This is a genomic window from Cellulophaga sp. L1A9 (assembly GCF_009797025.1).
In the GTDB taxonomy this organism is placed as follows: Bacteria; Bacteroidota; Bacteroidia; order Flavobacteriales; family Flavobacteriaceae; genus Cellulophaga.
In genome coordinates this window covers 519,042-1,441,787 of the sequence record NZ_CP047027.1, presented here as the reverse complement: position 1 = coordinate 1,441,787, position 922,746 = coordinate 519,042, and the positions used below count along the sequence as shown (strand labels likewise).

Sequence of the window (922,746 nt, the reverse complement as noted above, 5' to 3'; positions counted from 1 at the left end):
TCAAATATAGTAACGAAACTGGTATGAATAATCCTAAAAGTAGACCTGAGAAATAAAGTAACTTTTTATTTGGACTAATAGGGAATTTTCCAGCTTTAGGATAATCGACAATTCTTGTTGAGGAAACTGGAGCGGCTAAAGAAAGCACTTCTTCTTCTCTTTTTTGTAGTAAAAAAAGATAAAGTCCTTCTTTCGTGCTTTTGTCACGGCTAATGTCTAACAGTTTTTTTTCCATTCCCGGAACTTTAGCAATTTGATAATCATACCGATTTGCATTGGCAGATAAATTACCACGGGCGATGGAATAGCCATTTTTTACACTTCGCACATTTTGAATAATGGACTGTCTAAGGCTACTTAAATTTTCATCTAAATTAGCTACTAAGGGGTTAGAGCTAGAAGCAGATTGTGATAATTTTTGTTTTTCCGCTAAGGCTTGGTTGTATTGAGCGATTAAATTGTTAACAGATGGGTCATTAATTGCCGCACCCCCAATTGTAGTTTCGTTATTCCCATTTTGTAATGAAAATTCAACCCCTTCCAATACGTTAATTTGAGTTTGATATTCTGCTACTCTGTTTTTATAGTCATTAGACTGTTGCACATACGTATCGGCATTATTGGCAATATTTGTTACCGTATTTTCAGTTTTAAAATCTACCACTGTTTTTTCTACATCTTCAATTTCACCAGATAATAAGTTTAACCTATCATCGATCATTTTGATGGTATTTTCGGCTAACTCGTTTTCATATTTGATGGTTTTCTCAATATAAGTCTCAATAAGTTTAGAAAGAATCTCTTCACCTTTTATTTTATCATTAGAGATGAAATTGAGGTTTAATGAGCTCCCTGTTTTATTTGCAGGTACAACACTAAGCTTTTTAAGAAAACTAGATATTAAATCATCCTTATTTCCTATTTTAAAATATAAATTTTTTGATTCCTTTAGTTTAAGTGCTTCGCCTTTAGTGGCAATGGTAAATGTGCCGTAAGATGTTGTAACAACTTCACCAAAAGTATGTTGTGATTTTAGTTCCTTATCTTCAACAACGGTAATAAGTTCATAGGTGGCGGAATCAATAAATTTGATCGAAATGGGTACATCATAAATTAAATTATCAACAGTTTCATCTACAGTGATATTAATGGGTACTTTTTGGCCATAAACTTCAACATCACGGATACTTCCAGCAATATAGTAGGTGATGTTATAATTATTTTTTGATATCACTTCTTCCATGACTCCAATAGACGTTAAAATTCCTATCTCATCTTCTAAACTATGTGAGCTCTTAATTAGCCCCATGCTTGCAAAATCACCTAAATCACCAAAACCTTGTCCTGCTTCTACATTTTTTAGTAAGATGGCACTTTGTATTTCATACTCATTTTCAGCATAATATCTTATATAAAGTATGATGGCTGCAATTGCAATAACTAAGCTAACTGCGAATAATGGCCAAAATTTCAAATACTTACCTATGATAGTGCGAATATTATTTTGCTCAAACGAATTTAAATCTGGATTTGTTTCTGTCATTATCTTAAGAGTGAAAATATTATATTGAATGGTAGTTTGCTAATGGTTGTATACTATTAATAGGCTCTTTCTTCGCCCCGAATGGCGTTAGCCACGGTGTAATAAATTATAGATATGTCTAATTGAATAGACCATTTTTCCATATAAAAAATATCATAACGTACCCGGTTTACAATATCAGATTGCTCTAAAATTTCGCCACGATAGCCTTTTATTTGTGCTAAGCCGGTGATGCCTGGTTTTAAAAAGTGGCGCACTAAATATTTATCTACAGATTTTTCAAATTGCTCTGTATGTAATTGCATGTGTGGTCTTGGACCCACAACACTCATTTCGCCTTTTAGAACATTGATAAATTGTGGTAACTCATCTATACTGGTTTTTCTTAAGATTCTACCCAGTTTTGTAATCCGCATGTCATTTTTTGTGGCCATTTTAGTATCACTAGTATCACTCTTGGTCATAGATCTAAACTTGTAACAATCAAAAGAGTTTCTGTTTACCCCATGACGACTTTGTTTAAAGAATAATGGGCCTTTTGAATCTAGCTTCATTAAAATCCAAACTAATGGTGTTAACCATGAAAGTACAAATAGAATAACTAAACTAGAAAAAATTATATCGAAAACACGTTTCACGACATTAGCATACTCCAATTCTAAAGGAGACGCTCGTAAGTTTAATACAGGAACTTCGCCATATAATTCTATAGACATTGCTCTTGAAAAGAGTTCTTTGTTGTCAGGAACAATCTTAATTTTTTTTAAACTATTGTCTGCTATGCGCATGAGTTCTTTAATTTCATCTTTTGAAAGTCTTGAAGCCATACAGTAGACTTCTTCTACATTATTCTCGAAAATATAAGCATAAGCGTCTTGTATTTTACCTAAATAGGTTGGACTATCTGATTTAGTATTATCGAAATATCCCATGTATTTGTAGCCATAGCTTCCAGTATCAAAAATACGACGTAGTTTTTTTAAATTCTTATCGCGTCCTATAACCACTGCTCTAACACCTTTACTTAAACCCTTTGTCCGGTATAAATTTCTGGCCCAATAAAAAAGTAAACGAAATAGGGTGAGCATTAAACAAATTAGCAGATATACTAAAGTAAGGTATGCTGGTTTGTAATGGTGATCGCCTAGAAAAGTGAAGGAGGTAAAGAATACTAACCCATAAATAAGGAAAAGCATAAAGAAATTCCGAACATTTGTGGTAAAACCTTCTCTCCGTGCCGTAGGATAAAAATCTATAGCATAGGTTACTATAAGCCATGTAATGTTATAATAGAGAATACTAAATCCAGACCTATAGGTTTCAGGAATTAATAAATACAGAATAATATTAATAGTAATTATATGAAATATAAACGATAATGGTATAACGAAATATGACTTTTTCATTGATGACTTTTCTAATATTCTATGATTTGGGCTTTTGAAATTTTAAACTATCCATTCAAAAAAAATTACGGATGGGTATTTTTTTGGATATCATGACCAGTACGGTAGGTGGTCTTGTTTATTGTGAATTGCTGTAGGATATTCAAAAGTTTAGTCATAGTGGCTGTTTTAGTAGGATATTTCGGGGCTATGTGTATGCACACTTTATATACGTTGGTAGTGCAGCTATGGTTCTATTCTGTGTACCATTCGTACATTTTTCGTACGCCTTCTTGTAATTCTATCTTATGTTTCCATCCTAAGCCGTGAAGTTTAGAGGGGTCTGTTAATTTTTTCATGGTTCCATCAGGTTTATCCGCATTGAAATATAATTTCCCTTTAAACCCAATAGTCTCTTTAACTAATTTTGCTAAATCTTTGATAGAAATATCTACCCCTGTACCAATATTAATATGAGTATTTCTAATCTCTTTGGTTTTTGTATCGTAGCAATCTTTAAAATCGCGTTCTTCCATTAAGAACACACAAGCATCTGCCATATCTTCACTCCATAGAAATTCGCGCATAGGTTTACCAGAACCCCAAATTTCTAAATGTACAGTGTCTCCTTTTTTCTGAATGCCGTATTTATCTAGGATAGAGTAGATGTCTTCATCCATAGACGCCCCATTGATTCCTTCAATAGGAAGCTTGTTTAAATCTTTGCGTAGCGTATTCCAATCTTGATTTTCTAAAGCTTTACCCAAATGCATTTTACGAATTAATGCTGGTAATACATGCGATTTCTCTAAATCGAAATTGTCATTAGGACCGTATAAATTGGTAGGCATTACCGAAATAAAGTTACGGTCATACTGCAGGTTGTAACTCTCACACATTTTAATCCCTGCAATTTTAGCAATAGCATAGGGCTCATTAGTGTACTCTAGGGTATCTGTTAAGAGATAGTCCTCTTTCATGGGTTGCGGACAGTTTTTTGGGTAGATACACGTACTCCCTAAAAACATTAATTTTTTAACATCGTGCACATAACTTTGATGAATCACATTATTCTGTATCATTAAGTTGGCATAGATAAAATCTGCTCGGTAAGTATTATTGGCAACAATACCACCAACTTTAGCAGCAGCCAAAAACACATATTCTGGTTTTTCTGTAGCAAAAAATGTTTGTACCGCAGTGCTGTCTGTAAGGTCTAATTCTTTATGAGTGCGGGTAATAAAATTGGTATACCCTCTAGCTTCTAAGTTTTTTATAATGGCACTACCCACTAAACCTCTATGACCAGCTATGTATATTTTTGCGTCTTTCTCCATGTGTATTCGTTAAACTGAGATGAAACTTTATTATTTAGCACCAATACCTAAGTTGTGCTAAAGGCATTGGTGCTGTATTTTGAACTAAAAATTAGATTTATTCGAAATAGTTAAAGGTGTTGTAACCACCTTCTTTTAAGAACTGATCTTTCTGCATTAATTTCACATCGTTCTTCATCATATCTTTTACCAAATCTTGTAAATCATACTCAGGAATCCACCCTAATTTGGTATTTGCTTTTGTAGCATCACCAATTAATAAATCTACTTCTGTAGGTCTAAAGTATTTAGGATCTACGGCCAATACTTCTTTTCCTATTTCAATTTGGAATTCTGGATTGGTACATGCTTTTACATATCCTTTTTCATCAACGCCTTCACCTTTAAATTCTAATTCTACGCCAACTTCAGCAAAAGCCATACGTACAAATTCTCTAACAGGAGTTGTTTTTCCGGTAGCAATAACCCAGTCTTCAGCTTCTTCTGCTTGTAAGATCATCCACATCATACGCACATAATCTTTGGCATGACCCCAATCTCTTTTGGCATCTAAATTTCCTAAGTATATTTTGTCTTGTAAACCAAGAGCAATTCTAGAAGCAGCACGCGTAATTTTACGTGTTACAAAAGTTTCTCCTCTAATAGGCGATTCATGGTTAAACAAAATACCATTACAGGCATACATACCATACGCTTCTCTATAGTTTACGGTAATCCAATAGGCGTACATTTTAGCAACAGCATATGGGCTACGTGGGTAGAAAGGTGTAGTTTCTGATTGTGGCACTTCTTGTACTTTACCATATAATTCTGAAGTAGAGGCTTGGTAAATACGTGTTTTCTTTTCTAAACCTAATAAACGAACAGCATCTAAAATACGAAGTGTACCTAAACCATCTGCATTTCCTGTATATTCAGGAACTTCAAAAGACACTTGTACGTGGCTCATTGCTGCAAGGTTGTAGATTTCGTCTGGTTGAATTTCTTGAATTAAACGGATAAGGTTGGTACTATCGGTCATATCCCCATAATGCAAAATAAAATTACGATTTTCTATATGTGGGTCTTGATACAGATGATCTATTCTATCTGTATTAAACATTGACGCTCTTCTTTTAAGGCCATGTACTTGGTATCCTTTTTTCAATAAAAATTCACTCAAGTAAGCGCCATCTTGTCCCGTTACTCCTGTGATAAATGCTACTTTCATATGTTGATTATGTTAAAGGTTATTAGTTCGAAATACGTGAATAAACGATTGTCAGACTTCGAAAATTAAATTTTAATGAAATTTAGATGTAAAAAGCGGGGCTTTTAATAGCTATAAAGTAGCGCTCCGCGCCGTAAACCACATAATTAGGTCACGGTTGTAAATTGTTTTTAAAAGTTAGCTAAAGTAGATTAGCTATTTGGTTAATCTCTGTGGTTTTCCACAGAATGTAAAAACAATCAAGCAGCGAAATTAAGCAGGCAAATTTAATGGCACAAGATTTCCTTAAAAAGTGTGTTACGATTTATGAAGTCGATAATTAAAACGAGGTCTTTGTGAATATATTCGATTCACTTCCCTAACACTTTGAGATATGCTTAAACGATTTTAAGTATTCAGCATAAAATATTTTAGACGAAGGTTGTTTTTTGTCGGTGAAATACCTTTTTTAGGTGGAAGATGAGGTAATAATCAAGTATAATATTGTAATAACTCGACTTACGTTTCTGATAATAAGAAAATTTTTAAAGAGTTTATGTAGATGTATGGAAGTACGCTGACAGGGTAATAGTTTAAAGTACGTCTTTAATTTTAGCATTTATGATAATACTCAAACCAGGAATGGCCAAACGCATTCTTTTTTTTCCTACTTCTTGAATAATGGCCTTTTTGTCTTTTAGTGGGCCGTTTTTAATGAGAATTTCATCGCCAGGTAATAGTTTATTGAGGGTTATTTCTTCAATAGTATCATCTTCTAGCCATTTTTTAATAATAGCTATTTCTTCATCCCTGACGATAGCGGGCTGCCCAAGCCAGAATAAATAACGTACGACACCGGGAACATCATAAACGTTAGAGCGTTCTTTATCCTTAAGTCTAACAAAAACGTAGGATTTAAATAATGGACTTTCCACTGTTTTTTTGCGATCGCTCCACTGTTTAACTTCTTTAATAAGAGGGCAGTACACTTCTATCTGCATTTTTTGCAAGATTTCTGCGACCTTCTTTTCTTTTTTAGATTGTACATATATTACATACCAATTCATAGAAACTTCTCTTAATAAAAGGGGAATATATAGATAACCCCTAAATTCTCAAAATATAACTTTTGTAATTCGGGCATTTTTAAGCGACTTACTACAATCAATTTTATTTTTGATTTTATCACAGCACTAATGTTTTCCCTATTCAACAGCCTAGCTTCTAATCTTCAGATAATGAGTTGTCTATGGTGTGCTTGTTTATTTTGTAGGAAAATTCTTTAATTTTATTTGTTTTTTGTACGATTATTTAAAATGTTTCGTTAACTTTACAGAACCCAAATTAACCACTTATGTTTTCTACTTTATTTAAAAAGGAGTTTAAAGGCACTTCTAAGCGCGAATTGAAAATTTCGAAAAAGCAAACCACGAACAGTTTAGACCATATTCTGGCGGAGTTCGGTATTAATTTTTTTAAAGGTTCACCTAAAAAGCAAATTACGGAAACGGTTGAAGCCAAAAAGAAATCGAAACCATTATCGCAAGATTTACAGCAAATAGCAGCGAATCAATTGGCGTATTCAAAATTGATAGCGTCTAAAATGAAAAAAACTACGGCTTCAAAAGTGAAGCGTAATGTCGTTTTTGTTTTAGAGTAAATACAACGAACGGTTCTAATTCAATATTAATTGTGATTCACAAAGATCCCTCATTTTGAGAAATCTTTGTGAATCCTAATATGTTATTGTATCGTAAGCCACGCAGTTCTGTTTTTTAATATCTTTTTCGATGGTTTTTTATTTTGCTTTTCTAGGAGTTCAATACTATACTCCGGACTAGAAGCAAGCTTTACAGTTGTTTTTTGCGGGATATTATTTCTAAGAAAATCAATTTCTAATTCCGTTCCTATTTTGAATGTTTTAATATAGTCTTCAAAATTGGTTGTGCTCGGTAACGCTTGTCCGTTTACTTGGGTAATAAAATCACCTTTATCTAGGCCGCCTAAATAGGCAGGACTCCCTATCGTAGTATTTCGTTTTATTTCTCCTTGCATTTTTGTATTGATAGCCACGATAGCGCCAAAACTTGGAATCTGTGTCTCTTGTTTTAAGCGTACACCAACGGTTTCAAACAACGCAGTATAGTTTGGCATGTCACTCTTATAAATATAGTTATCAAAAAAGGCATCACCAAAAGCCTTCCCTGCATAGGTATTCAAGCTTTCGTTAAGGTTATTTATCGTATACGGAATCTCATTTTTGCCGTAGGTAGTCCATACCAATTTCATAAAATCGTCTAAATTCAAGCCTTTTTCTCTCAGGGATAAATCTAAAGCAAGGCCTAAAATACTTCCGTATGAATAATAAGATATAAACGTATTTTCTCGGTTTACAGGATCTACGGAGGTAGCTGCGTCTACAAAAGGAGCTTGGTAGCTCATTTCTATAGGATTAAAAAATGTTCTTGCAGGAGAATTCCACACATAATTAAAGGTGCCCGTTAAACCTTCAACATATTCTTGATTGGTAATCAGGTTGGTTCTACATAATATAAGATTCGTGTAATAGCTGGTAAACCCTTCTGCAAACCATAACGCACCACTCATATTAGCTTCTTCAAAATTAAAAGGCTCTAAGCTTTTTGGTCTGATGCGTTCTACATTCCAACTATGAAAAAATTCATGAGAAACGGTTCCTATATTTTTTTCCATTCCGCCATCTGCAAGACTTCGTGTATTGGTAAGGATGGTAGAATTTCTGTGTTCCATTCCGTCACCAGAAGCATTAGGAATATAACAAGCTAAAAAAGTATAGGTACCATAATCAAAATCTGCAAGCTCCCCGAAAACTTCTTTTTCAGCCAAAACAGTCTTTTTAATTTTCTCAAAATAGGTATCTAGTTCGGCTTCAGTTCCATTATGATGCAATACAAAGCGGATATTTTTCTTTTTCCCATTTGCTTCCGTAACCTCAAATTCGCGCATTCCAAAATTACTCAACTCCGTAGGGCTATCCATAAAATATTGAAGGTTGTCTGCGCTATAGGTGTTGTTAGCAACCAAAGGCAGTTGTGTAGCTATTTTCCAATTTAGATCTTCTCTAGGATTGAAATCTACTGTAATCTTGCGTTCGGAAAATTCAGGAGCATACATAAAGGTAGCTGGAATATTTAAATGTGCATGGGTTTCATCAATCTGAGAATAGGTGCCATCTGCACGATCTGCGAATAGTGTATAGCTAATGTTTACGGTGCCATCATGTCCAGAAATATCCCATTGATATGGGTTTGGGCGTTCAATAGTCAGAGTTTTTCCTTTGCTATCTGTTGCTCTAACAGCGTAGATGTTTTTAGCAAACTCATGCAAAGCATACCTTCCTGGAGATGTTCTACTCATGCGAACACTAAAAATTTCTGAAGTAACTTCTGGGAATATAGCAGTGATTTCTGCTTCGTGGTGCACGGCATTTTCAAAAGAAATGGTATAACTATTGGTTTGTGCAATGTTGCTAATTGAAAAAAGGAATGTAGCGAGTAAGAGTAGTGGTTTCATTTAAATACTATTTAGGTGGACTAAGATAGTATTTTCAATTAAGAGAAAAAGTGGGCTCACAGTATTTATTTCCGTAAGAAATGTATCTATTAGGAATTGTCCCTTTGAGGGGACAGCCGATAGGCAGGGGTGTTCTGCGCACAGTATTTTATGCTATTATGTTTCAACCTACTTTTTTTTCTTGAACCTTTTTACATCCCCCGCCATAGCTATAGCTCGCTCATAGCTCACGCTATGCCGCCCCTTCAAATGTGGGTTTTTTTAGGCAGGAAAAATGTTTCCACTAAGAATTGTCCCCTTGAGGGGACAGCCGATAGGCAGGGGTGTTCTACGCACAGTATGTCATTATAGTTTTTTAGATTTTTAATGTAAGTATACTATGTTATTTGATAATTATTTTTCTTAGGGATGTTCCATAAGGTGTTTCTAGAAGTACAGCATACACACCTGCTGGCATGATTGAAAGATCAAAAGGGATATCGTACGTAGCTTTTCCTTTTTCTTTGACAATAGTTATTTGATTGTTATTAGCAAAACTGAATACTTTAATACTAATAGCACCAACTTCACTCATTGTAATTTGAGCATTGAAAATCCCAGAGGTTGGATTAGGGTACAGGATAAAATCTTCTACAAGTTTTTGTCCGTTTTCAGTATCCACAGCACCCACCGTTGGATCATTATTGAGAACCAATACTTTTTTAGTTTGAATTTCAGTACACGATCCTCTTTGGGTAATGATCCCTATCTCGTATTCTCCGGGCGTATCAAAAGTAATTTCTGCTTCATCAGTAGTACTGGTAATTATTGTTGCATTGTCGGGAATGATCCATTCCATAGATTCAGGAAGTGGGTAGCTAATATCTACTAATATCAAGGATTCTCCCACGAATACTTGAGACGATGCTGCTAATTCTGCGCTAATTTCTTCAGTACTCACATCAATAGTAATCGTTCCTGTTACGGTACAACCGGTAGCCGTTGAAATACTTAGCGTGTAGCTACCTCGTTCAGATAATGTGACGATAGCTTCTGTACTAGAGAAGCCATTATCTGCTGTCCATAGGTAAGTAGCATCCGGATTTTCTACGCTAGCATCAAGGGTTAAAACTTGACCCTCGCAGAGTACCCTGTCATCTCCTAAATTCACTTGAATAGGTAATGGATCTTCAACCACGTACGTTCTAGAAATAGGAGCGTCAAAACCAGTAATCAATACCGTATATTCTCCTGCACTTAAATTATCAATATTGGCGGTAGTTGCTCCAGTATTCCAACTAAATGTAAAAGCACCATTGCCTTTATTTACGATAAGACTAATACTTCCATCCGTACCACCTGCACAAATAGGTGCGATTATGGTTTCTTCGATTATATCAGGTTGTTTAACAGTGAATACTTCTGTTAAGGAACAACCGTTAGTATCTGTCACGAGTACTTGATAGTCACCAGCAGTTAAATTATTTATACTATTTTCAGAACTGATAAAGGTATTGTCAGAAACTTTAGTCCATGCTATCGTATAAGCAGGAGCACCACCAGACAATTCAATAGAAATACTTCCATCTGTACCTTGATATTGAGAAGCATCTACAACCGTTTCTGTGCTGATGGATAACGGATTTAATGGAGCTTCAATAGTAATTTCTAGTTGGTCAGAACATCCATTGGCATCAATAACATCAAAATAATAGTCGCCCGCAGGTAGTGCATCAAGATTTTGTGTGCTTAATGTATTATTCCAATAGAAAGTATATGGAGCAGTACCACCAATTATTGCTACGTCAATACTTCCTGTAGCTTCTCCACTACATAGCACATCAACTTTATTAATTAGCGTAGCTAGTAATTCTTCTGGTTCGGTAATAATAACTGTTGATGAGGTTCTGGATATAGCATTCGCATCAGTAACCACCAAATAATAACTACCAGCTGGTAAATCGCCCAAAATAGGTGAGGTCTCACTTAGGGAGATATCATTTCCATTAATTATTTGGTGCCATTCATAGGTGTAGTTAAGAACACCTCCTTGTACATCGGCAGTAATTTCCCCCGTAGTTTCTGCATTACAGTTTAAGAAAATTGTTTGCTGCACATCAACAATTAGTTCGCCTGGTTCCGTAATGTTGAATAATTTATCAGTAGAACAATTATTGGCATCAGTAACTGTAAGCGTATAAAGACCTAATGTTAATCCGGTAATATCTTTAGTTGTCGCGGAATAACTGTCCGGTCCTGACCAAGAGTATGTATAAGGTAGATTCCCACCTGTTGTAGTGGTGTAAAGGGCGCCATCGGTTTCTCCAGCTTCAGAGATATTTAATACATGATCTGTAGCAATATTTATTTCTGTTGCTTGATTAACAAAAATATCAGCTAAGGTGTAGGTACATCCATTAGCATCTTGGACAATAATATTTGAAAAGGTTCCCGTAGCAAGATTTCCAAGAGTTGGATTATTTTGAAACCCTAAACCAGTATCGAAATTATATTGATATGGTGAAGTACCTCCAGTAGCTATAATCGTAATTTCCCCATCTGAACCATTAAAACATGTTACAGTATTTGTGGCAGAGGCAGCTGATAAAATTTCAGCAGGTTCCGTAAGTGTTACAGATTGCGTCACGGAAGGGTCTCCAGTGGCATCCGATAATACGAGATTATAAATTCCAAAGGATAAGCCAGAAATTGTCGGTTGATTAGGAGCCGTAAAACTAGGGTCTCCATCCTTACTCCACTCATAATTAAAAGGAGGGAGACCAGTTACTAAGGCGGTAATACTTCCAGAATCTTCGCCTTTACATAGCACATGGGTAGGGTCGAGGGAGGTGATGGCTAATGGACCTGGTTCGTTAATAAATATAGGTCCTAAATTTTGCGTACATAAATTGGCATCGGTTAGCGTAAGATAATAGTCGCCCGTAGTCAAGAAACTTAGGTTTTGGTTTGTTGAAGAATAGCCATTTGGTCCAGTCCAATTAAAGGTATAGGGTGCTACACCGCCAGTAACATCAATGAAGATAGCTCCATCGTTTCCTCCGTTAGTTGTAGCATCTTGCCTACTATTTGGAACTTCATTAACTTCTAAAAGGCTAGGTTCATCAATGAAAATAGAAGAGGAAGGTTGTGATTCGCACCCGTTCTCATTTCTAATAGTAACGATATAGCTTCCGGCACTTAAATTATTGATGGTATTGCTGCTCAAAGGCAGCCAATCTGTAGGTGTATTTCCGATAGCGTATTCATATGCTGTTCCTCCGGAAACGTCTAGAACAATAGACCCGTCAGTACTACCATTACAGTTTGTATTATTAGGGAGCGCACTATTAATAGTTACTAGTGCAGGGGTAGCAAGCGTAAAACTTACCTCGTTATAATTTGTTGCCATAGAAAAGGCTGCGTCAGAGAGTCTGCCAGAAGCTACGCGAAGTGTGTAGGTTCCTCCAGTATTCAAATTGGAAAGGGACTGTATTGGAGCGGACTCTGTTAAAATTGCTGAAGCACTACCATTACTGATCCATTGGTATTTATAATTGGTGTTAAATCCTGAAATTGCAGCACTTACACGACCATCAGCGCTATTAAAACAAGTGATTTCGGTAGTAGGATTATTGGTGATAAGTGGAATTGTTTCTTTGGTTACCACACTATTTTCTGAAGTTTGTGGACAGCCATCCGCATCGGTTACGGTAATGCTATAGGTACCAATATTAATTGCTAAGAAGTCTACTGTAGTAAACGAACTCGAAACGTTTTGAACGGGTACAAAAGTATTCGTAGCACTATTTAATTTACTGAGGATATAGGTAAAGCCAGGTGAGCCATTTTCAATTTCTATTCGAATGGAACCGTCAGTACTGTTATCCGTCGTAGGCGGAACAAATGTTGGATTAGAAGATATAGATAGTGATGGTGTGCTTGGGGCAATGGTATAGGATAATTCTGTGCCATAACAATCGGTACTCCCTACAACAACAGCGCTCACATAAACGGTTTGTTGGTTCGCAGTCGGCGTAATTAGTAAAGGGTTGGATGCTTGCTGCCAGTTTGTTCTATCATTTATACTGTATTGATATGTATAGCCACTAGGAGCGTTACCGTTAGGCGTACCACCACCCGAAGCAGCAAACGCAATTTCTGCAGGATTACCACAACTTGCTGCAGTAAAAGTACCAGTAGTAATTACTTGAGAGGGGCTAGCAATTGTGAATTGCGGTGTTATTTCTCCACTTTTTACAGAAACTGGAGTGGTTGAATAATCTACTTCTTGATAAACAATAAAATATGAACCTCGTTCTAATCCAGAATAGGTTCCCTGAAAATTAGTGTCAAGTGTAATGAAAGGATCTGCTAAAACTTGAATTCCTGTTAAAACGGGTTGATTAACATCTGTCAAACGATTTTCAGGGAAAATTGTCGGATCACCTTCGTATACGAAATATCGCATCGCATAGTTATTGGCTGTATCAACATCTCCATCAAAAGTAAGGGTTACGCTACCATCTTTAGCGTCAAAACAGGTCTCGTCAGTTTTACTGGTACTTTGGAGTTCTGGGGAGCAGGCTATTATATCTCCGACCCATTTTAAAAAATGCCTGCTCTCTTGAGAATTTTCATCAGCTACAAACCGTGCTGTTATAGTTATTGTTCCTAAATCATTTCCATTTATTGTTGTAACATCTGCTAAATCGAAGGTGAATCTAGAGGATTTTAGACTATAAGGTGATAGTTCTCCATCAGCTATTACATTGCCCAGTGTATTTGTTAATGAGTAATCTAAGGCATAGGATAGAGGTATATCTTCACATTCTGCAACCTGAATAGTGAATGGGTCACAATCATTGATGTTTATCGCTGATACTCGTAAAGTACTGGAAAGTTGCACTATTCGACTATAGTTATGAACGAGATCTACACAAGGACTCCAATCTTGTATTTCACTAGATAGTATATCTTGCCTACATCCTGTAGACAAATGGTTAACAGTTTTATTAAAGGGTTGCCAGTTGTTTTGAGGGCATTCAGTATCATAGAAGTAAGTTAGTGATGTTTCTGGGTTAGAGGTAGTAATTACATCATCAAATATAGTGGTCTTTCCAACTTGGCTATAAAGCTGTTGATTATATATAATTATATTGGAAGAAGCAAAGCGAATTGTTAATTCTGAAAAATCATCATCATCTGTATCATCACTTGGATAATCATACATATTATGTTCTATATTATATTCTATTTTGTAATTTGTAGTTTGACCCAAAAGTAAACATGTAAAAAAAAAGAAGAAAAAAAGAATTAATAAACTATTTATAATCTTCATCATAACCTAATATTTTAAATTAATTTCTTTGATAGGACTAGTCCTTCCTCCATTCAATATAGCTTGTAAGCCATACCAGTATTCCGTATTAATTTCTAGCTGTGTATCGTTGTAACTTTTAGAACTACCGTCAATGACTTTATATAATTTTAAATCGTCTTTAGTGGCTCCACGGTATAAACGATATTCAACAATAGATACATCTTTTAATTTCCAAGAAAGATTGATAAAACGTAACTCGCGATCTACAGTGCCAGAGAATTTTATATCCTCTTCTTGTATTCCCTTTCCATTCCAAAACAAGGTCAATGCCTCGGTAACTGAACTTTCCAAACCAACCTTGTCTTTAGCAATAATGGTGTATGAATAAGAACCTGTTGTTTGCAGAGATTTATCTGTATATGTGCTATCTAGGGTTGATTTTATTTCTGTAATTTGTTCCCATAGAGTCTCGGTTTTTTCATTATTTTTTCTGTAAATTATTTGAGAATTCACATCTTTACTGCTACTTGGTGTCCATTGAAGTGCAATCCCGTCAGTACTACTGGAATATCGTTTGAAAAAAGGAGGGGAAGGTGGACTTATATCTGGTTTGTCAACCATCAATACTTCTGAAAATTTTGATTGATTGTATCGGAAATCTTCGGCCTTAATTTTAAAATAGATTTTTTCATTTAAATTTTTTATTGGAATGGTATCTACAAATATTTCTGATACATGCGTTTTTGAAGTTATTTCATTGAATTCCACATCTGGATTATTAGCTGTGAATATTCGATATCCTTTTAAATCTTCTTCAGCATTTTTGTTCCAACTAAGGCGTAAAATACCTGTTGTGTCTAAAGCAGCACTTAATCCCATTGGAGGTAGTGGGGGAGTAGAATCTATCGGCTGAATCATAGTAGCAAAAGATTCGCTCCTGACTCCATTTTTTCCTAAAGCAACGACCGTAAAATAATTTACTCTCTTTAAACCATTAATCGTTGTTGTACGAGCTGTAGTAGAAATGTTCTTTTTTACGACTTCAAAAGGACCATCGTCAGAGTTCGCACGGTGCACTTCAAAACCAGTAATTAAATCATTTCCTTTTTGATCAAATTCCCAAAAGAGGGTTGCTGTAGAATCCGTCGGGATTTCTTTTCGGGTAATCCTTGGAGAAAAAGCTAAATTTTCTTGTGCTTTACCTGAAACTACATCGGAAGGTGGACTCGTTTCTCCGAAGGCTGTTTTTCCTTTTATGCGATAGTAAAATGTTTTATTGTTAGGAATAGAATCCGTGTAGGATAGCGAGGTGCCATTTGGACCATTTGATTCTTGTACGCTGAAAATAGGTGCGGCATTGAGCTGTTCAAATACAGAATTGTCTTCCGATCGTTCAATGCTGTAATTGGTATACAACTCTTGCAGTAAGTTAAAATTCCAGCTTAAATTAGCATGATTATCTTCAAAAAGACCAAAAAAGCCTATAGGTTTTGGAAGCGGCTCAAAATCATCTAGGCTACTATAAACTGTTCCTTTTTTTATAATTAAGGTACTTTCTACAGGTATAGCCACTGAAATGGTATAAACATACTGCTCTCCTTTTTTTGCAGTAGTATCTTCAAATGCCCAACCTGCTAATTTTGCGGCTTCATAATTCTGCTCCGCAGCCAATAAACCAAACGTAAAACGTTGTTCTAGTTCTTCATTTACAGCATAAATAGCACCAAGTCCTTCTCCAGGAGATGAGGTTTCAAAACGATCTCCGTAGAGAGCTTGAGCAAGAATAGCAGCATTTTGGTCTTGCGTAGCAAGTGCTTCCCATGCTGCTAAAGGCTGAGGTTTTAAAGGAGTATGAACTAATTTATTTTTCTCAATAGGAACAACAGCTTCGCCATTTCTAGAAATAGTACTTCGCTCAATTAAAAAGCCGAGTGTATTAGCTTCTTTCCATGCTTGTGGTTGGTCTACCGCCCATCGCAGTAACACCCGGTCTTGCTGGGTTCGCGAAATTACTTGCACGCTAGGGGTCTCTTGTGCCTGTAACATAGAGGAAACTATTCCGAATAGTATTAATAGATACTTCACTTTTTAATTTTTTATATTTTTGACTTCTTGTCTCAATGTGTATGCTTAAGGATGAACCATTATGGTTAATCGTTGGTATATTTAATTTGATATCCCTTTTTGTACAAACCTCCCGGAGTTCTATAAATCAATTGTGCTTTGTATTTTCCTAGAGGCAACGGCGGGAAGGATTTTTGGATAATATATTTGTAGGACTCATACTTGTCTTTGTCGCCTTCTGTATTGGCGTATCGATTAGCAATTTCATTTCTTAGGTATAGCATATCCATTTTATATTGGTATGGTAAATTATACACAAACGGAATTCTATTTTGTACCCAAGAAGAGCTAGGATTATTCTTAATATTGGCTAAATATTCATTTCCTATATAAAAGGCTCTAATAGGCGGAACACCTAGTAAATCCTCATCTCTATTTAAGTAAATAGTATCATCTAAAGGGTAATTTTCATAAATCAGCGGATAAATCTGACTCTTGTAATAAGCGTCATCTAATTTTGCTTGCGCATAAATTAATGGCTCGCCTTGGGTATATTGATTCCCAAGTATTTCTAAGCTGCTCAAATATTCATAGGTATCAACCTTTAAAGAAAGAGAATGAACATCAGCATAAATGAAATTTGTAAGATTGTCTACAACTTTCAAGGCGTAAATTTTATCTTTAAATGTAGCGTACTCACTAGTTTTAAAGTTATAAAGTAATATAGATTTAGGGGTGCCGTTAGATATAGTTACGTTTGCTGCTTTCTTATTGGAAACAATAACACTACTAGAGCTGTTGGTAACTTCTTTAGTTTGACTATTGCTGTTGACGTCAAACCAATTAGTATCTCCGCCTTCATTATGGCCTTCTAATACTTCTGTCTCTTCTACAATGATTTCAGTCTGAATATCGGCACCTGGAGGAAATGCCATTAAGCTTAAGCTGTAATTATTGTTTAGACTCATTTGTGGCAAGTCATAAAAAACAGTCGATTTTTCGCGATCATAAGACACATCAGTACGTATTCCTTGGCCTGTGTTTTTGCTTACAAATTCCGCACGCATTTCATATCCACTATCAAAAAGATAATTTTGCGGTGTAATCATTTTCACATATCCTTTATCATACACTTCAGGATAAAAACTTTTCTGATCAATTACAGGATATATATATGCTATATTTTCAAGAGGAATATGATCTGGAGCCTTGTCGGTAACAAATATAGACTCTAACTTTTCTACCGCCGGTGCTCCATTTTGGATAACCGTTTGATAAGAACCTCCTATTTTTTCATCAAAACTAACCTCTACAGTAACTTTTACTTCTTTCTCTGACGGTAGTGTTTCTTTAGGTTTAAAGGTTACGGCATCATTCGTATCATTCCACTCAAGCGTACCCTCTAATTCTTTCCCTTCAGATGTAACAGTGAAATTTTTCAACCGAAGTTTAAAGGTCTTTTTACCTTCATCTAAGTCCACCGAAAAATCTTCATTCGCTGCATAATTAAATATAGCTTGCGGTGCAGCAAAAACGGAAACATCATCACTTTTATCTCTAGGCGTAAGATCTGAAATCATCGGAACACCAATGGCATTGTTTATATTTTCAAGCTCACATTCTTCTCCCATTTCTACTTTTAAACGCATGCGTCCTTTTACTAATCCACCTAAAATATTGTAGTACATGCCTACATAACCTTCTATGTAAACAGGGTTTGGGAATTGCCCTCTAAGAAGTGCGGCAACACCAGCTTCTGCAATTTGAAACTTTCCTTTTATAAAAAAGAGATTAACCTTTACCCCAAATTCACCATAGAGGTATGCATATACTTGTCCGGTAGAATACCAGCCATCATTTCCAACAGGTCCGGTACGACCTACGCATTTGGCATTTGGATAGTAAGCATGCATCACATCAAAACCAGCACCAGCTTCCAATGCTGCATAAAAAACTAGAAACTCATAATTTTTTCTGTAGGTGAAATTCAAGCCAAAAGCAAAACCTTTACCAGCAGATAGTTGATTCTCTTTTCGGTTACCATTTAATAGATCGTTTCCTAATATTTCGATAACTCGTGGGTGAGGGTCTAATTGAGAGGGTAATTGGGTTCCTGTCATAAAGTAACCACCTACTTCTAATTCTTCGGATCCCATATCAAAAATAAGAGAAAGTCTTCTTTGTGGAGAACCTATATGTAAGTACCAATCATTGGGTCCCGTATGTATTTTTGCCCATCCTGCTAGATTGCCATCTCCTCCTCCTCGAATACCTTTGGTATCCATATACAATTCAAAATCCCCATCAAAAGTTCCGTTGACAAAGTCTTTTTCTATACCAATATAAATCCCTATTTTCCCTGAAGAGGCTACATCTCTTACCGGTATTGCTTCTTTAGCTAAGTTTAGATAATTGCCATATTTTGCTAATTGTTCTGCGATTTTTGGATTTTTTTCAGCAAATTCATTAATTTTTGTTTCAACTTCAGTAAGTTCTTCCAGTGTTTCTGAATCTCCTCCAGATGCTCCGGACATTACGGCTCCTTCGCCTATAAATCCTATTCTATTTAGTCCGCCATTTGGATTAAATTCCATATCCAAATAGGCTTTACCATTAAAAGAGTCCGTATTCTGAGTGCTTATTTTTACTCCGGCGCGGATGCCTAAACCATAGTCTATGTTAGGGCGGTATACTGCAGAAGAAGGAGAAAAACCATCACTATTGCCTCTAGATTTTTTCATCTTATAAGAAACACCCCCAGCAAATGCAGTGATGAGTAGTTTGTTATTCTGAGGGGTAGAATTATCTTCTGTCCAAATATCTACATTCCAATACCTAAAATCTTTGTTTCCAAAAATAGCTTTTCCTTTGGCTGTAAAATCCAGGTCTTTAATAGTGGCAGTTAAATCGCCTCTAAATCCATCACCATACCAACTATGGTCTTCCATGATTTCTAAACTCCCTTTAAGTGCTACGCCACTTTTTTCGTAATCAATTTCAATTCCGTCTACTTTTACACGGCTGAATTTCCATTCAAGTATGCTAGCTTCATCTTCCAATTTACCTAAAATATTTAGGCTAGTTGTAGCATGTGATCCTTGCGCATCAAGGTTGATGTTTAAATCAAAAGATAAGCCTACTTCATTATCAGGAGTTACTAATTCTAGTTTAGAGATAGAGGCAGGGAAGCCCATAAGATTCATTTCTCCTGTAAAACCAAATGATTTTGCACTAATTATTTTTTTACCTGGCTCGGTTTCTAATTTAAGTTCTTCAAAAACAATTCCTGGAAAATTGAAACCTTTACTATCACTGGCCACTTCTTCTTTACTAATTTTTTCATCCCCTTCTTTTTGGTTTACCTTGCCTATGATAGATAACTGACCTGTTAGATTGGCATGAGGGTATACATGTCCCTCTTTTACATCAATACCAACTTTTGAATTTTTTTCTAGTAGAATTTCACCCAAGAATACAGGAGCTAGAAAGTCACTCTTTCTATTTACCTCTAATCCCCAAGCATTAGAAGAAACATAGCCTTCATATTCCATGGCTTCTTTTAGTATGGGCACAGAAACATCTCCAGCCATTGATCCGCCAGTAACGGAGTTCATAGCTAATGTTAGGCTAACGTCTTCTATCGTAAATGCCCATTTACCGGCAGAACCTTCACCAATATTTAATACATTTTCTCCATAGAACGTTCCGGAAACCCCTTGGCTGTCTAAAATCAAATCTTTAGCGCCAAACTCTACTCGATCACTAGATTTCTTTGTTTTTTCAATTCCTTTAGGGAGCATAACACTAATCTCTTTAGCGTAGAATCCGCGCCATAATTTTTTTGTTGAGGTCGTGTATAACGAACTATATTCTTTAGGGAACTTAATACCTGAAGCATTTTTAGTATCACTTAAATCTAGAACAGCTCGTTTTATATTAAATCCCCATCCTTTGAGGCCAACGACTTCAAATTTAGGTAAGGTAACCTCTAGGAGAATATCATTCCACCCGTTTGCTTCGGCACTAAAGGAAGCACCTACGTAGCATTTATTGTTTACAACATCTTCTTTGTCTTTTAAGTATTGATTGTCGGGAGCAGTCCCACAGGTATAGTTGCCACCGCTAGTGATAGGAAGTAATACATTTCTTGAGATACGAATATCGCCTTCAAGACCTATTTTCTTTAATCCTGCACAATCAAATTCTATATAAGATTCTTCTCCGAAGGCACCCGTTTTTAGGTTGATGCCTCCTTTAAGTGTTAAAAGCCAATTGTCCCCTTGTATGGGAATAGCTTGGTTGCCTAAGAGTACTAGTTTCATATCACCCAAAAGGGCTCCATCATGCGATAGTTTGATGCCTTCCGCCCCAAAATATAGTTCGCGATCTGTTTCGCCATTAGGACCTTTTTCTGGAACAGTAAGTTTTGCCCAAGCTTTAAATTCTGCATATTGAGGCGTAAATTTTACTTGAACAATGGCTAGTTCTACAGCGTTACCAGAGGTGGAATCTACTTTTTTACGTAAGCCTACAGGCAATTCTAATAATTCTTTACCCGTAATAATATCTACAAAATTGCCGAGTTCTTTTAATGCATCAAAAGCTTTTTTTGCTTGTGCAACTAAGGTGTCTGCCTTTGGGTTGGCTTCAAAATTAGCACTGATATATTCAGGTGTAAACTCAGGAGAGCTGTTTGCTAACGCTATATTAAAGCTGTTGTTTTCTAAAAGTTTTTGGTTTAACGTAGGGAATGTCCTAAAAGCCACCTCCTCCGAAGGATTGTCCGTTTGGGACATCCCTCTTTGTATCCCTTGAAAGGGGGAATTGTTAGCGTTAACAAATGTTCCCTTGAGGGGACCGCCGATAGACTGGGGTGTTTTTGTTCGCAATGCACTTAATTGCTGTAAATATTTTAACTGACTAGCATTTGCTTTTTTAGTTTTTACAGAATCGCCTGGGTTTGTCCTCCCCCTAGCCCCCTCCGAAGGAGGGAGAACATTCGTACCTTTTATTGCACGACTTACTTCGGCTCCATTTGGGCTATACTCAGTGACCACGCTCAGCACAGTCAGCTCAGCACTAGCAAGGGCATTGTTTGCGCTTAGCAGAAAACTCCACAATAGTACTATTGTAAATATGTATTTTTTATTCATAATTGTTGGTTATGATTCGTGTTTTATTAGCTGCTCTACTTTACTTTCTAAAGCCAGTAAAACACTGAATAGTTCTTTTTTTACTGCGATATCTTCAAAACGTATACATTCAACTCCTTTGGTTTCTAAAATGTTTTGCCGCCTACAATCGTAATCGTATTTGGTATTGTGGCTACTGCCATCTATTTCAATGGCTAACTGTATTTTATGGCAATAAAAATCTACCATAAACTCGTAAACAGGGACTTGCCTATGAAACTCAACGCCCAAAGCTTTCCCTTTTATTTTTTGCCAAAGTAAAACCTCAGCCAAAGTGCTATTATTACGCAACTGCCGAGCATACTCCTTTAGCTTAGGGTTATAGGGTATTATGTTGTTGCGTTTTTTGCTCATAATTCAGTGTCCCCTTGAAGGAGGTATAGATGTGTTTTGCGTTGTATTTATTTTTTAGTACTTAATTTAACTGACTAGTTTGGTTTACCATTTTACATCCCCCGCCTTGCAGGCACCCCCTTCAAAGGGGGAATTGTTTGCGCAATAATTGTCCCCTCGAGGGTACTACGGATAGGCTGGGGTGTTTTACGCTCGGTTATTATTTTGCTGTTTTATTTTCATACTACATTAGCTTACTTTTGAGGGCACGCGCGTCACGCTCGTGCTAGCGAGGAGTAACTAAAAACGAACTTAAGCCATGTTGTCTTTTTCTATTATTTTTAAATATGAACCACTGTCCAATAAGTCAAGTAACATATTTAAGTTTTTAAAGTCATTTTTGTAACGTTCATAATCTATATCTACTCCTTTTTTATAAGCATTTAGTGCCCAATTTTTAAATGCATCATATTTTAGATTGTCACATAATTTCATAATTATTAATACTTTAAAATTCAACTCCCCAGGAAACCATTCAAAATAATCCTCCTCCGGCACTTTATTAATAATTTCTTGGTTAATGGTTTCCATAGTGGGGTATTTATTGAAAAATGGGAGGTCTATTTTTTTTATATGCTCCATTATAGCTGTGATATAATCTCCCGTTTTTTTTGTTTTCAAATGCTCATTTATCTTTTTAAAATCTTCTTGCTTCCCGCCGTTAATATGGTTTTTTAATGTTATTAGCTCATTGTTATCTGATAAATCTGGTATAAACTGTTTAAGTATTTTGTTCACAGGGTTGACTAATATAAATCCATAAACGTAACCTAAGGAAATACTTTTTGATAAGAGTTGGAAAGTTAAATTATATGTTAAGTCTCCAAACTTTTTTGTAGCATCTAACGAATAGAAATGAGGTTCATATACAAATTCAGTAAATCCTAATTTTTCTAGTTCAATTTGTACTAGACTAAATATTTTTTTATGCTGGTTTAAAATACTCATTATTCTAATTTGTTTTTAAAGCGGTTTTTAAGGTACCACCCTCGTTGAACAGTTTTATAAATTGCGTTTTTTTAGTTATCTTATTATTTTTAATTAAATTCAAATCTGTACCGTGTATTAATTTACCTTCTACAGCTTTTATCTTCCAACTTGTCATATTATCAGCTTCTATTTGGTTGGGGGTGAAATCGGTATAACGAGTTCGTTTGGCATCTACTATGATGGTTTCATATGTTACTTTTTTAGTTATAATATCCTGTTTTTTAGCAACTAACACAAAATCTGGTATCCAGTATTCTCCTTTATCTATACAGTTTTTTGTTAAACAAAGTTGCACTCCACTATAGATACTATAATCATCCATATTTAATGATGGTTTCATCCCTGCTAAACGCATTTTTAACTTATTGTAAGCATCGGAATTCTTTGCCAACGGTCCAGTAAGTTGTTCTGCCACTTCTTTACCAAATGCAATGCCTTCATCTGCATATTTTCGGAGAATTGCAATAACATCGGATCGGGTAAGCCAAAAACGGATATTATCGCTAATTTCATCCATACTATTTAATAAGTCTCCTATGTAGCTTAAATCGTCATCTGTTAAGGTTTCTGCAACTTTTGGATTATAAACCGCCATCCCTTTTGCAAGTCTAACATCTGCATTTAAGTCATGTGCCATTTTTGGATTGTCTTTTACTTCATCTAACAATTTGGCTAATGTAGTGGTAGGACCTTTATCTGTAAGTACACTTAAAATTTGTTGGTTTTCCAGATTTAATTTGTTGTACTGCTGTAACCTATTTATATCTGTAGCTATATATGATGCTTTATTATTGGCATTTAAAACTTTCCAACTAGCTATCATTCCATTAGCATTAAGCTTTACTAATGCGTCGGAATTTTCTGCAAAAGTTTCTAAAAACCGTAAAGCATCGCTTTCTAAATTAATGATTTTTTGTAGCAGAACTCCTTGGTCTGCGCCACTTAAACCTTTTATGGCTGTTTTTAAAGCATTTACTTTGTCTACATTTGTTAGTGTAGTTAATTTTTCAAATTTAACTAGATTGCCAACAGCATTATTATCTAAAATTTTACTTGCTGCATATAATTCTTCTAATACATCATCAGGTAGTTTTTTAGAAGATTTTGTAATAGCTAAAATTGCATCATCAGCACTGCGTTTAAGAGCTTGTTTCATGGCCAAGTTCAAAGTTCCACCGCCTGCCATAGCTCCTAATTCAATAAAAGTCAAGTATGTTCTTAATTCACTACAAAATTGTGCATTATCTTCATTATTGCAATCAGATAGATTTAACATGAGATTTGCAGAACCAGCAACAAACTCTGTAGAAGCAAACACTAGCCTAATACGTGCTAGTTGATTTAGATTTTTTAATCTTTGAAGATATAGTAATTTACTAAGCTTTGTTATACTGCCAACCCCTGAAGCAATAGTAACTACATCAAAAGTTAGTGCACCAGCACTCTCCCAGTTTGCCGTACGGTTTTTAACAGTAAGAGCTTTTAGTATAAAAATGGGAATAATAGCACTTGGTAATTGATACGCTGCATTAATATCATTATATTTTGAAAGAACTATAGTTTGATAAATATTGTAATTGCCAATTTGTTGTGTAGTACTAGTATTTACGTATACAGGTCCAGTATTGTAACCACTTGCATTTGTTTCTGTAATTGATATGTTTTTAAATTTATTGGTAAATCCAAAATTCATATTATCATAATAAAAACCAAGCATATAGTCTGATGAATATGGTAAGGCTATATAGTTTTCTGGATCAAAATAGCTAGTATTTTTCCATTGTGTAGTTAACGCGTTTATAAATTTTGTAAAGTTAGCCTCCCCTCCCCAATCATCTAAAGTTTCAAAAAGTTTTTCCATTAAAGGGGTTGTGTCTATGTAGTATTTTTCTGCTATTAAGCCATCAAGTAGTTCTTTGCCTTCTGCATTATATTTAATAAGTTTTACTATCGCATTTTCATAACCTGTAGCATAGCCATCTCCTTCTGTTGTACATTCCTCTTTAAGCAGTTTTATAATTAACTCTAGGATGGAATTTGTAGGTAAGGTTTTAATATCATTTTGGCTAGCTCCATTAATCGTTGTAGAAATTTGTTTGCATGTAGTACTATTAATGCCCTCTTGTGTATTGAATAATGCCAAATCATTATTTAGTACTGCTTGGTCATATTCTATAGAATTCAATAAATGATCATAAAATAAATACTGCCACTCTTTTATGGAGTTTGGAAAACCGGTAACCGTACTATCAAAAACATATTGAGCAAAACTTCCACCAGTATTCTGGTTTTTCACTTCATTACTTATACAGAATTTTGATTTTAGAGCACGTTCAAAACTGCCTGAGTATGCATTTGTTAAACAAATATTTTCTTCATTCCAAGCCCCGTAATTAGTTGTTATCTGATTAGTATATTCGGGGTATGCAGTTTTTAGCTCTAATAATTTATTACGTAGTAGTAATGTTTTGTCATCTTCGATATATTTTCCAGTATTAAAAACCCAGTCAGCTGCTGAAGAAGAAAATGAAAATTGATTATCATTGACTTTTATTTCTAGTTGCTTTCTACTAAAAACATTATCAAACTGGAAAGGGAAATCAATTGGTGATTTTAAAATAGTATTGTTAGCAAATGGATCAAATCCCGATGTATATGTCCATTGAATTAAATATTCGATTTTATCCTGAAATACTCCAAATGCGAATAAAATTGCTTTTTCAGAATTGGCAATTGAGGTGGATATGTTATAATTTTCGGCAGAATAATATTCAGAAGTATTTTTATTTGAGCGGTAGCCTTTTAAAATGTATTTATTATTTGATTTTTCTATTTGAGCTGTATAAACTATACTATCTATAGAAAAAGACTTCAATGTGCCAGGGACAACATTCAAAAATTCTTTAAATTTATCACTATCCTTAGTTAAACTCGTACCATAGTATCCATAAAAGTTTGTAACGTTACTCACATTTTTAGGCAAAACTATATGCTGCCCCGCTGGTGTTAAAAAAGTAAAAGTATCGTCTTCGTTTTTGCCAAAATCTAGATTTTTAAAAAGTTTTTTGACTACATAGTGCTGTCCATCCTCTTCATCTTGAAACACATAAAACTTCAATGCAGGATTATGCATTTGCGCCCAGTTCATGTGGTTTAAGCTAACGGCGCCATCCATATAGTCCATTAACCAATCCGTAGCTTTTTCTTCAGTTCCGTATTCTGTAAATGGATGTTGGAGTGCAAAAATACCATGGCCTAGCTCATGAGCTGTAACAGCAGTGAGATCGCCTTTAGACTCTTCTCCAGTGGATAAATCTCCGTTAAATACAAAGCCAAATTGGCGTTGTAGCGGCATAAATCCGGCAATAGATCTTGAAGTTTTAAAATCGTTATTAAAAATTAAGACATAATATTTATTCTTATCAAAATTTTCTATCTGAGATTTTATATGAGTTATAACACTATTTTGCTCCTCATTATAAGCATTAAGCCAAGCATTGTCGGCAATTTGTAATCTGTCATCATCGCCTAATAAATTTGTACCTATTAACGAAGCAGTGGTTGTTTCAAAATTAAAAGTGGATCCCCCTTTTTTGAAAATTCTAGCTATTTCGGCAGTATCAGGCAAGGGAGCTTTATCTATAGAAACCAAAACAATATTTACTACACGATCTGTTAGGTGCCATAGCGTAAAGGCGCCAGCAGTTAATTGTTTGGTGCTGTCTTGTGTATCAGGTACTACGGCATAAATAGTTTCATTTTCAAGGGTATAATGACCAGAAATCTCAAGCTCTATACTATTGTTATCTTCATTAATAGCTGAAATAGCAATTAGCTCACCAACCTTTGTTTTAAATTTTAAATCTTCTAGTTTGTATTCAGAATTTGAGGATAATTGAACCTTGGCTGTGACTACGATGGTTTGTTCTTTTTCTATAGCAATATGGGGTAGCGTATACTTACCTCCTTCAGCATCGGGAATAGTGGTATATTCTTTATTTAGTTTGTCATTATCAATGTTTGGCATTATGTCATAACCATAAATACCGTTAGATTCAAAAGTTACTTGGATGCCTTTTGCGGTTAAAGATTCTATTTCGCCCTTATTTGAAACTCCAGTAACATTTCCATTAGTTACCCCGCCACTTGGGTCTATTTTTTCGCCTTTGGTAATTTTACCGCCAGCATCAATATGGTAGGTTTGTCCAGATTTATCTACAATAACTTTATCATCTCCTAAAGGGCTAGTTTCTGTTGCTCCGTTTGCTGGGTTGGTAATGATTAAAATCCCATCTTCGATTTTAATGTCTTTATCGGGATCAATATCCCAGTTTACATGTATTTCATCTAGGTCATTATCTCCTTCAAAAAGTTCGCCCACCGCCTCGGCAACATTCCCAACGGTCTCAATAGCATCATCTACATCCAAGATGTTTTTAAGGCTTGGATCATATAGCGTAATGACGGTACCTTCCGCTAGTTGCTTATCGGTATTGATTAAAACATTGGTAAACTGTACCCCAACGCGAATGCTGTTTAAATAAGGAATAGTAACATACCCTTTACCGGTAAACCTGCCTTTGCTGCCACTTACTTCTAAAACGTGGATAGGAAAATCTCCTGCCGTAAATTTATCTCCTTTTTCTAAGGCATCTATAGGATCTGTATTGTTTAAACTAAAATCTGGGGTAATGCCACACTCATAAACGCTCTCCTCATTATCTGCAATATGGGTAGTAAATTGTTTGGCGATGCTCCATTCACTTTTGGTAACAGCACATTTTTTTTGTAATTGATACTCGTACGTAGTACCTGCTTTTAAATCCCAAAGAGAGGTTGTATTGCTGGTAGTTTTATTAAAAAACCACTCAGACCCTCCTGCTTGGGAGGAGTTGGAGGAGGATTTTTTACGGTAGCGCACAGTATATTCCGGAACTTCAGTTGAAAAATCATCCCAAAATATATTCGCATTTGTACTCCCTTTTATTTCATGGTTAATGCCTAATGGTAAATCACAAGCACTGGCATGGCTAAAAGAGAATATCTCGCTATAGCCTTGATTTTTAAATAGGCCAATCTCTTCGGTACCTTGCTTAGCTTTTGCTTGTATACGCCAAGCGTAATTTTTACCTGATAATAAGAGCGGGTCACTAGGGCCAAATACATAAGTAGTGGCAGAGGTGGTGGTTTGAAAAATAGGAGGGGAGCTTAAAAAAGCAGCTTGCGGATCTATTTGTGTGTCCCAAATTTCTACAAGGCTTAACTCATATTCCACATTGGTCACATTGATACTACGTGGCGTCCATTGAAAAACAATATTTTGCGGATTTGTTTCTGCAACATTGGTTTTGTTTCGTGGGGAAATTAAAAAAGGGGGTTCGTTTTGAAAAACAACGGTGGTTGCACAACTTTTAGAGGACAATCTATTGCCTGTGGCAAGATCGTAGACTTCAAAACAAATTTGATAGGTGCCTTCCGGGATTGCATTTCCGTATACATTTGGAGATATGCCGGTAATATTTTCAAACTTAAAATAGGGCGCAAGTTCCACATTTGTTAAAACTAGTGGTACACCACCTTCTAAAAAAAGTGAGGTGCTTCCTGTGACAAAATCGTTGCTTTGAAAAGATAATCCGCTCCCTTGAAAATAGGTTTTCAGTCGGACTTCTCTATTCTGGATATTTAAATCGTTTAAAATAATCTGTACGCGCAGCGGACTATTTAAAGTGCTGGCATCTGCATAATTTGATAGGTATATAGGTGGCGGTGGTGTTACCTGCGGAATTACTTGAACAGGAAATGTTCCGCCTTGCCCCCATAGGGAGGAAGTAAGAATTAGTAACGCTAAAAAGAATGCGTTTTTTAAATACAACTTAACGTGCAATTTCATATTCAAATTTTTATTTTCCATCAACCATCAACCATCAACCATCAACCATCAACCATCAACCATCAACCATCAACCATCAACCATCAACCATCAACCATCAACCATCAACCATCAACCATCAACCATCAACCAACTTAGTTCCCCCTTCGGGGGCTAGGGGGACAGGGTTAGGGGGACGGGACTAGTTCATATATTTCAATTCAAAACCGTCAGGGTTAACAATACCTAATGATTTTTTAAAATAGAAATCTATGATTTCATTCTCTAGATAGGTTTTAAGAACCTCTAAGTCCTCATTAGTATCATAAATTTTATAAGCCTCCAGCGTGTTTTCTTTTTTAAATTCTTTTAAAAATCCTACAGGTTCAACGACCACATCAATGGTGGTGAATGCTGCGAATTTTTCTTCCATCCATCTGTGTCCTACTAATTTTTCAAGTCGGTTTTTTTGTTCTTCTAGAAGTTCTTGGTATTCTGTTTCTAATTTTTGATCCTCAACAGTACCATCTGCCGTACTCTTATTATGCCGTGAATGTTGGTCTACTTCTAATTTTTTAGCAACAAACAGGCGCTCTAGAGCAATATCTATCTTACGCATGTCTATCTGTATTTTTCTAATTACCGTAAACAATGCTTTTTCATAGGTCTCTTTAAAATCCCCATACCCATATAGCTCTTTTAGAAACGTGATAGCATTCTCTTTATAGGCTTCCTCTTTTTCTTGTTTTTTAGTAATAGCCAGAAGTAAGCTTAGGTCGTCCTTTTTAAATTTTGGAATGTTTTCAAATTGAGCGCTTTCAAAAACAGTAGTTAATTGATTATTAATTTCAGTTGCTGTTCCGCTATAAGAAACATTCCGATATCTAAAACTCCAGAGATCTGTGGCTGTTTTTTCTAGTCTATGATTTATATTTCTTTCTCCTTTTTTTAATTGAAGCTTAAAATTATCAAAGGCATAACTGTAGCCAAATGTTAGTGTAAGATCGCGATTAGAGTTTAGTGTTGTGTTCCTGAAGAGCATCAAAAAATTCAGGCTTAAATTGTGTTTTTGCAACCAGAGATAATTAGAGCCTAATCTAAAATTGTAGATATTGGTTTGTTTTTCTCCATTGCTATAAGAGCTATTGTAGGAGCTAGATAGGTTGGTGCGGAGCTGCTTGTCAAAAAACTGCTTTCCAACAGCCAGTGTTGGTCCTAGTGTTAAGCTCTTGTCTATGCCTGTAATGTTGTACGAAGTGTTGCCAGCTAAGGAGAATGTTAAATTTTGTTGCGGATATCCTAAGGTATACGCCGCAGTACCATTGTAAAAAGTACTTAAACCCCCGTCAATAGTTTCTCCTTCTTGCTGATTGTTAGAATTTTGATATACCAAATTAAGATTTGTACTGTGTTGTTTGGTTTCCGTTTTCTTTAAAATATAATTAATGCCTAAGTTGGCATTTTGTGATATTTGACGATAATTTAGGGTGTCTATATTATCATAGGCATTTACTTGATTGATATAATCAAACTGATCACGGATATTGGTATAAGATTGAAAGTTAGAATAGGAACCATTTACCGTAAGTCTTTCAGATGCTGTAAAATTTGCATTTATGGCACTTACCACACGTTGTTGTTCCGATGTTTTTGCCTTGTTTAGGTTGTCTTGTTGTAAGCCAGCGTTAACACTTAAATTTAATCTATTATCAAAAATAGTTTGTGTAGCGTTTACGGTTATATTTTCTAAATCATTATTAAAATAATACGCACCTAGTGTTTTGTAATCTGGGTCAATACGTTCATAACCGAAACCTAGGCTTCCATTTCCTGCAGGATAATTAAAAGAAGCATTTAAAGCGTTATAATAATTAGTACTGATGTTTTCATCTAATAGAAAAGATAGCAACCCGTTGTTGGGTCTTTCATCTAGCAATCTAGAATCTTCTGTAACTCCAGAAATAGCATATTCAATATGAATATTAGCTTTATCTAAAACACGAAAATCAGATTCAAAAGAAAGTACCGCATTGTCTTTTGGAGTTAAACCTAATTCAATTGGTAAGGGGTTTTCTAAAGAGTTTTTAGTGTCAGTAGCTTTAAATAGGATAACACCCAGTTTCATAAACTCAAAATCATAAGCCGTTTTTACACCAAAACCGATCCGTTTATAAGCGGCAATGCCTCCTTGAGCAATGGAGTCATATTCCGTAGCTTTTAAAAACCGACCGTACATGGCACTAACTTGAAATTTTCCTTCCGGATTTAATTCAACACCAGCTCCTGTAAATTGATGTCCGCTTAAAGTATAAGGAGAAAAAGTCATAGTTACGTCTCCTAGATGTGCAGTGACCCATTTATAAGACGGATGAAAACTAAACCGATTAAAATTGAAGGGACTTGGGAAATTAAATTCTTGGTTTGAATACGTAAAGGATACAGGGATATTATATAGACCAGCAATATTAAAATTAAGATTTCCCGTTAAGTAATAGGTTAAATCTTGTCTATTGGCGGTACCATCATAGTAAACACCGTTTGCTGATATCCCACCATTATATCGCAACCATTTCTCTTTATCAAGTTGGTCGAAATTAATACTTTGAGAATAGCAATAGGTGCTGAACATAAAGAGTAGAAGTAATAATTTCGTCAATAGAAATACGGTTAGTTAGTTAAAATTACGTTAAATATACTAGATTTATATAATATTTTCGATGAATTGCATGAAAATATATTCTCATAATAGGATTATTTCATCATTCAAGAGTATTGTTTGCTCGTGTTTCCGTAGTAAATAGATTAAAAAATATAACACCTTTTCTAAATCGTCTACTATAGTTAATATTACCTTTGTGTTATGGCTAGCTTTCCAGAAAAATTAAGTAAAAAACTAGAAGACCGAAGAGGGGCTAATGCGCTCCGGTCTCTGCCGGTACAACAACATCTGATAGATTTTTCTTCCAATGATTATTTAGGTTTTGCAAAAAACACCGCAATTTTTGAGGGTGCTGTTACTTTATTAGCAGAAAAGAATCTGAAATTAAATGGTGCTACAGGTTCTCGATTAATTTCTGGAAATTATGATCTGTATATTGAAGTAGAGGATACGATAGCAAACTTCCATGCCACAGCTACTGCCTTAGTATTTAATTCTGGTTATAATGCTAATGTTGGTTTTTTTAGTGCCATCCCGCAACGCGGAGATTATATTTTTTATGATGAGTATATTCATGCGAGTATCCGTGATGGTATTGCACTTAGTACAGCTAAAGGATATAAGTTTAAGCATAATAATGTAAAAGATTTACAGCGTGTTATTAGTCGGGTTTTAGAATTAGAGAAACCTCAGGGTGCAGGAGTTGAGGTTTATGTGGTGACGGAGTCTGTTTTTTCTATGGATGGCGATTCACCAGATCTTATAGCATTCGCCAATTTTTGTGAAATGCATAAACTCCATTTTGTGGTAGATGAAGCGCATGCCTTAGGTGTTTTCGGAAAAGAAGGCCGAGGTCTAGTTTCCGAATTAAATATTGCCCAACAAGTATTTGCACAAATCGTTACTTTTGGAAAAGGGATGGGCTGCCACGGCGCAGCAATTTTAGGAAGTGTGCAGCTAAAAGAGTATTTAGTTAACTTTTCCCGTAGTTTTATTTATACCACGGGCCTACCTCCACATTCCTTGGCTACAATTTATCTGGCTTATCAAGAGCTTGCTACATCAGCATCAATTTCAAGGCTAAAAAATAATATTAAGTACTTTAAAAATCAATTAGAAAACTTAGAGCTTAAAGCGTTTTTTATTGAGAGTAATTCCGCTATTCAATGCTGTGTAATCTCAGGGAATGAAAAGGTAAAAAATTTGGCATCTGAACTGCAAAATAATAATTTTGGAGTAAAAGCAATTTTATCGCCTACAGTTGCTAAAGAGCAAGAGCGATTGCGCTTTTGTTTGCATAGCTATAATACGCAGCAAGAGATATCTGATGTGTTAAAGATTTTGAAAAAATTAATACATTAAATCATGGTAGATAAATGGGTGACGATAGCAACATTTGAATATTCCTCCGATTTGCAAGTTTTTAAGGCGAAATTAGAATCAGAAGGGATTACTGTTTTTGTAAAGGATGAGAATACGATAAATTCTGATCCTATGATTAGTAATGCCATTGGAGGAGCAAAAGTGCAAGTTTTTCAGGAGGATAAAGAGCGCGCTTTAGAGATATATGATAGTATTAGGGCGTACGCTATAGGAGATGATGGTTTGCCTATTACCTGTCCCAATTGTAAAGCTCAAAAATCTGAAACCTATTATGCCCGAAAAAGTATTTTTTACAAACTCTTCCCATTTTTTGAAAAAAGAAAATACAAATGTCTAAATTGTAAGATGATTACAAACCCTTATTTATGAAAAAACAATTATTTGTTACAGGTATCTCAACAGAAGTAGGTAAAACGATAGCATCTGCTATTCTAGTAGAAGCTCTTGAAGCCGATTATTGGAAACCAATACAAGCGGGAGAATTAGAGGATTCTGATAGTCACAAGATAGCAGCAATTATTTCTAATGCCAAGACTACAATTCATAAAAATAGCTATGCCTTAAAAACAGCTATGAGTCCACATGCAGCAGCAGCGATAGATGGGGTGGTTATTGATAGAGAAAAAATAGAAGAACCAGAAACAGAGAATCATTTAGTGATTGAAGGGGCAGGCGGATTATTGGTTCCTATAAATGATGAGGATACTATTTTAGATATTATCATGCCAAATTATAAGGTTGTTGTGGTATCTAGGCATTATTTAGGAAGTATAAACCATACATTATTAACCGTAGGATGGTTGCAAGAAAGAAAGTATGATGTGGTTATTTTATTTAGTGGAAACGAACAAAAAACCACTGAAGAAATTATACTGAAGAAAACAAAAGTTCCTTGTATTGGAAGAATTGATGAGGAGGCTGTTTTTGATAAAGCAACCATAAAAAAATATGCAGATCAGTTTAAATCGGCTTTAGAATTACTTTAAACGCTGGTAAAGAACGGCCTTACCAATTGTTTTAATGGGTGTGTACTTTTTTTCTAAATAGGCATTAACGTAAATATTTTCATCGATTAATCTTTTATCTAAAAGTTGACTCCCTTCTTTCTTTACGATAATTTGTGGTTGTTTAATTTCTAGGATATACTGGATCTCTTCAAAAACAGTTTTCCTAGGGTTTTCTGAATAAGGGAATAATTCTGATCTACATATATTACTAGGGTGTGTTGCTGCCTTAGTGGGTGGGTTTGCATTTAAAAACCAGTAACCAATATGGTATTCTGTAAATAATATGTTGTTAAAATCGATGTTATTTTCTTTTAAATAATTGGTAACTTCAATGCCTTCGCCATTATAAAAAGTGCCTTTTTCAATTTTGTTTTTTATAATTGCGAAATACTCCACATAACTTTCAATGGGTATTATAAGAAGAAGCAGTACTATGAACACTTTATGTATTTTCTTTACGACTACAGGAATTTTGCTAACGGCCATCCCTACCAGGATTAATAGTGTAGGGTATAGCTGTATTAAATAGTGACCATTTAAACGACCACCTTTTACAAAGGATAAATACACTGCTATAGTTACTAAGGATAATAATTGGATAGCTGTATTGCTAAAATCAAATATTTTTTTTCGTTGAGCCAAATATAAAAAGAGTAGGATTACAAGTAATAGTGGAGCAAAACTAAGAAGGGCGTTTCGTTTAGAATTTGCATACATCATTGGGGCTTCAATAACAGAGTTCCACCATAAAGTGATATTTCCATTTAAGTAATAGGGGAGCACCGTTAATGCAATGACCATGATAATTCCAAAACCGTATAAAAACGTATTTCTTATGCCTACTTTAAAATCTTTACTTTTCCAATACGTGTAGACGTAAAAGAGTCCAATTAAGGCAATAGGATAGGCCATATTTAATTTAACCATAGCCGTTAAGCCCATGAATATCCCAGAGGCTAATACCCAATACCATTCTTTGTGTTTTAGGATAAGATATAGTCCCGGTATAAAGAAGACAATTGAAATATGTTCAGACATTACACCTTGCATACTCCCAAATAAACTTTGAAAGAAAATACAGAAGATGGCACACCAAAAAGCAACTTTTTTTGTACTTACTTCAAGTGCTATTTTATAGGTGTAGAAAGAAGTTATTGCCACGATGATAGCACCGAAAAGGCGAATTAAAAATATACTTTTCCCGAAAGGATAAATGATGGCTGCAAAAAACAAAAAATTAAGCGGAGGCTTTAAATCCCAAAGCTCCATATAGGGTAAATGACCATTAACCCACGACTGTCCCATGATAATAAAGGTGCTCTCATCACGATCAATATAATCCCTGAAAAAAAATGGCAATCGGATTAAAAAGGATACTATGATTAGAATAAAGAATACACTTTTATTTTTAAGATTGTTATTTTCAGGACTTAAACGATTTAAGAGCTTTGTAAGCATGTAATGGTTGTGTTTATTGGCTATTAATTAGCATCTTTGCAAGATATAAAAAAGACGGTCTCTTAAATCTATTCACATTGGAAAAACTTTCAGACAGAGATAAAAAACACATTTGGCATCCATTAACCCAACATAAGTTGCATCCTACCATGTTGGCTATTGCAAAAGCAAAAGGATGTATTTTAACAGATGAAGATGGTAAGGAATATATTGATGGAATTTCATCTTGGTATACAAGTGCTTACGGTCATTGCAATGATTTTATCATAGAACGCGTATACGCGCAAATGCAACAACTAGATCAGGTAGTTTTTAGTGGTTTTACCCATGAGCCTGCAGTAAAACTATCTGAAGAGCTCATAAAAATATTACCTCCAAATCAAGAAAAAATATTTTTCTCAGACAACGGTTCTACAGCTACCGAAATTGGAATAAAAATGGCCTTGCAATATCACTTTAACAAGGGGGATAAGCGGACTGTTTTATTGGCTTTCGACAATGCTTTTCATGGAGATACCTTTGGGGCAATGTCTGTTTCTGGCCTGTCGGTTTATAACGGTCCTTTTGCAGATTTTTTTATTGCTGTAGAGCGTGTAGCAACGCCAACAAAAGAAAATATTGCGGAAGTTTTAGAGAAATTAGAAAAGCGCCTGCAAAAAAATGATATTGCAGGGTTTATCTACGAGCCACTAATACAGGGGGCAGCTGCAATGCAGATGCACGATCCAGAAGGTTTAGAAAAAATAATAACGCTATTGAAGAAGTATGGTGTGATTACCGTTGCCGATGAGGTGATGACGGGATTTGGAAAAACTGGAAAATATTTTGCTTCAGATCATCTAGCTGTAAAACCAGACGTAATCTGTATGTCTAAAGCATTAACCGCAGGTATGGTTCCTATGGCAGCGACAAGTTGTACGCAGCAAGTATATGATGCTTTTTATAGTGCAGATATGTCAAAAGGCTTGTTTCATGGGCATACATATACTGCAAATCCATTAGCATGTGCAGCAGCATTAGCGGGAATAGCATTGCTTACTTCTAATGAAATGCAAGAGAATATTCAGCGCGTAATCGCAGCACATAAAAATTTCGATTTAGAAATAAAAAGTCATCCTAAAGTAGCACGGACAAGGCAAACCGGAACTATTTATGCACTTGATTTGGCTATTGAGATGGAACGCTATGGGGATTTGCGTGATAAGTTGATGAATCATTTCATGAGTCAAGGTGTATTTTTACGTCCCTTAGGAAGTACTATTTATATTTCTGCACCTTATGTTATCACTGATGAGCAGCTGCGAAAAATTTACGATAGTATAAAAGCAGTTTTAGAATTAATTTAGAAAGAAAATAATTTGAATTCACCAATATCTATTACCGCAATAGCCTCGATTTCTCCATTAGGAATTTCGCAAAAAGAAGTTTGGGAGCAGTATCTAAGTGATGATACGGCGCTCTCTAAATTAAGTTTTGATGAGATTGATACTTGGGTTGGTACGCTTAGTGCACAGGCGAAGGATGAAATATTGACATTAAAAAAATCGGATAGTAAATATAAGAATTTAGATGATAGTGTATTGTTTGCTTTGTTTGCTTCCCGAGAAGCAATGAAAGCGGCAGGATGGTCAAAAGATGCTAATTTTGGGGTAAATATAGGTTCCTCAAGAGGTGCAACATCACTTTTTGAAAAATACCACGAGGAATATCTCAAAAACAAGACGTCTTCTACATTAGCGTCTCCTACAACAACCTTGGGGAATATTTCTTCTTGGATAGCACACGATTTGCAAACACAGGGTCCAGAAATATCACACTCTATAACTTGTTCCACAGCGCTGCATGCGTTATTAAATGGGTATGCTTGGATAAAAAGTGGTATGGTAGATAAGTTTATGGTAGGTGGTAGTGAAGCGCCATTAACCCCATTTACTATCGCTCAAATTAGAGCACTGAAAATTTATGCTAGAGATACCCCTGCTTCAGAGCAAAGTAAAAACGTGGCAGCTGAACCCGGGAAAAGCTACCCTTGCCAAGCTTTTAACTTAGAGAAAACGCAAAATACTATGGTTTTGGGTGAAGGTGCTTCTGTGGTTTGTTTAGAACAAGGAGTTCCTGAAAATGCTTTAGCAATTATAGAAGGTATTGGCTATGCAACAGAGGTCTTAGAACATAATATTTCTATTTCTACAGATGCTGTTTGTTTTCAACGTTCTATGAAAATGGCTTTAGGAGAATTAAATTCTGATGAGGTAGATGTGATTGTACTTCATGCGCCAGGAACTATTAAAGGTGATTCTTCAGAAATAAAAGCAATTGAGAAAATATTTTGTAACAAAGTTCCGTTCTTAACTACTAATAAGTGGAAGATAGGTCATACGTTCGGAGCTTCGGGCATGTTGAGTTTAGAATTAGCACTACTAATGATGCAACATCAAAAAGCAATTAAAGTTCCTTACGTAACGTATGATTCCGTTCCCAAAAAAATAGCAAGAGTAGTCGTAAATGCTGTTGGCTTTGGAGGGAATGCGGTGAGTATCTTACTTAAAAGAGTAGAATAATCAACTAAATTAGAAAGTATGGAACAATGGTTTGAAGCGCTCGATTTATTTGAAAAAATTTATTGGCTGGTAGCAGGTATTTCATCAACAATATTTCTAGTACTATTGATTTTAACTGTAGTAGGTGGGGACTCCGATGGTATTGGAGGAGATGTTGATACAGAAATAGATGGTGATACCGGAATAGACTTTCAGTTTTTATCTTTCAAAAACTTAATGGGATTCTTTACTATTTTCGGATGGTCTGGAATAGCAGCTTTGAGCGGAGATTTGCCAAGATTTATGGTCGTTCTTATTTCAATTGTATGCGGCCTATTGATGATGTTAGCAATGGCTTCCTTGTTTTATTACTTGGCAAAATTACAAAGTAGCGGTACTTTAAATCTTAATAATGCGATTAATCAAGTAGGGGAAGTGTATCTAACGGTTGGTGCAAATCGCTCTTTTATAGGTAAAGTCAGTATTAATGTTCAGGGCACATTACGTGAATTAGAAGCCTTAACGGAAGAACACTCAGATTTACATCAAGGCAATGTCGTGCGTGTAAAAACGATTACTGATAACGGAATATTAATTGTTGAACTTTTAAATAAATAACCAAATATGCTATTATTACCCTTACAATTAGGCGGAGGTTCCGCTACTTTGCTGACCATTGGTTTTGTAATTTTATTCTTTTTTATCATTATTATTTCCTTTATCAGGAGGTATAAACGTTGTCCTTCAGATCGTATCCTTGTAGTGTATGGTAAAGTGGGTGGTGGTAATTCTGCACGCTGTATTCATGGTGGAGCGGCTTTTATTTGGCCAGTAGTTCAAGACTATCAATTTTTAGATTTAACCCCTATTTCTATAGAGGTTAACTTGGTAAATGCGTTGAGTAAGCAGAACATTCGTGTAAATGTGCCTTCTAGATTTACAATAGGGGTATCAACAGAGCCGGGTGTAATGCAAAATGCAGCAGAACGTTTGCTTGGTTTAGGGCAAAACGAAATTCAGGAATTGGCACAAGAAATTATTTTTGGACAGTTGCGTTTGGTCGTAGCATCAATGGATATTGAAGAAATTAACTCGGATAGGGATAAATTTTTAACGAATATTTCTCAGAGTGTAGAATCAGAGCTAAAGAAAGTGGGGCTAAAGTTAATCAACGTAAACATTACAGATATTGTTGATGAATCTGGATATATTGAAGCTTTAGGTAAAGAGGCAGCGGCACATGCAATAAATGCGGCACGTAAATCGGTAGCAGAGAAAAACAGAGATGGTTCTATTGGAGAGGCTAATGCCGTACAGGATGAACGTACTCAGGTTGCGGCAGCAAATGCACAGGCGGTTGAAGGAGAAAACATTGCGAAAATTAATGTTGCAAATTCAGATTCATTACGTCGTCAAAGAGAGGCAGAAGCAGAGCGTACAGCAATCGCTTCAGAAAAAGTGCAAACGGCAAAAGCATTGGAAGAATCGTATGCGGCAGAACAATTAGCAGAATTGGCAAGGGCAGAACGTGTTCGTAGTTCTCAAATGGCAGATATTGTTGTTCCTGCAGAAATTGATAAGAAAAAAGTTGAGATTGATGCGGAAGCTAATGCAGAGCGTACAAGACGTATAGCAAAAGGGGAAGCAGATGCAATTTTATTTAAGGCACAAGCAGAAGCACAAGGTTTATTAGAAATTTTAACCAAGCAAGCGCAAGGTCTTGATCAGATAGTGAAAGCAGCGGGTAATAATCCAAAAGATGCTGTGTTGTTATTGGTTGCAGATAAACTTCCAGAATTAGTTAAAACGCAAGCAGAAGCTATTAAGAATATAAAAATTGATAAAATTACTGTTTGGGATTCTGGTGCAAAATCTGCGGATGGAAAAGGTTCTACAGCTAATTTTATCTCAGGAATGTACAAGTCAGTTCCGCCTTTACAAGAAATGTTTAACATGGCAGGAATGCAATTGCCAGAATATTTAAAAGGTAAAGATATGCCTGCAGAAGAAGTTAAAGAGGTAGCTAGCGATAGTTCAGCACCTAAAAAGGATGATTCTGAAGCATAAACACTAAAAATAAACCTTATAAAAAAGTCCTGCTGAAACTAATTTCAGTGGGACTTTTTTAATAAACATGAATTTCTTTATTGGGATTTGAATTACAAATAGGCTATTTTTGGCAATTGATAAAACGAGCTACATGAGCGAGAAAAGATACAACTGGACAAAAGAGGAAATACTTGAGATCTATAACAAACCAATGATGGAATTGTTGTATGATGCTGCTACAATACACAGAGAAAATCATGACCCAAATACGGTTCAAGTATCTACTTTGCTATCTATAAAAACAGGAGGTTGCCCAGAAGATTGTGGATACTGTCCGCAAGCGGCAAGATACCATACAGGTCTAGAAGGGAATGATTTAATGACTGTTCCTCATGTAAAAGCACAAGCGTTAAGAGCAAAAGCTTCAGGAAGTTCAAGAGTATGTATGGGAGCTGCATGGCGTAATGTAAAAGACGGACCAGAATTTGATCAAGTTTTAGAAATGGTGAGAACTATTAATAAGCTAGATATGGAGGTTTGTTGTACTTTGGGTATGATTACTGAAAACCAAGCAAAACGTTTAGCAGAAGCGGGCTTATATGCTTACAATCATAATTTAGATACTTCAGAAGATTATTATAAAGATGTTATTTCTACAAGAGCATTTGAAGATCGTTTAGATACGATTAGTAATGTGCGTAAAACGAATGTTACCGTTTGTAGTGGTGGTATCATCGGTATGGGTGAGAAGTTAGAGGATAGAGCAGGGATGTTAGTTGCTTTAGCATCACTTAATCCGCAACCAGAATCTACGCCTATCAATGCATTAGTTGCTGTAGAAGGTACGCCAATGGAAGATATAGAGCCAATAGCAATTTGGGATATGCTTAGAATGGTAGCGACAACAAGAATTGTTATGCCAGAAACACAAGTGCGTTTATCTGCAGGAAGAACAGAAATGAGCAGAGAAGGCCAAGCAATGTGTTTTTTCGCTGGAGCAAATTCAATTTTTGCTGGTGATAAATTATTGACGACTCCAAATCCTGATGTAAACGATGATATGGAAATGTTTAAACTTTTAGGTTTAAACCCTCAGAAACCATTTACTAAAGTTTCTCAGCCTAAAACAGTAGAAGCTCAAGATTCTGAGTTTCAAACCTTAGGTGAAAAACCAAAATGGACTAGACCTGGTCATACTATTGAACGTAACGAAACAGCTAAGGCTAAGGCAAAATTGTCTTAAGGCTTAGTATAACTAGATTTTTATAGCAATAAGGTGGCTTTAAATGGAAATTTATGAATGATTTATTCATAGGTTTCTAAATTTACAGCTATTTTAAAATTGATTATCATTGAATTTAATAGATATTCCAAGGGTAAGTCAAATTACAAAAGCTGATTTTGTAAAAAACTACTTTAATCCTCAAAAACCTGTCGTGATAGAAAGGTTTATTGAGGATTGGCCTGCGTATACAAAATGGAATTTAGAGTATATGAAAGCGGTTGCTGGAGATAAAACAGTGCCTCTTTATGATAATCGCCCCGTGAGCCATGAGGATGGTTTCAATGAGCCACACGCTAAAATGAAAATGGCAGATTATATTGATTTGCTTAAAAAGGAGCCTACTAAATTTAGAATCTTTTTGTGGAATATTCTAAAAGAAGTTCCTGAGCTTCAGAAGGATTATACCTTTCCTGATTTTGGTTTAAAATTATTAAAGGACTTGCCAATGTTATTCTTCGGAGGTAGGGATTCGTACACCTTCATGCATTATGATATTGATTTGGCAAACATTTTTCATTTTCATTTTGAAGGGCGAAAAGAAATTATACTTTTTGATCAATCTCAAAACAAACATTTATATAAAATACCACATTCTCTCATTACACACGAGAGTATAGACTTTTCTAATCCCGATTACGAGAAATGGCCAGCATTGAAAAATGCTACAGGATATAAAACCTATCTAGAACATGGGGAGGTATTGTATATGCCGGAAGGGTATTGGCACTACATGAAATATATTACTCCTGGTTTTTCTATGAGCTTACGTGCTATTGCACGAACCCCCAAGAACTTAGGGAAAGCAGCTTATAATATTCTTATTATGAGGTATTATGATAATATAATGCGAAAACTTTATGGTCAAAAATGGATTGATGGGAAAAACGAAAAGGCTATACGTCGAACAAATACGTATATGGATAGGGCAATCAAATAAGAATAGATATATTTGCCCTCTTAAAAAATAGTACACAAACAATTAAAAAATAATAAAATGAAAAAAGTATTAGTTGCTTTAACAATGATTTTAGGGGTTTCTTTTGCAAATGCTCAAGCCTATAGTGGTAAAGACGATGCAAAATTTCAAATAGGAGCTAATTTCCAGGATAATGGAACCGGGATAGGGGTAACTTATGACTACGGAATGGGAGAAAATTTCTCTATTGGAGCTACAGCAGGATATGTATTAGGTGTAGATGATGTTATCGATGCAGATTTTGGAGATAGATTTGACTTAAAAGCTAGATTTAATGCCAACCTTGGTAGTGTAATGCAATTGCCAGATAATATTGATATTTATCCTGGTTTAAATTTAGGATTAAAGAATTTTGGTGGCCATTTAGGAACGCGTTATTTCTTTAGTGATGGTTTTGGTTTATTTGCTGAAGCGTCAGTTCCTTTTGCAAAGTATAAAACAGATGATTTAAGTGCAGCAGAAGAATTAAACAATCAATTTGTATTTAGTTTTGGAGCTACATTTAATTTGTAAGAATATATTTTTAAATAAAAAAAAGGGCGATTGTGTATACAATCGCCCTTTTTTATTTGATTAATTCGGTAATCTTTTCGTAAACCAAATGGCTTTCCCAGCCACGATATAAAAGATAATCGGCTAATTTTTTTCTTCTTTTTTGAATATTCTTTTCAGAAATGGCATCCAATCTCTTTTGTGCTAATAGTTCCAGTGTCTCTAGGTAGTCATCTTCATCAATCTCTTTAAGAGCAGAGGTAATGTTGTATTTAGAGATATTGCGTTGTTTTAGTTCGCTTACAATGCGCCTTTTTCCCCATTTTTTAATCCTGAATTTACCCCGTGCAAAACTTTTAGAAAAGCGCTCTTCATTCAAAAAATTGTCTTGAATCAACGTATTGATAATTTGGTCTATGGCGCTAGGTATCATCCCCATGTCTCTAAGTTTTTGATTTACTTCTTTATGACAACGGTCCTGATATGCGCAATAGCTTTCTAGTTTTTTTCTAGCTTCATCAATGGTGTATGAAGGTTGGTAATTATTCAAATTGCATTTTTTTAAGGTACTAAATATACTAAAACGTACTTGGTATAAACAAAAAAAGCGACCCTTTGTTAAGGTCGCTTTTTTTAATATATGGTTTTACCGTCTTTGTTTTTAAAACGGTATTCTAGATACGTATACGCATCTCTAGGTTGTATTTTTACCCATTTTTTGTACTCTAAAAACCATTTAGAGCGAATAGATGGAAAACCTTTGGTGATATAGGCTGCGATAAATGGATGAATGTTTAAAGTAACAGCATTATCCTTTGCTGGGCCATTGAATAATTTTTCAAGGTCAGCATTAATTTTATCAATTAAAACAATGGGAGCTTCTACTTCTTGACCTTTTTGATTCGGGTCTTCTTCCGTTGTTTTAATATTCATTTCGGGCCTAACCCTTTGTCTTGTAATTTGTATAAGTCCAAATTTACTAGGAGGCAAAATCTTGTGTTTTGCACGATCGTCTTTCATTTCATCTCTTAGATGATCAAACAATTTTCTCCTATTTTCTCCTTTGGTCATGTCAATAAAGTCTACCACGATAATTCCGCCCATATCTCTAAGTCGTAATTGTCGGGCAATTTCAGAAGCTGCAAGTAAGTTTACTTCAAGGGCAGTTTCTTCTTGATTTTTTGCTTTATTTGATCGATTACCACTATTAACATCTACAACATGTAATGCTTCCGTATGTTCGATAATCAAATAGGCACCTTTGCTCATTGCGGCGGTGCGTCCAAAAGAGGTTTTAATTTGCCGTTCTATTCCAAATTTCTCGAAAATAGGCACGGTATTGTCACTATACAATTTAACAATAGATTCTTTTTCTGGGGCAATTTCTGCCACATAGTCTTTTACTTGCTCATAAAGTACCTCATCATCAACATGAATTCCTGTAAAGGAATCATTAAATACATCTCTTAAGATAGAAGATGCTCTGTTTAGTTCTACTAGAACTTTAGATGGGTGCGGAGCTTTGTATAATTTTTTACACATTACTGACCATTTTGCCAGTAAGTTTTGTAGATCTTTGTCGAGTTCTGCGACTTTTTTGCCTTCGGCAACTGTCCTTATAATAACACCAAATCCTTTAGGCTTAATACTCTTGACGAGTCTTTTTAACCTGTCTTTCTCTTCGCTACTTTCTATTTTTTGAGAAACGGAAATTCGTTCAGAAAAAGGAACCATTACTAAATAACGCCCAGCAATTGAAAGTTCTGAGCTTATTCTTGGTCCTTTTGTTGATATTGGTTCTTTAACAATTTGCACTAATAAAGATTGGTTGGCCTTTATTACATCAGTAATAACGCCATCTTTATTGATATCTTCTTCAAATGGAAAGTCTTTTAATGAAAAGTCTTTTAATTTTCCCGAGCTAACTTGTTTGATAAACTTCAACATGGTTGATAGCTGTGGGCCTAAATCATGGTAATGCAAAAAAGCATCCTTCTCATAACCTACGTTTACAAAAGCAGCATTTAAACCAGTAACGGGTTTTCTAACTTTGGCAATAAAAATATCACCAACAGAAAAATTGTTACTGTCTTCTACTTTTTGTAATTCAGTTAATTTTCCATCCTTTAATAAGGCAAAATCGACGGTTTCGGAACTAGATCTTACGATTAATTCTCTATTCACCTGAATCAATTTTTATTTACTTGTGAGCATGCGTAAAGCATGCTTAACAAATAAATGATTAAACAATATACGTAACAGGTTTATTAAACCTGATGAAATTCTCTAAAGAATTTCGATGTCAATGAACGTATTAAAATGAAAAAGTAGTTGTTAAACTACTTTTTCTTGTGACGGTTTGCTCTTCTACGCTTCTTGCGTTTGTGCGTAGCAACCTTATGTCTTTTTCTCTTCTTACCACTTGGCATAAAACTATACTTTTAAGATTAATATTTTGTTTTTACTTTACTTCTACGTTACTTTTAACACTCTCTACAAAAACCTTTGCTGGCTTAAAAGATGGAATGTTATGTGCTGGAATTTTGATAGTCGTATTTTTTGAAATATTTCTACCGGTTTTTTCAGCTCTTGTCTTGATGATAAAACTACCAAAACCTCTTAAATATACATTGTCACCATTTTCCAATGAATATTTAACCTCTTCCATAAAAGATTCTACAGTAGCCTGTACATCTCCTTTTTCAATCCCCAGTTTTTCTGAGATTCTCGTTACAATATCCGCTTTCGTCATTTTTTGAAATAGTTTTATCTATGTTTTTTTCGGGTTGCAAATATATAAATTAAAATTCAATCTCCATCTTAAAGAGTTTAATTTTAAGGATATAAACCATTACTTTTGATCCATAGTATTTTTTAAATGACTTTTTCAGCTAAAATTCTCCGTTGGTACGATGCAAATAAAAGGGATCTTCCTTGGAGAAACACCGTGAACCCTTACAATATATGGCTTTCTGAAATTATGCTTCAGCAGACACGCGTTGCTCAAGGTACGCCTTATTATTTGAAGTTTATTGAAAATTTTCCTACAGTAAAAGATTTAGCAGTGGCTAATGAAGAAGAAATTTTAAAACTTTGGCAAGGTTTAGGGTATTATTCTAGAGCTAGAAACCTGCATGCCGCCGCAAAAATGGTTGTAAATGACTTTCAGGGAGAATTTCCAAGCACTTATAAAGAACTATTACAACTTAAAGGGGTTGGAGATTATACAGCAAGTGCAATCGCATCTATAAGTTTTAACCTACCAGAACCTGTAGTGGACGGTAATGTATATCGAGTTTTGGCACGGTATTTTGGAATCTCTACGCCTATTAATAGTACCGAGGGTATAAAGTATTTTAAAAAAATTGCTCGTGAAGTAATGAATACAAAGAATATAAGAAACTATAATCAAGGGATTATGGAGTTTGGGGCTATTCAATGTGCTCCTCGTAATCCTAACTGTAGTAGTTGTCCGTTAAATGATAGCTGTGTAGCTTTAAGAGACAATAAGGTGCAAGTGCTGCCGGTAAAAATAAAAAAGGGAAGTGTTAAGCATAGATTTTTTAATTACCTAGTAGTAGTAGATACAAAGAGACAATCAATATTAAAGCAACGAACTGGAAAAGGGATTTGGCAAAACTTATATGAATTTCCTTTAATTGAGTCCGAAATAGATCCTGATGTACTGGTGATAGAAGAAGAATTAAAAAAATATGCTATTCTAAATCAGAAATTTGAATATTATAAGTTTAATGAAGATGTAATTGTACATAAATTATCACATCAGCACTTAAAAACTCATTTTTGGATTGTGACTTTAGAGGGTGAAATTCCGAATGGAGTTGCACATACCGAAATTGATAAATTTCCTGTACCTGTTTTGGTGGCAGATTTCATTAAAACGTTTAAATTTTAGTACTTTTGACCAAATATATTTGTTATGAGTGGTACATTAAATAAGGTAATGCTAATTGGGCATTTGGGTGATGAGGTAAAGATTCACTATTTTGAAGGAGGCAACTGCATTGCGCGTTTTCCTTTAGCTACGAATGAATCTTATACGAATAGACAAACAGGAGAGAAAGTAACAAATACGGACTGGCATAATATTGTTATCCGAAATAAGGCTGCTGAAGTATGTGAAAAATACTTGAGTAAAGGAGATAAGATTTATGTAGAAGGAAGGCTAAAAAATAGACAATGGCAAGGCGAAGACGGCCAGCCAAGATATACAACAGAAGTGCATGTTCAAGACTTCACCTTTTTGACAACGAAATCAAATTCTGGTGCCGCACAAAATAATCAGGCTACTCCAAACGTTCAGAATACTGTAAGTAAACCAGTAGATGCTCCAAAAGAAGCGAGTCCGACAAATAATGCCCCAGAACAAGAAGACGATTTACCATTTTAAATTAGAACTTAATTATTAAACTTTGGATCCAGACCCCTTTAGGCAATTTTTAGCTTTTGTTGCTTTTGATAGTGCCTTAGCGCTCAAAATAATAGTGCTTTTTGTTTTATTGCTTTGTTCTGCGTTAATTTCCGGGGCTGAAGTGGCTTTCTTTGGATTGTCAGCATCAGATATTAATGCAATAGATGAGGAGAAAAGTGCAAAAGGAGGTGTTGTCGTAAAATTGTTAGAAAAGCCTAAAAAGCTTTTAGCTACCATTCTGATTGCAAATAATGCCATCAATATTGCAATTGTATTGTTGTTTAGTATCATAGGCGATGCTATGTTTGGGGAGGTAACTTATATGTTATTCGGTTTTTTATCGGTACGGTTTCTTCTGGAAGTAGTGGTGGTTACTTTTTTAATTTTAATGTTTGGAGAAATTTTACCTAAAGTATATGCCAACAGAAATCAGAAAAGTTTTGCCCATACCATGTCTTACCCTTTAAAAGTACTTGATGTTGTTTTTACACCGTTGAGTTCACCTATGAGGTCCATCACCCTTTATTTGCATAAAAAATTAGGGAAACAAAAATCCAGTCTTAGTGTAGATCAATTGTCGCAGGCTTTAGAGCTTACTTCAGAAGGAGATACAACCAAAGAAGAACAGAAAATTTTGGAGGGTATAGTTTCCTTTGGAAATACAGATACCAAACAAGTAATGCGTCCTCGAATAGATATTTTTGCTTTAAATGTAGAAATGAAATTTTTAGAGGTTATTGAGGAAATAAAAAAAAGGGGCTATTCTAGAGTTCCGGTATTTGCAGAAAATGTAGATAATGTAAAGGGTGTATTGTACGTAAAGGATTTGCTGCCTTATATAGACAGAAAAACGTTTAATTGGATGAGTCTAATCCGTGAACCCTATTTTGTTCCTGAAAATAAAAAACTAGACGATTTGTTGCTTGAGTTTCAGGAAAAGAAAAACCATTTAGCAGTAGTTGTAGATGAATATGGAGGGACATCGGGAATTGTTACTTTAGAAGATATTATTGAGGAAATAGTTGGAGATATTAGTGATGAGTTTGATGACGAAGATCTTGTCTTTTCAAAAATAGATGATAATAAATATTTGTTTGATGGTAAGACTGCTTTGAAAGATTTTTACCGCGTTATTAGAATTGATGACGAAACAAATTTTGAAGAGCGCAAAGGAGAATCTGAGACCATAGCAGGTTTTATTCTTGAAATAGCGGGAAGCTTTCCTAAAAAGGGAGAGGTTGTGGCTTTTGACGGGTATACCTTTGTTATTGAGAGTTTAGATAAAAAAAGACTCAAACAAATAAAAGTTATATTGCCAAATGAAGAATAAATTAGCTGTTTTTGTACTATTGATTGTGTTTGCGGTAGTAGGCTGTAAGGATGAAAATGTAATGCCTAAGCCAAAGGCAATGCTTAGGTTAGATTATCCAATAGCTAAAGAGGCGCTTTTAGAAACAGATTATTTTTCATTTAATTATAATAATCGTGCTACGCCTATCATCAAAAATCAAAGTGCCATTGTTGTAGATTACCCCTCAATGAAGGGTTCTATATTTGTGACACATAAGAAAGTGAATGGAAACCTAAATAAGCTCATTGCGGATGCGGAAAAATTGTCTCTAGAGCATATGAAAAAGGCAGATAATATTGAACCAAGAACATTTATTAATGAGGAAAATAAAGTTTATGGCACTTACTTTCAGATAATCGGTGATGCAGCTTCGCAATCACAGTTTTATTTAACAGACAGTGTGCAGCACTTTATAACAGGTTCTGTTTATTTCTATTCTAAACCTAATTATGACTCTATTCTGCCTGCAGCAGATTATTTGCAAGGCGATATGCGTGCTATTATGGAAACCTTACGTTGGAAAAACTAACAAAAAAACGTCTTATTTTAAAAGTGCTTCTGCATTTTTTATGCTAGAATTCATTTGATCACGTAATGCTTTAACTTTTATTTCTTCTTCATCTAGAAATTGTTGTTTCTCTTTGCTTAATGCTTTTCCTTTCATAATTTCATCTGATTCAAAGCGATTCCCAAAGCCTTTCATCCATTCCATCATTGCTTTGTTGGCGGTTTTTAATTCCACTTGAGCGTTTAAAAGTGTCTCAGTAGAATCTGTTTCTTGCATTTTCTCATCAATTTTACTGATTAACCTACCTATGGTGCTCATTTTTGGCATTACTTCATCGTGAACAGCCATTACTTCTTGCATTTGTGTAGGGGCCTCTTTTTTATCTGAGTCTTTACAAGATGTAGTTAATGATATTGCTAGAATTGAGAGTATAAGAACTAAATTTTTCATATTTTTTATTGTTCAACAAAGATACTATTTCTTTCTTTTTTAAAAATTATAAAAGCTTCTGAGAATTTTTTTTGTTTAGTTAATAAAAAAACCCCTTCAAAACTAAATAATTAGCATTGAAAGGGTTGGGTATTCGTTTGAGTTTATTGCTTAATCAAAGTCTGCATCTGAAACTCCCTTATTAATGGTAGCAGAAATTAATTTGCTTTCCATTTTTTGGGCGCCTAATGAGGCTGATTTTATACCTGGGAATTTAATCCCATCAATTTCTTGGTAATCAGATAATCCAGCTTCTTGTGTTTGCGTCTGCCCATTCATGTTAGTTACAGAAACTTCTTTAACTTTTAGGCCAGTTTCAACATCATAGAAATAAGAGGCGGAAACAACTTCTCCAGGAACGTCAATTTTATACGCTTTGGCGCCGTTAACATCTTCAATGCCTGCAAGCTTAGCTTTTCCGCTAGCCATGAATGTTTGCTCTGGGAAAATTCCTAAGGCATTTTTCATATCTGCAACCATGTTTTCTGGTAATGGCATTTTATTGCCGCCTTGTTTCATGTATAATTCATCTCCTTTAGCGATAACGCCTTGCATAGGAGCGTCGTTCATGTACATGGTCATTGCATATTTATCAGCAGTTCTTTTCTCTTCAGATTTTATAGTAGAGCCCATTGCAGAGCCTTCGTATATTAAAACTAAAGAAGTAATTGCATTTACTTTATCTTTTCCGCCAATAGCTTCAAAATAGCTGTCTACGACGGTTTGGGCAGAAACACCATCTGGTAATGCCGCATTGTAGTCCGGTTTGTCTGTAGCGTTTATTTTTTTGTCGTAATATTTTACAGGAATTGTTTTTCCGTTAAAACTTATTTTTTCAAGATTTTCAAGAACTTCACTCCCTTTACCGGCAACTACGATTCTAGCATTTTCTGTAGTAAAATATTTTTTCGCAGCATTTTGCACATCTGAAATAGATACAGCATTAATGCGCTCCAAATAGGTTTTGTAATAATCTTTAGGTAATCCTTCTGTTTCTATGTTTAAGGCGTAACCAGCAATAGTTTCTGGGCGTTCTAGGGCCATGATGAAACGTCCTATGTATTTCGCTTTTGTATTTGCTAAATCTTTTTCACTAACCGGTTCAGTTTTAATTTTATCAATTTCTTTTAAAATTTCGACAATAGAACTATCGGTTACAGCATTTCTAACTTGAGCAGTTGCTCTAAATCTTGAAGGAGCGTATTTATCGTTTCCTAAACTAGAATATGATCCGTAGGTATAGCCTTTATCTTCTCTCAAATTTAAGAATAAACGACCTTCACCGCCACCACCAAGTATTTGGTTTGTAATTAAAGCTGGGAAGTAATCAGGATCGCTCATTTTTAATTCTACTAAACTTTCTACAGCAATTTCAGACTGAACTGCATTTGGTACATCTACAAAATTTATTTGTGTGTATTGTGCGTCAGAAGGTTTTGAAAACTGAAATGAAGGTGGAGTTGCTTTGGTCCAGGCTGTAAAGTTTTTCTTTACCAATTTCTCTACATCTTTTAGTTTAACATCGCCAATTACAATAAGGTATGCATTTGCGGGAACAAAATAGTTCGTGTAGAATTTTTCTACGTCTTTCAATGTTATGTTGTTAATGGTTTCTGGAGTACTAAACTCGCCGTAAGGATGGTTTTTACCATAAGCTAAAGCAGATTGTGCTTTGCTTGCTATTGCAGCCACATCATTCTCTTCAGCTTTTATGCCTGTTAGAATCTTTTCTTTTTCTTTATCAAACTCCTCTTGAGTGAAATTAGGGTGGATAGCAGCATCGGCCATCAATTCAATAATTCTAGGAAAATACTTAGATAAAGAACTAGCAAAAGCACTTTGTGACCCAAAATTGATGCTAGCTCCAAGGAAATCTACCTCTTCATTGAAATCATCTTTATTTATGGTTTGGGAGCCATTGCCTAATAAGCTAGAAACAAATGAGCTCACTCCGGCTTTGTCACCTTCTGTAATTGGCGGGTTGTCTATTCTTAATTGAATAGAAACTCTTGGTAGTTTATGATTTTCAACCACCAATACTTTAAGCCCGTTTTTAAGCTCAAAATGTTGTGGTTCTTTTAAATTAATTTCGGGAGCTGGTCCTGCCTTTGGCATAACGCTCCTGTCTATTTGTGCATTGGATGCAAAGGCAAATAATGCAAAAACTAATGTAATATATACTTTTTTCATGTGTGCTGAATTTATCTCAGTGGGCTATTTAGTTTGCAGGTTTTTCTTCTGGTAAATATTCTAAAACAACTCTTTGATTTGGGTTTAGGTATTTTTTAGCAACGTCTCTAATTTCTTCGCGAGTAATTGATCTGTAAATGTCAATTTCAGTGTTGATTAGATTAGTGTCGTCATAAAGCATATAGTTTCTTACTAATGAATTTGCGATACCTTCAACGCTAGCGTTGGCGTTCACGAAATTATTTTCAAAAATATTCTGAAGCTTCTGGAACTCATTTTCTGAAATCAATTCAGTTTGAATTTTTACAATTTCTTCATCTATTTCTTTCTGAATTGCCTCCAGAGAATTTTCTCCAACAGGAAGTCCACCTACGATATAGGTACCATAATCTTCTTGAGAGCCATTAAAAGCGAAAACTTGTAAAGCCATTTTCTTTTCATCTACAATTTTCTTATATAATCTAGAGCTCTTCCCGTCGCTTAAAACCGTAGAAACCATGTCAAGGACATAAGCTTCTCTGTTGGTCTGTTCAGGAGTACGGTAGCCTAACATGATTAAAGGTATTTGAATGTTAGGATCCCTAAATTCAGCTTTAATCGTTTCTGTGATAGGTTCCTCTTTAAATGTTGATCTATTAATTGCTGCGCCTTTAGGAATGGAGCCAAAATAATCTTGAATCATTTTTTTTGTAGCATCAATTTGAAAATCACCAGCAACAACCAAGGCTGCATTGTTAGGGATGTAGTACATCTGGTTGAATTTTTTAAAATCATCAAGTGTAGCGCTTGCTAAATGTTCTAAGGATCCAATCGTTTGCCAGCGATAAGGGTGATTTTTAAATAAATTTTTAGACATTACTTCTCTCCAACGACCATAAGGTGCGTTGTCATAGCTTCTTCTTTTTTCTTCTTGAACAACTTCTTTTTGTGTGTCTACTCCAATTTTATTGATGATAGGGTGTAGCATGCGCTCAGACTCTAACCATAATCCTAATTCAAGGTTATTAGAAGGGAAAACTTCATAATAATAGGTTCTATCTTGGGTTGTATTGGCATTGTTTTGACCTCCGTTAGAAGCTACGATTTCAAACCATTTACCACGCTCAATGTTTTCTGTTCCTTCAAAAAGTAAGTGCTCAAAAAAGTGAGCAAAACCTGTTTTTTCTGGATCTTCATCTTTTGCGCCCACATGGTACATTACGGCTGTTGTTACTAATGGCGCGTTATTATCTTGTTGCAAGATAACATGTAGGCCATTTTCTAAGTCGTACTCTTCAAAAGCCACTTCTTGGGCTTGCATCCCAAGAGCAACTAAGGAAAGTGATGCAGCTAGAATTAATTTTCTTCTCATTTTAATAGTGTTATATAGTGTTGTTTGGCGATAAATTTAGAAATTATCGACGGTAATTTGACTATTTGTGTGGGAAAATTATCATTTGTTACAGTGAAAAGGACTTTTTTCTATAATTATTTTTTAAATACTTGATTATTAATATGGTGTGTGATGGAGTGCTTCCTTTTTTTTCTTAAATTATACCAGGTAACTTAAAATACTACGATTATGAAAAAATTTACACTTCCAGTTAGATTTGGTATTGCTACAAGTGGATCGCTAATTGCATATTTCTTGATCCTTTCTTTGTTTAATCTGCATACCAATGTGTTCTACAGCCTTTTTAATGGAATCATTACTGGTTTCGGGATTTTTGAAGCAATACGATATACTAAAATTGAGAATGGCAAAAAGTTTAATTATAGAAAAGGATTCTCTGCGGGTATAGTCACGGGTTTTGTGGCTACCTTAGTTTTTACAATTTTCTTTGCGGTTTATGTGACTGAAGTAAACGTCAATTTTTTGCAACAACTTTCAACAGTCTGGTTTAAAAATTATCATACAGGAGAAGGGCTTGTTTTTTTCACGGTTGCCATTATGGGGTTTGCTACAACCGTGGTGCTTACCTTAACATTCATGCAGTTGTTCAAGTCTTCTGATAATTTTAAATAAATTTGCAGTTAATTTCTGTAAAAACACTTGTTCGTTAAGTATTTAGCAGTATATTTGCACCCGCCTATTGAAAATAGGTATTGAAATATTGATTAATAACAAACACCAAGCTATGTACGCAATTGTAGAGATAGCAGGGCAGCAATTTAAAGTTGCGAAAGACCAAAAAGTGTATGTTCACCGTTTACAGAACGAAGAAGGAAGTAAAGTTACTTTTAACAACGTTCTTTTATTAGAAGACGGTAGCAACATTACTATTGGCGCCCCAGCTATAGACGGAGCCGCTGTTGAGGCGAAAGTCATTAAGCACCTTAAAGGTGACAAAGTAATCGTTTTTAAGAAAAAAAGACGTAAAGGTTACAAAGTTAAAAACGGTCATAGACAGTATTTAACTGAATTAGTAATTGAAAGCATAGTTTCTTCAGGTGCTAAAAAAGCAGAGAAGAAAACTGAGCCTAAAAAAGAAGCTGTAAAAGCCGCTCCTAAAAAAGCAGCCGCTAAAGCTACTGACAAAGCTGACGACTTGAAAAAAGTTGAAGGTATTGGGCCAAAAATTGCTGAAACATTAGTTGCTGCAGGAATTTCAACTTTTGCTGAATTAGCAAAAACTGATGCTGCAAAAATTGGTGAAATCATCGCTGACGTTCGTGGAAATCACGTAACTGATACATGGCCTGCACAAGCTAAATTAGCTGCTGAAGGGAAATGGGATGAGTTGAAAAAATGGCAAGATGAATTAGATGGTGGGAAACCAGCATAACTTTAACAAAATAAAACCGTAACAAAATGGCACATAAGAAAGGTGTAGGTAGTTCTAAAAACGGTAGAGAATCAGAATCAAAACGTTTAGGTGTTAAGATTTTTGGTGGTCAAGCTGCTATTGCTGGTAACATACTTGTTAGACAGCGTGGAACAAGACACAATCCAGGTGATAATGTATACGCAGGAAAAGATCATACTTTACACGCTCGTGTAGATGGTATCGTAAAATTCCAAAAGAAAGCGGGAGGGAAATCTTTCGTATCAATTGAGCCTTTCGAAGCTTAAGAGATAATTCTTTATACAAAATAAATACCCTTTATTGCTTTAATTAGCGATAAAGGGTTTTTGCGTTACCTATAATTTACGGTAATTTAATATCTGCGTAAACTTTAAGACAAGTTTTTCTAGTACTTTTCTTGATTGTTTAAATCATCACGGTGCGCTATAAAATATTTCTTTCTATTGTCTTTCTCCTATCCTTAGTAGCTTCAGCTTGCGCGCAAACCATTGTGCATTTCAGTGATAAAACTACACTCTTAGATGAAGCCTTTGTTGTGTTAAATGAAAATCTGAATAATAGTTATACATCTAAAAACAACGATACTATTGCCGCTGCGCGATTAAAACTTGGAGTGTTCTGTCAAGAAAATGGTGTTTATACGGAGGCTATCAATCAATTTAATGAAGGATTAAGGCTGTTAGAGGCCAAGGAAAAAAATAGCTTATTCCTAAATTTAGTTAATAACCTTGGGCAGGTACATGTACTGCTTAAAAATTATAAAACTGCTCAAAGCTATTTTCAAAAAGGGATACTTGAAGCAACAAGGATTGAAGATAGTAAGGCGTTAGCATATGCTAAAAGTAGTTTGGGTACTTGTTTTGAAAAACAAGAAAAATATGATCAAGCACTTGAACAGCAACATGAAAGTCTTGCTTTATATATAGGTTTAAATGACGAAGAAGGGGTATCACTTGTAAATGAAAATATTGGGAGTATTTATGAGGATTTAGAAAAATATGATTTAGCACTAACGCATTTTCAAAAAGCCTTAAAGTATCATGGAGAACAGGATGATAGTCGAGAAGCTAACATATTGAATAATTTAGGAGATGTTTACCGAAAAACACAGGTATATGATTTAGGTATTCTTTATACTGAAAAAGCTTTGGAGGTAGCAGATTTAAGTGGAGATCAGCATGAAGTGGCTAGTAGTCATAAAGATCTAGCTGAAAATTATCATTTTTTGGGAGAACTTGATAAGGCTTTGCATCATTTAAACCAGTTTGTTAGTATTGATAAAGAAAATGAAAAATTGCATAGCGCAAATCAAGCAAGTGCGCTTCAAATAATTTATGATACTAAAGAAAAAGAATCTCAAATTCAGTTATTAGTTCAAAAGAGTAAGGTAGATCATGCTCAAAAAATAGTGCTAATCGTTTCAATAATAGGTGTCTTAATTTTTTTGTTTTTGGCGAATTTCTATGTTCGGAAGAAACGGAAACAAACGCAACAAGAGGCAAAATATAAACAACGTATCTATAAAGCTGAATTAGATAAAAAAAATCTCAAAGAAGAAAATTTAAAAAGAGAAGTTGAATTAAAGAATGCTTCTTTATCTAAGTACAGTTTGCATATTTCTCAGAAGAATAAAATACTTTCGGATTTATCACAAACACTTGCAAAATGTTTAGACCGTAATAATATTGATTTAAAAAGAAAATTAGCCGTTTTAATTAAGGAGATTGATACTAATTTATCCAAAGAGCAAGAATGGGAAGAATTTGTGATTCTATTTCAAGAAATTCATCCTAAATATATCCAACGAATCAATAGTATAGCTACGGATGCCTTATCGTCTGCTGAACTAAGATTAAGTATGTTATTGCGGCTAAATTTAAATTCAAAAGAGATTGCATCCATTTTAAGATTAACACCAGATAGTGTTAGGGTTTCTAGGTATCGCCTTAGAAAAAAATTACCTATAGATTCTAAAGAAGATCTGAGTCGGTTTTTGCACTCCATTTAAGGCATAATACTGCTCATTTAATCTAACTGTTATTCCAATGTAAATTTATTCTTATTGTTGCCTTGTTGTTTCCTTATTTTTTAATAATTGTTCTCTATTTCTTTTCATTAAGTAAACATGCTAAATGCCTGATATATATAATTTTGGATCGTGAATAATCAACGAAAACAAAAAATGAAAAATTATTTAAAAATTATTTTATCACTCCTATTTGTTGCTTGTGGTAGTGCTTCTATTCAAGCGCAGAATGGTAATTTAGAAGGGACAATCTCGGATGAAGATGGGTTGAGTGTTCCAGGTGCAACAGTCATAATCTCTTCTTTGAAAAAAGGAACTACATCAGATTTTGATGGTCATTTTTCGCTTGTAGAAATTCCAGTAGGCGCGTATAAAGTGTCTATTACTTATTTAGGATACGCTAATGTAGACCAAGATATTGTAATAACGGAAGGTAGAACTACTTCTATTGAGGTTTTTATTGAGCCAAAAAGGGTAGAGCTAGAAGGTGTAGAAGTGGTAAGTTATGGTGTAAGTAGTCAGGCTAAGGCATTGAATACTCAAAAAAATAACATGAACATTACCAATGTAGTTTCCACAGATCAGATAGGGAAATTTCCGGATGCTAATATTGGAGATGCGGTAAAGCGTATTCCGGGTATTACCATGCAAGTAGATCAAGGGGAGGCTCGGAATGTGATTATTCGTGGTTTATCTCCACAATTAAATTCAGTTACTTTAAATGGTAGTCGTGTTCCCTCTGCGGAAGGTGATAATAGAAATGTACAGATGGATTTAATTCCCTCAGATATGATTCAAACTATTGAAGTGAGTAAAGCTGTTACTCCCGATATGGATGCCGATGCCTTGGGAGGATCTATTAATTTGGTGACAAGAACTTCTCCTCAAGGTTTTAGATTATCTGCAACTGCGGGTTCTGGTATAAATGTTATTACCAATAAACCTATTATCAACGGTTCATTTTTACTTGGCGATAGAAGTAAAAACGGAAAATTTGGTTGGATGTTATCTGCATCTTATAATGATAATGACTTTGGTTCTGATAATGTTGAAGCAGAGTGGACGGATGAATTTGAATATTATACAGGAGTTGATGACAGTGATGGAGAGCCAATTTTAGAAGAAGTTGATGTTGATCCCTATACAAATGTATTTGAGCAAAGAGAGTACTTGGTGCAACGTATTAGACGTAGTTTTTCTGCCAATATGGATTATAAAATTGATGCAAATAATAAACTTTTCATAAAGACCATATATAATTGGAGGGATGATAGGGAAAATAGATTTGCATTACAAAGTGAAATGGTGGATGGTGAGGATATGGAGTTAGGAGATTTTACTATTACTGATGGTAAAGTTACGAGCTTTTTAGCAGAAGTTACGCGCGAAACAAAGGGAGGAATTGACTCTAAAAGAAACAAAAACAGACGCTTAGAAGATCAGCGTATGCAGAATTATAGTCTAGGGGGTAAACATTTAGTAGGTAATTTGAAGGTTGATTGGATGTCTTCATTTGCAAAAGCATCTGAAGAAAGATTGAATGAACGTTATATTGTTTATGCTTCAGAATATTCTGTATTGAATGATAATACAGATACTCGTTTTCCTATAATGACGGCTGAAAATGATACTGATGCTGCTTTAGATAATTTTGAATATGACGAGTTAACCGAAGAGAACCAATTTACAAAAGAGGAAGATTTTAATATTTTTGTAAATTTTGAATTGCCTTCAGATTTTTTTGGTCAAGGTGATGGTGCTATTAAATTTGGAGCTAGAACACGTTTAAAAACTAAGCTTCGCGATAATAATTTCTTCGAATTTGATTTTGAAGATGACTACCCAACTCTAGCGTCTACAGTAACAAGAGATTTATCTAACACCGATTTTCTTGCAGGTAGTAAGTATTTAATTGGTTCTTTTGCAGACCAAGAATGGTTGGGAAGCTTAAATCTTATAAATGGTGAATCTATTCCTGATGAATATTTAAGAGAGAATTACAACGTAAAAGAAAATGTATTTGCTGGGTATGTGATGACCAATCAAAAACTATCAGAAAAGTTAGATGTACTGTTTGGCGTGCGTTTAGAAAACACAAATATAACTGCCACAGGTAATGATATTTTAGATGAAGATACTTTAGCTGGAGAAATTACAAAAGAGAGTTCTTATACGAACATAATGCCAGGTTTGCATTTTAAATATTCTGCTTCTGACGCTACAATATTGCGTTTTGCGTGGACAAATACTTTGGCAAGACCTAATTATGCAGATTTGGTTCCCTCTGTTGATATTGTATCTGGTGATGATGAAATTGTTTTAGGTAATCCTGATTTGGAGGCTACAACTTCTATGAATTTTGATATCATGGCAGAACATTATTTTGAGAGTGTTGGTTTGCTTTCAGGAGGTGTTTTTTATAAGGATTTAGACAACTTTATTTACACTTTTGTAGGGGAAACTACGGATGATGTCTATGGTGAAGGAACAACGGGTTATGAGGTGTATCAGCCTTTAAACGGAGAGGGAGCAACTATATTAGGTGCGGAATTTGCTTTCCAACGTCAGTTAGATTTCTTACCAGGTTTTGCTAGAAATTTCAGTTTGTATTTAAATTATTCATTTATTACTTCTTCAGCAAGTGGAATTATAAATGAAGATGGTGATGAAAGAGAAGACGTAGATTTACCCAACACCACACCAAATACATTCAATGCTTCATTAGCGTACAATGATAGAAAATTCTCTGCAAGACTATCAGGTAACTTTACAGATTCTTATATCGATGAATTAGGGGGGAATGATTTTGAAGATAGGTATTATGATACACAGTTTTTCTTAGATTTTAATGCGAGTTACCAGATTAATGGAAGTCTTAGTTTGTATGCTGGTTTAAATAATATTACCAATCAGCCCTTACGCTATTTTCAAGGTGTAAAAGAACGCACGCAGCAGATGGAATATTACGGACAGCGTTTTACTATCGGTTTAAAATATGATGTATTTAAAAAATAAATAATCAATTCTCTCACCATTTTAAAGACCGCTCTATTCTTGAGTGGTCTTAATTTATAAAAATATTAAGATGAAAAAATTACTAGTATATAGTGTATTGCCTTTCTTGTTTTTAACTTCTTGCAAATCGGATAAGTTACCAGCGATCTCTCCAGATATTAAAACAGAAAAAACTTTGAATGATACGGATGACCCTGCAATCTGGGTAAATCCTGAAGATGCATCAAAAAGTATTGTTTTTGGTACGGATAAAGAAACGAATGGTGCTATTTATGCCTTTGATTTAGAAGGGAGAATTATAGAAAATAAGACTATAAGAAACATTCAAAGACCTAATAATGTTGATCTGGCATATGGTTTTAAAATATACGATTCTACAAAGACAGATGTTATTTTGTTTACGGAACGGGAGAAAAATCAAATTAGAATGTATTCTGTCCCAGATATGAAACCTTTGGATAATGGCGGATTTAAGGTGTTTGAAGATGAAGTGCATCCAGAATTTACATTTCCAATGGGGATTAGTTTATACGTTTCTCCGCAGGATAGTACGTTCTATGCTATAGTAGGGCGTAAATCTGGACCAGAAGTAGGTTATTTGTATCAGTATAAAATAAGCGCTGATACTACAGGAGTGGTTAAGTCAACTTTAATTAGAAAGTTTGGAAAATTTAGCGGTAAAAAAGAAATTGAGGCCATTGCAGTAGATTCAGAATTGGGTTTTGTGTACTATTCTGATGAGCAACATGGTGTGCGTAAGTATCATGCAGAACCCACTATGGGAAATGAAGAGATTAGTTGTTTTGGAGGTGAGCTTTTTCAGGAAGATATTGAAGGCATTGCAATTGCGCGTTATGAGGATGGAACAGGTTATATTATAGTGTCTGACCAGCAAAAAGGGCAGTTCAATATATTTTCTAGAAAAACAAACGAATTTATAAAAGCAATAAATTTAGCAACTCTAGAAACTGATGGTTGTGATGTAGTCACGGTCCCTTTAAATGCAACATTTAAAAACGGATTATTTGTAGCTATGAATGACGAGAAAGATTTTTTCTTCTATGATTTAGCCAAGCTAGGACTTGAGAAATAATAAAAAGTCAATAATCAAAAGCGGCTAGTTTTTAATAGTTAGCCGTTTTTGATTTACCATTTCTGGTTTCTAAATTTTTTATTTTTTGCAAAAGTTACCGTTTCCGATAAATAATCTTCAAGGTTGTATTCTGGGATAGGCAAGATGCTTTCTAAAAGTGTGGTATCCCATTCATTAGGTTTTGAAGTCATGTAGGGGTGTAAATGCACGCCAATAGTTTCATAATAGAACGCTTCTAATTTGGAAGCAAAACCAGTAGAGGTGTTAATGAGTTCATCTGTAAAGGAGAAATTGGTGTACTCAACGGCCTCTAATATTTTAGTAATCCCTTTCATCATATTGGTTTCTTTGGAGTGTACAATATTCAATTGTTCAATATCTGTAGAAATAACCTTGGCAATAACTTGCGCCGCATAGTCTGTAGGGATAATGTTTAATCCTGTAGTTGCTGTGGTGGTAATACGCACGGCGTCATCAGAAGTATTGTTATTGAAAAATTTGGCAAAAAGATAAAAAACCATATACTTAGAGATAAAGTAATTAGGGCTTTCTAAGATGTTGCCCCCAAGAACACTTGGTCTTAATATCTGAATTGGAATATTTTTTTCTTTCCCGGCTTCTATTAAAAATTTCTCTGAAGCATGTTTAGAAGCTTCATAATGGTTGCGGTAATTTTTACCCTCTAAAAGAGAATAATCATTTTTTAATAGTCCGCCTATATTGCCTGCTGCAAAAGCAGTGCTGATATAAACAAATTTGGTAATGTGCTTGTGATAAGCATAAAAGATATCTTTTGTGAACTGTAAGTTTTCTTTAAATATTTCTTGTTTTGCATTTGGGTCCGTAGATAAATTTACAAAGCCTGCAGAATGAATAAAGTAATCAATGTGATTTTTAGTACCTAGAAAAGAGGTTGGATTAAGTAATTCACTAGCATCAATAACGCTTACTTTATTGAGTATTTCAGCCTTATTCTTTTTAATGAATTCTGGGGCATATTCACTTGAAATTACATTTTTTATGCGATTTTCAGCAGATATAGTGGCTCTTTTTCGAACAGGAAGATAAATACGCTCAAGGGTGTCAAAGCGTTGTTCTATAAGTGAAAATAGCACCCTAGAACCTAAAGTTCCAGTTGCTCCAGTTAAAAGTATGTTCATTTGGTTGTTAGTATAAGCTTAAAAAATCAAAATCCTTATTTCATAAAAAAATAAGGATTTTGATTTCAGTAGTTCATTGTTTTTAGTATCTGTAGTACTCAGGTTTAAAAGGACCTTCTACTTTAACACCAATATAAGATGCTTGATCGGGCTTTAATTCTGTAAGTTCTACTCCTAAACGAGCAAGGTGTAATGCAGCTACTTTTTCATCTAAATGCTTAGGTAGCATGTATACATCGTTTTTGTATTTGTCATTGTAGTTCCAAAGTTCTATTTGAGCAAGTGTTTGGTTGGTGAATGAGTTACTCATTACAAAACTAGGATGCCCTGTTGCGCAACCTAAATTTACCAAACGTCCTTCTGCTAATAAAACAATATCAGTACCATCAATAGTATACTTGTCAACTTGTGGTTTAATTTCATCTTTTGTATGACCGTAGTTACCATTCAACCAAGCCATGTCAATTTCATTATCAAAATGGCCAATATTACAAACAATAACCTTGTCTTTCATTGCAAGGAAATGTTCAGAACGGATAATGTCTTTATTTCCTGTAGTTGTAATAACAATATCAGCATTGCCTACAACTGTTTCTAATTTTTTTACTTCAAAACCATCCATTGCAGCTTGTAGTGCACAGATTGGATCAATTTCAGTAACAGTAACTATAGAACCTGCACCTTTAAAAGAAGCAGCAGTACCTTTACCAACATCACCATAACCACAAACAACAACTCTTTTTCCAGCAAGCATAGTATCTGTTGCTCTTCTAATAGCATCAACAGCACTTTCACGACAACCGTATTTGTTATCAAATTTAGATTTGGTAACAGAATCGTTTACATTAATAGCAGGCATTGGAAGCGTACCATTTTTAACTCTTTCATAAAGTCTGTGAACACCAGTTGTAGTTTCTTCAGATAAACCTTTAATGTCTTTTGCAAGTTCAGGATATCTATCTAATACCATATTTGTTAAATCACCACCATCATCTAAAATCATGTTTAATGGCTTGCGGTCTTCTCCGAAAAATAAGGTTTGTTCAATACACCAATCAAATTCTTCTTCATTCATACCTTTCCAAGCATAAACAGGAACTCCTGCAGCAGCAATAGCAGCAGCAGCTTGATCTTGTGTTGAGAAAATATTGCAAGAACTCCAAGTTACTTCAGCACCAAGGGCTACTAAAGTTTCTATTAGAACTGCTGTTTGAATAGTCATATGCAAACAACCAGCAATACGAGCACCTTTTAAAGGTTGCTCATCCTTATATTCTTCTCTTAATGACATTAATCCTGGCATTTCAGCTTCTGCCAAGTTAATCTCTTTTCTACCCCAGTCTGCTAGCGTAATATCTTTTACCTTGTTAGGTATATAAGAAACAGTTTTAGTGCTCATATCCTTTTTTATTTTTACTTTCGTTAAATAGCAATTTTATCACTAAAAATTTAGTGATTGCAAAGGTACTAAAAGCAATGCCTCTTTACAAAACAATTACGGTAACACCTAGCATTACAGTTTTTATCTGGAAAGTAACAGAGTCTGAGGATGAACTTGCTAAAGGAATTGTGCTTACAGATGTCTGTGCAAATAGGTTTGAAGGCATGAAATCTGAGGCACATAGAAAAGGCTTTTTAAGTATTCGGCATTTATTAGCCAAAGCGGGTTATGTGGATCATGACCTATATTATGATGCAAATGGAAAACCACATCTTAAAGATGGCAACCATATTTCAATAACTCATTCGCATGATTTTACAGGAATTATCGTAGCACATACAGATGAGGTTGGTATTGATATTGAATTGCAGCGAGAGAAAATCATGAAAATTGCCCATAAGTTTACACAACCGGAAGAATACAGGACACTAGCAAATGACGAAGCAATTATCCGGAAATTAACTATTGTTTGGGGAGCAAAAGAAGCGCTATATAAAATCTATTCTGAAAAAGGATTAAGCTTTTTGCAGCATATTGATGTTAAAGAATTTACATTTCAGGAAGGAGAATCCATTGCTGAAATTACCTATCAAGGTAAAAACTCATCCTATTCCGTAGACTTTTTAGAATTTGAGGGGTACACCTGTGTGTATTCTGTAAAACTATAATATAAAATGAACATTTCCGTAGAACTTACATTATCACCTTTACAAGATACTTTTGAACCTATTATCATTCAATTTATACAAAAATTAAGAGCATCTGGTTTAACCGTATTAGAGAATCCCTTAAGCACTCAGGTGTATGGGGAGTATGATGTAGTAATGTCATTACTTCAGAATGAAATTAAAGAAGCTTTTGAGCTTATGGATAATGGCGTGTTGTTTATGAAAATCGTTAAATCTGACCGAAGCGATTATGAACCCCATTTTTAATTTTTTCTTTGAGCAATACGCGCGCTATGAAACACATCATATCGTTCTAGAGATTGTAGCCGTATTATTTGGGTTATTATCTGTATTGTTCTCAAAACAAAATAACATTTTAGTCTACCCAACAGGGATGATAAGTACTGCAATATTTGTATACTTATTAGTTATTTGGGGGCTATTAGGAGATATGATGATTAATGTTTATTATTTTATCATGAGTGTCTATGGTTGGTATGTTTGGACGCGAAAGGTAGATGAAGAGCATACAACGCCCATATCAAAAACAACGCGAAAAGAGCATAAAATATCTGCTGTAATCTTTTTTTCTACCATTGTTTTCGTTTTTGTTGTGTATCAAATTTTTGATAAATGGACGAGTTGGACGGCATATGTTGATACTGTAACTACAGCCATCTTTTTTGTTGGAATGTGGTTGATGGCAAAACGGAAAGTCGAAAATTGGTTATATTGGATCATCGGAGATATCATCTCGGTTCCCCTATATTTTTACAAGGGCTTTACATTCACAAGTCTACAGTACCTTATATTTACATTTATTGCAATTTTTGGATATGCTGCATGGAAAAAAACTTTAAACAAGAGCCTTCAGACCTAATAAAAATAGTTTTATTCGGACCTGAATCTACAGGTAAAACAACCTTGTCTGGGCAACTAGCGCGTTATTATAACTCGGTTTGGGTGCCAGAATATGCAAGAGAATATTTACAGGATAAATGGAACGAGGAAAAAAAAACATGTGAACCAAAAGATTTGTTGCCCATTGCAGAGGGGCAAATGAAATTGGAAAATAAACTTGCCAAAAAAGCTAATAAAGTTTTGATTTGCGATACTGATTTACTGGAAACCAAAGTATATTCGGAGGCTTATTATATTGGCCATTGTGATCCCGCTTTAGATAAATATGCGCTTGAAAATACATATGATTTGTATTTTTTGACTTATATTGATGTGCCGTGGGAAGGAGATGATTTAAGGGATAAGCCTTTTGAACGAGAGAAAATGTTTCAGTATTTTAAAGATACCCTTGATCGTTATCATCGCAAATATATTATACTGAAAGGAGATAAAGCAACAAGATTAAAAACAGCAATTGAACATATAAATACACTACTAGACCAATGATAGCATTTTCAGACCAAGATAAACAACAACTAGTTTCTAAAGGGATAACAGCCGAAAAGGTTTTAAAGCAAATAGAGACTTTTAAAGAAGGGATCCCATTTGTAAAGTTAGAAAAAGCTGCAGTGGTAGATGGGGGAATATTAAAGTTCTCAAATGAAGATGAAAATAAGCTTATTGAAATTTTTGAAGCAGCAAGAAATAGTAAATCACTATTGAAATTTGTTCCTGCATCAGGAGCAGCATCGCGTATGTTTAAAGCATTTTTTAATTTCTTGGATAAATACAATCCGCAAGAAGAAACATTGGACGCTTATATTACGAGAACGGGAGATAAGGATATACAGAAGTTTGCTGCTGAATTAATTCACCTTCCATTTTATGAGATTATTCAATTAAGGATAAAAGGAAAGCACAGCACTAAAGGCGAAGAGTTATTTCTTTTTGTGAATGAAATGCTTAGTGAGGATGGTTTAAATTATGGTTTTTATCCTAAAGGGTTATTGCCATTTCATAATTATGGTGATTATGCTGCCACGCCTTTTGAAGAGCATTTAAAAGAAGCGGCGTTATATGCTAGTGCAAATGGAGAGGCAAATTTGCATTTTACCATTTCTGAACAGCATGGAAAAATGTTTAACGCAGAGTTTGATGCAATTAAAGAACGTGTTTCTGCGGAAACAAATGCATCTTTTAATGTAACCTATTCTTTCCAAAAACCACAAACAGATACCATTGCGGTTACTATGGATAATGCTATTTTTCGAGAAAAAAATGGCGCTATGTTATTTAGACCTGGAGGGCATGGAGCGCTTATTGAGAACTTAAATGAACAAAATGCAGATATCATATTTATAAAGAATATTGATAATGTAGTGCCTTCAAGAAATATAGAGGAAGTAGCAGATAGTAAAAAAGTATTAGGCGGATTGTTAATTGAACTTCAGAAAAAAGCTTTTAGATATGCGAAAGAGCTTGAAAATACTTCTAGTTTAGATTTTGATTTAATGATGGAAATTAAATTATTTTTAGAGAAGGATTTGAATGCTAGGTTTTCTGATAATTTTGATAGCTATACCATCGCTGAGCAAATAGAAATCCTTATTGATAAAATTAATAGACCAATCCGAATTTGTGGAATGGTGAAAAATGAAGGGGAGCCAGGAGGAGGTCCATTTTGGATTAAAGGAGCAAAAGGGAATACTTCGCTTCAAATTATAGAGTCTGCTCAAATAGATGCTTCGAACACAAATCAAATGAATATCTTAAAAAATTCTACGCATTTTAATCCAGTAGATTTAGTTTGTGGAGTAAAGAACTTTAAAGGAGAAAAATTTAACTTAATCAACTTTGTAGATGTAAAGCAAGGTTTTATTACAGATAAAACAAAAGATGGTAAAGAATTAAAAGCATTAGAGCTTCCTGGTTTATGGAATGGAGCAATGGCTTTTTGGAATACTATTTTTGTAGAAGTACCCTTAGTGACATTTAATCCTGTAAAAACAGTGAACGATTTATTTAAGAAATCACATCAGGTTAAACTTTAGATTACATAAGAAAAGTGTGTATCTTTTATACATAAATATGGCAAAAGATACATAAATATACACAATGTATGTTTTTAATAATATAAAAACCCTTGTAAATCAGTGATTTACAAGGGTTTTTTATTTTTAGTGGCTTTGGCACTATTCTTTCTATATAGTAATCGAGTTTAAAAACGAATGTAGAATTTAATTACACGATATATGAAACAGTTAGTATTTGCCACAGCATTAGCTATAGGAAGTTTAGGAACAATAACAGCAACAGAAACTACTCCTATTTTTCATGATGGAATTATGGAAGGAATATTTGCTCAAGATTTTTCAGAAATAAAAATAGAAGCTTTGCCAGAGGAAATTACTGTGGCTTTAGCGAAAAATTATCCAGGTGCTACGATATCTAAAGCTTTTGTAAATGAAGAGTCAGAGTACAAATTAATAGTAGCTAGTGAGGCTGGAGAAAATATGGAATTATATGCCGATGCCGAAGGGAATTGGTTAGATATGTAAAATTTTATTAGTCAGTAAAGTTAGTTAGTTTGGTTTAAAAAAGGAGTTACGGGGGTAACTCCTTTTTTAGGGATTAAAAAATCACTCTAAGTCTCAGTGAAAGGCTCTGCTCTTAAATATTTTTAGGATTTCATCTAAAGAATAATCTAGGTTGCACGAGTATAAATTGCTTAGAGATGTAAAATTTTATTAGTCAATAATGTTAGTTAGTTTGTTTTAAAAAAAAGGAGTTGCGGGGGCAACTCCTTTTTTATTGGTTAAAAACTAGGCTAGGTCTCAGTACAGGTTTCTGCGTTTAATTGTTCTATGGTACAATCCTAATCGTTCACCTAAAAAATAAGTTAGGTTGTATGAGAATGAAATTTGTATAGAAATTACTCAGTGTATCCTATTATTACCCAGTAATACACATTTCACTTTCTTTAGAAATATATGTAAATATCTTATTATAAGTTAGTTACGTTAAAAACATACTGTTTTTATTTCTCGGCATTATATTTTCAATAGAAGTAATAAGTTTAATAATTAATAACACTTTAAAATATAGATATTATGAAAAAATTAATTTTAGCATCAGCATTTGCATTTGTAGGTTTAACAGCAATGGCACAACCTAGTGAGACTGCAGTAGAAGAAACAGTAATTATATCAGCAACACAAGATGGTTTTTCAGAAATTGAAATGTCAGAATTGCCAGAAGCAGTTGCAACAGCGGTAACTACAAACTACCCATCTGCAACAATTGATAAAGCACATGTAAATGATCAAAAACAATATAAATTAGAAGTTTCATTAGAAGACGGTACTTCAGGTACGCTTTATGCTGATGAAAACGGTAATTGGATTGAAATGTAGTCAAGCAATTGAGTTACATTAAGTTAGTCAGGGAAAAAGGGATTGTATTTTATACAGTCCCTTTTTTTTGTTTAAAGCAGGAATAGTTTTTCTTCCGGCAGTTTGAAATCTTTAATAGCTAAGATCTTGTAGTTGTGCCGAAATAGTTATGCCACTAGATAGCGTATTTTCTTGTATAGAAATTACTCAGTGTATCCTATTATTACCCAGTAATACACATTTTACTTTTTTCGTGTCAAACGTAAACACCTAATTATGAGTTAGTTATTTTAAAAATGTATTGTTTTCATCTTTCGGCATTATATTTTCAATAGGAGTAATAAGTTTAATAATTAATAACACTTTAAAATATAGATATTATGAAAAAATTAATTTTAGCATCAGCATTTGCATTTGTAGGTTTAACAGCAATGGCACAACCTAGTGAGACTGCAGTAGAAGAAACAGTAATTGTATCAGCAACACAAGACGGCTTTTCAGAAATTGAAATGTCAGAATTACCAGAAGCTGTTACAACAGCAGTAACTTCAAACTATCCATCTGCAACGATTGATAAAGCACATGTAAATGATCAAAAACAATATAAATTAGAAGTTTCATTAGAAGACGGTACTTCAGGTACGCTTTATGCTGATGAAAATGGGAATTGGATTGAAATGTAATCGAGCGATTGAGTTACATTAAGTTAGTCTGGTAAAAAGGGATTGTATTTTATACAGTCCCTTTTTTCTGTTTAAAATCGTAATGGATTTACTTTTGATCTGTTTATTTTTTTAGCTAAAACCCATAAGTACATTAACTAATTAAAAGGGCACAAATAAGCTATTGCCTTGTGTATAAATTACTCAGTATGCCTTCTTGTTACCCAGTAATACACATTTTACTTTTTTCCGTATCACACGTAAATACCTCATTATAAGTTAGTTGTTTTAAAAACGTACCGTTTTTATCTTTCGGCATTATATTTTCAATAGAAGTAATAAGTTTAATAATTAATAACACATTAAAATATAGATATTATGAAAAAATTAATTTTAGCATCAGCATTTGCATTCGTAGGTTTAACAGCAATGGCACAACCTAGTGAGACTGTAGTAGAAGAAACAGTAATTGTATCAGCAACACAAGATGGTTTTTCAGAAATTGAAATGTCAGAATTACCAGAAGCGGTTGCAACAGCAGTGGCTACTAATTATCCATCTGCAACGATTGATAAAGCTTATGTGAATGATCAGCAACAATATAAAATAGAAGTTTCATTAGAGGGCGGTACTTCAGGTACACTTTACGCTGATGAAAATGGCAATTGGATAGAAATGTAATCCAAGAATAGATTTGTATCAAGTTAGTTTGGTTGAAAGGGGCTGTGTTTTACACAGTCCCTTTCTTTTTTAAGATAATTTTAAAATAATTCATCAGTCTTAATAGGGTATATTTGACGTAAGTATATATGACTACAACATTTAATTTATGCCTAGAATTTTAATAATTGAAGATGATGCCGCTTTTTGTCAAATGTTACAACGCTTTCTAGAAAAGAAAGGCTATGATGCAGAAGCAAGTTTTACTGCAGAAGATGCCAAGAAAAAATTTAAAGCGGGAGATTTTGATATGGTGATTACAGATTTGCGCTTGCCTAATTATGATGGTATAGAGTTGCTGTCGGATATTAAAGCGATTAATTCTAAAATTCCTGTTCTTGTAATGACGAGCTATGCCGAAGTATCTACGGCAGTTAATGCTATGAAAAAAGGTGCTTTTGATTATATTTCTAAACCATTTACCCCAGAGGAAATGGTAATGCTTGTTGAAAATGCATTAAATCAAAAACCAAATCAGGTAGAAGCAGTAACAGAATCAACAACAAAACAAACTGAAGATAAAGCAGCAGTGACTACAAGTAATGGTATTAAAGGCATTAGTGATGCTTCTAAGAAATTGCATGAATATATAAAATTGGTGGCGCCAACCGATATGTCTATTCTTATTACGGGAGAAAGTGGTACAGGAAAGGAAGTAACCGCTAAATCTATTCACGATGCTAGTAAAAGAAGGGACTTTAATTTTGTAGCCGTAGATTGTGGTGCAATTCCTAAAGAAATAGCTACAAGTGAGTTTTTTGGGCATGTTAAAGGTAGCTTTACTGGTGCCATTGAAGATAAAATTGGTCATTTTCAGGCAGCAAATGGAGGGACACTTTTTTTAGATGAAATCGGGAATTTATCTTATGAAAATCAAATACAACTTTTAAGGGCACTTCAGGAACGTAAAATCAAGCGAGTTGGTAGTACAAAAGAAGTCTCTGTTGATGTGCGTGTGATAACGGCTACAAATGAAGATTTGGTCGAAGCGGTTGAGAAAGGAACCTTTAGGGAGGACTTATATCACAGGATTAATGAATTTTCTATTGAAACACCTTCGTTGCAAGAACGCTTTGAAGATTTGCCTTTGTTCGCAGATTTTTTCTTAGATAAAGCAAACAAGTCTCTTGATAAACGTGTATTGGGTTTTTCAGATGAGACTACCGCCGTATTTAAAGCATATCATTGGCCTGGAAATTTAAGAGAATTACAAAATATTATCAAACGCTCTGTATTGCTTACTACTGGAGATATTATACAGACAGCAGTGTTACCTAAGGAGCTTTTTGAAGCAAATAAAAAGGTGGAAACGGAAAATTTCTCTAAAGATGCTTATGAAAAAGATCAAATTATAAGAGCTTTAAAAGAAACTAATTTCAATAAATCCAAAGCAGCAAAATTATTGAAAGTAACGCGTAAGACATTGTATAATAAGATCAATCAGTATAATCTGGATTTATAGTTTTATTCGCTTTCAATGCTAAAGTTAGCGCTGTGATGTTATTTTTTAACTGTTGGTATTTGGCTTTAAGTTCTTTGTCGCTGAGATCGTCCGCTTTTAAATTCTCGAAGGTTTCAAGGATTGCAATAGAATCATTAACTTCTAACTGCCGGAACATAGCGAGCATTTTATGAGATGTGGCATTTAAGCTTGCACTATCTTTTGTAGCAACTGCTTTGCTCAAGATTTCCAGATTATCTACAGTGTCTCTTAAAAAGGTGTCAATTAAATCTTTTAAGCCATCATTAGAATCATCTAAAAAAGAGGTAATTGTTTTTAAGCTGAACAATGTTGAGTGGCTCTCAAAGCTAGCTGTATGCTGGGTGTCTTCCTGTGTGGTTATTTCAGGGAATAGATGAGCTAAACGTTCTAGAAACTGATCTTTAGCAAAAGGTTTCTGTAGGATTGTAGTAAATCCTGCAGCGATATATGCAGAAGTTTCTAAATCCGTTCTACCGGTCATGGCAAGAACAGGCTGATTGGTATAATGTTGATAAGCACCACTTTTAAGTTTCTTTAAAACTTCAAAGCCATTTATAGTAGGCATTTGTATGTCGGTAAGTACCGCATTATAGCTAATTTTTTCTTTTGTGCCAATGGCATTAAAGTCAGCATATGAAATGGTTTTAATATTGGAATTTTCGCAAACTTCTTGCAGTAGTTTACGCATGGCTATATCATCATCAATAATTAACAGCGTTATTTTATTTTCTTTAAAATTGATTTCTTTTTTTTCTGTTGCCGCAATTTGAGTATCTGATAGCTTTAAAGGAATCGTAAATGTAAAAGTACTTCCTTGATTTTTATCACTTTTTAAGTTGATTGTCCCTTGAAGAAGTTCTGTTAATTTTTTAGAAATAGTTAAGCCTAATCCGTAGCCGCCGTATTTTTTTTCTGTACTATCATCAGCCTGTGTAAATTCTTTAAAAATATGTTCTTGCTTTTCTTTTTCAATGCCAATACCGCTATCTATAACTTGGATTCTTGTTTTATACAGGGAAGTGTTTTCAATAGTTACTGTGGCAACAACTTTAATAAAGCCTTCCTGCGTAAATTTATAGGCATTGCTAATTAAATTGGTTAATATTTGGCGGATCCTAAAAGGGTCTCCAATTAATGTTTGGTGCAACTTTTTGTCAATAACAACTTGCAGCTCTATGGGTTTATTTTTATAAAGTTCCTCTAAATTTTGTGCGGTTTCCTGGATTAAATCAGGTAGTAAAAATGGGATATTTACTATCTTAAGTTTTCCCGCCTCTAGCTTAGAGAAATCTAATAAGTCATTTACTAGATTGTCCACATATTTGGCAGCGGATTTTACATTTTTCAAATAACCTACTTGCTTGCCGGATAAACCTGTGTTCTCCATTAATTCAGAATAACCAGTAATGGTATTTAAAGGGGTTCTTAAATCATGACTTACGGTAGAAATTAATTGCTCTCTACTTTTAAGAAGGGACTCAGAAAACTTCTTTTCTTCTTCTAAATTCTGACGATAGGTTTGTACCCGCCAATAATCTCTAGTGATTAAAAATGTAAAAATTCCAACGGTAAGAAAAGCAAGTATAGCGGCAACACTTGCTAAACGCGTGCTACGCTTTAAAATTTCTTGCTTTTTTGAGTTGTCAGTTCGGGTGGTGGCAATTATCTCTTGTTCAAAGGCACTAATAATACTCCTTAATTGTTGCGATAGATCTAAATCATTTTTGTTTATTTCCCGCTCTTTTTGGGCCAAAGCTCGTTGCGTTAAAGCATCTTTTTCTTTGGCTTCATTTAATAGACTTCTTGAAGCATTTATGATAGAGTCTATTTTTTCTGGACTATGATTTTCTTTTGGAGCATTATCATTTAAGATCACCGTAAGTTTTTCAATAACGCTTTTTGCCTTAGGAGATAGTTCATCAATATTCGGAGCGATACTCTTTGGGGTAATTTTCCCTAAAGAAAGTTCCATGGTATTAAACTTGGCTAGGGCTACATCTAGAGAACTATTGGCTTCGCTTTTAAGTTTAAGGCGCCTTAATTCTTCATTATTGTAGGTTTTTAACTTCAATAAATTCTGAACGCTATCTAAAAGTTTAACCTGATAATCATTGTTAATGACCTCTTTGAGTGAATCTATTTCTGCAGAAACTACATCAATTTTTTTGGCATAAGCGGTAAAATTTTCTTTGGTCTTGTTTTGTAATGCTAGTTTTGATAAGCTTTCAGCTTCGTATAGCTGTGTAAGTAATGAGCCTGTTTTTATCAGTTTCACATCATTTTCACCAGAGGTATCCGTTGCTAGGTAGCTTTTAATCTCTGAAAGAATAAAAATTCCAGAAATTACGGCTAAGCCTACTAAGATCAGATAACTGAGTACGATTCTGAAGGTGAATTTATTTTTAGATTTAGTTTTTTTCATCGCTGTAAATGGCCTACTGTAATTACGTGCTTTTTTAAAAAAATGATGGTCTTTGAGGTGTTAATTAATTACTAACAAATGTAAGGTTAGTTGTGGTTATTTCTCGAGGTGTCTTGTGCTTTCGTAGCAGGAGTCTATTATTTTTTGTGTTATTTAGAAGGTAATTAAGAAATACGACACTATCTTTGCCGTATCTCAAAGGGGTGCAAAATTCTAAAATCAATTTTTAGAACGTAGCTGAGATTATACCCAATGAACCTGGGCGGGTAATGCTGCCAAGGGAAGCGTAAATCGCCATTAGGACTATTTGCGGAATTTAATCATGCTTATAGCATGCATAAATTCCAAATAAATCAACTAACAAAAAGAGTAATTGCCCCTTTTATTCGTCACTTAAATAATACGAATGAAAATTATTTTCACAGTAGTCTCAATTTTATGTTTTGCAATCACAACAAATGCACAGCAGCAAGCAACAGATTCCTTAGAAGGGAATAAGGTGGTTTTAGATGAGGTTTTTGTATCTGCAATACGAGTAACGAAAGCAACTCCAGTTACCTTTTCAAACTTAACCAAAGAGCAAATAAAGCCAAGGAATTTAGGGCAAGATATTCCAATTTTAATGAACTTTTTACCTTCCGTAGTGACCACTTCAGATGCTGGTGCGGGTGTTGGGTATACTGGTATTCGCGTTCGTGGTAGTGATGCCACTCGCGTAAATGTCACTATTAACGGAATTCCTTACAACGATTCAGAGTCTCACGGTACTTTTTGGGTGAACATGCCAGATTTTGCATCTTCTACAGAGAGTTTACAATTACAACGTGGTGTCGGTTCTTCTACGAATGGGGCAGGAGCTTTTGGAGCAAGCTTAAATGTACTTACAGATGCTGTTTCTCAAGATGCGTATGCGCAAATCTCTTCTTCGATAGGGAGCTTTAAAACCCTGAGAAATACATTGAAATTTAGTACAGGTCTATTAAATGATCAGATAGAAATTTCAGGAAGACTGTCTCAGATTAATTCAGATGGATATATTGATAGAGCTACATCAGACCTAGAATCTTACTTTTTACAAGCGGCTTATAAAGATGATAATACCTTGATAAAAGCGATACTTTTTGGGGGTCATGAAGTTACATATCAATCATGGAATGGCATTGATGCCGCAACTCTTAGGGATGACCGTACATTTAATTTTTCTGGAATTTATACTGACGAAAATGGTGCTACTCAATTTTATGACAGAGAAGAGGATAATTATAAGCAGAATCATGCGCAGTTGTTATGGAATGAAACTTTAAATGAGAATTGGAAAACAAACCTTGCATTACACTATACCAAGGGGCGTGGTTATTTTGAGCAATTTAAGGAAGATGATGATTTTAATACCTATGGTTTTACGCCAATTAATGTAGACGAGGAAGAAGTAAATAGTACAGATGTAATTCGCAGACGCTGGCTAGATAATGATTTTTATGGGACTGTTTTTTCTGCTAACTACAGAAAAGAAAAAGTAGATTTAATTCTTGGTGGCGGCTGGAATAAATATAACGGAGATCATTTTGGAGAAGTTATTTGGGCAAGGTATGCAAGTACTAGCAACATCAGAGATCGGTATTATGATGATAATTCTACAAAGACCGACTTTAATATTTTTTCTAAACTAAATTATAACCTAAATGATCATTGGAGTCTTTTTGGAGATTTACAATATAGAACAGTAGGGTATCAAGCAAATGGTGATAAAACAGGAATAGTCGATGATACCTTTAATTTCTTCAATCCTAAAGCGGGGATTACTTTTGATTTGAATCTTAATAATAATTTTTATTTCTCCTATGCAGTAGCCAATAGGGAGCCTAATAGAAATGATTATGAGAGTGGGGATCCTAAGCCAGAAAAACTTAATGATTTTGAGTTGGGTTGGCGTTATGTTTCTAATACACTGCAATTGAATACCAATGTTTATTACATGGGGTATAAAGATCAATTGGTCTTGACAGGAGATATTGATGATGTAGGTGATTATTTAAGAGCAAATGTTCCTGAGAGCTATAGGATGGGATTAGAGTTAGATTTGGCAGTGAAAATAAATAATAAATTGACAGTACGTCCAAATATAGCTGTGAGTAGAAATAAAATAAATGATTTTATTTTGGATAGAGATAATTTAATAACAAATTTAGGGGATACAAATATTGCGTTTTCTCCTTCAGTCATTGCGGGAAATATACTGACATTTAAGCCTAAAGAGAATTTGCAATTTTCAATATTTTCTAAATATGTAGGAGAACAATATTTAAGTAATACAGATACGGAAGCTTCTAAATTGAATGATTATTTTACTAATGATCTAAATGCTATGTATGAAATTCAATTAAATTCCTTTTTTAAATCTATTGTTTTTTCTGCTTTAGTAAATAATATTTTTAATGAAAAATATGAGTCGAATGGCTATACCTATTTGAATTCTTGGGATGAAGTTTCGTCATTTGAAGTTCAAGGTTACTACCCACAAGCAGGAACAAATTTCTTAGTAGGGGCAACCTTAAATTTTTAAAGATTACATAATTGTAATGATATTAAGGGGGATTTCTTTTTTAGAAATCCCTTTTTTTATTTCTTATTTTAGACTAAAATTTTAAAATATGGAGCGCGTTCAGAAATTGCGATGGGGAATAATTGGTTGTGGAGCAGTAACCGAAGTAAAAAGCGGTCCGCCATATCAATCAACTTCTGGCTTTAGTTTAGATGCCGTAATGCGCAGAGACTTGCAAAAAGCAGAAGACTACGCAAAAAGACATGGGGTGCCTCATTTTTATAGTGAGGCAGATAACATCATCAATAATCCAGAAACAGATGCTATTTATATCGCAACACCACCGGATAGCCATAAATTATATGGGTTAATGGTGGCCAAAGCAGGTAAGCCTTGCTGTATAGAAAAACCTTTAGCGCCGAGTTATGAAGACGGGCTAGCAATAGTAAATGCATTTAAAGCGAAACATGTTCCACTATTTGTAGCGTACTACAGGCGCTCATTGCCTCGTTTTCTGCAAGTTGAAAAGTGGTTAAAAGAAGATAAAATAGGAGAAGTTCGTCATATAAACTGGAGTTTCTCTAAACCCGCAAATGCTATCGATTTAAGTCAAGACTATAATTGGCGCACCGATGCTAAAATTGCTCCTGGCGGTTATTTTGATGATTTGGCGAGTCATGGTTTAGACTTGTTCGCCTATTTGCTGGGTGACTTTAAAGAGGTTTTAGGAATGAGTCTTAATCAACAAGGCTTATATTCTGCTAAGGATGCAATCACTGCCACTTGGGTTCATGAAAATGGTATTACAGGTACTGGAAGTTGGAATTTTGGTGCTTTTGCAAGAGAAGATAGCGTAGAAATAATAGGTTCAAAAGGGAAAATAGGTTTTTCGATATTTAAAGAAGAGGCGGTTGTTTTAGAGAATGCTAAAGGTATTGATAAGCTATTTATAGAAAACCCGAAGCACATACAGCACTACCATGTTCAAAATCTAAAGTTAGATTTGATGGACGGTATCCCGCATCCATCAACAGGTGAAACCGCTTTGCACACCAGTTGGGTGATGAGTCAGGTATTAAAATAAGTTGTTATTATTAATTCGTAACCGATATAACGCCACTACCAACACTCACACGATATTCTAACATGTTGTAAAATTTTTGGTCTTCGCCTAGGTTGGTTAATAATTGACCGGTAAACAAGCTGTAGTTGTAGTCGTCACACTCGCATGTAACTGAATTTCTACTGGTATCTAAGGTCATCGTAGAGCAATTATTTGGCGTATGGTTAGGACAACTAGCTTCAAATGCTCTGTAGCCAGCAAAGGCAGATAAGGTTTTAATTACAAAAATACCTCTTGTTCCTGCTTGAGAATTACCAATATATATCGCGCTACCTTCATTCGTTAAATCGCTATATAATGGTAAATTAGTGTTAATGTCAAATCTAAATCCTATCTCTTGTAAATAGGGATTTCTATCGGAGGTATCCGTGTCACAAGCAAATAGTAATATCAATAAAAAAAATGCTAAAATTCTTTGCATAACATATTTGTATTTTAAGAATACAGAAACAAAGTTGAACAAAAAAAATGTATATTTGTCTTAAATCCTCTATAAAAAAGAGGATTTTCTTATTTTATAAAACGCTTAGTTATGAGTAACAAATCATATTATACACCAGAAGGATTAAAAAAGTTGAGAGACGAACTTAATCAGCTTAAAGATATAGAACGTCCGAAGGCATCAAGGGATATAGCAGAGGCTCGAGATAAAGGTGATTTATCTGAAAACGCGGAATATGATGCTGCAAAAGAGGCGCAAGGTTTGTTGGAACTTCGAATTTCGAAATTGGAAGAAATATATTCCAATGCACGTTTAATAGATGAGTCTCAATTAGACACCTCCAAGGTTCTTGTTTTATCAACGGTAAAGTTGAAAAACCAGAATAATGGTATGGAGATGAAGTATACTTTAGTTGCTGAAAGTGAAGCTGATTTAAAGACCGGTAAAATATCTGTAAATTCGCCAATTGGAAAAGGTTTATTGGGTAAAAAAGTAGGAGAATCTGCAGAGATTACAATTCCCAATGGTGTATTGAAACTTGAAATATTAGAAATTACTAGGTCTTAATTGGTGATTATTTAATATCTTGAAATGAATTTAGTTTTCAAAAACAGTGTAAATTAATATAAGTATTAGGAGTAATGTTTGAATTATCGTATAAATCTGTTGCAGGCTTAGAGCTATCAAAAGAGGATATCTTAGCAATACGCGATACCGCAATACGGACCAATGAAGAGCATGACATTACAGGCTGTTTAGTTTTTTACAACAACCATTTTATCCAAATTTTGGAAGGAAATGAAGTGCTTGTTAAGAAGGTATTTTCCAAAATAGCAGAAGACAATAGACATTCAAATATTCAAGTGCTTTATGAAGGTGAGAAAGACCAACGTTTTTTTCCAGATTGGAATATGGCATTCACAGATATAAGTGCAAATTCAGGACAAGACACTGAGGTTAAGAGCTACGCAAATAATCTTCTTTTACTTTCCGAGTTTATTGAAAAACCAACCACTACGTTAAAAATGTTTTGGAGGGGGATTAATAATCTAATAATTAACCCAACAATTATTTAAATCAGACAATACCGTGGCTAGTATATTTACAAAGATTATCAATGGAGAAATCCCTTCTTATAAAATAGCTGAAAATGATGAGTTTTTTGCTTTTTTAGATATCAACCCTAATGCAAAAGGGCATACCTTATGTATTCCTAAAAAAGAAGTAAACAAGATAATGGATTTAGATGATGCTACCTATATGGGGTTAATGGCTTTTTCTAAAAAAATTGGTCAGGCCCTCGAGCGTGCTATAGATTGTAAGCGGGTTGGGATGACCGTTATTGGTTTAGAAGTACCACATGTACACGTTCATTTAATCCCTTTAAATGAAATGAAGGATGCTACTTTTCAGCATAAAGTAAAATTTTCTGATGACGAGTTTAGAGCAATTGCCGAAAAAATAAAAGCAGAATTAGTTTAATTACTTACCTCAAAATTTCCCAAGTCAAAATCGCAATAATTTTTAAGAATGGATCTAGTTGAGCTGTCTTTTGCTTAAATAAGATTTTTCATAATACGAAATCATTGATAGAATCGTAATATGAATACCTGAAGAAGGGTAATAGTGTTGATTTGTATTTGTTTCTTTAAGTTCTAAAGTGAATTTTAGAATGTTCATGATCACCGTATTGCTTGACTCAACCAGTACTGTTGCTCCTTTCCTTAAATTGGCATTTTAATCAATTAAAAGATCAATTTCAAAAATGTTATTTTCAAATGGAGTACTGGCTATAGATTTTCATAACCCAGATGTGAATTCAACTCTGAATGTGCTTTATAAAACCGTTAATTGCTATTTAAAAGGATATATACCCCGATGCCTACAAGTGTAATAAGCACCAATATTAAAATATAAAACAACGTGGTAAACTTTAAAGACTTCTTTTGTGGTACCGCCATTTTTTGGTAGTATTCAAAAACACGTTCTATATCAGGAGTCCACCCAACTGGGTAAATTTTGGTTCCACACTTTTTACATTCCAGTTCAGAAGTAATTTCATTCGTCGTTTTATGAATTAATTTACCGTAAGAATGTTTTTGAAAAAAGGATAATTTTAAACCTTGGTTAAAGCATTCTGGACAATTATTGGTCAGATCAGCTTCTTTAATAACTTCTAATTTTATCTCTGCCATTGCTTACGAATTTAATTTAAAAGTAATTTTCATTATTGTTCCTTCTTTACTTGAGGTGAGTACTTTTATTTTTCCCTGGTGATATTCTTCCACGATACGTTTGACAAGTGATAAGCCTAAGCCCCAACCTCTTTTTTTAGAGGTGAATCCGGGATTGAATATGGTATTAAAATCTTTCTTTAAAATTCCGTGACCTGTATCAGAGACCAAAATTACGGCATTATTTCCTTCTTTTAAAATTTCAACACTAATGCTGCCTTTTCCTCGCATGGCATCAATCCCGTTTTTAACCAAATTTTCAATCGTCCATTGAAATAATGATTTATTTAAAAGTACGGGAAGATTTTCTGCTTTGCTGCTAAATGAAAAATGGATTAATTTAGAACTTCTTAATTTTAGATAATCAAATGCATTTTTGGTTTCTGTAACAATATCGTGTTCTGCTAAAATTGGCAAGGAGCCTATTTTAGAAAATCGCTCTGTAATAGTTTCTAGTCTAGAGATGTCTTTTTCAATCTCTTCCGTGATACTCGGATTTATGTTTTCTGCTTTTAAAAGTTCATTCCAGCCTAGGAGAGAGGTTAATGGCGTTCCTATTTGGTGCGCAGTTTCTTTAGCCATACCTGCCCAAAGTTTATTCTGTTCTGATGATTTATTCGTTTTAAAAAAGAAATAGATTACGGCACCAAAAAGAAAGATGATTAACAGCAAGGCAATGGGATAATATTTTAATTTATTTAATACATCTGAATTACCATAATATAAAGTTGCAAGTTCCTCACCTTTGTAGTCTATTTTTATTGGACTGTTTTCTCCTTCAAATTTTGCTATTTTTTTCTGAATCAATGCTGTGTCTGCCGCAATTTCTTTAGGCATATTGCTTACTTTAATGGCGCCATCCCTGTTCATTAAAATCATGGGAGTCGTGGTGTTGTTTTGAAATATTTTCAAGGGTAGATTTCCTGGATCTGCATCAGCAGGTAAGGATTGTAATTCTACTAAGGCGCTGGCCCAAATTTCTACCTTATTGCGTTCTTCCTCTTTAAATTTTTTGAAAAAACTATTCGTGTTCCAAAGTATAAGACTCACAATAACAAAAGAGGTTATTTGTAGAATTATAGTAATAGTTTTCTTTTCAGGGTTGAAGTTCATTCAAACAAATGCTTATAGTGCTTACAATATAACGTAAAATGTCAAAAGTTATTCTATCTATTTGATAAGTTGTTATTTTCATATTTGACCTTAATTTATGTATTTTTGCAGGACGATGCGAGAAATGATTTCCATACAACCAGATGAGGTAACAACGGCAAAATTACATGGCTATTTGTTGGGGGCTGTAGGTCCTAGGCCTATTGCTTTTGCAAGTACAATGGATGAAAATGGAAAGCCTAATCTAGCACCTTTCAGTTTTTTTAATGTATTTAGTGCAAATCCGCCAATTTTAATTTTTTCTCCTGCACGTAGGGTTCGTGATAATACCACAAAGCATACATTAGAAAACTGTTTGCAGACTAAAGAAGTGGTAATTAATGTTGTTAATTTTGATATTGTACAGCAAATGTCGCTTTCTAGTACGGAGTATCCAGCTGGAGAAAATGAATTTAAAAAAGCAGGATTGAGCATGCTACCTTCGGATATAATTAAACCCTTTAGGGTTGCCGAATCTCCTGTACAATTTGAGTGTAAAGTCATTAAAGTTGAGGCATTAGGTGAAAATGGTGGCGCAGGAAATTTAATCTTTTCCGAAGTAGTTAAAGTACATATAGACAAGGCAATTTTAGATGAAAATGGAGCTATAGATCAACGAAAAATAGATTTAGTTGCTAGAATGGGTGGTAATTGGTATAGCAGAGCTAACGAAGGTTTGTTTGAAGTGCCTAAACCATTATCTTCGCTAGGAATAGGTGTTGATGCAATACCTGTAGAAATACGTTCTAGTACTGTGTTAACAGGAAATGATTTGGGTAGGTTAGGGAACGTTGAAGAAATACCCACAGAAAAAGAAGTTCAAGAGTTTTTGGCATCAAACGTGGAACTACGAGTGATCATAAGTGCAGATGATAAAAAATTAATTCATAGTAAAGCACAGGAATATTTACATAAAAATGACGTACTTTCCGCTTGGAAAGTATTATTATCAAATTAAGAGAAAATGGAAGTAGAAGGAAAAGTGAAAATGGTTGGGGAAACTCAAACCTTTGGAAATAACGGATTTAGAAAAAGAGAGATTGTCGTTACTACAGAAGAGCAATATCCGCAACATATTATGGTAGAGTTTGTTCAAGATAAGTGTGACTTATTGAACAGCGTAAGTGTTGGACAACCTATAAAAATTGGAATTAATTTACGTGGTAGAGAATGGGTTAATCCACAAGGAGAAACTAAATACTTTAACTCTATTCAGGGTTGGAGAATTGAAAGTTCTCAACCAGCGGCATCAAATTCAAGTGCAGGAATTCCTCCAGCACCACCGATGGATTCTTTTCAGCCAGCAGATGATTTAAATGAAGAAGATCACGACGATTTACCTTTTTAAATTTATAAATAAAGAGTACGGAAGACCTGTTTAGTTTTTTACTAAATAGGTCTTTTGTTTTTATTTAGTTTGATGTATTTTAAGGTTAAAAAATAGTTGAATAAAAAATTAATTTATAAGCCCATGATTTTTCTTTCTGAGGAGTTAAACTTTCCCGATGTTTCAGAAGCTAATTATGAAGGTTTGCTTGCGGCTGGGGGAGACCTTTCTCCGGAACGCTTATTACTGGCTTATAAAAGTGGCATTTTCCCTTGGTTTAATGAGGATTCCTTAATTCTATGGTGGAGTCCTGATCCTAGAATGGTATTGTTCCCAGAGAAAGTTAAGGTGTCTAAAAGTATGCGTAAGGTGATTAGAGATAATCAGTTTACACTTACCAAAAATGTTGATTTTAAAACAGTTCTTGAGTATTGTTCTATGGTAAATAGAAAGGATCAAGACGGTACTTGGATTACCGAGAACATGAAAGAAGCCTATTTGGAACTTCACAAAAAAGGCATAGCGCAATCCTATGAAGTTTGGGAAAATGATACTTTAGTAGGGGGATTGTATGGTATAGATTTAGGCCATATTTTTTGTGGAGAAAGCATGTTTAGTCTAGTGAGTAACGCCTCTAAATTCGCCTTTATCAGTTTGGCAAAAGAGTTAGCACGTAAAGATTATAAGTTAATAGATTGCCAAGTGTACACGGAGCACCTTGAGAGTTTAGGTGCAGAAGAAATTGCTAGAGAAGATTTTATTAAGTTATTGTAACAGGTAAAATGTAACTTTTCTGTAGTATTTGATACCAATAAGGAAAAGCAAAACTATGTTTGGTGGTGGAAGTGGCGCGGGAATGGCTCAAATGCATCGTAATAATATCAAATTATTGCGTAAAACCAACAGGTTCTCCTCTAAACGAACATTTTCAAATACAAAAATTGAGTACTCTAGGGCTGCTGGGGGTTTTATCGCTCTAAAAAAACTAAGCCCTGAAGAACTTCGAAGCGTAAGGAAGCTTGTTCTCGAAAACCGTAATAAAGATAAAAGAAAAAATTTGCTTTTATCCCTTGCTATTTTGGTGCCATTGTTAACGCTTTTCGCCTATCTAATTTCCGCATTCTTAGCAAACGAAAATACGATCAAATCGAACAATTTAAAACTGAAGGCCGATGTAATGTCGCAACAGTATGATTTTTATAAGAGTGATGGCGATGTATGGTTCAATAAAAACAAATTCAATAATGCTATTTTTCAATATAGAAAAGCTCAAGAATTATTTCCGGAAAAGTATGAAGCCAATTATCAATTAACTAAAGCTTTAGTGCGTTCTTGTCAAATAGATTTTTTACACTGTGAGGAGGCAAAAGAAAAACTAGAAATACTCAAAGGCAACTATCCTGATAAGAAGGATATTTTAGTATTGCATTTTTAGTGAAATAAAATAGATTAGAATTTTATAGGGTGATCACAAATGCAGAATTTATAAAAAGTACGTGGGCTAAGGCTTTATTGTAATCTTCTATTCTGTATTCTAGACCTATTTGTAATTTTGTAAAAGTACTTAATTTGTAGCCAACCTGCGAGGAAAAGCGTTGATCGTAACTCGGTTTTTTTGTTTTCGCAATACTTAATAAACTTTCCGTAGAGAGAATAAAATAGGGCTCCCCGATATCAAGTTTTTCACCTTTCAAGGGCATGTCTGCAGCACATCTAAATCTAAACCTGTGTGTAGTTAATGACGGTGCGATTCGCTGTTCAATACGTGTTCTAAGGCCATACCTTATGGCACTTGGTTTAAATGTGTGATTGTATTGTTCTGTAATTCGTAATTCGTTTTCTTTTTCAGTTTCAAAAGGAGCCCTAAATCGGTATTGAATTCCTAAAGCAATACTCTGATTGCTGGATACTTTTAATTCTGAAAAATGAGCAAAATCTAACTGCCGTGTTTGTAGTTCAATCCCTTTCTCTTTATAGAAATAAGTTCTACTGCCTACAGAAAAATTAGTACCGTATATAGAAGAGAATTTATGATTCACAGCTATTTGAGGTTCAATATATCCTGTAAAGTTATTTTGAGCGAGAAGAGGTTTTAAAATAAAAAAAGCAATTAGAAAAAGGCTTAATTTAATATAAGACATGATCATAATTAGGAGGTAGAGATTTTCTAATGCTTAGATAGTTCCCTTCTGAGTTAAAGAGTATTTCAAATTGGTCGTAGTTCTTCTCTTTTTTAGCGTCAATGATTAATTCATAGTTTACAGAGGGCAACATCAAATTTTGGAATGCATTTTTAAAAGTTTTTTCTACAGGGTCTTCGGTAACATATTGTTGCTGTATTTTTTTTATTTTAAAAGAGGTAAAATTGGTGCCAAGGTAGTTCTGGATTCTTTCGTAAGTTTCATTAGGGACATCAATTTCTTTAATGGTAATTTCAATATCCTCTAAGGTGCCTTCTTCATTAAACTCAATACTGTACCAAAGTTTATCTTTCTTAAATTTGGCTTCGTAACTAATTTTTAAGCTGTCTATTTCTTTATAGAACTTCAGCTTTTTTGCATCAGAGACTTTGCTTTTTATTAAATCGTAGCTTTCCGTTGGAAAGTCTTTTTTCTTGATGCGAAATTCGCGTTCGTGTTTTACTTGGGCCATAAGCGTACTATAGCTGCAAAGTAAAATTAGGATTAAAATTTTATACTTCATTATATCTAAAACATGTTGTTTCGTGATCATTTACCATTCCTGTAGCTTGCATTTGAGCATATATTACCGTGCTACCCACAAATTTGAACCCTCTTTTTTTTAAGTCTTTGCTTATGGTATCTGATAAAGGGGTATTTGCCGGTGCTAATTTATAATTTTCTACAGTATTTTTAACAGGCTTGTGGTCAACAAATTTCCAGATGTACTTGCTAAAGCTTCCAAATTCTTCCTGAATTTTCATAAATGCAATGGCATTGGAAATCGTTGCATTGATTTTAAGCTTGTTTCGTATAATTCCGGCATTTTGTAATAACTCTTCAATTTTACCAGCATCATATTTAGCGATTTTTTTATAATCGAAAAAATCAAAAGCTTTCCTGAAATTTTCTCTTTTTCGCAATATTGTAATCCAACTTAGGCCGGCCTGAAAGGTTTCTAGAATTAAAAATTCAAAAAGTTGATGATCATCTTTCACAGGTACACCCCATTCTAAATCATGATAAGCTTCATATAAATCATCTCCTTTACACCATCCGCAGCGTTTTTTTTCCATCAAAAATTAATTTATATTAAAATTAAAACAATGCTTAAAGATAAAGGAGAAATTTGTTTAGCAATTGAAATGAAGCTTTTTTATTCTGAATATAGCTTTAGTTCTCCATTTTCTATTGCTTCCTCTAAGTCTGCGTTAACGGAGTTGAAGAACCTAAAAAAGGGCTTCCCATCTTGTCTAATTAAGGTGGTCACTTGTTTTTTGTTTTTAACTTCTTTAAAATCTTCAATGATTAATTTAAGTCCAACCAGGCTATTAAAATCTGCTATCGCGCCTCTTTTTATAATATGGTTTTTTCTAGGAAAATCTAGGTGTTTGTAATTTTCGCCTCTTGGGTTTAAGAGTACTAATACAGTACCTTTCTCAAGGTTTACTGCTTTTTCTTGACTATGTCCACCTATAGAATATATCGCAAGGAAAACAAAAACTAGGAGCTGTTTCATATGTTTTAAGGTTTAAATTGTAAAGTCAAATTTAAAAAATAAGTGTAGTATTAGTTAGTTATACTTTCGTTAAAAATTGTTAAACTATTGTATGTTGATAGTAATACTATTATATTCGCAAGTGTACTTAAATAATTAGAGATGGATAGGCTTTTACAATCGGTAAAAATTGCAATAAATAATAAAATCTATATTAAAGACCCTGAGTCATCTGGGTTGGGAAAGAAAATTATTGAGCATAGCATTTTAATGATTCATGAAATAGGTTTTGAGAAATTTACCTTTAAAAAATTAGGTGAAGTTATTGGGTCTAATGAAAGTTCTATTTATAGATATTTTGAAAACAAACATAAGTTGTTGTTGTATTTAGCTTCTTGGTATTGGGGTTGGCTAGAATATCAATTGGTTTTTTCTACGAATAGTATATCAGATTCATCAGATAAACTTAAAAAAGCCATAGAAGTACTAGCGAAGACCATTGAGCAAGATTCTCATTTTTCACATATTGATGAGGTTGTCTTAAGTAAGATTGTTATAAATGAGTATTCCAAATCGTATTTAACAAAAGAAGTCGATGGAGAAAATAAGGAAGGTTATTTTACAATTTACAAGCGGCTAATTATGCGTTTGTCTGATATGATCAAAGCCGTAAATCCGGCGTATGGGTATTCTTCTAGTCTTGCAAGTACCATACTAGAGGGCTCTTTACATCAGTTTTTTTTAAAAGATCATTTCCCGACGCTTACGGATTGTCATGATCCTAAATCTCCCACCAACTATTTTTTAGAATTAGTATTTAAAACCTTAGCACCAACCAAAAATGTCTAAAAATGCACTTACCGCTTGGCAACGTTTAATAGGATTATTAAAACTTGATAAGCGAGACATTCTACAAACATTCTATTACGCAATTTTTGCAGGTATCGTCAACTTAACACTTCCATTAGGGATTCAGGCTATTATCAATTTAATTCAAGGAGCACAGATAAGTACCTCTTGGATTGTTCTTGTAGTTTTGGTAACCGGGGGTGTTGCTTTTGGGGGCTTACTGCAATTAATGCAAATTAGGATTATAGAGAATGTACAGCAAAAAATATTTACGAGAGCTTCATTTGAGTTTGCGTATCGTTTTCCAAAAATTAAGATGAGTGAATTGAGGGATTATTATCCTCCAGAATTGGCCAATAGATTTTTTGATACTATAAACGTTCAGAAATCTTTAGCGAAGGTCTTGTTAGATTTTCCTGCGGCATTGCTGCAGATAATCTTCGGCCTTCTATTGCTCTCTTTTTATCACCCATTCTTTATATTGTATGGCTTATTGCTTTTAATCCTTATCTACGTTGTGTTTAAATTTACCGCTAGAAAAGGCCTAGAAACTAGCTTGGCAGAATCTAAATACAAGTATAAAGTGGCCCATTGGCTACAAGAGGTAGCACGTTCTTTAGTGAGTTTTAAACTTTCTGGAGAAACCAATCACGCCTTACGAAAGAATGATACCTTGGTGGGAGAATACCTAGATGCGCGCGAAAGTCACTTTAGGGTTTTGGTCATTCAGTTCATTCAAATGATTGGCTTTAAAGTTTTGGTAACCGCTGGTTTATTGCTTATAGGAGGGCTCTTAGTGCTAAACCAAGAGATGAATATTGGGCAATTTGTTGCGGCAGAGATCATTATTTTATTAGTCATTACCTCTGTAGAAAAATTAATAAAAGGTCTAGAAACGGTATATGATTTATTGACTTCTCTTGAAAAGTTAGGGCAAGTGGTAGATAAAGAATTAGAATCTCAAGATGGTGAAACCCCCTTAACGGTATCATCAGAATTGACCATAGAGATTTCGGAAGTAAGCTATATTCCTCAGGGTGCTACACATAAGGTAATAGACGACGTATCCTTAACATTTATTCCAAAAAGCACTACGCTGTTAATGGGGGCAAATGGATCTGGAAAAACAACATTGTTGCGATTAATCTCAGGATTAATTCATCCAACGGAAGGTGCTGTTTATGCAAATAATATTTCTTTAGATAATATTCTGCCAAATCACTATAGAAACTTTATAGGGCAATCGCTAACAGAGGAAAGTCCGTTTGAGGGTACTATTTTAGATAATATCACTTTTGGTGATGAAGCAATTTCTCAAAAAGATTTATATTGGGCTATTGAGAATACGGGACTTACCAAATTTGTAAAAGAACAGCCAAAAGGTATTCATACCATCTTATTCCCAGAAGGGCAGCAAATACCCCATAATGTGGCAAAGAAAATAGTGTTGGCAAGGGCTATTGTTAGAAAACCAAAATTATTAATTTTAAAAGAGCCTTTGGACCAATTGGATGAAATAGAAGCGCTTAAAATAATGGATTTTCTAACCGATAAAAGTAATCCTTGGTCTGTTGTTGTTGTTGTGAGTCATGATGTTAAATGGTTGAGCCGTGTAGATAGAATGATTACGCTTGAAAATGGAAAAATTGTTAGTACAAATTAAAGAGACTTATGCTTAATATATCTAATAACGTATTAAATAAAACGGTAGATCTTGGAATCTATAAGGCTACACGTCGCGTTTTTCATAAGAGACATTACAAGTATTTCAATAGATTTTTAATTGGGTCTGCCTTATTTGGAGTTATTGTGTTGTTTCTACCATGGACGCAGAATGTTCGTGGTAAAGGATTATTGACGACTTTAAGGCCAGATCAGCGCCCACAAACCATCCAATCTCCAATTCCTGGGCGTATAGAAAAATGGTATGTTCAAGAAGGCGATTTTGTAAATAAAGGAGATACTATTCTGTTCATTTCGGAAATAAAAAACGAATATTTTGATCCAAAATTAGTAGAGCGAACGGGAGATCAAATTAAGGCCAAGGAAATGTCTGTAGTTTCCTATGAAGGCAAAGTAAAAGCATTGAATAATCAAATTGGTGCATTGGTTACGGAGCGCGGTTTTAAATTGGAGCAAGCTAAAAATAAGTTGTTGCAGTCTAAATTAAAGGTGCAGAGTGATAGTATAGATTTACAGGCAGCAACTACCAATTTAGAAATTGCTGTACGGCAATATGAGCGTACCGCACAGTTACAAGAAGAGGGACTAAAAGCGGTTACCGATGTTGAAGAAAAAAGATTAAAGTTGCAGGAAACGCAGGCTAAATTAATTTCTCAAGAGAATAAATTGTTAGCGAGTAGGAATGAGATTCTAAATGCTTCTGTAGAGGTAAATAGTGTGCAAGCAGCGTATACTGATAAGATTTCTAAAGCGCAGAGTGATATGTATACGGCGCAATCGGGTCAATATGATTCACAGGCGCAAGTAACTAAACTAGAAAATCAATTTACCAATTATGAAATGCGTAATGATATGTACTATATAAAAGCACCACTAAGTGGGTACATAAATAAAGCAATTCAGGCAGGTATAGGTGAAACTTTTAAAGAAGGGGATAAGTTGGTAGGGATTATGCCTTCTGTTTATGATAAAGCTGTAGAGATGTTTGTGGCGCCTTTAGATCTGCCTCTAATTCATAAGGGCGAGAAAGTGCGTATTGAGTTTGATGGGTGGCCTTCTATTGTTTTTAGTGGTTGGCCCAATGCGTCTTATGGTACCTATGGAGGTATTGTGGTGGCTGTAGAGACATTTATTAGTCCCAATGGAAAATACCGCGTGCTCTTAGCACAAGACCCCGAAGATCAAGCGTGGCCAAAAGAGATTCGTGTGGGGTCTGGGGCAAGTACTATTGCCTTATTAGAAGACGTGCCAATTTGGTATGAGTTATGGCGACAATTGAATGGATTCCCGCCTAACTATTATCAGCCAAACGCAACAGCAACTAAGGATAAGAAATAATGAAAAAAATTCTTTTTTATAGTGTATTGCTCTTTAGCTATGGTTTAAGTGCGCAAGATATAGATGCTACTGTTCTTGATTTTAAAGAGTATTTAGGGTATGTGAAGAAGTATCATCCTATAGCAAAACAGGCGGCACTAACTTTAGATATGGGGCAAGCAAAGCTGTTAAAGGCTAGAGGAGGTTTTGATCCTAAAATTGAGGTAGATTACGGAGCCAAACAGTTTAAAGGTACAGAATATTACGAAAAATTAAATGCTGTATTTAAAATCCCTACCTGGTATGGTGTTAATTTTAAAGGGGCTTTTGAGCAGAATGAAGGGGTGTATTTGAATCCGGAAGCTACTGTTCCGGATGATGGTTTATACAGTGCAGGGGTAAGTATGTCTCTAGGTCAAGGACTTTGGATTAATGACCGAATGGCAACCTTGAAAAAAGCCAAGTATTTTAGAGAACAATCAAAAGCAGACCGAGATATTTTGGTGAATCAAGTGTTGTTTGACGCTGCACAAGCATATTTTGATTGGTTGCAGGCGTACAATGAAAATAAAATATTTGATAGTTTTTTATCCAATGCAGCTATTCGTTTAGATGGGGTGAAAAAAAGTGCATATTCTGGTCAGGTAGCAGCAATTGATACTGTGGAGGCAACGATTACATTACAGGATAGGGCCTTAAATTTAGAACAAGCAAAAGTAAGGTTGATGCAAAAATCATTAGAACTTTCTAGTTTTCTATGGTTAGACGATGTGCCTATCGAGCTTCAAGAAAATATTATTCCTGATGCTAATATTGCAGAAGACATTAATGAAGTCTTAGGGATTAATGGGGTTCCATTAGATAGCTTTACGATAGAAAATCATCCTAAATTAAAATCGCTGACCTATAAAATGGACGGTTTGCGAGTAGATAAAAACTTGAAAGCGAATAAGTTATTGCCAAAAATAGAAATTGAGTATAATTTTTTGACGGAGACACCGGAGTATTTAAATTCCCTTCAAACAGATTATTATAAAGGAGGAATACGTTTTCAATTGCCCTTATTTTTAAGAAAGGAACGTGGAGATTTAAAATTAGCAAAATTTAAATTACAAGATGCAAAATACGAATTGGACAATGCTGAAATTGTAATAAAAAATAAGGTAATAGCCATGTATCGAGAGTTAGCATCTTTTGAAAAGCAGAATTTGCTTATCGGGACTATGGTGCAAAATTATGAAATTTTATTAGCAGCAGAAGAGCGTAAATTCAGTTTTGGAGAAAGCTCTTTGTTTTTAATCAATTCGCGAGAAAATAAACTTATAGAATCTAGATTAAAACAAAATTCTGTTCAAAATAAATTCTTTGTAACGAAAGCCAAATTATTTAATAGCTTAGCATTAAATCCGAAAGATTTATAATGTTAATACATGCCGAATAGTAAAACAAAAGGGTATCGATTATTGGGGCATGCAGGTGCCTATCTAAAAAGATCAAGAAAACTTCGAGTGGGGTTTAGGGCTTTTTTAAAAGATATGCTCTTTATTTTAGTGGGTATTTTTTCGGCGGCCTTTGGGCTGGAAAGTTTTTTATTGCCAAATAAATTTATAGATGGTGGAGCAACGGGTATTTCATTACTGGCTTCAGAAGTTTTTACCTTGCCTTTACCTCTCTTAATTTTGGTAGTGAATATTCCTTTTTTAATTCTTGGATATAAGGTTATAGGCAAAACCTTTGCTGTAAAAGCTTCAATTGCTATTGTAGGATTGGCTTTAGTGTTATCTACTGTGCATTTTCCGGAAATTACACAAGACAAGCTATTGGTAGCTGTTTTTGGAGGTTTTTTTCTAGGAGCGGGGATAGGTTTATCTATTCGTGGTGGTGGCGTATTAGACGGCACCGAAGTACTTGCTATTTTTTTAAGTAGAAAGTTAGGGACTACCATTGGCGATATCATTATTCTAATCAATATTATCATTTTTTTAGCGGCAGCATATTTCTTATCTATTGAAACGGCTTTATATTCCATGTTAACTTATTTATCGGCCTCAAAAACTTTAGACTTTGTGGTTGATGGTATAGAGGAATATACAGGTGTTACTATTATTTATGGGAAGAGTGAAGAAATTAGAATTATGATTTCCGAGAAATTAGGTCGGGGTTTAACCATCTATAGTGCAAAAGGTGGTTTTAGCAATGAGGGTATTCAAAAGGAATATGATGTTATCTATACGGTAATCACAAGACTGGAAATTCGAAGATTGAATATAGAAGTATCAAAAATAGATGCTAGTGCGTTTGTTGTCATGAATAGTATAAATGATACCAGAGGCGGAATGATTAAAAAAAGGCATTTGTAAGTTTTCTCTCATTTTTTCTACAAACATGACGTAACTCAGTTTTTTAATGAAACTCAGTATCTAATTTTACCCCAAATAAACCCGTCATGAATATTTTAGAAACCAACAAAACATCCCAAGAAATTTCTCAGTTATTAAATAGTAGTTTATTAAAAGCTGTAAGCTATGAAGAATACCGAAATACTATTTCAGATTTAGTAGCCAACGAAAAGTCTACAGGTGTCGTTCAGAATGATGCGCTTGCCAATTATACCATGCTTAATGATAAGCGTATGAAACGTTTGGATAAGACGCTTAAATTTTCAGAGGATATCATTGAAAAAGTTGAGAAAGTTGAAAGAAAAGTAACTTGGTTGGTACTTACTGAAAGCTGGTGTGGCGATGCTGCGCAGACTATGCCAGTAATGAATAAATTGGCTAGTTTGAATCCAAATATATCTTTTAAAGTTATTTTGCGTGATGAAAATCTAGAACTGATGAATCAATTTTTGACCAACGGAACCTTGTCTATCCCTAAGTTGCTAATGATTGATGATGCTACGAACACTGTATTTTCAGATTGGGGTCCACGACCTACTAAAGCAACTCAATTGGTAAATGACTACAAAAATACACATGGTACATTAACGCCTGAGTTTAAGCAAGATTTGCAAATTTGGTATACCAAAGATAAAGGAGTAAATACTGCGGAAGATTTATTAACGGGCCTTCTCTTGGAATAAATAGGTGATGGTACCTTTCTGGCTAGCTTTTGTAGATTTGTTGAAAGATGCTTTATAGGCATATTCTAAAGCATTGTCTATTAAGCAGCCATTTTCTGTGCTGGAACTACTTTTATTGAAACTAGCATCAGTAACCATGCCTGCGCTATTTACGCTAATATTAATTACTATTTTACCACCTTCAATACAGGTATAAATTGGTACGGGTAAACTGTAGTGATTTCTGTCTATTAATGAATACGATATAGATGTCCTACGTTTTGCTAAATTATTGGTAGGCACATCTTTCTGAGCTTCGCGTTCCCCTAATAATTCTTTTGCTTCTTGACGCTTTTTTTTAAGTTCCTTTAAGCTTGCAGCATATTCGCCAGAGTCAGACGTTAAAAGCTCGTTAGGTTCATCGCTATCAGAACCGTTTTCTGCTTCTTCCATTAATTCTTCTAATGTTTTTAAGGGCTCTGGATTGCCAAAACTAGCTTTTGCTGTTTCGTTAAAAGCCATATGACTTTTGATAGCTTCTGCTTCTGCTTCTGCTTGATCTTGTAGTTCTTGCTCCTCTTCTTCTAAAAGTTCTTCGGGATCTTCTTCAAGTAAAGCTAACTCCACCACATATTCCTCTTTTTCCTTTGAGCCTAAATGGACGTTGTATAAACCCAACACCATGATAGCCATAGAGAAAATCGTGATTAGTAATGAAAGTTGACTTTTATTTAAATTCATATTCTTATTAACCACTTTTTTAGAATATTATTTTATCAAATCGTTAAACAGTTGTGAAAATGTTCTTTTTCTAAAGGTTTTCTTCAGAATCAGGATTTAATAGCTTGTTAAATGCCTCTGTGGTTATAGCATTATCTACGTTATAATCGCCTATTTTGGTTCTTCTGAGTGATGATAAATGTGCTCCAGAGTTTAGGGCAATTCCAAAATCATGAGCTAGAGATCTAATATAAGTACCTTTGCTACAAGCTACTCTAAAAGAAACTACATTCCCTTCAATAGCGGTTATCTCAAATTCATGAATGGTGATTAGCCGTTTTTTTATTTCTACTTCAATACCTTCTCTTGCATATTCATACAAGCGTTTTCCGTCTTTTTTTAAAGCAGAAAAAATTGGAGGTGCTTGTTCAATTTCGCCTAGGAACTGCTTAGTGGCTTCTTTTATTAAAGCTTCGGTAATGTGTGCTGTAGGGAACGTTTCGTTAATTTCAGACTCTAAATCGTAAGAAGGTGTGGTGCCTCCTAAGGTAATTGTTCCTGTATATTCTTTTGCTTGGCCTTGAAGTTCGTTAATTGTTTTGGTGAATTTTCCTGTGCAGATAAGTAACAATCCTGTAGCTAAAGGATCTAAAGTGCCTGCATGACCAACCTTAATTTTTTTGAGTTCAAATTTTCTTCGGATGCTCCACTTAATAGAGTTTACCGCTTGGAAAGAAGACCATCCTAGTGGTTTGTCAATCAAAAGTGTTTGTCCTTCTAAGAAATGTTCTTTAGTTTTCAATAGTTATTTTTAAATGCGTATTATCCAAAATATCCGTAAGCAATGGCGATAAGACCAACAATTAAGCAATAGATAGAAAAATAAGAAAGCTTACTTTTCTTCACGAGTTGAATCATCCAAGTACAAGCTCCTAATCCGGCAATAAATGCAGCAATAAAGCCAGCGCCCATGGCAACATTGTTATCTCCGTCAAAAGTTAGTTCTCCGCCTAATAGGTCTTTAAATATCTTACCGAAAATTAAAGGCACAACCATTAAAAAGGAAAAGCGTGCAGCTTTGGTTTTGTCAACGCCTAGCAATACAGAGGTAGAAATCGTTGCTCCACTTCTAGAGATGCCAGGTAGCATAGCAATGGCTTGAGAGATACCTACAAGAAAAGCATTTTTAAAACTCACTTTTTTATCGGTGTCTTTGGCTTTATCAGCGAAGTAAAGAAGCGCTGCAGTAACTAGCAACATGAAACCTACAAAGCGAACATTGCCGCCAAAGAAACTCTCTAATTGTTTTTCAAAAAATAAACCAACAAAAACAGCTGGTAGCATTGAAATAATAATTTTTATAGAGAATTGAGTTTCTTCGTTCCATTTAAATTGAAAAAGGCCGCGTAGTAATTCCCAAACATCTTTTCTGAAAACAACAAGTGTGCTTAATGCTGTAGCAAAATGGAGTACTACGGTGAATAAAAGGCTTTCTTCGGGGACAGAATGATCACCTAAAATAGCTTTTCCTAGTTCTAAATGTCCACTTGATGAAACAGGTAGAAACTCTGTTAAACCTTGGATTATACCAAGGATTATTGCGTCTATAACTTCCAATTAATCTTTTTTATGAGGGTTCAACAAAATAGCATAGATTTCTATACCTAGACCGATAAGCACAAGTGTTGGTGCTAAACGGATTCTCCTAAAGCTATATATCTCAGGATTAAAAACATTTGGGTCATCACTCCCGCCACCGCTCATTAATATAAAGCCTATTACTATAAAAGCAAGGCCAATAAACATAAAGGTATAGTTCTTACTTTGAAAGATAAATTCCTTTTTAGAATCTTGATTTGAATTGTCACTCTTGTTTGCCATGCTGCAAATTTAATAATATAATTCGTCTGTTCTTAGATTTAAGAAACGTTGTGTTGCAAAGTAGGTGCTAATAAGTGAAATTAACAAGCCTAAAATAAAAACACTAGAAAAAAGAATCACTAGAATAATAGGGTCATCCATTAGGCCTAACTCTGGGAAGTTTTCATTTACATAATATAAAACACCCGCTAAGGCAAGCATGGCTAAAATAGCACCTAGTACCCCTAGCTTAACATTTGTCCAAATAAATGGTTTGCGAATAAATACTTTAGTAGCACCTACCATTTGCATCGTTTTAATAATAAAACGCTTGGAATAAATAGATAGGCGTATAGAACTGTTGATTAATAAAACAGCAATAAAAGTAAAAATACTGCTGGCTACTAAAATCCAGAAGCTAATGCGTTTTACATTTTCATTAAGTAAGCCTATTAGTGGTTTGTCATAGCTTACTTCTTCTACATAATCTTTAGCAGTAATTTCCGTTGCTATTTCTTCCAGTTGTTCTGGTGTTACAAAATCTGCATTTAACTGAACATCAATGGAATTTTTTAAAGGGTTGTAGCCTAGAAAATCTTGGAAATTCTCACCAATATCCTCACTGTGCTGTTCTGCAGCTTCTTCTTTAGAAACGTAAGTTGCAGCTTTCGTATATTCTGCCATAACTAAGCTTTTCTGAAGCTGATCTACTTCAACCTGTTTGGCATTATCTTTTAAAAAGACAGAGATGGTAATTTGTTCTTTAAAATGATCGGCTAGTTTTTTAGTATTTAATACCAATAAGCCTAAAATTCCCAATAGAAAAAGCACAAGACCTATACTTAAGACTACAGAAAAATAGCTCGATATTAATTTACGTTGTTGATAGCGCTCAAAAGATTTACTCATAATGTGTGAAAACGATATGTAAAAATAGGAAAGTATATTTAATATGAAATCTCTGTTAACATTTTGTGCTAATAATATCTTAGTTTTTACAGTAAATGATGCTTTTAGAGCTTAAAAAGGTCATTTGAATTAAGGGTTATCATTAGTAGAAGTTAAATTATTACTTATATGAGGTTGTTTGAGCGTCTAAATTCTTTTTTCTTATGCGATTGTTAAAGGGAAGCGTCTATAATCTTTTCCCTTTCCTATAATAAACTTATTTTTGCTCCGCATTAAAACCATCAGGTTTACACAAACTTTATATAATGAACTACGATTTCACAGAAATTGAAGCCAAATGGCAAAAATATTGGGCAGAAAACCAAACGTTTAAAGCAGAAAACAATTCTGATAAAGAAAAGTTTTATGTGTTAGACATGTTTCCTTATCCTTCAGGGGCAGGACTGCATGTTGGGCATCCGTTAGGGTATATTGCTAGTGATATTTATGCACGTTATAAAAGGCATAAAGGGTTTAATGTATTGCATCCCATGGGATATGATTCTTTTGGCTTACCCGCAGAACAATATGCTATCCAAACAGGACAGCATCCTGCAATTACTACAGAAACAAATATTGCTAGATATAGAGACCAATTGGATAAAATTGGTTTTTCTTTTGATTGGAGCCGTGAAGTGCGTACCTCTACTCCGGAGTATTACAAATGGACCCAGTGGATTTTTATCCAGTTGTTCAACTCTTGGTATAATAATGATACGAATAAGGCAGAAGACATTGCTACGTTAACCGCGCTTTTTGAGAAAGAAGGAAATGCGACGGTAAATGCAGTTTCTGATGAAGATATTATAGCTTTTACAGCAGAAGAGTGGTATGCTTTTGATACAAAAGAGCAACAAGAAATACTGTTGCAATACCGACTTACCTATTTGGCAGATACTGAAGTAAACTGGTGTCCTGGATTAGGTACTGTATTGGCTAATGATGAGATTGTCAATGGCGTATCAGAACGCGGAGGTCACCCTGTTATTCGTAAAAAAATGACACAGTGGAGCATGCGTATTTCTGCTTATGCACAGCGTTTGTTAGATGATTTAACAACAGTAGATTGGCCACAACCGCTTAAAGATTCACAGACCAATTGGATTGGGAGAAGTCAAGGAGCATCAGCGGTCTTCAATGTTATTGCGAGCGAAGCGAAGCAATCTCATCGGATTGATGTTTTTACCACTCGCCCTGATACTATTTTTGGAGTTTCTTTTATGACTTTAGCGCCAGAGCATGAGTTGGTGGCTAAAATAACCACTCCTGAGCAAAAAGCGGAGGTTGAAGCGTATATAGAAGCCACTGCAAAACGTAGTGAACGTGAACGTATGGCAGATGTAAAAACTATTTCAGGGGCTTTTACAGGGTCTTATGCAGAACACCCTTTTACCCAAGAGCCAGTGCCAATTTGGATTGGGGATTACGTGTTAGCAGGTTACGGAACAGGAGCTGTTATGGCAGTACCTTGTGGTGATCAGCGTGATTATGATTTTGCTAAGAAATTCAACATAGCTATTCCTAATGTATTTGAAGGGGTAGATATTTCTGAAGAAGCGCATGCAGATAAAGATAAAACCGTAATTGCTAATTCTGATTTCTTAAACGGATTGCCGTATAAGAAAGCCATGAAATTGGCGATTTATGAATTGGAAAAAATAGGACAAGGAAAAGGGAAAATTAACTACCGCTTGCGCGATGCTGTTTTTAGCAGACAACGGTATTGGGGAGAACCTTTTCCAGTGTATTATGTAGATGGAATGCCGCAAATGTTAGATAGTAAATTTCTTCCATTGGCATTGCCAGAAGTAGATAAATACCTGCCTACAGAAACTGGTGAGCCACCTTTGGGGAATGCTAAAGAATGGTACTGGTTGCAGTATGGTGACGAAGGGAAAGTAGTTTCAGAAGAAGAATTTAATAGTTCCTCTCCTTCGGGGAGGCTAGGAGGGGAATTAGAATTAAATACCATGCCAGGCTGGGCGGGGAGTAGTTTTTATTTTAACCGCTATATGGATCCGAACAATACGGAGACTATATTTTCGGAGGATGCCATTAACTACTGGCAAGATGTAGATTTATATATTGGTGGTAGTGAGCACGCTACGGGGCATTTATTATATGCGCGTTTCTGGCAAAAATTCTTGTTTGATAAAGGCGTGGTTCCTAAAAACGAGTTTGCTAAAAAACTCATCAATCAAGGAATGATTACAGGGACAAGTGCTTTTGTTTATAGAATACATACATTAGACAAAAAGGCTATTTTTATTCCAAAAAAATTAATTCCAGGAAATTTTCCATTAGAAGATGAAATATCAAGTATATATGGTTATCAAATAAAAGATTTAATGAAAATTACTTTTCAGGATGATAAAACTGAAAGTAAATTACTTTATAAAATTCAAAAAATTCATGCAGACGTTTCATTAGTAAATGCTTCGGATGAATTGGATATCGAAGGATTTAAAAATTGGAGGTCAGAATACGCTGGTGCGGAATTTATCACTGAAGAAGATGGGGTTTTTAAAGTTTCTCGCGAAGTAGAAAAAATGTCCAAATCTAAATACAATGTGGTAAGTCCGGATAGTATTTGTGTAGATTACGGAGCAGACAGTTTACGTTTGTATGAGATGTTTTTAGGCCCATTAGAACAATCTAAGCCTTGGAATACGGCTGGTATTACAGGTACGCATGGTTTTCTTAAAAAATTATGGCGTTTGTATCATTCTGGAGAAAATGGAGCGTTTTACGTCACAAACTCCCTTCCTTCGGAGGGGTCGGGGGAGGACCTTAAGACCTTACATAAAACTATTAAGAAAGTAGAAGAAGATATCGAAAACTTCTCTTTCAATACTTCCGTATCTACCTTTATGATTGCAGTGAATGAACTGTCTGCTCAGAAATGTACAAGTAGAGAAGTTTTAGAAGCGTTAATTGTATTGGTATCGCCTTATGCACCACATATTGCTGAAGAGTTATGGAGTAAATTAGGACATACAGCATCTATTTCTACCGCTCCTTTTCCAAAATTTGAAGCATCGCACTTGGTAGAAAGTAGTAAAGAATATCCGGTTTCTTTTAACGGGAAAATGCGTTTCAAATTAGAGCTTCCTATGGATTTTACAAAGGATCAAATAGAAGAAGCAGTAATGGCGCATGAAAAAACAATACAACAATTAGCCGGAAGAGCCCCTAAAAAGGTGATCATCGTTCCTGGTAAAATTATAAATATAGTAGGGTAATTTTGGTTGAACACTAATCTACAGTAGTAAATGCAGTAGATTGGTGTTTATTCTTCCTAGTTTGTTTAAGGTTGATAATTATGTAACACTTTATTCCATAATCTGAATTTTAAGCATCATTTTTATTATTTTGACAAAACAATACAGGGCTTATTGTTAAAAGTTTGAATTTTAGTTAAACCATCACAATTTTAATGGTTTTTGTTTTTTTATTATAACTATTTGTGGCAAATTTGACGCGACTAATTATAATTAAAATTGACATTGGCGAATTAATTTGTTTGTTGAATAAACTTAAGATTTGCCTTTGTCTTTTTTAGTTTGTTTTTTTATAAATGTGATCTGCAGGAATCTGATAAACAAATTCATTTTTATGCAGATATTTTTCTTTTTAAACGAAAGTTCTAATAAATAAAGCAAATGAAAATAGGTATCCCTAAGGAAATTAAAAACAATGAGAGTCGTGTAGGTATGACTCCAGGTGGTGTTTTTGAACTAGTGAAAAACAACCATGAAGTATTCGTACAGTCAACGGCAGGAGATAATAGTGGTTTCATAGATGAAACTTATATTGAGGCTGGGGCTACAATTCTTGATACAATTGAAGAGGTATATGCTATCGCTGAAATGATTGTTAAAGTAAAAGAACCTATTGAGGAAGAATACAGTCTTATTAAAAAAGGACAAATTGTTTTCACTTATTTCCATTTTGCTTCAAGTGAACCATTAACTAAAGCAATGATTGCTAGTGGTGCTGTTTGTATTGCTTATGAAACAGTTGAAGATAGAGATGGTGGTTTGCCGTTATTAACACCTATGTCTGAAGTTGCAGGTAGAATGTCTATCCAACAAGGAGCAAAGTATTTAGAGAAGCCTGTAAAGGGTCGTGGCCTTTTACTTGGTGGTGTGCCAGGAGTACCCCCAGGAAAGGTTTTAATACTTGGTGCAGGTGTGGTAGGAATGCAAGCTGCTAAAATGGCATCTGGTTTAGGTGCTCAGGTTACCATCCTAGATGTTGACATGAAACGACTACGTTATGCAAATGATGTTTTGCCAAATAATTGTACTACCTTATTCTCTAATGAGTATAATATTAGAGAATTTGTACAAACACATGATTTAATTATTGGTGGTGTCTTACTAAAAGGAAAGAAAGCACCTAATTTAATTACTAGAGACATGCTTAAAACCATGAAATCTGGTGCTGTTATTGTTGATGTAGCGGTAGATCAAGGGGGTTGTGTAGAAACTACAAGACCTACAACTCACGAAGATCCTATTTATATTATCGATGAGATTGTACATTATTCTGTAGCAAATATGCCAGGAGCGGTACCTTACACATCTACTATAGCGCTTACGAATGTAACTACAGCTTACGCTATTAAGATTGCTAATTTGGGTTGGAAAAAAGCATTAGCTTCTGATCCAGGATTACAGAAAGGTTTAAATATTTCTGAAGGAGAAGTAGTTTACAAAGAAATTATAGAAGCATTTGATTGGGCATCATAAGTTAACCTAGCTCAAAGCATTAATTTAAAAATCCTGCCAAATTTTCCGCATTTACGTGTTGGAAAATTTTGGCGGGATTTTTGCGTTATTAGTATGTAGCAGAGAAACTTTGCTATATTTAAAGTATTAAAATAAAAAAATTATGTTCGGATATTATATATTAATAGGAGGGATTGCATTAATTAGTTGGTTAGTAAGCAGGAAGCTGAAGAGCAAATTTGAGCAATATTCAAAAGTTCATTTACGCAATGGGATGAGCGGTGCAGAAATTGCTGAAAAAATGCTAGCGGATAATGGTATTCGTGATGTAAAAGTAATTTCAACGCCAGGAATGTTAACAGACCATTACAACCCTGCTAACAAAACAGTAAATTTAAGTGAAGGTGTATATAATCAGCGTAATGCTTCTGCCGCAGCAGTGGCTGCTCACGAATGTGGTCATGCGGTACAACACGCACAAGCATATCGATGGTTGGGTTTAAGGTCTAATTTAGTTCCTATAGTAAATGTTACCTCTAGTATGTCTATGTGGGTTGTTTTTGGTGGACTAATGTTAGGTGCTGCTGCAGGATTTGGATTTGGGTATTATGTTGCAGTTGCAGGTTTGGTTATGATGAGTTTTGCTACAATATTTAGTTTGGTTACGTTGCCTGTAGAATATGATGCGAGTCATCGTGCCTTGGCATGGTTAAAGAAAACAAATATGCTAGCTCCACAAGAGTATGCAGGTGCAGAAGATGCTTTAAAATGGGCTGCTAGAACCTATTTAGTTGCAGCTATTGGTTCAGTTGCTACACTTGCGTATTGGGCTTTACAAGTTTTTGGAGGTAGAAGATAATCTTACTTTTTAGTAAATAATATAAAAGCTCCTTAAGTTAGGAGCTTTTTTTTGTTTACTTTTTTGCAGCTTGTTCGTACTTGTGCAAGCGAATAAAATACATAATGCTTCTTACAAGTTCTTCTTCATTGCTTTCTATGATTTTCACATCAAAAATGTTTTTCGAAGGATTTGAGAACTCATATTCAATACTACTTTCAGAGACAAATTCATCAAAATAGCTGTTGAATAATGGGTGCATTTGGGGGGCTATCTTCTTTAAAATTGCCGCTTTTGTTTTGTCATCATAGGTTATAGATAACCGTGCTTCGCAATGACAAGTTTCTGTAGCTGCATTCGGAAGTGTTTTTACAGTATGGATCTTCGTTTTTGTATTAAAAAGTTCTCGTAATATATTAGTGGGATTATCTATTTCGAATAACTTAAAAAAAGCTTTTTCTTTGGCATGTATCTTCGTGAGTTCTTTTCGAATCCCTAAATTAGCCATCAAACTATCGCATTTTAATTCCTCTTTACATGAAAAAAATAGGAATAATAAACAAAGGATACTGTAGTTAAGCTTTTTTATTTTCAAAATTGAAACCTTTAAATGGTTATTTGTCGCTCTATTTGTTGATCAAGAGAAATAAATGTTTCTGTTCTAGATACGCCATCTATTTGTTGAATATTGTTGTTTAAAACCTGCATTAAATGCTCATTGTCTCTACACAACACTTTAATTAAAATAGACCAGTTTCCAGTGGTGTAATGGCATTCAAGTATTTCAGGGATCTTCTCTAATTCTTTAACAGCAACAGGGTTACTCATAGCCTTGTCTAAATAGATACCAATATAAGCCATGGTAGAAAAGCCTAGAACTTTTGGATTGATTACAAATTTAGATCCTGCAATAAGGCCAGAGTTTTCTAATTTTCGGAGTCTTTGATGAATCGCAGCACCAGAAATACCAATATTCCTAGCTATTTCTAGTACAGGTTTACGGGCATCAGCCATTAAAAAACGTAATATTTTTTTGTCAATTCCGTCAATTTTCACACTTTCTTTAGCTGATTTCATCTGTAACTGTTTCAAATTAAAATGAAATATAGTTATTTAGTTTCAATTATTAACTAGCTACTGTATTTGGATTGTATCCTAAATAGGGAACTTCTTCTTCATTAAATATAATTCCGTAGGCTTCTAATTCTTTTAGAATAGGGGTGTATACCTCTTCATGCATTGGAATTTGAATACCTGGACGTGTAATCTTTTTATTTAAAATTAATAGTGTGGCAATGGCAACGGGTAAGCCTACTGTTTTAGCCATAGCGGTGTGGGTTCTGTTTTCTCCAATAACCACCATGTTCGCATCAATCTGTTTTTTAGTACCATTTAGTTCATAGCCAAACTTATGATACATTACAATCATATCTTTATCATCTTCCGCAAGGGTCCAGCTATCTTCAAGTATATTTTGTAATATTTGTGCAGGTGTTGCATTTTTAAGGGCTATTTTTTTGTCAGAATTAAATAAATTAAGCTCTTCTAATTTATCCCACATAATATCATCTTGATCTATTTTTAGATAATATCTAAGTTTCAATTCCACTGAATCTGTGGGAGAATAAGGTAAAAATAAATTAACAAATTCTCTATTGGTCATTCCTTCAGAGTTTTCAATGGTGTAACTGTCATCCGTTAGACCTAATTGAACAAACATATTCCATGCTTTAGAGAATCCGACACGTCTCATGGTACCTCTATATAGTGTAAGAATGTCATTAAGACCGTAAGCTTCGCGATATTTTAAGGAGTCTCTATTGGCATAGACTTCAAATTTGCCGTATCCCTTTATATTTACAAACTCGGTTCGTCTGAATAATTTATGATATGGAATGTATTTATACGTTCCTTCTTGTATAAACTGTGCGGTTCCTCCTTGTCCGGCAACAACAACGTTTCTAGGATTCCATGTAAATTTATAATTCCATAAATTGTTATCGCTTTCAGGGGCTACCAATCCTCCCGTAAAAGATTCAAACAGCAACATTTTACCACCTTTCTTTTTAATGCGATCGATGATTTGCATGGCGCTCATATGATCTATTCCTGGATCAAGGCCAACTTCATTCATAAATACAAGTCCTTTGTCTTTTGCTTCTTGGTCTAAAGTTTTTATTTCATCACTAACATAAGAAGCGGTTACTAAGTGTTTGCTGTAATTTATGCAGTCTTTGGCTATGTTGATGTGCATATGTGCTGGTAACATAGATACAACGATGTCTACTTCTTGTATTGCTTTTTGGCGTTCTTCTGTATTGAAGATGTCTAACTTTATAACACTGAAATTAGAGTGACTCTTAAATTTAGCAGGAATATTCTCAGGAAATAAATCTGCAATAATAACATGTAATCGTTCTTCAATTGCTTTTTCTAAAAAGTAATCTAATAAGTATGATGTGGACTTGCCAGCACCAATAATTAGAATTTTTCGCAGCATAGTTTTGTATCTTTATCGTGACATTTAAAAATCACATTTGTTATATATGTAAAAATAACAATCATTTTAGTTATGAACAAAACAATTTTTAGTACAGGAATTTTATTTGGTACCCTTGCAGTGGTATTTGGTGCTTTTGGGGCTCACGGTTTAAAAAATCTTATTTCTCCCGAGTCTATAGCTACATTTAATACAGGAGTTACCTATCAAATGTATCATGCCATAGTATTATTGGTGCTAGGTAGTGTAAATAAAATACCTGCTGCAAAGAAAAAAATAATCTACGGGTTGTTTACTGCGGGAATATTTCTGTTTTCTTTTTCTATTTATCTACTGGCAACCAACACTTTAACGGGATTTGATTTTAAAACCATAGGATTTGTGACTCCAATAGGTGGTTTGTGTCTAATTTTAGGTTGGGGCTATTTCGGAATTCGCTTTCTGAAGGACTAATGTTATATTTAATTGAAAAACTAAAGGGCTTTGTTATATTTTTAATAATTTTTTATCTAAAAATAAGGTGGTCTGTTATATTTTCAATAATTTTAACCCATAAAAATTATTAAATCTTCTTCAAAATGACTAAAGTCACGCAAACGATTTCGTTGAGCAAGTATGGCATTACAAGTGAAAATGTACATTATCAGTTATCACCAGATGATTTACACAGATTAACTTTAGAAAAGGGTATGGGTAAAGAGGCATCTTCTGGTGCTCTCGCTGTAAATACAGGTGAGTTTACCGGTAGGTCTCCTATGGATAGATTTATCGTTAAAGATGAAATTACAAATGATTTAGTCTGGTGGGGAAACGTTAATATACCGTTTGAGCCTTCCGCCTTTGATAAGTTGTATGATAAAGTCATAGACTATTTAAATGAAAGAGAAATTTATGTGCGCGATAGTTATGCTTGTGCAGATGAAGACTACAAATTAAATATTAGGGTAATTAATGAATACCCTTGGTCTAACTTGTTTGCTAGTAATATGTTTTTAAGGCCGACAGAAAAAGAGTTAGAAAACTTTGATCCAGAATGGACTGTAGTTAATGCGCCTGGTTTTATGGCAGATGCAGATGTTGATGGTACCCGTCAACATAATTTTGCAATCTTAAACTTTACAAAAAAGATTGCTTTAATTGGAGGTACTGGGTATACTGGAGAGATTAAAAAAGGAATCTTCTCTGCGCTTAATTTTATTTTGCCCGTGTATAAAAATACATTGCCAATGCACTGTTCTGCCAATGTGGGTAAAGATGGCGATACTGCAATTTTCTTTGGACTTTCGGGTACTGGGAAAACAACACTTTCTGCGGATCCCAATAGAAAACTTATTGGTGATGATGAACATGGTTGGACAAAAGAAAATACTGTTTTTAATTTTGAAGGAGGTTGTTATGCGAAAGTGATTAATCTTTCTGCAGAAAATGAGCCAGAAATTTTTGGGGCAATTAAGAAAGGAGCATTGCTTGAAAATGTTGTTATGGATTCTCAAGGTATTGTAGATTTTGAGGATATTTCTATCACTCAAAATACAAGGGTAAGTTATCCAATTGATCATATTGAAAATATTCAAGTACCCTCAATAGGTAAAAATCCTAAAAACATCTTTTTCTTAACGGCAGATGCATTTGGAGTTTTACCTCCAATTTCTAAACTAACTCCTAATCAGGCAGCATATCATTTTATATCCGGATATACAGCAAAAGTAGCAGGAACTGAAGCCGGTATCGTAGAACCTACTCCTAATTTTTCAGCATGTTTTGGTGCGCCATTTATGCCTTTGCACCCTACGAAATACGCAGAGATGCTAAGTAAGAAAATGAAAGAGGCTGGGGTTAATGTTTGGTTGGTAAATACAGGTTGGACAGGTGGTCCTTATGGTATTGGTACCCGTATGAAATTAAAATATACTCGTGCTATGATTACTGCTGCATTGAATGGGGACTTAGGTCTGTATTCTTATGATAAATACCATATACATTCTGTATTTGGTGTTGCACAGCCTAGAGAGTGTCCTGGTGTACCTACAGAGGTGTTAAGTCCTAGAACAACTTGGGATAATGATGAGAAGTATTATACCACGGCTTTTAAGCTGTCTAATGCGTTCCGTGAGAACTTTAAAAAGTTTGAAGAAGATGCAAATGAAGAAATAAGACGTGGCGGACCGCAACGTTATGGATTCTAAAAATAAAAAAGCCTCTGAAAAGAGGCTTTTTTTATGCTTGTAAATAAAAATATTAGTTCTTATTTTTTATTTAACCCTGCTATATATTTCTGCAACGCCATGGTCATAGAAGGTGTTTCGGGTGTTGGTGCTTTAATGTCTATTCTTAGACCAGCCTCAGTAGCTGCATTTACAGTAGAATTACCAAAAACAGCAATTCTAGTATCTTTTTGTTCAAAATCTGGAAAATTCTTTAATAAAGATTCAATTCCAGAAGGACTAAAGAATACTAAAATATCATAATACACATCCTTTAAATCAGAAAGGTCACTAACTACAGTTTTGTAGAATATACCTCTGGTCCAATTTAATCCTAAAGCATCAAGTGTTTCTGGAACAATTGGCTTTAGAGAATCGGAAGAAGGTAATAGGAATTTTTCATCTTTATACTTCTTGAAAAGTGTAGAGAGGTCTAAAAAATTCATTTTACCTACATAAATTTTACGCTTTCTGTATACCACGTATTTTTGTAAATAATAGGCAACAGCTTCTGACTGACAGAAATATTTCATTGAATCAGGCACTTTAAAGCGCATTTCTTCTGCAATTCTAAAAAAATGATCTACAGCGTTTCTGCTTGTTAAAATAATAGCAGTAAAATTGTTTAGATCAATTTTTTGTTGTCGTACAGTTTTGGCGTCAACGCCTTCAACATGTATAAAAGGCCTAAAATCTACCTTTACTTTTTCCTTGTCAATAAGTCGGGAATATGGAGAGTTTTCCATCTTAGGTTCTGGTTGTGAAACCAAAATCGTTTTTACTTTCATAAGCATCAGTCTTTAAAGTAATCTCCTAGAAGCACTAAGGGTGCTATTTCGAGTGCGCAAAGGTACAAAATAAAATAGAAAAAATTATTGGTAATTAATTTTTGATGATTTCGTATTGCTGTGACCCATCCAAGGATGTTTATTGCGGTAATTAAGAGTATACTTACATAAACTACAATTTTTGAATCTTTTAGGATGTAAGCAAGAAGGATATTCGCTACAAACATGACTAAACTACTGTAGTTAAAGTAAGATATTTTCTTGAATAAAAATTCGCTCACAGGTCCTTGTATGTTGAAAACAAATGCATTACCTAAGTGTAGGATTAGTTTAGAAAAAAAGAAAGCTATTAAAATCCCTAAGGTAATTATGTAAGTAAAAGGAGTGTTTGTATGATGCGAAAAATTAAAAATTGAATCTATAAAATAGAGGAATAAGGTGAAATTCAACAATTGAAAAATAGAAAGAAAAATTGTAAACCAATGTGATAATTTATCTTTCTTATTGTAGAGGAAGATGTATTTATTGTTGAAAGGTAAAATAATAAAGTTCGTAAATCTACCGTAAAAGAGTTTTTTAGCCAAGACCACAGTAGTAATGCTACAGCATAAAATTAATGTAATCCAGTCTATATTTTCGATTGTTCTTAGTAAGACCTCTTTCATTTAGTTTACTAATTTTATATTATCTCCATTCATCCCGGGTTGTAATCCGTTTTCACTAATGGCAACTTTAAAATACCCTGGATCATCCATGGTATGTGCTGGAAGTGTAAAGTTATAAAACACCGTGTCTTTTGCTTTTAATACTGTAGTATTGGCATCTTTTAAAACGGGCGTAATAGCTACAATTTCTTCAGGACGTTTGTATTGCGTATGAAAGGCAACCTTATATTTTAATTTACTTAATGGGATATCAAAATCATAAGGGTTGTAAATTTTTAAGCTAATATCATCATGGTTGTTAAGCGAAATCTCACTTTCATCAAGAATTGCCCTTAATTTTCTAAAAGATTCAAAATCATCCATGTATACGCCAAAACCTTTTTTCTGTTTTGGTAAATCAACAGCAATATCTCCTTTTTTTAAATATTGAGAAACGTATAGTATTCTTTTATGCTGCACCTTTGATTCTGTGTCATCTATAGAATATTGATTTCGGCGGTACATCACATTGTTTAATGAAAACGAAATGTTTCCCGAGTAAAATTCATACATAGGGGCGTTCCTATAAGAGTTTTCGAAAACTACAGGAGTATCACCAACCCTATCACTGATAGAGGCTGCCCATTCTTTATTTCCATGAGATTCATAATGTATGGGAGAAATCTCTTCAAACACCAATACAAAGCGAATAAATATCAGAAGAACAATATTTACCAATCCCATTCTGAAAATCCACTTCTTGGCATTCTCATTTTCTAACATATAATTAAAAGCAATTATAGCAAGTGATATAGAGATTACAATGATCCACTGTGTTTGTATGCGACGATTAAAACTAGAAATAAAGAAAAATATTAGGGTACCGTAGGTTAGAAATAATAATGCTTTATTAAATAAATTGGTTCCTTTTGTTTTCCACAATGCTTTATAAACCCAAAAGAAGGTAAGGCCAAACAATGCAAGTAAGTTTACGAAAAAACCAACAGTATAATCATTAAACTCATAAGCTCTGTTAGGGCGTTCAAACAAGTGATATTTTATGGAAACAAAATCATTTTCATAGAGCCATAAAAAATGTGGTAAATAACTTACTAGCGCTATAAATACAGCGAACCATGCGTATTTATTCAAGACTAGTTTTATGTTTGATAGGAGTACAAATACAATAACCAATACAGCATGGTACTTACTGTACATCAGGGCACTCATGATTAACCCTAAAATTATGGATAATGCTACAGATGGAGCTGCTATGAATTTCTTGTAAACATATAAAAAGGCAGCAGTAAAAAATAAAAGCGGGGTGTCGGGAAGGGTGAAAAAGCCATAAGCATTTAAAAGAGTCATAGAAAAAGTAAGCACAAAAAAGTGCAAGACAAACTCTTTCTTTTTCGGATTGTCTATAACCAGCCAAATAAATACAAGGGTGCCAATAGAAAGTAGGCAACTCATAAACCGAACGCCTAACTCGCCATTAAAGAAAAAGCTGCTTAATTTAATTAAGAAAGCAACCATTGGCGGGTGATCAAAATAACCCCAAGCCATATTCTGGGCATAATGCCAATAATATGCTTCATCAAAAATTAAATCGGTAAAATAACTTTGTATGAGGTTAATAACAAAAATAATTCCAAGGATATAAATAAATAATTTCGGCAGTTTCTGCATTTTTCAACAAGCTTATTTCGGCAAAACTACAAATTATAAGACATAGGCTTTTAATTAATTATTTTAAATAGCTTTTTTGACTAAAAAAATCATAAATAATTTATGCTAATTTCGTTACCATTATAAAAAAACTATTTTTGCAAGAATAGAATTTTTTAAATGATAGATAGTCTTGTAATTATTCCAACTTTTAACGAAATTGAAAACATTGAAGCTATAATTAAAGCTGTTTTTAATTTAGAGAAAGAGTTTCATGTGCTAATTGTTGATGATAATTCACCAGATGGGACAGCCAGTAAGGTTAGGGAACTACAAAAAACTTTTCCAGGAAAATTATTTTTAGAGGTTAGAAAAGAAAAGGCAGGTTTAGGTACCGCGTATATTCATGGCTTTAGATGGGCTATTGCTAAGCAATATGATTTCATTTTTGAAATGGATGCCGATTTTTCACATACCCCCAAGGATCTTATTAGACTTTATCAAGCTTGCGTAGATGGGGCAGATTTGGCAATAGGTTCTAGATATATAAAAGGAGTTAATGTTGTAAATTGGCCCTTGCATCGTGTCTTATTATCTTACGGTGCATCATTTTATGTAAAAATAATTACGGGCATGAGAGTTCATGACCCAACAGCGGGTTTTATTTGTTACAAAAGAAGCGTTTTAGAGAACATAGATTTGTCGGCCATTCATTTTGTTGGATATGCCTTTCAAATAGAAATGAAATTTAGAGCACATTTAAACAAATTTAAAATTGTTGAAGTGCCTATTATTTTTACGGATCGTGTATTAGGGAAATCAAAAATGAATTCGTCCATTGTTAGAGAAGCTATTTTTGGAGTAATCAAAATGAAATGGATGAGCTTTTTCAGAAAAAATAAATTTAAATCATGAGTAAGTTTTTAATAAAGAATGCTACTATCGTCAATGAAAATAAACTGCAAGTAGCAGATGTTCTTATTCAAGACGATATTATTCAAAAAATAGGTGCTACTATTTCTGACGCTACAGCTACGGTTATTGATGCTTCGGGAAAATATCTTTTACCGGGTATTATTGATGATCAAGTACATTTTAGAGAACCGGGGTTAACTCATAAAGGAAATATTGCTAGTGAAAGCAGGGCTGCTGTTGCAGGTGGGATTACCACTTTTATGGAACAGCCAAATACCAATCCACAAACAACAACCATAGAAAAATTGGAGGATAAATTTGCTTTGGGAGCAGCGAGCTCTTATGCTAATTATTCATTTTTGTTTGGAGGTACTAATGACAATTTAGAAGAACTTAAAAAACTTGATAAAAATGCCTGTTCTGGGGTAAAATTATTCTTAGGCTCTTCTACGGGAAATATGCTGGTAGATAACGAAGAGGTTATAGAAAAGATATTTAGAAATACCGAAATGGTGATCTCGGCACATTGTGAAGATGAGACCACTATAAAAAATAACTTAGCAAAGTACAAAGAGCAGTATGGTGATGATATTCCTATGGAGTACCACCCGTTAATACGAAGTGCAGAGGCTTGTTATTTATCATCCTCCAAGGCAATTGCCTTAGCGAAACAAACGGGAGCAAGGTTTCATGTATTCCATTTATCTACAGGAATAGAAACGGCTCTTTTTAGAAATGATATCCCTTTAAAGGAAAAGAAAATAACAGCAGAAGTTTGCTTGCATCATTTATGGTTTTCCGATGAAGATTATAAAACAAAAGGATCTTTAATTAAATGGAATCCAGCAGTAAAAACTGCGGAAGATAGAGATCAATTGTGGGATGCTTTTTTAGATGACCGAATTGATGTCTTAGCAACAGATCATGCACCACATACTTTAGAAGAAAAAGATAATGTATATACCAAGGCGCCCTCTGGAGGGCCATTAGTGCAGCATGCATTGCCAGCCATGTTGGAAAAGTACCATCAAGGTAAAATAAGTTTAGAAAAGATTGTGGAGAAGATGTGTCATAATCCCGCTATTTTATTTGAAATAGATAGAAGAGGCTATGTGCGCGAGGGGTATTATGCAGATTTGGTATTGGTAGATATAAACAATTCTTGGACCGTGTCTAAAGAAAATATCGTGTACAAATGTGGTTGGTCTCCTTTTGAAGGAACTGCTTTTCGGTCGAAAATATCACATACTTTTGTAAACGGACATTTGGCTTATGAAAACGGAATTATTTCCGATAAGCGAAATGCCAAACGTCTTACCTTCAATAGATAACTTATGTATAAAGTGCTTGTTTTATGTGTTTTGGCTTTGATGGTTTCTTGTAAGGAGGAATTAATTAAACCACCGGAAAATCTTATTGCAAAAGATAAGATGTCTGCAATTTTGTATGATTTGGCATTGGTGACTGCAGCAAAAAATACAAGTGTAGATGTGCTAAAAGAGAATAAGATAGAAGCGATGAAATATATCTATGCAAAACATGATATAGATAGTCTTCAGTTTGTAAAAAGTGACCTCTATTATGCTTCACAACCAGTTATTTACGGTGAGATTTACAAGAGCGTAGAAGGAAAGATAAAAGGAGATATAAAAGTTATAGATGATGCTAAAAAAGAGCAACGTAAACTAGATAGTATTGAGCGCATACGCAAGCCGAAGAAACTTGATAGTATAAAGGCGGAAAAAATTGAAAAGTCAGAGCTGAATTAAGAAGTTTCCTTTATAAATTGTTCTGTACAAAAATCTAACACCTTATCTATAGGTTCAAACTCATAGTTAAAAGTGGTTTTTATTTTTTGATGATCGTACTGTTTTTGCTCTTGAAGTGATTTGACGCTGTTTTTTGTTAATTTTCGTTCCTTTTTTGTCAAGAAACTGGCGAGCCAATCTAAGCGCCATAAGAGGCTCAACTGCCATTTTTTTAATTCTTTATTTGGGGGTTTTAGTTCAAGCTTTTCGCAGATATCGTGTAAAACATCTTTGTATGTTTTGTTTTCCGCAATAACAATAAATCGTTCTTTATTAATTTCAGAATTCATTCCTAAAATTAATAGTTTTACTACATCCATTACGCCAACAAAACCGGTGCCGCTAGGTGGGTAATAAGAGTAGCCCTTGGCTGCAGTTTTAAATATAGTACCACTTCCAGAATCCCAAAATCCGGGGCCTAGTATAACACCCGGATTTAATACTATGGTAGGTAAGCCCTCTTGAGAGCTACGCCAAACCTCCATTTCTGCATCGTATTTGGTGAGTGCATACACATTGGCATCTTTTGCATTCCAATCGGAGTCTTCATTGACAATAACAGAATTAATTTCTTGACCAATGGTAGCAATAGAGCTTATGTAAGCCAATTTTTTTACATTCTTAGCGAGGCTGGTATTCACGACATTTGCTGTGCCTTCGCAATTTATTTTAAATAGTTTATCGTAATCTCTGGGGTCAAAAGAAATTAGTGCCGCGCAATGATAAACATGTGTTACATTTTCAAAAGCAGTGTCTAAAGCAGAAATATCACTAAGGTCTGCAACAAACCATTCTATTCTATTGAATTGTTCTTGAAAATTTTCAGTGTAGTAAGAAAATATCTTTTCCACTTGTTTTAAGTCGCTTCGTTCTCTATGGATGGCGCGTATACTCGCATTTGTTTTTGTTAATTCAAACAAAAGGTGTGACCCAACTAAACCTGTACCGCCTGTGACTAAAATCATGGTTTAAAAATACGGAATTGTAATTTATTTATTCAAATTTAAACACCGCTAAAACACTACATTCTTTTATATTTGCAGCTACATTAAAAAATAGCACACGAATGAAAACCAATTTTGTAGCAGAATTAAAATGGAGAGGCATGTTACATGATGCCATGCCAGGAACAGAAGAGCATTTAATGAATGAAATGCAATCGGCTTATGTTGGTATAGATCCTACAGCAGATTCGTTACATATAGGGCATTTAGTGGGGGTAATGATGTTACGTCATTTTCAACTAGCAGGCCATAAACCGTATGCACTTATTGGTGGTGCTACGGGGATGATTGGAGATCCTTCAGGAAAATCTACAGAACGTAATCTTTTAGATGAAAAAACCTTGCGTCACAATCAAGATGCTTTAAAAGGACAGCTTTCTCGTTTTTTAGATTTTAGTAGTGATGCAAAGAATGCGGCTATTCTTGTCAATAATTATGATTGGATGAAAGATTTTTCATTCTTAGAATTTATCCGTGATGTGGGGAAACATATCACCGTAAATTATATGATGGCGAAAGATTCTGTTAAAAAACGTCTTTCTTCGGAAGCGAAAGAAGGAATGTCTTTTACAGAGTTTACCTACCAACTGGTTCAAGGGTATGACTTTTTACACCTTTTTAAAGAACACAATTGTACTTTACAAATGGGAGGTAGTGACCAGTGGGGAAATATAACAACGGGAACAGAACTTATAAGACGTATTGGTGGTGGTAAAGGCTACGCACTTACCTGTCCGCTAATTACAAAAGCAGATGGTACTAAGTTCGGTAAAACGGAAGGCGGTAATGTTTGGCTAGATGCAGAACGTACTTCACCTTACAAATTTTACCAATATTGGTTAAATACCTCTGATGAGGATGCTGAAAAATATATCAAAATATTCACCTTTATCGCTAAAGAGGAAATAGAAGCTTTGGTAGCGGAGCATAAGGAGGCACCGCATTTACGTGTGCTTCAAAAACGATTGGCGGATGAGATTACCGTGATGGTGCATTCACAAGAAGATCTTGATAACGCTGTGGAGGCAAGTGGAATTCTTTTTGGAAAATCTACAGCCGCAAGTTTAAAGAAATTGAATGAAAAAACATTCTTGGACATTTTTGAAGGTGTTCCTCAAGCAGAGGTAACTATGGCTGATGTTGAAGAAGGTTTAGATATGATTGGAGCTCTAGCGGCGAAGACTAACTTTTTAGGATCTAATGGGGAGGCGAGAAGGGAGCTGAAACAAAATTCCATCTCTGTAAATAAAGAAAAGGTCAAGGAAGACTACGTAATTACAAAAGAAGATTTAATCAATGATAAATTTGTTCTTTTGCAAAGAGGGAAGAAAAATTACTTTGTAATACTCGTAAAGTAAAAACGCAACCCTTAGAGAGAATTCACATCTAAAATAAAAGACCTTATGAGAATAGTAACTTTTGTTTTAGGTGTGTTTTTATTTTGTATCGCTTGTACGGATAATGACGATGATTTTACGCTTGATGAAAGCTTGTCTGGGGAATGGGTGTTAACCGATGTAAGTTGTTTTTGTGGCTTTCCCGAAGATGTGGATTTTAGCGTGCATACCTTAAATTTTCCAGAAGAGGATAATAGTGTTATAATAGAAAATGATGAGACTAATTATTATTTTCATATCGCAGGAACCTACAGCTATACTAATATAGAGGGTATTATAAGTTTACAGGATACGGATCAGGAGTATATGTACGTAGTCGAGGATGATGTATTAACATTGACTTATATTGATGAGCCTATGATTGCAGATGATGAGGTTACTTATAGGTATGCAAGAAAATAAATTTATAACACCAATAAATTACAGCCTCTAATATCTGAATGGTCAAAACGACCTAAAATTTCAAAAGTATTGTTGCTGTATTTTTTACCTAAATCTTGTGTAGCAATAAACGAGCAAGAGTTTATGTTGGCTAAATCTATAACATTTACGCCACCGGTTTTTCCTGTACTTTGGTAGCTAAGTGCATCTTCAGGATCTCTTATGAGAACATCCATCCAAGGTGGACTTTTAAAAATGCCATCACCTTTAGAATATGCTTGCGATAGCAGTTCTGTCATGCCATATTCAGAATGAATTTTTTGCACGCCAAAACCTTCTTTTAGCGTGTCGTGTAATTCTTCTCTGATCATTTCTTTTCGGCGGCCTTTCATACCGCCAGTTTCCATGATAATTACATTTTTTAGTTTAAGATTGTAGTTCTCCACAATATCTAAAAGAGCAAAAGAAACTCCGATTAGTAGAATTTTGGTATTGGATTGATCTAGTTCCTTTAGTTTCTGAACCAGAAGTTCTAGGGTGTCTAAATAAAATCCGCTTTCTGGATGCTTACTTTTTTTAATCAAATCATCGGCCATATAGATTAATGACGAACCTTGGCGTTCTAAGTAAGAAGGCAATAAAGCTAACACACAATACTCTGTTACGGCACCATAAAAATGAGTAAACGCTCTTTGATAGCTTTCTTCATAGATAGAAACATCTGTTACATAATGTGTACTCGTCATTGTTCCTGTAGTTCCGCTGCTGGTAAAGAGTATTTCGGGATTTTCAGTACTTGAAACAACCTTTTTCGATTTAAAAAATTCAATAGGTAAAAAAGGAATGGCAATGACTTCCGAAACGTTGTTGGGTGTTTTTTTTAGGTAGTTGCAAAATTCTTGGTAAACAAGATTATGGGTATACTGATGGCGATAGACCTGTAGCGCTACGGAATTAAAATCTGCCTGTGATTGAATAGTAAAAATAGAAGAAGCGTCCATAACCAAAATATACAAGTACAAAAGTAAACATACTCATTGGTCTATAAAACAAAAACTCTTTTTCAATATTAGAAAAAGAGTTTTTGGTAGTATAGCTTGGTTTGGTTTATTTCACGACTAACTTTCTTGAAGTTGTTTTGTTATTTTCTGTAACCTGAACAATGTAAACACCAGCATCTAGTTTAGAAATGTTTAATTCTTTATAGTGGCTGTATTCTTGCAGCACCAATTCTCCTAATAAATCATATACTTGAATGTTCTTACCTAGGTTGTCTTTTGTGGTGATGTAAACCACATCATTGAAAGTAGGGTTAGGATACAATTTAAAGCCAGCAATTTCGGTATTTTTCGTATGGTTTTCGACGGGCTCTTGTCCTGAAAGAGAGAATGTGAAAACCATAAGTAGGATAAAGTAGATTTTTGTCATGTGTGATTGATTGGGGTATCTGACGTAAATTTAACAAAAGGGTATATGGAGGAGTACTAAATGTTGTGAAATACATATTATTGTAGGTAAACTGACTTTTTTAACCTTTTAAAGGTTTTATTTATTGTAAATCAGTCTTTTAAATGTACGAATGCGTAGGCGTCCTAACTATAGTTGTAGGATAATTACTCAGGTATAATCATAAATAGGATGAAGTGTTCTATTTGACGATAAGTTTTCGGGTTACCATTTTATCTTTTTCGTAGACACGAATTACATAAATTCCAGCATCAATATCCGAAAGATTCAACTCTGTGCCGATAATAGTGGCTTCCATTACTTTATTCCCTAAAACATCAAAAATTAAAACTTTTTTTGGGGCATTTAAAGCGGTATTGATGAAGACTTTTCCGCTAGTAACAGGGTTAGGGTACAATTTAAACCCTTCAATATCACCTGTAGTAGGCTTGTCCTGACTATAGCCAAGAGTTGCAATACAGAAAAGAATGATAAAGTAAAGTTTTTTCATATGTTACTAATAACAAATAGTATACCACGAAGATACTAAAATTAATAGTACAGAAATATAATGTTAAATTTTAATCAAATATTTTCGATAAAAAGCACTAAATACTCACTATTTGTCTGTTATAATGTTGTTTGATCGGATTTTGTAGAATATAAGATGTAAAAAAGCCCCGCGATTGCGAGGCTTTTAGGTGTATATTTAATTGTTTAGTCTTATTTAGCCCAAGCAAATGTAGCAACATCTACAGTAGCAGCGTCATCATATGATAGACTAGGATCAGCATCAGCACCTTCAATTTGAACATTTGCAAATGCACCACCTTGAGGGAAATCTAATATAGTTGTATAACCAATCAATGAAAGACCAGTAATGATTCCTCCAGATTCTTTTTTAAATTGAAGGGCAGTTCCGCCTACAGTAGAAACAGCCGTGATATTTACAAACTTAGGATTGTTATTGTCTCCATCACCTTCCATTACAGTTGAAAAACCTTCTATAGTATGAGAAATGTAACCATTGGTTAAAGTACCATTCCAACCTTCTGTCCAGTCAATAGCATCATCTTCATTGTTTTCCATATACATATTAGTGGCAGAAACAGTTCCTCCGAAAAACTCAACGCCATCATCTGTACCGTTTAACATTGCAACGTTTGCAATTGTAGTTCCAGAACCAACAGCATATAACGTAAGACCATTGTATTGAGAATCAGCATTGATAGAAGCACCTGCATAATTAATGACTAGGTAGCTTATAGATCCTGAATCATCGGCATCGTTTGAACCACCATATTTAAAATCACCTACTTCAGCAGTAGCATCAACACCTTTTGTAGTAGTCGCGTCACCAAGAATAACTAAACCACCCCAATCGCCAGGCGTTTGATTTGCGGAAGTCATAACGACTGGATTAGCTTCTGTACCTTGAATATCAATCTTACCGCCTTTTTGAACTACAATATAAGTATTTGTTTCAGTACCAGCTTCAACCTTAGCTGTAATCATAGTTCCGGCCGGAATTGTTAATGTTACTCCTGATTCTACGCTTAAAGCATTTTCTAAGAAATAAGGAACATTAGCATCTAATGTCATATCGCTTGATACTGTTCCACTTAACACACTATTTTCAATAGCAATAGAAGAGTTAACCCATGCGAATAAAGCAACGTCTACTGTTGGAGAAGCGATATAAGTTAAAGAAGGATTTGCATCTGCTCCATCAATTTGAACATTGGATAATGAACCATCTTGAGGGAAATCTAAAGATGTATCGTAACCAGATAATGATAAGCCAGTAATTGTTCCTCCAGATTCTTTTTTAAACTGAAGTGCAGTACCACCTACTGTAGAAATAGCTGTGATGTTCACAAATTTAGGATTATTATTATCACCATCACCTTCCATAACTGTAGAAAAATCTTCTATAGTGTGAACAATATAACCATTAGTCAAAGTACCGTTCCATCCCTCAGTCCAATCGATTGAATCGTCTTCGTTGTTTTCCATATACATATTAGTCGCAGAAACAGTTCCTCCGAAGAATTCAACTCCATCATCAGTACCATTTAACATGGCTACATTCTCTACAGTTGTTCCAGAACCAACAGCATAAAGTGTAAGGCCATTGTATTGAGAATCAGCATTAATAGAGGCGCCAGCGTAGTTAATGATTAAGTACTGGATAGATCCTGAATTATCAGTATCGTTAGTTCCACCATATTTAAAGTCTCCTACTTCGGCAGTAGCATCAACACCTTTTGTAGTTGTAGCATCTCCTAAGATTACTAAACCACCCCAATCACCAGGTGTAGCATTAGTAGATGTCATGATAACTGGATTAGCTTCTGTACCCTGAACATCAATCTTACCACCTTTTTGAACTACGATGTAAGTATTAGTTTCGGTACCAGTTTGTACGTTTGCTGTAATTTTAGTTCCAGCAGGTATGGTTAAAGTAACACCTGAAGCAACGCTAAAGCTATTCGTTAATACATAATCTAAACTCGGGTCTAAAGTTCTGTCTTCAGTAAGTTCTCCTGTTAAATTTGTTGCGGCATCAGGACATGAGTTTGAACATGTACCACCACAATCAACACCTTCTTCACCGGCATCTAAAATACCATTGCTACATAAATCAGCAGGATTAGACACATCGTCATCGTTGCTGCAGCTAGTTAATGCTAAAGCAAAAACTGCTGAACAGATAAAAGACAATTTTAAAAAGTTCGTTTTCATAAGATTGATTTTTAAATATATTAGTGATTATTAATTAAATTAAAATTGAAAGCTTACGCCTATGCTTAAATTAATTCCAAGTTTATATGCCAATACGGTATTTTCCTGTTCCATTAATGGAATATTCATTGCTTGGCGCTCTTCTAGTGTAGTAGAACTACTTAATTGACTAAAATCTCTTACGTTAGTTAAAATATTTTGAGTTTGCTTGATGTTTGGGTTTAATAAGTTTCTTCCTACCAGTTTAACTTTCCAGTGCTCATTTATTTCTTTACTAACCACAGCATCAAGTGTTACGAAGCCTTTTTCAATAATAGCATCGTCGTAATCAAAATCGCTACTTGTAAGCGTGTTTGCGACACCAATTGCATAAATTTTATCTGATGCATAGTTGGCTGTAAGTGATGCAGCAAGAGGGTTTTTGCCAGCAGTATTAAAGTTTATACTTGAATTTAGTATCCAGTCTGATGCTCCTTGTAAATCAGTCTCTGTAATGTTTTTATATCTAAAACTTTCTCCAACAGTGCCATCTTCATTGATAATTTGTTTTAAGTCTTGGGTGTGCCACATGCGCGTTGCATTAAACACCAAACTTAATTCAGAACCAGATAAGTTTCCATCTTCATCATTTGTGGTAGCTTTGATCAAATCGAATTTAGTTTCAGCTTCTAAACCAAAAACCTCTGCCTTTTCACCTGAGTTGAAATAAGAGAATACACCTGAAGCACTCCTTTGTCTCAATCTATTAATTGGATCTTCAATTTTCTTATAAAAGGCTCCAAGAGAAATTAATTCACCTATAGACGGGTAGCTCTCCCATTTAATATCATAATTAAAGTTTGTAGATGCTCTCAAATCTGGATTACCAGCAGTAATTTGGTTGGTAGGAGATACGTATTGAAAAGGAGCAATTTCTTTAAATTCGGGCAATGTTAGAGTTTGACTTGCGGCAAATCTAAACGCATTGTTGTCGTTTACGCTATACTTAACATTTAAGCTTGGGTATACTCTATTGTAATCTTGTTCGCTAGTTCCTAATCTAGAGATTCCAAGGTTACCGATATCGTAATTTACACTCAAATCATCTTTTTGGAATCTCAGTCCAGCATTAAAGTTCCATTTTTTCAAACCAACATTAATATCTGCATATCCAGCATAAGATTCTAAATTACCTGTATAAATATCTTCACGAGTGCCATTTGCATTAACGCCCAATAACCTGTATCTTAAATTACCATCGTTAAAATTTGGTATGGTAAAAATACTTCCAAGGTCATCTAAAGAAGGAGGAGTTACTGTTCTACCAGATGCTTCAATCACACCCACAAATTCAGAGCTAAAGTCACGTTCCTTGTTTCTGTAATTTGCTCCTATTTCAATTTTAAAGTTTCTGTCCTCTTCGTCTATTATTTTTATGATGTCTTTTAAATATCCGTTGTATTCAATATCATTAATTTTTTGACTAGATTTTCTTTGTTGGAAATCGCCTCTTCTTGCTAATTCAATCTCAGTACCATCAAAATCAAAATTTATTTCATTTCTGATTCTGTTCGGTTCATCAGCATTTAAGAAGTTATAACCTCCGGCCCACTCAATAGTGTTTATTTCTCCTATTTTGTGCGATCCTATAAGCTGCGTCACAAAAAGTTGTGTTTGCTTTGAGTTTTGGTCTCTTATAAATTGAGATAAACCTTCAGCAGGTTCTGTTTCTTCAAATATTACTGTTTGACCATCTCTACCAGCTTCAAAAACTTGGTCGCTAAACTTATTTATAACGAAAGTGCTTGATTTAATTTTATTTTTCTCATTAGCATAAAAGACTACATCTAAAAGAGCTGTATTAATAATGTTAGTAGTGTAAGTTGTAGCATCATTAATAGAGTCTTCTATAAAGTTAGATCTGAATTGCTTAAAAGTGCCTTGTTGGTATTCGTTAGTTTTGGAATGTGATGCGGTTAAAAGTATAGCTAGTCTATTTTCAAAAAACTTTTTCCCTGCGGTTAAAGAAGCAGAATAATTGATAGGATTGTTTAGCTTCTCAGTATTCCAAGACTGTTGAATAATTTGAGTTTGTAATAATGGGTTTTCATTGTAGATACCTAAAGTTGTATTGCTGTAATTAGGACTTACTTTAAAATTATCGTAAACCCCGTTTTTAAGTACATTTGTATTACCCCCTGCAGATAGACTTACAGAAAACTCAGAGCTTCCAGATAATTCCCTTGATGCAATATTAACTGTACCCGAAGATTGATCGGCAGTATTTTGTACAGAGAAAGTTTTTCTTACGCTAACGTTTTGAAGAACACTAGTCGGGAAAAGTTCTAAAGCGATATTTTTACGGTCTACATTATCAGATGGAACTTGTAAGCCATTAAGAGTAGTGCTTAGATAACGATCACCTAAACCTCTTACAAAAATATCTCCTGAGGCCTGACTGCTGGTAACACCTGAAATTTTAGTGGTAGCAGTGGCTGCATCAGTAACACCAATTTTCCCTAACTCTTGAGCTCCAATAGCAACCGTAATATCAACAGATTTCTTTTGATCTAATAATAAAGCTGCTTCAGAATCTTTTCTGGCAGTTGTAGTTACTACAACTTCATCTAAAGACATTCCTTCACTCGCAGCCAAGGGAATATTTATCGTAGTTACTTTTCCTGCTTCTATAGCAACATTCGGTACTTCAACAGATTCATAGCCTAAATAACTAAATACAACTATATAGGTGCCTGGATCAACATTTGCAATTTCGTATAATCCATCAAAATCTGTAGTGGTACCTTTTGTTGTCCCTTTTATTAACACGTTAGCAAATGCCAAGGGTTCGTCACTTGCTTCTTTGTCAATTACTTTACCAACAACACTACCTTTGTCCTGTGCGTACGATAAAGTTGATACTATTAAAAATAGTGATACTAATAGATACTTCATTTTGTTTTTGTCTTTTTACGCGGCAAAGAACGTTCGGCAGGGTAAAAGTGATGTTACCCCTGTGTTAAAGATTTATTTTTTAAGTGTTAACTTAATGTTATGATATTAAATCAATGTTAAGTGCTTTAGTCGTAATTGTATTATCTTTACTTTTGAGCGATTAACCAACTAAGAAACTTTAGGGGTAATGATTGCAAGTTGTTGATATACAGCGACAAGAATGTGATTTATGCCATAGAAAGTTCCCGAATTTAATTCAAGTATCAAATGAAAAAGAAGGACATTAGAATATTATTGGTAGATGATGAACCAGATATTCTTGAGATTTTAAGTTACAACTTAAGCGCAGAAGGCTATGAAGTATTTACGGCTAAAAATGGAGCGGAAGGAGTAGCTAAGGCAAAAAAGAAACAGCCACATTTGATCATACTAGATGTCATGATGCCAGAAATGGATGGTATAGAAGCTTGTGAAATTATTAGAAATACGCCAGGTTTAGAAGAGACTATTATTACTTTTTTAACGGCACGTAGTGAAGATTATTCTCAAGTTGCTGGTTTTGATGCTGGTGCAGATGACTATATTACCAAACCTATAAAGCCAAAAGTATTTGTGAGTAAGGTAAAAGCTTTGTTAAGACGCTTAAAAGATGAAGAAGCTTCGGCTGATGATATTGTAAAAGTGGGTAACATCATCATTAATCGGGAAGAATATAAGATTGTCAATGACGGTCAAGAGCTTGTTCTGCCAAGAAAAGAATTTGAATTGTTGTCCTTGCTTACTTCCAAGCCTAATAAAGTATTTAAAAGAGAAGTTATCTTAGATAAAGTTTGGGGTAATGAAGTTGTTGTTGGTGGTAGAACTATTGATGTTCATATTAGAAAACTTCGTGAAAAAATTGGAGATGATCACTTTAAAACCGTAAAAGGAGTAGGGTATAAGTTTGTGTTATAATGGCAATATCCTTTAAAAAATCATACAAATTTGCATTTCGCTCAGCAACTTATATTACCGTAGCAATAACACTATTCTTATCCGCTTTTTTGTGGTTAAAGGGTGAATTAGATTGGTTGCTTCTAATTGTGTTTATGCTGGTTACATATACTATTTGTTTTTTTGTAATTCAACTTCGAGTAGAAAAATTTATATACAAGCGGATAAAAAGAATCTATGATGATGTCTCATTATTAGAATCTTCTAGCTTGGCTTCGCGTACCGTAACTACAGATATGGGTACGCTAACTTCTGAAATTGAAAAATTTGCTAAAGACAAAAAAATAGAAATAGATACCCTTAAAATTCGGGAAGAATACCGCCGTGATTTTATAGGGAATGTTTCTCATGAATTAAAAACACCTTTATTTACTGTGCAAGGCTATATACTTACCTTGCTAGATGGCGCTGCAGACGATAAAGCGCTGCGAAAAAAATATTTACAACGTGCAAGTAAAGGGGTAGACCGGTTAATTTATATCGTTAAAGATTTAGATTTAATTACCAAATTAGAAGTGGGTGATCTCAATGTAGAGCTAAGTGAGTTTAATATTGTAGAGTTAATTCAGAATGTGTTTGATCTTTTAGAAATGAAAGCAGCAAAGAAGCATATCTCTCTCACGTTCGATATGAAGTACAAAACACCAATTTTAGTAAATGCGGATAGGGAAAAAATTCAGCAAGTAGTAACAAACTTATTGGTAAACTCCATTAAATACGGTCATGAAAACGGAACCACAGAGGTGAGCGTTGAAAATCTTATTAAAAATAAGGTCATTGTTCGTGTAACAGATAATGGCGAAGGAATATCAAAACAAAACATCCCGCGACTTTTTGAACGTTTTTATCGTGTTGATAAAAGTGGAAGTAGAGAAGAAGGTGGTTCAGGATTGGGTTTATCTATTGTAAAGCACATTATCGAAGCGCATAATGAACGTATTTATGTAGAAAGTGTCTTAGGTGTTGGATCAGAATTTTCATTTACACTGGAAAAAGTAGCTCCAAAAGTAGAACAGGCAAAAGCATAAAAGTCCTTTTATTTAGATATTCTCAATATTGCATCATTCTTAATGCTAAGATTTTAGTAGTTTTGCCGATTAAATTAATATTTCAAAAGTGGGGAGTAAAAACAAGTTAAAAAGGTTTAGAGAGAACGATACGTTTGAAAATGTTCTTCAGCCTGATAGAGACGATGTTCAGAAGGGGTTGTGTGATTTGAAAGGGAAATGGAGTGAATTTTTCAAGAATGATAATCCTATTGTTTTAGAGTTAGGTTGCGGTAAAGGAGAATATACCATTGGATTAGCAAGGCAAGATAAAAACAAAAATTTTATTGGTGTAGACCTTAAAGGTGCGCGCTTCTGGCGTGGTGCTAAAACTGCAAAAGAAGAAGGGTTAACTAACGTGGCTTTTCTAAGAACGCAAATAGAATTAATTGATTTACTTTTTGCGGAAAATGAAGTTTTTGAAATTTGGATTACTTTCCCAGATCCTCAAATAAAATATAAGCGCACCAAACATAGACTTACCAATAAAATATTTTTAAATAAATACAATTACATTTTGGACGAGAATGGCGTTGTAAATTTAAAGACCGATAGTGAATTTATGCATGGGTATACCTTAGGGTTATTACATGGTTTAGGTCTTGAAGTTATTTATGCCAATCATGATGTGTATAAAAATGAAGGGAGTCCTAAAGAGGTCTTGACGATTCAAACTTTCTATGAGAATCAGTATCTTGAGAAAGGAAAGCCAATTACTTTTACTCAATTTAAAGTCCATTAATCGATGACGCATTTGCTTATTTTATTTTTTGCGACCTTTTCGGCTGCCTTTATGGCAACCGTGCCGCCAGGGTTGTTAAACATGAATGCAGCAAAAACTAGTGTAGAAAAAGGAAAGTTAAACGGAATCATTTTTAGTCTTGGTGTTTCTACCATGATTATGATTCAGGCATATATTGCAGTGCTTATTTCCAAATACTTGCACAACCATCCTGAGGTAGTCGCTGTTTTGTTAAAAATAGCATTGGTGGTGTTTGCTTTTTTCTGTGTATATTTTTTTGTGCTTGCAAAACGGAATAAACCTAAAAAACAGAAAACAATCAATGTCAGTAAGAAAAATAGCTTCTTTAAAGGGATTCTTTTAGCAGGATTAAACCTACTTACCATTCCCTATTACAGTGGTCTAAATGCCATGTGGAAAGCATCGGGTTGGATTAAGTTTGAGCTTACAGATATTGTGGTCTTTGTATTAGCGGCAGGAACGGGTACCTTTGCAGTGCTTTATTTTTATACCATTTATTTTTTTAAACTGGAAACAAAAAACAATACCTTCTCTAGAAATTCCAATTATATATTAAGCGGATTAATGGGGTTGCTTTTTGTTATTACAATATTCAGAATAATTAATCATTGAGGATGAAAGAAGAGAATCAAAATTTCTTTCAGAAAGTCTATGAAGTGGCCAAGTTAATCCCACATGGTCGTGTTACCTCGTATGGTGCAATTGCAAAATATTTGGGTGCTGCCAGAAGCGCACGTATGGTGGGTTGGGCAATGAATGCCTCTCATAATATGGAAGATATTCCTGCACACAGAGTAGTTAATAAAAAAGGGTTGTTAACAGGGAAGCATCATTTTGATGGAACTAACCTTATGCAACAACTTTTAGAAAACGAAGGTGTGGAAGTGGTAGAAAACCAAATACAAAATCTGGATGTGCTTTTTTGGGATCCATTTTTAGAGTTAAATACGGAGCTTTAAGCATAAGCTTAGAACACAAATAATAAGATAAAGTACCAAATAAACGAATCTTATCTAACAATGTTATATTTCAATTTCTAGTTTTCTTAATATACTTTCTAAACCGTATCTTTGTAGGATAAATTTTGATTTATTACATCATAATTTAATTGCGTAATTCTAGGACTCTTTTTTGAGTTTTTTTGAAATGAATTCATGAAAATTACGTCTTACAAATAAACAGCAGTAAAACACTCAGATGAAATTAGAAAAAAAAGATGTTCTTAAAGCTTTAGAGCAAATTACAGTACCAGGAGAAGGTAAAAACATGGTAGAAAGCGGTGCTGTAAAAAATATTCAAATTTTTGGTGATGAAGTAGAGATAGACGTTACCATAGCCAACCCAAGTCTTCAAGCAAGAAAAAAGACAGAAGTTGAAATTTTAAAGATCATCCATAAAGAGGTTTACGAAAAAGCGAAAATAAAAATTAACGTTAAGGTAGAAGCTCCTGCAGCTGCAGATAAGCCTAAGACTAACGAAATAAAAGGGAAGCCACTTCCTGGAATTAAAAATATTATAGCTATTGCCTCAGGGAAAGGTGGTGTAGGGAAATCTACAGTGACTGCAAATTTAGCGGTAACCTTAGCTAAAATGGGTTTTAAGGTTGGTTTATTAGATGCCGATATTTACGGGCCATCAATGCCAATCATGTTTGATGTTGCTATGGAGAAACCTTTAGCAGTAACGATAGAAGGTAAGTCTAAAATGAAACCCGTAGAAAGTTATGGTGTTAAGTTGCTTTCTATAGGCTTTTTTACCCAGCCTAATCAAGCAGTTATATGGAGAGGGCCAATGGCGTCTAAAGCATTAAATCAAATGATTTTTGATGCACATTGGGGAGAAATAGACTTTATGTTGATTGATTTACCTCCAGGAACAGGAGATATTCATTTGAGTATCATGCAAGCAATGCCAGTTACTGGTGCTGTAGTGGTAAGTACTCCGCAGGAGGTTGCTTTGGCAGATGCGCGTAAGGGTGTTGCCATGTTTCAACAAGACTCTATTAACGTTCCGGTGTTAGGTATCGTTGAAAATATGGCGTATTTTACACCAGAAGAGCTTCCGGATAATAAGTATTATATTTTTGGAAAAGAAGGTGCTAAGCATTTATCTGAGGATTTGAAGGTGCCATTTTTAGGAGAGATTCCTTTAGTGCAAAGCATACGAGAAGCAGGGGATGTTGGTAGGCCAGCGGCAATGCAAGAAGGAACGCCAATAGCGAATGCTTTTGAAGAAATTACTAAAAATGTGGTGCAAGAAGTAGTGAACAGAAATGAAGAGCTACCGCCTACAGAGGCAATTAAAATAACTACTATGGCAGGTTGTTCGCCGGTAAAAAAGAAATAATTATGACATCAGAAGAATTAAGATTAAATGTTGAAAAAGCGTTGGAAGAAATCCGACCTTTTTTACAAAGTGATGGTGGTGATATTTCATTAGTTTCTATTGATAATGATACTTCTGTTAAAGTTAAATTAGAAGGTGCTTGTATTGGGTGTTCTGTGAATCAGATGACCTTAAAGAGTGGTGTTGAAATGACCATAAAAAAGTATGCTCCTCAAATAGAAGAGGTCATAAATATAGGGTAGTTAGTTAGAAATAAAATAAAGTAGTATTCCCTTGGACTTAAAAAATCTACGGGAATTTTTAATATGAAGTAACCATGGCCGATATAAAAATAAAAATTATAGATCGAGAAGGGGTCGCACACGAAGTAGATGCGCCAACAGATATGAACATGAATGTTATGGAATTGGTTCGTGCTTACGAATTAGCTCCAGAAGGTACTATTGGTGTTTGTGGTGGGATGGCAATGTGCGCTTCTTGCCAATGTTATGTGTTAAATGATGTATCCTTACCAGAAAAATCTGATGATGAAGATGCTATGTTAGCAGAAGCTTTTAATGTTAAAGATAACAGCCGTTTAGGATGTCAAATTCACCTTACGGACGATTTAGAAGGCTTAGAAATAGAATTAGCTCCAGAGAGTTAGAAAATACCTATCCAGAATTTTAAAAGGCTAGTTTAAAACGATACTATCGTATTAAACTAGCCTTTTTTATGTTTTATATTCTCGCTTGATACGTAAACAAATTATAGTAACGCCCTTCTTTAGCGATTAAATCGTCATGCGTTCCTTGCTCTGCAATCCTACCATTTTCAATGACTAATATTTGATTAGCTTTACGAATGGTACTTAATCTGTGGGCAATGACAAACGTAGTTCTTCCTTCGGTTAACATGGCTAAACTTTTTTGAATTAAGGCTTCGCTTTCCGTATCTAAGTTAGACGTCGCTTCATCTAAAATTAATATTTTAGGATTTGCTAAAACAGCTCTAGCAATGGCAATTCTTTGACGCTGACCCCCAGATAATTTTACACCGCGTTCTCCAATCAATGTATCTAAACCTTTTTCAAAACGATCTGTAAATTCATTAACATAAGCAGCCTTAACAGCAGCTTGCAATTCTTCTTCAGTAGCATTGGGTCTTGGGAATAAAATATTTTGACGAATAGTACCTTCAAATAAAAATTCATCTTGTAATACTACACCAAGATTTTTTCGGTAGCTGTTAAGGTTCACCTTGGATACATCATTGCCATCAATAGTAATCATACCCGATTGCGGATTTAAAAAAGTAGCGGCTAAGCCTGCAATGGTAGATTTTCCGGAGCCAGAACTACCTACTAAGGCAACTACATCACCAGAATTAACTTCAAAATTTATATTATGGAGTACATCTTTATCTTCCTCGTAGGCAAACGAAACATCATCAAAAACGATCTTCCCTTTTATTTTTTCTAAAACAATCGTTCTATTCTCCTCATCAGATTCTGGAGTCATATTCATTAATTCTTCAGTACGGTCTAGGCCTGCTAAAGCTTCGGTCAACTGACTTCCAATATTACTCATTTGTACAATCGGGGCAATCATCAACCCTAATAAAAAAGTAAAGGTCAAAAACTCTCCAATGGTGAGTTCATCCATCATTATTTTATACCCGCCAATTCCCATAATTCCAGTAGTTGCTATACCCAATAGAAATGTGCTAGAACTGGTCATAAAAGCAGTGGCTGTTAAACTCTTTTTCACATTCTGAAATAGCTTATCAACACCTTCTTCAAATACTTTACTCTCTTGTTCTTCAGCATTGAATCCTTTAATTACTCGAACTCCGCCTAAGGTTTCCGTTAGCCTACCAGTTACTTCTGCATTTATTTTACCTCTATTTCTAAATATTGGACGAATTACTTTAAAGGCTTTTAATGCAATAATAGCAAATATAGCAAGTGGTACTAAGGTGAATAAAGTCATCGATACACTCGTCTGTAGTAATAAGATTAAGGCAACAATAGCTGTGATAGATCCCCCAACTAATTGTACCAATCCTGTACCTATTAAATTACGAACCCCTTCAACATCAGACATAATTCTAGAAACTAAGGCTCCGGATTTTGCATTGTCAAAAAACCGAATAGGTAGGGAAAGTACTTTTTTCTGTACCTGTGCTCGTAATTCTGAGATGAGGTATTGTGCTTGTACACTCAAAATTTTGGTTAATAAAAAAGAGGTGACAGACTGTACTAAAATAGCCAAAGCAACGGCGGCTACCAATAATTTTAATAGGTGTATGTTTTTATTAGGGATAATATCATCCATTAGATACTTAAGTGATAAGGGGGCAACGAAGCTTGCCGCTTTACTAATTACAATTAATAAAAGCCCTATAAATACAAGATTTCTTCTAGGCCAAATAATTGTTTTGAATGCGGTAAGAATGCTAACTTTTTTTTCTGCCATAGTTGAAAATTACAATAAATAAATAAAATGCAAAGTTACTTTAAAATGATTGAAATTGGGCTTTGTTATATTCAATCGGTTTTTTTTAGTGGAAAATTAGTATTTAATTGTCGAGTCCTTTAAATTCATGGCATCAACCTAAAATTAACCTTAATGAAAAATTGTCTTTTATTGGTTTTCGCAATCACTTTGATGAGCTGCCAATCAGTATCAAAAAATAGTAAACCAGCAAGCAAATTCTCGAAGTACGTTGAAAATGTAGAAATTATTAGAGATGATTTTGGAGTGCCCCATATTTATGGGAAGACCGATGCTGATGCTGTATTCGGACTTTTGTACGCACAATGTGAAGATGATTTTAATAGGGTAGAACAAAATTATATCTGGGCAACAGGTAGGTTGGCGGAGGTAGAAGGTGAAGATGCTTTGTATAGTGATTTGCGGGCTAAACTATTTATGACAGAAGACGAGGCGAAAGTAAATTATGAGAATAGCCCAGAATGGTTAAAGAAATTATGTGATGCATTTGCTGATGGTATTAATTATTACTTAGAAACACACCCAGAAGTGAAACCAAATTTGCTTACCCATTTTGAACCTTGGATGCCAATGTATTTTAGTGAAGGCTCTATTGGTGGCGATATTGAAAGGATATCCAGTAATAAGATAAAGGCTTTTTATGAAAGCGGAATGGAGTTACCAAAACTTAAACAACTAGAACTAAAAAAGGAAGAAGAAATGGCAGAACCACAGGGCTCTAACGGAATCGCCATTTCAGGTAAACTAACCCAATCAGGAAATCCGTTGTTGTTAATCAACCCACATACCTCATTTTTCTTTAGAGGTGAAGTGCATGTGGTAAGTGAAGAAGGCTTAAATGCCTATGGAGCGGTAACTTGGGGTCAGTTTTTTGTGTATCAAGGCTTCAATGAAAAAACAGGATGGATGCATACCTCCACGTATACTGATGTGATGGATGAGTTTAAAGAAACTATTCTGGAGGTTGACGATCAATTGGTGTATCAATATGGTGAAGAATTACGAACAGTAACGGTTGGAGAAGTCATTCTCAAATATAAAGTAGGAGATAGTATTAAAGAAAAGAAAGTGCCAACCTATAGAACACATCACGGGCCAATTACGCATATGGTAGATGGCCAGTGGACGGCTTCTGCTATGATGTGGGAACCAGTTAAAGCTTTAGAACAGTCGTACGTACGCACCAAACAAACGGGTTATAAGGGGTTTAGAGAAATGATGGATATAAGAACAAACTCATCAAACAATACGGTATATGCAGATGCGGAAGGAAATATTGCGTATTTCCATGGTAATTATGTTCCTAAACGAGATACTATTTATGATTATACGCAACCTGTTGATGGGAGTAACCCAAAAACCGACTGGCAAGGATTGCATACCGTCGATGAAAATATCCTTATTTTAAATCCTGAGAACGGATGGTTTCAAAATTGTAATTCCACTCCTTTTACAGCAGCCTTAGAATTTAGCCCTAAAAAGGAGGAGTATCCAAAATATATGTCTAGAGATCAAGAGAATTTTAGAGGAATTCATGCCATTAATTTATTGACTGATAGAAGTGGGTATACCATAGATAGTTTAATACAATTAGCACACGATCCTTATTTACCCGCTTTTGAAAAACTAATTCCAGGCTTGGTAGAGGCATATGATAAGGCAGATAAAACCAAAGAATTAGGAGCCCCTATTGAAGTACTGAGAACATGGGATTTAAAAACTTCTGAAACTTCTGTAGCGATGAATTTAGCTCATTATTATGGAACTATGTATAGTAAAATGGTTGAAGCGCCTAAAGGATTTAGCGATATGGAACGCTTAAATTATTTTGGGTCAGAATCTCCGTTAGAAGAACGTATACTCGTTTTCAAGGCGGTAGTAAAAAGGCTAGAAAATGATTTTGGCACATGGAATATGCCTTGGGGAGAAGTAAACAGGTATCAACGCTTAAACGGAGACATTCGTCAAGCTTTTAATGATAGTTTACCAAGTATTCCTATTGGGTTTGCTTCGGGTAGGTGGGGCGCATTGGCAGCCTATGGAGTAAGTTACACCAATGATACTAAAAAGATTTACGGGACTAGAGGCAATAGTTTTGTGGCTGTGGTAGAGTTTGGAGCTAAAGTGAAGGCAAAAAGTATGTTGGCTGGTGGACAAAGTGGAGATCCTAAATCACCTCATTTTGATGATCAAATAGCACGCTATGCTGCGATGCAATTTAAAGACGTCGCTTTTTATAAAGACGATGTTTTGAAAAGAGCTGAAGAAACCTATAAGCCGGGAGAACGAAAGTAATTTTAAGTACTAAATAGAATTGAAATGATAAAGAGTGTAGCCTCAAAGTCGGGAGACTTTGCGGAGCGGGGGGTACTTGCAGGATGTAAAATGCAGATGAAATGCAATACATATTAAATGAAGATATATAATAGTCTTGTTAAAATGTATTGCATTTCGATTGGCGTTCATCGAAAATAAATACTAAATGGGGTTGGTTTGCGTTCGCTTAGAAGCAACCAAACCCAATAAACCTTTAGTATGATAGTATTCGGACATAATAATTTCAAAATAAAAAGCTTTTCACCTAGAGAATTAGGGATTCCAGAAAACCCTGGAGAACAAAGGATAACTCTCGAGGTGCGCCAACGTTATTTTCATTTATTTTGGATTCCGTTTTTCCCCATAGGAAAAGCATATGTCATAAGAAAAGAAGGTGATAGTAATATGTATGAAATGCCGCTTGAATTACAACATGTACTATCAAACAGAGCAGATGTAAAAACACCTTGGTACTCTTATTCTCTGATGTTTTTAGCCTTGTTTATTGCGGTTTCTTATTTTGGAAATGAGAAGATGAAAGATATTAGGTGGGAAAATCAGTTTTATGCACAACAGGCAGATCAGAAAATGCGGGTAAAATACCCGACAACTGGAGATTATTATAAATTTAAGACCTTTGAATGCTCAGATACTAGTAGTCGCCCGGCAGAAATTATAGTAAAAGTTATAGCCTATGATGAGGATAGCATTGAATTTTCAAGTGCATATATAAATATTTTAGATAGTAATCAATATTCCTATTCGATACAATCAGAAATAGATAAAAACCTTGATTACCAGTATAATTCTTTTGAATTGAAAAAAGAAGATATTATGAATTCAATTCATAAAGAATACAGAGATTATAGTGAAGATGTGCCATTAAAGGACATGAATTGGTGTTATGTATTTAAAGGAATGGACAGAGAGGAACTTGAGGTTGCTCAAAATTAAATCTCAAAGGCGTATACTAAAAAAAATAGGGTTAAACTTTTATAAAAGTTTAACCCTATTTTTTTGTCCATTTTATAGAAAAAGAAGGCTTAGTAATTTATGACTTCAAAGTGTTTTTTGCATGCCGCTAATAAGGCTGTTCTTATATTTTTTCTATAGTCTTCACTTATTTTTTGAGAAGGACTTTCATTCATGTATCCGCCTTCACGGTATTCTATTTTATCGCTATTCGTTGCACTAACGTCAAATTTTAAAATAGGGTGATTTTTTTCAACATCTACTGCCGTTATGGTTGCGAAAAATAGACCAGAAGAGAAATTGTCAGCATCATCTAATTTCGGATCCATTATACTATAACCTTCTATGATGAACGCTAAACTAATATCTTTAAATTGCTCTAGTTCTGTCTCATTTAAACTAGTGCACGTAATATCTAAAGGAATATTGGTACAAGAATATAAATCTGACAAAACATCTTTAATGTTCTGCTTTGCAAATTTATTATTTTCTTTGGCAATAAATACGGCAGATTTGGAGGGCACGTTACTCTTCTGTTTTGCTCTAAATTCAAAACTAGAGGAGTTTACGCTCTTATCTTTATCGGTTACAATGTAACTGGGAAAATTAATAAAATTAATGGCAGCGCTTCGGTAAAATAGGGTAGAATCATTAGAGGCTTCATTGAAGGTATTCGTAGAATCTGCTAATTTATTAAGGCTGTTTATTTTAGCGATAATAGCGGTGCTATTTCCCTTGAAATACACGCCTTTATTTTTAGTAAGTGTTTCTTTTTTTTGTTCGTATTCTTTTTGAGCGGTCAAGTATTTTGTTTCATCAACTTCTGGACTTTTGTTCACACAAGAAAATAATAAACTACTTAATAATACGGTTGTTAATAGACTCTTCATTTGGCGGTTTTTGTTGGTGGTTGTTTCTTAGAAACGGCTCAAACTAAATATTATTTTAGAAATTTTGGGATATTCTTAGAATCAATTTTTGAGCTAAAACTCATAATACATTGAAAAAAGGCATTAATTTCTGAGGGTCTAAACAATAATTAACTGCGAGGAAGCGTCTTTATATGCATTGGTTATTTTTTAGTAGAACACCTATTCCCTATGCTTATTAGGTGGTTTGAAATTTATGTAACCCTTGCGGAATAAAGTTTTAATCTACTGCAGAATTTGTAAGTGTTAGGGATAGTAGAGGAAATCCATTAAAAGAGGTTTTTTAGCTTGTTTAATTAAAAGAGCAAGAGCTCCTTTAAATTAATAAGAAGCTCATAACGTCTGAAAATGATTGAAATGGACAGCCTGTTAAAACACCCAAAAGAAAATTAAGAAAGTCTTCAAAATTTTGCCCTGGGGAAAATCTCGAACTGAGAATTGAACATAAAAAGTAGATAAAAATTCATACTGCAGAAAAGCACAGGAACAGCTGCAACTTAAAATTGTAGAAGTCTATTTTTTTTGTGTAAAAATTATAAAAATAACACCACTTCATTTACGACTTTAAATAGGGGTGTTAACGCGTTGATTATAAGTCTGTTTAAAATTTTATTAAGGAATTGTTTATTAAATGTGGAAAAACAAAATACTGATATAGTGAAAAAGCACAAGATATTACAGACCTTTGTATAATGGTTACTAGATAACCAGGGGCGAGCGAGAATGATTGGTATATCAATTATTGGCTGCATGCTTTTAATGTTCAACAAATCATTAGGGTTTGTGTATTGAACAGATCACATTTCAGTATGCGAAGGGAACTGAAATGAAAAAAGCCAGAGGTCATAACTCTAGCTCTTTTGTGATTAATCCTTTTTCTTCACCCACTAGAGCTATGGAAACATGGATAATATTATTTTTAGTATTTACCAATCTTCTTAGTGAAATAAGAAGATTTAAGTAAAAAAATAAAAGTCTGCAATATACTGTAGGCTTTTTTTGTAAAAAATTATTGTACAACAAATGTACAATAAAAGTTTAAAATACAACATATAAAACATATGTTTAATATAATTATTCTGCAACAAAGGAAAGGTCTGGACTATATTTAGAAAGTGTATCTCCAGATACAAAAGCATCAATTGAAAGTAGTCGGTTTATGTTTTTTTAAAAATTTAATTACCACCCAAAAATAGGATAATGAATAAACGGAATATTTAAAATCCCAGCTTCGCAAAAGTATTCCAATTTAATGGAGCAAGGAAAATGAGCTGTGTTATAAAAGAATAATACAAAATTCATTTTATCTCGGAGAATGGGTTTTATTTAGATAGGGTATCTTCTCAAGTTCAGATTTGAAAATAGTATCGTAGGTACCATCTTTTTGCCTCAGATTTAACCATTGATTTATGTAGGCTTGGAATACAACATCTCTAGGTAATAAATACGCCATTTCAAAAAAATTGAATGGACTATCTGGGTTAATTGCTTTTAGTTCTGAGTGAATTCGTTCCTGTACAAGAGTTTCTATAGCGTCAGTAACCATTACATCTACTTCGCCATCAGCAATTTTTTGAAAAATGCTCAAATTGTCTTCATTCAAAATAAGTTGAGCTTTAGGGAAATTGTCTCTGGCAAAAGTTTCGTTTGTGCCTCCTGGATTAAAAATCACACGTACTTCTGGAGTATTAATAGCATCAATGGTAGTGTATTTTTCTTGGTCCTCAGTTCTTGCTATAGCTGCCTTGCCACTAGAGCGCATAGGGTAGCTGAAAAAAGCCTGTTGTTGTCGCTTTAAATTTATGGTAATACCGCTCATGCCAATATCATATGACCCATTTTCTAAATCAGCAAGTAATGTTGGCCAACTAGTTTTAACAATCAGAAGATTTACATTTAGTGATTTTGCTAGGTCTTTGGCAAGTTCAATATCTATGCCTTGGTAATTAGAAGTTTCAGGATTGGTATAAGTGAAAGGCAAAAAATCAGCCGTTGTCCCTACCTTGAGGGTATCTCTTTCTATTATTTTATCTAATAAAGAAGTTTCTTTTGTTATTTCCTGTAATGGAGCAATTTTAGGAGCACAGCCATAGCTACATAAAATTATACACCAAATAATAATTAGCTTAAAATTTAAATTAATCGACTTCATTAATCATGCCTATAGTTTATTCTAATAAAAATAAGAATAATTCCATGGATAAGAGCATTTTCTAATTGAGGCAACCAATTAAGATTATGAATTTAAATCAACGCAAGAAATAAAGAAAAAGGGAAGCCATGCGTTATTTTGGGTTTTCAATAAGGTATAAGCGATTATTATTTTGGTATTTGCTGGCTCAAACAATGCAACGTGCCAAAACCCCAAATAAAATCAATACAACTAATCCCAATCACTTTGCGGTCTGGAAAACAGTCTGCTAAAATAGTAAGTGCAATGTGGTCTTTTGCATCGTTAAAAGTTGGAACTAAAACCGTTTTGTTTATAATTAAGAAGTTAGCATAACTTGCAGGTAATTGCAAACCATCAAATATTATGGGGCTTGGCATGGGCAATTCAACCACATTCAATTTTGAACCATCCTCAAGTTTTGCGTCGTGCAAACGTTTTAAATTCTCTTGGAGTGGGTGATAGTTTTTGTCTTTTCGGTTGTCTTCTACGACGGTTACAACTGTATTTTTAGATACAAAGCGGCATAAATCATCAATATGACCATGTGTGTCATCACCAATAATACCATCTTTTAACCAAATGGTATTAGTCACGCCAAAATATTCTAGAAAAATAGCTTCGTAATCTTTTTTAGTAAAGCCAGCATTCCTAACTTGAATTTCCGGATCTAATAAACACTCTTCGGAAGTTATAAGGGTGCCAGAACCGTTCACCTCTAAAGCTCCGCCTTCTAAAACTACATTTTTTCCTTTATAAGTAACATTGTTCACTGGAATTTTTAAATGTGCCGCTACCGTATCCGGAACATGTTTGTCTAATTGCCAGTTTTTATATTTTGCCCAACCGTTAAAATTGAAATTAAGAGCTTCTCTTTTGCCGTTGTTTTCAACAATAATAGGTCCAGAGTCACGCATCCAACTGCGATTAGTTTTTTTTATAATAAATGAAATATTTTTAAGGTTTACCGTTGCCATTTCTAGCATTTCAGTCACCTTTATTTTTAAATTATCGGTAGCAACCACCAAAAAAACAGTTTCTTGTTCAGCTATTTTTTTAATGTACTCTACAAAAGCCCACTGAATGGCAGCATATTTTCCTGGCCAGTCATTTCCGTTATGTGGAAAACATAATAAAATACCTTCTTGTTTCTCCCATTCTGCGGGAAATCTTCTTGCAGCCATAGTATTAATCTAAAGCGCGTTTAGTAATATCTCCAAAAGCATCAATACGTCTGTCACGGAAAAATGGCCAATTTTGGCGAACATTCTCTTGTAGCTCTAAATCTACTTCAGCTAATAAAATTTCTTCTTTGTCGGAAGATGCTTGTGCTAAAATTTCGCCTTGTGGGCCGCAAATGAAAGAATTACCCCAGAATTGAATACCATCAGTACCTGGTAAATATTGTTCTAAACCAATGCGATTAGCAGCAGCAACGTAAATACCATTTGCTACGGCATGACCTTTCATAACATTCATCCAAGCGCCATATTGGTTTTCACCGTACTGTTCTTTTTCTGATGGGTGCCATCCAATTGCTGTTGGATAAAAAATTACATCTGCGCCTTTCAAAGCCGTAAGCCTTGCTGCTTCAGGGTACCACTGATCCCAACAAATTAATGTTCCTATATTTCCTTTTTTAGTAGGGGTTGATTTAAAACCTAAATCACCAGGGGTAAAATAGAATTTCTCATAAAAATGTGGATCGTCTGGAATATGCATTTTACGATACAATCCGGCTTGAGAACCATCTGTATCAATTATGTAAGCACTGTTATGATAGATGCCCGACATTCTTTTTTCGAAAAAAGGGATAATCAAAGCAACTTTAAGTTCCTTAGCCAACTCGCTGAAAGCTGTAAATGAAATAGCACCTAAAGGTTCTGCTAATTCAAAATTACTAACATCTTCACTCTGGCAGAAATAATGACTACTATATAATTCTGGAAGCGAAATAACTTCGGCTCCTTTTTCAGCAGCTTTACGAATCCAATCTAAGCATTTCTTTCTATTCTCTTCTGGAGTGTTGTTCAAATTTAATTGAAGAACAGCGATGGTGTATTTTTTATTAGCCATGAAAATTAGTATCTAATTTGAGACTGTAAATATATTAAATAATGAGATTAAAAATGAGGAGATAAAAGTTAGAAAAACCTAATCTTTAGTAACAATAAAAGTAGCAACGCTACCTGCAGATAAATTCCATTGATTGGCATAAAGTAGTTTGCCCTGATCATCGTAAACATTAATTTGCGCGGTATTTGGGCTGGAAGAACCTTCATTTAGCGCTTTAAATTCTATCCGGTTAAAACCTTGCTTAAGATCTACATTTACTCCTTTAAAAGCTCCTGTTAAAAATAACTTAGGATCTACAACTTCTCCGTTTACAGAAATACTAACCAAATCTCCATCTACATATTCATGGTCACGGCAGACAATTCCTATAAATTTTCCATTATTTTTAATATCGCCTAAATACATATTAGGGAAATGCTTACCCTGACTTTGACCTGAGTTTTCACCAAATTTTGGATTCAATTTTAAGTCTTTTCCAGCTTGTACCAATTCTTTGTTCGGGAGCATAGAAATATTAGCCTTTGAAGAATCCTTCATGTCGTAGTCTTCTGGCTTATCTAACAAGTTAGGCATATTTAAAGACAGGTTGGTTTTCTTCTCTGGAGTTAGTTTTAAATCACTTGGAGTTTTGCTTTCTATTTTCAAGGGCTGCGCCTTAGAAACTCCTTCTTGGGAGAAACCTACTTGAAAAAGTAAACCACAAAATAAAAAAATCAGAAACTGCCTCATAGCTCAATATAGTCTTTAGCTCATAGTAAATTTAGCAAATACCCTGCCAATGAATTTAAAATTGTTGTTAAATTAGATGAGTAGCCTCATCTTAAGTTCATTATTTGTCTTCTAATTCCGTAATTTTCTTTTCGTAAAGCTTTTTGCTTTCTACGACAGCCACGTTTAGCTCTTGCATGATACCGTCAACACGACCCTCAATACTTTTCATTTGATCATTGATATTATCAAAAGAATTTAAAGCAGCAGCAACTTCTAATGCCTTTACTACCTCAACGGCATCACCATGCAATAAGCGCAACTTCTCAATAGCTTTAGAAGTGTTCGCAAGTGTACCGTTGTATTTTGTTCTTGCTTTATTGATGGCTTTTAATAAAGTTTTCTTGCTAGTCTCATCACTTAAACTATTGGTTTGGGTATCCATAGCCGTGAAAAGATTAGACGCTTTGGTTTTTAAATCTTCGTATTCTTTATTGAGTTTTTCAACACGTTTGTTTACTTTTTCCCAATCACCATAAACTTTAGCAAATTCTTTATCTTCATTTTTAGTGTCTTCTAAAGCGCTCTTTAAAGCGTTAAGAGATGCTAATCCAGAAGTAACAATCTTATTAGCATTTTCTTTCTTATTTTCAAAAGAGGATACTTGTGATTTGAATTTTTCTTTTAATCGGATTAAATCTTCTGGACTTTTGTCTTTCCAACAAGACGTTAACGAGAAACAAATAACAATAAGCGTAATGGATTTTTTGAACATGGTTATGTTTTTAAATGGGTGCTAAATTAGTCAAAATCAGCGCCTATTTAAAACTTAAATGCATTTGCCTAAAAATCGAAGCCAAATTTAAACTGTACTATGTTGCCCTCAACAGAATTAAAATACCCCACATTTATAGTTAAAAAATTATAAGCACTTGCCCATACGCCTAAACCTTTGGAGGTGTGCCATAAGTTAGAATTTTCATCTTTGTTCCAAACACGACCGTAGTCAAATCCGCCATAGGCGCCAATAGTAACAGGGGCCACTGCGGTCATATATTTTTTAATTCGAAGACGAAGATCTGTAGTTTGGTAGAAATAAGTTTTACCGGAAAAACGTTCGTCTCTAAAACCTCTTAATCCGTTTCTACCTCCTATAGAAGGTAGGTTGTAAAAAAAGTAGGTATCCCCGAAAGTAGTATTTACTTCTGCTTTTGTGTTAAACACCAAATCTCCAGAGGAGATAAGTTTATGAGTAATACCTGCTTTAAATTTTAAATACCCAAATTGGTTATCAATTATTTGCAAGTTTGCTTTATATCCCGCATTTAGCCCAAACATAATAGATCTTGTTGGAAAATCTTTAGCATCATCATTATCATAATAAGCTTCGGTTTCTAGTCCTAAATATCTTTGGTTATCAAATAATTCTGGCGAAAAATTATTGGAATTAAAGAAACGGTTGTTTTGCTCAATGACTTCAAAAGATTCATAAACACCTTTAATCTTTAGCGTGTGATATGCTATACCTGCATCAATTCTTGTTTTTTCAATTCTGGCTCTGTTAAAATCTTTACCTAAATCATCATCTAAATTCGTAGTTTCATTTCCTACCCCAAAAAAGTTATTTGAAAACCGATCAGTGGAGTGGTAGGCGCTAATTTCTAGATTCCACTTAGGAAATATATTAGCAAACACACCATAATAGCCTAATTCAAGTGCTTTAAAGCCAAAATAATAATTAGCAACAACTGTGTGTTTTTGTCTAAAATCACCACGATTAAAGCCTTTGTTGGTATATACGTTTGTAGCACCTAGATAAAGTCCGTCATCTGTTCTAAATCCTAGATTAGGAATAAGCATGTTGGTGTTTTCTTCAAAATAGCGCCAATGGTACATGTTTGTATCATAAATACGCGTCATTTGTTTTTTAGGGTTCTCTCCTTCAAAAATGCTAGTTTCATGTTTCCAATCATAGACTTTTAAATTCTTTTTATTTTTGATATTAAAGGTATCATCTCCATAGCCACCTATAAATCGTATAAAAATAGATTTGCTATCCTCTCCGGTAACTTCAAAAACATCATCATCACCCAAGCCGTATATCCATAATTCTTTAGTGTCTTTTTTATTAAATGTGCGCTCGAATATTATAGGATTTTCCTCATCAGAAAGTATTCTTTTAATAACAACCTTTGTTTCGCCGTTTGGTAGCCTTGTAATTTCAAATTTATCATCTTTTTCAGTACCGTGTAATGAAACCATTTTATCTAAATACTTACTATAAGCTTTAGCATCTTGCTTTAGGGTCATTAGCCGCAATTTTAGGTTGTCTCTGATTTCTACGGCAGTAGAATCTTTAACTTCTTCCGGCAAATTGTTAAAAGCTGCATCAATCTTAGACGCAGTTAAGTTGTCTTGAATAAATTGGGCTTCTTCTTCCCAAATCTTAGCATCATATTTGGTTAAAATAGCCCTATCTAGGCTGTTTCCATTGTTGTTTAACCATTTCACGTCTTGAATATCAGCGTCATAAGATTGCCACATGCGACTCTGAGGTGCAAATAATTTTATAACCTTTAAAGCTTTGCCGTCAAATTTAGGAAATGCATTATCGCGATCTCTTGGAACGGCTTGAAATTCTTTATTTCCATCATTAGTCTCATATTCTACCCAACGCCACTGATCTTGGTGCCGGTCCCAATCTCCAATTAGCATATCAAAAATACGAGCTCTTATATAAGATTTTTGGTCTACCGTATACGATTCATCCTTTTTAATTTTTTCAAGCATATCCGTTGTGCTTTCAAAATCTTTTATCGCTCCCGATTCATTAATTTCTCTTCGGTACCCCTTATAATTTAATTGTTCGTCAGAAGGTCGCTCCTCTATAAAATAAAGTTCATTTCCAAACTCATTATTTAAATCTCCTAAAGTTTCTTGTTTTGGAATGTAAAACAATTCAGGACTTGCGTGGTTTACTGCAATAGCTTTAGCCAAAGGGTTAATCACTAATTGCATGTAGGGATGAGCGGTGGTAAAGAAATCTGAAATAGTTTCTTCCGTCAACGTGTTTTTATAATCATCTTCATTATACGCAACGCCTTTTATCTTAAATTTTAAATATTTTAAGGCATTTTTTCTTAAAGAACGCATATTGTATTCCTTGCCGTTACTATCAGCAAGTCTTAAAGAGAATGATTGATGTCCGCCTCCTTCTTTAAGAACTTTCAATCCGCCGTAAAGAGTATCTAGATATGCAATTTTTGCGGTAACTGGTGTCGTAAAATAAGAACGATACCGTTCTCCCCATAGAAAAGTATAAAACGCTGTTTTGTCTACAGCGTCTGGATTTTTTAGAATAGTAGTCTTTATAGTTTTTGCATTGTTTTTAAGGAATATTTCGGAAACAGTATCCTTTTGTATTTTAGGTAGTAATGCAATATTTTTTTCTTCGTTATCTTCAGTAGTGAACGTTACATCAGACGAGCCATCATCATAGTACACAAGTTTGGCGAATCCTCTTTTTCCATACGTAAATTTACCCTCAAAATCTAAAGTGCCTCCAATAGTACTTAAGTTATCTTCAGCTCGTTTTGTAGCTGATTTTTGACTCAATGACCCACTAATTATTTGATGAATTCCGCCACCTGCAAGGTATTGTAGACTCTCTTCGTGGCCAGAAACAACGGTTATTCTATCGGAGGCTTTTGCTAATGAGCTAACCAATATCCTTAAAAATTCATAAGGTCTTGCATTTAAACGATCTGATGAAAAAGCACCCAAATCTAAGACGGTATTTATTACGGTGCCAACAACAGGAACTGGCGTCATATGGGACTTAAAAGATTTTTTACCCGCAAATTCCCCATTGCTAAAAATAGGCTGATGCATGGCAATCACAATATTTTTACCCTGGCCATCATTAATGTAACCCTCTAATTCTTCAGCAAAACGCATACGCGTATTGATGTCAGTACATTTTTTATTTATATTTTCCAATCTAGACCAATTGCCTGTAAACCATTTAGAGTCAATTAAAATTAAATCTAAATCAGCATTAATAACTATTTGCTCAATAGGGCAAGCATTTTTAGGGAAGAATTTTAAAGCATCAGAATCTATAGCATCTAAATATTTTTCTACTTTTTCAACATCGCGAGTATTGTAGCTTTTCCATTCATTAACACCAGGCATAAAAATGGTTTTGCCTTTAAAATTTTCCGTTAATGCAATTTGTTCTTCTACCAATTCTTGATCGGTATTCCAATTATTTTTAGTTGCGGATATATTATCACCTGTAAAAAGAAGGGTAGAATTTTTATCAGCAGCATTCAGTTGCTTTTTTAAAAGTGTAGCTGCACTTTTGTTTTGATTGTTGGTGTAGTCTCCAAAACCACCTGCAAGATAAAAAGTGTGAATGGGCGTTTTAGCACTAGAGTTAGCAGCTTTAAGAGTTTTGCTTTCTTGCATTTTAAAGGTAGCGCATCCATTTAATAGGAGTATAAAAATTAGGTACGCTAGTAAGTGAGTAACACTCGAATAACGACAAGTGTTTTTTCTAAAAGATGCATGCATAGTGTAATGATTGGTTTTTAAGTTAAAAAACTTAAGGATTAGAGACGCCTCTCAATGGTATTGAACGTTTAAAATAGTTTTGGGGCAAAGATATAAGTCTACAGGTTATCTTTTTTAGTTCGATAGCTTTTGAGCTAGTATTCCTTTTTTTAAAGTTAAACCTTGGTTTTACTATTTAGTTTCTTCGCAGTAGAGAATATAAAAAAAAACCTATGAGAACCTGTTTATTTTTTTTGATATTATTTATTTCGGTAACGTATATGAGTTGTCAATACCAAGATGAGAAGGTGCCAAAAGCTGTAAAAGAAAATTTTAAGGCAAAATATCCCAACGAGAATGACCCTGATTGGGTAACCGATAAAAATGATAATTTTGAGGCTAGTTTTAAAAAAGAGGGCATTCATTACAGAGCTGATTTTAGTCCAAATGGGGATTGGATAGAAACAGAAAATAATATAGATAAGAACGACTTGCCGGAAGTTATCCAAGATATATTAGATACAACATACGAAGCCTATAAGATTGTTGAGATAGAGGAGGTATCTCATTATCAAAAAGGATTTTTCTATGATGTTGAAATAAGCAAGGACGGTGAGAAACAAGATGTGGAGTTTCTAAAAAGCGGCACAATTATTAATTAGATTTAATTCTTATAATCACTTAATTTCTGAGGTCCTTCCAGCAATACGCGCACAACTTTTAAGGTACCATCTTCTGTCGTGGAGATATGCCATTTTATCAAGGAAATCTTACCGTTTTCAATCTCTAATCCTGTAATACTTCGTGGGTGTACACAGCTACCATCGTTAAAAAATGGAATGTCTTTAGGTTCAGGAAACCGTGGTCTGTGAGTATGTCCTACGATCGTAACGAGCAGATTATTTTTTACAATCCATTTTTTTATACGGCGCTCAATTTTAATAAGCTCTGTATAATTCTTAGCTGGGCTCGTGGGATCTGCAATGCCCCAAACTTGTAACGGCTTCCATAATACACGGACCAAAAACCTGCCACAACGCCAAAAGGTATAATTCCACCAATCTGCTTGATGACCATGTGTTAAAAATACTTCTTGATTTGTATTTCTATGCTTTAAAACAATAGCTTCATTGTAAGTAATATCTTGAAAAAGTTCTTTTTCACAACCTTCAATAGGCTCAAAATAACTACTCAATTGTTGTTTTACATACGCATCACTCTTATAAACCATATCGTGATTACCCCAAATCATATGCAATCTGCCTCTAATATGAAATTCACGCAGTAGTTTAAAAACATTTTTGTGCGCATTAAAGATAGATTCAAAGTTAGTATTCTCCCATAACTCATCCCCGTCTCCTAGTTCAAAATATTCAAAATTTTCTTTAAAATAATACTGTAAAGCGTGGTAGTAGATGTTTCGGTTATTCGCAAAATCATCAGCAAAACTGTTATCTCCACGATGACAGTCACTAAACAATATAAATTTAGAGTCATCGTCAAACGGTACCAATTTGGCATTTTTGTAAGCTCTAGAAAGTCTGGTACTCGAAGACATATTTTAAATTTAAATGCATATCGAAAAAACTAAGGTATCTAAACAAATTGAATTCCTAAAATTCTAGATTTTCTTTTGTAATTTTGTGGTCTTGATAACGACCAATGAAGATATGATAGATAAGTTGCAATCACCACTTAGTCAGATGATTAGTTTTAATGAGATATTAAAGCAATATGATGTTATGGCCCAAAGTGAAGACACTTATCTCGCTAGTAAAGCTAAACATATATTAGCAGCGCAGGCACCTTATCCAGAACTACGAGAGGGTTTTACAGATATTTCGTTGTTAGAAAAACATAAAGATGTTATTAAGATTATTCTGCAAGACGCATTTTCTGAAGTTTTAACTGCCAATGAAATTAAAACGGCATCATTGCCTTTTGATAATATTGTTTTTAATTCATCAGAACGCTTTACCCAAATTCTTGAAGATGCAGGAGGAAAAGAATTTTTACCCCATATGCGCGATTTGCCAGATCATCATCTTTACGTGTTAATGTGTACTGTAATATTAAGTGCGCATTATGGGCAAACGATAGATTTTAAAAGACCTTTTTTCTACGATATTCCTGATAAAAACGGGGTAATGCGTCATTATCGTATTTTATATAATGCCGATTTTATGGAGATTCTTCCGACAACTATGTCGAAAGAATTAACCAATGAAGATATCGATGAGCTTTTAGAGAATTTTGATAATCTAGCATTATGGCAAGAGAAATTTCCACCACAAAGTTTTATTGGTAAGGGTTTTGTAATCTCTTCCATGTTTGATGTTACCAATGAACATGCAATTTCAGAAATAAAATCTAGCTTAATTGCTAATGATAAAAGAGGTAGTGAGAGTTTTATGCTCAACTTGCAAGAAACTTTTAGGTCGTTCTTTAGTATTTCTGATATACGCGCTGGTTTTGTAACCTACAATCCCAAAAAAGACCAATTTGAAAAAGTTTTTGGTATAGGAATGGAAAGTTTTATACTTCATGATAAGGATTTAGAAGCTTGTTCAGAAGCACTTTGTCAGTCTTCGTATAAAAAACTTTTAAATGAAAATGGGTATTTTTCAATTTCCGATGTCGATAAATATTTTGAACTCTCTGGTGGCATTATGCCATACAAAACGTTAAAAGCCCAAGGCATTAAAAGCGTGATTTTTGCTCCAATTGCTTCCAAAGGAAATTTATTGGGAGTTTTAGAATTGGTGTCTATGCAGAAAAACGGACTTAATAGTGTAAACGCTAATAAGTTAGAAGATATCATGCCTTTTATTGTTACAGGGGTATTGCGCTCTATGTCTGAGGAAGAAAATAGAATAGATGCTGTAATTCAAAATGAGTGTACCTCAGTACATTCTTCTGTTTATTGGAAATTTAAAGAGGAAGCTAAGCGTTTTATTATAGATGGGTTAGAAGACAGACAGCCTTCTTTCAAAGAAATTGTTTTTAAAGATGTATATCCACTTTACGGGCAAATAGATATAAAAGATTCTTCTTTAGCTAGAAATACAGCGATTCAACGCGATATTATGATACAGTTATCAGAAATCAACAAAGTGTTAGATGCTGCTTGGCAAATAAATAAGTTACCCATTTATGAAGAGTTAATGTTTAGGATTAACAATTACATTGATGAGGTAAAAGAGCTGTTAAATACAAATAGTGAACAAGCGGTTTTCAACTTCGTTCAGAATGAAATAGTACCCGTTTTTGAGCATTTAAAAAAGAAGGATACCGAGTTGCTTCATATGATTATCGCTTATGAGGCTAGTATAGATATGGGGACAAAATCATACTATGATCATCGTAGAAATTATGATGAAAGTGTCATGATGATTAATAAAAAGCTTTCGTCTGTTATTGATAAAAAACAGAAAGATGCACAAGCAATGTTTCCGCATTATTTTGAGCGCTATAAAACTGATGGTGTAGAGCATAATATGTATATAGGAGCTTCTATTGTTGGTGATCAAGAGTTTGATTCACTTTACTTAAGTAATCTAAGATTGTGGCAATTGCAAATCATGTGTGAAATGGAAAACAAGCACTATAACTTAAAGCCAGAACTTTCTGTGCCCCTTGATGTAGCGTCATTGATGTTGGTGTATAATACTTCATTGTCTATTCGCTTTAGAATGGATGAAAAACGATTTGATGTTGATGGCACCTATAATGCCAGATATGAAATTATTAAAAAACGAATTGATAAGTCATATATAAAAGGAACAAGCAAGCGTATAACAGAACCCGGTAAAATGGTTATAGTATACGCCCAAAAAAGTGATGAGTTAGAATATCTTCGGTATATAAAATTCTTAAAATCTAAAGGATATTTTAGCGGTAAGCTTGAAATAGTTGAGTTAGAAGGCCTTCAAGGTGTTGCAGGGTTAAAAGCGATTAGAGCAGATATCATGTATTCTGTTAAAGATGCCGTAGATGCAAACCAAGAAAAGATGTACACCTACGAAGATCTTATAGACGAACTCAAGATATAAGCTACTTACGTGACTTTGAACTTAAGTAAACTATCATAAATTTTAATTTTTAGAGCATTGCACAATTTCATGTGCTCCATATATGATGCTCTATTTTTTTCATGATTATTTAAATAATAAGCATCGCATTGCATATTGTCACATTCTTTAATTTTAGACATATTGCTTTCACAGCGGTACAAGATGCCTAATTTTAAAGTGTTGCCTCTTTTTAAAGTCTGAATCAATTGATTTATTGAATTTTCCTTTAGAATTTTTTGCTCAATTTCAGTGAAATATTCTAACTCTGAATTGATAAATTCTAAGTGTGCTATCCAATTTTCAATTTCTGCTTTATCTTTTTTTAGCAGGATTGTTGTGTCCGATTCTGTTAGGTTGAATGTTCTCATTACTTTTTTATAATAAAACATTAATATCAATTTGGCTATTCTTCTGTTCCACCTTAGAAACAGTTAACTGCTGTTCACCACTAGGAAATTCCCATAAGATGGTATCCCCTTCAGCATAACCAATAACAGCAGCTCCCATTGGAGTGAGAATAGAAACTTTATTATTTTTAAGGTCACTATCTTTTGGGGTTACTAACTGAAATTCTTTACTCCAACCATTACTTGCAGTTATTGTGATGACAGAATTAAAGCGAATAACATCCTTGGGCATGTCTTCATGGTCACAAACCTTCGCAAAACTAAGTTCCTCTGAAAGTTTTTTTATTGATTTTTTAAAAGTAATATCTCTGTGATAACCAGATAAGTGTAAGAACCGTTTTAGCATAACGTATTCTTTTTTCTCAATTGTTATAGTTCCGTATTTCATTTTGCCTCATTTTATTTTAATAGCACGCGCTATTAAGGAAAAATTCCTCTTTGTACATAAGCAAGCTCTAATCGTTCAATGGCAATAATAAAAGCTGCTGTCCTCATATCTACACCTCTCTTTTTTGATGTTTCAATTACTTTTCTAAAGGACTCTTCTAGTTTTTTCTCTAGTTTTTCTAAGACCTCGTTGAGGTGCCATATTTCTCCATTTCTGTTTTGAAGCCATTCAAAATAACTGCAAATAACTCCTCCAGAGTTGCATAGAATATCAGGGATAATATCAGTTCCTTTTTTTAATAATATTGTTTCGGCATTTACATCTGTTGGGCCATTTGCACCTTCCGCAATTAAATAAGCCTTTATTAAAGGAGCGTTTTCTTCAGTAATTTGATTTCCTAATGCTGCTGGTATGCAAATATCACAGTCGGTACTAAAGAAATCTTTATTTGCAATGGGCGTTGTGTTTGCGAATCCTAGAATACTCCCTTTATTTGCTTTGGTATATTCAAAAAGGTTTTCTACCGGAATTCCGTTCTCATTAGTAATACAGCCAAATTGGTCTTGAACAGCTACTAATTTAGCGCCTTCTTTTTCCAAAAAATGAGCAGTCCAATACCCTACGTTTCCAAAACCTTGAACAATAAATTTCTTGTCTTTTAAGCTTATTTTTTTATCTAATGCCCAAAATTTGATATTCAAGAACACTCCATATCCTGTGGCGCGATCTCTTCCCTCAGAACCACCAGCGCCCAAAGGTTTGCCTGTTACTACGTGCATGTTTTTTGAACGTTCGGAAGGAGATTTAGTAGACATGTACGTGTCTAGAATCCAAGCCATGGTTTGCGGATTAGTATTTACATCTGGTGCAGGAATGTCTAATTCGGGCCCTATATTATCGCCTAAAGCATACGTAAACCTTCTTGTTATTCGTTCCAATTCGGAAATGGAATATTTTGAAGGGTCTAGTTGTATACCTCCCTTTGCGCCACCGTAGGGTAATCCGGCAAGCGATGTTTTCCACGTCATCCACATAGCAAGAGCTCTAGCGGCATCAATATCCACAGTAGGATGATAACGTAACCCGCCTTTATAAGGACCTAAAGCGTTATTGTGTTGTACACGGTACCCTGTGAAAACTTCCACTTCTCCACTGTCCATTTTTACAGGAAAATGCACCACCAATTCATTATTTGTAATTTCTAGAATTTTTCTAATATTTGAGTTCAAATCTATAATGTCTGCGGCATTATTAAACTGGCGCATTACATTGTCTAACATGCCCTGTTTTGTAGCCTTTACTTCTTTTTCTTTTACAATCATTGTTTATTATTTTAGACTAATACCCTTGTGTTTGAATACGTTTAATAGCAGATTTATTAAAATTTAGACGTTCTGTAAAATGCTCATATTCATCACAAGAACTTATATTTTTATGATTAAGAGTAAGCACACAATATTTTTGATGTGTACAGGTAGAACAAATACTATTGCTATAATTTTCCATAAGCGATTACTATTTTTTTGTTTTAATAATCTACCTGACTTTCATTAGATATTACATCTAGGATATAGAAAGCCAAGTAGATATCATCAATCAACCACGATTATGATGGTGGTTTTAAACTTTTAGTTTAAAACCTAAAAATTCATAGTCTTATGTTAGCAACATTTTCAAATATGAATACAAAGACCAATAGGCAAGTTATATGCCAAGAAAAAATAGCAATTCAATTTAAAAAGTTAATTATTTTAGAATCAATTACTTAGGTGTAAAATTTGAAATTTAGCATGTACAAGGGATTGGGTAGAAAAGTATCACTTGGGTATTTTTGTATCGGAACTTATTTTAACTTTTCACGTAAAGTTTTACGGTCTATTTGAAGAATTTCCGCAGCCTTAGTTTTGTTGTTATTTGTAGCAAGCAATACTTTTTGAATGTATTCTTTTTCTATCTCAGCCAATGGTTTAAGCGAGGTTTTAGGGAATTTAATTTTAAATTTTAAATTTTCAGGAAGATGTTCAACATCAATTATGCGATCACTCATTATTACTGCATTTTGGATAACATTCTCAAGTTCTCTAATATTTCCTGGCCAAGAGTATCTTTCAAGAATTGCTAATGCTTCCTTCGATATATTTAAGAACTTGTCTTTATATTCAATACCATATTTGCGAATAAATTTATCAACCAATACTCCTATGTCCTCTTTTCTATCTCTAAGAGGCGGTACTACAATCTGGACTACGGTAAGTCGGTAATACAAATCTTCTCTGAATAGTTTTTGAGAGATCATTGCAGATAGGTTCTCATTGGTAGCAGCAATAATTCTTACATCTATTTTTTCTATTTTCTGAGAGCCTACTTTCGTTATTTCTTTTTCCTGTAAAGCTCTTAGCAATTTGGCTTGCACTGCTAATGAAGCGTTTCCTATTTCGTCTAAAAACAATGTACCTCCATTTGAAGCTTGAAAAAATCCATTTCTATTTTCATTAGCGCCAGTAAATGCTCCTTTTGTATACCCAAATAGTTCTGCTTCTAATAAGTTTTCGGGGATAGCAGCACAGTTTACGGCAATAAAGGGTTCGCGAGAAAATTTACCAGAATAATGAATGGCTCTAGAAACTAATTCTTTACCGGTACCACTTTCACCTTGAACCAATACAGTAGCCTTATTATCTTTAACTCTATTGATAATGTTGGTAATTTTTTTAAATGAGGGAGAATTCCCTATCATTTCAGAATTTAAATCTTCGGAGTGTTTCGTATTCCGAACAGGAATAACAGTAGTTTTATGTTCTAGACTCTTTTTTACAGCATGTTTAAGCTCGTCTTTAGTAAAAGGTTTCGTTAAATAATCTGTAGCTCCAGATTTAATAACATTCAACGCACCATCTACAGAAGGATAACCTGTTATGACTAATTTAGGGATTTTAGGATAATGTTCTGAGGTGTACTTTAGGAGTTCTAAGCCATCAACTTCTGGCATTTGTATGTCAGTTATCAATAAGTCTATTTCACTGTCTTTAAGTATATACAGCGCTTGACGTACAGATACTGCCTTGTAAACATGATAGTCCAATAATTGTAATTGACGTTGTAGCAATTCTAAAATATTAACATCATCATCAACTATTAAAACATTTTCTTTAAGTAACGCCATAACTATAATTTTGGAAAATGAACAACAAAAGTAGCTCCTTTTGGGGTGTTAGGAGTGTAAACAATCTGACCTTTATGGCTCTTTACAATGCCATGCACCACACTCAAACCTAAACCGGAACCTTCACCTACAGGTTTAGTGGTAAAGAAAGGTTGAAAGATTTTTTCTTCATTGATTTTTGAAATCCCCGAACCTTCATCTGAAATACTAATTTTTACGTCGTTGGTCAATTCTTTAACCTTAATGGTAATGGTAGCGTTTGGTGGTGAAAAGTAAAGGGCATTCATAATTAGATTAAATAGTACCTGTGTTAACTGAATACTATCTGCTTTTAATTGAATGGCATCATTATTAAACGAAAGGATATATTTTACTCTATTTTTTTTAAAGCTTGGGTCTAAGAGATTTAGTACATTTTTTATGATAGGGTTAATGGTTAACTCCGCCATTTGTTGCGGCATCTCACAAGTGAAAAACATTAGTTTTTTAACTACTTCTCTTGAGAAAATAGCGCTATCTACAATTTTATCTAAATCACGAATAGCATTTTCTTCCGTCATATTATTTCTCAAAAGCTCAGCAAAGCCTAAGATGTTGGCGAGGGGAGTGTTTAATTCATGTGCTATTCCTGCGGTAATTTCTCCTAATATATTTAACCTGTCTGCTCGTTCAACTTGCCTTTTTATAGCAAGTTCATTTTCTCGTATTTGTTTTTTTTCTAATAAATTTCCTATTGCGAGACTTACGTTTTTTAAAAGGGTAAGTTCTTCTTTTAAAAAATCTCTAGAGCTGTAGTTGTCTTTAGGGTATCCTACAATAATATGACCATCTACTTCATTAAAAACTTTAATAGAGGATTTTAAGGATACAAGTTCCGGAATATTCTGGTCTGAGCTAATATGGTATTGGTCACAGGATAGGGATACAAAAGCATATTGGTCATACCGCATGGCTTTTTTTAGGCAATCAACTATTGCTTCTAAAGACGTTTCTAATTGGTTGTAATCACAATTTACAATGATTGAAGTTACCTCATAAAGGCATGTGAGCTCTTTAATCCGTTCTTTGAGTTTTTCACCAGTGGTTGCCATTGAAAATTATATTTAATTCAACTAAAAACAGCGCAGAGCGATCTTTGCTAAAAATCGTCTACTAATTAAAATGGTGGTTGATTGTAAAACGTTCTCTGAAAAAGAATCCTACTAGGTTGGCAATTCTATAATACGCTCAGGACCGTAGAATTTGAGGGCTACGAAAAAAGCAATTACAGAGAGTACCATGCCTATCATGAAAATTGTATAGGTCCAACGTAAAAGTTTATATTTTTTATCCAATACTAGTCCTAGAAAATATAAATCCTTAGTCAAGGAAGAATATACGTATTCTTGGTCTTTTATTAATTCTTGAATGGCCCATTCGTATTCCTCTAATTTCATTTTGTGGAAATTACCAAAGAATAAAAGGTTTACTTTTTTGTTTTCTACATCTTCTTTAGAAAATTCGCCACTTGTTACATTTGGTCGGGTAGCCAATACAGACATGATCATAGAGGTTACACTGAAAATTACAAATATCGCAGCGGGTATTACCAAATAATCATTCGAGGGGTTGTCTAGCTTCGGAATCAAATTGGCTAATATCAGAGATATAATAATAGCATTTACGGATAGCAAAATGTTAGCTTTTGTATCTGCAATATCACTTAATTTTAAATGATTGCGCATGGTTACCCTAAACATGGTTTGAATGCCGCGTTCAGGGCTTTTATTCTTTAAACTAACTTTTAATTCCTCTTTTTTAACAAGCTTACTGTTTTTCTTTTTCTTCTTTAATAAGCGTGTTAAATTTTCGTCTTTTTTTGGTTGCCAATTTTCTTTGGCATATGCTGTATAATAGTGATGTTGTGTTCTAAATAATTCTATATTTTTATTACGCCATTCTTTTCTGGTAAAAGTAGCGATTTTCAATAGTGCTAATTCATCCCTTAAAAGTTCAGAAGTCTCTACGTAACTGCGTTGTGCAAAATGTGAACAATCTGCATCTTTTATTATTTCTTCGTGAATATTTTTAGGATCATGGCCCACTTTGGTTGCTAAAATTAACTCACAGACCGTTTCAATAAGTTGGGGGTCACAATTTAATTTCTCCAAAAATGCTTTGGCTAGTTTAGCCCCATGTTCTTCATGGTCTGTAGAACTTACTGTGTATCCAATATCATGAAGCCAAGCAGCAATAGTGATTGCGTTACTTTCTTCATCCTTCAGATTATAGAAGTTTAGTAATTCTTTAGTACTTTTAACGACTCTTTGAGTGTGTCTAAGGTTATGGTACAGAAACTTACTATCTAATTCTTTGGTTAGTAGTCCTGTAGCATACGCTTCGGTTTTGGATAATATGTCGTTCATATGAATGATAATTAAAAGTCCAAATTACAAATTTTATAACTCTTTACTTGCTGCTATGCGTAAACATTTTACTCTTATCGTAATTCTTTTGTTTTTTTCAGGATGTGCTACTTATCGTGCCAAATACAAAAACATAGTAGATAAACAGGATACACCTACAACAAAAGAGGTTTCGCATACTTTTTATTTAATAGGAGATGCAGGTTTATCACCTATTGGAGGCATGAACCCCGTATTAAAAGCATTTAAAGAGCGCTTAAATAAGGCAGATAAAAATAGCACGGCTATTTTTCTTGGAGATAATATTTATCCGGCAGGATTACCAGATCCTGTAGACTCTACTTTAGCCTATAAAACGGCCGCTAGTCATTTAAATGCGCAGATAGCAACCTTAGCTAATTTTAAAGGTAATAAATTTTTCATTCCCGGAAATCACGATTGGTATACAGAAGGTTTGGTAGGGCTAAAAAGAGAACAAGAATACATACAAGGGAAATTAGATAGTGAAGACGTTTTTTTTCCAGAGAATGGTTGTCCTATTAAAACGATAGACATTAATGATGATATCGTAGTGGTGGCAATAGATACAGAGTGGTACCTCACCAATTGGGATAAACGACCAAATATCAATGATAAATGTGATATTAAAAGTCGCGATAAATTTTTGCTAGAAGTAGAAGATGTAATTAAGCATAATCGGGAACGTACCACTATAATTGCGTTGCATCATCCTATGTTTTCTTACGGCTCTCACGGCGGACAATCTTCTTTGAAGCAACAATTATACCCCTCAAACAAAAATATTCCATTACCCGTTCTTGGTACGGTGGCTAATGTGCTTCGAAAAACAGCGGGGCCTTCTATTGAAGATAACAACAATAAAATGTACAGAGAGCTACGGAATAGAATTACCACCTTAGCTCAGTTTTCAGATAAAGTGATCTTTGCATCGGGTCATGAACATACTTTACAGTATATCGTTGAGAAAAATACACCACAGATTGTAAGTGGCTCCGGATCAAAAAAGGGGCATACGAAATTGTTGAATGGGAGTGTGTTCTCTACAGGACAAATGGGGTATTCCGTTTTAGAAGTCTATAAAGATGGGTCTTCAAAAGTTCGTTTTTATGGTTTGGATGATCAAGAGACTGAAAATTTTCTTTTTGGTACTGAGGTATTGAAAAGAGATCGTGTTTTAAACGAAGAGAAATATGATGATAATTTTCCTGCTACCGTAACGTCATCAATTTATACAGATGAAGAGGTTGATAAGACAACGTTGCATGAAAAAATATGGGGAGAAAAATACCGCAAATATTATGGTACTGAAATTTCTGCTCCAACGGTTAGGTTAGATACGTTGTTTGGCGGTTTAGAGCCCGTTAGAAAGGGTGGCGGACATCAATCTAAATCATTGCGGTTACGAGATAAGAGTGGCAAAGAATATGTGATGCGTGCTATTCGTAAAAGTGCCGAATTGTACCTTCAATCCATGGCATTTCAGGATCAGTATATTGTAGATGATTTGAAAGATACCTACACAGAAAAATTATTAGAAGATTTTTATACAGGAGCACATCCATTTGCCCCTTTTGCGGTAGCAACCTTATCTGATGCGGTAGATTTATACCACACAAATCCCGTACTTTATTATGTGCCAAAACAGTCTGCCTTAAAAGAATACAATGACACATTCGGAGATGAACTGTATATGATTGAAGAGCATGCAGGAGACGGACACGGAGATTTGAAGAGTTTTGGGTATAGCAATGAATTGAAAAGTACCGATTCTATGTTGGAAGATTTGCGAGATGACGAGAAATATAGTGTGGATACCAAGGTGTATATTAGAGCTCGTTTGTTTGACATGGCTATCGGAGATTGGGATAGGCATACCGATCAATGGCGTTGGGCGGAGTTTAAGGATAAAGACACTAAAAAAGTGGTTTATAAACCTGTTCCTAGAGATAGAGATCAAGTATTCTCTAAAATGGGAGATGGTATTTTAATGAATATTGCAACACGTATAATACCTGGGTTGCGATTAATGGAAGGCTTTAATGATGAAATTAGAAGCGTTAGAGGCTTTAATTCATCTCCTAAAACCTATGTTTTAGATATGGCTTTATTACCAGAAACTACGGAGAGTGATTGGATAGAACAAGCAAATTATCTTAAGAAGAATATTACTCCAGCAGTTATTGATGAAGCACTATTAGCCTTTCCAGAAGAAGTGAGAGATGAAAAAGTGGCAGAAATAAAAAGTACTTTGTTGGCACGTTTAGCTGCAATAACAGAGACCGCTGAAAAATACTTTTCGATCTTAAATAAATTTGCAGTAGTTACCGGTACTGATAAAGATGATTGGTTTGTGATCAATAGAATAAATGAAAATGAAACCGAAATTAAAGCCTATAGAAATATAGGAGACAAAAAGAAAAAGTTATTTTTCGAAAAAGTATTCAATAAAAAAAGCACTAAAGAAATCTGGGTATACGGTTTAGATGATGATGATTTATTTGAAGTAAAGGGGGTTAAGAATAATGCCATAAAAGTAAGATTGATTGGCGGGCAGAATAATGATATATACGATATAGAAACATCACGTAATATTAGTATTTACGATTATAAGAGTAAGAAAAATACTCTTAAAAATGTCAAAGGTGTTAAGGTAAAGTTGATGGATGATTATACGGTAAATACGTATCAGCCTTTAAAAATTAGAACAAGTACAAACCAGATTATACCCACTATTGGTTTTAATCCTGATGATGGTGTTAAGATGGGGTTCCAAAATACATATACGTACAACGGATTTAGACAAAACCCTTTTACTCAGAAACATGATATTGCAGCGTCATATTTTTTTGCAACGAGTGGTTATGATGTTGCCTATAACGGTGAATTTGCACATATTTTCGAAAACTGGAATTTAGAGGTTGCGGCACGATTTACGAGCCCTAATTTTGCGATTAACTTTTTTGGGTTTGGGAATGATACAGAAAATTTTGATGATGATTTTAGTTTAGATTATAATAGAGTACGTATAGAAACTATAAAATTTGCCCCATCTTTAGTTTGGAGGGGTAGGCTAGGGGCTAAGTTTAAAGCGGGGCTTAATATTGAGTCTATCGAGGTAGAAGAAACAGCGGATAGGTTTGTCAATGAATTCTACCAAGCCAATGGCGAAGAAACTAGAAATAGCTTTATTGGTACGGAGGCAGAATACACATATCAAAATAGAGACAACCAAGCGTTTCCTACCTTAGGGATGGGAACAGCGCTTAAAGTTGGTTATAAAACAGATTTAAATGATACAGACAATGGGTTTGCCTATGTAGTGCCAAGTTTATCTTTTGATTACAAATTAATACCCAATGGAAGGCTGGTTTTGGCTACCAAATGGAAAGGTCACTTTATTGTTGGTAATGATTATGAATTTTATCAAGGTGCTAGTATTGGAGGAGTAGATGGCCTTAGAGGTTTCAGAAATCAACGATTTACAGGAAAATCTTCCTACTATCAAAACACAGATCTTCGCTTTAGTTTAAAGAAAATGAGAACTAGTATTTTACCTACAGCAATGGGGCTCTATGCGGGTTTTGATTATGGTAAAGTTTGGATTCCTACCATAGAGTCAGATACCTGGCATACTTCTTACGGAGGTGGGTTTTTCTTGAACGCTGCAGATCTTATTTCAATAAATTTAGCTCTTTTTAATAGCAAAGATGGGCCAAGGTTTAGCTTTGGTTTAGGCTTTGGATTCTAAAATTTCTTTAAGGCATATCCCTTATTTTAAGGAATAGGAATAAAGATTTTGACCTGTTTTAGCACGTTCCTCATCAGAAATTAATAAGGTGTTGTCATCTTTAAAGCATACAGATTCTATTTGGGTAGTAGCACCTAAATCTATAGTTTTTAACGTACCCTTAATAAAGTCATCACCTTTAAAATCGGAATAAATCCATAAAAAGCCATATCCTAAAATCACTAATTTTTTCCCATCAGGAGAAATTGTTGCTGAGGTAACTTGGCAAACCCTAGCGGTATCACAAGGTGTAAATTCGCCTACTAATTCCGCAGCGTATTTTCCTGGGGTATCTGGAATTTTATAAATAAATGTTCTTCCGTTAAAACGGTTTAGTTCTATTTTTTGTGATGATGTAAAGTGAAGTGTTAAAATGAAACAAGGCTTCTGAATCATACACTAAATTGTTGTTTTCAGGAGGAAATGCTTTTTGTTCAGGATAATAAAATTCAATTTTTTGAGCGTCTATTTTATCACCAGGCTCTATTTCTGGATTTGGGACTTTGTAAATAACCAGATTTTTTCGATCATTATTATTGTTGCCTATGTCGCCAATGTAGAGATTTCCTTTTTTATCTTGAGTGAGTTAAATCTTCCCAATCATGATTTTTAGCATTTTTTACTCGGAGCTCTTTTAAAAGTTTACCCTTAAAATCAATTTGATATATAACATCATCATTCCCGTGATCTTCAATAAACCAAGCTTTTTCATTACTGTAATATGCAATGCCCGAATTTTCTTTAACGGCTTTAGGTAGCTTAGTAACAAAAGTTAATTGTCCATAATTTGAACAACCAATCAAAAAGATGGTAATATATAAGAAAGATAAAAGTTTCATTTTTTACGTATTAAAAAATTATATACCTAGATTATGCAAAGCAACGAAATAGCTTTTATAAAATGGTGAAAATCCTGTTAAATTGAATTTTTGACTTAAGAAAACGTTGTAGTTGTATCGAATTCGTAAATGGTTAATGAATTAAAAGATTTAGCCCTTACTAAATTCAATTATTTGTAATAATTCCAATATATTTATCAATTATAATCAAACTTAATAAAAATGTTGGGAATTATTTCATTTGTAGGGTTTACAGCACTTGTGGCTATCATATCTTACTTTGCTACGCGGAAGACAGATGAATCATCATCTGATGGTTATTTTTTGGGAGGAAGGAGTTTAACGGCAGGAGTAATTGCAGGGTCTTTATTACTAACTAATTTATCTACAGAACAGATTGTAGGATTAAATGGTAGTGCTTACAAAGACGGATTATCTGTTATGGCCTGGGAAACATTAGCTGCAATAGCCATTGTCATAACTGCAATTTTTTTATTGCCTAGATATTTAAAAGGGGGATTAACTACTATACCAGGGTTTTTAGCAAAACGATTTGATACCACAACAAAAACAATAACCTCAGGCTTATTTTTAACGGGTTACGTTGTAGTTCTATTACCCGTTATCCTTTATTCCGGTTCTGTAGCGATTAGTGGTATGTTTGATATACCTACGCTTTTAGGTGTTTCAGATAAAACAGCCCTTGTACTGTGTATTTGGGGGATAGGAATAATTGGTTCTGTTTATGCTGTTTTCGGCGGGTTAAAAGCAGTTGTAGTTTCAGATTCTATAAATGCGATTGGGTTATTGATAGGGGGAATGTTAATTCCTATTTTTGGATTAATGGCTATCGGTGACGGTAGTGTGTTAGGAGGATTAGATATTTTAATATCTTCAGATCCAGCACGTTTTGATTCTACAGGAAATGCTGGGCAAGAAGTTCCTTTTTCAACAATCTTCACAGGGATGATGTTGGTGCAATTATTTTATTGGGGAACCAATCAACAAATTATACAACGAGCGCTAGGTGCCAAAAATCTTGCGGAAGGTCAAAAAGGATTACTATTAGCCTCATTTTTAAAAATATTGGGTCCGTTAATTTTGGTCTTACCAGGTATGATAGCGTACCACTATTTTGATAATGGATTAGCGTCTAGTGATATGGCATATCCAGAATTAGTGCGAGCAGTACTACCAAAACCTTTAGTAGGTTTCTTTGCTGCTGTTTTGTTTGGAGCAATATTAAGTTCTTTTAATAGTGTTTTAAACAGTTCTGTGACACTTTTTGGAATTGATATTTACAAGCAACACATTAATCCAGATGCACCAGAAAATATTGTTGTAAAATATGGTAAAATATTTGGGATTTGTTTGGCATTAGCAGCAATGTTTATAGCGCCTTTAATTGCTAATGCCGATAGTTTATTTAATTATTTACAGAAAATAAACGGAATTTATAGTATTCCAATATTTACTATTATCGTTGTGGGTTATCTTACAAAAAGGGTGCCTGCAATTGCTGCAAAGATTGGTATTGTTTCTGGTTCAGTATTATACATTATTAGTGAATTTGTTGTTGGGCCAAGTATGGTAAAAGCAGCTCTAGATAAAGCGGAAGTAGCAGGAATTACGGATGTGGATGCACTTAGACTTATAGAAGCAGGAGCCTATCCTCATTTCTTGCATAATATGGCAATTTTGTTTGTGTTGAATATAATTATTATGCTGGTTATTGGATATTTCTATCCAAGAAAAGAACCATTTGTATTAGAATATACTAATCAGGTTTCTATTACACCTTATAAATATGTAAATCAAGTAGGATTGGCAATATGTGTTATTGTAATTGCTATTTATGTCTACTTTGCGAAGTAGGAAACAGATAAAGCTTTAAAAGCATTTTTTGGATATATTTTGCTCTTCAATACCTTCTTTTCTAAATGATTAGAGGGTTTTGAAGTAAAAAAGCATTAGTAGAGATAACAACCTGTAAATTAATTGAAATACTTTCCGGTGTCTATAATTTTAGTTTGTTATATTGCATAATATGCTATTTAAACACTTCGCATTCAGTTAGTTATTTTTTTTATTAATCGATTCGAAAAATGTTTGTACAGTTAATTTGAGATTTTGAACCTAATATCCTTATGAAATTTAAAACCTTAAGAAGAGCACCATTTCTACTCATTAGTTTTGTTTTTTTAATTTCTTGCAACGAAAAAGAAAAAGAGCAGCCTAAGGAAACTGAAGATATAGACACCTTGTTTTCAATGTTAGCGCCTAGTGAAACAGGAATAGATTTCATTAACAAAGTAGAAAATCAAAAAAATTTTAACATATTTAAATACCGTAATTTTTATAATGGCGGTGGTGTGGCTATTGGTGATGTAAATAATGATGGGCTTCCAGATATTTACTTAACAGCGAATATGGAGAAAAACAAGCTTTACATCAATAAAGGTGACTTTAAGTTTGAGGATATTTCAGAATCAGCAGGGGTAGAAGGAAATAAACCTTGGTCTACAGGCGTAGTAATGGCCGATATTAATAACGATGGTTTATTAGATATTTATGTTAGTAATGCGGGTAATATGGAAGGTAATAATCATGATAATGACCTCTATATTAATAATGGGGATTTAACTTTTACAGAACAAGCATCCATTTATAATTTAGCAAAAACAGGTTTTTCAACTCATGCTTCTTTTTTTGACTATGATAAAGATGGAGATTTAGATGCTTATATTTTAAATAATAGTAATATCCCTGTAAGTAGTTTAGGATATGCTGAGCAAAGAGATGTTAGAGCTCAAGATTGGGATGGTGTGCCTGATATCTTTAGGGGTGTAGGTGATATGTTATTGAGAAATGACGAAGGCAAATTTGTTGATGTCAGTGAGGAAGCTGGTATTTATGGAAGTTTAATTGGTTTTGGTCTCGGAGTTATGGTAAGTGATGTTAATAATGATTTATATCCGGATATATACGTTTCGAATGATTTTTACGAAAGAGACTACTTATACATTAATAATCAGGACGGTACCTTTACAGAAGATATTAAAAGCTGGACTGCCCACTTATGTTTGTCTGCTATGGGGGTTGATATCGCGGATATTAATAATGATGGTTTAAATGATATTTTTATTACAGATATGCTACCTGAAGGAGATGAGAGAGTAAAATCTGTAATGGAATTTGAAGGATATAATATTTTTAAATTAAAACAAAGTAAAGATTTTTATCAACAATATATTCAAAATACTTTACAATTGAACAATGGAAATGGTTCATTTTCAGAAGTTGCTTTTCATAGTGGGGTAGCTAAAACAGATTGGAGTTGGGCTGGGCTCTTATTTGATATGGATAATGATGGGTTACGAGATATTTACATTACCAATGGTGTAAATCATGATTTAACCGACTTAGATTTTGTTGATTTTTTAGCTAATGAAATTATTCAAAAAATGGCATTAACGGGTAAGAAGGAGTCTATTGACTCCATAATAAGCAAAATGCCAATAAAACCACAAAGTAATTATGCTTATAAAAATAATGGTGATATTACCTTCAGAAATGCATCAAAAGATTGGGGTTTAGAAATTCCAAGTCTTTCTAATGGAGCCGCTTATGGAGATTTAGATAACGATGGAGATTTAGATCTCGTTGTAAACAATGTAAACATGCAAGCATTTGTTTATAAAAATAAATCTAATGAACTTGCGGATAATAATTACATAAGAATACAGCTGATAGGAGCAGATAAAAATAAATTTGCTATCGGAGCTCGTGTTAAATTGTTTTATGAAGGGAACATAATTTTACAGGATGAAATGCCTTCACGGGGTTTTCAATCTTCCATGGATTATACAATGGCAATTGGTTTAGGAGCGACTAAAGTTATTGATTCATTGGAAGTACTTTGGCCAGATGATAAAATTGAAAAACTTACAAATATTTCATCAAATCAAACAATTACCTTAAAACATACAGATGCAATATTTACCTATAAAATTCCAGAGAAGAAATTAAAACACACTCTATTGCAAGAATTGAGTGAAAAGGAATTAGTCACTCACAAAGAAAATAATTATCAAGATTTTGATAACGAAGGGCTCATCGCTAAAATGCTGTCGCAGGAAGGCCCAGCAATGGCAGTAGGTGATGTTAATGGTGATGGCAATGAAGATATTTTTATTGGGGGAGCAAAAGATACTCCTGCCGTTTTATACGTTCATAGGGGTGATGGAGAATTAATGAAATCTGGTCAAAATGAATTTGAAGCAGATTCTAGGTTAGAAGATACTGCTGCGGCATTCTTTGATGCAGATAATGATGGAGATTTAGATTTGATGGTAGGAAATGGAGGTAATCAAATAACCGAAGAGAATACCTATAGACCTCGAATATATTTAAATGATGGCAAGGGAAAATTCACAAAATCAAATGAAAATCTCCCTTCAAGCTTTAAGAATATTTCTGTTATAGCACCATATGATTTTGATAATGATGGCGATGTAGATGTTTTTGTTGGTTCCAGAAGCGTTGTCGGGGTATATGGAATTAACCCTAATCATTTATTTTTAGAAAATTTAGGAAACGGAAAGTTTATAAATTCTACAGAGAAATTGGCATACGATCTTAAGAATGCAGGAATGATTACAGATGCTATTTGGATAGATGTAGATGGTGATTTAAAGAAAGATTTAGTGACGGTCTCAGAATGGGGAACACCAAATCTTTATAAAAACTCTGGACGAAGATTGTCAAAACTTGTGTCTAATCTTGATAATCTTAAAGGCTGGTGGGGCACTGTTGCTTCTGCTGATTTAGATAATGATGGAGATTTTGACCTTATTTTGGGTAATCAAGGGAGTAACGTTCCTTATAAGGCAACAGAATCAGCCCCAATGAAACTTTGGATTAATGATTTTGATAATAATGGAAGTATAGAACAAATAACGTCTCAAAGCTTTAACGGAAAGGATTATCCACTTCACCAGAAAAGAGAATTAACCGCCCAAATTGTGTCTTTAAAAAAGCAAAATCTAAAAGCATCCGATTATGCAAAAAGAACGGTAGAAGAAATTTTCCCTAAAGATGTATTTGACAATACTATTGTAAAAACGGCAAATACAATGGAATCGTTGATTGCCATAAACGAAGGAGGAGGTAAATTTACAATCAAAGTTTTACCTAGCAGAGTTCAATTATCATGTATATGCGGAATTAGTTGTATTGATGTAAATAATGATGGCAATCTTGATCTTGTTATGGGAGGCAATAATTTTGAATTTAAACCTCAGTATTCTAGATTAGATGCTAGTTATGGTAATGTATTACTAGGAGATGGTAAACTTAATTTTTCGTGGCAAGACTATGAGACTTCTGGTTTTTTTATAAAAGATGAGATTAAGCATTTGCAAAAATTTAAAAGTAGCGCTGGGAAATACTATTTAATAGCTGCCATAAATAATAATAAACCCAAGATTTATAAATTAAATGAATAATTATCTAGTACTATTAATTTGTTTTTTTTTCCTAATCAGTTGTGGTCGTGAGGGTAGAGAATTATTTGAAAATCCTACAGCTGAGGATACTGGTGTTTTATTTGAAAATATACTTTTAGAAAAGAATGATCAAAATATTTTAGACTATTTATATTTCTACAATGGAGGAGGAGTCGCTGTTGGTGATATCAATAATGATGAGTTGCCAGATATATTTTTCTCAGGAAATCAAGTTAAGAATCAACTTTACTTGAATAAAGGAGGTCTTAAATTTGAAAACATATCGGAGCAAGCAGGAGTTTCTGGCAATAGTACTTGGAATACTGGGTCAGTAATGGGAGATGTAAATGGAGATGGTTTATTAGATATTTATGTATGTGCAGTTGTAGGGATAAATGGTTTCAACGGTCACAATGAATTATACATAAATAATGGAGATAAAACATTTACAGAGCGCGCAGCGGAATATGGATTGGATTATGATTCATATAGTTCATCTGCAGCTTTTCTTGATTACGATCTAGATGGAGATCTGGATATGTATTTATTAAATCACGCCATTCATACTCAAGAATCATATGGGAAAGCAAATTTAAGATATAAAAGAAATTATCAAACCGGAGATAAATTACTTAGAAATGATAATGGTATATTTATAGATGTAAGCGAAGAGGCAGGGATTTTTGGTGGTCCTAATGGCTACGGTCTTGGGGTTTCTATAGCAGACTTTAATCAAGATGGCTATCCAGACATTTATATAGGTAATGATTTTCATGAAGATGATTACTATTATTTGAATAACGGTAATGGCACTTTTAGTGAAAGATTAAAAAAGTATTTCGGACATACCTCTAGGTTTTCTATGGGTAATGATGTTTCAGATATTAACCATGACGGTTGGCCAGATTTAATCTCTTTGGATATGCTTCCCGAAGATGAAAAAGTTTTAAAATCATCATTAGGAGATGATAATATTCAATCTCAAAATCTTCGTATTGAGCATTTAGGGTACCATTATCAATTTACTCGCAATATGCTTCAAGTAAATCAAAAAAATGGAGTGTTTGTAGAAGCGGCATTAATGAATGGTGTTGCTGCAACAGACTGGAGCTGGAGCGCTCTTTTTGCAGATTACAATCAAGATGGAGAACAGGACCTGTTTATTTCAAATGGGATACCTAAGAGGCCAAATGATTTAGATTATATAAATTTTGTTTCTGATGAGCAGATCAGAAAGAAAATCAGTGATACAAAGCTAGTAGATCAGCAAGCACTTGATATGATGCCTTCAGGGGCTATTCATAATTATATTTTTAAAGGCTCTAAAGAGAATGATTTTATAGATAAATCTGGAAAATGGATAGTAAATGATACTTTAAAGTCAGGTGCCACTGCCTTTGGAGATTTTGACAATGATGGTGATCTTGATATTGTTACAAATAATATTAACGACAAAGCAATGTTGTACATAAATAAAACGAATGATAACGCCAGCTATCTTAAAATAAAATTCCAATACGAGTCTAAGAATCATTTTGGTATTGGGACTAAGGTTTTTGCGTATGTTAATGGTGATTTACAATATAAAGAATTGTACACTGTTAGAGGTTTTCAAGCATCTTCTGAACCAATCGTACATTTTGGATTTGGTAATGGTAAGGTGGTAGATTCAATCAAAATTGTATGGCCAAATAAAACTTTTCAAGTATTAAAAAATATAGTAACGAACCAAACTTTGCTTATTAAACCTGAAAACAATAAGCCTTTTGACTATAAAAGTCTTCAGCCTAAAGCTGAAAAAATATTTGAATTAACCCATAATAATCTTGGAGTAGACTTTACTCATATAGAAGATAATTACATTGATTTTAATAGACAAAAGTTAATTCCATATCAGATTTCTGACCGTGGTCCTGCAGTTGCATTAGGAGATCTAAATAATGATGGAAAAGAAGATATCTTATTTGGTGGGTCAAAATATTTCCCACCTAAATTTTATATTCAAAACGATAGTAGCTATACAGAAATAAAATTACCTTCTTTAGCTAAAGATTCCATAAAAGAAGACGTTTCAGTGGTTATCGCAGATTTTAATACCGATGGAGACAATGATGTTGTATTTGGTTCAGGCGGGGCCGATTTTTATAATCAAATGAAACCTTTGTTAGATAGTTATTATATTAAATCTGACACATTTTTTAAGCCAATACCATTTCCAGAATATTTTGAAAATGCTTCAATTATAAGGGAAAATGATTTTGATAATGATGGTGATATAGACCTTTTTGTAGGTAATAATGCAACCTCTAATGATTTTGGAAAGATACCGCCATCTTATCTCTTAGAAAATAAGAATGGTGTCTTCAAAGTTATTCAAGACAATACATTTATTGATATTGGTATGGTAACCGATGCAATTTGGGAAGATTTTGATAGTGATGGTGTAAAAGATCTTTTAGTAGTTGGTGAGTGGATGTCTCCAAAATTTTTTAAAAATAATAATGGAACGTTAAAACAAGCGAAAATTGGTGTTGAAAATTTAAAAGGATTGTGGCAATGTATTATTCCTTTTGATATCGACCAAGATGGAGATACAGATTATCTTTTAGGTAATTGGGGTACTAATTCAAAATTCAAAGCATCAAATAAGTATCCTTTAAAGATGTATTATTCAGATTTTGATGCTGATGGTAGTACAGAAACAATCATTGCTATCGAAAAGAAAGGAAAATATTATCCAATAGATGATTTGGCGCAACTTTCTGGACAAATGGTTTCATTAAGAAAAAAATTCAGTGATTACAAATCATTTGCAGGTAAGACAATTGAAGAGGTTATTGAAGTGAAAACTTTAAATAAGGCAAAATTATTTGAGTTGAATGAATTACAATCTGGTTACCTAAAAAATAATAATGGTACATATGAGTTTGTTGCATTTCCTAAAACTTTGCAAGTTGCTCCATTGAAGTCGTTCTTATGTTTTGATTTTGATAATGATGGGAAGGAAGAAGTACTAGTTGGAGGAAATTATTTTGGAGTGAAACCATTTCATGGAAGATTTGACTCATTTTCAGGAGCTTTGATAAAAAGTGAGGATACTATTTTAATGGGTGAAGTTTTAGGTCTTCAATTTGGGTTAAAATCTGTAAGACATTTAAATATTATAAAATTAAAAAGTAAATCCTATCTGTTAGCAACAATGAATAATGGAAAGGCACAAGTTTATAAATTACCTAAGAAATAAGGAATTGACTATGAAAACAAAATTTATAAGTATTTTATTAGCTACGGTTGTGTTAGCTTCTTGTACAGAGGAGAAAATTATTGTAGTAAGTCCAAATGAATTGCATGAGTCAGTTGATAAAGTGACTGAGATTATGATTCATGATATTTTTTCACCTCCAGTGGCAAGTAGGATATTTGCTTATCCTAATATAGCGGCCTATGAAATTATAGCCCTACATAATGATAAATATAATTCTTTAGCAGGTCAAATAAATGATTTAAAAGAGATTCCTAGGCCAATAAGTGGGGTAGTTATCAATTACCAAATGGCTGCTCTTATTGCGCATATAGATTTAAGCAGGAGGCTTGTTTTTTCTGAAAATAAAATAAATGCCCATAGGGATAGTCTTTATAGCGATTGGGAAAATAGCAATAAAACAATTTTTGAAGACTCTAAAGATTACGGCTTGTTAGTTGCTGAACATATAGCTTTGTGGATGGATAATGATAATTATAAGCAAACCAGAACGATGCCTAAATTTACGGTTGATACTGATGACGCTACACGTTGGCAACCTACCCCACCAGCGTATATGGATGGTATTGAACCCCATTGGAGTAAAATTAGAGCTTTTGCACTTAATACGCCAGACCAATTTAAACCAGTGCCACCTCCGGCTTTTTCTTTAGAAGAAAATTCTGATTTTTATATGGAAGTTAAAGAAGTATATGATATTTCTTTAGAGATGGCAAAAAAGGGAGATGCTTCCAATGAAGTTGAAATTGCACAGTTTTGGGATTGTAATCCATATGTTTCTGTAACTAAAGGACATTTAATGTTTGCAACAAAAAAAATAACTCCTGGCGCACACTGGATTGGTATTACTAAAATTGCATCAAGAAAGATGAATTATGATTTTGACGATACTGTTTATGCTTACACAAAAACATCTATGGCAATTGCAGATGCTTTTATTAGTTGTTGGGATGAAAAATACAGAAGTAATCTTATTCGTCCGGAAACAGTAATCAATCAATATATAGATGAAAATTGGAAACCTGTACTTCAAACGCCTCCTTTTCCAGAATATACAAGTGGTCATTCAGTAGTTTCTGGGGCAGCGTCAACAGTTCTAACGGATATTTTCGGAGATAATTTTTCATTTGATGATGACACGGAGACTACTTTTGGATTACCAATAAGAACATTTTCATCTTTTAATATTGCTGCAGATGAAGCTGCAATAAGTAGAATGTATGGGGGTATTCATTATCGAGCAGCAGTTGAAGTAGGCGTAAAGCAGGGGAGAGATCTCGGGGCGTTTGTGGTGTCTAAATTGAAAATGAAGAATTCAATAGATTCTAAACCAGTAAAATGAAAAAATTTTTATTTGCCCTTTTAATAGTTGGCTTGTGTTTTTTAGGTTGGTATCTATTTTTAAAACCTTATGATTACTTAGCTAGCTTTAAGGTTAAAACTTATCCAGGAGTAGTCAATCAATCAATTAAAACTTGGTCCAATGCTATCGGCAATTCTAAGATTTTAGAAAGTAAGGGTATCAATAACATTATTCAAGAAATAGATTTTAAGGATATACGTTATAGATATGATTGGGACATACAACCTATAACGGACACTACATCGTCTGTGAAAGTATATGTAACAGATCTTAATAATAGTTTTAAAAATAGACTTCAAATTTTATTCTTAGATACCTTTTTTGAGAAGGATGTAAAAAATAGGCTTGTACATTTCAATGATAACTTAAAAGATCATTTAGCTAATTTTAAGGTGGTAGTTATAGGTCAGGAAAAATTAAAATCTAGTTATGTAGTTTATTTGCCTGTAGAGACAACACAATTAAAAAAGGCTAAAGGGATGATGGGGGTTTATCCTTATTTGGATAATTTAATGGCTAGTAGTGGTATTGAGAGTAATGGTTTTCCATTTCTAGAAATTACATATTGGAATCAAAAAAGCGATAGTATCCATTATAATTTTTGTTACCCAATCATAAAAAAAGATAATCTTCCAACTGATAATGATGTGAAGTATAAAGAATTTGAGGGAGGGAATATGATTAAGGCAATCTACAACGGTAATTACATCACTTCGGATAGGGCGTGGTATATACTTCTAGAGTATGCTACTAAAGAAAAAATTGAAGTCGTGAGTAAGCCTATTGAAATATTTTATAGTAATCCTAATTTTGGAGGGGAAGCATTGGAGTGGAAAGCAGAAGTTTTTCTGCCATTAAAGTAGTTGCGTATTATTTAATTTATGACTTGTGGTAAATTGTTTCTTAATTATCTAATTGGTTATGTAATTTTTTATGGTCAATAGCTTTGAATTGTAGCGATATTGAGAACATTAAGTAGTGTAGGGGTTTATTAATATATTTATATTTTTGGTTAATTACCAATAGAAAGCAAAAGCCTCTGATTTGATAATTTCAAATCAGAGGCTTTATTTATATAATTTATTTACTAATAATTATGATTATTAGTATCCAGGATTCTGTACTAAATTAGGATTAGAAAGTAATGCGGTTTGTGGAATAGGATATAAATTTACATTAGGGTCTCCAGAAACTTCTTTTAGTTGCCATGGAGCTGTAAATTTATCAAATCTTACCAGGTCATTTCTTCTCCAGTATTCAATGTATAATTCACGTCCTCTCTCAGCAAGAATATCATCTATTGATACAGCGGCTAATTCAGAAGTATTTTCTCTATTAACTCTTAATTCATTCACTAAAGTAGTAGCATCTCCACCCATTCTCATCATGGCTTCTGCTTTCATTAAATGTGCATCAGCATATCTGAATAGAATTTGATGACGTCTAAAGGAATTGACAAGGGGTGATTCTGTGTCTTCAGTATCAGTGGGATCGTAAGGATGGTATTTAATTAAACGTATACCTTCTACCTCGGTATTACCTACTAATGCAGGTATCTCTTTTGTAAAACTTAATGGCTGGCCTTGTCTGTTTTTAAGTGCTGTGCCATCTTCGTTGTATTGTTGTCCAATAAGAAAACCATATCCAATACCTAAGTTTAGATTATTAGCAGTTGTAGCATCAGGCACAAACCCTCTACGTTCTTCTTGGTTATCTCCAACATAATTTGAGTTTTCAGCGCCTTCGAAAGAATCGTAGAATTCAGAAAGGGTAGAAAACCCATTCCATCCACCTCCGTCGTTATCTGGAGAGTTTTGATTATAATGTAAAGTATTCCAAATTCTAGGCCCCACTTCACTACTTAAATGTAGAATAGTTTCGGTATCATCTGAGGGTTCAAAAATTTGAAAATAACCGTTTTGGTCAATACTAAAACCGCTAGCTGCTATGGCATCAACATTGTCAATAACTTTTTGCATAGTAGCATTTTCTGGCGTTCCAGTTCCATTGTATACAAAAGAATTTAAGTATAGTTTTGCTAAAAGAAAATTTACAGTTGCTTTTGTAGCTTTACCTGTATTTGCAGTTCCTGTACTTCCTTCTGGTAGATCGGCCAATGCATCAAGTAAATCAGTCTCTATGAAGTTATATGCTTCTACTCGGCTTAATACCTTAGGGTTAACATCAGGACCCTCCGTAACTTCTCTAAATGGAACAACTCCGAATAAGTCCATTACAAAGAACATGTTGAATGCTCTAAGAAATTTTGCTTCTGCAACTACTTGTGCGCTAGGACTACTTTCTAATATTTCTGTGGCCCTAAAAATACTTTGATTTAAATTATTCCAAGCATTTCTGATAAATATATGGTCAGATCTCCAGGTGTGTGTGTGCATTTGTCTCCAAACGCCATTATCACCCCAGTCGGTACCTCTAGTAGGAATCAAAAGTTCGTCAGAAGCTACTTCTGACATGGCATACATGGTTTCTTGACTTTGAAAATCTCCTCCTATCTTATTGTATAGGTCACTAAGTGATGATGATGGGTCTGACAATGGTGTAAATTCACTACTGCCACTATCTGCTGTAATAATAGAATCAGTTTCCTCAATTTCTAGGTCTGTACATGATAAAAACGTAGCTACTACCGTAGAGGCTAGTAGCAAGCTTTTAAGTATTATTTTAGTTTTCATAATTTTTTTTTAAAATGTTACGTTAAAGCCGAATGTATAAGTTCTTGGCCTTGGAAATGATGTATAGTCTATTCCCGCTATAGGTAAGCCATTCAAAAGATCTCCACCACCTGGTATTACACTAACTTCAGGATCTAATCCAGAATAATCTGTAATCACAAACAAATTTTGACCAGTAAGGCTTAAGCGCATTGATTTAAAAAAACCATCAGTAAGAGGAACATTGTAGCTAATGGATGCTGTTTGTAATCGTACAAAATCACCTTTTTCTAAAAAACGATCAGATACGGAGGCTTCAGCAAAACGACCCTCAACTCCTGCTAAATTAACAACATCTTGTGTCACATTATTACCGCTTCCAATTGCACCTCCTGTGAAAAATGCATTGGCAGTATTATTGTATATGTAGTTTCCAAATTGGCCATTAAAATATAGAGACGCTGACCAGTTTTTGTAATTAGCACTTGTAGATAAACCTCCTGTAAAATCAGGTAAAGCACTTTTACCTACAAACTGCTGATTATCGATACCTCCTTCGAAAATAGGATTGCCATTACTGTCAAAACCTTCAAATTTTCTCAGATAAAAAGAATAAAGAGGTTGACCGCTTTCCAGTCGTTGAGCAAATGCATTACTTAATCCAGCTCCACGAATGGTTCCAGCGGTAATAGCTCCTTCAAAATCTTGTATCTCATTACTGTTATATGCAACGTTGAAGCCTACGTTCCAATTGAAATTATCCCCTTGTAGCAGGTCGTAATTGATTGAAAATTCTGCCCCTTGGTTTAATACTACAGCATCCAAATTTTGGAAGAAAAATGGTTGAGGAGAAGGTTGAGCAGACTCAACGCTTAGTAATAAATCTCTAGTCTCTTTTCTGTAAATATCAAAACTACCGGTAAATCTATCGTCAGAAAAACCGAAATCAACACCTACATTATATTGTGTTGTTTCTTCCCATTTTAAATCAGGGTTAGCAAAATCAACAGTGTTAACACCAGGAACATTAATTGCACCTCCATCAGCTACTGAGCCACCAGAATATCTTTCTCTTCTTACAAATCTTCCATACCCTAAGCCGTCTTGATTACCTGTTATACCATAACTTAATCTAAGTTTTAAGGTAGAAATTGATTCGCCAATAAAATCTTCTTCGTTGATTTTCCATGCAAATGCTGCAGAAGGGAAAATACCGTATTGATTATTTGAACCAAAACGAGAAGAACCATCTGCTCTAACGGTTGCTGTAAATAAATATTTATTGGATAAGCTATAATTAATTCTTCCAAAGAATGATTGGATTTCATCTGTATTATCGAATGTATCTGCAAATACTGCTCTAACAGGTAATCCTTCAACGTCACCAAGGTAATCTGTTGCTATGGTTGGCAAAAGTCTGTTTACAAATAAGCCGTTGGGGTTGTTTGATACATCAAAAGAATAACCATATTGTTGGTATGCTCCTGTAATTAAAGATTCTAATGTATTAGCTGAGCTCGATAAATCTCGAGCCATTTGGTTTAAATCGGTTGTACTATAGCCCCAACCCTCTATATTTCTACCTCTAGAATTAAAATCCTGATAAGAAAATCCTCCAAGAATATCTAAATTTGAATTTTCAAATTCTTTCTTGTAATTTAAAGTAAATTCAAAAAGGCGGTTTTCGCTAGTCAGATCATTTAATCCTCCCCGTCCATTACCACCAGCACCTCTACCTACGTTAAGAGATTCAGAACTTAAAGACGCTTCTTTGGTTGATTCTGATTTATCATAACCAAAAGTTACTTTAGCATTTAACTCGTTAGTAACTGCGTAATCTGCGGATAAATTAGCTAGGAAACGATTTGTATCAGTTAGACTCTGCCAGCTATTTAATAAATTAATTGGATTAATACGATCTCCTGGATTAAAATTAGGATCAGATGGCCAAGTTGGATTAGCAGAATATGCTGCTCCTAATAAATCTCCTGTTGAGCCTGCACTACCACTAAGGGGCGGGGCTTCATCATTCACTTTTGAAATAGTACCTTGAAGGTCTAATTTTAATTTGTCATCAAATAATCGTTGTGAAACATTGATTCTTGCAGTAGCTCTTTCTTGAGATGATTTTTCAATAATACCAAATTGCTTACCGTAGTTTAAAGTTGCTCTTACATTACCAGAGCCATAATTTCTAGAATATGCAAAATTATTATTTGTTGAAGAAGAGTTTCTAGTTACAAAAGACTGCCAATCAGTATCATTTCCTAGATCAGTAGCTGTTCCTCCAAAAGCATCAACAGCACTTAAAAACTGGCTTCTGTTAAGTAAGTCATATTCATTTGCAGGAGATGAGAAACTAACATCTGATGAAAATTCAAAAATTCCTTTTTTACTGCCTGATTTTCCACTCTTAGTCGTAATTATTACCACTCCATTTGCACCTCTTGATCCGTAAATTGCGGTTGCAGATGCATCTTTCAAAATGCTCATACTTTCAATATCAGAAGGATTTAAGAAACTTAGCGGGTTTTTAGCAGCACTGGTACCAATGCCGACATTTGCACCTTCAGCAGAAGAATCACCAGAAGGTAAAGGAACTCCGTCAACTACAAACAAAGGGTTGTTATTAGAACGAACAGAAGAAGTACCGCGTATTCTTATCGCAACTCCTGCTCCTGGTTCTCCACTTCCTTGTGAAATCTGAACCCCGGCTGTTTTTCCTTGTATTAATTGTTCAGGTGATGATATGACACCTCCATTAAAGTCTTCAGATTTTACAGCTGTTACAGATCCTGTAGCGTCTTTTACAGTTGTACTACCATACCCTACAATAACAACTTCGTCTAATGCCTCTGCGTCTTCAGTAAGAGTTATGTTCACGGTTGTTTTCCCATTTACAGCAATTTCGGATGTTTTATATCCTATATAGCTAAACAATAAGGTAGCATCAGATGCTACGTTGCTTAATGAGAAATTTCCGTCAAAATCGGTTTGCGTACCGTTGGTTGTACCTTTTACTAGAACACTCGCTCCAGGTAGAGGTCCACTAGCATCAGAAACGGTTCCTGATACCTCCTGTGCTTGTATCATGCCAAAGCATAGAAATGCCCCAGCAATAAGCAAGCTTTTAAATAGCTTAATCTTCATAGATAATTAATTTAAGTTGAGTTAATTTAAATTCAATAGTTAAAAATATACAAAAAACTTGTTAAAGTTAGAGGGGGCAATTAATATGATATTACGAAAACGGTTTCGTGTTGATAACTTTATTTTATTACAATAATTTTAAAATAAACATCGATAGATTAGATATTTCTTAAAATTTCTTAGTTATTGTAAGAATTTGAAAATATAATACGAAGATACATATTTATTTTTTTCTTAAAATTATTGAAATAGTACAGCCAATTGTTAAAAAACTAATATTTGTTATGGGGTGCGTATTTATATGTTAATTTAACCTATTAATTGAACTAACTACTCAAAATTTAAACATGTTAAAGCGAAAAATAACACTAAAGCATATTGCAAGAGAATTGGAAGTTTCTATTTCTACAGTTTCTAAGGCACTTAAAAATAGTGAAGAAATTAGTAGAGATACTAAAGAGAAAATTCAAGCTTTTGCAAAGCTTTACAATTACAAACCGAATAATATTGCTATAAGTTTAAAGAATAAAAGCACTAAAAATATCGCGGTAATTATTCCAGATATTGTTCATCATTTTTTTACTACTGTTTTTCATGGTATAGAGAAGATAGCCAATGAAAAAGGATACAATGTTATCCTATGTGTCTCAGATGAATCTTTTGATAAGGAAGTAATTAACATGGAAATACTAGCCAATGGAAGTGTGGATGGTTTTATTATGTCTTTATCTTCTGAAACGCAACTTAAAAATGATTACAACCATCTAAAGGAGCTTACGGAACAAGGTATTCCTTTAGTGCTGTTTGATCGGGTTACGGACCAAGTGGCTTGTGATAAAGTTTTAATTAATGATAGAGACGGAGCTTACAGGTCTGTCAAGAAATTAATAGAAAATGGTAAGAAGAGGATTGCTCTAGTCGCTACAGAAGATTATTTGAGTGTAAGTAAAGAAAGGGCCGATGGTTACTTTCAAGCTTTAAAAGAGTTTAATATTGAGGTAGAGGAAAATCTGATTTTAAAGTTGCCTTCTATGAGTAGTGTAGAAGGTAATGCAATGGAGTCTTTTTTAAAGAATGAAAAAGTAGATGCCGTTCTGTGTGTAAACGAAATATATGCCATTCATGGCATGCGTATCGCTCAAAAATTAGGATTTAAGATTCCTCAAGATATTGAGTTTATAGGTTTTACAGATGGTATTTTATCTAAATTCTCAAACCCTACATTGACTGCAGTTGCGCAACATGGGGAAAAAATGGGAGAGATTGCTGCTGAAATGTTGATTGAAAAGATAGAAAGTGATAATGAGGTAGAAACGTATCGTACTGAAATCTTAGAACCTACCATAATGGAAAGAGAATCGACACTTAATGCTTAAAAAATAGTTGCACTAGAAATGAATAATATTAAAACAGGTTTTATTTTTGATTTAGACGGAGTCATCGTAGATACTGCAAAATATCATTATTTGGCATGGAGAAAACTAGCCCATGAGTTAGGTTTTGAGTTTACTCACGAGCAAAATGAACTTTTTAAAGGCGTAAGTAGAAAACGATGCTTGGAAATACTTTTAGATATCGGTGGAATTAAAGCTACGCAAGAACAATTTGATACTTGGATGATTGAAAAGAATGTAGACTACCTAGCCTACATTGAAAATATGAATGCTTCTGAGATTTTACCAGATGTGCCTAAAGTACTAGAATACCTAAAGAATAAAAACATTCCTATTGCCTTAGGTTCTGCAAGTAAAAATGCAAAGCCTATTTTAGAGAAAGTAAACTTATTGTCTTATTTTAATACCATAGTAGACGGTAATAATGTTACCAAAGCTAAGCCAGATCCTGAAGTGTTTTTAATTGCTGCAGAACAATTAGGGGTAGCCCCTAGTAATTGTATTGTTTTTGAAGATGCGGTTGCAGGAATAGAAGCTGCGAATGCAGCACATATGGTAAGTATAGGTATTGGGGATGCTAATACGCTCTCAGAGGCAAAGTATAATTTTAAAGATTTTACAGAAATAAGTCTAGCATTTTTAGATACACTTATTGTTCATTAGTAAGGTCCATTATCATTTTAGTTGCTTTTATCTCATATAAATATTATAATTTAAGAAAATGAATCAAGATTATATAAAACCAGATGTTTGGTCAATTATAGAAGAAGGTTTTGATAAAGAACGTGTAAAGTCTTCCGAAAGTTTATTTAGTATGGGTAACGGTGCTATGGGGCAACGTGCTAATTTTGAAGAGAAATATACAGGTCACACCTTTCAAGGAAGCTATATAGCGGGTGTTTATTATCCGGATAAAACACGTGTGGGGTGGTGGAAAAATGGGTATCCAGAATACTTTGCAAAAGTATTGAATGCACCTAACTGGATAGGAATTGATGTTGAGATTAATGGAGAATACTTAGATCTAAACACTTGTAAAGTTGTTTCAGGGTATACGCGAGAACTTAACATGAAAGAAGGTTGGTATCAACGTTCTTTTGAAGCCATTTTGCCTAATGATATTAAAATTAAGGTTAGGGCAACCCGATTTTTAAGTTTAGCTATTAATGAAATAGGAGCGATAGCGTATGAAGTAACTCCGCTTGAAGCGGATGTTGAAGTAATCTTTGAGCCTTATTTAGATAGTGGTATTACCAATGAGGATAGTAATTGGGATGATAAATTTTGGAATACCACTGCTATTGCTTCAGAAGGAAATCAAGCTTTTATTGAAGCACATACCATGAAAACTAATTTTGCGACCTGTACCTTTATGCAGTCGCAATTGATTTATAATGGCGAAGTAACTATTCAAACCCCTGTAGAATCTAAGACGGAATTTTTAGTTAAACATTCCTACACACAACACGTGAAAAAAGGAGAAACGGTTGCGCTTCATAAATTTGGGGGGTACACTGTAGATAGAAACCACAAGCCATCAGAATTAATAACAGCAGCAAAAACAACGTTAAAAAAGGCATTAAATCTAGGGTTTAATGCGCTTTTAGATACTCAAAAATTAGCTTGGGCAAAAATCTGGGAGATGAGTGATATTACAATCGCTGGCGATGTAAAAGCGCAACAGGGTATCCGATTTAATATTTTTCAATTGAACCAAACGTATTTAGGAACAGATTCTCGTTTGAATATTGGCCCTAAAGGATTTACGGGGGAAAAGTATGGAGGAAGCACCTATTGGGACACAGAAGCGTATTGTATTCCGTTTTATATGGCAACGAAAGAGCCAAAAGTGGCACGTAATCTTCTAGAATACCGATACAATCATTTAGAAAAAGCAATTGAAAATGCTCAGAAATTAGGCTTTTCTAATGGAGCAGCATTATATCCAATGGTTACCATGAATGGGGAAGAATGCCATAACGAATGGGAAATTACTTTTGAGGAAATCCATAGAAATGGTGCTATTGCTTTCGCTATATATAATTACTACCGTTATACGGGTGATTATACGTATATACCAGAAATGGGGTTAGAGGTGCTTATCGGTATTGCGCGTTTTTGGCATCAGAGAGCTACTTTTTCTACACAGAAAGATAAATATGTAATCTTAGGGGTTACGGGTCCTAATGAATATGAAAATAACATCAACAACAACTGGTACACTAATTATTTAGCAAAATGGTGTATTAATTACGCGCTAGAACAACTTCAGAAAGTAAAAGACGGCTATTCTGATGATTACTATAGAATTATTGGGGTTACTAAACTCAATGATAATGAAACAGAGAAATGGGCTGAGGTAGCTAAAAACATGTATTTTCCGTTTTCAAAAGAACATGATATTTTCCTTCAACAAGATGGGTTTTTAGATAAAGAATTAATAACAGTAGCCAATTTACCGAAATCTCAGCGTCCTATCAATCAAAAATGGAGCTGGGATCGTATTTTGCGTTCTCCATATATAAAGCAAGCAGATACCTTGCAGGGGTTTTATCTTTTCGAAGATCAATTTTCCTTAGAAGCCCTAGAAAAACATTTCGATTTTTATGAACCATTTACAGTACATGAATCATCATTGTCTCCTTGCGTACATAGTATACAAGCGTCTAAGTTAAATAGAATGCAACAGGCCTATAGGTTCTATTTACGGACTTCGCGTTTGGATCTGGATGATTACAATAAGGAAGTAGAAGAAGGTTTGCACATTACGTCAATGGCAGGTACTTGGATGAGTATTGTTGAGGGTTTTGGAGGTATGCGTGTGGTCGAAGATAAATTATCTTTCATTCCTAGAATCCCAGAACAATGGGAAGCATATTCGTTTAAAATAAACTTCAGGAATCGGATCCTAAAAGTTACCGTTTCGCAAAAAGAGACTAAATTTCAATTGGAAGGGGCGGAAGAAACATCAATACGTGTTCATGGAAAACGCGTGGTTATAGCATCCGAAAAAGAAACCGTAGTTTCTAACTAAGGTATTTTTAGATGAAAAAAGGGTGCGCTTTACTCGTTTTAGCTTTACTATTTGCCTGTAAGAATGATAAAAAAGAAGAAAAAATCATGAAACCTACAAGTTCAATTAAAAATAAGGAAGTGGTGTACCAAGTGTTCACGCGTCTTTTTGGAAATATAAATACCACCAATAAAACTTGGGGTACTATTGAAGAAAACGGAGTAGGTAAATTTTCTGATTTTACAGAAAAAGCGTTGACCGAAATTAAAGATTTAGGCATAACACATATTTGGTATACTGGTGTTCCTCATCATGATGTGATCAGAGATTACACAGCAATTGGTATTTCTAATGATGATCCAGATATTGTGAAAGGTAGAGCGGGTTCTCCATATGCGGTAAAAGATTATTACAATGTAAATCCAGATTTGGCAGATGATCCTAAAAAAAGATTAAAGGAGTTTCAGGCATTAATTAAGCGCACACATAAAGTGGGTTTAAAACTTATTATTGATATCGTTCCAAATCATGTAGCTCGCAATTATGAAGGGAAAACCACGCCGAAGGGAAAGGAACCTTTTGGCGCATCAGATGATACCTCGGTAGTCTATAAAAAAGATAATAATTTCTATTACATTCCCAATGCTGAATTTCAAGTCCCACAATGGCGAAATGGGTACCAACCATTAGGAGGTGAAAAAGAAGATTTAGCCGATGGAAAATATAAGGAAGTTCCTGCCAGATGGACGGGCAATGGGTCGCGTTTAGCGCAACCAGATATGAATGATTGGTATGAGACAGTAAAGGTTAATTATGGGGTTCGACCTGATGGTACTTATGATTTTGATTTGCTTCCCGACGGTTTTGATGCTAAAGATTATAAAGCACATTTTGAGTTTTGGAAAGATAAAGATGTGCCAGATTCTTGGATTAAATTTAAGGATATTGCACTGTATTGGTTAGAAATGGGGGTTGATGGTTTTCGTTTTGATATGGCTGAAATGGTTCCCGTTGAATTTTGGAGCTACATGAATTCTAGTATCAAAATGAAAAATCCAAATGCTTTTCTATTGGCTGAGGTCTATAACCCTGATTTGTATCGAACGTATATTCATAAAGGTAAAATGGACTATCTGTATGATAAGGTTGAGTTATATGATAGTCTTAAGCATATTATGGCTGGTCACGGGTGGACAGATCACATAGAGACCGTAGAACGTGGTATGAAAGATATTGAACACCATATGCTTCGTTTTTTAGAAAATCATGATGAGCAACGCATTGCGAGTCCTGAATTTACAGGCGATGCTAAAATAGCAAAACCGGCAATGGTGGTGTCTGCTACATTAAGTACTGCGCCCACCATGATTTATTTTGGACAAGAAGTGGGGGAGCCTGGTGCAGAAAAAGCAGGTTTTGGGAGCCCAAGTAGAACATCAATCTTTGATTATATTGGCGTGCCTACATTTCAACGCTGGGTAAATAATAAAAAGTTTGATGGAGGACAATCCACAGCAGAAGAAAAAAGCTTACGTGATTTCTATAAACGCTTATTAAATTTTACCATTCAAAGTAATGCTTTAATGGGCGAGTATCAAGAAATTCATTATTATAACAAGGATAATACTCCAGGTTATGATCATCGTATATTTACTTTTTGTAGATGGTCTGCTGATGAAAAACTAATAATAGTGACAAATTTTGATAAAGAAAAGGCGTATGATTTTACCTTAAAAGTGCCAGAGTTCATGATTGAAAAATGGGCGCTTGCTCCGGGAAAATACGCGATGGAAGATCAATTATATCAGACGATGAAGCCTAATTTGATTGTCAATGAAAATAAAACAGGTGAATTCTCAATACAGATAAAACCGTTGGAGTCATTTATTTTCAAATTAAAATAATAGAAAATGAAAATTATATATTCGTTCCTCATTTTACTTCTAGCTTGTTCGTGTATGGAAAATAAATCACCTTTGGTTATTGGGCATCGCGGTGCAATGGGCCACGAGACTGAAAATACAATTCCTTCAATCCAAAAGGCTTTGGAGTTAGGGGTAGATATGATAGAGATAGATGTCTTTAAAATTGCAAGCGGAGAAATCGTTGTTTTTCATGATGATGTTGTCGAACGTTTAACAGACGGGATAGGAAATATAGAAGAATATACTTGGGAGCAACTGCAGAAGATTACGGTTACAGGAAATCATAAGATACCTTTGCTTACGGATGTAATAGCGGTAATAGATAGGCAGGTTCCTTTAAATATTGAATTAAAAGGAGCAGGGACTGCCAAAGATGTTAATCGTATTATTGCAGGATACCTTCAAAAAGGATGGTCTTTAGATGATTTTTTAATTTCTAGCTTTAATTGGGAAGAACTTAAACTAATGCGAGCAGAAAATGCTACTATTTCAATAGCAGTGCTCATTGAAAATGATGACCCACTTGAGGCAATTCCCGTAGCAAAAGAATTAAAGGCAGTTGCGATTAACCCTGATTACGAAAAATTAAATTTGGAAATAGCTAATGAGATAAGAGCAGCAGGGTTTAAAATTTACCCTTGGACCGTAAACAAGCCTGAGGCAATTGATGAAATGAAACGAATAGGTGTAGATGGTATGTTTACCAACTTTCCAGAAAGAATAAAATAATTAATGTTTGATGTAATTATAGTGGGGGGTGGAGCGGCCGGTTATTATGCTGCGATTCATATCGCAGAGGCAAATCCAGCACTGAAAATTGCCATATTAGAGCGTGGTAAGGAAGTATTAACGAAAGTTAAAGTTTCTGGTGGCGGACGCTGCAATGTGACACACGCAGAATTTGATCCTAATGAATTGGTGAAAAACTATCCTAGAGGAGAAAAAGAATTGCGAGGCCCTTTTCATACGTATTGTAGTGGAGATACAATTGCTTTTTTTGATAAAAGAGGAATTACACTTAAGATAGAAGAAGATGGAAGAATGTTTCCAGAAAGTAATACGTCACAAACTATTATTGATTGTTTTACGAGTGAAACAGAACGCTTAGGAGTAAAATTGCTTAGAAACAGTTCTGTAGTGGCAATTGAGACTGTTCAGAAATCTGAAGCATCACCCTTAGGTGGTTGGATGATAGCATCTATTCAGAAAAAATATTACGCTAAAAAGCTTTTAGTAGCTACAGGGAGTAATCCAAAAATATGGAAGCTTTTAGAGAAATTAGGGCATACGATAGTGCCACCAGTCCCGTCATTATTTACATTTAATATTAAAGACGCTCGTATAGCGAGCATTCCTGGGGTAAGTACTCATGCCTCCGTAGAGGTTTTAGAAAAAAACTTACCTAGTAAAGTGAGTATCCATCTAAAAAGTAAAATAGCATCTAAGGCGTTATTGGTTTCAGATGGCCCTCTATTGATAACCCATTGGGGTATGAGCGGTCCAGCAATTTTAAAATTATCTGCATGGGGTGCGAGGATGCTAAATGATTGGAGTTATAAATTTAAAATTAGGGTAAACTGGTTGCCAGAATACGAAGAGGAAGGAATGTTGCAATTGTTACTTCAAGTAAAAGACGTAGAGGCTAAAAAGACTGTGTTGCGTACAAATGCGGTAGCTATTCCTAAAAGACTTTGGATTAATTTGGTAAAAGCTTCTGGCATTTCGGAAGAGGTGAAATGGGCAGATGTTACAAAGGTTCAGCTTCAACACTTGGCTAAAGAATTAACGGCAGGAGAATATCATGTAGATGGTAAAAGTACTTTCAAGGAAGAGTTTGTAACCGCTGGTGGTGTAGATTTAAAAGAAATCAATTTTAAAACCTATGAGAGTAAGGTAGTTGCTAATTTATTTTTTGCCGGAGAAGTTATTAATGTTGATGCAATAACGGGTGGTTTTAATTTTCAAAATGCCTGGACTAGCGGATATATTGCAGCTCAGGCAATTGCGGCTGAAAAATAATTTTCATGAAAACCTATATTTTACTTTTACGCGGCATAAATGTTTCTGGTCAGAAAAAGATGAAGATGGCAGACCTGAAGCAATCTTTAGAGAAGTTAGGTTTGCAAAACATTCAGACCTATATTCAAAGTGGGAATGTGGTTTTTAACTCAGTAGAAACCTCAAAATCAAGTTTAGAAGACAGTATAGGGATGTTAATTTTTGAAACCTATAAATTTGAAGTTCCTGTATTACTATTTGAGGCGAAAGAATTTGAGGAAATTATAGAAGATTCATCATATTTAGATCCAGAAATTATAGAAGCTAATCACAGTTATTTTGTGCTTCTGAAAACAAAGGCAGATGCTGCTTTAGTCCAAATGCTCAACTCAGAACTATTTCCGAATGAAGAATTTACAATTTCTTCAAAATGTATCTATTTAAATTGTAAAGTGGGGTACGGGAAAGCCAAATGTAATAACAATTTTTTTGAACGTAAATTAAAGGTTCAGGCGACAACAAGAAATTTTAAAACAATGTCTCAATTAGCGGCACTATCAAAAGCTGCTAATTAAGCTCCCATATTTTATAGTTCAGTACTGTAGCAAAGCAAACCCAAAGTAAATACGGAACAAGGAGATAGGCGGCTGTAGTATTTACGACTTTAAACCAGCGGATAGTTAGTATGATTAGCACCAAAAGGGTCAGAATTACAATTAACGCCCAAAAAGGTTCTTTCAATCCGAAAAAGACAATACTCCACAAAGCGTTGAAGAGTAATTGAAAAATAAAATGATACAAGGCTGTTTGTACCCAAATGTGATGAAAACCCTTAGCCCAAACTAATCCTGCGGCAATACCCATCATTACATATAAAACGCTCCAAACGGGAGCAAAAATAGCATTAGGCGGATTAAAGCTAGGCTTATTAAGTGCAGGGTACCAATCTAATATAGATGCCTTTGTGGCAAAACCAGATAGAAATCCTATCACCAAACAAATGGCAATAGCAATGCTGATATAATATATTTGTCTTTTCACAATACAAGTGGCTGTCTCACAACTAAAATAGTGATTTAATTCTATTGATAATAATGGAATAGTACTTAAAAACTATCTTTGTAACAAAATTGAAATTTCATGATTGAAAAAGACTTTATTCCTTCGGCATATAACCATACGATTAAGGAAGGTAAAGTAAGCTACAAATCACCTAGTAATATAGCTTTGGTTAAATATTGGGGGAAAAAAGAAAATCAATTACCACAAAATCCTTCTATTAGCTTTACGCTAGATGCTTGTGCAACAACAACTACGGTTTCTTTTAAAAAAGCAAAAAATTTAAATGATGATTATTCATTTGATTTGTTATTTGAAGGAAAATCAAAGGAAGATTTTAAACCGAAAATCAAAACTTTTTTTTCTAGAATAGCAGCTTATTTGCCATTTTTAAAAGAATATCATTTCACTATAGAAACATCAAATTCTTTTCCACACAGCAGTGGTATCGCTTCTTCCGCAAGCGGAATGTCTGCTTTAGCCTTGTGTTTGGTAGCTTTAGAGAAACAACTTAATCCTGAAATGAGCGATGATTATTTTATTAAGAAGGCATCCTTTTTAGCCAGATTAGGGTCGGGCAGTGCGTGCAGAAGTATAGAAGGTGATATTGTACAGTGGGGAAAACATGAAAAAACGGAAGGAAGTTCAGATTTATTCGGCATTAAATACCCTTATGAAGTTCATGATAATTTTAGACGTTTTCATGATACTATCTTATTAGTAGATAAAGGTCAGAAACAAGTAAGTAGTACCGTAGGGCATAATTTAATGCATAATCATCCATTCGCAACAAAGCGTTTTGAGCAAGCGCATGAAAATTTAGATAAGTTGATTACTGTTTTTAAAAGTGGAAATTTAAAAGAATTTATAGCCATCGTAGAGAGTGAAGCGTTAACCTTGCATGCCATGATGATGACGAGTATGCCTTATTTTATCTTAATGAAACCAAATACCTTGGAGATTATCAATAAGATTTGGGAATTCAGAGAGAAATCTGGTACTAATGTTTGCTTTACTTTAGATGCAGGAGCAAATGTTCATGTACTTTATCCTGAAAATGAGAAAGACACCGTTTTTCAATTTATTCAAGAAGAGTTAATTGCATATTGTGAAAACCAGCAGTATATTTGCGACAGAATTGGATTTGGTGCTAAACAATTAAAAATGAATGCATAACGAGTGTAATTAAAGGCAATTATTTGCGTTATTGAATGAGGCATGAAGTGATCGTAACAATTATAAGTTTGTTGAAGATCATTTAAATTGTAATAATTTGTTAATTTAGTACGAAGTCAAAACAATCAAAAGGTGAAGGGACCATTATTTTATTCAAAAATTTTACTTTTCGGAGAATATGGAATTATAAAAGATTCCAAGGGGCTTTCCATACCTTATAACTTCTTTAAAGGAGCTTTAAAATCTGATGATAACCTATCAGATGAAGCAAAAAAATCTAACAGTAGTTTAGACCGTTTTGCAGTATATCTTGAAGAATTATCGGTAAAAAATCCAGATTTAGTAGTTTTTGATATAGTACTTCTTAAAAAGGATGTGGCAGAAGGAATGTATTTTGATAGCTCTATCCCACAAGGGTACGGTGTAGGGAGTAGTGGTGCTTTAGTTGCTGCTATTTACGACAAATATGCCTTTGATAAAATTACAGTTCTAGAGAATCTTACTAGAGAAAAATTACTGACTTTAAAGACCGTATTCGGAAAAATGGAGTCATTTTTTCACGGAAAGTCTTCAGGTTTAGATCCTTTAAATAGTTACTTAAGCCTCCCAATTTTAATTAATTCTAAAGATAATATAGAATCTACCAGCATCCCTTCTCAAAATGCGGAAGGTAAAGGTGCAGTATTTTTGTTAGATAGTGGTATCGTTGGAGAAACGGCACCAATGGTTCAAATTTTTATGGAACAAATGAAAGAAAAAGGCTTCCGTAAGATGTTGAAAGAACAATTTATAAAACATACAGATGCTTGTGTTGAAGATTTTGTAAGTGGTAACATGAGTTCTCTTTTTGGAAATTTAAAGCAACTTTCTCACGTTGTTTTAGATAACTTTAAACCTATGATCCCCGTTGAGTTTCATAAACTTTGGAAACACGGAATTGATACTAACGAATATTACTTGAAACTTTGTGGTTCTGGTGGTGGTGGTTATATCTTAGGGTTTACGGAAGATTTTGAGAAGGCCAAAAAGTCTTTAAATGGTCATAAATTAGAAGTAGTATATAACTTCTAAAAAAATTCCGCATGCTTAATAGAAAAAACAAGCTCCTGCTTTTAAAGTTATTGAGTCTGTTTTCAGTAGTTAGAGGATACAATATTTTAATTATTGTAATCGCTCAATATTTAGCATCTATCTATATTTTATCACCTAATTTACCGCTGCGTAAAGTAGTTTTTGATTTCAATCTTTTCCTTATAGTGTTATCCTCTGCTATGGTCATTGCGGCAGGATATATTATCAATAATTTTTACGACGCTGAGAAAGATTTAATTAATAAACCACATAAAACAATGTTGGATAGGCTGGTAAGTCAGCGTTTTAAACTAAGCACTTATTTTGTTTTAAATTTTCTATCCGTTCTTGTAGCAAGCTATGTTTCTTTTAAAGCAGTTTTATTTTTTTCGTCTTATATATTCGGAATTTGGATTTATTCCCACAAGCTAAAAAGAATTCCGTTTATTGGAAATTTCATATCCGCAACGCTAGCAGTAGCACCTTTTTTCGTGGTTTTTGTATACTATAGGAATTTTGAACATGTAATATTTGTTCATGCCCTATTTTTGTTTTTAGTAATTCTAGCACGGGAATTAATTAAAGATTTAGAAAACATAGCGGGTGATATTGCTCAGAATTATAAAACGATTCCGATTCTTTACGGAGAAAATACATCAAAAACTATTATAGGCATCTTGTTTTTATTAACCTTAATCCCATCGCTGTTATTAATTTTAAAGTTTGATGTTGGCTACATGTATATCTATTTTATAGCCTGCGTTATCTTGTTATTGTTATGTCTTGTTTTGTTGTTGCGTTCCGATTCTAAAAAGCATTATATCTTACTGCATAATATTCTTAAATTTATAATTATAGCTGGGGTTTTTAGTATCTTGTTGATCAATGTAAACCTGGTATTAAATAGAATTTTATAAATGAATAATTTACTAAAAGTGGCATTGGCGCAAATTGCTCCAGTTTGGTTAGATAAAGAAGCAACCCTAAAGAAAATAGAAACTTCCATTGCAGAGGCGGCAGCCCAAAAAGCAGAATTAATAGTTTTTGGGGAAGCCTTATTACCAGGGTATCCTTTTTGGTTGGCATTAACTGACGGTGCTGCCTGGGATTTAAAAGTAAATAAAGAAATTCATGCACATTATGTTCGTAATGCTATACAGGTAGAAGCAGGAGAACTAGACTCGGTTTGTAATTTGGCAAAAGAGCATAGTATTGCCATTTATTTGGGGATTATGGAGCGTGCAAAAAATAGAGGTGGTCATAGTATTTACTGCTCTTTAGTTTATATTAATGAATTGGGTGAAATAAAATCTGTTCATCGTAAACTACAACCTACCTACGATGAGCGTTTAACTTGGGCTCCAGGAGATGGTAATGGGTTGCAAGTTCATCCCTTAAAGGAATTTACAGTGGGTGGATTAAATTGTTGGGAAAATTGGATGCCCTTACCCAGAACAGCACTTTATGGTTTAGGCGAAAACCTACATATAGCCGTGTGGCCTGGTAGTGATCATAACACGAAAGATATTACCCGTTTTATCGCACGTGAGTCGCGTAGTTTTGTAATTTCGGTATCTTCTTTAATGAAGAAAACAGATTTCCCTAAAGCTACTCCACATATAGAAGCAATCTTAGAAAAATCTTCTGAAGTTTTGGCAAATGGAGGGTCTTGCATAGCAGGACCGGATGGAGAATGGCTAGTGGAACCTGTTTTGGATACCGAAGGGCTTATCTATCATACTTTAGATTTCAATAGGGTGTATGAAGAGCGTCAGAATTTTGATGTAGTAGGTCATTACTCTAGACCAGATGTTACCAAGTTAACAGTGAATAGAGAGCGACAATCTACTGTAGCGTACAACGATTGACATTTATTTTTAAGTTTATCTAACCGAGACAGTTAAATCACGAGCTAGATTGCTTATACATCCGATTTCCTTTATTACCTTTGCGGAAATATTTTAGTTATGAGTAGGTCAGATTCCAATAATGATAATAAGTCATCAGGAAGACAGGGAGGTACATTTAGAAAGAAGAGCTATGCCAGAGGCAATGCTCCAATGAAAAAGAAGATTGAAACAAGAAAGCCTTCTAACCCTAATGTTTTAAGACTAAATAGATATGTAGCAAATTCAGGTGTTTGTTCTCGTAGAGAGGCTGATATCTATATTGCTGCTGGTAGTGTTACTGTTAATGGGAAACCTATTATTGAAATGGGATATAAAGTGCAGTTATCTGACGAAGTTCGTTTCGATGGTCGACTTTTAAATCCAATCAAAAAAGAATATGTAGTTCTTAATAAGCCTAAAGATTTTGCGACCTCTACAAGGGATGGTGCTGGTAACCGTACTGCAATGGGCTTAGTTTCAAATGCATCAAAAGCAAAATTACTTCCTGTAGGTAAGATGGATAAGGCTTCAACAGGCTTATTGTTGTTTACTAATGATGGAGATTTAACAGCTCGTTTAAATTCACCTAAAAATGGCTTGCGTAAAATATTTCACGTAGAGTTGACTAAACCTTTGAAAAGTACAGACCTTAAGCGTATAAAAGAAGGTATTGAGATAGAAGAGAGTATTGTAAGAATACAAGATATTAGTTATATCGAGAATGCTCCTAAAACGCAGGTAGGGATTGAAATATTCAGTACAAGAAATAATATTGTACGTAGACTATTTGAAAAATTAGACTACGATGTGGTTAAGCTAGACCTTGTGGTTTATGCGGGACTTACAAAGAAGGATTTACCACGTGGACATTGGAGGCCTTTAACAGAGCAAGAAATTATCAATTTAGGAATGATAAAATAATATTAGCTTAAATGTTAAAGAACAAGCCGCATTTCGTTTTATGGTTTATTGGAGCCTTGTTGGCAATAGGCTGTTGTATTTCGTATTTCTTTAAGATTGACACCAATTTTCTGCTGACTATTGGTGATACGTATTTAGTAGTGGCACATTCTCATATATTTTTATTAGGATCACTTTGGTTTTTACTATGTGGATTTGGCTATTTTATTTTGCATAAGTATAAAATAACACCGATCTATTCCCTTACTAAAATTCATTTAGGAGCAACCTTATTAAGTTTGCTAGGTATCGTTGTAGATCAGTTTACGAATAATGATGGCGTAGAAAGCGCAATCGCTTGGGGCTCTATTTTAATCTTTTTACTTGCACAAACTATCTACTTTGTAAATATAGCTATCGCGACTGTTTTAAAGGCGAGGGTTAAGTAGATTGATATGTAGAGCGCGGGTACTTATAGATAGAGTAAAACCTCATATTATATTTTGGACCTTCGGCTTTTTGCTGATGATTGAGTGTGTTTTTATTCATTACTTTGGAAGTGAAAGCACCCTCGATTTTTATATATACGATGCCTTCTATGTCATTTTAAAGAACCATATCTATTTAATATTAGGTTCTTGGCTTTTGTTCTGTGGCACTGGATATTACTCCATAATCTTTTTTAAAAAGAAATTATTTCCTTGGTTAAGTACTCTTCATTTAATTTTGAGTTTACTAGCCTTAGGGTTAATCTTATCACAGTATAGTAATGTAAATTTTTTAAATCCCACCAAAAGATTTTATGAGATTACAGTATATCCTGATGTATTAAATCTATTTGGGATCCTGTTTTTTATAATTGCTCAGGTACTATTTTTTGTAAATGTTGTAATAGGGGTCATTTTTAAAGAACGCCTAAAATAAAAGGGCTTATACATAAGAAATGCATAAGCGCTTAATTTATTTTGAACTTAGCGGTTACATGATATCTTCCATTTTTTTCCGAATTTCATTCAAGCATAAATTACCCAAACTACCTTCGTGTGTATGTTTTATATCGCGCTTTGGGGTAAATCTACCTTCGTAAATTTCAGTTCCCATTTGTTTGTAGGCATCACGAAAAGGAATGCCACCTAAAACCAATTCATTTAAGGTGTCTACACTAAATAAGTAATCATATTTAGGATCGTCAAGGATGTTCTCATTCACCTTAACTTCTTTTAAACTGAAAGTTAAGATTTCTATACAAGCTCTTAGGTCTTGAATTGCAGGAATAATAACTTCTTTTACCAACTGCAAATCTCTGTGGTAGCCACTCGGCAAATTGGTTAAGATTAAGGCTAATTGATTAGGTACCCCTTGCAGCCTGTTGCATTTACCACGTACCAACTCAAAAACATCAGGATTTTTCTTATGTGGCATAATGCTAGAACCTGTAGTAAGCTCGTCTGGGAAAGAAATAAAATTGAAATTCTGACTCATATATAAGCAGATATCCATGCCCATTTTAGAAAGGGTAGCAGCAATACTGCTGATGCCGAAAGCAGTAGCTTTTTCCACTTTTCCACGTCCCATTTGTGCGGCAACAACATTATATTTTAAGTTAGCAAAACCCATTTCTTTTGTGGTGAAAGTTCTATCAACTGGGAAAGAGCTACCATAACCAGCGGCGCTACCTAATGGATTTTGGTCTGCAATTTTGTATGCTGCATCAATAAAATACAAATCATCAATTAAACTTTCTGCATAGGCAGAAAACCACAAGCCAAAAGAAGATGGCATCGCAATTTGTAAATGGGTGTAACCAGGAATTAAAACCGACTTATATTTATCGGCTAAATTTAATAATAGATCAAAAAGTATTTTTGTCTCAGATTTTATTTCTGCTAACTCATTCTTTAAATACAAATGCATTGCTACTAAAACCTGATCGTTTCGAGAACGTGCTGTGTGAATTTTTTTACCAGTATCGCCTAGCTTTTCCGTTAGCACATACTCGATTTTAGAATGCATATCTTCAAAAGAATCTTCAATGATAAATTCTCCTTTTTCAATACTTTTACCAATATTGGCAAGTTCTTTTACAAGGCTTTCGGTTTCATCTTTCGTTAATAAACCAATCTTGCCTAACATTTTGGCATGTGCTGTAGATGCAATTACATCATATTTAGCTAATAATAAATCTAATTCACGATCATTACCTACCGTAAAATGGTCTATTTTTTTATCTGTGCTAAATCCTTTATCCCAAAGTTTCATAATCTTAAGTATTAAGTAGTTAGTATTAAGTACAAAGGTTAATATCAAGTGAAACTTAATACTTTGTACTTAGTACTCAATTCTGTTCAATAAATCCTTCTAAAATTTTAATATACAAATCTACGCCTTCTTCTATTTCATTCACAAAGATAAATTCGTCTGCTGAATGTGAACGCGTGCTATCTCCTGGTCCTAATTTTAATGATTGGCACGTAAGTGCTGCTTGGTCAGAAAGGGTAGGAGAGCCGTACGTTTCTCTTCCCAGAGCAATTCCTGACTGTACCAAAGCATGGTCTTTATTAATTTTGGACGAATTTAGTTTTAATCCGCGTTCTTGTAAAACACAAGGGGCTTCCGTTTTAAGCATCGTAGCGATTTCTAAATTAGTATAACAATCATTGACGCGGACGTCAACGACTAAATCTACTTGTGATGGTACGACGTTATGCTGACTCCCTGCTTTAATTTGGGTGACTGTCATTTTTACTTCTCCTAAGGCTTCTGAAGTTTTTTTAAAGCTGTAATTTTTAAACCATTCTAAAACAGCAATCGTATTATAAATGGCATTGTCATTATTAGGATGAGCGGCATGCGATGGAGTGCCTTTTACCACAGCATCAAAAACAACCAAACCTTTTTCAGCAATGGCTAAATTCATTAATGTAGGTTCGCCAACGATCGCTACATCTATATGTGGTAATGAAGGTAAAAGCCCTCTTAAGCTATTCACTCCAGCATTCTCTTCTTCAGCAGAAGCTACCATTAGTATGTTGTGATTTAGATTTTCTGAAGCATAAAAATGAGAGAAAGTAGCGAGTAGAGAAACCAAACAACCACCAGCATCATTACTGCCCAAACCATACAATTTTCCATCCTCAACATGTGGCAGAAATGGATCTTTCGTATAGGCTTGATTGGGTTTTACCGTGTCATGATGTGAATTTAAAAGCAATGTTGGTTTTGTATCATCCCAAAATTTATTTTTAGCATATACATTGTTGTTGTCTCTTGTAAATGGTATCTCAAAAAAAGTAAACCAATCTTGAATGGCCTCAGCGGTTTTGTCTTCTTCGGTTGAAAAAGATTGAATACTAATTAATTGTTTTAGTAAATCGATTGCTTTTTCGGTAAGTTGCTTTTGATTCATAATTATAAGGTTATTGTGGTAAACAATTGTGCATCTTCGTCTATCATTTCTAAATCACCCAAACACACTTTATGTACATTATGATGTAAGGCATGAAAGCAATTTTCCAATTTTGGAAGCATACCATCTGCGATAATTTTTTGATCCAGTAGTTCTTCATATTTTACGGTGTTAATATGTGTCACTACAGAATATTCATCTTTAATATCTAAGAGAACTCCCTTTTTCTCAAAACAATAGTATAAGGTTGTGGCGTATTTTTCTCCCATGCCTATAGCAATCTCAGAAGCAATGGTATCGGCATTGGTATTTAAAATCTGTCCATGACCATCATGCGATAAAGCGCAGAATACAGGAGTTAAACCTACTTTTAATAAGGAATCAATTAATTCTGCGTTAATTCCGTCAATATCACCAACAAAGCCGTAATCTATTTCTTTTACAGGTCGCTTATGTGCTTGAATAGCATTCCCATCTGCACCACTAAGTCCTATGGCATTACAACTATATGCTTGTAATTTGGCAACAATAGTTTTGTTTGTTAATCCGCCATATACCATAGTGATGATGTCAATACTTTCTCCATCGGTAATTCGTCTCCCATTTACGAGCTGAGATTCAATTCCTAGTTTATTAGCTAATTGTGTGGCTAATTTGCCACCACCGTGAACCAAAATTTTAGGGCCAACTATTTTAGAAAATAAAGCTAAGAACTTATCAAGTTCAATACTGTTTTCAATGACATTCCCACCTATTTTTACAACTGATAATGCCCTCTTTTTCTCCCCAAGGGGAAGACTTATATTTTCGGTTGAATTTGACTTCATTTTTCTAGATTAAGTTTGTTATTCCTTTCTCTTGCTAGTATTAGTTGAGGTTCTCAAGAATTTTTTTTAATACAATTTGGGCAGCGTACGTTCTGTTATTTGCTTGTTCTATTACAATACTTTGGTCTGAGTCTAATACGGCATCTTCCACAACTACATTTCTACGAACAGGCAGGCAGTGCATAAATTTAGCGGTACCTAATTTTTCTTTGGTCATCATCCAGCTTTTATCTTGGTTGATTACTTGACCGTACACTTTATAACTGCTCCAATTTTTTACGTACACAAAATCTGCATTTTCAAGAGCTTTCTTTTGGTCATATTCTATTGTTGCATCTTTAGTAATTTCAGGATTTAGTTCGTAGCCTTCGGGATGTGTAATCACAAAATCGGCCTCTTGTTTTAACATCATCTCTGTAAAAGAGTTTGCAACTGCATGTGGTAATGCTTTTGGGTGCGGTGCCCATGAAAGGACCACTTTTGGTTTTGCTTTAGTGTTTTGTTCACTTATAGTGATTGCATCTGCAAGTGCTTGCAATGGGTGTCCAACAGAACTCTCCATATTTACTACAGGGATACTCGTATATTTTTTAAACCCATTAAGGACTAGCTCGGCTTCGTCTTTTTCTTTATCGGTTAAAGAGGCAAAGGCACGAATAGCAACAACATCGCAAAATTGAGAAACTACCTGTGCTGCTTCTTTAATATGTTCCGATGTGCCTTGATCCATTACAGTACCATCGCCATATTCTAAAGCCCAGCCCTCACTTCCAAAGTTCATAACCATAACTTCTAAACCTAAATTCGTAGCTGCTTTTTGAGTACTCAAGCGGGTTCTAAGGCTGTTGTTAAAAAATAATAAGCAGATTGTTTTATCTGCTCCTAGGTTTTTAAATGCTTTAGGTGTTGCTTTTAATGCTCTTGCTTCTTTTACCCAATTTGGGAGCGAATCTATGTCTTGAATGCTAGTGTAATGCTTCATGATACTGTACTTTTTATAGCCTTAAGGCTTTACTTTATTTTTGTAAAATTACTTTTGCCGTTCATAGCATCAGTGATAAAATTATCTTTCAGTCCGTTGATAATCCATGTTTCAATATTAGACGCTTTAGCAATAGTTGCAGCTTCTATTTTAGACTGCATACCACCAGTGCCATGTGTAGATTTATGATCACCGACCTCATTAATCAATTCATTTAAATGGATGACCTCTTTAATAGTTTCTGGCATCGTTTCCGTTAGCGATTTTTTGGTATAAACACCATCGGTGTTGGTTGCTATAATCAATAAATCTACTTGTAATAAAGAAGCTGTTAGTGCGGCAAGTTTATCATTATCGCCAAATTGAATTTCATCGGTGGCGACGGTATCATTCTCGTTGATAATGGGGATAAAATTATTCGCAACTAATACGTCTATCGTATTTTTAATGTTCGATTTAGATTTCGGATTCTCAAAATCGGAATACGATAATAAACATTGCGAGGTAAACAATCCTAATTCACGAAAGTTCTCTTGAAAAATGCGCATTAAGTGAGGTTGACCAATAGAAGCTAGAGCTTGTTTTATATTAATGTCTTCCCCATTGTGCTCTAATTTCACAAATTGACGTGCTGCAGCAATGGCACCTGAGCTTACGATAATAAATTCATGTGTGTCTTTTAAACGCTCTATTTGACGCCCAATATCTTCCACTTTACCTCTAGAAATATGATTTGTTTCTTTAGTTAAAGTATTGGAACCCACTTTTAATAATACGCGAATCTTCTTCATTTGATCTTAACTTCTAACTTGTCCGTTCCCTAAAACATACCATTTATTAGTCACTAAATGCTGCAAACCAATAGGACCTCTTTGGTGTAATTTATCTGTGCTGATGGCCAATTCTCCTCCAAGTCCAAATTGAAAACCATCTGTAAATCGCGTAGACGCATTATGGTATACTGCGGCAGAATCTACAGACTCCATAAATAGCTGTGCTTTTTCTTCGTTTGAGGTAATAATTACAGCAGAATGACCTCCACCGTAGGTATTAATTTTAGCTACTGCTTCGTTTATGTCTGCAACCTGCCCAATAACAATCTTGTAATCTAAAAACTCTTCAAACCACACAGCTTCATTTTCAAAAGTGGAAGTTCCTTCTAAATCAGAAAGCGTTTGATCTGTTAAAATTTCTACATCGCGTTTCTTTAATTCTTGAATGAGATGTTGTAGAAATTCAAATTTCCGAGGCATATCAGCAGCAATTAACACTTTATCTAAGGCATTACATGCCGATATTTTGGTAGTTTTTGCATTGATGATTATATCAATTGCCATTTCTAAATCGGCATCTGTGGCAACGTACGCAAAATTATTGCCTCTCCCACTAATAATTACAGGACAGGTGGCGTGTTTTTTTACAAAGGCGATTAGCTTTTCTCCTCCACGAGGTACAATTAAGTCAATTTTTTGTGTCGGATTTTGTAAAAAGGCTTGTGTTTGTTCACGGCTAAATTGCAAATAGGTAACCCAATCAGTAGTGCATTCGTTATGCTCTAAAGCTTTATGCCAAAGCGCTACTAAGGCTAAATTACTTTGAATGGATTCTTTTCCGCCTTTTAATAAAATTTTGTTTCCAGATTTGAATGCAATTCCAGCAGCTTCAATAGTAACGTCTGGTCTTGATTCGTAAATTATGCAGATGGTTCCAAAAGGAGCTGTTTTATTACTCACTTTAATACCATTTTCATGAGTGAATCCAAAACGTTCCACACCTAAAGGGTCTTCTTGTTCTGCCAATTGTTGTAAAGAGGTAATCATGCCTTCAATTTTAGCATCATCTACCTTTAGACGGTCTCCCATAGCAAGATCATCACCTGTATAGGCATCTAAATCTTTTTTATTGGCTTCTAAGATAGCTTCTTTTTCTAAAGCTATAAATTCAGCCATGGTTTTTAAAACCTTATTTCGTTGTTCTATACTTAATAGTAAACTCACTATAATTCCTTTTTTAAAGCATCAAAGAAGATATCAATCTCTTTTTCTGAAATGTTAAGCGCAGGTAAAATACGCAGCAGTTTTTTATTACTTGCTCCACCGGTAAAAATGTGCTGATCATAAATAAGTTTTTTGCGTAATTCTGATACTTCAAAATCAAACTCTAAACCAAGCATTAATCCTCGTCCCTTAATTTTCTTTACTTGTGGAATTTCGGCAGCACGTTTTTTAAAATATTCGCCAATCTTAGCGGCATTTTCTATTAGATTTTCTTTTTCAATAACTTCTAAAACAGCTAGTGATGCAGCGCATGCCAAATGGTTGCCACCAAATGTAGTACCTAACATTCCATACTTAGCTTCAATACTTTCATGAATTAGAACACCACCTACAGGGAAACCATTCCCCATTCCTTTAGCGATACTAATAATATCTGGTTGGATATTGTGATGTTGAAATCCGAAGAATTTACCACTTCTTCCAAATCCGGACTGTACTTCATCAGCAATTAATATCACACCATGTTCTTTACAGCTTTTTGCAATATCTTGATAAAATTCAGTGGTAGGTTCATCTAATCCACCAACCCCTTGTATTGCTTCTAGAATTACGGCGCAAACATCACCTTTTTCAATTTCGGTCTTAAATTCATCAATAGCATTAAATGGCAAGAACGTTACTTTTTGCTGTTTGTTGATGGGGGCATTGATATTCTGATTATCGGTAGCAGCAACAGCAGCTGAAGTTCTTCCGTGAAAACCATTATTGAATGCAATAACTCTAGATTTTCCCGTAATAAAAGACGCCATTTTTAATGCATTTTCATTGGCTTCTGCCCCTGAACTACATAGAAATAAGTTATAATCCTCACAGCCTGACAGTGCTCCTAATTTAGTAGCGAGTTCTGTTTGTAATGGATTTTGAATAGCATTGCTGTAAAAACCAATTTTATGCAATTGATCTTCTAATCTTTTAACGTAATGTGGATGCCCATGTCCGATAGATATTACCGCATGACCACCGTAAAAATCCCAATAATCTTGTCCGTTTATATCGGTAACGATACTCCCCTTAGCACGAACAGGAGTTACATTATATAAAGGGTATACATCAAATAATTTCATTTTTTAAATTTTAATTTCAGAACGAATTAATTCTTACTTGTTGCCTTCTTTAATGCGACTAATTTTATCATAAGAAGCCACAATTCCTTGTATTAACGAAGAACTCAAACCTTGGTGTTCCATTTCATTTAACCCTTGGATAGTACAACCTTGAGGCGTTGTAACTCTGTCTATTTCTGCTTCTGGGTGACTGCCCGACTCAATAAGTAAGGCTGCTGCTCCATTACAGGTATGCATGGCTAGTTCTTGTGCTTCTTTAGCGTCAAAACCTAATTGTATAGCACCTTGTGTAGTTGCGCGAATCATACGCATCCAGAATGCAATTCCACTAGCGCAAATTACTGTAGCTGCTTGCATTTGAGATTCAGGGATTTCCATAGAATACCCCATTCTATTAAAAATGGCAAGCGCCAACTCAATTCTTTTCTTTCCTCTTTCATTTGCACAAATACAGGTCATAGATTTGCCAACAGAAATTGCCGTATTGGGCATGCTTCTAATAATGTTTTGGTCTTCTCCTACAATTGCTTCTATTTGAGCGATACTAAATCCGGTAATGGTTGAAATTAATACATGTTTATCTGTTAATAGGTCTTTTACTTCGTCTAAAATATTTACAAACTGATTGGGTTGTACCGCAAAGATTAGAATGTCAGAATTAGTTACAGCTTCTCTATTATCAGAGGTAACGGTTACATTGCCGTATTTTTCAAACTTTTCAATGCTCCCGGTTTTTCTTTTTGTAAGGTACATAGTGGTGGCACCATTTGTAGCTAGGATTCCTTTGGCAATAGCCAGACCTAAATTTCCTGCTCCTATAATTGCTATTTTCATTACTGTTCTTTTAGTTCGTTTTTAGTACTTATGCCTATACTCAGGCATCGGTTTATTTGCATTAGCTGAAACTAACTAGAACGCTGCCGCTTTTAATTTTAATCCGCTATTTTCTTCAAGACCAAACATAAGATTCATATTCTGTACAGCCTGCCCAGAAGCACCTTTTAATAGGTTGTCTATGGCAGAAGTAATCAGCAATCTATTATTGTGTTTGTGTAAATGAATATGACACTGATTGGTGTTTACCACTTGTTTTAAGTGTATTTCTTCCTCTGCAACTTGAGTAAATACGGCCTCTTTGTAAAAATCTTTATATAAAGCAATTGCGTCTTCTAATGCGCCATCAAATTTGGTATACGCCGTAGCTAAAATTCCTCTGGGGAAATTCCCTCTAGTGGGGAGAAATAATAATTCGCCAACCGGTGTTTTAAAAGACCCTAAGCTTTCGCCTATTTCTCCTAAATGCTGATGTGTAAATGGTTTGTACCAAGAGACATTGTTGTTTCTCCAACTAAAATGTGTTGTGTCTGAAGGACTAACGCCAGCACCAGTACTCCCTGTAACGGCATTAATATGTATTTCATTTGCAAGAAGTCCTGCTTTTGCTAAGGGCAATAATGCTAATTGAATGGCTGTTGCAAAACATCCAGGGTTTGCAATGTAATTGGCAGTTTTTATTTTTTCTCTATTGGTCTCAGGCAAACCGTAAATAAATTCCTTACCCTCTAGAATAGCATCAGCATGTAACCGGAAATCATTGCTTAAATCAATAATTTTAGTCTCCGAGGAAAATTTATTTTCTTTCAGAAATTTGGTGGAATTCCCATGCCCTAAACATAAAAAAACAACGGCTACGTTTAGATTTACAGTACCTGTAAATGCGATGTCCGTAAGCCCTAATAAATCAGGGTGGGCTGTAGTGATTTTTTTACCTGCTCTTGTGGTGCTGTATACAAAATCTATTTCTGCTTCAGGATGGTTTAAAAGTATACGAATAAGTTCTCCACCCGTATATCCAGAACCACCAATTATGCCTGCTTTAATCATCGTTTTTACTTTTCTCCGTTTACATGATTGTATATTCTACCTGGATTTGAAAGTATTTTTATAAAACCTTTCGCATCGGTAGCAGACCATCCTTTGTTTTCTTCACCGTAACTTCCAAAAGCATCCGTCATTAAATCATGTTGAGATGAAATTCCGTTTAATCTAAATTGGAACGGGTATAAGCTTAAGAAAACATCACCAGAAACATTCTTTTGAGTATCTGTTAAGAAAGCTTCAATGTTTCGCATCACTTCATCTAAATAATTACCTTCATGTAACAACATGCCGTAGAAATTACCTTGTTGTTCTTTTTGGTACTGTTGCCATTTCGTCAGGGTATGTTTTTCTAATAAATGATGCGCTTTAATGATAATTAATGCAGCCGCAGCTTCAAAGCCAACCCTACCTTTTGTGCCAATAATAGTATCGCCCACATGAATATCTCTACCAATAGCATATTTAGATGCCATAGCTTCTAGCTTTTCTATATTTGCAACAGGTTTATCTTTAACACCATTAACAGCCACTAATTCTCCTTTTTCAAAGCTTAGTTTAACATCTGCAGGTTCTTTTTCTTGTAATTGACTAGGATAAGCACTGTCTGGTAATGCTTTGTTAGAAGTTAATGTTTCCTCGCCACCAACAGATGTTCCCCAAAGTCCTCTATTGATAGAGTATTTTGCTTTCTCCCAAGGGTAATCAATTCCGTTTTCTTTTAGGTATGCAATTTCGGTTTCTCTAGATAATTTATTATCTCTAATAGGGGTGATAATTTCTATTTCTGGTGCGATAATCTGAAAAATCATATCAAAACGTACTTGATCATTTCCTGCGCCAGTACTTCCGTGAGCAATATAATTGGCTCCTACCTTTTTAGCGTAGTTTACAATTTCAATAGCTTGTACAATACGTTCTGCACTAACAGAAAGGGGATAAGTATTATTCTTTAATACGTTGCCAAAGATTAAGTACTTTACTACTTTATCATAAAATGTTTGTACCGCATCAATAGATTTGTATGAAGTAGCCCCTAATTCTAGCGCTTTTTTTTCGATCTGACTTATTTCTTCTTTTGAGAATCCACCAGTATTTACACTAACGGCATGAACTTCAAATCCTTCATCTTTTGATAAATGTTTTGCACAGTATGATGTGTCTAATCCGCCGCTATAGGCTAAAACCAATTTTTTCATTTTATTTCTTTTTTAGGAAAAGGGATTCTTTTATACTTTTTAATCGCTTAAAAGCTTTTGTATTTAATTTTTCATTCTCTTCTACAGCTTTCTTTTTGGACTGTACTTTAGGATCATAGAGCATCGCTGTGCATAAGCACATTTTACGTTCTGTACGTGTAAGAATATCAAAGTTTTTACAGGTTTGGCATCCTTTCCAAAACTCTGGATCATCTGTAAGTTCAGAGAATGTAGTCGGTTTATATCCTAACTCGTAATTGATTTTCATTACCGCTAATCCGGTAGTAATACCAAATATTTTAGCATCAGGAAATTTCTCACCAGAAAGTTTAAAAATTCTTTGTTTTATTTGCTTCGCTAAACCTCTATCTCTGTAATCAGGATGTACAATAAGCCCAGAATTAGCGACATATTTTCCATGCCCCCAAACTTCAATATAACAGAAGCCAGCGAATGTGGTTCCATCTAAAGCTATTACGGCATTTCCGTTTTCAAGTTTCTTACGAATATATTCTGGTGTGCGTTTAGCAATACCAGTTCCACGAGTTTTAGCAGAATCTGCGATAGTATCACAGATGATGTCTGCATACTTAAAATGTGATTCGTTAGCAATTAGTAATTCCATTGCCAATTAGGATTTAAGGGTAAAAATATTAATGAAATGTTGTTTTGAGACTTAGCGGAAATGGACTCACCTATTTCCATAGTTATAGTGCACCCTTACGGGCGACGACGTGTAGGCGTAAATGAACGGACAGGTGAAGATGACCTGTCTGTAGTAAATATGTAATTGTTGTTGTTCATTATAGTTCAAAAGTACAAATTAAATTGACTTTTCAACCGTAGTGTTCAATTTTTTACAAAAACCTTACAATTTGTTACGTTGTTTACTTAATTCGTAAATCATATAGCTAAATACGATAAGATATTCAACAGTAAGAATTCCTAAGTGTTCTATGTAGTTAGGGTCAGAATATGCCCAGTAACTTAAAATTACGGTTGCAGACCAAATTATGGCATACCGATAGTTGGTAAAACAACTAAGGACAACCAAAAAGATTATATACCAAGGGTGTACGGTTGGGGATATAAAGTAATAAATTGTTAATACCCACAGCATTGAAGTGATTAGCGTTTCTAGGTTTTGATTCTTTCTAAAAAAGGTAAAAGCCAGTACTGTTAATATGGTAATAATAGGGGTTAGTTTTCCATAAGATTTAATGAGTTCCCAAGGTTTTGCATCAAAATAATTTACCGCTATTGTTTTAACAGCATTGTAGATACTCGCATTAAACTCAAAATTAGAAAACCATAAGCCCACGGTCTTGAAATAATTTCCTAAGAATTCTGAAGAATAAAAGGGTAGGAGTAATGCTAAGGATGTAGCTCCAACAATACTATAAAAGGCAATACTTTTTTTAAGCTTAAAATGTTTTAAAAATAGTGGTAAAAATAACAAGGGCACTAATTTAATACTGATAGAACAGGCATAGAGTATTCCTGCGAGCTTCCAATTGTTTTGTGACAAAAGATATAATGACCACACAAAAAAGAAGAGCATAACTCCTTCAAAATGGAGATTTCCTGTTAATTCTATGATAACCAATGGATTTAAGAAGTACCAAAAAATTAAATGCGGTGATTTATTAAGTTTGCGCAATAGTTTTCTTCCGAAATATACAATGCCAATGTCTGCTAGAATTATAAAAATACGCATGATGACAACAGACCCTAAAATACTTTTGAAACCTAGAATAGCCGCAATTCCAAAAATTAGTTGATTTAAAGGTGGGTAATTACTATGGAATTTAGGACTTAATTCACCCATGCCAGTAAGAAGTTCTTTGGCATTGTCTATAACCAAATTTGGGTCTTGTATTAGATCATTGGGTATTCTTAAGTATGGATTGATAAAATTACTTACCAATTCTCCGTCCCAAATAAAACGATAGAAGTCTTGTGAAAGGTTTGGGATTGTAGCTATGAAGATGAGTCTAAAAAGTATTCCGGTAATAAGAATAAATTTTAGATTTAATTTTTTAAACTGTACTATTTTAAAACATAAAACTAGTAGCCCTGCGAAGAGGATTACTAGTTTTATGAATTCTGTTCTTTCAAAATGATACGCTAGTACATAATACAAGATGCTACTTAATAACATCATAAGTAATGAAACTCTATGCAGTTTCCAGTACGATTGCATTCTTATGCTCTTGCCGTAAGTGATTTAAAGAATACGAAACCGAATCCTAAAAATAACATAAAGTGAAAAGGGAACAATCCAAAATCATTAAGAGGTATTGCGCTATACATTCCAAATAAGAAGTATACCATTAATGCTGCTTCAATTATCATATTAGGAGATAATTTTGTAGCTAAATATTTATTTCCTTTCCAACTGTTTTTAATGTTGTCTAGATTAAATTTTGGAGTTCTTACAAATTCACTTCTTTTACCCATATGACCTTCTAATACAGCAATAGAATTGTGTAAAGAGAAGCCTAAAGCTATAGAGAAGAAAGTGAAAAATAATTTTATATAGTCTATGAAATTATCAAAACTACTACCTTGTATACTTTTATAGGTAAACCAATAACAGACAAATAAAATAATAGTACTTACGATAAAGAAGCTTGTTGCTTCAAAAATCCAACCTAAATGGCCATAACTATTTTTGATGTAAAGCATAGGAATACTTAATAGCGCTACTATGAATACACATAGAAACATAGAGCTGTTAAGCAAATGCATTACCCCGTGAAATTTAGTCTTAAAAGGAATGTTTTTAGAAGAAACAACACTTGTAACTGTTTTTCTAAAGTTTTCTGCACCACCTTTGTTCCATCTAAATTGTTGAGAACGTGCAGCACTAATAACAACAGGTAATTCTGCTGGAGTTTCTACATCTTCTAAATATTTAAACTTCCAGTTCTTTAATTGTGCTCTATAACTTAAATCTAAATCTTCAGTTAAGGTATCGCCTTCCCAGTTACCAGCATCAAGAATACATTCTTTACGCCAAATACCAGCAGTACCATTAAAGTTAATAAAGTGTCCTTTTGCATTTCTACCTACTTGTTCTAATGTAAAGTGAGCATCCAATGCAAATGCTTGAATTCTTGTTAAGGTAGAGTAGTCTCTGTTGATGTGACCCCAACGCGTTTGAACGACGCCAATTTCTCTATCCTTGAAATAGATAATGGTTTTTTTTAACCAATCTGCAGATGGTAAGAAATCTGCATCAAAGATTGCAATGAATTCACCTTTTGCAATGGTTAATCCTTCTTTAAGTGCGCCAGCTTTAAAACCAGATCTATTCTCACGTCTAATGTGTTGAATGTCTAAACCTGTTTCTTGTAATTTTTTAATATGTGCGGCAGTTTTTTCTACAGACTCATCTGTGGAGTCATCTAGGACTTGAATCTCTAATTTACTAGATGGGTATTCTAATTTTGCAATATTTTCTAATAGACGATCCATTACATACTCTTCATTGTAAACAGGAAGTTGGATAGTAACAAAAGGAATTTCTTTGGGGTCTAAAAGGTTGAATTTGGGAGCGGTTTCATTCCGTTTTTTATAACTTAAATAGTTGAATAACAGATTCAACTGAGCTAAACTATAAAAGAAAATTAAAACAAGAGCAATACTATAGATTGCAATGATAATGTAGGAAATTGTTAATGCCATTTTATTTTATACTATATTTAAAAATCCAACTTAGGATTTTTATGCCTGCAAATATACTACCTTTTACGGTACCTGATACTTTTGATATGCCAATTCTTTTTTTATAACGTACTGGTACTTCGATATATGTAAATTTCTTCTTTAAAGCCTTCAATTGCATTTCTACTGTCCAGCCATAGGTTTCGTCTTCCATGTTCAGGGCCAGTAATTTATCATATTTTATGGCTCTAAAAGGCCCTAAATCTGTAAATTTTGCATTGAAAAATAGTTTCATTAAAGAGGTAGCTAACCAATTACCAAATATTTGTTGTGGCGTCATAGAGCCATCTTCTCTTAATGCTTCAACACGAGCTCCAATAACCATATCTACATCGTCATTGATAATAGGAGCAACTATTTTAGTGAGTTCTTCAGGATAATCAGAATAGTCACCATCGATAAATACGATAATATTGGGTGTTTTAGATGTTTTAGTAATATAATCCAATCCGGCTAAACAGGCATATCCATATCCTTTTCTGGTTTCTGTTAGTACAGTAGCACCTGCAACTTGGGCATTTTCGGCAGTTTTATCTGTAGAATTATTATTAACAACAATAATTTCTGAAACATTATTCGGAATTTCTTTTATGACATGGGCGATTGAATCAGCCTCATTGTACGCGGGAATTATTACTATAATTTCTGTCATTATCTTAAGTCAGAAAGTTTATTCTCGCTTCTGAAGCTAGAAAAACTGAACCATTCTTTAATTTTTTCTCCATTTTTATATTTTTCTGCTGACGATAATTTTCTGTTGGTGTACTTTAAACAGTACCCATCTTTAACTCCTGCACTAAGCTGGCATTTATGATTAACATAGCCGTTCCCATCATAAAATATCCACCACTTAGACTTTTGACCGTTTCTATAGCTTCCTTCCTGCTTTAAAGCTCCTTTGTCATTGAAATAAATCCAATAATTCGTTTTATTATTTTGGCTATAATGGCCTTGTTCTGAAATGCGGCCATTGGCGTAGTAAAACTTCCAATAGCCACTTTTTTTTCCATTATCGACCCAACCTTCAGATTTTAATTTTCCAGTTTTATAATAATTTTTAGAATATGTTTTCGCAAAAGCTCCTGTATTTATTAGAACAAAGACGCAAACATAGAAAAAAGCTTTTAAATACATGCTCGATTATTTTTTGTTGACTAAATTCATTAAATCAACATCATTTCCTAAAAGTACTTCGGTAGAATTTATTCTTCCTTCTTCTGGTCCGTTTTCTAATTTAAGAACACCTCTAGGACAAACGGCAGAACAAACGCCACATCCTACACAGCTAGAGCGTACAATGTTTTCTCCTTTTTGTGCATAGGCTCTAACATCAATTCCTTGCTCACAATAGGTAGAACAGTTTCCGCAAGAGATACATTGCCCTCCGTTAGTGGTAATTCTAAAGCGTGATTTAAAACGTTGAACAAAGCCTAAATAAGCAGCTAATGGACAGCCAAACCTACACCAAACTCTATTTCCAAAAATTGGATAAAATCCTGTTCCAATAACTCCGGCGAAAATAGAACCAATTAATAAGCTGTATAAATTTTGAATGCTGGACGTTTTAATACCCAATACGGTTCCTGTTTCTGCAAAAAAGCTATATAAAGTTAGGGCTGTCATTACTAACGCGAATAATAATACGCCATGTATTAACCAACGTTCTACTTTCCATGAGAATAAAGATTTGCTAGAGTGTTGTCTGTAAGGATCTCCTAAAGTTTCGGCAAGACCACCACAACCACAAACCCATGAGCAATACCATCTTTTTCCAAAGAAGTACACCATAATAGGAACAAAAACAACGGTTAGTAGTATACCCCATACTAATATGAAGAGACCAATACCTCCGCTATTTAAGAGTTCTTTCAAATTCCATTGAAAAAAGAAATCATAGTCTAAAGGGAAGGCATTTTTAAAATCATAATACGGCATTTGAAGACGTACCATAATTTCAGGGATTAGAAATGCAAATACAATTTGAAAGAATAGCACTGATGTAGTCCGTACAATCTGGTACATGTTATGACGGTATTTAATATACATTCTAACAGCCATAACACTCATGACTACGCAATACATAAAACCATATACAAACCAGTGTCCAGCAGGATTTCCACTTAAGCTTTCGCTTATAGGGTCTACTAAAAAAGTCCAGTTGACGGCATATTCCGATGCGAAATACAAGACAAGGTAGAAAGAGACTAGGAAAATGAATACCATCCATGCTATCCAGCCTCTATTGGTGGCACTTTCGTGGTAAACTCCATCATTTTTTATTCCTTTTTTACCTAATAAAATAGCATTTGGTAAAATGTACATTAAGGCGCCAATAATGGCTAAACCAAAAGTTAAGAACCACATGATACCTTTATTATTAGCAATAAAACCAGTCCCTGATTTTTTACCAATAAGCGTAGCCATATCGCTAGAGCTTGTATATATTTTTTTATCGTACTCTTTATTTTTTATATGGGTTTCATTAGCATTGTCTAAGGCTTTAGCTACTAATGGTGATAAGCCTTGCATCCCAGAAAACTCTTTGCCTACAACGTTTTGGTTAATTTCTGCTACGAACACATCACTTTTTATATTCTTTTCAGCAACAAGGTTGTCAAATGTATTTTGGTCTAATTTAAATGTTCCTAATAATGGAACGGCGGTGAAGACAGCTAAGCCTACCAAAAAGATAATAAGGCCAATTTTTTGTATTATTTTCATGTTATTTTTTTTACCTTATTATGATTAAGCTTTACTAAAAATTCTTTTCCAACTCTTTTTCTTTAGGCTAATGTTGGTGTTGTAGGTCATATTGAATTTGCTTACAATTTCCTGCTCGTAAGCTTTGAAGAATTCAGGGTCAAAATTGGCATCTTTTAAATGCTCAACAACATATTCTATATTTTTATTTTCGGTGAGCCAGCGATCAAATATTTCGTGTCGCATTCTTATGCCGAAGGTGTTTATTCCTAAAAATTGTTTGGTGTCTTTGTGAATGGCAATGGTGAGGCAGATATTTTCCTTTGCATGTCGCCAATGAAAATGTTCTTCATGGTCTTGTTTACTTCTTTCACTAAATACCCAACCATAAGTTTGATATTCTATATCTAAAAACTTAGCAGAATTAAACCAATGTCCAGGTTTGTATTCGGTTGGATTGCCACATAGGGTTTGGGCAAGTGTTTCTCCCATCATTCTACCTGTATACCAAACAGCTTCAATGGGTCTTCTGCTGCCAATACCTTCGTGTTGTTCAGCGCAATCGCCAATCGCATAGATATCTTTTATGTTGGTTTCTAAAAGTCTATTTACTTTTACACCTCTTCCTAATTCAATACCAGAGTCTTTTAGAAAGTCAATATTTGGTGTCACCCCAGCTGTAAGTCCAACTACAGTGCATTCAATAATATCACCTTTATCCGTTTTTATTGCTTTGGCATGGCCATTTTCATCAGAAATAATTTCTTCCAGATTGGTTTCTAAGCGCAAGTCTATATGGTGCGCTAAAATATGCTCATTGATTAGTTGTGACTCTCCTTTTGGCAGTACGCCATTCCAAAAACTATTTTCTCTTACTAAAAAAGTAACAGGAATTTTTCTACTGCGGAGCATTTCTGCCATTTCAATACCTATTAATCCCCCACCAACAATTACAGCTCTTTTGCAGACGTCTTTGTTTGGAGCATTTTTTTCAAGTTGTTCTAAGTCTTGTTTAGAGTATAGCCCCTGTACACCTTTTAAATCTTGTCCTGGCCAACCAAACTTATTAGGTTTGGATCCAGTGGCAATTATTAACTTGTCGTAAGAAAGGAAAGATCCATCTCGTAAAACTAAGGTTTTATCTTCGTGGTCTACTTTTTCAACATAAGCGTTGATTAGATCAATTCTATTTTTTTTCCAAAACCAATTTTCATAGGGCTGTGTATGTTCAAATTTCATGTGTCCCATGTACACATACATTAATGCCGTTCTGGAGAAGAAGTATTCGCTTTCTGCAGAAATGATCGTAATCTTTTTATCAGATAATTTTCGAATGTGCCTAGCGGTGGTAACACCTGCTATTCCATTTCCAATAATGACAATGTTTTCCATATGTTTTGATTGGTTGTTGGGGTTGAGTCGTAACTAATTGTAAGAACTTAACAAGTTTTAAATATTTTATTTAAAAAATTTAATAAAATATTTCTGTTATAGAATTGTGATAGTCTTTGATTCTATTTGAACTATCTAAATTGAGAAGTGTTGTTATTGTTAGCATTTGAAAAATATCTCGACTTAGTTATAATTACTAATAAATTGTTTAAGATATGAAAAAGAGTGTATTTATAGTATTTTTTTTAATAGGAATTAATTTTGGGTTCTCACAGGCTACTACAGAATTTTTCTACAAAACGGATGTTTTTTTTAAAACTTATGTGGCCAATGGTAAAGTTAAGTATGAGGCTATAAAGAATAATAAGGAAGATTTATTAGCCTTAAAAAACATGATTTCAACGCTTGTTGTGTCTAAAGAAAATACCCTAGAATATCAAGCGTTCTGGATAAATGCTTACAATATATCCGTAATTGATGGGGTTGTAGCTCATTACCCTATTAAATCTCCTTTAGACGTTGCTGGTTTTTTTGATAAAATCACCTATAAAATAAGTGGAACAAGCATCACCCTTAATGATATAGAGAATAAGAAGTTAAGAGCAGAGTTCCCTAAAGAAGCGCGTTTTCACTTTGTATTGGTATGTGCAGGTTTGGGTTGCCCACCTATAATTAATAAAGCTTATCAGCCTTCTACATTAGAGAGTCAACTTACACAACAAACAAAAAAGGCAATCAATAATCCAAGCTTTATTAGGGTAGAAAATAATAAAGTAAACATCTCTCAATTATTTGAGTGGTATAAAAAAGATTTTTTGCAAAAAGATGCATCAGTGACAGCTTTTATAAATAGCTATAAATCCGATAAGCTTCCGGAAGACGCTAAGGTTGGCTATTACACCTATGACTGGCGCTTAAATGAAACTAAATAACTAAGTATTAAAAATATGAAAAACCAAAACTACGCAGTATTAGCAGTATTAATCTTAGCAACTTCATTTGGATTTGCACAAGATGAGGAGCAGAAAAGTAACATTCAACAATATACGCCGTCCAAATTAATAGGAAAAGGGCAGTATGATGTAAAGTGGTTTAACAACTTGTATACCCAAACCGAAAGTACTTTTTCTGATGGTAAAGAACCACGGCAAACATTCTTCACCTCTAGTTTAGAGGCCTACACAGGTGTTGGTGAAAATAAAAGATGGAATTTAGGGGTCATTTTAGAATTTAGATCTAATGTCATTAATGATAGAAATGCTTTAGATGTTTTTAAATTCGATGGAGAAGATGCTTCTGCCCGTTCGGGACTTACGTCAATTGCACCATCGGTAAAGTTTGTGCCTTTTGCAGCAGTAAGTAACTTTAGTATTCAGAGTTCATTTTTTATTCCTTTAGTTGATAATGAAACGGAGAATGGTGTATTCTTAGATCAAAAAGGGTATACATGGCAAAACCGTTTTTTCTACGATTATACTTTTCCAGGAGATAAATGGCAATTGTTTTCAGAATTAAATTCAGAGCTTCATTTTGGTGATAAAGAAGAAAGCTTTGCCAATAATAGTTTAAGCTTAACTCCAGGATTGTTTTTAAGTTATTTTCCAACATCTAAATTTACAGTATTGGCTTTGGCGCAACATTCGCAAAGATTAGATTTGGGTAATGATTTTTCACAAGATTTTACAGCAGTAGGTGGAGGAGCAAAATACCAATTAACGAATGCGTTAAATTTAGAGCTCCTGTATACCAATTTTGTTAGAGGTTCTAATACTGGGCTAGGAGAAACCTTTAACTTAGGATTACGAGGTATTTTTTAAAGCCTGTTTAATAAAAGCCTATTTTTGAATTATAAATTAAATTTATTTAATGAAGAAAATAGGTATTTTATTTCTTTTTTGTATTCAAATTTCATGCTCTAGTCAAGATAAAGTTAAAATTAACGGGTTGAGTTTTGTGTCGTCAAGGATAGAGGTGGCGCAAGAACATATTCAAGAGGTTGTTGATTTAAATGCGAATCATGCGGCAGTAATGCCTTTTGGTTTTATTCGTGATTTGAGTTCGCCGGAAGTAACGTTTAACACCGAGAGGCAATGGTTTGGCGAAACTAAAAGCGGGGCAAAGCAGTATATTGAAATGCTCCATAAAAATAATATAGCAGTGATGTTAAAGCCTCAAATCTGGATATGGCGCGGCGAGTTTACGGGGAGTTTGAAAATGAATAGCGAAGAGGAATGGCAAACCTTAGAGAATTCTTACAGTGATTTTATATTGACCTATGCGAAATTAGCGCAGGAAGCTCATGTAGAAATACTCTGTATTGGTACAGAATTAGAGCAATTTGTTGTGAATAGACCGGATTATTGGATGAAGCTTATCCTCCAAATAAAAGACGTGTATAAAGGCAAGCTAACTTATGCATCTAATTGGGATGAATATAAAAAAGTACCTTTTTGGAAGGCCTTAGATTATATAGGTGTAGATGCATATTTTCCTCTTTCTGAAGAGAAATCTCCTTCTGTAGCGATTCTCAAAGTTGGATGGCAAAAATGGAAAATGGGTTTAGCTGAAATAGCTAAAACTACAAATAGGCCTATTCTTTTTACGGAATATGGGTATAGAAGTATGGATTATACCGCAAAAAAGCCATGGTTGGTAGATAGGAACGATGAAAATGTAAACTTAGAAGCGCAAGTGAATGCTACCGAAGCTATTATTAAGGAGTTTTGGTCCGAAGACTGGTTTGCTGGAGGATATGTTTGGAAATGGTTTATAGATCACAAACAATCTGGTGGTGGTACAGATAATAGATTTACGCCTCAAAACAAACCTGCAGAAGAAACGTTGAGACAGCTCTATAAATTGAATAATTGATTAGCAATATTATCATGAAATTACGTGCTGTACTTATTTGCTTTCTTTTAATAATATACAGTAACGCATTAGGGCAGGAATTAACTATTAATGAAATTATTTTCACTGGTTTAAAAAGAACCAATTCTTCTTTTATATCAAAAATAATTACATCAAGAAAGGGTGATGTCTTAGATACCCTTGCTTTAGAAAATGATATTCTAACATTAAAAAGATTACCGCCTGTAGCAAATGCTACTTTTAAAATAAAGGAACTGAGTACTCATACCGTTCAGGTTATTTTTACCATTGAAGAAAACTTTACATTAATTCCGTTTGCAAACCTTTTTAGTTCTTCAAATGATGATTTTGCATTTCGGTTAGGCTTGCAAGAGTTTAATTTATTAGGTCGGAATATTACCTTAGGTGGATTTTACCAATACGATATCTTTAACTCTTATGGAATAAATGTAAGAGCACCATATTTATTTTCTAATAAATTTGGTTTGGCGCTTAGCTATAATGATTTTACAACCCAAGAACCAGTTTTTTTTAGTGAAGCTACAGCAGATTATAAGTATAATAATAAAGGAATAGAGGTTTTAGGGCTCTACCAGATAAACTTAAAAAATACGGTTGAGATTGGGTTTTCGTTTTTTTCTGAAGACTACCAATATATCAATGGGTTTACAAGTAATGAAGTGCCAACAGCCTTAAACGTAGATAAGCATTTATGGAAACTGTTGTATAATTTTGATGCTCTTAATTATCATTACCAATATATAAATGGTTTTAAAAGTGCTTTAAATCTGCAGTATGTACAAAGTACAAATAGTAATCTTCCAGATTTTGTTATTGGTTTCAATGATTTTTTATTCTATAAGCGCATTGGGCAAAAAGGAAATTTGGCCAATAGAGTGCGTTTGGGTTTGGCGACAAACTCAGATAGTCCTTTTGCTCCTTTTACCTTAGATAATAATTTAAATATTAGAGGAGTGGGAAATACAATAGATCGTGGTACTGGTGCTATTGTTTTTAACACAGAATATAGGCATACTTTAATAGACAAAGAATGGTTTGTATTGCAGAGTAATATTTTTATAGACGGTGGTTCTTGGAGAAATCCAGGAGGTAAGCTTAGTGATTTTAATCAAAATGAAAATATCAGAATTTATCCTGGTGTAGGTTTGCGATTTATGCATAAAAAGGTTTTTAATGCTATTTTCAGGATAGATTACGGATATGGCGTAACAAAAGACGCAACAAAGGGATTAGTATTTGGAATTGGACAATATTTTTAATAATATTTACTATAAATAACAATATCAATGAATTGCAAAAAAACAATCCCCCCTTTTTTGACACTGTTTGCTATAATTCAGTTTGGTTTTTCTCAGGGAATTCATCAAACATTTATTGCTCAAAAAGGTGACGGAATTGTTTCCATTTTATGGAGAGAAGGCTTAGATTTAAATCTTTATTATCAAGAATTTTTAAAACTAAATAGAGGTTTAATCGTGGATGGAAGTTACCTAGAACGAGGTAAAACCTATAAGATTCCGAATAGTGACACTTCTTTTAGGAATATGGGAAGACAGATAAACTTAGGTAATCAAGAAGATTATCCAATTTTCGATACCACTAAAATCGCCTTAAAGAAAAGGGATACATTACTCAAAAATACAGTCTATTATTTACTTGTTGATCATTTTGATGCTGAGAATTTAAAGCTAGAAAAAGTAAATTCTAAAAGTAATTATGAATTAGCAACGGCAATGGCCGCTAAACTATTAGAGCACGGTGCGCGGGTTTTTTTATTTGAAAATAATGAAGACACTGCTACAGGATTAGGCGATTATGTGGCAGCGATTAATAACCGATATTTAAAACATCAGGAAGAATATCAACGTTTATTGGTCGTAGATTTAGGGAACGGAAATCTGAGTACTTCTTCTTCAATTTTTATAGGTCATGACCAGAAAAGTAAAGAAGGAGAACATTTTGCAAATAGTATTACGAGAACTTTTAAAGCGAGAAAGTTTAGGTTGAAAACAAACCGAAATGAATCTGAATTTTTAGCAGATAAAACAAATGTCTATTTAATTAATAATGTGTTGCCTGCACTAACGTTTGTTACCGTAGAAAATCAAAGTAAAAAAGCACAATCCAATTCGGCAACTGAATCAAATAAAAGTAAATTTGTCAATGTAATCACTACTGGTATACAAATTGATTATTCAACAATAGTTATGGAAGATAAAAAGTAATTTTTCCAAAGACTTAAAATCTATAAAATTGAATTTTAAAATTAGACTCTTCAAGTTAGGCGTTAAAAACGTTTTATTCTTCTTAGTATTTCTTGCTATACTGCCACTTTGTGCGCAAAATTCTGCTAATTTAGTGATTGCAGAAAAAGGCGATGGTATTTATTCTTTGTTAAGGAAACAAGGCGTAAACCCCTATGAAACCTACGAAGAGTTTGTTTCTATAAATGCGCATAATTTACGGGACAGTATTCATTTGTATGAAGGTAGATCCTATCAAATTCCGAGTGTAGAACAGAATTTAAAGGTTGAAACAGAAACTAAATCTGTTGCGGGTGTTTCTTATGAAATATTTGGTAAAAAGTATGCAGAGGTAATTCCGCAAAGCACAAAATTAAAAAATAACGTGTATTATTTAGTGTCAGGTCATGGAGGGCCAGACCCCGGAGCGATGACTACTTACGTTGGAAAATCTATTTCAGAAGATGAATACGCGTACGATGTTACGTTAAGGTTGGCTAGAGAATTATTATCTCACGGTGCTATCGTATATATAATTATCCGTGATCCTGATGATGGAATACGTGATGAGCGTATTTTAGAAATTGATCATGATGAGGTTGCTTATCCTAATGAGGAAATACCATTAAATCAAGTAGCACGATTAAAACAAAGAGTGGAAATAGTAAATAAATTGTATAAAGAACATAAAGGTAAATACCAACGTTTAATTGTAACGCACGTAGATAGTAGGAGTAAAGGTCAGAATATAGATGTTTTCTTTTACCATCATGAAGATAGTAAAAATGGTAAAAAGCTAGCAGAGAGTATTCATAAAACTTTTGAGGCAAAATATAAACAATATCAGCCTAATAGAGTCTACTCTGGTACTTTTGAGGATAGAACAGCGCTTTATTTAGTAAGAAAAACACATCCTGCAATGACTTTTATTGAGATTGGAAATATTACCAATGAAAAAGATCAACGTAGAATTATAGATCCAGATAACCGCCAAGCACTTGCAAAGTGGATTAGTGAAGGGGTTATTCTAGATTATGAAAACTAAACAGCTATTTTACGCCTATAATAATCATATAATTTTTCAGGACCTGCGCCTAAATAATTTTTAAGGTGAATTACTCCAAAATGATATTGTAGGATTATTTTACCTTTTTCATCATATCTTCTTGTAGATGTTTTTACCTGAAATGGGAGTACAGTAAAGTTTGATAATTTATATACGCGTCGTATGAATTCATTATCCTCATAAATAATGTAATCCTCGTTGAAACCATCAGTTTGTAAAAACAGTTTTTTTGTAATGTACAGAGATTGATCGCCGCCTCTGCAAATACTTAAATTTAGACGGGTTAGCCAACCAAAGAAATTAAGAAAGGTGCTGTTCGTGTCAAACTTTAGTTGAAAGCAACCTACCTTATTTTCTTTTTGAACTTCTTTGATAATGAGTGTTTCAAAATTCTTTGGTGGGAAAGTATCTACATGTAAAAAATATAAGATAGCTCCTTTTGCAAACTTAGCTCCAGTATTTAGTTGTTTCGCTCTACCTTTTGATGAGTGTACTACTCTAGCACCATTCTCTAAAGCAATTTGAGTAGTTTTATCAGTGCTTCCGCCATCAATAATAAGAATCTCTTCAATATGCTCAGGACTACTATGTATAGTTAAGTAATTGAGAATTTTACCAATGCACTGCTCTTCATTCAGAACAGGGATAATAATGCTTATTTTAGGATTACTTGATTTCATTTAAGCTCCAGTTGTAATCAAGATATTTTACTTTAGCGTCTGTGTTTATGGCTATTTTGCTATACGGTTTTATATATTCTTGTAATGATACTTTTTTCGTAAAATCACTTTTGTACCATTTAAAAATATTAGAAAGTTGTAATTCGTTTTCTGATATAGTATTACGGGTGGTATCGTTTATAAAACTGAAAGTTGCTTTTTGTAATTGAGCTTCCATTGTTGCAGGTAGGTAAGCTGTATTTACTAATTTAGGACAGGAATAAGAAGCACAATTAATCGCAAAATGAATTCTTGGTTCATTCATTTTACGTAAAATTTTATGTTCAATATTTCCAAGTGAATACGTTTTATTTCCAATTTTAACCCATTCTTGGTCCCAAGGGCCTTTAATATCTTTGATGCTTTTTACGGGATAATTATCTAGAATTAATTTTACCGTAGCGGCGTTGTATAAGTTGATATAATAGGCTAGTTTTTCATCTTTAGACCATTGGTCTGTGGGAGCATTCTTAGCTAAGCCATCTAAATAAGTGCTTAAAGCTAAAGCATCTTCTTTAAAACCTTTATAGTTTACATTTCCTTTTTGGTCCACGTATTTTCCAAGGAGCGCATTCCATTCAGCATGGCTGGGTGTGGTATTTACATTTGGTACCGTGTTATTGGCACTCGTAAAGTTAAAAGAAAACAGGGTAAACAGTATTAAGGAAAAAACTTTCATAACTCACTTTTTTAGATTAGTTGAAATTTAAAAGATAACCTTACAAGATTTGTTTTATATGTTTGTATAATCGTTTAAACGTACTTTTTCCTTTAAAGTTGTTTGATTAGTTCTCTAAATAGCTGTACCATACTAGGTTCTGTTTTTTCAGCAATGGCTATAATATCATTTATATCGACAGGTTCTAAGTTTTCAGGGTTGCACTCATCGGTTATAACAGAAACTGCTATCACAGGTAGACTTAAGTGGTTTGCTACGATAACTTCTGGAACGGTACTCATGCCTACAGCATCTGCACCTAATATTTTTAACATTCTATATTCAGCTTTAGTTTCTAATTGTGGACCTACAACAGAAGCATAAACGCCTTCTTTTAAAATTATATTTTCTTTTTCTGCAATCAAAAGCAGCTTTTTACGCATCTCAACATCGTAAGGAGCGCTCATATCTGTAAACCTGCTGCCAAACTCGGCTACATTTTTAAAAGCAAGTGGAGAGCCTCCTTGAAGGTTTATGTGGTCTTCAATAAGCATCATATTGCCCTTTTTTAAATCGGTATTAATGGCACCAGAGGCATTAGATATAAAAAGTTTTTTAATGCCTAATTGATGCATCACTCGTATAGGATACGTGACATCAACCAAATCATAGCCTTCATACATATGAAAACGTCCTTGCATAACGACCACTTTTTTTCCTTCAAAAGTTCCGAATATTAGTTTCCCAGAATGAAATTCTACTGTGGCTAATGGAAAATAAGGAATATGGTTGTAGTGTGCTTCAATAGGATTTTCTAATTCATTAGCTAGTCTGCCTAGTCCTGTTCCTAGTACGATACCTATTTCTGGAGTATCAAAACCCTTGCCAATTAGGTAGTTAACAGATTCATCTAATTCTCTTTTATTCATTGCTATTATTTTTTTAGTAACGTTTGAAATGCTGGATGTTCTTTTATGTCTTCAAGAACATCAACATCGTTCCTTGTCTCTAATAAGTTTATTTTTTTAGGTTCCAGATTTTTTAGGGTATCTCTAAGTACGGTGGGGGTGCCCCAAGCTTTATCCGTAAAAACAGAATGTTCTAAAGTTTTCATTCCTAATAAGTAATAACCACCATCTTCTGCTGGACCCACAACGAAATCAGAAGAATCTAAACGATTGAATGCATTTTCTAGATCGGCTTGAGTTAAATCATACATATCACTGCCGATAACGATAATTTTTTTATATCCTTTTTTGAATCCTGCTTTAAAAGCATTTTCCATTCTTAATCCAAGGTCAATTCCTTCCTGTAGTTTCTTGTCGTAAGTTTCATTATTCCAAATATCTTTTTCCCAAATATCCTCTGAATAATATACGTATTTTTTGGCCTTTAAATTTTGCGTAATTTCTGCAGTATGGTGGAGTAGAAATTTATAGATTTCTAATGCTTTCTCATTACCCACACTAGCGGCTAATCTAGTTTTGCACTTACCAAGTTCAGGGTTTCTAGTAAAAATTAAAAGAAGGTTTTCTTTAGACACAAGCGTTTTTTTAGTTTATTATTTTATTGCCTTTGGTCAATAATTTACCCCAGTACTTACTAAAAACATGGACTTTGTCAGTTTTGTTTTCTTTAGCATCATATACTGGTAAATCTTCTTCTACCCATTTAAAAATTCCTCCATATAAATTTTGAACGTTTGAATAGCCCTTAGCGGCTAATTTTTCTCCAATATTTTCTGAACGCACCCCTATGGAGCAATACACTACTATTTTTTGCCTCTTATCTTGTATGCTTATTTGGTTAATATCAAAATGATTATACCCTACCCAAATGGCATTTTTTAAGTGACTAACATTATATTCTTTTAATTCTCTTGTATCTAGAATTATAAGGCTGTCTTGTTTTTGTAGCTCTGTTACCGTGATGTAAGGGATCGTTTCTTTATTTAGTTTTTCTAGCGTTTTTTCAATAGTTCTTTGTCCTACTAAAAAATTAGTAAAACTTAGAAGCGTTATTAGAAAGAAGAGTTGCTTTTGCACTATACATTATTTTCTAACAAAGATACCAATTAGAGAAGTTGATTTCAAAACAGATTTTTATGTTTCTCTACAGTGTAGCTAATTTTAATCTAAAAGAATAGGAAGAATTAAATCACTTCATCTTAAAATTATTTTTTACTTTTTTGAAAAACTTTTAGACTATCTCTATTTTGAGAGACTATGATATAAGGATTTTCTTCTTTGGCATGTTTTACTTTAATCATATGTTTTGCATCACCTGAAACTAAAAATCCACTTTCACTAGTGCTAATAGGTTTGAAATTTCCTTTTCCATCACCTTCCAGTAAACATCCATTTAATGCATCATAGCGGCCTATAAAAACTTCATTCCCAAAATCATTCCCAACTAATAAAAGATCTAAATTTCCGTCATTATTATAGTCTAGATTTAAGATGCTATTTATTGGAGCAACTTGTGCTTCCCAGGGTAATTGTGTGTATTTGAATTTGCCGTTGCCTAGATTTTCAAGATAAATACTTCGGTCGTAATTGCCCGTTAGTGTAGTAGCCCCTTCTAATTCTTTTTTAGATAAAATAGTTTTTTCGGTAGCAAGAGCATACTCCTTATAAGAGTTAAATTTTGATCTAAATAGCGTACTCTGGCTATAAAGATCTCCCCAAAAATTAACGGGGAAGGATTTAAAACTTGCATCGTCATAACTATTCTTGAAGTAAGCAAACATAATAGGGTCTATTGTTCCGTTTTTATCAAAATCTTTCGAAATCAATGTAATAGGCCTTTCTTTCGAGGGTTGGTATAAATTATTAGCACCCATGTTTCCAACAATAAAATCAATATCACCGTCTTTGTCAAAATCTGCCCCTGATATGCTTTCCCACCATCCAGTAAGACCGTCTAGCCCTGTATTCGTTATTTTTTTTAATGATTTAGTGTCATTTTTAAAAATAGTGATAGGCATAAACTCTCCAACTAAAACTAAATCTTTAGTACCATTTAGATCAATATCTTCCCAGGTAGCACTTGTAACCATGCCAATATTTCTTAGTTCTGGTGCATAACTATCCGTAATATCTTCTAATTTTCCGTTATTGTTTTTAAGTAAAAAACTTTTATCTGCAATTGGGTATTGAGCAAAAGGAGTTCTACCACCTACAAACAAATCAACATAACCGTCATTGTCAAAATCTGTTGCCGAAACTATGGAGCCACTAGCACTTATTTTGGGCATTTTATCAAGCGCTACAGTAAAGGCTCCTTTACCATCGTTTATAAGTAACCTATCTTCATAAAAGCTATCGTCTAGCATAAATTCATTGCTGCCAGATACTAAATAAATATCAAGGTCACCATCATTATCTAAATCAAAAAACGCGATACTTTCTTCCTCGAAATTTTTGTTTTTGTCATCATCAAATAAATTTTTCTGAATAAAATTGCCTTCCGCTTGTTGAAAAAATACTTGTGGAGAAAAACCAGAAGAACTTCCTATGATAAAATCTTCAAACCCATCACCATTTAGATCTCCCGAAGCAAGGCAAGGCCCGTTTTGTGTAAGTTTATGAGGTAAAATGCGTTGTGCATTAAAATCTATAATATCTAGTTCTTCATGTTTGTAATTGATACCAGCCTTTTTTGTAATGTCTGTCAATAGCGGCTTTGCGTTTTTTTGAATAAAAGGAACGCTTAGTTCTTCCTTCAAAGGTAGGTGCGCATTGCTATACTTGAATTGTATTTTTTGGTTGGCAGCTATATTTGATCGTTTTTCAAATTTGCCATCAGACCAAAGAATTTCTATGCTTTTTATCGTTTTTTCTTCTCCTAAACCAAAATGCAATTTACGGTCTACAGAAGACATATATCCTCTACTTAAATAATGTTCTTGATATTGAAATAATTCATTTTCAAATCTAATAACGACCTTGCTGCCAATACCTAATTTATTTGTTTTAGGACCAACTAAATCAACTTGAATGTAATTGTTTTTTTTAGTACTATTATTTTCAAAAAGGAAAGCTTCGTCATTAATATTATTCACTACGTAATCTAAATCTCCATCATTATCTAAATCGGCATAAGCAGCACCGTTAGAGAAAGAAGGAATATTAAGGCCCCATTCTTCTCCAACATCTATAAACCTGCCTTCTCCATCGTATTTATAGGCGTAATTTGGAGTCTTTATTTCTGGGATAGAATCTAATATTTGACTGTTGCTTAAATAGCGGCTTACATTAAATTTAAAGTCGCGAAAATCTAAATCTGTAATATCTCTAGGGAAACCATTGGTTATTAGTAAATCTTTAAAGCCGTCGTTATCCATATCGGCAAATAGGGGAGACCAACTCCAGTCTGTTTTAGAAACACCAGCCATAAGACCAATTTCGCTGTATGGTAAATTGGGGCCATTTCCTTTTTGCAGCATGTTGCGGCTGTATTGATATTCGTAATCAAATTTTTCGTTAAGGATGTAGCTCGTATATTTATTTTTATCAATGGTAGTTTTTAATCTTTGATTTGTTTCTCCCAACATGTCAAGCGTAATAATATCTAAATATCCATCATTGTTGAAGTCAGAGATATCTGATCCCATTGAGAATTTACTTTGATGCTTGATAAGGTCTTTTATTTGGTTTGAGAAGGTTCCGTCTTGATTATTGAAGTAGAGAATGTCATTGGTTAAATAATCATTACTCACATAAATATCTGGCCAGCCATCGTAATTTAAATCGGCTATTGCTAAGCCTAGACCATACCCTTCAATAGTGATACCGGCCTCGAGAGTTACATCTGTAAAAGTTCCATTACCATTGTTGTGGTATAATTTATCATTGCTCAAAGAAGAGCCGTCAATAATTTTTTTCCTATAATTGGAAGGGAGGATATGGATGTCGACATTATTAAGTACATATAAATCTAGTAGACCATCTTTATCGTAGTCGAAAAAAGTAGCATTCATACTATTTTCATTACCCGATATGCCGTATTCATTAGCTTTTTCTACGAAGGTTGGAATGCCATTTTCGTTTAGTCCTTGGTTTATAAAAAGCTTATTTGCTTTTTTATCTTTTGATAACATTGCAGAGCAAACGTAGATGTCTAAGAAACCATCATTATTAATGTCAACAAGGGCAACGCCTGTGTTCCAATTTTCTTTAGCTTCGGTTCCAGATTCATTTGAAATATCTATAAATTTTAAATCTCCTTTATTGAGATACAGTTTATTGGCTTGTTGGTTTCCTGTAAAATAAATATCAGGTAAGCTGTCATTATTAAAATCACCAACGGCAACACCTCCGCCGTTAAATATATACTCATTATTAATAATGTTAAAACTATCTGTTTCCACTATTTTGTTATTAAACGTAATGCCAGAGTGATTAGAATTAATTTTAGAAAATAGCTTATCGTCTTTCTTTCCGCAAGAACTGATTATTGAAAATATAATAATTGAAATAAAGATTAGATTTTTCATGGTATTAGGTGTGTTGTGGTATTTGATCAATTAGAATATTGTAGGGTAATTTGTTGGTCAAATTAAGAATTATTCGTGACACTCGCTATAAGACAAAGTATTACTTTATAAGTTTTTGGTTATTAATAATTTGTGCTAGAGTAACGGTATCAATTCAAGATACATTTCTTTTCAATCTACCTCAAATTTATTTTTGGATTATTGTAAAAATCAGTCCAATACTCATCTTTTTTTTAGTTTTAGTAAAGCTTGATGGCTCTAATTTATTTCAAAAAAAACCACCCAACAAAATTAATGCGGGGTGGTTTAGTATTTTTCGCGCTAGAAAAGTTTTAGCGCAAAACCATATTTGATTATTCTATTGCAGTAATAAAGTCAATAGCACTCTTAGGTAGTAGAACCTTGTCTATAATATGGGCTACACCGTTTCTAGCTAAGATGTCTGCAGTCATAATATTCGCATTGATATCATTGGTTTCATCGCCAATAACAAAATTTATACTACCAATAACACTAATGATTTCTATATCTCTTTCAGAAACAGTGGTTACTGTTCCTGCCTCTAAATCATCGCTTACTACTTTACTTGCTAATACGTGGTATAGAAGTATGTCACTCAGAAGTTCTATTTCTTCATCAGTATCAAAGTCAGCTATGCTAGTATAGTCAGCTCCTAATGCATCAAAAAGATCAGCAAAAGCAGCATCTGTAGGAGCAAAAACAGTCGCAGGTCTAAAATAGGTGAAATTAGTTGCGGTAGTATCTTGCACATTCATAGCATCCGTAAAAGCTCCAACCAAATCGGTTGCAATTAATGCTTCTTCTAGTACGCTTAATTGCGCAGCCCCACTTACTATAGTAGCTAAGTCATCAGAACCAAGAAGTGTTATGAAGTCTAATGCAGCTTGCGGTAAAAGAACTTTATCAATAATGTCTACAACACCATTTCTTGCATCTCTATCTGCGGTGATTGTACTTGCCGTAGTTGCAGTGGCATCACCAAATGCAAATCCGGTACCATCAGCAATTACGTCAACAGTGTTATCTGTTAAAAGCGTTGCTGCTGGTCCTACAACTAAGTCTGTAGAAGCATTTGCTGGTGGTAATACATGGTATAAAAGAATGTTACTTAGCAATGCAATTTCAACTTCATTGTCAAAATCATCAAGGCTACTATAATCGTCTCCTAATGCATCAAGAAGATCCTGGAATGCTTGGTCGTTTGGTGCTAACACTCTTGCGGTATCCAATCCTGCAATTGCATCTACCAAACCTGCTTTTTCTAAAGCACTCGCCAGAATGCTTAGGTCTTCAGTACCCGTTGCCCATTCTAAGATAGTCGGTCGCGTATCAAAATTTAACGCATCTATTGCTGCTTGTGGTAAAAGTACTTTATCTATTATATGAACGATACCATTATCTGCAAAGAAGTTCGCCTGAGTGACTGTAGATACTGGATTTGTCTGTGACAACTTTGTTGCGTCTAACAGTTGTACATCACCATCTGCTGTAACTATAACTGAAAGGTCATCTCCTAAAACGGTTGTTAGCGTAGCGCCATCTGAAAAAGAACTCGCTTCTATGTTACCAGGGACTACATGATAGGTTAATATCTGCGCAAGCAAACTTGCATCAGCATTTGCAAATAAAGCATCAGTTGCAGATATATCATCTGTAGCTTCAAAGCCGAGGGATTCTGCTAATTCAGTAAAAGCTGCGTCGTTAGGAGCAAAGACGGTAAAAGGGCCAGCACCTTCTAGAGTTGCTGGAAGATCACCTGTTGCAGCAATAAGAGCGGCTTCTAAAGATGTTAAATTCCCAATGGCACTAATTCTGGTAAAAACAGTACCTGGACCCACAATGGCTTCACCAGGTGAGTTTATATCATCATCTTCACATGAGCTTAACCCCAATAAGGCAAAAAATGCGAAGACAATACTAATAGTTTTAAATTTAGTCATATCTATGTTTTGTTAAAATTAAATTTTTTAAATGATGATTAATATCCAGGATTTTGAGATAAAATTCCTCCACTTAAATCTATCGCAGTTAAAGGAATAGGTAAAAGTTGATGTTTCTCTTCAAATGGATTTGCTTTAGTACCAAAGTTAGATATGGTACGGCTTTCATTTACGATATACTCATTGATAACACTAACACCGTTACCCCATCTTCTTAAATCGAATAAACGATGCCCTTCCATACTAAGCTCTAAACGACGTTCATGACGTACTGCTTTTATAGCGAAGTCTTGACTTGTAAAAGAGGTGTAAGGTTCAATTTGGTAATTGGCAGCATCATCATCTCCTTCAGCATTTTGAATATAAGTCATGTTTTTAGCTCTGTTACGAACTAAATTTACCCATGTAAGTGCAGAAGCTAAATCATTTGTTTCAGCAGCTGCTTCAGCGCCCATTAACAATACATCAGCAAAACGAATAATATGGTAGTTAATACCTGCGTGCTGTTGACCCCATGCGCCAGTACCTTGGTTATCGGTGTCTCCTGATTGGTAAACGTTTTTAGCTGGTAGGTATGGACCTGAAATATCTGAGAAAGTTGCACGAATCCATGAATGACCAGGGAAAGTGCCATAACCGTTATAATCAATACCTCTTCTACCTACTGTATAATCTAATCTTGGATCTAAAGGACCAGTGTGTGGTGTAAATGCAACTGCATCTTCAATACCATAGTCATTTTCTACATCAGTTTCATTAAAAGTATCCAATAAAGGTAGACCTGAACCATCTGTTTGAAAAGCATTCACTAAATCTTGAGATGGTTGGTAAAAACCACAGCATGATCCGAATGGTCCCGGGTTAGGAAAATTTAATACGCCCCCAATATTTCCATTATATGACACTGCGTCATCCGCAGTAAATTGAATGGCAAAAATAGCTTCAGAACTGTTTTCTCCAGTACTTTCCCAGTTTGCTACAAACTCAGGATTTAATGAATAAGGACCATCATTAATTACTTCTTCGAATAAATCGAAAGCAGGTGCCCATTCAGATTGTTGTAAGTGAACCTTACCTAAGTAAGCTTTAGCTGCCCAAGAGCTTGGTCTACCTGATTCCGCTTGTGTAGCAGGAAGGTTATCAATTGCAAACTGAAAATCAGCTTCTATTTGATCCCAAATAGGACCTGGATTTGGCTGATTGAATTCTGTGTTTGCATAGTTTTCTTCAGAAATATAAGGAACGTTTCCGTAGATTCTTTGCAATTCAAAATTAAAATGACCACGTAAAAAACGTGCTTCAGCAAGTTTCCCAGTTAAATCAGCAGTTTCAATTGTTGCAATTAATGCAATAACTGCATTTGCACGGTTAACACCTGCAAAAGTAGAAGACCATTTTCCAAGTACGTATGGGTTACCGGTTGTCCAATTATAGGTTTCCATTTCAAAAAGGTCAGCTTGATCCCCATCGGTACTACCCTTGTGGGCATCATCCGCCATAACATCAAACCACCAGTTGTCGCCACTAGCAGCAAATTCATTACCAGCTCTATTAAGACGTATTCCATCTAATGTAGAATAAGCACCTACAAGTAATAATTCTACTCCAGCCTCATTTTGTACCGCGGCATCACTTAATGCGCCAACAGCTGGCTGCTCTGTAAAATCGTCGCTACAAGCACTTATAGCAACAAATAATGTGAGTAAATAAATTAAATTCTTTTTCATTTTTTTACAATTTTAAATTAAATCCAAGTGTAAATATTCTAGATTGTGGAACGACTTGACTGTCAACACCTAATGTTAAGTTATTACCAGTTACTGAAGAAATGATTTCTGGATCAAAACCTTCGTAACCTGTAATAGTAAGGATGTTCGTACCTTGTATGTAAACTCTGAATGAGTCTAATCCAATTTTATCAGCTAATTTATCAGAGAAAGCATAACCTAATTGAATGTTTTTAAGACGTAAGTAAGAACCATCTTCTACAAAGTATGAATTTGGTTGTGTTTCACTATTCTGAATTGAATTGCTTAAAGCAGGCAATGTCGCATCAGTGTTTGTTGGTGTCCAAGAATCTAATACCCTTACACTGCGGTTTCCATCAACAAAAGTCGGGAAATCTGTAAATATTTTAGTGTAGTTGTAAATATCGTTTCCTTGAGATCCTTGTAAGAACAAAGACAAGTCAAAAGCCTTGTAGCCTAAGTTAAAGTTTAACCCGTAAGTGAAATCTGGGTGAGGAGAACCAATAAACGTTCTATCGCTGTCATCAATTACGCTATCACCATTTACGTCTTTATACTCGAACCTACCTGTATCAGAAAAACCAATAACCTCTCTACCGTAAAAAGCAGAAATTGGTTGGCCAACTTGGGTTCTAGAAACTGCTCCACCACGGAAGCTCTCATCACCTACCTGAAATTCACTAATTAAAGAGGTAACCTCATTTTTGTAGTGAGAAAAGTTGATGTCAAAACCATATTTAATACCAGATGTACTTTCGTCTTTGTAACGAAGATTTATATCAAAACCTGTATTTTTAACATTACCTAAGTTTACATAAGGTGCACCTGCATCAATAGCAGTTGTGCTAATTAAGCTGTTGTCTTGTGTAATTAAATCTTTAGTTTTGATGTTAAACCATTCAAAATCTAAATTTAATTTATCATTTAAGAAACCCAATTCAACACCTGCATTTATAGCTTCACTGGTTTCCCATTTTAAATTTGGGTTACCTACAGAAGATAATATTGCACCAGTAGATATTGAATTCCCATCAAGAGCGTAATTTCCAAGACTTTCGCTAAGGCTAGAAATGTTAAGAGTAGGGTTGTTAGCGGGTAGTGATTGGTTACCTAATTGACCCCAAGATCCTTTTAATTTAAACCAGCTTATGGCAGAACCAGAAGACATAAAATCTTCTTTGGTAACTACCCAACCTGCACTTAAAGAAGGGAATGTAGCGCTTTTGTTATCTCCTGCAAAACGAGAAGAGGTATCATTACGTAAAGTACCCGTTAAAAAATATTTGTCACCATAAGAGTACGTAGCTGAACCAAATAATGAGTAAAGAGACGTTGCAGAGTCGAAAGCATCATTTACTATTGGAACACCACTACCGTTATTTAATAAGTAAAAATCTGGCGTTTCAAATAAATAACCACTACGGCTAACTACTTTTCCTTTTATACCATCTTTTACAGATTCAATACCTGCTAAGGCATCAATTTTACTATTGTTGAACGTTTTTTTGTAGTTCAACGTATTCGTGAAAGTCCAAGAATAACCATCTTGGTTACGCTCACTAAGTGTATTTGTACCTAACGGTTCGCTAAATTCAGGATCTAGTGCTAAAAAACTACGTGTATTAAATGAGTTTAATGTTCCACCAAAAGTTGTTTTGAAGGTAAGGTTGTTGAAAATTTTAGCAGATAAGTATACATCACCTAAAATTCTAGTAGTCTTATTAAAATTATCACTTTGTCTCTTTAAGTTAGCTAATGGACTTCTAGCGTTACCAGTGCCTTGTGCACCAGTTCCAGCAAAGTTACCATTATCATCATATAAGGGTATTAATGGGCTACTTCTCACAGCTTCCTCATATTGGGCGCCAACACCACCTCTAGAATTAGAGTAGGCGGTACTAAAGTGTTCTCCAATACGAACTTTGTCACCAACTTTAAATTCAGAGTTTAAACGAATTTGTCCAATTTTATACTCTGTTTCTAAAAGGTTTCCTGGGTTATTTAAGAAGTTTGCAGAAAGTGCATATTTGCTATTTTCTTCTCCGTTTGCTACAGAGAAAGCCACACTTTGAATAATAGCTGTTCTCGTGATAGCATCAATCCAGTCTGTCCCATTTGGGTTAACCGTTGCAGATGCAGGACCTCTAGTGATAGGATCATATGAAACTACTCTAGTATAACCATTTAATGAGGAAGGTACAACAGCAGATGATCCATTCCCGTATTGTGGATGGTCAAATTTAGTACCATCATTTTGCGAACTTTGAAATAATACATCACCTAATTGCTGTGCATTTAAAAAATCTGGAGTATTCGCAATAGTAGATACACCTGTATACGTATCAAAAGACACAATTGGCTTATCCATATTATAACCACCGCCTTTAGTTGTTATAATAACTACACCATTAGATGCTCTTGCGCCATATATAGCAGCTGCACCATCCTTTAATACGTTCATTTGGTCAATGTCGCCAGGATTAATGCTATTTAAAACAAATGGGTCATCTGTTTGCAGGCCATCTATAATAAATAGAGGGTTGGTGTTGTTGCTTGTTCCAAAACCGCGAATGTTAATTTTTGGAGGGCTACCTGGTGTAGCATTTTGAACTACTGTTACACCACTTACACGACCCTGTAGTGCTGAAGCAGCATTTACAATTGGCGCTTTAGTAGCTTCAACTAAATCAACAGAAGCAACAGATCCTGTTAATTCACCTCTAGTTTGTGTAGAATACCCTAGCACTACAACCTCTTCAAGTGCAGCGGCATCTTCCTGTAAAACTACAATTATTGTAGACCTTCCATTTACAGCCATTTCTGTTTTTTTGTACCCTACATAACTAAAAACTAAAGTAGCATCTGCTTGAGCTTCAATAGTAAAGTTTCCGTCAAAGTCTGTTTGTGTTCCAATTGTTGTTCCTTTGACAACAATTGTTGCACCCGGTAACGGGCCAGTTTCATCTGACACCGTACCGGTAACCTGTTGCGCATTACTAAACCCGAAGCAAAGCAAAGCTCCAAGGAATAATGCACTTTTAAGTGATTTTAGATTCATAAATTTTGATTTTAGTTGAATTAATTTTGAGTTATTAGGATGAGCGAAATCATTTTTACTATTGAATGTTTATTACAGTTTTCATTGTTAAATATTTGATTTTATCATTAAAACAGGTTTTTGATTACGAATATTAATGATAAAAAGACCTGTAAATGCATATTTGGAATAAAAGTATTATGTTAAAACTTTATTAATTTGTCATTTTTGATATTTAATTTGTCATTTTTGATAGTTCGCAATAAACTATAACGTTGTAGTGTATTTATTTAACAATTTGATTAATAATTTTAGAAGTTTAGAGGGTGATTTTTTTTGTTTTACTTCTTAATTGTTAAAAAAATAGATAATTCGAAAATCTTAATTATGGAAAATTTTCAATGGAATTTTACTTCAAAGGGAACTGTAAACGAAAATGCAGTTACTATTCAAAACTTAGAATATTTTAGATATGTTCCTGAAAAGAAGAAATTAAATAAAAATTGGATCTCTGGAGTAAAATCTAAGTATCATAAAATTATCTATATTAAAAATGGAACTGGTTTTTTTGAGTCTGATCATATCACTAGGCAAGACATTTTTAAGGAAACATTATTGGTTATTTATCCTAATACTTGGTATAGATGTGTGCCAGATAAGAATGTTACATGGGAAGAATATTCGGTAAGTTTTAGGGGGAATTATATTGAATATTTAATTGAAAATGAATTATTCAATATGAATCAACAAGTATATCAAATTGGGTTTAATTATGAAATTGATTTACAATTTGAATCCTTAATGAATATATTGAAAAATAATACTTCTAGTCAAGATGTGGGGTTGCAATTTATTTTTATTGATATTTTAAGAGTATTGTATTCTAATTTTTTAACGAATAAAAATCAAATTTCTAGAAAAGGGAAAATGATCTTTGATGTTGAAAGATATATTCAAAGACACATAAGAGCCAAAATAAATTTTGAGGATGTTGCTCAGAATTTTAATGTTAGTTATTCTTTGTTGAGAAAATTGTTTAAAGAGAAAACGGATATGACCTTAAAACAATATCATTTAATGCATAGGCTTAGTAAAGCAAAAGGTATGGTAAAGGAAAGTGATTTAAGCTTTTCTGAAATAGCGTTTCAGTGTGGTTTTGAAAATGTTCAGTCGTTTTCAAAAACTTTTAGAGCTAAGGAGAATACAACGCCTAGTGATTTTAGAAAAAGGAACGCGCTTTAAGTTTGTCTATTATGTGTTATTTTTTGGGTAGCTATTAGTTCTTTGTAATCACCATGTTATGATGATTGAGTATTAAAATTCAGGAGTAATAATTACGGATTCAATGAAATTAAAATTCGGATTTGAATTAGGTTGAAATTCGAAATTACCGATATAGACTTCTATGTTATTATCTTTATTAGCATCTCCTAATCTCATTGTCATTGGAATCATTTCAGGAAGTTTAGGGTGGGAGATTTTAAATTTAAAACCACCTTCGTTTATAAAGTAAATTACTTGTTCCGTTTTTTTAAATTCAGGTTCAACAAAAAATGAAGAGGAAACCATATCCATTAAACCATCATCGTTCAAATCTACCTTTAAAAGATTCGTCGCTCCATAAGATGGAAAGAAGAAGACTTCTTTCCAAGTCTTCTTTTGGTGTTCAAAAACACGTATGCCATGAAAGCTTTTCTTTACTATGCTGTAATCAGCATTATCGCCATTAGCCATAATAATTTCTTCCTTGCCATCATTGTTAAAGTCCTCTAATTGAAAATAACTAGATCCGTGATGCGGCGGAAACTCCAGTATAATACGTTCTTTAAAATTGGCATTACCCTCATTTATAAATAAGCTTATGCGTTCTCTTGCTTGAGTTGTTAAAACATAAAAATCCATCTGGCCATCATTGTTGACGTCTCTTAGTACAAAGTTTCTAGCTCCAGGGTTTGTTCCAATAATTTTTCTTTCTTTTGATTTTCCGTCTATAAATGTTATCTGACCTGTGTGATTGCCAAATTCAGCAATTAAATAATCTTTGATTTTGTCATTATTTAAGTCGATGTACTCAAAATCTACAGGTCTATGTAATTTATCAATTAGTAATTTTTGAAGTTTGAAATCAGCATTAAATTGATGAAGACTTCCTAATTTTTCTTCAGTAGGGTTCATATTTCCTCCAATACAGAGCACTATATTGTTTTTGATTTCTACTATGGGACTTGGCAATTGTACACTATGTTTTTTTTTAGTTTGAAGGTCAGTAGCCTTAAGCTCGCCTAAAACATTAGCGGTTAGTAGATAGTTATTTTCAATTCCAAAATAAGTTGTTAGTCCTTGTTTTTGTTCTAAATTTTTTAGTATTTGAACAGAAGATGGTTGTAAAAAGTTGTGAGGTTTAGTAATTTGAGGAGAAGATACAGTGGGAGAATTATCTATGTAAAATTTTTCTATTAACATCCATTCTTCATTGGAGAGCATTGGACTGAGTGCGTAAACTCCTTTTTGAGACAAATCTATATATTCATCATACCCTATTTTTGAGACAAGAGACTTAAGGTTGCCTAGCCCCATTCTGTTTTTCATTTCAGGTAGTAATGTATTTTGCCAAATAGATTGGGGAAGCACATTTGGTTCTGGATACAAATGGCAACTTGCACAATACACCTTTGAAAGTTCTTGCCCTGTTCTTGCTTTTTGTTTTCTTTTAGGGATATCATAGTTCAAATAAATAAAACCAGTGATAAGGCAAAGAGAAATAAAAGCTAAAATAATTTTATTAGAGTTCTTCATGTTTTATTAAATGTAGGGTTTTAGTTTCAGTTTTTTAAACAAAAAAAAACCAAACATTTCTGTTGAGATTTTTGTTGTGGCGACTCCCGTATCGAAGTTTCGGAAGAACCAGGGATCAATTTTTTGCTCAGGATATCAACTAGGTATTGACGTTGCTTGAATCTTTAAGATAAATAGTTTGCTTTTCATTCTTTTGATTACTTTTTCTAAGTAAACAGCAGCATCTTTTGAGTTACATTATTTTCATAAGACAACAGTGCAGTATTCTGCTATTTTTGTAAACCCTTTAGGAAAGTAATGATTTTGATGTTGTTCTAATCTGTTTTTGAGATTTGGAGTCTCACCAATGTAATATTTATTGATGTACGATGAAGAAAATATAGAAAGTGCTTCAGTTTTAGTTTTTTAAACAAAAAAACCCAAACATTTCTGTTTGGGTTTTTGTTGTGGTGCCTCCAGGAATCGAACCAGGGACACATGGATTTTCAGTCCATTGCTCTACCAACTGAGCTAAGGCACCAATGCCGTTAAGCGGCTGCAAATATATATTCTATTTTGCGATATCCAAATAAAAAATGAAAAAAATGTCAAATGTTTTTTTATAATTTCAGAACTTTGAGGCATGAACCTAATAATAGACGCAGGTAACAGCTTAATTAAAATTTCTGTTTTTCGTGAAAAAACAGAAATTCATCACGAACAATTCGAGATTTCAGAATTTGTAGCACGTGTAAAACTGATTTTTGATAAATTTCCGAACATTACAGATGCTATTATTTCTTCTGTTGGCGCACTTGAGAGGACAGATATGGCTGTGGTTTCTTTGTTTTGTAAATTACATCAGTTGACAAGTAAGACAAAAACACCGATTAAGAATTCATACGCAACACCTGAAACCTTGGGTGTAGATCGTATCGCTTTGGCAACAGCTGCATTTTATCATAATCCAAAAGGCAATACGTTGGTCATTGATGCGGGGACTTGTATTACGTATGACATGGTAAATGATTATGGGGAGTATATTGGAGGTGCAATTTCACCGGGAATACATATGCGTTATAAAGCATTGCATGAACAAACGGCAAAATTACCTTTATTGGAAAAAGAAGAACTCACGGACTTTATTGGAAACTCAACAATTAATTGCATACATAGTGGTGTCGTAAATGGGGTAACAATTGAATTAAACGGAATAATTGAACAATATAATCAACGATTTAATAATTTAACAGTTATTTTAACAGGAGGTGATGCCCTATTCTTGTCAAAACGAACAAAAAATACCATATTTGCCAATCCAAAATTTCTCCTCGAAGGGTTAAATTGTTTATTGGAATACAATAAAAAGTAAATGATTAAGAAAATTTTTGTTGCAATAGTGCTCTTAACCTCAATAGGTTTAAGTGCTCAGAACGGAACGGTTTCTCCGTATTCGTATTTTGGTTTAGGAGAGACGCGAAATTCCGGAACGGTAGACAATCAAATGATGGGGGGCATTAGTATGGCAGGTGATAGTATCCATATTAATTTAAAAAACCCAGCGGCCTATAGCGGATTAATGCTTACAACCTATTCTGGTGGTATCTCATACAAGAACGTAGGGTTAAAAACTTCCGACGCTAGTCAAAGTACTTCAGTAACAAATCTAGATTATTTATCCATTGGTGTGCCTTTAGCAAAAGGTTTCGGGATGGGTTTTGGTTTAATGCCATATACTTCTGTTGGGTATGATTTGGAAGCTTCAACAACGGTTGATGATGTAACTGTTTTAAATAATTATGCTGGTGATGGTGGTTTAAATCGGGTTTATTTCTCATTAGGATATAAATTGATGGAAGATATCTCTATCGGTGCTACGGTAAATTATAATTTTGGAACAATCAATTCAACGCGTGTTCAGACATCATCTGATGCTCAATACGGTACATTAGATAAAAGAGAAACCCAGTTAGGTGGGTTTGATTTTAATTACTCTATTAATTATACACCTAAAATATCAGAAAAATATACCTTGTACACCTCTATTGGTGTGGATACGCAGGTGAATTTAAATGCTGAAAATTCTCAATCTATAGGTTCTTTCTCTAGAGTAACGGGTCAGGAGATAGAAGTAGTTGATTTGAACTTAGAGGCGGAAGGAAGAAAATTTGAAGCTGTGAGAATACCAACTAAGACAACCTTAGGATTAGGTATTGGGGAGAAATTGAAATGGTTTTTAGGTGCTGAATATACATTTCAGGAATTTAGTAAATATGAAAATAACTTCTTTGAACTAGATAATTTAGTATACAACGATGCAAGTGGTTTTGCATTAGGAGGATATTTTATTCCAGAGTATAATTCGTTTACAAACTACTTAAAGAGAGTAGTTTACAGGGCTGGTATACGTGTCTCTCAGACAGGAATGGAAATAAATAATGAAGATATTAATGATTTTGGCATAACTTTTGGAACTGGATTACCGCTGGGCAGAGATATCTCTAATCTTAATATCGGATTCGAAATCGGAAAAAGAGGATCTATCGATGCTGGTTTGATCAAAGAAAATTATTTTAAAGTAAACATTGGACTATCTTTAAACGATAGATGGTTCAGAAAAAGAAAAATTAATTAACCATTAAATACTAGAATATGAAAAAGAAGTTTTACATCGTAGCCCTTGCGGTTTTAGGCTTTGTAGGAACAATGTCGGCTCAGAACAATCCGGAATGTACAACAAACCTGTCTATATACTCAGAGCACGTAAAAGTTAAGAATTACGAAGCAGCATATACACCATGGAAAATGGTTTATGATAACTGCCCAGGTTTACACAAAGCAAATTTTGCTTATGGTGAGAGGATTTTGAAATACAAAATTGAAAAAGCAACTGGAGCAGAGAAAGAAGGTTTCTTTAAAGATTTAATGGGACTTTATGATGCTAGTTTGGTACAATTTCCAGCTAATTTTACATTAGCAGGTGTTGCAGCAGATAAAGGTATCGCTATGTATGACAACAAAATAGGTTCTGAACAAGAAATCTATGATGTGTTGCATAAAGGTTTTACTGAAGATAAAGCAAACTTTAGCAACCCTAAAGCATTGTATATCTATTTTACGGAATTGGTAGAATTGCACAATGCGGGAGCAAAAGATTTGCAAGAAGTTTTTGATACCTATGATAATGTAATGGAGCAGATAGGTGTTGAGAATAAAAAATTAACAGATCGTATTGAGCAATTATTACCTAAAGAAGATGCGGGTACAATTACTTCTAAAGAAAAGAGAATTTTAGCAGCTAGTACTCAGAACTCTGAGACTTATGGTAAGATAGAAGGAAGTATTGATTCTAAATTAGGAGCTTTAGCAGACTGTTCTAACTTAATACCTCTTTATGAGAAAAATTATGAAGAGAAGAAAAGTGATATTACTTGGGTAAAAAGAGCGGTAAACAGAATGTTCAACAAAGAATGTACTGACGATCCAATGTTCAAGAAGTTGTTAGATGCGCAATTAGCAATGGAGCCAACTGCAGATTTATATGTGTATTTAGGGTATTTAGAAATGAAAGCTAATAAAACGAGCTCTGCAGTTTCTTACTTTAATAAAGCTGTAGATTTAGAAACTGATAAGTATAAGAAATCAGATTTATTATATAAAATTGCAACTAGTTATTCTAGAAGCAGCAGATCTAATGCTAGAAGTTATGCTCAAAAAGCAATTGATGCTAATTCTTCTAATGGTAAAGCATATTTATTGATAGCAACATTATATGCTAACAGTGCTAATGATTGTGGTGCCACGGCTTTTGATAAAAGAGCAATGTATTGGAAAGCTGCAGAAGTAGCGAGACAAGCGGGTAGAGTAGATCCTTCTTTAAGTGGTAGATCTAATCAGGCAGTAACCAGTTACATGTCTAAAGCGCCATCAAAAGAAATGATATTTAGTTCAGGAATGGCAGGTAAAACTGTTACCTTTAACTGTTGGGTAGGTGGTAGCGTAAAAGTGCCTAATCTATAAGATGATAAATATTAAAGTATTTAATTTTAAAAGCATTGCTGTGGTTTACACCATAGCAATGCTTTTTTTTGCTTGTTCTGATGACTATGAAAGGGTTGGTGAAGAAGCAAAGAAAAACTTGTATCCTCAGGGAGTTGCAGAAAATTACAAGTTAGTATATACCGAAGCCAAAGAAGTCTTATCTAGCGAAGAGGTTTCTAAAAGTAAAAAGGTGGCTGTGCTAACAGGTGAAATTAGTGAGGATTTTGAAAATCTTTCTTTTCCTCATCGTACTTTTCCAAAAGGAATACGTGTTGAGTTTTTTGATAAAGACGGTAATAAAAGTGTAATTTTGTCAGATTATGCTATAATTTATTCTGGAACTGGCGTTATAGATTTACAAGGTAACGTGGTGATAGAAATGCAAGATGGCAAACGCTTAGAGACGACACAGTTGTACTACGACCAACATAATGAGTGGATTTTTACGCAAGAAAAGTTTAAGTATTCTGATGAAAAAGATGGCACACTGATTCATGGAATGGGAATGGATTTCAGTAGAGATTTTACGATTCTGAATGCTCATAAAACAGGAGACGGGTACAAAATAATTAAAGATAAAGAAATAGATGGTTAAGATTTTTAAGTTTACGGAGTACTTGTATTTAGTAGTGGCACTTTTTTCTGTATATCGTATTTATACAGATTGGAATGTAGACCGTAATTTCGCTTACCTTTTTATCTTTTTTGCTATTATTTCAATAGGGATGTTTTTCTTTAGAAGAAGCTATCGTAAAAAATTTGAAAAACATAAACAAAACCAAAATCATTAATTTTGGGAACTTCAATTGTTATAATAATTTTTTGTTTAATTCTTTCTGCCTTTTTCTCAGGTATGGAGATTGCTTTTATTTCAGCGAATAAAATTCATATTGAAATAGAAAAAAAACAAGATGGTTTTTTGGCCAAAGTACTTACGAGATTAACCAAGAAACCTTCTAAATTTATTGCAACCATGTTAATTGGTAACAACATAGCACTTGTTGTTTACGGTTTTTATATGGGCGATTTATTAATGTTGTGGTTTCAGAGTTTTGGCGATTTTGAAAATGTTATTTTAAAAACGCTATTTCATGATTTTAGTTTATTGACGCAAACCGTGATATCTACCTTGGTAATATTGCTTACTGCTGAATTTTTGCCTAAAGTACTTTTTCAAATATATTCAAATAGCCTTCTTAAAGTATTGGCTTTACCCGCCTACTTATTTTACCTTCTATTTTCATTAATCTCGGAGTTTGTAATCAAAATTTCCGATATCATATTAAAGGTGTTTTTTAAAACAGATGGCGATGAAGTGCAATTAGCATTTAGTAAAATTGAATTAGGAGACTATATCACGGAACAAATGGAGGCTGTTGAAAAAGAAGATGAAGTAGATTCTGAAATTCAAATTTTTCAAAAGGCTTTAGAGTTTTCTGCGGTAAAGGCTAGAGATGTTATGGTTCCAAGAACAGAGATTGAAGCGGTTGAGATTCATGAATCACCTAAAAATTTAACAAAACGATTTTCAGATACAGGGTATTCTAAAATCTTAATTTATAAGGATACCGTAGACAATATTATTGGTTATGTACATTCTTATGAGCTTTTTAGCAAGCCAAAGACGATAAAAAGTATTTTAATGCCTGTTGAATTTGTTCCTGAGACCATGTTAATTAGTGATATACTAAGTGGTCTTACTAAAAAACGTAAGAGTATTGCTGTGGTATTAGATGAGTATGGGGGTACCTCTGGTATCATGACTGTTGAAGATATTGTAGAGGAGCTTTTTGGTGAAATAGAAGATGAACATGATTCTACAGATCTTTTTGAAGAACAAGTATCGGATACTTTTTATAAATTCTCAGCGCGTTTAGATGTTGATTATATAAATGAGAATTACAGGTTAGAACTCCCTGAGAGTGATGAGTATGGGACACTCGGTGGTCTAATAGTAAATGAAACTGGTGAAATTCCCGATAAAGATTCGCAAATTAAAATTAATAATTTCTTGTTTACAGTGCTTGAAGTGTCGAGTACTAAGATCGATTTGGTTTCTTTAGAAATTGTAATGAAAGACTAACTTTTGTCTTTTAAATTTAATTATTATCACTTAAAAAGCATGTTATTCTAATCACTTGATAACACTAAGGTTAAGGCTAATTATTTTAATATTTTTTTGTCTTTAGTATTTCAAAGAAAAATGGTATTTTCGTCGCCTGATATAAATTAGTATAGTATATATGGCAATTTTAGATAAAATTAGAAGAAAAACTACCATCTTGATTTTAATCATTGGTTTGGCATTATTTGCATTTGTTGTTTCTGGAATATTCAGTACAAACGCTTTTTCAGGTGCAAAGGTAGGTTCTTCAGTAGCTGAAGTTAATGGCGAAGAGGTTTCAATTGATGGTTTTAGAGAGCAAGTAGAAATTGCTTCTAAAAGTTATGGAGCAAATGCTTCTTCAATGCAAGTTGTAAATAACGTTTACGAGCAAAATGTAAGAAACGCTGTTTTAGACCAACAATTTGAAAAATTAGGTATTGTTGTAGAGCAAGATCAAATAGTAAACTTCTTAAGAACAAACCCAACATATTCTCAATTACCACAGTTTTTAAATGAAAATGGTGTTTTTGATGAAAGTAAGTTCATCAATTTTATAGCAGATTTAAAATTGAACAACCCTGCAGGATACCAGCAATGGTTGCAGGAAGAGAAAAGTATTATTCGTGCTGCTAAAGAGCAAATCTATTTTAACTTAGTAAGAGCTGGTGTTGGTACAACCTTAAAAGAAGGAGAGCTAGATTACAAATTGGCAAATGATAAGTTTGATATTAGCTATGTAAGAGTTCCTTATGCTTCTATTGCAGATAGTACTATTGCGGTAAGTAAAAGTGAAATTGAAGCTTATGTAAAAGCACATGAAGAAGATTTTAAGCAAGATAATAGTAGAGACATACAATTTGTATACTTTGAGGAAAAAGCTTCGTTAGCTGATGAAAATAAAGTTAAAGATGAGATTACCGCACTATTGAATGATAATGAAATGTTCAATGCAGCAAAGGATACTACGGAAACAATAAAAGGTTTTAGAAATACTGCTGATAATATTGCTTTTTTAGATTTAAATTCAGATACTAAATTTGATACTATTTATAAGCCAAAATCTAGCTTACCTGCTCTTGTAGCAGATACTTTAGTGAAAATGAATATTGGGCAAATCTATGGTCCTTACCGCGATGGAAATACTTTTAAAGTTTCTAAGTTAACAGGTAAGCGCGCTGGTGGAAATGTGAAAGCTAGTCATGTACTTATTGCTTTTGAAGGAGCTAGTAGTGCAGGAGCTGATGTTACTAGAACAAAAGAAGAAGCAGAAACGAAAGCGAAAGAAATTTTAGCGGAAGCAAAAAAATCGGGTGCTGTATTTGCGGATTTAGCTAAAGAAAATTCAGATGGCCCTTCTGGCCCAAGAGGTGGAGATTTAGGTTTCTTTCAAAAAGGTGCTATGGTTAAGCCATTCAATGATTTTGTCTTCAATAATGGTACAGGTTCAATTGGTTTAGTAGAAACAGATTTTGGTTTTCATATTGTTAAGATAGAAGAAAAACAAGACCTTTATCAAGTTGCAAATCTAGTGCGTGAAATAGAGCCTTCTGATGAGACAATAGATTTACTTTTCCAAGATGCTACTAAATTTGAAATGTCTACTGTAGATGATAAGTCTAAATTTGAAGAGGTGGCAAAGAAAGATAACTATGTGGTTAGACCTGTAAATAAATTGAATCCTATGGATGAAAACTTACCAGGTTTAGGCGCACAACGCTCTATTGTTCAATGGGCATTTAATGCAGATTCTGAAATAGGAGATGTAAAGCGTTTTGATTTGAGTGATGGTTATGCAGTAGTTAGATTAACTGCTAAATATGCAAAAGGATTAATGACATCAGAAGATGCTTCTGCAGTAGTATTGCCAACGCTACGTAAACAGAAAAAAGCAGCTATGATTATGGATAAGAACAAAGGCAAGTCTTTTGATGCCTTTGCAAAAGATAATAATGTTTCTGCAGCTACGGCCTCAGCAATATCAGTTAAATCTCCTACGATTGCGGGTGCAGGTAGAGAGCCAGCTGTTGCAGGTACTGCGTATGTTTTAGCAGAAGGTAAAACTTCTGGTTTGATTGAAGGTGAAAGTGGTGTGTTTATGGTAACAGTTACTAAAAAGACACCTGCTACAAAATTAGATAACTATAGTACATTTGCGAACACTTTAAAAGCTTCTAATGCTACAAGAGTTAATACTTCAGTATATCAAGCTTTAAAAGCAGCGTCTGAAATTGAAGATAACAGATCAATGTTTTATTAATATAATAATATTAATTGATCATAAAAAAAGGCTTCCAATGGAAGCCTTTTTTTATGCGTTATTATTTATAATATCATGTCTTTATAAGCAACTACAGTTTTATAACCTTTCTCTTTAAAATAAGATGGTGTGGAGCGGTCTCCAGCAGCTAAAATAAAATCGCCGCCCCAAGCGCCCAAACTCTTAATTGCGCCCTCGTAATCAGGAAATAAAAGTGATTTTACAGGTTTTAGATTCAAGGTTTTTCCAATAAGTGTTTCGTGTTTGGAAATTACCCTTTTGAAGCGTTCTAAGTCTTTGCAATGAATTAGAGTGTTTGTAAGTATATTTATTTCGGAAATAAATTCCTGTGTATTAAAATTTGCTTTTCGGTAGTTTAAGATTCCTTCTCTACTATTTTGTTTTTTATTCAGGTGAATAAAATACAGCGCATCACTAAATTCTGGGCAAAAAACAACTTCCGTTACTGTGGGTTTTTTATGGACTAATTGGTATAAAATTGGTGTGTTGTGCTTTGCGCATGCAATATCATAACCACTTCCAGTAAATGAATTCCATAAAAGGGTGTATGGATTTATCGTTGCCCATTGTGCTATATTATTTAGTAGGGTAGAAGAAGAGCCTAAACCCCAATCTCTAGGGAAGTCTAATAGGGTTTGCGCTTTATATCCTGTTGGGTCAGATAGAAACAGCGGATTTAACTTTTTGGCTTCTAGGAGCATTTTTTGCAAAACTTCTGCAGTTTGTTGCTCATTAGTTGTGATGATCGTGAGTGTTTTTATTTCAAAAGTAACCTCAAACCACATATTTTTTAAATGATCAATACTTTGCCAATGCAATGTATTTGTAGAATTGGGTACTACGCTTAGCGATTGTCCTAATTTAGTAGGTAGCGCTAAACTTAGGCCCCCATCTAAAACACCATACTCTCCTGTGATTAATAATTTACCGTTGCTATAAAAGTTCTTAATCATCCTTTTTCTTGTAAACTGCTATATGCTGAAATTACCGCACTATGGGTAACTGTATTGTGTTTGAAATGATCAACTAAAGTCTTTTTTTCAGAATCAGAAGCACCCAATTGATTTAAAATATTCATCAAGTGCATTTTCATATGACCTTGTTGAATGCCAGTGGTTACTAAAGAGCGTACGGCGGCAAAATTTTGAGCTAAACCAGCTACTGCAACAATTTGCATCAGGTCTTTAGCAGAAGGATTTTGAAGAATTTCTAGAGCCAATTTAACTAAGGGGTGTAAACCTGTTAGTCCGCCTACGGTGCCTAAAACAAGTGGTATATCAATCCAAAATTTAAAAATACCATCATCAATGCTAGCGTTAGTTAGACTGCTGTATTTTCCATCTTTAGCGGCATAGGCATGAACTCCCGCTTCAATAGCTCTAAAGTCGTTCCCTGTAGCTAAAACAACAGCATCAACGCCATTCATAATTCCTTTGTTATGCGTTACTGCACGATAAGGTTCAACTTTAGCAATTTGTATTGCTCTTACAATTTTTTCTGCAAAATCTTGAGCAGATATATTCTTGTCTTCGTTTAGTTGTTCTATGGGGCAACTTACCTCCGCTCGCACTAAGCAATTGGGAACATAGTTGCTTAAAATACTCATGACAATTTCTAGTTGTTCACCATGTTCTTTGAATGTTGGTGCTTCTAGAAATTCTCTTTTGAGCGTTTGGGCAAATTGCTCTAAGCAGGAGTTGATAAAATTTGCCCCCATAGCGTCTAAAGTTTCAAAAGTGCAATGGAGCTGATAGTAATTTTTTAAATCGTCTGTTTTATTACGTAATGTTATAGCGGAAATACCACCGCCACGTTTTTCCATATTTTTGGTGATATCTTTAGCGTCTTCTCTTAGCATAGGAGCTATGGAATGGAAGAAAGATTCTAATTTCTCAAAGTCCCCAGTATACATGAAATGAACCTGGCCTACTTTTTCGGTATTGATAACAGTTGCTTTAAAACCTCCGCGCTTTAACCAAAATTTAGCCGCTTTACTTGCGGCAGCTACAACGGAACTTTCTTCAATAGCCATAGGAATGGCGTATAACTTGTCGTTAATTAAAAAATTAGGTGCAATACCAAAAGGTAAATAGTAATTGGTAATGGTGTTTTCAATGAATTCGTCATGAAGTTTTTGAAGAGTTTCGTCTGAGTTCCAATACCTTTTTAAAATAGAAATTGTTTCGTCTGAATTTGTGGTGTAGCTTTTTGCTAACCATGCGATCTTTTCTTCTTTTGTGAGCTTGGAAAATCCTTCAATAGGAGTGTTCATATTTTGTTTGGTTTCGAACACCAAAGATACTAATTACCGCTAAAAAAGATAAAGTAGAATAGTATCTTTGAAGGCATCCCTCAATTTGTGATATTTTTTGTTAAAAGTTTATTTTTACGTGAAATTATTACTAAACTTGGTCTTTTTAAACATATTTTGAGAATCGAAGAAATCTAGTAGGATAATGTAAGTGTTTTAGTATTAAAACAGGGCTAATTGACCTCCGGATTTCATAGTATCAATACTAACAAACAGGAACATAAATGAAAAAATTAACGCTTATTTTCTTTTTTATTTTAAGTGCGACTAGCCTTACGTTTGCACAAAAAAAAGCAATTACTCTTGAAGAAATTTGGGGTGGCGCATTTAGAACAGAAGGATTAGATGAAATTAGATCTTTAAATAACGGAACTCAGTACACCGTATTAAATTTTGATAGGACCGCCAGAACAACAAGTATTGATATCTATGATTATGCTAGTTTGGCTAAAGTTGGTACTGTAGTAAATTCAGCAAAATTAAAGAACATTCCTTATTTTACCTCGTATGAGTTTACAGCAGATGAAAGTAAAGTGTTGTTGGCAACTGAAGTAGAATCAATATTTAGAAGATCTTCATTAGGAATTTATTATATCTATGATGTAAAATCGGGTAAAACCATTAAAATTTCTGAAAATAAAATTCAAGAGCCTACATTATCACCAGATAATAGTAAAGTAGCTTATGTTTTTGAAAATAATATTTATACCTATGATATTTTAAAAAATACGACGACTAAGATTACTAAAGACGGTGTAAAGAATAAAATCATCAATGGGGTTACAGATTGGGTATATGAAGAAGAGTTTGCATTTGTAAGAGCTTTTGATTGGAACGCAGATGGAACTAAAATTGCTTTTTTAAGATTTGATGAAACCAATGTTCCAGAATTTTCAATGGATGTTTATGGAACGGAATTATACCAAACACAACAGGTTTTTAAATATCCAAAGGCAGGAGAAAATAATGCTATTGTAAGCTTACATATGTTAGATGTTAACTCGTCTGCAATTTCTAAAATAGCGTTACCATCGTCTTATTATATTCCACGAATTAAATGGATGAACAATGCAAATATGCTTAGTGTTCAAACCTTAAACAGACATCAGGATAATTTAACGCTTTACGCTGTAAATGCTAAGAACAATAAAGTGTCCGTTCTTTTAGAGGAGAAAGATGCGGCTTATGTCGATGTTACTGATAATTTAACTTTTTTAGCAGATGATAGTTTTATCTGGACGAGTGAGAAAGATGGTTTCAATCATATTTACTTATATAATGAAAATGGTAAATTAATGAATCAGATTACCAAAGGATCATGGGAAGTAACTAATTATTATGGTTATGATCAAGATGAAGATAGAGTCTATTACCAATCTACAGAAGATGGCTCCATTAATAGAGGTGTTTACAGTGTAGATAGCCGAGGGAAAGATAAACGGAAGCTTACAACTAAAAATGGTAAGAATAATGCAGACTTCAGTGCTGATTTTACCTATTTCATTAATAACTTTTCAGATGTGAATACCCCTTCAGAATACAGTTTACACGAAGCTTTAACCGGTAAACGTGTAAAAGAAATTTTGGATAATAAAGCATTGCTTTCAAAATTAGAAGGTTATGAAATTAGTCAGAAAGAATTTTCTTCACTTTCTATTAATGGGAATGAACTGAATATGTGGATGATAAAACCTGCAGATTTTGATGCTGCTAAGAAATATCCATTATTTATGTTTCAATACAGTGGACCAGGATCTCAATCCGTATCCAATTCTTGGATGGCTTCAAATGATTACTGGTACCAGCTTCTAGCATCGGAAGGATATATTGTTGTTTGTGTAGACGGTCGTGGAACAGGATTTAAAGGGAGAGACTTTAAGAAAGTTACACAGAAAGAATTAGGGAAATACGAAGTAGAAGATCAAATAGCTGCTGCTAAAAAGTTAAGTGAACTGCCTTATATCGATGCAGATAGAACCGGAATTTGGGGATGGAGCTATGGTGGTTTTATGTCTACTAATTGTATTTTAAAAGGGAATGATACCTTTGAAATGGCAATTGCGGTGGCACCAGTAACGTCTTGGGCATTTTATGATACGATATATACAGAGCGCTACATGCAAACACCACAAGAAAATCCAAGTGGTTATGATGATAATTCTCCATTTAATTATCCAGAACTTTTAGAAGGGAAATATTTGCTGGTTCACGGTACAGGTGATGACAATGTACATGTGCAAAATTCTATGCGTATGGTAGAAGCTTTGGTGCAAGCAAATAAACAATTTGATTGGGCTATTTATCCAGATAAAAATCACGGCATTTACGGAGGAAATACTAGGCTTCATTTGTATACGAAAATGACCAATTTTATTAAAGACAACTTATAATCTAATTACTCAAAAAAATCTAAATATAGTATATGGAAAATACGATTAAACCAATCGAAGACCCGCAGTTATTTGGGCATCCTAAAGGATTATTTTATTTATTCTTTGCGGAGCTTTGGGAACGCTTTAGTTTCTACGGGATGCGGGCGTTGCTTACCCTTTATATGGTTGATGTTATTTTTGCAGCACTAACCACTAGAGATTTTGCAGCAGCAGCAGTGTATGCTTCATATGGTTCATTAGTCTATGCATCAACGGTAATTGGTGGTCGTATTTCAGATAAGATATTAGGGATGCGAAATTCTATCTTTTTAGGTGGAATTTTAATGGCTATCGGTCACTTTGTCTTGGCAGTAGAAAGCAACTATGCATTTTTTATAGCCTTGGCGTTAATTGTTGTTGGGAATGGCTTTTTTAAACCAAATATTTCAACTTTTGTAGGGTCTCTTTATAAAGAGGATGATATCCGTAAAGATTCTGGTTTTGTTATCTTTTATATGGGTATTAATATCGGTGGTTTTGCTGCGCCATTACTTTGTGGGTGGCTAGGAAGAGAGTATGGATGGCATTATGGTTTTGGTCTTGCCGGTATCGGGATGTTAATAGGATTAATAACTTTCTGGAGCGGAATTAAAAAAAATATTTTTGGTGATAAAGGTTTACCTCCTACAGAAACTATTTTAGATAAACCAATTTTAGGGGTTAAGCAAGGTTTAATGATTCCTATACTGGCCGTGGCATCAGTTCCAGTAATCGCTTTTTTGCTTTCTTCTTATAAAGCTTTAGGAGAGAAAGGAAGTTTTCTTGAAAATGACAATATTGTAAACATAATTTTTTATGTGATTGCTATTGCGATAGGGGCATTTCTATTAAAAATATTGATTGAAGCAACGGCAGATGAACGTAAAAAACTTATTGTAGCAATCTTATTTACATTCTTTATTACTATATTTTGGGGTTTTCATGAACTTTCAGGAAGTATTATTACGTTGTTCGCAGCACGGAATGTTAATCTAACTTTTATTGATGCTTCTCAGACAAACGCATTAAATTCAATGTATATCATCATTTTGTCTATTCCAATTTCAATGTTGTTTACGTATCTAAAGAGGAAAAAATTAGATCCAAGAACGCCTTATAAATTTGGTTTAGGTCTTGCTTTCGCAGGGATTAGTTTTTTAATTCTTTCCATGAGTAGTGGTAGTGCCGATGAAAATGGGATGGTGCCGTTTTCGTATTTATTAGTTATGTATTTTTTAATTTCAGTAGGGGAGTTGTTTATGTCTCCAGTAGGCTTATCTAAAATCACCGATTTGTCACCGAAAAGAATTGTTGCTTTCATGATGGGAATTTGGTTTTTAGCATCAGCATTTGCCTTTCAAATTGTTGGTTTTATAGGGAAACAGTTGGCTATTGAAAGTACAGATAAAAATGTTGGGGGTTTTGAAACCTTAGGAGTATATACAGACGGGTTTGGCTTGGTTGCGAAATATGCCTTAGGAGCATCTGTGATTGTGTTAATTGCATCACCACTAATTAAAAAATTAATGGGTAAAGTACACTAGTTTTCCAAATTAAAATAATAAGCTCCCTTTTCGCCTGTGTAGTGAAAAGGGAGTTTTCTTTTTGCACAAGTTGCTTTCCAAAGGGCAATAGCACTCTTATAATTACTTCCGTCAGCTATAAGGGCTATGGGTTGCAAAGAATCTATTAAGCGATCTAAATTTATCTTTGGCGATTGCGTTAAAAGAATGGTGTTATTTTTTGATGTTGGATAAATGCTCAAACTATCAATCAACGTAATTTTTTTTAAACCTAAGTTATAACTGTTGCGCAAGGAATCGGTGTGAAACACTGTTATTCGTTCTGCAATTTGATAACTCTTAAGAGGGTATTCAAAATTTGGGGCATCATTACTCAAAAGGTGTAAAGTTGTTCCAGATTTTTCTATGATTCCAGTAGATCTTGACTGATGCCATACAATAACTTCATGGGTCTTAGAAGAGGTATATCGTGAAATAAAAGTATAGGATTGAAAGATGATAATAACAAGTAGAAAACTAATAAAGTTTTTAAATTTTGGCTTGCTTAAGGCGGTAATCATTAAAAAAATTAAGGTGCAAAGCAAAAGTAATTGAAGTGTATCGAATGATATGTTTTTAAAGATAAAGACTTCTTGATTAGCAATCCATTTTACAATGCTATTCATAGCGCTAATGATGTGGTTATAGCTATCTGTAATAAAAGAGGGAAGTATATCTGCTAGGGATAAGATAATGACAAGTATGCCAATACCTAGAATAATGCCTAAAAAAGGAAGTATTAAAAGATTGGCTACAAAAAAGAGTCCAGGGAATTGGTGAAAGTAAAATAAGCTAATGGGTAAAACTCCCAATTGGGCAGCAATACTTACACTTAATAACTGCCAAAAGTATTTTACGATTTTATTTTTAGGAAACCAGAATCGTTGTAACATTGGATAGATCCATAGAATAGCAAATACTGCAGCGTAACTCATTTGAAATCCTACTTGAAAAAGATAATTTGGTTGTATTAGTAGAATAAAGAAAAGGGATAGCGCAAGTATATTAAAGCTGTTTGTAGGCCGGTTTAAATACATAGCATAAGCTAGGAATGAAAACATGGTAACAGCTCTTACAATTGAAGCAGATAAGCCTGCCAAAAAAGCAAATCCCCATAGGAGAATTCCAATAATAATTAATTTAATTTTTTTCCCATGCATCAAACGTTCAATAGGATGTAATAAGAACTGAAGAATAAGGAGTAATACTCCAATGTGTAGCCCTGAAAGTGCTAGTATGTGAATGGCTCCTGCATCTTTGTAATTATCGTAGGTTTCTTCAGAAATATCGTTTCGCTGTCCTAATAATAAAGCCTGAATAACACTCAGGTTTTCTGGTGTAAAACCTTCTTTTTTAAGTTTAGTGAGTATGGTATTTCTCCAGTTAGCAGCAAGTCCGTATACTGTTCTGTTTGGTTTTTCTAAACTAATGTAGTCTGTGTTTTTTAAGTACACCTGATCCAAGACACCTAATCCTTCTAGGTATTTTTTATAATTAAACTGATGCGGGTTTAAAGGAGGTTTAATATTTTTTAATGAATTATAGGTGATCAGTTCATCATCAATCTTTAGGAGGGAAGTTGTGCTGTCTTTAGAAATGGTTACTACTATTTTTCCAGATGTTGTTCTCTTATCAATTTCTATAATATCAGCGTAATACCGATCTGAGAAGGTATTTGATTTTAGAACGTCCGTAATCTTAAGACGAAGTTCTTTTTGTATAATGTTATCGCTCTTAAGGTAATGACTCGGCTTATTTGTTGGGTAGGCTAATGTGATAGATAGGTACCCGATGAAAAATGTTAAGGATAGCGCAGTAAGCCCAAATAGAGGAGTATTTGTATGTTTTGTTTTTAAAAATAGAACTGCTAACGCGAAAAGGGTAATGCATGTTAGGGTAAAGGGGATAGCAATAGAACTTTCAAAAAAAGCACCAAATAGTATCCCTGCAACTAAAAAAAGTGTCAATTTTATTGGCACAAATTTTAGTAACTGCATAGCTATTTTGTTTTTATAATATTCGTGTAGCTTTTACAAAGGCATAGTTCCAATAGCCTTCTTTTAGTGAGGATACAATAACACCTCTAGAAGTTGTAGCGTGTATAAATTTTATTCCATCATTATCCACAGAAACCACTAGACCCACATGGTTTATTTTTTTTGATCTTTTACTAGTCTTAAAAAACAGTAAATCACCCTTATCAACATCTTTTATTCTAATGTCCTTTCCTTCTTCGGCAATAACGTAGGAGGTTCTAGGGATTGAAATATCCTGGTCGCCAAAAGCAACATACAATAAACCGGAGCAATCCATACCTTTTTTTGTTGTTCCTCCGTATTTATAACGTGTGCCTGTATATTCAAGAGCAGAACTTATCACGGATTCAGCAATATTATTGGTTCTAGGTTTTTCTGAATATACGGCAGGTAACGAATTTGCACCCTTAGGTTTAGCATCGTTTTTATTGGCAGCTACGCTAATTTTTCGTTCTTTGTTGTCTGTATTAGTTGTTCTTTTTTTTGCGCCACAGCTAGTAGCTATTGCAATTAAAAAAAGATAAAGAAATGTGCGATTCATGGTTAAAGAATATGGGACTTTAAATTCAAATTTAAAGAATAAATATGAATGATACTCTCATGTCTTAACGTTCTTTTAGTAAAAAAACAATTTCTATTTTCTTAAACTACTGATAATCAACGATGCGGTGGTATCACTTGCCCCTTGTCCGCCAAGCTTTCTCTCTAGTTCTTCGTAGTTTTTTAAGACTATTTTCCTGGTTTCAGGATTTAAAATCTTCTTAAGCGCTAGACTTAAATTTTTTGTAGTTAAATCATCTTGAATTAATTCTTTCACAACCTCCTTATTCATGATTAAATTAACCAGTGATATGTATTTTAGAGTTATTATTCGTTTTGCAATTTGATAAGAGATCCAGTTCCCTTTATAGCAAACTACTTGTGGTACTTTAAATAATGCAGTTTCTAGCGTCGCAGTGCCGCTAGTAACTAATGCCGCATGTGCTATTTGTAAAATACCATAGGTTTGATTCGGAATTAAACTGATGTTTGATTTTTTTAAAAAAGGCTGATAGAATTCTTGATCTAAACTTGGAGCACCAGCGATTACAAATTGATATTCCGTAAATTTTTCGGTAACAGAAAGCATAATCTCTAGCATTTTAGATACTTCTTGTTTTCTACTTCCTGGTAATAAGGCAATAATAGGTTTTTGTTGGTCCAGATTATATTTGTTCTTAAAGGCAATAGCATCAATTTTTGGCGAATTTGCAATGGCATCAATTAACGGATGCCCCACAAAATTTACAGGAAAATTGTGCTTTTTTTCATAGAACTCTTTTTCGAAAGGCAAGGTCACATACATTTCGTCAATAGTACTTTTAATTTTCTCAATTCGCCCTTCTCGCGAAGCCCAAATTTGAGGAGCAATATAATAGCTGGTTTTAAAACCTGCTTTTTTTGCCCATTTTGCAATCCGTAAATTAAAACCAGAATAATCTATAAATATAATGACATCCGGATGAAACGATGCAATATCTTCTTTGCAGAAACTAATGTTTTTAAAGATGGTATTGATGTTGGTAATAACTTCAATAAATCCCATAAAGGCAAGCTCCTTGTAATGTTTTGCTAAAGTGCCACCAGCTTTTTGCATTAAGTCTCCTCCCCAACATCTAATAGTAGCCTCTGAATCTTGTTCTTTCAGAGCTTTGATTAAATTAGAGCCATGTAAATCGCCTGAAGCCTCTCCTGCAATGATGTAGTATTTCATCTGTTTAGTAATTAAAAATAATAGCCAGATTTTGTTTCTGTAAAGTTAAAGAAATCAAGGAGTGGAGTACACTTAAAAAATCTTGTAATACATAATTAATAAAGCAGTTATTAGCGTCGCTATTAAAACACCTTTTGCTCTTAAGTCACGTTTTATTTTTAAAAAACCAAAAAAGGCTACTAAATTTAAAACTGCGCCAAGAGCTAATAAACTTCCTACATGACCCTCAGTTACGGCAGCTATATAGGTTTCTTTAATGCTTAATTTTGAAAATATAATGATATACAATAGTGTTCCGATAGTGTTTGCTATAATTCCTACAACAAAACCAATAAGTATTTCTTTTTTATTCATTAGTTTAATTTCCAGTTGTTTATGGTTTGGATGGCATGATGGGCGGTTAAGTCAAATTGCGTAGGTACTACAGAAACAAAACCATTGGCTAATGCCCATTCATCTGTATCCTCACCTTTGTCAAGCAATTCAAATTCACCGGTCAGCCAGTAATACTCTTTTCCAGAAGGACTGGTTCTTTTGTCAAATTTTTCTTTCCAATTAGCTCTGGCTTGCCTGCAGATTTTAATTCCTTTTAACTCTTTTGTTTCTAGTTTAGGGATATTTACGTTCAATACCACTTTAGGTGGAATTCCGTTTTCTATAGCTTGACGAACTATTTGTTGAATGTGTGTTTTTGCTTGTGTAAAATCTGCCTCCCATTTGTAATCACATAATGAAAAACCAATGGCAGGTATGCCTTCAATTCCTGCCTCAATGGCAGCGCTCATGGTGCCAGAATAGATTACATTGATAGAAGAATTAGAACCGTGGTTAATTCCGCTGACACATAAATCAGGTTTTCTATCTAAAAGTTCCTGCAATGCTAATTTAACACAATCGGCAGGAGTACCACTACAACTGTATTCTTCCGTGCTCTCGTCGTCATCTAAATCAAGAATCATTTTTTTAGAATATAGCAGATCATCAATAGTGATAGCGTGTCCCATGCCCGATTGTGGGCTATCAGGAGCTACAACCACAATATCACCTATTTCTTTCATAAAACCTACTAAGGCTCTCAATCCAGGTGCGGTAATTCCGTCATCATTTGTAATTAAAATCAAAGGTTTTTTCATTACACATAATTTATAGCGTAAAAATACGTTTTTCATTAAGATATGACCGACAAACTGTTTAACAAAAAATTTAGATTGCCAATATTATACTGGCACGGTTTTTTCAGTATCTTAGAGAATTCAATAGGTATTAGAGCAAGACAGTGATAATAATGCTTAGATTGACAAAAAAATAAGTAGATGAAGAATAAATTAGCCTACGCACTTTTAATGATGCTATTTGCGGTAGCATCGTGCAGTTTTACAAATAAATCATTCGAAAATGACGATAAGGATAAACTTTTATTAGACCTTATTACCTATGTTTTGGAAAAAGGGCATTATGACCCTAAAAATATAGACGATGATTTCTCAGTTGAAGTTTTTGAAGATTTTATCAATGGATTAGATCCTACTAAAAGATATTTTTTAGAAAGCGATGTAAAAGACTTTGAGCAGTATAAATTTCAGATTGATGATCAGATAAAAAATACGGATATTACTTTTTTCAATGCAGTTTACGAACGTTTAATGATTCGTATGAAAGATGCAAAAGGAATCTATAAAGAAGTCCTTGAAGATCCTTTTGATTATTCTGCAAAAGAGAATATTGATATGGATTACGAAAAGCAAACTTTTGTTGCTTCAAGAGCAGATCTAAAAGAACGCTGGAGAAAGCAACTTAAATATGCAACTTTGGGTAATTATGACTCAAAAATTAAGATCGCTGAAAAAGACAACAAGAAAAAAATAAATTTAAAAGAGGCAGAAAAAGAAGCGCGTGTCGATACGGAAGAAACATTGGATGAGTTTTTCGATTTTGTTTCAGATTTAGAACGTAAAGATTGGTTTGTACAATACATCAATACTATTGTAGAAGAATTTGATCCGCACACCTATTACTTTGCACCAGAAGAAAAAGAAAAGTTTGATACTAGAATGTCTGGTAAATTTGAGGGTATTGGTGCACGATTACAGAAAAAACAAGATGGTGTTAAAATCGTAGAAATTATTTCTGGTGGTCCAGTTTGGAGAGATCGTCAGATTGAAGTTGGCGATGAAATCATTAAAGTAGGTCAACATGGCGGTACTCCTGTTAATATTGTTGAAATGCGATTAGATGATGCCATAAAGTTAATAAAAGGTGCTAAAGGAACTGTCGTAGATTTAACAATGCGTAAAGTAGATGGTACAACGGAAGTTATTTCAATAACTAGAGACGTTGTGGAAATTGAAGAAACGTTTGCTAAGTCTGCTAACATTATAAAAGGAAATGAAAAATTCGGAATTATTAATTTACCGCAATTTTATGTGAGTTTTGATGATTATGAAGGAGAAAGAAATGCAGCATCTGATGTAGCTAAAGAAGTAGAGCGTTTAAAAGAAGAAGGTGCAGAAGGATTGATTTTAGACTTAAGAGATAACGGTGGAGGATCATTAAAAACTGTTGTTGAAATGGCTGGTTTGTTTATCAAAAACGGACCAATAGTTCAAGTGCGTTCTAATGATGATCAGAAAGAAGTTCACGATGATATTGATGATCGTATTCAATGGGATGGACCTTTGGTAATTTTAGTAAATGAATTATCTGCTTCTGCTTCTGAGATTTTAGCGGCTGCCATGCAGGATTATAAAAGAGCAGTTGTTATTGGGAGTAAACAGACCTTTGGTAAAGGAACAGTGCAGAATGTAATTCCTTTAGATCGTATTGTTCGTAGTAATGAGCATGGTGATTTAGGAGCTATTAAATTAACGACTCAAAAATTTTATAGAATAAATGGTGGTTCTACTCAACTAGAAGGTGTAAAATCTGATGTTGTGGTTCCAGACAAATACAGTTATATAGATTTAGGAGAACGTGATCAGCAAAATCCACTTGGTTGGGATAAAATATCACCTGCAGATTATACGCCTTGGGATGGTCATATAGATTATGAATCTACAATAGCAAACAGTAACAAACGTATGGCAAAAAATCCTCAAATAAAATTGATTGAGGAGAATGCAAAATGGTTAAAAGAACAGCAAAATGAGAATGTTGTCTCTTTAAATTATATAGATTATAAAGAAGATGAGGCTAAGAGTATAGAAAAGTCTAAATACTTTAAAACACTATCTGATTACGATTCTAAATTAACTTTTGAATCTTTGAAGTATGAAGAAAGTTTATTTACTAAAGATTCTGTCTTAAGACAAAAGCGTAAGCGTTGGCATGAAGATCTCGTAAAAGATGTTTATGTAGAAGAAGCAGTAAATGTTTTGGAAGATCTAAAAGGTAATTCTTTAAAAGCAGGTAAATTGGCAAGTGTTAAAGGATAATTATACTATAAGAAATAATAAAAAGGCCGTTCATTTTGAACGGCCTTTTTATTTTAAGAACTGCAGGATAACATAGAGCAGCCTACTTTATTACGAGCCCATTCCGGTCTTTTTACAAACCATTTTTCAAATTCGGGTTGTTCGTCATAAGGCTTTTTTAATAGCATGTAGAGTTCATCAACTAAGCTGTAATCTTTTTCATCAGCTTTATCAATGGCCATCTGTGCCATATAGTTTCGTAATACATATTTTGGATTGGTAGTATTCATCTTAACTACGCGTTCCGCATCGTTTAGATGTTCTTGCTGTAACCGCTTTAGGTATAGATTAAACCATGCTTTCCATTTTTCTAATGTGTCTTCTTTGAATTCCGCTATAGTGTAAAATGCAATTTCAATTTTAGATAATGCTTTTTCTGTACTATCGTTTTTAGAGATTAAGTTTAAGTTTCTAAAAAATAGCGTCATGTCTGTTTCAATGAGTTGTAAGTTTTCTTCCAAAGTACCTAGTAATTCAGCGTCATTTTCATCATTGCTATAAAGACCTATTTTCGCCTTCATCATTTCTAGATACTTTAAGGCATAGTCCTTTTTGTACTGCTCTAAGATTTCTTCAAACGGTTCGGCCTCTTCAATTAATGGATACAAGGCATTTGCTAACTGGTATAAATTCCATAAGCCAATATTTGGCTGATTTCCATATCTGTAGCGTTTATGTTGTCGGTCTGTTGTATTGGGAGTCCAATTATCATCATATCCTTCTAGCCAACCATAAGGTCCGTAATCAATGGTTAAGCCTAAGATAGACATGTTATCTGTATTCATTACGCCATGAACAAAACCTACACGTTGCCAATGAATGATCATTGCTAACGTACGTTGGGCTACGGTTTTGAATAACTGGATATAGCCTTCTTTGTTCGTGTTTTCTATCTCAGGAAATAATTCTTTTATAGTGTAGTCAACAAGAGTTGTAAGTGTTTTGTAATCTTGTCTGGAGCTAAATATCTCATAATTTCCAAAGCGTAAAAAACTAGGGGCTACTCTAGTGACAATAGCTCCTTTTTCGTAATCAGGATTGCCATTATAAAGCACATCACGTAAAACTTGATCTCCAGTTAAAGCAATAGAAAGTGCACGCGTAGTCGGGACACCTAAATGAAACATAGCTTCACTGCATAGGTATTCTCGAATAGAAGACCTTAATACGGCCAAACCATCTGCCGTACGGGAATACGGAGTTTCTCCAGCACCTTTTAATTGTAGTGTCCAGCGTTTATTATTCTGAACTTTCTCTCCTAGGTTGATAGCGCGGCCATCTCCTAACTGTCCGGCCCAGTTCCCAAATTGATGACCCCCGTAACACATGGCATACGGACGAGAATTTTCGCCAACCTTATTCCCTGTGAATACTTCTAGAAAAGAAGTGCTCTTTAGTTCTTCATCAGGTATACCTAACTCGGAAGCCATTTCTTTAGAGGTATGTATCAATTCTGGTTGAGCTGTTTTCTTAGGAGCTACTAAAGAAAAACATGCGCCACTAACTTGGCGCCTAGAATTTTCTAAAATAGGATCTTGAGGTAATGCCTTAGTAAATGTATCTTGAAGTTCAAATTTCATAAATGAGTATACTTAATAAGTTGATGTCTTAGTCGTATAAGAATATACAAAATTAAAGTAACTTGCCCGTCTGACTGATGATTATGAAAAATAAAACAATATATTCTCTATTAATGGTAGTATGCCTTGTTGGTTTTTGGTTGTTTGAAAACTTCTATACACCAGATACGTATACAGCTCCAGAAGGAGAAGAGCCCATAGTTGAAATTCCTTTTGATTTTCTTCCTAGTTCTACAACAGGAGAGATTGTTCAACATAATTATTTTACACTGTCCTATAGTGAAAAGCATGAGCAAGCGGAATGGGTTGCTTATCAATTAGACAGAAATCAACTCACTTATGATGATAGAACGCGTCCTTATTTTATAGAAGACCCAAAAGTAAGTACGAAGTCTGCTGATTATAAAAATTATAAACGTTCTGGGTATGATCGCGGACATCTTTGCCCTGCGGGCGATCGTAGATTTTCTGAGTATGCATATAATGAGACATTTTATACGAGTAATATTAGTCCGCAGAACCGTGAATTTAATGCGGGAATATGGAACGAGTTAGAAAATACGGTGCGCTATTGGACTAAAAAGTACGATGGGGTATATGTAATTACGGCGGGTGTTTTGAATAATGGTTTGGATGCTATTGGAGATGAAGATGTATCAGTTCCTGATTATTTTTATAAAATAGTAGCTAGGAAAGACGGACAAGAAATTAAAGCAATCGCATTCTTATTTAAAAATAAAGAAAGTAGCAGCGCGTTAAAAAGTCATGTTGTTACTATTGATGAAATAGAACAAAAGACAGGAATAGATTTTTTTGAAAAATTACCTGATACCACCGAAGATAAATTTGAAAGTACTGTAGTTCTAAAAGACTGGAAATTTTAGAATCCTTCTTTCAGACGGTTAGAATCCATTTTTAAAAAGATAAATAATAAAGCGGTAAACCCAAGTAAACCAGACCCTCCATAGCTAAAGAAAGGTAAAGGGATACCAATCGTTGGCAGCACGCCTATGACCATTCCTATATTTATAAAATAGTGGACTAAAAGTATTGAGATTACGCCATACCCATACATGCGGTTAAATGCATTTTTTTGTCTTTCAGAAAGGTATACTAGCCTTAGTAATAAAATTGAAAACAAAATAATAACAATGGTTGTCCCTAAGAAACCCCATTCTTCACCTACCGTACTGAAAATATAATCCGTGTGTTGTTCTGGCACAAAATCTCCTTTGGTACGTGTACCTTCAAGAAAACCTTTTCCGAAAAAGCCTCCTGATTCAATTGCTTTTTCAGATTGATAGGTGTTATATCCAATTGTTTTGCGTATTTCTTCTAGTTTTGAGGGGTCTTTTTCTAAACTCAGCCAAAGACTAAAACGATCTCTGTGGCGTTGTTCAAAAACGTTTTCAAAAACAAAATTCACGGATAATGAAAATAATAAGGTAATAATAAAAACACCGACTACAGGGATTACAGGTATTTTATACGATTGCTTTTTTAGTAATAAGAATATAGCTAATAGTAAACCTATGATAATGGCGATCCATATGGTACCAAACATAAGCGTGCACACAAATATTAAAATGGTGTATAAACCAATACCTAGATAAAATAGAGGAACACCTTCTCTGAAAAGTACAAATACGAGTGAAAAAAAGACCAAGGCACTCCCAGGATCTGGCTGTGGGATGACTAGTATAGCAGGTATTAAAAGTATTAAAAAAGAATAGAGTTGATCTTTTCTTCTGCGAATATCTGTTTGAATATCACTTAGGTATTTAGCAACGGCAAGTGCAGTGGCAACTTTAGCTAGCTCTGATGGTTGTAGGTTAAAAAACCCAAGATTATACCATGATGTAGCACCAGCAATGGTTGTTCCAAAAACAAAGAGCCCAAGTAAAAGTGCTAAAGAAATGACATAGATTACACTTGAAAAACGTTCGAAAAAATTACTCTCTAACGCTAAAATTATTACGATTAAAACTAAGTCTAAGGCTATGAAAATTAGTTGTTTCCCGTATATAGTTGAGAAGTCAAATATGTTATCTTGTCCTTCAGAATAGGTGCTAGAATATATATTTATCCAACCAATTGCTATTAGAAGTACAAATATTAAAATGGAAAGCCAGTCTACTCTTCTTAAAAGCCCTTTACCAAACACGCTCGTTAATTATAAATGGTTCACCACTAATTTCTTTAGCATATTCCTTTTCTAAGGTTTTGTCTAACATTCTTTTTTCTAAATCTGTTCTGGTAATTTTTCCTTTAATATATTTTTCTATTAAAAGTGATGCAATATGGCCAGCATATCGACCTCCGTAATACCCATTTTCAATATAAACAGCAACAGCAATTTTAGGATTATCAACAGGAGCAAAAGCAACAAACACGGAATGATCTGTAAGCTGTGTTCTTACGCCATCTATTCTTGTGTAATTTTCTACGGTTCCCGTTTTTCCTGCAATATCTATATCTGGTATTTGAACGCCTCTCCCAGTTCCATGTTTGTATACATTCGCCATACCTTGTACAACAGGCTCAAAATGTTTTTTGTCTATGGTAGTGTTAGGTTTTTCTAGGTATTTTTGATTTGTAATTTTTTCCCCTTCCACTTCTTTAAGAACATGAGGAATGATATAATATCCGCGATTGGCAATTGCGGCAGTCATATTCGCTAATTGTAGCGGTGTAACAAGGATTTCTCCTTGGCCAATAGCATTTGATATAAAATATGAAGAAGACCATCTATTATCGCCGTACATGCGGTCATAGGTCTCTTTAGTTGGGATAGATCCACTTCGGCCTGTAGGAATATCAGATCCTAGAAAACCTCCTAATCCGAAGCTTTTTACATGTTTGTCCCAAACATCCATACCTTCATCTGTTGTAGGGAATTTTTCAAATATTTTTCTAAACGTACCTGCGAAATAGGCATTACAAGACTTATAAATTCCTACGTCTAAATCTCTTAAACCCCCACCGCAGTGACAACCTCTTTTTTTGTTACCCACATAAAAACCGTTATAGCATTGTATTTTGGTTTCAGGGGTAATTACGTTTTCTTGTAATGCTATTAATGCATTTATTGTTTTAAAAGGAGATCCTGGTGAAGTTTGCGCAAGAACGGAGCGATCATAGGTTGGTTGTGCAATAGAATCATTATAAAGTTTCGTGTAATTTTTAGAACGTTCACGTCCAACCAATAAATTAGGGTCATAGGTAGGACCAGAAATCATGGCTAAAATTTCTCCCGTAGCGGGTTCAATAGCTACAACTCCTCCACGTTTTCCATTCATTAACAATTCTCCGTATTCTTGAAGTTGTTTGTCAATAGTAATTTTAATTTCTTTTCCTTGTTCAGGTAAAGTATCTAAAATACCATTTTTATAGGGGCCAATATCTCTGTTAAATCTATCTTTTTGAATGTATTTAACGCCTTTTCGGCCTCGTAGAATTGCTTCGTATTGTTTTTCTATTCCTGTTCGGCCTTTAAGTTCTCCAAGTTTGTAGTAGGGGTTTTCGTTTAATTCATAATCGTTAACTTCAGAAATAAAACCAAAAACATTGGCACCACTATGCGTGTCATAATAGCGTAATGATCTTTTCTGAATATAGAAACCTTTGTATTTACGCATCTTCTCTTGTAATCGTGCGTAATCTTTTTTAGATAATTGAGGCACTAATACCGATGGTAGTCTTGGAGAATAATTTTTTGCTTTTTTAAATTGTTTTAAAAAAGTAGCTTTTTCTATTCCTAGTAGTTTGCAAAATTCTAAAGTGTCTAACTTTTTAACTTCGCGCGGAATAATCATAACATCATATGCAGGCTGATTGGCAACCAATAAATCACCATTACGGTCGTAGATATATCCACGCTCTGGATAATCATAGATTGCTTTTATGGCAGTATCTTCTGTAACCTGCATAGAAGAATGTCTAAATACCTGCAGATACGACAATCTCCCAATAAAGGTTAAGCCGATGATAATAATGATTGATGATAGTAATATTTTTTTCATTTTTTGATGAAAATCAACAAATTATGGTTTAAAGTAATTTAAAAAATTGCCCCAAAATTAGATAGAATATTTGTTTAATTTTCTTTTTTAACACTGAAAAGAGAGCTTATTAAAATACACAAAAATAAAGAAGCAATACTCACTACAAGTATTTTCTTTAAAATTAGAAGAAAATTATCAAAATTAAAAACTTCTAGGGTAAAGAAAACCGTATGATGTATCACAATTAACAAAGCGAGGTAGGTTATTTGCTGAATTCGGGGTGCAGATGATAATCTAAAGCTTTGGAATTCAAAATTCACTCCAAAACAAAAACGCATTATTGTAGGTCTTAGGTATGCAATTGTTAATGTCGCGGCTGTATGTATCGCTAAAGTGTCAGAGAAAATATCTATAGTAAATCCTAGAAAAAATGAGATAACAAGAAATACTGCTCTATTTTGTTTTATAGGGTACCAATATAGAAACAAGATGTAAATCATGGGGTTTATATATCCCCAGAAGTTGATGTTATTGCAGATTAGAACTTGAGCTAAAACAAGCGCAATAAAGCGTACGATATTTATAAAGTAATATTTACTTGACATTTGTTGATTCTAATTCCTCTAGGGTAACACGATTGGTGTTGTTAATGATATATACATTTTTGAGGTTAGACATATCATTAAAAAGTGAAATGTTAATGGTATACGAACTTTTTGAAACATCTAAGCCAAAACTTTTAATGGTTCCGATAGGTATGTTTTCAGGAAAAATACTCGAGGCAGCTCCAGTCAATATCGTATCGCCAACTTTAATAGGTATACGTCTAGGAATGTCTATTAGTTGTACCGTATTAAAATCTTTAGTGTCCCAAATTAAGGATCCAAAATTATCGGTGTTCTTTAGCTTGGCATTTAAATTAGACTTTCTATTTAAAATGCTTTGAACTCTAGAGAATTTACCGCTTGTATTTTCAATGATACCGAGAATTCCGTTTGGGGTGATAACACCCATATCTTGTTGGATACCGTTTTTAGAGCCCTTATTTAGTGTAATATAGTTGTCTAGGTTGGAATAGCTGTTTTTAATAATTTTTGCAGAAATAATGGTGTAATCTATTAAAGTGCTGTCTAGCTTAAGACTGTCAACAGGTATTTCGGCATTGTATTCATTGTTGATGATGATACGTCTTAAACGCATATTTTCATCGACTAATTTCTGATTTTCTTTTTCTAAATTGAAATAAGAAGAAATTCCATTCGAGGTTTTGTATACGCCGCCTGTCAACCAATTTGCTGAATTAAAAAATTTTGATTGATGGTAGGAATGCGATTGAATGGTAAAAGCAAGTGATATAAATAATAGGAATAAATAAAGGAGCAGATTTTTATTCCGAAATATAAAATTAATAATCTGTTGCATTCACTTTAATTATTTTTGAGTGCGGCAAAACCATTAAAGCACTTTTGTAATATGATATTAGAAAAGTGCTCTAGGATTATGCTATTCGCTATTTGATCAAGATACTTTTGTAGCGTTCAAGATTCTTTAATGCGATTCCTGTTCCGCGTACAACTGCTCTTAATGGATCTTCTGCTATATATACGGGTAAATCTGTTTTTTGAGATAACCTACGGTCTAAACCTCTTAGCATAGAACCACCACCGGCTAAATAAATACCAGTATTATAGATATCTGCAGCAAGTTCTGGAGGAGTTTGTGATAAAGTTTCCATTACTGCATCTTCTACACGTAAGATAGATTTGTCTAAGGCTTTTGCAATTTCTCTATAAGAGATTTGTACTTGTTTTGGTTTTCCTGTCAATAAATCTCTACCCTGAACAGACATTTCATCTGGAGGTGTTTGTAAGTCTTCAGTAGCAGAACCAATAGTTATTTTAATGTTTTCTGCAGTACTCTCTCCAACATAAAGGTTGTGTTGTGTACGCATGTAATAAATAATATCATTGGTAAAGACATCACCTGCAATTTTCACAGATTTATCACAAACGATACCACCTAAGGCAATTACAGCAATCTCTGTAGTACCACCACCTATATCTACAATCATGTTTCCTTTTGGTTGCATAATATCTAAACCAATACCAATAGCAGCTGCCATTGGTTCATGAATTAAATAAACTTCTTTACCATTAACACGTTCTGCAGATTCTTTTACAGCACGCATTTCTACTTCAGTAATTCCAGAAGGAATACAAATGACCATACGCAACGCAGGAGGAAACCATTTTTTCTTTAATGCTGGTATGTTCTTAATGAACATATTTATCATCTTTTCAGAAGCATCAAAATCGGCAATTACACCATCTTTAAGAGGGCGTATTGTCTTAATGTTTTCATGGGTTTTTCCTTGCATCATGTTGGCTTCTTTGCCTACAGCAATTATTTTCCCACTAATTCTATCTCTGGCTACGATAGAAGGGCTATCAACAACAACTTTGTCGTTATGTATTATAAGAGTGTTAGCCGTACCTAAGTCAATAGCTATTTCCTCTGTCAAGAAATCAAAAAATCCCATTTCTATTTATTTGGTTGTGTACTAAAAGTAAGTTTTATCGACGAAAGTAACAAAATTAATGTTTAAAATGACGTGTACCTGTCATTACCATAGAAATTCCATTAGAATTACAGTATTCTACACTTAATTCGTCTTTAATTGATCCTCCAGGTTGAATGACACTTGAAATTCCGCTATTGCCTGCAATTTCTACACAGTCAGGGAAAGGGAAAAATGCATCACTCGCCATGACAGCACCTTTTAAATCGAAATTAAATGTGTTTGCTTTGTGTATCGCTTGGTTTAAGGCATCAACTCTAGATGTCTGTCCTGTACCACTAGCGTATAATTGTTTGTTTTTAGCCAGAACAATGGTGTTTGATTTTGTATGCTTACATAATTTTGAAGCAAATATTAAATCTTCAACCTCTTGGGTCGTAGGCGCTGTTTTCGTAGCTGTTTTTAAATCAGCCTTAGCATCGGTAATAAAATCTTTGTCTTGAACTAAAACACCATTAAGGCAGGTGCGAACAGAAGTTTGTGGCAATTCTACTTCGTTTTGAATAAGAATAATTCTGTTTTTCTTTCCTTTTAAAATTTCTAAAGCATCGGCAGCATAGCTAGGAGCAATAACCACTTCGCAGAATAATTTATGAATTTCTTCGGCTGTAGCCTTGTCAATTTCTTTGTTGCTAATTAAAACACCTCCAAATGCAGAAACAGGATCTCCTGCTAAAGCATCTACATAAGCTTGGTGTAGGCTGCTTCTTGATGCTAAACCACAAGCGTTGTTGTGTTTTAAGATAGCAAATGTAGGTTCGTCATTTTTAAACTCTCCCATTAAATTCACGGCAGCATCAACATCTAAAAGATTGTTGTATGATAATTCTTTTCCATGAAGCTTGTCAAACATCGCATCGAAATCACCAAAGAAAAAACCTTTTTGGTGTGGGTTTTCGCCGTAACGTAAAACTTGACCATTCGTTTCGCTAATTTTTAAAACTGTTTCTTGCTTATCTTTATTAAAATAATTGAAAATTGCAGTATCATAATGAGAAGAAACATTAAAAGATTTAGCAGCAAAACGCTTACGATCTTCAAGTGTTGTAGTGCCATTATTTGCAGAAATCAATTCTAAAACTTCAGTATAATCTTCCATAGAAGAAACACAAAGTACATCCTTAAAGTTTTTAGCAGCTGCACGAATTAAAGAAATACCACCAATATCAATTTTTTCTATAATATCTTGCTCTGATGCACCACTAGCTACTGTTTTTTCAAAAGGGTATAAATCAACAATAACAATATCTATTTGCGGAATTTCAAATTCAGCCAATTGTTTTTGGTCATTTTCATTGTCTTGACGATTCAAAATACCTCCGAATACTTTTGGGTGTAAGGTTTTTACACGGCCACCTAAAATAGAAGGATAACTTGTTACATCTTCAACAGGGACTACATCTATGCCTAAATCACGAACAAATTTTTCTGTACCACCAGTAGAATATATGGTAATACCTAGTTCTTGAAATTTTTTAACGATTGGCGCTAAGCCATCTTTATGAAATACTGAAATTAATGCTGATGTAGCTTTTTTGGTGGTGCTCATTTTTATGTGCTTATGATTAATATCTTAAGCACGCAAAAGTAATTTTTTTGAAGTTAAAAAAGCATCGATTTTATCAATAAAAAATATAAAATTTTAAAGAATTTTAGCTACTTCTGCATTTATGAACTCTAAAAAGTGCTCATCAGCCTTTGTAAAAGGATCTGGCGTGTTAGAATCAATATCTATTTGACCAACGTTTTCGCCGTTTACGAATAGCGGAATTACAATTTCAGCCTTTACGGTAATGCTACATGCAATGTAATTATCTTGAGCTTTTACATCAGGGACAATAAAGTTTTCATTGCTTACAGCAACTTGTCCACAGATACCCTTTCCAAAAGGAATAATAATATGGTCTGTGGGTGCACCTGCATAGGGGCCTAATTTTAATTCGTTCTTATCTCCATTTTTAAAATAGAAGCCTACCCAGTCATAGTGAGGTACACGCTCTTTAAGTAAGTCGCAAATTTGTTGTAATTGCAAATCAGTATTAGTTACAGAATTGCTAGTTATAGCTAGGATTTGTTCCTTTAAAGTGTCAAACATTTTTTATCTGTTGATATTTGCTCCAAAAGTCGAATATTTTATTTAAAAATTACAGAACAAATGCAATAAATATTCGTTAATCTTCATAACTATTCTAAGGTAGCGTATGAATATTTTGTAATTTTGCAGGAATGAAAAAAGGACTTTTCAATATTTTATCTGTAACCATGGCAATTTTGCTATTGGCTTCCACGATTTCGTGGAAGGTAGAAAAGCACTATTGTTTAGGGCATCTTATGGATATTGCATTGTTTACTTCTTCGCAAGATTGTGGTATGAATATGGTTTCGCAGTCTGATGGCAATGGCGAACATGTTGAAGATTCAAATTCTTGCTGCGATGATGAAATAATCATTACAGAAGGGCAAGATGATTTGGTATTCCATGATAATGATTTTGATCTAGCGCAGCAGTTCTTTGTAGTCGCTTATGCATATTCTTATTTTAACTTATTTGGCAATGGTTTTGAACTGGAACGTTCTTTTGACAACTATCCGCCAACAATTATCGTCAAAGATATACACGTATTAGACGAGGTTTATTTAATTTGATTTTTTATTTATAGTTGACAGCATGCCGTTGAATCTTGTTTTTTTAAACGTGATTTTCTGTATGCCATTTCGTGCTTTCCTGTTTTTGGTATGACACTGAATAACTCTTACTTAAATAATTTTTCAAATTTAAATTACAAATGAATACATATATAAAACTACTTATTGCAGTATTATTGCCTTTTGCAGCGCTTTCTCAAGATAAAATAGAAGGAGTAGTGGTTGATGGAGGTGCTATTAATGCTACTTTAGGCTTGCCGGGGGCTAATGTCTATTGGATGAATTCTCAAATAGGTGTGGTGACAGATTTTGATGGGAATTTCTCAATTCCTTATGATGCGCAATACCATAAGTTGATCATCAGTTATGTGGGTTTTGAATCTGATACCTTAACTGTAGATCAACCAAGAAAAATTAAACACACATTAAATCCATCAAACACTCTTAATGAAGTGGTGGTAAATCAAAAACGAGATGCGGTACAGAAAGCTTATTTCAGCTCACAGAATGTGGTAACTATTAATAGTGCGGAGTTATTGAAGGCGGCTTGCTGCAACTTATCTGAAAGTTTTGAGACCAATCCTGCAATAGATGTAAATTATTCTGACGCATTAACTGGTACAAAGCAAATACAAATGTTAGGGCTTACCAGTCCTTATTTATTAATTACTCAGGAGAATATTCCTATGGTTCGTGGTGCGTCTCAGGCCTACGGATTAACATTTACGCCAGGTACGTGGGTAGAAAGTATTCAAATAACAAAAGGAGCAGGGAGTGTTGTTAATGGCTATGAGAGTATTTCTGGGCAAATTAATACAGAACTTGTAAAACCACTTACGGATAACGCTGTTTTTGTAAATGGCTATGCCAACCAAAATGGACGTTACGAGTTAAACACGCATTTGAACAAGAAGTTAACCGAGAAATGGAGTACAGGACTATACATTCATGGTAATAAACGTACGCAAAAAGAGGACAATAATGGCGATGGCTTTTTAGACGCTCCATTGGCGGATCAGATTAATATAATGAATCGTTGGCAATACCAAGATCCGGAAAATGGATGGATAAGTTTCTTAAATGTTCGATTTTTAAATGATAATAAGCAATTAGGGCAAACAAATTTTGAGCCATCTCTAGATAAGTTTACAACAAATTCTTGGGGTAGTGAAGTGAAAACACGTCGTTTTGATGCTTCTATGAAGTTGGCTTATATTTTTCCAGATTTACCTTTTCAAAATATAAGTTTACAAACTTCGTATAGTGTTCATAAGCAAGATTCATATTTTGGATTTAACACCTATGATATTGACCATGAAAGCATCTACTCTAATTTAATGTTTAACTCTATTATTGGCGATACTCAGAATAAGTTTAAGACGGGATTGGCTTTTGCGTATGATGGGTATGATGAACTGGTGTTGGCGGATGATTTTTCAAGGGTAGACGCTTCTGTTGGGGCATTTTTTGAATATAATTATGATAATTTAAATAAGGTAAATTTAACGGCAGGCCTGCGTGTAGATACGCATAATAGGTTGGGTACTTTTGTAACACCAAGGTTTCATATTCGCTATACTCCTTGGGACAAAGGAAGTTTGAAAGGATCATTTGGTAGGGGTAAAAGAGCGGCAAATATTTTTGCTGAAAATCAGCAACTTTTTGGTTCTTCAAGAACAATAAATATATCAAATGCTGGGGGCGATATTTATGGTTTGGACCCAGAAGATGCTTGGAATTATGGCGTAAGTTTTTTGCAAGGCTTCACATTTTTAGATAGACCAGGAAATTTCAGTATAGATTTTTATAAAACCGATTTTAAAAACCAAATTGTAGTAGATTGGGAAAATCCTCGTGAAATTTCTTTTTATAACTTAGAAGGGAAGAGTAGTGCAAGTAGCTTTCAGGTAGAATTGGGGCATAGAATTTTACCAAATTTAGAAGTTAGAACTGCTTATAAGTATTATGATGTAAACACAGATTATCAAAGTGGTAATTTGCAAAAACCGCTGCAAGCGCAACACAGATATTTTGCTAACTTAGGGTATTCTAGTGTAGCGAAAGAAAATGGAACACAATGGCGCGCAGATTACACGGTGCATGCGTTAGGAAAACAGCGCTTGCCTAATACTTCAACAAATGAGCTAGCGAATCAATTAGGCGATTACGCAGCGGCTTATAGTTTAATGAATGCTCAAATAACTAGAGTATTTTCAAAATCTTTTGAAGTTTACGTCGGTGGAGAAAATTTAACAGACTATACGCAAGATAATCCAGTGCTAAGTGCAGATGATCCGTTTGGCTCAAATTTTGATACCAGTATTGTGTATGCACCGATCATGGGACGTATGTTTTATGCGGGATTTAGATTTAAACTTTAAAATAATATTATATACTAATACCTATTACTATGAAAAAAATAATTTTAACAGCAGTTGTGGTTTTGATGGCTACGATTAGTTATGCTCAAGACAAGAACAAAAAAATGACATTTGACGTAAATGGAAAATGTGGAATGTGCAAAGAGCGTATTGAGCAGGCTGCATTAAGTGTAAAAGGAGTAAAGTTTGCTGCTTGGGATATTCCATCGCATCAATTATCTTTAATTATTGATGAGCGTAAAACTGATGCTATGAAGATAAAAACAGCAATTATAGCTGTTGGCCATGATACTAAAGAATTGAAAGCAACGGATGAGGCTTACAATAGCGTACATCCTTGTTGTTTGTATCGCGAAGATAATTCTGATGATTCTGGTCATCATTAAATAAACTCCAAGAGTAATTTAGAAGCCATTTGAATTTTTTCAAATGGCTTCTTTGATTTTTAGAGTAATTTATTATAATTGATAAGGGGTGTTAAATTTCTATATTTACCCTAAAAATATATACTAAGTATCTTATGAAAAGATTTTTATTATTTTCAATGCTATTGAGTCAAATCGCTTTGAGTGCCCAATCAGAATCAAAACTTCAGGTAATAGAGAGTGTGCCATTTGTAGATAAGGTTGAAGCTACCGACGTAGTTGCTATGCATATTAATGATATTCAGGAAACTGGAGTAATTAGATTTAATAAAGGTCGAATTATCTTCGATGTTTTCAACAATTCATTAGAAAGAATAAATAACGAAATTATAAGTATTGAGCGTAAAGAGGAATTTAAAGCTTCACTTTATTTTGACAATGAAATTAAGGTGATTACGTTGTATTCCCCTAGAAAGAAAGAACGAATCGTATTTTGTTATACTTTTAATATTAAGGATAAGTCTTATTCAAAAAAGCAATTGTTTGAAAAGACATTAGAAGGTAATTCTGTTCTGTTTTCTGGCGAGAATAAGAGGCAAACGAATTTTGTACAGTCCACTAATGGAAAATATTTGGCAATGACATCTGATAATATTAAAAAGAAGAGTAATGCCTATAGTATTCATTTATTTGATGCAAATTCATTAGAACTAATTTTTGAAAAGTCTTACCAAGAGGATGTTGAAAAACACTTTGAGTTGAATGATTTAATGGTAGATGATAATGCTAATGTTTTTGTATTGGGTAAATTATTTTTTAAGGGCCGATCCAATAAGCGCAATGATAAAGCAAATTATGAGTTTGTAATAAATAGGGTAAATAGTGAGGGTATTCATGTGCAAAGTATTGGTTTAGATCAGGAGCAAATAAAATCTTTGAATATTAGTTTTAAAAAGGGAAAATTACATCTTCTAGGATTTTATTCTGAACAAAATGTTGATAGAATAAAGGGAGGTTGTGATTTTCAATTAGACCCAATTTCTTTGCTTGTTGAGGATAAGAAATTATCGCCGTTACCGCTTACTGTTTTTGAAGATTTATATGGAAATGAAAGAGCGGAAAATAAAAAAGACACAGAGCTTAGTAATTTTTATGTAGATTATGCCTTAGAAGATTCCTTAGGCAATACGTATATGTTGGCGGAGGAATTTTATGTAACAAGTAACTATGTTAATACGGGTCAATTTGGGGGATATATGACTACAACAACTCATTTTGATGATATTATTATATTAAAGTTTAATTCTTCTGGAATTTTGGAGTGGGGTAGAAGTATCTTCAAAAGGTCAACTTCACCTTCGTATAATGCCTTTTTAAAGGGCAACCAATTACATGTAATTTTAAATTCTGGTAAAAATTTAAAAGATAAAATTGATGGGCGGACTAAGGTTTCTAAAAGGCTTTTTGAGTCTACTGCGTTATATGATATTTCTTTCGCACAAAACGGAGAAGTAGAATACAATAAGATTCAAGATAATAAAGGAGTAAATTTTTATTTACCTTCAGGAGGCACAATTAAGAATGAAACATTTATAATGATGAATGCTAGAGGAACAGAAAAGAGTTTAATGTTATTGAAATAAATAAAATAACTTAAAACTAATTTCCTCAACGCTCTAGTTGATTTAATCTAACACAAAACTATTAAAAAGCAAAACGCTCCAATTTTCATTGGAGCGTTTTTTTATTTACTTGTAGTGGTTCATTACTACATCATTCCTGGCATACCGCCACCCATTGGTGGGCCTGCAGGAGCGTCTTCTTTAATATCAATTAAAGCACATTCGGTAGTTAAGATCATACCAGCAACAGAAGCAGCATTTTCTAATGCAACTCTAGTAACTTTCTTAGGATCTATAATACCAGCTTTCATCATGTCTGTGTATACTTCAGCTTTTGCATCGTAACCAAAGTCACCTTTGCCTTCTAATACTTTAGAAACAACAACAGATCCCTCGCCACCAGCGTTTTCAACAATTGTACGTAATGGAGCTTCAATTGCTCTAGCTACAATTTGCATTCCTGTTTCTTCATCAGGATTTTCAGCTTTCAATTTAGCAAGAACAGCTTTAGCACGTACAAGGGCAACGCCACCACCGGCAACTATACCTTCTTCTACAGCAGCTCTAGTTGCATGCAATGCATCATCAACTCTGTCTTTTTTCTCCTTCATTTCTACTTCAGAAGCAGCACCTACATAAAGAACAGCAACACCACCAGAAAGTTTAGCTAAACGTTCTTGTAGTTTTTCTTTGTCGTAATCAGAAGTTGTAGACTCTATTTGAGCTTTAATTTGATTTACTCTTCCTTTAATATCTTTAGCAACACCAGCACCGTTAACGATTGTTGTGTTGTCTTTATCAATAGATATTTTTTCACAAGTACCTAATAAATCTAATGAAGCGTTTTCAAGAGAGAAACCTCTTTCTTCAGAGATTACCGTACCACCAGTTAAGATAGCGATATCTTCAAGCATTGCTTTTCTTCTGTCTCCAAAACCTGGAGCTTTAACAGCAGCAATTTTTAAAGAACCTCTTAATTTGTTTACTACTAAAGTAGCTAATGCTTCACCATCAACATCTTCTGCAATAATTAAAAGAGGCTTTCCTGATTGAGCAACTGGCTCTAAAACAGGAAGAATATCTTTCATTGAAGAAATTTTCTTGTCAAAAAGTAAAATGTAAGGATTCTCTAATTCAGAAACCATTTTTTCTGAATCGGTAACGAAGTAAGGAGAAAGGTATCCTCTATCAAACTGCATACCTTCAACAACATCAACATACGTGTCTGTTCCTTTAGCTTCTTCAACAGTAATAACTCCTTCTTTGCCTACTTTTCCGAAAGCTTTAGCGATTAACTCACCAATAGTTTCATCATTGTTAGCAGAAATAGAAGCAACTTGTTTTATTTTGTCAGAAGAATCACCAACTTTCTTTGCTTGTTTTGCTAAGTCTTCTACGATAGCTTCAACAGCTTTGTCGATACCTCTTTTTAAATCCATTGGATTAGCACCGGCAGCAACGTTTTTTAATCCTTCTTTTACGATTGCTTGCGCTAAAACTGTTGCGGTAGTAGTACCATCACCAGCTAAATCATTGGTTTTAGAAGCAACTTCTTTAACCATTTGAGCACCCATATTTTCTAAAGGATCTGCTAATTCTATTTCTTTTGCCACGGTAACACCATCTTTAGTAACTACAGGAGCCCCAAAAGATTTACTGATGATTACGTTTCTACCTTTAGGTCCTAAAGTTACTTTTACTGCATTTGCAAGTGCATCAACGCCTCTTTTTAGTCCGTCACGTGCATCTATATCAAACTTTATATCTTTTGCCATTTTTGATTTTGTTTTAAGTCATTCTCAAAAGATTGAGAATTTGTTTAATTAATCGTATAATTTAATTTAGAAGATTTCCGAGGATTCGGAAATAAAAAAATAATTTATATAATTGCTAAAATGTCGCTTTCACGCATCATTAAAAAGTCAGTACCTTCTAATTTTAGCTCGGTACCTGCATACTTACCATAAAGAACAGTATCACCAACTTTAACGGTAACTAGCTCATCTTTGGTTCCAGGACCAACTGCTACTACTTTTCCTTTTTGAGGTTTTTCTTTTGCAGTATCTGGAATGTAAAGTCCAGAAGCAGTTTTTGTTTCAGCTGCCATTGGTTCAATAAGAACTCTATCTGCCAATGGTTTAATATTAACTTTAGCCATATGATTAAATTTTATTAAATTGATTTTAGTTTTGTTACGTTATGGATGGCAGAAATTATGCCATTGCTTAATAACTGACAGTTTGTAAAAAAAAATGCCAGCTTGTCATCCAAGCTGGCATTTTTAAAATATATAGTGTCGTATTGTTTATTCTGAATCAGGAGTCGTAATAGGATCTGGTAATGAATCAGGAACTGTATTTTCGATCTCATCGCCTTGTAAAAGCTTAGAATCTGCTTGTGCGTAATTGTCTTTCAAAGAAATATTCGATAAAAGAATTAGTACGATAAGTATGGTTGCAAGAGTCCAAGTACTTTTATCTAAAAAGTCACCTGTTTTTTTTACTCCACCAACTACTTGACTACCGCCACCACCTAAACTTGAAGATAGGCCTCCACCCTTTGGGTTTTGTACCATTATAACCAACATCAATAAAAGACTCACAATGATTATAAGGATTAAGAATATTGTAAACGTGCTCATTTATTTTCTTTTTGTATTTTTTGTACTAATTTTATTTGGCTTGCAAAGAAACTACTTTTTTCTGGATATTTCAAACTTAAAATTTTATAGGCTTGAATAGCTTTTTTATACTTTTTTTGTTCAAGGTATACTTTAGCTAAAGTAGCGGTCATTAACTCTGTTTTATCAATTTTCATTGGATCATCGATAGGTACTGGAACAGAATTTTTTTCTTTTGGAATTATTTTAGGTTTATTCTCTATAAATTGATCTATTAAATCGAATTTCTTTTTTCTTAAAACCTTTTTTGTAGTGGTTTTTAGGGGTTCTTTTTCTAGTGTTATTTCCTCTTTTTTGTCAAATGAGGCAATTTTTTCTCTTTCAATAGGTTTTTTAGATGCTAATTGCATCCATTCTGTGAAAGAATATTTTTCTTTTTTTGTAAAGGGAAGTGGCTCACCAATCGTTAGTTCCTCTTCTTTTTTTTTAGCTTCCGCGATCTCAATATCAATATTAGGATCTTTTGAAGCAAATAAAGCAGGGTCTAATATCTGATCTGCATCTTTAGCGCTCTGCGGAAGTGCTTTGTCTTCATCGTTTTCGTCAAGCAATGGTTTTTTAACTTCTTCAGAAGTAATGGTTTCAAACTCAATTTCTTTTTCTTCTAATGGTGCTTGTCTCCCTGAAATACGATCTGCAATTCCGTTTTGTAAAAATTCCTTAGATGTAATAAAATCAAATAAAACATCACGATCAGTGGTATAAGCCGCGGTTACTTTTAAAGCGCTATTGTATTTAAAGCTATTTAAATTTTTTAGCCCTTTTAATTGCAAGGCACGCGCAGCTTGAAAATATGGAAATTCATCAAGAATATCATCCAATTGGTTGGTTTGTACTGGTGAAACCAATTTTTCAGGATGTTGCAAAAGATATGTGAAGTCTGATACGTTCATAGGGTTACCAATCTGCTAATGATGCGTTGAAAATATCTTGTGTAATACGCTCAAAAATTGCATCTAGTGCTGTTGACTTTATAGAGCTATAGCTTGTCGTTGCTCCGTAATCATAAAAGAAAGAGAAGCGTTGATCAAAATCTACATCCTCTTTTTTATTATTAAAAAATCGCACGGTTACCGTCATGGTTAATCTGTTTTGTGCAGAAGTCTGATTGGCCGTAGCGGTCATAGGTGTAATTCTAAACTCTGTAATCTCTCCCTCATACACCAAATCGCCCCCAGAAGAAACTAAATCTAAGCTTGTTTGGTTTAAAATTAAATCTTGTAATTCTCTTGTGAAATCACGATCTAAGCCTGGTTCAAAAGTAGATCCGGGGCTTTGAGCGGCATAATTTTGAAATAAACGTACTTCATAAGTTTTTGCTTCTCCAACATCTCCACCTGTAAAATTGTATACGCCACATCCATTTAAGCTCAAGGCTGTGAAGATTAATGCAAGGAAATAGATTGTTTTTTTCAATGTATTTGATTTAAGTTTTAATTGACTCATTATAAATCGTACTGCTTTATTTTACGATACAAGGTGCGTTCAGAAATTCCTAATTCAGCAGCGGCGGCTTTTCTTTTACCTTTGTTTCGTTCTAAAGATTTTGTAATTAACTCTATCTCTTTTTCTTGTAAAGATAGCGTTTCCTCTACTTCAATTTCCTCAGCGAAGTGATATTTGTCTTCTGCATTAGGTTTTGAATAGGGATTTTCCGTTTGGGGTTCGGGAAGGTGAAGCATTTCATTCTCTTCTTCATTCTCATGAGAATAATCCTCTTCATGCTTGCCACCGTATATTTTACGAATAAGGTTTTCGTTATCTTTTTGGACTTCTTCGCTATCGTTATTTTTAAGTAATTCTAAGGTCAGTTTCTTAAGATCATTCAAATCGGCCTTCATATCAAACAATACTTTGTATAGTATTTCGCGTTCGTTACTAAAATCGCCATCTTTTTTCTGCTTATCTACTATAGCAGGGAGGTTAGAACCGCCAAAATTTGGCAAATAACCACTTAATGTTGCTGCCGATATATTTCTGTTTTCTTCAAGGACGGAAGTCTGTTCTGCAATATTTCGTAATTGACGGATGTTTCCAGGCCAACGGTATTTTAATAATACATCTACAGCATTATCTTCTAAACGAATGGTTGGCATCTTATACTTCTGACCAAAATCTGAAGCAAATTTTCTAAAAAGCAAATGAATATCTTCTTTTCGCTCTCTAAGTGGGGGCAATGCAATTTCAACCGTACTCAAACGATAATATAAATCTTCACGAAATTTTTCTTTTTTTATCGCCTCAAACATATTAACATTTGTTGCGGCTACAATTCTAACATTTGTTTTTTGTACTTGCGAGGATCCTACTTTTAAGAATTCGCCATTTTCTAGGACACGCAGTAAACGCACTTGGGTAGTTAAAGGAAGTTCGCCAACTTCATCTAAGAAAATAGTTCCGCCATCGGCAACTTCAAAATACCCACTACGGGCTGCTGTTGCACCGGTGAAAGCCCCTTTTTCATGACCAAAAAGTTCACTATCAATAGTTCCTTCAGGTATGGCACCACAGTTAACCGCAATATATTTTGCATGTTTCCTGTGTGATAATGAATGGATGATTTTTGGAATAGCTTCTTTACCAACACCACTTTCACCAGTTACCAATACTGAAATATCTGTTGGAGCCACTTGAATTGCCTTTTCTATGGCACGATTAAGTTTTAAATCGTTACCAATGATTTCAAATCGCTGTTTTGTTGCTTGTACTGATTCCATGTTAAAATCTTAATTATCTGCTAGTTCAATAGCCTCACCAAGTAAAGTTGCTGAGGTGCAATCTGTTATTTTTACGCGTACTAAATCGCCTATATTATAATTTTCTTTTGCGAAAATTACAACGGCATTCTGAGAATTTCTTCCCATCCAATCTTGATCCGATTTTTTTGAGGAACCTTCAATTAAAACTTCTTCAATCTTACCTAAATGTTCTCTAGTTTTAATATGCCCGTTTTCTCTTTGTACTGCTATTATTTCGGCAAGACGTCTCTTTTTTGTTTCCTCAGGAACATTATCTTCTAGTTTTCTTGCTGCCATAGTTCCTGGTCGCTCCGAGTAGGAATACATGTATCCAAAGTCGTATTGAACGCGTTTTAGGACATCAAGCGTAGCTTGGTGGTCTTCTTCTGTTTCTGTTGGGAAACCGGAAATCATATCTTGAGATATAGCACAATCGGGTAAAATTCTTCTGATATTGTCAATAAGGGTAATGTATTCTTCAATGGTATGTAATCGATTCATTTCTTTTAAAATGCGATTACTGCCACTTTGGACAGGCAGGTGTATATGATTGCAGATATTTTTATGCTTTGCTACCGTTTCAATAACATCAAGAGTCATATCTTGAGGGTTAGAGGTAGAAAAGCGAATTCTCATTTTAGGAAATTTCTTGGCAACGGTATCAAGTAACGATGAAAAATTTACCGCTGTTGCTTTTTGCATATCAGAAGCTTTTTCAAACTCTTTTTTTAAGCCACCACCATACCATAAATAGCTGTCTACGTTTTGTCCTAAAAGGGTAATTTCTTTAAAGTTGCTATCGTGAAGGTCTTGAATTTCTTTTAGAATAGATTGTGGTTCGCGGCTCCGTTCACGCCCGCGAGTAAAAGGTACCACACAAAAGGTACACATATTGTCGCAACCTCTGGTAATAGAAACAAATGCACTAACGCCATTACTTTGTAAACGAACAGGACTAATGTCTCCGTAAGTTTCTTCTTTAGATAAAATAACATTCACGGCATCTCTACCTTCGTCAATCTCTTGAATTAGATTAGGTAAATCTTTATAGGCATCTGGGCCTACAACCATATCTACTATTTTTTCTTCTTCAAGAAATTTGCTCTTTAAACGTTCGGCCATACAACCCAAAACACCAACCTTCATGTGAGGGCGAGTTTTTTTTACGGCATTGAATTTCTCCAAACGTTTACGCACGGTTAGTTCTGCTTTTTCTCGAATAGAACATGTGTTTACCAAAACAAGATCTGCTTCTTCTAAAATTTGTGTGGTATTAAATCCTTCTTTAGCAAGAATAGAAGCAACAACCTCACTATCCGAAAAATTCATGGCGCACCCGTAACTTTCAATATATAGTTTGCGGCCATTTCCAGAAATTTTATCAAGAGCAACAGGTTGACCTTGGTTTTCTTCATTAATAATTTTCTCCATGTACTATGATAATCAACAGAATGTTTTATTAGGACTGCAAAGATATGATTTTTAGAAGTGTTCTGTCAAATTGGCAGTTAAAAATTAGTGAAATTTGTAGTCTAGATTAAATTTATCAAATTTACTCCTTGAAAAGCAGTGTGTTCTAAAATGAAAAAAAGTAAAAATCAATCCCCGAAAAAACGGTGGGCAACTAAAGATGTGATGCATCAAATTTATGAGAATCATTTATGGGGAGGAGCTGAGTTTGATTTTTATTCAGGAGATGGTTCACATGTAGATGCCATTACTGAACCTTATATAAAGGAGGTGTCTGCTTTTTTAAAGTCTTTTGAAAGTCCGCTCGTTGTTTGTGATGTTGGTTGTGGCGATTTTAATATTGGAAATCAGTTAATAGGCTTTTCTGAGAAATATTTTGCGGTAGATATTGTCCCAGCCTTAATTGAAAGGAACAAAGCAAGATTTAAGAATGATAATTTAGAGTTTTTGTGCTTAGATATTTGTGAAGCAGACTTGCCAAAGGCAGATTGTATTTTTGTTCGGCAAGTATTACAGCATCTTTCAAATGCAGAGATTCAATCTTTTTTATCTCAACTTAAGAATTATCCCTATTGTATTGTAACAGAACATATACCTAATGGTGATTATGAGCCAAATATAGATATGGTTACTGGTATGGGGAATAGGGTAAAGAAAAAAAGTGGCGTGGCTATTATGGCGCACCCTTTTAATTTTAAACCTATTGCTTCTTATGAATTATTGAGAATTGTTTTAGATGATGAAAGCAGTATTCAGACTATGGTTTATCAGAATTTTTAGTTTTTTTCGCAACCAATTAGATCATTAAGCATCTGATAAATAATCAATTGAAAAACGAACAACTCATGAAATATTTTTTTATAGCCTTACTTTTTATCTCAACGATAGGATTTGTTTCTTGTGAAACCAAAAGATGATGATAAGTATGCAGATTACATAGTTGCGAAGCCTTTGATTATTTCAAAAGAAGATTTTAAAAACGGAGTAACAGTTTTACCTCCCTCAATTTATAGAGGAATCTGGGAAAATCTATGCGTATGAAAACTATATTTTTATAAATGACAAGCATCAGGGTGTTCATGTGATTGATAATAAAAACCCCGAGGCTCCTGAGAGAATAGCATATATAAAAATTCCTGGTAATGTTGATATTTCTGTCAAGGATAACTATTTGTTTGCGGATAGTTTGACGGACTTAGTGATCATTGATATTTCAAATCTTGATAATATTCAAGTGGTAAATAGATTAGAAGACGTTTTGAGAGGGAATGTTATTTGGCCTATGGCCGATTTTTATGACTATGATGGTGTAGATTCTGAAAATGAAATTATAATAGGATGGGAGACAGCATCGGAGCCAAGACTGATATCAGAATATGAAGAGCGTTTTGGTGGTGGTATTATGTTAGATGCGGTAACAAATAGCGCATCTGTAGGGCAAGGCGGTTCTTTAGCCCGCTTTAAAATTGTTAACGATTATTTGTATGCAGTAGACAGTCATAATATTAATGTTTTTGATATTTCAAATTTAGAAAACCCGAAAGATCTAGACGATGTTTACGCAGGTTTTGATATTGAGACCATTTTTAATCGCAATCAATATTTATTTTTAGGAAGCAAGAGTGGAATGTATATCTATGATATTTCTTCCCCTAGTACTCCGCAATTTGTTTCAGAATTTCAACATGGTACTGCTTGTGATCCTGTAGTGGTAGATGATAAATATGCTTATGTAACCCTTCGTGGAGGAAATTCTTGTGGGGCAACAGAAAGCGGATTGTTTGTTATCGATATTCAGGATATTAAAAATCCGACACTTTTAAAATCTTATGAGATGGAAGAACCTTATGGTTTAGGCTTAAAAGATAACCTGATTTTTGTGTGTGACGGGAAGGCAGGATTAAAGGTGTATGATAAAACAGATGTTGAAAATTTAGAAGCACTAAATCACTTTGAAAACATCATAACTTTTGATGTTATTCCGCTGAAAAATAGCCTTTTAATGGTTGGAGATGACGTGTTGTATCAGTATCAATATGAAGAGCGTTCTATAGCTTTGCTAAGCACACTTTCTTTGCAATAATAGGTAATAAAAACCTTCTTTTTTTTTATTAAATATAGGACGCCTAAAAAGAGTTTTTAGTTGCATTTATAATACTAAATATCACCTATATAGTAAGGATACAGCGTAAAATTAAAAAATTGGTATACTTTTGTAAGACCAAAAACTAGTCAATGGCAAAGAATTTAGTAATCGTAGAGTCTCCTGCAAAAGCAAAAACAATAGAGAAATTTTTAGGAAAGGACTTCAAGGTAGAATCCAGTTTTGGTCATATAGCCGACTTACCTTCTAAGGAATTAGGAGTAGATGTTGAAAATGATTTTGAAGCAAAATATATAGTAAGTAAAGACAAAGAAGCTTTAGTTAAAAAACTTAAAGATTTAGCGAAGAAAGCAGACACTATATGGTTAGCAAGTGATGAGGATCGAGAAGGGGAAGCTATTTCATGGCACCTAGAACAGGAACTAAAATTAGATAAAAGTAAAACCAAACGTATTGTTTTTAATAGTATTACAAAGTCTGCAATACAAAAAGCAATTGAAAACCCTAGAGAGATTAATTATGATCTTGTAAATGCACAACAGGCAAGAAGGGTTTTAGATAGACTAGTGGGATATGAACTATCTCCTGTCCTATGGAAAAAAATAAAACCAGGTCTTTCTGCGGGTAGAGTTCAATCTGTAGCAGTGCGTTTAATTGTAGAGCGTGAAAGAGATATTGAAGGGTTTACTCCAGAGGCATCTTTTAAGATTACAGCCCAATTTAAAACAAATGAAGGCAGTATATTTTCAGCGAAACTTAATAAAACTTTTGCAACGAAAGAAGAGGCAGAGGCTTTTTTAAAGGAGAATATGAATGGTAAATTTGCGGTAGCAAGTTTAGATAAAAAACCAGCAAAAAAATCTCCGGCAGCACCATTTACTACATCTACCTTACAACAAGAAGCATCACGTAAATTATATTTTTCAGTAGGAAGAACCATGCAAGTAGCACAACGTTTGTACGAAGCAGGTTTAATTACCTATATGAGAACGGATAGTGTAAACTTATCAAAAGAAGCACTAGATGCCGCGAAAGAAGCAATTGTAGAAAATTACGGAAAAGAATATAGCAATTCTCGTAATTTTAAAGGAAAAAGTAAAGGAGCTCAAGAGGCGCATGAGGCTATTAGACCTACGGATATGAAACTTCAAAACGTTTCATTAGAGCGCGATCAAGAAAAATTATATGAACTTATTTGGAAGCGTACACTTGCTTCTCAAATGAGTGATGCCCAATTAGAGCGAACTAATGTAAAAATTAGTTGTTCTGGTCATAATCAAGAGTTCACTGCAAACGGAGAGGTTATTAAATTTGATGGTTTCCTTAAAGTTTATATGGAAGATGTTGATGATGAAGATGCATCTGAAGAGCAAGAAGGAATGCTTCCTGCAATGAAAAAAGGGGAGGCATTGACTAATAATTATATTACTGCTACAGAACGTTTTAGCAGACCTCCATATCGTTTTACAGAAGCATCTTTAGTTAAGAAGTTAGAGGAATTAGGTATTGGTAGACCATCTACCTATGCGCCAACAATTTCTACAGTTCAAAATAGAGGCTATGTCGAAAAAGGAACTATCGAAGGTGTAGAGCGTAAGTATGTGCAGTTAGTTCTTGAAAACAACGCTGTAGCAACGAACAATCTAACAGAAAACGTAGGATCTGATAAAGGAAAATTAGTACCAACAGATATTGGTATGATTGTTACGGACTTTTTAGTAAGTCACTTTTCTGGAATTATGGAGTATAATTTCACCGCTAAAGTAGAAGAAGATTTTGATGAAATAGCGGAAGGGAAAGAGGATTGGAAAAAAGTGATGAAGAACTTTTATAAAGATTTTCACCCTAAAGTAATTGATGTAGAAGAGAATGCGGACAGGGCTAGTGGAGAACGTATTTTAGGTACAGATCCAAAATCTGGAAGACAAGTATTGGTGCGCTTAGGTCGCTTTGGTCCTATGGTTCAAATTGGATCATCTGAAGAAGAAGAAAAGCCAGTATTCGCTAGTTTATTGCCGGAACAATCTTTAAACACCATAACATTTGATGAAGCTATGGAACTTTTTACCCTACCTAGAACACTAGGAGAGTACAAAGGACAAGAAGTTTTAGCAAACGTGGGTAGATTTGGTCCTTATGTAAAATTCGGAGAGAAATTTATTTCATTAGATAAAGGAGAAAGTGCTTTTGATGTAGTTTTTGAAAGAGCAGTAGAACTTATTATAGCAAAAGAAAAAGCAGATGCTCCCGTAGCTCATTATGAAGATAAAGAGGTGACCAAAGGTACAGGTCGCTTTGGTCCCTTTATAAAGTGGGACGGAATGTTTATCAATGTCAATAAAAAATATGATTTTGATAATTTGTCTAATGATGATATTATTGAACTTATCGAAACAAAGAAACAGAAGGAGATTGATAAGGTTATACATGATTGGAAAGAAGAAGGCATTCGTGTAGAAAAAGCACGTTGGGGTAGGCATAATGTGCTTAAGGGGAAAATAAAAGTAGAATTATCAAAAGAAGTTGATGCTACTAAAATTACTCTTGAGCAAGCAAAAGCTATGATAGAAAAGAAAACGCCGAAGAAAAAGGCAAAAGCTGCACCAAAGAAAAAAGCTGCGCCAAAGAAAAAGGCAAAATAAATATACATTTATAATTTTTTACCAATACACCTTCTTGAAACGTACTTTTATTGCGCCAATTCAAGAAGGTGTATTATATTTGAGTCAATAAGTTTATAGTAATCCTCAAAACATTCAATTTTTAATGGCATTTGATTTTTTAGTTCCTGTTGATGATAAATTAGTAGCATCTTGTAAATTACTTCCGGCACAAGCATTAGGGAATAAAATTCATAAGCACACACAGCGAAATGGGTTGCCCGTGCTCGCTAATGCTTCCTTTGCAATTATTGGAGTCAATGAATCTAGAAATGCCTTTGAAAAGAAATCCGAAGACCTAGAGTTGTTTGAAGTTCGTCGTCAACTTTATAAATTGATGATTGGTAACTGGGATAGTACCATAGTAGATTTAGGAGATATTAACCAGGGAGAAGCCGTTGCAGATACCTATTTTGTTGTCAAAGAAATTGTAGCAGGGCTTCTTGAAGAAGATGTAATCGCCATAATCATTGGTGCAACACAAGATATTACCTATCCTGCATATAGAGCTTTTGATGGTTTACGGAGTATGGTAAACTTAGTGGCGGTAGATAGTCGTTTTGATTTTGGAGATGCTGATGAGCTTATTTCATCACACTCTTATATGAGTAAGATTATAACAGATAAGCCAAACAATCTATTTAATTTTTCTAATATAGGCTATCAAAGTTATTTTTGCGCGCAAGAAGAAATAGATTTAATGGAACATCTTTTCTTTGATGCTTATCGTTTAGGAGAAATCTCAGCTAACATTACATTAGCAGAGCCTATATTACGTAATGCCAATATTGTGAGCGTAGATTTACGCGCAATTAAAGCTAGTGAAATCTCTATGTCTGAGAATTTTTCACCCAATGGTTTTAATGGAAAAGAAATTTGTGCAATTGCTCGTTATGCAGGTATTAGTGATAAGGTAACTATTTTTGGAGTCTATGAAGGAGAAAATACACCACAGTCTTATCAGCTTACAGCACAAATTATTTGGTATTTTATTGAAGGTCATAATTATAGAGTGAAGGAATCTCCTTTTGTGAAAAGTGAGGACTTTACAAAGTTTATAGTGCCTACGGATGATGAAGATTTAATATTTCATAAAAGTAATCTTACGAATAGATGGTGGGTAGAGGTGCCAACAATTTTAACGGCACATAATAAATCAAATATACCAGCGTTATTATCTTGCATGGAGCAGGACTATTTTGATGCTTGCAATCAAATTATTCCTGAGCGATGGTTTAAAGCTTATAAAAAGGGCTTTAATTAAAATAAAAAAAAGTAAAGGATAATACACATTGACACAATATTTTAATTAAAACGTAGTTTTAGAGAATAATAAAAGTGTTTTTAATTTACAGTCTTAATCGAAATTTAACCTAAGTATGAAGAAGCTATTGTTATCATCTATAGCGTTTGTTGTTTTACTCAGCAGTTGTGGGTCTAAAACAAAAGGAGAACTAGTTGGAGTCCAAGGAAAAAAATGGTATCCAGAAAAGCCTCATGGTATGGAATTGATCCCTCAGGGATCCTATATTATGGGGAAGAGTGAAGAAGATCAGGCTAAAGTTCTCAACGCGCCAACCAAAACAGTTACTGTACGCTCTTTCTATATGGACGACACAGAAATTACGAACAGCGAATACCGACAATTTGTTGAGTGGGTACGAGACTCTATCGTAAGAACTAAACTGGCTATCCTAGCAGATGAATTAGGTTTAGGTCCAGATGATGGAGGCATTGGTGACTATGCATTTAAAGATGCAGATACCACTAAGTTATCATCTTATGACAAGTATATGCTTGATAATTACTCAGGAATGGGTGATACCGGATATGAAGGTAGAGGGTTAAACCTTGATCAAGATTTAGTTTGGGATACTTCGGAATACCCAGATGAATACTATGTTGAGGTAATGGACAAATTATATATTTCTGAAGAGGAAGCTTATAATGGAGAACGTACTATAGACGTTACACAATTGAAGTATAAATATTCTTGGATGGATATTGAAGCTGCTGCACGTGCAAAGGGTAAAGGCAGTAGAAAAGACTTCATTAAACAAGAAGAATTAGAAATATATCCTGATACAACAGTTTGGATTAGAGATTTTGAATACTCGTATAACGAACCAATGCATAACGATTACTTTTGGCATGATGCCTACAGTGAATACCCTGTAGTAGGAGTGAGTTGGAAGCAAGCTAAAGCGTTTTGTAACTGGAGAACTAAGCTTAAGAACGATGATCAAAAATCTAAAGGAGCTCAGTTTGTAAATCAATTTAGATTGCCAACAGAAGCAGAATGGGAATATGCTGCAAGAGGTGGTATTGAAAGTGGGACATACCCATGGGGTGGTCCATATGTTATAAGCGACACAGGTTGTTTTATGGCAAACTTTAAACCGCAGCGAGGAGATTATGCAGCAGATACAGCTTTGTATACAGTAGAAGCAAAATCTTTTGAGCCTAATGATTATAACTTATATAACATGGCGGGTAACGTATCTGAATGGACAGATTCTAGTTATGATCCTAACTCTTACGAGTATGTTTCAACAATGAACCCAAATGCTGGTTCATCACAAAATGCAAGAAAAGTTATCCGTGGAGGATCTTGGAAAGATGTTGCTTATTTCCTACAGGTAAGTACCAGAGATTACGAATACCAAGATTCAGCACGTAGTTATATCGGATTTAGAACAGTACAAGATTACATGGGCGTTGAAGAAAACAAACCCTTAAATAAGTAATACAAGTTTATACATAAAGTCGAATTAAATTAAACCAAATCGTTATTATTAACATTAACCTGAAATTAAATTAAAATTATGGCACAGTCAAAAGCAACAAAGAAATTATTTAACATGGCCTATGGGCTTGGAGCATCAATCGTTATTATAGGTGCATTATTCAAAATTTTACACTGGGAATTAGGACCATTGAATGGTGGTATTCTACTTGCAATCGGTCTTATTACAGAGGCGCTTATTTTTGCCATTAGTGCATTTGAGCCTTTAGATGACGAATATGATTGGGCATTAGTGTATCCTGAATTAGTAGGTGGTGAAGGTGTTGCAAAAGCAAATAGTGTTGCTGCTGAAGTACAAGAATCAGAAGCTTCTTTATCTAAAAAATTAGATGATTTATTAAAAGAAGCTGGTGTAGATGCAAGCTTAATGGAAAGCTTAGGAACTAGCATTAGAAATTTTGAAGGTGCTGCTAAAGGTATCGCTCCTACAGTAGATGCTATGGAATCTACTCGTAAGTATTCTGATGAAATGGTGCAAGCTGCTTCTCAAATGGAATCATTAAATAGTTTATATAAAGTACAGTTAGAAAGTGCTAGCAAACAAGCTTCAATCAATGAAGAAGTTGTTCAGAACTCTACTGCTTTAAAAGATCAAATGGCATCGTTATCTACAAACTTATCGTCTCTTAACGGAGTATACGGAGGTATGTTATCTGCAATGACAAGAAACTAATTAGTTTTAGTAATAATCAAACCCCAAAAATTAACTAAAATTTAATTAGAAAAAAACATGGCAGGAGGAAAACAGTCACCACGTCAGAAAATGGTTAACTTAATGTACTTAGTGTTCATTTGTATGTTAGCCCTGAATATGAGTAAAGAAGTTCTAGCGGCATTCGGTCTTATGAATGAGAAGATGGAAGTTTCTAACCAGAAAACATCAGATAATAATTTAGCATTCTTAGAAGGTCTTGAAACAAAGGCTTCGGAAGATGCAGCTAAATATGCTGAAGATTTCAAAAAAGCACAAACAGTACAAAAATTATCTCAAGAGTATTATGATTATTTAGAAGCTCTTAAAGAAGGTATGACTAAAGGTGTTGAAGATCCAAAAGATTACCAAGTAATGGATAAATCTGACTTTTTAGATCAAAAATTCTTCGCAGGAGATAATTTAGCAGCAGGCGGTAAAGAATTCATGAAAAAAATTGAAGACTACCGTACTAAAGTTTCTGTATTAGTGCCAGCGAAATTAAAATCATCGGTTATTGCTAGATTTGAAACTGGTGATGCTAATGGTAAAGTAGAAAAGAAAGATAAAACAAAGCAAGATTGGTTAAATTACCATTATGAAGGCTTTCCTTTAATTGCTTCTTTAACTAAAATCACAGCGTTACAAGCTGATATTAAGTCAACAGAAGAAGATGCTTTAAAATCTATGTTAGAAGGTAACTTAACAGATCAAGTTTCTTTAACAAACTTTAAAACTTCTCTTTTCGGATCTAAATCTGCTTTTTATGCTGGAGAAAAATATGATGGTAAAATTATCATTAGTAAAACAGATAACTCTTCTACACCTGTTAGAGCAGAATTAACTCTTGATGGTAAAAAGTTGACAGCGGATACAGATTACAAGCTTGAAGCTGGAGGCGTTAAAATGTTAATTAATACTGGTAATCCTGGAGATCACGTAGTTGCAGGTACAATTTTCTTTATGCAAGATGGTACGGAAGTTCCTGTAGAAGTAAATAATTCATTCGCAACAATTTCTAAGCCAAATGCGGCATTAATTGCAGCAGACAAAATGAATGTTGTGTATCGTGGTGTTGCTAACCCAATGACCATCTCTATACCAGGTATTCCTGATAACAAAGTTAATGCTTCTGCTCCTGGATTATCTAAGAGATCTGGTAGTCAATATGTGATGAATCCTAGTACTGGTAGAGAAGTAACTATTATGGCTTCTGGTGTGTTACCAGATGGTTCAAGAATAAATACACCAGCTAAATTCAGAATTAAAGATATTCCAAGACCTAATGGATCTATTAGAGGAGAAACTAACTCAGCTAAAATGCCTAGAACGAACTTAGAAATATCTACTGTTGGTGCATTATTAGAAGATTTCGATTTCGATTTAAATCTTGCTGTAAGTGGGTTCAAATTTAAAGTTCCAGGTCAGCCTACTGTAGTAGTTAGAGGTAACAAATTAAATGGTGCTGCTAAATCTGCTTTGAAAAGAGCTGGTCGTGGAGATGCTGTTCAGATATTTGATATTGAAGCTTATATAACAAATAACAAGTCTTACAGGTTGAAAAAAGTATCACCAGTAGTGGTTGAACTTACAAACTAGTAATAAAATTTATTGAAAAGCGTTATAAGTTTATAAGGACGTAGTTTTTAAACAACTTATAACGAATTTCAGTAAAGGTGTAAAAACAAATAAATTTTTAAAAATGAATTGGAAAAATGTTTTATTAATTGGTGCGGTAACTTTATTACCAATATCAATGGTGGCTCAGGCAAATATATTAAATGCCAAAAAACCCGAAGAGATAGGTAAGAAAACTGAAGCTCAAATAGAGATTGATAATGACGCTCCTCTGCAATATGGTTATGTTGATGATAGAGATATTCTATGGTCAAAAACAGTATGGGAAGTTATTGATTTAGATGAGAGAGTTAACTTTCCGTTATACTATCCAGTTGATACTGTAGATATTGGTTCTGATAGAAGATCTTTGTATGATGTTTTAATTAAAAACATTAAAAACGGTAAAATTAAAGATATCTACGCAGATTCTTATTTTACTGAAAAAAGAGAATTCTCAGACTTACAAGCTACCATGCAAAAAGTTGATACGACCGATTATGGTTACGAGCAATATAATGCAGGTGAGCAAGTGTCTCCAGAATACGTTAACAGAAGAGATTTAGCAGCAGCAGATTTAGAAGAGTATTTAATTAAAGGTATTTGGTATTTTGATAAACGTCAAGGTGAATTAAAATACAGACTTTTAGGTATTGCTCCAAGAGCTCCAGATGTTAACTTTATCGATGATGAATCTATGGATCAAGAAGAGAATAAGGTTGCGTTATTTTGGGTATGGTACCCAAGTGCAAGGCAAATTCTTCATGAAGCCAAAGTATTTAATCAAAGAAACTCTGCGCAACCTATATCTTTTGATATGTTGTTAAATGCAAGAAGATTTAATGCTACAATTTATAAAGAAGATAATGTATATGGTGATCGTGCCATTAAAGATTATATTTCTGATAACTCTTTATTCCAATTGCTAGAATCTAATCGTATTAAAGAAACAATTAGAGATAAGGAACAGGATATGTGGAGTTACTAATTTAAAAATTCCAATTCAATATAAAACAAGAAAGTCTTAGCCATTGGTTAAGGCTTTTTTTTATGCCAATTAGCTACCTTTGCGCTATGATAGATTATTTAATCGTAGGCCTTGGGCTGGCGGGTATTTCATTTTGCGAACAACTAGAAGAACATAAGCGTAGCTACCGGGTCATCGCAGATAAATCGCAAACATCGTCCGTTGTTGCAGGTGGTATGTATAACCCTGTAATTTTAAAACGTTTTACCTTGGCTTGGAATGCAAAAGAACAATTAGAAAAGGCATTGCCTTTCTATGATAAATTATCAGAAAAGCTTCAAGTTCAATTAGATTTTAAAGTTCCGGTATTGCGAAGATTTGCATCTATAGAGGAACAAAACATGTGGTTTGAGGCTTCAGATAAACCACAGCTTAATTATTTTTTATCTACTAAAATTCAAAAAAACGAAAATAAAAGTATTGATGCTCCTTTTGGTTATGGAGAAGTACTCCATACCGGAAGAATAGCAACTAAGGTATTATTGGTAAATTATGAAAAGTATCTTCTCAAGAATGAATTATTAACGCAAGAAACTTTTGATTACGCTTGTCTTGAACTAAAAGAAGATCATGTTGTGTATAAGGGTGTACCTGCTAGGAGAGTTATCTTCGCTACAGGTTTTGGCATGCAAGACAATCCATTTTTTAATTATCTACCATTAAATGGTACCAAAGGGGAGTTGCTCACCATAAAAGCTCCAGAACTAAAAGAAGAAAAAGTGATAAAATCTTCGGTTTTTGTTATTCCTATGGGTGCCGATCTGTATAGGGTGGGGGCAACGTATAAATGGAAGGATAAAACCAATTTGCCTACAGAAGAATCTAAGCTTGAGCTTTTAGAGAAACTAAATACTTTTTTAAACTGTGACTATGAGGTAGTAGACCATGTTGCGGGAATAAGGCCAACGGTTGCAGACCGAAGACCTTTAGTTGGGCAACACCCAACTGAGACAAAATTATTTATTTTAAATGGTTTTGGGTCTAGAGGGGTATTGATTGGCCCAACAGCAGCAGCATCTTTATATCAATTTATAGAGCACAATGAGGCTATAGATTCTGAGATGGATATCTCTCGTTTTACTAAAAAATATTACAAAAAAAAATAGTATAACTACGGGGATACCTTTTTAGTGTACTTTTCAACGGCCTTGGGATCATAACTAATAAACATATTGATCCAAATATTACGGGATAAACGCATAATAATAGGCATGAATACAATTAGAGTACCTGTAATCGCAAAAAAACTAGTTTTTAAACCAGTACCAATAAATAAAAATGTAATAACAAAAGCTGCTACAGCAAAAGCAATTCCAACCGCATAACTTACATACATTGCACCATAAAAAAAAGAAGGTTCTATTTTATATTTAGTACCACAATGGGAACAACGCTCGTGCATTTTGAAAATTTTGGTCAGATGAAACGGGTTTTTGTCCATATACATGCTTTCATTTTGGCATTTGGGACAAGTTCCTGTTAAAATACTGTAGAGTTTGTTTCCTTTTTTTAACATTTGCAAAAGTTTTAGCAAAAATAAGATTTTAGGGAGTCTTCTTATGTAACTAAAGTCACAAAAAACTAACAAAGAAAAATAAAAACTATAAATGCTTAATATTCATAATCTTTCTGTTTCATTCGCTGGCGAATATTTATTTGAGGAAATTTCATTTCGATTAAATACTGGTGATAGAGTTGGCCTAATTGGTAAAAACGGGGCAGGAAAATCTACCTTATTAAAACTGTTGTCTAAAGAAATGCAACCAGATACTGGTATTATCGCTTCAGATAAAGAAGTTCGTATTGGTTTTTTAAAGCAAGATTTAGATTTTGAACAAGGGAGAACAGTTTTAGAAGAAGCCTATCAAGCATTTGAAGAAATTATAGCCTTAGAAAAGCAATTGGAGTATACCAATCAGCAATTGGCAGAACGTACCGATTACGAAAGTGATGGGTATACCAAGCTTATTGAGGATTTGAGTGATATTACCCATCATTATGAGATTCTAGGGGGATATAACTACCAAGGCGAAACAGAAAAAATATTACAAGGCTTAGGTTTTAAGCGAGAAGATTTTAATAAACATACCGATACATTTTCTGGTGGATGGCGTATGCGTATCGAGTTGGCAAAATTATTACTTCAAAATAACGATGTTTTGCTTTTAGATGAGCCTACCAACCACTTAGATATTGAGTCTATTATTTGGCTAGAACAATTTTTAAGAGGTAGTTCAAGTGCCGTGGCCATTGTATCGCATGATAAAATGTTCTTAGATAATGTTACCAACAGAACTATAGAGATTTCTTTAGGAAGGATTTACGATTATAATAAGCCGTATTCAGAGTTTTTAGTGCTTCGTAAAGAAATACAAGAACAACAATTAAGTGCACAAAGAAATCAGGAAAAGCAAATACAACAGACGGAGAAGTTAATTGAGAAGTTTAGAGCTAAGGCCTCTAAAGCAACAATGGCACAATCTTTAATAAAAAAATTAGATAAGCTAGACCGTATTGAAGTAGATGAGGATGATAATAGTGTGATGAATTTAAAATTTCCAATCTCTGTTGTTCCAGGAAGGGTTGTGATAGAAATTGAAGATTTATCAAAGCACTATGGTGAAAAAGAAGTGCTTAATAATATCGATTTACTCATAGAGCGTGATATTAAAACAGCTTTCGTTGGGCAAAACGGACAAGGGAAATCAACTTTAGCTAAAATTATTGTTGGAGATCTTGAGCATCAAGGGCATCTTAAACTAGGGCATAATGTGCAAATAGGGTATTTCGCTCAAAATCAGGCAGAATATTTAGATGGGAACAAAACTATTCTAAATACTATGATTGATGCAGCTAATGAAACCAATAGGAGTAAGGTTCGTGATATCTTGGGTTCTTTTCTCTTTAGAGGTGATGAGGTTGATAAATATGTGAAAGTGTTATCAGGAGGTGAAAGAAACCGCTTAGCGCTTGCTAAAATGTTATTACAGCCTTTTAATGTGTTGGTGATGGATGAGCCGACCAACCACTTAGATATAAAATCTAAAAATGTTTTAAAGCAAGCCCTTCAGAGTTTTGAAGGAACTCTAATTCTAGTTTCGCACGATAGAGATTTTTTACAAGGACTTACGAGTAATGTGTATGAGTTTAAAGATGGTGCTATTAAAGAGTATTTAGGTGATATAGATTTTTACTTAGAACAGCGAAAGGTTGAAGATTTTAGAGAAATTGAAAAAAAGCAGGTCAAAGTTTCTAAAAAGGAAAAAAAGACCGTAAAAAAAGAAGTGAGCTATGAAGATCAAAAAAAGCTTAAATCACTTAACAATAAACTAAGTACTGTTGAAAGTAATATTTCGAAATTAGAAAAGGAAATAAAACAAATAGACAAAGACTTAGTAAACCACTATGATGCTACTATTGCAAAACCAGATTTCTTTAATTCTTACGAGAAAAAGAAGAAGACATTAAAAGAATTAATGGAGCAGTGGGAAGACATTACCATAAAATTAGAAGAATTTTCTTAAAGTATACATGCAGCTTAACTTCCATTTACTACACATTATCGTGTTTTCACAACGTAAATGGAAGATTTATATGTCGTTCATCGAATTCTTAGGCGGTGTATGACATAATATCCTAAATTTGTAGGAGTATTCTTATAGTTGTTACGAGAATACGTTTTTAAATCTAACGTATGACCATAAAAATTTGGAGATCCTTATTGGTAATTTTGTTTTTTACAACGGCAGCATTTGCCATTCCTAAAGCAGAAAAAAAAGCACTTATAGATTTATATGAAAGTACCAATGGTGAGCATTGGAAAGTTTCTTGGGATTTGTCTAAAAACGTATCCAAATGGTCTGGTGTACTTATAGAGAATAATCATGTAACTGCGATTACGTTATTTAATAACAATCTATCGGGAAGTCTTCCAGCGAGTATAGGAAATTTTCAAAACTTAAGAATACTAAATTTAGCTTTTAACAATGTAGAGGGGAGTTTGCCTGAAGGGTTGTTTCAACTCACTAATTTAGAAGTGTTGCGATTAGGTAAAAATAAGTTGCAAGGAACTATTTCTAATGAAATAGGAGCGCTGAAAAAATTAGTGCATTTAGATCTCTTCAATAATAACATGTCAGGGAATTTACCTGAAAATATAGGTTCTTTAGAAAATTTAAAAGTAGTATCACTTTCTAATAATCAATTAGAAGGAGAGCTTCCGGTATCTATTAGCAACTTATCAAAATTAGAGCGTTTAGAGCTTTCGGAAAATAAATTAAGGGGAGACATTCCTGAAAATATAAGTACTTTACAAGGCTTAAAAACATTGATAATTGCAGATAATTATTTTTCTAATAAATTTCCGTCCGAAATTTTAAAAATGCAAAACTTAGAAGTATTGCAAATCCAGAAAAATAACTTTGATATAAGGTTTTCTGAAGATATCGCTTCAGTAGAGACAAGCTTGGTGGTTTTTGATTTTGATGGAAATACAAATACATCGTATAATAAAAGAGATTTGAAAGACCTTTATTTAGACTCGAATACGCGTACTGTGAAAACGAAGTTTGAAGATGATGAAGAAAATTAATTAAGTTTAAATATCATAAATATGAAAAGGATGATAAAAACATTTTTGATGATTGCAGGGCTTATAAGCTTTAATTCCTATGCTGAAATTTCTACAGCGGAAAAAGAAGCCTTGATTGATTTGTATACCCAGACTGATGGGGAAGAGTGGAACAATTCATGGGATTTAAACACCCCTGTAAGTACTTGGTATGGGATTACTGTAAAGAATGATAGGGTTGTAAAGCTTAATTTATTTCATAACAATTTGAAAGGAGTTTTACCTTCGAGTATCGGTGAATTGAAAAATTTAATGGTACTAAATTTAGCCTTCAATCAATTGACAGGAGAACTGCCATCTGAAATTAGTGGTTTACAAAACCTCGTGATTTTAAAGCTGGAAATGAATAGATTGAAAGGTTCTTTACCCGAAAATTTAGGAAATATGACTGCTTTGCAAGAATTAACGGCTTTCAATAATTTTTTATCTGGTGAAATACCGAATAGTATTGGAGCATTGAAAATGCTAAAAACATTAAATTTATCTAGTAATAACTTTAAAGGAGCGATACCTTCTTCTTTAGGCAAGTTAGATCAACTAGAATCTCTTGGTTTATTTGAAAATGGTTTAGAGGGTGCGATGCCATCAGAATTAGGGAATTTGGTAAAATTAAAAGAATTAGTATTAGCCAATAATCATTTAAAAGGCGCAATACCTAAAGAAGTAGGGCAATTGGCTAGCTTAGAAATTTTTCAAATACAAAATAATGGATTCGATTCTTTTGAAGACATCAATACTTTTAAAGGAAATAGCCTATTGGTGTTTGATTTTGATGAAGAAAAAATTGAAACCACTATGGATTTCAAAGACATTAAAAAATATACAACAAGAATGGCAGATACCAAATTTGAAGATGATACCGATAATTAGGTTTAATACATTAAGTTATATAAAAGAGGTACTGTATAGTACCTCTTTTTTTATACATTTATCATAAATATATAGATTTTGCGTTATTAGTAGAACGTAACCTATTTTATAAACCATAAATGAAAGGAATTTTACAACCAACCTATCGTTTAAATGTATTGACCAAATCATGAGACCAATAAACAAACAGTTATTATTTGTTTTCTTGTGTTCGTATTGCTTCATCTTGAAAGCACAAATTCCTGAAGATGAAAAGAACGCATTATTATCATTGTTTACCACAACCAAAGGCACTCATTGGAACGTACCATGGAATCTTTCAGAACCAGTAGACTATTGGTATGGAGTAAAAATCAGAGACAATCATGTAGTGTCAATAGAGCTAGGAAGGAATAATTTGTCGGGTTGCCTACCTAAAGAAATTTCAGCATTAGAAAAGCTAGAAGTTTTAAATTTATCATTAAATAACTTGAGTGGTAATTTTCCAAAAGAGATTTTAAGTCTTCGAGAATTAAAGGAAATTAGTCTTGAAATGAATAATTTTAAAAATCAGATCCCTGCTGAATTTGGTTCCTTGCAAAATTTAGAAATTCTCTCTTTATACAATAACGCTTTTATAGGGCCAATTCCAGAGAGTCTTGGTACCATTAAGAGTCTTAAAGTGATAAATCTTTCAGGCAATTATCTAGAAGGCACTATTCCCTTATCATTTGAGGGTTTAAGTAATTTAGAGGTTTTAGGATTGTTTGGTAATAAATTAAGTGGTGTCATCGCGCTAAATTTTAACAAACTTCCCAACTTATATGAACTTACTTTAGCTTATAATAAATTTAATGGCCCTGTTCCTAACGGTTTAGAAGGTTTAGGAGATTTAAAATACTTACAGCTTCAAGGGAATAATTTTAATTCTTTTGAGGGTTTAAGAAATCTGAATAGAGCGCTGTTAATTACGTTAAATACAGATAGTATTGGGTTTCAGAAAGGTGCGGAACTATTAGAAGTAGAACTTGTACCTGTCGTAAATTCTAAAACACAGCTGTTGAAATTAGAATAAGATAAAAAAATAAAGAATTATTATGCGGGATGCTATTATAGCATCCTTTTTTTTTGATATCATTACAAAAGGCTTCTTGGCTGTTTTTTTAAGAAATGTTTAACTAAACATACTTAAACTATTGGATAGTTTTGTCGTCTTATACCATTCCAAGCCACTAATTTAATTATGAGAAAAATAGTATTATCTATTCTAGGCATTGTCCTAATTGCTCTTTCTGTTTTTGCTGCGATAGCATTAGTAAACAATAAAAACGAAAAAAAACCTAAACCTGAAAAAATAATAAAAACAGTTTTTGCTTCAAAAGTTGTTAATGGTACAGTTCCCATTGTAATTTCTGCACACGGTAATGTTGTCGCAAAGAGACGTGTAGAACTTTACGCCGAAGTACAAGGTGTTTTTAAAAGAGGGAGTAAACTTTTTAAAACAGGCGAGAGTTATAAAAGCGGAGAGACAATAATACGTATCGACGCTTCAGAATATAGCGCCACAGTGCAATCAGCAAAAAGTAACTTATATAATCTCTTAACGTCTATAATGCCTGATTTAAGGTTAGACTACCCTGAAATATACAGTAAATGGCAGGCTTATTTAAGTGCGTTTGATATGAACGCAACCGTAGCTGCTTTGCCAGAAATGACAACGGATAAAGAAAAATACTTTATTACAGGGCGGGGAATACTAACGAGCTATTATGATGTTAAAACTCTTGAACAACGTTTAGCTAAATATAGAATCTCAGCTCCTTTCAATGGTATTTTAACCGAGGCACTAGTTAATGAAGGGACGCTCGTGAGAACTGGACAAAAATTGGGAGAGTTTATTAACACGGATGTATATGAGTTAGAAGTTTCCATACCAAAAACGTATAGTGATTTATTAAGAATAGGCGAAACAGTACGTTTAATAAATCTAGATAAGACGGTTGAGTATAATGGAGTTGTAACAAGAATAAATGGAAACGTTGATCAGGCTTCTCAAACTATAAAGGCCTTTATAGAGATAAAAAATAAAGACTTAAAAGAAGGAATGTATTTAGAAGCAAAACTAAATGCGAAAAAGGAAGAAAATGCAATAGAAGTAGATCGAGGCTTACTTTTAGAAAATGATCAAATTTTTGTAATCCATGATAGTATATTAGATGTTATAGATGTAACTCCTATATATTTTTCAGATAGAACAGTTATTTTAAAAAATGTTCCTGAAGGAGAAACTATTGTTTCTAAACCTGTTGTAGGTGCTTACGCGGGAATGCTGGTTAAAAAAATAGATGATAACCAAGCAAAATCAGGGAACTAATGAAAAAAATTATAGCATATTTCATTAAGTACCATGTTGCTGTTTCGGTTTTTCTTTTAGCAATTACAGTATTTGGTATTGTAGGAGTAATGTCCTTAAAGTCGTCATACTTTCCATTAGTAGATTCTAAGATAATATCAATAGCTATTGCTTATCCAGGAGCATCACCTCAAGAAATTGAAGAAGGTATTGTTTTAAAAATTGAAGATAATTTAAAAGGACTCGAAGGAGTTGATAGAGTTACGTCTAAATCTAGTGAGAATAGTGGTTCTATAAGTGTTGAGATTCAAAAAGGTGAGAATATCGATTTTATGCTTTTGGAAGTTAAAAATGCGGTAGATAGAGTCCCATCTTTTCCCACAGGTATGGAACCTTTGGTTGTAGCTAAAAATGAAAATATTAGAGAGACTATTAGTTTTGCGATTAGCGGGGAAAATATTCCGTTAGTAACATTAAAGCAAATAGGAAGGCAAATTGAAAATGATATTAGGGCTATAGAAGGCATTTCTCAGATTGAAGTTTCTGGCTTCCCTGATGAGGAAATAGAAATAGCCGTAAATGAAAATAGTTTATTAGCCTATAGTATTTCATTTAGTGATGTTTCTGCAGCAGTTTCAAATGCAAACATTTTAGTAACGGGTGGAAATATTAAAACCGATACTGAAGAGTTTTTAATTAGAGCCAATAACCGATCATATTATGGTGATGAAATAACTAATTTGATAATTAAGGCGAGTCCTTCTGGCCAGATAATTAGACTAAAAGATGTCGCTATTATTAGAGATCGTTTTGAAGAATCGCCAAATGCATCTTATTATAACGGAAACTTATCGGTATCAGTAGCGATTACGAATACAAATTCTGAAGATTTAACTACGTCGGCAGAAAGGGTTAATGAATATATTGTAGATTTTAATCAGAAATATAATAATGTACACTTAGATGTTATTAGAGATCAATCAATAACTCTAAATCAACGTACGCAACTTCTAATTACCAATGCTTGGCAAGGAATGTTGTTAGTGCTTATTTTCTTGTCTTTATTTTTAAATACACGTTTAGCATTCTGGGTAGCTTTTGGTTTGCCTATATCTTTTTTAGGAATGTTTATTTTTGCAGGATATTTTGATGTCACTATAAATATTCTTTCGCTATTTGGGATGATTATTGTTATTGGTATTTTAGTTGATGACGGAATTGTAATCGCAGAAAATATATACCAACATTACGAAAAAGGGAAATCTCCAATACAAGCTGCTATTGATGGAACTTTGGAAGTAGTCCCGCCTATTGTATCCGCAATTATAACAACACTATTGGCTTTTTCCATGTTTTTGTTTTTAGATGGTAGGATTGGCGATGTCTTTAGTGAAGTCTCCGTGATTGTACTGTTAACATTAGTGGTCTCTTTAGTAGAGGCGTTAATCATTTTACCTGCCCATTTAGCCCATTCTAAAGCATTGCAAACTATTGAAGATAAACCGAAGTCTAAATTAGGTCAGGCTTTTGCAAAATTACGCGTCATTAATCAAGCGGGAGATCGTTTTATGAATTGGATGCGTGATGATTTTTATGCTCCAGTTTTAAAATTTATTTTAAAATATAAGATACTTAGTTTTTCATTCTTTGCTATTGCTTTATCGTTAACAATAGGTTCTGTAGGAGCAGGAATAATTAGAACTGCTTTTTTTCCGAATGTAGCTAGTGATCGTGTTTCAGTGAGTTTAGAAATGCCTAACGGAACTAATGAAGTTATTACAGATTCTATTATAAGCCTTATAGAAAGTAAGGCAAAAATTATAAATGAAGAATTCACAGAAAAGTATTTAAAAGGAACTGATAAGGTTTTGTTTGATAATTTGATTAAAAGAGTAGGTCCGGGAACATCAACTGCTTCATTGGCCATTAATCTTTTACCAGGTGAAGAAAGACCAGATGTGATAAGTTCAGAACTAGTTACCAATAGATTGCAAGAACTGGTAGGTCCCGTAATTGGTGTAGAGAGCTTAATTTATGGCTCAGGTGGTAATTTTGGAGGTGATCCTATCGCAGTTTCTTTATTAAGTAATAATATCGTTGAATTAAAACAGGCTAAAAAAGAATTAAAAGCAGCATTAGAAAATAATGCACTTTTAAAAGATGTTGCCGATAATGATCCAGCAGGTATTAAAGAAATAAAGCTAGAGTTAAAAGAAAATGCGTATTTGTTAGGCTTAGACTTACAAACGGTGATGACTCAGATTAGATCAGGATTCTTTGGTGTGCAAGCACAACGTTTTCAACGTGGAGAAGATGAGATAAGAGTATGGGTGCGTTACGACAGGGAAAACAGATCATCTATTACGGATTTAGATGAAATGAGAATTAATACTCCAGATGGTAGCAGAGTGCCTTTAAAAGAGATTGCTAGTTACATCATTGAACGTGGTGATGTGTCTATAAATCACTTAGAAGGACAAAGAGAAATACAGGTCACTGCAGATCTTAAAAATAGTAAAGAAACAAGTGCTACTGACGTAATGTTAGATATTCAGAATACTATTATGCCTGAGATTCAGTCTAAATACTCTTCTGTATCTGCTTCTTATGAAGGACAAAATAGGGAGGCAAAAAAGTTTTCAGATTCCTTGCGCTTAGTTGGGTTAACGGTATTGGCCTTAATATATATTACGATAGCATTTACGTTCCGTAGTTTTAGTCAGCCGCTAATGCTGTTGTTATTAATTCCGTTTTGTTTGCCAGCAGTTTCTTGGGGGCATTGGATCCATGGTTTTCCTGTAAACATACTTTCATTATTAGGGATTATCGCGTTGATTGGGATTATGGTGAACGATGGACTGGTTCTGATTGGGAAGTTTAATACCAACTTGAAAGAAGGAATGAAGTTTGATGATGCTATTTTTGAGGCGGGGAGGTCGCGTTTTAGAGCTATATTCCTAACATCAATAACAACCATTGCAGGTTTAGCGCCACTTCTTTTAGAAAAAAGTAGACAGGCTCAATTTTTAAAACCAATGGCTATTTCCATAGCTTACGGAATTGCTTTTGCAACAATATTAACATTGCTAATGCTGCCCTTATTTTTAGCCTTTAGCAATAAGCTTAAAGTAACCACAAAATGGTTAATCACGGGGCGTAATATTACTAAGGAAGAGGTAGAAAGAGCCATCAAAGAACAAGAAGAGGAAGAACATTTAAAATAGCGAACAAACTATAAGTAGTAATGAAGAAACTATATATTATATTATTTTTTGGCTTTTATGGTGGACTTTTTGCCCAAGAAAAGCTTTTAACTAGAGAGGAAGCTATGAAGGTGGCTCTTGAAAATAACTTTGGAATAAAAATCGCAGTGAATCAAGTGGCGATTGCAGAGAATAACCAAGGGATATTAAATTCTGGTTACCTACCAACACTTACAGGCACAGCAGATGCTAGTTATAACCGTGATGACTCTACTATTGAGTTTCCAGGGCAATTTAATGATGATAATTCTGTGCGTGAAGATGTGAATATAGATAAAGCGGAAGCGCAGCGTTACAGTTCTGCACTGAATCTAAATTATACTTTGTTCGATGGAATGGGGCGTTTATACAATTACAAGCGTCTTAAAGAACAGTATCAATTAAGTGAATTACAAGCTAGAGAGACTATTGAGAATACTATTCTGCAATTGTTTAGTGTTTATTTTGATGTGGCTAGATTAACAGAGAATAGTAATGTCTTAAAACAAGCTTTGAATATCTCTAAAGACCGAAGTACTAGGGCAGAATATTCTTTTGAATACGGTCAGAATACCAAATTAGATATTTTAAATGCTCAGGTAGATGTGACCAATGATAGTATTGCACTTTTAAATGTGGAACAACAGTTAATTAATGCGAAACGCGATTTGAATGTTGTTCTAAATCAGAAATTAGAAGAGAAATTTCAAGTAGATACTACCCTTATATTTATTCCTTCACTTAAGTTAGAAGCATATTTAGAGCAGTCCATAGAGAACAACGTTTCTTTATTGCAAACGGAAAGAAATCTAAAGATTAATGAATATGATATAAAGGTGAGTAAATCTGGCTATTTACCAACAGTAGGTCTTACGGGTTCTTACGGGTGGAATTTAAACCAGAGTGCAGCGTCAGCCTTCTTTCCAGGAACAAATAATACCACGTACAATTTAGGTCTGGGCGCGAGTTTATCATGGAATTTGTTTGATGGAGGTACAACTACAGTTGCAGTAAGAAATGCGAAGATTACCTATCAAAATCAAGAATTGGTAAAGCAGCAAGTAGCTTTAGAAGTAGAAAGAGATATCCAGAATGCACATACTGTATATAAAAATTTACTAAATATTTATAAAATTCAAGGGCAGGCTGTAATAACCAATGAAAATAATTTTGCGCGCTCCAAAGAACAGTTTCAGTTGGGAAGAATCACCTCGATAGAATTTAGACAGGCTCAAATTAACTTATTGAATGCGGAGACCAATAAAAATTTAGCAAAATACGATGCTAAATTAGCAGAGTTGCAGCTTTTACAATTGACGGGGCAGCTTTTAAATATAAGTTTCTAAGATGTTCGAGCATTTTTTTCAATGTCCGTATTGTTGGGAAGAAATCTCCATGTTATTAGATACATCGGTAAGGCAACAGACCTACATAGAAGATTGTGAAGTTTGTTGCAATCCAATAGAGCTCACGCCTGAATTTCAGGACCATGAGCTCGTAGGGTTTTCTGCAAATGATATTGAACAGTAGTGCTTATGCTACTGTATCTAAGGCTTGTCCAATTAAGGTTTCGCCTTCTAGTATTTCAAATGTTTTATTATTGGCCACGTCATCGTGTAAGGCACGAACTAGTGTTTGTGCTACATCATCTCTACTAATACTTCCTTCTTGAGATAAATGTTCCGAGAGCGCTATTTTGCCTATGCCTTTATTGTCTGTAAGGCTCCCTGGGCGTACAATCGCAAAATTTAAGCCGCTATCTTTTAGGTAGACATCAGCATTGTGTTTTGCTTTTAGGTAGTCTTTTAATTTTTCAGCTTTTTCTGGTTGATCAGCGCCCATAGAACTTAGCATCACAAACTTCTTTACGTTGCTTGCTTTTGAAGCGTCTACAAGTTTCTTAGCGCCCTCTTGATCTACTTCAACCACTTTTTTACCACCAGATCCAGCCGCAAATATTACTTTATCAATGTTTTGAGTGCTATTGCTTATATCTTGTTCTAAATCGCCTAATAACACTTCTATGTTTTTAGCTTTAAATTGTTGCATCTGAGATTCTTTGCGAACCATGGCAATAGGATTAAAGTATTGAGATTGTTGTAGTAAGTCAACTATTTTTTTTCCAGTGGTACCATTGGCTCCAGCTACTAATATATTTTCCATAACGTTATTTTAGAAGGTAAAATTACGGGATATATGGAAAGAAGACTGCCGTAAACAAATACTTGTTTAATGCATTTAAGAGAATATAATAGTTTAGAATTAAGCTAATTTGGCTTTGCTTGCTTTCGTAATAAAAGAAAGTTCTTTCTTAATCTTATGATTTTTATCTAAGTAAATACCTGCAGTTGAAGTTTTGTAAGTAGTGAATGTTACTACTGTTTTGGTAACCGTAGTTGCTTTAACATCTTTTATTTGACCGTCGTTAGCTTGAGCGCTTAATCCGATACATATAAATACTAAAGTTGTTAAAATAGATTTCATTTCATTCGATTTGGGATTACAAGAACGTGATTATGTATGCTTTAGGTAGTTATCCTTCGGTTAAAGGGTCATTTTTTCGGTCACTGACAAAATGATAGATGAAGCGTATAAAATGCTCGTTAACTGACATTTGGCTCAAAAACTCTTTATCGAGAGAATGCGTCGTTAATCGGGAGCTTTAGATTTCGTTTACTACTAAGAAATTTTTCTATTCTTTTTTAGAACTAAAAAAGCAACTATTACGTTTATCATGTATCTAGTAGAAAACTAAATAAAAGTAAGAAGTAGTACGATGAAGAATTTATTTAATTTATGTTTAGAAGTTATCGATGGTAATCCTATTGTATTTATAGTATTAAGTGCTATAGTGGCACTAGTGCTATTGTATATAGAAATTAAAAATAATTACGGGAAAAGAACAATCAATAAGGAATTATAAGTAAAACGTGTAATTACAATATGATATGCAGGTTCTAAACATTTTGTTTGGAACCTTTTTTTATGCCTTCACATTTTTTTGCTTTTGGTAATGCTTGAAGAGGTTGATCCAAATATTTCTAGATAAACGTAGTATTATAGGTAACATAAGAAACATGACAGCGCAAATGATAAAAAAGCTAGGTACTATAGCGATATTAAATACAAAGTAAGAGAGTACAAATGCAATTGTGGCAAAGCCTATACCTACAGGGTAACTCACATACATCGCTCCAAAGAAAAACGAGGGCTCCATTTTGTACTTTGTATGACAATGGCTGCAACGTTCATGCATTTTTAGGGTAGACATCACTTTAAATGGGTTCGCTTCTATATACATGCTTTCTTCTTGGCACACAGGGCAACTGCCCGTTAAGATGCTATATACTTTTGTTACTTTTAGAATCGTCATAGTAGTTATAATTTTTATGATAATAAAAAAGACATTTAAATTAATTACCGGTTAGTAACTTGTACCTCCTTATTACTTCGCAAAATTAGTATATTTATCTTCTCTTTGAGATTAGTAAAAGCGCATATATTAGCACAAAAAAGACATTGTAATGAAAACGTATCCTGTTTATGATATTCAGAATTTTAAGCGGAATTTAATTCATGAAGATCTTTACATCAATACCTTTAGCAATCATTTAATTAATAATAGCTTTATAGAGCGCTCACATGGGCATAATTTTTATCTGCTCGTACTTTTTACCAAAGGTTCCGGAATTCATAAAATAGATTTTAATACGTTTACCATTAATCCAGGATGTATATATCTTATCCAACCGGGTCAAGTGCATAGTTGGAAGTTGTCTAAGGACATAGAAGGCTATATCTTATTTTACACAAAGGATTTGTATAATCTGTATTTTGGAGCCAAGAGGGTAGAGGAGTATCCTTTTTATCAAGCCTCAAAAAATATTTCGGAGGTACGTTTAAACGAACCCGAACTGTTTTCTCTTGAAGTCTATTTTAAGCTTTTAATCAAGGAAAATCTAGCATCGAATACCCGGAAATTAGATAAGCTTTTAAATCTAATTGATATTATCCATATTGAAATTTCCCGAAAGCATTTACAGGAGAACAACGTAGATTTACATTCTTACAATCAGAAACTAGAACAATTTAATACGCTTTTAGATCAGTATTATAATACAGAAAAGGCGCCTTCTTTTTATGCTTCTAAAATGAATATAAGCCTAAAGCATTTAAATAGAATTTGTAAATATGTTTTAGATAAAACCGTGACTATTCTTATTGCTGAGAAAGTGGTTATAGAAAGCAAACGTATGTTAACTTTTAGTACCAAGTCTGTTGGAGAGATAGCCCAAGAGCTAGGCTTTGAAAATTATTCTTATTTCTCAAGACTATTTAAAAAATACACCCAAACCGTTCCTTCAAAATTTAGAGCACGCCTTAGATCAGAAAGCTAGTGGAATTATTTTGCTTCTATTGTTCACGGGGAATAATGCATATAGTAGCACTATACTCTATAACATGCTGATTTATAAATTGATTAATAAAGAGTGACGTATAAGTTTTAAAACCCAAAGTTGAAGTTACTTGGCTTAGTGCGGTAAATATAATAAGAAGCAATAGCAGTGAAGATGAGGTATTCTTGAATCTAAGTCAAAGGCAACAAAAATCATATAGATTGACCGATTTTTGCTATTTGCAACCTCGCTCCAGTACTTTTTAGAAGTACGATACGCATCATTTTTTAAGAATTGAGACACTTATCTAGCAACAAGATGAAGGGGTAGCAGACGGTAAAAGCACAATTTCAGTACTTATATAAGTCCCAAGCTAGACGCTACATACACTAAATGCGTGGTATTTGTCGCATTAAAATAGTCTTTTAATTTACTGATGTTGGCTTCAATAGAGCGCACACTATTTGGACTTATTCCTTGTTCTTTAAGTTGTGTGCTTATTTCATGCTGGGTATATCCTTTGGCTAAATATGCTAAGAGTTGCTGTTCGTAGGCATCTAAGGCTAAAACATTTTTTTGCTGTAGCACTGCAGTAGCTACAGGGCACGTGTATTGCTCATTGAGAATGATGGCCTCTATACTATTTTGAAGCTCACTAAGGCCATTTAAGCCCTTACATACATAGGCATCAATTTGTTGGTCGGAGAATAAGGTAGTGATGGTATGGTGATCGTCTTCCACAGAAAAAACAATCACTTTTAAAGTAGGCTGTATGACTTTTATCGCGGTAATGAGCTCTTGTCCGTTTTGGATGTTTTTCTTAGTCCTAGGGTTTTCAAAAGACAAATCGCTAATCAGAAGATCATAAGGAGTCCCATCTTTTAGTGCCTTTTTGAGTTTTAGAAGCGCATCATCACAATATTGAGAATGGCCAATTTGGGCATAGCCCATATTTTGGAGGGTCGTAGTAACCCCTAAGTTATTACTGTCTATATCTTCAGAAACAAAAATTCTATCCAATTGCATATCCTTTTATTAAATAGCAAACGTCAGGGTTACGGTAACCCCTTCCTTTGGTTTGGATTCGAAATTAATACTTCCTTTTATACTAGCTATGCGGTTTTCCACATTCTTGAGTCCATTTCCTGAAATTTTTTCATTTATATCAAATCCTACCCCATTATCTACATACTTTATTAATATCTCTTTGGCATTTTTTACACAGGTAATTGCTACAAAAGTAGCTTCACTATGTTTTTTCATATTTACGAGTAGTTCTTGCAATACTCTATAGAGTTCAATTTTTGTTTTAGGGGCTATATCATCCCAAAAACTCAGGGGTAATTCTTTGGTGATTAATTTTGTGCTGGCAGAACTGTAGGAATTTAGAAGTGCAAAAAATTCTTTTCCAAAATTTTTCCCGGTATCAATCGCTGTAAATTCTTTAGAAATATCTCTTACTCTTTGGTAAATACTATCTAATCCATTTAAAATGAGAGCATTTTTAGTATCGGTAGGAGCGGGTGTGTCTTGTTGTACCTGCGTCATTAAATAGAAAATATCATTTCCTAATTCATCATGTAATTTTTTAGATAGGCGTAGCTCCGTTTTGTATGACATTTCTAGCTGCTCTTTTTGTTTTTGATGGTTTTTGTAATAGATCACAAAACCAATAACACCTAAAAGAAATACGGCAGCAGCCAGCGCCAAAATTTTTTGTTTTTCTTTGATTGCTACTTGCGTTAGCAGCTTAAGATTTTCCTTCTCTAAGGCATCGTTATCATATTTGGTGGCCGCATAGATGGCGCGAATAGTTTGTCTAGATTTTTCTAGTTGATTTTGTAGTTGGGAATAGGTAATTGCTTCGTTAGAAATAGCTTGGCGCAAATCTCTTTTTAAAGGCAGAATTAGATCTAGAGCTTCTAGACTAGCTACCGGATTATTTAATTTTTCAGAGTACGTATAGGCTTGTTGCGCATACCGCAAAGCTTTAGCTTTTTTAGTATCAAAATAAAACTCGGCTAAATGAATGTAGCTAGAGAACAAGCCGCTAGCGGTATTCAAAGAAGTCCGGATTCTTAAAGATTCTAAAAGCAGCGTTTCACTTTCGGGGTTATTGGCATCTTCTAGCCATTTAAAATGGCCCATATTGCAAATAGCTCTAGAAAATTCAAAGAGGTTTTTACCCGTTGTTTCTTGGGCAATGCTATCTAAAATATGAATGCTTGCGCTGTATTCTTTTTTTTCGGCTAGGATATTAGCTCTGGTAATAGTAATGATATGAATACTAGAGGGTAAAATTTCTGCCTTTGGGTTATTTTTTAGGATGTTAAAAGCTTTTGTATTCCAACGGAGGGCCTCTTGGGGGTGTCCCAATTCTTTTTGAGCCACGGCAATGGTTTGGTAAAGTCCAATCGTAGATTCTAGCTCCTCAGTATTTTCTAAATATTTTAATCCGTCAATGGCTGTGATCATTGCACCCGTATAATCACCTAAGCTTTTTTGAATGTTTGCCATACCCAGTAGACGTTCTCCTGCAACGACGGTATCTTTTAAGGCTAAATTATACGTGTAAGACTTATCATAATAAAAATAGGAAGAATCTACCTGGTTTAATTTGTCAAAATAAAAGGCTTGGCGGAAATAGGCATTATCAATTGTGCTGGAGTCGGACTTTAGCTTCGCTTCGTGGAGCAATTTTTTAGAATAAATAATAGCGTTTGAATATTCTTTCTTTTTGACAAAAGCGCTTATTTTTTTTTTGATTTGCTTCAGGGAATCAATAGTATTCTCAATAGGAGGAGTAGTACTGTTTTTATTTTCAAATTTTAAAAAATCAATGGCAAAAACAGATGAATAGCAAGCGAGAAAGAGGGTAATAAAGGAAAGTAGTAGAAACTTGTTATTCATCCTTCGAAAATACAAAAAGAGTTTACACAAAAGGAGCCTATTTTAACTTGGAAATAAATAATTATCATTCTTAACTTTCTCAGCATTCTTAAGCGCTATCATTTTATCCTGTAGATTTTATACTAACTCGGTTTTGTTTTCGTTTTTTCTCTTCATGGCATGATTTAAATGTTCTCACGGAAGAAAAACGTGAGGAATAGGTATGCTACTATTTTTTTAACCAAAGAAAAATCAAAACAAACAAAACCAATTAAAACAATTATGAGAAAAACAAATTACATTTTAGGCCTTTTTTGCGGATCAATTTTAGCGGTTAGTTGTTCAAGTGATTCAGTAAGTGAAGAATTTGATGAAGCTAATGGCGACGTGGTACAAAAGTTAATTAAAACAGTTGCATTAACTTCAGGAGAAACTGGTGAAGATGAGGGTATGTTAGAATTTTCTTATACGGCAGACGGAGCGTTAAGTAGCGTGTCTAATGGCGAAGGTTCTAGTGACTTTCTTTACGATGGTGATGAATTGACGAATGTTACAGGTGATGAAGACACTAGCCTATCTATTGAAAAACTTTATGAATCTCCTTATGATGCTTTTGAAACAGGAAATGTATTAGAGTATGATGCAAATGGAAATCCTAAAATCATTGAATTTTTTGAAGAGGAATATGATTGGGAGACTGATTCGTACCTTTCTTATGTGTATACTGCTGAGGTAACCTACGATGAGGCTCAAAATCCTTTTTTCTATACCTTAGAAGCAGGCGGAATTATTGATGTTTTAGATGGTGTACAATTAAATTTTAGTATGAATCCTCAAGCTACTGAGATCATAAAAGCAAGAATGCTTTTTCCAGTAAATAACCTTTCTAAAATTGTGTACAAAAATGAAGAAGGAGAGATAGAATATACGATGACTGCAAATTATGTGTATGATGCAGATAACTATGCAACTTCAGGAGTTATTTCTTCTGCCGCAAATGGAGAGGTTGATGGTTCGTTTACGGTTCAATTTACCTATGTAGAATAATTTATACTAAAAAAATAATACTAGAAAAGAGCTGTGTGATTGTATCATGCAGCTCTTTTTTTATGAAAATATACAAGCAGGACGAAATACAATCGATTTCATCCTGCTTTCCTACTTAGTTTGTTACGTCCTAGTTAGGGATACCGGTTAATTATCACCATCCTCTTCTTCTGCATCCGGATCTTTTACAATAACCCCATCATCACCTTCTGTGGCGTTGAGGTTTTCATAGACCGTATCTTGGTCTGCAGTAGTTGTAGCATCACAAGAAATTAAAGATAGGTTGGCACTTAGTATTACGATTAATAAAGTTATTTTTTTCATGTTATGAGTTTTAAAAATTTGACATAAGGGTGGCTGTTCGGAGTATTCCGAATGTTATTTGCACCACATTGTAAAAGGTGTTGGGAGTACTCCTCTTTTATTGGTTGGGAAGTGAAAAACACCTGTCGAAACTTTTAGTTACTTCCCAATAAACTATTGGTTTGTTCTAGGTGTTTTCCTAATGATGATAGGGCGGTTATCATGAATACCTAATCAATCACAAGGCAAAGTAAGGGCTTAGGTTTTCTACGGAATGGAGAGATGATGGAAAGTGTATGGAAAAGAATTTCAAGCAGGTTTTTTCCATATAATTTCCAAAAATGTAGTAGTTTTAGGGTACAACCAGACCAACCAAAATGTCCAAAAAAATAATAGCATTAGTCTTCGCAAAAGCGGAGAAGGAAATAGGGCCTTCTAAGAAAACTCAAAGAGCACAGCATATCTCAGAGGTACTTTTGGAGGATTTTAAATTTCAGATAAACGAAAGAACACTTAGGGACTATTACAGTAAGTTGGTAGAGAAGAATGAGGAAAATCTTGAGCCTATCAAACCTCAAGTAATTGAATATTTGTGTAACTATTTGGGCTATAAAAATTATGCGGAATTTGTTACGTCTCATCCGTCAGAACTTGAAGAGTCAAAGGTTATAAAAGAACCAGTCGTAACAAAAGACCCAGCGCCAGAAGCATCCGATTCAGGAAGGAGTACTTCACTTGATTTCTTTAATCAGGGAAGCAACAAAATTATTATGCTTATATCGGTACTTGTTATAGGCGCATTAACCTATTTTGGTTTTGTAAAGGAAGAGCAGAATTGTATGGTATGGCAAGAAAACCATTATATAAAATCGGCATGTACTGGAGCGCCTCTTGAAGAACCGTATCAAGAACTGCTATTGCAAAATTTTAGGAAAATAGAAGATTTGCACGAAGTAAAAAGCAGACGGGAGCAACACCAAGAACTTTGGTATGTAAAAAAAGGTGGGGAGGTAGAGTTCTTTACCTATTATAATGTACATCCTATATATCATAAAGGCCTACATGAAGTTACAGACTATATGTATAAGACCTATGTCTTAGATAAGTTGGAGCAGTAAAAGTAGTTAGGCGTTAAACATAGACCTCATTCATAAAGCCAATAGGCTACGCCGCCATGGTGAGAGCAAGCGCCTCTGCCTGTAGCTTTAGAAGAAGTGCCATCATTACAAATAGCGCCCACTCTAACTGTTGTAGGTACAGCCTTTTTATGGGGTTTTGTTGTAACGGGTTGGGAGATTCCTAATTCCGTTTCTATACTTTTAAGGGAAGCCTTAGAGCGGTAGCTTGTTGGTGCTTCAGGAGACGTATACGTTTTGTTGGAATAAATTTCTGTAGGAGCTGTGCGCTGTTCCTCAACAGCATCTTGCTTTTGACTGTAGATGAGCAAGCCTAATAATGCTAGTGCAATACTAATCTTAGGGTATTTTCTAACAATACCAATCACAATGCCTAGAAAAACAAGTTTAAGAATCCATTCCATGTGTTGGTAGCGGTGTTAGAAAAGCTTGGTGCTTCAAAGTTCCTAACAAACATAAAATCATAAAACAAAATAACCTTGCGGTTTTCCGTAGGGCATAAAAATTAGGTGATTATATAGTGCTATTTAGTTAGAAAAAATATTGAAATTTTGTCTTGGGAATTAATAATTCAACGGATTGCCGCGCTACACTATGTTACGCTCGCAATGACAGTTGTGTTCGTCATTGCGAGGCACTTTCGCCGAAGAAATCTGTTACTTGTTTGATTAAGTCTTCCTAATCAGGATTTTCTTTTTCTATCAAGGCTATTTTTTTGACTCTACTTCCTGCTTTTAATTGTTTCTCTCTGGCAATAGCATCACCTATGTTTTGAAAGGCTTCATAATACACTAATTTGTTTGTGTTATACCGAGCAGAAAATGATTTTGGATAAAACTTTGTTTTATGCCGTTCCATACGCTGTAGCAAATTACTAGTCACCCCAACATAGAGTGTGGTATTGTTTTTATTAGCGAGAATGTATACAAAACCTAGTTTCATGGTGTTATTGCGAGGAGGGACGACACGGCAATTTGCGGAAGCAATCTGTCTAATTGATATTCTTAGGTAACAGATGGATTTATTCTATTGTATTGCGCTAGCTTTAATCCATTTTCTGAATATTCGTAACTCATGGACGTTGTAATTTTTTTAATCGGGTTTGGTAGGCTTGGCTGTAATTTCGTTTCGCTTTTTCATCTAAAAAAGAAGCTTCAATTAATTTTAATACGGCATCACTTTTAGCCATTAGAGATTTAAATACGTTATATATTTGTTTTTTTGAAATCCCTGCTTGTTCGCCTAACACATAAAACTGTTCTGTAAACTTACCTTGTTTTAAATTAGGTGGTAATAAACCATCTTCTAAAGCAAAATCTTTATCGTCTATATGTAATCTACTGTTTAGTAAATCGTAAGCCGGACTTAATTTAAAATCGCCTAAAGGTGTTTCTATTAGTGAGAAGTTTTTAAAATGCGCATCGCCATTAGAAAACAAATAATTAAAAAGAATAAGCTTAAATAGTTTAATCGATTCTACAGCATAGGCTGGAACATTCTTTTTTAAAATAGTAAACAGCTCTATATAATTACCTCTATATTTAAAATCTTCGCCATGTGTTTGTGGTGTTCGTAGTGCTAAAGATGCAAAATCTTCTTGTGCCCATTTATGACCATCTTCTTTTACATCAAACCGTTTTGTAATATATGCAGGATTACCATTTTTAAAGAAGATGAGTGCATTTTCGGCAGTTTCTATATTAAATACTTGTCTTGCTATTTGCATAGTTAGATGCTCGTTTGCTGGCATTTGATTGGCGTTTTTACCAACCTTAGGTATTGGTTTTAATATGTATTGTCCTTGTTCGTTTTCTTCTACTAAACGTAACTTGTTTTTTTCTAATAGGACCGAAAATTTTTCTTGCACACCAGAAATAGACATGCGTTTTCTGTTTTCTGTAAACAGCGCATCTGTAATGTCGTTGCTTGTTGGGGAATCGTAAGGTAAAAGAGGACTTACTTTTTTACCATTAAATACACGTCTTAAAGCAGTGTTACTATAAGAATCATTCTCTTTAGCAAGTGTACTTGGGCAAACTGTAATTTGTGGTATTGCCATTATTTGTCTAGTTTTTTAATAGTTACTGCACCAATAGTATCTTGTTTTGCTGTCGTTAACAAGATGCCAAAATGATCTTTGGTATCTATACGGTTTTGAAAACAAACCGTTTGCTTGTTAGAGCCTTCTGGTAACATATTATAAAAAAAAGAAAACAAATGTTTAGACGTATATTTTTGTTGTGTTTTAGGTAAGGTTAAACTAATTGCTGGTTTATTAATATCGTTAAACCAACTATCTTGATACGTAAATACAAAACTGGCATCGTCTAACTGTGTCAACATGCCTGCCTTTTCTTTTTTATATAGAACCTCAGCTTGTCTCATTATTTAAGTTCTTTAATCGTAAATGTTAATTCCATACCTAATGCATTACCCAATTTTTGTAACGTTTCTAGGGTTGGATTTCCTTTACCGCTTTCAAATTGTTTAAGCGTACGCAAACCTACACCAGAAAGGTCTGCAAGTAGTTCTTGTGTTACATCTAGATTGTCTCTACGTGTTTTTATAGCTTCTATTAAATCTTTTGAGTGCATTATATGGCTCTTTTTATATAAAAATATGCCTTTTTATAATTTAAACCTAGGGTAAGTGCTTTTTAAAGCACTATTTGTGGTTTTTTGAATTTTCAGAATACTTAATTTGTTAATAGTGCTTTTTATTGCACTATTATGTGTTTGAATATTTAAGAAATATTTTCTAAATGCTTAACAAACAATTCTATCATTTTTCTTCTATGCTGTCTACAATTACTCCAATTCCATTTATCATTATCAAAAATCTTTCACAAACGCTACCCTAATATCTTTATAAAGTTTAAGAATTTCAGTTAGTAGCGCCTCAAGTTCGGCTTCTGTTTTGTATTTTGGAAGATTAAAATTTTCTCGAAAGCCAGGATGTAACTTTTCTGAAATAAAATCAAATCTATTGTAAAGTATCCAATCCTCATTTCGGATTACATATAGACTAGGCTCAACAAGACCGTCATTTACAACTAATCCTAAATTTAGTTCAAATGCTTCATATTCATATTTTAAGGTAAAGAATTTATCTTTTGATACATATGAGAAATTTTCATCCAATGTTTTTAGAATAGCGAGATACCGCTTTGTATTCCTACCACGGAGTCTATTTTCATAATCATTATAATCCAGACAGATTTCTTTATATCTACTAACAAAGTTTATCTTATTTAAGATTAAATTTATATCCAATTTGCAAGGCTTTTCATTTATATGATCTGATACTACAATTTTCCGGAAGGCTATAGATGATAGCGCTAATTATATTACCCCGTCATACCTTCTATAAAAACTTGTACAAACTCTTTCATTTTAGATAAAATGCGTTCACCTATTTCACGTGCTTTTAAAATACTTGGTCTATTGTCTAAGCATTTAAAAACGTCATCTTTTATAGGTTCTTGTCCACTATAGATATACGTGTCAATTAAGGCTTTAAACTGTGCTTTATCTAAATTCTCTTCGTCACAAAGTTTACCCAGTGCTAGTACTTTTTGCTCTTGCCAATAGGTTTCAAATTCATCTTGAATAGTATCTGTGTCATCAATTTTTGGTAGATTTTCATCTATAAATTTTTCGATAAGTTCACGTTTGCTACGCAACATGGTATCGCCCCCCAAAAGATCTAGTATTGCTTTTTTCTGTGCCTTTGCTTCAGACGACTTTGCATTTTTAAGTTTCGCTAATAGCATAAAAATATAAGCTACATTTATAGTATCGCTGTGTATCAACTCTAACTCAAAATCTATATCTGCTAAGATTGATGTTTTTTGTTTTGCGTTAGCCCGCCTTACTTTATCATATAAATCTCTGTATTTTCCTTGGTAACCTGTAAATTCTTGCTCACTTATTGGTAAATCATCCCAATCAAAATCTGAGTAGGACTGTAATACATTCATGTTTCTTAAAAGTCTTCTGAATGTTTGTACAAAAGCAGCTTCATCATTTTCCGTAGCTAAGTCATTAACGCTTTGGTAAGTGGGTGTTATTTCTCGTAGGTTTTTTAGCGCTTCATCAAACTTTTCTGCAATTACCTCATAATCTGGCATGGTTACCACTTCAATAGCATCTTTGTTTGAAAATAAGGTAATGGCATCGTCAGTAGCCTTTTTTAGATTTCTAAAACACAAAATATTTCCTTGAGATTTTTGGTCTCCTAAAATTCTATTAGTTCTAGAGAAAGCTTGTATTAAGCCATGCTGCTTTAAATTTTTATCAACATACAATGTGTTTACCTTTTTAGCATCAAAACCGGTAAGCATCATGTTCACTACAATAACAATATCTAAACGGTCTTTTTCATCATTAAACGTTATTTTTTCACGTTCTTTTAAACGCTTGCTAATGTTTTTAAAATAGTTTTCAAATTGTTGTTGGTCTTTTGTAGTGTAGCTGGTGCTGTACATGGCATTGTAATCACCAATATACTTTTCTAGCTTATCTCTTGAATGGCTTCGTTTGTACGTTTCTTGGGGTTCTGCTGCCATAGAGAGCTCTGCATCATCAGGCAAGAAATCTTGAGCGTCAGTACTATCTTCATTGGTGCCATAGGTAAATATGGTAGCTATGCGCAAATTATGTTCGCCAGCTTCTTTTTTCTGCTGAAAAATATCATAATACTTGATAAGATTATCAATGCTACTTACAGCAAACAAAGCAGAATATGCCTTGCTGAAAGTTTTTTGATCGTGATGTGCTATAATGTAATCTGCAATTTTAGTTAATCGCTTTGGGGAATCTAGCACTTCTTTCTTATCAATATCTTCTACTTCTATATCTATAAAAGTCTTACTCTTGTTTTTGTATTTACCAATATACTCTATGGCAAAGCGCAATACATTTTCATCGCGGATAGCATCTGTTATCACATATTTATGAAGGCAATTGCCAAATAAATCTTTGGTGGTACGCTTCCCTAAGTCGTTTTTAGAAGCATTATCTGCAAAAATTGGGGTCCCTGTAAAACCAAATAATTGGCTGTTGCTAAAAAATTCTGTAATTCTTGCATGGGTGTCACCAAACTGACTACGGTGACATTCGTCAAAAATAAATACGAAACGTTCGTTTTTTAAAGGCGCTAATTTGGTTTTGTTATGCCCAGAAATAGCATTGTTTAATTTTTGAATGGTGGTAATGATTAAATCGGAATCTTTACGAACGCCTTTTTTATCTTTAAATTTCCCTAGAAATTGATGCACCAAACTCGTGGTGTTCTCTGTAGTATCTACACTGCCCTCTTTAAAAGCATTAAACTCTTTCATGGTTTGGTAATCTAGATCTTTACGATCTACCACAAAAACTACTTTGTACACCTCTGGCAAATCCATTAAAATTTGGCTTGCTTTAAATGAGGTTAATGTTTTTCCTGAACCTGTAGTGTGCCAAATATAGCCGTTTTCAGTAGTGTTCTTTACTTGATGAATGATAGCCTCAGTAGCGTAGTATTGATACGGGCGCAAGACCATCATGTTTTTGTAGGTTTCGTTAATGACCACGTATTGCGCAATCATTTTACCTAAATGATCAATATTTAAAAATGCATCTGCAAATTCAGGCAGCTCCGTAATACGTTTATTGTTTTTGTCTGCCCAAAAGAAGGTCTGTAAAACCGACTGTAACTCATTATTTGCCAAATATTTTGTGTTACCACCATTACTAATTACAAATAATTGAACATATTGAAACAAGCCATGAGTACTCCAGAAACTATGTAATTGGTACCTGTTTATTTGATTAAAAGCTTCTTTAATTTCAATACCTCTACGCTTTAATTCTAATTGCACCAAAGGCAAGCCATTTACTAACAGCGTTACATCATACCTGTTTTTATAAGAACCCTCTAAGCTTATTTGGTTGGTAACTTGAAACAAGTTGTTATTCGAATTTTCTGAATCAAAAAAGCGCACATAACACACCTCGCCATTTTCTCTGATAAAACTAAACCTATCCCGTAAGGTTTTGGCTTTTTCAAACACCTTACCTTTTTCTAAATGATTTAAGATCCCATCAAATTCCTTATTAGAATAGGAGGTTTTATTAAATGCCTCAAGCTGACTTTTTAAATTAGCAACAAGTGCAGTAGCATCTGGTACTTTTACAGCGGTGTAACCCAAACCAACCAATTGTTGGATTAGGTTGTTTTCTAGTATGGTTTCGGATTGATGGCTCATTTATGCTTCTAAAAAAATGCTATTATAATTCGTTTCGATTTCCTCAATTTCTTTCTCTTTTAACGCTGAAAATTCCTTTTTTAAAGCTCTTTTTGATAATACCCCATCATTTTGCTCTAAAAAACGAACCAGAATAGCAACCATTTTATCCGGCATTTCAAAATGGTTATCTATATATTTTTTAAAATCATCATAGTTTTGCAAATAGGTTACTTCTTCCGGAATAACACGTTTTAAAGTATCTTCCACACAATCATATAAAAATTCCGCTTGTTTAGTGGCATCAAAGTAACGGTAAAGATCTATAGTGTCATTTGTAACCTCTACATTATGATCTTCGGTTTCATTCCACTCAATATGGTCCAATAAGGGATGTGAATACGATTCTAAAACGTTTTTATAATCATCAATATGGTCCAGTATGGATGACGACACAGGAAAAATAATACCTTGTTGTGTAAAGGCCTTTTTTGCCAAAATATGATGAATAATATACCGATGTAAACGGCCATTCCCATCAACAAAGGGGTGAATAAAAACAAAGCCAAATGCTATGGTAGCTGCTGCTAACACGGCATCATAGGTATCGTCCTGCAATGCTTCATTGGTAGCAATTAATCCATTTAATAATTGTTCAATAGTATCTTCTTTGGCGGAAATATGGTCCGGAATAGGTTCGCCTGTTACGCGGTCATGTTCACCAACAAATCCTCCTTTTTTTCGTAGCCCCATAGCTATAAACCTACTGTTTTCTATTACTATTTGCTGTAAGCGAATTAATTCTTCAATGCTTAATGTTTTTTGACCTGCCTGACCAATGGCCTTTCCCCAACGCATTGCCCTATTATTTCCCGGATTTTCGCCTTCTATGGTAAATGAAGCTTTAGAATCTTTTAACAATAAAAAAGAAGATGCTCTTTGTAAGACATCTTTATGGATACTATTTAGCAATGCATTTTTTTTGCCAGATACATTAGCATTAATATGATTTTCTAATTTTTTGGTTTTAAATATTAATGGGCAAAAGTCTTTTGTTCCGGGAAGGTTGTTTATAATTTTTTGTCTTACGGATTCCTCTCCTTTTATTGCGTATTGTATTTTAGTATCTAATAGAGGAATGTATTTGCGTTTTTTTAAATCAACCGCTACATTAATTTCCTCTTGTTGCAGCCATTCATATAAAAACCAAATTTTTCGGCTGTATTGGCCCATTGGCTCTATATTTAAAATGGTCTCTATTTCATTTTTAGAAATGGTATTAAATAACGATTTAAACACTAAAAGGTTAATGCCCTCATATTTAATTGCAAATACTAGTTGTTTGTATAAGGTTTCTTCTGGTTGGTATGAAGCTGGAAAAACTTTCCAATAATCGGTATTGTATTTTTTACTTTTTTCAGTAATTAGAGATAATGTATTTGGAAATGGTATGGGTAACTTCAATTTTTCTATAATGGCACCATAACCCACTATTTTCCCGTTTTCAGGTGTGGTGTTACCTTGGAATACGGATGTTTTAATTGAAGGTATCTCTATTTCCATGGTTTAGTATTCTATACGTTATACTCAAATATAACTAAAAAAGCGTGCGCAAAATAAAAAAAACGTGCGCATTATTATTTTTTAAAAAAAAACGTGCGCAAAAATTTTAATTAAAAACGTGCGCTAGACTAAAAAAACGTGCGCAAAACAAAATATAATACAAAAAGCATGCGCAATAGTCTTTCATGTTTTCTAAACAAACATTCCCTGCAACAGCCCTTTTTTAAAGCTTTGGGTTTTGGTTATTTGGTTGTTTACGCTTTCTATTTTGGTATCGATATTAGATAAGTAAGTAGCGATTTTTTGTTGTTCTTCAATTTGTGGAACACCTATTTTTAATGTTTTGAGTTGGCTTGAATATAGATGCACAACAGAAACACCTTGTGATAAGCGAGCTATATCAAATTTCAAAGCACTATTTAAATAGTAAGCTAAGAAAATGCCATTATTTGCACTTCGTATTATATTTAAATCCCCTCCAAGTGCAATATTGGCATTTATAACACAGGAAGCCGTTGCGATATCAATTTGAGTTTCTCCAGACGCAGGAATAATAACATCACCCTTTTCACTCATTACTAATTCCTTTTCTGCGACATTCGTTTTAGAGAAAACCTTATCTATAGTTTCTCCGTAAACAGTATATAATTCGCCATATCTTATACACTTTAGCTTGCCATTCAATGAAAGGTCTGCTTTTGAGATTCCTTTTCCTTTTAAAAAGGAAGCTATTTCCCCCAATCGTTTCTCCTCCCAATCCGGATACGCCTTCCCATTTTCATCTTTAAACCTTAGTTTACCAGAAAACAATTGTTGCATGACCCCTTTTTTGTATTGCTCTAAAAGGGCTTTCTTTTTGGTGAGTTGTTGTATTTTTTCATCTACCGCACTTAAAAAAGAAGCTATTTTTTGTTGTTCGGGGAGGGAAGGAAGATTGATTTTTAATGTCTTTAAGTCAGAATTATATACATTACTAATACTTGAACCTTTAGCTAAAGTTGATATCTTTTTTCTTAATTTTTGATTAATATAATAAGAAGCGTAGATTTGAGAATAAATATTCTTGTTTAAAGGTCTTAAAACGTTTATTGTTCTTCCTATAGCAATATTTTCTAGAGTTAAGGCAGAAGCCGAACCAATATCTAATGGGTCTTCACCTGCTGAAGGAAGTAATATTTCATCACCTTTGCTAAACAGTAGTTCTGATTTATCAAGATTTGTTTTATTAATTACATCATTAATCACCTCATTATACATATGATATAATTCGCCATATCGGACACAGGGAGTTTCAAATTCAGGTGACGCTTCATTTTGTTTTATATTTTTTCCTGTAGAAAAAAGAAATATATCACTGAATAAGTATTTAACTATATCCCCATCAAACTCTTTGAAACGGAGTTTTGGTACAAGCGTGCGTGTAGCATCAACAGAGTGCTTCGCTTCACTGCGTTCCATGCGCAGTGACTGTTTGGTTTCAACAGATTGCTTCGTCGTTCCTCCTCGCAATGACGGCGTTGGTTTGTCTGTATGCGCTGCCATTAAAACGGAGTGTTTATGCCCAATTCTTTACAGAAACTGGCGATGGTGGCATCTGTGGCTTGGCTTTGCTCTGCAATTGCTTGCAGTTCTATGCTTACCGTTTCAAGATCAATAGGTTCTTCTTCTTCAAACGTATCTACATACCTTGGTATATTTAGGTTGTAATCGTTTTCAGCAATTTCAGATAGCTGTGCTACATGGCTGTACTTTTCTATATTAGCAGTATCAAACTGTCCGTTTGTATAGTCTTTATACGTGGTAAGTAATTTCGCTATATCTTCTTCACGCAATACATTTTGTGTTTTTACTTTTTCAAAATGTTGGCTGGCATCAATAAATAAGACTTCCTTTTTATTTGTTCTTTGCTTTTTCAACACCAAAATACACGTAGGGATACTGGTGCCATAAAATATGTTTGCCGGTAAGCCAATCACCGCATCTAAATAATTACAATCTTTAATTAAGTACTTACGTATATGCCCTTCTGCAGCACCACGGAATAAAACCCCGTGTGGTAATACCAATGCCATAGTACCATTATCTGCCAATTGGTGCACCATGTGTTGTACAAAAGCAAAATCGGCCTTACTACTCGGCGCTAGTTTTCCGTAGTTAGAAAAACGATCATCGGTCATAAACAGTGGGCTAGCGCTCCACTTTGCAGAAAAAGGTGGGTTGGCTACAATAGCTTCAAAACGCTCGTCTAAATGTTGAGGGCGTTCTAGGGTATCTTCGTTTTTAATATCAAACTTTTTGTAATGCACATCATGCATAATCATGTTCATTCTACACAAGTTATAGGTAGTAGGATTCATTTCTTGCCCATAAAAAGCACTAACCTCTTTTACTTGTTTGGCTACACGTAATAATAAAGAACCAGAACCACAGGTAGGGTCATAAACAGATTTAAGTTTGTCTTTCCCTACGGTTACCAGTTGTGCTAAAATGTTTGATACTTGTTGTGGGGTATAAAACTCGCCTGCTTTTTTACCTGCACCACTAGCAAATTGCCCAATAAGGTATTCATAGGCATCGCCCAAAACATCACTCTCCGTATTTTCTAGGTCAAAATCTATCTCATCTAAATGGGTCAATACTTTTACAATCAGCTCATTTTTATCATTCTCAGATTTCCCCAGTTTAGAGCTTGTTAAATCTAAATCTTCAAAAAGGTTACCAAAATCGTCTTCGCTTTCGGTACCCATAGTACTTTGCTCAATATGGCTCAATACCTTGGCAAGATCACCCAATATAAACTGACTTTTACCGCCAGCATTTCCTCTGCGAGCAAGCTCGCTAAACAATTCTGAGGGTTTTAAGAAGTACCCTAATTTATCTAAAGCCGCACTTTTTATTTCTTTGATAAGAATTTCTTCACTTTCATGACCTTCTATATCATCAAAAGTTAACTGATCTGGTTTTAAAATAATATTGGCATATAACTCCATTTTCTTACTCAGGTATTTGTAGAAAATGAAACCTAATATATAGTCTCTAAAATCATCGGCATCCATCTTGCCACGTAGGGTGTTGGCAATATTCCAGAGTTGCTGTTCTAGCTGTGCTTTTTGTGCTGTCATTAATTTGGTTTGTTGTACTTAAATTAGAGTTTAAAGATAGCAGTTTAGATTAAAAATTAGGGTAATTGTGAATGAAATACGATACTAATTAGTTATATTTTTTTCTCTCGTTTTTCTTCACTGTCCAGTGTCCAGTTAAACCAGAATTCATCAAACAGATCATGTCCTGTTCTTTTTTCTTCTAAACAGTCTGCTAATTGTTCTAGGTTGAAATAAACAAAGTTTGACTTTTTAAGAATTGGTTCATCTCGAACTTCAAAGGTGTGATCTGGTCGTATTAATGCATATTTAACATCCTTTGATCTCTCGACTCCATAGTGTTCTACGATTATTTCTTTATTTCGTTGTAATTGATTGTTATGAATATTAGAGTACATTTTATCTTCGATAATCAAAATTCTCTCTTTTTTATCAACCTTTAACTCAATCCATAGATCAATATTTTTTAACTGTTTTGAAACTTTAATATCTGTAAAGACTAAATTATTGGCATTATTGTAAGCTAAAAGTTGTGTGAGAATTTTTCGGGCAGATTCATGTACGTTAGCATTTACATCTTTATAAATTTCATCGGCACAGTGAATGGTCCATGACATAAAAAAATCTATGGTTTCTTCATATTTCATGGAGTCATAATCATCAATAAAAAAGCTTGGTAGTTTCATAGTCATTTGATTATTTAAATGGTTTGTGCTTGGTACAATACAAAAGAGGTTATTTTTTTGAATTTTTAGATGTAATAATATCTATGGTGTCATCTATTTTATTAAATAATTCAAATTCATTTGAAGTATGAGTGTCAAAAAAATCATCTTGGATTCGTTTCAAATATGAATCACTAATAATGTCTTGTTCTAGGTAATCTTCAAAGTCAGGATGTTTTTCAAGAATTGATTCATTGTCAATTTTTAATTTAGAACGGATAATTTTGAAAAACTTGATTTCGCTATATTCAATTATATCATCTGCTTTAATGGTCGCAATTGCAACTTCAATTAATTTTAATTCATTGGATTCTGATAGCTCAGATGATTTAAGTTCATTGAAGTAATTTTTTAGAAAATGTTGATTATCCTTATTTATAGCAAGTAATAAAGTATCAAATTCAGAGTTAATATCAATCTCACCAAAAATTTTATTTTCTTTATGTAATTGTTGAATCAATTTTACTTCACGCTTGTCAATAACTCCGTCACAGGCCATACATGAAAACGCCGTTTTAAGTAAAAGTTTGTTGAAATTTATTGTTTCCATATTAATTGTTTTTAAAACCAATTGTAGGTCGGTCGTTAGTGTTTTTCGCTAAACCTTCCATTTTAGTTTTAATAGCTACGTAGCTATTTAATTCTTTTAGTGGGATTGAAGGTCTATTGCTATTAATTGTTTCTAGTAGTATTTCTTTTGAAATTCTAGATTTAATTTTTAAAGCTTTTCTTGAAGCTTCATCACAAAGGAACTTTATGTCACTTGAGACATAGTTTTCTGTTGCTTTGGCTAAAACTGAATAATCTAATCCAACCTCTCTAGGTCGTTTTTCTAAATAGAGTTTGAACATTAATTCACGAGCTTCAAAATCTGGTGGTGGTAAATAAATTACTTTATCTAAACGACCTGCTCTTAAAATTGCTGGATCAATCGAATTAGGCCTGTTTGTCGCTCCAATAATAAAGACACCGTCATCACCGCAATTATTCATTTGTGCTAAAAATTCATTTACAGCACTCGTATTCATGTGATTTACGCTTGAATTATCACGATTAGGAACTAAAGCATCTAATTCGTCTATAAAAATGATGCTTGGTGCATTTTCACGAGCTTCATCAAAGAGATTCTTAATATTTTCTTGCGATTGATTTACAAATTTACTTTGTATATCAGAAGGTTTTATTTGATAAAAATTAAAACCAATTTCCTCTGCCATTCGTTCCGCAAAAAATGTTTTTCCACAACCTGGTGGCCCATAAAGTAACATTCCGTTAGGAATAGTTAACCCATATTCTGCATACTTTTCTTTATCATTTAACGCATCAATTACATCTAATTGTATGGTTTCTTTGAGTTCTTGCATTCCTGCAATGGCTTTGAACCCTTGACCGCTCTTTATATTTTTTAATTTTGGCATGATTGGCTCTTCTGAACTAGCAATTTGCTTAATTTCTAATTCTCCATTAATCGCTTGGATAAATTCTTTTATATTTTTAAAGCGATTTTCAGTATTTGGTTGTAATGCCTTACTTATGATATTTTGTATTTGTTCATCTATATTTTTTGCAAACTTTAAAGGTTTCTTACGCTCTTCTAAAACAGCATCTTCTAGTTTTATTTTATCTGATTTGTATTTTGAAATTTCCACAAACCAAGGTGGCAAACCAAAAAGTAAATGATAATATAAAACACCAACTGAAAACACATCACTTTGCACAGAAAATACTTTGTTGAAATTTTCGTTGGCTTGATAAAATGGGTTTAAACCATCTTTTAAAAAATCTTTGTTTGACTGGCTTAAATATCTCGCATAACCAAAATCAATGATCTTTGGAATTTCCACTTTACCAGATAAGTCAGTCATAATATTTAGGTTCGTAATATCATTATGAATTATTGGCTTCTCGAGATTATGCAAATAGTTTAAACCATTTAAGACGCCTGAAACTATATCTTTTGCACCATAAGGATTGAATGTTTGCTCTCGCTTCATTTTATCGGCTAGCGTTTCGCCACTAATAAAGTCGAGAATTACAAAAGCATATTTTTGCTTTTCTAAAAGCAATTCGCCTTTATCACAATACTTGACCAAATTAGGATGTTTAATTTGTTTTAAAATCTCAATTTCTAAAATGTCACCATTGTCATTAAATTGTGTTCTGTCTAATTTAGAATAAACAAACAGTTTTAATAATTTTGTTTTGCCACCTTGGTCTTTTACACGATAGGTTTCTGCGTAATTTCCTTTTTTTAAAAAAAAGGAGACTGTGTATTTATTTGCAATACGTTGCCCTTTGGATAATATGTAATTTGGTTTATTCATTTGTATTAACCTACTAAAACATTGTTATCTCCACTAGGCACTTCATCTTGTGGCAATAAATTAAATAATGAAATTAATATTTGTCTTAATTCTTCTGCATCAGGATTTGCAGATATTTTACTAAGTCCACTATTTATTAATTGTCTAGCTCTATTTGAATCTTTCCAATGGTAGCTTCCAAAATTATCATTGAAGCTTTGTAATAACCCAATAAGTTGATAAATATATGTGAGATCAAAGAAGAGACTATTAATTTCTTCCAAAAGAACGTTTCCAATTTTTACATCTTTAGCTTTAATAATTTCATCCAATTGTGATCGTAATTGAAGAACCAATTGAGTGGATTTATTATTTCCTAAATCAGTATTGGCTTCTTCTAACTTGTAAAAGTCTTCTTTCAATTGTTCTTCTAATTTTGGCCATTCAGTGGTTTCGTACAATTCATCAATTGTTTTTAGTGTCTTTCTTAAATTGGTTAAAATTTCTTGTTTGCCATCAACATCATTTTTGTTATTTTCAAACGATTTGTCAAGTTGCTCTAATTCAGATTCAATTTTTTGAAGTTTTATATCATTAGAATTACCATCTTGTTTTAATTCTGTAACACTTCCTTTAGCTTTTCTTATTTCATTGGCTAACCAAGAAGTTTCAATTGAAGTTTTTGTGCTATCCACCTCTATTTCTGCTGTATAGTCTAAGTAAGGGAAATATGCCGTAACCGTTATTTTTTCAGACCTATCAATATTTACGGTTAAATCAACATCTTGATTTTCTGGTAATAGTGTCGGTAAATCTGCTCCGCTAATCAAAATATCTGTTACGTGTTCATTATAAATAGCCCTTGTGCCTTCTGATGCATACTCACCTTCATAGACTGGGATTTTTATGAAATCGGAGTCCATTCCTGGACGAATTTGATTTTGTGTTTTCAATCCATTTAATGTTCCTACTGCGGGTATGGATTGATTTTTTTCTAAACCTTTAATAGTTTTGAATCTAACTTTTCCCGTTATCTTATCTTTCAATTCTATTCCAAAATTGTAAGGAAGCGTAGCGCTTCCAATTTTAGAGCCTTGTATTACACTAAAAGATGAAGGTTCACTTTCTAAAATATCTCCTTTGTCGTCATATAAAACAACATCAAAAATATTCGTTTTTCCTTCATTTAGCTGAATTTCGACAATTTCGCCAATAGTGTTTATTTCAATTTTTCCACTAGACCAAGCTTTATCTCCTCTAGTAACTTCTGCAAATACTTTTTCAGGGATTTCGCCTTCTGTTTTATCAGCCAAAATTTTGATTGGCACATACTCTTCTGTTTCTACTGTAGAAGATTCATTCGCTATATCTAACTGAATTTTAGTTTTATCTCTTGTTTGTTCTCTTACTTCTTCTGAAACGTCAACTGTTGAAGCATACAATGCTGCACCTTTTGAAACTACTGTCATTGGGTCTGCACTTGTATCAGGTTTACAAATTTGTGTTTCTAACATTTTTCGCAAAACAGGCGAAAAAGTTGGGCCACCAACAAGTATTAGCGAATCTAATGACGAGCCTTTTAAATTATTTCTTTCTAAAAGGTTTTTGCTAACATCAATTGCTTTTTGAAAAACAGGTGAAAGGGCATTTGATATGTCAGTTTGTGTAACAGTTATATCTAATTCAAATTCTTCTCCTTCATCATCTTCTCCGGGAATGTCTCCTAAATCTGAAAGTATATTGTGTGTATCATTGAATGAAAGTTTTATTTTGGTTTCTTCTGCATAAAATTTCATTGCATTTCTTAAAATTTGTTTTTTAGAATCATCTCCTAATATGGAATCAATTGCAAAATTTTCTTGTATGTATGGCAATATTATTTCATCAACAATAGCAAAATCTAAATTTTTACCTCCAAGATAATTATCTCCTTCGGTATCAATCACTTTCATAATACCTTCCTCAACTTTTAAAAGTGCTGCATCAAAAGTTCCCCCACCAAAATCAAAAACGAGCCAAAATCCATCCTTTTTATCGGAATCTAATCCATAGGCCATTGATGCTGCAACGGGTTCTTGTAATAACTCTATATGGTCAAAGCCAGCTAATTTAGCAGCTTCTCTTGTTGCTTCTTTTTGATTGTTTTTAAAAGCCGCTGGAACTGTAATGACGATAGAATTAACATTTTCATCTTTTACAAAAGATTTTAAAGTTTTTAAAACTTCTGCCGATAATTCTTCAGATGTTAAATCTCTTCCAAGATTTGAACTTGAATAGGATTTATCACTTCCCATTGTTCTTTTAAATTCTATATATGAATTGGAATCAGAATCATTCCAAGTTTTCATAGCTTTTAGCTTATCTCGTTTTAGAGCATTGTAAGCACTATCGCCAACTTGTATCGCTTTCTTTTTGTTTATGTAAACTGAAGAAGGCATGGTGTCTTTTAAGGTGTCAGTTTTTTTTATGGTTGCTTCTCCATTTTCCATTCTTGAAATTGCGGAATTAGTAGTTCCTAAATCAATTCCGTAGTCAATTTTTGTTCTTGCCATTTGATTTTTTTTATTCGCCTACGCTAACTTCTATTTGTGCAGCTTGTATCATTTCGCCTTTGAAGTTTACTTGTGGTTTTATTATTCTTGATATAATTTGTTTCCCTGTTTCTAAATCTTCGTTAGGTGTGAAGTTTGCAGTTACTTTCATCCCTTCATTATATTCTTTACCTAGCATTTCAACTAATTCATAACCGTTTGATGCAAAGTTGTCTTGAATGCGTTGAACAGAAGAACCTAATTGTTTTAATCCTTTTGTGCTCTCGTCCATTCGGCTTAAATTCTTTTGAATCCTTATAACTTCATCTGCTACTTTTAACGCTAGAGAATGGTCTGCTTTTTCGTTTGAAGTTGTAGGTTGTACTTTGGTTTCTTCTAGTTTTAATTTCAATTGTGTTTCTAAGACTTCTACCAATTTGTTGTCTAATTTCACGCTTTTTTCTTCTAAAGCGGTTTTGGTATTCTTTATTTGAGTTTCAACATCTGTTTTACTCGATTGAATACGTTTGCCTAATAGCCAATAAACCAAACCACCTAATAAAAGTGTTGTTAAAGTTGCAATTATCCAATACAATCGATTTTTGCCTAAACTACTATCTAATTCTGAAATTTTGGAATTTGCATTTTCGTCTGTTTGTTTAATTTTTGTTCCTAATTCTGTTGAATTGGTTACAATATTTTGACTGTTGTTTTTTATCAGTTGATTTAAACTGTCAATGATATATTCTTGTTTTTGGGATTTGAGATTTAATGTTTCCAAGCCCTTTTTATGTTGGTTAAAAAGGTATCGTTGGTTGTTCAGCTTTTTTGTCAAAGCATTTATTTCTTGTCTTTGTTGAAAGACATTGTTTTTTATTATTGGTATTTCTTTTACCAAAATAGAATCTTGTTGCTGTTGCGCAAAAAGATTAGATACTGCTACAAGAGCAATTATTAGTAGTGTTTTTTTCATAATTAATTTAATTACAAGCTTTAAGTAAAAGGATAAATAATATTATTCCACCAACCCATTTCAACCAATCTGGTATTCCTTCATTTTCTGTTGATTGTGGAGTAGATGCTGTTCTTGTAGATGATGTTCTAGTAGCAGTTGTTGCTATTCTTGTAGATTCCCAATATTGTAGATATTTAACTTTGATTTTGTGTGAATAACCCAATTTTCCGAGTATAAAGTCAACTAATTTTTTGTAATCGTTGATTTTAGAAGTATTTTGACTGTTCTTGATTTTTACGATATTCTCTTTTGGTATTACATCGATAATTAATTCTGTTGCTTTATCCCAATCAATAGAATTCATAATCATTTCTGTTACTTTAGACCAATTTATTGATTGACCATACCCCATAGAAGCCTCTTGTTTTTTTACTTGTGCCATTAATTGCACAGCATTGTTTTCATAAGCAGATTTTATAGATTCCAATACATCAATCGCTTGTGAAAGTTCCCTGTCTTTCATTTCTTCAAGTGTAGCTAGACTGTCTTGGGCTCTTTCTTTAGTTAACTTACCAACCGCTATGCTATCTGCAATTTTAGTTAACTTTTGCGCTGATTGGAGATAATTGTTACTTGCATTATCTTCTTTACTTTTATTGAAATAATCAATTCCACATTGCATTATTTCATTTGCTAACTGGTCCGCAACTGTTTTATATTTTAAGTCTGTCCTTCCTATTAAAGAGTGTAGAAGAATTAATTCAGCTTTACATTTATTAGCTAAATTTAATCCGTATTGATATGCATCACTTTTGTTTTTCTTTCTTTTGTTTTTTGTGCTTTCAATTAGGCTCTCAATATTGTGGATTGGTTCTTCTGTAAATTTTTTTGAAAGATATTTTTGTATTAAATCATTACAATTACTAAATAATTGTAATGTTTCCGTGCTTGAATATTGGTTTTTGAATTGCATTAGTAATTCATCAATCAATTTTTCTATTTGTTTTTCACTATCAATTGTAAAAGTTTCATCAGCAACGGTATGGACAAAGTTTTTAAAAAAATCTGATTCAATCAGTTTTACTTTAGCGTTAATACCGTCCTTTATATCATCTTGAGATTCGCTCAATAATTTATAAGTTCCTAAATTACTGAAGGCCGAGAAATTTTTAGAATTTACTTCTTTATTTTGGGTTACTTTTTTCCATATTTCATCTGCTTTTTCGTCATTACCATTCTTAAGATATTCAAATGCCGTATTATCAAAAGGACTTGCATTTAAAAACCAAAACAAGGAGAAGTTTACTTTATCTTGGTTTTGTTCCACATTTGAAAATGCCTTATCAATTAAATCTTCTGTTCTTGTTATATTTCCAAGAACATCAAAATCAAAATCAGATTTAATTTCTTTTCCAACCTTTGAGAATGCTCTAATTTTGGTTTTTTGCTTTTGTAATTCTCTTTCAGAAGCATTTGACAGAATACCAGCAATACGGTATGGGTTATTTTTTATTATTTCCATGTTTTTTAATTGATGCCAGAAAATTAAGATCAAAATTTTAATCTAGACTGCGGTTTTCCACAGTGACCCTCATTTTTTTTATTTAGGGCTATACTTTGATAGACTATCTTTATCTTTTTTTAACGGAAGAATACATGAATACTCGCAATATATTTTTTAAAATAATGAGAAGAATAGTAGTAAATACGGGTAGCTCGGTACTAAAAAGCATTATTTTAGTTTTAGTGCTTTTATCGTCCTTAGGATGTAAAAAAAATAACAATAAAAAAGACCATCAATTTGCTTCTTTTTTTAATGCAGTTCAAGATTCAACGGTAAAGGACACATTAAAACCCAAATATTTAGAAGCTAAAATCATAAGAATTTTAGATGGTGACACTGTTGAGGTATTATATGGAGAGCTGCCCATAAAATTACGATTAGCACATATAGATTGTCCAGAGAAAAGAGGAAAGCAGCCTTTTGGAAATAAGGCTAAAATAGCCTTGTCAGATTTATGCTTTGGACAAATGGTGCAAATCGATTCAGATAAAAAATTTGATCGTAATGGTAGGTTAATTGGAGTGATTTTTAATGCAGACGGGTTGAACGTAAATAAAGAAATGGTGCGGTTAGGAATGGCGTGGCACTATAAAAAATACTCCGATGATATGAGTTATGATCTTTTAGAAAAAGAAGCCAGAAAAAATAAGGTGGGCTTATGGATAGATCCAAACCCCATCGCTCCGTGGGCTTTTCGTTAGTAATACTATCTAAGCATCTATTTTCTAAAACAAAAAAGCCACTCCAACCGAGTGGCTTTTTTTATATAAACGCCTAACCGTTTTTAGACGGCTAAAACCCCAATCATAAATTGTTGCTAATAATCGGTCAACATGACTTATATCAGGCTTTAGGGCTATTTACCTTCCTACCTTTAACTATAATTTAGTTTAATTAAAATTCAAAAAGATGTCAACTAATACTATAAAAGCCTATTGTTTGGGTGGAGGATTGGGTTCATTAGCAGCCGCAGCATTTATGATAAGAGATGGAGGAATGTTAGGTTCTCAAATTACTATTTTTGAAAAGCTCCCTACTTTGGGAGGTTGCTTAGATGGGGCAAGACTTGAAGATGGGAGTTATTCGCTTCGTGGAGGTAGAATGCTTACCACAGATGCTTACGAATGTTTTTGGGGTTTATTTCAAGATATCCCTTCCATTCATAATAAAGGCATGTCTGTAAAAGAGGAAACTATAGCCTTTAATAAAAAACATATAGCGCATTCTCAAGCGCGTTTGGTAGATAAGAACCGTCATATTGTAGATACGGCTACCATGAATTTTACCATGCATGATAGGTTGGAGTTTCTTACCTTATTAGAAGCATCCGAAGAAAAACTAGGAACATCGAAAATTACGGATTGGTTGTCGCCAGAATTTTTCACCACTAACTTTTGGTACATGTGGCAAACAACATTTGCTTTTGAACCTTGGCATAGTGCAGTAGAGTTTAAGAGATATCTACATCGTTTTATGAATGAGTTTCCAAGAATTAATACTCTTGCAGGAGTAAAAAGAACGGAATACAATCAGTATGACTCTTTGGTACGCCCATTACAAGCATGGCTTCAAGAAAAAGGGGTTAATTTTGAATTAGCGACTACTGTTGATGACATAGCTGTTGAAGATATAGATGGAAAAGTAACGGTGACTTCGGTAAGCGTTATTGGGCCAAAAGGAGCGAAACAGGTGGCTGTTGCTCCAGATGATCTTGTTATTTTTCAAAATGGTTCTATGGTTGATGCTTCTAGTACAGGTTCTATGGAACATGCACCAGTGAAAAAAACAAAAGCAGATAGTAAGGGGTGGACGCTTTGGGAGAAATTAGCAAAAGGGAGACCAGATTTTGGAAATCCAGCACCTTTTAATTCAAGTATTCCAGAATCTTTCTGGGAATCATTTACTGTTACCTTCAAAAAATCTGACTTCTTTGATAAGTTAGAAAAAATGTCAGGCAACAAAGCAGGTACCGGTGGTTTGGTAACTTTTAAAGACTCTAATTGGTTAATGTCTATTGTACTTTACAATCAGCCGCACTTTATAGGGCAGCCAGATGATGTCTTTATCTTATGGGGGTATTCCTTATATGGAAACCGAGTAGGAGATTTTGTACCAAAAACCATGATTGAATGCAATGGGCAGGAAATACTAACAGAACTAGCAGGCCACTTTAATTTTGATGACAGTGTCTTTGAAGGTGCTATTTGTGTGCCTTGTAGAATGCCATACATTACGTCTATGTTTATGCCACGCGCAAATAGTGATAGACCAAAACCAGTACCAGCAAGTTCTAAAAATTTGGCTTTTGTAAGTCAGTTTGTAGAAATTCCGGATGATGTGGTCTTTACGGTAGAGTATTCGGTAAGAGCAGCACAAACGGCCGTATATCAATTATTAAATATTGATCGTGAAATTCCTAAAATCACGAAACATGATAAATCACCTAAAGTACTTTTAGATTCTGTGATCAAATCATTTGCATAATTGTAAAGTGAAAGAAGCTCACTATACTGTAAAAGCCACTTCGGAAGAAGTGGCTTTTTGTTTTATAATTCCTACAGTGCCAAAGCGTTGCTATTTCTAATAGGCTAAGCTAGGGCTACAAATTTGCTAAATAAATACCATGAAAAAAGCCTCTCAGTTTCCTGAAAGGCTTTTGTTTCTAGTAGCGGGAACTGGACTCGAACCAGTGACCTTCGGGTTATGAGCCCGACGAGCTACCTACTGCTCTATCCCGCGATATGGGTTTTTGAAACGATCTTCTTAGCTTTTAACTTTCAGTTCATAACTACTGACTGATATATTTCAGGCTGCAAAGATAGTTACTTTTTGCTATTCACCAAACTTTATTTGAAATAAATATTAAAAATTTTTGATAAGCACTTAAATTGGGGTATTTGTGAGCTCCTTACTTAAAATCTTACTATTTTGTACGGGTTTAAAAAACCACCCTATTACAAAACACTTATTTATGGAAAACTACGGCTTACTTTCAATTTTGCCACCTGTTATTGCGATTGTCTTAGCGCTTAAAACAAAACAAGTATATATAGCCTTGCTTTTCGGAATATGGTTTTCTTGGGTCATCATGAGTGATTGGAATGTGCTCACAGGAACATTAGCAACCATAGAGGGTATGGTAAATGTTTTTAAATCTGAAGGCAATACAAGAACAATAATGTTTAGTGCCCTTGTAGGGGCATTACTATTATTTATTCAATACTCCAAAGGGGTAGAAGGTTTTATAAATCAGCTAAATAAAGTAATTCTTTATTTTGAAAAAAAGCAAAAAGGCTATAGTAGAGTAGTGGTGCAGTTGTTAGCATTGATTACAGGCTTATTATTGTTTGTAGAAACAAGCATTAGCTCTTTAACGGTAGGAACCCTGTACAGACCAGTTTTTGATAAATTGAAAATACCAAGAGAGAAGTTGGCGTATATCGCCGATTCTAGTTCTGCCCCTTCCTCCATTTTAATTCCTTTTAATGCTTGGGGAGCTTTTATAATGGGCTTGTTAGTTACACAGGGTTTAGATAATCCTTTTGGCTTATTGCTATCTTCTATTCTGTATAATTTCTACCCTATATTGGCTATTGCCATTGTTTTTATAGTGATTTTGACTAAAAAAGATATTGGCCCGATGGCTAAGGCGGAGAAGAGAACTAGAGAAACAGGAAAGTTGTTAAATGATAATTCTAAACCCATGCTTTCTAGTGAGGTAACTTCTTTGGCTCCAAAAGAAGGTATAGAGGCAAGGGCGTATAATATGATCGTACCATTAGCAACAATGGTTTTTATGATGCCTATTAATTTAGTCTATACAGGGTGGAGTGCTGTGGAGAATGCTACTTCCTTTTCAGATCATGTTTTTCAAGCAATAGGGAAAGGCTCAGGATCATCATCTGTGTTGTATGCGGTACTTACCGCTATTCTGGTGGCTATGATCATGTATAGATCTCAAAAAATAATGAAGACCAAAGAAATGATCGATTTGGTTTTAAAAGGAATAAGTGAGTTAATGCCATTAGCATTATTAATGCTGTTAGCCTTTGCTATTGGTGATGCCTGTAATCAATTAGGAACGGGAGCTTTTGTTGCAGAATGGTCAAGAGATTGGTTGTCACCAGAATTTTTACCGGCAATTATTTTTATAATTAGTTCATTTATAGCTTTTTCTACAGGTACTTCATGGGGTACTTTTGCTATAATGATGGCTATTGCTGTACCCATGGCGGAAGTGCATGGTGCACCTTTAACGCTTGTCATAGCAGCAACTTTGGGGGGTGGTATTTTTGGAGACCACTGTTCTCCAATATCAGATACCTCAATTATTTCGTCTATGGCATCGGCAAGTGATCATATAGATCATGTAAATACACAGTTGCCTTATGCTTTAATTGGCGGAGGAATTACAGTAGTCCTGTACTTAATTTTAGGTTTTCTTATGAATTAAAGAAGTACAATAAGCTACCTTTGTACTTTTAAATGTTAAAATAGTAAAATGGCAGATCATAAAGCTGGTTTTGTAAATATTATTGGAAATCCTAATGTGGGGAAATCTACATTGATGAATGCCTTTGTGGGTGAGAAATTATCTATTATCACCTCCAAAGCACAAACCACAAGACACCGTATTTTAGGAATTGTTAATGGGGACGATTTTCAGATGATTTTATCGGATACTCCTGGAATTATCAAACCTGCTTACGAGCTACAGTCTTCTATGATGGATTTTGTGAAGTCGGCTTTCGAAGATGCAGATATCCTGATCTACATGGTAGAAATAGGCGAAAAAGCATTGAAAGATGAGCGTTTCTTTGAAAAACTAAAGAATAGCAAAATTCCGGTACTTTTATTATTAAATAAGATTGATGTCTCTGAGCAAGGTATTTTAGAAGAGCAAGTACAATACTGGCATGAGCAATTGCCAACAGCAGAAATACACCCGATAAGTGCATTACAGAATTTTAATGTAAAAGAAGTATTCCTTCGTATTTTAGAATTACTGCCTGTTTCTCCTGCGTTTTATCCTAAAGATCAATTAACAGATAAGCCAGAACGTTTCTTCGTAAATGAAACTATTAGAGAGAAAATATTACAGAACTACAAAAAAGAAATTCCTTATTCTGTAGAAATAGATACCGAGGAGTTTTTTGAGGATGATAAAATTATTAGAATGCGATCTGTGATTATGGTAGAGCGCGAATCTCAAAAAGGAATCATTATTGGTCATAAAGGTGCTGCTTTAAAAAGAGTAGGTGTAGAGTCAAGAAAAGATCTAGAAATCTTCTTTGATAAGCAAGTGCATTTAGAGCTGTATGTAAAAGTAAATAAGAACTGGAGAAGCAATGCTAATCAGTTAAAACGTTTTGGATACAATCAAGGCTAGGTTCTTAACCTTTGTTTATTCTTTAGTTTACGCCTAAGTTACACAAGAGCTGCATTTTTGGTTGTTATACATAAACAACCAAAACAATGAAAAAATTTACTTTAGTTGCTCTTTTTGGAGGGCTTTTACTAACTTCTTGTATTAAAGATCACGTAGGACATGGTGGTGATGCGGATATAGATGTATCTGCTTTACAATTTACAAAAATCGGAGGATTCTCAAATGGCTCTGGAGACGAAGGGTTTTCAGAGATCAGTGCTTTTGATCCTAGCACTAAAAAATTATTTGTTGTAAATCCTGTGCAATCAGAAGTATCCGTTTGGGATATATCGGTACCTTCTTCTGCGGTTAAATTAACATCAATTATCCTTACAGGTGTTCCAAATAGCGTTGCGGTTCATGATGGCGTGGTTGCGGTAGCGGTAGAAAATACCAATAAGCAATCCAATGGGACCATTCAAACCTATGATACTACTTCTCAAAACTTAATAACTTTATATACCGTTGGCGCGTTACCAGATATGGTAGCCTTTTCTCCTGATGGTACCTATTTAATTTCTGCTAATGAAGGAGAGCCTAATGATGATTATACAGTAGACCCAGAAGGTTCTGTCTCTATCATAAATATTGAAAGAAATGAAATTAACACCTTATTTTTCACCTCTTTTAGCGCATCTGCAATAGGGAATAATTTTAGAGTTTTCGGTCCTAATGCGAGTATCGCTCAAGATGTAGAGCCTGAGTATATTGCGGTCTCTGATGATAGCAAATACGCTTACATTACCTTACAAGAAAATAACGGAATTGCCGTTGTAAATTTAGCAGCAAAAACAATTACCGATGTATTTGGATTAGGGACAAAAGATTTTTCTCTTCCAGAAAATACTATGGATGCGAGTAATAAAGATGATGTTTTAGGGAATTTTAAAAACTGGCCGGTATTGAGCTTCTATATGCCAGATGCCATTGCATTTGCAACTATTGATGAAATGGAATATATCATTACCGCCAATGAAGGAGATTCTAGAGATTATGATGGCTATTCTGAAGAAGAACGTGTAAAGGATTTGACCTTAGACCCAACAGTTTTCCCTAATGCTGCAGAATTACAGTTAGATGAAAATTTAGGGCGATTAAAAATTACTACGGCCAATGGTGATCTTGATGGTGATGGCGATTTTGATAAAATTTATGGGTATGGCGCTAGGTCCTTTTCAATTTGGAATACATCAGGAACTTTGGTGTATGATAGTGCAGATGAAATAGGACGTACTACATTTGATATCAACCCATCATTCTTCAATGCAGATGAAGGAGAAGCTGATGGCAGAAGTGATGATAAAGGTGCTGAACCAGAATCAGTAACTACTTTAAAAATTGGAAACTCAACCTTATTATTTGTAGGTCTTGAAAGAGCAGGTGGCGTTATGGTTTATGATATTTCTAATCCTACGAGTCCGCAGTTTCTAGAATGGTTATTAGATACAAATGATGTAGCACCCGAAGGCTTGTTAACCATAGCAGCAAAAGATAGCCCTACGGGTGAAAATCTTGTGGTTGTTACAAATGAGGTTTCTAATACCGTAGCTATTTATGAGATTAAATAGAAGAAGATAAATTAGTTTTACAATCCCTAAGTTTTAAAAAGCTTAGGGATTATTTGTTTAGCGTCTGTTCCATAAGATCATACAGCTCTTGCATTTGTGGTCTTCCTTTTCTTTTTCCTATCCGGCCAAAAGCATAGAAGGCAAACCAAAGTACAATCATAAGAATCATGAGTCCTACTTGAAATCCGTAGGACTTATTTAGCGCAAAACTTGAATAGGCCCAAATAGATAATACAATAAATAAGGTGGCGATACCAAAATGCAGAAACATAAAAAAGGTCCATAGAGTTGGGTTAGGGCCAAAAACACCATAAAGTTTAGTGGTTTTTTTATCTTCACTTGTAATGATTTCTAAGTGTAATTGTGGCGACCAAAAGTGATGCTCCTTCGGTTTAAATTTTAAAAAAACGTGCTCATCCATACGTTTACAGATAATGGATTGAAAAGCTAAATTTTCAAAATTAGACAGTAATTTCTCAGCACTAGCATCTAACTCTAGTTGAAAGCGAGGTCTTAAAACGATAGTATTTGGAAGCGTTTTCACTGGTATCTTATAATTTTTAAACGAGTTTGGGACTAAATATATCTCAAATTTTCATAGATCGTTACATTTTTCTTTTCCCTAATTTCACAGTAACAGCTATTTAGGTAGAGAAGATATCATTTTTCTTCAATAAATAATAGTACTTTTGCAGCAAAATTACGAAGTATGAGTGCTATTGTAGCCATTGTAGGGAGACCTAACGTAGGTAAGTCAACTTTTTTTAACCGATTAATAAAGCGTAGAGAGGCTATTGTTGATGCGGTTAGTGGGGTTACGCGTGACCGTCATTACGGCAAAAGTGACTGGAATGGAAGAGAGTTTTCAGTAATTGATACTGGAGGATATGTTAAAGGGAGTGATGATGTTTTTGAAGCAGAAATAGATAAGCAAGTAGAATTGGCTATCGATGAAGCGGATGTTATTATTTTCATGGTTGACGTGGAAACCGGAATTACGGGAATGGATGAGGATGTTGCTAATTTACTTCGTAGAGTAAAAAAGCCGGTTTTATTAGCGGTAAATAAAGTAGATAACAACAAGCGTGCAGAAGACGCGGTAGAATTCTATTCCTTAGGTTTGGGTGATTATTTTACAATCGCGAGTACCAATGGATCGGGAACAGGAGATTTATTAGATGCTTTAGTAGAGGTTTTGCCAGAGAAAGAGCCTAATAGAGATGAAGAATTACCAAGATTTGCTGTAGTAGGGAGACCAAATGCAGGGAAGTCGTCTTTTATAAATGCCTTAATTGGTGAAGAAAGATATATTGTTACCGATGTAGCAGGTACCACTAGAGATAGTATCGATACGAAATATAATCGTTTTGGTTTTGAATTTAATCTAGTAGATACTGCGGGGATCCGTAGAAAGTCTAAGGTGCATGAAGATCTTGAGTTTTACTCAGTGATGCGTTCTGTTAGAGCTATTGAACATTCAGATGTGTGTATTATAATTTTAGATGCTACGCGTGGTTTTGATGGTCAGGTACAGAATATCTTTTGGCTAGCCCAACGTAACAACAAGGGAATTGTAATTCTTGTAAACAAGTGGGATTTAGTAGAAGACAAAGAGACCAATACTATTAAGCAATATACAGAGAAGATAAAAGAAGCTATGGCACCATTTATAGATGTGCCTATTGTGTTTATGTCTGTGTTAACGAAGCAACGTATTTTTAAAGCGATTGAAACGGCTGTTCAAGTATATGAAAACAGAAGCCGTAAAATTCAAACGCGTAAGTTTAATGATATTATGCTTCCGTTGATAGAGAATTATCCTCCACCAGCGTATAAGGGTAAATATGTAAAAATTAAGTTTTGTACACAATTACCAACGCCATATCCGCAGTTTGCATTTTTCTGTAACTTGCCACAATATGTAAGGGATCCGTATAAGCGTTTCTTAGAAAATAAGCTTAGAGAGAGTTTTGATTTCTCTGGAGTGCCTATTTCTATATTTATGCGTAAAAAGTAAGCGGTACTAAAAGCTGAAAACTTAAAAGAGGGCTAGATTCTATTATAGAATTTAGCCCTCTTTTTTATGGTTTACATTATGTTGCTAGAGAATGAAGACTGTAACTGTTTTATTTGCTATATCTATTTCACTCGTTGAGCCACTTACAGAAATGCTGTCTATTTCAGTATCAATCCCGCAACAGACACTACCTTCACCGGTTTTTTCTATAAACATATCCATCGTAAAAAAAGCATCAGTCTTTAAATTAACGGTATAGCTTTTTTCTTGACTTTCTAGGATGTCTATTGATAAGTATATGCCTGGAGTTTCTTCGGTAGCATTTACAGAAAAAGCTGCATTCATACTATCTTCGTCAAAAATGGTAATATTTGAAGCGGTATAGGTTCCGTTTTCTATTAAATTAGCACCGGAAGCTTCATCAATGATGATCATCTTAAAGTTATTGGATAAGCAGGTCTCTGCGCTACAGTCTGTTGTAGTAGATTCGGTACTGCTTTCGCATTGCACAAGAAAAAGGGATAATAAAAGTACTGTTATTGTTTTATACATAAGTAGGATTTTTTTAAAGATACAAATTATAAGGAAAGGTTGCTTTTTTTGAAGTTAAGATTACCAACCTCCAGAAGCACCGCCTCCGCCAAAGCCTCCACCTCCGAAGCCTCCGCCAAAACCACCGCCTCCGCCACTACCGAAGCCTCCTCCGGAACTATGGCCGCCACGTCCCATGTTACTCAATATGATAGCATCCCAAATACTGAAGCCTCCAGAATTATTGCCGCCATTTTTGCCGCCGCCATTTCTTTTGTTCTTATTAGATAAGATGATAATAATTACGATGAAAATAACAAATGGGAATAGATTTTGAAAAGGGAAAGAGGTATTGTTAAACGTTCTGTCTTCTTGAAATTCTCCGGTTAAAACACTGAAAATAGCATCTGCACCTTTGTTTAGTCCGCTGTAATAATCGCCAGTTTTAAATTCAGGAATGATAATTTGTTCTATGATCCGTTTAGACATGGCATCGGTAAGAGAACCTTCTACGCCATACCCTGTATTGATAGCAACTTTACGATCGTCTTTGGCAAGGATAACCAGGATTCCGTTATCCGTGTCACGCTGTCCTATGCCCCATTTCTGACCCCATTGTGCGCCCAGATAATTAATTTCTTCTCCTTTTGTAGTGGCAATAATAACCACCACTATTTGTGTTGAGGTACTGTCTGCGTAATTTTTTAACTTTTGTACTAAGTTGTTCTTTTGTGAAGTAGATAATAGCGCTATATAGTCATATACCCCTTCCTGTACGCTTGGTTTGTCTGGAATGGTAAACTGACCAAAGGCAAGTGTGGATAAGAATAGAAATAAAATGAATGCTTTATCCTTTAGAAACTTCATTGCTAAGTTCATTTGTGTCGTTATTTTGCCAAGGAAAATGACCGTGAAGTTCTTTTCCAGCTTTTAAAATACCATCAATGATACCTTGTTTGAAATTTCCTAGTTTAAATTGCTCTTGAATGGCATTCTTTGTAGTATCCCAAAAATCACTAGGGACCACCTTATCAATTCCTTTATCGCCACAAATAACAAATTTTTTATCATGTACAGCAACGTAGATTAATACGCCATTGGCATCTTTTGTATTGTCCATCTTTAAAACATGAAATACTTCTTCGGCACGTTTAAAAGGCTCCAGGTCTGTATGTGCTTCAATATGAACTCTAATCTCGCCAGAAGTATTTTTTTCGGCCTCAATAATTGCTTGAACAATCTCTTGTTCTTCTTTAGCTGATAAAAACTCTTCTACTTTAGACATACGATTCTAGTTGAAATCAAAATTTACATCAGGAGCATTTTCTGCACCTGCGTTAGATGAAAATAAGGACATAGGATCAAAATTAGCAAGTCCTGCAATAATGTTCGTTGGTATTTTTGCAATTTTAATATTGTAGTCTCCTGCTAAACCATTGAAACGATTTCGTTCTACATTAATTCTATTTTCAGTGCCTTCTAATTGCGACTGTAAGTCTAAGAAATTCTGGTTAGCTTTTAATTCTGGATAGCGTTCTACGACCACCATCAATTTGCTTAAAGCACCTGTTAAACCACCTTGAGCCTCTTGAAAGGCAGCCATTTTTTCAGGAGTTAAATTATTTGCATCAATATTAGTGGCAGTAGCTTTTGCTCGTGCTTCAATAACGTCTGTTAGCGTTCCTCTTTCAAAATCTGCAGCACCTTGAACCGTTTTAACTAAATTACCAATAAGATCACTACGTCTTTGGTAAGAGCTTTCTACGTTCGCCCATTGCTTAGTCGCTTCTCCTTTCATTTCTACAAGGGTATTGTTGGTGTTAACATACCACATTCCGAATAGGGCAATTATGGCTACAACAACAATAATCCCGATGAGTCCTTTTTTCATTTTAAATATTTTTGGTTCGTATTATAATTGATTTTTAATTTTTACAAGTTCGGCTTTTATACCTTCTAGTTTCGAAATAATATCAAATTTTGATAAAGTCTGACTTTTGTTTTCTTTTAAATGTGTTTTAGCACCCTCTAAGGTAAAGCCGCGTTCTTTTACCAAGTGATAAATGAGCTGCAGATTTTTTACGTCTTGCGGGGTAAATTTTCGGTTGCCTTTCGCATTTTTTTTAGGTTGAAGTACATCAAACTCTTTTTCCCAGAATCTAATTAACGAAGTGTTTACCTCAAATGCTTTCGCAATTTCACCAATACCGTAATATCTCTTTTCAGGAAGTTCTATATGCATTAGTCTAAGGATTGATTTTCTTGTGAGGCAGTTTTTAACATATTAGCAAATTCTTCTGCTGTTAAACTTCCGTAATAGAAATTAATAGGATTAATGCGTTGGTCGTCTTTAAAGACTTCATAATGAAGGTGAGGCCCTTCTGAACGTCCTGTACTTCCTACAAAGCCAATAAGTTCACCACGCTTTACCGTTTTTCCAGCAGTAACATTATACTTACTCATGTGCGCATATAAACTTACGTACCCAAAACCATGATCAATTCTTATATGATTACCATATCCTGAAGAATTACTATCTGCTCTGGTAACTTTACCATCACCTGTGGCATAGATAGGCGTTCCTTTTGGAGAGGAGAAATCCATTCCCCAGTGCATCTTTCTTGCTTTTGTAAATGGATCTGATCGCCAGCCGTACCCAGAAGCCATTCTTTTTAAATCTTCATTTCGGATAGGTTGTATGGCAGGGATTGCTGCTAATAATTTTTCTTTTTCTTCTGCTAGCTTAGTAATTTCATCTAATGATTTTGATTGAATGACCATTTGTTTTTGAATGATATCCATTCGTTTGGTAGAGGCGATAATCATTTCGGAGTTGTTAAATCCTTCTAATGATTTATATCGGTTAACACCACCAAAACCAGCACGTCTTTGTTCGTCAGGGATAGGGTTGGCTTCAAAATAAATACGGTAGATGTTGTTGTCGCGATCTTCTATATTCGTTAAAACTTGCTCTACTTGCTCCATTTTTTTATCTAACAATTCAAACTGCAAATCATAGTTTCGCAATTCGCGTTGTAAAGACAATTCTTTAGGCGTATTGATAAAATTTGTATTTAATAATACCGTTAGGCCTAGAAGACCAAATAGCAATGAGCCCAGTAAAAACAGGCTTATATTCCTGTATTTTCTAGATTTTTTTGCTTCTATTTTGCGATACGATAACGTATCTGGATCGTAATAATATTTTACTTTAGACATAAATGGATTTTATCCTATTTTTGTGCTTTCAATTTAACGTAACAAACAAATATAAAAATAGTTTTGTAGATTCCCTTAAATTTATCAAAAGCTTAAGTTTTTGTCATCATTTTCTTTTGTTTAATAGAAGAAAATAGGGGCAATCAATGTGCTAAATTTATAAGAATGTGCTAAAAGCATTAAACAATTACAGATGAAATCTCAAGAGATACGATCAAAATTTTTAGATTTTTTTAAGGACAAAGAACATAAGATTGTTGCTTCTGCGCCTATGGTTATTAAAGATGACCCTACCTTAATGTTTACAAATGCTGGTATGAACCAGTTTAAGGAATTCTTTTTAGGAAATACAGTTCCAAAATATACCCGTGTAACAGATACTCAAAAATGCTTGCGTGTAAGCGGTAAACATAATGATTTAGAGGAAGTAGGGAAAGATACCTATCACCACACCATGTTTGAAATGTTGGGGAACTGGAGTTTTGGCGATTATTTTAAAGAAGAAGCCATCACTTGGGCTTGGGAGTTTTTAACAGATGTCTGTAAGATTGATAAATCAAGTCTTTATGTGACCGTTTTTGAGGGGAGTAAAGATGCCGATAATTTAGATCAAGATACGGAGGCTTTAAACCTTTGGAAGAAAATAGTTCCAGAATCTCAAATACTCTTTGGAAATAAAAAAGATAATTTTTGGGAAATGGGCGATCAAGGTCCTTGTGGCCCTTGTTCTGAAATACATGTAGATATTAGAACTGCGGAAGAAAAAGCTAAAATTTCTGGAATGTCATTAGTGAATAATGACCATCCGCAAGTCGTAGAGATTTGGAATTTAGTTTTTATGCAATACAACCGTAGAGCAAATGGGCAATTAGAACCTTTACCGGCAAGACATGTGGATACAGGAATGGGCTTTGAACGTTTGTGTATGGTGATGCAAGGGGTGCAATCTAACTATGATACGGATGTTTTTACACCAATCATTAGAGAGATAGAAGCAATTACACATACTACCTATGGTAAAGAAGAGAAGCTAGATATTGCAATACGAGTAATCGCAGATCACATCCGTGCGGTATCTTTTTCAATATCTGATGGGCAATTGCCTAGTAATACAGGTGCTGGTTATGTGATTCGTAGAATCTTACGTAGAGCTATTCGGTATGGGTTTACGTTCTTAGATACGAAAGAACCTTTTATGTACCGTTTGGTAAATGTGCTTTGTGACAGTATGGGTACTGCGTTCCCTGAACTTAAAAGTCAGAAACAACTTATTGAAAATGTTATAAAAGAAGAAGAGCATTCATTTTTAAAAACCTTGGATCAAGGCTTGGTGCTTTTAGATACGATAATTTCAAATGCAGATACTAAAACTATTGATGGTAGAAAGGCTTTTGAATTGTATGACACTTATGGCTTTCCAATAGATTTAACTGCACTTATTTTAAGTGAAAGAGGGCTTATTTTAGATGAAAAAGGATTTGATGTTGCGATGCAAGAGCAAAAGAAACGCTCGCGTTCTGCGTCAGAAATTTCAAAAGAAGATTGGACGATACTTTCCTCAGATTTGGAACAGGAATTTATAGGGTATGAAGTATTGGAGTCTAATGTAAAATTGGTAAAATATAGAAAAGTTACCTCTAAAAAAGACGGAGAACAGTATCAATTTGTTTTTAACTTAACTCCTTTCTATGCAGAAGGTGGTGGTCAAGTAGGGGATAAAGGATATTTGGAGGCTGTTAATGGCGATGTAATTTATATCTTAGATACGAAGAAGGAGAATAATGAAATTATTCACTTTGCTAAGAATCTTCCAAAAGATGTCAAAGAAACGTTCAAAGCAGTAGTAGATCAGAAACAACGTCGTAGAACAGAAGCAAATCATACGGCAACCCATTTATTACACCAAGCCCTACGTGAAATTCTAGGAACACATGTTGAACAAAAAGGATCTGCAGTACATTCTAAATATTTACGATTTGATTTTTCTCATTTCTCAAAAATGACAGCAGATCAATTAACGGAAGTAGAGAATTTCGTAAATGCACGTATTGAAGGAAACTTACCTTTAGAGGAAGGTAGAAATATACCGATGCAAACCGCTATTGAGCAAGGTGCTATGGCCTTGTTCGGAGAAAAATATGGCGATGCTGTGAGAACCATTCGGTTTGGAAAATCTATTGAGCTTTGTGGAGGTACACATGTAAAAAACACAGGCGAGATTTGGCATTTTAAAATTAAGTCAGAAGGTGCTGTAGCATCGGGAATTCGAAGAATTGAAGCGATAACATCCGATGCTGTTAAAGATTTTTATTCAGATAATAATAGCATTCTTTCAGAAGTAAAGCATTTGCTAAATAATAGTAAAGATCCTGTAAAAGCTGTAGGTAGCTTACAGGAAGAAAATGCTAAATTAAAGAAAGAGATTGAAGGCCTATTGCGTGATAAAGCGAAGAATCTAAAAGGCGATTTACTTACTGAAATTCAAACCATAAACGGGATTGATTTTCTGGCAAAGAAAGTAGATTTAGATGCGGCAGGAATTAAAGATTTGTCTTTTGAGCTAGGAAGTAATAAAGATAATTTATTCTTGTTGTTAGCGGCTGAGAATGATGGTAAAGCCTTATTGTCTTGTTACATATCTAAAGAACTAGTAGAAAAGAAAGCGTTAAGTGCGGTAACCGTAGTACGTGAATTAGGGAAACTTATTCAAGGTGGTGGTGGCGGCCAAGCGTTCTTTGCAACAGCAGGGGGTAAAAACCCAGGAGGAATCATGGATGCTTTAGAGAAGGCAAAGGTGTATATAGAATAGATTTAAAGTCCATCTTAAATAGAATATATAAATTAAGACTTAGTAGTGTACCTTTGGGTATGTACTAAGTCTTTTTATTTTTTAACAATGAAATTGCAAACACAAATACCTTTAACGAAAGCCAAACATCAAATTGATTATAACAGTCAGTTGGTATTGTTAGGGTCTTGTTTTGTTGAAAATATTGGATCAAAATTATCGCACTTTAAATTTCAATCGGTTCAAAATCCATTCGGAATCTTATTCCATCCGCTAGCAATTGAAAATTTAGTATTTAGAGCAATACATGATGAGAAATATACAGAGGATGATGTTTTTTATTTGAATGAAAGGTGGCAGTGTTTTGATGCACATTCAGATCTATCAGCAAATACTAAAGAAGCGTTATTAGATAATTTAAACAAAGGATTAAAGGTTGCGTTACATCAACTTAAACAAGCGTCACACCTTATACTAACGTTAGGTACCGCTTGGGGGTATAAAAAGTTAAGCACAGAAAAAATAGTGGCCAATTGCCATAAATTTCCTCAGGCAGCGTTTCATAAAGAGTTACTTTCTGTTGGTGCTATTCAGGAAAGTTTAGCGCGAATTATTGCGCTTATTAGAACCGTTAATAGTACTGTGCAATGTATTTTAACAGTTTCACCGGTACGTCATATCAAGGACGGATTTATTGAAAATCAGCAAAGTAAAGCACATTTAATTACAGCGATACATGGAGTGATTAATTTCCCAGGAGAAGGAAAGGAATATTTTCCAAGTTATGAGATCATGATGGATGAACTTCGTGATTATCGTTTTTATGCAGAAGATATGGTACACCCCAACGCAGTGGCTATAAATTACATTTGGGAGAAATTTATAGAAGTTTGGGTCTCTGGAGAGGTTTTTGGTATGATGAAAGATATTGATGCTGTTCAAAGAGGATTAGCACATAAACCTTTTAATGCAGCGTCTGAGCAACATCAGAAGTTTTTAGCAAAGCTGAAGGATAAAATTGCTTATTTTGAGAAAGAATATCCATTTATGAAATTTAGTCTATGAAAAACATCATTATAGGAGCTGTGGTAGCTTTAGCATTCGTATTTATTTTTCGTTCTTGTTCCGATAGCTCAAAAGAGAAATCTATCTTGAAAGAGAACTCTATGTTAATCCAAGAGTCCATAAAAAATGTATCTAAACTAGTTGTAACCGAGGGCCATTTTGCTGAGGTATACAATTATAAAGATTCACAGCAGCTCTTTGGACCTTTAATAACTGCAGAGAAGAAGGCTTTGGTCGTGGTCAATGCAGATGTTACCGTTGCCTATGATTTGAGCAAAATAGATTTTGAAGTCAATGAAGAAACAAAAACGCTGCTCATAAAAAGTATCCCTGAACCAGAAATAAAATTGAATCCAGATTTCGAGTATTATGATGTTACTGCAGATTATTTAAATCAGTTTAACGCCAATGATTATAATAAGATCAAGAAGAATGTAAAAGCTTCATTAATGAAAAAAGTAGAAAATTCTGCCTTAAAAACAAATGCACAAAACAGATTGTTAAGTGAGCTTTCTAATTTTTACGTGCTAACCAACTCTTTAGGATGGACTTTAGTGTATAAAGGCGAAATCGTAAATAATAATTTACCAGATTTAATAAAAGGATAAGCTATACCACTAAACTTTGATGTACTAACAACAATCCATCGTCTATTAAACGCCCCACACTTGGGTTGTTCTGTTTTACTTCTTCTAAATGTGCTATAATTTCTGCTGCAAACGCTACATCGTTATTAGATTTTGCTAATTCATACAATTCAATAGCTAACAACCAGTCCGTTGGGAAATTATGTTTCACTTCTTGAAAAACTTTATTCCTAGAAATAGTAGTATTCTTCCCTTCTCTAAATTCTCTTATTTGTTGGTAGTACTGCTCTAGCAAGATGCTTTTATCGCTTTTAATAGGCTTTATGGTCGTGTTGGTTACCTTGTGGGTAATCAAATCAAAACTAGCCAAATCTGCAGGACCGTTAAATGCGGAAACAATATTTTCTCCAATCGCCATGTGGTATAACCCGAACTCTGGTTTAAATAATACAGTAGCGCCATTAGTTACTGTACAATGATCAAAGGTGATTAAAATAATTTCGCCCCGTAAATTACGTGTACCGGTTATAATTTCGCCCTGAACCTTTATGCCTCCTTCAAAATCGAGCGTAATGGTTTGTCCTTCAAAAATATTATATGCCTTTAAGTCTCTTGGACTCATGTCTTCAATTGCTAAATTGATGCCTTTAAGCTTTCCTATAGGTGAACCAAAACCTTTAGAATGGTGCTTGATGCTGTGTCCTACAAGTTCTTTTTCACGATAGGATAGCGCAGTTTTTCCGGTGGTTTGAAAATATACTGCTTTGTTTTCGAACTCGATAACATAATCAAAATTTCCTGATATTTGAATTCCTGTACTTAATTCTATAGTTCCTAGCTCTTTAGAATTAATCAATTTTTTAATTCCCGATAAGCCACCTTTTCGTAAGGCCATCGTATTGGCAAATTCTTCTAATACTTGACTTAAATAAGCAAAGTCAGGCGTAACAAAAAGTTGAGGTTGTGGTTTTGTAATATCAAAAGAAGTATGTGCGGCTTCTATAGCATATGGAATTTTCTTAACATCATCTGTCATACACCAAGCGCTTTCCCCGATAGAAGAAAGTAAACCTGCGCCGTAAATTTTAGGGTTTTCTACGGTACCAATCAAACCATATTCTACGGTCCACCAATGTAAATTTCGGATCAGTGCAATCTCACTAGGTTCTCCCATAGTTAATTGCAAATCTTCAATTAGTTTTTCAGCAGTATCAATTTCATTTTGTGGTGTGCCATGGGCTTCTTTAATAATTGACAAGTGCCGTACCGCTTCATACAATTCATAGTCCTTTGCACTAGAAATAGCTTTACAACCAATCTCCCCAAACCGTCTTAAATATTCTGCGTATTCAGGATTGGCAATGATTGGGGCATGCCCAGCACCTTCATGGATTATATCTGGTGCAGGAGTGTATTCAATATGTTCTAATTGGCGAATGTCTGAAGCAATGACAAGGACATTATACGCTTGAAATTCCATAAATGCTGAAGGAGGAATAAAACCATCAACCGCAACTGCAGCCCAACCAATCTCTTGTAGAATACGGTTCATTCCATACATGTTAGGAATATCATCAATTGAAATACCTGTTTTCTGGAGTCCCTCTAAATAGGATTTATGAGCGACTTTACTTAAATAATCTACGTTTTTACGCATCACATAACGCCAAACAGCCTGATTGATGGCAGTATAATCGCTATAATCCTGAGGTTTTATAAATTGCCTTAAATGTACGGGTAGTTTATCTAAAATAGGATTGCTTTCGTAAGACATAATTCTCATTTATTTCGACTTAAAGATACTCATTTTTAAAATTCTTTTAGTGGACTTGCTTTCAGAAAAAAAGCGATGATAAAGAAGAATATTCTTTTAACATCGCTTTTAAAATTTTGTATTACAACTAGTGTTTTATAGGACAGCCAATCGCTTTAGTGAAATCAGGATTTGGTTTCTCACCTTTTTCTAGAGCTGCTATCGCATTTTCTACATATTTGGTTTTTACACGTCCTGCATCTCTAGCATTATCATCAATAGCGCCAATATATTGTACGTTCATCTCTTTATCTAATAAATAGACATGAGGCGTTCTTACAGCTCCATATAGCGGAAGGATTTTCTGATCCGTATCAACTACATAAGGATAGGTAAAGCCTTTCTCTTTTGCTCTAGTTTGCATATCCTCATAAGACTCACCATCATGATCTTCAGGATTGTTTGAGTTTATAGCAATCACAGGGTAGCCTTTTGGAGCATATGTATTGTTTAAAGCAATAAGACGATCTTCATACATTTTTGCAAAAGGGCATTCATTGCACGTGAAAACCACAATATATCCCTTTGCACTGCTGAAGTCTTTTAGAGAAACCATTTCTCCATCAATATTCTTAAGAGAGAAATCGCTTGCTTTCTCTCCAATTTTGTACCCGCCTAGTTCTTCTAGTGTTTCTGTCTGAACAGGAGATCCACCACCACCTGGAGGTGGTCCTTTTCGATCACCTGGAGGAGGACCTTTTCTGTCTCCAGGAGGCGGTCCTTGCCTGCCATCAGGTCCTTCATTTAAAGTGTGATCAGAAGTAGGTGGGTTTTCTTTTTTGTCTTTGCAACTCTCGATGCTTGCAGCTGCTAAAAAGAGTATGAGCGCAGATAAAGCAAATTTACTTGCTTTTTTTAGTTGATTTTTCATCTTTAGAATTTATGTATTTAATGTAAATTGTTTTTAATGGCATTTTCCAATGCTTCAGTACTAGAAAAAGGTTTCTCAAAATAGGAAGCACTATTTTTATTGAATAGTATGGTAAAAGGTAATGCTCCGGACCAATGAGGGTCTATTTTGTCAATCCATGTATTTGCATCAGGATCGTCTAAAATAACGACTTCTTGTTGTATCTTCTTCTTTTTTATAAAAGGGAGTATTCTGGTTTCAATTTCTTTAGGGTCATCCATACTCACCATGATCATTTTCATTTTTTCATTTTTATGCTTTTCGTAATAGGCATTAAAATGGGGGAGTTCTTTAACGCAAGGTGCACACCAAGTTGCCCAAAAGTTAATAATGTATGTAGTATCTGATTGTGTTTGTAGAAGAGGTTCTAATTCATCATAATTATAAACCTTGATATTTTTTTTCGAAGTCGTGCTAACTGTAGTGGTAGCTGGCTCTTTGGTCTTTGTGTTCTTGCAAGCACTTATAAGCGTCAAACCAATTAGAAAAATTACGCTATGAATTTTAAACATCTTTTAAATAGATTTAGAATAAATGTATTTAAATAGCATTAAGAAGAAAATATAAAATAAGACATTTAGTTAATTTTTAACAAAAAAAAGTCCGCTAGATAGCGGACTTGATTATTTTATTTGGAAGCCATTGGCGGATAAGCTTTCAATATTTCTGATACGAATTTTTGAATTCGTTCTTCTTTCTTTTCTATATTTTTTGTTTGGTATAATGACCCTACACCTTTTCCTTGCCAAACGAGTTGTTTGTCTTTTGCATCAATTAAATCAATGTATAAAGAGCCTTCTGTGCGTGTGCTTACTTGGTTGCCATACATATTGCCACCTCCCCAGAAATATGGATTCCAGCCCCAACCATAACCACCACCCCAGTAATTGTTATAGATGTCTACTTGTTCTCTTTCTTTGGTGAAAATGCTAATTAAAACATCTGGGTTTTCAGATTTTGAAAAACCTCTAGCACTCATTTCTGCTTCAATAGCATAAAGAATTCTTTTTTTGTCTAAATCAGAAATTTGAGCTTTATCAATTCCTGTTTTGTAAAAAGCATAAGTGTTGTACGTATTGAAATCGGCTTTTTTATCATAATCTGCCATTACGCGAACGGAGCTACAGGAACTTAATACCAGCAACGCGAAAATAGGCAGCGCTAAAATTTTAAATGTTTTCATAACAAATTTTATTATAGGGTTATTAATATATTCTGACTAATGTAAACATCAAGAATCATGCCGAAACTCCTTGGTTTAATTGTACTTATTGGTTTTAGAATTGTAACCATAAGGGCAATGTCTGCAGCCACTTTCGCAACAGTAACCACGCTTTAAGTGATACTTTTCGGTAAAAACTTTATATCCTTGTTCCGAAAGGTAAAAATCACCTTCTTCTATGGGGATAATTTTTTTCATTGAAATACTTCTGATTAGTGTAAATTTAATTCTTCTTTGCCGAATATAGAATTTAAAATAATTTTTAACGTTAATTTAAATATCAAACTAAAAACGAGCATTCCTTCTGGCTATAAGTCATAAAAAAGAGTTGTGGCACGTTTTTAGCGTTACTAATATAGATTGTAATACCTGAGAATGATTTTAGTTTCTAGACTTTTTTTTGTGAAGAATTATGTGGGTTTAACACTTTGGCCTTTTATTATTGTAAAGGATGCTACATTAAAGAATGACACCGTTTTAATTAATCATGAAAAAATTCATTTGAAACAGCAATTAGAATTATTAGTGGTATTCTTTTATGTATTCTATTTAGTAGAATGGTGTGTTCGTTGTATTTGTTATGTAGATTCATATAAGGCGTATAAGAATATTAGTTTTGAACGTGAGGCTTATGCTAACGAAAGAAACTTAAATTATCCTAGTGCGCGCAGTGCATTCAGCTTTATTAAATATCTTTGATCATCCAAAAAAAAATGGACTAGTGGTAAGTAGTAATCAAAAGGTAGAACTTCCTATTTTAACAGAAAAAAAGATTACTCTTTACATAAAAAGAGAAGATCAACTCCACCCATTTATTTCAGGAAATAAATTCAGGAAACTTAAGTACAATATAAAAGAAGCGGAGAAATTAGGCATAAAAACCTTGCTTACCTATGGTGGTGCTTACAGCAATCATATCGCGGCAACTGCTTTTGCAGGAAAAGAATATGGTTTTAAAACCCTGGGCATCATTAGAGGGGAAGAGCTTAAAAATAAGTGGGACGATAATCCTACCTTACAATTTGCACATGCTAACGGTATGCGATTTAAGTTTGTGACCAGAGATTGGTATAGAGCTAAGGAAGAATTGGAGGCTATAGTACGTTTAAAAAAGGAATTTGGCGTTTTTTTTCGCATTCCAGAAGGAGGAACAAATCAGCTAGCTGTTCAGGGCTGTGAAGAAATATTAAGCCCTAAAGATTCAGATTTTGATGTGATTGCGACGTGCGTGGGTACAGGAGGTACAATTTCAGGAATTATAAATTCCTCTAAAGAACATCAGACAACTATGGGTTTTCCTGCGTTAAAAGGTGATTTTCTAAAAAAAGATATTTGTAAATTTGTAAAGAAATCTAATTGGGATCTAGAAACAAATTATAATTTTGGAGGATATGGGAAAATTTCAAAAGAGTTAATAGCATTTATTAACGATTTTAAAATAAAGACATCCATTCCGTTAGACCCCATTTATACAGGTAAAATGATGTTTGGTATTTTAGATTTGATTGCAAATAACCAATTTAAACCTGGAACAAAAATTTTAGCAATACACACGGGTGGCCTTCAGGGTATTGCAGGAATGAATAACGTATTAAAGAATAAAAATTTACCATTACTAGAATTATGATAAAAAAGGTAGCGTTTCTATTAGTTATTGTCTTTTTTGTGGGATGTAAATCCAGTAAAAAAACAGCTTCTAACTCAAAAAAACCAGGCAGCTATGTAAGTAAATCAGACACAAAACCTACGGAGGTTGCTGGAGCTGATAAAGATATTTACGTACTCCCCGAAGATTCCGGTAAATTTATAGATTTTCCTATAAATTCTGTTCAAGAATATATAAACACTTTTTCTGAAATTGCTCAGTTTGAAATGAAAGCTTACGGGATACCTGCGAGTATTACTTTGGCGCAAGGTATCTTAGAAAGTGGATATGGACGAAGCACTTTAGTGAAAAAAACCAATAATCATTTTGGAATAAAATGTCATACCGGTTGGGAAGGCGATTTTGATTATCATGATGATGATGAAAAAGGAGAGTGTTTTAGAAAGTACAATCATCCCATGTATTCTTTTAGGGATCATAGCATCTTTCTAACATCAAGAGCACGTTATGCTTTTCTTTTTGATTTAGATAATGATGATTATAGAGGCTGGGCACATGGTCTTAAGCAAGCGGGTTATGCTACAGATAGAAAGTACCCAAGTAAGATAATTTCGTTCATTGAGCAATACGATCTGCATAAGTATGATACTTTAGTACAGAATGAGGGTTATGTGACTAAAAGAGAACCAAAATCTTACGATTATAAAACGCATATCGTTCAGAAAGGAGATACTTTATATTCTATTTCAAGAAAGTATTTTGTTTCCGTAGAAGAATTAATGAAAATAAATAAGATGAACTCTAGTTCTTTAGCTATTGGGCAACAACTGGTAGTGAAATCAGTAAAAAAATAAAAAATAGCATGCTATATAAAAGAAGTAGTGAACTTTTTGATGAAGCCCAAGAATATATTCCTGGGGGTGTAAATTCACCAGTTAGAGCTTTTAAGGCTGTAGGCGGAACACCAATTTTTGTAAAAGAAGCTAAAGGAGCTTATTTTACAGATGAAGATGGTAATAAATTTATAGATTACATTGCATCATGGGGGCCGTTAATTTTAGGACATGCGTACGAACCTGTTATTAATGCAGTAATTGAAAAAGCTAAAAAAGGTACCTCTTTTGGGATGCCAACAGAAATAGAAACGGAATTAGCGAAGCTAGCAGTTTCTATGGTTCCTAATATTGATAAAATTAGATTTGTAAATAGTGGTACTGAAGCTTGTATGAGTGCAGTACGTCTGGCTAGAGGGTATACTGGAAAAGATAAAATCATCAAATTTTCGGGTTGTTACCATGGGCATTCAGATTCTTTTTTAATTCAAGCGGGTAGTGGGGCAGTTACTTTTGGGAGTCCCAATAGTCCTGGGGTAACTCAAGGTACAGCTAAAGATACTTTGTTAGCGAACTATAATGATCTAGAGAGCGTACAAGCGCTAGTAGATGCTAATAAGAGAGAAATTGCAGCAATAATTATAGAGCCCGTAGCAGGGAATATGGGATGTATAATTCCCCAAGAAGATTTCATGAAAGGCTTAAGAGCGCTTTGTACAAAAGAAGGAATTCTTTTAATTTTTGATGAAGTTATGACGGGTTTCCGCCTGGCAAAAGGAGGAGCCCAAGAGGTTTTAGGAATCAATGCAGATATCGTAACCTTTGGAAAGGTTATTGGAGGCGGACTTCCAGTAGGCGCTTTTGCCGCGCGTAATGAAATTATGGCAAAATTAGCACCAGATGGACCCGTTTATCAAGCAGGAACATTAAGTGGGAACCCATTGGCAATGAGCGCTGGGTTAGCCATGCTTACAGCCTTGAATTCAAATCCAAATATTTTCAGAAGTCTCGCAGATAAAACGGCGTACCTGCACAAAGGATTAGAAAAGGTATTAAAAGATAATGGGATTAAACATCAAATTAACCGTTTTGGTAGTATGATATCACTGCATTTTACGGATACACCTGTAGTAGATTTTGCATCATCAGCAGCGGGAAATAATGATACATTTAAAAAGTATTTTCACGGGATGCTAAGAAATGGTATCTATTTACCACCAAGTGCTTTTGAAAGTTATTTTCTAAATGATGCACTTTCATATGAGGATTTAGATGCAACTATTAAAGCTTTAGAAGCTATCGTAGATGAATTAAGATAATAGAACATCGTAGTACAACATAGAAAAAAAGAGAGGCAATTTTGCCTCTCTTTTTCGTTAACAATCAGATAACCTATTCTTAAACTCTTTTTGTAAAGAAGCTCCTTTCGTTTTATAATCTTTGAAAGTGTTATTTTTTTTAAGGAGGAGCATATAGATTTTAATTGAAATAAAATAGAGGTACAATTTTTTTATTCGTGCACTATCGTTAATTTGGTTGGGATCAATTAAATCCAAAAGGGAATGAAAGTATTGTATGCAATTCAAGGGACAGGGAACGGGCATTTAAGTAGAGCCCGTGATATTATTCCAATACTTTTAAAGAAAGATATTGAGCTTGATATTTTATTAAGCGGAACCCAAGGAGATCTTGATATTCCATATCCCGTAAAATATCAGTTTCAAGGCTTGAGTTTTATCTTTGGAAAAAAGGGCGGTGTAGATCTTTGGAAAACATACATTAGAGCAAATTCAAGAAGACTTCAGAAAGAAATAAAAAGCTTACCGATAGAGGATTATGACCTTATTATAAATGATTTTGAACCAGTTTCTGCTTGGGCGTGTAAATTAAAAAATAAGCCCTGTATTAGTGTTAGTCACCAATCGGCAGTTTTAATGAAAGGCAGCCCAAAACCTCGAAAGCCAGATCCATTGGGAGATCTTATTCTTAGGAAATATGCACCTACTACTAAGCAGTACGGATTTCATTTTAGCAATTTTAATCCTAGTATTTTTACTCCTGTAATACGCCAAGACATTCGCAATGCAAAAGTTGAAGTAAAAAACCATTATACGGTATACCTTCCATCGTATAGTGATGATAAAATATTAAAAATGCTATCGAAAGTGTCCAATGCTACTTGGGAGGTTTTTTCAAAGCACAATAAAAAAATAGTAGAAAGTGGTAATGTGACTATTAAACCTATAACGAACGAAGCGTTTATTGCAAGTATGGCTACAAGTTTAGGCGTTTTGTGTGGTGCTGGTTTTGAAACGCCGGCAGAAGCACTTTTCTTAAATAAAAAGCTGTTGGTAATCCCTATGAAGGGGCAATATGAACAACAGTGTAACGCTGCAGCCCTTAAAAAGTTAGGAGTCCCAGTGATGAGATCCCTTAAGAAAAAGCATTTAAAACGTATTAGAAAATGGATAACAGATGATACTAGGGTTCTTGTTGATTATCCAGATATCACCGAAGAAATCATCGATAAAGTATTGTTAGAAAATTTAAAGCCTCGTTAAGTATGTCCAAGAATAAAACTTCCAAAAAAACTAAATTTACGAGTAAAAAGTTCGGAGAAGATTTTGTTTGGGGAGTTTCTGTGGCCGCATATCAAATAGAGGGAGCTCATGATAAACATGATAAAAGTCCTTCTATCTGGGACAATTTCACAAGTAAATCTGGCGTAATTCATAAAAATGAAACAGGCAATACTGCATGCAATTTTTATCATAGTTACAAGGAAGATATTTTACTGATGAAAGCTATGAATATTCCTAATTTTAGGTTTTCTCTCTCTTGGTCTAGAATATTGCCTAAGGGCATAGGAGAAGTAAGTGATAAGGGAATACAGTTCTATAATGAAGTCATTGATTTTTGTTTGGAGCATAATATCATTCCTTGGATTACTTTATACCATTGGGATTTACCGCAGGTGTTGCAAGATAAAGGAGGCTGGACAAATAGAGAAATTGTGACTTGGTTTGAGGATTTTTCAAGAGTTTGTGCTACTAATTTTGGGGATCGTGTAAAGCATTGGATGGTGTTAAATGAACCGATGGTGTTTACAGGGGCAGGTCATTTTCTAGGAGTACATGCGCCAGGACTTAAGGGCTTAAATAATTTTTTACCTTCCATACACCATGCCGTTTTATGCCAAGCTGCAGGGGGAAAAATTTTAAGAGAATTAGTTTCAGAAGCAACTATCGGTACCACATTTAGTTGCTCTTATATTACCCCTATTGATAAGAAAAAGAAAAATGTTATCGCAGCAGAAAAAGCAGATGCTTTGCTGAATAGGTTATTTATAGAGCCCTCTTTAGGTTTAGGATACCCTGTTGACTCGGCGCCAGTGCTTAAAAAGTTGAAAAAATATATAGTACCAGGAGATCTTGAAGATGCTGTTTTTGAATTCGATTTTGTGGGTATTCAAAACTATACACGGGAAGTTGTCAAACATAGCTATTTTATACCTTATTTAGGTGCTAAAATTGTGGATGCAAAAAAACGTAATGTGCAAACTACCGTTATGAATTGGGAGGTATACCCTAAGAGTATTTATAAAATGATTAAAAAATTTAATGCCTACGAAGGGGTTAAAAAAATCATTATAACCGAAAATGGAGCTGCTTTTGAAGACAATGTTACCAATGGATTTGTAAACGATATTGAACGAAGAAACTTTTTTAAGCAGTATTTAAAACAAGTGTATAAAGCCAAGGAAAAAGGATTAAAGATCGATGGTTACTTTGTTTGGACCTTAATGGATAATTTTGAATGGGCAGAAGGGTATAAGCCAAGGTTTGGACTCGTACATGTGGATTTTGAGACCCAAAAAAGAATTATAAAATCTTCTGGGAAATGGTTTGCTAAATTCTTAAAGCCTTAAAATGTGAAAAGCCGATATTGCTATCGGCTTTTACAGTGAACTAAACGTACAAAAACGGCCTAATCATTATCTTGCTCCTTGTTTTTGTTGCCCTTTTTATCACCTTTTTTGTGCTTTCCTTTGTGGTGATCTCCTCTTCTATGATGAGGCATCTTTTCCCACTTTTCAAATTGTTCATTGGTTAAAACCGATTTCAGTTTCTTTTTTTGTTCAATTTTTTGGTCTAACATCTTAGATTGCATTTCATAACGTTGATCAGAAGTTAGATGCTTAGTTGACTTATCTTCTCTACCGTCTTTACGAGCCTTCATTTTTGCTTGGCGCTCCGTAGCATTCTCTAATTGTAATACATACACTTTTGCTTGCTGACTCTCTGTTAAATCTAAGGCCAATGTCATTTTTTTAGTAGACAATGTAGCCATTTGATCTGGAGTCATCTCATTCTTCATTTCTCTTTTCTGTGCAAAGGCATTTACTCCTATAAATAGCACAAGAACTCCTATTACTTTTTTCATGTTTAAAAATTTAAATTACTTTACCTTTTGACTGGCTCTTAGCTAAAAGGTTTAATAATTTACTTTTATTTAACACAAAAGCCAGTAATATAATTACTGGCTGTCGTTTTTAATGTCTAATGTTTAGTTTTTATAGTTCATTATTCTTCTAGCTCCAAATTATCGGCATCTTCCATGTCAGATAATTGCATGGTAGCAAAGTTCTCATTATTGGATAGTGAATCTTTTTTATCCTGTTCCTCAAGGGTGTAATACAACAGTGAGCAAAGAATAAAGGCTGATAAGAAAAGTAGGCTTTTAAGTTTTTGGGTCATAATATTTTCATTTACACATTGCAAATGTAAGAAAATACATACAATAATTTAATCATTGTTGTCAAAATCTAATTATTGTAGGCGTAACTATAGAATGTTGTAGCGAGCTGTCTTCAATATGTGAAATTAGGGATAAAAAAAGGTGTGAATTTTCATTCACACCTTTATAGTATATAGTAGGTTATTGTAGTATTCTAATTAATAATTGTTCAAGGAAATTGTATTCTTTTGAATGATTTCAGTTTTAGTATTAGAGAAATCACTATCAGTATGAGTAGCTTCGTCTGTAGCGGTGTACACTAGGCATGCAACAATCAGTACTGCGAAATAAACTATGCTCTGTATTCTTTTGGTCATAATCAGGGGGTTTAAAGCGATACTCAAAACTAAGAAATTGTTTCCTTTTTTTTCTTTCAATGTTGTCAAATGCAGATTTGTATAGGTCAAATCCGCATTTGAGTAGTTTAACTTTTTTATTTAGGATCTAAAACCTGATCAATACGCACAATAGCATCTTGTAAGTGATATTTGCTCATGCTATCAGATGTTCTTCCAATAGCAGCTTTGATAGCACGTTTTAAAATGTTCAACTCTGCTCTAGCTACAGAACGTACGTCTGACTGGCTTGTGTTAAGCGGTGTAGATTTTACATACGGACTAGATCTTCTGCTTTTCGTTTGCGATTCTGCAGTCATTAAATAGGCTAAACGATCAATATGAGCTTTTTGTAAATTTCTACGGTAGGTGTCAATTTTACTTCCTCTTGGCAATTCAGACCAGATTCCTGTTCTTAAATCTTTCATCATATCGGTTAAAGCATAAGCATCTTTACCGTTAATAGTTTCGTTTTCTATGATACGTGCTATTTTACCAAGACTTAAAATATTATCTAAAGTTCTCACTTGTATAGCTCTCAAGCGTTCAATAGAACCAGAGTATTCTATTTTATTAAAAATATTTTGATCCAATAGCCATTCAGGAGTTATAAATAATTCTTTCTGAACAAATGCTAAACTGTTTTTTTGACGTTCTTTAGCTACTGGTGTATATACAGCGCCTTCTTGGTCAAAAGTTTTATAATATTCATAAACCCCGCCAATGTTATTAGATACATGGCCCATATAACGGTTGTATTGCGATAATACCTGCTCGTAAAGCGTACCTAAATCATCATACTTTTTACCATCTTCCGCAATCCAAATTGCTAAATTTGGTACGATGCGTTTTAAATTTGCAATTCCATAGGTACTTGCTTTTACTGCATCGTCCCCTAAATCTTCAGTTTGAGAACTAGGATCTACCACATCACCTGCTTGTTGATGACCAAATCTGTATAAAGGATCTCCTGAATGCTTTAATATCCACTGGTCAAGAATTGATTTTTCATCTTCAGCATCTTTATCCATAATTGGTCGGTAACCCCAACTAATAGCATATTTATCATAAATCCCGATCTCTGGCATTAAGGCAACCCCTTCATCCCCTGGTTGTGCTACATAATTAAAACGAGCATAATCCATAATAGAAGGTGCGGTACCGTATTTTTTAGTAAATGCAGCAGAACGTAAAGAGTCTACGGGATACGCAACACTACTCCCCATGTTATGTGGTAATCCTAAAGTGTGTCCTACTTCATGAGAAGATACAAAACGAATTAATCTACCCATTACCTCATTTTTAAACTTAACGCCTCTAGCATCTTCGTTTATTGCAGCCGTTTGTACAAAGTACCAGTTGCGTAATAAGGTCATAACATTGTGATACCAGTTGATGTCTGATTCTAATATTTCGCCTGTTCTAGGGTCACTTACGTGAGGGCCATTGGCATTAGGAACGGGAGAAGCTAAATACCGAACAACTGAATACCGAACATCTTCGGGAGACCATTCAGGATCTTCTTCTGCAGTTGGTGGATCTTTTGCGATAATAGCATTTTTAAAACCAGCAGCTTCAAAAGCTACTTGCCAATCTTCAATACCTTGCTTGATAAAAGGCACCCATTCTTTTGGCGTAGCACGATCTATGTAATATACAATCTGTTTTTTAGGTGTTACAAGTTCTCCTTTATTAAATTTTTCAAGATCTTCGTCTTTCACTTCAAGTCTCCAGCGGTCTAGAAATGTAATGGTCTTACTTTCCTGAGCGTCTAAACCATAATCTACTTGACCACGAGCAAACCAACCTACACGTTCATCAAAATACCTTCTTTTCATAGGTTCGGCAGGAAGTAAAATCATTGAGTTATTAATCTCAATGGAAATAGAACCTAAATCACCATTAGAGGGTGCTGCACTTGCGATATAGGTTTTCACATGTCTCGCTTCAATATTTTGAGGGTAACTCTTAACAGATTCAATATAACTTCGGTCACTATCTAAACGAGAAACTTTAAATCTTTTTCGATAAGCATCTGGCATTCCTAAAGCATTCACATCTTTTTCAAACAAGTCACCAACTTCAATTACCGTTGCAGGGTGTACAGAATCTTTTTTAAGTGCTTTTATATCAAAAGAATACAATACGGGTTCAAAATTAGAATTCACAACAGCTTCATGTACGGGTAATGAATCTGAAGCAACTACATCATAGGAAACAACACGTAGAATTACTTTTTTGTCTTTCTTCTCCCACCGAAGTACTTGGGTGTTAATTTTCCCGCCACCAAAACCTAAGCCATTTGCTGTTTTGGAGATGCGGCTCACCATTAACATTTCTTTGTTAAATAAAGAATCTGGAATTTCATAAAAGAACTTGCTGTCAACTTCATGAACATCAAAAAGTCCTTTGTCTGTTTTTGCTTCTTTAGTGATTACTTTTTCGTAAGCTTCAATGCCCCCTTTTTTAGGTTTATTTTGATCACTTTTTTGTGCTGTTTTATTTTTTTTCTTTTTGAAAATTTGAGCTTCGGTTGTAGAAAAACAACCTACGATAGCGAAAACAAGAAGTGTCCGCTTCATGAGGGTTTTGAACATTTTATATGATAGTTTATTTAGTCTTTCCCAAATAACGAAAATAAAAATTAAATTTTCGTTAACGATTTCTTAATCTACCCTGTCTAAATATTAACTATAAAACATCTTATTGTCTGATTTTAAACTAATTAATTTAACTTGTTACTGTTATATTGTTAATAATAGTTGGATTATGCGATATTTTAAGAATTAAAGTGTCTCTTTGTTATATACAGTAATTATTACGAAAAATGAGTTTTTAAGTATGTTATTGGAATTAGTCGATTCAAAGCCCTTGATTTATCAAGGGCTTTGTTTCGTTTTAAACCTTAATGATAGTTTTTAAACATAAAAAAAGGAAAGAGCGTTTTACGTCCTTTCCTTTAATTATAAATTAAGGTGTTTTATTATTCTTTAAGCGTTGCAATTAAATCAGTTTCCGTTTTGGTAACTTTTAATACGCCCATTTTTCCTAGCGCTTTTATGCTTTTATCCCAAGCTTTATTACTTAAATCTGCTTCAGCTTTAAGATCAGCTAAGGACATTTCCTGTTTCTTTTTTAAGATTTCGAAAATGATCTTTTCATTATCAGAAAGTTCTAAAGCTTTTTTCTCTGGTCTCATTTGTGGAAAGAATAAAACTTCTTGTATTGAAGAATTATTAGTCATTAGCATTACCAAACGGTCAATACCAATACCAATACCAGCAGTAGGAGGCATACCATATTCCAGAGCACGAATAAAATCTTGATCTATAAACATCGCTTCATCATCACCTTTCGCTGATAATTTTAATTGCTCTTCAAAACGCTCTCTTTGATCTATAGCGTCGTTTAACTCCGAATAACAATTCGCTAATTCTTTTCCATTAACCATAAGCTCAAAACGCTCTGTAAGTGCAGGATTATCTCTGTGCTGTTTGGTAAGTGGACTCATCTCTTTTGGGTAGTCGGTGATAAATGTTGGCTGTATATAAAGATGCTCACATTTTTCACCAAATATCTCATCAATAAGCTTTCCAATGCCCATGGTTTCATCTACTTCTAAACCTAATTTTTTAGCAACACCTCTTAATTCAACCTCTTCCATACCAGCAACATCGTAACCAGTATGTTCTTTTATAGCGCCGAGAATGGGCACTCTTGGATAAGGTGCTTTGAATTCTATTTCATTTTTACCTACAGGTACTTTTGATGTTCCATTGGCATCTATAGCTACTTTTTCTAAAAGTTGCTCAGTCATGTCCATCATCCAGTTATAATCTTTGTAAGCAACGTAAAGCTCCATTACAGTGAATTCCGGATTGTGGGTACGATCCATTCCTTCATTTCTAAAATCTTTAGAAAATTCATAAACCCCATCAAAACCACCAACGATAAGTCTTTTTAAATAGAGTTCATTAGCAACACGTAAATATAATGGGATATTTAGTGCATTGTGATGTGTTAAGAACGGGCGCGCAGAAGCACCCCCTGGTATAGGCTGTAAAATAGGAGTTTCTACTTCTAAATATTCTCTATCGTTAAAAAACTGACGAATACTATTCGTAATTTTTGTTCTTTTAATAAAAGTTTGTTTTACCGATGGGTTAACAATTAAATCTACGTAACGTTGGCGATAACGTAATTCAGGATCGTTAAATTCATCATGTACTTTACCATCTGGATCAACTTTTGGTAAAGGTAAAGGACGTAATGCTTTACAAAGAATGGTAAAATCTTTTACCAAAACTGTTTTTTCTCCTACTTGAGTAGTAAAAAGCTCCCCTTCAACTCCGATGATATCTCCTAAGTCTGTTAGCTTTTTGAAGATTTCATTGTATTTCGAATGGTCATCTTCAGTACAAATTTCATCTCTATTAAAATACAATTGTACACGTCCTTCACTATCTTGTAATGCAGCAAAAGAAGCTTTTCCTTGTATTTTTTTTCGCATCAAACGCCCGGCAACAATAACCTTTTTACCTTCTTTATAGTCAGATTTAATACTTTTTGAAGTTGTATCCACTGGGTATAAAGCAGCTGGATAAGGGTCTATTCCTAGATCTCTTAATTTGGTTAATTTCTCTCTTCGGATTACCTCTTGTTCTGTGAGTTGCATTTTTCTACTTATTAAGGCTGCAAATATAAGTACAATGCTCCAATTCATCAATCTGAAAAAATGTAAATGTTGCTAAATATCATTTTTATGAAAATACTGTAACATATATTTAGCTTTATCGTCTAATCAGTACATTCATCAATCAAAATCAATCAAAATGAGTATTTGGAGAGTTCTTTTAGCCATTTTTTTTCCGCCCCTAGCTGTAATTGGTAAAGGTTGTGGTTCTATTGTTATTGTTTTTTTGCTAACCCTTTGCGGTTGGGTACCAGGTGTAATAGCAGCTTTAGTAATCTTAAATAACCCCGATAATTAGTTTTGTATAATTTAGGTCTTTGTATCTTTGCAGGCATGAATAAGCTTGTTATATATAAAGATCTAGGGTTAAAAGATTATAAGGAAACTTGGGATTACCAAGAAACACTTTTTAAATCTATCATAGATACTAAAATTAAAAACAGGAGGGAAGAATTAAATCTTGAGACTACAAATTATTTACTTTTTGTAGAGCATCCGCATGTCTATACTTTAGGTAAAAGTGGGGACATGGATAATCTTCTTATAGATGAAGCGCAATTAGCAATTAAAGGAGCTACATTTTATAAGATTAATAGAGGAGGAGATATTACCTATCATGGTCCGGGACAGATTGTTGGATATCCTATTTTAGATTTAGATAATTTTTTCACAGACATTCATAAATACCTTCGGTTCTTAGAAGAGGTGGTTATTTTAACACTACAAGAATATGGCCTTAAAGCAGAACGCTCTAAAGGAGAAACAGGAGTTTGGTTGGATGTTGGAACCCCTTTTGCACGTAAAATTTGTGCTATGGGTGTCCGGGCAAGCCGCTGGGTAACCATGCACGGCTTTGCTTTAAATGTAAATGCAGATTTAGGCTATTTTGATCTCATGATTCCATGTGGAATAAAAGGAAAAGCAGTGACTTCTTTAAATGTAGAATTAGGGCAAAAAGAAGTAGATATAGAAGAAGTGAAAAACAAACTTTTGAAGCACTTCTCTGTGCTTTTTGAAGCAGAATTTATACAAGAAGAAACCGAGGTTTAGACCTCGGTTTCTTTAGGAAGTGCTAAAAAAGCATCACTAGTTGTTAAATTTGGTTAGTGCTGTAGCGCTTATTAAATCTCCATTACTTTTATAACTTTCTTGTTTTACCATTCCTACACCTTCTGCGAGCCAAAGCCTAGATGGGAAGGTTTTTTTTATACCCATTACTTGTGATTCATTCTCGCTATAGATTACAAAGCATTCGTAAGAGCCAGAAGATGTTGTTACATTTTCTTTCTTTTCTACTTTACGGTTCATCATATTTACAATGGTCTTCATATTCATGCCCGCCATACTTATATTCATGGTAACATTGGCGTCGGTGAGTTCTTGTCCTATTGTTAAGTCATTTGGTAATTCTATGTCTGTGCCTGTTAGAGCTACATCAAGATCCATTTCTTGGTATTGTTTCAGCATATCACCTGGCATCAAAGACTGAAAATCAATTTTTATCCCTGTATCTGAACAAGAAATGTGGTAGCTAGATGACATAATTTCTTTTCCTTTGTGATCACTTAAGTTAATTGTCATTTCTGCAACCGTAGTTCCTGTTGTGTTGTCTACTTTTGAAATCTTGTAATCTGCGGTACTTTCAATTTTTCCTTTTTTATTTGTAGAAGTATATTGAAAGGTAGTCCCTTCCTCTAGCGGGTAATACCTGCTGCAGTTAATTTGACTAGAGACGTTTGAAGAGAATAAGAGGATTATTAGTAATGCGCTTATCAGGTTTTTCATAATCTTTTATTGTAGTGTTTCTGTAAACAATATAGAAAATGTAATACCTAGTTAGGTAATAACTTGTATGGATGGATGGCGAATTTGTATAACTAACTTATTTTATAAGATTAATTGATGCGATAAACAATTAGTGAATTCTCTAAATCTTTAGCAACAAGTTCTAATTTTTTGTCGTTATCTATATCCCCTAGGGCTATAGCGGAGTTTCCATACACAGGAAAATTCTGAATCGATTTTAAATTACTGTCAAATAAATATATTTTCTGGTTCTGTAAGTCTGTTACACTCACGTAAATTTTATCGTTGTTATAAAAAATTTGTGGTTTTGAATATAGCCCGAGTTCAAGATCTATTTTTTTATCTTTTACCGTTAATGTATTTTCATTCATAACCGCCAAAGTATTTTTGGTTGCGAAGATTCCGTGATCTTTGTTGAGCTTCAAATTACTTTTTTCAATAGTTCCCTTTTCGCTAATTTGATACAGCATTCCTTTATTGTCAGTAAGGGTAAATTTGTTTTTATAATTATAGACTTCGTTATCGGAGAAATCAATTTTTTCTTTTACGGTAACGCGATCCGTTCCCACACGGCTAATGATGCGTAGGGTTCCATCTTCTTCAGGAAAAACGATATAGTCCTTTCTGTCAAATCTAAAATGTTTTGGGGCTTTGGTAATCGTTTTGTTGTTACCCTTGAAATTAAAACCTTCAACAGCTTTTCCTGTGGCATCGAACATTCTTATTTTGGACTTCTCAGTGATTACAAAACGATAATTTCTAGTATTGTCATAATCAAATACAGAAAGGCTATTCAATTCAGCAGAATCAAAGCTCATATCAAAAGGTTTTACGATAACTCCGTTCCTATCTAAGATTAAAAACTGATTGTCTGTTGTAAAGGCCAATTGTAAACGTCCATTTTTGTATAAATCCACTTGGGAAATTTCCCCTTTAATTTTGCCGCCCAATTGTTTTTTCCATAATACTTTTCCTTCTGTTGAAATTAGGTAAAGAATATTGTTGACGTCCTGGACAATGATCTCTTTTTTCTTGGTTAAATGATTTTCTACAAATTGTGGTTGTGTCGCAATATTGTTGTCAAGTTGAATAGTGAATAACGGTGCGGTTAAATTACTTTCTGTTTTTTCAGTTATTTTTTTTAATACAATGCTTGAATGGAAAAAACCTTTATCAGAAACTAATTGACCCACAACTATCTGGTTCGTAAAATCTATGGCATCGATTTTTTTAACCATATCTTCTTTTATTTCATTTTGACGGTATTTATCTATTCCTTCTGGAGAAGAAATAAATAAAATATTTGAGGCATCTGCAATACTACTTTTCGCACTACTATAAACTTCAGATTTGTCAAAAGTTGCTTCATTTTTATAATTGCTAATCGTATTTTGAAGTGGTGCTAGATGCTCAGAAAAAACTAATACTTCTTCCAGTATTGTTACATAATTTGTTTTAAAGTCAGGAAGGATAGCTTTGAAAGCAGCTAAAAAAGTGTCATCAGTAAGTTTTAATATTTCGTTTCCTTGGTAATTAATCGTTTCATTAGAATTCAGATTAAGAATAGCAACGAGATGTTCAGCATCCAAAGTTTGCAATACCACTACTTTTTCATTTGATAGTCCTATAATTCCTAATTCTTGGACTGCCTGAAATGTGGTGTCTTTTTTAGGTAAGGCTTCTAGGTATTTTTGTTGATTCTTGTAGTAATTCTCAAAGTTCTTGAAGGTGTATGATGTAATATATTGAGCGTTTATTGGTGCGTAAAATTGCGTCTGGTTTACCATGGGACTAACATTAGAAAATAACGATGCAAATTTTGTAGGACTACCTTCGTTGCATAAGCTTATTCCAGTTAGCTTTAATTCGTTTTGTTTGATAATAGCATCTAAAGAAATCCAATCAGAAAATTCAGAAAGATCAAATTTGTTTGCTTCTTTGAGTGAAGCAGTGAGTTCTTTACAGTATTTGGTGTTAAAAAAGAAAGTTGCTGATTTATTTTTACTACTCGAGTCATAGAGCTTCCTTAATTTCGAATCAGTTTCAGGGAACTCTTGTGTTCTAATAAGGTTTTCAATCAATAATTGCGAAGAAGAGATAAAAGTATAATCACTGTCCTTGTATATATAGGTTATTTGATCTTCAATAGTAGCTTTGGTAAAGCTATAGCTTTCGTAAGTTAATTCTTCTATGGTCTTATTTTTAATACCGCTTAAATTCAGTAAAGCTGTCGAGGTTTTGGTTTTGAAAAAGTAATCTAATTTTCCTTTGCCTACTGCTATAAAACTGATGATGCTTTCTTCGCTAGGCTTCAAGTAGGATAATAATTTTAAGTATTCAAAAGATTCTTGGTAGTGGGGAGTTTTCTGATATTCTTTAAGAAAGCTATTGTTTTTTAAATCACTAGTAAAAAGGTCAAAATCATTGATCTTAATCAGTATTGCTGCATTTTGTGGAATATGTTTAAGAAGAGAAGGTGATGTGTTTGCTTCTTTTTTGCAACTTAGAAATACCATAATAATGAAAACACAGACTTTCAATTTCATAAACGTAGCTTTTTTACAAATTTAAAGCTAAAACAGTGATATAAAAAAAGCGAGGTTATATATTAATTTTAAGTTGTTCGGGGAGCTGTCTAAAGCTCTTTCTATGATATTTAGTGATGCCATATTTTCTAATTGCGGCTCTATGTTCTTTGGTAGGATACCCTTTGTTTTGTTTCCAATTATACATGGGGAATTCTTCGTGAAGAACATTCATAACTTCATCTCTATAGGTTTTCGCTAGGATGGATGCTGCTGCGATGCTCATATACTTCCCGTCTCCTTTAATAATGCAATCATAAGAGTAGTTTTCCATAGGTTTAAACCGATTGCCATCAACGATAATGTGCCTAGCAGTAGTATCTAGTTTTAAAACAGATTTTTGCATCGCTAGTATAGAAGCATTTAAAATATTAATGTCATCAATAACCAGTGGTTCAATGTGTGTAACGGCGAAGGATAATGCGAGTTCTTCAATAATTGGTTTTAAAGTAAACCGTTTAATTTCTGATAATTTCTTTGAGTCGTTTAATAAGATGTTTGTAAATTTCTCAGGAAGCACCACTGCAGCGGCAGTAACGGGTCCTGCAAGACAGCCGCGACCGGCCTCATCAGTGCCTATTTCATTTTTTGAGATGTGGAAATTTTTAAGCATTTTGTCCAGGTTCGTTATTAAGTCTAATAATGAGTAAAATTAATACACGGATAGCTATAATCAAAACTTTCACATTTTATTAAAACTTAAAAAATTACCTTTGTTTCGATAAGTGTTTTTCAATGAGATATATAATATTATTATTTATTGTGTTAAGTTCAAATTTTGTTTCAAGTCAGCAAGATTCAATTCCAAAATCCAAAGAGGCAAGACCGCTGCCAAAAGCTGATAAAAATTTAGATAAAAAAATAGATACTAGTAAGGTGGAGTATGAACCTGTTATTGGGGATTATAAGATTATCTCTTACTATAGGGATACTACTTATGTAGATACTACGCTATCCATAAAAAAAGATTATAAATATAATTATATTAGAAAAGACAATTTTGAATTATTGCCTTTTCCTAATATGGGGCAACCCTATAATAATTTAGCCTATAATTTTGAACCTAATTTTTTCTATCCGAAACTAGGGGCCATGGCTAAAAACTATAATTACCTGGAGATGGAGGATATTAATTATTACAATGTTCCTACTCCGATGACAGAAATCATGTTTAAAACTGTTTTTGAAGAAGGTCAATTTTTAGATATTCTTTTGACTTTTAATTTATCTAAACGTTTTAATTACGCTATTGCATATAAAGGGTTTAGGTCTTATGGAAAATATAATAATAGTGAAGCCGAGTCGGGTAATTTTAGAACAAGTGCTAATTACTTAAGTGAAAATAAAAGATATTCCTTTAGGGGGCATATTGCTGCGCAAGATTTGATCAATGAAGAGGATGGTGGTGTCGAGGATGTTGCAACTCAATTTGAATCTGGAGATTCAGATTTTACGGATAGGTCTAGGATTGATGTGAATTTTACAGATGCAGAAAGTAAAATTCTAGGGAAAAGATATTTTTTTGAAAATCAATATAAATTAATTAAAAAAGATAGTGATTCCAGTGCAATAGAAAAGACTTCTTTAGCTCTAGGGCATCAATTTAATTATGAAACCAAGTATTATCAGTTTTCTCAAGATGATCAAAATGATTATTTCGGTGATGCGTTCGTGGCTACAGATCTTTCAGATAGGGCGCGCTTGCGATCTTTCTATAATCAATTTAGTGCGGAGTTTTATAATACTACACTAGGGAGGTTAAAGGCAAACTTAAATATATTTAATTATAATTACTCCTTTAATAGTATACTTATTACAGATGAGCAGACCTTGAGGTCTCAGCTCAAAGGAGATGAAATTTCAATTGGCGCTAATTATCAGAAACGGATAAAAGGTTTTAATTTAAAAGGGGACTTCGCTTATAACCTTACGGGCGATTTAACAGGGTCTATTCTTAATGCGGAAGCAAGTTATACCATAGGTGAGAATATGTCTTTAAGTGCAAAGCTGCATTCCTCTTCTAGAATGCCAAATTTTAATTATCTATTATATCAAAGTGACTATAGTAATTACAACTGGGATAATTCAAATATTTTTGAAAAGACAAAGACAAATAGTTTACAGGTTGCTATTGATTCTAAGTTGCTTGGAGGTATATCCGCTAAATTCACGACTTTAGATAACTATTCTTATTTTGCTGTTGATCCATCCGTAACAATAGTAGATGATGAGAGTGAAAATCAATATATTAAACCTTTTCAAGAAGCCAGTAGTATCAATTATATAAAGGTGAAGTATGCTAAGGAGTTTAAACTAGGTAATTTTGCATTAGATAATACTGTGATGTATCAAACGGTGTCTCAAAGTAATGACATTCTTAATGTGCCACAGTTTACAACTAGAAACACCTTGTATTATTCAAAGGAAGTATTTAAGAAAGCAATGTTTTTGCAAACTGGGATTACCTTTAAGTATTTTACGTCCTATAATATGAATTCATATAATCCTTTACTGGGGGAGTTGTATATACAGAATAACCAAAGTTTAGGGGGTTTTCCGCTATTAGATTTTTTTATTAATGCTAAAGTGCAGCAAACCCGCATTTATTTAAAGGCAGAGCATTTCAATTCTTCCTTTAGTGATTATAATTACTTTTCTGCACCAGACTACCCATATCGTGATTTTATTGTGCGCTTTGGAGTGGTTTGGAACTTTTTTAGTTAAGATAGGTTTCTTTGAGTAGGTGGTGTTTTAATAAAGGATGCTATCTATTGCAATTGTTTTTAATTAAATCACATTTATTTTCAGGCGTAACGTATTGTTATAGTGGGTGATGAGAAAAGGTTTTAAATTTTATTAAAAAAACTTTATCAAAACGCTTGTAGGTTTCAAAAGAGGGTGTATATTTGCAGCCGCTTAGGGAAACAACGATACTGAGGTAAGCGGATAAGAATACGAAATAAAAGTTCATTGACATATTGTAAGACAGCGTTTAATTACTGGAAACGGTAATTAAATAAATTGAATTAAAGAATTAGCTTAAAGAATATTAAGGGCTAGGATTCGGATGATTTTATTGTTGGTTTAGGATGTTATATAATATTTACAAAACAACGATGAAGAGTTTGATCCTGGCTCAGGATGAACGCTAGCGGCAGGCCTAACACATGCAAGTCGAGGGGTAACAGGGAGCTTGCTCCGCTGACGACCGGCGCACGGGTGCGCAACGCGTATGCAATCTACCTCTTACTAAGGGATAGCCCAGAGAAATTTGGATTAATATCTTATGTGGTATATGAGTGGCATCACTTATATATTAAAGGTTACGGTAAGAGATGAGCATGCGTCCCATTAGTTAGTTGGTGTGGTAACGGCACACCAAGACTTCGATGGGTAGGGGTCCTGAGAGGGAGATCCCCCACACTGGTACTGAGACACGGACCAGACTCCTACGGGAGGCAGCAGTGAGGAATATTGGACAATGGACGGAAGTCTGATCCAGCCATGCCGCGTGTAGGAAGACTGCCCTATGGGTTGTAAACTACTTTTATACAGGAAGAATAAGATCTACGTGTAGATTGATGACGGTACTGTAAGAATAAGGACCGGCTAACTCCGTGCCAGCAGCCGCGGTAATACGGAGGGTCCGAGCGTTATCCGGAATTATTGGGTTTAAAGGGTCCGTAGGCGGGCTGTTAAGTCAGAGGTGAAATGCTGCGGCTCAACCGTATGCACTGCCTTTGATACTGGCGGTCTTGAGTTATAGTGAAGTGGCTAGAATAAGTAGTGTAGCGGTGAAATGCATAGATATTACTTAGAATACCGATTGCGAAGGCAGGTCACTAACTATACACTGACGCTGATGGACGAAAGCGTGGGTAGCGAACAGGATTAGATACCCTGGTAGTCCACGCCGTAAACGATGGATACTAGCTGTTCGGTTTTCGGACTGAGCGGCCAAGCGAAAGTGATAAGTATCCCACCTGGGGAGTACGTTCGCAAGAATGAAACTCAAAGGAATTGACGGGGGCCCGCACAAGCGGTGGAGCATGTGGTTTAATTCGATGATACGCGAGGAACCTTACCAGGGCTTAAATGTAGATTGACAGGTTTAGAGATAGACTTTTCTTCGGACAATTTACAAGGTGCTGCATGGTTGTCGTCAGCTCGTGCCGTGAGGTGTCAGGTTAAGTCCTATAACGAGCGCAACCCCTGTCGTTAGTTGCCAGCATGTAATGATGGGGACTCTAACGAGACTGCCGGTGCAAACCGTGAGGAAGGTGGGGATGACGTCAAATCATCACGGCCCTTACGTCCTGGGCCACACACGTGCTACAATGGCCGGTACAGAGAGCAGCCATCTGGCAACAGAGAGCGAATCTATAAAACCGGTCACAGTTCGGATCGGGGTCTGCAACTCGACCCCGTGAAGCTGGAATCGCTAGTAATCGGATATCAGCCATGATCCGGTGAATACGTTCCCGGGCCTTGTACACACCGCCCGTCAAGCCATGGAAGCCGGGAGTGCCTGAAGTCCGTCACCGTAAGGAGCGGCCTAGGGCAAGATCGGTAACTAGGGCTAAGTCGTAACAAGGTAGCCGTACCGGAAGGTGCGGCTGGAACACCTCCTTTCTAGAGAAAAACATCTCAATGATAAAATACGAAAGAGTTCTAGTCCTTGTATTTTTAAGTTATTAATTGTTCAAATTGCTGTCTTATAATTATGTTATTATAATATTGATAGAGTCTGTTAAAGGATTCGCTAAGTGAGAGTCTCATAGCTCAGCTGGTTAGAGCGCTACACTGATAATGTAGAGGTCGGCAGTTCGAGTCTGCCTGAGACTACAAGCTTAAAGTTTGGTTATTTATTTAATCAAGATACGTTCATTAAAATTGAGGATACTAATTTAAATTAGTATCACTTGAAAGGAAATTTTAGAGGTTGAGTATAGCCGTTATAAGTACTGTTAACTAATAACTGTTAACTGATCACTAAAAGACGGGGGATTAGCTCAGCTGGCTAGAGCGCCTGCCTTGCACGCAGGAGGTCATCGGTTCGACTCCGATATTCTCCACCAGGCAATGCCTGGAGATATTTATATCTTCAGTATTGAGGAGGAATCATTGATAATTTTATTGTCATGGTGAATCACCGAAAGTTCATTGACATATTGGGACAAAGTGAATTACAATTATCTTCAGGGATATTGTAATCACAAGAAAACACAAATTTAAAAATAGAGTAAAGTACGATAGAGGTACTGCTGTATTTATACAGTAGTAATTTATATAATAGAATAAAAAGGACTAGTGACAAGCTAGAAAAGGGCGTATGGGGGATGCCTAGGCTCTCAGAGGCGATGAAGGACGTGATAAGCTGCGAAAAGCTGCGGGGAGGTGCACACAACTTGTGATCCGCGGATATCCGAATGGGGCAACCTGTCTGGTTGAAGGCCAGTCGTGATCGTAAGATCAAGCAAACCCGGTGAACTGAAACATCTAAGTAGCCGGAGGAGGAGAAAACAAAAGTGATTCCGTTAGTAGTGGCGAGCGAACGCGGATTAGCCCAAACCAGTATTGTTTCGGCAATGCTGGGGTTGTAGGACCACGATATTTGATGCGCGATGAATTAGAACTATTTGGAAAGATAGGCCGAAGACGGTGATAGCCCGGTATAAGTAAAGGACGTTATTGATAGTGGTATCCTGAGTAGTGCGGGGCACGTGAAACCTTGTATGAATTTGCCGGGACCATCCGGTAAGGCTAAATACTCCTGAGAGACCGATAGTGAACCAGTACCGTGAGGGAAAGGTGAAAAGAACCGTGAATAACGGAGTGAAAAAGATCCTGAAACCATACGCTTACAAGCGGTCGGAGCCTTTAGGGGTGACGGCGTGCCTTTTGCATAATGAGCCTACGAGTTACTTTTACTAGCAAGGTTAAGATTTTAAGGATCGGAGCCGTAGCGAAAGCGAGTCTGAATAGGGCGCCATAGTTAGTAGTAGTAGACGCGAAACCGTGTGATCTACCCATGGGCAGGTTGAAGCTTTGTTAACCCAAAGTGGAGGACCGAACCCGTTGACGTTGAAAAGTCTTGGGATGACCTGTGGGTAGGGGTGAAAGGCCAATCAAACTCGGAAATAGCTCGTACTCCCCGAAATGCATTTAGGTGCAGCGTTGTGATAGTTTTATAGAGGTAGAGCTACTGATTGGATGCGGGGGCTTCACCGCCTACCAATTCCTGACAAACTCCGAATGCTATAAAATGTTTCACAGCAGTGAGGGCATGGGTGCTAAGGTCCATGTCCGAGAGGGAAAGAACCCGGACCATCAGCTAAGGTCCCCAAGTGTATACTAAGTTGATATAACGCGGTGGAATTGCATTGACAGCCAGGATGTTGGCTTGGAAGCAGCCATTCATTTAAAGAGTGCGTAACAGCTCACTGGTCGAGCGATTCCGCATGGATAATAATCGGGCATAAGTATACCACCGAAGCTATGGCTTCTGTACTCGGTACAGAGGGGTAGGGGAGCATTCTATGGGTGTTGAAGGTGATCTGTAAGGGTTGCTGGAACGCATAGAAACGAAAATGTAGGCATAAGTAACGATAATGCGGGCGAGAAACCCGCACGCCGAAAGACCAAGGTTTCCCCAGCTATGCTAATCAGCTGGGGGTCAGTCGGGACCTAACGCGAACCCGAAAGGGGTAGTGGATGGACAAGCAGTTAATATTCTGCTACCTGCTCACGCTAAAAGTGACGGGGATGTGGTGTTGGTGCGCGCTGACGGAATAGCGCGTTGAAGGGAGTGGTGACACCCCGATAGTACGATAAAGCTTCGGCTGCGTCGATAATCCAGCGTAACATCCTCCGAGAAAAACAAGTGAAGCAGCCCGTACCGTAAACCGACACAGGTGGTTGGGATGAGTATTCTAAGGCGCTCGAGAGATTCATGGCTAAGGAACTAGGCAAAATAGACCCGTAACTTCGGGAGAAGGGTCGCCCTCCTTTTAGGAGGGCCGCAGTGAAGAGGTCCAGGCGACTGTTTATCAAAAACACAGGGCTCTGCAAAATCGAAAGATGAAGTATAGGGCCTGACACCTGCCCGGTGCTGGAAGGTTAAGAGGAGATGTTAGTTTCGGCGAAGCATTGAATTGAAGCCCCAGAAACGGCGGCCGTAACTATAACGGTCCTAAGGTAGCGAAATTCCTTGTCGGGTAAGTTCCGACCTGCACGAATGGTGCAACGATCTGGACACTGTCTCGGCCATGAGCTCGGTGAAATTGTAGTATCGGTGAAGATGCCGGTTACCCGCAGTGGGACGAAAAGACCCCGTGCACCTTTACTATAGCTTCGTATTGGTTCTGGGTAAGTAATGTGTAGGATAGCTGGGAGACTTTGAAGCGGCGTCGCCAGGCGTTGTGGAGTCATTGTTGAAATACCAGCCTTTGCTTATCTAGGGCCTAACCCTAACACTAGGGAACAGTGCGTGGTGGGTAGTTTGACTGGGGTGGTCGCCTCCAAAAGAGTAACGGAGGCTTCTAAAGGTACCCTCAGTACGGTTGGTAATCGTACGTAGAGTGCAATGGCACAAGGGTGCTTGACTGAGAGGCATACAGGCCGAACAGGTTGGAAACAAGAGCATAGTGATCCGGTGGTTCCGCATGGAAGGGCCATCGCTCAAAGGATAAAAGGTACGCCGGGGATAACAGGCTGATCTCCCCCAAGAGCTCATATCGACGGGGGGGTTTGGCACCTCGATGTCGGCTCGTCACATCCTGGGGCTGGAGAAGGTCCCAAGGGTTGGGCTGTTCGCCCATTAAAGTGGCACGCGAGCTGGGTTCAGAACGTCGTGAGACAGTTCGGTCTCTATCTACTGCGGGCGTTAGAAATTTGCGTGGATCTGACTCTAGTACGAGAGGACCGAGTTGGACTGACCTCTGGTGCACCAGTTGTTCCGCCAGGAGCATTGCTGGGTAGCTATGTCGGGATTGGATAAGCGCTGAAAGCATATAAGCGCGAAACCAGCCACAAGATGAGATTTCTTTAAAGGGCCGTGGGAGATGACCACGTTGATAGGCTATAGGTAGAAGGGCAGTAATGTCTGTAGCCAAGTAGTACTAATAGCCCATAGGCTTGCACAACTTGCCCCCTTTAATTAGGGGGCGGACTTCCTTTTTACATTACATAAGCCGTAAATCGTAGCTTACTTTAATTATATACAAGTGTTTTATGTGAGTGGTTATACCACCCATTTTGTCCCTTTAATATGTTAACAATATTAGTTGCTATACCATAGGTGTAGTACAAAGATTTAAGGTGACCATGGCGATAGGGTCCACCCCTTACCATTCCGAACAGGGAAGTTAAGCCTATCAGCGCCGATGGTACTGCTATACCAAGTGGGAGAGTAGGTCGTCGCCTTTTTTTAATCAAGTCCTCAATAGAAATATTGAGGACTTTTTTTGTTTATAAAGGTTTGTGTAGTATTGTATCCTCTGCAAGGCACACGGGAGTATAGCGCTACCTAATATTAAATCATTACTCAAGTGCAAGTATGTTCTTAGGACTTGGAACAATCCTGTAGCGCATAATTCGTTTTTAATGTACTCTATTAATACTTAAACACCGCTCAAGACTTCCTTTTTCCTATTTTGTGTCAATTTTTAGTTGGTATCTAGAAGGGATAATGTAGGCTTCCCTAAAAATAGGACAGTTTATAATTCGAATTTACTAACTTTAAATTCAAACTGTCACAATGAAAAACAGCAAATTTAGCGAGAGCCAGATTATTAAAGCTCTTAAGGAAAATGAACAAGGAAGATCCGTAGGTGATTTATCTAGAGAATTAGGAATTGACAAAAGCACCTTCTACTATTGGAGAAAGAAGTACGGCGGTATGGAACAACAGCAGCTTAAACGTTTAAAAGAACTTGAAGAAGAGAACAATAAACTTAAACAGATGTATGCTGATGTGAGTCTTGATAATAAGATGCTTAAAGACGTATTGTCAAAAAAGTTCTAAAGCCTTCCGACAAGAGAGTTCGTGTAAAGTATCTCATCAAAAGGTTTGTAATTCCTATCATCCGTGCCTGTAATATTGTAGGACTGAGTAGATCGATGTGGTATTACCAAAGTAAGAAAGATGATAGTGAGGTTATTGATAAGCTAACAGCGTTAGCGGAATCATACCCAACTAGAGGTTTTGATGAATATTATTATAAGATCCGTCGTGAAGGCTTAAAATGGAACAGAAAACGAGTGTTACGTGTGTACCGTGAGATGAAACTCAGTCTGCGCCGTAAACATAAAAAACGTTTGGTTAAACGTATAAAACAACCTTTAGAAACACCTTTAACATTAAATGAGTGTTGGAGTATGGATTTTATGAGCGATGCCCTTACTGATGGTAGAAAGCTCAGAGTGTTTAATGTTATAGACGACTGTAATCGGGAAGCTCTAGCATAGACGCAGGACTTTCTTATCCAGCAAGAGCTGTTGTAGAAACTCTTGAATGCCTAAAAGAGGAAATAGGAATACCCAAATATGTAAGATGTGATAATGGCCCGGAGTTTATCTCTAAGACTTTTATGAACTGGTGTAAAAAGAACTTTATAGAAATTAAATATACCCAACCGGGAAAGCCAATGCAAAATGGATATATAGAACGATTTAACCGTTTCTTTAGGGAGGATATATTAGATGCCTATTATTTCAATGACATTTATCAACTTCAAAAAATAAGCGACAACTGGAGAGAAGACTATAATTTTAATCACCCGCATAAATCTTTAGGTAATATATCACCTAAAGAATTCATGCCCAGATTTGATGAAGAATTTAAATTCTTCATCAAATCTGGGCTAAATAATAATTATTTATCGAAATTAGAGGTGTCCTAAGAAGGGGAAGTCTACAATAAGACGTATATGTTGCTTGTTTTTAAATGCAGATGTCTGTAGTTTTAAAGCAAAAAAAACCACTTACATGAATGGTAAATGGTAGATTTTGGTGTGCTTTAAGTTTACAGTTTACTTCAATGAGAGAGCTATTAAATTTGCTCTTTAATTTTTCTTAGTGCTAAAGACATATGTGCTTCAACCGTCTTTATCGATATTTTTAAATTGTCGGCAACTTCCTTATATTTTAGGCCTTCAATTTTTATCATAATAAATACTTCTTTGCATTTATTAGGAAGTTTTTCAATGGCTTTTTTGATGGAAGTAATTTTAACTTCATTCGTAGTTTCAATAGTATCTTCAATAAAGAAATCCATCGCAGAAATTCTTATTTCAGCTAAATAATCAATCTTTTTTTGTTTCTTTTTATAAGTATCTATAAATTCATTATAGCATGCCTTAAATAAATAGGCATTTAATGAATTTGTAATTTCAATTTTTTTTCTATTTTTCCAGAGGTTAAAGAAAACATTTTGTACAATATCTTCAGATAGTATTTTATCTTTTGAAAGTCCGTAAGTATAAGCACATAACTTTTTATAATGTTGTTTATAAAGTAGTCTAAATACTTCGTCATCACCCTTTCTAAGGTTTTTAATACCTAATGATTGTTCTTCTTTTTTCAGTTTATTTTCTTTAATAGTGTAATGGTTTTTTAAATTTAACTCTTTTTTTGAAATTTCTTAACATAAAACTAAGGGTATTCTATAATTTTTGAGTCTTAGTGTAAAGAATCATCTTATAAATGAATAATAATCAGTTAAACAATATTGAAATTTCTAAATTTCTAACCAATACGTTATCACCTAGTGAGCTTATTATATTCAAAGATAAATTAGAGGTTTCTGAGAATGTGAATCTGTTAAAGAAATACATTGTAATTAATCATTTATTTGAAGTAGAAAGTCAAGAGTTTGATTCAGATGTGGCTTTTCAAAAATTCTTGGCGAAGAAAATTGAATATAATGCTACAATTAAAAAGCCTTTTTTTGAGTCAAATCTATCTTATTTATATGCAGCTGCGGGTATTTGTCTTTTAGTAGGGTTATCTATTTTAATGTACTTTAATTTTAATGATAGCAATCAATTAGAGGTTTCTAGTCAAATAGTTTTAAAACTTAGTTCTGGGGAAAAAAAATCTCTGGACGAATCCAAATCAAATAAAATATATAATAAAAAAGGTGAGGTTGTTGCCGTTCAAAAAGGGAACAGTATTCTTTATAATTATGCTGAAAACCACGGAGAGGTGGCCAACAATCAATTCAATGAAATTTATGTGCCCTATGGTAAGCGAATGGAGATCGTTCTTTCGGATGGCACTAGAGTACATTTGAATTCAGGATCATCTTTAAAATATCCTACCTTTTTTACGGAAGATAGCAAGCGCACGGTTGAATTAAAAGGAGAAGCTTATTTTGATGTAGCTAAAAAGAATGAGTACAATAGATTTGTTGTCAGTACTAGAAATTTTCAAACAACGGTTCTTGGTACCGAGTTTAATATTAGTTCTTATGAGAGTGATAGTGCAAATGATGTAGCACTCATTGAAGGTTCTGTACGGGTGAATTCAAATTCAGAACATGAATTTATTTTAGTGCCTGGCCAACAATTTAAATATGCAAACAATACTCCGGGAGAAGTTTCATTTGTGGATGTTCAAAGTCGTATCGCTTGGTTGGATGGCGTGTTGGTTTTTGAAAATGAAGAATTTGAAACTATTTTAAAGAAATTAGAGCGCTTTTATGATGTTTCCATAGAGAATCATTGTGATGCTTTGATAAATGAAAAATTTACAGGACAATTTGATCTAGAATCTATTGAAGATGTCCTAAACACTTTTAAGAATACAGTACCCTTTAGTTTTGAAATGAAAAACCAGAAAATAATAATCAACCCTTTAAATAGTTAATTGAAAATATGAAATAAAACAAGTCAATAAAAAAATCGAGAGATGTTTCAGCATCCCTCGATTCACATTTAAAATTTTAAAAACGCGAAATCTCTAAAATCATATTAAAAGTATGAAAAAACAATATAATAATTGCCATAAACTGGGCAATCTATTTAAATTCGATTTGAAAATGAAACTTACGGCTATAATGCTTATTCTATCTCTTTGTAGGATAAGTGCTAGTATTTATTCTCAGAATACAAAAATCACCTTAAATCTAAACGAAGTAACGTATCAAGAATTGTTCAAAGAGATAAAAAAGAAAACGGAATTTAAATTCTTTTTTAAAACCTCTGAAATAAATTCGAAAGCTATTGTTTCTATTGATGTGAATGATAAGTATGTTGAAGATATACTAGACATTGTCTTTAAAGGAAAAGATATATCGTATCAGATTTTAGGTAAACAAATTATTCTAAAACGTGAAAAACCTAAAATACCCAGTGCAATTATCTTGCAAGATAATTTTAATCTTGAAGGAAATGTTTTAGATGAAGATGGGATTCCACTTTTGGGAATTTCTATTTTAATAAAAAACACAACGAAAGGGACAATTACAGATTTTGATGGTAATTTTTCCATTACAGCATCTAAAGGAGATATCTTATTATTTAAAGGTTTAGGCTTTAAAAGTAAAGAGGTAACTATTAAAGATGAAAAACCAATATCTATATCTTTAGAGGAAGATGTTGCAGCATTACAGGAAGTAGTAGTGTCTGGTTATGATAAAACCTCAAAAAGGATATTTACAGGGGCTTCCAGTTCTATTGTGTCTCAAGACCTAAAAATTGACGGCTTAGTTGATGTCAGTCAGATGTTAGAAGGTAGAGCTGCGGGAGTGAATATACAGAATGTAACAGGAACCTTTGGTTCGGGCCCTAAGGTTACTATCCGTGGAGCTTCATCGGTTTTTGGCGATACAAGACCTCTATGGGTAATTGATGGCGTGATACAAGAAGATATTGTAAATACCGATTTCGATGCTTTAATATCTGGTGATGCATCAACTTTAATAAGCTCTTCCATATCAGGACTAAATGCAAATGATATTGATAAAATTGATATTCTAAAAGATGCTTCTGCAACTTCACTTTATGGTGCTCGCGCTTTAAATGGCGTTATAGTAATTACAACCAAAGGAGGAAAGAGAGGGGCTAAGTTAAAAGTTAATTATACGTTGGAGCAAACTGTTAGGGATATTCCAAGATATGGTAATTACGATATTTTAAATTCTAAAGAAACGGTTAGTATTTTTCAAGAGTTAGATGAAAAAGGTTTCTTAGATTTTCCAACGGTGGCACAAAATAGAAATGGTGGTATTTACACCATTCTTGCACAGCAATTAAATGAATACGATTCTAGTAGTGGTCAGTTTGGTGTAGAGAACACAATTGAAGGAAGAAATCAGTTTTTGCAACAATATGAACAAGCCAATACGGATTGGTTTAAGCAATTGTTTAGATCGTCTATGACGCAAAATCATACCCTAAGTTTTTCTGGAGGTGGGGAGAATAATAGTTTTTATACGTCTTTAAGTTTCTTTAATGACCCAGGTTGGACGATAGCAGATAAGGTTAATAGGCTTACGTATAAGGTTAAGAATACGTATTATTTGTCAGAGAAATTTAAGCTTACTTTGGGTTCAAATGGGGCAATTAGAAATCAAAATGCACCGGGTACATTTAATAGAGAAGAAGATAGTTTTAGAGGAAGTGTGTCAAGAGTATTCGATATAAATCCTTTTAATTATGCACTTTCAACAAATAGAACACTTAGGCCTAGAGATACGGATGGAAATCTTGAGTATTATAGGGCTAATTGGGCTCCTATTAATATTTTTAATGAATTAGAAAATAATGCTATAGAATTAAAAGTAAAGGATATTAGTTTTCAATTGGAAGGAAATTATAAAATAACTAAGAATTTGAATTATGATTTCTTGGGGTCTTTGCGTTATGTAGTATCAGATAGAGATCATAATATTACGGAAAATTCTAATGTGGCATCAGCTTATAGATCACAAGAGACCACTATAGTACGTAATACTAATGTTTTTTTATATACAGATCCAGACAATCCTACTGCGCCTCCAATATCTGTATTGCCAGAAGGTGGTATTTATAGAAATACGAGTAATGAGCTTACAAATTATTATGTTAGAAATAGTTTAAGCTATACAAATACATTTAATCAAAAGCATGAAGTTAGTGGTTTGTTAGGGCAAGAACTTCGGTATATTGATAGAGAAGAAGATTATTTTATAGGGTACGGACTTCAGTACGATAGGGGCTTAACTCCTTTTACAGATCCTGGTATATTTTCAAAAACCTTAGGAGAAGCAACTGACTATTTTGGTATTGAAAGTGAAAAGGAGCGAACTTTAGGTATTTTTTCAAAGTTAACCTATGCTTATGATAGTAGATATATAGTATCATTAACAGGCCGTTATGATGGATCTAATAGACAAGGCAGAAGTAAATCTTCGCGTTGGTTGCCCACAGGAACGGTTAGTGGGAAGTGGAATGTGAAAAATGAAAGCTTTTTAGAAAATGTAGATTTTTTAAATTCATTGAGTCTTCGTGGCTCTTATGGACTTACAGCTACAGCCGGGCCAGCAACTAATTCTTTAGCTATTTTCAGAAATGATGTTACGAATAGATTAAATTTTGATTCTCGCGAACGTTATTTAAATATTGAGGAATTACAAAATTCAGAATTAACATGGGAAAAGCAATATGAAACTAATCTGGGTTTAGATTTTGGAATGTACGATAATAAAATACTTTTTACCGCTGATGTATATCAACGTAAAGGATTTGATTTAATAGATTTTGTGCGATCATCAGGTATTGGTGGAGAGTTCATTAAACAAGGAAATAATTCTGATATGGAAACGAAAGGAATTGAAGTTTCTTTAACAGTTAAACCAATTAGTACGCCTAATTTTAGTTGGTCTTCTACACTTAATTTTTCAACATTAGAACAAAAGATTACAGCCTTAGAAAACAAACCTAATGTTTTAGATTTAGTAGATCAAACAGGAGGTAATGTGGTGGGTTATCCACGACAATCATTATTTTCTTTTGAATTTACAGGCTTAGACGATAGAGGTTTGCCTACCTATAATTTACCTGAAGATCCAGGAAATGAAGAGAATAGTGTTACGGGTGCAGATTTTCAAGATGTAGATGATATCACTTCCTATTTAAAATATGAAGGAAGTATAGAGCCTACTAAAACAGCTGGATTTTCTAATACATTTAGGTATAAGAATTTTTCTCTTAGTTTCTTAGTATCCGCTTCAGGAGGAAATAAAATTAGACTAGACCCTAAATTTGCACAATCTTATTCAGATTTGGACGTATTTACTTCGGAGTTTAAGAACAGATGGATTTCTCCAGGAGACGAAAATTTTACAAATGTTCCAGTTATCGCAAGCGGTCGGTTGTTAAATGAAATTCCAAATTTATTTAGGGCTTACAATGCGTATAATTTTTCGGATGTAAGAGTAGTCGATGGTGATTTTATAAGAATGAAAAACATAAGTCTTTCCTATAATTTTCCAGACCAATTAAAGCAAAATTTAGGGTTAAATACCTTCAGTCTAAAATTGTCAACTACAAATCCTTTTATGATTTATTCAGATTCTCGATTAAACGGTCAGGATCCAGAATTTTTTAGATCTGGTGGGGTTTCTCAGCCTATTACACGACAATTTACACTATCACTTAATCTAGGTTTTTAATATTAAAAAGAGATGAAGAAATTATATACAACAAAAGTTGGAATACTGATATTTCTAGCGCTTTTAGCTACTTCTTGCGAAGATTATTTATCAGAAATTCCAGATAACAGAACAGAAATTGATAGCCCAGAAAAAATCTCAGAGTTATTAGTCATAGCATACCCGGAAGCAAACTATATGGATTTTGCGGAGACTATGTCTGACAATGTATCTGATAAAAATAATGATTTGCCATCAGAATTAAATTTAGCAAATTACAGATGGGAAGATATAGATGTTGATAATTTGGATTATAGAGTTGGGTATTGGAATGCTTGCTACAAAGCGATAGCACAAGCCAACCAAGCTTTAGCGTCAATTGAAGAGTTAGGAGATTTAGAAAGCTTAGCGCCTCAGAAAGGAGAAGCTTTACTAGCAAGAGCTTATGGTCATTTCATGCTGGTTAATTTATGGGCTAAACACTATGATCCTGCAACAGCATCTACAGATAAGGGGATACCTTATATTTTAGAGCCTGAAGAGAATTTTATTGTTACTTATTCTAGAAATAGTGTTCAGGAAGTCTATGACTTTATTGAAAGTGATTTAATAGAGGGCTTAGGGTTAGTTACAAATGAATATGAAGAGCCTACTTTTCATTTTACCCCAGAAGCTGGTTATGCTTTTGCAACTAGATTTTATTTATTTAAGGGAGAATGGGACAAGGTTATTCAATTCAGTTCAATGGTAGTTACAAACCCTCAAGCACAATTAAGAGATTATTTGGGTACGTATGCTGCACTTGAATATTCTGAGAGAACCGCTTTATACGCTAGTAGTTCTGATCAAGCAAATTTATTGGTTGTTTCGGCAAACTCTTTATATGCTCGATTGTTTGCTAGCAATAATTTTGGGCTCGGCATTGATAAGGCGAACGAATTATTTTTTTCTGGGAATATTTTTGGAAAAAGATGGGCTTATGGTGTTTTTGGAACCGAAGCAGCGTATAATCTTCCAAAATTCGATGAATTTTTTAGAGTTACCAATATAAGTGCAGGAATAGGTAATCCGTATGTTGGACTGGTCTTGTTTTCTACAGATGAAGTTTTGTTAAATCGGGCGGAGGCTTATGCCATGCAAGGTAATTATGACGCTGCCTTGCAAGATATTAACACCTTCTATTCGTTACGGACAGAAGGGTATGATGCAAGTACAGATACTTTAGTTAAACAGGATGTTTTAGATATTTTCTCCACAGAATTAAATGAGTATACTCCTTTTTATCAACTTGATGGTGATCAATCTGCTTTTATTAAGGCAGTAGCAGAGTTAAAAAGAAGAGAGTTTTATCATGAAGGTCTAAGATGGTTTGATGTGAGAAGGTTTGATTTAGAGGTGACACATACGATTATCGGAGAAGGTGATTTGATTTTAGAAAAAGGTGATAATAGGCGTCAATTGCAGATTCCAAACTTTGCATTAGAAAGAGGTTTAGAACAAAATCCACGCTAACTAATAAAATTTAAGAAAATGAATACTAGTAATAAAAAAGATATGAAACTGGCAAATGCTTGTAGTTATCTAATAGCCGTAATAGCCATTATTATTTTGAGTTCTTGTTCGCAAGAAGATTCTTTTAAAGGCAGTGCTCTAGATACAAGTACGCCTAAGCTTTCGGTGTTAGATACCTATATACGAACAAATTATGTTTCTGCATATAATATTGATGTTCTCTACAAATGGAATGAAAATGTAGTAGATAATAATAGGTTTTTATTTCCGCCAGTTGAAACAAATGTGCAACCGGTCCTAGAAGTAGTAGAGAAAATATGGTTAGACTCTTATTCAGAAGTCGGAGGAACTGATTTTGTTAAGCTAGTGGCACCTAGGCAATTGTTGTTAGTAGGTGGGCGAAATTATAACCAATCTGGTACTATTCTTTTAGGTCTTGCGGAAGGCGGTAAACGTATTACATTATTTGAAACCGATTTGGTAGATGTATCTGATAAGGCAAATATTACGCGTTTTTTATCTACAATTCAACACGAATATTGTCATATTTTAAATCAAACAATTCCTTTTGATGAGGATGGGTACGGCGAGATTACACCGGCAGAATATACTGCGCAATGGTTTAATACGAGTATTGCAGATGCCAGAGAATTAGGGTTTATATCTGATTATGCTAGAAGTAATGTGATTGAAGATTTTGCGGAGATGGTAAATTTTATGTTGATTAATTCTAACGAAGAGTATAATGCATTAATTGATGCTATTGTTGATGTAGAAGCAAGAGAAAATATTAGAAAAAAAGAGGTTATAGTTGCAGATTACTTTGATAAACAATGGGATATTGATATTTATGAGTTACAAGAAGTAACTGCTAGGAATACGCAAGAAGTAATAAATAATTAGAGAGCGACATGAAAAATAATAAATATATAATTAATACTATTATAGTAGTACTGTTAAGCATGTTCTTGGTTAATTGTGCAGATGATGATAATGCAGAGGTGTTCGATGAAAGTCCCACTGAAAGAATAAATGCACAGAAGTTAGAATTAAGAACCGCACTGAAATCATCCGAGACAGGATGGAAGGCTGTTTATTTTACGAGTCCAGAGGAATTGGGAGGGTTTACATTCTTTTTTAATTTTCTGGATGATGAAACTGTAGAAATGACATCAGATTTTGATGACGACTTTACATTACTACAAAGTAAGTATGATATCGTTTTAGGAAGCACGATTAAGCTGTCATTCACGACGAAAAATGATATTCATAAATTGTCAGATTCCGCTAATCCTCCAGATGCAGATTTATTGGGTGAAGGTTATTTAGGAGATTTTGAATTTTTATATTACGGTATAGATGAAGTTACAGGAGATTTAATTTTTAGAACCAATAGAACTCAAGAAGAAGTTAGGTTTACAAAAGCCGCAACAAATGAAGTTCAGAATATTATTGATAGTAAGGCTATAGCTTTAGAATTAACGGACTCAGAAAAATCAGTATATCAAAATGTAATTGTAAACATTGATGGAGTCACTGAGGTTTTTGATTTTTCTTTAAATGTAAATAGAAGATTTGTTGATATTGCGAATGATGCAGATTCCTATTCATTTGGGATTGCTTATAATGAAACAGGCTTTACAGTGAGCCCACCACTTGAAATCAAGGGAGAAGAAGTTTCAGAATTTACGTATGATGCTGTTAATGATAAATTTATTGCAGATTTAGGCTCAGGAAATTCTGCAGAGATCGCATTCTTGGATGCTCCTTCTAATCCTACGGATGATAATTTAAGTGTAGTACAGCCGGATAATGTATACGGGTATATTGATGATTTCCTATTTGATGCAACTTCTACTTCCTTTACTTTCAGAGCGCTTAGAAATTCTGTGAATGAGGGTCTTGCTCCGTTTGATTTAAGTATTTCTAGAATACAATTTTATTTTGCGATTTCTGGGGATGAGACCTTTAATGTAATTCAATATCAATTATTAAGTGCTGTAGATGGTTCTATAATACGTCTTAATCACTTCGTGACTTTTGAGAATATTGACGGAAAATTAATACTTATAGATGATGGTTGGAGTGATCCTAGTTTAGCGCCTTTTGTTGAAGCAATAGATAACGTTTTAACAAATTCTGAAGGTTTGTATATAAAACAAGAAAATTTTACCGTAAGATTTCCGAATACAGTATTCACATTTACCAGTGCAGCAGATCCTAGTTTTAGAATGACAACCTATGCCTTTCAATAGGAAATAAGAGTTTTTTATTTATTTTGTTAGTTTTGTTGTATAAAAACACCCTTTAAGAAATACATCTTAAAGGGTGTTTTATAGTTTGTTATTATTGCAATTATACCCTTGGTAAATCGCCTTCACCTTTTAAAGGTAAAGCAGATTTTGTTCCCATTAAATAGGTGTCAATATGGTATGCTGCTTCTCTACCCTCAGAAATAGCCCAGACGATTAGGGATTGTCCTCTTCGTTGATCTCCTGCAACAAATACTCCAGGAATATTTGTCATATAATCTTTAGCAGTAGCTTTAATATTAGTTCTTGGGTCAGCTTGTAAGCCAAGTTGGTCGGCAATAGTCATTTCAGAGCCCGTAAATCCTAAGGCTAGTAAAACTAAATTACACTTCCATTCTTTTTCTGTGCCTTCAACTTCTTTTAAAATTGGTCGTTTTCCAGGCTGTTTAATCCATTCTACTTCAGAAGTAATCAACCCTTTTAAGTTACCATCTTTATCTCCCACAAATTTCTTTGTAGAAATGCTGAAATAACGTTCTGCACCTTCCTTATGAGAAGAGCTTGTGCGTAATCGCATAGGCCAAAATGGCCACGGCTGGTCTTCTGGTCTCTCAGGTGTTCCTTTAGACATAATTTCAAAGTTAGAAACAGAATTAGCCCCGTGTCTAATAGAAGTCCCAATACAATCTGAACCCGTATCACCACCACCAATAACCACAACATCTTTGCCTGTAGCTTTTATTTCTTCACCTAAGTCTGTAATTCCGTCTACACGTCTGTTATTTTGCCCTAAAAAGTCCATCGCTTGTACCACTCCTTTCAAATCAGAGCCTTCAATAGGAAGGTTTCTTCTAACAGTAGCGCCTCCGCATAGAACAAGTGCATCAAAATCATTTTTAAGAGCATCAGCCTTTATATCCACTCCAATATGTACCCCTGTTTTAAAAATGATTCCTTCATCTTCAAGAACTTTAATTCTTCTGTCAATAACATTTTTTTCCATTTTGAAATCTGGAATCCCATAACGCATTAATCCACCGACTTTTTCATCTCTTTCAAAAACGGTAACTAAATGACCTGCACGATTTAATTGCTGTGCTGCTGCGAGTCCAGAAGGACCAGAGCCAATTACCGCAACAGTTTTCCCTGTTCTTGTTTCAGGAGGAGTAGCTACAATCCATCCTTTTGAAAAAGCTGTTTCAACAATATTCTTTTCAATATTTTCTATCGTAACAGGATCTTCATTTATCCCTAACACACATGCTTCTTCGCAAGGTGCAGGACATAAACGACCTGTAAATTCTGGAAAATTATTTGTAGAGTGTAAAATTGTCGCTGCTTTTTCCCATTTGCCACGATATACTGCATCGTTAAAATCAGGAATTAAATTTCCTAATGGACAACCACTATGACAAAAAGGAACACCACAATCCATACATCTAGCTCCTTGATGATTCATTTCTTTTGCATCAAGAGGGATGGTAAATTCTTTATAATCTTTTATACGCTCCTCAACTGGTTCGTATTGTTCCACTTTTCTATCGAATTCTAAAAATCCTGTAATCTTACCCATAGTTTCGATTTATATAGTTTCTAATTTTTCGTTTTCTAAACGAATTAATGCTTGTTTGTATTCTTCAGGCAATATTTTGATAAACTTAGGAAGCATATCTTCCCATTTTTCTAATATTCGCTGTGCAAGTGGACTAAAAGTAGCGTTGTAATGATTTTCAATTAACGCTCTCAATTCCGCAATATCTTTATCTTCATCAACAGGCAATAAGTTTAAAGCCTCTTTGTTGCAATTTTTCTCGAAATTTTTCTTGTCATCAAAGATATACGCAACTCCACCACTCATACCTGCACCAAAATTACGACCTACTTCTCCTAATATTACAGAAACTCCTCCGGTCATATATTCACAACCATGATCTCCTATACCTTCTACAACAGCTTTAGCACCAGAGTTACGAACACAAAAACGTTCACCAGCTTTACCATTGATGTAAGCTTCTCCAGAAGTAGCTCCATAAAGAGTTACATTTCCTGTAATAACATTTTCCTCTGGTTTAAAGGTTGCTTTTCCAGGAACCTTAATAATTAATTTAGCTCCGGATAAACCTTTTCCTAAGTAATCATTAGTATTACCATTAACAATCATGGTAATTCCTTTTGTACTGAAAGCCCCAAAACTTTGACCGGCAGAACCTGTGAAGTTTAATTTCAAGGTATTTTCAGGTAAGCCTTCGGCACCATAAATTTTTGAAATTTCATTACTAATAATGGCTCCAACGGCTCTATCTGTATTTTTTATTGGATAATCGATGCTCATTTTTTCTTTTCTAAAAAGAGCAGGGTGTGCTTTAGCAATAATATCAAATTCAATAGAGTCTTCTATATGATGCTGTTGTTTTTGTGTGTTATAGAATTTGGTGCCGGCAGGAACATCAACTTTATATAAAATAGGAGTTAAATCTATCCCCGCAGCTTTATAATGATCTATGGCTTTGTTTCTGTCAAGTTTTTGTACTTGTCCTACCATTTCATTAATGGTTCTAAACCCTAATTGAGCCATAATCTCTCTTAATTCTTGAGCAACAAAATACATGTAGTTTACAACATGTTCGGGTTTACCTTTGAATTTTTTTCTTAATTCTGGGTTTTGTGTTGCGATACCTGCTGGGCAAGTATTCAAATGACATACACGCATCATAATACAACCTGAAGCAACTAAAGGAGCCGTTGCAAAACCAAATTCTTCGGCACCTAATAAACATGCTACAGCAACATCACGACCTGTTTTTAATTGGCCGTCACATTCTAGAACAATTCTATTTCTAAGATCGTTCATGACTAAGGTTTGTTGCGCTTCTGCTATTCCAAGTTCCCAAGGCAAACCACAATGTTTTAAAGAGGTTAAAGGAGATGCTCCTGTACCACCATCAAAACCAGAGATTAATATAACATCAGCTTTTGCTTTAGAAACACCCGCAGCAACCGTTCCTACACCAACTTCAGAAACTAATTTTACATTGATACGTGCTTCTCTATTAGCAGATTTTAAATCGAAAATTAATTGTGATAAATCTTCAATAGAATAGATATCATGGTGAGGTGGAGGTGAAATTAATCCAACATAAGGCGTAGAATTTCTAGTCTTGGCTATAGAAGGATTTACTTTAGCACCTGGCAATTGGCCTCCTTCACCAGGTTTGGCACCTTGTGCCATTTTTATTTGTATTTCTTTAGCATTTGCTAAGTAGTTAGAGGTTACTCCAAATCTACCTGATGCTACTTGTTTTATCGCACTGTTTTTCCAGTCTCCTGTAGAATTTTTGTAAAAACGTTCAGCATCTTCTCCGCCTTCTCCAGAGTTACTTTTTCCGCCAATTCTATTCATGGCAATTGCTAAGTTCTCATGGGCTTCTTTACTAATAGAGCCATAAGACATTGCACCTGTTTTAAAACGTTTTACAATTTCTGTCCAAGGTTCAACTTCATCTAAAGGAATAGGGTCGTAATTAGAAAATTCAAATAATCCTCTAATGGTCATTAGACTTTTAGATTGATCATTGACTAATTTAGCAAATTCCTTGTAAGATTCTGGTTCATTATTACGAACAGATTGTTGCAATTTAGCAATAGATAGCGGATTAAACATATGTTTCTCTCCGTCTCTTCTCCATCTATATTCCCCACCCATTTCTAGGTCTAAATTACCAGCAATATTCTTGGTGTTAAATGCTCTTTGGTGACGTTTAGCTATTTCTTTTTCAATTTCGTAAAGTCCAATTCCCTGAATTCTTGTTGCAGTATTCGGAAAATATTTCTCAACAATTTTTGTATTAATTCCGATACATTCAAATAATTGAGAGCCTCTATAGGAGTTCAATGTAGAGATTCCTATTTTGTTCATTACTTTCAAGATGCCTTTTCCAACAGCTTTATTGTAATTTTTAATAGCTTCTTCTTTCGTGAATTCCGTAATGTCGTGTTCTTCTATTTGTTCCGCAATAATTTCATTAACCAAGTAAGGGTTAATTGCACTGGCTCCAAAACCAAATAATAAAGCAAAGTGATGTACTTCTCTTGGTTCTGCAGATTCAATAATTACACTTAATTTAGAACGCTTTTTAAGTTTTTGTAAACCACTATTTACAAAAGAGCAGGCTAAAAGAGCAGGAATTGGGGCAAATTGCTCGCTAACATTTCTATCTGATAGTATAATAATATTTGTTCCTTCATCAATAGCTTTACTAGCTTGGTTAAGCATATCTTGAAGTGCATCTTCAAGACCGTTATTTCCTTTACTTACTTCGTATAGAATAGGAATTGAAGTTACTTTGTAATCAGGACTTGCATCGTAGTTTTTAATTTTATCTAAATCCTCTTTAGAGATAACGGGATTTTGAATTTTTAATTTACGACAATGAAGTTCGGTGAAGTCAAAAATGTTATGATCACTACCAAGCGTTAAACTTATGTCTGTAATTAACTCTTCCCGAATACCATCTAGGGGTGGGTTGGTCACTTGAGCAAACAATTGCTTAAAGTAGTTGTATATTAATTGTGGGCGTTCAGATAATATGGCAATAGGAGTATCACTACCCATAGAACCAAGAGGTTCTTTTGCCGTTTTTCCCATGGGAAGTATAATCGTATTGATATCTTCTATGGTATATCCAAAAGTTTCTTTTCTTTTCGTTAAGGAAGCTTCATTTAAAAATAAAGGACAATCATTATAAGGAATATCCTTAAGGTGGACTAAATTCTTGTCCAACCATTTTTTATAAGGATGTCTGTTGGCAATTTCTTCTTTTATCTCTTCGTCATTTACAATACGGCCTTCCTCCATATTAACTAAAAACATCTTACCTGGTTCTAAACGACCATGTAATTCAATGTTTTCTGGTTCAATATCTACAACACCAGTTTCAGAAGACATGATAACGTTACCATCTTTAGTTACTGTATATCGAGAAGGTCTAAGTCCGTTTCTATCTAAAACAGCTCCAATATAGTTTCCATCGGTAAACGGAATTGAAGCAGGACCATCCCATGGTTCAGATAAACAAGAATTGTATTCATAGAAGGCTCTTTTAGCTTCAGACATCTCAGGGTTTTTCTCCCAAGCTTCTGGAACTAAAATCATCATTACTTCCGGTAATGAGCGTCCTGTCATTAATAATAATTCAACAACCATATCCATAGTTGCAGAATCTGACTTTCCAGGAAGAATAATTGGGATAATGTTTTTTATTTCATCACCAAAGAAATCACTTTTCAGTAATTCTTCACGAGAACGCATGCGTGTAACGTTACCTCTTAGGGTATTTATCTCACCATTGTGACACATGTATCTAAAAGGTTGTGCTAAATCCCAGGTAGGGAATGTGTTTGTTGAAAAACGTTGGTGTACTAAGGCAAGCCTTGTTACTACTCGTGGATCCATCAAATCTTTGTAGTAAAGGCTGATGTCTTCAGGCATTAATAAGCCTTTAAATATGATGATTTTTGTTGATAAACTAGGTACATAGAAAAATTTGCTTTCTGATAACTTAGAGTCAATTATAGTGTGTTCTGTAGTTTTTCTGGCGATGTACAGTTTTAAATTAAAATCGAAAAAAGTTTGTTCTGGATTTTCTTTGGCTACAAATATTTGTTTTACAAACGGCTCTGTTTCCATAGCAATTCGTCCAGGAACAGATTTGTTTACAGGAACATCTCTCCAGCCTAAAAGTTTTAAGCCTTGTTTTTTTATATTTTCTTCAAAAACTGAAATACAAAAATCTCTTTGATTGTCTTTTTGGGGTAGAAAAATATTTCCGGTAGCATATTCTCCCGCAGCTGGTAGTTCAAAACTACAAACTTCTTGGAAAAAGTTATGTGGTATATCAATCAATATACCTGCACCATCACCTGTTTTTCCGTCAGAACTAACAGCACCACGGTGCTCTAGTTTTTCTAGGATTTCAAGTGCTTTATGGATAATATCATTAGACTTCTTTCCTTTAAGACTACATATAAATCCTGCACCACAGTTATCATGCTCAAATTCCGGTAGGTATAACCCTTGCTTTTTCAACGCCATAAATTATTGTATTTCTTCAAAAATATCAATTTTATTGAATTATTCACACCTCTTATTGTGTTATGTAACAAAAAAAACATCGTTTGGAATAAAACATTAAAATATGATCAATATCAACCTTAAGATAATGTTAATTTAAGATTATGATAATTTGACAAGTTGTGGAGTGGTGTACCCTTTGTTTTAAGGGGGTTAATACTTTAAAAGCATAAGTATTAGAAGGTGATTGCAATTTATTAAGGGGTAATAGCTGGTAATTATGGTTAAAAATAAAATCACCCCTATTTTTTTAGGGGTGATTTGTGTAAAAGTTGTTTTTTACTTACCAATAATGCTTCTAGAAATCACAATTTTTTGAATTTCTGATGTTCCTTCGTAGATTTGAGTGATTTTGGCATCTCTCATTAATCGCTCTACATGATAGTCTTTTACAAAGCCATTCCCTCCGTGAATTTGTACAGCTTCAACCGTGGTGTCCATGGCAACTTTTGATGCGTATAATTTAGCCATAGCACTAGAAAGATCATAGTTTCTGCCATTATCTTTATCTAATGCTGCTTTGTAGACTAATAAACGAGCAGCTTCTATTTCAGTGTGCATGTCGGCTAATTTGAAAGCAATAGCTTGGTGGTTGCATATTTCTGTACCGAATGATTTGCGTTCTTTTGAGTATTTAAGGGCAAGTTCATAAGCTCCTGCAGCAATACCTAATGCTTGTGCCGCAATACCGATCCTTCCGCCGCTTAAGGTTTTCATGGCAAATTTAAAGCCAAATCCATCTTCACCAATTCTATTTTCCTTAGGTACTTTTACGTCGTTAAACATTAAAGAGTGGGTGTCACTTCCTCTAATGCCTAATTTATTTTCTTTTGGACCAATTTCAAATCCTGGAGTGCCTTTTTCTACAATTAGTGCGTTGATACCTTTATGACCTTTTTCAACGTCTGTCTGTGCAATGACTAAATATACGCCAGCGGTACCACCGTTTGTAATCCAGTTTTTTGTTCCGTTTAATAGGTAATGATCTCCTTTGTCTATTGCGGTAGTTTTTTGTGAAGTTGCATCACTGCCCGCTTCAGGTTCAGAAAGGCAAAAAGCGCCAATCATTTCGCCAGAGGCTAATTTTGTTAAGTATTTTTGTTTTTGTTCTTCACTTGCAAACATCTCTAAACCCCAGCATACTAAGGAATTATTTACAGAAACTACAACAGAAGAAGAAGCATCGATTTTTGATAACTCTTCCATGGCAATAGCATATGATAAGGTGTCAAGTCCACTTCCTCCATATTTTGGATCAACCATCATTCCTAAAAACCCAAGCTCGCCTAGTTTTTTAATTTGTTCTTTTGGGAATTTTTGCTCTTCATCTCTTTCTATAACTCCAGGCAGTAATTCGTTTTGAGCAAAATCTCTAGCTGCTTGCTGAATCATTAATTGTTCTTCTGATAATGTAAAATCCATATAATTACGATATAATTAAAAAACTACTACAAATATAATTGATTATTGTTATATGATTAAGAAAAACCTTAGAAATCAAGGAATTTCATAACCAAGGGTTGAAGCCTTTGGGATACTCAAAAAATCGTGTTTTGTTTATGTTAAAAGCTTTTATTGCGTTTCATTATTTTTATATTTGCTACATCTATGGTATTGGTAGATTTTTTAATAAAAAAATTATGAGACAGCAGTAACCCCTTTTGGGGATATTAACTTAGTTTTTCGGAGAATGTTTTACAAGTAACTAATAAAAGTCACATTAATTTTTTTAAAAAGATCATACGCATGAAAGATTTGCTAGCTATATACGAGAATAAACAACCAGAAATTGTGTTCCATTGGAAAGATCCGGAAACAGAAGCAGAAGGTTGGACTGTTATTAATTCATTAAGAGGTGGTGCTGCCGGAGGTGGTACGCGAATGAGAGAAGGTCTTGATATTAATGAAGTTTTGTCTTTGGCAAAAACCATGGAAGTTAAATTTACGGTTTCTGGCCCTCCGATTGGTGGTGCTAAATCTGGGATAAATTTTAACCCTAATGACCCAAGAAAAAAAGGAGTCCTAGAACGATGGTATCATGCAGTAGCTCCATTATTAAAAAGCTATTACGGTACAGGAGGAGATTTAAATGTTGATGAAATACATGAGGTTATTCCTATAACTGAAGATGCAGGAGTATGGCATCCTCAGGAAGGAGTGTTTAATGGGCATTTTAAACCTACGGAAGCAGATAAGATTAATAGAATAGGGCAGTTAAGACTTGGGGTAATCAAAGTTTTAGAAGGTGATAATTATTCGCCTGACGTTTCTCGAAAATATACTGTTGCAGATATGATTACTGGTTTTGGTGTTGCTGAAGCGGTAAAACATTATTATGATATTTCTGGAGGTACTGTAAAAGATAAAAGAGCAATCGTGCAAGGTTTCGGTAATGTAGGAGCTGCTGCAGCATTTTACTTGGCAAAAATGGGCGCTAAAGTAGTGGGTATCATAGACAGGGTAGGTGGTGTTATAAATGAAGAAGGATTTACGTTTGAAGAAATTGTAACGCTGTATAAAAATAAAGACGGTAATACCCTTGTTTCTGATCATATGATTCCATTTGAAGAGATCAATGAGCGTATTTGGAATATAAAAGCTGAAATTTTTGCGCCATGTGCTGCATCAAGATTAGTTAAGAAAGATCAAATAAGTAAGATGATTGACACGGGATTGGAAGTAATTTCCTGCGGAGCCAACGTTCCTTTCGCAGATAAAGAAATTTTCTTTGGTCCGATTATGGAATTTACAGACGAAAGAGTAAGTTTGATACCTGATTTTATTTCTAACTGCGGAATGGCACGAGTTTTTGCTTTTTTTATGGAAGGAAGAGTGTCAATGGATGATGAATTAATATTTACTGATACCTCGACAACGATTAGAAACGCAATTTTAAATATATTTGATCAGAATTCAACAAAAACGAACATTAGTAAAACAGCTTTTGAAATCGCATTAAAACAATTAATTTAAACTAACTAATTTTATGGAAACCATTATTGTAATTGTATTTGTACTAGGTTATTTAGCCATTACTCTAGAGCATAACTTAAAAATAGACAAGCTAATTCCTGCGTTAGGGATGATGTCCATCTTGTGGGCTATTATAGCGTTAACAGGATTGCCTGTTTTTGAGGTAAATATGGATTTAAAAGAATTGGAGCAAGGGTCTATGGAAGGGATACTGCTGCACCATTTGGGTAAAACGGCAGAAATTTTAGTGTTCCTTTTGGGGGCAATGACCATTGTTGAAATTATAGATTATTTTGATGGTTTTGCCACGATAAAAAGTTTTATAAAAACAAAAAAGAAAAGTAAGCTTTTGTGGATCGTTTCTTCTTTGGCGTTTGTTTTATCTGCAATTATAGATAACCTTACAGCGACAATTGTATTGATTACAATTCTTCAAAAATTAATAAAAGAGCGCGATTTAAGACTGTGGTTTGCAGGTTTAATTATTATTGCAGCAAATGCTGGTGGTGCTTGGTCTCCGATTGGAGATGTTACTACAACCATGTTGTGGATAGCTAATAAGGTGACGGCTAGTGTGTTAGTAGAGCATGTTTTGATTCCATCAATCTTTTGTTTTGTAGTGCCTACATTTATAGCATCTCGTATGAGTGTGTTTAAAGGGAGTATTGAGGATGACGGTTCTGATAACGATATGCCAAAATCTAAATATGGCGGAATCATGTTTTATTTAGGTCTAGGAGCAATTATTTTTGTACCTATTTTTAAATCAGTAACGCATTTGCCTCCATATGTAGGGATGATGTTATCTTTAGCTTTCGTAGCAGCTTTTGCAGAAATCTATAGTAGTTCTAAATTTAATATTACAACAATAGATGGTGGAGAAGGAGAAGCTGCTGGTCATCATAGTCCTGTACATAGCTCATTATCTAAAATTGAATTACCAAGTATTTTATTCTTCTTAGGTATTTTATTAGCCGTTGCGGCATTAGAATCTTTAGGAATGTTATTTCACTTTGCAGAAGGTTTAAATGCGTCTGTACCAGGTTTAGGGACAGAATTACATTCAACGGCAGTATCAGATTTGGTTGTGTTAATCTTAGGAGTAGGATCTGCTGTGATTGATAACGTGCCTTTAGTTGCGGCAAGTATAGGGATGTTCCAAATAGGATTAGATGAGCCAGCTTGGCATTTCATTGCATACTCTGCAGGTACAGGAGGTAGTATGTTAATTATTGGTTCTGCGGCAGGTGTTGTTGCTATGGGAATGGAAAAAATAGATTTCTTCTGGTATTTCAAGAAAATATCTTGGTTGGCCATGATTGGATTTTTGTCTGGAGCGGTTGTTTTTGTCTTGATGAGAAATTTTATTTTAAACGTATAATTTTATCGCTATAATACCGTTATAACTGCAACTTAATAGAATATTTATATGTTATTGTTTCAAGACCTTATTGAAGAGGCTCAAATAGGAGAGGCTTTGCCTGAAGAAAAAACACTTTCGATAATCGATTTGATTGTTGGTGGTGGCGCAGGTAGTATCATTATTATCTCCGTGTTGTTTGTTATGCTTTTTGTTGCGTTATACATTTATTTCGAAAGAATATTTGCGATAAAGGCAGCATCAAAAATTGATAAAAATTTCATGAATCAAATCCGTGATCATGTTTCAAACGGAAAATTAGAAGCAGCTAAATTGCTTTGTGCTCAAACAGATTCTCCAGTTGCGAGATTAACTGAAAAGGGGATATCTCGAATCGGGAAGCCCTTAGAGGATATTAATAAAGCGATTGAAAATGCGGGTACATTAGAAGTGTATAAATTAGAAAAGAACGTTAGTATATTGGCGACTGTTGCTGGTGCTGCCCCAATGATTGGGTTTTTAGGTACGGTAATAGGTATGATATTAGCATTCCATGAAATGGCTTCAAGTGGAGGTCAGGCCGAAATGGGTTCATTGGCATCTGGTATTTACACGGCAATGACAACCACAGTTGCTGGTTTAATTGTAGGTATTATAGCTTATATTGGTTATAACCATTTGGTAAACAGAACAGATAAGGTTGTTCATAGTATGGAAGCAAATGCAGTTGATTTCTTAGACTTATTAAACGAACCTCTTTAATTTCTAGTTATGAAACTAAAAGGTAGAAATAAAGTTAGTCCAGACTTCAGTATGTCTTCAATGACAGATATTGTATTCTTGTTATTGGTGTTTTTTATGTTAACCTCTAACTCGCCAAATGCATTAGATCTATTATTGCCAAAAGCAAAAGGAAAATCTACAAGTACTCAGAATGTTTCTGTAAGTATTAATAAAGATTTAGAGTATTTCGTTAATAGCGAGAGAATTAACGGAGAGTATATTGAAATTGAACTAAAAAAAGCACTAGAAGGACAAGAGAACCCTACAATTATTCTAAGAGCAGAAGAAAGCGTCGCCATTAAAGAGGCGGTTTACGTTATGGATATTGCAAATAAGAATAAGTATAAGGTGATATTGGCGGTGCGACCAAAATAATGTCATTACTAGACACGAGACACAAGAAAAAATCTTTTACACTAACAACAGTACTTTTAAGTTTACTGTTGTTGGTGCTTTTTTATGTGGGACTAACTTATTTAGATCCTCCTGAAGAAAATGGAATTTCTGTAAATTTTGGAACGACAGATTTTGGTAGTGGAACTGTTCAGCCTAAAGAAAAGATTAAATCAGAACCTTTAGATAAGCCAATAGTGCCACCTTCTCAGCAAGAAAAAGTAGAGGAAGTAGTTCCGGAGGAAGCGTCATCTAGCGAGCAGCCTGCAGAAAAAGTGGTTACTCAAGATAGTGAGGAATCTTTGGTAATAAAACAGCAAAAAGAAGCTAAGCGAAAGGCTGATGCGGCAGAAAAAGCTGCAAAAACTCAAGCAGATCGTGTTGCGCGTGAAAAACAAGAGGCTAAAGAAAAAGCCCAACGTGAGCAAGATGCTAAAAAGAAAAAGCTTGATGAAATGATGGGAGGTCTGAATAAATCAGACGGATCGGCATCAGGTGGTGAAGGGAATGATACCAAGGCTGGTGACAAAGGAAATCCAAATGGAAACCCTTACGCTACAAGTTATTATGGATCTCCTGGTTCTGGAAGCGGCGGTGGTGGCTACGGATTAAACGGTAGATCATTAGCGGGCAGTAGTTCTGTAAAACAAGACTGTAATGAAGAAGGTAGGGTTGTCGTTAAAATTGTGGTGGATAGAAATGGTCGTGTGATTAGTGCTACTCCAGGAGTAAAAGGGACAACCAATACGAACCCTTGTTTAATGAAACCAGCAGAATTAACGGCAAAAGCACATACTTGGAAGCCAGATCCCAATGCGCCAAACCAACAAGTTGGTTTTGTGGTAGTGAATTTCAAATTGAGAGACTAAAGCATGACTTATCAAGAGGTGTTAGATTGGATGTTTGCGCAACTTCCAATGTATCAGCAAAAAGGGGTAAGTGCTCATTCAGGAAAATTAGAGGGAATTATAAATTTTTCTTCTCATTTAAATAATCCAGAAGATAAATTTAAAAGTATACATGTTGCTGGAACTAATGGTAAAGGTTCTAGTAGTCATATGCTTGCTTCAATATTACAGGAAGCGGGCTACAAGGTAGGATTGTATACTTCCCCTCATTTAAAAGATTTTAGGGAACGGATAAAAATTAATGGAACCTCTATTTCAGAAAAAGAGGTGGTTAATTTTATAGAAACTAATTTTGACTATTTAGAAGAGAACCGACTTTCATTTTTTGAAATGACGGTGGGTATGGCATTTGATTATTTTGTAAATCAGAATGTTGATATTGCTGTAATTGAAGTTGGGCTAGGAGGAAGGTTAGATTCTACAAATATTATTCATCCAGAAGTTTCTTTGATTACAAATATTGGTTTAGATCATGTAGATCTCCTTGGTGACACGCTCGCTAAAATTGCAGCGGAGAAAGCGGGGATTATAAAGAAAGATGTGCCTGTGGTAGTAAGTGAAACACAACTAGAAACCCAAGAAGTTTTTAAGGCCATTGCGAAATCTAAGGACGCTGAAATTACGTTTGCTGATCAAATCGTAGAGGATGTCTATCAGACTAGCTTATTAGGATCCTATCAAGAGAAAAACATGAAAGGTGTCCTTGAGGTTATCAATAAGCTTAAGGCGTTTAAGGTTTCAAGAGAAGCTATTAAAAAAGGCTTGTTAAATGTGGTTGTTAATACAGGTCTTTTAGGAAGGTGGCAAACACTATCAGAACATCCAAGAGTAGTTTGCGATACAGCACATAATACGGATGGTTTGAAAATAGTGATACAACAACTATTAAAACAAGAGTATGATCAGTTGCATGTAGTTTTAGGTTTTGTAAAAGATAAAGACTTGGCATTAATTTTACCACTTTTTCCAAAAGATGCTAGGTATTATTTTTGTGCTCCAAAAATAAATAGAGGTTTAGATGAAATTATTTTAAAAAATACTGCGGAAGCTCATAAATTGATCGGGGAATCTTATTCTTCTGTAAATAAGGCACTTGAAAGTGCTTTAACGGCGGCATCTAAGCGAGATTTTGTCTATGTGGGCGGTAGTACCTTTGTTGTGGCAGAAATTTTATAAAAAAAATCATTTTTTTCTTTTGAGAATTGAAAAACTATTATATATTTGCACTCGCTTAACGAAACAAGTTTAGCAAATCGGGCTCTTAGCTCAGTTGGTTTAGAGCACCTGCCTTACAAGCAGGGGGTCGTAGGTTCGAATCCTACAGGGCCCACAGTAATTAAAAACCCATCAAGAAATTGATGGGTTTTCTTTTTTTATATTCTTTCCTGTTCAGTGTTTAGTTGCATTTATATTTAATAACTTTAGTTCTGTTAATTGTATATCGAAAACCTCTTAATTAACTCTCTTCTGAGAGTGTGATCTCAGCAAATGAAAAAAGAAAATTTTACCTACTTAAAAAGAAACGAACTTGTTCAGAAGTTAAAGGAAGATACTTATGATTTAGTAGTTATTGGTGGAGGAATTACAGGAGCAGGTATTTTATTAGATGCGTCCTCTAGAGGTATGAAAGTTGCTTTGATAGAAAAAGGTGATTTTGCTTCAGGAACCAGTAGCAAGTCTTCTAAATTAATTCATGGAGGTCTTCGTTATTTAAAGCAATTTGAACTTATTCTTGTAAAAGAAGTAGGTACAGAACGCGCGATTGTTCATAAACTTGCTCCGCATTTAGTTATTCCTGAAAAAATGTTGTTACCGCTCATAGAAGATGGTTCTTATGGAGAGTGGATGACATCCTTCGGATTAAAGGTTTACGACATCCTAGCGGATGTAGAGGGTGAGGACAGGCGAAAAATGATGAATAAAGAAGAAACTTTAGCATTGGAGCCGTTATTGCCAGAAGGTATTTTGAAAGGTTCAGGGTATTATGCCGAGTATAGAACGGATGATGCTAGGTTGACTTTAGAGAATATTAAAACGGCATTAGATTATGGAGGAACAGCTATTAACTATATTAAGGTTAATGACTTTGTGTATGACGGCGATCAAATTTCAGGTGTTCAGGTATCTGATGAGCTCAGCGGAGAAACTTATCAAATTAATTCTAAATTCGTAATTAATGCCGCGGGCCCTTGGGTAGACGAATTAAGGGAGGTTAATCATTCTAAGCAAGGTAAGCAGTTGCACCTTACTAAAGGGGTACATTTGGTTTTTGAGAAAGAAAAATTACCCTTAAAACAGTCGGTGTATTTTGATATTCCTGATGGTCGCATGATGTTTGCTATTCCTAGAGGGAATGTTACTTATGCCGGTACAACAGATACTAATTATATACTATCTAAGGATAAGGTAGTCGCAACTACTGAAGATGCAGATTATTTATTAAACGCTATCAATAACATGTTTCCAAGCGTTCATTTAGAACGTAAGGATATTGTGTCTTCTTGGGCGGGTTTAAGGCCATTAATTCACGAAGAAGGAAAATCGCCTTCAGAATTATCTAGAAAAGATGAGATATTTAGTTCTGATTCTGGGTTATTGAGTATCGCAGGGGGTAAGTTAACTGGGTATCGAAAGATGGCAGAGAGAGTGGTAGATAAATTTCAAAAGAGACTTGAAAAGCAATCTAGTTTAGAATTTAGAGACTGTTACACGGATGAAATTCCTTTAAAAGGCGGTCCGTGGAAAAAATATAAGGAAGTAAAAAAATACATTAAGACAATTAGAGAAATCCTTAAAAAGGATAATTTTGAGAAAAACGAAGCTTGGTACTTGGTCACCACGTATGGGAAACAAACGGAAGCGATATTGAAAATTTATGCTTCAAATACAGGGACTGATCCTAAGGAGAATTTAATCATGGCCGAGTTAGATTTTTGTATGCACAATGAAATGGTGGTGACGCCATTAGACTTTTTTATACGAAGAACAGGAAGACTATATTTTAATATAGATAGTGTAAAAGAGTATAGGGAAAAAGTTTTTGCAGTTTTTAAGGAAACCTTTAATCTAAGTGAAGAAACAATGGCAACATATAATACGGAATTAGATGCTTTAATAAAATCACATTCAGTATTCTAATAGGCTTTTAAAAAAAAAGAAAATAAGATGAATACCTCCCTAAGGTGTTCATCTTATTTTTTATATTAAATCCAACATTCTTTCCAAAGCCATTCCTCTTGAGCCTTTAATTAAGATAGAGGCGTTTTCAAATGTATTTGTTTTTAAAAATGCAGCCAGTTCATCAAAAGATTTGAATGTTTTTAATTTTGAAGTCGTCTGATCAAAATTTTCTCCTATTAAAAAAGCTTCATCAAAATTAAGGGCAGAAGTTAATTCGGCAATATTTTGATGTTCTTCTGGGGCAGCACTCCCTAATTCGAACATATCTCCTAAAAAAACCATTTTTTTGGAAGCCTTTAATTTACTAAAATTCTCTAAGGCAGCTTTCATGCTACTTGGATTGGCATTGTAAGCGTCTAATATTATTTTATTGCTATTTTGTTCAAGTATTTGCGAACGATTATTAGCAGGGATGTAGCGCTCTATTCCCAGTTTTATTTGTTCAGAAGTAACCGTAAAGTATTTGCCTATTATTATGGCGGCACAACAATTTATAAAATTGTAAGTACCAATTAAATTGGAGTTTACTTCTTGGTCTTCAAAACGGATACAAACAAAAGGATCTACTTTTTTTAATTGGATAGTATAGTATTTTGAGTCTGTTTCGCTAAAACCAAATTTGTTGATATAAGGTATTAGTTTTGTAGATTGAATTTCATCATCTGCATTAAAGAAAATAGGCTTGTCATCTTTTTGAAGGTACTCGTAAAGCTCACTTTTTCCTTTGATAACCCCCTCAAACCCACCAAAACCTTCTAAGTGCGCTTTTCCAAAATTCGTGATATACCCAAAATCGGGTTCGGCTATGTTGCAAAGAAATTCAATTTCTTTTTGATGGTTAGCACCCATTTCAATAATCGCAATTTCTGTATCTTCTTTTATCGCGAGTAGCGTTAAAGGCACGCCTATATGATTGTTAAAATTCCCGACCGTGGCAATGGTTTTATACGTTGTACTTAAAACGGAATTTATAAGTTCCTTGGTGGTTGTTTTGCCATTACTCCCGGTAAGTGCGATGACCTTAGTTTTATAGAAATTTCTGTGAAAGTTAGCTAGCTCTTGTAGGCAGGTTAAAACATCTGGAACCAAAATAGTCGCATCATTGTCACCCTCCATAAACCTATCGTCATCTATTATGGCGTATTTGGCACCGCTTTCTAGTGCTTTCTTAGCGTAAGTATTACCGTCAAAATTCTCACCCTTTAATGCAAAGAAGATGCAATCTTTAGTGATTTTCCGAGTATCGGTACTTATCGTTGAGAACTTCAAAAAAAGTTCGTGTAGCTTTTCTATTTTCATAAAACTAATGTATAAAAAAAGTCCCGATGGTTTCATCGGGACTTTTACTATTTTTTATAAAAAATATTATTTCACTTTTTTACTTCTAACCGTTTTGTTCTTTGTTTTAGACTTAGAACCTACTCTAGACATAGCACATCTAAACCCGATGTAATCAGTAGCCATATATTGAGGTAAGAATCTTCGTTGTGCTGGATCTAACCAGTACGCTCTATCTCTCCAAGAACCACCTTTGTAAACTCTAACTTCATCATTTATCAATGTCGTTCTATAATTAGACTTGTCATAATTACGAGTTACATCTCCTAAAGAATCACGTTGTACTTTATGTTTAGGCGAGTTGTACATTTTCTTCTTTTCATCACCGTCTTCATCATCACTGAATCTGTCGTAGAATCTTGAAGATCCTGGTTCACCATCTCTATATCCTCTGTTATCACTAGAAGAGAAGTTTGTTCTTAAGTATGTTTCGTTTTCATCTACTGGAACCATTTTTAATTCACCAGGTAAATTAACAGCAACTACTTTTCCGTTTGGTAGCGTATCGTAAACAATAGAATCTCTAATTACATTTACTTTTCCATCTTCACCAATTGCCGTTTTCATATAGATATTTCCACGGTAGTAGTTAAAATCACTTACTTCATCATCAACGATAGGTCTGTAAACATCAGCAACCCATTCTGCAACGTTACCTGCCATTTCATATAATCCAAGATCATTTGGTTTGTATGATTTAACTTGAGCTGTAATATCAGCACCATCATCAGACCATCCAGCGATTCCACCGTAATCACCTTTACCTTGTTTAAAGTTGGCTAATTGATCACCACGACCAAGACGTTGTCCGTTTCTCGTGTAATCACCTTCCCAAGGATATTTTTTTCTACCTCTTTGGTTGTTGTATTCTCTTGATCCTACTTGAGCAGCAGCAGCATATTCCCACTCTGTTTCCGTAGGTAATCTGTATTCAGGTAAAATAATACCTGTACTTCTTGATGCGAAGTTAGATACAGAATCTTTTTTCATTTTTCCTTGTAAAGAATCTATTTGCCCATTATAAACAGACTCAGGTCTGTTTAAATAAGCCTCAGTACTAAAAGTACCTTCAATATCACCATTCACAACTTTATATTTTGCTTCTTCAGAAAGGTACCCTTCTCTTTCTAGCATAATTTCATTTACTCTATCTGTTCTCCATTCAGCAAATTGTACTGCTTGGACCCAATTTACACCTACTACAGGATATTCTGCATATGCTGGGTGACGTAAGTAGTTATTTGTCATGGTTTCATTAAAACCTAAACGGTTTCTCCATACTAAAGTATCCGGTAAAGCACCTGTGTAGATATTTACATATCTTGGATCTTCAGGAGGGTAAACACTCTTTAAATAATCTAAATACTCTAAGTACATAGAGTTGGTAACTTCCGTTTCATCCATGTAGAAAGACATTACGTGTTGTGATGTAGGAGTGTTATTCCAATCATGCATCACATCGTCTTGTACTTTACCTTTTGTAAAGGTACCGCCTTCAACAAAAACCAAACCAGGAGCAGTCTCTTGCTCTTTGTAATCTGTGTTGTGTTGAAAACCACCTTCCTTTGCATTTATTTTCCAACCTGTAGCTCTTGAAGTGTTTTTTGAAGAAGAAGAATTTTTACAACTACTAAAACCACCTGCAATAACGGCGCAAGAGAGTACAACTTTGATGAATTGTTTTTTCATAATTAGGACTTGAGTTCAATAAAATAACTACTTTATGTAGTTAGGTAAATCATTATATTTTGGTTTGCAATTACTGCTTTCGGCTTAAAGAACGGTGTTTTCTAAAGAATATTTTATTCAAATCTAAAATATTTATAGTTTTTTAATTTTGTAAGCCAAATAGTATTTACAGATTAATAACGCAGTAATAATCGTATTAGTATTTTCTTTTTTTCTTTTTTATGAAATAGGGATTTTTATTCGACATGATCTCTAAATTCTCTCACTATACTATATAGGACAGAAAAATTATTTTTGCTTTTTTTTCCTTTTGAATAAGTTTTTTTGAAATCTAACGTTACTGTTATGTTATCGATATAACTTTTTATTTAGAACACATAATAAGAACCTGTATACCAAGTAAATTTTAAGTATAGAAAACGAGAGATGAAAAAATTATTAGTAGTTGCCTTAATTATAGGTTTGTCTAAAGTATCCGCTCAAAACGAGCGTGTTATTACAACCGGAGTTCCTTTTTTAACAATTTCTGCAGATGCTCGTGCTTCTGGTATGGGAGATATTGGTATAGCAACATCAGTTGATGCTTATTCACAGCAATGGAACCCAGCGAAATTTGCTTTTGCAGAACAGAAAATGGGAATAGGAATAAGTTATACACCATATTTAGAGAGTATTATAACAGACATCGCATTACTAAATGCTAGTTTTTATAATAAAATTGACGACGGTAGCGCTTTTGCTGCGAGTATTCGCTATTTTACCTTAGGAGAAATTGAACTTAGACAATTTGCAAATGATCCGGGAACAACAACAAAACCAAATGAATTTGCTATTGATGGTTCCTATTCATTAAAGCTTAGCGAGACTTTTGCTATGGCTGTGGGAGCGCGTTTTATTAGCTCCAATTTAAAATTTCCTGATCAAGCAGGTTCAGCAGATACCCAGGCGGCTAGTGCTTTTGCAGTAGATATTGCTGGTTTTTACCGTTCAAGAGAAATCGCTTATGATAATTTTGATGGGCGCTGGAGATTAGGTTTTAACCTTTCAAACTTAGGAAATAAGATTTCTTATGACGAAGGCGGGCAAGAAAATTTCTTACCAACAAATTTAAAATTTGGAACTGGTTTTGATTTTATTTTCGATGCAGATAATAAGTTAGCCTTATCCACAGAATTTAATAAATTATTAGTACCAACCCCTCAAGATTTTGATGAGGATGGGGATATTGATAGTGTCGATAATACGGAATACCAAGAAATAGGGTTTTTAAGTGGTGTCTTTAAATCATTTAATGATGCTCCTGATGGTTTTTCGGAAGAACTGAAAGAATTTACATGGGCACTTGGTGCAGAGTATAGCTATCAGGATGCGTTTATGTTACGTACAGGGTACTTTAATGAAAGCGAAGAAAAAGGATCAAGAAAGTTTTTCTCACTAGGAGCAGGATTTAAATTTAAAGCGGCTCAAGTAGATTTATCGTATTTGTTTTCATCATCTAAAATACAAAACCCTTTAGAGAATACATTGCGTTTTTCTTTAACCTTTAATTTAGGAGAAGAGTTTATCAACGATTAAGTATACCATAGTCATAAAATAAAAATCCAAATTCGAAATTTAAGTTTCGAATTTGGATTTTTTTATTTTAGAATCAAATAATATCGAAAATTACTACCTTTCAAAAAAAAATAGCCTTGAAGAAACAAATAACAATAGAGTACGAAGTATACCCGTCAATAGATCAATTGGAAAAAGAAGATGTGCAGCTCATGAAGCAGGCAGTAGGAGCAAGAGCTAATGCTTATGCGCCTTATTCTAATTTTTATGTTGGCGCTGCTGTTTTGTTGGAAAACGGAGAAGTCGTAATTGGCAACAATCAGGAAAATGCCTCATACCCTTCAGGGTTATGTGCAGAGCGTGTGGCTATTTTTCAGGCTGGAGCAAAATTCCCTGGAGTCATTATCAAATCTGTAGCGATAACGGCAACTTCAAAAAATTACGCTGTAGAAGAACCAGCTGCACCCTGTGGAAACTGTAGGCAAGCGATGATTGAGTATGAGCAAAAACAAAAACAACCTATTAGTATTTTGTTAATGGGTGAAAAAGGAGAGGTTATAAAAATAAATTCGCTATCCGATATATTGCCCTTAGCTTTCAGTAGTTTCTTTTTAGAATAGAAGAATCTTACTAAGCTTTATTTTTTTTTACGAAATTCTCACTTTTAAAGAAGTATTCGTTTTATTTTTAGCAGACCATGCGCTTTTTCTATAAATTTTTTCCCCTATTGATTTATATGTGTATTTTTGCTTTTCAATTTTTACTTCTAAAGTGGATAGAAGTGAATAAGTTCTATAAATTCATATTTAAATGGAAAAAATCACAAAAGAGGTCTACCTTAAATGGTATGAAGACATGTTGTTCTGGAGAAAATTCGAGGATAAATTAGCAGCTGTTTATATTCAACAGAAAGTTAGAGGGTTTTTACACCTTTATAACGGACAAGAAGCTGTTTTGGCAGGAGCTCTTCATGCTATGGATCTTTCAAAAGATAAGATGATTACTGCATATAGAAATCACGTGCAGCCAATTGGTATGGGTGTTGATCCACGAAGGGTAATGGCTGAATTATTCGGTAAAGTTACTGGTACTTCGCAAGGTATGGGAGGTTCAATGCATATTTTCTCAAAAGAACACCGTTTTTATGGTGGGCATGGTATCGTTGGAGGTCAAATTCCATTAGGTGCTGGTTTGGCTTTTGCTGATAAATATAAAAAGAACAATGCTGTAACCTTATGTTATATGGGAGACGGTGCTGTAAGACAAGGTTCATTGCATGAGACTTTTAATTTAGCAATGCTTTGGCAATTGCCAGTAGTTTTTGTTTGTGAGAATAATGGGTACGCAATGGGAACATCGGTGGCTAGAACTTCTTATTCAACAGACATCTGGAAATTAGGTCTAGGTTATGAAATGCCATGCGGACCTGTAGATGGTATGGATCCTGTTACTGTTGCTAAAGAAATGAGTAAAGCCATTGAAAGAGCACGTTCTGGAGGAGGACCAACTTTCTTAGAAATGAAAACGTACAGATATAGAGGTCACTCTATGTCCGATGCTCAGCATTATAGAACAAAAGCTGAGGTTGAAGAGTATAAAAAAATAGATCCTATCACACAAGTTCTAGAGGTGATTAAGGATAAGAAATATGCAACTGACGACGAGATTAATGCTATAGGCAAAAAAATTAAAGGGTTAGTAGCAGAATGTGAGAAATTTGCTGAAGAGTCAGATTTCCCACCAATAAGCCAAATGTATGATATGGTTTACGAACAAGAAGATTATCCATTTTTACAACATAAATTATAGTTAGATGGCAATAGTAATAAATATGCCGAGACTTAGCGATACCATGGAAGAAGGTACTGTAGCTAAGTGGTTAAAAAAAGTAGGTGATAAAGTTGAAGAAGGTGATATTTTAGCAGAAATAGAAACTGACAAAGCAACTATGGAATTTGAATCTTTTAATGAAGGAACATTACTTCATATTGGAATTCAAGAAGGAGATAGTGCTCCAGTAGATACTTTACTAGCTATTATTGGTGATGAAGGAGAAGATGTTTCAGGTTTATTGAAAGGTGCTTCGGCTCCAGAAGTAAAAGCTGAAGAGAAAGAAGAAGCAACTGCAGAACTAGAAACTAGTGATGCTGCGGCAGAAGCTGTTGAAATTCCTGAAGGGGTTGAAGTCATAAACATGCCACGTTTAAGTGATACCATGGAAGAAGGTACTGTAGCTTCTTGGTTGAAAAAAGTGGGTGATAAGGTTGAAGAAGGAGATATTCTTGCAGAGATAGAAACAGACAAGGCTACAATGGAGTTTGAGTCTTTCTATTCTGGAACATTATTGTATATAGGAACTCAAGAAGGAGAATCTTCTCCTGTTGATGTTATTTTAGCAATAATAGGCCCAGAGGGTACTGATATAAATCCTATTTTGAATTCACAGCCTTCAGCAGCTAAAAGTAAAGCAGCAACAGCAACTCCAAAAGAAGTTGCTAAAACTGAAACGAAGGCGGCACCTAGTGCTCCTGCAGAAACTCAAGAAATTGTTGCTAAAGACGGACAAAGAATTTTTGTATCGCCACTTGCTAAGAAAATTGCTTCGGAAAAGGGTGTAAACTTAAATGAGGTTACGGGCTCTGGAGACAACGGAAGAATTGTAAAGAAAGATGTAGAGAATTTTGTTCCTGCTCAAAAAGCGGCAGCAACTCCAGCTTCATCAGGGGCGAAAGCTTCTAGTGCAAGTGCAGCATTCACGTTACCAGTAGGTGAAGAAAGTGTTGAAGATGTGAAGAACAACCAAATGCGTAAAGTTATCGCTAAACGTTTGGGAGAATCTAAGTTTACTGCACCACATTACTACCTTAATATAGAGGTAGATATGGACAATGCAAAAGCTTCAAGAGTTTACATCAATAGCCTACCAGAAACTAAAGTGTCATTTAACGATTTAGTTGTTAAGGCATGTGCTATGGCGCTTAGAAAGCATCCACAAGTAAATACTTCTTGGAATGGAGATACTACACGCTATAATAAACATATACATGTTGGTGTTGCAGTTGCTGTCGAAGATGGTTTAGTAGTTCCTGTATTGAAATTCACAGATCAAATGGGATTATCTCAAATTGGTGCTTCTGTAAAAGATTTAGCCGGAAAAGCTAGAAATAAGAAATTGACACCTGCCGAAATGGAAGGTAGTACTTTTACAGTTTCTAACTTAGGAATGTTTGGTGTTGAAAGTTTTACGTCAATAATCAACCAGCCTAATTCAGCGATCTTATCTGTAGGCGCAATTGTTGAAAAACCAGTTGTTAAAGACGGACAGATTGTTGTGGGTAATACTATGAAATTAACACTTGCTTGTGATCATAGAACGGTAGATGGCGCAACAGGAGCTCAGTTTTTACAAACGTTACGTTCATTTATTGAGAATCCAGTGACCATGTTAGCTTAATAAAAATAAAAGTATAATATAATTTAAAAGCATCCTAAGTAATTAGGATGCTTTTTTTATCTTTAAAATCTAAATAGTGCAATATGAAATCAATAGCTTGTTTTTCTTTAGTTTTATTATTAGTAGCATGTGGGGCTGTCAAAATGAAAGAAACAGATCCTGAAAATATAAAACCTATAGCCACAGAAGGTGGCCTTTTTGGAGGAAGTCAAACAACAACAGATGGTGTTGCTCCTGTTTCGTCTAGAACGGTTATCCCGTTTACTGATTTTAGCAGCTCTAAAGATGTAGGTGCTATTATTACTTTTTTGGCTTCTGATGAATTAAAAGGAAGAGAAGCGGGTAGTGAGGGAATTGAAAAAGCAGCAAACTATATTGAGAAGATATTTGAAGACAATGGGATAAAACCATTTTTTAATAGCTATAAAGACACCATATCAAATTTTAGTAAGCCGGCATATAATGTTGTAGGAGTGCTGGAAGGCAATGATCCTAATTTAAAAAATGAAGTAGTAGTTATTGGTGCACATTATGATCATATTGGTTTAATTTCTCCTAAAAACGGAGATGAAATAGCAAACGGGGCGAATGATAATGCATCTGGCACGACAACAGTGTTAGAGCTAGCACGTTATTTTGCGTCGAATAAGCTGAATAAGCGCACCGTTATTTTTGCTTTATTTACAGCAGAAGAAAAAGGGCTTTTAGGTTCTAAAGATTTAGCGAAACGCTTAAAGGAGAAAAATATAGATTTATATACCATGCTTAATTTTGAGATGGTTGGTGTAGCATTGCAGGACAAGGATTATTTTATGTATGTAACAGGGTATGAAAGTACTAATTTGGCAGAAATTGCTAATGATTATTCAGGAGAAAATCTTATTGGATTTTTGCCATCTGCACAGAAAATGAATTTGTTTAAGCGTTCAGATAATTATGCGTTTCATACCGAATTTAATGTTCCTTCTCAAACGTTTTGCACGTTTGACTTTACAAACTTTGATCATTATCATGGCGTTGATGACGAAGCTGAACTGATGGATTTTGATCACATGGCTCTTGTTGTTAATAAATCAATTCCAATGGTAACCGGTATTATTAATGCACCTACCAAAGAAATAAAATACAATTAAAGGATGGCAAATATTATAATAACGGGATCTAGTAGAGGTATTGGTTTTGAAATGGCTAAATTATTTGCAGATGATGGTCATCAAGTATTGGCGTTGTCTAGAAATGACAAACCAATTTTGGCGTTAAATCATCCAAATATTACTACGTTTCCTTTCGACCTATCTTCCTCTAAAGATTTAGAAATTCTGCATGATTTTATTAATTCCACTTGGGAGCAAGTTGATGTTCTTATTAATAATGCAGGAATGTTGTTAAATAAACCCTTTCTTGAAACGTCTCAAGAAGAATTTGAAGCGGTGTATCGCGTAAATGTTTTTGGCGTAGCAAGTATTACTCAGGCTGTTTTGCCCCGAATGCATAAGTCAGGTCATGTGGTAACCATAAGTTCTATGGGTGGCGTGCAAGGAAGTTTAAAATTTCCCGGTTTAGCTGCGTATAGTTCTAGTAAAGCAGCTGTAATTACGTTAACAGAGTTATGGGCCGAGGAGTTTAAAGAAAATGGGCCGTCATTTAATGTACTCGCTTTAGGAGCCGTACAAACAGAAATGTTAGAAGAGGCTTTTCCAGGCTATCAGGCACCAAATACAGCTTTAGAAATGGCATCTTATATCAAAGAATTTTCACTAACTGGAAATAAATTGTTTAACGGAAAACTTATTCAGGTGAGCAGCAGTACTCCTTAGTATTTGTGTTCTTATGCCTTTTTACTCAGAGCTACATCAGGATTACTTGTTCTTTTACCTTGCCAACGCGATTAAGGGGGTATTTCATTTCTAAAAATTTCAAAAGACTTTTTGTTTTATTGCTTTTTAAAGGGTAATCGTTACAGATACGTCAGAAAGATGTGGCTCACAACTATTTTTAATTATTTTCTATAGTCGTAGATTAAGATTGTATTATTTCTTCCATAAATTGCACGTACAAATACTTTTTTTTGATTTTTATCTTATTTTTGTTTGATGCGTAAAACACTAGAAAAATATATCCCTGAACGTGCTGTTGCGTTATGCATCACATTGATTAAGGATAATAGTGTAAATTTAAAAATTGTTAATCAACGTGTAACGCGTCATGGAGATTACCGTAAGTTAACAGATGGTTCTCATAAGATTACCGTCAATGCATCTTTAAATAAGTACCGCTTTTTAATAACATTAGTGCACGAAATTGCACACTTGGTGGCCTTTGAAAAGTTTGGTCGTCAAATAAAGCCTCATGGTTTAGAGTGGAAACGAACATTTCAAGGGCTCATGTTGCCATTTATTCACCCAGAGGTATTTCCTAATAAAGTATTGCCATTGATCGCTAATCATTTTAAAAATCCAAGTGCGAGCAGTGATACAGATGCGCGGTTGTCATTGGCGTTAAAACAATATGACGAACAATTAAAGGAAAATTCGTACGTTTTTGAAATACCTATTGGAAGTATTTTTAGAATACATAATGGGCGCATTTTTAAAAAAGGGAACAGAAAAGTAAAACGATATGAATGCATTGAAATGGCTACAGGTAAAATGTATTTATTTCAGCCAAATGCAGAAGTAGAACTAATAAAAGACTAATAAAATGAATAAAAATTATTACGCCGTTTTAATGGCAGGTGGAGTAGGATCAAGGTTTTGGCCAATAAGTACATCTGAAAACCCTAAGCAGTTCCATGATATGTTGGGTACTGGAGATACGTTAATTCAAAAGACTTTTAAACGATTAAATAAGTTTGTTCCTAAAGAGAATATTCTAATCTTGACCAATGAAAGGTATAATGATTTAGTATTGGAACAGTTGCCATTAGTAAAACAAGAACAGGTTGTTTTAGAGCCAGCAATGCGTAATACGGCTCCTTGTATTTTATATGCAGCCTTAAAAATTCAAAAACAGAATCCAGATGCCGTTATGATTGTGGCACCAAGTGATCATTGGATTGAAGATGAGTCGGCATTTGCAAAAGATGTAGAAGCTTGTTTTGATAAATGTGAAAAGGAAGATGTTCTTTGTACTCTAGGGATCAAACCTACATTTCCTAATACAGGATTTGGGTATATAGAATTTGAAAAAGGAAGTACCGAAGGATTAAAGAAAGTAAATCAGTTTAGAGAAAAACCTGATTATGATACGGCTAAGGAATTTTTAGCACAAGGTAATTTTCTTTGGAATGCTGGTATTTTTATGTGGAGTGTTAAAACAATTGTTAATGCTTTTAAAAACTATCAACCAACACAATATGCATTATTTGAAAAAGGCATGAGTGTTTATAATACGTCTACTGAGCAAGAATTTATTAATGAGAACTATCCTAAAGCCGAGAATATTTCTATTGATTATGCTATTTTGGAGCAATCGAAAAGTATCTATGTAAAACCTGCAACTTTTGATTGGAATGATTTAGGTACTTGGGGTTCTCTTTATGACAAGTTAGACAAAGACGAAGACAATAACGCGGTAGTCAATAGCCAAGTTTTAAGTCAGGATGCCAAAGGAAATATGATTAGATCTCCAAAAGGCAAAGTTGTTGTTGTTGATGGCTTAAATGATTATATTATCGTAGATAAGGAAGATGTTTTATTAATCTATCCGAAATCTAAAGAACAAGATATCAAACAAGTACTTACCAAGGTGAAAGATAAGTTTGGTAAGCAGTATACCTAATATATGCAAGACGATTTAAATAAAGACCATGTTGCGCCTAATAGTAATGAAGAAGCAAAAGGCGACGAGGTTAAAAAAGATTTTCAGGGTTTACTAGGGTCTACAAAAGAATTTTTATCTGAGTTATTAGATATTAGGAAAAATACAGACCAAGAAGCAACTAGAGATTCTATTGTAGCCGATATTCCTTTTAAGGGGCATACTTCATGGATTTTGATATGCTCTATATTTATCGCGTCTATTGGTTTGAATGCAAACTCTACAGCCGTAGTGATTGGAGCAATGTTAATTTCGCCGTTAATGGGTCCAATCTTAGGAATGGGGCTATCACTAGCGATTAATGATGTTGATACGTTACGCAGGTCTTTAAAGAATTTTGGAGTTATGGTCGTGTTGAGTATTCTCACCGCTTTTTTATTCTTTAAATTTTTTCCTTTACGGGATGAGTCTTCTGAGCTTTTGGCGCGAACTGCACCAGATATTCGAGATGTTTTAATTGCATTTTTTGGTGGTTTAGCACTAGTTATTGCACGGGCAAAAAAAGGAACCATTGCCAGTGTTATTTTTGGGGTTGCAATTGCAACTGCCTTAATGCCACCTTTATGTACGGTTGGTTTTGGGCTCGCAATAGGCAATTGGGATTATGCTAGTGGTGCCATGTATTTATTTACAATCAATACCATTTTTATTGGTTTGGCAACATTTATTGTCATCAAGATTTTAGGGTTTCCAATGGTGCGTTATGCCAATTCTCAACGCAGAAGAACAATCGCCAGATTAGCCTCATTAGTGGCTATTTTAGTGATGATTCCTGCTAGTTTTACTTTTTTCCAAGCATGGAAAGAATCAAAATTTAAAAGTGAAGCGCAAAAATTTATAGCTAATAATGTAGCAAAATATCAATTCTCTGGGAATGGAATGTTCTTAGGGAATTTTACCAATATTGAGTATCATGGTAGTGATAAAACTTTTTTTGATTTTCTTTTTGGAAGTAAAACGGAAAGTAAAAAATCTTCTATTGAGGTTATGTTTATGGGAGAAGAACTTGTTCCTGATAATATCATTGCAAGTTGGAGGTCTATTAAAAATGAAGATTACCGAGAACTTAAGGATACCGATCTAAAGATTATTCAAGGTTCTAAAAATGAAGCTATAGATCAGTTTAAATATGTAAACGAACTCTATGAGTCTAAAAAGGCAGAAGTGCTGACAAAAGACGAGCGAATTAAGATATTGGAGGAAGATTTAACTAAGTTAAATAAGCTTAAAAATTCTCAAATACCTTTTGAAGACATTAGTGCAGAAGCGAAAGTGAATTATAAAGAGTTAGAATCATTGAGTTATTCTTATACGATAGAAACAGATTTTAAAAAATTAGATACGATCCCTATTTTTGAAGTGCATTGGCAAAAAAATATTAAGAAAGCACAAGCTGAAGCTGAAACTCAAAAGATAACGGAATGGTTAAAACTTCGTTTAAAGAATGCTAAAATAGAAGTAAGAGAAAAAGTAGACTAATTACGTTCTTCAATATACATTTGACGTACTTTTTTAAATAACTCAGAAGAATATACAAAATCGGTAACGGCAGCGTTATCGGTTTTAAATATCTCTTTATTTGTGCCTTCCCATTCTTTCAATCCATTTTTTAGAAAAAGAATTTTTTGGCCTATTTCCATTACAGAATTCATATCATGTGTATTAATTACTGTAGTAATATCATACTCTTCTGTAATCTCTTGAATAAGGTTATCAATAAGAATGGCTGTTTTAGGATCTAATCCAGAATTGGGTTCATCACAAAACAAATATTTAGGGTTCATTACAATTGCCCTAGCAATAGCAACTCTTTTTTGCATCCCTCCAGAAATTTCTGAAGGATATTTATGGTGTGCATCAATGAGGTTCACTCGTTTTAAAACGGCATCAACTCTATCTTGCATTTCAGACTTAGATTGCTTGGTAAACATCTCTAGGGGGAAGGTTACATTTCCTTCTACAGTCATAGAATCAAATAAGGCACTTCCTTGGAAGACCATTCCCATTTCTTGACGTAAATCTCTTTTCTCGTTTCCTGACAGACTAGAATAGGTTCGTCCATCATAACAGATAGACCCCTCTTCAGGCTCAAAAAGTCCCAAAAGACATTTTAAAAAGACCGTTTTACCCGAGCCACTTTGGCCAATGATTAAATTGGTTTTACCCTTCTCAAATTGCGTAGTAACTCCTTTTAAGATTTCAGATTCTCCGAATGATTTGTGTATGTCATTTACTTCTATCATTATCCTAGTAATAATTGTGTTAATACATAATTTACAATAATGATCACAACACTCGTCCATACAAATGATGTTGTACTTGCTTTACCAACTTCTAAAGCTCCGCCTTTCATGTAATACCCATGAAAAGAAGGTATCGTTGCAATGATAAATGCAAAAATTATGGTTTTTATAAAGGAATACGTCACATGGAACGGAATAAAATCTAATTGAATACCTTCCACAAAATCAGCACTTGTACTAAATCCGCCAAATACACCAGCAATCCATCCGCCAAAAATACCCACATACATGGCTATAGCGATCGCAAAGGGATATAGGCATAGTGCGATAATTTTAGGGAATACCAAGTAATTTAAAGAGTTTACGCCCATAACTTCCAAAGCATCTATCTGTTCCGTTACGCGCATGGTACCAATGCTAGAAGTAATGTATGAGCCTACTTTACCCGCCATAATAATAGACGTAAATGTAGGTGCGAATTCTAAAATAACCGATTGTCTCGTAGCAAAGCCAATAAGGTTTCTCGGGATTAATGGGTTCGTCATATTTAAGGCGGTTTGTATGGCAACAACGCCACCAATAAAAAACGATATAAAAATGATGATTCCTAAAGAGCCATAAATAAGTTCATCTATCTCTTTAAGAATAAGCGATTTCATTATTCTCCACTTTGTAGGTTTTTTAAAAACCTCACGTATCATAATAAAATAACTGCCAATTGATGCTAGGTAGTTCATTAATTAATAGAATCTAGTTGATGTAAAAATAATAATATTAAATCGTTTGTAACTTGTTATTATAAGAAAAGAAAAAAGAACTGGTTTTGAACCTAATTTTAGTCGTTACCTCTAAAGTGGCTTTCTTAATTTCGATTTAACTTTTTATTCAAATATAGAATTATTTATTTCTTTACTTTTATCCCTTAAAATATTTCTGATGAATTATAAGAATTCTGCTGTAAGCTTATTTACTGCATTTATGTGCTTTACAAGTTTTACAGTGCTAGCGCAACGCAAATCTAAAAAAGACAAAGAAGAAAAAACAGTAATAGCGGCTCCTTTTGTGAGGCCTAAATTAGTTGTGGGAATTGTTGTTGATCAAATGCGTTACGATTATTTAACCCGTTTTTATGATCAATATGGCGATGGCGGTTTTAAGCGCTTAATGAATGATGGTTTTAATTGTAAAAATAACCACTTCAATTATGCGCCTACCTATACCGGTCCTGGTCATGCTTCAGTATATACAGGTACTACGCCTGCCATGCACGGAATTATTGGTAATAATTGGTATGATAAGGAACTAGATAAAGAAGTTTATTGTGTTTCTGATGCAAATTACACTTCCGTAGGGACTACTTCAGATGCTGGTCAAGTATCTCCTTTTCAAAATGTAGTGAGTACAGTAACCGATGAATTGCGGTTGCATACACAAATGCGAGGTAAGGTAATAGGAATAGCACTTAAAGATAGAGGTGCAGTTTTACCTGCAGGACATACTGCAAATGCCGCGTATTGGTTTCATGGTAAAGATGAAGGACGCTGGATTACAAGTAGTTTTTATAGAAGTGATTTACCAAAATGGGTTTTAGATTTTAATGCCTCAGGGAAAGCAGTTTCGTATAAAAAACCATGGAATACTTTTAAGAGTATAGACACGTACTTAGAAAGTGGTACAGATGATAATGCCTATGAAGGGAAATTTAAAGGAGAAATGAGTACTGCTTTTCCACATGATATTCCTGCCCTTTGGGAAGAAAATGGTCAGTTTGACATTCTTAAAGCGACGCCTTCTGGGAATAGTTTAACAGCAGATTTTGCCATTGCAGCTTTAGATGGCGAAAGTTTAGGAGCAGATGCGATTACCGACTTTTTAGCCGTAAGTTTTTCAAGTACAGATTATGTAGGACATATGTATGGTGTTAATTCTAAGGAAGTAGAAGATACTTATATCAATTTGGATGCCGATTTAGAACGACTATTAAATACTTTGGATAAAAAAGTTGGCGAAGGAGAATATACAGTATTCTTAACGGCAGATCATGCAGCAGTAGATGTACCTTCTTATTTAAAAGATCAAAAAATACCTGCAGGATATACAGATAATAATGCTTTGAAGGATAAGTTTACGCAGTTTTTAAAATATACGTATGGTACTGAAGATATTGTTAAGAACATATCTAACGGTCAAGTATTTTTAGATTACAAGATTGTAAAAAATTTAGATTTAGAACTAAGAGAGGTAGAAGAACAAATTGCGAATGAATTCATGACGTATGGTATCTATGAGCGCGTGTTTACTGCGGAGCAAATGTTAGAAAATAACTATACACATGGCATTCCTTATATTATCCAGAATGGATATAACCCATTAAGATCAGGAGATGTGATGCTGGTATTGAAACCAAATTACATTCAATATGGGAGTACAGGATCTACGCATGGCTCTCCATATAATTATGATACACATGTTCCTTTACTGTTTTTTGGGAAAGGAATAAAAAAGGGAGCAACAGTAGCTCCTACTGAAATTCCAGATATAGCACCTACAATTTCAGCAATGTTAGGCATTGCGTTCCCTAATGGAACTACAGGTAAACCAATTGCGGAGGTTTTAAAATAATTGTTTTTTAATTCCTTGCCATCGCAAATTACGAATAAACTTACCCTCTTCTGGTGCTACCAAGAAGGGGGTTTTTTGCTTTTTCGCATTTAGGTATCCCCTTATATTATCAAAAAAGGCATTTAGTTTTTGTTGTTTAAACGCCATTTTTAAGGAGGCAATACATGTAATTATAAAGCCATAATGCATCCTATACATAGCTTTCCCTTGAAGCTGTTTTGCTTTTTTATTATAGGCATTACCGGTAGGGCGTAAGTGTTTTACATTTAAACCTTCTAAGGTAATTATGTCAAAACCATGATACTGAGCTAGAAGTTCATCTACGGTATCCCATCCCATTGCGTTCTTAAGACCCCCAATGGCTTTAAAGCATGCCTTAGAATAGGCTTTAAATGCTCCACGCACATGTTTTTTGTGCATCGGGTGGTTAAGCTGCCATTCACCTAGTTTGTTTTTTTCATAAACAAACCCACCTACAACACCTGCAGTATTGTTTGTTTTAAATACTGTGGCTATTTCAGAAAAATAGTTTGAAGGGAGTATAAGGTCTGCATCTAATTTCACGATAAAGTCATAGTCATCATCTAATAGGTGTAAACCTTTAGTAAAGGCATTAATTACTTTACTCCCTGGCATATGTTCTGTAGACGAAAGGGTATTCAATTTTGTGATAAAAGGATATTCAGAACTAAAAGTATCGATAATCGCTTCTGTAGAATCTGTAGAATTATCATTGACAATAATCACTTTTTTAGGAAGGAGTTTTTGCGTTACAAGAGAGCGTAACGTTCCTTTTAAAAAGTCTTGTTCATTGTGAGCAGGAATAACTACGTAATACTTCATTGATTTAATTAATGCTTAGTGTAAATATCTAACTAAAATTCTGCTTTTTGAAGGAGATGATTTGGGTAAAATTGATTTTTTTTCACTAAAATTTCATTTTTTTAGTGGCAAATATCGGTTTAAAAACCTATTTTTTCGATGAAATGCATGTTTTTAATCAAAACCTATGATTTTTTGTTAGTTATTCTCTAGGAATAAATAGTGAATTTTGTCGAAGATATTAACCCCTTTATCGAATTAGTTATGAAAAATAATTTAACCTACAACGTGTTTTTTGCAACAATGATTGCATTTTCATGCTACAGTACTCAAGCACAAGATTCTGATAGAATGTCAAAATCTGAAAAAATAGAAAACACAAAACGAAATGAAAATTTTAAGACTTTAAAGAACTTAGGATATTCAGAAAAAGAAATATATGAAGATTTGGGTAATGCCAATTTTTTAAGTGAAAACTATGAGACCGCATTACACTGGTACACGAAACTTTTTAAGTTAAGTGATGGAGCTGGAGTACGTGATAGTTATGTAGAGCGTTACCAATATGCTATGCAAAAGACAGGTAATGAGAAAGCAACAAAATTTTCTAAGGATAGAAATTGGGTTGCTTCCGTAAAATCTGATTATAAAGCAGAATCAAAGGAAACCAAATTCAACGATTTTTATATTAATCCAACAGCGAGCAAAAAATCAATTGAAGAATTTGTTGCTAGAGAAACGAGACAAGCAATAACGTCAGAAAATCAAGTAAATTCTAGAAAAGAAGAATTGCAAATTGCAATTACACCAGATGGTACTGCAGCATACTTTACAAAAGCAATATATGTAAAACCTGAATACGGTGTCTTTTCAAAAAAAGAATTAGTACATAAAATATTTAAAGCAGAAAAAGTATCAGGACAATGGAAAACGGTTGAAGAAGTAGCCTTGGGTCCTAAGAATTCGTCTTCAATGCATCCAGCAATTTCAGAAGATGGGAAACGATTATTTTTTGCATCAGACATGCCAGGTACCTTTGGTAAGTTTGATATTTATGTAGCAGATTTAAAATCAAACGGCAAGTTCGGTGCTGTTAAAAATTTAGGAAAGAAAGTCAATACAGATGAGAATGATCTGTATCCAAATATTGTGGGAGGGACTTCGCTATTTTTCGCCTCAAACGGGCATAAAGGCTATGGGGGACTAGATGTTTTTATGGTGGAAGTAGCTAATAACAGGGTTGGCGCTTCAGTCAACCTTGGTAGTCCCATTAATAGTTCAAAAGATGAATTCTCATTAGATATTATGAATAAAAACGGAACTGGTTATGTATTAATCAACCGTGTTGAAGATAAAGGCGCTGTAGAACGTGTAGCATTCAGCTATTCTAAGTCAAGTAATAGTTTTACCCCAGAAACTAAAGACGACGGCATATTAGAAGCAATGAATACAGAGTCTAAAATTAATTATGCGACCTCAATATTTGAAGATAAGTAGCCCCAACTACTTATAAGATAATACATAATACTCCCCAAGTATTAGCGATTACAAAATAAACCCCACAAAAATCCCCAAAGATGAACAACGTAACTAACATATCGAACAAAATTACCTTGGTAATTGTATTCATTGTAATGATCAGTTTTCAAAGTGTACTAGGTCAAGAAGAAGCAATATCAAATTTTGGTACTAAAACTACATACCACAATCAATTGTTTTTTAATAGATTTTTAATCAATCCTACTTTTTCATTGGTAAGAGAGAACAAATCTTATGTTAACATTTTACACAGAAATCAATACAGCACTTTTGAAGACAATAATCAAAATTACTTTATAGGGTTTAGTAATAAAATTAATGATCATACGGCATTAGGTTTAGGGGTATACAGCCAATGGTCAGGGGTAGTTCAAGAATTTGGTTTCAATGCAAATTATGCAACGTCAGTGCAATTAGGGGAAAAAAGTAACTTGACGTTTGGGACCAATATTACTTATTTTAGTGATGGTTTAGATAGAAACCGTGTCATAGCAGATGAAAGTGATCCTGAATTAGCGCAAGCTAAGAAAGAAAGTAAAATAGCGATTCAGCCAGGGGTTACTTTATCTATAGGAAAATTTGATTTTAGCGTATATGCACAAGATTTATTTAAATACAACCAATCTACAAACGAGTTTTTAACCAACTTTAATGATAAAAGTATAAAGGCAGCGTTACAGTATACGCACACCATCGGCGCAACTAGGGGGTTGTTTGCAAATGGGAGGTTTACACCAATGATACAAGTTGCACGTAATAGCGATAATAGCTTTACGTATGTAGGATCAATGGTTTTAGAGCTGCCTAAGTATGGTTGGTTACAATCAACGTTTGATGCAGATTATGGGCTTTCTGCAGGGTTTGGTTTTAATTTAAGTGATAAAATGTCTTTGGGATATTTGATGGAGAAAGATGTGGCGAACACGGAAGCGGATTTGGGGTGGAATCATGAAGTTTCCGTAGCCTACACTTTTAAGAATAATAAAAAGACTTTAGCAGATTATGTAGATAATTCTCAGGATAGCAAAGTAGATGCTATTATTAGAAACTATGAAGAGCAGATCCTTAGATTAATGTCGGCTCAAGAAAAACAAACGAAAGAATCTGAAATAGAGAATGCTGTTGATGACGCTGAAAATACGGTTCCGGTAAAATCAAATAAAAAAGGGATTCCTAAGAAAAGTAGAAAAACAATTGAAAGAGGCGCTGGTTCAAGTGGAATGGCCGTAAATGATGCTATAGAAGATGTAAACTCTTTAGCTTACGAAAACAGCTTAATCTTAGATGAATTAATCTATCGCTTAGATTCATTAGAGTCTACAAGAAATCAAGAGTTTGAAAGAAGATTTGAAGATATCGTTAGAGTTTTAAAAAATGAAATTAAAACAGCAAGTACTTCAGGGACAACTAATGCAACCTACAATAATCCTAATGAACTAATTGCAGCTACTAAAGCTGAAATTAAAAAGACATATGCTATCAATAATGATCACGCTAAAAAAGATTACGAAAAATTATCGATCAAAGTTTTAAACGAAGCAGATATAGTAGGAGTAAAGACAGGATATTATGTAATTGCAAATGTGTATAAAACAGAGAAGTATTTAAACGCTTTCATGAAGAACCTTCAAAATAGAGGTTTAAATCCTAAGAAGTTTTTTAATAAAGAAAACGGATTATTCTATGTGTACTTAGCAGATTACGAAGTAAAACAAGAAGCAGAAACAGCTTATGTTTCTAATCTAAACGGAAAATACAATGATGAAAAATGGATCATGCAAGTAGATACTATGAATTCTACTGCTACTGCAGCAAACATGTATGAAGATTAAAGAATTAAAATTGCATATTTTAAATTAGTTAGATTTAGTTAGTAGTAATAAAACTATCGAAATGTCTAAGACTGTTACCTTCAGTCAAAGTCATTTCGATAGTTTTTTGCGTTTAAATAGCTATTATTTTCTTCCAATTTAAACTTTTCGACAAAATGCACACCTTTCTAAAAAAGGGTATTTTTCTGAAATACAGTAAGTTGCCGATGAAGTGCTATGTTGTTCATCGAAAGATATTTAAACGTAAGAAAAGTATTACTAATTTTTGCTAGGTTTGTAAAATAATTATATAAATTTAGATAAGATAATCTAGATTGTCAGGAGTTTTTAATCTTGAGTTGTTATAGTAGTAACAAGTATAATTTAGTAATGTTTAATTAAAAAAAAATAAAAGCTTATAAAATAGAATTTTACAATTCCCCAAAACCCCCAAACAAATGAAAACTAATAAAAACCTACAGTTTCCTCATAGAGGACAGTACACTCTTTTTTCAAAACTTAACGAAAGTCTTATTAATTTCTTAATAGAAATTAAACAGCCAAAAGCAGATAAACTTCAGTTCTATTGGCGCTAAGTTGTTATTTAATACATTATTAATTACTGATTTTAAGGTATTTAGCTGTAAGATATTAATCTTGAGATAGTCCCCCTTTTATTTAAGATTTAAAGTTTTATAGTTGCTATAAGGATAATTTCCCCTAATTATCTCCGGTAGTTTAATGTCTTTTTTTAGTAAAATATTTAAAACAAATTTTAATTGTTGATGTCTTTCGTTGCCCAAAAATGAAAGCTGTTGATCCCCAAAAACCCCCACAATATGCAATCAAATGTTCTAAAAATTATGATCATTGATAACGACAAACAATTTCATGAAGGTTATCGTTATTTCTTTGAAACCTATACAGATTATAGACTTGCAGGTATTTATACTTCGGTAAATAATGCCCTACAAGAATTTAATACTGTAATGCCCGATATTATTGTATCAGAAGTAGCAATTCCAGACTTAAATGGTATAGATGCGATACATTATTTTAGAAAATTAAAAGCAGATATAAAAGTTATTATGTTAAGTGCTGATAGTGATTTTGAACAAGTTAAAAAAGCATTTAAAAATCAAGCGAATGGCTATTTAACCAAACCCCTTACAAACGCAAGGCTACACCATGCTTTAGATTCTATAAAATTTGAAGGTGCAGCAATGAGCCATGATATTGCTTCAAAATTAATTTCTATGTTTCAAAGTAAAACATACGATTCATTTTCAAAAAGAGAAAATCAGATTATAGAATACTTATGTCAAGGGAGTACCTATAAAATGATTGCTGAAAAATTATTTATTACTGCTAGTGCGGTAAACTTCCATATCCAAAATATTTATGTGAAGCTTAATGTAAATTCTAAATCTGAAGCTTTAGTGAAGCTTAGAGAGCTAGAATTGAAAGAAGCTTGCTAATAAAAACAGTTTAATTTCAGAGTGCTTGCTTTTTTGGGAAACATGCCATTGTTTCCCAGAAAAGCATTTTTTTAAATGAGAGCACGCTTCAATTTGAAGCTATAGCTTATTTAGTATATGCACCAGAAGAGTAGGTTAATTCGTAGCTATGGGTGTAAATTTCAAATACAATCCCAAAAGGATCTTCTACATAGCACATTTTAAAAGGTTTGTCTTCAGGGTAATACTCACGGATAGGCATTCTTTGTTTTCCGCCATGTGCTATAACTTTATCAACTAGGCCTTCAATATCTGGGTCTTGAATACAGAAATGAAATAGACCAGTATTAAAGGGGTTAAATTCAGGAGCTTCTTTTATCCCATGAGGGAAAGAAAATAATTCTACTCCTATCCCATCTGATGTGGCCAAATGGGCAATTTCAAAGGTTTCCCAATCATCACCAAAAACATCTATACACATTTGTCCGATAGCTGTGTCTTTTTCTTTTTTAATGGTTGATGGTTCCATGATGATATACCAGCCCATTACTTCCGTATAAAAGGTTACAGCTTTTTTTATATCAGGAACAGTTATACCAATATGGGAAAATGATTTTGGATATTCTTTTTTAGTTGTCATAGTATTAATTTTGAGTCAAAATTAAATTATATTTGCCTTAATGGCAATAACTTACCAAAAAGGATGATAGTTACCTAAAGGAGTAATTTGCTGAATTTTAGTGACTTAATCAATGTTAAATGAATGCAAATTATTGCCCCTTAGAGTATACCATGAGTTTAATTGGTACAAAATGGAAACCAATTGTATTGTTTCATTTGCTAGAAGGAGCAGAACGATCGGGAATTTTGCAGAAGAAAATTCCTGGAATTTCTAACAAGATGTTTACGCAAACCGTTAGGGAATTGGAAAAAGACGGATTACTTTCAAGGAAAATATATCCTGTTGTACCGCCTAAGGTAGAATATGCTTTAACGGCTCGAGGAAAATCTTTAGAGCTTATTCTGAAAAGTTTAGATCAATGGGGTTTAGACGATAAAAAATAACAGAGCCGAAGCTAAAAAATAAATATAACGGTTTGGTTAGCTGCCTAACCGTTATATGTAAGTTGTAAAAGAACTGTGGTTTAATTGCTTATAGAAACAATGATTTCTTCTTTGACGATTCCCTTTCCGCCAGCCATCAGTCGTGTTATTTTCCCTTTTTCAATATTCAAATCGACAATAATTAAACTAGGCGAAGGAACTTCCATAAAATTCCCTTGTGCAATCCTAAATATTTTTTTGTCTATAGCCATAACATCATGCAAATAGCTCGCTAAAGGCCCAGCAGCCATTCCTGTAGCTGCCTCTTCTGAAATTCCATAGCTGGGTGCGAACATTCTAGTGCTTGCATCACTGTTTAGGTCTGATGCGGTAGGTGTAAACGCATAGTACCCTATAGCCTCTAGTTCTATACTAATTTTTTTAATGAGTCCTAAGTTGGGTTTTAAGTTTTTTAGAAGTTTTGTGGTTTTAATAGGGATAATTATAAATGAATTACCTGTGTTGACTAGCTGAATTGAAGAATTAGGCAATAGATCTGATCTAGTAAGACCTATTGATTTTAATATAGCGGCTTCGTGTTTTTCTAGTGAGCTATATTTTGGAGCTAGTTGTTCCATAAAAGCATTTTCTCCTATTATTTTTATTTTTCGGCTTCCATCAATGGTTTCTTTGGAGGATTGAGTCCCTTGTAGTAAGCCTAGCTGTTTTAGGTAAGAGAAGGTTGCAACGGTTGCATGTCCGCAATGGGCTATTTGTTTTGTGGGGGTAAAAAAGTCTAACTTAAAAGCCTCCGTTTTAGAACTTGATACAAATGCTGTTTCGGAGAGTCCCACTTTTTGAGCTATTTCTAACTTATTTTTTATAGAGAGATGGTCTGCATTTAAAACAACTCCCGCGGGGTTTCCTCCTTTGTTATTGGCCACAAAGGCATTAATGATTTGTACTGTAATTAATTTTGATGGGTCCATTCTTTTGTTTTTTAAGGATATATACTTAATGGACGTATGTAGTTTTAAAAAGACGTAGTTACTCTGAGTTTTTTTCAAAATCTAGCAACTTCCCAGAACTGTCGGCTTCAAGATTCGGGCAATCTAAAATAGTATTTTTAAGTATTTCCCTAGCTTTTTGGACTCTAGATTTTGTTCCTGAATACGATAGCTTCAAGTGTTCTGCTAGTTCTTTCTGACTGTAGTTTTGAAAAGCAGTTAAGAGAATCACTTCTTTGTGTGTCGTAGAAAGTGATGTTATTTTTTGATTGATACAAGCGCTTAGATTTGAATAATCAAAATTATCAAGGTCACTTTCAGGAATGTCAAAATTTTCTAAGCTGATGTTTTTTGATGTTGTTTTACGAAAATGATCAATAATAGTATTCCTGGCAATTTGATAGACCCAACTCGTAAGTTTAGAAGTGTGTTTTAATTGATGAATTTTTGTTTGGACTTTTATAAAAACTTCTTGATGTAGGTCTTTTGTAAGTTCTTCATCTTTTAATTGCGAGAGCATAAATGCAAATAGCTCCTCATTAAGGTCAGCCCAAATTATATGTATTTCATTTTTCAAAATTGCTAACTTATCTTAATGTTATTGGGAATTAAAACGTAGGTATTTTAATTTACTTCATCTAAAGATAGGTAATTGTTTTTGCCTAGTGTCATATAATACACAGGATATAAAAAAGCTAACAAAGAAAGCCCTAATAAAAACTTCAATTCAATATTAAGAAAAGCTTTGCAGGCAAGGAAGATTAATACAGACCCAATTATTAATGGCATTACTAGGCTACCGTATTTAAAACCTGCTAGTTTAAAAGTTTTGGTTTCGTCTTTAGTGAAATTGATTTGCACTTTTTGACTTCTTCGATTATTAATTTTAGCTACAATTTCGTGGGTTCCGGGTTCAAGTTCAAAGGCTAAAGTTTTGCCATTATCCAGAACTCCTTTTTGTACACCATCAATATAGAAGTCTATTTGTCGGGCTTTATTGTTCCATTCAGAAATTCGTTCTACTATTAATTTTGGCATGGTTGTTTTAAAATAAAGATAATATATGGTGGTAAGATAATAGAAAAATGAATAGGTATTGAACTCAAAAAGTATTTATATGCGTTCTGCGTAAACCATATAATATCTAGGAGTAAACTTACGAAGCAAAGGTCTGAAGCCTATTTTATTTACGGGATTCGTAAATTTAATACGGTCTACAATTTTCCAACCTGCTTTTTCCAAAAGCCAATCGAACTGCCAATCTTCAAATTCATGATAATGACGGTCCCATTTATCCGTTTTACTCTGGTAGGCGGGGGAGAACCATAATCGCATGGGAATACTAGCAACCAATTTATCGGCCTTTATCTCTCGTAATACATTGAATGGAGCTATAAGGTGCTCAAATATTTCAAAAGCGGTTACTACTTCTGCATCAGAAGAAACCACAGAGGAAAAGTCGAGATCCAAATCTTCGCCGCCTGTGTTTTTTACCTTAAAACCACGTGCTGTCATGATTTTCGAAAATGGGTTTTCTACACCTAAATCCAGAATAGGCTGCGAAGTGGTCACATGTTTTTTTAAGAAGTTTAAAGTATGCTCAAATCGCTTATTTGGAAACGTGTTTTCGTACATGTAAAAAAAGGCTGTTAGTGTCTGTAAACAATGGCGTTGATATTCATTCCTGCGCCAACACTTGCAAATATAACAACATCTCCTTTTTCAATCGACTGATTTTCTAATTTTCCATGCTTAACCATATCAAACAAGGTTGGAATTGTAGCTACAGAGCTATTTCCATTCTCTCTAATATTCATCGGCATAATACCTTCTGGCATTTGCATTCCGTACGATTTGTAAAAGCGTTTTACGATAGCTTCATCCATTTTTTCATTCGCTTGGTGAATGAATATTTTTTTAACATCGGTAATTGCTACTCCACTGCTATCCAAACAATCTTTCATGGCTTTTGGGACATTGGTTACTGCAAACTCATAGATTTTTCGGCCATGCATCTTTATATAATTTCTTCCAGATGTTTCTTTTTCTGAGTAGGAAGGACCGAAAAATAAATAATGCGATTCATCATATGCATAGGTGGCAGAAGAATGTGTTAAAATTTCCCCGTTTTTATCAGAAGCTTCAATAATTGTAGCTCCAGCGCCATCGGCATAAATCATAGAATCACGATCATAATCATCTACGATTCTAGAAAGCGTTTCTGCACCAATCACTAAGCATTTTTTAGCAATACCACTTTTAATAAATGCATTTGCTTGTATTACGCCTTCAATCCAACCTGGACATCCAAAAAGAAGGTCATACGCAACACATTTTGGGTTTTTTATTTTTAAATGATGCTTAACACGTGTCGCTAAACTTGGTAGGGTATCTCCTTGAGAGGTACCGTGTTTTACATCGCCAAAATTATGCGCGAATATGATATAATCTAAGGTTTCTTTATCTATTCCAGCATCGGCAATTGCCTTTTCTGCTGCTAAGAAAGCAATGTCAGAAGTATTCAAATCTTCTGTGACATAGCGCCGTTCTTCAATACCCGTAATGGCTTTGAATTTTTCTATTATTACTTCGTTGGAATGCGCAAAAGCGGTTCCATCAGTATTTAAAAATGTATGGTTGTTAAAGCTGCTATTAGCTGTTAAAACAGGAGGTATATATGATCCTGTTCCAGTAATTCCGATTTTCATTTTTTGGTATTCTTTAAATCTGCACGAAGTTACAAAAAATACCAAGGGTTGCTATGCATGCATAATAAAATTAATGATGTTCAAAGTAGTTTTTATTTTACGATACAGAAATAAAAAAAGCCTCTTCGTGATTTGGAAGAGGCTTAAGGTGTTGATTTTATTGGGGTTTCTAAGCTTCTATATAAGCTTCAATAGGAGCACAAGTGCAAATTAAATTACGATCTCCATATGCGTCATCAACCCGTCTAACCGTTGGCCAGAATTTGTTGTCAGATACAAACTCCAATGGGAAAGCTGCTTTCTCTCTACTGTATGGAAAATCCCATACATCTGCAGTAACCATTTTTAAAGTATGTGGTGCATTTTTAAGTACGTTATCTGTGTTACCTGCTGTAGCTTCATTGATTTCTTTTCTTATCGAAATCATGGCATTACAAAAACGATCTAATTCTGCTAAGCCTTCACTTTCTGTTGGTTCAATCATCACTGTTCCTGCAACAGGAAATGAAACCGTAGGGGCGTGAAAGCCATAATCCATTAAACGCTTTGCGATATCAGTTACTTCAATTCCATTTTCTTTAAAGGGTCTACAATCCAAAATCATTTCGTGTGCAGCTCTACCTTTTTCTCCAGTGTATAAAACTTCGTAATTTCCACTTAGGCTATGTTTGATATAGTTTGCATTTAAGATAGCAATTTCTGTAGCGTGTCTTAATCCTTGCTCTCCAAGCATTTTTATATAACCATAGGAGATTAAGCAAACCAAAGAACTACCCCAAGGAGCCGCAGAAATAGCACTAATAGCTTTTTCTCCGCCTGTTTTAATTACGGGGTTTCCTGGTAAAAAAGGAACCAATTGTTCTGCAACACAAATGGGGCCAACTCCTGGTCCGCCACCACCATGTGGAATTGCAAATGTTTTGTGTAAATTTAAATGGCAAACATCTGCACCGATTGTAGCAGGATTGGTTAATCCTACTTGGGCATTCATGTTGGCGCCATCCATATATACTTGTCCACCGTTGTCATGAATCAGTTTCGTAATGTGTTTTATTGATGATTCAAAAACACCATGTGTAGAAGGGTAAGTCACCATTAAGGCTGCAAGATTGTCAGCATGTTTTGCTACTTTTTCTTCTAAATCGGCAACATCAATATTTCCTTTTTCATCTGTTTTAGTAACGACTACTTTCATTCCGGCCATTACAGCAGAAGCAGGATTTGTACCGTGAGCAGAAGCAGGAATCAAACAAATATTTCTATGCGCTTCATTGCGTGATTTATGGTAGGCACGAATCACCATTAACCCAGCATATTCTCCTTGTGCACCAGAATTTGGTTGTAATGAAGTACCTGCAAAACCAGTGATCACATTCAAATCGGCTTCCAATGCTTTTAACATTGTTTGGTAGCCTTCTGCTTGTTCAATAGGAACAAATGGGTGTATATTTCCCCATTGTGATGAGCTTAGCGGAAGCATTTCAGAAGCAGCATTTAATTTCATGGTACAAGACCCTAATGAAATCATAGAATGATTTAAGGATAAATCTTTGCGCTCTAATTTTTTTATATAACGCATCATTTCAGTTTCTGAATGATACAAATTGAAAACTTCATTTTCTAGGAAAGGAGAAGTTCTTCGAGAAGCAGGAGCTATTGCGGAAACAGCTTTTAATGCATCAATTACAACAACATCTTTACCTAAAGCTTCTGCAAATATTGCAACAACCTTTTGAAGGTCTTCTAGGGAAGTAGCTTCATTTAAAGCAATAGAAATTGTTTGGTCATCGCTGTATAAAAAGTTGACTTCATTTTGCTCTGCAATTGGTTTCACCAAGCTTGCATCGGCCTTAACTGTAATGGTATCAAAATAGGAAGTATTCGTTTGGTATAGCCCTAACTGCTCCAAAGCATCGGCTAGTGTTGCAGCAGAAGCGTGTACTTGCTTTGCAATATACTTGATCCCTTTGGGACCATGATATACTGCGTACATTCCTGCCATAACCGCTAGTAAAACTTGTGCCGTACAAATATTAGAAGTCGCTTTATCGCGTTTAATATGCTGCTCTCTAGTTTGTAAGGCCATACGTAAGGCAGGGTTGCCATCCGTATCTTTGGTAAGACCAATAATACGACCAGGGATACTTCTTTTATAGGCATCTTTTGTGGCAAAGAATGCAGCATGCGGTCCGCCGTATCCTAATGGGATACCAAAGCGTTGTGTAGTACCTACAACAACATCAGCACCAAATTCTCCTGGAGGTGTTAACAATGCTAAGCTTAAAATATCTGCAGCAACGGCAACTTTTATGTCTTGTTCTTTTGCTTTAGCGATAAAGCTAGCATAATCATTTACTTGTCCATGTTTGCCAGGGTATTGTAAAATAGCACCATAGAAATCGGCACCAAATTCAAAGGTTTCATGGTTACCAACTACCAATTCTATATCCAAAGGAATAGCCCTTGTTTTTAAAAGGGATAGTGTTTGTGGTAATATTTCTTCGGAAACAAAGAACTTAACAACATTGCTTTTTTTCTGTTCTCTACTTCGTACTTCATACAACATGGTCATTGCTTCGGCAGCGGCAGTACTTTCGTCTAAAAGTGATGCGTTTGCGAGTTCCATTCCAGTCAAATCACAAATCATGGTCTGGAAATTTAGCAATGCCTCTAATCTACCTTGAGCAATTTCAGCTTGGTAAGGGGTGTATGCCGTATACCATCCTGGATTCTCAAGAATATTTCTTTTAATCACCGAAGGCGTTAAGCTTTCGTGATATCCTAATCCAATATAGGTGGTAAATACCTTGTTTTTTTCAGAGAGGTGTTGAATGTGCTCTAAAAACTTATGTTCACTCATTGGTGCTTCAAGAGCAAGTGGCGTTTTCAAACGAATATCATTCGGAATGGTCTCGTAAATTAATTGTTCTAGGTTCTCAACACCAACCGTTTTAAACATGTGTTGAAGGTCCTCTTCTCTTATGCCGATATGGCGCGATGCAAACACGTCTGTTTTCATTAATTATGCAGTTTTTCTTAGAATTAGTCACACAAAAATAACGATAAATTTGCTCAAAAGAGTTAATTTGGGAGCTAGCGTGATTAAAGTTTTTAACTAAAAAGGGAGGTTATAAACAGTTTGTTTATTTTTGTTCAATGAAGTTAGCAAAGCGACTTTTCGATTTTTACTTAGATGCTAGTATTCATGTTGCTTTTGCGGTGCTTGCTCTTATGGAAGTTACGGCTATATTGTTAAACATTACAATAGACGGCCACTTGAAATTTTTTGTTTTCTTTGGCACCTTAACGGCTTATAATTTTGTAAAGTATGGGGTAGAGGCAGATAAATATATTTTGGTCGCTAACCGATACCATAAAAACATTCAATTTGTCAGCTTAATTGCATTGGTAATAGCGAGCTATAGTGCTTTTTATTTAAATATAAATGAGTGGTATTTAATGCTGGGCTTACTTTTTTTAACAGGCCTGTATGCTGTTCCTTTCTTACCCCGTACAAAAAATTTAAGAAATTTAGCGGGACTCAAAATATTTATTGTCGCATTAGTTTGGGCAGGTATTACAGTCGTGTTGCCTAGTTTTGAAAAAACAACGGTTATTCCTTGGGATGTGGCCATTGAAACCATACAGCGTATTTTGCTGGTTTTGGTATTGCTTGTGCCTTTTGAAATTAGAGATTTAAAATACGATGATGCGACTCTAAAAACATTGCCACAACGCTTTGGAGTGCATAAAACCTTGGTGTTTGGTGGTTTTTCTGCTATAATTCTTTACGGCCTTACTTTCTTAAAAGAAGACCTGACTCCACTAGATGCCATTGCAAAAGGGATTCTTTTTTTAATATTAGGACACATTATGTTGTATACTAAAAAAGAGGAAAGCAAATATTATGCTTCTTTTTGGGTAGAAGCAATTCCTATTTTCTGGTGGATTTCTATCCTCTTAGTGGAAATAGGGATTTAAAGACTATTCTTTAAACTATTCCTCATTTTCTCTTTTTCTGATTCAGTTAAATTATTAAGCTTCGCTTTATCACATAAAGACGTAAGCTGTGCATTTTTTTTAGAGTGTACTGAACAGACTTTACAGATAAGAATATGAAATTTAAGCTTTACTTTTTCAGCAAAAGTAGCTTCTTCATATTGGGCTTTATCACAAATAAGTGCAGCTTTTTCGCAGGAAATCATATATTAAACCAATTTTGATTAAGGCAATCCATCAAGGCCGTTCTCGACCTATGTATCATTACCCAAAGATTTGACGGATTAATTTCTAATTCATTACAAATATCTTCAGTACTTATTCCTTGAATTGTTTTCATTTTAAAAACTAGACCCTGTTTTTTTGGTAGTTTGCTGATGCAGTCATGAATTGCAGAACCCAATTCTTCATTTTCAATACCGTCATTTTCTAAAATACTATACGGATCTGCCACTTGTTCTTCTAGCCAATCGCCATCACTATCAATACTAGAGTTATAGGTCATTCGTACTTCGGCTTTGCCTTTGTTCGAATTAATTTTTCTATAATGATCAATAACTTTTCGTTTAAGAATAGAGATGAGCCAAGTGCGCTCAGCAGCTTCTCCCTTAAAATTTTTAGCAGACTTTAATCCCGCTAAAAAAGTTTCTTGAACAATGTCTTTGGCTATTTCGGCGTCACTAACACGAATTACTGCATAGTTAAACAGGTAATCTGCGTATTGATCTATCCATGTATCTGGATGCAATGAATGTGAAGTCATATACTTTTTTAGAGTTATCAAAGTTACCTAAATTTTTTAAGAATAAATTATTGTATTTTTATCTTTAGAAATAAAAATTATGAAGTATTCCGTTTTTCTATTTTTTTTAGCGTTTATCAATTTCGGTTGTTCGCAAATAAAATCAAAATCTATCACAGAAGTTTCACAAAATGAACTTAAAAACATCACTTTATTAGATGTGAGAACGCCAGAAGAGTTTAATGCAGGTCATCTTGATGAAGCTCTAAATATTAATTGGTTTGATGCCGATTTTCAGCAACAAATAGAGCAGCATGTAGTTAAGGATAAAACTATTTATGTGTACTGTAAAATGGGTGGTCGTAGTGCCAAGGCAGCAGATAAATTAAGTGCCTTAGGATATACGGTTGTGAACCTAGAGGGAGGTTATGATACCTATAAACAATCTCAAAATTAATTAGATTAAATCTTTCAAGGCACTTTGTATAGTGCTAAATTGAAATGTAAACCCTGCATTTGTTAGTTTAGTAGGGATGACATTTCTACTTTTTAAAATAAGTTCGGTTTCTGTTTTAATAAGGCGTGCGCCAAATTCTAGCAGGAATTTAGGAAGCGGAATCCCAAAAGGAATTTTTAATTCTTTTCGGATGGTTTTCATTAAAAATGAATTGGTAATTGGTTCAGGAGCAGCACTATTGATAGGACCTTGGAGTCTTGTATTTTCCATAATAAAGTTGATGCTCTCTAGAAAATCGTTGATGTGAATCCAACTAAATTGCTGGTTTCCATCTCCTTGTTTTCCGCCAAAGCCCATTTTCGCTAGTTTTAGAATAGGCACTAAAGCCCCACCATTGTTGGCTAAAACAATAGAAGTACGCAGTGCTACTTTCCTTGTGTTTGGGGTAGTACTAGCATAAAATACTTCCTCCCAAGCTTTAGCAACAGCTACAGAAAATCCTGTGCCAATTTCTCCGGTGGCCTCTGTCATTTGTTGGTTTAGCGCGTGCCTATAGATGGTAGCCGTAGAAGCGTTGATCCACACTTTTGGTGCGTGTTTACTTTTAGAAATTACTTCACCCAATATTTTGGTTGCGTCTACACGAGAATCCATAATTAGTTTTTTATTTTCTGGGGTATACCTACAATCTACAGAGCGCCCTACCATATTGATGAGCACATCGCAAGATGTCAATTCTTCTTGCCAAGTACCAAGGGTTTTGCCATCCCAAGTTACATAGCGAAATCCATTTTTGGTTTCTGTAGCACCTCGTGTTAGTATGACAATATCAGTAAATTTTGAAGTAAAATAGGCGGCAATCGCTTTTCCTAGAAAACCAGAACCGCCAGCAATAATCAATTTTTTCATAAGAATAATTATTTGGTACAGGTGATGATATAATAGCCAAAACTGCGCATATGTAGCCCAGAAAGCATGGCGTAAAAAGAACCTTTTAGATTATGGAAGCTTTCTTTTTTTAAGCGATTATTCTGAAATAAGCTTTTTAATGTAAATCCAATAATAGCAAAAGGCACATGAAGTACAGAAGGGGCAACTCTAAAGGAAGCATCTTCTACTTCTACTTTAGAAAATCCTTGATTTTTTAATTCTTGTACAACGGTAGCTATTGTTCCCAGTCTTTCTAGACTCCAATGGTTGCAAAGTTTTTGGTAGGCATATTTACCTCCATGGCATAGCTCCTCTTCATTAATCTTTAAAAAGGCATCTGCAATTACAAGCTTTCCATTTGGTTTTAATATACGGTACGCTTCTTTAAAAGATTGGCTGCTGTGTCCAGAATGGCAGAAGCTTTCAATCGCGGTTGCAGCATTAAAATAATTAGACTGGAAAGAGGTTTGGTTGTAATTTTCTTTTAGAATAACTCCCTTTGCTTTTTTTAGTAAGCTGTTTCCTTTTTCGACCTGAAAATTGGATAGCGTAACACCAAAAGCAGTTAGTTTTGGGTGCCTTTTTAAGGCATACCGCATTGTACCACCCATACCACAACCTAAATCTGCAAGTGTGTTTTTTGAATTAGAAAGGTCTAATTTTTTAATGACCTGATTATTCATCTCATTGAGCATGGAATCTCTTTTAAAGGGGTTGGTTTTAAAAGGAACAAAATAGCCAAAATGCATGTTATAATCAGTACTCCAAAATTTATAATCAGCAGTTGCACCATTGTAAAAACGGATCATTTCCATGCTGTTTTGTGTAGTCTCAGGGGCTGTAATTTCTGTTATATTTAGTAGTGTAGTTTTCATAGATGTGCTTTTAAAGGTTAAAAAATTGAATACAGTTTATGACCAACAGCCACGTAAATACAACAGCAAAAAGTGTGAAGAGACTGTTCATAAAATACCCGCCAATTCTAAAGAGTGTTTTTTTAGGAATTTCATACATGGGGTAGTAGGCAATTTGTGTCGCTACTTTTCCAATCCAATAGGCGGCAATTAATCCCGTAATGGCAATAGCTAGTTTGCTTCCGTTTTGTAATTCTTTGGTTAATAAAATAGCAATTAACCCAAAAGAAAAATTAAGTCCTTGAATATACCTGCCATAGGTTTTAGCAATTTCTTGGTTTAACGGCTTTAATTGTTTTACATCCGTATACCAATCAAATACTTTATGGCGTATGTAAGGATAAATTAATGCTGTAAATATTTGACCTAAGCCTCCGATAATAATGAGCCAAGTTGGAACGTGATACTTCATAATTTATGTATTTAGAACTTTCAGAAAATATTGAAAGTATGGTTTAAATTTTTTTAGTTATGGTTTTTAATGCCTTCCTCGTTTTCAGGTTTGTTTAAAAGAAACATTTCATTTTTTAGCGTTTTTGTGATGTATACAAAGTAGCCAGCCAATGCCATAGGAATAACAGCTAAATAGATCCAAACTAAAAGTTCGTCAGGATTTAAATTGCTGTTGGAGAAGATAAGGAGTAGGATGAGGTAAGGAATTACATAAGACCAATAGGTGCGAATGGAGGTCTGAATTACACCGTTTTTATTCATTTGATAGGTTATGTACAAGGCTATAATTACCTGTATAATCCCTAAAATAAATTGAGCTATTAATCCTCCGAAGATGGTAATGTATAGTAGGACTGTTATGGTAAAACTCCACGTATTTATGGTATGTAATATTTTCATAAGCTATGCCTTTAGAATTTTCAGAAAATACTGAAAGTGTATTTTAAATTTTTTTTAAGTGAAGAATTTGAAAACGGATTTTGTCAACCAGTTTTGATTTTGATTCACTAATTTGTTCAACATACTATCTGCTGTATCAGCCAAATCATGTAATGCTTTGGTTTGTTTAATTAACTCTCTAGTTTTAGCTGTACCATCATCTTTAATAGTAGAAACTTCTTTAAGTGTTTTTATAACAGGTTGAATTTCTCTACGGCTCCGTTCTTTTGCAATTACACGCGCTAATTCTTGCACATCTTTCTCCGTAGAAAAATATTCTTTACGCTCCCCAGGAACTAATTCTTTAGTGACAATTCCCCAATCTATCAACTGGCGTACATTCATACTCGTATTGCCTCTAGAAATTTGAAGCTCTTCCATGATCTCTTCTGTAGATAATGGTTTTGTAGAAATAAAAAGCAAGGCTTGTATCTGCGCCATGGCCTTATTAATTCCCCAAAGCGTACCAAGGCTACCCCAAGTACTTATAAATTTATCCTTTGCTTCTTTATAGTCCATGAAGTAAAGGTAATTAATATTTTTAAACTTTCAATAATTTGTGAAAGTTTATTTTATACTCCGTTTTATTATAGTACTTTTAATTAAATTACATCGTTAGTTATGTAGCAAGCAATGATATCCCTAAAAACAGGATCTTTTATAAACAATGAAAGCAGTATGTTTGTTTCAAGGCAATTTTAGGAATTAGGCACTATGATAAACTATATATTACTTTCCATTTGTATGATAAGTACAGCAGTACCTACGCAAAAAGTATATGAGCCTGTAGCTAAGGAAATTTTAGAGGGTTGGCTTGCAGAAGCCCAAGAGGCTAATGAAATGGATGCTTCACAATTAAAAAAGTTAGAAGCAGAACATGAAGCTGTTTTGGCAACAGCCGAGAGTACCAATAGCGTTTTTGATTATGGCCATATTCATATGATTGTGTTACAACCTGGTTTGGCATCGGCAAGTGAAAAAGAACTTTCGGGTGCAGGTTAGAAAATCGTTGATGAAGCATAGAAAGCGTATAGAAATGCGATTTGTATTTGTGATTGCCACGGGCGCGCAAATATGGTGTTAGGTCTTTTATACAATGAAAAGGGTACGTATTACATCTCTGAACCTTATTTAGAAAAAGGCTTGGAATTAGAAGAAGATGCTGAAGATTGGATGAGTGCTGCAAATCAATAGGTGTTAGCAGGTGCTTATACTTATACTACCACAGAAGAAAAGCACTTAGAGGTGTATCCGCTATTTGAAAAATAGGCTAAAACGGTTGCGAAAGACGCGGATTATTATTAAAAAATGGCAGGTTTGTTTGTAAGCTATTATGAAAAACTAAAATAAAAAAAACTTAAGATGAATTTATTTAAGAAGACACTTTTTGTGTGTAGTATTTTTGCAGGAGTAACGTCATGTAATTTTAATAAATCGGTCCGTAAAGATTTTGTAACAGGAATTACCAGCCAAGGAGATGGCCTCTCTGCGGAACAAATCTATGTTTCGGTCAATAATGAGAAAGTGAGTGATAATGAATTCTATTACGGACAGAATATCTATACCAATTTTGAAAATATGGATGGATTTGTTGTGGAAAATAATACCTACCACCCGCAAATGGAAGTGGTATTAGTATCAAAAGCAGGGGATACCATTATGTATGAAGCTAATTTATTCCAACAAAATCCAGGTTTTGATGCATCTATGAAAACGCTAACAGGCAATATGATACTTGCCCGACCTATTTATTCTGGAGAAGATTATACTTTAAAGTATACGATTACAGATGAAAAAGGAGAAGGTACTTTTAGTTCTAGTCTAAAATTTGATATTATTCCTGATCCCGCTTTAAAAGTATCTAAAAAAGGCTTAGATTTTAAAGAAGGGTATGTACTCTCTTTAACTAAAAATGCTGTAATAACAGATGGGAAAATAGGTTTTGAAGAAGTTATCTTGATGGATTTTCAAGATGTTTCAGGGTACACCAAAGTTAACGGATTGGTGGAGCTAGGCTTAAAGATTAAAGTTACAGATGCGGATGGTACTATAATTCTTAATATGGAAGATGTGTATGGAGAAAAGTATACTAGTGAAGCCGAGATTAAAAGAGGTATAGGTGCGCAATTAGAATTGAATAATGGCGTACTGAAAAACCCTATTAATTTTCAGGTTACTATTTGGGATAAAAATAGTGATGCAAGTTTAGATGCAGAAATAAAACTGACTGTAGAGTAGGGCGGGTTTTATTGCAACTAACCGCTGAGGTCCTTGTCATAATGCTTGTCACTTCGAGTGAATTATTTTGGAACGTTAGCGGAGAAGTAATTAGTATCGAGAAGTTTTTTGTGCTTCAGAAAGTTCTCGATACAAGGCTTGCTCCGTTTCACTTCTCAATCGCCACTCGAACTGACATCGGTGTTGTTAATGAAAATGGATATCACTTCGAGTGAATTATTTCGGAGCGTTAGCGGAGAAGTAATTAGTATCGAGAAGTTTTTTGTGTTTTAAAAAGTTCTCGATACAACGCTTGCTCCGTTTCACTTCTCAATCGCCACTCGAACTGACATCGGTGTTGTTAATGAAAATGGATGTCACTTCGAGTGAATTATTTTGAAGCGTTGGCGGAAGAATAATTAGTATCGGGAAGTTTTCTGTGCTTCAAGAAGTTCTCGATACAACGCTTGTTCCGTTTCACTTCTCAATCGCCACTCTAACTGACATCGGTGTTGTCTATGAAAATGCTAGTCACTTCGAGTGAATTATTTCGGAGCGTTGGCGGAGAAGTAATTAGTATCGAGAAGTCTTCTGTGCTTCAAGAAGTTCTCGATACAACGCTTGTTCCGTTGCACTATTCAATCGCCACTCGAACTGACACTGCAGTGTTGTCTATGAAAATGCTAGTCACTTCGAGTGAATTATTTTGGAGCGTTAGCGGAGAAGTAATTAGTATCGAGAAGTCTTCTGTGTTTCAGAAAGTTCTCGATACAACGCTTGCTCCGTTTCACTTCTCAATCGCCACTCGAACTGACACTGCAGTGTTGTCTATGAAAATGCTTGTCACTTCGAGTGAATTATTTTGGAGCGTTAGTGGGAGAATAATTAGTATCAAGAAGTTTTCTGTGCTTCAAGAAGTTCTCGATAGAACGCTTGTTCCGTTTCTTCTCAATCGCCACTCGAACTGACATCGGTGTTGTTAATGAAAATGGATGTCACTTCGAGTGAATTATTTCGAAGCGTTGGCGGAGAAGTAATTAGTATCGAGAAGTCTTCTGTGTTTCAGAAAGTTCTCGATACAACGCTTGCTCCGTTTCACTACACAATCGCCACTCGAACTGACATCGGTGTTGTCTATGAAAATGCTAGTCACTTCGAGTGAATTATTTCGGAGCGTTAGCGGAGAAGTAATTAGTATCGAGAAGTTTTTTGTGCTTCAGAAAGTTCTCGATACAACGCTTGTTCCGTTTCACTTCTCAATCGCCACTCGAACTGACACTGCAGTGTTGTCTATGAAAATGCTAGTCACTTCGAGTGAATTATTTTGAAGCGTTAGCGGAGAAGTAATTAGTATCGAGAAGTTTTCTGTGCTTTAAAAAGTTCTCGCTACTCGAACGGACTATATCACTACAGCACACAATCCTTAAAAATAGTCTCTAATTCTTGCTCAGGATCTTCTGTTAAACCAGAGTGAGTAATAGAACTTTGGATGATGGTACTTCGGGAGGCAGTTAACCAACGGAACCGATCTGTGATATCCAATTTCCCAATAGCGCCACCAGTAGCTTCGCCTTTACACACCAAATCCCAGCCTTTTAAATACGCATTTAAAGCCTCAAAATCTTTTTCGCACACAAAACTGCCTAATTTTTTATGGTCTATATGGTATTTCATCTTTAAGAACTTTTTAGGCCTAGAGAATACAATGACGCCTACATTAAAAAATTCTTCGCGCTCTACTTTGGGCACGATGCGTATAATAGCATACTCATACTTCGCTCTATCTTGCATCTTCAGCTTCTTTAACTAGTGAATCTATAAGGGCAAGTTTAGCTTTAAAATATTCTAAATACGCCGCTCGCATTTCGGTAGGAGTAAGGTCATCACTCTCGCTTTCTAACCATTCTTCCGGAATTAGCGAAATAATCTCCTGTAGCTTTTCATCTGTAAAGGCTTTTGTTATGAGTACTGCCGCTTCTTTTAATTCCGTGGCACGGTCTAGCAGTACGTGGTCTTTTATGAGCGGAAATGTGCGTGTAAGATGATTTTTATAGGTATTCCAATTATGGTGAAAATAAAAACTAGCACCATTATCAATAACCCATAATTCATTATTCCAATCTAAAAGATTAGGGTTTTTTGCGGTACGGTCAATATTGCTCATCAGGCTATCTAGCAAAACTACTTTAGAAGCCGTTAATCCATCTACTTTAGAAACTAAAGGATCAAAAGTAATGGCGCTAGATAAAAAATGAAGCCCTAGATTAAGACCTACACTAAATTTTAAGAGGTCTTGAATCTCTTCATCCGGTTCGGTTTTACTAAAGGTATCGTCTAGATGCATAAATACCAATTCTGGCATTTTTAACCCAAGGGTACGGGCAAGTTCGCCGCCCATGAGTTCTGCAATTAAGGCTTTTTTACCTTGGCCAGCACCTCTAAATTTAAGTACATAGAGGAAACCATCGTCTGCTTTCACAATAGCAGGCATAGAGCCGCCTTCGCGTAGTGGCTTTATGTACTGCACCACATTTACCGTCCGAATATCAATCTTATTCATAGGAGCGAAGATAAAAAAAGTTCCTGCAGGTTATGAGGTTGTGTTTGTTTATTCTGGGACAATTTCAACAACTCCGGTAATGCTACACACTTCTTTAATCGTATTATAAATGGTGCCATGCTTTTCAATATTTTTTTTGAGCAAGCTTAGATTTAGATGTTCTTCGTTGCTGTGAATTTTTAACACATATTGAATCTCATCCATGCGAGGCGGTTTCTCTAATCGCGTAGCCTCAATGGTTATTTCTGCGGTTGTATAGGTAAACCCCATAAGTAATGAAAAACGTTCTACATTTTTTAGCATACAGGCAGATAGTGATCCTAAAAATAACTCGGCAGGATTGGGTAAGGTGGTTGCGGTAGCTGCTGTAATACCAAAAGCTACTGTAGACTGCTTAATTTTTATAGTGGCACCTTGTCTAGAAATAGAAGTGGCTGCGCTAGAATAGTTCATGATTATTTTTTAGTATGAATTTACGCATTTTTCAGAGTATTCTTCAGAATTTAGGATTGCTTATAGTTGTTTGGTATTTATTCCCAGTAGTATTTGAATTTTAACTCTTTATAATTGGGATGTTCTTTTTTAGAGATGACAATCATACCGTAAAAAGCAGTAGCTTCTCCAACCCGTGGACAAGGCTGTTTGGGTTTATCCCAATTTATTTCTACCAAGTTGTGTGTTAATTTAATAGCTATTTGGCTAGGTCTAGCGCCAAAACAACCACCTCCTACATTAAATAAAAAGACGGCATTATGGTTGTAAAATTGCTCTTCTTGCTTGTTTTCCTTACTTAAACCAATTTTTACGGCCTCTTTGTAGCTGTCAATCAGTTTACCTCTATATTCTCTTCCTATGGGATAATGAATTTCTTTAAAGGGCAAATTTATGGCACTTTCTTGTGCCTTCAATGAAGTGCTAGTTATGAATAGGAGCAATAAAATTAAATTTACGGGTATGTTTTTTTGAAAGAGATATAGCGTGTAATTCACTTGGTATTTTGTTAGTTAACGTTTGCCCAGATTGATAATTGTGGTGAAGAGATTTTTTTTTGATTCTAAGCTAAAACCAAAATCAGAAGTTTTTCTTTCTCATTAAATCAGATAGCGCGCTCCGTTTAGTGACTATATCAGCTACAATGATTGTTAGCACTCCTAATAGTAATCAATAACTATCTGCTGATATTTTAATGTTATCGAAGTTTTCATTTTTCAAATCATCTTCATGTATAAAAAAGTATATTCTTCCCCAATCGCCCCAACTCATTTCAAGATTGTTATCAGAATCAAATTGAAACAACAATTTCCATTTCAAAGCCTTTTGTATTTGTTCAAGGCTCAAATTATCAAGCTCTTTAACTTCAGTATCAATAAAATTCAATTCGTGAAATTCGTCTTGAATTCCGTTATAATTCCCTAATAAATGATGATTAGATGTTGTTTCAGATTCATCAGTATCATTCTCGAAAAAACCTTCTTCAAAAGCGTTAATAGGTGAAATATTTGTTTTTGCCTCTTTTTGAATTAATGCTACCTGAAGAGAATCCCAAGACGGGAAATTATACTCTTTATAAATGTTAACTTCACTTTCTTTTAGTATCCGTTTTTTTGGTTTCCCAGTTAGTAGCTTTTTTAAGAAAGACGTTTTCTGTTCTTTAAATTCATGGGGAGGAATAGCTCTTTCTAATTCTTTTACTTCTCTAGAAAAAATTACTTTACCATCATCACCTGAATCTAAATTGAAGAAAAAGTACAATAGTCCTTCTTTTGGTAGCGCATTTAATTCATCAAGTTCCTTAATTTCATTACAATTTATTTGACCTAGAAAAGAAAGAGGCGTATTAGAATATTTACTTCTGGGCCAGTTTTTGTTTTTTGGTAAATCGGGACTACCTCCTAATTTAGTTTTGCCTAAATCGCTACATAAATTCCCAGTTGTCTTCAACCGAATTGAAGCTTGAATTTCTTTTAATAATAATTCCTTATAGGGATAAACTACATACTTTTCAATTACCTCAATTAATTTTTTAGGGTCTTTCATTTTTTGTTGTGTATACTTTTTATACTAGATAGAAACAGAAAAACAGGAGCTAATAGAATCCATTCAATAGTGTAAATGATATTTAGTTTTTGATACGTATGATAATAATCAAATTCTGGTAGTATTAACTTTACTAGCAGCATACAAATTGCCAGTACAGTAAATCCAAGATATTTATTGGTATCGCTTTTAAAGGAAGGCCTCATCAGTATAGAAAAGCCAAGTAAGAAGCCAATGATGATGATACCACTAAAAACGGTCAGAATAATTTCCATTAATTTTTGTGTTATACGGATGGTAATTAGGTGTAGGATAAACCTTGTTATGAACCTTAAAAGTAAGCAAATTCAGGTTAGCACCAAGTTCATTTTACATATAGTGAACTGTTATAATCTATATATAAAGGCGATTATTCGTATAAATAATGCTATTATGTTCTATATTAGCACTTGTATTTGTTGCTTAAATACGATATTAGGAAGTGCTCATTGTTCCTCTAAGCCTATGCTTTTATACTTTCATAAAGAGAAAATATTGGGGGTACTATATTTTTTACACTTTCTAAACTATTGATAATCAGGATTCAAAAATTCTGATGAAAATAAATAAATAACAATTTTAAAATTAATTATGACGAACAATTTTAGTATTAAACAATCTACCCTTTTAAAAGGTATTATGCTATCGGTTATAATAACCATTACATCAAGTTGCGTAAAAGAAGAGGAACCTAGTACCGTTTCTACGGCAGATGTATCTATAGCAACACTTGTATCAAAAGTAAATTCTGAAACGTACAAGGCACATAATTTTAATGACGGACAGTTAGACCCTTTCACAGAGGATCAAGGATTTACAGGTGCCGATATTTATGGGGAAGGTATGAGTTTTCAAAAAGATTTTACTGGAGGAAAAAGGCTTAAACTCGTTTGGAAAGAATCTGAATATGACGGCAGTCGCAGGGAACGTGGCCATGAAATTAAATTAGGGGTAAATAATAATGACGAGATTTACACTGGATTTTATCTTTTTATTCCCTCTGGGCAAAACAATAATTTGCTTAACAAAAACACGATTATTTGGCAGTTGTATAATTGGAATACGGCTGGGTGTAGTAATTGGACAGCGCATCTTGAACTACAAGGTAACGCGCTATATCTTAGCTACCGTAATGCTTGTGTGAGCCCAACGGTAGTTAAAATTCTGGATACTATAGAAACGGATAAAGAATTGACATTTCAAATTAGAGCAGTACTTTCAGGAACTAATCACGGAACCCTTGCAGTGCTAATGGATGGCGAAATTATAGCAGATCTGAAAAATATTAATCTTGGTTTCGGCAGCTTTGATGCAAATGACAATGCAGAAACTTCTGTTGCTGGAGTAAAAATGGGTATGTATTGTTTTGATACGGCTAATTATTCACCAGATGAAACACGAATTTTATATCTTGATAATGTAAGTTCATCAGCCCGTAGTGGTTCTGTTGCAAACAGTTTAGATAAGGTAGACCCTAGAAAGTAGTAGGTAACAAATAGTTCTAGTTCATGATGATTAGCATATAGCATAGCGCTATTGTTCTTATGCAATAGCGCTATGCTTTTTTATTTCTAGGACTGCTTCTTAAAATATGCCAGAGCAAAATTCATATGCGAGTCTTTATGATCAAGATGATCGCTATAGCTTTGAGTTATTTTAATATCGGGTATAATACCATCACCAAATTTTTCACCAGGTAGTTGGGTTACATCTTGCTCCAAATTTATAATTGAAAAACTTAAACGGAGTTTACACTTGATGGTTGTCTCCAGCGCTTGTTTTGGCAACTATCTTATGTATGCAGCATGGTTTTGGTTTCAATTAAAATTCTGTAAAGTTTTCTGACTTAATTGAGTTCCAATCTTCTTTTACAATACTAAAATAAACATCATTCCTACTTTCTCCGTTGGGAGCGATGTAGTTATTTCTAAAAATACCCTCTTTTTGCGCTCCAAGTTTTAGAATTGCTCTTTGCGATCTTAAATTTTCTTCGTCTGCGCTAAATTGAATTCTTCTAAACCCAATGTTTTCAAATCCGAATTTCAATAATTCATATTTACACGCTTTGTTTAGTCCGGTTCCTTGAAATTCTGTTCCGTACCAAGTCCATCCAATTTCACACTTTTTACTCCCTTTGTTTATATATCCAAACCGGGTACTTCCTGCAACTCGGCCACTTTGCTTATCAATGATCAGGAAAGGGTAACAAATTCCGTTTGCTTTGTCCTTAGCCGTATCTGCTAAATAGCGGTCAAATTCCTCTTCATTTTTCATAGTCATTCCCATAAATTTCCAGATGTTCTCTTCGAATATTATTTCCTTTAACTCTTGGTTTCTTAGATCGTCCAGTGGGAGCAAGAGAACGCGGGCATTTTCTAGTTGAATCTTTGTATTTAATAGCTCAGTGTTCATTTACTTTTTGAATATTTTGCGATACCTAAAAATAAGGATTATGTTTTTAGGGGTGTAGCCGTTAGGGGTACTTTATGAGGTGGTTTTACCTCAGTTCTTTGTTCCAAGGCATTATTTATATTCACCATCTGTGTACTTTAGTACGTTATATTTTAATTCGCTATTTTTTTGATAGGTACATTCATTATTTTCATTAGTGTAATATGTTTCTGTACTAATTTTATTTTTAGCGAGTATGTCAAAGTAACCATTGCTTTGGCTAGTTTTCATAATTAAAATTATGTGTTTATCTACATAATCTGTTGAACAATTAAACTGCACATCTTCTGGATCCCATTGCCCATCGGTTTCTTCAACTATATAATTGCTTAATACCTTTTTTAAAGTATTAGGGTTTCTAACATATAATGATAATGTAGTTTTATATGGATTAGGTTTCATACTACCCACGTATTCAAGCCTGACACCAAATGCTCTGGTATTTTCGGTCAATAGATAAGGAGCTGTATCAATTTTTATTTTTTGAAGTTCTTCTGAGTCTATATGCCAACCATTCTCTTTGTAGTCTTCAAAATATTTTTGAATAATTTTTCCAGTTTTATTATTCACAATAATTATATAAGAATTTACAGTATAAGAGGATATACTAATTTCTTCTACCCGCTCTGCAATTACTATAATTGTTTCATCCTTATTCCTTGGATTTTCTTTAGCTTGAGTTAATTTAATCGTATGGGTATCTATTCCTAACTCTCTGATAGTTTTACCTATTAAACTATTATCTTCTTGTGAATAAAAACAATGTGAATTAATTAAAATAATTAAGAATATAATTTTTTTCATATTAGTATGCTTTGTGCCGGCTTATATAAGAAATGTAGGGCAGGAGCTAAGCACTGTCGTTCTTGTTTATTACTCAGCTAACAGTACATATTTTGCTTTTATGTTTAGTAGACTTAGTAAGTAAATATAAAAGCCCTATGTTTTTTACCTCAGTTCTTTGTTGTGCCTAGTTTTTTTAATTTTCAGTCAGTATGAAGTCTTTTAATTTTTCTAATTGGGTATCTGATTGCCAAAGAATTTGAGAAATGTCTCTTTCAATTTTTATGTCGGGCTCTGTTCCGTAACCGTCCAAAATTTGTCCATCTTTTTGAAAAGAAACCATCGTGCTAATTTTTCCAAATAATTTTGAATGAGGTAAATCAACCCACTCGCTGTTTCCACTTGAGCCGTCTGTGGTTACCCCTACAATTTTGATGTTCGGTAATCCCTTAAAAGCAGAAACAAAAACGGATGCTGCACTAAATGTCTTTTCGTTGGCTAAAATATAAACGGGCCTGTCATAGTAAAAAGTTGGTTTGGCTAACTTCTTTCCGTTCAATAATCCAAAATAATATTCACTGTATTTTTTTTCATCTAATTCATATACAGGTTCAAAATTCTCCAAAAAGGCAGTTGCTTTTTTCTGTTCTCTGCTATCCAATTTAGAAAAGGAAACTAAATACCGATTCTTCAAACTTTTTTTATACTCTTTTGGTAAAGGAAGTGGACCTCTTTGTCTAGTAGCATTCACAACATAGACAGAATCAGGATGCACCAAATATTTTGCAAACTCATACATTACATCACGGGTTCCACCACTATTACTTCTTACATCAATAATCATGGCTTTACTGCTGTTTTGAATGGATTGCATAAATAAGTTGAGTTTGTCAAAAAGAAAAGGAGCCTCATCGCTATCAACCATTTCAGGAAGCCTGATATAGGCAATATCGTCTTTTATACTAAAGAGTTTTTCAATAATTTCTGGTTTATTGAAATCTTCATCTTTTACACGAACATATGCTCTTTCAAATTTTTCGTCCCAAGGGCGCAATCTTTTTAATTTATCAATTATCGGCACTACTAAAATAGTATCATTTTGAAGCGTAGGGTCTGAAAGGGTTAATTTAACTTCTTTGGGCAATGGCTTATTAAGAAGTAAGTAATTTTTTTGAATGTCCCTAATATCTCTAACCGCCATTGTGAAATAAGTTTCCTTAGGTGCTTTTATATCTTCTGGACGTGTTTTTAAAAGGAAATCTTGAATGTCGATTCCGTCTATTTTTTTGAGATAAGGGAATTTTGGGATTAATATTTCAAATTCTTTATTTTGATCGAAATTTAAAACGACTACTTTTTCATTTTGCGGTGCGTACATAAAGGGTAAAAAAAGAGTCTCCTTTAAGTCAAAACCCCTTATGGTAGCCAAAGAAGAGTGTCTGTCGCCAATTTTAGCCAAAGTTTTGGTAATAAACAGGCCAAAATCTTCAAGCCGTGTAGTATCATTTATGGTAGTAAGGTAATTTTCAAAATCGCTATTGAAGTTATAGCCATTTAAGTAAACATAGGAAGATTTTTTATTTAATGTATTTGTCAGAAATTTAATGTCCTCAGTCACCTGTTTTTTAGTCAACCAATTATTCTGTGCTTTTAAAATGACCGCATTTAGACTGAATATAATTACAAGCAGGATTTTTAATTTCATTTAAGGTGGTTTTATTAATTACAGCAACGCCTGAGTTAAGGGTAGTGGGGCAGCGGGATGCAGTTCCCATTGCGCAACAGCCCTTAGCAAAAGCTTTTTTTGTTTAAAGCAAAATCCGAAAAATTTGTCGGACTTCATAAAAATACACAATAACCTTTGATTAATCACTAAGCACCAAGTTTGTAATGTATAGTGTTAGCTGTTGGGTTTTTAACATTATGTACTTTGCCATAAATAGCCGCTGATCCTGTCTTTATCGCACCAATAAACATAGCAAATGCCTCCACTACCAAACATTATTGTGTCTTTGTAAATTCGCCCATCTTGTAATTGCTCGGGTTCATTCACTGGTAAATCACTATTTAAATGCATTAAGAACATCATTTTTTCTTTACAGCAAGGACAATTCAAATATTTAGGCTCTTGCACCCAAGTTGGAACTCCTCCAATTTTGTTATTATTCCCATCTCCCCATCCTTGATCTGACCATTCAAGAGGAGTTTCTCCTAATTTCACTTTAGTTTCAATTATTGGTTTTTTGTCGTATTCATTTGATACAACAATATCTTTTGTAAATAAAGTCGGGTAACCTTCAGCGTCGTGTTGATAATATAGATACTTATCACATAACAAACTATTGAAAAATAATTCAAAGTCAATTGCAAGAGTAAGTTTTGACAGGTTAGAGATTTCAATTTCACTCGGAATTGGGGATAATGTTATTAAACGATTTAAATGTCTGTCAGATTCGTCATTTAAACTGCCTCCAAATAAATATTCCGTGTCCTTTTGATTGTCTATAGTACAGGTTGCGTGTTCCTTGTCAATATTCATTTTATCAAGATAATCCGAATTGAAAATTATATGGTATGACTTCATTAATTCTTTTATTTTTTTACCTGAGAGCTAACGTTAAAGCTATGAGTAGTGCGGAGGCAAGGAAACCTTTTTGTTTCCGTCTACGCATGTAGCAAAAGCTTTTTGTTTTGATTTATTTTTTCTTAGCCAGAGCAAAATCGGAAAGATTTTGCGAACAAATAAATATACACAAGCCATTGAATTAAACACCAAACTCCGCATTTCTTATAGGTATTGTTGTAACACGTTTTTATTTATTTATGACTTTATTTTTTTCATATTTTCGAATTAGCTTAGATAAACCATTCATAGAAATAGTTGACCCAGTATTTACATAATCCAAATTTCCGTCATCCGAGTTTTTTGTTAATTCTGCTTTTCCAATTACAGTTGATTCGGATATTAGGGTTAATTTGTTTAAATCATAGATTCTAATTGTAATTTGAGCTTGATTAGTTTTTTTTGTGCTACCAATATTTGGAGTATTTGGAAATGAACCCATTTTGTCCTTCTCAATAATTGATTTTATATTTATTAAATAATCACAGGCTGTACCTATTTTCAAATCCTTTAAGTCCGATTCCTTGGGTTCGAAGGGTATTTTAGAAGCAACTAATTTATCACTTCTGAGTTCTGTTAATTCAAAAAGTGAGTCCTTCAATATATCTTTAAATTCTCTTACTGCAATATGTTGAATTCTTCCATTTGTATTATTGGTATATGTTTCATTTAAAATCCACTTACCACTTGAGAAATCTATATTTTTTCCTTTTTCAAAAAGATAGGTGTATTTGGTATTACCACAGCTTAGAAAAGACAATAAGACTATAATAATTAGGAGGTTTTTTATCATTTTCAATATGTTTCGTTAAATGTGTTACAACAAGCGTATACACGCATGTTCCATATTATTTTTTTGTGGGGGGAGAAATACCGATTATAAAAATAACTTTTATTTCCTATAGTTGTCTTCGGTTTCCAAACTAGTGGTAACTATTTAGCTATTATTCTAAAAAGTATTTCATATAATCGGTAAATGGTACGTTTTAAATAGGTTTGAAACAGCATCACAACTTTGTAGTTATGTCGGTCTTACTCCAATAATACGTGAGTTGGAGAGCAGTGTAAGAGGTAGAGCGCGAATAAGTAAGGTCGGTAATAGAAAGCTTCGTAATCTATTGTTTCTATGTTCTTTCAATGCTTGTACGCATAACAAGGAATGCAGAGCATGAGCACATCGTGAACAAAGGGCAGCACAAGAAACTGGCATTGATAGCCGTTGCCAACAAACAGATTGAACAGTCCTTTGCGATTGCAAAATCTGGCAGACCCTATGATGAAAGGTACATTTCTGTATTGCCTAAATAAATAGAGGATAAATCGAATGAAAAAAGCTCAAAGAATCTGTTTGCTTTTTACCTCAGTTCTTTTTTGGCACACGTAATTTTTCAATCCCAGTTATTATTCCGTTTGCAACAAATGTCTTGTTTTTGCTTAAGTCAACAATTGTGTAAGTAATCTGTTCTTCTTTAACCTCATTAATTTTTACAACTTCTAATTCGCTTTTCAGATCTCTAACTTTAGTTCCTACTTTAAGTAGTATTACATCATTTATTTCATAGTCTCTTTCTGTCTTGTTGGGGTTCATCGAAGTCCAACTAAGGTTTTTCGCTAAAAAAGGATGGTCTTTTGTACAGGTTAATTGCATTCCATTGGAGAACTCGATATTGATAAGATCTTTATGAATTTGACTTGCTAATTCTTTTATGATAGAACTTTCATATTCACCAGTCTTTTTGTTATAAGACAGTATTTTGTCTCCTACTTTTAAATCTTCTATTTTTTTGAGTGTTTTATCACCCATAGTTATTAATGTTCCTTTTGCCAAGCAATGAACATCCAAACCATCAAAGTAAAGCTCTGAAATGGCGGTGTCATCATATTTGTCTCCTTTATAAACAGATAGAATTTCAAATTTTATATTCCAATTATCTTTCTCCTTTAATTTGTCAAAATCTTTCCTATCTAAATTTCCTAGAGGTTTTTCAAGCTCAATTATTTGTTTTGAATAAATATCTTTTAATTCAATTATAGCAAATGGTTCATTGTTAACAAGCATTTTTAATTTATGCACTCTTGAGTTGTCTTTCCAAGCCTTTTTACTTTTCACATAACCGTTAGCGAAGATTATTGTTGTTACTCTTGGATGCGTAGGAGCAAAACTAAAATTGATAGATTCTCCTATTCCGTAGCCTTTTTTCCCTTCTACCCAAGCAGTTTGGTAACTAAAATCAGTTAGGTTTTTCGCTTTATAATCTATTTTTCCGTTAGAAGATAATTCAGATGATGTTGTTACGCTATATTCTCCAGCCCCACAGTACCAACTGCATCCACCTCCTTCCACATCCCACATACTTCCATAGGTTTCGTCATATTTTTCAAAAAGCTCACTTTCTTCTTCTGTTAAATTATCCCAACTCTTTTTTTCATTGGCTAAATCTTCTAATAGTTGGTCTCTTTTTTTCCAATCATTTTGGACTTCAATTCCAAAGTCAAATGTTTCTCCTTCTATGGAAATTATCGTCTTTATCTCTTGACAAAATAAATTTGTCGTTAAAATCATTGTTATTAGAGTTATATATAATTTCATTTTATGATTTTCGCTTTATGTGTGCCAACGATGGAGCTATGAACAGTACGGGAGTAAACTAGCGTTTACTTTCCGCCACGCACATAGCAAAATCTTTTTGTTTTGTTTTTTCTTTTATTGTTTAAAGCAAAATCCAAAAGATTTTGCGGACATCATAAAAATACACAAACCATTCGATTAAGCCCGAAGCCCGTATTGTTTATAAGATGTGTTAGCTATAGTTTTATTTCCATAGTTTCTTTACATAGTCTTTTCGAATCAGATTTTATAAAGACGTATAGATTTTCTATCACTCCATTAGTTTCTATTACTACTATCTGTTCATTGTTGTAAGCATCAGCGTATGATAAATCATTCACGAAGCTTTTAATCGATTCATCTGTTAAGTTTTTGTTTTTTGAGAACTCATAAATTGTTTTTGGAACAGTTAACCTTGTTTTTTCAGAAAAGATTTCATCTGATTTATTTGTAGGGATTATTTCGACTTCCGATAGTTTAGAAGGCAATAATAAATAAGCACGATTTTTTTCTATTTTGATAAGTTCAATTTGGTCAATCTTGCCCAAGTTGAATTTTATATTTTTATCAACTTTTTTGAACTCTTTGAAAAATACTTCTCCAAATTCGTTTATGGAAATATCGATTGTTCCATTTACATTTTTATATTCTCGGTTTAAAGGAATAGTTATATTTAAAGAACGATTATTGAAGTTTGTCTTTATGTTTTTTTCATCTGCGCCTACGTCGACAACTGAATTTCCTGAAGAATCATTTATTTCAGTATCCAATATTTCAACAAAAATGTTCGGTAATAAATCTATGCTCGCAGAAGTTAATTCTTTTGATATAGAAGTGTTTAAGCTTGACAAGATGTCTAAATTCCATATCCCAGAATGATTTTTTTCAATTCTAACAATTTTATTGGAAGTTATTGAAGTGGCTATATTTTTAGCTTCTTGAATATCTAATTTATTGATTAACCAAGGTTTATTAAATAGTCCAGCTGTTTTCTCATTGATATTATCATTCGATTGCTCTTCATCTTGAATTCCTTTTATTACGTATGGAAGAAATTTCTTAAACCTTTTGAGTTCTAAAGAGTCTTTTTCTTGTCCAAAACAAATTTTAAAAACACAAATGCTTAATAATAGTAATAATGTAGTATTTTTTTTCATTTTTCAAATTGGTTACAACAAGCGCATACACGCCTGTTCCATATTATTTTTTTCTGGGGAGAAAAATACTGATTATAAAAATAACTATTATTTCCTATAGTTGTCGTCGGTTTCCAAACTAGTGGCAACTATTTAGCTATTATTCTAAAAAGTGTTTCATATAATCGGGGAATGGTACGTTTTAAACAAGTTTGAAATGGCATCACAGCTTTGTAGTTATGTCCGTATAACCCCAACGATACGAGAGTCAGGGAGTAGTGTAAGAGGTCGAGCGCGAATCAGTAAGGTGGGTAATAGAAAGCTTCGGAAGCTATTATTTCTATATTCTTTCAATGCTTGTAAGCATCACAAAGTATGTAGAGCATGAGCACATCGTGAACAAAGGGCAGCACAAGAAACTGGCATTGATAGCCGTTGCCAACAAACAGATTGAACAGTCCTTTGCGATTGCAAAATCTGGCAGACCCTATGATGAAAGGTACATTTCTGTATTGCCTAAATAAATAGAGGATAAATCGAATGAAAAAAGCTCAAAGAATCTGTTTTTTGAATTTATGAGCCTAGAATACTAGTGTCTTAGATTAAGGAAGAATTTACTTGTTTTTTACCTCAGTTCTTTGTTGTAAAATGTTTTATCGGCTCATTAATAAACTATTTAACTATCACTAAACCATTTTTACTAAGACTATATTTAGTGATTTCTCTGCGTATTTCTTTGGTGTCAAATTGGGTGTCTTCAGTTGGGTTATCTATACGCTTTCGATATATTTTGTATACTTCTAAATAATTCTCATCTAATTTAAAATCAACATCATAAAAACCGTCAATAATATTACCACCATCTTCATCATATAAAGACGAATCGTAAAGTTCTATAAAGTCAATAGATTTATCATCTTTTAGTACAGCAAGTTTTAAAAGTAAATTGTCACTATGACACACATAAAACATTAATTGATATTTAATATTAGTGAAACACGTAATATTCCAAGCATAACCTCCACCACACAAATTTCCATTAACTATTGGATTCATATCTGTATAGTTAACTTGAGCAGGTTTTAATTTATTAAATTTATCAGGATTTTTATCTACTTCTAAAAAGTCAGCACTTATTAAGGGTAACAAATTAATATTTTGTTTTCCTATACAATTAATACAGGAACAATTATTTTGTAAAAGACTTTTTTCTAAATTTTTAATCTGATTTATATATACTTTTTCCTTAGTTGAAAGTTGTATTTCTGAATTTGGGTCTGCTTTGTACCAAATTTGTTTTGAAAAATATTCTTGCAAATCTTTACTCTGAAAAACATAACCTTTTCTTGCAAAAACTTCATTTCGTATGATACGAAGTTCTTTTAATGTTTTTGTTTTCATTTCATTAATATTCAAGTATTTAAATATTCCACTTTCTTGTGCTTTACACAAAAAGGTTATTAAAACAAAAATTAAAAAAACTAGTTTTTTCATTTTATGATATGAATTCTCAATGTTTAGTTAATGTTTTACAACGCTAAATGTATGTTTTGTGCGGAGCGGAAATACAGGGGCTTTTCGATTAAGCACAAGGCAATACATTTTGTGATTTTTAAATTTAATGAAAAATTGTGTCAATATATATTGCCGTCAAACCAAAAAACAAATCCATTCGGTTAGCGATTGCCCCGCATTAAATATACATAGTGTTGTGTTGCGTTTATATCTTTTTTATTTCAGTATCATTTAGTCTTTTCTTGAGTTGTTTTCCATTACTTTCGATAAAGTAATAATATTTCTCGTCTTTATGATGCCAAATTATATCATTAATAGTTCCGCAATTTTTATTTTTTAAAAGTTCAATTTTATCGTTCCATATAAATAATGGTTTAGGTAATAATTTTAATATTCCTTCTTCTTTTACTCTTAGTTCAAAATTATTAGCTCTAATCTTTATGTAATTGTCTTCTTGACCTATACACAGAACTACTCCCAATCCATTAATCCTTGAATCTGTCAAATCATTATGATGGACAAGATGGTCTAGGTCATTATTAATAAGCCAAGGATAATAAATCCATTGATTTTTTAGTTTTGATAATTCCATTTTAAAGAATAATAGGTTTATAAGAAAGGCATTTATCAACAATACTTTCAACTGTTGGTTTATATTGACTCAAGTAGTCTTTACTTGCATTATAATTTTCAGGATAATAAAATAAATTTGCTCCGTCAGGATAAGGTATGTTTTTGTTGAATCTTTCGTACAATTCATCAAGCTCACTTTCTGTTCCTTGAGTTTTTACAATTTTTTCTCCTAATTTTATTAACTCTTCTCTTGTCATTTTTGCAATGCACTACAACATACGGATAAACGTATATTCAATTTAATTTTTTTCTGGGGAGAAAAATACTGATTATAAAAATAACTTTTATTTTTTATAGTTGTCTTCGGTTTCCACACTAGAGGTCACTATTTAGCTATTATTCTAAAAAGTGTTTCATATAATCGGGGAATGGTACGTTTTAAATAATTTTGAAATGGCATCACAACTTTGTAGTTATGTTGGTATAACCCCAACGCTACGAGAGTCGGGGAGCAGTATAAGAGGTCGAGCGAGAATAAGGAAGGTCGGCAATAGAAAGCTTCAGAAGCTATAGTTTTTATGTTCTTTCAATGCTTGTAAATACGACAAGTTTTGTAGAGCGGTATATGAGCGAATCGTGAACAAAGGGCAGCGCAAGAAACGGGCATTGATAGCTGTTGCCAACAAACTACGTAAACAGTCTTTTGCTAGTGCAAAATCTGGCAGACCCTATGATGAAAGGTTCGTTTCTGTATTGCCTAAATAAATAGGGAACAAACCGAATAAAAAAAGCTCAAAGAATCTGTTTTTTGAATTTATGAGCATAGAATAATAGTGTCTCAAATTAAAGAAGAATTTGCTTGTTTTTTACCTCAGTTCTTTGTTGGCAACTGGCTTTTCCGTTCTGTTTTTAATTCAATTGACGTATTTTTCTATTTTAACGTTTCTATCTTCGTTATTTGCACTTTCTATTCCTTTTAGGATTTCTTTGATTTGAGTTTTGTCGATTATATATTTATCAAAAAACACATATTCTATTGTTTTTGTATTTTTTATATTTTCCAATGGATTTTTTGATAAAAGTATTAAATCTGAATTATATCCAACTTTGATTTTTCCAGTGTTACTTTTCATCCAATTACTTGGTTCAACAGTTGCTGAATAGATTGCTTGTGAGTTGGTCATTCCCGATTTAGATAAAGATTCCAGTTCATTGTGAAGTGAAAAGCCTGGAACACTAGTTGGAACATTTGCATCTGTACCAGCCATTATCGGAACATTATTATCTACAAGTGCTTTGGTCATTAAATGAATAGCATCCACATAAGTTTTCCAATATGTAAAAGAAAGCTCTCTTGCTCCAACATTATCTTCTCCGTCATATTCATATCCATTTTGTTTAGGTAACCAACCTAATTTGTAAAGTTCAGTTCCTTCAATTATTTTTGGATTTACATATTTTAACTCTACATTTTTAAGTTCAGAATTTAAATCGAAGCGTTGTCTCGGAAAACTTTCTGCGAGTGAAATAGTTGACGTTACATAAATATTGTTCTCTTTTAATTTTTTTGCAATTTGGTCTGAATGTGTTTTTAAAAAATCCAGATATTCTTCAGGGTTATTTTTAATTGATTTGCCAAAATCTTCCATATTTTTTTTGGTCAGCTCTTCAATGTGAGCAACTTCTTTTTGACCAGATTGGTATAAAGTTTCCAGATTAACTTGAGGAACGTGACCAATAACAGGAATTTCATATTTCTTTGCAATTTCCAATGTTGCTTTGAACATTTCAGGATTCACAAAGCCATACATTTTAATTGCATCATAACCTTGTTCCTTAATTTCCTTAATTGCTTTTTCCGCATCTTCCTTATTTGAATAATTGATTGCTTGTCTTGTCCAAGCATAATAATAGCCTGTTAATCCCTTTTCGCTGTAAATTGGTGGTGATGTAATAAATATACGAGGTGCAATTTCGTTCTCTTGTAATGATTTTCTCCATTCTAAATTTAATGGTCTACCAGCCATTTCTCTAACATAAGTTATTCCATTTACAAGATATAGATACAAGTCGTTTTTACTTTCTTTTAAATGAACGTGAGAATCTATAAGTCCTGGAATCAAAAACTTGTTTGTACCATCAATAATTCTAAAAGTGATATCTACAAGCTGATTTTGGCTCAAAGAAATTATTTTGCCATTTTCAATTACTACATCTTGGTTTTCAATAAAATGACTACAATCTTCTGAAAGTACGCTTATGTTTTTTATATAGATTGATGAAGATGGTTTTATATTAGAAGAAATATTTATGACATCTGTGGATTTTCCATTAACCTTATTCAATTCTTTATTTGCCCAAATAAAAACTCCGATTGAAACGACTGAAATTATAAGTAAGCTATAAAATAATTTCCTAACGTTTTGTTTTTTCATTTTATGGTTTATTATTTTAGCTCCGAGTTTTTTAGCTTGTTGTCAACAAGCGCATATACGCCTGTTCCATAGTGTTTTTTTCTGGGGAGAAAAATACTGATTATAAAAATAACTTTTATTTTCTATAGTTGTCTTCGGTTTGCACATTAGAGGTCACTATTTAGCTATTGTTCTAAAAAGTGTTTAATGTAATCGGTGAATGGTGCGTTTTAAACAAGTTTATAACAGCATCACAACTTGGTAGTTATGTCGGTATAACTCCGACAATGCTTAAGCTAATAACAGTGAAATTTGCAAGAAATATCCAAGCTTTATCCATCTATTAATATTTCGGTCGCACTCAAATCGTTCATTGTCAAAGTAAACGTATGGTTTAAATCGTGTTCACTTTCAAATGCTATTTCCCAAACTTTTGGTTCTTTTTCACAACGAGGTAAAAATAAATAAACAGCTTTAAATTCCTTTTTAAAGTCAGTTATTTTGAAATCTTCCTTCCAGTTCCGAAATTCTTTTTCAATCATTGGTTTTATGAACGATATGATTTTTTCATAATCAGACTCGATTTTTCGAAAAAAGTCTTTTTGCACTTCAGTCGGGCCAGTTACGTCTCCCTCGATTCCGATTTCTATGATTTCGTCAGTCGATTTGAAATGTCTTCTACATTCAAAATAATTCTTTTCAGGATTTTTCTTGAATTCAGAGAATATCATCTTCCCAAAGAATTCGTCATCTATTTTAATAGTCTTTCCAAATATAAAGTCAAAAATTCCCATTCTGTTTTTCGTATTGTTGCTAGCGACTCGTCTAAGAAACATAGACTTTTTGATTAAGCTCAAAAACTGTATTAATTATAGCACAGGTTATTGCGCTTTTATTTTTCCAGTTTGTTTACTATATCAAGGAATTCTTGATAATTGTCTACTGGTGGATTTTCATAATGAATATATCCAAGATTTGTGTTAAAGTATTTTTTCATTTCAATCAAACATTGGTCTTCGTTTGCTGTATTCATATTTCCGCTCATATCAGCATTCCTAGAAATTCCAAAAATTGTAGTTCCGTCTTTCAAGTAAAAAATCATTCCGTGTTTATTGGGGTTTCTTTCGTCAGTATTTTTCCAATATATTCTGTTAGAATAATTTTTATTTATTTCTAAAAACGACATTAAATCGTTTGCATTATCAAATTCATAAGTCGGATTGTCAGAATATTCAGGAATCCAGTATTCTTCTCCGTTTTCTTTTCTATTTGGAAGAAAGTGATTCAAGAAATCAATTACTATTTTCTTAGACCTTGTCTTTTTAATTATATATATGTCTGCTAAATATCCCATTTTTTAAAATGTACTACAAGGTTAAGTATAAGAAATCGTATGGCAGGTGATAAGCACTTTCGTTTAGGTTAATTACTAAGCTAACTGTAGATATTTTGCTTTTATCTTTTCTATTTTAAACACCATATTTTAAGACCTCATAAAAATACACAAACCCCATGATTAAACCTGAAGCTTGTATTGTATATAGCTTGAGTTGGGCATAGTTTTTTACTCGTACATATTTTTTTCCTGAAGTAGTATTTCGGGTAGTTCGCCATATTTGTCGATATAAATTTCAAACATGGCTTTCATAGTAAACCCTCCTTTTATTTTTTCATCTGGGATAGTTACGGTCCAGTCCACAATATCATATAGGCTGTACTTTACATTTCTGGCCATTTTTCCATCATGAGTAATTGGTGGAGTAGTTAAAAAAATATCTAAATCACTATTCATTATTTTGGTGACATCTCCCCAAAGAAATTCAGTTTCACCTGAGTTTGTCAAAAATGGAACTTTAACATGTCCTTCTTTCGGGTATAGGTCTAATAATTTTTTAAACTGGTCTATACTATTTTTTGCATTTTTAATTGCGGCAATCATTGTCGGGTTATCTTTATTAATTTCCAAGGGCATGATTTTAGGTCTTGGAGAATGAAAGAAAAAAAACCAAACACTTAGCAAAATAAAAAGCCCAACTAGAATATATATCATTTTCTGAAATTATGCACAACGGCTCAGTGTATGAAACGTAGCGTGCAAAAAGGTACTACATTTTGGATTTAGCACAGAACCGAATTTTTATATTTTGTTTTTAACTTTTCTCTATTTAAAAGCCAAATATAAAAATTTGGCGGTTTTTGTAAATAAGCACAAACCTCTCGGTTTCGCACTTATTAGCTATGTCTTATACACCGTATTGTAATGCGTTTTTCATTTCCAATAATTCATTTTTTCTGGTATTAATTGCAAAAAATCATTTCTATTTTCTATGAAGCTCCCATCCCAATTTTCTGGTATTCTATCCTCCAAAGCTTGGTCATAGAAATTATTAATCAGCTTTTTTTTGTCAAAGTCAATAATTAATTGAGGCATTTTCCAATTAATCATTTTGTCAAATTCTTCAGTAGTCATATCATTTTTCAAGAACTTAATTGATAAATATATTTTATCGAAGGGAATTTCGTATTTATTTAGTTCATCAAAATAAGTTCCATTGATAATTTCAGATTCCCAATCATCAATTAAAAACATTGAGTTTTCAGAAAAATAGTATTTCAAAGTTTCATTACGCTTAACTAAAACGAATATTCCACCTTGTAGTTTTTTAAAATAATCATTCATTTTTTTGTCAATGCACTACAACATACGGATAAACGTATATTCAATTTAATTTTTTTCTGGGGAGAAAAATACTGATTATAAAAATAACTTTTATTTCCTATAGTTGTCGTCGGTTTCCAAGCTAGTGGTAACTATTTAGCTATTATTCAAAATAGTGTTTAATTTAATCGGTGAATGGTGCGTTTTAAACAAGTTTGAAACGGCATCACAGCCTTTTAGTTATGACTGTATAACTCCAACGATACGTGAGTCGGGGAGTAGTGTAAGAGGTCGAGCGAGAATAAGTAAGGTCGGCAATAGAAAGCTTCGGAAGCTATTGTTTCTATGTTCTTTCAATGCTTGTAAGCATAACAAGGCATGCAGAGAAATACATGAGCGAATCGTGAACAAAGGGAAGAGCAAGAAACTGGCACTGATAGCCGTTACTAACAAACTAGGTAAACAGTCCTTTGCTAGTGCAAAATCTGGCAGATCATATTACGAAACTTACGTGTCTGTATTGCTTAGATAAATAGAAGATAAATACAATAAAAAAAGCTCAAAGAATCTGTTTTTTGAATCTATGAGCCTAGAATACTAGTGTCTTAGATTAAAGAAGAATTTGTTTGTTTTTTACCTCAGTTCTTTGTTGTATGCCGCTTTTCTTTTTATTCTTCGTCACGTATTTTGTTTCTTGCTTCTCTAATTATGTCCTTGTAATCTGGTCTAAAAGGTTCTACTAATTTTTTTTCTAATTGTCCTTCTAAAATCCAAAGTATTTTCTGTTCGGATTGGTCTTCAAAAATGTCTTGATGTTTAGATTGGTTGAACCTTGCCAAAAATTCAAAAAGAACCAATGCTTCGTCTTTCGTAACTTTCAAGTTTATTTTTTGTTGGTCAGTCATTTTGATATGTTAGTAAGGAGTTGAAGTCCTGCACAAATGGTGGAATGCAAGTTTGGTCAGTCTGAAATTTGAATTTTAAAAAATGGTCTTCATTTGTGCCACCAACTTGTCCACTTACATTAAGACACTCGTTTGGTTCAATTTCAAATTCTACAAACCCGTTAGAGTCGTTGTCGTTAAGAACAGTTTTTCCTGATAATGTCGAGTGCATATTTGTCAAGTCGGCACACATTTTTTTTAATTGGTCACGTCTAACGCAAAAATGCGAAGTCCCGCTAAAACCGTCTGACAAAACCTTTAAGTCAAACGTGAAATTGATTTGAACCAAATATCTTGTCGCAAACGAAAGTCTCTCAGTTTCCTTGTTCGTTTTTAATTCAATTATGTCGTCAATTACTTTCATTCAGTAGTTGTCTCGGTGTCGGCCTAAAGTGGCATATAACATTTGTGTGTATGGTTAGTGGCTATTTTGAATAGCTAATCTAGCAAATACAAACCGAATAGTATTTTCATAAGTAAGCTTTAACTAGCCATTAATTATACACCGTGTTGCCTTCAGTATTTATTTTCTATATATAATATAAAAGTAGTACTCGGCTGTTAAGGCATCAGTTTTAATTGTTTGTTTTCCTAAAAGTTCATGTTTACTGTTTTCAACCAGTTCTTCAGCATTTTTAAGTTCATCTATTAAGGTGTTTTTCCAATTTATTTTGTCATCCTTTAACTGATATTGAGAAAGTGAATTGAGATTCCATTTTTTCTCTAAACTACTAAAATAACTCTTATTTGTTTCACAAACAATTTGAAGAAAAGCATCAACTTTTTGACCATTTTCATTATATATTCTATTTATGAAATCCTTATTTAAATTGCCTTTCGCACAGAATTTTAAAATATCTTTTGGGAAATTATATTTTAATTCCATTGTGAAATCAGTAATTTCATTTGTACAGATTGAGAAGTCTATTGTAGCTCTTTTTTTGGTTTCTTTATTCTTATATCTTGGATGTTCAGCAAAAGCTCTTTGATTAGTGTTTTTTTGCTTGTTGTAAAGTTCAACTAAAGTATTCCTTATATGACTTTCGTGTTTTTGATTTGGGAAATTCAAAAGGGTTATTTTTAATCTTTCATTAAATTCGGTTGATTCTATTGTTGTCTTTATATTACCTATAAATTCCTTGGTATTCATTTTTTTTATATTGTAGATAACAAGCGCATAAATGCATGTTCCATATTATTCTATTTCTGGGGAGAAAATTACTGATTATAAAAATAACTTTTATTTCCTATAGTTGTCTTCGGTTTCCATTCTAGTGGTTACTATTTAGCTATTATTTTAAAAAGTGTTTCATATAATCGGTGAATGGTGCGTTTTAAACAAGTTTGAAACGCCATCACAGCTTTGTAGTTATGTCAGTATAACCCTAACGATACGAGAGTCGGGGAGCAGTGTAAGAGGTCGAGCACGAATAAGGAAGGTCGGCAATAGAAAGCTTCGGAAGCTACTGCTTCTATGTTCTTTCAATGCTTGTAAGCACAACAAGGCATGTAGAGCGGTATATGAGCGAATCGTGAACAAAGGGCAACGTAAGAAACTGGCATTGATAGCCATTGCCAGCAAACTAGTTAAACAGTCCTTTGCTAGTGCAAAATCTGGCAGATCCTATGATGAAAGGTACGTTTTTATATTGCCTGGATAACTAGAGAATAAATACAATAAAAAAAGCTCAAAGAATCTGATTTTAGAATATTTGAGCCTAGAATACTAGTGTCTCAGGTAAAGGAAGCATTTACTTGTTTTTTTACCTCAGTTCTTTGTTGGTGGTAGTTTTTTATTCTTTTTCAATATCAACTTTAACACTTACATCCTTGAGGTATATTTTTTTCAATTCTGTAAATCCTTTCTTAAATAAAACAATATTATAATTTACTTTTCCTTTTTTTTCAGGATTGATTTTTTCGAACTCATAGAGATGTTGAAAATTGAATGTAGCTATTTCCCATAGAGCCTTTCTGTTATTATAATTTGGATGTGATTTGTCGTAATAGTTTTCATCCAATTTTAATGATTTTTTATTTTCTAAATCAATTGAATAAGCAAATGTATGCGTCGTGTTTGTATTACATAAGACCATACCGGTTCTAATTGAATTTTGGGTGGAATCCTCTTCTTCAATAACAAAAAACATTTCAACTTCTTTAAAGTCAATTTTTTCTAGATTTAGTATTTTTATGTAATAATCTAAATCATCATTTTTAGGCTTTTTAGATAAATAGCTAAAACTCACTAAAGTCGAAAATATTATAACATATAAAAGGCTTTTCTTCATAATTTAATCTAATTACAGCTAACGTTTAGTATAAGAAATCGTATGGCAGGTGATAAGCACTTTCGTTTCGATTTATTACTAAGCTAACTGTAGATATTTTGCTTTTATCTTTTCTATTTTAAACACCATATTTTAAGACTTCATAAATATACACAGACCTTGGCGTAAAAGCTGAACCTCACTCTAATTAGAGACCTTGTTGTAGCCAGTTATTGTTCGGTTAAGAATTCCTCTCTGATTATCGTTAATATCTCTCCCAATAAATTTTTTCCTTTCCAAGTTTCTCTTTTTTTAGACTGAATATTGTCTTTAGATAATCCAATTCCCCATATTCTGTCATTAGGTGCTGATTCAACTAAAGTTGTACTTGCTGTGTCTAATAAAGCCTGCTTCAATTCCTTGTTTTGAGAAAATTTAGCTTTATTTCCTTCATATACTATTTTACTTCTAAAATACTTCCAAGTTTCTAAATTAAAGTCTGATACTTGTCTACCGAGTTCTTTTATTATTTTAACATTATTAGTCAACATTATTTTTCTGGCAGTTTCTCTATCTAAGAATATCATAGCTTTATGATACATCATAAATTGTTCTGCGGAAGAATATTCTTGAACTTCAAAAGGAAAATCTCCTAAAATCTCTTGTCTTTTAACTTTGTAAATTTCATTTCCATAACTAATACCCTCTACTAAAAGTGTTGTGGCTTCAAAAGCTGATTTATACCATTGAGAAAAAGGTGATTTAGTCTCCCAAAAGAAAGTATAATCTTCATTGACTAAAATTCTCTCATTGTAGAGTTTGATTATTGGACTAATGTAATCTGAATGTTTATTCGGACTATTTTTAATTGCTATATCTATAATTTCTTCAAGATTAATACCCTCTATACCTCTGCGTCCAATATAAAATTCGTAACCAGAAAATATATCTTTCTTTTTATCACTCCAAGATAATTGTTTCCAGTTATCTAATTCAACAAGGCTTAACTTGTCATAATAGGCATACCTTTCAACTTTTGGTAGTTGTTTGATTTCTTTATCAGATAATTTTTTGAAATCCATTTTTTCTAATTGGCTATATATAGTGTTATAGCCTTTTTTTTAATTTCCCGCATACTCCTGTCCAAAACTAGAATCACAATCACCTAGTTCTGGTTCTCCAACTTTATACCCTAATATTTCAGAGGCTATTACTTTAAATTCTTTTTTCCATTTTTCCCATTCAGAACTTTTCATATATGCATTAAAATGAAGACCACTTGGTTCATCACAGCAACAAACATATTTTTCATTTCCATTTGTCGAATAACTGTACCAGAATCCACTATCAATACTATAACCTCCAGAGCCTAGCCATCCATCCATTTTAGAGAAAATTTGAGGTAATTTATCTAAATATTCGTCAGGTAAATAATACCATACATTTAAGTTCATTTCAAAATGTTCCATAATTATTTATGAGTATTGATTTTCAAAATCTATTATGAAATTTATGTCTTGAAAAAGTTCAGACACAAAAATCATAATAATCAATTTTTTATTATCAAAATTTGTTTTTCAATTGGCTACAACAAGCGCATATACGCCTGTTCCATAGTATTTTTTTCTGGGGAGAAAAATACTGATTATAAAAATAACTTTTATTTCTTATAGTTGACTTCGGTTTCCACACTAGAGGTCACTATTTAGCTATTATTCTAAAAAGCGTTTCATATAATCGGGGAATGGTACGTTTTAAACAATTTTGAAATGGCATCACAACTTTGTAGTTATGTTGGTATAACCCCAACGCTACGAGAGTCGGGGAGCAGCGTAAGAGGTCGAGCGAGAATAAGTAAGGGCGGCAATAGAAAGCTTCGGAGGCTATTGTTTCTATGTTCTTTCATTACTCGTGAACAAAGGGCAGCGCAAGAAACCGGCATTGATAGCCGTTGCCAACAAACTAGGTAAACAGTCCTTTGCTATTGCAAAATCTGGAAAACCCTATAATGAAAGGTACGTTTCTGTATTGCCTAGATAACTAGAGAATAAATGGAAGAAAAAAAGCTCAAAGAATCTTTTTTTAGAATCTATGAGCCTGGAATACTAATGTCTCAGATTAAGGAAGAATTTACTTGTTTCTTTATCTCAGTTCTTTGTTGGCACACGTTTTTTGTTTGAAATGTATTTTAGTCGTTTTCATTTTTATAAATATTTCCATCTTTCATTATAAATACAACGTTTTCTAATGTTGAGATGAAATCATTATATATCTCCTTTTACAGCAATAATATCTGCATTTGATTTAGGTTGTATGTAACCAATTTCATTTTCTCTTCCTAATTGAAAAGCCGAAATATATGTGCTGGACTGAAGTATGTCTAAAGGCTTCATTCCTGCTTCTAAATAGTACCTATACATGTCTTTAGATGATTTTCCGCTAGATGTTTTTATATCCGTATAATTATCAGAACCGGCTACTATAGGAACACCTATTTTAATTGCTCGATCAAGTCTTTTTTTCATTCTATCAATATAGTTGTCAATCCAATCTAACTCATTTTCTTTATAGTTAGCGAGTTTTGCATAAGTGTACATATATGATTTACTATTTTCTGTAGGTACAAGAAATATTTGCTTTTCTGCCATGTTAACTAAAGTGCTATCTGCTAAATTAAAACCATGTTCAATTCCATCTACACCAGCTTCAATTGCATTCCATGCGGACTGATTTGTTACGGAATGAGCTGTGACTTTCAAATTATATGAGTGAGCAGTCTTTACAATAGATTTTATTTCATCTATTGTTAAATATGTGTTATTTGGAATATTATCAGCACAAATTTTGATTAAGTCTACATTTTGATTAACATGTTCACGAACAGCATTTTTTGCATCTTCAGGATTCGTTATGATTCGATACTCTAAATCTATAATGTTTTGGTGTTTAGGTAGTACACCATAAACTTGTCCGCCATTTGCCGCTAAAATTGGACCAGATGCAAAAATACGAGGACCATCAATTGTACCTTCATTAATAGCGTCTCGAAGAGCTACATCAAGGTATAAACCAGAGTTCCCAAGGTCTTTAATGCTTGTTATTCCTTCTTCTAAATAACTTTTGGCTCTTTTAGCACCACGAAGTGCTCTTAAAGCATCACTTTCCATGGTCAGCGATTTAACGCTGTGTTCTGCAAAATCTTCATTGGCCTCTTGATAAAAAAGTACATGTGTATGTGCATCAATTAGTCCTGGAAGGACAGTATACTCTTTTAAATCAATGACTTGGATGTTTTCAGGTAAAGATTCAAATTCGCTAATAGAAATAATTTTTGTCCCTTGAATTTGTATAAGCTTGTTTTTTAGTAGCGTATTGCTTTTACTGTCATATAAAAATCCCGCTTTGATATAAGTGTTCTTTTGTTGTCCTATTAATTTTGCTGGTAAGGAAATAACAATTATGAATAAAAATATAAAGGTTTTGTGCATATCTCTATGTTTTGTTTAAATGGATGCCAACGTTTCTTGTATGGTGCGTTTGCATCCCGTAGGGTGCATATGCATTATACAAATTGTTATGTGTTTTATATTCTTCCTTCTATATTTTTCTTTGTTTCACTGTATCCAAATTTCGTTCCAAATTTGAAAAGCAATTCGTCAGACATAGAGGTTTCAACTTCAACAAATGTAACTTCATCATTTAGTACTTGTATCAGTTTTAAATCTGTGTTATTTACGTTGTTGAAATCAATCATTTCCTTTTCCAAATCTGAAGGATAATTAGTCATTATATTAAACTTATATTTCATTCCACTCTATTTTCCAAAGGTTTGTAATAGTTGCTTTTTCTTTTTCATCTCGAATAAAAATTAAAGTGCTCTTAATTATTATATATGCAAAATGTTCAAATTTCATTGCTTCTTTTGTTACTCTATAAACAGATTGTTCCGTATTAAGAGTTGGCATTTTTTCAATCAATTGTTTTTTTGAATTATTCGAGATAGAGTTAACTAGTTTCTTTGTCAAAAAAGAGTCGGCATCAAACATTAAAATGGGTTTAATTTCTATTTCATCATTCCATTCGGTTTTTAATTCTACACTTTGAGAATGATAAGCCTTTTCAAATACAACATCACATAATTGATGTTCAATTAACCTTAATTCGTTAGTTGCTCTAAACAGATTACCTCCATAAAAACTTGCTAAGGTCATTAAGTGCCATTTATCAAATTCTTTAGAGGCTGTGTGGATTTCGTTAAGGTCATTATTGTATTCAATATCGCTATTCACAAACTTTTTAAAACTCTCAAAGGCCTTGATGAATTCAGATTGATTAATGTTTGGAAGTTTTATTTTTTTCATTTTTGGTTATTACACATAACAAGCACACATGCGCATGTTCCATATTATTTAATTTGTACGGGGGGAATACTAATTATAAAAATAACTTTTATTTCCTATAGTTGTCTTCGGTTTCCAAACTAGTGTTAACAATTTAGCTATTATTCTAAAAAGAGTTTCATATAATCGGGGAATGGTACGTTTTTGAACAAGATTGAAACAGCATCACAGCTTTGTCGTTATGTCGGTATAACCCCAACGATACGAGAGTCGAGGAGCAGTGTAAGAGCTCGAGCGAGAATAAGTAAGGTCGGTAATAGAAAGCTTCGGAGGCTATTGTTTCTATGTTCTTTCAATGCTTGTACGCATAACTAGGCATGCAGAGCGGTATATGAGCGAATCGTGAACAAGGGGAAGAGCAAGAAACTGGCACTGATAGCAGTTGCCAACAAACTAGGTAAACAGTCCTTTGCTATCGCAAAATCTGGCAGACCCTATGATGAAACGTACGTTTCTATATTGCCCAATAAATAGCGGATAAATAGAATAAAAAAGCTCATAGATCCTAATTTTTGAATCTTTGAGCCTAGAATACTAGTGTCTCAGATTAAAGAAGAATTTACTTGTTTTTTACCTCAGTTTTTTGTTGGCATTTGGGTTTTATCCGATATTGAATGGATTATTCTTTAAAGTGTGATGTATTAAAGTATCCATATTATCAGCGAACCACTTTAGCGGTTTCGCTCTATATTTTTTGATTCTTGTAATTTTTGCGAAAGGGATCTCTAAAATGAATTCATCTTGTCCATTCAATTTCATAATCTTAAAAAACTCTTTTCTTGGGTAATAATCGTCATCTCGAACTGAAGAGATAAGAATATCATAAATGCCGTTTATATCAAATAAATTTTTAAAGTCTTTAATAATATCTTCTGTGTCTGTGGCTGAATTGATTATTACAGTAACCTCTTTTCCACTATTATCTTTTCCTTTCAAGACCACCAGAAAATCTTTGAAAGTTGCAGGAATTGAACCTGCGATAATTTTAAATCCTTTGGTGAGCAATGTGTTTGCAATTCTATAAATTGCTTGACTTTTTCCGGTATTTTGAGCTCCCCCGATTAATAGACTATTCATTGTTTTCTTTTTTTAACTGAATTAATTACTTTATCTTGATACTTACTTATTAAATAAGTTTCGATTTCTAAGCGCCCAAAATTTACTGGTAATAATGAAACAAAAAGATTTTCTGAAAAATAGTCATCTAAAAGGGTTTCAATATCGTCCGTGAACTTCTTTCTTGATTTAATTCCGTTGTATCTTAAATGCCCGAATTGCTTTCTAAACGAATGGTTAACAGTTCTATTTATCTCATTCATTCTATCCTTTAAATTTCCGCTTTCCCCAATATAAATTAAGTCATTGTCATTTTCGAAAATCGCATAAACTCCAGCTTCGCTCGGCACATTATCTTTCCGCCAATCTTTACACTTTTTGAATTTAATCCTTTTTGAGTTGAATAATTCGTCTTCTGCTTTTTCCAGCATTTCTTTGAGTTCTGATTGGCATAATTTGTAATTCATTCGCAATGTTTTTTAGTTTGTAGGCAACTTAGTTTATTCCGTTAGGTGTTTTTTACCATTGTAGCGTATTGTCTTAAAGCTGACTTATAATTTGAAATTGATTTTTCACTTCTCAATCCATTTAGTCTATCTGCTATTTCAATAACACAGTTTTCATTGTAAAGATTCTTTTCGGAAATATCTTCACCGATTAATTTTGAGACTGTATTTAAATAGGAAATGTATGATTTTGTTGAAGAAGCAACATAATCATTCTTACCAACTCCATTTCTTTCTATCCATTCTAAATATTTACCTTCGTTTTTTATCATCGTTAATAGAATTTTTAGTTTTTTTCAAACGCTATATTGCAATTCAATTTCAGGCATTTCATCGTATGTTCTCCCATTAAGAATTCTACTGTTTTTCTTTTTATTTTTTCCGCCTCATTGTTTAAAAAAGAATGTAATATTTGTTTTTTAGCTCAGTTCTTTGTTGGTCACTGCCTTTTTTAATCAATTTCATATATTATTCTTAATAAATTTTTGTTACAATCAATAAAATCTCTTGAATTTGAAATGTTTTCAATATATGAGTTGAATAATTCTGAGGATAAATCTTCACTTGTTTTTGATAGTAAATCTTTATCTATTGTATAGAAATGATTTTTAAAGTTCTTATAGAAATCAGATATTAAAGCTTTATTAAATAAATAATGAGATTTTCCGAGTTCCAATGCGTTTCCTAAAAAGTCATTAAAATCAACTGTGTTAAGTTCTGGCCTTGATTCTTTTTTCTGACCTTTAAATTTTATTTCAAAATCTTTATAATATTTTGACGTATGAACACCAAAGTCATTATTAATATTAGAAAAGAATTCTTCAATAAAGAAATGTACTCTTAGTTTAGATATTCCACTCCAATTAGATAAAAACTCACATAATTTTTCTAAATCTGAAAATATTGTAGACTCAATGCAATAACCATTGTGGGTATAAACATTTGAATTATTTCCTAATTTTCTTGAAATTTCAACATTAAAATCAGTGCAGGAATCTTCTGTAGAGAAATCTTTATCATAAATTACAGCATAACTCTTGTCTTTAAAAAGTTGACTCAAGAGTCTCTTATTATGATCTATTTTTTTTAACAAAAAATCTTTGCCTCTAAGATGGTAGAATACGACTTCTTTTTTTGGAAGATTTTCAGGTTCTATTTTCAGGTGTTTTTTTAATAGACGATTGATGTATTCTATATCGTCATCTCCTTCTACAAAACAAACTTTATGAGTGTAATTAAGTTTGTCTAGAGCTACAATTATACCTCCTAATTCTTTTTTTATTTTGTCAAAGTTTTTTAGGTCTAATTTTTTTATAGAACCCTCATTTTTACTTTCGTTGTTCAGATAAAATAATTCATCAGGATTTAGTTCGCTAACAAAAGTGTCGTTGTGAGATATTACAAATATTTGGGTGTTATTAATTAGTCTTAATTCTTGAAGAAGTTTTCTTTGTAATTTAGCGTGAATATGTGAGTCTGGTTCATCAATGAGTAATATATTCATTGCATTTTCAAGATAATCAATTGTTGAGAAAATCTCTGCTACTTGTAAAAAGCCACTTCCTTGTAAATGAATATCTAAACTTTTAATTCCATTAGAAACTTTTAAATCAATATATTCATCTTTTTGAAACCTCTTTTCATTATTACATTGGAAATTAATTTTTTGGTCTAAAACTTTTGATATTTGATTTTCTAAATTTGTGCGATTAACAGCTTTTTTTTTGATTATTTTGTTTCGTAAAACTTCACCAGATTTACCAATTGAAATCTTCTTTAGAACTTGACCAGAGTTCATAAAAGGTTCTTTATTTAATATGTTAGAAACAGGTTTGGTTTGATAAATAAAGATAGCTTCGTCAAGTTTAATTTGTTGCTGTTTTAAAAATAGTGCAAATTTTTCAAATTCTTTATGGTTTACTGTTTTAAACCTCAAATACGAATTACTAATTGATTTAGGTTTACTTAATTCGAAAGTTAATGCGAATACATTTTCCTTATCTTTTATATTTACTGTTATTCTTGCTTGGTTTGGTGCCTCAAAGAATAAATCGGTGTCGTTTATTAATCTAATAAATGTTAAATCTCCAAACGGGATATAAGTATTTCCACCATCTGCTTTATAAAAGTTTGTCTTTTTTGAATTTATTATTCGATTAAAACAACTTTCCCATATTAAGAGTGCTTCAAATATTGTACTTTTTCCTATATTATTCTCGCCAATTACAACATTGAAGTTTTGGTTACATTCAAAAGAAAGGTTTTTAAAGCCTTTAAAGTTTTTAATTTGGATTGATTTTAAATGCACTCTGTATTTTTTTAGGTTGTGGCTAACAGTCTTGTAAATGAAATATAGTGCTGAAAATAAGCACTTTCGTTTCGGATAAGCACAAGCTGAATTTTTAAATTTTGCTAATTATCTTTTTATTTTAAATCTATCAAATTTAAAAATTTGGTGACTTGGAAAATATGCCATAACTATGAATTAATTACCTAGCTATGAGAAGTGTGCGTTGTTGTGTGTAGTTTTTTACGCTCTTCCACTTCCTCCACATCTAGGACAAGTATCTCCAGAAGAAGCTAGCATATGTCGTTTTTCGGTTAGAGTTACAAGTCCTTCATTTATTTGCGTTGTCCAAATTCCTTTTTTTCCCTCATTTAGATTTTTTTGATAAAGCTCTATTGCTGTTATTGCTTCTTTGATCTTTAGATAAATTTCGTGTTCATTCATTTTATAAGTTTGTTTGAGATACAGTATTTAAATCAGCGTTTTTCATTCCTTCATACGCTTTTGTTATTTCATTTGTCATTAGACTTCTACAAGTTTTTTTATGTCCTGGAACTAATTCATTTATAATAATTAAGGTATCGTAAAGGTCTCGATATGAGTTCCAGTAAGTTTGGTATAGAATACTTTTTTCAATCACATCGTGATTCCATAGCGAAGCGGTTAAAGAAAGAGCATTGACTGCTTTAACTATATCAGGTCCAATCAATTTGTTTTTATCAATCTCATTTATCCCTTGCCAAGCCATATGTAAGTCAATTACACCTTGTCTTCTAAACATATTCTTGTTTGTATTATTAGCTTTACCAGAAAGAAACACAGCCAAAAGACTTATTCCAATGGAAATTGAAGCAATAACTATTGATGTTAATTCAAATTTTGTCATAGATTCATAAATTACGCACAACGATTAGTATATGGCAAGTAGGGCAGTAGAAAGCGATGAACTTTCAAGTTTGCACTGAGCCAAAGCGTTGTATTTTGTTTTTAATTTATTCATTCTTAAAAGCCAAATCAACGATTTGGCGGTGTTTGTAAATAGCACTTAACTTTCGGAAACCATCGAGCGCCTTATTTGCTATATACCGTGTTGGCATTTCGTTTTTTATTTCAGAGGAATTTTATTGCATCCAATCTATCATATATCTGTTCATGATTTCGAAAATCACAATACCCTTTAAATATTCTGTTTTTAATCACCTCTGATGAACCATCAACATAAATATTGATTTCTTTTCTAAAGCCCTTAAAAGTGGTGGTTGGTAATCGACTTAAATCAATTCCTGAAAAGTCTGGAATACAATTCAACTCAGCTTTCTCAAAAGGTCTTTTTGTTAGATTATCATAATGCTCAACATCTGATGAGGAAAACAAAAGGTTACTCTTAAATTGTGCTTTAGGAAAATCTGTTTTGATAGTTTCAAGAATCAATGAGTCTAAGTGATCATTTGGATAGTCCTCTTGTTTAGGATAAGTACTAAAGTGAAAAAAGTCTTTTTCATCCTTCTTTTTTTCTTCGAATGTATAAGTCTCTGAAAACTCACGCTCATAAAGGATAATACCTGCCGTAATATCAATTTTATTTCGGTTTTGAATGACGAGATTTACTTGCTTAATTATTTTCATCTCGTTTACAGATAGAACGCTTATTGTTGTTTTCATAATTATTTGTTTTATTTCATTCTGTAATAAATTTCTCCAGTCTGAGAGGCGTGTCGTCTTTTAATTAAAATCATGTCATTCAATGGAATTCTGCCTTCAAGTACTTGCATTAAATCCATTCCGTCCATTAAAATCATTGATTTAAGAACTGGACTTCCTGTTTCGGTGCATTCAGTTGAATAAGGTCCAAGTGATACGAATAAGCCTAGCGTATTCTTTAATTTACCTTGAATCTTACCGCCAAACGTGTACAAATCAGCTGCAATTATTGGCTTTTCTTGCCATTTAGCTTCTAGAAGATAGTCTGAGTTGTCAAAAGTAAAAGCTCCATCAATTTGCTCTCCAACTACTTTAAATGCTGATTTAGGGTCTAAGTCAAAAAAGTTAAATAGCTTATTTAAAAATTTTTCGAATTGAAATCCCTTTTGTTGTGAATTTGTGTTAGAAGCAATTTCATAAAACTGCATTTTCAATTCATCAAGCTTCTGTTGATATGCAATGCTATCATTTAATTTTTCTTTTGTAGATTCTCGTCTTTCTTCAGTTTTTTTAAGTTCATCGATTGTTTCAAAATAGCCTTTGGCTTGCTGCCTCAATTTGGCCACTGCAGCTTTAGCATTTTTGATTAATCCTTTATTTTCTTTGTCCCAATAATCTAAATGAGAGAAATCGTTCATGTTTCCAACTTCCTGCACTAGCTTTAAAAGGTCATTTTGATAAATGTCCTGTCTTTTAACCATGCGGTCAATTAATTGGGATACACTTTCATATTTTGTATTTTCTGTCCAATCAATCGTTGATATGATTGTAGTGTTCTCAATAGTTAATTCTATAAATTGTCGGAGGTCTTTTTTGCGATAGTAAATAGTTACTAGAGCATCCTTTAATGCCAATATTGAAGTCACTGATATTTTTTTGTTAATGCTCAACTTGTGTAGTTATTTAATTTTTGCCAACAAGCGCATATACGCATGTTCACTATTATTTTATTTGTGGGGGAAGTCTTACTTCGTATAAAAATAACTGCTATTTTCTATAGTTGCCTGCGGTTTTCCACACTAGGGGTCATTATTTAGTGATTATTCTATAAAATGTTTGATTTAATCGTTGAATGGTAGGGTTTTCAATGTATTTTTTATAAAAAAAGGAGGAAGAAGTTTAATAGCTCCGTTTTAGTGTACAATAAGTACCCAATTAAAATAGAATGAACATGAATTAAAGTTTTGTGTATGTAGGGTATTAACGTAATCTTAAAAATAAAACGATATTCCTGTCGTTACCTACTTGATATAAATAATGTACAATGATTTGGATATACAATAGAATAGTTAAGCATAAAAACCATATTCAATTTTCAAAGCAGAATATAGATGTGCAACTAAAAAAACGCTTTGAGGCTTTGCCCAATATTGCGGCAACGGCTAAAAAATTTATGGCGCATGAAAGTTCTGTGCATACAGAAATTGCACAATTACGAAGTGGTTATAGTGCTGCAAAAGGTTCAGAGAAAGTAGCTTTAGAAAGTGAGTTGTCAAAATTGTTAGGAAACCTATCTATTAGTTTTGAAAACTATCCAGAATTAAAATCTAACGAATCTATTATTCATTTGCAGCGTTCTATTAATGAATTTGCGGAGCAAATTTCTGCATCGCAACGCGCTTACAATAATTCTGTCCTTACCTATAATGATGCTGTTTCTACTTTTCCAAGTAATATTATAGCCTCTATTTTTGGTTTTAAAGAAGAAGTTTATTTAAATATTATTACGAAAGAGGAGCAACGTGAGAATCCAGATATGAATAGTTTATTGTAGATGTTAGTACAGTATTTTTAATACTGTACTTCAACATTAATCGAGGCAGCTCCATTTAGTTTTTCCCAGGTCCCTAAGCTGCTTTCTCTTCGATATCCTTTGCCTTTTGTTAAAATAGCACCTAAATCTACTATTGTTGGATTTTCGAAATTAGGTATAAATTCAATTCCGATAAAAAAGTCTTGTTCGATATAAATAGCGTCTTTATTTAAATCAATTCGGATCCAACCCGATTCTCTATCTGTAGGTAGCTCGTGCACTATGCTTTTTAATATTATTTTTTCACTAGGCTTATTGTCCCTATTAGTATAGAAATTTATTCTTACTATAACATCGGTAACTTCTGATGATTTAAAGACCTTAAAATTAACTGCTTTCACTTTAACTTCCTTGTCCGGAATATTGATGCGTTGGGCAACCTCTATTATATCGTTGTCTCTTGATGCAACACGCATGGATAAAAGTTTGCCGTAAGATTTAACGCCTATTTTTCTATTCTTTATTTTTCCTTTGGAAACAATTACCTCATGGAGTTCAGTAGTTTTAGGCTCCAAAAGAATTTTTTGATTAGAGAAGTTTGTTGCTAAGATTTTTATAGGATGGTAATTTATATGACTTATGGTAATACTATCATTCTTAAACTGTTTTGCGACTGTTAAGGAGAATTTACCTTGTGTGTTTGTAATGGTTCCTTGGTTTTTATTCAAGATTCCGATATTGGCATAGGCTATAGGTTCCTGGTTTTGTGCATCGAGTATCATTCCGTTCATTACAATTTCTTGGGCAACTAATGGTGCACTTAATAACGGAGTTAGGAGTAGCAGGTAAAAAAGTGATTTCATTTTTTATATTTTAATAACGGGTTCTTATTCTTTAATCAAAAGTTCTCGATACAGCGTTTGCTTCGTTACACTCCTCAATCGTCACTCGAACTGACATTTCGTTTCCTTTTAGTAATTTTATAGTATGAAAACCTATTACGTTTATATTTTGAAATGTTTTGATAAAACGTATTATACAGGTTTTACTTCAGATTTACATTCAAGATTAGCTGAACATGATTCAGGCAAGCATCATGATAGTTATACGTTTTCTAGAAGACCTGTGCATCTTGTTTTTTACTGTGAATTTACGGAATCATCTTTAGCTATTGATACGGAAAAGAAAATAAAGAAGTGGTCGAAAGCTAAAAAAGAAGCCTTAATTAATGGTGATTTTGAAGCACTTCCAAACCTAGCAAAAAAGAAATTCAATTAATTTTTATTCTATCAACGACTGTCACTTCGAGTGAATTATTTTGGAGCGTTAGTGGAAGAATAATTAGTATCGAGAAGTTTTCCATGTTCCTAAAAGTTCTCGATACACCGCTTGCTTCGTTGCACTTCCCAATCGCCACTCGAACTGACATCGGAGTGACTTATCAAAACGCTTGTCACTTCGAGTGAATTATTTTGGAGCGTTAGTGGAATAATAATTAGTATCGAGAAGTTTTCCGTGTTCCTAAAAGTTCTCGATAAAACGCTTGTTCCGTTGCACTTCTCAATCGCCACTCAAACTGACAGCAGAGTGGCTTATCAAAACGCTTGTCACTTCGAGTGAATTATTTTGGAGCGTTAGTGGAAGAATAATTAGTATCGAGAAGTTTTCCGTGTTCCTAAAAGTTCTCGATACAACGCTTGCTTCGTTGCACTGCATAAACGCCACTCCAACTGACATTAGGAGTGCTTACAAGAGAAATGTCACTTCGAGTGAATTATTTTGGAGCGTTAGTGGAAGAATAATAGTATCGAGAAGTTTTCCGTGTTCCTAAAAGTTCTCGATACAACGTTTGTTTCGTTGCACTCTTCAATCGCCACTCGAACTGACAGCTGAGGTACTTACAAGAGGGATAAGAGCACTTAAGACAGTTTTTTTAAGGCTTCAAGAATCTCCTCGGGTTCAGCACGTGTTCTATAATCCACATCAACATAACTCCATTGCACTAATCCGTTCGTTCCTACGACAAAGGTGGCTGGTATGGGCAGTATACTGCCATTGCCATTGTTTATTTTTTTTAAGTCCAGTTTACGATCTACTTCCATATGTTCTATTAAAAAAGCAGGAACTTCCCAAGCAACACCATAGTGAGAAGCTACTGTTGCATCTTGGTCTGTTAGCACACTAAATCCTAGTGAATTAATTTCATTGGTAGACATGGACTCATCTGGCACTTCTGGACTAATAGCTACTAATGTGGCTCCCAGTGTATGTATATCATCCAATCTAGCTTGCAAGGCCCTAAGTTGTAAGTTGCAATACGGACACCAACTACCTCGATAAAAAGTAACAACTACAGGACCTTTATCGAGTAAAGTAGCTAAGGAAATTGTTTTTCCCTCAGGATTAGGTAATTCAAAATTAGGTGCCTTTTCGCCAATTTTTAGGGCATTTTTACCTTGTTGAAATTCTTTTTCTTTCTTGATAATAGCATCAACACCCTTCATGAATTCGGGATTGTTTTTTCTTCCTGCTGCAATTTTAGCATCAGTTTGTTCTCTTAATTTTTTCAATGAATATCTTTTTAAGACGTTATTTGCATAGGGAATGGCTTATAGCTAATAATTCTATACGTTGTCCTTCATAAATATAGATAGATCATTTTAATTAAGACCGAACTTTATATTTTGTTTAAGTTTTACTAAAGCTAATTCTGGGCGTTCTGCATCTTCTCCAACCTGGAATTTTTACACCAGCTGAATAGGGAAGCTTATTAGGTTTATGGTAAATTAAAACCTGAAGTCTTTTGTAATTAATCGCTTTTTTTAATTCTAGAGCCTGTATAGACCACTCTAAATAATGAATTTCAACTTCGTTTTTAGTCCATCTTCTTTAGGTGTGTCAAGGCTATCGCAACGACTATTGCAGGAATAATTAGTGCCATGATATTCCATACCCCCATAACTAATAAAATAATTTGGTTGAGTACTACGAATGCGGTATAGGTATATGCTGCCCATTTTTTCATTTGCCATAGACCAATCATACAGGTGAAACCAAGGATGGCAGATAGCCCTAAATAGGGTGGATACCAACTCCCAATTTGTCTTGCAATGTCAGAAAACACTAATGGAATCGTAAATGCAGCCCCAATAAAACCAAGAATACAAATTACCGTTATGGCGCTGGGTCGTTTCTTTTCATGGAGTACTTTATTCTTTTGCGTTTCAATGTTTTCTTGTTCCATTTTTTATTTTTTTTGATTGGCCTATTCTTTTTTCACCTTAGGATTTAAATTGTTTCTTCTTTTTTAGCAATTTCTTTATTCAGGATCAATTGCCCGTAAAATAACCAAGGAATTACCGTCATGCCTATCGCGAACATAAACTTCTTTTGATATTTTTTGCTGAGCTCCTTATTCATATAATATTTTGGAATATAGCGCAGTACGGGAATTAACAATGGTAAAATCCACCATGTCGGTTTATGGGTAATCGCTAAGAGGGTTAAATTATTTTTAATGGGGATGATTGCTTCTATTCCTTTTCTATCAAATTTTTCGAATAGCACATACAGGCTGTAATAGAAAATTACAATGGTTGTCGAAATTATTTTCGAATAAAGGACATTAAAATAAAACATCTTAAAATTAAGTAGTGATATAGCATCCAATAGTGCATAAAAGGGATTTCTAAATAGACCGTCAATAATTGCAAATGTTGGCATACCAAATGTATTTGTCATCATTCCCATAAGATTTTCAAATCCCACTTTTTCTGACCGAATAGGAGCGTGTATCAGTTCATTTAAATAATGAAAAAGTACCGCATTTAAATAATCAAGAACATAGATGAAGACAATCATAGAGAAGGCTCTACCTAAAATTTCTTTAAATGAATAGCTATCTTTCTTTGTCATCCTATTCAGTAACCGCACGAGTAAAAGTATAAATAGGATACTATATACGAATGAATTAAATAAGAGCTGAGCAAAACCTGCCTCTAGATAATCTTGGATATTAAAAATTAAATAATACAAATTTTCTAAAAAGCTTGTGACTAGAATATAGAAGATACTAGATTTCAGGATGTCTTTAAAATTCATGAAGCACTGTTTTATGGCGTTATTTGCTATCTTTTTTGATCGTAAAAATGGCTGAACTAGCAGCGAATAGGTTATTTAAAACGGATACGCAACGACTAATTTTATCTATTTTAGTATAACGTCATATTCCTAGTACTTAGTGTTTTTGCTTCACGAAATAAACTGATATTTTAAGTTTTAACCGCATAGCGCAGTACAGAACTAGAACAGGGGAAGGGGCTCCCTAAAGCAATCTGAATTTAATAAAAAACTTGGGCTTGTGTAACCTATGTTACGGGTATACAGGTGAGATCTTACTAATTTTGAAGTATAATTATAAACAACAAGATTATGGAAACTTTAAAATTACAACTAGGATTAAATCAAGAGTATAAATTAGATGTAACAGGAAAACTTAACGGTCTTCTGGCTGATTTTCAAATCTATTATATGAACCTTAGAGGCTTACATTGGAATATAAAAGGGCGTAAATTTTTTATGTTACATGAAAAATTTGAAGAACTTTATACCGAGACGAATGAGGTGGTTGATGAGATTGCGGAACGTATTTTGTCTTTAGGCTTAAATCCCTTACATACCTTCGAAGATTATTTAGAAAACAAAACGATTAGAGTGACCAAAAATGTAGCTGATGGCGATGGTGCTATTAGTTCTATTTTGGACAACCTAAAAGAACTCTTAATTCAAGAACGCGATATTTTAGAAGTAGCTTCTGATGCTAATGATGAGGGTACAGCTTCCTTAATGAGCGATTTAATTTCCAGTCAAGAGAAATTAGTTTGGATGTTGAATTCTTATTTAAGTTAATATACGAAACGTAAAAAGCAGAAGTCTATTAGTGACCTCTGCTTTTTATTTTTTTAACCGTAGTCTCATGATTAAACTGCACATAAGAGACGCATAGCTATAGTTCTTCAGCGCTATTCACCGTAACCTATTCACAAAATGTTCAATTACATACTTACCGCTAATTACTTTTTACGCTAGCTTGCTCTTTCCATGCAGCCGTTACCACCCTTCCTTTTGAAACTTGGTTCCAAACTTCCTCTAAAGACACGGGGCATTCATATAAAATATATTGGCTCGAATTGTAATCATATTCTTTGGTTACAATTTTATTATCGGTAGCATTTACGCCTGCATCCCAAAAAATAGGGCAAACTAATTTACCATTAATACTTCTTCCTTTGTAAGCAATTAAAAGTCTAGGTTTATTTTTTCCTGTTACTTCTTTATCAATATTGGCCCCCATTTCATACATTTCGCAGCTACTTCCAAACGGTCCGTACTCATAAACTTCATAGTCCCCATTAATTTTTATGGAGGCATCGGAACTGCGAATAACTTTAAATTTTGAGGCATGGCCCTTTTCTGTGGTGGGCAGAAAATAACCTTCCACAATGATAAACCTTTCTGCATCATACCTATGTAGCCATTCCTTAAAAGGCGTAAATACAGGAGAGCAAACTGGGCGTTTGGGGGTTGCTCCAAGGCAACAAAATAGTATGAAGGCTAATACGGTAGTTTTCATAGTTTTTTAATTTATAGTATTCATTAAACTCGTTTTCGTTCAAAAGCTTTACTTCTTTCCGGTGATGCTTCGTACAGGTTTAAAAAGCGATTTGGGATATTTTCATGCTAATGTTTCATATTTTTTTTAGGCCTATCTCTAGTTATGACAAGGGTTGAATGGTGAAATGTATAGCATTGTTATTGGTGTTCATCATAACTTTCAACTTCCTGACCCCTTTTTTTTATCGTAGGTATTTCAATTAGAACGTTGCCTTTTTTATCTATAAAACGTCTACGACCATTTAATGAGACTCCTGCTAAACCTTCTGAAAACATTAGGACAATCATAGGTTCGCTTAATTACATCATTGTTTTTTTGACTAAAAGTTTCTAGAGGAAAACTCAATAAAATTAATACGGCAATCTTAATTATATTCGTTCTTTTAATACAAAATTGAATGTAATGTCAATCGCTCCAAGTATTGTTAATATGCCAATATTCTCATAGGAAGTTTTATTCAATAATTTATTGGATAGCATCTAAAAATGGTTTCATTTCTAGTAGTTCAATATCATCACGTTTACGTAATTCTCTTAAAAACCAACCTTTATGTCCGGCTCCATACGTAATGAGTACTCGTTTCCCTTGATAACGGTATTTTTCTAATACCTTTTCAATATTCCAATAATGTGCAATGTTTATATTTTCCCAGCCACCGAGGCCAAGTTCATCATTAAACAAGCTGTTATAAGTTTGTAGCCCTATATCTTGAATGCTGTCATATGTATCTGTATGAATAAAATAGGGGTCATTTACTTTGCCACTAGCTTGGTAAATGGAATCTGAAAGTTGATTTCCTTTTACATATTCAGTCCAATCAGCTATTCTAGAAGAATCTTGGCGAATAGCTCTTAACTTTTCCCCACGTTGATCTGCCATTGTTTTTGTCCATCCGGCGGTTGGAATAATCTCAAAAGCCATTTTCTTTGATAATGGAAAAACGACATCTACATATTCTGGAAAACGCATGGTACGAGGTTCGGAAATACTATCATCTCTTTTAAATCCTTCCATGGCTGCTTTAAAAAGATTTGGAGGAATCTCCGTTAAAATATAATCTGGTTTTATATTTATAATTAACTTTTTTAAATACTCGACAGTGTAAACACTATCGGTCAGGTGACCTCCGTGGATGGTTCCCAAGACTAAAACTTCATTTTTTGTTTTTTGTTCTGATCTGTCTTTTTTTTCAGATTGCTTGCAACTGGATATAGTGAATGCAGCGAGTAGTAAAATAAAAAAATAGCCTGTTATTTGCTTCATTAGATCTTTAGTTTTAAAAGAGCTATAAAGCTATGAAAATATAGGCTAATAGTTTTAGTAAGGTATTTGTAGTTTTTAAATATAAAATTTTAGGCCCTATTTGTAATTGTCATTTTTATCAAACGTTTTTTTCTAGCAACAATTCAGATTTTGTTTTTCTTCTATAAAGATCAAATCTTTTATGTAATGTATATGATTCATAGTCACCTATCTTCAAATTAATCCCGAAGCCCTTATTGCTTATAATGTAGACATGTTTTTAATTTTCGCGTTAAATCTTTTATGTGATACGCAGTATTTCCAATTCCTTGAAAATTGGCAATGATGTAATTCAAATCTGTTTGAGCCTTTTCACATTGGTCATTCCCAAGATAATTTAATGCCCTGTGCACATAAGCAGTAGATAAAATGTCTTTATCATCCGTGTTTTCAATAACGTAGTTGGTGATGCTAATTCCCTTATCAAATTCTTTTCGATAGAAGTACGTTAATCCCAAATTTATGGCAGCAATATGATAGGTAGAATCTGAAATTTGGTAGGATTCTCGGTAATACTTTACCGCATTATCATAGTCGTGCGCTAGATGACTATTTAACCCTAAATTGCTCAAGGTCGTTGGGTTGTCAGGTTCCAATTCTAGGGCTTTTAAAAAAAGTTCATTCCCTTTTTCATAATCTCCATTTTTACTGAATGCTATTCCTTGGTCGTTTAAATCTCCGGCACTATCATTTTCAAAATAATCTCCGGGAATGGATTTGTTCTGTTCCGCATTAATGGGCGAATTTTTAGCGTCCTTGCAACTATTTAGTGTGATGATCAATAGTGTAAAAAATAATAATTTATGGAGCATCATTCTGGTTGGGTTTTTTTTGAGCCTTGTTGCTTATAAAAATAGGAACTATTTTCTATAGTTGTCTGCTATTCTTTTATTTAATGCACTATTTTATCCTTAGAAAATAAATTTTATAGTGTATATCCTTTAAGGGTTCTAGGCGTAAAACACTTCCTTCGTACTTCACAACCACCGCAGGAATGGATGCTTTAGTCCCAATTACAAAAGCCAATAGGTTAGTAGATTATGATCCTTTTTGAGTTTTAAAATAACTTATAATTCCAAAATTTAGTAGCCCTAATAGTATGGAAACAGGGAAGAACATTATATTCCCCATCATCCCCATTAATAGCGCGGCGGGGATAGTCCTAAAGAATTCCTCTAAAGGCTCTTTGAGTAGCACGGTAAAGCAACATCCTAAAAATATAACGCAGATACAACTCAAAATAGAAAGAAGAATCAGTTTAAATTTTGAGTAGGTTTCATATGCTGAATAGTAAAAAAATAAGGAGTAAAAGAGGATGCATGCCATAGACATTCCTCCCATTAATGCGTAGTTTACTTCTTCTGTAAAGGAACTTTTACCGCCTATAAACAAGATTCCGTTTCCAAGGATAAGGTTGATTATAATAATAGCGAATGCTGTTTTTGTTCTAATACTTTTTAACATGTAGTGTCAACGGGTTCTATTTGGCCTCTCAGATGTTTAGGCATTATTTAATCTTAATTATCTGTCCAGTTACATATTTTTCAATAGTTTTTTCCTCAGAATAAGCGCTATACGAATACATAAAGGTATCCTCATTTACCCAGTAAAATTTATTGAAATTACAAACTTGTTGACCAAACGTTTCGGTACCCCAGCCAAAATCTATCAAATACGTGTAGTCGTTTCCTACGTGTTCTTGGAAAAAATAACTACTACATTCTTGTCCAGGGAACCAACCATTGAGTCTGAGTTTTTTATTTGGAGACGCTACAATATATTCAGGATTTCCTACGGTTTCAAGAGATTCTCCTGTTTTTAATGAAATAGAATAATCACTAGTATGGCCTCCTTCAAATAAAATAATTTCTTCGGTAGGGTAGTAGGCAACAAAACCATAATCATTATTCTTTTGGTTGATGCGGAGCACTTGCCCGTTCTCAAGGATTATTTCATCAATGCTGCGCCCTAAGTAGGGTACATTTTTCCAACGGACCTTTGAAGCTAACAACTTTTCGGCTTCCTGTGCTGAGGTGATGCGTTGGATATCTGCTGGGATTTGTTTTTTATACAGGCTATAAAATTTTAGACTATCTATTTCTTGGTGTATAATTGTCGCTTTATGAAGTTCTTCTAGGTAGGTGCTCAAAACGTAGCCTTCTTCTTGGTAATTATATGCTTCATTTTCAGAAACAATATATGGGAAATTATAAAATTTAATTTTCACCCATTCACCAGTAACAGGAGCTCCATCTTCTATAGTTTGATGTTTTAAGCCCGTCTTTTGTAATAAAGAAACGGTGCTCCCGTAGGGTAATTTTCCTATTCTATTAGCGGTACTATTTGGTTTTTCTCTAATAATTAAACCACTAGAAGCTATGCTGAAATGCGTCTCTTGGCTGTGCATTAGAAAGATAGCGAATAGCGATAGGCCTATAAAAATAATTTTCTTCATTCCTTCTTTTTTAACGGTGGCTCATGGGTACTAGAACATATGTTCGTAACATCTCTAGAATGGGCATCAGAATGTGTTTTGAAATCAGTCGCCCATTAATCGGCATCGCCTGTGGTATGATTAAGGCGCTCTATAAACTTCTCTACATTAAATTTAATGTCATCTTCGCCTATTTGATCAAAAGGGTTTTCTAGATGCTCTTGGATATTTTCTAAACTTACTAAGATCATAGTAAGTAATATGGGAATTACAAACTCTAAGCCCCAAGACATTTCTTCTGCTTTAAACGCAAAATAAGGGCCATAAATAATGGGGAGTATTTTTATGAATAAGGAGCTAAATGCTCTTAAGGTTCTAGGAGTTCTGTATTGGTAAATATGCTTGATAGCTTCAAAGGAAACCATCATCTTTTGTAAATATTGATTGGTTCTAGAGCATTCTCCAGAAGACAAGCCTTCTTCTCGCAATTCATGTTTTATATACAGCGAGAAATCAGAAAAATTATCATAAACCTTTTTTTCGTTCTCTATCAAATTTGATTTTGGATCGGTAAACATGACTCTAAAATTGCTAAAGAAATCAAAGATTAGCGTCGACATTTTTGTAACATTTTCTGGCTTTGGATCTTCAATCCAATCTCTAGAAACAAAATAAATAGCCCGTAAATAGCCTTTTATTGCCGCATATTCTCTAAGCGCAGCTTCTCTTCTGTTATAGGCGCCGCCAATAGAAAATACAATAGGAAAAATAATAGAAGTTGCTACTAATGTTAGGGGAAACTCTGCTTCGTATTTATAGTGAATGCAAATGGCCGTAGAAATTACAGTCAGTCCAGAAATTACAATGGTTTGCAGGTTTACGATAAGGAGAAATCTTTTTATGTGGAGTTTCATTGGTTGTGGTTAAATAAAAAGCAGCTAAGCTAAGAAAATTACGAGTACCTGAATCTAGCTTGTTCTGTATTAGTTGGTGGATTAAATTTTTTTATGATCTCTATTGGTAGTGATTCTAAAAACTGATGTCTTTTTACGAATGCGATCTAATTTTCCTTTTTAGTAAAGAAGTTTGCCGTACACTAATTTTTCGAACTCTTCGCCTTCTTCTCCCAGTCTGTCTATTCCATTTTGATCATCTCCCCAATGGGTTAACTCATGCAGTAACGTGATACCAACCAAGTATACACTCCCAGCTCTAGCCATACGTTTTCCTCTTCCTTTTTCAAAATCAGTCACTAATGAAGTATCTATTCTTATTTCATTTGATTGTTGATTTGGGGAGAATTCTCCATATGCATCTACGAGGTAGCTTACTTTAATTTGTGGACCTTTACCCCATATTAACGCATCTCTTAACTTCACGTCATTAAGATTAGCGATCTTTTTTAGGGCTTGAACAATTGCGGGAACATGTACTACTTGAGGTAAATTAACCTTAACATAGTAGGCTAGTTTTGGATATTTTCTAATATCAGTTTTTGACATTTTCATAGAAATAATTTTTAAATTATTGTTCGTTTAGTTTTGAGGTAACAACGGTCCATTCGTTATTCAATTTTGCAAACTCAATAGAAACATGAATCCCCTCTATGGGATAATTAAAAATGGTACTAGCCGTATTTTCAGAGATAACAATAGTAGAAAAAAGTAGGTGAGCTTGTTCCTTATTTTTCAATTCCGAAACATCTAGAATCTGTACTTTTTCGCCAAACTTTTCAAGCTCTAGGTTTGTTGGAATTTTGTTGTTGCTTACTATAATCAAAGGAGCGCGTTCTGGTAATTCTGCACTATGGAAGTATTGCTGCAATTCAGGTAAATCAATAGACTGTTGAATTATTTTTTGAAGGTCTTCGTTTTCTATAGTAACTTTTGTAGCAGGTGTTATTTTCGCTTCTTGTTCTGTAGTTTTTTCATCTGTAATAAGTGTTGTTTTTTGATTTGGGTTTTTGCAGGATAGGAGCATGCCGTAGCCTAGTAGTAGTGTTATTTTGAAGATTTTAAAGGTCATGTTTTTTAAATAATATAGTATTAGATTTTGAATACAAATGTTATCTAAATGTACTAAAAAAGAATTGCCAAATTTGTAATGTCTATTTCTGTATGATGAATAGTACTGTGACATCCTTAGCCTTTACATTTAGAATTTCCACCAAGGTTTTTTCTTTTCTATGGTCGGTGCTTCTTTGGTGTCTGATTTTAGGAACACTATATTTTCTATTTTCCCGATGAAGGCTGAGTTTCCTGTTGGCTCAATTCCAATTCCTTCTTTTTTAGGAAGATACCGTTGGCAGAATTCAAACCCTTCATCTTGAGTCTTATCAAAAGCTTTTACGAAAATGGCATCATACTTTTTTTCTTCCCAAGTAATGAATCCGTCAAAAGCAATTAGTGCAAAATCAGGATTTACGTTTAGTTCTTTTAATGCGTTCTCAGCAGCAGAAATACCGTCCTCATATTTTTCTGTTACAAATCGCTTTAGTTCTTTTTTGTCTCCAACTTGCGTCATTAAAAAAGGAACAAGAGGACCGCCTGCCTCACTAATAGAAGCTATCCCATGGTCTAGCCCGTGGAACATAAAGTCCATGAATTTAGGATCTTGGTTGTTAATTTCTGCCATTTTAGATGGTTTTATTTGTTTGATTATTCTTCCCTGAAAAATAGAAAACAATGATTTTTATCTAGCGGTGTCCAGTTTTTTCCTCGAAAGGTTTGATGGTCCCAATAGAAGGTAATAGCAATAGATTTTATTTTTTCTAAATCGCCCGTAAAGGTTGTCATGTTAATTTTGGTGCCATTGCTCATAATCCCCTGTACTTCCCAATTTCCATCTTCAGAATTGACGATTTTTATAAGCTTTAGAAGTGCTTTTTTTTCTGCAGCCGGTTTCGTACTCTCCAATAGCGTTTTCCATTGTTTTTCAATACTTGTTGCCGTTGAAGGTTTTAGGGTGAAAAACAATAAGCCAATGAAGGCTACTAGAATAAGAGGAAATAATACTTTTTTCAAGATGTTTTTATTGTTATTGGTGAAATTACATGAAATTATACCGAACAAAGATCATAATTTCTAAAGCAAAAGCGATAAATAAGAACACTTTGGCTTTTTGGTTGGGCATGAGTATAGCTGCTACAAGCGTAACAATAGGCACAATTAAGTTGGTGATGATTCTTATGGGCTGTATGGAATAGATATCTATGAATTCTAATATGTTAATGACAAAGTAAAATAAACTTACCACTAGGCCAGAGCCTATAATTAACATAAAGAGATTTACAATTTTATCTACATCCTCATTGTTTTGGTTTTTTTGAGGTATTAATTTAGCACCACACCTTTTGCAAAATAAGGCTGATGGTATATTTTCGGTACTACAGGCTACACATTTCATAGTTTAATTTTTTATTAGTTTTTAGGATCTCTCCCATATTCGTTTGTGCCTCTATCTCCTTCTTGAAAGAGTAAAAAGAGTCCGTAAAAAGGAATTAACTGGTACCAGCCGCTATTGCCTAAATCATGGCAACGTTTGGCTGCTTGTGCCCAAAGTATCCATATACATGGAATTAATAGAAGTAGAATAACGAGGCCTGCTCCGCCGCTTCGGGTGCTTTCTACAACGAGAACCAATAAAAAATAAAAGACCAGATACATCAGGATCGTAAGGCCATATTCTGTTCTGCGTATTCTTCCTTCAAAGGAGAACATACGTTGAAACATGCCACTATTATCTAGCGTACTATGAGGAACTCGATTAGAACGTTTCGGAATATATTTTACTTCTCCGCCATCAATAGGGCAAAAGGTAGTATCATCCTCATAACTCTTGAAGCATTTAACACATCTAGGGGTTTTGTCTTCTGGCGTAAGTAACCTTTCTCCGTCTTTTTCACAAAAAACGTATGCCTCGGAGTAGGTAGTTTGGCATAAGGGGCAGGTATTTATTTTGTCTGCTGTAGGCTCTTTTTCAGGGGTTACTGCAGCTGCTGTGCCACATACTTGGCAGAAACTAGCACCTTCTGTAATGAGCGTAGCACATTTTGTACAAATGTTTTTCATAGATTAATTTCTGGTTGGTCGGTAAGGGTATAACGGTAATTGTACTTATCTATTTTATAGCCTCCTATTTTAGGAGATATAATAGCCTGCTAGAAATATAAACATAAGGGCGAAGCCTATAGATAATGCTATTTTGGCTTTTTGATTGGGTGCTAATACCGCGGCAATTAATAGCGTTAGTGTAGGAATTAAAGTCATGAATGTGGATAGGTTAATCACATCATAAACAAACTCTAATTCAAAAGTACTGATCACAAAATAGCCTAGTTCTACAACCACAAAGGAGGCAATAACGGCGAGTAACAACCAAATGGTTTTGTTAGAACTAGCATCCGGAACTTGATTTGTGGAATGCAGCGGAGCACCACAATTTCTACAAAATTGAGCACTTTCTTTATTTTCGATCCTACAGGAGGTACATTTCATGGTTTTAGGTTTAAATTATTTACTTAGGACTACTTCCATATTGATTTTTGCCTGATACACCTTTTAAGAATAAAATTAAAACTCCGTAAAAAGGAATGAGCACATACCAACCGCTATTCCCAATATCATGACTACGTTTAGAGGCTTGGGCTAGAAGGATCCAGAACATGAGTAGATTAAAAACTAAAAACACAACTAGAGCTGTTTCAATGTTAGACATGGTGGTATTGGCTATTATTATAGCATTTATTACACTATAAATAAGCACTGTGAATAGGTATGAAGTTCGGTTGATTCTTCCTTTAAAAGAGACTATCTTTTGGAGACCATTTTTTTTTGGAATATCCGTTGGGGTACTATTATCTTTAAGTGATGGTGTCTTTTTTACTTTGGTGCCATAGCTAACTTGTGCACCATCTTTTGGGCAGATGGTAATTTCTTTAGGATAACGTGTGTTACATAAATTACAGCTAGGAAGTAGTGCTTCTGAAGGAAGTAGCATTTCGCCATCGTTCTCACAAAATTTAAATTCTAGTCCATAAATGGTATGGCAAACTGGACATATGTTGTTAAGCGCCGCTTGTGTTTCTACTTGTTTTCTTGCTGTTGGGGCACCACAGATTTTGCAAAACTCGCCATCATCTTTTATTTCTGTAGCACATTTGTAACAGATTTTTTTCATAGAGTATTGCGGTGTTGGCGGTTTTCTATGTACAACGATTACATAAGGAATGTATTTTATACGACTCAAAAATAATTACTTAGAATCCTAACCACTTAGTGCCTTTAATGCGGAAGTTTTTTACGAAAGCTGTAACTGTGTGTAATAATCCATTTCAGGAATTGCTATTGAGTTCTAGCGAATGTGGGGTTAGAACTACTTGTCTTTTTAGCCAATCTTTAGCACTGAATAATTAAAAAAAAATCAGTATAAGAATTATATCTTATACTGATTTTATGGGATTGTATATTATCGTTTATAATAAACCTGCGCGTTCTAAAAGCGGTTCAATCTTAGGTGCAGCCCCGCGGAATTTTTTGTACAATTCCATTGGGTTTTCTGTACCTCCTTTAGAAAGTACGTGTTCTTTAAATTTAGTAGCTACTTCTTTATTGAAAATTCCTTTTTCTTTAAAGTAGGCAAAGGCATCTGCATCTAATACTTCTGCCCATTTATAGCTATAGTACCCAGAAGAATATCCGCCTTGAAAAATATGAGCAAACGATGTACTCATACACGTCTCTGGAGTGGCAGGATATAAATCAGTCTCTTTAAAAACCTGATCTTCGTGTGCTTTTACATTGGTGATAGCCGTTGGGTCTGCTCCATGCCATGACATGTCTAATAAGCCAAAACTTAATTGACGTAAGGTTTGCATGCCTTCTTGGAAGGTAGCGGAAGCTTTTATTTTTTCTACCAATTCCATCGGAATTACTTCTCCGGTTTCGTAGTGGGTAGCAAAAAGTGCTAAGGCTTCTTTTTCATAACACCAGTTTTCTAAAACCTGACTTGGTAATTCTACAAAATCCCAATACACGGATGTTCCTGATAATCCAGGATAGATGGTATTGGCTAACATGCCGTGTAAACCGTGTCCAAATTCATGAAACAAGGTAGTTACCTCGTTAAACGTTAATAAAGAAGGCTTGCTAGCGGTAGGTTTTGTGAAATTACAAACGTTAGAAATATGCGGACGCACATTTTCTCCGTTTTCTACATATTGCGATTTAAAGGAGGTCATCCAGGCACCGCCACGCTTCCCCGCTCTAGGGTGAAAATCGGCATAAAAGATAGAAACGAGCTTGCGGTCTTCATCGTAAATACGGTATGTTTTTACATCTTCGTGGTATTTGTCAATATCAAAAACCTCTTCGAACTGTAAGTCATATAATTTTTCGGCTACTTTAAAAACACCAGCAATTACATTTTCTAATTTAAAGTATGGCTTTAGTTTTTCATCGTCTAGGTTAAAAAGCTTTTGCTTTAATTTTTCTGAATAGTAGGCGCCGTCCCATTTTTCTAATTGGTCAATGCCATCCAATTCCTTCGCAAAATCTTCTAGTTCTTTAAATTCTCTTTCGGCAGCAGGTTTTGCTTTCTCTAGCAATTCATTTAAAAACTCTTGTACTTTTTCTGGTGTTTGCGCCATGCGCTCCTCTAATACAAAATGTGCATGCGTTTTGTAGCCTAATAAATTAGCACGCTCATGACGAAGCTTGGCTATTTTGAGCACATTCTCTTGGTTGTCTAAAGCGTCATTATGAAAAGCTTTACTGCCAAATGCTGTGGAGAGTTTTTTACGAAGCGCTCTGTTTTTAGCATATTTCATAAACGGAATATAGCTAGGGTAGTCCAAAGTAATTAACCAACCTTCTAGATCTTTTGCCTTTGCCATTTGTGCGGCAGCTTCCTTTTCTCCTTCTGGTAGTCCGTCTACATCTGTTTCATTAGTCAGATGCATTTGAAACTTATTCGTTTCTGCCAATATATTTTCGCCGAAGTTTAATTTTAATTTAGAAGCTTCTGCGTCTATTTCTCTCAGGCGTTTCTTTTTGTCTTCTGATAAGTTGGCGCCATTGCGACTAAAACTCTTATATTTTTTATCTAAGAGCGTTTGCTCTTCGGTGCTTAGTGTTAAGCTTTCTTTTTGATCGTATACGGCTTTTACACGTTTAAATAAAGCTTCATTTAAGGTGATGTCGTTGCCAAATTCGGATAAGACAGGAGAGATTTCCTGCGCTATCTTTTGAATTTCTTCATTGGTTTCGGCGGAATTCAAATTAAAGAATACGCTAGAAACACGATCTAATTGTTTGCCTGAAAAATCTAAAGCAGCAATCGTATTTTCAAAGGTTGGTGCTTCTGTGTTATGTGTAATGGCATCTATTTCTGCACGTGCATCAGCTATGGCTTGCGTAAAAGCAGGCATAAAATGCTCGTTTTTAAGTTCAGAAAAAGGAGCAGTATCAAATGGGGATAAAAGTGGATTCATTGTATTGTTGTTATTTTATGGTCTATGGTTGTTGGTTGATGAAAAAGTAATGGCAGTAAAAAATGCCAACAAACATCAACAGACAACCGTCAACTATTTTTTATTTAAAGATTTAGCGCCTTCAATTACTTTTAGTTTTAATCCTTCTTTATAAAGAATAATTTTATCTAACACACATTTATCAGCGCTACCGATAATTTGAGCAGCAAGAATACCAGCATTCTTTGCACCGTTAAGAGCAACAGTAGCTACAGGAACACCACCGGGCATTTGCAGAATAGAAAGAATAGAGTCCCAACCATCTATAGAGTTACTACTTTTTACGGGAACACCAATAACAGGAAGTGGAGACATAGAGGCTACCATTCCAGGTAAATGTGCAGCACCACCAGCACCTGCTATGATTACAGTATACCCATTGAGGTGTGCGTTTTTACTAAAATCAAACAGTTTTTCAGGAGTACGGTGCGCAGAAACAATATCTACATCAACTTCTATATCAAAACCTTTTAAAATATCTATGGCATCTTGCATTACAGGCAGGTCACTTGTGCTCCCCATTACTACGGCTACTTTACTCATATTGTTTATTTTTTCGTGGTGATTTTATATTTGTCAGATCCCATTTCTAGTAAGATTTGATCTTCAAAATTATCAATTTCTTTAATAGGATAGGCCGACTTAAATTTTGTGATTTTATCGTTTAACCTAAACTCGTAATAATATAATTTATTAGAAGATACGCCCATTACAAAATGATTACTACCTTCTAAATGATAGGCTAAGGTAATTTCGTCTTCTAGTTCTAAATGCTTAGCGCCAAAATAGTCTGTTTCTTCTAAAGTAGCATTCGCTAAAGTACAATCTTTCATGGCGTACTTTTTACTTTTCAAAAACGATCCTTTAAAAAGTAACCCATCGTTTACGTAAATTTCTTTTGAAGGATATTTCAGAATCAATTCATAAGAGCCATACAATTCAATAGCGCAATCTAGTGAGTCTACAAATGTTGTTTGAATGGTTTTATTTCGAATTTCGTTGATGAATTTATCAACTGCAGCTTCGTCCAGTTTTTTTTGAGCGATTTCAGATGCGTAAGTTACGTTTAAACTTTTATCCGAGAGCTGTTCTAATGAAACAGTCTCAAGCTGTTTTTTGTCAAAAAAAGGCGCTTCGTAGGTAATAGCTTTTTCTGATTCATTATTGAATCCAAAAATATTTCCTTCACGATCTATAACAAACTCAAGGTGGTCTATGTCGATAGTTTTTAATTGCTCTTTACGCTGTTTATTATAGATGATGAGCTCCTTTTTTGGGGCGGAATTATCTGTTTTGAAGAAAACATATTTTTCGGTATCCCTATAATAATTAGGTTTATTCCCAACGTTTTTTATAGTAAAGTCTTTTTTTAAGGCTTCTTCGAAAAACAACATTTCAGGGTGCTTATCTTCTTCTGTTTTGCAAGAAAACGTTACCAATAGCAAAAAAATGATGCTTGTGTACTTCATATAAAAGTCGTGATCTAGTGCTTTGTTATTCACTAATCACTTTAATTGTTTCTTTTACTTCTTGTGCTATTCTTCTAGCAACGGTAATATCTTTATTTACAATGGTCACATGCCCCATTTTACGAAAAGGTCGTGTTTGCTTTTTACCGTATATATGTGGGGTAACCCCTTCAAGCTTTAGAATGGCTTCCATATTTTCGTAAACTACATTCCCTGTATATCCTTCGGCACCGACAAGATTTACCATAATGCCTGCAACTTTACTTTCCGTACTTCCTAATGGAAGGTCTAAAATAGCACGGATATGTTGTTCAAACTGGTTGGTATAGCTTGCTTCAATGCTGTAATGGCCACTATTGTGCGGACGCGGAGCAACCTCATTAATTAATAGTTCATCATCATGAGTTTGGAACATTTCTACCGCTAAAATACCAATATGTTGCATTTTTTCGGATACCTGAAGTGCAATTTCTGTTGCTTTTTGCGCCACTTTAGCATCTATTCGCGCAGGGCAAATAACATACTCTACTTGGTTAGCTTCTGGGTGAAATTCCATTTCTACTACCGGATAGGTAACTACGGCTCCTGAAGGATTGCGGACCACAATAACCGCTAATTCATTTTTAAAAGGAATCATTTTTTCAGCAATACACTCGCCTTTTGGTAAATTTTCTAGATCGCTAAAGTTACGCACTACTTTTACGCCTTGCCCATCATAACCAAACTGTGCCGCTTTCCAAACAAACGGAAATGCTAATCCGCCATTGTCAACGCTATCCTTAATCTCACTTGCGTAGGCAAATCGTGAAAATTCAGCCGTTGGTAAATTGTTATCTAAATAAAAAAGCTTTTGTCGGGCTTTGTTTTGTATGGTTCTCAATGTTTTTGAAGGAGGATATACTTTTACACCTTCCTCCTCTAGTTTTTCTAAAGCATCAAGATTAATATTTTCTATCTCAATAGTAAGAACATCAACCTGTTTGCCAAAATTATAAACAGCATCGAAGTCCATTAAATCACCCAGAATAAATTCATCACAAGCAATTTTGGAGGGCACATCTTCTGAAACTTCCAAAACTTTGGTATAGACATCAAATTTTCGGGTCTCATAAAGTAGCATTTTCCCAAGCTGTCCGCCACCTAAAATTCCCAATTTAAAGTCGGATGAAAAATAATTTTTTGAATCTTTGTTTGACATGGTCCTCTGTGAATTCTGAATGAAATACAAAAATACACCGATTTCTTAAAACCAACGCGCTTACAAGTAAAAAGAGAAATCAAAACGCTATATTTGTCAATTCAAAAAAAAAACCGTGATACAGCTCCACGATAAACGATTCAAACCATTTTTAAGTCAGGCTCAGCTTTTGGCTGCAGTAAAGAATGTTGCAGATAAAATTGCAGCAGATTACAAGGATGAGACACCACTATTTGTTGGGGTCTTAAATGGTTCTTTTATGTTTGTTGCAGATCTTTTAAAAGAATACCAGCACCCTTGTGAAGTGTCATTTGTGAAATTAAGCTCGTATAGTGGCTTAACTTCTACAGGGATTGTAGAAACACTTTTAGATCTTCCAGATAATATTAGTGGCAAGAGTGTTATCATTCTTGAAGATATTATAGATACAGGAAGAACCTTAAAAGAGCTTGTACATTTGTTTTCTCAAACAAATGTGAAAGAGTTTAAAATTGCTACGTTGTTTCATAAGCCATCGGTGTATAACGGAGAATACAAAATTGATTATGTAGGCATGGAAATACCCGACAAGTTTATTGTAGGGTATGGATTAGATTATAACGAGTTAGGAAGAAATTTAAAGGAAGTATACCAATTAAATCAAAATACTATGATTAATCTTGTGTTATTCGGAAAACCTGGTGCTGGCAAGGGCACGCAAGCTGAGTTTTTAAAATCAGAATACAATTTAAAGCATATTTCTACAGGAGATGTTTTTCGATATAACATCAAAAATGATACTGAATTAGGAGTTTTGGCGAAATCTTTTATGGATAAAGGAGATTTAGTTCCTGATGAGGTTACGATTAAAATGTTGCAAGATGAGGTAGAAAAAAATCCGGATGCAGAAGGATTTATCTTCGATGGTTTTCCTCGTACAACAGCGCAAGCAGAAGCTTTAGATGCTTTTTTAGATTCTAAAGACATGAAAATTAATGCAACTATTGCTTTAGAGGCAAATGATGAAGTGTTAATTCAGCGTTTGCTAGAACGTGGTAAGGTAAGTGGTAGACCAGACGATCAAGATGAAAATAAAATTCGCAATCGTTTTGAAGAGTACAATTTAAAAACAGCACCCTTAATTTCTTATTATAAGGGTAAAAATAAATTTTTCAGTGTAAACGGAATTGGAGAAATTTCTGAGATTACGGAAAGATTGAAAAAAGTGATAGATACGCTTTAGGTTGCAAAACAACCACATACACTATAGATAGAATAAAATGACGGAAGGGAATTTTGTAGATTACGTAAAAGTAAATTTAGAATCGGGTAAAGGCGGAAAAGGATCCGTGCATTTACACCGAGAAAAATTTATTACTAAAGGAGGTCCTGATGGTGGTGATGGTGGTCGTGGTGGTCATGTTATTGTAAGAGGTAGTAAAGATCTATGGACGCTTTTAAATTTTAAATTTAAGAGAAGTTTTAGAGCGGGTCATGGAGAACATGGTGCAAAAAGTAGAAGTACAGGAGCTGATGGCGTAGATGTATATTTAGATGTGCCTTTAGGGACAGTTATTAAAGATGCCGATACAGAAGAAGTGCTTCTTGAGATAACAGAAGAAGGAGAAGAAAAAATATTGGTTCCCGGTGGCTTAGGGGGCCGTGGAAATTGGCATTTTAGAACGTCTACAAATCAGACGCCTAGATATGCGCAACCAGGAATTCCTGGACAAGAATTGTCTGTAATTTTAGAATTAAAATTATTAGCAGATGTTGGTTTGGTTGGTTTCCCTAATGCGGGTAAATCTACCTTGTTGTCTGTATTAACAACGGCTAAACCTAAAATAGCAGATTACGAGTTTACCACATTAAAACCAAATTTAGGGATTGTAAAATACCGTGAATTTCAGAGTTTTGTGATGGCAGATATCCCGGGTATTATTGAAGGAGCTGCCGAAGGAAAAGGATTGGGGTATTATTTTTTAAGGCATATAGAACGTAATTCTACATTACTCTTTTTAATCCCTGCAGATAGTAAGGATGTAAAGAATGAATACGAAATTCTTTTAGATGAGCTTAGAAGGTACAACCCTGAAATGTTGGATAAAGAACGTTTGGTTGTAATTTCTAAGAGCGATATGCTCGATGAAGAATTACAATCAGAAATGAGAAGTGAGCTAGAAAAGCAAATAAAAGATGTGCCTTTTATGTTTATCTCATCGGTAGCACAATTGGGTCTTGTAGAGTTAAAAGATAAGCTCTGGAAGATGCTAAACGATTAATTTTTAGGGTGATTATTTTTTAGGTATTTTTGTGTAAATCATTACGTATGAAAAAGATAGGTTTTTTAATAGTCTTATTTCTTATTGTTTCTTGTAGCGCTGTACGCGTAAATTACGATTACGATACCAAAACAGATTTTACTTCGTATACAACCTATAATTATTATCCCGATTTAGTATCGGGATTAAGTGGTCTTGATGAAAAGAGAATTATAGTACTTATAGATTCTACAATGCAAGCTAAAGGCATTCAGCTTTCTGAAGAGCCAGATTTTTTAATCAATATACAAAGCAATCAATTTCAAGCTGCGCAAAACAATAATGTGGGCGTAGGGCTAGGCAGTACTGGCAGAAATGTTGGTGGAGGTATCTCAATAGGAATTCCTGTAGGGCAACCAAAGGTGGAGCGTGAGATACAAATTGATTTTGTAGACAGTCAGAAAGAATTTTTATTCTGGCAAGCAGTAAGTGCAAGCGGATTTAAAGAAAATACGACGCCAGATGCACGGGAACAAAAACTAAAGCAAATTGTTGACAAAGTGTTTAATAAGTATCCACCGAAAGCCAATTAAATACTTTTTTAGTACTAAAAGTTGCCAGTTCTTTGCAGCTGATTATTTTTTAAGTTTTTTTTAAGTTTTTTCCGAAGTCTTTTTTTAGATACCTAACGTATCTATGTAGTTATTTCCCCCCAACACCCCATTTCGGAGAAAAAAATAAACAATAATTTGTAGTAGCGGTAATATGTCGTTTTTTATGGTGAAGCGTGCGGAGTTTTATATTGAGAATAATAAAGTAGAAGTTTTTCATTCTTTATTAAAGCAGTTTGTACATTTAAATGGCAAACGTGTTTCTGAGAAATTTGGATTTTTACAATCAGAACATTATTTTAAGCTTAATGGTAGTAACTACGACCTTAGACTAACACCAAATTTTATTAAACCGGTTGCTAAAACCTTAAAGGTGCATAAAAACAGTGTGCCTGTAAATTTAGAAAATTCTATAGTACATAGTTCAAGAATCTTATTGATACTCGTAATTGCGGTAGGTATCTGGTTAGGTTTTATGATCGGAGTAAATCTTTATGCTGCTATTTGGGGGTAGTTCCTCTATTTTCCACTCACAACTTTAATTTTACCGTTCCCCATAATTGCATAAATTATAGTGGTTTTCGTATGTAGCTTTGTTTAGAGAAAAAATCAATTTTCTTTTTTTGTAACAAGTTAAGTAGTTGTGCTACAAATATTTAATGAGAAGCTAAAAAAGAATTAATCTTTAAATACACACACCAATGAAAAAAAGAAACCACAACATTAATCTAATGTTACTCATTGCATTTACAGCATTGAGTCTGCAATTTGCGGAAGCCCAAGACGCTACAGGGTCATGGAAAGGAACACTTTCTATTCAAGGCACAGAAATGCCATTGATTTTCAATATCTCTGAAGAGGAAGGAATATTAACGTCAACGATGGATAGTCCTTCTCAAGGCGCGACAGACATCCCTATGGATGAAACTACCTTAGTAGGGGAAGAGTTGAGTATTCATTTTAAACAAGCAGGTATTAAATATGTAGGATCTATTGATGAAGTTAAAATTACTGGTACATTTTACCAAGCAGGAATGGAATTTCCATTAGTTTTGGAGAAAACAGAAAAAATGATTCCAGGAAATACCGCTTTGCCAAGTTCTGATGAAGCGTTAACAGCATTAGCACAAGCCGATAGTGGCAATTTTAAATATACAGTTTCAGATTATTTCGCAAAGCCAAAAGCTTCATCGTTCAATTATGCTCCTAATGGCAAGTATATTTCATACATGGAGAAAGATGATGAAGGCAAACGTCACGTTTATGTAAAAGAAATTGCGACAGGAAAAATTACAAGAGCAATAGAAGAGAAAGAAGAACTAATTAGAGGGTATGGCTGGGTTAATAATAACCGATTGGTTTACCTAATGGATCAAGGTGGTGATGAAAACTACCATTTATATGCCGCAGATTTGGATGGTGCAAATCAAAAAGATTTAACGGCTTTTGAAAAAGTAAAAGCAAATTTCTTAGAATTACTGAAAGAAGATAAAGATCATATTATCATTTCTTTAAATAAGAATAATCCTCAGATTTTTGATCCTTATAAAGTAAATGTGGTAACCGGAGCCTTAGAGCAATTGTATAAGAACGAAGATGTAGCCAATCCAATTATGGGTTACAATTTTGATAAAGATGGAAACTTAAAAGCGTTTACAAAATTACGAGATGGTGTAGTGCAAGATTTGTACTATGCGAATACTGATGGGGAGTTTGAAATTGTTAAAAGCCTAAATTGGAAGGAAGCTTTTTCTATTTTAAGTTTTGATTATGCTTCGGAAAATAAAGACGATGCCTATGTAGTGTCTAACTTAACGAGTGATAAGTCAGAAATTATCTTGTTTGATTTTAAGCAAAACAAGGAACTAAAGAAAGTGTTTGCAAATGATATGTATGATGTGTCTAACCTTTCGCTATCCAGAAAAAGAAATTACGAATTAGATTATTTCCAGTACGAAGGTGAAAAATCTATCATTGTTCCTGTGAGCGACTATTACAAGAAGCTTCATAAAAAATTTGAAAAAGAATTTGATGGAAAACAATTTGGTATTGCCGATGCTACCGATGATGAAAATAACTACTTGTTATACGTAACGAGTGATAAATTAGCGGGTGTTTATTATTCTTATGATGTAAAGAAAGACGAATTTAAAATGGTGTACAATATCATGCCTCAATTAAAAGAGGAAGATATGGCAGAAGTACGTCCTATAACGTTCCAAAGTAGAGATGGACTTACATTACATGGGTATATCACCATGCCAAAAGCAGCTTTAGACGGATCGAAAGTTCCTGTAATTGTAAATCCACATGGAGGGCCACAAGGAGTTCGTGATTCTTGGGGATTTAATCCTGAAGCACAACTTTTCGCAAGTAGAGGCTATGCAACCTTACAGGTGAATTTTAGAATTTCCGGCGGATATGGTAAAAAGTTTTTGGAATCTGGTTTTAAACAAATCGGAAGAAAAGCGATGGATGATGTGGAAGACGGATTAGCGTATGTCATCGAGCAAGGTTGGGTGGCTAAAGATAAAGCGGCTATTTATGGAGGTAGTCACGGTGGTTATGCGGTATTAAGAGGCCTGACGAAAACACCAGATTTGTATGCATGTGGTGTAGATTATGTGGGAGTATCAAATATTTTTACATTTATGAATACAATGCCTCCTTACTGGAAGCCTTATGTGAAAATCATAAAAGAGATTTGGTATGATGAGGCGATTCCTGAAGAGAAAATCATCATGGAAGAAGTTTCTCCAGTGTATCATATTGATAAAATTAAAAAGCCATTATTCGTTGTACAAGGCGCTAATGATCCTCGTGTAAATATAGATGAGTCAGATCAGATTGTAAGTGCGTTACGAGCTAAAGGAGTAGATGTTCCTTATATGGTAAAGTATGATGAAGGGCATGGTTTTTCTAAAGAGGAAAACAGAATTGCGTTGTATGAAGCAATGTTGGGGTTCTATGCTAAACATTTAGGTGAGAAGTAAACAACTTAAAGACTAATACTTGAAAGGGAGCCATTTGGCTCCCTTTTTTTATGCCTGGTAATATAATTGAATAGTGTTATTTCAATTCAGTTTTAGGTATTCCCCGTTCGCTCTTGAAAAACTACCGTTGGTCATAAAGTAGTTTTAAATACTTGATAATCACTATATCTTTACATCATAATAGAAAACAAATCATCAATCAATAAAATAATCATCTTATGAAAAATTTAGTTTACACCTTCGGAATTATCGCTACAATGACCATGTCTAATGTTGCAAGTGCACATGTAAATCCAAATGATAAAAGTGCAAAAATAGAAACTACAAGCATTAAAAATGTAGCACCTTTAAGTATCGCTGTTGCAAAGAGTGATCTAAATACGGTTAAGAAATTTATAGAATTTGGCGCCGATATAGAAGTTAAAACAGAAGTGAACGGAATGACCCCATTAATGTATGCTGCTCGTTATAATAATGTATCGATGATAAAATTATTATTGGACAATGGCGCGGATAAAGATGCTGTTTCAAAAATGGGATTCACGGCTTTAAAATATGCAGAACTTTCTGGAGCAACTGCAGTTTCAGCACTATTAAAATAATACGAAACAAAACATCAATCAATCAATCAATCAATCAATCAATCAAAAATATCTAGAAAAAGGGAGCCAAATGGCTCCCTTTTTTTATGCCTGGTAATATAATTGAATAGTGTTATTTCAATTCAGTTTTAGGTATTCCCCGTTCGCTCTTGAAAAACTACCGTTGGTCATAAAGTAGTTTCAAATACTTGATAATCACTATATCTTTACATCATAATAGAAAACAAATCATCAATCAATCAAAAATATCTAGAAAAAGGGAGCCAAGTGGCTCCCTTTTTTTATGCCTGGTAATATAATTGAATGGTGTTATTTCAATTCGGTTTAGGTATTCCCCGTTCGCTCTTGAAAAACTACCGTTGGTCATAAAGTAGTTTTAAATACTTGATAATCACTATATCTTTACATCATAATAGAAAACAAATCATCAATCAATAAAATAATCATCTTATGAAAAATTTAGTTTACACCTTCGGAATTATCGCTACTATGACTTTATCAAATGTTGCAAGTGCACACGTAAATCCTAATGATAAAAGTGCAAAAGTAGAAACTACAAGTATCAAAAATGTAGCACCTTTAAGTATCGCTGTTGCAAAGAGTGATCTAAATACGGTTAAGAAATTTATAGAATTTGGAGCCGATATAGAAGTTAAAACAGAAGTGAACGGAATGACCCCATTAATGTATGCTGCTCGTTATAATAATGTATCGATGATAAAATTATTATTAGACAATGGCGCGGATAAAGATGCTGTTTCAAAAATGGGATTCACTGCTTTAAAATATGCAGAACTTTCTGGAGCAACCGCAGTTTCAGCACTATTAAAATAATACGGAACAAAACATCAATCAATCAATCAATCAATCAAAAATATCTAGAAAAAGGGAGCCAAATGGCTCCCTTTTTTTATGCCTGGTAATATAATTGAATGGTGTTATTTCAATTCGGTTTTAGGTATTCCCCGTTCGCTCTTGAAAAACTACCGTTGGTCATAAAGTAGTTTTAAATACTTGATAATCACTATATCTTTACATCATAATAGAAAACAAATCATCAATCAATAAAATAATCATCTTATGAAAAATTTAGTTTACACCTTCGGAATTATCGCTACTATGACTTTATCAAGTGTTGCAAATGCACATGTAAATCCTAATGATAAAAGTGCAAAAGTAGAAACTACGAGCATTAAAAATGTAGCGCCTTTAAGTATCGCTGTTGCACAGAGTGATCTAAGTACGGTTAAGAAATTTATAGAATTTGGAGCGGATATAGAAGTTAAAACAGAAGTGAACGGAATGACCCCATTAATGTATGCTGCTCGTTATAATAATGTATCGATGATAAAACTATTATTGGACAATGGAGCAGACAAGGACGCTGTTTCAAAAATGGGATTCACTGCTTTAAAATATGCAGAACTTTCTGGAGCAACCGCAGTTTCAGCACTATTAAAATAATACGAAACATCAATCAATCAATCAATCAATCAATCAAAAATATCTAGAAAAAGGGAGCCAATTGGCTCCCTTTTTTATGCCTGGTAATATAATTGAATGGTGTTATTTCAATTCGGTTTTAGGTATTCCCCGTTCGCTCTTGAAAAACTACCGTTGGTCATAAAGTAGTTTTAAATACTTGATAATCAATATATCTTTACATCATAATAGAAAACAAATCATCAATCAATAAAATAATTATCTTATGAAAAATTTAGTTTACACCTTCGGAATTATCGTTACAATGACCATGTCTAATGTTGCAAGTGCACACGTAAATCCTAATGATAAAAGTGCAAAAGTAGAAACTACAAGTATTAAAAATGTAGCTCCTTTAAGTATTGCTGTTGCACAGAGTGATTTAAATACGGTTAAGAAATTTATAGAATTTGGCGCCGATATAGAAGTTAAAACAGAAGTGAACGGAATGACCCCGTTAATGTATGCTGCTCGTTATAATAATGTATCGATGATAAAATTATTATTGGACAATGGCGCGAATAAAGATGCTGTTTCAAAAATGGGATTCACGGCTTTAAAATATGCAGAACTTTCTGGAGCAACCGCAGTTTCAGCACTATTAAAATAATACGAAACATCAATCAATCAATCAATCAATCAATCAAAAATATCTAGAAAAAGGGAGCCAATTGGCTCCCTTTTTTTATGCCTGGTAATATAATTGAATGGTGTTATTTCAATTCGGTTTTAGGTATTCCCCGTTCGCTCTTGAAAAACTACCGTTGGTCATAAAGTAGTTTCAAATACTTGATAATCAGTATATATTTACATCATAATAGAAAACAAATCATCAATCAATAAAATAATCATCTTATGAAAAATTTAGTTTACACCTTCGGAATTATCGCTACTATGACTTTATCAAATGTTGCAAGTGCACACGTAAATCCAAATGATAAAAGTGCAAAAGTAGAAACTACGAGCATTAAAAATGTAGCACCTTTAAGTATCGCTGTTGCACAGAGTGATCTAAATACGGTTAAGAAATTTATAGAATTTGGTGCGGATATAGAAGTTAAAACAGAAGTGAACGGAATGACCCCATTAATGTATGCTGCTCGTTATAATAATGTATCGATGATAAAATTATTATTGGACAATGGCGCAGATAAAGATGCTGTTTCAAAAATGGGATTCACTGCTTTAAAATATGCAGAACTTTCTGGAGCAACCGCAGTTTCAGCACTATTAAAATAATACGGAACAGAACATCAATCAATCAATCAATCAATCAAAAATATCTAGTAAAAGGGAGCCATTTGGCTCCCTTTTTTTATGCTTCCTATTGAAGCAGTACTATTGGTTTTTTATCATCTGATACTGCTTTCCGTTCCCTCTTCAAAATTTACCGTTAGTCATATAATCATTTCAAATGGTTGATTATCGACGTAAGTTGATGTTAAATAATAACAACAACCAATAAAGTATATCCTTATGAAAGTTTCCATTATGAGTACAAGTATCAAACAAAAAATAGTTACAGCATTAATTTTCACAATTATTATTGGCGGTTTTGCGCTCTATAAATTAGGATATCTGCTGGGGCAATTGATCTATAATTTAGACTATTAATTCATAATTTTAAATACCATAAAACCAAATGAAAAATTACAGTATTATAAAAATGTATTCAGCCTGGTCTACAGAACAGCTCAGAAAGGATGTAGAGCGATTAGTAAATCAAAAAGCAAGTGAAGGCTATGAGATAACAACAGTAGCCTTTGGTATAAACCTTTGGTGGATGCCCACCGCATTTATAACTATTTGTAAATAGCCTACCGTTCACTTATTCTAATTTACCGTTTGCCATAATTCACTTAGATAACCCTTTAAATAGATTTATTTTTAGGGTATAGAAATACAATAACCTTTAAAACCAATAGTATGATCTCTTTAGTAAAATACATTATAGAAATAGTTATTAATCTTATCTTGCTTTAATAATTACTATTTAAGAAAAAACAGTGTGTAAATTCACTTTACAATTTAGAATATATCAGTAATGAATAAAAAAATGCAAGCACAGAATAAAAATCTAAAATACGTAGTGTATACCTTAATTGGTATCGCTTTTTTTATTGCTGTGGTTGGTGTGGTAAGTTTCGTAACACATGAATCAGGACATAGGGAAATAGGAAATATAGATGCCTATAACGCCGGTAAAAGAGTGGGGGCTAGTTTAAGAGTATTCATTAATTTTATTCTAAAAAGCGGATTTTTAATGGGTAGTTTCATTGCTATAGCAGCATCATGGGAGAAAAACAAATCAATATCGAAAGCTATGCTACATGCCGTTCTAAGTTGGGGGTATGTCGTTTATTATGCAATAACCAGAAAAACAATTTTAAACAACTAGCCCTAGTCTAGTGATTTATAATTTCATATGCTAAGAAATAATTAATGATTAAATTTTTAACTAAAAATCCTTTTTGGATCGTACAAATTATAGGTTGGTTTGTCGCAGGCTTGTTTGTGGCTTCTGTGAATAAAGCAGGTTCCAATGTTCAGGCTTTAATTTTTTTATTTGGGAGTGTATTTGTTGTTGGAATTTTTAGCACTTCTCTTTTAAGAGCTTATTTTAAAAAGTTTGTTTCCATAAATAAGGTTGGATTCAAGCAAATAGCACTTATACTATTAGGAACATTCTTAGCGACTATTATTTGGTTTTTATTAAGTTATTGTTTTGGTTATCTCGTGGGTTTTTTGTTAGATTCTGTAGAACTGAAATTAACAAAATCGCTATTAAAAGCACCTAATATTGGCTTTTTGATTTTTATATTAAATTGGTTTTTAATTATAATTTGGACGGTTTTATATTATGGTATAAAAATGTTGATTGATTATAATAGATCACGTATTGATAGGTTACGGTTGCGAGATAAAATAAAACAAGAACAGCTTAATATTTTAAAGGGGCATATAAATCCTGAGTTCATGTTTACGTCCTTAAATAGCATTAAAGGCTTAATGTTAGAAGATGTTTCAGACTCTAGAAATAAACTTACACAGCTGGCAGAGTTGTTACGGTATTCTTTAACTAAAAACAATATCAATACCGTTTTACTGGAGGAAGAGATTGCGTATGTGCATAATTTTATAGATTTAGTTTTTATTGAAAATAAAACAGCATCCACTATTGAATGTACTATTGAAGAAGCAACAAAAAAAATAGATATTCCGCCAATGCTTTTACTTAACATGATAGAATTAGCCACGAAACACGGAGTGTTACTTCATACTATAAAAGGTGAGATTTTTATTCATTCCGAAAGAAAAGAAGATAGGCTTTTTTTAACGGTTACCCATAGCGGAGCGTCTAGTCCAAAATCACAAAGGAAAGTATTAGAGAAAAGTATCCATCAGCGGTTAAAATTGCTTTATAAAGAGGAGGCTCAATTCTCAAGAACTTTTAAAGAGGGGAATACGATACTAGAATTAGTGCTACCCATCATCGAAGAAAAAATCACAGAAGTATAATCCATGAAATTAACGAAGTCAAATAAAGAGCTGCTTTTTTGGATTTTACAAGTCCTAGGCTGGGTAGGAATGAGTTCGCTTATTCTTATTTTTCCTTTTGGTTTTAGTAAGACCTACATGCTGTATAGCTTTTTTGTAGGAAGTGCAATTGGCATTGTGAGTACCTCAATTTTTAGGCATTATTTAAATAATAATATCGACATTGAAGTATTTGGAAAAAGGAGTATTCTAAATTTAGTAGTATCCTTCTTTGCTTGTAGTTTACTTTATTATTTTTTACTATTTACGACTGAAGAAATTTATGAACTGTATGTAGGAAGAACTGCTACGGAAATAGAATGGATAAAAGAAAATATAGGCTTTCTATCTGCAGTATTTAATACCATGATTACTGTTTTTGGGTGGACTATAATTTATTTTGCTATTAAATTTATAATCAGTGCAAACAAAAATAGATTAGAAGGTTTGGAACTTAATGCCACACTGCGAGAAGCACAATTAAATACCTTAAAAGGACAAGTAAATCCGCATTTTATGTTCAATAGCCTTAATAATATTAGAGGTTTAATGTTAGAAGATGTGAATAAATCTCGTGAGATGATTACCAAGCTTTCCGAAATGCTTCAATATGCATTGTCTAAAAATACTGTAGATGCTATTGCTTTAAGTGAAGAAGTAGATATGGTTGATAATTATGTTGCACTCGCTAAAATACAAATGGAAGATAGGCTACACTATGAAAAAGAAATAGCTGCAGAAAGTTTAACTATTATGATTCCTCCAATGATTATACAATTACTGGTTGAAAATGCAGCAAAACATGGGATCTCTAACTTAAAAAATGGAGGTAAAATTCTTTTACAAACTATAGTTACGGCTTCTGAATTACAAATTATAGTAAAAAATACAGGAAAGCTAAGTATCAGTGAAAACTCTACTAAATTAGGATTAAAAAATATACGACAGCGTTTACGATTGCTCTATGGACCTAAAGGTCAGTTTACACTCGAAGAGATAGAAAACGAAGTTGTTGCCACTATAAAAATACCGACCCCATGAAAAAGATAAAAACTGTAATTGTAGAAGATTCTCGTTTGGCTCGTAATGAAATAAAAGAACTCTTAAAACAACATCCTGAATTGGAGCTTGTAGGAGAGGCTGAAAATGTAGATGATGGTTTTGAACTAATCAATGCAACTAAACCCGACTTACTTCTTTTAGATATTAATATGCCAGAGAAGGATGGATTTGAGTTATTAGAGATGTTAGACGATGTCCCTATAACGGTATTTACCACAGCATTTGATGAGTATGCCATTAAATCTTTTGAATACAACGCCTTAGATTATTTATTAAAGCCGATAAATGACAAACGTTTTTCTCAAGCAATAGATAAGGTGAAAATTAAAATAGAAGGAGTTAGTAGTGATGAAACACCTGCGAACACAGAACGCCTTACAGGAAGCAGTCAAATTTTTATTAAGGACGGCGAAAAATGCTGGTTGGTGAAAATAGGGGATATTTTATTGATAGAAATTGTGGGGAATTATTCTCGTGTTTATTTTCAAGACCAAAAGCCAATGCTGTATAAATCTTTAAATCAAGTAGAAGAAAAATTACCTGTAGAAAACTTTTTTAGGGTAAATAGGCAACAGATTATAAACATGAATCACATTAAAAATGTGGTGCCTTGGTTTAATGGTAAGCTTAAGCTAACGATGAATAATGGTGAAGAGGTGGAAGTGTCTAGAAGACAGTCCTATATCTTTAAAGACCGTATGAGCTTTTAGTCGTACTATATTTATATGTTGTAACCAATATTGACCAATTAAAAGACCGGAAATGAATTTAACGGAAAAAAACTTAGAAAAACTTAGGGGAGAATTAAAAGATTTGAAAGTTATAACAGGAGCATTAATAGGTGTTTTGGGAGTTCTCTTTCTATTTTGTGTATATGGCTTAATGACCAATGAAGACAATACCTTTTTTATTTCAATGATTGTTGTTCCAATAGCTTTGAGTGCAATTATTCCTTTGAATTATGGGAAAATGAAAAAAATAAAAATGGAACTGGAATCTTAATAATAAACAGATCTGAATTCAAAGTTGTAGGTTTAATTGCAAATGAGCTTTTAATAGTTTTATGCTTATATTTAGAAACAATAACCACGAACATTTAACTATGAAAAATAAAATACTATTATTTTCAGTACTACTGTTGAGTTTTCTTTCGAACGCTCAAAATAGTAAAGAAGTTTCTCAAGAATGGATTTCTATTAGTCAGTTTTTAGATGTTACGGTAGAAAAGGACACTAAATTTAAACTAATTGGATTTGCAAAGGCAGATTTGGTTGATGAAAAAGCAATGGCAGCTCTCTGGGCAAGGGTTGATAATCAAGGAGGGGAATTAGGTTTTTTTGATAATATGGGAGACCGGCCAATACGGTTAAATGAATGGAAATCTTACACGATTGAAGGTGTTTTAACTAAAGATGCTGAAACTTTAAATTTTGGAGGCTTATGTTATGGAAATGGAACTTATCTCTTTGATGAATTTCAACTGTTTATTGAGAATTCTGAAGGGGTATTGGCGCCAGTAGCTATTGATAATGCAAGTTTTGAAAGCGGAGTATCTAACAGTTTAATTCCTAAATGGAGCCAAGGAATAGGCCGGGGACAAGTTATTAAAGTAAAAGAATTTGAAATAAGCTCAAGCGATGATGCTGCAGTGGGTAAAAAATCTGTTAAATTAATAGGAGCGGGGATAGAACTTTCTGTTGCGACTATAGGCAATGTAGAAGGAGCGTCTCCTCAAATCGGTTCCATGATTTCTATGTTAGAGGATTTAAAATCTAGGGTAGAAAGTAGAGTTCAAAATATGTCTCAATATGAGCTTGATCATCTTCACGATGAAAAAGCAAATAGAATAGGGGCTTTGATTATGCATTTAGCAGCAGCAGAAAAGTATTATCAAGTATTTACTTTTGAAGGCCGTGGTTTTAATGAAGAAGAAAATGAAATTTGGTTGGATGCTTTAAATTTGGGAGCTGCCGCTCGAGATAAATACAAAGGGCATGAAGTGCAGTACTACCTAGATATATATAATGAAGTACGAGCAGAAACAATTGCAGAACTTAAAAAGAGAGATGATAAGTGGTTTGAAGAAATACAACCAAGTTCAGATATAAGTAATCACTATTGCTGGTTTCATGTGATGGAACACCAATCTAGTCATTTAGGGCAAATACTTTTTTTAGCGAAACGTATTCCACCAAAAGTAGAAATAAATATTCCTGAGCCAATCATAGATTAGTCTAATGAATTAAAAAGTATTGACTTCAAAAAAATACACATTCATTTAAAATTTCATAATAAGAATTATGCTAATTGGTTGGGCGGGTGCAGTACTTTTTATTTTGTCATACTTATTACTAAGTATAGGTAGACTATCATCCAAGTCTAAAGTGTATCATATTTTAAATATACTTGGCGCCATTTGTTTGGTCATAAACGGATTTATTCTACAAGATGTTCCAAATATTGTCGTCAATCTAATTTGGGGGTTAATAGGAGTATATGCTGTTATCAAAATTGTTAAGTGATATTTCCGCTAATCTATAAAATCAAGAATATTTAACGCATACTTAATGTAAACTTGCTCTTTTTTCTTGTAATCTTCCGTGTTTTCATTAAAAGTACCTAAATAATAATAAGCACCATCAATTAAAGCAAATATGATTTCTGTAATTTCATGAATATCTTTATTGCAAATTATACCGTTTTCTTTTGCTTCAGTAAGTTTTGTGTCTAAAACGGTATGTAGTGCTTGTAGATAGCTTTTAAAGCTGTCGTTGAAATCTTTTTTTCTATAAATTAAAGCGTAACAACTGTAAAAAACACCGTCATCAAAATATTTATTCCAATTTCTTGAAAAAAGAGAGGTTATTAGATTGTGAAGTTTTTGTCTGGTATCTATAATGCCATTTTCATCGTTTTGAACAATATTTAAATGCTGTTCTAATATAAACTCATTTAACCCAATTAGAAGTTCGTCCTTGGTTTTGAAATAGTGCATAATTAAGCCATTACTTATGCTTAAATCCTCGGCAACTTTAGCAATTGAGGTGTTTTCTAGGCCAATCTCTTTTGCTACTTTATAGAATGCTTTTATTATTTCTTTTCGTCTAGCTACAGATACACTTTTTCTTCCCATGTAAGATTTTTATTTAGACAAATGTAACATATTATGATAATTACGGCTTTGTGTAGTCCATTACAAATTAACATTTATTTAAAGTTTTATTAATTGAACGTTCATTCAATTAATAATTTATAAAAATACTTTTGACGCAGATTTTAGTGTAACCAATTAAACCTAAAAAATGCGACCACAAGTAAAATACATTTTATTTTTTTCATTTTTAATAACACAAGTACTAGTTGCGCAGCACCATAAAAATTCAGTAAAGGAAAAGAAAGTTGTTTTCGTAATTGTAGATGGTATAGCTACAGATATGCTCCAAAAAGCACCAACCCCTTTTTTAGATAGTATCTCAGCTGGTGGTAGTTATTCTAAAGCCTATGTAGGTGGTAAAAAAGATGCCTACTCAGAAACCCCAACAATTTCTGCAGTTGGCTATAATAGCTTGCTTACAGGGACTTGGGTAAATAAGCACAATGTGTACGGCAACAGTATTAAGGCGCCAAATTATAATTATCCAACAATTTTCCAGGTTTTTAAAGGGCAATACCCAAATAAAAAAACAGCAATTTTTTCTACGTGGTTAGACAATAGAACAAAATTGATTGAAGGTATTGGTTCAGATAAAAATGTAACCCTAGACTATGCTTTTGATGGGTTTGAACTAGATACAATTAAGTATCCCCATGATGCCTTACGTCAGTATATAAAAAACATTGATAAGCTTGTTGCAGAAGAAGCGGCAAGATACATTAAAACAGAGGCGCCAGATTTATCGTGGGTGTATTTGGAATATTCTGATGATGTTGGTCATGGATTAGGCGATAGTCCGCAATTAGATCTGGCTATTACGTATGAAGATAATTTAGTAGGTAAAATATGGAATGCTGTAAAAGAACGTGAAGCAAACTTTAATGAAGATTGGTTACTCGTTGTAACTACAGATCATGGCCGAAGCCCAAAAGATGGCCGTCATCATGGAGGGCAAACAGATCGAGAGCGTGCAACATGGGTTGTTACGAATGAAAAAAATACAAACGACTTTTTTAAAAATGAGCTTGTTGCAATTACAGATATCTATCCAACGATGTTGCGTTTTCTAAATATTGAGGTATCAAAAGAGGTACGCTATGAAATTGATGGAACACCATTAATTGGTCCTGTAGATGCTTTTGATTTAACTGCAAGTAAAGAGAATGATAACCTAGTCCTCCGTTGGAAGAACGCTACTAAAAATGGTGAAAAAGGAACCTTTTATACCTCGGACACCAATGAATTTAAAGAGGGTAAAAAAGATACTTATAAAAAAGTAGCTAGAGTGAGTTTGGCTAATGAAGAGACTACGCTATCGCTTAAAAAGCATAAAAGCAAGATGTTAAAAATAGTATTAGAAACTCCAAATAATGTACTTAATACATGGTACATCAATAATAACTAAAACCAATTTAACTTAACATTAAAAGAAAATGAATTTTAAAATTACGCTAGTTCTAGTACTGTTTGTATCCTGTTTTGGATATGGACAACAACCGATTAAAGGCACGGTTGTAGATGAAAATAGTACACCTCTAATGGGGGTAAGTATTGTAGTAGCCAATTCGGCAAACGGGACAACTACAGATTTTGATGGTAATTATACGATTAGTGCCACTAAAGGGGAAATACTTGTATTTTCTTCCATGGGTTTTAAAACCGAGCAAGTTACGGTTTCAGATGCAACTATTGTACGTGTTACCCTAGTTGAAGATGCTGCGGCATTAGAAGAAGTTGTCATAACAGCATTAGGAATAAAAAGAGAAAAAAAAGCACTAGGATATGCTGTACAAGAGGTAAAGGGGGCTTCTTTAGAAAAAGCAAAAGAACCTAATTTAATCAACTCTTTAACCGGTAAAGTTGCTGGTTTAAATATTAAAAACTCAACAGATTTATTTCAGAGTCCAGAAATTAGCTTAAGAGGCGCTAAACCTTTAGTGGTTATTGATGGTATTCCTGATAGATCTGCTGATATTTGGAAAATTAATTCTGATGATGTAGAAAGCATAAGTGTACTTAAAGGAGCTACAGCATCTGCACTCTATGGATCTGTTGGCAGAAATGGGGCAATCATGATTACCACAAAAAAAGGAGAAAAGGGTAGGCTAACAGTAACAATAAATAGTTCCGTACTTTTTCAGCCTTCTTTCACTAAAGTTCCAGATGTACAAACGGTTTATGGAAACGGAAATCAAGGGCAATATGCGTATAGTAATGGATTAGGTAGTGGTTCTGAAGGTGGCGGATGGATCTGGGGCCCCAAAGTAGATCAATTGGACCCATCTACACCTAGTGGTTTTTTTGAGACAACTCAGTATAACAGCCCAACAGACGCTGCAGGTAATTTAATTCCTATCCCGTTTACTTCAAGGGGAAAAAACAACATTAAGGACTTTTTTCAAACTGGGTCAATACAAACTAATAATGTAAGTGTAAACTGGGGTAATGATAAGGCTAGCTACAGAATGTCTGTTTCTAATGTCTATCAAAAAGGTATTGTGCCAAACACAGATTTAGGAAATACATCATTCACAGTAGGGGGCACTTTAAATCCTTCGGATAATTTTAAAGTTAGTTCTAGCTTAACTTATAACAAGCAATACACAGATAACTTTCCAGAAGTTGGTTACGGTCCTACTAATTATTTATATAACTTACTTTTATGGACAGGTGTAGATGTAGATGTAAAAGATTTACGAAATTATTGGCGAGAAGGTCAAGAAGGGTATCAGCAAAGGCATTTTAATGTATCTTACTATAACAATCCTTATTTTCAGGCGTATGAATATGAGCGCGGATATGATAAAGACAATGTCTTTGGGAATGTTGCTTTTGAGTTTAATATAACACCAGAGCTTAGTATTAAAAGTACAAGTGGTATCAATGTTTATAGTCTAAATAGAACGTACAAAGAACCAAAAAGTTATATTGGTTACGGGAATAAGTCATTAGGTAATTTTACAAATTCGGATAGTCGTTATTTTGATATTATATCTGATTTGGGTTTAAAGTACGAAAAGAGTTTTTCTGACAATTTTAGCTTAAAAAGTCAGGTAGCCTACTCTAATTATTTTCGTAAATCAACTATAGCAAGTACGCAAACAGATGGTTTAAATATTCCAGGCTTTTATAACTTGGCAAATAATGCAGGTGCAAGCTATATTGCTTCTAATAGAGAAGAAAAGGATGCCATAAAAAGTGTGTATGGCTTTGTGGATTTATCCTTTTACAATGCACTTTATGTATCTATTACAGGTAGAAATGATAAGGTCTCTACCTTACCAAAAGAAAATAATTCTTTCTTTTATCCCTCCGTTTCTGGTTCCTTAGTATTATCAAGTCTTTTTACAATGCCAAACGCTATTAGTTTTGCAAAGTTAAGAGGTTCTTGGTCTAGGGTATCTGAAGGGAAAATCGGAGAAGAAACAGATCCTTATGCCTACATTCAGGCTTACGATAAGGGGACCACTTGGAATGGCAACACTTCTGCAGCCTTTGGTACAAGTTTATTAGCGCCAGGTCTAGAACCAGAAACCTCAGACACTTGGGAAGTGGGAGCGAATATTAGGTGGTTTAACAATAGAGTAGGTTTAGATGTAGCGTATTTTGAAGCAACTGATTATAATAATTTAATTTATAGTCCGATTTCTGATGCTACGGGCTACGAAAGTATTTTACTAAATGGCGATGAATTTAAGCGTAAAGGCCTTGAATTTGTATTAGATGCGAAGCCAATTGAAACAGCAAACTTTAGCTGGAACATACTCGTTAATTTAAGTAAGTTTAGAAGATTTCAAGAAGAAATTTATGGAGATAGAGAACAGACCGAAGGTTTTATAAAAGTTGGTGATCGGACAGATAAAATTTATGCAGATGTGTATCAAACAAACACAGAAGGAGAAGTTATTTTCGAAAATGGTTTTCCTGTAAATGATCCTTATCAAAGATATATAGGGGAAGACGATCCAGATTGGACTTATGGAATTTCCAATTCCTTGAGCTATAAAAATCTTAATTTATCCTTCTTATTTGATGGTAGAATTGGGGGGTTAATTTACTCTACAACCAATCAAAAAATGTGGTGGGGAGGTAAACATAAAGGTACAGTGAATCAATTTAGAGACGATGCTAACAGTGGCGTAAGTTCTTATGTTGCACCGGGCGTTAAAGTAATTGGTGGTACTGTTTCTTATGATGTGAATGGTGCAATCACTAGTGATACTAGAACCTATGCGCCAAATGATGTGGCTGTTAATTACATCAATTTTATGCAAACCACTAGTAATGGTCATAATACAAATTACCATTATTACAAAGAGTCATTTGTAAAGTTAAGAGAAGTAACACTTACGTATAATTTTCCTAAAAAAGTATTAGATAATACCCCAATACATGAGTTTAGCTTGTCATTAATTGGTCGTAATCTTTGGTTGAATTCAAAGGTGCCAAACATAGATCCTGATTCAGGAGTAGATGCTTTACAAGCACCATCTACAAGAAATATAGGTTTAAACTTAAACGTAAAATTTTAAATAAAAAATAAAATGAAAAATTATAGTATATACATTTTATGTGCACTTTTCTTTACGGTAAGTTGTACCAAAATAGAAGATTTACAAGATGATCCTAATAGAGCAACTTCTGTTAGTCCAGATTTATTATTAACTAATATCGAAACAAAAGCATTTAATAATGTTAGTTTAAATAGCGCTTTGGCTAGTAGATATCTAACATTTACAGACGGTATTAATGAAAATCAATATTACAACTGGCAACAAGCTTCATTTGCTAATTATGACAACATTAAGCAAGTGCATAAAATGATTGAAGAAAGTGAAAAAGCAGAAACAGAAGTCTATTCAATTTTAGGAAAATTCTTTAATTCTTATTTTATAACGGAGCTAACTATGGTTTTCGGAGAAGTTCCTTATAGCGAGACTTTAGCTACAGGAGAAGAAAATTATACACCTGTTTATGATACACAAGAAGCTATTTTTCTGAAAGTTTTAAATGATTTGAATGATGCCTCTAATGCGCTAGCAACAAACGAAGAGCTTATATTAGGAGATGTTATTTATGATGGTGATAAAACAAAATGGCGTAAATTAATTAATACGTACTATTTAAGAGTATTATTAATGTTGTCCAACAAAACGGACGTAGCTTCTTTGAATGTTATAGGAAGATTCCAGGAAATTTTAGAGAACCCAACTAAATATCCTTTGTTTGATTCTAATGAGGACAATGGCGCATTGGTATATGTAAACATTCAAGATAACAGATATCCTCTGTTTAATAATAACGAGTTACAGACTGCATATTATTTAGAAGAGTCTTTTGTAGACAGGCTCAAAGATCTGGAAGATCCAAGGTTGTTTGTTTTTGCTGAAAAAACACCTGCAGCTATTGCTTTAGCAGATGATGATTTTAATGCTTATGATGGTTTATATGGAAGTGCTATTTTTAGTGATAATGCAGCTAAAGCGGTTGCAGGGAATGCCTCTAGAATAGCTCCTCGGTTTTACAATGATCCTATAAACGAGCCTAGTCTGTTAATTGGCTATTCAGAGTTACAATTTATTCTAGCAGAAGCGGTAGCAAGAACTTGGATTTCTGGTGATGCGGCATCATACTATAATGAAGGTATTAAAGCGTCAATGAACTTTTATGGTATTTCAGAGGTAACTGCCTACTTAGCGAAGTCCGAAGTTCAATTAACTAGTGCTAATGTAATAGAACGTATTGCAACACAAAAACATCTAGCCTTGTTTTTAAATACCGGATGGCAAATGTTTTATGAGCAACGAAGAACAGGATATCCTGAATTTAATGTAGATGGTGGTGGAACCTTAAATGAGGGTAGAATACCCAAAAGATGGTTGTATCCTGCCAATGAAGCCACAAATAATACGGCAAGTTTAAAAGCTGCTATAAATAGACAGTTTACCTCTGGGGATGATATTAACTCCTTAATGTGGCTTCTAAAATAGCCTTGTTCAAATAGTATGAAGCCTGAAAAACCCAGCACTTTAGCGTGCTGGGTTTTTTGTGCTTTACGTTTTAATAGATTATTTTCTTTTAGCCCGTACAATATAGGTGGCGATAATAGCACCATTGTATTTTAGGTGAACGTCGTATAAGCCTACTTTCGTAAACTTATTAGAAATGCTATATTCCGAATCTTGCTGGGAAAATTTAGTGTCTATGGTGTGCGTAGCATAACCATTTCCAATTGCTAGGACTAGATCTGCTAGATCTAATCTTTCAGCGCTGGAAAATCTAAATTGAACGCTTTCATTTTTGATAATTTCCGTTTCTAATTTTAGTGGAAATATAGGGTTAAGGGTATATTTAAATGCATTTTTATACACTATAGGACCAGAAATAAACTGTTCAAAGCTTGGCATTTCTTCCAATAAAGACCATTTTTTTTCTAAAGGATAATGGTTTCTGATAAACAAACTCGGTTCTGCCAAGAAATAACCATCGTGATATTCAAATTGAAATTCAGGATTCCCTTCATTAAAAACTATTTGTCCAGCAGACCAAGTGGCATCACATAAATACCATTTTCCATTCAATTGCACGCTATTCCAAGAGTGGTTAGGGAGGCTTTCTAGTGTTAATGGCAATGTTGGTGTACGACTATGACCATCAATAATCTCACAAGGTATCTCTGCTAAGCTAGCCATTTCACGAACCAAATACGCATAGCCCGTGCAAGCTGTTTTTTTGTTGCTAATTAACTGTTCAAATACCTTAGGAGCATAGTCATGATTCCATACTAAGAAAGCGGGGCGATCTTTTTCTATTTTACTTCTCTTGCTTTTTGTTTTTGCATAAGAATTGTAGTCGTTTTCAATATTGGTACTTATCCAAGTATATATCGCTCTAAATTTCTCTACGTCTGTGTGTAAATTTGTAGTTAGGTTATGAACAAGTATAGGAAGACTTTTTAAACTAGCTCCTTTGTATTGATAGGCAACACTATCTGCTTTAGAAAAATCTATGGCATTAAATGCTGAGCGTTGCCCATAGCTTATGCTTGCGAATAAAATAAAAATAAGAAAGGCATACCTCATTAGTTAAAAATAGAACCAATTTTCTGAGCAATGTTTCTTTTTGGCTGGTATACTCCTTCGATAGAAATATCTCCCATAAGTTCTATATCTGCCGAATCAAAAAGTATAGAAATTTCAATGGTATCTGTTTTACTTTTGGCGATGGTATAACGCTGAGTATCATACCCTACATAGCTAAAGACAAGAACATCACCTTCAGATAGGCGTCTGCTGAATTCAAAATTGCCATCAAAATCTGTAGACACTCCTTCATTCGTTCCTTTTAGAACAACAGAGACACCAGGTAGTGGTAAATTTTCTTGATCTACCACAAGACCTTTTACCTTGTATTTGTTGCTTTGGGTTGTATTGGTAGTAGTTTCTGGATTTGAAACTAACTCAGTTTGTACACTTGGTGTCAATGCCACATCTTGTGCGTTTATGCTAGATATAGCACATAATGATAATAATGAGAAGCTCATAGCGCCGATACTTTTAGTTAAAAAATTAAAAGAGGAAACGTTTGAGTCTGCCATTTGTAAATCGTTTAATTGTGAGGTTTTAAATCGGCCGCAAGTGCTGTTTGTTGCAGTACATAAATAGTTTAATATTTCGCTTTTAGACATGGTTGTAAAATCGATTACTTCCTTTTCACAAGAGGCGCAAAAACCGCCTTTATCTGTTGTACTAAAGGTACTAAATTTCTCTGAACATGGTTTCTTTACGGATACGCTAATTGAATTTTTCATAGGTTTTGGTTTTAATTAGATACCTCTAAGGTATAGGAAAACCAAAGCCTATAAAACCAACAATGAGGCTACACAGCTATTGAATGCGTAAACCCACCTTTTTGGTGAGTTTACATTTTCCTAAAGACTAGTTTGCATCAATTTTTACGCGTACGCCTTCACTATGACTGCTAAACTCAGGCGCGTACATACTTTGTATCGTTGTAATACCATTACTGAAATTTCCAGCATTGTTTACACGTAAATCATATTCAAAGACATAAACTCCTTTTGGTAAAAAATCAAAAAAGAAATTAGTGCTAGCATCTTTGGTACTTTCATAGTACCCTAAACCATCTTGCCATTTGTATTGAGAAAATACATTGATAGGTTCAAAGCCAGCGGCACGCATATCTTTCATATGAATAAATTCCATATCCCGGTCTGATCGTAATTCAATACGTACACGAACTAAATCGCCCACAGATAATTTGGTATTCGCTGTAATTTCAGAAATTTTCTCTCCTGTGACCGTATTCTTTTTTAAGAACAACTTCTTTTTTAATTTCAATGGAGTTTCTGCTGATGTAATTTTGTCAAGGTCTTCAAAATACTGCCAGTATAGCGCTCCCCAGGCAATTCCAGTTCCTTTTTTGGTAATTTGAACTTCGGCCATTTTCGGTCTAATTTCAGACTTACTCCATGAAGTTTTATAGTAGCCAGTACCTGCTTCTACTTTTACATCTTCTAATTTTTCAGGAGCTATTTTTTCTCCACCAACAAGTACTTCTACGGTATTGGTTACTGCTAGCCAATCACTACCTTGTAATAGTAAAGCATATACAGCTTCTGTAGTAGCCTTTGTAGTTTTCCACTGGTTGGTTTGTTTATTTTTTAGTAACCAGATTTTTAAATTATCTATTGTAGCTACATCATTCTGAATTTCAGAGAAAGCTTCAATTAATAAAGCCTGAGTTTCAATAGGCGCTTGGTACCAATACCAAGAATTGGTATTTTCTTTCCAGTACATCCCTAATTCGTCACTAGAAATACTATTCTCTTCTAGGTGGCGTATTATTTTATTTGCAATAGCTTTATCCTCCATTCGGTGCATAATTAATGCTAACATTCCTTTACTATACAAATTTCTGTTCTTCCAATAGTTCTGAATTTGTCCTTTGTAATAAGCGGTAACCTCATCAACTTTTTTAGAGGTTTTTATATCCTTAAAGATCGAGCGCATGTAGAGGTACTGTACTTGAGAATGACTTAGATGATCTTTGTTAATGTCCTTAGTATGATTTTTCATATACTCATATTCAGCAACAAAGGCATTATCTAAATAAGAAATTGCTTTTTTTATCATGGCGCTTTTTTCTTTCCCTGTTTCAGGAGAAATGATAAGCTTATCTAAGTGGCCAAGACCTGTAATGATATGTTGTGTGATGTATCTGTTTTCACGACCGCCAGCAAACCAAGACCAAGCGCCATTAGACATTTGGTTTTGCGCTAATTTGCTAAATGCGCTTTCTTGAGATGCTCTCATTTTATTTAGATCAAAAAGCAATGCAATACGTTTCTTTTGCTCTGTTTCTGATTGCGCATCACGTAACCAAGGCGTTTCTTGAATTAAGAGCGATTTTAATTCTTGATTCTTTTCTAAATTACTAAGCAAAGCATCAGCGTTTGCCCATTGATTAAATACCTCCTGAATTTTAGGATTGCTATTGGCAATGTAACTCGCTAAAGTGTTTGCATAATAACGGGCAAATGTTTGTTCATTACATTCATATGGGTATTCCATTAAGTACGGCAAAGCTTGCACCGCATACCAGGCTGGGTTTGAAGTAATCTCTAAAGTAAGTTTATGATTACGGAGTGTTTTTGAAGTATTGTTCTTTAATTTATCTAAGCTAAAAGTTTTTGTTTGGTTGCTTCTTACCCACATAGGTAAAGATTCTGTGACCAACATTCTATTAGAAAGTACAGGCCACATGTTTTGTTCTCCATCACTAAAATCTCCTGCTTTTGCTAGAATTTTATAAGACACGGCTTGCAATCCTTCAGGAACAGTTATGATCCAAGATACTTGTGTGTTTCCGGTGGCGTCTACTGAAAATTCTTGCTGTGCATCTTTTGTAATATCTGTAGTAATATCAGCATTTGATACGGCATCGATTAAGACAATTTTTGCTTGCCCTGTTAGATTTTTCTCTGTTAGATTAGAAATTTTAGAACTCACAACGATTTGATCACCTTCCCGTAAAAACCGTGGTGCATTTGGTAACACCATTAATTCTTTCTGCGTAACCGTAGTGAATTGTGCTGTGGCAGTTTCTAGATTCTTAGTATGTGCAAGCAGTTGTAATTTCCATTGTGTTAATGCTTCTGGTGTGGTAAAACTAAAAGACACGTTTCCTTCTTTATCCGTTTGCAATTGTGGGAAGAAAAAGGCGGTTTCTTGTAAATTTTTACGAATTTGAACTTCCCCAAATTCGGTGTCAGGCTGTTCTACGCTTGGATGACCAAGAACAGAATCTTTTTCTTTATTTTCTATTGGGGCAGCGTTTGATTCCATTGCCATTTCTGCAACTCCTGCGCTATCTTCCATCTCACTCATGATTTCCATGGTCGGAGCAGATTTACTCATCATTTTCCGAGATAAATAACCAGATGAACGGTTATTGTATCCTAGGTTTAAATCAAACCATTTGAAGGTATCGTAATACTGAGAAACAGAAACGTAATTGGTATCAAATTGCCAGTAAGACCTAAAAGATTTGATTCCAAAACTACGGTTAGCATTACTACGTTGGTAAGCATAATAATTATGCTTGTACAGTGGGTTAAAACCCCAAGAGTGTCCTTTAAATGCATCTAAAGAGGCATCATACATACTTGCTAAAAGTTCTGCGGCTACTTTATCTCCTTTAGGTCCTTTTATTTTAAACGACCACGTTTCATCAGTCCCAGGTTTTATCTTATCTCTAAACGTTACGGTTTCAATTTGTAAATCGGTTACAGGATAAGGTACAGGAACTATAACATTTCCTGATGCATAAGAATTAAATGCCGCATAGGAATAATTGATGGCAAAACCACCTAAATCTTCCGCATTGACAGGTATTGTAAAAGATTTTTTGTTTTCTGATAAATGAATGATTTTTGTATCAACTATCTTATACTCTTTTTCAATGGTAAGCGTCACATACAAATCTTTGGCGGCAGTTTTTAAAGTGATTTTTGCCTTATCGCCAATTTCATAATTTGGTTTGTCTGTAGCAATACTAAAAATTTGTTGATCTGCTAAGCTTTTATCATCAGTACTATATACTGTAGTTTGTACTTTTTCTTCTACTAGTTGACCAAATTTATCGGTAGTGGCTAATGCTATGCGGTACTTCCCAGATTGCCATTTTTTGAGGTTAGGCAAACTAATTTCGTTTGTTTTGCTCGTATTGAATTGAGTTTCCCACAGCAAGTCTGCATTTTCCCATGTATTCGCATCATACTCACTAGCATAGGCATCATGTGGGTATAATGACTTAAATTTTTCTTTTCCAAAATAATCATAGTCCGGCGCAGCCCATGGTCTAGGTCTTAATACGGCAGAAGGTGCTTGTAACTTGTATATTTTTAAGGTCCCTGAAGATGCAACCGTTTTGCCATTAAGATTAGTGGTATATAAGGCTAGCTTGTTTTCACTGGCATTTTTATCTAGTCTAGCAGCCACAGCAATAGTTGCGTTTAAAGCATGGTACCCCACATTTACAGTCGTAGTGGTACTATGTGTTTCACCATTAATATCTGTAATGTCTGCCGTTACTTCATAACTAAACGTAGGTAAGTTTTTTGCAATAGTACTGTGGTCTACAATAGCTTTAAAGTCTAATTCAAAATTACCAGAGGCATCCGTAGTGGTCTCACCAAAAGCTATTTCTTGTGGCGTATTGTTTTGGTAAGAACGGTACCAGTAATACCATCTAGGATAATATACAGCACGTTTTACACGGTAGGTAACTTTTGCATCTGAAATTGCACTTCCTGCATAGGCCATCGCTTTTCCATGTACTTTAATCATATCATTTACCCGATACGTTTCCGTAATAGGGTTAAAGTGTGCTTCAAATTTTGGACGTTTGTATTCTTCTACAGAAAAGTTAGTACTGCCATTTAATCCATATGTGCTATTACTGGTCTGCAGACTAAAATTTCCTGTTAAGCCATTAGAGGGTAAAATAAATTCTCCAGAAAATGAGCCATATTCATTGGTTTTAAAATTCTGGCTACTTACTTCTTGGTAATTAGCATCAAGCAATTTAACCGTAACGTCTGTAGCTGTGACAATAGATTTTTCTGAGTTTGAATCTGCTACAGCTATTCCTTTAAAAAATAAAGGTTGTCCTGGTCTGTAAATACTTCTATCGGTGAAAAGAAATGTATTATATGTGGTGTGCTTCTCATTATTTCTGGAATAATTATGGTTGATATAAAATCCGGTAAAATAAGCAAACTCTTTATTTGCCGTAACTCTTATGCTTACATCTGTCCAATAGTCCTCAGATTTTTCAAAGGTTATATTTCCGTTTTCATCAGAAGTGTATGTTTTATTTAGGTATTTATTATCGTAATTAATTCGGTACGTAAAGCGTACTTGTGCATTAGAAATAGGTGCGCCGTTGTTTCTGTTTATCACTTGAAAACTATTGTTTCCGTTGAGCTGATTTTCACTAAGCACAAGATCCGTCACGTTTAATGCGCTATACGCAAAAGAAGTTTGATCGAGTTTATTATCCTTTGCCACAAGTAAGTAATAGCCATTTGCTAAAGTCGGAATTTCTATTTCTATAGCATGATTTTGGTAGTCGTTTTCATTTTTAAGGCTGGCCTCCCAATTTTTAGCTGGCTTTAGTTTTTTTATGATCGCTGCTTTGTCTTCAATTTTATAAGCGTCTTCGAGTGCTTGAAACTGATCCCGATCTATTTTATAAGCCGTTACGGATAAGGCATCAATATTCTTATAATTAATTAATAGACGAGAGGTTTTATTTGTAGGAATATATTCTTCGTTGGTTAAATGTATACGCTTGCTAAGAATGGTTGTTTTAAGATTTTGACTTTTTAGAGCACCTAAGTTTTTTGGATGTTTTTTTATAATTACATCACACAATGATAATGCCTCTTTATTTTTCCAGCGGTGTTCATCATTGGTATTCGCATGGTACGTGTTCGCTAACTCAGCATAGTAGGCAGCAATTTCGAATTGATATAAACTCCAATTCTCATGGTCTTTAATATTTTCAGCAGAATTCTGTAAAATGTTCAGGTAGAAATCGCCAACATTTGAGAAAACAGCATTATTCTTTATGAAGTGTAGGCGTTCAATATCAATAGTAACATAGGCATCGGATGTTTTATCAGTGCTGTGAAACTGTAATAACTCTTGATAAAGTTGCAATGCTTTTGCTTGCAGTGAAGTTTTATCAGTAGTACTAATTTTATGATGTATAAATTGATAGCTTTCACATAAAACCTCAGAATCATCTATTTCAAATTTATCAGCAGGTCTTGTAATACTATTTTCATCGGTCTTATAAAAAGTTAAAGCAGTGTGTGCTAATAGATCGTATAAAGTAGGTCTAAGTTTTTCTGAACCATTTTGTGAGTTTAAGAGCACTTCAAATTCAGATACAGGAATTTTTTTGAGTGTTTCGCTATTTTCTAAGGAAGCGTCAAAATGAATCCCTATCTCATAAAATAGCGTATTTAAATCCCAAGTTCTAAAATCTGAAGTATCTACCTTCGTTTCGGTTTCTGTACGGTTGTAAAATTGATACCTGTTTTGTTGGTAATACTGCCAGTATAGGTTGGCTAAATAGCTTTCTAATACATTTTTAGTTGGCGTTTTTGCTTTTTCAATTTCAGACTTAAACTCCGAAATAATTTTTAGTTGTGCATCTTCTTCTAAGGTTAATGAGTATTTGCTTGAAAATAAAAGTGATTTAACAACTTGAGCGTTATTACCTTCTTTCTTGGCTTTTTTAGAAATAGCGTTAACTGAACTAAGAGCAGATTTTGTAAGTCCTTCTTGTTCTAATTGTGCTACCTTTTTCCAAAGCGTTTCAAAAGAATCTTTGCTCCCTTGTGCTTCTGCCATATGTGAGAATAAAATAATCAATACAAATACTGTTGCTTGTTTCATAATATGATTGTTGAATGGCAAATATGCCACTTGGTAAATTTAGGTACAATAAGCGTTGAGTGAAACCCTACTTTCAGTGAGTTAAGATTATTAAAACGTAAACAAGTAAAATTCCAATATGCGTTTTAACCTATAGTGATTTTAACAAACCGCCATCAATAGGAATGGAAGTTCCTGTAATATATGCCGCATTGTCTGATGCTAGAAAAGCAACCAAATAGCCATATTCTTCTGGTTTTCCAATTCGTTGTAGAGATACCTTTGCCTCCATTTGGTTGCGTACTTCTTCCTCTGAAATTTTTAATTGTTTTGCTTTTGTGGCATTCAGTTGTGCAATGCGGTTGGTGTCAAAATAACCAGTCAATATATTATTAACGGTAATTTGATAAGGACCAACATCTGTAGCTAAAGATTTCCCCCAGGTAACCACAGCGGCTCTAATGGTATTAGAAAGTGCCAAATAGGAGAGGGGTTCTTTTACTGAAACGGAAGCGATATTTATGACACGTCCCCATTTATTTTTTATCATACTTTTAAGAGCAAGCTCTGTGGTAAATACAGTGGTTTTAAACAGGAGATCAAAAGCAGCCTGATAATCTGTAATATTTTTTTCCAAGGTATTTCCTGCGTTAGGGCCTTGGGTATTATTCACCAGAATATCTATAGTATTGCTGTTAAAATAGCTTTCTAGTTGAAGTGCGTAGGCTTTAAAATCAGTATAATCTACAAGCAGGTATTGATGTGTTTGCCCTTCTGCTGTAGGAAGATTGGCAATGATGTTTTTTAATTTAGCTTCGCTTCTAGAAACCAAAGTTACACTGGCGCCACTCGCCGCAAGTTGTTTAGCAATTGCTTTACCAATACCATCACTGCTACCACCAATGAGGGCTTTTTTACCTTTTAGAGAAATATTCATGTACTACGGTTTTAGGGGTTTCTCCCTTTTTGGGAGTTCAGGAGTTTATTTGTACTCTTCTCTAGTGGGACTAAATACATCCATTAATTTGCAAGCGGTTAAAGCTTTGCCACTATGTGGAATATAAGCGCCAATTACGACTAATTCCCCGGGAGTATATACTTTAGTCTTGCCGTTGAGGGTAAACTCAAACTCGCCTTCTAAAACCTGCATTACTTGTTCATTTACATGAGAGTGTTCAGGAACTATAGCCCCTTTTTCTACCTCCCAAAAAGCCAAGCTCATATTTTTAGTATGGACCAATTTACCGTGATAACCGGGAATAATCTCTTTGGTAGGAATTTCAGCTAACTTTATATCCATTGCTTTAAAATTTACCTTAAAGATAAAAGAAACAATCGATTATAATTTCAAATAGAGCGCCTTTTTATTCCCATTTTACGATTACAAATTCACACCTTCTATTTAATTCATGCTCTTCCTCGGAACAAGCATCATCTGTAGCACATGCTATAATAGGTTGTGATTCTCCGTAGCCTTTTGCAATGATTCTTTCAGCTGCAATTCCTTTTTCTAGTAAATATGTTTTTACACTATTGGCTCTTTTTTGAGACAGTTCTTTATTATAATTGTTATTTCCACGGCGGTCTGTATGCGAACCAATCTCAAGGGTGATACTTGGATTATTTTTCATAGTAGCTACCACCGTTTCTAAACGATCTCTGGTTTCCCTGCGCAAGTACCACATGCTGTAATCAAAGTTTATAGCTTGCGTTTTAATAACGGTTCTATTTTTTTCTTTGACGATTGCCTTTTCTGTATTGATGGTTTTGATAATATTCTCAGCTTTCTCTTTCTCTGCCTTTTCTTTATGTTGTTTTTCTTGTACAGCTAAAGCTTCAGCGGCTTCTTTTTCTTCTTTTAATTTTTTCTCTTGTGCTGTTTTTGCTTTTTCTAGCGCTTGCTTCTCTTTTTCTTGAAGTGCAATACGTGCTACTTTTTCTTTTTCAACAGTAGCATATAAGGTTAGCGAAGCATCTATTTCTGCGTTCCGCTCTTTTGTGGTTCTTAGCACTTTAAAATTATCTTCGTACTGCTCTTTTTTAGCTTCAATGCGGTACTGCATCTCACATTCTACCGCAAATGAAAACGTGGCATCTTCCTTTGTAATTACTTGAGCTATTTCATGATGATCAATATCAAGAAGGCGTACGGTACTAAAAGGGAGTAGTTGTTTGGTAGTTCTGTCTGTCACGACTCCAGTAATAACTTGCGCACAAGCTTCAATTTTTAAAGGTTTTGTAATCGTAAAGGAATAGATATCATCGCTTCCTTTTCCTTCTGGTCTGTTGGAGGCAAAGAAGCCTTTGTCTTCATTTTGAAAATAGCTAAAGTCATCATAACTACTATTCACAGGATACCCAACATTGTCTGGTTTCTGAAATTGATTAGTGTCTTTTTTTGAAATAAAAATATCAAGTAGGCCAAATCCTGGATGTCCGTTTGAAGAAAAGTATAGGTTATCATTTTGATCGACAAAAGGAAACTGTTCTTTTTTATCCGTATTAATTAAACTTCCAAGGTTCTCTGGTTCCGTATAAACATCATTTTCTTGAATAGTTACTTTATAAATGTCAAAAGAGCCAAAACCACCACTTCTGTCTGAAGCAAAATACAAAGTTTTCTCATCACTACTAAGGCTTGGGTGTTCATTAGAAAAATCATCACTATTAAAGGCTAGCGTTGTAATATTGGTCCATACATTATCCATGCGTGTAGCACGGTATATTTTTAGGTTAGATACTTTTTTAGCATCTGTTTTCTTTTTCCCTTTAATAAAGTTATTACGTGTAAAATAAAGGGTGTTTCTGTCTTTTGTGATGGCAAAAGTGCCTTCATGCATTTTAGTATTTATGGCAGTAGAAAAACTTCTACTAATGCTATCGCCATACAGTAATTCACTTTCAGGATGTTGGTATAAGTCTAAATAGTTCTGATTATTCCATCGGTAAATTTTGTTCGCCTTTTTTTTCGATGCCGTATATATAATTTGGTCATCTACTTGTACAGCTCCAAATTCAGAGTTTGTAGTGTTTAATGCTAAATTTTCAATTGCAAATCGCGGTCCTATTGCTTGTATATTTTCTAAATAGTTAAAATCTGACTTTAATTTCGCTACTTGCTCCGCGTCTTTTTTTGCTTGGTAGTACTCCATTAGTACTTCAAAAGATTTATTTAGTTCTCCTGTAGCTTTTAAAGATTCGCTGTATTTAAAAAAATAGTTTTCGTCGAGTGTCTCGCCATAAATTGAAGTCAGATAGGCATACCACTTTGCTGCTTGTGGCATTTGATAGGTATTGTAATAGCTATCAGCAAGATTTTTTATTACTAGCGTGCTTTTATTTGTAGCTGCAATTTCTTCGTATAGCGGAATAGCTTCACTATAAAAAGCTCGGTCAAAATAGGTGTTAGCACGTTTCAATTGATCTTGAGCTGAAGCAGAAAATATATTGAAGAATACTATTAATACTAAAAGGAGTGTCGTTTTTTTCATAGCTTTTTAGTAAAATCTAGGGGATTTATCATAGCCTTTTTTCAAGCCTAATAGGTCCAAATTAAATAGAATGAAAATTTCATGAGATCCAGAACTAAATTCTCCTAGATTTGATAAGGTGTAATCATAAGCGTAACCAGCTCTAACGCCTGATAATATTTGAATGTTAAACATGGCACTAACAGCATCGTCTAAGCGATACGCTAGGCCAGCTTCCAACGTATCGTTAAATAGTGCATTTACAGAAAAATCTACAGAAAGTGGCGTATTATTTACGGCCTTTATTAAGGTTGAGGGTTTAATTTTAATAGAAGAGTTGAGTTCGTATACATACCCTGCGGTAATAAAAATATGAGCCTCTTCTGATCCGATAGTGCTAATGCCATCTTTGTTATCTATATGTTTAGAATGCAATAGATTGGGAATAGAAATACCCGAGTAAAATTTATCTTTATGGTAAAAAGCACCTATACCAATATTAGGAAATGTACTGTTTATATTGTCATTAAAGGCCGCATCGTCTTGTAGTTCAGGAAGTCTAAACCCATTAAAATTTGTGGCATAATTGGTCATTCCTGCTTTTAAACCTAGCGAAAGATCACTTTTTTCATTGAGTTTAAGGCTGTACGCAAAATCTGCATAGATATTATTTTCTTTGGCAGCACCATCGCCAATAACGTCAGAGATAAATGAGATACCTGTTTCTATTTTTTCTGATAAAGCAGCATGTGCAAAAAATGTGAGCGTTTTAGGGGCCCCGACAACAGAGTTCCATTGTGATCTGTATAGAGTTCCAAAATTAATTAAGCCTGTATCATTAGTAGTATAGGCAGGGTTAATAACACTCATGTTGTACATGTATTGGGTGTATTGTGGATCTTGCTGACTCATTCCCAGAAAGGGTATCAGTAAGAGTAAGAGTAGATATAAGGAGTATTTTTTCATGCTAATGGTTTTGAAGGTTATGATGGTATTTGGCATAGCTTATCGGTTGAGGTATAACCTCCCTTGTTTAGGCTCAAAACCTTCTTTGTTATAATGTATGATGTAAAAATATACTCCGTTTGGCGCGATACTATTCCCTTTGATGGAACCGTCCCATGCAGGGTTTTGAATGTTCCCCATGAAAAGAGTTCTGCCATACCTATTTTTTATTTCTAGCTGAAACTCCGGAAATATTTTTTCAATATTGGGTATAAAATAACGGTCGTTTCTAGCATCTCCATTAGGTGAGAATCCGTCAGGAATGAAGAAGTCATAATCTTCAGGATTACATGCAGATAAATTTATAGTGATTGGTGTTCTAATAGGAGCTATACATCTGGTATCTTCATTGTAATTTTCTGCATAGTACATAGCATTAGGTACTAGTAGCGTAGCTTCATTTATAGGCGAAGTGCTTTCCAAAGAGTCATACCATCTAATTTCATAATTTTCAAAAGCCGCTAAGTTGTTTAGATCTGAAATGGTAGGCTTGTCTAAGCCACAAATATCAAATTCAGTATTAGTCAAAGAAATTGGTGTAACCGTAAAAACGGTAGGGCTTAGTATAAGTCGTTCATTACTTCTACAGCCTTGGCTATTTTCTGATGCAGCAAAATAAGATATGCCATCTTCTAAAAGCGTAGTAGCTGGTAATAAATTTCCATTTACAGGGGCGTCATACCAAACAATTGCTATCTCATCAGTGTTAATATCTACAGATGCTAGGGTTGCAGCATCTCCTCCACAGAAAAATGGAGTAGCATTGGTGGTTGTAGGGGTAGTAGGTGCTGTAAGTGATACTAAAACACGCAGTCTTTGTGTACCTTCACAGTTATTTTCATTATTTATAGTGCTGATAAAATAAGCTACATTGTGAGCCAGTGGGGTGCTAATACTAAGAATATCAGTACTTGTTTCCGTGGCATAAAATAAAGGGTCACCAGAGGCGGTAAAAGCAAGGTCTTCTAGTGTAGGGCCGTTGGTATCGTATTCGCTTAGACAAAAAGTTTGATTGCTTTCTCCTATAGGGATATCTGGTATGCCTTTTATGGCAAAATTTTCTGTTTCTTCATGCTCAAAAATAGTCCTACATGGCGTAGTGTCATTTTGTATGCTTCGTACGCTTATGGTATAATTACCTTGCTCTAATGGGGCAACATCAACTTGATAATCTGCAGTTCCACCAGTAAAGGCAATCGTATTATTAATAACAACAGCACCTGTGTTTTGTTCAATTACATCATAAGTTACATTATAAATGCCATCAGGTAAAACAGGAGCAGCTACCAGCACATTTATTTCTGTGGCATTACAAGAATTATCTACCTGTAAGGTTAGTGTAATTGCATCTGGCGTGGCAATCACATTAAACAACGTTTGTAAATTACAGGTAACATCTAGGATATTATCAATAGTGACTATTACTTCATGTTCTCCATCCTCACCTGTATGTTCAGCAGCAATTTCAAAAGTAGCAGCTCCTTCAGAAAAAGGTAGGTTTTCTATGGTTTCTGTAGTTGTTCCGCCATCGGGAGCTGTAAGCGTATACGTGACGGTATGCGGACTGTTGGTTAAGTTCGCAGTAGTATCAAGAATATTTAAAATTTGCACAGGAATAGTGGTGTCTTGGCAGGCTTCTGCAATTTGTATTTGTGAATTAGAAACGAGAAAGGTGGTCTCCGAAACATCAATAGTAGTACAAACACTGCGCAAGGGTAAAAAGCCCATAATGGAGCTAATGCTTACGGTATTATATACATTGGTAGAAACAAGCGAAGGATTTACATCAAAGCTTCCGACGCCATTAGTTAGTGTGATAATTACTTCTTCGGCTCTTACGAGGGCATCAGCGGGGTCTACTAGATACCCCATTTGATATCTTCCATTGGGTAGAAGCGTACTATCATAAGTGATATCGATGGTATACGGGTTGCCCATACAATAGTTAAGGCTTTCTAAGCTACCAGATAAGGTGGGAAGGATGCTAATTGCTACTGTAGAAAATTGTTCATCACATACAGGGTGCGTAGGATAAACGGTGTAATCGAAATTATAGATGCCATATCCAAAATTATCTCTGATTTCCTCTACATTTATGGTATTATCAGAAAGATCTGTTAGTTGACCTGTTCCAGATTCAGACCAAGTTCCGTTAGCATCTTCTGCAGCTAGATAACTGTTTAAGTTTAAATTTCTATAGGCCGATAAATCATCAGTGACGCAAACAGCTAGTGCTAATCCTGTCCCTGGGTTAGGTGAAGGGTGTACTTCTAAGATAACGGTAGATTGCTCTGATGGACAAGTAGCTACAGCAGCTACGGTATATGTAAATTCATATACTCCCGGACCCGCTCCAAAAGCATTGAAAATATTTCGTTCTAAAAAGTTTACGGCCTCTGGAGTTACCGCTTCCCATAGTCCATTAAAATCTTGAATTTTATCGGCAACTTCACTCCCTAAGAAGCGATGCATATTTACTTCTATTTCATTGCTACATGCATTGGCGCTACCATCTATATTGTCTTCTCCGGAGTAGCCTCCTAAATTAATAGTAACACTGGCAGATTCACCACAAGCATCATTGGTATACGTAAACGTATGGGTGCCTGAATTCAAAATTTTCCAAAGGTTTACAATTCCTGTAGTTCTATCAAAAGCATAAAAATTTGCCGGATTTGAAGTAGACCAAATACCTCCAGTACTTGGTGTGTCATTAAGGGCATCAAATAAATCGAAATTTTGAAGCGATGGATTTTGATCTTTATTGCAAATTGTTAGTAAAGCATCAGATCCTGCACAGCCTGTTTGGGCCTGGGAAAAAGAATGTACTCCAAAAAAAATAATAAACAATAAAAAAAATGGAATACGATCCATTTTGTTTTGATTGGTCATAAACGGTGGTTAGGTTGTGAACATCAAAAATATCTGATACTTGTTAAAGAAAGGCCATTATTGTTGTGAAAATGTAAGAAATAGTCTACTAAATACCGTTTAAGTGACATTTAAACTAGAAAATTTTCAATTTAAACGGACATTTATATCCTAATCTTATATAGCAGCGGGTTTGAAAATAGCGATTGCTATTCCTATCTTTACCACATAATTTTACTTTCATGAATATACATTTTATTGCTATCGGCGGTAGCGCCATGCATAATCTTGCATTAGCATTAAACCATAAAGGATATATAGTAACCGGTAGTGATGATGTTATCTTTGAACCTTCTAAGACCCGTTTAGCATCAGAAGGGTTGTTGCCAGAAACCTTTGGTTGGTTTTCAGAGAAGATCACCTCAAACCTTGATGCTGTAATTTTAGGCATGCATGCCAAAGCAGATAATCCGGAGTTGCTAAAAGCGCAAGAATTAGGACTTGAAATCTTTTCATATCCTGAGTTTTTATACGAGCAGTCAAAAAATAAAACAAGAGTTGTTATTGGCGGTAGCCATGGAAAAACAACGATAACCTCTATGATTCTGCACGTGCTAAACTATCATAATCGTGATGTAGATTATATGGTAGGGGCACAACTAGACGGTTTTGATCGTATGGTGCACTTGACGGAAGAGAACGATTTTATCATTTTAGAGGGCGATGAATATTTGTCTTCTCCAATAGATAGACGTCCAAAATTTCATTTATACAAACCTAATATTGCGCTGTTAAGCGGAATTGCATGGGACCATATTAATGTGTTTCCTACGTTTGATACTTATGTTGAACAATTCCAGATTTTTGTAGATAGTATCGTAAAAGGAGGGAGTATTACGTATAATGAAGAGGACGAAAATGTAGTTAAAGTTGTAGAGGCTTCAGAAAATGCTATTCGTAAATTACCGTACCACACTCCAGAGTATAGTGTAGAAAACGGACAAACATTATTAGATACTCCAGAGGGCCCTATGCCTATTGAAGTTTTTGGAAAACACAATTTGAGTAATTTGGCAGGAGCTAAGTGGATTTGTCAAAATATGGGTATTGATGAAGATGATTTCTATGAGGCAATTGGAACCTTTAAAGGAGCTTCAAAAAGGTTAGAAAAAATAGCAGAGAGCGCTACGTGTATTGTTTATAAAGATTTTGCACATTCTCCTAGTAAGGTGGCGGCAACAACCAAAGCCGTAAAAGAACAATATCCTGATAAAAAATTAATTGCTTTTTTAGAACTACACACATATAGTAGTTTTAATCCTGAGTTTTTAAAAGAATATAAAGGGGCATTAGATCCTGCAGATACACCAGTAGTTTTTTACCTGCCGGAATCTGTAGCTATTAAAAAATTAAATCCTGTGACAGCAGATCAAATTTCTGAAGCTTTTCAGAGAGATGATTTAACGATTATGACAGATGCTTCTGCATTTAAAGAGTATGTCTATGCACAAGATTATTCTAATACTGTAGTCTTATTTATGAGTTCTGGTAATTACGGAGGCTTAGATTTGCAACAATTTAAAGCGTTTGTCGAAAATGCTTAGTTAAGTTTGGTCATGAAAGAATTTAATTAGACCTTACATTATCTAATCATAAATAAAAGTATATGAAATCAATTAAAGTTATTCTTGCAGCAGCTTTTCTTGCGGCTTTTGCGGCTTGTAAAGATACAGCGGCAGAGAAGGTAAAAGAAGAGCAAGTTATTGAAGCAAAAATTGATAGTCTAATTACTGTTGAAACAGATTTAGACGAATCTATTGATGAAGTCAATGAGAAGACAGAAGAAGTTGAAGATCTTTTGAAAGCGCTAGATAGTATTTAATTTAAAAATATAAGTGATGAAAATCAGAAAAAAAATAGTGTTACTAACTCTTTTAGGTGCAGCATTTAGTTTTAGTACTATTAATGCTCAAGGAAAACCTCAAGAAGAAAAGAGAGAGAAAAGTGCTCAGGTAAAAAAAGAAGGTCAAGAAAAGGCTGAAACATTAAAACAAGAGCAAAAAAATAAAACTCAGGAAGCTAGAGGTAATGCAGCGCAAACTAAAGATCAGGCTAAAGGGAAAGCAGGAGAAGTAAAGGAGAGAATAGAAAGTTCAAAAAAGCAAGCTAATGACAAGGTTTCTGAGATGCAAGTTAAAGGGCAAAATGTAAAAGACCAAGCTCAGGCTAGTAAAGATGATAAAAAAGCAGATGTAAATAAGGTTGTTGCCCAAAAAGAAAAAAGCGTACCATCCTATAATGACAGGGGCGAAATGTCAGCAAAGGAATTTGGACAATATAGAACGGAGAAAGTGAAAGAGAAGGTAAATACATCTTCTCAAAATTTTGAAGAAAGTCAAGCTGTACTTACTAAGGGAAGAGGAAAACTAGAATTAGCAAAAGCTAAGGTAGAAAAGGAAAAAGCGAATAAAACAATTTCTCCTGAAGAATTAGAGCGTAAGCAAGCGGCTATTAATAAAGCTGAAGCGAAATTAAACGAATTAGAAACTTCAATAAATAAAGGGAAAGAAAAGGTAAGCAACTACCGAAAAAATTAAAAGATATCTTATTACACTATAGATTGAAGCCTAGCAATTAGTAATTGTTAGGCTTTTTTTATACTCCAAATTGGGTTAGATGATGATCTAAATGCTTGTATTGCATTTGACCCCATTGTTCTTTGGTGAAACGACCAAAAAATGGATGTGCATTCCATTCTTCTCTACTTTTTAAGTGATGCGTATCGAGCATTAGTTGCTGCAATACTTTTACTTCGTCGGCAAAATTTTTAGGTTCTTTAGCTTTTAATTGTGGGGCCGTCGGTAAATTTTTTCGCCATGCTTTATCATTATACATTGATTTTTTGAAGAATAGCTGCACTAGCAGATTCCCTTTTTTAGAAGTAGGTTTATTTTCAATGGCGAGTTTTAATGGGTATTGGCAATGCCAAGCCATTTGTCCCACTGTCATTTTACCCCATTTGCGTTCAGAATTTTCGGTGAGTAGCGAAATACGTTCCGTAAGTTCATTTTTTATAGCTTCATCAAAAATAGATTTCATTGTACTATGTTTTATATTTAATTGAAATTTACGATAAAATAATTAGTTGCTTATCTTTAACGAATGCAAGAAAATTCTACTTCACTTTCCATAAAAGACTGGGCAGATGATGATAAGCCAAGAGAGAAATTAATTCAGAAAGGTAAGGCTGTACTTTCAGATGCAGAACTTATCGCAATATTAATAGGTTCTGGGAGCAGAAATGAAAGTGCAGTTGAGCTGTCAAAAAGAATTTTAGCATCCGTAAACAACAATATTAATGAGTTGGGGAAATTATCGGTTAAAAAGCTAATGCAGTTTAAAGGCATCGGTGAAGCGAAAGCCGTTAGTATTACTGCAGCACTAGAAATAGGAAGGCGCAGAAGGGGAGATGATGCGCTCAAAATCACTAAAATAACCAGTAGTAAAAGTGTGTTTGAACTGCTTCAACCTAAAATGGGTGATTTGCCACATGAAGAATTTTGGGTGGTATTTTTAAACAACTCGAATAAAGTATTACACAATTCTCAACAAAGTAAAGGCAGTATAACAGGTACTTTGGTAGATGTGCGTTTAATTATGAAAGAAGCTTTAGAACTAAGTGCTGTGGCTATAATTCTGGCGCATAACCATCCGTCAGGGACTTTAAAGCCTAGTTTGGCCGATAAACAAATTACTCAAAAAATAAAAAATGCTGCAGAAGGATTAGATATAAAAGTTTTAGACCATTTGATCATCACTCAATCAGAATATTTTAGCTTTGCAGATGAAAATATTCTTTAAAGACTATTTTAAAATTGACTAATCTTTTGACAAGATAATTTCTATGCTATTAATTTACACCCATAAGATTACACCGAGATTTAGTTTTGTAATGAGACAAATATTTGATCGAATTTTGGGTGTGGAAATTAGTTTTACGGCTAAAGTTGAAGATTTCATAAAGCATTCTGGACCTAAAATCACCTACACTAAATTACCCTTACAAAATGAATTTTTTATAAGGAGTAATGACCTTTTATTTGAACAGGGAATTAACGATTTAGAAATTAAAATCCAGGATTGGGAAGGTGTTCCTTGTTTTTTTGCGGCCGGAGAACGTAGTAATTTACCTTTCGATGTGTTTTCTGCGAGCTTTTACCTATTAAGTAGGTATGAAGAGTATTTGCCCCATGTTAAAGATGTGCATCAAAGATTTCCTCCCCAAGAAAGTTTAGCATACAAAAATAATTTTCTAGAATTACCAGTAGTAGATATTTGGGCGCAGAAAGTACTAGAAAAATTACAAGAGCGCTTTCCGGAACTAGAACCGAAGAAAAAGCACTATAAATTTACTTCAATTATAGATGTAACCTCTTCTCATTGCTATTCTCATAAAGGCATTGTTAGAAGCTTAGCGGGACTACTGTTAGATCTTTCTTCTTTGAAGTTTAGGCGTGTTGCTGAAAGAATTTCAGTTTGGTTTCGTCCAGAAAATGATCCTTATAATAACTATGATTGGCTTATTAAGCTTCATAAAAAATATAAGGTTTTTTGCATGTTCTTTTTCCAATTTGCAGAATATTCCACCTTTGATAAAAATATATCAATTGATAATAATAAGTTCAAGTTTTTAATAAAATCTATTTCAGATTATAGCATAGTATCTTTATGTGCATCTTATAGTTCCTTCAATGATACCGAATTACTTAAGCAAGAAAAGATAAACTTGTCTAATGTGATCAATAGGCCTATTAATTCCTCTCGTTTGCGGTACAATAGGGTAGATGTCCCTGCCACTTATAGAAGGTTGGTGGAGGCAGAGTTTACGGATGACTTTACCATGGGGTATGCCCATGAAATAGGTTTTAGGGCAAGTACCTGTACACCTTTTTATTTATATGATATTAATTTGGAGGCACAGCAGCCCATTAAAATACACCCTTTTGCAGTACATGATTATACTTTTTTAAAGTATACCTCTTTGGAGGACATTACACAAAAATTGGATACTGTTTATGCGCAAATTAAAAATGTAAATGGTGGGTTTATTTCTATTTTTTCTAACGAACTATTTGGTGAAAAAAATAAAGTTTCTTGGAAAGAATTGTATGAATTTGTAATAAAAAAATATAATGTATAAAGATATTATCACGGATGTTTTTTTTGATTTAGATCATACCCTTTGGGATTTTGAAAAAAATTCTGCACTCACTTTTGAAAAAATATTGGTGACGCATGATGTGCCTGTTTCATTAGAAGATTTTCTAGAAGTATATGTGCCTAATAATCTTGTTTTTTGGCGTTTGTTCCGGGAGGAGAAGATATCAAAGACAGCGCTGAGGTATCAGCGTTTGAAAACCACCTTTGACACCTTGGGTCTTGAGGTTAGTGATGCTGTAATAAATAGTTTGTCTGATGCTTATATTGATAACTTATCTGCCAATAATCATTTGTTTCCTAACGCTATTTCAATTTTAGACTACTTGAAACCTAATTATAATTTACACATCATCACTAACGGATTTGAAGAGGTGCAAAATAAAAAGATTAGAAATTCTAACATAGCATCTTATTTTAATCAAGTTATTAATTCAGAAATGGCTGGGGTTAAAAAGCCCAATCCTATCATTTTTAACTTAGCTTTAGAGAAGGCAAAGGTTCAAGCAGAAAAGGCACTTATGATAGGTGATAGTCTTGAGGCAGATATACTTGGCGCCCAGGCAGTAGGTTTAAATGCCCTGCATTTTAACGCACATAATGAACAAAAGCACGAATATTGTGATATGATTACCGATTTAAGTGAAATAAAATTGTACTTATGACGTTGCTAAGCTGTAGACACTAATTAATTCTAATCAGCACTTGCTGTTAGAATTAAAAAAATTGCAATGAAAAAAATCATAAACTATTTATTAATACCACTGTTGCTTTTGGTAGTGGTCACTGCTTGTTCAGATGAGCAAGATTTTGATCAAGCTAGAGATTTAGACGTGATCACAGATGCTACAGGACCAGTACTTTATCTTGAGTCTACAGAAGATTTGATTAATGCTTCTCCAGTAATATCACAGAATATAAATTTTGATGGCTTTAATTCAGAACTATTTTCTGATAGAGTTATATCAGGATCCCTAACATTTCAAATAGAAAATAGCACTAGCAAACAGCTAGATATTCGCGTAATATTTTTGAATGAAGCGGGCTCTCCTTTAGATGTTGTGAACTTTTCTACAGCAGAAGCGCCCCCAATAGATATTATTGATGAAGAAATATTTTACGGTACAGCGGCAGGAAAAAGCATAGATATCATAAAAAGTACATCAAGTTTACAAATTATTTTTACAAATAATAGCGGGAGTACAAGCGTATCATCTCTTCCTGATCCTAAACTAATTTTTAGATCTAGCGCTAGTTTTAAGTTGAGGGTTATAGAATGAGGTTGAAAAAAATATTTTTTGTAGTGTTATTATTTGGTTGTTTCTATGTGAACAGTCAAAATAAACAGTTGCTCTATGATTTTAATGAAGTGCCACAAGCACTATTGTTAAATCCTGGAATGAAAACTTCTTTTCAATGGTATGCAGGAGTGCCATTAATTTCTGGTGTTTCTTTTCAAGCGGGGAGTAGTGGGTTGAAATCCAATGATCTTTTTGCAAATGATGGCGTAGATTTTAATACCAAATTTAGAGAAAAGGTAATCTATGGTATGGAGTTTAGTGATGAGCTAAGTGGTACGTACCAAATAGAATTACTCAATATTGGGTATAGAAGCAAAAAGAATGAAGATGTTTTTTATTCCTTTGGAGCTTATAATGAAGGCGATGCCATTGGTTATTTCTTCAAAGATTATGCGCTATTGGCTTATGAAGGGAATACAAATAATCTAAACAAAAAATTCGATTTAAATCACCTTAAAACTCGAGGAGAAATTTTGAATGTTTATCATTTCGGAATTAATAAGAAAATTTCAAATGAACTTACCATGGGTTTCCGAGCTAAGGTGTATTCTAGCTTACTTAATTTTACGTCTACAAAAAATAAAGGGTATTTCGTAACCACCCAAGGAGATGATAATTTATTGGAGAGTACGCTTGATGCCGATATAGAAATAAAAACTTCGGGATTATTTGAGTTAAAGGATATTATAGATGACGACTCACAAGCAAATGGTGCTGCTATTTCTAGCGTTTTAGGAAAAAGAGCATTGCTGGGTGGTAATTTAGGCTTAGGCTTTGATTTAGGATTTACCTATAATATTGATGAAAGAACAGTATTTACGGGTAGTTTAATAGATGTAGGTTTTATTTATCACAGTAAGGATGTAAGAACATATTCTTTAAAAGGATTTGCTAGTACAGAAGGTTTAGAGGTACGCTTACCAGAAGACCTTAATTCTGCAGAAGATGAGTGGAGAACATTGGTAGACGATTTACAAGACTTAGTTCCTTATGTCGAAGGTGATGATAACTACATCACATTTAGACCAACAAAATTTTATACCTCTATTCGCCGTGATTTTGGAAAAGAAATTGAATCTAGAGAAGCTTGTTATTGCACGAGTACTTCAGGTGGTAATAATAGAGGGAGGGTGTATAAGAATAGTTATGGAGCACAATTATATGCTATAAATAGACCAAGAGGTCCGCAAGCAGCGCTAAGTGCATTTTACCAGCATCGATTGGGTAATGTTATGACTTTGAAAACTACGTACACTATAGATAAGTTTTCATATACAAATATTGGTTTAGGTGCTAGTCTTCAAGCGGGACCAGTAAATATGTATTTAATGGCAGATAACCTTATTGGATATTCAAATTTGGCAAATAGCCAATATGCATCCGTACAATTTGGATTAAATATTATATCTTGGGGCAAGAAATAAGAGACCTCATGAAAAAGATAGTACCCATTTTAATGTTAGCATTTTGTGCTAATTTCTACGGACAAGAAGTAATTAACGATTATAAATATGTAGTAGTTCCTACACAATTTGAATCGTTTAAAAGTCCCAACCAGTATAAATCTAGTACCCTTGTAAAATATTTACTTGCAGAAAGTGATGTGAATGTTGTTTATAGTAACGATTTACCATCAGAGTTGAATCTAAATAGGTGTGTGGCATTGTATGCTAAACTGATAGATGGTTCTAATATGTTTACAACCAAGATTACTTTTTTGTTAGAGGATTGTTCGGGTAAAGAAATCTATAAATCTATTGAAGGGACGAGTAAACAAAAGGAATATGACGCTTCATATTCTGAAGCAATCAGAGCTGCAATGAAATCATTATCTAGCTACACATATTCATATACTGGAACAACAACAGAACCGGTAAAGGTGTCGTATCAAAATGATGCAAAAAGCTTACCAGCGGTTAAACAAGCGCCTGCTGAGGCCACGACAACTGCTGTAGTAAAAACGCAAGAAGAAGTACAAAAAAAATCGGTAATAAAAGCAACTCCAGGAATGGAAGCAAAAAAAGTAGCAACTTCTAATGGAGGTTTATATGCTCAAGATATTTTAAATGGCTATCAATTGGTAGACAGTTCCCCAAAAATAGTAATGAAAATGTTCAAGACGTCTCAACCTAATATCTTTTTGGGTGAAGAGATTTCAGGAACCAAAGGTTTGGTGTACGCAAAAGACGGTGCTTGGTACTTTGAGTTTTATGAAGGTGATGTATTGAAAGTAAAATCCTTGAATATTAAATTTTAGATAGAATATTTGTCTTTCCACCTGTTTTTAAGAAACTCCTTTATAGCATTCTCACGCTGATTGTTATTTGGTTTGTAGAAAGAAGTTCCTGAGATATCATCAGGTAAAAATTCTGCTTCAACAAAATTATTTTGATAGTCGTGTGCATATTTATATTCAGCACCGTAACCAATGTCTTTCATTAATTTTGTTGGAGCATTTCTTAAAGCTAATGGCACCGATAAATCACCCGTATCTGTCACTGTTTTAAGCGCTCTATTGATGGCCATATAACTCCCATTACTTTTAGGAGAGGTCGCTAAGTAAATTGCACATTGACTTAAGATTATTCGTGCTTCAGGATATCCAATAGTGGTAACAGCTTGGAATGTCGTGTTAGCCATTACAAGCGCGGTAGGGTTAGCTAAACCAATATCTTCAGACGCTGCAATAAGCATTCTGCGTGCAATAAATTTTACATCTTCACCGCCTTCAATCATTCTTGCTAACCAATACACTGCTGCATTAGGATCACTACCTCTAATAGATTTTATAAAGGCCGAAATAATATCATAATGTTGCTCCCCAGTTTTATCATAACGAACGGTGTTTTTTTGCACCTTTTGTAGCACTAAATCATTCGTTACTTCTATAGTGTCTCCGCTTTCAGAATTGATAACGAGCTCAAATATATTTAAAAGCTTTCTCCCATCTCCACCTGATAATCGCAATAAGGCATCAGTTTCTTTTAGGTTGATGTTTTTAGATTTCAAATGCTTGTCTAAAGAGATAGCTCTTTTTAGAAGTGCGACTAAATCATCTTTTCCAAATTCATTTAATATGTATACTTGACATCTTGAGAGTAATGCAGGGATAACTTCAAAACTAGGGTTTTCAGTGGTAGCACCTATTAAGGTTACCCAGCCTTTTTCAACAGCAGCAAGTAATGAATCTTGTTGCGATTTGCTAAACCTGTGAATCTCATCAATAAACAAAATGGGGTTTTTGGTTGTGAATAAGCCGCCACTTTGTTTTGCTTTGTCTATAACCTCACGAATATCTTTTACACCACTATTAATTGCGCTTAAGGTGTAGAAGGGCCTACCGCTTTCCATAGCGATAATGTTGGCTAATGTAGTTTTACCTGTTCCTGGAGGTCCCCAAAGTATTAACGAAGGAATTATTCCTTTTTTAATTTGATGCGTAAGAGAGCCGTTGTCACCTACTAAATGAAGCTGACTGATGTAATCTTCTAATGTCTTTGGGCGTATCCGCTCTGCAAGAGGTTCATTCATAGTGCAAAAATACAAATTCTACTTATGACAATTTATCATGTTTGTAGTTTTTGGTTGCGTTTTTGATTTCCATTTTATAAATTACTTGTATGCAAGCATCCAAACAGTTCCAATTTACGAATACAGTGCTTATTGCGCCATTACTTTTGGTTTTGGCTATTTGGATCGTTTTTTTAGTGGAAATTAGACTAGGAATAAACTTTAATAAATTTGGAGTGCTACCTAGAACGCTAGTGGGTCTTAGAGGTATAATCTTTAGTCCTTTTATACATGGTTCTGCTCAGCATTTATATAATAACACGGTGCCATTGGCAGTTTTAACAGCGTCACTATTTTATTTTTATAAGAAAAATGCTTTTCAAGTTATTATTTTAGGGATACTTGTATCTGGGTTTTTAACGTGGCTAATAGGAAGAGAGTCTTATCATATTGGAGCTAGTGGCCTAATCTATGTATTGGCAAGTTTTATTTTCTTTAAAGGAATTTTTACTAACTATTACCGTTTGGTAGCATTGTCCCTAATGGTCGTTTTCGTTTATGGCAGTATGCTTTGGTATATCTTTCCTATTCAAGATGATATTTCTTGGGAAGGACACCTATCAGGATTTCTAGTAGGTTTCTTCTTTGCATACTATCTTAAAACACCAATTCCGGAAACCAAAAAATATGATTGGGAACGTGATGATTATAAGGAAGAAGAAGATGAATTCCTTCAGCACTTTGATGAAAATGGAAATTTTATAGAACGTACGCCAGAGCTAGAGATCGAATTAAAAGAGCAGCCAGAAGTAATTATACAATACCATTATAAAGAAAGCGAAAAACCAGAATAAGTAAACGAAATTTATAAACTACGTTGCCTAACGGTTTCATACAGAAAAACACCACAAGCTACAGACACGTTTAATGATCCTATTTCTCCTAATAAAGGGATTTTTGCTTTGTCATCTACTACTTTTAAAATAGAAGGGGAGATACCTAAATCTTCGGATCCCATAATGATGGCACATGGTTCTTTGAAGGAGATGTCATAAACAGAATTTTCTGTTTTTTCCGTAGCAGCAATTGTTCTGATCCCGGAAGCCTGTAAATAAAAAACAGCATCTTTAATATGATCTACCTTTGCAATGGGCACTTTAAAGGCAGCGCCAGCAGAAGTTTTGATAGTATCAGCTGTCACAGGTGCAGCACCTTTTTTCTGGATGATGATTCCGTCTACTCCAGTACATTCTGCAGTTCTAATAATAGCACCAAAGTTTCGAACATCAGATAGTTGGTCTAACAATAAAAATAGGGGAGTGGTCTCTTTTGCAGAAACGTTCTCTACTAACTCTTCAATCGTAAAAAATTTAATAGGTGATATGGTAGCAATAACCCCTTGGTGATTTCCTTTGGTTAACCTGTTTAATTTTTCTACAGGAACATAGGAGGAGTTAATCCCGTTTCTTCGAATAAGGGTTTCAAATTCTTTGAATAAATCGCCTTTAAGACCTTTTTGAATAAAGACTTTATCAATTGCCTTATCTGCATTTATTGCCTCAATAATTGCTCTTATACCGTAAATCTGAGTATTGTTTTCCATTGGGGCAAAGGTAGGGAAAAACTATAATTATATGTCTTCAAACTTCTCCATTAATTTTTGGATTCTACTCAACCAGTATACAAAGCGCTAATTTGGTTCAATTTTTTAAAGAATTTATAATGCAAAGATTTTTGAAAAAGCTTATTGATTAATTAGTTTATTTTTTTCTATTAAATCTGTAAAATTCGATTATAAAGTATTAATGTAATTAAAAATTGTGATTAAATTTTCCTCTTTATTTGTATTAAGAGAATTTTTTTCGATAAATTCTTCTATCACATTTTTATTTTTTTTATCAAATTGCTTTAAGAATTTCGCTTTCTTCAAAGGCAGGAAATCAATATGGTTTAATTCTACTTTTTGAAAGTAATATTCTTCAAAATGAGTAAATTTGCTAGGAATCGAGACAACCATCGAATTCGCAGCAGCTTTGCCTTCAGAAAATTTAACAGCTAATCTGTGATATAGCTTATAGTTTTTTCCATCAGCAATTAGAGATAAGTATCCATTTTTTGTTTTTTTCTTCTTATTTATGTAAGTTGTGAATCTTAGCTCCTTGTTTAGGTATTTGATGATGATTTTTTTATCTGCTAAAAGTTGTTGTGGTTTTTCTTCTGACTCTAGGGATTTTTTTAATTCAATACTACTATTTAAGGCATTGTATCGTACAAAGAATTCACCTTGCAAGTCATGATCATAATAAATCTTACTTTTTATAAATTTATCATTAGAGTATGGAGTTCCTAAAGTTTTATTGACTGCATTATTTGATTCATTATTCCTTAATTCCATCATCACCAAATTGAGCATTGGACTTCCTCCCTTAGCATTTGCAAGCATACCAGCCTCGCCATTGGGTGCTGGACTTAAATTTTGTGATAGAACTAAATTATATAAGAGTATAAATGGAATGGTAATTTTGTATTTCATAAGTGGTTGTTTTACGGTTTAACTTACTTGAAATTTAATAGTATATTTTTCAAAAAACATGTTAATATTTTTAGAAGATAAGTGTTAAGAAATATTTGGTTTTTTTGATTACAAATTTATCTAATTTGAATTTATTTTTTTGGTTATTATTCTTGCTAAACTTATGATTTCATGTGAGTGCACATGGATTTTTATGGTGGAGATTTTATTTTTTTAATAAGATTCGTAAAATGATTTATTTAAAAAAACACGAGCATAAAATTTATGTTATGAATTATTGGAGACATGGCTATGCGTGTTTGTAAGTTCGTTTTGTATTCTAATAATGTAATATTAAAAAGGCCGCTAATTAGCGGCCTTTTTTTTGAATTTATTTTTTGAGTCTATTCTTCTGGTTGACAAACTTTAATCGGAATAATACCTATGTTTGGTTCTGGACCATCTGAGAATGCTAAATTTCCATTAGGGTCAATAATTACATATTTATGTTCTTCTTCGTAAATACCGCTATTATAAGTTAGTACTAAAGTAGAAGTTCCTTCTGGTACTGTGAATTTAACTTCACTTGAACTACCAGTTTCTAATGTATAGTCTTGCGATGCTCCACCGATTTCAACGGTAATGAAAGCACCATCCCATCCGTCTCCATAGAGGTCTTCAAATTCAATAGTGTATTCTCCTGCTACTGGGGCATCTCTGTTTAATTGAATACATTCAGTTGTAGGTATTAAGTCAAAATATTCGGTTCCAGATTCATCTGTAGTGATTATTCTACCATCTTGTGTTATTAACTCGTAACGAATTTGGAATTCATCTCCAAGATCTAAAGCCTCAACAGATAAGTCAGGTCCTAATAATTCTAAAACAGATATTTCAAAATTTGTAGTTCTTGTTCCTGGGTCTTCTTCATCCTCAGGATCAATTTCTAAAGTCATTGTGCTAACTTCAATGGATGTATAAAGAGCTTCGTCTTCAGATAAATTTGTTCCATCTTCTCCAATAGTTAAATCTCGAAACCTTCTGTATATGTTGACGGTTTTTATTAAGTCACCACCTTCTTCATCAGCGATACTTAAATTTATCGAATACGGATCTATTACTTCACCAGGAACAAGATTTATTTCCTTTGTATACAATCCTTTTTTGCCAAAATTGACTCCGTCATCTATAATAAGTGAATAAGCAAAAGGAGAGCTAAAGAATGATCCGCCGGTTACTGTAACTGCTGCGTCTGCAGCACTAAAAGAACGTCCGTCAGTGAAAAATAGTTCAAGATTAATTGTAATTACATCGTCGGGTAATACATCTAGTATACTAATACCCATGGCTGTTAATGCCTCTTCCATGGTATAGGAAAAATCTGCTGTAGGGAGATTTCTAGAACCCGTAGTGAAACTACTAGCTGGGATAGTTCCAAAGGCTATTCCTAAAGTGGTATCATCACCGGTAGATCCTGTTTTGTTGTTATCAACGAAATCCACAGTGATATCTACACGATCGATTAAAGCACCTTCAGTTTCATCTTGTTCTTCAAGTGTCACGGCAAAGGTGTTTTCTGTTCTAAACAAATCAAAGGAACCTGAGGAATCTAATGTACGTAATATAGCTCCTGAAGTTTTGTTGTCAAGAACTTGCTCAACTGTTGCTGGGTCATTATCACATGAAATGGTCAAGGTCAAACAAGTGAGTGCTATTATATATTTATTTAATTTTTTCATTGTCATTTTTTTTAATTTTAGTTAGCAGCTGGGAATGATGGAAATGCTGGATTTGTATCCCAAAAGACTTGTTCTGCCACTCCTGATTTTTGTACAACAAATTGATTGTTACTGGATGCAGTAGCAGGGTAGAAAAATGATCTAATGAACGCCCCTGGATCTGGTTCTAAGTTTGGTTCGATATTATTAGGGTAACCAGTTCTTCTATAAAAGTTAAAACTATCATGGCCATTACCTTTTAAGGAAACGAAGAATTGCTCAGCTATAACATTCCATTTGTCAGTACCTTCTGCGTCATCAAATAATGTTCCAACAGTCAATATAAATGAATTGATATCTACCGTAGTTGGAGCCAATGAAAAGTCTGCCGCTGCATCTAATGCTCCGAAAGATTGAACCTTTGATATGGATTTTTGTATTCCCGCAATCATATAAGTTTTTGCTGTTGCAGGATCACTGTCAAGTAAAGTTTCAGCTCTCCAGAAATCTACAGATGAGGCTAAAAGCATTGGAGTTACGCCGGCACCGCCACCACCTGCTCCTAATGCTATTTCTGAAAATGAATCATCGTCAAATTTCCCTGCAGCTGGATAAGCGCCTGGAGCAGTTCTAAGTAAGCCATCTGGTGGAATACCTTCGTCGTTTCCGTGATTTCTACCCCAATATCCATCAGGTAGTGAGCAGTAAGCGTAACCTCCTGCAGTATAATGGGCAGGCGCAGATGTTACAGAGCATGCCAGAGTAACTTCATTAGGCGCAACTCCAGTAGAGCCAGGAGTTCTTTCATTTTGTCGATAAAAATAGTAACGACTTCTTGGATCTTCCGATGAATTCATTAAATTCATTAACCATATTGATTGGTAATCTACTGCTCCTGTGTTCGTGTAATTTGTACCATAGTACGGATGACGAGTATCTGGTTGTACTGAGTTTGAACCCCATCTAAACTGAAGATCTTCCGTAGTGTCTTGAATGTAATTTCCACTATTTATGATGGCATTAAATTCAGATAAATTACCCATATTTAAGTATAGTCTCAGCTTCAATGTATTGCAAGCTTTTATCCAGTTGCTGGCATCTCCGTCATAAAAGAAATCATTATCAGGTAAGGCAGAAGATGTTGCGTTGAAATTTACAATTGCCTCATCGAGTAAAGTTAGCGCATTAAGGTAAACTTCTTCACCGGAATCTAATTTTGGATTTAAGATTTCGGGAGCAGATGCTGCTTCCGAGTAAGGGATGTCGCCGAAATAATCAACGAGTATACTAATGGTATAAGCTTCCATGAATTTACCCATACCTATATGGTAATTAAGGTTACTTTCTTCAGCTAAAACATTCATATCTCGAATGTTTTTGATTACCTCCTGATAAGCTCTTTCCCAAGTCAAATCAAAAAAGGATGGAGAATAAGCATTTTGATAGTTTCTGGTACCCATGTTTTCAATTCTTGTAACTTGAGCTCCCGCTTCGCCTAGCGTTTCGACAACTCTCGCAAACCTCTCTTGAGCTCCATTTAAATAGAAATCTGGATTAGCTTGACTTGGTGTCAATGCATTCGGATCTTCAGTAATATTTAAAGTTGTTGTTTCACAGGAATTAAATGTAATCCCTACTATAAAAACAACAGCTATGTATTTAATGATATTTTTCATTGTCTTATTTTTTTTTATTAAAAGGATGCTTTAACGCTTAATCCATATCTTCTTGAGCTTGGTCCATTTAAATAATCAAAACCTGCTCCGTTACCTACACCTACACCAGCTACGTTTGGATCAAAATTTGTTCCTTTAGGTATGTTAATTGCTTCGTACCACAGGTTAAATCCTGATAAAGTAAATGTTAGTGAGCCAAATGGTGTTTTATCTAACCATTTGCTTGGCATTGAGTAACCCATAGATATTTCCTGTAGTCTTACAACCGAAGCATCCCAAATTCCCAGTTCATCTGGTCCAAATAGAATATTATTAAAGTAGTAAGTGGAATTATTTATTTGTTTAGTATTTTGTGTTCCGTCTTCAAGTACTCCAGGTAGGATAAATGTGTTTTCCCTATCTAAAACATCTGTTGTAAGGCCTCTTCCTAATAAGGTAGACACCGTTCTACTGTACATATCACCACCATGGGTATAGTTAACAAGGAAATTTAAGCTAAAGTTTTTGTAGTTGAAAGAGTTACTTATGTTAAGTGACCAATCTGCGTTTGGATTCCCAATTACAAAAGTACCTTCCTCTTCTATGTAATCTCCTGCTGAATTTACTAAGAATTCTCCTTCGTCATTTCTTTGGATTCTACTACCTACTATAACTCCTAATTGCTCTCCTACAATTGCAGCGTTACCTAGATTGCTGAAACCAGAATACACCACAATATCAGTATCAAGTCCTAAATCTGTTACTTCAGAATTGTTTTTAGTCCAGTTTGCATTGATATTCCAATTTAAACCATCTTTATCATCTGATCTTAAAATTGCTAAAGTTGCATCTGCTTCAAAACCATCTAATTTGACTTCACCAATATTGGTTTGCGTTGTAGTATAACCACTAGAAGGGTCTAAGGGACGGTCTATAATTAAATCCTTAGTTGTCCTGTTGTAGTATGACAAATCGAATGATAATCTATTATTAAAAAACCTAGATTCCAAGCCAACTTCAATTTCAGATAATAGTTCTGGTGTTAAATTTGGATTTCCTAAAGCATTAGCACTTGTGTTAGATACCACGTCATTTCCAGAATCATCCTGAAAATCCTGAGTGTCAAGTGTTAATGTAGAGGCTACTGGGTATCCTGTTGGGAAGTTGGCAGAAGTACCATAACCTGCACGTAACTTTAAGTAATTAATACCACCTTGAGTTTGAAGTCCTGAGATTAGTTTTGTAGGAATAATTGATAAGCTAGCACTAGGGTAGAAAATAGAATTATTTTCAGAGGCTAAATTAGAAACATAATCTTTACGACCAGAAAGCGTTAAGTAAAGCTTTCTATCATAGTCAAAATCAAGCTGTCCGTAAAGACCGGCAATATTTCTTTCCTGGAAAAATTGTATCTCATCTTGTAGTGCAAAATTAAAATGTCTAAGAACACCGTAAACCTGTTGGCCAGAACTAGAAACACCATTTTGGTCAAATACTTCTCTTCTGGTAGTTGCACCAGCATTGAAACTGAAACCAACTTTTTCGGAGAAATCATATTGTCCTGTTAATATAATATTGTGATCCATTATGGTATTTGTGTTGTTCCAAGTGCCCAAAACACCACTTTGTACTGCAACACTACCATTAACGCCTCCCTTGTTCTGTGAATTTGTGTTGTTTTCAGAATAAACATCAAGACCAAATCTATAAGTTAAATTTAAATTGTTGTTTATCTCGTAAGCTAAGGCTGTATTTCCGAAAACTCTATTTGTTACTTGGCGAGTTTGTGCATTTTTCACGGTCCATAAAGGATGCTGAATACTATTGTTTTGTCTGTAGTAAACACTAGAGTTGTCAAGTGGGTTTTCGAATGGTAATCCTATTAAGTCAACGCTGATTGGTGTAAAAAATAACTCTCCAAATATTGAAGAACCATCTCCAAATGCACCATTTCCAGTACTTGCTGCTACTGGAGGAGACTTGTAATCGGTATTTGAAAAATTCATTGTACCTGACACAGTAAATTTATTTGACAGAATAGCTCTTCCTCCGATACCCAGTGTGTATCTATTTAATTCGTTTCCTGGTGTAAAACCTTGATCATTTAAATGGCCAAAGTTCGCATTATAAGATATTTTTCCATCTTCAGAACTACTATTTATGTTAACTGAATTACTAGTAACTACTCCAGTTCTAAAAAAATCTTCGACACTGTTATATGGTTTCCAGTCATATCTAGCTCCTTGAAATTCTGGAAAAGCTGCTTGAATTGCTGAAGTTGAAGTTGAATAGGGGTGAGCTAGAGTACCTTGATCATCTATTGCATTTTGACTTCCCCATCCTGAAATTCCATCTTCTTCAAAGCTTGGCCCCCAGTTACTAAAGAACCAACCAAATGCTTGGTCAAATCCATTACCATATTGTTGTTGATAGTCTGGTAAAGAAGCTATTTCATTGAAAAATACAGAGCTGCTGACAGTTATTTCAGTTTTCTTTTTGCCATTAGAAGATGTAGTATTGTTTTTAGTTGTAATAAGGATAACACCATTTCGTCCAGCAGTACCGTAGAGTGTTGCTGCTGCTAGTCCTTTTAATACATTCACACTAGCAATATTGTTCGGGTCTAAATCCAAAAATCTACTAGATCCATTATTTCCATCTACGAAACTACTATCATCGCCGTTTTGTGACTGGCCATTTGTTCCGCTATCAAACGGGACACCATCTACAATAAATAATGGTTGATTACTTCCGCTAAAACTACTTAATCCACGAATTACAATACTAGTACCTGATCCAGAAAGTCCACTCTGTGCTGTAATATTTACACCTGATGCTTTACCAGTAAGTATCCTACCAACGTCGCCTTCAGCTCTTTGTTCAAGTTGCTCACTACTAACTTCTGCAACTGCATATCCTAGTGCTTGTTTGGATTTTTTAATTCCTTGCGCAGTAACAACAATTTCTTCTAGCGCTTGTGCATCTTCGGTCATTGCAACGTTAACGGTAGTTAAAGAGCCAACAGTCTTCTTAGAGTCTTTTTGTCCTACATAGGAAAAAAGTAAGACGTCTCCAGATTTACTTTGTATAGTGTAATTTCCGTCAAAGTCTGTTTGTGTCCCAGTGGATGATCCGACTACCACAATGTTAACTCCGGGTAGTGGAAGACCGTCTTGGTCTGTAACTGTACCCGAAATCGTCTTTTCTTGTGCAAATGTTAAATGCACAACAAACGCTAATAGAAGCGTAAGGATTCCATTTCCTTTTGTTTTCATTATTTTTTATTTTGAATTAGTTGCTGCAATAATCTAAATAATATGTTAATTATCCTAAATTATTTAATATTATTTTAAGAATTAGAGTCAAAAGTGTTAATGTCTTTATGAACGTTGAGTTATTTTGCTGTTTTGTAGATTTGCTTTGCTGGTTTTTTATAAATTGATAATACTTGAAAAGCATTTTGATTTTCGGGGTTTATATGTTAAGGAAAATAATTAAATCAAATAAAAGTGATTAACTATTTGAATTAATGGGATTTATTACTACATTTGCCGACCCTTAAAAAAGGGTAAGTTATATATATAGACACAATTATAGTATGCCAACAATTTCACAATTAGTACGAAAAGGAAGGGCCACGATTACTAAGAAGAGTAAATCGGCTGCTTTGGATTCTTGTCCTCAAAGAAGAGGGGTTTGTACTCGTGTTTACACTACTACACCTAAAAAACCAAATTCTGCAATGCGAAAAGTTGCAAGGGTAAGGTTAACAAATGGTAAAGAGGTAAATGCGTACATCCCTGGAGAAGGACATAATTTACAAGAGCACTCGATAGTATTAGTAAGGGGCGGAAGAGTTAAAGATTTACCAGGTGTTAGGTATCATATCGTTAGAGGGGCTTTGGATACAGCAGGTGTTGCTGGAAGAACTCAACGTAGATCTAAGTATGGTGCTAAAAGACCTAAGAAGTAATCAAGCTTTAAACAGAAACAATGAGAAAAAAACAAGCTAAAAAGAGACCTCTTTTACCAGATCCAAGATTTAATGATCAGTTAGTGACACGTTTTGTTAACATGATGATGTGGGATGGGAAGAAGTCTGTAGCGTACAAAGTATTTTACGATGCTATTGATATCGTAGATGAAAAGAAAACAGATGAAGAAAAAACGGCTCTAGAGATATGGAAAGATGCTCTTTCTAATGTTATGCCTCACGTAGAGGTTAGGAGTAGAAGAGTTGGGGGTGCTACATTCCAAATTCCTATGCAAATTAGACCGGATAGAAAAATATCAACAGCTATGAAATGGTTGATTAGTTTTGCTCGTAAAAGAAACGAGAAAGCTATGTCGCAGAAGTTAGCTGGAGAGATACTAGCAGCTGCTAAAGAAGAGGGTGCTGCCGTTAAGAAAAGAACAGATACTCACAAAATGGCAGAAGCTAACAAAGCTTTCTCTCACTTTAGATTTTAATTATCAGAAATGTCAAGAGATTTAAAATTTACTAGAAATATAGGTATTGCTGCTCATATTGATGCGGGTAAGACAACCACTACAGAACGTATATTGTTTTATACGGGTGTGAGTCATAAGATAGGTGAGGTTCATGATGGTGCTGCTACTATGGACTGGATGGAGCAAGAGCAAGAACGTGGTATTACTATTACTTCTGCTGCTACTACATGTACTTGGAATTTCCCGATGAAAAATGGGGAGAAGATAGAGGAAACTAAGCCTTATCATTTCAATATAATTGACACACCTGGTCACGTTGATTTTACGGTTGAAGTAAACCGTTCTTTACGTGTATTAGATGGGTTAGTTTTCTTATTTAGTGCTGTTGATGGTGTTGAGCCTCAATCAGAAACAAACTGGAGATTAGCTGATAATTATAAAGTTCCAAGAATGGGCTTTGTAAATAAAATGGATAGACAAGGTTCTAACTTTTTAATGGTTTGTAAGCAAATCAAAGAAATGTTAAAATCTAATGCTGTGCCAATCGTTTTGCCAATAGGTGACGAGGCTGACTTTAGAGGTGTTGTAGATTTAGTTAAGAATAGAGCTATTATCTGGCATGAAGATAACTTCGGGGCAACTTTTGATGTAGTTGACATTCCTGAGGAAATGAAAGCTGAAGTTAAAGAGTATAGAGCTAATCTTATTGAGGCGGTTGCTGAATATGATGATACTTTGATGGAGAAATTCTTCGAAGATGAGAATTCTATTACTGAAGATGAAGTTCATGCAGCTTTAAGAGCGGCGGTTATGGATATGAGTATCATTCCAATGATTTGTGGTTCTTCATTTAAAAATAAAGGTGTTCAGTTTCTTTTAGATGCTGTTTGTCGTTACTTGCCTTCTCCAATGGATAAGGATGCGATAACAGGTATGGACCCTGATACTGAATTACCTATTACTAGAAAACCGGATGTTAAGGAGCCTTTCGCTGCTTTAGCGTTTAAGATTGCAACAGATCCTTTTGTTGGTCGTTTAGCATTCTTTAGAGCGTATTCTGGTAGGTTAGATGCAGGTTCTTATGTATTGAATAATCGTTCTGGTAACAAAGAACGTATTTCTAGAATATACCAAATGCATGCTAATAAGCAAAATGCAATTGATTATATAGAAGCTGGGGATATAGGTGCAGCTGTTGGTTTTAAGGATATTAAAACTGGTGATACTTTATCTGCAGAAAAGCATCCAATTGTTTTGGAAAGTATGGACTTCCCTGATCCAGTTATTGGTATCGCGGTAGAGCCTAAAACTAAGGCAGATGTTGATAAATTAGGGATGGCTTTGGCTAAACTTTCTGAGGAAGATCCTACATTTACAGCAAGAACGGATGAATCTTCAGGTCAGACAATTATATCTGGTATGGGTGAGCTTCACTTAGATATTATTGTAGATCGTTTAAGACGTGAATTTAAAGTTGAAGTTAATCAAGGTCAGCCTCAGGTTGAATATAAAGAAGCTTTGACGAAAACTGCTGGTCATAGAGAAACTTATAAAAAGCAATCTGGTGGTCGTGGTAAGTTCGGTGATATCGTATTTGAGATGGGTCCTGCTGATGATGATTTCGAAGGAACTGGTTTACAGTTTGTTGATCAAATTAAAGGTGGACGTATACCAAAGGAATTTATTCCTTCAGTTCAAAAAGGATTTACTGCAGCAATGAAGGCTGGTCCTTTAGCTGGTTATGAGATGGATCGTATGAAAGTTGTTCTAACAGATGGATCTTTCCACCCTGTGGATTCTGATGCACTTTCTTTTGAATTAGCTGCTAAAATGGGGTACAAAGCTGCTGGTAAAGCTGCTGGTGCTGTTATTATGGAGCCTATTATGAAAATTGAAGCTTTAACACCTGAAGAAAACATGGGTGATATTGTTGGAGATTTAAATAGAAGAAGAGGTACTATTACTAACATGAGTGATAGAGCTGGTGCTAAGGTGATAAAAGGTGAAGTTCCATTATCGGAAATGTTTGGTTACGTTACGGCGTTAAGAACAATGTCTTCTGGTAGAGCGACATCAACAATGGAATTTTCACATTATGCGGAGACACCTTCAAATATTTCTGAAGAGGTAATCAAAGCAGCAAAAGGTTTAACCGCTTAATTTTACGAAAATGAGTCAAAAAATTAGAATAAAACTTAAATCATACGACTATAATTTAGTAGATAAATCTGCTGAAAAAATAGTTAAAACTGTAAAATCTACAGGAGCTGTTGTAACTGGACCAATTCCGTTACCAACACATAAGAAAATATTTACTGTATTGCGTTCTCCTCACGTTAATAAAAAGTCGAGAGAGCAATTTCAGTTAAGTTCTTATAAAAGACTTCTAGATATTTATAGTTCTTCTTCAAAAACAATTGATGCTTTAATGAAGTTAGAGTTGCCAAGTGGTGTCGAAGTAGAGATCAAAGTATAATTATACTTGTAAGCAATTTGTATTGCGAGTAACATGTCCTAAGCGTTTCGCAAGGGAAAAACGGAAAAATAAAATCAGGGTCGATTTATTTTGACCCTTTTTTTTATTCAAGAATTGAGAGTTAATAAAAGTTAATACTAATTAATTAAATTAAATATGTCTGGGTTAATAGGAAAGAAAGTAGGCATGACTAGTATTTTCGATGAAAATGGAAAAAACATTCCATGTACAGTAATCGAACTAGGTCCATGTGTAGTTACCCAAGTCAGAACCGAAGAGGTAGACGGGTATAGTGCCCTTCAATTAGGTTTCGATGACAAGGCAGAAAAACGTGCGAATAAGGCCGAATCAGGTCATTTCAAGAAAGCAGGTGTTTCTCCTAAGAAAAAAGTCGTTGAGTTCCGAGATTTTGAAGGTGATTACAAATTAGGAGACACTATTGGTGTTGATTTATTTGTTGAAGGTGAATTTGTTGATGCCATTGGTACATCAAAAGGAAAAGGTTTTCAGGGTGTTGTTAAAAGACACGGCTTTGCTGGTGTTGGTCAAGCAACTCACGGTCAACATAACAGACTTAGAGCTCCTGGTTCTGTAGGTGCTGCTTCTTATCCTGCGAGAGTATTCAAAGGGATGAAGATGGCCGGAAGAATGGGTACTGATAAGGTGACTGTTCAAAACCTTAAGGTTTTAAAAGTAGTTCCAGAAAAAAATCTTTTAGTTTTAAAAGGTTGTGTGCCTGGTCATAAGAACGCTTACGTAACTATTGAGAAGTAATGAAGGTAGCAGTTTTAGATATTAAAGGAAAAGAAACAGGCAGAAACATAGAGCTTTCTGATGCTGTTTACGGTATAGAGCCAAATAAGCATGCTGTTTATTTAGATGTAAAGCAATATTTAGCGCACCAAAGACAAGGTACGCATAAGTCTAAAGAAAGAGCTGAAATAGCTGGTAGTACAAGAAAAATAAAGAAACAAAAGGGAACAGGTACTGCTCGTGCGGGTAGTATTAAATCTCCAGTTTTTAGAGGTGGTGGTCGTATTTTTGGCCCAAGACCAAAAGATTATAAGCAAAAATTAAATAAGAATTTAAAACGTTTAGCTAGAAAATCTGCTTTAAGTATCAAGACAAGTGAAAAAGCGATTTTAGTAGTTGAAGATTTTAATTTTGATGCTCCAAAAACAAAAGATTTTAAGAATGTTTTGAAGTCTTTAGGCTTGGAAAATAAAAAATCTTTATTTGTGTTGGGTGATTCAAATAATAATGTATATTTGTCGTCACGCAATTTGAAAGGGTCTGAAGTTATAACTAACTCAGATTTAAGCACTTATAAAATTTTAAATGCTAATAACATTGTGCTTCTAGAAGGTTCTTTAGAAGGAATTGAGTCTAACTTAACTAAACAATAAGAACATGAGTGTGATAATAAAGCCAATTATAACAGAAAAAATGACTTCAGATAGTGAGTTGTATAACCGTTATGGCTTCATTGTAAACCCTAAGGCAAATAAGCTTCAGATTAAAGAAGCTGTTGAAACTGCTTACGGGGTTTCTGTTGAGAAAGTTAGAACTATGAATTACGGGCCTTCAAGAAAGACTCGTTATACGAAAACCGGAGTTCAACATGGTAAATCTAATGCTTATAAGAAAGCAATAGTTCAGGTTGCAGAAGGTGATATAATCGATTATTACAGTAATCTATAATAAAGACTAAAGACAAAAAATGTCAGTTAGAAAATTAAAACCAATCACTCCAGGACAGCGTTTTAGAGTAGTAAACGGATTCGACGCGATTACTACTGATAAGCCGGAGAAGAGCTTGCTTGCTCCGTTAAAAAAGTCCGGAGGTAGAAACAGTCAAGGTAAAATGACGATCCAACACAGAGGTGGAGGTCATAAGAGAAGGTATCGTTTGATAGATTTCAAAAGAGACAAGCAAGGAGTTGCTGGTGTCGTTGATTCTATTCAATATGATCCTAACAGAACAGCATTTGTAGCTTTAATTAACTATGCTGATGGGGAAAAAAGATATATAATAGCACAAAATGGATTGCAAGTCGGTCAGGAGATTACTTCTGGCGCAGACGCTACTCCTGAAATTGGTAATGCACTTCCTTTAAGTGTTATTCCTTTAGGTACTATTATTTCTTGTATAGAACTACGTCCAGGGCAAGGAGCTGTAATGGCAAGAAGTGCTGGTACATTTGCTCAATTAATGGCAAGAGATGGTAAGTTTGCTACGGTAAAACTTCCATCTGGTGAAACTAGATTAATTTTAGTTTTATGTTTGGCTACAATTGGGGCGGTATCTAATTCTGATCATCAATTACTTGTGTCTGGTAAAGCAGGTAGAAGTAGATGGTTAGGTAGAAGACCAAGAACAAGACCGGTTGCGATGAACCCTGTTGATCACCCAATGGGTGGTGGTGAAGGTAGAGCTTCAGGTGGTCACCCAAGATCTAAGAACGGTATACCTGCTAAAGGTTATAGAACACGTTCTAAGACTAAGGCTACAAATAGATATATATTAGAACGTAGAAAGAAATAAAAAGTAGAAAGAAATGGCACGTTCATTAAAAAAAGGACCTTACGTTCACTTTAGTTTAGAAAAGAAAGTTCATCAGAATATAGATTCTGGTAAAAAGACTGTGGTTAAGACTTGGTCAAGAGCTTCAATGATAACACCAGATTTTGTTGGTCAAACTATCGCTGTTCATAATGGTAGACAATTTGTTCCTGTATATGTTACAGAGAATATGGTTGGTCATAAATTAGGAGAATTTTCACCAACTAGATCTTTTAGAGGTCACGGAGGTTCGAAAAATAAAGGAAAAAAGTAAGCTATGGGAGTTCGTAAAAAACAAATGGCCGAAAGAATAAAGGCGGAGAAAAAGCAAATTGCTTTTGCGAAATTGAATAATTGTCCAACTTCACCAAGAAAGATGCGTTTAGTAGCTGATTTGGTAAGAGGGGTTCAAGTGGAGAAGGCACTTGCAATTTTAAAATTCAATTCTAAAGAAGCTTCTCGTAAATTGGAGAAATTACTTTTATCAGCTATTGCAAACTGGCAGGCTAAAAATGAGGATGCTAGTGTAGAAGATGCTGATCTCTTTATTAAAGAAATTAGAGTTGATGGTGGCGCTATGTTGAAAAGACTTAGGCCGGCACCTCAAGGTAGAGCACACAGAATTAGAAAACGTTCCAATCACGTAACACTAGTGTTGGATTCTAACAATAATGTACAAAGCTAGATATGGGACAGAAAACAAATCCAATCGGAATTCGTTTAGGCATCATTAGAGGATGGGAGTCTAACTGGTATGGTGGAAATGATTACGGTGATAAATTAGCCGAAGATAATAAAATCAGAAAATATGTTCATGCTCGTTTAGCGAAAGCTAGTGTATCAAGAGTTATTATTGAGCGTACTTTGAAACTTATTACTATTACCATTACAACTGCAAGACCTGGTATTATTATCGGTAAAGGTGGTCAGGAAGTAGATAAGTTGAAAGAGGAGCTTAAGAAAATTACTGATAAAGAGGTTCAGATCAATATTTTTGAAATTAAGAGACCTGAGTTAGATGCAAATCTTGTAGCTGCTAGTGTTGCGCGTCAAATAGAAAATAGAATTTCTTTTAGAAGAGCAATTAAAATGGCAATAGCTGCAGCGATGCGTATGAACTCTGAGGGAATTAAAATTCAAATTTCTGGACGTTTAAATGGAGCGGAAATGGCTCGTTCTGAAACTTATAAAGATGGAAGAATACCATTATCTACTTTTAGAGCAGATATCGACTATGCTTTACATGAAGCGCATACTACTTATGGAAGATTAGGTATTAAAGTGTGGATTATGAAGGGTGAGGTTTATGGTAAAAGAGATTTATCTCCTTTAGTTGGTATGGAAAAAAGCCAAGGTGCAAAAGGTGGTAAGCAAGATGGTAACAAGAAACCACGTCGTAGAAAGTAATTTTTAAAGAAGTAGAAAAATGTTACAACCTAAAAGAACCAAGTTTCGTAAGACACAAAAGGGTAGAATGAAAGGGATCTCAGGAAGAGGTCATCAGCTTTCAAATGGTATGTTCGGTATAAAATCTTTAGATACAAGTTTTATTACATCAAGACAGATAGAAGCGGCACGTATTGCTGCTACTAGATTCATGAAGAGAGAGGGTCAAATGTGGATTAAAATATTTCCAGATAAGCCAATAACCAAAAAACCTCTAGAGGTTCGTATGGGTAAAGGTAAAGGTGCTCCTGAATATTTTGTTGCCGTGGTTTTGCCAGGTAGGATTATGTTCGAAATTGCTGGTGTGTCTCAGGAGGTTGCAAAAGAGGCTTTACGTCTTGCAGCACAAAAATTACCTGTTAAAACAAAGTTTATTGTTGCTAGAGATTATTCAGCTTAATTTTTAATTGTAAGGAATTATGAAACAATCAGAAGTAAAGGAATTATCTGTTGAGGAGTTAGGCTCTAAATTAATAGAGGCTAAAAAGCAACATTCAGACCTGAAAATAGCGCATAGCGTTACTCCGTTGGAAAACCCGCTTCAAATAAGAAGAGCGAGAAGAACAGTGGCTAGAATAGCGACAGAATTAACTAAAAGGGATAACCAATAACTGGTTCTGCTTTATGGAAAAAAGAAACTTAAGAAAAGAGAGAGTAGGAGTTGTTACTAGCAACAAAATGGAGAAATCAATTGTGATTTCAGAAGTTAAGCGAGTAAAACATCCTATGTACGGAAAGTTCGTATTAAGAACTAAAAAATATGTTGCACACGATGAAGCAAATGATTGCAATATTGGTGATACAGTAAGGATAATGGAAACACGTCCTTTAAGTAAAACTAAATGTTGGAGATTGGTTGAAATCATTGAAAGAGCTAAATAATTATGTTACAGCAAGAATCAAGATTAAAGGTAGCTGACAATACTGGGGCAAAAGAAGTTTTGACCATTAGAGTGTTAGGTGGTACGAAGAGAAGATACGCTTCTGTAGGAGATAAAATAGTTGTAGCTGTTAAAGAAGCTACACCTAATGGTACTATTAAAAAAGGTGCTGTATCAACTGCAGTTGTAGTTAGAACTAAAAAGGAAGTAAGAAGACAAGATGGTTCTTACATTCGTTTTGATGATAATGCTTGTGTTCTTCTGAATCCAACTGGTGAAATGAGAGGTACACGTGTTTTTGGACCTGTAGCGAGAGAACTTCGTGATAAGCAATTCATGAAAATTGTATCATTAGCTCCAGAGGTGCTATAACATTTAGAATCAGATGAAAAAGCTAAAAATAAAAGTAGGAGATATCGTTAGAATCGTAGCTGGAGACCATAAAGGTGTTGAAGGTAAGATCATGAAGATTGATTTTGATAAAAACAAGGCAATTGTTGAAGGTGCTAATTTAGTATCTAAACATGAAAAGCCAAGTGCAAAAAATCCTCAAGGTGGTATCGTAAAGAAAGAGGCACTTTTACACATTTCTAATTTAGCATTGATAGATGCTAAATCTGGTAGCACTACGAGAGTAGGTTACGATGTTAGAGATGGGAAAAAAGTTAGAGTCTCTAAAAAATCTAATGAAGTAATATAGTTATGGCTTACGTTACAAGGTTAAAAACAGAATACAATGAGCGCATTATTGGCGCTCTTAAAGAAGAGTTTGGGTATAAGAACGTTATGCAAGTTCCTAAGCTAGAGAAGATAGTTGTTAGTAGAGGTGTTGGTGCAGCTGTAGCAGATAAGAAGTTAATTGACCATGCGGTTGAAGAATTAACTACGATTACTGGTCAGAGATCTGTAGCAACAATATCTAAGAAGGATGTTGCTTCTTTTAAGCTTAGAAAAGGTATGCCGATTGGATGTAAAGTTACCTTAAGAGGTGAAAGAATGTTCGAATTTCTTGATCGTTTAGTTACAAGTGCACTTCCTAGAGTTAGAGATTTCCAAGGTATTAAGGCTACTGGCTTTGATGGTCGTGGCAATTATAACTTGGGTGTTACGGAGCAAATTATTTTTCCTGAGATAAATATTGATAAAATCAATAGAATCAACGGAATGGATATTACCTTTGTAACTTCTGCACAAACAGATAAAGAGGCGAAATCATTACTAACTCAATTGGGACTTCCTTTTAAAAAGAATTAAGATGGCTAAAGAATCGATGAAAGCCCGTGAGGTTAAAAGAGAAAAAACTGTAGCAAAGTATGCTGAAAAGAGAAAGGCTTTAAAAGCAGCTGGTGACTATGAAGGCTTACAGAAACTACCTAGAAATGCTAATCCAGTACGTTTACATAATAGATGTAAGCTAACGGGTAGACCTAGAGGGTACATGAGAACATTTGGTGTTTCACGTGTAACTTTCAGAGAAATGGCAAACGAAGGGTTAATACCAGGAGTTAAAAAAGCTAGCTGGTAGTCAATACAAATATTAACTGGTATCAGGTTTAGTGTTAATACTAAAAACCAATACTGCAAATTAGTACATATGGTAACAGATCCAATTTCGGATTATTTAACAAGAATTAGAAATGCAAGTAGCGCTGGGCACAGAGTTGTCGAGATTCCTGCTTCTAATCTTAAAAAAGAAATGACTAAAATATTATTCGAACAAGGATATATTTTAAGTTATAAGTTTGAGCCAAATAAGGTTCAAGGCACGGTTAAAATAGCTTTGAAGTATGATAAGCTAACTAAAGAACCTGTGATAAAAAAAATTATGCGTATAAGTAAACCAGGATTACGTAAGTATGCTGGTTCTACTGATTTACCAAGAGTACTTAACGGATTGGGTATTGCAATCGTATCAACTTCTCACGGGGTAATGACGAGTAAGCAAGCTAAGCTAGAAAAAGTTGGTGGTGAAGTATTATGTTACGTTTATTAATACTATAAAGATTTAAGAAATGTCTAGAATAGGTAATAATCCAGTTGCGATACCTCAGGGAGTAACCGTTGAGATAAAAGATAATTTAATTACTGTAAAAGGTAAGTTGGGTGAGTTAACTCAAGAATATAGCGCTGTTGAAATAAAAGTTGAAGATGATCAAGTTTTTGTAACTAGATCTTCTGATGTAAAAGAGCATAAAGCTAAGCACGGTCTTTACAGATCGTTGATTAACAATATGGTTGATGGTGTATCTAAAGGGTGGACTAAAGAATTGGAACTTGTAGGTGTAGGTTATAGAGCAAGTAACCAAGGTCAGAGATTAGATTTGGCTTTAGGTTTTTCTCATAATATAGTTTTGGATTTAGCTCCTGAAGTTAAAATTGAAACGATATCTGAAAAAGGTAAAAATCCAATTATTAAGTTAACATCGTTCGATAAACAATTAGTAGGTCAAGTGGCTGCTAAAATTAGATCCTTCCGTAGGCCAGAGCCGTACAAAGGAAAAGGTGTGAAGTTTGTTGGAGAACAATTAAGAAGAAAAGCTGGTAAGTCAGCATAATAAGTAGAATTATGGGATTATCAAAGACTGAAAGAAGACAGCGGATTAAAAGAAGAATACGTAAAGTTTCTTTTGGAACTGCTGCAAGACCGAGATTATCGGTTTTTAGAAGTAACAAGGAAATTTATGTACAGGTTATAGATGATAACAGTGGAGTAACTTTAGTTGCCGCATCTTCAAAAGATAAGGAGATTGCTGATGTTAAAGGAACGAAGACTGAGATTGCTAACTTAGTAGGTAAAACTATTGCAGAGAAAGCAATTAAAGCTGGTGTTGAGACAGTAGCTTTTGATAGAGGTGGTTGTTTATATCACGGTAGAGTAAAATCATTAGCTGAAGGAGCTAGAGAAGCAGGACTTAAATTCTAAATATATATGTACCAGAAATACAAAAACGTAGAAGTTGTAAAACCAGGAGGTCTTGATTTAAAAGATCGTTTAGTTGGTGTACAAAGAGTTACTAAAGTAACAAAAGGTGGTAGAGCATTTGGTTTTTCTGCTATTGTTGTTGTTGGTGACGAGAATGGCGTAGTTGGTCAAGGTTTAGGTAAGTCTAAAGAAGTTGCTACAGCTATTTCTAAAGCAATTGATGACGCTAAGAAAAATTTGATTAGAATTCCTTTGAATAAAGGAACGATACCTCACGAGCAAAAAGGTAAGTTTGGTGGAGCTAGAGTTTATATTCAGCCTGCATCTCACGGTACTGGAGTAATTGCTGGTGGTGCTGTTAGATCGGTATTAGAGGCAGTTGGGGTTCATGATGTATTGTCAAAATCTCAAGGATCTTCTAATCCACATAATGTTGTTAAGGCTACCTTTGATGCTTTATTGCAGATTAGAGATGCTAAGACAGTTGCTTCACAAAGAGGAATTTCTCTTGAAAAAGTTTTTAAGGGATAAATTAAGGTATTATGGCAAAAGTTAAAGTAAAGCAGGTTAAGAGTGGTATTAAAAAACCTCTTAGACAGAAAAAGACTCTTGAGGCACTTGGTTTAAGAAAATTAGGTCAAGTTGTAGAACATGAGAATACTCCTAGTATTATGGGTATGATAGCTAAAGTTAACCACTTAGTTTCAATTGAGGAAGCTTAAAAAAATATAAAGATGAATTTAAATAGTTTAAAACCAGCTGAAGGCTCAATTCACCGTGCAGGTAAGATTGTAGGACGTGGACAGGGTACTGGAAAAGGTGGTACTGCCACTAGAGGTCATAAGGGTGCTAAATCTAGATCTGGATATTCTAAAAAGATTGGTTTTGAAGGTGGGCAAATGCCCCTTCAAAGACGTGTTCCTAAATTTGGTTTTACAAATATTAATAGAAAGGAATACGCTGGTATTAATTTAGATAAATTACAATTACTTGTAGATAATGGAATCGTTAAAGATGCTGTTAATTTAGAAGTATTAGTTCAAACTAGATTAGCCAGAAAATCTGACTTAGTAAAAATATTAGGTGGAGGTGAGTTAAAAACTTCTCTTAAAATATCAGCACATAAATTTACTGCTACTGCTAAAGCTGCTATTGAAGCTGCTGGTGGCGAAGCAATAAGTTTATAAGAAATACACTATGAAGAAATTTTTCGAGACATTATCTAATATTTGGAAGATTGAAGAGTTAAAGGGGAGAATTCTTGTTACTCTTGGTTTGTTGTTAGTTTATAGATTTGGGGCGCAAATTGCGCTTCCAGGGATAGATACTACACAACTAGGAGCTTTGACTTCTGGTACTGAAAACGGAATCTTTGGAATATTAAATGCTTTTACAGGGGGTGCTTTTGCAAAAGCCTCTGTTTTTGCGTTGGGTATTATGCCTTATATTTCTGCTTCTATTGTAGTGCAATTAATGGGTATCGCTATTCCTTATTTGCAAAAGCTTCAAAAAGAAGGTGAAAGTGGGAGAAAAACAATCAACCAGATTACAAGATGGTTAACTATTGGTATTTGTATCTTACAGGCTCCTACTTATTTATTAGGTTTAAGTCAGTTTGGTGTTCCGGATAGTGCTTTCGTTCTTGGTAAAGGTTTAGACTTCATGATTCCTGCAGTTATTATTTTGGTAACTGGTACCGTGTTTGCAATGTGGTTAGGAGAGAAAATTACTGATAGAGGTATCGGTAACGGTATTTCTTTATTGATTATGGTTGGTATTATTGCTACATTACCTCAAGCCTTTGCGCAAGAAGCTATTTCTAGGTGGGAAGGAACTGGAGGTCCAATGTTAGTTTTAATTGAAGTTATTATTTGGTTTGTGGTTATTTTACTAAGTGTTTTATTGGTAATGGCGACGCGACAAATACCAGTGCAATATGCTCGTAGATCTGCTTCTGGTGGCTATGAGAAAGATGCAATGGGAACTAGACAATACATTCCTTTAAAGTTGAATGCATCAGGTGTTATGCCAATTATCTTTGCACAGGCAATTATGTTTGCGCCGGGACTTATTGGAAAAACATTTAATGAAACAGCATGGGGTCAATGGATGGAAGTTCAATTTCAAGATATCTTCGGATTGGCATATAACTTATTATTTGCATTCTTGATTATTGTATTTACATATTTCTATACTGCAATTACCGTTCCTACGAATAAAATGGCTGATGACTTAAAAAGAAGTGGCGGTTTTATCCCTGGAATTAGGCCTGGAGCAGAAACTGGTGATTTTTTAGATAAGATTATGTCTTTAATTACGTTACCAGGATCTATTTTCTTAGCTTTGCTGGCTGTATTGCCTGCGTTAGTTGTTAAGTTGATGGATGTTCAACCAGGTTGGGCAATGTTTTATGGAGGTACATCACTTTTAATTATGGTGGGTGTGGCAATAGATACAGTACAACAAGTTAATTCGTATTTATTAAATCGTCATTATGACGGTCTAATGAAGACAGGTAAAAATAGAAAGGTAGCATAAGTTATGGCTAAGCAATCAGCAATAGAGCAAGACGGTAGCATCATAGAAGCATTGTCAAATGCAATGTTTCGTGTAGAGTTAGAAAATGGTCATGTTGTAACTGCCCATATCTCAGGAAAAATGCGTATGCATTATATAAAATTACTTCCAGGTGATAAGGTAAAATTAGAAATGAGCCCTTATGATTTGAGTAAAGCAAGAATTACATATAGATATTAAGATAATAGGATGAAAGTTAGAGCATCATTAAAGAAGAGAAGTGCCGACTGCAAAATTGTTCGCAGAAAAGGTAGATTGTACGTAATAAACAAAAAGAATCCTAGATTTAAACAAAGACAAGGGTAGTTATGGCAAGAATTGCAGGTGTTGATATACCAAAACAGAAAAGAGGGGTAATTGCTCTTACTTATATCTTCGGAGTAGGTAATAGCAGAGCTAAAGAAATTTTAGCGAATGCCCAAGTAAGTGAAGATACAAAGGTGTCTGATTGGAATGATGATGAAATTAGTCGCATTCGTGAGTCAGTTTCAGCTTTCACTATTGAAGGAGAACTTCGTTCTGAAACTCAATTAAACATTAAACGTTTAATGGATATTGGTTGTTATAGAGGAATTCGTCATAGATCTGGTCTTCCATTAAGAGGACAAAGAACTAAGAACAACTCTAGAACAAGAAAAGGGAAGAGAAAAACTGTTGCGAACAAGAAAAAAGCAACTAAATAATAATTAGACAGTCATTAGTATTTGGACGTTAGAAGAATCTGTTTGAAATCGAAAGGTTTAGGATTCCAATAACTCAGAACTAACACTAGAAACTTAAAAATATGGCAAAGTCAAATACAAAAGTTGCAAAGAAACGTAAGGTTATTGTAGAATCTGTTGGTGAAGCTCACGTAACAGCATCTTTCAATAACATTATTATTTCTTTGACAAACAAAAAAGGAGACGTTATTTCTTGGTCTTCTGCAGGTAAAATGGGATTTAGAGGTTCTAAAAAGAACACACCTTATGCTGCGCAGATAGCATCTGAAGATTGTGCTAAAGTAGCACATGAAGCGGGATTAAGAAAAGTAAAAGTTTACGTTAAAGGACCAGGAAATGGTAGAGAATCTGCAATCAGATCTTTACATAATGCAGGTATTGAAGTAACAGAGATTATCGATGTTACACCAATTCCTCATAATGGTTGTAGACCTCCTAAAAGAAGAAGAGTATAATTTTAATTACTAATAGTCCTTTTAAAATAGGATATTTCACAGAAAGTATTGATACGATTATCGAAGGATAAGCCTTAATTCATAATCATACTTTCAAACAATAAGAAGATGGCAAGATATATAGGACCAAAAACAAAAATTGCACGTAAATTTGGCGAGGCAATATTCGGAGATGATAAATCTTTTGAAAAAAGAAATTTCCCTCCAGGACAACACGGTAACGCTAGACGTCGTGGTAAGAAATCTGAATATGCTGTTCAGTTAATGGAAAAGCAGAAGGCTAAATATACTTACGGTATTTTAGAAAAACAATTTAGAAACATTTTCGCTACTGCAAAGAGAAAAGAAGGTGTTACTGGTGAAATTTTACTTCAATTATGTGAATGTCGTTTAGATAACGTTGTTTTCAGAATGGGAGTTTCAAAACTCTAGAAGTGGAGCAAGACAATTGGTTTCTCAAGACATATCACTGTAAATGGAGAGTTGGTAAATATTCCTTCATACTCATTAAAAGCAGGTGATGTAGTTGGTGTTAGAGAGAAATCTAAATCAATTTCAACAATACAAGATTCGTTAGCTTCTAGTAGCAGCGTATACGAATGGATGACTTGGAATACTGAAAAAATGGAAGGTACTTTTGTAGCTGTTCCTGAAAGACTTCAAATTCCAGAGAATATCAAAGAACAATTAATCGTCGAGTTATACTCTAAATAAATAACACTAATCCAATTATGGCATTATTTAATTTTCAAAAACCCGATAAAGTTATAATGATTGATTCGACAGATTTCGAAGGGAAGTTTGAATTCCGCCCTTTGGAACCTGGTTATGGATTGACTGTTGGAAATGCTTTAAGAAGAGTTTTATTATCTTCTTTAGAAGGTTTTGCAATTACATCTATTCGTGTAGATAAAGTAGAGCATGAGTTTTCTGTTATATCAGGAATCGTAGAAGACGTAACCGAGATTATTTTAAACCTAAAACAAGTTCGTTTTAAAAGACAAATAGAGGATGTAGATTCTGAAACTGTTTCTGTATCAGTAAGTGGTAAAAACCAACTTACTGCGGGAGATTTTCAGAAGTTTATTTCTGGTTTTCAAGTACTGAATCCTGATTTAGTAATCTGTAATATGGATGCTAAAGTTAACTTCAATATGGAGTTAGTTATTGAAAAAGGAAGAGGTTATGTTCCTGCAGAGGAAAATAAAAAGTCTGGAGCACCAATTGGGACGATAGCAATTGATTCTATCTTTACACCTATTAAGAATGTAAAATATAGTATTGAAAACTTTCGTGTAGAGCAAAAGACCGATTACGAGAAATTAGTTTTCGAAATTGAATCTGATGGTTCTATAGCACCAAAAGATGCTTTAACAGAAGGCGCTAAGGTTTTAATTCATCACTTTATGTTATTCTCTGATGAGCGTATCACTTTAGAGGCTGATGAAATAGCACAAACTGAAACGTATGACGAAGAGTCCCTACACATGCGTCAGTTATTAAAAACAAAATTAGTAGACATGGATCTTTCTGTTCGTGCACTAAACTGTTTGAAAGCTGCCGAAGTAGATACTTTAGGAGATTTAGTTTCTTTCAATAAAAATGATTTAATGAAGTTTAGAAACTTCGGTAAGAAGTCATTAACAGAGCTAGAAGAACTTGTAATCAATAAAGGTTTAAGTTTCGGAATGGATCTGTCAAAATATAAATTAGATAAAGATTAATTTTACTTCTGTTGGAAGAGAAAATCTCGGATAAGGAAGAAAATAGAACAAAGTAATGAGACACGGTAAAAAAGTTAACCACTTAGGTAGGAAAAAAGCTCATAGAGTTGCGATGCTTGCAAATATGGCTTGTTCTCTTATTGAACATAAAAGAATAAATACAACTGTTGCTAAGGCTAAAGCTTTAAAGCAGTTTGTTGAGCCATTAATCACTAAGGCAAAGGCTGAAAATAATCAGACGACAGAAAAAGGAACACATAATAGACGTGTTGTTTTTAAAAACCTTAGAGATAAATATGCGGTTACTGAATTATTCAGTAACGTAGCGGAAAAGATAGCTGACCGTCCAGGAGGTTATACTAGAATTATAAAACTAGGTACTCGTTTAGGAGATAACGCTGATATGGCGATGATCGAGTTGGTAGATTTTAATGAGCTATACAATGCTTCTAAAACTCCAGCTAAGAAAACAACTAGAAGAGGTAGAGCAAAGAAATCTGAAGCTCCGGCTGCAGATGCTTCACAAGAATCAACGCAACCAGAAAGTTCAGAAGAATAAAATGGTTGGTTTATAAGTTTTAATATTAGAAAAGGATAAGTTGAAAAGCTTATCCTTTTTTTTGTGTTATTTTGTAAAAATATTTAATATAATTCCTAAAAATGAAGTATCAAACTAGAAAAAAAGCTCTTATTTTATTGGCTGATGGAACTATTTTTTATGGTAAAGCAGTAGGTGATAAAGATGGAACAGCCTTCGGAGAAGTGTGTTTTAACACTGGAATGACAGGTTATCAAGAAATCTTTACCGATCCATCATATTTTGGTCAATTAATGGTAACTACTAATGCTCACATTGGTAATTACGGAACTAATTCTGAAGAAGTAGAATCAGATTCGGTTAAAATATCAGGTTTAATTTGCAAAAATTTTTCGTACACTTTTTCTAGAGCTATCGCAGATCAGAGTTTAGAAGATTTTTTAAATAAAAATAAATTGTTCGCGATCTCAGATGTGGATACGCGTGCTCTAGTGAGCTATATACGTGACAATGGGGCAATGAATGCTGTGATATCTACCGATGTTGATAATATTCAAGGCCTTAAAGAACAATTAAAAAACATCCCGAGTATGGATGGTTTAGAGTTGGCTTCTAAAGTATCTACGAAAGAGGCGTATTATTACGGAGACGAAAATGCCTCCGTTAAAATATCGGCTTTAGATATTGGTATTAAAAAAAATATACTTAGAAATTTATCAAAAAGAGGAGCATATATTAAGGTGTTCCCGTATAACACTTCTTTTGAAGAAATGCGAGCATTTAATCCAGATGGTTATTTTATTTCTAATGGACCAGGTGATCCTGAACCATTATTAGACGCTATAAAAACCGCAAAGGATATTATTGCAAGTGACGAAACTTTATTCGGTATCTGCTTAGGGCATCAGGTTATAGCCTTAGCAAATGATATATCAACTTATAAAATGCACAATGGTCATCGGGGTATTAATCATCCTGTGATGAACTTGGTCACTGGAAAAGGAGAAATTACTTCGCAAAATCATGGGTTTGCAATTAATAGAGAAGAGACAGAGGCCAATAAAGAGATTGAGATTACTCATGTACATCTTAATGATAAAACGGTAGCAGGTATTAAAATGAAGAATAAGAACGTTTTTTCTGTACAATACCACCCAGAAGCAAGTCCGGGGCCACATGATGCTGAATATTTATTTGATCAATTTTTTGAGATGATTAAAGTTAAGGTTAACTAAAACGTTATAGTTTAAATAAAGGTTATTTGTCACAGTTTTTAGGGCATTGAGAGGGTTTTCTAACACCTTACTTTTGTATCTTTGCTGTGTTTTCAACATAAATAAATAAAAATATATGAGTATCATAATTAGCGTTCATGCAAGACAGATTTTAGATTCAAGAGGAAACCCTACTATTGAGGTAGATGTATTCACTGAAAATGGTATAATGGGAAGAGCAGCAGTTCCTTCAGGAGCATCTACTGGTGAGCATGAGGCTGTAGAGCTGCGTGATGGTGGTAAAGCTTTTATGGGTAAAGGTGTTACAAAAGCTATTGCTAATGTTAATACTGATATTGCAGAAGAAATTATTGGAATGTCTGTTTTTGAACAAAATCTTATTGATCAAACAATGATTGATTTAGATGGTACTCCAAATAAATCTAAATTAGGAGCTAACGCAATTTTAGGTGTTTCTTTGGCTGTAGCGAAGGCTGCTGCAGAAGAATTAGGAATGCCTTTATATAGATATATTGGTGGTGTTAGTGCGAATACACTTCCTGTACCAATGATGAATATTATCAATGGTGGTTCGCATTCAGATGCTCCTATTGCTTTTCAAGAATTTATGGTAATGCCTGTAAAGGCTGAAAGTTTTTCTCATGCAATGCAAATGGGAACTGAAATTTTTCATAACCTTAAAAAAGTATTACATGACAGAGGTTTAAGTACAGCAGTTGGTGATGAAGGTGGTTTTGCACCGAATTTAGCAGGAGGTACTGAAGACGCATTAGATACAATTGCTTTGGCGGTAGATAAAGCTGGGTATAAATTAGGGGATGACGTAATGATCGCCTTAGATTGTGCTGCAGCAGAATTTTACGTTAATGGTAAATACGATTATACGAAATTTGAAGGTGATAAAGGTGTAATCAGAACATCTGAAGAGCAAGCGCAATACTTAGCAGATTTAGCTGCTAAATATCCTATTATTTCTATTGAAGATGGAATGGATGAAAACGATTGGGATGGTTGGAAATCTTTAACGGACAAAATTGGAGATAAGGTACAATTAGTTGGTGATGATTTATTTGTGACGAATGTTGAACGTCTTTCTAAAGGAATAGAAAACGGAATAGCGAATTCAATTTTAATTAAAGTAAACCAAATTGGAACTTTAACAGAAACGATTTCTGCTGTTAATATGGCTAAGAATGCAGGATATACTTCTGTAATGTCGCACCGTTCTGGGGAAACTGAAGATAATACTATTGCAGATTTAGCAGTAGCATTAAATACAGGTCAAATTAAAACAGGTTCTGCATCAAGATCTGACCGTATGGCTAAATACAATCAATTATTAAGAATCGAAGAGGAGTTAGGTAGTATAGCCTATTATCCAAAGGAGAAAGCTTTTAAGATAAAGCAATAATTTTACTGTTAATTAAAAGCCTTTCTAATTTAGAAAGGCTTTTTTTTTGAGAAAAATTTATTCTATCAATTATTTTAGGAATTAAATAATTATCTTGAACATAGATTAAAATGCAATATCCTCCTAAATGAATAACTTTCTTTTTGTTGCCGCAGAAAATGATGCTATACCTAAATGCAAAGCAGGGGGAATGGGTGATGTCGTCAGAGATGTCCCGCGCCAAATTTCACAGAGAGGTGATGCTGCGCATGTTATAGTTCCTGCGTATTCTAGGCTCCATAAGAATGGAGAATTTCTTATGAACCTACATTTTCAATTAAGAGGCCAAGACTATACGGCAGAACTTTATAAAGTGCAGCCAAAAAAGGAATTTGAGAATCTGTCTCATTATGTTATTCATCATCCGGAAATACAACCTGGTGATATTGCCCACATTTATCATAATGATCCAACGGAACCTTTTTATAACGATGCGGTAAAATATTTTATTTTTTGTACCGCTGTGGCAGAAGCCGTAAATCAGAATGCATTTGGTCATTTAGATATTGTTCATTTACACGATTGGCATTCAAGTTTACTCTTGTTTCTAAGAAAGTACCATCCTGCTTACGAAAAATTAAAGCAATTACGTTTTGTATATACCATTCATAATTTGGCTATTCAAGGTATTCGCCCTTTTGGAGGTAACTACTCATCGATTCATAATTTCTTTCCAGAGGTTTCTATTGATTATGATAACTTAAGAGATTACCGGTATCATGACTGTATTAATTTAATGGCTGTAGGCGTTCGCCTTGCAGATGCCGTTCACACCGTTTCTCCATCGTATAAGGAAGATATTTTGTTGCCTAGTAACCCGCCAGATTTTATCGGAGGAGAAAGCTTAGAAATAGACTTGCAAAATGCAGATAGGGAAGGAAGGTTGTTTGGTATACTAAATGGTTCTAACTATAATAACATTCGTTCTGCAGAAAAAGGCAAGTTGTATCGCAATATAATTAGAGCCTTATTTGGATGGTTGCAAGAGGAATCAAAACAATACAAATATGATTTTCTTGCGCATACAGGCGAAAAGATAATGGATTATGTAGAGAAAAAGCCAGCGTTTATTGTTTCAAGTGTCGCAAGGTTAACAGAACAGAAGTTTTATTACATCAAACATTCTCCTGAAGCTTTTATAGCGATATTAGAAAAACTAGAAAAAGTTGATGGTGTCTTTATGTTATTAGGTACTGGAGCGCCAGAATACGAGGAAATGTTTAGGGAGATAAGTTATAAACATAAAAATTTTATTTTTACGAATGGCCAGTCAGAAGATTTAATAGATAGTATTTATTTGGAGTCGGATTTATATTTTATGCCTAGCCTTTTTGAACCCTGTGGGATAAGTCAAATGTTGGCTATGAGAAACGGACATCCTTGTTTGGTTCATCATACAGGAGGTTTAAAAGATACAGTTAAACACCTACAAACTGGCTTCACTTTTGATGGGGAAACCACTGATGATAAAATAAAAAACATGGTAGATTCTTTTGATTTGGTTTTAGATATTTTTCTGAATGACAAACCACAATGGAATAAAATTAAATTAAATGCAAAAAAAGAACGCTTTACTTGGGAAAAAAGCGTGGATGAGTATTATAAATTCCTGTATGCTATAACGATATAGTAGACTTTTGTCGCTATTTGTTGAAAATAATCAAAAGAATTCTTTATTTGTTAATAATACAATAAATGATTTTTTTTGAATTGTTAATGGCACACCTTTTTCTTAAATTTACGGAGTACTAAAAGTTAAAAAAACACATGTCAGACAAAGCTATATTAGAATACCAAGGGAAAAAATTTGAATTCCCCGTAATTAAAGGTACAGAGAATGAATTAGCAATAGATATTAAAAGTTTAAGAGCATCAACTGGAATGATTACGATTGATCCAGGGTATAAAAATACTGGCTCTTGTGAAAGTGCTATAACATTCTTAGATGGTGAGAAAGGAATATTGCGTTACCGAGGATATTCAATTGAAGAATTAGCTGAAAAAGCAGACTTTTTAGAAGTTGCTTATTTATTAATATTCGGGGAACTTCCAAATAACGAACAGTTAGAGAAATTTCATTCAGATATAAAATCTGAATCTCATGTAGATGAGGAAATGAAAAAGATCTTAGATGGTTTTCCTAAGTCGGCACATCCAATGGGTGTATTGTCTTCTTTAACGAGTGCATTGATTGCCTTTAATCCAACTTCTGTGAACGTAAGTTCAGAGAAAGAAATGTATTGGGCAATTGTTCGTATCATGGCTAAGTTTCCAGTGCTAGTGGCATGGACTTTACGTAAGAAAAAAGGATTGCCATTAGATTACGGTGATGATTCTTTAGGATATGTTGAGAATATTCATAAAATGATGTTCAAGAAACCAAATCAAGAATATAAAAAAGACAAAACAATAATTGATGCATTAGATAAACTTCTAATATTACATGCAGATCACGAGCAAAATTGTTCAACATCTACAGTGCGTATAGTAGGTTCTTCTCATGCGGGATTATTCGCTTCTTTATCTGCTGGTATCTCTGCATTATGGGGTCCACTTCATGGTGGTGCTAATCAAGCAGTTTTAGAAATGTTAGAAGCGATTGAGGCTGATGGCGGTGATACTAAAAAGTACATGGCTAAAGCTAAAGATAAAGAAGATGCATTTAGATTAATGGGCTTTGGACATAGAGTATATAAAAACTTTGATCCACGCGCTAAAATCATTAAGAAATCTGCTGATGAAGTTTTAGGTGATTTAGGTATTGAAGATCCAATTTTATCTATTGCGCAAGGATTAGAAAAAGAAGCATTAGAAGATCAATATTTTGTGGATAGAAAACTCTATCCTAACGTAGATTTTTATTCAGGAATTATCTACAGAGCGCTGGGTATCCCAACTGAAATGTTTACAGTAATGTTTGCATTAGGTAGACTTCCTGGTTGGATCGCTCAATGGAGAGAAATGAGATTAAATGGTGAGCCAATTGGTCGTCCAAGACAAGTTTATGTTGGAGAAAATCTAAGGTCTTTTATTCCTGTAGAGAAAAGATAAACGTTCTAATAAATTATATTTTCATACTGCCTTTTTGTTTTTTACAAAAAGGCAGTTTTTTTATTAATAGATTCCTATTTTTGCGCTCAATATTTAATAATTATTCATTTTTATACATTTTTTTATGCTTGATTTGAACATTCAGGATGAAACGTCAAAACTTAAAGCAGTTATTTTAGGAACCGCTGAAAGTTGTGGACCGACTCCAAAACCAGAAGAAGCTTACGATCCAAAATCCTTAGAGCATATTATAGCAGGAACCTATCCTGTTGAAGCAGATATGATAGTAGAAATGGATGCTTTTGAAAAAGTATTAAAGAAGTATGATGTAAAGATATATAGGCCTAAAATTCTGAAAGATTGCAATCAAATATTTTCAAGAGATATTGCTTTTGTTATTGATGATTTCTTTTTTAAAGCTAATATCCTTCCGGATAGAGAAGAAGAGTATTTGGCTATTGGGGATGTTATTTCGCAAATAGCTCCAGATAAGGTAATTATTCTTCCTGAAGAGGCGCATATTGAGGGTGGCGATGTTATGCCTTGGAATGATTATATATTTATAGGTACGTATACTGCTGAAAATTATTCACATCACATTACTGCCAGAACAAATAAAATTGCGGTGGAATATATTAAAGATTTTTTTCCAAATAAAAAGGTCAAATCATTTGAGCTTAGAAAATCAACTAATGCACGTGAAAATGCATTGCACTTAGACTGTTGTTTTCAACCTATAGGAAAAGATAAGGCCATCTTACATAAAAATGGTTTTCTGATTGAAGAAGAGTACCAGTGGTTGGTAGATTATTTTGGAAAAGAAAACGTTTTTGAAATTACTAGTGATGAAATGTATACGATGTTTAGTAATGTATTTTCAATTTCTCAAGAGGTTATTGTTTCAGAAAAGAACTTTACTAGATTAAATACATGGTTAAGAGAAAAAGGCTTCACGGTAGAAGAAATAGCGTATGCTGAAATTTCTAAACAAGAAGGCCTGTTGCGTTGTAGTACAATGCCATTAATTAGAGCATAAATTTCATTATAGATTTATAGTTAATAGGCTCAAAAGTATAATTTTATAAAAAAAAATAAAGCAGTTTTATGCAAGTTACCAATACTATTTTAATGATAAGACCAGTTGCTTTTCGCATGAATGAGCAGACGGCTGTAAATAATTTTTTTCAAGAAGATCTTGATCTTAAAAACATAGAAATAAATAAAAAAGCACAGGTAGAATTTGATGCTTTTGTTGCAGTGTTAAGGGAAAAAGGAGTACATATAATAGTGGTGGATGATACGGTGAATCCTGACACTCCAGATTCTATTTTTCCAAACAATTGGGTTTCTTTTCATAAAGAAGGTATTGTTGGTTTGTATCCAATGTTTGCCGAAAATAGAAGAAATGAACGGCGTGAGGATATCTTAGATATTTTAGAGGAAGAAGGTTTTACTATAACTGATGTTGTTGATTATACTTCCGCAGAAGAAGATGATTTTTTTCTAGAAGGAACCGGTAGTATTTCCTTGGACAGAGCGAATAAAAGAGCCTATTGTGCATTGTCCGGCAGAGCAGATGAAGAGTTGTTTATAGAATTCTGTGAGGACTTTGATTATTTTCCAGTGATTTTTACAGCCAATCAATCTGTAGACGGGAAACGTATGCCAATTTACCATACCAATGTAATGATGGCAGTAGCAGAAACATTTGCTATCATTTGTGCAGATACTATTGATGATAAAAAAGAGCGCAAAAATGTTCTAGACCATTTACATAATGACGGTAAAGAAATTATTAGAATTACGGAACAGCAAATGCATCAATTTGCAGGGAATATGCTTCAAGTATTAGGAGCAGACGACAAGCGTTATTTAGTGATGAGTTCTGCTGCTTATACTAGTTTAACACCAGAACAACTAAAAGCCATTACTGCGCATTCTGAAATCATTCATAGTTCATTAAATACTATTGAAACTTGTGGGGGTGGTAGTGCACGTTGTATGATGGCAGAAGTATTTTTGCCTAAGAAGTAAATGCTACTTTTTTTTCAAGACATCTTTTAAAAACACCCATGCCATAAATATGCTAAAAAAAGCAAACGGTAAGGAGGTTATTATTAATAGTTTCTGAACAGCAGTAAGCACATCTATTTCAGGCTTTACATCGCCTAAAACTAATAAAGCAATAGTGGCAATCAGAATAATTACAGACCATAACATTCTGTGTTTTTTACTCGGGTTCTTTTTGCCACTGTCTGTAAACATGCTCAATACAAAAACCGCAGAATCTACAGAGGTAACTAAAAAGCTAGCCAATAAAAAGAGTGTTATTATGTTTAAAACAAAAGACAAAGGATAGTGCTCAAAGAACACGAAAATGGAAGAAAATACATTTCCGAATTCATTGTTATAACTTCCCCAAGCTTCTACGAGCTGGTAAGCAGAAGTTCCGAATACAGAGAACCAGAAAAATGTTCCTAAAGACGGGATGATTAAAACGCCTAATAGGAGTTGTCTAAGAGTTCTTCCTTTTGATATTCTTGCAATAAAAATTCCAGTAAATGGTGCCCATGCCAGCCAAAAAGCCCAATAATAAAAAGTCCAATCAGATAAGAAATTCATTCCAGGATTGTAGCTTCCTAAAGCTAGACTTAAAGGGATGAAATCTACAATGTAGTAATAGGTGGCTTTAAAAAAGTTAGTGGTAATTAACTGAACATCACTAAATATAAACGTAAATACGAGCAGACTTAAGGCAATTATTATATTTAGTTTCGATATAATTTTTATGCCTTTATTTACACCCCTCCATGCACTATAAGCTGCTACAATTACAATGACGGTGGTGAGTATGATTGTTAGACTTAAGTTGAAATCGCCTTTGAAAACATGATTAATACCGCCCTTTATTTGAGTGGTTCCTAAACCAATTGCAGCTATTAACCCAAATATAGTTGTGAGTATCGTAAGAATGTCAATCCCGTATAATAGGCGCTTATTAGGTATGGTATTAGAAACGGTTTCGCTAATTAAAGTTTTTTTATTTCGAACAAATAATGTGTGAGCAATAACCATGGCAAACAAACCATAAAAGGCCCACGCTGTAAAACCCCATTGGTAAAACGTAAATTCTAAGGCGAGAATTTCTGGTGCTAAACCTGAGGAAAAAGGCGGATTCTGTTGCATGTAAATTGGCTCTTGTACTGCTCTCAGTAATATACCGGCTCCCATTCCTGCACTATACAACATAGCAATCCAAGACCATAAAGAGTATTCCGGTTTTGCGTCCGTTTTACCCAGCTTTATTTTACCTAATGGAGAAAATGCTATTGCAAGTAAGAATAGTACGCAAGCTAGCCCTAAATACAAATAAAAGTAGCCAAAATAAGTGCGTACCCATAAGGACCAATCACTAATTATAGCATAGCTCGTTTCTGTAGCGAAAAATGCGATCAAAGATAAGATTAAGAGAATACCAACAGATACAGTCAGTAATGGATTCTTTAATAGTGCTTTTAGTTTCAAATTAGTTGCTATTTTTTTGTCGCAATTCCTCGAAGCATTCCACCGAAAATAAAAAAGTGAAAGGGTAAAATACTATACCAGTATAATCTACCTCTAAGTCCGCGAGGTCTAAAAGTCGCTGTTTGATGCAATACATTACTTTGGTCAATTTCAAATTCTAACCAAGCCTCACCTGGTAAGCGCATTTCGGCAAATAAGAGCAATCGTTTGTTCTTTTTATCGGCCAGCAGTACACGCCAAAAATCGAGCGCATCGCCAGTATAAATTTTGTCAGGATGTGTTCTTCCGCGTCGTAATCCTACACCGCCAGAAAGTTTGTCCATAAAGCCTCTTATTTTCCACAACCAATTGGCATAATACCAGCCTGTCTCTCCACCAATTTTCCAGATGTTTTGAAATGCTAATTCAGGATCATCAAGTTTCATTGATTTCTTGTCTGTAAGCACCCCATATTTAGGTACTTGAATATACTTTTCTAAATTCTTCCGAAAGCGCCCACTAACCATACTATCTTTCCAACTACTTACAACTAAATTTTGTTCAATTTTTTTGAACGCCATATCAATCGCCTCGCTGTAAGAGAAAGGGGTTATATGTAGGATATCTTGTAAACGTTGATCTTTCGCGACAACCTCCATTTTCATACTATCCACAAGGTTTATGGCAAGCTTATAGGACGTAGAAGTGACAAAATATAACCAATAAGAGGAGAGTTTAGGCGTCATGATCGGTACCGTTACAATCCAGTTCTTGAAGCCACGGGCTTTTGCATATTGATGTAGCATTTCTTTGTACGTTAATACATTGGGGCCAGCAATATCAAAAGAATCGTTATATGTTTTTTCGTTACCAATTACCCCTGTTAAATAAGAAATAACATCTCTAATGGCAATGGGTTGTGTTTTTGTAAGGACCCATTTTGGAGTAATCATAAAAGGTAATTTCTCACATAAATCCCGTATAATTTCAAAAGAAGAACTTCCCGAACCTACAATAATTCCGGCTCTTAGAACCGTAAGGTTAAAAGCGCCTTGGTAAAGAATGTCTTCAACATTTTTACGAGAACTCAAATGTTTAGAGAGCTCTTTGTCATTGACAATTCCGCTTAAGTAGATAACTTGTTGCACTTTTGTTTCTGCCATATAGGCGTTAAAGTTATGTGCAGTTATTGCTTCTTGTTTGTCAAAATCCTGAGTAGAAGAACTCATAGAGTGTATTAAAAAATAAGCAATATCAATATCTTGGGGAATCTTACCAGATGAAAAATTATTTAGTAAATCTAATTCTATAACTTCAATTTGAGCTCTAGTTTCTTTGTCTACGGATAGGCGACTTTCGTCTCTAACGGCACAAACAACTTCGTGACCTAACTCCAGAAGCTGTGGTAATAATCGCATACCAATATAGCCATTTGCACCTGTGAGTAGTATTTTCATAAAGATTGGGTTTAAAGGTCTGTTATGGAAGTAGGTGTATTTTCGATTTTATAATCTAGAATTTTTTTAAAATAATTTTGAATTGCTTTTGTGTCCGATTTGACTTTAATGAAATAGTGATCTTTAAAAATGGAATATACCGCAAAATCTCCTTTATAAATAGATAGTTTATAGTAGGGGATTACCAATGCGAAAGTTTCTAATAAAGATCGAAACCGAACGATTATTCCTTTTGGACGTAATTCTACATTACAAGAATCAGTATTGTTATCAAGTAGTAGTAAATTACGAATCTCAATACTGGTTTCGGTAATAAATAATTTAGGTGAGCCTATGCCTTTCATAGCCCACCGTTCTTTTAATGGAAAAGGTTTGCCTACTAAATCATCTACTTTTCGGGTTACCTCTTTGTTATTGTACGATACATTAACAAGCATAGGTTATAATTTTCTATTAACAGGTACTTTTTTACCGTCAACACGTTGTGCTAAATACTGTACTTTTTTACCAGAACCGTCTTTGTCATTACAAAATGATTGTACTAAATCATTAAAAAAAGAGGCTAATGATGTAGCTATTTTCCTTAAGCTAGGAGAATCAATCTGCGCAAATACTTTTTGAAAATCTATCATGATGTAATATTTCTTATAAAGTTAAGCTATTACGAGTGGTTTAAATCTTAATATACTATTAAAAGGACAAAAAATGTTTAGTTTTGCAAATTGATAAGTCAAATAATCATGAATATCCAGAACGTATTAGAAACCAAGGTTAAAGAAGCGGTTTCAACATTATTTAAAGCAGAATTACCATCGGTTGAATTTCAACCAACACGCAAAGATTTTGAAGGAGATATCACTATCGTTGTGTTTCCAATGCTACGTGTTGTAAAAGGCAATCCGGTACAAATTGGTAACGAAATTGGTGCTTATTTGGTAGAAGAGGTTGCTGAAGTTACTGGGTTTAATGTCATCAAAGGGTTCTTAAATCTTGTGATTAGTGATGCATATTACTTGGCAGATTTTAAAGCCATTGATGCAAATGTAACTTTTGGTCATGTAGCTCCGGATACAGCAAATGCTGTGATGGTAGAATATTCATCACCAAACACAAACAAGCCATTGCATTTAGGGCATATCAGAAATAATTTATTAGGTTATTCCGTTGCGGAAATATTAAAAGCCTCAGGTAAAAAAGTATACAAAACCCAAATTATTAATGACCGAGGGATCCATATTTGTAAAAGTATGTTGGCTTGGCAGAAGTTTGGAAAAGGGGAAACTCCTGAAAGTACTGGTTTAAAGGGGGATAAGTTGGTTGGTAATTACTATGTAGCTTTTGATAAAGCATACAAAGAAGAAATTGCCAATTTAATAGCGGGTGGTTTAGCTAAAGAAGCTGCAGAAAAACAAGCGCCAATATTATTAGAAGCACAACAAATGCTTTTAAAGTGGGAGGCAGGAGATGAAGAAGTGGTTACACTTTGGAAGACTATGAACCAATGGGTTTATGCTGGTTTTGAAGTTACTTATAAGAATTTAGGAGTAGATTTTGATACCTTATATTATGAGAGTGATACCTATTTATTAGGAAAAGATGTTGTTGCAGCTGGTTTAGAAAAAGGTGTTTTCTTTAAAAAAGACGATGGTAGCGTTTGGATAGATTTGACAGATGAAGGTCTAGATGAGAAGATTGTATTGCGTTCTGATGGTACTGCAGTGTATATGACTCAGGATATAGGTACTGCTATACAGCGTGTAAAAGATCATCCTGAGGTGAGTGGTATGGTGTATACCGTAGGGAATGAACAAGATTATCATTTTAAAGTATTGTTTTTAATCTTAAAGAAATTAGGTTTCTCTTGGTCAGAAAATTTATTCCATTTAAGTTATGGGATGGTAGATTTACCAAGCGGAAAAATGAAGAGTAGAGAAGGTACAGTTGTAGATGCAGATGATTTAATGCAAGATATGACGACTACTGCAGGTGAAATTTCTCAAGAATTAGGAAAGCTAGAAGATTATTCTGATGCTGAAAAGCAAAGTTTATATAAAATGATTGGCTTAGGTGCTTTAAAATATTACATTTTAAAAGTAGATCCTAAAAAACGAATCTTATTTAATCCTGAAGAATCTGTAGATTTTCAGGGAAATACGGGGCCGTTTATACAGTATACCTATGCAAGAATTCAATCTATTCTACGTAAAGCAGAAGAGTTAAGTTTGAATGGTTTTGATGGGTTAACAGCGCTTCATGAAAAGGAGAAAGAATTAATAAAACAACTACAGGGGTATCCTGAAGCTATTCAGTTAGCGGCCGCTAATTACAGTCCGGCTTTAATAGCGAATTATACGTATGACTTGGTAAAAGAGTTTAACTCATTCTACCAAAATGTATCTATCTTAGGAGAAGAAGATGAAAATAAGAAAGCATTCAGAGTGCAATTGTCTAAAAAAGTGAGTGAGGTTATTCAATCTTCATTTAAATTGTTAGGAATAGAAGTTCCTGAGCGTATGTAGTTTAAGCTAAGAAATATGTGGATTCCTGTTTTGTTTGTCATTGCATTTGCCACATATTTCTTATATCTCATTCGAGATACATATCAGCATAATTTTTCTAGATTAGCACCGCTTACCATTTCTGAAAAGAAAATTATTCTCAATAATTTTCCGGTTTACAAAAAACTATCCAATCAGCAAAAACAGAAATTTGAATATCGTCTGCTTCGGTTTCGAAGAGATAAGCAATTTATCTTTCATGGGATAACCCCAAGACAAGAAGATATGGCTTTGCTATTAAGCGCTACGGCCACAATTTTAACGCTAGGTTTTAAAAGGTATAAAATTCCTGCAATAGAGCGCTTAATTATTTATCCAAATCAATATTTTTCTAAACTAAACCGCCGGAACCATATAGGAGAATATAACCCGGGATTAAAAACTATTGTTTTTTCTGCAGCACACGTAAAACAAGGTTTTGAAATTCCTAACGACAATAAAAACTTAGGGGTTCATGAGTTTGCACATGCCTTAAGTTTTAATGCTATTTTAGAACGAAATTTTGAAAACAGAAATTTTCGTAAGCAGATGGATTTGTTAGCTGCTGTATATGATTCCGTGCTATTTCAACAGAAATTTGAAGAGAGCTCATATTTTAGAGCCTATAGCAAAGCAAATATTCAAGAATTTTTTGCTGTGGCCGTAGAAAATTATGTAGAAACACCTTTAGAATTTAGACAAGAATTTCCTGAAATTTATTTGATCTTAAGAAAGATGTTGAATTTTGATTTTCATAAGCCTTTTGAAGTGTAGTTAAAAGAACATTCGAAAGCTAAAGTTTGGGGTAATCCCTAACGAAACACTTTCGATGGTTTCTATTTCATCTTGGTCATTCAATCGGTAATATCTATTCAAAATATTTTTATGGTCTAACAAATTTAATAGCGATGTGCCAACCGATGCTTTTATATTTCGATTAATTTTAAAATCATAAATAGCAGATGCATCTACTCTTAGGTATTCTGGTAATCTACTGTTATTAGCGTCTTCGTAATTTATAGTACTCGGAAAAACAAAGGTGTTTATAGGGTTGCCGTCTTCTTGTGGCTTCGTATACGGCCTTCCTGTTCTGTAATTAAGACCAAGACCTAATTTTAGATTCTGATAGGTATAAGTGCTTGCAAAAGTGATAGTGTGTCTAATGTCTAAATTATTAGGAAATGTAGTGGGACTTAACAAATCAAATGTGTAATCATTTTTATTATACGTATAGGTCAACCAGTTACTAAGGTTTTTTGTTTTTTGGTTAATTAAAAATTCAAATCCCCTAGCGGCATATTCCCCAATTTCTCCATTAAATTGATCTTCATTCTGAAAACCTTGTGTGGTAGTGCTAATGCCATTTACATATTTATAAAACCCTTCTAAGCCAATATAGATTTTGTTTTTGTCATAATTTAAGCCCAAGGAAACTTGTTTACTTCGGGTAATAGGTAAATCTTCTTCATTAGATAAAACCCATCTTCTTTTTTCAATTCCTAGAAAATTTTGTTTCAAATCAATGATTTGGTTTGTGGTCTGATTCTTAAACTCACCTTGCAGCTCAACCTTAAAATTACGGGCTACTTTATAGTTTACGTTTAAACGTGGTTCTAGAATGAGTTTTTCAAAGGTTGCTAAATTTTCAATGTAGTTTGCACGTACACCCGCTCTAGCCCAAAGTTTTTCATTTTCAGAGGCGTAGGTAAGTTCTGAAAATAAAGCGTGCGTTCTAATAACCCCTTTTACATTACTTCGGAACGGGGGTTGCGTTACATTCGTTAAGTTTATAATGCCTACTTCTTTAAACTCGTATCCATTTTCCCAAGCTAATAGCTCAGAGAAATTGTAGTTAGACTCTAGCTGAACGGCAGTTTCTAAAACTTCGTTATTTTGAAGTAATTGTTGGTCGTTTTCAGAAGTAAAATTTTCTGAATCTAGATGATAAGAAGTGTAATAAGCATTTAATTGCGTGGAGAAATTAGAACTCCATGTGCTTTTTAGGTAACCGCCTATAGAAAAGTTAGTCTGCATTAATTTACTATTGGTCGTTTCTGTAGTATTGGTGTTTAATGCGGTGTATTCTAATAAGTTATTTATGGCGATAAAACTGACACGCGCTTTATGTTTCTGGGAAATGTCATATAATAATTTCCCCGTAAAATCATAAAAATAGAAGTCTTCATGTCTAACGATATTTTCCTGGTTAGGTTCATTGCCTCTAATTTCGGTGTCTTGAAAAGCTCTTTCGTAAAACTGGTTGTATGTAGGTGTATTTAAAAGATCTGTAATGGAGCGTCTCCCTGAAAACTGAAATGCTAGATTCTCTTTGAGGGGGATTTGTCCGTAAGCATCACCACTTAATAGGTTAATTCCTGCGCCACCATATAGTTCGTTGGTAATGGTGTTCTTTGTGCGCATATCTAAAATACTACTTACGCCATCTCCAAAAGCAGCACTTGAACCGTTTTTTATAAGTGTAACTTTATCTGTTAGGTACGGGTTAAAAGCAGATATCAAGCCAAAGAAATGCCCGGATTGATACATTTTTATACCTTCCCAAAGTATCAAATTTTGGTCGTTAGTACCGCCGCGAACATTAATATCAGAAACCGTTTCATCTATACTCTTTATTCCGGGTAGTGCTTGTATGGTTTGTAAAACATCTGGCTCTATTAGACCTGGGAGAATCCCGAAATCATCAGTGTTCAAAACAATACTCGCGTCATCTTGTTTTTCTAATCCAGTGGTTAAAAATTTATAGATAATAACTTCTTCTAATTGTTGAATATTTTGAGCCAACAAAAGGGTCTTGCAAACTTCGCGGTATTCTAGTTCTTCTGCCTTAATGAATAAGGGTTTGAAACCAACATGTCTAATTTCAATAATGGATGCCTTAGGAATGTTGTTTAAATAGAAATTTCCGCTGTCGTCAGTAATGGTAGAAATGCCTTGTTCTAAAACTTTAATGCTCGCATTACGCAAGGTGTTTTGCTCAAAATTATCTAAAACTTTAGCGCAAATAGAAAGCATACTTTTAGAAATAGTATAGTATCGGGCATCTATTTTTTTTAAATCTAAAGGTGTTTCTGTTTCAATGTACTGAATGGCAGCCTCCAGCTCATTAAATTCTTGAGAATGAATTAAAATGCTATTAATAGTGTTATCTGCAAATGAAAATTTTACAGAAAAGTTTTTTTCTATTTGATTTAAATAGCTTCTAAGTGAAATCTGTGTAGCCTTATCTTCTTGCCCTGAAATACTTAAGGAAGAGAAGAATACTACAGCAATTAAAAAGAGAGTTAAGGTACTATTCTGCGTTTTTAGCATGTAAAATCACTTTATTCCCTTCTAGTGCATATGTTATGTTATTTGGAACACAAATACTTTTTAATGCTGAGTCTATATTTTTATTAGTGAACGTTCCTGTGAATAAAGTATTCGTATCTATAGTATTTGATATAATGCTAATGTTGTATTGGCGTTCTAATTCTGCTAAAACAAAAGTTAATGGAATACTTGTAAAGGTACTTTCGTTGTCAATCCAAGAAGGTTTATTTGTTTTAGGTGCTTCTGTTGAAATAATCTGATCATTTAGAACTAGGAATGAAGTTCCTGCGGGTAATTTTATAGTTTCATTTTTATGAGTAACACTTACTAAACCTTCAAAACAAGTGACTTTAAAATAGTTAGGTCTGTTTGTAATGTTAAATTGTGTTCCTAATACTTGAATGGTTCCTGCAGAAGTTTCTACTGTAAATTTTTTCCCTTTGGCAACTTTAAAATAAGCTTCTCCGTTAAGGGTAAGATGCCTCTTTTTATCCCAATTCTTTATGCTGTATTCTATTTTTGAATCGGCATTTAAAACAACCTCTGAAGCATCAGGTAATGTAATAAGTTCTGTTTGTGCTAGGGCTGTTTCTATCTGCTCATTCGTATTTATAAAGAAATAGGCTCCAGCAATGAAAAGCACAATAGCTGCAGCAATACTTGTAAATTTCTTAAAAGGATTAAGCTTTATAACTTTCCCTTTAGAAGTAGTGCGTCCTAGTTTACTTTCTGCCAATGCTTTTTCAACATCAAATTCAGGAGCTTCTAGGGTACTAGATACACTTGCTATTTTTTTATACGCAGTATACTCGTCAGACTTTTCAAAGGCTTCGAGTTCCGTGTCCGATAATTCATTATTGAGCCATTTGGCTAAGTAATTCTCTTGCATAATTTATGCTTTATATTCTTATAACAGTTAGTGAGGTAAAAACCCTACTTATTTTTTTTATTTTCTATCAACTATCAACTATCAACTATCAACTATCAACCAAAATTATATTCCGTCAATTTTTTCTCGTAATGATTTTAGTGCTAGATGCATTCTTTTTTCAATGGCTTTTAAACTCACACCTTCCATTTCTGCAATTTCTTTGTATCTTTTTCCATCAATCCTATTCAATAAAAAGGTGCTGCGTTGGTTTTCTGGTAAATCTGATAAGGCGTGCTCAAGCTTTATTTTAAATTCTTTTTCTTCAAGGAGAAATTCAGGAGACTCGTGGGTAACTTCTAAAGTTTCTTTAGCATGTTTGAAGCGTACTTTTTCTGCTTTAATGACATTCAAATACAAATTATTGGCAACCGTATATACAAACGATTTTGCTTTTTCTGGAGCTACCTTTTTGCAATTTTCCCAAAGTTTTATAAAAGCTTCTTGTACAACGTCATAGGCTTTCTCTTCATTCCCATATTTATAATATATGTAGTTAAAGACCGTTTTAGAATTGGTTTTAAATAACTCATTATAAACTTGCTCCTCACAAACGTTTTGTTTTGGTGTATCCATCAATCAATTATCAAAAAGTATTTTTCAAAGGTATTTTAAAAATAATTAAAAGTTTTGGTAGGGTTTTTTAAACGTGAGTTGTTTTAATGGTATAATAACAGAAAACCAAATCATTATGAAAAAGGTATTTAAAAATTTTGCATTTATAGGCCTATTGGTAAGTGCATTATTTATTTCTTCTTGTCAAGAAGAATTTGAAGAGCTTCCAGATTCTGAAGAACAGTCAACAATTACAGCAAGTTCTAGCACTGCTAAGTTAATTACAGATACGTCTGCGAAAGATGGTTCGTATGATAATATTGTAGATGGCTCTAGTTGTTTAGCGGTTCAATTTCCATATAGCGTTATGGTAAATGGCTTAGAATTAACGATAGATTCTATCGAAGATTTAAAATTAATTGAAACTATTTTTGATCAATTAGAAGATGATAGTGACCTTCTTACTATTGTATTTCCTATAAAAATTACCTTATCAGATTATACCGAAATTGAAATTTCAAATGCAGATGCTTTGCGAGAATTAGCAAATGACTGTATTGAGAATGGTGCTGATGATGATATAGAATGTATTGATTTTGTATATCCATTAACCTTTTTTACCTATGATACGAATAGCCAGCAAACAGGAAGTGTTGCCGTAGAAAGTGATAAAGAGTTGAGGTTTTTCTTCAATGATTTAGGTGATAATGATGTGGTAAGTTTAAATTTCCCTGTTTCCCTAAAACTATATGATGAAACAATAATCACTGTAAATTCTAATGAAGAGTTAGCCTTAGCTTTAAGTAATGCTAAAGATTCTTGTGATGAAGATGATGATGACGATTATAATGATGATGATTTTAGTAAGGAAGAATTAGATGCTTATTTAGTAGACTGTGGCTTTTTAGTAAAAGAAGTAAAGAGATACAATCAATATCAAACAGAACAATATTTTGCGTATACCATGAATTTTACAGCAGATGGTACTGTAGAAGTATATAATAGTGTAGGGAACATTTTTGAAGGTACTTGGAGCACTAGTGCCAATGATGATGGAGTTTTCTTGAACTTAGAATTTTATGAGCTTGTAGATTTTTCTCTAGAATGGTCTGTGTATGAATTGGAAGCGGGTAGAATAAAGCTTTTTGAAAGTGATGGCGATAGAATTATCCTTAAAAAAGATTGTGAGTTACCTGATAACAACTCAAATGACGAGTTGGAAGTTTTATTAGAAGAATGTAAATGGAAGTTTGCTGTTCCTAGTAGTTCAAGTATTGGATTATATACAATCAAGTTTTTAGAAAACGGAGCTGTAAAGTTTGTAGACGAAAACGGAGATTTATTTGAGATAGATACCTATGCCACTTGGGCAATAGTTAATAATTCTATCGTGTTTTACAATGTAAATCAAGAGTTGATTGCTGAAAGATGGAAAGTTTTAGCGAGTTCTAACACACAATTAAGTATAGAAATTTACAACGAAACCGAGTTAATATACGAAAATGTGTTGCTAAGAGATTGTGAGGATCTCAGTACAGTTTGTGAAGAGGCATATATTTATGATGTCATACAATCTTGTAGATGGACAGTTTCAAATCTTGATGGTACTTTCTTTGATGCGCTAGATATTGATTTTTCTAATGAGAATATTCATGTGTATAATACCAGTGAAGTAGTGGTTGAAGAAGGGAATTGGGAGCTATCTGGTGCTGTCTTGAAATTTAATAACCTGACTATGGCCTTAGCTAATTATGAAGGCGAATGGACTGTAATAGAATGTGCAGATAATTTATTTAAAATAAAAAGAGGAGAAGAAACACTTCTTTTAACCAAAACATGTAACTAAGAATTTAGGTTTCAGATTTGAAAATGGGCAGCTGTAAAAAAGCTGCCTTTTTTTTGTGCATATATTTTTTCAATCTAACTTCAGACTTCCCATTGTTATTATTAAATTTGCAACACTTGATAATTAAGGTAATACTATGTTTGATAATTTAAGCGAAAAGTTAGATAAAGCACTTCATGTTCTAAAAGGGCATGGTCAAATCACAGAAATTAATGTTGCAGAAACTTTAAAAGAGGTTCGACGAGCTTTACTAGATGCTGATGTCAATTTTAAAATAGCGAAAGATTTTACCAATACGGTAAAGGAAAAAGCGCTAGGTCAAGACGTTTTAACAGCGTTGCAGCCAGGCCAGTTAATGGTAAAGTTGGTAAAGGATGAGCTTACTGAGTTAATGGGGGGTGATGTTGAAGGAATTAATTTATCTGGAGACCCTTCTGTAATATTAATGTCTGGTTTGCAGGGTTCTGGAAAAACTACTTTTTCTGGGAAACTTGCGAGTTATCTAAAAACTAAAAAAACTAAAAAGCCATTATTAGTAGCTTGTGATGTTTACCGCCCTGCGGCAGTTGATCAGTTGCTTGTAGTAGGAGACCAAATAGGTGTTGAGGTGTTTTCTGACCGAGGGAATACAGATCCTGTGGCAATTTCAAAAGCAGGTATCGCATATGCAAAAGCAAATGGTCATAATGTAGTGATCATTGATACTGCTGGTCGTTTAGCTGTAGATGAAGAAATGATGAATGAAATTGCTAACATTCACAAAGCAATTCAGCCTCAAGAAACCTTGTTTGTAGTAGATGCTATGACAGGGCAAGATGCAGTAAATACAGCAAAGGCCTTCAATGATATATTAAATTTTGATGGGGTTATCCTTACTAAATTAGATGGAGATACTCGTGGTGGTGCTGCTATTTCTATTAAGTCTGTTGTAAATAAACCAATTAAATTTATTGGTACGGGTGAGAAAATGGATGCTATTGATGTATTCTATCCTGCACGTATGGCAGAACGTATCTTGGGTATGGGTGATGTTGTATCACTGGTAGAAAGAGCGCAAGAGCAGTTTGATGAAGAAGAGAGTCGTAAAATTCAAAAGAAAATTGCTAAAAATCAGTTTGGTTTTGATGACTTTTTAAGTCAGATTCAGCAAATTAAGAAAATGGGTAGCATTAAAGACCTTATGGGGATGATTCCTGGTGCAGGAAAAGCATTAAAAGGTCTAGATATAGATGATGATGCTTTTAAGCATGTAGAAGCTATTATTCATTCTATGACGCCATTTGAAAGAGCAACGCCTGCAAAATTAGATGCGAGTAGAAAAAAACGTATTGCTAAAGGTAGTGGAAGATCTATTCAAGAAATAAACCAATTGTTAAAGCAGTTTGATCAGATGAGTAAAATGATGAAAATGATGCAAGGTGGTGGCGGTAAGAAGATGATGCAAATGATGGGTGCTATGAAAGGCATGCAATAACAATAGACAACTTAAGATAACTACTTAATAAACGAAGTAACCCATACCATGGAAATATTAGACGGGAAAAAAGTATCCAACGAAATAAAAGAAGAGATTGCAATTCAGGTTGCTAAAATGCGCGAAAAAGGGGAGAAGGTACCTCATTTAGCGGCGATATTAGTGGGTAGTGATGGTGCAAGTTTAACTTATGTTGGTAGTAAAGTTAGGTCTTGTGAAAAAGTTGGTTTTGAATCTACTTTGGTTAGAATGCCAAGTACAACATCAGAACTAGAGCTTTTAAATAAGATTGAAGAATTAAATAAAAACGAGGATATAGATGGGTTTATCGTACAATTGCCATTACCTCCACAAATAGATACTCAAAAGGTATTGTTGGCTGTAGATCCAGATAAAGACGTAGATGGTTTTCATCCTATGAATTTTGGTAAAATGGCTTTAGATATGAGTACGTTTATTCCGGCAACTCCTTTTGGAATATTAGAGCTTTTAGAACGTTATAATGTAGATACTAAAGGGAAGCATACCGTAGTTATTGGTAGGAGTCATATTGTAGGGAGACCTATGAGTATTTTAATGGGAAGAAAAGGGTGGCCAGGAAATTCAACGGTAACTTTAACACACAGCCATACGAAGAACATTACTCAAATTATTTCTCAAGCAGATATTGTAATTTCTGCATTAGGAGTTCCTAAATTCTTGAAAGCAGAAATGATTAAAGACGATGCGGTAATTATAGATGTGGGTATTACAAGGGTCGCAGATGATTCTTATGAAAAAGGATACTATATTACAGGAGATGTAGATTTTGAGAATGTAAGTAAAAAAGCGAGTTTCATTACTCCTGTTCCAGGTGGGGTGGGGCCTATGACGATTGCAATGCTTCTTAAAAATACGTTGTTGGCGCGCGATCGTCATAGAAGTAGAAAATAAATCAGAAGGTATTTTGTTAGCTATTGAGGTTTAATCTTAGGCCTCAATAGTTTTTACTAACGTATAAAAATTAATGCCATATAGCCTAGAGCCTTTTTTTGAAGTGTCACGTGATCTGCTTTGTATAGCGGGGTACGATGGGTATTTTAAGAAAATAAATCCGGCATTAATAAATCTCTTAGAGTATTCAAAAGAAGAATTACTTTCTAGGAAAATAAGTGATTTTATTTACGAGGAAGATCGGTTAAGGACAGCTTCAAATAGAAAAAATTTAAAAAAGAGCCTTCCGTTACTGAATTTCGAGAACAGGTATGTGAGCAAATCGGGCAACATCATTTGGTTGGATTGGACAGCAATACCGCTGCCAGATGAGCGCTTAATTTACGCCATAGCAAAAAATATCACCTACAAGAAAAAATTAGAATCAGAACGAGCAGTGCACTTACTCTCTTTAGATAAAAAGAATAAAAACCTTAAAAATCTAAACTTTAAAACCTCCCACGACTTAAGATCTCCCGTTAACAACCTACTTACCTTATGTAATATTTTAGATGTAAGTAAAATTACGGATCCAGAAACGCTTCAGGTTTTTGATCTGATAAGTAGATCAACAGAAGGTCTTAAAGACTCTTTAAATAATTATGTAGATTCATTGACAGAAACAGAGCAGCTAGAATCTTCTCGTGAATTAATTTCACTTTCAAAAATAGCACGCATAGTTCAGTCTTCAATTAGTGCATTGATTCATGACTCAAAAGCTAAAATAGTAACCAATTTTTCAGCTTTTGATGAGCTCTTGTTTAATAGAAATTTTATGGAGAGTATTTATCTGAATTTAATTACAAATTCCATTAAATATGCTAGGCCTGATGTTTTTCCTGTACTAAATATTGAATCTAGAATTGTAGCGGGTAAACAAACAGTAGTCTTTTCGGATAATGGACTAGGTTTTAATATGGATGAAGTAGAGGGTAAGATTTTTAATCTTAACCAACGCTTTCATTCAACAAAAGACAGTAAAGGAGTTGGTTTGTATTTGGTGCATAGCCATATTACGGAAATGGGAGGGGAAATAGCCGTGACCAGTGCTGTAAATGTAGGTACAACGTTTACAATTACTTTTAAGTAGGTCTTATTTAGCAAACAATTGTTTCATGTCTTTAAAGGCTTTAAACTCTAAAGCATTACCTGCAGGATCTAAGAAAAACATGGTTGCTTGTTCTCCAACCAAACCTTGAAATCTTATATAGGGTTCAATGATAAATTTCACTCCTTTTGTTCTTAATTCTTCAGAAAAACTTTGGAAGACCTCCCATGGTAAAACAACGCCATAGTGAGGAACAGGAACATCGTGGCCATCAACAGGATTGTGGTGCATTTCTTCCTTGGTAGTTTTTGGTTTGTAGTGGATCACTAATTGATGTCCGAATAAATTAAAATCTACCCATTGGTCACTGCTACGACCTTCTTCACAATTTAATACATCACGATAAAACGTTCTACATTCTGCTAGGTTATGCACGGGTATTGCAATGTGAAAAGGAGTAACTGCTGACATAATTTTTTATTTTAAAAATAGTATTTTATTCCGATTTAAGAAATGTAAGAATCTCATTATTTACTTCTTCTTGATGCAAAGAATGCCCTAAGCCTTGCGTTTTTATTAACCTGCTGTTTTTCCAATTTTTATGGATGCGTTCTGCGGCACTGTAAGGGGCTATTTTATCAAACTCATCATGTATAATTAATCCTTTTTTAGTAATGTTTCTAGAAAATTCAGCAATAGAAAACTCGTCAATTGTAAAATTAAAATTATGTTTAAAGTAATTGTTTAGACTATTCTTTACAACGGAGTTGAATTTTAATAAATTTTGGTAGTCATCTACAATTTCAGAAAGCTCGGAGGGCGAACCAAGAGAAATAAACTTTTGAATGGAGTTATCTGGGTGCTTATATTGATTATACATCATGGTCATTCCCCCCATGGAGTGGCCAATAATATATTTTGGATTATGAGTAGCGATAATTTTTTCCGTACAAAGTGTGTATAAAGGCACATTAAGAATGCTTCCAGATGAATAACCTTGCCCTGGTGCATCAAATGCGATAATATCATAATCTTCTTTTTGTAAAAAAGCAATTAAATTCCTCCAGCGATATACGTTACTTTCCCAACCATGAAGCAATAATACTGTTTCTTTAGAGCCCTTCCATTTGTAGGTTTGCAGATCAACCCCTTCAGTTGAAATGGTTTCGCTTTTTGCGTGGTCAAGAAATTCTTTCTGATGCTCTAAGACTCGTCCTTTTCGGGGGGAGCAAAATAGTTTGAATGCTTTTTTAGCGGCTTTCTCCTTTGATACTAAAGCAACAGAGTTAAAATAGCTACCGTAAAATAAAGGGATATATTTATTGAGTATTTTTTTCATTATAAATCTTCTCTATGAACTTTTGTGAAATCAAAAGCAGGTAGGCAGATGGCTAGATATTCACATTCTTGCTCAAACGGATTAGCATATTGAACACGTGTGTTCTTTTCTATTTTTATAGACTGTCCGGCTTCTAAAATAATAGTCTCGTTGTCAATACTGAATTGTTTTTTCCCTTTGATGATATACGTGTACTCATCAAATTCTGGTGTTTGAAAAGGTTCACTCCATCCTGGAGGAGCAATCATGTGTGCAACGCTCAACTGGTCGCCACCTTTGCTTGTTTTACCAAAATGTTCTTCTATTCTTTTACCGTCGGTAGTAGGTACTATAAAAGGCGATTTTTGAATGGTATATTTTTTCATCATCATAAATAATTTGATTTATTACTTTACCAAAACTTTCATTTTTAAAAGCCATTTTTTTTAAAAAAATCAGGGAATTAATAAACAAGTTCAAGCCCCATGATTTGTTGTAAGTATTTAGTTAAGTATCTCGAATTTAGATAAATCATCATTAGACTTTATATAATTTACTGGTTTTCCTGTTTTCAGTTTTTTTAAATTCAGTACTTTATTGGTAACGGAGACTATTTTAAATTCTGGTTCGCCATTGCTGTAAATAGTATCGTTAGAAAGTTTAAACCCAAATTTCATCCCCATACCTACCTTGTATTCTATATAGTTTGTTTCATTATCAAAAACTAAATAAAAGTCTTGAACTGTTGTAGCGGTTTTTGATTGTTTTAAGTCCGTTTCCGTATATATTGTTTCGCTAGAGGTTCCTTCTTGAATGTTCATTATATCATAATCATTTTTTTGCTCTCTAATTTCAGAATGCTTCCAGGTCCCATACAATAATTCAGAATTGGAAGGTTTACAAGAATTAGCAAGTAGTATAGCAAAGAAAAACGTAAGGATGATCTTCATTTTTTTTTTTTTTAATTGGTTGTGGCGGTTTAGCTATTGTAATGTTAATACACGAAAATTGTTTTAGTTTCCGTCTGAGTAAGCAGTAAATGCCTTATTTCCAAGGTTCTCAACTGCTTGTTTAAATTCTAAAGTTTCCTACTTTGGTATTTTAAATATTTTAGTATGTAAGTCATTTTTTAAATGCCACATAATTTATTTATAAAAGTAATTATAGCCTATCTATTTATTATTCCCAGGCAAGCATCATATATTTGATTTTTGCTGCATCAGGAATCTGTACTTCTTCAATATTTGCACTAGAATCATACCGAAGGCTAGAGGGTAATTCCTGTTTGTCTATGGTAAAATACAATCCAGAATCTTTAAGTAAAATTACCACATTATTCATGGACGTAATGATTTTTTTTATGCTGTATTTCTCTTTAATATCTTTAAAAGTACTCATGGTAGAAATACCTTTGTCTGTAACATAACGAGGATCGTAGATTCTAATATTTTCTATTTTAGGAATACTATCTCTTGTAGGAGTTAGCGATAAAAGTTGCTTACCACCTTTTTCATAGATGTCTATCTTATTGTAGATAAAATTAGATTTTATAGTGTTTGTGGTGTCAATAACATCATCATTTAATATCTCATTTTTTAACCCTAATTGTAATTTTATATTAGGAATACCATCTTCGGCCACAATTGAATCTTCCGCATAAATTGTTTCAAGATCGGTTATCTTGGTGTCTTTGGTAAGTTGACCAATAACTCCGGTGCCGATTTTAAATTTGGTATCAAGAGATTCGCAGTTTAAGAATAATAAAGAAGTTGCTGTGAAAGCAAGAGATAATATTTTTTTCATTCGTAAGATTGAATTATTTTTTTAAATGATTTTTGTTTTAACGCATTACTTTTTTTAGGACGCCTAAAACTCCTCGTATAAATGTAGCACTCGTGAGTACTTTTATTATGGGGTTTTGTCTCGTACTTGTTCTGCTTCTTGAAGTAGATCGTGTAGTTTTGGGCTTTTCTTTCTCTTCTTCTGCAAGGGCTTCTGCCTTTTCTATTTTCTCATTTAGAAGCTCATAAGCACTTTCGCGGTCAATAATATCTTCATATTTCTTTACCAATTTAGATTTTTTAACAAGCACATTCAATTCTTCGTCTGTTAAAATATCCATACGGCTCATAGGAGCTCTTAGCATAGTAGCAGCTAGAGGTGTAGGGCGTCCTTTTTCATCTAATGCAGAGATTAATGCTTCTCCTATTCCTAAAGAAGTTAATATTTCTTTGGTATCGTAATATTCAGATTCAGGATAATTTTCGGCAGTAAGTTTAATGGCTTTTCTATCTCTTGCTGTGAAGGCTCTTAAAGCATGCTGTACTTTTAGACCTAATTGAGCTAAAACATCATTGGGTACATCTGTAGGGTTTTGTGTGACAAAGTAAATTCCGATTCCTTTAGAACGGATAAGTTTTACAATATTTTCTATCTGGTTGATAAGTGCTTTTGATGCCTCGTCAAAAATTAAATGGGCTTCATCAATAAACAACACTAATTCAGGTTTGTCACTATCGCCTTGCTCAGGGAAAGTACTATATATTTCGGCCAATAAACTCAACATAAAAGTTGAAAATAATTTTGGTCGATCTTGGATATCTGTTAATCGTAAGATGTTAATATAGCCGTTTCCATTTTCGTCAATTCGGGTTAAATCATTAACGTCAAATGATTTTTCACCAAAGAAAAGCTCGGCACCTTGCTGTTCTAATTCTATAACTTTTCGGAGAATAGTACCTGTTGAGCTGGTGCTTATACGTCCGTAATTTTCTTTAAATTCTTCTTTACCGCCGTCGGTAGCATACTGAAGTACTTTTTTAAAATCTTTTAAATCTAAAAGAGGTAATTTGTTATCATCGCAATATTTAAAAATTACAGCAACAATACCTTCTTGTGTTTCAGAAAGGTCTAGAATTCTAGAAAGTAGAATTGGGCCAAATTCAGAAACAGTTGCTCGTAGTTTTACACCGTCTTGCTCAGAAAGCGATAAGATTTCAACAGGAAAACCTTTAGCTGTAAATGGGATACCAATTTTAGCATGGCGTTCATCAATTTTTGCATGCCCAGGACTTGGTTGTGCTAAGCCACTCAAATCTCCTTTTAAATCCATAAGCATAACAGGAATGCCTTTTTCTGAAAGATTTTCAGCGAGAACTTGAAGTGTTTTTGTCTTTCCAGTACCGGTTGCGCCTGCAATTAAACCATGTCTGTTTAAGGTTTTTAAAGGTATTTTAACAAAAGCATTGGTTACGGTTTCTCCTTCTAAAATAGCAGATCCCATAGTTATAAATTCCCCTTTTGTTTTGTAGCCTTCCTCTATGTAGGAGAGGAATTCGTCTTTGGTACTCATTGAAGTTAATTTTGTATAAAAATAAGGGTTTTTTCGGCAACTTTGAAAATGTAATCTTTCTTAGATCTCTGTAAGGACAAATTTGGCTGTTATGCGCTAATTTCAGAAGTAAAATGTATCTTTGCAGGATGGTAGATAATGATGTGTTGGCATTGGTCAATAAAGGCGAAATGTTGCCTTTAATGGAAGAGTTTTATACAATTCAGGGAGAAGGTTTTCATAAAGGCACCGCTGCTTATTTTATTCGTGTGGGTGGTTGTGATGTTGGCTGCCACTGGTGTGATGTAAAAGAAAGCTGGAATGCAGATACGCACCCGCCAACAGCTACGGAAACTATTATTTCTAATGCAGCAAAATATTCTGATACCATTGTTATAACAGGTGGAGAGCCACTAACTTGGGATATGGGACCTTTAACAAAGGGTCTAAAAGCAAGAAATCTTCAGACGCATATTGAAACTTCCGGTGCGTATCCGCTATCTGGGGAGTGGGATTGGATTTGCCTTTCTCCCAAGAAAAATAAATTGCCAGAAGGAAGAATATACGATGAAGCACATGAATTAAAAATGATCATTTTTAATAAGCATGACTTTATCTTCGCAGAAGAACAAGCTGCCAAAACGAATAAAGATTGTATTTTGTATTTACAACCAGAATGGAGTGTTCGTGACAAAATGGTGCCACTTATTGTAGATTATGTGATGAAAAATCCAAAGTGGAAAGTTTCTTTACAAACGCATAAGTATTTAAATATCCCTTAAAATAGCGTGAAGTTTAGCTATTAAAAAAAAAGTCCAAAAAATCTATTAAAACAGATCTTTTGGACTTTTTTTTATGTTAGACTATCTTCCGCCATTGGCCTTTAAATCTAATAAACATTCGGTGTCAAGTTCTGGAACTTGCCCGTTTTTTGCAGTAATCATTTTGCTCATTGCGGCTCCAAACTCTAGTTCAGCAAGCATTAAACAACCCTCTTGGTTACAGTGTTGACTTGGTGTTTCTATGCCATCTTCATTTGTAAAAGTACCTTCATGTGGGTTCACCATTTCGGTGCCAATATTTACCAAACCAAGTAAATGCCCAAGTTCATGATGTAAGGTTGCAGTTTCAACAGTAGCAATGTCTACACGAAATGATTTGTTTGCTAAATCTATGATTGTAGATTCATAAATAACTAAAGACGTATTTCTAAACGCAGCTCCTAAAGTTACCAAATCTTCTTCAGGTTCATCCTCATCAGAAGGGGCATCAGAAAAATAGATAAAAAGAGCTAAAGTGTCGTCTGTATTGTAGGCTGTTCTTTCTTCTTGGATAATATCATCTACTTCATTTATCGTTAGATTCTCTTTTCCAGAAGAGCTTAATTCTAAGTATTGAATCTCAACGCTTTCTTTAAAAGTAGTCTCTTTAATAAACTCAATGAAATCGTCAATAGCTGTTTCATCTGGTTTAAATCCAGTTACATAGCCTATTTCGATTAAAAGTTTATCAAAATTTGTGTTGGATAAAAAATCATTAGCAGAGTCTCCCGTGCTTTGTAAATTTGGGATTTTATTCACCGTTTCGTTTGGATCTGTGGATCCAGAATTTTCGGTGTCTGTACTTGTACTTTTAGAGCAATTAACAAAAATAAATAAGGCTAATAAAAGAACAACGGGGAAACTTTTTTTCATAACGTCATGTATCAAATTATATCATCGATCAACTAAAATAACGTATTTACAAAAAAACTATTGTTATTTTAAGGTAAGTTTAGCTAAATAATCAAAATGTTCGCCGTCTTTTATAAGCTCACATTTAAAATTATTAGCAACGGCAGCTCTTTGTAATGTGTTGTAATCTAGGTATAACCAGTTAAAAGAATCGCTTTTTTTAGATTTGTATTCCATTACAAACGATACTTCTCCATAATATTCAACATCTGGAATCCAATAGCCGCCATCTTCATCTTCGTCAAACATATATAAAAGATCGGTTGAGTCTAATAGGATTTGACCATTTGGATTTAGGAATGTTTTTAATTGCGTAAAAAATTTATTAACCTGATTTAACTTACCAGCTAAACCTATACCATTCATTAAAAGAAGGAGTGTGTCAAACTTTTTACCTTGATACTCAAAAAGATTAATACACAAAGTATTTTTAATGCCTCTTGCTTTGCAAACTTCTATGGCGCCATTAGAAGCGTCTAAAGCAGTTACATTTTTGCCATTTTCTTGCAGGTACAGACTATGGCTTCCTGCACCACAACCAATATCTAAAATAGCCCCTTTAGCAAGTTGTAATGCTTTTTTTTCTAAAGAAGGCATTTCTTTATAGGAGCGGAATAAATAGGGAATAGGGATTATATCTTCCTCATCCAATGATGAATAGGTTTTAATATCTGTAGTGTAGTTTCCATTTTGAAAATCTAAAACAGCTTCGCCTAAAATATCAGTTTGCATTTAATTTGTAATTTGCAGCAAAATTCAGCATTTTAACCCATTAACAAAAATAAAACACGACCAGATGAAACTAATAAAAAATATTTCAGCAATTTTTCTATTGATTACCTTATCAAGCTGCGGACAAGAAGCTACTTTTCAAGAAGATGTGTTGACGTATATTAAGAGTAATGGAACTGCAAAGCAGTACAATTATGCGTATGATGAATTATTGAAGATGTTAGGGAACCAGTTTCCGAAAACAGAAGAAAACGCAACAGGTTGGGATTATTTGGAAGCGAATAAAGAAAAGCATGTGAATGAAATACTGATGCAATTAGCTCCAGTATATGAGAAAAATTTTACACACGAGGAAATAAAAAAAATGAATTTATTTTATACTTCTGATGCAGGGAAACAGTTGGTAGCTGATGGAGCAAAATTAACGGAAGCACAAAAAAAAGAGGTAAATGATTTTTACGGAACAGAAACGGGTAAAACAATCATGGAAAAGCAACCCATTCTTGCAACTGAAATTGCTAAGGTTTCAGAGGGGTGGAGTAGAGACCTGTATGAAACAGCTTTAAGCATGTTAAAATAATGAAAGAATTTATTGCGCAACTCCCGAAGCTTGCAAAAGACAAGCAGAATGAGAATAAAAAATTCTTTGCTAAGCTAAAGAAGAAAACACCTAAAAATTTGGATTACCTCATGCAAGAGTTGCATGAAAACGAATTTGAACGTACAGATTGTTTGGAATGTGCCAACTGTTGTAAAACTACGGGTCCGTTATTTACAAATGCAGATGTTGAACGTATTTCAAAACATTTCAGGCAAAAACCACAGCAATTTATAGATCAATACTTGCGCATAGATGACGAGAATGATTATGTGTTACAACAGGTGCCGTGTACCTTTTTAGGGGCAGATAATTACTGTTCTATTTATGATGTACGGCCAAAAGCATGTAGGGAATTCCCACATACAGATCGTAAAAAGTTTCAGCAAATTAGTAATTTGACGATTAAAAATGTAGCTATATGCCCAGCAGCATATAATATCGTAGAGGAAATGAAGAAGCGTATTGGGTAAGTGTCTGTTAGCGCTCTTTTCGGTTTAATTTTATATATTTAAACAGATGGAAGCACTTATACATTACTTTGAAACGATACCTTCTTTGCACCGATCACTACTTTTAGTTGGTGGAATTTCATTTTTTTGGTTCTTAGAAGGCGCTATTCCTTTAGTATTTTTTAAGTATAAAAAGTGGAAACATGCCTTGCCAAACTTGTTCTTTACAGTAACAACAGTTCTCATAAATCTTGCATTAGCTTTTCTGTTATTAAAAACTAGTGACTGGACGGTAAAAGCCAATTTTGGCATTATTAATTGGCTTCCATTACCTTTCTGGGCCTATGTTGTTTTAGGGGTGTTGCTATTAGATTTTTTTGGTGCTTACTTAGCGCATTATACGGAGCATAAGGTAAAATTGTTATGGAGGATACATTTGGTGCATCACACAGATCACCATGTAGATGCCACTACAGCAAACAGGCATCATCCCTTTGAAAGTATTATTCGTTTTGTATTTACATTGTTTGGTGTTGTATTGGTTGGTGCACCAATTGGTGTTGTTATGTTATATCAATCAGTATCCTTAATAGCTACACAATTTACCCATGCAAATATAAAATTACCTAAAAAAGTAGATGAGATATTGAGTTGGGTATTGGTGTCACCAGATATGCATAAGGTACACCATCATTATATGTTGCCTTATACAGATGCTAACTACGGAAATATATTTTCTATTTGGGATCGCATTTTTGGCACTTTTATGACCTATGATCGGGATGCTATTGTGTACGGTGTAGATACATTTCCTGATGAAGAGGAAAACGGAACTATAAAATCACTCTTAAAGCAACCTTTTCATAGCTATAGAAAGCCAACTACTCTCGAAAGGTAATTTAATATTTTAAGAATAGTATGTGGTTAGGATTTGTACGGGTTTCCGAAATTTGATAATCATGAGATCCCACAATTTTAAATCCACTTTTTTTATAGAAGCGAATGGCTTTTTCATTTTCTGTCCATACATAAAGCCATAGACCTAATTGGTTTTCTTTTTTTGATAATTCAACGTTATGATTGAATAGTGCAGTTCCTAAATTTTGACCATGAAATTCTTGTAACAGATAGATTCGGTCCAATTTAGTGATGTGTTTTTCAGGAATATTTGGGTGCGTTTGGTTAAACGCAATTTTAGAGTACCCAGCCACAAAGTCATTACTATAGATTAAATAATAAATGTTGTCAGGATTATTTAGCTCATCAAAAAAAGCAGCTTCCGTATAATATTTAGCTGTAAAAGCAGCTATATCTTTTTCAGGGGCACTTTTACCATGGGTTTGTAAAAATGCTTCTTTTCCAATTTCCGATAGCAATTTGCTATCTTCAATAGTAGCTTTAATAATTTTCATTAACTGGCTCTTATTTTTTATTTATTAATTGACTGCCAAAATACAACATAGATAGATTAATTAGGATACATAAAAATAATCCTGATAAAAAACCAGTTACAAATCCTGCAATACTTAGTGTCGCGATAAAGTATAATAGATATCCAAGACCAAATTTTAATAAGCGCTCATTGGAACTCATATTCGGGGTGAAATTGACAATGAATAAAGGGATGAGTATACTGAGTAGTACCATGGCAAACCGGCTGTTAAAGTTAGCCTGTGAATCTATAGTCATGAAGCCTAATAATGCAACTAATAGCAGATTCGCAAGTGTAAAAAATAAAAAATCGATAAATTTAGTAGCTATGTTAGGGGATTGATTTTGGTTTCTAGCTAACATTCCTTCTAGATTTAACTCTAGTGTGTTGCATATTAAAGACAGTGTTTTTCCACGAGGATTATTCTCATTATTTTCAATACGCTGAAGTGTTCTTAAACTAATTTTAGATTGTTCAGCAAGTTCTTCTTGAGATAAACCTTTTATTTTTCTTGTTTCAATAATTTTATTTGCAATTGAATTCATAACTGGGTTTAATTTTTATTAAAAATAACCAATTAATTACACTGCATTACTGTCGTTCCAACGACATTTTTATGACTTTTAGATTTGACGGTAATTAATATTGTCAAATACTAAGACGTGTTCTTAAGTCTTCTAAGTGTTAAAAAATGTGATGTATAAATAAGAGGGACAATAAAGGCAGGCAAGAATACAAATGGAAATTTCGTGAGCGCTATATTCGGTTGTTTAAAAGCAAATAGTTGAAAAGGTAATGGTGCGGATAAAATGGCAATTAGCACGATGATAGATAGAAAAATAATACCGATAATATTCCAAAAATACAGAATTTTATTGCTATGGAATGGCTTCTTAGAATACATCGATAATAAGATAATTAAGGCAGATATCCCCATAAAAATATCAAAATTATACCCAAGAAAAGTCATGAGTTTGGGTATTTGATTTTTAAAATATAGTTGCAGTAAGCAAATTTCTATAGGTAGCCTTAAGCTGTGCAAGAGCAGAATCATTGTAGTATTGGCTTTCTTTGTCTTAAGTGTTTTCAATACGTATATGCTAAAAAAAATACTACCAATCAGAACAAAGAAAAATCGCGGCGGAGTTGTTGCTGTGTTTTCAAAATAACCATAAAAGGATAATATACCGATACTACTAAGCCAAAAGATGCTGATGATTAAAACCTTTTTGATTTTACCTGTACCTAAATAAAACAGTAGTAAAGATAAAAGGGTAATTGTAATAAAGACCATTTCAATCATTATACGTTTTCAAGAGATTTTTTGAGCAATTGTAAACCTTGTTCGTTGGTTTTTTCCATTTTAGATTTCACGCCAAAAAGCCACATAAAAAAAGCATCCATTAATCCAGATTCGAGCTGAAAATTTTGCGTTACCAATGTACCTTCGTTGGTTGTTTTAAATGAATAATCAAAAATAGGTTTTGCTACAAAAGGTTTCTGTATATCGCAAATCATTTTAATAGATTTATTTTCTGCGATGCTTACAATTTCTTGTAATCCAAGGTCCTTACCTTTGTTGCCTTCCCAATGGTATTTTGCGCCGATAGTTCCATCAATGCCAGTGATCTTATATTTCTGATTTGGATCTTGTGCCAGAAAAGGAGACCATTTGGGGAAATTATTCAAATATTGAACCATATCAAATACCTCTTCTTTTGATTTCTGTATGGTGATTGATTTTGTAATTTCAATGGATTTGAGCTGCTGTGCATTATAAAATCCGTAAATAACAAAAATGGTAAGAGCAATACTAATTAGTACAATAGTCATCTTTTTATTCATTTAGTGTATAGGTTAATAATGAAACAAAGATGTGTTTGATAAAAATAATAAATCTTGCCATAGGACAAGAAAAGCTATTCGCTCGAAATTTCTTTACGAATTCTACTAAGTGAGGTATCTGTAATGCCAAGATAAGTGGCAATATGTTTTAAAGAAACATTCTGGATGATAAGAGGGTTTTCTTTTAATAAATTCTCGTAACGCTCTTTTGCCTGATCTGCAATCATGGAGATATTATGACTTTTTAAATTAAAATAGCTTTTGACAAGAGTAGTTCGCCCTTGTTCTCTGAAACCTTCTATGCTATGAAAAAGTTGCTGAAAAGTTTCAAAATCTAATTGCCAGCAAACACAATCCGTAAGTGCTTGAATATTTTCTCGAGTAGGGTTTCTTAAAAAAAAGGATGGCCAATCAATAACAATATCACCAGCAGAATAGAAATTGGTAGTAATATCATTCCCTTTAATATCTAACACAAAAGAACGAATAAAACCACTTTCTACAAACCAATACTCATTGGCTGCTTTGCCTTGTTCTAGGAGAAATGAATTTTTTTTAAATGCTTTTTGTTTAAATTTTGGGAGTATAGCCTCTAATTCTTCTTTGTTAAAGTCATTAGAATTAAAGATGTTATTTAGAAAATGAGGGTTTGGTTTCTGATGCATAACTAAAAGCTACAAGGTTGGTGTATTTAAAATTATTATAAAACTTTATGACAGTACCTAAATCAAATCTAGGCTTCAATTATACATCAAATATTTCCCTCTAATTTTCTTAAAGTTTGCTATATCAGCTTGCCATGTTTCTCTAATTTCAGCGGCCTTCATCCCTGCTTCAATTTGTTTTTGCAACTTCTCAGTTCCGGCATGTTTGGTAAATCCGCTGGTTAAGAAAAATAGGCTTTTGTCCTTTGTGTGGGTATAGGCATCAATAATCCACTGAAGATCTACCATCTTTAAGTCTGAGGTGTCTATTGTTGTTAAATCAGTGCCAAAACAAACTTCTCCCTTGTGTTTTGGGTATTTAGCACCAAAATTGGCAACGGGAGTGTAAGAGAAGGAATAATGTGATTGGTCTAGAAAAGGAGCGCCGTAACGTTGAAACTGAAATTCTGTTCCTCGTCCTGCATTTACATCAGTGCCTTCAAAAAGTCCCAAACTAGGGTATAATTTTATAGATAGGTCATTGGGTAGATTAGGCGAAGGTCTAATAGGTAAGCTATAAAAGTATTCGTGAGAATAATGATCCATCGGTATCACTGTTAAGTCTGCTTTTACTTCATTTTTCAGCCAGCTTTCTTTATTAATCATTTGCGCATATTCACCAATGGTCATTCCGTATACCAATGGTATTTGGGTCATTCCTAAGAAGCTAGTATGTTTGGCTTCCATGGTAGGGCCATCAATATAATGAGCATTAGGGTTGGGCCTATCTAGAACGATAATAGGAATATTGTTTTCAGCGCAAGCTTCCATAACCAATTGTAAGGTCGCGATATACGTATAGAATCGCACGCCAACATCTTGAATATCAAATAACATTAAATCGATGTTTTCTAATTGCTCTTTCGATGGTTTCCGGTTTTTACCATATAAAGAAACAAGTGGTAAACCGGTCTTTTTATCCAAACCGTCTTTTACATGCTCCCCAGCATCTACTTCACCTCTAAATCCATGTTCAGGAGCAAATACTTTGGCAATAGATATATTTAAAGCGACTAAAGAATCTACAACATGAGTATGCCCCTTTTTATTAAAAATTACGCTGGTTTGGTTGGCAACTATAGCTATATTTTTTCCTTTCAATAGCGGTAAGTAAGTTTTTGTTTTATTGGCAGCAATTACTAAGGGCGTATCTATTGCTTTTTCAATTTTTATATTTACGGTTTCATTGGTATTAATTGTAGCCTTCTTTGTCTTTCCACAAGAAGAAAACACTAAAACCAATAATAAAAATGTATTTTTGAGACAAGGAAAAAGCATCATAAATTGAATTTAGAATATTTTATTGCAAAACGACTTTCGGCTGGTAAAGGGCATAAAAATAGTATTTCGGCTCCGATAATAAAAATAGCAATTGCTGCAATTACAATAAGTATTGTGATGATGCTAATTGCGATAGCTACAGGAGGTGGACTTAAAAAGAAAATAAGAGAGAAAATAGCAGCTTTTAATGGGCATATTCAAATCAGTAATTATGATAATAATAGGTCTGATGTCTCTGTAGTGCCCATTTCTTTGGAGCAAAATTTTTATCCAGAATTTAAAAATGTTACGGGAATCAACCATGTACAGGCTGTTGCTAGTAAGGGAGGTATTGTGCGTACAGAAGAAACGGTAGAAGGAATTTTAGCAAAAGGTGTAGGGAAAGATTATAACTGGAGTGTTTTTAAAGAATTTATAGTTGAGGGTAGCGTGCCTAATTTTTTAGGAGACCGTACCGATGAGGTTTTAATTTCTAAATTATTAGCAAATAAGCTTAAATTAAAATTAGGAGATACTTTCATGTCTGTTTTTTTGAGGGATAATGATCCTTCCAAAATGCCTAATCAGCAAAAATCTGAAATCGTAGGTATTTACGATAGTGGTTTTGAAGAATTTGATGCTACCTATGTTTTTATGGACATCCGCCATATTCAGCGTATGAATAAGTGGGAAGAGAATCAAGTGGGTAATTTTGAAATATTTATAGATGATTTTGATGCTATAGATGAAAAAAGTATAGAAATCAGTGAAAATATTTTTGCTCTGCTGCAAACGCGAACGATAAAAGATAAATTTAGTTTTATTTTTCAATGGTTGGATCTTTTTGATTTTAATACCGCATTAATAATTGGTATTATGATCATTGTTGGTGGTATTAATATGATTACTGCATTGTTGGTCTTAATTTTAGAGCGCACCACCATGATCGGAATCCTTAAAGCATTAGGGGCTGATGATTGGAGTGTTCGCAAAATATTCTTATACAATGCTGCTTATCTAATTAGTATTGGATTGTTCTTAGGAAATGTCATTGGATTAGGTATTATTTGGGCTCAAGACAAATATCGAATGTTTAAGTTTCCTAATCCTAAGGAATATTATATAGAATACATTCCTGTAGATATTAGTGTTACTACAATTGTTATGCTAAATGTAGGAGTGATGATTTTATGTTTGTTAATGCTGATTGTGCCATCTTATATCATTACAAAAATTACCCCAGTGAAAGCCATTAAGTTTGATTAAGCCTGATAAATTAAAGTAACACCATGAAAATAAAAAAATACATCTTCTTCTGCCTAATGACAATTTCATTAAACGGATTTTCTCAGAAATTATCTAAAATAGAAAAAAAGATTGTTTCAAGTGTTGAAAAAAATAATTCAGAAGCAAAACAGTTTCTAGAAAAAGTGGTGAATATAAACAGTGGAACCCTAAATCTTCAAGGTGTAAAAGAAGTAGGGCTTGTTTTTAAAGATGCTTTTGATGCTATAAACTTCCAGACAAATTGGATAGAAATGCCGGCAGAATTAAATAGAGCGGGACATTTATTTGCAGAAACTTCAGGTAAAAAAGGTAAAAAATTACTTTTAATAGGTCATTTAGATACTGTTTTTGAAGAGGGTAGTCCGTTTCAAAAATTTGAAATGGTTAATGATAGTATCGCCCACGCACCTGGCGGAAACGATATGAAAGGCGGAAATGTAATCATCTTATATGCATTAAAAGCTTTACAGGAAAACGGATTACTTAAAGATGCTCAAATAATTGCGGCTTTTACAGGTGATGAAGAAAGTACAGGTAAGCCATTAACTGTGAGTAGAAAAGATTTGGTAGCCGCTGCAAAAAAAAGTGATATAGCCTTGGGTTTTGAAACATCTACAGGATTTAATTATGCTACAGTTGCACGTCGTGGTTCTTCAGGTTGGGAAGTTGAGGTGACAGGCAAAAGAGCACATTCTTCCGGAATTTTTAATGAAGATACAGGTGCTGGTGCCATTTTTGAAATGTCAAGAATATTGAATAGTTTTTACGAAGAAGTAAAAGGAGAAGAGTATTTAACCTTTAATCCTGGTGTATTATTAGGAGGTACTTTTATAGACTATGATGCTAAAACCGGGAAAGGAGATGCTTTTGGGAAAACCAATGTAGTAGCACAAACAGCATTGGTAAAAGGGGGACTCCGATTTATGTCTGAGGCGCAAAAAGAAAACGCAAGAAATAAAATGCGAGAAATTGTTGCAAATAATTTACCGAATACTTCCGCTACCATACGCTTTGAAGACAGTTACCCTGCCATGGGGCCAACAGAAGGAAACTTAGAACTTCTAAAGCAATTAAATCAAGTTAGTTTAGATTTAAAACAAGGCGAGGTTATTGCGTATGATCCAGGAAAAAGAGGGGCAGCAGATACTTCATTTGTAGCAGCTTATGTAGCTGCTTTAGATGGCCTAGGAACAATGGGTACAGGAGCACATACCCCTGAAGAAACTGTAAACTTGAACACTATTGAAGCGTTAACCAAAAGAACGGCGATTTTAATTTATAGATTAATAAATCAATAAAATAATGACAACACTATCTTATAAAAATCAAACGGTAACCATAGATGCTGGAGAATTAGTAAGTTACCTTGTAGATGGACATGAATATATTCATCAGAAAGGAAGTCCGGGATGGCGTAATGCAGATACAGAGATGTTTCCAATTATAGGCCCCACAGCAGATGCTAACTTTAGAGTAAGCACGCCAAAAGGAGAAGCGATTCAGGATCAGCATGGTTTGCTTCGTGAAATGACGTATGAACGTATAGAAGCCACTAAGACAGAAGCTGTTTTTCAGAAAGCATACACCGCAGGAACAGCAATCAAAAATTCTAAATTCCCAGCGAAATCCACTGAAGAATTGTTACAATGGCCTTATGATTTTGTATTCAAGAAAATGTTTACACTTTCTGAAGCGGGTTTAGAGGTTTCTTTTGTGATTTCGGGAGTTGCGGGAATGCCGTATATGTTAGGCTATCATCCTGCTTTTAATTTAGTAACAGATGGTCCAACCATTACCGCAAATACCAAAGAGATAGCTCTTGCAGCTATTTTAGAAGTTGGCAATAGGGCATTACAAATAGCCGATTGTACTGAAATTAAATTAGAAGATAAAAACACGGTAACTATAAAGACAGAAGGTTTCGGGAACTTTATGTTATGGACAGAAGTAAAAAATATGGTCTGCATTGAACCCATTACTTTCTATCCGTATGCTGTAGCGCAAGAAAATCTATCTGAAGGTTTTTCAAAACTTGAGGCGAAAGATGCGGTGTATAAAATGTTGATTTCCGTTTCGCTTTAAAAGCAATCATACAATTCTTTCATGGGTAACTTAGGTTACTTACTGTGACAAAAAATAAGTATAAATTTGACGGATGCAAAAATACATTCCGATATTGAAATGGTTGCCGGCATATAACAAAGGCAATTTTTCTAAAGATTTAATAGCAGGGTTAACCGTGGGGATCATTTTGGTTCCACAAGGTATGGCCTACGCTATGGTTGCAGGCTTGCCTCCTGTATACGGTTTGTATGCAGCTCTTTTTCCAGTATTAATGTATATGATATTTGGTACTTCTAGACAAGTATCCGTGGGACCAGTAGCGATGGATTCGCTCTTGGTGGCAGCAGGTTTGGGGGCTTTGAGTATTATTGGATTAGAAAATTATATTGCCATGGCCATCTTATTGGCATTTATGGTTGGGGTAATTCAGTTTTTATTAGGGGTATTTAAAATGGGTTTCTTGGTAAATTTTTTATCACGACCTGTCATTAGTGGTTTTACTTCTGCCGCAGCCTTTGTGATAATTTTTAGTCAATTAAAACATTTACTAGGTGCACCAATAGAAAATAGTAAAATGTTTCATCAATTGGTGATGAATGTTTTTCAGAAAATAGGAGAAACAAATCTGTATGATTTTGCCATAGGTATATCTGGCATCATCATTATCCTAGTTTTTAAAAATATAAATAAAAAAATTCCGGCAATTTTAATTGTAGTTATTTTAGGAATTTTGGCTGTGTACCTTTTCAATTTAGAGCAGTACGGGGTTCACGTAGTAGGTGTAATTCCTACAGGATTACCTAGTTTTTCTCTGCCTTCCTTAGCATTAAATAATGTATTGAGTTTGTGGCCAATTGCTTTAACCTTAGCGCTGGTAGGATATTTAGAAACAATATCTATTGGAAAGGCATTAGAAGAAAAATCAGGAAAAGAAACAATTGTAGCCAACCAAGAATTGATTGCTTTGGGAATAGGGAATATGGTAGGATCCTTTTTTCAATCGTATTCTTCTACGGCTAGTTTTTCAAGATCTGCTATCAATGGTGAAGCAGGAGCAAAGACCAATTTATCAGCTTTATTTAGTGTAATCATGGTTATTGGTACCCTACTTTTTTTAACTCCAATCTTTTATTATTTGCCCAATGCAGCATTGGCGAGTATTATTATGGTTTCAGTCATTGGGCTAATTGATGTAGCCTATGCTAAGCAATTATGGCATAAGCGAAAAGATGAATTTATCATTTTACTGATCACTTTTTTTATTACGCTCTTTATAGGTATTCCGCAGGGAATATTGATAGGCGTAATGAGTTCTCTTTTACTCATGGTATACAGAACGTCTAATCCGCATTTTGCAGTTTTAGGAAATATTAAGGATACGGATTATTATAAAAACGTAACCCGTTTCGCAGATGAGGTTATCAATCGGGAAGATTTACTGATCCTTCGTTTTGATGCGCAACTATATTTTGGGAATATTGGGTTTTTTAAAAATCAATTGTTTCATGAAATTGATAAGAAAGGATTAAAATTAAAAGGTGTAATTCTTAATGCAGAAGCGATAAATTATATCGATTCTACAGGAGCTCAAGCCTTAACAAAGATCATTAGAGAAATTCATGATAGGAATATGCAATTTTATATCGCAGGCGCTATTGGTCCAACTCGCGATATTATATTTAATAGCGGAATTATAAATGAATTGCATAAAGAATTTTTATTTGTAAAAATAAAAGAAGCAGTAGCGTGTTTTGATGACCCAAGCTCGGTCTCCAGTTTAAAAGGAAGAGTAGCTTATCAAAATCAATTTAAAGTGTAACCATTGTTACTGACAGTGGTTATGATTTAATATATTTTTGTGATGGTAATTAGTGCTGAAAAAATAAAAAAATAAATAGATTGAATAGGCATCAGGAGATGTAGGTAACAATCAATTAAAATATAAAGCAATGAAAATAGAACAGATATATACAGGATGCTTAGCGCAAGGAGCTTATTATATTGAAAGCAATGGAGAAGTGGCTATTATAGATCCACTTAGAGAAGTTGGACCCTATATAAAAAGAGCGGAAGATGATAAGGCTAAGATAAAATACATTTTTGAAACTCATTTTCATGCCGATTTTGTAAGTGGACACGTGACATTATCTAAAGAAACAGGAGCTCCAATTATTTATGGACCTAATGCAAACCCTTCTTTTGAAGCAATTATTGCTAAAGACGGCCAAGAGTTTAAACTTGGTGCTATAACCATTCAAGTTTTACATACACCAGGACATACCATGGAGAGTTCTACATTTTTACTAAAAGATGAAAATGGAAAAGACCATGCGATTTTCTCAGGAGACACCTTGTTTTTAGGTGATGTAGGACGACCAGATCTTGCCCAAAAAGCAGCAGACATGACGCAAGAACAGTTAGCTGGGACTTTATTTGATAGTTTGAGAACCAAAATTATGCCTTTAGCAGATGATGTTATTGTTTACCCAGCTCATGGTGCAGGATCTGCTTGTGGTAAAAACATGATGAAAGAAACTGTAGACACTTTAGGGAATCAGAAAAAGATGAATTATGCACTCCGTGCAGATATGACGAGAGATGAATTTATTAAAGAAGTTACCGACGGACTTTTGCCTCCACCAAAATATTTTCCATTGAATGTGAAAATGAATAAAGAAGGATATGAAGATTTTGGTGAAGTTCTAGAACGTGGAACGACAGCCTTGTCTCCAGATGCTTTTGAAGTTGCAGCAAATGAAACAGGGGCCATAGTTCTAGATGTAAGACATCAGGACGCTTTTGTAAAAGGACATATTCCGCGCTCTATTTTTATTGGTTTAAATGGCGATTTTGCACCATGGGTAGGTGCTTTAATTGCAGATGTAGACCAACCTTTACTTTTAGTTACTCCAGAAGGAAAAGAAGAAGAAGCGATTACTCGTTTATCTCGTGTAGGTTTTGATGGTACTATAGGGTTTTTAAAAGGCGGATTTGAAGCTTGGAAGAAAGCATCGAAAGATTATGATACTATTACCTCTGTACCTGCAGAAGAAGCTGTGGCCGCAATCAAAACAAAACACACTCCGGTATTTGATGTTCGTAAAGAAACAGAATATTTATCAGAGCATGTAAAAAATGCAGAGAATACCCCATTGAGTTCTTTAAATGATTACTTGGCTGAATTTCCAGCAAAAGAAACCTTCTTTGTGCATTGTGCAGGAGGTTACCGTTCTGTAATTGCAGCTTCTATTTTAAAAAGTAGAGGGATTCATAATCTAATTGATATTGCAGGTGGTTTTGCCGCATTAAAAGCAGACGGTGCAGAAGTTACAGATTATGTTTGTCCAACAACACTATAAAAAATAAAATTACAATGTTAAGAATAGCGCCATCAGCAGTTTGTTGATGGCTTTTTTTATTCATTTTATGATTTTTATCATTTTTTAGGATTAACGATACTATTAATTTTACACTCTAAATAAACCGAACAAATTATGAATAAGCTAGCAATATCTTTAGTAAACTATAACAATGGGATTGTGATGATCGGAATCTTTGCTGCCGTATGTATTTCCTTAGTCTTAATTATTATTGCATTTATCAATAATGAAAAGAAAAAATGATCTAGGTTTATGTTGAGGCTAGATTATAAATTCTATCCTCATTTTTGATCATATAATTAGCAATCAGTCGTTCTGTTTCAAAAGTGTTTTTTTGAGCTGTGATAAACGGAGTGAGGTCATTAATATTTTCAATGGCTATTTCATTTTCTACAAACCCATATCCCATATAGGTATTGTCTTGAATAAGAATAACTCCAGACTCGTCCATATTTCTTCCTTTTTCACGAATTATATAGTTTTCGTTTTTAGATTGAATATCGATTATTGCTTGTTTCACTTTAGCATTATACGTTTCTATATCTTCTGTGCCCTGGCAAATACCTTCACATTCTAAAATATCATAATGGGAACATTGTGGTACATTCTCTTGCAAGTGGCAGAACTTAGGGCAAAGTTTATAGGTTTTACAAAGTTCCTGTAAAAATGTGCGACTAGCTGTTTTGGAGTATAAGGTGTAAAAGGCATTGGGAGCCATTTTCTGTGTATTCCATGCCAAATGCATGACCCCATTTCGATCTTCGTAGGTGAATATTCCAAAGGCTTGTACTTTTCTTTTCTGAGAGCGGTTGTATTCTGGGTAATGTTGTTTTATAGCATCGGACTCCATTAATAAAGCCATAATTTCACTTCCAGAAAGTTCAAAATCTATCGCTGAGGTTTCTTGGCACATGGTAATTTCTTTGGTTGTTTTGTCATAAAAATGACTCAATACCCTTTTCCTTATATCAATAGCTTTGCCTACATATATTATTTTTCCTTTTGCATTTTTAAAAAAGTAAATACCCGGAGTATTCGGTAGTTTGTCAAAGTCCGATTTTGGTAAACTAGGAGGTAGGGTAGCTTCTTGTGATCTTGCGTTTAAAAATGATTTAAACACCTCGTCAGCATCATCTGCGCGCAGTAATTTATTAAATAGAATGGTTGTTGCTTCAGCATCACCTCGAGCTCTATGCCGATCTGTAAGCGGTATTTTTAATGCCGAGCAAAGTTTTCCCAAACTATAGCTATTGTATCCTGGAAATAATTTTCTGGACAAACGAACAGTACAGAGTTTTTTACGGATAAAATCTACTCCAATACTTTTAAATTCGTGCTTTATGATATTGTAATCAAAACTTACATTATGAGCAACGAATATGGTTCCTTCAGTAATTTTTAATATTTGAGCTGCAACTTCAGAAAACTTAGGCGCATTACGCACCATATTATTATCTATGCCGGTTAAGCCCGTAATAAAATAAGGAATTTCCGCTTCTGGATTTATAAGTGTTGTAAATTCATCTATAACGTCATACCCGTCATATTTAAAAATAGAAATCTCAGTAATCTTATTTCCTTGAATACCATTTCCAGTAGTTTCAATATCGATAATTGTATACAAAAGCCGCTTTTTTAGAGCAAAGTTACGGTATTTTTTAGCATTAAATATTCTTGAAAATAATTGAAAAAGTTGTTTGTTTTTTTACTTCATTTGTACTCTAAATTTTGTGTTTAACCCTTGATAGGGAAGCACCTTGAAGAAAAATATTTATTTCGGGTTTTTGTTTATTTTGAAATCAATATCAAAAACATTCCATGGTTTGGAAAACCGAAAATTAGGACAGATTTCTTACTTCTATACTTTAAAAAAGTATTCTTTTTTCAGTCAGAAAAGAGCGGTGCTTGTTCTTGTTTTTTTATTAAAATCGTTTTCTAGCAAAGGATAGTGTTTGTTATTATTACCCCTTATATACAAGGTATGTAGGGTAAATCACTTTTAATTTATTTAAATAAACTCTAATTAATTACGCATAAGAATCATGAAAACATTAGCAATTTCAATTTTATTATTAGTTACTTCTTTTTTAAAAACCAATCAAGAGGCAACAACAATCACCGTAACCTATGAGGGTGTAGATGACGGTATATATTACTTTTCTTCTGAGGAGGATTTTAATACCTATGCTTTTAAAAATATAGAAGAGCGTGCAGGGGCAAAATATAACATGGCAGATAGAAAACTAATCGGAACAGACTTTGAGGTTACCTATACTTCAGAAGAATTTCAAGATGAAGAAAATGAAGCTTATGAAGTTTTAACCATCACCGATTTAAAATTAATCAAAAAAAATAAATAATTGAAACGGGCGTATCTTAATATATATGCGCCCCAATCATACAATAAAGAACATAATACATTGCAAAAAACAGTTCCAATTAAAAAAAAGTTTCTTTTTATTTCTCGTTGGGGAGAATCATTAGACATTGCCAATGCAACACTGCAAGAAGGTAATGAAGTTAAGTTATTTATAGAAGATAAAGCTTCAAAGGAGATAGGTTATGGTTTTGTAAAAAAAGTACAAGATTGGAAGAAACATGTAGACTGGGCAGATATTTTAATTTTTGATTATACAGGAAATGGTGCTGTATGTCAAGAGTTGCGTGCACAAGGGAAGCTAGTTTTTGGAGGAACGGAGTACACAGATTCATTAGAATTAGATCGTAATTTTGGGCAAGAAGAATTAAAAAGACATAAGATTAATATATTGCCTTTTAAGGAATTTGAAACGTTTAAAGAGGCAATTAAATATGTAGAAGCAAACCCCAATGCTTATGTTATAAAACCTTCTGGGGAAACACAGGAATTAAAACAGTTACTTTTCGTGGGTAATGATGATTCTGGGCAAGATGTGGTGCGGGTATTAAAGGCTTATGAAAAATCTTGGGGAGATGATTTTGGGACTTTTCAACTGCAGCGAAAGGTTAAAGGTGTAGAAATTTCGGTCTCTGCATTTTTTAATGGCGTAGAATTTCTTACGCCCATAAACATCACTTTTGAACATAAGAAATTATTTCCTAAAGAGCTTGGTGTTTCCACAGGGGAAATGGGGAGTAGTATGTTTTGGGTAAAAGATTCTCCTATTTTTGATAAAACACTCAAGAAAATGGAACCCATTTTAGCTAAGAATAATTTTTTTGGGCATATAGATTTGAATTGTATTGTAAACGGGCACGGAATTTACCCTTTAGAATTTACATCTCGTTTTGGCTTTCCACAAATATTTATTCAACGTGCTGGAATCACAGAACCTATTGGAGAATTATTGTATAAAGTAGCTTCAGGGAATAAGTTTCAGGTGCAAGTGAAAAAAGGATTTCAAGTGGGTGCCTTCGTGGTTGTTCCGCCATTTCCATACGAGGATAAAAAAACTTTCGAACTTTTCTCAAAAGACGCTGTTGTTATTTTGAAAAAAGATAGTTTGGAGGGGATACATCCCATGCACTTAAAAATTGTAAATGATCAATGGCTAATAACTGGAAATACAGGGATTGCTTTATTAGTGACAGGAACAGGGCTTACAATGAAAGATGCCCAGAAAATGATGTATAATCGTATTAATACGGTGATTATAAATAACTGTTACTACCGTACCGATATTGGCGATCGTTGGTTTGAAGATTCTGATAAATTATGGTCTTGGGGACTTTTATAACCTAAAATTATGGCTGTAAAATTTTTAAAACATACAGGTAATCCTAAGTTGTTTTTTGAAATGTTACCAGAAGATTGGCAGGAAGCACTAGGCTTGGTTTGGCTAGAAGTTAGTGCTACTTCAGAACTATTTGTAATTCAGGAAGCGAATAAAATTATTGCAGGAGGTATTATCTTTAAAGAAATGACTGCAGATATGCAGCTGTTTAAAGAAGAAGCAAGACAATTATTAGCGTCAGAAAGCTATTATATTGGGTATTTATGGGTTTTGAAAACAAGAAGAGGAGAAGATTTAGGTTCACTATGGTTAAGGAGCTTAAAACAGTATTATCCTCATAATTCCTTTTGGTTAACTATTGAAGAAGAAGGGCTAAAGCTATTTTATAAAAAGAATGATTTTAGCTTATTTTCAGAAAAAGTAAGCGGCAATGAAAAAGAATGGCTATTTAAATCAATTTAGAGGGTAAGTTTTTTTGTTGTTATAGGATTTATCTTACATTTGCAATTAGTTTTTATTGTGAACGCTATGAAAATAGATACTGTTTGTATTATTGATGATGATCCAATATTCGTATATGGAACTAAAGTTATTTTAAATAGCAATGGTAAATTTTGTTCAAATATTACGGTGTTTGAAAATGGAGAGGAGGCTTTAGATGATCTGGAGGCACTTGTTAAAACAAACCAGGCTTTACCAGAAGTAATCTTCTTGGATTTAAATATGCCCATTATGGATGGCTGGGATTTTTTAGATGAATTCTGTAAAATTCCTGATTTAGAAAACAAAACTAGAGTATATATCTTAAGTTCTTCTATTTTCTCTGTTGATATAGATAAGTCTAAAGAATATAGTGTGGTTAAAGATTTTATTAGTAAACCACTTACAGATTCAAAATTTGAAATTCTTTTAAAAGATATAGAAAATGAAAGAATGGGTAAAACCGCATAGTTTTACCCATTCTTTGTTATATAGTTTTAGAAATAGCTTGTACTTCATCTAGAACACGAAGTAAATTACCTCCCCAAAGTTTTGCAATATCCTCTTCTGAATATCCTCTTTTTACCAATTCTAAAGTTACGTTATACGTTTCTGATGCATCATCCCAACCTTCAATTCCGCCGCCGCCATCAAAATCAGAACTTAAACCTACATGATCAACGCCTATTAGTTTTACTAAATAATCTACATGGTCAATAAAGTCAGATACGTTTACTGCAGGTGGAGCTTTTTCATCCGTAATAACTAGTTCGTCTCCGATCTTTTTTACTTTGGTGTAATCAGCAAAAAAAGCTTTCTTTTCTGTAGCTGTAAGTTTGCCAATCTCAGAGCGTTCATATAGTTTTAGATCCAGTGAGTCGGCAATTTTTTTATAGATATTTTTCATATAATCAGCTCTTGCTTCATGCTTTTCGGTATTTAAATAGGAGCTGAAAGCGACAGTTTGTATTACTCCACCATTTTCCTTTAATAAAAGCAACTGCTCATCATCTAAATTTCTACTATGATTACAAAGTGCACGAGCAGAGGAGTGTGATGCAATGATAGGCGCTTTAGATAAGGCAATCATTTGTTTCATGGCTTCTTTTGAAGGATGTGATATATCTATCATTATGCCGAGTTTATTCATCTCTATAATTCCTTGTTTGCCTAAATCACTTAAGCCATTGTACAGCCAAATACTATCCTTTTCTCCTGTATTAGAATCAGAAAACTGACTATGACCATTGTGTGATAAAGAAATGTAACGAGCACCTAAATCGTAATATTTTTTAAAATTTGAAAGATCCTCTCCAATAGGATAGGCATTTTCAACACCTATCATGGCTACTTTTTTACCAGCACCATTGATGCGTCTTACGTCGTCAGATGTAAGTGCCAATTCAATTTTATCTGGAGCAATTTGTTCGCACAGACGATGAATAGCATCAAATTTCTCCATCGCATTTTTAGTTGCTTTTTCGTAGCCAGCAGGAGTTAGGGAGTCTTGTCCAGTGTACACAATCATCCAAGAGACATCTAAACCGCCTTCTTCCATTTTTGGCAAGTTTATTTGTGTATCTAAGCGTTGTGTATAGTTAATACTGTCTGTGAAATTAGCCACATTGATATCATTGTGAGTGTCAATAGTAATAACTTTCTCGTGTATGCGCTGTGCCTTTTGTTCAAGAGTTTCTGGTTCATCAATCACTTTTGGCTTTTCCTTACAGGATAGAAAAAGTGTTGTCAATAGTAATGTAAAATAGAGTGTTCGATTTTTTTTCATTTTAATCTGAAGTTTTAATTGGTAATTAGTTCGTTTTCTAAACTTAAGCTTTTTAAGTTGTAATAGAAAAATGAAATAGGATTCAATAGATCAAATTGATAAGTCTTTAAAATATGACCTTTATATTTCTTGGTATAGTATTTTTAGGGAGGCATCACTGCGAAATGCTTTTTTTGGGTGTTGTTTTTTTACTGTTATAAATGTGTTTTATATAATCAAAATTTGTGTATTTCTCAATAAGGCAAGGTGTAAATTGGTGAAAGAATAATAATGGTGTTTAATTCGGTATTTAACTTTTTTTAACAAGCATTTGTTTGTGCACAACTATTCCATAGTATAATTTTACGGCTTGATGAAAAAGGCATTCGGGCAATTTTTACTTCTAATTTGTATTCTGATAACCAGCGGATGCAATGCCAGTAACTCCAATATTGGAGACTCCTTTATTGTTCCTAATTTTAGCTCTTTAGAGCATTCCGTTGCTCCTCTAATAGACGAGCAGTCAATTCCTCAGTTTTTAGAAACTATTGATTTCAATGGGCATAAAAAGCATTTTGCTGAAATCTCTGATATTGAAGAAGAGAATGAAGAACGTGTTTCTTCACAAGAAAAATTAAGCAGTAATGCTTTTTCTGTTCTCTCTTTTAATATAGATGTAGCGGAGCATCTTTCAAATAAACTTCAAAAACACACACTTTCTTTTGAAGCCAGATGCGTAACAGTTTTTTTTAAACATTACATACGCTTTCAGGTATATCGTATCTGATATATCTCTAAGTAGCCTTTTACTTCCAGTGCTACTTCATTATCTATTTTAAAAATTTTACAAAACAAATTGGTGAGTCCTAAACAATTTAGGGTTTAGGCTTGCTGTTATTTCAAACTAAAAATCAATTATTTAAACTAGTAAAACTATGAGTAAAACTCCTATGTTTATTGGCGTGCTTGTGTTCTTAATGCTAACAAGTTGCGGTACAAAAAAAGAGGAAAAACATGAAGAAGCAAAATTTCTTGTGACCAGTCCTGTAAAAAAAGACACCTCCATTACTAAAGATTATGTCAGTCAAATTCATTCTATAAGACATATAGAAATTCGTGCCTTAGAAAGAGGGTACTTACAGCATATTTCTGTAGATGAAGGGCAAACGATTAAAAAGGGACAGGCTATGTTTCAGATTATGCCAAACGTATATCAAGCAGATCTTCAGAAGGCCGCAGCAGAAGCCAAAGTTGCAGAAATTGAACTGAAAAATACGCAATTATTGGCAGATGGAAAAGTAGTTTCTGAAAATGAACTTTCTATGGCTAAAGCAAATTTTGATAAAGCAAATGCCGAAGTATCCCTTGCAAAAACGCATTTAGGGTTTACCGCTATTAAAGCTCCTTTTGCAGGGATCATGAATCACTTACATGTAAGAGAAGGGAGTCTTTTAGATGAAGGGGAGCTGCTAACTTCACTTTCTGATAATAGTAAAATGTGGGTATATTTTAATGTTCCAGAATCAGAATATTTAGATTACATCACGGGTAAAGATAAAGACACAAAAAAGTCTGTTAACTTATTAATGGCCAATAATAAGGTTTTTAATCAAGCTGGAATTGTAGAGACAATTGAGGCCGATTTTAATAATCAAACAGGGAATATAGCCTTTAGAGCAACTTTTGATAATCCAGATGGGATACTTCGTCACGGAGAGACAGGGAGTATTTTAATGAAGGTTCCTTTTAAGGATGTGTTAATTATTCCGCAAAAAGCAACCTTTGAAATTCTAGATAAGAAATATGTTTTTATAGTAGACAAGGATAATATAGTGAGACAACGTTTAATTCATGTAGCGGCAGAAATGCAAAATTTGTTTATTGTGGATAAAGGATTGTCGGAGAATGATAAAATTATACTTGATGGGATTCGAATGGTAAAGGATCAACAAAAGGTAGCTATTGAGTTTGTAGAACCAAATTCAGTAATATCAAATTTGGCGCTTTACGCAGAGTAATTTTAACCTAATCTCACAAAAAAAATGTTTAGTAAATTTTTAAAAAGACCGGTGTTGGCTATAGTCATATCGGTAATAATTGTATTTACGGGATTACTGGCTATCAAACAATTGCCTATATCTCAATTTCCGCAAATTGCACCTACAACAGTTAATATTTTTATTGCCTATCCAGGAGCTAGTGCCGACGTATTGGTAAATTCAACCCTTATTCCTTTAGAAACAGCAATTAATGGGGTGCAGGGAATGCGTTACATTGCTTCCGATGCTACTAGCGCTGGGGAAGGAACTTTACGTATTATTTTTGAACCCGGTACCGACCCAAATCAAGCTGTGGTTATGGTAAAAACAAGGGTAGATCAAGTAATGCCCTTATTGCCGGAATTAGTTCAGCGTGAAGGGGTAGTCATTACGCCAGTTCAACCAAGTATGTTGATGTATGTAAACTTGTTTAGTACACAAGAAGATGATGATGAATTATTTTTATACAACTATGCATACACAAAAATAATTCCAGAAATACAACGTATTGACGGGATTGCGAGTGCTCAAATACTAGGAAGCCGTAAATATGCCATGCGTGTTTGGTTAAAACCAGATCGTATGCGTGCTTATAATGTGTCAGCAGAAGAAGTGATGGAGGCTATGCAAGATCAGAGCATTATTGCACGACCAGGAAGACTGGGGGGGAGCTCTGGTAAAACCTCACAAGCTTTAGAATATGTACTAACGTATGAAGATCGGTATTCAGAACCCGAACAATATGAAGACATCATCATTAGAGCTAATGAAGAAGGAGAGCTTTTAAAGTTAAAAGATGTTGCCGATGTAGAATTAGGGAGTGAGTTTTTTGATATTTATTCCAATTTAGACGGACACCCTTCTGCATCAATCATTTTAAAACAAACCTTAGGGAGTAATGGTAAAGATGTCATTGATGAAGTTAAAAATAAGCTTGTAGAACTCAAAGCAGAATTGCCTCCGGGAGTAGATTATAAAATTAGTTATGATGTTTCTAATTTCTTAGATGCCTCTATTGAGCAGGTAATTCATACGCTTAGAGATGCTTTTATATTAGTAGCTATTGTGGTATTCTTATTCTTAGGAGATTGGCGTTCTACGTTAATTCCGATAATTGCAGTACCCGTATCTTTAATTGGAGCATTTTTTGTAATGCAACTTTTTGGACTTTCCATTAACCTGATTACCTTATTCGCATTAGTATTAGCCATTGGTATTGTGGTAGATAATGCCATTGTGGTCGTAGAAGCGGTCCATGTTAAAATGGAGGAGGAGAACCTCACACCGTACAATGCATCTTATGCCGTATTGGGTGAGATAGGTGGGGCAATTATAGCCATAACTTTGGTCATGGTTTCGGTTTTTATTCCTATTTCATTTATGTCCGGACCAGTAGGGGTTTTTTACCGTCAGTTCTCTATTACTATGGCTGGGTCAATCATAATTTCTGCAATTGTAGCCCTTACCTTAACACCTGTATTATGTGCGGTATTGTTGAAGAATAATCATGGTAAGCCCAAAAGTAAATCACCGATAGATAAATTTATAGCTTGGTTTAATAAAGGCTTTGAAAGGCTAACAGGTACCTACGTTAATATTTTGAATAAAATTGTAGCCAGACGTATGGTTACTTTCGGAATTCTAATAGCTTTCTGTGTGGGGATATTTTTGACCAGCAAAGTATTGCCTGCAGGATTTATTCCTAATGAAGATCAAGGGATGATCTATGCGATTATTCAAACACCTCCAGGAGCAACTTTAGAACGTACGAATGATGTGGCTAGAAAACTTCAGAAAATCTGTGAAGAAATGGACGGTGTAGCATCGGTATCTTCATTGGCAGGATATGAAATTATGACAGAAGGGAGAGGCTCAAACGCGGGTACGTGTTTAATTAACCTTAAGCCATGGTCAGAACGTAGTCATTCGGTTCATGAAATTATGGAGCTTTTAGAAGAAGAAACTAAAGATTTGGGTGCGGTGATTGAATATTTTGAGCCACCAGCGGTACCAGGTTTTGGTTCTTCAGGAGGTTTTTCAATGCGTTTGTTAGATAAAACAAATTCTACCGATTATCATGCTTTCGAAAAGATAAATAATGATTTTATGGCAGCTTTAGGGGAGCGTAAAGAGCTTTCTGGTTTGTTTACTTTTTATTCTGCTAATTACCCTCAGTATAAATTAAAAATAAACAATAAAATTGCGATGCAGAAAGGGGTTACCATTGGTAACGCTATGGAAAACTTGAATATTCTAATAGGGAGTACTTACGAGCAAGGTTTTATACGTTTTGGGAGATTCTTTAAAGTGTATACACAAGCAGCTCCTGAATATAGAGCCTTACCCACAGATTTAGATAAATTATTTGTTAAAAACGAAGAAGGCGATATGGTACCCTATTCGGCATTCATGACCCTAGAGAAGAAGTTAGGTCCTAATGAAATTACGCGATATAATTTGTATAATTCTGCATCTATAAACGGACTTCCAGCTACTGGTTTTACTACGGGAGATGCCATTAATGCCATAAAAGAAGTAGCAAAAGAAACGCTACCAAGAGGCTATGATATTGCTTGGGAAGGTCTTTCGTATGATGAAGCAAATAGAGGGAGTGAGTCCATCTATATTTTTGCGATCGTATTAATCTTCGTGTATTTTGTTTTGGCGGCACAGTATGAAAGTTTCTTATTGCCATTTGCTGTGATCTTATCACTACCCGTAGGGATATTTGGTTCCTTTGCTTTACTTAAAGTAATGGGGTTAGCAAATGACGTTTATGCGCAAATCGGAGTCATTATGCTGGTAGGGTTACTCGGTAAAAATGCCGTGTTGATTATAGAATTTGCCGTCCAGAAACGTAGGCAAGGTGCTACCGTGCTAGAAGCTGCTATTGAAGGTTCTAGATCAAGATTTAGACCTATTCTAATGACTTCTTTTGCCTTTATTGCAGGGTTAATTCCGCTTGTAATTGCTAGCGGTGCAGGAGCAATTGGGAACAGAACCATTGGAGGTTCTGCAATGGGTGGTATGCTTATCGGTACTCTTTTCGGAGTGTTAGTGATTCCTGGCTTGTATTATATTTTCGGTACCATGGCAGATGGTAGAAGTCTTATAAAAGGAGAAGCTACAGAACCAGTTTCGGAAGAATTTATTAGAGAAAGTGAAACAGAAGGTAAAACAAGAGCAGCATTACGTGAAGTGAAAAAACTGTTGAAAAAATTAACCAAAAAGAATGATGATGAAAATTAATATAGGCAAAATATTAAGGTATAGAAAGTCTTCTTTTGTAGGCTTTCTGGTACTTACGAGTGTGTATGCTTGCGTGCCTACTAGAACAGTAAAAGAAGAAAATAAAAGTGTTCCAGAACAGTACGCAAATCAGTCTGCAGATACTGTAAATACAGCCAAAATGAAATGGAAAGAATTTTTTTCTGATCCCTATTTAGTTGCGTTGATAGACACCGCTTTGGTACATAACCAGGAGTTAAATATTATGCTACAGAATGTAGATATGTCTAAAAACGAAATAAAAACGAGAAAAGGAGAATATTTGCCTTTTGTCAATTATTTTGGTGGTGCTGAGGTTGAGAAAGTAGGTGAGTATACCAGAAATGGAGCTGTTGAAAAAAATCTAGACATTAGAGATGGTGAGGAGTTTCCTGAGCCATTGACTAACTACTCTTTTGGGTTAACAGCTTCTTGGGAGATAGATGTGTGGAAGAAGTTACGTAATGCTAAAAAATCTGCTGTTTTTGAATACCTATCTACAGTAGAGGGTAAGAATTTTATGGTCACTACTATTGTTTCCGAAATTGCAAATTCTTATTATGAACTTTTGGCAGTAGATAGTCAGTTAGCAATAATTGACCAGAACTTAGAAATTCAGGAGAATGCTCTTAAAATGGTACGACTTCAGAAGCAGGCTGCAAGAGCGACGGAGTTAGCAGTTAAAAAGTTTGAGGCGGAAGTATTGAAAAATAGAAGCCACAGATTTGAACTAAAACAACAAATTGTTGAAATGGAGAATAAGATTAATTTCTTAATGGGTAGGTCTCCACAAAAGGTAGCTAGAAATACAGGCGATTTTATAGGCCATGCTGTTGATGCTATTTATGCCGGTGTACCCTCGCAATTACTTCAAAATCGTACAGATGTTCGTCAAGCAGAATTAGAGTTAGAGGCTGCTAAATTAAATATTAAAGTGGCAAAAGCTAATTTTTATCCTTCCTTTGATATTACAGCAAGCGTGGGTTTAGAGGCTTTTAAACCTAAGTATTTGAATACGACACCGGAATCTCTTTTGTATTCTGTAGTAGGGGATGTCGTTGGCCCATTAATCAATAGAAATGCTATTAAAGCGGAATATAAAAATGCAAATGACAAGCAGATCCAGGCCGTTTTTGAATATGAAAAAACTATTTTGAATGCTTATATTGAAGTGTCAAATGAACTTTCAAATATTGATAACTTGAAGCAAAATTTTGATTTAAAAGTAGGTCAGGTTGAAGCTTTAACAGAATCTATCGATATTTCGATACGTCTTTTTCAATCGGCTCGTGCAGATTATATGGAAGTACTTTTAACGCAACGTGATGCGTTAGAGGCTACCATTGAACTTATCGAAACTAAAAAGGATCAAATGATTGCCCAAACAACTATGTATAAAGCATTAGGGGGCGGATGGAATTAAAGAGGTCATAATACCTACCTAATTAAAAACCTGTAAAGAAATTTACAGGTTTTTTTGTTTTTATGATTTTCTAATTTGTTACGATGCTCTTGATTCAAATGCTTTTTTTACAATACAAATAGTAAGATCATCTTCTAAACGAGAAGCATTAAGTTTTCCAGTTTTAGATTCACTTTCAAGATATTCATAGAGTGCTTCAGATAAAAAAGGTTTTAGGAGTGCAATGGTTGAAATATTTGAAGCTATTGCCTCTCCCGTATTCTTGTTAACCAACGTATAATAATAATTGAATAGTTCCATAACCCATTTCGTTTATATAGTTTAATTATAATAATTCTTCGCGAATGCAAAGGCTAAAAAATTTATTAAAACTAGTTGTAGAAGAAATTTTAAACGGACCCAGATGAAAAAAAAATAAGCTCAAATGAATTTGATAGGAATAATGAAATAGAAATTCAGGTTTTTATTATTGTTCAAAACTTGTATTAAGAGCGCTAGGGGAATTATCTTATATATTTGATTTTGTTGTAGAATATATATTCTCTTTTATGCGTTAGAGGTGTAGCGCAAATGGATTGATTTTTTTTGCAACTCATTTTTAGCGATAACGCGCCTATTATAAACTTTACAGTAGTCTACAAATGGAAAATTTTAAACATATAAAAGTAACAACAACTTCTTCTTTGCAGAATGTTGAAATAGTAGAATACCTGGAACCTATTTCTGTAACTATCGTTATTGGGATGAATTTCTTTGAAGATTTACTAACAGGATTTCGGGATGTTATTGGAGGTAAGTCTAATACATATACCAAATCATTAGAAAAGATTAATGAAGAAGCTATTATAGAACTTAAAAGACGTGCCCATTATTTAAATGCCAATTACGTTATCGGTCTCAGTATTGACAATGATGAGATTTCTGCCCAAGGAAAATCAATGTTGATGGTTACCGCTATGGGGACAGCGGTAAGAGTAGCAGGAAAGGCTAAGAATGTAATTAAAAATTCAACCTCCATAAATTTAGAAGCTTTTGAGCAATTGTCTTTAAAAGCACGATTGTTGGCTAGTGCAGAAAAAGATGAACTGATTTTAACTGAGAATAAGTGGAATCAAATTATAGAAAATCAAGTTTCAGAATTAATCCCTTTTCTATTGAGCAAACTCACCAATAACTTAAGTCAGTTTGATGTTAAAGAAAATATTAAGTTGTTTTTTGATACGCTAGAAAGAGAGAATACAATAACGCAGATTTTTGATTTCTTAGAAAACAATGAAGATAGAGATTTGGAGTATGTTCTAGAAGTGATACAAGAATTAAATATGGTGGACTATGATAAGAATCTAAAGCTATTGACTAGTAAAAAACAGTATTTACATACTTTGGGAGCTTCCATTGCTGGAATGCATAAAAAAACCTATTTTAAAGCTGACTTGAAACCTATTCAAGAAACGATTATGGTTTTAGAAGAAAAATTTCCTGTAAAGGCAAAATTCATAAGATCTAAAGAATCGTTTTCAGATAAAGAAATTGATGTTTGGAAATGCGAATGCGGAACAGAAAATAACTTGGAAAGAGCTATTTGTAGAGAATGTAGAAAGGATATTCACGGATTAAAAGATGCCGTTATCGACCTTAAAGAAATTAAGGAAAATTTAATTTTTAAGTTGGCACTTTTAGAAAAAAACTTTGCTTAATTCTATTCCAAAACATTAAATAATTTATATGAAAAAGTTCATCTTACTTCTATTATGTATAATCTGTATTTCATGTGTCCGTGGTTTAGATAAAAAATATCAAAAGGCTACCAAAGTAGAAGATTTAAGTGAAGTAGCAGAGCAGATTACACCGTTACAACTTATTCAGTTAAAAGGACATGTAAATAATTTGGAACTAACAGGGAGTGGTTTAAAGGATAAAACCTATCGAAAACTTCTCCGTGAAATTGAAGAAATAGACAATAAAAAAGCATTAATCTTAGAAGAGGAGCTCCTAGAAGAGGCAAGGAAAACAGCAGAAGAAAGTTTAAATAAAAGTATAGCACTCCGTCTAAAAATGTTATGCTCAAAAAAATGGATTATTTCAGCATTTGGAATGCAGTTAACGATTCCTAATAATTCTAATGAAAATATTGAATTAGCTAAAACCATATTAAACAAAACAAATAACTTTGAGGGAGTAACTATGAATTTTGTTCTAGGAGAACACAAGAACAAACCATTTGTACGCGGTGTGTTTGATCAGAAATTTACTTCCTTAATGAGCGGAAATAGAAAAAAAACAAAAGAATATTTTGAGGATGGAACTTTTGTAGAGAAATTGGGTTCCGAAGAGTATACCGGTACTTGGGAGTTTATTAGTGCAAATGAATTTAAAGAAACTAGGTTTTTTCCAGAAGAACGCTTAAATAAAAAAGAATATTTTACTATTGAAATACTTAATTTAAGTGAAAATTTATTTTCGTTTTACGAGATGGAGAAAGACCCATATGCTGAAGTGGATACTATAAGAACCTATTTTGAAATGGATACCGCTGAAAAATAGTTTTGGAATGACGAAAATATGAAAAGAACAATTTATTTTATTCTAGCTTTTGCATTGCTCTGCAACACCTGCAAAGAAGTTGTTAAAGAACCTATAGATATTGCTACGGAAAAAGAAGATAGTTTTAAAGTGTTTACAGCGTTGAGCCAATCAAGAAATGAATATTCAAATTTTAATTCCGTAGATGCCATAAATAAAATTGCAGAGATAGAGAATGAATATTTTAATAGTTATCCTACTGTCGGAAGTATTTATTACGGAACGCAATGGTATAATGATTTAGAGAAGCGTACTATTGAAAAGGATTCAATTTCAGTATTTCAAAAATATGGATTGGAAAAAAGTAATATAAAGTTAGACAGTATGCATTGTACTATTTATGCGGTTAAAGCTTTAGAGTCTGGTTTTGGAACTGAGTTTGAAACTATTAAAAAACACCATAAAGATATTTGGTCTAATCGTGAATATGCGGGATGGAGTTTAGGGTATATTTTAACTGAATTTTACCAATGGAAAGCCTATTTATTTATTTCAAAAAACTCAGAAGAATATAAAAGTTGTTTATCTAATTTCAAGAAAGACAAAAAGTACCATGTATGGAAACAACCAAATATTCCCTTAGAAGGGGTTTTTGATGTTGATGAAGATATGTCAGAAATTGAGCAACTCTTAAATGCAAATGAATTTGGATGGGGTTTTAGTGATCAAGGTTGGCACACTTGGATCACAAGGTTTGATTCTCTAAAAGAGTGTAATTGGTGGGGAGCACCCATCAGAAAATACGACGAAGAAAAGAATAAACCGTTATTCTTAAAAACGAAATTTAGCAATTATAGAGATTACTACTCGCATGTTGTAATATTTCCCCCTAAAATTAATCCAGAAAATGTTGTGCCTGCAGACTAGCGTATTTATTAAATTTAAACCTTTCAGTTAAAATCACCTTTAAGGTAGAAAAGCGTAAAATTAGAAATACTATCTTTCCGTAAATTATAGTTTAAAAACCATTAGAATGAATTACCCTCTAATAATTACATTTCTGTTTTTGTTTGTTTCTTGTGCTAGTGATGAGAGTGTTGATGCGACAGATAATAGTGATGATCCTATTACTACAGTTGAAAGTGCTGCCATACCAGTTTACAATCAAGCCTATCAAGAGAATTTTGAGGCAGATAAGATTAGTACTATTTTAAGCACAGCCAAAAATGGATATGTTTTACTAGATCCTTTTCAGGATGGCGTAACTGATCATGTAGCAGCGATACAAGCAAATGGAAACCAGGTAGGCGCTTATATCAGTATCGGTACGGGTGAAACTTATAGAGAAGACTATGAACAAATAAAACCCTACCTAGTAGCAACGCCTTGGGGAGAATGGCCCGATGAATTTTTTATCAAAGAAACTACAACCGGAGTATTAGAAGTAATGAAAGCAAGAATAGATAAGATTGCTGCTAGGGGATTTGATTGGGTAGAGTTTGATAATATGGACTGGGCTTTTGATGATGAATCTAGAGCCACCTATGGGATAATCGCAACAGAAACTGACGGAGCAGCCTATTACCAAGAACTATGTGATTATGTACATTCAAAAGGAATGAAATGTATGGCGAAAAATAGGGTAGAAGATGCTACTGATTTTGATGGAGTCTTGTATGAATCGTATTCTGATGAAAAAAATTGGTGGGATCAATCTGGAGCCCAAAGTTTTTTAGATGCAGGGAAATTGGTGATTATAAATCATTATAATGAGAAATCTTGTGGAGAAGTGTATTCTGAATATAAAGGCATCTATAATGATGACCTTTCCTTTATTTGTGAAGATGCCATATTAAAAAAGTATGTTCATTTTAATGAGTAGGTGAGCATATGGTATTCATAAAAAAAATCCCAGTAAATTTAAATTTACTGGGATTTTTTTTATGCTATTATGGCTAGATTTATAGCCGTTTATGTCAGTATTCCCATAAGTTAATAGAGATAAAGTTCTTATGGTGTCTAGTGATTAGTATATAAATACATGTTAATTAGGGAGTTGTATTTTAGTAAATAACATATGAGCCTTAAAATTAATAGTGCTAAATTGATATATTTATGCTAATTTGGTATATATGAAAATTGAGCTATGTCCAAACTGCGGGTCAGACCATAAGATTAAAAGCGGAATTGTAAATAATAGACAACGCTATAAGTGCAAACAATGCGGCTATTTCTTCTCTGTAAATAAGATTGGTAAGAAGATAGATGACTACTACATAAACAAGTCGCTTCAGTTGTATTTAGAGGGTTTGTCGTACCGAGAGATTGAGCGTATCCTTGGGGTTTCTCATGTGAGTATTATGAACTGGGTAAAGAAGTATAATATCAAGCGTCCTTATAACTCCAATTACCATCCAACCTATAAAATATTGAATGCGATAGAGTTGGGTAAGTACTTTCAAAATGCTGAAAATATAAAAGGTGCGGGAGTAGTAGTAACGGAGTTAGGAGATAAGTTTATGCTAATAAAATGGGAGCGTTTTAAGGATTAAGTATACTTATTTAACAAAATAATATATTAGTTTTTTGTTAACAAATTGTTTTTAGGAGATTAGTGGTGCACACAAAACCAATTATTCACTTATTAATCAACTTAACAATGGGAAAACAAACACTAGTATGGATAGGAATATTTCTCGCTTCCTTTCAGATTATGAATGCCCAAGGCTCTCCTGATTATACCGGAGGTCTTAAATTTAAATTTAATGAGGATGGCTCAAAATACCTAAGAGTTATTTCCTGGGCACAAGTACAAGCAAATTACAATACGGAGGATACTTTTGATGCAAACGGCAATGAAAATAGTCAGCTAAACTTCAATCTGCGTCGAGCGCGTATTTTAATGTTTGCACAAATCAATAAGGATTTTTTAATCTTAACCCACTTTGGACTTAATAGTCTAAACAGTAGTGCATTAAGTCCAACAGGAAAAGGAGACGGTTCCCAGTTATTTTTTCACGGAGTTTGGGCGCAATATAATATAGGAGATGATCTTACGCTAGGAGGTGGGTTGCATTATTTTAATGGTATTTCAAGATTAAACAATCAGAGTACCTTAAATATGATGACCCTGGATAACCATCGTCAAGCTTGGGCAACTATAGGGTTATCCGATCAATTCGCACGCCATTTAGGATTTTTTGCAAAAGGAAAATTTGATCGGCTGCAATATCGTGTGGCTATCAATGATGCTTCGGCTTCTTCTTTAGATACACGTGCGGCAGAAGTTGGTAGTTATGCGGTTTATAACGGTCGTGCTACATTAGGATCTAAGGATGCAGGAAAGGCCTATGCTGGATACTTCGATTATAATTTTTTAGATCAAGAATCTAATTTCTTACCGTATAAAGTGGGAACGTATTTGGGAAGTAAAAAAGTGTTCAATATTGGAGCAGGTTTCTTTCTGCATCCAAAAGGATCTGTTATAGATAATGGTACCCTAGCGGCTCCAAACTTGGTAGGAGAAGATGTTTCAATTTTAGCTGTAGATGCATTTTATGATACGCCAATTGGTGAAGATGGCAGTGCAGTAACTGCTTATGCAATGTTTCAATCTAGTGATTACGGAAAAGATTATTTATTTAGTGCGTATGGTACTGGAAATATGCTTTACGGGCACGTAGGATATGTTTTTAAAGGAGATCTTACTAAAACCAGATACCAGCCCTATTTAAGTTATGGCACGCATAGTTATGATGCAGTAAATGACAACCGTAATACATTTGGTGTTGGAATAAATGCCTTTATGAGTGGTCATAATTCAAAACTAACTTTAGAATATCAAAACCAAAATTTTGGAACAGTAGATTCTAATATTATATCGCTTCAAGCGATGATTTACCTATAAAAAATAAAAAATATGTCTGATAAACAAAAAAACGCAACAGCGTACTGGAAGGAAAATCTGCGGTACCTAACTATTCTATTATCCATTTGGTTTTTAGTTTCCTTCGTCTTTGGAATCTTAATGGTCGATCAATTAAACGAAATAAAAATGGGTGGCTTCAAACTAGGATTCTGGTTTGCACAACAAGGTTCAATTTATGTGTTTGTCGTTCTCATATTCGTCTATATAAGATTGATGAATAAGTTGGATAAAAAATATGGGGTTGACGAATAAACTAACTAAAAAAACAAATATATTATGGGAATATTAACTTGGACCTGGATACTCGTAGGAATCACTTTTGCGCTTTATATAGGAATTGCAATTTGGGCTAGAGCAGGATCTTCAAAAGAATTTTATGTAGCAGGAGGTGGTGTGCCACCAATTATCAATGGTATGGCAACTGCTGCCGATTGGATGTCTGCGGCATCATTTATATCATTAGCCGGTATTGTGTCTTTTGGCGGGTATGATGGCTCTGTTTACCTCATGGGGTGGACAGGTGGATATGTGCTTTTAGCATTATTGCTCGCACCGTATTTAAGGAAATTCGGAAAATTTACAGTGCCAGATTTTATTGGAGATCGGTATTATTCCAATGTAGCACGTATTGTTGCTGTAATTGCAGCTTTAATTGTTTCATTTACCTATGTAGCAGGTCAAATGAGAGGTGTGGGAATTGTTTTTTCAAGGTATTTAGAAGTAGATATTGAGACCGGTGTTTATATCGGTATGACCATAGTACTTTTCTATGCGGTACTTGGAGGTATGAAAGGTATTACCTATACACAAGTAGCACAATATTGTGTGCTAATCTTTGCTTTTATGGTGCCCGCAATTTTCATTTCGTTTGAAATGACAGGGAACGCTATTCCGCAATTAGGGTTTGGTGGTTCAGGTGATGATGGGGTATATCTTTTAGATAAATTAGACGGTTTGCATGCAGAATTAGGTTTTAGTGAATATACTACAGGGAGTAAATCTATGATAGATGTGTTTGCAATTACACTTGCTTTAATGGCAGGTACCGCAGGCTTACCTCATGTAATTGTCCGTTTCTTTACCGTTCCTCGTGTTAAAGATGCACGTAAATCTGCAGGTTGGGCGTTATTATTTATTGCTATTATGTATACCACCATTCCGGCTGTAGCAGTATTTGCAAGAGTTAATCTTATAGAAACTGTTAGTAACAAACCCTACGATGGATTACCAGAGTGGTTTGCTAATTGGGAGAAAACTGGGCTTTTAAAATATGAAGATAAAAATAATGATGGCGTGGTTCAATATGTAGCAGACAAAAACACAAATGAACTTACTATTGATCGTGACATTATGGTGCTCGCAAATCCTGAAATAGCAAAATTGCCTAATTGGGTAATTGCATTAGTAGGAGCAGGTGGGTTGGCCGCAGCATTATCTACAGCAGCAGGTTTGTTGTTAGTCATAGCATCTTCTATTTCTCATGATTTATTCAAGAAAATTTTAATGCCAACCATTAGTGAAAAAGGAGAGCTTATTGCTGCACGTCTTGCAGCTGCAGTTGCAGTAGTGATTGCAGGATATTTTGGAATTAATCCTCCTGGGTTTGTTGCAGCCGTCGTCGCATTAGCCTTTGGACTCGCTGCCGCCTCATTTTTTCCGGCCATTGTATTGGGGATTTTTGATAAACGAATGAACAAAGAAGGTGCCATTGCTGGTATGGTTATAGGTTTAGGTTTAATGCTTTTTTATATGCTGAAATTCAAATTTGGAATCTTCGATGGAGGTAAAGAAGCAGTAGATAGTTTAAAGTCTAGTTGGTGGTTTGGGATATCCCCAGAAGGGTTTGGGACTATCGCCATGTTCGTCAACTTTGTAATCTCTGTAGTGATCTCAAGAATGACTCCTGCACCACCAGAAGATGTTCAAGACATTGTAGAAAATATAAGAATACCTTCAGGAGCTGGAGAGGCTTCTGGACACTAAGAAAAATGCTCTTTTATTCATAAAATGTATTTTGAATGGATGAAGAGCATTCGTTTAGATTTAGTTAGTTAAAACGAAATCAGCATTGCAATTTTTGTAGTGCTGATTTTTATTGATGTAATAAAATGATTTTTTTTCACTACTTTTTACACAGCAAATTGGAAAGTGCACCAACAAATATTTAAAAATGAAGAAACGTCATGAACAAAAACTAGTCGTCCTTTCGATTGCTTTGTTTTTAATATTTAATATCCCATTTGTCTTAATTTTTAATTTTGAAGGGGCATTATTTGGTATTCCAACGTTTTACTTTTCTATGTTTTCTATTTGGTTTCTTTCAATTATTATTTCTGGGATTATTCTAAAGCGACATTATGAATAATTATTTGCTAATCGTTATTATCGTAGTGTATTTAGCAGTGTTGTTCTTCATTGCTTTTTTGGGAGAAAAAAAGAAAAAAAGCAAATGGGTAAACAACCCATATGTTTATACGTTATCCTTAGCGGTGTATTGTTCAGCATGGACCTATTATGGTAGTATAGGGATTGCGGCTAATTCTGGAATTGATTTTTTGCCTATTTACTTAGGGCCTGTTATTGCTGCACCATTGTGGATAGTAGTACTTCGAAAAGTGATACGAATTTCTAAGCAAAATAAGATTTCTTCTATAGCAGATTTTATTTCTTTGCGTTATGGGAACAATCGATTTTTAGGAGCATTAGTTACGTTGGTTTGTCTTTTTGGAACCATTCCTTATATTTCGCTACAACTAAAAGCGGTTTCAGAAACATTCGAAATTATGGGAGATAGTTTTCCTCATGTTTCAACTAATATTTTTAATGATTCTACCTTTTATGTAGCGCTACTTTTAGCCATATTCGCAACATTCTTTGGTACGCAAAAAGCAGATGCATCAGAAAAACATACAGGAATAATTGTTGCCGTAGCTTTTGAATCAATACTAAAATTAGTATTCTTTTTAGTCATTGGTATTTACGTAACTTTTTATTTATTTGATGGTACCACAGACATTTATAATCAAATAGCGACCATAGATAATTTTAAAGAACTCACCAGTCTTTCAGGTTTAGAAGATGGGTTTAATTGGTTTTTTATGATTGGATTATCATTTATGGCCATCTTTTTATTGCCCAGACAATTTCAAGTTTCGGTCTTAGAGAATACTCGAGAAAAATATTTAAAAAAAGCGATTTGGTTGTTTCCGCTTTACCTTCTTTTGTTTAACATATTTGTAATTTTTATCGCTTGGGCAGGAGAGCTAACTTTTGGTGGCACTGCAAATTCGGAATACTACACCTTGCTTTTGCCTTTGGAGAACGGCAACTCTTTTCTGGCGACCTTAGTTTTTCTTGGAGGATTCTCAGCAGTTATTTCAATGGTGGTTGTTTCTACATTAGCACTGTCAACCATGGTGAGTAATAATTTAATCATCCCCTATGGTTTTTTAGACAAATTCATCAGAAACCAAACAGAACGGAATGCCAAGTATATTAAGAATATTCGCCGAATTTCTATTTTTACCATTATTATAATAGCTTATTTTTTCTATGTTTCTTTTTCGCGAGAATTATCATTGTACGCTATAGGGCTAATTTCCTTTGTAATTATAGGCCAACTTGCTCCCTCTTTTTTTATTGGATTGTTTTGGAATCGTGGTTCCTCTAGAGGGGCTATAATAGGAATAATTGTGGGTTTTTTTATAACAGTTTATACCTTGGTGCTTCCATTTACAATAGCTGCTACAGGAAGAGATGATTTTACACAACATGGTTTATTTGGCATTACAGCCCTTAAGCCGTATGCTCTTTTTGGAATCGATTTTTTGAGTCCGCCAGCACATGCTTTTTTCTGGAGTATTCTATTTAATTTATTGTGTTATTTAGTATTTTCAATTATAACAAAAGGAAATTATAGAGAACGTAATTATGCTGAAATGTTTGTAGACAGTAGGAATTTTACCGCCTTGCAAGATAGTGCACTCGTATGGAAGGGAGAGGCCTATGTAGCTGATATTAAAAATGTACTTATCCGTTTTTTAGGAGAAACAAAAGCGACTAGAGCATTAAAATTATTTTTCACGAAGTATAATTTACCCTTGGATACACAATTAGCAGATGCTAGATTGATAAACTTTTCAGAAAAGCTTTTAACAGGTAGTATTGGGAGTGCTTCTGCTAAAATTTTAATCGCTAGTGTGGTTAAGGAAGAGCAAATAAGCTTAGTGGAAGTCCTTAAAATTTTAGAAGAGTCTAAGAAGAATATTGTAAGTAATAAAATGCTGCTTGAAAAATCAGATGAGCTTTCTCAATTGTCTTCAAAATTAAAAGATGCAAATGAAGAACTTGTGGTGAAGGATAAACAAAAAGATGAGTTTTTAGATACCGTAGCGCACGAGTTGAAAACGCCTATTACTGGAATTAGAGCGGCTACAGAACTTTTGATGGATGAAGAGGATGATATGCCAAAGGAGATTAAAAAACAGTTTCTAAATAATATACTTCAAGATTCAGATAGGTTGGGGCGTCTCATTAATAATATTTTAGATTTTGAAAAGATGGAAACAGGGCGACTTAGCTTAAATATGGGGTCTCTTGATATTTTACAAACCATTAGAAAAGCTGTGGAGCGCACACAACATATCGCTGCAAAAAAAGGCATAAAAATAAACATTAAGAATGTGCATCGTTTTTATCTAAATTATGATGAAGATAGAATCATTCAGGTATTGTACAACTTGCTGTCAAATGCCATAAAATTTTGCGAACCAGAATCTGGACAGATTGAAATAGATTATAGGCTTGGAAATGAAGTGCTAGAGATTTCTGTAAGAGACAATGGAAAAGGGATTCCGCTTGAAGATATCGATTTTATTTTTGATAAATTCTACCAATCTCAACATCAAAATACTATTAAGCCAGAAGGTAGTGGGTTAGGCTTAGCGATTACAAGACAGATTATTGAAAAACACGGTGGAAAAATTTGGGCCTCTAAACACATAAAAACAGGTGCAGAACTTGTTTTTACGTTACCATTTAGTTAACTTGGTTACAGATTTTATGAAGTACAAAATTTTAATCGTCGATGACGAACCAAATATAGTAATGTCACTAGAATATGCATTTAAAAAGAATGATTTTGAGGTGTTTATTGCTAGAGATGGTAGTGAAGCATTAGAATTACTAAAACTTCGGACGCCAGATATCGTATTACTAGATATTATGATGCCGAATGTAGATGGGTATCAAACGTTAAAACATATAAAAAGTACAGCTAGTTTAAAGGCTACGAAAGTAGTTTTCTTAACGGCTAAAAATAAAGCTTCAGATATTGAAAAAGGGTTAAATCTAGGAGCTGATAAATATTTAATCAAACCTTTTTCAGTAAAAAAAATAGTGGCAGAAGTTCTGCAACTTATGACTTAAAAGTAGTCTTATAAGTCTTTTTTAAATATTGGTTTTGTGTGCAAACAAACAATGTTTAACTAAAATTTTAAGACGTGAAGTATCAAATAAAACCGCATACATCAGATATTCTTATTACGATTTATGTAGTACTCACTTTGTTCTATAGAATAAAGTTTGAAAACGAAGCAGGCGTTACGACATTACAATCTCTTGTAATTGGACTATGCCTTATTGCTATGCCTTGGTCTCTTATCAAACTAAAGATCCTTAATCCCAAGTGGTTCGGCTTATTTAATCCGAAAAACTCAGAGCTCTAAGTTGTTCTAGTTTTTAGAACAAAAGTGTTTGTTGTCCAGATTTTTTGGCAATCCTAATTGGTCAGAAATCGCGAAGCGTAACCCTTTACCTATTGAGGTGATGAAGCACACTTTAAATTTTTTAAGGCAGGAGGTTGCTTTGAGTCCAACAGCACCCATCAACAAAATAAAATCAATACCCTGAATTCGAAGTTTCTAGAATTTAGAATAAAAAAATAATCCATTATGAGTAATTATCATATAAAACATTTAGAAGAGTATTATCAAGTATATAGAAAGTCCGTACGTAATCCTGAATCATTTTGGGAGGAAATAGCAGAAGAACATTTCTTGTGGCGTAAAAAATGGGACAAGGTGCTAAGCTGGGATTTTAAGAAACCAGAAGTAAAATGGTTTGAAGGTGCAAAATTGAATATTACAGAGAACTGTATCGATAGACATTTGGCAACCAGAGGAGATAAAACGGCAATTTTATTTGAGCCCAATGATCCGAAAGAAGCGGCACAACATATTACGTACAAAGATTTATATCATCGGGTTAATAAACTTGCGAATGTATTAAAAGCCAAAGGGGTTAGAAAAGGAGATCGGGTTTGTATTTACCTGCCTATGATCCCAGAATTGGCAGTTTCTATATTAGCTTGTGCTCGGATAGGAGCCATACATTCTGTGGTATTTGCGGGTTTTTCTTCTATAGCCTTGGCAACGAGAATTAATGATTCCGATTGTAAAATGGTCATCACATCTGATGGGTCCTATAGAGGTGTTAAATCCATCGATTTAAAAGGGATTGTAGATGAAGCTTTAGAAGATTGTAAGGGTGTAAAAACTGTTTTGGTCGTAAAGCGTATTGATACAGATATTTTTATGAAAGAAGGGCGTGATGAATGGCTTCAGCCTTTGTTAGACGATGCTTCCGATGAACTAGTGGCAACTGTTATGGATGCAGAAGACCCTTTGTTTATTTTGTATACTTCGGGTTCTACAGGAATGCCAAAAGGAATGGTGCACAGTACTGCTGGGTATATGGTGTATACGGCGTATACCTTTAAAAATGTATTTCAATACAGAGAGAATGATATTTATTGGTGTACAGCAGATATTGGATGGATCACGGGACATAGTTATATCGTGTACGGGCCTTTAGCAAATGGCGCAACCACAGTGATGTTTGAAGGGGTACCTAGTTACCCTGATTATGGGCGCTTTTGGGAAATTGTAGAAAAACATAAAATTACGCAATTTTATACGGCACCTACAGCAATAAGAGCTTTGGCAAAAGAAGGCGTGGCGTATGTAGATACGCATGATTTGTCTTCCTTAAAAGTATTAGGGACGGTAGGAGAACCTATAAATGAAGAAGCGTGGCATTGGTATGATGATAATGTAGGAAAGCGAAAGTCGCCAATTGTAGATACGTGGTGGCAAACAGAAACAGGAGGGATTATGATTACCCCAATTCCATTTTGCACCCCAACGAAACCAACCTATGCCACCTTACCGTTTATTGGGGTTCAACCAACCTTAATGGATGAAAGTGGTAACGAAATAAAAGGGAATCAGGCCGAAGGCCGTTTGTGTATAAAATTCCCTTGGCCGAGTATCGCAAGAACTATTTGGGGGAATCACCAAAGGTATAAAGACACTTATTTTTCTGCCTATGAAAATATGTATTTTACAGGTGATGGAGCACTTAGGGATGAGGTAGGATATTATAGAATAACAGGGCGTGTAGATGATGTTATTATTGTTTCGGGACATAACTTGGGTACAGCGCCTATAGAAGATGCCATTAATGAGCACCCTGCAGTTTCAGAAAGTGCCATCGTAGGCTTTCCTCACGATGTAAAAGGGAATGCATTATACGGTTATGTAACCTTAAAAGAAACCGGAGAAAGTAGAAATCATGATAATTTGAGAAAAGAAATAAATCAAATCATTACAGAACAAATAGGGCCAATCGCGAAGCTAGATAAAATACAATTCACGAATGGCTTACCAAAGACGCGATCTGGAAAAATTATGCGTCGTATTCTTAGAAAAATAGCCAGTAAGGACACCAGTAATCTGGGCGATACAAGCACCTTACTAAATCCGGAATGTGTTCAAGAGATCATGGATAATGTACTCTAAACGCACCTAAATGTAAAAAGCCCAGTAAATTTTAAATTTACTGGGCTTTTTTTGTGGAGCCGGGGAGAATCGAACTCCCGTCCAAACAAGCAATTACAATGCTTTCTTCATGCTTAGTTTTCATTTGGTTTTCGATGCACAACCGACTGAAAACCGCCTATTGTACACTTAGCTTCTGAAATTTTTGTGATACTACCAAAGCAATAGTACCCTTGTGTTGACATTTCTGGTGCTCCTAATAGAATCGCCGCCAACAAGGGCTATTCCGGAACATCTCGCTTCTCTACCTAGTAGAGACGAGGCTTATCTTACTATAATTCAGATTAAGCGGCAAGAGCGTAATTATTTTCGCCAATTAAAAGTGTGGAAAATGTGATTAACGAGCTGTAGCCCAGCGCTCGGCATGCTTACATCCCAATTGGTCTCGCTGTCAAAACCAGGCGGCCCCTTGGAAAATTTTCAATGAACTAATCTGCTATAAAAAGAATGTTCCTTTTTTCTAGCGGATGCCAAAGGTAGTTCAAAAACTATTCCAAAAAAAGTTTTGCTTGTCATCTTGTCATATGTTACATTTACAACTATTGGAATAGGTTAAGTTGTAAAAGTGTATTTATGAAATTCGGAATTATTAGAGAGCGTAAAAATCCACCAGATAGAAGAGTGGTTTTATCCCCAGAGGCATGTCAGAAATTAGTAACTAAACACCCTGAAGCAAAAATTACGATAGAGCCCTCGCCAATTAGAACCTATGCCGATGAAGATTACACAAGCTTAGGGCTAAGCTTAAGTTCAGACATGACAGATTGTGATGTTCTTTTAGGAGTAAAAGAAGTGCCAATTGAAGATTTAATTCCGAATAAAAAATATTTTTTCTTTTCTCATACCATAAAAAAACAACCTTACAATCGAGAGCTTTTACAAGCTTTTCTTGATAAGAATATTGAAATGTATGATCATGAAGTCATCACCAATGAAAAGGGGCAACGCTTGGTGGCTTTTGGCAGATACGCTGGGATTGTAGGCGCTTATAATGGATTTAGGGCTTACGGGCTTAAATATGAGCAATTTACATTGCCGAAAGCAGAAACACTTACGGACCAGCAAGCATTAATAGCTGCATTACATAGCATTAAACTGCCTGCTATAAAAATACTTCTAACAGGAAAAGGAAGAGTAGGGAATGGCGCAAAAGAAATGTTAGATGCTATGGGGCTTACTAAAGTTACGGTGGCAGATTATTTGTCAAAATCTTTTGAGGAACCGGTATACTGCCAAATTGATGCTTCTGAGTACAACAAAAGAAAAGATGGTGTTCGTGGTAATAAAGCTGAATTTTTCAAGAACCCAGAACTGTATCAATCTAATTTTGTACGTTTTACTAAGGTGACAGATTTTTTCATTGCAGGGCACTTTTATGGTACCGGTGCACCATATCTATTCACTAAAGAAGATGCAAAACATGAAGATTTTAGTATTAAAGTAGTGGCAGATGTAAGTTGTGATATTGACGGTCCCGTGGCAACGACCATTAGACCTTCAACCATTGCAGACCCTATTTACGGGTATGACCCCATTACACAATCTGAGGTAGATTTTAAAAATCCTAATGCTATTGCTGTTATGGCAGTAGATAACTTACCTTGTGAATTACCTCGTGATGCTAGTGAGGGTTTTGGAGAAGCCTTTCTTAAAAATGTTATTCCAGCGTTCTTTAATAACGACCAAAACGGAGTTCTGGAAAGAGCAAGAATGACACAAAACGGAAAGCTTACGGAGCGTTATGCATATTTGCAAGATTATGTAGATGGAAAAGAGTAGCGGTATCTGATAAAATTAATTTCTATTGTTTAAAATGGGAGGTGGAGAAAGCTAATTTTTTCACCTCCCATTTTATATTAATTTGATTTTTTGATATCTATAAAAGTTACCGCAAGTACCCCCAGCGTATAGGCCACTAAATCCTGAATGCTAAAGCTATTGCCAAAAATTAAGTTGGCCCACTTATTTTGATCCAAGCTTAAGATCTGTAAAAAAGAGGTTCGTTGCAGAAACTCAACCGTATAAGAAAGAACTAGTGTTACCATTGCAATGTACAGTGGATTGGTTTTTATAAAACTTCTGAAGAAACAATAGATGAGGATGACCACGAGAAAGTCTCCTACGGTATGCCGAATAAAGCCTGTTTTTAAGTAATAAGCAATGGCAATTTCAACGCCAAAAATTAGAATAAAAAATGTAAAGTGAATTTTGTTAAAAATGAATTTCATGGTTATTTAGTTTGTGTTGATAGGTACCTAATTAGTATTGCTATAAAATAAGCGGTGTTTATGTTTTAAAGACATATGTTCAAGTAGCATAGCGCAATGGGAATATTCAAGACTACTAGAATAATCGTGCTAATATTTTCTTCAAAATCGCTATAATTTACCAGAGCATTTAAGAGCAGTAGTATAAAAAGGATCATGTTAGTGATTACGGCAGCCAAAACAAATATAAATCCTACGACTATTGTAGCATTAAAAGCTAGTTTTATTAAGAAGAGTAAGGTTCCGATAATAAAAGAATAGAAGCTAATCCTAACCGCTATTCTATTTAATTTATAGGTAAAATATGATATCATTTTAACGGTAGATTAAAGAATAAATAGAGTATTCTTGCCAACTTTTTTCTTTCTCTTGTTTTATGAACTGAGAATATTTAGTACTAATGCTCGCTTGAAATATAGTTGCCTTATTCACTTCGCTATACTTTTTTAATTGAATACTATTCGTGTCTCCTAAGTCAATAAGGTATTGTAGGTCTACGTTTTTAATAGTATTTAAATTATAATAGGTAATATAGTTATCCCAAGGAATTGTAGCGCTTAAGAATAGCACTGCAAAAATAACAGCAACGTTTGATCGTATTAAATAGATGAAACTTTTGGTTTTTGAAACTTTCAAATAGGTGGTGCATAAGCCTGCAAGGATAAATAGTAAGTATACAAAAACGCCAATTCTTTTATAGGTTAACCCTAAAGTGGCAACGTAAGTATAATTTTTATACCACGTAAATAAAACCAGAATAAGGTTCATGGCAATCCAGATATAACATAAAGTCTTAATGTGCTTGCTTTTGGTATAAAAATTAAGATCACCTCTAAAAAAATATAAAATAATAGCAATAGCACAGAGAATGGATAATAGAAGAGCATAAACGCCTTGATGTACAGATTTTGAGTATTCAGAATTTGTACTGGTGTTAGCGTCGATCAGATAGATGAAATCTGTTATTAGAAAGATAAAAAGCAAACTATTTAATGCTATAAATATGATGCTGCCAAGGGTATATTCTTCGGCTAATTTCTTACTTTGTTCCAAAGAAAAATTTGGAGTAGATTTTTTTAAAGTATTATCTTGTTCGGTATCTAGGGCTATTAGCTTCTCAGGATAATAAGGCTTTAAAATATGTAAGAAGATAAAGTATCCAAATACCGTAAATAGGAGCCATGGAAAGCTTAGGAAATCAAAATTTATTAAAGAAATAAGGCCACTAAAAACAGGATTAGATTTTTTGTAAAGCAGTGAAAACAATATAATTAATCCCAAAGTAATGCTTAGTGCTTTAAAGATGGTTTTAGTTTTAGAAGATACTGCAGCGTTTTTTTTATCCTCTTTTTTTAAATAATTATTTAACTGGTGAATAGAAGCTAATACCATATTAGTAAGGCCAATAAACCAACTTAGGTATAAGGAGTTTTTTGGGGCAATAGTCTTACCTACATAAATTAGAAATGCTACAGCATGAATAAAAACCTTAAAATGGGTAGGATCTAGAAAGACCATTAAAGCAGTAAATAGATACGCAAGGGCATACTTTATGGTTTCTTTTTGAGATTTATGCTCTAGGAGTACTAAGGTGATAATTACTAAAGAAAGGATCACAAGGTTAATTCCCATAGTCTTGCTATAAAGCAGTACGCTAAATACTAAGGAGGCTAAAATTGATTTGATATAAATGTTCATAATATAATTTTTAGTTTATTGCGAATGCGTTTCTGATCTTATGAAGAGGTAGGTGTACTAATTTTTGAAAATCTACTTGGAAGAATTGTAATGTATTCTTTCCTCGTTTGTACGCTTTGAGAAATGTTTTAAAATGAGAACTATAGAATAACGTTCCTGTGCTGATTACTAAAAATAGGTATAAACTCTTTTTTCCATTACCCCATAGATAGTATTGCATACTTATTTCCTCAGGAACTGTAGTACCAATATTTGTTAGCACGTGGTAAATGTCATGGCTTTCTAATTTGGGTTGTAATTCAAAGCTGTGCTTGCTTAAAAAACAATACAAGTGAAACCCTAAAGAGTCTTGAGGTAGGATGATTAATTCTTGAACAGTAATAGTCCAGGGTTTATTTTTCTTAAAATACTTCTGATATGGTTTTTTACTAATTTCATATAGCGCTTCAAAAATAAATGATTTCATAAATTACAAGTTAAAAGTACTTTGAATTTCAAAGTGACTGGATAAAAAAATAGATTAGAATTTCTTAATTAAATTTTCAAGAGCATCAATGTGTTTTTTGAATGCTGTTTTCCCCAAAGGAGTGGCGGAATATCTCGTATTTGGTTTCCTTCCAATAAATCGCTTCTCTACCATGATATATTCTTCTTTTTCTAAAGCTTTGGCATGACTCGCTAAGTTACCGTCCGTAACATCAAGCAACTCTTTAAACATATTAAAGTCAGCATATTCATTCACCATTAGAATACTCATCATACCCAATCTAATGCGATGATCAAATGTTTTATTTATGTTGTTTATTAGTCCCAAATCTAGTGTCTATCGTATTTATAATACATAACTATTCCGTAAAGGATATGAAAAAATCCAAATCCCAAGGCCCAAAAATACAAACCATAACCAATAAACTGTGTGGCTATTAAACCAATAATGATATTGGCTAAGCCTAAATAGCGGACATCTCCTAAAGTATATTTGCTTGCATTTAAACAGGCTAAGCCATAAAATATTAATGTAGTAGGAGCAATAAGACCCATGGCTTGGTTCTGAAATAATATGAAACAAAACAGGCCTCCAGTAATAAGCGGTACCATAAAATTAAAAAGTAAGCGTTTTGTGGTGCTGTTCCATATTTTTTCACCACTCTTTTTTGACTTTTTTCGTGTGAGTACTACTCCTGTAAGGATGGAAGCGGTAATAACAATTACTGCAATGGCAATTAGTTTTTCTGCAGCGCCAATACTTAAGAACAATTTCTGACTATAGTTAGACGCATTTTGGATGTTTGTAATAATTTCATTGGCAAAATAGGCGCCAATTAAAGAATAGACTCCGGCTAAGATTCCGGATAAACCACTAAGAGAAATAAAACGAGATGACTTGTTCATCAAATTTTTGATTTCATGTATGTCGTCTAAATAGTTTTTTGATTCCATTTATAAAGTACTTTGAAATACAAAGTAAGTTTAAAATAATCATTCTTCCTAAATTTATTTTAGATTTTTTGTGAATGAATAGTCGAAAATATTGAAAATTATAAGGTTTTTCTGTGTAGTAAAGGCTTTATTGCTATAAAGGAAATCCACATGAATCCACCAAAAATTAGCGTCCATATCCAGGCTTCTTTCATAAATAAGGTATGAAAAATACTGTAAAATAGGATGTCTGGTCTAGAGAGTATATCCCAAGAGTTAAATCGCAAAAACCGACCAAGGAATATGCCAAATCCGCCCAAAAGACAAATAGCAAATATTACAAGGTGTGTAACTTTGGTATTAAATTTATGGGTTAAAAGATGGAAAATGTCTAATAAAGAGAGTACCCCCATTAATAATCCATTTATAGCAAATGTGAGAATGAGCAGAAAATCAAATACTTGTATGCCGTAATCATTATCTACATGTTTTAAATCTGTGATGATGTACGGGCTATTGGGTATGAATAAAAGCCATAATATTAGAAAGACTGCGGTGAGAAATTTAGAATTATTTATTTTTTGGTTGTAGCGCAGGCTTTTAGAAAAAACTAAGGGTAAAAAAGCTAAAAATAGATTCCATAATAAAAAAGTGAAAAATATAGTATGACTGTAAAGAACTCTGCCTACTAATAATACAGTGCCTAAAAGGCTTAAGAAGACTAGGATTTTATAGCGCTTATGGGCTTTTATATGTTGGAGTATTTTAGTCAAATTTTGTTGTATAACTATTAATTTAAAAAACGTGAAAATCCATTTTTTGTTGCAATATACTTACACGCTATTACTTTGAGCTATCTAAAACGTGTAAAGCAATAAATAAATCTAATTTGAGTTTTTAGTAACAAACTTAAAACAATTTATAATGAAGAAATTATTTTGGTCCCTTATTTTAGCAGTTACTTTTATGAGCTGTTCTAGTGATAAAGACGATTCTTCTTCTAGCAGTATTAGCGATCAGGCTCTTGTAGGAACGGTAGAAGGGGAAGCTTTTACGGTACAAGGAGGAAAGGCTTTTTTTAGATCAAGTACAAGCACAGAAGAAATTACAATTTACCTAACCAACGAAAATTTTGGTTGTGAATCTGATATTTTTGATTATAATTTAACGATAAACACTACCGTTCCTAATATGGTAGGAATATATACAGATGTGAACATCGTAACTCAAGACGGAAATAACACACCGTTTAATCATTTAGCAGAAACCATTGTAGAAATTACAGCAGTATCTGATACTGAAATTTCTGGAAAGATGAAACTAAACAAAGAAGGTACAGAGGCATTCCCGGAGAGTATTTTTGAAGGCGCCTTTACGGTTTCAATTTGTGAGTAAATCGAGTAACAAACAACAATAAACAAAAAAGGGAAAACACTATGTTTTCCCTTTTTTGTTCTAATTATTTGAGACTATTCACCGTTTTTCGAATCGCTACTAAATTGGTTAAAAGCTTTTCTAAATGGTCTAGGTGTAGCATGTTGGCGCCATCACTTTTTGCAATAGATGGATCGTAGTGTGTTTCCATGAAAATACCATCCGCACCAGTAACAATACCTGCTCGGGCTATAGTTTCAATCATATCAGGTCTACCACCTGTAACACCACTTGTTTGATTGGGTTGTTGTAAAGAATGGGTAACATCTAGAACAACAGGAGCGTATGCTTTCATGGTAGGAATGCCTCTAAAGTCTACAATCATATCTTTATAGCCAAACATTGTACCACGATCTGTAATAACAACTTGCTCATTGCCAGAATCGGTTACCTTAGTTACCGCATGTTGCATACTTTCAGGACTCATAAATTGTCCTTTTTTAAGATTTACAACCTTTCCTGTATTTGCAGCAGCCACCACTAAATCTGTTTGGCGTACTAAAAATGCAGGGATTTGTAAGACATCTACGTATTCTGCTGCCATAGCGGCATCAGTTACTTCATGGATGTCTGTTACGGTTGGAACTTTGAAAGTCTCAGATACTTTTCGTAAAATTTTTAGCGCTTTTTCATCTCCAATTCCAGAGAAAGAATCTACACGACTACGGTTCGCTTTTTTAAAACTACCTTTAAAGATGTAGGGTATTTTTAACTTATCAGTAACTTCAACAATTCGTTCCGCTATTCGCAGTGCCATATCTTCACCTTCAATGGCACAAGGACCACATAAAAGGAAAAAATTATCACTATTTGTGTGTTTTATTTGAGGTATCTTATCTAGATTCATTTGTTCATATAATTAAGGTTACAAAGATAATAGAATTTGAATCGAATTACTAAAGCTAGAACACGCTCAAAATCAGTCAAATAAAAAAACCGGAAGTTTTGATTATGCTATTAAAAATAGCAGTACCTTTGCGCAAAATTTAGCAGGAAAAGTTCCTTTAATAAAGTATTTATGTCAGCAACAAAAAATATTGCCATTATTGCCCATGTCGATCACGGTAAGACTACCTTGGTAGATAAGATTATGTATCACTGTCAGTTGTTTAGAGAAAATCAAAACACAGGTGATTTAATATTAGATAATAACGATTTAGAACGAGAAAGAGGTATTACTATTACTTCTAAAAACGTTTCAGTAGTATATAAAGATACTAAGATTAATATTATTGATACTCCTGGTCACGCCGATTTTGGTGGTGAAGTAGAGCGTGTATTAAACATGGCTGATGGTGTTTTATTGTTAGTTGATGCTTTTGAAGGTCCAATGCCACAAACACGTTTCGTATTACAAAAAGCAATTGACTTAGGTCTTAAGCCTTGTGTAGTAATAAATAAAGTGGATAAAGAAAACTGTACTCCTGAAGAAGTTCATGAAAAAGTTTTTGATTTAATGTTTGAATTAGGTGCTGAAGAATGGCAACTAGATTTTCCAACGGTTTATGGTTCAGCTAAGAATAACTGGATGAGTGAAGATTGGAAAAATGAAACTACAAATATAGAGCCATTGTTAGATATGGTAATTGAGCATGTTCCAACTTTTGAACCTAAAGAAGGAAATACTCAAATGTTAATTACCTCTTTAGATTTCTCTTCTTTTACAGGTCGTATTGCGATTGGTAGATTATTAAGAGGTGGTTTAAAAGAAGGACAACAAGTTTCTTTAGTAAAAAGAGATGGTTCCATTGTAAAAACAAAAATCAAAGAACTTTATACATTTGAAGGTCTAGGTAGGCTTAGAGTAGAAGAAGTAAAGACTGGTGATATTTGTGCGATAGTTGGTTTAGAAGGTTTTGAAATTGGTGATACTGTTGCTGATATAGAAAATCCAGAAGGATTAAAAACAATCGCTATAGATGAACCAACAATGAGTATGTTGTTTACGATTAACGATTCTCCATTCTTTGGTAAGGATGGTAAGTTTGTAACTTCTCGTCATATTAAAGATCGTTTGGCGCGTGAGTTAGAAAAAAACTTAGCATTACGTGTTAATGATACAGATAGTGCAGATAAGTTTCTAGTATTTGGTAGAGGTGTATTGCACTTATCGGTATTAATTGAAACAATGCGTCGTGAAGGTTACGAATTGCAAATTGGACAACCACAAGTTATTATCAAAGAAATTGATGGTGTTAAGTGTGAGCCTGTAGAACAATTGACTATTGATTTACCAGAAGAGGTTTCGGGTAGAGCGGTAGAAATGGTTTCTATGCGTAAAGGTGAAATGACAAGTATGGAAGCTAAAGGTAACCGTATGATCTGTGAGTTTTTAATTCCATCTCGTGGTATTATTGGCTTAAGAAACCAATTGTTAACTGCAACAGCAGGGGAGGCTATTATGTCACACCGTTTCTTGGAGTACCAACCAATGAGAGGAGATATTCCTCAAAGACAGAATGGTTCATTAGTTTCAATGGAAATGGGAAAATCTATTCCTTATTCTATTGATAAATTACAAGATAGAGGTAAGTTTTTCGTAGAGCCAGGAGAAGATATCTACGAAGGTCAGGTTATCGGAGAAAACTCTAGAGGTGATGATATGACAGTGAATATCACAAAAACTAAAAAAATGTCTAACGTACGTTCTTCAGGAGCAGATGATAAGGCAAAAATTGTACCTGCAATTAAGTTTTCATTAGAAGAAGCTTTGGAATATATTCAGAAAGATGAGTATGTTGAGGTGACTCCTAAGTTTATTCGTTTAAGAAAAATATACTTAACTGAAAACGAACGTAAGCGTAATAAAATAGCATAATACTTAAAGCATTGCTTTAATTTTAAAAACCCAAGATGAAAATCTTGGGTTTTTTTATGTAAGGAATTTTTAAAAAAACGACTATCTAATTTAACTTTTAAAATACATCAATGAAATTAGGACTTAATATAACACTAGTTGCACTATTGCTTTTAATTGGATCATGTAAAGATCAGCCAAAAAAAGTAGAAACAGTAGTAATTGAAGAGGCTACGGTACCTAGTTATCATATCCCAGAAACCTGGGTAGCTAACCGAGTAGAAAAAGCAAAAGATAGGTTGAATGCTACAGATGCAGGAAAAATTGTTTGGAATGCGATGGAGGCACAAGGTGGTTTAGCGACTTGGTATAGTAATGGCTATTTGTCTTTTAGATTTGACTATCAACCATTAGATGGTTCTACGCGTAGAAACTCTTATCAAACTATTGATACGTGGAATAATAAGGCAAGACATACAAGTTATACAGATAGTACCGCAATTTTTGGCTGGGATGGAAAAGAAGCTTGGGTAAAAGCTAAAGATAGTACTGCTTTTGAGTATGATACTAGATTTTGGGCATTAACGCCATTGTACCTTGCAGCACATCCATTTATTTTAGATGGCGAAGGAGTAAATTTAGAGCTATTACCTCAAAAGGAGTATAAAGGAAAACTACAGGATGTTGTAAAAGTTACTTTTGGAGAAAATGTAGGTGATGCGCCTGATGATTTTTATATTTTATATTTTGATGTGGATACGCACATAAATAGTGCTATTCGATATATTGTTTCTTATCCACAATACTTTCCAAAAGGAGGTCATGCTCCAGAGAAAATTATGGAAATTGTAGGGCAGAAGGAAACAAACGGAATTCTTCTTCCTACAGGATTAAAAACACATTGGTTGGATGAGAATGAGGAAATGGGTGAATACATCACAAAAATAGATATGTTAGATGTGGAGTTTGTTCCAGAAGTTCCTGAAGATTATTTTTCAAAACCAGAAGGTGCAAAACTAGTGCCTGCTAAATAAGGGAGTATAGTATATAAGAAAGCCTCAAATTTATTGAATTTGAGGCTTTCTTTATTTTTAGGAGTATAATTGGTTATTTTTTCTTTTTGTAAGCGGCAGTTGCGGCGCCAATGATTCCTGCGTAGTTTTGCAATTCGGCAGCAATCACAGGAGTATCAATCTTTATGTATTTTTCAAACTCATCAAAATCTTTAGAAGTACCTCCGCCTATTATGATTAAATCTGGTGAAACTATGATTTCAATATATTCGAGAAATTTATTGAACCTTTTGCCCCAATGCTTATAGCTTAATTTTTCTTTTTCTTTAATGGAGGCTGCGGCGTAATGTTCAAATTTATCGTGTTTTTTATAAGGTATTTGGCCTAATTCAAAATTTGGCAATAATTCTCCGTTAAAAAAGGCACCACTTCCTAATCCAGTGCCTATAGTAATCATAATTACTAAGCCTTTTTTTCCTTTTCCAATTCCGTAGTTCATGGTGGCGTAACCAGCGGCATCGGCATCGTTAATTACAGTGACAGGGAAACCAGTATAATCACTAAAAAGTTCTTCAGCGTTTACCCCAAGCCATTTTTTGCTTAAATTTCCGTGAGATTTACAGATGCCATTTTTGATAATCGTAGGAAAACCACAGCCAATAGGTCCTTGATAATTAAAATGTTTTACAATTTTGGCAAATACTTCGGCCATATCTTCTGGCTTTTTTGATTTCGGAGTTTCTATTCTGAAACGCTCGGTAAGTATTTCACCAGTTACGGTATTCACTAGTGCTCCTTTCATTCCTGAGCCTCCAATATCAATTCCTAATAAAGTCATTTGTTTATTTTAGTGGTATAATGGAACAAAAGTAGCGAAAAAAAATTATGCTCTTGTTGCGGTAGTAATCACTGGAGTAAACCCTCGTGATGTAAGTAGTCAAATATGATTTGATCTACCTCGGAAACAAGTTCTTTGTCTTCGTAATTTAACCAAACAATTTCTTCAATCTCTGAAGATACTTTCAGTTTGCCTATATATTCCGCAAAATAGCAAGTCATTCGAATCAAAGTTCCTGGTTTGTAGCCATCTGCTTGTGCTTCAAAAACACCTAAGAAATCTAAGGTTTTTACAAGTAAATCAACATTTAATTCCTTTTTAATTTCGCGTAAAAGAGCAACATGATCTGTTTCTTCATCTTCTCTTTTGCCTCCGGGGATATAGCACTTGTTTTTTCCTATGCTACGGGTGCATAAAATTTGATAATTATCAATATGAACCCAAGCTATATTTTCAATGATTTGATCTGTAGGTTCAATATAGTAGTCAATGGAGTTTAGGGAATGATTAGGGTCTAATTTATCTAAAATGGCATCAATAAACTTGCCGAAACCAGTAAGAGTATCTAATTGTTTATTTCTGCCTAAAGCACTAGAGATTGTTTCGTCTCTGTTACCAAATTTATATCCTAGTGGCGTTATCCATAGGGTGTTAATGAGGTGCTGCATGGCAACATTTCCTAATTGATCAATTGAAATGGCAATTTTTAAGGAATATTCTCCAAGACCTTTAATCCCTTTTGTAAATAAGTTATAAAAAAAACCATACACAAACCCTAAGGGAATGGTGAGTATAGATAAAATAACGGAAACTAAAAATAACAGTATCCCGATAAATGGTTTTATCTTTTTATCGGGCTTAAAAATTTCTTTTTTTAGGATCATTTTTTGAGAGCTATGGAGTTTTATTTAGTACGTTCCGTAGCATCAACTACGGAAATCATGGTCATCATGGATTCAAATATAAATTCAATTGCTATAGGTGTTTTTTCAATAGTGTTTGTTGTGGCGCTATTTATATTTTATGTGGTAACCTAATAAATAGGTTAAACAGCTTTTTGTACGACTTCAAAAACCTTGTTCCCATCACATTTAAGCGTTTTTGAAGGGTATTTTAAAATCAGAGCATAATCATGAGTCGCCATTAAAATGGTACGTCCTGTTTTATTTATTTCCTGAAGCACTTTCATGACTTCTACACTCGTTTGAGGATCTAGGTTTCCTGTGGGCTCATCGGCTAAAATTAGCTCTGGGTCATTTAGTAAGGCTCGTGCAATAGCAATACGTTGCTGTTCTCCTCCAGAAAGTTCATGTGGAAATTTAAAACCTTTGGTTTTCATTCCTACTTTATCTAAAACCGTTTCTATTTGAGTATCCATTTTAGATTTGTCTTTCCAGCCCGTAGCTTTTAAAACAAACAATAAATTGTTATTAATGCTGCGATCAGGTAGGAGTTTAAAATCCTGAAAAACGATACCTAATTTGCGTCTTAAAAAAGGAATGTCTTTTTCTTTTAATTTTCTCAAATCAAAATCGACAATGCTTCCTTCTCCATGGTCTAAGGGCAAATCGCCATACAGGGTTTTCATAAAGCTGCTTTTTCCGCTTCCTGTTTTTCCAATTAAATAGATAAACTCACCTTGTTTTATTTCAAGATTAATATCATTTAAAACCAAGTTTTCTTTTTGGAAAACGGAAACATCTTTTAATTTTAATACGCTCTCAGCCATAGTTTCTAATATTGTTATAAAAGTAGTAAGATATCATAGAATTTAATAGAGGCTAGCTATAAATTATTTAATAATAGTTTATGGTTGTTTTTAGCTGTGACTGAATAAGTTAGTGGTGGTTTTTGTTATATGTGTAGGAAAAATAGCTATCTTAGGGGAGAATTAATAAACTTTTTAAATACTGTGCTTTAAAACTATGGAAGTCAACCGCCATAATACTAGCGTTCAAGATTTATATCAAGAAATAGAACAATTAAAAGAACAAAATAAGAAATTACTTTTGTTTCATTCCTCCAAACAAGAAATTCAGAAATCTTACGATGAATTATTGCTAAAGTTGAATACAGAAAGTGAAGCCTATACCCATACTATTTTAGATAATATGGGAGACTCGGTTTTTGTTAAAGACAACCATAGCAGATTGTTATTAGTAAATAATGCTTTTTGTGAAATGTTTGAGATGTCTAGGGATGATGTTTTAGGTAAAACATTGGCAGAAGATGTTGCGGAATGTGAAAGAGATCAATTTTTGAAAATTGATAAACAAGTACTTTTAGACGGCATTGAAAATATCAGTGAAGAATCCATCACTCTGGAGAGCGGAAATCAGCGATTAATATCTACTAGAAAATCTCGATTTATTAATGCTTCTGGAGAAAAATTTATAATTGGTGCAATTAGAGATATTACCATCAATAAGAAGGCGGAAAAAGCACTTATTGAAAGCGAAAGTCAGTTGCGAGAACTGAACATAACAAAAGATAAACTTTTCGCTATTATAGGTCATGACTTAAGGAGCCCGTTTAACAATATTCTCACCTTGTCAGGGTTGATTGAAGATGCTATAAAAGAGGAAGATGTTTCATCATTAAGTGAATATGTAAGTTTAATTAAAACAACCTCTAATTCAACACTTTCGTTGCTAGAAAATTTATTAACCTGGTCCAATTCGCAAAAAGAGCATGTTAATTCACAAAAGGAAAAATTGAATATTCAGAACTTAATAGAAGAAGTTCAGGAGTTTATTAAGCAATTGGCAAAAACAAAGGATATTGCTATTAAGGAACCAGTATTGGAAGGTCTTGAGATTTATTCTGACGAGAAAATGCTTAAAACTATTCTTAGAAATTTATTATCTAATGCCGTAAAGTTTACTAGATCTGGAGGAGATATTGGTGTATCGGTAGTTAAAAAGCAGGATACGTTAGAATTTATAGTTTCGGATACGGGCGTTGGGATGAGTGCAAAGGTTTGTGAAAGGTTGTTTGAAGTAGGTACAAATGTATCCTCTAGAGGTACGGCAAATGAAATGGGTTCTGGATTTGGTTTGGTTCTTTGTAAAGAATTTGTAGAAAAATTAGGAGGTCAAATTTGGGTAGAAAGTCAAGAAGGAAAGGGGAGCGACTTTAAGTTTACCTTACCAATGTGCTAGATGATTTCCTAAATTTACATCTTTATTTTACTACCAGTTATTATTTTTTTTATGTCCTTTTCAAAATAAAATAAAAAGTATCTTCGTTCTCATATACTTTAGGTACACTATTTGTCGTTGTAGCTATTAAATAAAGGTATTTCTTAAATTGTTGGAGAACATTATGCTGAAGAAAAAAACCGCGTTGTTGCTTAGTTTTATTGGAGCTTTGCATCTTTTGAGCGCTCAAGAATCCAAAATTTACACCCACGATCAAAAAGAGTATCAACAAGCGTTGACACTCTATAATAACGAACAATTTCAGGCTGCTCAGGCAATTTTTGAAAAGGTTAAGTATACCACAAAAGATCCAGAGACCGAAGCGAATAGTACCTACTACGTGGCAAATGCTGCGGTAAGGCTTAATCAGCTAGGAGCAGACAAACTGATGGAGAATTTTGTGGAAAAATATCCAACCTCTACTAAACGTAATTCTGCATATTCAGATGTGGCAGATTATTATTTTGAAACAGGAAAATATCCTTACGCCTTAAAATGGTATAAGCGAGTGGATCAAAATTCATTGTCACAAAGTGAAAAGGATAAATTTAACTTCAATTATGGGTATGCGCTTTATTCTTCTAAAAATTCAAAAGAAGCAGAAACCTATTTAAATAAAGTAACCAATTCTCCAGTTTATGGCTCTCAGGCTAAGTATTACTTAGGCTACATTGCATACCAACAAGATGATTATGCAGGAGCGAATCAACGTTTTGATCAAATTACAGATCAAAAAGTTTTAGAAGAGAAGCTATCTTACTATCAGGCAGATTTAAATTTTAAATTAGGGAAATTTGAAGAGGCTATTGCTTTAGCAAAAAAGCAAATGCAAAGAGCTGATCGTCAAGAAAAATCAGAATTAAATAAAATTATTGGAGAGAGTTATTTCAACTTAAATCAGTATGAAAACGCCATTCCTTACCTATTAGACTACCAAGGTAGAAATGGAAAGTTTAGCAATACAGATTATTATTTTTTAGGATATAGTTACTATAAGCAAGGCGATTATGCGAATGCTATTCAGCAATTTAATAAGATTATAGGTGGTACCAATAGTGTTTCTCAAAATGCTTATTATCATTTGGCCGAATGTTATTTAAAACTAGACAAGAAGCCAGAAGCTTTAAATGCTTTTAGAAATGCATCGCAAATGGAATATACTCCAGAAATACAAAAAGATGCTTTTTTAAATTATGCTAGATTAAGTTATGAAATAGGAAATGCATATGAAAATGTACCGAGTGTCTTAACTAATTATTTAGAGAAATATCCCAAAGACGAGCACACTACGGAGATACAAGAGCTTTTGGTAGATTCCTACATTACTTCAAGAAACTTTGCAGGTGCTATGGAGCTTTTAGAGAACAATAAATCATATGCAAGTAAGGCTACCTATCAAAAAGTTGCATTTTATAGAGGCGTAGAATTATTTACAAATACAGATTACGCAGGAGCTATTACGGTCTTTAAAAAGTCTCTAGCTAATGCCGAAGATCCTAAATTTAAAGCGCGTGCAAGTTATTGGAAAGCAGAAGCAGAATACAATAGTAATTTGTTTAAGGAGGCACTAAATAGTTTTGCTGAATTTCAGAAAAATCCACATGCAAAGTCGACTCCTGATTATGCGGATTACAATTATAGTTTAGGTTATACTAATTTTAAATTAAAAGACTACACGAGTGCTGCAGCTAACTTTGCAGCCTATGCTGGTGGAAGTACAGAGGCAGATAAAAAACACGATGCCTATTTACGATTAGGAGATAGTTATTTTGCCTCTAGTAAATATTGGCCTGCAATTGAAGCGTATAATCAAGCACTGGAAGGGGTGGGTAGTGAAAAAGATTATGCTGCTTTTCAAAAAGCATTGAGCTATGGTTTTGTAGATAGAGTGCCTACGAAAATGGAAGAATTAAATGCTTTTATAGGAAGGTATCCAAAATCTACATTAAAAGATGATGCTCTTTTTGAGTTAGGAAATTCTTATGTCAGGGCTAACAAAGAAGAAGAGGGGCTTAAAGTTTATGATAAATTGATTAGTGAGTATAAGGGAAGTTCACTCGTGCCACAAGCTATTGTTCGTCAAGGTTTGGTTTATTATAATTCCAATAGAAGCGAACAAGCATTAACAAAATTTAAAACAGTTGTACGTGATTATCCAAATACACAAGAAGCAATTCAATCCGTTACTACAGCTAAACTTATTTATGTTGATTTAGGTAGAGTAAGTGAATATGCAACGTGGGTAAGAGGTTTAGATTTTGTAGAGGTTACAGACGCAGAGTTAGATAATGCTACCTTTCAGTCTGCAGATCAAAAATATATTGAAGGTAATACAGATCAGGCATTAAAGGGGTATCAAGCCTATTTAAAAGAATTTCCTAAAGGCCTACACGCTTTAAAAGCGAATTTTAACCTTGCGCAATTATATTTTTCACAAGGAGAGAAAGATAAAGCCTTAGAGAATTATAAAAATGTGGTAGATAGAGGTGCTACAGAATATGGAGAGCAGTCTTTAACTAGGGTTTGTGAAATATATATTGGTAAAGGCAATTACACATCAGCGTTACCTTATTTGGAAAAATTAGAGGCAACAGCAAATATTCAACAAAATGTAACTTTTGCACAGTCTAATTTAATGAAAGGGTATTTTGCTAAAAAAGAATATACAAAGACAATTTCATACGCAGAAAAAGTGTTGGCTTCAGCTAAGATTGATGATCGCATAAAGAGTGATGCGCATACCATGATTGCACGTTCGGCAATTAAAACAAATAACGAAGAAAGGGCAAAACAAGCGTATTCTGAAGTGTTGCTTATTGCTACAGGAGAATTGGCTGCAGAGGCGCTGTATTATGATGCTTATTTTAAAAGTAAAGAAAGCGACTATGAAGCTTCTAACGTTTCTGTTCAAAAATTAGCCAAAGATTTTTCAGCCTATAAAGAGTGGGGTGGAAAAGGATTGATTATTATGGCTAAGAATTTTGATGCTTTAGGCGATGCGTATCAAGCAACATATATTTTAGATAGTGTAATCGTTAATTTTGCACAGTATCCAGAAGTTGTTGCCGAAGCAAAATCGGAAGCTTTCCGTATTAAATCTAAAGAAGCAAAAAGCAATTCCTCTGTAAATCCAGAAAATTAATTATCAAGTTGCAAAAGAGACACTATATGCACAAGTTTATAAAAATAAGCACACTTCTTTTTTTAGGTGTTTTTCAATCGATAACAGCTCAAGAAAAAGATAAGGATAGTATTGGTACACAAACAGTAACGGTTGTAAAAGCTTATAAGCCCACTGTTTCCGATGCTTTTAAGATAAAATCCGTTCCACTAATTAATGATTCTATTGTTTTAAAAAAGAAACCAATAGTTTACAGTATAAATTCGGTTCCGGTTGCCTCTACGTTTACTCCTGCAAAAGGTAAAGCCGCAACGGTAGATAAAGTACCAGCGCCAATTTTGTATGATTCATATGCATCTTTAGGGTTTGGTACGTATGATAATGTTTTGGCAGATTTTTACACGAGTAGAACTATCAATAGGGATGAACGTTTAGATATTGGTTTAACACATCATTCTTCAAGAGGGGATTTAGATAGTATCGCATTAAAAAATGCGTTCTATGACACAAAATTAATCGCAGCATATTCTAAAGGAGATTCTGATTTAAACTGGGGAGCAAATTTAGGGTTACAACACCAATTATATAATTGGTATGGAGTACCTGTTGGCGCTTACAGTGATGATGTGATTAATAGTATAGATTCCAAACAGAATTATTTCAACGCAGAAATTTCTGGATATATAAATATGGACAATGCTTATTTAGAAAGAGGAGAAGGGTTAATTCGTCGTTTTTGGGATGCTACAAAATCTGGAGAGAATAGAGCAATGTTTAAAGGAGTGGCTCAATTTCCAATTGGAGATGAGAATATTCGCGTAAAAGGAAAATTAGATTATTTAGGAGGGGTATTTAAAAATGCAAGTTTAAATAGCACTGTGAATACACCAGAAATTAACTATAGTTTATTTCAGTTCGGAATAGGACCAAGCATAGAGATTTTAAGAGATGATCTAACTTTAAACTTAGGAGTGAATTTAGTTTTTGGACTAGATTCAGAAAATAGCGATAGTAATTTTTACATCTATCCAGACATTACTGCAAGTTACCGTGTCCTAGATGAAACAGTCATTGCTTATGGTGGTATTCAGGGTGAACTAATTCAGAATTCATATTATGATTTTGTGGAAGAGAACCCATTTGTCTCTCCTACATTAACGGTACAGCCTACGGATCAAAAATACAATGCTTATGCAGGGATCAAAGGGAAGCTACTGCCAAGTTTGAGTTATAATTTAAAAGCTTCGTACAAGACGGAAAATAAGAAGCCATTGTATAAATGGAATCCCGAAAATACATTCCGTAATGATGAAAAAGGATATTATTATAACAACTCTTTTGATGTTTTTTATGATGATGTAAAAACACTAGGAATTTTTGCAGAGTTAAATGTAGATATTAAAAGAAATTTTTCATTGGGCGTAAACGCTGAAGCGTACACGTACAATACAGAAACGGATAATCCTGCGTGGAACCTGCCTAAAGTAACAAGCTCTATCTTTTTAGACTATAAAATAGATGAGCAGTGGTACATGGGTGCAACCCTTTTCTATGTGGGTGAACGTGAGGACCTACAAGCTTCTGTACTACAGAATGCAGACCCTGTAGATTTTCCTTCTACTATTGTTACTTTAAATAGTTACTGGGATACGAACGCACATGTTGGCTACAGGTTTAATGAACAATTATCGGTCTTTGTTAAAGCAAATAATATAGCAAATTCAAACTATATGAGATGGGCTAATTATCCCGTTCAGGGGTTTCAGCTTTTAGCGGGAGCAACCTATAAGTTTGATTTCTAAATAATTATAATTATGTTTGTAGGAAATAGTATTCGCATCCTACAAATTTTATAGCTGAAAATTCATACATTCAACTATAATAAAAAAGTCATTTGTAGATTTCTACAAATGACTTTTTTGTTTTTTATGGGTATTTGCTGATGCTACTAAATATTCTAGAAATGAAAACGTTCCCCCAAATCATGTTTTTGTTTTTTACACTATTTTCTATTGTTGTAGAAAGCCAAAATTTAGTAAAAAATCCGAGTTTTGAAGCCAATTATAAATGTCCAGAAGAGTTTGGTTCCCTAGCTATTGATGCTAAGAGTTGGAGAAAACCTACATTAGGTACAACAGACTATTTTAATACCTGTAGTACAGAACTTCCTGTCGAAAATAATTTTATTGGCTCCCAGCTGCCTTTTGATGGTGCTGCTTATGCGGGCATGTATTTGTACGCTCCTAACGATTACCGTGAGTATATTACGGCGGAATTGGAAACAGCTCTTGAAAAAGATAAATTGTATAAGGTGTCATTTATGGTAAGTTTAGCCGATGATGTAGAATTTTCTATAAAGGAATTTGATATCCTGTTAACTAAATCGGTTTTCGAAATGAATACCTCCAAGTACTTAGATGCACGATATTTTTCAAAATCTGCTCAAGTTAATTTTAAACGAATTCAACCCAATGACTATTTAGATAATACGGATGATTGGGTAGAAGTATCAACAACCGTTATGGCAAAGGGATATGAACATTTTTTAACCATAGGTAACTTTACAAATAATGAAGACACCTTTAAACAAGAGGTAAAAAAGGCCTCGCGCAAATCTGCCTATTATTTCATTGATATGGTTTCGGTGACACTAATTCCTAGTTACACCCAAAACCAATTGTATGTAATTGAAGAACTGCTTTTTGATTTTGATGAAACTAGTATTGAAATAGATGACAACCAACAATTAACAGATTTGGTTACCTATCTAAAAAGTAACCCTAGGTTAAATGTTTACCTATATGGCCACACAGATGCTATGGGTTCTGTACAGTATAATGATGATTTGTCTGAAAAAAGAGCAGCGACTGTGGCTCAATTTTTAGTGAAATCTGGCTTAAATAAAAATAGGATTTCCTGGAAAGGATTTGGGTTTAAAAAACCTGTGGTAAGTAATGAAAAAGAAGATACTCGTTTTAAAAATAGAAGGGTAGAATTTTTAGTGGCGGAGCCACAAAGTAACTATGCTAAGAACTTATATGAAGATCAAAATTAAAATTAATTTTAGTATTTCTTTGATAAAATCTACAGAATAATATTCTTAACTTCCGCAACTGTTCGGGCATATAAAGAGCCGCGTTCAATTGCTGTTGTATCCTATGAGTCCAAAAATAAAAAGAAAAAAACAAGCCAAAGTATTGCGCATATTTAGAAAAATTCACCGATTAATGGGGGCTTTTTTATTCATTTTTTTCTTTTTTATATCTGTTTCGGGACTATTACTTGGCTGGAAAAAAAATAGCGGAGGATTGCTTCTGGCAGAAACTCAAAAAGGAACCTCTTCAAATTTGGTGGAATGGCTGCCTTTAAATGTCCTTTATGAAAAAGCAGGTAAAGTACTTCGGGATTCTGTTAAAACAGATACACCTATAGCTTTAGACCGTGTTGATGTGCGAAAGGATAAAGGGGTAATAAAGTTTATTTATGAAGGCTATTACGGATTGCAATTAGATGGTACTACGGGTAACTTGTTAGAATTTGGCAAACGTCAATCAGATTTTATTGAAAACATTCATGATGGTTCTGTATTGGATAACTATTTTAATACTTCTGGTAGCCCCATAAAAATAATATATACCACCGTAATGGGAATTGCTTTACTGCTTTTTACAATTACTGGTTTTTGGCTTTGGTATGGTCCAAAACGTATGCGAAAAACTACATAGAATAGATTTAAAGGGTGTTTAAAGTATTTGTTTTACTGACCCTTTTTTAGTCTACATTTACGCTCTAAATTTTAATTCATAAATGTCTATAATTAAGAAAGTTAGAGCGGTTGATCTTTTATATGCTGGTCTAGATAAAGAGATTGCTTCTTTTCAAGAGCAAACGTCTTTGCATTGCAAAGCAGGTTGTGGAAAATGCTGTACTCATGCAGAAGTAGATGCGTCTCCTTTAGAATTTCTTCCTTGGGCATATCATTTGTTTTTAAATGGATTGGCTTCTAAAACCTTAGATGATTTAAGCATTAAATCAAGCGCTATTTGCCATATTTATCAGCCTCTTTCTATTGTTGATAAAGATAATGGCAAAGGTAAGTGTAGTGATTATGTATACCGAGGACTAATTTGTAGGTTATTTGGGTATGGTGCTAACCGAAATAAGTTTGGAGAAATGCGTCTGGCGACTTGTAAAATAATTAAAGAAGAACAAGCGGCTAATTTTGAGGCAGCGCAAAAAGCCTTAAGTAATGGGTTGCATGTACCTATTTTCACAGATTATTACATGAAGCTTTCGCAAATAGATTTCATTTTAGGTAATCAAATAGTACCAATAAACACCGCTTTAAAATTGGCGATAGAAGAAGTGTTGCAATATTATGCTTACCGCCCTTTTCCAAGAGGTTTTAAAAATTGTGCTTAATTTTTTAAATCTATTTCTTTTAAACTTTGTATTCTATTGCGTTCTAAGAAAGCATCAATACTTTCAAAATGTTCAATAACGCGTTTGTCCTTAAATTCAAATACTTTCTGAGATAGCCCTTGTAAAAAGTCCCGATCGTGAGAAACCAGAATTAATGTGCCATCAAAATCTAATAAGGCTTCTTTTAAAACATCTTTAGATTTTAAATCTAAGTGATTTGTAGGTTCATCCAGAATTAATAAGTTCACGGGTTCCAGTAGTAATTTTACCATGGCTAATCTTGTTTTTTCCCCACCAGAAAGTACACTCACTTTCTTTTCAATATCTTCTCCGCCAAACATAAAGCGCCCTAAAATATTTTTCATTTGGGTTCTAACATCACCATGTGCAACTTCGTCTACAGTTTGAAAAACAGTTAAGCTCTGATCTAATAAAGAGGCTTGGTTTTGAGCAAAATAACCCACTTTTATATTATGACCTAACTGACATTCTCCTTCAAAATCTATTTCTCGCATTATCGCTTTGATCATGGTAGATTTTCCTTCACCATTCCTACCTACAAAAGAAACTTTTTCGCCACGAGAAATACTCATGTTCGCATTTTTAAATACGACATGCTCCCCATAGGTTTTTGTTAAAGTATTTACAGTAACAGGGTAATCGCCTGATCGCACAGCGGTAGGGAATCTTAATCGCAATGAAGAATTGTCTATTTCATCAATCTCTATAATTTCTAGTTTTTCAATCATACGTTCCCGCGAGGTAACCTGATTGGTTTTAGAGTAGGTGCCTTTAAAGCGATCGATAAAAGCCTGATTGTCTGCAATAAATTTTTGTTGTTCCTGAAATGCTTTTATTTGATGACTTCTTCTGTCTTCTCGCAATTGCAAATAGTGAGAATAGTTCGCTTTATAGTCATAAATACGTCCCATAGTCACTTCTATAGTTCTGTTGGTTATGTTATCTATAAAAGTTTTATCGTGTGATATTACAACCACGGCCTTAGCTTTATTCAATAAAAAGTCTTCCAACCATATTACAGATTCAATATCTACGTGGTTGGTAGGTTCATCTAAGAGAATTAAATCTGGTTTTTGTAATAGTATTTTGGTTAATTCTATTCGCATACGCCATCCACCACTGAATTCACTTGTTTGGCGGTGAAAATCTTCACGCTTAAAACCTAGTCCAGCTAGAGCTTTTTCTACTTCTGCTTCGTAATTAATTTCTTCTAAAGCATAATATTTTTCACCTAAATCAGATACTTTCTGAATTAAGCCCATATATTGATCAGACTCATAATCTGTTCTGGTTTCTAATTCTTTATTTAAGCGATTCATTTCGTTCTGCATATCGAAAATCATTCCGAATGCTTTAGAGGCCTCTTCAAAAACCGTACAATTATCTTCTGTTAGCAGGTGTTGAGGTAGGTAGGCGATAACAGCTTCTTTTGGGTAGCGAATATTACCACGAGTAGCTTTTTGTACCCCAGCAATAATTTTCATCATGGTAGATTTTCCAGCACCATTTTTTCCCATCAATGCAATTTTGTCCGTTTCATTTATGACAAATGAAACATCACTAAAAAGCGTATCACCACTAAATTCTACTGCAATATTATCTACCGAAATCATACCTTAAATTTTGAAGCTGCAAAACTAGTTAAAAGCTAGATACTTGCCGCTACCTTTTTCATAGCCAGAGGCATTATTTTTCTTCTAGCTTTAATATAGCAGTGGTACGACCTCTAATTTCCATGCATAACGCTCCATTTTTTATAAGTGATTGTCCATAGCTAGGAAATATTTCTTTAAGCTTGTTTTGCCATTCTCTTGTTTTCATTTGAGTAGGGAAGCATTCGTCTAATACATTTAGCATAATGGAAACTGCTGTTGATGCTCCAGGGGAAGCTCCTAGTAAAGCAGCTAGTGTTTTATCGGCACTACTTACAATCTCAGTTCCAAATTTTAAAACACCACCTTCTTTTTTATCCTTTTTAATAATTTGTACGCGTTGCCCGGCTGTAATTAATTCCCAGTCTTCAAATTTGGCTTCTGGGTAATATTTCACTAAAGCCTCAAAACGCTCTTCTGGAGATTGAACTACTTGTTCAATAAGGTATTTTGTTAAGGCGATATTTTTTATCCCTGCGGATAATAATGGAAAGATATTATGAGCATCTATAGATAAAGGTAAGTCGAAATAAGATCCATTTTTTAAAAATTTGGTAGAAAATCCGGCATACGGTCCAAATAATAAAGAACGTTCCCCATTAAGCATTCGAGTATCTAAATGGGGTACGGACATTGGCGGAGATCCTTCTTCTGCTTTGCCGTATACTTTAGCTTCATGTAGTTTGGCAACTTCTGGATTATTACATTTTAAAAACTGTCCGCTTACAGGAAAACCACCAAAACCTTCGCCTTCCGGAATTCCAGATTTTTCTAAAAGTTTTAATGCGCCTCCACCAGCGCCTATAAAGACAAAATTGGTGTCAATTGTTTTTTCTTGGTCGGTGTGTAGATCGGTTACTTCAATTTTCCATGTGCCGTCTTTTTGTTGATCAATGTCTTCTACTTGGTGTCCTAAGTGTAACGTTACACCATCACAACCTTCTAAATAAGTAATCATTTTACGAGTGATATCTCCAAAATTAACATCGGTGCCTATAGGCATTCTAGTAGCCGCAATGTTCTCGTCATTATTTCTACCATGCATCATTAAGGGCACCCAATCGCTTATTTCATTGAAATCAGTACTGAATTTCATAGCTTTAAAAATAGCGTATTGCGTTAATGCCTCGTGTCTTTTTTTTAGAAAATTGATGTTGGCATCGCCCCAAACAAAACTCATATGATCAATATCATTAATGAATGGTGTAGTTGCTTTTACAAGGTCATTTTTAACTAAATACGCCCAAAATTGTTTAGATATTTCAAACTGCTCACTAATTTTTAAGGCTTTAGATATATCAATTTCACCATTTTCATTTTCAGGGGTATAATTCAATTCGCAAAAAGCAGAATGTCCCGTTCCTGCATTATTCCATGCATCTGAACTTTCTGCGCCTACAGCATTTAACCTTTCGTAAATGGAAATTTTTGCATCAGGAATAAGTTGTTTTAAGAGCACCCCGAGAGTGGCACTCATAATTCCTGCACCAATTAGCGTATAATGATTTGTTGTGTTCATATGGAGTGTTTATTGGATTTAAAGTTATGAAATGGAAATTGACTTTTAATACTAACAGTGTATTCCTTCTAAAATTTTATATAGTGTATTTTTTTTTAATTAAACAAAGTCTTATAATTTTAAAGAATATTGTATTTTCAACATCAGAATAAAACACCTAAACGTATTATAGTCCTATTAAACTCTAAGAATGAAAAATCTTTACATTACTTTTTTTGCACTAATTATTGCTAGTTGCACCCCATCAAAAGAACAAGTAGATTTAATTGTACTCAATGCAAATGTCTATACGGTTGATGACGCTTTCTCTACAGCGGAAGCATTTGCGGTAAAAGAGGGGAAGTTTGTTTTTGTAGGTACCAACGAGGAAGTAGAAAAGTTATATGAAGCTAAAGATAAAGTGGATGCTAATGGGAAGACGATTGTTCCGGGTTTAATAGATGCACATTGTCATTTTTATAGGTTAGGTCAGAACCAGCAAGCAGTAGATTTGGTAGGAACGACTAGTTTTAATGAAGTTTTAGAAAAGGTTGAAGATTTTCAAGTTAAACATAATAACGAATTTATTTATGGACGTGGTTGGGATCAGAATGATTGGGAGGTAAAAGAATTTCCTACCAAAAAAGAAATAGATGAATTGTATCCAGATACACCTATGGCCATTGAACGTATTGATGGACATGCGTATTTGGTAAATCAGAAAGCACTCGATTTAGCAGGAATAACCAAAGAAACTGTTGCCGTTGGTGGTGAAATTGTAAAGATTGATGGAGCGTTAACTGGTGTTCTGGTAGATGGTCCTATGAATTTAATTGATGCGATTATACCGAAACCCTCGAAAGAAACTATGATTGCCGCTTTGAAAGACGCTGAGCGTATTTCAATTCAGAACGGATTAACTACAGTGAATGATGCGGGGTTACCACGAGAAGTTATTGAGCTTATTGATAGTTTGCAGCAAGTAGGTGAGATAAAAATTAGGGTTTATGCAATGATTGCTAATTACCCTGAGAATTTAGATTATTATTTGAATAAAGGAATTTTAAAAACAGATCGATTGAATGTTAGATCTGTGAAGGTATATGGTGATGGGGCTTTGGGTTCAAGAGGTGCAGTGATGAAAATGCCTTATTCAGATAAGCCAAATCATTTTGGCGCTATGGTAACGCCTGTTGATGAAATTGAGAATGTAGCAAAACGAATTGCCGCATCTGATTATCAAATGAATACACATGCTATTGGAGATTCTGCAAATATTGTAGTTTTAAGAGCCTACAAAAATGCATTAAAAGGGAAAGAAGATAGACGTTGGAAAGTAGAGCATGCGCAGATTTTGAGTACTCCAGATTTTGAGTATTTTAAAGAAGGAATTATTCCTTCCGTGCAACCAACGCATGCAACGAGTGATATGTACTGGGCTGAAGATAGAATAGGAGCAGACCGTATGCCTGGAGCTTATGCGTTTAAAACCTTATTAGGTAAATCAGGTATAGTCGCCTTAGGAACAGATTTCCCGGTAGAGCAGGTGAGTCCGTTTTTGACGTTTTACGCTGCAGTGGCACGTAAAGATTTAGAAGGCTATCCTGATGGAGGATTTCAGGCAAATGAAGCTTTGTCTAGGGAAGAAGCCTTAAAAGGGATGACGATTTGGGCAGCATACAGTAATTTTGAACAAGACGAGAAAGGAAGTATTGAGGTAGGGAAGATGGCAGATTTTGTGATCTTAGATAAAGATATCATGACAATTCCTGAAGCGGAAACTGCAAAAATAATCCCAGAACAAGTTTATATTTCCGGAGCGAAAATGAACTAGTTATGATTTATCGATAAACAGCTGTGAATATTTTAAACTGTTTCTATAGATATCTTCGGATAAACCTTTAAGCCAAGTTAATTGATTGGTAATTAAATGTGCTTCTTGTAATTGCAAACGCATTTCTAAATCTATTTTATGTTGGCCTTCTTTTATTTGTTGGTCTCTTTGGTTAGAAAGGGTCGTAAATGAACTTTTTAAAGCCATTTCTGCAGTTTCAATTTTCTTATGTTCTTTTATTACTGCGGTTTTATTTTCAGACAAACAGGTTTCCGCATTCTCAAGTTGGTTTTCTATATGCGTAATAAAAGCATCAAAGTTTTCGCTAGAAGCCGTGGTGTTGTGGTTTTGAATGAAACCACCCATAGAAGCCAATGCAGATAAAAAGGTATTGTTTAAAGAGACAAATTCATAAATAAGCTGCATTTCTTTCTGCTTAGATTTTGGGTCTTGAGTCATTCTTTGAAAAGCTGCATTTAAATTACTAATGGCTAAGAACGCCTCTTTACGAGCAATTTTGTACTCTAAGTTTCGGGTCTCTTTTGTGAAGTAAATCTTACTAACAGCGGTCAAATAGGCTTTGTTTTTATTGATAGAATTTACGAGTGTAGGATTTAGATTCATAAATTCCCAAGAGGGCCAAAGGGTGTAATTTGCAATTACAGCAAGTACGGCTCCAATAAAAGTATCGAGCACACGAAATTTAACTACTGCTAAACTATTTGGTTCTAATAAGGCGTAAACGAAGATTACATTTATAGTGATAAAGGCAGCGGCAGACCGGTAACTTTGTTGTAATAAAGAGAATGCAATAACTAAGGATACGGCAGCTAAAACCATATATATAATCGTATTACTTGTAAGAAATATAATGGCTACTGCAAAAATGGCACCTATTACAGTTCCTATAATACGGTTTATGGCTCTCTCTCTGGTTAGGCCATAACTGGGCCTCATCAATACAATTAAGGTCAGTACAATCCAATAAGGATTTTTAATTCCGACAAGTGTTCCAAAAGTAAATCCTATAATTATAGCAACCGTAAGTCTTAGCGCATGTCGGAATATGGGAGATTTGAAGGTGAAATGTCGAGCTATAATTTGAAGGCTATAGTCTTGTGTTGTTATAAATTGAGAAGCTTCTTTGTCTTTAAAGGATATTTTATCTTTGGTAACATTATTCATTACCCTTCTAATGGCGCGTATTTTTGTTACTTGTTGTTCTTGGTAATCTTGAAGATTTCTAAGGGTAAGGATGCCTTCGCGGCCTGCGGGCAATGCTACAGATAGAATATATTTTTGAATTGTTTTTTCTATAACAGCGAGACCATCTAAAAGTTCATTTTTATTCTGAACTTTTTTCTTATTCATCAATATTTTAGACAACACCTGCAAGTGGTTGCCCATAGTGGTGTTTAGGTTTTTAAATTGTTTTAAAACATCACGGTCTTTAATGATTACATCTATTTTTGAATAATCTAAGGTGTTGGCCAGTGCTAATTCTAAGATATCAATTAACGATATGAAGATGAGTACTCTTTTTTCATCAAAATGAGATCTCCCGATTTGTTTTCGCTCGCTCAGTAGCAATTCTCTTAGGATTTCATGTTTTTCGTTAAGTTCTGTTTGTAGCTTTAAGGTTCTAATAAGAAGTTGTTCTCTTTTATCTTTTTCTAATAATAATTTACCACGAATTTTCAGGTAGCTTCCAGTAATGCGTAACGTTTCTGAAAGTAATTGGTCTTCGTCTTTTTTTGGAGCTATCCAATGAGATATGCCTAGCACTAGGAGAAACCATAGTCCGCCTAAACCTATGAGTCCAACATATGCCCAAATTCCTAAATCTGTATTTCTGTTTACCAGACTTAAAACAATGGCAAGTAAACCACAGAAGGCAATTAATGACCCTCTAAAACCATAGGCAGATATTAGCGAGATAAAAAACGATAACACCGCAATTGTAAAGAGTAATAGCGCAAAATTATGTTTCGCAAACGAAATGATTAAGGTAACAGTCATCGTAAGCACAATACTGATGAGGGTACTGTAAATTTTTCGTTTTAAAGTGCCGGGAATATTTCCAGGAATATTTAAGAAAACTCCTATAGCGATAGGAATAGCATAGGAAATATGACCAAAGGAATTGAAGACAATCAACGGAATAATAACCGCTGAAGTTTGTAGTACTCCTTTATAAAAATTGGAACTTTTAAGAAATAACAGGATGTCTTTTAGATATTCCTTAATCATAGCACAAAGGTAGCTTGTAATTATTATGATGTATTGAAGATACTATGAAAAAATAGGATAAAAAAATAAGCCTGAAGTAAAACTTCAGGCTTATAGTATTTTTAGTAATTGAAACGATTACATAGTTGCGGCAACAGGAACAGCAACACGGACAGTTCCCCATCCAATAACTAAATCAGCACTTTTATCATTTTCTTTGAAAGCCATAGAAAAAGCATCCAAAGATTCAGTACCCTTGCTAACAGCTCCTTTTACACGAATAACATCTGCACTTTCATCATAAGAGTAAGCACCCCATTGATTTAATTTGCTATTCAAAATTACAGTCCACTCCTTCGCACCAGGTATGGTAAATAAAGAATAAGTACCAGCTTTAACGGCAGAACCACCAAAAGTTACATCCGTGTAAAAAGTAACTTCAACAGACTCGTTAGCACCAGTTCTCCAAACAGCACCTGCAGGTGCTAGCTCAGCAATAGAACGACCTTTTAATTGTGGTCTACTGTAACTAACCTTAGCTATTTTTTCTGCTACTTTATAACTTGTTGGGTAGGCAGCAACATCCATTGGGCTCTTGTCAAGTCCGCTAAATTTTTGTGCACTTGCTGTAGTACTGAATACTAAACATACTAAAACAGCTGAAAGGGTAAGAATTTTTTTCATAATTATAAGGTTTAAATGTATAACAACTACTCAAGCGTATCTCTTTGTAGTGGGCTACTAAAGTCGGGCAATTTTATTAAACTTACAAAAAAAGAGAAATTAGAGTTGAAATTTTAAATGTAGTTTCATTTTTATATGATTATTCCTTTAAATGTTTCATATTGTTACCTTTATTTAATTAATGGTTTGTTTATTGAATCAAAAACTGCATCTTTGATTTGAAATTGCTTTTAATATAGAAAGATATGTGTGGAATAGTATGTGCATTTGATGTAAAAGAGAGTACTGAGGATTTAAGGCCACAGTTATTAGAAATGTCGAAAAAGATTAGACATAGAGGACCGGATTGGAGTGGGATATTTGCAAATGATAAAGCAATATTAGCTCATGAACGTTTGTCTATCGTTGATCCAGCTTCAGGGAAACAGCCCTTATTTAGTAAAGATAATAAATTAGTGCTTGCTGCTAATGGCGAGATATATAATCATAGAGAGTTACGGAAACAGTTTGAAGGTAAGTACGATTTTCAAACGGAATCTGATTGTGAAGTAATATTGGCTTTATACCAAGAAAAAGGAACGAGCTTTCTTGATGAAATGAACGGAATCTTTGGTTTTGCAATATACGATACTGAAAAAGATGAGTATTTTATTGCTAGAGATCATATGGGGATTATTCCTTTATATATGGGCTGGGATAAAAACGGAACTTTTTACGTAGCATCTGAGTTAAAAGCTTTAGAAGGTATTTGTACTAAAATAGAACTTTTTCCTCCAGGTCATTATATGCATAGTTCTGATGGAGAATTAAAGCAATGGTATACTCGTGATTGGATGGAGTATGATGCAGTAAAAGATAATGAAACTAACATTCAGGAGATAAAAGAAGCATTAGAAGCTGCTGTACACAGACAATTAATGTCTGATGTGCCTTACGGGGTATTACTTTCAGGAGGTTTAGATTCTTCTGTAACCTCTGCAATTGCTAAAAAATATGCTCAAAAACGAATAGAGTCTGATGATGTTGCTGATGCTTGGTATCCGCAATTACATTCTTTTTCTGTGGGACTGGAAGGTTCTCCAGATTTGGCAGCGGCACGTAAAGTTGCAGATCATATAAAAACAATACATCATGAAATAAAATTCACTATTCAAGAAGGTTTAGATGCTATTAAAGATGTAGTGTATAACTTAGAAACATATGATGTAACTACTATTAGAGCTTCTACTCCTATGTATTTAATGTCTAGAGTTATAAAATCTATGGGCGTTAAAATGGTATTGTCTGGAGAGGGTGCAGATGAATTATTTGGCGGGTATTTGTATTTTCATAAGGCACCTAATGCTAAAGAATTTCATGAAGAAACCGTACGTAAATTAAGCAAGCTTCATATGTATGACTGCCTGCGTGCAAACAAATCTTTAGCTGCTTGGGGTATAGAAGGGCGTGTTCCTTTCTTAGACAAAGAGTTTATGGATGTAGCGATGCGTATTAACCCTCAAGATAAAATGATCAACGGAGAGCGAATGGAGAAATGGGTTGTTCGTAAAGCTTTTGAAGATATGATTCCAGAAAGTGTAGCTTGGAGACAAAAAGAGCAATTCTCTGATGGAGTAGGGTATAGTTGGATTGACACCTTAAAAGAGGTTGTTGCAGAAGAAGTATCTGATGAGCAATTGGCAAATGCGAAATTTAGATTCCCGCTACAGACACCAACATCAAAAGAAGAATTTTATTATCGTGCAATTTTTGAATCACATTTCCCTTCAGATGCAGCTGCGCTTTGTGTGCCACAAGAGGCTTCTGTAGCATGTAGTACTAAAATTGCATTAGAATGGGATGAAGCGTTTAAGAATATGAACGATCCGTCTGGTAGAGCGGTAGCAAACGTGCATTCAGATGCATATGTAAAAGCTTAAATTTTATAAATAAGAATTACCACTGTTTTCAGTTTTAATTATAATTAGTCGATTAGAAGCATCCAATTTGGGTGCTTCTTTCGTTTTATGCTATTTTGGTAAATCGCTTAAATGGTGGTCTTTAAGAGGGCTATTCTGATGGAATATAACAGAAAGATGCAATACTAATATTTTCCACAATTATTGTTGATAACTTACTGTTGTCATTTTGTTACAAATCCTTAATTTCATTAGGTATTGCTTATATTTGTAAGATTGCTAAATTTATATTGAAACCATTAATTTATGAGCGAAGAAGCAAATAAAGACGAGCAAAAGAAGAATAATTACTCAGCGGATAGTATTCAGGCCCTTGAGGGTATGGAGCATGTACGTATGCGTCCGTCCATGTATATTGGAGATGTAGGTGTTAGAGGATTGCACCATTTGGTATACGAGGTAGTAGATAACTCTATTGATGAGGCAATGGGTGGTCATTGTGATACGATAACTGTTGCTATAAATGAAGATAATTCTATTACCGTTAGAGATAACGGTCGTGGTATTCCAGTAGATATACATAAAAAAGAAGGTGTATCAGCATTGCAAGTTGTAATGACTAAAATTGGTGCTGGTGGTAAATTTGACAAAGATTCATACAAAGTATCTGGTGGTTTGCACGGGGTAGGTGTTTCTTGTGTAAATGCATTATCCAAAGATTTAAAAGCTACAGTTTTTCGTAATGGGACGATTTACGAACAAGAATATCAAAAAGGAAAAGCTTTATATCCCGTTAAAAGTATCGGAGAAACTGATATAAGAGGTACTGAGATTACTTTTTATCCAGATGAAACTATATTTACGCAAACTGTAGAATTTAGTTATGAAACACTAGCAAATAGAATGCGTGAGCTTTCTTATTTGAATAAAGGAGTTTCTATCACAATGACGGATAAACGTCAAAAAGATAAAGACAGTCCTAGTGGTTTTCATGAAGAGCGTTTCTATTCAGAAGAAGGATTAAAAGAATTTATAAAATTCCTAGATGGAAATCGCGAGCCTCTTATTAAAGGTGTGATTTCTATGGAGGGGGAGAAAAACGGAATCCCTGTTGAGGTAGCTATGGTGTACAATACTTCGTATACTGAGAATTTACATTCTTATGTGAATAATATCAATACACATGAAGGAGGTACGCATTTATCAGGGTTTAGAAGAGGTTTGACGAGTACTTTAAAAAAGTATGCAGACGCTTCTGGAATGTTAGATAAATTGAAATTTGAAATTCAAGGAGATGACTTTAGAGAGGGATTAACAGCAATTATATCAGTAAAAGTTGGAGAGCCTCAATTTGAAGGACAAACAAAAACTAAATTAGGTAACCGTGAAGTTTCTGCAGCAGTGAGTCAGGCAGTATCTGAAATGTTATCAGATTATTTAGAAGAAAATCCTGAGGATGCTAAAATAATAGTACAGAAAGTGGTTCTTGCTGCTACAGCACGTCACGCAGCTACTAAGGCGCGTGAAATGGTACAGCGTAAAACGGTAATGAGTATTGGTGGTTTACCTGGTAAACTTTCAGATTGCTCAGATCAAGATCCTGTAAACTGTGAAGTATTCCTTGTAGAGGGAGATTCGGCGGGTGGTACTGCAAAACAAGGCCGTGATCGTATGTTTCAAGCAATTTTGCCTTTAAGAGGTAAGATTCTTAATGTTGAGAAGGCTATGCGACATAGGGTTTTTGAGAACGAAGAAATTAAAAATATCTATACAGCCTTGGGTGTATCTATAGGTACAGAAGAGGATAGCCAGGCGCTAAATTTGGATAAACTTAGATATCATAAAGTAGTCATCATGTGTGATGCGGATGTCGATGGTAGTCATATTGAAACTTTAATTCTTACGTTCTTTTTTAGGTACATGAGGGAATTAGTAGAAGCAGGGCATGTGTATATTGCAACGCCTCCATTATACTTGGTTAAGAAGGGTGCTAAGAAACGTTATGCTTGGAATGATAAAGAGCGTGATGAAATAGCAGAAAGCTTTAATGGTAGTGTGGGAATACAACGTTACAAAGGTCTTGGTGAGATGAATGCAGAGCAATTGTGGGATACTACAATGAATCCTGAATTTAGAACTTTAAGACAAGTTGTTATTGAAAATGCTACGGAAACAGATCGTGTTTTCTCTATGTTGATGGGGGATGAGGTTCCGCCACGAAGAGAATTTATTGAGAAAAATGCTGTCTATGCGAACATTGATGCATAGAAAACTATAATTACACAACAAAAACTCGCACCTACCGTGCGAGTTTTTTAGTTTTATAGAAATAATAAAAACTATGAAACACTTTTTTCTTTTGCTAGTTCTAATTTCTGGTTTGTCGGCGACAGCGCAAGCAGATATTAATAATCTTTTTGCTGCAGGTGTAGATGATGCAGAGCGTTTTACAAACGCGTACATGGCGCCGCTGTCTGAAGGAATGATTTATAGCATTTCTAATGGGTGGTATAATTCTGGAGAAACTAAGCCTCTTGGTGGTTTCGAGATATCGATCATCGGGAACATGGCTTCGTTTAAAAATAAAGAAGACAAGAAAACATTTGTTTTAAATACGGCAGATTATGACAACTTACAATTTGTAGATGGTGGTCTTAGCAAATCAGTAGCAACAGGACTGGGCGATTTGGAAGATATTCGTGTTTTTGTTGAAGATGAAAATGGTTTGTTTAGAGAAGAGTTTGATTTGCCTACCGGGCTGTCGTCAGAAAATATCAATTTTGTACCCTCTGCTTTTTTGCAGGTAAGTGTTGGTCTTATAAAGGGGATGGAGATTAAAGCACGATTTTTACCGAAAATTGAAACAGACGAAGTTGCTGTTGGTTTTTACGGTATTGGTTTGCAGCATGAGCTTACAAGTTTATTGCCCGCAGAAAAAATATGGCCGGTTGCTATTTCTGGAGTGATAGGATATACGCATTTGAACGGAACATATGATTTTACCGATACTGATATTATAGCAGGAGAAAATCAAAAAATTGATGCTAAAATAAATTCATGGAATTTTCAAGCAGTGGTGTCTACGAAAATGCCGATTATTAATTTTTATGGTGGTTTAGGGTATATCTCTGGTAATTCTAAAACAGATGTTTTGGGAACTTATATTGTGCAGTCGGGTCCTTTTCAACAAACAATAGAAGATCCTTTTACATTAACTAAAAAAGTTTCTGGAGCTACTGCAAACATTGGAACAAAATTAAAACTAGGTTTTTTTAGGCTACATGCAGATTATACTATAGCACAATTTAATAGTTTATCTGTAGGGGTAAACTTTGGGTTTAGGTAATCTATTTTAAAAATAGGAAGATATTAAAAAAGGCTATCTGTTTAAACAGATAGCCTTTTTTATTGCTTTATAGAGCTGTAATTATTCTCTAGTGGCTAAAATATCACCATCAGATTCTTGTAAGGTTGTTTGTACTAAGGTAACTATGTCATCAGGGAAATCTGTTCCTGGGTAAGAAATGATGTATTGGTCATCTTCGTGTTTCCAGCTAAAATCTGTTTGAACAGTCAAATCGCTGTTTTGATATTGATGATACCTTCCTAGGTAGGCGTCATTAAAAATCCATTCAGATTCTGTTTTAATAATTTTTAGATTTACAGAATTACTCTCGACAGTATTGGTCCATATGCCAATTACTGGATCATTGTTAACAGTTGTTTTTGAGCAACTTGCAAAAAGTATCGTAACGCAAAGCGCTATGAAAGGGGATTGCTTTTTCATAGTAAGTAGGTTTAATTTGGGACGATAAACATACTAAAGATGACTGGTTTATTCCTCTTTTTTTCGACCAATGGTAAACTTTTGTAGGAAAATTCGTTGAATTACATTTTTCTTTAACATTTGTTGATTATTTTTTTCAAAAAAAACTAACAAAATTGAATTTTAAAAGTCACCTTATAAGTTATTTTTTCTATTAAATTTCAGTATTTTTGAGGCAATTAAATCAATATAAAAAAATATAAAATGAAAGTTACAGTCGTAGGAGCTGGTGCTGTTGGTGCAAGTTGTGCTGAGTACATAGCTATAAAGAATTTTGCATCAGAAGTAGTATTGTTAGATATTAAAGAAGGATTCGCTGAAGGAAAAGCGATGGATTTAATGCAGACAGCTTCTTTAAATGGTTTCGATACAAAAATAACAGGGATCACAAATGACTATGCTGCAACAGCAGGTAGTGATGTTGCCGTAATTACTTCAGGTATTCCTCGTAAGCCAGGAATGACTAGAGAAGAGTTGATAGGTATTAATGCAGGAATTGTTAAGACTGTTTCTTCTAATCTTATTAAGTATTCTCCTAATGTGATTCTTATTGTGGTTAGTAATCCAATGGATACAATGACCTATTTAGTGCATAAAACAACTGGCTTGGCTAAAAATAAGATTATCGGAATGGGTGGTGCGTTAGATAGCGCTCGTTTCAAATATAGATTAGCAGAGGCTTTAGAGTCTCCTATTTCTGATGTTGATGGAATGGTAATCGGTGGTCATAGTGATACTGGTATGGTGCCATTAACAGGGCATGCTACTCGTAATAGCATTAAAGTTTCTGAGTTTTTATCAGAAGAGAGATTAACTCAAGTTGCGGAAGATACTAAAGTAGGTGGTGCAACCTTAACAAAATTATTAGGAACAAGTGCTTGGTATGCTCCAGGAGCAGCAGTTTCAAGTATGGTTCAAGCTATTGCTTGCGATCAGAAGAAAATGTTTCCATGTTCTGCTTATTTAGAAGGAGAATATGACTTAAGTGGTCTTTGTATCGGGGTGCCTGTAATTTTGGGTAAAGATGGTATTGAGAAAATTGTAAATATTCCATTAAGTGATGCAGATAAAGCTAAAATGCAGGAAAGTGCAGCAGGAGTAAAGAAAACGAACGATTTATTAGAGCTGTAATTGGCACTAATAATCCAATAAAACAAGGGCAGTTGTCAGTTTGATAACTGCCCTTACTTATAAAAGCAAAAAATATTGTCAATTCCTTACTTAAATGATATATTTGCACGCTTACAGAAAAAAACCAGAAATTAATATAGTAACTAATGCAGAATAAAGGACTTATAAAGCTTTTCGCTTTTTTGTTTGGATTGGTAAGTATTTATCAATTGTCTTACACGTTCATAACGAACAATGTTGAAAAGAAAGCAGCAACCTATGCTACTAACAGTATTTCTAGTACTGAAACTGATTATTTAGATCAAAGAAAAGATTTAGAAGTCAAGTATTTAGACTCTATTGGAGAGGAATCTATTATGGGCTTTACCACCTATAATGATGCTAAAAAGAAAGAGCTAAATAAAGGTTTAGATTTAAAAGGGGGAATCAATGTTACCCTTCAGATATCTGTAAAAGATATCTTAAAAGGCTTAGCAAATAATACTTCTAATGCTAAATTCAATGAAGCAATTGCAAATGCAGATGCCGCTTCAAAAAATAGTAGTGATACGTATGTTGATCTATTTTTTCAAGAATTTGATAAAATTAGCAGCGACACAAAATTAGCATCGCCAGAAATTTTTGCAAACAAAGGTTTAAGTGATGTTATTAACTTTCAAATGACCGATGATCAGGTAAAGCCTATCATTAGAACTAAAATAGACGAGTCTATTATTTCTGCATTTGAGGTGTTAAGAGAACGTATCGATGGATTTGGTGTTACACAACCGAACATCCAAAGAGAAGGAACTTCAGGTCGTATTTTAGTAGAACTACCTGGTGCAAAAGATATTGCACGTGCTCAGGAATTACTATCAAGTACAGCACAATTAGAGTTTTGGGAAACGTACAGACCAGATAATCAAGGTTTAAGTCAGTTTTTATTTGCAGCAAATGAAAAACTTAAAACATTAGTAGAAGTAGAGCAACCAGAAACAATAAGCAAACCAGAATCAGAAATAGATTCTCTTTTGTCTGATGTAGCTCAGGATTCAATTGATTTTGCTAGCGAAGTAAATCCTTTAATTAGTTTACTAATTCCTGCTGATCCAGGAGGGCAAGCTTTTGTAAGAGCTTCAACTCAAGATACAGCACAGATTTCTGCATACTTAAAAATGCCGGAAATTAGAAGATTGGTACCAAAAGAATTACAATTTGTAAAATTCTTATGGGAACGACCAACAGAAGGTGCAGAAATTGTTGGTTTGTATGCAATACAATCTAATAGAGCAGGTACTCCAAGAATTAGTGGTGATGTGGTTAGTGATGCTCGTGATGATTTTGATCCTCGCAATAGACCAGCAGTAACCATGAGTATGAATACTAAGGGGGCTAAAGAATGGCAAAAACTTACAAGTGATGCTAATCTTAATGGTACAGGTATTGCAATCGTATTAGATAATAAAGTATACACTGCTCCAGGAGTATCACAAGTTGGTGGTATCTCTGGTGGTCGTTCAGAAATAACGGGTGCATTTACTATTAATGAAACTAAAGATATAGCAAACGTTTTAAGAGCTGGTAAATTACCCGCTAAAGCAGAAATTGTACAATCTGAAATTGTTGGTCCTTCATTAGGGCAAGAAGCAATTGATAGTGGATTCAATTCATTTGCTATTGCCATGGTTTTTGTATTAGTTTGGATGATATTCTATTACGGTAGAGCAGGAGCTTTTGCAGATGTTGCATTATTATTCAACATACTTTTAATCTTTGGTGTTCTAACAAGTATTAAAGCAGTGTTAACCTTACCGGGTATAGCAGGTATTGTATTGACTATTGGTATGTCTGTGGATGCAAACGTTCTTATATTCGAACGTATTAAAGAAGAGATTGCTAAAGGTAAAGGCAAATCACTCGCTATTGCAGACGGTTTTAGTAATGCATTATCTTCTATTTTAGATGCAAACATTACAACAGGTTTAACGGCAGTAATCTTATTTGTTTTTGGTTCTGGCCCAATTAAAGGTTTTGCAACTACGTTAATCATTGGTATTTTAACCTCACTATTTACAGCGATTTTTATTACTCGTTTATTAATAGGATGGTATTTAGCAGCAAAAGACAGAAAATTAGAGTTTTCTACTGGGCTAACTAAAAACTTATTCAAGAACGTACATATTGATTTCTTAGGGAAAAGAAAAATTGCGTATATCGCTTCTACAGTATTGGTAGTTGTTGGTTTGTATTCCTTATTCTTTGGTCCTGGATTACAGCAAGGTGTAGATTTCGTAGGTGGTCGTTCGTACCAAGTTCGTTTTGAGCAACCGGTGAATCCATCAGAAATGGCAACAGAATTAAATGCTGTCTTTGGTAGTGGTACAAATGTTAAAACATATGGTGATGACAATCAGGTAATGATTACAACACCTTATAAAGTTGATGTAGAAGGTATTGAAGTTGATGCTGAAATTCAAAATAAGTTATATACGACGTTACAGAAGTACTTCCCTGACGGAACAACTTTTGCAGATTTCTCTGTAGCTAATGATGATAAGGCTATAGGTATCATGTCTTCTAAGAAAGTAGGACCTACCATTGCAGATGATATTAAAAATAATGCTTTTTGGGCTATTATTGGATCTTTAGCGGTTGTGTTCTTATACATCTTATTCCGTTTCCGTAAATGGCAATTCTCTTTAGGAGCTGTTGCAGCGGTATTTCATGATGTATTAATTGTACTTGGTATCTTCTCTATTTTTGGTAAGATCATGCCTTTTAATATGGAAATAGATCAAGCATTCATTGCTGCTATTCTAACGGTAATTGGATATTCATTGAATGATACTGTGGTAGTTTTTGACCGTATTCGTGAGATTATAGCAGAAAGAGGTTGGAGTGCTGGAGAGAATACAAACTTAGCCTTAAACAGTACTTTAGGTAGAACTTTAAATACGTCTTTAACGACTGTTATAGTTCTTCTTGCAATCTTTGCTTTCGGTGGTGATTCATTAAGAGGATTTATGTTTGCTATGATCATTGGAGTTGTAGTAGGTACATACTCTTCTTTATTCATTGCAACACCTGTGATGTTTGATACATTAAAGAACAGTACTCAAGAAGGTATTGTAGAAGTAGAAGAAAAATAAATACTATTTTATATAAAGAAAAAGCCGCTATTTAGCGGCTTTTTTTAGTTTATAATAGTTCCAATAGAGCCATTTGGGCCTTTTGTGAGGATGTATTTTTGTTTAGGACTAAGACCGTATTCTTCTCGATGGGAGACAAAAATAATAGCAGTTGCAGACTCTGCTGCAATTTTATTCGTCAATGCAACAAACAGCGCAGCGCTTTCATCATCTAAATTTTCTGTAGGTTCATCCAAGATAAGTACTAAGGGGTGCTTTATCATGGCTCTAGCAATCATTATTAAACGTTGCTGGCCAGCAGGGAGTTCTGTAAAAACATTTTCTGCTTGGTTTTCCATATTAAGGACTTCTAGCCATTCTTCGGCTAATAGGTTCTGAGATTCTGTTGGAATTTTATAAAGGCCTATAGAGTCGTTTAAACCAGAAATAAGCATGTTTTTTACAGTATGAGTGCGTTTAAAATTATGCGTTAAGGTTGGTGCGTAGTAGCCTATTCTTTTTTTGATATCCCAAATAGTTTCGCCACTGCCTTTTTTCTTGCCAAATAAATAGAGTTCTTGGTTGTATCCTTTGCTGTTTTCTCCTGTAATTAAAGAAAGTAAAGTAGTTTTTCCACTGCCATTTTTTCCTATCAATTGCCAGAACGATCCTTTTTTTATCTCCCAAGTAATGCTTTTTAATATAGGATTCTCATCAAACTGTACGTTTATATTTTTTAGGCTGATTAATACCTCTCCTTCGTAATCAATCTTTTTTAAAGGTTTTGGAATATCTTTTGTGAATGGATTTTCCAAATCGCGTTCATTTTCTTCTTCTATACGTTGTAAACTTCCATCATTTGAAAATTGATATCTAATTTTAATAAATTCTAAGGCATCAGTCTTTCTACTTAGGATTATTATAAATACCTTGTTAGAAACATTTTTTTCAATGGTTGTTTTTAACTCAGCAACGGATTCATGATCTAGATTATCAAACGGATTATCTAAAATTAGAAAATCTGCCTCAGATGCTAAAAGATAGTTTGAAACAATTTTGCGCTGTTCGCCGCTAGACATAGATTTTAAAGTCTGAGATGTGTTTTTTGTAGCCATCTTCAGTTCATGGACTTCTTCCTCAAAAATTAATTCTTCAATTCTAGCTTTTGAAAGTACATCGCCTTTAAGGTTTTGTAATGCTTCTAAGTTTAAAGGATTCTCAGGATTAAGAAGTTGAGCTACTAAGCTTTTTGTTGGGCTAGTATTTTGAGTGAAAATGAGGGTATGAGACATGCTTCAATAAAATTTGAATTATAGTTGTATTCTGTAAATATAAACGGGGTTTCCGTGATAGGATGTTTCAACATCTATAGCCATTCCATTTCGCAAGGCTACGTTTTGAGAGGGAATATTATCTTTATGAATGATGCTAATTAAGGAGCTGCTTAGATTTCTCCCTTGAGCGTATTTTTTACATTCCAACGCCGCTTCGGAAGCGTAGCCTCGTCCCCAATATTCAGGAAGTAATGAATAGGCTATCTCAAGTTCTTTAGTGTGATTAATCTCTTGTATAAGCAAGCCTGCTAATCCTATAAGCGTATTATTGTGTTTTTCTATCAAGGCGTGTTTCCCGCCAAGATTATTTTTGTACCGATAAAATGTTCGTTCAAAATCTTCCTTACAGGCTTTTACCGCGTCTTCAGGTAATCCATTCCAAAATTCAGAGGTTATTTCGTCTTCATGAAATGGCAACCATAATTCAAAGTCACTTGGAACTAGTTTCCTAAATAACAACCGTTCAGACGTGATATTATTTAGTAGATAATCCATTAGAGAGAAGGCTTACAGTTTTTTATACACCACACTATCTTTCACCTCTAGAAGATATTTTTCCGCTAAACCTGCATTAGTTTCAAGTACATATTTTATGGGCACTTGTGAGGATAGCCCTTCTTCATTAAAAGGGATTGCATTTTCTTGAAAACTAGCAATTTTTAGATTTTCATCTATATAAATAATATCAAGAGGAATCTCTGTATTTTTCATATAGAAAGAATGCATGGCAACATCAGGAAATACAAAGAGCATTCCTTGCTCAGCTTTCATGGTCTTACGGTACATTAATCCAGTTTCCGTCTCGTAATCTGTCTCAGCAATCTCTATATCAAAAGTAGCAATGATAGAATCTGTTTTAGCTTTATAGATTATTAATTCGCCTTCTTTTGTAAATGTTATAGCAGGAGTTTTTATCACTTCTTTTGCTTCATCTTTACAAGAAGTAAAAAAGCATAATAGGAATAAGATACTTATAATGGAAACAGTTTTCATAAGGATTATGATTTTGTAGGTCTGAACATAAAATAGAGCCCTATGAGTACAAAAGGGATACTTAGCCATTGACCAATAGAAAGTAATTCCATGGATTCGTCAAGTGAATTTTGACGTTCTTTTACAAATTCCACAAAGAAACGGATAGACCATAAAAGGACTAAAAAAGTACCAAATAAAAATCCTGGTTTGTCTTTTTTATCTGTTTTCCAATAGAAATAGTATAACACAATGAAAACAAATATATAGCAAACTCCCTCATATAATTGCGCTGGATGGCGGTAAGGTATCGCTTCTAAAATAGCTGCGAATTTAGGATTGTTTTCAATAAGACTGTAGGCTACATTAGGCGTTTTGGCATTGGTAAGTTGCATGGCTTTGTAAGCAGGAAGATCATCAGAATTACGAACAAATTTGGTAGCAAATACAAACGATTTCTCTACTGTTTTACCAACAATTTCTGAGTTGAAAAAATTCCCCAAACGTACAAAAAATGCGCCAATAGCTACAGGGATTACAATTCGGTCTAATATCCAAAGTACTTTAAAGCCTGGGTGTTTACGTACATATAAGTACATGGCTACGATAATACCAATAGCGGCACCATGACTAGCTAGTCCTGTAAAGCCGGTAAATTCATACCCTTTAATAAAACCGAATATAGCTTCATTTGGGTTTCCTTTTATAGGAAGTAATATTTCTATTAAATTATTTTTGTAATAAGGCCAGTCATAAAAAAACACATGGCCTAAACGGGCACCTAACATGGTTGCTAGCACCGTATAAATAAAAAGAGAATCTAGTTGTTCAACAGTTTTCTTTTCTTTAAGAAAAATCTTTTTCATCAAAAACCAGCCAAAAGCAAAGGCTGCGATCCATAAAAGATTATAATATTTAATTTGAATAAACCCAATTTTGAAAAGCGTGTCATTTGGGTTCCAAGTAATACCTAAAAAGTACATTTACAAATATTTTGAAGGGCTAAGATAAGAAAATTGACGCTAGACAACGAGAAGCGTGGTAAAGAAAATGGAAAATTATAAAATCTAAAAAGTTAATTCTTCTAAGGTACCGGATCGTAGCCTTTTCCTCCCCATGGATGACAACTAAAAATCCGTTTTAATGCTAGCCATCCTCCTTTAAAAAGACCATGTTTTTTTAATGCTTCCAAAGTATATTGTGAACAAGTAGGGGAGTACCGACAGCTTGCGGGAGTAAGCGGTGATAGTACCAATTGATAAAAACGCACTAAAAAAACAAAAGGAGCGATTATTATTTTTTTCATAAAAATGAAATTCTATTCAAAAATACAATATTCTATATAAATTATAAAACCCGCTCATTGGCGGGTTTTATGGAATGCTTATGTTCGTTTTTAAACGTTAGAAGAAATAGGTTCTAAATGTTTCGCTTCTTCTTCGGTGTATAAATGAGACTTGGTTATAAACCGGATTCCTAAAGGAATTTCTAAGGAAAAGCTAGCGCCACGGCCTTCTACAATGTCAATCGTTAATTGCGTGTGTTTCCAATATTCAAACTGGTCTTTAGACATGTAAAATTCACAATTAGCAATAGTTCCTAAGAGCACATCATTTTCATTTACTAATAATTCTCCTTTTTCAAAGCACATGGGTGAAGAGCCATCGCAACAACCGCCGCTTTGATGAAACATGAGTTCACCATGTTTTTCTTGTAGCTGTACGACAATTGCCTTTGCTTGATTTGTAATTAAAACCCTTGCTGTTTTCATGTAAAAAATTATTAGTGTAGTTGGTGTTAAAAGAAACCCATAGCTTTTTTGTCATATGAAATCAACATATTTTTAGTCTGACGGTAGTGACTTAGCATCATTTTGTGATTTTCTCTACCGATACCAGATTTTTTATAGCCGCCAAAAGGCGCATGAGCTGGGTACAAATGGTAGCAGTTTACCCAAACTCTTCCTGCTTGTACTGCTCTTGAAATTTGGTATGCTTGGTGTGTGTCTCGTGTCCATACTCCAGCTCCTAATCCATATAATGTGTCGTTTGCAATCGCTATAGCTTCAGCTTCATCTTTAAAAGAGGTAATACAAAGTACGGGTCCAAAAATTTCTTCTTGAAAAACACGCATCTTATTATTCCCTTTTAATATGGTTGGTTGGATGTAGTATCCGCCTTCTAAGCCTTCATTGTAAGCGGCTTCTCCACCTGTAATTAATTCGCAACCTTCTTCTTTACCTATTTGGATATAGTTTAATATTTTTTCATATTGATCATTAGATACTTGTGCACCCATCATCGTTGTTGGGTCTAGTGGATGTCCTAATTTAATAGCCTTTGTGCGTTCTGCTACACGGGCTACAAATTTGTCAAAAATACTTTCCTGTACTAACATCCTAGAAGGGCATGTGCATATTTCACCTTGGTTCAAGGCAAACATCACTGCGCCTTCTAAGCATTTATCAAAGAAATCATCATCGGCATCCATAATATTTTCAAAGAAAATGTTAGGAGATTTTCCGCCTAATTCAAGCGTTACAGGAGTAATATTTTTTGATGCATATTGCATTATTAATTGTCCGGTTGTTGTTTCACCTGTAAAAGCAACCTTGCTAATTCTTGGGCTTGAGGCTAAAGGTTTGCCAGCTTCTGCGCCAAAACCGTTTACAATATTTAATACTCCAGCAGGTAGAATATGCTCAATAAGCTCCATGAGTACTAAAATACTTACGGGTGTTTGTTCTGCGGGTTTTAGGATCACACAGTTTCCGGCCGCTAAGGCTGGAGCAATTTTCCATGTTGCCATCAGTATAGGGAAGTTCCAAGGAATAATTTGCGCAACAACCCCAAGTGGTTCTGTTACATTGAGTGCAACCGTATTTGCGTCTAATTCGCTTACAGAGCCTTCTTCTGCACGTATCACACCTGCGAAATATCTAAAATGATCTATTGCTAATGGAATATCTGCAGCTGTTGTTTCTCGTATAGCTTTTCCGTTGTCCCATGTTTCAGCTCTGGCAAGTATTGCTAGGTTTTGTTCCATGACATCGGCAATTTTTAAGAGTAAGTTGCTTCGTGTGGTAGCAGAAGAGCTGTTCCAAGAAGGTGCCGCTTTCCAAGCGGCATCAATAGCAAATTCTACATCTTCAGCAGTAGACCGAGCAATTTTTGTAAAAGTCTTGCCGTCTACAGGAGATGTATTTTCAAAATATTGTCCTTTAATGGGAGAAGTCCATTTGCCACCAATATAGTTTTCATATTGATTTTTAAATTTTGGCTTTTCTAAAATGTTCTGTTCTGTAGTCTGCACATTACTCATGATTTAATATTTTAAGGATTAATAATTTAACTCAACAATGTGATTTTTTAGCTCTTGAGAATTAATCACCTTCTAAAATTAGTTTTAGTTGCGTTAATTTAAATGAAGTATTCTATCAATTTGATGAACAAAACTGCTATTTATTATTACTTTAAGATTATTTAACATGTTATTTTATATATTTAATAGAATTAAAGCTAATAATTCGATTAAACCTTATTGTTTATGATTGCGTTATCGGATAAATTTTTAAAAGGGAGAAAATTAGAGTCACTCGTAGAAAACCAGACTTCCTATACTTTAAGGAATGCTGCTATGCATATTTTTGAAACACACAAGCAAGCTAATGAGGTTTTGTTGAAGTTTGAACAGCCTGTTTTGGCTAGTATGATTGTGGGTAAAAAAGTAATGCATTTGAGAGATCATCAAGCATTTGATTTTTTGCCTGGGGAGTCATTAATACTTCCTGCTAATGAGACAATGTGTATTGATTTTCCAGAAGCGCAACTTAAAAACCCTACGAAATGTTTAGCAATGGCTATCTCAGAAGAAAAAATACATAAGGTATTGCAGTTAATGAATGAGAATATGCCAAAAGACAATGGTAATGAATGGGGGATAATGGATTATAATTTTCACTTTGTGAATGATTTAGGGATTTATCAAATAGTACAGCGCTTGATGTTTTTGTTTACGGAGAATCATTCTTCTAAAGATTTTTTCGTAGATAATATGTTGCGAGAGCTTATTGTGCGAATTTTACAAACTAATGGACGGAAAATTTATACACGTGAGACCATAGCGTTAAGCGGAGATAGTAGATTGTCTTTTATTATCAAATATATTCGCGGAAATCTTCATGAAACATTATCTGTAGAAGAGCTAAGTAAGAAAGCGTACATGAGTCCTTCCCATTTTCATCGTGTTTTTAAAAATGAATTAGGGATATCGCCAATAGAATTTATTAATAATGAGCGAATTAAGCTTGCGGTAAGCCTTCTTCAGAATTCTAAAAGAAAAATTAAAGATGTTTATATGGAGTGTGGTTTTGAAAGTAGATCGTATTTCAATCGCGTTTTCAAAACCAAACAACATATCTCTCCTGGGGAGTATCAGTTAAAAATGCAACATAATTTGCATTAAGAAACATTAAATGTAGTGCCGTCTTTGCCGTCTTTTAATTGAATGCCTAGTGCTGCTAATTGATCTCTTATGACGTCAGAAGTGGCAAAATCTTTATTGTCTCTAGCTTCTTTTCTAAGTTGAATTAATAAGGCAACTACTCCAGACAATTTGTCTGAATCTGCATTCGCATCATTTTTATCTTCTAAGCCAAGAATATCAAAAATAAAGGCATTAAATGTGTCTTTTAAAAGTATTTTGTCTGTTTCTGAGATAGACTCTTTATTGTCTTTAATTGCGTTAATATGCTTAACAGCTTCAAATAAATGTGCAATTAATGTAGGGGTATTAAAGTCGTCATTCATGGCATCATAACATTTCTGTTGCCAAGCTTTAAAATCAAAATCAGAACTACGATTAGTTTCTAGTTTGTCTATCGTATTTAGTGCTTCCATCAATTTTAGAAATCCTTTTTCCGAAGCCAAAAGAGCATCGTTACTGAGGTCTAAAATACTAGTGTAATGTGCTTGCATCATAAAAAAGCGCACTACAGTAGGGGAAAAAGCTTTTGATAGTAGCGGATTGCTACCAGAAAAAATCTCATCGGGTAAAATATTATTACCTGTAGATTTTGCCATTTTCTTACCATTTAAAGTAAGCATATTGGCGTGCAACCAGTAATTTACGGGGGAAACACCGTTACTAGCTTCCGCCTGTGCGATTTCACATTCGTGGTGCGGAAATTTTAAATCCATTCCACCTCCATGAATATCGAAGGTCTCTCCCAGGTATTTGGTGCTCATGGCAGTACACTCTAGGTGCCAGCCGGGAAAACCATCACCCCATGGTGAAGGCCATCTCATGATGTGTTGTGGTTCTGCTTTTTTCCAAAGAGCAAAATCTTGTGGACTATGCTTATCGTCTTGTGCAGCTAATTCGCGAGTATTCGCAATCATATCTTCTAACTTACGACCACTTAATTTTCCGTAATTATGTGTTTCGTTAAATTTTGGGACATCAAAATATACAGAGCCATTTACCTCATAGGCGAAACCTTTGGCAAGTATTTCTTTGATAATTTCAATCTGCTCAATAATATGACCCGTTGCGGTAGGTTCAATGCTTGGAGGTAAGAAATTAAATTTTTGTAAAATAGTATGGAAATCAACCGTATATCGTTGTACAACTTCCATTGGTTCAATACGTTCTAAACGAGCTTTCTTTGCAATCTTATCCTCACCATCTTCAGCATCATTTTCTAAATGCCCTGCATCTGTAATATTACGTACATAGCGGACTTTATAGCCTAGATGTTTAAAATATCTAAAAATCATATCAAAAGACATGAACGTTCTGCAGTTTCCTAAATGTACATTACTGTAAACAGTAGGCCCACAAACATACATTCCTATAGCACCTTCGTGAATAGGTGTAAATAGTTCTTTTTGTCCGGATAATGAATTATAAACTTTTAAATGTTGAGTTTTATATAACTGCATGCTTTATTGAAAAAAATTAAAACCTTGTTTCTAATTGAATAAAATTTAAAAACTCTTTACGTGTTGCTTCTTCTTGAAATTTTCCACCATATTCCGCGGTAACTGTACTGCTTTCAATATCGCGAATTCCTCTAGAATTAACGCAAAGGTGTTTTGCATCAATAATACAGGCAACATCTTTGGTATTTAATACTTTTTGTAATTCTCTTACAATTTGAATGTTTAAACGCTCTTGTACTTGTGGTCTTTTTGCAAAATAATCTACAATACGATTCATTTTGGAGAGCCCCACGACGGTACCATTAGAAATGTAAGCTACATGAGCTCTACCTACGATTGGTAAAAAATGGTGCTCGCAGGTACTATAGAGGGTTATGTTTTTTTCAACCAACATTTCGCCATATTTGTATTTGTTATCAAATGTGGAAGATTTTGGTTTTTTGTCAGGATGTAAGCCAGAAAATATTTCGTTAACGAACATTTTTGCTACTCGATTAGGAGTTCCTTTTAAACTATCATCAGTAAGGTCTAAACCAAGGGTTTCCATTATTTCAGAAACATTTGCTTTAATCTTTACTATTTTTTCTTCATCACTTAATTCAAAAGCATTGGCAAGTAATGGGGTCTCTTCAGAAGTAGAAATATGGTTATCTCCAATTTCTTCAAATTGATCTTCTAATGTGCTGTCAATTTTCATTTATTATCATCTCTTAAATGCTGCAAAGATATACATTATCTACTATTTAATAGCAAGTTTACCCTGTTACACAACATTAATTAGCACAGACTTTGTCGACTGTTTAGTTTTATACTTACGAATAAAGTATCTCTAATGAGATTTATTATATTATTTTTTTTATTTTCTAATTTTTCCGTTGCACAAATTTCTCCAGATTGTGTAACGGCTATACCTATTTGCAGTAATACTCCTGTGAATAGTGGTATAGATAGTTATGGAGTAGACGATTTTAACAACGCTGCTGCATCTGGTTGTTTAGAGCGCACAGCATCGGGTGCCATTGAATCAAATTCTGCTTGGTACCGTTTTAGAACTTCCGCCACCGGTCAATTGGGTTTTAATATTAGTACGGATGTTAATGAAGATTGGGATTTTGCCCTTTACAAGACAGATGATTGTGCTAATTTGGGAGCTCCAGTTCGTTGTAATTTTTTAGATAATGGCGATCAAAATAATTTTCTTGGAGTAGGGGAAGATCCTACGGGAGTTACAGATAATATTCAATATGAAGACTGGCTTTCTGTAGTACCGGGAGAAGAATACTATCTTTTAATTAATAATTTTTCAAATATAAATTCGGGATTTTCTGTTCAATTTTCTGGAGCTATTTTTGAAACCAATCCTTATGATGCTTTAGATTGTTCTATAATTAACAATCTTTTAGGTCCGCCTATTGCAGCTTGCGAATCAGATTTTGTGGAGTTAGATGCTACGACTGTTGGTGCACTAAGTTATGAATGGTATAGGAATGATGGTAGTGGTTATTCGCAAATTATAGGAGAGGTGAGTGCAAGTTTGATTGTCTTAAACTCTTCAGATTATCGTGTAGTAGTGCGTGAATCTGCAGGAAACATTATAAGTGATGTACAGGTGTCTTTTACGCCAAACCCTTCCGCAAGTTCAATTCAAGATAACTATTTTTGTTTTGATGATGTTGCATTTGATTTGAGCAGTGTCAATAGTGAAGTTTTAGGAGCTCAAGATTCAAATGCTTTCCTGGTAACCTATCATGAAACATTTACCGATGCAGTAACAGGAGCTAATAGTTTAGAGAATAGTCATGTAAAATCTGCTGGGACAGAAACAATTTATGTTAGAGTATCTTCTTTTGCAAATCCAAAATGCTATGATGCTTCTCAGGATTTTCAGCTTGTTGTTTCAGATCCAATACTACAAAATTTTCCTGAAACCGTATATTTATGTGAAGCTATTTCATCGGCTATTATTGGGGATGATACGCCAAATTCAAATTTTACCTATTTGTGGAGTACGGGTGAAAATACAGCGACTATAGCTGTTGCTACAGCAGGATCTTATGAAGTTACGATAAGTACCACTGTTGGTGCACTTACTTGTTCCGAAGTTTTTAATACTACTTTAGTTATTTCAAAATCGCCAAATATTACAACGGTAGCTATAGATGATCTGCAGGCTGATAATAGTGTTGTAGTGTCAACAGAATTAGATGGAGATTATGAGTATCAGTTAGATGACGAGCCTTTTCAGACTAGCTCACAATTTAATAATGTTTTGCCGGGGATGCATACGGTTACAGTAAATGATTTAGAGGGTTGTGGTATGGATTCTGAAACCTTTGTGGTTGTAGGATTTACACGTTTTTTTAGTCCCAATGGGGACGGAATTAATGATGTTTGGGGGGTAGAAGGTTTGGAGACATTAGATAGTCCGATACTATTGATTTTTGATCGTTATGGGAAATTATTACAACAGTTAGATATATTTAAAACGGAATGGGATGGTTTGTATAATGGAATACAAATGCCAGCATCAGATTATTGGTTTCAATTAAGTTATTTAGAAACGGACGGAAGTCGGGTTGTGGCAAAATATATAAACAATCATTTTTCATTGAAGCGATAAGTTTCAATTTTTAGGGCGCATTTCATCGATTAAATGCAAATAATAGCGACTAAATATACTAAACTCACCGTATATTAAGTTAATAAGCAATATCACACACCATCACACACAATGAGACTATTTTTAAGTATGCTTTGTTTTATGTTGTTTATGACAACCTCTGCTCAAAATTCACCCGATTGTAGAACCGCTATTCCTGTATGTGCAGATATTCCTTATTTAGGGCTTGCAGACGGATTAGGGGATATAGAAGATTTTGATCCTGATGTAATTTTACAAACGGGATGTCTAGAAAAGGGTAGTGTAAGTTCTGCTAATATTGAAAACAATACATCTTGGTTTGTTTTTAGAGCAGGTACAGATGGCCAAGTTGGTTTTGATATAGAAGCGCTTTCTGATACTGCAGAATGGGATTTTGCGGTGTACGGGCCTGATGTAGAGTGTGAGACTATCTCAAATGGCACAGCGGAGCCTATTCGTTGTAATTATGAAGTGAATACTACGAGTTTTACAGGTTTAGGAATAAATCCAGAGAATGGTGATGAAGGTAGGCCAAACCAAACACAGAGTTTAAACACCTATGATGAATACTTAAATGTTACGGCAGGTGAAATTTATTATATTCTAATCAATAATTTTAATACAAATTTTGACGATGATGCAGAGCCTTTTGAGCTTACATTTACAGGAAGTTCTGTGGATGAAGATCAAGATAGTGCTTTAGATTGTACGTTGCGAGACGAGTTTTTAGGATTTGACATTGCAGCCTGTGAAGGTGATCCTGCTATTACTTTAAGTGCGTTGCGTTCTCCTGCAGGACCAGATGTAGTAAATGTTATTTGGTCTGTAGATTATGAAGATGATGGTGTTATTGATGCAGAATTATTAAACGGACCTTTGGGTACTGCTCAGGAGCTTGTTGTTCCTGCAGAACTTGCAAGTTCTGGTCGTTATTTTGTAGAAATAACAACAAGTTTAGCAACCACTATTGTTGATGATATTTTAATTACTGTATTTGGACCTCCAGTGTTAGAAGAGGTAATCATCTTAAATTCGAACATTACCAATGATCCTGATCAAAATAATATTGAAATAGTTGTAGAAGATTTAAGAGGTAATGGTTCTTATGAATATGCTATTAATGATGGGGCGTTTAGAGATATTCCTATTTTTTATGATGTGCCTCCCGGAATAAATACGGTTATAATTAATGATAAAAATGGTTGTGGTACTACTGAAGCTATAGAGTTTTTAGTAATAGGATATCCTAAGTTTTTTACGCCGAATGGCGATTTAATAAATGATACTTGGAATATTAAAGGAATAGAAGATGCTAGTATTATAGATCCTGTAGTTTTTATCTTTGATCGTTATGGTAAATTATTAATACAATTAGATGCAGATAGCACTTGGGATGGTACTTATATTGGAAACCCAATGCCAGCTTCCGATTATTGGTTCAGATTTGAATATGCTGAAACTGAAAATGGAGTAGTAATAGCTAAAATTCTTCAAAATCACTTTACGCTAAAGCGATAAAAGACCCGCTTTTTGGGCGAGTCTTTCTTATGTAAGTTCAAACTGTAGTTACTTTAAAAATTTAGCGTGTAAGACAAGGTTACATTCGTATTTGTGTTATCGCTATTTAAATTTGCAGTAGGATCAGTACTTAGGATTGTAGCATTTCTGTCTTGAGAATAAGAGTTTACTGCTAAATCTAGTTTGCTAGGTCCAAAATTGTATCCCAGACCACCTGAGATTCCGTTTAAATCTCCTATAACATTATTTTCATAAGGACTTTGTTCATAACGGTATCCCGCTCTTAAGCTCACTTGTTTAATTCTGTATTCTCCACCAAGTCTAACAGAAGAAACAGCTTGTAATTGATTTGAAATATAATTGTTTTCAGCGGCGAAAGCAGGATCGGAATCAGGTCTTAGTTCCGCATTAGACATATCTTGATATCCATAATCTAAACTTAGTAACCCGTCTTTTCCAAAGACTAAAGCTAAACTTCCTGTTACTTTTCCTGGAGTTTTAATAGTGTATTTGTCGTAGGCATTAATAAGGTTGAAGTTAATAAAACCAATATCCTCATCTGCTATCGTTGAGTTAATACGTTGAGAAAATTCATCTGAAATTCTGTACCATGTAGGAGATTGGTAGCTACCACCAAGTCTTACACTGTTGTTTACTTTTGCAATAGCACCTAAGCTAAAGGAAAAAGCATTTCCACGACTACGTAATAAATTATCAAACGTGGTGAACTGTACTTGTGAGTTGGCATCATATCCATTTTCTGTAAGTTCCGTAAGCTGATCTAGAAATATGCTGTGTACATTAATGGAGGCACCAACATATAAGTTGTCTTCATATTGAGACGCCATATTAAAAGTGTATTTATCGTTATATCCAGTACTAATTTTACGATAGTTCTGAGATACAGAAGCATATTCACTTGTAGAAATGTAGGCAGTATTATTGTCATTGTCAGGATCTACAGCATCAATTACACCTCCGAAAATGCCTAAGAAAGCTTGTTGTTCTACAAATCCCAAAGAAGAGCCAATATCTAAATAAGCCTCTTCAGTAAACTCTCCGTCCTGTAATTTTAAAGGACCTAAAGGTAAGCCTTCTGCAAAGCTCAAGAAATAGTTATCGATACCTTGGGTAGTCGTGTAGTTAGCATTAATGTAATTATCAAAACTTTGTACTTTATCGAAATTTAATCCTATGCTAAATTTTTTCCATTTCGCATTTGGATCACTATTGTTAAATACGAATACACCGCCTATTTGATTGATATCAAAATTATTTTCTGTCGTGTTAAAAGGATTGCTGCCATTATATGAGTTTTCATTTTTTACATGAAAATTAGTTCCAGAAATGGTGAATTGGCTATTGTTGAAAACTGCCGATCCTGCAGGGTTTATGTTTAAAGATGATAAGTCTCCTCCTAGTGCTCCGAAGGCTCCACTCATTGCCTGGAATCTTGCGGTACCCTGAAGGTTGTCTGTACTATATCTTAAAACGTCATCAATATTTTGTGCATTCGTAGCTGCGCATACCGCTACCATGATTAAAGTAATATACTTTTTCATATCAATCTTAATTAGAATTAAAAACTAGGCTTAATTTCCTCTACCACTACTTCTGCTGCTACTCGATGATGATCTAGAAGAACTTCCGCTGCTTCTAGAAGAAGAACCACTGCTGCTGCTTCTGGAAGAACTGCCAGAAGATCTGTAACTTCCACCGCTGCTAGATCTGCTACTAGAGCTTCTAGTAGATGATGGTGAGCTACTTCTAGAGCTGGAGCTTCTTGTTGTTGGCGAGCTGCTTCTTGAGCTACTGCTTGAAGATCTGCTGGTAGACGGTGTGTACGTTCTTGTAGAAGATCTATTGTAAGTGCTTCTGCTTGTATTGGGTGAGCTACTTCTGTATGTAGAGCTAGATCTTGAGCTTCTATTGCTGCTTGGAGCTACTCTTGTGCTTCTAGATGTTCTGTAGCCTGTGTTTCTATTTGTGCTAGTTCCTGATCGGTATGACGAGGATCTTCTTGCTGTAGTTCCGCTGGTTCTACCTCTTGTAGAAGAATAGTTAGATCTTGAATTAGACAGCGCAGATCTGCTTCTTAAAGCAGAAGTATTGTATAGGTTAGATCTGTAATTACTTCTTCTTCCGTAGGTATGAGCGTAGTTTCTACCGCCGTAATTGTTGTAGCGGTAACGGTTGTTGTAGTAAGGAGAGTAATATCCGCCACCGTAATATCCATTATATCCGTAATACCCACTGTATCCCCAATTGTTCCAACGATTATATCCCCAAGGTCTACCCCAATTACCTCCGTAGTAGCCGCCATAACCCCAATTATTCCAGCCATAACCGTATCCGAAATTGTTCCAACCCCAATTATTCCAACCCCAATTGTTATTGTTGTAATAGTTTATAGATACACTTGTTGGGTTTTCTCCCCAAGATCCATAACCATCATAGGTGTTATAATCATCATTGTAATAATTGTCGTCATCATAAGCCATTTCGGTGCTGTCTTGCGCTTGACTATAATATCCGTCAATATCAGTGAAAATCTCATCATCAAGAATTTCTTGATATTGATCTGCCTTTTGTCCAAAATAATTTGCGTAAGCATTATCAGTTTTTTGAACTTGAGTATTTGGCCTTTCTGTATATTGTTGACTCTCGTTAGAATAAATACCATCATTATCGTAATACGAGGATTGCTGGTATGAACCACAAGACACTATGAATAATGCTAAAATTGGCATTAAATATGCCGCTCTGATTTTTTGGAGGGGTGCTGGATGTATCATCTATTAGAAATTTAATTGTTGAACACTGTAAAAATAGTTAGTTTTACGGAACTATTTTTTAAATAAAGGTACAAGATTTGTGCCAAACTAAGTGCTATGAGTAAAAACTTAACGAAAAGAAGCGAGGATTATTCTAAATGGTATAATGAACTTGTTGTAAAAGCCGATTTAGCTGAAAATTCGGGAGTTAGAGGTTGTATGGTCATTAAACCTTATGGATATGCCATATGGGAGAAAATGCAGGCAGCCTTAGATACTATGTTTAAGGAGACAGGACATGAGAATGCCTATTTTCCTTTATTTATACCCAAATCATATTTGAGTAAAGAGGCGAGTCATGTAGAGGGTTTTGCAAAAGAATGTGCAGTGGTCACACATTACAGACTTAAAATGGCAGAAGATGGAAGCGGAATTATCGTAGATCCTGATGCCAAATTAGAGGAGGAGTTAATTGTTAGGCCAACCTCTGAAACCATTATTTGGGATACCTATAGAAGATGGATTCAGTCCTACCGAGATTTACCAATATTAATTAACCAATGGGCTAATGTTGTACGTTGGGAAATGCGTACGCGTTTATTTTTACGTACTTCAGAATTTTTATGGCAAGAAGGTCATACTGCTCATGCTACAGAGAAAGAAGCTGTTGCGGAAGCGGAACAAATGATGAATATATATGCTGAGTTTGCTGAAAACCATATGGCTGTTCCTGTAATTAAGGGTTTGAAAACAGAAACAGAGCGATTTGCAGGTGCAATTGAAACATATTGTATTGAAGCACTTATGCAAGATGGAAAAGCGTTGCAGGCAGGAACATCTCACTTTTTAGGTCAGAATTTTGCAAAAGCTTTTGATGTAAAATTTACATCGAAAGAAGGAAAGCAAGAATTAGTTTGGGCTACTTCATGGGGAGTTTCTACGCGATTAATGGGGGCTTTGGTCATGACACATAGTGATGATAAAGGACTCGTGCTTCCTCCTAAATTAGCGCCAATACAAGTAGTTATTGTTCCTATTTACAAGGGTGAGGACCAACTAGATGCTATTTCGGAGCGTATTGCGCCACTTGTAAAGGAATTACGGGCAAAAGGAGTTTCTGTGAAATACGATAACAGAGACACCTATAAGCCAGGGTTTAAATTTGCTGAGTACGAACTTAAGGGAGTACCTATTCGTTTGGCTATAGGTCAAAGAGACATGGATAATGGAACTTTTGAAGTTGCTCGAAGAGATACGCTAGAAAAAGAAACCGTTCAGGCAGATGAAATTGTTGCTAAAATTGAATTCTTACTAGAGGATATTCAGAAGAATATTTTTAAAAAAGCATCCGATTATAGAGAAAATCACATCACAGAAGCAAATAATTACGACGAATTTAAAGAAATTTTAGAAAATAAAGGAGGATTTATTTCTGCGCATTGGGATGGTACTCCGGAAACTGAAGAACGAATTAAAAATGAGACGAAGGCAACAATACGTTGTATTCCGATAGATGTTAAACTTGAAAATGGCGTGTGTATTCTTACCGGAAAACCGTCAAAAAATAGAGTGTTATTTGCGAAAGCGTATTAATTTTTCAAAAAATAATAATTAGCTATTGCAATAGTAAAAAATAGTTGTATTTTTGCATCCGCAATTACGCAATTTGTTGGTCCGTTCGTCTAGGGGTTAGGACGCCAGGTTTTCATCCTGGTAACAGGGGTTCGATTCCCCTACGGACTACAAAATAGCTTGATGTAGAATATTCTATTTCTTGCTGTTCAGTTTAAATATATTATGGTCCGTTCGTCTAGGGGTTAGGACGCCAGGTTTTCATCCTGGTAACAGGGGTTCGATTCCCCTACGGACTACTTTAAAAAATTAAGGATTGAAAATCCTAATAAATAAATTAGAAAAAAAATGGCAAATCACAAGTCAGCGTTAAAGAGAATTAGAAGAAACGAAGCAGTGCGTATCCGTAATAAATATCAGCACAAAACAATGCGTAATGCATTAAGAAAAATTCGTACTGAAGAAGATAAGAAAGCTGCTGAAACTTTATACCCTACTGTAGTTAGTATGATTGATAGATTAGCTAAGCGTAACATTATACACGCTAACAAAGCTTCTAATCTTAAAAGTAAATTATCTAAGCAAATTGCAGCTCTATAAGTTTTTGTAGAAATTTGCTATACATTATATAAAGCGCTTCATCATTTGATGAGGCGCTTTTATTTTTCAATAGTTTACCCAAAGAATACTTGGTGTAAATATCTTCCAGGTGCTAGAGTAAAGCCTCCCGCAATAATTAGCGCACCAAAATACAAGGCTATCATTTTTCTTTTGTGTCCTTTAATGTTACCTTTTTTAACGGCAACTATAGCTGTCGGAACGCTGTAAAGTGTCAATAAGCTAAATAAGTGTATCCATCCAAAATGGTTTAAAAATTGACTGCCTACATGAGCGGGAATAAATAGGCTTACTAGTGCGGTGAAAAACATTAAAGACATATAAATTTTTCCGATCAATTTATGTTGTTTTGAGCCTTTTTGAGCAAGCAAAAGATAGGCCCCAACAAAGAGGCATGGTGTAACTGTTATTAAATGTGTAAACATTAAAATTTTGTAGCTATTCATTCTATTATTTTCAGCTAAAACTATGCGATTTTAAGGCGCATCTGTAATTTTTGCAACCCAAGTGTCAATTAATGGGATTGAATTGATTAGCGTTACTTCAATTTAGGTTTCATAACTATAAAGCCAATGATGAAGCAGCCGTATAATGCAAATACAGCGGCTTTATGATAAGGTACAATTTGATAATACAAGGCCACATTTTCTTTAGTGATATAACTGTAAACGATATTAATAGGGAAATAAATAGCTTCATATATAATTAGTCCTAGGCTTATCCAGAATAACAACCTTTTAAAAAGGATGGGATTTCTTTTGTTTTCTACGATAAAGTTTAGTGCTAAGAAAATGAGTAAAAGAGAACCGTACGTATATGAGAATAATTGTCTTTCCGAAATGATGCTTTTAAAATAGGCGTTAACAAGAGCAATGATAAAGTATAGCGCAGCTCCATGAGCTATTATTTTTTTTATTTTTTCGCTAGAGGTATAGTTCCAATACACATAATAGAAGTAACTGAAAAATAAAATATTATAAACATAATATATGATGTAGTTATAGTCGGAGTATAAACCAGTGATAAAGGGGTTTAGTTCAGGATCTAATTTTATAAGGAGACCTAGTACTTCTGTTAGAAGAATGTACGTTAACAAAACAGGAAGATACCTTAATGTACTCTCAAAATAATTTTTATAGCTCAGAATAGAAGTTACTATAGTTACTACATAAAGGATTAGATAATGATCAGAAAAAATTTGTTCAAACAAATTAAGGGGGATTAATGTATTTAATATAGTGAATTTAATGATTGCATTATACTTTTAATTTTCCTTTTGTTTGGATAAAACCGTAAATAATAAAGCTATACATAATGCATATTAAAGATAAGTGTACTCTTTTTATATTGTAGAATAGGATTTTGTCCTTAAAATCTGAAAAATTGTAATATAATTTGATTGGTATATAAAAAAGGTGAAAAATCAGTAAACCAATACTCAGCCAAAAAAGTAAACTATATTTGATTGTTTTTTTTCTTAAAATTGATTTGTGCTCTTTTAAAAATAATAGGATACAGCCTATTAGTAAAATACTTCCATATATATAGGTAATGATTTGTTGTTCTGTAAAGAATTTTTGGTATGCAAGGTTAATAGCTACCGCTATAAAAAAACTATATCCAGCATATTTTATATAATTTTTATATTGTTGTGTTTTTGTGAAATGCCAATAAATGTAATAGAAGTATGAAAAGAAGATAATATTATAGAAATTGTATAATATCAAGTTATTATCCTCATATACGTTTTTTGAAAAAGGGTTGAAAAAATTAGACTCATTATGTATGAGGTAGGCAAATAATTCATTTAGAAAAGTATACATTAAAAAAATTGGAAAAAACCTTAAGGGTGTGTCAAAATATTTTGGGTATCGAAATATAGCTACTATAATTGCTATGCCATAAAAATAAAGTTGAGAATTTTTAAGATAATAATCGAACACACCCATTGTTAAGAATTTAATTAAAATCTGATTCTTTTGGTGGAGGTGGGTACATTTGACCTTCGTTCATGATTAAGCTTTGATCTCCATAAAACAATGTGGAAGATGCATTTGAACTTAGTCCAAAAGAGGCATAAGATTTGTTTGCTTTTTTAGTAGCTCCCATTTTACTGTCTAATACTCCTGGGTAGTCACGAATCAAAGCAGCTTCTTTTTTGCCATCTCCGGAATCTTTAATGTAGAACCCTAGATTCATAGTATCTACTTTCATAGTAGGAAGTATAAAAAATGAATTTTGGCGCGGGTGCTTTACTTTTTTTCGGTCAGGAAATTCTTTTTTATCAGGGTAGGTAGAGAAATAAAAACGTAAGGTTTCTACTTTTACTCCAGCCTCTTTAGCTTCTTGCTCTACATAAGCAATATAGTTTTTTACCGTTTCTATATCGTAATCGCCAAAACGCGAAGCAATAAATTTAGAACCATCTTCTAAGGGTTCTTCTGTGGCTTCAATTAGGTTAGCTCTTTTTTGTGTGTAATTATCGTAAACTTCTTTAGCTTCTGTAATAGTGATAATTTTTTCGGGAGCTTTAATTTCTTTCGGAGTTTCTTCGTGTTGCTCTTTTTGATTAGGCTGAGCATCGGGAGTAGTTGGCTTCTTTTCAGAATTACAGCTTACGAGTAGCGAGAAAGCAATAAAGAGCAATCCCAGATTTTTTTTACATGTCATTGGTTGTGATTTTTAGGGTTAAAAAAAATTACTTGCATATAAGTCGTAGAGGGGATTGTACTTTTTATGCGTTGTAAATATATTTGAAATATGTGAGAAATTAAATTCTAAACGGCTTTAATTTATGAAGTGGCATTTGTATAACCTTGGAAATAAGCGAAATAAAAAAAGCCCAATGATAATTTCATTGGGCTTTAAGTATTTAAAAGAAGATTTGTTTTTATTGACTCATCGTCATTAAAAATTCTTCATTGTTTTTTGTTTGTTTAATACGTTGCTCAATAAACTCCATAGCCTCTATAGGGTTCATGTCTGCAAGGTATTTACGTAAAATCCACATACGTTGTATCGTAGCTTCGTCTAGCAATAGATCATCTCTACGTGTGCTAGAAGAAGTAAGATCAATAGCAGGGAATATTCTACGGTTAGCAATCTTACGATCTAATTGTAGTTCCATGTTACCGGTACCTTTAAATTCTTCAAAGATAACTTCATCCATTTTAGAGCCTGTTTCTGTTAATGCGGTTGCAATAATAGATAATGATCCTCCGCCTTCAATGTTACGTGCAGCTCCAAAGAAACGTTTTGGTTTGTGTAATGCGTTTGCATCTACACCACCACTTAATACTTTTCCAGATGGCGGCTGTACCGTGTTGTATGCACGTGCTAAACGTGTTATAGAATCTAATAAGATGACAACATCATGGCCGCATTCTACTAATCTTTTAGCTTTCTCTAATACAATATTAGCCACTCTTACGTGTTCTGTTGGCTCTTTGTCAAAAGTAGATGCTACAACCTCTCCACGTACATTACGCTGCATGTCTGTAACTTCCTCTGGACGTTCATCAATAAGTAATATAATTTGATAAACTTCAGGATGATTGGCTGCGATACCATTTGCAATGTCTTTTAATAACATTGTTTTACCAGATTTAGGTTGCGATACAATCATACCTCTTTGTCCTTTCCCTATAGGAGAGAATAAGTCGATAATTCGTGTAGATATAGTACCTTGTCTTTCTGATAAATTAAATTTTTCTTGAGGGAATAAGGGTGTTAAATGCTCAAAAGCAACACGATCACGCACCACTTGAGGGTCAATCCCATTAATTTTATTCACCTTAATTAAAGGAAAATACTTTTCTCCTTCTTTTGGTGGGCGAACATTTCCTAAAACCGTATCTCCAGTTTTTAGACCGAATAAGCGTATTTGAGATTGTGAAACATAAATATCATCAGGTGATGATAAATAATTGTAATCAGAAGAGCGCAAGAAACCGTAGCCATCTTGCATGATGTCTAGAACGCCTTCACTAGCTATAATACTATCAAATTCGTATTCTGGCTCCTTATACCTGTTTTTTAAATCCTTATCAAAATTGTTGTTCTTCTCCTGTTTTGGACGAGGATTAGGTTTGTTTTGATTTGGATTATTTTGATTTGGATTGCTGTTGTTCTGATTATTGTGAACAGGAGTCTTTTTTTGAAACTCTTTTTTCTGATTAGAAACTGGAGTTTTCGTATTTTTTGGATGCGGAGCTCTAGCTTCTTTAGGAGTTGCTTTAGCTGTCTCTTGTGCAGGGCTTTCTTCAGTAGTTTTGCTAGGAAGTTCCTTTGCAACAACGGGCCTTGGGTTTGGCTTATTAGGCCTCGGATTTGGCTTTTTAGGAACACTTTCTACCGTTTTTTCAGTAGCAGGTTCTTCTGTTTTGTCTGTTTTAGTTGTGATTCTAGGTTTTTTAGGTCGTAGAACTTTGGCTGGCTTAGGTTTTTCTGCTACTTCGGGAGTGGCATTACTTAGCGCAGCTTGTACAACTTTAGGGTTGGCAGCTTGCACATCTAAAATTTGATAAACTAAGTCTAGTTTTTTTAAGGTTTTGTACTTTGGTACTTTTAAACCATTAGCTATTTCCTGAAGCTCAGGAAGCTTTTTTGATTTTAAATCTGAAATTTCAAACATTAATAATTGAATAAATTATACGTCTCTATGAAAAAATGAAGTGTATTGTGATTTTGATAATTAACGGAACGATGTCCAAAATATTGGTGAGTGTTATTGTACTGCGAGACAATATTACAAATTATTTTCAATATTTCATTGATATTTCTTAAAAAGACGCTTATTTTGCAGTCTTAAATTATAATTTAGAGAATGATTCAAAGAATCCAAACCTTATATTTACTTATCGTTATACTTTTAACGGCCGCTTTACCGTTTTGGGTAAACCTATGGTCTGATATTGAAGGAAAGGAAATTTTTGCAAAAGATGATGTTTTAATCTCTGGAGCATTTTTCGTTTCGGCCGTATTGGCTTTAGTAAGTATATTATTGTACAAAAAAAGACAAAACCAATTTGTGGTAAACAGATTGAATATGATATTGAACCTTTTTTTACTAGGATTTTTCGTTTATCGATCGCTAAACTTATCTGGAGAAATTTCGGTTTCTGAGAAGGGTATTGGGATGCTGATTCCTATTTTTTCTATCGTTTTTTTAGTCTTGGCCAACAAGGCAATTAGGAAGGATGAGGATCTTGTAAAATCTGTTGATCGCTTACGTTAAACCTAACATCTTAGTAGTATTAGTGCGTTGAACCCGGGGTAGTGCCCGGGTTTTTTATTGTTTAAAAATTAAGAATAATAAGGTTTATTTTCTACTATTTATTTGTTTTTTTTAAATTAAATGTTGTAATTCGTTAACATTATTTTAACAAAAAATCAAATTTCATGAAATTAACACTACTATGTTTTCTTTTATTTATTTCAATAAACACCATTTTGTGTGCCCAAAGTGCCAATTTAGATCGCGAATATTTTAAAGTTTCTTATGTAAATTTGCCTACACACCCCATTTTAGATGATGCCAAACGTACCTATTCTTCCAACACAAGAAGTATTCGCTTGTCTGGGTTTACAAAAGTGGCTACTAACGGTACTATAGATTTTGTGTTTAATTTTCATGGAACAAAGGCAGGTGAAGTTAATATAGAAAAAGAAACTGTGGAGGAGAAAGATAAAGATGGGAAGGTAATCTCTACCAAATACTACTATAATGTGCATACAAGTTTTAGCTCTTCGGCAACCTTGTCTTTAACAAATTCTTATACGGAAAAAAGTAGTTCTAATACGTATCAGGAATCAGATAACTATGTTAGCTCTAGCTTTAAATCCTATTCGGCAGCGAGCAAATATTATAATGACAATAGGTATAATATTAGAGATGAGTATCGTGTAAAACATCGTTCAGAAATTGAAGATCAAATATATAGTAGGGTTAATTACTTATATGGATATGTGCCTTATACCAGTTCTAATGGTAATAATTTCTGGATTTTAGGAAATAAAAAACACTCGGAATTTGGAAAACATCAAGAAGCAGGTAATGGGTTAAAAGAAATCTTTGAAAAGATGGAGTATGATCAGCCCGTAGAAACTCTTTTAGCAGAGGTGAAGCCTATAGTTGGTTATTTTGATGATGTTGTTGTTCGGTTTAATGGTGATGACAAGAAATCGCGTAAAGTAAGGTATGCTAGTTTTTATAATAATGCGTTGTTGTATTTAAAATTAGATCAACCAGAAAAAGCAAAGGAATATGCCAATAAGCTTATTGCAAATGATTATGATAAAGGCGATGGAAAAAGAATTATTGCAAATGCCGATAAATTAATAGAAGAATTGAAACTTAATGAATTGGATACAAGGCATTTTGAGGTGATTACCGAAGATGTTTCTGATGAACCTGTGGTTACCGAAATTATTGTTCAAGCACCAGAGGATACCTCTGAAAAGTCTATTGCTTTTTTGATTACAACTGAAAATGATACCTTACAGACACTGGTAACAGCTAATGAGTTATCTCGCATTAGTGCAGTGGCTAATTTGGTAGATTCAGCGGATAATGAAGTTAAGGTGTTTGAAGCGGTTAATGCAAAGAAAATGGTAGTGGCTAGTGGTGATGTTTTTGAGGTTGTTAATTTTCAGTCTTCATTAGAGGGCGATGAAAATGCTTCTCTAAAATTTGCAAAAGTCTTGGTAGCAGGAGCAAAGGTTAATTTGTATGAGCATATGACTAATGAATTTGTGCTTTTATTAAATGGTTCTGAAGAAGGAACATCTACTATGGGAAAGAACTTTGTTTTCGGTTTTAATAAAGAACTGGCTATTTTTGGTGATGGTTGTGCGGCTTTAAAAGCAAATGTAGAATCAGGAGAATTTAAAAATACTAAAGAGGATTTAACAAAATTTGCAAAAGCGCTTAATAGCTGTGAATAGCTGAGTATCAGAATTTAAAGAAAAAAACGATTGTCAAAAGGCAATCGTTTTTCTTTTTGTAGTAATTCTTAATGAGAATCAGCTATCCTCTCTTTCCTAATTCAATAATTTCTAAATCTTTAATCTCTGCCCCGTCTATAACAAATTGTAGCATCGTGCGTACCTGGTGAAAGCCATGCTTACCGCATGCTCCGGGATTCATATGCAGGAGATTTAGCTTTTTATCCCACATCACTTTTAAAATATGTGAGTGTCCGCTAATAAATAATTTTGGTGGGTTTTTCTTAATATCCTCACGAATTCTAGGATTGTATCTATTCGGATAGCCACCAATATGGGTCATCCAGACATCAACCCCTTCACACATAAATCTGTTGTCTAGCGGGAATTCCATTTGTGCTACATGGTCGTCAATGTTACCATAAACTACCCTAATTGGTTTTATTTTTTTTAATGTATCAGTAACATCTAGCGTACCAATATCACCTGCATGCCATATTTCATCTGCTTTTTTAGCGTATTTTAGTATCGTATCATCTATATGGCTATGTGTATCAGAAAGTAAAAGTATTCGGGTCATTTGTTAAATTTCAAAGTAAATTAAAAAGCTTCTCGAGTGTCATCGTGATGTTGTGATTCGTACTAAGAGGTGAAGAAGCAATATCGTATTTCTTTAGTACCTTTGTAATTCACAAAAATAGCATATTCCTTTGAGGTATTTTATTCGTTTTTCTTACTTCGGAAAACATTATCATGGGTGGCAGAAACAACCTAATGCCGTTACGGTACAGGGTGTTTTAGAAGATGCCTTATCAAAACTATTATCTGATGAAATTATTTTGATGGGTGCCGGTAGAACAGATGCGGGAGTTCATGCAAAGGAATTGTATGCTCATTTTGATTTTGAAGAAATACCAAATAAAGAAAATTTTGTTTTTCGGTTAAATGCTTTTTTGCCTAAAGATATTGCTGTACTGGATGTTTTTCAGGTTCCAGAAGAAGCACATGCAAGATTTAATGCCGTTGCTAGAACATATGAATATTGGATTGTACAGCAGAAAAATCCGTTTTTAACCAACCATGCTCATTTAATTAAATACCCTTTAGATATTAATAAAATGAACGAAGCGGCCCAGCTTTTCCTATTACAGACAGATTTTGAGTGTTTTTCAAAGAGCAATACAGCCGTAAATACTTTTAATTGTGATGTAAAATATGCGGAATGGAAAGTGAACGATGGGGTTTTGGTTTTTACCATTACAGCAGATCGTTTTTTAAGAAATATGGTGCGCGCTATAGTCGGTACACTGTTAGAAGTTGGATTAGGGAAGATAGATATATCCAATGTTAAAGCTATATTAAAAAGTAAAGATAGGAGCCAAGCAGGGGCGTCCGCGCCAGCAAAAGGCTTATATTTGACCTCAGTTTTATACCCAGATAATATTGTAAAAAACCATGGATAATAAATCAGGAAAAGCATTTGATTTTCTCTTATTTAAAAGATTAGTAAACTACACTAAGCCCTATCGTGTTACCTTCTACGGTGTAGCTATTGCTGCAATTTTACTTTCAGGTTTTGCCGTAATGACGGCAATAATTGTTGGTCATATTGTTGATGAAGCAATTACGCAGAAAGACAGTCAGAAATTATTATATATGACTATGGCTATGTTGGGAGTGCTTATTGGTCAGGTAGTGAGTCAGTTAGGCTTTAATTATTATGCCAACTGGTTAGGAGAATCTGTGATTAAAGATGTTAGAATAGATTTGTTTAAACGCATGTTAGGGTTTAAGATGAAGTATTTTGATAGTTCTTCTATTGGTGTTTTGGTAACTAGGGCAGTTGCAGATATGCAGCGAATAGGAGAGATATTTAGTCAAGGTTTTTTTGTGATAGTAGCAGATTTACTTAAAATGATTGTTGTGGCAGGTGTCATGCTGTATCAAAGCTGGAAATTGGCTTTAATCGTTTTTGCATTATTGCCTATTATCGCCTATGCAACCAGATTGTTTCAAAAAGCAATGAAAATAGCCTTTACGGAGGTTAGAGCAGAGGTGTCTAACTTAAATTCGTTTGTACAAGAGCGAATAACTGGGATGAAAATAGTTCAGCTTTTTAATCGAGAAGAAATTGAAAAAGAGAAATTTAGAGAGATCAATGAAAAGCATCAAAATGCATGGTTAAAAACGGTCTGGTATAACTCTATCTTCTTTCCAATTGCAGAGATTGTTTCTTCTATTGCCATAGGTTTAATTGTTTGGTATGGTGGATTATTAAATATAGCGAATGTAGGTCCTAGTGAGTACGGAGCCATTTTTGCTTTTATTCTACTTTCTGATATGTTGTTTAGGCCATTACGTCAAATTGCAGATAAGTTTAATACCCTGCAGATGGGAATGGTGGCAGCCAATAGAGTATTTAAAATATTAGATACCGAGAGTCAGATTGAAGATTCTGGTACCATAGAGAAGACTACTATTCAAGGAGCTATTGATTTTAAAGAAGTGCGTTTTGGATACTTAGAAGATGAAGAAGTACTGCATGGAATCTCTTTTGAAGTAAAAGCAGGTGAAACTGTTGCTATTGTAGGGGCTACAGGTGCCGGTAAATCAACTATTATCAACTTGTTAAATAGATTTTACGAAATAAACTCAGGCGAAATAGCTGTAGATGGTATAAATATCAAAGACTATAAGTTGGCCTCACTACGTTCTAAAATAGCGGTAGTGCTGCAAGATGTTTTTCTTTTTGCAGATACTATTGCAAATAATATATCATTGAAAAATGAGAATATTTCATTAGCACAAATTGAAGCTGCAGCTAAAGAAATAGGGGTACACGAATTTATAACTAGCTTGCCTGAAGGGTACAACTATAATGTAAAAGAACGCGGTACGATGCTTTCCAGCGGACAGCGTCAGCTCATAGCCTTTTTAAGGGCTTATGTTAGTAACCCTAGTATTCTTGTCTTAGATGAAGCAACGTCGTCTGTAGATACCTATTCGGAGCAGCTGATACAGAAAGCAACGGATAAAATTACAGAAGGTAGAACTTCCATTATTATTGCTCATAGGTTAGCAACGATTAAAAAAGCAGATAAAATTATTGTTATGGATGCTGGTAAAATTGTTGAAATAGGCTCGCACAAAGAACTTCTTAAAAAAGGAGGCTATTATAATAATCTTTATGAAGCGCAATTCTCTATAGAAGAAGTAGCTTAGTATAGCATTGCTTGTGTATTTTTTAGATGTTTAAATGTATCTGTGAAAAATACTAAGTAAATACCTGTGCAAATAATTATACCTAAAAATAGTATTCCGAAAATTACTAAAAATAATAACAGCTTTAGTAGTATTTGTTTCCAAGTAAGTTGAAATGTTTTTTTGTATACATAGGAAAAGTATAAAATTAAGGTAATAGCATTGCTCATAGATAGATAATATATCCATTGGCTATTCCATATACTTATGATATATAAAATGTTAATCAAAATTGACATTTGGGTATAAGCATACATATTTATAACGAAATGCTCACTGAGATTAAATTGCTTTTTGTTGTAGAAAACTACTCTTGAAATTAAGGATAGAAAAGGGAGCATTGCTAAATAAAAGATGCTTTGATATTCAACGGTAATATCTTGAAATTTCTTCGCAAACTCTATTCCCATTTGCTGGGATGGATCGGAGCTGTCAACTTTCATTTGTGTAAATTGATAATCCATCGCTGTAGGAAAGAATTTTTGAACTAGGAAAAAGAAAAGTCCTCCAAGGAAAACAGCAATTGTAAAATAAGATATTGGATTCATATATCTTTTTCTGACCCCATTGATATAGCCTACAATTACTACTTCAGGAGCCACAAACAGCTTTCCAAAAGTGCGAATAAAAGTATTGTCAATATTTAGAAATCGCTGAGCAAAATCACTAAATAGATTTTTTATAGTTAACCTATTTCTGATCACTTTTGCGCCACAATCTGCACAAAAATTATGGTTTTCTTGTAATGTAAGGGTACAGTTCTTGCATTCCATAAATGGTAAATAGTTGGTTGGTGTTTTTATTTTTTTACTTACATCAAATCTTCTTTGATCATACTAGAAAGCTCTGTTAAGTCATTATACAATACAAATTCGCCATTTTTAATGTAGGTGATCATTCCTGTTTCTTCACTTACAACAATGGCTAATGAATCTGTTTTTTCAGTAATACCAACGGCAGCTCGGTGTCTTAATCCAAAGCGTAAAGGAATATTACGTTCGTTAGAAACGGGGAGTATCACTCGGGTGGCAACAATATAATTCCCTTCAATCACTGCTGCACCATCATGCAATGGACTGTTTTTGTAAAAAATACTTTCAATAATAGGTTGGGTAATTTCAATATGCATTTTATCACCAGTAGATTTTACAAAATCTAAGGAATTGCTTCTTTTTATAATTATAATAGCGCCTGTTTTTGAAGAACTCATTTTATCACACGCACTTACCAGTGAATCTACATCTGTACCAATACTGGTCACTTCTTGTTTTAAAAACTTAAAATGTTTAATGAAGTTTCGTTTATTAGCAAAATTGGTAGAACCAATCATTAGCAAAAACTTTCTTATCTCTTGTTGGAAAACTATAATCAATGCGATTAAACCAACTTGCATAAAACCGCCAATAACACTAGAAATCATTTTCATTTCTAAAAGCTCTGTGAGTTTCCAGAAACCCCAAACAAGAACGATACCAATGAAAATGTTTATCGCGACAGTACCGCGAACCAATTTGTAAATGTAATATAACAGCGTAGCGACAAGTAATATGTCTATTAAATCTGTAATCTTAAAATCTAGAAAGCTTAAAAAATCCAAGTCTTAGGGTTTTTGTAAAATTAGGAAAAATAGACGAACAAAAACTAGGTATTTTTATACTTTAATTGCTGTACTATGGCAATACATTCTGCGGCCTCTTTAACATCATGTACCCTGAGTATATTGGCACCCTTTAGTAAGGCGATAGTATTTAGGCTAGTTGTTCCGTTTAAAGCATGTTGCGCATCTGTCTTTAGAACGTTGTATACCATAGATTTTCTGCTAATACCAACTAATATAGGCTTTTTGGCATTTTTCAATAGTTCTAATTTTTGCATTAATTCATAATTTTGATCCAATGTTTTTGAAAAACCAAATCCAGGGTCTAAAATAATGTCATTAATTTTGTTATCGTTCGCAGCAGCTATTCTTTCTGAAAAATAACTTAGAATATCAGTAAGTAAATTATCGTACTGTATGTTTTTTTGCATGTTTTGAGGCGTTCCTTTCATATGCATCATGATGTAAGGCACTTGATATTTAGCAACAATGTTCATCATTTCAAGATCTAGATTTCCTGCGGATATATCATTAATCATTGCAGCACCTTCTTGTATACACGCTTCTGCAACTTTACTTCTAAAGGTATCTATTGAAATTTTACACTCAGGAAAATTTTTAAGGACCAAAGCTACTATAGGTGCAACTCTATTTAATTCTTCTTCATCTGAGACATGTAAAGCTCCGGGTTTAGAACTATATCCGCCAATATCAATGAATGTGGCTCCATCGGCAAGCATTTTTTGAACTTGATGGATAATTTCAGTTTCATTTTTGTATTTTCCTCCATCATAAAAAGAATCGGGGGTAGTATTAAGAATACCCATTATTTTTGGCGCTCCAATTTCAATAAGATCTCCTTTGCAATTTATGGTCATTTTTACTGAGAATTAGTCAAGAATTATAATAGCACTGCAAGTTTAAAGCGCTATACTTGAACAATTAAAAATTTTGAACGAAATTTACACAAATTAGAAAGAATACATGCAGAAAACCGCAGAACAATACGATGCTGTAATAAAAATATGTCGCGCTTTATTTTCTAAAAAGATGAAAGATTATGGCAGTGCATGGCGAATACTAAGATTACCATCACTAACAGATCAAATTTTTATTAAGGCACAACGGATTCGCAGTCTTCAAGAGAATGAAGTTCAGAAGGTAGAAGAAGGGGAGCAATCTGAATTTATAGGAATTATTAATTATTCGATAATGGCCTTAATTCAAATTGAAAAAGGAATCGCAGAGCAGCCAGACTTAAATGTTGAAGAAGCATTAGCGTTATTTGACTCCCATGTAAACATTACAAAGACATTGATGGAAAATAAAAATCATGATTATGGAGAGGCATGGAGAGAAATGCGTGTGAGCTCTTTAACAGATTTAATTTTGCAAAAATTATTGCGTGTCAAGCAAATTGAAGATAACAAAGGGAAGACTTTAGTGAGTGAAGGTATAGATGCTAATTACCAAGATATGGTAAACTATGCAGTATTTGCTATGATACATTTAACATCAAATTCTAAATAATTACATGAAGTACTTGGTTGGGTTCAGTAGAACAGTAGTAGGAATATTATTTATAATTAGTGGTTTTATAAAATTGAATGACCCAGTTGGGTTTTCATTTAAGTTGGAGGAATATTTTAGTTACGGCGTTTTAAACATGCCGTTTTTTGAACCACATGCCTTGAAAATTGCCATTTTTGTGGTAATTTTAGAAGTCTTATTAGGTGTTCTTTTACTAATAGGGTTTAGGCAAAGGTTTACCATATATAGTCTGTTGGTCATGATTATTGGCTTTACATTCTTAACTTTTTACTCTGCATATTTTAATAAAGTAACAGATTGCGGTTGTTTTGGCGATGCTTTAAAATTGACGCCCTGGCAATCTTTTACAAAAGACATTATCTTATTACTTCTTATAGTTGTTATACTCGTAGGGAAACGGTATGTCCTGCCTATTTTTAGTCCTAGTTTCAATAGAATTGTTACAGGAGCATCTTTGGCGGCTTGCGTGATTTTTGTGTATTACGTTCTTAATCATTTGCCAGCAATAGACTTCAGACCTTATAAAATAGGTGCTAATATAGAAGAAGGTATGTCCGTTCCGGAAGACGCGCCAAAAGCTATATTTGATTATGCTTGGAGGTTTAAGGTGAATGGCCAAGAAAAAATTATTGTCACTCAAGGCGATTATCCAAGTGTAGATGGTGAGTTTATTGATGTAGAAACAACGGAAGTGCAAGCAGGTTATGAGCCTCCGATTCACGATTTTTCAATAGAAAAAGATGATGTAGATTATGCGTCAGAATTATTGCAAGAACCCAAATTGTTAGTAGTAATTGCTTATGATCTAGATAAAAGTAGTTATAGTGCATTTGAAGAGGTAAAAGAACTTACAGATAGAGCTGTAAAAGCAGGCTATAAAGTTATTGGCATGTCTGCTTCTAGCGAAGATTTTGCTACAAAATTACTTAAGGAGTATAAATTGAATTTTGATTTTTACTTTACAGATCAAACCACTTTAAAAACTATAGTCCGTTCTAATCCAGGAGTTTTAATTTTGAATAAAGGAACAATTACACAGAAAGTACATTATAATGATTTAGACACTATAACTTTAGAATAGTTTTTCGTTTAAATTAAAATAAGATATAATTAGTCATTTAATAATTGAAAATAGAACAAAATGAGAAGTAAAATAGTTGCAGGGAATTGGAAAATGAATAAAAATGCTACTGAAACAGAAGCGTTATTGGCAGAACTTTCCGCTAAATTACCAGATACTACGGCAGAGGTAATGGTAGCACCAACTTTTGTAAATCTTGCAGGAGCAGTGCGCAATCTAGAATCTTCGACCATAGAAGTTATAGCGCAAAATATGCATTATGCAGAAAGCGGAGCATTTACAGGAGAAATCTCAGCAGATATGTTATTAGATATAGGGGTGGAGACTGTGATTATTGGTCATTCGGAGAGAAGAGCTTATTTTGGTGAAACGGATGAGATTTTGGCAAAGAAAGTGGTTGCTGCATTGGCTAAAAATATGCGCATCATGTTTTGCTTTGGCGAGGAATTAGAAGACCGTAAGTCAGACAATCATTTTAATATAGTAGCGCGTCAACTTAAAAATGCATTATTCTCTTTAGAGGCGAGTTCTTGGAAAAATATTGTTTTGGCATACGAGCCAGTTTGGGCTATAGGAACGGGAGAAACAGCATCTCCTGAACAAGCGCAAGAAATGCATGCATTTATACGTAAAACTATTACAGATGCTTTTGATGCTACAATTGCTAACAATGTATCTATCTTATATGGTGGTAGTGTTAAACCTAACAATGCTGTAGAGATTTTCTCTAAACCAGATGTAGATGGTGGTCTTATAGGAGGAGCAGCTTTAGTGGCAGATGATTTTGTAGCTATTATTAAAGCAATCTAGGTAAACAATTAATAAATACTAAATCATAAGGGCATTCTACTAGAATGCCCTTTTATATTATCCCAAAAATGGAAAAAGAGAATAATTATATAGAGTATACTTTTAAAGTAGAGCCCTTACAGCCAGCATCAGATATTCTAATTGCAGAATTAGGAGAAGTTCTGTTTGAAAGTTTCTTAGAGACCGAAGAAGGTGTTTTGGCTTACATCAAAAAAGAAGATTGGTCAGCTGCTATTCTGGACAGCTTAACTATTGTACATAATGAGAACTTTAAAATTGAGTACGATTTTAAAGAAATTGAGCAGGAAAACTGGAATGCAACTTGGGAGAAGAATTTTAATCCTATTCAAGTAGATGAAAAATGTGTAGTTCGTGCGCCATTTCATGAAAAACCAGAAGTGGAATACGACATTGTGATAGAACCAAAAATGAGTTTTGGAACGGGGCATCATGAAACTACACACATGATGCTGCAACATATATTAAATACAGATTTTAAGGGAAAATCTGTATTAGACATGGGAAGTGGTACAGGGGTGTTGGCGATCCTGGCTGCAAAAAGGGGAGCTAGTACAATTGATGCCATAGATATAGACAATTGGTGTTATTTAAATGCATTGGAAAATGTAGAGCGTAATGACTCTAGTCATATTAATGTCTATGAAGGTGATGTAAATCTTCTAAAGGATAAAAATTATGATATTATAATAGCGAATATTAATAGGAATATACTACTAGAAGATATTCCCGAATATTCAAAATGTTTAAAAGTAGGAGGGACGTTATTTTTAAGTGGCTTCTATTCTGAAGACATCCCTACAATATCCGCCAAGTGCGAAGAACACAGTCTGAAGTTTGAGTCCAACCTAAATAGAAATAATTGGGTTGCTGCCGTTTATCGAAAATGTTAAAGTTTTTGTAAAATTACCGTTGAATTGTCATATATTGTCGTTGTAATGTATTTTTTTAAGATATAGTTTTATATTTTTTAACTTATTTAACACAATTAATTATGAAAAAACGCGATTTAACTATTATTGCTATGTCACTTTTATTAGTGGCTAGTTCTTGTGAAAAAGAGAAAGACAATAATCTTCTAGTGCCAGAAGCTAGTGTAGAAAATGTTGAACAAGAAAAGCTACAAATTACCGATGAGGTGATGAGTGTTTTCAAAAACAACTACTATAATGTTAACGAAATTGACGTTGTAGATTTTATGCTTCCTGATGGATCAATGGAAGAACGATTTCAATTAGAGAATGATATATTATTTTCTGCGGAGCAGTTTGAAAGTTTATCAGAAATTGATATTAAAAGCGCTAAAAATTACCACACCACCAATTTAGTTAGTCCTAGGACCTTAACTATTATTGGGTACACGGGAGGTCAAAATGCCCTGCCAACCAAAGAGCAAACTGCATTGCAATATGCTGTTAATAATTACAATGCTTTAAATTTAAGTATTCGTTTTACATTAACTTTTGGTACTTCTTATCAAGATAAGGATATGGTGGTTTACCTAAATCCTAGTGAGTCAGGTGCTGGTGGTTCAGCGGGTTTTCCTAGTAATGGAAATCCAAATAAATTTGTTCAAATTTACGGTTTAAGCAATTATGACGTAAATGTTATTGAGCATGTAATTACCCATGAGATTGGTCATTCTGTTGGTTTCAGACATACAGATTGGTTTAGTCGTCAAAGTTGCGGTCAAAATACGAATGAAGGAACTGCAGGAGTAGGTGCTATACCAGTACCAGGAACTCCGGAAGCTTATGATCCTACTTCTATTATGTTAGCATGTTTTAGCTCAAATGAAGATGGTGAGTTTAATAATAATGACATTACAGCATTAAATTATCTTTATTAATTAACTAATACTTAAATAAATACATTACAATTTTAAAGGTATTCTAATTTTAGAATACCTTTTTTTATAATCCTTTAATTAGCAGTGGTTTCGTGTTTTTTTTAAATAATTTCTAGAAGTGACTTATTAGAATTTGTATCTTAGTGCAAAAATAGATCTATGAGCACGAAGGAAAAGATCTTAGAAGATTTACTTTTAGAAGAAGAAACTAAAAAACAAAACGAAATTGTTTTGTTTAATGATGAGGTAAATACTTTTGATCACGTCATTGAAACATTAATAGGTGTTTGCGATCATACTCCTGAGCAAGCAGAGCAATGTTCTATTATAGTGCATCATAATGGAAAATGTACCGTGAAAACGGGTGATTATGATGACCTTAAGCCGCGTTGCACAAAATTATTACAGGCAGGACTTAGTGCAGAGATTGTGTAATGGGGTTATTTTATCATACCCTTATCTTTAAATCCCGCAAGCTCTTGGTCTTAAATTATCGCTGTTGAGATCTATAAAATTTATTGGCTTTTTCTTTTTAGCCTTCGTTTGCTTTTCGCAAGAATTACCTCCTATAAATAATTTTAGTCCCTTGGCCTATGATGGCGGTAATCAGAATTGGAGTATCTCACAATCAGACCAAAAATATATATACGTAGGAAATAACTATGGCTTATTAGAATATAATGGAGCTTCTTGGAAAAAGTATTCTTCTCCTAATGGCTCTCATTTACGAGCAGTCAAGGTTGTTAATGATCGTGTTTTTACGGGATGTTATATGGAATTTGGGTATTGGACCAAAGATAATTTTGGCGATTTAATCTATCAATCTCTGAATTCTAAATTAACGATTCCCATGATTGAGGATGAGGAGTTTTGGAATATTATTCAATTAGATTCTTATGTATTGTTTCAATCACTTCAAAGAATTTACGTCTACAATTTAAAAACAGAATCATTCAGTATTGTACCTTCTGAGAGTACTAGAGCTCGAATTTTCAAAAATAATGGTATTGTTTATTTCCAGAAATCAGGGAAAGGTCTTTTTAAAATAGATGGAGGTAAAGGTGTTTTAGTATCGGAAGAGGCCATTTTTAAATCAAATTTCATTATTGGATTGTTTGAGTCCCCTCTAGGGAAAATAATACTCACAGAAAAAGAAGGTTTTTTTCTTTTAACGCAGGATGGTGTAGAAAAATGGCAGGTACCTGTAAATAAAGAGCTGAAAGGCTTAAATATGTATAGCGGTATTAGGCTTAAAGAAGGTGGTTTTATTTTAGGAACTATTTCAGATGGGGTGTATCACGTGAGTGATACAGGAGAGTTGATAGGTATAATCAATCAAAAAAAAGGACTATACGACAATACAATATTATCAATTTTCGAAGATGTTGAAGGCAATATATGGTTGGGTTTAAATAACGGAATTAGTGTTTTGAACTTCAGTGCTCCTTTCAAAGAGTATATTGATACGGTAGGGAAATTGGGGGTAGTGTACACCGCGGCAGTTTATAAAAATCATTTGTACTTAGGCACAAATCAAGGATTGTTTTATAAGCCTGAGTCAGGAGATGGAGCATTTGAAATTATAGAAAACACGAATGGTCAAGTTTGGATTTTAAAAGAAATAGATGGTGTTCTTTTTTGTGGACATAATGCGGGAACTTTTATTGTAAAGGGTGATGAGGCAAAACAAATTTCAAATTTTCCGGGTACTTGGGATATAAAGAAAATACCAGGTAAGGATTCACTTCTAGTACAGGGTAATTACAATGGGTTAAGTATTCTTGAATTGAAAAATAACCAATGGGTTTTTAGAAATAAAATTGATGGTTTTGATATTTCAAGTCGCTTTTTCGAATTCACAAAAAATAATGATATTATTGTCAACCATGAGTATAAAGGTGTTTTTAGATTAACATTAGATTCTTCTTATACTAAAGTTGTTCAAAGCAGTGATGAGCCAGTTTTAGGTACAGGAGCTAGTTTAGTGACCTATGAGAATTCTATATTGCATGCCTCAAACAGAGGAGTCTTACGATTTAATGAAGAACATAAGAAGCTTGAAAAAGACAGCCTCCTTAGTAAACTTTTTTTTGATGGGGATGACAGTTTAATAGGTGTTGTTATTCCAGATACTAATGAAAATGTATTATGGGCGTTTACAGGCAAAAATATAATTTCTTTAGCTGCTAATAAATTTAATGGTCAGCCAGAATTAAAAAAGATTGCTATTCCTAGTTCCTTCAGGCGTAATTTGGGGGTTTTAGGCTTTGAAAATATAAAGGAAGTAGGAGTCAATACTTATTTAATAGGTATTTCTAATGGATACATAACCCTTGATTTAGATAAGATAAGTGCAAAAGAATTTTCTATAGCTCTAACTGATGTCTTTAATAAAAATAGTGATACTACTTTTTTGCAAAAAGTGGAGTTAAAAAGCCTTAATAAAGCTTTTAAGTATACTGATAATAACCTGTATTTTAAATACAGTGTGCCTAGCTATGAGAAATATACAGAGGTAAATTTTCAATACCAATTAATAGGGCTTACGGAGGTTTGGAGTACTTGGTCAGAGAAGTCAGAGGTTGCTTTTGAAAACTTGCCTTTTGGGGAATATACCTTTAAAGTAAGGGCAAAAGTTGGCAATGAGTTAAGTGAAAATATAGCAAGTTATACCTTTGAAATCTTAAGACCTTGGTATGTGTCCAATCTAGCAATTTTATTATATGTTTTGCTTTTTATAGCGTTAGGATATTTTATTCACAGATTATATCGCAGGTATTATAAAAGACAACAAGCACAACTCTTAAAAGAGAATGAGAAAAAACTGAAGCGTAAAAAGATTAAAGCGGAAAAGAAGCTTATTCAGATTAAAAATGAAAAATTAAACCAAGAAATAGATAATAAAAGTAGGGAATTGGCAATATCTACAATGAGTATTATTAAAAAGAATGAATTTCTTAATGCTATAAAAACGCAACTGCAAGAAAGTAAAACACCACAACAAGTAAGTGCTGTTATTAAAACTATAGACAGGAACATAAATAATGAGGATGATTGGAAATTCTTTGAAGATGCTTTTAATAATGCTGACAAAGAATTCTTGAAAAAAATTAAAACATTGCATCCAGATTTAACACCAAATGATTTAAGGTTATGTGCTTATCTGCGCTTAAATTTATCTTCCAAAGAAATAGCACCTTTATTAAATATATCAGTGCGCAGTGTTGAAGTAAAACGATACCGTTTGCGAAAAAAAATGAATCTACCACACGAAATGGGCTTAACAGATTACATCATTAAGCTTTAAGTAACACTACACACATTTTTTACACTACAACATTACCCATACACGAGTGTACTTTAAGACCAATTTAATATAATATAATCTTAATGTTTTAGCCATGTTAGGGCTTATTCTCATTACTAATATCTCTTATTATGTAGTTTTAATTACGATATGTATATTTTTTGTTGTGGTCTGTTATTATTATCATAAAATATGTCTGTCTAAATTCGGAATTCTAAAACTCAACATATGAAAAACATATTTTTGTTGCTCTTAGCAATTTTTTTAACCACAACTTCTTGGGCTCAAGATTTTGCAGTAAGTGGTACTGTAAAAGATGCCAGTATAAATGATGTTTTGCCAGGGGTAAATGTGGTTGTTAAAAATCAAACACGAGGAACTACTACAGATTTTGATGGTAATTTTACCGTCGATAAATTAAAAGTAGGAGATATACTTGTGGTGTCCTACATAGGATATACTACTAAAGAAATCTCTATTAAAGATTCAAGTTTTATTACTGTTTCGCTAAATGAGGATATTAGTGCGTTAAGCGAAGTCGTAGTAATAGGATATGGTACTCAGACTAAAAAAGAAATTACCGGTGCTGTAACGGTAATTGGAGCAGAAACTATTGAGCAGTTAAAACCAACACGTATTGAACAGGCTTTACAAGGGCAAGTTGCAGGAGTGAATATAACTTCTCAATCTGGTTCTCCCGGTAGTGCATCAAATATTAGAATACGAGGTGTTTCAACTAACGGAAACAATAACCCATTAATTTTGGTTGATGGAAACGTTATTGAAGATTTAAGTGTTGTAAACCCTGGAGATATTGAAAGTATCAATGTTTTAAAGGATGCTACAGCAGGAATATATGGAGTAAGAGCAGCAAACGGAGTTATTTTAATTACCACTAAAACAGGAAAGAAGTCAACACCACTACAGTTTTCTTATGATACTTATGGAGGCTTTCAAGAAACTACTAGAAGGTTACCTTTATTAAATGCTACAGAATACGGTGTTATAAAAAACGAGGCTGCCGCGGCAAACGGAGAGTCTATTCCATATCCTAATTTAGCACTATTGGGAACAGGTACAGATTGGCAAGACGAGGTTTTTCAAAAAGCTCCTATTTTCAATCATAACTTAACAGTTAGTGGAGGTACTGAGAAATCTAGATACTCTTTTGGTTCATCTGTACTTACACAAGACGGTATTGTAGGTGGCTCCAAAGCTAACTTTACTCGTTACAATACAAGATTAAATTTCAATACAGAGCTGTTTGACGGCTTAAATTTCAAAGCTAATTTAATTTATACGGGTACACTAAGAAAAACACTGGCCGAGGGAGGACTGGGTTCGGTTTTATTCAATGCATTAAATATTTCGCCAATACTTAGTGCTACAGATGTTGACGGAAGTTTAACCAGAGCTCTTGGGCATCCAATTGAGGTGATAAACCCATTGGCGCAATTGCAAAACACGTTTAACAAAACAAAAATTGATAAAATTAGTGGAGTCTTTGGTTTAGATTATTCATTTTTAAATAACTTCAAAATCACCTCTAATTACCAGTGGAACTATTCAGAAGTAGATTATTCGGCGTATTTTCCAATTTCAGATTTTGGGAATGTTGGAAATAATACTGTATTTGATAGAACAACTGCTGCTTACGGAGTGTCTAATCAATTTTATAGAGATTATACTTTTGATGCTTTTATAGATTATGATAAGGTTTTCAATGAGGTTCATGATTTGAAAATTACATTAGGTACTTCTGTGTTTAAATCTACGGCAGATGAGTACGGAGGAACCTATGAAGGTGTAACCAATACTACATTGTCTGATCCTAGTTTAGAAACAGCTACTTTATTCAATGATTCTTTCGTGATCCGCTCAAATAGATTATATGATTCAAGGTTACTCTCTTATTTTGCTAGAATGCAATATAATTATAAAGGTAAATATTTGCTATCTGCTGTAGTAAGAAGAGATGGTTCAACAGCATTTGGTCCAGACAATAAATTTGGTTACTTCCCTTCGGGTTCCTTAGGTTGGATATTATCTGATGAGGATTTCTTTAAAGAGAGTAACGTGCTAAATTTTGTTAAGTTAAGAGCGTCTTATGGAATCTTAGGTAACGATAGAATACCTGGATTTGGATTTGTTTCTTTATTGTCAGGTGAAGGTACCTATGTGTTTGATAATGAATTAGTATTTGGACAAGCGGTAGGTAGAGTTTCTAACCCAGAAATACAGTGGGAAGAACAAACTACTTTAGATATTGGTTTAGATGCTAAACTGTTTAATAATACAATTAATATTACTGCAGATTATTTCAATAAACAAACAGATAATTTATTATTAGTAGTAGAATCTTCAGGTATTTTAGGAACCGCTGCGCCAGGTGCAGGAAACCCTATTGCTAATGCTGGTTCTGTACGGAATAGTGGCTTTGAGTTTGCTATCGGTTATGAAACACCATACTCAGAAGATTTTAGATTCGGAATTAACTATAATTTCACGTATTTAGAAAATGAAGTATTAAGTGTTGAAAATGGAATAGGGTATGAGCAAGGCGGTAGCTTTGGAATAGGACAATCAGGTGTTTCCCGTATGGAAGCGGGACTTCCAATAGGATATTTTTATGGACTAAAAACAGATGGTATTTTTCAAAATCAAGCTGAAGTAGATGCACATCCAAGTCAAATAGGTCTTGGTTCCGAAGCAGCTCCTGGAGATATTCGTTTCACAGATGTAAATGGTGATGGAGTCATAGATTTTGAGGATAGTACCAATCTTGGAAATCCGATTCCTGATTTTACAATGGGATTAAATGTTTCATTTGATTACAAAAATTTTGATTTCCAGACCTACATTTTTGCGTCAATAGGGAATGATATTGTTAGAAATTATGACAGAAATAATCCAATTACAAATCAGTCGGTGTATTCTTTAAATAGATGGACGGGTGAAGGAAGCACCAATGAATATCCAAGAGTAACTAACGGAGCAACTTCTAATATTTTGTTTTCAGATTTTTATGTAGAAGATGGTTCATTTGTTAGAGCACAAAATATGCAATTAGGATATTCTTTAAATAGCGAGGGTATTAAGGATATAGGGATCAGTAAATTACGTCTGTATGTATCTGCTAGTAACGTCTTTACTTTTTCTAAATATAAAGGATTTGATCCATCAGCATCTTCTGGAGATCCAATAGGTTCCGGATTTGATTCAGGATTTTATCCAGTTCCACGTACCTACTTATTAGGTTTAAACCTTAAATTTTAATGTAATGATGATAAAAAACACTTTTTTAAAACACGTTATTGCGTTTGCCAGTATTACGATATTTTCTATATCCTGTAGCGATGACTTTGTAAATGTTGAATCAGAAGATGAAAATTCAGAGGATTTCTTCAATTCAGAAGAAGATTATCAATCTGCATTAACGGGTGCTTATGATTTACTTCAATCTACATACCTTAATGTATTGTTGGGAGAAATCGCTTCAGATAATACCTTAGCAGGTGGTGAGAGCGCTACAGATGTAATTGGTATACAACAAATAGATGATATGTTACATACTTCTTTAAATGTACAATTAGAAAGTATTTGGGGATGGATGTTTGCAGGAGTCAATCGTGCTAACTATGTATTAGAGTTTAAAGATAAAACTGATTTTACAGGAAAAGAAGCACTTTTAGCAGAAGCTACATTTTTGAGAGCCTATTATTATTTTGAACTAGTAAAATGGTTCGGAGATGTTCCTTTAGCTGTTGATCAACGATTATTATTTGGTGATCAATATTTGGTAGGAAGAACGCCTGTTGCTGAAATATATGCTCAAATTGAAATTGATTTACAATATGCAGTAGATAATTTACCGTATACTCAAGCACAGAAAGGGAGAATTACTAAGGGTGCAGCGCAAGCGCTTTTGGGAAAAGCTTATTTATATCAAGATAAGTTTACGGAAGCAGCAAACGTGTTAGAGGATTTAATTAATAATGGTCCTTATGATCTTTTAGAAGACTATAGTACCATGTTTGAATTGGATAATGAGAATAACATAGAATCTGTTTTTGAGGTGCAGTATACAGACAAAGAAGGTGCTGGATTTGAGTGCTTACAGTGTAGTGAAGGTAATGTTGCTGTAGGTTTTAATGGAATAAGAAATTATGCTGGTCCTAGTTTTGAATCAGGATTTAGTTTTAATATACCAACTCAAGAGGTTTATGATGCCTTTGAAGCTGGTGATACGCGTAGAGATATCGCCATATTAAATATAGATGCATGGGCAGAAGAAACGGGTGCAACTTTTGGAACGGGTAATGAGCATACGGGATATTTCAATAGAAAATACCTTCCAAGGTTAGATGCAGCTGAAGATTCTAATACAGGAGATGCAAATTTAACGAACCCTAATAACTATAGAGCGATACGTTTTGCCGATGTATTATTAATGGCAGCCGAAGCTTTAAATAGAGGAAGCATAAGCGATTCACGTGCTCTTATATATCTAAACCGAGTACGGGAAAGAGCAGATTTGGAGGATGTTACTGTAGCCGGTTCAAGTTTAACTACAGCAATCTACCAAGAACGAAGGGTAGAATTGGTTGGCGAAGGGCACCGCTTTTTTGATCTCGTAAGAACAGGAAGAGCAGCTCAAGAAATAGATGGGTTTCAATCAGGAAAGCACGAATTATTTCCTATTCCATCTATTGAAATAGAATTGTCAGGAAACCGTTGGGAACAAAATCCAGGATATTAATAAAAAAATTGTAAAAATGAAGATTATAAAAAATTTAGTTATTTGCTTTTTAACAGTAATCGCACTTAATGCTTGTACCGAAGATGAAGTTTCATATGCATTTAAAGATGTATCAGCCCCTACTAATGTGGCTGCGTCATTTAATATATCTAATGATGATACAGGTACGGTTACCCTTACGCCAACAGCAGAAGGTGTAACAAGTTTTCAAGTATACTTTGGAGACATAGAAGATGAAACGCCTACGGAAGTTGCTCCAGGAGAAGAAACTTCACATATTTATGAAGAGGGCGAGTATATACTAAGAATAGTAGCCTTAAGCGCCTCAGGCCTCACTAGTGAACTTAATAGAAGTATCTCAGTTTCTTTTACACCACCGTCAAATTTATCAGCAGATATAATTGTTGTTAATAATTATGACGTTACCGTAACACCTAATGCAGATGATGCTACTGTTTTTGATGTTTATTTTGGAGAAACTGCAGACGAAGAAGCAACTACGATTATGGCGGGCGAAGTGGCTACATATACTTACGCAGCTGCAGGAGAGTATACCATTAGAGTTGTCGCTAAAGGAGCTAGTGCTACCACTATCGACTATGAAGATACTGTGAGTATAACGGACCCTGTTTCTGCTACTTTAGAAGATTTTATAGGTACTTGGGTACTTGCTTCTGAAGCAGGTTCTTTTGGAGTAGGCCCTGCTATTGGTGATGTTAGCTATTTTTCATTAGATGCACAAGGGATTGAAGATAGAGCATGTTTTATTGATGACGAGTATGTTTTTGGATCAGGAGGTACCTTTAATACGATTTTAGGTTCAGAAACCTGGATTGAAGCTTGGCAAGGAGGTACAGATTCTTGTGGAGCTCCTGTAGCACCACATGATGGTTCTAGTGCAGCATCTTATAGTTATGATGATGCCTCTAGTACAATTACCATTACAGGAACTGGAGCATTTATAGCTTTAGCTAAAGGAACTAATGACGGAGAATTAAGCACACCTGCTGATGCTCCAAATTCTATTACGTACAATGTTTCTCTAGCAGAAGATAAAAACACTATGAATGTGTATTTAGAAACAAGTGAGGGTGTCTTCTGGCAGTTTAAATTAGTAAAAAAAGTGGAAGCTCCAATTGTGGGTACATGGAGAATAGCATCTGAGGCAGGTTCTTTCGGAGTGGGCCCAGCTATTGGCGATGTGAGTTGGTTTTCTTTGGATGATCAAGGTATTATAGATCGTGCTTGCTTAATAGATGATGAATATATCTTTGGATCTGATAATAGTTATTCTGTAAATCTAGGGACGGAAACTTGGATTGAAGGCTGGCAAGGTGGTTCTGATTCTTGCGGAACTCCAGTAGCACCTCATGATGGTACTACATCTGCTACTTATGCTTATGATGAGTCTGCAGGTACTATTACTATAAATGGCATTGGAGCATATATTGCACTTGCGAAAGGAACAAATACAGGCGAATTAGCGGCTCCAGGAGATGCGCCTAGTTCAATTGTCTACAATGCTACATTTATTGATAATAATACGATGAGTGTGGTGATTGAGACAGGAACAGGTTCTGGTGTTTTTTGGCAATTCAAGCTTGTAAAAGATTAATAAGAAAAAGCTATTATTATGAAAAATATAAAAATAATTCTATTAAGTGTTTTTGGCTTAATCTTTTTAGGTTGTCAAGAGGATGAACCCGATTTAGATGTTATAGTAGCGCCATCTAACTTGCAAGTATCTGTTGAGTTGGTGGGTGCAGATGCAGATAATCCAAATGGGGATGGTAGTGGTACTGTAAATTTAACAGCTACAGCAGATAATGCTACCTCTTATCAATTTGTATATAATGGAAATAAGGAAGCAATTCCTTCTGGATCTAAAACTTATAATTTTAGTACTACAGGATTAAACACCTATACAGTTGCTGTAATTGCGGTAGGAACAGCAGGACTCTCTACCAGCTATTTACTAGATTTGGAAGTTTTTGCATCGTATTCAGCTCCCGAAGATTTGTTGCAAATGTTGGTGGCAGATGGGTCTAGAACCTGGCGTATTAAAGCAGAATCAGGCGGGCATTTTGGACTTGGGCCTGTAGGAGGAAATATTCCTGCAGAATGGTATAGTGCTACAGCAAATGAAAAATCTGCTACCGGTATGTATGATGATCGTTATATTTTTAATAGCGATGGTAGTTTTACCCATATTACAAATAGCGTGAATGATGATCCATCTGTGGATACTAGCGGAACTATTTTTGGGAGAGTTAATTTAGTTGATGAACTTGGTGCTCATAATGAAGCCGCCAATGGATCGGATATTGAGAATTATCCTTACGATGATTATAGTAACCAGTGGACTCTTACTGCACCAGATGGTATAGAAACCCTTAGTTTAGGAGGTACTGCTTTTATAGCATATTATACAGGTGGAGATCACCAGTATAGGATTTTCAGTAGAACTGAAAATGAAATGATACTTACAACCGCTGATGGCAATAATGAATTTAATTGGTGGTTTATTTTGACAGCTGATGATGGAGGTGCAATACAAGAGCCTTCTGCTGTAGATGTTAGCTATACCAATTTAATTTGGTCAGATGATTTTGATATTGACGGAACGCCAAATCCTGTTAATTGGACGTATGATACCGGAGCAGGTGGATGGGGTAACAATGAATCACAGTACTATACAGACAGAATAGATAATGCTGTAGTATCTGAGGGTACTTTGAAAATTATTTCTAAATCAGAAAGTTTTAGTGGGAGTGATTATACTTCAGCAAGGTTAAAATCTCAGGGTTTATTTGATTTCAAATATGGTAGAGTAGATATTAGAGCTAAATTACCTGAAGGTGCAGGAACATGGCCAGCGTTATGGATGTTAGGGTCAAATTTTGAAACTGTTGGATGGCCTGCTTGTGGTGAAATAGATATTATGGAACATGTTGGAAATAATCTAAATGTTGTACAATCTGCTATTCATACTCCATCTAGTTTCGGAAATACTGTAAATAAAGGTGATATAACAGCGACTAATGTTGCTTCTGAGTTTCATGTTTATTCTGTAAATTGGTCGGAGGACGAAATTTCTTTCTTAATAGATGATGTTATTTTTTACACTTATAATCCAGGAGTTAAGGATAGTCAGACATGGCCTTTTGATGCAAATCAATTCTTAATCATGAATATCGCCATGGGAGGAACTTTAGGAGGTGATATAGATCCTGCTTTTACAGAAGATACTATGGAAATTGATTATGTGAGAGTATATCAATAATTGAGTTTTTTTATGCTGGAGTAATTGAGAATTCATAGCTCAATTACTCCTTTTTTTATTTCAATAATATACTGTATCATTATAACAAATTAGAAAGTATGAATTTTAAAGTAATTATCTGCATAGGATTGTTTTGCAATTTAGGCCTTAGTCAAGGAAAAAAAGGAAGTATTGATCAAAAGGTAGATTCACTACTATCCATAATGACCCTCCAAGAAAAAATTGGTCAGATGAACCAATACAATGGCTTTTGGAATGTTACTGGGCCCTCTCCTAAAGATGGTGATGCTGCTAAAAAATACGAACATCTTAAAACCGGTATGGTGGGTTCTATGCTCAATGTTACTGGGGTTGAAGAAGTTCGTAAAGTGCAAAAAATAGCAGTTGAAGAAACGCGATTAGGGATTCCTTTGATAATAGGTTTTGATGTCATACATGGTTATAAAACAATAAGCCCTATTCCTCTTGCTGAAGCTGCAAGTTGGGATTTAGATGCCATACGTAAATCTTCTGAAGTTGCTGCAGCAGAAGCAGCAGCAAGCGGTATCAATTGGACATTTGCTCCTATGGTAGATATTTCTCGTGATGCACGTTGGGGCAGAGTGATGGAAGGAGCAGGTGAGGATCCCTATTTAGGGAGTAAGATTGCCTATGCTAGAGTAAAGGGGTTTCAAGGAGATGATTTGAGTGCGCCCAATACAATAGCAGCAACTGCAAAGCATTTTGCTGGTTATGGTTTTTCAGAATCGGGTAGAGATTATAACACGGTAGATGTGGGTACGTCAACCTTATACAATATTATTTTTCCACCTTTTCAAGCAGCAATTAAAGCAGATGTAAAAACATTTATGAATTCTTTCAATGAACTAAATGGTATTCCTGCCACAGGCAATGCTTTTTTACAGCGAGAAGTACTAAAGAAAGAGTGGAATTATAAAGGTTTTATGGTTTCTGACTGGGGTTCAATTAGTGAGATGATTGCTCATGGTTATGCAAAAGATGGCAAACATGCGGCAGAAATAGCTTTAAATGCTGGATCGGATATGGACATGGAATCTTACGTTTACGTAAAATATATTGAAGAATTAGTTGCAGAAGGTAAAGTTGATAGTGCTAAAATTGATGATGCAGTAAAAAGGATATTACGCGTTAAATTTGAATTAGGACTTTTTGATGACCCTTATAAATATTGCGATGTAGAAAGGGAAAAGAATGTTATTGGTAGTAAAGAAAATAATGCTGCTGTTTTAGATGTAGCCAAAAAGTCTATTGTACTTCTAAAGAATGAAAAGCAACTATTACCTTTAAAGAAAAAAGGACTAAAAATAGCGCTTATAGGACCTCTTGCAGCTGATAAAAATAGTCCTCTTGGTAGCTGGAGAATTGCTGGTGATGATAATACAGCAGTTTCGGTATTAGAAGGATTACAAAAATATACAAAGAATAAATTAACCTACCAAAAAGGGGTTATCCTTACCACGGGCGAAAATGCTTTTATAAAAGAAACGAAAATCAATACAACAGATAAGACCGGTTTTAAAGAAGCTATTGCAACAGCTAAAGAAAATGATGTTGTGGTCATGGTATTGGGGGAATATGGTTTTCAAACAGGTGAGGCACGTAGTAGAACGTCATTAGATATTCCTGGGTTGCAAGAAGAATTACTAAAAGAAATTTATAAGGTAAATAAGAATGTTGTTCTCGTATTGATGAATGGCAGACCGTTGACTATTAATTGGGAAGAAGAGCATATTCCAGCAATTGTTGAAGCATGGCAACTGGGTACTCAAAGTGGTAATGCTATTGCTGAGGTATTGTATGGTGATTATAACCCGAGTGGTAAATTACCTATGACTTTTCCTAAAAATGTAGGTCAAGTACCCATCTATTACAATCATAAAAATACGGGTAGACCCACAAGTCCTGGAGGTGATATTGTTTTTTGGTCGCATTATAGTGATGTGAGTAACGAACCTTTATATCCATTTGGGCATGGATTAAGTTACACAAATTTTGAATATAGTAATTTAGCCTTAAGTGCACCAACAATGAATGAAAAGGAGGCAATTACGGTTTCTTTTACCTTGAAAAATACCGGAAAGTACGAAGGGAAAGAGGTAGCGCAATTGTACATACGAGATCTTTTTGCCAGTGTTACTAGACCTGTAAAAGAGTTGAAAGATTTTAAAATGGTTTCTTTAAAACCAAATGAATCTACAACAGTATCTTTCAAAATTGATAAAGAAAAACTGCAGTTTTACACAGCAAATAATAAGTGGGAAGTGGAGCCAGGTGCATTTAAAGTGTTTATTGGCGGAAGTTCTAGCACTACTTTAGAAACAGATTTTTCAGTAACAGAATAATAATTATACATGAGTGTATATACTAAAATAGCCCTGATATTTATTTTAATGTCAGGGCTTAGTTGTGCAAATAAGAAAGGACTTGTTTGGGAAGAGAATTTTAATGGCAACACCTTAAATGAATCTGTTTGGAACTATGAATTAGGTGATGGCTGTCCGGAATTATGTGGATGGGGAAATAATGAAAAACAAATCTACACACGTAAAAACCATCAGGTAAAAGATGGTTTTCTACATATCAATATAAAAAAAGTAGATAGCACATATACTTCTACGCGAATTACCACAAAGGGAAACAAAGAATTTAAATACGGAAGAATAGAAGCAAGGGCGAAGTTGCCTTTAGCTAAAGGTTTGTGGCCAGCATTTTGGATGTTAGGCTCAAACATTTCTGAAGTAGGCTGGCCTTTGTGTGGAGAGATAGATATACTTGAGTATATTGGTAGAAAACCAAATACCATATTCACAACACTACATTTTGATGAGCAATATGGAGAAAACGCGTATACTAAAACTACTACAATCAATGGAATTGAAGATGGTTTTCATATATACGCTGTACATTGGTCTCCTGATAAAATAATTTTTTTTGTTGATGATGTTAAAATGTTTGAATACAAACCAGATCATAAAACAAAAAAAAATTGGCCTTTTAATCAACCATTTTTTATCATATTAAATACCGCGGTTGGTGGTAATTTGGGAGGAGATACTATTGATGATAGCATCTTCCCTCAGAAATTTATTATCGATTATATTAAAGTGTATGAACACTAATTGCTACCTAAGGAAACAACTTTTTTTGCTTGATTACTTTTGAGTGCCGCTTCAATCACGCGAATCACTTCCATACCTTCGGTTGCGCTTACAGGAACAGGTTTATGAGCGCTAATTGCATCATAGATTGCATCGTAATACACCATGTAGTCCCCATTTGATGAGGCGACTTTTTCTTTTATTAGTTTTCCGCATTTTTCGGTGTGTAAAAGTCCTTGTTCAGATTCAGGTTCTATTCCCCAGTTGGCTGAATTTGGGACTTTACCCGCTTGGAGGTCTTTCTCTTGTACGTCAGCTTTCGTTTTTATAAAAGAACCTTTTGTACCATGTAAGATATTTCCAGGTAGCGGTTCGCGTATATAATAACTAGATTTAAGAATAACCCTGTGCGAAGGGTAGAATAATTTTAAGTCAAAATAATCTGCTACTTTTGACTCTGGTCTATACGCATCGATATCTGCAAAAATAGCATTTGGAATGCCAAATAATTGTATGGCTTGGTCTATAAGATGTGATCCTAAATCGTACAAACTTCCAACAGCGCCAGTTGAGATTTCTTTATGTGCTTTTTCACTTAACTCAGGCTTAAACCTGTCGTAATGAAATTCTGCTTCTACAATAGTCCCGAGTACGCCACTATCTAATACTTCTTTTAAACTTAGAAAATCACTATCATACCTCCTGTTGTGATAGACAGAAATCATAACATTTTTTTCTTCCGCTAGTGCTATTAATTCTTCTGCTTCTGTAACAGTGGCAGTAAAAGGTTTTTCAATAATTACATTTTTGCCAGCGAAAATTACTTTTTTAGCAAAATCATAATGGGTGATGTTAGGCGTATTTACCACTACTAATTCTATGGCATCATCATCGAGTAGTTCTTCTAGAGTCCTAAACGTTTTTATATGGGGGTATTTCTCTTGCGCTAAGTTTTTAGTTCTTTCTAAGACACCGTACAAGGTAAATTTTGGGTTTACCGCTATAAATGGGGCGTGGAAAACACGGCCACTCATTCCAAAAGAACATAGTGCAGTTGTAATTGGTTGCATTTCAAAAAAATTATGAATTACCTAAAATATATTTTTTTCTTTAAAAAGTGTGCTATTTACTGGGGTAGTTTGTTTTTTAGTAGCCCATATACAAAAGTACCTAACATTGCAGACAGGATAACGATGATCATAGTAAAAACACCGGTACCCAAAAGCATATACATAGGCCCAGGACAAGCGCCTCCTAATGCCCATCCTAATCCAAAAATAACACCACCAATACTATTCGCTTTATAGTTTTTGTCTTTTTGAGGAACATTAATGGGTGCACCATCGATACTTTTTATATTATACTTCTTGATGATTTGTAAAGCGATAATACCAATCAATACAGCAGAACCAATAATTCCGTACATGTGAAAAGATTGAAATTTAAACATTTCAAAGATTCTGTACCAAGAAACAGCTTCAGATTTCACTAAAACTATTCCGAAAAAAATACCAACGAATAAGAATTTTAAAAATTTCATATTAAAAAATTAATGGGAATAGTACATAAATCATAAATAAACCTCCGATAAAAAAACCAATGACGGCTACTAAAGAGGGGAGTTGTAAATTGCTTAGGCCTGTTATGGCATGACCAGAGGTGCATCCGCCAGCATAACGTGTTCCAAAGCCCACAAGAAATCCTGAGATAATTAAGATGGATAAAGTTTTTAAATTAAAAATATTTTGAAGGTCAAATAATTCTGGTGGTAGCAGTGATTCACCTACATGGTTGAATCCTAATGAATGCAAGTCAGTTACAGTAGCTTCACTTAGCGCCATGGTACTGCCATTAGAAAGAAGGTGAGAGGCAATAAACCCACCGGTTATCGTTCCTAAAACGACCGTTAAATTCCATTTTTGAGTTTTCCAATCAAATTTAAAAAAATCAGCATATTTCCCTGCACCACCAATAGTACATAGTGTTCTTAGGTTAGATGACATCCCAAAAGTTTTTCCGAAGAGGATTAGGGAAATCATAGTCACGGCTATAAGTGGCCCAGATACATACCATGGCCAAGGATCTAATATAAAATTCATTTTTGTGTTGTTTTCAACTGGCAAAAGTACTTAAAATGATTTCTTATTTTAGAACATTCGGTAATTTTTAACGATTGCGTGTTTAAGTAGAAGGAAATTATTACAAACTAATTTTTACACCATTAAAACGGAAGAATTAACCTTTAAAATGGGTAGATTTTCTCAGAATTAATTCAGAGGGTAATACAATGGTTTGGGGCGCTGTAGTTTCATTAGATTCAATACGCTGAATTAATGTGGCTGCTGCAATTTTACCTAATTCTGTTTCATGTTGATCTACAACGCTTAAAGGCGGATTACTATTATTGGAAAGAATCCCATCTGTAAAACCGATCACAGCTAAATTTTCAGGAACCTTATAGCCTTTAGAAATAGCAAGATTCATAGCGTAAATCGCAGACAATTCATCTGCGGCTACGATACCATCAATAATATTTGTTTCTAAATACTGGTTTAGTGTTGTGGTAAATTCAGGATAGTCCGTGAAATTTAAAACCTTGGGTGCAATTTTTCCTTGAAAGGAATCAGCAATCGCCTGTCTATAGCCTTTCTCCCTTTCGTTGCCTACATTAGTTCCTGCGATAGGAGAAACAAAAATAATTTTTTTATGATCTGATGTTATTAGTAATTGTGTGGCATCATAAGCAGATTCAAAATCGTTGATAGTTACTTTATCGCAATTAACTTTATCCGAAGTTCTATCAAACATAACAACAGGTAGTCCTTGGTCAATCGCACCGTTTATTTCATCGTAGAAATTATTAGATTGTGTTTCTTTTGATAAAGAAATAAGAAAGCCATCTACGCATCCAGAATTAAATAATTCTATACTTTTGGTCTCCTTTTCATAAGATTCATCAGAGATACACGTAATGATGCTGTATTCTTTTTTAGATACTTCTTTTTCTATCCCTAGTAATACCTTAGCAAAATAATGGGCTAGAATATTAGGGATGATAACACCAATAGTTTTTGTTTTTTTAGACTTAAGGCTTCTTGCCGTTGCGTTTGGGCGGTAATGATATTGCTTAGCAAGTGCTTTTATTTTCTTCTTTGTTTCTGTACTAATTTCTCGATTATCAGATAATGCTTTAGAAATAGTAGATACAGAAAATTCAGATATGAGTGCTAATTCTTTTAGGGTTATTTTTTTACTCATATCATATGTAATTGTTTATAGTTTGCTGTAATGTACATTGCCTAATTCTCTTAAACTTTGAGCCGCTTGCTCAGCGGTAATGTCTCTTTGAGCATCAGCAAACATTTCATACCCAACCATAAATTTTTTCACGGTGGCAGACCTTAATAATGGCGGGTAAAATGACATATGAAAATGCCATTCATCGTTATTTTTTTGATCTGTTGGTGCTTGATGTATGCCTGCAGAATAAGGAAAACTTGTACTAAAAAGATTGTCGTATTTAATGGTGAGTTCTTTAATAGTTTTAGCAAAGTCCGTTTTTTCAGCAGCACTCATTAAAGTGATATCTTGAAGATGTCTTTTTGGAACGATCATAGTTTCATAAGGCCAAATTGCCCAAAATGGAACTAAAGCTACGAAGTGCTCATTTTCAATTACAATACGCTCTTTAAGTTTTAATTCTTGCTCAATATACGATAAAAGTAAACTTTTTTTATTTTTGCTCCAATAATCACCTAATTTTTTTGCTTTTTTCGCAATTTCTTGCGGAATTGACTCTTGCGCCCATATTTGTCCATGTGGATGTGGATTGCTACAGCCCATGGTATCTCCTTTGTTTTCAAATATCTGAACGTGATTTACATAGGGTAAATCGCCAAGTTCTTTGTATTCTTTTTGCCAGAGGCTAATTACGGCTTCAATGTCAGCTTCTTTCATTAAAGGTAAGGTCAAAGAATGGTTGGGTGAAAAGCAAACCACTTTACATAATCCTTTTTCAGATTTAGCTTGTAATAAATTATCATCTACCGTACCAGACGGAGTGTCTGATAATAAAGCTGAAAAATCGTTTACGAAAGAATATGCCGTAGTATAATCAGGATTTTGACCCCCACCCATTCTTGTGTTGGTAGGGCAGAGGTAACAACTTTTGTCATAGGTTTCAGTTAAAGGAATAAAAGGTTTCTCAACTTTCCCTTGCCACGGTCGTTTTGTTCTGTGTGGAGAAACTAATACCCATTCTCCGGTTAGTATATTGTATCTTCTATGTGGGTTTTCGTTAAAAACTGTATCCATAATTATAATGTTTTAAGCATAGTTCCATGATCTGGCATGGCAATATATGCGTCTAATTCAATATTAAATTTTGATTTGTAAGCGCTAGCAATTTCTGTGATGTAGTCTTCAATGGCATCTTTATGGATCAAATTGATGGTACAACCACCAAAACCACCTCCCATCATTCTAGCACCAAGAATAAAATCTTTAGTACGAGAATATTCAACCATAAAATCTAATTCAGGACAACTTACTTCGTATTTGTGCTGAAGCCCTTCATGAGAACCGTACATCAACAACCCAAAAGAAGTTAGGTCTCCTTTTGTAAGTGCTTCTGAAGCTTTTAAAACACGGTCATTTTCTTCTATAATGTAGTTACATCTATTAAAAATAGTAGCAGTTATCGTTTCTTTTACAGCGGTTAACATTTTATGATCTACATCTCTTAAAGATGCCACGTAAGGATATAATCCCTTAACAGCGTTAACACCTGTAAGACATTCTTGTAATCTCGTATTGTATTCACTATCTGCCAAACTATGGGAGATATTCGTATTTAATAAAAGTAACTTATGGTCTCCAAGGTTTAGCGGTATGTATTCTGATGCTAAGCTTCTACAATCTAATTTAATGACGTATCCAGACTTACTCATTACAGAAGCATATTGGTCCATAATTCCGCATTTAGTACCTACATAGTTATGCTCTGCAGCACGCGATAAATTTACAATTTGAGTTTTTGAGAGTCCTAAATCAAACAATTCATTGAGTCCAAAAGCTAGTCCACATTCTAAAGCAGCAGAAGAGCTTAAACCAGAACCAATGGGCAACGTACTGTTCAAAACACAATCAAAACCGGCAAGTTTATCTGTGAGTAATTGTATTTCATGCAAGACGCCTAAAATGTAATTTTCCCAACTTTGTTTGCTCGGTTTAATTTTGTCTAATGAAAATGTAATCGATTTTTCGTTATCTAAACTGTACACATTGCAATCAGAGCTGTTATTTTTTCGTAATTTCAGCGTGATTTTTTTATCAATTGCTGTTGGTAATACATAGCCAAGGTTATAATCGGTATGTTCGCCAATTAAGTTGATGCGTCCTGGTGATTCAACAACTAAGTCCGGAGTAAAATTGATAAAAGAGCTCATAAGTCATAATTAGAAGTACAAATATAATAAATGTAATTATTACATTTATTATATTTGATTAAAAAGAATTCGTTTGGAAGAGAGTAGATACGCTTTAGCGTCTAAATTATATGTAGCGGTAGATTGTATAATTTTTGGTTTTAATGATGGGGAACTAAAATTATTAGTCTTTAATAGGCAATTAGAGCCTTTGAAAGGGCAGTGGTCATTGATAGGTAGTTTTGTTTTAGCCAATGAATCTGCGGAAGCTGCTGGTAAAAGGGTATTGCAGGAATTTACAGGATTGGATGATATTTTTATGGAAGAATTAAAAACATATTCCGATGTAGAAAGAGATCCAGGGGCGCGCTGTATTTCTATAGGGCAATATGCGTTAATAAGACTAACAGAAAAAAACACCAATTTAGCTGCTAAATATGGAGCCAAATGGTTTGAAGTTTCAAAATTGCCAGATTTAGTTTTAGACCATAATCAAATGGTAGCTGATGCTTTATACCGATTAAGAAACGCGGCTCAATTTTATCCTATCGGATTAGAATTGCTTCCTAAGAAGTTCACCATTCCGCAGCTTCAAAAATTGTACGAAGAAATTTTTCAGAAAAAGATGGACACGCGAAATTTTAGAAAGAAACTTTTATCTCTTGATATGCTTATTCAATTAGAAGAGAAAGATAAATCTGGCTCTAAGAAAGGAGCTTTTCTCTATGAGTTTGATTATGCAAAATATAGAAAACTAAAGAATAAAGGGTTTAGCTTCTCGCTATTCAAGATTTAATTTTTTCCCAATCCTGTTTTATGACCCCAGAAAGCATAATAGAGGATAAATAAGTAACACGGTACCAATACCCAATAACCAAATGTGGCGGCTTGCGCCATAGCAGAGGCTTCCGATGCGGCGGTCGTTAGATATTCTTGTTTTTTTAGATCAACCAAAGCTCCATAAAGTAAAGGTAAAATTGCACCTCCTGAGATAGCCATAATTAATAAAGCGGAACCTCGTTCTGTAAATTTTCCTAAACCTGTTAATGCCAAAGGCCAGATGGCAGGCCAAACTAAAGCATTTGCAATTCCTAAAGCAGCTACAAAAAGTACGGAGGTAAACCCAGAAGTGAATACAATACATAGCGATAATAGAATTCCTAATAAAGCACTAGCTCTTAATGCAAAAGCTTGACTTATTATTTTAGGAATTAAAAATACGCCTAAGGCATAGGTAGCTACCATAGCCATTAAAGTATATAAGGTGAAATATTTAGAACTTTCCACAGGAATGTTTAGTGAAATACCATAAGAAATAATAGTGTCACCGGCAATTACTTCTACCCCTACATATAAGAATAAGGCAAATACGCCTAACCATAAATGTGGAAATTGAAATATACTGGTTTTTGTTTTAATACCTGCTTTCGCTTCTTGTAGCGGTTGCGCGGTAACATTGGGCAATGGTGCTTTTAAAATTAATAATCCTAAAATAAAAAGGACTACTGCCATAACAATATAAGGCATAACCACACTATCGGCCATTGTGTTTAATAGTGTTATTTTTTCAGAAGCATCAACAGTTGTTAGTTGCTCTTTAATATCGCCTATTCCAGATAATAAAATAGCTCCAAAAATAACAGAACCTAATCCTCCAGCTACTTTATTTGCAATGCCCATGATTGCAATTCGTTTTGCAGCGCTATCTATCGGTCCTAAGATGGTGATATAAGGGTTAGAGGCTGTTTGTAAAAGGGTCATCCCAGTACCTTGAATAAATATTCCAGTCAAAAATATCCAATAAGTTCTTGCTTCTGCTGCAGGAATAAAGACCAAAGCACCCACAGCCATAATTATTAGTCCAAGTGACATTCCTTTTTTATAGCCAATCTTTTTTAAAATATAAGATGCAGGCAATGCCATAACAACAAATGAGATATAGGATGCAGAAGCAACTAAATAAGATTGTGCATCTGTTAATTCATTTATGGTTTTCATAAATGGAATTAAAGCTCCATTGATCCAGGTAACAAACCCAAAAATGAAAAATAATCCAGCAATAATAGCAATAGGGATTATGGTTTTGTTTTTTGAAGAATTTGATTCAGTTAGTTTGTTGGTCATGCTTTAGGTTAATTTTGTATTTGCTTTTGGTAGTTAGTAAAGCTACAAAATAAACCTAGAATTGTCTTTGTTTTTTCAATTGCTATTGATTGCTTAATATTTTTTAATAAGATGTTTTTTAAAATCCATTACATCTTCACAGCAAATTTGCTCCATTACTTGTTGTAGTTCTGTTTTTAATAAAGAGATGGTATGGTCACCACCTTGTTTCCCTAGGGCTGCCACACCGTACATAAATGAACGCCCCATAAAAGTAAACGCAGCACCAGAAGCCATAGACCTTGCAATGTCAGGACCAGAGCGTATCCCACTATCCATCATCACAGTTATTTGGTCGCCATATTTTTCTGCTATTCTAGATAATGGTTTTATGGTAGATTCCCCCGCATCTAGCTGTCTCCCGCCATGGTTAGAGACAATTAAACCGTCTACACCTAATTGGATCGCTTTTTCTGCATCAGTTTCATTAGCGACGCCTTTAAGGACTAGTTTTCCCGGCCACATATCTCTAATGGGTTTAATTTTCTCTTCATTTAACCGACCAGAAAATGTTTGGTCCATAAATTTGCCTAGTTGTTTTAAATCTAGGTTTTTAGGCATGTATGGTTTTAAAGTTTCAAAATTTGGTTGTCCATGTTTTAAAGTTTCTAAAGCCCAATGTGGTTTGCCTAAAACTTGCAGAATGTTTTTTAGGGTCATTTTTGGAGGCATTGCCAAACCGTTTCTAATGTCTCTTGGTCTAAAACCAAAAGTAGGAACATCACAAAGAATAACAAGAACAGGGCATTCCGCTTCTGCAGCCCTTTTTATTAAATCATCTCTCAATCTATTTTCGGTAGGATGGTATAGTTGAAACCAAGCATTACCTTCTGTAATCTCAGCAATTCTTTCTATACTACTCGTAGAGACCGTACTTAATACAAAAGGAACATTGTGTTCAAAAGCAGCCTTTGCCAAAATTTCTGGCGCATTTGGCCACATTAATCCTTGTAAGCCAACTGGTGCTATCCCAAAAGGTGCATCGTAAGTTCTACCAAAGAGCTTGGTCTTCATGGAAGAGCCGCTGTGCTTACTTAGGTAAGAAGGTAATAATTCTACTTTTCGGATCTCAGACGTGTTTTTGTGGAGATTTACATCTTCATTACAGCCGCCATCCAAATATTCAAAAGCAAATTTTGGAATTTTTTTTTGAGCTTTTGTTCTTAAGTCACTTACCGAAGGGTAAGCTGTATTTATTTTGATTTCTTTTTTTTTTTGCTCGCTCATAATTCAAAAATTTGTTCCATTAATCTCCACTTTTCACCTTTTTTAGAATTGGGAAGTGCTTGTTGATAGTTCCACATCAACTTTTCCCATTCTTGAACTTTCGGATTGGCTAGGTCGGCCTTATTTTTAGATTCAAAAGAGAATTCAGCACTTGTGTCCGTGATCATAAAGAGTCTGTCTTCCACACTATAAATAGCTACATGCTGAATTCCAGATGTTTTAATACTCTCCATTATTTATGGACATACTTTGGCATGATACGCTTTGTATTCTGCTATTAATGAAGCATCATTAATTAAATCTAGTGCTAAGCAATATCGTTTCATAAGCTTGTCGTTACTGTTTTAACTTCATGATGTTTAAAAATATGGCGCCCGTACCAAGCAATGTATATAAAGCACAGTAATGGTAAGATAAAAGAAAAATTAACTTCTGATGCGCCCAATATTCGTAAATCAGCGACACCATTACCTCCATAATCAATAATCATTCCTTGTGCTTTAGGCATTAAAGCACCACCTACGATGGCCATTATTAAACCGGCAGAGCCAACTTTGGATTGTTCTTCGGTTAAGTCTTCTAGCGCTATGCCGTAGATTGTTGGGAACATTAAAGACATAAAAAAAGATATCGCTACTAGAAAATATAATCCTAAAACACCTTCAATAAACATAACGCCTGCAGCACAAGCAATTGCAAAAAGTGAAAAAAGCATGAGTAATTTTCCAGCACTCGTAAATCGTAATAAATAGGTTCCTATAGCTCTACCAACGGTAAATAAAATAAAGGCTGCCATTTGATAATAACCAGCTGTAACAGCACTTATTTGTATGGCTTCTGCATACTGGTAGATATAGGTCCAGCACATAATTTGTGCGCCTACATATACTATTTGCGCTAAGACACCTAAAGCATATTTTTTGTTTTTTAGAAGGGTGCTAAACGTTTTTCCAATGCTAGGCATTGCACCTTCATCTTTAGATTGAGGCATTTTGTTCATTAGAAAAAGAACAAAAATGCCTAGTAATACCAGGCCTAAAATTACATAGGGGTTTCGTATCACCAATAGATCAGAGGTGCGTATGAGTACTTTAGAAGCTTCTTCTAAAGCACTAAAATCTGCAATATCATCTGATTGCAAATTTTTTAATACAAATTGTTGTGCCACAAACAATCCAGCAATTAATCCTATGGGGTTAAATGCTTGGGCTAAGTTTAACCGCTGTGTAGCTGTTCTTTTATCGCCCATGGCTAAAATATAAGGATTAGCGGCAGTTTCTAAAAAGGCTAAGCCAAAGGTTAATACATAAAGTCCAAGACAAAAGAACCAAAATTGTTCTGTAATGGCGGCGGGATAAAATAGTAAAGCGCCGCCAGCATATAAACCTAGCCCTATTAAAATGCCAGTTTTGTAAGAGTATTTTCTCATAAACATTGCAGCAGGTAATGCCATACAGAAATAGCCGCCATAGAAAGCCATTTGTACCCATGCAGCTTGTGAGTTAGATAATTCAAGTACTTTTTTAAAAGCTTGTACCATGGGGTCTGTAACCGCATTTGCAAATCCCCATAAGGCAAATAAAGAGGTTACTAAAATGAAAGGTATTAGTACTTTCTTTGCTACTACTTTGGGTTTGTTAGCAATATTATTCATTTTTTAAGTTGAGTTTTTTTTAAAATAATAGCTTTAATTATTTGTTTATTAACTTGTTAATAAGGAGCGGTCTAAGTGCACGTAGCCCCCGTCTACAGTAATGAATTGTCCAGTAGTATGTGATGATTTATCAGAAATAACAAATAGACAGGTATCTGCTATTTCTTGCGGGGCGGTCATTCTATTTTCTAATGGAATCTTATCTACGATAGCTTTTAATTTTTCTTCTCCGTTTTCTAAAGTTTTAATCCAAGTATCATAAGCTGGTGTCCAACTTTCTGCGATGATAATAGCGTTCACTCGGATATTATCTTTAATTAAATCTACCGCCCATTCTCGTGTTAAGCCTAAAACACCACCTTTAGAAGCGGCATACCCAGACGTTGCTCCTTGTCCTGTAAGACTAACCTTAGATCCTATATTTAATATAGTGCCTTGTACTTTTTTAATATAAGGAAGACAAAATTTAGTCATTGCAAAAAAGCTTACTAAATTTAGTTTTAAAGACCACATAAAATCATCAATACTAGCATCTAAACCAACCCCGTCATTCACTCCAATGTTATTAATTAAAGCATCTATACGGCCATATTTTTCACCTATTTTTTTTGCTGCTGCTGCTACTTGCAAAGGATCTGTTAAATCTGTTTTTACAAACAAAGCATCAATCCCCTTGTCTTGTAATTCTTTCTCATACCCAAACCCTCTATCGTTTCTACAAACAATTACGGGTATGGCCCCTTCATTTGCTAAAGCTTGTACAATCGTTTCACCAATACTCCCTTTTAATCCTGCTGCACCAGTTACAACAACAACTTTATCTTTTAAATGTAAATCCATAGCTTATAAATTGTAAAATTTTACTGCATTGCTACCCATGATCTTCTGTTGTTCAGTAGGGCTGCATTTTGCAATAAAATCTGTGGTTAGTTTTTTTACTTTAGCAAAGTTTCCTGCAACGAGGCATACGGGCCAATCAGACCCAAAAAGTATGCGATCAGGTCCAAAAGAATTGAACACTACATCTATATAAGGTTTAATCTGTGCTGCAGACCATGTCGAATAATCTGCTTCGGTAATCATTCCAGATAATTTGCAATAGACATTTTCATGTTTAGCAATTTCTTCGATTAATACAGCCCATCCATCAAAAAAGCCCTCTTTAATATAGGGCTTAGCCATATGGTCTATTACAAATTTCTGATGAGGAAATTTCTTTATAAATTCTAATGTGGCCCCAAGTTGATGTGGCAGAATTAAAAGATCATACGTGTAATTATACCTTTCTAAGGCAGCGATTCCTCTTAGGAAATCTGGCTGTAACAAAAAATTAGGATTCAATTCGGCTTGCACAATATGCCTGAATCCTTTTAGTTTTTTTAGACTTGAATAAGCTTCTAGTTGTGCTTCTATATTAGCAGCGCTAAAATCTACCCAACCTACAACCCCTTTTATAAATTGATGTTCATCGGATAACTTCAAAAGAAACTCCGTTTCTTCTCTGCTTTGATCCGCTTGAACAGCGATACAGCCATCAATATTATTTTCTTGGTAGATTTTTTTTAAATCTTTTGGCAAAAAATCTCTCCGGATAGTAGACATCTTATCGTCTATCCAAGAATGCTTTTTTGCATCGTATACCCAGAAATGTTGATGGCTATCAATGATCATTACGCTTTGTAATCAATTACGTTTTGTTTAGAAATGCCTAAACCTTCAATCCCTAATTCCATAACATCGCCCTCTTTTAGATACATAGGTGGTGTTAAGCCTAAACCAACTCCAAACGGTGTTCCTGTAGAGATTACATCACCAGGAAGTAAGGTCATAAATTGACTGATATAACTCACCACTTCTTGAATATTAAAAACAAAGTCTGATGTTGAACTATTCTGCATCATTTCTCCATTCAATTTTAACCATAGGTTTAAATTATTAGGATCTTTAATTTCATCTTTTGTAGCTATAAAAGGACCTAATGGCGCAAAGGTGTCACAACTTTTCCCTTTAACCCATTGTCCTTCTCTTTCTAATTGAAAAGCACGCTCGCTTATATCATTATGTAATACATATCCAGCAACATAATCTAATGCATCTTCTTCAGAAACATAAGAAGCTTTTTTTCCGATGACAATTGCTAATTCTACTTCCCAATCAGATTTTGTGCTGCCTTTAGGTAAGATAACGGTATCATTAGGACCAATGATAGAAGATGTAGCTTTAAAAAATAATACAGGCTCTTTCGGAATTTGCATTCCGCTTTCTGCCGCATGCTTTGCGTAATTTAAACCTACGCATACAATTTTTGATGGCCGGCAGAGCGGAGAACCTAAACGTGTTTCTTTGGTAACTAAAGCACATTTGCTTTCGTTATCATTTAACCATTTTTTTAAGCGTGCTATTCCATCTGATCCAAAAAATTGCTCTGTATAATCTTCGCCAAAACCAGAAACATCAATCTTGTTTCCATTTGATAATTGTACTCCTGGCTTTTCATTATTTACTTCACCAAATCTTATAAGTTTCATTTTTTTTAATTTTTATGATTGTGTTTTTCTATAAAACACAATAAATTATTATCCGTTTAATTTTATAAACCCACCGTCTATAGGAAAGTTAGTACCCGTTACAAAAGAAGCTTCATCGGAACATAAATATAATGCTAAATTGGCAACCTCTTCAGGCATTCCCATTCTGCCAATTGGTTGTGTTTGTGAAAGCTTTTCAAACATTTCTTCTTTATTGTCTGGGTAATTTTCGTTTATAAATCCATCTACAAAAGGAGTATGGATTCTTGCAGGAGAAATACAGTTACATCTAATGCCATCTTGAACATAGTCTTTTGCAATAGAATAAGTCATGGTTAAGGCAGCGCCTTTAGACATAGAATAGGCAAACCTATCTGAAATACCTACTGATGATGCTATAGATGCCATGTTTATGATCACACCAGATTTATTTTTTTTCATATGAGGAATAGTACTATAAATACAATTGTATACTCCTTTGACATTCACTTGGTAAACGCGATCAAATGCCTCCTCAGGAGTATTTTCAACATTACCAACATGGGCAATACCTGCATTGTTAATTAAAATATCAATTGAAGAATTTTTGGCTATTTCATCAATAACCGCAATAACTTCCTTTTGATGTATTACATTACATTGATGTACCGCAGCTTTTCCTCCGCTAGCTTCAATCTCTTTTTTTGTGAGCAGGGCATTTTCAATATGCAATTCTAATATATGTACAAAAGCACCTTGTTCTGCTAATGTTTTAGCAATCGCTTTTCCAATACCACTTCCGCCACCTGTTATAATCGCCGTCTTCTTATCTAAATTAAATTTCATTAAAGCGCTGTTTTTGTCGTTTCATTAGACCAAATTTTTCCATTAGGAAAACTATAGTCTTTTATAGATTCTTCTTTCATGGTAATGCTATAGCCTGGTAATTTAGGAGGCATATAAGCACCATTTTTTAGGATTACAGGATCGTAAAAATGTTCGTGTAAGTGATCTACATATTCAATAATTCTATCGTCTAAACTGCCACTTATCGCAATGTAATCAATCATTGATAGGTGCTGTACATATTCACACAGCCCTACACCGCCAGCATGTGGACATACTGGAATTTTAAATTTAGCTGCCATCAACAAGATAGCCAATATCTCATTAACCCCGCCAACTCTGCAGCTATCTATTTGGCAAATACCTATAGCACCAGCCTGCATGAGTTGTTTAAACATCACTCTATTTTGACAATGTTCACCAGTAGCTACCAAAATTGGAGCAACGGCTTTTGCGATGGTAGCATGACCAAGAATATCATCTGGACTAGTAGGTTCTTCAATCCACCAAGGATTAAATTTTTTCAATTGCGCCATGTTAGTGATGGCTTCGTTAACATCCCATTTTTGATTGGCATCCATCATTAATTTAAGGTCATCACCAATTTCTTCTCTTATGATCGCAGCTCTGCGCATATCATCTTGAAGGTCTGATCCTACCTTAATTTTCATATGTTTAAAACCTGATGCTTTTGCTTCGCGGCATAAACGTCTCATTTTATCATCAGAATACCCTAACCATCCCGCCGATGTAGTGTAGGCAGGGTATCCATTTTCTTCTAGGTGGGCTATTCTTTCTTGTTTAGAGTCAGATTTATTTTTAAGAAGTGCTAAAGCTTCTTCAGGAGTGATAGCATCAGTGATATAGGTGAAATCTATACAGCTTACTAACTCTTCCGGACTCATATCTGCTAGCAGTTTCCAAAGGGGTTTTTTCTCTACTTTGGCATATAAATCCCAAACAGCATTTACAATTGCTCCTGTGGCTAAATGTATCACTCCTTTTTCAGGACCTAGCCACCTTAATTGACTGTCGCCAGTAATCATCTTCCAAAATTCTCCCATGTTTTTGGTAAAGGATTCTAAAGATTTACCTTTTATTAAAGGAGCAATAGAATTAATTGCTGCAACACACAATTCATTTCCTCTTCCAATCGTAAACGTAAGTCCATGACCTTCGATACCTTTTGGATGATTTGTTTTTAAAATCACATAGGCAGCTGAATAATCAGGATCAGGATTCATGGCGTCAGAGCCATCTAATGATTTGCTTGTGGGAAAACGAACATCTCTTGTTTCTATGTCCGTAATAAGTATAGGTGTAGCCATTTCAATTTTGCTTATGAAGCAAAATTAGGCGCCATGAGTTGCGAAAACCACCTAAAAAAACACTTTATTCAATACTTTTTTTGCCTTCTGTTTTATTTTTGCTGTAAAATTCTAGATAGGAAGAGGGAGAACTGTTTTTAAGAAGTTTAAATTGTCTATTGAAGTTAGAGATATTATTGAACCCACATAAATAGGCTATGGATGTGATACTTTCTTTATTTTCTATAAGTAACTTACATGCATAGCCTATTCGTATCTCATTGAGATATTTTGTGAAAGGTTTGCGATGTATTTTTTTAAAAAAGCGACTAAAGGCAGATTTATTCATTCCTATATTCTCAGCAACATCTCCTGAACTCATAGGAGTATTAAAATTTTGAAAAACGTATTCATAAATTTTATCCAATCGTTTGTTTTCTGTTTTGTGAAAACTGTTTAAGAAACCACTGCTGGATAACAGCGTGTAGTTGTTGTGTTTTGATAATTGATTGAGTATTTCTAGCAGCGAAATAATTTGGGTTGTATCATCTAATTTCGCTAGTGACTTTAGATTTTGGATTAATTTTTCACTTAGATTATTAAACTTAATTCCACGAACGGCAAGATGTAAGAGGTCGGCAATTTGTTCCGTTTCAGGGACATTTAAAAATTTATCCCCTAGAAAATCTTTTTTAAAATGAACAGAAATAGCTTCGGCTTTAAGTGTAGCATCGTTTTGAAAATATTTGTCTTCATTCAACCACATATGGGGCAGGTTTTTTCCAATTAAAACAACATCACCACTGTAAAATTTTTCGATACTATCTCCCACAAAACGCATTCCCGAACTTTTTTCAATAAACACAAGTTCAAGTTCTTCGTGATAGTGCCATACCTTTAAAAAGTTGTCATAAATACTATGTGATACGGTAAGTGATTTGTGCTCTTTGTTAGATCTGTTTAAAAAATGAAGCTTCATAAATAGTTCGCTTAAATTCAATAATTCGTATCAAATAAACTTTAAAAGTATGAATAATTGATATATTTTAGGGTTTCAATTAAAAATTATTAAGGTGATAGGGCTGTTTTTTAAAAGGTATCATTCAAAAAGTAGTCTTTATTAAATTATGGGGATCTGTTGAATTCAATCGGACTTTTCTTAGCATAATTTTTAAATAAAATCGCGCATAGAGGTATAATTTATAGCTTTTGAATCATAATTAATACCCTAAATTTCTTTTTCATTTTATTATTGTTGAAGCTAAAAATTGCTTTAATCACATTATTTGAAACCACGATTAATTATAGCGAAAATTAGTCAATAACCAACTTGAATTATGAGCAAAAGAATTTTATTATGGTCAATCACAGCAGCTTTAGCAGGGTTCCTTTTTGGTTTTGATGTTGTCGTTATCTCTGGAGTAGATAAAAAATTACAACTTCTCTGGGAGTCATCAGATACTTTTCATGGTTGGGTGGTTATGGGTATGGCACTTTGGGGAACTGTTGTTGGTGCAACTTTCGGTGGTTTTCCAACAAATAAATACGGGCGTAAAAATACGTTAATGACCATTGGAGTTTTATTTGCGGTCTCTGCTGTAGGCTCAGCATTGTCTAATGATCCTTATGTATTTGCCTTATTTAGATTTATTGGTGGTATTGGTGTCGGTGCATCTACGATTGCTGCCCCAGCTTATATCTCAGAGATTGCTCCTGCCAAGGATAGAGGTAGGCTTGTAGCATTGTATCAGTTCAATATTGTATTCGGAATATTAATAGCTTTTTTCTCTAATTATTTATTGAGTGGTATAGGGGAAAATGCTTGGAGGTGGATGCTAGGTGTAGAAGCTATACCCGCAGTAGTATATATATTATTTGCAATAAAGGTTTCCAAAAGCCCTCGTTGGTTGTTATCAAAATCGAGAATTTCAGAAGCAAAAAAAGTATTACAATTAATAGACCCAAATGCAGATGTAGATGCTCAAATAGCAGCGATGAATCAACACTCTGAGAAAAGTGATAAATCAGAGACCATTTTTATTAAAAAATATAGATTTGCATTAGTATTAGCCTTTATGATTGCTTTTTTCAATCAATTTTCAGGAATAAATGCCTTTCTATATTATGCTCCTAGAATCTTTGAAGAAGCTGGTTTAGGAGAGAGTACAGCACTATTAAGCAGTGTTGGTATTGGTGTTACTAATTTAGTATTCACATTATTAGGTGTTTTTTTAATTGATAGAGTAGGAAGAAAAACCTTAATGTATGTAGGTTCGGTGGGGTATATTATTTCATTAGGACTTGTATGTGCTGCTTTCTTTTATAGTTGGACAGGGTTAGCAGTACCTATTTTCTTGTTTTTATTTATAGCAGCACATGCTATAGGGTAAGGTGCGGTAATCTGGGTTTTTATTTCAGAAATTTTTCCAAATCACTTGAGAGCATCAGGCCAGTCTTTTGGAAGTTCTGTGCATTGGATTTTAGCAGCGCTTATTCCTTCTTTAATACCTTACTTGTTTCAACATCCTATGGTGGGAGCAGGAGTCGTGTTTTTAATTTTTGCAGTAATGATGGTGTTCCAATTATTGTTTGTTATGTTCCTGATGCCAGAAACAAAAGGGAAAACTCTAGAAGAATTAGAGGATGAGATTTTGAGAAAAAACAACTAGAATTATCGGTAAGAGATTATTTTTTATTGAAAGTTGTCCCGTCCTGAAATAGCGATACACTAAACATTTAGTGTAATGAAACTATTAGAAAACAAAGGGTATGTAAAGCATACCCAAAAAGATTACTCAGTTTCTTTTAAACTACAAATAGTAGCTGAAATTGAATCTGGCCAATTGAGTAGAAGCGAGGCTTGCCACAAATATGGGATAGAAGCCAAATTGACAATTAGAGAATGGCTCAGAAAATATGGTAACTATGATTGGGAGAACCAATCTAGAATCACTGTGTCAAAAGCACCCGAACAGAAAATTATTTAGCTTGAAGCTTAAGTTATGCTATTAGGAAAACAGAAAGCACGTGCAGAACATCTTGCTGAGCGAGCAGATAAAAAACTCATCATTTTTGATATGCTAGTAGATATGGCTGAAAAAGAATATGATATTTAAATCAGAAAAAATTACAAACCCGAGTTATCGACCTCTTCAAAAAAACAAAAAGAAACAATAGTTTCTTCCTGTGATTAACTCGGGGTTAATAGACAGGTATATTATTGATCTATAAGATCAAGGCAAGAAAAACAAGCTATCGCTCAAAAGGTAATCGCTTTGGTAATAATACACGTAATCTTATGCCTATACTAGGTATTAAAAATTGTATTACATACTTAAAGATGATTTAAAATATTTAGATGTAGGTCGAGATAAACTATTTAAAAACTAAAAGCTAATCATAAGCTTATAAAACCAAAGAGAAATTACTACATTACTACAGATTCTCACCATAGATTTAGAAAACATATAAATCTAGTGAGTACTAGTGAAATAAATAGACCGGAATCTGTTTGTGTTAGCGATATCGCTTATTTAGGGAACAGAAGTAACTCATCTTATCTTGCGCTGATTACGGATGCTTATTCGAAGAAAATTGTTGGTTACAATATCAAAGATATCCTAAATGTTTCTGGATCATTAAAAGCTTTAGAAATGGCACTTAATAATAGAGTATATAAAAGTAGAACACTTATACTTCATTCGGATAGAGGGTTGCAGTATTGTTCTAATGAATATCAAAAGTTATTAAATATTAATAATATAAAACCCAGTATGACTGAAAAATACGACCCGGATGAGAATGCAATTGCTGAAAGAATTAATGGAATATTGAAACAAGAATTTGAGATTGTTAAACATATTAGCAGTTTTAATATCAAGAAAGCTTTGATTAGAAATGCGATAGAAATATACAACCAAAAATAACCACATTTATCAAATCACATGTTAGCTACATTATAAATGTATCAACAAGATAAACTTAAAAGAAAACAGTAAAAATCAAAAAATCTTAACAATAATATCATTGTACAGCTTTAAATAATTATTTTTAACCCTTTAATAAACTGTATCAGCTATTTAGGACTAGATAAGTTGTTTTAAATAATCTTAATGTGCAGCTTAGGTAAATAGATTGGTGGTTTAAAGCCGATTAATAAAAATAGGAAGTATGAAACCTATATGAAATAGGAGTTGGTCACAGAAGTAGATATTATCTATAAAGTAGAAAGCGAATATCTTAAAGGTAGTAAGTTTGTAGTACGTTTACCATTGGATATAGAAGCAGAACCGGAAATTGTAGAAAATATTAAAACCGAATTTTTAATAAACTCGATGAACTCAGTAGATTATGATATGTCTGTTTCAAATACAGACGTATCTAATGAACCAGTGAAGCAGGAGGAAAACGGAGCAAAATTACCTACCTTACTTTTAGTTGAAGATAATAAGGAGCTAAGAGTTCATTTGAAAAATGATCTGATCCGTAATTATGATGTCATGATGCCAAAAATGGACGAGTTTGAAATGTGTAAGGCTTTGAAAAGTGAACTTGAAACCTGTCATATTCCTATAATTCTTCTTACCGCGAGAACCTTAGAAGATGATAGAATTGAAGGGTATGACAGTGGTGCCGATGGATATATCGCAAAACCATTTGTAACTGCGGTTTTAAAAGCTAGAATCAAAAATTTATTGGAAACTAAGAAAAGACTATGAAAAAGATTCGCAGAAATAGGAGGCGTTTTTCAATCGCGTGAAGTGACCACCAATAATATTGATGAAATATTTTTAGATAAAGCAACTAAGATTATTGTAAATAATATTAGCGATGTAGATTTTAAACAGGAAGATTTATTGAGAGAAATGGGTATTGGTAGGTCTCAATTATATCGAAATATAAATTCTCTGACGGGCAACAACCCAAATTATTTTATTAGGAACATACGCTTGCGTTATGCCTCAGATCTATTACTTCAAAATAAATATTCTATCAAAGAAGTTACGTACCTCTCAGGGTTTAATTCAACCGCTTATTTTAGTAAAACTTTTCGAGAGCTATTCAACGTAACGTCATCGGAATTTATAGAGCAACATAAAAAAGAAACCGAATAATAAAACGAGCTCAAATTTTTAATTTAATTATGAATAAAATCACATCGATTTCACTCTTTCTTTTGGGTATGCTTAATGTTTTTTGTGCGTACGCTCAAGTTGTATCCTATAGTGGAACAGTAAATGATACAAAAGGTGAACCTATAGAGGGTGCCACAATATATTTAAATTCATCATCAATTTATGGGATTACAAATGCTGCAGGAGCTTTTGTAATTCAAAATATCCCATTAGGAACGTACAAAGTTTCGATTGCACATTTAGGTTATAAAAAACTCGATTTTGAAGCAGAAATTACAGAAAATGCAACCGATAAAAATCTTATTCTTGAAGCCGATTATCTAGGCTTACAAGCCGTAGTGGTTACAGGTAGTTTTACGTCTCTGGAAGCTATGAATACAGCAACTTCTGTAAGCAAGATAGAGCAGAAAAGATTAAAACAAATATACCCTCAAGGTACCGCAAGCCTATTACAGAATATTCCAGGAACCTTTACTGATGCCTCTGCAGGTGAGGTTTTTACAAAGGTGTATACGCGAGGCATATCTGCTTCTGCGGAAGATGATTTAGGTTGGTACTATGTGTCTTTACAGGAAGATGGCCTTCCCGTAAGTTTAGTGCAACATTCTTATTATAGCCCAGATCTTTTTCATCGGGTAGACTTAATGACTCAAAGAGTAGAAGCGATACGTGGCGGTAGTGCATCTATTACGGCGATGAATGCGCCCGGAGGTATTTATAATTTTATTACACCAGGCATTAGAAATGAGTTAGGAGGAGAAGTACAAGTATTAAGTGCCTTGCAATATAGTGGTAATACCTTATTTAAGGTTGATGGCGTTATTGGAGGACCTTTAGGGAGTAATTGGTTTTTTAATGCCGGCGGCCATTACCGCAAGGATGAAGGGGCTCGGGATGTTGATTTTACATTTAGCAAAGGAGGGCAATTTAAGTTTAATGTGATTAAAAAGTTTGCTAACGGGTACTTGAAATTACATGGGAAACTATTGGATGATTATACGAATAGATGGACAGGTGTTGCTGCTACAAACTGGGACAATCCAGAAGCTGCATTTGGTCAAAATTTTAAATCTACTTCTTTGTTAATGCCGGCGTTTACTGCTGCAATTCCAGATGGTAGGAATCTTCAAGAAGGGGCAACAAATAGTTTTAATCCCGCACAAGGAGTACATGCAAAAGATCTAGCCTTCGGAGCAGATTTTTTTCAGGATTTGGGAAACAATTGGTCGCTTAAAAACTTAATTAAATATTCTAATAAGGAAGCCAATTGGCAAACGTCTATTAGTAACGCCTTTGTTTCACTAGATAATCCTTTAGCCTATTTCATCAGTGGAGCATCTTTTCCCATAGGTGAGGTGGTTTTTCGTGATACTCAATCAGGTTCTGAAATTGCCCGAGTAAATAATGCAGGAATCCTTGCAGGAGAGCCAGCGGAGTATATAGGGAATGGCACTTTGCCAAATGACGCCATCATGGGAACATCGGCTTGGTACAAAGAGAATAAAGCTAGTGAATGGATGAATGAATTTTCTCTTCATAAAAAAATAGCGCAGCATAATTTTACAGGAGGATTGGCTTTAGGTTTTTCAGATACGTCATTATTTACGCAAGGCAGCTTTGGATACGTTACGTATGAGCCAAATCCTAAAATGCTTCAAGTTTCCTTAGAGAACCCTAATGAGCCTACCATCTCATTATCAGATGAAAACGGAATTAGTAATTATGGCGGTTTATTTTTTGTGAATGCAGAAGCTCAAGTCAGTCAAATTGGGGCTTTTGTGAATGATCGATGGGAAATTACAGATCGTATAGATGTAGATTTAGGCTTGCGGTATGAAGACATTCGACACAAAGGGAGTAAAGACCGTTATGCTCCGTTCTCACAGGATGGAGGCTTAGATGGCGATGCAACAACGGCTTATGATAATGGCATTTTGGCACCAACAGGGGATAAAGATGCCTTTGATTTTAACTATAATTACCTATCTTTTTCAGGAGGTTTAAATTTTAAAATTAATAAAGTAGCTTCGGTGTTTACTAGGTTTTCAAAAGGAAATAAAGCTCCAGAGTTAAATTATTATTTTAATAATTTTGCTAATGTTCCCATTAATCAAAAAGGAGAAGTTCAAAAAATTACCCAGGCTGAGGTTGGTATTAAATATAGCCTTTCAGACTTTTCATTGACGAGTACCGTTTTTTGGAGCCAGTTAGACAATATAGGAAATACAAATTTTGAATTTGATGGGGAAACAAATAGTGTTTTTTATACCCCCATTTTATTCAATACGTCCAGAACTTTAGGCTTAGAATGGGAAGCGGTATATACCCCTTTTCGTAATTTTAAATTTCTTTTTAATGGAGTCGTTCAAAATCCAAAAGCCACAGAATGGTTGGTATATGATGCAGCAGGATCAGTAGCCGTAGCGGATGATACTACAATAGATTACTCAGGAAACACAGTGCCATTTAATCCTAAATTAATGTTCAATGTACAAGGAGAGTATCAATTAGATAAGCTATTGGTGCATTACAAATGGCAATTTATGGGAGAACGTCAAGGGAATGTAGCAAATGCATTTACGTTGGCAGATTATAGTATTTCTGATGCAGGTATTGGCTATCAGTTTACAAAGCATATTTCAGCAAATTTATTGGTGGTTAATATGTTCAATTCAGACGGATTAGCCAATTTTTTTGGAGGCAATAGTTTTGGTGCTAATGCCAATGGAGCTACCTCAGAATTTATTCAGAATAATCCTGATGAAAGTTTTGTTGTTGTTCCTGTATTGCCAAGAAGTACCTCTTTAAGAGTAAATTATACGTTCTAAATAACGAAAAAAATAAAATGTAAAAGCCTGAAAATTATAAATTTACAGGCTTTTTTTTAGTTTAAGACTAGTAGTAACAAATACTATTTTTTCTCCTTTTCTAAGGCTTCTAGTTCTTCTAAGGTCCAATAATCTTCTCTTCCTTCAGATTCTTTTCTGGCATTACCAACAACCCGCTTATGTACGCCATCTTCATTGTTTAAAGCCCTTACATAACTAAGAACATCTGCGATCCATTGATCATCATTGCTTTTTAAAGCCATCATTATGCCGTATTCTTTCCCTTCGATAGGGCCAATTAATCCGTTTAACAAAATCTTGCTTAATGTTCCTTTATCTCCTTTAACACGAGCACTACCCATTAACGTTGGAGCAATTAGAGTTCCATCTTCAGTAGGAACCCCATTTAAATCTGGACCGTGGCAGGTGATACATAATTGTTTGTAAGAGTCATAACCTCTAAGAATACTTTTCTTGTCGCCTAATCCTCTATTAGAAATAGCTGTTTTTAGTTGTGATAATTTAGAGTCATCCTTTTTTAAACTTTCTTTAACCGCGTGGAAAACAATCTCATTTTCTGAGTAATTTTCTAGCATAGTATTCAAAATATCGGTAGCTTTTTTGTCTTTACTATAACGAAGACTTAATGCAACTTGATTCGCTACATCAATATCTTTATCCTTGCTTAAAGTTTCTAGTGCAGTCAATAAATCGGTAGCACCTTCTTTTAAAAAGGTCTCACTTAAACGAATAGCGGTTAATCGTACCCTAGGGTCTTCATCTGTGAATTTTGCTTTTATAAGGTCTTTGTCTACAATACCTAGACCTTCTAAAGTCCAAAGTGCATGGACTCTTTCTATTCCAAGATCTTTATCAGAACCAAATAGATTGCCAAAAAATGAAGTATTATCTAATGCGATTTCTTTTAATTCTGGAATCACCGATTGATCATCTTTTAAAATGATTAATTTTTGTGCAGTATCTCGATACCAACCATTCGGGTGTCCTAAGTATTCAACCAATTCAGATGCATTTTTATCTAATAATTCAGGCGCCTTATCAGGCGTGATATCTTCATGGACAATTCTATAAATTCTGCCTTTTCCAATGTTTTTATCTAAACCTTTTCGTTCAATAACTGGGCGAATCATACTTCCTTTTTTGGTCCAATTACTTTCTTGAATAATTCCGCGGTACATATCTACAATATATAGCGCACCATCTGGCCCTGTTTTAGCTTGTGTTGGTCTAAAGTTTAAATCGGTTGAAGCCATAAATTCTGCTTCATCATAGGCGTTATACAACACTTTTTTACCATCTTCAACACGTACTTTAGCGCGTCTTATTAGCCTACCTACAGGTTCAGGAATAAATAAATCACCATAGGTTGAAGGTGGTAATTTATGGCCTCGAAAAATTTCTTGTCCAGCAACGCCTGTGAAATGGTTTAGTGTACCATCTTCGCGCAATCTTTTTGGTCCACCTTGTACATCTGGGGTGCCTACAATAGGCCATGGTTCTATAAAGCCCTCGGATAATCTACCTTCCGGATTGTAATCGCCATAAGCGGCAGGTTGTTGAAAACCATATGCTGGATTTTCACTTCCTGCAGAAGAATAATACATATTACCCATATCGTCTTGAGATAGTCCCCATTGTCCACTAGGCATATTTTCTAGAGAATCTACAACGACCTTTCCTTTTTTAAACTTAAATCGTATAGGGTTATAAGTTGTATACACCCAATTATCTAAATTCCAAAGTAAACCACTCTGTTGGTGTTCTAAGTTACCACCACGACGATTTTCATTATAATAAACGCGTTCTTTTTTGTCTGCAACTCCATCGCCATCAGTGTCCTTATAACTCCACAAGTCATAAGAATACGTTTCATTAACGATGAGCTCATTTTCGAGTGGTAAAATCATTCTAGGGAGCATTAAGCTATCTATAAAGACGGTACTTTTATCCATTTTGCCATCCCCATCCGTATCAATAAGCAATTTTATTTTACTCACAGATCTATTGGTTCCCGTACCATCTAAATCTTGCATGTAAGTATTCATTTCTGCTACATACATTCGGCCATTTCCGTCCCAGGCTATGGTTATAGGTTCATCTATCATCGGTTCACTAGCGACAAGCTCTACTTTATATCCTTTAGGAAGGTAAAATGTTTTCATGCTTTCTTCTGGTGAGAGAAATTTAGAAGAAGCTTCTTTAATTATTTCCGGCTTCACATAAATTTCTTCGACATATTCTTTTTGCTTACAACCAAAAATAGTTGCAATCGTAATCATTAAAAAAAGAGGTTGGTTTAATTTCATTTTTAAAAAATTCTAGTTCAATAATGGGTTTGTTAATCTGGTAATTAAGGTATTAATAAAAAGTTGCAGCGGCGAAAATTTAAAGCGCTATGACTATTAATTATTTTTAGTTCTATTTATTTTATAGATCAAACAATCTAGGTAAAAACATAGATATTTCAGGAACATATAATACCAATAGTAAGACAATAACCATAATTGCTAAAAAGGGCAATAAGGGTTTAATTACTTGCGATACAGATATTTTTGCTACGCCACTACCCACAAAGAGAATAGTACCTACAGGAGGAGTACATAATCCAATACAGAGGTTTAATACCATGACGATTCCAAAATGAACCGGATCCATGCCTAAAGCTACGACTACAGGTAAGAAGATAGGTGTAAAGATGAGTACGGCAGGAGTAATATCCATAAACGTACCAACAATTAGCAGGATAATGTTGATCACTAAAAAGATGACAAACTTATTACTAAATTGTTCTAGTAGAAAGTTACTCATAAGCTCAGGCACACTTTCAAAAGAAAACAACCATGACATCGCCATAGAAGTACAAATTAAAAACATGACTACGGCTGTAGTTTTTGCACTGGTCAATAATACACTTGGAAAATCTCTTATACGAATATCTCCATAGATTAAAGCAAGAATAGCAGCGTATAAAACAGCAATTACAGATGCTTCCGTTGCCGTAAAAACACCAGCAACAATTCCTCCAACAACAATAAAAAGTAGCAGTAGGCTAAAAAATGCCTTTCTAAAATACGTCCATATTTCTTTTAATGGAGCTCTTTTTTCTTTGGAAAAATTCCTACGTATAGCAACAAAAGCTACGTAGGCCATAAGTGCTAACCCCAATAAAATCCCGGGTATATATCCGGCAATAAATAATGCAGCAACAGAGGCGGTGCCTCCACTGGCTAAGGCATATACAATTAAGATGTTACTCGGAGGAATTAAAAGCCCAGTAGTGGAAGACGTAATATTTACTGCGGCACTAAATTCTCTTGGGTAGCCTTCCTCTTCCATTCTATCCGTCATAATGCTTCCTATTGCAGAGGTTGCTGCTATCGCAGATCCTGAGATAGCTCCAAAAAGCATAGAGGCTAATACGTTTACATAGGCTAAGCCACCAGGTAAACTAGCAACTAATGATTTTGCGAAATTAATAAGCCTATTGGCAATACCACCTCTTTTCATGATTTCACCAGCCAAAACAAAGAACGGAATGGCAAGTAGCGCAAAACTATCAATACCGGTAATCATTCTTTGGGCTATGGTGGTGATGCCTGGTAAGCTATCAATATTTAACAATAAGCTGATGGTCGTAGAGATACCTATAGAATAGGCTACAGGTACTTTTAACATCAGAAGAATAAAAAAACTAACAAATAATACGATGATACTTATCACTTCAATACTCATAATTATTCGGTTATTTGGTTCGTACTTATTTTTGAGGCATGATAGAGTGAAAAACACATAATGAGCAATCCACTAAAGGGGAAAATACTATATACATAGCCTAGGGGTATCCTTAGGGTTCCAGAAAGTTGTTCTAAATCTAAAGTAGTATAGACTAAATTAAATCCGCCAATGACCATGACCACCAAAGCAAAAAGGAATATACAAAGCTCAATAAATAGCAAGGCTTTTTTCTTTTGAGTTGATGAGAATTTTTGATATAGAAAGTCCATCGATAAATGCTCTCTTTTTGCACTTAAATAAGCGGCACCTAGTATGGCAAGCCATATTAATGAGAAGCGTGCAAATTCTTCGGTCCAAGAGAAGGACCTATTCAAAAGGTATCTAGAGAAAACTTGCCATAAAACATCTAAAACCAATAATGCAAAAATAAGGATCAAAAGTACTTCCATTACCTTGCAAGTATTTTTAAAGAGTGTATCTATCTTTTTCATCATTAATTCTTTTTTATTTGTTCAATTAAATCTGACAATTCGGGGTTTTCCTTTTCAAATTCTTCTAAGACTGATTTAGATTTTTCAGCAAATAAAGATTTTTCAGGGATAATAATTTCTACACCAGCTTCCTTCGCTATTTTCATAGATTCTTCTACAGAATCGTTCCAATATTTTTTTTCAGCTTCAGAAGATTCTTCAGCAGCTTCTTGTACCCATATTTTTTCTTGATCTGTTAACTTCTCCCAATATTTGGTACTTATTAAAAGTACATCAGGCACTGCAGAATGTTGATCTAGTGTGTAGTATTTACTGACTTCAAAATGATTAGAAGAAACAAAAGATGGTGCATTGTTTTCTGCTCCATCTACTACGCCTTGTTGTATTGCTGTGTACAATTCTCCATAGGCCATTGGTGTTGCAGAACCTCCCATAGCATTCACCATATTAATAGCCATTTGGTTGTTCATTACACGAATTTTTAAGCCTTTTAAATCATCAGGAGTTCTAATGGCTTTATTACTCGTGTAGAAACTACGACTTCCTGCATCATAATAACATAAACCACGTAAATAGAATTTACTTCCCTTTTCTAAAATAGATTTGCCGATGGGACCTTCTAAAACATCAAATTGATGCTCTTTATCTCTGAACAGATAAGGAATACCCAGTACATGATATTCTGGGACAAAATTAGACATGGTGGCAGCACTTACTTTGGTGATAGCCACACTACCAATTTGTAATAACTCTAAAACCTCACGTTCAGACCCTAGTTGACCATCAGGAAATATTTTAATCTTTAAAGTACCATTAGATTTTTTGTCTAAAGATTCTTGAAATTTGAGCGCTCCTTTGTGAACTGGGTGAGTCTGCGGAGAATTATGCGCTAAATAAAGTGTTGTAGTTCCAGACTCTTCTTTACACGATGTGATAAATAAAGCCAAAACAACACAGAGTAGTGTATAGTATTTCATGATGTTTAGTTGAAGTTAAAATAGTTTACCGCATTGTTATAGCAAATATCTTGGACCATTTTGCCTAAAAAGTTCAGATCATCAGGTACTAAGCCTTTGCGTACATCTTCGGCAAGTAAATCACATAAAATACGTCTAAAGTATTCGTGTCTTGGAAAAGACAAGAAACTTCTACTATCCGTAAGCATTCCTACAAACCTGCTTAATAATCCCATATTAGAAAGCGCATTCATTTGCTTTTCCATACCGTCTTTTTGGTCTAAAAACCACCAGCCAGATCCCCATTGCATTTTTCCTGCACATTCTCCGGTATTGTAATTTCCCATCATGGTGGCAAAAACTTCATTTTGCGAGGGATTTAAATTATAACTAATCGTTTTAGCCAGAATTCCTTCATGATCTAACCTTCCGAAAAAGGCAGACATAGATTTTGCATGCGTATTATCGCCCATAGAATCACAACCAGAATCGGCTCCTAATTCCTCCAGTAAACGAGTGTTATTATCCCTAAGTGCTCCTAAGTGAAACTGTTGCACCCAGTTTTTTGCATGATACATTCTGCTTAAATGGTATTGTATGCATGATTTGTAGCTATTTGTTTCCGCATCAGAAAGCACGTCTCCAGAAAGTCTTTTTTTCAAAATGGTATTGGCTTCATCATCCGAAAAGTCAAAAGCATAAATTTGCTCTAGACCAAAATCAGACAAGCGGCAACCATTAGTATTAAAGAAATCTACACGTTCTTGAATCGCTTTTAATAAGTCAGCCAAAGTGTGAATAGGAAAAGAAACGCAATTTGCTAATTTTTCTAAATAACTTTCAAAAGATATTTTATTGATTAAGAAAAGCTGATCAGGTCTAAACGTAGGATATACTTTAGTGAAAAAACCTTGTTTTGCTATTTCTTGATGGTACGCTAAATCATCAATAGGATCATCTGTGGTACAGATAACTTCTACATTCATTTGTTCAAGCAGTTGCGCCGGAGTTTTATGTGCTAAAATAGTATTCGCTTTAGCATAAATTGCAGAAGCAGTACTTTCTTGTAAAATAGCATCAACATCAAAGTAACGTTTTAGCTCCAAATGTGTCCAATGAAATAAAGGGTTGCGCAAGGTATATGGAACCGTTTCTGCCCATTTGTTGAACTTTTCTTCTTGTGACGCGTTGCCTGTAATATATTTTTCATCGATACCATTAGCTCTCATAGCACGCCATTTATAATGGTCGCCGTTGAGCCAAGCATCAGAAAGATTTGCCATAGGCTTATTTGCTGCGATTTGCTTTGGGGATAAATGATTGTGATAATCAATTATAGGCATGTCTTTCGCAAAATCATGATACAGCTTTATGGCTATATCAGAATTCAATAAAAAATTATCTGTAATAAAGTTCTTTGATGTTATTGAAGCCATTGCTTATAAACTGTTTTTAATACCTAATTCTAGTCCTCTTAATTCGGCTAAACCGCGTAATCTTCCAATTCCTGAGTATCCAGGATTCGTTTTCTTATTTAAATCATCTAACATTTGATGTCCGTGATCTGGTCGCATAGGAATTTTGGCATCCTTTCTACCTTCTTTAGCTCTGCGTTTTTGTTCTATTAGAATTTCTTTAACCACACTATACATATCTACATCCCCATCTAAATGATTGGCTTCGTAGAAGTTACCTTGTGCATCTCGTTTTGTACTTCTAAGGTGAATAAAGTGAACACGGTCTGCAAAACGTTTAAAGATTTGAACCAAGTCATTATCTTCTCTAACCCCTAAAGAACCGGTGCAAAAAGTAATTCCGTTGGCTATATGTGGAACTTGTTCAAATAAATAAGCATAATCAGCCTCGGTGCTAACCACTCTTGGCAAGCCTAATATTGGAAAAGGTGGATCATCTGGGTGAATACACATCACTACATTTTCTTGTGCAGCAATGGGGATAATTTCTTTTAAGAAAGCAACTAAGTTTTCTCTAAGTTTAGACGCATCAATAGTATCATAGGTATTTAATACTTTTTGAAACTGTTCTAAAGTATAACCTTCTTCTGCACCAGGTAAACCAGCAATGATATTGTTGATTAATTGTGTTTTATCAGCAGCTGATAGTTGGTCTAGATATGCTTTAGCTTCCGTTTTTTGAGTTGCTGAATAGGTGTTTTCTGCACCAGGTCTTTTTAAGAGGTAAAGTTCAAAAGCAGCAAAAGCAGTGACATCAAAACGTAGTGCTCTAGAGCCGTCTTCTACTTCATAATCAAGTGATGTTCTGGTCCAATCTAAAACAGGCATAAAATTATAACATACGATGTGAATGCCACAAGAAGCTAAATTTTTAATACTTTGTTTGTAATTTTCAATGTAGATTTCGAAATTACCAGAGCGTGTTTTTATGTTTTCATGAACAGGAATACTTTCCACAATACTCCATGTTAAGCCTACTTTTTCAATAATAGCTTTACGTTCTTTAATAGCAGCAATTTCCCAAACTTCTCCGTTTGAAATTTGATGTAATGCAGAAACAATACCTGTTGCACCTGCTTGTTTTATATCTGATAACGATACGGGGTCATTTGGCCCGTACCAACGCCATGTTTGTTCCATACAATTTTATTTTTTCAATTAAACGCCACTAAATGCACTAAAACCTCCATCAATAGGAACTACAATACCTGTTACAAATTTTGAAGCATCTGCACATAAGTAATGTATAGTACCATTTAATTCGTCAGTTTCACCAAAACGGTTCATAGGGGTATTTTTAATAATAGTTTCCCCACGATCCGTGTATTTACCCGTTTCTTTATCTATTAATAAATCTCTGTTTTGATTGCCAATAAAGAAACCAGGAGCAATGGCATTGACACGTAAACCTTCTCCGAATTTAGAGGCTAATTCTACAGACAACCATTTGGTAAAATTATCTATGGCCGCTTTAGAGGCAGAATAGCCAACAACTCGTGTAATAGCACTCTGTGCGGTCATGGAAGAGATGTTGATAATCACTCCTTTTTTATTTTCGACCATCTTTTTGCCAAACACTAATGCAGGTAAAATACTACCGAATAAATTTAAATCGACAACCTTTTTAAAGTCATCAATAGTCACATCAAAGATGGTCTGATCTACACCAATTGTTGCGCCGGGCATATTACCACCCGCTGCATTAATAAGCACATCTATTTTACCGTGTGTTGCTATAATTTGATCGGCAATTTCTTTTAAGCTAGTTTCATCTAATACATTACATACATAACCAAACACATTTGCACTAACTTTTTTTAATTTCTCTAAAGAAGCATTTACGGTTTCCTCTCTACGGTCAAGTACAATTACGGTAGCACCATTACCTAGGAGGTAGTTAGACATTTCACCGCCCAATACGCCGCCACCGCCTGTGATTAAGATTACTTTATTTTCTATATCAAACAAATTCATTCTATCTGTTGTTTTTCTTAGGTTATACTTCTAATTATGAAGCGTTACGAGTGTGTTTTAATCTAAATTAAAAATTTACGTGTACGCACACGTAAATATAGACAGATTTTTTTCATTTTCACTATATTTACCAAAATTTGTGTACGCACACGAAAAATAATTCCAATTTGAAGATTAGCATATGATTACGATTAATGACATTGCAAAAGAAGCTAAAGTTTCAGCTGGGACTGTAGATAGAGTAATTCATGAAAGGGGAGGAGTTTCAAAAAAAACGGCGGCTAAAATAAAGGCCATTATAGCCAAGCATGATTTTCAAATCAATGCCATAGCTAGTTCTTTAGCATTGAATAAAAGAGTGCAAATTGCGGTATTGATTCCTGATTATGATGCGGGGAATACATTTTGGAAATCACCAATGCTGGGTATTCTTAAAGCTAAAGAGGAGGTTAAAAAAATTGGTGCTAGTGTTTCTTATTTTAGTTTTAATCAATTTGATGAAACTTCTTATGTGCGCCAATTTAAAGAAGTAATTGCCTCAAAACCTGACGCCTTATTGTTGGCTCCATTGTTTGGGTCTGCCACTAAAGTTTTGGCAAAAGAATTGGATGATAAAGAGATTCCTTATGTGTTCTTAAATATTAATTTAGAGGGGTGTAATAATATTTCATTTATAGGGCAAGATGCTTATATGAGCGGATTTCTGGCAGGGAAATTAATGCAACTCTCCTTAAAGGAGAAAAGCGCCATTGCTATTATGCAAACCAGAGCGAACCTTGACAATAACCATGCTATTTACAAGAGAATAAAAGGTTTTGAGGATTATTTTTCATCGAATAAACTCAGCGTACCGCTCTTAAATATCAACCTAGTTGATTTAGAAAATACCGAGGTATTAGCAGAAAAATTAAAGACTATGTTTGTTGAAAATCCTGATATAAAAGGGGTTTATGTTCCTAATAGTCGTGTATTTCGTTTTGTAAACGCCATTAATGATACAAAAATCAAAGATTTAGTGCTTCTTGGTTTTGATGGTACTGAAGAAAATGTAAAATGTTTAGAAAATGAAAAAGTAGCTTTTTTAATCTCCCAACAACCCTTTAAAGAAGCATATGAAGCTATTAAATTAATGGTTGATTTTTTAGTAGATAAAAAAGAATTAGACGAAAGAATTTATTCACCAATAGAGATTTTAACTAAAGAAAATGTGCAATTTAGTAAACATAGTAAATAAAAATAGTAATATATCTGTATACAATCCTGAATTTGAAATATTAAAATTAAGAAGGCATTATAAAAAACTAGAATAGCTATCCGTAAATGCGGAGAATTACACGCGAAAAAAAACAGATAATGAAGCAGATTGGCCGTTGTTTGAGGGAATTGGTTATACGAACAAGGTTATTACGGCTTTGCCTAGAAATGCAACGCCAAATGTGAATTTAGAGGCCATTAAGGCAAATAGCCCTGTTTTAGAATATGACTTTTATACTTTTAACTTTGGAGAAGTAGCTGTAAATTTACAAGCAGTGCTTACCCATGCGCCACACGCTGGGATTGGCGTACGCTGTGCCGTTGCTATTGATGATGCAGCGCCGGTTTTAGTAGATTCTCAGACCTTAGGACGTAGTGATGAATGGAAAGAGAATGCACTTAAAAATGCATCAGTAAAAGCTGCTAAGTAAATTGTAGATAGAGCAGGGAAACATACCTTGAAAATATGGATGGTAGATCCAGGAGTAATGATAGATCAAGTGTTGATAGATTTAGGAGGATGGAAAAAGAGCTATGCGTTTCCAAAAGAAACAGCCAAAAAATGAACAGGTTATCATTGAAACTAATAGGGCGGACTATTTTAGCAGTCTTACTATTGTCAATACTTTCTTGTGCAGATGAGACGGTAGAAAAAAGTGTCGAGGATGTTCAAATTGCCTTTATAGCAGATGCACATTTTCAAGATATTTATGCACATTTTGAAGATGCCGATTACCAAGGGATAAAGATTCCAAATACGGAAACCTTTGTAAATATCAGGACAATGAATGCGCAATTAAAGTCCACCAGAATATTTAACGAAAACTACTTTGCATTTATAGAAGCTTTAGATGATATCGCAACTAGAGGAATTAAATATGTTGCCTTGCCTGGAGATTTTAGTGATGACGGGCAACCTGTTCATGTAAAAGGGCTGCGTAAAATATTGGATACCTATACTAAAAAGCATGGAATGTTCTTCTTTGCAACAACCGGAAATCATGATCCTGTAAAACCATTTACCCAAGAAGCGGGTAAATCAGATTTTTTAGGAATAGGAGGTAGGGAACAAATAATTACCAGTGCCGTTACTAATTTAAAGGAACCTGTAGCGGGAGAGCTAAGACCAATTATCACCTCAGAAATTAAAAAATGGGGCTATGCTGATATTTTGAATGAAATGTCTTCTTTTGGGTTCTACCCACAGAAAGAATATGTGTATTGGGAGACCCCTTTTTCTACCTATGCTTATGAAGAATATAGTTTTGACAAAGCAAAATCGGCATCAGATTTAAAACAAAGAATATATCCTATTGATGCTTATAACGTACATCCTGATGCTAGTTACTTAGTGGAACCTACTGAGGGTGTTTGGCTTTTGGCAATAGATGCCAATGTATATGTCCCTAATAAAGAATTAACAGAAGCATCTACAAACCCTAAAGATTTTTCAGGGGCGAGTATCGGGTATAATAATGTGCTTTTACAAAAGTCTCATTTAATCTCTTGGGTAAAAAGAGTAGCAGAGTTAGCAAAGCAAGAAGGGAAAGTGTTAATTGCCTTTAGCCACTATCCTATGGTAGATTTTAATGATGATGCTTCGGATGAATTCAAACAATTTTTTGGTACTTCTAAAATGCAACTGCACCGCGTTCCAAACGAGGAAGTGGCACAAACTTTTGCAGATGCGGGCCTACAGATTCATTTTGGTGGGCACATGCATATTAATGATACTGGGGTGAGAACAAGTGATCAAGGTAATACTTTGTTCAATATACAAACACCCTCGTTAGCAGCTTACGCTCCTGCGTATAAAATCTTAACCATTAAGTCTACATCTGAGTTTGAAGTAGAAACGGTGGTTATTGCGTCTGCTAAAAATTTCAACAGTTTGTTCCCATTATATGAGCAAGAATATGCCTATTTAAAAGAATCAGGAGCAACAGGGGTTTGGGATAAAGATATATTGACTACTAAAAATTATAGGGATTTTACAAAGTGGCATTTGAAAGAGTTAGTCCGATTACGATTTTTACCAGACGATTGGCCTGTTGAATTTTCAGAAGCTATGCTGAATAAAACAGGAAAAGAACTATTAATAGAGAATTCTGATGATATAGAAAGTATCAAGTTGCAATTAGAAGCGCAAAACCTAAGCCTTGAAGAATTTAACTCTTGGTCCGGATTTGATATGATTCACGATTTTTATAAACTAAGAAGCGCAGATGAACTAGCCTTAGCTGATATTAGTCATGATCGTTTAAAACAGTATGCGCTTGTCTGTCAGGAATTTAAAAAATCTAAAAATACAGCATACCAACTTTGGGCTCAAATTTTTGAAAAAACGAAGAAAGGGCAACCTTCAGATCATTTTAAAATAAATCTTCAGCTAGAAACAATTACTAAAATACTTTCTAATTAATTATAGTACGATTAATAGTGTAATTGTAGGAGGGGCGTTAATGCCTAAACTTCAAGGAATGATTATAGATCTAGGAGGTAATAAGGTAAACGATATAAAAATTGCTGGGGTCACGGAAGTGAATTTTTCATTCTTACTACCATTTGTATGCTTTTTATTCATTGCGTATTATGGTAGGTTGGTATATAAGAAATACATGAACTAATGTAAAACCTGGACTTCTTTGAAATAAATTATAAAATAATACCCCACCAAAAATTACTTTTTGGTGGGGTATACATTCGTCTCAACATAATTATAGACGCTTTAGTAAGCGTGCTATACTGAAAAAGAATTCTATCTGAGTTAGAATTTTACAATTCTTGAATTTCTTTTTCAAGTTCTTCTTTCTTCTTACCAGTTTTCTCTTGAAGTTTTCCAATCATTTCGTCAAACTTTCCCTCGGCATAGGTTAGGTCATTATCGGTTAAATCACCGTATTTTTGTTTGAATTGACCTTTTACTTGTTTCCATTTTCCTTCTAATTGTGTCGTATTCATATCTTTAATTTTTTAGATTATTAATTTTTGTATACTATAAAATTAGTAATGATTATTTGGAGAGATTACTTCATTAGCTTTAAAATTTAACGCAATGCATTTTTGCGCAATCTTCTTAAAACATGTATCCGATACCTGCAGAGAAATAGGAATTATGTACATCTGTGTCTTTAATCAACTCAGAAAATCCGTAGGTATATCTTGCTTGAATAAAGAAAGATTCTGCAAACTTATATTCCAAACCAGAAGTTAATTGAAAATCGAAATCTCTCACGGCATCTGTATCAATATCACCATCGTCGTTTGTTGGTTGAAAATCTACTTCTTCATTCACCTTAAAACCAAATTGAGGTCCAGCTTGAATGTTCAATCCGTCTACCAAATACACCTTAAGCAATACAGGAACTTGAATGTAATCTAATTGATATTCTGCATCTGCTCCATTGGCATTATCATTTAAATCAAAACCTTGTCCAGAATAAAATACCTCTGGTTGTATCGATAGTGTTTCTGTTAATGGCGCTTCTGCAACAAGACCAGCGTAAAAACTTGTTCTACTGTCTGGACTATCAAAATCGTCTCCAGCTACGGTAGCAAAGTTTGCTCCACCTTTAACACCAATTTGAAATTTGTCAGACCATGATTGCGCAAATAGAGATGATCCTGCTGTCATAAATACTAATAATGCTACTACTTTTTTCATAATTTTTATGTGTTTAAAATTTATAAATTGTTTTTAATTTTGGTCAAAACTAAGCCTGGTCGCTAGAAGAATTTGAAACAATCAAAACACTTTTTGACGCTAAAAAAAGTACTTTGTTAAAATAGTTTAGAGGGTGATTTATACTCTTAAAATTCGTTGGGCATAAAAAAAGGCGGTCTAATTAGACCGCCTTTTTAACTATAAATTATAGGGAATTATTTATCTGAACTGTTATCAAAAGAATCATAACTCAAACGTTGTCCACCAACAGATAGATCGGCCATAACTCCAGCTTTTGGCATTGCAAATACAATGACACCATCACTATAGTCTGCATTCTTAGAGGCTCCTGATTCTAAGACTACAGCAGATGCTTCTGCAGAAAAAGTAAGTTCATCATCTTTAAATTTAGCAAAGGCTTCTTCCGTTTCAAAAAAGATAACTTCAGAAAGTGCTTGTCCTCCAGCTTGTAAACCTATATCTACTTTTTTAAGGTCTGCTAAACCTACTGGCTTTCCATTTTCATAAACGACTCCGTTTCCAGAAGCTCCACCAATGATGAATGCACCTTCGCCAACATTTGGAAAAATGACATACGCCGTAGAATTGTCCATGAACGTTTTTAAGCCTTTATCTGTTTTTACCATTTTCATTTTTACTTTTTCTGCATCTTTCATGATTTTTGCTTCTTTCTCAGTTTGAGAAAATCCACTGAAAGAGGTAAAAAGTATTGCTCCTAATAATATTGTTTTTAAAGTTTTCATATGTGTATTGTTTTAATTATTACTACCACAAAATTAGAAAGCTAGTCCCTTATTATTTAGCTTGATTACCGATTTTATTGACGCAATGAAATTCTTTTTATTAAGAGAAGTATAAAAAATAAACAACGCGCTATAAAGACCTTAATTTTATACCTTATTATATAAAGCCTTTATCTTCTAGGTACTATTTCTTGAGGGTAAATTGTATAATTATGAAGAGCCAAATATGGTGTTATTGGAACGCATCAAAACTAATTTCTTTCGAGCTAAAACAAGGACTATGTTCTCTCTAATTTAGTGAAAAACTTAAAATCATGAACGTACAAGCATATTTAGCCTTTAATGGCAATTGTCAAGAAGCCCTTAGTTTTTATGGGGATTTATTTGACGCAGAAATTAAAAATCGTCAAACCTACGAGGATAAAAAAATAGATGTTCCCGGCAATTATCGGAAGAAATTACAGCACGCAGAATTAAAAGGTAAAGGAGTCAATTTTATGGCTTATGATGCGTCTCCAGACACTCCAATAAATAACGGAAATCAAATTCACATGAGTGTGGATTTAGATACTGTAGAGGAAGCAGAAAAAATATTTAAGGCACTCGCAAGTGGAGGGCAAATTCACCATGAATTTAGAGAACGAGAATGGGGACATTTTGGGAGGTGTAATGACCAATACGGAATTGGTTGGATGGTAAATTGTGATAAATAAAAAAAGAGAATTATGCAAATAATATATGAATACCATGATGTCGCTTCCAGTGATCGATTAGAAGCAATGGCAAAACAAAAATTAGATAATTTAAAAGAGAAATATGACATGTTGATTAGGGCTGATGTCTTTTTCAAGGATGAAAATACGTCCTCTGATCAAACAGGGAAAATTTGCAACATTCGCTTAAGTTTACCTGGGCCCCGTTTATTTGCGGAGTCTAGTCATGACAACTTTGAAAGTTCTATTAGCGAAACGATCAATGAGCTAGAAAGACAGCTGAGAAAGAAGAAAGAAAAGATGCAACAGCATTAGATTTTAAATCATATTTAGAAAAGCCTTGAGAGCCATCTCAAGGCTTTTTTTTGTAGCGATAAGATTCAAAAAAAAAGTGAACCGATTAATAACACATAAAATCCGGGCTTAGATTTGAATATCTAAAAATTACAATTATGAACTCCACTATAGAAGAACAATTACAGTTATTAAAAGAACAGACGTTAAGAAGAAAAAATCAGATTAGTGCGTTTAAGAAATCTTTACTTTCTAACTATGACACATTAGTATTAGCCAATGGTTTGGATGAATTAAGAGATATAAACATTCTAATTCTTGATTGTGACTATACCAATAGAAATTTATTAAAACTTATTGATGAGGCTGTTGCTGTTAAAGATCATCATCATTTAGTAGATAGAATTGAGCTAGACACACTAGTGATTACCAATTTGTCTTGCGTAAAAGAATTTCAATCTTTAAAAGTTGCCATGGGCAGTATCAGAAGCCCAAAGACAGAAGAAACGATGAATGCGCTAAGTATGAATAATAGCTTAGGACAAAGATTTTAAGTGGATTTCTCTAATACTTATAAAAAACCTCTCCCCCATGATTAAAATTCAAGAAGTAGACGATTCTGCCATGTGTATTTCAAGAAAAAAGAAGGGGAGAGGTTTTGTTTTTTATAATGAAGATGGTTCAAAAATTCAAGATGAAAGAACAGTAAAGAGACTGCGAAACCTTGTGATACCGCCCATGTGGTCTGAGGTTAATATTTGTCGTTTTGACGACGGACATATACAGGCTATCGGACGGGATTTAAAAGGCCGAAAGCAATATATTTACCATTCGGTCTATGAAAAGAATAGGCAAGAGGCAAAGTTTAGAAAGATGCTAGATTTTGCGGATCACTTACCTAAAATTAGAAAAAGAGCCTATAAAGATTTACAAGCAAAAGAGTGGAATAAGCGGAAGCTATTAGCTTTAATTATTCTTATTTTAGATGAATACGGTGTAAGAATAGGCAACAAACAGTATCGCAATGCCAACGAAACTTTTGGCTTAACCACCTTACGCAGAAAGCATTTAAATTTTGAAGGTGATGAGTTAGTTTTTAAATATAAGGGCAAAAGTAATCAAGAAAGAGAAGTGCATATTGATGATGTAGATTTAATTCCTTTTATAAAAGAAACAGCGAATCTACCCGGTTACGAAATCTTTAGATATAAGGATAAAGCAGGACTATTTCAAGATGTTGATAGCGAAGAGGTCAATACCTATATTAATAATTTTATGGGTGATGGTTTTTCTAGTAAAGACTTTAGAACATGGTCAGGGAGTAGGTTAGCTATAGAATGTTATGATTATGCTCTAAAAGACCAAGCAAAGGGTGCGCGGAAGAAATTTAGTAATATCGTAATCAAAATGGTTGCTGAAGAATTGGGGAACACGCCGTCGGTATGTAAAAACTATTATGTACATCCAGCAGTATTTAACGCTATTGACAAGAAAGAGGTTCCTACTCCAAACCCCTACAAGCATACCCGTAGTAAATACAAACTCTCTGCTAGTGAACGGTTGGCCTATCAAATTATAAAGGATAGTTATACGGCGCTTTAATATTTTAAGCGCTAGTTTTAAATACTTAAAATGATGTTACGGAAGAAATTATAGATACGTACATTACCAGAGTCTTCAATCTCTAATATTTTTAGTAAAGAAAATAGTTTATTTAAATTAATAATATTGCAATTGTTATTTTTTAAATAAAATTGGGGACGAACTATTCTAAAGAAGTTTTAATCCGTAAACACCTCGTTGAAAACAAAAAATCTTGAAATTCAACGAGATTGGTATACTTCCAATATTTGCCATTATTAACTGCATTTTGTTAACAGAGCACTGACTAAATGGTTTTCTTTGCATGGGAACATAACGATTATAATTAACTTATTAAGATAATGCCCTCATAGTATAGACTCTCGGTGTGTCTAATTTTTATGAGTGGTTTGTATAACTAGGCCTTTGTAGTCGTATTTTGTTATTACTAAATTGACTTTTTTGAATCTTGTAGCATTGAGATTTAAATAAACTACGAATCTCGAAGAAATGAGACTATAATCCGTAGAGTTTAGTCTTTTAATGATGAAAAGTCCAGGTATAATAATCGTGAGATTAGCGTCAAGGATTTATGAACTTAGCCATTAGCTTGGCACGTAGTACCTAGTTAAATCGTTAAAAGAATACTTTATGAATTCACAATTTCGAAAAATAGCCATTGCAGATGACGATGAAGATGATAGATATATATTTCAAGAAGCATTTGAGTCTTTAAATTTAGGGTTGGAATTATTTCAATTTAAAGACGGTATGGAATTAATGAATTATTTGAATTGTTCCTTGAATGAAATGCCTAATTTCTTATTTTTAGACTTAAACATGCCTAAGAAGAATGGTTTAGAGTGTTTGCAGGAAATAAGAGCTAATGAAAGATTAAAAGGGTTGCCAATAAGTATTTATTCTACTTCCAATTCAGACAGAGATATTCAAGAAGCCTATGCTTTCGGAGCGGATATTTATTTAACAAAACCAACTAGCTTTAATTTACTTAAAAATTCTTTAGAACGCTTAATTACAGTTAGTTGGGTGAAAGAGATTTCGAAACCAAGTAAGAAGGAATTTATTTTCAACCTACATTAGAAAAAAATATTAAGTTTATTTTTTTTATATTCGGTTAGCTTATAGGGTGATATGTTTAAAGGTATTAATTTTTTGAGCTTTATTTTCAGTAATCATTAAATTAGTTTAATCGTAGTTATGAAACGTATTGTGGTTAATTCTTTGCCCTTAAAAGATGTTATTAACGATATTGCTATTGCATTAGATACAAAGTATGTTCAAAAATGTGATCAGTTTATTCTAACGGTTCCAGCCCATTACGGTAGTGGTGAAATAATGGGAGTGAACTTTAAAAATAACATGGGTATTTTTATCTATAATTGTGAGTTCAAGGAAGATTTTGAAATTCAATTTGTCATAAATGAGGTACATCCCCTAAAATTTTTATTTTGTCTTGAAGGCACTTTAGAGCATAAGTTTGCAGAAGATAAGCACAGGCATTCTATTGTGCAATATCAAAATGCAATTGTATCTAGTAGTAAGCATAATGGACATATATTATGTTTCAAAAAAAACCAGAAAACCATATTTTATAGTTTAGAAATAGATCGCCTGAACTTTTTGGAACACTATATGTGTGAGATTGATAGTCTTTCATATAGGTTACAGGATTTATTTAGAGATGAAGAAGCAGATAACGTTTTTTATTATGATGGGTTTTATAGTCTAGAATTAGCAACCTTATTTACCGAGATACAGGATTTTCAGCATGGAAGTTTTCTTAAGAAAACTTTTCTAGAAGGTAAGTCTTATGAGATATTGACGAAACAAATAATTCAATATGAAGACGACTTAAAGAACGAAAGTAAGCGTACCTTACTCCGTATTTCTGAAGTAAAAAAAGTAAGAGAGGCTATTATTCTGATAGACACTGACGTGGCTACCTATAAAAACTTAAAAGTAATATCATCCAAGGTGGGATTAAATCAAAGTAAGTTACAGTACGGCTTTCAATATTTTTTCAAGCAAACTATTCACCAGTATATTCAAGACAAACGCTTAGAGCAGAGCAAAGCATTATTGATTCAGCAAGAGAATTCTATTGCGGATGTTATGTTTTTATTAGGAATAACAAGTAGAAGCTATTTTTCTAAATTGTTTAAGGATAAATTTGGAATGACGCCTTCTTATTATAGAGATAATTTTAAAAAAATAATTGATAATAAAAGGTAACTAAGCTATTTTCTATAATTGGACGTTAAAAGTTAATTGAAGCCTTTTTAGTTATATGATTTTCTGCTAAATCTGTTAAGCTTTCATTAATCTCGTATACTTGGTTTAGCGTATCATTTAATAAAGAAGTTATAGAAATTAATTTGAGCTCTTTGGCGTAGCTTAGAGCAATATCATAGCATGCTATTTTGTAATACTCAATTTTTTGTATCTCGGCAATAATCCCCGCATCTTTGAGTTCTGATTTGATTTTTTTACGCAAGAATAGATTGGTCTGCTTTACTAGACTTGTCATTACCTCCGAGGTTTGTTTTGTATGTAGTATTTGTAGTTCTTGTGCGACGTGTTCAATTTTATTTCTTTGAACGGTAGCCTCCTGCAAATGTATATGGAGTAGTTCTAAAAGGTATTTGTCTGTAACACAGAATATAATATTTGGGAGAACTTGGAGTAATTGCAGTTCAATATCTAGTAAATCTTTTACTTGATATTCTAAAAGATTAGTTAGGTTTTTCATGGTATATGATTAGTCGATAAAGGTCGCTACGCAAAGCTGTATAAAATACTCTTATAAAACTTTTAATTACTCCTAATACATCTGAATTTAAAATAGTTAGCCCTGTAGTCTTTTAAATAAAATTTTTATAATTGCTGTAATGATTATGATTCATGGGATTGAAATTTCAGTGAATTTAATTAAGTTTTTAGAGGACTATTTTAGTATTTTATACTATGGAACAGTGAACTTTTTTGTTATAAATTTAAATTCTACTTTGCAGAATTATAAATAGTTGAAATAAAAGTTAAAAATTCGATAATACGACAAATATCAGTATATTTGGTAAACCAGTTTGGAAAACCAATTAGATAAGATCTCCAGTGCTCTTAATATCGATTTACGGGGGCGGTTTTCAAACCATATTCATTGAGAATTTTACATAAACCAAATAGCATGAAAAAAAGTTGTATCCTTTTATTTTTATCACTTACATTGTTTTCTTACCAAGAAAAAATAGCAGCACAAACTTTAAAAGTAAGCACGCCAAAAGAATTGCAGGAAGCTATTTCCAAGGCGAAAGCTGGAAATGAAATTGTTCTTAAAAATGGTGTTTGGAAAGATATTCAAATTAAGTTTTATGGTGAAGGCACAGAAGAAATGCCTATTACCTTACGTGCAGAAACCGCAGGTAAAGTTACTATAGAAGGGGTTTCTAATTTGAGGCTAGGAGGGAAGTATCTTGTGGTTAAAGATTTGCATTTTAAAAATGGATACACGCCTTCAAACAGTGTGATTCAATTTAAAATAAATGAGGATTCTATTGCAAACCACAGTAGGATTACAAATGTTGTAATCGATGAGTTTACACAACCAAACAGAGAAGTATCTGACCATTGGATTGAATTTTGGGGGAGACATAATCAACTAGATCACAGTAATATTGTAGGTAAATCTAATTTTGGACCTACAGTAAGGGTATTCTTGAAAGGGAATGAACATGTAAATAATCACCATCAAATTGTCTATAATCATTTCGGACCAAGACCTCGTAAAGGAGGACCTCACGGGGAAACTTTGCAGATAGGAAGTAGTCATACTTCAATGACACCTTCTTATACTAATGTTTCCAATAATTTTTTCGACAGATGTAATGGAGAAGTGGAGATAATTTCAAATAAATCTAATTTTAACGCCTACAGAAATAATATCTTCTTTGAGAGTGAAGGCTCTTTAGTGTTAAGACATGGGAACTACTGTACTATTGATGGTAATGTCTTTATAGGAAATGATAACTCTGAATTTATCGGAGGTATTCGTGTCATAAATACAGGACATTGGATTACCAATAACTACTTCTATAAGATTAAAGGAAATGAGTTTAGAAGTGCCCTTGCGGTTATGAATGGTATTCCAAAATCTCCTTTAAACCGTTACAACCAAGTTACAGATGTTGTTGTTGCGTACAACACGTATATTGATTGTAAGTCTCCTTTTCAATTTGGAGTAGGAACTAATATTGATAAAAAGGATGTTTTGCCAGCTTCAGAAATTCGTTCAGCAAGACCAGAACGCATGCTTCTTGCTAATAATTTAGTTTATAATCATGAAGAAGATCAATACCTGATTGTAAATTATGATGATGTTGGGGGTGTGACTTTTAAAAATAATATTTTAAATAGCGAAAATAAAAGTGGTGTTACTAGTGATGGAATTAGTACTAAAGTTTTCGAGGTAAAACAAGTATCAGAAGATCTTTATGTGCCTACAAAAAACCAAGAAGATGTATTTCATGGTTTCGATTTTGAAACTATTAAATCAGATCTTTTCGGAGCGGATAGGCAAAAACAAAATAGTATTGGAGCAATAAGCTTACCAGTATCAGGAAACCAAGTTTTAGTTCAAAAAAATCTTTATGGTTCTAAATGGTTTTCAACAGAAGCATCCAATTATACCCCTAAAATAATAACGGTAAGCTCAGCGAAATCATTGATATCTAAACTTAAGAGCGCACATTCTGGAGACATTTTATCTTTAAAATCTGGAGTTTATAAAATCAACACTACATTGTTAATTGATAAAAATATAACAATTACTTCTTCGGATAAAGATAAGAAAGCCGAATTGCGATTTGCTACAGGAATTACAGGGTTTGAAATGCACCCTAAAGGAATATTAAATTTAGAAAACATAAGTATAAAAGGAGACAAAACACAAGATGCGATAGTTACCTTGGATAAAAACATGTCTAAAGCCTTCAACCTTTTTATAAAAAACACAGAGATTTCAAAGTTTAAAAGTGTTATTAAAGCCTACAAAGCATCCTTTGCAGATACGATAGCAATAGACAACAGTAGTATTAAAGATTGTTTAACGGGGATTCTTTTAAATACGGAGACGGATGCAAAAGGCGATTATAATGCAGAGTTTGTTTTTATCACGAATTCTACCTTTGATCAGGTTCAATCTTCAGTTTTAAATTATTATCGAGGAGGTTATGATGAGTCTACTATCGGAGGAAATTTAGTATTGAAAAATAATACGTTTACCAATTGTGGTAAGGCAGATGAGAGCGGCCTTTTAATTCAAAATCACGGTATCGTAAATGTAGATTTTACAGAAAACACTTTCAAAGACAATCCAGTAAAAGAAATTGCTGTTTTATGGGGTGAGAAAGGTCAGAAGCCTGTGAATAATACTATTTCAAATTCAGGAGAAATTAGAATAGAGCAAAATCTGAAACAAAAATTAATGTACTAGAAACGCGCTTTATGAATTTTTCTAAAATATATTATATCCTATTTTTTTTAGTTTCAGGACTGGGGTTTTCACAGCACATACCTACCAATGAAATAATTGCAACAACTGATTTAGTTAATTATTTAGCGCCAGAAGTTAAAGCAAAATTGAGTGAAAAAGGACCAATCACAGAAGCTGTTTTAGCACAATATTTCCGAGATAAATTTGCTGAACGTTATTTTTATGATTGGAATGATTTTGAGACTCGGTTTGAGAAATATAATAATAGCAATAGTGGTGCAGAAAAATCTCATGAACAGAATGCAAAGGATCATATGGGGAAATTTTCAGGACCTGCGCAATGGAAACTCCCTTTTAATTATCTAAATGGAAAACCGGTAAATGCATATGCTTTACGCCATTTAGCACGCCAGCATAAGATGGTAGATGTAGCTTTTCAATACTACTATGAAGATAAAGATCCTAAGTATATTACCTATTTTAAAAATCAATTACAGTCTTTAAATGAAGCCTTGAAGGCAAATCAATTTGAAAAAATTGAAGATGGTAATGGCGTGTACGAAGTTTTTCGTTCGGGGTATAGGGTACTTAATTGGTTGCAAATACACACCATGTTTTTGGGGCAAGAAGCGTATACCGATAAAGACCAACTAACCACAATAGCGACTCTACTGCAGCACGGAGCTCACCTGTACAAACATAACTCTGAGTTTGCTTCTGGAAACCATCAAACAAGAGGAATGTCTGCTCTTGCGATGATTTCCATATTGTTCAATGATTTTCAGGACACAAGTACCTGGTATGAACATTCTATGTCCTTATTAGAAGAGCATATGGCCAATGAAATTAATGATGATGGCTTTCAGTTTGAACGTTCTGTACACTATCATATGAGTGATATTGGCACCTATTTTTATGTGTATCAATTGGCAAAAATAAGCAAGTTATCGGTTAAACCGTTTTGGAAAGAACGCTTAAAATCACTATTCATTACATTAACGAAAATTTCATATCCAGATAAATCAGCACCTGTATTGTCCGACGATACAGATGATCCTTGGGCAGAAAGTAATGATGTTTCTGGAGCTTTAACCTTAGGTTATTTATTATTCGAATCCCCTAAAATCGGTTATTTTGCTAATGACCATGTGGAACGTAAAATGTTTTGGTTTGTGAGCAATTCGCAATTAGAAATGTTAGATAATATTGAAGCGCAATCCCCAACGATGAAATCGCTAGAGTTTCCTAAAACAGGTTATTATGTGATGCGGGAGGGTTGGAAGCCTGAAGATAAAATGATGATAATTTCAGCAGGCTTAGATGAAAAGAAACCAGACCATCAACATGGAGATATGTTGGGTGTTCAAGCCATGGCAAATGGCAAAGTTATTTTACCTAATTATCAAGTGCGTTATTCATTAAGTGATTACGGATTTTTTAAAAATTCTTTGGTAAAGAACGTGGCTTTAGTAGATGATGAATTACAGGGTAAGCAGTATACTTCCAATCAGGGCGGTAGTGGTTTTGGTAAGTTTTTAGAATTGCCGCATCCTAAAACTATTGCCTGGGAAACAAACAATAACATTGATGTATTTGTAGGGGGCCATGACGGATTTGAAAATAAAGGTGTGGCTTATAGCAGACAGGTTATTTATTTGAAAGATGATTTTTGGATTGTAAAAGATAATTTTTCATCTGATGGCGCTCATGATTACAAGCAAGTTTGGCAAGGACATTATTCTTTAGAAGAATCACCAAATTTAATCCGTTCAACATTTGATACAGCATCGGGATTAGATATCTATCAACTAAAAAAGACAGATACGGTTACTACTTCAGGAACACGCGGCAAGCAATGGGCTGTAGTTACTAAAAGAGATCAGAATGTATTTAGTTTTATTACTATTCTATGCCCATACCAGGGCTATGCCAACAGAATTGATGAGGAGAAAGACAAGCCTGATTTTAAGGGATGGGTATTGAATGATTCATTTTGGACTATAGACGGAACTAAACCAAGCTCTTTATCAAAAGAATCTAAAACACTACTTTTTTCTGTACGGAAGTTAGCGTTTGAAAACATTAAATTAGAATTTACCCAAGCTTCCGATGTAGTGGTTATTCTTAAAGATAATTTGCTAACCGTACAATCTATCGGAGAAAAAGAGTCTCAATTATCGTTTAGAAATAAATCAACGAAAAAGAACATGACGCTTAAACCTGGTGAAACGGTAGCATTTAGTCTTAAATAGAAGTAGCTAATTTATTTGTTAAAACCATTTCAATAGAGGAATTTTGCCAATTATATTTAAATTGAAAGCAGACCTTTATGGAGATTGAAAAATTTATTTTCTGTCTTGAAGCCGTTCCGGATGTAGATGTTGATAGCACTACGGAAGTGGTGAATACTTTGGAAGATATCGCCTTAAACCAAGGTATTGCAAGTATTTATAAAACTTGTGATACTATTGAAGGATTAGAACAGAGCTTGAATGACTTGTTGTATGAAGATCACAATTTTAAAGATTACGAAATTATTTATCTCGTGATGTCAGGAGAGCCTAATAATGTGCTGTTGAATGACTATTATTATAGTATTGAGGAAATCGCAGAAATTTTTGAAGGTAAAATGAGTGGGAAAGTGATACACTTTGCCAATGAAAAAATCTTAGACTTAACAGATGAGGAATCCCAGTATTTTTTAGATGTTACTGGAGCAAGAGCAATATCAGGATATGGAGCGAAGCAGGATGCAATTTCTAGTGTAGCAACTATTGACAGAGTCTTTTTTAGCTTGTACCAAGAGAACGATGATTTTAAGGAAGTCGTAGAATTGATGTTTCAAAAGCATTACAACCTCTGCAAGTTACTAGACTTCAGATTGTATTATTAGCATACGTTTTTAAAATATTTGTTTAGACTCACAGAGTGTATCTCTATAGAACACAGGGACAAGTAGCTAAATAGTGAAGGAGTAGGTGTTAATGAACCTTAAAACCATCTTCTAAGGGGGGTCAAATCCGTAGTCATTTTGACTTACGTTTTTTTTAATTAATTTTGTAGTATGAATAGTTAGTCATTCAAAAGGATGATACTATATATAATTTACTAAATGAAATCGAAGCCTGTAAGAATTAAGGACAATGTTGAAGTTCATAATACTATAATTTCAAAAATTAGAGATTATATTAATTTAAGGAATTTAAGGTCAGGAGATAAACTTCCTTCTGAGCGAGTATTGTCTGAACAATTTAAGGTAAGTAGAAGAATTGTTGTTGAGGTAATTGAAAAACTTGAATTTTATGGCTTGGTAAATTCAGTACCACATTCAGGAACATTTATTGCAGATATTGGGCATATAGCCTTGAATGGTATTATAGAAGACATTATAACTTTAGAAAAGAAAGATTTTCTATCCTTAGTGGAAACAAGGTTAATGTTGGAAGCTAAATCGGTTTATTTAGCAGCTACTAGAAGAACAGAAGTAGATTTAAAGAATATAGAATTAGCTTTCAACAGGTATAAAACAAAAATATTAAGCGGGGGAGATGCTTTGCAAGAAGATTTATTGTTTCATTTAGCAATAGTTAAAGCCAGTAAGAATAGTTCTATTCATGATTTAATGCTGCAAATTACCCCTAAAATCATTTCCGTTTTTGAGAAAACTAGAGTTTCTAATGAGGAGGGATTTATTTTTGAAATAAATAAACATGAAGCTATTCTCCAGGCTATCAGAGATAAAAACCCCGAAGAAGCTGTAAAGAAAATGGAATTTCACTTCGAATTGTTGATCGAATTTTGTAACGACTTTTAAGTAGGGCTCAACTATTGATGTATGCTGAGGAACTAACATAATAATATTGTTTTAAACGAGATAGAGAAGATTACTTCTTCTAAGTACTCAAGGCAGTTAGATTGCTTTTTAGCGTTAAAATGAAACTATATTAGGACTTCTGATATGGGACCATTTGTATTTCCTCAACACATGTTTATCATCCTCTTTTCTTTTTTGAGTTTATAATTTTGTTTATTATCAAATATGATTATATTTGGTGCGCCAGATTGGTGCGCCAATCTGGCGCACCAATAAGAATCTTTGCTATTCAAGTTCTTGTTATTTGGTTTAAAAGAATAAATATTAGAAAAAACAAACATTAGTGAACTAACAAAATAGACATACAAATATGAAATCAGCATGGCAAATTCTATCAATTGCAGGACTTACACTATTAATGGCGAGTTGCTTTAATACTGTAAAAAAAGAAACTGTTGCTAAAGCTCCTAGCGATATCATTACATTTATGGATGAATGGAGTATTCTTTGTGGAGACGGCACACAATCTAATGAATTGGTAGGTTTTCAGAAAAAAGATTTTTTCTATGTTGAAAATGATGGAAAAACGGATTGGGTAGTCTATAAAACACCAAATTCGGGTATCACCTCAAGAACTTCGAGTAATACAAGAACAGAGTTAGGACAACGGGCAAAATGGACACCGATGGAAGGTGGTAAGCTAACAGGAACATTAAAAGTACAACATGTATCTACTTCGGGTGATGCAAGGGTTGCTGCATCCTACGCAGTTGTAGTTGGTCAAATTCATGGGAAAGATGGCCACGAAAACGAGCCTTTAAAAATCTTCTACAAAAAATTTCCTGGCCAAACAAAAGGTTCTGTGTATTGGAATTATGAAATAAATACAGCGGGTGATGATAATTCTGGAAGATGGGATTTCTCAACAGCAGTTTGGGGAAATGATATGTCTGTTATTGGTACAAGTCCAAATACATACCCAGAAGAACCTAAAGACGGCATTGCATTGGGTGAAGAATTCAGTTATGAAATAAATGTGTACAAAGGTATCATGTACCTTACTTTTAAAAGTAAAGGTCATGAAACTAAAACCTTTACAAAAAGTCTAATAAAATCAAATTTTTCAACGAAAGAAGATATTCCGCAACAAATTTGGACTTTATATGCTTCTATTGGTCGTGATGGAGTAGAACGCGAAAATGCCTATACTGGCGAAATGCAAAATTTCAAGCAAGGAGCCTATAATCAAACCAATGGTAAAAATCCAGAAGACAATATGGTTTGGAGCACGGGTTCCGAAACTTATGATGGAGATATCGTAAAGCAATACGCGAACGGATGTTATGCAGAGGTTTGGTTTAAAGAGGCAACTGTTGGTGCGGGAACTGCGCCTAAAAAGGAGTAGATTTTAGCGTAAAAAATAATAGACTATTCTTAATATGGAGTTTTTTAAAATATCCGAGGTACAAGTTACTAAGATTTTTTTGAGAAGTAAATAGCAAGAATAAAAGCATAAGATTTTTAAAAACAATTTACCTATGAAAATTAAAGATATTAAAGTTTTTGTCTGTAGCCCTGGTCGTAATTTTGTCACTGTTAAAATTATAACAGATAATGGTACTTATGGAATAGGTGACGGTACCCTTAATGGTCGGGAAATGGCTGTCGTGGCGTATTTACAAGAACATATTGTTCCTTGCTTAATAGGTAAGGATGCGCAACAAATTGAAGATATATGGCAATACCTTTATAAAGGGGCTTATTGGCGTAAAGGACCTGTGACAATGGCTGCTATAGGTGCTATAGATACAGCCTTATGGGATATTAAAGGCAAGCAAGCTAATTTACCAGTGTACCAGTTACTCGGAGGAAAAAGTAGAAAAGGAGTTACTATCTATGGGCATGCCAATGGAGAAACAATTGACGAAGTACTGGATAATTTAGGACAAATGATTGCAGATGGATATAAAGCAGTTAGATTACAGTGCACTATTCCCAACCTAAAGGGTTCCTACGGGACAATGGAAGGGAAAAAAAATTATTATGAACTGCAAGGAAACAGACCATTACCGCCAGAACAACAGTGGTCTACTGCTAAATACATGAATTTTATTCCAGAACTTTTTAAGCAAGCACGTGAGCGTTTCGGAAATGATATAGGTCTATGTCATGACGTACATAGTAGGCTTACTCCAATAGAAGCATCAAGATTGGGAAAACTTTTAGAGCCTTATAATCTTATTTTTATTGAAGATGCGGTTACTTCAGAAAATCCTCAAGGATATCAAATTGTTCGTGAACACACTGTAGCACCTTTGGCTGTGGGCGAAATATTCAATTCTGTCTGGGATGCAAAGGTATTGATAGAAAATCAATGGATTGATTATTTACGTATGGCTATTACCCACGGAGGAGGGATTACACCATTGAAAAAAATTGCTGATTTCGCAGCAATTTATCATATCCGAATGGCACCTCACGGAGCACCAGATCTTTCTCCAATCTGTTTTATGGCACATATGCATTTTAATCTTTGGGCTCCCAATTTTGGAATCCAAGAGTTTATAGGCTTTGGTACTCCCGAACTGAACGATGTATTCAAATATGAGGTTCAATTAAAGGACGGACTTTTATATATGGAAGACAAACCAGGCCTGGGTGTGGATTTTGACGAAGATGCCGCTAAAAAATACCCTTATAAAAGGTCATACTTGCCAGTAAGCAGACTAGAAGACGGCACCCTATGGGATTGGTAGCAATCGGAATAATAAAATTAGCGTAGGTAGCAAGATTTAAAAGTATGCCATTCTTTAAAACATGGAGGAGTAAATGCGTGTTTTTCTTATTTTAAATTGAGAGTCTTCATCAATAAGTTTAGGAAGTAGATACCTTCTTGAGCTCCTGGATAAGAAAGAATAGGGCATTTTTAGAGGTGATTTTTTTTAAAAAAAATATTGGAAACTAATTTTATGTTATTCTAATAAGTACCTATGAATATAAATGTTCTTAGTAAAAATGAAAATCAGGAGGTTACGAATCGTGTAAATAAAATAATTACAGGAATTCGGGATTTAATAAATGATAAGTACTTACAACCAGGAGACAAATTACCATCGGAACGTGAGTTATCAGAAAAATTTGAAGTAAGTAGAAGAAGTATTAGGACCGGTATTTTAAAACTTGAGTTCTATGGTATTTTAAGATCAATGCCTCAAAGTGGAACTTTTGTGGCAAATATTGGTTCTGTTGCAATGAATGGAATGATTGAAGATATTCTGAATTTAGGGCCACCGGATTTCAAATCTTTGGTAAAGACTAGAATGCTATTAGAATTAGAAGCGGTTAAATTGGCAGCTTTATCAAGATCCAAGGAAGATTTAGATACTATAAAAAGTGCATTAGATGCCCACAGATCCAAATTGTTGTCGGGAGAAGATGCTGTTCAAGAAGATTTACTATTCCATTTAGCTATAGCAAAGGCTAGCGGCAATGTCACTATGAACATGTTCATGATTGCTATTACCCCACAAATAATAATAGATTTTAAAAACTACCATGTTGATTATGAATATTTACATGAATTAAGAATTAAAGAACATGAAGAAATTCATGATGCAATTAAGGTTCAAAATCCGAAATTAGCTGAGGGAAAAATGAAAGAACACTTTAAAATGCTGTATCAATATTGTGAAGGTGAAAAACAATAAAATTTACGAACAATTGTGAATTAGAAATTAGGGTTTAGAAAGTTCAATACAACATCAAATGCTATGTTTTTCTTTAATTGATTACATCCTTTAGGTACATGAAGTGATTTAAAGTCAATAGCTATCTGAAATAATAAAAAATAGATTAAATCGATAATCAAAATTTAAAAAATGGATAACAAATTAAAAGTATTAATTTCTGGGACAGGATTTGCAGGACAGGGTCATGCAGATGCATTTCGTGCCGCAGGTGCAGAGGTTGTTGGTATTGTCGGTAGAACAGCAAGTGTTGTAAGTGAAGTAGCTACTAAAATGGCAATTCCTTATTTTGGTACAGATTGGAAGCAGGCATTGAAAGAGTGTCAACCAGATATTGTTTCTATTGCCACTCCAGGTGGTGCTCATTATGAGGCAATAACACAGGCAATTGAATTTGGGTGTCATGTATTTAGCGATAAGCCATTGACGGATAGTGGAGACTCAGCAGTAGAAGTTTACGAACTAGCCAAACAGAAAAACTTAAAAACAGCATTTGCTTCTAGTTTTCGGTATATGCCCTACATTCAATACGCAAAACAACTGGTAGCAGATGGGCTTATTGGAGAACCTACGGAGGTTGAATGCATATCACATTTTAATTTGGAGCGAGATATTCCTTTCGGATGGTCACATCGAAAAGAAGATGGCGGTGGTAGATTAAATAACAATTTCACCCATATGATATCTATTGTTACGTCAGTAATCGGTGAAAAAATCTTGTCCATACTAGGAGAAGTACGTGATGATCTTGGAAAAGCACCTATCGTTGAGGGGGTACATAATTTCAAAAAAAGAAGAGATTTTATCCCTACGGATTTAAACGATCCTTCACTTAAATGGGGAGAGAGCAATGTAGAGTGGTCGTATACCGTAATGGCGCAGTTGGAGAGTCCAATTGCTACTAAGCCTGTTTCTGTTTTGTTCAAGCATGGTGGTCTTAATCCTAAGTATCATGAGAATCATATTGTCTTTTATGGTACGGAAGGAGCCATTTTCATTGAAGGTCACTATGGTATGGGGCCTCTATTTATATGGGACAAAAATAAAGAATGGAAAGAATTGGCATTACCGCAAGATATTGTTGATCGTCAGCCAAAAGTTAATGGGGATACAGAACGAAATTGGCATTACTTAGTCAGCGAATTCGTTAAGGATATTAAAGGAGAACAAGTTGAGCCTTACCAAACTTTCAAGGAAGGTAGTTTGTACCAACAATTTATTGATTTGATTAGAAAAAATAATAACTGGACAGATGTTCGTCATCTACAATAAAAAGGCAAATCTATGTTTTACGACTATCTTGTAATTGGCCTCTATTTTATATTAATCCTCGCAATTGGTGTCGTTTTTTCACGAATGGCCAGTAAATCTACCAGTGATTATTTTCGTGGTGGTGGAAGGATGTTATGGTGGATGGTGGGGTCAACAGCTTTTATGGCGCAATTTTCAGCCGTGACTTTCACTGGTGCAGCAGGTAAGGCCTTCACAGACGGTTTTGCTATTGTCGCCGTGTATATTGGCAATACATTTGCTTTCTTTTGCGGATGGGCATATTTTGCTCAAAGATTTAGGCAAATGAGGGTGGATACGCCCACACAGGCAATAAAAGGGAGGTTTGGATCTCAAAATGAACAATTCTTTTCATGGGCATTAATTGTATTCTCATTTTTGAATGCTGGTGTTTGGTTAAACGCTTTAGGTGTATTCACGAGTGCCGTTTTTGATGCAGATATTAGTTTAACTATTATTGCAATTGGTGTTACAGTACTTTTTGTTTCTGTATTATCAGGCGCTTGGGGAGTTGTTGCATCAGACTTTATGCAAACTTTAGTAGTAGCCGTAGTTTCTGTAGCTTGTTCAGTGGTGGCTTTAGTAAAAGTTGGTGGACCTGTTAAAATGGTCGAAAATTTTCCAGGCGGTTTTCTTGTAGGCCCAAATATGAACTACCCTTTAATATTAATCGGAACGTTTATTTTCTTTTTGCCTAAACAGATCATAACCATGATGAATCTTCATGATTCCTTTAGGTTCCTTAATGCAAAAGATTCCTTCAATGCTCGTAAAGCATCCTTATTAGCTATGGTTTTGATGGGAGTTGGAACTATTATTTGGTTCATACCACCATGGGCAGCAGCGAGCCTATACCCTGATGCAGCGGCTGGGTACTCGCAATTAGGCAACAAGGCAGCAGACGCAGTTTATTTAGTGTTTGCACGTAATGCAATGCCTATTGGGACAATTGGATTACTAATGGCCGCACTTTTTGCAGCTTCTATGTCATCTATGGATTCAGCGCTAAATAAAAATGCAGGAATCTTTGTCCGTAGTATTTATCAACCTTTTCTCGCTAAAAGGAATAAGCAAACCAATGACAAGAAGTTGTTGCGAATCAGTCAGCTGGTTAGTTTTATTAGTGGCCTAGGTGTTATTCTTGCTGCGTTATATTTTGCATCGCTTAAAGAACTTAGTCTTTTTGAGCTTATGATGTCTGTCTCTACTATGGTTCAGCTACCAATGATGGTGCCGCTAGTGATTGGAATTATTGTAAAAAAGACTCCGGTTTGGGCACCTTGGGTGACTATTGTAGTTGGTTTTTTTGTTTCTTGGTTTGTTATGAATGTGTTCACTGCAGAAGTTTGCGCATCCATATTTGGTATAGAATCACTTACCGATCGGGAGATTATTGACATGAATATAATTTTAACGATTGCAGGTCATGTATTTATCACTTCTGGTTTTTTCTGGGCAACTTCATTATTTTACAAGGAAGCCAAAGACAAGAATAAACAAGAAACAGAACGTTTTTTCCAAGATTTAGAAACCCCTTATATTGCAGATGAGCAACAAGGAGACTTTGATCGTCAACAAAGAAGAAAGCTAGGGAATATGGTTATGGTTATGAGCACAGGTATTTTATTGATGGCTCTAATTCCTAACCCATTTTGGGGTAGAATATTGTTTGCGGTGTGTGCGCTTATCATTTCAGGTATTGGCTTTTTGTTAAAGCATAGCGCTAAGGATAAAATTACGTCAACTTAATGTAAGCTTAAAAATTATGTATCTAAAAAAATTGGCGCTACTAGTTTTAATGCAATTAGGATTTAGTTCCTGTACTGATCAGAAAGTCTACCTCAAGCATGGAGTAGATGAATCTGCTGGTGGTGTACCTGCATATGTAATTACAACACCCTCAGCAATCTATTATCTAGAAAAAGAGGGTGGTGGCTTGTCAAGCATGGTAGATAAGGATGGTATCGATTGGATAGGTTTTCATAATGAAAAAGGTTCAGGACATAAGGGGGAATACCGAGGGTTTCCAAATGCGATTCATCGTCAGGACGGTAACTACTTCCATGCCATGAATGCAGGAACAGATCCTTCTAGCTCGGTTATAGATATTAAATCCAAAAATCACCTTCGTATCACCTTTACTTCCGATAATAAAAAATGGCAGGCACAATGGGATTTTTATCCTGAACGTTGCGATTTTACGATGAGCAAAGTCAGTGCAGGTTATAAGTATTGGGTACAATATGAAGGTGTACCTGGGGGAGAAATGGAGCGTACAGATTTTTGGTATGCATCTGCAGACACGATTCGCCATATGATCGAAGAACCTTATTTTGACGATCTTCCAGCACCGGAGTGGATGGCCTTTGGGGATCAAAAATTATCTCGAATGTTGTACATACTTCATCATGAGGATGACAATTTTCCAGATAACTATGTAAGCAGACCCGATATGACGGTGTTAGGTTTTGGTAGAGAAAACAAAAAGAAAACAAGTAAATATTTAAATACAGTTCAAACCTTTTCTATTGGTTTTATAGAGTCTACTGAGTATTCAATAATTGATCAGGCTGTGAGAAATGTGCTTGAATAAAACTTCTTTAAATAAGAATTAAAAAATTAGGGTATAATGATTCTCTGAAATAAAATTGCCATTCATTTTCGAGATGTACTCATTGTTCTAAGAGTAACTTTGATATTTAGAAGTACTTCGAAATTGAAATCAGTACATACTCAACATCCTTAGAGTCTAGAGCTTTACTTCTTTTAATTAAAGCAAAAAATGTGTTTACCTTAGTGTCATTATCGGAAGTCATTTAATCAATATTTAGTGAGTTTTGGTAAATAATAAAGCCCCAACAGGAAAATGTTGAGGCTTTAAAAATGTAATTTAAATTGGTAATTTTCTTTAATGTATTACCATCCTGGGTTTTGTACTAAGTTTGGATTTGCATCTAAATAAGTACTCCATATAGGCAATAGATAGTTTCTATCATTCCATGTTCTTTCAAAAGTTGCGTCATTTCCAGCGTTGTATTTTTCACCTACTAAATCTCCAGGTAATGTTTCATCTAAAGGAAGTGCTTTAACATTTTTAATGACTTGGTCTCCTAATTTATACCTCCATATATCAAACCAACGTTGTGGGCCTTCGGCAGCAAATTCATACCTTCTTTCTAATAAAATGGCATCAATCATGCTATTTCCGGTAGTTCCTCTAGTAACATTTGGTAAACTTGAAGTGGTATATCAAGGCATACCTACACGATTTCTAACCATGTTTAGATAGGTCAACGCTTCCCCATCTCTACTTTGACCAGCTAGGGCTTCTGCGTACATTAATAAAACTTCAGAGTATCTAATTACTTTTAGGTCTATATCTCCTTCAATTAATTGACTCAAACTGTAATCTAAATATTTTTTAAATCCATAACCAGTTGGGTTATTAGTACCTCCAAATTCATCTGTAGCATTGTAAAAAGGATGTGGTTGCACTTGGTACAAAGTATTTACATCCGTTCTCGATGGCAAAAAATCCACTTCAAACGATCATCAATCCCACATTGGTAAATGATGAAATTAATTCATTATTACAAATGGCGGAATTAAGTGGTAAAGAATACTTGCCACGTTGGGAGATGTTAAATTCTTATTCTGGTGTAATGTTGGGGAATCCGGCAGTGTCAGTTATTAATGATGCGTATCAAAAAGGAATTCGTAATTACGATATAGAAAAAGCATTTACCTATTCTAAAAACACCGTTGATCATACAGGGAATGGAACCTTAGGATATTCTAATAATCACATATCTAAAACATTAGAATATGCTTATTCTGATTGGGCTTTGTCCACTTTTGCAAAGTCTTTAGGGAAAGATGCTATTGCAGAAGAGTATTTAATAAAAAGCAAAAACTATAAGAATATCTGGAATGATGAGGTGAACTGGTTTAGGGCAAAAGATAGCACAGGAACTTGGTTAGAATGGAAAGGAAAAACAGTGCATGGTCAAGGTTGTATAGAAAGCAACCCATACCAACAGGGTTGGTTTGTACCTCATGATATAAAGGGTTTAAAAGAACTTATGGGAGGCGAAGAAGCTTTTAAAAACGAATTGATTTCTTTCTTCGAAAAAACACCAGAAGATTTTCTTTGGAACAATTATTACAACCACCCTAACGAACCTGTCCACCATGTACCATTTATGTTAAACGAAGCGGGTGTTCCTTATTTGACTCAAAAATATACCCGTAAAATATGTAGTGATGCGTATGGTACGGATGCCTATGGATTATGTGGTAATGAAGATGTAGGACAAATGTCTGCCTGGTATGTACTGGCATCAATTGGGATACACCCAATAAACCCAGGTGATAATAAATATCAAATAACAAGTCCTGTTTTTGGTCACATTAAAATTCAATTGGATAGGAACTATTACACTGGAAAAACATTTGAAATTATTGCAAATAATAATTCAAAAGGAAATATTTACATCCAATCTATGAAATTAAATGGAGAACCATTAGATAGATATTGGATATCACACGAGGAAATTACACAGGGTGGCATTTTAGAAATGGAAATGGGACCAGAACCAAAATTAAATTAACCAGAACACAAAAGAATAATAAAAGATGAGGAAGTTATTTTTTCTAGCCGTATTAGTTTTAACAATAACCGCAATACATGCTCAAAAAAAGTATGAGTATCCCATGCCAGATTATACGCCAACTGAAGGTAATTTGGAGGCACGTGAAGAATTTCAAGATATGAAATTTGGGATGTTTATTCACTGGGGTGTTTATAGCATTTTGGCAGATGGAGAATGGGTGATGTTTTTAAAGAAGATAAATGCAGATAATTACGAACGTTTACCAGATTTTTTTAATCCGCAAGATTTTAATGCAGAAGAATGGGTTAAGCTAGCTAAAGATGCGGGTATGAAATACATTACCATAACCTCTCGTCATCATGACAGTTTTAGCATGTTTGATACCGATGCGAGTGATTTTAATATTGTCGATGCTACACCATTTGGTAGAGATCCTTTAAAAGAATTAGCAGCGGCATGTAAAAAAGAAGGGATTAAATTAAACTTTTACTATTCTTTACTCGACTGGAAGCGTGATGATTACAAAAATGGTAAAAAAGGAGATGCCGAAGCATGGAATAATTATGTTGAGTTTATGAAAGCACAACTTACGGAACTACTTACTAATTATGGAGAAATAGGAATGATTTGGTTTGATGGTCATTGGGATCAAAAAGGAGCCAATTGGCAATATGATGAAATCTATTCTCTAATTCATAAATTGAGTCCAACTACATTAATAGCAAACAATCATCATATACAACCTATACCAGGAGATGATATTCAAACTTTTGAGCGCGATTTACCAGGAGAAAACCATGGAGGATTTAGTGATGGCGTAGAAGTAAGTCAGTTACCATTAGAGTCTTGTGCTACTATGGCTGGCAAATGGGGATATAGTATTTATGATAAAAAGTTTAAATCTACGAAGCAATTAATTCATTTTTTAGTAAATGCTGCGGGTAAAAACGGAAATTTATCATTAAATGTAGGTCCTATGCCAAACGGTAAAATTCAGCCAGAATTTGTGGAGACTTTAGGGGAAATTGGAGACTGGACAACTAAATACGGAGAGAGTATTTATGGCACAAGGGGTAATGTAATAACATCTCAAAATTGGGGAACAATAACTCGAAAGGACAAAACTTTGTATATGCATATTTTAAATCCTTCTTCAGAGCCTTACTTTTTTATTCCAGAGTTAAAAGAAAGAGTAAAATCGGTAACAACCTTTGAAGGTGAAAGCGTAAAGTTTAAGCAAACTAAAGAAGGAACTTTTGTTTATTTAGATAGTGATAGTATTGATGATATAGATGAAATATTAAAACTAAAAATTAAATAAACGCATTACAATAAATGTAAAAGGTTTTTCGGCATTATTTGTAAGCTATTTTCAAGGCTTGTAGGATCAGCTCAAAGTCCGGTTCAAATAAAACGGAACGAAATTTAATTTATTCAAGAAAAGATAGCAATACGGTTTTGGTAACCGAAAGGACAGGAACTCATCTTGATGTATTAAAAAGCGTTATGCCTAATAGTATTTTGGTTATATAGGCGACAATTCAGAGGATATGATTTTTATATCTGAGTTGTGTAAAAACCGAATAGAGGGCATTAGGTCTGTTGGAAAGTTGGGAAGTGATTGGAGTCTTGAAAACGCTAAAATGGAACAGATTTTAATACATTTAAAACCAAAGTTAAATCACTTCCGCCTTTAGATAATAAACCTAGCTACAAAAAAAACAGAAGGTTTACCAGTAAATGTACATCTGGATTTTTTAAATAAAGCCGCTGAAAGAACAAAGCATCGTAAATATAATATGATGGGGTTAGCTACCGAAGAGCAATTTTTAAAATTTAAGCACCAATACAAACTAACAGAGAATAAACCCAAGAGATGAGAAATTTTATATCCTTAGTACTAATTGCATTATTTATAGCATCCTGTGCGCAAAAGCCAAAACCTACATTTTCGCAAGAAGACATTTCTATAGTGCCAAAGCCTTTGAGTTTTGAGTTAAAAGAAAGTTCATTTCAATTTAAGCCTGAGACTAAAATTGTATTACAAGACGAAATTCAGCAAAAAGCAGTAAACTACCTTTTAGGATTATTTAATAATGCCGCAGATTATCATTTACAAGTAGTAAATGATAAAACTGAAGAAGCTATAATTTTTGAAAATACAGAAGGTTTAAAAAAAGGAGCTTACACTTTAACTATAAACCCAACAATAATAACAGTTAAAGCATCAGAAGAAAGTGGTTTTTTTAATGCAATTCAAACGATTAGACAGTTACTACCAATTGCAATAGAAAGCAAAGAGAAAATCAAGGCAGATTGGTTTGTGCCATGTGTAGTTATTGAAGATGAGCCACGTTTTGAATGGCGAGGAATGCACATGGACTTTAGCCGTCATTTTTTTAATATAAATGAAGTAAAAGACTTTTTAGATAATATGGCATTATACAAGTTAAATACCTATCACATGCATTTAACAGATGATCAAGGTTGGAGAGTTGAGATTAAAAAGTACCCCTTATTAACTGAAAAAGGAGCTTGGAGAACACCAAACAATCAAGATACTATCTGTATAGATAGATCGGTTGAAAATAAACTTTATACTATCGATGAATCTAACTTTAAGCAAGTGGATGGAGAACGCAAGTATGGTGGTTTTTTTACTCAGGAACAAATTAAAGAAATTGTCTCTTATGCTGATGATAGATGTATTACAGTAGTTCCCGAAATAGACATGCCTGGTCACTTTAAATCGGCGATTGACAATTACCCCTTTCTATCTTGTAATGAAGAATCTGGTTGGGATACGGTATTTACCTATCCAACATACTTAGGAAAAGATACGACCTATGAGTTTATGAAAAATGTTCTAAGCGAAGTTGTAGAATTATTCCCTGCAAAATATGTTCATATTGGCGGTGATGAAGTAAATGTTAAGTCATGGGAAAAGTGTCCGCATTGTCAAAAAGTGATAAAAGATAATAATCTCAAAGATGAGCATGAATTACAATCATTTTTTAATAGAGATATAGAACAGTTTTTAAATTCTAAAGGAAAAGAGTTTATGGGTTGGGATGAAATTGTAACCGGCGGTTTAACCAAAAGTGCCAATGTTATGTGGTGGAGAAATTGGTTTCCTGATTCCCCTAAAATTGCAGCAGAAAATGGAAATGGAGTAGTGGTAACGACAACTGCCGCTTATTATTTTGATTATTTAAATGAAGGAACTACGCTAGAAGGAGTATATAATTATGAGCCAATTCCTGCAGATTTTACACCTGAAGAAGAAAATAATGTTTTAGGAATACAAGCAAATTTATGGTCAGAAAGAATTCCTAATTACAAACGTTTACAATATCAGGCATTTCCTAGAATGTTGGCCGTTGCAGAAAATGCTTGGGCACCTAAAGAAAACAAAGATTTTAAAATATTTAATACTCGTGTCGAAAAACAATACAAGAGGTTAGATGCTTTAGATGTGTACTACTACATTCCTGCGGTTGAAGGATTGGATAAAGAAATAGCTATTGTAGACCATGCATCTGTGCGTTTAAACTTAGCTTATGAGTTAGAGGGAGTAGAAATATATTATACACTTGACGGAACAGTACCAACAAAAGAGTCTTTAAAGTATGAAGCACCTTTCATTGTAAATGATATTATTGAAATCAAGGCGCGCTCTTATAAAGGAGAAATTTATAACGACTTAAAATCAACAAAAGTTGTTCGCAAAAATTACATAGAATCTGTAGCTATAACTCCAGAAGAAAAAGGATTAAAAAGATGGGTAGTCAAAGGAAAAATTATAAATATGGAAGATATTAAAATACCTAATACCTTAAACTTTACAAAAGTAGATAGTATTGCTTTAGGAGATTTAAAAGATGAAAAGAGATTTTCTGTTGTTTATCAAGGGTATTTTAATGCTAAGAAAGATGGTATTTACGAATTTGAAACACGTTCTGATGGCGGAGATATATTTTTTATTAATGATAAAATAATAGTTGATAATAGTGGGTGGCACGGACCTAGAAAACGGTATGGAAAAGTAGCTTTAAAACAAGGATGGCATCCCATAACAATTAAATATAGACCAAGTGATACACCAAGAGTTATTGAAGCGAAGTTCGCTTTACAGGGAGAAGAATTATTGCCAATAGATAGTTCTGTGACGAGTTTTTAATTGTAGTCCGGAAACAATTATTGAAAAAAATAATGATTGATAAGAAGTCATTATTAGTAGAATTTTAAATGATATTTTAATGAAACACATCATAAATGTATTTAATCTTAAGACTATTAAACTGTTGCTTTTTGCGGTGATAGTACAAAATACAAATGCGCAAAATCCCATTTTAAATAAAAGCGATAAAAATTTTGTATATGCTGCAGATCCTGCTGCTGAAGTTTTTAATGATACGGTTTATGTGTATTGTTCTAGAGATGCTACTGATGCTGTTTCATATAAAACTATGCAAGATTATGTGATTCTAGAATCTACAGATTTCAAAACGTGGATTAACCATGGAGTCGTTCTAGAAGCTAGAAAATATAACTGGGCAGGTGGTCAAATGAGCCCACCAGATGCGGCTTATAAAGAGGGCTGGTATTATTTGTATTTTCCTTATAATAAAACAAATATTGGTGTAGCAAAAAGTAAAACACCAATTGGACCTTGGGAGGAAGCTGTAACTGATAAAATTACCACGATTTTTGATCCTACAGTTTTTGTAGACGATGATGGGCTAGCTTTTATTTATGGTAACGATCATAAAGTAAATATAGGTGAACCTGGAGCACATATTATGGGAGCAAAATTAAAAGATAACATGATTGAACTTGATGGACCTTGGTTTCGTTTAAGTGAAGAAACGGTAAGCGAAGCGGTACATGTATTTAAAAAAGATTGTCTCTATTATTTTAGAGCAAGAGTCGGGCCTGTAACTATCTATTCGATGGCAGATACCCCCTTACCAAAAAAGTATGCAACTTAAAAAGAAGTATCAGCTCCAAATGCTCCAAAAGTACCTAATCACACGTCTGTTATTGAATTTAAAAAGGAGTGGTATTTCTTCTATCATCTTGGCGACGTAAATGATGGTTCTTTACATAAAAGATCGGCTTGTTTTGAAAAAATGGCGTTTAGAGAAGATGGAACAATTGTTCCGATTGAATATTCATTGTAAAAAAATAATTATACTGATAATGCAACAACAAAGGTTTCAAAATTCAATGCTGTATGTGCTATTAATTAGTACGGTTTTTATTGTGGGGTGTAAATCTTATCATCATATAGAAAACGATACAGACATAACGCCTTTAGGGTTATCTGTGGAGTATATTAGGCAACCACAAGAGGTATTAATTATAGATGATAAACCTGAGTTTGCATGGGAATTACCGAGTACAATAGTAGAGCAATCTGCCTTTCAAGTATTGGTTTCGTCATCTAAAATAGCTGTAGAAAATAATAATGGAGATGTATGGGATTCAGGAAAAATAGCTAGCAATCAATCTATTGATATAGAAATAAAAGGAACTGGGCTTGATGTTGGTCAGACTTATTTTTGGAAAGTCAAAGTTTGGGACGAAAAGAATACTGAAAGTCTGTATTCAGAATTTCAAAGTTTTAAAATTGGAGTTAGGAAGGATATCATAACAAGTGCGAATAGTTTTAAAATAGAGCATATAAAACCTGTCGTATTTAAACAAATTACAGATAGTTCTTATTTTATAGATTTTGGTAAGGCTGTATTTTCAACATTAGAATTTAATTACAAAACAACCATACAGGACACACTTGTTTTTTTTATTGGTGAGCAGCTTGTAGATCAAAAAATAAACAGAAAACCTAAAGGGACTATTCGTTATCAAGAAATAAAAGTACCGGTAAATCCAGAACAAAGTAGCTATACTTTAGCTATTAAACCAGATAAAAGAAATACCAAGCCAGGAGCAATACAACTGCCAGATGCGTTCCCTGTTTTAATGCCCTTTAGATATGTTGAAGTAGAAAATCTAAAAGGTGCTATACAATCTCAAGATTTTACTCAATTAGCCTATTTCGGTTATTGGGAAGATAATATGAGTCACTTTGAAAGTTCTAACAGTGTTTTAAATGAAGTTTGGAATTTGTGTAAATATACGATTAAAGCAACCACATTTACGGGGTTATATGTTGATGGAGATAGAGAGCGAATACCTTACGAAGCAGATGCCTATTTAAATCAATTAAGCCATTATACTACCGATAGAGAATATGCTATCGCAAGGCAAACCATAGAACATTTTATGGAGCAACCTACATGGCCAACAGAATGGCAATTGCACGTAGCACTTATGTTTTATGCGGATTATATGTACACGGGAAATACGGAACTTATAGAAAAGTATTATGATGAGTTGAAGTTTAAAACGTTGATGGAATTGCGTAGAGAGGATGGGCTTATTAGTTCTAGTAAAGCAACTCCTGAATTCATGGAAAAGTTAGGATTTAAAGATCCTAAAGTAAAGATGAAAGATATTGTAGATTGGCCGCCAGCACAAAGAGATACAGGTTGGAAATTAGCAACAAAAGAAGGGGAGCGTGATGGTTTTGTTTTTAAACCAATTAATACGGTAATTAATAGCCTATACTATAAAAACTTGGTAATCATGGCAGAATTTGCCGAAGTTTTAAATAAGGCTGATGAAAAGGTAACTTTTGAAAAGTTAGCTTTAAAAGTAAAGGAAACTATTAATAGTAAATTGTTTGACACCAAATTAGGAGTTTATGTAGATGGAGAAGGAACAGATCATGCCTCGCTTCACTCTAATATGATGGCATTAGCTTTTAATTTAGTTCCAGAAAATCATATTGAATCGGTTGTAGCATTTATTAAAACAAGAGGAATGGCGTGTAGTGTTTATGGTGCACAATATTTATTAGAAGCACTTTATAACGCAAATGAAAGTGAATATGCATTGACGCTAATGACGGCAAAACATGATAGAAGTTGGTACAATATGATTAAAATTGGGTCAACAATGACATTAGAAGCTTGGGATATGAAGTATAAACCAAATGCAGATTGGAACCACGCATGGGGAGCGGCTCCAGCAAACATTATTCCAAGATATTTGTGGGGAATTCAGCCTAAAACTCCAGGGTACTCTTTAGCTTCTATAAAACCACAATTAGGAGGTTTAAAGACCAGCTCCGTGGTTGTGCCAACTTTAAGAGGACAAATTAAAGCCTCTTATACTTTACAAGAAAACAAAATAGAAAAGTATGTCATAGAAGTTCCTGCAAATATGAAAGCGGAGTTTGAAGTAAAGACATCATCAAAGATAAAAGTAAATAATAAAATAATACTAAATAGTATAAGTCATATTCCACTAGAATCAGGGAGTAATATTATTGAAATCTTTAATTAGAATTATAAAATAAAAAAATGAATAATTTAAGTTTTAAAAACAATACAATCTTATCAATTTTTCTTCTTTTTAGTTTTTTAGGAACAAATGTTGAGGCTCAAAATAACAAAGACAATCCTTTAATTTTAGACATGGTGCATCATAATCCTGGAGAAACTCCATACGTGTCTAAATATAATGACCCAGCAGTTATTAAAGAAATGGGGTATAATGGGAAGGTGTATTTTCTTTTTGAATCTCCTGCATTAGCTATTAATTGGGAATCTGTAGATCCAGATATTTTACCTAAGGGATCAAAACTTCGTAAATGGGTCGATGAGAAGGCAGATCAGATTAAACAAATGCATAAGGCATCTAAAGCAGAAGGAATTGCTATTTATGCAATGTCAGACCTTGTTTTATTTCCTAAAAAATTAATTGAAAAATATAATATTCAAGAAACCTTTGGAAACCCTAATGACGCTCTAACTGAAAAACTAATCCGTGCTCAAATTAATGAGATGTTCGATCAGTTTCCTGATCTTGATGGTTTGGTTGTGCGTATAGGAGAAACGTACTTACACGATGCACCCTATCACCTTGGAGCAATTAAGGATAAAACAAACCCAGAAAAAACAATTATTCCATTAATTAATATCTTAAAAGAAGAAATCTGCGTAAAAAGAGATAAACATCTTATTTTCCGTACTTGGGGAGCCTTTGATAGGAATATGGATGATTACATGGCAGTTAGTGATGCTATAGCTCCACATAAAAATTTGATTATTAGTGTGAAGCATGTCGAAGGTGATTTTCATAGATCTAACGAGTTTAGTAAAGTGATTGGTCAAGGACGTCACCGTCAAATTATTGAAGTTCAATCTGCTCGTGAATATGAAGGTAAAGGGGCGTATCCAAATTATATTGCAAATGGCGTTATAGATGGTTTTGAAGAGCATGCTAGAATGCCAGAAGAACGTATCAATAGTCTTCAAGAATTTGTTGAAACTAAACCTGAATTATATGCAGGCATTTGGACATGGTCTCGTGGTGGTGGATGGGACGGCCCCTATATTCAAGATGAATTATGGTGCGATTTAAATTCTTGGGTTATGGCACAATGGGGCCAAAACACTGAAAAGTCTGAAGCGTTTATATTTAACCGATATGCAAAAGAACGTTTAAACTTAACCGGTGATGATATAACTAAATTTAGAAAGCTATGTTTACTTTCTGCAGAAGCTGTAGTTAGGGGTAGAAACAGTACCTATAGCGATATGAATCCATGGTGGACAAGAGATCAAGGGATTGCTTGGCCAATGGTGGTAAAAGGTACCTTAGAACAAGAGAGAAACTTAGCTCAAAAAGATGAAGCAATAGTAAAATGGAAAGAAATAGTTAAGTTAGCTAAATCAATTCATTGGCAAAATGAAGCAACAAAAAATCATGCCATAGGCTCTTCGGAATATGGTTTAAAGTTATTTAAAATATATAGAACACTTGTCTATATGGATAATGCTGTAGTTCAAGGCGACACTAAAGAGGTTCAAAAGTGGATTAAGGCCTACGACAAAGCATGGAAAAGTTATAATAAACTTGCAGAAAAATATAGTACCATAGCAACATTATATACGCAGGATTATAAAAGACATATAGCGAATAATGCAGCCCTTAAAGTAAATACATTAAGACGCGTTAAATAAATAAAATATAATAGATTTTCATCTTATGATGTGCAACACGCTTAAGTGGTATATCTTGTTGAACACATCACATGCGTGCATGTTTTTAAAAACAAATTCGCTCAAAAAGAGCGTGGTTTAGGAGACGCTATTTATTTTGAGTAATGGTTCTTAATTAGTGTTTAGGTACTAATTACTCATTGAGAGACATCGTTTACACAACTAAAAGATGAGGTTTTATCTAAATGAGGTGCTAAGATTGAAAATGGTATTTTAGCGATCAATGATTGTTGACTGAAGGCTACAAAAGAAGAGGTTTCTACTTGTTTGGAGGCTATAATTTTTTACTTTTTAACAAACACTTTTTAATAACGGCTAAATGATCTTCTAAGCAAAAGGTTTGGTAAGGTATTCATAATGCCAGCATTGATTTCTAGTGTAATATCTATAAGGACAATACTGGTTATTGCTATCATATAACCCAGCTGGCATTCATCTGTAGCGGGTGCCGTACAGGGTAAAATTATAAAAAATATAGTTTTTTGTATTTTAGATATACGAGCAGAAAATACAAATTTGATTATAAATTAGGTTTATATTTTGTGAGTTTTATTACAGTTTATTGGCTTATAAAGAAAATCATTAATTCTTTACATAATAATATTCTTAAGTATAAATTGAATTAAAAACGCAAATATTCTGCAAATGCTAAAAACAAAAAAGCTCCCAATCTCTTGGAAGCTTTGTATACTCTAATGAGCTCGACTGGATTCAAACCAGTCATGTAAGTGTCAGTATTTTCAAGTGTTCTTGAGTTATAAAAAATTAGAGGTGTTTAAATAACTGCCTTCTAAATTGAATTAGATTGTTGTGTAATGATTTCCAGTCATTTATAAAGGTACAATGAATTTTTCCTACTTATATTTTAAAATTAAATCGTTGTTGATACACTCTGATGACTTTATGCAGCGTTTTGAAGTCTTACTTTAGGATACATATTTAATAATTTCGAGATTCTAAACTAGAATAGGTTTAGGAGAAATGTTAAAAACTTGAACATAATATTTAATGTATGACATTTGTTCTATTCAAAAAATAAATGAAAGCATCGTATAGTATTAAGGAATGAAAAGTAACTTTAGGAAAAGGAACCAACCTACAGAAAAATATTAATGTTAGCACTATAATTGTAAAATTAATATAAGTAATCTTTCATTAGTAATGCTGCCCCTAAGGCACTAGCATTTTTGCCTTCAGGAAATTGAATATTTTGTTCAGGCATTAATTGTTTCAGGTATTCAACAAAGATATCATTTCTATTAAAACCTCCTGATATATAAACATCTTTGAGATTGTTCTTAGAATCTAAAATACATTTGATACCCTCGTGTACGCGTTGTGCAATTTCAAAAATAAGCTGATAGTATGCACTATCGTAATTCTCGAAATTTTTAATTTGATTTAAATCGCCTTTAAAGTCTTCAGCAATGTCAGAAGGAAAAAATAAGTGCTTATTTTTAGATAAGATATCAGAACATAGTTCTTTATTCAGTGTTAATTCTAAAAAATGGCTTTTTTCTACGTCATAGTATTCACTTAAAGCAATGGCATTAACTTCATGTATGCGCCCTAAAAATTGCATAGATGATTTTATTTGTTTTTTATCAGGTGTCATAAAACATAGGCAATCATTGTTTAACTGACCGGCCGTTAAAGTTTCTTTGCTGAATGGATTCATACATATAATCCAAGTTCCAGTTGATAATAAAACAAATTCGTTATCTGAATTTTCTTTGTTTTCTAATAGTGGTATAATTGAAGAAGAGCTGTCATGCAGCCCTTTTCCTATAGCTATTTCTTGGCCGTTTACATTAGCTAATGCGGCATTTTTACTAGGTTTAGGTTCAGGAAGTATAATATTTTCCTTTTCCAACCACTTATGGTACTGCATGGTGTCAAAATCCCAAATGGCGGTATGTGCTCCAACGGAAGTAAAATCGGCTGTTATTTTATTTGAAAATAGATAACTTAAATATTGTGGGTAATGTAGAATGGTTTTTACTTTAGACCAATAATGAGGTTTAATTTGTTTTAACCAATACATTTGTAATCCAGAATTCAGCATACCATAAGCTGGCGATGCTGTTTTTCTTGAAAATTCTTCAATACCACCATTTGCTTCGTAAAATGATGTAAAATCTATTTCTATAGGTTTTAAATAGTTGTAAAGTGGAGTGATCCTGTTTCCATCTTCATCTAAATAAACCAATGTTGCGCCATGTGTAGTAAAGTTAATCGCTTTTATTTGAAACTCGTTTTTTTCTTGAATGGTTTTAATTTTATTTTGTATCCAATTTTCAATCGCTTCAATATCGTCACATGGATAGCCATCATCATCAACACATTCTGTAAAACGAATAGAATTTGTGTAGACTACATTATATTTATTATCAAATAAGAATAGTTTTTTATTCGTTTTGCCAATATCAAAAACCGCGATGACTTTTTTCATGTTTTAATAATATTAATATGATAAAACTTCCCCTTTTTACTTTTATTAAAAGAAGGGGAAGCTTGTTAAAGTAATTCTAGAAGGTATCAATAACTAACTCAAATTTTATAGATCCTGTTTTTTACTTCATTTCTTTATGACTTAAATCCATAGAGAGGACCGTAAGTAGCACAAGCCTTATAATCTGCAGACTCAAGATTTTCACCAAAGGCAGACCATGCACTTGGACGGAAAACATCATCATCAGGTACATTGTGCATATTCACAGGAATTCTTAATAATGATGCCAGAGAGATTAAATCTACACCAATATGTCCATGTGAAATTGCGCCATGATTTGCACCCCATTTTGCCATTACAGAATAAGCATCTTTAAAGAAGCCTTTACCTGTTACTCTTGGTACAAACCAAGTTGTAGGCCATGTAGGATTTGTTCTTTCGTCTAAAATAGTGTGTATGCCTTCAGGTAGCTCAACGCTCCATCCTTCAACAATTTGAAGAACTGGACCAATACCTTTGACCAAATTGATTCTGCACATTGTTAACGGCATAGTTCCTTTGGTCTTGAATTGAGAAGAAAATCCACCACCTCTAAAGTATTCACCAATAGCAGCAGGCCATTTGGTATTATCGAGACATTTTTGAGCTTCTTCTTTACTAATATCCCAATAAGGTTTCATGGTTGGATTACCATCCTTATCTGATTGTTGTGCAGTAGCATCTAAAGTAGTAGAGCCAGAATTAATTAAGTGGATGATACCGTCTTTAGCAATACCAGTTAGTTTTTTACCTGTAACACGTTCTACCGATTCAGGACTCCAATAAGTTCTTACATCAGAAAATATTTGAGCTGTATTGGTTAATAAATGACCAAACAACATCGAAACTGCATTTAAGCAATCATTTTCAGTAGCGAAAACATAAGCTTGACGAATACCATTCCAATCAAATGATGAATTTAAAATAGATTCTGTAAAATCGGCATTTGGTTGGTAATCTGTCCATTGACGTTGACCTTGGAAACCTCCCATTATAGCATTTCGACCTTTTGATTCTTCACCAAATCCTAATGCTTTTAATTTTGGGTTACCAATCAATAAATCACGACAAATAAGTGTCATTTTAATAACCTTTTCCCACTCTTTGTCTTTTACTTCTGCAGATTTTTGAGCTTCAGGGCTATTGTAATCTTTACCTTCGATACAATTTACTTTGGTCCATGCAAATGCTTTTTTATATTCTTCTTTATCGTAAATACCTTCATCCATTCTGCGTAATAACTCAACAGATTCGACAAATTCGGCACGAATGCCAAAATAATCTTGTAAAAAATTCACATCTACCATAGAGCCAGCAATTCCCATAGAACTATAACCGATGGATAAATAAGATTTCCCTTTCATTTGGGCAACAGCTAAGGCAGCTTTTGTAAAACGCAGTAATTTTTCTTCAACATCTTTTGGTATGCTCATATCTCCAGCATCTTGCACTTCTCGTCCATAAATACCAAATGCAGGCAGGCCTTTTTGAGAATAACCAGCTAAAGCTGCTGCTAAATATACAGCGCCTGGTCTTTCGGTACCATTAAATCCCCATACTGCTTTCGGCATTGATGGGTCGGTGTCCATAACTTCTGTCCCATAACACCAGCAAGGTGTAACGGTTAGTGAAACTTCGACACCTTCTCTTTTAAATTTATCGGCGCAAGCAGCAGCATCTGCAACCCCACCAATTGTAGTATCTGCAATAACACATTCTACTTTTTCACCACTAGGGAAACGTAAGTTACCTTCAATTAATTTGGCTGCGGCTTTCGCCATATCCATACACTGATCCTCCAATGATTCTCTTACCCCAAGTTCGCGGCCGTCTATAACTGGACGGATTCCAATTTTCGGGAGTCTTCCTATTAATCTATTCATTCTTATTCGTTTAATATTTTATGTGAATTGCTCTAATTCTTTTAATTGAGCATCAGAAAGACCGGCAGGTTTAAATCCTGCAGCCCAACACATCATTAACATTTTAGCCCCTTTGTTTGCCACATCTAAAAAGTCCCAAGCTTGCATTACATCAGGAGCTGTTGCAGTTGCCCCATGTTTTTCCCATAAGGAGATATTTCTAGTTTTAAAAGCTTCCATTGTTACTTCTGCCAGCGCGGCAGTACTTGATAGCGCATAAGACGTACAGTGAATTCCTTTAGGAACAAAAACACGTACTTCTGGACACATCATCCAAATTTGTCTATTTAGTTCTTCTTCATTATTAAATAATTCATGATGACTCATGCAAATTAATTCTATTGGATGTGTGTGAACAACCGCTAAATTCTCTGGGTTATGAATACTATTGAACAAATGAATGCTCGAATGGGAAATTAATTCACAAGTAGGTCCAAAACCTTCTCTTTTTCCACCCCAAATTATAGTATATCCTGTAGCATCGTCATTAATATGTAAAATACATGAAGCTTCTTCAATACTGTCAACTAAACTCCTTAAGTAACAACCCGTGCCCGTTATAAACAGAATATAACCAGCTGTGCCTTTTGGAAAATCGAAATCAGTATAATTTTTATTCTTCGTTTGTTTCAACACATCTTCCTTGTTGAAAAAAGATGTTAGATTCATAGAAATGTTACCGGCATTTCTTTCAGCCCATTCTCTTTGCCATAAATAGCCAGCAACCGTTGAGATTTTCTTTAATTCTTTTTGTACTTCAATTGGAAGTTTTATATCACTCATAGAAAGACAATATTTAATTATTCTCTGATGGTAAAATTAGCATAAGATGTAAAAAAAAGAGATATTCAAAATTAGTATATTTGTGTATAATTTAAACATATCATTAATATGTCATTTGTAAATAAGTTGGAGTTAGGAGATCCTTCCATCAAAAAACAAAATTTTATTGATGTTAGATTAAAATTGCTATGTTGTAGATATTGGTATCTTGATGTATGGGATTGCCATGATATGGTATTTCCGTTTTGGCGGATTTATTGGAATAAAAATGAAGGAGGGGAATTAACACTTCAGGATAATGTATATAAAATGGAATCCAATAATTTGTATATTATTGCTCCATTTACATCTTTTTCTACTCGCTATTTAAAAAATCATAAGTACACTTCAGGGATACATGTTTCTGGCGAAAATCTTTCAGAAAAGCATAATGAGGATTATCATGAAAAAAAATATCTACTTCATTTTTTCACACATTTTAATCTTGGAACACCATTTGACAACGTATTTCCAGGAATATTTAGGGTAGCATTGACGAAGCATTTACAAGAACGTTTAATATATTTAACTGAAAGGTTAAAGATTGATAACCACGACTTTAAGTTGACTTTTAATTTAAAGTTACAAGCCTTTATAAAAGAAGCCATTTCTAATATTGGTCCGGAGTTGTGGAAAACAATAAATATTGATGAACGTGTATTAATAGTTCACCGATTTATTGAAGCAAATATTGGAGAAAAATTAAGTAATTCTAAGCTGGCGAAACTTGTTAATATGGCTCCCAATTCATTTGCGAGGCTATTTAAAGAAGAAATGAACATTACCCTTCATAACTTTATCCAGAACAGAAAAATAGCAAAAGCCTGTGAAATTTTTGAACATACAAATGAAACCATTGAAAGTATTTCATTTAAGTTAGGATTTTCCGACCGTTATCATTTCTCGAGGGTCTTTAAGGCCATAACTGGAATTTCTCCAGCCCTCTATAAATCGGGTAGATATACTACTTAATTTGTTTTATATTTCTTTTAATATTCTATTGGTAGAATTAATGATGTTTAAATTATACATAAAGTAGATTAATATAGATAAATATTTTCTGCATTTATTTTTCAACTTTGTAATTCAACGATCATCCTTTTTCAAATAAATAGTTTTAGATTATTTATAATAGTAATAAATCTCTTTAAAGGACAATCATTTTTGTTATTAACTAATATCTAATAAACAAAACAGGAATTATGAAAGAATTTAAACAATACATCAATGGCAAGTTTGTGAAATCAACTTCCTCTGATACCACGGAAGTTTTAAACCCTTGTACTGAAGAAGTCCTGTCGCTTATACCTCAGGGTTCAGTAGCAGATGCTAATGCAGCTTTAGAAGCAGCAAAAGCAGCGCAACACTCTTGGAAATCACTTACGGCTAATGAAAGAGCAATATATTTGCATAAAATGGCAGATGTAATTCGAGAAAATAGAGTTTTCTTGGCTGAAACATTGGCGAAAGAGCAGGCAAAGGTTATAGGATTGGCACAAGTTGAGATTGATGTTACTGCAGATTACTTTGACTATAATGCAGGTTGGGCTAGAAGAATTGAAGGTGAAATTATACAAAGTGATCGTAGTAAAGAACATATTTTTTTACATAAAGCCCCTATAGGAGTTGCTGTTGGAATTTGTCCATGGAACTTTCCGTTTTTTGTGGCAGCTCGTAAAATAGCACCATCATTGGTGACCGGAAATACCTGTGTAATTAAACCAAGTTGTATTGCTCCAAATACCATTATGGAATTTATTGGGTTGATTGAAAAAGTAAATCTTCCTGCAGGAGTTCTTAATGTTGTTTGTGGTACAGGTCCTGTTGTTGGTAATGCGCTGACAACAAGCCCAATTACTGGAATAATAAGTTTAACTGGAAGTGTATTTGCAGGACAAAAGGTGATGGAAGCGGCATCAAAAAACTTGACTAAAGTATCCTTGGAACTTGGAGGTAAGGCTCCAGCAATTGTATGTGCTGATGCTAATTTAGAATTAGCTGTAAATGCTGTAGTTTCATCTAGAATTATATATAGCGGCCAAGTTTGTAATTGTGCAGAACGTGTTTATGTAGAGGATTCTATATATGATGAATTCATGGCTATGGCTACTAAGAAAATGAAGGAAATAAAAGTTGAAGATGCTTTTGCTACAAACAATCCAGATATGAGTAGTATGGTGTCAAAAGCACAGCTTGATAAAGTGACCGAAATGGTTGAATATGCTAAAAAAGAAGGAGCAGAAGTAGTTGTTGGGGGTAATCGGTCATCAAAATTTGATAAAGGATATTTTTATGAACCTACTTTATTGACAAATGTTACACAAAAAATGCAAATCATTCAAGAAGAAGTTTTTGGACCGGTTTTGCCTGTAATGAAATTTGGAACTTTAGATGAAGCAATTGCTTTGGCAAATGATAGTGAATATGGCTTAACATCGTCTATATTTTCTGAAAATTTCAATAAAGTGATGCATGCTTGTGATCAATTGGAATACGGGGAAACCTATGTAAATAGAGAGCACTTTGAAGCTATTCAAGGATTCCATGCAGGTTGGAAAAAATCAGGTTTAGGCGGTGCAGATGGAAAACATGGAATGGAAGAATACTTACAAACCAAAGTTATATATGCACAGTACCGATAGTGCTGCAAAATATTGAGTTAGTTGTTTAAGTTTAGTGAGCGTACTATATGATAAAATTCTTTATTTAAATTATAGTATGCTCCTTTCGTTTCAAATACCGCATTAATTAAACGTTAAAAATGAAGAATACAGAAAAAGTTCCAATAGTCTCCAAAGAGGTTCTAATCCCCTTTATTTTAATTACTTCATTATTTGCTTTATGGGGTTTTGCTAATGATATTACAAATCCTATGGTGGCAGCTTTTGGTACAGTAATGGAAATATCTACCGCTAAGGCTGCATTGGTGCAATTTGCGTTTTACGGTGGTTATGCGACAATGGCAATACCTGCAGCGCTTTTTGTTAGAAAATACAGCTATAAAAAGGGTATTCTTTTAGGACTTGCACTTTACGCTTTTGGGGCATTATTATTTTATCCTGCAGCAAAGTTTGAAGTTTTTTGGTTTTTTCTAGGGTCACTTTATATTCTAACATTCGGATTGGCTTTTTTAGAAACTACAGCAAATCCATATATTTTATCAATGGGGGACGATCGTACTGCTACACAACGTTTGAATTTAGCCCAAGCTTTTAATCCAATTGGGTCTCTTTTGGGAATGTTTGTAGCTTCAAAATTTATTCTAACCGCTTTAGATTCTGACAAAAGAAACGAGATGGGAGAATTGATTTTTACCACCTTAGACGAAGCCCAAAAAGCGGTTATTAGAACACACGATTTAGTAATTATTAGAAATCCTTATGTAATACTTGGGGTTGTAGTTATTGCAATGTTGGTTGTTATTTCATTTTCCAAAATGCCTAAAAGGGAGAACACGCATAAACAAGGAGCTGCTATAGATTCATTTAAAAGATTATTTAAAAACGGTAAATATCGTGAAGGTGTTTTGGCACAATTATTTTATGTGGCCGCACAAATTATGTGTTGGACATTCATTATTCAATATGCAGATAATTTAGGTATTTCAAAAGCAACTGCTCAAAATTATAATATTGTAGCCATGGGTATTTTTTTAACAAGTAGATTTATTACTACTTATTTAATGAAGTATATAAACGCAAAAAAGTTGCTAATGATATTTGCGCTATGTGCTATGGCAACTACATTAGGAGTGATAATGATAGAAGGCTTGATAGGACTGTATTTACTTGTTGCAACTTCCGCTTTTATGTCGTTAATGTTTCCAACTATTTATGGTATTGCACTTAATGGTTTAAGTGAAGAAGATTCAACACTTGGCGCAGCCGGATTGGTAATGGCAATTGTAGGAGGAGCTCTAATGCCAATTTTACAGGGTTCTATTATTGATATGGGAACTGTTGGTTCCTTTGCTGCCGTGAATGCATCTTTTATATTGCCTTTTATATGCTTTTGCTTTATTGCAGTTTATGGGTATAGAACACTTAAGGTTCATGCAAATTAAATTAAAAAATAAATTTCATTAAAAAAAACGATTCTCTAAAGATGGCTAAGCATAAAAAAGAAATCAAAATTAATACGAAATACCCTTCCGTAGACGATTTACGAACTAGAGCGAAACAAAAGATTCCAAAATTTGCTTTTGAATATTTAGACGGAGGTTGTAATGAAGATGTAAACCTTCATAAAAACACATCAGAAATTAGAGACGTAGAACTATTGCCTTATTATTTAAGTAAGCATACAGGTTCTGATATGAAAACAGAATTATTCGGACATACGTATGATGCACCTTTTGGTATTGCACCAGTTGGTCTTCAAGGTTTAATGTGGCCTAATGCACCCGAAATTTTAGCCAAGGCAGCTTATGAACATAATATTCCATTTATACTGAGCACAGTAACCACCTCTAGCATCGAAAGAGTTGCTGAAATTACTGAAGGAAAAGGATGGTTTCAATTATATCACCCTACTGAAAATAGGCTAAGAGATGATATTATCAAAAGAGCTGAAGCAGCGGAATGTCCTGTTTTAGTTATTCTTTCCGACGTACCTACCTTTGGTTTTCGACCAAGAGATATAAGAAACGGATTGGCAATGCCACCTAAAATGTCTATTGCTAATATACTTCAAGTTTTGGGTAGACCAGAATGGGCTATGAATACCTTAAAATACGGACAACCTAATTTTGAAACCTTAAAGCCTTATATGCCAAAAGGCTTGGATTTAAGGCAGTTGGGTAAATTTATGAATGATACGTTTTCTGGAAGGCTGAATGAAGAGAAGATTAAACCAATCCGTGATATGTGGAAAGGTAAATTGGTTATAAAAGGAGTTGCTAACGAAGCGGATGCTGAAAAAGCAATTAGTTTAGGATTGGATGGAATTATTGTTTCCAACCATGGAGGAAGACAATTAGATGCAGGAGAATCTGCTATAAAACCATTAACAAGAATTGCTGAGAAATACGGTAAAGATATTAAAGTAATGATGGATAGTGGTTTACGTTCAGGACCAGATATTGCCAGAACTTTAGCAAGTGGTGCGGAGTTCACCTTTTTAGGTCGTTCTTTTATGTATGGCGTATCTGCATTGGGTAAATCAGGTGGAGACCATACAATTTCTCTTTTAAAAACCGAATTACAACAGGTTATGGAGCAGATCTGTTGTGAGAAAACTCAAGATTTTCCGAATCACTTAATTGATAAGTTGAAATAGTACTTTCAATATAAATAACGTACCTAAATTAAAAAATAATTTTAAGCACGAATTTAAAATTTCCAAATCTTCATATTTATTAAATTCCTTTTATTATTTATAAAGGAATTAATTTGTAATTTATAAAAAAATAATAATACAATTATTCTTTGCTCTTTTTAAGTATAAACGCCAAATGTATCAGAATTACATGTATTAATTGGACTAGATTAATAGTTATTTTTTTAAAAAATGATAGCATATGAAAGTAGGGATACTATACCTTTTAAGCTTTTTATGGATGAGCATTACTTTTGCTCAAAATGAAAATGTTCAGTCAAGCAATCAATTGATAGAATCATTTCATAGTGAACAAGGGTTTTATCAAAATACTGTGAATGCCATTGTATCTGACTCTAAAGGGTATTTATGGATAGCAACTCCAAATGGTTTGGTTAGGTATGATGGGTATTCATTTGACTATTATTACCATGACCATGAAAATTCACAATCCCTAATCAATAATTACGTTTCTCATCTTTTAAGTGATTCCAAAGGTAGACTTTGGATTGGAACAAGAGAAGGTCTTAGTATTTATTTAACAGATAGAGAACAATTTATTCCAATCAAAAAAACTACTAAAAAAGGACTCTTTATAAAAGAAGATTCTAATAATAGGGTATGGATAGGCGATGACAATAAAATAGAAGTTTATGATGCTGGTCAAGCCAATCCTGAGATGGTCAAAAAAATAGCTGAAATTAATCTAAAAAGTACCTTAGGTAATTCATCCATTACAGATATTGAATTTTATTCGGATTCAGAATTATTGGTAGCCACTGAAGAAAGTGTCTATAAAGTTAATTTTTATGAAAATGAAAATTACAGGACAGAAATATTTACACTACAATTAAATGATCAGATAGATGAAGTTAAGAAAATAATTAAAGTGGACAATTCCTTGTGGATAGGCACAAATTCTGGGCTTTATCAAACTTTTCTTGAAAATAGTCGATTGATTACTATAGGTTCCTATTTTACTTCGAAACACGAAAAAGCAACCCTAGCACATGATATTTTATCATTATACCTTGATAAGGAGAAAAAATTATGGATTGGAACAAAAAAAAATGGCATCCTGCACTACGATCCCAACCAATCAGAATTCGTATCCTTCAAATTTGATTCTAAATATAATAATGGCTTGACGAGCAATCGTGTCAACTGTTTCTCTGAAGATGCTTTCGGTGTATTATGGATTGGGACTGCGCAAGGTGGGCTCAATAAATTTGACAAAAACCAAAAACCCTTTCAAAATTATATACATAATCCGTATGATGATGAATCATTATCGAGCAATTTAATAACAGACATTACGGAGGCAAAAGATGGCAAGATTTGGATTTCATTTTTTGAAAGTGTGGTTTGCAGCACGAAAGATAGATTGGATATAAAAACGGTTAGCCAGGTTCAGTTCAATAGGTTGGAAAAACAACTAGAAACCTTGGAAGGGCAATGGATTCTTAGTTTATATCAAGATCAGAAGGACTATTGGTGGATTGGGACAAATGAAGGACTTTATTTGTATGATGAAAAAAATGATCAGCTAAAGAACTTGCAAATCAAAGTTGACGGTAAATTGATAAGCCCCGTTTTTTTTCGTTTGATAGATCAAATCAATACAGACCAAATTATTTTGGGAGGTTCCAATGTCATTGTGTTAAATAATCCTTGGAACCATATTTCATCTAACAGTCCTTTGGAAGCAGGGAAGCCCCTGTTTGAGATAGGAAAGAATAATCATATTAATGAATACTTAAAGGATGATTATGAGAATTATTGGTTTGCAACCGACTACGGAGTTTTTAGAGTTGCTCTCGACCGAAATAAATGGGTAATAAAAAATCATTTAACATCCAATCTTGATAATAATGCATTAAAACTAAGTAATAATCCAGTGTTTTCAATACATAAGAGTAGTAATAAGAATATTTGGTTGGGAACATTCGGAGGAGGATTAATGAAAATACAGTTAGACTCTGTGGGCGAACCAGTTGACATTAAAAGTTATCATAAAAAAGATGGTCTAAGGGATGAAGCAATTTATGGAATTTTAGAAGATGATGACGAAGAATTATGGTTAAGTACCGACATGGGAATTGGTCGTTTTGATCCCGTAACCGAAACATTTGACTTCTACGACGTTAATAATGGTATTTTAAGCAATAATTTTAGACAATCTGCCTATTTGAAAACAAAAAATGGAACCATGCTCATGGGAGGTGTCGGGGGACTAACTGTTTTTAAGCCAAGTCAAATTAAAAAAAACAATATTGCCCCAAAAATATTAATCTCTAGACTGAAAATAAATAATCAGCCTATTGTAGTAGGTAAAAAAAATAATAATAAGGTTGTTCTCGAAAGTTCAATTTCAGATACCCATACATTGGTAGTAGATAATAATAGTAGGAATTTAAGTTTAGATATCATTGTTCAACATAGCGCGACACCTAATAAAAATAAATTAGCATATAAATTGGTAGGAGTAAATAAAGATTGGATTGAGGTTGATGCAGGAAAAGCAACTGCAACGTATACCAATTTAAGTTCAGGTACTTATAAATTTTTATATAAAGGTGCTAATGGTGATGGTGTGTGGACAGCTTATACAGCAACTTTAATTATAGAAGTTTTGGCTCCATGGTATGCGCAATGGTGGAGCATCACCTTATGGATAATTTTGTTGGCCCTTATCACTTATGCTGTTCTTAAATATTTACTAAAGCTTGAAAAATTAAACCAAAAACTTAAGTTTGAACAATTGGATAAGGAAAGAGTGCAAGAGATGAATCAAGCCAAGCTAAGATTCTTTACCAATATATCTCATGATTTTAAAACACCACTTTCTCTAATTATTGGACCGCTTGAAAAAATCGCTGAGCAGCGTAGCGATACAGATAATCAGAAATACTTTTCTATTATTAAAAATAATATATCAAGACTACAACGGCTTATTGACCAACTAATTTCCTATAGAAAAGCAGAAACCGGGCATCTAAATTTGAATTATTCAAAAATAACTTTGGGAAATTTTATTTATCCATTGATGGCGGCTTTTGAAGAATTTTCTCAAAAAGCCCTTCTAAATTTTTATTATAAGATTGATGATCCGAATAAACTAATTTCATTGGATATAGATAAAACTGAGCGTATTCTTTTAAACTTGTTCTCAAATGCAGTGAAATATTCAAATGAAAAACGTGAAGTGAATATTGAGGCTGGTTTTTTCTGTGAAAATGAAAATGAATCTTTATTTATTCAAGTTACAAACACAAGTGAGGGGATTCCACAAGAAAAAATCAATAGAATATTTGATCGGTTTTATCGAGGTATTGATGAAAAGAATGACTGGAGTGGTACTGGAATTGGATTAGCATTATGCAAATCATTGGTTGAACTTATGGAGGGCACTATTACGGTTACCAGCAATACTGAAAAAACCGCTTTAAGGATTATGCTACCGATTGTTGATAAGGGCGATTATGTGGAAGAGGGTATGTTGAATAAGTATCAAACTTTAGTGACCGATTGGTTGCCTGTGGAATTGGAGGACATTCAAAATGAAGCTTTAGATATTTCCCGTCCCACTTTATTAGTAATAGACGACGAAATTGATGTACGTACTTTTCTATATGAATCGTTCAAGCATAATTATAATGTAGTACTCGCAGGTGATGGCGAAGAGGGGCTGAAGAAAATAAACGAAAATCTTCCCCAATTGGTAATTAGTGATGTAATGATGCCAAAGCTAAATGGATATGAGTTGTGTGAAAAAATTAAATCCAATACAGAATTTTGTCATATTCCCGTAATACTATTAACCGCAATGGATGATGATCTTAAAGAAATTAAAGGTTTGGAATTAGGTGCTGATGATTACATTGTAAAACCGTTTTCGATTAAGTATTTAGAAGTTCGCGTAAAAACACTTATCGAAAATAAAAAACGCATTTTTGAGTATTTTTCTAGAAATAGTTTCATGCCAAAGGAGGCCTTATTAAATTCGGTCAAGGATAAGGAGTTCTTAGAGAATATTAATATTTCCATTGATAAAAATATGGCTAATTCTTCGTTTGGAGTAGAAGAACTGGCTTCGGATATAGGAATGAGTACCTCCCACTTTTATAGAAAATTAAAGGAACTTACAGGTCAGGCTCCCAATGCCTATCTTAGAAATTTCCGTCTGCAAAAGGCCGCTGAATTATTGACTGCAGATAAAAAATTATCTGCATCTGATATCATGTTTGAAATTGGGATTGAATCAAAATCTTATTTTTCGTCAACTTTCAAAAAAATTCATGGAGTTTCTCCTTCTGAATTTGTCAAAAACATAAATTAATTCACAAGATAATTTAGGAAAACCCTTTGTTTACTAGGTTTTTCATTGGTTTTAGTAGTCTTACTCAAATCGTGCAAGCAAATTGCATGATTTGAGTAAGACTACTTTTAAAAGGTTTATGCAAATTTGTGGAGGTCGTTAAAATTAGGTGTGATTTTTTGCAAATCAATAATTGAAGATGGATTTAATGATAGCTCTGTAAAAATTATAGTTATTTTTTTTGAATTTAATAAAATTAATTTTTTAAGACCAGAGCAATATAAAAAATTTTTGTCATAAGAATGACCTGTGAAAAATATATGAGCACTGAAACGAACAATTAACTTAACTCAACTAAATTATGAAACAAATTTTAGCTACAATTATGTTTATGATATCCGTAGTTGTCTTTGCGCAAAGTAAGACAATAACTGGTGTAATAAAAGATGCCGCGGGACTACCACTACCCGGAGCAACCATCCTAGAAAAAGGGACAACAAATGGGACACAAGCTGATTTTAATGGTAATTTCTCCATTAATGTTAGTGGAAATAATGCAATACTGGTTATTTCTTATATAGGTTATGCTAAAAAAGAAATAGCTGCTGGCACTCAGACTAGTTTAAGTGTTGTTTTAGAAGAAGATGCTTCAAATTTAGACGAGGTAGTTGTTATTGGTTATGGTACTGTAAAGAAAAAAGATTTGGCAGGAGCGGTTTCTACTGTAGATACTGAAAAAGCCTATGTGGCGCCAACTTCTAATCCACTAAATGCTCTTCAAGGTAGAGCATCAGGTGTTCAGGTCACCTCTTCAAATGGGTCGCCAGGTAGTGCTCCTGATATTATTATTCGTGGAGGTAACTCAATAACGGGGGGAAATAGCCCTTTGTATGTGATAGATGGTTTTGTAGGCGCTGATAATATTGCATCATTAAACCCTAATGATATAGAATCCATGCAAATATTAAAAGATGCATCTTCAACAGCAATATATGGTGCTCGAGGTACAAATGGTGTAATTATTATTACTACAAAAAAAGGTAAAACTGGTAAGCCAGTTGTAAACTTTAGAGCGTCTTCTGGTATCCAAACTTTACCAAATGAAATTGATGTACAAACAACTCGTGAACTGGCAACCTGGTTTAACACCATCGCTCCAGATCAAAATAATTTACCTTATGATCTAAATGATCTTCCTGCAACAGATACCAACTGGCAAAGAGAGTTGACAAAATCAGCAGTGTTGTCTGATTATCAGTTGTCTGTTAGTGGCGGTAGTGAAGCAGTCAAATATTTTGTTTCAGGTGGTTATCTTACTCAAGAAGGTATAGTTAAAGGCTCCGGTTTTGATAGATACAGTTTACGTTCCAATATTGATTTTAAGTTTTCAAAGACTTTTAAAGCAGGTTTAAATTTAGCCCTTTCAAGAACGGATAATGAAAATAATACAGTTGGTTTTACAGCTTTATTAAGAGAAGATCCATCAAAGCCTGTTTATGATGAAGATGGAAATTATTTTATTGGTGTGAATCATATTTTAGGAAACGCAACAGATCATTTGTTGGCTAATGCTGAATTAGATGATGACAACACCATTCTAGATAAGATTTTTATAAATACATACGTCCAAGCAGATTTATTTGATAATAAGTTATCTTGGAAATCTACATTTGGAGGAGACTTTGTTTACAACAAACGTCATCGTTTTACGCCTTCAACCAATCCCAGTTTTATTCAAAATGGTAATCAATTGGCCCGAGCAATTGTGAACAGATCCAACAATCAAGAATTTTTAAATGAAAATACGCTTAACTATACAGAAATGTTTGGAGATCATTCTCTAAATATTTTAGCAGGTGCTTCGTTTCAAACTATGAATAGCGAGAGTGTTCAGATTACGGCAGGCGATTTACCTAGTGATGGTGTAGGTGTAAATGCCATTCAATTGGCACCGGCAGAAAGCGTCGGAATAACTTCTGGTTATAATGAAATTCATCAACTTGGGGTTTTTGGTAGAGTTAGTTACATCTACAAGGATAGATACATTTTCAATGCATCTCTCAGAAGAGATGGTAAGTCAAGTCTAGGATTCAATGAGAAATACGCAAACTTCCCATCAGCATCAATTGCATGGAAAGTAAAAGAAGAATCTTTTCTCAAAGATGTAGATGCTATAGATGACCTAAAATTAAGAGTTAATTATGGTAGAACAGGAAATTCAGGTGTAGCTGCTTTCGTAACAATTGCTAACTATGGTATTGTTGGCAATACAATTCTTGTAAATGGAGTATCGGTTCCAGGTGTAACTCAAGGTCAGATAGCAAAACCTAATCTCGGATGGGAACTAACAGATCAATATGATGCTGGTCTTGAATTTTCTATATTTAAAAGAAGACTTTCCGCTGAGGTTGATGTTTACTATAAAAAAACTACAGATTTATTGTTAGCCGAAAATACAGTTGATTTTACAGGTGTTACAACGCTACTTACAAATATCGGAGCGGTTGAGAATAAAGGTATTGATGTAACTTTAAGTGGAAAAATTATTAATACAGACGATTTTCAATGGGATGCTTCATTGTCCATATCTACTTATGAAAATGAAGTTTTAGATTTAGGGCAGAGTACATTTCTTTCAACTAAAAACCTAGGTGCTCCAGCTACGGATGAAGCAAGTAGATTAATGGTAGGTCAGCCTGTAGGTATATTCTGGGGTGCCAAATATTTAGGATTTGACCCTACTACTGGAGACGCTATTTTTGAAGACATAAGTGGTCCTGATGGAGTGCCAGATGGTATATATAGTGAAGAATTTGATGACCAAATTATTGGAAATGCAAATCCTGACTTTTATGGTGGACTGCAAACCAATTTTAGATATAAAAATATAGATTTATCTGCATTCTTTGCATTTAGTGTAGGTAATGAAAACTATAGTGAAGAATTTTTTCGTGTAAATGAAATTAGTACAAACAGTTTTGCTTCAATTCGTAATAATATGTGGTCTGTAAATAATACGGAAAATGCGCAGTACCCTGCTTTTAATAGTAATAATTATGACCTTTCAAGTAGTTTATATGTACAAGATGCAAGTTATTTACGTTTGAGTACCTTACAATTAGGGTATAACTTTCCAGGAGATTTGATTAGTGGATTTGATAAACTTAGAGTTTATTTTACAGGTACAAATCTTTTCTTAGTTAAATCTAAAGATTACGTAGGTTTTGATCCAGATGTAAGCACAGGAAGTAATCTTCAACGAGGTTTCGATAATATAGCATATCCACAAAATAGATCTCTTCTTATAGGAATTGATGTTAGTTTCTAATTCAAATATTAACTATTAAAACAGTAAAAATGAAAAATAAATATATAACCAAAGTTTTGATGATTGCCTTTTTGGGTATAAGCATCAGTTGCAACGATTATTTAGATGAAGACGCACGAGGTTTATTAACCCCTGAAACATTCTTCAAAAATGAAGCTGAGGCAATTTTAGCGCTAAACGAGTTAAATTCGGAGGTAGGAAGTGCTGGTTTTCTTTTCTTTTTAGGAACCGATGTGGGCGTTTCAGGTAGAATAAGCTTAGCAGCTTCACATAAGTTTGGCGCTTACGAATTTGATGTAAGTGATAATCGACTTTTATGGGCAACTCAATATTCTACAATAAAGGATGCTAATTTAGTCTTAGCCAGTATGGAAAAGAATACTGTCTTGTCAGATGAAGTAAAAGGAAATATAAAAGCACAAGCACTTTTCTTTAGAGCATTTCAATATATAAATCTTGCTACAACATATGGAGATGTACCTTATATTACTGATGAGTTGACAAATATAGAAGAAGTTTCCTTATTTGGGCAAACAGATGATACTGTCGTTATTTCAAATATGATTCAAGATTTGGATACTGCTATTAAATCTGGGTATTTATCTACAGCTACATGGGGCGATAATGATGGAAGACCAACAGTATGGGCCGCACGTATGTTAAAAGCCCATGCACATATTTGGTTGGAAGAATGGGCTGAAGCTCGTGAAGAACTTCTTGAAGTAACTACCAAATCACCACATCAATTACATGCTGATTATGCAGACAAGTATAGAGAAGGAAATGAAGTTCATTCAGAGATTATTTTTGGCAAACAATACCTACAAGATGTATTAAGTACTATTAATACTGTAGCACGCCCTAATCTTGCAGGAGATTCTGGAGCACGTAGTGCGTTTACTGAAGTAGGTATAAGCAATGGATCTGCACCATATACTTTAAGAAAAAGCTTTGCAAACACTTACGATGATAATGATGCAAGAAAACCATATAATGTATGGGATAATTATACATTAGCAGGTACCACAACGAACATCAAATTCGCATGGACCTATTTGCCAAAGTTAATGAGCGGACCTGTACCACCAAGCGATCCTTTATTTGCTGTTGAAGAACCTACAAATAATTCAAGTCAACCAGCACGTATATTTTTACTGGCAGATGCCTATCTATTACTAGCAGAGGCTGAATTTATGCTAGGTGGATCTAATCAAGCAGCACTTGATGCTATAAATGCTATAAGAAAGAGAACAGATTTGCCAGATTACGGATCAATCACAATTCAAGATATTCGTAATGAAAGAGCTTGGGAACTAGTTGGTGAAGGTTATTGGGGTAGAAAAAGAGATCTTATCCGTTGGGGAATATTGGATGCTACGGTTATTGGTTTGCCAGCCGCGGAAACAGCTGCAGGAGCTACTACAGAGGCTATAGCACGTGCACAAGCTGAGGCTGATATTATATCAGGTGCTCCAGCTGGGAGGTATACACAATATCCAGTACCACTTGATGATCTTATTCAAAGTGAAACTATTGGCGGTAAATTGGTTCAAAACCCTTTATGGATAGATTAAATCGTTTCGATCTTTAATATATTTAATGATATAGCTATGAATGGGTAAATGCGTTGAATTTATAAGTGTTTAACGCATTTATTTTTCTAATTCTGAAATAGCTTAAATGCATAATGTTATAACTTAATTAGTCTTCTAAGATTAGTGGTTTTAACACGCAAGTATCATTTTTTATATAGCAACAGCTATTTTTTTTAATTAATGATTTTGTTTAAAAGATTCCACTATAATTTTTCACACGATGATTAAATTACTATCTACTATTGTAATTATCTCCACATTTAGTTGTGTTATTTCTGGACAAACCATTAAGAGTGATGCATTAAATGAAATTGAACCTAATTGGGAATCAATGGCTGCTAATTATCACGTCCCCGAGTGGTTAGTAGACGGTAAATTGGGAGTTTGGTTTCACTGGGGTATACCCTCTTCGGTAGATGAAGATCGCCCACTGGATGGGTCTTGGTACGGTCGAAATATGTATGGTGGAGGCAAAAAAATGGCACAAGTATTATCAGAGTGGCATATAAATAGATATGGACCTTTGTCTGAATTTGGGTACGAAAAATTGATTCCTTTATTTAAAGGTGAAAAATGGGATCCAGATGCTTTAGTTGCCTTTGTTAAGGATAACGGTGCGCGTTTTATCATGCCAGTAGCTACCCATCATGATAATTTTGATATGTATGATTCTTCGCATCCATGGAATTCTGTGGATATGGGACCCCATCGTGATGTACTAGGCGAATGGAAAAAAGCCGCTACGAAGCATGGAATAAAATTTGGAGTTTCAACCCACTTATATTGGTCACCTGGATGGTGGAGCCCAGCTCGTAAATACCAGAAAGAAGGCACTTTAGAATGGAAGCTTTTTAATATGAATTATGACCCTAAAGAATTTGCTTCACAAGACAGTTGGAATGAACACTGGTATGCTCGTTGTTGGGAAATTATAGAAAAGTATGAACCAGATATGTTTAATAACGATGCGCCTTTTCCTAAAATAGGCCCAGGTAAAGGACTTGGTGTTAAACTTTTTTCTGATTACTTAAATCGAGATTTAAAAGAAAACAATGGCAAGCAAACAGTAGTACTATCCTTAAAAGATGCCACAGTAGACCGATCTGCTTTTACCTATAATTTAGAAAGAGGTGGTGCAGGAGAAATAAAGCCAGAACCTTGGTTATGGGCAACAGATCTTTCAGGAGATTGGTTCTATAATAAAAATTCCATTAATAAAATGAGTATTCCAGTAATGGTAAGTAATGCTGTAGATGCTATTAGTAAAAACGGTGTTGTAATGCTTAATATAGGGCTTCGTGGAGATGGCACTATACCAGAAAAGCAGATAGGTTACCTTACTGCTTTTGGCGATTTTCTTAAGATTAATGGAGAGGGTATATATGGAACACGTCCTTGGAAATTTTTTGGAGAAGGACTATTAGAAGTAAAGGATGGCAGACAGGGAGAAAACCATGGCGATTACACTCAGGAAGATATTCGCTTTACAACTAAAGATGAAGTGCTTTATGCATTCATATTGGCTTTACCCACTAAGGATATTATTGTAAAAACATTAGCGAAAGGTGGTGTCTTTGATAAAAAGATTGCAAGTATTGAGTTGATGGGGAGTTCAGAAAAAATAAAATGGAAACAGTCTAATGATGCACTTAACATTTCACTCCCTAAAAGTCTACCAGGCAAAATAGTGAATGGTTTTCGAATTAAGTTTTCCGATTAAGGTTTAATCAATTCTTTCAGTTTCTTTTAAAAATAGAACAAGCAAATTAAAATTAAATCAAGAAAACGATAAAACATATAATTAAAAAATAGTAATAGTATAAACAAAAATAGGCGTGCTGTAGATCCAATGTTTGTTGATCCAGAAAATGGCGATTTCAGTTTTAAACCTGATTCCCCAGCAATTAAAATGGGAATTATTCCTATTGATTTAACTAAGATTGGACTGCGAAAGGAACAAGAGTAATTCAGAAATAATCTGCTGAATAATTAAGACTACAAATATGAAGCTAAATAAAGTAAACTTATTGTCAGTATTTCTTCTATTCATTTGGATTGGTTTAGAAACAGTTCATGCTCAGAATGAAAATTCCTCTGATGGATTTGAAAAGCTATTCAATGGAAAAGATTTCGATGGCTGGTATCTAAAACTCAAAAATGACGACCCAGAAATGGCAAAAAAGGTTTTTGCAATAGAGGATGGAATAATTCATGTTTTCGATGATAGTTGGCCTGATGAAATAGACCTTAATGAGGGTACTGATGGAACTATTGGGATGTTATACACGAAAGCCATATATGAAAAATATCATCTTAAATTTCAATATAAATGGGGTTCAAAAAAGGCAAATTATTTTGACAAATGGCAGTATGATGCCGGAGTATATTATCACATCACAGATGATAAGGTTTTTCCGACAGGTGTAGAATTTCAGATTCAATATGTTCAAACTGAAGATAAAAACGGTACTGGTGATCTTATCAGACCTCCTGGACAAGATTATGACTGGTATTTTAATCCAAGAACAAACGAATACCTTCTCCCAGATGAAGGTGGTGTTCTCTACAATGGTCAAGAATCTTACAAGGAAAAAAAATGGCTACATAAGGCAAAATCCACAGTGAATTTTAACGGCCTAAATGACCAATGGAATACTTGTGAAATCATAGTAATGGGAGGTGAGTATACAATTCATAAGCTTAATGGAGAGGTCGTTAATATGGCATTTAATCTTAAACCTAGTGCAGGAATTATTGGCTTTCAATCAGAGACAGCAGAAATATTCTATAAAAATATTGAGATAAAAGAGTTTAATCACAGCATACCAATGGAAAAATTTCTTTCAAAATAGAAATCTTGTATTGAAGTCATTTTAAACTGTTTTTAATAAAAAGAGAATTTTATGAAACTAAAAACGATCGTTATCCTAGTATTTATTCTAATTCTAGCACCTGCTTATGTTATAGGGCAAGATAGACCAAATGTCATTATTGTAATCACCGACGATCAAGGTATGGGAGACCTTTCTTGTATGGGTAATCCATATATCAAAACTCCAAACATTGATAAGTTTTATAAAGATGCCGTGCGTCTTACCAACTATCATGTGTCTACCACTTGCGCGCCTAGTCGAGGAGCATTAATGTCTGGCAGACACTCCAATCGTGTAAATGTTTTTCATACGATTACAGGTCGATCGTTACTATTTGAAGATGAGGTTATTCTTCCTCAAATATTCGCGCAAAACGGCTACACTAATGGAATGTTTGGTAAATGGCATTTAGGTGATAATTATCCGTATCGTCCTGAAGATAGAGGGTTTCATGAAGTGGTTAGGCATGGAGGTGGAGGAATTACACAAGGGCCAGATTATTGGTGGAACGATTATTTTGATGACACCTACTGGCACAACGGACAAACACAAAAGTATAATGGATATTGTACTGATGTATTCTTTTCTGAAGCCATAAGCTTTATTGAAGAAAATAAAGACAAGCCTTTTTTCTGTTATATATCAACCAATGCACCTCATGCACCACTTAATGTACCTGAAGAATACTTTAATATATATAAGGATATTGATGCTATTGATGAAAATGCCCAGCGATTTTATGGGATGATAACCAATATCGATGATAATTTTAAACGGCTAGAAAAAAAATTAGACGATTTAAAACTAACAGATAACACAATTCTGATTTTTACTACGGATAATGGTTCAGCATGGGGACGTAATGTCTACAATGCTGATTTAAAAGGAGGAAAAGGGAGTGTATATGACGGTGGACACCGTGTTCCGCTTTTCATTCGTTGGCCTAATGGAAAATTGACTGGTGGTAAGGATATCAATGAATTAGCTGCGCATTATGATCTGCTACCCACTTTTGTAGATCTTTTCGGAATGGATTTTAATCCTATAAAACCACTGGATGGAAAAAGTTTAAAACCGTTGCTCTACGAGGATAAATCAACATGGGGAAACCGCATTTTATATATGGATACCCAAAGGCTTCAAAACTTGATAAAGTATAGAACTTATACGGTTATGGATGACAGTTGGCGATTAATAAATGGCAATGAATTGTATGATATGAGAACAGATCGTAGCCAAACAAAAAACGTCATTGAGGAACTCCCCGAACAAGCTTCTCGATTGACCGAAGGGTATGAAAAGTGGTGGCAATCTATTATGTCCGAAGGTCCAAATGAAAGATATGGCTATATAAAAGTTGGTTCGCCTAAAGAAAATCCAAGCCGAATTTCTGCACATGATATGTTTACAGGTAAACATAACGGCGCATGGCATCAAGATGGCGCATCAAAAGGAGTACAAGCTTCTGGACGATGGAAAATTGAGTTTGTTGAGGATGGTGAATATGCCATTTCACTTCGTCGATTTCCAAGAGAAAGTGGCTTGGCAATAAATGCAATATTTCCATCACAAGAAAAAAAGGTGGAATTGAGTAAGGTGCTTGTGGGTAGTGAGAAAGCAGATTTTGATAATGCCTATCTATACGTAGCCAATATAGAAGAAGAACTAAAAATTGAACCAGGACAAGTCGAGGTCACTTTTAAGGGTAAAATACCAGCCGGGAAGTACGATATGGAAGCGCAGTTGATAGATAAAGAAGGCAGAGTGCATCCGGCGTATTATGTATATATAGAAAAGTTGTAAGCTTTTAAATACAAAAAAATTAATACTGTTTTTACAAATGAAGCCATTCTTAAAATTAATTTACCTACCACTACTAATGTTGGTTTTTATTTCCGGAAAAAGAGATCTGGTTATAAAAGAATCTTCTTTTTCTAAATCATTGGTTCCGGGAAAATTTATTCTGGAAGCGGAAGATGGTTGGTGGAATTGGGGAATGGCACCTATTTACGATGAAAGTGGAAAATTACACGTATTTATGTCCACTATTCCAAACAATGGGCGTTGGATTTCAGACAGCAAGATTGTTCATTATGTAGCGGACCGTCCAGAAGGACCTTATACATTTGTAGATACTACTTTTTCTAGTAATTCAGCTAGTTATCATAATCCACAAGTTTCAAAAGTAGGCGATACTTATGTACTTGTATACTTGTTAAAAGATAAATTAAAACCTAGAATACAACAAGAAATTGGCATTGCAACTACAAAATCTTTAAACGAACCTTGGATAGAAAGTCCACATAATCCTATTATTAAGGCTTCTGGAAATATGGACGAAGCTACTATTATTCATGCCTCTAATCCAACATTTTTAGTTGATGAAGATGGAAAATACAGGATCTATTATAAATCTGTTACAGACAAACATGAACCTAAGCAATTCAGGGAAATATCACTAGCTATGAGTGACCAGATTGAAGGACCATACGAAAATTACAAGGAGAACCCTTTAATAAGTTATGCAGATAAAGGACTGGATATTGAAGATCCATATGCTTTTTACTATAAAGGCATGTATTATATGATTGTTGAAGATCGGATGGATGTTAAAAGTATGCTTGAAGGTCATCCAACTCCAATAGAAAAAATAAAATTAGGTGGAAATAGACCTGGGTTAATCTATCAGTCAAAAGATGGAATTAATTGGGGAATACCAGAAATAGGTTACAAAACAAACAGCCACTATTTTAATCAAGAACTTGCTCGTAGTGAACGACCTAATATTTTGTGGAAAGATGGTAAACCTGAATATCTCTTTTTAGCCTGTCATGATAAAGACCCTACAGCAGGTTATTTTCTAAAGATTGAGGGTTGGAAATAATGCATGAGAATTGTAAAGTTTTATAATTATGAATAGAAATAGTATGTTTTCAAAATGGAAATTAGTCGCTATTGGTGCTTTTTGCTTTTTTCAGTCAAGTTGTCAAAACAGACCAAGCAAAGAAACTGAAGATGCAACTATTGATTATGTCACAGAAACAGTTGGGGACGTTGACTTTGGGAAAACGAACATGTCTGCATATACTCCCGAAATCAGAGAGAATATGAAAGAATTGTATGACGATAAATTTGGTTTATTTGTTCATTTTGGACCATATGCGCAACTCGCAGGAGAATGGCAGGGCAAAAAAGGTGCTGCTGAATGGATTATGAGACGAAGTTTTATACCTGTATCCGAATATGAAAAAGAAGCTGCTGGAAAATTTAAGCCTGAAAAATTCAATGCAAAAGAATGGGTAGATATTGCTGAAAATGCGGGGATGAAATTTATTGTACTTACTGCAAAGCATCATGATGGTTTTGCTATGTATAAATCTAAGAACCCATATAATTTATTTGATTTTACAGGTTTTAACCGTGATATTTTAAAAGAGTTAGCGGAAGAATGTAAAGAAAGAGGTATGAAGTTGGGCTTTTATTATTCACAAGACCAAGACTGGCATGAGAAAGGTGGTGCTGGTAATGATTGGGATTTTGGTACTGTAATAAAGCCAGAAGATGAATTTGATGCCTATTTCAAAGAAAAAGCGGTGATGCAAATAAAGGAGTTAACCACTAATTATGGTGATATTTTCATGGTTTGGTTTGACACTCCTTTTCAAATTACAGATGAACAAAGTCAAATGATGATGGATGCTGTTAAAGAAAATCAACCCGGAGCATTGGTTAATGCACGATTAGGTAATGGTTACGGGCATTTTGATGTATCGATTGATAACGGTACAACACCAAGTGTAAGTAAAGCAACTTGGTTAACTGATTTAAAAGTGCCATGGCAAACGCATGAATCGGTAACAAAAGATGGATGGGGTTATACAACTAGGGGTGCAGAACTTGACCGGTCCGGAGATTATTCAGATTTCATTTATAGTTTATGCAGAATAGTTGGCAATGGCGGGGTTTATCTGCTTAATGTAGGTCCACGACCCGATGGAACTATTCCAGAATCTCAGGTAAACAGTATTAATGCTATTGGAGAATGGCTGAAAGTAAATGGTGAAGCAATATATGGAGCTGATCCAAGTCCGCTAAAATTCCCTCCATTTGCCATAACAAGTAAGCCTGGTAAAGTATATCTACATATACAGAATTTAAAAGAGAATCAGGTTGAATTAAAAGGCATTTTATCCAAAGTTAATAAGGCGTATGTTCTGGCTGATACCTCAAAACAACCGTTAACTTTTAGTCAGGAAAATGAAAAGATTAGTGTTACAATTCCTGAAGAACTTCAGCAACCACGAGTAACGGTAATTGTTTTGGAAATTGAAGATAATGAAGCTAAAATAGTTGATGAAACGATTCAACAAGAAGCAGATGGAACCATAAAATTACCAGTTTCAAAATGCGAATTTTCCATAAGACGAATAAGCTATGATTATGACGAACAGGTTACACACCGTTGGGGCGAAAATACGAAACAAGGTTTACTATGGACAGTGAATGTAAAAAAACCAGGCACTTATAAAGTTATTAGTGAAGATAGTGGTAATGATGGGTTTGTTTATTATTTGAGTACCTCTAATGATACAATTACACTGAATTCAAAAGGTGTTATTGGTAAATTAACTAAAAAACAACAAACAGGAACTATAAAAATTGAGGAAGCTGGAGTTCATAAATTTACAGTTTATCCAAAAGTACCTGCCTCCAAAGCAACCAAAGGAAGCTATAAATTTAAAGGGTTGGAGCTTGTGCCCGTAGAATAATTATTAAATAAATCCAATGAAAAATATAATCATTTTAGCCCTGCTAAACATCTTAGTATTTAATGGATTAGCACAATCGAAAACCACTAAAAATAAACGACCAAATATTATTTATATTTTGGCAGATGATTTAGGAATAGGAGATTTAAGTAGCTATAACGAGAATAGCAAAATACACACACCCAATTTAGATGCAATGGGCGCCGAAGGCATGAAGTTTACAGATGCCCATACTTCCTCTGCGGTGTGTACACCAACGCGCTATGGAATATTAACGGGACGATACAATTGGAGAACCCCGCTTAAACAATTTGTAACATGGGGAACATCACCCATGTTAATTAAAGAAGACCGATTTACAGTTGCCGATTTGTTGAAGCAGAATGGATATAAGACGGCAAGCATCGGGAAATGGCATCTAGGACTTAATTGGGCTACTAAAGATGGTATTAAAGATTATGACCATTATACGGGAATAGAAGATAAATACGATTTCGATCGTATAGCTTATACCAAACCATTAGACAAAGGAGCCGCAGAATTAGGTTTTGATTATTCCTATTTACTTCCAGCATCTTTGAATATGCCACCATTTGTATATGTAGAGAACAATAAAGTGGTAAAAGTTCCTACCGGAATTTCAGAACAAAAAAGATCAGAAAACCCTTATGCCTTTTGGATTAAAGGTGATATTTCAGAAGATTTTGATCACGAACAGGTATTGCCAGTATTTGTAGAAAAGTCTATTTCATTTATAAAAGAAAATGCAGGTGGTGATACGCCATTTTTTATCTATCTGCCTTTAGCTGCGCCTCATAATCCTATTTTACCTACTGAACCTTGGAAGGGAAAAAGTGACATCAATCCGTATGCCGATTTTGTTTTAATGATAGATGATTTGATGGGTCAAATTTTTAAAACCATTAAAGAGAGCGGAATAGAAGAAAACACAATGGTCATTTTTACCAGTGATAATGGCTGTGCAGCCAATGCAAATTTTCCAGTGTTATTATCCAAAGGACATAACCCCAGTTATATTTATAGTGGTAATAAAGGAAGTTATTTGGAAGGCGGACATCGTGTGCCATTTTTGGTAAAATGGCCTGAAAAAATTAAAGCCAATACAGTTTCTGATGAAACCATTTGTACTACAGATTTTATGGCTACATGCGCCGATTTATTGGATTACAAGTTAAATGATAATGAAGCAGAAGACAGTTATAGTATGTTGCCCTTGTTTAATCAAAAAAAAGGATATAAAAGAGAGGCTACAATTCATCACAGTAAAACAGGCATTTTTGCTGTAAGAAAAGGAAATTGGAAATTAATTATATCGCCAAATTCGGGTGTGTCAGCCGCTGGAAAGCCAGAAAAAATAGACGAAAATCTTCCAGAATATATCCTTTATAATTTGAAAACAGATATAGCGGAGAAAGAGAATATTGCAGACAAGTATCCTAAAAAAGTTGAAGAATTAAAACAATTACTTGCTAAGCAAATAAAAGATGGTAGAAGCACTCCAGGTAAAGTGCAGGAAAACGATCCCATTACCACACCTTGGGTACAAACGGCATTTTTAAATGAATAATAATCTGATAAGGTATAAGTGTTATGAATAAAATTAAAACCATAATAATCATCCTTTCTTTAATCTTAGTGCAGCTGAGTATTGCACAAAACCCTATTCTTAAAAAAGGAGATGCCAATGCTTTCAATGCCCATGACAATGTCAATGCAGCAACAAGGGTTATTCATCCCTATTGGGCACCCAAAACTTGGGAACTAAGACCAGATGATATCACCACAATTATGGGTTTTCGCGCTGAACTTTCAGGAAACCTCAATCACCTAGAACGTCCAACACCCACCGTAGTTAACAATGCATTTATACGTGGGTTTTTGACCAAAGATGATGTCATGACTTGGGAGGTAGAAGCACCTTACGAAGCAGAATATACTGTAGCGCTTTTGTACACAGGTGGCAATGATATCCTTTCACAATCAACTTTTGAAATAACCTCAGGAACTTCTAAAATAATCGAAAAAGCCAATATTAAAAATTGGGAGACCAGACCTATTGTACAACGTCATTATTTAAATCAAAATTTATCACTCAAAAAGGGTATCAATAAAATTAGCTTTCGTCTGGTGACTTTTGGAAAGGAAAAAAAGGAAGAAGAGAACGCAGAAATCCAAGCCAATGCAAACATAAAACCCAATCCTTTTGCTTTTTGGTCTATTGAACTAGTACGACCTGAAGCTCAGGTAGCAATAAAAGAATGTGCTAAAGCAGTGAAAGCCGATGTACAATGGATGGTTGATGGCAAATATGGTTTGTTTGTACACTTTTCATCAGGTTCATCGCCATTTAATGGAGGACCAAAGTTAGGAGATCAGTATCAGAAATTAGTGGACGTTTTTGATGTGGATGCATTTGTTGAAAAAGTTGTAGCGACAGGAGCTTCTTGGGTCACTTTTACTTGTGCGCATGGTACACAACATTGGCCAGGACCTAGCAAAACAATCGATAATATAAAACTCGGATTTACATGTGAGCGTGATTTAATCAGGGAACTCATAGATGGATTAGGTAAGCACAACATTCGCTTGATGCTTTACTATAATCCAAATAGTGGTATGGAGGATTTATATGGCAATACTTACGGAAGTGGCGAAACCCCTGATCCGTCAGGCTATTTCAATTTTTTAGAAGCGCATTTACGTGAAGTGAGTCTTCGATATGGTGAAGATTTAGCTACTGCTGCAGGTTATATAGATGATGGTGGTTGGAAAGTATATCAATTGGACCCACCTTGGGAAAAATTAGCCAAAGCTATTAAGGCTGGAAATCCAAACGCACCAATAGGTTTTAGCCAAAATTTATTCCCAAACCTAACACCTTTTAGCGATTTAGTGGTGTCTGATGGGTCAGGAAGAGTACCAGAAATTCAACCCGATTTTTTATTTCAAGAAGGAGGACAATTAGAAGGGCAATCTCCTGCTAGCTGGTTTTATATGGATGGTTGGTCTAGTAAAACAGCAAATGGCGTTTTTACGCAAAAACCTAAGTTCTCTGCAGACAAATACATAGAGATATTTAAAAACGCTGATGAAGCAAATATGCCTATTACTATCAATCTTGCTATGACCCCAGATGTGACCACCGAACACCCATTTTTTAATCCGGAGTGTATTGCTATTATGAAAGAAGTGCGTAAAGCTGTAAAAGGGTATTGATATGAAATAGAAAAAGGACTTCCTATTTTATGGTCACCATTATTTTAGGAATCTACTAATCTGAAAACATCTAAATATAAACGCTGTTGAGAATTTTTCTCTACGGTAGTACCCTTCAGATAATGAATAAAAAAACGAGAAAAGAAAACTAAGATTATGAAAATTGTTAAAAAATATTTCTACGACCGACGACCTGGAGTACAACTATTATTCTTGGTATTCTTGGTATTCTTGGTAATTTTTCAATCTTGTAATCCCGAAAAAGAAAAAAAGGTAGTTAATGACCCGAAAGTGCCTTATGATGGTAGTTGGGAGTCTTTGCAAAAGATGCCCGTTCCTGAATGGTTTGATGATGGTAAAATAGGAATTTTTATTCATTGGGGTCCCTATAGTGCAATTGGCTATCGCAAGGGTGGTAAAGGATATGCTGAGCATGTGCCCAAAATGATTTATAGAGATCCTGAACACTATTATCCTTATATGAAAGAGCGTTGGGGAGCTAATCCGCCAGAGTTCGGTTATAAAGATATCATTCCTGAATTCACCGCAGAAAATTGGAATCCAGACGAATGGGCACAACTGTTTGCCGATGTAGGTGCAAAATATGTAGTACTTACTGCCGAGCACCACGATGGTTGGGCCAACTGGGATTCGGATTTAACACCATGGAATGCAGTTGACAAGGGACCCAAACGCGATATTGTTGGAGATTTAGGAAAGGCAGTGCGTAAGCAGGGCTTAAAATATGCTCCCTCTTATCACCGCGAACGACACAGTTCATTCTTTGCCGAAGAACTTTACGTAGTTAATGCTACGCCATTACCGGAAATTGTAGAAGAGATCAAACGTGTTCCAGAAGCCGCCTCTCTTTATGGTCCTTTTGGATTTTCAGAAGCGTATGTGGACGACTATGTGGCACGCTGGAAAGAAATACAGGAAAAATACCAACCCGATATGCTCTGGATGGACGACTTTCCCATTTATACTCGTGATGGTAACGATGTGCGAAACGGCAAGGCCAAGCCGGTTATCAAATATTTCGATGACAAGGTGCGCGGTATGATTACCGATTTTATGAATCAGGGAGCTGCAAATGGACAAGCTGTTTATGTAAACAATAAAGGAAAAAACAGAAATTGGCCTGATGGGGTGGGTTGTTTGGAAAAAGATAACCTTAAGTTGGAAGTCGTTGGTCCAAAGTGGCAGAGCTGTACCACATTTGGAACATCGTTTGGTTATTTAGAAGAGGATACCTATAAAAGTGTGGAAGGCGTAATTCATGAAATGATCGAAGTTGTGAGTCGTAATGGTAATTTCCTCATCAATATTGGTCCAAAAGCGGACGGAACATTAGTTGCTGAGCAGGTGGATCGTTTAAAAGCAATGGGAGAATGGCTAAAAATAAATGGTAATGCTATCTATGGTACCCGGTATTGGAAAATCAATTCTCAAGAAGTTGCAAACCTTTCATTTACCACTAAGGGCAATAATCTTTATGCGATTGCAAAGAAGAAACCAGTTGATGCTTTTATAATTGAAGGCACCTCTGAGTGGAAAGTTGATCAGGTTAAATCTGTAAGCTTGCTTGGTTCAGAAGAACCTGTGATATGGGAAATGACTTCTAATGGTTTGAAAATAACACCGCCAAAAGACTTTGGTGACAGTAAATATGCATGGACATTTGCTATTGTTACTGCTATAGAACAACATATCCCCAATGCTATACAGATAGATGCGGACAAAGCTTTTGAAGGGACAAAGAAAGTGGATCTAGATGGGAATCATAAATAATTGTAGGAGTATGCAAAAAGTTAAAAAATGTTTATTGAAGAGCACTAATTTCAAATTACTTCTAGCATTTTGCTTAGTTTTTGTTTTTGGAAAAGTTCATGGTTTTCAATCAAAGCCACAGAAGCCTAATGTAATTATTATCATGACCGATGATCAGGGTTATGGTGATTTGGCATGTCTAGGAAATCCAGTTTTAAAAACACCCAATTTGGATAAATTGCATAGCGAGTCGGTAAGACTCACCAACTTTCATGTAAGTCCATTTTGCACACCATCAAGGGCGGCACTTATGACGGGACGCTACCCAGCTCGATCAGGGGCATACCGTACCAGTAGTGGACGAACCATGCTTCATACCGATGAAAAAACAATAGCCAATGTATTTTCAGAAAACGGGTATGCCACGGGAATGGTCGGAAAATGGCATCTTGGAGATAACGCCCCACATCGTCCACAAGACAGAGGATTTCAAGATGTTACCTGGCACAGATGCGGAGGAGTTGGACAAGCTTCAGACTATTGGGGCAATGATTATTTTGACGATACCTATGAGCGAAATGGAAAGTTTGAAAAATTTGAGGGTTATTGCACCGATGTGTGGTTTAATGAGGCAATTGACTTTGTAGAACAGAATAAAGAAGAAGCATTTCTACTCTATTTGGCCACAAATGCACCGCATGGACCATACATTGTCGGTAAGGAATGGAGCGAGCCTTACAAGGACAAGGCTGATTGGAAATTTGGCCCCGAATTCTATGGCATGATTGCCAACTTTGACTACAATTTGGGTATTTTGAGGAACAAGCTTGAAGATTTGGGAATTGCTGAAAACGCGATTTTGGTATTTATGACGGATAATGGTACTGCAAAAGGAGGAAATTTTGAAGGGCTGGATTCAGAAGCATTAAAGGGCTATAATGCCGGTATGCGGGGTAAGAAATCTTCGGTATACGAAGGAGGTCATCGCGTACCGTTTTTTATTCACTGGCCTTCCGGGGGCTTGCTGGGAGGGCAGGATGTTGATGCACTTACAGCCCATATCGATGTGCTGCCAACGCTGGCTGATTTATGTGGAATACCAATTCCAGATTCCCATAATCCAGATGGAATATCGTTCAAGCCAATTTTAAACGGATTAAACAATGCTGAAAAAAGAGAACATCTTATCGTACAATTTCAAGGAGGAGCTTATTTCAAAGGACCTCCAAAAGAGTGGGAATATACCTGTGTGCTTAAGGACAATTGGCGACTCATTAACGGAGTAGAGCTTTACGACATACAAAAAGATCCAAGTCAAAGAAATGACCTGTCTTCCTTAAATCCCCAAAAGTTAGCAGAGTTGCGGAAACTATACCCACCATTTTGGGAATCGGTTTCACCACGTATGACACCTGTTTCGATCGATATTGGTAATCCGGATGAGAAACCTACAACCCTGTGTTCACAAGATTGGTACATGCCAGAGGGAAACCCCCCATGGAATTTTAATTCCATTAGTAAGCTTCCACCAGTTACTGGACCATGGATGATCAATGTGAAAAAAGCAGGTTTATATCAAATTACACTTCGCCAATTTCCGAAAGAAGCAGATAAAGTAATCAAGGCTGTACGAGCTAGAATTCAGATAGCAGGAAATGATCAGGAAATGATGGTTAAGCAGGGAAGTAAGGAGGTCGTTTTTGAGTTGGAGCTCCCAGCCGGTAAAACGGAACTTGTGACATATCTCTATACAAATGAGGGAAAAATTGGAGGAGCTTATTTTACAGAAGTAGAAGCATTTTAGGACTTTAAATACATATGAAAATGATAAAATTTAAATTATTTCTAGCTTTAAGTTTGTTTTGCATTGTTGCTTTTGCTCAATCAGAAAAGTCTCAGCAAGAAAAGCCCAACATACTTTTTATATTCGCCGACGACCAAACCTATAATACAATAGGAGCAATAGAGTCTAGTCCGGTTAAAACACCGAACCTTGACCGATTGGCAAAGCAGGGCGTGCGATTTTCACAAACTTATAACATGGGTTCCTTTGCCCCTGCAGTTTGTGTTGCTAGTAGGGCGATGCTCATTACAGGCAGTTTTCTTTGGAAAGCGGCCGCATATTCTGGTAAAGGTTCTAACCATTCCGATCCTAACGCTCCAAGAATTCAACAGGACTACACCATTGCGGAAAAAACACCGGAGGCTTATTGGCCAGAATACTTAAAACAAGCTGGTTACGAAACTTACATGACAGGTAAATGGCATATCAATACTGATGCAGCCAAAATTTTTGACCACACCACTAATGTGCGGGGTGGAATGCCAAAGCAAAGTAAACAACGTTACGAACGTGATTTTGAAGAGGGAAAAGCAGATATATGGTCACCCTACGATAAAAATATGGGAGGTTTTTGGGAAGGCGATAAACATTGGAGCGAAGTACTTGGCGATGATGCCATAGATTTTTTACACCAAGCGAAGGAAAGCGAAAATCCCTTTTTTATGTATCTGGCATTTAATGCACCTCATGATCCTCGCCAGTCGCCCAAACGTTTTGTGGATATGTATCCTATTGATGAAATTGAGGTTCCTGAAAATTTCCTCCCAGAGTATCCTTATAACGAATATGCAGGTTCAGGACGTACCCTTCGTGACGAAAAACTGGCACCATTTCCAAGAACAGAGTATTCAGTTAAGGTGAATAGACAAGAATATTATGCCATTATTACCCACATGGATGAGCAAATTGGTCGTATAATGGATGCCCTCGAAGCTACAGGAAAAGCGGATAACACCTATGTTTTTTTTACGGCCGATCATGGTCTGGCAGTTGGTGAACATGGATTTATGGGCAAGCAAAATATGTACGATTGCAGTATGCGTGTACCATTGATAATGAAAGGTGCTGGTCTTGAACCTGGTAAAATTGTTGATGCTCCAGTGTATTTGCAAGATATTATGGCCACTACATTAGATTTGGCAGAGATTAAAAAACCTGAACAAATTGATTTTAATAGTCTATTGCCTTTAGCAACAGGTGAAACTGATAGCAGCGTCTACAATGGAATTTATGGTGCATACTTTGGTTCACAACGCATGATCCGTACAGATAACTATAAAATGATTGTTTACCCTGCGGCCAATAAAGTTCGTCTATATGACATAATCAACGATCCACTTGAACAACATGATCTTGCAGAGAGCGAACCCAAGCCTATAAAATTGCTTAAAGAACTTTTTAAACAATATGGGCAATTGCAAAAGCAAATGGATGACCCTGTTGACATCACTGATGCTTTCAATAATTTTATAAGTGGTGTACCAGCTCCATCTCTTAGGAATAAATAAAATTAATTATGACAATACGAGATAGTAGGTCAAGCAAAAACGGAAATGGCGTGTTTACGCAAAAACCTATGTTTTCTGCAGCCAAATACATAGAGATATTTAAAAACGCTGATGGAGCAAATATGCCTAATACCATCAATCTGGCAATGACCCCTGATGTGACTACTGAGCTTCCATTTTTTAATCCAGAGTGTATTGCTATTATGGAACAAGTACGTAAAGCTGTAAAAGAATATTAAAATGAAGAAGCAAAAAGACATCTTTTTTATTTTAGTTCTCTTATTGGGGCTTGTACAAATGACTACAGCACAATCCAAGACAAAACTTTGGTTTGATAAACCAGCAACATATTTTGAGGAAAGCCTTGTACTTGGAAATGGAAAAATGGGGGCTTCAGTTTTTGGTGGTGTTGCAACGGATCAAATTTATTTAAACGATGCCACACTTTGGTCAGGTGAACCGGTAGATCCAAATATGAATCCTGAGGCTTATAATTTTATCCCGCAGGTTAGAGAGGCATTGGCAAATGAAGATTACAAATTGGCAGATGAATTAAATAGAAATATCCAAGGGAAATATACGGAATCGTATGCGCCATTAGGAACTTTATTTATCAATTTTGAACATAAAGGCAAAGTCCAAAATTATTACCGAGAATTGGATATTAGTAAAGCTATTTCAAAAGTAACCTATCAGGTAGATGATGTAAATTTTTCACGTGAGTACATTACATCAAACCCCGATCAAATTATGGTAGTGAAGCTTACAGCGAATAAAAAAGCATCGCTCAACTTTAGCGTTAATTTTAACAGTTTACTTAAATACAAAACACAAGTTGAAAACAATTCATTGAAAGTAGATGGGTACGCCCCGTATTATGTTGCCCATAATATTCAAGATTATATAAAAGACCCTGTACGTTTCGATGAGAATCGCGGTACTCGTTTTTCTTCTTATTTAAAAATTAAAAATAAAGACGGAAAGTTAACTTATACAGATAGTACTTTGACTGTAAGAGGAGCTACAGAAGCTACGCTTTATCTTTCCATTGCTACTAGTTTTAATGGTTTCGATAAAGATCCTGCAAAAGAGGGCTTGGATAATAAAGCAATTGCAGAAGAACAACTTTCTTTAGCATTTAAAAAGGATTTTGAAGAAATCAAAACGCAGCATCTTGTAGATTATCAGCATTTTTTTAGCCGGTTAGAATTGAATTTAGGAAAAACAAGTGCACCGAACTTACCAACCGATGAACGCTTAAAAAGATACTATCATGGCGCTGAGGATAAAAATTTAGAAGTATTGTATTTTCAGTATGGTCGTTATTTATTGATTTCTAGTTCACGTACTAAGGGCGTTCCTACTACGCTTCAGGGAATTTGGAATCCTTATATTCAACCACCATGGTGTAGCAATTATACCATGAACATTAATCTAGAGGAAAACTACTGGATGGCAGAAACTGCTAATCTTTCAGAATTGCATATGCCATTGCTCACCTATATTGAAAATCTTTCTAAGACAGGTGCGGTTACCGCTAAAACCTTTTATGGTGTTAATGAAGGATGGACAGCTTGTCATACTTCCGATATTTGGGCTATGAGCAATCCAGTCGGTGACTTTGGGAAAGGGAGTCCGCAGTGGGCAAACTGGAACATGAGCGGAACTTGGTTGGTAACCCATCTTTGGGAACATTACCAGTTTACACAAGACAAAGAATTTCTAAAAAACAAAGCTTATCCTTTAATGAAAGGTTCGGCTGAATTTTGTTTAAACTGGATGGTAGAAGATAAAAATGGAAATCTGATTACTTCGCCATCTACATCGCCAGAGAACACCTATGTAACCAACAACGGATATAAGGGACATACACTGTATGGAGGAACAGCTGATTTAGCCATGATTCGAGAGAGTTTCTTACAACTAATTGAAGCCTCAAAAGTATTGGATATAGATGCCGAATTCAGATCAAAACTGGAACAAGCATTGTTGAAAATTCATTCCTATCAAATTGGAAACAAAGGAAATTTGCAAGAATGGTATTATGATTGGGAAGATTCCGATCCAGAGCACAGACACCAATCGCATTTGTTTGGTTTGTATCCAGGAAATCATATTACACCTGAGCTGACTCCTGAATTAGCTGCCGCTAGTAAAAGATCACTTGAAATTAAAGGGGATGAATCTACAGGGTGGTCAAAAGGTTGGAGAATCAATCTTTGGGCAAGATTGCAAGAAGGAAATCATGCTTATAAAATGTACCGCACCTTACTGCATTATGTTGAACCATCAGGATTATATACCAATTATAGCAAAGGAGGTGGAACATATCCAAATTTATTAGATGCTCATCCTCCTTTTCAAATTGATGGAAATTTTGGAGGCGCAGCTGGAGTGGTAGAAATGTTAATGCAGTCACATGAAGGAAACATTCATTTGTTACCTGCCTTACCTGATGTTTGGGATGATGGTTTTGTAAATGGATTATGTGCTCGGGGAAGCTTTGAAGTTTCAATGGAGTGGAAAAAGGGCCAGTTGGTAAAAACTAAAATATGGGCTAAAAAGGGTGGTAAAACCACTATAAAATATAAAGATCAGGTAAGAGAAGTTGCCCTTGAGGCGGGTCAGTCATTAGAAATAAATTGGTAAAACATATACATCATTAAAAGATGGTATAATTTCCAGATAAATAATATAAATTATGGATAAAAGAATACGAATTACAATTCATATTACCTCAATTCTTTTGCTATGTAGTATAGCTTTTAGCTATGCCCAATCGCCAATGACAAAAGCTGATAGTACACTTAGCTGGTATAAAGAGGCAAAATTTGGAATGTTTATCCACTTCGATATTCGTAGTGATAAAAACCAATTTAACCCGAGTAACTTGAATACCGATGAATGGTTACGTATTGCCAAACAGGCTGGAATGAAATACACTGTTCCAACCACGCACCAGTCGTCCTATGTCATTATGTGGGACTCTAAAGTATCTAATAGAGATGTGACTGACCTAACACCATTTAAACAAAATTACTTAAAGGAATTATCAGAGTCTTGTAAAGCTGAAGGGCTTAGAATGGGAGCTTATTATGCAATTGCAGATCCAGGGAATCCCTTATACAACGAACCAGTTGTAGGGGGAGAGATTAGACCTTATGTGGATTACTTGCATAATGTGATAGAGGAGTTTTGCCAAAACTATCAACCCCTAATAATCTGGTTTGATGCTTCTCGTAGATTCAGAGATTCAGATCAAAAACCAGTGTTACGTCAGGAAGATATGGTTGATATGCTTCATTCTAATGGAACACTTTCCAATAGTAGATTGGGAGATGATGATGCACAGAAGTATGTTGACTATTTGACCATGAACGATAATATGGCTGCAGATTTTAATCTTGGAGCACATTGGGAATCTGCTGTAACAATAACGACAGATGGTTCATGGCATTACGAATCTGAAGATGCAGTGTTAAGGTCAACCAAAGACCTTCTATACAGACTTATTAATGCTGCGGGAAATGGAGGGAATTTATTATTAAATGTCGGTCCAGACCAACAGGGTGTTATTACCAAAAACATGGAAGAACGATTAAAGGAAATCGGAGATTGGCTGAAAATAAATGGGGAAGCAATATACGAAACCAAACCAGGCCCTTACCCATATCAAATTAGTTGGGGGTCGATGACTCAACGAAAAGAAAATGTTAATACCAGCCTTTATCTAAATATAATTGATTGGCCAAAAAATGGAGAATTTAAACTATTTGGATTGAAAAATACAATAGTAAATGCTACGCTTTTACCTACTGGTGAATCAATTGAATTTACATCAAAATTTGATGCCTTTTCTGGTCAAAATATCATGACTCTAAACATACCTAAAAATCAGCCTGATAAGAATGTTTCTGTAATTAAACTGGTTGTAGCTGGGGACGCGATTATAGGCGATAATTACCTGCAACTTACTGATGACAGGGTAATGATGGACGCATACAATGCCAATAAGCATGATTTGGAATACGTAGCAGGCAAGCCAACCAAAGCTATAGATATGAAGATGTTTACAGTTCCAAACAGACGACCAAATCAGCCGGATAATTATATAGGACTATGGGATTATCAAATGTATAAGAAGGCTGGAGAGGGAATCATGTCAGGGAGAGGACTCACCGTATCAGGCTGCCAAACCAAAGGACAGGCTTTGAGTTGGGATTTCAAAATGTATGAACCTGGTAGTTATGATGTGATAGCTGTCTATATCGTGGGTGAAAACGAGGATTGGAAAATGGATGGCAAACTACAAGCGAATTTGGCAGGGCAATCAATAGAGAAAAAATTAATAGAACAGAAATGGGCGCAAACGATTACTATGCCAAAGGAAATGGAATTACAAGCCGTATTAAGTTCAGTAAATATAGACTCGTCTGGTATATATACATTAACTCTTGAAATAAGTTTGGATTTACAGGTCAATCACTTAATTTAAAAGCAGTGATATTGGCGCCGACAAATAAGCCTGAATAGAGGTGAAATAAGAAGTTGAATTCTTACAATAAAAATATAATATAGGCTATCAATTGGATAAAACAGTTTTGATAACAACAAAGATGGTAAATATAAAAGCACTAGTAATACTGATATGTTGTGTGATTTTCACAGGATGTAAAAGTACTATCATAGAAACCGACACTAGATTGGATGCACCCGAAAAAGCATTAAGACTCTGGTACAACGAGCCTGCTCTGAATAGTGATACGGGTTGGATTAATCGTTCTATTCCAATGGGAAATGGATATATGGGTGTTAACGTTTTTGGTGGTACGGAAACAGAGCGAATCCAAATTACAGAGAACAGTTTGTATGACTGGGGAGAAGATCGTGGACTTAAGCGTAGAGGCCTGAACAACTTTGCGGAGGTTTATATTGATTTTGACCACGACAACACCAGCAATTACAAACACGAGTTAAACTTAAATAAGGGTGTTTCATTTTTGGAATATGAGCAGGATGGTGTAAAGTATTCCAGAGAGTACTTCACTAGTTATCCTGATAAGGTTATGGTAATCCGATTGAATGCATCGAAGAAAAGTAAATTATCATTTACTCTGCGCCCTACGATTCCCTTCTTGGGAGAAGGAAAATCAGGTTATGTATCGGCAGTGGGAGATATCATCACCCTTTCAGGAGTTATGAATTATTATAAAATAAAGTTTGAAGGTCAGTTTAAGGTTATTCCTAATGGAGGCTCGATGAAGGCAACAAAAAATGGAACAATCAACGTTTCGGATGCTGATAGCGCAGTAATTCTGATAGCAGTTGGAACCAACTATCGTCTAGATTCTCAAGTATTTTTGACCGAGAATCCAACCAAAAAATTGGAAGGCTTCCCCAATCCCCACGCAAAAGTAACTGGCTATATCGAAGATGCTTTAGCTAGAACCTATGAAGAATTGTTGGCAAGTCATCAAGTAGATTATAAAGCACTTTATAATCGCGTTAATTTCAATCTTGGAGCTATTGAACCAACTATCCCTACAAATGAGTTGGTAGATGAGTATCCCAATGGTGTCTTTAGTAATTACCTAGAGGAACTTGCGTTTCAATATGGCCGTTATATGTTAATTTGTTCTTCCAGGAAAGGAACGCTTCCACCACATCTTCAAGGGATTTGGAATGTTTATGAAAAACCACCATGGTCATCCCAATATTTGCATGATACTAACTTAGAGATGGCTTACGCGCCAGTATTTACTACCAATTTGTCCGAACTGTTCGATTCTTACGTTGACTATTTCAACACATTTGAGCCCAGACAACGTTTATATGCTACGCAGTACATTAAAGAGTATAACAGTTCTCAACTCGACCCGAATGGTGACAATGGTTGGTCCGGTCCTTTCTGGAGTAGCCCATATGATGTTCCTGGTAAGTCACCTGTTGCTGGCTTTGGTACAGGTTCTTGGATTGGACTTCTATTTTGGGATTACTATGATTTCATACGTGATGAGTCGCTGCTAGCGGATAAAGTTTATCCAGTAATTTACAATCAAGCCAATTTTGTTTCTAGATTCGTAACGAATGTCGATGGGGATTTGTTGGCCAAACCTTCATCAAGCCCAGAACAAAAACTCCGAGACACTCTAGGGACTACTTTTGATCAGCAGATGTTTTATGAAAATCATCACAACACAATAAAAGGAGCTGAGATTTTGGGGCGCTCAGACAACCGATTGTCAACATTTGAATCACAGCTTCCTTTATTGGATCCAATACAGGTTGGCAAATCGGGACAAATTAAAGAGTTTCGTCAGGAACAGTACTTCGACGACATCGGTGATCCCAATCATCGCCACGCTTCAATGTTGTTAGGATTATACCCTGGACAATTGATTAATGATAAAACCCCTGCATGGCTCGATGCTGCCAGAGTCAGTTTACTTAAACGTGACCATAAAACCAATATTGGATGGGCGCGTGCCGAACGTATAGCTATGTGGGCACGAGTGCATGATGGGGAAGAGGCCTATTCCTATTATAAAGAATTATTAAGTGAAAACTACTTGCACAATTTGTTCAACGACCATCGAGGTGATCCATTGTTCCAAGCGGATGCCAATTATGGTGCAACAGCTGGAGTTGCCGAGATGCTTGTGCAGAGTCAGGATTACGTAGTGGCACCGTTGACAGCGTTACCTGAGGCTTGGTCAGAGGGCAGTTACAGCGGCATGCTAGCACGTGGTAATTTTGAGGTCTCAGCAAAGTGGTCTAATGGTCATGCTGACAAGCTTGAAATATTATCCAAATCGGGCGGAAACCTAGAGTTGCGATATCCTAATGTTGCTAAGGCAAGTATTAAAACATCCAAAGGACAGAAAGTTAAATTAATTCCTAAAGGTATTGACCATGTAAGTATTCAGACTAAAAAGGGTGAGACCTATGTGATTAACGCAATTCCTAAATACGTTCCTGTAACTGAACCTTCGCTGCTGAAAATAAATACCAACACTGCTGAAGAAGAGATTAATCTCTCATGGAGCGCAAGTGCAGATGCTGCATCGTACAGCATTTATCGTGCTGTGGGTAACGCATCAGCCTATGAGTTGGTAGCCACGAAAGTGGTGGATACGGAATATGTTTATAAAGCTCTCAACCTTAAACAGTTTGGACAAATGACATTCAAGGTTACTGCGGTAAGGGTTGATGGGCGTGAAAGTGATAAAGGAGCGACCGAAATATGGATGTTGCCATAGTAATAGGATACCTCAGGTTAAACCCACGAGGCATTTGAAGGAATAAATATTTAAATATCGATTATTGAGTAAATTATAGAACATGAAAATAAATAAAAACAATTGTCGTGTGTTCATAGGAGGACTAATCATCTTTATTAGCTTAATTAGTTGCAAAAAAAGTAATGAAGTGCCTTCCTATTTAAAAGGATACGAAGATCTTTATGAGAAAAACCCAAGAGCGGCAGCTTTAGAGTGGTTTAAAGAAGCCGAATTTGGCATGTTTATCCATTATGGGTTGTTCAGTTTAACAGAAGGCTATTGGGGAGATGTTCACTCAAAACCTGCGGAATGGGTACAACTTCGTGCGCTAGTAAGACCTGATGAATACGCAAAACTAGCAGATAAATTCACGGCAGAAAATTTTGATGCCGATTTTATAACCGATTTGGCTGTAGATGCAGGCATGAAATATATCAACATTACGACTAGGCACCATGATGGTTTTTGTCTTTTCGATTCAGAATACACCGATTTTAAAAGCACAAACAGTGCGGCAAAACGTGATTTGGTAGCTGAATTGGCAGAACAGTGTCAAAAAAAAGGTTTAGGCCTGTTTTTCTATTATTCTCATGGACGCGATTGGAAACATCCGCATTCGCCAAATAGGGAGGAATGGGGAGGAAATCCAAAACCTGATTATAAGCCTCATGTAGAATCTTATAAATATGGTGAGGAACATGATTTGCAGCTTTATGTGGAGTATATGAAAAATCAAATGACCGAACTTCTTACCAAATATGGACCAGTAGCAGGAATATGGTTAGATGGAAGAGCTGTGCCGAATTCGCGTCCCGAAAAAATAGATGAGTTGAAAATACAAGAATTATATGATCATATTCATTCGTTACAACCTCAAGTCCTTGTTTCATATAAACAAGGGGTATTGGGAACAGAAGATTTTATGGCTCCTGAACGTGATTTTACTGGTGAATCGGATCTACCGTTGGAAATTTGTAATACCATGCAGCCTTATGCTTGGGGGTACGACCGCGATAATGATGTTGGACACAAAACTCCAGACGAAGTGATGGAAATGCTTGAAGATACAAAAAACATGAAAGCCAATTTATTGTTGAATATTGGTCCTTTACCAGATGGCTCTGTTTTTCCTGATGATATTACTACTTTACATGAAGTGGGTAAACGATTAGCAAATAACGAATAGTATTTATTGATTAACAAAAATGAAATATTATATACTCGGTTTTTTTATCCTTCTGATAATCAGTTACAGTAATGCCCAAAATCCTATTCTTAAAGATAGCGATGAAGGTTTTATGTACGTGTGTGATCCTTCCGCTGAGGTTTTTAATGGCAAAGTTTATGTTTACTGTTCCCACGATCAACCCGATGCGGTTGATTATGAATCGATGAAAGATTATGTGATTCTTGAGTCATCGGATATGAAAAATTGGATAAACCATGGTGTGGCGCTGGACCCTCAACTTGACAAAGGGTTTGAGTATGCTCAATCGAATATGAATGCTCCGGATGCAGCCTATAAAGATGGCTGGTACTATTGGTATTTTCCAAGTGATATAACCCATGTTGGTGTAGCAAAAAGCCGAACTCCAGTAGGACCATGGGAATCTGCAGTATCCAACGAGATTACTACAATTTTTGACCCAACAGTGATTGTTGATGATGACGGACAGGCCTATATTTACGGCAATGATCATTGGGTAGATATAGGTGAGCAAGGATCGCATATTTTGGGTGCCAAGCTAAAAGATAATATGGTAGAATTAGATGGGCCATGGATTCGCTTGACTAAAGAAACTGTTAATGAAGCGGTTCATGTATTTAAGCGCAACGGGATTTATTATTTTAGTGCACGAGTTGGCCCAGTAACTCAATACTGGATGGCTGATTCGCCTTTACCGCAATACGCAGATTTCAAAGGTGAACTTGCTCCAAATTCTCCTGAATCACCCAATCACACTTCTATTATTGAGTTTAATGATGAGTGGTATCTTTTCTATCATCGAGGGGATGTAAATAATGGCAACCGCTATAAACGTTCGGTCTGCTTCGATAAAATAACTTTTCGTGAAGATGGCACTATAGAACCAATGGTTTATACTTTAGATGCGGGCGTGGAAATAACAATGCCGATTTATGCCAAGCGCACAGAAAAAAAAGTTGAGAGTAATACAGTTTCTATAGATAAAGAAGTAAAAGCCATGGAGGATGGAAGCTTTCGTTTTGAAGCGGAAGACTATATAGAAAAGTCTGGCATAAAAACAGTAGCCCTAACAGATGGAGAGAAAGGTCAAGGACTTAGCCAAATTTTAAACGGCGATTGGGTAGGTTTTAAGGATATAGAATTCGGAAAAAGTGCTGAACCATTTAACCTTCGTGTACGGGTTTCAACTCCCAATGAGGGCGGTACTATCGTGCTGCGTGTAAATAGTCCTATAGGTACTGTTATAGGTGAAATCTCTATCTCGGCAACAGGTGGTTTGGACAATTATAAAACCATATCAACCACACTAAACAGAATTAGAGGAAAACAAACGATTTATTTTTGCTTTACTGGCAGTGCTAAAAATATATGCAACATGAATTGGTTTGAATGGACACCAGCAATAAGTAAATCAAAGTAGCACTAATTAGATAAAGTGAACTTAAAATAGACTTAAATATTAATCATTATTAATAAAGAATTATGTTGAGATATAATTTTAAACAGTACAACCAGGTTTTTTTAATTTATTTTTTTATGCTTGTTGCATTCTCAGCATGTAAAACAAATGAGGCTAATAATTTTTACGTTTCAGTAGAAGGAGAAAATAATGCTACTGGTACGCTATTAGAGCCTTTTGCAACTATCACAAAAGCGGTCGATGCCGTTCGTGAGCTACGAAAAAATGGCAACACACAACCTGCTACTATTTATCTTAGGGGTGGTCGCCATCAATTAAAAGAAACACTTGTGCTGGGTATAGAAGACGGGTTAGCTTCTTCCGATGGAAACCCAATAGTTGAAGAACCAGGCGCTGGAAAATTACCTCCTGCACATTTAACCTTTGCGGCCTATTCTGGGGAAGAACCTGTTATAAGTTCAGGAATACCGGTGAACGATTGGACATTATTAGAAGCATCATCTTCTGAGTTACCAACCATAGCTTCTGGAAAAGTATGGGTAGCTAATTTGCCAGAAGGTATCAATAAATTCTATACGCTTTATGATGGTCAAGGACGTTTAAACCGTGCCAGAGCAGAAGGTTTCGTTCCTATTAAAGTAGGGGATAAAAAAACGTTATATTTTCCAGATGGAAAATTAAGAAATTGGGAGAACCTTCAAGATGTTGAGTTAAACATTAGACCAAGTCGTGCATGGATGATCAATATGCTACCACTTGAATCTGTCGATGAGGAGAATGGTATAGCACGAACCAAGGTTTCTGCAACTTATGAAATGGGTGAATTAGCACATTGGGTGCATACAAAAGATGGCAATTCCGCTTGGATTGAAAATATTCTTGAAGCTTTAGATGCACCTGGCGAATGGGTTATAAATTCTAAAACACGAAAAATATATTTATGGCCAAAAAATCCAGCATCTGATGGATCTCCGCAAGGGATTCTTGCACCAACTACTAGTGAACTTATTCGCGTTGAGGGTACTACTGATTATGAGGGTACTGAGGATCAACCTGTAAGAGGAATTTCATTTTCGGGAATTACTTTCTCGCATGCTGATCGAAGAGCATGGACAAATGATGATGATCAATTGGGTTGGGGAATGCAACACGACTGGGATATGTTCGATAGACCAACGGCTATGCTCCGTTTCCGTGGTGCTGAAAATTGCCAAGTCATCAATTGTAAATTTGAAAATTCAGGTGGTTCAGGAGTCCGATTTGATTTATTTGCGCAACGGAATAAGGTGGAAGATTGTGAATTTGCCCATCTTGGAGAAGCAGGAATATTAATTGCTGGTTATGGTCCAGGTACAAAAGATGTTAACCATCATAATGATATTATAAATAATGAGATTCATCATTTTAGCGAAATAACATGGCATTCTCCCGGGATATGGGCATGGCAAAGTGGGTATAACCGCATCGCAAATAATTATATCCATCATAGTGGTTATGCCGGAATACTCATAACTAATCGGGTAGAACCAGACAGAAAACTCAATGGAGAAGGAGGAAGAACGATAAGGCGCAATGAAATATCTAAGGAGGTTATAGCGAATACTAAAGAAAATTATGAGAGCTGGAAAGCGCGTGAAATATACAACCATTCAAGACACAATATTGTTGAATACAATGAAATTACGCATGCTGTACAATTGCTTTCTGATGGAAATTGCATTTATGTCTCTGGCGCAGGAACGGGGAATATAGTTCGTTATAATTATCTGCATGATAATTTAGAACATTCCATGCCAGCGCCTATCCGTTGTGATGATGATCAGCATGAAACACTGATTTATGGCAATGTGCTTTCTAATAATTACGCTTTTAGTGCAGGGATTGCATCAAAAGGTGTTAATGACATTATAAACAATGTGATAGTTGCACCTCGCGTGCCACCAAGATTTGGATATATAAGTTTTGAATGGGTGCCAGTAACAGGTTCAAAGGTTTTTCATAATATCATCGTTTCACATCCGGATGGTGGTAATGCGTATGCAGAAAGACCACGTAAGGACCAAACGACTAACCTTCCTGATTTGTTGCAAACCGAAATGGATTCCAACCTGTATTTTAATCCAACAAATCCAAATTGGATGGCTGAACATTTCGATAGAATGCGTGCAGCGGGAAAAGAAAAATCAAGTTTGTTTGCGGAACCTATGTTTATTGATGTAGCTGGTGGAAATTTTGGTTTTAAAGAAGGAAGTCCATCGATTAAATTGGGTATAGAACCCTTGGATGTTTCAAAAATGGGATTAAAAAAATAATAATAGAAAAATATAACAGATGAAAAATAAATCACAATTTATTGTAATAATGCTATTCGCACTGACATGCTCAATGTCAGCTCAAAATAAATCACTTAAAAACACCAGACCAAATATCATTTTGGTAATGACCGATGATCAAGGTATGGGCGATTTGGCGTGTATGGGTAATGAAGTTTTAAAAACACCCAACATTGATGATTTTTACGGAAAATCAACGCGGTTTACTGATTTTCAGGTGAGTCCAACCTGTGCACCTACAAGATCTGCAATTATGAGCGGTAATCGTCCTTTTGAAGTGGGTGTAACACATACGATCTTGCAGCGTGAACGTATGGCGTTGAACGTATTTACGATGCCACAAGCATTGCAATCCGCAGGTTATAAAACTGGTCTTTTTGGTAAATGGCATTTGGGGGATGACGAAGCATATCTTCCAACAAACCGCGGCTTTGATGAGGTGTTGATGCACGGTGCAGGAGGTATCGGACAAACTAGATACGGGGATTTTCCTCCTAATGAAGAAAATTTATATTTTGATAATGTATTACTCCACAATGATACTATTGTTAAAACTAAAGGTTTTTGTACCGATGTGTTTTTTGATTCGGCTCTTGCTTGGATTAAAAAGCAAAATGATGCTGATGAACTATACTTTGCATACGTAGCTTTAAATGCACCACATGCACCATTGGTGGCACCCGAAGAATATAAAAAACGCTTCTTAGATTTAGGATATGATGATGGCACCGCAGGTAGGTATGGTATGATTGAAAATATTGACGATAATTTTGGCGAAATGATGCAAAAATTGAAAGCATGGAATGCCTTGGAAAACACACTTGTAATTTTTATGACAGACAATGGCGCAACGCATTTAAGTGGTAGTCTTAACGGAGAAAAAGTAACGCATTTTAATGCCAATTTACGTGGTGGAAAAAATTCACCTTTTGAAGGAGGTACACATGTACCAGCTTTTTGGTATTGGAAAGGTAAATTAGGAGAGGGAGTTGATGTTGACGGATTAACATCTCATATTGATATGTACCAAACTTTTTCAGAATTAGCTGGCGTAGAATTACCTAAACAAATGCAAGAATTAAGTGGTAGATCTTTAGTACCGTTATTAGAGAATCCTAAGGCTCAATGGTCTGATAGAGAATTGTTTATTCATTGTGGACGATGGCCAGAAGGTAAGCGAGAAGAAGCAAAATATGCTAAATCTGCTGTGAGAACTGAACAATGGCGCCTAGATAATAATAGTCAATTGTATAATATCCCAATAGATCCATCTGAAGAAAATGACGTGGCAGTACAAAATCCTGAGGTCGTTGCTCAGTTGCGCAGTGCATATGATATTTGGTGGGAGAACGTAAAGCCATTAATGGTGAATGAAGATTTACCAATGGTGGCACCGGAAGATCAGCCTTTTGCCAAACGCTATAACAAACAATTACAAGAGTTTGGAATACCTGATTGGGCTCCTCAACAATTTTAGTAAATAATAATGTTAAAATTTGTGTTTCTATGAGATTGAGATATAGAGAATATATTTTATTTGTTTTGTTGTATGCTGTTAGTTTTTTAATGGTAGCACAGCATAATAAGAAAAGCTTAGTTGAACAGTTAGATCCAAAAGTTTTTCAAGCGCCTAAGGTGTATTGGGAATCGTCTAAAGACCAAGGAAACATTAAGGCTTTGTTTTATGAAACACTTGAATATAAAGGAAAACCAACAAGAGCTTTTGCATATTTAGGAATCCCTAAAAGCGAAAAACCTGTACCTGCAATGGTTTTAGTTCATGGTGGTGGTGGTCGGGCTTTTTACGAATGGGTAAAAAATTGGAATGATAGAGGATATGCTGCTATAGCGATGAGTTTGGAAGGACATGTTAGTGATGAGAAAGGCGAAGAGAAATATTTGCACGCATATAGTGGTCCGCAGCGTGTAGGACGTTTTGATGATATTGAAGCACCACTTAAAGAGCAATGGATGTATCATGCCGTTTCCGATATTTTACTAGCAAATTCGCTTGTAGCAGCGTTGCCGGAAGTAGATGCTAACCGCATTGGTATAACGGGTATTTCATGGGGTGGTATTTTAAGTAGTTTGGTATCGGGAGTTGATAATAGATTAAAGTGCGCTATTCCTGTCTATGGTGCCGGGTTTTTGTATGAATCCAAAGGACATTTTGGAGATGAAGGCGATAATAGTTTAAAAGTTATTGAGGATAAAAAGTTTTGGGATCCTGCACGTCAGTTTTCCAAAGGTTCAGTTCCTACGCTTTGGGTAAATGGAGATAGTGATGCACATTTCTCTTTAAATATTACATCGCATTCATTTGAGGTTACAAAAGATCATGCTTTTATGAGTATTCATCCAAGTATGAAACATGGTCATCCTCCAGGATGGAAACCTAATGAAGTTCCTGAAATTTATGAATTTGCAGACCATATTTTAAAAGGGAAAACACCAGGATTAGGATCTGTTTCTCAGCAACCTTTTGGACGTAAGAGTATTGTAAAATATAATTCCGAGGTTCCTGTTTTAAAAGCTACTTTATATTATCAAAAAAAGAGTTTAACCTATACTAAATTAGAAAGTGAAAAACATCCACATCCAGAACCATGGTGTTCTAAATCTTTAGTATTAAAAGCCAAAAATCAATTGGTGAAAGTAAAGGTACCAAAAGGCTGTAAAGCCTATTATGTGAATTTAGAGGATGAGCGAGGAGTAATTATATCCTCACAACTTATAGAATTATAAATTTAAAACAATATGAATACTCTTATGAAAAATATTCTGACGTTTTGCATAATCTCAATTTTGAGTCAACTAAGCTTTGCACAAGTAAATCAAAAACTTCCTAATATTGTTTTAATAAATGCAGATGATTTAGGCTATGGAGATTTAGGATGTTATGGAGCAACAAAACTTCAAACACCGAATATCGACAAACTGGCCAAAGAAGGACGAATGTTTACTGATGCGCATTCTGCGTCAGCTGTTTGTACACCATCGCGATATGCCTTACTTACAGGAGAGTACCCTATTAGACATGGTAATTTAAACAATCCTATTTTTCTCAAAAATAAATTAGTAATTGATACCCAAAAAGAGACTATAGCATCCGTATTAAAAAAAGCGGGTTATGCAACGGCTTGTATTGGAAAATGGCATTTAGGCTTTGGGACAACAGAGCCTGTTAATTGGAACAAACCATTAAACCCCGGACCAAATGTACTTGGTTTTGATTATTACTACGGTGTACCAGTGGTAAATAGTCATCCTCCTTTTGTATATGTTGAAAATCATGATGTGGTAGGGCTGACGGAAGCCGACCCATTTGTGTATGAAAACAAAGCCAAAACAAGAGAAGTTTTTGAAAAAATGAATTTGGATGATATTGGAGGAGCCGATAATGCCCATGCATTATATGTTGATGATCAAGTAGGAACTCATTTAAAAGAAAAAGCCTTAGGTTGGATGAAAGAGCAAAAAGAGAAGCCTTTCTTTCTATATTTTGCTACAACAAACATTCACCATCCTTTTACTCCAGCACCACAATTTTTAGGAACAAGTGAAAGTGGTTTGTATGGTGATTTTGTTCATGAATTAGACTGGATTGTTGGTGAGGTCATGCAAACACTTAAAGAAATGGGTGTAGCTGAAAATACCTTGGTTATTTTCACAAGTGATAATGGGGGGATGTTTAATGCTACAAGGCAAAAAGCTTGGAAAGATGGACACAAATTGTGATTTACTAGGTTTTAAGTTTGATGCTTGGGAAGGCGGTCATCGTATTCCTTTTATTGCGCATTGGCCTAATAAAATAAATGCTGGAGAAGTGTCTGATCAGTTGATTTGTAATGTGGATATGCTTGCCACTTTCGCAGCACTTACAGAACAGGAATTGGAGCAAGGACAAGGTCAGGATAGTAAAAACATATTAGGAGCAATTACTGGCGAAACCAATAAACAGATAAGAGACGAAGTGCTTTTAGCGCCAAAAAAAACCTCTCATTTAGCTATTCGTAAAGGTAACTGGTTATATATAGGAGCTCAAGGTGGAGGTGGGTTTGCTTCTGGAAAACAAGGTACGCATGCTTTTGGTGGGCCAGCAGCCATATCTTTCGCTGAAAATGTCAATAGTGATATTGAAATTGGTAAAATAAAAGCAGATGCACCACCTGCACAGCTCTATAATTTGGAAACGGATTTATATGAAACAAAAAATTTGTATAACCTATATCCCGAAAAAGTAAAACAGATGAAAGCATTATTAAAATCTTATCAAGTAGAAAAGTAAAAGAACCAGATAAATTAATTTAACCAATTAAAAAATGAAAAATATAAAAATAACTAAAATATTAATCTTAAGCCTTCTCTTAACAATAACAACGGTCTCGTTTTCTTACTCCCAATCAAAAAAGAATATTAGTATAGAGACGCTTCTTTATGAAATGATAGATCGCGATATGGTGGCAAAATTTCCCCAAAACAATTTTCGTTTAAAACAGGAAAGCAGTTATAATCGTGCTTCGGTAAGTCCTCAAGACTCAGTAGGATGGTTTACAAACCATGATTTTAATCGTACTGACGAAGATCATAATTTTTTACGAATTGAAGAAAATAATGGTCAAAAAGAGTGGGTGTTGATGGATCATCAGGGTGCTGGTGCAATCGTACGTACCTGGATGCCGTTTCGAAGCACGAAAAATCCAAAAACAGATATTATCATCAAGTTTTATTTGGATGGAGCAGAACAACCTACATTTGAAGGGAATATGCTTGGGCTTTTAGATGGTACGGATCTTTTCCCTTTTCCTTTGGCACATAAATCTATAAGATCTGCCGTTTCTTTTTTTCCTATTCCTTATGCAAAAAGTTGCAAGGTCACAGTAACAAAAAGACCTTTTTTTTACCAATTCACTTATAGGGAATATGAAGAAGGAACACGTATAAAAACCTTTACTATGGAAGATTATCAAAAAGCAAAACCCCAAATAAATGAAGTTTGTGAAACGCTTTTGAATCCTCAATATACAATAACTGGTAAAGCGGTCAAATTACAGAGTGTTTTAGCTAAGAATGAAGAAAAGTCCGTTGTATTGCCAGAAGGTACTTCTGCTCTCAAAAACCTTTCGATTAAGCTTGGTGATTACTCAGATTCTTTAGTGACACGTTCGGTTGTTCTTAAAATAGAATTTGATGGACAACAAACAGTTTGGTGCCCTATTGGCGATTTCTTTGGATCAGGGATTGGACTAAATCCGTTTCAGGGATGGTATCGTACGGTAAGTGAAGAAGGAACAATGTCATGTCGTTGGGTAATGCCTTACCAGAAATCAGGAAAGGTAACTCTTCTCAATCTAGGTGATAAACCTGTAAATATTCAATTGGATGCTACGGTTGGAAATTGGGTATGGGATGAAAACAGTTTGTACTTTAATGCTGCATGGAGAGGGCAAAATCCTGTGCCTACACGTCCTTTTTCCGATTGGAATTATGTAACGATTAAAGGACGTGGTGTATATGTGGGAGATGCCTTAACCATTATGAACCCTGTTGAGCAATGGTGGGGAGAAGGAGATGAGAAAATATGGGTAGATGGTGAAGATTTTCCATCTATTTTTGGTACAGGTACAGAAGATTACTATGCGTACTCTTGGGGAGGTATGAGTACTGATTTTTATGAACATCCTTTTCATGCGCAGCCATACAGCCACAAGTATAATAAGTTAAACGGAAAAACAGAAATAGGTGAGCGAAACACCAAAGGACTGAGCACAGAAACGCGTACCCGTTCGCTGGACGTCATGCCATTTGGAAGTTCATTACAATTAGATATGGAAGTTTGGAGTGGAACAGATTGTGATATGGTTTATGGTGTTGGAGTTTATTGGTATGGTGATGTTACAACTACATCCAACCGTACTCCTGATCCTAAAGGTGTTTTATCAAATTTTTAATATTTATATAAAAAAATAAAATATATAAAATGAAAGCTTTTAAACCTTTCAACAGCATAAATATTAAAAAAAATGAAAAGTTGTAGTTATTATTTAATATTATCAATGTTGTTTTTCACAACCAATTTGTTAAAGGCTCAAAAAATAAATGAAGTGAAACCATCAGATAAAGACTTGATGAGTTGGTTTCGAGATGCCAGATTTGGTATGTTTATTCATTTTGGCGCATCTACTTCAGAAGATTTTTTGGAAGAAGGTCTTAATAAAACAGAAAAGTATGAAGCATCTGTTAAAAACTTTAATCCCGTTGATTTCGATGCCAATGAATGGGTGCGTATTGCCAAGGATGCGGGTATGAAATATATAGTTTTTACCACCAAGCATCACGATGGGTTTTGTAAATGGGATTCTAAATTAACAGATTGGGATGTGATGGATGCAACCCCTTTTAAAAGAGATATTGTTGGAGAATTGGCAAAAGCTTGTAAAGAAGCTGGTATTGAACTTGGTTTTTACTATTCAATTGCCGATTGGCATCATCCAGAATATGATCCTTCATACAGCAACCGTAACGGTTTTCATTTTAACCCTAATCCAGATGCGGATATTACCAAATATATGGATTATATGTATGGACAGATAAAGGAATTGTGCGAAAATTATCAGCCCAAATTGTTTTGGTTTGATGGCTCTGCGGGTTTTAGAAACCCAAATAAAAAGCGATTGTTAGGTCAACAAGAAATGGCGGATTTATTGAATTCTTATGGTGCAATTTCCAATAGTCGTTTAGGTGATAATGATACCTTGGAGTATGTAAATTACCTGTCTATGGGAGATAATATGACACCTTCAGGAAATATAGGTGTAGATTTTGAATCGGCGCAAACAATGAATGATAACTGGCATTTTAAAGCAGATGACAATCATTGGAAATCGCCAGCAACGATGCTCGAAAAGTTAATAGATATCACTGGTAACGGTGGAAATTATTTGTTAAATGTGGGTCCTGATAGTAAAGGTGTTATCCCTTTAGAATCACAAGAACGACTTAAAATAATGGGTGATTGGCTTAAAAAAAATGGAGCGGCTATTTATGGAACTCAAGCAAGTCCCTATCCTTATGAATTCAATTGGGGATCAATCACACAGCGACATCAGGAAAAAACCATGACTTTATATCTTAATGTGGTGGATTGGCCAAAAAATGGCGTTTTTAAATTATACGGACTTAGCAATAAGGTAGTTCAAGCTTCTCTTTTGGCAAGCAGCCAAACACTTTCTTATGATTCGGATTTTAATGCAGCCACAGGCACAAATATAATTTCCATTAAAATACCTAAGACGGCACCAGACCCTTTTGTATCTGTAGTTGCTTTGCAAATAGAAGGTAAAGCTAAAATGGAACAGACATTTTTGCAACAACTGGATGGAACAGTCATTTTAGACGCCTTTAGATCAACCATCCACGATAATGAATTTGTTGCTAATAAACCACTTCGTCCAATAGATCAAAGAATATTTACGGTTTTAAAGAAAGATGAAGGAATAATGCCTACTCGAGGAATGACCGTTGGGCTTGATGAAGCCGGACAAGCGCTAAGCTGGGATTTTAGAGTGATAAAACCAGGTAGGTATAAAGTAGCTGTAGTTTGTAGCGTAAAAGAAGAAGAATATTTGAAGGCCGATGGGAGTATGCGTGTAACTTTGGGAGAACAATCGGTTGAAAATAAGTTGATTGAACACGAACGTTGGGATAATGAAAGAATGGCAACCGAAATGAAATGTGCTGTCACTATACTTGGAACTATTAAAATTAATAAAGTAGGCATGCATACGCTAACGCTTGAAGTAAGCTCCGATTTTAAGGACTCCAAACCAAATGTGATAAGTGTACAATTATTACCAGTAGATCATTAATTGATAATCTTTATTTAAATGAAAAATTACCTATTTATTTTAATTTATTTCTTCTGTGGAAGCATGTTGTCTTCAGCATATGCTTTGAATATTTATGTAAGTCCAAATGGTTCGGATGCCAATAGCGGTAAGAAAAATAATCCTTTGGCGACCTTCGGTGCCGCTCAAAAAAAAGCACGTGCTTATGCAGGTAAAGAGACTGTAACAATCTATTTTTTAGATGGGGTTTATTATTTACCTGAAACCATCGTTTTCACTCAGCAAGATTCTGGTTCAGAAAAATACCCGATTGTATATCGAGCGCAAAATGAAGGCGGTGCGGTGTTAAGCGGAGGTTTAAAGTTAGAACTTCAATGGACACCGTATCGTGATGGCATATTTCAGGCAAAAACACCAAAAGGAATGATCATAGATCAGGTTTTTATTGATGGATCAAACCAACGTATGGCACGATATCCTAATTACGATGCAAGTAAAAAAACGGAAGCCTATCAAGGCTACGCAGCAGATGCTTTTTCAAAGGAACGCGCTGAAGGATGGAAGAATCCTAAAGGGGGTTATATTCATGCTATGCATTCAAAACGTTGGGGTGGTTATCATTACGTAATCACCGGAAAAAATGCTGATGGTGAGGTGAATTATGAAGGTGGTTGGCAAAACAATCGCCAGTTAGGAATGCATCCCGAGTACCGTATGGCAGAAAATATTTTCGAAGAATTGGATGCCGCAGGCGAGTGGTTTCATGATGAACTTTCACAGACTTTATACTATAAACCTGAAGAAACTACAGATTTAGCTACAGCCAAGCTGGAAGTTGTTCGGTTAAAGCAATTGATAGACTTTCAAGGTTCAATTGAGAATCCAGTGAAACACATTTCTTTACAAGGTTTTGTAGTAAGGCACGCTGCCAGAACGTTTATGGAAACCAAAGAACCGATGGTACGTTCTGATTGGACAATTTTTAGAGGTGGTGCCTTTATGTTGACAGGTACGGAAGATATCCAGATTTTAGATTGTGAATTTGATCAGGTTGGTGGAAATGCCATCTTTGTGAATACCTATAACCGTCGTACACTAATAAAAGGCAATTACATTCACCATACAGGGGCAAGTGGTATCTGTTTTGTGGGCGATCCAAAGGCCTTACGCAATCCATTATTTGAATATGGAGAGACTAATGAATTTTCAGAAATTGATAGAACACCTGGGCCAAAAACAGAAAATTATCCATCTTTGGGCATTGTAGAAGACTGTTTGATTCATGATATTGGAATGGTGGAACGACAGCCAGCAGGAGTTGAAATAACCATGGCGATGGAAATTACTGTAAGGGATTGTTCAATTTATGATTGTGCACGTTCAGGGATCAATATTGGAGATGGCGCTTTTGGCGGTCATTTAATTGAACGTTGTGATGTGTTTAATACCGTCTTGGAAACACATGATCACGGATTTTTTAACTCATGGGGAAGAGATAGGTATTGGCGCCTTAAAAACTTTGATATAGAAAAAGATCCAGATTTGCCTTTTGCAGATGCGATAAAAACTACCATCATTCGCAACAGTCGTTGGCGTTGTGATCATGGTTGGGACATTGATTTAGATGATGGTTCTACCTATTATGATATTTATAATAATTTAATGTTGGCAGGTGGTTTAAAACTTCGCGAAGGTTACAGAAGACGTGCATGGAACAATATCACGGTGAACAATACCTTTCATCCACATGTGTGGTATGAAAATAGTGAAGATGAAGTATACTCTAATATCTTCATGTTTACCTATCAAGGCGTCAATGTTCCGAAACAGGAGACAGCTGGAAAACGCGTTGATAGCAATTTAATATTTGATGCAGAACTCACTCAAATATTCGGTTGGGATGTGCATTCCATAGTTGCCAATCCTCAATTCATAGATCCTGAAAATGGAGATTTTAGAGTGAAAGAAGGCTCACCTGCATTTGATATAGGTTTTAAAAACTTTCCGATGGATCAATTTGGAGTTAAAAAACCGTCACTAAAAGCAATAGCAAAAACCCCTGAAATACCAGCATTAGGTGTTTCTGATCAGCTTATAAAAAGTGACCGCACTAAAAGAAAGCCTAAGGCCACAATTTGGATGGGCGCTACTATTAGTGGTTTATCTGGTATGGAATTTTCTGCCTATGGCGTATCTAAAGAGGACGGAGGAATAGCTTTAAAAAAAGCACCTCAAAATTCACAAGCTGCCAATATTGGGCTTTTGGAAGGCGATCTTATTTTAAATGTCAATGGAAAAAAGGTGGCTAATGAAAAGCAGTTTTTGCAACTTTTGGAAAGCGCTAATGCTTCTCCAGTCACTTTAAAGGTAGTTCGTGAACAGAAAGAAATCTTAATTAAAACAACCTTATGAAACTGAAATCTCTCGTTTTTACCATACTTTTTTTAGTATTAGGCCTTCCTGTCGCTTTGTCCCAAACCTTTAATAAGAATACGGATCTACTACTTGCAAATTTTGACCTTAAACCAGATGAAGATGATGTGATGGCTGCTGCTGCTTTGGCGAGTATGCTCAAACATCCTGATTTATCTGGCGTCGATTATTTTGCAGTAATAGGAACATACGGCGATCAAAACCATATTTTTATTACTAATGGGGTACCGGATTATTATAATTTTTTGTTTGGGACTGAAAATATAGACTGGACGAATGCCCATGCAAATTGGTCAGAATCTGTTGTTAGAGCAAAAAATAAAATTATCCCTGTATTGAATGCAGGAGGAAAGGTTTTTGTACAAGAGGCTGGACAATCAAATTTTACATATGATGTGTTGCAAGCTGTAATTGCAGAAAGTGTTGCTTTGACCAAAATACAAAGCAATGTCATTAGTGTTCAGCACAGTAAGTATAATGAAAAAAACACCACGGAATCAGAACTAAATTGGTTAAAAAAAATACAGTCTATGTTAAAATAGATGATGGCAATACTGATGATAATGAAACACCTGGTTATAGAAGTAATGACAAGTTATGGTTAGAGCGAGCTACTTCTTCAGATAATCCAAATAAAAGTGCTCGCGAGATATGGACGTATGCCGAGAAGGTTTGTGAAGAATGGGAATCAGAATGGACTAATAAATGGATTGCAGCTGGAGGCGTAGATTTTTCTGATTGCGTAGAAAATTGGTACATATTTAATTTAGGTAATGATGCTAATAACATAGCTTCATTTTGGAATCGATATATTATAAACGAGAACTAATGAAAACAAAGAAATTTTTAGCATTTTTATTATTAATAGCAGTATTTCAAATTAATGCCCAGAATCGAAGGTCTAACCCAATTGTAAGCCACATGTTTACTGCAGATGCATCTGCACACGCATGGGAAGATGGTCGCTTATATGTATATCCATCAACAGATGTTGCTCCAGCAATAGGGTATAAAACTATGGATGGTTATCATGTGTTTTCTACTGAGGATATGATTACTTGGAAAGATCATGGAGAAATATTGCATTCAAGAGATGTAAGTTGGGGTATTGAAAGCGGAGGTTATATGTGGGCACCAGATTGTGTTTTTAAAGATGGTACTTATTATTTATATTTTCCTCATAAAAACAAAAAAGGAGTTTGGGAAATTGGAGTTGCTACTAGTAAAAAACCAGCATCAGACTTTGAAGTCCAAGGATATGTAAAAGGACTGAATACTTTCTGTGATCCTGGTGTTTTTATAGATGATGATGGGCAAGATTATATTTATGCAGTAGTAAATACAAAACCTTATGCGGCAAAACTAAATGATAACATGATGGAGATTGAAGGAGAAATGACCGAACAAATTGGTGTTACAGGTCACAGAGAAGGCCCTTTTGTTATCAAACGAAAAGATCTGTATTATTTAATCTATCCAGATCATTTTCCAAAAACGAACAAAATGGGTTATGCTATGAGTACAAAACCTTTAGGACCTTGGGAGTTTAAAGGAGTGTTTTTGGATCATACAGATATAATTACCATGCATGGATCCTTAGTAGAGTTTAAAGGTCAGTGGTACGTGTTTTATCATAACGGGAATTTATCTGGCGGAATAGGACCTCAAAGATCTATTTGTTTTGATCCTGTTTATTTTAATGAAGATGGAACCATTCAAATGGTAAAGCAAAGTTTAGGAGTAAAATTACCAACTTTTCATAAGGATATTAATTTTAATGAAATGTTTGGAACATTAAATCTTGGAGAATATACCAAAGCAGATTTAGATAAAAAAGGAATTCAAAGTAATGCGATTTCTTCCATTCAAATCCCTGAAAAATATGTGGTTACTTGTTTTGAAAAAGACAATTTTAGAGGAAAATCTTGGACATTTGAAGAAGATAGAATTGATTTAGATGCTGTAGGAGCTCAAAACAAAATATCTTCTATAAAAGTATCCAAGTCAAACGTCGATAACTTGGTAAAGAATCCTTCTTTTGAATTGGCAACACTAGGTTTAGTAAAGCATTGGTTTAATAAAAACCCAAAACCTTATGTTAGTTATAGAGATGATTCAGCAAAAGGATATTACTCACTTCAATACAAAGGTAAAGGAAAACCAAAGCCTTTGGTTCAAAAAATAGAAATTACCCCAAATACTAATTATAAATTAAGTGTCCAGTTGAAAATAAATTCAGGAACAAAAGGGAAAGTCATTTTTGATACCAATGGTAGTTTTGACGAAAATAGCAAGTTTGAGTTAGATGCTAACAACAAATCAGATGAATGGGTAACATACAATGGCGTATTCAATAGCGGAAATACCAACAAATTACAATTGCGTTGTATTACTTCTGATGGTTTTGATGGTGTTGGATATTGGGATAATGTATCACTTATAAAAATTCAAGAATAACTTCTTATATGAAAACAAAAATATTTTTAGTCGTTATATCTCTAGTTTCATTTGTAAAAATTGAAGCACAAAATCGCCGTTCAAACCCTATAATAAGCCACATGTTTACTGCAGACCCTTCCGCACATGTTTGGCAGGATGGCCGCTTGTATGTGTATCCATCTTCAGATGTGGCACCTCCCAAAGGATATAAAACTATGGATGGTTATCATGTTTTTTCTACTGATGACATGATTACTTGGAAAGATCATGGACAAATACTTCATTCCAGTCAAGTAGAATGGGGGCGTAAAGAAGGAGGATTTATGTGGGCACCAGATGCTGCCTATAAAAACGGAATATATTACTATTATTTTCCGCATAGATCAGGACAAGGTAGAGATACTTGGAAAATTGGTGTTGCAACCAGTAAAAGTCCTAATTCAGGTTTCAAAGAACAAGGTTATATAAAAGGTTTGAAGTCGTTAATAGACCCTTGTGTTTTTACTGATGATGACGGTCAGTCTTATCTGTTTATAGGTGGTGAAGGAGATCCAACAGGTTATAAACTGAAAGAAAATATGATGGAGATTGATGGAGAACCACATTCAATAGAAGGTTTAGATGGTTTTAGAGAAGGTTTATGGATGTTTAAACGTAAGGGAAAATATTACATCATTTATCCTGACGATTTTCCAAAACGTAATAAAATGCGATATGCCATAAGTGATAATCCTTATGGACCTTTTGAATGCAAAGGAGTATTTGTAGATAGTACAGATGTTATTACTATGCATGGTTCTGTTGTAGAATTTAAAGGACAATGGTATGTGTTTTATCACAATGGAAATTTATCAGGAGGTATTGCAACAAATCGTTCTATTTGTTTTGATCCTATTTATTTTAACGAAGATGGTACCATTCAAATGGTAAAACAAACCCTTGGTGTACAATTACCTACTTTTCATAAGGATATTAATTTTAATGGTATGATGGGTAGTTTGTCTGTAGGGAATTATAATCAAGCTGATTTGGAAAAACAAGGCATTCAACCAAATGAAATATCATCTTTAGAAATTCCAAAAGGTTATGTTGTGGAAGGTTTTAAAAGGGACAATTTTAAAGGTAGATCTTGGAGTTTTGGTGAAGATAGAATTGATTTAAATGTTATTGACTGTAATGATATGATTTCGTCTTTAAAAATTTCCAAAACGGAAGTTGAGAATCTTATAAAAAACCCATCTTTCGAACTCGCTACACAAGATCAACTAAAATATTGGGTCACCCGTTCACCTAAATTTTATCATCAATATTTGGATCAGACTGCAAAAGGGTATTATGCCTTAAAATTTAACGGAAAAGGAGATGCCAAGGAACTAATTCAAAATGTTGAACTTAAAGCTAATACCAATTACGAGTTGAGTGTTCAACTTAAAATTGATGCAAAGGCTAAAGGAAAAGTGATTTTTGATACCAATGGGAGCTTTGATGAGAGCTGCAAATTTGAGCTTGATGCAACTATAAAAGCAGGTGAATGGGTCGAGTTTAAGGGTGTTTTTAATAGTGGAGCTATTTCCAAATTACAGTTGCGTTGTTCGACTTCTACAGAATTTAATGGAATTGGATATTGGGATAATGTCGTGTTAAAAGAAAAATAAAAAATTGATAAATACGCAATGAAATACGAGTTATAAACGAAACAATATGGTAATATGAAAATCAAAAATATATTTTTGGTTGTAGCTACCTGCTTTTTAATTAACACTAATCTGTATTCACAACTTATACATATTCAAACGAGTAATAATTCGATAATTTTTTAAGTTAAATAGAACAAAAAGGTATTTCAACCACACGATGGTCAGCGTATACCAAATACTCAAGGTTTAGAAAACATGACTGTGGTTTTTATTATGGCTTACCCTAGTTTTGGGAATGGGGCCTCTAATGAATTCGCTTTAATGGTAACACATGCCAATGGTACTAAGGCTACATAGTTGGGAAGGTGCTTATTTTGATGCAGACAAACTTAAATCGATGATGGATGGAGCTGCAGAAATTGGTGTTGAGGTTTTTGTACTTGATGATGTGGGTTTGGAAATGAATATCCAAGAGATAGTGTCAAGGCAGGATTGGGTGATTGGAGGGTAAATAAAAAGAAACTTTCAATAGGTCAGGGCCAGCTTATTAATTATGCGCAATCAAAAGGTACGCGTTTTGGTATTTGGGTGGAACAAGAACTGGTAAATCCTAAAAGTAAATTGGCAGAAAATCACCCTGAATGAATTCTACAACGGAAGAATGAGCGAGAGCTATTGTTAGAAAGTAATCAGCTTTTACTTGATTTTTCTAATCCTGAAGTTCAGGAATTTGTATTTAACATTGTAGATAATATTTTAACATCACCTCTCTCTATATCGCATATGCTTAAAGGGATGCAAATAGGTATTTGCAGAACTTCAATTCTACTTCTCTAGAAGAGAAAAAACAATCTCATCTTTTCATTGATTATACGGGAGGTTTAGAAAATGTACTAAAACGACTTGAGAAAAATCATCCTACAACTATTATTCAGGCCTGCGCTTCTGGTCGTGGACGCGTAGATTTAGGTTCAATGAAGTATACACATGAATTTTTGGCAAGCGACAATTCAGATACTTATGAACGGTTATTTATCCAATGGGAACCAATCATTTTAACCGCCAATTGCCACTGCAGCTCATGCGACTAAATAACCAAATCATCAAACAGGAAGACAAGCGTCTTTAAAGTTTAGGTTTGATGTAGCTATGAGTGGCCGTATGAGAATAGAATTACGTCCTGATGACTTGGAAGAAAAAAAGTTGAATTTGCAAATGATGGTATTACTCTTTATAAAGCTATTCGGCCGATAGTTCAATTCGGAGATTTATATCCCTTGCTTTCACATTATTGTGAGGACGGGTATGCAACCATAAACTATATCTCTAAAAATAAAGATTAAGCCTTGTTAATGGTTTTTAGTCATACTAATCATCCCAGATATGAAAGGAATAGTGTGAAAATGCAGGGATTAAAATCCGAAGCCATCCATCGTGTAAACGAAATTAATATGGAAGGCGAAATGTCTCATATTAGTTAATAATAATCAATTGGTATTGGGAGAGGTATTCATGAGTGTAGGCATATGGATTAATTTAAGAAAGACCCTTGAAAGTACTGTATTTAAATTGACTGAAGAATAATAAAACACTTATTTGAATAACCACATGATTGATTTGAGCAAATAAAGACAATAAATACATTGAAAACTAAGGACAGATAGTTGCTGAATTCAACCAAGTTGATTTCAGCAATAAAAAAGCACGACGCGAGTAAGTGTTTTGCTTATTTTGAATGCATATTTGTAGGTGAACAAATTAATTAATTTTATATTATATAATTGTTTTTTCGTAAATACATCACTTTTATTAAAAGTTATTTTGATTAATTTACATTTTTCATGATATTTTTTTGCTATAAAGTGAATATATAAAATTATTAAATTTGAGTTTTTTTGATTGGATTTTATGTGAAAATATTTAGAATTTTCCAGAGGCAAAATATAGGAACAAATTTTATTCCCATCCTTTTTAAAGATTATATATATGTTAAAAAAAAGAAATCATTTTTTACCAATATTGGCATATGTGCTTTTTACTTTATGCGGGTTCTCTCAAGATCCAGTAAAAAATCAGGAGAGTATGGATGAAATGTGGGGAGAAAATTCAGTTGTAGATAATAACATAAGAGAGGGAAGAGGAAAGTTTTTTGATCAAAATAATTTCGGAATGTTTATTCATTGGGGTTTGTTTTCAGACTTAGGTGGGAAATGGAAAGATAAAACGTATTATGGTATTGGTGAATGGCTAATGAATCCAAGAGTAGCTAATATTCCTCATCAAGAATATATGGAAGTTGCAAAAGACTTCAATCCAACAAAGTTTGATGCTAAAGCTATTGCGAAATTGGCAAAAGATGCGGGTATGAAATATATCATCATTACCAGTAAGCATCATGAAGGATTTGCAATGTTCGATTCTAAAGCAAGCGATTTCAATATTGTTGACGCAACCCCTTTTGGGCGCGATCCAATGAAAGAATTATCAGCTGCATGTCATGAGATAGGATTAGGTTTTGGTTTTTATTATTCACATTATCAAGATTGGACTACACCTGGGGCTGCTGGTGGTCCAGAAAAAAACGCTAATGGAACTAAAGCTTCTTTTAAAAACTATTTCTACAATAAATGCAAACCACAGGTAAAAGAAATTTGTTCTAATTACGGAGATATCGATTTTGTATGGTTTGATACTCCGGGAGGTATGCCAGAAGAATATGTAGTTGAATTAGCAGATATGGTAAGAGAGTTACAGCCTAATACCATGCTTTGTAGTCGAGTTGGTTATGGTTTAGGGGATTATGTTAGTCATGGAGACATGGAAGTGCCACCTGTTAATTTAGATATTTTATGGGAAAGTTGCGATACCAATAATGATTCTTGGTCGTATGCATGGTACGATAATAACTTTAAAAGTCCGAAGGAAATTTTACATAGATTGATTTCCACAGTTGGAAGAGGAGGAACTTATTTATTTAATATTGGACCTAAAGGAGATGGTAGTGTGCCGGAAATAGGTGCGCAATTTTTAGAACAAGCTGGACAATGGATTCAAAAATATCCACAAGTTGTTTATGGTGCAGGAAGTTCCCCTTGGGGGCATGCTTTGCCATGGGGAGATGTTACAACACAAGGAAATTCTTTATTTTTTTCAGTGTTTGATTGGCCACAAGATGGAAAATTGTATCTACCAGGTTTAGAAACCAATATGCTATCAGCAAATATAGTAGGAGACTCAAATGATCTTAAATTCACAAAGAAAAACAATTGGACCATTTTTGAAGTTCCTTTCCAAACTCCAGATTCTCCAGTTTCTGTTATTGAAGTTAAATTAAAAAATAAGGCTGATGTAGTACAAACCCATGGTATTTATCCAAATATTCAAAATACAATTTTAACTGATTTTGCGAAAGTTTCCAATGCTGAAAAGAAATCGATTAGATGGATGGAAAAATTTGGCGAATGGAAAAAAACTACTCAAGTAAGCAAATGGGATAAAAATGGAGAAGCAGAATGGGAAGTAAATGTATTAGAACCAGGTTATTATTATTTAGAATTAATCTATAAGGGAGAAGATCGTTTGGTTTGGAAAACAATTACAGATGAAGGAATTATGGTGCAAAACCAGCAAGCAGCAACAGAGAAGTATCAGCCTTATCCTATGGGGATTTTAGAATTTAAAACGGCAGGGAAGCACACAATAAAAGTTTCATTGGTAGAAGGTAACCCTGAAACATCTAGCTTAAAAGCAATCATTATTAAACCTATTCAATAATTATGCATTAACGTGTTTAAAATTCTATTGAATTAAATAAAACTAACATAAAATCAATGACAAATTTTAGCAAATTCTTAGTCTTATTAGCCTTAATTACTATAACGATTTCGTGCAAATCTAAAAAAGAAGAAGCAGAGGTTACAGCTACTAAACCCAACATAATTATAGTAATAACGGATGATCAAGGGTATGGAGATTTAGGTCATAACGGAAATACAATTATCAAAACGCCTACCATTGATAAGTTTGCTACACAAGGGGTGAGTTTAACAAATTACCACGTAGGTACAACGTGTGCTCCTACAAGAGCAGGATTGCTAACGGGAAGAAATTGCAATAGAAATGGCGTGTGGCATACCATTATGGGGGCTTCTATTTTAAATAGAGAAGAAGTTACTATGGCCAATGTCTTTAAAGAAAACGGATATAAAACAGGTATGTTCGGTAAATGGCATTTAGGTGACAATCATCCATTTGCGCCATATGAACGTGGTTTTGAAGAAACTTTTTATCATGGAGGAGGAGGTGTTGGTCAAACCCCAGATTATTGGAATAATGACTATTTTGATGATACTTATTTTAGAAATGACAAACCAGAAAAAGTTGAGGGTTATTGTACAGATATTTGGTTTGATGAAGCTATTAAATTCATTGAAACTAAAAAGGAAAATCCATTTTTATGTTATCTGAGCTTAAATGCGCCACATTCTCCATATAATGTTCCGCAAGAATATTATGATATGTATAAAAACGAAGAAAGTTTGATAGAAACACAAAAGCGTTTTTATGGCATGATAACCAATATAGATGATAACTTTTCTAGACTGTTAAAGAAATTAGACGAATTAAAAATAGCAGACAATACCATTGTTGTTTTCACCACAGATAATGGAACTTCAAATGGTTATAAAGTAGATGACAAAACAGGAGAGGTACATGGTTATAATGCTGGAATGCGTGGTACAAAAGCTAGTGAATATGATGGTGGGCATAGAGTTCCTTTTATCATCAGGTGGCCAAATGGAAAATTGGAAGCTGGAAAATCACTTTCAGATTTAACGGCACATGTTGATATATTGCCAACACTAACTTCACTTGCAGGAATTGAGTATAAATCTGAAAAGGTAATAGATGGTACAGATATTAGCACTTATATATTAGGTACATCAAAAATTAAGGACCGTTATTTAGTTACAGATACCCAGCGAATTTCATGGCCTGTAAAAGGAAAAAATAGCAGTGTTATGAATGGTGATTGGAGGCTAGTAAATGGTACTGAATTATACAATACTGCAACCGATCCTGGACAAATAACTAATATAGCTGATCAACATCCTGATAAAGTAGATAATATGAATGCATTTTATAACACATGGTGGGAAAGTGTTATTAAAGAAACCAAGTATTCAACTATTGATTTAGGTGTAGATGAAGACGAGGTAATTACCTGTCATGATGCTAGAACTATAGATTATTTTCCACCTTGGAATCAAACATTAATTAGGGAGGGCGTACCAATGAAACCAGCACCTTTTTTCGTGAATTTTATTAATGAAGGAACCTACAAGTTTAAATTAAGACGTTGGCCAGCTGAAAGTAAAGTGTCTTTAGGAGCTGAAATCCCAGATGAAATTCCGGCAACTGAAACAACAGATGCTAGAATTCGAGGAAAGGCAATGAAGTTTAAAAAAGCTTTCTTGAAAATCGGAGATCAAGAAGTTTCAGTGGATGCAAACAATGCTGCTCAATCAGCCGATTTAGAATTAGAAGTTGGAAAAGGAAAAACGGAGTTGTTAGCATGGTTCGAGTTGGAAAATGGAGAATTAACAAATGCTTTTTATGTAAACGTTGAAAAACAAACCAATTAATTATCTCAGTATTGATTTTATTCAAAAAAAATGAGGATATTATTTTCACATAAAATACATCGAGTATCTGTAATACTTGTAATATGCTTTCTATGTTTTGGAACATTAGACTTGCATTCACAACTGGAAGCTTCTAAAGTTGATTCAAAAAGTGAATTTCAAAAATTAGATAGTGATAAAACTGATTTCTTAGAAAGAACTGAATTGTTTCAGATATGGAATCAAATAAACAAATACGATACTGATAATGACGGAAAACTTTCTTTTGAAGAATTTTCAAAATTTGAAATACCTTATTTAAAAACTAAAGGGGATATTAATTTAAATGTAAAGTACAAATCAACAAAAGAAGAAGATTTGTATTTAGATATTTATTATCCATCAAAAAAAGCAGAAGCTAACAAATACCCAATAATAATATACACTCATGGCGGTGGTTGGTTTAACGGAAGTAAAGAAAACATTGTTAAAGCGCCTATGGAAGCCCCAATGGCTGAACTTGTGGAACAAGGTTTTGCAGTAGTTTCGGTTAACTACAGCCTTACAAAACAAAAATCTGTTCTAATGCGTGATTGCGTAATTGATGCTATGGATGCACTACGATATCTTTCAAAACATAGTGATTCTTTAAACCTTGATACTGATAAAGTTTATGTTTTTGGAGATTCGGCTGGAGGTCATATTGCTCAAATGTTAGCACTTGCTGACCCAGACGCATTTAAAGGAGATGAAAACCTTTACGGAAATTCTTATAAAGTAATTGCCGGTGTTTCATGGTATGGTCCTTCTGATTTCACAATTAAAAAATTATTTGAAACTGATGATCCTACAAAAGAAGCTGATCGGTTTGGTTCTAGAATTACAAAAGAAGAGTCAAATCCTGAAAAAATAGAGGCAATGTATAAAGAGATGAGTCCAATATTTTATTTAACAGAAAACAGTCCGCCATTATTTATGATGGCAGCGGATAATGATACGACTATACCTGTTGGACATGCATATCATATGAAAGAAAAAGCAGATAGTATCCAAGCGAATGTAGATATGTTTATCGTAAAAAATGCAGGCCATAATTGGAGAAAAGCAGGAGGAGAAATAGACCCAACATTAGAAGAAATCACAGAAAAAACAGTGGACTTTTTTATGAAATATAAATAACCAAGTTTTATTAATTACTAAAACCAACAATTATGAAAACAAGCTACTCTTTTAAAACAATTCGAAAGGATTACAACATAGATTTTACTATGGATGTCTTTAGAAAAAAATCGCTTCAGATTAAAATGAACCTGTTGTTTTTAGGCGTCTGCTTGTTTTCAGCAATGTCAACTTATGCTCAAGTGCCAGACCCAAATCTGGGAACACGCGTGGATTGGATGCGAGGATCATTAGGTTTATTATGGTTACCTGAAAACAATTATAATGGAAATATAGAAGGCGTTTCAATAGATGGTTTCTTAAATCAAATACAACACCTTAAAACTGTAGATTTCGTGCAGGTAGGTTTAGCAAGTCCATACATCTATTCCCCAGTGCATACAGCACCACACACTATTTTAGAAAGTTTGTGGCAAGGTGATCTTGGTCCAGATGGGCAGCCAATAAATTTGGTTGTACCGCGAGCTTCAGTACCAGATCCGTTTTTAAGTTGGCTTAAGGCTATAAAAGCAGCAGGACTGAAAACGGAGGTATATGTAAATTCTGCTAATTTGTTACAATGGGAAGCTTTTGGTAGTGCACCAGAAGCATTCCCTGACTTTTCAGATCGCTGGAAGGAATATTGCGATACCAATCCTACAGTTCAAGCATTTATTAATAGTAAATCATATCACATAGATGGTGTTAATGACGATAGACGACCATATATGTTCAGTTATGCAGAATTTATTCTAAAAGATTATGCTATGCGTTATGGTGATTTGATTGATGCTTGGTGTTTTGATGCTGCACATGTGAATATTGGTGGAGGAGCTGGAGACGATTATAGTACTGGTAATATAGATGACCAAAGAGTATTTCAAGCTTTTGCGGATGCTGTTCACGCAGGAAATCCACAAGCAGGTGTAACATTTAATAATGGTATTGGAGATCGCGATAGTGACCCGTTTATTCCATATGTAAAACCTTCACTTTTTGAGGATTATAAATTTGGACATCCTTTTGGAGGTGCTGGAAATATGGTTGAACCAAGAGATCCATTATATAGGGTTAATTTTGGTATTTGTGAATATATGAGAGATACAAATGGTTTCCCATATACCAATGATGATATTAGTTGGAATGATAATGTTGTAGCACATTTCTTTCCAAAGCAGAGTACTTCATCTTGGAATGACGGCGGCGTACCTTGTTTAACCGATGAGGAATTTGTAGAATGGAATAATGTAGGATTGATTAATGGAGGCGGTATCACTTGGGGAACACCATTGATGAGAACTAATCTTAATAATAATCCAGAACTTACGCTTCAACCCTATGCGCTGAGGCAATTAGAATTGGTAGATGCTAACCTTAGCGAATTTCAATTTCCGGGCGCGCCAAATTGGGCGAGACAATATACCATTTTGTCCGATATAATTCCAGGTCAAAACTATGAGCATATATTAGTGGAAGGTGAAGATTTTTGGGATCCAGAAAACGTTGGAGTTACTAATCTTTCTATAATTGGTGACGAAGCTCCAGCATGGTTAACAATAACTGAAACTGAAGATGGAGTTTGGACTTTAAAAGGAACACCTACGGAAACCGAAAATACAGCGTATACTTTCGAATTAAAAGCCGAAGATATAGATGGAGGTAGAAATAGAGAAGTGACCTTGAAGGTGAAATCTAATCCTGATGGATTTACCAATCCTGGTGATGGTTCTCCTGTTTGGAAAGTAAGTTCTATCGTTTTAGAAAATACATCAGTTCAAGAGTTGTTTGAATATTATTTGGAAGAAGGTGTAGATTTTTATGATTTTGAAGATGATGATCTTAATATAACTGTTGGTGCTGGTGAAGATTGGCTTACTGTAGAAAAATTATCTGAAGGTATTTGGTATTTAAGTGGAACACCAGAGATAGATCATGTTGGCGATAACATCATTACTCTTAATCTTAGTGATGGTTCACATTCAACTGACGTACAATTACAAGTAATAGTAGATCCTTTGGATACTTCTGATGGTGTACCAGTAGAAATTAAGGCAACTCCAACAACTAATTATGGAATTGGTGAGGTAGCTACAATGATTTCAGAAACTCAAATAGCAACAGATGGTTTAGCTACCTATAAAATCGCTATCGATGTAACACCTCCTAGTGAGGCAGCGGTAATTTCAGGTCTTTCGGGAGGCGTGTCTACAGAATATGCTTGGGGTTTAGGTGATGGAACAAATGCAAATAGTGATGACATTTTTACCGGAAGTGATAACGATTGGGTAAAAAGCATAAATAATATCCAAATTATAGATTTCTCAGCCAATGGAAGTCTATTAAGCGTAGAAGACATAACGGCAGTATTTAAATCTGTAATTGTTGTCAATGCACAATCTGCAAATGATCGTGTTTCACTAAAAGTAGATGAAGTCATTACTAATTTAAGTAGATTATCTTCAACACCAGAGGAAATATTTTTGGATGCCTCCACCGGAATTGAAAACATCACCGATTTTGCGATTGGAGTTGGTAATGCATCAGCAACCAATAAATGGTCGGTTGAGGGGATAAATGTGCTAGTTAAGTTCGATTTTCCAACCCCAGACTTAGAGTTGGTATCACTTATTACTACGCCACTACTATGTGCAGATGAAGAGACTGCAACTGCAACTGTAAAGGGTATAGGAGGCCAACCACCTTACAGCTATTTATGGAGTGATGGACAAGAAAACCAAATTGCTGAAGATTTGGCAGCTGGCGACTATTTTGTTGAAATTAAGGATCAGCTTGGAAACACATTAACTCAAGAATTCACCATTAATGCAATAGAACCTATTGTAATTACCATGATCGAAGATCAAGATATTAATGTTGGATATTTGACTGAAATGGCTACTTTGGAACCAGAATCAATTATTGGTGGTACCGGTGATTACACCTATGTATGGAGTACAGGAGAGACCACAAGTACAATTTCGGTTTCTCCGGAGGAGACAACTACGTATACTTTAACAGTTACAGATGAAAACGGTTGCTCTACCTCGGGTACGATAATTGTAAATGTAACTGATGTAAGCTGTGGATATAAAGGATATATGGTACAGGTTTGCTATAAAGGAAAATCTTTATGTTTACCACCCTTTGCTGTAAATACTTTCTTAAGAATAGGCGCAACCCTAGGTGGTTGTGGCGGTGGGACTGCAGCGTCACTTGAAGTGATTTCTGTATTTCCAAATCCTATGGATTCAGAAACTACAATTAAAATTAGCAGTAGTACTAGTGGGAATGGACAATTACAAGTAGTTGATATTCTTGGAAGAGTTCGATTAAGTAATGAAATTTTATTACAACAAGGCACTTCAAATTACGCACTTAGTTTATCCGGTTTCAGACGTGGAATTTATTTTGTAATTATCACAGCGAACGGACAAAAAAGTAAGCCGTTCCGAATTATAAAAAAATAATTAAAAAAATGAAAAAAACAATAATAATCCTATTTTACCTATTGATTCCTATAGGAATACATGCACAAACGGAATCAAATAAGCAAAAACCTAATATCATTTTCATTTTTGCAGATGACTGGGGTTATGGCGATTTGAGTGCTCATGGCAGTTCTTGGGTAAAAACACCTAACATTGATAAAATGATTAGTGAAGGAATGGACTTTGCTGATTTCACAGTAAATAGTCCTGTTTGTTCACCAAGTAGAGTGGCTGTTATGACCGGCCAATTTCCAGCAAGGCAATCCATTCACCAACATTTTCAAGGATGGAAAGCACATGAAAAAAGAGGTATGCCAGATTGGATGGATCCAAATGGAATGTCATTTCCGAAAGAATTTCAAAAAGCGGGATATGTTACAGCTCATTTCGGAAAATGGCATTTAGGTTCCGCACCAGATATGCCAAAAGAAAGTGCTTATGGATATGATGAGTATGCCACTTTTAACGGCTCTAAAAACATTAATATTCCTAAAGCAGGATCTGTAGGTGTAGATTATGCGGAAGATTTTATCAAAAGAAATAAAGCAAAGCCTTTCTTAATCAATTTATGGTTGCATGAGGCACATACAGCACACTATCCGTTGCTAAAATTCATGGAAGAGTTTGATAATTTGGACGATAAAAAACAAGTATATGCTTCTATAATTGCAGAAGGCGATGAAGCCGTTGGAAGGATCATGAAGCTGCTGGAGGAATTAGATATTGATGAAAATACTCTAGTTGTTTTTTCTACAGACAATGGTCCAGAATGGGAAGGTACAGAGGAAGAGAAACAACATAAAGAAGACGATGAAGAGGGACTTGGAAAATACTATTCGGTAGGAGAAACAGGAGGTTTAAAAGGTCAAAAAAGATCTTTGTTTGCAGGAGGTATTCGTGTTCCTTTTGTTGCCAAGTGGCCAAGTGTAATTCCAAAAGGTATTGTGGATAAACCTTCGTCAGTAACTGCAGTAGATTTGTTGCCTACTTTTTTTGAAGTTGCAGGAATTGAAATGCCAAAAGAGTATCAACCAGATGGCGAGAGTATTATGTCAGCTTTTAAAGGAGAAAATTTTGAAAGAAGCAAACCTATTTTCTGGGAATGGCGAGGTGGTACTAGTAAAGAATATACTTGGCCATCTATGGGTGTTCAAGATCATGGTTGGAAATTAGTTGTAGATGTTGAAGGTAAGAAACATGAGTTGTACAATATTAAAAAGGATTGGAAGGAAGAACATAATCTTACGGAAAGCAATCCTAAAAAAGTAGAAGAACTTTTGAGCCTATTGACTGATTGGAAAAAAACGCTTCCTGAAGAACCGGCGGAATGCTGTTTGACTGCGGCAAGAAATAAGACAAAAACACCTATTAAAAAGGGAAAAGTAAAGAAGGTAAAGGATTAAAAAGGTAATTGTTTAGAACATATGAAACAAAGGATAAAAATAGTGTTAGTTGTATTGGTTTTTGGTTTTACGAGTTGTAAACAGCAACAAGCAAAAAGTAAAGAGCAAGAAAATCCAGAGCTTACCTATGATGAAATGAGTGCGTCGAAAGAGAAATCTAAGGAAGCCTTTAATGATGCCAAATATGGTATGTTCATTCATTGGGGATTATATGCCATTCCAGGAGGTATATGGAAAGGAAAAAAAATGGAAGAATTGAAAGGACCTAGAGTAGCTGAATGGATTCAATTTGGAGCTGAAATTCCAAGAGATGAATACGCGCAATTGGCAACACAATTTAATCCAATGGAATTTGACGCAGATGCCATTGTAAAACTAGCGAAAGATGCAGGAATGAAATATCTAGTAATCACTTCTAAACATCATGATGGGTTTGCTATGTACGATTCTAACGTTAGCAAATATGATATTGTGGATGCAACGCCTTATAAAATGGATGTAGTAAAGCAGCTTTATGATGCGTGTAAAGAGTATGGGATTGATTTTGGACTGTATTATTCGCATAATATTGATTGGATGGATAGTAATGATTCTGGTCTTTCTGAATATTTGGCTGCAGGAGGAGAATTACATGACAGAGTAAAACGTAAAGCAGGTGTGAATACTTGGGATCCAAGCCCTAATACATTTTCAGAATATTTAGATAATAAAGCGTATCCACAGGTAAAGGAAATATTAACCAAATTTCCTGATATGACCACCTTATGGTATGATTATCCGCATTATGTAACCCCTGAAGAAAGTTTAAAATTTTATCAAATAGCTTACGATTTGCAGCCTAAAATGTTAGTGAATTCAAGGGTTGGTAACGGATTAGGTGATTTTGATATTCCTGGCGACAATAAAATTCCTGATGATCATCTGGCTATAACTAAACCTTGGCAAACTGTTGGTACAACAAACAATTCTTGGGGTTATAAGTCTTACGATCACGACTGGAAATCGCCAAAAGAACTATTGTTTTGGTTGACAGAAATTGTGAGTAAAGGTGGCAACTATATGTTAAATATTGGACCGAAAGCTTCAGGTGAAGTCCCACAAGAATCTATAGAAAATTTAGTAACTGTGGGTAAGTGGTTAAATGTAAATGGAGAAGCCATTTATAACACACGCAAATGGACAACAACCCATGAAGGACCTACAAAACTGAACATGAATGGTACACATACTAGAGCAGCAGATGGTTTTAAAGTTGCGTTTACACCTCAAGATTTTTGGTTCACCCAAAAGGATAATAAAATATATGCTATAGCCTTGGAGTATCCACAATCAGGAAAACAATTGTTGATTGAAAGTTTGTCTGTCTCAAAAGCAGAAGAAATAAAATCGGTAAAGATGTTAGGAAGTGTTAAGGAATTAACATGGAAACAAACAGAAGAAGGACTTGAGTTGGATTTAAATGGATCAGTTTCCAACCCAAATGGTTATGCCCTTGAAATTTTATTTTGAAAATTTAAATAACTGAAAAGATGAAAAGAAGGGAATCTGTAAAATGGATTGGGTTATTAGGTTTATCATTTTTTGCACCTATAAAAATCGCAGGAGCAGTTTTATACAACGGTTGTAAAATTTGTAAAGAAGCTTGGATTGGTCTGAGCAAATTTAATGCTAGCCGTTATCAATTTAGATACATAGAGCCTACGCTTAATTTACCTAAGGTTTTTTTATATGGCGATTCTATTTCTATTGGATATACGGAGTACGTAAGAGCCTCTTTAGAAAATAAGGCAGATGTGATGCGGTTGCATGTTAATGGCAACTCAAGTCATAATTTGGTGAACAATATGGAAGTTTTCAAGAAAGCTTTATTCCAACCATACTTAAAAGATGGCTGGAATTTTGAATGGGATGTCATTCATTTTAATGTGGGTTTACATGATTTAAAGTATTTGGCAGATAACAAATTAAATAAAGAGGCAGGCATTCAGGTGTCTTCTTTAGAAGTGTACGAATCAAATCTGAACAACATCATTTCTTATCTGAAAAATACATACCCAAAAGCTAAATTAATTTTTGCAACAACCACACCAGTTCCTGATGGGGCAGAGGGTAGGTTTGCAGGCGATGCGAAGAAATATAATAAGGTTGCATTGAAAGTATTAAAAAATCATTCAGATATTATTATTAATGATTTGTATACATTTTCAATTCCGTTGCAAAAAACATATGCAGAGGGACCTGGGAATGTACATTACCAATCAGAAGGTTCAAGACAACAAGGTATTCAAACGGCAAAGATCATTTCGGAAATACTCGAGATAGAGCCTGTAGCTTGTCCATCAGTAGAAAATATCAACGCGAAATTTAAAGCATATGAATCTCAATAAAATTAATAGAAAAATGAATTATCTATGTGTTTTATATATGTCATTAATTGTTGGTTTATTAGGATTACAGTCCTGTAATTCCCAAACAGATAAAGAGAAAAAGCCAAACATTATTTTCTTTTTTACGGATGATCAAGCTTACGATACCCAAAAAGATTATGGTAATCCAAATACAAAAACACCTAATCTTGATGTTTTGGCTCAAAACGGAGTTGTTTTTAAAAGAAATTATAATACAACTGCAATCTGTATGGCAAGTAGAGCTAATGTCATGACTGGTCTATACGAATACAAAACAGGTTGTAATTTTGATCACGGACCCCTAAAAACTAAGCAATGGTCAACTTCATATCCGATATTATTAAAAGAAGCAGGTTATCGGGTAGGTTTTGCAGGTAAGTTTGGTTTTTCAGTTTCAGATACAGATGAAGGTTGGGGAGAAGAAGGGGAAGTAGCGAAAAAAGATTTTGATTTTTGGGGAGGAAGTCCAGGGCAAACCTCTTACAAAACTATTGAAAACAAATCGATGGCTAAATATGCTCAAGAATATCCTCATAGTAGCCGTTCTTATGGCGCCGCTACAATCGATTTTATTAATGAGTCAGTTAAGAGTAATGAACCTTTTTGCATGAGTGTTTTTTTTAAAGCACCACATAAGCCAGCAGAGCCAGACCCAGTTTTTGATACAGTTTATAAAAATACTGTGTTTAGAAAATTACCAAATTACGGAAGAGAAGCAGGTAAACATCTTGCTGAGCAATCTAGGATGGGGAGGCAATATCCACGATTTGTAGATTGGGGCTATGATAAAGACGAGACCTATCAAGAAGAACTACGAAAATACAATCAGCTAATTTATGGGGTTGATTATTCTATTGGAATGGTTTTGGAACAGCTTAAAAAATTAAATATTGATGACAATACCATTATCATTTTTTCATCAGATAACGGCTACTTTAATGGTTCTCACGGTTTAGGGTCAAAAGTACTTCCATATGAAGAAGGTGCTAGAACACCACTAATTATTGTTGATCCGCGTTACACTAAAATACATAAGGGTAGTAGCACAACTTCTATAACTGGGAATGTAGATATTACGGCAACAATTCTAGATTTTGCTGGGATTAACATTCCTTCTATTTACGATGGTAAAAGTTTACGACCTGTTTTAGATAACCCGAATACCCGAATTAGAGCATCCTTACCAATCATACAAGTTTGGGGTCCTAAAGCAACACATTGTTTAACGGTTATGGACGCTCAGTATAAATATGTCTTTTGGTATTATGAAGATAAAGAGAAAGGAATCCATCCAACAGAAGAACTCTTTGATATAGTCAATGATCCTTATGAGATGGTGAATTTAGCGAAACAAGATGATCATAAAGATCAATTAAACACTATGAGAAATTTATATGACGAGCAGTTGAAACACTGGAAAAACGAAGGTGTACAATACCATGGTTATGATAAATACACGTCTATTTTTAAAAGAGAGATAAGTAAATAAACTTATTTTCTTAATGTTATGTAGCTATTATGGTTAAGAATATTTTCAGATGAATAAACATGTAACTTTTTGAATTTGATACGCAATGAACAGGAATACTATGAATAATACTATAAACACTTTTTTTAGAAAAATTAGATTGATTTCAAGTTCATCTTTAATCTTTCTGCTTTTGGTTGCACTTTTTGGTGTCGAGGTAAATGCACAAGTGATAAAAAAAACTACTGACAATCAACCTATATTGATCAGTGACGGAAGCAGCTTTGTACCAAAGGATTTCTTTCCTAAATTTAGCTGGGAAACCACGCCTTTGTATTTTATGTTTCAAGATAAGAAACGTTTGTTATTGCCAGAGGAGGTGGAATTTATAGCTGCCCAAACAGATTTTCTTTGTATTGAGAAATCACATGGAAAAGAAGAACTTGGAGCAGCAGAATTAGGTGCTAAGCATGAAGCAGAAGCATTTAAAAAAATTAAGCCTAATGCCAAAGTCTTATTTTATTTCAACTCTGCATACGCTTGGCCTTACACGTCTTACAGCGAGAATTTTACGAATGAAAGTATTGAAGATCATCCTGAACTTAAACAATATTTACTCACCAATCCAGAAACTGGTGTGCTATACGAGCATTATGGTGCTTTTTGTTTTGACATATTAAATCCCGATTTCCGTAAATGGTGGGTTGACACAGTTGTCAAAGGTGTTAGGGAATCTGGTTGTGATGGTGTTTTTATTGACCAAATGCATGGTAATAGCAGATTTCGTAATGATAAGAAGCCAGAAATAGAAAAAGCCATGGGTGAGATGATGACCTCCCTTAAAAATAAAATGGGGCCGGACAAAATACTATTAGGAAACAATGCCAATAATGATGATGCAAAATTTGCTTATACCGTATGCGACGCTGTTATGTTTGAAAACTATGCTACAATTAGATCGAGTAAAGAAAATTTGCTAAACGAATGGAAGGATATGCTGAAAAATGCCAAAGAAGGTAAAATATCCGTTTTTCGTTTGGGTGTTGAAGGTGCAGGCCGCGGAAACCTAAAGCCTGCAGACGAAATGCCAAAATATTCTCAAGAAAAATTAGAATTTGCTCTGGCCTGTTACTTAATAGGAGCACAACCATATTCCTATTTTATGTATAGTTGGGGTTGGCAGTTGTCAACAGGACCAATGGTAAATTATCCAGAGCTGCAAAAACCCCTAGGAGCACCAAAAGGTGCATACAAAAGAACAACACCAGAAGGTTGGGAATTTACTCGCCAATTTGAACACGCTAGTGTTTGGTTAAATACTGAAAGTAGAGAAGCGAAAATTACATGGCATTAATTGCTAGAATAATCAATTAAAAAAAGAGAAGTACGATGATTAAACGTAAATTAAAATGGGGTTTTTTATTAGCACTTCTAGTGGTAGGAATGAGTTGTGCCCAAGAACAAACATCAACTTTAAACGCTGATTTTTATGTATCTACGAGCGGTTCTGACGCGTGGTCCGGTACATTGGATCGTCCAAATTCACAAGGTACTGATGGACCTTTTGCAACATTGGATCAAGCGAAGAATGCAGTTCGTACTTTGAAAAAAAGCAAATCCCAAGATATTGTAGTATTAATTCGTGATGGTATTTATAAGTTAAATAAGACTGTTGTATTTGGTTTAGAGGATTCAGGTGAAGGTAAATCTACCATTACGTATGCTGCTTATCCTAGTGAAAAACCTGTGTTTAGTTCAGGAAAAGAGATTCAAGGTTGGGAAAAAGTAACTACTGATATTCCAAACTTACCTAAAGAAGCTAAAGGAAATATTTTGGTAGCAAATGTTTCAGGTAAATTTTTGACTTTGTTTGATGATGAAGGCATGCTTCCACGTGCGTAATCAAAAGGAATCATAACTGAATTGGAAAAAAGCAGTAAAAATCGTCTTCATTTTCCTGATGGTTTTTTGAAAAATTGGTCGAATGTTACCGATGTAGAAATTAAAGTAAGACCACATCATGCTTGGATTTCAAATATACTTCCATTGACATCTGTAGATGAAAAAAAAAATACAGCTACCACATCTATTGACGCGACTTACGCCATGAATAGGCTCCATTTTTTACCAGAAACAGAGAATTGCTGGGTTGAAAATACGATTGAAGTTTTGGATAAACCAGGTGAATGGGTATTAAATACAAAAGAAGGCAAAGTATACCTTTGGCCAAGAAACAATTCTCCAGTCCTAGCACCTACATTAATGGAACTTATCCGGGTAGAAGGGAAAATAGATAAAGAAGGCCCAACAGATATTCCTGTTCGTAACCTTCATTTTAAAGGATTAACCTTCAAACATGGCGAACGCTATACTTTAAAACCTGATGATGCCGGTTTACAGCACGATTGGGATATGCACGACAAGGATAATGCCTTGGTTCGGTTCCGAGGAACAGAAAATTGTGTAATTGAGCAGTGCCATTTTTTGGATAGTGGTAGTGGTGCCATTCGTGTAGATTTACATGGTAAGAATAATATCATCTCAAGCAACCATATTGAACATATGGGCGGTGGTGGAATTCTACTTTGTGGCTACGGACCAGGCACAAAAGATGTGAATAAAAAGAATACCGTTTACAATAATAATATCCACCATGTGGGACAAATTTATTGGCATTCACCAGGCATTTTTGTTTGGCAAAGTGGCGAAAATAAAATCTCAAATAATTTAATTCATCATACCGATTATACAGCTATAATTCTATCAGGTTGTATGACCGATTTCTTTGTAAAGAATCCAAATGGGAGAGAATTAACACGTACCATTCGTCGTAATGAAGTTAAAAATCTTCCAGAGAAGGTGATTCTTGAAGATGTTTTACCTTATTTACATACACATCATAACGTTGTTGAAAACAATGAAATTCATCACGCTATGGAAAGAATGGGTGATGGTAATGCGATTTATATTCGTGGTGCTGGTAGAGATAATATCATTCGTCGTAACTACATCCATCATATGGTAGCCGATATGATAATGCAAGCAGCGATTCGTACAGATGGAGGACAAACAGGTACATTAATTTCAGAAAATTTGATTTATAAATGTACATCACAGGGAATTCTTACAAAACTAGATAATAGAATAGAAAATAATATTGTTGCCGATATTATTGCACCACCTCGTGGGTACTATTTATCATTACGTGAAGGTCCATTAACAGGTGGTATAATTAAAAATAATATCCTATATAGCGTAACAGCTATTGGAAGTTTTATAGATGAATTACCTCCAGGGAAAGAAGGGTCTTCTGAAGACCGAAGAGGACGTGTAATTGCAAGCGCTAAAGATGCAGATACCGATTATAATATTTATTATAATAAAGCAGATTTGAACAAAGGGAAGCAACTTATAGAAAAAAACAGAAAAGATGGTGTGGATTTGCATAGTAAAGCAGTAGATCCATTATTTGTTGATCCTGAAAATGGTGATTTTACTTTCAAACCAGGTTCTCCTGCTTTAGAAATGGGTATTCTCCCTATCGATTTCTCTAAGATTGGATTAGTTAATAATATTCCTTAAAATAATACAATATTTAAGAGAAATTTGTCTGGACTAATTGAGAAGATTATAGATTTTTTTTAAATTGAATCTAAGTGATTGCAATAAGTTTTACAGTTTTGAAAAAAATATTAAATAGCATTTCTGAAAAATAGAATAGGACTAGAACTTTAAATAAATCTTTTATTAATAATAAAGTTCATACATAATAACATTAAAATGAATTCAAGAAGCGTTTTCTTTCTTGCCATGGTATTATTTTTAATTATTGTTACATGTAAAAATGAAATAAGAGTTGAAAATACTGTGGTTCCAAACAAAATGGTCGAAATTGACAAACCTCTTGAGTCAGATAAGGCTTCGCAAAGAGTACCACAAGGTATGGTTTGGATTCTAGGAGGAACCTTTAACCAAGGAGCTGTTGCTCAAGATAAAATGGCTATGGATTGTATGATATGGCAGGAAACGTAGGGGAAGGGACTATCGATTGGTATAATTCTAACGATTACAATGAGTTGGCTTCGTTAGAACAGCAAATAGTAAACCCCAAAGGGGCATTAAAGGCTTATAATCCAAACAATTCATATGTTCAAGAAAAAATTACAAAAGGAGGTTCATTTTTGTGTAGTGAATCTCATTGCGCTAGCTACAGAATATCTTCAAGGATGGGTACTAGTACAGATTCTGCTTTAGAAGATTTAGGGTTTAGAACTGTGATAACACTAGAAATGTTGAAAAATTAAAAACTAATAGCAACAATAGATTGTCATAAAAAATAACCATGATTTATAAATAATAATAATGTTTAGAATTTTTTAATTACAAAAGGAGCTGCCAGAAGGCCCCTATGAAAAGTTTTTCTCCAAATAAAGATAGGCTTTCTATATATAAATACTAAAGCCTTGAATGTTTAGAGTGTCTAGATTAAGTAGCTTATTATTCATAACCAATTAATTCTTAAGATGAAAAAAATAGTATTTACAATTGGTATTATTACAACCTTGTTCGCTTGCACAAAACCAAAACAATTAGAAATAACCTCTCCTAACGGATTCGTTAAAATTGAACTAGACAATACCGAAGGGAAGTTAAAATATAATCTCTATGATTATAATAAAGGTGTGATTTTAAATTCTGAGATTTCATTGCTACAAAATTTGAAGGTTGATGTTTTAGAGTCGAATACAAAACAAATAAACGAAACTTGGAATCCCGTTTGGGGACAATTCAGTGAAATCCAAAATCATTATAGTGAGTTGGAAGTATTACTAAATTATGAAGGTACACTAGTAACACTTTTAGTAAGAACTTATAATAATGGAGTAGCTTTTCGATTTAAATCTGATGAAATTTTATCCGATGCTAAGCCTGTTTTTTTTATTGAATTTGGATTGGAAGATACAGACAGTTTATATGCACCCGCAGGTGAAGGTGAACCCATTGGACCTTTGTCAATAGGTGCGTTGAAAAAAATGGATTCCATTAAATATAGATTTAATATGCCATTGGTTGTAGAAAGAGAACAAAAAAAATACTTATCACTATTAGAATCCGACTTAGTGAGTGCTCCTGGTTTTAAACTTATCGATTTTAAATTTGATAAAGAAAAAAATAAGCTCATTTCAGAAAATGAATTTGATTCAAATGAAAAGAGTTTGTTAACACCGTGGCGTGTCATTCTCTTATAGGAAAAAATCGGAAATTTTTTAACCAATACGTTGCCATTAAATGTAGCTGCTCCTAACCAGATTAAAAATTCGTCATGGATTAAACCTGGTAAAACCCTATGGGATTGGAGAGTTCATGGATATACTGCAGATGATGGGTTTACTTATGGTATAAATAATGAAAGCTATTATCGCTTTTTAGATTTTGCTTCAGAAAATGATATTGAATACTTTATGATTGATGCGGGTTGGTATTCTGATGTGAAACAAGGTCAAATAGAAATGTCTGAAAACTTAAATTTTGATAAAGTAACAAACTATGCTGCTGAAAAAGGAGTTTCATTGCTTTTATATTATGATAGAAAACGGGGAGATTATGGAGACGAAGACTTATTCTCTTATTTCAAATCTCTAGGTATGAAAGGTATTAAATATGGTTTTATGGGCGAAGATGTGCCTTTTACAAGAGAGGCTATTCAAAGAAGTGCAGAAAATAGTCTATTAATTAATTTTCATGATGGTCCAGTGCCTTTTACTGGAATATCCAGAACTTTTCCTAATGCTATTTCCCGGGAATTTTGTCATGCGCAACAAGATTCCAGACGTGCATTTACTCCAAAAACTTTTATACGCATGGCACTGATTAATGGTATTCAAGGCCCATTAGATATGAATAATGGGATTTTTGATATCTCAGGAGTTAATGCAGGATACCGTGAAAAAGGACCTAAAAAATTAAATTCGTTATTCACTACAGTTTCAGCTGAGGCTGCACGTACGCTAATTATATTTAGTGGTTTGGTGTGTATTCCTGATGCTCCAGAAGCCTATGCAGCCAAATCAGATTTATTTGAATTTATTAAACAAATACCTGTTGCAAAATGGGACGAAACTAGAGTATTACATGCTAAAATGGACTCTTATATTTCTACGGCGAGGCGACATGGTGATGATTGGTATATTGGTTCTGTTCATGCTGATGGCGGGACTTTAAATATTAATCTAGACTTTCTAAAAGAAAATAAAGCCTACAAAATCACCTACTATGAAGATACAGAAGAAACAGATAGTGAAACCAATCCTGAAGCGTATCAAGTTCGAACTTCAACGGTGAAAAAAGGAGATATAATAAAAGCTAAAATGGTAGCCGGTGGTGGCCATTGCATGTGGATAAGATCAGATAAAAGTTGAGATTTATGAGAAGAATAGCATGTATTTTAGTTTTCATTACTATGGGTTTGGTTTCTTGTGAAGTTAAAAATCAACCATTGACTACAAAGCCTAATGTGCTTTTTATTGTTGTTGACGATTTAGGCTATGCAGACCTAAGTGTTATGGGAAGTTCTTATTATGAAACGCCCAACATTGATGCTTTGGCAAAGTCAGGTGCTATTTTCACAAACGGTTATGCCACGTGTGCCGTATGTAGTCCATCTAGAGCTAGTTTGTTAAACGGTCAGTTTACAGCAAAACATGGTATTACACAATTTGATGGTGCGCCATCTGGTCAAGAATGGAAAAATAAAAATAGGTATACTAAATTGTTGCCACCTGAATATAAACATCATTTAGATGCTAATGATGTAACATTACCTGAAGTTTTCAAAGAGAATGGATACACCACTTTTTTTGCCGGAAAATGGCATTTAGGCAGTGAAAAAGAACACTCTCTTCCAACAGATCATGGGTTTGATATAAATCAAGGGGGTGGTGAAAAAGGTTCTCCTTATAATGCCAGATATTTTTCACCATTCAATAGTCCTTATTTGATAGATCGTGAAAGTGAAAAAGGCATGTCACTTTCTATGAAATTGGCTAAAGAAACATCTGCCTTTATCGAACAAAATAAAGACACTTTGTTTTTGGCATATCTTTCTTTTTATGCTGTGCATTCTCCAATACAAACCACAGAAGCAAAGTGGAAAAAATATAGGGATAAGGCAGACAAGATGGGTATTGCCGAATATGGTTTTAAAATGGAACATGAATTGCCTGTAAGAAAACAGCAGGACAACCCCGTTTATGCAGGTTTAATTGAGCAAGTTGACGAAGCTATAGGTAGTGTGATGGAAACACTCAAAAAAAATGGGCTCGACAAAAATACGATTGTTGTGTTTACATCAGATAATGGCGGTGTAACTTCTGGAGATAATTATTCTACTAATCAGCTTTCACTTAGAGGTGGAAAAGGCTATCAATGGGAAGGTGGAATTCGCGTACCCTATTTCATTTATGTGCCATGGATGCAACAAAGTGGAGGTAATATTGAAGAAATGGTAACTGGAGCAGATTTGTTTCCTACACTTTTAGACTTGGCAGATATTCCCTTAAGACCTAAAGCACATGCAGATGGTGTAAGTTTAAAACCACTTTTAAACGGAGATAAAATTGCGAAACGCTCTTTGTTTTGGCATTATCCACATTATGGAAATCAAGGAGGCGAACCGGTTTCTATCATCAGAAAAGAGAACTGGAAACTTATTCATTATTGGGAGAACGAACACATGGAGTTATACGATCTAAATACTGATTTAGGAGAAACTAATGATATTTCTGTATTAAACAGAGAAAAGGCTTTGGAGATGAAAAAAGAGCTTATGGCTTGGCTACAATCTATGAATACCCAATATGCGGAAAAAGATCCTGAATGGGATGAACCGGCATGGGAAAAAAGATTAGAAAATAATAAAAGAAAACTTATGCCAAAGCTAGAAGCACAACGTATGGAAATGCTCAGTCAAGATTATAAACCCAATGATGATTGGTGGGGAAGTGAAATTAAAAACTAAACTAAGATTAAAATGAAACATACATTATTTATTATTTTGTCATTTTTATTATTGGCTTGTCAATCTAAAAAACAAGAAGCAGCCAAAATAGCTGAAAACAAAACGCAAAACCTAAACATCATCTATATTTTGGCTGATGATTTGGGCTATGGAGATGTTCAGAGTTTTAATCCAGAAGGAAAAATTCCAACGCCTAATATGGATTTAATGGCTGCCAATGGTGTCAAGTTTACTGATGCACATACCTCATCCGCAGTGTGCACACCTACTCGCTACAGTATATTAACTGGACGGTATAATTGGCGTAGTACATTGAAGAGTAGTGTAATAGGTGGGTATTCAAAATCTTTGATTACACCTGATCGTGTTACCATTGCTAGTATGCTAAAACAACAAGGTTATTCGACCGCTTTTATTGGTAAATGGCATTTGGGTTGGGACTGGGCAATCAAAAACGAAGAAAAAGCAAAAGGTAAAGGTATTTACTCAAAACCTGATGTTGATTTTAGTCAACCTATAAAAAATGGACCATCAACGCATGGTTTTGATTATTCTTTTGGTTTTTGCGGTTCATTAGATATGGCTCCTTATGTATATGTGGAGAATGACAAAGCAACTATGGTACCAACCAAGACGACTGTCAGACGTGATAAAAAAGAGTTTTGGAGAGAAGGATTAACTTCAGATGATTTTGTTCATGAAACTGTTTTACAAGATATTACAGATAAAGCGGTGAGCTATATTGGTGAAAAGGCTAAGGATAAAGCACCTTTCTTTTTGTATTTACCGTTACCCGCTCCACATACCCCGATATTACCTTCTGCGGAATTTATAGGCAAAAGCAATACCAATACTTATGGTGATTTTGTAATGCAAGTAGATGATGTGGTACGCCAAATTAGAGAAGAACTAAAAAAACAAGGAATTTCAGAAAACACTTTATTAGTATTTACCAGTGACAATGGCTGTTCTCCAAAAGCTGATTTTGAAGAATTGGCCAAAGTAGATCATAATCCAAGTTATACATTTAGAGGAACAAAAGCAGATATTTATGAGGGTGGACATCGAGTACCTTTTATCGTTGAATATCCAAAAATGGGATTAAAAAATGCTAGCTCGGATAAAATCATTTGTACGACTGACTTTTTTGCTACTTGTGCAGAATTGACAGGCTATAAAATTAAAGATACTGAGGCAGAAGATAGCTTTAGCATGATGCCTTTGATTACAGGTAAAAAAGAAATTGCTATCAGAGAGTATATCGTTCATCATTCGATTGATGGTGCTTTCGCTATTAGACAAGGAGATTGGAAATTAGATGTTTGTGAAGGTTCTGGTGGATGGAGTTATCCAACCTTAAAGGATATAAAAAACGAAAATCTCGATTTACCTGCAATGCAATTATACAATTTGAAAGATGATATTGGCGAAACTAAAAACTTGATTGCCGAATATCCAGAGAAAGCCGCAGAATTAAAAGCAGCTCTTAAAAAAATAATACTTGATGGAAGAAGTACTGTTGGAGCCACTCAGAAAAATGATGGTATGGAAGGTTGGAAGCAGATTGAACCGATTATGAATTAAGTATATTATGAATAAAGCACTCATATTTTTTTATCTGTTTACCATGGTTCCTATGCAAACTATGTCACAAACGGTATTAAAATATGATAAGCCAGCAAGTAAATTTACAGTAGACCAAAGGGGAAATCCGAATACTTTAGGGTATATGCAAGAGGCTCTACCATTGGGTAATGGACGTTTAGGTGCCATGTTTTCAGGAGGTGTGGATCGGGAGCATTTGATGATAAATGATATTACGTTGTGGATGAACTCTAAACGTGGACTTGATGCCAATGAACAATCCGGCTCAAGAATAGGGGCTTATAAAAACTTTGAAAAAGTAAGAGAATCCTACGAACAGGGTATTTATGGTACTTCAGAAAATAGTATGGAATCCATGTCAACCAAATACCTAAGTAGCACCCAGCCTTTGGGAAATTACGCTCCTTTTGCGGATTTATACATTGCTACAGGACATGATAGTTCTGTAGTAAGCAATTACAAACGTTCTTTAGATGCTCGTTCTGGTTTGGGCTTGGTAAGTTACGATATCAAAGAGGCTCATTTTACTCGAGAGTATTTTTGTAGTTTTCCAAATGATATTATTTCGGTTCGCTATACAGCTCAAAATGCTAAAATGCAACTTAATATCCATGTTAGCACTTTGCTTAAATTAATAGATATAAAGGCTGAAGGAAATTATATTGTTTTGAATGGAGAAGCACCAATGGTGAAGGATAATATGGCTTTTCAACAATTAATTTATATTGATGCTGGTAATGGAAAGTTGATCCCTCAAGCAGATGGTTCGATACAGATAAAAAACGCAACAGATGTCAAGATATATCTAACGGGTTATTCAGATTATCTTCCTATATATCCATCATTTAAAGGTCGTGATTATAAGTCCGACTCTAAATTAAGTATAGAATCAGCTGTTGGGCTCGGGTACGAAAAACTAAAGCAAGCGCATGTAAAAGATATTTCAGAGTTGATGGATCGTTGTCAATTAGAGTTGGATTATAAACCTTCTGAACTAACAACAGATAAATTAGTAAAAAGGGGATCAAGTATAGAATTAGAAAATCTTTATTTTAATTACTCCCGTTATCTGCAAATAAGCAGTTCGCGTAGAGCTCCAGTACCATCAAATTTACAAGGACTTTGGAACGGGCATTTAAAACCCGCTTGGCATAGTGATTATCATAACGATATTAATGTAGCCATGAATTATTGGATGGTGGAAACGGCAAATCTTCCCAATTCTTTTTCTCCTTATGTAGAATGGATGAAAATCTTATCGGAGTCTGGAAAGTATGTGGCAAAAGAAACTTACGGAATCGATAAAGGTTGGAGTGTAGGTCTTAATGGAAATATTTTTGGATTCACAGCTCCCAATGAACATGGGAGACGTATGCAACAATCAGGAGCTTGGTTGTGTCAGAACCTGTTTGAACATTATGCATTTAATCAAGATAAATCTTATTTAGAAGCTGTTTATCCTATTTTAAAAGGAGCTGCCGAATTTTATGTGGAGTTTTTAGCGCCTTGGAAAGATGGAACACTTTTAGTATATCCAACTTGGTCACCTGAAAATAGTTACTTAACAGAAGAACAAGGTAAATTAAATAAACAAGCGTATGGTGCTTCGTGGGATCAGCAGTTAGTGCTGAATTTATTTACAGATTGTATTGAAGCGGCTACAGTTTTAGGTCGTGATGAAGAATTTAAAAAAAAACTTCAAGAAATAATACCAAAACTTAGTCCTCAAAAAATAGGGCAATATGGCCAAGTACAGGAATGGCCAGAAGATTGGGATAGCCCAACAGATCAACACCGCCATATTTCACATTTAATAGCCTTACATCCTGGTCGTGATTTTTCACCGCTTACCACCAAAGAAATTACTGCAGCGGCATTAGTGACAATGAAACATCGTGGAGATATCTCAACAGGATGGAGTACTGCATGGAAAACTAATTTTTGGGCGCGACTGCATAACGGCTACAAGGCGCATCAGTTTTATCAGTTTTTAACTTCGGAACGGGCTTATCCAAATTTGTTCGATTTTCATCCGCCATTCCAAATAGATGGAAATTTTGGAGGAACTGCTGGAGTCTGCGAAATGTTGTTGCAAAGTCACCTTAGGAGTATAAATAACAATGCCCAAACTATTGAAAATGCCGCATTTGTTGCCTATGAAAAGAGATTTGAAGATGCAAATCATTTTACGCCTGTTGTTCCCGATCAAAAGCTTGTTAATGCACCCTATATATTACACTTATTGCCAGCATTACCTTCTGCTTGGGATAATGGGAAAATAAAAGGACTAAGAGCACGTGGTGGTTTTGAAGTGGACCTTTCTTGGGAAAAAGAAGAATTGATAGCGGCAAAAGTATATGCTACTACAGACGGAAATTTTAGAATTTATTCAGATGGACTATTAAGTGAAGTCATTGCATTAAAAAAAGGAGAATCTATAATTTGGAAAGATCATAAAATCACAAGCCAAATAAAGATTAAGTTCTAGTACAATAATGTAGATTGATTAACAGAGTAAATTTATTTAAAAAGTGAATTAGGATATTATATAAATGAATTTTATTAGAGAATGACAGTTAAAAAAGAAAAACACTTCAAAATTTCGGGTTTTATTAAATTGAATAATTTCAAGTGGGTACTTTGTATTTTGTTTTTATTCATTGGTTTAGGAAAATCTTTTGCCCAGAAATATGAATTATTTTCATCTAATAAAACTAAACATGTTATTGTAGAATTGAAAAACGATTCCGTTAGTTATTCTTTTTTTATGGATGGAATTTCAGTGATTGATAAATCATTGTTGAGTGGCTAATTAAATGAAATGAACTGGAAAGGTTTTTCTATAGCAGAAGTAGAAAGAGATTCATTGCGTAGTAATTGGAAACCATTGTGGGGGACACGACAAAATTACCCAGATAATCATAATGCTTTAACTCTTGAGTTAAAAGATGAAAATTCTTACACATCATTTTTATTAAGAATGTATGATGAAGGTTTAGTTTTTAAATATAAAATTGAGAATTAAGGAATATTAAGTATTACCTAGAAAAAGAGCATACGGAATTCAATATTCTTGATAATTCGCAGTCATGGGTTTTAGCGCATCCTTGGGGTAAAAAGTATAGAAAGATGTTACAGATATCTCAAATAAAAAATGCTAGTTTACCACTGCTTTCAAAATCAGAAGAAGAGTTATATATATATATATATATATATATATATATATATATTTATTACCGAAACAGGGTTATATAATTACGGGAGTCTTCATTTGTCTGCTAATAAAAATGGTTTGCTAAGTGTAGATATCGTTGGCGATGTCCATTTAAAACCAAATTTTAATACTCCATGGCGTATAATCATGGTAGCTCATTCGCCAGCTTATTTTGTAGAGCATAGTTATATAATTCAAAATTTAAATCCGCCTTCAAAAATTAAAAATACAGTATGGATTAAACCAGGTATAGCTACAGGGGATTGGAGAGCGAGTGGTGCCGTTTTGAATATAATTTGAATACCGAAAGCATGTTACGTTTTGTTGATATAATTGCGGATTTAGGCTTGCCGTATTTTATGATTGATGCAGGATGGTATGGATTAGAACATGAAAGAACCTCTAACCCATTAACAGCTATTTCGGAAATTGATTTACCAATGTTAATACAAAGAGCTAAAGAAACTAATGTTGGCTTATGGCTTTATGTTAAACGTGTAGCTTTTGATGAGTATGATATTGATATACTACTATCTAAGTATAAATAATGGGGAGTAGTTGGAATAAAACTGGGATTTTTAAGCTAACAAAACCAAAATGGTGTTAAACTTTTACAACGAGTTTAAAAAAAATTGCAGCAGCATTTATAAACTTAATATTTTGACCCTTGATTCGCATTAATTACTTATATACATATAATAGAAAAATTAGATAAAACATTACAATTACCTTTTTTTTAGATTTCTTGAATCTTTAACGGTTGGTTATGGAAATTTACTTGAACTATTTAAATTCTTGAATGATTGGGAGGGATTAAAATATCTTAAAAGACTCAATATCCTGGATAATAATTATTATGAAGGTCTTGGAATTGAAGGTGTTAATTTAATTCTTTCAAAACTAAAACTGAATTTTCTTCTATAAGATCTCGTAACGTATTTAGAACTGGTGTAAAACAAGCTCATATAGAACTGCTTACTGGATATAATTTACTGAGGTAAGTATATATTTGTATAGATTATTAGGTCTCAAAAAATGATTTTACGCTCTAAAAATTAGAAATCTGATAGACCTTCTTCAATTTTTTCGCCATTTTAGTTAGACGAAGTCCGACTTCTTTCTAGTGGAACAATTTCTAAATTTATTTTTTTGCTGATTTTCAAAATTAATCTTGCTTATGGAATAGTTTTTAAGGGTGGGTGTGTAGGGATTTTTTTTGGATATATCTGCTGTTTGTTTGTTAAAATTATACTTTAAACGTTCTATATTTTAAATTTATGCGATAGTATTGAACGGAAATTAAGTTAAAAGTTTCGGATTGAACTAGTCGAGAGTACCGTTTAATAGAGGTAGTTTGATAATTTTTTGGTTAACTTCTAATGGTGAAATGTCTTAATTTAATCCTAAACCAACATTTTAAGCGTATATAAATGTAACGAAACAATACTCCCAATATTTTTTTCGATATTTAATAAGTTACTTTGAGCTAACAGGTTTAATGATAAACGAGAATTAGCTACAAATTAGTTTCAATTTCAAATGAATCTTTAAATGGGATAAAATCTTTATCTAGTATGACCCAAATTTTAAAACCTACAATTTACTTTCTCTTTTTTATTTTACAATTTGAAATAGCTTCCTCTCAAGTACTTTTTGAGGAGACGTCCGAACATGCAGTGCAATCCATAGAAGGAGGAGCTACTTGGTTTTCTGATGATGAGACTAGTACGATTAGCTATAACAATAACGGAACCTTGGAAGCACAAAGAGCGTTATTATATTCTACGGAAACCTTTCAGTCAGAAACGGGTTTTAAGTTAACCATTGAATATGCCATTGGATCTATAGAGAATATCGCTGAACATAATTTTTCATTTGGATTGATAAGTGATGATACAGAATTATCTTCCTATTCAGGATATAATCCTTTTGGTTCGGACCAAACTGTGTATAGTATCGGAGTTAATTTGACAGCCAATGAAGGTGAAAATGTAAGAGGCGTGAACTTTACGAATGGTTCAGAAAAAATTACACTTCATACTTCAGGTAAAAGACAGCAGTTTTTAGAAGGCGAAAAAACTAAAATATTCATGGAAATTGGAATAGGTGGCTTTTGGTCACTGTACATTAACGATGAATATGAGGAATCGGGAATCTTTTCAGAAGGCTTCGATTTGACCAAGAACTACCACATTGCTGTATATGGACAGGATTATAATGGAGGTGGTAAATTAATTCAATCTATTAAATTAGAAAAACAATATGCACCTGGTGAACGAGCGGTGCATAAAAGAGGGACTTGGTCTAACAATTCTACTTTTGTAAAAGATCCAGAGTATCAATTAAAAACAGTTACTCTTACGGGACCAAGGGGCTATAATTCTGGAGCGACACAGTCTCCATTGCATTATGTTCAACATAAATTATTAGAACAGCTATGGGGAGGAGATGCTGATGAAAACGGAGACTCCATTAATTTGATAGTACCACCTTGGGGAGATTTGAATAATGATACACCTGACGATGATTTTTATATGGATGAAATATTAGAAATCAAAAGTAGAGGATATAAAGTATTGGGGTATACCAATAGCAAAAATTTGTTAGGTGTTGTAGGGGAAGATTATGATGTGATTGTTGAGAGATGGAAAAATTATTGTGATACAAACACTGAAGTTTAGACGTTTATAAATAGTCAACCTTATCATACAGGTATTTGGAATACTACTACAGAAGAATATGAAGATGCTTCTGAGACTTATCCAGATAGGAAATATTTGTTTTGTTATGCAGAATATATTATAAAAGATTATTCTTTAAGATATAACAAACATTTTAGTTCTTATCAGTTTGATGCTGCATCTACAATAATGGACCTTGGTGAAGATAAAATAGGAACTGGACTTATCGAAAATGAACGTATTTATCAAGCCTTTGCTAATGCAGCCAGAGCAGGAAACCCTAACCTTGCAGTGTCTTTTAATAATGGGAGAGGTACTGTGAAACAGAATGCATTTCCTTTCGCAGGTTCTCTTTGGTCAGAAGATTATAAATTCGGTCATCCTTATGGTGGTAATAACAACCATGGAGATGTAGAGAGTGGTCTTTACGATAGAAACTACACTCATATTACTCGTATTATGGACACAGATGGCTACGTTCATACAGGAGATGTTGCTACTTGGGACGATAAAATTGTAGGGAATTTTCATTCTAAACTAGCTACCAGTGCGTGGGGAGATGGTCCTTATCCAGGTTGGGAAACAGAGGATTTGATTCAATGGACTTATGAAGCTTTGTCTAACGGAGGTTCTATTGTTTGGTCTGGATCTTTTTCTAATATTTTTACGGAGAATGTGGAATGGAGAGAATGGGCTTTTATACAGATGAAGGCGATAGATGATTATCTATGTCTGCATTTAAATCCAAATGCGCCTAACTGGGCAAGAGCTTATACCGTTTTGCCTGACGCCACTGTAGGTGAGGCTTATTCTCATACTTTAATAGAAGGTGTAGATTTTTGGGATCCTGAAGGAGATGACATTAGTGCTTTAGTAGCGATGACTGATGCTCCATCCTGGTTAATTATTAATGAGGACCCTGAGAATTCTGGACATTGGATTTTAAGTGGGATACCTACGGAAACAGTTGAGTATAGATATAATTTTGAATTAGAAGTTACAGATGAAAATGCCTTTAGTGGAATTCGTGACGTAGAAATCAAAGTCAATTTTGGGGACACCTACATTTCTGTTTCTGGAATAGATTTAATACTGGAAAGCACATTCATACAAGTAGGAGAAACATTCGCTTTACCGAATGCCATTTATCCTTCCGGTGCAAGTAATCAAACAATGTTATGGACTAGTAATGATCCTACAGTAGCTACGGTTAGTAATACTGGTGCAGTGATGGCGCTACAGGAAGGGACAGTTATGATTATTGCGACTACAGAAGATGGAGCATTTATCGATGCAACTGTGGTAACCATCTTAAATAATGGTGAAACGATATCTGAAGAAGAATCTGAAGTTGTACTAGCATATCCTAATCCTACCAATGCAGAACTTACCCTAAACGGAGTAATGAATTCCGTAGTACATGTTTATGATATTTCTGGCAAACGTTTAATGACCACGGAAAAAATTGTGACAGAGAGCGAAACGATAAATTTGAGTAATTATCCAAGAGGAACATATTTATTGAAGGTGTATAGTCTTGAAGGCATAGCTCGAATAAAAATTTTAAAAGAGTAATATGGAAGTACACAGTGCATCTGCAATTCATTTTTTTGCATATAACTCCCACTAAATAGCGATGTTATTATTTTATAAATAATTATTTGGTGTAACGGATATTTTTGTTGGGTTCGGGACTTTTTTAATTATCCGTTAAAAGATTCTCTATATTTCAAAGGCGAAATACCTGTCTTTGTCTTAAAAAGTTTACTGAACGATTGCGAATGTTCAATATCTAATTTGTAAGCGGTTTCTGAAACGGACAAATTGGTTGTAGATAATTTTTCTTTTACTCTTTCTATGCTTACATTATTGAATATGTTATTGTGTATTCATTCAGTTAAGCGAACTCAACAAATCACTCAAAATAATAGATATGCAGTGACAGGGTGACCCGGTAGAATGGCAGATGTTCTGCGTTCAACCAATGTTAATCACAACATACCGATGAATATTAGTATAGGTGGGAACTTATTCGGAACAGGGAATAATATTCAATCTTACCTCATCTCAGCAAGGGGTACTGGTGCCGGTTTATTGGTTGTTTCAAATATATTGGATTTTACGAAATTTTAAAACATCAAACTTTGATAATCTATTAACAGAAACCTTTGCCAACACTTTGAGAAGAGCATATGTAAATACATTTTAAAATACATCAAATAATGCTTATTATATTTCTTATTTGGTCTAAATTAATTTGACAACATTATTAATTATAAAAAACTCCTACAAATCATAAGATTCGTAGGAGTTTGATATTGTTTTATGACTTTGTCTGGTTTTAAATTTTGAAATACCAGCAAGTATAAGGTTTCTTTATAATTCTAGATCCTTGGTTTTTAACCTGTGTGCTGCTAATAGTAAGCCTCTATACCTTTTATCATTCAGAATAATAGGGGAATGGTTTATGTTCATTTAGAAAAAGGATCCTCTTTAGAGGGGCCTTTTTCTATATAAACTAACTCAACTATAGTCTCAACTCAACTTTAAACTAGATTTTTATTACCCAGAATTCTGTAAGAGTGAAGGTGCTTTTCAACTTCAGTTGCTGGTATTGGTAAATAATATTGTTTTGCGAACCATGGCCTAGTTATATCGGTATATTACGTAAAAGATAAGGTGTCATCCGTAGCTTTAGTCCATGTTAACCCTTTGATAGGGAAGCCTAAATGTGCTTCATTCATCCAACGACTTTCATCAAAAAAGTTGTGGCCTTCAAATGCAAGTTCAATTCTTCTTTCTCTTTTAATCGCTTCTTTTAATTCCTCTCCGCTAGCAATAATATCTGGTTGTAGCGCTCTACGAGATATTTTATTAACAAAGGTTCTAGCACTATCATCATTCCTTAATTCTGCCTGTGCTTCCGCATAGTTTAAAAATACTTCTGCTAAACGATATAAAATATAGGAGCCTTGCGGTGATACATCCGTCAAAGCAATTAAACTTTCGTCTTGAAATTTTCTGATACTATATCCTGTTTTAGAGGAATATTGTTGGTTTATTCCTATTTCTTCAACAACACCGTTTGAAGAATCTGGACTGTCTGGAATTGTTTCACTAGGCGTACCAGCTAAGGCGTAATTTACTGCACGTCCTCTGAATTGTGCTCCTTGAAAATTTAAATATGCATAATACCTCATTTCTCGATTCGCATTTGGGTTTGTAGCATCGTATGTAGTTCCTGCATCAGTAGTACCTGAACCATCAGCCATATAGAATTCTAAAGCAAAATTATGTGAAGGCGAAGATAATCCCCATCCACCATAACCACTTGGTAATCGTGTTTGGTCAGGAAACGATACTACATCTATTCCAAAATTATAATAGGCAGCACCAAATGGTCTTGCAAAAGGTAGGTTTTGATTGGGTGTTATAAATAAATTTTGATAATCAGTAAAATCTTACCTTAATTAAATCTCTGGCGCCTACAATATTGATAATCGCTTTTGCAGCATCTGCAGCACTTCCTTCAGCATGATCATAAAGTGGTCTGCTTGGAGCTTTACTTGAATCGTATAATAAGTACTCCATTTTAAGCTAATTTAGCCGTGAGAGATTACCCAGTTATTCCAAGTCTATAGGAGACTTTGTTCTAATATATACTAGGCAATTTCAGAACATAATCCATCATATTCTTTTGAAAATTGTGCACGGACAAGACTTTCGTGCAAGAATATTTCGTCTGTAGTAAGAATAATTTTTTCGGTTGAATTAGCTATAGTTACGTAGTGTTTATTTTTCATGGTTGAAGTTTTTGGTGTTAGGCAAAGATGTATTTTACTTGTGCTAGAATTGTTATATAATTTTCTAATTATGTTTCATGATTTCAGGAAATATATTTTATTTTTAAAGCAGCTTTGTAGTCTAATTCCTTTAGCGTATTCAGTTGTCTATCTAATGAATTATAGTATTGGTAATTAAGGTACGTACATGCTTTGAGTGTAGTTCATTGGTTATTTATTCAATACGCTATGAGTAATTTGTAATTGTAGCAATTGAACACTATGGTATTGGTAGAACCGGGCTTTATTTTAATTAAAATAGTTAAGAGACTTAAATGTTAAACAATGTTCCTTTGCTATTAATTTTTCTGATGTCAGGTTTTGAAGCCCCATGGGTAATTAGAATTTTTTTACTACTAAGCCCTTTGGGTGCAGGGTAGGGTTAATAATGATTTCAAAGTCAACCACGCCTAAAATAAGCTCTTCTTTTGTAATGACTTCAACCTTCCATAATCCTTGTTTCAAATTATTTTTAAAGGTATAGCCGCGATAACCAGCATCTCTGCCTCCTGTAATATCATAGCCAATATCTTCAATAACTTGCCATTCGTTAATCGTATTATCATACCAATTCCAACGGTGTGATATTAACTTTTCAATATCCGTTGGAGCAAATATTGAGGTGAAAATATATACATTTTCACCTGGATTATGAATGAATTTCAGTCTATGTTCCCTCCAGAATACGTAAGATTCATCGGTTTCGTAGGTAACTACATAATTATGATTTTTCACTTCAACATTGTGTGCTACAATACCATTTGCTAGCGCAAGAGGTACGGGAGGAATGAGTCTAAAGTAATAAAATATATTAATGGAAGCGTACATGAAGAATACAATACCCAGAATTCTTCCAATATGTATTTCTTTACGAGTACTCGGGCTAACACGATAAATGACGAATATGAATAGTATGGTAAACAGCAAGCTGAGTAAACCCGATATTATAAAAATGTTTGTATTCATTACTTTTATGAATACGGGTATCATAAAAGTGAAAAAGGTAAAGTTTACAAAGAAGTAAAGACTAAATTGTAGGTACTTATTGGAAATCTGTTTTTTTAAAAATTCATTAGCAACCAATAATGAAACCAGAATAATAAAGAATGAAATTGTCTTGGATAGAGAAACACTGCGAGAAAAATAAATGACATATGCACTGGAAAGTGCACCGAAAAAGAATTGAATAGCTAATGGTAGATATTCCTGATAGCGCTCGAGTAGTGTGTTTTTCCATTTACCATCGTCCGCTAGATTATAGAGATAAAGGGCTACGGTCAATGATGTCATATGTAAGCATAAAACTATTAAATCATACAACCTGTCAATACGTCCAAGAGTTAAAGAATCAAATATAAATCCGCCAATAAAGAATACAAGAGGAGCATATTTTTGATATTTCCTTAAATATCTTCTAAAAGCGCTATTTCTAAATTTAACTAATGTTCTTTTCATATAAAGTATAGCGATGTTTAAAAAAAAATACAATTGGGTATACTAAACTATGATGATTCGTTTATTTTATTTCTATGCTTGTATCTAATGCTGTGGTTTGATAAAAATGGATGTAATAAAAACTTAAACTAGTATTTTATCTCAGCTAAAATCAAAGTAAAAGAAATTAATGACTTGTAATACCATCTGGACTTAATATTCTTTATAAGAGCTATCCTCTCTATATTAAGCTTAAATTTTTAGAGTATCCTAGTGTGAAATAGAGACTTACTTTGTGTGGACTAAAGAGAGGTTGCACTAAAAGTATCTCCCTGAGAAATATCTCCGGTTTCAAACCCTTTCTTAAACCATCTCATCCGTTGTTCAGATGTTCCATGTGTAAAAGAATCTGGAACCACCCTTCCTGTAGACTGTCGCTGTAAACGGTCATCTCCAATAGCATTGGCAGCATTGAGTGCCTCTTCAAGATCACCATTTTCCATCATTTGAGTCATACTTTGTGAGTGGTTTGCCCAAACACCAGCTAAAAAGTCTGCCTGTAACTCTAATCGAACGGAATATTTATTGAATTCTGTTTTGCTTACTTGCCCTCTGAGTTTATCTAACTTATCGGTTGTTCCCATGAGGTTTTGAATATGGTGGCCAACTTCATGTGCAATTACGTATGCTTGTGCAAAATCTCCAGGGGCATTCATTTTGTTTTCCATATCTTGAAAGAAGCTAAGGTCAAGATATAATTTCTCGTCACCAGGACAATAAAAAGGCCCAGTAGCACTAGAAGCAGAACCACAGGCAGATGTAACCTGACCCGTGAAAATAACTAATGTTGGCTCTCTATAATTATCCAAAATATCATTCCATACATCTTCGGTACTGGCAAGTATAGTAGCACTGAATGCTGCTTGTTCATTTTCTTTCTCAGTGCCTTGATAGGGTGTACTCGAAATTGCTTGATTGTTACTATTGCCACCAAGAAATAAATTACCAATAAAATTTAATGGATTATTACCAGTAATAAATGAGACTATAAGTAGGACACCGACGATGACTAAACCGACTTTTGAAAATAGAAGTTTAAATAATGGTCCAAGTAACATGGGATTGAAACCACCGGTACCTCTTTTTGAACTAGATCTACCTCTTTGGTCGTCTACATTTGAACTTTGACGTCTGCCTTGCCATTTCATGCTTGTAATTTATTTGATAAAAATAATTGATATAATCCAGTTTATGAAGTTTTACAGAAATATAACTTCCAAGCGGAAAGTTACGTTCTAGTTCTATGACGAATTAGCTTTATAGAATTTTTTTTTGATTGGATTGATATTTTAATTTGAATCTAATGTTTTTGATGGTATTAAGAGAAGAACTTGAGCCTCTTGCTATGGTCTTATTTGTTATTTAAAGGGGAAGTTAAAGGCTAATCAAAATGCTAATGCCTAATAAAATAACGGAGCAAGAATAGTAACAATTCTAAAGTGCCAAAAGTTTCAATACTAATAAAAAAAACTCCTACAAATCATAAGATTAGTAGGAGTTTGATATTGTTTAGTGACCTCGACTGGATTCAAACCAGTAACCTCTTGAGCCGTAATCAATAAATATAGTTGATGATGGTTGCAGATTTATAGCTTAATACTACTGTTAGTCATTGTTTTTAATGGGATTGTTTGATTATCGTTAATGATGGATATCTTATTATTATGTCCTTTTTTCTGCAAATTTTCTGCAAGACATGTATATTTGCAGAAATAATTTAGTAATGAGTTACAATATTTCTATACGATTAGATAAGCGCAGAAAAAAAGGAACTGGAATGTATCCTGTAAAACTCCGTGTTTATGGTAAAACAAGTAAAAAAGAAAAATGGTATAGTTTAGACATTGACTTAACGGAAAAAGAGTTTGAAGATATTTGGTTAAATCCTAAAAATCGTAATCTTAGAGGCTCAAATAAAGATTTACGTTTAAGGCTTCAATCTATTGAAAATAGAGCAAATGACGAAGCGAAGTTAATGGATGTATTTAATTTTTCTAAGTTTGAATTTAAGCTATTTAGAAAAACTTCTGACAAAAACAATTTATATTATCATTTTCATTTAGCTATTGAAAAAAACATTAAAAATGACAAAATAAATACTTCTGAAAGCTTCAAATACACTTTAAATTCTTTAAGTAATTTTAGTAAAGAAATAAAGAGGTGCGCTATAGAAAAGCTAAGATTTCAAGATATAACTATAGAGTGGTTGAAAGATTATGAAAAACATATGCTGGCTATGGGCAAAAGTTACACTACAGTTTCAATATACACTAGAACGCTAAGAGTTATCTTCAATAATGCAATTGAGGTCAATGACCTTAATGCTGATTACTACCCATTCGGAAAGAATAAATACAAAATACCAAGAACCAAAAAAGTAAAGAAGGCTCTAAATTCAAATGAGCTTAAAGTTTTATTCGAATCTAAAACAGCAAATAGCAACGAAGCAAAAGCTAAAGATTTTTGGTTTTTTAGCTTTGCCTGCAACGGAATAAATCCAAAGGACATTGCGCTATTAAAATATTCGGATATCAAAGATGATAAATTCACTTACTATAGGGCTAAAACTTTTGATAAAACTGCAGAAAAAACTAAGATTATTATTTATTTGACTGACTTTACGAAAAGTATTATCCAACAATATGGAATTAAATGTAAGAATGGTTTTGTATTTGATATCATAAGTTCTGAAGACGATACTTTAGAACAACATAAAAAAATAAAAAACTTTACGCGCTATGTGAATGACCACATTAAGAGAATTGCAAAAGCAAATGACTTACCAAAGGATATTTCATTTTACTATGCAAGACATAGTTTCGCAACTAATTCACTTCGTAAGGGGGCTAGTATGGAATTTATAAGTGAAGCTTTAAATCATAGCGACCTTAGTGTGACTAAAAATTATTTTGCTGGTTTTGAGGATGAAGCCAAAAAGGAATTCGCTAACTCAATTATGGATTTTTAATTATGATAAACAAATATACATGTAATGAGTTGCTTTTTAGTTTAACGGCAATGACACCATTTAATATAGTTGAAAAAGTAGAAGAGCTTCTTTACCATTCAGCTTTTACAGAAAGCAAAATTCATCTTCAATTATTTAAAAAGTATATTAATGATGATGAAATTTACAAGGATAGAATTGAAAAGTATCTGTCAATAACGCTCATTATAATTAATGACGAGAAATATACAGAATTAGAATATGTATTGATTGTTATTTCATTAGACCTCTTATTATTTGACGAAATACTTAACATAGATGAAAAAAAAATGTTAGTTATGAGGGTTCTGGATATTATAGACTTTGAAAATAATGGAGAAATTGGAAAGCTTAAATTTATTGTAATACAGGAGTTTCTGATTACATATAGGCTATTTTACAATGAACAATTATTTAATTTGGGATTAGACAGTTTGAAAAATTTTGAAATCCTAAATGAGCTGTCAAATGTTGTAGATCACTACACAAATATTCTCAGAAATGAAGATCAATCTATTGTGAAATTATTAGATACACCTAGGAAATTTTATAATCAAAAAAAGAAATACTTTGAAGATAAATACTCAATCGAGAAAGAAAAAAGTATAACTACTGGTTACATAAATGATAGTATAAATGATAACTATGAAGAAGAACATTTAAAAGAGCTAAAAAAAATATGGTTGGCAACAGCAAAAATTTCTATTCATGATTTTATTGACATCGGGGTAAATAACCATATTTGGGATGAAGATTACCGTATTATTTCTAAAAGAGGTAACCTTTACGGTTCTGGTAAAAGTTTGCTGAGTAGTTTGTCTATTGCGTTAAAGAATTATGCTATACCTGAAATAATTGATTACAAAATTGTTGGAAGTGCTTTTTGCAAGGCTTTTAACATTAAGAATAATGAAAACACAAAAGAGAAATATAAAGCTTTTAGTTCCGGAAATCCAGAAATTATTAAAGAGTTTAAAAGGTTATATAAGATATGATTTAAATTTCGTGAAAATTCGAAGTAAAAAAAAATATACTTTTAAAGTGCTGAAAGGCAGTTACTTAATTGTCTTGTGAAAATTCGTGAAAATTCCAACCTTGGTTTAGACTCAAATTGCGGTATAATTAATTATTAAACTGCAAATATGATAGCATTTGAACAAACACAACAAGACGTTGTAGAGATTAAAACAGAAATCAAAGAATTAAAGGCCTTATTATATCAAAAGGTAGAGGCGCAAATCCAAACAGACGATCCATTGTTTATTGACGGGGTAGAACGCCTATCAGGTTATAGTAAACCTACTATTTATGGATTCTGTCAAAAAAACACAATTCCTCATCACAAAAAAAATGGTCGTTTATTTTTTTTCAAATCTGAAATTATAGATTGGATAAAAGAAGGGAAACAGAAAACCATAAATGAAATTGAAGCGGATACTGATATTTTATTTCAGAAAAAAAGTAAATCTTTTTAATTATGGATAAAATAGATATCAGGATTGGCGAAAAAACCATTTCAATAAGCGTTAGTCTAACGTTAAAATAACGAGAAATGGATAGATATACATACAATTGTGAGTATTGTGGAAAAGCATACACTCCAAAAAGAAGATTTAAGCAAAAGTACTGTTCCAGTAGTTGCCGTGTAAACTCTTTTACAAAAAGAAAAAAAGCAAAGGAAAATTTGCCAGACTTTAAAAAACCAAAAGAAGTATCCGTAAAGGAAAAAATGAGTTGGTCTGGCATTGGGAATGCTGCAGTTGGAACTTTAGCAACCAATTTTGCTACTAATCTACTAACTAAGGAAGAAAACAAACCTGCTACTAAAGGAGATATTCAAAAAATATTAAATATTGGTTTCAGTAAAATGATCCTCATTAAAAATATACCACCAAGAACTGATGGGGCTAGGGCATATTTTGATATCACCAACCAAATAATAATTTATAAAAAAAATACACATGTCAAATAATAAAAAACTTATTAAATATAAAATTGAAACGCACCTGAGAGAGTTATATCGGGATCTAATTAGCATTACTACATATCAACAAATAAATAGGAATATGATAAATGCATTAATTACAAAAGTTAATATCATGATAGAAATAGTTGAATATTTACCCCGTCTACCACTTTATGATATGGAGCAAGAAATAATAAGAATGTGCAAGGAAGACCACTCTATGCAAGGCATTAATATTTCCTTATTATTTGAAAATAAAAATCCAATTATTGATTACAGTAAAATGGGGCACCTTAAAATAAACGTTTAATTATGGAACAAAAATATTTAAGAATAGGAACAACTTATTATAAGGATGTAACAATACCATTACACAGTGGAGACCATATTAAAACTTTAGTTGCTTGGTCTAAAAATGAAATAAGTACAGATCACGGTAAAGAATATATAAAGGATATCGCCAAATATGATGGCTTTTGCTTAATTCCATCTCACACTAATTATAAATCTGAAATTGATGGGTTTTATAATAAATATGAAGAATTAAATCACGAAACGCATGGTGGAGATTTCTTAGAGACGGAAAAATTTCTAAAACATATTTTTGCAGAGCAATATAATTTAGCTCTTGATTATCTAAGTGTACTTTGGAAATACCCTTCACAGGTACTACCAATCTTATGTCTTGTTAGTAATGAACGAAACACTGGTAAAACAACATTCATCAATTGGTTAAAACTTATTTTTCAAAATAACATGACTATTAATAATAATGAAGATTTTAGATCTAGGTTTAACTCTGATTGGGCTTCCAAATTAATAATTGCTGTGGATGAAGTCTTACTCGATAAAAGAGAAGATAGTGAACGCCTGAAGAATCTAGCAACTGCTAAAACTTATAAAAGTGAAGCAAAAGGAAAAGACAAAGTAGAAGGCAGTTTTTTCGGGAAGTTTGTATTATGTTCTAATAATGAAGAGAACTTTGTATATATAGATGCTGAAGAAACGAGGTACTGGGTCAGAAAAATTATTCCATTTAATTTGGAAGAGGATAACCCGAATTTATTGGATGACTTAAATACCGAAATACCTTGCTTTTTAGATTTCATAAATAATAGATCAATTATTTCTCCTAAAAAAACTAGGATGTGGTTTACTAAAGATCAAATTTACACAGATGCTTTGAGAGTTTTAAAGGATGGGAACAAGACCTATCTACATAAAGAGTTGGAGCAAATTATTAGTGATGAATTTTACATGTTTGAAAAAGAGGAACTAAAATATTCCGCAGGAGATTTAGTGGATAAATTACTTAAAAACAATATTAGAGTTTCCTCCTTTAAAATTTCTGATCTTCTAAAAAACAAGTATAATTTAGAAACTAAAAACAGCACGTATATTAAATATCATATTTCTAACTCTACTTTGAATAAACCAATTGTAGAAGAAACCAATCATAAAGGTCGTCATTATACCTTTAAACAGGAACAGTTCAAGAATTAGGTTGATTTGTTGCTGAGTTACTTTAATGCCATGCTAGCTGGCACTTGTAATGAAAACTAAAAATCAACTTATAGGCAACATTTATTTTCGGTTGTTGTTGACATGATGTTTCCATGATGTTTATTTAAGACCTCCCATTAACATTTGCTTTCAATGGCTATAGCAACAATTCAACAATTGTAAATAATTTCTAGTATCAATTGCTATAGTTCAATTATTGAGAATACTTAGAGACTAGTTTTGGTTTTTTTTATTTTCATAATGATAAAATAAAGATAAATTGAAACCATATCCAGAGTATATTGATATTCAGCCCCAAATTCTAATTACAACAAATGCCATCACTAAACAAACTAATCCCATTTAATGCTCTGAAAAAAGAAGATCATGAGGTTCATTTGATTACCCAAATTAGTTATTAGAGCTTTTTAACTTTAAGCTCTGAAATTAGAATACTTCAATATCCTTATAATTGTAACCAATTTTTCCTTGCTTGAGTTTATCTAGTTTAAGAAAAAACCACTTTTTGGGTTGATATACTTTCTGTATTAGTAAAGTTCTTTTTATTCAAAAATTTTTAAGGACTCTTTCGCATTTACTTTAAGACCTCCATTTTGTTTTTTATATTCATCAAGGTCTTCTAAACACTTAATTAATATTTCTTCTGTAATTTCACTTTCTTGTATACCTATTGCTTTTAGTGCATTTACTATTTTAGATAAAAATGATTTCCTTTTTTTAAGAATATTTTCAAACTCTTGAAAAGTAAAAAGAGATTTGTTTTTTGTTTTTATATTCTTTGAAAATAAATCAGAGTCAGGTTTTTTTATATTACTAAACGTAACAATAGAGGGAGGAGCCTCTTCATTAATTTTATTTTCGATTGGAGTTTTTTCTTCTTCTAATTGTTTACTTGTTGATGTGTCTACATCAAATTCGTTTTTATCCTTTGTACTCTCTTCATTAGTTTTAAGTTTTGTTTTATCATTGCTATTCTGAAGGTCAGATAAAGGTTTTAAGTTTTGTTTTTCTTTAATAAGGAGATCAACTACAACTGGTTTTTCTTCCTGACTAGATTTTTTATTTTCTGATTTAAGTTCAACAACTTCTTTAGGACTCCAATCTAAATCTAAATTCTTTTGAGTTTTTAGTAATCTGCTTTTTGAAAATGATTGAATAGACTTTGATATGGTTTGTATTGAGAAAGTATATCCTAACATAAAGAGTACTTTTGAGGCTACTTCTGAGTCATAATGTTTCAATTCTAGGATATCATCCTTAGCTATCGAAATATTATAGTCATTCTTTTCTATTTGTTTCTTTAAAAAATAAAAGTAGCTAAAAAGCAGGAATGCATTTGCATATTTACCATTCTCCGATAAAGTATTTTTAAGTTTATTAAAACGTGTTTTTTCTTCATTATCAAGATCTGTTTTTTCTTCAATATATTGTATGGCCTTATATAATGTTTTGCTATTTATTGCTGATTTTTCTTTAATCACAAAGCTATAAAAAGTACTTCTCGTAATTTGATCGACTTCCTTATTTAACTTTTTCATACCTACGCAGGCAGCTTTTATTACAGCTTCTATATTTCCTTCTGGAATGAAACTTGGTGTAATATTAAAATCAATAAGATGTGCTAGAGTAGAATCATTACCGTTAGGAGTAGCTTCATTTAATTGAAATAATGTAGCTGTTTTGAAATCTGTTATAAATTCTTCCTTAGGATTTGGAACCTGGTATAATGAACAAAGTTGTTGTCCAGCTTTATATCTTAAAAGATGGCTTCTATTATTAATAAAAGATTTATAAAGTTTCGATTCTAATGGCTTTAAAACATTGAAGTCTGTATTCAGTTTGGAAGATAGTAATCTTGCCCCTATTTCAGACAAAGGAATTAGTGAATAAATCCCTTTGAATTCTAATATTGGCCCATTATCATAGCCTATTGAATTCGCGTGGTATTCTATTAAAAACACTTCGTGTTCTTGCTCATAAATTGGTAACGAGTTTTGCAAAATAGCGATCTTCTGTTTGTCAGACAGTTGCTTAAACTCCTCATATGTAAGATTTATTATTCTATCTGATGCTATTCTTATACTATCATATTTAATTAGATAGTTTAGTTCTGCGCGTTGTAGGATGACAATTATATTTTTCATCTTTGTTTTTTTAAAAAACGACGTCGTCGTTATCATTTTTTGAATCGTTTATTAACTTAACGGGCGTATTTAAAAGAAACCTGCTATAGCCAGAATACATTGTATTTGTAAACGTTATAAATAAATCTCTTTTAGCTCTAGACAAAGCTACAAGAATTAATGCATTTTCATTGTCAGATGTACTCAAATCTGTTTGAATATTTGGTAATGAAACCGCATCAAAGTCTAATCCTTTAGAAGAGTGGTATGTCATAATTACAATTTTGTTTGTACTATCTGCTTTCTCAAGTGATCCAATTTTACTTCCGACATACATCAAAGGTACATTTTGACTATTTAAGTGATTATTCATTTCTGTATAATTTCTACTCTCATCGTCATAATCAGGATAAGTACCAGTTGACCATTTCTTTTTTCCTTCTAAAGCTAAAACAGTATCTACATATTTTATAATATCAATTCTTTTATAGAATAACACAGCATTTACCTCGCCTGGTCTATCAATATTGATCTGTTTAGATTCTTTCCATGAAAATTCTATCTCTTTATGATAAGAGTCAGTTTTAAACAGTCTAATTTCAGAATCTTCTCTTCCAATATGTACCATATCAGCGAAAAGATCTGTATATACATTCTTCAGTACGCTAATGAGAGTTCTAGTTAGCCGATAAATAGTTGTTGTGTTTTTAACCTCAGGATTTAGTTGTTGTATTATTTCTTCTTTAGTTGCTGGTCTTTCGTTAAAATTAGGGACAGAAGAGTAAATCGATTGTGCTGCATCTCCTGCAATGATTAATTGATTACAACCCTTTTTTATTCTTTCCAAAAGAACTGTTGGGATATCCTGTATCTCATCACAGAAGATAGCATCAAACCTTTCTTTTCTATAAAGGCGGCCATTAATGTCATAAATAGTTATTACTGGAATAGTCCTACCGTTTAATGCTGGAATTTGCCTTAAACCTGAAGATAACAAATCTATCAATGCATGTGTAAAAACAACAACTACGATTTTTGCATTTGGATTACGTATTATATAGTCTGTTAGCGCATGTAGTAATACTATAGATTTCCCAGAACCTGCATGACCTTGTATCCAAACAGGTTTGCCATTCAAATCATTCATTTCTTCAATAATATCTCTTTGCTCAGGACCAAGCCTAGCTTCTTCTATCATCCACTGCATATATTATCTTTTTTTTATAATTGGTTTAACTCTAATAATTGATGAGTTAGTAACTAAATCACAAATAACTCTTGATTCTTGATTTATTATTATAATTGCTTTTATTGCTCCCATGGATTGATCCCATTTAAAGTGGATGCTTTCATTGGTTATTTCTGAATAAAACTCTAAAGAATTATTACTCTTTTCAATGTTAATCTCGTATTCTAAAGTAGGAAGTACTTCTCCTTTTTTAAAAATAGGCTTTTGCTTTCCACTTTCTATGATATTAATATTTCTATTTAGCACAGATTCTATAACCTGTTTACCAAAAGCATTCGTGACAAATGATTGTATAGCATTGCCTAAAGCAACCTGTTCTTGACTATTATTTGGCATGATTATTTTTGAGACATCAAAATAAGTCGCACATAATGATCGCAAATAGGGATTTTTAGCACCACCGCCTGATATTATTATATGATCAAGTTCACTATGTTCTAAAGTTGCGCTAGAAAGCGTTTTATCTATAGTGTCTGAAAAACCATTGAAACCCTCACCTCCACTAAAGTAAACCTCCATTAATTCATTAAACTCAGAAAAACTCAACTGAAGCTTGGTATCTATTCCATAAGATCCAATTTGGCAATTTTTATTTTGATTGGAATTAGCTAATTCTGGTAAAGAATAGTCGACTTGAGCATCAACCATAAACGATTTACAAAATTGAAGCTTTGATTCTTCACAAATTTTCAAAACAAAATCTTCATCTATTGTTATACTATTATCTTTTTCAAAAAGTTTATTAGCAATTAGTCTATTGATAAGATTGCCTCCTATGTTTTCATTTCTATATATAGCTAGAGTTTCTGCCATCACATTATCCGTGTCTTTTAGCAATTTAATTGCACAGCAATCAACTGTTCCTGCGCCTACATCAATAACTAAAATGTTTAGGTCTTTTTCTAGGTCCAAGGCTAAATTTTCCTGATGAATAGTCCCAAGAAGGGATGAAATTGGTTCTTCTACAAAGGAAAAAGTTCCTTGTTCAAATCCAGCTTGAACAATATATTTTTCGAGTAGTTCTTTTTCTTTTAGCCCATAATTTGCAGGAGTACTGAAGGAAAAACGTTTCTCTAACGACAATCCTTTTTCGATTACATTTTTTTCTATTTCGCTTTTTAATCTTTTAAAGAAAACAACAAGAGCATCTGCTCCGTTGTTAATTTGTAGAGATGGATGATTCAATAATCTAGATTCAGGAAATATTTGATCTTCCAGATTTAATATATTCTCTTTAAAGCCATACCAACCATCTTCTCCAAAAGTGAATTCATGTCTTCTATCCTGAGCGTATTTACCTAATAAAAACTGTTTACCAACAATACCCATTATAGTTGGAACTATCGTACTACTAGATATTGAACCCAAATGGTCTTTTTGCTCGATCTCTAATAGTTCTACTTTAAGAGAATCATTCTGAATATACGCAATAGAACAAACAGAGCTTGAAGTACCAAAGTCTATCCCAATAAATGAACAGTTTGTTAAATCTTGTATAGATTCATTAATATTACTCAAAGGACGGTAAATAGCGTTAATCCCAATTCGCTTTTTATCTTCCACTATTGAATAGGAACTCTTATTCAATAGTGAAAAATCATACTTTAAGTTTTTCCGAGGCATTAATCCATCTGAAAAGTCCAATAAGTTTTCTCTAATAATTTGAGATGGCCTATAATTAATAGAAGTTAAGGCAGAAGCTCCTTTATTTCCTGATGTAGTTGTTTTAATTAACTCTGGAAAAAAACTTTCAACAACTTGCTCTAGTTTAGCAATTTTTGATCTTACACTAGTAGTTAAATCTACCATCAATAAAGAAGAATAATCAGGTAATAATTTAAAAATCTCCAAAACATTCTCTTCTAATATTTGATAGTCTGTTTTAGCAATTTCGTTAATACAGTTTTGAATAACAACTATATCTGCATTATCAATAAGAGAAGTATTTAATTTTATGTCATTTTTATTTACTAGGTTAAATTGATGGCTATTCCATTTTATGGATACTTCATTATAACCATTCAGTTCAGGAAGCAAAAACCCAGATAAAACTGAATGACTATAGTCCCAAGTGTTCGCGTTAATATCTAAAATATCAATAGAGATGTTTTTTATATCAGGACAGTAATCAAGGATGTATTTTACAGTTCCATAAGCTTCAGATCCAGGTCCTCCACCTATAAAAACAGCAGAGAAAGCTGTTTTAGACTTCATAACCTGTAAATTCTGCTCTAATAATATTTTGTATATAAGTTGGTAGTAATGTGGTAGATAAGTAATGAGATATGCACTTTGAATGTTTTGTAATGCATAATCCACGTAAACGGGCGGTGGTTTTCTATAAGAAACTCTTAAGTGCTTGACATCTGGTTTTAGAGATTGTAAATACTCTTTAATTTCTAGTGGTGCATCATTTAATTCATCTATGGCTTCCACAATTTTATTGTAAACACTCATTAGCTCACAATAGTTCTAAATGTTAGATTTATTCTTGAATCAAAAATTCTTTTTTGTATAGGAATTTGGTGCAACCAATTATGCTGCAAAGCACTTTTCATAATAACTAATGATCCAGGAGCTAATTCTAACTGGAGTTTTTCATCTGGATCTATTTTATGCTTTAAATCAAATCGCCTTGTTGCTCCCAAACTTACAGATGCAATTAAAGGATTCGTTCCCAGTCCCTTTTCATCATCTGCGTGCCAGCTTACTTTATCACTGCCGTTTCGATAAAGATTAAGGAGAACACTATTAAAATCTGATTCTGGTAAAAAACTTTCTATTACCCTTTTTATACCTAGAAGTTCTTTTGTCCAAGGTTCTGGATTACATAAAATACCTGAATACTTATAATTAAAGCCTTCATAACCGTACCAAGCAGTTTTACGCGGTACTGGATAGGTTTTTCCATACATTTTTATCTCTTCTTGTCGCCAGTTAATTGTTTCTAAAAAAGTCTTAAAGTAGTTATTGGCTTTATCAAGAGGTATAAAACTTTCCATATACCAAACCTCCCCATCCTTTAATTTTATTTTCTTAAACTCGCGTTTTTTTGGTGTTTGGTTAAATAAATCCATTTACTAATCTATATTCTTTTAAGAAGGTTTAACAAATTTTAATTTACAAAATGTAAATCACTTAGCATACATTCAAACTTAATTAAATTCTTAAATACGTCAACTCACAAGACTTACACTTCCTTTTGGTCTGATCCATATCAGCTACGCTAAAACGTTCTTCAATCTTCTCGAAAATATCAAGGCCTCTACCTAGTGTAATTTTCCAACCATTATCTGCAGCAATAAAACGATCGTGATGTTGTTCAAAACGAAATGTTAAGTTTATCCCTATACTTTCTACATTTTGAGCTAATTCTTCTAATGACGATCTTGATTCTTCCAAATATTCATCATGATTCCAAGTCACCACTTCTAAATTGATTTGGTCTTCAGGATCTTTAATATTCCCTAGCATGATACAGAATTCTAATAAGTTTTTAAACTGGTAATACATCCTGATATAAGGATCTTGAATGGTAATATTCTTAGCGCCTTTTAAATAGTTAGCAAAGAGTTTTTTATAGGATATACCTGTTTGATTATCTTTTAAGATCGTTTGATGTGGTTTTAGTTCTAATTTAGGCTTCACAACGACTTCTCCAGAATCTTCTGCTTCGGTTTCTTCCTGTATCTCAACTGCCGCCTTGTAATTTAAATTTTCTAGTGTTTCAGGATATACCTCAACACCGTTGGACAGTATAGTATATTTAAAATCAACTGGTTCTGATTTAAATGTTTCATCAATAATATATAATTGATCTTTCACACGCTTTCGTCCTTCAATACTAAAATTTAAAAGCTCTAAAGCTTCTTTTTCAGAAACCTCTTGATGCGGATATATTAATTTCACTAACCCAGAAAATGTTTTTCTAATGGCTGTTTTATCTCTTGTTGTTAACGATCCGTCAAGCTTTACGTATTTATCCATAATAGATGAGAAATCATACTTACGCATTTCTCTCAGCAATTCTGCTAGGTAATCTACTATAAAACCATACTCCGATGAAAAGACTGCTGTTTTAAGAATACGAACTTCCCAACCAGGAATGTACATATGCATTCTATCTAAAAAAGCACCTTTTAAATAGCCTTCAGGAATAGACTCAAATAAATGTGAGTTCTTTAGCATATAAGGCACGTTATGCTTCGTGTTGCCCACAAAAGCCATAGACGCTGTGGCTTGATAGGTTTCTTTACCTCTATTGAAACTCTGGTTTGCCATGTAATTTTGCATGATCTTTACCAAATCACCATCGGTACGCTTTCCTCCTTTTTCTTGCTCAAATTCATCGAGTGCTACAACATCCCAATAGCCAACTAATCCAATTTTATTTCCTGTGTTATTTACAAATAGTCTCGCTTTAGACACATCGCCTCCAGACACTAAAACACCATGCGGTGATAACTCTGAAAATATATGAGACTTACCAGTTCCTTTAGGTCCTAATTCAATAAAATTATAGTTGTTTTCTGTATGTGGAATTAAACGTGACAACTGTATAAACTTATCACGCGTATTAAAATATTCTGGATTTAACCCAATGCTGTGCATTAATAGATCCAACCATTCTTCCGTTGTGAACTCTTTTCTTAAATCGACATATTCTTTCAAATTAACATTAGAAACTTGAATAGGTTTCAAATCTACAATAATCCAGCGCATTGTAATATCATCTGCATGAGAATATCCAATATTTAAAATACACCAAACGCCACCACCACTTAATAGTTTTTGGTTATCCATTACCATTTTGTCAGCAATAGGAACTCCTTTTAAACCTAAACTAGCAAATTCTGCTTCGTATATATTCGCCTTGTCATTAAGCGATACATTAATTTTATCAATAATTTTATAGCTTCCGCTATCTCTAATTTTAGCTTTTACAACTTCTGCATCCGAACGGTGTACATAATTATCTCTAATTACATTTTTAACCTTTTCAATACCTGCTGCAATAATTTCTTCATCATCAATAGCACAGTATTGTCCTAATAAATATTCTAAAACATAAACAGGAACAGGATTACTCCCTTTAACTATTGCTGTTAAATCTTTACGAACTACTTTACCTTCGAAATGTTGTATTATTTTTTCTTTTAAACTCATAACTAAAAATCTTGCGCCAATAAGGTGTTATTAATTACTAACTCTTCAATTAAAGGATTTAGCATATCGTCTATATCAAATACTTTTAATTTAAAAACATTTTCGTTAGAAAACTCAGCGTTTACAATTAACTCTACATTTGTTAATCGATCGCTTGGTGCTTCTGATGTACTATTTAAAACAATATCAACACTATTACTTATCAAAGTTGTTTCTTTATATAATGCGATATTAATTGTTCTTTCTTTTTCTAAACGTGACACTTCGTTTTCCTGCAGAATATTAAATTTCAACACATTGGATACTACGCGAAGTTTGCCTTTGTTTAACAATGTTGGATTCACCTTTTTAGCAACTTCTATTCGTTTTCTAGAACTTACAATTAATGGTGTTATTAATTCTTGTAAACTAGCTCCACAATGTACAAACTGATGTCCTACACCAGATTTACGATACCTATTTACTGAAAACGGAATATTTACATAAAAGTCTTCCTTAAAAGTTGTGGTTTGTTTAAGTGGAAAAGTATATCCCAATTCTTGTTCTTTCTTTTCTTTTGTAATAAAGAATCTATTATGAGAAATAAATGTATCGCTTGGTAAGGTTTCTAATTCTTTATCTACAATTTTTTTGTCGTTGTATAAAAACCCATGATCTGCGGTCACTAATACATTGGTCACATTGTAAGAACTGTGCAGTAACTTAATAAACCGTTCTAACTCTGCAATTGCTTCCCTTACTGCTTCAAATGTTTTTCTTTCTGAAACTCTTTTATCTCCTCTTGCATCAATTACATCATGATAAATGTATACTAAATCATTCTTAAACAACGCTCTGTTTTCTGCTTGCTTCGCATTTTTTACAGCCTCAAATTGCACGCCTTCTGCATTTGATTTATACTTTTGAAGTAAATTACTTCTATAGGTGCTTTCTGTTGAAAGTCCATCGCTTAAAATCTTTCCTGAATTAAATACTTTTTCTCCAGGTAATAATTGCGCCATACCAACACTCGTTCTAGATGGAACAGATGCTAACATGTGTCTTATTTCTGCGGTGTTTTTAGTATCTCCATGCATTTTAGATAACAGTTCTTCTCCTACCTCATAACGCAATGCATCAGAAATAATGACTACCATTTTCTGATCCACCTCAGCAACTTCTGTCTTATAGAAGTCATATTGTTTTGGTGTTTGAATGGTTTTGTAGTCAAAATCTATTCTAGATAAACATTGTAACCATTGTCTGTTTAATTGATCTATATGCTTATTGTAAGTCTCATTTAAATGATTTTTTAATGCTTCTAAATCTATAGTTGCAGGTACTTCTACACTATCAATTTCATTAAAATACAATATAGCTCTCCTAAAATTGGTGTCAATTTTATATACTTCGTTGGTGTAATAGGCAATGTACTCTTCTGGTGTATTTAAAGTGTATGTTGTAATATTATTTATTGCTAATGATGTTTTTAATACTTGTCGTAAAAAACGAACCGTTTCTTTAGCTGCTCCTTGTACTTCTTGTTGTAATCCTAAATTCTCTAATACTTGTAAGCCAACAGCATCATTTGTAATGATCTTTGTTTGCAATTGTTCTAAAATTGCCCAGGTTAAGTTATTTGGATAAAAAGCATAATTTTCTTCTATGCCATAGGCCTTAACCAATTGCTCTCCTTTAATATCGTTTTGAATGTTTACTAACAGTTCTTGAAAACCGTTAGAAACTAAAGGATTACTTTCTACCACTTGCCAAAACTGATTGATAGATGTTAGATGACTGGTATCATTAATTTTTAATGTGGCATAGGGATCGTTTTTTGCTAAACGACTATTTTGCATGGTGTAATTGTACAATACACTTTTTGCTGCTTGTAAAAACTCTATGGCAGAAATTGCTTTTAAATTGTAGCCCATATGATGTCCTACTTTTGCAATAATAATATCGGCTAAATGTGTGCCTTTTATTTTTTGTTGCACACGTTTAAAAGATACTTCATTTTTTTCTTGTGCCAATATGCACAACTTGGTGATTAAAACCACCCAATTTTCTACATTTTTAAATTTTAAAAATGCGGATAATAACCCTTGCTGTAATTCTTTTTCCTGAAAATTACCCGATACTAAAATGGGTTTCACAACGTCCTTTACACTTGCATATTTTAATTCTGCCATGTATTTAGATACCATGCTTTTTTGGTGACGTTGCAAACCAAACTCCTCCATAAAAGCACCAACATTGTCTAGCTGTAATTCTTTATTTGCTAATAATAAACCCATTAATGGGAATTGGTGGTATGCCTCTTGAGAATTAGGTTGTGGTAAGTTTAAGTACAACAATACTTTTTCGTCTTTTAACTCATGCGTTAATTGGTATTTTAATATAAACGGATTATTCTCCCAATACACCACTTTAAAATCTGAAGTATCTATACGTTGCACCTCTTCTAAAAACTCTTGTGCTTCATCAAATAGAAACAAGATTTTTAGTGCAGGTGAATCGGTAAAGTATTGCTTGGCTTTAGTTTCTATCATACTTATTTAATCTTTGCCACTACGGTTTCAAACTTTTTGTAATTTACGGTAACACCATCGTCTAAATCGAAAGTGATTTGATTGTCTGCCACCGTTTTTAACTCTGCTTCATACTCGTAACATTCTTGTAAGTCTTTGCGTAATTGTTCTAACTTCTTAGCTTCTTGGGTGTTTAAATTGGCTTCGTTACTTGATAATAAGGTTATCTCGGCCTCTATATTTTTTATATGCTCTAATAAATAATTATCACGTATTTTTTCTACTGTAAAGGCATTCATTCTGTGCATATAGACTAAGACTTGAAATGCGCCTTTTTTAGACGCAAACAACCAGTAAATTGGTTTTTTCTTATACATGCTACAATGGTATTTGTGAAAATCTGTAACCAAGAATTTCTCTAAATCTTTGTTTAAACAGTCTTGTATAAAGTTGATGTTATCTGTACGTGTTTCTGTACCCCAAATAACATCTAGCAAGCTATATAATTGTTGTAAAGCATCATCTGGAAAATTACAAGCTGTTCCCATCAATGGTAGAATAGCATCTTCATCTATAATAATGTTGCCATAGTTATAATTGTAACTTTCTAACTCTTCTTTAGTTGGATTTGGATGCGCAATATTTAACTCTTTTTTATCTAAACGATAACGTCCCATAAATAAACCAATAGCATAACTAATAAATTGACTGATTACTTCTGCTTTATTAATTGGTAACTCTATAGCTTCTGCACCTTGTTCTCTAAACGCTTCTTCTAATTTTTCTACATCATTTTTCTTGAGTTCTTCTTGTAAAATGGTAATATCTTTTAAAGCCACTTCTGGTGTTAGCTCGTCTTGTAAACCATAAATAGCTATAAAAATGCGATTGAGTGCTTCTTCGTTGCTGTGCAGTTGAAAGAAATCTTTAGTAACCTCATTTTGCCATGTTGAATATGCTTCTTCTAAAGAATTGGTGTTGTTTATTAACGGTGATTTATCAAAATCCCAAGATTCCTCCCTTGAATTCCAATCTTTTATTGAATAACCATATATTTCTTTTTCTAAATCGACTAAATCTTTCCTCGTTTCTAAACTATGATGAAAAGGAATTCTTTTAATATCTCCAACTTGAAAGTTTACTGTCGGATTAAGTACTTTTAATACATAAGTCGCAATCTTTGAATTTAAGAAAGCAACTAAAATTTCTGGACATTCAGAGAAAAAAACAGATCCACCTGCGTCAAAAATATATCCTGAATTTAAAAATCTAGCACTAAATCCAGTTGATCCTACTTTTTTTATTGTGACTCCTTCTTGAAAAAAATACTCAGTACTACCAATTCCAATACTCGAAGTTCTTGTTGAATTTAAGAAATTATTAAACTCTCTTAATTCTTTTCCATCATGTTGCCAATTAACTAAAAACTCATGATTTCCTGCCCATTTATGAGATCCACCTTTATTATATGGATACCATTTTAACTTAGAAGTTTTAGTTTCAAGAATATTTTTACAATCAAAAAATATAGTATTGTAATCTATTTCACTCCATAACCTAACAAATCTTTTATTATCACTTGTCTGCAAACCAGTTTGAGGCAATGCATAATCCCCTAGCTTACTCCAATTAAACATTTCTAATGCATTTTTAGATAACCAATAAGAAATCGGACTATCTGGAATTCTAGGAAAATTAGTTTGAGAAATATTAGAGATTTGATTATTTCTTTCAAGAAAATTCTCTTCTTTTTCATTAACATTCTTATAATCTACCAAACGAAAGTATGTTCCTGAATAATCCAAAACATTATGAGAAGGAATTGCTACTTTATTAAGAACAAAAGCTGTTGATTGCACTACTTCTCCGCTTAGTTCTTCAAAAGTTCTTGATCCTAGATGTAACATATTTACAATACCGAAATTTTTTAAAATATGTTCTCTTAATTTTTGATAAGAGGATAAAAACATCCATGAATGTTGGTTTATCATTCCCATTAAACCATTAGGTAGATTCATCGCTACAGTAGACTCCATAAAAACTGCAAATAAATCAGACTTTGATAAAGGGTAATTTGCATTCACATAATTCTTTAAATCTGCATTCATGTTCTTCTGTCCCATATAAGGTGGGTTTGCTACTACAGAAGTATATTTTTTAGTTAATAGTAATAAAACAGGAATGTAGGTTTTAAGCTTTGGGTAAATGACTTCAATATTAAAATCTCTAAACTCGGTATTTTTGATTTTGGTAAAACGTTCTTCAATATAATTTCTTGCTTCTTCGCTAATATCTAGTTTCATTACAGAACCTAAATTCTTCGCTTGTTTCATCAAGCGCAATGCAGCATCTAATTCTTCTATATAATCTGCACCATCTTCGCCTAAAAAATCTTTGATTTCTTGTACACTAAAATCTGCTGCTTCTGGCATGGCATACACATTAGGCAACCAATCTTTGCTCCAAATAGCAGGATATACTTGTGCAGCTTTTAATAGAATAGCAAAAGTGGCTAGCTGCGCAGCTCTATCGTCTATGTCTAAACCAAATAAATTGTTTTTTAGAATAGATTGCACTGCTTCTTCCGCTGTATAGTATTCTTCTATATACATTTTGTAGATAAGGTCGAAACCTTCTACTAAAATGTGTCCTGAGCCTGCTGCTGGGTCTATTAAGGTTAGGTCTTCTACAGTATTAATTATCGCCTTGTTCTCGATACGCTGCGCACTCGAACTGACGGCTGTAGCATCAGACTCGTTTTCTACCAAATATTTCATTTGGGTTTTTAATGCAGAATTTGGGTGTTTGTCTAGCCAAATTTTTCCTGCGGTATTTTCTACCATGTATTTTACAATCCAATTAGGTGTAAAAATTTGGGTGGCTGCTGGTATGTCTTTGGCTTCTGCCTTCTTCCCTTTTTTAAAGGATGCAAACACATCATCTTTCTTTTCAGAAATATAAAACTGATACAACCAACCAATGAGTTCTACTTTTTGGTAGTCGTCATCACTTATAGCATCTGTGGTATTTAATAAATGCAAAAAACCATCGGTTTGCAGCATGTTGTCTGGTAGCAATAACTCGGTATAATCGTCTATTTTACCAAAAACACGTTGCAAGGTTTTATGACTATGGCAATAGCCTTTTAATAATATGGCAAAAGCCTCTTGGTCTTTGCTGTAATCTGTTAGTATTTTTTGTAGCCTGTTTTTTTCTTCCGCAGTTAAAAATTCACTTTTACCTTGTCGTGCTTTTTGTAAAATGATTGGCGTGTGTTCTAAACCTTGTGCATCTTCTAATTGTGGTTCTTCATAGCCATTTTTCACTAAAATACGCAATGCCATAATACGGTTAAACCAGGTATAAGCTGCTTCTTCTACAACGACGTCAATACCTTTGTTTTTAATAGCATTTTCTAATGATTTCCATAAATTAGGCACCGAAGGATCATCAAAAACATCGCCTCTAAAACTGTAACCTCCAGATACTTTTTCTGGTTGTTCTAAAACTTCTCCTTTATCATTAAATCCCCAATACAATAGTTTTTTAGCAACACCTTGCATGAGTATTTTACGAGCTTCTTGTGCAAACGTTTTTGTATTCATACCTTATTTTATGATGATGTTTTTCTTGTCGTTTAATAATTGTAGCATTTCTCTACGTAATTTTAATAGGTAAGCATCCAGTTCTTTTTCTGTAGTAATGGTAGAAATGCCTTTTGTTACATAATAGGTTGCAGATTCTGCTGCTTTATCTCCTTTAGCAACGGGTGTCGCTTTTATGATTTTTTCTAGCTCGCTAGCCTTAAAATTAGTTACTTCTAAAAACTTGTTTTTTAAGCCAGACAATGAGGTTAAGTTTTTAATTCCTCCTAAAGTGTATTCTTTATCGCTATACACATTTTTAGCCACTTTGCGTTTACCTGCTTCGTCTTCTAATTCTTTAAAAACTGCTTCATAAGCCTTTACCGTTTTATCCTTTAGCTCTTTAATTTTAGAAGTGATGGCATTTTCTAATTCCTCATGTGCTTTTACTATATGCCTGAAGGCTGTTCTTGGATCTTCTAAGGTGAAAAAGTCGTTTATCTTCTTTACTTTTTCTAAATCCACTTCGGCTAAGAGTTTAAAATTATCATTATTAACACTTACAAAAGATTTAATTTCTGTGTATTTGGTTAATCTGTTAGCTGCGAAATCTTCTATGGCTTTCGCTTTATCAACAAGTTCTTTTAACTGCTCTTGATCTTCAGTAATGCTGCGAAATAGTTTTTTAAGATCTGCAATGTGAATGAACTGATTCAATTCCTTTTTTACTTTCGTAAAGCAAGCTCCAAAAGCATATTTACTATAATTAGATTCTAAACTAGAAAAGTTTTGCTCTCTTTTAGTTAGGATATGTTGAAGCGTATCGAATAATTTATTCTGATCTGTTTTTATCTGATCGCCAGTTAAGGTTTCATTAAATATATTCTTATAAGCTAATAGTACATTGTCTAGTGTTTCCTGATCTATTTCCTCACTAGAAACGACTTCGCAAGAGGTTCTTTCTGCTGTAGACACTGCTTTGTTTATAAAGTCAACTCGGTTATAGCGTTCTTTACCCTTATACTTGAACTCTCGTTTCTTTTTCTTTTCTAAACGTACCAAAACATCTAATAAAGCTTCAAAGCGCCATCCGAAAGGTTCTTTTTCAAAGTGTTTAATTAAATCATAAACCGTAATTTGATCGTTGTTCAACGAAATAAAATCGTTAACCATTTGCTCTGCAGGCTCTAATGTTTCCATTAATATTTGATTGTCTGCTACAGATTTCTTTAATTCTTGTTGGTTACGTGCATAGCCGTTAGATAACTCGTGATATTTATAAATACCTTTTAAGTGTGCTTCTATTACATTAGAAAAACGATCTGCAGGTGTACTTCCGTTTATTTCGCTGCTTTCTATAATAGTGTTTTGAGACACAAAGCGAGTTTCAGCTAAATTAGATTTTAAACTTTCTATAATTTTCTTACCAAGCTGATTATTTCGTGTTCTAAAGTTGTCGTTCGTGCTAGCTCTACTACCTGATCCTCCAGAAGGGCTATTTAGAAAATAATCATTGGTTTTACAATACCATTCAAATTCCTTTTTAAGTGTTTCATCTTTAGTAAACCACTCGTTAACGGCAACAACAATTTCTTTTTTATTAATATCTAAAGCTTTCTGTTCTAGCGGTGTATTATCTCTAAGTAAAACGGTAATATCAAAATCTCCGTTTCTAAAAATTTCTTTTCCTTCTATAGAATACCCTACCCTAAAATCGTTCTGACCAAAAGAAACTTTTGGTGCTACATTTATTAAAGGTCTTAATAGAGTGTCAAAAGTAGTATAACGTATGTCCATGCCAATAACGCGACTACTTATTAGTTTTTGCACATCCATTTCATCTTCATTAAAGAAAAAGTAACTTCCTTTTTCTTCTCGAATAATACTTTCTTCAGATAAACGCGTTAGGACTTTAGTAATTTCTTTTTGAAGTTCCTTTTTGTTTTGATCTAAAGCATCCATTAACAATACCCCTAAATTTTCAATATTGGAAGGGAAGGTTTGGCGTTGGTTTTCTAACAAATTAGAAATCATAAACAACACTTTTACTACACGTTGGGCAAAGGCATCGTTTTTAACATAAGATAATTCTAATGCATTCTGAATAGCTTTATAACCTCTCTGTGTTAAATTGGTTTCTAATGATTTGTTATAAAACGCATCAAAAGGCATAAACCCACCTACTGCATCATCAGCATGTTCTTTGGCTGTATAATGTGTAATTCCTAATATTGAGCGTTCGTTATCTTTTACTTGCTTAATTACAAATTGTAATTGCTGAAAAGCTTCGAAAACGTGCGCAATCAATTTAAATTGATAGGGTACAAAAGGATACCCAATGATAAATTCATCCTCAGATTTATAGCCTTTATATAAATCATGATTTATTTTAAACTGATTATCTATATAATCTTTATTGTCATGGTACAAATTGGTTAAATATTCTGTACCCTTACTGTTTTTATCTAATACTCTACGTTGCGTAATGTAAGAGGCATCGTTACTTTGTAATGAAATACGCGTATCAAAACGCCCTAAGATTTTACCAAATTCGTCTTGTACATCTGTTACGCCATCTGCGCCTATAGAAACTTCATCCAAGGTTTGTTGTGCTGTACAAGCAATCCAAACTTGGTTGTTACAATCGTTACTAACACGCTCTATAATATTTTGAAAATTTAATAGAATTTCTTTGTTAGTTCCTACATACTGAGACACCTCATCTACTAAAAACAACAAACGGTAGTTTGCATCTTTTCCTTTTAAAAATTCTTGTAGTTCAGGGATCAATGTAGCACTTATACCAACTTTAAAATTTTCTGGATTAGACAATTTAGCATGTAATGATACTTTATCTAATTCTGGAATAAACTGTTTCGCAATTTCTAATATATCGTCTAATTGAAAAGCAGCAGCATCGGCTGCATCCGTTGCCCAATTGAAGCCAGTTTCTTCTTCTACTTTTATTTTGAAATCTTCAAAAACACCTTTTTTATCTAATTGTTTTTCTAATAAAACGGCAAGAGGAATATCATTTGAATTATACCCTCTAAATTTATTGAACATATGCAAGAAGATACGAGTAAGACGTTCTTGGCTTCCATCATCGGTTTCATCCTCCACATTAAACATAATGTTGTCTGAATTCGAACCTTGTGCTTTTTTCTTTAACAATCTTAGATTACTAACGGTAATATCTTGGTTATTGCCAGCATCCATGGCGTCATACTCATTTTCTACAGCCTTTTCAAAAGCCTCAAAAGCAACTTCTGTTGTATCTACATCTAATAAATAATGGACATACTTAATAAAATGCGATTTACCCGAACCATAATAACCATTAATCCAAATACCAGATTTACCCGATTTTTTATTTAAAACGGTATCTACAATGAGATATAATTTTTCGATTAATTCTTTGGTAAAAACATACTCCTTTATTTCTGCTTTAATAGTCTCTTTATCCTTATTGCTTACTACAACTGCAGGATTAATATCTCTACTAATATCTCTAGCGTAAATGTCTTTTAATAGCATTGGTTCTTATTCGTTTATTAGTTTAATAGCTCTATATAAATTTTCATCTTTTAATAATCCAAAAAGGGAATAATACTCTTTGGCTTCTCCAGGATAAAACATTATGAGTTTATATCCTTTTACATACTTTTCAAAATTGTTAAAAAAGCGACTTGCTCTTATGTATGGAAACGCATTTCCAAAACCTTTTATAAACACATAAGATCTTTGAAAAGAATCGTCAATTTTTAAATGTGCTTGTATTTTATTATTTAAAAACTCTAAAAACCGAGTATCATACGCATCTTTAAATAAAGATTTATTTACAGCTTCTGGCTTTTTGTTTTCGTGTGCATTATAAAAATCGAACTTATTAGATTTGGCAAATTTTTCTTGTTTTAAATACATGATAAATTCTTCGTAAATATCTAAAACAATAACATCTAAATAATTTGTGGGACGATGTAATCGATTTTTAATATCTAATATTTCCGCATCTATTTGATATTCATTTTCTGCATTATACATATACATATATGCAGGGAAAAATAAATTTCCTGTTTCGTAATCCTTAAAATCATCATTTGCTAAATGTGTATATAATTCTGCTATTGTCATCTATTACTTTTTATATAAAACAGGCATCCAAAAACCAAACTTCATCGTTCTCTTTAAAATAGGCCCAAAAGGTTTGATTAATATTTATAGGTTTATGCAATTTTTCATTATTGTATAAACCCGCATCTTTTATAGCTGTTCGATATTGTGTGTTAATCTTTCTAATGGTTGTTTCAGACCAACTCTCTACATCTACTGATGATGAAGACAATTCATCTAATCGCATTTGCACATCGTATTCTGTTAATAACAATCCTAGTTTTTGCTTTTGAACAGTTACTTGAAAATGCAAATCAAATACAATGGGATAGGTTTTTAGACAAACAAATAACAATGCTAATTTTGATTCTGACTCATTTAAGTCTTGAAAAAAGCTCCAAAAACCAGAAGACATCACTTTATGCCGTCTTATAATTTCTGAAACAATTCTTTTTCTTGCTGATAAAGTTGTTATTGCAAGAATCTTGTTCTCTTCAATATCATTCTTAACTATTTCTTCAAAATCTTCTTCAAGCAAATAGGGCTTGAGGTTAGAAAACTCATTAAAGAATATTCCACCTGCCGTAAAGTTTGCGTCGTATTTTTGCTTATTTGGCATTTATTTTTTTTGTAATAGATTTTATTTAATGACTTTATTACTAAATTATTTCAATCTTTAAACAAAGATCAAATTTAATCATGCAACACATCTGCATATTAATAATTATTATTTATTTTTTTTATTCTACATACCATTTGTTCTCTGATATTTAATGGCGATAAAACAACTAAATCTTCCCCGAAAGATAATAGTAATTGATACAATTCATTATTAGGTATCACTTCTATACTAATTGTACGCCCATCTAAATCTGTTTTGTCCACCTTCTGAGATCCATGCAAAGGTTTCGTCAACACATAGTTTATGCGCTTTTCAGAAAATTTTAAATGAATTTTTTCTAACTTCCCTTCTTCTGGTTTTGTCACACCAATGATATCATCGAAATAATCCAGCCAATTAATAGTACTAGGCGCAAAACTATTATTTAGTTCTTCAATACTATTTATTCTATCTAAAGGGTAATTAGAAATTGTTTTATATTCTTCATTAAAACAAAACAAAAACCAACGGTTATTATATTGTTTGACATGATACGGAGAAATTTTTACATTAAACTGCGGTTTTCCGTAGGGTTCGTAATTAATTTGTATCTGCTTACGTTTTAATATTAGATTAAACAGTGTTCCGATATGCTCTCGTCCTTTTAAATCTAGATTCTCTTGATAACTAATAATACCATTATCACCGCTTTCTACAAGTTTAAATGACTGTTCCATTCTGGGTATTAATTCTTCTAACCAATTAAATTCTGCACGGTGTTTATACCTTGATAGAATAGCTATGGTTGTTTCCAATTGTTCAACGTCATTTATATTAAGTGGGTGGTTTGCTATAGAAAATGTTTTATCTAAATAGCGGAATACTTTCTTGCGACCTATCTTAAGCTCTTCATTTAATTCAATAGCCCAGCCTAGATCAGACTTCATATGATCTATATCATATTGTAACTGGCGAAGTTGGATACCTTCAGTGCCTAATTCCATTAATATTTTATTAATTTCGGAGAGTAAATCGTCATAAGTATACAGTCGAAGAAAGTTACTAAAACACCGATCTAAAATAGTATATCGAATTTGAGCATGTCTGTTGGTAGCCATTAATATAGTTTCAAAAAAATATGGATGATTAAGCTTTTCTAGGGGATTTTAAAAATAAGCAAATGAATAAATGTATGCTTGTTTTATTTTGTAAAATTCTCTTATTTTTTTAGAGAATTAAAATATGGATAATTTAGTTGAAAAAATATCACTCTGTAAACTTTGAAAAGTTAATAATGTTAGATAAAATTAATACTAGAAAAGCTTTATATGAAATTGCCTGGAGAAAACCAATAAGTCGAATAGTAGAGGAATATGGTGTTACTTATAGAGATTTCAAAAAACTGTGTGATGATAACCAAATTCCATTACCTGAAAATGGTTATTGGTCTAAACTAAAGTTTGGAAAGCCTGTAGTGAGGGTAGAATTGCCTATTGGAATTAGTGAGAATATAAAGATAGAATTAAGAGTTAGTAAACAGGCAAAAGAAATTCAAAATGTAAAATCTAAATTTAAAAATCCAAGGCAGATACATCCGCTAGTAGTAAAGACTAAAAAATATTTAATCAATACTAATTCCTACAGAGCTTCTGTATTTCAAGCGCAACATCCCAAAAATTTAGAAATACTACCAATACAAACAGACAGTAAACTTCAAAAAAGAGCTTTATCTTTTATGAATTTATTGCTATCACATATGGAAGAAAGAGGTATGTCTATTGTATTTGAATATCAAGGTTGTTACGCAGAATTATACAATCAAACCATAAAAATAAATCTAAGGCAGAAATATCACAGAGTAAAAATATTGGACGAACTGAGTTGGCCGTACCAAGAATATGTAAAGTCTGAAAAATTAGAATTTCAAATAGGATCCCATGCACCTAAAAATTGGCTTGACACAAATAGACGGATAATAGAAGAACGTATTCCCGAAATATTGGATAACGTAGAAGAAAATTTAACCTACTGGCGAGATATTAGAAAACAACAAGCTATAGACGAAGAGAAAAGGAGAATACTAGAAGAGAAAGAAAAAGATATTGCTCGTGAAAAAGCTTTAGAACAGGAGAAAAAGACGGAGCTTTTTATAAATGCTAAGAATTGGAAAAAAGCAAAGAATTTGCGGAAATATATAAAGAGAGTGGAGGAGAAGGAGAGTGTAAATAACCAATTTGATGCTAAGACTATCGAATGGATTAATTGGGCGAATGAAAAAGCAGATGAAATAGATCCGTTAACTTAGTACAATATAGATAATAAGGGCTTTCTTTAAAAAAAGATTTTTCTGCAAATTTTCTGCAAATGCTAAAAACAAAAAAGCTTCCAATCTCTTGGAAGCTTTGATTTTAGTGGTGACCTCGACTGGATTCAAACCAGTAACCTCTTGAGCCGTAATCAAGTGCGCTATTCAGTTGCGCCACGAGGCCATTTTTTCACCCTTAACGGGCTGCAAATATATTTCTTTTTAGCGTTACCACAAAATAAGAACTCGTAAAAAAGTCGGAATTTAAAAAGTATATATTCCGCATTCATAACTTTTTAAATCAAGCCATTGTTTTTAAAGGGGTTACAACTTTATTTTGCAATTCATAAATATTGGATAATACTGAAATTGAGTAGAATTTTTTAAAAAATTGTAGAGAATTAGATCAAATTATTAGTTTTTAAAACCACATATTCAGCTTTTAAACACTATTGGCGACTAGATTAAATACACTAATTGTGCTTATTTTCAATTTAGAAGAATTACTTTTTAATGTTTTCAGAGCAGTATGCAGATGGTAATTTAGAATCTGAACTTTGAAAATGTATCCAGTTCATAGTTTACCTTATGATATTATAATGATATTAAAGCGAACGGCTAAGGCATTGCTAGAGCAAACACATAATGATTAAAGGATTAAATTTTCTAATATAATTCTTTGTGTAACAGAAAATTACAGTGGAGCATAAGCAACATCGTTAAGAGCAAATTAATCCAAAGCGTTCGTGGTAACGTAATAACGCCAGCCAACGAGGGCTAATTGAAATTTTGAAGCTTTGGCTAAATCCAATCTCTTTTTGGTAAATGAAGGAAGAATTAAAGTATTCATTTTTGCTAAAATTTTGAATATAGATTTCTTCATTTTCTAATCTTTACGCAAATATAACTGTAAAATTTAATAATAAAGACTGTCTAAGGTGACAGTCTTTTGTAAATATAGGCCTATATGATTTTTTCTTATGCAAGAGTCATGATCAGTGACAGCATCATTAATACTAATAGTTTAGCGAGAATAATCATAGTTGAAAGTTTTAAAGGTTATAAATAGTTTATAATTGATTGTTTGATGAATATATATAATAGTAATACTATTAACCAAATACACGTGTTCGATTTATTAAAAGTGCATATGATTTTAGTGTTTTTTTAATGTATTTTGTTTTAATATGTAATACTGTTTACTGTATTGTTGTTGTAATTTGATATTATAATTTTATAAATTGTTATAATTTGCAACAATTGTAGCGATGTTTTTACTGTTAGTTGATAAACCAAGGCGGATTCGATTTCTTCGTGATGAATTTTATGAGGTTTCATTTGGAGCGAAACATTTTTTACTTTTTTTTTGAGTGGTAATAGAGGTGTTAAAAAAATGATATTTATCATTATTTCAAGAATATTCATCTCATAATTTTGTGTCATAATAATATTAAAATTAGAGATGATGCGAAAGTTAATGTTAAGTGTATTGATAGGGATTCTTTTTTCTGTCATGGTAAGAGGGCAAGAAGATAATAGGACTTCTAAGCAGGATTATAGTACATGGCAAGTGCGTTTAAGAGGTGTAGCAATTATTCCGTCAGAAAGTGCGGATATAGAGGTAATTGGTGGTGATGTAGATATTTCTACTGCGTTTATACCTGAATTAGATTTTACGTATTTTTTTACGAAACATATTGCGGCAGAGCTCATATTAGGTACCTCCAATCATGATGTAAAAGCAACGGATACCTCTGTTGGGACCATTAATTTAGGAGATGTATGGTTGTTGCCACCTACATTAACGATGCAATATCACTTTACAGGTGGTGATTTTAAGCCCTACGTTGGTGCGGGTGTAAATTACACCATTTTTTATGGTGTAGATGAAAGTGATGTCGTAGACCATGTAGATTATGAGAATAGTGTTGGTGTAGCTTTCCAAGCGGGATTTGATTATTATTTAGATGATGCATGGTTTATAAACCTAGATGTAAAAAAAATAGTCATAAAAACAGATGCGACTATTGACGCTACTACTGCTTTGGGCGCAACAGTTGGTGCAGATGTGGATATTAACCCCTTAGCAATTGGTTTTGGTCTTGGGTATAGATTTTAATGTTCTTAAAAATTAAGTAATAAAAGAGGCTTCTTGTAAAGGAGGCCTCTTTTATGGTTTAAAATTAATATGGTTTAAACAGTATTAAAAAATTAGTACTTCCTTTATATTTGCCAAAAACATAAGAATGCAAAATATACTTTTTATCATTGGCGGTTTGGTTCTTTTAATTTTTGGAGGTAGTTGGCTTCTGAAGGCAGCAGTAGCCTTATCACTTCGGTTAAATATCCCTAAAATTGTAATTGGGATGACCGTAGTTTCTTTTGCAACTTCAGCACCTGAACTTATCGTAAGTATAAAAGCGGCCTTAGATGGCTTCCCTGATTTGGCCTTAGGGAATGTGGTGGGGTCTAATATTGCAAATTTAGGGCTAGTTCTTGGGGTAACTATAGTACTGGGGTCTATTGATGTTAAAAAGAGTTTTTACACCACAGACTGGCCAGTGATGATCATTGCTTCCTT

General features: G+C 34.2%; 788 protein-coding genes, 8 tRNA genes, 3 rRNA genes, 1 other RNA gene and 15 pseudogenes (2 of these 815 running past the window's edge). 444 read left to right on the top strand and 371 right to left on the bottom strand.

Annotated elements, in window-relative coordinates; translation table 11 throughout:
- The 5 genes from GQR94_RS06150 to GQR94_RS06130 form a co-directional block, all read right to left on the bottom strand.
- A protein-coding gene (locus GQR94_RS06150; protein ID WP_158974655.1) for a tyrosine-protein kinase domain-containing protein crosses the window boundary here: on the bottom strand, positions 1-1,543 show its 5' portion. The gene continues 758 nt to the left of window position 1, outside the view; only the first 1,543 of its 2,301 coding nucleotides appear in the window; its start codon is at positions 1,541-1,543; its stop codon lies beyond the left edge, outside the window.
- Positions 1,544-1,599: 56 nt separating this feature from the next.
- Entirely contained in the window at positions 1,600-2,949 is a 1,350-nt protein-coding gene (locus GQR94_RS06145; RefSeq protein WP_158974654.1) for an undecaprenyl-phosphate glucose phosphotransferase, read from the bottom strand.
- A 233-nt stretch (positions 2,950-3,182) separates the two neighbouring features.
- A complete protein-coding gene (locus GQR94_RS06140; RefSeq protein ID WP_158974653.1) occupies positions 3,183-4,265 on the bottom strand; it encodes a GDP-L-fucose synthase in 1,083 nt (360 codons plus the stop codon).
- Between the two features lie 97 nt (positions 4,266-4,362).
- Entirely contained in the window at positions 4,363-5,475 is a 1,113-nt protein-coding gene (gene gmd, locus GQR94_RS06135; RefSeq protein ID WP_158974652.1) for a GDP-mannose 4,6-dehydratase, read from the bottom strand.
- Positions 5,476-6,047: 572 nt separating this feature from the next.
- Entirely contained in the window at positions 6,048-6,521 is a 474-nt protein-coding gene (locus GQR94_RS06130; RefSeq protein WP_158974651.1) for a UpxY family transcription antiterminator, read from the bottom strand.
- Positions 6,522-6,808: 287 nt separating this feature from the next.
- Here GQR94_RS06130 and GQR94_RS06125 point away from each other — a divergent pair, with 287 nt between their 5' ends.
- Positions 6,809-7,114, top strand: coding sequence for a hypothetical protein (locus GQR94_RS06125; RefSeq protein WP_158974650.1), 306 nt, complete (start codon positions 6,809-6,811; stop codon positions 7,112-7,114).
- Between the two features lie 83 nt (positions 7,115-7,197).
- Here the strand turns inward: GQR94_RS06125 and GQR94_RS06120 are convergent, their stop codons facing one another.
- The 9 genes and pseudogenes from GQR94_RS06120 to GQR94_RS06085 form a co-directional block, all read right to left on the bottom strand.
- Positions 7,198-9,006, bottom strand: a complete 1,809-nt coding sequence (locus GQR94_RS06120; RefSeq protein WP_158974649.1) for a M61 family metallopeptidase — start codon at positions 9,004-9,006, stop codon at positions 7,198-7,200.
- Between the two features lie 382 nt (positions 9,007-9,388).
- Entirely contained in the window at positions 9,389-12,112 is a 2,724-nt protein-coding gene (locus GQR94_RS22920) for a T9SS type A sorting domain-containing protein (protein ID WP_370458293.1), read from the bottom strand.
- Positions 12,113-12,253: 141 nt separating this feature from the next.
- Positions 12,254-13,453: pseudogene (locus GQR94_RS22915) on the bottom strand (hypothetical protein); the annotation flags it as partial.
- Positions 13,454-14,329: 876 nt separating this feature from the next.
- A complete protein-coding gene (locus GQR94_RS06110) occupies positions 14,330-16,390 on the bottom strand; it encodes a fibronectin type III domain-containing protein (protein ID WP_158974647.1) in 2,061 nt (686 codons plus the stop codon).
- Positions 16,391-16,455: 65 nt separating this feature from the next.
- Positions 16,456-21,522, bottom strand: coding sequence for a hypothetical protein (locus GQR94_RS06105; RefSeq protein WP_158974646.1), 5,067 nt, complete (start codon positions 21,520-21,522; stop codon positions 16,456-16,458).
- A 9-nt stretch (positions 21,523-21,531) separates the two neighbouring features.
- Complete coding sequence (locus GQR94_RS06100) at positions 21,532-21,915, bottom strand: endonuclease domain-containing protein (RefSeq protein WP_158974645.1); 384 nt, start codon at positions 21,913-21,915, stop codon at positions 21,532-21,534.
- Between the two features lie 291 nt (positions 21,916-22,206).
- Positions 22,207-22,902 carry a hypothetical protein gene (locus tag GQR94_RS06095; protein ID WP_158974644.1) on the bottom strand — a complete coding sequence of 232 codons (696 nt, stop codon included), beginning with the start codon at positions 22,900-22,902 and terminating at the stop codon, positions 22,207-22,209.
- A 4-nt stretch (positions 22,903-22,906) separates the two neighbouring features.
- Positions 22,907-28,834, bottom strand: a complete 5,928-nt coding sequence (locus tag GQR94_RS06090) for a fibronectin type III domain-containing protein (protein WP_158974643.1) — start codon at positions 28,832-28,834, stop codon at positions 22,907-22,909.
- 181 nt (positions 28,835-29,015) lie between these two features.
- Positions 29,016-31,469 carry a hypothetical protein gene (locus GQR94_RS06085; RefSeq protein ID WP_158974642.1) on the bottom strand — a complete coding sequence of 818 codons (2,454 nt, stop codon included), beginning with the start codon at positions 31,467-31,469 and terminating at the stop codon, positions 29,016-29,018.
- A 204-nt stretch (positions 31,470-31,673) separates the two neighbouring features.
- Here GQR94_RS06085 and GQR94_RS06080 point away from each other — a divergent pair, with 204 nt between their 5' ends.
- From GQR94_RS06080 to bioD, 3 genes are read left to right on the top strand one after another with little or no spacing between them, the layout of a single operon-like run.
- A complete protein-coding gene (locus GQR94_RS06080; protein WP_158974641.1) occupies positions 31,674-32,834 on the top strand; it encodes an aminotransferase class I/II-fold pyridoxal phosphate-dependent enzyme in 1,161 nt (386 codons plus the stop codon).
- Positions 32,835-32,837: 3 nt separating this feature from the next.
- Positions 32,838-33,224, top strand: coding sequence for a DUF2007 domain-containing protein (locus tag GQR94_RS06075; protein WP_024479179.1), 387 nt, complete (start codon positions 32,838-32,840; stop codon positions 33,222-33,224).
- Positions 33,221-33,841, top strand: coding sequence for a dethiobiotin synthase (gene bioD / locus GQR94_RS06070; protein ID WP_158974640.1), 621 nt, complete (start codon positions 33,221-33,223; stop codon positions 33,839-33,841). Before GQR94_RS06075 ends, bioD begins: the two co-directional genes overlap by 4 nt.
- On the opposite strand, the gene GQR94_RS06065 is transcribed toward bioD, so the two are convergent.
- Entirely contained in the window at positions 33,833-35,320 is a 1,488-nt protein-coding gene (locus GQR94_RS06065) for a glycosyltransferase family 39 protein (RefSeq protein ID WP_158974639.1), read from the bottom strand. The genes bioD and GQR94_RS06065 overlap by 9 nt on opposite strands.
- Positions 35,321-35,397: 77 nt before the next feature.
- Between GQR94_RS06065 and bioA the strand changes: the two genes are divergently transcribed.
- From bioA to GQR94_RS06030, 7 genes are all read left to right on the top strand, one after another.
- Positions 35,398-36,666: an adenosylmethionine--8-amino-7-oxononanoate transaminase gene (bioA, locus tag GQR94_RS06060; RefSeq protein ID WP_158974638.1), complete on the top strand. Its 1,269-nt coding sequence runs from the start codon at positions 35,398-35,400 to the stop codon at positions 36,664-36,666.
- A gap of 12 nt (positions 36,667-36,678) precedes the next feature.
- On the top strand, positions 36,679-37,881 hold the full coding sequence (locus GQR94_RS06055) for a beta-ketoacyl synthase N-terminal-like domain-containing protein (protein WP_158974637.1): 1,203 nt from the start codon (positions 36,679-36,681) through the stop codon (positions 37,879-37,881).
- Positions 37,882-37,899: 18 nt separating this feature from the next.
- A complete protein-coding gene (locus tag GQR94_RS06050; RefSeq protein ID WP_158974636.1) occupies positions 37,900-38,478 on the top strand; it encodes a hypothetical protein in 579 nt (192 codons plus the stop codon).
- A gap of 6 nt (positions 38,479-38,484) precedes the next feature.
- Entirely contained in the window at positions 38,485-39,927 is a 1,443-nt protein-coding gene (locus GQR94_RS06045; protein ID WP_158974635.1) for a flotillin family protein, read from the top strand.
- 133 nt (positions 39,928-40,060) lie between these two features.
- Positions 40,061-41,152: a biotin synthase BioB gene (gene bioB / locus GQR94_RS06040; protein ID WP_158974634.1), complete on the top strand. Its 1,092-nt coding sequence runs from the start codon at positions 40,061-40,063 to the stop codon at positions 41,150-41,152.
- 109 nt (positions 41,153-41,261) lie between these two features.
- Positions 41,262-42,131, top strand: coding sequence for a cupin-like domain-containing protein (locus GQR94_RS06035; RefSeq protein ID WP_158974633.1), 870 nt, complete (start codon positions 41,262-41,264; stop codon positions 42,129-42,131).
- 57 nt (positions 42,132-42,188) lie between these two features.
- The gene (locus tag GQR94_RS06030; RefSeq protein WP_158974632.1) at positions 42,189-42,683 is read left to right on the top strand and encodes a DUF6646 family protein; all 495 of its coding nucleotides are present in this window, start codon (positions 42,189-42,191) and stop codon (positions 42,681-42,683) included.
- A gap of 52 nt (positions 42,684-42,735) precedes the next feature.
- On the opposite strand, the gene GQR94_RS06025 is transcribed toward GQR94_RS06030, so the two are convergent.
- From GQR94_RS06025 to GQR94_RS06015, 3 genes are all read right to left on the bottom strand, one after another.
- Entirely contained in the window at positions 42,736-43,212 is a 477-nt protein-coding gene (locus GQR94_RS06025) for a regulatory protein RecX (protein ID WP_158974631.1), read from the bottom strand.
- An 83-nt stretch (positions 43,213-43,295) separates the two neighbouring features.
- Positions 43,296-44,846, bottom strand: a complete 1,551-nt coding sequence (locus GQR94_RS06020) for a ribonuclease E/G (RefSeq protein WP_158974630.1) — start codon at positions 44,844-44,846, stop codon at positions 43,296-43,298.
- 277 nt (positions 44,847-45,123) lie between these two features.
- Positions 45,124-45,414 (bottom strand): HU family DNA-binding protein, encoded by a 291-nt coding sequence (locus tag GQR94_RS06015; RefSeq protein WP_013549904.1) that lies wholly within the window; start codon positions 45,412-45,414, stop codon positions 45,124-45,126.
- A 126-nt stretch (positions 45,415-45,540) separates the two neighbouring features.
- On the opposite strand from GQR94_RS06015, the gene mutY reads away from it, so the two are divergent.
- From mutY to gldD, 4 genes are read left to right on the top strand one after another with little or no spacing between them, the layout of a single operon-like run.
- Positions 45,541-46,578: an A/G-specific adenine glycosylase gene (mutY, locus tag GQR94_RS06010; RefSeq protein WP_158974629.1), complete on the top strand. Its 1,038-nt coding sequence runs from the start codon at positions 45,541-45,543 to the stop codon at positions 46,576-46,578.
- A 24-nt stretch (positions 46,579-46,602) separates the two neighbouring features.
- Positions 46,603-47,073, top strand: coding sequence for a single-stranded DNA-binding protein (locus GQR94_RS06005; RefSeq protein ID WP_158974628.1), 471 nt, complete (start codon positions 46,603-46,605; stop codon positions 47,071-47,073).
- A gap of 22 nt (positions 47,074-47,095) precedes the next feature.
- Positions 47,096-48,424, top strand: a complete 1,329-nt coding sequence (locus GQR94_RS06000) for a gliding motility-associated protein GldE (protein ID WP_158974627.1) — start codon at positions 47,096-47,098, stop codon at positions 48,422-48,424.
- A complete protein-coding gene (gene gldD, locus GQR94_RS05995) occupies positions 48,414-48,974 on the top strand; it encodes a gliding motility lipoprotein GldD (protein ID WP_158974626.1) in 561 nt (186 codons plus the stop codon). The genes GQR94_RS06000 and gldD overlap by 11 nt, the downstream gene beginning before the upstream one ends.
- Positions 48,975-48,986: 12 nt before the next feature.
- On the opposite strand, the gene GQR94_RS05990 is transcribed toward gldD, so the two are convergent.
- The 3 genes from GQR94_RS05990 to GQR94_RS05980 form a co-directional block, all read right to left on the bottom strand.
- Positions 48,987-49,403 (bottom strand): hypothetical protein, encoded by a 417-nt coding sequence (locus GQR94_RS05990; protein WP_158974625.1) that lies wholly within the window; start codon positions 49,401-49,403, stop codon positions 48,987-48,989.
- 150 nt (positions 49,404-49,553) lie between these two features.
- Entirely contained in the window at positions 49,554-51,632 is a 2,079-nt protein-coding gene (locus tag GQR94_RS05985) for a pitrilysin family protein (protein WP_158974624.1), read from the bottom strand.
- 28 nt (positions 51,633-51,660) lie between these two features.
- On the bottom strand, positions 51,661-52,983 hold the full coding sequence (locus GQR94_RS05980) for a pitrilysin family protein (protein ID WP_158974623.1): 1,323 nt from the start codon (positions 52,981-52,983) through the stop codon (positions 51,661-51,663).
- A gap of 210 nt (positions 52,984-53,193) precedes the next feature.
- Between GQR94_RS05980 and GQR94_RS05975 the strand changes: the two genes are divergently transcribed.
- From GQR94_RS05975 to GQR94_RS05950, 6 genes are all read left to right on the top strand, one after another.
- Complete coding sequence (locus GQR94_RS05975; protein ID WP_158974622.1) at positions 53,194-53,637, top strand: DUF4199 domain-containing protein; 444 nt, start codon at positions 53,194-53,196, stop codon at positions 53,635-53,637.
- A 112-nt stretch (positions 53,638-53,749) separates the two neighbouring features.
- Positions 53,750-54,397, top strand: coding sequence for a 50S ribosomal protein L21 (gene rplU / locus GQR94_RS05970; RefSeq protein WP_158974621.1), 648 nt, complete (start codon positions 53,750-53,752; stop codon positions 54,395-54,397).
- 26 nt (positions 54,398-54,423) lie between these two features.
- Complete coding sequence (gene rpmA, locus GQR94_RS05965; RefSeq protein WP_013549894.1) at positions 54,424-54,684, top strand: 50S ribosomal protein L27; 261 nt, start codon at positions 54,424-54,426, stop codon at positions 54,682-54,684.
- Between the two features lie 269 nt (positions 54,685-54,953).
- Complete coding sequence (locus tag GQR94_RS05960) at positions 54,954-56,426, top strand: tetratricopeptide repeat protein (RefSeq protein WP_158974620.1); 1,473 nt, start codon at positions 54,954-54,956, stop codon at positions 56,424-56,426.
- 174 nt (positions 56,427-56,600) lie between these two features.
- Positions 56,601-59,459, top strand: coding sequence for a TonB-dependent receptor (locus GQR94_RS05955; protein ID WP_199271543.1), 2,859 nt, complete (start codon positions 56,601-56,603; stop codon positions 59,457-59,459).
- Between the two features lie 70 nt (positions 59,460-59,529).
- Positions 59,530-60,552 carry a phytase gene (locus tag GQR94_RS05950; RefSeq protein ID WP_158974619.1) on the top strand — a complete coding sequence of 341 codons (1,023 nt, stop codon included), beginning with the start codon at positions 59,530-59,532 and terminating at the stop codon, positions 60,550-60,552.
- 53 nt (positions 60,553-60,605) lie between these two features.
- On the opposite strand, the gene GQR94_RS05945 is transcribed toward GQR94_RS05950, so the two are convergent.
- Both GQR94_RS05945 and ahcY read right to left on the bottom strand, forming a co-directional pair.
- Positions 60,606-61,712 (bottom strand): SDR family oxidoreductase, encoded by a 1,107-nt coding sequence (locus tag GQR94_RS05945; RefSeq protein WP_158974618.1) that lies wholly within the window; start codon positions 61,710-61,712, stop codon positions 60,606-60,608.
- A gap of 82 nt (positions 61,713-61,794) precedes the next feature.
- The gene (gene ahcY / locus GQR94_RS05940) at positions 61,795-63,111 is read right to left on the bottom strand and encodes an adenosylhomocysteinase (protein WP_158974617.1); all 1,317 of its coding nucleotides are present in this window, start codon (positions 63,109-63,111) and stop codon (positions 61,795-61,797) included.
- Between the two features lie 77 nt (positions 63,112-63,188).
- On the opposite strand from ahcY, the gene GQR94_RS05935 reads away from it, so the two are divergent.
- The 10 genes from GQR94_RS05935 to GQR94_RS05890 all read left to right on the top strand — a co-directional run bounded on the left by GQR94_RS05935 (position 63,189) and on the right by GQR94_RS05890 (position 70,957).
- The gene (locus GQR94_RS05935) at positions 63,189-63,821 is read left to right on the top strand and encodes a 4'-phosphopantetheinyl transferase superfamily protein (RefSeq protein ID WP_158974616.1); all 633 of its coding nucleotides are present in this window, start codon (positions 63,189-63,191) and stop codon (positions 63,819-63,821) included.
- Positions 63,822-63,827: 6 nt separating this feature from the next.
- Positions 63,828-64,088: a hypothetical protein gene (locus tag GQR94_RS05930; RefSeq protein WP_158974615.1), complete on the top strand. Its 261-nt coding sequence runs from the start codon at positions 63,828-63,830 to the stop codon at positions 64,086-64,088.
- Entirely contained in the window at positions 64,072-64,701 is a 630-nt protein-coding gene (gene pnuC, locus GQR94_RS05925; RefSeq protein WP_158974614.1) for a nicotinamide riboside transporter PnuC, read from the top strand. The genes GQR94_RS05930 and pnuC overlap by 17 nt, the downstream gene beginning before the upstream one ends.
- On the top strand, positions 64,665-65,228 hold the full coding sequence (locus GQR94_RS05920; protein WP_158974613.1) for an AAA family ATPase: 564 nt from the start codon (positions 64,665-64,667) through the stop codon (positions 65,226-65,228). The genes pnuC and GQR94_RS05920 overlap by 37 nt, the downstream gene beginning before the upstream one ends.
- Entirely contained in the window at positions 65,225-66,772 is a 1,548-nt protein-coding gene (locus tag GQR94_RS05915; protein ID WP_158974612.1) for a DUF4301 family protein, read from the top strand. Before GQR94_RS05920 ends, GQR94_RS05915 begins: the two co-directional genes overlap by 4 nt.
- 201 nt (positions 66,773-66,973) lie before the next feature.
- Positions 66,974-67,279, top strand: a complete 306-nt coding sequence (locus GQR94_RS05910; protein WP_158974611.1) for a hypothetical protein — start codon at positions 66,974-66,976, stop codon at positions 67,277-67,279.
- A 552-nt stretch (positions 67,280-67,831) separates the two neighbouring features.
- Positions 67,832-68,134, top strand: coding sequence for a hypothetical protein (locus tag GQR94_RS05905; protein WP_158974610.1), 303 nt, complete (start codon positions 67,832-67,834; stop codon positions 68,132-68,134).
- A gap of 359 nt (positions 68,135-68,493) precedes the next feature.
- Positions 68,494-68,796, top strand: coding sequence for a hypothetical protein (locus tag GQR94_RS05900; protein ID WP_158974609.1), 303 nt, complete (start codon positions 68,494-68,496; stop codon positions 68,794-68,796).
- Between the two features lie 357 nt (positions 68,797-69,153).
- Entirely contained in the window at positions 69,154-69,456 is a 303-nt protein-coding gene (locus GQR94_RS05895) for a hypothetical protein (protein ID WP_158974608.1), read from the top strand.
- A gap of 148 nt (positions 69,457-69,604) precedes the next feature.
- The gene (locus GQR94_RS05890; RefSeq protein WP_158974607.1) at positions 69,605-70,957 is read left to right on the top strand and encodes a sigma-54 dependent transcriptional regulator; all 1,353 of its coding nucleotides are present in this window, start codon (positions 69,605-69,607) and stop codon (positions 70,955-70,957) included.
- Here the strand turns inward: GQR94_RS05890 and GQR94_RS05885 are convergent.
- On the bottom strand, positions 70,932-73,400 hold the full coding sequence (locus tag GQR94_RS05885) for an ATP-binding protein (protein WP_158974606.1): 2,469 nt from the start codon (positions 73,398-73,400) through the stop codon (positions 70,932-70,934). The two genes, GQR94_RS05890 and GQR94_RS05885, sit on opposite strands and share 26 nt — an antisense overlap.
- 406 nt (positions 73,401-73,806) lie before the next feature.
- On the opposite strand from GQR94_RS05885, the gene GQR94_RS05880 reads away from it, so the two are divergent.
- Together GQR94_RS05880 and GQR94_RS05875 are read left to right on the top strand one after the other, a co-directional pair.
- A complete protein-coding gene (locus GQR94_RS05880) occupies positions 73,807-75,963 on the top strand; it encodes a TonB-dependent receptor (RefSeq protein WP_158974605.1) in 2,157 nt (718 codons plus the stop codon).
- 88 nt (positions 75,964-76,051) lie between these two features.
- Positions 76,052-77,026 (top strand): Gfo/Idh/MocA family protein, encoded by a 975-nt coding sequence (locus tag GQR94_RS05875; protein ID WP_158974604.1) that lies wholly within the window; start codon positions 76,052-76,054, stop codon positions 77,024-77,026.
- 10 nt (positions 77,027-77,036) lie between these two features.
- Here the strand turns inward: GQR94_RS05875 and GQR94_RS05870 are convergent, their stop codons facing one another.
- Positions 77,037-77,486: a hypothetical protein gene (locus GQR94_RS05870; RefSeq protein ID WP_158974603.1), complete on the bottom strand. Its 450-nt coding sequence runs from the start codon at positions 77,484-77,486 to the stop codon at positions 77,037-77,039.
- Between the two features lie 111 nt (positions 77,487-77,597).
- On the opposite strand from GQR94_RS05870, the gene greA reads away from it, so the two are divergent.
- The 3 genes from greA to GQR94_RS05855 all read left to right on the top strand — a co-directional run bounded on the left by greA (position 77,598) and on the right by GQR94_RS05855 (position 78,989).
- Positions 77,598-78,074 carry a transcription elongation factor GreA gene (greA, locus tag GQR94_RS05865; RefSeq protein WP_158974602.1) on the top strand — a complete coding sequence of 159 codons (477 nt, stop codon included), beginning with the start codon at positions 77,598-77,600 and terminating at the stop codon, positions 78,072-78,074.
- 74 nt (positions 78,075-78,148) lie between these two features.
- On the top strand, positions 78,149-78,583 hold the full coding sequence (locus tag GQR94_RS05860; RefSeq protein ID WP_158974601.1) for a BLUF domain-containing protein: 435 nt from the start codon (positions 78,149-78,151) through the stop codon (positions 78,581-78,583).
- Between the two features lie 13 nt (positions 78,584-78,596).
- Positions 78,597-78,989 (top strand): HIT family protein, encoded by a 393-nt coding sequence (locus tag GQR94_RS05855; protein WP_158974600.1) that lies wholly within the window; start codon positions 78,597-78,599, stop codon positions 78,987-78,989.
- 365 nt (positions 78,990-79,354) lie between these two features.
- Here the strand turns inward: GQR94_RS05855 and GQR94_RS05850 are convergent, their stop codons facing one another.
- The gene (locus GQR94_RS05850; protein ID WP_158974599.1) at positions 79,355-79,702 is read right to left on the bottom strand and encodes a hypothetical protein; all 348 of its coding nucleotides are present in this window, start codon (positions 79,700-79,702) and stop codon (positions 79,355-79,357) included.
- A gap of 3 nt (positions 79,703-79,705) precedes the next feature.
- On the bottom strand, positions 79,706-80,854 hold the full coding sequence (locus tag GQR94_RS05845; RefSeq protein ID WP_158974598.1) for a PAS domain-containing sensor histidine kinase: 1,149 nt from the start codon (positions 80,852-80,854) through the stop codon (positions 79,706-79,708).
- A 124-nt stretch (positions 80,855-80,978) separates the two neighbouring features.
- Here GQR94_RS05845 and GQR94_RS05840 point away from each other — a divergent pair, with 124 nt between their 5' ends.
- The 4 genes from GQR94_RS05840 (at position 80,979) to GQR94_RS05825 (ending at position 83,655) form a co-directional block, all read left to right on the top strand.
- Positions 80,979-81,851 carry a flavin reductase family protein gene (locus GQR94_RS05840; RefSeq protein ID WP_199271542.1) on the top strand — a complete coding sequence of 291 codons (873 nt, stop codon included), beginning with the start codon at positions 80,979-80,981 and terminating at the stop codon, positions 81,849-81,851.
- Positions 81,852-81,857: 6 nt separating this feature from the next.
- Positions 81,858-82,241 carry a DUF3127 domain-containing protein gene (locus tag GQR94_RS05835; RefSeq protein WP_158974596.1) on the top strand — a complete coding sequence of 128 codons (384 nt, stop codon included), beginning with the start codon at positions 81,858-81,860 and terminating at the stop codon, positions 82,239-82,241.
- Positions 82,242-82,364: 123 nt separating this feature from the next.
- The gene (aat, locus tag GQR94_RS05830; protein WP_158974595.1) at positions 82,365-82,994 is read left to right on the top strand and encodes a leucyl/phenylalanyl-tRNA--protein transferase; all 630 of its coding nucleotides are present in this window, start codon (positions 82,365-82,367) and stop codon (positions 82,992-82,994) included.
- A gap of 55 nt (positions 82,995-83,049) precedes the next feature.
- A complete protein-coding gene (locus GQR94_RS05825) occupies positions 83,050-83,655 on the top strand; it encodes a hypothetical protein (protein ID WP_158974594.1) in 606 nt (201 codons plus the stop codon).
- Positions 83,656-83,677: 22 nt separating this feature from the next.
- Here the strand turns inward: GQR94_RS05825 and GQR94_RS05820 are convergent, their stop codons facing one another.
- The 4 genes from GQR94_RS05820 to GQR94_RS05805 form a co-directional block, all read right to left on the bottom strand.
- On the bottom strand, positions 83,678-84,361 hold the full coding sequence (locus GQR94_RS05820; RefSeq protein WP_158974593.1) for a DUF2490 domain-containing protein: 684 nt from the start codon (positions 84,359-84,361) through the stop codon (positions 83,678-83,680).
- A complete protein-coding gene (locus GQR94_RS05815; RefSeq protein WP_158974592.1) occupies positions 84,348-84,923 on the bottom strand; it encodes a hypothetical protein in 576 nt (191 codons plus the stop codon). Before GQR94_RS05815 ends, GQR94_RS05820 begins: the two co-directional genes overlap by 14 nt.
- Positions 84,913-85,476 (bottom strand): DNA-3-methyladenine glycosylase I, encoded by a 564-nt coding sequence (locus GQR94_RS05810; RefSeq protein WP_158974591.1) that lies wholly within the window; start codon positions 85,474-85,476, stop codon positions 84,913-84,915. The genes GQR94_RS05815 and GQR94_RS05810 overlap by 11 nt, the downstream gene beginning before the upstream one ends.
- A gap of 80 nt (positions 85,477-85,556) precedes the next feature.
- Positions 85,557-85,919, bottom strand: a complete 363-nt coding sequence (locus GQR94_RS05805; RefSeq protein ID WP_158974590.1) for a hypothetical protein — start codon at positions 85,917-85,919, stop codon at positions 85,557-85,559.
- Positions 85,920-86,060: 141 nt separating this feature from the next.
- On the opposite strand from GQR94_RS05805, the gene GQR94_RS05800 reads away from it, so the two are divergent.
- The 6 genes from GQR94_RS05800 (at position 86,061) to GQR94_RS05775 (ending at position 92,829) form a co-directional block, all read left to right on the top strand.
- Entirely contained in the window at positions 86,061-86,747 is a 687-nt protein-coding gene (locus GQR94_RS05800) for a TetR/AcrR family transcriptional regulator (RefSeq protein ID WP_158974589.1), read from the top strand.
- Positions 86,740-88,410, top strand: coding sequence for a peptidase domain-containing ABC transporter (locus GQR94_RS05795; protein WP_158974588.1), 1,671 nt, complete (start codon positions 86,740-86,742; stop codon positions 88,408-88,410). The genes GQR94_RS05800 and GQR94_RS05795 overlap by 8 nt, the downstream gene beginning before the upstream one ends.
- Before the next feature lie 8 nt (positions 88,411-88,418).
- Positions 88,419-89,768 (top strand): HlyD family secretion protein, encoded by a 1,350-nt coding sequence (locus tag GQR94_RS05790; RefSeq protein ID WP_158974587.1) that lies wholly within the window; start codon positions 88,419-88,421, stop codon positions 89,766-89,768.
- Positions 89,768-91,168 (top strand): TolC family protein, encoded by a 1,401-nt coding sequence (locus tag GQR94_RS05785; protein ID WP_158974586.1) that lies wholly within the window; start codon positions 89,768-89,770, stop codon positions 91,166-91,168. Before GQR94_RS05790 ends, GQR94_RS05785 begins: the two co-directional genes overlap by 1 nt.
- A gap of 9 nt (positions 91,169-91,177) precedes the next feature.
- Positions 91,178-92,107 carry a YitT family protein gene (locus GQR94_RS05780; protein ID WP_158974585.1) on the top strand — a complete coding sequence of 310 codons (930 nt, stop codon included), beginning with the start codon at positions 91,178-91,180 and terminating at the stop codon, positions 92,105-92,107.
- 86 nt (positions 92,108-92,193) lie between these two features.
- On the top strand, positions 92,194-92,829 hold the full coding sequence (locus tag GQR94_RS05775) for a thioredoxin family protein (protein ID WP_158974584.1): 636 nt from the start codon (positions 92,194-92,196) through the stop codon (positions 92,827-92,829).
- Here the strand turns inward: GQR94_RS05775 and GQR94_RS05770 are convergent.
- From GQR94_RS05770 to GQR94_RS05750, 5 genes are all read right to left on the bottom strand, one after another.
- A complete protein-coding gene (locus tag GQR94_RS05770; protein WP_158974583.1) occupies positions 92,806-93,549 on the bottom strand; it encodes a hypothetical protein in 744 nt (247 codons plus the stop codon). The genes GQR94_RS05775 and GQR94_RS05770 overlap by 24 nt on opposite strands.
- A 70-nt stretch (positions 93,550-93,619) precedes the next feature.
- Positions 93,620-94,330, bottom strand: coding sequence for a tRNA pseudouridine(55) synthase TruB (gene truB, locus GQR94_RS05765; RefSeq protein ID WP_158974582.1), 711 nt, complete (start codon positions 94,328-94,330; stop codon positions 93,620-93,622).
- Positions 94,331-94,350: 20 nt separating this feature from the next.
- The gene (locus GQR94_RS05760; protein WP_158974581.1) at positions 94,351-95,145 is read right to left on the bottom strand and encodes an undecaprenyl-diphosphate phosphatase; all 795 of its coding nucleotides are present in this window, start codon (positions 95,143-95,145) and stop codon (positions 94,351-94,353) included.
- Complete coding sequence (locus tag GQR94_RS05755) at positions 95,146-95,409, bottom strand: DUF3098 domain-containing protein (RefSeq protein ID WP_158974580.1); 264 nt, start codon at positions 95,407-95,409, stop codon at positions 95,146-95,148.
- Positions 95,410-95,418: 9 nt separating this feature from the next.
- Positions 95,419-96,297 (bottom strand): ABC transporter permease, encoded by an 879-nt coding sequence (locus tag GQR94_RS05750; protein WP_158974579.1) that lies wholly within the window; start codon positions 96,295-96,297, stop codon positions 95,419-95,421.
- 305 nt (positions 96,298-96,602) lie between these two features.
- Between GQR94_RS05750 and GQR94_RS05745 the strand changes: the two genes are divergently transcribed.
- From GQR94_RS05745 to GQR94_RS05735, 3 genes are all read left to right on the top strand, one after another.
- Positions 96,603-99,578, top strand: a complete 2,976-nt coding sequence (locus tag GQR94_RS05745) for a leucine--tRNA ligase (RefSeq protein ID WP_158974578.1) — start codon at positions 96,603-96,605, stop codon at positions 99,576-99,578.
- A 420-nt stretch (positions 99,579-99,998) separates the two neighbouring features.
- Positions 99,999-101,090 carry an alanine dehydrogenase gene (gene ald / locus GQR94_RS05740; RefSeq protein ID WP_158974577.1) on the top strand — a complete coding sequence of 364 codons (1,092 nt, stop codon included), beginning with the start codon at positions 99,999-100,001 and terminating at the stop codon, positions 101,088-101,090.
- 142 nt (positions 101,091-101,232) lie between these two features.
- Positions 101,233-101,928, top strand: coding sequence for a zinc metallopeptidase (locus tag GQR94_RS05735; protein ID WP_158974576.1), 696 nt, complete (start codon positions 101,233-101,235; stop codon positions 101,926-101,928).
- Positions 101,929-101,983: 55 nt separating this feature from the next.
- Here GQR94_RS05735 and GQR94_RS05730 read toward each other — a convergent pair whose 3' ends face one another.
- From GQR94_RS05730 to GQR94_RS05720, 3 genes are all read right to left on the bottom strand, one after another.
- Positions 101,984-102,418, bottom strand: a complete 435-nt coding sequence (locus tag GQR94_RS05730; RefSeq protein ID WP_158974575.1) for a hypothetical protein — start codon at positions 102,416-102,418, stop codon at positions 101,984-101,986.
- 95 nt (positions 102,419-102,513) lie between these two features.
- Positions 102,514-102,984 (bottom strand): Lrp/AsnC ligand binding domain-containing protein, encoded by a 471-nt coding sequence (locus GQR94_RS05725; protein WP_158974574.1) that lies wholly within the window; start codon positions 102,982-102,984, stop codon positions 102,514-102,516.
- Between the two features lie 49 nt (positions 102,985-103,033).
- Positions 103,034-104,407: a saccharopine dehydrogenase family protein gene (locus tag GQR94_RS05720; RefSeq protein ID WP_158974573.1), complete on the bottom strand. Its 1,374-nt coding sequence runs from the start codon at positions 104,405-104,407 to the stop codon at positions 103,034-103,036.
- Positions 104,408-104,479: 72 nt separating this feature from the next.
- Between GQR94_RS05720 and GQR94_RS05715 the strand changes: the two genes are divergently transcribed.
- Together GQR94_RS05715 and pckA are read left to right on the top strand one after the other, a co-directional pair.
- Positions 104,480-104,860, top strand: coding sequence for a DUF423 domain-containing protein (locus tag GQR94_RS05715; protein ID WP_158974572.1), 381 nt, complete (start codon positions 104,480-104,482; stop codon positions 104,858-104,860).
- Between the two features lie 125 nt (positions 104,861-104,985).
- Positions 104,986-106,593: a phosphoenolpyruvate carboxykinase (ATP) gene (pckA, locus tag GQR94_RS05710; RefSeq protein WP_158974571.1), complete on the top strand. Its 1,608-nt coding sequence runs from the start codon at positions 104,986-104,988 to the stop codon at positions 106,591-106,593.
- Positions 106,594-106,652: 59 nt separating this feature from the next.
- On the opposite strand, the gene GQR94_RS05705 is transcribed toward pckA, so the two are convergent.
- Genes GQR94_RS05705 through GQR94_RS05695 form a run of 3 tightly spaced genes read right to left on the bottom strand, consistent with a single transcriptional unit; the run spans position 106,653 to position 109,732 of the window.
- Positions 106,653-107,399, bottom strand: a complete 747-nt coding sequence (locus tag GQR94_RS05705) for a uroporphyrinogen-III synthase (RefSeq protein ID WP_158974570.1) — start codon at positions 107,397-107,399, stop codon at positions 106,653-106,655.
- A 5-nt stretch (positions 107,400-107,404) separates the two neighbouring features.
- A complete protein-coding gene (locus GQR94_RS05700; RefSeq protein ID WP_158974569.1) occupies positions 107,405-108,064 on the bottom strand; it encodes a DUF4271 domain-containing protein in 660 nt (219 codons plus the stop codon).
- Positions 108,065-109,732, bottom strand: coding sequence for a glycosyltransferase family 39 protein (locus tag GQR94_RS05695; RefSeq protein ID WP_158974568.1), 1,668 nt, complete (start codon positions 109,730-109,732; stop codon positions 108,065-108,067). It lies immediately after the preceding gene.
- A 159-nt stretch (positions 109,733-109,891) separates the two neighbouring features.
- Here GQR94_RS05695 and GQR94_RS05690 point away from each other — a divergent pair, with 159 nt between their 5' ends.
- The 3 genes from GQR94_RS05690 to GQR94_RS05680 are packed head-to-tail and all read left to right on the top strand — an operon-like array spanning position 109,892 to position 112,395.
- The gene (locus GQR94_RS05690) at positions 109,892-110,626 is read left to right on the top strand and encodes a polyprenol monophosphomannose synthase (protein ID WP_158974567.1); all 735 of its coding nucleotides are present in this window, start codon (positions 109,892-109,894) and stop codon (positions 110,624-110,626) included.
- Positions 110,623-111,957: a dihydroorotase gene (locus GQR94_RS05685; RefSeq protein WP_158974566.1), complete on the top strand. Its 1,335-nt coding sequence runs from the start codon at positions 110,623-110,625 to the stop codon at positions 111,955-111,957. The genes GQR94_RS05690 and GQR94_RS05685 overlap by 4 nt, the downstream gene beginning before the upstream one ends.
- Before the next feature lie 3 nt (positions 111,958-111,960).
- Complete coding sequence (locus GQR94_RS05680; protein WP_158974565.1) at positions 111,961-112,395, top strand: DUF4296 domain-containing protein; 435 nt, start codon at positions 111,961-111,963, stop codon at positions 112,393-112,395.
- Here the strand turns inward: GQR94_RS05680 and GQR94_RS05675 are convergent.
- Positions 112,392-113,399 (bottom strand): SDR family oxidoreductase, encoded by a 1,008-nt coding sequence (locus GQR94_RS05675; RefSeq protein WP_158974564.1) that lies wholly within the window; start codon positions 113,397-113,399, stop codon positions 112,392-112,394. The genes GQR94_RS05680 and GQR94_RS05675 overlap by 4 nt on opposite strands.
- Positions 113,400-113,500: 101 nt before the next feature.
- On the opposite strand from GQR94_RS05675, the gene tyrS reads away from it, so the two are divergent.
- The gene (tyrS, locus tag GQR94_RS05670) at positions 113,501-114,796 is read left to right on the top strand and encodes a tyrosine--tRNA ligase (RefSeq protein ID WP_158974563.1); all 1,296 of its coding nucleotides are present in this window, start codon (positions 113,501-113,503) and stop codon (positions 114,794-114,796) included.
- A 45-nt stretch (positions 114,797-114,841) separates the two neighbouring features.
- Positions 114,842-115,237, top strand: a complete 396-nt coding sequence (locus GQR94_RS05665) for a hypothetical protein (RefSeq protein ID WP_158974562.1) — start codon at positions 114,842-114,844, stop codon at positions 115,235-115,237.
- A gap of 2 nt (positions 115,238-115,239) precedes the next feature.
- On the opposite strand, the gene GQR94_RS05660 is transcribed toward GQR94_RS05665, so the two are convergent.
- From GQR94_RS05660 to GQR94_RS05640, 5 genes are all read right to left on the bottom strand, one after another.
- Positions 115,240-116,217 carry an acyl transferase gene (locus tag GQR94_RS05660; protein WP_158974561.1) on the bottom strand — a complete coding sequence of 326 codons (978 nt, stop codon included), beginning with the start codon at positions 116,215-116,217 and terminating at the stop codon, positions 115,240-115,242.
- 106 nt (positions 116,218-116,323) lie between these two features.
- Positions 116,324-116,644, bottom strand: coding sequence for a T9SS type A sorting domain-containing protein (locus GQR94_RS05655; protein ID WP_158974560.1), 321 nt, complete (start codon positions 116,642-116,644; stop codon positions 116,324-116,326).
- Positions 116,645-116,864: 220 nt separating this feature from the next.
- Positions 116,865-117,173: a T9SS type A sorting domain-containing protein gene (locus GQR94_RS05650; RefSeq protein WP_158974559.1), complete on the bottom strand. Its 309-nt coding sequence runs from the start codon at positions 117,171-117,173 to the stop codon at positions 116,865-116,867.
- A gap of 212 nt (positions 117,174-117,385) precedes the next feature.
- Complete coding sequence (locus GQR94_RS05645) at positions 117,386-119,407, bottom strand: hypothetical protein (RefSeq protein ID WP_158974558.1); 2,022 nt, start codon at positions 119,405-119,407, stop codon at positions 117,386-117,388.
- 39 nt (positions 119,408-119,446) lie between these two features.
- Positions 119,447-122,341 carry a TonB-dependent receptor gene (locus GQR94_RS05640; RefSeq protein ID WP_158974557.1) on the bottom strand — a complete coding sequence of 965 codons (2,895 nt, stop codon included), beginning with the start codon at positions 122,339-122,341 and terminating at the stop codon, positions 119,447-119,449.
- Positions 122,342-122,608: 267 nt separating this feature from the next.
- Here GQR94_RS05640 and GQR94_RS05635 point away from each other — a divergent pair, with 267 nt between their 5' ends.
- From GQR94_RS05635 to GQR94_RS05600, 8 genes are all read left to right on the top strand, one after another.
- On the top strand, positions 122,609-123,295 hold the full coding sequence (locus tag GQR94_RS05635) for a response regulator transcription factor (RefSeq protein WP_158974556.1): 687 nt from the start codon (positions 122,609-122,611) through the stop codon (positions 123,293-123,295).
- Complete coding sequence (locus GQR94_RS05630; RefSeq protein ID WP_158974555.1) at positions 123,295-124,362, top strand: cell wall metabolism sensor histidine kinase WalK; 1,068 nt, start codon at positions 123,295-123,297, stop codon at positions 124,360-124,362. The genes GQR94_RS05635 and GQR94_RS05630 overlap by 1 nt, the downstream gene beginning before the upstream one ends.
- 88 nt (positions 124,363-124,450) lie before the next feature.
- Positions 124,451-125,122, top strand: coding sequence for a tRNA (guanosine(46)-N7)-methyltransferase TrmB (gene trmB / locus GQR94_RS05625; RefSeq protein WP_158974554.1), 672 nt, complete (start codon positions 124,451-124,453; stop codon positions 125,120-125,122).
- A 3-nt stretch (positions 125,123-125,125) separates the two neighbouring features.
- The gene (locus tag GQR94_RS05620) at positions 125,126-125,755 is read left to right on the top strand and encodes a LysE family transporter (protein WP_158974553.1); all 630 of its coding nucleotides are present in this window, start codon (positions 125,126-125,128) and stop codon (positions 125,753-125,755) included.
- 2 nt (positions 125,756-125,757) lie between these two features.
- Positions 125,758-126,102 carry an MGMT family protein gene (locus GQR94_RS05615; RefSeq protein ID WP_158974552.1) on the top strand — a complete coding sequence of 115 codons (345 nt, stop codon included), beginning with the start codon at positions 125,758-125,760 and terminating at the stop codon, positions 126,100-126,102.
- Between the two features lie 238 nt (positions 126,103-126,340).
- The gene (locus tag GQR94_RS05610) at positions 126,341-127,489 is read left to right on the top strand and encodes an Mrp/NBP35 family ATP-binding protein (RefSeq protein ID WP_158974551.1); all 1,149 of its coding nucleotides are present in this window, start codon (positions 126,341-126,343) and stop codon (positions 127,487-127,489) included.
- A 2-nt stretch (positions 127,490-127,491) separates the two neighbouring features.
- Positions 127,492-127,731: a NifU family protein gene (locus tag GQR94_RS05605; RefSeq protein ID WP_158974550.1), complete on the top strand. Its 240-nt coding sequence runs from the start codon at positions 127,492-127,494 to the stop codon at positions 127,729-127,731.
- A gap of 74 nt (positions 127,732-127,805) precedes the next feature.
- On the top strand, positions 127,806-128,135 hold the full coding sequence (locus tag GQR94_RS05600; RefSeq protein ID WP_158974549.1) for a 2Fe-2S iron-sulfur cluster-binding protein: 330 nt from the start codon (positions 127,806-127,808) through the stop codon (positions 128,133-128,135).
- 73 nt (positions 128,136-128,208) lie between these two features.
- On the opposite strand, the gene GQR94_RS05595 is transcribed toward GQR94_RS05600, so the two are convergent.
- On the bottom strand, positions 128,209-129,945 hold the full coding sequence (locus GQR94_RS05595) for an ABC transporter ATP-binding protein (RefSeq protein WP_158974548.1): 1,737 nt from the start codon (positions 129,943-129,945) through the stop codon (positions 128,209-128,211).
- 153 nt (positions 129,946-130,098) lie between these two features.
- On the opposite strand from GQR94_RS05595, the gene GQR94_RS05590 reads away from it, so the two are divergent.
- Together GQR94_RS05590 and GQR94_RS05585 are read left to right on the top strand one after the other, a co-directional pair.
- The gene (locus tag GQR94_RS05590; protein ID WP_158974547.1) at positions 130,099-132,279 is read left to right on the top strand and encodes an acylase; all 2,181 of its coding nucleotides are present in this window, start codon (positions 130,099-130,101) and stop codon (positions 132,277-132,279) included.
- A 240-nt stretch (positions 132,280-132,519) separates the two neighbouring features.
- Positions 132,520-133,254, top strand: coding sequence for a hypothetical protein (locus tag GQR94_RS05585; RefSeq protein ID WP_158974546.1), 735 nt, complete (start codon positions 132,520-132,522; stop codon positions 133,252-133,254).
- Between the two features lie 89 nt (positions 133,255-133,343).
- Here GQR94_RS05585 and GQR94_RS05580 read toward each other — a convergent pair whose 3' ends face one another.
- The 7 genes from GQR94_RS05580 to GQR94_RS05550 all read right to left on the bottom strand — a co-directional run bounded on the left by GQR94_RS05580 (position 133,344) and on the right by GQR94_RS05550 (position 143,625).
- On the bottom strand, positions 133,344-134,162 hold the full coding sequence (locus GQR94_RS05580) for a hypothetical protein (RefSeq protein ID WP_158974545.1): 819 nt from the start codon (positions 134,160-134,162) through the stop codon (positions 133,344-133,346).
- 1,342 nt (positions 134,163-135,504) lie between these two features.
- On the bottom strand, positions 135,505-136,353 hold the full coding sequence (locus GQR94_RS05575) for a transporter substrate-binding domain-containing protein (protein WP_158974544.1): 849 nt from the start codon (positions 136,351-136,353) through the stop codon (positions 135,505-135,507).
- A 167-nt stretch (positions 136,354-136,520) separates the two neighbouring features.
- A complete protein-coding gene (locus GQR94_RS05570; protein ID WP_158974543.1) occupies positions 136,521-137,555 on the bottom strand; it encodes an agmatine/peptidylarginine deiminase in 1,035 nt (344 codons plus the stop codon).
- Between the two features lie 4 nt (positions 137,556-137,559).
- Complete coding sequence (locus GQR94_RS05565; protein ID WP_024479077.1) at positions 137,560-138,447, bottom strand: carbon-nitrogen hydrolase; 888 nt, start codon at positions 138,445-138,447, stop codon at positions 137,560-137,562.
- A 78-nt stretch (positions 138,448-138,525) separates the two neighbouring features.
- Complete coding sequence (locus tag GQR94_RS05560; RefSeq protein WP_158974542.1) at positions 138,526-139,176, bottom strand: hypothetical protein; 651 nt, start codon at positions 139,174-139,176, stop codon at positions 138,526-138,528.
- A gap of 100 nt (positions 139,177-139,276) precedes the next feature.
- The gene (locus GQR94_RS05555; protein ID WP_158974541.1) at positions 139,277-139,930 is read right to left on the bottom strand and encodes a hypothetical protein; all 654 of its coding nucleotides are present in this window, start codon (positions 139,928-139,930) and stop codon (positions 139,277-139,279) included.
- Between the two features lie 68 nt (positions 139,931-139,998).
- Complete coding sequence (locus GQR94_RS05550) at positions 139,999-143,625, bottom strand: ShlB/FhaC/HecB family hemolysin secretion/activation protein (RefSeq protein WP_233268645.1); 3,627 nt, start codon at positions 143,623-143,625, stop codon at positions 139,999-140,001.
- Between the two features lie 317 nt (positions 143,626-143,942).
- Here GQR94_RS05550 and GQR94_RS05545 point away from each other — a divergent pair, with 317 nt between their 5' ends.
- Positions 143,943-144,371 carry a PepSY-like domain-containing protein gene (locus GQR94_RS05545; protein ID WP_158974539.1) on the top strand — a complete coding sequence of 143 codons (429 nt, stop codon included), beginning with the start codon at positions 143,943-143,945 and terminating at the stop codon, positions 144,369-144,371.
- Between the two features lie 2 nt (positions 144,372-144,373).
- Here the strand turns inward: GQR94_RS05545 and GQR94_RS05540 are convergent, their stop codons facing one another.
- Complete coding sequence (locus tag GQR94_RS05540) at positions 144,374-145,267, bottom strand: metallophosphoesterase (RefSeq protein ID WP_158974538.1); 894 nt, start codon at positions 145,265-145,267, stop codon at positions 144,374-144,376.
- Positions 145,268-145,379: 112 nt separating this feature from the next.
- Between GQR94_RS05540 and GQR94_RS05535 the strand changes: the two genes are divergently transcribed.
- Complete coding sequence (locus tag GQR94_RS05535) at positions 145,380-147,761, top strand: GAF domain-containing protein (RefSeq protein WP_158979514.1); 2,382 nt, start codon at positions 145,380-145,382, stop codon at positions 147,759-147,761.
- Positions 147,762-147,766: 5 nt separating this feature from the next.
- On the opposite strand, the gene GQR94_RS05530 is transcribed toward GQR94_RS05535, so the two are convergent.
- The 7 genes from GQR94_RS05530 to GQR94_RS05505 all read right to left on the bottom strand — a co-directional run bounded on the left by GQR94_RS05530 (position 147,767) and on the right by GQR94_RS05505 (position 154,145).
- Positions 147,767-148,150, bottom strand: coding sequence for a hypothetical protein (locus GQR94_RS05530; RefSeq protein WP_158974537.1), 384 nt, complete (start codon positions 148,148-148,150; stop codon positions 147,767-147,769).
- A 7-nt stretch (positions 148,151-148,157) separates the two neighbouring features.
- Positions 148,158-148,577, bottom strand: coding sequence for a GreA/GreB family elongation factor (locus GQR94_RS05525; protein WP_158974536.1), 420 nt, complete (start codon positions 148,575-148,577; stop codon positions 148,158-148,160).
- Between the two features lie 32 nt (positions 148,578-148,609).
- The gene (locus tag GQR94_RS05520) at positions 148,610-149,899 is read right to left on the bottom strand and encodes a Glu/Leu/Phe/Val dehydrogenase (protein WP_158974535.1); all 1,290 of its coding nucleotides are present in this window, start codon (positions 149,897-149,899) and stop codon (positions 148,610-148,612) included.
- A gap of 16 nt (positions 149,900-149,915) precedes the next feature.
- Entirely contained in the window at positions 149,916-150,083 is a 168-nt protein-coding gene (locus tag GQR94_RS22440) for a hypothetical protein (RefSeq protein WP_199271541.1), read from the bottom strand.
- A 337-nt stretch (positions 150,084-150,420) separates the two neighbouring features.
- Positions 150,421-151,740, bottom strand: coding sequence for a sigma-54 dependent transcriptional regulator (locus tag GQR94_RS05515; RefSeq protein ID WP_158974534.1), 1,320 nt, complete (start codon positions 151,738-151,740; stop codon positions 150,421-150,423).
- A 2-nt stretch (positions 151,741-151,742) separates the two neighbouring features.
- Complete coding sequence (locus GQR94_RS05510; RefSeq protein WP_158974533.1) at positions 151,743-152,831, bottom strand: sensor histidine kinase; 1,089 nt, start codon at positions 152,829-152,831, stop codon at positions 151,743-151,745.
- Between the two features lie 111 nt (positions 152,832-152,942).
- Positions 152,943-154,145, bottom strand: a complete 1,203-nt coding sequence (locus GQR94_RS05505; RefSeq protein WP_158974532.1) for a Pycsar system effector family protein — start codon at positions 154,143-154,145, stop codon at positions 152,943-152,945.
- A gap of 55 nt (positions 154,146-154,200) precedes the next feature.
- On the opposite strand from GQR94_RS05505, the gene GQR94_RS05500 reads away from it, so the two are divergent.
- Positions 154,201-157,914 (top strand): metallophosphoesterase, encoded by a 3,714-nt coding sequence (locus GQR94_RS05500; RefSeq protein WP_199271540.1) that lies wholly within the window; start codon positions 154,201-154,203, stop codon positions 157,912-157,914.
- A gap of 21 nt (positions 157,915-157,935) precedes the next feature.
- Here GQR94_RS05500 and GQR94_RS22645 read toward each other — a convergent pair whose 3' ends face one another.
- Together GQR94_RS22645 and GQR94_RS22640 are read right to left on the bottom strand one after the other, a co-directional pair.
- The gene (locus GQR94_RS22645; protein WP_233268644.1) at positions 157,936-158,349 is read right to left on the bottom strand and encodes a hypothetical protein; all 414 of its coding nucleotides are present in this window, start codon (positions 158,347-158,349) and stop codon (positions 157,936-157,938) included.
- Between the two features lie 176 nt (positions 158,350-158,525).
- The gene (locus GQR94_RS22640) at positions 158,526-158,792 is read right to left on the bottom strand and encodes a hypothetical protein (RefSeq protein WP_233268643.1); all 267 of its coding nucleotides are present in this window, start codon (positions 158,790-158,792) and stop codon (positions 158,526-158,528) included.
- Between the two features lie 222 nt (positions 158,793-159,014).
- On the opposite strand from GQR94_RS22640, the gene GQR94_RS05490 reads away from it, so the two are divergent.
- From GQR94_RS05490 to GQR94_RS05470, 5 genes are all read left to right on the top strand, one after another.
- Complete coding sequence (locus tag GQR94_RS05490) at positions 159,015-160,667, top strand: solute:sodium symporter family transporter (RefSeq protein WP_158974531.1); 1,653 nt, start codon at positions 159,015-159,017, stop codon at positions 160,665-160,667.
- Positions 160,668-160,939: 272 nt separating this feature from the next.
- A complete protein-coding gene (locus tag GQR94_RS05485) occupies positions 160,940-164,299 on the top strand; it encodes a VCBS repeat-containing protein (protein ID WP_158974530.1) in 3,360 nt (1,119 codons plus the stop codon).
- The gene (locus tag GQR94_RS05480; protein ID WP_158974529.1) at positions 164,292-167,543 is read left to right on the top strand and encodes a VCBS repeat-containing protein; all 3,252 of its coding nucleotides are present in this window, start codon (positions 164,292-164,294) and stop codon (positions 167,541-167,543) included. Before GQR94_RS05485 ends, GQR94_RS05480 begins: the two co-directional genes overlap by 8 nt.
- 10 nt (positions 167,544-167,553) lie before the next feature.
- Positions 167,554-168,903: a vanadium-dependent haloperoxidase gene (locus GQR94_RS05475; protein ID WP_158974528.1), complete on the top strand. Its 1,350-nt coding sequence runs from the start codon at positions 167,554-167,556 to the stop codon at positions 168,901-168,903.
- On the top strand, positions 168,900-169,787 hold the full coding sequence (locus GQR94_RS05470; protein ID WP_158974527.1) for a GyrI-like domain-containing protein: 888 nt from the start codon (positions 168,900-168,902) through the stop codon (positions 169,785-169,787). Before GQR94_RS05475 ends, GQR94_RS05470 begins: the two co-directional genes overlap by 4 nt.
- Positions 169,788-170,027: 240 nt before the next feature.
- Here GQR94_RS05470 and GQR94_RS05465 read toward each other — a convergent pair whose 3' ends face one another.
- Positions 170,028-171,617, bottom strand: a complete 1,590-nt coding sequence (locus GQR94_RS05465) for a RagB/SusD family nutrient uptake outer membrane protein (RefSeq protein ID WP_158974526.1) — start codon at positions 171,615-171,617, stop codon at positions 170,028-170,030.
- A gap of 9 nt (positions 171,618-171,626) precedes the next feature.
- Positions 171,627-174,746 (bottom strand): SusC/RagA family TonB-linked outer membrane protein, encoded by a 3,120-nt coding sequence (locus GQR94_RS05460; RefSeq protein ID WP_158974525.1) that lies wholly within the window; start codon positions 174,744-174,746, stop codon positions 171,627-171,629.
- Positions 174,747-175,093: 347 nt separating this feature from the next.
- Between GQR94_RS05460 and GQR94_RS05455 the strand changes: the two genes are divergently transcribed.
- From GQR94_RS05455 to GQR94_RS05425, 7 genes are read left to right on the top strand one after another with little or no spacing between them, the layout of a single operon-like run.
- Positions 175,094-176,122 (top strand): LacI family DNA-binding transcriptional regulator, encoded by a 1,029-nt coding sequence (locus GQR94_RS05455; RefSeq protein WP_158974524.1) that lies wholly within the window; start codon positions 175,094-175,096, stop codon positions 176,120-176,122.
- An 18-nt stretch (positions 176,123-176,140) separates the two neighbouring features.
- Entirely contained in the window at positions 176,141-176,803 is a 663-nt protein-coding gene (gene pgmB, locus GQR94_RS05450; protein WP_158974523.1) for a beta-phosphoglucomutase, read from the top strand.
- Positions 176,804-176,861: 58 nt separating this feature from the next.
- Positions 176,862-179,174, top strand: a complete 2,313-nt coding sequence (locus tag GQR94_RS05445; RefSeq protein ID WP_158974522.1) for a glycoside hydrolase family 65 protein — start codon at positions 176,862-176,864, stop codon at positions 179,172-179,174.
- Positions 179,175-179,185: 11 nt separating this feature from the next.
- Positions 179,186-181,057, top strand: a complete 1,872-nt coding sequence (locus GQR94_RS05440) for an alpha-amylase family protein (protein WP_158974521.1) — start codon at positions 179,186-179,188, stop codon at positions 181,055-181,057.
- Positions 181,058-181,111: 54 nt separating this feature from the next.
- On the top strand, positions 181,112-181,807 hold the full coding sequence (locus GQR94_RS05435; protein WP_233268642.1) for a glycerophosphodiester phosphodiesterase family protein: 696 nt from the start codon (positions 181,112-181,114) through the stop codon (positions 181,805-181,807).
- A 3-nt stretch (positions 181,808-181,810) separates the two neighbouring features.
- Positions 181,811-183,097 (top strand): NAD(P)/FAD-dependent oxidoreductase, encoded by a 1,287-nt coding sequence (locus tag GQR94_RS05430; RefSeq protein ID WP_158974519.1) that lies wholly within the window; start codon positions 181,811-181,813, stop codon positions 183,095-183,097.
- Positions 183,098-183,102: 5 nt separating this feature from the next.
- Positions 183,103-183,651, top strand: coding sequence for a DUF1697 domain-containing protein (locus GQR94_RS05425; RefSeq protein ID WP_158974518.1), 549 nt, complete (start codon positions 183,103-183,105; stop codon positions 183,649-183,651).
- Here the strand turns inward: GQR94_RS05425 and GQR94_RS05420 are convergent.
- Positions 183,644-184,117: a TspO/MBR family protein gene (locus GQR94_RS05420; protein WP_158974517.1), complete on the bottom strand. Its 474-nt coding sequence runs from the start codon at positions 184,115-184,117 to the stop codon at positions 183,644-183,646. The genes GQR94_RS05425 and GQR94_RS05420 overlap by 8 nt on opposite strands.
- 99 nt (positions 184,118-184,216) lie before the next feature.
- Between GQR94_RS05420 and GQR94_RS05415 the strand changes: the two genes are divergently transcribed.
- The 6 genes from GQR94_RS05415 to GQR94_RS05390 all read left to right on the top strand — a co-directional run bounded on the left by GQR94_RS05415 (position 184,217) and on the right by GQR94_RS05390 (position 189,620).
- The gene (locus GQR94_RS05415) at positions 184,217-185,311 is read left to right on the top strand and encodes a diphosphomevalonate/mevalonate 3,5-bisphosphate decarboxylase family protein (protein ID WP_158974516.1); all 1,095 of its coding nucleotides are present in this window, start codon (positions 184,217-184,219) and stop codon (positions 185,309-185,311) included.
- A 132-nt stretch (positions 185,312-185,443) separates the two neighbouring features.
- On the top strand, positions 185,444-186,382 hold the full coding sequence (locus GQR94_RS05410) for a mevalonate kinase (protein ID WP_158974515.1): 939 nt from the start codon (positions 185,444-185,446) through the stop codon (positions 186,380-186,382).
- A gap of 11 nt (positions 186,383-186,393) precedes the next feature.
- Entirely contained in the window at positions 186,394-187,299 is a 906-nt protein-coding gene (locus tag GQR94_RS05405) for a geranylgeranylglycerol-phosphate geranylgeranyltransferase (protein ID WP_158974514.1), read from the top strand.
- Positions 187,300-188,250 carry a carbon-nitrogen hydrolase family protein gene (locus tag GQR94_RS05400; protein WP_158974513.1) on the top strand — a complete coding sequence of 317 codons (951 nt, stop codon included), beginning with the start codon at positions 187,300-187,302 and terminating at the stop codon, positions 188,248-188,250.
- Positions 188,251-188,349: 99 nt separating this feature from the next.
- Entirely contained in the window at positions 188,350-189,192 is an 843-nt protein-coding gene (locus GQR94_RS05395; RefSeq protein WP_158974512.1) for a pseudouridine synthase, read from the top strand.
- 11 nt (positions 189,193-189,203) lie between these two features.
- Positions 189,204-189,620 (top strand): hypothetical protein, encoded by a 417-nt coding sequence (locus GQR94_RS05390; protein WP_158974511.1) that lies wholly within the window; start codon positions 189,204-189,206, stop codon positions 189,618-189,620.
- A gap of 529 nt (positions 189,621-190,149) precedes the next feature.
- Here GQR94_RS05390 and argH read toward each other — a convergent pair.
- The 17 genes from argH to GQR94_RS05305 all read right to left on the bottom strand — a co-directional run bounded on the left by argH (position 190,150) and on the right by GQR94_RS05305 (position 208,405).
- Positions 190,150-191,430, bottom strand: a complete 1,281-nt coding sequence (argH, locus tag GQR94_RS05385) for an argininosuccinate lyase (protein WP_158974510.1) — start codon at positions 191,428-191,430, stop codon at positions 190,150-190,152.
- 76 nt (positions 191,431-191,506) lie between these two features.
- The gene (locus GQR94_RS05380) at positions 191,507-192,577 is read right to left on the bottom strand and encodes a M20/M25/M40 family metallo-hydrolase (protein WP_158974509.1); all 1,071 of its coding nucleotides are present in this window, start codon (positions 192,575-192,577) and stop codon (positions 191,507-191,509) included.
- A gap of 2 nt (positions 192,578-192,579) precedes the next feature.
- Positions 192,580-193,404 (bottom strand): acetylglutamate kinase, encoded by an 825-nt coding sequence (gene argB, locus GQR94_RS05375; protein WP_158974508.1) that lies wholly within the window; start codon positions 193,402-193,404, stop codon positions 192,580-192,582.
- Positions 193,405-193,444: 40 nt separating this feature from the next.
- Entirely contained in the window at positions 193,445-194,386 is a 942-nt protein-coding gene (locus tag GQR94_RS05370) for an acetylornithine carbamoyltransferase (protein WP_158974507.1), read from the bottom strand.
- A 29-nt stretch (positions 194,387-194,415) separates the two neighbouring features.
- On the bottom strand, positions 194,416-195,177 hold the full coding sequence (proB, locus tag GQR94_RS05365; protein WP_158974506.1) for a glutamate 5-kinase: 762 nt from the start codon (positions 195,175-195,177) through the stop codon (positions 194,416-194,418).
- Positions 195,178-195,183: 6 nt separating this feature from the next.
- Complete coding sequence (locus GQR94_RS05360) at positions 195,184-196,383, bottom strand: glutamate-5-semialdehyde dehydrogenase (protein ID WP_158974505.1); 1,200 nt, start codon at positions 196,381-196,383, stop codon at positions 195,184-195,186.
- Positions 196,383-197,507, bottom strand: a complete 1,125-nt coding sequence (locus GQR94_RS05355) for an aspartate aminotransferase family protein (RefSeq protein ID WP_158974504.1) — start codon at positions 197,505-197,507, stop codon at positions 196,383-196,385. The genes GQR94_RS05360 and GQR94_RS05355 overlap by 1 nt, the downstream gene beginning before the upstream one ends.
- Before the next feature lie 33 nt (positions 197,508-197,540).
- Positions 197,541-198,341, bottom strand: coding sequence for a pyrroline-5-carboxylate reductase (proC, locus tag GQR94_RS05350; protein ID WP_158974503.1), 801 nt, complete (start codon positions 198,339-198,341; stop codon positions 197,541-197,543).
- A 75-nt stretch (positions 198,342-198,416) separates the two neighbouring features.
- Entirely contained in the window at positions 198,417-199,391 is a 975-nt protein-coding gene (gene argC / locus GQR94_RS05345) for an N-acetyl-gamma-glutamyl-phosphate reductase (RefSeq protein ID WP_158974502.1), read from the bottom strand.
- Between the two features lie 5 nt (positions 199,392-199,396).
- Entirely contained in the window at positions 199,397-200,584 is a 1,188-nt protein-coding gene (gene argG, locus GQR94_RS05340) for an argininosuccinate synthase (protein ID WP_158974501.1), read from the bottom strand.
- Position 200,585: 1 nt separating this feature from the next.
- Entirely contained in the window at positions 200,586-201,209 is a 624-nt protein-coding gene (locus tag GQR94_RS05335; RefSeq protein WP_158974500.1) for a GNAT family N-acetyltransferase, read from the bottom strand.
- Between the two features lie 243 nt (positions 201,210-201,452).
- Positions 201,453-202,748: a glycosyltransferase 87 family protein gene (locus GQR94_RS05330; RefSeq protein WP_158974499.1), complete on the bottom strand. Its 1,296-nt coding sequence runs from the start codon at positions 202,746-202,748 to the stop codon at positions 201,453-201,455.
- Between the two features lie 41 nt (positions 202,749-202,789).
- The gene (locus tag GQR94_RS05325) at positions 202,790-204,274 is read right to left on the bottom strand and encodes a cellulose synthase family protein (protein WP_158974498.1); all 1,485 of its coding nucleotides are present in this window, start codon (positions 204,272-204,274) and stop codon (positions 202,790-202,792) included.
- Position 204,275: 1 nt separating this feature from the next.
- Positions 204,276-204,965 carry a glycosyltransferase family 2 protein gene (locus GQR94_RS05320; protein WP_158974497.1) on the bottom strand — a complete coding sequence of 230 codons (690 nt, stop codon included), beginning with the start codon at positions 204,963-204,965 and terminating at the stop codon, positions 204,276-204,278.
- Entirely contained in the window at positions 204,965-205,447 is a 483-nt protein-coding gene (locus GQR94_RS05315) for a toxin-antitoxin system YwqK family antitoxin (RefSeq protein ID WP_158974496.1), read from the bottom strand. The genes GQR94_RS05320 and GQR94_RS05315 overlap by 1 nt, the downstream gene beginning before the upstream one ends.
- A 6-nt stretch (positions 205,448-205,453) precedes the next feature.
- Entirely contained in the window at positions 205,454-207,034 is a 1,581-nt protein-coding gene (locus GQR94_RS05310) for a 4Fe-4S dicluster domain-containing protein (protein WP_158974495.1), read from the bottom strand.
- Between the two features lie 24 nt (positions 207,035-207,058).
- Positions 207,059-208,405 (bottom strand): NAD(P)/FAD-dependent oxidoreductase, encoded by a 1,347-nt coding sequence (locus GQR94_RS05305; RefSeq protein WP_158974494.1) that lies wholly within the window; start codon positions 208,403-208,405, stop codon positions 207,059-207,061.
- A gap of 215 nt (positions 208,406-208,620) precedes the next feature.
- Between GQR94_RS05305 and GQR94_RS05300 the strand changes: the two genes are divergently transcribed.
- From GQR94_RS05300 to GQR94_RS05275, 6 genes are read left to right on the top strand one after another with little or no spacing between them, the layout of a single operon-like run.
- Positions 208,621-209,337 carry a DUF547 domain-containing protein gene (locus GQR94_RS05300; RefSeq protein WP_158974493.1) on the top strand — a complete coding sequence of 239 codons (717 nt, stop codon included), beginning with the start codon at positions 208,621-208,623 and terminating at the stop codon, positions 209,335-209,337.
- A 15-nt stretch (positions 209,338-209,352) separates the two neighbouring features.
- Positions 209,353-210,222: a hypothetical protein gene (locus GQR94_RS05295; RefSeq protein ID WP_158974492.1), complete on the top strand. Its 870-nt coding sequence runs from the start codon at positions 209,353-209,355 to the stop codon at positions 210,220-210,222.
- A 49-nt stretch (positions 210,223-210,271) separates the two neighbouring features.
- On the top strand, positions 210,272-211,276 hold the full coding sequence (locus GQR94_RS05290) for a glycoside hydrolase (protein ID WP_158974491.1): 1,005 nt from the start codon (positions 210,272-210,274) through the stop codon (positions 211,274-211,276).
- Positions 211,277-211,290: 14 nt separating this feature from the next.
- Positions 211,291-212,556, top strand: coding sequence for an outer membrane protein assembly factor (locus GQR94_RS05285; RefSeq protein ID WP_158974490.1), 1,266 nt, complete (start codon positions 211,291-211,293; stop codon positions 212,554-212,556).
- 27 nt (positions 212,557-212,583) lie between these two features.
- The gene (locus GQR94_RS05280; protein WP_158974489.1) at positions 212,584-213,522 is read left to right on the top strand and encodes a hypothetical protein; all 939 of its coding nucleotides are present in this window, start codon (positions 212,584-212,586) and stop codon (positions 213,520-213,522) included.
- A gap of 28 nt (positions 213,523-213,550) precedes the next feature.
- Entirely contained in the window at positions 213,551-214,585 is a 1,035-nt protein-coding gene (locus tag GQR94_RS05275) for an N-acetylmuramoyl-L-alanine amidase (protein WP_158974488.1), read from the top strand.
- Here GQR94_RS05275 and GQR94_RS05270 read toward each other — a convergent pair.
- The 9 genes from GQR94_RS05270 to GQR94_RS05230 form a co-directional block, all read right to left on the bottom strand.
- Entirely contained in the window at positions 214,582-215,286 is a 705-nt protein-coding gene (locus tag GQR94_RS05270) for a TIGR04283 family arsenosugar biosynthesis glycosyltransferase (protein ID WP_158974487.1), read from the bottom strand. The genes GQR94_RS05275 and GQR94_RS05270 overlap by 4 nt on opposite strands.
- A complete protein-coding gene (locus GQR94_RS05265; protein WP_158974486.1) occupies positions 215,273-216,004 on the bottom strand; it encodes a DUF547 domain-containing protein in 732 nt (243 codons plus the stop codon). Before GQR94_RS05265 ends, GQR94_RS05270 begins: the two co-directional genes overlap by 14 nt.
- Positions 216,005-216,096: 92 nt before the next feature.
- Positions 216,097-216,912, bottom strand: coding sequence for a purine-nucleoside phosphorylase (locus GQR94_RS05260; protein ID WP_158974485.1), 816 nt, complete (start codon positions 216,910-216,912; stop codon positions 216,097-216,099).
- A gap of 5 nt (positions 216,913-216,917) precedes the next feature.
- Positions 216,918-217,526 (bottom strand): TIGR04282 family arsenosugar biosynthesis glycosyltransferase, encoded by a 609-nt coding sequence (locus GQR94_RS05255; RefSeq protein ID WP_158974484.1) that lies wholly within the window; start codon positions 217,524-217,526, stop codon positions 216,918-216,920.
- Between the two features lie 10 nt (positions 217,527-217,536).
- On the bottom strand, positions 217,537-218,028 hold the full coding sequence (locus tag GQR94_RS05250; protein ID WP_158974483.1) for a rhodanese-like domain-containing protein: 492 nt from the start codon (positions 218,026-218,028) through the stop codon (positions 217,537-217,539).
- 128 nt (positions 218,029-218,156) lie between these two features.
- Positions 218,157-221,480 carry a VCBS repeat-containing protein gene (locus GQR94_RS05245; protein ID WP_158974482.1) on the bottom strand — a complete coding sequence of 1,108 codons (3,324 nt, stop codon included), beginning with the start codon at positions 221,478-221,480 and terminating at the stop codon, positions 218,157-218,159.
- A 353-nt stretch (positions 221,481-221,833) separates the two neighbouring features.
- A complete protein-coding gene (locus GQR94_RS05240) occupies positions 221,834-223,441 on the bottom strand; it encodes a fasciclin domain-containing protein (RefSeq protein ID WP_158974481.1) in 1,608 nt (535 codons plus the stop codon).
- A gap of 38 nt (positions 223,442-223,479) precedes the next feature.
- A complete protein-coding gene (locus GQR94_RS05235; protein WP_158974480.1) occupies positions 223,480-225,168 on the bottom strand; it encodes a RagB/SusD family nutrient uptake outer membrane protein in 1,689 nt (562 codons plus the stop codon).
- A gap of 4 nt (positions 225,169-225,172) precedes the next feature.
- Positions 225,173-228,247, bottom strand: coding sequence for a TonB-dependent receptor (locus GQR94_RS05230; RefSeq protein WP_158974479.1), 3,075 nt, complete (start codon positions 228,245-228,247; stop codon positions 225,173-225,175).
- A gap of 366 nt (positions 228,248-228,613) precedes the next feature.
- Between GQR94_RS05230 and GQR94_RS05225 the strand changes: the two genes are divergently transcribed.
- Positions 228,614-229,468 (top strand): AraC family transcriptional regulator, encoded by an 855-nt coding sequence (locus tag GQR94_RS05225; RefSeq protein WP_158974478.1) that lies wholly within the window; start codon positions 228,614-228,616, stop codon positions 229,466-229,468.
- 72 nt (positions 229,469-229,540) lie between these two features.
- On the opposite strand, the gene GQR94_RS05220 is transcribed toward GQR94_RS05225, so the two are convergent.
- The 3 genes from GQR94_RS05220 to GQR94_RS05210 form a co-directional block, all read right to left on the bottom strand.
- Positions 229,541-231,022, bottom strand: a complete 1,482-nt coding sequence (locus GQR94_RS05220) for a VCBS repeat-containing protein (protein WP_158974477.1) — start codon at positions 231,020-231,022, stop codon at positions 229,541-229,543.
- A 243-nt stretch (positions 231,023-231,265) separates the two neighbouring features.
- On the bottom strand, positions 231,266-231,370 hold the full coding sequence (locus tag GQR94_RS22635; protein ID WP_233268681.1) for a hypothetical protein: 105 nt from the start codon (positions 231,368-231,370) through the stop codon (positions 231,266-231,268).
- 99 nt (positions 231,371-231,469) lie between these two features.
- Positions 231,470-231,542, bottom strand: a tRNA-Phe gene (locus GQR94_RS05210).
- A gap of 102 nt (positions 231,543-231,644) precedes the next feature.
- Here GQR94_RS05210 and GQR94_RS05205 point away from each other — a divergent pair.
- The 6 genes from GQR94_RS05205 (at position 231,645) to GQR94_RS05180 (ending at position 239,406) form a co-directional block, all read left to right on the top strand.
- Positions 231,645-232,373, top strand: a complete 729-nt coding sequence (locus GQR94_RS05205) for a type III pantothenate kinase (protein ID WP_158974476.1) — start codon at positions 231,645-231,647, stop codon at positions 232,371-232,373.
- Positions 232,374-233,636: a hypothetical protein gene (locus GQR94_RS05200; RefSeq protein ID WP_158974475.1), complete on the top strand. Its 1,263-nt coding sequence runs from the start codon at positions 232,374-232,376 to the stop codon at positions 233,634-233,636. It abuts the gene before it with no gap.
- Positions 233,637-233,653: 17 nt separating this feature from the next.
- Entirely contained in the window at positions 233,654-235,021 is a 1,368-nt protein-coding gene (locus tag GQR94_RS05195; protein WP_158974474.1) for a hypothetical protein, read from the top strand.
- A gap of 1 nt (position 235,022) precedes the next feature.
- A complete protein-coding gene (lptC, locus tag GQR94_RS05190; RefSeq protein ID WP_158974473.1) occupies positions 235,023-235,637 on the top strand; it encodes an LPS export ABC transporter periplasmic protein LptC in 615 nt (204 codons plus the stop codon).
- 198 nt (positions 235,638-235,835) lie between these two features.
- The gene (locus GQR94_RS05185) at positions 235,836-237,125 is read left to right on the top strand and encodes a hemolysin family protein (protein ID WP_158974472.1); all 1,290 of its coding nucleotides are present in this window, start codon (positions 235,836-235,838) and stop codon (positions 237,123-237,125) included.
- A 160-nt stretch (positions 237,126-237,285) separates the two neighbouring features.
- A complete protein-coding gene (locus GQR94_RS05180; protein WP_158974471.1) occupies positions 237,286-239,406 on the top strand; it encodes a peptidylprolyl isomerase in 2,121 nt (706 codons plus the stop codon).
- 65 nt (positions 239,407-239,471) lie between these two features.
- On the opposite strand, the gene GQR94_RS05175 is transcribed toward GQR94_RS05180, so the two are convergent.
- Both GQR94_RS05175 and GQR94_RS05170 read right to left on the bottom strand, forming a co-directional pair.
- Entirely contained in the window at positions 239,472-240,380 is a 909-nt protein-coding gene (locus tag GQR94_RS05175) for a GYDIA family GHMP kinase (protein WP_158974470.1), read from the bottom strand.
- Positions 240,377-241,699, bottom strand: a complete 1,323-nt coding sequence (locus GQR94_RS05170) for a hydroxymethylglutaryl-CoA reductase, degradative (RefSeq protein ID WP_158974469.1) — start codon at positions 241,697-241,699, stop codon at positions 240,377-240,379. Before GQR94_RS05170 ends, GQR94_RS05175 begins: the two co-directional genes overlap by 4 nt.
- Before the next feature lie 263 nt (positions 241,700-241,962).
- On the opposite strand from GQR94_RS05170, the gene GQR94_RS05165 reads away from it, so the two are divergent.
- Complete coding sequence (locus GQR94_RS05165) at positions 241,963-244,128, top strand: S9 family peptidase (RefSeq protein ID WP_158974468.1); 2,166 nt, start codon at positions 241,963-241,965, stop codon at positions 244,126-244,128.
- A gap of 32 nt (positions 244,129-244,160) precedes the next feature.
- Positions 244,161-245,693, top strand: a complete 1,533-nt coding sequence (locus GQR94_RS05160; protein WP_158974467.1) for a peptide MFS transporter — start codon at positions 244,161-244,163, stop codon at positions 245,691-245,693.
- On the opposite strand, the gene GQR94_RS05155 is transcribed toward GQR94_RS05160, so the two are convergent.
- The 5 genes from GQR94_RS05155 to surE all read right to left on the bottom strand — a co-directional run bounded on the left by GQR94_RS05155 (position 245,690) and on the right by surE (position 250,633).
- Entirely contained in the window at positions 245,690-247,708 is a 2,019-nt protein-coding gene (locus tag GQR94_RS05155) for a ComEC/Rec2 family competence protein (protein WP_158974466.1), read from the bottom strand. The genes GQR94_RS05160 and GQR94_RS05155 overlap by 4 nt on opposite strands.
- A gap of 13 nt (positions 247,709-247,721) precedes the next feature.
- Positions 247,722-248,288: a C40 family peptidase gene (locus tag GQR94_RS05150; protein ID WP_199271539.1), complete on the bottom strand. Its 567-nt coding sequence runs from the start codon at positions 248,286-248,288 to the stop codon at positions 247,722-247,724.
- Between the two features lie 93 nt (positions 248,289-248,381).
- Positions 248,382-249,500 carry a lipid-A-disaccharide synthase gene (lpxB, locus tag GQR94_RS05145; RefSeq protein WP_158974465.1) on the bottom strand — a complete coding sequence of 373 codons (1,119 nt, stop codon included), beginning with the start codon at positions 249,498-249,500 and terminating at the stop codon, positions 248,382-248,384.
- Between the two features lie 72 nt (positions 249,501-249,572).
- The gene (locus GQR94_RS05140) at positions 249,573-249,854 is read right to left on the bottom strand and encodes a hypothetical protein (protein WP_013549728.1); all 282 of its coding nucleotides are present in this window, start codon (positions 249,852-249,854) and stop codon (positions 249,573-249,575) included.
- Complete coding sequence (surE, locus tag GQR94_RS05135) at positions 249,854-250,633, bottom strand: 5'/3'-nucleotidase SurE (RefSeq protein WP_158974464.1); 780 nt, start codon at positions 250,631-250,633, stop codon at positions 249,854-249,856. Before surE ends, GQR94_RS05140 begins: the two co-directional genes overlap by 1 nt.
- 180 nt (positions 250,634-250,813) lie before the next feature.
- Here surE and GQR94_RS05130 point away from each other — a divergent pair, with 180 nt between their 5' ends.
- Positions 250,814-252,931 carry a carboxy terminal-processing peptidase gene (locus tag GQR94_RS05130; RefSeq protein ID WP_158974463.1) on the top strand — a complete coding sequence of 706 codons (2,118 nt, stop codon included), beginning with the start codon at positions 250,814-250,816 and terminating at the stop codon, positions 252,929-252,931.
- A 53-nt stretch (positions 252,932-252,984) separates the two neighbouring features.
- On the opposite strand, the gene GQR94_RS05125 is transcribed toward GQR94_RS05130, so the two are convergent.
- On the bottom strand, positions 252,985-254,550 hold the full coding sequence (locus GQR94_RS05125; RefSeq protein ID WP_158974462.1) for a YdiU family protein: 1,566 nt from the start codon (positions 254,548-254,550) through the stop codon (positions 252,985-252,987).
- 83 nt (positions 254,551-254,633) lie between these two features.
- On the opposite strand from GQR94_RS05125, the gene GQR94_RS05120 reads away from it, so the two are divergent.
- Complete coding sequence (locus GQR94_RS05120; protein ID WP_199271538.1) at positions 254,634-255,434, top strand: DNA/RNA non-specific endonuclease; 801 nt, start codon at positions 254,634-254,636, stop codon at positions 255,432-255,434.
- On the opposite strand, the gene rodA is transcribed toward GQR94_RS05120, so the two are convergent.
- From rodA to GQR94_RS05085, 7 genes are all read right to left on the bottom strand, one after another.
- Complete coding sequence (rodA, locus tag GQR94_RS05115) at positions 255,431-256,714, bottom strand: rod shape-determining protein RodA (RefSeq protein WP_158974461.1); 1,284 nt, start codon at positions 256,712-256,714, stop codon at positions 255,431-255,433. The genes GQR94_RS05120 and rodA overlap by 4 nt on opposite strands.
- Positions 256,704-258,572, bottom strand: a complete 1,869-nt coding sequence (gene mrdA / locus GQR94_RS05110) for a penicillin-binding protein 2 (protein ID WP_158974460.1) — start codon at positions 258,570-258,572, stop codon at positions 256,704-256,706. The genes rodA and mrdA overlap by 11 nt, the downstream gene beginning before the upstream one ends.
- Before the next feature lie 74 nt (positions 258,573-258,646).
- A complete protein-coding gene (locus tag GQR94_RS05105; protein WP_158974459.1) occupies positions 258,647-259,159 on the bottom strand; it encodes a rod shape-determining protein MreD in 513 nt (170 codons plus the stop codon).
- Positions 259,149-259,976, bottom strand: a complete 828-nt coding sequence (gene mreC / locus GQR94_RS05100) for a rod shape-determining protein MreC (protein WP_158974458.1) — start codon at positions 259,974-259,976, stop codon at positions 259,149-259,151. Before mreC ends, GQR94_RS05105 begins: the two co-directional genes overlap by 11 nt.
- 88 nt (positions 259,977-260,064) lie before the next feature.
- Positions 260,065-261,093, bottom strand: a complete 1,029-nt coding sequence (locus GQR94_RS05095; protein WP_013549719.1) for a rod shape-determining protein — start codon at positions 261,091-261,093, stop codon at positions 260,065-260,067.
- Positions 261,094-261,148: 55 nt separating this feature from the next.
- Positions 261,149-262,681: a bifunctional phosphoribosylaminoimidazolecarboxamide formyltransferase/IMP cyclohydrolase gene (purH, locus tag GQR94_RS05090; protein ID WP_158974457.1), complete on the bottom strand. Its 1,533-nt coding sequence runs from the start codon at positions 262,679-262,681 to the stop codon at positions 261,149-261,151.
- A 93-nt stretch (positions 262,682-262,774) separates the two neighbouring features.
- A complete protein-coding gene (locus GQR94_RS05085) occupies positions 262,775-263,227 on the bottom strand; it encodes a GAF domain-containing protein (RefSeq protein ID WP_158974456.1) in 453 nt (150 codons plus the stop codon).
- Positions 263,228-263,358: 131 nt separating this feature from the next.
- Here GQR94_RS05085 and GQR94_RS05080 point away from each other — a divergent pair, with 131 nt between their 5' ends.
- From GQR94_RS05080 to GQR94_RS05065, 4 genes are all read left to right on the top strand, one after another.
- On the top strand, positions 263,359-263,778 hold the full coding sequence (locus GQR94_RS05080; protein ID WP_158974455.1) for a hypothetical protein: 420 nt from the start codon (positions 263,359-263,361) through the stop codon (positions 263,776-263,778).
- 140 nt (positions 263,779-263,918) lie between these two features.
- Positions 263,919-266,159, top strand: a complete 2,241-nt coding sequence (locus GQR94_RS05075) for a TonB-dependent receptor (protein ID WP_158974454.1) — start codon at positions 263,919-263,921, stop codon at positions 266,157-266,159.
- A gap of 29 nt (positions 266,160-266,188) precedes the next feature.
- Positions 266,189-266,545 (top strand): heavy-metal-associated domain-containing protein, encoded by a 357-nt coding sequence (locus tag GQR94_RS05070; protein ID WP_158974453.1) that lies wholly within the window; start codon positions 266,189-266,191, stop codon positions 266,543-266,545.
- Between the two features lie 134 nt (positions 266,546-266,679).
- A complete protein-coding gene (locus tag GQR94_RS05065) occupies positions 266,680-268,167 on the top strand; it encodes a hypothetical protein (RefSeq protein ID WP_158974452.1) in 1,488 nt (495 codons plus the stop codon).
- Between the two features lie 125 nt (positions 268,168-268,292).
- On the opposite strand, the gene groL is transcribed toward GQR94_RS05065, so the two are convergent.
- The 7 genes from groL to miaB all read right to left on the bottom strand — a co-directional run bounded on the left by groL (position 268,293) and on the right by miaB (position 274,995).
- Positions 268,293-269,921, bottom strand: coding sequence for a chaperonin GroEL (gene groL / locus GQR94_RS05060; protein ID WP_158974451.1), 1,629 nt, complete (start codon positions 269,919-269,921; stop codon positions 268,293-268,295).
- A gap of 104 nt (positions 269,922-270,025) precedes the next feature.
- Positions 270,026-270,304: a co-chaperone GroES gene (gene groES / locus GQR94_RS05055; protein WP_024478973.1), complete on the bottom strand. Its 279-nt coding sequence runs from the start codon at positions 270,302-270,304 to the stop codon at positions 270,026-270,028.
- 147 nt (positions 270,305-270,451) lie between these two features.
- On the bottom strand, positions 270,452-270,787 hold the full coding sequence (gene secG, locus GQR94_RS05050) for a preprotein translocase subunit SecG (protein ID WP_158974450.1): 336 nt from the start codon (positions 270,785-270,787) through the stop codon (positions 270,452-270,454).
- The gene (locus GQR94_RS05045) at positions 270,784-271,719 is read right to left on the bottom strand and encodes a hypothetical protein (protein WP_158974449.1); all 936 of its coding nucleotides are present in this window, start codon (positions 271,717-271,719) and stop codon (positions 270,784-270,786) included. The genes secG and GQR94_RS05045 overlap by 4 nt, the downstream gene beginning before the upstream one ends.
- Before the next feature lie 4 nt (positions 271,720-271,723).
- A complete protein-coding gene (locus GQR94_RS05040) occupies positions 271,724-272,272 on the bottom strand; it encodes an LptE family protein (RefSeq protein WP_158974448.1) in 549 nt (182 codons plus the stop codon).
- Positions 272,272-273,543 carry a sigma-54-dependent Fis family transcriptional regulator gene (locus GQR94_RS05035; protein ID WP_158974447.1) on the bottom strand — a complete coding sequence of 424 codons (1,272 nt, stop codon included), beginning with the start codon at positions 273,541-273,543 and terminating at the stop codon, positions 272,272-272,274. The genes GQR94_RS05040 and GQR94_RS05035 overlap by 1 nt, the downstream gene beginning before the upstream one ends.
- Before the next feature lie 9 nt (positions 273,544-273,552).
- On the bottom strand, positions 273,553-274,995 hold the full coding sequence (gene miaB, locus GQR94_RS05030) for a tRNA (N6-isopentenyl adenosine(37)-C2)-methylthiotransferase MiaB (protein ID WP_158974446.1): 1,443 nt from the start codon (positions 274,993-274,995) through the stop codon (positions 273,553-273,555).
- Positions 274,996-275,145: 150 nt separating this feature from the next.
- Here miaB and GQR94_RS05025 point away from each other — a divergent pair, with 150 nt between their 5' ends.
- The 9 genes from GQR94_RS05025 (at position 275,146) to GQR94_RS04985 (ending at position 287,045) form a co-directional block, all read left to right on the top strand.
- Entirely contained in the window at positions 275,146-275,814 is a 669-nt protein-coding gene (locus GQR94_RS05025) for a class I SAM-dependent methyltransferase (RefSeq protein WP_158974445.1), read from the top strand.
- Between the two features lie 301 nt (positions 275,815-276,115).
- On the top strand, positions 276,116-277,117 hold the full coding sequence (locus GQR94_RS05020; protein WP_233268640.1) for an LVIVD repeat-containing protein: 1,002 nt from the start codon (positions 276,116-276,118) through the stop codon (positions 277,115-277,117).
- Positions 277,118-277,269: 152 nt separating this feature from the next.
- Positions 277,270-279,780, top strand: a complete 2,511-nt coding sequence (topA, locus tag GQR94_RS05015) for a type I DNA topoisomerase (RefSeq protein WP_158974444.1) — start codon at positions 277,270-277,272, stop codon at positions 279,778-279,780.
- 124 nt (positions 279,781-279,904) lie between these two features.
- Positions 279,905-281,062, top strand: a complete 1,158-nt coding sequence (locus tag GQR94_RS05010) for a formimidoylglutamase (RefSeq protein ID WP_158974443.1) — start codon at positions 279,905-279,907, stop codon at positions 281,060-281,062.
- Between the two features lie 115 nt (positions 281,063-281,177).
- Entirely contained in the window at positions 281,178-282,545 is a 1,368-nt protein-coding gene (gene gldK, locus GQR94_RS05005) for a gliding motility lipoprotein GldK (protein WP_158974442.1), read from the top strand.
- Between the two features lie 78 nt (positions 282,546-282,623).
- The gene (gene gldL / locus GQR94_RS05000; protein ID WP_158974441.1) at positions 282,624-283,277 is read left to right on the top strand and encodes a gliding motility protein GldL; all 654 of its coding nucleotides are present in this window, start codon (positions 282,624-282,626) and stop codon (positions 283,275-283,277) included.
- A 57-nt stretch (positions 283,278-283,334) separates the two neighbouring features.
- On the top strand, positions 283,335-284,894 hold the full coding sequence (gene gldM / locus GQR94_RS04995) for a gliding motility protein GldM (RefSeq protein WP_158974440.1): 1,560 nt from the start codon (positions 283,335-283,337) through the stop codon (positions 284,892-284,894).
- Between the two features lie 103 nt (positions 284,895-284,997).
- On the top strand, positions 284,998-285,900 hold the full coding sequence (gldN, locus tag GQR94_RS04990) for a gliding motility protein GldN (RefSeq protein ID WP_158974439.1): 903 nt from the start codon (positions 284,998-285,000) through the stop codon (positions 285,898-285,900).
- A gap of 86 nt (positions 285,901-285,986) precedes the next feature.
- A complete protein-coding gene (locus GQR94_RS04985) occupies positions 285,987-287,045 on the top strand; it encodes an FAD-binding oxidoreductase (protein WP_199271537.1) in 1,059 nt (352 codons plus the stop codon).
- A 5-nt stretch (positions 287,046-287,050) separates the two neighbouring features.
- Here GQR94_RS04985 and GQR94_RS04980 read toward each other — a convergent pair whose 3' ends face one another.
- On the bottom strand, positions 287,051-287,455 hold the full coding sequence (locus GQR94_RS04980; protein WP_158974437.1) for a DUF983 domain-containing protein: 405 nt from the start codon (positions 287,453-287,455) through the stop codon (positions 287,051-287,053).
- Positions 287,456-287,546: 91 nt separating this feature from the next.
- Here GQR94_RS04980 and GQR94_RS04975 point away from each other — a divergent pair, with 91 nt between their 5' ends.
- From GQR94_RS04975 to GQR94_RS04940, 8 genes are all read left to right on the top strand, one after another.
- The gene (locus GQR94_RS04975) at positions 287,547-289,463 is read left to right on the top strand and encodes an ABC-F family ATP-binding cassette domain-containing protein (RefSeq protein ID WP_158974436.1); all 1,917 of its coding nucleotides are present in this window, start codon (positions 287,547-287,549) and stop codon (positions 289,461-289,463) included.
- 170 nt (positions 289,464-289,633) lie between these two features.
- On the top strand, positions 289,634-290,530 hold the full coding sequence (locus GQR94_RS04970) for a hypothetical protein (RefSeq protein WP_158974435.1): 897 nt from the start codon (positions 289,634-289,636) through the stop codon (positions 290,528-290,530).
- Between the two features lie 30 nt (positions 290,531-290,560).
- Positions 290,561-291,439 (top strand): hypothetical protein, encoded by an 879-nt coding sequence (locus GQR94_RS04965; RefSeq protein WP_370458273.1) that lies wholly within the window; start codon positions 290,561-290,563, stop codon positions 291,437-291,439.
- 169 nt (positions 291,440-291,608) lie between these two features.
- Positions 291,609-292,493, top strand: a complete 885-nt coding sequence (locus GQR94_RS04960) for a hypothetical protein (protein WP_158974433.1) — start codon at positions 291,609-291,611, stop codon at positions 292,491-292,493.
- 168 nt (positions 292,494-292,661) lie between these two features.
- Positions 292,662-293,792 carry an efflux RND transporter periplasmic adaptor subunit gene (locus GQR94_RS04955; RefSeq protein ID WP_158974432.1) on the top strand — a complete coding sequence of 377 codons (1,131 nt, stop codon included), beginning with the start codon at positions 292,662-292,664 and terminating at the stop codon, positions 293,790-293,792.
- Positions 293,792-296,995 (top strand): efflux RND transporter permease subunit, encoded by a 3,204-nt coding sequence (locus tag GQR94_RS04950; protein WP_158974431.1) that lies wholly within the window; start codon positions 293,792-293,794, stop codon positions 296,993-296,995. The genes GQR94_RS04955 and GQR94_RS04950 overlap by 1 nt, the downstream gene beginning before the upstream one ends.
- 20 nt (positions 296,996-297,015) lie before the next feature.
- Positions 297,016-298,359, top strand: coding sequence for a TolC family protein (locus tag GQR94_RS04945; RefSeq protein ID WP_158974430.1), 1,344 nt, complete (start codon positions 297,016-297,018; stop codon positions 298,357-298,359).
- Between the two features lies 1 nt (position 298,360).
- Positions 298,361-298,543, top strand: coding sequence for a CPXCG motif-containing cysteine-rich protein (locus tag GQR94_RS04940; protein WP_158974429.1), 183 nt, complete (start codon positions 298,361-298,363; stop codon positions 298,541-298,543).
- A gap of 3 nt (positions 298,544-298,546) precedes the next feature.
- On the opposite strand, the gene GQR94_RS04935 is transcribed toward GQR94_RS04940, so the two are convergent.
- From GQR94_RS04935 to GQR94_RS04925, 3 genes are all read right to left on the bottom strand, one after another.
- Positions 298,547-299,176 (bottom strand): SDR family oxidoreductase, encoded by a 630-nt coding sequence (locus GQR94_RS04935; RefSeq protein ID WP_158974428.1) that lies wholly within the window; start codon positions 299,174-299,176, stop codon positions 298,547-298,549.
- Between the two features lie 99 nt (positions 299,177-299,275).
- Complete coding sequence (locus GQR94_RS04930) at positions 299,276-299,497, bottom strand: hypothetical protein (protein WP_158974427.1); 222 nt, start codon at positions 299,495-299,497, stop codon at positions 299,276-299,278.
- Between the two features lie 499 nt (positions 299,498-299,996).
- Positions 299,997-300,386: a DUF983 domain-containing protein gene (locus GQR94_RS04925; protein WP_158974426.1), complete on the bottom strand. Its 390-nt coding sequence runs from the start codon at positions 300,384-300,386 to the stop codon at positions 299,997-299,999.
- Between the two features lie 151 nt (positions 300,387-300,537).
- Here GQR94_RS04925 and GQR94_RS04920 point away from each other — a divergent pair, with 151 nt between their 5' ends.
- Positions 300,538-301,410 (top strand): helix-turn-helix transcriptional regulator, encoded by an 873-nt coding sequence (locus GQR94_RS04920; RefSeq protein WP_158974425.1) that lies wholly within the window; start codon positions 300,538-300,540, stop codon positions 301,408-301,410.
- Positions 301,411-301,767: 357 nt separating this feature from the next.
- Here the strand turns inward: GQR94_RS04920 and GQR94_RS04915 are convergent, their stop codons facing one another.
- Both GQR94_RS04915 and GQR94_RS04910 read right to left on the bottom strand, forming a co-directional pair.
- The gene (locus tag GQR94_RS04915; RefSeq protein WP_158974424.1) at positions 301,768-302,430 is read right to left on the bottom strand and encodes a response regulator; all 663 of its coding nucleotides are present in this window, start codon (positions 302,428-302,430) and stop codon (positions 301,768-301,770) included.
- Positions 302,431-302,445: 15 nt separating this feature from the next.
- Positions 302,446-304,320, bottom strand: a complete 1,875-nt coding sequence (locus tag GQR94_RS04910) for a sensor histidine kinase (RefSeq protein ID WP_158974423.1) — start codon at positions 304,318-304,320, stop codon at positions 302,446-302,448.
- Positions 304,321-304,581: 261 nt separating this feature from the next.
- Between GQR94_RS04910 and GQR94_RS04905 the strand changes: the two genes are divergently transcribed.
- On the top strand, positions 304,582-305,346 hold the full coding sequence (locus GQR94_RS04905; RefSeq protein WP_158974422.1) for a hypothetical protein: 765 nt from the start codon (positions 304,582-304,584) through the stop codon (positions 305,344-305,346).
- Positions 305,347-305,493: 147 nt separating this feature from the next.
- Here the strand turns inward: GQR94_RS04905 and GQR94_RS04900 are convergent, their stop codons facing one another.
- Positions 305,494-305,670, bottom strand: a complete 177-nt coding sequence (locus GQR94_RS04900) for a hypothetical protein (protein WP_158974421.1) — start codon at positions 305,668-305,670, stop codon at positions 305,494-305,496.
- A gap of 356 nt (positions 305,671-306,026) precedes the next feature.
- Between GQR94_RS04900 and GQR94_RS04895 the strand changes: the two genes are divergently transcribed.
- Positions 306,027-306,767 carry a hypothetical protein gene (locus tag GQR94_RS04895; RefSeq protein ID WP_158974420.1) on the top strand — a complete coding sequence of 247 codons (741 nt, stop codon included), beginning with the start codon at positions 306,027-306,029 and terminating at the stop codon, positions 306,765-306,767.
- 26 nt (positions 306,768-306,793) lie between these two features.
- On the opposite strand, the gene GQR94_RS04890 is transcribed toward GQR94_RS04895, so the two are convergent.
- From GQR94_RS04890 to GQR94_RS04815, 16 genes are all read right to left on the bottom strand, one after another.
- Positions 306,794-307,189: a hypothetical protein gene (locus GQR94_RS04890; protein ID WP_158974419.1), complete on the bottom strand. Its 396-nt coding sequence runs from the start codon at positions 307,187-307,189 to the stop codon at positions 306,794-306,796.
- Between the two features lie 274 nt (positions 307,190-307,463).
- Positions 307,464-307,727: a GIY-YIG nuclease family protein gene (locus tag GQR94_RS04885; RefSeq protein WP_158974418.1), complete on the bottom strand. Its 264-nt coding sequence runs from the start codon at positions 307,725-307,727 to the stop codon at positions 307,464-307,466.
- Between the two features lie 130 nt (positions 307,728-307,857).
- On the bottom strand, positions 307,858-308,844 hold the full coding sequence (locus GQR94_RS04880; RefSeq protein ID WP_158974417.1) for a type II toxin-antitoxin system HipA family toxin: 987 nt from the start codon (positions 308,842-308,844) through the stop codon (positions 307,858-307,860).
- The gene (locus GQR94_RS04875) at positions 308,844-309,170 is read right to left on the bottom strand and encodes a HipA N-terminal domain-containing protein (protein ID WP_158974416.1); all 327 of its coding nucleotides are present in this window, start codon (positions 309,168-309,170) and stop codon (positions 308,844-308,846) included. Before GQR94_RS04875 ends, GQR94_RS04880 begins: the two co-directional genes overlap by 1 nt.
- Entirely contained in the window at positions 309,170-309,379 is a 210-nt protein-coding gene (locus GQR94_RS04870; protein WP_158974415.1) for a helix-turn-helix domain-containing protein, read from the bottom strand. The genes GQR94_RS04875 and GQR94_RS04870 overlap by 1 nt, the downstream gene beginning before the upstream one ends.
- A 237-nt stretch (positions 309,380-309,616) precedes the next feature.
- On the bottom strand, positions 309,617-310,057 hold the full coding sequence (locus GQR94_RS04865) for a hypothetical protein (protein ID WP_158974414.1): 441 nt from the start codon (positions 310,055-310,057) through the stop codon (positions 309,617-309,619).
- Positions 310,058-310,131: 74 nt separating this feature from the next.
- Positions 310,132-313,035, bottom strand: coding sequence for a type I restriction endonuclease subunit R (locus GQR94_RS04860; RefSeq protein WP_158974413.1), 2,904 nt, complete (start codon positions 313,033-313,035; stop codon positions 310,132-310,134).
- Positions 313,036-314,577, bottom strand: a complete 1,542-nt coding sequence (locus GQR94_RS04855; protein WP_158974412.1) for a Fic family protein — start codon at positions 314,575-314,577, stop codon at positions 313,036-313,038. It abuts the gene before it with no gap.
- A 192-nt stretch (positions 314,578-314,769) separates the two neighbouring features.
- Positions 314,770-316,119, bottom strand: a complete 1,350-nt coding sequence (locus GQR94_RS04850; protein WP_199271536.1) for a restriction endonuclease subunit S — start codon at positions 316,117-316,119, stop codon at positions 314,770-314,772.
- On the bottom strand, positions 316,119-317,699 hold the full coding sequence (locus GQR94_RS04845; protein ID WP_158974411.1) for a type I restriction-modification system subunit M: 1,581 nt from the start codon (positions 317,697-317,699) through the stop codon (positions 316,119-316,121). The genes GQR94_RS04850 and GQR94_RS04845 overlap by 1 nt, the downstream gene beginning before the upstream one ends.
- Before the next feature lie 92 nt (positions 317,700-317,791).
- Positions 317,792-318,364, bottom strand: coding sequence for a PD-(D/E)XK nuclease family protein (locus GQR94_RS04840; protein WP_158974410.1), 573 nt, complete (start codon positions 318,362-318,364; stop codon positions 317,792-317,794).
- A gap of 49 nt (positions 318,365-318,413) precedes the next feature.
- A complete protein-coding gene (locus tag GQR94_RS04835) occupies positions 318,414-318,953 on the bottom strand; it encodes a TerB family tellurite resistance protein (RefSeq protein ID WP_029444890.1) in 540 nt (179 codons plus the stop codon).
- 1 nt (position 318,954) lies between these two features.
- Complete coding sequence (locus GQR94_RS04830) at positions 318,955-320,727, bottom strand: AAA family ATPase (protein WP_158974409.1); 1,773 nt, start codon at positions 320,725-320,727, stop codon at positions 318,955-318,957.
- 5 nt (positions 320,728-320,732) lie between these two features.
- Positions 320,733-323,258 (bottom strand): Hsp70 family protein, encoded by a 2,526-nt coding sequence (locus GQR94_RS04825; RefSeq protein WP_158974408.1) that lies wholly within the window; start codon positions 323,256-323,258, stop codon positions 320,733-320,735.
- Positions 323,259-323,268: 10 nt separating this feature from the next.
- The gene (locus GQR94_RS04820) at positions 323,269-324,210 is read right to left on the bottom strand and encodes a hypothetical protein (RefSeq protein ID WP_158974407.1); all 942 of its coding nucleotides are present in this window, start codon (positions 324,208-324,210) and stop codon (positions 323,269-323,271) included.
- Positions 324,211-324,217: 7 nt separating this feature from the next.
- Positions 324,218-325,714 carry a hypothetical protein gene (locus tag GQR94_RS04815; RefSeq protein WP_158974406.1) on the bottom strand — a complete coding sequence of 499 codons (1,497 nt, stop codon included), beginning with the start codon at positions 325,712-325,714 and terminating at the stop codon, positions 324,218-324,220.
- A 164-nt stretch (positions 325,715-325,878) separates the two neighbouring features.
- Here GQR94_RS04815 and GQR94_RS04810 point away from each other — a divergent pair, with 164 nt between their 5' ends.
- On the top strand, positions 325,879-326,457 hold the full coding sequence (locus GQR94_RS04810; RefSeq protein WP_233268639.1) for a thermonuclease family protein: 579 nt from the start codon (positions 325,879-325,881) through the stop codon (positions 326,455-326,457).
- A gap of 208 nt (positions 326,458-326,665) precedes the next feature.
- Positions 326,666-328,240: an oleate hydratase gene (locus GQR94_RS04805; RefSeq protein WP_158974405.1), complete on the top strand. Its 1,575-nt coding sequence runs from the start codon at positions 326,666-326,668 to the stop codon at positions 328,238-328,240.
- A 182-nt stretch (positions 328,241-328,422) separates the two neighbouring features.
- Here GQR94_RS04805 and GQR94_RS04800 read toward each other — a convergent pair.
- A tRNA-Met gene (locus GQR94_RS04800) sits at positions 328,423-328,495 on the bottom strand.
- A gap of 232 nt (positions 328,496-328,727) precedes the next feature.
- On the opposite strand from GQR94_RS04800, the gene GQR94_RS04795 reads away from it, so the two are divergent.
- From GQR94_RS04795 to GQR94_RS04785, 3 genes are all read left to right on the top strand, one after another.
- Positions 328,728-330,209, top strand: a complete 1,482-nt coding sequence (locus GQR94_RS04795) for a Na+/H+ antiporter NhaC family protein (protein ID WP_158974404.1) — start codon at positions 328,728-328,730, stop codon at positions 330,207-330,209.
- 48 nt (positions 330,210-330,257) lie between these two features.
- The gene (gene era, locus GQR94_RS04790) at positions 330,258-331,145 is read left to right on the top strand and encodes a GTPase Era (protein WP_158974403.1); all 888 of its coding nucleotides are present in this window, start codon (positions 330,258-330,260) and stop codon (positions 331,143-331,145) included.
- Positions 331,146-331,231: 86 nt separating this feature from the next.
- Entirely contained in the window at positions 331,232-332,752 is a 1,521-nt protein-coding gene (locus tag GQR94_RS04785; RefSeq protein WP_158974402.1) for a choice-of-anchor I family protein, read from the top strand.
- 49 nt (positions 332,753-332,801) lie between these two features.
- Here GQR94_RS04785 and GQR94_RS04780 read toward each other — a convergent pair whose 3' ends face one another.
- Positions 332,802-333,296 carry a GTP-binding protein gene (locus GQR94_RS04780; RefSeq protein WP_158974401.1) on the bottom strand — a complete coding sequence of 165 codons (495 nt, stop codon included), beginning with the start codon at positions 333,294-333,296 and terminating at the stop codon, positions 332,802-332,804.
- Between the two features lie 165 nt (positions 333,297-333,461).
- Here GQR94_RS04780 and der point away from each other — a divergent pair, with 165 nt between their 5' ends.
- Entirely contained in the window at positions 333,462-334,769 is a 1,308-nt protein-coding gene (der, locus tag GQR94_RS04775; RefSeq protein ID WP_158974400.1) for a ribosome biogenesis GTPase Der, read from the top strand.
- Positions 334,770-334,853: 84 nt separating this feature from the next.
- Here der and GQR94_RS04770 read toward each other — a convergent pair whose 3' ends face one another.
- The 6 genes from GQR94_RS04770 to GQR94_RS04745 are packed head-to-tail and all read right to left on the bottom strand — an operon-like array spanning position 334,854 to position 338,519.
- Positions 334,854-335,321, bottom strand: a complete 468-nt coding sequence (locus tag GQR94_RS04770; protein ID WP_158974399.1) for a hypothetical protein — start codon at positions 335,319-335,321, stop codon at positions 334,854-334,856.
- Positions 335,322-335,381: 60 nt separating this feature from the next.
- The gene (locus GQR94_RS04765) at positions 335,382-336,167 is read right to left on the bottom strand and encodes a YgcG family protein (protein ID WP_158974398.1); all 786 of its coding nucleotides are present in this window, start codon (positions 336,165-336,167) and stop codon (positions 335,382-335,384) included.
- The gene (locus GQR94_RS04760; protein ID WP_158974397.1) at positions 336,148-336,585 is read right to left on the bottom strand and encodes a TPM domain-containing protein; all 438 of its coding nucleotides are present in this window, start codon (positions 336,583-336,585) and stop codon (positions 336,148-336,150) included. The genes GQR94_RS04765 and GQR94_RS04760 overlap by 20 nt, the downstream gene beginning before the upstream one ends.
- 6 nt (positions 336,586-336,591) lie before the next feature.
- The gene (locus GQR94_RS04755; RefSeq protein WP_158974396.1) at positions 336,592-337,191 is read right to left on the bottom strand and encodes a LemA family protein; all 600 of its coding nucleotides are present in this window, start codon (positions 337,189-337,191) and stop codon (positions 336,592-336,594) included.
- 21 nt (positions 337,192-337,212) lie between these two features.
- A complete protein-coding gene (locus GQR94_RS04750) occupies positions 337,213-337,542 on the bottom strand; it encodes a MerR family transcriptional regulator (protein ID WP_158974395.1) in 330 nt (109 codons plus the stop codon).
- Complete coding sequence (locus GQR94_RS04745) at positions 337,542-338,519, bottom strand: M23 family metallopeptidase (protein ID WP_158974394.1); 978 nt, start codon at positions 338,517-338,519, stop codon at positions 337,542-337,544. The genes GQR94_RS04750 and GQR94_RS04745 overlap by 1 nt, the downstream gene beginning before the upstream one ends.
- Before the next feature lie 193 nt (positions 338,520-338,712).
- Here GQR94_RS04745 and alaS point away from each other — a divergent pair, with 193 nt between their 5' ends.
- From alaS to GQR94_RS04730, 3 genes are all read left to right on the top strand, one after another.
- Positions 338,713-341,328 carry an alanine--tRNA ligase gene (gene alaS / locus GQR94_RS04740; RefSeq protein ID WP_158974393.1) on the top strand — a complete coding sequence of 872 codons (2,616 nt, stop codon included), beginning with the start codon at positions 338,713-338,715 and terminating at the stop codon, positions 341,326-341,328.
- Positions 341,329-341,415: 87 nt separating this feature from the next.
- Positions 341,416-342,372 carry a GSCFA domain-containing protein gene (locus GQR94_RS04735; RefSeq protein WP_158974392.1) on the top strand — a complete coding sequence of 319 codons (957 nt, stop codon included), beginning with the start codon at positions 341,416-341,418 and terminating at the stop codon, positions 342,370-342,372.
- A complete protein-coding gene (locus GQR94_RS04730; RefSeq protein ID WP_158974391.1) occupies positions 342,369-342,980 on the top strand; it encodes a DUF4230 domain-containing protein in 612 nt (203 codons plus the stop codon). The genes GQR94_RS04735 and GQR94_RS04730 overlap by 4 nt, the downstream gene beginning before the upstream one ends.
- Position 342,981: 1 nt before the next feature.
- On the opposite strand, the gene GQR94_RS04725 is transcribed toward GQR94_RS04730, so the two are convergent.
- The 5 genes from GQR94_RS04725 to GQR94_RS04705 all read right to left on the bottom strand — a co-directional run bounded on the left by GQR94_RS04725 (position 342,982) and on the right by GQR94_RS04705 (position 347,102).
- On the bottom strand, positions 342,982-344,733 hold the full coding sequence (locus GQR94_RS04725; RefSeq protein ID WP_158974390.1) for an aromatic amino acid hydroxylase: 1,752 nt from the start codon (positions 344,731-344,733) through the stop codon (positions 342,982-342,984).
- 127 nt (positions 344,734-344,860) lie between these two features.
- Complete coding sequence (locus tag GQR94_RS04720) at positions 344,861-345,643, bottom strand: thioredoxin family protein (protein ID WP_158974389.1); 783 nt, start codon at positions 345,641-345,643, stop codon at positions 344,861-344,863.
- 17 nt (positions 345,644-345,660) lie between these two features.
- Positions 345,661-346,194, bottom strand: coding sequence for a TlpA disulfide reductase family protein (locus tag GQR94_RS04715; RefSeq protein WP_158974388.1), 534 nt, complete (start codon positions 346,192-346,194; stop codon positions 345,661-345,663).
- A gap of 116 nt (positions 346,195-346,310) precedes the next feature.
- Positions 346,311-346,865: a DUF4136 domain-containing protein gene (locus GQR94_RS04710; protein ID WP_158974387.1), complete on the bottom strand. Its 555-nt coding sequence runs from the start codon at positions 346,863-346,865 to the stop codon at positions 346,311-346,313.
- Between the two features lie 75 nt (positions 346,866-346,940).
- Entirely contained in the window at positions 346,941-347,102 is a 162-nt protein-coding gene (locus GQR94_RS04705) for a DUF5522 domain-containing protein (RefSeq protein WP_158974386.1), read from the bottom strand.
- A gap of 177 nt (positions 347,103-347,279) precedes the next feature.
- Between GQR94_RS04705 and GQR94_RS04700 the strand changes: the two genes are divergently transcribed.
- From GQR94_RS04700 to GQR94_RS04675, 6 genes are all read left to right on the top strand, one after another.
- Positions 347,280-347,603 (top strand): hypothetical protein, encoded by a 324-nt coding sequence (locus GQR94_RS04700; protein WP_158974385.1) that lies wholly within the window; start codon positions 347,280-347,282, stop codon positions 347,601-347,603.
- Complete coding sequence (locus GQR94_RS04695) at positions 347,575-348,531, top strand: 1-aminocyclopropane-1-carboxylate deaminase/D-cysteine desulfhydrase (RefSeq protein ID WP_158979506.1); 957 nt, start codon at positions 347,575-347,577, stop codon at positions 348,529-348,531. The genes GQR94_RS04700 and GQR94_RS04695 overlap by 29 nt, the downstream gene beginning before the upstream one ends.
- Positions 348,528-349,364, top strand: a complete 837-nt coding sequence (locus tag GQR94_RS04690) for a glucosaminidase domain-containing protein (protein ID WP_158974384.1) — start codon at positions 348,528-348,530, stop codon at positions 349,362-349,364. Before GQR94_RS04695 ends, GQR94_RS04690 begins: the two co-directional genes overlap by 4 nt.
- 8 nt (positions 349,365-349,372) lie before the next feature.
- A complete protein-coding gene (hemL, locus tag GQR94_RS04685; RefSeq protein WP_158974383.1) occupies positions 349,373-350,662 on the top strand; it encodes a glutamate-1-semialdehyde 2,1-aminomutase in 1,290 nt (429 codons plus the stop codon).
- Positions 350,663-350,905: 243 nt separating this feature from the next.
- Positions 350,906-351,904 (top strand): glycosyltransferase family protein, encoded by a 999-nt coding sequence (locus GQR94_RS04680; protein ID WP_158974382.1) that lies wholly within the window; start codon positions 350,906-350,908, stop codon positions 351,902-351,904.
- Positions 351,905-351,906: 2 nt separating this feature from the next.
- The gene (locus GQR94_RS04675) at positions 351,907-353,271 is read left to right on the top strand and encodes a GH1 family beta-glucosidase (RefSeq protein WP_158974381.1); all 1,365 of its coding nucleotides are present in this window, start codon (positions 351,907-351,909) and stop codon (positions 353,269-353,271) included.
- A 59-nt stretch (positions 353,272-353,330) separates the two neighbouring features.
- On the opposite strand, the gene GQR94_RS04670 is transcribed toward GQR94_RS04675, so the two are convergent.
- The 5 genes from GQR94_RS04670 to lysS form a co-directional block, all read right to left on the bottom strand.
- The gene (locus tag GQR94_RS04670) at positions 353,331-353,786 is read right to left on the bottom strand and encodes a hypothetical protein (protein ID WP_158974380.1); all 456 of its coding nucleotides are present in this window, start codon (positions 353,784-353,786) and stop codon (positions 353,331-353,333) included.
- 140 nt (positions 353,787-353,926) lie between these two features.
- Positions 353,927-354,100, bottom strand: coding sequence for a hypothetical protein (locus tag GQR94_RS04665; RefSeq protein WP_158974379.1), 174 nt, complete (start codon positions 354,098-354,100; stop codon positions 353,927-353,929).
- Between the two features lie 198 nt (positions 354,101-354,298).
- Complete coding sequence (locus GQR94_RS04660) at positions 354,299-354,457, bottom strand: hypothetical protein (protein WP_158974378.1); 159 nt, start codon at positions 354,455-354,457, stop codon at positions 354,299-354,301.
- A 116-nt stretch (positions 354,458-354,573) separates the two neighbouring features.
- Positions 354,574-357,057: a zinc-dependent metalloprotease gene (locus GQR94_RS04655; protein ID WP_370458272.1), complete on the bottom strand. Its 2,484-nt coding sequence runs from the start codon at positions 357,055-357,057 to the stop codon at positions 354,574-354,576.
- A 401-nt stretch (positions 357,058-357,458) separates the two neighbouring features.
- Positions 357,459-359,150: a lysine--tRNA ligase gene (gene lysS / locus GQR94_RS04650; RefSeq protein ID WP_158974376.1), complete on the bottom strand. Its 1,692-nt coding sequence runs from the start codon at positions 359,148-359,150 to the stop codon at positions 357,459-357,461.
- A 157-nt stretch (positions 359,151-359,307) separates the two neighbouring features.
- Here lysS and GQR94_RS04645 point away from each other — a divergent pair, with 157 nt between their 5' ends.
- A complete protein-coding gene (locus GQR94_RS04645; RefSeq protein WP_013549609.1) occupies positions 359,308-359,466 on the top strand; it encodes a YqaE/Pmp3 family membrane protein in 159 nt (52 codons plus the stop codon).
- Positions 359,467-359,501: 35 nt separating this feature from the next.
- Positions 359,502-360,218, top strand: a complete 717-nt coding sequence (gene lipB, locus GQR94_RS04640; RefSeq protein WP_158974375.1) for a lipoyl(octanoyl) transferase LipB — start codon at positions 359,502-359,504, stop codon at positions 360,216-360,218.
- Positions 360,219-360,254: 36 nt separating this feature from the next.
- Here the strand turns inward: lipB and GQR94_RS04635 are convergent, their stop codons facing one another.
- The 3 genes from GQR94_RS04635 to GQR94_RS04625 all read right to left on the bottom strand — a co-directional run bounded on the left by GQR94_RS04635 (position 360,255) and on the right by GQR94_RS04625 (position 364,172).
- On the bottom strand, positions 360,255-360,953 hold the full coding sequence (locus tag GQR94_RS04635) for a hypothetical protein (protein WP_199271535.1): 699 nt from the start codon (positions 360,951-360,953) through the stop codon (positions 360,255-360,257).
- A 110-nt stretch (positions 360,954-361,063) separates the two neighbouring features.
- Complete coding sequence (locus GQR94_RS04630) at positions 361,064-363,520, bottom strand: ribonuclease HII (protein ID WP_158974374.1); 2,457 nt, start codon at positions 363,518-363,520, stop codon at positions 361,064-361,066.
- Positions 363,521-363,575: 55 nt separating this feature from the next.
- A complete protein-coding gene (locus GQR94_RS04625) occupies positions 363,576-364,172 on the bottom strand; it encodes a ribonuclease HII (RefSeq protein ID WP_158974373.1) in 597 nt (198 codons plus the stop codon).
- A gap of 122 nt (positions 364,173-364,294) precedes the next feature.
- Here GQR94_RS04625 and GQR94_RS04620 point away from each other — a divergent pair, with 122 nt between their 5' ends.
- The 9 genes from GQR94_RS04620 (at position 364,295) to GQR94_RS04580 (ending at position 373,461) form a co-directional block, all read left to right on the top strand.
- A complete protein-coding gene (locus tag GQR94_RS04620) occupies positions 364,295-366,283 on the top strand; it encodes a putative porin (RefSeq protein ID WP_158974372.1) in 1,989 nt (662 codons plus the stop codon).
- A gap of 389 nt (positions 366,284-366,672) precedes the next feature.
- Positions 366,673-368,191: ribosomal RNA gene (locus tag GQR94_RS04615) — 16S ribosomal RNA — on the top strand.
- Between the two features lie 139 nt (positions 368,192-368,330).
- A tRNA-Ile gene (locus GQR94_RS04610) sits at positions 368,331-368,404 on the top strand.
- A 156-nt stretch (positions 368,405-368,560) separates the two neighbouring features.
- Positions 368,561-368,637 (top strand) — tRNA-Ala (locus GQR94_RS04605).
- A gap of 232 nt (positions 368,638-368,869) precedes the next feature.
- Positions 368,870-371,703: ribosomal RNA gene (locus GQR94_RS04600) — 23S ribosomal RNA — on the top strand.
- Between the two features lie 171 nt (positions 371,704-371,874).
- Positions 371,875-371,986: ribosomal RNA gene (rrf, locus tag GQR94_RS04595) — 5S ribosomal RNA — on the top strand.
- The 16S, 23S and 5S rRNA genes sit together here with 2 tRNA genes alongside, the layout of an rRNA operon.
- A gap of 331 nt (positions 371,987-372,317) precedes the next feature.
- On the top strand, positions 372,318-372,584 hold the full coding sequence (locus tag GQR94_RS04590) for a transposase (protein WP_034669045.1): 267 nt from the start codon (positions 372,318-372,320) through the stop codon (positions 372,582-372,584).
- 95 nt (positions 372,585-372,679) lie between these two features.
- Complete coding sequence (locus GQR94_RS04585; protein WP_158974371.1) at positions 372,680-373,027, top strand: IS3 family transposase; 348 nt, start codon at positions 372,680-372,682, stop codon at positions 373,025-373,027.
- Positions 373,028-373,149: 122 nt separating this feature from the next.
- A complete protein-coding gene (locus GQR94_RS04580; RefSeq protein ID WP_233268638.1) occupies positions 373,150-373,461 on the top strand; it encodes a transposase in 312 nt (103 codons plus the stop codon).
- Between the two features lie 149 nt (positions 373,462-373,610).
- Here the strand turns inward: GQR94_RS04580 and GQR94_RS04575 are convergent, their stop codons facing one another.
- The gene (locus GQR94_RS04575) at positions 373,611-374,117 is read right to left on the bottom strand and encodes an RNA polymerase sigma-70 factor (RefSeq protein ID WP_233268680.1); all 507 of its coding nucleotides are present in this window, start codon (positions 374,115-374,117) and stop codon (positions 373,611-373,613) included.
- A gap of 146 nt (positions 374,118-374,263) precedes the next feature.
- Between GQR94_RS04575 and GQR94_RS04570 the strand changes: the two genes are divergently transcribed.
- The 5 genes from GQR94_RS04570 (at position 374,264) to GQR94_RS04550 (ending at position 382,960) form a co-directional block, all read left to right on the top strand.
- Complete coding sequence (locus GQR94_RS04570; RefSeq protein ID WP_158974370.1) at positions 374,264-375,427, top strand: FecR family protein; 1,164 nt, start codon at positions 374,264-374,266, stop codon at positions 375,425-375,427.
- Between the two features lie 112 nt (positions 375,428-375,539).
- Entirely contained in the window at positions 375,540-379,214 is a 3,675-nt protein-coding gene (locus GQR94_RS04565) for a SusC/RagA family TonB-linked outer membrane protein (protein WP_233268637.1), read from the top strand.
- A 12-nt stretch (positions 379,215-379,226) separates the two neighbouring features.
- The gene (locus GQR94_RS04560) at positions 379,227-380,705 is read left to right on the top strand and encodes a RagB/SusD family nutrient uptake outer membrane protein (protein ID WP_158974369.1); all 1,479 of its coding nucleotides are present in this window, start codon (positions 379,227-379,229) and stop codon (positions 380,703-380,705) included.
- Between the two features lie 18 nt (positions 380,706-380,723).
- Complete coding sequence (locus GQR94_RS04555; RefSeq protein ID WP_158974368.1) at positions 380,724-381,608, top strand: substrate import-associated zinc metallohydrolase lipoprotein; 885 nt, start codon at positions 380,724-380,726, stop codon at positions 381,606-381,608.
- Between the two features lie 8 nt (positions 381,609-381,616).
- Positions 381,617-382,960, top strand: coding sequence for a DUF4302 domain-containing protein (locus GQR94_RS04550; protein ID WP_158974367.1), 1,344 nt, complete (start codon positions 381,617-381,619; stop codon positions 382,958-382,960).
- Positions 382,961-383,060: 100 nt separating this feature from the next.
- Here the strand turns inward: GQR94_RS04550 and GQR94_RS04545 are convergent, their stop codons facing one another.
- From GQR94_RS04545 to GQR94_RS04535, 3 genes are all read right to left on the bottom strand, one after another.
- Complete coding sequence (locus tag GQR94_RS04545) at positions 383,061-384,530, bottom strand: glutamate synthase subunit beta (RefSeq protein WP_158974366.1); 1,470 nt, start codon at positions 384,528-384,530, stop codon at positions 383,061-383,063.
- Between the two features lie 9 nt (positions 384,531-384,539).
- Positions 384,540-389,048, bottom strand: a complete 4,509-nt coding sequence (gene gltB, locus GQR94_RS04540; protein ID WP_158974365.1) for a glutamate synthase large subunit — start codon at positions 389,046-389,048, stop codon at positions 384,540-384,542.
- 318 nt (positions 389,049-389,366) lie between these two features.
- A complete protein-coding gene (locus GQR94_RS04535) occupies positions 389,367-390,509 on the bottom strand; it encodes an acyl-CoA dehydrogenase family protein (protein WP_158974364.1) in 1,143 nt (380 codons plus the stop codon).
- Positions 390,510-390,833: 324 nt separating this feature from the next.
- Between GQR94_RS04535 and GQR94_RS04530 the strand changes: the two genes are divergently transcribed.
- From GQR94_RS04530 to GQR94_RS04495, 8 genes are all read left to right on the top strand, one after another.
- Positions 390,834-392,060 (top strand): Glu/Leu/Phe/Val dehydrogenase dimerization domain-containing protein, encoded by a 1,227-nt coding sequence (locus GQR94_RS04530; protein WP_158974363.1) that lies wholly within the window; start codon positions 390,834-390,836, stop codon positions 392,058-392,060.
- Between the two features lie 13 nt (positions 392,061-392,073).
- The gene (gene nhaD / locus GQR94_RS04525) at positions 392,074-393,441 is read left to right on the top strand and encodes a sodium:proton antiporter NhaD (protein ID WP_158974362.1); all 1,368 of its coding nucleotides are present in this window, start codon (positions 392,074-392,076) and stop codon (positions 393,439-393,441) included.
- 48 nt (positions 393,442-393,489) lie between these two features.
- Complete coding sequence (locus GQR94_RS04520) at positions 393,490-394,182, top strand: MotA/TolQ/ExbB proton channel family protein (protein WP_158974361.1); 693 nt, start codon at positions 393,490-393,492, stop codon at positions 394,180-394,182.
- Between the two features lie 9 nt (positions 394,183-394,191).
- On the top strand, positions 394,192-394,578 hold the full coding sequence (locus GQR94_RS04515) for a biopolymer transporter ExbD (protein ID WP_158974360.1): 387 nt from the start codon (positions 394,192-394,194) through the stop codon (positions 394,576-394,578).
- Entirely contained in the window at positions 394,578-395,465 is an 888-nt protein-coding gene (locus GQR94_RS04510) for an energy transducer TonB (RefSeq protein WP_158974359.1), read from the top strand. Before GQR94_RS04515 ends, GQR94_RS04510 begins: the two co-directional genes overlap by 1 nt.
- A 3-nt stretch (positions 395,466-395,468) precedes the next feature.
- Positions 395,469-396,680: a folylpolyglutamate synthase/dihydrofolate synthase family protein gene (locus GQR94_RS04505; protein WP_158974358.1), complete on the top strand. Its 1,212-nt coding sequence runs from the start codon at positions 395,469-395,471 to the stop codon at positions 396,678-396,680.
- A gap of 79 nt (positions 396,681-396,759) precedes the next feature.
- Positions 396,760-396,834 (top strand) — tRNA-Val (locus GQR94_RS04500).
- A gap of 158 nt (positions 396,835-396,992) precedes the next feature.
- Entirely contained in the window at positions 396,993-398,642 is a 1,650-nt protein-coding gene (locus GQR94_RS04495) for a glycerol-3-phosphate dehydrogenase/oxidase (protein ID WP_158974357.1), read from the top strand.
- A gap of 60 nt (positions 398,643-398,702) precedes the next feature.
- Here GQR94_RS04495 and murF read toward each other — a convergent pair whose 3' ends face one another.
- Together murF and gldJ are read right to left on the bottom strand one after the other, a co-directional pair.
- The gene (gene murF, locus GQR94_RS04490) at positions 398,703-399,983 is read right to left on the bottom strand and encodes a UDP-N-acetylmuramoyl-tripeptide--D-alanyl-D-alanine ligase (RefSeq protein WP_199271534.1); all 1,281 of its coding nucleotides are present in this window, start codon (positions 399,981-399,983) and stop codon (positions 398,703-398,705) included.
- A 66-nt stretch (positions 399,984-400,049) separates the two neighbouring features.
- Positions 400,050-401,711, bottom strand: a complete 1,662-nt coding sequence (gene gldJ, locus GQR94_RS04485) for a gliding motility lipoprotein GldJ (RefSeq protein ID WP_158974355.1) — start codon at positions 401,709-401,711, stop codon at positions 400,050-400,052.
- A gap of 426 nt (positions 401,712-402,137) precedes the next feature.
- On the opposite strand from gldJ, the gene porV reads away from it, so the two are divergent.
- The 9 genes from porV to GQR94_RS04440 all read left to right on the top strand — a co-directional run bounded on the left by porV (position 402,138) and on the right by GQR94_RS04440 (position 412,017).
- Positions 402,138-403,286, top strand: a complete 1,149-nt coding sequence (gene porV / locus GQR94_RS04480; protein ID WP_158974354.1) for a type IX secretion system outer membrane channel protein PorV — start codon at positions 402,138-402,140, stop codon at positions 403,284-403,286.
- 116 nt (positions 403,287-403,402) lie between these two features.
- Entirely contained in the window at positions 403,403-403,885 is a 483-nt protein-coding gene (gene cdd / locus GQR94_RS04475; RefSeq protein WP_158974353.1) for a cytidine deaminase, read from the top strand.
- 190 nt (positions 403,886-404,075) lie between these two features.
- Entirely contained in the window at positions 404,076-405,074 is a 999-nt protein-coding gene (pdhA, locus tag GQR94_RS04470) for a pyruvate dehydrogenase (acetyl-transferring) E1 component subunit alpha (RefSeq protein ID WP_158974352.1), read from the top strand.
- 4 nt (positions 405,075-405,078) lie between these two features.
- A complete protein-coding gene (locus tag GQR94_RS04465; RefSeq protein ID WP_158974351.1) occupies positions 405,079-406,719 on the top strand; it encodes a pyruvate dehydrogenase complex dihydrolipoamide acetyltransferase in 1,641 nt (546 codons plus the stop codon).
- An 83-nt stretch (positions 406,720-406,802) separates the two neighbouring features.
- Complete coding sequence (locus tag GQR94_RS04460; protein WP_158974350.1) at positions 406,803-407,852, top strand: M20/M25/M40 family metallo-hydrolase; 1,050 nt, start codon at positions 406,803-406,805, stop codon at positions 407,850-407,852.
- 3 nt (positions 407,853-407,855) lie between these two features.
- On the top strand, positions 407,856-408,536 hold the full coding sequence (locus GQR94_RS04455; protein WP_158974349.1) for an SDR family oxidoreductase: 681 nt from the start codon (positions 407,856-407,858) through the stop codon (positions 408,534-408,536).
- Positions 408,537-408,812: 276 nt separating this feature from the next.
- A complete protein-coding gene (locus GQR94_RS04450; RefSeq protein ID WP_158974348.1) occupies positions 408,813-409,415 on the top strand; it encodes a SprT-like domain-containing protein in 603 nt (200 codons plus the stop codon).
- Positions 409,416-409,419: 4 nt separating this feature from the next.
- Positions 409,420-410,499, top strand: coding sequence for a mannose-1-phosphate guanylyltransferase (locus GQR94_RS04445; protein WP_158974347.1), 1,080 nt, complete (start codon positions 409,420-409,422; stop codon positions 410,497-410,499).
- A 3-nt stretch (positions 410,500-410,502) separates the two neighbouring features.
- Entirely contained in the window at positions 410,503-412,017 is a 1,515-nt protein-coding gene (locus GQR94_RS04440) for a DUF389 domain-containing protein (RefSeq protein WP_158974346.1), read from the top strand.
- Here the strand turns inward: GQR94_RS04440 and GQR94_RS04435 are convergent.
- Both GQR94_RS04435 and GQR94_RS04430 read right to left on the bottom strand, forming a co-directional pair.
- Entirely contained in the window at positions 412,014-412,781 is a 768-nt protein-coding gene (locus GQR94_RS04435; RefSeq protein ID WP_158974345.1) for an ABC transporter ATP-binding protein, read from the bottom strand. The genes GQR94_RS04440 and GQR94_RS04435 overlap by 4 nt on opposite strands.
- Positions 412,781-413,518 (bottom strand): ABC transporter permease, encoded by a 738-nt coding sequence (locus tag GQR94_RS04430; protein WP_024479236.1) that lies wholly within the window; start codon positions 413,516-413,518, stop codon positions 412,781-412,783. The genes GQR94_RS04435 and GQR94_RS04430 overlap by 1 nt, the downstream gene beginning before the upstream one ends.
- A 199-nt stretch (positions 413,519-413,717) precedes the next feature.
- Between GQR94_RS04430 and pafA the strand changes: the two genes are divergently transcribed.
- Entirely contained in the window at positions 413,718-415,403 is a 1,686-nt protein-coding gene (gene pafA / locus GQR94_RS04425; RefSeq protein WP_158974344.1) for an alkaline phosphatase PafA, read from the top strand.
- Here the strand turns inward: pafA and GQR94_RS04420 are convergent.
- Positions 415,395-416,246 (bottom strand): glycosyltransferase family 2 protein, encoded by an 852-nt coding sequence (locus GQR94_RS04420; protein WP_158974343.1) that lies wholly within the window; start codon positions 416,244-416,246, stop codon positions 415,395-415,397. The genes pafA and GQR94_RS04420 overlap by 9 nt on opposite strands.
- Positions 416,247-416,489: 243 nt before the next feature.
- Between GQR94_RS04420 and GQR94_RS04415 the strand changes: the two genes are divergently transcribed.
- The 4 genes from GQR94_RS04415 (at position 416,490) to GQR94_RS04400 (ending at position 421,053) form a co-directional block, all read left to right on the top strand.
- Entirely contained in the window at positions 416,490-417,722 is a 1,233-nt protein-coding gene (locus GQR94_RS04415; RefSeq protein WP_233268636.1) for a cell envelope biogenesis protein OmpA, read from the top strand.
- An 80-nt stretch (positions 417,723-417,802) separates the two neighbouring features.
- Positions 417,803-419,596, top strand: coding sequence for a type IX secretion system membrane protein PorP/SprF (locus tag GQR94_RS04410; protein ID WP_158974341.1), 1,794 nt, complete (start codon positions 417,803-417,805; stop codon positions 419,594-419,596).
- Between the two features lie 437 nt (positions 419,597-420,033).
- Positions 420,034-420,171 carry a hypothetical protein gene (locus GQR94_RS04405; protein WP_158974340.1) on the top strand — a complete coding sequence of 46 codons (138 nt, stop codon included), beginning with the start codon at positions 420,034-420,036 and terminating at the stop codon, positions 420,169-420,171.
- Positions 420,172-420,414: 243 nt separating this feature from the next.
- Positions 420,415-421,053 (top strand): response regulator transcription factor, encoded by a 639-nt coding sequence (locus GQR94_RS04400; protein WP_158974339.1) that lies wholly within the window; start codon positions 420,415-420,417, stop codon positions 421,051-421,053.
- Between the two features lie 106 nt (positions 421,054-421,159).
- Here GQR94_RS04400 and GQR94_RS04395 read toward each other — a convergent pair whose 3' ends face one another.
- Positions 421,160-421,672 carry a VOC family protein gene (locus tag GQR94_RS04395; protein ID WP_158974338.1) on the bottom strand — a complete coding sequence of 171 codons (513 nt, stop codon included), beginning with the start codon at positions 421,670-421,672 and terminating at the stop codon, positions 421,160-421,162.
- Positions 421,673-421,791: 119 nt separating this feature from the next.
- Between GQR94_RS04395 and GQR94_RS04390 the strand changes: the two genes are divergently transcribed.
- A complete protein-coding gene (locus GQR94_RS04390) occupies positions 421,792-422,097 on the top strand; it encodes a helix-turn-helix domain-containing protein (RefSeq protein WP_158974337.1) in 306 nt (101 codons plus the stop codon).
- Between the two features lie 80 nt (positions 422,098-422,177).
- Here the strand turns inward: GQR94_RS04390 and GQR94_RS04385 are convergent, their stop codons facing one another.
- From GQR94_RS04385 to gcvP, 6 genes are all read right to left on the bottom strand, one after another.
- Positions 422,178-423,065 (bottom strand): PhzF family phenazine biosynthesis protein, encoded by an 888-nt coding sequence (locus GQR94_RS04385; protein WP_158974336.1) that lies wholly within the window; start codon positions 423,063-423,065, stop codon positions 422,178-422,180.
- 58 nt (positions 423,066-423,123) lie between these two features.
- Positions 423,124-423,660 carry a sigma-70 family RNA polymerase sigma factor gene (locus tag GQR94_RS04380; RefSeq protein ID WP_158974335.1) on the bottom strand — a complete coding sequence of 179 codons (537 nt, stop codon included), beginning with the start codon at positions 423,658-423,660 and terminating at the stop codon, positions 423,124-423,126.
- Positions 423,661-423,707: 47 nt separating this feature from the next.
- Positions 423,708-424,121 carry a hypothetical protein gene (locus GQR94_RS04375; protein ID WP_158974334.1) on the bottom strand — a complete coding sequence of 138 codons (414 nt, stop codon included), beginning with the start codon at positions 424,119-424,121 and terminating at the stop codon, positions 423,708-423,710.
- Positions 424,122-424,196: 75 nt separating this feature from the next.
- Complete coding sequence (locus GQR94_RS04370) at positions 424,197-424,718, bottom strand: methyltransferase (RefSeq protein WP_158974333.1); 522 nt, start codon at positions 424,716-424,718, stop codon at positions 424,197-424,199.
- Between the two features lie 14 nt (positions 424,719-424,732).
- Entirely contained in the window at positions 424,733-425,791 is a 1,059-nt protein-coding gene (locus GQR94_RS04365; protein ID WP_158974332.1) for a 3-oxoacyl-ACP synthase III family protein, read from the bottom strand.
- 169 nt (positions 425,792-425,960) lie between these two features.
- Positions 425,961-428,810, bottom strand: a complete 2,850-nt coding sequence (gene gcvP / locus GQR94_RS04360) for an aminomethyl-transferring glycine dehydrogenase (protein WP_158974331.1) — start codon at positions 428,808-428,810, stop codon at positions 425,961-425,963.
- A gap of 137 nt (positions 428,811-428,947) precedes the next feature.
- On the opposite strand from gcvP, the gene GQR94_RS04355 reads away from it, so the two are divergent.
- Complete coding sequence (locus GQR94_RS04355) at positions 428,948-429,772, top strand: hypothetical protein (RefSeq protein ID WP_158974330.1); 825 nt, start codon at positions 428,948-428,950, stop codon at positions 429,770-429,772.
- Here GQR94_RS04355 and GQR94_RS04350 read toward each other — a convergent pair.
- Positions 429,769-429,996: a hypothetical protein gene (locus GQR94_RS04350; protein WP_158974329.1), complete on the bottom strand. Its 228-nt coding sequence runs from the start codon at positions 429,994-429,996 to the stop codon at positions 429,769-429,771. The two genes, GQR94_RS04355 and GQR94_RS04350, sit on opposite strands and share 4 nt — an antisense overlap.
- On the bottom strand, positions 429,993-430,553 hold the full coding sequence (locus tag GQR94_RS04345) for a sigma-70 family RNA polymerase sigma factor (protein WP_158974328.1): 561 nt from the start codon (positions 430,551-430,553) through the stop codon (positions 429,993-429,995). The genes GQR94_RS04350 and GQR94_RS04345 overlap by 4 nt, the downstream gene beginning before the upstream one ends.
- A gap of 79 nt (positions 430,554-430,632) precedes the next feature.
- Between GQR94_RS04345 and GQR94_RS04340 the strand changes: the two genes are divergently transcribed.
- Positions 430,633-430,989 (top strand): rhodanese-like domain-containing protein, encoded by a 357-nt coding sequence (locus GQR94_RS04340; RefSeq protein ID WP_158974327.1) that lies wholly within the window; start codon positions 430,633-430,635, stop codon positions 430,987-430,989.
- Here GQR94_RS04340 and GQR94_RS04335 read toward each other — a convergent pair whose 3' ends face one another.
- The 5 genes from GQR94_RS04335 to GQR94_RS04315 are packed head-to-tail and all read right to left on the bottom strand — an operon-like array spanning position 430,990 to position 434,243.
- Positions 430,990-431,898, bottom strand: a complete 909-nt coding sequence (locus GQR94_RS04335) for a TIGR01777 family oxidoreductase (protein WP_158974326.1) — start codon at positions 431,896-431,898, stop codon at positions 430,990-430,992.
- Positions 431,899-431,906: 8 nt separating this feature from the next.
- Positions 431,907-432,794 carry a cyclopropane-fatty-acyl-phospholipid synthase family protein gene (locus GQR94_RS04330; protein WP_158974325.1) on the bottom strand — a complete coding sequence of 296 codons (888 nt, stop codon included), beginning with the start codon at positions 432,792-432,794 and terminating at the stop codon, positions 431,907-431,909.
- A 10-nt stretch (positions 432,795-432,804) separates the two neighbouring features.
- The gene (locus GQR94_RS04325) at positions 432,805-433,245 is read right to left on the bottom strand and encodes a hypothetical protein (protein WP_158974324.1); all 441 of its coding nucleotides are present in this window, start codon (positions 433,243-433,245) and stop codon (positions 432,805-432,807) included.
- Positions 433,246-433,298: 53 nt separating this feature from the next.
- Positions 433,299-433,685 (bottom strand): hypothetical protein, encoded by a 387-nt coding sequence (locus tag GQR94_RS04320; RefSeq protein WP_158974323.1) that lies wholly within the window; start codon positions 433,683-433,685, stop codon positions 433,299-433,301.
- 54 nt (positions 433,686-433,739) lie between these two features.
- Positions 433,740-434,243, bottom strand: coding sequence for a GbsR/MarR family transcriptional regulator (locus tag GQR94_RS04315; protein ID WP_158974322.1), 504 nt, complete (start codon positions 434,241-434,243; stop codon positions 433,740-433,742).
- A 225-nt stretch (positions 434,244-434,468) separates the two neighbouring features.
- Here GQR94_RS04315 and GQR94_RS04310 point away from each other — a divergent pair, with 225 nt between their 5' ends.
- Together GQR94_RS04310 and GQR94_RS04305 are read left to right on the top strand one after the other, a co-directional pair.
- Positions 434,469-434,726 carry a hypothetical protein gene (locus GQR94_RS04310; RefSeq protein ID WP_158974321.1) on the top strand — a complete coding sequence of 86 codons (258 nt, stop codon included), beginning with the start codon at positions 434,469-434,471 and terminating at the stop codon, positions 434,724-434,726.
- 360 nt (positions 434,727-435,086) lie between these two features.
- The gene (locus tag GQR94_RS04305; protein WP_158974320.1) at positions 435,087-435,962 is read left to right on the top strand and encodes a hypothetical protein; all 876 of its coding nucleotides are present in this window, start codon (positions 435,087-435,089) and stop codon (positions 435,960-435,962) included.
- 1,386 nt (positions 435,963-437,348) lie between these two features.
- Here the strand turns inward: GQR94_RS04305 and GQR94_RS04300 are convergent.
- The 5 genes from GQR94_RS04300 to GQR94_RS04280 form a co-directional block, all read right to left on the bottom strand.
- The gene (locus GQR94_RS04300; protein ID WP_158974319.1) at positions 437,349-437,732 is read right to left on the bottom strand and encodes a DUF3037 domain-containing protein; all 384 of its coding nucleotides are present in this window, start codon (positions 437,730-437,732) and stop codon (positions 437,349-437,351) included.
- Entirely contained in the window at positions 437,722-438,501 is a 780-nt protein-coding gene (locus tag GQR94_RS04295) for a HipA family kinase (protein ID WP_158974318.1), read from the bottom strand. Before GQR94_RS04295 ends, GQR94_RS04300 begins: the two co-directional genes overlap by 11 nt.
- A 48-nt stretch (positions 438,502-438,549) precedes the next feature.
- Complete coding sequence (locus GQR94_RS04290; protein WP_158974317.1) at positions 438,550-438,954, bottom strand: OsmC family protein; 405 nt, start codon at positions 438,952-438,954, stop codon at positions 438,550-438,552.
- Positions 438,955-439,031: 77 nt separating this feature from the next.
- Complete coding sequence (locus GQR94_RS04285) at positions 439,032-439,409, bottom strand: hypothetical protein (protein WP_158974316.1); 378 nt, start codon at positions 439,407-439,409, stop codon at positions 439,032-439,034.
- Between the two features lie 253 nt (positions 439,410-439,662).
- Positions 439,663-440,538 (bottom strand): YwqG family protein, encoded by an 876-nt coding sequence (locus GQR94_RS04280; RefSeq protein WP_158974315.1) that lies wholly within the window; start codon positions 440,536-440,538, stop codon positions 439,663-439,665.
- Between the two features lie 630 nt (positions 440,539-441,168).
- On the opposite strand from GQR94_RS04280, the gene GQR94_RS04275 reads away from it, so the two are divergent.
- Entirely contained in the window at positions 441,169-442,062 is an 894-nt protein-coding gene (locus tag GQR94_RS04275; protein ID WP_158974314.1) for a hypothetical protein, read from the top strand.
- Between the two features lie 336 nt (positions 442,063-442,398).
- On the opposite strand, the gene GQR94_RS04270 is transcribed toward GQR94_RS04275, so the two are convergent.
- From GQR94_RS04270 to GQR94_RS04250, 5 genes are all read right to left on the bottom strand, one after another.
- Positions 442,399-442,989: a GNAT family N-acetyltransferase gene (locus GQR94_RS04270; protein WP_158974313.1), complete on the bottom strand. Its 591-nt coding sequence runs from the start codon at positions 442,987-442,989 to the stop codon at positions 442,399-442,401.
- A 111-nt stretch (positions 442,990-443,100) separates the two neighbouring features.
- Positions 443,101-443,832 (bottom strand): hypothetical protein, encoded by a 732-nt coding sequence (locus tag GQR94_RS04265; RefSeq protein ID WP_158974312.1) that lies wholly within the window; start codon positions 443,830-443,832, stop codon positions 443,101-443,103.
- A 175-nt stretch (positions 443,833-444,007) separates the two neighbouring features.
- Positions 444,008-445,516: a S41 family peptidase gene (locus GQR94_RS04260; protein WP_158974311.1), complete on the bottom strand. Its 1,509-nt coding sequence runs from the start codon at positions 445,514-445,516 to the stop codon at positions 444,008-444,010.
- A 216-nt stretch (positions 445,517-445,732) separates the two neighbouring features.
- Positions 445,733-446,395: a hypothetical protein gene (locus tag GQR94_RS04255; RefSeq protein WP_158974310.1), complete on the bottom strand. Its 663-nt coding sequence runs from the start codon at positions 446,393-446,395 to the stop codon at positions 445,733-445,735.
- 229 nt (positions 446,396-446,624) lie between these two features.
- A complete protein-coding gene (locus GQR94_RS04250) occupies positions 446,625-447,227 on the bottom strand; it encodes a hypothetical protein (protein WP_158974309.1) in 603 nt (200 codons plus the stop codon).
- A 196-nt stretch (positions 447,228-447,423) separates the two neighbouring features.
- Between GQR94_RS04250 and GQR94_RS04245 the strand changes: the two are divergent.
- Positions 447,424-447,742, top strand: a pseudogene (locus tag GQR94_RS04245) (transposase); the annotation flags it as partial.
- A gap of 52 nt (positions 447,743-447,794) precedes the next feature.
- On the opposite strand, the gene GQR94_RS04240 reads toward GQR94_RS04245, so the two are convergent.
- Together GQR94_RS04240 and GQR94_RS04235 are read right to left on the bottom strand one after the other, a co-directional pair.
- A complete protein-coding gene (locus GQR94_RS04240) occupies positions 447,795-449,024 on the bottom strand; it encodes a hypothetical protein (protein ID WP_158974308.1) in 1,230 nt (409 codons plus the stop codon).
- 215 nt (positions 449,025-449,239) lie between these two features.
- Positions 449,240-450,199: a hypothetical protein gene (locus tag GQR94_RS04235; RefSeq protein WP_158974307.1), complete on the bottom strand. Its 960-nt coding sequence runs from the start codon at positions 450,197-450,199 to the stop codon at positions 449,240-449,242.
- 187 nt (positions 450,200-450,386) lie between these two features.
- Between GQR94_RS04235 and GQR94_RS04230 the strand changes: the two are divergent.
- Positions 450,387-450,702, top strand: a pseudogene (locus tag GQR94_RS04230) (transposase); the annotation flags it as partial.
- Between the two features lie 148 nt (positions 450,703-450,850).
- Here the strand turns inward: GQR94_RS04230 and GQR94_RS04225 are convergent.
- The 3 genes from GQR94_RS04225 to GQR94_RS04215 form a co-directional block, all read right to left on the bottom strand.
- Positions 450,851-451,672, bottom strand: coding sequence for a YARHG domain-containing protein (locus tag GQR94_RS04225; protein ID WP_158974306.1), 822 nt, complete (start codon positions 451,670-451,672; stop codon positions 450,851-450,853).
- A 226-nt stretch (positions 451,673-451,898) separates the two neighbouring features.
- Positions 451,899-452,285, bottom strand: a complete 387-nt coding sequence (locus GQR94_RS04220; RefSeq protein WP_158974305.1) for a hypothetical protein — start codon at positions 452,283-452,285, stop codon at positions 451,899-451,901.
- Position 452,286: 1 nt separating this feature from the next.
- A complete protein-coding gene (locus GQR94_RS04215) occupies positions 452,287-452,523 on the bottom strand; it encodes a bacteriocin immunity protein (protein ID WP_158974304.1) in 237 nt (78 codons plus the stop codon).
- A gap of 151 nt (positions 452,524-452,674) precedes the next feature.
- Here GQR94_RS04215 and GQR94_RS04210 point away from each other — a divergent pair.
- Positions 452,675-453,031, top strand: a pseudogene (locus GQR94_RS04210) (transposase).
- Positions 453,032-453,180: 149 nt separating this feature from the next.
- On the opposite strand, the gene GQR94_RS04205 reads toward GQR94_RS04210, so the two are convergent.
- From GQR94_RS04205 to GQR94_RS04185, 5 genes are all read right to left on the bottom strand, one after another.
- Positions 453,181-454,701: an amidohydrolase family protein gene (locus GQR94_RS04205; RefSeq protein ID WP_158974303.1), complete on the bottom strand. Its 1,521-nt coding sequence runs from the start codon at positions 454,699-454,701 to the stop codon at positions 453,181-453,183.
- A 311-nt stretch (positions 454,702-455,012) separates the two neighbouring features.
- On the bottom strand, positions 455,013-455,474 hold the full coding sequence (locus tag GQR94_RS04200; protein ID WP_158974302.1) for a hypothetical protein: 462 nt from the start codon (positions 455,472-455,474) through the stop codon (positions 455,013-455,015).
- Positions 455,475-455,572: 98 nt separating this feature from the next.
- Positions 455,573-456,034, bottom strand: coding sequence for a hypothetical protein (locus GQR94_RS04195; protein ID WP_158973587.1), 462 nt, complete (start codon positions 456,032-456,034; stop codon positions 455,573-455,575).
- Positions 456,035-456,244: 210 nt separating this feature from the next.
- Positions 456,245-456,646: a DUF2314 domain-containing protein gene (locus tag GQR94_RS04190; RefSeq protein ID WP_158973586.1), complete on the bottom strand. Its 402-nt coding sequence runs from the start codon at positions 456,644-456,646 to the stop codon at positions 456,245-456,247.
- A gap of 303 nt (positions 456,647-456,949) precedes the next feature.
- On the bottom strand, positions 456,950-457,360 hold the full coding sequence (locus GQR94_RS04185; protein WP_158974301.1) for a hypothetical protein: 411 nt from the start codon (positions 457,358-457,360) through the stop codon (positions 456,950-456,952).
- A 151-nt stretch (positions 457,361-457,511) separates the two neighbouring features.
- Between GQR94_RS04185 and GQR94_RS04180 the strand changes: the two genes are divergently transcribed.
- Positions 457,512-457,871 (top strand): transposase, encoded by a 360-nt coding sequence (locus GQR94_RS04180; protein ID WP_255451568.1) that lies wholly within the window; start codon positions 457,512-457,514, stop codon positions 457,869-457,871.
- Between the two features lie 136 nt (positions 457,872-458,007).
- On the opposite strand, the gene GQR94_RS04175 is transcribed toward GQR94_RS04180, so the two are convergent.
- The 3 genes from GQR94_RS04175 to GQR94_RS04165 all read right to left on the bottom strand — a co-directional run bounded on the left by GQR94_RS04175 (position 458,008) and on the right by GQR94_RS04165 (position 459,433).
- Complete coding sequence (locus GQR94_RS04175) at positions 458,008-458,244, bottom strand: hypothetical protein (protein ID WP_158974300.1); 237 nt, start codon at positions 458,242-458,244, stop codon at positions 458,008-458,010.
- Entirely contained in the window at positions 458,237-458,455 is a 219-nt protein-coding gene (locus GQR94_RS04170) for a hypothetical protein (protein ID WP_158974299.1), read from the bottom strand. The genes GQR94_RS04175 and GQR94_RS04170 overlap by 8 nt, the downstream gene beginning before the upstream one ends.
- A 351-nt stretch (positions 458,456-458,806) precedes the next feature.
- Complete coding sequence (locus GQR94_RS04165) at positions 458,807-459,433, bottom strand: hypothetical protein (protein ID WP_158974298.1); 627 nt, start codon at positions 459,431-459,433, stop codon at positions 458,807-458,809.
- Positions 459,434-459,587: 154 nt separating this feature from the next.
- On the opposite strand from GQR94_RS04165, the gene GQR94_RS04160 reads away from it, so the two are divergent.
- Positions 459,588-459,944: a transposase gene (locus GQR94_RS04160; RefSeq protein WP_255451546.1), complete on the top strand. Its 357-nt coding sequence runs from the start codon at positions 459,588-459,590 to the stop codon at positions 459,942-459,944.
- A gap of 132 nt (positions 459,945-460,076) precedes the next feature.
- On the opposite strand, the gene GQR94_RS04155 is transcribed toward GQR94_RS04160, so the two are convergent.
- The 3 genes from GQR94_RS04155 to GQR94_RS04145 form a co-directional block, all read right to left on the bottom strand.
- A complete protein-coding gene (locus tag GQR94_RS04155; RefSeq protein ID WP_158974297.1) occupies positions 460,077-460,574 on the bottom strand; it encodes a hypothetical protein in 498 nt (165 codons plus the stop codon).
- Between the two features lie 209 nt (positions 460,575-460,783).
- A complete protein-coding gene (locus tag GQR94_RS04150; RefSeq protein WP_158974296.1) occupies positions 460,784-461,635 on the bottom strand; it encodes an NADAR family protein in 852 nt (283 codons plus the stop codon).
- Positions 461,636-461,674: 39 nt separating this feature from the next.
- Positions 461,675-462,022 (bottom strand): hypothetical protein, encoded by a 348-nt coding sequence (locus GQR94_RS04145; RefSeq protein WP_158974295.1) that lies wholly within the window; start codon positions 462,020-462,022, stop codon positions 461,675-461,677.
- 294 nt (positions 462,023-462,316) lie between these two features.
- Here GQR94_RS04145 and GQR94_RS04140 point away from each other — a divergent pair.
- Positions 462,317-462,593, top strand: a pseudogene (locus GQR94_RS04140) (transposase); the annotation flags it as partial.
- 224 nt (positions 462,594-462,817) lie between these two features.
- Here GQR94_RS04140 and GQR94_RS04135 read toward each other — a convergent pair.
- The 3 genes from GQR94_RS04135 to GQR94_RS04125 form a co-directional block, all read right to left on the bottom strand.
- A complete protein-coding gene (locus tag GQR94_RS04135) occupies positions 462,818-464,041 on the bottom strand; it encodes an amidohydrolase family protein (RefSeq protein ID WP_233268635.1) in 1,224 nt (407 codons plus the stop codon).
- Positions 464,042-464,136: 95 nt separating this feature from the next.
- The gene (locus GQR94_RS04130) at positions 464,137-464,361 is read right to left on the bottom strand and encodes a hypothetical protein (protein WP_158974294.1); all 225 of its coding nucleotides are present in this window, start codon (positions 464,359-464,361) and stop codon (positions 464,137-464,139) included.
- Entirely contained in the window at positions 464,351-464,914 is a 564-nt protein-coding gene (locus GQR94_RS04125; protein ID WP_158974293.1) for a hypothetical protein, read from the bottom strand. Before GQR94_RS04125 ends, GQR94_RS04130 begins: the two co-directional genes overlap by 11 nt.
- A 189-nt stretch (positions 464,915-465,103) precedes the next feature.
- Between GQR94_RS04125 and GQR94_RS04120 the strand changes: the two are divergent.
- A pseudogene (locus GQR94_RS04120) lies at positions 465,104-465,427 on the top strand (transposase); the annotation flags it as partial.
- A 126-nt stretch (positions 465,428-465,553) separates the two neighbouring features.
- On the opposite strand, the gene GQR94_RS04115 reads toward GQR94_RS04120, so the two are convergent.
- From GQR94_RS04115 to GQR94_RS04080, 8 genes are all read right to left on the bottom strand, one after another.
- Complete coding sequence (locus GQR94_RS04115) at positions 465,554-466,030, bottom strand: hypothetical protein (RefSeq protein ID WP_158974292.1); 477 nt, start codon at positions 466,028-466,030, stop codon at positions 465,554-465,556.
- Complete coding sequence (locus GQR94_RS04110; RefSeq protein ID WP_158974291.1) at positions 466,027-466,476, bottom strand: GIY-YIG nuclease family protein; 450 nt, start codon at positions 466,474-466,476, stop codon at positions 466,027-466,029. Before GQR94_RS04110 ends, GQR94_RS04115 begins: the two co-directional genes overlap by 4 nt.
- Before the next feature lie 41 nt (positions 466,477-466,517).
- Positions 466,518-466,787, bottom strand: a complete 270-nt coding sequence (locus GQR94_RS04105; RefSeq protein WP_158974290.1) for a hypothetical protein — start codon at positions 466,785-466,787, stop codon at positions 466,518-466,520.
- 179 nt (positions 466,788-466,966) lie between these two features.
- Positions 466,967-468,823 carry an ATP-dependent endonuclease gene (locus tag GQR94_RS04100; protein ID WP_158974289.1) on the bottom strand — a complete coding sequence of 619 codons (1,857 nt, stop codon included), beginning with the start codon at positions 468,821-468,823 and terminating at the stop codon, positions 466,967-466,969.
- Between the two features lie 222 nt (positions 468,824-469,045).
- Positions 469,046-469,246: a hypothetical protein gene (locus tag GQR94_RS04095; RefSeq protein ID WP_158974288.1), complete on the bottom strand. Its 201-nt coding sequence runs from the start codon at positions 469,244-469,246 to the stop codon at positions 469,046-469,048.
- Position 469,247: 1 nt separating this feature from the next.
- On the bottom strand, positions 469,248-469,688 hold the full coding sequence (locus tag GQR94_RS04090; RefSeq protein WP_158974287.1) for a hypothetical protein: 441 nt from the start codon (positions 469,686-469,688) through the stop codon (positions 469,248-469,250).
- Between the two features lie 224 nt (positions 469,689-469,912).
- Complete coding sequence (locus GQR94_RS04085; protein ID WP_158974286.1) at positions 469,913-470,464, bottom strand: hypothetical protein; 552 nt, start codon at positions 470,462-470,464, stop codon at positions 469,913-469,915.
- A gap of 11 nt (positions 470,465-470,475) precedes the next feature.
- Positions 470,476-471,369 carry a hypothetical protein gene (locus GQR94_RS04080; protein ID WP_158974285.1) on the bottom strand — a complete coding sequence of 298 codons (894 nt, stop codon included), beginning with the start codon at positions 471,367-471,369 and terminating at the stop codon, positions 470,476-470,478.
- Positions 471,370-471,767: 398 nt separating this feature from the next.
- On the opposite strand from GQR94_RS04080, the gene GQR94_RS04075 reads away from it, so the two are divergent.
- Positions 471,768-472,277, top strand: a complete 510-nt coding sequence (locus GQR94_RS04075) for a LemA family protein (protein ID WP_158974284.1) — start codon at positions 471,768-471,770, stop codon at positions 472,275-472,277.
- Positions 472,278-472,294: 17 nt separating this feature from the next.
- Here the strand turns inward: GQR94_RS04075 and GQR94_RS04070 are convergent, their stop codons facing one another.
- Positions 472,295-473,119 (bottom strand): carboxypeptidase-like regulatory domain-containing protein, encoded by an 825-nt coding sequence (locus GQR94_RS04070; protein ID WP_158974283.1) that lies wholly within the window; start codon positions 473,117-473,119, stop codon positions 472,295-472,297.
- A gap of 124 nt (positions 473,120-473,243) precedes the next feature.
- Between GQR94_RS04070 and GQR94_RS04065 the strand changes: the two genes are divergently transcribed.
- Positions 473,244-473,534, top strand: a complete 291-nt coding sequence (locus tag GQR94_RS04065) for a GIY-YIG nuclease family protein (RefSeq protein ID WP_158974282.1) — start codon at positions 473,244-473,246, stop codon at positions 473,532-473,534.
- Positions 473,535-474,175: 641 nt separating this feature from the next.
- On the opposite strand, the gene GQR94_RS04060 is transcribed toward GQR94_RS04065, so the two are convergent.
- The 3 genes from GQR94_RS04060 to GQR94_RS04050 form a co-directional block, all read right to left on the bottom strand.
- On the bottom strand, positions 474,176-474,826 hold the full coding sequence (locus tag GQR94_RS04060; RefSeq protein WP_199271533.1) for a peroxiredoxin-like family protein: 651 nt from the start codon (positions 474,824-474,826) through the stop codon (positions 474,176-474,178).
- A 305-nt stretch (positions 474,827-475,131) separates the two neighbouring features.
- Complete coding sequence (locus GQR94_RS04055; protein WP_158974281.1) at positions 475,132-475,500, bottom strand: hypothetical protein; 369 nt, start codon at positions 475,498-475,500, stop codon at positions 475,132-475,134.
- A gap of 44 nt (positions 475,501-475,544) precedes the next feature.
- Positions 475,545-476,357, bottom strand: coding sequence for a DUF5684 domain-containing protein (locus GQR94_RS04050; RefSeq protein ID WP_158974280.1), 813 nt, complete (start codon positions 476,355-476,357; stop codon positions 475,545-475,547).
- Between the two features lie 330 nt (positions 476,358-476,687).
- Between GQR94_RS04050 and GQR94_RS04045 the strand changes: the two genes are divergently transcribed.
- The gene (locus GQR94_RS04045; RefSeq protein WP_158974279.1) at positions 476,688-477,164 is read left to right on the top strand and encodes a Dps family protein; all 477 of its coding nucleotides are present in this window, start codon (positions 476,688-476,690) and stop codon (positions 477,162-477,164) included.
- A 160-nt stretch (positions 477,165-477,324) separates the two neighbouring features.
- Here GQR94_RS04045 and GQR94_RS04040 read toward each other — a convergent pair whose 3' ends face one another.
- From GQR94_RS04040 to GQR94_RS03950, 19 genes are all read right to left on the bottom strand, one after another.
- The gene (locus GQR94_RS04040; RefSeq protein WP_158974278.1) at positions 477,325-477,888 is read right to left on the bottom strand and encodes a hypothetical protein; all 564 of its coding nucleotides are present in this window, start codon (positions 477,886-477,888) and stop codon (positions 477,325-477,327) included.
- Positions 477,889-478,067: 179 nt separating this feature from the next.
- Positions 478,068-478,217, bottom strand: a complete 150-nt coding sequence (locus tag GQR94_RS04035; RefSeq protein ID WP_158974277.1) for a hypothetical protein — start codon at positions 478,215-478,217, stop codon at positions 478,068-478,070.
- Positions 478,218-478,395: 178 nt separating this feature from the next.
- Positions 478,396-479,193, bottom strand: coding sequence for a hypothetical protein (locus GQR94_RS04030; RefSeq protein WP_158974276.1), 798 nt, complete (start codon positions 479,191-479,193; stop codon positions 478,396-478,398).
- A gap of 233 nt (positions 479,194-479,426) precedes the next feature.
- Entirely contained in the window at positions 479,427-480,047 is a 621-nt protein-coding gene (locus GQR94_RS04025; RefSeq protein ID WP_158974275.1) for a tetratricopeptide repeat protein, read from the bottom strand.
- 223 nt (positions 480,048-480,270) lie between these two features.
- Entirely contained in the window at positions 480,271-480,696 is a 426-nt protein-coding gene (locus GQR94_RS04020; RefSeq protein ID WP_158974274.1) for a hypothetical protein, read from the bottom strand.
- Between the two features lie 43 nt (positions 480,697-480,739).
- Positions 480,740-481,687: an SH3 domain-containing protein gene (locus GQR94_RS04015; protein ID WP_158974273.1), complete on the bottom strand. Its 948-nt coding sequence runs from the start codon at positions 481,685-481,687 to the stop codon at positions 480,740-480,742.
- 95 nt (positions 481,688-481,782) lie between these two features.
- Positions 481,783-482,580, bottom strand: coding sequence for a hypothetical protein (locus GQR94_RS04010; protein ID WP_158974272.1), 798 nt, complete (start codon positions 482,578-482,580; stop codon positions 481,783-481,785).
- Positions 482,581-482,739: 159 nt separating this feature from the next.
- Entirely contained in the window at positions 482,740-483,174 is a 435-nt protein-coding gene (locus GQR94_RS04005) for a hypothetical protein (protein ID WP_158974271.1), read from the bottom strand.
- Between the two features lie 16 nt (positions 483,175-483,190).
- Entirely contained in the window at positions 483,191-483,691 is a 501-nt protein-coding gene (locus GQR94_RS04000; protein WP_158974270.1) for a hypothetical protein, read from the bottom strand.
- Between the two features lie 129 nt (positions 483,692-483,820).
- Complete coding sequence (locus GQR94_RS03995) at positions 483,821-484,300, bottom strand: hypothetical protein (protein WP_158974269.1); 480 nt, start codon at positions 484,298-484,300, stop codon at positions 483,821-483,823.
- Positions 484,301-484,323: 23 nt separating this feature from the next.
- Positions 484,324-484,689, bottom strand: coding sequence for a hypothetical protein (locus tag GQR94_RS03990; protein ID WP_158974268.1), 366 nt, complete (start codon positions 484,687-484,689; stop codon positions 484,324-484,326).
- A gap of 25 nt (positions 484,690-484,714) precedes the next feature.
- Entirely contained in the window at positions 484,715-485,071 is a 357-nt protein-coding gene (locus GQR94_RS03985; protein WP_158974267.1) for a zinc ribbon domain-containing protein, read from the bottom strand.
- 14 nt (positions 485,072-485,085) lie between these two features.
- Positions 485,086-485,736: a DUF805 domain-containing protein gene (locus tag GQR94_RS22625; RefSeq protein ID WP_233268634.1), complete on the bottom strand. Its 651-nt coding sequence runs from the start codon at positions 485,734-485,736 to the stop codon at positions 485,086-485,088.
- A 69-nt stretch (positions 485,737-485,805) separates the two neighbouring features.
- Entirely contained in the window at positions 485,806-486,162 is a 357-nt protein-coding gene (locus GQR94_RS03975) for a zinc-ribbon domain-containing protein (RefSeq protein WP_158974266.1), read from the bottom strand.
- 19 nt (positions 486,163-486,181) lie between these two features.
- A complete protein-coding gene (locus GQR94_RS03970; protein ID WP_158974265.1) occupies positions 486,182-486,844 on the bottom strand; it encodes a DUF805 domain-containing protein in 663 nt (220 codons plus the stop codon).
- Between the two features lie 295 nt (positions 486,845-487,139).
- Positions 487,140-489,155: a M3 family metallopeptidase gene (locus GQR94_RS03965; protein WP_158974264.1), complete on the bottom strand. Its 2,016-nt coding sequence runs from the start codon at positions 489,153-489,155 to the stop codon at positions 487,140-487,142.
- 93 nt (positions 489,156-489,248) lie between these two features.
- Positions 489,249-489,737, bottom strand: a complete 489-nt coding sequence (gene purE, locus GQR94_RS03960) for a 5-(carboxyamino)imidazole ribonucleotide mutase (RefSeq protein ID WP_158974263.1) — start codon at positions 489,735-489,737, stop codon at positions 489,249-489,251.
- A 5-nt stretch (positions 489,738-489,742) separates the two neighbouring features.
- Positions 489,743-490,696 carry a hypothetical protein gene (locus GQR94_RS03955; protein ID WP_158974262.1) on the bottom strand — a complete coding sequence of 318 codons (954 nt, stop codon included), beginning with the start codon at positions 490,694-490,696 and terminating at the stop codon, positions 489,743-489,745.
- On the bottom strand, positions 490,689-491,861 hold the full coding sequence (locus GQR94_RS03950) for a 5-(carboxyamino)imidazole ribonucleotide synthase (RefSeq protein WP_158974261.1): 1,173 nt from the start codon (positions 491,859-491,861) through the stop codon (positions 490,689-490,691). The genes GQR94_RS03955 and GQR94_RS03950 overlap by 8 nt, the downstream gene beginning before the upstream one ends.
- A 115-nt stretch (positions 491,862-491,976) precedes the next feature.
- Here GQR94_RS03950 and GQR94_RS03945 point away from each other — a divergent pair, with 115 nt between their 5' ends.
- From GQR94_RS03945 to GQR94_RS03865, 18 genes are all read left to right on the top strand, one after another.
- Positions 491,977-493,083, top strand: a complete 1,107-nt coding sequence (locus tag GQR94_RS03945) for an adenylate kinase (RefSeq protein ID WP_158974260.1) — start codon at positions 491,977-491,979, stop codon at positions 493,081-493,083.
- A 37-nt stretch (positions 493,084-493,120) separates the two neighbouring features.
- The gene (gene obgE, locus GQR94_RS03940) at positions 493,121-494,122 is read left to right on the top strand and encodes a GTPase ObgE (RefSeq protein WP_158974259.1); all 1,002 of its coding nucleotides are present in this window, start codon (positions 493,121-493,123) and stop codon (positions 494,120-494,122) included.
- Between the two features lie 47 nt (positions 494,123-494,169).
- The gene (locus GQR94_RS03935) at positions 494,170-494,694 is read left to right on the top strand and encodes a DUF4136 domain-containing protein (RefSeq protein WP_158974258.1); all 525 of its coding nucleotides are present in this window, start codon (positions 494,170-494,172) and stop codon (positions 494,692-494,694) included.
- 184 nt (positions 494,695-494,878) lie between these two features.
- Entirely contained in the window at positions 494,879-495,226 is a 348-nt protein-coding gene (locus tag GQR94_RS03930; RefSeq protein ID WP_158974257.1) for a hypothetical protein, read from the top strand.
- 217 nt (positions 495,227-495,443) lie between these two features.
- The gene (locus GQR94_RS03925; RefSeq protein ID WP_158979492.1) at positions 495,444-497,705 is read left to right on the top strand and encodes a S9 family peptidase; all 2,262 of its coding nucleotides are present in this window, start codon (positions 495,444-495,446) and stop codon (positions 497,703-497,705) included.
- Positions 497,706-497,923: 218 nt separating this feature from the next.
- Positions 497,924-498,307: an ankyrin repeat domain-containing protein gene (locus tag GQR94_RS03920; RefSeq protein WP_158974256.1), complete on the top strand. Its 384-nt coding sequence runs from the start codon at positions 497,924-497,926 to the stop codon at positions 498,305-498,307.
- Positions 498,308-498,757: 450 nt separating this feature from the next.
- Positions 498,758-499,141: an ankyrin repeat domain-containing protein gene (locus GQR94_RS03915; protein WP_158974255.1), complete on the top strand. Its 384-nt coding sequence runs from the start codon at positions 498,758-498,760 to the stop codon at positions 499,139-499,141.
- 246 nt (positions 499,142-499,387) lie between these two features.
- The gene (locus GQR94_RS03910; RefSeq protein WP_158974254.1) at positions 499,388-499,771 is read left to right on the top strand and encodes an ankyrin repeat domain-containing protein; all 384 of its coding nucleotides are present in this window, start codon (positions 499,388-499,390) and stop codon (positions 499,769-499,771) included.
- Positions 499,772-500,015: 244 nt separating this feature from the next.
- Positions 500,016-500,399, top strand: a complete 384-nt coding sequence (locus tag GQR94_RS03905) for an ankyrin repeat domain-containing protein (RefSeq protein WP_158974253.1) — start codon at positions 500,016-500,018, stop codon at positions 500,397-500,399.
- A gap of 245 nt (positions 500,400-500,644) precedes the next feature.
- Entirely contained in the window at positions 500,645-501,028 is a 384-nt protein-coding gene (locus GQR94_RS03900; protein WP_158974252.1) for an ankyrin repeat domain-containing protein, read from the top strand.
- 252 nt (positions 501,029-501,280) lie between these two features.
- Positions 501,281-501,403, top strand: a complete 123-nt coding sequence (locus GQR94_RS22820; RefSeq protein WP_255451543.1) for a hypothetical protein — start codon at positions 501,281-501,283, stop codon at positions 501,401-501,403.
- A gap of 28 nt (positions 501,404-501,431) precedes the next feature.
- Entirely contained in the window at positions 501,432-501,605 is a 174-nt protein-coding gene (locus GQR94_RS03895; protein WP_158974251.1) for a hypothetical protein, read from the top strand.
- 228 nt (positions 501,606-501,833) lie between these two features.
- Positions 501,834-502,187 (top strand): hypothetical protein, encoded by a 354-nt coding sequence (locus tag GQR94_RS03890; protein WP_158974250.1) that lies wholly within the window; start codon positions 501,834-501,836, stop codon positions 502,185-502,187.
- Between the two features lie 44 nt (positions 502,188-502,231).
- Positions 502,232-503,308, top strand: a complete 1,077-nt coding sequence (locus GQR94_RS03885) for a sensor histidine kinase (protein ID WP_158974249.1) — start codon at positions 502,232-502,234, stop codon at positions 503,306-503,308.
- A 3-nt stretch (positions 503,309-503,311) separates the two neighbouring features.
- Positions 503,312-504,367: a sensor histidine kinase gene (locus GQR94_RS03880; protein ID WP_158974248.1), complete on the top strand. Its 1,056-nt coding sequence runs from the start codon at positions 503,312-503,314 to the stop codon at positions 504,365-504,367.
- Positions 504,364-505,098: a LytTR family DNA-binding domain-containing protein gene (locus tag GQR94_RS03875; protein WP_158974247.1), complete on the top strand. Its 735-nt coding sequence runs from the start codon at positions 504,364-504,366 to the stop codon at positions 505,096-505,098. Before GQR94_RS03880 ends, GQR94_RS03875 begins: the two co-directional genes overlap by 4 nt.
- Before the next feature lie 52 nt (positions 505,099-505,150).
- On the top strand, positions 505,151-505,390 hold the full coding sequence (locus tag GQR94_RS03870) for a hypothetical protein (RefSeq protein ID WP_158974246.1): 240 nt from the start codon (positions 505,151-505,153) through the stop codon (positions 505,388-505,390).
- 100 nt (positions 505,391-505,490) lie between these two features.
- A complete protein-coding gene (locus GQR94_RS03865) occupies positions 505,491-506,621 on the top strand; it encodes a DinB family protein (protein WP_158974245.1) in 1,131 nt (376 codons plus the stop codon).
- Positions 506,622-506,918: 297 nt separating this feature from the next.
- Here GQR94_RS03865 and GQR94_RS03860 read toward each other — a convergent pair whose 3' ends face one another.
- Entirely contained in the window at positions 506,919-507,521 is a 603-nt protein-coding gene (locus GQR94_RS03860; RefSeq protein WP_158974244.1) for a TetR family transcriptional regulator, read from the bottom strand.
- Positions 507,522-507,690: 169 nt separating this feature from the next.
- On the opposite strand from GQR94_RS03860, the gene GQR94_RS03855 reads away from it, so the two are divergent.
- Genes GQR94_RS03855 through GQR94_RS03845 form a run of 3 tightly spaced genes read left to right on the top strand, consistent with a single transcriptional unit; the run spans position 507,691 to position 513,532 of the window.
- Positions 507,691-508,947 carry an alkaline phosphatase family protein gene (locus GQR94_RS03855; RefSeq protein ID WP_158974243.1) on the top strand — a complete coding sequence of 419 codons (1,257 nt, stop codon included), beginning with the start codon at positions 507,691-507,693 and terminating at the stop codon, positions 508,945-508,947.
- Positions 508,948-508,975: 28 nt separating this feature from the next.
- Entirely contained in the window at positions 508,976-512,074 is a 3,099-nt protein-coding gene (locus GQR94_RS03850) for a SusC/RagA family TonB-linked outer membrane protein (protein ID WP_158974242.1), read from the top strand.
- A 12-nt stretch (positions 512,075-512,086) separates the two neighbouring features.
- The gene (locus tag GQR94_RS03845; RefSeq protein ID WP_158974241.1) at positions 512,087-513,532 is read left to right on the top strand and encodes a SusD/RagB family nutrient-binding outer membrane lipoprotein; all 1,446 of its coding nucleotides are present in this window, start codon (positions 512,087-512,089) and stop codon (positions 513,530-513,532) included.
- 78 nt (positions 513,533-513,610) lie between these two features.
- On the opposite strand, the gene GQR94_RS03840 is transcribed toward GQR94_RS03845, so the two are convergent.
- The 8 genes from GQR94_RS03840 to GQR94_RS03805 all read right to left on the bottom strand — a co-directional run bounded on the left by GQR94_RS03840 (position 513,611) and on the right by GQR94_RS03805 (position 528,879).
- Positions 513,611-514,624: a transglutaminase domain-containing protein gene (locus tag GQR94_RS03840; protein ID WP_158974240.1), complete on the bottom strand. Its 1,014-nt coding sequence runs from the start codon at positions 514,622-514,624 to the stop codon at positions 513,611-513,613.
- The gene (locus GQR94_RS22620; RefSeq protein WP_158974239.1) at positions 514,624-515,352 is read right to left on the bottom strand and encodes a carboxypeptidase-like regulatory domain-containing protein; all 729 of its coding nucleotides are present in this window, start codon (positions 515,350-515,352) and stop codon (positions 514,624-514,626) included. Before GQR94_RS22620 ends, GQR94_RS03840 begins: the two co-directional genes overlap by 1 nt.
- A 127-nt stretch (positions 515,353-515,479) precedes the next feature.
- The gene (locus GQR94_RS03830; protein WP_158974238.1) at positions 515,480-521,533 is read right to left on the bottom strand and encodes an alpha-2-macroglobulin; all 6,054 of its coding nucleotides are present in this window, start codon (positions 521,531-521,533) and stop codon (positions 515,480-515,482) included.
- Between the two features lie 130 nt (positions 521,534-521,663).
- Positions 521,664-522,449, bottom strand: a complete 786-nt coding sequence (locus GQR94_RS03825) for an SDR family oxidoreductase (protein WP_158974237.1) — start codon at positions 522,447-522,449, stop codon at positions 521,664-521,666.
- Positions 522,450-522,494: 45 nt separating this feature from the next.
- Entirely contained in the window at positions 522,495-522,812 is a 318-nt protein-coding gene (locus tag GQR94_RS03820) for a cupin domain-containing protein (RefSeq protein WP_158974236.1), read from the bottom strand.
- A gap of 64 nt (positions 522,813-522,876) precedes the next feature.
- Complete coding sequence (locus GQR94_RS03815; RefSeq protein WP_158974235.1) at positions 522,877-525,003, bottom strand: OmpA family protein; 2,127 nt, start codon at positions 525,001-525,003, stop codon at positions 522,877-522,879.
- A 6-nt stretch (positions 525,004-525,009) separates the two neighbouring features.
- Positions 525,010-525,948: a type IX secretion system membrane protein PorP/SprF gene (locus GQR94_RS03810; RefSeq protein ID WP_158974234.1), complete on the bottom strand. Its 939-nt coding sequence runs from the start codon at positions 525,946-525,948 to the stop codon at positions 525,010-525,012.
- 39 nt (positions 525,949-525,987) lie between these two features.
- The gene (locus GQR94_RS03805) at positions 525,988-528,879 is read right to left on the bottom strand and encodes a gliding motility-associated C-terminal domain-containing protein (protein ID WP_158974233.1); all 2,892 of its coding nucleotides are present in this window, start codon (positions 528,877-528,879) and stop codon (positions 525,988-525,990) included.
- 221 nt (positions 528,880-529,100) lie between these two features.
- Between GQR94_RS03805 and murC the strand changes: the two genes are divergently transcribed.
- From murC to GQR94_RS03790, 3 genes are all read left to right on the top strand, one after another.
- A complete protein-coding gene (gene murC / locus GQR94_RS03800) occupies positions 529,101-530,462 on the top strand; it encodes a UDP-N-acetylmuramate--L-alanine ligase (RefSeq protein WP_158974232.1) in 1,362 nt (453 codons plus the stop codon).
- Between the two features lie 62 nt (positions 530,463-530,524).
- Positions 530,525-530,740: a hypothetical protein gene (locus GQR94_RS03795; protein ID WP_158974231.1), complete on the top strand. Its 216-nt coding sequence runs from the start codon at positions 530,525-530,527 to the stop codon at positions 530,738-530,740.
- Between the two features lie 16 nt (positions 530,741-530,756).
- Complete coding sequence (locus GQR94_RS03790; protein ID WP_158974230.1) at positions 530,757-531,455, top strand: hypothetical protein; 699 nt, start codon at positions 530,757-530,759, stop codon at positions 531,453-531,455.
- A gap of 58 nt (positions 531,456-531,513) precedes the next feature.
- On the opposite strand, the gene GQR94_RS03785 is transcribed toward GQR94_RS03790, so the two are convergent.
- Positions 531,514-531,957 (bottom strand): DUF1569 domain-containing protein, encoded by a 444-nt coding sequence (locus tag GQR94_RS03785; RefSeq protein ID WP_158974229.1) that lies wholly within the window; start codon positions 531,955-531,957, stop codon positions 531,514-531,516.
- A gap of 63 nt (positions 531,958-532,020) precedes the next feature.
- Here GQR94_RS03785 and radC point away from each other — a divergent pair, with 63 nt between their 5' ends.
- From radC to GQR94_RS03755, 6 genes are all read left to right on the top strand, one after another.
- The gene (gene radC, locus GQR94_RS03780) at positions 532,021-532,719 is read left to right on the top strand and encodes a DNA repair protein RadC (protein WP_158974228.1); all 699 of its coding nucleotides are present in this window, start codon (positions 532,021-532,023) and stop codon (positions 532,717-532,719) included.
- Between the two features lie 43 nt (positions 532,720-532,762).
- Positions 532,763-534,058: a polysaccharide deacetylase family protein gene (locus tag GQR94_RS03775; protein WP_158974227.1), complete on the top strand. Its 1,296-nt coding sequence runs from the start codon at positions 532,763-532,765 to the stop codon at positions 534,056-534,058.
- Positions 534,051-534,740 carry a YjjG family noncanonical pyrimidine nucleotidase gene (locus GQR94_RS03770; protein WP_158974226.1) on the top strand — a complete coding sequence of 230 codons (690 nt, stop codon included), beginning with the start codon at positions 534,051-534,053 and terminating at the stop codon, positions 534,738-534,740. The genes GQR94_RS03775 and GQR94_RS03770 overlap by 8 nt, the downstream gene beginning before the upstream one ends.
- 66 nt (positions 534,741-534,806) lie before the next feature.
- On the top strand, positions 534,807-535,355 hold the full coding sequence (locus GQR94_RS03765) for a hypothetical protein (RefSeq protein ID WP_158974225.1): 549 nt from the start codon (positions 534,807-534,809) through the stop codon (positions 535,353-535,355).
- The gene (locus GQR94_RS03760) at positions 535,352-536,800 is read left to right on the top strand and encodes a DUF5723 family protein (protein ID WP_158974224.1); all 1,449 of its coding nucleotides are present in this window, start codon (positions 535,352-535,354) and stop codon (positions 536,798-536,800) included. Before GQR94_RS03765 ends, GQR94_RS03760 begins: the two co-directional genes overlap by 4 nt.
- An 8-nt stretch (positions 536,801-536,808) precedes the next feature.
- Positions 536,809-537,633 carry a hypothetical protein gene (locus GQR94_RS03755; protein ID WP_158974223.1) on the top strand — a complete coding sequence of 275 codons (825 nt, stop codon included), beginning with the start codon at positions 536,809-536,811 and terminating at the stop codon, positions 537,631-537,633.
- On the opposite strand, the gene GQR94_RS03750 is transcribed toward GQR94_RS03755, so the two are convergent.
- Entirely contained in the window at positions 537,630-538,907 is a 1,278-nt protein-coding gene (locus tag GQR94_RS03750) for a replication-associated recombination protein A (RefSeq protein WP_158974222.1), read from the bottom strand. The genes GQR94_RS03755 and GQR94_RS03750 overlap by 4 nt on opposite strands.
- 89 nt (positions 538,908-538,996) lie before the next feature.
- Here GQR94_RS03750 and GQR94_RS03745 point away from each other — a divergent pair, with 89 nt between their 5' ends.
- Entirely contained in the window at positions 538,997-539,740 is a 744-nt protein-coding gene (locus tag GQR94_RS03745; protein ID WP_158974221.1) for a rhomboid family intramembrane serine protease, read from the top strand.
- A gap of 11 nt (positions 539,741-539,751) precedes the next feature.
- Here GQR94_RS03745 and rlmB read toward each other — a convergent pair whose 3' ends face one another.
- From rlmB to GQR94_RS03720, 5 genes are all read right to left on the bottom strand, one after another.
- A complete protein-coding gene (gene rlmB / locus GQR94_RS03740; protein WP_158974220.1) occupies positions 539,752-540,489 on the bottom strand; it encodes a 23S rRNA (guanosine(2251)-2'-O)-methyltransferase RlmB in 738 nt (245 codons plus the stop codon).
- Positions 540,490-540,678: 189 nt separating this feature from the next.
- The gene (locus tag GQR94_RS03735) at positions 540,679-541,419 is read right to left on the bottom strand and encodes a hypothetical protein (protein WP_158974219.1); all 741 of its coding nucleotides are present in this window, start codon (positions 541,417-541,419) and stop codon (positions 540,679-540,681) included.
- 383 nt (positions 541,420-541,802) lie between these two features.
- Positions 541,803-543,137, bottom strand: coding sequence for a hypothetical protein (locus GQR94_RS03730; protein ID WP_158974218.1), 1,335 nt, complete (start codon positions 543,135-543,137; stop codon positions 541,803-541,805).
- A gap of 17 nt (positions 543,138-543,154) precedes the next feature.
- On the bottom strand, positions 543,155-544,792 hold the full coding sequence (locus tag GQR94_RS03725) for a SusD/RagB family nutrient-binding outer membrane lipoprotein (protein WP_158974217.1): 1,638 nt from the start codon (positions 544,790-544,792) through the stop codon (positions 543,155-543,157).
- Positions 544,793-544,809: 17 nt separating this feature from the next.
- Positions 544,810-548,046 (bottom strand): SusC/RagA family TonB-linked outer membrane protein, encoded by a 3,237-nt coding sequence (locus GQR94_RS03720; protein ID WP_158974216.1) that lies wholly within the window; start codon positions 548,044-548,046, stop codon positions 544,810-544,812.
- Between the two features lie 323 nt (positions 548,047-548,369).
- Here GQR94_RS03720 and rpsL point away from each other — a divergent pair, with 323 nt between their 5' ends.
- The 38 genes and pseudogenes from rpsL to ctlX all read left to right on the top strand — a co-directional run bounded on the left by rpsL (position 548,370) and on the right by ctlX (position 573,298).
- A complete protein-coding gene (gene rpsL, locus GQR94_RS03715) occupies positions 548,370-548,744 on the top strand; it encodes a 30S ribosomal protein S12 (protein WP_013305196.1) in 375 nt (124 codons plus the stop codon).
- 20 nt (positions 548,745-548,764) lie between these two features.
- Positions 548,765-549,241: a 30S ribosomal protein S7 gene (rpsG, locus tag GQR94_RS03710; protein ID WP_158974215.1), complete on the top strand. Its 477-nt coding sequence runs from the start codon at positions 548,765-548,767 to the stop codon at positions 549,239-549,241.
- 9 nt (positions 549,242-549,250) lie between these two features.
- Complete coding sequence (gene fusA, locus GQR94_RS03705; protein WP_158974214.1) at positions 549,251-551,383, top strand: elongation factor G; 2,133 nt, start codon at positions 549,251-549,253, stop codon at positions 551,381-551,383.
- 10 nt (positions 551,384-551,393) lie between these two features.
- The gene (gene rpsJ / locus GQR94_RS03700; RefSeq protein WP_008992279.1) at positions 551,394-551,699 is read left to right on the top strand and encodes a 30S ribosomal protein S10; all 306 of its coding nucleotides are present in this window, start codon (positions 551,394-551,396) and stop codon (positions 551,697-551,699) included.
- 156 nt (positions 551,700-551,855) lie between these two features.
- Positions 551,856-552,473, top strand: coding sequence for a 50S ribosomal protein L3 (gene rplC / locus GQR94_RS03695; protein WP_158974213.1), 618 nt, complete (start codon positions 551,856-551,858; stop codon positions 552,471-552,473).
- Entirely contained in the window at positions 552,473-553,105 is a 633-nt protein-coding gene (rplD, locus tag GQR94_RS03690; protein WP_158974212.1) for a 50S ribosomal protein L4, read from the top strand. The genes rplC and rplD overlap by 1 nt, the downstream gene beginning before the upstream one ends.
- Before the next feature lie 4 nt (positions 553,106-553,109).
- Entirely contained in the window at positions 553,110-553,400 is a 291-nt protein-coding gene (rplW, locus tag GQR94_RS03685) for a 50S ribosomal protein L23 (protein ID WP_158974211.1), read from the top strand.
- A gap of 19 nt (positions 553,401-553,419) precedes the next feature.
- Entirely contained in the window at positions 553,420-554,244 is an 825-nt protein-coding gene (gene rplB, locus GQR94_RS03680; RefSeq protein ID WP_158974210.1) for a 50S ribosomal protein L2, read from the top strand.
- Positions 554,245-554,257: 13 nt separating this feature from the next.
- Positions 554,258-554,536 (top strand): 30S ribosomal protein S19, encoded by a 279-nt coding sequence (gene rpsS, locus GQR94_RS03675; protein WP_013549453.1) that lies wholly within the window; start codon positions 554,258-554,260, stop codon positions 554,534-554,536.
- 3 nt (positions 554,537-554,539) lie between these two features.
- Positions 554,540-554,947 carry a 50S ribosomal protein L22 gene (rplV, locus tag GQR94_RS03670; protein WP_158974209.1) on the top strand — a complete coding sequence of 136 codons (408 nt, stop codon included), beginning with the start codon at positions 554,540-554,542 and terminating at the stop codon, positions 554,945-554,947.
- A gap of 2 nt (positions 554,948-554,949) precedes the next feature.
- On the top strand, positions 554,950-555,669 hold the full coding sequence (gene rpsC, locus GQR94_RS03665) for a 30S ribosomal protein S3 (protein ID WP_013549451.1): 720 nt from the start codon (positions 554,950-554,952) through the stop codon (positions 555,667-555,669).
- 19 nt (positions 555,670-555,688) lie between these two features.
- Entirely contained in the window at positions 555,689-556,108 is a 420-nt protein-coding gene (gene rplP / locus GQR94_RS03660; RefSeq protein ID WP_013549450.1) for a 50S ribosomal protein L16, read from the top strand.
- Positions 556,109-556,127: 19 nt separating this feature from the next.
- Positions 556,128-556,319, top strand: a complete 192-nt coding sequence (rpmC, locus tag GQR94_RS03655) for a 50S ribosomal protein L29 (RefSeq protein WP_013549449.1) — start codon at positions 556,128-556,130, stop codon at positions 556,317-556,319.
- A gap of 13 nt (positions 556,320-556,332) precedes the next feature.
- Positions 556,333-556,590 (top strand): 30S ribosomal protein S17, encoded by a 258-nt coding sequence (gene rpsQ / locus GQR94_RS03650; RefSeq protein ID WP_013549448.1) that lies wholly within the window; start codon positions 556,333-556,335, stop codon positions 556,588-556,590.
- Between the two features lie 2 nt (positions 556,591-556,592).
- Entirely contained in the window at positions 556,593-556,961 is a 369-nt protein-coding gene (rplN, locus tag GQR94_RS03645) for a 50S ribosomal protein L14 (RefSeq protein ID WP_013549447.1), read from the top strand.
- Between the two features lie 13 nt (positions 556,962-556,974).
- The gene (rplX, locus tag GQR94_RS03640) at positions 556,975-557,289 is read left to right on the top strand and encodes a 50S ribosomal protein L24 (protein ID WP_013549446.1); all 315 of its coding nucleotides are present in this window, start codon (positions 556,975-556,977) and stop codon (positions 557,287-557,289) included.
- 2 nt (positions 557,290-557,291) lie between these two features.
- On the top strand, positions 557,292-557,843 hold the full coding sequence (rplE, locus tag GQR94_RS03635; RefSeq protein WP_158974208.1) for a 50S ribosomal protein L5: 552 nt from the start codon (positions 557,292-557,294) through the stop codon (positions 557,841-557,843).
- Between the two features lies 1 nt (position 557,844).
- Positions 557,845-558,114, top strand: a complete 270-nt coding sequence (rpsN, locus tag GQR94_RS03630; protein ID WP_158974207.1) for a 30S ribosomal protein S14 — start codon at positions 557,845-557,847, stop codon at positions 558,112-558,114.
- A gap of 69 nt (positions 558,115-558,183) precedes the next feature.
- The gene (gene rpsH, locus GQR94_RS03625) at positions 558,184-558,582 is read left to right on the top strand and encodes a 30S ribosomal protein S8 (RefSeq protein WP_013549443.1); all 399 of its coding nucleotides are present in this window, start codon (positions 558,184-558,186) and stop codon (positions 558,580-558,582) included.
- A 19-nt stretch (positions 558,583-558,601) separates the two neighbouring features.
- Positions 558,602-559,144: a 50S ribosomal protein L6 gene (gene rplF / locus GQR94_RS03620; protein WP_158974206.1), complete on the top strand. Its 543-nt coding sequence runs from the start codon at positions 558,602-558,604 to the stop codon at positions 559,142-559,144.
- 11 nt (positions 559,145-559,155) lie between these two features.
- A complete protein-coding gene (gene rplR, locus GQR94_RS03615) occupies positions 559,156-559,512 on the top strand; it encodes a 50S ribosomal protein L18 (protein ID WP_158974205.1) in 357 nt (118 codons plus the stop codon).
- A 6-nt stretch (positions 559,513-559,518) separates the two neighbouring features.
- Positions 559,519-560,043, top strand: a complete 525-nt coding sequence (rpsE, locus tag GQR94_RS03610; RefSeq protein WP_013549440.1) for a 30S ribosomal protein S5 — start codon at positions 559,519-559,521, stop codon at positions 560,041-560,043.
- An 11-nt stretch (positions 560,044-560,054) separates the two neighbouring features.
- On the top strand, positions 560,055-560,234 hold the full coding sequence (rpmD, locus tag GQR94_RS03605; protein WP_013549439.1) for a 50S ribosomal protein L30: 180 nt from the start codon (positions 560,055-560,057) through the stop codon (positions 560,232-560,234).
- Between the two features lie 12 nt (positions 560,235-560,246).
- Entirely contained in the window at positions 560,247-560,699 is a 453-nt protein-coding gene (rplO, locus tag GQR94_RS03600; protein WP_158974204.1) for a 50S ribosomal protein L15, read from the top strand.
- A 10-nt stretch (positions 560,700-560,709) separates the two neighbouring features.
- A complete protein-coding gene (gene secY, locus GQR94_RS03595; RefSeq protein ID WP_158974203.1) occupies positions 560,710-562,050 on the top strand; it encodes a preprotein translocase subunit SecY in 1,341 nt (446 codons plus the stop codon).
- 3 nt (positions 562,051-562,053) lie between these two features.
- A complete protein-coding gene (infA, locus tag GQR94_RS03590) occupies positions 562,054-562,269 on the top strand; it encodes a translation initiation factor IF-1 (protein WP_013549436.1) in 216 nt (71 codons plus the stop codon).
- 9 nt (positions 562,270-562,278) lie between these two features.
- Positions 562,279-562,395, top strand: a complete 117-nt coding sequence (gene ykgO, locus GQR94_RS03585) for a type B 50S ribosomal protein L36 (protein WP_010181906.1) — start codon at positions 562,279-562,281, stop codon at positions 562,393-562,395.
- Positions 562,396-562,397: 2 nt separating this feature from the next.
- Entirely contained in the window at positions 562,398-562,772 is a 375-nt protein-coding gene (rpsM, locus tag GQR94_RS03580; RefSeq protein ID WP_013549435.1) for a 30S ribosomal protein S13, read from the top strand.
- Between the two features lie 101 nt (positions 562,773-562,873).
- The gene (gene rpsK, locus GQR94_RS03575; RefSeq protein ID WP_013549434.1) at positions 562,874-563,266 is read left to right on the top strand and encodes a 30S ribosomal protein S11; all 393 of its coding nucleotides are present in this window, start codon (positions 562,874-562,876) and stop codon (positions 563,264-563,266) included.
- A gap of 108 nt (positions 563,267-563,374) precedes the next feature.
- Positions 563,375-563,980 (top strand): annotated as a pseudogene (rpsD, locus tag GQR94_RS03570) (30S ribosomal protein S4).
- Between the two features lie 17 nt (positions 563,981-563,997).
- Entirely contained in the window at positions 563,998-564,990 is a 993-nt protein-coding gene (locus GQR94_RS03565; RefSeq protein ID WP_025614031.1) for a DNA-directed RNA polymerase subunit alpha, read from the top strand.
- A gap of 55 nt (positions 564,991-565,045) precedes the next feature.
- A complete protein-coding gene (rplQ, locus tag GQR94_RS03560) occupies positions 565,046-565,549 on the top strand; it encodes a 50S ribosomal protein L17 (protein WP_158974202.1) in 504 nt (167 codons plus the stop codon).
- Positions 565,550-565,650: 101 nt separating this feature from the next.
- On the top strand, positions 565,651-566,763 hold the full coding sequence (gene carA, locus GQR94_RS03555; protein ID WP_158974201.1) for a glutamine-hydrolyzing carbamoyl-phosphate synthase small subunit: 1,113 nt from the start codon (positions 565,651-565,653) through the stop codon (positions 566,761-566,763).
- Between the two features lie 115 nt (positions 566,764-566,878).
- Complete coding sequence (gene eno, locus GQR94_RS03550; protein ID WP_158974200.1) at positions 566,879-568,174, top strand: phosphopyruvate hydratase; 1,296 nt, start codon at positions 566,879-566,881, stop codon at positions 568,172-568,174.
- A 127-nt stretch (positions 568,175-568,301) separates the two neighbouring features.
- Positions 568,302-569,843: a glycogen synthase gene (locus tag GQR94_RS03545; protein ID WP_158974199.1), complete on the top strand. Its 1,542-nt coding sequence runs from the start codon at positions 568,302-568,304 to the stop codon at positions 569,841-569,843.
- Positions 569,844-569,980: 137 nt separating this feature from the next.
- Positions 569,981-571,264: a citrate synthase gene (locus tag GQR94_RS03540; RefSeq protein WP_158974198.1), complete on the top strand. Its 1,284-nt coding sequence runs from the start codon at positions 569,981-569,983 to the stop codon at positions 571,262-571,264.
- A 124-nt stretch (positions 571,265-571,388) separates the two neighbouring features.
- Positions 571,389-572,300, top strand: coding sequence for a dimethylarginine dimethylaminohydrolase family protein (locus tag GQR94_RS03535; protein ID WP_158974197.1), 912 nt, complete (start codon positions 571,389-571,391; stop codon positions 572,298-572,300).
- 68 nt (positions 572,301-572,368) lie between these two features.
- Positions 572,369-573,298, top strand: a complete 930-nt coding sequence (ctlX, locus tag GQR94_RS03530; protein WP_158974196.1) for a citrulline utilization hydrolase CtlX — start codon at positions 572,369-572,371, stop codon at positions 573,296-573,298.
- Positions 573,299-573,301: 3 nt separating this feature from the next.
- On the opposite strand, the gene GQR94_RS03525 is transcribed toward ctlX, so the two are convergent.
- Genes GQR94_RS03525 through GQR94_RS03510 form a run of 4 tightly spaced genes read right to left on the bottom strand, consistent with a single transcriptional unit; the run spans position 573,302 to position 576,857 of the window.
- Positions 573,302-574,789, bottom strand: a complete 1,488-nt coding sequence (locus GQR94_RS03525; protein WP_158974195.1) for a BCCT family transporter — start codon at positions 574,787-574,789, stop codon at positions 573,302-573,304.
- 8 nt (positions 574,790-574,797) lie between these two features.
- A complete protein-coding gene (locus GQR94_RS03520) occupies positions 574,798-576,225 on the bottom strand; it encodes an SDR family oxidoreductase (protein ID WP_158974194.1) in 1,428 nt (475 codons plus the stop codon).
- A gap of 11 nt (positions 576,226-576,236) precedes the next feature.
- Positions 576,237-576,662, bottom strand: coding sequence for a hypothetical protein (locus tag GQR94_RS03515; RefSeq protein WP_158974193.1), 426 nt, complete (start codon positions 576,660-576,662; stop codon positions 576,237-576,239).
- Between the two features lie 3 nt (positions 576,663-576,665).
- Positions 576,666-576,857 (bottom strand): hypothetical protein, encoded by a 192-nt coding sequence (locus GQR94_RS03510; RefSeq protein WP_158974192.1) that lies wholly within the window; start codon positions 576,855-576,857, stop codon positions 576,666-576,668.
- Positions 576,858-576,965: 108 nt separating this feature from the next.
- Here GQR94_RS03510 and argS point away from each other — a divergent pair, with 108 nt between their 5' ends.
- Together argS and GQR94_RS03500 are read left to right on the top strand one after the other, a co-directional pair.
- Positions 576,966-578,744, top strand: coding sequence for an arginine--tRNA ligase (gene argS / locus GQR94_RS03505; RefSeq protein WP_158974191.1), 1,779 nt, complete (start codon positions 576,966-576,968; stop codon positions 578,742-578,744).
- Positions 578,745-578,759: 15 nt separating this feature from the next.
- Complete coding sequence (locus tag GQR94_RS03500) at positions 578,760-579,536, top strand: zinc-dependent peptidase (RefSeq protein WP_158974190.1); 777 nt, start codon at positions 578,760-578,762, stop codon at positions 579,534-579,536.
- Here GQR94_RS03500 and GQR94_RS03495 read toward each other — a convergent pair whose 3' ends face one another.
- From GQR94_RS03495 to GQR94_RS03485, 3 genes are all read right to left on the bottom strand, one after another.
- Positions 579,537-582,092, bottom strand: a complete 2,556-nt coding sequence (locus GQR94_RS03495; protein WP_158974189.1) for a carboxypeptidase-like regulatory domain-containing protein — start codon at positions 582,090-582,092, stop codon at positions 579,537-579,539.
- Entirely contained in the window at positions 582,073-582,981 is a 909-nt protein-coding gene (locus GQR94_RS03490; RefSeq protein WP_158974188.1) for a FecR family protein, read from the bottom strand. Before GQR94_RS03490 ends, GQR94_RS03495 begins: the two co-directional genes overlap by 20 nt.
- 105 nt (positions 582,982-583,086) lie before the next feature.
- Positions 583,087-583,596, bottom strand: a complete 510-nt coding sequence (locus GQR94_RS03485) for an RNA polymerase sigma factor (protein ID WP_158974187.1) — start codon at positions 583,594-583,596, stop codon at positions 583,087-583,089.
- A gap of 115 nt (positions 583,597-583,711) precedes the next feature.
- On the opposite strand from GQR94_RS03485, the gene GQR94_RS03480 reads away from it, so the two are divergent.
- The 4 genes from GQR94_RS03480 to GQR94_RS03465 all read left to right on the top strand — a co-directional run bounded on the left by GQR94_RS03480 (position 583,712) and on the right by GQR94_RS03465 (position 588,957).
- Positions 583,712-585,421, top strand: coding sequence for a hypothetical protein (locus tag GQR94_RS03480; protein ID WP_158974186.1), 1,710 nt, complete (start codon positions 583,712-583,714; stop codon positions 585,419-585,421).
- Positions 585,422-585,557: 136 nt separating this feature from the next.
- Positions 585,558-586,895, top strand: coding sequence for a signal recognition particle protein (ffh, locus tag GQR94_RS03475; RefSeq protein WP_158974185.1), 1,338 nt, complete (start codon positions 585,558-585,560; stop codon positions 586,893-586,895).
- Between the two features lie 48 nt (positions 586,896-586,943).
- Positions 586,944-587,828 (top strand): bifunctional 5,10-methylenetetrahydrofolate dehydrogenase/5,10-methenyltetrahydrofolate cyclohydrolase, encoded by an 885-nt coding sequence (locus tag GQR94_RS03470; RefSeq protein ID WP_158974184.1) that lies wholly within the window; start codon positions 586,944-586,946, stop codon positions 587,826-587,828.
- A 73-nt stretch (positions 587,829-587,901) separates the two neighbouring features.
- The gene (locus GQR94_RS03465) at positions 587,902-588,957 is read left to right on the top strand and encodes a PAS domain-containing sensor histidine kinase (protein ID WP_158974183.1); all 1,056 of its coding nucleotides are present in this window, start codon (positions 587,902-587,904) and stop codon (positions 588,955-588,957) included.
- A gap of 3 nt (positions 588,958-588,960) precedes the next feature.
- On the opposite strand, the gene GQR94_RS03460 is transcribed toward GQR94_RS03465, so the two are convergent.
- The 6 genes from GQR94_RS03460 to GQR94_RS03435 all read right to left on the bottom strand — a co-directional run bounded on the left by GQR94_RS03460 (position 588,961) and on the right by GQR94_RS03435 (position 593,585).
- Positions 588,961-589,386, bottom strand: a complete 426-nt coding sequence (locus tag GQR94_RS03460) for a VOC family protein (protein ID WP_158974182.1) — start codon at positions 589,384-589,386, stop codon at positions 588,961-588,963.
- A gap of 25 nt (positions 589,387-589,411) precedes the next feature.
- Positions 589,412-590,254, bottom strand: coding sequence for an alpha/beta fold hydrolase (locus GQR94_RS03455; protein ID WP_158974181.1), 843 nt, complete (start codon positions 590,252-590,254; stop codon positions 589,412-589,414).
- The gene (locus GQR94_RS03450; RefSeq protein ID WP_158974180.1) at positions 590,254-590,625 is read right to left on the bottom strand and encodes a cupin domain-containing protein; all 372 of its coding nucleotides are present in this window, start codon (positions 590,623-590,625) and stop codon (positions 590,254-590,256) included. The genes GQR94_RS03455 and GQR94_RS03450 overlap by 1 nt, the downstream gene beginning before the upstream one ends.
- A gap of 111 nt (positions 590,626-590,736) precedes the next feature.
- Positions 590,737-591,183 carry a hypothetical protein gene (locus tag GQR94_RS03445; RefSeq protein WP_158974179.1) on the bottom strand — a complete coding sequence of 149 codons (447 nt, stop codon included), beginning with the start codon at positions 591,181-591,183 and terminating at the stop codon, positions 590,737-590,739.
- 229 nt (positions 591,184-591,412) lie between these two features.
- Positions 591,413-592,036, bottom strand: a complete 624-nt coding sequence (locus GQR94_RS03440) for a hypothetical protein (RefSeq protein ID WP_158974178.1) — start codon at positions 592,034-592,036, stop codon at positions 591,413-591,415.
- Positions 592,037-592,073: 37 nt separating this feature from the next.
- Positions 592,074-593,585 carry a helicase HerA-like domain-containing protein gene (locus GQR94_RS03435; RefSeq protein WP_158974177.1) on the bottom strand — a complete coding sequence of 504 codons (1,512 nt, stop codon included), beginning with the start codon at positions 593,583-593,585 and terminating at the stop codon, positions 592,074-592,076.
- A gap of 128 nt (positions 593,586-593,713) precedes the next feature.
- Between GQR94_RS03435 and GQR94_RS03430 the strand changes: the two genes are divergently transcribed.
- Positions 593,714-594,346: a 7-carboxy-7-deazaguanine synthase QueE gene (locus GQR94_RS03430; protein WP_158974176.1), complete on the top strand. Its 633-nt coding sequence runs from the start codon at positions 593,714-593,716 to the stop codon at positions 594,344-594,346.
- 81 nt (positions 594,347-594,427) lie between these two features.
- On the opposite strand, the gene GQR94_RS03425 is transcribed toward GQR94_RS03430, so the two are convergent.
- Positions 594,428-595,258, bottom strand: coding sequence for a hypothetical protein (locus GQR94_RS03425; protein ID WP_158974175.1), 831 nt, complete (start codon positions 595,256-595,258; stop codon positions 594,428-594,430).
- A gap of 63 nt (positions 595,259-595,321) precedes the next feature.
- Positions 595,322-596,029 carry a bifunctional 2-polyprenyl-6-hydroxyphenol methylase/3-demethylubiquinol 3-O-methyltransferase UbiG gene (locus GQR94_RS03420; RefSeq protein ID WP_158974174.1) on the bottom strand — a complete coding sequence of 236 codons (708 nt, stop codon included), beginning with the start codon at positions 596,027-596,029 and terminating at the stop codon, positions 595,322-595,324.
- A 64-nt stretch (positions 596,030-596,093) separates the two neighbouring features.
- On the opposite strand from GQR94_RS03420, the gene GQR94_RS03415 reads away from it, so the two are divergent.
- The 3 genes from GQR94_RS03415 to GQR94_RS03405 are packed head-to-tail and all read left to right on the top strand — an operon-like array spanning position 596,094 to position 597,977.
- The gene (locus GQR94_RS03415) at positions 596,094-596,609 is read left to right on the top strand and encodes a DUF2059 domain-containing protein (protein ID WP_158974173.1); all 516 of its coding nucleotides are present in this window, start codon (positions 596,094-596,096) and stop codon (positions 596,607-596,609) included.
- A complete protein-coding gene (locus GQR94_RS03410) occupies positions 596,609-597,100 on the top strand; it encodes a YkgJ family cysteine cluster protein (RefSeq protein ID WP_158974172.1) in 492 nt (163 codons plus the stop codon). The genes GQR94_RS03415 and GQR94_RS03410 overlap by 1 nt, the downstream gene beginning before the upstream one ends.
- Before the next feature lie 46 nt (positions 597,101-597,146).
- Positions 597,147-597,977, top strand: coding sequence for a sterol desaturase family protein (locus GQR94_RS03405; RefSeq protein WP_158974171.1), 831 nt, complete (start codon positions 597,147-597,149; stop codon positions 597,975-597,977).
- A gap of 1 nt (position 597,978) precedes the next feature.
- On the opposite strand, the gene GQR94_RS03400 is transcribed toward GQR94_RS03405, so the two are convergent.
- From GQR94_RS03400 to GQR94_RS03380, 5 genes are all read right to left on the bottom strand, one after another.
- Positions 597,979-598,491: a GNAT family N-acetyltransferase gene (locus GQR94_RS03400; protein WP_158974170.1), complete on the bottom strand. Its 513-nt coding sequence runs from the start codon at positions 598,489-598,491 to the stop codon at positions 597,979-597,981.
- A 10-nt stretch (positions 598,492-598,501) separates the two neighbouring features.
- Positions 598,502-599,056 carry a helix-turn-helix domain-containing protein gene (locus GQR94_RS03395; protein WP_158974169.1) on the bottom strand — a complete coding sequence of 185 codons (555 nt, stop codon included), beginning with the start codon at positions 599,054-599,056 and terminating at the stop codon, positions 598,502-598,504.
- Between the two features lie 757 nt (positions 599,057-599,813).
- Positions 599,814-600,344 (bottom strand): SRPBCC family protein, encoded by a 531-nt coding sequence (locus GQR94_RS03390; RefSeq protein WP_158974168.1) that lies wholly within the window; start codon positions 600,342-600,344, stop codon positions 599,814-599,816.
- 86 nt (positions 600,345-600,430) lie between these two features.
- A complete protein-coding gene (locus tag GQR94_RS03385) occupies positions 600,431-601,021 on the bottom strand; it encodes a Crp/Fnr family transcriptional regulator (RefSeq protein ID WP_158974167.1) in 591 nt (196 codons plus the stop codon).
- A gap of 75 nt (positions 601,022-601,096) precedes the next feature.
- Positions 601,097-602,341 carry an exo-beta-N-acetylmuramidase NamZ domain-containing protein gene (locus tag GQR94_RS03380; protein ID WP_370458271.1) on the bottom strand — a complete coding sequence of 415 codons (1,245 nt, stop codon included), beginning with the start codon at positions 602,339-602,341 and terminating at the stop codon, positions 601,097-601,099.
- Positions 602,342-602,344: 3 nt separating this feature from the next.
- On the opposite strand from GQR94_RS03380, the gene GQR94_RS03375 reads away from it, so the two are divergent.
- From GQR94_RS03375 to GQR94_RS22815, 6 genes are all read left to right on the top strand, one after another.
- Entirely contained in the window at positions 602,345-603,586 is a 1,242-nt protein-coding gene (locus tag GQR94_RS03375; protein WP_158974166.1) for an ABC transporter permease, read from the top strand.
- Positions 603,587-603,609: 23 nt separating this feature from the next.
- Positions 603,610-604,905, top strand: coding sequence for a M20/M25/M40 family metallo-hydrolase (locus GQR94_RS03370; protein ID WP_158974165.1), 1,296 nt, complete (start codon positions 603,610-603,612; stop codon positions 604,903-604,905).
- Positions 604,906-604,909: 4 nt separating this feature from the next.
- A complete protein-coding gene (locus GQR94_RS03365; protein WP_158974164.1) occupies positions 604,910-605,689 on the top strand; it encodes an aldose 1-epimerase in 780 nt (259 codons plus the stop codon).
- Between the two features lie 73 nt (positions 605,690-605,762).
- A complete protein-coding gene (locus GQR94_RS03360) occupies positions 605,763-607,490 on the top strand; it encodes a SulP family inorganic anion transporter (protein ID WP_158974163.1) in 1,728 nt (575 codons plus the stop codon).
- 130 nt (positions 607,491-607,620) lie between these two features.
- Entirely contained in the window at positions 607,621-609,030 is a 1,410-nt protein-coding gene (locus GQR94_RS03355) for a rhodanese-like domain-containing protein (RefSeq protein ID WP_158974162.1), read from the top strand.
- 135 nt (positions 609,031-609,165) lie between these two features.
- On the top strand, positions 609,166-609,294 hold the full coding sequence (locus GQR94_RS22815; protein ID WP_255451541.1) for a hypothetical protein: 129 nt from the start codon (positions 609,166-609,168) through the stop codon (positions 609,292-609,294).
- A 7-nt stretch (positions 609,295-609,301) separates the two neighbouring features.
- Here the strand turns inward: GQR94_RS22815 and GQR94_RS03350 are convergent, their stop codons facing one another.
- Complete coding sequence (locus GQR94_RS03350) at positions 609,302-610,675, bottom strand: exonuclease domain-containing protein (RefSeq protein ID WP_158974161.1); 1,374 nt, start codon at positions 610,673-610,675, stop codon at positions 609,302-609,304.
- 418 nt (positions 610,676-611,093) lie between these two features.
- On the opposite strand from GQR94_RS03350, the gene GQR94_RS03345 reads away from it, so the two are divergent.
- From GQR94_RS03345 to GQR94_RS03330, 4 genes are all read left to right on the top strand, one after another.
- Positions 611,094-611,411 (top strand): hypothetical protein, encoded by a 318-nt coding sequence (locus GQR94_RS03345; protein ID WP_158974160.1) that lies wholly within the window; start codon positions 611,094-611,096, stop codon positions 611,409-611,411.
- A gap of 60 nt (positions 611,412-611,471) precedes the next feature.
- Positions 611,472-612,767 (top strand): phosphoribosylamine--glycine ligase, encoded by a 1,296-nt coding sequence (locus GQR94_RS03340; protein ID WP_158974159.1) that lies wholly within the window; start codon positions 611,472-611,474, stop codon positions 612,765-612,767.
- Positions 612,768-612,776: 9 nt separating this feature from the next.
- Entirely contained in the window at positions 612,777-613,226 is a 450-nt protein-coding gene (locus GQR94_RS03335; protein ID WP_158974158.1) for a GNAT family N-acetyltransferase, read from the top strand.
- 66 nt (positions 613,227-613,292) lie between these two features.
- Positions 613,293-613,715 carry a two-component system response regulator gene (locus GQR94_RS03330; protein WP_233268632.1) on the top strand — a complete coding sequence of 141 codons (423 nt, stop codon included), beginning with the start codon at positions 613,293-613,295 and terminating at the stop codon, positions 613,713-613,715.
- 16 nt (positions 613,716-613,731) lie between these two features.
- Here GQR94_RS03330 and GQR94_RS03325 read toward each other — a convergent pair whose 3' ends face one another.
- Positions 613,732-615,030, bottom strand: coding sequence for a dipeptidase (locus GQR94_RS03325; RefSeq protein ID WP_158974156.1), 1,299 nt, complete (start codon positions 615,028-615,030; stop codon positions 613,732-613,734).
- Between the two features lie 352 nt (positions 615,031-615,382).
- Between GQR94_RS03325 and GQR94_RS03320 the strand changes: the two genes are divergently transcribed.
- From GQR94_RS03320 to GQR94_RS03305, 4 genes are all read left to right on the top strand, one after another.
- A complete protein-coding gene (locus GQR94_RS03320; protein ID WP_158974155.1) occupies positions 615,383-615,796 on the top strand; it encodes a hypothetical protein in 414 nt (137 codons plus the stop codon).
- A gap of 148 nt (positions 615,797-615,944) precedes the next feature.
- On the top strand, positions 615,945-617,027 hold the full coding sequence (locus GQR94_RS03315; protein WP_158974154.1) for an efflux RND transporter periplasmic adaptor subunit: 1,083 nt from the start codon (positions 615,945-615,947) through the stop codon (positions 617,025-617,027).
- 24 nt (positions 617,028-617,051) lie between these two features.
- The gene (locus tag GQR94_RS03310; RefSeq protein ID WP_158974153.1) at positions 617,052-620,297 is read left to right on the top strand and encodes an efflux RND transporter permease subunit; all 3,246 of its coding nucleotides are present in this window, start codon (positions 617,052-617,054) and stop codon (positions 620,295-620,297) included.
- Positions 620,287-621,738, top strand: coding sequence for a TolC family protein (locus GQR94_RS03305; RefSeq protein ID WP_158979488.1), 1,452 nt, complete (start codon positions 620,287-620,289; stop codon positions 621,736-621,738). Before GQR94_RS03310 ends, GQR94_RS03305 begins: the two co-directional genes overlap by 11 nt.
- A 78-nt stretch (positions 621,739-621,816) precedes the next feature.
- On the opposite strand, the gene GQR94_RS03300 is transcribed toward GQR94_RS03305, so the two are convergent.
- Positions 621,817-622,038: a hypothetical protein gene (locus tag GQR94_RS03300; RefSeq protein WP_158974152.1), complete on the bottom strand. Its 222-nt coding sequence runs from the start codon at positions 622,036-622,038 to the stop codon at positions 621,817-621,819.
- A 341-nt stretch (positions 622,039-622,379) separates the two neighbouring features.
- Here GQR94_RS03300 and GQR94_RS03295 point away from each other — a divergent pair, with 341 nt between their 5' ends.
- The 11 genes from GQR94_RS03295 to acs all read left to right on the top strand — a co-directional run bounded on the left by GQR94_RS03295 (position 622,380) and on the right by acs (position 636,048).
- The gene (locus tag GQR94_RS03295) at positions 622,380-623,435 is read left to right on the top strand and encodes a YbjQ family protein (protein ID WP_158974151.1); all 1,056 of its coding nucleotides are present in this window, start codon (positions 622,380-622,382) and stop codon (positions 623,433-623,435) included.
- 28 nt (positions 623,436-623,463) lie between these two features.
- A complete protein-coding gene (locus GQR94_RS03290; RefSeq protein ID WP_158974150.1) occupies positions 623,464-624,282 on the top strand; it encodes a hypothetical protein in 819 nt (272 codons plus the stop codon).
- A gap of 18 nt (positions 624,283-624,300) precedes the next feature.
- Complete coding sequence (locus tag GQR94_RS03285; protein ID WP_158974149.1) at positions 624,301-625,188, top strand: hypothetical protein; 888 nt, start codon at positions 624,301-624,303, stop codon at positions 625,186-625,188.
- 106 nt (positions 625,189-625,294) lie between these two features.
- Positions 625,295-626,143: an endo alpha-1,4 polygalactosaminidase gene (locus GQR94_RS03280; RefSeq protein ID WP_158974148.1), complete on the top strand. Its 849-nt coding sequence runs from the start codon at positions 625,295-625,297 to the stop codon at positions 626,141-626,143.
- Between the two features lie 250 nt (positions 626,144-626,393).
- Positions 626,394-626,813 (top strand): helix-turn-helix domain-containing protein, encoded by a 420-nt coding sequence (locus GQR94_RS03275; RefSeq protein ID WP_158974147.1) that lies wholly within the window; start codon positions 626,394-626,396, stop codon positions 626,811-626,813.
- 107 nt (positions 626,814-626,920) lie between these two features.
- On the top strand, positions 626,921-628,168 hold the full coding sequence (locus GQR94_RS03270) for a hypothetical protein (protein ID WP_158974146.1): 1,248 nt from the start codon (positions 626,921-626,923) through the stop codon (positions 628,166-628,168).
- 12 nt (positions 628,169-628,180) lie between these two features.
- The gene (locus GQR94_RS03265) at positions 628,181-628,441 is read left to right on the top strand and encodes a DUF4212 domain-containing protein (RefSeq protein ID WP_029445393.1); all 261 of its coding nucleotides are present in this window, start codon (positions 628,181-628,183) and stop codon (positions 628,439-628,441) included.
- 24 nt (positions 628,442-628,465) lie between these two features.
- On the top strand, positions 628,466-630,172 hold the full coding sequence (locus GQR94_RS03260; protein ID WP_158974145.1) for a sodium:solute symporter family protein: 1,707 nt from the start codon (positions 628,466-628,468) through the stop codon (positions 630,170-630,172).
- Positions 630,173-630,546: 374 nt separating this feature from the next.
- Positions 630,547-633,234, top strand: a complete 2,688-nt coding sequence (locus GQR94_RS03255; protein ID WP_158974144.1) for a sensor histidine kinase — start codon at positions 630,547-630,549, stop codon at positions 633,232-633,234.
- Positions 633,235-633,250: 16 nt separating this feature from the next.
- The gene (locus tag GQR94_RS03250; protein ID WP_158974143.1) at positions 633,251-633,616 is read left to right on the top strand and encodes a response regulator transcription factor; all 366 of its coding nucleotides are present in this window, start codon (positions 633,251-633,253) and stop codon (positions 633,614-633,616) included.
- Between the two features lie 524 nt (positions 633,617-634,140).
- Complete coding sequence (acs, locus tag GQR94_RS03245) at positions 634,141-636,048, top strand: acetate--CoA ligase (protein WP_158974142.1); 1,908 nt, start codon at positions 634,141-634,143, stop codon at positions 636,046-636,048.
- 51 nt (positions 636,049-636,099) lie between these two features.
- Here acs and ssrA read toward each other — a convergent pair.
- Positions 636,100-636,496, bottom strand: a transfer-messenger RNA (tmRNA) gene (gene ssrA, locus GQR94_RS03240).
- Between the two features lie 164 nt (positions 636,497-636,660).
- Between ssrA and GQR94_RS03235 the strand changes: the two genes are divergently transcribed.
- On the top strand, positions 636,661-637,866 hold the full coding sequence (locus tag GQR94_RS03235) for an NAD(P)-dependent oxidoreductase (RefSeq protein ID WP_158974141.1): 1,206 nt from the start codon (positions 636,661-636,663) through the stop codon (positions 637,864-637,866).
- 77 nt (positions 637,867-637,943) lie between these two features.
- Here GQR94_RS03235 and GQR94_RS03230 read toward each other — a convergent pair whose 3' ends face one another.
- The 6 genes from GQR94_RS03230 to GQR94_RS03205 form a co-directional block, all read right to left on the bottom strand.
- Positions 637,944-638,315, bottom strand: a complete 372-nt coding sequence (locus tag GQR94_RS03230) for a DUF2809 domain-containing protein (RefSeq protein WP_158974140.1) — start codon at positions 638,313-638,315, stop codon at positions 637,944-637,946.
- Positions 638,316-638,669: 354 nt separating this feature from the next.
- A complete protein-coding gene (locus GQR94_RS03225; RefSeq protein ID WP_158974139.1) occupies positions 638,670-640,052 on the bottom strand; it encodes a DUF4173 domain-containing protein in 1,383 nt (460 codons plus the stop codon).
- A 10-nt stretch (positions 640,053-640,062) separates the two neighbouring features.
- A complete protein-coding gene (locus GQR94_RS03220; RefSeq protein ID WP_158974138.1) occupies positions 640,063-640,518 on the bottom strand; it encodes a Coq4 family protein in 456 nt (151 codons plus the stop codon).
- 54 nt (positions 640,519-640,572) lie between these two features.
- Positions 640,573-640,866 carry a transcriptional regulator gene (locus GQR94_RS03215; RefSeq protein WP_158974137.1) on the bottom strand — a complete coding sequence of 98 codons (294 nt, stop codon included), beginning with the start codon at positions 640,864-640,866 and terminating at the stop codon, positions 640,573-640,575.
- 2 nt (positions 640,867-640,868) lie between these two features.
- Positions 640,869-641,492 carry a hypothetical protein gene (locus GQR94_RS03210; protein WP_158974136.1) on the bottom strand — a complete coding sequence of 208 codons (624 nt, stop codon included), beginning with the start codon at positions 641,490-641,492 and terminating at the stop codon, positions 640,869-640,871.
- Positions 641,493-641,590: 98 nt separating this feature from the next.
- Positions 641,591-642,244 carry a DUF1361 domain-containing protein gene (locus tag GQR94_RS03205; RefSeq protein ID WP_158974135.1) on the bottom strand — a complete coding sequence of 218 codons (654 nt, stop codon included), beginning with the start codon at positions 642,242-642,244 and terminating at the stop codon, positions 641,591-641,593.
- Between the two features lie 151 nt (positions 642,245-642,395).
- On the opposite strand from GQR94_RS03205, the gene GQR94_RS03200 reads away from it, so the two are divergent.
- Complete coding sequence (locus GQR94_RS03200) at positions 642,396-642,866, top strand: hypothetical protein (RefSeq protein WP_158974134.1); 471 nt, start codon at positions 642,396-642,398, stop codon at positions 642,864-642,866.
- Positions 642,867-642,930: 64 nt separating this feature from the next.
- Here the strand turns inward: GQR94_RS03200 and kdsA are convergent, their stop codons facing one another.
- A complete protein-coding gene (gene kdsA, locus GQR94_RS03195) occupies positions 642,931-643,752 on the bottom strand; it encodes a 3-deoxy-8-phosphooctulonate synthase (protein WP_158974133.1) in 822 nt (273 codons plus the stop codon).
- A 171-nt stretch (positions 643,753-643,923) separates the two neighbouring features.
- On the opposite strand from kdsA, the gene typA reads away from it, so the two are divergent.
- Together typA and GQR94_RS03185 are read left to right on the top strand one after the other, a co-directional pair.
- On the top strand, positions 643,924-645,723 hold the full coding sequence (gene typA / locus GQR94_RS03190; RefSeq protein WP_158974132.1) for a translational GTPase TypA: 1,800 nt from the start codon (positions 643,924-643,926) through the stop codon (positions 645,721-645,723).
- 110 nt (positions 645,724-645,833) lie between these two features.
- Positions 645,834-646,736 (top strand): hypothetical protein, encoded by a 903-nt coding sequence (locus tag GQR94_RS03185; protein WP_158974131.1) that lies wholly within the window; start codon positions 645,834-645,836, stop codon positions 646,734-646,736.
- Positions 646,737-646,809: 73 nt separating this feature from the next.
- Here the strand turns inward: GQR94_RS03185 and ppgK are convergent, their stop codons facing one another.
- The 3 genes from ppgK to GQR94_RS03170 form a co-directional block, all read right to left on the bottom strand.
- Positions 646,810-647,553: a polyphosphate--glucose phosphotransferase gene (ppgK, locus tag GQR94_RS03180; protein ID WP_158974130.1), complete on the bottom strand. Its 744-nt coding sequence runs from the start codon at positions 647,551-647,553 to the stop codon at positions 646,810-646,812.
- 68 nt (positions 647,554-647,621) lie between these two features.
- On the bottom strand, positions 647,622-648,437 hold the full coding sequence (locus tag GQR94_RS22910; RefSeq protein ID WP_199271532.1) for an NUDIX domain-containing protein: 816 nt from the start codon (positions 648,435-648,437) through the stop codon (positions 647,622-647,624).
- A 161-nt stretch (positions 648,438-648,598) separates the two neighbouring features.
- A complete protein-coding gene (locus tag GQR94_RS03170) occupies positions 648,599-649,282 on the bottom strand; it encodes a cell division ATP-binding protein FtsE (RefSeq protein ID WP_158974129.1) in 684 nt (227 codons plus the stop codon).
- 196 nt (positions 649,283-649,478) lie between these two features.
- On the opposite strand from GQR94_RS03170, the gene GQR94_RS03165 reads away from it, so the two are divergent.
- The 6 genes from GQR94_RS03165 to GQR94_RS03140 all read left to right on the top strand — a co-directional run bounded on the left by GQR94_RS03165 (position 649,479) and on the right by GQR94_RS03140 (position 658,296).
- Positions 649,479-650,714, top strand: coding sequence for a PAS domain-containing sensor histidine kinase (locus GQR94_RS03165; protein WP_158974128.1), 1,236 nt, complete (start codon positions 649,479-649,481; stop codon positions 650,712-650,714).
- 163 nt (positions 650,715-650,877) lie between these two features.
- A complete protein-coding gene (locus tag GQR94_RS03160) occupies positions 650,878-653,895 on the top strand; it encodes a tetratricopeptide repeat protein (protein WP_158974127.1) in 3,018 nt (1,005 codons plus the stop codon).
- Between the two features lie 26 nt (positions 653,896-653,921).
- On the top strand, positions 653,922-655,676 hold the full coding sequence (locus GQR94_RS03155; protein ID WP_158974126.1) for a TonB-dependent receptor: 1,755 nt from the start codon (positions 653,922-653,924) through the stop codon (positions 655,674-655,676).
- A 161-nt stretch (positions 655,677-655,837) separates the two neighbouring features.
- Positions 655,838-656,929, top strand: coding sequence for an OmpA family protein (locus GQR94_RS03150; RefSeq protein WP_158974125.1), 1,092 nt, complete (start codon positions 655,838-655,840; stop codon positions 656,927-656,929).
- Positions 656,930-657,032: 103 nt separating this feature from the next.
- Entirely contained in the window at positions 657,033-657,599 is a 567-nt protein-coding gene (locus GQR94_RS03145) for a PepSY domain-containing protein (protein ID WP_158974124.1), read from the top strand.
- An 82-nt stretch (positions 657,600-657,681) separates the two neighbouring features.
- On the top strand, positions 657,682-658,296 hold the full coding sequence (locus GQR94_RS03140) for a YkgJ family cysteine cluster protein (RefSeq protein ID WP_158974123.1): 615 nt from the start codon (positions 657,682-657,684) through the stop codon (positions 658,294-658,296).
- Here GQR94_RS03140 and GQR94_RS03135 read toward each other — a convergent pair.
- Together GQR94_RS03135 and mqo are read right to left on the bottom strand one after the other, a co-directional pair.
- Positions 658,293-659,930, bottom strand: a complete 1,638-nt coding sequence (locus GQR94_RS03135) for an ABC-F family ATP-binding cassette domain-containing protein (protein ID WP_158974122.1) — start codon at positions 659,928-659,930, stop codon at positions 658,293-658,295. The two genes, GQR94_RS03140 and GQR94_RS03135, sit on opposite strands and share 4 nt — an antisense overlap.
- 73 nt (positions 659,931-660,003) lie before the next feature.
- Positions 660,004-661,488, bottom strand: coding sequence for a malate dehydrogenase (quinone) (gene mqo, locus GQR94_RS03130; protein ID WP_158974121.1), 1,485 nt, complete (start codon positions 661,486-661,488; stop codon positions 660,004-660,006).
- Positions 661,489-661,678: 190 nt separating this feature from the next.
- Here mqo and GQR94_RS03125 point away from each other — a divergent pair, with 190 nt between their 5' ends.
- Positions 661,679-663,301, top strand: a complete 1,623-nt coding sequence (locus GQR94_RS03125; protein ID WP_158974120.1) for an amidohydrolase — start codon at positions 661,679-661,681, stop codon at positions 663,299-663,301.
- On the opposite strand, the gene GQR94_RS03120 is transcribed toward GQR94_RS03125, so the two are convergent.
- Positions 663,302-665,551 carry an FUSC family membrane protein gene (locus GQR94_RS03120; protein ID WP_158974119.1) on the bottom strand — a complete coding sequence of 750 codons (2,250 nt, stop codon included), beginning with the start codon at positions 665,549-665,551 and terminating at the stop codon, positions 663,302-663,304.
- A 117-nt stretch (positions 665,552-665,668) separates the two neighbouring features.
- A complete protein-coding gene (locus GQR94_RS03115; protein WP_158974118.1) occupies positions 665,669-666,214 on the bottom strand; it encodes a DUF2911 domain-containing protein in 546 nt (181 codons plus the stop codon).
- A gap of 245 nt (positions 666,215-666,459) precedes the next feature.
- Here GQR94_RS03115 and asnB point away from each other — a divergent pair, with 245 nt between their 5' ends.
- The 3 genes from asnB to GQR94_RS03100 all read left to right on the top strand — a co-directional run bounded on the left by asnB (position 666,460) and on the right by GQR94_RS03100 (position 671,458).
- Positions 666,460-668,133, top strand: coding sequence for an asparagine synthase B (gene asnB, locus GQR94_RS03110; protein ID WP_158974117.1), 1,674 nt, complete (start codon positions 666,460-666,462; stop codon positions 668,131-668,133).
- Between the two features lie 285 nt (positions 668,134-668,418).
- The gene (gene gyrB, locus GQR94_RS03105) at positions 668,419-670,380 is read left to right on the top strand and encodes a DNA topoisomerase (ATP-hydrolyzing) subunit B (protein WP_158974116.1); all 1,962 of its coding nucleotides are present in this window, start codon (positions 668,419-668,421) and stop codon (positions 670,378-670,380) included.
- 73 nt (positions 670,381-670,453) lie between these two features.
- Positions 670,454-671,458, top strand: coding sequence for a DUF6588 family protein (locus GQR94_RS03100; protein WP_158974115.1), 1,005 nt, complete (start codon positions 670,454-670,456; stop codon positions 671,456-671,458).
- Positions 671,459-671,539: 81 nt separating this feature from the next.
- Here the strand turns inward: GQR94_RS03100 and GQR94_RS03095 are convergent, their stop codons facing one another.
- Positions 671,540-671,899 (bottom strand): hypothetical protein, encoded by a 360-nt coding sequence (locus tag GQR94_RS03095; protein WP_158974114.1) that lies wholly within the window; start codon positions 671,897-671,899, stop codon positions 671,540-671,542.
- A gap of 243 nt (positions 671,900-672,142) precedes the next feature.
- Between GQR94_RS03095 and GQR94_RS03090 the strand changes: the two genes are divergently transcribed.
- Positions 672,143-673,069 (top strand): malate dehydrogenase, encoded by a 927-nt coding sequence (locus GQR94_RS03090; protein WP_158974113.1) that lies wholly within the window; start codon positions 672,143-672,145, stop codon positions 673,067-673,069.
- Between the two features lie 146 nt (positions 673,070-673,215).
- The gene (secDF, locus tag GQR94_RS03085; RefSeq protein WP_158974112.1) at positions 673,216-676,197 is read left to right on the top strand and encodes a protein translocase subunit SecDF; all 2,982 of its coding nucleotides are present in this window, start codon (positions 673,216-673,218) and stop codon (positions 676,195-676,197) included.
- Positions 676,198-676,241: 44 nt separating this feature from the next.
- Here the strand turns inward: secDF and GQR94_RS03080 are convergent, their stop codons facing one another.
- From GQR94_RS03080 to GQR94_RS03050, 7 genes are all read right to left on the bottom strand, one after another.
- On the bottom strand, positions 676,242-677,468 hold the full coding sequence (locus GQR94_RS03080) for an ATP-binding cassette domain-containing protein (RefSeq protein ID WP_158974111.1): 1,227 nt from the start codon (positions 677,466-677,468) through the stop codon (positions 676,242-676,244).
- Between the two features lie 18 nt (positions 677,469-677,486).
- Positions 677,487-678,005: a GNAT family N-acetyltransferase gene (locus tag GQR94_RS03075; RefSeq protein ID WP_158974110.1), complete on the bottom strand. Its 519-nt coding sequence runs from the start codon at positions 678,003-678,005 to the stop codon at positions 677,487-677,489.
- 12 nt (positions 678,006-678,017) lie between these two features.
- Positions 678,018-678,503, bottom strand: coding sequence for a DUF192 domain-containing protein (locus GQR94_RS03070; RefSeq protein ID WP_158974109.1), 486 nt, complete (start codon positions 678,501-678,503; stop codon positions 678,018-678,020).
- A gap of 5 nt (positions 678,504-678,508) precedes the next feature.
- On the bottom strand, positions 678,509-679,465 hold the full coding sequence (gene lgt, locus GQR94_RS03065; protein ID WP_158974108.1) for a prolipoprotein diacylglyceryl transferase: 957 nt from the start codon (positions 679,463-679,465) through the stop codon (positions 678,509-678,511).
- Between the two features lie 101 nt (positions 679,466-679,566).
- The gene (gene yidD / locus GQR94_RS03060; protein ID WP_158974107.1) at positions 679,567-679,788 is read right to left on the bottom strand and encodes a membrane protein insertion efficiency factor YidD; all 222 of its coding nucleotides are present in this window, start codon (positions 679,786-679,788) and stop codon (positions 679,567-679,569) included.
- 90 nt (positions 679,789-679,878) lie between these two features.
- The gene (locus GQR94_RS03055; protein ID WP_158974106.1) at positions 679,879-680,253 is read right to left on the bottom strand and encodes a DUF779 domain-containing protein; all 375 of its coding nucleotides are present in this window, start codon (positions 680,251-680,253) and stop codon (positions 679,879-679,881) included.
- Positions 680,254-680,279: 26 nt separating this feature from the next.
- Complete coding sequence (locus GQR94_RS03050; protein ID WP_158974105.1) at positions 680,280-681,803, bottom strand: aldehyde dehydrogenase family protein; 1,524 nt, start codon at positions 681,801-681,803, stop codon at positions 680,280-680,282.
- A 225-nt stretch (positions 681,804-682,028) separates the two neighbouring features.
- Between GQR94_RS03050 and GQR94_RS03045 the strand changes: the two genes are divergently transcribed.
- Positions 682,029-682,946, top strand: a complete 918-nt coding sequence (locus GQR94_RS03045; RefSeq protein WP_233268630.1) for an AraC family transcriptional regulator — start codon at positions 682,029-682,031, stop codon at positions 682,944-682,946.
- On the opposite strand, the gene cysS is transcribed toward GQR94_RS03045, so the two are convergent.
- Both cysS and folE read right to left on the bottom strand, forming a co-directional pair.
- On the bottom strand, positions 682,943-684,424 hold the full coding sequence (gene cysS / locus GQR94_RS03040) for a cysteine--tRNA ligase (protein ID WP_158974104.1): 1,482 nt from the start codon (positions 684,422-684,424) through the stop codon (positions 682,943-682,945). The genes GQR94_RS03045 and cysS overlap by 4 nt on opposite strands.
- Before the next feature lie 16 nt (positions 684,425-684,440).
- Positions 684,441-685,121 (bottom strand): GTP cyclohydrolase I FolE, encoded by a 681-nt coding sequence (gene folE, locus GQR94_RS03035; RefSeq protein WP_158974103.1) that lies wholly within the window; start codon positions 685,119-685,121, stop codon positions 684,441-684,443.
- A 135-nt stretch (positions 685,122-685,256) separates the two neighbouring features.
- Between folE and GQR94_RS03030 the strand changes: the two genes are divergently transcribed.
- Both GQR94_RS03030 and GQR94_RS03025 read left to right on the top strand, forming a co-directional pair.
- A complete protein-coding gene (locus GQR94_RS03030) occupies positions 685,257-687,044 on the top strand; it encodes a T9SS type B sorting domain-containing protein (RefSeq protein WP_158974102.1) in 1,788 nt (595 codons plus the stop codon).
- A 111-nt stretch (positions 687,045-687,155) separates the two neighbouring features.
- Positions 687,156-688,583, top strand: a complete 1,428-nt coding sequence (locus GQR94_RS03025; RefSeq protein WP_158974101.1) for a T9SS type B sorting domain-containing protein — start codon at positions 687,156-687,158, stop codon at positions 688,581-688,583.
- A 53-nt stretch (positions 688,584-688,636) separates the two neighbouring features.
- Here the strand turns inward: GQR94_RS03025 and GQR94_RS03020 are convergent, their stop codons facing one another.
- A complete protein-coding gene (locus GQR94_RS03020; protein ID WP_158974100.1) occupies positions 688,637-690,145 on the bottom strand; it encodes an OmpP1/FadL family transporter in 1,509 nt (502 codons plus the stop codon).
- A 30-nt stretch (positions 690,146-690,175) separates the two neighbouring features.
- Positions 690,176-691,378, bottom strand: a complete 1,203-nt coding sequence (locus GQR94_RS03015; RefSeq protein WP_158974099.1) for a hypothetical protein — start codon at positions 691,376-691,378, stop codon at positions 690,176-690,178.
- A gap of 96 nt (positions 691,379-691,474) precedes the next feature.
- Here GQR94_RS03015 and proS point away from each other — a divergent pair, with 96 nt between their 5' ends.
- The 4 genes from proS (at position 691,475) to rpsT (ending at position 693,529) form a co-directional block, all read left to right on the top strand.
- A complete protein-coding gene (gene proS, locus GQR94_RS03010) occupies positions 691,475-692,950 on the top strand; it encodes a proline--tRNA ligase (protein ID WP_158974098.1) in 1,476 nt (491 codons plus the stop codon).
- 78 nt (positions 692,951-693,028) lie between these two features.
- Positions 693,029-693,100, top strand: a tRNA-Glu gene (locus GQR94_RS03005).
- Between the two features lie 56 nt (positions 693,101-693,156).
- Positions 693,157-693,228: transfer RNA gene (locus GQR94_RS03000), tRNA-Glu, on the top strand.
- Between the two features lie 49 nt (positions 693,229-693,277).
- Positions 693,278-693,529, top strand: coding sequence for a 30S ribosomal protein S20 (gene rpsT / locus GQR94_RS02995; protein ID WP_158974097.1), 252 nt, complete (start codon positions 693,278-693,280; stop codon positions 693,527-693,529).
- 74 nt (positions 693,530-693,603) lie between these two features.
- Here rpsT and GQR94_RS02990 read toward each other — a convergent pair whose 3' ends face one another.
- The 4 genes from GQR94_RS02990 to rho form a co-directional block, all read right to left on the bottom strand.
- On the bottom strand, positions 693,604-693,993 hold the full coding sequence (locus GQR94_RS02990) for a DUF2306 domain-containing protein (protein ID WP_199271531.1): 390 nt from the start codon (positions 693,991-693,993) through the stop codon (positions 693,604-693,606).
- A 92-nt stretch (positions 693,994-694,085) separates the two neighbouring features.
- Positions 694,086-694,757 carry a hypothetical protein gene (locus tag GQR94_RS02985; protein WP_158974096.1) on the bottom strand — a complete coding sequence of 224 codons (672 nt, stop codon included), beginning with the start codon at positions 694,755-694,757 and terminating at the stop codon, positions 694,086-694,088.
- 749 nt (positions 694,758-695,506) lie between these two features.
- Positions 695,507-696,217 carry a hypothetical protein gene (locus GQR94_RS02980; protein WP_158974095.1) on the bottom strand — a complete coding sequence of 237 codons (711 nt, stop codon included), beginning with the start codon at positions 696,215-696,217 and terminating at the stop codon, positions 695,507-695,509.
- A gap of 220 nt (positions 696,218-696,437) precedes the next feature.
- Positions 696,438-698,180: a transcription termination factor Rho gene (gene rho, locus GQR94_RS02975; protein ID WP_158974094.1), complete on the bottom strand. Its 1,743-nt coding sequence runs from the start codon at positions 698,178-698,180 to the stop codon at positions 696,438-696,440.
- Positions 698,181-698,372: 192 nt separating this feature from the next.
- Here rho and GQR94_RS02970 point away from each other — a divergent pair, with 192 nt between their 5' ends.
- Together GQR94_RS02970 and GQR94_RS02965 are read left to right on the top strand one after the other, a co-directional pair.
- Positions 698,373-698,783: a DUF4293 domain-containing protein gene (locus GQR94_RS02970; protein ID WP_158974093.1), complete on the top strand. Its 411-nt coding sequence runs from the start codon at positions 698,373-698,375 to the stop codon at positions 698,781-698,783.
- 164 nt (positions 698,784-698,947) lie between these two features.
- Positions 698,948-700,492 (top strand): hypothetical protein, encoded by a 1,545-nt coding sequence (locus GQR94_RS02965; RefSeq protein WP_158974092.1) that lies wholly within the window; start codon positions 698,948-698,950, stop codon positions 700,490-700,492.
- Positions 700,493-700,574: 82 nt separating this feature from the next.
- Here GQR94_RS02965 and GQR94_RS02960 read toward each other — a convergent pair whose 3' ends face one another.
- Positions 700,575-701,072 carry a metallophosphoesterase gene (locus GQR94_RS02960; RefSeq protein WP_158974091.1) on the bottom strand — a complete coding sequence of 166 codons (498 nt, stop codon included), beginning with the start codon at positions 701,070-701,072 and terminating at the stop codon, positions 700,575-700,577.
- Between the two features lie 130 nt (positions 701,073-701,202).
- Here GQR94_RS02960 and truA point away from each other — a divergent pair, with 130 nt between their 5' ends.
- A complete protein-coding gene (gene truA, locus GQR94_RS02955) occupies positions 701,203-701,955 on the top strand; it encodes a tRNA pseudouridine(38-40) synthase TruA (protein WP_158974090.1) in 753 nt (250 codons plus the stop codon).
- The gene (locus GQR94_RS02950; RefSeq protein WP_158974089.1) at positions 701,948-703,714 is read left to right on the top strand and encodes an ABC transporter ATP-binding protein; all 1,767 of its coding nucleotides are present in this window, start codon (positions 701,948-701,950) and stop codon (positions 703,712-703,714) included. The genes truA and GQR94_RS02950 overlap by 8 nt, the downstream gene beginning before the upstream one ends.
- On the opposite strand, the gene GQR94_RS02945 is transcribed toward GQR94_RS02950, so the two are convergent.
- The 3 genes from GQR94_RS02945 to folP are packed head-to-tail and all read right to left on the bottom strand — an operon-like array spanning position 703,711 to position 706,228.
- Positions 703,711-704,526, bottom strand: coding sequence for a DUF3667 domain-containing protein (locus tag GQR94_RS02945; protein ID WP_158974088.1), 816 nt, complete (start codon positions 704,524-704,526; stop codon positions 703,711-703,713). The two genes, GQR94_RS02950 and GQR94_RS02945, sit on opposite strands and share 4 nt — an antisense overlap.
- 38 nt (positions 704,527-704,564) lie before the next feature.
- Positions 704,565-705,350: a diadenylate cyclase gene (locus GQR94_RS02940; protein ID WP_158974087.1), complete on the bottom strand. Its 786-nt coding sequence runs from the start codon at positions 705,348-705,350 to the stop codon at positions 704,565-704,567.
- Positions 705,351-705,394: 44 nt separating this feature from the next.
- Complete coding sequence (gene folP / locus GQR94_RS02935) at positions 705,395-706,228, bottom strand: dihydropteroate synthase (protein WP_158974086.1); 834 nt, start codon at positions 706,226-706,228, stop codon at positions 705,395-705,397.
- A gap of 106 nt (positions 706,229-706,334) precedes the next feature.
- Here folP and GQR94_RS02930 point away from each other — a divergent pair, with 106 nt between their 5' ends.
- From GQR94_RS02930 to GQR94_RS02870, 13 genes are all read left to right on the top strand, one after another.
- A complete protein-coding gene (locus GQR94_RS02930) occupies positions 706,335-706,880 on the top strand; it encodes a DUF1599 domain-containing protein (protein ID WP_158974085.1) in 546 nt (181 codons plus the stop codon).
- Between the two features lie 4 nt (positions 706,881-706,884).
- A complete protein-coding gene (locus GQR94_RS02925; protein WP_158974084.1) occupies positions 706,885-707,982 on the top strand; it encodes a BT_3928 family protein in 1,098 nt (365 codons plus the stop codon).
- A gap of 60 nt (positions 707,983-708,042) precedes the next feature.
- Positions 708,043-708,792, top strand: a complete 750-nt coding sequence (gene tpiA, locus GQR94_RS02920; RefSeq protein ID WP_158974083.1) for a triose-phosphate isomerase — start codon at positions 708,043-708,045, stop codon at positions 708,790-708,792.
- Between the two features lie 68 nt (positions 708,793-708,860).
- Positions 708,861-709,703, top strand: a complete 843-nt coding sequence (gene prmA, locus GQR94_RS02915; RefSeq protein ID WP_233268628.1) for a 50S ribosomal protein L11 methyltransferase — start codon at positions 708,861-708,863, stop codon at positions 709,701-709,703.
- A gap of 101 nt (positions 709,704-709,804) precedes the next feature.
- Complete coding sequence (locus GQR94_RS02910) at positions 709,805-710,659, top strand: M57 family metalloprotease (protein WP_158974081.1); 855 nt, start codon at positions 709,805-709,807, stop codon at positions 710,657-710,659.
- A 159-nt stretch (positions 710,660-710,818) separates the two neighbouring features.
- Complete coding sequence (locus tag GQR94_RS02905) at positions 710,819-711,094, top strand: ATP-dependent Clp protease adaptor ClpS (protein WP_158974080.1); 276 nt, start codon at positions 710,819-710,821, stop codon at positions 711,092-711,094.
- Between the two features lie 64 nt (positions 711,095-711,158).
- Entirely contained in the window at positions 711,159-713,966 is a 2,808-nt protein-coding gene (locus tag GQR94_RS02900; RefSeq protein ID WP_158974079.1) for a triple tyrosine motif-containing protein, read from the top strand.
- Between the two features lie 228 nt (positions 713,967-714,194).
- Entirely contained in the window at positions 714,195-717,242 is a 3,048-nt protein-coding gene (locus GQR94_RS02895; protein ID WP_158974078.1) for a TonB-dependent receptor, read from the top strand.
- Positions 717,243-717,246: 4 nt separating this feature from the next.
- On the top strand, positions 717,247-718,725 hold the full coding sequence (locus GQR94_RS02890; protein WP_158974077.1) for a RagB/SusD family nutrient uptake outer membrane protein: 1,479 nt from the start codon (positions 717,247-717,249) through the stop codon (positions 718,723-718,725).
- 16 nt (positions 718,726-718,741) lie between these two features.
- The gene (locus GQR94_RS02885; protein WP_158974076.1) at positions 718,742-720,340 is read left to right on the top strand and encodes a hypothetical protein; all 1,599 of its coding nucleotides are present in this window, start codon (positions 718,742-718,744) and stop codon (positions 720,338-720,340) included.
- Positions 720,341-720,358: 18 nt separating this feature from the next.
- The gene (locus GQR94_RS02880) at positions 720,359-722,008 is read left to right on the top strand and encodes a family 16 glycosylhydrolase (RefSeq protein ID WP_158974075.1); all 1,650 of its coding nucleotides are present in this window, start codon (positions 720,359-720,361) and stop codon (positions 722,006-722,008) included.
- A gap of 98 nt (positions 722,009-722,106) precedes the next feature.
- Positions 722,107-724,371 carry a beta-glucosidase BglX gene (gene bglX / locus GQR94_RS02875; RefSeq protein ID WP_158974074.1) on the top strand — a complete coding sequence of 755 codons (2,265 nt, stop codon included), beginning with the start codon at positions 722,107-722,109 and terminating at the stop codon, positions 724,369-724,371.
- A 9-nt stretch (positions 724,372-724,380) separates the two neighbouring features.
- Positions 724,381-725,148: a family 16 glycosylhydrolase gene (locus GQR94_RS02870; protein ID WP_158974073.1), complete on the top strand. Its 768-nt coding sequence runs from the start codon at positions 724,381-724,383 to the stop codon at positions 725,146-725,148.
- Here GQR94_RS02870 and GQR94_RS02865 read toward each other — a convergent pair.
- From GQR94_RS02865 to galK, 6 genes are all read right to left on the bottom strand, one after another.
- Complete coding sequence (locus GQR94_RS02865; protein WP_158974072.1) at positions 725,145-726,197, bottom strand: Gfo/Idh/MocA family oxidoreductase; 1,053 nt, start codon at positions 726,195-726,197, stop codon at positions 725,145-725,147. The genes GQR94_RS02870 and GQR94_RS02865 overlap by 4 nt on opposite strands.
- A gap of 56 nt (positions 726,198-726,253) precedes the next feature.
- Complete coding sequence (locus GQR94_RS02860) at positions 726,254-726,667, bottom strand: DUF6691 family protein (protein WP_158974071.1); 414 nt, start codon at positions 726,665-726,667, stop codon at positions 726,254-726,256.
- Position 726,668: 1 nt separating this feature from the next.
- Entirely contained in the window at positions 726,669-727,226 is a 558-nt protein-coding gene (locus GQR94_RS02855; RefSeq protein ID WP_158974070.1) for a YeeE/YedE family protein, read from the bottom strand.
- 136 nt (positions 727,227-727,362) lie between these two features.
- The gene (locus GQR94_RS02850; RefSeq protein WP_158974069.1) at positions 727,363-728,385 is read right to left on the bottom strand and encodes a LacI family DNA-binding transcriptional regulator; all 1,023 of its coding nucleotides are present in this window, start codon (positions 728,383-728,385) and stop codon (positions 727,363-727,365) included.
- 15 nt (positions 728,386-728,400) lie between these two features.
- A complete protein-coding gene (locus tag GQR94_RS02845) occupies positions 728,401-729,441 on the bottom strand; it encodes a UDP-glucose--hexose-1-phosphate uridylyltransferase (protein WP_158974068.1) in 1,041 nt (346 codons plus the stop codon).
- A 2-nt stretch (positions 729,442-729,443) separates the two neighbouring features.
- A complete protein-coding gene (gene galK / locus GQR94_RS02840; RefSeq protein ID WP_158974067.1) occupies positions 729,444-730,574 on the bottom strand; it encodes a galactokinase in 1,131 nt (376 codons plus the stop codon).
- Between the two features lie 73 nt (positions 730,575-730,647).
- On the opposite strand from galK, the gene GQR94_RS02835 reads away from it, so the two are divergent.
- Positions 730,648-731,349, top strand: coding sequence for an NUDIX domain-containing protein (locus GQR94_RS02835; RefSeq protein ID WP_158974066.1), 702 nt, complete (start codon positions 730,648-730,650; stop codon positions 731,347-731,349).
- On the opposite strand, the gene GQR94_RS02830 is transcribed toward GQR94_RS02835, so the two are convergent.
- The 10 genes from GQR94_RS02830 to GQR94_RS02785 all read right to left on the bottom strand — a co-directional run bounded on the left by GQR94_RS02830 (position 731,346) and on the right by GQR94_RS02785 (position 741,236).
- Positions 731,346-732,677 (bottom strand): sugar MFS transporter, encoded by a 1,332-nt coding sequence (locus GQR94_RS02830; RefSeq protein ID WP_158974065.1) that lies wholly within the window; start codon positions 732,675-732,677, stop codon positions 731,346-731,348. The genes GQR94_RS02835 and GQR94_RS02830 overlap by 4 nt on opposite strands.
- Before the next feature lie 93 nt (positions 732,678-732,770).
- A complete protein-coding gene (locus GQR94_RS02825; RefSeq protein WP_158974064.1) occupies positions 732,771-733,943 on the bottom strand; it encodes an alpha-hydroxy acid oxidase in 1,173 nt (390 codons plus the stop codon).
- Positions 733,940-734,176 (bottom strand): L-rhamnose mutarotase, encoded by a 237-nt coding sequence (locus GQR94_RS02820; protein WP_370458270.1) that lies wholly within the window; start codon positions 734,174-734,176, stop codon positions 733,940-733,942. Before GQR94_RS02820 ends, GQR94_RS02825 begins: the two co-directional genes overlap by 4 nt.
- Before the next feature lie 89 nt (positions 734,177-734,265).
- A complete protein-coding gene (gene fucP / locus GQR94_RS02815; protein WP_158974063.1) occupies positions 734,266-735,597 on the bottom strand; it encodes an L-fucose:H+ symporter permease in 1,332 nt (443 codons plus the stop codon).
- Between the two features lie 48 nt (positions 735,598-735,645).
- Positions 735,646-736,437, bottom strand: coding sequence for an SDR family oxidoreductase (locus GQR94_RS02810; RefSeq protein WP_158974062.1), 792 nt, complete (start codon positions 736,435-736,437; stop codon positions 735,646-735,648).
- A 3-nt stretch (positions 736,438-736,440) separates the two neighbouring features.
- Positions 736,441-737,268 (bottom strand): amidohydrolase, encoded by an 828-nt coding sequence (locus GQR94_RS02805; protein ID WP_158974061.1) that lies wholly within the window; start codon positions 737,266-737,268, stop codon positions 736,441-736,443.
- Positions 737,268-738,125, bottom strand: coding sequence for a fumarylacetoacetate hydrolase family protein (locus tag GQR94_RS02800; protein WP_158974060.1), 858 nt, complete (start codon positions 738,123-738,125; stop codon positions 737,268-737,270). The genes GQR94_RS02805 and GQR94_RS02800 overlap by 1 nt, the downstream gene beginning before the upstream one ends.
- A gap of 48 nt (positions 738,126-738,173) precedes the next feature.
- Positions 738,174-738,950, bottom strand: coding sequence for an SDR family NAD(P)-dependent oxidoreductase (locus tag GQR94_RS02795; RefSeq protein ID WP_158974059.1), 777 nt, complete (start codon positions 738,948-738,950; stop codon positions 738,174-738,176).
- A complete protein-coding gene (locus tag GQR94_RS02790; protein WP_158974058.1) occupies positions 738,950-740,278 on the bottom strand; it encodes an L-fuconate dehydratase in 1,329 nt (442 codons plus the stop codon). The genes GQR94_RS02795 and GQR94_RS02790 overlap by 1 nt, the downstream gene beginning before the upstream one ends.
- A 64-nt stretch (positions 740,279-740,342) precedes the next feature.
- On the bottom strand, positions 740,343-741,236 hold the full coding sequence (locus tag GQR94_RS02785; protein WP_158974057.1) for an AraC family transcriptional regulator: 894 nt from the start codon (positions 741,234-741,236) through the stop codon (positions 740,343-740,345).
- 358 nt (positions 741,237-741,594) lie between these two features.
- On the opposite strand from GQR94_RS02785, the pseudogene GQR94_RS02780 reads away from it, so the two are divergent.
- From GQR94_RS02780 to GQR94_RS02755, 6 genes and pseudogenes are all read left to right on the top strand, one after another.
- Positions 741,595-742,926 (top strand): annotated as a pseudogene (locus GQR94_RS02780) (sugar porter family MFS transporter).
- A gap of 75 nt (positions 742,927-743,001) precedes the next feature.
- Complete coding sequence (locus GQR94_RS02775) at positions 743,002-743,244, top strand: helix-turn-helix domain-containing protein (protein WP_158974056.1); 243 nt, start codon at positions 743,002-743,004, stop codon at positions 743,242-743,244.
- Between the two features lie 489 nt (positions 743,245-743,733).
- The gene (locus GQR94_RS02770; RefSeq protein ID WP_158974055.1) at positions 743,734-744,183 is read left to right on the top strand and encodes a DDE-type integrase/transposase/recombinase; all 450 of its coding nucleotides are present in this window, start codon (positions 743,734-743,736) and stop codon (positions 744,181-744,183) included.
- A gap of 267 nt (positions 744,184-744,450) precedes the next feature.
- Positions 744,451-744,975: a response regulator transcription factor gene (locus tag GQR94_RS02765; protein ID WP_158974054.1), complete on the top strand. Its 525-nt coding sequence runs from the start codon at positions 744,451-744,453 to the stop codon at positions 744,973-744,975.
- A gap of 42 nt (positions 744,976-745,017) precedes the next feature.
- Positions 745,018-745,371: an AraC family transcriptional regulator gene (locus GQR94_RS02760; RefSeq protein WP_158974053.1), complete on the top strand. Its 354-nt coding sequence runs from the start codon at positions 745,018-745,020 to the stop codon at positions 745,369-745,371.
- A 29-nt stretch (positions 745,372-745,400) separates the two neighbouring features.
- Positions 745,401-748,220 carry a TonB-dependent receptor gene (locus GQR94_RS02755; protein WP_233268625.1) on the top strand — a complete coding sequence of 940 codons (2,820 nt, stop codon included), beginning with the start codon at positions 745,401-745,403 and terminating at the stop codon, positions 748,218-748,220.
- A gap of 83 nt (positions 748,221-748,303) precedes the next feature.
- Here the strand turns inward: GQR94_RS02755 and GQR94_RS02750 are convergent, their stop codons facing one another.
- The 7 genes from GQR94_RS02750 to GQR94_RS02720 all read right to left on the bottom strand — a co-directional run bounded on the left by GQR94_RS02750 (position 748,304) and on the right by GQR94_RS02720 (position 756,872).
- Positions 748,304-750,547 carry a c-type cytochrome gene (locus tag GQR94_RS02750; RefSeq protein WP_158974052.1) on the bottom strand — a complete coding sequence of 748 codons (2,244 nt, stop codon included), beginning with the start codon at positions 750,545-750,547 and terminating at the stop codon, positions 748,304-748,306.
- Between the two features lie 121 nt (positions 750,548-750,668).
- A complete protein-coding gene (locus GQR94_RS02745) occupies positions 750,669-751,973 on the bottom strand; it encodes a TRAP transporter large permease (RefSeq protein WP_199271530.1) in 1,305 nt (434 codons plus the stop codon).
- 2 nt (positions 751,974-751,975) lie between these two features.
- A complete protein-coding gene (locus tag GQR94_RS02740) occupies positions 751,976-752,470 on the bottom strand; it encodes a TRAP transporter small permease (protein ID WP_233268624.1) in 495 nt (164 codons plus the stop codon).
- Complete coding sequence (locus GQR94_RS02735) at positions 752,470-753,444, bottom strand: TRAP transporter substrate-binding protein (protein ID WP_158974051.1); 975 nt, start codon at positions 753,442-753,444, stop codon at positions 752,470-752,472. The genes GQR94_RS02740 and GQR94_RS02735 overlap by 1 nt, the downstream gene beginning before the upstream one ends.
- Positions 753,445-753,449: 5 nt before the next feature.
- On the bottom strand, positions 753,450-754,859 hold the full coding sequence (gene uxaC, locus GQR94_RS02730; RefSeq protein WP_158974050.1) for a glucuronate isomerase: 1,410 nt from the start codon (positions 754,857-754,859) through the stop codon (positions 753,450-753,452).
- A 3-nt stretch (positions 754,860-754,862) separates the two neighbouring features.
- Positions 754,863-756,038, bottom strand: coding sequence for a mannonate dehydratase (gene uxuA / locus GQR94_RS02725; RefSeq protein WP_158974049.1), 1,176 nt, complete (start codon positions 756,036-756,038; stop codon positions 754,863-754,865).
- A gap of 18 nt (positions 756,039-756,056) precedes the next feature.
- On the bottom strand, positions 756,057-756,872 hold the full coding sequence (locus tag GQR94_RS02720; protein WP_158974048.1) for an SDR family NAD(P)-dependent oxidoreductase: 816 nt from the start codon (positions 756,870-756,872) through the stop codon (positions 756,057-756,059).
- Between the two features lie 181 nt (positions 756,873-757,053).
- On the opposite strand from GQR94_RS02720, the gene GQR94_RS02715 reads away from it, so the two are divergent.
- The 4 genes and pseudogenes from GQR94_RS02715 to GQR94_RS02695 form a co-directional block, all read left to right on the top strand.
- A complete protein-coding gene (locus GQR94_RS02715; protein ID WP_158974047.1) occupies positions 757,054-758,106 on the top strand; it encodes a substrate-binding domain-containing protein in 1,053 nt (350 codons plus the stop codon).
- Between the two features lie 91 nt (positions 758,107-758,197).
- A pseudogene (locus GQR94_RS22605) lies at positions 758,198-758,692 on the top strand (hypothetical protein); the annotation flags it as partial.
- Positions 758,689-760,548, top strand: a complete 1,860-nt coding sequence (locus GQR94_RS02700) for a metallophosphoesterase (RefSeq protein WP_158974045.1) — start codon at positions 758,689-758,691, stop codon at positions 760,546-760,548. The pseudogene GQR94_RS22605 and the gene GQR94_RS02700, both read left to right, overlap by 4 nt.
- A 22-nt stretch (positions 760,549-760,570) precedes the next feature.
- Positions 760,571-760,753, top strand: a pseudogene (locus GQR94_RS02695) (MFS transporter); the annotation flags it as partial.
- 148 nt (positions 760,754-760,901) lie between these two features.
- Here the strand turns inward: GQR94_RS02695 and GQR94_RS02690 are convergent.
- From GQR94_RS02690 to GQR94_RS02680, 3 genes are all read right to left on the bottom strand, one after another.
- Positions 760,902-761,087 carry a CsbD family protein gene (locus tag GQR94_RS02690; protein WP_158974044.1) on the bottom strand — a complete coding sequence of 62 codons (186 nt, stop codon included), beginning with the start codon at positions 761,085-761,087 and terminating at the stop codon, positions 760,902-760,904.
- A 115-nt stretch (positions 761,088-761,202) separates the two neighbouring features.
- The gene (locus GQR94_RS02685) at positions 761,203-761,790 is read right to left on the bottom strand and encodes a porin family protein (protein ID WP_158974043.1); all 588 of its coding nucleotides are present in this window, start codon (positions 761,788-761,790) and stop codon (positions 761,203-761,205) included.
- A 215-nt stretch (positions 761,791-762,005) separates the two neighbouring features.
- Complete coding sequence (locus tag GQR94_RS02680) at positions 762,006-762,554, bottom strand: YSC84-related protein (RefSeq protein WP_158974042.1); 549 nt, start codon at positions 762,552-762,554, stop codon at positions 762,006-762,008.
- Between the two features lie 314 nt (positions 762,555-762,868).
- On the opposite strand from GQR94_RS02680, the gene GQR94_RS02675 reads away from it, so the two are divergent.
- From GQR94_RS02675 to GQR94_RS02650, 6 genes are all read left to right on the top strand, one after another.
- Positions 762,869-763,267 (top strand): VOC family protein, encoded by a 399-nt coding sequence (locus tag GQR94_RS02675; protein ID WP_158974041.1) that lies wholly within the window; start codon positions 762,869-762,871, stop codon positions 763,265-763,267.
- A 12-nt stretch (positions 763,268-763,279) separates the two neighbouring features.
- Positions 763,280-763,582 (top strand): ribosome hibernation-promoting factor, HPF/YfiA family, encoded by a 303-nt coding sequence (hpf, locus tag GQR94_RS02670; RefSeq protein ID WP_158974040.1) that lies wholly within the window; start codon positions 763,280-763,282, stop codon positions 763,580-763,582.
- A 137-nt stretch (positions 763,583-763,719) separates the two neighbouring features.
- Positions 763,720-764,115: a hypothetical protein gene (locus GQR94_RS02665; protein WP_158974039.1), complete on the top strand. Its 396-nt coding sequence runs from the start codon at positions 763,720-763,722 to the stop codon at positions 764,113-764,115.
- Between the two features lie 37 nt (positions 764,116-764,152).
- Entirely contained in the window at positions 764,153-765,163 is a 1,011-nt protein-coding gene (locus GQR94_RS02660) for a DNA topoisomerase IB (protein WP_233268622.1), read from the top strand.
- A gap of 630 nt (positions 765,164-765,793) precedes the next feature.
- A complete protein-coding gene (locus GQR94_RS02655; RefSeq protein WP_158974038.1) occupies positions 765,794-766,243 on the top strand; it encodes a response regulator in 450 nt (149 codons plus the stop codon).
- Between the two features lie 117 nt (positions 766,244-766,360).
- Positions 766,361-767,395 (top strand): AraC family transcriptional regulator, encoded by a 1,035-nt coding sequence (locus tag GQR94_RS02650; protein WP_158974037.1) that lies wholly within the window; start codon positions 766,361-766,363, stop codon positions 767,393-767,395.
- 25 nt (positions 767,396-767,420) lie between these two features.
- Here GQR94_RS02650 and GQR94_RS02645 read toward each other — a convergent pair whose 3' ends face one another.
- Complete coding sequence (locus GQR94_RS02645) at positions 767,421-767,912, bottom strand: ferritin-like domain-containing protein (RefSeq protein WP_158974036.1); 492 nt, start codon at positions 767,910-767,912, stop codon at positions 767,421-767,423.
- Between the two features lie 435 nt (positions 767,913-768,347).
- Here GQR94_RS02645 and GQR94_RS02640 point away from each other — a divergent pair, with 435 nt between their 5' ends.
- The 10 genes from GQR94_RS02640 to GQR94_RS02595 all read left to right on the top strand — a co-directional run bounded on the left by GQR94_RS02640 (position 768,348) and on the right by GQR94_RS02595 (position 782,094).
- The gene (locus tag GQR94_RS02640) at positions 768,348-770,651 is read left to right on the top strand and encodes a chondroitinase-B domain-containing protein (protein WP_158974035.1); all 2,304 of its coding nucleotides are present in this window, start codon (positions 768,348-768,350) and stop codon (positions 770,649-770,651) included.
- Between the two features lie 11 nt (positions 770,652-770,662).
- Complete coding sequence (locus GQR94_RS02635; RefSeq protein WP_158974033.1) at positions 770,663-772,903, top strand: heparinase II/III family protein; 2,241 nt, start codon at positions 770,663-770,665, stop codon at positions 772,901-772,903.
- A 77-nt stretch (positions 772,904-772,980) separates the two neighbouring features.
- Positions 772,981-773,544: a DUF6642 family protein gene (locus GQR94_RS02630; protein WP_158974031.1), complete on the top strand. Its 564-nt coding sequence runs from the start codon at positions 772,981-772,983 to the stop codon at positions 773,542-773,544.
- 219 nt (positions 773,545-773,763) lie between these two features.
- Positions 773,764-774,465, top strand: coding sequence for a FadR/GntR family transcriptional regulator (locus GQR94_RS02625; RefSeq protein ID WP_158974029.1), 702 nt, complete (start codon positions 773,764-773,766; stop codon positions 774,463-774,465).
- Positions 774,466-774,835: 370 nt separating this feature from the next.
- Positions 774,836-775,870 carry a polysaccharide lyase family 7 protein gene (locus GQR94_RS02620; RefSeq protein ID WP_158974027.1) on the top strand — a complete coding sequence of 345 codons (1,035 nt, stop codon included), beginning with the start codon at positions 774,836-774,838 and terminating at the stop codon, positions 775,868-775,870.
- A 133-nt stretch (positions 775,871-776,003) separates the two neighbouring features.
- Complete coding sequence (manD, locus tag GQR94_RS02615; protein ID WP_158974025.1) at positions 776,004-777,221, top strand: D-mannonate dehydratase ManD; 1,218 nt, start codon at positions 776,004-776,006, stop codon at positions 777,219-777,221.
- A 234-nt stretch (positions 777,222-777,455) separates the two neighbouring features.
- A complete protein-coding gene (locus tag GQR94_RS02610; RefSeq protein WP_158974023.1) occupies positions 777,456-778,172 on the top strand; it encodes a FadR/GntR family transcriptional regulator in 717 nt (238 codons plus the stop codon).
- A 171-nt stretch (positions 778,173-778,343) separates the two neighbouring features.
- A complete protein-coding gene (locus GQR94_RS02605) occupies positions 778,344-779,483 on the top strand; it encodes a Gfo/Idh/MocA family protein (protein WP_158974021.1) in 1,140 nt (379 codons plus the stop codon).
- A gap of 12 nt (positions 779,484-779,495) precedes the next feature.
- Entirely contained in the window at positions 779,496-781,250 is a 1,755-nt protein-coding gene (locus GQR94_RS02600; protein WP_158974019.1) for a transporter, read from the top strand.
- Positions 781,251-781,266: 16 nt separating this feature from the next.
- On the top strand, positions 781,267-782,094 hold the full coding sequence (locus tag GQR94_RS02595; RefSeq protein ID WP_199271529.1) for a hypothetical protein: 828 nt from the start codon (positions 781,267-781,269) through the stop codon (positions 782,092-782,094).
- A gap of 323 nt (positions 782,095-782,417) precedes the next feature.
- Here the strand turns inward: GQR94_RS02595 and GQR94_RS22600 are convergent.
- Positions 782,418-782,996, bottom strand: a pseudogene (locus GQR94_RS22600) (RagB/SusD family nutrient uptake outer membrane protein).
- Between the two features lie 29 nt (positions 782,997-783,025).
- On the opposite strand from GQR94_RS22600, the gene GQR94_RS02580 reads away from it, so the two are divergent.
- The 6 genes from GQR94_RS02580 (at position 783,026) to GQR94_RS02555 (ending at position 793,209) form a co-directional block, all read left to right on the top strand.
- Entirely contained in the window at positions 783,026-784,111 is a 1,086-nt protein-coding gene (locus GQR94_RS02580; RefSeq protein WP_199271528.1) for a glycoside hydrolase family 92 protein, read from the top strand.
- A gap of 25 nt (positions 784,112-784,136) precedes the next feature.
- Entirely contained in the window at positions 784,137-785,435 is a 1,299-nt protein-coding gene (locus GQR94_RS02575) for an alpha-L-fucosidase (protein WP_199271527.1), read from the top strand.
- Positions 785,436-785,990: 555 nt separating this feature from the next.
- Complete coding sequence (locus tag GQR94_RS02570) at positions 785,991-788,294, top strand: family 20 glycosylhydrolase (RefSeq protein ID WP_158974013.1); 2,304 nt, start codon at positions 785,991-785,993, stop codon at positions 788,292-788,294.
- Between the two features lie 79 nt (positions 788,295-788,373).
- The gene (locus tag GQR94_RS02565; RefSeq protein ID WP_158974011.1) at positions 788,374-789,105 is read left to right on the top strand and encodes a family 43 glycosylhydrolase; all 732 of its coding nucleotides are present in this window, start codon (positions 788,374-788,376) and stop codon (positions 789,103-789,105) included.
- A gap of 211 nt (positions 789,106-789,316) precedes the next feature.
- The gene (locus GQR94_RS02560; protein WP_199271526.1) at positions 789,317-791,527 is read left to right on the top strand and encodes an alpha-L-rhamnosidase C-terminal domain-containing protein; all 2,211 of its coding nucleotides are present in this window, start codon (positions 789,317-789,319) and stop codon (positions 791,525-791,527) included.
- Positions 791,528-791,544: 17 nt separating this feature from the next.
- Positions 791,545-793,209 (top strand): hypothetical protein, encoded by a 1,665-nt coding sequence (locus tag GQR94_RS02555; RefSeq protein WP_199271525.1) that lies wholly within the window; start codon positions 791,545-791,547, stop codon positions 793,207-793,209.
- 1,174 nt (positions 793,210-794,383) lie between these two features.
- On the opposite strand, the gene GQR94_RS02550 is transcribed toward GQR94_RS02555, so the two are convergent.
- The 3 genes from GQR94_RS02550 to rhaD all read right to left on the bottom strand — a co-directional run bounded on the left by GQR94_RS02550 (position 794,384) and on the right by rhaD (position 798,444).
- Positions 794,384-795,700 carry an FGGY family carbohydrate kinase gene (locus GQR94_RS02550; protein WP_158974007.1) on the bottom strand — a complete coding sequence of 439 codons (1,317 nt, stop codon included), beginning with the start codon at positions 795,698-795,700 and terminating at the stop codon, positions 794,384-794,386.
- 134 nt (positions 795,701-795,834) lie between these two features.
- Entirely contained in the window at positions 795,835-797,622 is a 1,788-nt protein-coding gene (locus GQR94_RS02545) for an L-fucose isomerase (RefSeq protein ID WP_158974005.1), read from the bottom strand.
- 18 nt (positions 797,623-797,640) lie between these two features.
- On the bottom strand, positions 797,641-798,444 hold the full coding sequence (gene rhaD / locus GQR94_RS02540) for a rhamnulose-1-phosphate aldolase (RefSeq protein ID WP_158974003.1): 804 nt from the start codon (positions 798,442-798,444) through the stop codon (positions 797,641-797,643).
- Positions 798,445-798,552: 108 nt separating this feature from the next.
- Here rhaD and GQR94_RS02535 point away from each other — a divergent pair, with 108 nt between their 5' ends.
- The 61 genes and pseudogenes from GQR94_RS02535 (at position 798,553) to GQR94_RS02240 (ending at position 888,277) form a co-directional block, all read left to right on the top strand.
- Positions 798,553-799,455 (top strand): helix-turn-helix domain-containing protein, encoded by a 903-nt coding sequence (locus GQR94_RS02535; RefSeq protein WP_158974001.1) that lies wholly within the window; start codon positions 798,553-798,555, stop codon positions 799,453-799,455.
- A gap of 230 nt (positions 799,456-799,685) precedes the next feature.
- On the top strand, positions 799,686-801,125 hold the full coding sequence (aldA, locus tag GQR94_RS02530) for an aldehyde dehydrogenase (RefSeq protein ID WP_158973999.1): 1,440 nt from the start codon (positions 799,686-799,688) through the stop codon (positions 801,123-801,125).
- A gap of 119 nt (positions 801,126-801,244) precedes the next feature.
- Positions 801,245-802,546: an L-fucose:H+ symporter permease gene (gene fucP / locus GQR94_RS02525; RefSeq protein ID WP_158973997.1), complete on the top strand. Its 1,302-nt coding sequence runs from the start codon at positions 801,245-801,247 to the stop codon at positions 802,544-802,546.
- Positions 802,547-802,587: 41 nt separating this feature from the next.
- A complete protein-coding gene (locus tag GQR94_RS02520; protein ID WP_158973995.1) occupies positions 802,588-803,760 on the top strand; it encodes an alpha-hydroxy acid oxidase in 1,173 nt (390 codons plus the stop codon).
- Positions 803,761-804,001: 241 nt separating this feature from the next.
- On the top strand, positions 804,002-808,138 hold the full coding sequence (locus GQR94_RS02515; RefSeq protein ID WP_158973993.1) for a hybrid sensor histidine kinase/response regulator transcription factor: 4,137 nt from the start codon (positions 804,002-804,004) through the stop codon (positions 808,136-808,138).
- A gap of 340 nt (positions 808,139-808,478) precedes the next feature.
- Positions 808,479-811,445 (top strand): TonB-dependent receptor, encoded by a 2,967-nt coding sequence (locus GQR94_RS02510; RefSeq protein WP_158973991.1) that lies wholly within the window; start codon positions 808,479-808,481, stop codon positions 811,443-811,445.
- Positions 811,446-811,474: 29 nt separating this feature from the next.
- A complete protein-coding gene (locus tag GQR94_RS02505; RefSeq protein ID WP_158973989.1) occupies positions 811,475-813,019 on the top strand; it encodes a RagB/SusD family nutrient uptake outer membrane protein in 1,545 nt (514 codons plus the stop codon).
- A gap of 241 nt (positions 813,020-813,260) precedes the next feature.
- Positions 813,261-814,760 (top strand): alpha-L-fucosidase, encoded by a 1,500-nt coding sequence (locus GQR94_RS02500; protein WP_158973987.1) that lies wholly within the window; start codon positions 813,261-813,263, stop codon positions 814,758-814,760.
- A gap of 283 nt (positions 814,761-815,043) precedes the next feature.
- Positions 815,044-815,892 (top strand): DUF1080 domain-containing protein, encoded by an 849-nt coding sequence (locus GQR94_RS02495; RefSeq protein ID WP_158973985.1) that lies wholly within the window; start codon positions 815,044-815,046, stop codon positions 815,890-815,892.
- Between the two features lie 51 nt (positions 815,893-815,943).
- A complete protein-coding gene (locus tag GQR94_RS02490; protein ID WP_158973983.1) occupies positions 815,944-817,716 on the top strand; it encodes an arylsulfatase in 1,773 nt (590 codons plus the stop codon).
- A gap of 37 nt (positions 817,717-817,753) precedes the next feature.
- Positions 817,754-818,797, top strand: coding sequence for a glycoside hydrolase family protein (locus GQR94_RS02485; RefSeq protein ID WP_158973981.1), 1,044 nt, complete (start codon positions 817,754-817,756; stop codon positions 818,795-818,797).
- 28 nt (positions 818,798-818,825) lie between these two features.
- The gene (locus GQR94_RS02480; RefSeq protein WP_158973979.1) at positions 818,826-820,682 is read left to right on the top strand and encodes an alpha-L-fucosidase; all 1,857 of its coding nucleotides are present in this window, start codon (positions 818,826-818,828) and stop codon (positions 820,680-820,682) included.
- Positions 820,683-820,698: 16 nt separating this feature from the next.
- Positions 820,699-822,270 carry an arylsulfatase gene (locus GQR94_RS02475; protein ID WP_158973977.1) on the top strand — a complete coding sequence of 524 codons (1,572 nt, stop codon included), beginning with the start codon at positions 820,699-820,701 and terminating at the stop codon, positions 822,268-822,270.
- A gap of 23 nt (positions 822,271-822,293) precedes the next feature.
- Positions 822,294-823,919, top strand: coding sequence for an alpha-L-fucosidase (locus GQR94_RS02470; RefSeq protein ID WP_158973975.1), 1,626 nt, complete (start codon positions 822,294-822,296; stop codon positions 823,917-823,919).
- Between the two features lie 156 nt (positions 823,920-824,075).
- Positions 824,076-825,710: an alpha-L-fucosidase gene (locus GQR94_RS02465; protein ID WP_158973973.1), complete on the top strand. Its 1,635-nt coding sequence runs from the start codon at positions 824,076-824,078 to the stop codon at positions 825,708-825,710.
- Between the two features lie 10 nt (positions 825,711-825,720).
- Entirely contained in the window at positions 825,721-827,493 is a 1,773-nt protein-coding gene (locus GQR94_RS02460) for an arylsulfatase (protein ID WP_158973971.1), read from the top strand.
- A 20-nt stretch (positions 827,494-827,513) separates the two neighbouring features.
- The gene (locus GQR94_RS02455; protein ID WP_158973969.1) at positions 827,514-829,040 is read left to right on the top strand and encodes a sulfatase-like hydrolase/transferase; all 1,527 of its coding nucleotides are present in this window, start codon (positions 827,514-827,516) and stop codon (positions 829,038-829,040) included.
- An 8-nt stretch (positions 829,041-829,048) separates the two neighbouring features.
- Positions 829,049-829,279, top strand: coding sequence for a hypothetical protein (locus GQR94_RS02450; RefSeq protein WP_158973967.1), 231 nt, complete (start codon positions 829,049-829,051; stop codon positions 829,277-829,279).
- 1 nt (position 829,280) lies between these two features.
- On the top strand, positions 829,281-831,689 hold the full coding sequence (locus GQR94_RS02445; RefSeq protein ID WP_158973965.1) for a glycoside hydrolase N-terminal domain-containing protein: 2,409 nt from the start codon (positions 829,281-829,283) through the stop codon (positions 831,687-831,689).
- A gap of 136 nt (positions 831,690-831,825) precedes the next feature.
- The gene (locus GQR94_RS02440) at positions 831,826-833,535 is read left to right on the top strand and encodes an alpha-L-fucosidase (RefSeq protein WP_158973963.1); all 1,710 of its coding nucleotides are present in this window, start codon (positions 831,826-831,828) and stop codon (positions 833,533-833,535) included.
- Between the two features lie 208 nt (positions 833,536-833,743).
- On the top strand, positions 833,744-836,299 hold the full coding sequence (locus tag GQR94_RS02435) for a glycoside hydrolase N-terminal domain-containing protein (protein ID WP_199271524.1): 2,556 nt from the start codon (positions 833,744-833,746) through the stop codon (positions 836,297-836,299).
- An 82-nt stretch (positions 836,300-836,381) separates the two neighbouring features.
- Positions 836,382-837,506 (top strand): alpha-L-fucosidase, encoded by a 1,125-nt coding sequence (locus GQR94_RS02430; RefSeq protein ID WP_158973961.1) that lies wholly within the window; start codon positions 836,382-836,384, stop codon positions 837,504-837,506.
- Positions 837,507-837,525: 19 nt separating this feature from the next.
- Complete coding sequence (locus GQR94_RS02425) at positions 837,526-838,947, top strand: family 43 glycosylhydrolase (protein ID WP_158973959.1); 1,422 nt, start codon at positions 837,526-837,528, stop codon at positions 838,945-838,947.
- Between the two features lie 116 nt (positions 838,948-839,063).
- Positions 839,064-841,259, top strand: a complete 2,196-nt coding sequence (locus GQR94_RS02420; protein ID WP_158973957.1) for a right-handed parallel beta-helix repeat-containing protein — start codon at positions 839,064-839,066, stop codon at positions 841,257-841,259.
- Positions 841,260-841,278: 19 nt separating this feature from the next.
- The gene (locus GQR94_RS02415; protein ID WP_158973955.1) at positions 841,279-842,757 is read left to right on the top strand and encodes an arylsulfatase; all 1,479 of its coding nucleotides are present in this window, start codon (positions 841,279-841,281) and stop codon (positions 842,755-842,757) included.
- A 29-nt stretch (positions 842,758-842,786) separates the two neighbouring features.
- Positions 842,787-844,025 carry an acetylxylan esterase gene (locus GQR94_RS02410; RefSeq protein WP_158973953.1) on the top strand — a complete coding sequence of 413 codons (1,239 nt, stop codon included), beginning with the start codon at positions 842,787-842,789 and terminating at the stop codon, positions 844,023-844,025.
- A gap of 60 nt (positions 844,026-844,085) precedes the next feature.
- Positions 844,086-845,018: a sulfatase-like hydrolase/transferase gene (locus GQR94_RS22425; RefSeq protein WP_199271523.1), complete on the top strand. Its 933-nt coding sequence runs from the start codon at positions 844,086-844,088 to the stop codon at positions 845,016-845,018.
- Complete coding sequence (locus GQR94_RS22420; protein ID WP_199271522.1) at positions 845,002-845,568, top strand: sulfatase-like hydrolase/transferase; 567 nt, start codon at positions 845,002-845,004, stop codon at positions 845,566-845,568. The genes GQR94_RS22425 and GQR94_RS22420 overlap by 17 nt, the downstream gene beginning before the upstream one ends.
- Positions 845,569-845,602: 34 nt before the next feature.
- Entirely contained in the window at positions 845,603-847,231 is a 1,629-nt protein-coding gene (locus GQR94_RS02400) for a glycoside hydrolase family 172 protein (RefSeq protein ID WP_158973951.1), read from the top strand.
- A gap of 72 nt (positions 847,232-847,303) precedes the next feature.
- Entirely contained in the window at positions 847,304-849,148 is a 1,845-nt protein-coding gene (locus GQR94_RS02395; RefSeq protein ID WP_158973949.1) for an alpha-L-fucosidase, read from the top strand.
- A gap of 18 nt (positions 849,149-849,166) precedes the next feature.
- Entirely contained in the window at positions 849,167-851,539 is a 2,373-nt protein-coding gene (locus tag GQR94_RS02390) for a right-handed parallel beta-helix repeat-containing protein (RefSeq protein WP_158973947.1), read from the top strand.
- Positions 851,536-852,102 (top strand): hypothetical protein, encoded by a 567-nt coding sequence (locus tag GQR94_RS02385; RefSeq protein WP_158973945.1) that lies wholly within the window; start codon positions 851,536-851,538, stop codon positions 852,100-852,102. The genes GQR94_RS02390 and GQR94_RS02385 overlap by 4 nt, the downstream gene beginning before the upstream one ends.
- Complete coding sequence (locus tag GQR94_RS02380) at positions 852,069-852,389, top strand: hypothetical protein (protein ID WP_158973943.1); 321 nt, start codon at positions 852,069-852,071, stop codon at positions 852,387-852,389. Before GQR94_RS02385 ends, GQR94_RS02380 begins: the two co-directional genes overlap by 34 nt.
- Entirely contained in the window at positions 852,389-854,017 is a 1,629-nt protein-coding gene (locus GQR94_RS02375; protein ID WP_158973941.1) for a family 43 glycosylhydrolase, read from the top strand. Before GQR94_RS02380 ends, GQR94_RS02375 begins: the two co-directional genes overlap by 1 nt.
- A gap of 8 nt (positions 854,018-854,025) precedes the next feature.
- A complete protein-coding gene (locus tag GQR94_RS02370; RefSeq protein WP_158973939.1) occupies positions 854,026-855,654 on the top strand; it encodes a family 43 glycosylhydrolase in 1,629 nt (542 codons plus the stop codon).
- Between the two features lie 313 nt (positions 855,655-855,967).
- Positions 855,968-856,281: pseudogene (locus GQR94_RS22905) on the top strand (alpha-galactosidase).
- A gap of 161 nt (positions 856,282-856,442) precedes the next feature.
- Positions 856,443-856,727, top strand: a pseudogene (locus GQR94_RS22900) (alpha-galactosidase); the annotation flags it as partial.
- Positions 856,728-856,743: 16 nt separating this feature from the next.
- Positions 856,744-856,890 (top strand): annotated as a pseudogene (locus tag GQR94_RS22895) (hypothetical protein); the annotation flags it as partial.
- A gap of 732 nt (positions 856,891-857,622) precedes the next feature.
- Positions 857,623-859,410: an alpha-L-fucosidase gene (locus tag GQR94_RS02345; RefSeq protein ID WP_199271521.1), complete on the top strand. Its 1,788-nt coding sequence runs from the start codon at positions 857,623-857,625 to the stop codon at positions 859,408-859,410.
- Between the two features lie 56 nt (positions 859,411-859,466).
- Positions 859,467-861,281, top strand: a complete 1,815-nt coding sequence (locus tag GQR94_RS02340) for an arylsulfatase (RefSeq protein ID WP_158973919.1) — start codon at positions 859,467-859,469, stop codon at positions 861,279-861,281.
- Positions 861,282-861,311: 30 nt separating this feature from the next.
- Positions 861,312-862,439: an alpha/beta hydrolase fold domain-containing protein gene (locus GQR94_RS02335; RefSeq protein ID WP_158973917.1), complete on the top strand. Its 1,128-nt coding sequence runs from the start codon at positions 861,312-861,314 to the stop codon at positions 862,437-862,439.
- Positions 862,440-862,471: 32 nt separating this feature from the next.
- The gene (locus GQR94_RS02330; RefSeq protein WP_158973915.1) at positions 862,472-865,885 is read left to right on the top strand and encodes a T9SS type A sorting domain-containing protein; all 3,414 of its coding nucleotides are present in this window, start codon (positions 862,472-862,474) and stop codon (positions 865,883-865,885) included.
- An 8-nt stretch (positions 865,886-865,893) separates the two neighbouring features.
- Positions 865,894-867,309: a sulfatase gene (locus tag GQR94_RS02325; RefSeq protein WP_158973913.1), complete on the top strand. Its 1,416-nt coding sequence runs from the start codon at positions 865,894-865,896 to the stop codon at positions 867,307-867,309.
- 21 nt (positions 867,310-867,330) lie between these two features.
- A complete protein-coding gene (locus GQR94_RS02320) occupies positions 867,331-868,818 on the top strand; it encodes an alpha-L-fucosidase (RefSeq protein ID WP_158973911.1) in 1,488 nt (495 codons plus the stop codon).
- Between the two features lie 20 nt (positions 868,819-868,838).
- Positions 868,839-869,696 (top strand): SGNH/GDSL hydrolase family protein, encoded by an 858-nt coding sequence (locus GQR94_RS02315; RefSeq protein ID WP_158973909.1) that lies wholly within the window; start codon positions 868,839-868,841, stop codon positions 869,694-869,696.
- On the top strand, positions 869,683-871,206 hold the full coding sequence (locus tag GQR94_RS02310) for a sulfatase (RefSeq protein ID WP_199271520.1): 1,524 nt from the start codon (positions 869,683-869,685) through the stop codon (positions 871,204-871,206). Before GQR94_RS02315 ends, GQR94_RS02310 begins: the two co-directional genes overlap by 14 nt.
- Positions 871,207-871,306: 100 nt before the next feature.
- The gene (locus GQR94_RS02305; RefSeq protein WP_158973907.1) at positions 871,307-872,539 is read left to right on the top strand and encodes a putative glycoside hydrolase; all 1,233 of its coding nucleotides are present in this window, start codon (positions 871,307-871,309) and stop codon (positions 872,537-872,539) included.
- Between the two features lie 35 nt (positions 872,540-872,574).
- Positions 872,575-873,087, top strand: coding sequence for a hypothetical protein (locus GQR94_RS22415; RefSeq protein ID WP_199271519.1), 513 nt, complete (start codon positions 872,575-872,577; stop codon positions 873,085-873,087).
- A gap of 66 nt (positions 873,088-873,153) precedes the next feature.
- Positions 873,154-874,767 (top strand): right-handed parallel beta-helix repeat-containing protein, encoded by a 1,614-nt coding sequence (locus tag GQR94_RS02300; protein WP_199271518.1) that lies wholly within the window; start codon positions 873,154-873,156, stop codon positions 874,765-874,767.
- Between the two features lie 198 nt (positions 874,768-874,965).
- Complete coding sequence (locus GQR94_RS02295; RefSeq protein ID WP_158973905.1) at positions 874,966-875,217, top strand: hypothetical protein; 252 nt, start codon at positions 874,966-874,968, stop codon at positions 875,215-875,217.
- The gene (locus tag GQR94_RS02290; protein WP_158973903.1) at positions 875,202-875,489 is read left to right on the top strand and encodes an SUMF1/EgtB/PvdO family nonheme iron enzyme; all 288 of its coding nucleotides are present in this window, start codon (positions 875,202-875,204) and stop codon (positions 875,487-875,489) included. Before GQR94_RS02295 ends, GQR94_RS02290 begins: the two co-directional genes overlap by 16 nt.
- 219 nt (positions 875,490-875,708) lie before the next feature.
- Complete coding sequence (locus tag GQR94_RS02285; RefSeq protein ID WP_158973901.1) at positions 875,709-876,434, top strand: glycoside hydrolase family 97 N-terminal domain-containing protein; 726 nt, start codon at positions 875,709-875,711, stop codon at positions 876,432-876,434.
- A gap of 30 nt (positions 876,435-876,464) precedes the next feature.
- Complete coding sequence (locus GQR94_RS02280; RefSeq protein WP_158973899.1) at positions 876,465-877,604, top strand: glycoside hydrolase family 97 catalytic domain-containing protein; 1,140 nt, start codon at positions 876,465-876,467, stop codon at positions 877,602-877,604.
- A 5-nt stretch (positions 877,605-877,609) separates the two neighbouring features.
- Positions 877,610-879,202, top strand: coding sequence for a sulfatase (locus GQR94_RS02275; RefSeq protein ID WP_158973897.1), 1,593 nt, complete (start codon positions 877,610-877,612; stop codon positions 879,200-879,202).
- A 12-nt stretch (positions 879,203-879,214) separates the two neighbouring features.
- Positions 879,215-880,786 (top strand): arylsulfatase, encoded by a 1,572-nt coding sequence (locus GQR94_RS02270; protein ID WP_158973895.1) that lies wholly within the window; start codon positions 879,215-879,217, stop codon positions 880,784-880,786.
- Positions 880,787-880,793: 7 nt separating this feature from the next.
- On the top strand, positions 880,794-883,295 hold the full coding sequence (locus tag GQR94_RS02265) for a glycoside hydrolase N-terminal domain-containing protein (protein ID WP_158973893.1): 2,502 nt from the start codon (positions 880,794-880,796) through the stop codon (positions 883,293-883,295).
- Between the two features lie 333 nt (positions 883,296-883,628).
- Positions 883,629-883,832: a glycoside hydrolase family 97 N-terminal domain-containing protein gene (locus GQR94_RS02260; protein ID WP_158973891.1), complete on the top strand. Its 204-nt coding sequence runs from the start codon at positions 883,629-883,631 to the stop codon at positions 883,830-883,832.
- A 129-nt stretch (positions 883,833-883,961) separates the two neighbouring features.
- Positions 883,962-884,321, top strand: coding sequence for a glycoside hydrolase family 97 N-terminal domain-containing protein (locus GQR94_RS02255; protein ID WP_158973889.1), 360 nt, complete (start codon positions 883,962-883,964; stop codon positions 884,319-884,321).
- A gap of 11 nt (positions 884,322-884,332) precedes the next feature.
- A complete protein-coding gene (locus tag GQR94_RS02250) occupies positions 884,333-884,569 on the top strand; it encodes a hypothetical protein (protein WP_158973887.1) in 237 nt (78 codons plus the stop codon).
- 1,026 nt (positions 884,570-885,595) lie between these two features.
- Positions 885,596-886,702, top strand: a complete 1,107-nt coding sequence (locus tag GQR94_RS02245) for a hypothetical protein (RefSeq protein WP_158973885.1) — start codon at positions 885,596-885,598, stop codon at positions 886,700-886,702.
- A gap of 96 nt (positions 886,703-886,798) precedes the next feature.
- Complete coding sequence (locus GQR94_RS02240; RefSeq protein ID WP_158973883.1) at positions 886,799-888,277, top strand: T9SS type A sorting domain-containing protein; 1,479 nt, start codon at positions 886,799-886,801, stop codon at positions 888,275-888,277.
- A 128-nt stretch (positions 888,278-888,405) separates the two neighbouring features.
- On the opposite strand, the pseudogene GQR94_RS02235 reads toward GQR94_RS02240, so the two are convergent.
- The 6 genes and pseudogenes from GQR94_RS02235 to GQR94_RS02215 all read right to left on the bottom strand — a co-directional run.
- A pseudogene (locus GQR94_RS02235) lies at positions 888,406-888,561 on the bottom strand (helix-turn-helix domain-containing protein); the annotation flags it as partial.
- 804 nt (positions 888,562-889,365) lie between these two features.
- Positions 889,366-890,073, bottom strand: coding sequence for a RagB/SusD family nutrient uptake outer membrane protein (locus tag GQR94_RS02230; RefSeq protein ID WP_233268679.1), 708 nt, complete (start codon positions 890,071-890,073; stop codon positions 889,366-889,368).
- A 79-nt stretch (positions 890,074-890,152) separates the two neighbouring features.
- A complete protein-coding gene (locus GQR94_RS22595; RefSeq protein ID WP_233268616.1) occupies positions 890,153-890,293 on the bottom strand; it encodes a hypothetical protein in 141 nt (46 codons plus the stop codon).
- 71 nt (positions 890,294-890,364) lie between these two features.
- Complete coding sequence (locus tag GQR94_RS02225) at positions 890,365-890,505, bottom strand: hypothetical protein (RefSeq protein ID WP_158973881.1); 141 nt, start codon at positions 890,503-890,505, stop codon at positions 890,365-890,367.
- A 378-nt stretch (positions 890,506-890,883) separates the two neighbouring features.
- Positions 890,884-891,999 (bottom strand): DUF2914 domain-containing protein, encoded by a 1,116-nt coding sequence (locus tag GQR94_RS02220; protein WP_158973879.1) that lies wholly within the window; start codon positions 891,997-891,999, stop codon positions 890,884-890,886.
- Between the two features lie 281 nt (positions 892,000-892,280).
- The gene (locus tag GQR94_RS02215; RefSeq protein WP_158973878.1) at positions 892,281-893,186 is read right to left on the bottom strand and encodes a neutral zinc metallopeptidase; all 906 of its coding nucleotides are present in this window, start codon (positions 893,184-893,186) and stop codon (positions 892,281-892,283) included.
- Positions 893,187-893,815: 629 nt separating this feature from the next.
- Here GQR94_RS02215 and GQR94_RS02210 point away from each other — a divergent pair.
- The 6 genes from GQR94_RS02210 to GQR94_RS02185 all read left to right on the top strand — a co-directional run bounded on the left by GQR94_RS02210 (position 893,816) and on the right by GQR94_RS02185 (position 898,493).
- Positions 893,816-895,006, top strand: coding sequence for a phage integrase SAM-like domain-containing protein (locus GQR94_RS02210; protein ID WP_158973876.1), 1,191 nt, complete (start codon positions 893,816-893,818; stop codon positions 895,004-895,006).
- A 2-nt stretch (positions 895,007-895,008) separates the two neighbouring features.
- Positions 895,009-896,019, top strand: a complete 1,011-nt coding sequence (locus GQR94_RS02205; protein WP_158973874.1) for a hypothetical protein — start codon at positions 895,009-895,011, stop codon at positions 896,017-896,019.
- 147 nt (positions 896,020-896,166) lie between these two features.
- Complete coding sequence (locus GQR94_RS02200) at positions 896,167-896,499, top strand: helix-turn-helix domain-containing protein (protein WP_158973872.1); 333 nt, start codon at positions 896,167-896,169, stop codon at positions 896,497-896,499.
- 77 nt (positions 896,500-896,576) lie between these two features.
- Complete coding sequence (locus GQR94_RS02195) at positions 896,577-896,996, top strand: hypothetical protein (RefSeq protein WP_158973871.1); 420 nt, start codon at positions 896,577-896,579, stop codon at positions 896,994-896,996.
- Positions 896,986-897,300 (top strand): hypothetical protein, encoded by a 315-nt coding sequence (locus GQR94_RS02190; protein ID WP_158973869.1) that lies wholly within the window; start codon positions 896,986-896,988, stop codon positions 897,298-897,300. Before GQR94_RS02195 ends, GQR94_RS02190 begins: the two co-directional genes overlap by 11 nt.
- Positions 897,301-897,302: 2 nt before the next feature.
- Positions 897,303-898,493 carry a primase-helicase family protein gene (locus tag GQR94_RS02185; RefSeq protein ID WP_158973867.1) on the top strand — a complete coding sequence of 397 codons (1,191 nt, stop codon included), beginning with the start codon at positions 897,303-897,305 and terminating at the stop codon, positions 898,491-898,493.
- A gap of 563 nt (positions 898,494-899,056) precedes the next feature.
- On the opposite strand, the gene GQR94_RS02180 is transcribed toward GQR94_RS02185, so the two are convergent.
- The 11 genes from GQR94_RS02180 to GQR94_RS02130 form a co-directional block, all read right to left on the bottom strand.
- Positions 899,057-900,658, bottom strand: a complete 1,602-nt coding sequence (locus GQR94_RS02180; protein ID WP_158973865.1) for a hypothetical protein — start codon at positions 900,656-900,658, stop codon at positions 899,057-899,059.
- A gap of 10 nt (positions 900,659-900,668) precedes the next feature.
- Positions 900,669-901,844 (bottom strand): 3'-5' exonuclease, encoded by a 1,176-nt coding sequence (locus GQR94_RS02175; protein WP_158973863.1) that lies wholly within the window; start codon positions 901,842-901,844, stop codon positions 900,669-900,671.
- Between the two features lie 3 nt (positions 901,845-901,847).
- Positions 901,848-904,322 (bottom strand): Hsp70 family protein, encoded by a 2,475-nt coding sequence (locus GQR94_RS02170; protein ID WP_158973860.1) that lies wholly within the window; start codon positions 904,320-904,322, stop codon positions 901,848-901,850.
- 20 nt (positions 904,323-904,342) lie between these two features.
- Positions 904,343-904,963, bottom strand: a complete 621-nt coding sequence (locus GQR94_RS02165; protein WP_158973858.1) for an alpha-ketoglutarate-dependent dioxygenase AlkB — start codon at positions 904,961-904,963, stop codon at positions 904,343-904,345.
- An 82-nt stretch (positions 904,964-905,045) separates the two neighbouring features.
- A complete protein-coding gene (gene brxL, locus GQR94_RS02160; RefSeq protein ID WP_158973856.1) occupies positions 905,046-907,052 on the bottom strand; it encodes a BREX system Lon protease-like protein BrxL in 2,007 nt (668 codons plus the stop codon).
- A gap of 2 nt (positions 907,053-907,054) precedes the next feature.
- Positions 907,055-909,583 carry a BREX-1 system phosphatase PglZ type A gene (gene pglZ / locus GQR94_RS02155; protein ID WP_158973854.1) on the bottom strand — a complete coding sequence of 843 codons (2,529 nt, stop codon included), beginning with the start codon at positions 909,581-909,583 and terminating at the stop codon, positions 907,055-907,057.
- 2 nt (positions 909,584-909,585) lie between these two features.
- The gene (pglX, locus tag GQR94_RS02150; RefSeq protein WP_158973852.1) at positions 909,586-913,167 is read right to left on the bottom strand and encodes a BREX-1 system adenine-specific DNA-methyltransferase PglX; all 3,582 of its coding nucleotides are present in this window, start codon (positions 913,165-913,167) and stop codon (positions 909,586-909,588) included.
- Between the two features lie 3 nt (positions 913,168-913,170).
- The gene (gene brxC / locus GQR94_RS02145) at positions 913,171-916,683 is read right to left on the bottom strand and encodes a BREX system P-loop protein BrxC (protein WP_158973850.1); all 3,513 of its coding nucleotides are present in this window, start codon (positions 916,681-916,683) and stop codon (positions 913,171-913,173) included.
- A 6-nt stretch (positions 916,684-916,689) separates the two neighbouring features.
- The gene (locus GQR94_RS02140; protein ID WP_158973848.1) at positions 916,690-917,280 is read right to left on the bottom strand and encodes a BREX protein BrxB domain-containing protein; all 591 of its coding nucleotides are present in this window, start codon (positions 917,278-917,280) and stop codon (positions 916,690-916,692) included.
- Positions 917,281-917,290: 10 nt separating this feature from the next.
- Positions 917,291-917,878, bottom strand: coding sequence for a BrxA family protein (locus GQR94_RS02135; protein WP_158973847.1), 588 nt, complete (start codon positions 917,876-917,878; stop codon positions 917,291-917,293).
- A 98-nt stretch (positions 917,879-917,976) separates the two neighbouring features.
- On the bottom strand, positions 917,977-918,864 hold the full coding sequence (locus GQR94_RS02130; RefSeq protein ID WP_158973845.1) for a YafY family protein: 888 nt from the start codon (positions 918,862-918,864) through the stop codon (positions 917,977-917,979).
- 290 nt (positions 918,865-919,154) lie between these two features.
- Between GQR94_RS02130 and GQR94_RS22590 the strand changes: the two genes are divergently transcribed.
- Positions 919,155-920,165, top strand: a complete 1,011-nt coding sequence (locus GQR94_RS22590; RefSeq protein ID WP_233268614.1) for a hypothetical protein — start codon at positions 919,155-919,157, stop codon at positions 920,163-920,165.
- Between the two features lie 107 nt (positions 920,166-920,272).
- Here the strand turns inward: GQR94_RS22590 and GQR94_RS02115 are convergent.
- Positions 920,273-920,349, bottom strand: a tRNA-Arg gene (locus GQR94_RS02115).
- A gap of 546 nt (positions 920,350-920,895) precedes the next feature.
- A complete protein-coding gene (locus GQR94_RS02110; protein ID WP_158973839.1) occupies positions 920,896-921,048 on the bottom strand; it encodes an SsrA-binding protein in 153 nt (50 codons plus the stop codon).
- Between the two features lie 579 nt (positions 921,049-921,627).
- Here GQR94_RS02110 and GQR94_RS02105 point away from each other — a divergent pair.
- Both GQR94_RS02105 and GQR94_RS02100 read left to right on the top strand, forming a co-directional pair.
- Positions 921,628-922,284: an OmpW family protein gene (locus GQR94_RS02105; RefSeq protein ID WP_370458269.1), complete on the top strand. Its 657-nt coding sequence runs from the start codon at positions 921,628-921,630 to the stop codon at positions 922,282-922,284.
- 127 nt (positions 922,285-922,411) lie between these two features.
- Positions 922,412-922,746 carry the 5' portion of a calcium/sodium antiporter gene (locus tag GQR94_RS02100; RefSeq protein WP_158973837.1) on the top strand. The gene runs 601 nt beyond the window's last position, so the window shows 335 of its 936 coding nt (coding positions 1-335); its start codon is at positions 922,412-922,414; its stop codon lies off the right edge, out of view.

Coding starts and splice junctions, on each gene's coding strand:
- GQR94_RS06145 (WP_158974654.1), bottom strand. CDS start 2,949: ATGAAAAAGTCATATTTCGTTATACCATTATCGTTTATATTTCATATA.
- GQR94_RS06140 (WP_158974653.1), bottom strand. CDS start 4,265: ATGGAGAAAGACGCAAAAATATACATAGCTGGTCATAGAGGTTTAGTG.
- gmd (WP_158974652.1), bottom strand. CDS start 5,475: ATGAAAGTAGCATTTATCACAGGAGTAACGGGACAAGATGGCGCTTAC.
- GQR94_RS06130 (WP_158974651.1), bottom strand. CDS start 6,521: ATGAATTGGTATGTAATATATGTACAATCTAAAAAAGAAAAGAAGGTC.
- GQR94_RS06125 (WP_158974650.1), top strand. CDS start 6,809: ATGTTTTCTACTTTATTTAAAAAGGAGTTTAAAGGCACTTCTAAGCGC.
- GQR94_RS06120 (WP_158974649.1), bottom strand. CDS start 9,006: ATGAAACCACTACTCTTACTCGCTACATTCCTTTTTTCAATTAGCAAC.
- GQR94_RS06105 (WP_158974646.1), bottom strand. CDS start 21,522: ATGAATAAAAAATACATATTTACAATAGTACTATTGTGGAGTTTTCTG.
- GQR94_RS06100 (WP_158974645.1), bottom strand. CDS start 21,915: ATGAGCAAAAAACGCAACAACATAATACCCTATAACCCTAAGCTAAAG.
- GQR94_RS06095 (WP_158974644.1), bottom strand. CDS start 22,902: ATGAGTATTTTAAACCAGCATAAAAAAATATTTAGTCTAGTACAAATT.
- GQR94_RS06090 (WP_158974643.1), bottom strand. CDS start 28,834: ATGAAATTGCACGTTAAGTTGTATTTAAAAAACGCATTCTTTTTAGCG.
- GQR94_RS06080 (WP_158974641.1), top strand. CDS start 31,674: ATGGCTAGCTTTCCAGAAAAATTAAGTAAAAAACTAGAAGACCGAAGA.
- GQR94_RS06075 (WP_024479179.1), top strand. CDS start 32,838: ATGGTAGATAAATGGGTGACGATAGCAACATTTGAATATTCCTCCGAT.
- bioD (WP_158974640.1), top strand. CDS start 33,221: ATGAAAAAACAATTATTTGTTACAGGTATCTCAACAGAAGTAGGTAAA.
- GQR94_RS06065 (WP_158974639.1), bottom strand. CDS start 35,320: ATGCTTACAAAGCTCTTAAATCGTTTAAGTCCTGAAAATAACAATCTT.
- GQR94_RS06050 (WP_158974636.1), top strand. CDS start 37,900: ATGGAACAATGGTTTGAAGCGCTCGATTTATTTGAAAAAATTTATTGG.
- GQR94_RS06045 (WP_158974635.1), top strand. CDS start 38,485: ATGCTATTATTACCCTTACAATTAGGCGGAGGTTCCGCTACTTTGCTG.
- bioB (WP_158974634.1), top strand. CDS start 40,061: ATGAGCGAGAAAAGATACAACTGGACAAAAGAGGAAATACTTGAGATC.
- GQR94_RS06030 (WP_158974632.1), top strand. CDS start 42,189: ATGAAAAAAGTATTAGTTGCTTTAACAATGATTTTAGGGGTTTCTTTT.
- GQR94_RS06015 (WP_013549904.1), bottom strand. CDS start 45,414: ATGACGAAAGCGGATATTGTAACGAGAATCTCAGAAAAACTGGGGATT.
- mutY (WP_158974629.1), top strand. CDS start 45,541: ATGACTTTTTCAGCTAAAATTCTCCGTTGGTACGATGCAAATAAAAGG.
- GQR94_RS06005 (WP_158974628.1), top strand. CDS start 46,603: ATGAGTGGTACATTAAATAAGGTAATGCTAATTGGGCATTTGGGTGAT.
- gldD (WP_158974626.1), top strand. CDS start 48,414: ATGAAGAATAAATTAGCTGTTTTTGTACTATTGATTGTGTTTGCGGTA.
- GQR94_RS05990 (WP_158974625.1), bottom strand. CDS start 49,403: ATGAAAAATTTAGTTCTTATACTCTCAATTCTAGCAATATCATTAACT.
- GQR94_RS05985 (WP_158974624.1), bottom strand. CDS start 51,632: ATGAAAAAAGTATATATTACATTAGTTTTTGCATTATTTGCCTTTGCA.
- GQR94_RS05980 (WP_158974623.1), bottom strand. CDS start 52,983: ATGAGAAGAAAATTAATTCTAGCTGCATCACTTTCCTTAGTTGCTCTT.
- GQR94_RS05975 (WP_158974622.1), top strand. CDS start 53,194: ATGAAAAAATTTACACTTCCAGTTAGATTTGGTATTGCTACAAGTGGA.
- rplU (WP_158974621.1), top strand. CDS start 53,750: ATGTACGCAATTGTAGAGATAGCAGGGCAGCAATTTAAAGTTGCGAAA.
- rpmA (WP_013549894.1), top strand. CDS start 54,424: ATGGCACATAAGAAAGGTGTAGGTAGTTCTAAAAACGGTAGAGAATCA.
- GQR94_RS05955 (WP_199271543.1), top strand. CDS start 56,601: ATGAAAAATTATTTAAAAATTATTTTATCACTCCTATTTGTTGCTTGT.
- GQR94_RS05950 (WP_158974619.1), top strand. CDS start 59,530: ATGAAAAAATTACTAGTATATAGTGTATTGCCTTTCTTGTTTTTAACT.
- GQR94_RS05945 (WP_158974618.1), bottom strand. CDS start 61,712: ATGAACATACTTTTAACTGGAGCAACTGGAACTTTAGGTTCTAGGGTG.
- ahcY (WP_158974617.1), bottom strand. CDS start 63,111: ATGAGCACTAAAACTGTTTCTTATATACCTAACAAGGTAAAAGATATT.
- GQR94_RS05935 (WP_158974616.1), top strand. CDS start 63,189: ATGCCTCTTTACAAAACAATTACGGTAACACCTAGCATTACAGTTTTT.
- GQR94_RS05930 (WP_158974615.1), top strand. CDS start 63,828: ATGAACATTTCCGTAGAACTTACATTATCACCTTTACAAGATACTTTT.
- pnuC (WP_158974614.1), top strand. CDS start 64,072: ATGAACCCCATTTTTAATTTTTTCTTTGAGCAATACGCGCGCTATGAA.
- GQR94_RS05920 (WP_158974613.1), top strand. CDS start 64,665: ATGGAAAAAAACTTTAAACAAGAGCCTTCAGACCTAATAAAAATAGTT.
- GQR94_RS05915 (WP_158974612.1), top strand. CDS start 65,225: ATGATAGCATTTTCAGACCAAGATAAACAACAACTAGTTTCTAAAGGG.
- GQR94_RS05910 (WP_158974611.1), top strand. CDS start 66,974: ATGAAACAGTTAGTATTTGCCACAGCATTAGCTATAGGAAGTTTAGGA.
- GQR94_RS05905 (WP_158974610.1), top strand. CDS start 67,832: ATGAAAAAATTAATTTTAGCATCAGCATTTGCATTTGTAGGTTTAACA.
- GQR94_RS05900 (WP_158974609.1), top strand. CDS start 68,494: ATGAAAAAATTAATTTTAGCATCAGCATTTGCATTTGTAGGTTTAACA.
- GQR94_RS05895 (WP_158974608.1), top strand. CDS start 69,154: ATGAAAAAATTAATTTTAGCATCAGCATTTGCATTCGTAGGTTTAACA.
- GQR94_RS05890 (WP_158974607.1), top strand. CDS start 69,605: ATGCCTAGAATTTTAATAATTGAAGATGATGCCGCTTTTTGTCAAATG.
- GQR94_RS05885 (WP_158974606.1), bottom strand. CDS start 73,400: ATGAAAAAAACTAAATCTAAAAATAAATTCACCTTCAGAATCGTACTC.
- GQR94_RS05880 (WP_158974605.1), top strand. CDS start 73,807: ATGAAAATTATTTTCACAGTAGTCTCAATTTTATGTTTTGCAATCACA.
- GQR94_RS05875 (WP_158974604.1), top strand. CDS start 76,052: ATGGAGCGCGTTCAGAAATTGCGATGGGGAATAATTGGTTGTGGAGCA.
- GQR94_RS05870 (WP_158974603.1), bottom strand. CDS start 77,486: ATGCAAAGAATTTTAGCATTTTTTTTATTGATATTACTATTTGCTTGT.
- greA (WP_158974602.1), top strand. CDS start 77,598: ATGAGTAACAAATCATATTATACACCAGAAGGATTAAAAAAGTTGAGA.
- GQR94_RS05860 (WP_158974601.1), top strand. CDS start 78,149: ATGTTTGAATTATCGTATAAATCTGTTGCAGGCTTAGAGCTATCAAAA.
- GQR94_RS05850 (WP_158974599.1), bottom strand. CDS start 79,702: ATGGCAGAGATAAAATTAGAAGTTATTAAAGAAGCTGATCTGACCAAT.
- GQR94_RS05845 (WP_158974598.1), bottom strand. CDS start 80,854: ATGAACTTCAACCCTGAAAAGAAAACTATTACTATAATTCTACAAATA.
- GQR94_RS05840 (WP_199271542.1), top strand. CDS start 80,979: ATGATTTCCATACAACCAGATGAGGTAACAACGGCAAAATTACATGGC.
- GQR94_RS05835 (WP_158974596.1), top strand. CDS start 81,858: ATGGAAGTAGAAGGAAAAGTGAAAATGGTTGGGGAAACTCAAACCTTT.
- aat (WP_158974595.1), top strand. CDS start 82,365: ATGATTTTTCTTTCTGAGGAGTTAAACTTTCCCGATGTTTCAGAAGCT.
- GQR94_RS05825 (WP_158974594.1), top strand. CDS start 83,050: ATGTTTGGTGGTGGAAGTGGCGCGGGAATGGCTCAAATGCATCGTAAT.
- GQR94_RS05820 (WP_158974593.1), bottom strand. CDS start 84,361: ATGTCTTATATTAAATTAAGCCTTTTTCTAATTGCTTTTTTTATTTTA.
- GQR94_RS05815 (WP_158974592.1), bottom strand. CDS start 84,923: ATGAAGTATAAAATTTTAATCCTAATTTTACTTTGCAGCTATAGTACG.
- GQR94_RS05810 (WP_158974591.1), bottom strand. CDS start 85,476: ATGGAAAAAAAACGCTGCGGATGGTGTAAAGGAGATGATTTATATGAA.
- GQR94_RS05805 (WP_158974590.1), bottom strand. CDS start 85,919: ATGAAACAGCTCCTAGTTTTTGTTTTCCTTGCGATATATTCTATAGGT.
- GQR94_RS05800 (WP_158974589.1), top strand. CDS start 86,061: ATGGATAGGCTTTTACAATCGGTAAAAATTGCAATAAATAATAAAATC.
- GQR94_RS05795 (WP_158974588.1), top strand. CDS start 86,740: ATGTCTAAAAATGCACTTACCGCTTGGCAACGTTTAATAGGATTATTA.
- GQR94_RS05790 (WP_158974587.1), top strand. CDS start 88,419: ATGCTTAATATATCTAATAACGTATTAAATAAAACGGTAGATCTTGGA.
- GQR94_RS05785 (WP_158974586.1), top strand. CDS start 89,768: ATGAAAAAAATTCTTTTTTATAGTGTATTGCTCTTTAGCTATGGTTTA.
- GQR94_RS05780 (WP_158974585.1), top strand. CDS start 91,178: ATGCCGAATAGTAAAACAAAAGGGTATCGATTATTGGGGCATGCAGGT.
- GQR94_RS05775 (WP_158974584.1), top strand. CDS start 92,194: ATGAATATTTTAGAAACCAACAAAACATCCCAAGAAATTTCTCAGTTA.
- GQR94_RS05770 (WP_158974583.1), bottom strand. CDS start 93,549: ATGAATTTAAATAAAAGTCAACTTTCATTACTAATCACGATTTTCTCT.
- GQR94_RS05755 (WP_158974580.1), bottom strand. CDS start 95,409: ATGGCAAACAAGAGTGACAATTCAAATCAAGATTCTAAAAAGGAATTT.
- GQR94_RS05750 (WP_158974579.1), bottom strand. CDS start 96,297: ATGAGTAAATCTTTTGAGCGCTATCAACAACGTAAATTAATATCGAGC.
- GQR94_RS05745 (WP_158974578.1), top strand. CDS start 96,603: ATGAACTACGATTTCACAGAAATTGAAGCCAAATGGCAAAAATATTGG.
- ald (WP_158974577.1), top strand. CDS start 99,999: ATGAAAATAGGTATCCCTAAGGAAATTAAAAACAATGAGAGTCGTGTA.
- GQR94_RS05735 (WP_158974576.1), top strand. CDS start 101,233: ATGTTCGGATATTATATATTAATAGGAGGGATTGCATTAATTAGTTGG.
- GQR94_RS05725 (WP_158974574.1), bottom strand. CDS start 102,984: ATGAAATCAGCTAAAGAAAGTGTGAAAATTGACGGAATTGACAAAAAA.
- GQR94_RS05720 (WP_158974573.1), bottom strand. CDS start 104,407: ATGCTGCGAAAAATTCTAATTATTGGTGCTGGCAAGTCCACATCATAC.
- GQR94_RS05715 (WP_158974572.1), top strand. CDS start 104,480: ATGAACAAAACAATTTTTAGTACAGGAATTTTATTTGGTACCCTTGCA.
- pckA (WP_158974571.1), top strand. CDS start 104,986: ATGACTAAAGTCACGCAAACGATTTCGTTGAGCAAGTATGGCATTACA.
- GQR94_RS05705 (WP_158974570.1), bottom strand. CDS start 107,399: ATGAAAGTAAAAACGATTTTGGTTTCACAACCAGAACCTAAGATGGAA.
- GQR94_RS05700 (WP_158974569.1), bottom strand. CDS start 108,064: ATGAAAGAGGTCTTACTAAGAACAATCGAAAATATAGACTGGATTACA.
- GQR94_RS05695 (WP_158974568.1), bottom strand. CDS start 109,732: ATGCAGAAACTGCCGAAATTATTTATTTATATCCTTGGAATTATTTTT.
- GQR94_RS05690 (WP_158974567.1), top strand. CDS start 109,892: ATGATAGATAGTCTTGTAATTATTCCAACTTTTAACGAAATTGAAAAC.
- GQR94_RS05685 (WP_158974566.1), top strand. CDS start 110,623: ATGAGTAAGTTTTTAATAAAGAATGCTACTATCGTCAATGAAAATAAA.
- GQR94_RS05680 (WP_158974565.1), top strand. CDS start 111,961: ATGTATAAAGTGCTTGTTTTATGTGTTTTGGCTTTGATGGTTTCTTGT.
- GQR94_RS05675 (WP_158974564.1), bottom strand. CDS start 113,399: ATGATTTTAGTCACAGGCGGTACAGGTTTAGTTGGGTCACACCTTTTG.
- tyrS (WP_158974563.1), top strand. CDS start 113,501: ATGAAAACCAATTTTGTAGCAGAATTAAAATGGAGAGGCATGTTACAT.
- GQR94_RS05665 (WP_158974562.1), top strand. CDS start 114,842: ATGAGAATAGTAACTTTTGTTTTAGGTGTGTTTTTATTTTGTATCGCT.
- GQR94_RS05660 (WP_158974561.1), bottom strand. CDS start 116,217: ATGGACGCTTCTTCTATTTTTACTATTCAATCACAGGCAGATTTTAAT.
- GQR94_RS05655 (WP_158974560.1), bottom strand. CDS start 116,644: ATGACAAAAATCTACTTTATCCTACTTATGGTTTTCACATTCTCTCTT.
- GQR94_RS05650 (WP_158974559.1), bottom strand. CDS start 117,173: ATGAAAAAACTTTACTTTATCATTCTTTTCTGTATTGCAACTCTTGGC.
- GQR94_RS05645 (WP_158974558.1), bottom strand. CDS start 119,407: ATGAAAACGAACTTTTTAAAATTGTCTTTTATCTGTTCAGCAGTTTTT.
- GQR94_RS05640 (WP_158974557.1), bottom strand. CDS start 122,341: ATGAAGTATCTATTAGTATCACTATTTTTAATAGTATCAACTTTATCG.
- GQR94_RS05635 (WP_158974556.1), top strand. CDS start 122,609: ATGAAAAAGAAGGACATTAGAATATTATTGGTAGATGATGAACCAGAT.
- GQR94_RS05630 (WP_158974555.1), top strand. CDS start 123,295: ATGGCAATATCCTTTAAAAAATCATACAAATTTGCATTTCGCTCAGCA.
- GQR94_RS05620 (WP_158974553.1), top strand. CDS start 125,126: ATGACGCATTTGCTTATTTTATTTTTTGCGACCTTTTCGGCTGCCTTT.
- GQR94_RS05615 (WP_158974552.1), top strand. CDS start 125,758: ATGAAAGAAGAGAATCAAAATTTCTTTCAGAAAGTCTATGAAGTGGCC.
- GQR94_RS05610 (WP_158974551.1), top strand. CDS start 126,341: ATGAAATTAGAAAAAAAAGATGTTCTTAAAGCTTTAGAGCAAATTACA.
- GQR94_RS05605 (WP_158974550.1), top strand. CDS start 127,492: ATGACATCAGAAGAATTAAGATTAAATGTTGAAAAAGCGTTGGAAGAA.
- GQR94_RS05600 (WP_158974549.1), top strand. CDS start 127,806: ATGGCCGATATAAAAATAAAAATTATAGATCGAGAAGGGGTCGCACAC.
- GQR94_RS05595 (WP_158974548.1), bottom strand. CDS start 129,945: ATGGCAGAAAAAAAAGTTAGCATTCTTACCGCATTCAAAACAATTATT.
- GQR94_RS05590 (WP_158974547.1), top strand. CDS start 130,099: ATGAAAAATTGTCTTTTATTGGTTTTCGCAATCACTTTGATGAGCTGC.
- GQR94_RS05585 (WP_158974546.1), top strand. CDS start 132,520: ATGATAGTATTCGGACATAATAATTTCAAAATAAAAAGCTTTTCACCT.
- GQR94_RS05580 (WP_158974545.1), bottom strand. CDS start 134,162: ATGAAGAGTCTATTAACAACCGTATTATTAAGTAGTTTATTATTTTCT.
- GQR94_RS05575 (WP_158974544.1), bottom strand. CDS start 136,353: ATGAAGTCGATTAATTTAAATTTTAAGCTAATTATTATTTGGTGTATA.
- GQR94_RS05570 (WP_158974543.1), bottom strand. CDS start 137,555: ATGGCTGCAAGAAGATTTCCCGCAGAATGGGAGAAACAAGAAGGTATT.
- GQR94_RS05565 (WP_024479077.1), bottom strand. CDS start 138,447: ATGGCTAATAAAAAATACACCATCGCTGTTCTTCAATTAAATTTGAAC.
- GQR94_RS05560 (WP_158974542.1), bottom strand. CDS start 139,176: ATGAGGCAGTTTCTGATTTTTTTATTTTGTGGTTTACTTTTTCAAGTA.
- GQR94_RS05555 (WP_158974541.1), bottom strand. CDS start 139,930: ATGTTCAAAAAATCCATTACGCTTATTGTTATTTGTTTCTCGTTAACG.
- GQR94_RS05550 (WP_233268645.1), bottom strand. CDS start 143,625: ATGCAAGAAAGCAAAACTCTTAAAGCTGCTAACTCTAGTGCTAAAACG.
- GQR94_RS05545 (WP_158974539.1), top strand. CDS start 143,943: ATGAGAACCTGTTTATTTTTTTTGATATTATTTATTTCGGTAACGTAT.
- GQR94_RS05540 (WP_158974538.1), bottom strand. CDS start 145,267: ATGTCTTCGAGTACCAGACTTTCTAGAGCTTACAAAAATGCCAAATTG.
- GQR94_RS05535 (WP_158979514.1), top strand. CDS start 145,380: ATGATAGATAAGTTGCAATCACCACTTAGTCAGATGATTAGTTTTAAT.
- GQR94_RS05530 (WP_158974537.1), bottom strand. CDS start 148,150: ATGAGAACATTCAACCTAACAGAATCGGACACAACAATCCTGCTAAAA.
- GQR94_RS05525 (WP_158974536.1), bottom strand. CDS start 148,577: ATGAAATACGGAACTATAACAATTGAGAAAAAAGAATACGTTATGCTA.
- GQR94_RS05520 (WP_158974535.1), bottom strand. CDS start 149,899: ATGATTGTAAAAGAAAAAGAAGTAAAGGCTACAAAACAGGGCATGTTA.
- GQR94_RS22440 (WP_199271541.1), bottom strand. CDS start 150,083: ATGGAAAATTATAGCAATAGTATTTGTTCTACCTGTACACATCAAAAA.
- GQR94_RS05515 (WP_158974534.1), bottom strand. CDS start 151,740: ATGGCGTTACTTAAAGAAAATGTTTTAATAGTTGATGATGATGTTAAT.
- GQR94_RS05510 (WP_158974533.1), bottom strand. CDS start 152,831: ATGGCAACCACTGGTGAAAAACTCAAAGAACGGATTAAAGAGCTCACA.
- GQR94_RS05505 (WP_158974532.1), bottom strand. CDS start 154,145: ATGAACGACATATTATCCAAAACCGAAGCGTATGCTACAGGACTACTA.
- GQR94_RS05500 (WP_199271540.1), top strand. CDS start 154,201: ATGCGTAAACATTTTACTCTTATCGTAATTCTTTTGTTTTTTTCAGGA.
- GQR94_RS22645 (WP_233268644.1), bottom strand. CDS start 158,349: ATGATTCAGAAGCCTTGTTTCATTTTAACACTTCACTTTACATCATCA.
- GQR94_RS22640 (WP_233268643.1), bottom strand. CDS start 158,792: ATGAAACTTTTATCTTTCTTATATATTACCATCTTTTTGATTGGTTGT.
- GQR94_RS05490 (WP_158974531.1), top strand. CDS start 159,015: ATGTTGGGAATTATTTCATTTGTAGGGTTTACAGCACTTGTGGCTATC.
- GQR94_RS05485 (WP_158974530.1), top strand. CDS start 160,940: ATGAAATTTAAAACCTTAAGAAGAGCACCATTTCTACTCATTAGTTTT.
- GQR94_RS05480 (WP_158974529.1), top strand. CDS start 164,292: ATGAATAATTATCTAGTACTATTAATTTGTTTTTTTTTCCTAATCAGT.
- GQR94_RS05475 (WP_158974528.1), top strand. CDS start 167,554: ATGAAAACAAAATTTATAAGTATTTTATTAGCTACGGTTGTGTTAGCT.
- GQR94_RS05470 (WP_158974527.1), top strand. CDS start 168,900: ATGAAAAAATTTTTATTTGCCCTTTTAATAGTTGGCTTGTGTTTTTTA.
- GQR94_RS05465 (WP_158974526.1), bottom strand. CDS start 171,617: ATGAAAACTAAAATAATACTTAAAAGCTTGCTACTAGCCTCTACGGTA.
- GQR94_RS05460 (WP_158974525.1), bottom strand. CDS start 174,746: ATGAAGATTAAGCTATTTAAAAGCTTGCTTATTGCTGGGGCATTTCTA.
- GQR94_RS05455 (WP_158974524.1), top strand. CDS start 175,094: ATGTTAAAGCGAAAAATAACACTAAAGCATATTGCAAGAGAATTGGAA.
- pgmB (WP_158974523.1), top strand. CDS start 176,141: ATGAATAATATTAAAACAGGTTTTATTTTTGATTTAGACGGAGTCATC.
- GQR94_RS05445 (WP_158974522.1), top strand. CDS start 176,862: ATGAATCAAGATTATATAAAACCAGATGTTTGGTCAATTATAGAAGAA.
- GQR94_RS05440 (WP_158974521.1), top strand. CDS start 179,186: ATGAAAAAAGGGTGCGCTTTACTCGTTTTAGCTTTACTATTTGCCTGT.
- GQR94_RS05435 (WP_233268642.1), top strand. CDS start 181,112: ATGGAAAATAAATCACCTTTGGTTATTGGGCATCGCGGTGCAATGGGC.
- GQR94_RS05430 (WP_158974519.1), top strand. CDS start 181,811: ATGTTTGATGTAATTATAGTGGGGGGTGGAGCGGCCGGTTATTATGCT.
- GQR94_RS05425 (WP_158974518.1), top strand. CDS start 183,103: ATGAAAACCTATATTTTACTTTTACGCGGCATAAATGTTTCTGGTCAG.
- GQR94_RS05415 (WP_158974516.1), top strand. CDS start 184,217: ATGATTGAAAAAGACTTTATTCCTTCGGCATATAACCATACGATTAAG.
- GQR94_RS05405 (WP_158974514.1), top strand. CDS start 186,394: ATGCTTAATAGAAAAAACAAGCTCCTGCTTTTAAAGTTATTGAGTCTG.
- GQR94_RS05400 (WP_158974513.1), top strand. CDS start 187,300: ATGAATAATTTACTAAAAGTGGCATTGGCGCAAATTGCTCCAGTTTGG.
- GQR94_RS05395 (WP_158974512.1), top strand. CDS start 188,350: ATGAGTAGGTCAGATTCCAATAATGATAATAAGTCATCAGGAAGACAG.
- GQR94_RS05390 (WP_158974511.1), top strand. CDS start 189,204: ATGTTAAAGAACAAGCCGCATTTCGTTTTATGGTTTATTGGAGCCTTG.
- argH (WP_158974510.1), bottom strand. CDS start 191,430: ATGAAACTTTGGGATAAAGGATTTAGCACAGATAAAAAAATAGACCAT.
- GQR94_RS05380 (WP_158974509.1), bottom strand. CDS start 192,577: ATGAATCAAAAGCAACTTACCGAAAAAGCAATCGATTTACTAAAACAA.
- argB (WP_158974508.1), bottom strand. CDS start 193,404: ATGAAGTCAAATTCAACCGAAAATATAAGTCTTCCCCTTGGGGAGAAA.
- GQR94_RS05370 (WP_158974507.1), bottom strand. CDS start 194,386: ATGAAGCATTACACTAGCATTCAAGACATAGATTCGCTCCCAAATTGG.
- proB (WP_158974506.1), bottom strand. CDS start 195,177: ATGAAGAAGATTCGCGTATTATTAAAAGTGGGTTCCAATACTTTAACT.
- GQR94_RS05355 (WP_158974504.1), bottom strand. CDS start 197,507: ATGAAATTATTTGATGTATACCCTTTATATAATGTAACTCCTGTTCGT.
- proC (WP_158974503.1), bottom strand. CDS start 198,341: ATGAAAATAGCAATTATAGGAGCAGGAAATTTAGGTCTGGCTATTGCC.
- argC (WP_158974502.1), bottom strand. CDS start 199,391: ATGATTAAAGCAGGCATAATTGGTGGTTCTGGATATACGGGTGGAGAA.
- argG (WP_158974501.1), bottom strand. CDS start 200,584: ATGAAAAAATTGGTTTTAGCCTATAGCGGCGGATTAGACACATCATAC.
- GQR94_RS05335 (WP_158974500.1), bottom strand. CDS start 201,209: ATGGAATTACTAATTGCTAACGAATCACATTTTAAGTATGCAGACATC.
- GQR94_RS05330 (WP_158974499.1), bottom strand. CDS start 202,748: ATGATGTTATTAAGTAGCATCTTGTATTATGTACTAGCGTATCATTTT.
- GQR94_RS05325 (WP_158974498.1), bottom strand. CDS start 204,274: ATGGCATTAACAATTTCCTACATTATCATTGCAATCTATAGTATTGCT.
- GQR94_RS05320 (WP_158974497.1), bottom strand. CDS start 204,965: ATGACAGAAATTATAGTAATAATTCCCGCGTACAATGAGGCTGATTCA.
- GQR94_RS05315 (WP_158974496.1), bottom strand. CDS start 205,447: ATGTATTTAAAAGCTTTTTTCTATGTTTGCGTCTTTGTTCTAATAAAT.
- GQR94_RS05310 (WP_158974495.1), bottom strand. CDS start 207,034: ATGAAAATAATACAAAAAATTGGCCTTATTATCTTTTTGGTAGGCTTA.
- GQR94_RS05305 (WP_158974494.1), bottom strand. CDS start 208,405: ATGGAAAACATTGTCATTATTGGAAATGGAATAGCAGGTGTTACCACC.
- GQR94_RS05300 (WP_158974493.1), top strand. CDS start 208,621: ATGAAAAAGAGTGTATTTATAGTATTTTTTTTAATAGGAATTAATTTT.
- GQR94_RS05295 (WP_158974492.1), top strand. CDS start 209,353: ATGAAAAACCAAAACTACGCAGTATTAGCAGTATTAATCTTAGCAACT.
- GQR94_RS05290 (WP_158974491.1), top strand. CDS start 210,272: ATGAAGAAAATAGGTATTTTATTTCTTTTTTGTATTCAAATTTCATGC.
- GQR94_RS05285 (WP_158974490.1), top strand. CDS start 211,291: ATGAAATTACGTGCTGTACTTATTTGCTTTCTTTTAATAATATACAGT.
- GQR94_RS05280 (WP_158974489.1), top strand. CDS start 212,584: ATGAATTGCAAAAAAACAATCCCCCCTTTTTTGACACTGTTTGCTATA.
- GQR94_RS05270 (WP_158974487.1), bottom strand. CDS start 215,286: ATGAAATCAAGTAATCCTAAAATAAGCATTATTATCCCTGTTCTGAAT.
- GQR94_RS05265 (WP_158974486.1), bottom strand. CDS start 216,004: ATGAAAGTTTTTTCCTTAATACTGTTTACCCTGTTTTCTTTTAACTTT.
- GQR94_RS05260 (WP_158974485.1), bottom strand. CDS start 216,912: ATGAATAAAAGAGAATTAGATGAATCTGTTAACTACCTAATTGGCAAG.
- GQR94_RS05245 (WP_158974482.1), bottom strand. CDS start 221,480: ATGAAAAATCTAATCTTTATTTCAATTATTATATTTTCAATAATCAGT.
- GQR94_RS05240 (WP_158974481.1), bottom strand. CDS start 223,441: ATGACTAAATTTAAAACTATTAGTATTGTCTTCGCATTTTTTGCCTTA.
- GQR94_RS05235 (WP_158974480.1), bottom strand. CDS start 225,168: ATGAAAAAGAATTTAATTTATTTACTCACATTATTTGTTGCTATAAGT.
- GQR94_RS05230 (WP_158974479.1), bottom strand. CDS start 228,247: ATGAATCTAAAATCACTTAAAAGTGCATTATTCCTTGGAGCTTTGCTT.
- GQR94_RS05225 (WP_158974478.1), top strand. CDS start 228,614: ATGGAAAATTTTCAATGGAATTTTACTTCAAAGGGAACTGTAAACGAA.
- GQR94_RS05220 (WP_158974477.1), bottom strand. CDS start 231,022: ATGAAGAACTCTAATAAAATTATTTTAGCTTTTATTTCTCTTTGCCTT.
- GQR94_RS05205 (WP_158974476.1), top strand. CDS start 231,645: ATGAACCTAATAATAGACGCAGGTAACAGCTTAATTAAAATTTCTGTT.
- GQR94_RS05200 (WP_158974475.1), top strand. CDS start 232,374: ATGATTAAGAAAATTTTTGTTGCAATAGTGCTCTTAACCTCAATAGGT.
- GQR94_RS05195 (WP_158974474.1), top strand. CDS start 233,654: ATGAAAAAGAAGTTTTACATCGTAGCCCTTGCGGTTTTAGGCTTTGTA.
- lptC (WP_158974473.1), top strand. CDS start 235,023: ATGATAAATATTAAAGTATTTAATTTTAAAAGCATTGCTGTGGTTTAC.
- GQR94_RS05180 (WP_158974471.1), top strand. CDS start 237,286: ATGGCAATTTTAGATAAAATTAGAAGAAAAACTACCATCTTGATTTTA.
- GQR94_RS05175 (WP_158974470.1), bottom strand. CDS start 240,380: ATGATTAAGAACTTTTATAGCAACGGTAAATTATTAATCACAGGAGAG.
- GQR94_RS05170 (WP_158974469.1), bottom strand. CDS start 241,699: ATGAACACTCCTATTGAAGGATTTTCCAAGCTCACAAAAGAAGAAAAG.
- GQR94_RS05165 (WP_158974468.1), top strand. CDS start 241,963: ATGAAAAAATTAACGCTTATTTTCTTTTTTATTTTAAGTGCGACTAGC.
- GQR94_RS05160 (WP_158974467.1), top strand. CDS start 244,161: ATGGAAAATACGATTAAACCAATCGAAGACCCGCAGTTATTTGGGCAT.
- GQR94_RS05155 (WP_158974466.1), bottom strand. CDS start 247,708: ATGCAGTTACTAAAATTTGTGCCAATAAAATTGACACTTTTTTTAGTT.
- GQR94_RS05150 (WP_199271539.1), bottom strand. CDS start 248,288: ATGAATCGCACATTTCTTTATCTTTTTTTAATTGCAATAGCTACTAGC.
- lpxB (WP_158974465.1), bottom strand. CDS start 249,500: ATGAAATACTACATCATTGCAGGAGAGGCTTCAGGCGATTTACATGGC.
- GQR94_RS05140 (WP_013549728.1), bottom strand. CDS start 249,854: ATGAATAAAAAAGAAATACTTATTGGTTTTGTTGTAGGAATTATAGCA.
- surE (WP_158974464.1), bottom strand. CDS start 250,633: ATGAAAAAACCTTTGATTTTAATTACAAATGATGACGGAATTACCGCA.
- GQR94_RS05130 (WP_158974463.1), top strand. CDS start 250,814: ATGAAGAATAAATTAGCCTACGCACTTTTAATGATGCTATTTGCGGTA.
- GQR94_RS05125 (WP_158974462.1), bottom strand. CDS start 254,550: ATGAAATTTGAACTTCAAGATACATTTACTAAGGCATTACCTCAAGAT.
- GQR94_RS05120 (WP_199271538.1), top strand. CDS start 254,634: ATGAAAAATAAAACAATATATTCTCTATTAATGGTAGTATGCCTTGTT.
- mrdA (WP_158974460.1), bottom strand. CDS start 258,572: ATGAAAAAAATATTACTATCATCAATCATTATTATCATCGGCTTAACC.
- GQR94_RS05105 (WP_158974459.1), bottom strand. CDS start 259,159: ATGTCAAGTAAATATTACTTTATAAATATCGTACGCTTTATTGCGCTT.
- mreC (WP_158974458.1), bottom strand. CDS start 259,976: ATGCAACAGATTATTAATTTTATATTTCGGAATAAAAATCTGCTCCTT.
- GQR94_RS05095 (WP_013549719.1), bottom strand. CDS start 261,093: ATGGGATTTTTTGATTTCTTGACAGAGGAAATAGCTATTGACTTAGGT.
- purH (WP_158974457.1), bottom strand. CDS start 262,681: ATGAGCACCACCAAAAAAGCTACATCAGCATTAATTTCAGTATTTCAT.
- GQR94_RS05085 (WP_158974456.1), bottom strand. CDS start 263,227: ATGTTTGACACTTTAAAGGAACAAATCCTAGCTATAACTAGCAATTCT.
- GQR94_RS05080 (WP_158974455.1), top strand. CDS start 263,359: ATGAAAAAAGGACTTTTCAATATTTTATCTGTAACCATGGCAATTTTG.
- GQR94_RS05075 (WP_158974454.1), top strand. CDS start 263,919: ATGAATACATATATAAAACTACTTATTGCAGTATTATTGCCTTTTGCA.
- GQR94_RS05070 (WP_158974453.1), top strand. CDS start 266,189: ATGAAAAAAATAATTTTAACAGCAGTTGTGGTTTTGATGGCTACGATT.
- GQR94_RS05065 (WP_158974452.1), top strand. CDS start 266,680: ATGAAAAGATTTTTATTATTTTCAATGCTATTGAGTCAAATCGCTTTG.
- groL (WP_158974451.1), bottom strand. CDS start 269,921: ATGGCAAAAGATATAAAGTTTGATATAGATGCACGTGACGGACTAAAA.
- groES (WP_024478973.1), bottom strand. CDS start 270,304: ATGGCTAAAGTTAATATTAAACCATTGGCAGATAGAGTTCTTATTGAA.
- secG (WP_158974450.1), bottom strand. CDS start 270,787: ATGAGCACGTTTACAATATTCTTAATCCTTATAATCATTGTGAGTCTT.
- GQR94_RS05045 (WP_158974449.1), bottom strand. CDS start 271,719: ATGAACGTATCAGACTTCACATATCTTTTGCAACATCCTGAAAAATTG.
- GQR94_RS05040 (WP_158974448.1), bottom strand. CDS start 272,272: ATGAGTCAATTAAAACTTAAATCAAATACATTGAAAAAAACAATCTAT.
- GQR94_RS05035 (WP_158974447.1), bottom strand. CDS start 273,543: ATGGAATCAGTACAAGCAACAAAACAGCGATTTGAAATCATTGGTAAC.
- miaB (WP_158974446.1), bottom strand. CDS start 274,995: ATGGAGAAAATTATTAATGAAGAAAACCAAGGTCAACCTGTTGCTCTT.
- GQR94_RS05025 (WP_158974445.1), top strand. CDS start 275,146: ATGAAAAAAAGTAAAAATCAATCCCCGAAAAAACGGTGGGCAACTAAA.
- topA (WP_158974444.1), top strand. CDS start 277,270: ATGGCAAAGAATTTAGTAATCGTAGAGTCTCCTGCAAAAGCAAAAACA.
- GQR94_RS05010 (WP_158974443.1), top strand. CDS start 279,905: ATGGCATTTGATTTTTTAGTTCCTGTTGATGATAAATTAGTAGCATCT.
- gldK (WP_158974442.1), top strand. CDS start 281,178: ATGAAGAAGCTATTGTTATCATCTATAGCGTTTGTTGTTTTACTCAGC.
- gldL (WP_158974441.1), top strand. CDS start 282,624: ATGGCACAGTCAAAAGCAACAAAGAAATTATTTAACATGGCCTATGGG.
- gldM (WP_158974440.1), top strand. CDS start 283,335: ATGGCAGGAGGAAAACAGTCACCACGTCAGAAAATGGTTAACTTAATG.
- gldN (WP_158974439.1), top strand. CDS start 284,998: ATGAATTGGAAAAATGTTTTATTAATTGGTGCGGTAACTTTATTACCA.
- GQR94_RS04985 (WP_199271537.1), top strand. CDS start 285,987: ATGATAGATTATTTAATCGTAGGCCTTGGGCTGGCGGGTATTTCATTT.
- GQR94_RS04980 (WP_158974437.1), bottom strand. CDS start 287,455: ATGTTAAAAAAAGGAAACAAACTCTACAGTATTTTAACAGGAACTTGT.
- GQR94_RS04975 (WP_158974436.1), top strand. CDS start 287,547: ATGCTTAATATTCATAATCTTTCTGTTTCATTCGCTGGCGAATATTTA.
- GQR94_RS04970 (WP_158974435.1), top strand. CDS start 289,634: ATGACCATAAAAATTTGGAGATCCTTATTGGTAATTTTGTTTTTTACA.
- GQR94_RS04965 (WP_370458273.1), top strand. CDS start 290,561: ATGATAAAAACATTTTTGATGATTGCAGGGCTTATAAGCTTTAATTCC.
- GQR94_RS04960 (WP_158974433.1), top strand. CDS start 291,609: ATGAGACCAATAAACAAACAGTTATTATTTGTTTTCTTGTGTTCGTAT.
- GQR94_RS04955 (WP_158974432.1), top strand. CDS start 292,662: ATGAGAAAAATAGTATTATCTATTCTAGGCATTGTCCTAATTGCTCTT.
- GQR94_RS04950 (WP_158974431.1), top strand. CDS start 293,792: ATGAAAAAAATTATAGCATATTTCATTAAGTACCATGTTGCTGTTTCG.
- GQR94_RS04945 (WP_158974430.1), top strand. CDS start 297,016: ATGAAGAAACTATATATTATATTATTTTTTGGCTTTTATGGTGGACTT.
- GQR94_RS04940 (WP_158974429.1), top strand. CDS start 298,361: ATGTTCGAGCATTTTTTTCAATGTCCGTATTGTTGGGAAGAAATCTCC.
- GQR94_RS04935 (WP_158974428.1), bottom strand. CDS start 299,176: ATGGAAAATATATTAGTAGCTGGAGCCAATGGTACCACTGGAAAAAAA.
- GQR94_RS04930 (WP_158974427.1), bottom strand. CDS start 299,497: ATGAAATCTATTTTAACAACTTTAGTATTTATATGTATCGGATTAAGC.
- GQR94_RS04925 (WP_158974426.1), bottom strand. CDS start 300,386: ATGACGATTCTAAAAGTAACAAAAGTATATAGCATCTTAACGGGCAGT.
- GQR94_RS04920 (WP_158974425.1), top strand. CDS start 300,538: ATGAAAACGTATCCTGTTTATGATATTCAGAATTTTAAGCGGAATTTA.
- GQR94_RS04910 (WP_158974423.1), bottom strand. CDS start 304,320: ATGAATAACAAGTTTCTACTACTTTCCTTTATTACCCTCTTTCTCGCT.
- GQR94_RS04905 (WP_158974422.1), top strand. CDS start 304,582: ATGAGAAAAACAAATTACATTTTAGGCCTTTTTTGCGGATCAATTTTA.
- GQR94_RS04900 (WP_158974421.1), bottom strand. CDS start 305,670: ATGAAAAAAATAACTTTATTAATCGTAATACTAAGTGCCAACCTATCT.
- GQR94_RS04895 (WP_158974420.1), top strand. CDS start 306,027: ATGTCCAAAAAAATAATAGCATTAGTCTTCGCAAAAGCGGAGAAGGAA.
- GQR94_RS04890 (WP_158974419.1), bottom strand. CDS start 307,189: ATGGAATGGATTCTTAAACTTGTTTTTCTAGGCATTGTGATTGGTATT.
- GQR94_RS04885 (WP_158974418.1), bottom strand. CDS start 307,727: ATGAAACTAGGTTTTGTATACATTCTCGCTAATAAAAACAATACCACA.
- GQR94_RS04880 (WP_158974417.1), bottom strand. CDS start 308,844: ATGGCAATACCACAAATTACAGTTTGCCCAAGTACACTTGCTAAAGAG.
- GQR94_RS04875 (WP_158974416.1), bottom strand. CDS start 309,170: ATGAGACAAGCTGAGGTTCTATATAAAAAAGAAAAGGCAGGCATGTTG.
- GQR94_RS04870 (WP_158974415.1), bottom strand. CDS start 309,379: ATGCACTCAAAAGATTTAATAGAAGCTATAAAAACACGTAGAGACAAT.
- GQR94_RS04860 (WP_158974413.1), bottom strand. CDS start 313,035: ATGAGCCATCAATCCGAAACCATACTAGAAAACAACCTAATCCAACAA.
- GQR94_RS04855 (WP_158974412.1), bottom strand. CDS start 314,577: ATGGAAATAGAGATACCTTCAATTAAAACATCCGTATTCCAAGGTAAC.
- GQR94_RS04850 (WP_199271536.1), bottom strand. CDS start 316,119: ATGGCAGCGCATACAGACAAACCAACGCCGTCATTGCGAGGAGGAACG.
- GQR94_RS04845 (WP_158974411.1), bottom strand. CDS start 317,699: ATGACAGCACAAAAAGCACAGCTAGAACAGCAACTCTGGAATATTGCC.
- GQR94_RS04840 (WP_158974410.1), bottom strand. CDS start 318,364: ATGAAACTACCAAGCTTTTTTATTGATGATTATGACTCCATGAAATAT.
- GQR94_RS04835 (WP_029444890.1), bottom strand. CDS start 318,953: ATGGAAACAATAAATTTCAACAAACTTTTACTTAAAACGGCGTTTTCA.
- GQR94_RS04830 (WP_158974409.1), bottom strand. CDS start 320,727: ATGAATAAACCAAATTACATATTATCCAAAGGGCAACGTATTGCAAAT.
- GQR94_RS04825 (WP_158974408.1), bottom strand. CDS start 323,258: ATGGCAAGAACAAAAATTGACTACGGAATTGATTTAGGAACTACTAAT.
- GQR94_RS04820 (WP_158974407.1), bottom strand. CDS start 324,210: ATGAAAAAAACACTACTAATAATTGCTCTTGTAGCAGTATCTAATCTT.
- GQR94_RS04815 (WP_158974406.1), bottom strand. CDS start 325,714: ATGGAAATAATAAAAAATAACCCATACCGTATTGCTGGTATTCTGTCA.
- GQR94_RS04810 (WP_233268639.1), top strand. CDS start 325,879: ATGAGAAGAATAGTAGTAAATACGGGTAGCTCGGTACTAAAAAGCATT.
- GQR94_RS04805 (WP_158974405.1), top strand. CDS start 326,666: ATGTCAACTAATACTATAAAAGCCTATTGTTTGGGTGGAGGATTGGGT.
- GQR94_RS04795 (WP_158974404.1), top strand. CDS start 328,728: ATGGAAAACTACGGCTTACTTTCAATTTTGCCACCTGTTATTGCGATT.
- era (WP_158974403.1), top strand. CDS start 330,258: ATGGCAGATCATAAAGCTGGTTTTGTAAATATTATTGGAAATCCTAAT.
- GQR94_RS04785 (WP_158974402.1), top strand. CDS start 331,232: ATGAAAAAATTTACTTTAGTTGCTCTTTTTGGAGGGCTTTTACTAACT.
- der (WP_158974400.1), top strand. CDS start 333,462: ATGAGTGCTATTGTAGCCATTGTAGGGAGACCTAACGTAGGTAAGTCA.
- GQR94_RS04770 (WP_158974399.1), bottom strand. CDS start 335,321: ATGTATAAAACAATAACAGTACTTTTATTATCCCTTTTTCTTGTGCAA.
- GQR94_RS04765 (WP_158974398.1), bottom strand. CDS start 336,167: ATGAAGTTTCTAAAGGATAAAGCATTCATTTTATTTCTATTCTTATCC.
- GQR94_RS04760 (WP_158974397.1), bottom strand. CDS start 336,585: ATGTCTAAAGTAGAAGAGTTTTTATCAGCTAAAGAAGAACAAGAGATT.
- GQR94_RS04755 (WP_158974396.1), bottom strand. CDS start 337,191: ATGAAAAAAGGACTCATCGGGATTATTGTTGTTGTAGCCATAATTGCC.
- GQR94_RS04750 (WP_158974395.1), bottom strand. CDS start 337,542: ATGCATATAGAACTTCCTGAAAAGAGATATTACGGTATTGGTGAAATT.
- GQR94_RS04745 (WP_158974394.1), bottom strand. CDS start 338,519: ATGTCTAAAGTAAAATATTATTACGATCCAGATACGTTATCGTATCGC.
- alaS (WP_158974393.1), top strand. CDS start 338,713: ATGAAATCTCAAGAGATACGATCAAAATTTTTAGATTTTTTTAAGGAC.
- GQR94_RS04735 (WP_158974392.1), top strand. CDS start 341,416: ATGAAATTGCAAACACAAATACCTTTAACGAAAGCCAAACATCAAATT.
- GQR94_RS04730 (WP_158974391.1), top strand. CDS start 342,369: ATGAAAAACATCATTATAGGAGCTGTGGTAGCTTTAGCATTCGTATTT.
- GQR94_RS04725 (WP_158974390.1), bottom strand. CDS start 344,733: ATGTCTTACGAAAGCAATCCTATTTTAGATAAACTACCCGTACATTTA.
- GQR94_RS04720 (WP_158974389.1), bottom strand. CDS start 345,643: ATGAAAAATCAACTAAAAAAAGCAAGTAAATTTGCTTTATCTGCGCTC.
- GQR94_RS04715 (WP_158974388.1), bottom strand. CDS start 346,194: ATGTTTAAAATTCATAGCGTAATTTTTCTAATTGGTTTGACGCTTATA.
- GQR94_RS04710 (WP_158974387.1), bottom strand. CDS start 346,865: ATGAAAACATTTAAAATTTTAGCGCTGCCTATTTTCGCGTTGCTGGTA.
- GQR94_RS04705 (WP_158974386.1), bottom strand. CDS start 347,102: ATGAAAAAAATTATCCCCATAGAAGAAGGTGATTTTTACCTTTCGGAA.
- GQR94_RS04700 (WP_158974385.1), top strand. CDS start 347,280: ATGATTTTAGTTTCTAGACTTTTTTTTGTGAAGAATTATGTGGGTTTA.
- GQR94_RS04690 (WP_158974384.1), top strand. CDS start 348,528: ATGATAAAAAAGGTAGCGTTTCTATTAGTTATTGTCTTTTTTGTGGGA.
- hemL (WP_158974383.1), top strand. CDS start 349,373: ATGCTATATAAAAGAAGTAGTGAACTTTTTGATGAAGCCCAAGAATAT.
- GQR94_RS04680 (WP_158974382.1), top strand. CDS start 350,906: ATGAAAGTATTGTATGCAATTCAAGGGACAGGGAACGGGCATTTAAGT.
- GQR94_RS04675 (WP_158974381.1), top strand. CDS start 351,907: ATGTCCAAGAATAAAACTTCCAAAAAAACTAAATTTACGAGTAAAAAG.
- GQR94_RS04670 (WP_158974380.1), bottom strand. CDS start 353,786: ATGAAAAAAGTAATAGGAGTTCTTGTGCTATTTATAGGAGTAAATGCC.
- GQR94_RS04665 (WP_158974379.1), bottom strand. CDS start 354,100: ATGACCCAAAAACTTAAAAGCCTACTTTTCTTATCAGCCTTTATTCTT.
- GQR94_RS04660 (WP_158974378.1), bottom strand. CDS start 354,457: ATGACCAAAAGAATACAGAGCATAGTTTATTTCGCAGTACTGATTGTT.
- GQR94_RS04655 (WP_370458272.1), bottom strand. CDS start 357,057: ATGAAGCGGACACTTCTTGTTTTCGCTATCGTAGGTTGTTTTTCTACA.
- lysS (WP_158974376.1), bottom strand. CDS start 359,150: ATGCAACTCACAGAACAAGAGGTAATCCGAAGAGAGAAATTAACCAAA.
- GQR94_RS04645 (WP_013549609.1), top strand. CDS start 359,308: ATGAGTATTTGGAGAGTTCTTTTAGCCATTTTTTTTCCGCCCCTAGCT.
- lipB (WP_158974375.1), top strand. CDS start 359,502: ATGAATAAGCTTGTTATATATAAAGATCTAGGGTTAAAAGATTATAAG.
- GQR94_RS04635 (WP_199271535.1), bottom strand. CDS start 360,953: ATGAAAAACCTGATAAGCGCATTACTAATAATCCTCTTATTCTCTTCA.
- GQR94_RS04630 (WP_158974374.1), bottom strand. CDS start 363,520: ATGAAATTGAAAGTCTGTGTTTTCATTATTATGGTATTTCTAAGTTGC.
- GQR94_RS04625 (WP_158974373.1), bottom strand. CDS start 364,172: ATGCTTAAAAATTTCCACATCTCAAAAAATGAAATAGGCACTGATGAG.
- GQR94_RS04620 (WP_158974372.1), top strand. CDS start 364,295: ATGAGATATATAATATTATTATTTATTGTGTTAAGTTCAAATTTTGTT.
- GQR94_RS04590 (WP_034669045.1), top strand. CDS start 372,318: ATGAAAAACAGCAAATTTAGCGAGAGCCAGATTATTAAAGCTCTTAAG.
- GQR94_RS04585 (WP_158974371.1), top strand. CDS start 372,680: ATGTGGTATTACCAAAGTAAGAAAGATGATAGTGAGGTTATTGATAAG.
- GQR94_RS04580 (WP_233268638.1), top strand. CDS start 373,150: ATGAACTGGTGTAAAAAGAACTTTATAGAAATTAAATATACCCAACCG.
- GQR94_RS04570 (WP_158974370.1), top strand. CDS start 374,264: ATGAATAATAATCAGTTAAACAATATTGAAATTTCTAAATTTCTAACC.
- GQR94_RS04565 (WP_233268637.1), top strand. CDS start 375,540: ATGAAAAAACAATATAATAATTGCCATAAACTGGGCAATCTATTTAAA.
- GQR94_RS04560 (WP_158974369.1), top strand. CDS start 379,227: ATGAAGAAATTATATACAACAAAAGTTGGAATACTGATATTTCTAGCG.
- GQR94_RS04555 (WP_158974368.1), top strand. CDS start 380,724: ATGAATACTAGTAATAAAAAAGATATGAAACTGGCAAATGCTTGTAGT.
- GQR94_RS04550 (WP_158974367.1), top strand. CDS start 381,617: ATGAAAAATAATAAATATATAATTAATACTATTATAGTAGTACTGTTA.
- GQR94_RS04545 (WP_158974366.1), bottom strand. CDS start 384,530: ATGGGTAAGATTACAGGATTTTTAGAATTCGATAGAAAAGTGGAACAA.
- gltB (WP_158974365.1), bottom strand. CDS start 389,048: ATGGCGTTGAAAAAGCAAGGGTTATACCTACCGGAATTTGAGCATGAT.
- GQR94_RS04535 (WP_158974364.1), bottom strand. CDS start 390,509: ATGGATTTTACATTATCAGAAGAACAATTAATGATTCAGCAAGCAGCT.
- GQR94_RS04530 (WP_158974363.1), top strand. CDS start 390,834: ATGAAAGATTTGCTAGCTATATACGAGAATAAACAACCAGAAATTGTG.
- nhaD (WP_158974362.1), top strand. CDS start 392,074: ATGGAAACCATTATTGTAATTGTATTTGTACTAGGTTATTTAGCCATT.
- GQR94_RS04520 (WP_158974361.1), top strand. CDS start 393,490: ATGTTATTGTTTCAAGACCTTATTGAAGAGGCTCAAATAGGAGAGGCT.
- GQR94_RS04515 (WP_158974360.1), top strand. CDS start 394,192: ATGAAACTAAAAGGTAGAAATAAAGTTAGTCCAGACTTCAGTATGTCT.
- GQR94_RS04510 (WP_158974359.1), top strand. CDS start 394,578: ATGTCATTACTAGACACGAGACACAAGAAAAAATCTTTTACACTAACA.
- GQR94_RS04505 (WP_158974358.1), top strand. CDS start 395,469: ATGACTTATCAAGAGGTGTTAGATTGGATGTTTGCGCAACTTCCAATG.
- GQR94_RS04495 (WP_158974357.1), top strand. CDS start 396,993: ATGAAAAAAGAAAATTTTACCTACTTAAAAAGAAACGAACTTGTTCAG.
- murF (WP_199271534.1), bottom strand. CDS start 399,983: ATGAAAATAGAAAAGCTACACGAACTTTTTTTGAAGTTCTCAACGATA.
- gldJ (WP_158974355.1), bottom strand. CDS start 401,711: ATGAAAAAACAATTCATCAAAGTTGTACTCTCTTGCGCCGTTATTGCA.
- porV (WP_158974354.1), top strand. CDS start 402,138: ATGAAAAAATTATTAGTAGTTGCCTTAATTATAGGTTTGTCTAAAGTA.
- pdhA (WP_158974352.1), top strand. CDS start 404,076: ATGGAAAAAATCACAAAAGAGGTCTACCTTAAATGGTATGAAGACATG.
- GQR94_RS04465 (WP_158974351.1), top strand. CDS start 405,079: ATGGCAATAGTAATAAATATGCCGAGACTTAGCGATACCATGGAAGAA.
- GQR94_RS04460 (WP_158974350.1), top strand. CDS start 406,803: ATGAAATCAATAGCTTGTTTTTCTTTAGTTTTATTATTAGTAGCATGT.
- GQR94_RS04455 (WP_158974349.1), top strand. CDS start 407,856: ATGGCAAATATTATAATAACGGGATCTAGTAGAGGTATTGGTTTTGAA.
- GQR94_RS04450 (WP_158974348.1), top strand. CDS start 408,813: ATGCGTAAAACACTAGAAAAATATATCCCTGAACGTGCTGTTGCGTTA.
- GQR94_RS04445 (WP_158974347.1), top strand. CDS start 409,420: ATGAATAAAAATTATTACGCCGTTTTAATGGCAGGTGGAGTAGGATCA.
- GQR94_RS04440 (WP_158974346.1), top strand. CDS start 410,503: ATGCAAGACGATTTAAATAAAGACCATGTTGCGCCTAATAGTAATGAA.
- GQR94_RS04435 (WP_158974345.1), bottom strand. CDS start 412,781: ATGATAGAAGTAAATGACATACACAAATCATTCGGAGAATCTGAAATC.
- GQR94_RS04430 (WP_024479236.1), bottom strand. CDS start 413,518: ATGAACTACCTAGCATCAATTGGCAGTTATTTTATTATGATACGTGAG.
- pafA (WP_158974344.1), top strand. CDS start 413,718: ATGAATTATAAGAATTCTGCTGTAAGCTTATTTACTGCATTTATGTGC.
- GQR94_RS04420 (WP_158974343.1), bottom strand. CDS start 416,246: ATGAAGTATTACGTAGTTATTCCTGCTCACAATGAACAAGACTTTTTA.
- GQR94_RS04415 (WP_233268636.1), top strand. CDS start 416,490: ATGAAAAATAATTTAACCTACAACGTGTTTTTTGCAACAATGATTGCA.
- GQR94_RS04410 (WP_158974341.1), top strand. CDS start 417,803: ATGAACAACGTAACTAACATATCGAACAAAATTACCTTGGTAATTGTA.
- GQR94_RS04405 (WP_158974340.1), top strand. CDS start 420,034: ATGAAAACTAATAAAAACCTACAGTTTCCTCATAGAGGACAGTACACT.
- GQR94_RS04400 (WP_158974339.1), top strand. CDS start 420,415: ATGCAATCAAATGTTCTAAAAATTATGATCATTGATAACGACAAACAA.
- GQR94_RS04395 (WP_158974338.1), bottom strand. CDS start 421,672: ATGACAACTAAAAAAGAATATCCAAAATCATTTTCCCATATTGGTATA.
- GQR94_RS04390 (WP_158974337.1), top strand. CDS start 421,792: ATGAATGCAAATTATTGCCCCTTAGAGTATACCATGAGTTTAATTGGT.
- GQR94_RS04385 (WP_158974336.1), bottom strand. CDS start 423,065: ATGGACCCATCAAAATTAATTACAGTACAAATCATTAATGCCTTTGTG.
- GQR94_RS04375 (WP_158974334.1), bottom strand. CDS start 424,121: ATGCCAAAATTAATAGTAGAACGAATTTCTGAATGGAACAATAAAGCC.
- GQR94_RS04370 (WP_158974333.1), bottom strand. CDS start 424,718: ATGTACGAAAACACGTTTCCAAATAAGCGATTTGAGCATACTTTAAAC.
- GQR94_RS04365 (WP_158974332.1), bottom strand. CDS start 425,791: ATGAAAATCGGAATTACTGGAACAGGATCATATATACCTCCTGTTTTA.
- gcvP (WP_158974331.1), bottom strand. CDS start 428,810: ATGAAAACAGACGTGTTTGCATCGCGCCATATCGGCATAAGAGAAGAG.
- GQR94_RS04355 (WP_158974330.1), top strand. CDS start 428,948: ATGAAGTTAGCAAAGCGACTTTTCGATTTTTACTTAGATGCTAGTATT.
- GQR94_RS04350 (WP_158974329.1), bottom strand. CDS start 429,996: ATGATTTCCTGCGAAAAAGCTGCACTTATTTGTGATAAAGCCCAATAT.
- GQR94_RS04345 (WP_158974328.1), bottom strand. CDS start 430,553: ATGACTTCACATTCATTGCATCCAGATACATGGATAGATCAATACGCA.
- GQR94_RS04340 (WP_158974327.1), top strand. CDS start 430,633: ATGAAGTATTCCGTTTTTCTATTTTTTTTAGCGTTTATCAATTTCGGT.
- GQR94_RS04335 (WP_158974326.1), bottom strand. CDS start 431,898: ATGAAAAAATTGATTATTGCTGGCGGTTCTGGTTTTCTAGGAAAAGCG.
- GQR94_RS04330 (WP_158974325.1), bottom strand. CDS start 432,794: ATGAAAACTACACTACTAAATATAACAGAAATTACAGCCCCTGAGACT.
- GQR94_RS04325 (WP_158974324.1), bottom strand. CDS start 433,245: ATGAAGTATCACGTTCCAACTTGGCTCATTATTATCGGAGGCTTAGGT.
- GQR94_RS04320 (WP_158974323.1), bottom strand. CDS start 433,685: ATGAAAATATTACATACCATAAATACGTGGAGTTTTACCATAACAGTC.
- GQR94_RS04315 (WP_158974322.1), bottom strand. CDS start 434,243: ATGGACTATAAAGAAGCAAAGGATAAATTTATAAGTACTTGGGGTAGC.
- GQR94_RS04310 (WP_158974321.1), top strand. CDS start 434,469: ATGATAAGTACAGCAGTACCTACGCAAAAAGTATATGAGCCTGTAGCT.
- GQR94_RS04305 (WP_158974320.1), top strand. CDS start 435,087: ATGAATTTATTTAAGAAGACACTTTTTGTGTGTAGTATTTTTGCAGGA.
- GQR94_RS04300 (WP_158974319.1), bottom strand. CDS start 437,732: ATGCAAGATAGAGCGAAGTATGAGTATGCTATTATACGCATCGTGCCC.
- GQR94_RS04295 (WP_158974318.1), bottom strand. CDS start 438,501: ATGAATAAGATTGATATTCGGACGGTAAATGTGGTGCAGTACATAAAG.
- GQR94_RS04290 (WP_158974317.1), bottom strand. CDS start 438,954: ATGAACTATTCTAGCGCAGCCACTTCTATTTCTAGACAAGGTGCCACT.
- GQR94_RS04280 (WP_158974315.1), bottom strand. CDS start 440,538: ATGAAAGACCCTAAAAAATTAATTGAGGTAATTGAAAAGTATGTAGTT.
- GQR94_RS04275 (WP_158974314.1), top strand. CDS start 441,169: ATGACGAACAATTTTAGTATTAAACAATCTACCCTTTTAAAAGGTATT.
- GQR94_RS04270 (WP_158974313.1), bottom strand. CDS start 442,989: ATGAACACTGAGCTATTAAATACAAAGATTCAACTAGAAAATGCCCGC.
- GQR94_RS04265 (WP_158974312.1), bottom strand. CDS start 443,832: ATGAAAAAAATTATATTCTTAATTATTTTAATTAATTCACATTGTTTT.
- GQR94_RS04260 (WP_158974311.1), bottom strand. CDS start 445,516: ATGAAATTAAAAATCCTGCTTGTAATTATATTCAGTCTAAATGCGGTC.
- GQR94_RS04255 (WP_158974310.1), bottom strand. CDS start 446,395: ATGAAGTCATACCATATAATTTTCAATTCGGATTATCTTGATAAAATG.
- GQR94_RS04250 (WP_158974309.1), bottom strand. CDS start 447,227: ATGATAAAAAACCTCCTAATTATTATAGTCTTATTGTCTTTTCTAAGC.
- GQR94_RS04240 (WP_158974308.1), bottom strand. CDS start 449,024: ATGAAATTATATATAACTCTAATAACAATGATTTTAACGACAAATTTA.
- GQR94_RS04235 (WP_158974307.1), bottom strand. CDS start 450,199: ATGAAAAAAAATACTACATTATTACTATTATTAAGCATTTGTGTTTTT.
- GQR94_RS04225 (WP_158974306.1), bottom strand. CDS start 451,672: ATGAAAAAACTAGTTTTTTTAATTTTTGTTTTAATAACCTTTTTGTGT.
- GQR94_RS04220 (WP_158974305.1), bottom strand. CDS start 452,285: ATGGAATTATCAAAACTAAAAAATCAATGGATTTATTATCCTTGGCTT.
- GQR94_RS04215 (WP_158974304.1), bottom strand. CDS start 452,523: ATGACAAGAGAAGAGTTAATAAAATTAGGAGAAAAAATTGTAAAAACT.
- GQR94_RS04205 (WP_158974303.1), bottom strand. CDS start 454,701: ATGAAAAAACAAAACGTTAGGAAATTATTTTATAGCTTACTTATAATT.
- GQR94_RS04200 (WP_158974302.1), bottom strand. CDS start 455,474: ATGGGAATTTTTGACTTTATATTTGGAAAGACTATTAAAATAGATGAC.
- GQR94_RS04195 (WP_158973587.1), bottom strand. CDS start 456,034: ATGGGATATTTAGCAGACATATATATAATTAAAAAGACAAGGTCTAAG.
- GQR94_RS04185 (WP_158974301.1), bottom strand. CDS start 457,360: ATGAATGATTATTTTAAAAAACTACAAGGTGGAATATTCGTTTTAGTT.
- GQR94_RS04175 (WP_158974300.1), bottom strand. CDS start 458,244: ATGACTGACCAACAAAAAATAAACTTGAAAGTTACGAAAGACGAAGCA.
- GQR94_RS04170 (WP_158974299.1), bottom strand. CDS start 458,455: ATGCACTCGACATTATCAGGAAAAACTGTTCTTAACGACAACGACTCT.
- GQR94_RS04165 (WP_158974298.1), bottom strand. CDS start 459,433: ATGAATACCAAGGAATTTATAGGTAATATAAAGACAACAATAGAATCA.
- GQR94_RS04155 (WP_158974297.1), bottom strand. CDS start 460,574: ATGAAGAAAAGCCTTTTATATGTTATAATATTTTCGACTTTAGTGAGT.
- GQR94_RS04150 (WP_158974296.1), bottom strand. CDS start 461,635: ATGGATTTCAAAAAATTATCTGATAAAGAAATCAAACAACTACCAAAA.
- GQR94_RS04145 (WP_158974295.1), bottom strand. CDS start 462,022: ATGGAACATTTTGAAATGAACTTAAATGTATGGTATTATTTACCTGAC.
- GQR94_RS04135 (WP_233268635.1), bottom strand. CDS start 464,041: ATGCACAAAACCTTTATATTTTTATTCATAATTGTTATTTCCTTACCA.
- GQR94_RS04130 (WP_158974294.1), bottom strand. CDS start 464,361: ATGAAATATAAGTTTAATATAATGACTAATTATCCTTCAGATTTGGAA.
- GQR94_RS04125 (WP_158974293.1), bottom strand. CDS start 464,914: ATGAAAAAAATAAAACTTCCAAACATTAATCAATCTGAATTCATCAAG.
- GQR94_RS04115 (WP_158974292.1), bottom strand. CDS start 466,030: ATGAATAGTCTATTAATCGGGGGAGCTCAAAATACCGGAAAAAGTCAA.
- GQR94_RS04110 (WP_158974291.1), bottom strand. CDS start 466,476: ATGAATTACAAATTATGCCAATCAGAACTCAAAGAAATGCTGGAAAAA.
- GQR94_RS04105 (WP_158974290.1), bottom strand. CDS start 466,787: ATGATAAAAAACGAAGGTAAATATTTAGAATGGATAGAAAGAAATGGA.
- GQR94_RS04095 (WP_158974288.1), bottom strand. CDS start 469,246: ATGAATGAACACGAAATTTATCTAAAGATCAAAGAAGCAATAACAGCA.
- GQR94_RS04090 (WP_158974287.1), bottom strand. CDS start 469,688: ATGACAAAATTTGAATTAACATCAATAGTTATTGCTTCAATTTCCATT.
- GQR94_RS04085 (WP_158974286.1), bottom strand. CDS start 470,464: ATGAAAACAACAATAAGCGTTCTATCTGTAAACGAGATGAAAATAATT.
- GQR94_RS04075 (WP_158974284.1), top strand. CDS start 471,768: ATGATTTGGATATACAATAGAATAGTTAAGCATAAAAACCATATTCAA.
- GQR94_RS04070 (WP_158974283.1), bottom strand. CDS start 473,119: ATGAAATCACTTTTTTACCTGCTACTCCTAACTCCGTTATTAAGTGCA.
- GQR94_RS04065 (WP_158974282.1), top strand. CDS start 473,244: ATGAAAACCTATTACGTTTATATTTTGAAATGTTTTGATAAAACGTAT.
- GQR94_RS04055 (WP_158974281.1), bottom strand. CDS start 475,500: ATGGAACAAGAAAACATTGAAACGCAAAAGAATAAAGTACTCCATGAA.
- GQR94_RS04050 (WP_158974280.1), bottom strand. CDS start 476,357: ATGAATTTTAAAGACATCCTGAAATCTAGTATCTTCTATATTCTAGTC.
- GQR94_RS04045 (WP_158974279.1), top strand. CDS start 476,688: ATGGAAACTTTAAAATTACAACTAGGATTAAATCAAGAGTATAAATTA.
- GQR94_RS04040 (WP_158974278.1), bottom strand. CDS start 477,888: ATGAAAACTACCGTATTAGCCTTCATACTATTTTGTTGCCTTGGAGCA.
- GQR94_RS04035 (WP_158974277.1), bottom strand. CDS start 478,217: ATGATTGTCCTAATGTTTTCAGAAGGTTTAGCAGGAGTCTCATTAAAT.
- GQR94_RS04030 (WP_158974276.1), bottom strand. CDS start 479,193: ATGAAGCAAATAACAGGCTATTTTTTTATTTTACTACTCGCTGCATTC.
- GQR94_RS04025 (WP_158974275.1), bottom strand. CDS start 480,047: ATGATGCTCCATAAATTATTATTTTTTACACTATTGATCATCACACTA.
- GQR94_RS04020 (WP_158974274.1), bottom strand. CDS start 480,696: ATGTTAAAAAGTATTAGAACAAAAACAGCATTCGCTATTATTATAATC.
- GQR94_RS04015 (WP_158974273.1), bottom strand. CDS start 481,687: ATGAAGAAAATTATTTTTATAGGCCTATCGCTATTCGCTATCTTTCTA.
- GQR94_RS04010 (WP_158974272.1), bottom strand. CDS start 482,580: ATGAAACTCCACATAAAAAGATTTCTCCTTATCGTAAACCTGCAAACC.
- GQR94_RS04005 (WP_158974271.1), bottom strand. CDS start 483,174: ATGAAAATGTCAAAAACTGATATTAGAAAATATCCAAAACTAGCCTAC.
- GQR94_RS04000 (WP_158974270.1), bottom strand. CDS start 483,691: ATGACCTTTAAAATCTTCAAAATAACACTACTACTAGGCTACGGCATG.
- GQR94_RS03995 (WP_158974269.1), bottom strand. CDS start 484,300: ATGGCAGAAATTAACAACCAAGATCCTAAATTCATGGACTTTATGTTC.
- GQR94_RS03985 (WP_158974267.1), bottom strand. CDS start 485,071: ATGAAATGTGTAGCCTGTAGTACCGAAAATATACCATCAGCCTTATTT.
- GQR94_RS22625 (WP_233268634.1), bottom strand. CDS start 485,736: ATGAAAAACATTTGTACAAAATGTGCTACGCTCATTACAGAAGGTGCT.
- GQR94_RS03975 (WP_158974266.1), bottom strand. CDS start 486,162: ATGAAATGTACCTCCTGTAGGATCGAAAATAAAGAAAGTGCTCAATTT.
- GQR94_RS03970 (WP_158974265.1), bottom strand. CDS start 486,844: ATGAAAAAAATCTGTTACAAATGTGCTACAGAAATAAAAGATGATGGC.
- GQR94_RS03965 (WP_158974264.1), bottom strand. CDS start 489,155: ATGAATCCACTTTTATCCCCATTTGATACTGCTCCTTTTTCTGAACTT.
- purE (WP_158974263.1), bottom strand. CDS start 489,737: ATGAGTAAAGTAGCCGTAGTAATGGGGAGCACAAGTGACCTGCCTGTA.
- GQR94_RS03950 (WP_158974261.1), bottom strand. CDS start 491,861: ATGTCAAACAAAGATTCAAAAAATTATTTTTCATCCGACTTTAAATTG.
- obgE (WP_158974259.1), top strand. CDS start 493,121: ATGACGGAAGGGAATTTTGTAGATTACGTAAAAGTAAATTTAGAATCG.
- GQR94_RS03935 (WP_158974258.1), top strand. CDS start 494,170: ATGAAAAAGATAGGTTTTTTAATAGTCTTATTTCTTATTGTTTCTTGT.
- GQR94_RS03930 (WP_158974257.1), top strand. CDS start 494,879: ATGGTGAAGCGTGCGGAGTTTTATATTGAGAATAATAAAGTAGAAGTT.
- GQR94_RS03925 (WP_158979492.1), top strand. CDS start 495,444: ATGTTACTCATTGCATTTACAGCATTGAGTCTGCAATTTGCGGAAGCC.
- GQR94_RS03920 (WP_158974256.1), top strand. CDS start 497,924: ATGAAAAATTTAGTTTACACCTTCGGAATTATCGCTACAATGACCATG.
- GQR94_RS03915 (WP_158974255.1), top strand. CDS start 498,758: ATGAAAAATTTAGTTTACACCTTCGGAATTATCGCTACTATGACTTTA.
- GQR94_RS03910 (WP_158974254.1), top strand. CDS start 499,388: ATGAAAAATTTAGTTTACACCTTCGGAATTATCGCTACTATGACTTTA.
- GQR94_RS03905 (WP_158974253.1), top strand. CDS start 500,016: ATGAAAAATTTAGTTTACACCTTCGGAATTATCGTTACAATGACCATG.
- GQR94_RS03900 (WP_158974252.1), top strand. CDS start 500,645: ATGAAAAATTTAGTTTACACCTTCGGAATTATCGCTACTATGACTTTA.
- GQR94_RS22820 (WP_255451543.1), top strand. CDS start 501,281: ATGAGTACAAGTATCAAACAAAAAATAGTTACAGCATTAATTTTCACA.
- GQR94_RS03895 (WP_158974251.1), top strand. CDS start 501,432: ATGAAAAATTACAGTATTATAAAAATGTATTCAGCCTGGTCTACAGAA.
- GQR94_RS03890 (WP_158974250.1), top strand. CDS start 501,834: ATGAATAAAAAAATGCAAGCACAGAATAAAAATCTAAAATACGTAGTG.
- GQR94_RS03885 (WP_158974249.1), top strand. CDS start 502,232: ATGATTAAATTTTTAACTAAAAATCCTTTTTGGATCGTACAAATTATA.
- GQR94_RS03880 (WP_158974248.1), top strand. CDS start 503,312: ATGAAATTAACGAAGTCAAATAAAGAGCTGCTTTTTTGGATTTTACAA.
- GQR94_RS03875 (WP_158974247.1), top strand. CDS start 504,364: ATGAAAAAGATAAAAACTGTAATTGTAGAAGATTCTCGTTTGGCTCGT.
- GQR94_RS03870 (WP_158974246.1), top strand. CDS start 505,151: ATGAATTTAACGGAAAAAAACTTAGAAAAACTTAGGGGAGAATTAAAA.
- GQR94_RS03865 (WP_158974245.1), top strand. CDS start 505,491: ATGAAAAATAAAATACTATTATTTTCAGTACTACTGTTGAGTTTTCTT.
- GQR94_RS03860 (WP_158974244.1), bottom strand. CDS start 507,521: ATGGGAAGAAAAAGTGTATCTGTAGCTAGACGAAAAGAAATAATAAAA.
- GQR94_RS03855 (WP_158974243.1), top strand. CDS start 507,691: ATGCGACCACAAGTAAAATACATTTTATTTTTTTCATTTTTAATAACA.
- GQR94_RS03850 (WP_158974242.1), top strand. CDS start 508,976: ATGAATTTTAAAATTACGCTAGTTCTAGTACTGTTTGTATCCTGTTTT.
- GQR94_RS03845 (WP_158974241.1), top strand. CDS start 512,087: ATGAAAAATTATAGTATATACATTTTATGTGCACTTTTCTTTACGGTA.
- GQR94_RS03840 (WP_158974240.1), bottom strand. CDS start 514,624: ATGAGGTATGCCTTTCTTATTTTTATTTTATTCGCAAGCATAAGCTAT.
- GQR94_RS22620 (WP_158974239.1), bottom strand. CDS start 515,352: ATGAAAAATTCAATTAGCGTATCCGTAAAGAAACCATGTTCAGAGAAA.
- GQR94_RS03830 (WP_158974238.1), bottom strand. CDS start 521,533: ATGAAACAAGCAACAGTATTTGTATTGATTATTTTATTCTCACATATG.
- GQR94_RS03825 (WP_158974237.1), bottom strand. CDS start 522,449: ATGAATATTTCTCTAAAAGGTAAAAAAGCCCTCATTGGTGGTAGCAGT.
- GQR94_RS03820 (WP_158974236.1), bottom strand. CDS start 522,812: ATGGATATAAAGTTAGCTGAAATTCCTACCAAAGAGATTATTCCCGGT.
- GQR94_RS03815 (WP_158974235.1), bottom strand. CDS start 525,003: ATGAAAAAAACGACACTCCTTTTAGTATTAATAGTATTCTTCAATATA.
- GQR94_RS03810 (WP_158974234.1), bottom strand. CDS start 525,948: ATGAAAAAATACTCCTTATATCTACTCTTACTCTTACTGATACCCTTT.
- GQR94_RS03805 (WP_158974233.1), bottom strand. CDS start 528,879: ATGACCAATCAAAACAAAATGGATCGTATTCCATTTTTTTTATTGTTT.
- murC (WP_158974232.1), top strand. CDS start 529,101: ATGAATATACATTTTATTGCTATCGGCGGTAGCGCCATGCATAATCTT.
- GQR94_RS03795 (WP_158974231.1), top strand. CDS start 530,525: ATGAAATCAATTAAAGTTATTCTTGCAGCAGCTTTTCTTGCGGCTTTT.
- GQR94_RS03790 (WP_158974230.1), top strand. CDS start 530,757: ATGAAAATCAGAAAAAAAATAGTGTTACTAACTCTTTTAGGTGCAGCA.
- GQR94_RS03785 (WP_158974229.1), bottom strand. CDS start 531,957: ATGAAATCTATTTTTGATGAAGCTATAAAAAATGAACTTACGGAACGT.
- radC (WP_158974228.1), top strand. CDS start 532,021: ATGCAAGAAAATTCTACTTCACTTTCCATAAAAGACTGGGCAGATGAT.
- GQR94_RS03775 (WP_158974227.1), top strand. CDS start 532,763: ATGCTATTAATTTACACCCATAAGATTACACCGAGATTTAGTTTTGTA.
- GQR94_RS03770 (WP_158974226.1), top strand. CDS start 534,051: ATGTATAAAGATATTATCACGGATGTTTTTTTTGATTTAGATCATACC.
- GQR94_RS03765 (WP_158974225.1), top strand. CDS start 534,807: ATGAAAAAAATCATAAACTATTTATTAATACCACTGTTGCTTTTGGTA.
- GQR94_RS03760 (WP_158974224.1), top strand. CDS start 535,352: ATGAGGTTGAAAAAAATATTTTTTGTAGTGTTATTATTTGGTTGTTTC.
- GQR94_RS03755 (WP_158974223.1), top strand. CDS start 536,809: ATGAAAAAGATAGTACCCATTTTAATGTTAGCATTTTGTGCTAATTTC.
- GQR94_RS03750 (WP_158974222.1), bottom strand. CDS start 538,907: ATGAATGAACCTCTTGCAGAGCGGATACGCCCAAAGACATTAGAAGAT.
- GQR94_RS03745 (WP_158974221.1), top strand. CDS start 538,997: ATGCAAGCATCCAAACAGTTCCAATTTACGAATACAGTGCTTATTGCG.
- rlmB (WP_158974220.1), bottom strand. CDS start 540,489: ATGGAAAACAATACTCAGATTTACGGTATAAGAGCAATTATTGAGGCA.
- GQR94_RS03735 (WP_158974219.1), bottom strand. CDS start 541,419: ATGAAATACAAAATTACCATTCCATTTATACTCTTATATAATTTAGTT.
- GQR94_RS03730 (WP_158974218.1), bottom strand. CDS start 543,137: ATGAAAAAATTAAATAAATATATAATAGCACTCACTTGTTTGACCTTG.
- GQR94_RS03725 (WP_158974217.1), bottom strand. CDS start 544,792: ATGAAAAATATCATTAAATACATAGCTGTTGTTTTTATAGTAGGGATT.
- GQR94_RS03720 (WP_158974216.1), bottom strand. CDS start 548,046: ATGAAAACAAAAGGAAATGGAATCCTTACGCTTCTATTAGCGTTTGTT.
- rpsL (WP_013305196.1), top strand. CDS start 548,370: ATGCCAACAATTTCACAATTAGTACGAAAAGGAAGGGCCACGATTACT.
- rpsG (WP_158974215.1), top strand. CDS start 548,765: ATGAGAAAAAAACAAGCTAAAAAGAGACCTCTTTTACCAGATCCAAGA.
- fusA (WP_158974214.1), top strand. CDS start 549,251: ATGTCAAGAGATTTAAAATTTACTAGAAATATAGGTATTGCTGCTCAT.
- rpsJ (WP_008992279.1), top strand. CDS start 551,394: ATGAGTCAAAAAATTAGAATAAAACTTAAATCATACGACTATAATTTA.
- rplC (WP_158974213.1), top strand. CDS start 551,856: ATGTCTGGGTTAATAGGAAAGAAAGTAGGCATGACTAGTATTTTCGAT.
- rplD (WP_158974212.1), top strand. CDS start 552,473: ATGAAGGTAGCAGTTTTAGATATTAAAGGAAAAGAAACAGGCAGAAAC.
- rplW (WP_158974211.1), top strand. CDS start 553,110: ATGAGTGTGATAATAAAGCCAATTATAACAGAAAAAATGACTTCAGAT.
- rplB (WP_158974210.1), top strand. CDS start 553,420: ATGTCAGTTAGAAAATTAAAACCAATCACTCCAGGACAGCGTTTTAGA.
- rpsS (WP_013549453.1), top strand. CDS start 554,258: ATGGCACGTTCATTAAAAAAAGGACCTTACGTTCACTTTAGTTTAGAA.
- rplV (WP_158974209.1), top strand. CDS start 554,540: ATGGGAGTTCGTAAAAAACAAATGGCCGAAAGAATAAAGGCGGAGAAA.
- rpsC (WP_013549451.1), top strand. CDS start 554,950: ATGGGACAGAAAACAAATCCAATCGGAATTCGTTTAGGCATCATTAGA.
- rplP (WP_013549450.1), top strand. CDS start 555,689: ATGTTACAACCTAAAAGAACCAAGTTTCGTAAGACACAAAAGGGTAGA.
- rpmC (WP_013549449.1), top strand. CDS start 556,128: ATGAAACAATCAGAAGTAAAGGAATTATCTGTTGAGGAGTTAGGCTCT.
- rpsQ (WP_013549448.1), top strand. CDS start 556,333: ATGGAAAAAAGAAACTTAAGAAAAGAGAGAGTAGGAGTTGTTACTAGC.
- rplN (WP_013549447.1), top strand. CDS start 556,593: ATGTTACAGCAAGAATCAAGATTAAAGGTAGCTGACAATACTGGGGCA.
- rplX (WP_013549446.1), top strand. CDS start 556,975: ATGAAAAAGCTAAAAATAAAAGTAGGAGATATCGTTAGAATCGTAGCT.
- rplE (WP_158974208.1), top strand. CDS start 557,292: ATGGCTTACGTTACAAGGTTAAAAACAGAATACAATGAGCGCATTATT.
- rpsN (WP_158974207.1), top strand. CDS start 557,845: ATGGCTAAAGAATCGATGAAAGCCCGTGAGGTTAAAAGAGAAAAAACT.
- rpsH (WP_013549443.1), top strand. CDS start 558,184: ATGGTAACAGATCCAATTTCGGATTATTTAACAAGAATTAGAAATGCA.
- rplF (WP_158974206.1), top strand. CDS start 558,602: ATGTCTAGAATAGGTAATAATCCAGTTGCGATACCTCAGGGAGTAACC.
- rplR (WP_158974205.1), top strand. CDS start 559,156: ATGGGATTATCAAAGACTGAAAGAAGACAGCGGATTAAAAGAAGAATA.
- rpsE (WP_013549440.1), top strand. CDS start 559,519: ATGTACCAGAAATACAAAAACGTAGAAGTTGTAAAACCAGGAGGTCTT.
- rpmD (WP_013549439.1), top strand. CDS start 560,055: ATGGCAAAAGTTAAAGTAAAGCAGGTTAAGAGTGGTATTAAAAAACCT.
- rplO (WP_158974204.1), top strand. CDS start 560,247: ATGAATTTAAATAGTTTAAAACCAGCTGAAGGCTCAATTCACCGTGCA.
- secY (WP_158974203.1), top strand. CDS start 560,710: ATGAAGAAATTTTTCGAGACATTATCTAATATTTGGAAGATTGAAGAG.
- infA (WP_013549436.1), top strand. CDS start 562,054: ATGGCTAAGCAATCAGCAATAGAGCAAGACGGTAGCATCATAGAAGCA.
- ykgO (WP_010181906.1), top strand. CDS start 562,279: ATGAAAGTTAGAGCATCATTAAAGAAGAGAAGTGCCGACTGCAAAATT.
- rpsM (WP_013549435.1), top strand. CDS start 562,398: ATGGCAAGAATTGCAGGTGTTGATATACCAAAACAGAAAAGAGGGGTA.
- rpsK (WP_013549434.1), top strand. CDS start 562,874: ATGGCAAAGTCAAATACAAAAGTTGCAAAGAAACGTAAGGTTATTGTA.
- GQR94_RS03565 (WP_025614031.1), top strand. CDS start 563,998: ATGGCATTATTTAATTTTCAAAAACCCGATAAAGTTATAATGATTGAT.
- rplQ (WP_158974202.1), top strand. CDS start 565,046: ATGAGACACGGTAAAAAAGTTAACCACTTAGGTAGGAAAAAAGCTCAT.
- carA (WP_158974201.1), top strand. CDS start 565,651: ATGAAGTATCAAACTAGAAAAAAAGCTCTTATTTTATTGGCTGATGGA.
- eno (WP_158974200.1), top strand. CDS start 566,879: ATGAGTATCATAATTAGCGTTCATGCAAGACAGATTTTAGATTCAAGA.
- GQR94_RS03545 (WP_158974199.1), top strand. CDS start 568,302: ATGAATAACTTTCTTTTTGTTGCCGCAGAAAATGATGCTATACCTAAA.
- GQR94_RS03540 (WP_158974198.1), top strand. CDS start 569,981: ATGTCAGACAAAGCTATATTAGAATACCAAGGGAAAAAATTTGAATTC.
- GQR94_RS03535 (WP_158974197.1), top strand. CDS start 571,389: ATGCTTGATTTGAACATTCAGGATGAAACGTCAAAACTTAAAGCAGTT.
- ctlX (WP_158974196.1), top strand. CDS start 572,369: ATGCAAGTTACCAATACTATTTTAATGATAAGACCAGTTGCTTTTCGC.
- GQR94_RS03520 (WP_158974194.1), bottom strand. CDS start 576,225: ATGAAAATACTACTCACAGGTGCAAATGGCTATATTGGTATGCGATTA.
- GQR94_RS03515 (WP_158974193.1), bottom strand. CDS start 576,662: ATGCTTGTTAATGTATCGTACAATAACAAAGAGGTAACCCGAAAAGTA.
- GQR94_RS03510 (WP_158974192.1), bottom strand. CDS start 576,857: ATGATAGATTTTCAAAAAGTATTTGCGCAGATTGATTCTCCTAGCTTA.
- argS (WP_158974191.1), top strand. CDS start 576,966: ATGAATATCCAGAACGTATTAGAAACCAAGGTTAAAGAAGCGGTTTCA.
- GQR94_RS03500 (WP_158974190.1), top strand. CDS start 578,760: ATGTGGATTCCTGTTTTGTTTGTCATTGCATTTGCCACATATTTCTTA.
- GQR94_RS03495 (WP_158974189.1), bottom strand. CDS start 582,092: ATGCTAAAAACGCAGAATAGTACCTTAACTCTCTTTTTAATTGCTGTA.
- GQR94_RS03490 (WP_158974188.1), bottom strand. CDS start 582,981: ATGCAAGAGAATTACTTAGCCAAATGGCTCAATAATGAATTATCGGAC.
- GQR94_RS03485 (WP_158974187.1), bottom strand. CDS start 583,596: ATGGATACACCAAAACAAAACGTTTGTGAGGAGCAAGTTTATAATGAG.
- GQR94_RS03480 (WP_158974186.1), top strand. CDS start 583,712: ATGAAAAAGGTATTTAAAAATTTTGCATTTATAGGCCTATTGGTAAGT.
- ffh (WP_158974185.1), top strand. CDS start 585,558: ATGTTTGATAATTTAAGCGAAAAGTTAGATAAAGCACTTCATGTTCTA.
- GQR94_RS03470 (WP_158974184.1), top strand. CDS start 586,944: ATGGAAATATTAGACGGGAAAAAAGTATCCAACGAAATAAAAGAAGAG.
- GQR94_RS03465 (WP_158974183.1), top strand. CDS start 587,902: ATGCCATATAGCCTAGAGCCTTTTTTTGAAGTGTCACGTGATCTGCTT.
- GQR94_RS03460 (WP_158974182.1), bottom strand. CDS start 589,386: ATGTCAGCAGTTACTCCTTTTCACATTGCAATACCCGTGCATAACCTA.
- GQR94_RS03455 (WP_158974181.1), bottom strand. CDS start 590,254: ATGAAAAAAATACTCAATAAATATATCCCTTTATTTTACGGTAGCTAT.
- GQR94_RS03450 (WP_158974180.1), bottom strand. CDS start 590,625: ATGATGATGAAAAAATATACCATTCAAAAATCGCCTTTTATAGTACCT.
- GQR94_RS03445 (WP_158974179.1), bottom strand. CDS start 591,183: ATGAAGATCATCCTTACGTTTTTCTTTGCTATACTACTTGCTAATTCT.
- GQR94_RS03440 (WP_158974178.1), bottom strand. CDS start 592,036: ATGAAAAAAATATTATCTCTTGCTTTCACAGCAACTTCTTTATTATTC.
- GQR94_RS03435 (WP_158974177.1), bottom strand. CDS start 593,585: ATGAGTACCAAAGACGAATTCCTCTCCTACATAGAGGAAGGCTACAAA.
- GQR94_RS03430 (WP_158974176.1), top strand. CDS start 593,714: ATGGTAGATAATGATGTGTTGGCATTGGTCAATAAAGGCGAAATGTTG.
- GQR94_RS03425 (WP_158974175.1), bottom strand. CDS start 595,258: ATGAAAAAAAGTTTCCCCGTTGTTCTTTTATTAGCCTTATTTATTTTT.
- GQR94_RS03420 (WP_158974174.1), bottom strand. CDS start 596,029: ATGCAAACTGATATTTTAGGCGAAGCTGTTTTAGATTTTCAAAATGGA.
- GQR94_RS03415 (WP_158974173.1), top strand. CDS start 596,094: ATGAAACTAATAAAAAATATTTCAGCAATTTTTCTATTGATTACCTTA.
- GQR94_RS03410 (WP_158974172.1), top strand. CDS start 596,609: ATGAAAGAATTTATTGCGCAACTCCCGAAGCTTGCAAAAGACAAGCAG.
- GQR94_RS03405 (WP_158974171.1), top strand. CDS start 597,147: ATGGAAGCACTTATACATTACTTTGAAACGATACCTTCTTTGCACCGA.
- GQR94_RS03400 (WP_158974170.1), bottom strand. CDS start 598,491: ATGAAAATTATTAAAGCTACTATTGAAGATAGCAAATTGCTATCGGAA.
- GQR94_RS03395 (WP_158974169.1), bottom strand. CDS start 599,056: ATGAATTCAATTGCAAATAAAATTATTGAAACAAGAAAAATAAAAGGT.
- GQR94_RS03390 (WP_158974168.1), bottom strand. CDS start 600,344: ATGACTATTGTACTAATTAGTATTGCTCTTACCATTTTTGTTATTTAC.
- GQR94_RS03385 (WP_158974167.1), bottom strand. CDS start 601,021: ATGCATCAGAAACCAAACCCTCATTTTCTAAATAACATCTTTAATTCT.
- GQR94_RS03380 (WP_370458271.1), bottom strand. CDS start 602,341: ATGATGCTTTTTCCTTGTCTCAAAAATACATTTTTATTATTGGTTTTA.
- GQR94_RS03370 (WP_158974165.1), top strand. CDS start 603,610: ATGAAAATAAAAAAATACATCTTCTTCTGCCTAATGACAATTTCATTA.
- GQR94_RS03365 (WP_158974164.1), top strand. CDS start 604,910: ATGACAACACTATCTTATAAAAATCAAACGGTAACCATAGATGCTGGA.
- GQR94_RS03360 (WP_158974163.1), top strand. CDS start 605,763: ATGCAAAAATACATTCCGATATTGAAATGGTTGCCGGCATATAACAAA.
- GQR94_RS03355 (WP_158974162.1), top strand. CDS start 607,621: ATGAAAATAGAACAGATATATACAGGATGCTTAGCGCAAGGAGCTTAT.
- GQR94_RS22815 (WP_255451541.1), top strand. CDS start 609,166: ATGAATAAGCTAGCAATATCTTTAGTAAACTATAACAATGGGATTGTG.
- GQR94_RS03345 (WP_158974160.1), top strand. CDS start 611,094: ATGAAAACATTAGCAATTTCAATTTTATTATTAGTTACTTCTTTTTTA.
- GQR94_RS03335 (WP_158974158.1), top strand. CDS start 612,777: ATGGCTGTAAAATTTTTAAAACATACAGGTAATCCTAAGTTGTTTTTT.
- GQR94_RS03330 (WP_233268632.1), top strand. CDS start 613,293: ATGAAAATAGATACTGTTTGTATTATTGATGATGATCCAATATTCGTA.
- GQR94_RS03325 (WP_158974156.1), bottom strand. CDS start 615,030: ATGAAAAAAAATCGAACACTCTATTTTACATTACTATTGACAACACTT.
- GQR94_RS03320 (WP_158974155.1), top strand. CDS start 615,383: ATGAAAAAGGCATTCGGGCAATTTTTACTTCTAATTTGTATTCTGATA.
- GQR94_RS03315 (WP_158974154.1), top strand. CDS start 615,945: ATGAGTAAAACTCCTATGTTTATTGGCGTGCTTGTGTTCTTAATGCTA.
- GQR94_RS03310 (WP_158974153.1), top strand. CDS start 617,052: ATGTTTAGTAAATTTTTAAAAAGACCGGTGTTGGCTATAGTCATATCG.
- GQR94_RS03305 (WP_158979488.1), top strand. CDS start 620,287: ATGAAAATTAATATAGGCAAAATATTAAGGTATAGAAAGTCTTCTTTT.
- GQR94_RS03300 (WP_158974152.1), bottom strand. CDS start 622,038: ATGGAACTATTCAATTATTATTATACGTTGGTTAACAAGAATACGGGA.
- GQR94_RS03295 (WP_158974151.1), top strand. CDS start 622,380: ATGGAAAATTTTAAACATATAAAAGTAACAACAACTTCTTCTTTGCAG.
- GQR94_RS03290 (WP_158974150.1), top strand. CDS start 623,464: ATGAAAAAGTTCATCTTACTTCTATTATGTATAATCTGTATTTCATGT.
- GQR94_RS03285 (WP_158974149.1), top strand. CDS start 624,301: ATGAAAAGAACAATTTATTTTATTCTAGCTTTTGCATTGCTCTGCAAC.
- GQR94_RS03280 (WP_158974148.1), top strand. CDS start 625,295: ATGAATTACCCTCTAATAATTACATTTCTGTTTTTGTTTGTTTCTTGT.
- GQR94_RS03275 (WP_158974147.1), top strand. CDS start 626,394: ATGAAAATTGAGCTATGTCCAAACTGCGGGTCAGACCATAAGATTAAA.
- GQR94_RS03270 (WP_158974146.1), top strand. CDS start 626,921: ATGGGAAAACAAACACTAGTATGGATAGGAATATTTCTCGCTTCCTTT.
- GQR94_RS03265 (WP_029445393.1), top strand. CDS start 628,181: ATGTCTGATAAACAAAAAAACGCAACAGCGTACTGGAAGGAAAATCTG.
- GQR94_RS03260 (WP_158974145.1), top strand. CDS start 628,466: ATGGGAATATTAACTTGGACCTGGATACTCGTAGGAATCACTTTTGCG.
- GQR94_RS03255 (WP_158974144.1), top strand. CDS start 630,547: ATGAATAATTATTTGCTAATCGTTATTATCGTAGTGTATTTAGCAGTG.
- GQR94_RS03250 (WP_158974143.1), top strand. CDS start 633,251: ATGAAGTACAAAATTTTAATCGTCGATGACGAACCAAATATAGTAATG.
- acs (WP_158974142.1), top strand. CDS start 634,141: ATGAGTAATTATCATATAAAACATTTAGAAGAGTATTATCAAGTATAT.
- GQR94_RS03235 (WP_158974141.1), top strand. CDS start 636,661: ATGAAATTCGGAATTATTAGAGAGCGTAAAAATCCACCAGATAGAAGA.
- GQR94_RS03230 (WP_158974140.1), bottom strand. CDS start 638,315: ATGAAATTCATTTTTAACAAAATTCACTTTACATTTTTTATTCTAATT.
- GQR94_RS03225 (WP_158974139.1), bottom strand. CDS start 640,052: ATGAACATTTATATCAAATCAATTTTAGCCTCCTTAGTATTTAGCGTA.
- GQR94_RS03220 (WP_158974138.1), bottom strand. CDS start 640,518: ATGAAATCATTTATTTTTGAAGCGCTATATGAAATTAGTAAAAAACCA.
- GQR94_RS03210 (WP_158974136.1), bottom strand. CDS start 641,492: ATGGAATCAAAAAACTATTTAGACGACATACATGAAATCAAAAATTTG.
- GQR94_RS03200 (WP_158974134.1), top strand. CDS start 642,396: ATGAAGAAATTATTTTGGTCCCTTATTTTAGCAGTTACTTTTATGAGC.
- kdsA (WP_158974133.1), bottom strand. CDS start 643,752: ATGAATCTAGATAAGATACCTCAAATAAAACACACAAATAGTGATAAT.
- typA (WP_158974132.1), top strand. CDS start 643,924: ATGTCAGCAACAAAAAATATTGCCATTATTGCCCATGTCGATCACGGT.
- GQR94_RS03185 (WP_158974131.1), top strand. CDS start 645,834: ATGAAATTAGGACTTAATATAACACTAGTTGCACTATTGCTTTTAATT.
- ppgK (WP_158974130.1), bottom strand. CDS start 647,553: ATGACTTTATTAGGAATTGATATTGGAGGCTCAGGAATGAAAGGAGCA.
- GQR94_RS22910 (WP_199271532.1), bottom strand. CDS start 648,437: ATGATCCTAAAAAAAGAAATTTTTAAGCCCGATAAAAAGATAAAACCA.
- GQR94_RS03170 (WP_158974129.1), bottom strand. CDS start 649,282: ATGGCTGAGAGCGTATTAAAATTAAAAGATGTTTCCGTTTTCCAAAAA.
- GQR94_RS03165 (WP_158974128.1), top strand. CDS start 649,479: ATGGAAGTCAACCGCCATAATACTAGCGTTCAAGATTTATATCAAGAA.
- GQR94_RS03160 (WP_158974127.1), top strand. CDS start 650,878: ATGCTGAAGAAAAAAACCGCGTTGTTGCTTAGTTTTATTGGAGCTTTG.
- GQR94_RS03155 (WP_158974126.1), top strand. CDS start 653,922: ATGCACAAGTTTATAAAAATAAGCACACTTCTTTTTTTAGGTGTTTTT.
- GQR94_RS03150 (WP_158974125.1), top strand. CDS start 655,838: ATGAAAACGTTCCCCCAAATCATGTTTTTGTTTTTTACACTATTTTCT.
- GQR94_RS03145 (WP_158974124.1), top strand. CDS start 657,033: ATGAGTCCAAAAATAAAAAGAAAAAAACAAGCCAAAGTATTGCGCATA.
- GQR94_RS03140 (WP_158974123.1), top strand. CDS start 657,682: ATGTCTATAATTAAGAAAGTTAGAGCGGTTGATCTTTTATATGCTGGT.
- GQR94_RS03135 (WP_158974122.1), bottom strand. CDS start 659,930: ATGATTTCGGTAGATAATATTGCAGTAGAATTTAGTGGTGATACGCTT.
- mqo (WP_158974121.1), bottom strand. CDS start 661,488: ATGAACACAACAAATCATTATACGCTAATTGGTGCAGGAATTATGAGT.
- GQR94_RS03125 (WP_158974120.1), top strand. CDS start 661,679: ATGAAAAATCTTTACATTACTTTTTTTGCACTAATTATTGCTAGTTGC.
- GQR94_RS03120 (WP_158974119.1), bottom strand. CDS start 665,551: ATGATTAAGGAATATCTAAAAGACATCCTGTTATTTCTTAAAAGTTCC.
- GQR94_RS03115 (WP_158974118.1), bottom strand. CDS start 666,214: ATGAAAAAAATTCTTACCCTTTCAGCTGTTTTAGTATGTTTAGTATTC.
- asnB (WP_158974117.1), top strand. CDS start 666,460: ATGTGTGGAATAGTATGTGCATTTGATGTAAAAGAGAGTACTGAGGAT.
- gyrB (WP_158974116.1), top strand. CDS start 668,419: ATGAGCGAAGAAGCAAATAAAGACGAGCAAAAGAAGAATAATTACTCA.
- GQR94_RS03100 (WP_158974115.1), top strand. CDS start 670,454: ATGAAACACTTTTTTCTTTTGCTAGTTCTAATTTCTGGTTTGTCGGCG.
- GQR94_RS03095 (WP_158974114.1), bottom strand. CDS start 671,899: ATGAAAAAGCAATCCCCTTTCATAGCGCTTTGCGTTACGATACTTTTT.
- GQR94_RS03090 (WP_158974113.1), top strand. CDS start 672,143: ATGAAAGTTACAGTCGTAGGAGCTGGTGCTGTTGGTGCAAGTTGTGCT.
- secDF (WP_158974112.1), top strand. CDS start 673,216: ATGCAGAATAAAGGACTTATAAAGCTTTTCGCTTTTTTGTTTGGATTG.
- GQR94_RS03080 (WP_158974111.1), bottom strand. CDS start 677,468: ATGTCTCATACCCTCATTTTCACTCAAAATACTAGCCCAACAAAAAGC.
- GQR94_RS03075 (WP_158974110.1), bottom strand. CDS start 678,005: ATGGATTATCTACTAAATAATATCACGTCTGAACGGTTGTTATTTAGG.
- GQR94_RS03070 (WP_158974109.1), bottom strand. CDS start 678,503: ATGAAAACTGTTTCCATTATAAGTATCTTATTCCTATTATGCTTTTTT.
- lgt (WP_158974108.1), bottom strand. CDS start 679,465: ATGTACTTTTTAGGTATTACTTGGAACCCAAATGACACGCTTTTCAAA.
- yidD (WP_158974107.1), bottom strand. CDS start 679,788: ATGAAAAAAATAATAATCGCTCCTTTTGTTTTTTTAGTGCGTTTTTAT.
- GQR94_RS03055 (WP_158974106.1), bottom strand. CDS start 680,253: ATGAAAACAGCAAGGGTTTTAATTACAAATCAAGCAAAGGCAATTGTC.
- GQR94_RS03050 (WP_158974105.1), bottom strand. CDS start 681,803: ATGAGTAATGTGCAGACTACAGAACAGAACATTTTAGAAAAGCCAAAA.
- GQR94_RS03045 (WP_233268630.1), top strand. CDS start 682,029: ATGATTGCGTTATCGGATAAATTTTTAAAAGGGAGAAAATTAGAGTCA.
- cysS (WP_158974104.1), bottom strand. CDS start 684,424: ATGCAGTTATATAAAACTCAACATTTAAAAGTTTATAATTCATTATCC.
- folE (WP_158974103.1), bottom strand. CDS start 685,121: ATGAAAATTGACAGCACATTAGAAGATCAATTTGAAGAAATTGGAGAT.
- GQR94_RS03030 (WP_158974102.1), top strand. CDS start 685,257: ATGAGATTTATTATATTATTTTTTTTATTTTCTAATTTTTCCGTTGCA.
- GQR94_RS03025 (WP_158974101.1), top strand. CDS start 687,156: ATGAGACTATTTTTAAGTATGCTTTGTTTTATGTTGTTTATGACAACC.
- GQR94_RS03020 (WP_158974100.1), bottom strand. CDS start 690,145: ATGAAAAAGTATATTACTTTAATCATGGTAGCGGTATGCGCAGCTACG.
- GQR94_RS03015 (WP_158974099.1), bottom strand. CDS start 691,378: ATGATACATCCAGCACCCCTCCAAAAAATCAGAGCGGCATATTTAATG.
- proS (WP_158974098.1), top strand. CDS start 691,475: ATGAGTAAAAACTTAACGAAAAGAAGCGAGGATTATTCTAAATGGTAT.
- rpsT (WP_158974097.1), top strand. CDS start 693,278: ATGGCAAATCACAAGTCAGCGTTAAAGAGAATTAGAAGAAACGAAGCA.
- GQR94_RS02990 (WP_199271531.1), bottom strand. CDS start 693,993: ATGAATAGCTACAAAATTTTAATGTTTACACATTTAATAACAGTTACA.
- GQR94_RS02980 (WP_158974095.1), bottom strand. CDS start 696,217: ATGACATGTAAAAAAAATCTGGGATTGCTCTTTATTGCTTTCTCGCTA.
- rho (WP_158974094.1), bottom strand. CDS start 698,180: ATGTTTGAAATTTCAGATTTAAAATCAAAAAAGCTTCCTGAGCTTCAG.
- GQR94_RS02970 (WP_158974093.1), top strand. CDS start 698,373: ATGATTCAAAGAATCCAAACCTTATATTTACTTATCGTTATACTTTTA.
- GQR94_RS02965 (WP_158974092.1), top strand. CDS start 698,948: ATGAAATTAACACTACTATGTTTTCTTTTATTTATTTCAATAAACACC.
- GQR94_RS02960 (WP_158974091.1), bottom strand. CDS start 701,072: ATGACCCGAATACTTTTACTTTCTGATACACATAGCCATATAGATGAT.
- GQR94_RS02950 (WP_158974089.1), top strand. CDS start 701,948: ATGGATAATAAATCAGGAAAAGCATTTGATTTTCTCTTATTTAAAAGA.
- GQR94_RS02945 (WP_158974088.1), bottom strand. CDS start 704,526: ATGGAATGCAAGAACTGTACCCTTACATTACAAGAAAACCATAATTTT.
- folP (WP_158974086.1), bottom strand. CDS start 706,228: ATGACCATAAATTGCAAAGGAGATCTTATTGAAATTGGAGCGCCAAAA.
- GQR94_RS02930 (WP_158974085.1), top strand. CDS start 706,335: ATGCAGAAAACCGCAGAACAATACGATGCTGTAATAAAAATATGTCGC.
- GQR94_RS02925 (WP_158974084.1), top strand. CDS start 706,885: ATGAAGTACTTGGTTGGGTTCAGTAGAACAGTAGTAGGAATATTATTT.
- tpiA (WP_158974083.1), top strand. CDS start 708,043: ATGAGAAGTAAAATAGTTGCAGGGAATTGGAAAATGAATAAAAATGCT.
- prmA (WP_233268628.1), top strand. CDS start 708,861: ATGGAAAAAGAGAATAATTATATAGAGTATACTTTTAAAGTAGAGCCC.
- GQR94_RS02910 (WP_158974081.1), top strand. CDS start 709,805: ATGAAAAAACGCGATTTAACTATTATTGCTATGTCACTTTTATTAGTG.
- GQR94_RS02905 (WP_158974080.1), top strand. CDS start 710,819: ATGAGCACGAAGGAAAAGATCTTAGAAGATTTACTTTTAGAAGAAGAA.
- GQR94_RS02895 (WP_158974078.1), top strand. CDS start 714,195: ATGAAAAACATATTTTTGTTGCTCTTAGCAATTTTTTTAACCACAACT.
- GQR94_RS02890 (WP_158974077.1), top strand. CDS start 717,247: ATGATGATAAAAAACACTTTTTTAAAACACGTTATTGCGTTTGCCAGT.
- GQR94_RS02885 (WP_158974076.1), top strand. CDS start 718,742: ATGAAGATTATAAAAAATTTAGTTATTTGCTTTTTAACAGTAATCGCA.
- GQR94_RS02880 (WP_158974075.1), top strand. CDS start 720,359: ATGAAAAATATAAAAATAATTCTATTAAGTGTTTTTGGCTTAATCTTT.
- bglX (WP_158974074.1), top strand. CDS start 722,107: ATGAATTTTAAAGTAATTATCTGCATAGGATTGTTTTGCAATTTAGGC.
- GQR94_RS02870 (WP_158974073.1), top strand. CDS start 724,381: ATGAGTGTATATACTAAAATAGCCCTGATATTTATTTTAATGTCAGGG.
- GQR94_RS02865 (WP_158974072.1), bottom strand. CDS start 726,197: ATGCAACCAATTACAACTGCACTATGTTCTTTTGGAATGAGTGGCCGT.
- GQR94_RS02860 (WP_158974071.1), bottom strand. CDS start 726,667: ATGAAATTTTTAAAATTCTTATTCGTTGGTATTTTTTTCGGAATAGTT.
- GQR94_RS02855 (WP_158974070.1), bottom strand. CDS start 727,226: ATGAATTTTATATTAGATCCTTGGCCATGGTATGTATCTGGGCCACTT.
- GQR94_RS02850 (WP_158974069.1), bottom strand. CDS start 728,385: ATGAGTAAAAAAATAACCCTAAAAGAATTAGCACTCATATCTGAATTT.
- GQR94_RS02845 (WP_158974068.1), bottom strand. CDS start 729,441: ATGGATACAGTTTTTAACGAAAACCCACATAGAAGATACAATATACTA.
- galK (WP_158974067.1), bottom strand. CDS start 730,574: ATGAGCTCTTTTATCAATTTTACTCCGGACTTAGTTGTTGAATCACCA.
- GQR94_RS02830 (WP_158974065.1), bottom strand. CDS start 732,677: ATGACCAACAAACTAACTGAATCAAATTCTTCAAAAAACAAAACCATA.
- GQR94_RS02825 (WP_158974064.1), bottom strand. CDS start 733,943: ATGAGCGAGCAAAAAAAAAAAGAAATCAAAATAAATACAGCTTACCCT.
- GQR94_RS02820 (WP_370458270.1), bottom strand. CDS start 734,176: ATGGAGAGTATTAAAACATCTGGAATTCAGCATGTAGCTATTTATAGT.
- fucP (WP_158974063.1), bottom strand. CDS start 735,597: ATGAATAATATTGCTAACAAACCCAAAGTAGTAGCAAAGAAAGTACTA.
- GQR94_RS02810 (WP_158974062.1), bottom strand. CDS start 736,437: ATGGATTTACATTTAAAAGATAAAGTTGTTGTTGTAACTGGTGCAGCA.
- GQR94_RS02805 (WP_158974061.1), bottom strand. CDS start 737,268: ATGATCATTGATAGCCATCAACATTTCTGGGTATACGATGCAAAAAAG.
- GQR94_RS02800 (WP_158974060.1), bottom strand. CDS start 738,125: ATGAAACTTATAAGATTTGGTGAAGTAAATAATGAAAAGCCAGGAGTA.
- GQR94_RS02795 (WP_158974059.1), bottom strand. CDS start 738,950: ATGAAATTTAATTTAGATAAGAAGACGGCGATTATAACAGGTGGCGGA.
- GQR94_RS02790 (WP_158974058.1), bottom strand. CDS start 740,278: ATGGCTACACCTATACTTATTACGGACATAGAAACAAGAGATGTTCGT.
- GQR94_RS02785 (WP_158974057.1), bottom strand. CDS start 741,236: ATGAAGCTTCATTTTTTAAACAGATCTAACAAAGAGCACAAATCACTT.
- GQR94_RS02775 (WP_158974056.1), top strand. CDS start 743,002: ATGAAACTATTAGAAAACAAAGGGTATGTAAAGCATACCCAAAAAGAT.
- GQR94_RS02755 (WP_233268625.1), top strand. CDS start 745,401: ATGAATAAAATCACATCGATTTCACTCTTTCTTTTGGGTATGCTTAAT.
- GQR94_RS02750 (WP_158974052.1), bottom strand. CDS start 750,547: ATGAAATTAAACCAACCTCTTTTTTTAATGATTACGATTGCAACTATT.
- GQR94_RS02745 (WP_199271530.1), bottom strand. CDS start 751,973: ATGAGTATTGAAGTGATAAGTATCATCGTATTATTTGTTAGTTTTTTT.
- GQR94_RS02740 (WP_233268624.1), bottom strand. CDS start 752,470: ATGATGAAAAAGATAGATACACTCTTTAAAAATACTTGCAAGGTAATG.
- GQR94_RS02735 (WP_158974051.1), bottom strand. CDS start 753,444: ATGAAATACTATACACTACTCTGTGTTGTTTTGGCTTTATTTATCACA.
- uxaC (WP_158974050.1), bottom strand. CDS start 754,859: ATGGCTTCAATAACATCAAAGAACTTTATTACAGATAATTTTTTATTG.
- uxuA (WP_158974049.1), bottom strand. CDS start 756,038: ATGGAACAAACATGGCGTTGGTACGGGCCAAATGACCCCGTATCGTTA.
- GQR94_RS02720 (WP_158974048.1), bottom strand. CDS start 756,872: ATGAATTTGTTTGATATAGAAAATAAAGTAATCTTAATCACAGGCGGT.
- GQR94_RS02715 (WP_158974047.1), top strand. CDS start 757,054: ATGATTACGATTAATGACATTGCAAAAGAAGCTAAAGTTTCAGCTGGG.
- GQR94_RS02700 (WP_158974045.1), top strand. CDS start 758,689: ATGAACAGGTTATCATTGAAACTAATAGGGCGGACTATTTTAGCAGTC.
- GQR94_RS02690 (WP_158974044.1), bottom strand. CDS start 761,087: ATGAATACGACACAATTAGAAGGAAAATGGAAACAAGTAAAAGGTCAA.
- GQR94_RS02685 (WP_158974043.1), bottom strand. CDS start 761,790: ATGAAAAAAGTAGTAGCATTATTAGTATTTATGACAGCAGGATCATCT.
- GQR94_RS02680 (WP_158974042.1), bottom strand. CDS start 762,554: ATGAAAACTTTAAAAACAATATTATTAGGAGCAATACTTTTTACCTCT.
- GQR94_RS02675 (WP_158974041.1), top strand. CDS start 762,869: ATGAACGTACAAGCATATTTAGCCTTTAATGGCAATTGTCAAGAAGCC.
- hpf (WP_158974040.1), top strand. CDS start 763,280: ATGCAAATAATATATGAATACCATGATGTCGCTTCCAGTGATCGATTA.
- GQR94_RS02665 (WP_158974039.1), top strand. CDS start 763,720: ATGAACTCCACTATAGAAGAACAATTACAGTTATTAAAAGAACAGACG.
- GQR94_RS02660 (WP_233268622.1), top strand. CDS start 764,153: ATGATTAAAATTCAAGAAGTAGACGATTCTGCCATGTGTATTTCAAGA.
- GQR94_RS02655 (WP_158974038.1), top strand. CDS start 765,794: ATGAATTCACAATTTCGAAAAATAGCCATTGCAGATGACGATGAAGAT.
- GQR94_RS02650 (WP_158974037.1), top strand. CDS start 766,361: ATGAAACGTATTGTGGTTAATTCTTTGCCCTTAAAAGATGTTATTAAC.
- GQR94_RS02645 (WP_158974036.1), bottom strand. CDS start 767,912: ATGAAAAACCTAACTAATCTTTTAGAATATCAAGTAAAAGATTTACTA.
- GQR94_RS02640 (WP_158974035.1), top strand. CDS start 768,348: ATGAAAAAAAGTTGTATCCTTTTATTTTTATCACTTACATTGTTTTCT.
- GQR94_RS02635 (WP_158974033.1), top strand. CDS start 770,663: ATGAATTTTTCTAAAATATATTATATCCTATTTTTTTTAGTTTCAGGA.
- GQR94_RS02630 (WP_158974031.1), top strand. CDS start 772,981: ATGGAGATTGAAAAATTTATTTTCTGTCTTGAAGCCGTTCCGGATGTA.
- GQR94_RS02625 (WP_158974029.1), top strand. CDS start 773,764: ATGAAATCGAAGCCTGTAAGAATTAAGGACAATGTTGAAGTTCATAAT.
- GQR94_RS02620 (WP_158974027.1), top strand. CDS start 774,836: ATGAAATCAGCATGGCAAATTCTATCAATTGCAGGACTTACACTATTA.
- manD (WP_158974025.1), top strand. CDS start 776,004: ATGAAAATTAAAGATATTAAAGTTTTTGTCTGTAGCCCTGGTCGTAAT.
- GQR94_RS02610 (WP_158974023.1), top strand. CDS start 777,456: ATGAATATAAATGTTCTTAGTAAAAATGAAAATCAGGAGGTTACGAAT.
- GQR94_RS02605 (WP_158974021.1), top strand. CDS start 778,344: ATGGATAACAAATTAAAAGTATTAATTTCTGGGACAGGATTTGCAGGA.
- GQR94_RS02600 (WP_158974019.1), top strand. CDS start 779,496: ATGTTTTACGACTATCTTGTAATTGGCCTCTATTTTATATTAATCCTC.
- GQR94_RS02595 (WP_199271529.1), top strand. CDS start 781,267: ATGTATCTAAAAAAATTGGCGCTACTAGTTTTAATGCAATTAGGATTT.
- GQR94_RS02580 (WP_199271528.1), top strand. CDS start 783,026: ATGGCAAAAAATCCACTTCAAACGATCATCAATCCCACATTGGTAAAT.
- GQR94_RS02575 (WP_199271527.1), top strand. CDS start 784,137: ATGAGGAAGTTATTTTTTCTAGCCGTATTAGTTTTAACAATAACCGCA.
- GQR94_RS02570 (WP_158974013.1), top strand. CDS start 785,991: ATGAGAAATTTTATATCCTTAGTACTAATTGCATTATTTATAGCATCC.
- GQR94_RS02565 (WP_158974011.1), top strand. CDS start 788,374: ATGAAACACATCATAAATGTATTTAATCTTAAGACTATTAAACTGTTG.
- GQR94_RS02560 (WP_199271526.1), top strand. CDS start 789,317: ATGCAACAACAAAGGTTTCAAAATTCAATGCTGTATGTGCTATTAATT.
- GQR94_RS02555 (WP_199271525.1), top strand. CDS start 791,545: ATGAATAATTTAAGTTTTAAAAACAATACAATCTTATCAATTTTTCTT.
- GQR94_RS02550 (WP_158974007.1), bottom strand. CDS start 795,700: ATGAAAAAAGTCATCGCGGTTTTTGATATTGGCAAAACGAATAAAAAA.
- GQR94_RS02545 (WP_158974005.1), bottom strand. CDS start 797,622: ATGAATAGATTAATAGGAAGACTCCCGAAAATTGGAATCCGTCCAGTT.
- rhaD (WP_158974003.1), bottom strand. CDS start 798,444: ATGAGTGATATAAAACTTCCAATTGAAGTACAAAAAGAATTAAAGAAA.
- GQR94_RS02535 (WP_158974001.1), top strand. CDS start 798,553: ATGTCATTTGTAAATAAGTTGGAGTTAGGAGATCCTTCCATCAAAAAA.
- aldA (WP_158973999.1), top strand. CDS start 799,686: ATGAAAGAATTTAAACAATACATCAATGGCAAGTTTGTGAAATCAACT.
- fucP (WP_158973997.1), top strand. CDS start 801,245: ATGAAGAATACAGAAAAAGTTCCAATAGTCTCCAAAGAGGTTCTAATC.
- GQR94_RS02520 (WP_158973995.1), top strand. CDS start 802,588: ATGGCTAAGCATAAAAAAGAAATCAAAATTAATACGAAATACCCTTCC.
- GQR94_RS02515 (WP_158973993.1), top strand. CDS start 804,002: ATGAAAGTAGGGATACTATACCTTTTAAGCTTTTTATGGATGAGCATT.
- GQR94_RS02510 (WP_158973991.1), top strand. CDS start 808,479: ATGAAACAAATTTTAGCTACAATTATGTTTATGATATCCGTAGTTGTC.
- GQR94_RS02505 (WP_158973989.1), top strand. CDS start 811,475: ATGAAAAATAAATATATAACCAAAGTTTTGATGATTGCCTTTTTGGGT.
- GQR94_RS02500 (WP_158973987.1), top strand. CDS start 813,261: ATGATTAAATTACTATCTACTATTGTAATTATCTCCACATTTAGTTGT.
- GQR94_RS02495 (WP_158973985.1), top strand. CDS start 815,044: ATGAAGCTAAATAAAGTAAACTTATTGTCAGTATTTCTTCTATTCATT.
- GQR94_RS02490 (WP_158973983.1), top strand. CDS start 815,944: ATGAAACTAAAAACGATCGTTATCCTAGTATTTATTCTAATTCTAGCA.
- GQR94_RS02485 (WP_158973981.1), top strand. CDS start 817,754: ATGAAGCCATTCTTAAAATTAATTTACCTACCACTACTAATGTTGGTT.
- GQR94_RS02480 (WP_158973979.1), top strand. CDS start 818,826: ATGAATAGAAATAGTATGTTTTCAAAATGGAAATTAGTCGCTATTGGT.
- GQR94_RS02475 (WP_158973977.1), top strand. CDS start 820,699: ATGAAAAATATAATCATTTTAGCCCTGCTAAACATCTTAGTATTTAAT.
- GQR94_RS02470 (WP_158973975.1), top strand. CDS start 822,294: ATGAATAAAATTAAAACCATAATAATCATCCTTTCTTTAATCTTAGTG.
- GQR94_RS02465 (WP_158973973.1), top strand. CDS start 824,076: ATGAAAATTGTTAAAAAATATTTCTACGACCGACGACCTGGAGTACAA.
- GQR94_RS02460 (WP_158973971.1), top strand. CDS start 825,721: ATGCAAAAAGTTAAAAAATGTTTATTGAAGAGCACTAATTTCAAATTA.
- GQR94_RS02455 (WP_158973969.1), top strand. CDS start 827,514: ATGATAAAATTTAAATTATTTCTAGCTTTAAGTTTGTTTTGCATTGTT.
- GQR94_RS02450 (WP_158973967.1), top strand. CDS start 829,049: ATGACAATACGAGATAGTAGGTCAAGCAAAAACGGAAATGGCGTGTTT.
- GQR94_RS02445 (WP_158973965.1), top strand. CDS start 829,281: ATGAAGAAGCAAAAAGACATCTTTTTTATTTTAGTTCTCTTATTGGGG.
- GQR94_RS02440 (WP_158973963.1), top strand. CDS start 831,826: ATGACAAAAGCTGATAGTACACTTAGCTGGTATAAAGAGGCAAAATTT.
- GQR94_RS02430 (WP_158973961.1), top strand. CDS start 836,382: ATGAAAATAAATAAAAACAATTGTCGTGTGTTCATAGGAGGACTAATC.
- GQR94_RS02425 (WP_158973959.1), top strand. CDS start 837,526: ATGAAATATTATATACTCGGTTTTTTTATCCTTCTGATAATCAGTTAC.
- GQR94_RS02420 (WP_158973957.1), top strand. CDS start 839,064: ATGCTTGTTGCATTCTCAGCATGTAAAACAAATGAGGCTAATAATTTT.
- GQR94_RS02415 (WP_158973955.1), top strand. CDS start 841,279: ATGAAAAATAAATCACAATTTATTGTAATAATGCTATTCGCACTGACA.
- GQR94_RS02410 (WP_158973953.1), top strand. CDS start 842,787: ATGAGATTGAGATATAGAGAATATATTTTATTTGTTTTGTTGTATGCT.
- GQR94_RS22420 (WP_199271522.1), top strand. CDS start 845,002: ATGGACACAAATTGTGATTTACTAGGTTTTAAGTTTGATGCTTGGGAA.
- GQR94_RS02400 (WP_158973951.1), top strand. CDS start 845,603: ATGAAAAATATAAAAATAACTAAAATATTAATCTTAAGCCTTCTCTTA.
- GQR94_RS02395 (WP_158973949.1), top strand. CDS start 847,304: ATGAAAAGTTGTAGTTATTATTTAATATTATCAATGTTGTTTTTCACA.
- GQR94_RS02390 (WP_158973947.1), top strand. CDS start 849,167: ATGAAAAATTACCTATTTATTTTAATTTATTTCTTCTGTGGAAGCATG.
- GQR94_RS02385 (WP_158973945.1), top strand. CDS start 851,536: ATGAAACTGAAATCTCTCGTTTTTACCATACTTTTTTTAGTATTAGGC.
- GQR94_RS02375 (WP_158973941.1), top strand. CDS start 852,389: ATGAAAACAAAGAAATTTTTAGCATTTTTATTATTAATAGCAGTATTT.
- GQR94_RS02370 (WP_158973939.1), top strand. CDS start 854,026: ATGAAAACAAAAATATTTTTAGTCGTTATATCTCTAGTTTCATTTGTA.
- GQR94_RS02345 (WP_199271521.1), top strand. CDS start 857,623: ATGTTAAAAAAAAGAAATCATTTTTTACCAATATTGGCATATGTGCTT.
- GQR94_RS02340 (WP_158973919.1), top strand. CDS start 859,467: ATGACAAATTTTAGCAAATTCTTAGTCTTATTAGCCTTAATTACTATA.
- GQR94_RS02335 (WP_158973917.1), top strand. CDS start 861,312: ATGAGGATATTATTTTCACATAAAATACATCGAGTATCTGTAATACTT.
- GQR94_RS02330 (WP_158973915.1), top strand. CDS start 862,472: ATGAAAACAAGCTACTCTTTTAAAACAATTCGAAAGGATTACAACATA.
- GQR94_RS02325 (WP_158973913.1), top strand. CDS start 865,894: ATGAAAAAAACAATAATAATCCTATTTTACCTATTGATTCCTATAGGA.
- GQR94_RS02320 (WP_158973911.1), top strand. CDS start 867,331: ATGAAACAAAGGATAAAAATAGTGTTAGTTGTATTGGTTTTTGGTTTT.
- GQR94_RS02315 (WP_158973909.1), top strand. CDS start 868,839: ATGAAAAGAAGGGAATCTGTAAAATGGATTGGGTTATTAGGTTTATCA.
- GQR94_RS02310 (WP_199271520.1), top strand. CDS start 869,683: ATGAATCTCAATAAAATTAATAGAAAAATGAATTATCTATGTGTTTTA.
- GQR94_RS02305 (WP_158973907.1), top strand. CDS start 871,307: ATGAATAATACTATAAACACTTTTTTTAGAAAAATTAGATTGATTTCA.
- GQR94_RS22415 (WP_199271519.1), top strand. CDS start 872,575: ATGATTAAACGTAAATTAAAATGGGGTTTTTTATTAGCACTTCTAGTG.
- GQR94_RS02295 (WP_158973905.1), top strand. CDS start 874,966: ATGAATTCAAGAAGCGTTTTCTTTCTTGCCATGGTATTATTTTTAATT.
- GQR94_RS02290 (WP_158973903.1), top strand. CDS start 875,202: ATGGCAGGAAACGTAGGGGAAGGGACTATCGATTGGTATAATTCTAAC.
- GQR94_RS02285 (WP_158973901.1), top strand. CDS start 875,709: ATGAAAAAAATAGTATTTACAATTGGTATTATTACAACCTTGTTCGCT.
- GQR94_RS02275 (WP_158973897.1), top strand. CDS start 877,610: ATGAGAAGAATAGCATGTATTTTAGTTTTCATTACTATGGGTTTGGTT.
- GQR94_RS02270 (WP_158973895.1), top strand. CDS start 879,215: ATGAAACATACATTATTTATTATTTTGTCATTTTTATTATTGGCTTGT.
- GQR94_RS02265 (WP_158973893.1), top strand. CDS start 880,794: ATGAATAAAGCACTCATATTTTTTTATCTGTTTACCATGGTTCCTATG.
- GQR94_RS02260 (WP_158973891.1), top strand. CDS start 883,629: ATGAACTGGAAAGGTTTTTCTATAGCAGAAGTAGAAAGAGATTCATTG.
- GQR94_RS02255 (WP_158973889.1), top strand. CDS start 883,962: ATGCTAGTTTACCACTGCTTTCAAAATCAGAAGAAGAGTTATATATAT.
- GQR94_RS02250 (WP_158973887.1), top strand. CDS start 884,333: ATGTTACGTTTTGTTGATATAATTGCGGATTTAGGCTTGCCGTATTTT.
- GQR94_RS02245 (WP_158973885.1), top strand. CDS start 885,596: ATGACCCAAATTTTAAAACCTACAATTTACTTTCTCTTTTTTATTTTA.
- GQR94_RS22595 (WP_233268616.1), bottom strand. CDS start 890,293: ATGGAGTACTTATTATACGATTCAAGTAAAGCTCCAAGCAGACCACTT.
- GQR94_RS02225 (WP_158973881.1), bottom strand. CDS start 890,505: ATGAAAAATAAACACTACGTAACTATAGCTAATTCAACCGAAAAAATT.
- GQR94_RS02220 (WP_158973879.1), bottom strand. CDS start 891,999: ATGAAAAGAACATTAGTTAAATTTAGAAATAGCGCTTTTAGAAGATAT.
- GQR94_RS02215 (WP_158973878.1), bottom strand. CDS start 893,186: ATGAAATGGCAAGGCAGACGTCAAAGTTCAAATGTAGACGACCAAAGA.
- GQR94_RS02210 (WP_158973876.1), top strand. CDS start 893,816: ATGTATCCTGTAAAACTCCGTGTTTATGGTAAAACAAGTAAAAAAGAA.
- GQR94_RS02205 (WP_158973874.1), top strand. CDS start 895,009: ATGATAAACAAATATACATGTAATGAGTTGCTTTTTAGTTTAACGGCA.
- GQR94_RS02200 (WP_158973872.1), top strand. CDS start 896,167: ATGATAGCATTTGAACAAACACAACAAGACGTTGTAGAGATTAAAACA.
- GQR94_RS02195 (WP_158973871.1), top strand. CDS start 896,577: ATGGATAGATATACATACAATTGTGAGTATTGTGGAAAAGCATACACT.
- GQR94_RS02190 (WP_158973869.1), top strand. CDS start 896,986: ATGTCAAATAATAAAAAACTTATTAAATATAAAATTGAAACGCACCTG.
- GQR94_RS02185 (WP_158973867.1), top strand. CDS start 897,303: ATGGAACAAAAATATTTAAGAATAGGAACAACTTATTATAAGGATGTA.
- GQR94_RS02180 (WP_158973865.1), bottom strand. CDS start 900,658: ATGAAAAATATAATTGTCATCCTACAACGCGCAGAACTAAACTATCTA.
- GQR94_RS02175 (WP_158973863.1), bottom strand. CDS start 901,844: ATGCAGTGGATGATAGAAGAAGCTAGGCTTGGTCCTGAGCAAAGAGAT.
- GQR94_RS02165 (WP_158973858.1), bottom strand. CDS start 904,963: ATGGATTTATTTAACCAAACACCAAAAAAACGCGAGTTTAAGAAAATA.
- brxL (WP_158973856.1), bottom strand. CDS start 907,052: ATGAGTTTAAAAGAAAAAATAATACAACATTTCGAAGGTAAAGTAGTT.
- pglZ (WP_158973854.1), bottom strand. CDS start 909,583: ATGATAGAAACTAAAGCCAAGCAATACTTTACCGATTCACCTGCACTA.
- pglX (WP_158973852.1), bottom strand. CDS start 913,167: ATGAATACAAAAACGTTTGCACAAGAAGCTCGTAAAATACTCATGCAA.
- brxC (WP_158973850.1), bottom strand. CDS start 916,683: ATGCTATTAAAAGACATTTACGCTAGAGATATTAGTAGAGATATTAAT.
- GQR94_RS02140 (WP_158973848.1), bottom strand. CDS start 917,280: ATGACAATAGCAGAATTATATACACATTTAGCAAATGATGATTTTAAG.
- GQR94_RS02135 (WP_158973847.1), bottom strand. CDS start 917,878: ATGCCAAATAAGCAAAAATACGACGCAAACTTTACGGCAGGTGGAATA.
- GQR94_RS02130 (WP_158973845.1), bottom strand. CDS start 918,864: ATGGAATTAGGCACTGAAGGTATCCAACTTCGCCAGTTACAATATGAT.
- GQR94_RS22590 (WP_233268614.1), top strand. CDS start 919,155: ATGTTAGATAAAATTAATACTAGAAAAGCTTTATATGAAATTGCCTGG.
- GQR94_RS02110 (WP_158973839.1), bottom strand. CDS start 921,048: ATGAAGAAATCTATATTCAAAATTTTAGCAAAAATGAATACTTTAATT.
- GQR94_RS02105 (WP_370458269.1), top strand. CDS start 921,628: ATGATGCGAAAGTTAATGTTAAGTGTATTGATAGGGATTCTTTTTTCT.